General features: G+C 41.7%; 756 protein-coding genes, 16 tRNA genes, 2 other RNA genes, 3 pseudogenes and 4 riboswitches (3 of these 781 only partly in view). Of the genes and pseudogenes, 358 read left to right on the plus strand and 419 right to left on the minus strand.

The genetic code is table 11. From position 1 onward, the window contains the following. Positions 1-1,238, minus strand: partial view of an excinuclease ABC subunit UvrA gene (gene uvrA / locus C5749_RS02035; protein WP_105722549.1) — the beginning only. It extends 1,291 nt beyond the left edge of the window; the window shows 1,238 of its 2,529 coding nt (coding positions 1-1,238); its start codon is at positions 1,236-1,238; the stop codon falls past the left edge of the window. Between the two features lie 649 nt (positions 1,239-1,887). On the opposite strand from uvrA, the gene C5749_RS02040 reads away from it, so the two are divergent. The 4 genes from C5749_RS02040 to C5749_RS02055 all read left to right on the plus strand — a co-directional run bounded on the left by C5749_RS02040 (position 1,888) and on the right by C5749_RS02055 (position 4,624). After that, on the plus strand, positions 1,888-2,250 hold the full coding sequence (locus tag C5749_RS02040; protein ID WP_105722551.1) for a hypothetical protein: 363 nt from the start codon (positions 1,888-1,890) through the stop codon (positions 2,248-2,250). A 119-nt stretch (positions 2,251-2,369) separates the two neighbouring features. Then, positions 2,370-2,663, plus strand: a complete 294-nt coding sequence (locus C5749_RS02045; RefSeq protein ID WP_219847879.1) for a glycoside hydrolase domain-containing protein — start codon at positions 2,370-2,372, stop codon at positions 2,661-2,663. Positions 2,664-2,707: 44 nt separating this feature from the next. After that, positions 2,708-3,772 (plus strand): NADH:flavin oxidoreductase/NADH oxidase, encoded by a 1,065-nt coding sequence (locus C5749_RS02050; RefSeq protein WP_105722552.1) that lies wholly within the window; start codon positions 2,708-2,710, stop codon positions 3,770-3,772. Between the two features lie 66 nt (positions 3,773-3,838). After that, a complete protein-coding gene (locus C5749_RS02055) occupies positions 3,839-4,624 on the plus strand; it encodes a tryptophan-rich sensory protein (RefSeq protein WP_105722554.1) in 786 nt (261 codons plus the stop codon). Between the two features lie 120 nt (positions 4,625-4,744). Here the strand turns inward: C5749_RS02055 and budA are convergent, their stop codons facing one another. The 3 genes from budA to C5749_RS02070 all read right to left on the minus strand — a co-directional run bounded on the left by budA (position 4,745) and on the right by C5749_RS02070 (position 6,837). Beyond that, entirely contained in the window at positions 4,745-5,536 is a 792-nt protein-coding gene (budA, locus tag C5749_RS02060; protein ID WP_219847880.1) for an acetolactate decarboxylase, read from the minus strand. A gap of 55 nt (positions 5,537-5,591) precedes the next feature. Continuing rightward, entirely contained in the window at positions 5,592-6,341 is a 750-nt protein-coding gene (locus tag C5749_RS02065; RefSeq protein WP_105722556.1) for an SDR family NAD(P)-dependent oxidoreductase, read from the minus strand. 301 nt (positions 6,342-6,642) lie between these two features. Further along, positions 6,643-6,837 (minus strand): RNA polymerase sigma factor, encoded by a 195-nt coding sequence (locus C5749_RS02070; RefSeq protein WP_105722558.1) that lies wholly within the window; start codon positions 6,835-6,837, stop codon positions 6,643-6,645. Between the two features lie 185 nt (positions 6,838-7,022). On the opposite strand from C5749_RS02070, the gene C5749_RS02075 reads away from it, so the two are divergent. Next, positions 7,023-9,425: a TonB-dependent receptor gene (locus C5749_RS02075; RefSeq protein ID WP_105722560.1), complete on the plus strand. Its 2,403-nt coding sequence runs from the start codon at positions 7,023-7,025 to the stop codon at positions 9,423-9,425. Here the strand turns inward: C5749_RS02075 and C5749_RS02080 are convergent. The 3 genes from C5749_RS02080 to C5749_RS02090 form a co-directional block, all read right to left on the minus strand. Then, positions 9,422-10,237 carry a hypothetical protein gene (locus tag C5749_RS02080; protein WP_105722562.1) on the minus strand — a complete coding sequence of 272 codons (816 nt, stop codon included), beginning with the start codon at positions 10,235-10,237 and terminating at the stop codon, positions 9,422-9,424. The two genes, C5749_RS02075 and C5749_RS02080, sit on opposite strands and share 4 nt — an antisense overlap. A 103-nt stretch (positions 10,238-10,340) precedes the next feature. Next, positions 10,341-11,102 carry a LytR/AlgR family response regulator transcription factor gene (locus C5749_RS02085; RefSeq protein ID WP_105722564.1) on the minus strand — a complete coding sequence of 254 codons (762 nt, stop codon included), beginning with the start codon at positions 11,100-11,102 and terminating at the stop codon, positions 10,341-10,343. Between the two features lie 2 nt (positions 11,103-11,104). Further along, positions 11,105-12,799, minus strand: a complete 1,695-nt coding sequence (locus tag C5749_RS02090) for a tetratricopeptide repeat-containing sensor histidine kinase (protein ID WP_181151255.1) — start codon at positions 12,797-12,799, stop codon at positions 11,105-11,107. A 273-nt stretch (positions 12,800-13,072) separates the two neighbouring features. Here C5749_RS02090 and C5749_RS02095 point away from each other — a divergent pair, with 273 nt between their 5' ends. From C5749_RS02095 to C5749_RS02120, 6 genes are all read left to right on the plus strand, one after another. After that, positions 13,073-14,620: a sulfatase family protein gene (locus C5749_RS02095; RefSeq protein WP_105722568.1), complete on the plus strand. Its 1,548-nt coding sequence runs from the start codon at positions 13,073-13,075 to the stop codon at positions 14,618-14,620. A gap of 123 nt (positions 14,621-14,743) precedes the next feature. Next, the gene (locus C5749_RS02100) at positions 14,744-15,370 is read left to right on the plus strand and encodes an RNA polymerase sigma factor (RefSeq protein ID WP_105722570.1); all 627 of its coding nucleotides are present in this window, start codon (positions 14,744-14,746) and stop codon (positions 15,368-15,370) included. 97 nt (positions 15,371-15,467) lie between these two features. Further along, complete coding sequence (locus tag C5749_RS02105) at positions 15,468-16,577, plus strand: FecR family protein (protein WP_105722572.1); 1,110 nt, start codon at positions 15,468-15,470, stop codon at positions 16,575-16,577. 28 nt (positions 16,578-16,605) lie between these two features. Beyond that, complete coding sequence (locus tag C5749_RS02110) at positions 16,606-19,860, plus strand: SusC/RagA family TonB-linked outer membrane protein (RefSeq protein WP_105722574.1); 3,255 nt, start codon at positions 16,606-16,608, stop codon at positions 19,858-19,860. A gap of 28 nt (positions 19,861-19,888) precedes the next feature. Further along, complete coding sequence (locus C5749_RS02115) at positions 19,889-21,421, plus strand: SusD/RagB family nutrient-binding outer membrane lipoprotein (RefSeq protein WP_105722576.1); 1,533 nt, start codon at positions 19,889-19,891, stop codon at positions 21,419-21,421. A 20-nt stretch (positions 21,422-21,441) separates the two neighbouring features. Next, complete coding sequence (locus C5749_RS02120) at positions 21,442-23,343, plus strand: alkaline phosphatase (RefSeq protein ID WP_105722578.1); 1,902 nt, start codon at positions 21,442-21,444, stop codon at positions 23,341-23,343. A gap of 60 nt (positions 23,344-23,403) precedes the next feature. On the opposite strand, the gene C5749_RS02125 is transcribed toward C5749_RS02120, so the two are convergent. The 5 genes from C5749_RS02125 to C5749_RS02145 all read right to left on the minus strand — a co-directional run bounded on the left by C5749_RS02125 (position 23,404) and on the right by C5749_RS02145 (position 31,586). Continuing rightward, positions 23,404-24,498, minus strand: coding sequence for a metallophosphoesterase (locus C5749_RS02125; protein WP_105722580.1), 1,095 nt, complete (start codon positions 24,496-24,498; stop codon positions 23,404-23,406). Position 24,499: 1 nt separating this feature from the next. After that, positions 24,500-26,257: a RagB/SusD family nutrient uptake outer membrane protein gene (locus C5749_RS02130; RefSeq protein WP_105722582.1), complete on the minus strand. Its 1,758-nt coding sequence runs from the start codon at positions 26,255-26,257 to the stop codon at positions 24,500-24,502. Positions 26,258-26,262: 5 nt separating this feature from the next. Beyond that, entirely contained in the window at positions 26,263-29,571 is a 3,309-nt protein-coding gene (locus C5749_RS02135; protein WP_105725123.1) for a SusC/RagA family TonB-linked outer membrane protein, read from the minus strand. Positions 29,572-29,731: 160 nt separating this feature from the next. Further along, positions 29,732-30,901: a FecR family protein gene (locus C5749_RS02140; protein ID WP_105722584.1), complete on the minus strand. Its 1,170-nt coding sequence runs from the start codon at positions 30,899-30,901 to the stop codon at positions 29,732-29,734. Between the two features lie 103 nt (positions 30,902-31,004). Then, a complete protein-coding gene (locus C5749_RS02145) occupies positions 31,005-31,586 on the minus strand; it encodes an RNA polymerase sigma-70 factor (RefSeq protein WP_105722586.1) in 582 nt (193 codons plus the stop codon). Positions 31,587-31,787: 201 nt separating this feature from the next. Here C5749_RS02145 and C5749_RS02150 point away from each other — a divergent pair, with 201 nt between their 5' ends. After that, entirely contained in the window at positions 31,788-32,684 is an 897-nt protein-coding gene (locus C5749_RS02150; protein ID WP_245893587.1) for an alpha/beta fold hydrolase, read from the plus strand. On the opposite strand, the gene C5749_RS02155 is transcribed toward C5749_RS02150, so the two are convergent. Beyond that, positions 32,685-33,338 (minus strand): NAD(P)H-binding protein, encoded by a 654-nt coding sequence (locus tag C5749_RS02155; RefSeq protein WP_105722588.1) that lies wholly within the window; start codon positions 33,336-33,338, stop codon positions 32,685-32,687. 90 nt (positions 33,339-33,428) lie between these two features. Then, entirely contained in the window at positions 33,429-34,562 is a 1,134-nt protein-coding gene (locus C5749_RS02160; RefSeq protein WP_105722590.1) for a metallophosphoesterase family protein, read from the minus strand. Positions 34,563-34,731: 169 nt separating this feature from the next. On the opposite strand from C5749_RS02160, the gene C5749_RS02165 reads away from it, so the two are divergent. Continuing rightward, positions 34,732-35,856, plus strand: coding sequence for a lipid II:glycine glycyltransferase FemX (locus tag C5749_RS02165; RefSeq protein WP_105722592.1), 1,125 nt, complete (start codon positions 34,732-34,734; stop codon positions 35,854-35,856). Positions 35,857-36,046: 190 nt separating this feature from the next. On the opposite strand, the gene C5749_RS02170 is transcribed toward C5749_RS02165, so the two are convergent. Further along, complete coding sequence (locus C5749_RS02170; protein WP_105722594.1) at positions 36,047-37,966, minus strand: ABC-F family ATP-binding cassette domain-containing protein; 1,920 nt, start codon at positions 37,964-37,966, stop codon at positions 36,047-36,049. 50 nt (positions 37,967-38,016) lie between these two features. Here C5749_RS02170 and C5749_RS02175 point away from each other — a divergent pair, with 50 nt between their 5' ends. Next, complete coding sequence (locus C5749_RS02175) at positions 38,017-39,042, plus strand: quinone-dependent dihydroorotate dehydrogenase (protein ID WP_105725126.1); 1,026 nt, start codon at positions 38,017-38,019, stop codon at positions 39,040-39,042. Between the two features lie 47 nt (positions 39,043-39,089). On the opposite strand, the gene C5749_RS02180 is transcribed toward C5749_RS02175, so the two are convergent. Continuing rightward, positions 39,090-39,395, minus strand: a complete 306-nt coding sequence (locus C5749_RS02180) for a hypothetical protein (RefSeq protein ID WP_146113660.1) — start codon at positions 39,393-39,395, stop codon at positions 39,090-39,092. A gap of 190 nt (positions 39,396-39,585) precedes the next feature. On the opposite strand from C5749_RS02180, the gene C5749_RS02185 reads away from it, so the two are divergent. The 6 genes from C5749_RS02185 (at position 39,586) to C5749_RS02210 (ending at position 47,819) form a co-directional block, all read left to right on the plus strand. Continuing rightward, positions 39,586-40,203 (plus strand): RNA polymerase sigma factor, encoded by a 618-nt coding sequence (locus tag C5749_RS02185; RefSeq protein WP_105722598.1) that lies wholly within the window; start codon positions 39,586-39,588, stop codon positions 40,201-40,203. 127 nt (positions 40,204-40,330) lie between these two features. Further along, positions 40,331-41,326 (plus strand): FecR family protein, encoded by a 996-nt coding sequence (locus C5749_RS02190; protein WP_105722600.1) that lies wholly within the window; start codon positions 40,331-40,333, stop codon positions 41,324-41,326. A 105-nt stretch (positions 41,327-41,431) separates the two neighbouring features. Further along, on the plus strand, positions 41,432-44,788 hold the full coding sequence (locus C5749_RS02195; RefSeq protein WP_105722602.1) for a TonB-dependent receptor: 3,357 nt from the start codon (positions 41,432-41,434) through the stop codon (positions 44,786-44,788). Positions 44,789-45,167: 379 nt separating this feature from the next. Then, positions 45,168-46,550, plus strand: coding sequence for a hypothetical protein (locus C5749_RS02200; RefSeq protein ID WP_105725128.1), 1,383 nt, complete (start codon positions 45,168-45,170; stop codon positions 46,548-46,550). A 116-nt stretch (positions 46,551-46,666) separates the two neighbouring features. Then, on the plus strand, positions 46,667-47,446 hold the full coding sequence (locus C5749_RS02205; RefSeq protein ID WP_105722604.1) for a hypothetical protein: 780 nt from the start codon (positions 46,667-46,669) through the stop codon (positions 47,444-47,446). A gap of 82 nt (positions 47,447-47,528) precedes the next feature. Continuing rightward, the gene (locus C5749_RS02210) at positions 47,529-47,819 is read left to right on the plus strand and encodes a hypothetical protein (RefSeq protein ID WP_105722606.1); all 291 of its coding nucleotides are present in this window, start codon (positions 47,529-47,531) and stop codon (positions 47,817-47,819) included. A gap of 153 nt (positions 47,820-47,972) precedes the next feature. Here the strand turns inward: C5749_RS02210 and C5749_RS02215 are convergent, their stop codons facing one another. From C5749_RS02215 to C5749_RS02225, 3 genes are all read right to left on the minus strand, one after another. Further along, positions 47,973-49,310 carry a S41 family peptidase gene (locus tag C5749_RS02215; protein ID WP_181151256.1) on the minus strand — a complete coding sequence of 446 codons (1,338 nt, stop codon included), beginning with the start codon at positions 49,308-49,310 and terminating at the stop codon, positions 47,973-47,975. A gap of 131 nt (positions 49,311-49,441) precedes the next feature. After that, positions 49,442-50,992: an OmpP1/FadL family transporter gene (locus tag C5749_RS02220; RefSeq protein WP_105722610.1), complete on the minus strand. Its 1,551-nt coding sequence runs from the start codon at positions 50,990-50,992 to the stop codon at positions 49,442-49,444. A 74-nt stretch (positions 50,993-51,066) separates the two neighbouring features. Beyond that, entirely contained in the window at positions 51,067-52,152 is a 1,086-nt protein-coding gene (locus C5749_RS02225; protein WP_105722612.1) for a hypothetical protein, read from the minus strand. 189 nt (positions 52,153-52,341) lie between these two features. Here C5749_RS02225 and proS point away from each other — a divergent pair, with 189 nt between their 5' ends. Together proS and C5749_RS02235 are read left to right on the plus strand one after the other, a co-directional pair. Then, positions 52,342-53,814, plus strand: a complete 1,473-nt coding sequence (proS, locus tag C5749_RS02230; RefSeq protein ID WP_105722614.1) for a proline--tRNA ligase — start codon at positions 52,342-52,344, stop codon at positions 53,812-53,814. Between the two features lie 52 nt (positions 53,815-53,866). Then, positions 53,867-54,778, plus strand: a complete 912-nt coding sequence (locus C5749_RS02235; protein WP_105722616.1) for an NAD(P)-dependent oxidoreductase — start codon at positions 53,867-53,869, stop codon at positions 54,776-54,778. Here the strand turns inward: C5749_RS02235 and C5749_RS02240 are convergent. The 5 genes from C5749_RS02240 to C5749_RS02260 form a co-directional block, all read right to left on the minus strand. After that, the gene (locus C5749_RS02240) at positions 54,765-55,565 is read right to left on the minus strand and encodes an aspartate dehydrogenase domain-containing protein (RefSeq protein ID WP_105725130.1); all 801 of its coding nucleotides are present in this window, start codon (positions 55,563-55,565) and stop codon (positions 54,765-54,767) included. The two genes, C5749_RS02235 and C5749_RS02240, sit on opposite strands and share 14 nt — an antisense overlap. Positions 55,566-55,631: 66 nt before the next feature. Continuing rightward, positions 55,632-56,621 (minus strand): LLM class flavin-dependent oxidoreductase, encoded by a 990-nt coding sequence (locus tag C5749_RS02245; protein WP_105722618.1) that lies wholly within the window; start codon positions 56,619-56,621, stop codon positions 55,632-55,634. 40 nt (positions 56,622-56,661) lie between these two features. Then, positions 56,662-58,017: an MATE family efflux transporter gene (locus tag C5749_RS02250; RefSeq protein ID WP_105722619.1), complete on the minus strand. Its 1,356-nt coding sequence runs from the start codon at positions 58,015-58,017 to the stop codon at positions 56,662-56,664. After that, positions 57,986-58,297 (minus strand): hypothetical protein, encoded by a 312-nt coding sequence (locus tag C5749_RS02255; RefSeq protein WP_146113661.1) that lies wholly within the window; start codon positions 58,295-58,297, stop codon positions 57,986-57,988. The genes C5749_RS02250 and C5749_RS02255 overlap by 32 nt, the downstream gene beginning before the upstream one ends. 94 nt (positions 58,298-58,391) lie before the next feature. Beyond that, on the minus strand, positions 58,392-59,603 hold the full coding sequence (locus tag C5749_RS02260; RefSeq protein ID WP_105722623.1) for a multidrug effflux MFS transporter: 1,212 nt from the start codon (positions 59,601-59,603) through the stop codon (positions 58,392-58,394). A 122-nt stretch (positions 59,604-59,725) separates the two neighbouring features. Here C5749_RS02260 and C5749_RS02265 point away from each other — a divergent pair, with 122 nt between their 5' ends. The 9 genes from C5749_RS02265 (at position 59,726) to C5749_RS02305 (ending at position 70,343) form a co-directional block, all read left to right on the plus strand. Further along, positions 59,726-63,091: a DEAD/DEAH box helicase gene (locus C5749_RS02265; RefSeq protein WP_105722625.1), complete on the plus strand. Its 3,366-nt coding sequence runs from the start codon at positions 59,726-59,728 to the stop codon at positions 63,089-63,091. Position 63,092: 1 nt separating this feature from the next. Beyond that, positions 63,093-63,191: riboswitch (TPP riboswitch) on the plus strand. Between the two features lie 54 nt (positions 63,192-63,245). Then, a complete protein-coding gene (thiS, locus tag C5749_RS02270; protein ID WP_219847882.1) occupies positions 63,246-63,464 on the plus strand; it encodes a sulfur carrier protein ThiS in 219 nt (72 codons plus the stop codon). Between the two features lie 27 nt (positions 63,465-63,491). Then, positions 63,492-65,306 (plus strand): phosphomethylpyrimidine synthase ThiC, encoded by a 1,815-nt coding sequence (gene thiC, locus C5749_RS02275; RefSeq protein ID WP_181151257.1) that lies wholly within the window; start codon positions 63,492-63,494, stop codon positions 65,304-65,306. Then, a complete protein-coding gene (locus C5749_RS02280; protein ID WP_105722629.1) occupies positions 65,303-65,905 on the plus strand; it encodes a thiamine phosphate synthase in 603 nt (200 codons plus the stop codon). Before thiC ends, C5749_RS02280 begins: the two co-directional genes overlap by 4 nt. Next, on the plus strand, positions 65,902-66,522 hold the full coding sequence (gene thiE / locus C5749_RS02285) for a thiamine phosphate synthase (RefSeq protein WP_245893588.1): 621 nt from the start codon (positions 65,902-65,904) through the stop codon (positions 66,520-66,522). Before C5749_RS02280 ends, thiE (C5749_RS02285) begins: the two co-directional genes overlap by 4 nt. Beyond that, positions 66,519-67,289 carry a thiazole synthase gene (locus tag C5749_RS02290; RefSeq protein ID WP_105722631.1) on the plus strand — a complete coding sequence of 257 codons (771 nt, stop codon included), beginning with the start codon at positions 66,519-66,521 and terminating at the stop codon, positions 67,287-67,289. Before thiE (C5749_RS02285) ends, C5749_RS02290 begins: the two co-directional genes overlap by 4 nt. Positions 67,290-67,302: 13 nt before the next feature. Further along, on the plus strand, positions 67,303-68,412 hold the full coding sequence (thiH, locus tag C5749_RS02295) for a 2-iminoacetate synthase ThiH (protein WP_105722633.1): 1,110 nt from the start codon (positions 67,303-67,305) through the stop codon (positions 68,410-68,412). Positions 68,413-68,463: 51 nt separating this feature from the next. Further along, positions 68,464-69,174, plus strand: a complete 711-nt coding sequence (locus tag C5749_RS02300; RefSeq protein ID WP_105722635.1) for a HesA/MoeB/ThiF family protein — start codon at positions 68,464-68,466, stop codon at positions 69,172-69,174. A gap of 80 nt (positions 69,175-69,254) precedes the next feature. Next, positions 69,255-70,343 carry an MBL fold metallo-hydrolase gene (locus C5749_RS02305; RefSeq protein ID WP_105725136.1) on the plus strand — a complete coding sequence of 363 codons (1,089 nt, stop codon included), beginning with the start codon at positions 69,255-69,257 and terminating at the stop codon, positions 70,341-70,343. Positions 70,344-70,373: 30 nt separating this feature from the next. Here C5749_RS02305 and C5749_RS19475 read toward each other — a convergent pair whose 3' ends face one another. Further along, positions 70,374-71,240, minus strand: coding sequence for a histone protein (locus C5749_RS19475; protein ID WP_146113662.1), 867 nt, complete (start codon positions 71,238-71,240; stop codon positions 70,374-70,376). A gap of 19 nt (positions 71,241-71,259) precedes the next feature. Between C5749_RS19475 and C5749_RS19480 the strand changes: the two genes are divergently transcribed. The 6 genes from C5749_RS19480 (at position 71,260) to C5749_RS02340 (ending at position 74,467) form a co-directional block, all read left to right on the plus strand. Further along, positions 71,260-71,550 (plus strand): hypothetical protein, encoded by a 291-nt coding sequence (locus C5749_RS19480; RefSeq protein ID WP_146113663.1) that lies wholly within the window; start codon positions 71,260-71,262, stop codon positions 71,548-71,550. Positions 71,551-71,580: 30 nt separating this feature from the next. After that, positions 71,581-71,948, plus strand: a transfer-messenger RNA (tmRNA) gene (ssrA, locus tag C5749_RS02320). Positions 71,949-72,122: 174 nt separating this feature from the next. Then, positions 72,123-72,548, plus strand: coding sequence for a hypothetical protein (locus tag C5749_RS02325; RefSeq protein WP_105722641.1), 426 nt, complete (start codon positions 72,123-72,125; stop codon positions 72,546-72,548). A gap of 6 nt (positions 72,549-72,554) precedes the next feature. Beyond that, on the plus strand, positions 72,555-73,145 hold the full coding sequence (locus C5749_RS02330) for a carbon-nitrogen hydrolase family protein (protein WP_105722643.1): 591 nt from the start codon (positions 72,555-72,557) through the stop codon (positions 73,143-73,145). Positions 73,146-73,986: 841 nt separating this feature from the next. Next, the gene (locus C5749_RS02335) at positions 73,987-74,160 is read left to right on the plus strand and encodes a GrpB family protein (protein WP_105722645.1); all 174 of its coding nucleotides are present in this window, start codon (positions 73,987-73,989) and stop codon (positions 74,158-74,160) included. Between the two features lie 73 nt (positions 74,161-74,233). Further along, positions 74,234-74,467, plus strand: a complete 234-nt coding sequence (locus C5749_RS02340; RefSeq protein ID WP_105722647.1) for a hypothetical protein — start codon at positions 74,234-74,236, stop codon at positions 74,465-74,467. Positions 74,468-74,660: 193 nt separating this feature from the next. Here the strand turns inward: C5749_RS02340 and C5749_RS02345 are convergent, their stop codons facing one another. The 7 genes from C5749_RS02345 to C5749_RS02375 form a co-directional block, all read right to left on the minus strand. Beyond that, entirely contained in the window at positions 74,661-75,242 is a 582-nt protein-coding gene (locus C5749_RS02345; protein ID WP_105722649.1) for a YceI family protein, read from the minus strand. Positions 75,243-75,269: 27 nt separating this feature from the next. Then, positions 75,270-75,992: a pirin family protein gene (locus C5749_RS02350; RefSeq protein ID WP_105722651.1), complete on the minus strand. Its 723-nt coding sequence runs from the start codon at positions 75,990-75,992 to the stop codon at positions 75,270-75,272. 73 nt (positions 75,993-76,065) lie between these two features. Beyond that, positions 76,066-77,367 (minus strand): NAD(P)/FAD-dependent oxidoreductase, encoded by a 1,302-nt coding sequence (locus tag C5749_RS02355; RefSeq protein ID WP_105725138.1) that lies wholly within the window; start codon positions 77,365-77,367, stop codon positions 76,066-76,068. Between the two features lie 113 nt (positions 77,368-77,480). Further along, on the minus strand, positions 77,481-78,764 hold the full coding sequence (gene hisD, locus C5749_RS02360) for a histidinol dehydrogenase (protein WP_105722653.1): 1,284 nt from the start codon (positions 78,762-78,764) through the stop codon (positions 77,481-77,483). Continuing rightward, positions 78,764-79,615, minus strand: a complete 852-nt coding sequence (hisG, locus tag C5749_RS02365; RefSeq protein ID WP_105722655.1) for an ATP phosphoribosyltransferase — start codon at positions 79,613-79,615, stop codon at positions 78,764-78,766. Before hisG ends, hisD begins: the two co-directional genes overlap by 1 nt. A 189-nt stretch (positions 79,616-79,804) precedes the next feature. Then, the gene (locus C5749_RS02370; RefSeq protein ID WP_105722657.1) at positions 79,805-80,644 is read right to left on the minus strand and encodes a prephenate dehydrogenase; all 840 of its coding nucleotides are present in this window, start codon (positions 80,642-80,644) and stop codon (positions 79,805-79,807) included. A 22-nt stretch (positions 80,645-80,666) separates the two neighbouring features. After that, positions 80,667-81,836 carry a pyridoxal phosphate-dependent aminotransferase gene (locus tag C5749_RS02375; RefSeq protein ID WP_105722659.1) on the minus strand — a complete coding sequence of 390 codons (1,170 nt, stop codon included), beginning with the start codon at positions 81,834-81,836 and terminating at the stop codon, positions 80,667-80,669. A gap of 161 nt (positions 81,837-81,997) precedes the next feature. Between C5749_RS02375 and C5749_RS02380 the strand changes: the two genes are divergently transcribed. From C5749_RS02380 to C5749_RS02395, 4 genes are all read left to right on the plus strand, one after another. After that, the gene (locus C5749_RS02380; protein ID WP_105722661.1) at positions 81,998-83,824 is read left to right on the plus strand and encodes an ABC transporter ATP-binding protein; all 1,827 of its coding nucleotides are present in this window, start codon (positions 81,998-82,000) and stop codon (positions 83,822-83,824) included. A 293-nt stretch (positions 83,825-84,117) separates the two neighbouring features. Beyond that, positions 84,118-85,311 (plus strand): aminofutalosine synthase MqnE, encoded by a 1,194-nt coding sequence (gene mqnE, locus C5749_RS02385; RefSeq protein WP_105722663.1) that lies wholly within the window; start codon positions 84,118-84,120, stop codon positions 85,309-85,311. Between the two features lie 10 nt (positions 85,312-85,321). Continuing rightward, complete coding sequence (locus C5749_RS02390; RefSeq protein WP_105722665.1) at positions 85,322-85,939, plus strand: histidine phosphatase family protein; 618 nt, start codon at positions 85,322-85,324, stop codon at positions 85,937-85,939. Next, positions 85,939-86,658 (plus strand): menaquinone biosynthetic enzyme MqnA/MqnD family protein, encoded by a 720-nt coding sequence (locus tag C5749_RS02395; protein WP_105722667.1) that lies wholly within the window; start codon positions 85,939-85,941, stop codon positions 86,656-86,658. Before C5749_RS02390 ends, C5749_RS02395 begins: the two co-directional genes overlap by 1 nt. A gap of 11 nt (positions 86,659-86,669) precedes the next feature. Here C5749_RS02395 and C5749_RS02400 read toward each other — a convergent pair whose 3' ends face one another. Then, positions 86,670-87,887, minus strand: a complete 1,218-nt coding sequence (locus C5749_RS02400) for a chloride channel protein (protein WP_105722669.1) — start codon at positions 87,885-87,887, stop codon at positions 86,670-86,672. A gap of 26 nt (positions 87,888-87,913) precedes the next feature. Then, positions 87,914-87,976: riboswitch (Fluoride riboswitch) on the minus strand. A gap of 55 nt (positions 87,977-88,031) precedes the next feature. Continuing rightward, on the minus strand, positions 88,032-88,886 hold the full coding sequence (locus tag C5749_RS02405; RefSeq protein WP_105722672.1) for an AraC family transcriptional regulator: 855 nt from the start codon (positions 88,884-88,886) through the stop codon (positions 88,032-88,034). 136 nt (positions 88,887-89,022) lie between these two features. Here C5749_RS02405 and fucP point away from each other — a divergent pair, with 136 nt between their 5' ends. The 7 genes from fucP to C5749_RS02440 are packed head-to-tail and all read left to right on the plus strand — an operon-like array spanning position 89,023 to position 95,601. Further along, positions 89,023-90,282: an L-fucose:H+ symporter permease gene (gene fucP / locus C5749_RS02410; protein ID WP_105722674.1), complete on the plus strand. Its 1,260-nt coding sequence runs from the start codon at positions 89,023-89,025 to the stop codon at positions 90,280-90,282. Between the two features lie 11 nt (positions 90,283-90,293). Next, on the plus strand, positions 90,294-90,623 hold the full coding sequence (locus C5749_RS02415) for an L-rhamnose mutarotase (protein WP_105722676.1): 330 nt from the start codon (positions 90,294-90,296) through the stop codon (positions 90,621-90,623). A gap of 2 nt (positions 90,624-90,625) precedes the next feature. Then, on the plus strand, positions 90,626-92,290 hold the full coding sequence (locus tag C5749_RS02420) for a UxaA family hydrolase (RefSeq protein ID WP_105722678.1): 1,665 nt from the start codon (positions 90,626-90,628) through the stop codon (positions 92,288-92,290). A 29-nt stretch (positions 92,291-92,319) separates the two neighbouring features. After that, entirely contained in the window at positions 92,320-93,084 is a 765-nt protein-coding gene (locus C5749_RS02425; RefSeq protein WP_105722680.1) for an SDR family NAD(P)-dependent oxidoreductase, read from the plus strand. 40 nt (positions 93,085-93,124) lie between these two features. Next, the gene (locus C5749_RS02430) at positions 93,125-93,979 is read left to right on the plus strand and encodes a fumarylacetoacetate hydrolase family protein (RefSeq protein ID WP_105722682.1); all 855 of its coding nucleotides are present in this window, start codon (positions 93,125-93,127) and stop codon (positions 93,977-93,979) included. Further along, the gene (locus tag C5749_RS02435) at positions 93,912-94,799 is read left to right on the plus strand and encodes an amidohydrolase family protein (protein WP_245893590.1); all 888 of its coding nucleotides are present in this window, start codon (positions 93,912-93,914) and stop codon (positions 94,797-94,799) included. The genes C5749_RS02430 and C5749_RS02435 overlap by 68 nt, the downstream gene beginning before the upstream one ends. 10 nt (positions 94,800-94,809) lie before the next feature. Further along, the gene (locus tag C5749_RS02440; protein ID WP_105722686.1) at positions 94,810-95,601 is read left to right on the plus strand and encodes an L-fucose dehydrogenase; all 792 of its coding nucleotides are present in this window, start codon (positions 94,810-94,812) and stop codon (positions 95,599-95,601) included. On the opposite strand, the gene C5749_RS02445 is transcribed toward C5749_RS02440, so the two are convergent. Continuing rightward, entirely contained in the window at positions 95,598-96,473 is an 876-nt protein-coding gene (locus C5749_RS02445) for a cation diffusion facilitator family transporter (RefSeq protein WP_105722688.1), read from the minus strand. The two genes, C5749_RS02440 and C5749_RS02445, sit on opposite strands and share 4 nt — an antisense overlap. A gap of 448 nt (positions 96,474-96,921) precedes the next feature. Beyond that, positions 96,922-97,581, minus strand: coding sequence for a YceH family protein (locus C5749_RS02450; RefSeq protein WP_105722690.1), 660 nt, complete (start codon positions 97,579-97,581; stop codon positions 96,922-96,924). A gap of 81 nt (positions 97,582-97,662) precedes the next feature. Here C5749_RS02450 and C5749_RS02455 point away from each other — a divergent pair, with 81 nt between their 5' ends. Genes C5749_RS02455 through C5749_RS02465 form a run of 3 tightly spaced genes read left to right on the plus strand, consistent with a single transcriptional unit; the run spans position 97,663 to position 100,746 of the window. After that, positions 97,663-98,571, plus strand: a complete 909-nt coding sequence (locus C5749_RS02455; protein WP_105722692.1) for a histone deacetylase family protein — start codon at positions 97,663-97,665, stop codon at positions 98,569-98,571. Positions 98,572-98,621: 50 nt separating this feature from the next. Next, positions 98,622-99,677 (plus strand): nucleoid-associated protein, encoded by a 1,056-nt coding sequence (locus C5749_RS02460; RefSeq protein ID WP_105722694.1) that lies wholly within the window; start codon positions 98,622-98,624, stop codon positions 99,675-99,677. Beyond that, the gene (locus tag C5749_RS02465) at positions 99,661-100,746 is read left to right on the plus strand and encodes a DUF3810 domain-containing protein (protein WP_181151258.1); all 1,086 of its coding nucleotides are present in this window, start codon (positions 99,661-99,663) and stop codon (positions 100,744-100,746) included. The genes C5749_RS02460 and C5749_RS02465 overlap by 17 nt, the downstream gene beginning before the upstream one ends. Here C5749_RS02465 and C5749_RS02470 read toward each other — a convergent pair. Further along, positions 100,743-101,903, minus strand: coding sequence for an MFS transporter (locus tag C5749_RS02470; RefSeq protein ID WP_105722698.1), 1,161 nt, complete (start codon positions 101,901-101,903; stop codon positions 100,743-100,745). The genes C5749_RS02465 and C5749_RS02470 overlap by 4 nt on opposite strands. A gap of 317 nt (positions 101,904-102,220) precedes the next feature. Here C5749_RS02470 and C5749_RS02480 point away from each other — a divergent pair, with 317 nt between their 5' ends. The 14 genes from C5749_RS02480 to C5749_RS02545 all read left to right on the plus strand — a co-directional run bounded on the left by C5749_RS02480 (position 102,221) and on the right by C5749_RS02545 (position 124,458). After that, entirely contained in the window at positions 102,221-103,342 is a 1,122-nt protein-coding gene (locus C5749_RS02480) for a DUF2891 domain-containing protein (protein ID WP_245893591.1), read from the plus strand. A 165-nt stretch (positions 103,343-103,507) separates the two neighbouring features. After that, positions 103,508-104,530 carry a LacI family DNA-binding transcriptional regulator gene (locus tag C5749_RS02485; RefSeq protein WP_245893592.1) on the plus strand — a complete coding sequence of 341 codons (1,023 nt, stop codon included), beginning with the start codon at positions 103,508-103,510 and terminating at the stop codon, positions 104,528-104,530. Positions 104,531-104,604: 74 nt separating this feature from the next. Then, a complete protein-coding gene (locus tag C5749_RS02490) occupies positions 104,605-105,483 on the plus strand; it encodes an ROK family protein (RefSeq protein WP_105722704.1) in 879 nt (292 codons plus the stop codon). A gap of 849 nt (positions 105,484-106,332) precedes the next feature. Then, on the plus strand, positions 106,333-109,314 hold the full coding sequence (locus tag C5749_RS02495; protein ID WP_105722706.1) for a SusC/RagA family TonB-linked outer membrane protein: 2,982 nt from the start codon (positions 106,333-106,335) through the stop codon (positions 109,312-109,314). 10 nt (positions 109,315-109,324) lie between these two features. Continuing rightward, entirely contained in the window at positions 109,325-110,830 is a 1,506-nt protein-coding gene (locus C5749_RS02500) for a RagB/SusD family nutrient uptake outer membrane protein (RefSeq protein ID WP_105722708.1), read from the plus strand. A gap of 15 nt (positions 110,831-110,845) precedes the next feature. Then, positions 110,846-111,940, plus strand: coding sequence for a discoidin domain-containing protein (locus C5749_RS02505; protein ID WP_105722710.1), 1,095 nt, complete (start codon positions 110,846-110,848; stop codon positions 111,938-111,940). Between the two features lie 32 nt (positions 111,941-111,972). Then, entirely contained in the window at positions 111,973-113,064 is a 1,092-nt protein-coding gene (locus tag C5749_RS02510) for a DUF5007 domain-containing protein (protein ID WP_105722712.1), read from the plus strand. Between the two features lie 11 nt (positions 113,065-113,075). Beyond that, on the plus strand, positions 113,076-116,231 hold the full coding sequence (locus C5749_RS02515) for a SusC/RagA family TonB-linked outer membrane protein (protein WP_245893593.1): 3,156 nt from the start codon (positions 113,076-113,078) through the stop codon (positions 116,229-116,231). Positions 116,232-116,250: 19 nt separating this feature from the next. After that, a complete protein-coding gene (locus C5749_RS02520) occupies positions 116,251-117,843 on the plus strand; it encodes a RagB/SusD family nutrient uptake outer membrane protein (RefSeq protein WP_105725142.1) in 1,593 nt (530 codons plus the stop codon). Then, positions 117,843-118,586, plus strand: a complete 744-nt coding sequence (locus tag C5749_RS02525; RefSeq protein WP_105722716.1) for a fasciclin domain-containing protein — start codon at positions 117,843-117,845, stop codon at positions 118,584-118,586. Before C5749_RS02520 ends, C5749_RS02525 begins: the two co-directional genes overlap by 1 nt. Positions 118,587-118,591: 5 nt before the next feature. Next, positions 118,592-120,211 carry a DUF5008 domain-containing protein gene (locus C5749_RS02530; RefSeq protein ID WP_105722718.1) on the plus strand — a complete coding sequence of 540 codons (1,620 nt, stop codon included), beginning with the start codon at positions 118,592-118,594 and terminating at the stop codon, positions 120,209-120,211. A gap of 13 nt (positions 120,212-120,224) precedes the next feature. Next, positions 120,225-121,979, plus strand: a complete 1,755-nt coding sequence (locus tag C5749_RS02535; protein ID WP_105722720.1) for an alkaline phosphatase family protein — start codon at positions 120,225-120,227, stop codon at positions 121,977-121,979. A gap of 12 nt (positions 121,980-121,991) precedes the next feature. After that, a complete protein-coding gene (locus C5749_RS02540; RefSeq protein ID WP_105722722.1) occupies positions 121,992-123,365 on the plus strand; it encodes a discoidin domain-containing protein in 1,374 nt (457 codons plus the stop codon). A gap of 19 nt (positions 123,366-123,384) precedes the next feature. Continuing rightward, positions 123,385-124,458: a PKD domain-containing protein gene (locus tag C5749_RS02545; RefSeq protein WP_146113664.1), complete on the plus strand. Its 1,074-nt coding sequence runs from the start codon at positions 123,385-123,387 to the stop codon at positions 124,456-124,458. A gap of 132 nt (positions 124,459-124,590) precedes the next feature. Here C5749_RS02545 and C5749_RS02550 read toward each other — a convergent pair whose 3' ends face one another. From C5749_RS02550 to C5749_RS02570, 5 genes are read right to left on the minus strand one after another with little or no spacing between them, the layout of a single operon-like run. Then, positions 124,591-125,784, minus strand: a complete 1,194-nt coding sequence (locus C5749_RS02550; protein WP_105722727.1) for a THUMP-like domain-containing protein — start codon at positions 125,782-125,784, stop codon at positions 124,591-124,593. Beyond that, positions 125,777-127,048 (minus strand): aspartate kinase, encoded by a 1,272-nt coding sequence (locus C5749_RS02555; RefSeq protein ID WP_105722729.1) that lies wholly within the window; start codon positions 127,046-127,048, stop codon positions 125,777-125,779. Before C5749_RS02555 ends, C5749_RS02550 begins: the two co-directional genes overlap by 8 nt. Positions 127,049-127,055: 7 nt before the next feature. Beyond that, the gene (locus C5749_RS02560) at positions 127,056-127,874 is read right to left on the minus strand and encodes a DUF3298 and DUF4163 domain-containing protein (RefSeq protein WP_105722731.1); all 819 of its coding nucleotides are present in this window, start codon (positions 127,872-127,874) and stop codon (positions 127,056-127,058) included. After that, positions 127,871-128,326: a GNAT family N-acetyltransferase gene (locus tag C5749_RS02565; RefSeq protein WP_219847883.1), complete on the minus strand. Its 456-nt coding sequence runs from the start codon at positions 128,324-128,326 to the stop codon at positions 127,871-127,873. Before C5749_RS02565 ends, C5749_RS02560 begins: the two co-directional genes overlap by 4 nt. A 27-nt stretch (positions 128,327-128,353) precedes the next feature. Further along, complete coding sequence (locus C5749_RS02570) at positions 128,354-129,046, minus strand: YggS family pyridoxal phosphate-dependent enzyme (protein ID WP_105725144.1); 693 nt, start codon at positions 129,044-129,046, stop codon at positions 128,354-128,356. A gap of 81 nt (positions 129,047-129,127) precedes the next feature. Between C5749_RS02570 and C5749_RS02575 the strand changes: the two genes are divergently transcribed. Both C5749_RS02575 and C5749_RS02580 read left to right on the plus strand, forming a co-directional pair. Then, positions 129,128-129,838: a DUF4296 domain-containing protein gene (locus C5749_RS02575; RefSeq protein ID WP_181151259.1), complete on the plus strand. Its 711-nt coding sequence runs from the start codon at positions 129,128-129,130 to the stop codon at positions 129,836-129,838. A gap of 6 nt (positions 129,839-129,844) precedes the next feature. Further along, positions 129,845-132,220, plus strand: a complete 2,376-nt coding sequence (locus C5749_RS02580) for an endonuclease MutS2 (RefSeq protein ID WP_105722737.1) — start codon at positions 129,845-129,847, stop codon at positions 132,218-132,220. Positions 132,221-132,235: 15 nt separating this feature from the next. On the opposite strand, the gene C5749_RS02585 is transcribed toward C5749_RS02580, so the two are convergent. Continuing rightward, a complete protein-coding gene (locus tag C5749_RS02585; protein ID WP_105722739.1) occupies positions 132,236-132,880 on the minus strand; it encodes an MgtC/SapB family protein in 645 nt (214 codons plus the stop codon). A gap of 115 nt (positions 132,881-132,995) precedes the next feature. Further along, a complete protein-coding gene (locus tag C5749_RS02590) occupies positions 132,996-133,700 on the minus strand; it encodes an LOG family protein (protein WP_105722741.1) in 705 nt (234 codons plus the stop codon). A gap of 55 nt (positions 133,701-133,755) precedes the next feature. Here C5749_RS02590 and recR point away from each other — a divergent pair, with 55 nt between their 5' ends. Beyond that, positions 133,756-134,370, plus strand: coding sequence for a recombination mediator RecR (recR, locus tag C5749_RS02595; RefSeq protein ID WP_105722743.1), 615 nt, complete (start codon positions 133,756-133,758; stop codon positions 134,368-134,370). Positions 134,371-134,378: 8 nt separating this feature from the next. Here recR and C5749_RS02600 read toward each other — a convergent pair whose 3' ends face one another. The 3 genes from C5749_RS02600 to C5749_RS02610 form a co-directional block, all read right to left on the minus strand. Then, on the minus strand, positions 134,379-135,584 hold the full coding sequence (locus C5749_RS02600; protein WP_105722745.1) for an MDR family MFS transporter: 1,206 nt from the start codon (positions 135,582-135,584) through the stop codon (positions 134,379-134,381). A 76-nt stretch (positions 135,585-135,660) separates the two neighbouring features. Continuing rightward, a complete protein-coding gene (locus tag C5749_RS02605) occupies positions 135,661-136,911 on the minus strand; it encodes a PQQ-dependent sugar dehydrogenase (protein WP_105722747.1) in 1,251 nt (416 codons plus the stop codon). A gap of 203 nt (positions 136,912-137,114) precedes the next feature. Continuing rightward, complete coding sequence (locus tag C5749_RS02610) at positions 137,115-138,113, minus strand: beta-ketoacyl-ACP synthase III (RefSeq protein ID WP_105722749.1); 999 nt, start codon at positions 138,111-138,113, stop codon at positions 137,115-137,117. A 254-nt stretch (positions 138,114-138,367) separates the two neighbouring features. Between C5749_RS02610 and C5749_RS02615 the strand changes: the two genes are divergently transcribed. The 20 genes from C5749_RS02615 to C5749_RS02710 all read left to right on the plus strand — a co-directional run bounded on the left by C5749_RS02615 (position 138,368) and on the right by C5749_RS02710 (position 156,326). Next, positions 138,368-139,048 (plus strand): response regulator transcription factor, encoded by a 681-nt coding sequence (locus C5749_RS02615; protein WP_105722751.1) that lies wholly within the window; start codon positions 138,368-138,370, stop codon positions 139,046-139,048. After that, positions 139,038-140,411 carry a sensor histidine kinase gene (locus C5749_RS02620; protein ID WP_105722753.1) on the plus strand — a complete coding sequence of 458 codons (1,374 nt, stop codon included), beginning with the start codon at positions 139,038-139,040 and terminating at the stop codon, positions 140,409-140,411. Before C5749_RS02615 ends, C5749_RS02620 begins: the two co-directional genes overlap by 11 nt. 85 nt (positions 140,412-140,496) lie before the next feature. Then, positions 140,497-141,699: a porin gene (locus tag C5749_RS02625; protein ID WP_105722755.1), complete on the plus strand. Its 1,203-nt coding sequence runs from the start codon at positions 140,497-140,499 to the stop codon at positions 141,697-141,699. 46 nt (positions 141,700-141,745) lie between these two features. After that, the gene (ureA, locus tag C5749_RS02630) at positions 141,746-142,048 is read left to right on the plus strand and encodes an urease subunit gamma (protein WP_105716306.1); all 303 of its coding nucleotides are present in this window, start codon (positions 141,746-141,748) and stop codon (positions 142,046-142,048) included. A gap of 18 nt (positions 142,049-142,066) precedes the next feature. Then, positions 142,067-142,438, plus strand: a complete 372-nt coding sequence (ureB, locus tag C5749_RS02635; protein WP_105722757.1) for an urease subunit beta — start codon at positions 142,067-142,069, stop codon at positions 142,436-142,438. Positions 142,439-142,453: 15 nt separating this feature from the next. Then, entirely contained in the window at positions 142,454-144,310 is a 1,857-nt protein-coding gene (gene ureC, locus C5749_RS02640) for an urease subunit alpha (protein WP_105722759.1), read from the plus strand. Next, positions 144,311-144,805, plus strand: a complete 495-nt coding sequence (locus C5749_RS02645; protein ID WP_245893594.1) for an urease accessory protein UreE — start codon at positions 144,311-144,313, stop codon at positions 144,803-144,805. After that, positions 144,802-145,488: an urease accessory protein UreF gene (locus tag C5749_RS02650; protein ID WP_105722761.1), complete on the plus strand. Its 687-nt coding sequence runs from the start codon at positions 144,802-144,804 to the stop codon at positions 145,486-145,488. The genes C5749_RS02645 and C5749_RS02650 overlap by 4 nt, the downstream gene beginning before the upstream one ends. Before the next feature lie 8 nt (positions 145,489-145,496). Further along, positions 145,497-146,108, plus strand: coding sequence for an urease accessory protein UreG (ureG, locus tag C5749_RS02655; RefSeq protein WP_105722763.1), 612 nt, complete (start codon positions 145,497-145,499; stop codon positions 146,106-146,108). A 12-nt stretch (positions 146,109-146,120) separates the two neighbouring features. Further along, positions 146,121-147,125: an urease accessory protein UreD gene (locus C5749_RS02660; protein WP_105722765.1), complete on the plus strand. Its 1,005-nt coding sequence runs from the start codon at positions 146,121-146,123 to the stop codon at positions 147,123-147,125. A gap of 14 nt (positions 147,126-147,139) precedes the next feature. Next, positions 147,140-147,487 carry a hydrogenase maturation nickel metallochaperone HypA/HybF gene (locus C5749_RS02665; RefSeq protein WP_105722767.1) on the plus strand — a complete coding sequence of 116 codons (348 nt, stop codon included), beginning with the start codon at positions 147,140-147,142 and terminating at the stop codon, positions 147,485-147,487. Further along, positions 147,487-148,200 carry a hydrogenase nickel incorporation protein HypB gene (hypB, locus tag C5749_RS02670; protein WP_105722769.1) on the plus strand — a complete coding sequence of 238 codons (714 nt, stop codon included), beginning with the start codon at positions 147,487-147,489 and terminating at the stop codon, positions 148,198-148,200. Before C5749_RS02665 ends, hypB begins: the two co-directional genes overlap by 1 nt. An 11-nt stretch (positions 148,201-148,211) precedes the next feature. Continuing rightward, positions 148,212-148,628 (plus strand): urease accessory protein UreE, encoded by a 417-nt coding sequence (locus C5749_RS02675; RefSeq protein WP_105722771.1) that lies wholly within the window; start codon positions 148,212-148,214, stop codon positions 148,626-148,628. Between the two features lie 20 nt (positions 148,629-148,648). Then, entirely contained in the window at positions 148,649-149,668 is a 1,020-nt protein-coding gene (locus C5749_RS02680; RefSeq protein WP_105722773.1) for an ABC transporter substrate-binding protein, read from the plus strand. After that, on the plus strand, positions 149,669-150,685 hold the full coding sequence (locus tag C5749_RS02685) for a FecCD family ABC transporter permease (RefSeq protein WP_245893595.1): 1,017 nt from the start codon (positions 149,669-149,671) through the stop codon (positions 150,683-150,685). Further along, positions 150,682-151,458, plus strand: coding sequence for an ABC transporter ATP-binding protein (locus C5749_RS02690; protein ID WP_105722775.1), 777 nt, complete (start codon positions 150,682-150,684; stop codon positions 151,456-151,458). Before C5749_RS02685 ends, C5749_RS02690 begins: the two co-directional genes overlap by 4 nt. Continuing rightward, positions 151,455-152,006 (plus strand): GNAT family N-acetyltransferase, encoded by a 552-nt coding sequence (locus tag C5749_RS02695; protein ID WP_105722777.1) that lies wholly within the window; start codon positions 151,455-151,457, stop codon positions 152,004-152,006. The genes C5749_RS02690 and C5749_RS02695 overlap by 4 nt, the downstream gene beginning before the upstream one ends. Next, complete coding sequence (locus tag C5749_RS02700) at positions 152,006-154,192, plus strand: TonB-dependent siderophore receptor (protein WP_105722779.1); 2,187 nt, start codon at positions 152,006-152,008, stop codon at positions 154,190-154,192. The genes C5749_RS02695 and C5749_RS02700 overlap by 1 nt, the downstream gene beginning before the upstream one ends. A gap of 115 nt (positions 154,193-154,307) precedes the next feature. Further along, positions 154,308-155,717, plus strand: a complete 1,410-nt coding sequence (locus C5749_RS02705; RefSeq protein ID WP_105722781.1) for an APC family permease — start codon at positions 154,308-154,310, stop codon at positions 155,715-155,717. 81 nt (positions 155,718-155,798) lie between these two features. After that, a complete protein-coding gene (locus tag C5749_RS02710; RefSeq protein ID WP_105722783.1) occupies positions 155,799-156,326 on the plus strand; it encodes an SAM-dependent methyltransferase in 528 nt (175 codons plus the stop codon). 44 nt (positions 156,327-156,370) lie between these two features. On the opposite strand, the gene metQ is transcribed toward C5749_RS02710, so the two are convergent. The 4 genes from metQ to C5749_RS02730 form a co-directional block, all read right to left on the minus strand. Then, positions 156,371-157,180: a methionine ABC transporter substrate-binding lipoprotein MetQ gene (gene metQ / locus C5749_RS02715; RefSeq protein WP_105722785.1), complete on the minus strand. Its 810-nt coding sequence runs from the start codon at positions 157,178-157,180 to the stop codon at positions 156,371-156,373. Between the two features lie 50 nt (positions 157,181-157,230). Then, positions 157,231-157,887 (minus strand): methionine ABC transporter permease MetI, encoded by a 657-nt coding sequence (gene metI / locus C5749_RS02720; protein WP_105722787.1) that lies wholly within the window; start codon positions 157,885-157,887, stop codon positions 157,231-157,233. Between the two features lie 11 nt (positions 157,888-157,898). Beyond that, positions 157,899-158,645 (minus strand): methionine ABC transporter ATP-binding protein, encoded by a 747-nt coding sequence (locus tag C5749_RS02725; RefSeq protein ID WP_105722789.1) that lies wholly within the window; start codon positions 158,643-158,645, stop codon positions 157,899-157,901. Between the two features lie 103 nt (positions 158,646-158,748). Next, entirely contained in the window at positions 158,749-159,249 is a 501-nt protein-coding gene (locus C5749_RS02730; RefSeq protein ID WP_105718686.1) for a hypothetical protein, read from the minus strand. A gap of 189 nt (positions 159,250-159,438) precedes the next feature. Between C5749_RS02730 and guaB the strand changes: the two genes are divergently transcribed. Both guaB and C5749_RS02740 read left to right on the plus strand, forming a co-directional pair. Further along, entirely contained in the window at positions 159,439-160,911 is a 1,473-nt protein-coding gene (gene guaB / locus C5749_RS02735; RefSeq protein WP_105725149.1) for an IMP dehydrogenase, read from the plus strand. A 96-nt stretch (positions 160,912-161,007) separates the two neighbouring features. Continuing rightward, positions 161,008-161,127: a 30S ribosomal protein THX gene (locus C5749_RS02740; protein WP_105722790.1), complete on the plus strand. Its 120-nt coding sequence runs from the start codon at positions 161,008-161,010 to the stop codon at positions 161,125-161,127. Positions 161,128-161,153: 26 nt separating this feature from the next. Here C5749_RS02740 and C5749_RS02745 read toward each other — a convergent pair whose 3' ends face one another. The 4 genes from C5749_RS02745 to C5749_RS02760 form a co-directional block, all read right to left on the minus strand. Continuing rightward, positions 161,154-162,056 carry a serine hydrolase gene (locus C5749_RS02745; RefSeq protein ID WP_105722792.1) on the minus strand — a complete coding sequence of 301 codons (903 nt, stop codon included), beginning with the start codon at positions 162,054-162,056 and terminating at the stop codon, positions 161,154-161,156. A gap of 61 nt (positions 162,057-162,117) precedes the next feature. After that, entirely contained in the window at positions 162,118-162,816 is a 699-nt protein-coding gene (locus tag C5749_RS02750) for a hypothetical protein (protein ID WP_146113666.1), read from the minus strand. A 40-nt stretch (positions 162,817-162,856) separates the two neighbouring features. After that, positions 162,857-164,806 (minus strand): M1 family metallopeptidase, encoded by a 1,950-nt coding sequence (locus tag C5749_RS02755; protein ID WP_181151260.1) that lies wholly within the window; start codon positions 164,804-164,806, stop codon positions 162,857-162,859. 4 nt (positions 164,807-164,810) lie between these two features. Then, positions 164,811-165,161 (minus strand): ArsC family reductase, encoded by a 351-nt coding sequence (locus tag C5749_RS02760; RefSeq protein ID WP_105722796.1) that lies wholly within the window; start codon positions 165,159-165,161, stop codon positions 164,811-164,813. 236 nt (positions 165,162-165,397) lie between these two features. Here C5749_RS02760 and fbaA point away from each other — a divergent pair, with 236 nt between their 5' ends. The 8 genes from fbaA (at position 165,398) to C5749_RS02800 (ending at position 173,954) form a co-directional block, all read left to right on the plus strand. Next, complete coding sequence (gene fbaA, locus C5749_RS02765; protein ID WP_105722798.1) at positions 165,398-166,477, plus strand: class II fructose-bisphosphate aldolase; 1,080 nt, start codon at positions 165,398-165,400, stop codon at positions 166,475-166,477. A gap of 148 nt (positions 166,478-166,625) precedes the next feature. Further along, positions 166,626-167,507, plus strand: a complete 882-nt coding sequence (locus C5749_RS02770) for a tyrosine-type recombinase/integrase (protein WP_105722800.1) — start codon at positions 166,626-166,628, stop codon at positions 167,505-167,507. A gap of 14 nt (positions 167,508-167,521) precedes the next feature. Beyond that, positions 167,522-167,866 (plus strand): ribosome hibernation-promoting factor, HPF/YfiA family, encoded by a 345-nt coding sequence (gene hpf / locus C5749_RS02775; protein WP_105722802.1) that lies wholly within the window; start codon positions 167,522-167,524, stop codon positions 167,864-167,866. Positions 167,867-167,991: 125 nt separating this feature from the next. Then, a complete protein-coding gene (locus C5749_RS02780) occupies positions 167,992-168,354 on the plus strand; it encodes a hypothetical protein (protein ID WP_105722804.1) in 363 nt (120 codons plus the stop codon). A gap of 171 nt (positions 168,355-168,525) precedes the next feature. Next, positions 168,526-169,053: a ferritin gene (locus tag C5749_RS02785; protein ID WP_105722806.1), complete on the plus strand. Its 528-nt coding sequence runs from the start codon at positions 168,526-168,528 to the stop codon at positions 169,051-169,053. A 153-nt stretch (positions 169,054-169,206) separates the two neighbouring features. Next, positions 169,207-171,969, plus strand: coding sequence for a TonB-dependent receptor (locus tag C5749_RS02790; RefSeq protein WP_245893596.1), 2,763 nt, complete (start codon positions 169,207-169,209; stop codon positions 171,967-171,969). 4 nt (positions 171,970-171,973) lie between these two features. Further along, the gene (locus tag C5749_RS02795; RefSeq protein WP_105722808.1) at positions 171,974-172,939 is read left to right on the plus strand and encodes an NAD(P)H-quinone oxidoreductase; all 966 of its coding nucleotides are present in this window, start codon (positions 171,974-171,976) and stop codon (positions 172,937-172,939) included. 37 nt (positions 172,940-172,976) lie between these two features. Beyond that, on the plus strand, positions 172,977-173,954 hold the full coding sequence (locus C5749_RS02800) for a Gfo/Idh/MocA family protein (RefSeq protein WP_105722810.1): 978 nt from the start codon (positions 172,977-172,979) through the stop codon (positions 173,952-173,954). On the opposite strand, the gene C5749_RS02805 is transcribed toward C5749_RS02800, so the two are convergent. After that, positions 173,944-174,396 carry a nuclear transport factor 2 family protein gene (locus C5749_RS02805; RefSeq protein ID WP_105722812.1) on the minus strand — a complete coding sequence of 151 codons (453 nt, stop codon included), beginning with the start codon at positions 174,394-174,396 and terminating at the stop codon, positions 173,944-173,946. The two genes, C5749_RS02800 and C5749_RS02805, sit on opposite strands and share 11 nt — an antisense overlap. A gap of 207 nt (positions 174,397-174,603) precedes the next feature. Between C5749_RS02805 and rocD the strand changes: the two genes are divergently transcribed. Further along, positions 174,604-175,845 carry an ornithine--oxo-acid transaminase gene (gene rocD / locus C5749_RS02810; protein WP_105725153.1) on the plus strand — a complete coding sequence of 414 codons (1,242 nt, stop codon included), beginning with the start codon at positions 174,604-174,606 and terminating at the stop codon, positions 175,843-175,845. A 138-nt stretch (positions 175,846-175,983) separates the two neighbouring features. Further along, positions 175,984-176,658 carry a YceI family protein gene (locus C5749_RS02815; protein WP_105722814.1) on the plus strand — a complete coding sequence of 225 codons (675 nt, stop codon included), beginning with the start codon at positions 175,984-175,986 and terminating at the stop codon, positions 176,656-176,658. A gap of 259 nt (positions 176,659-176,917) precedes the next feature. Here C5749_RS02815 and C5749_RS02820 read toward each other — a convergent pair whose 3' ends face one another. The 7 genes from C5749_RS02820 to C5749_RS02850 form a co-directional block, all read right to left on the minus strand. After that, complete coding sequence (locus C5749_RS02820; RefSeq protein WP_105722816.1) at positions 176,918-178,825, minus strand: DUF294 nucleotidyltransferase-like domain-containing protein; 1,908 nt, start codon at positions 178,823-178,825, stop codon at positions 176,918-176,920. A 30-nt stretch (positions 178,826-178,855) separates the two neighbouring features. Then, complete coding sequence (locus tag C5749_RS02825; protein ID WP_105722817.1) at positions 178,856-179,491, minus strand: 3'-5' exonuclease; 636 nt, start codon at positions 179,489-179,491, stop codon at positions 178,856-178,858. A 128-nt stretch (positions 179,492-179,619) separates the two neighbouring features. After that, a tRNA-Pro gene (locus C5749_RS02830) sits at positions 179,620-179,693 on the minus strand. A 114-nt stretch (positions 179,694-179,807) separates the two neighbouring features. After that, entirely contained in the window at positions 179,808-180,989 is a 1,182-nt protein-coding gene (locus C5749_RS02835) for a homoserine dehydrogenase (protein WP_105722819.1), read from the minus strand. Positions 180,990-181,054: 65 nt separating this feature from the next. Next, positions 181,055-182,362 carry an O-acetylhomoserine aminocarboxypropyltransferase/cysteine synthase family protein gene (locus C5749_RS02840; RefSeq protein WP_105722821.1) on the minus strand — a complete coding sequence of 436 codons (1,308 nt, stop codon included), beginning with the start codon at positions 182,360-182,362 and terminating at the stop codon, positions 181,055-181,057. A gap of 239 nt (positions 182,363-182,601) precedes the next feature. Next, a riboswitch (SAM riboswitch) is annotated at positions 182,602-182,715 on the minus strand. 126 nt (positions 182,716-182,841) lie between these two features. Continuing rightward, positions 182,842-182,914: transfer RNA gene (locus tag C5749_RS02845), tRNA-Phe, on the minus strand. Positions 182,915-182,953: 39 nt separating this feature from the next. Continuing rightward, a tRNA-Phe gene (locus tag C5749_RS02850) sits at positions 182,954-183,026 on the minus strand. A gap of 309 nt (positions 183,027-183,335) precedes the next feature. Here C5749_RS02850 and mnmA point away from each other — a divergent pair. Then, positions 183,336-184,427: a tRNA 2-thiouridine(34) synthase MnmA gene (gene mnmA / locus C5749_RS02855; RefSeq protein WP_105722823.1), complete on the plus strand. Its 1,092-nt coding sequence runs from the start codon at positions 183,336-183,338 to the stop codon at positions 184,425-184,427. Positions 184,428-184,468: 41 nt separating this feature from the next. Here the strand turns inward: mnmA and gap are convergent, their stop codons facing one another. The 3 genes from gap to pfkA all read right to left on the minus strand — a co-directional run bounded on the left by gap (position 184,469) and on the right by pfkA (position 187,380). Continuing rightward, entirely contained in the window at positions 184,469-185,464 is a 996-nt protein-coding gene (gene gap, locus C5749_RS02860; RefSeq protein ID WP_105722825.1) for a type I glyceraldehyde-3-phosphate dehydrogenase, read from the minus strand. Between the two features lie 8 nt (positions 185,465-185,472). Then, the gene (locus C5749_RS02865) at positions 185,473-186,321 is read right to left on the minus strand and encodes a hypothetical protein (protein WP_105718638.1); all 849 of its coding nucleotides are present in this window, start codon (positions 186,319-186,321) and stop codon (positions 185,473-185,475) included. A gap of 63 nt (positions 186,322-186,384) precedes the next feature. Continuing rightward, entirely contained in the window at positions 186,385-187,380 is a 996-nt protein-coding gene (pfkA, locus tag C5749_RS02870) for a 6-phosphofructokinase (protein WP_425443432.1), read from the minus strand. A 137-nt stretch (positions 187,381-187,517) separates the two neighbouring features. On the opposite strand from pfkA, the gene C5749_RS02875 reads away from it, so the two are divergent. From C5749_RS02875 to C5749_RS02900, 6 genes are all read left to right on the plus strand, one after another. Continuing rightward, the gene (locus tag C5749_RS02875; RefSeq protein WP_105722827.1) at positions 187,518-188,180 is read left to right on the plus strand and encodes an NUDIX hydrolase; all 663 of its coding nucleotides are present in this window, start codon (positions 187,518-187,520) and stop codon (positions 188,178-188,180) included. 139 nt (positions 188,181-188,319) lie between these two features. Then, the gene (locus tag C5749_RS02880; RefSeq protein WP_105722829.1) at positions 188,320-188,925 is read left to right on the plus strand and encodes a TetR/AcrR family transcriptional regulator; all 606 of its coding nucleotides are present in this window, start codon (positions 188,320-188,322) and stop codon (positions 188,923-188,925) included. A gap of 23 nt (positions 188,926-188,948) precedes the next feature. Further along, positions 188,949-190,268, plus strand: a complete 1,320-nt coding sequence (locus C5749_RS02885; protein WP_105722831.1) for a TolC family protein — start codon at positions 188,949-188,951, stop codon at positions 190,266-190,268. 24 nt (positions 190,269-190,292) lie between these two features. Next, positions 190,293-191,351: an efflux RND transporter periplasmic adaptor subunit gene (locus tag C5749_RS02890; RefSeq protein WP_105722833.1), complete on the plus strand. Its 1,059-nt coding sequence runs from the start codon at positions 190,293-190,295 to the stop codon at positions 191,349-191,351. A 26-nt stretch (positions 191,352-191,377) separates the two neighbouring features. Next, positions 191,378-194,569 (plus strand): efflux RND transporter permease subunit, encoded by a 3,192-nt coding sequence (locus tag C5749_RS02895; RefSeq protein ID WP_105722835.1) that lies wholly within the window; start codon positions 191,378-191,380, stop codon positions 194,567-194,569. A 160-nt stretch (positions 194,570-194,729) separates the two neighbouring features. Next, a complete protein-coding gene (locus C5749_RS02900) occupies positions 194,730-195,176 on the plus strand; it encodes a DoxX family protein (protein WP_105722837.1) in 447 nt (148 codons plus the stop codon). A gap of 37 nt (positions 195,177-195,213) precedes the next feature. Here the strand turns inward: C5749_RS02900 and C5749_RS02905 are convergent, their stop codons facing one another. Continuing rightward, on the minus strand, positions 195,214-195,726 hold the full coding sequence (locus C5749_RS02905) for an RNA polymerase sigma factor (protein ID WP_105722839.1): 513 nt from the start codon (positions 195,724-195,726) through the stop codon (positions 195,214-195,216). Between the two features lie 496 nt (positions 195,727-196,222). Here C5749_RS02905 and C5749_RS02910 point away from each other — a divergent pair, with 496 nt between their 5' ends. Then, the gene (locus C5749_RS02910) at positions 196,223-197,332 is read left to right on the plus strand and encodes a sensor histidine kinase (RefSeq protein ID WP_105722840.1); all 1,110 of its coding nucleotides are present in this window, start codon (positions 196,223-196,225) and stop codon (positions 197,330-197,332) included. Positions 197,333-197,383: 51 nt separating this feature from the next. On the opposite strand, the gene C5749_RS02915 is transcribed toward C5749_RS02910, so the two are convergent. Continuing rightward, positions 197,384-199,396, minus strand: a complete 2,013-nt coding sequence (locus C5749_RS02915) for a M13 family metallopeptidase (protein WP_245893597.1) — start codon at positions 199,394-199,396, stop codon at positions 197,384-197,386. Between the two features lie 157 nt (positions 199,397-199,553). Between C5749_RS02915 and C5749_RS02920 the strand changes: the two genes are divergently transcribed. Together C5749_RS02920 and C5749_RS02925 are read left to right on the plus strand one after the other, a co-directional pair. After that, a complete protein-coding gene (locus C5749_RS02920) occupies positions 199,554-200,231 on the plus strand; it encodes a hypothetical protein (protein WP_146113667.1) in 678 nt (225 codons plus the stop codon). Beyond that, positions 200,203-200,571, plus strand: coding sequence for a hypothetical protein (locus C5749_RS02925; RefSeq protein WP_105722844.1), 369 nt, complete (start codon positions 200,203-200,205; stop codon positions 200,569-200,571). The genes C5749_RS02920 and C5749_RS02925 overlap by 29 nt, the downstream gene beginning before the upstream one ends. A gap of 137 nt (positions 200,572-200,708) precedes the next feature. Here C5749_RS02925 and C5749_RS19580 read toward each other — a convergent pair. After that, positions 200,709-200,796 (minus strand) — tRNA-Ser (locus C5749_RS19580). Between the two features lie 217 nt (positions 200,797-201,013). On the opposite strand from C5749_RS19580, the gene C5749_RS02935 reads away from it, so the two are divergent. Continuing rightward, positions 201,014-201,487 carry a DinB family protein gene (locus C5749_RS02935; protein WP_105722848.1) on the plus strand — a complete coding sequence of 158 codons (474 nt, stop codon included), beginning with the start codon at positions 201,014-201,016 and terminating at the stop codon, positions 201,485-201,487. Positions 201,488-201,587: 100 nt separating this feature from the next. On the opposite strand, the gene C5749_RS02940 is transcribed toward C5749_RS02935, so the two are convergent. The 3 genes from C5749_RS02940 to C5749_RS02950 form a co-directional block, all read right to left on the minus strand. Continuing rightward, complete coding sequence (locus C5749_RS02940; protein WP_105722850.1) at positions 201,588-202,532, minus strand: helix-turn-helix transcriptional regulator; 945 nt, start codon at positions 202,530-202,532, stop codon at positions 201,588-201,590. Between the two features lie 84 nt (positions 202,533-202,616). Next, positions 202,617-202,994 carry a hypothetical protein gene (locus tag C5749_RS02945; RefSeq protein WP_105722852.1) on the minus strand — a complete coding sequence of 126 codons (378 nt, stop codon included), beginning with the start codon at positions 202,992-202,994 and terminating at the stop codon, positions 202,617-202,619. 107 nt (positions 202,995-203,101) lie between these two features. Continuing rightward, on the minus strand, positions 203,102-203,575 hold the full coding sequence (locus C5749_RS02950) for a ferritin family protein (protein WP_105722854.1): 474 nt from the start codon (positions 203,573-203,575) through the stop codon (positions 203,102-203,104). 141 nt (positions 203,576-203,716) lie between these two features. On the opposite strand from C5749_RS02950, the gene C5749_RS02955 reads away from it, so the two are divergent. Beyond that, a complete protein-coding gene (locus tag C5749_RS02955; RefSeq protein ID WP_105722856.1) occupies positions 203,717-203,962 on the plus strand; it encodes a hypothetical protein in 246 nt (81 codons plus the stop codon). A gap of 48 nt (positions 203,963-204,010) precedes the next feature. Then, a complete protein-coding gene (locus C5749_RS02960) occupies positions 204,011-204,265 on the plus strand; it encodes a hypothetical protein (RefSeq protein ID WP_105722858.1) in 255 nt (84 codons plus the stop codon). Positions 204,266-204,273: 8 nt separating this feature from the next. On the opposite strand, the gene C5749_RS02965 is transcribed toward C5749_RS02960, so the two are convergent. Beyond that, positions 204,274-205,245: an endonuclease/exonuclease/phosphatase family protein gene (locus C5749_RS02965; RefSeq protein ID WP_105722860.1), complete on the minus strand. Its 972-nt coding sequence runs from the start codon at positions 205,243-205,245 to the stop codon at positions 204,274-204,276. Between the two features lie 186 nt (positions 205,246-205,431). Here C5749_RS02965 and C5749_RS02970 point away from each other — a divergent pair, with 186 nt between their 5' ends. Genes C5749_RS02970 through C5749_RS02980 form a run of 3 tightly spaced genes read left to right on the plus strand, consistent with a single transcriptional unit; the run spans position 205,432 to position 208,767 of the window. After that, on the plus strand, positions 205,432-206,607 hold the full coding sequence (locus C5749_RS02970; RefSeq protein WP_105722862.1) for a glycosyltransferase family 4 protein: 1,176 nt from the start codon (positions 205,432-205,434) through the stop codon (positions 206,605-206,607). Further along, on the plus strand, positions 206,601-207,614 hold the full coding sequence (locus tag C5749_RS02975) for a lysylphosphatidylglycerol synthase transmembrane domain-containing protein (protein ID WP_105722864.1): 1,014 nt from the start codon (positions 206,601-206,603) through the stop codon (positions 207,612-207,614). Before C5749_RS02970 ends, C5749_RS02975 begins: the two co-directional genes overlap by 7 nt. Continuing rightward, on the plus strand, positions 207,589-208,767 hold the full coding sequence (locus C5749_RS02980; RefSeq protein ID WP_105722866.1) for a glycosyltransferase family 4 protein: 1,179 nt from the start codon (positions 207,589-207,591) through the stop codon (positions 208,765-208,767). The genes C5749_RS02975 and C5749_RS02980 overlap by 26 nt, the downstream gene beginning before the upstream one ends. Positions 208,768-208,798: 31 nt before the next feature. Here the strand turns inward: C5749_RS02980 and rpsU are convergent, their stop codons facing one another. Continuing rightward, on the minus strand, positions 208,799-208,990 hold the full coding sequence (gene rpsU, locus C5749_RS02985) for a 30S ribosomal protein S21 (RefSeq protein ID WP_105722868.1): 192 nt from the start codon (positions 208,988-208,990) through the stop codon (positions 208,799-208,801). 335 nt (positions 208,991-209,325) lie between these two features. Here rpsU and C5749_RS02990 point away from each other — a divergent pair. From C5749_RS02990 to C5749_RS03005, 4 genes are all read left to right on the plus strand, one after another. Beyond that, positions 209,326-209,399 (plus strand) — tRNA-Ile (locus tag C5749_RS02990). 283 nt (positions 209,400-209,682) lie between these two features. Beyond that, complete coding sequence (locus C5749_RS02995) at positions 209,683-210,075, plus strand: DUF1801 domain-containing protein (RefSeq protein WP_105725158.1); 393 nt, start codon at positions 209,683-209,685, stop codon at positions 210,073-210,075. Positions 210,076-210,188: 113 nt separating this feature from the next. Further along, positions 210,189-210,539, plus strand: a complete 351-nt coding sequence (locus tag C5749_RS03000; RefSeq protein WP_105722870.1) for a DUF2200 domain-containing protein — start codon at positions 210,189-210,191, stop codon at positions 210,537-210,539. A 166-nt stretch (positions 210,540-210,705) separates the two neighbouring features. Beyond that, a complete protein-coding gene (locus C5749_RS03005; RefSeq protein WP_105722872.1) occupies positions 210,706-212,295 on the plus strand; it encodes an ABC-F family ATP-binding cassette domain-containing protein in 1,590 nt (529 codons plus the stop codon). Positions 212,296-212,301: 6 nt separating this feature from the next. On the opposite strand, the gene C5749_RS03010 is transcribed toward C5749_RS03005, so the two are convergent. Next, positions 212,302-213,075: a murein L,D-transpeptidase catalytic domain family protein gene (locus tag C5749_RS03010; protein WP_181151261.1), complete on the minus strand. Its 774-nt coding sequence runs from the start codon at positions 213,073-213,075 to the stop codon at positions 212,302-212,304. Between the two features lie 70 nt (positions 213,076-213,145). Continuing rightward, the gene (locus C5749_RS03015) at positions 213,146-214,180 is read right to left on the minus strand and encodes a L,D-transpeptidase (protein ID WP_105722874.1); all 1,035 of its coding nucleotides are present in this window, start codon (positions 214,178-214,180) and stop codon (positions 213,146-213,148) included. A gap of 140 nt (positions 214,181-214,320) precedes the next feature. Between C5749_RS03015 and C5749_RS03020 the strand changes: the two genes are divergently transcribed. From C5749_RS03020 to cmk, 4 genes are all read left to right on the plus strand, one after another. After that, entirely contained in the window at positions 214,321-215,655 is a 1,335-nt protein-coding gene (locus C5749_RS03020) for a PDZ domain-containing protein (protein ID WP_105722876.1), read from the plus strand. A 122-nt stretch (positions 215,656-215,777) separates the two neighbouring features. Beyond that, positions 215,778-218,156, plus strand: coding sequence for a type I DNA topoisomerase (topA, locus tag C5749_RS03025; RefSeq protein ID WP_105722878.1), 2,379 nt, complete (start codon positions 215,778-215,780; stop codon positions 218,154-218,156). Positions 218,157-218,162: 6 nt separating this feature from the next. Further along, positions 218,163-218,576 (plus strand): hypothetical protein, encoded by a 414-nt coding sequence (locus C5749_RS03030; protein ID WP_105722880.1) that lies wholly within the window; start codon positions 218,163-218,165, stop codon positions 218,574-218,576. Further along, entirely contained in the window at positions 218,576-219,259 is a 684-nt protein-coding gene (cmk, locus tag C5749_RS03035; protein WP_181151262.1) for a (d)CMP kinase, read from the plus strand. The genes C5749_RS03030 and cmk overlap by 1 nt, the downstream gene beginning before the upstream one ends. On the opposite strand, the gene C5749_RS03040 is transcribed toward cmk, so the two are convergent. Continuing rightward, on the minus strand, positions 219,256-220,116 hold the full coding sequence (locus tag C5749_RS03040) for a universal stress protein (protein ID WP_105722884.1): 861 nt from the start codon (positions 220,114-220,116) through the stop codon (positions 219,256-219,258). The genes cmk and C5749_RS03040 overlap by 4 nt on opposite strands. A 216-nt stretch (positions 220,117-220,332) precedes the next feature. Between C5749_RS03040 and C5749_RS03045 the strand changes: the two genes are divergently transcribed. After that, positions 220,333-220,944: an RNA polymerase sigma factor gene (locus C5749_RS03045; RefSeq protein ID WP_105722886.1), complete on the plus strand. Its 612-nt coding sequence runs from the start codon at positions 220,333-220,335 to the stop codon at positions 220,942-220,944. Between the two features lie 13 nt (positions 220,945-220,957). Beyond that, positions 220,958-222,250: an outer membrane beta-barrel protein gene (locus tag C5749_RS03050; RefSeq protein WP_105722888.1), complete on the plus strand. Its 1,293-nt coding sequence runs from the start codon at positions 220,958-220,960 to the stop codon at positions 222,248-222,250. A gap of 19 nt (positions 222,251-222,269) precedes the next feature. Here C5749_RS03050 and C5749_RS03055 read toward each other — a convergent pair whose 3' ends face one another. Both C5749_RS03055 and C5749_RS03060 read right to left on the minus strand, forming a co-directional pair. Then, the gene (locus C5749_RS03055) at positions 222,270-222,896 is read right to left on the minus strand and encodes an HAD family hydrolase (RefSeq protein ID WP_245893598.1); all 627 of its coding nucleotides are present in this window, start codon (positions 222,894-222,896) and stop codon (positions 222,270-222,272) included. Positions 222,897-222,934: 38 nt separating this feature from the next. Next, positions 222,935-224,131, minus strand: a complete 1,197-nt coding sequence (locus tag C5749_RS03060; RefSeq protein ID WP_105722892.1) for a proline dehydrogenase family protein — start codon at positions 224,129-224,131, stop codon at positions 222,935-222,937. A 178-nt stretch (positions 224,132-224,309) separates the two neighbouring features. On the opposite strand from C5749_RS03060, the gene C5749_RS03065 reads away from it, so the two are divergent. From C5749_RS03065 to ruvB, 10 genes are all read left to right on the plus strand, one after another. Next, positions 224,310-224,516 carry an RNA-binding S4 domain-containing protein gene (locus C5749_RS03065; protein ID WP_105722894.1) on the plus strand — a complete coding sequence of 69 codons (207 nt, stop codon included), beginning with the start codon at positions 224,310-224,312 and terminating at the stop codon, positions 224,514-224,516. Between the two features lie 36 nt (positions 224,517-224,552). Next, positions 224,553-225,626, plus strand: a complete 1,074-nt coding sequence (gene aroB / locus C5749_RS03070) for a 3-dehydroquinate synthase (RefSeq protein ID WP_105722896.1) — start codon at positions 224,553-224,555, stop codon at positions 225,624-225,626. Then, entirely contained in the window at positions 225,623-226,336 is a 714-nt protein-coding gene (locus C5749_RS03075) for a ThuA domain-containing protein (protein WP_105722898.1), read from the plus strand. The genes aroB and C5749_RS03075 overlap by 4 nt, the downstream gene beginning before the upstream one ends. Positions 226,337-226,359: 23 nt before the next feature. Beyond that, positions 226,360-227,667: a D-alanyl-D-alanine carboxypeptidase gene (locus C5749_RS03080; protein WP_105722900.1), complete on the plus strand. Its 1,308-nt coding sequence runs from the start codon at positions 226,360-226,362 to the stop codon at positions 227,665-227,667. A gap of 40 nt (positions 227,668-227,707) precedes the next feature. Next, positions 227,708-229,015, plus strand: a complete 1,308-nt coding sequence (locus C5749_RS03085) for an MFS transporter (protein WP_105722902.1) — start codon at positions 227,708-227,710, stop codon at positions 229,013-229,015. Continuing rightward, on the plus strand, positions 229,012-229,740 hold the full coding sequence (locus tag C5749_RS03090; RefSeq protein WP_105722905.1) for a (Fe-S)-binding protein: 729 nt from the start codon (positions 229,012-229,014) through the stop codon (positions 229,738-229,740). Before C5749_RS03085 ends, C5749_RS03090 begins: the two co-directional genes overlap by 4 nt. 16 nt (positions 229,741-229,756) lie before the next feature. Then, complete coding sequence (locus C5749_RS03095; RefSeq protein WP_105722906.1) at positions 229,757-230,641, plus strand: sugar phosphate isomerase/epimerase family protein; 885 nt, start codon at positions 229,757-229,759, stop codon at positions 230,639-230,641. A 186-nt stretch (positions 230,642-230,827) separates the two neighbouring features. Continuing rightward, positions 230,828-232,411 carry a peptide MFS transporter gene (locus tag C5749_RS03100; protein ID WP_105722908.1) on the plus strand — a complete coding sequence of 528 codons (1,584 nt, stop codon included), beginning with the start codon at positions 230,828-230,830 and terminating at the stop codon, positions 232,409-232,411. Between the two features lie 26 nt (positions 232,412-232,437). Further along, the gene (locus C5749_RS03105; protein WP_105722910.1) at positions 232,438-233,163 is read left to right on the plus strand and encodes a polyprenol monophosphomannose synthase; all 726 of its coding nucleotides are present in this window, start codon (positions 232,438-232,440) and stop codon (positions 233,161-233,163) included. Between the two features lie 16 nt (positions 233,164-233,179). Further along, positions 233,180-234,202 carry a Holliday junction branch migration DNA helicase RuvB gene (gene ruvB, locus C5749_RS03110; RefSeq protein ID WP_105722912.1) on the plus strand — a complete coding sequence of 341 codons (1,023 nt, stop codon included), beginning with the start codon at positions 233,180-233,182 and terminating at the stop codon, positions 234,200-234,202. Here ruvB and C5749_RS03115 read toward each other — a convergent pair. Together C5749_RS03115 and C5749_RS03120 are read right to left on the minus strand one after the other, a co-directional pair. Continuing rightward, complete coding sequence (locus C5749_RS03115) at positions 234,199-234,753, minus strand: hypothetical protein (RefSeq protein ID WP_105722914.1); 555 nt, start codon at positions 234,751-234,753, stop codon at positions 234,199-234,201. The two genes, ruvB and C5749_RS03115, sit on opposite strands and share 4 nt — an antisense overlap. Continuing rightward, positions 234,743-236,167, minus strand: coding sequence for an ATP-dependent DNA helicase (locus C5749_RS03120; RefSeq protein WP_105722916.1), 1,425 nt, complete (start codon positions 236,165-236,167; stop codon positions 234,743-234,745). The genes C5749_RS03115 and C5749_RS03120 overlap by 11 nt, the downstream gene beginning before the upstream one ends. Positions 236,168-236,249: 82 nt before the next feature. Between C5749_RS03120 and C5749_RS03125 the strand changes: the two genes are divergently transcribed. Genes C5749_RS03125 through C5749_RS03140 form a run of 4 tightly spaced genes read left to right on the plus strand, consistent with a single transcriptional unit; the run spans position 236,250 to position 238,462 of the window. Continuing rightward, the gene (locus tag C5749_RS03125) at positions 236,250-237,047 is read left to right on the plus strand and encodes a DUF3822 family protein (RefSeq protein WP_105722918.1); all 798 of its coding nucleotides are present in this window, start codon (positions 236,250-236,252) and stop codon (positions 237,045-237,047) included. Continuing rightward, positions 237,035-237,574, plus strand: a complete 540-nt coding sequence (gene rsmD, locus C5749_RS03130) for a 16S rRNA (guanine(966)-N(2))-methyltransferase RsmD (RefSeq protein ID WP_105722920.1) — start codon at positions 237,035-237,037, stop codon at positions 237,572-237,574. The genes C5749_RS03125 and rsmD overlap by 13 nt, the downstream gene beginning before the upstream one ends. A 20-nt stretch (positions 237,575-237,594) precedes the next feature. After that, complete coding sequence (coaD, locus tag C5749_RS03135; protein ID WP_105722922.1) at positions 237,595-238,056, plus strand: pantetheine-phosphate adenylyltransferase; 462 nt, start codon at positions 237,595-237,597, stop codon at positions 238,054-238,056. A 31-nt stretch (positions 238,057-238,087) separates the two neighbouring features. Beyond that, complete coding sequence (locus tag C5749_RS03140; RefSeq protein WP_105722924.1) at positions 238,088-238,462, plus strand: DUF4180 domain-containing protein; 375 nt, start codon at positions 238,088-238,090, stop codon at positions 238,460-238,462. On the opposite strand, the gene C5749_RS03145 is transcribed toward C5749_RS03140, so the two are convergent. After that, complete coding sequence (locus C5749_RS03145) at positions 238,459-239,763, minus strand: DEAD/DEAH box helicase (protein WP_105722926.1); 1,305 nt, start codon at positions 239,761-239,763, stop codon at positions 238,459-238,461. The genes C5749_RS03140 and C5749_RS03145 overlap by 4 nt on opposite strands. Positions 239,764-239,965: 202 nt before the next feature. On the opposite strand from C5749_RS03145, the gene C5749_RS03150 reads away from it, so the two are divergent. Continuing rightward, positions 239,966-240,478, plus strand: a complete 513-nt coding sequence (locus tag C5749_RS03150) for a hypothetical protein (RefSeq protein ID WP_105722928.1) — start codon at positions 239,966-239,968, stop codon at positions 240,476-240,478. An 11-nt stretch (positions 240,479-240,489) separates the two neighbouring features. Here C5749_RS03150 and C5749_RS03155 read toward each other — a convergent pair whose 3' ends face one another. From C5749_RS03155 to C5749_RS03200, 10 genes are all read right to left on the minus strand, one after another. Then, positions 240,490-241,770 (minus strand): hypothetical protein, encoded by a 1,281-nt coding sequence (locus C5749_RS03155; protein WP_146113668.1) that lies wholly within the window; start codon positions 241,768-241,770, stop codon positions 240,490-240,492. 12 nt (positions 241,771-241,782) lie between these two features. After that, complete coding sequence (locus C5749_RS03160; protein WP_105722932.1) at positions 241,783-243,780, minus strand: DUF4836 family protein; 1,998 nt, start codon at positions 243,778-243,780, stop codon at positions 241,783-241,785. Between the two features lie 3 nt (positions 243,781-243,783). Beyond that, entirely contained in the window at positions 243,784-244,482 is a 699-nt protein-coding gene (locus C5749_RS03165; protein WP_105722934.1) for a hypothetical protein, read from the minus strand. 158 nt (positions 244,483-244,640) lie between these two features. After that, entirely contained in the window at positions 244,641-245,237 is a 597-nt protein-coding gene (locus C5749_RS03170) for a thioredoxin family protein (RefSeq protein WP_105722936.1), read from the minus strand. Positions 245,238-245,244: 7 nt separating this feature from the next. Continuing rightward, on the minus strand, positions 245,245-245,727 hold the full coding sequence (locus C5749_RS03175; protein ID WP_105722938.1) for a TlpA family protein disulfide reductase: 483 nt from the start codon (positions 245,725-245,727) through the stop codon (positions 245,245-245,247). Between the two features lie 151 nt (positions 245,728-245,878). Continuing rightward, positions 245,879-247,891 (minus strand): BCCT family transporter, encoded by a 2,013-nt coding sequence (locus tag C5749_RS03180; protein WP_105722940.1) that lies wholly within the window; start codon positions 247,889-247,891, stop codon positions 245,879-245,881. A gap of 356 nt (positions 247,892-248,247) precedes the next feature. Further along, the gene (gene dapA, locus C5749_RS03185; RefSeq protein ID WP_105722942.1) at positions 248,248-249,129 is read right to left on the minus strand and encodes a 4-hydroxy-tetrahydrodipicolinate synthase; all 882 of its coding nucleotides are present in this window, start codon (positions 249,127-249,129) and stop codon (positions 248,248-248,250) included. A 24-nt stretch (positions 249,130-249,153) separates the two neighbouring features. Continuing rightward, positions 249,154-251,178, minus strand: coding sequence for an NAD-dependent DNA ligase LigA (gene ligA / locus C5749_RS03190; protein ID WP_105722944.1), 2,025 nt, complete (start codon positions 251,176-251,178; stop codon positions 249,154-249,156). A gap of 46 nt (positions 251,179-251,224) precedes the next feature. Further along, positions 251,225-252,256, minus strand: coding sequence for a glycosyltransferase family 2 protein (locus C5749_RS03195; protein WP_105722946.1), 1,032 nt, complete (start codon positions 252,254-252,256; stop codon positions 251,225-251,227). Continuing rightward, a complete protein-coding gene (locus tag C5749_RS03200; protein ID WP_245893599.1) occupies positions 252,253-253,191 on the minus strand; it encodes a lysophospholipid acyltransferase family protein in 939 nt (312 codons plus the stop codon). The genes C5749_RS03195 and C5749_RS03200 overlap by 4 nt, the downstream gene beginning before the upstream one ends. A 71-nt stretch (positions 253,192-253,262) precedes the next feature. On the opposite strand from C5749_RS03200, the gene C5749_RS03205 reads away from it, so the two are divergent. The 4 genes from C5749_RS03205 to C5749_RS03220 are packed head-to-tail and all read left to right on the plus strand — an operon-like array spanning position 253,263 to position 257,121. Then, positions 253,263-253,871, plus strand: coding sequence for a WbqC family protein (locus tag C5749_RS03205; RefSeq protein ID WP_105722950.1), 609 nt, complete (start codon positions 253,263-253,265; stop codon positions 253,869-253,871). Between the two features lie 57 nt (positions 253,872-253,928). Further along, entirely contained in the window at positions 253,929-254,591 is a 663-nt protein-coding gene (locus C5749_RS03210; protein WP_105722952.1) for a hypothetical protein, read from the plus strand. A 3-nt stretch (positions 254,592-254,594) separates the two neighbouring features. Beyond that, on the plus strand, positions 254,595-256,250 hold the full coding sequence (locus C5749_RS03215) for an ABC1 kinase family protein (protein WP_105722954.1): 1,656 nt from the start codon (positions 254,595-254,597) through the stop codon (positions 256,248-256,250). 52 nt (positions 256,251-256,302) lie between these two features. Continuing rightward, the gene (locus C5749_RS03220; RefSeq protein ID WP_105722956.1) at positions 256,303-257,121 is read left to right on the plus strand and encodes an alpha/beta hydrolase; all 819 of its coding nucleotides are present in this window, start codon (positions 256,303-256,305) and stop codon (positions 257,119-257,121) included. Here the strand turns inward: C5749_RS03220 and C5749_RS03225 are convergent. Next, on the minus strand, positions 257,101-257,697 hold the full coding sequence (locus C5749_RS03225) for a sugar O-acetyltransferase (protein ID WP_105722958.1): 597 nt from the start codon (positions 257,695-257,697) through the stop codon (positions 257,101-257,103). The two genes, C5749_RS03220 and C5749_RS03225, sit on opposite strands and share 21 nt — an antisense overlap. A 161-nt stretch (positions 257,698-257,858) precedes the next feature. Between C5749_RS03225 and C5749_RS03230 the strand changes: the two genes are divergently transcribed. After that, complete coding sequence (locus C5749_RS03230; protein ID WP_105722960.1) at positions 257,859-259,313, plus strand: aminoacyl-histidine dipeptidase; 1,455 nt, start codon at positions 257,859-257,861, stop codon at positions 259,311-259,313. A gap of 37 nt (positions 259,314-259,350) precedes the next feature. Next, complete coding sequence (locus C5749_RS03235) at positions 259,351-260,139, plus strand: patatin-like phospholipase family protein (RefSeq protein ID WP_105722962.1); 789 nt, start codon at positions 259,351-259,353, stop codon at positions 260,137-260,139. On the opposite strand, the gene C5749_RS03240 is transcribed toward C5749_RS03235, so the two are convergent. Next, positions 260,123-260,947 carry an alpha/beta fold hydrolase gene (locus C5749_RS03240; RefSeq protein ID WP_105722964.1) on the minus strand — a complete coding sequence of 275 codons (825 nt, stop codon included), beginning with the start codon at positions 260,945-260,947 and terminating at the stop codon, positions 260,123-260,125. The two genes, C5749_RS03235 and C5749_RS03240, sit on opposite strands and share 17 nt — an antisense overlap. Positions 260,948-261,114: 167 nt before the next feature. Here C5749_RS03240 and C5749_RS03245 point away from each other — a divergent pair. Continuing rightward, positions 261,115-261,188 (plus strand) — tRNA-Arg (locus C5749_RS03245). A gap of 47 nt (positions 261,189-261,235) precedes the next feature. Here C5749_RS03245 and C5749_RS03250 read toward each other — a convergent pair. Together C5749_RS03250 and C5749_RS03255 are read right to left on the minus strand one after the other, a co-directional pair. Continuing rightward, positions 261,236-261,421: a hypothetical protein gene (locus tag C5749_RS03250; RefSeq protein WP_105722966.1), complete on the minus strand. Its 186-nt coding sequence runs from the start codon at positions 261,419-261,421 to the stop codon at positions 261,236-261,238. Positions 261,422-261,601: 180 nt separating this feature from the next. Further along, positions 261,602-262,168: a hypothetical protein gene (locus C5749_RS03255; protein ID WP_105722969.1), complete on the minus strand. Its 567-nt coding sequence runs from the start codon at positions 262,166-262,168 to the stop codon at positions 261,602-261,604. Between the two features lie 525 nt (positions 262,169-262,693). Here C5749_RS03255 and C5749_RS03260 point away from each other — a divergent pair. From C5749_RS03260 to C5749_RS03270, 3 genes are all read left to right on the plus strand, one after another. Beyond that, positions 262,694-263,020: a hypothetical protein gene (locus C5749_RS03260; RefSeq protein WP_105722971.1), complete on the plus strand. Its 327-nt coding sequence runs from the start codon at positions 262,694-262,696 to the stop codon at positions 263,018-263,020. 110 nt (positions 263,021-263,130) lie between these two features. Further along, positions 263,131-263,436, plus strand: coding sequence for a helix-turn-helix domain-containing protein (locus C5749_RS03265; RefSeq protein ID WP_245893600.1), 306 nt, complete (start codon positions 263,131-263,133; stop codon positions 263,434-263,436). Between the two features lie 90 nt (positions 263,437-263,526). Beyond that, on the plus strand, positions 263,527-263,721 hold the full coding sequence (locus C5749_RS03270; RefSeq protein WP_105722973.1) for a hypothetical protein: 195 nt from the start codon (positions 263,527-263,529) through the stop codon (positions 263,719-263,721). Positions 263,722-263,746: 25 nt separating this feature from the next. Here the strand turns inward: C5749_RS03270 and C5749_RS19705 are convergent, their stop codons facing one another. After that, positions 263,747-264,145, minus strand: a complete 399-nt coding sequence (locus tag C5749_RS19705; RefSeq protein WP_105722975.1) for a hypothetical protein — start codon at positions 264,143-264,145, stop codon at positions 263,747-263,749. 249 nt (positions 264,146-264,394) lie between these two features. Between C5749_RS19705 and C5749_RS03280 the strand changes: the two genes are divergently transcribed. Continuing rightward, a complete protein-coding gene (locus C5749_RS03280) occupies positions 264,395-265,036 on the plus strand; it encodes a fibronectin type III domain-containing protein (RefSeq protein ID WP_146113669.1) in 642 nt (213 codons plus the stop codon). 59 nt (positions 265,037-265,095) lie between these two features. Here the strand turns inward: C5749_RS03280 and C5749_RS03285 are convergent, their stop codons facing one another. Next, positions 265,096-266,487: a type III PLP-dependent enzyme domain-containing protein gene (locus tag C5749_RS03285; protein WP_105722978.1), complete on the minus strand. Its 1,392-nt coding sequence runs from the start codon at positions 266,485-266,487 to the stop codon at positions 265,096-265,098. A gap of 109 nt (positions 266,488-266,596) precedes the next feature. On the opposite strand from C5749_RS03285, the gene argS reads away from it, so the two are divergent. The 5 genes from argS (at position 266,597) to C5749_RS03310 (ending at position 272,729) form a co-directional block, all read left to right on the plus strand. Next, positions 266,597-268,381 carry an arginine--tRNA ligase gene (gene argS, locus C5749_RS03290; RefSeq protein ID WP_105722980.1) on the plus strand — a complete coding sequence of 595 codons (1,785 nt, stop codon included), beginning with the start codon at positions 266,597-266,599 and terminating at the stop codon, positions 268,379-268,381. 173 nt (positions 268,382-268,554) lie between these two features. After that, complete coding sequence (locus C5749_RS03295) at positions 268,555-269,634, plus strand: Gfo/Idh/MocA family oxidoreductase (protein WP_105725163.1); 1,080 nt, start codon at positions 268,555-268,557, stop codon at positions 269,632-269,634. After that, complete coding sequence (locus C5749_RS03300) at positions 269,634-270,827, plus strand: BaiN/RdsA family NAD(P)/FAD-dependent oxidoreductase (protein ID WP_105722982.1); 1,194 nt, start codon at positions 269,634-269,636, stop codon at positions 270,825-270,827. Before C5749_RS03295 ends, C5749_RS03300 begins: the two co-directional genes overlap by 1 nt. Before the next feature lie 81 nt (positions 270,828-270,908). Then, an RNA gene (gene rnpB / locus C5749_RS03305) (RNase P RNA component class A) lies at positions 270,909-271,304 on the plus strand. Positions 271,305-271,343: 39 nt separating this feature from the next. Continuing rightward, positions 271,344-272,729: a sigma-54-dependent transcriptional regulator gene (locus tag C5749_RS03310; protein ID WP_105722984.1), complete on the plus strand. Its 1,386-nt coding sequence runs from the start codon at positions 271,344-271,346 to the stop codon at positions 272,727-272,729. A gap of 41 nt (positions 272,730-272,770) precedes the next feature. On the opposite strand, the gene C5749_RS03315 is transcribed toward C5749_RS03310, so the two are convergent. Both C5749_RS03315 and C5749_RS03320 read right to left on the minus strand, forming a co-directional pair. Next, a complete protein-coding gene (locus tag C5749_RS03315) occupies positions 272,771-272,953 on the minus strand; it encodes an LPXTG cell wall anchor domain-containing protein (RefSeq protein WP_105722986.1) in 183 nt (60 codons plus the stop codon). A 195-nt stretch (positions 272,954-273,148) separates the two neighbouring features. Next, positions 273,149-273,991 (minus strand): ATP cone domain-containing protein, encoded by an 843-nt coding sequence (locus C5749_RS03320; protein WP_219847886.1) that lies wholly within the window; start codon positions 273,989-273,991, stop codon positions 273,149-273,151. Between the two features lie 90 nt (positions 273,992-274,081). On the opposite strand from C5749_RS03320, the gene C5749_RS03325 reads away from it, so the two are divergent. Beyond that, the gene (locus tag C5749_RS03325; RefSeq protein ID WP_105722988.1) at positions 274,082-274,384 is read left to right on the plus strand and encodes a YgaP family membrane protein; all 303 of its coding nucleotides are present in this window, start codon (positions 274,082-274,084) and stop codon (positions 274,382-274,384) included. 60 nt (positions 274,385-274,444) lie between these two features. Here the strand turns inward: C5749_RS03325 and C5749_RS03330 are convergent, their stop codons facing one another. Genes C5749_RS03330 through C5749_RS03345 form a run of 4 tightly spaced genes read right to left on the minus strand, consistent with a single transcriptional unit; the run spans position 274,445 to position 277,923 of the window. Further along, the gene (locus tag C5749_RS03330; protein ID WP_105722990.1) at positions 274,445-275,254 is read right to left on the minus strand and encodes a phosphate ABC transporter ATP-binding protein; all 810 of its coding nucleotides are present in this window, start codon (positions 275,252-275,254) and stop codon (positions 274,445-274,447) included. After that, a complete protein-coding gene (locus tag C5749_RS03335; protein WP_105722999.1) occupies positions 275,209-276,063 on the minus strand; it encodes a PstA family ABC transporter permease in 855 nt (284 codons plus the stop codon). Before C5749_RS03335 ends, C5749_RS03330 begins: the two co-directional genes overlap by 46 nt. After that, positions 276,063-276,950: a phosphate ABC transporter permease subunit PstC gene (gene pstC, locus C5749_RS03340; protein ID WP_105723001.1), complete on the minus strand. Its 888-nt coding sequence runs from the start codon at positions 276,948-276,950 to the stop codon at positions 276,063-276,065. Before pstC ends, C5749_RS03335 begins: the two co-directional genes overlap by 1 nt. Position 276,951: 1 nt before the next feature. Beyond that, complete coding sequence (locus C5749_RS03345) at positions 276,952-277,923, minus strand: PstS family phosphate ABC transporter substrate-binding protein (RefSeq protein ID WP_245893601.1); 972 nt, start codon at positions 277,921-277,923, stop codon at positions 276,952-276,954. 172 nt (positions 277,924-278,095) lie between these two features. On the opposite strand from C5749_RS03345, the gene C5749_RS03350 reads away from it, so the two are divergent. From C5749_RS03350 to C5749_RS03385, 8 genes are all read left to right on the plus strand, one after another. Then, complete coding sequence (locus C5749_RS03350) at positions 278,096-280,207, plus strand: HEPN domain-containing protein (RefSeq protein WP_105723004.1); 2,112 nt, start codon at positions 278,096-278,098, stop codon at positions 280,205-280,207. 20 nt (positions 280,208-280,227) lie between these two features. After that, positions 280,228-280,992 (plus strand): uroporphyrinogen-III C-methyltransferase, encoded by a 765-nt coding sequence (gene cobA, locus C5749_RS03355; protein ID WP_105723006.1) that lies wholly within the window; start codon positions 280,228-280,230, stop codon positions 280,990-280,992. Then, entirely contained in the window at positions 280,993-281,586 is a 594-nt protein-coding gene (locus C5749_RS03360; protein WP_105723008.1) for a precorrin-2 dehydrogenase/sirohydrochlorin ferrochelatase family protein, read from the plus strand. Then, complete coding sequence (locus C5749_RS03365; protein ID WP_105723010.1) at positions 281,570-282,265, plus strand: phosphoadenylyl-sulfate reductase; 696 nt, start codon at positions 281,570-281,572, stop codon at positions 282,263-282,265. The genes C5749_RS03360 and C5749_RS03365 overlap by 17 nt, the downstream gene beginning before the upstream one ends. Positions 282,266-282,290: 25 nt before the next feature. Beyond that, entirely contained in the window at positions 282,291-283,181 is an 891-nt protein-coding gene (gene cysD / locus C5749_RS03370) for a sulfate adenylyltransferase subunit CysD (protein ID WP_105723012.1), read from the plus strand. 19 nt (positions 283,182-283,200) lie between these two features. Further along, positions 283,201-284,445, plus strand: a complete 1,245-nt coding sequence (locus tag C5749_RS03375; protein ID WP_105723014.1) for a sulfate adenylyltransferase subunit 1 — start codon at positions 283,201-283,203, stop codon at positions 284,443-284,445. 262 nt (positions 284,446-284,707) lie between these two features. Then, a complete protein-coding gene (gene gdhA, locus C5749_RS03380; protein WP_105723016.1) occupies positions 284,708-286,042 on the plus strand; it encodes an NADP-specific glutamate dehydrogenase in 1,335 nt (444 codons plus the stop codon). Positions 286,043-286,115: 73 nt separating this feature from the next. After that, positions 286,116-286,361, plus strand: a complete 246-nt coding sequence (locus C5749_RS03385; protein ID WP_105723018.1) for a hypothetical protein — start codon at positions 286,116-286,118, stop codon at positions 286,359-286,361. Between the two features lie 289 nt (positions 286,362-286,650). Here the strand turns inward: C5749_RS03385 and C5749_RS03390 are convergent, their stop codons facing one another. From C5749_RS03390 to C5749_RS03425, 8 genes are read right to left on the minus strand one after another with little or no spacing between them, the layout of a single operon-like run. After that, the gene (locus C5749_RS03390) at positions 286,651-287,280 is read right to left on the minus strand and encodes a gluconate 2-dehydrogenase subunit 3 family protein (protein WP_105723020.1); all 630 of its coding nucleotides are present in this window, start codon (positions 287,278-287,280) and stop codon (positions 286,651-286,653) included. A 16-nt stretch (positions 287,281-287,296) separates the two neighbouring features. Next, complete coding sequence (locus C5749_RS03395; RefSeq protein ID WP_181151264.1) at positions 287,297-288,724, minus strand: Gfo/Idh/MocA family protein; 1,428 nt, start codon at positions 288,722-288,724, stop codon at positions 287,297-287,299. A gap of 30 nt (positions 288,725-288,754) precedes the next feature. Beyond that, positions 288,755-290,437: a GMC oxidoreductase gene (locus tag C5749_RS03400; protein ID WP_105723024.1), complete on the minus strand. Its 1,683-nt coding sequence runs from the start codon at positions 290,435-290,437 to the stop codon at positions 288,755-288,757. Between the two features lie 25 nt (positions 290,438-290,462). Beyond that, positions 290,463-291,707, minus strand: a complete 1,245-nt coding sequence (locus C5749_RS03405; RefSeq protein WP_105723027.1) for an MFS transporter — start codon at positions 291,705-291,707, stop codon at positions 290,463-290,465. 59 nt (positions 291,708-291,766) lie between these two features. After that, a complete protein-coding gene (locus C5749_RS03410; RefSeq protein ID WP_105723029.1) occupies positions 291,767-292,678 on the minus strand; it encodes a hydroxypyruvate isomerase family protein in 912 nt (303 codons plus the stop codon). Positions 292,679-292,688: 10 nt separating this feature from the next. Next, positions 292,689-293,684 (minus strand): FAD:protein FMN transferase, encoded by a 996-nt coding sequence (locus C5749_RS03415; RefSeq protein WP_105723031.1) that lies wholly within the window; start codon positions 293,682-293,684, stop codon positions 292,689-292,691. A gap of 3 nt (positions 293,685-293,687) precedes the next feature. After that, complete coding sequence (locus C5749_RS03420; protein WP_105723033.1) at positions 293,688-295,001, minus strand: Gfo/Idh/MocA family oxidoreductase; 1,314 nt, start codon at positions 294,999-295,001, stop codon at positions 293,688-293,690. A gap of 27 nt (positions 295,002-295,028) precedes the next feature. Continuing rightward, complete coding sequence (locus C5749_RS03425; RefSeq protein ID WP_245893602.1) at positions 295,029-296,012, minus strand: formylglycine-generating enzyme family protein; 984 nt, start codon at positions 296,010-296,012, stop codon at positions 295,029-295,031. Between the two features lie 218 nt (positions 296,013-296,230). Between C5749_RS03425 and C5749_RS03430 the strand changes: the two genes are divergently transcribed. Continuing rightward, on the plus strand, positions 296,231-297,358 hold the full coding sequence (locus C5749_RS03430; RefSeq protein ID WP_245893603.1) for an acyloxyacyl hydrolase: 1,128 nt from the start codon (positions 296,231-296,233) through the stop codon (positions 297,356-297,358). Between the two features lie 363 nt (positions 297,359-297,721). Here C5749_RS03430 and C5749_RS03435 read toward each other — a convergent pair whose 3' ends face one another. From C5749_RS03435 to C5749_RS03455, 5 genes are all read right to left on the minus strand, one after another. Next, the gene (locus tag C5749_RS03435) at positions 297,722-298,321 is read right to left on the minus strand and encodes a hypothetical protein (protein ID WP_146113670.1); all 600 of its coding nucleotides are present in this window, start codon (positions 298,319-298,321) and stop codon (positions 297,722-297,724) included. Between the two features lie 10 nt (positions 298,322-298,331). Continuing rightward, positions 298,332-299,096, minus strand: coding sequence for a hypothetical protein (locus C5749_RS03440; protein WP_105723039.1), 765 nt, complete (start codon positions 299,094-299,096; stop codon positions 298,332-298,334). A 32-nt stretch (positions 299,097-299,128) separates the two neighbouring features. After that, entirely contained in the window at positions 299,129-299,971 is an 843-nt protein-coding gene (gene pyrF / locus C5749_RS03445; protein ID WP_105723041.1) for an orotidine-5'-phosphate decarboxylase, read from the minus strand. Next, positions 299,964-300,578 (minus strand): TlpA family protein disulfide reductase, encoded by a 615-nt coding sequence (locus C5749_RS03450; RefSeq protein ID WP_105723043.1) that lies wholly within the window; start codon positions 300,576-300,578, stop codon positions 299,964-299,966. Before C5749_RS03450 ends, pyrF begins: the two co-directional genes overlap by 8 nt. Positions 300,579-300,654: 76 nt before the next feature. Continuing rightward, a complete protein-coding gene (locus C5749_RS03455) occupies positions 300,655-301,398 on the minus strand; it encodes an RluA family pseudouridine synthase (protein WP_105723045.1) in 744 nt (247 codons plus the stop codon). A gap of 81 nt (positions 301,399-301,479) precedes the next feature. On the opposite strand from C5749_RS03455, the gene panB reads away from it, so the two are divergent. Both panB and C5749_RS03465 read left to right on the plus strand, forming a co-directional pair. Beyond that, positions 301,480-302,295, plus strand: coding sequence for a 3-methyl-2-oxobutanoate hydroxymethyltransferase (gene panB, locus C5749_RS03460; protein ID WP_105723047.1), 816 nt, complete (start codon positions 301,480-301,482; stop codon positions 302,293-302,295). A gap of 29 nt (positions 302,296-302,324) precedes the next feature. Then, positions 302,325-302,936 carry a hypothetical protein gene (locus C5749_RS03465; RefSeq protein WP_105723049.1) on the plus strand — a complete coding sequence of 204 codons (612 nt, stop codon included), beginning with the start codon at positions 302,325-302,327 and terminating at the stop codon, positions 302,934-302,936. Between the two features lie 7 nt (positions 302,937-302,943). Here the strand turns inward: C5749_RS03465 and obgE are convergent, their stop codons facing one another. The 5 genes from obgE to C5749_RS03490 all read right to left on the minus strand — a co-directional run bounded on the left by obgE (position 302,944) and on the right by C5749_RS03490 (position 305,303). Beyond that, positions 302,944-303,942 (minus strand): GTPase ObgE, encoded by a 999-nt coding sequence (gene obgE, locus C5749_RS03470; RefSeq protein ID WP_105723051.1) that lies wholly within the window; start codon positions 303,940-303,942, stop codon positions 302,944-302,946. Between the two features lie 33 nt (positions 303,943-303,975). Next, a complete protein-coding gene (locus C5749_RS03475; RefSeq protein WP_105723053.1) occupies positions 303,976-304,545 on the minus strand; it encodes an adenylate kinase in 570 nt (189 codons plus the stop codon). Between the two features lie 61 nt (positions 304,546-304,606). Continuing rightward, positions 304,607-304,680 (minus strand) — tRNA-Arg (locus C5749_RS03480). An 84-nt stretch (positions 304,681-304,764) separates the two neighbouring features. Further along, positions 304,765-305,004, minus strand: a complete 240-nt coding sequence (locus C5749_RS03485; protein WP_105723055.1) for a cyclic nucleotide-binding domain-containing protein — start codon at positions 305,002-305,004, stop codon at positions 304,765-304,767. 226 nt (positions 305,005-305,230) lie between these two features. After that, positions 305,231-305,303: transfer RNA gene (locus tag C5749_RS03490), tRNA-Thr, on the minus strand. A gap of 288 nt (positions 305,304-305,591) precedes the next feature. On the opposite strand from C5749_RS03490, the gene clpB reads away from it, so the two are divergent. Beyond that, complete coding sequence (gene clpB / locus C5749_RS03495; RefSeq protein WP_105723057.1) at positions 305,592-308,198, plus strand: ATP-dependent chaperone ClpB; 2,607 nt, start codon at positions 305,592-305,594, stop codon at positions 308,196-308,198. Positions 308,199-308,208: 10 nt separating this feature from the next. Here the strand turns inward: clpB and C5749_RS03500 are convergent, their stop codons facing one another. From C5749_RS03500 to yihA, 11 genes are all read right to left on the minus strand, one after another. After that, complete coding sequence (locus tag C5749_RS03500; protein ID WP_105723059.1) at positions 308,209-309,549, minus strand: MFS transporter; 1,341 nt, start codon at positions 309,547-309,549, stop codon at positions 308,209-308,211. A 9-nt stretch (positions 309,550-309,558) separates the two neighbouring features. Continuing rightward, the gene (locus tag C5749_RS03505; RefSeq protein ID WP_105723061.1) at positions 309,559-311,847 is read right to left on the minus strand and encodes a family 65 glycosyl hydrolase domain-containing protein; all 2,289 of its coding nucleotides are present in this window, start codon (positions 311,845-311,847) and stop codon (positions 309,559-309,561) included. An 8-nt stretch (positions 311,848-311,855) separates the two neighbouring features. Next, positions 311,856-312,515, minus strand: coding sequence for a beta-phosphoglucomutase (pgmB, locus tag C5749_RS03510; RefSeq protein WP_105723064.1), 660 nt, complete (start codon positions 312,513-312,515; stop codon positions 311,856-311,858). Between the two features lie 3 nt (positions 312,516-312,518). After that, positions 312,519-314,360, minus strand: a complete 1,842-nt coding sequence (locus C5749_RS03515; RefSeq protein WP_181151265.1) for a glycoside hydrolase family 13 protein — start codon at positions 314,358-314,360, stop codon at positions 312,519-312,521. 24 nt (positions 314,361-314,384) lie between these two features. After that, the gene (locus C5749_RS03520; RefSeq protein WP_105723068.1) at positions 314,385-315,389 is read right to left on the minus strand and encodes a SusE domain-containing protein; all 1,005 of its coding nucleotides are present in this window, start codon (positions 315,387-315,389) and stop codon (positions 314,385-314,387) included. Positions 315,390-315,416: 27 nt separating this feature from the next. Further along, the gene (locus C5749_RS03525) at positions 315,417-316,997 is read right to left on the minus strand and encodes a RagB/SusD family nutrient uptake outer membrane protein (protein ID WP_105723070.1); all 1,581 of its coding nucleotides are present in this window, start codon (positions 316,995-316,997) and stop codon (positions 315,417-315,419) included. Positions 316,998-317,014: 17 nt separating this feature from the next. Next, positions 317,015-319,996 (minus strand): SusC/RagA family TonB-linked outer membrane protein, encoded by a 2,982-nt coding sequence (locus C5749_RS03530; protein WP_245893604.1) that lies wholly within the window; start codon positions 319,994-319,996, stop codon positions 317,015-317,017. 12 nt (positions 319,997-320,008) lie between these two features. Next, on the minus strand, positions 320,009-322,591 hold the full coding sequence (locus tag C5749_RS03535) for a DUF4961 domain-containing protein (RefSeq protein WP_105723074.1): 2,583 nt from the start codon (positions 322,589-322,591) through the stop codon (positions 320,009-320,011). Between the two features lie 206 nt (positions 322,592-322,797). After that, entirely contained in the window at positions 322,798-323,811 is a 1,014-nt protein-coding gene (locus C5749_RS03540; protein ID WP_105723076.1) for a LacI family DNA-binding transcriptional regulator, read from the minus strand. A gap of 103 nt (positions 323,812-323,914) precedes the next feature. After that, on the minus strand, positions 323,915-324,769 hold the full coding sequence (locus C5749_RS03545; protein WP_105723078.1) for a 4-hydroxybenzoate octaprenyltransferase: 855 nt from the start codon (positions 324,767-324,769) through the stop codon (positions 323,915-323,917). Between the two features lie 5 nt (positions 324,770-324,774). Further along, on the minus strand, positions 324,775-325,392 hold the full coding sequence (gene yihA / locus C5749_RS03550) for a ribosome biogenesis GTP-binding protein YihA/YsxC (protein ID WP_105723080.1): 618 nt from the start codon (positions 325,390-325,392) through the stop codon (positions 324,775-324,777). 120 nt (positions 325,393-325,512) lie between these two features. Between yihA and C5749_RS03555 the strand changes: the two genes are divergently transcribed. Both C5749_RS03555 and C5749_RS03560 read left to right on the plus strand, forming a co-directional pair. Further along, a complete protein-coding gene (locus C5749_RS03555) occupies positions 325,513-325,926 on the plus strand; it encodes a cupin domain-containing protein (RefSeq protein ID WP_105723082.1) in 414 nt (137 codons plus the stop codon). A 90-nt stretch (positions 325,927-326,016) separates the two neighbouring features. Further along, positions 326,017-326,967 carry a CvpA family protein gene (locus C5749_RS03560; protein WP_105723084.1) on the plus strand — a complete coding sequence of 317 codons (951 nt, stop codon included), beginning with the start codon at positions 326,017-326,019 and terminating at the stop codon, positions 326,965-326,967. Between the two features lie 10 nt (positions 326,968-326,977). Here C5749_RS03560 and thiD read toward each other — a convergent pair whose 3' ends face one another. The 3 genes from thiD to thiM are packed head-to-tail and all read right to left on the minus strand — an operon-like array spanning position 326,978 to position 329,272. Then, entirely contained in the window at positions 326,978-327,811 is an 834-nt protein-coding gene (thiD, locus tag C5749_RS03565; RefSeq protein WP_105723086.1) for a bifunctional hydroxymethylpyrimidine kinase/phosphomethylpyrimidine kinase, read from the minus strand. Positions 327,812-327,839: 28 nt separating this feature from the next. Continuing rightward, positions 327,840-328,478, minus strand: coding sequence for a thiamine phosphate synthase (gene thiE, locus C5749_RS03570; RefSeq protein WP_105723088.1), 639 nt, complete (start codon positions 328,476-328,478; stop codon positions 327,840-327,842). Then, positions 328,475-329,272, minus strand: coding sequence for a hydroxyethylthiazole kinase (gene thiM, locus C5749_RS03575; RefSeq protein ID WP_181151266.1), 798 nt, complete (start codon positions 329,270-329,272; stop codon positions 328,475-328,477). Before thiM ends, thiE (C5749_RS03570) begins: the two co-directional genes overlap by 4 nt. 31 nt (positions 329,273-329,303) lie before the next feature. Next, a riboswitch (TPP riboswitch) is annotated at positions 329,304-329,396 on the minus strand. 97 nt (positions 329,397-329,493) lie between these two features. Between thiM and C5749_RS03580 the strand changes: the two genes are divergently transcribed. The 7 genes from C5749_RS03580 (at position 329,494) to C5749_RS03610 (ending at position 335,442) form a co-directional block, all read left to right on the plus strand. Next, positions 329,494-330,465, plus strand: a complete 972-nt coding sequence (locus C5749_RS03580) for an ABC transporter ATP-binding protein (RefSeq protein ID WP_245893605.1) — start codon at positions 329,494-329,496, stop codon at positions 330,463-330,465. After that, a complete protein-coding gene (locus C5749_RS03585) occupies positions 330,458-331,777 on the plus strand; it encodes an ABC transporter permease (RefSeq protein WP_105723090.1) in 1,320 nt (439 codons plus the stop codon). Before C5749_RS03580 ends, C5749_RS03585 begins: the two co-directional genes overlap by 8 nt. Before the next feature lie 19 nt (positions 331,778-331,796). Beyond that, a complete protein-coding gene (locus C5749_RS03590; RefSeq protein WP_105723092.1) occupies positions 331,797-332,204 on the plus strand; it encodes a hypothetical protein in 408 nt (135 codons plus the stop codon). 132 nt (positions 332,205-332,336) lie between these two features. Further along, positions 332,337-332,410 (plus strand) — tRNA-His (locus C5749_RS03595). Between the two features lie 108 nt (positions 332,411-332,518). After that, the gene (locus C5749_RS03600) at positions 332,519-333,493 is read left to right on the plus strand and encodes a helix-turn-helix transcriptional regulator (RefSeq protein ID WP_105723094.1); all 975 of its coding nucleotides are present in this window, start codon (positions 332,519-332,521) and stop codon (positions 333,491-333,493) included. A gap of 545 nt (positions 333,494-334,038) precedes the next feature. Next, positions 334,039-334,656, plus strand: coding sequence for a fibronectin type III domain-containing protein (locus C5749_RS03605; protein ID WP_105723096.1), 618 nt, complete (start codon positions 334,039-334,041; stop codon positions 334,654-334,656). 111 nt (positions 334,657-334,767) lie between these two features. After that, positions 334,768-335,442 (plus strand): hypothetical protein, encoded by a 675-nt coding sequence (locus tag C5749_RS03610; protein WP_146113671.1) that lies wholly within the window; start codon positions 334,768-334,770, stop codon positions 335,440-335,442. An 86-nt stretch (positions 335,443-335,528) separates the two neighbouring features. Here C5749_RS03610 and htpG read toward each other — a convergent pair whose 3' ends face one another. Then, positions 335,529-337,415: a molecular chaperone HtpG gene (gene htpG, locus C5749_RS03615; RefSeq protein ID WP_105723100.1), complete on the minus strand. Its 1,887-nt coding sequence runs from the start codon at positions 337,413-337,415 to the stop codon at positions 335,529-335,531. 132 nt (positions 337,416-337,547) lie between these two features. Here htpG and C5749_RS03620 point away from each other — a divergent pair, with 132 nt between their 5' ends. Further along, complete coding sequence (locus C5749_RS03620; protein WP_219847887.1) at positions 337,548-338,558, plus strand: SMP-30/gluconolactonase/LRE family protein; 1,011 nt, start codon at positions 337,548-337,550, stop codon at positions 338,556-338,558. 29 nt (positions 338,559-338,587) lie between these two features. Here the strand turns inward: C5749_RS03620 and C5749_RS03625 are convergent, their stop codons facing one another. The 3 genes from C5749_RS03625 to dnaE all read right to left on the minus strand — a co-directional run bounded on the left by C5749_RS03625 (position 338,588) and on the right by dnaE (position 344,110). Next, complete coding sequence (locus C5749_RS03625) at positions 338,588-339,151, minus strand: DUF4256 domain-containing protein (RefSeq protein WP_105723102.1); 564 nt, start codon at positions 339,149-339,151, stop codon at positions 338,588-338,590. Positions 339,152-339,268: 117 nt separating this feature from the next. Continuing rightward, on the minus strand, positions 339,269-339,586 hold the full coding sequence (gene trxA / locus C5749_RS03630; RefSeq protein WP_105717246.1) for a thioredoxin: 318 nt from the start codon (positions 339,584-339,586) through the stop codon (positions 339,269-339,271). A 99-nt stretch (positions 339,587-339,685) separates the two neighbouring features. Then, entirely contained in the window at positions 339,686-344,110 is a 4,425-nt protein-coding gene (gene dnaE, locus C5749_RS03635; RefSeq protein WP_105723104.1) for a DNA polymerase III subunit alpha, read from the minus strand. Between the two features lie 114 nt (positions 344,111-344,224). On the opposite strand from dnaE, the gene C5749_RS03640 reads away from it, so the two are divergent. Continuing rightward, complete coding sequence (locus tag C5749_RS03640; protein WP_105723106.1) at positions 344,225-344,785, plus strand: DUF4230 domain-containing protein; 561 nt, start codon at positions 344,225-344,227, stop codon at positions 344,783-344,785. Between the two features lie 352 nt (positions 344,786-345,137). Here C5749_RS03640 and C5749_RS03645 read toward each other — a convergent pair whose 3' ends face one another. Beyond that, on the minus strand, positions 345,138-345,506 hold the full coding sequence (locus tag C5749_RS03645; protein ID WP_105723108.1) for a hypothetical protein: 369 nt from the start codon (positions 345,504-345,506) through the stop codon (positions 345,138-345,140). 188 nt (positions 345,507-345,694) lie between these two features. Here C5749_RS03645 and C5749_RS03650 point away from each other — a divergent pair, with 188 nt between their 5' ends. Then, positions 345,695-346,093 carry a single-stranded DNA-binding protein gene (locus C5749_RS03650; RefSeq protein WP_105723110.1) on the plus strand — a complete coding sequence of 133 codons (399 nt, stop codon included), beginning with the start codon at positions 345,695-345,697 and terminating at the stop codon, positions 346,091-346,093. A gap of 115 nt (positions 346,094-346,208) precedes the next feature. Here C5749_RS03650 and C5749_RS03655 read toward each other — a convergent pair whose 3' ends face one another. Then, positions 346,209-347,618: an alkaline phosphatase gene (locus tag C5749_RS03655; protein WP_105723112.1), complete on the minus strand. Its 1,410-nt coding sequence runs from the start codon at positions 347,616-347,618 to the stop codon at positions 346,209-346,211. 147 nt (positions 347,619-347,765) lie between these two features. On the opposite strand from C5749_RS03655, the gene C5749_RS03660 reads away from it, so the two are divergent. Next, positions 347,766-348,080, plus strand: coding sequence for a hypothetical protein (locus C5749_RS03660; protein ID WP_105723114.1), 315 nt, complete (start codon positions 347,766-347,768; stop codon positions 348,078-348,080). A 152-nt stretch (positions 348,081-348,232) separates the two neighbouring features. Then, positions 348,233-348,306: transfer RNA gene (locus C5749_RS03665), tRNA-Ala, on the plus strand. A gap of 37 nt (positions 348,307-348,343) precedes the next feature. Here the strand turns inward: C5749_RS03665 and C5749_RS03670 are convergent. Continuing rightward, entirely contained in the window at positions 348,344-348,877 is a 534-nt protein-coding gene (locus C5749_RS03670; protein WP_105725175.1) for a lipocalin family protein, read from the minus strand. 122 nt (positions 348,878-348,999) lie between these two features. Between C5749_RS03670 and C5749_RS03675 the strand changes: the two genes are divergently transcribed. After that, a complete protein-coding gene (locus C5749_RS03675; protein WP_245893606.1) occupies positions 349,000-349,464 on the plus strand; it encodes a DUF4268 domain-containing protein in 465 nt (154 codons plus the stop codon). Here the strand turns inward: C5749_RS03675 and C5749_RS03680 are convergent. Then, positions 349,457-350,425, minus strand: a complete 969-nt coding sequence (locus C5749_RS03680; RefSeq protein ID WP_105723116.1) for a bile acid:sodium symporter family protein — start codon at positions 350,423-350,425, stop codon at positions 349,457-349,459. The genes C5749_RS03675 and C5749_RS03680 overlap by 8 nt on opposite strands. Before the next feature lie 81 nt (positions 350,426-350,506). Further along, positions 350,507-351,652 (minus strand): pyridoxal phosphate-dependent aminotransferase, encoded by a 1,146-nt coding sequence (locus tag C5749_RS03685; RefSeq protein WP_105723118.1) that lies wholly within the window; start codon positions 351,650-351,652, stop codon positions 350,507-350,509. Between the two features lie 192 nt (positions 351,653-351,844). On the opposite strand from C5749_RS03685, the gene C5749_RS03690 reads away from it, so the two are divergent. Beyond that, positions 351,845-352,831: an isoaspartyl peptidase/L-asparaginase family protein gene (locus C5749_RS03690; protein ID WP_105725179.1), complete on the plus strand. Its 987-nt coding sequence runs from the start codon at positions 351,845-351,847 to the stop codon at positions 352,829-352,831. 2 nt (positions 352,832-352,833) lie between these two features. Further along, the gene (locus tag C5749_RS03695; RefSeq protein ID WP_105723120.1) at positions 352,834-353,505 is read left to right on the plus strand and encodes a copper homeostasis protein CutC; all 672 of its coding nucleotides are present in this window, start codon (positions 352,834-352,836) and stop codon (positions 353,503-353,505) included. A 27-nt stretch (positions 353,506-353,532) separates the two neighbouring features. On the opposite strand, the gene C5749_RS03700 is transcribed toward C5749_RS03695, so the two are convergent. From C5749_RS03700 to leuS, 3 genes are all read right to left on the minus strand, one after another. Beyond that, on the minus strand, positions 353,533-354,261 hold the full coding sequence (locus C5749_RS03700; RefSeq protein WP_105723123.1) for a DUF3307 domain-containing protein: 729 nt from the start codon (positions 354,259-354,261) through the stop codon (positions 353,533-353,535). Further along, positions 354,258-354,848 carry a hypothetical protein gene (locus tag C5749_RS03705; protein WP_105723125.1) on the minus strand — a complete coding sequence of 197 codons (591 nt, stop codon included), beginning with the start codon at positions 354,846-354,848 and terminating at the stop codon, positions 354,258-354,260. The genes C5749_RS03700 and C5749_RS03705 overlap by 4 nt, the downstream gene beginning before the upstream one ends. A gap of 120 nt (positions 354,849-354,968) precedes the next feature. Next, entirely contained in the window at positions 354,969-357,752 is a 2,784-nt protein-coding gene (leuS, locus tag C5749_RS03710; RefSeq protein WP_105723127.1) for a leucine--tRNA ligase, read from the minus strand. A gap of 200 nt (positions 357,753-357,952) precedes the next feature. Between leuS and C5749_RS03715 the strand changes: the two genes are divergently transcribed. The 5 genes from C5749_RS03715 to C5749_RS03735 are packed head-to-tail and all read left to right on the plus strand — an operon-like array spanning position 357,953 to position 361,650. After that, positions 357,953-358,831 (plus strand): cell division protein FtsX, encoded by an 879-nt coding sequence (locus C5749_RS03715; RefSeq protein WP_105723129.1) that lies wholly within the window; start codon positions 357,953-357,955, stop codon positions 358,829-358,831. Positions 358,832-358,887: 56 nt separating this feature from the next. Beyond that, positions 358,888-359,124 (plus strand): DUF3098 domain-containing protein, encoded by a 237-nt coding sequence (locus tag C5749_RS03720; RefSeq protein WP_105717263.1) that lies wholly within the window; start codon positions 358,888-358,890, stop codon positions 359,122-359,124. A gap of 6 nt (positions 359,125-359,130) precedes the next feature. Continuing rightward, positions 359,131-359,925: an undecaprenyl-diphosphate phosphatase gene (locus C5749_RS03725; protein ID WP_105723131.1), complete on the plus strand. Its 795-nt coding sequence runs from the start codon at positions 359,131-359,133 to the stop codon at positions 359,923-359,925. Next, positions 359,926-360,651 (plus strand): tRNA pseudouridine(55) synthase TruB, encoded by a 726-nt coding sequence (gene truB / locus C5749_RS03730; RefSeq protein WP_105723133.1) that lies wholly within the window; start codon positions 359,926-359,928, stop codon positions 360,649-360,651. It begins immediately after the preceding gene. A 21-nt stretch (positions 360,652-360,672) separates the two neighbouring features. Continuing rightward, positions 360,673-361,650, plus strand: a complete 978-nt coding sequence (locus C5749_RS03735; protein ID WP_105723135.1) for a bifunctional riboflavin kinase/FAD synthetase — start codon at positions 360,673-360,675, stop codon at positions 361,648-361,650. Between the two features lies 1 nt (position 361,651). On the opposite strand, the gene ispE is transcribed toward C5749_RS03735, so the two are convergent. Continuing rightward, the gene (gene ispE, locus C5749_RS03740; protein ID WP_105723137.1) at positions 361,652-362,467 is read right to left on the minus strand and encodes a 4-(cytidine 5'-diphospho)-2-C-methyl-D-erythritol kinase; all 816 of its coding nucleotides are present in this window, start codon (positions 362,465-362,467) and stop codon (positions 361,652-361,654) included. Between the two features lie 322 nt (positions 362,468-362,789). Here ispE and C5749_RS03745 point away from each other — a divergent pair, with 322 nt between their 5' ends. The 10 genes from C5749_RS03745 (at position 362,790) to C5749_RS03790 (ending at position 382,841) form a co-directional block, all read left to right on the plus strand. After that, a complete protein-coding gene (locus C5749_RS03745; RefSeq protein WP_105723139.1) occupies positions 362,790-365,642 on the plus strand; it encodes a helix-turn-helix and ligand-binding sensor domain-containing protein in 2,853 nt (950 codons plus the stop codon). A gap of 274 nt (positions 365,643-365,916) precedes the next feature. After that, positions 365,917-368,919, plus strand: a complete 3,003-nt coding sequence (locus C5749_RS03750; protein WP_105723141.1) for a SusC/RagA family TonB-linked outer membrane protein — start codon at positions 365,917-365,919, stop codon at positions 368,917-368,919. Between the two features lie 19 nt (positions 368,920-368,938). Then, positions 368,939-370,432 carry a RagB/SusD family nutrient uptake outer membrane protein gene (locus C5749_RS03755; RefSeq protein WP_105723143.1) on the plus strand — a complete coding sequence of 498 codons (1,494 nt, stop codon included), beginning with the start codon at positions 368,939-368,941 and terminating at the stop codon, positions 370,430-370,432. Positions 370,433-370,458: 26 nt separating this feature from the next. Then, the gene (locus tag C5749_RS03760; protein WP_105723145.1) at positions 370,459-371,955 is read left to right on the plus strand and encodes a DUF4886 domain-containing protein; all 1,497 of its coding nucleotides are present in this window, start codon (positions 370,459-370,461) and stop codon (positions 371,953-371,955) included. Positions 371,956-372,031: 76 nt separating this feature from the next. Continuing rightward, positions 372,032-373,393, plus strand: a complete 1,362-nt coding sequence (locus tag C5749_RS03765) for a glucoamylase family protein (RefSeq protein ID WP_105723147.1) — start codon at positions 372,032-372,034, stop codon at positions 373,391-373,393. A gap of 24 nt (positions 373,394-373,417) precedes the next feature. Continuing rightward, positions 373,418-374,995, plus strand: a complete 1,578-nt coding sequence (locus C5749_RS03770; protein WP_105723149.1) for a sulfatase family protein — start codon at positions 373,418-373,420, stop codon at positions 374,993-374,995. Then, the gene (locus tag C5749_RS03775; RefSeq protein ID WP_219847889.1) at positions 374,985-376,721 is read left to right on the plus strand and encodes a family 43 glycosylhydrolase; all 1,737 of its coding nucleotides are present in this window, start codon (positions 374,985-374,987) and stop codon (positions 376,719-376,721) included. Before C5749_RS03770 ends, C5749_RS03775 begins: the two co-directional genes overlap by 11 nt. Before the next feature lie 48 nt (positions 376,722-376,769). Continuing rightward, positions 376,770-379,049 carry a beta-glucosidase BglX gene (gene bglX / locus C5749_RS03780; protein WP_105723151.1) on the plus strand — a complete coding sequence of 760 codons (2,280 nt, stop codon included), beginning with the start codon at positions 376,770-376,772 and terminating at the stop codon, positions 379,047-379,049. A gap of 403 nt (positions 379,050-379,452) precedes the next feature. Beyond that, the gene (locus tag C5749_RS03785) at positions 379,453-382,221 is read left to right on the plus strand and encodes a DNA gyrase/topoisomerase IV subunit A (RefSeq protein ID WP_105723153.1); all 2,769 of its coding nucleotides are present in this window, start codon (positions 379,453-379,455) and stop codon (positions 382,219-382,221) included. 95 nt (positions 382,222-382,316) lie between these two features. Continuing rightward, positions 382,317-382,841 (plus strand): YceI family protein, encoded by a 525-nt coding sequence (locus C5749_RS03790; protein ID WP_105723155.1) that lies wholly within the window; start codon positions 382,317-382,319, stop codon positions 382,839-382,841. 65 nt (positions 382,842-382,906) lie between these two features. Here C5749_RS03790 and C5749_RS03795 read toward each other — a convergent pair whose 3' ends face one another. The 3 genes from C5749_RS03795 to C5749_RS03805 are packed head-to-tail and all read right to left on the minus strand — an operon-like array spanning position 382,907 to position 385,524. After that, on the minus strand, positions 382,907-383,812 hold the full coding sequence (locus tag C5749_RS03795; protein ID WP_105723157.1) for an aldo/keto reductase: 906 nt from the start codon (positions 383,810-383,812) through the stop codon (positions 382,907-382,909). A 39-nt stretch (positions 383,813-383,851) separates the two neighbouring features. Next, a complete protein-coding gene (gene bamJ, locus C5749_RS03800) occupies positions 383,852-384,538 on the minus strand; it encodes a BamJ family beta-barrel-assembly machinery protein (RefSeq protein WP_105723158.1) in 687 nt (228 codons plus the stop codon). Beyond that, positions 384,538-385,524, minus strand: a complete 987-nt coding sequence (locus C5749_RS03805; protein ID WP_105723160.1) for a glycosyltransferase family protein — start codon at positions 385,522-385,524, stop codon at positions 384,538-384,540. Before C5749_RS03805 ends, bamJ begins: the two co-directional genes overlap by 1 nt. A 117-nt stretch (positions 385,525-385,641) precedes the next feature. On the opposite strand from C5749_RS03805, the gene C5749_RS03810 reads away from it, so the two are divergent. Then, the gene (locus tag C5749_RS03810) at positions 385,642-386,583 is read left to right on the plus strand and encodes a zinc dependent phospholipase C family protein (protein ID WP_105723162.1); all 942 of its coding nucleotides are present in this window, start codon (positions 385,642-385,644) and stop codon (positions 386,581-386,583) included. Here the strand turns inward: C5749_RS03810 and C5749_RS03815 are convergent. After that, positions 386,580-388,121, minus strand: a complete 1,542-nt coding sequence (locus C5749_RS03815; RefSeq protein ID WP_245893607.1) for an aminotransferase-like domain-containing protein — start codon at positions 388,119-388,121, stop codon at positions 386,580-386,582. The two genes, C5749_RS03810 and C5749_RS03815, sit on opposite strands and share 4 nt — an antisense overlap. Positions 388,122-388,255: 134 nt before the next feature. Here C5749_RS03815 and C5749_RS03820 point away from each other — a divergent pair, with 134 nt between their 5' ends. The 5 genes from C5749_RS03820 to C5749_RS03840 all read left to right on the plus strand — a co-directional run bounded on the left by C5749_RS03820 (position 388,256) and on the right by C5749_RS03840 (position 392,697). Further along, positions 388,256-390,118 carry a TonB-dependent receptor plug domain-containing protein gene (locus tag C5749_RS03820; protein ID WP_105723164.1) on the plus strand — a complete coding sequence of 621 codons (1,863 nt, stop codon included), beginning with the start codon at positions 388,256-388,258 and terminating at the stop codon, positions 390,116-390,118. 94 nt (positions 390,119-390,212) lie between these two features. Then, positions 390,213-390,749 carry a hypothetical protein gene (locus tag C5749_RS03825; protein ID WP_105723166.1) on the plus strand — a complete coding sequence of 179 codons (537 nt, stop codon included), beginning with the start codon at positions 390,213-390,215 and terminating at the stop codon, positions 390,747-390,749. Positions 390,750-390,752: 3 nt separating this feature from the next. Then, entirely contained in the window at positions 390,753-391,706 is a 954-nt protein-coding gene (locus C5749_RS03830) for a DUF4407 domain-containing protein (RefSeq protein WP_105723168.1), read from the plus strand. A gap of 52 nt (positions 391,707-391,758) precedes the next feature. Further along, on the plus strand, positions 391,759-392,076 hold the full coding sequence (locus tag C5749_RS03835) for a DUF4342 domain-containing protein (protein WP_105723170.1): 318 nt from the start codon (positions 391,759-391,761) through the stop codon (positions 392,074-392,076). A 66-nt stretch (positions 392,077-392,142) separates the two neighbouring features. Further along, the gene (locus tag C5749_RS03840) at positions 392,143-392,697 is read left to right on the plus strand and encodes an NADPH-dependent FMN reductase (protein WP_105723172.1); all 555 of its coding nucleotides are present in this window, start codon (positions 392,143-392,145) and stop codon (positions 392,695-392,697) included. Here C5749_RS03840 and trxA (C5749_RS03845) read toward each other — a convergent pair. From trxA (C5749_RS03845) to C5749_RS03860, 4 genes are all read right to left on the minus strand, one after another. Continuing rightward, positions 392,694-392,987: a thioredoxin gene (gene trxA, locus C5749_RS03845; protein WP_105723174.1), complete on the minus strand. Its 294-nt coding sequence runs from the start codon at positions 392,985-392,987 to the stop codon at positions 392,694-392,696. The two genes, C5749_RS03840 and trxA (C5749_RS03845), sit on opposite strands and share 4 nt — an antisense overlap. A 100-nt stretch (positions 392,988-393,087) precedes the next feature. Continuing rightward, positions 393,088-393,534: a DUF6691 family protein gene (locus C5749_RS03850; RefSeq protein ID WP_105723176.1), complete on the minus strand. Its 447-nt coding sequence runs from the start codon at positions 393,532-393,534 to the stop codon at positions 393,088-393,090. Positions 393,535-393,547: 13 nt separating this feature from the next. Continuing rightward, complete coding sequence (locus C5749_RS03855; RefSeq protein ID WP_105723178.1) at positions 393,548-394,111, minus strand: YeeE/YedE family protein; 564 nt, start codon at positions 394,109-394,111, stop codon at positions 393,548-393,550. A 57-nt stretch (positions 394,112-394,168) separates the two neighbouring features. Next, positions 394,169-395,557 (minus strand): MBL fold metallo-hydrolase, encoded by a 1,389-nt coding sequence (locus C5749_RS03860; protein ID WP_105723180.1) that lies wholly within the window; start codon positions 395,555-395,557, stop codon positions 394,169-394,171. A 190-nt stretch (positions 395,558-395,747) separates the two neighbouring features. On the opposite strand from C5749_RS03860, the gene C5749_RS03865 reads away from it, so the two are divergent. From C5749_RS03865 to C5749_RS03875, 3 genes are read left to right on the plus strand one after another with little or no spacing between them, the layout of a single operon-like run. After that, positions 395,748-396,530, plus strand: a complete 783-nt coding sequence (locus tag C5749_RS03865) for an N-formylglutamate amidohydrolase (protein WP_181151267.1) — start codon at positions 395,748-395,750, stop codon at positions 396,528-396,530. Next, positions 396,520-398,367, plus strand: a complete 1,848-nt coding sequence (locus tag C5749_RS03870; RefSeq protein ID WP_105723183.1) for a peptidase MATCAP family protein — start codon at positions 396,520-396,522, stop codon at positions 398,365-398,367. Before C5749_RS03865 ends, C5749_RS03870 begins: the two co-directional genes overlap by 11 nt. A gap of 16 nt (positions 398,368-398,383) precedes the next feature. After that, positions 398,384-399,391, plus strand: coding sequence for an ATP-grasp domain-containing protein (locus tag C5749_RS03875; protein ID WP_105723185.1), 1,008 nt, complete (start codon positions 398,384-398,386; stop codon positions 399,389-399,391). Between the two features lie 40 nt (positions 399,392-399,431). Here the strand turns inward: C5749_RS03875 and ggpS are convergent, their stop codons facing one another. Continuing rightward, the gene (ggpS, locus tag C5749_RS03880; protein WP_245893608.1) at positions 399,432-401,672 is read right to left on the minus strand and encodes a glucosylglycerol-phosphate synthase; all 2,241 of its coding nucleotides are present in this window, start codon (positions 401,670-401,672) and stop codon (positions 399,432-399,434) included. Between the two features lie 265 nt (positions 401,673-401,937). On the opposite strand from ggpS, the gene C5749_RS03885 reads away from it, so the two are divergent. Continuing rightward, positions 401,938-402,336 carry a hypothetical protein gene (locus C5749_RS03885; protein ID WP_105723187.1) on the plus strand — a complete coding sequence of 133 codons (399 nt, stop codon included), beginning with the start codon at positions 401,938-401,940 and terminating at the stop codon, positions 402,334-402,336. A gap of 3 nt (positions 402,337-402,339) precedes the next feature. Here C5749_RS03885 and C5749_RS03890 read toward each other — a convergent pair whose 3' ends face one another. Next, the gene (locus tag C5749_RS03890) at positions 402,340-402,855 is read right to left on the minus strand and encodes an OmpA family protein (protein WP_105723189.1); all 516 of its coding nucleotides are present in this window, start codon (positions 402,853-402,855) and stop codon (positions 402,340-402,342) included. A 108-nt stretch (positions 402,856-402,963) separates the two neighbouring features. Beyond that, a complete protein-coding gene (locus tag C5749_RS03895) occupies positions 402,964-405,159 on the minus strand; it encodes a glucoamylase family protein (RefSeq protein WP_245893609.1) in 2,196 nt (731 codons plus the stop codon). Between the two features lie 182 nt (positions 405,160-405,341). Here C5749_RS03895 and C5749_RS03900 point away from each other — a divergent pair. Both C5749_RS03900 and C5749_RS03905 read left to right on the plus strand, forming a co-directional pair. Further along, positions 405,342-405,414 (plus strand) — tRNA-Gly (locus tag C5749_RS03900). A 5-nt stretch (positions 405,415-405,419) separates the two neighbouring features. Beyond that, a tRNA-Leu gene (locus C5749_RS03905) sits at positions 405,420-405,504 on the plus strand. Between the two features lie 52 nt (positions 405,505-405,556). Here C5749_RS03905 and C5749_RS03910 read toward each other — a convergent pair. Continuing rightward, positions 405,557-407,593, minus strand: a complete 2,037-nt coding sequence (locus C5749_RS03910; RefSeq protein ID WP_105725189.1) for a heavy metal translocating P-type ATPase — start codon at positions 407,591-407,593, stop codon at positions 405,557-405,559. 221 nt (positions 407,594-407,814) lie between these two features. On the opposite strand from C5749_RS03910, the gene C5749_RS03915 reads away from it, so the two are divergent. From C5749_RS03915 to C5749_RS03925, 3 genes are all read left to right on the plus strand, one after another. Further along, the gene (locus C5749_RS03915) at positions 407,815-408,663 is read left to right on the plus strand and encodes a mechanosensitive ion channel family protein (protein WP_105723191.1); all 849 of its coding nucleotides are present in this window, start codon (positions 407,815-407,817) and stop codon (positions 408,661-408,663) included. A 33-nt stretch (positions 408,664-408,696) separates the two neighbouring features. Next, positions 408,697-410,007, plus strand: a complete 1,311-nt coding sequence (locus tag C5749_RS03920) for a TIGR00341 family protein (RefSeq protein ID WP_245893610.1) — start codon at positions 408,697-408,699, stop codon at positions 410,005-410,007. 100 nt (positions 410,008-410,107) lie between these two features. Beyond that, positions 410,108-410,926, plus strand: a complete 819-nt coding sequence (locus C5749_RS03925; protein ID WP_105723193.1) for an undecaprenyl-diphosphate phosphatase — start codon at positions 410,108-410,110, stop codon at positions 410,924-410,926. Between the two features lie 11 nt (positions 410,927-410,937). Here C5749_RS03925 and C5749_RS03930 read toward each other — a convergent pair whose 3' ends face one another. The 6 genes from C5749_RS03930 to C5749_RS03960 all read right to left on the minus strand — a co-directional run bounded on the left by C5749_RS03930 (position 410,938) and on the right by C5749_RS03960 (position 416,764). Beyond that, on the minus strand, positions 410,938-411,615 hold the full coding sequence (locus C5749_RS03930) for a potassium channel family protein (protein WP_105723195.1): 678 nt from the start codon (positions 411,613-411,615) through the stop codon (positions 410,938-410,940). 91 nt (positions 411,616-411,706) lie between these two features. Continuing rightward, complete coding sequence (locus tag C5749_RS03935) at positions 411,707-413,086, minus strand: TrkH family potassium uptake protein (RefSeq protein WP_219847890.1); 1,380 nt, start codon at positions 413,084-413,086, stop codon at positions 411,707-411,709. Between the two features lie 142 nt (positions 413,087-413,228). Beyond that, positions 413,229-413,615 carry a hypothetical protein gene (locus C5749_RS03940; RefSeq protein WP_181151268.1) on the minus strand — a complete coding sequence of 129 codons (387 nt, stop codon included), beginning with the start codon at positions 413,613-413,615 and terminating at the stop codon, positions 413,229-413,231. Between the two features lie 234 nt (positions 413,616-413,849). Then, complete coding sequence (locus C5749_RS03950; protein ID WP_105723203.1) at positions 413,850-415,166, minus strand: dicarboxylate/amino acid:cation symporter; 1,317 nt, start codon at positions 415,164-415,166, stop codon at positions 413,850-413,852. A 13-nt stretch (positions 415,167-415,179) separates the two neighbouring features. Next, positions 415,180-416,352: a Na+/H+ antiporter NhaA gene (gene nhaA, locus C5749_RS03955; protein WP_105723205.1), complete on the minus strand. Its 1,173-nt coding sequence runs from the start codon at positions 416,350-416,352 to the stop codon at positions 415,180-415,182. A gap of 327 nt (positions 416,353-416,679) precedes the next feature. After that, positions 416,680-416,764: transfer RNA gene (locus C5749_RS03960), tRNA-Ser, on the minus strand. A gap of 203 nt (positions 416,765-416,967) precedes the next feature. Between C5749_RS03960 and C5749_RS03965 the strand changes: the two genes are divergently transcribed. Continuing rightward, positions 416,968-417,041 (plus strand) — tRNA-Arg (locus C5749_RS03965). A gap of 171 nt (positions 417,042-417,212) precedes the next feature. Here C5749_RS03965 and C5749_RS03970 read toward each other — a convergent pair. After that, a complete protein-coding gene (locus C5749_RS03970) occupies positions 417,213-419,486 on the minus strand; it encodes an aconitate hydratase (RefSeq protein WP_105723207.1) in 2,274 nt (757 codons plus the stop codon). A gap of 139 nt (positions 419,487-419,625) precedes the next feature. Beyond that, a complete protein-coding gene (rpe, locus tag C5749_RS03975; protein ID WP_105723209.1) occupies positions 419,626-420,306 on the minus strand; it encodes a ribulose-phosphate 3-epimerase in 681 nt (226 codons plus the stop codon). A gap of 146 nt (positions 420,307-420,452) precedes the next feature. Between rpe and C5749_RS03980 the strand changes: the two genes are divergently transcribed. The 6 genes from C5749_RS03980 (at position 420,453) to coaA (ending at position 427,219) form a co-directional block, all read left to right on the plus strand. Beyond that, on the plus strand, positions 420,453-422,606 hold the full coding sequence (locus tag C5749_RS03980) for an HD family phosphohydrolase (RefSeq protein WP_105723210.1): 2,154 nt from the start codon (positions 420,453-420,455) through the stop codon (positions 422,604-422,606). Between the two features lie 95 nt (positions 422,607-422,701). After that, positions 422,702-422,788 (plus strand) — tRNA-Ser (locus C5749_RS03985). Positions 422,789-423,402: 614 nt separating this feature from the next. Further along, on the plus strand, positions 423,403-424,452 hold the full coding sequence (locus C5749_RS03995) for a patatin-like phospholipase family protein (protein ID WP_105723214.1): 1,050 nt from the start codon (positions 423,403-423,405) through the stop codon (positions 424,450-424,452). A 59-nt stretch (positions 424,453-424,511) separates the two neighbouring features. After that, positions 424,512-425,741 carry a nucleoside recognition domain-containing protein gene (locus tag C5749_RS04000; protein WP_105723216.1) on the plus strand — a complete coding sequence of 410 codons (1,230 nt, stop codon included), beginning with the start codon at positions 424,512-424,514 and terminating at the stop codon, positions 425,739-425,741. Between the two features lie 66 nt (positions 425,742-425,807). Continuing rightward, complete coding sequence (locus tag C5749_RS04005; RefSeq protein ID WP_181151269.1) at positions 425,808-426,176, plus strand: methylglyoxal synthase; 369 nt, start codon at positions 425,808-425,810, stop codon at positions 426,174-426,176. Positions 426,177-426,277: 101 nt separating this feature from the next. Next, positions 426,278-427,219 carry a type I pantothenate kinase gene (gene coaA, locus C5749_RS04010; RefSeq protein ID WP_105723220.1) on the plus strand — a complete coding sequence of 314 codons (942 nt, stop codon included), beginning with the start codon at positions 426,278-426,280 and terminating at the stop codon, positions 427,217-427,219. A gap of 1 nt (position 427,220) precedes the next feature. Here the strand turns inward: coaA and C5749_RS04015 are convergent, their stop codons facing one another. Next, positions 427,221-428,150 (minus strand): mechanosensitive ion channel family protein, encoded by a 930-nt coding sequence (locus tag C5749_RS04015; protein ID WP_245893611.1) that lies wholly within the window; start codon positions 428,148-428,150, stop codon positions 427,221-427,223. A gap of 301 nt (positions 428,151-428,451) precedes the next feature. On the opposite strand from C5749_RS04015, the gene C5749_RS04020 reads away from it, so the two are divergent. Further along, positions 428,452-429,405, plus strand: coding sequence for an acetyl-CoA carboxylase carboxyltransferase subunit alpha (locus C5749_RS04020; RefSeq protein ID WP_105723224.1), 954 nt, complete (start codon positions 428,452-428,454; stop codon positions 429,403-429,405). 5 nt (positions 429,406-429,410) lie between these two features. On the opposite strand, the gene C5749_RS04025 is transcribed toward C5749_RS04020, so the two are convergent. Beyond that, complete coding sequence (locus C5749_RS04025; RefSeq protein ID WP_245893612.1) at positions 429,411-430,406, minus strand: polysaccharide deacetylase family protein; 996 nt, start codon at positions 430,404-430,406, stop codon at positions 429,411-429,413. A gap of 152 nt (positions 430,407-430,558) precedes the next feature. Between C5749_RS04025 and ychF the strand changes: the two genes are divergently transcribed. Continuing rightward, positions 430,559-431,659 (plus strand): redox-regulated ATPase YchF, encoded by a 1,101-nt coding sequence (gene ychF, locus C5749_RS04030; protein ID WP_105723226.1) that lies wholly within the window; start codon positions 430,559-430,561, stop codon positions 431,657-431,659. A gap of 69 nt (positions 431,660-431,728) precedes the next feature. Next, positions 431,729-432,610, plus strand: a complete 882-nt coding sequence (locus tag C5749_RS04035) for a DUF72 domain-containing protein (RefSeq protein WP_105723228.1) — start codon at positions 431,729-431,731, stop codon at positions 432,608-432,610. Here the strand turns inward: C5749_RS04035 and C5749_RS04040 are convergent. From C5749_RS04040 to C5749_RS04050, 3 genes are read right to left on the minus strand one after another with little or no spacing between them, the layout of a single operon-like run. Then, positions 432,607-433,893, minus strand: coding sequence for an MFS transporter (locus C5749_RS04040; protein ID WP_105723230.1), 1,287 nt, complete (start codon positions 433,891-433,893; stop codon positions 432,607-432,609). The two genes, C5749_RS04035 and C5749_RS04040, sit on opposite strands and share 4 nt — an antisense overlap. A 31-nt stretch (positions 433,894-433,924) precedes the next feature. After that, entirely contained in the window at positions 433,925-434,905 is a 981-nt protein-coding gene (locus C5749_RS04045) for a tetratricopeptide repeat protein (protein WP_105723232.1), read from the minus strand. 15 nt (positions 434,906-434,920) lie between these two features. Then, positions 434,921-435,691, minus strand: a complete 771-nt coding sequence (locus C5749_RS04050; protein ID WP_105723234.1) for a C40 family peptidase — start codon at positions 435,689-435,691, stop codon at positions 434,921-434,923. Positions 435,692-435,777: 86 nt separating this feature from the next. Between C5749_RS04050 and C5749_RS04055 the strand changes: the two genes are divergently transcribed. Further along, positions 435,778-436,245 (plus strand): universal stress protein, encoded by a 468-nt coding sequence (locus tag C5749_RS04055; protein WP_105723236.1) that lies wholly within the window; start codon positions 435,778-435,780, stop codon positions 436,243-436,245. A 27-nt stretch (positions 436,246-436,272) separates the two neighbouring features. Here the strand turns inward: C5749_RS04055 and C5749_RS04060 are convergent, their stop codons facing one another. The 9 genes from C5749_RS04060 to C5749_RS04100 all read right to left on the minus strand — a co-directional run bounded on the left by C5749_RS04060 (position 436,273) and on the right by C5749_RS04100 (position 448,538). Continuing rightward, positions 436,273-437,448, minus strand: a complete 1,176-nt coding sequence (locus tag C5749_RS04060) for an RsmB/NOP family class I SAM-dependent RNA methyltransferase (RefSeq protein WP_105723238.1) — start codon at positions 437,446-437,448, stop codon at positions 436,273-436,275. Between the two features lies 1 nt (position 437,449). Then, complete coding sequence (locus tag C5749_RS04065; protein WP_146113672.1) at positions 437,450-438,733, minus strand: ABC transporter substrate-binding protein; 1,284 nt, start codon at positions 438,731-438,733, stop codon at positions 437,450-437,452. Next, complete coding sequence (gene guaA, locus C5749_RS04070; RefSeq protein ID WP_105723242.1) at positions 438,690-440,240, minus strand: glutamine-hydrolyzing GMP synthase; 1,551 nt, start codon at positions 440,238-440,240, stop codon at positions 438,690-438,692. The genes C5749_RS04065 and guaA overlap by 44 nt, the downstream gene beginning before the upstream one ends. A 53-nt stretch (positions 440,241-440,293) precedes the next feature. Continuing rightward, positions 440,294-440,803, minus strand: a complete 510-nt coding sequence (locus C5749_RS04075) for a hypothetical protein (protein WP_245893613.1) — start codon at positions 440,801-440,803, stop codon at positions 440,294-440,296. 137 nt (positions 440,804-440,940) lie between these two features. Then, entirely contained in the window at positions 440,941-442,377 is a 1,437-nt protein-coding gene (locus C5749_RS04080; RefSeq protein ID WP_105723244.1) for a carbon starvation CstA family protein, read from the minus strand. A 204-nt stretch (positions 442,378-442,581) separates the two neighbouring features. Further along, on the minus strand, positions 442,582-445,722 hold the full coding sequence (locus C5749_RS04085) for an error-prone DNA polymerase (RefSeq protein ID WP_105723246.1): 3,141 nt from the start codon (positions 445,720-445,722) through the stop codon (positions 442,582-442,584). Between the two features lie 8 nt (positions 445,723-445,730). Next, positions 445,731-447,233 (minus strand): Y-family DNA polymerase, encoded by a 1,503-nt coding sequence (locus tag C5749_RS04090; RefSeq protein WP_105723248.1) that lies wholly within the window; start codon positions 447,231-447,233, stop codon positions 445,731-445,733. 2 nt (positions 447,234-447,235) lie between these two features. Further along, positions 447,236-447,976, minus strand: a complete 741-nt coding sequence (locus tag C5749_RS04095; protein WP_105723250.1) for an ImuA family protein — start codon at positions 447,974-447,976, stop codon at positions 447,236-447,238. 211 nt (positions 447,977-448,187) lie between these two features. Next, the gene (locus tag C5749_RS04100) at positions 448,188-448,538 is read right to left on the minus strand and encodes a 4Fe-4S dicluster domain-containing protein (protein ID WP_105723252.1); all 351 of its coding nucleotides are present in this window, start codon (positions 448,536-448,538) and stop codon (positions 448,188-448,190) included. 134 nt (positions 448,539-448,672) lie between these two features. Here C5749_RS04100 and C5749_RS04105 point away from each other — a divergent pair, with 134 nt between their 5' ends. The 8 genes from C5749_RS04105 to C5749_RS04140 all read left to right on the plus strand — a co-directional run bounded on the left by C5749_RS04105 (position 448,673) and on the right by C5749_RS04140 (position 454,982). Beyond that, positions 448,673-449,689, plus strand: coding sequence for an aldehyde dehydrogenase family protein (locus C5749_RS04105; protein WP_105723253.1), 1,017 nt, complete (start codon positions 448,673-448,675; stop codon positions 449,687-449,689). A gap of 42 nt (positions 449,690-449,731) precedes the next feature. Next, complete coding sequence (locus tag C5749_RS04110; protein ID WP_105723255.1) at positions 449,732-449,935, plus strand: fructose-6-phosphate aldolase; 204 nt, start codon at positions 449,732-449,734, stop codon at positions 449,933-449,935. A gap of 5 nt (positions 449,936-449,940) precedes the next feature. Next, complete coding sequence (locus C5749_RS04115) at positions 449,941-450,627, plus strand: cell division ATP-binding protein FtsE (protein WP_105723257.1); 687 nt, start codon at positions 449,941-449,943, stop codon at positions 450,625-450,627. A gap of 141 nt (positions 450,628-450,768) precedes the next feature. Next, positions 450,769-451,311, plus strand: coding sequence for a nucleotide exchange factor GrpE (locus C5749_RS04120; RefSeq protein WP_425443435.1), 543 nt, complete (start codon positions 450,769-450,771; stop codon positions 451,309-451,311). Positions 451,312-451,315: 4 nt separating this feature from the next. Next, positions 451,316-452,461, plus strand: a complete 1,146-nt coding sequence (gene dnaJ / locus C5749_RS04125; protein ID WP_105723260.1) for a molecular chaperone DnaJ — start codon at positions 451,316-451,318, stop codon at positions 452,459-452,461. A 137-nt stretch (positions 452,462-452,598) separates the two neighbouring features. Further along, positions 452,599-453,342 carry a nucleotidyltransferase gene (locus tag C5749_RS04130; RefSeq protein ID WP_105725197.1) on the plus strand — a complete coding sequence of 248 codons (744 nt, stop codon included), beginning with the start codon at positions 452,599-452,601 and terminating at the stop codon, positions 453,340-453,342. A gap of 4 nt (positions 453,343-453,346) precedes the next feature. Beyond that, entirely contained in the window at positions 453,347-454,084 is a 738-nt protein-coding gene (locus C5749_RS04135) for a metallophosphoesterase family protein (protein ID WP_105723262.1), read from the plus strand. Positions 454,085-454,382: 298 nt separating this feature from the next. Beyond that, positions 454,383-454,982: an outer membrane beta-barrel protein gene (locus tag C5749_RS04140; RefSeq protein WP_105723264.1), complete on the plus strand. Its 600-nt coding sequence runs from the start codon at positions 454,383-454,385 to the stop codon at positions 454,980-454,982. 76 nt (positions 454,983-455,058) lie between these two features. Here the strand turns inward: C5749_RS04140 and C5749_RS04145 are convergent, their stop codons facing one another. The 7 genes from C5749_RS04145 to C5749_RS04175 all read right to left on the minus strand — a co-directional run bounded on the left by C5749_RS04145 (position 455,059) and on the right by C5749_RS04175 (position 464,846). After that, positions 455,059-457,275 carry an NADP-dependent isocitrate dehydrogenase gene (locus C5749_RS04145; protein ID WP_105723266.1) on the minus strand — a complete coding sequence of 739 codons (2,217 nt, stop codon included), beginning with the start codon at positions 457,273-457,275 and terminating at the stop codon, positions 455,059-455,061. Between the two features lie 142 nt (positions 457,276-457,417). After that, positions 457,418-457,801: a septal ring lytic transglycosylase RlpA family protein gene (locus tag C5749_RS04150; RefSeq protein WP_245893614.1), complete on the minus strand. Its 384-nt coding sequence runs from the start codon at positions 457,799-457,801 to the stop codon at positions 457,418-457,420. 148 nt (positions 457,802-457,949) lie between these two features. After that, positions 457,950-458,993, minus strand: a complete 1,044-nt coding sequence (locus C5749_RS04155; RefSeq protein WP_105723270.1) for a ferredoxin--NADP reductase — start codon at positions 458,991-458,993, stop codon at positions 457,950-457,952. Between the two features lie 109 nt (positions 458,994-459,102). Then, positions 459,103-462,138, minus strand: a complete 3,036-nt coding sequence (gene infB, locus C5749_RS04160) for a translation initiation factor IF-2 (RefSeq protein ID WP_105723272.1) — start codon at positions 462,136-462,138, stop codon at positions 459,103-459,105. A gap of 106 nt (positions 462,139-462,244) precedes the next feature. After that, positions 462,245-463,483 (minus strand): transcription termination factor NusA, encoded by a 1,239-nt coding sequence (gene nusA / locus C5749_RS04165; RefSeq protein ID WP_105723274.1) that lies wholly within the window; start codon positions 463,481-463,483, stop codon positions 462,245-462,247. A gap of 2 nt (positions 463,484-463,485) precedes the next feature. Then, the gene (rimP, locus tag C5749_RS04170) at positions 463,486-463,950 is read right to left on the minus strand and encodes a ribosome assembly cofactor RimP (RefSeq protein ID WP_105723276.1); all 465 of its coding nucleotides are present in this window, start codon (positions 463,948-463,950) and stop codon (positions 463,486-463,488) included. 122 nt (positions 463,951-464,072) lie between these two features. Next, entirely contained in the window at positions 464,073-464,846 is a 774-nt protein-coding gene (locus C5749_RS04175; protein WP_105723278.1) for an XRE family transcriptional regulator, read from the minus strand. 112 nt (positions 464,847-464,958) lie between these two features. Here C5749_RS04175 and C5749_RS04180 point away from each other — a divergent pair, with 112 nt between their 5' ends. Next, a complete protein-coding gene (locus C5749_RS04180; RefSeq protein ID WP_105723280.1) occupies positions 464,959-465,288 on the plus strand; it encodes a GIY-YIG nuclease family protein in 330 nt (109 codons plus the stop codon). A 67-nt stretch (positions 465,289-465,355) separates the two neighbouring features. On the opposite strand, the gene C5749_RS04185 is transcribed toward C5749_RS04180, so the two are convergent. Together C5749_RS04185 and C5749_RS04190 are read right to left on the minus strand one after the other, a co-directional pair. Next, positions 465,356-468,481 carry a basic secretory protein-like protein gene (locus C5749_RS04185; protein WP_245893615.1) on the minus strand — a complete coding sequence of 1,042 codons (3,126 nt, stop codon included), beginning with the start codon at positions 468,479-468,481 and terminating at the stop codon, positions 465,356-465,358. Between the two features lie 85 nt (positions 468,482-468,566). Next, the gene (locus C5749_RS04190; protein ID WP_105723282.1) at positions 468,567-470,897 is read right to left on the minus strand and encodes a transglycosylase domain-containing protein; all 2,331 of its coding nucleotides are present in this window, start codon (positions 470,895-470,897) and stop codon (positions 468,567-468,569) included. Positions 470,898-471,123: 226 nt separating this feature from the next. Here C5749_RS04190 and rpoN point away from each other — a divergent pair, with 226 nt between their 5' ends. Then, entirely contained in the window at positions 471,124-472,587 is a 1,464-nt protein-coding gene (gene rpoN, locus C5749_RS04195; protein ID WP_105723284.1) for an RNA polymerase factor sigma-54, read from the plus strand. A gap of 26 nt (positions 472,588-472,613) precedes the next feature. Continuing rightward, positions 472,614-473,291, plus strand: coding sequence for a M48 family metalloprotease (locus C5749_RS04200; RefSeq protein WP_105723286.1), 678 nt, complete (start codon positions 472,614-472,616; stop codon positions 473,289-473,291). A gap of 16 nt (positions 473,292-473,307) precedes the next feature. On the opposite strand, the gene C5749_RS04205 is transcribed toward C5749_RS04200, so the two are convergent. After that, complete coding sequence (locus C5749_RS04205) at positions 473,308-474,828, minus strand: GH3 family acyl-acid amido synthetase (protein WP_105723288.1); 1,521 nt, start codon at positions 474,826-474,828, stop codon at positions 473,308-473,310. A 141-nt stretch (positions 474,829-474,969) separates the two neighbouring features. Between C5749_RS04205 and C5749_RS04210 the strand changes: the two genes are divergently transcribed. Together C5749_RS04210 and ku are read left to right on the plus strand one after the other, a co-directional pair. Then, entirely contained in the window at positions 474,970-476,157 is a 1,188-nt protein-coding gene (locus C5749_RS04210; protein WP_219847891.1) for a YbfB/YjiJ family MFS transporter, read from the plus strand. Between the two features lie 283 nt (positions 476,158-476,440). Continuing rightward, positions 476,441-477,196: a non-homologous end joining protein Ku gene (gene ku / locus C5749_RS04215; RefSeq protein WP_105723291.1), complete on the plus strand. Its 756-nt coding sequence runs from the start codon at positions 476,441-476,443 to the stop codon at positions 477,194-477,196. Here the strand turns inward: ku and ligD are convergent. The 3 genes from ligD to C5749_RS04230 form a co-directional block, all read right to left on the minus strand. Then, positions 477,193-479,631 (minus strand): DNA ligase D, encoded by a 2,439-nt coding sequence (gene ligD, locus C5749_RS04220; protein ID WP_105723292.1) that lies wholly within the window; start codon positions 479,629-479,631, stop codon positions 477,193-477,195. The two genes, ku and ligD, sit on opposite strands and share 4 nt — an antisense overlap. A 63-nt stretch (positions 479,632-479,694) precedes the next feature. Continuing rightward, complete coding sequence (locus C5749_RS04225) at positions 479,695-480,387, minus strand: type 1 glutamine amidotransferase domain-containing protein (protein ID WP_219847892.1); 693 nt, start codon at positions 480,385-480,387, stop codon at positions 479,695-479,697. Positions 480,388-480,457: 70 nt separating this feature from the next. Beyond that, complete coding sequence (locus tag C5749_RS04230) at positions 480,458-480,664, minus strand: hypothetical protein (protein ID WP_105723294.1); 207 nt, start codon at positions 480,662-480,664, stop codon at positions 480,458-480,460. Between the two features lie 372 nt (positions 480,665-481,036). On the opposite strand from C5749_RS04230, the gene C5749_RS04235 reads away from it, so the two are divergent. Continuing rightward, on the plus strand, positions 481,037-482,158 hold the full coding sequence (locus tag C5749_RS04235; RefSeq protein ID WP_105723296.1) for a baeRF3 domain-containing protein: 1,122 nt from the start codon (positions 481,037-481,039) through the stop codon (positions 482,156-482,158). A gap of 139 nt (positions 482,159-482,297) precedes the next feature. On the opposite strand, the gene mnmE is transcribed toward C5749_RS04235, so the two are convergent. The 4 genes from mnmE to C5749_RS04255 all read right to left on the minus strand — a co-directional run bounded on the left by mnmE (position 482,298) and on the right by C5749_RS04255 (position 485,692). After that, positions 482,298-483,707: a tRNA uridine-5-carboxymethylaminomethyl(34) synthesis GTPase MnmE gene (gene mnmE, locus C5749_RS04240; RefSeq protein ID WP_105723298.1), complete on the minus strand. Its 1,410-nt coding sequence runs from the start codon at positions 483,705-483,707 to the stop codon at positions 482,298-482,300. Positions 483,708-483,729: 22 nt separating this feature from the next. Next, positions 483,730-484,449: a bacillithiol biosynthesis deacetylase BshB1 gene (gene bshB1, locus C5749_RS04245; RefSeq protein WP_105723300.1), complete on the minus strand. Its 720-nt coding sequence runs from the start codon at positions 484,447-484,449 to the stop codon at positions 483,730-483,732. A 91-nt stretch (positions 484,450-484,540) separates the two neighbouring features. Then, entirely contained in the window at positions 484,541-485,032 is a 492-nt protein-coding gene (locus C5749_RS04250) for a glutathione peroxidase (protein ID WP_105723302.1), read from the minus strand. Positions 485,033-485,050: 18 nt separating this feature from the next. Then, a complete protein-coding gene (locus C5749_RS04255) occupies positions 485,051-485,692 on the minus strand; it encodes a DUF4294 domain-containing protein (protein WP_105725205.1) in 642 nt (213 codons plus the stop codon). Between the two features lie 144 nt (positions 485,693-485,836). Between C5749_RS04255 and C5749_RS04260 the strand changes: the two genes are divergently transcribed. The 7 genes from C5749_RS04260 (at position 485,837) to C5749_RS04290 (ending at position 494,200) form a co-directional block, all read left to right on the plus strand. Continuing rightward, positions 485,837-488,044: a RelA/SpoT family protein gene (locus C5749_RS04260; protein WP_105723304.1), complete on the plus strand. Its 2,208-nt coding sequence runs from the start codon at positions 485,837-485,839 to the stop codon at positions 488,042-488,044. Positions 488,045-488,151: 107 nt separating this feature from the next. Continuing rightward, entirely contained in the window at positions 488,152-488,658 is a 507-nt protein-coding gene (locus C5749_RS04265) for a Fur family transcriptional regulator (protein ID WP_105725207.1), read from the plus strand. A gap of 105 nt (positions 488,659-488,763) precedes the next feature. Beyond that, positions 488,764-490,035 (plus strand): adenylosuccinate synthase, encoded by a 1,272-nt coding sequence (locus tag C5749_RS04270; protein WP_105723306.1) that lies wholly within the window; start codon positions 488,764-488,766, stop codon positions 490,033-490,035. A 12-nt stretch (positions 490,036-490,047) separates the two neighbouring features. Beyond that, a complete protein-coding gene (locus C5749_RS04275; protein ID WP_105723308.1) occupies positions 490,048-491,340 on the plus strand; it encodes an anthranilate synthase component I family protein in 1,293 nt (430 codons plus the stop codon). Positions 491,341-491,357: 17 nt separating this feature from the next. Beyond that, positions 491,358-492,017: a TatD family hydrolase gene (locus C5749_RS04280; protein WP_105723310.1), complete on the plus strand. Its 660-nt coding sequence runs from the start codon at positions 491,358-491,360 to the stop codon at positions 492,015-492,017. A gap of 17 nt (positions 492,018-492,034) precedes the next feature. Beyond that, positions 492,035-492,766, plus strand: a complete 732-nt coding sequence (locus tag C5749_RS04285) for a tRNA threonylcarbamoyladenosine dehydratase (RefSeq protein ID WP_105723312.1) — start codon at positions 492,035-492,037, stop codon at positions 492,764-492,766. A 45-nt stretch (positions 492,767-492,811) separates the two neighbouring features. Further along, a complete protein-coding gene (locus C5749_RS04290; protein ID WP_105723314.1) occupies positions 492,812-494,200 on the plus strand; it encodes an exonuclease domain-containing protein in 1,389 nt (462 codons plus the stop codon). On the opposite strand, the gene fbp is transcribed toward C5749_RS04290, so the two are convergent. Continuing rightward, on the minus strand, positions 494,179-495,201 hold the full coding sequence (fbp, locus tag C5749_RS04295; protein WP_105723316.1) for a class 1 fructose-bisphosphatase: 1,023 nt from the start codon (positions 495,199-495,201) through the stop codon (positions 494,179-494,181). The two genes, C5749_RS04290 and fbp, sit on opposite strands and share 22 nt — an antisense overlap. Positions 495,202-495,467: 266 nt before the next feature. On the opposite strand from fbp, the gene ppk1 reads away from it, so the two are divergent. Continuing rightward, a complete protein-coding gene (ppk1, locus tag C5749_RS04300) occupies positions 495,468-497,534 on the plus strand; it encodes a polyphosphate kinase 1 (protein WP_105723318.1) in 2,067 nt (688 codons plus the stop codon). A gap of 5 nt (positions 497,535-497,539) precedes the next feature. On the opposite strand, the gene C5749_RS04305 is transcribed toward ppk1, so the two are convergent. Both C5749_RS04305 and C5749_RS04310 read right to left on the minus strand, forming a co-directional pair. Then, on the minus strand, positions 497,540-498,133 hold the full coding sequence (locus tag C5749_RS04305; protein ID WP_105723320.1) for a DUF502 domain-containing protein: 594 nt from the start codon (positions 498,131-498,133) through the stop codon (positions 497,540-497,542). Positions 498,134-498,147: 14 nt separating this feature from the next. Then, the gene (locus tag C5749_RS04310; RefSeq protein ID WP_105723322.1) at positions 498,148-500,577 is read right to left on the minus strand and encodes a bifunctional UDP-N-acetylmuramoyl-tripeptide:D-alanyl-D-alanine ligase/alanine racemase; all 2,430 of its coding nucleotides are present in this window, start codon (positions 500,575-500,577) and stop codon (positions 498,148-498,150) included. Positions 500,578-500,663: 86 nt separating this feature from the next. Here C5749_RS04310 and C5749_RS04315 point away from each other — a divergent pair, with 86 nt between their 5' ends. Beyond that, positions 500,664-501,140 carry a regulatory protein RecX gene (locus C5749_RS04315; protein WP_105723324.1) on the plus strand — a complete coding sequence of 159 codons (477 nt, stop codon included), beginning with the start codon at positions 500,664-500,666 and terminating at the stop codon, positions 501,138-501,140. A gap of 134 nt (positions 501,141-501,274) precedes the next feature. Next, on the plus strand, positions 501,275-502,003 hold the full coding sequence (locus tag C5749_RS04320) for a DUF6733 family protein (RefSeq protein WP_105725209.1): 729 nt from the start codon (positions 501,275-501,277) through the stop codon (positions 502,001-502,003). An 810-nt stretch (positions 502,004-502,813) separates the two neighbouring features. Here the strand turns inward: C5749_RS04320 and C5749_RS04330 are convergent. The 23 genes from C5749_RS04330 to C5749_RS04440 all read right to left on the minus strand — a co-directional run bounded on the left by C5749_RS04330 (position 502,814) and on the right by C5749_RS04440 (position 528,887). Beyond that, on the minus strand, positions 502,814-503,743 hold the full coding sequence (locus C5749_RS04330; protein ID WP_105723328.1) for a capsular polysaccharide synthesis protein: 930 nt from the start codon (positions 503,741-503,743) through the stop codon (positions 502,814-502,816). Next, positions 503,740-504,666, minus strand: a complete 927-nt coding sequence (locus C5749_RS04335; protein WP_105723330.1) for an acyltransferase family protein — start codon at positions 504,664-504,666, stop codon at positions 503,740-503,742. Before C5749_RS04335 ends, C5749_RS04330 begins: the two co-directional genes overlap by 4 nt. Then, entirely contained in the window at positions 504,667-507,036 is a 2,370-nt protein-coding gene (locus C5749_RS04340) for a GumC family protein (protein WP_105725211.1), read from the minus strand. It abuts the gene before it with no gap. 11 nt (positions 507,037-507,047) lie between these two features. Continuing rightward, entirely contained in the window at positions 507,048-507,836 is a 789-nt protein-coding gene (locus C5749_RS04345; RefSeq protein WP_219847893.1) for a polysaccharide biosynthesis/export family protein, read from the minus strand. Positions 507,837-507,838: 2 nt separating this feature from the next. Continuing rightward, complete coding sequence (locus tag C5749_RS04350; protein ID WP_219847894.1) at positions 507,839-508,960, minus strand: glycosyltransferase; 1,122 nt, start codon at positions 508,958-508,960, stop codon at positions 507,839-507,841. After that, positions 508,957-510,102 carry a glycosyltransferase family 4 protein gene (locus C5749_RS04355; protein ID WP_105723332.1) on the minus strand — a complete coding sequence of 382 codons (1,146 nt, stop codon included), beginning with the start codon at positions 510,100-510,102 and terminating at the stop codon, positions 508,957-508,959. Before C5749_RS04355 ends, C5749_RS04350 begins: the two co-directional genes overlap by 4 nt. After that, positions 510,099-512,381: a glycosyltransferase family 4 protein gene (locus C5749_RS04360; protein WP_105723333.1), complete on the minus strand. Its 2,283-nt coding sequence runs from the start codon at positions 512,379-512,381 to the stop codon at positions 510,099-510,101. Before C5749_RS04360 ends, C5749_RS04355 begins: the two co-directional genes overlap by 4 nt. Continuing rightward, complete coding sequence (locus tag C5749_RS04365; protein ID WP_219847895.1) at positions 512,381-513,736, minus strand: hypothetical protein; 1,356 nt, start codon at positions 513,734-513,736, stop codon at positions 512,381-512,383. The genes C5749_RS04360 and C5749_RS04365 overlap by 1 nt, the downstream gene beginning before the upstream one ends. Then, a complete protein-coding gene (locus C5749_RS04370) occupies positions 513,658-514,647 on the minus strand; it encodes a glycosyltransferase family 2 protein (RefSeq protein WP_105723337.1) in 990 nt (329 codons plus the stop codon). The genes C5749_RS04365 and C5749_RS04370 overlap by 79 nt, the downstream gene beginning before the upstream one ends. Beyond that, complete coding sequence (locus C5749_RS04375; protein ID WP_105723339.1) at positions 514,644-515,765, minus strand: acyltransferase family protein; 1,122 nt, start codon at positions 515,763-515,765, stop codon at positions 514,644-514,646. The genes C5749_RS04370 and C5749_RS04375 overlap by 4 nt, the downstream gene beginning before the upstream one ends. Then, positions 515,765-516,649, minus strand: a complete 885-nt coding sequence (locus tag C5749_RS04380) for a beta-1,6-N-acetylglucosaminyltransferase (RefSeq protein WP_105723341.1) — start codon at positions 516,647-516,649, stop codon at positions 515,765-515,767. The genes C5749_RS04375 and C5749_RS04380 overlap by 1 nt, the downstream gene beginning before the upstream one ends. Next, the gene (locus C5749_RS04385; RefSeq protein WP_105723343.1) at positions 516,646-517,506 is read right to left on the minus strand and encodes a beta-1,6-N-acetylglucosaminyltransferase; all 861 of its coding nucleotides are present in this window, start codon (positions 517,504-517,506) and stop codon (positions 516,646-516,648) included. The genes C5749_RS04380 and C5749_RS04385 overlap by 4 nt, the downstream gene beginning before the upstream one ends. Further along, on the minus strand, positions 517,503-518,450 hold the full coding sequence (locus C5749_RS04390; RefSeq protein ID WP_105723345.1) for a glycosyltransferase family 8 protein: 948 nt from the start codon (positions 518,448-518,450) through the stop codon (positions 517,503-517,505). The genes C5749_RS04385 and C5749_RS04390 overlap by 4 nt, the downstream gene beginning before the upstream one ends. A 5-nt stretch (positions 518,451-518,455) precedes the next feature. Further along, on the minus strand, positions 518,456-519,559 hold the full coding sequence (locus tag C5749_RS04395; protein WP_105723347.1) for a glycosyltransferase: 1,104 nt from the start codon (positions 519,557-519,559) through the stop codon (positions 518,456-518,458). Between the two features lie 3 nt (positions 519,560-519,562). Then, complete coding sequence (locus C5749_RS04400) at positions 519,563-520,477, minus strand: polysaccharide pyruvyl transferase family protein (RefSeq protein WP_105723349.1); 915 nt, start codon at positions 520,475-520,477, stop codon at positions 519,563-519,565. Positions 520,478-520,493: 16 nt separating this feature from the next. Then, positions 520,494-521,036 (minus strand): serine O-acetyltransferase, encoded by a 543-nt coding sequence (locus tag C5749_RS04405; RefSeq protein WP_105723351.1) that lies wholly within the window; start codon positions 521,034-521,036, stop codon positions 520,494-520,496. Further along, complete coding sequence (locus tag C5749_RS04410; protein WP_105723353.1) at positions 521,033-521,899, minus strand: polysaccharide pyruvyl transferase family protein; 867 nt, start codon at positions 521,897-521,899, stop codon at positions 521,033-521,035. The genes C5749_RS04405 and C5749_RS04410 overlap by 4 nt, the downstream gene beginning before the upstream one ends. Beyond that, positions 521,900-523,426 (minus strand): oligosaccharide flippase family protein, encoded by a 1,527-nt coding sequence (locus C5749_RS04415; protein ID WP_105723355.1) that lies wholly within the window; start codon positions 523,424-523,426, stop codon positions 521,900-521,902. Further along, the gene (locus C5749_RS04420) at positions 523,392-524,381 is read right to left on the minus strand and encodes an NAD-dependent epimerase/dehydratase family protein (RefSeq protein ID WP_105723357.1); all 990 of its coding nucleotides are present in this window, start codon (positions 524,379-524,381) and stop codon (positions 523,392-523,394) included. The genes C5749_RS04415 and C5749_RS04420 overlap by 35 nt, the downstream gene beginning before the upstream one ends. A 108-nt stretch (positions 524,382-524,489) precedes the next feature. Further along, positions 524,490-525,677, minus strand: a complete 1,188-nt coding sequence (locus C5749_RS04425; RefSeq protein WP_105723359.1) for an MraY family glycosyltransferase — start codon at positions 525,675-525,677, stop codon at positions 524,490-524,492. 102 nt (positions 525,678-525,779) lie between these two features. Beyond that, complete coding sequence (locus C5749_RS04430) at positions 525,780-526,985, minus strand: OmpA family protein (protein ID WP_105723361.1); 1,206 nt, start codon at positions 526,983-526,985, stop codon at positions 525,780-525,782. A 41-nt stretch (positions 526,986-527,026) separates the two neighbouring features. Beyond that, entirely contained in the window at positions 527,027-528,619 is a 1,593-nt protein-coding gene (locus C5749_RS04435) for a hypothetical protein (protein WP_146113673.1), read from the minus strand. A gap of 34 nt (positions 528,620-528,653) precedes the next feature. Next, the gene (locus C5749_RS04440; protein WP_105723365.1) at positions 528,654-528,887 is read right to left on the minus strand and encodes a hypothetical protein; all 234 of its coding nucleotides are present in this window, start codon (positions 528,885-528,887) and stop codon (positions 528,654-528,656) included. Between the two features lie 571 nt (positions 528,888-529,458). On the opposite strand from C5749_RS04440, the gene C5749_RS04450 reads away from it, so the two are divergent. Further along, positions 529,459-529,650, plus strand: coding sequence for a hypothetical protein (locus C5749_RS04450; protein ID WP_105723369.1), 192 nt, complete (start codon positions 529,459-529,461; stop codon positions 529,648-529,650). 280 nt (positions 529,651-529,930) lie between these two features. Continuing rightward, positions 529,931-531,307 carry a helix-turn-helix domain-containing protein gene (locus tag C5749_RS04455; protein WP_181151270.1) on the plus strand — a complete coding sequence of 459 codons (1,377 nt, stop codon included), beginning with the start codon at positions 529,931-529,933 and terminating at the stop codon, positions 531,305-531,307. An 11-nt stretch (positions 531,308-531,318) separates the two neighbouring features. Here C5749_RS04455 and C5749_RS04460 read toward each other — a convergent pair whose 3' ends face one another. Next, the gene (locus C5749_RS04460) at positions 531,319-532,287 is read right to left on the minus strand and encodes a membrane-associated sensor domain-containing protein (protein ID WP_105723373.1); all 969 of its coding nucleotides are present in this window, start codon (positions 532,285-532,287) and stop codon (positions 531,319-531,321) included. A gap of 278 nt (positions 532,288-532,565) precedes the next feature. After that, positions 532,566-533,612, minus strand: coding sequence for a DNA polymerase IV (gene dinB / locus C5749_RS04465; RefSeq protein WP_105725217.1), 1,047 nt, complete (start codon positions 533,610-533,612; stop codon positions 532,566-532,568). Between the two features lie 202 nt (positions 533,613-533,814). Here dinB and C5749_RS04470 point away from each other — a divergent pair, with 202 nt between their 5' ends. The 3 genes from C5749_RS04470 to C5749_RS04480 are packed head-to-tail and all read left to right on the plus strand — an operon-like array spanning position 533,815 to position 536,874. Then, the gene (locus C5749_RS04470) at positions 533,815-535,038 is read left to right on the plus strand and encodes a porin (RefSeq protein WP_105723375.1); all 1,224 of its coding nucleotides are present in this window, start codon (positions 533,815-533,817) and stop codon (positions 535,036-535,038) included. Between the two features lie 12 nt (positions 535,039-535,050). Beyond that, complete coding sequence (gene lpxB / locus C5749_RS04475) at positions 535,051-536,172, plus strand: lipid-A-disaccharide synthase (RefSeq protein ID WP_105723377.1); 1,122 nt, start codon at positions 535,051-535,053, stop codon at positions 536,170-536,172. Positions 536,173-536,232: 60 nt separating this feature from the next. Beyond that, positions 536,233-536,874 carry a hypothetical protein gene (locus C5749_RS04480; RefSeq protein ID WP_105723379.1) on the plus strand — a complete coding sequence of 214 codons (642 nt, stop codon included), beginning with the start codon at positions 536,233-536,235 and terminating at the stop codon, positions 536,872-536,874. A 172-nt stretch (positions 536,875-537,046) separates the two neighbouring features. Here C5749_RS04480 and C5749_RS04485 read toward each other — a convergent pair whose 3' ends face one another. From C5749_RS04485 to C5749_RS19805, 6 genes are all read right to left on the minus strand, one after another. Next, positions 537,047-538,348 carry a M16 family metallopeptidase gene (locus C5749_RS04485; protein WP_245893616.1) on the minus strand — a complete coding sequence of 434 codons (1,302 nt, stop codon included), beginning with the start codon at positions 538,346-538,348 and terminating at the stop codon, positions 537,047-537,049. Next, positions 538,317-539,573 (minus strand): M16 family metallopeptidase, encoded by a 1,257-nt coding sequence (locus C5749_RS04490; protein ID WP_105723383.1) that lies wholly within the window; start codon positions 539,571-539,573, stop codon positions 538,317-538,319. The genes C5749_RS04485 and C5749_RS04490 overlap by 32 nt, the downstream gene beginning before the upstream one ends. Positions 539,574-539,589: 16 nt before the next feature. Beyond that, a complete protein-coding gene (gene hemF / locus C5749_RS04495; protein ID WP_105723385.1) occupies positions 539,590-540,492 on the minus strand; it encodes an oxygen-dependent coproporphyrinogen oxidase in 903 nt (300 codons plus the stop codon). Then, positions 540,492-541,502 (minus strand): NAD(P)H-dependent glycerol-3-phosphate dehydrogenase, encoded by a 1,011-nt coding sequence (locus C5749_RS04500; RefSeq protein WP_105723387.1) that lies wholly within the window; start codon positions 541,500-541,502, stop codon positions 540,492-540,494. Before C5749_RS04500 ends, hemF begins: the two co-directional genes overlap by 1 nt. Positions 541,503-541,600: 98 nt before the next feature. Then, complete coding sequence (locus C5749_RS04505) at positions 541,601-543,553, minus strand: glycoside hydrolase family 97 protein (protein WP_105723389.1); 1,953 nt, start codon at positions 543,551-543,553, stop codon at positions 541,601-541,603. Between the two features lie 37 nt (positions 543,554-543,590). Then, a complete protein-coding gene (locus tag C5749_RS19805) occupies positions 543,591-545,960 on the minus strand; it encodes a BNR-4 repeat-containing protein (protein WP_105723391.1) in 2,370 nt (789 codons plus the stop codon). Between the two features lie 438 nt (positions 545,961-546,398). Here C5749_RS19805 and C5749_RS04515 point away from each other — a divergent pair, with 438 nt between their 5' ends. The 3 genes from C5749_RS04515 (at position 546,399) to C5749_RS04525 (ending at position 554,891) form a co-directional block, all read left to right on the plus strand. Next, positions 546,399-548,300, plus strand: coding sequence for a glycoside hydrolase family 43 protein (locus C5749_RS04515; RefSeq protein ID WP_105723393.1), 1,902 nt, complete (start codon positions 546,399-546,401; stop codon positions 548,298-548,300). A gap of 31 nt (positions 548,301-548,331) precedes the next feature. Beyond that, positions 548,332-550,698, plus strand: coding sequence for a glycoside hydrolase family 127 protein (locus C5749_RS04520; protein ID WP_105723395.1), 2,367 nt, complete (start codon positions 548,332-548,334; stop codon positions 550,696-550,698). Positions 550,699-550,832: 134 nt separating this feature from the next. Then, positions 550,833-554,891, plus strand: coding sequence for a hybrid sensor histidine kinase/response regulator transcription factor (locus tag C5749_RS04525; RefSeq protein WP_105723397.1), 4,059 nt, complete (start codon positions 550,833-550,835; stop codon positions 554,889-554,891). A gap of 12 nt (positions 554,892-554,903) precedes the next feature. On the opposite strand, the gene C5749_RS04530 is transcribed toward C5749_RS04525, so the two are convergent. Together C5749_RS04530 and lacZ are read right to left on the minus strand one after the other, a co-directional pair. Then, positions 554,904-555,758, minus strand: coding sequence for a glycoside hydrolase family 16 protein (locus C5749_RS04530; protein ID WP_105723399.1), 855 nt, complete (start codon positions 555,756-555,758; stop codon positions 554,904-554,906). 2 nt (positions 555,759-555,760) lie between these two features. Continuing rightward, a complete protein-coding gene (gene lacZ, locus C5749_RS04535) occupies positions 555,761-558,886 on the minus strand; it encodes a beta-galactosidase, LacZ type (RefSeq protein WP_105723401.1) in 3,126 nt (1,041 codons plus the stop codon). Between the two features lie 222 nt (positions 558,887-559,108). On the opposite strand from lacZ, the gene C5749_RS04540 reads away from it, so the two are divergent. After that, entirely contained in the window at positions 559,109-559,384 is a 276-nt protein-coding gene (locus C5749_RS04540; RefSeq protein WP_219847897.1) for a glycoside hydrolase family protein, read from the plus strand. Here the strand turns inward: C5749_RS04540 and C5749_RS04545 are convergent. The 6 genes from C5749_RS04545 to C5749_RS04570 all read right to left on the minus strand — a co-directional run bounded on the left by C5749_RS04545 (position 559,331) and on the right by C5749_RS04570 (position 569,285). Then, on the minus strand, positions 559,331-560,308 hold the full coding sequence (locus tag C5749_RS04545; protein ID WP_105723403.1) for a family 43 glycosylhydrolase: 978 nt from the start codon (positions 560,306-560,308) through the stop codon (positions 559,331-559,333). The genes C5749_RS04540 and C5749_RS04545 overlap by 54 nt on opposite strands. 142 nt (positions 560,309-560,450) lie before the next feature. Next, a complete protein-coding gene (locus C5749_RS04550; protein ID WP_105723405.1) occupies positions 560,451-561,581 on the minus strand; it encodes a LamG domain-containing protein in 1,131 nt (376 codons plus the stop codon). Positions 561,582-561,656: 75 nt separating this feature from the next. Further along, positions 561,657-562,886, minus strand: coding sequence for a DUF4998 domain-containing protein (locus C5749_RS04555; RefSeq protein ID WP_105723407.1), 1,230 nt, complete (start codon positions 562,884-562,886; stop codon positions 561,657-561,659). A 36-nt stretch (positions 562,887-562,922) separates the two neighbouring features. After that, positions 562,923-564,134, minus strand: coding sequence for a DUF5000 domain-containing lipoprotein (locus C5749_RS04560; protein WP_219847898.1), 1,212 nt, complete (start codon positions 564,132-564,134; stop codon positions 562,923-562,925). 25 nt (positions 564,135-564,159) lie between these two features. Continuing rightward, a complete protein-coding gene (locus C5749_RS04565; RefSeq protein WP_105723410.1) occupies positions 564,160-566,061 on the minus strand; it encodes a RagB/SusD family nutrient uptake outer membrane protein in 1,902 nt (633 codons plus the stop codon). A 29-nt stretch (positions 566,062-566,090) separates the two neighbouring features. After that, complete coding sequence (locus C5749_RS04570; RefSeq protein WP_105723412.1) at positions 566,091-569,285, minus strand: SusC/RagA family TonB-linked outer membrane protein; 3,195 nt, start codon at positions 569,283-569,285, stop codon at positions 566,091-566,093. A 743-nt stretch (positions 569,286-570,028) separates the two neighbouring features. Here C5749_RS04570 and C5749_RS04575 point away from each other — a divergent pair. Further along, a complete protein-coding gene (locus tag C5749_RS04575) occupies positions 570,029-572,530 on the plus strand; it encodes a glycoside hydrolase family 2 TIM barrel-domain containing protein (RefSeq protein ID WP_105723414.1) in 2,502 nt (833 codons plus the stop codon). A 58-nt stretch (positions 572,531-572,588) separates the two neighbouring features. On the opposite strand, the gene C5749_RS04580 is transcribed toward C5749_RS04575, so the two are convergent. Next, the gene (locus tag C5749_RS04580) at positions 572,589-574,550 is read right to left on the minus strand and encodes a family 43 glycosylhydrolase (RefSeq protein ID WP_219847899.1); all 1,962 of its coding nucleotides are present in this window, start codon (positions 574,548-574,550) and stop codon (positions 572,589-572,591) included. Between the two features lie 25 nt (positions 574,551-574,575). After that, on the minus strand, positions 574,576-576,399 hold the full coding sequence (locus C5749_RS04585; RefSeq protein WP_105725221.1) for a BNR repeat-containing protein: 1,824 nt from the start codon (positions 576,397-576,399) through the stop codon (positions 574,576-574,578). 226 nt (positions 576,400-576,625) lie between these two features. Here C5749_RS04585 and C5749_RS04590 point away from each other — a divergent pair, with 226 nt between their 5' ends. After that, entirely contained in the window at positions 576,626-577,687 is a 1,062-nt protein-coding gene (locus C5749_RS04590) for a glycoside hydrolase family 43 protein (RefSeq protein WP_219847900.1), read from the plus strand. Positions 577,688-577,747: 60 nt separating this feature from the next. Here C5749_RS04590 and C5749_RS04595 read toward each other — a convergent pair whose 3' ends face one another. From C5749_RS04595 to msrA, 5 genes are all read right to left on the minus strand, one after another. After that, positions 577,748-579,709: an alpha-L-arabinofuranosidase C-terminal domain-containing protein gene (locus C5749_RS04595; protein ID WP_105723416.1), complete on the minus strand. Its 1,962-nt coding sequence runs from the start codon at positions 579,707-579,709 to the stop codon at positions 577,748-577,750. Between the two features lie 21 nt (positions 579,710-579,730). Beyond that, positions 579,731-581,275, minus strand: a complete 1,545-nt coding sequence (locus C5749_RS04600) for an alpha-N-arabinofuranosidase (RefSeq protein ID WP_105723418.1) — start codon at positions 581,273-581,275, stop codon at positions 579,731-579,733. A 203-nt stretch (positions 581,276-581,478) separates the two neighbouring features. Next, entirely contained in the window at positions 581,479-583,188 is a 1,710-nt protein-coding gene (locus C5749_RS04605; protein ID WP_105723420.1) for a RagB/SusD family nutrient uptake outer membrane protein, read from the minus strand. A gap of 10 nt (positions 583,189-583,198) precedes the next feature. Further along, positions 583,199-586,222 carry a SusC/RagA family TonB-linked outer membrane protein gene (locus C5749_RS04610; RefSeq protein WP_105723422.1) on the minus strand — a complete coding sequence of 1,008 codons (3,024 nt, stop codon included), beginning with the start codon at positions 586,220-586,222 and terminating at the stop codon, positions 583,199-583,201. Positions 586,223-586,601: 379 nt separating this feature from the next. Next, a complete protein-coding gene (msrA, locus tag C5749_RS04615) occupies positions 586,602-587,114 on the minus strand; it encodes a peptide-methionine (S)-S-oxide reductase MsrA (RefSeq protein WP_105723424.1) in 513 nt (170 codons plus the stop codon). Positions 587,115-587,260: 146 nt separating this feature from the next. On the opposite strand from msrA, the gene C5749_RS04620 reads away from it, so the two are divergent. Beyond that, positions 587,261-588,496, plus strand: a complete 1,236-nt coding sequence (locus C5749_RS04620; protein ID WP_105723426.1) for a C40 family peptidase — start codon at positions 587,261-587,263, stop codon at positions 588,494-588,496. A gap of 4 nt (positions 588,497-588,500) precedes the next feature. Further along, complete coding sequence (locus C5749_RS04625; protein WP_105723428.1) at positions 588,501-589,568, plus strand: dipeptide epimerase; 1,068 nt, start codon at positions 588,501-588,503, stop codon at positions 589,566-589,568. Here the strand turns inward: C5749_RS04625 and C5749_RS04630 are convergent. The 3 genes from C5749_RS04630 to C5749_RS04640 form a co-directional block, all read right to left on the minus strand. Next, positions 589,555-591,237 carry a sodium/sugar symporter gene (locus tag C5749_RS04630; protein ID WP_105723430.1) on the minus strand — a complete coding sequence of 561 codons (1,683 nt, stop codon included), beginning with the start codon at positions 591,235-591,237 and terminating at the stop codon, positions 589,555-589,557. The genes C5749_RS04625 and C5749_RS04630 overlap by 14 nt on opposite strands. Before the next feature lie 47 nt (positions 591,238-591,284). After that, positions 591,285-592,613, minus strand: a complete 1,329-nt coding sequence (gene xylA / locus C5749_RS04635) for a xylose isomerase (RefSeq protein ID WP_105723432.1) — start codon at positions 592,611-592,613, stop codon at positions 591,285-591,287. 70 nt (positions 592,614-592,683) lie between these two features. Further along, a complete protein-coding gene (locus C5749_RS04640; RefSeq protein ID WP_105723434.1) occupies positions 592,684-594,165 on the minus strand; it encodes a xylulokinase in 1,482 nt (493 codons plus the stop codon). A gap of 98 nt (positions 594,166-594,263) precedes the next feature. Between C5749_RS04640 and C5749_RS04645 the strand changes: the two genes are divergently transcribed. Next, positions 594,264-595,289, plus strand: a complete 1,026-nt coding sequence (locus C5749_RS04645) for a LacI family DNA-binding transcriptional regulator (RefSeq protein ID WP_105723436.1) — start codon at positions 594,264-594,266, stop codon at positions 595,287-595,289. Between the two features lie 10 nt (positions 595,290-595,299). On the opposite strand, the gene C5749_RS04650 is transcribed toward C5749_RS04645, so the two are convergent. Next, positions 595,300-597,456, minus strand: a complete 2,157-nt coding sequence (locus C5749_RS04650) for a cation:proton antiporter (RefSeq protein ID WP_105723438.1) — start codon at positions 597,454-597,456, stop codon at positions 595,300-595,302. Positions 597,457-597,564: 108 nt separating this feature from the next. Next, positions 597,565-598,740, minus strand: coding sequence for an ABC transporter permease (locus tag C5749_RS04655; RefSeq protein WP_245893617.1), 1,176 nt, complete (start codon positions 598,738-598,740; stop codon positions 597,565-597,567). A gap of 126 nt (positions 598,741-598,866) precedes the next feature. Here C5749_RS04655 and fmt point away from each other — a divergent pair, with 126 nt between their 5' ends. Continuing rightward, the gene (fmt, locus tag C5749_RS04660) at positions 598,867-599,781 is read left to right on the plus strand and encodes a methionyl-tRNA formyltransferase (protein ID WP_105723442.1); all 915 of its coding nucleotides are present in this window, start codon (positions 598,867-598,869) and stop codon (positions 599,779-599,781) included. Between the two features lie 5 nt (positions 599,782-599,786). Here the strand turns inward: fmt and C5749_RS04665 are convergent, their stop codons facing one another. Continuing rightward, the gene (locus C5749_RS04665) at positions 599,787-599,999 is read right to left on the minus strand and encodes a helix-turn-helix domain-containing protein (RefSeq protein ID WP_105723444.1); all 213 of its coding nucleotides are present in this window, start codon (positions 599,997-599,999) and stop codon (positions 599,787-599,789) included. A 344-nt stretch (positions 600,000-600,343) separates the two neighbouring features. Between C5749_RS04665 and C5749_RS04670 the strand changes: the two genes are divergently transcribed. Beyond that, entirely contained in the window at positions 600,344-601,204 is an 861-nt protein-coding gene (locus C5749_RS04670) for a sigma-70 family RNA polymerase sigma factor (RefSeq protein WP_105723446.1), read from the plus strand. 68 nt (positions 601,205-601,272) lie between these two features. Here the strand turns inward: C5749_RS04670 and C5749_RS04675 are convergent, their stop codons facing one another. From C5749_RS04675 to C5749_RS04705, 7 genes are all read right to left on the minus strand, one after another. Next, complete coding sequence (locus tag C5749_RS04675) at positions 601,273-604,197, minus strand: M16 family metallopeptidase (RefSeq protein WP_245893618.1); 2,925 nt, start codon at positions 604,195-604,197, stop codon at positions 601,273-601,275. 102 nt (positions 604,198-604,299) lie between these two features. Next, positions 604,300-604,371, minus strand: a tRNA-Arg gene (locus tag C5749_RS04680). Between the two features lie 82 nt (positions 604,372-604,453). After that, positions 604,454-605,095 (minus strand): hypothetical protein, encoded by a 642-nt coding sequence (locus C5749_RS04685; RefSeq protein ID WP_105723448.1) that lies wholly within the window; start codon positions 605,093-605,095, stop codon positions 604,454-604,456. Positions 605,096-605,108: 13 nt separating this feature from the next. After that, positions 605,109-607,226 (minus strand): TonB-dependent receptor, encoded by a 2,118-nt coding sequence (locus C5749_RS04690; protein WP_105723450.1) that lies wholly within the window; start codon positions 607,224-607,226, stop codon positions 605,109-605,111. Positions 607,227-607,272: 46 nt separating this feature from the next. Continuing rightward, positions 607,273-607,596 carry a hypothetical protein gene (locus C5749_RS04695; protein WP_105723451.1) on the minus strand — a complete coding sequence of 108 codons (324 nt, stop codon included), beginning with the start codon at positions 607,594-607,596 and terminating at the stop codon, positions 607,273-607,275. Between the two features lie 74 nt (positions 607,597-607,670). Beyond that, on the minus strand, positions 607,671-608,564 hold the full coding sequence (gene xerD, locus C5749_RS04700) for a site-specific tyrosine recombinase XerD (RefSeq protein ID WP_105723453.1): 894 nt from the start codon (positions 608,562-608,564) through the stop codon (positions 607,671-607,673). A gap of 227 nt (positions 608,565-608,791) precedes the next feature. Continuing rightward, positions 608,792-609,706 carry an OmpA/MotB family protein gene (locus C5749_RS04705; protein WP_105723455.1) on the minus strand — a complete coding sequence of 305 codons (915 nt, stop codon included), beginning with the start codon at positions 609,704-609,706 and terminating at the stop codon, positions 608,792-608,794. A gap of 125 nt (positions 609,707-609,831) precedes the next feature. Between C5749_RS04705 and C5749_RS04710 the strand changes: the two genes are divergently transcribed. From C5749_RS04710 to C5749_RS04745, 8 genes are all read left to right on the plus strand, one after another. Beyond that, complete coding sequence (locus C5749_RS04710) at positions 609,832-611,382, plus strand: NAD(P)H-hydrate dehydratase (protein ID WP_105723457.1); 1,551 nt, start codon at positions 609,832-609,834, stop codon at positions 611,380-611,382. A gap of 88 nt (positions 611,383-611,470) precedes the next feature. Beyond that, on the plus strand, positions 611,471-613,141 hold the full coding sequence (locus C5749_RS04715) for a M1 family metallopeptidase (RefSeq protein WP_105723459.1): 1,671 nt from the start codon (positions 611,471-611,473) through the stop codon (positions 613,139-613,141). Positions 613,142-613,241: 100 nt separating this feature from the next. Further along, positions 613,242-614,264: a rod shape-determining protein gene (locus C5749_RS04720; RefSeq protein ID WP_105716189.1), complete on the plus strand. Its 1,023-nt coding sequence runs from the start codon at positions 613,242-613,244 to the stop codon at positions 614,262-614,264. Between the two features lie 96 nt (positions 614,265-614,360). Then, the gene (gene mreC, locus C5749_RS04725; protein ID WP_105723461.1) at positions 614,361-615,197 is read left to right on the plus strand and encodes a rod shape-determining protein MreC; all 837 of its coding nucleotides are present in this window, start codon (positions 614,361-614,363) and stop codon (positions 615,195-615,197) included. Beyond that, positions 615,190-615,717, plus strand: a complete 528-nt coding sequence (locus C5749_RS04730) for a rod shape-determining protein MreD (protein WP_105723463.1) — start codon at positions 615,190-615,192, stop codon at positions 615,715-615,717. The genes mreC and C5749_RS04730 overlap by 8 nt, the downstream gene beginning before the upstream one ends. 17 nt (positions 615,718-615,734) lie before the next feature. Next, on the plus strand, positions 615,735-617,708 hold the full coding sequence (mrdA, locus tag C5749_RS04735; RefSeq protein WP_105723465.1) for a penicillin-binding protein 2: 1,974 nt from the start codon (positions 615,735-615,737) through the stop codon (positions 617,706-617,708). 1 nt (position 617,709) lies between these two features. Then, entirely contained in the window at positions 617,710-618,972 is a 1,263-nt protein-coding gene (rodA, locus tag C5749_RS04740) for a rod shape-determining protein RodA (RefSeq protein ID WP_181151271.1), read from the plus strand. 137 nt (positions 618,973-619,109) lie between these two features. Beyond that, positions 619,110-619,799 (plus strand): hypothetical protein, encoded by a 690-nt coding sequence (locus C5749_RS04745; RefSeq protein WP_105723469.1) that lies wholly within the window; start codon positions 619,110-619,112, stop codon positions 619,797-619,799. Positions 619,800-619,822: 23 nt separating this feature from the next. Here C5749_RS04745 and C5749_RS04750 read toward each other — a convergent pair whose 3' ends face one another. Both C5749_RS04750 and C5749_RS04755 read right to left on the minus strand, forming a co-directional pair. Further along, positions 619,823-620,440, minus strand: a complete 618-nt coding sequence (locus C5749_RS04750; protein WP_105723471.1) for an IMPACT family protein — start codon at positions 620,438-620,440, stop codon at positions 619,823-619,825. Next, positions 620,437-621,285 carry a DMT family transporter gene (locus tag C5749_RS04755; RefSeq protein ID WP_105723473.1) on the minus strand — a complete coding sequence of 283 codons (849 nt, stop codon included), beginning with the start codon at positions 621,283-621,285 and terminating at the stop codon, positions 620,437-620,439. The genes C5749_RS04750 and C5749_RS04755 overlap by 4 nt, the downstream gene beginning before the upstream one ends. A 614-nt stretch (positions 621,286-621,899) precedes the next feature. Here C5749_RS04755 and C5749_RS04760 point away from each other — a divergent pair. The 4 genes from C5749_RS04760 to aroC are packed head-to-tail and all read left to right on the plus strand — an operon-like array spanning position 621,900 to position 626,228. Next, positions 621,900-622,727, plus strand: a complete 828-nt coding sequence (locus tag C5749_RS04760; protein ID WP_105723475.1) for a prephenate dehydratase — start codon at positions 621,900-621,902, stop codon at positions 622,725-622,727. 19 nt (positions 622,728-622,746) lie between these two features. After that, positions 622,747-623,853 (plus strand): chorismate mutase, encoded by a 1,107-nt coding sequence (locus C5749_RS04765; protein WP_105723477.1) that lies wholly within the window; start codon positions 622,747-622,749, stop codon positions 623,851-623,853. Beyond that, a complete protein-coding gene (gene aroA, locus C5749_RS04770; RefSeq protein WP_105723479.1) occupies positions 623,854-625,110 on the plus strand; it encodes a 3-phosphoshikimate 1-carboxyvinyltransferase in 1,257 nt (418 codons plus the stop codon). It abuts the gene before it with no gap. Between the two features lie 32 nt (positions 625,111-625,142). After that, positions 625,143-626,228: a chorismate synthase gene (gene aroC / locus C5749_RS04775; RefSeq protein WP_105723481.1), complete on the plus strand. Its 1,086-nt coding sequence runs from the start codon at positions 625,143-625,145 to the stop codon at positions 626,226-626,228. Positions 626,229-626,906: 678 nt separating this feature from the next. Here aroC and C5749_RS04785 read toward each other — a convergent pair. Next, positions 626,907-629,324, minus strand: coding sequence for an alpha-ketoacid dehydrogenase subunit alpha/beta (locus C5749_RS04785; protein WP_105723485.1), 2,418 nt, complete (start codon positions 629,322-629,324; stop codon positions 626,907-626,909). A 271-nt stretch (positions 629,325-629,595) separates the two neighbouring features. On the opposite strand from C5749_RS04785, the gene purL reads away from it, so the two are divergent. Continuing rightward, a complete protein-coding gene (gene purL, locus C5749_RS04790) occupies positions 629,596-633,306 on the plus strand; it encodes a phosphoribosylformylglycinamidine synthase (RefSeq protein WP_105723487.1) in 3,711 nt (1,236 codons plus the stop codon). A gap of 155 nt (positions 633,307-633,461) precedes the next feature. Beyond that, complete coding sequence (locus C5749_RS04795) at positions 633,462-634,490, plus strand: serine hydrolase domain-containing protein (protein WP_219847901.1); 1,029 nt, start codon at positions 633,462-633,464, stop codon at positions 634,488-634,490. Between the two features lie 19 nt (positions 634,491-634,509). On the opposite strand, the gene C5749_RS04800 is transcribed toward C5749_RS04795, so the two are convergent. Continuing rightward, positions 634,510-635,520: a 1-acyl-sn-glycerol-3-phosphate acyltransferase gene (locus C5749_RS04800; RefSeq protein WP_105723491.1), complete on the minus strand. Its 1,011-nt coding sequence runs from the start codon at positions 635,518-635,520 to the stop codon at positions 634,510-634,512. Positions 635,521-635,938: 418 nt separating this feature from the next. On the opposite strand from C5749_RS04800, the gene kdsB reads away from it, so the two are divergent. From kdsB to C5749_RS04820, 3 genes are read left to right on the plus strand one after another with little or no spacing between them, the layout of a single operon-like run. After that, a complete protein-coding gene (gene kdsB / locus C5749_RS04810) occupies positions 635,939-636,682 on the plus strand; it encodes a 3-deoxy-manno-octulosonate cytidylyltransferase (RefSeq protein WP_105723495.1) in 744 nt (247 codons plus the stop codon). A 17-nt stretch (positions 636,683-636,699) separates the two neighbouring features. After that, entirely contained in the window at positions 636,700-637,359 is a 660-nt protein-coding gene (locus C5749_RS04815; protein WP_105723497.1) for an HAD family hydrolase, read from the plus strand. A 6-nt stretch (positions 637,360-637,365) separates the two neighbouring features. Continuing rightward, entirely contained in the window at positions 637,366-638,130 is a 765-nt protein-coding gene (locus C5749_RS04820) for a sulfite exporter TauE/SafE family protein (protein ID WP_105723499.1), read from the plus strand. Position 638,131: 1 nt separating this feature from the next. Here the strand turns inward: C5749_RS04820 and C5749_RS04825 are convergent, their stop codons facing one another. Further along, positions 638,132-638,404 carry a GNAT family N-acetyltransferase gene (locus C5749_RS04825; RefSeq protein ID WP_181151272.1) on the minus strand — a complete coding sequence of 91 codons (273 nt, stop codon included), beginning with the start codon at positions 638,402-638,404 and terminating at the stop codon, positions 638,132-638,134. A 129-nt stretch (positions 638,405-638,533) separates the two neighbouring features. On the opposite strand from C5749_RS04825, the gene mqnC reads away from it, so the two are divergent. From mqnC to C5749_RS19590, 3 genes are all read left to right on the plus strand, one after another. Beyond that, positions 638,534-639,655, plus strand: a complete 1,122-nt coding sequence (gene mqnC / locus C5749_RS04830) for a cyclic dehypoxanthinyl futalosine synthase (protein ID WP_105725224.1) — start codon at positions 638,534-638,536, stop codon at positions 639,653-639,655. Positions 639,656-639,705: 50 nt separating this feature from the next. Continuing rightward, a complete protein-coding gene (scpB, locus tag C5749_RS04835; protein WP_105723503.1) occupies positions 639,706-640,266 on the plus strand; it encodes an SMC-Scp complex subunit ScpB in 561 nt (186 codons plus the stop codon). Positions 640,267-640,396: 130 nt separating this feature from the next. Beyond that, complete coding sequence (locus C5749_RS19590) at positions 640,397-640,558, plus strand: hypothetical protein (protein WP_181151273.1); 162 nt, start codon at positions 640,397-640,399, stop codon at positions 640,556-640,558. A gap of 92 nt (positions 640,559-640,650) precedes the next feature. Here the strand turns inward: C5749_RS19590 and C5749_RS04840 are convergent, their stop codons facing one another. The 10 genes from C5749_RS04840 to C5749_RS04885 all read right to left on the minus strand — a co-directional run bounded on the left by C5749_RS04840 (position 640,651) and on the right by C5749_RS04885 (position 652,539). After that, complete coding sequence (locus C5749_RS04840; protein WP_105723505.1) at positions 640,651-642,171, minus strand: RagB/SusD family nutrient uptake outer membrane protein; 1,521 nt, start codon at positions 642,169-642,171, stop codon at positions 640,651-640,653. Positions 642,172-642,187: 16 nt separating this feature from the next. Then, positions 642,188-645,439, minus strand: coding sequence for a SusC/RagA family TonB-linked outer membrane protein (locus C5749_RS04845; RefSeq protein ID WP_245893619.1), 3,252 nt, complete (start codon positions 645,437-645,439; stop codon positions 642,188-642,190). Between the two features lie 265 nt (positions 645,440-645,704). Then, positions 645,705-646,814 carry a FecR family protein gene (locus C5749_RS04850; protein ID WP_105723507.1) on the minus strand — a complete coding sequence of 370 codons (1,110 nt, stop codon included), beginning with the start codon at positions 646,812-646,814 and terminating at the stop codon, positions 645,705-645,707. A gap of 60 nt (positions 646,815-646,874) precedes the next feature. Then, a complete protein-coding gene (locus C5749_RS04855; RefSeq protein WP_181151274.1) occupies positions 646,875-647,465 on the minus strand; it encodes an RNA polymerase sigma factor in 591 nt (196 codons plus the stop codon). 126 nt (positions 647,466-647,591) lie between these two features. After that, positions 647,592-647,921, minus strand: a complete 330-nt coding sequence (locus tag C5749_RS04860; protein WP_105723511.1) for a helix-turn-helix domain-containing protein — start codon at positions 647,919-647,921, stop codon at positions 647,592-647,594. A gap of 93 nt (positions 647,922-648,014) precedes the next feature. After that, entirely contained in the window at positions 648,015-649,385 is a 1,371-nt protein-coding gene (locus tag C5749_RS04865; protein ID WP_105723513.1) for a Mur ligase domain-containing protein, read from the minus strand. Beyond that, entirely contained in the window at positions 649,367-650,230 is an 864-nt protein-coding gene (gene prmA / locus C5749_RS04870; RefSeq protein ID WP_105723515.1) for a 50S ribosomal protein L11 methyltransferase, read from the minus strand. Before prmA ends, C5749_RS04865 begins: the two co-directional genes overlap by 19 nt. Beyond that, a complete protein-coding gene (gene tpiA, locus C5749_RS04875; RefSeq protein ID WP_105723517.1) occupies positions 650,230-651,000 on the minus strand; it encodes a triose-phosphate isomerase in 771 nt (256 codons plus the stop codon). Before tpiA ends, prmA begins: the two co-directional genes overlap by 1 nt. Then, positions 650,997-652,208: a putative sugar nucleotidyl transferase gene (locus tag C5749_RS04880; RefSeq protein ID WP_105723519.1), complete on the minus strand. Its 1,212-nt coding sequence runs from the start codon at positions 652,206-652,208 to the stop codon at positions 650,997-650,999. Before C5749_RS04880 ends, tpiA begins: the two co-directional genes overlap by 4 nt. A gap of 85 nt (positions 652,209-652,293) precedes the next feature. Next, positions 652,294-652,539, minus strand: coding sequence for a type B 50S ribosomal protein L31 (locus C5749_RS04885; RefSeq protein ID WP_105716158.1), 246 nt, complete (start codon positions 652,537-652,539; stop codon positions 652,294-652,296). A 197-nt stretch (positions 652,540-652,736) separates the two neighbouring features. Between C5749_RS04885 and lysS the strand changes: the two genes are divergently transcribed. Further along, positions 652,737-654,443, plus strand: coding sequence for a lysine--tRNA ligase (gene lysS / locus C5749_RS04890; RefSeq protein ID WP_105723522.1), 1,707 nt, complete (start codon positions 652,737-652,739; stop codon positions 654,441-654,443). Between the two features lie 28 nt (positions 654,444-654,471). Here lysS and kdsA read toward each other — a convergent pair whose 3' ends face one another. Both kdsA and recQ read right to left on the minus strand, forming a co-directional pair. Then, positions 654,472-655,287 (minus strand): 3-deoxy-8-phosphooctulonate synthase, encoded by an 816-nt coding sequence (gene kdsA / locus C5749_RS04895; protein WP_105723524.1) that lies wholly within the window; start codon positions 655,285-655,287, stop codon positions 654,472-654,474. Between the two features lie 13 nt (positions 655,288-655,300). Continuing rightward, the gene (recQ, locus tag C5749_RS04900) at positions 655,301-657,490 is read right to left on the minus strand and encodes a DNA helicase RecQ (protein ID WP_105723526.1); all 2,190 of its coding nucleotides are present in this window, start codon (positions 657,488-657,490) and stop codon (positions 655,301-655,303) included. Positions 657,491-657,588: 98 nt separating this feature from the next. Here recQ and C5749_RS04905 point away from each other — a divergent pair, with 98 nt between their 5' ends. From C5749_RS04905 to C5749_RS04915, 3 genes are all read left to right on the plus strand, one after another. Then, positions 657,589-658,551 carry a KpsF/GutQ family sugar-phosphate isomerase gene (locus tag C5749_RS04905; protein ID WP_425443442.1) on the plus strand — a complete coding sequence of 321 codons (963 nt, stop codon included), beginning with the start codon at positions 657,589-657,591 and terminating at the stop codon, positions 658,549-658,551. Between the two features lie 115 nt (positions 658,552-658,666). Beyond that, positions 658,667-659,044, plus strand: coding sequence for a DUF1573 domain-containing protein (locus C5749_RS04910; RefSeq protein ID WP_105725228.1), 378 nt, complete (start codon positions 658,667-658,669; stop codon positions 659,042-659,044). A gap of 204 nt (positions 659,045-659,248) precedes the next feature. Then, positions 659,249-660,451 (plus strand): pyridoxal phosphate-dependent aminotransferase, encoded by a 1,203-nt coding sequence (locus C5749_RS04915; RefSeq protein WP_105723530.1) that lies wholly within the window; start codon positions 659,249-659,251, stop codon positions 660,449-660,451. Between the two features lie 53 nt (positions 660,452-660,504). Here the strand turns inward: C5749_RS04915 and C5749_RS04920 are convergent, their stop codons facing one another. The 31 genes from C5749_RS04920 to nagA all read right to left on the minus strand — a co-directional run bounded on the left by C5749_RS04920 (position 660,505) and on the right by nagA (position 708,313). After that, positions 660,505-661,281 (minus strand): glucosamine-6-phosphate deaminase, encoded by a 777-nt coding sequence (locus tag C5749_RS04920; protein WP_105723532.1) that lies wholly within the window; start codon positions 661,279-661,281, stop codon positions 660,505-660,507. A 92-nt stretch (positions 661,282-661,373) separates the two neighbouring features. Next, positions 661,374-662,438, minus strand: a complete 1,065-nt coding sequence (locus tag C5749_RS04925) for a LacI family DNA-binding transcriptional regulator (RefSeq protein ID WP_105723534.1) — start codon at positions 662,436-662,438, stop codon at positions 661,374-661,376. Between the two features lie 195 nt (positions 662,439-662,633). Further along, a complete protein-coding gene (locus C5749_RS04930) occupies positions 662,634-664,340 on the minus strand; it encodes a GMC oxidoreductase (RefSeq protein WP_105723536.1) in 1,707 nt (568 codons plus the stop codon). A 41-nt stretch (positions 664,341-664,381) separates the two neighbouring features. Continuing rightward, complete coding sequence (locus tag C5749_RS04935; RefSeq protein ID WP_105723538.1) at positions 664,382-665,452, minus strand: dihydrodipicolinate synthase family protein; 1,071 nt, start codon at positions 665,450-665,452, stop codon at positions 664,382-664,384. Further along, positions 665,452-666,474 carry an NAD-dependent epimerase/dehydratase family protein gene (locus tag C5749_RS04940; protein ID WP_105723540.1) on the minus strand — a complete coding sequence of 341 codons (1,023 nt, stop codon included), beginning with the start codon at positions 666,472-666,474 and terminating at the stop codon, positions 665,452-665,454. The genes C5749_RS04935 and C5749_RS04940 overlap by 1 nt, the downstream gene beginning before the upstream one ends. Before the next feature lie 2 nt (positions 666,475-666,476). Continuing rightward, positions 666,477-667,679, minus strand: a complete 1,203-nt coding sequence (locus tag C5749_RS04945) for an Nramp family divalent metal transporter (protein WP_105723542.1) — start codon at positions 667,677-667,679, stop codon at positions 666,477-666,479. After that, a complete protein-coding gene (locus C5749_RS04950; RefSeq protein WP_245893620.1) occupies positions 667,680-669,212 on the minus strand; it encodes a PQQ-dependent sugar dehydrogenase in 1,533 nt (510 codons plus the stop codon). It abuts the gene before it with no gap. A 33-nt stretch (positions 669,213-669,245) separates the two neighbouring features. After that, positions 669,246-670,970 (minus strand): RagB/SusD family nutrient uptake outer membrane protein, encoded by a 1,725-nt coding sequence (locus C5749_RS04955; protein ID WP_245893621.1) that lies wholly within the window; start codon positions 670,968-670,970, stop codon positions 669,246-669,248. A gap of 8 nt (positions 670,971-670,978) precedes the next feature. After that, positions 670,979-674,266 (minus strand): SusC/RagA family TonB-linked outer membrane protein, encoded by a 3,288-nt coding sequence (locus C5749_RS04960; protein WP_181151275.1) that lies wholly within the window; start codon positions 674,264-674,266, stop codon positions 670,979-670,981. Positions 674,267-674,573: 307 nt separating this feature from the next. After that, complete coding sequence (locus tag C5749_RS04965) at positions 674,574-675,644, minus strand: LacI family DNA-binding transcriptional regulator (protein WP_105723550.1); 1,071 nt, start codon at positions 675,642-675,644, stop codon at positions 674,574-674,576. 67 nt (positions 675,645-675,711) lie between these two features. Continuing rightward, positions 675,712-676,869, minus strand: coding sequence for an alpha/beta hydrolase family protein (locus C5749_RS04970; RefSeq protein WP_105723552.1), 1,158 nt, complete (start codon positions 676,867-676,869; stop codon positions 675,712-675,714). Positions 676,870-676,902: 33 nt separating this feature from the next. Next, on the minus strand, positions 676,903-678,390 hold the full coding sequence (locus C5749_RS04975; RefSeq protein WP_105723554.1) for a PQQ-dependent sugar dehydrogenase: 1,488 nt from the start codon (positions 678,388-678,390) through the stop codon (positions 676,903-676,905). After that, a complete protein-coding gene (locus tag C5749_RS04980; protein ID WP_181151276.1) occupies positions 678,390-679,514 on the minus strand; it encodes a plastocyanin/azurin family copper-binding protein in 1,125 nt (374 codons plus the stop codon). The genes C5749_RS04975 and C5749_RS04980 overlap by 1 nt, the downstream gene beginning before the upstream one ends. A 2-nt stretch (positions 679,515-679,516) precedes the next feature. Further along, positions 679,517-680,815: an enolase C-terminal domain-like protein gene (locus tag C5749_RS04985; RefSeq protein WP_105723558.1), complete on the minus strand. Its 1,299-nt coding sequence runs from the start codon at positions 680,813-680,815 to the stop codon at positions 679,517-679,519. 101 nt (positions 680,816-680,916) lie between these two features. Continuing rightward, complete coding sequence (locus tag C5749_RS04990) at positions 680,917-682,212, minus strand: BNR-4 repeat-containing protein (RefSeq protein ID WP_105723560.1); 1,296 nt, start codon at positions 682,210-682,212, stop codon at positions 680,917-680,919. 37 nt (positions 682,213-682,249) lie between these two features. Further along, positions 682,250-684,631: a BNR-4 repeat-containing protein gene (locus tag C5749_RS04995; RefSeq protein WP_105723562.1), complete on the minus strand. Its 2,382-nt coding sequence runs from the start codon at positions 684,629-684,631 to the stop codon at positions 682,250-682,252. Continuing rightward, positions 684,621-685,610 carry a DUF4466 family protein gene (locus C5749_RS05000; RefSeq protein ID WP_105723565.1) on the minus strand — a complete coding sequence of 330 codons (990 nt, stop codon included), beginning with the start codon at positions 685,608-685,610 and terminating at the stop codon, positions 684,621-684,623. The genes C5749_RS04995 and C5749_RS05000 overlap by 11 nt, the downstream gene beginning before the upstream one ends. 5 nt (positions 685,611-685,615) lie before the next feature. Then, on the minus strand, positions 685,616-686,020 hold the full coding sequence (locus C5749_RS05005; RefSeq protein ID WP_105716142.1) for a hypothetical protein: 405 nt from the start codon (positions 686,018-686,020) through the stop codon (positions 685,616-685,618). 34 nt (positions 686,021-686,054) lie between these two features. After that, complete coding sequence (locus C5749_RS05010; protein WP_105723567.1) at positions 686,055-687,884, minus strand: RagB/SusD family nutrient uptake outer membrane protein; 1,830 nt, start codon at positions 687,882-687,884, stop codon at positions 686,055-686,057. Between the two features lie 11 nt (positions 687,885-687,895). Beyond that, on the minus strand, positions 687,896-690,952 hold the full coding sequence (locus tag C5749_RS05015) for a SusC/RagA family TonB-linked outer membrane protein (protein WP_105723569.1): 3,057 nt from the start codon (positions 690,950-690,952) through the stop codon (positions 687,896-687,898). A gap of 295 nt (positions 690,953-691,247) precedes the next feature. Then, positions 691,248-692,471, minus strand: coding sequence for a Gfo/Idh/MocA family protein (locus C5749_RS05020; protein WP_245893622.1), 1,224 nt, complete (start codon positions 692,469-692,471; stop codon positions 691,248-691,250). 52 nt (positions 692,472-692,523) lie between these two features. Further along, positions 692,524-694,104: a family 20 glycosylhydrolase gene (locus C5749_RS05025; protein WP_245893623.1), complete on the minus strand. Its 1,581-nt coding sequence runs from the start codon at positions 694,102-694,104 to the stop codon at positions 692,524-692,526. 20 nt (positions 694,105-694,124) lie between these two features. Next, positions 694,125-695,597, minus strand: a complete 1,473-nt coding sequence (locus tag C5749_RS19595; protein WP_181151277.1) for a sialate O-acetylesterase — start codon at positions 695,595-695,597, stop codon at positions 694,125-694,127. Between the two features lie 77 nt (positions 695,598-695,674). After that, positions 695,675-696,913 (minus strand): glycoside hydrolase family 88 protein, encoded by a 1,239-nt coding sequence (locus tag C5749_RS05035; RefSeq protein ID WP_105723571.1) that lies wholly within the window; start codon positions 696,911-696,913, stop codon positions 695,675-695,677. A gap of 15 nt (positions 696,914-696,928) precedes the next feature. After that, complete coding sequence (locus C5749_RS05040) at positions 696,929-699,310, minus strand: hypothetical protein (RefSeq protein ID WP_146113674.1); 2,382 nt, start codon at positions 699,308-699,310, stop codon at positions 696,929-696,931. A gap of 24 nt (positions 699,311-699,334) precedes the next feature. Continuing rightward, entirely contained in the window at positions 699,335-701,710 is a 2,376-nt protein-coding gene (locus C5749_RS05045) for an alpha/beta fold hydrolase (protein WP_105723575.1), read from the minus strand. 227 nt (positions 701,711-701,937) lie between these two features. Beyond that, entirely contained in the window at positions 701,938-703,326 is a 1,389-nt protein-coding gene (locus tag C5749_RS05050; RefSeq protein WP_181151278.1) for a putative oxidoreductase C-terminal domain-containing protein, read from the minus strand. 1 nt (position 703,327) lies between these two features. Continuing rightward, entirely contained in the window at positions 703,328-704,647 is a 1,320-nt protein-coding gene (locus C5749_RS05055; RefSeq protein WP_105723579.1) for a sugar MFS transporter, read from the minus strand. Positions 704,648-704,654: 7 nt separating this feature from the next. Continuing rightward, positions 704,655-706,004, minus strand: coding sequence for a Gfo/Idh/MocA family protein (locus tag C5749_RS05060; protein ID WP_105723581.1), 1,350 nt, complete (start codon positions 706,002-706,004; stop codon positions 704,655-704,657). Between the two features lie 12 nt (positions 706,005-706,016). Beyond that, positions 706,017-707,015, minus strand: a complete 999-nt coding sequence (locus C5749_RS05065) for a Gfo/Idh/MocA family protein (RefSeq protein ID WP_105723583.1) — start codon at positions 707,013-707,015, stop codon at positions 706,017-706,019. A gap of 92 nt (positions 707,016-707,107) precedes the next feature. Beyond that, positions 707,108-708,313 carry an N-acetylglucosamine-6-phosphate deacetylase gene (nagA, locus tag C5749_RS05070; protein ID WP_105723585.1) on the minus strand — a complete coding sequence of 402 codons (1,206 nt, stop codon included), beginning with the start codon at positions 708,311-708,313 and terminating at the stop codon, positions 707,108-707,110. A 186-nt stretch (positions 708,314-708,499) separates the two neighbouring features. Here nagA and C5749_RS05075 point away from each other — a divergent pair, with 186 nt between their 5' ends. After that, positions 708,500-708,700, plus strand: a complete 201-nt coding sequence (locus C5749_RS05075) for a DUF6965 family protein (protein ID WP_105723587.1) — start codon at positions 708,500-708,502, stop codon at positions 708,698-708,700. 65 nt (positions 708,701-708,765) lie between these two features. Here the strand turns inward: C5749_RS05075 and C5749_RS05080 are convergent, their stop codons facing one another. Next, on the minus strand, positions 708,766-710,574 hold the full coding sequence (locus C5749_RS05080; RefSeq protein WP_245893624.1) for a DUF4091 domain-containing protein: 1,809 nt from the start codon (positions 710,572-710,574) through the stop codon (positions 708,766-708,768). A gap of 170 nt (positions 710,575-710,744) precedes the next feature. On the opposite strand from C5749_RS05080, the gene C5749_RS05085 reads away from it, so the two are divergent. Together C5749_RS05085 and C5749_RS05090 are read left to right on the plus strand one after the other, a co-directional pair. Beyond that, on the plus strand, positions 710,745-712,382 hold the full coding sequence (locus C5749_RS05085) for an ABC-F family ATP-binding cassette domain-containing protein (protein ID WP_105723591.1): 1,638 nt from the start codon (positions 710,745-710,747) through the stop codon (positions 712,380-712,382). A gap of 88 nt (positions 712,383-712,470) precedes the next feature. Then, complete coding sequence (locus C5749_RS05090) at positions 712,471-713,367, plus strand: sugar phosphate isomerase/epimerase family protein (protein ID WP_181151279.1); 897 nt, start codon at positions 712,471-712,473, stop codon at positions 713,365-713,367. Here C5749_RS05090 and C5749_RS05095 read toward each other — a convergent pair. From C5749_RS05095 to pdxH, 5 genes are read right to left on the minus strand one after another with little or no spacing between them, the layout of a single operon-like run. Beyond that, a complete protein-coding gene (locus C5749_RS05095; protein ID WP_245893625.1) occupies positions 713,360-714,859 on the minus strand; it encodes a M14 family zinc carboxypeptidase in 1,500 nt (499 codons plus the stop codon). The genes C5749_RS05090 and C5749_RS05095 overlap by 8 nt on opposite strands. A gap of 14 nt (positions 714,860-714,873) precedes the next feature. Beyond that, positions 714,874-716,211, minus strand: coding sequence for a dihydroorotase (locus tag C5749_RS05100; protein WP_105723593.1), 1,338 nt, complete (start codon positions 716,209-716,211; stop codon positions 714,874-714,876). Positions 716,212-716,258: 47 nt separating this feature from the next. Then, positions 716,259-717,449: an NADH-quinone oxidoreductase subunit D gene (locus C5749_RS05105; RefSeq protein ID WP_105723595.1), complete on the minus strand. Its 1,191-nt coding sequence runs from the start codon at positions 717,447-717,449 to the stop codon at positions 716,259-716,261. 6 nt (positions 717,450-717,455) lie between these two features. Then, on the minus strand, positions 717,456-717,947 hold the full coding sequence (locus tag C5749_RS05110) for an NADH-quinone oxidoreductase subunit C (RefSeq protein ID WP_105723597.1): 492 nt from the start codon (positions 717,945-717,947) through the stop codon (positions 717,456-717,458). Positions 717,948-717,950: 3 nt separating this feature from the next. Continuing rightward, positions 717,951-718,604 (minus strand): pyridoxamine 5'-phosphate oxidase, encoded by a 654-nt coding sequence (pdxH, locus tag C5749_RS05115; protein WP_105723599.1) that lies wholly within the window; start codon positions 718,602-718,604, stop codon positions 717,951-717,953. Between the two features lie 186 nt (positions 718,605-718,790). Between pdxH and C5749_RS05120 the strand changes: the two genes are divergently transcribed. Both C5749_RS05120 and C5749_RS05125 read left to right on the plus strand, forming a co-directional pair. Beyond that, on the plus strand, positions 718,791-719,357 hold the full coding sequence (locus tag C5749_RS05120) for a YqgE/AlgH family protein (RefSeq protein WP_105723601.1): 567 nt from the start codon (positions 718,791-718,793) through the stop codon (positions 719,355-719,357). A 92-nt stretch (positions 719,358-719,449) separates the two neighbouring features. After that, positions 719,450-720,541, plus strand: coding sequence for a mechanosensitive ion channel family protein (locus C5749_RS05125; protein ID WP_105723603.1), 1,092 nt, complete (start codon positions 719,450-719,452; stop codon positions 720,539-720,541). 52 nt (positions 720,542-720,593) lie between these two features. Here C5749_RS05125 and C5749_RS05130 read toward each other — a convergent pair whose 3' ends face one another. After that, the gene (locus C5749_RS05130; RefSeq protein WP_105723605.1) at positions 720,594-720,935 is read right to left on the minus strand and encodes a hypothetical protein; all 342 of its coding nucleotides are present in this window, start codon (positions 720,933-720,935) and stop codon (positions 720,594-720,596) included. A gap of 120 nt (positions 720,936-721,055) precedes the next feature. Here C5749_RS05130 and C5749_RS05135 point away from each other — a divergent pair, with 120 nt between their 5' ends. Further along, on the plus strand, positions 721,056-721,280 hold the full coding sequence (locus C5749_RS05135; protein ID WP_105723607.1) for a hypothetical protein: 225 nt from the start codon (positions 721,056-721,058) through the stop codon (positions 721,278-721,280). Between the two features lie 13 nt (positions 721,281-721,293). On the opposite strand, the gene C5749_RS05140 is transcribed toward C5749_RS05135, so the two are convergent. Beyond that, positions 721,294-721,692 carry an SPW repeat domain-containing protein gene (locus C5749_RS05140; protein WP_146113676.1) on the minus strand — a complete coding sequence of 133 codons (399 nt, stop codon included), beginning with the start codon at positions 721,690-721,692 and terminating at the stop codon, positions 721,294-721,296. Positions 721,693-721,892: 200 nt separating this feature from the next. Further along, the gene (locus C5749_RS05145) at positions 721,893-722,294 is read right to left on the minus strand and encodes a winged helix-turn-helix transcriptional regulator (RefSeq protein WP_105723611.1); all 402 of its coding nucleotides are present in this window, start codon (positions 722,292-722,294) and stop codon (positions 721,893-721,895) included. A gap of 106 nt (positions 722,295-722,400) precedes the next feature. Between C5749_RS05145 and C5749_RS05150 the strand changes: the two genes are divergently transcribed. After that, a complete protein-coding gene (locus C5749_RS05150; RefSeq protein ID WP_105723613.1) occupies positions 722,401-723,030 on the plus strand; it encodes an NAD(P)H-dependent oxidoreductase in 630 nt (209 codons plus the stop codon). 173 nt (positions 723,031-723,203) lie between these two features. Continuing rightward, positions 723,204-723,413, plus strand: a complete 210-nt coding sequence (locus C5749_RS05155; protein WP_245893626.1) for a DUF1456 family protein — start codon at positions 723,204-723,206, stop codon at positions 723,411-723,413. Between the two features lie 15 nt (positions 723,414-723,428). Here C5749_RS05155 and C5749_RS05160 read toward each other — a convergent pair whose 3' ends face one another. The 5 genes from C5749_RS05160 to C5749_RS05180 form a co-directional block, all read right to left on the minus strand. Beyond that, positions 723,429-724,355, minus strand: coding sequence for a DUF5017 domain-containing protein (locus C5749_RS05160; RefSeq protein WP_105723617.1), 927 nt, complete (start codon positions 724,353-724,355; stop codon positions 723,429-723,431). Positions 724,356-724,382: 27 nt separating this feature from the next. Next, positions 724,383-726,257 carry a RagB/SusD family nutrient uptake outer membrane protein gene (locus C5749_RS05165; protein WP_105723619.1) on the minus strand — a complete coding sequence of 625 codons (1,875 nt, stop codon included), beginning with the start codon at positions 726,255-726,257 and terminating at the stop codon, positions 724,383-724,385. A gap of 18 nt (positions 726,258-726,275) precedes the next feature. Next, positions 726,276-729,755 (minus strand): SusC/RagA family TonB-linked outer membrane protein, encoded by a 3,480-nt coding sequence (locus C5749_RS05170; RefSeq protein WP_245893627.1) that lies wholly within the window; start codon positions 729,753-729,755, stop codon positions 726,276-726,278. 213 nt (positions 729,756-729,968) lie between these two features. Next, on the minus strand, positions 729,969-731,093 hold the full coding sequence (locus C5749_RS05175) for a FecR family protein (protein WP_105723621.1): 1,125 nt from the start codon (positions 731,091-731,093) through the stop codon (positions 729,969-729,971). 71 nt (positions 731,094-731,164) lie between these two features. Further along, complete coding sequence (locus tag C5749_RS05180) at positions 731,165-731,743, minus strand: RNA polymerase sigma-70 factor (protein ID WP_105723623.1); 579 nt, start codon at positions 731,741-731,743, stop codon at positions 731,165-731,167. Positions 731,744-731,940: 197 nt separating this feature from the next. On the opposite strand from C5749_RS05180, the gene C5749_RS05185 reads away from it, so the two are divergent. Together C5749_RS05185 and C5749_RS05190 are read left to right on the plus strand one after the other, a co-directional pair. After that, the gene (locus tag C5749_RS05185; RefSeq protein ID WP_105723625.1) at positions 731,941-733,215 is read left to right on the plus strand and encodes a serine hydrolase domain-containing protein; all 1,275 of its coding nucleotides are present in this window, start codon (positions 731,941-731,943) and stop codon (positions 733,213-733,215) included. Between the two features lie 73 nt (positions 733,216-733,288). Then, positions 733,289-734,368, plus strand: coding sequence for an endonuclease/exonuclease/phosphatase family protein (locus tag C5749_RS05190; protein ID WP_105723627.1), 1,080 nt, complete (start codon positions 733,289-733,291; stop codon positions 734,366-734,368). Positions 734,369-734,432: 64 nt separating this feature from the next. Here C5749_RS05190 and pgl read toward each other — a convergent pair whose 3' ends face one another. The 5 genes from pgl to C5749_RS05215 form a co-directional block, all read right to left on the minus strand. After that, entirely contained in the window at positions 734,433-735,152 is a 720-nt protein-coding gene (pgl, locus tag C5749_RS05195; RefSeq protein WP_105723629.1) for a 6-phosphogluconolactonase, read from the minus strand. Next, positions 735,136-736,668: a glucose-6-phosphate dehydrogenase gene (gene zwf / locus C5749_RS05200; RefSeq protein WP_105723631.1), complete on the minus strand. Its 1,533-nt coding sequence runs from the start codon at positions 736,666-736,668 to the stop codon at positions 735,136-735,138. The genes pgl and zwf overlap by 17 nt, the downstream gene beginning before the upstream one ends. A 19-nt stretch (positions 736,669-736,687) precedes the next feature. Continuing rightward, positions 736,688-738,088 (minus strand): NADP-dependent phosphogluconate dehydrogenase, encoded by a 1,401-nt coding sequence (gene gndA / locus C5749_RS05205; protein ID WP_105723633.1) that lies wholly within the window; start codon positions 738,086-738,088, stop codon positions 736,688-736,690. A 284-nt stretch (positions 738,089-738,372) separates the two neighbouring features. Further along, a complete protein-coding gene (locus C5749_RS05210) occupies positions 738,373-739,089 on the minus strand; it encodes a 3-ketoacyl-ACP reductase (RefSeq protein WP_105723635.1) in 717 nt (238 codons plus the stop codon). 46 nt (positions 739,090-739,135) lie between these two features. Further along, positions 739,136-739,987, minus strand: coding sequence for a DUF6929 family protein (locus tag C5749_RS05215; protein ID WP_105723637.1), 852 nt, complete (start codon positions 739,985-739,987; stop codon positions 739,136-739,138). Positions 739,988-740,142: 155 nt separating this feature from the next. Here C5749_RS05215 and C5749_RS05220 point away from each other — a divergent pair, with 155 nt between their 5' ends. The 3 genes from C5749_RS05220 to C5749_RS05230 all read left to right on the plus strand — a co-directional run bounded on the left by C5749_RS05220 (position 740,143) and on the right by C5749_RS05230 (position 742,642). Then, positions 740,143-741,162 (plus strand): hypothetical protein, encoded by a 1,020-nt coding sequence (locus tag C5749_RS05220; RefSeq protein ID WP_146113677.1) that lies wholly within the window; start codon positions 740,143-740,145, stop codon positions 741,160-741,162. A 70-nt stretch (positions 741,163-741,232) separates the two neighbouring features. After that, positions 741,233-741,685, plus strand: a complete 453-nt coding sequence (locus C5749_RS05225) for a cupin domain-containing protein (RefSeq protein WP_105723641.1) — start codon at positions 741,233-741,235, stop codon at positions 741,683-741,685. Between the two features lie 162 nt (positions 741,686-741,847). After that, positions 741,848-742,642 (plus strand): sialate O-acetylesterase, encoded by a 795-nt coding sequence (locus C5749_RS05230; protein WP_105723643.1) that lies wholly within the window; start codon positions 741,848-741,850, stop codon positions 742,640-742,642. On the opposite strand, the gene C5749_RS05235 is transcribed toward C5749_RS05230, so the two are convergent. The 8 genes from C5749_RS05235 to C5749_RS05270 form a co-directional block, all read right to left on the minus strand. After that, positions 742,625-744,721: a glycosyl hydrolase 115 family protein gene (locus C5749_RS05235; RefSeq protein WP_146113678.1), complete on the minus strand. Its 2,097-nt coding sequence runs from the start codon at positions 744,719-744,721 to the stop codon at positions 742,625-742,627. The genes C5749_RS05230 and C5749_RS05235 overlap by 18 nt on opposite strands. 17 nt (positions 744,722-744,738) lie before the next feature. Then, a complete protein-coding gene (locus C5749_RS05240; protein ID WP_105723646.1) occupies positions 744,739-745,419 on the minus strand; it encodes a DUF4998 domain-containing protein in 681 nt (226 codons plus the stop codon). Positions 745,420-745,457: 38 nt separating this feature from the next. Continuing rightward, positions 745,458-746,657: a DUF5000 domain-containing lipoprotein gene (locus tag C5749_RS05245; protein WP_105723648.1), complete on the minus strand. Its 1,200-nt coding sequence runs from the start codon at positions 746,655-746,657 to the stop codon at positions 745,458-745,460. 31 nt (positions 746,658-746,688) lie between these two features. Then, positions 746,689-748,629, minus strand: coding sequence for a RagB/SusD family nutrient uptake outer membrane protein (locus tag C5749_RS05250; protein WP_245893628.1), 1,941 nt, complete (start codon positions 748,627-748,629; stop codon positions 746,689-746,691). A 22-nt stretch (positions 748,630-748,651) separates the two neighbouring features. Beyond that, on the minus strand, positions 748,652-752,074 hold the full coding sequence (locus C5749_RS05255; protein WP_105723650.1) for a SusC/RagA family TonB-linked outer membrane protein: 3,423 nt from the start codon (positions 752,072-752,074) through the stop codon (positions 748,652-748,654). Positions 752,075-752,365: 291 nt separating this feature from the next. After that, positions 752,366-753,634, minus strand: coding sequence for a FecR family protein (locus C5749_RS05260; protein ID WP_105723652.1), 1,269 nt, complete (start codon positions 753,632-753,634; stop codon positions 752,366-752,368). A 91-nt stretch (positions 753,635-753,725) separates the two neighbouring features. Then, positions 753,726-754,313 (minus strand): RNA polymerase sigma-70 factor, encoded by a 588-nt coding sequence (locus tag C5749_RS05265; RefSeq protein ID WP_105723654.1) that lies wholly within the window; start codon positions 754,311-754,313, stop codon positions 753,726-753,728. A gap of 240 nt (positions 754,314-754,553) precedes the next feature. Beyond that, complete coding sequence (locus tag C5749_RS05270) at positions 754,554-757,370, minus strand: glycoside hydrolase family 2 TIM barrel-domain containing protein (protein ID WP_105723656.1); 2,817 nt, start codon at positions 757,368-757,370, stop codon at positions 754,554-754,556. 341 nt (positions 757,371-757,711) lie between these two features. Here C5749_RS05270 and C5749_RS05275 point away from each other — a divergent pair, with 341 nt between their 5' ends. Then, entirely contained in the window at positions 757,712-758,338 is a 627-nt protein-coding gene (locus C5749_RS05275; RefSeq protein WP_146113679.1) for an outer membrane beta-barrel protein, read from the plus strand. Between the two features lie 388 nt (positions 758,339-758,726). Continuing rightward, positions 758,727-759,062, plus strand: a complete 336-nt coding sequence (locus tag C5749_RS05280) for a LytR/AlgR family response regulator transcription factor (protein ID WP_105723661.1) — start codon at positions 758,727-758,729, stop codon at positions 759,060-759,062. 25 nt (positions 759,063-759,087) lie between these two features. Here C5749_RS05280 and C5749_RS05285 read toward each other — a convergent pair whose 3' ends face one another. Continuing rightward, complete coding sequence (locus tag C5749_RS05285; protein ID WP_181151280.1) at positions 759,088-760,398, minus strand: hypothetical protein; 1,311 nt, start codon at positions 760,396-760,398, stop codon at positions 759,088-759,090. Positions 760,399-760,627: 229 nt separating this feature from the next. On the opposite strand from C5749_RS05285, the gene C5749_RS05290 reads away from it, so the two are divergent. The 8 genes from C5749_RS05290 to C5749_RS05325 all read left to right on the plus strand — a co-directional run bounded on the left by C5749_RS05290 (position 760,628) and on the right by C5749_RS05325 (position 774,410). Beyond that, a complete protein-coding gene (locus C5749_RS05290) occupies positions 760,628-761,269 on the plus strand; it encodes a hypothetical protein (RefSeq protein WP_105723665.1) in 642 nt (213 codons plus the stop codon). A gap of 6 nt (positions 761,270-761,275) precedes the next feature. Continuing rightward, positions 761,276-761,956, plus strand: coding sequence for a hypothetical protein (locus C5749_RS05295; RefSeq protein ID WP_105723667.1), 681 nt, complete (start codon positions 761,276-761,278; stop codon positions 761,954-761,956). Between the two features lie 71 nt (positions 761,957-762,027). Continuing rightward, positions 762,028-762,687 (plus strand): sensor histidine kinase, encoded by a 660-nt coding sequence (locus C5749_RS05300; protein WP_181151281.1) that lies wholly within the window; start codon positions 762,028-762,030, stop codon positions 762,685-762,687. Beyond that, a complete protein-coding gene (locus C5749_RS05305; protein WP_105723671.1) occupies positions 762,684-763,370 on the plus strand; it encodes a response regulator transcription factor in 687 nt (228 codons plus the stop codon). Before C5749_RS05300 ends, C5749_RS05305 begins: the two co-directional genes overlap by 4 nt. Before the next feature lie 143 nt (positions 763,371-763,513). Further along, on the plus strand, positions 763,514-764,185 hold the full coding sequence (locus tag C5749_RS05310; protein ID WP_105723672.1) for a hypothetical protein: 672 nt from the start codon (positions 763,514-763,516) through the stop codon (positions 764,183-764,185). A gap of 12 nt (positions 764,186-764,197) precedes the next feature. Beyond that, positions 764,198-765,739, plus strand: coding sequence for a phage tail protein (locus C5749_RS05315; protein WP_105723674.1), 1,542 nt, complete (start codon positions 764,198-764,200; stop codon positions 765,737-765,739). 8 nt (positions 765,740-765,747) lie between these two features. Then, positions 765,748-773,067 (plus strand): LamG-like jellyroll fold domain-containing protein, encoded by a 7,320-nt coding sequence (locus C5749_RS05320; protein ID WP_105723676.1) that lies wholly within the window; start codon positions 765,748-765,750, stop codon positions 773,065-773,067. A gap of 35 nt (positions 773,068-773,102) precedes the next feature. Next, positions 773,103-774,410, plus strand: a complete 1,308-nt coding sequence (locus C5749_RS05325) for a PI-PLC domain-containing protein (protein ID WP_105723678.1) — start codon at positions 773,103-773,105, stop codon at positions 774,408-774,410. A gap of 53 nt (positions 774,411-774,463) precedes the next feature. On the opposite strand, the gene C5749_RS05330 is transcribed toward C5749_RS05325, so the two are convergent. From C5749_RS05330 to C5749_RS19915, 11 genes are all read right to left on the minus strand, one after another. Then, positions 774,464-774,949: a DUF4143 domain-containing protein gene (locus C5749_RS05330; RefSeq protein ID WP_105723680.1), complete on the minus strand. Its 486-nt coding sequence runs from the start codon at positions 774,947-774,949 to the stop codon at positions 774,464-774,466. Positions 774,950-775,096: 147 nt separating this feature from the next. After that, positions 775,097-776,077 (minus strand): S41 family peptidase, encoded by a 981-nt coding sequence (locus tag C5749_RS05335; RefSeq protein WP_105723682.1) that lies wholly within the window; start codon positions 776,075-776,077, stop codon positions 775,097-775,099. Between the two features lie 90 nt (positions 776,078-776,167). Further along, positions 776,168-776,911 (minus strand): NAD(+)--rifampin ADP-ribosyltransferase, encoded by a 744-nt coding sequence (gene arr / locus C5749_RS05340; RefSeq protein ID WP_105723684.1) that lies wholly within the window; start codon positions 776,909-776,911, stop codon positions 776,168-776,170. A 298-nt stretch (positions 776,912-777,209) separates the two neighbouring features. After that, entirely contained in the window at positions 777,210-777,842 is a 633-nt protein-coding gene (gene catB / locus C5749_RS05345) for a type B chloramphenicol O-acetyltransferase (RefSeq protein ID WP_105723686.1), read from the minus strand. Between the two features lie 191 nt (positions 777,843-778,033). Further along, positions 778,034-778,585, minus strand: coding sequence for a flavin reductase family protein (locus C5749_RS05350; protein WP_105723688.1), 552 nt, complete (start codon positions 778,583-778,585; stop codon positions 778,034-778,036). 571 nt (positions 778,586-779,156) lie between these two features. Continuing rightward, positions 779,157-779,522 (minus strand): nuclear transport factor 2 family protein, encoded by a 366-nt coding sequence (locus C5749_RS05355; protein ID WP_105723689.1) that lies wholly within the window; start codon positions 779,520-779,522, stop codon positions 779,157-779,159. Between the two features lie 71 nt (positions 779,523-779,593). Next, complete coding sequence (locus C5749_RS05360; RefSeq protein ID WP_105725243.1) at positions 779,594-780,055, minus strand: DoxX family protein; 462 nt, start codon at positions 780,053-780,055, stop codon at positions 779,594-779,596. Between the two features lie 31 nt (positions 780,056-780,086). Next, positions 780,087-780,722, minus strand: a complete 636-nt coding sequence (locus C5749_RS05365; RefSeq protein ID WP_146113682.1) for a hypothetical protein — start codon at positions 780,720-780,722, stop codon at positions 780,087-780,089. 296 nt (positions 780,723-781,018) lie between these two features. After that, a complete protein-coding gene (locus C5749_RS05370; protein WP_181151282.1) occupies positions 781,019-781,504 on the minus strand; it encodes a helix-turn-helix domain-containing protein in 486 nt (161 codons plus the stop codon). A 106-nt stretch (positions 781,505-781,610) separates the two neighbouring features. After that, positions 781,611-781,844, minus strand: a complete 234-nt coding sequence (locus C5749_RS05375) for a hypothetical protein (protein WP_146113683.1) — start codon at positions 781,842-781,844, stop codon at positions 781,611-781,613. A 93-nt stretch (positions 781,845-781,937) separates the two neighbouring features. After that, positions 781,938-782,030: a winged helix-turn-helix transcriptional regulator gene (locus tag C5749_RS19915; protein WP_146113721.1), complete on the minus strand. Its 93-nt coding sequence runs from the start codon at positions 782,028-782,030 to the stop codon at positions 781,938-781,940. Between the two features lie 85 nt (positions 782,031-782,115). Between C5749_RS19915 and C5749_RS05380 the strand changes: the two genes are divergently transcribed. From C5749_RS05380 to C5749_RS05400, 3 genes are all read left to right on the plus strand, one after another. Continuing rightward, the gene (locus C5749_RS05380) at positions 782,116-782,967 is read left to right on the plus strand and encodes an AraC family transcriptional regulator (RefSeq protein ID WP_245893629.1); all 852 of its coding nucleotides are present in this window, start codon (positions 782,116-782,118) and stop codon (positions 782,965-782,967) included. 131 nt (positions 782,968-783,098) lie between these two features. Next, positions 783,099-783,572 carry a VOC family protein gene (locus C5749_RS05385; protein ID WP_219847902.1) on the plus strand — a complete coding sequence of 158 codons (474 nt, stop codon included), beginning with the start codon at positions 783,099-783,101 and terminating at the stop codon, positions 783,570-783,572. A 773-nt stretch (positions 783,573-784,345) separates the two neighbouring features. Further along, the gene (locus tag C5749_RS05400) at positions 784,346-785,581 is read left to right on the plus strand and encodes a YaiO family outer membrane beta-barrel protein (RefSeq protein WP_105723700.1); all 1,236 of its coding nucleotides are present in this window, start codon (positions 784,346-784,348) and stop codon (positions 785,579-785,581) included. On the opposite strand, the gene C5749_RS05405 is transcribed toward C5749_RS05400, so the two are convergent. The 10 genes from C5749_RS05405 to C5749_RS05450 form a co-directional block, all read right to left on the minus strand. Beyond that, positions 785,578-789,012 (minus strand): sulfatase-like hydrolase/transferase, encoded by a 3,435-nt coding sequence (locus C5749_RS05405; protein ID WP_105723702.1) that lies wholly within the window; start codon positions 789,010-789,012, stop codon positions 785,578-785,580. The genes C5749_RS05400 and C5749_RS05405 overlap by 4 nt on opposite strands. Further along, on the minus strand, positions 789,006-790,076 hold the full coding sequence (locus C5749_RS05410) for a HEAT repeat domain-containing protein (protein WP_146113684.1): 1,071 nt from the start codon (positions 790,074-790,076) through the stop codon (positions 789,006-789,008). The genes C5749_RS05405 and C5749_RS05410 overlap by 7 nt, the downstream gene beginning before the upstream one ends. A 68-nt stretch (positions 790,077-790,144) precedes the next feature. Further along, positions 790,145-790,501, minus strand: coding sequence for a response regulator transcription factor (locus tag C5749_RS05415; RefSeq protein ID WP_105725251.1), 357 nt, complete (start codon positions 790,499-790,501; stop codon positions 790,145-790,147). 5 nt (positions 790,502-790,506) lie between these two features. Then, positions 790,507-794,421: a PAS domain S-box protein gene (locus C5749_RS05420; RefSeq protein WP_105725249.1), complete on the minus strand. Its 3,915-nt coding sequence runs from the start codon at positions 794,419-794,421 to the stop codon at positions 790,507-790,509. Between the two features lie 136 nt (positions 794,422-794,557). Next, the gene (locus tag C5749_RS05425; protein WP_105723705.1) at positions 794,558-795,727 is read right to left on the minus strand and encodes a cytochrome-c peroxidase; all 1,170 of its coding nucleotides are present in this window, start codon (positions 795,725-795,727) and stop codon (positions 794,558-794,560) included. Next, positions 795,717-797,270, minus strand: coding sequence for a DUF6850 family outer membrane beta-barrel protein (locus C5749_RS05430; protein WP_105723707.1), 1,554 nt, complete (start codon positions 797,268-797,270; stop codon positions 795,717-795,719). The genes C5749_RS05425 and C5749_RS05430 overlap by 11 nt, the downstream gene beginning before the upstream one ends. A 26-nt stretch (positions 797,271-797,296) precedes the next feature. Then, entirely contained in the window at positions 797,297-798,640 is a 1,344-nt protein-coding gene (locus tag C5749_RS05435) for a DUF4876 domain-containing protein (protein ID WP_181151283.1), read from the minus strand. 39 nt (positions 798,641-798,679) lie between these two features. Next, on the minus strand, positions 798,680-801,709 hold the full coding sequence (locus C5749_RS05440; protein WP_105723710.1) for a TonB-dependent receptor: 3,030 nt from the start codon (positions 801,707-801,709) through the stop codon (positions 798,680-798,682). Between the two features lie 13 nt (positions 801,710-801,722). Next, positions 801,723-802,715 (minus strand): FecR family protein, encoded by a 993-nt coding sequence (locus C5749_RS05445; RefSeq protein ID WP_105723712.1) that lies wholly within the window; start codon positions 802,713-802,715, stop codon positions 801,723-801,725. A 57-nt stretch (positions 802,716-802,772) separates the two neighbouring features. Then, positions 802,773-803,327, minus strand: a complete 555-nt coding sequence (locus C5749_RS05450) for an RNA polymerase sigma factor (RefSeq protein WP_105723714.1) — start codon at positions 803,325-803,327, stop codon at positions 802,773-802,775. 223 nt (positions 803,328-803,550) lie between these two features. Between C5749_RS05450 and C5749_RS05455 the strand changes: the two genes are divergently transcribed. The 4 genes from C5749_RS05455 to C5749_RS05470 are packed head-to-tail and all read left to right on the plus strand — an operon-like array spanning position 803,551 to position 810,389. Continuing rightward, the gene (locus tag C5749_RS05455; RefSeq protein WP_105723716.1) at positions 803,551-806,322 is read left to right on the plus strand and encodes a TonB-dependent receptor; all 2,772 of its coding nucleotides are present in this window, start codon (positions 803,551-803,553) and stop codon (positions 806,320-806,322) included. Between the two features lie 4 nt (positions 806,323-806,326). Then, on the plus strand, positions 806,327-807,676 hold the full coding sequence (locus C5749_RS05460) for a DUF4876 domain-containing protein (protein WP_105723718.1): 1,350 nt from the start codon (positions 806,327-806,329) through the stop codon (positions 807,674-807,676). A gap of 27 nt (positions 807,677-807,703) precedes the next feature. Next, positions 807,704-809,248, plus strand: coding sequence for a DUF6850 family outer membrane beta-barrel protein (locus tag C5749_RS05465; protein ID WP_146113685.1), 1,545 nt, complete (start codon positions 807,704-807,706; stop codon positions 809,246-809,248). 22 nt (positions 809,249-809,270) lie between these two features. Next, on the plus strand, positions 809,271-810,389 hold the full coding sequence (locus tag C5749_RS05470; RefSeq protein ID WP_105723722.1) for a cytochrome-c peroxidase: 1,119 nt from the start codon (positions 809,271-809,273) through the stop codon (positions 810,387-810,389). Positions 810,390-810,448: 59 nt separating this feature from the next. On the opposite strand, the gene C5749_RS05475 is transcribed toward C5749_RS05470, so the two are convergent. The 10 genes from C5749_RS05475 to C5749_RS19600 form a co-directional block, all read right to left on the minus strand. Continuing rightward, the gene (locus tag C5749_RS05475; protein ID WP_105723724.1) at positions 810,449-811,723 is read right to left on the minus strand and encodes a Gfo/Idh/MocA family protein; all 1,275 of its coding nucleotides are present in this window, start codon (positions 811,721-811,723) and stop codon (positions 810,449-810,451) included. Between the two features lie 15 nt (positions 811,724-811,738). Further along, positions 811,739-813,556, minus strand: coding sequence for an alpha-L-fucosidase (locus C5749_RS05480; protein WP_105723726.1), 1,818 nt, complete (start codon positions 813,554-813,556; stop codon positions 811,739-811,741). Continuing rightward, positions 813,510-814,520, minus strand: coding sequence for an SGNH/GDSL hydrolase family protein (locus tag C5749_RS05485; RefSeq protein WP_105723728.1), 1,011 nt, complete (start codon positions 814,518-814,520; stop codon positions 813,510-813,512). The genes C5749_RS05480 and C5749_RS05485 overlap by 47 nt, the downstream gene beginning before the upstream one ends. Then, positions 814,517-815,974 (minus strand): alpha-L-fucosidase, encoded by a 1,458-nt coding sequence (locus C5749_RS05490; protein WP_105723730.1) that lies wholly within the window; start codon positions 815,972-815,974, stop codon positions 814,517-814,519. The genes C5749_RS05485 and C5749_RS05490 overlap by 4 nt, the downstream gene beginning before the upstream one ends. 3 nt (positions 815,975-815,977) lie before the next feature. Continuing rightward, positions 815,978-818,371 (minus strand): glycoside hydrolase family 31 protein, encoded by a 2,394-nt coding sequence (locus C5749_RS05495; RefSeq protein WP_181151285.1) that lies wholly within the window; start codon positions 818,369-818,371, stop codon positions 815,978-815,980. 77 nt (positions 818,372-818,448) lie between these two features. Continuing rightward, entirely contained in the window at positions 818,449-820,290 is a 1,842-nt protein-coding gene (locus C5749_RS05500) for a RagB/SusD family nutrient uptake outer membrane protein (RefSeq protein ID WP_105723734.1), read from the minus strand. Between the two features lie 13 nt (positions 820,291-820,303). After that, positions 820,304-823,624, minus strand: coding sequence for a TonB-dependent receptor (locus C5749_RS05505; RefSeq protein ID WP_181151286.1), 3,321 nt, complete (start codon positions 823,622-823,624; stop codon positions 820,304-820,306). A 258-nt stretch (positions 823,625-823,882) separates the two neighbouring features. Then, positions 823,883-825,061, minus strand: a complete 1,179-nt coding sequence (locus C5749_RS05510) for a FecR family protein (protein WP_146113686.1) — start codon at positions 825,059-825,061, stop codon at positions 823,883-823,885. 66 nt (positions 825,062-825,127) lie between these two features. After that, on the minus strand, positions 825,128-825,727 hold the full coding sequence (locus C5749_RS05515) for an RNA polymerase sigma factor (protein WP_105723739.1): 600 nt from the start codon (positions 825,725-825,727) through the stop codon (positions 825,128-825,130). 204 nt (positions 825,728-825,931) lie between these two features. Further along, the gene (locus tag C5749_RS19600; RefSeq protein WP_181151287.1) at positions 825,932-826,177 is read right to left on the minus strand and encodes a hypothetical protein; all 246 of its coding nucleotides are present in this window, start codon (positions 826,175-826,177) and stop codon (positions 825,932-825,934) included. A 37-nt stretch (positions 826,178-826,214) separates the two neighbouring features. On the opposite strand from C5749_RS19600, the gene C5749_RS05520 reads away from it, so the two are divergent. The 5 genes from C5749_RS05520 to C5749_RS05540 all read left to right on the plus strand — a co-directional run bounded on the left by C5749_RS05520 (position 826,215) and on the right by C5749_RS05540 (position 834,237). Then, positions 826,215-826,793: an RNA polymerase sigma factor gene (locus tag C5749_RS05520; protein ID WP_181151288.1), complete on the plus strand. Its 579-nt coding sequence runs from the start codon at positions 826,215-826,217 to the stop codon at positions 826,791-826,793. Between the two features lie 65 nt (positions 826,794-826,858). Next, positions 826,859-827,959: a FecR family protein gene (locus C5749_RS05525; RefSeq protein ID WP_105723743.1), complete on the plus strand. Its 1,101-nt coding sequence runs from the start codon at positions 826,859-826,861 to the stop codon at positions 827,957-827,959. Between the two features lie 112 nt (positions 827,960-828,071). After that, positions 828,072-831,662 (plus strand): SusC/RagA family TonB-linked outer membrane protein, encoded by a 3,591-nt coding sequence (locus C5749_RS05530; protein WP_105723745.1) that lies wholly within the window; start codon positions 828,072-828,074, stop codon positions 831,660-831,662. An 11-nt stretch (positions 831,663-831,673) separates the two neighbouring features. Beyond that, entirely contained in the window at positions 831,674-833,215 is a 1,542-nt protein-coding gene (locus tag C5749_RS05535) for a RagB/SusD family nutrient uptake outer membrane protein (protein ID WP_105723747.1), read from the plus strand. A gap of 8 nt (positions 833,216-833,223) precedes the next feature. Further along, positions 833,224-834,237 carry a TlpA disulfide reductase family protein gene (locus C5749_RS05540; RefSeq protein ID WP_105723749.1) on the plus strand — a complete coding sequence of 338 codons (1,014 nt, stop codon included), beginning with the start codon at positions 833,224-833,226 and terminating at the stop codon, positions 834,235-834,237. Between the two features lie 33 nt (positions 834,238-834,270). Here the strand turns inward: C5749_RS05540 and C5749_RS05545 are convergent, their stop codons facing one another. From C5749_RS05545 to C5749_RS19885, 5 genes are all read right to left on the minus strand, one after another. After that, complete coding sequence (locus C5749_RS05545) at positions 834,271-835,809, minus strand: redoxin domain-containing protein (protein WP_105723751.1); 1,539 nt, start codon at positions 835,807-835,809, stop codon at positions 834,271-834,273. Positions 835,810-835,901: 92 nt separating this feature from the next. After that, on the minus strand, positions 835,902-836,684 hold the full coding sequence (locus C5749_RS05550; protein WP_105723753.1) for a LytR/AlgR family response regulator transcription factor: 783 nt from the start codon (positions 836,682-836,684) through the stop codon (positions 835,902-835,904). After that, on the minus strand, positions 836,681-837,718 hold the full coding sequence (locus C5749_RS05555; protein ID WP_146113687.1) for a histidine kinase: 1,038 nt from the start codon (positions 837,716-837,718) through the stop codon (positions 836,681-836,683). The genes C5749_RS05550 and C5749_RS05555 overlap by 4 nt, the downstream gene beginning before the upstream one ends. Positions 837,719-837,778: 60 nt before the next feature. Next, positions 837,779-838,675, minus strand: coding sequence for a hypothetical protein (locus C5749_RS05560; protein ID WP_105723757.1), 897 nt, complete (start codon positions 838,673-838,675; stop codon positions 837,779-837,781). Between the two features lie 74 nt (positions 838,676-838,749). Further along, entirely contained in the window at positions 838,750-838,881 is a 132-nt protein-coding gene (locus tag C5749_RS19885; RefSeq protein WP_281258044.1) for a hypothetical protein, read from the minus strand. A gap of 342 nt (positions 838,882-839,223) precedes the next feature. Between C5749_RS19885 and C5749_RS05570 the strand changes: the two genes are divergently transcribed. Next, complete coding sequence (locus C5749_RS05570) at positions 839,224-840,246, plus strand: helix-turn-helix transcriptional regulator (RefSeq protein ID WP_105723761.1); 1,023 nt, start codon at positions 839,224-839,226, stop codon at positions 840,244-840,246. Here C5749_RS05570 and C5749_RS05575 read toward each other — a convergent pair. Further along, positions 840,241-840,591, minus strand: a complete 351-nt coding sequence (locus C5749_RS05575; protein ID WP_105723763.1) for a VOC family protein — start codon at positions 840,589-840,591, stop codon at positions 840,241-840,243. The two genes, C5749_RS05570 and C5749_RS05575, sit on opposite strands and share 6 nt — an antisense overlap. A 309-nt stretch (positions 840,592-840,900) precedes the next feature. Here C5749_RS05575 and C5749_RS05580 point away from each other — a divergent pair, with 309 nt between their 5' ends. Then, positions 840,901-841,242: a hypothetical protein gene (locus C5749_RS05580; protein WP_105723765.1), complete on the plus strand. Its 342-nt coding sequence runs from the start codon at positions 840,901-840,903 to the stop codon at positions 841,240-841,242. A gap of 59 nt (positions 841,243-841,301) precedes the next feature. On the opposite strand, the gene C5749_RS05585 is transcribed toward C5749_RS05580, so the two are convergent. The 3 genes from C5749_RS05585 to C5749_RS19490 are packed head-to-tail and all read right to left on the minus strand — an operon-like array spanning position 841,302 to position 847,140. Further along, positions 841,302-842,675: a RagB/SusD family nutrient uptake outer membrane protein gene (locus tag C5749_RS05585; protein WP_105723767.1), complete on the minus strand. Its 1,374-nt coding sequence runs from the start codon at positions 842,673-842,675 to the stop codon at positions 841,302-841,304. An 11-nt stretch (positions 842,676-842,686) separates the two neighbouring features. Then, positions 842,687-845,857, minus strand: a complete 3,171-nt coding sequence (locus tag C5749_RS05590; protein ID WP_105723769.1) for a SusC/RagA family TonB-linked outer membrane protein — start codon at positions 845,855-845,857, stop codon at positions 842,687-842,689. Further along, entirely contained in the window at positions 845,854-847,140 is a 1,287-nt protein-coding gene (locus C5749_RS19490; protein WP_146113688.1) for a TlpA family protein disulfide reductase, read from the minus strand. The genes C5749_RS05590 and C5749_RS19490 overlap by 4 nt, the downstream gene beginning before the upstream one ends. Positions 847,141-847,752: 612 nt before the next feature. On the opposite strand from C5749_RS19490, the gene C5749_RS05600 reads away from it, so the two are divergent. From C5749_RS05600 to C5749_RS05620, 4 genes are all read left to right on the plus strand, one after another. Beyond that, positions 847,753-848,346 (plus strand): hypothetical protein, encoded by a 594-nt coding sequence (locus tag C5749_RS05600; protein WP_105723773.1) that lies wholly within the window; start codon positions 847,753-847,755, stop codon positions 848,344-848,346. Positions 848,347-848,383: 37 nt separating this feature from the next. Then, complete coding sequence (locus C5749_RS05605) at positions 848,384-849,052, plus strand: hypothetical protein (protein ID WP_105723775.1); 669 nt, start codon at positions 848,384-848,386, stop codon at positions 849,050-849,052. Further along, positions 849,049-849,822, plus strand: a complete 774-nt coding sequence (locus C5749_RS05610; protein ID WP_105723794.1) for a hypothetical protein — start codon at positions 849,049-849,051, stop codon at positions 849,820-849,822. The genes C5749_RS05605 and C5749_RS05610 overlap by 4 nt, the downstream gene beginning before the upstream one ends. A gap of 314 nt (positions 849,823-850,136) precedes the next feature. After that, the gene (locus C5749_RS05620) at positions 850,137-850,862 is read left to right on the plus strand and encodes a DUF2971 domain-containing protein (RefSeq protein ID WP_105723797.1); all 726 of its coding nucleotides are present in this window, start codon (positions 850,137-850,139) and stop codon (positions 850,860-850,862) included. 1,115 nt (positions 850,863-851,977) lie between these two features. Here the strand turns inward: C5749_RS05620 and C5749_RS05630 are convergent. Continuing rightward, positions 851,978-852,124 (minus strand): annotated as a pseudogene (locus C5749_RS05630) (transposase domain-containing protein); the annotation flags it as partial. A gap of 107 nt (positions 852,125-852,231) precedes the next feature. Here C5749_RS05630 and C5749_RS05635 point away from each other — a divergent pair. Together C5749_RS05635 and C5749_RS05640 are read left to right on the plus strand one after the other, a co-directional pair. Continuing rightward, positions 852,232-852,510, plus strand: a complete 279-nt coding sequence (locus C5749_RS05635) for a hypothetical protein (protein ID WP_105723801.1) — start codon at positions 852,232-852,234, stop codon at positions 852,508-852,510. Between the two features lie 55 nt (positions 852,511-852,565). Further along, positions 852,566-854,509: an AAA family ATPase gene (locus C5749_RS05640; RefSeq protein ID WP_105723803.1), complete on the plus strand. Its 1,944-nt coding sequence runs from the start codon at positions 852,566-852,568 to the stop codon at positions 854,507-854,509. A 124-nt stretch (positions 854,510-854,633) separates the two neighbouring features. Here C5749_RS05640 and C5749_RS19495 read toward each other — a convergent pair whose 3' ends face one another. From C5749_RS19495 to istA, 5 genes and pseudogenes are all read right to left on the minus strand, one after another. Next, a complete protein-coding gene (locus C5749_RS19495; RefSeq protein ID WP_181151289.1) occupies positions 854,634-854,777 on the minus strand; it encodes a hypothetical protein in 144 nt (47 codons plus the stop codon). A gap of 537 nt (positions 854,778-855,314) precedes the next feature. Then, positions 855,315-856,052: an IS21-like element helper ATPase IstB gene (istB, locus tag C5749_RS05645; RefSeq protein ID WP_105723805.1), complete on the minus strand. Its 738-nt coding sequence runs from the start codon at positions 856,050-856,052 to the stop codon at positions 855,315-855,317. A gap of 22 nt (positions 856,053-856,074) precedes the next feature. Next, positions 856,075-856,332, minus strand: coding sequence for a hypothetical protein (locus C5749_RS19810; RefSeq protein WP_245893631.1), 258 nt, complete (start codon positions 856,330-856,332; stop codon positions 856,075-856,077). Between the two features lie 162 nt (positions 856,333-856,494). Continuing rightward, a pseudogene (locus C5749_RS19920) lies at positions 856,495-856,602 on the minus strand (hypothetical protein); the annotation flags it as partial. Positions 856,603-856,631: 29 nt separating this feature from the next. Further along, entirely contained in the window at positions 856,632-857,615 is a 984-nt protein-coding gene (istA, locus tag C5749_RS19815) for an IS21 family transposase (RefSeq protein WP_245893632.1), read from the minus strand. 1,055 nt (positions 857,616-858,670) lie between these two features. Between istA and C5749_RS05660 the strand changes: the two genes are divergently transcribed. After that, positions 858,671-859,066: a helix-turn-helix domain-containing protein gene (locus C5749_RS05660; RefSeq protein WP_105723809.1), complete on the plus strand. Its 396-nt coding sequence runs from the start codon at positions 858,671-858,673 to the stop codon at positions 859,064-859,066. Between the two features lie 557 nt (positions 859,067-859,623). On the opposite strand, the gene C5749_RS05670 is transcribed toward C5749_RS05660, so the two are convergent. From C5749_RS05670 to C5749_RS05715, 10 genes are all read right to left on the minus strand, one after another. Then, a complete protein-coding gene (locus tag C5749_RS05670) occupies positions 859,624-859,974 on the minus strand; it encodes a hypothetical protein (protein ID WP_105723813.1) in 351 nt (116 codons plus the stop codon). A gap of 65 nt (positions 859,975-860,039) precedes the next feature. Then, on the minus strand, positions 860,040-860,483 hold the full coding sequence (locus C5749_RS05675) for a hypothetical protein (RefSeq protein ID WP_105723815.1): 444 nt from the start codon (positions 860,481-860,483) through the stop codon (positions 860,040-860,042). A 307-nt stretch (positions 860,484-860,790) separates the two neighbouring features. After that, entirely contained in the window at positions 860,791-863,013 is a 2,223-nt protein-coding gene (locus C5749_RS05680) for a DNA/RNA helicase domain-containing protein (RefSeq protein WP_105723817.1), read from the minus strand. A gap of 6 nt (positions 863,014-863,019) precedes the next feature. Continuing rightward, positions 863,020-863,349, minus strand: a complete 330-nt coding sequence (locus C5749_RS05685) for a nucleotide pyrophosphohydrolase (RefSeq protein ID WP_105723819.1) — start codon at positions 863,347-863,349, stop codon at positions 863,020-863,022. A 222-nt stretch (positions 863,350-863,571) separates the two neighbouring features. Continuing rightward, positions 863,572-864,075 carry a hypothetical protein gene (locus C5749_RS05690; RefSeq protein WP_105723821.1) on the minus strand — a complete coding sequence of 168 codons (504 nt, stop codon included), beginning with the start codon at positions 864,073-864,075 and terminating at the stop codon, positions 863,572-863,574. Positions 864,076-864,672: 597 nt separating this feature from the next. Then, a complete protein-coding gene (locus tag C5749_RS05695) occupies positions 864,673-864,999 on the minus strand; it encodes a hypothetical protein (protein ID WP_146113690.1) in 327 nt (108 codons plus the stop codon). A 68-nt stretch (positions 865,000-865,067) separates the two neighbouring features. Further along, entirely contained in the window at positions 865,068-866,000 is a 933-nt protein-coding gene (locus C5749_RS05700; RefSeq protein WP_105723825.1) for a DNA/RNA helicase domain-containing protein, read from the minus strand. A gap of 30 nt (positions 866,001-866,030) precedes the next feature. Then, complete coding sequence (locus tag C5749_RS05705) at positions 866,031-867,590, minus strand: Fic family protein (RefSeq protein WP_105723827.1); 1,560 nt, start codon at positions 867,588-867,590, stop codon at positions 866,031-866,033. Positions 867,591-868,010: 420 nt separating this feature from the next. Further along, complete coding sequence (locus C5749_RS05710) at positions 868,011-868,715, minus strand: aspartate/glutamate racemase family protein (RefSeq protein WP_105723829.1); 705 nt, start codon at positions 868,713-868,715, stop codon at positions 868,011-868,013. Positions 868,716-868,745: 30 nt separating this feature from the next. After that, positions 868,746-868,940 (minus strand): RteC domain-containing protein, encoded by a 195-nt coding sequence (locus C5749_RS05715; protein WP_425443436.1) that lies wholly within the window; start codon positions 868,938-868,940, stop codon positions 868,746-868,748. A gap of 38 nt (positions 868,941-868,978) precedes the next feature. Here C5749_RS05715 and C5749_RS05720 point away from each other — a divergent pair, with 38 nt between their 5' ends. Together C5749_RS05720 and C5749_RS05725 are read left to right on the plus strand one after the other, a co-directional pair. After that, positions 868,979-869,245, plus strand: coding sequence for a hypothetical protein (locus C5749_RS05720; protein WP_105723830.1), 267 nt, complete (start codon positions 868,979-868,981; stop codon positions 869,243-869,245). A gap of 414 nt (positions 869,246-869,659) precedes the next feature. Beyond that, on the plus strand, positions 869,660-871,105 hold the full coding sequence (locus C5749_RS05725; protein WP_105723832.1) for a ligand-binding sensor domain-containing protein: 1,446 nt from the start codon (positions 869,660-869,662) through the stop codon (positions 871,103-871,105). Positions 871,106-871,342: 237 nt separating this feature from the next. Here the strand turns inward: C5749_RS05725 and C5749_RS05730 are convergent, their stop codons facing one another. Continuing rightward, positions 871,343-871,828 carry a hypothetical protein gene (locus C5749_RS05730; protein WP_105723834.1) on the minus strand — a complete coding sequence of 162 codons (486 nt, stop codon included), beginning with the start codon at positions 871,826-871,828 and terminating at the stop codon, positions 871,343-871,345. 806 nt (positions 871,829-872,634) lie between these two features. Here C5749_RS05730 and C5749_RS05740 point away from each other — a divergent pair. The 6 genes from C5749_RS05740 to C5749_RS05770 all read left to right on the plus strand — a co-directional run bounded on the left by C5749_RS05740 (position 872,635) and on the right by C5749_RS05770 (position 877,220). Further along, the gene (locus tag C5749_RS05740; protein ID WP_146113691.1) at positions 872,635-873,621 is read left to right on the plus strand and encodes a hypothetical protein; all 987 of its coding nucleotides are present in this window, start codon (positions 872,635-872,637) and stop codon (positions 873,619-873,621) included. 64 nt (positions 873,622-873,685) lie between these two features. After that, on the plus strand, positions 873,686-874,126 hold the full coding sequence (locus C5749_RS05745; RefSeq protein WP_105723840.1) for a WapI family immunity protein: 441 nt from the start codon (positions 873,686-873,688) through the stop codon (positions 874,124-874,126). 368 nt (positions 874,127-874,494) lie between these two features. Then, positions 874,495-875,196, plus strand: a complete 702-nt coding sequence (locus C5749_RS05750) for a DUF6624 domain-containing protein (RefSeq protein WP_181151290.1) — start codon at positions 874,495-874,497, stop codon at positions 875,194-875,196. Between the two features lie 483 nt (positions 875,197-875,679). Then, a complete protein-coding gene (locus tag C5749_RS05760) occupies positions 875,680-876,198 on the plus strand; it encodes a hypothetical protein (protein ID WP_146113693.1) in 519 nt (172 codons plus the stop codon). A 209-nt stretch (positions 876,199-876,407) separates the two neighbouring features. Further along, complete coding sequence (locus tag C5749_RS19720) at positions 876,408-876,656, plus strand: hypothetical protein (RefSeq protein WP_219847903.1); 249 nt, start codon at positions 876,408-876,410, stop codon at positions 876,654-876,656. Between the two features lie 297 nt (positions 876,657-876,953). Further along, entirely contained in the window at positions 876,954-877,220 is a 267-nt protein-coding gene (locus C5749_RS05770) for a hypothetical protein (protein WP_105723848.1), read from the plus strand. 172 nt (positions 877,221-877,392) lie between these two features. Here the strand turns inward: C5749_RS05770 and C5749_RS05775 are convergent, their stop codons facing one another. Together C5749_RS05775 and C5749_RS05785 are read right to left on the minus strand one after the other, a co-directional pair. Then, positions 877,393-877,938, minus strand: coding sequence for a glycosyl-4,4'-diaponeurosporenoate acyltransferase CrtO family protein (locus tag C5749_RS05775; RefSeq protein ID WP_105725253.1), 546 nt, complete (start codon positions 877,936-877,938; stop codon positions 877,393-877,395). Positions 877,939-879,060: 1,122 nt separating this feature from the next. Next, the gene (locus C5749_RS05785) at positions 879,061-879,372 is read right to left on the minus strand and encodes a hypothetical protein (RefSeq protein ID WP_105723852.1); all 312 of its coding nucleotides are present in this window, start codon (positions 879,370-879,372) and stop codon (positions 879,061-879,063) included. A gap of 149 nt (positions 879,373-879,521) precedes the next feature. On the opposite strand from C5749_RS05785, the gene C5749_RS05790 reads away from it, so the two are divergent. The 8 genes from C5749_RS05790 to C5749_RS05825 all read left to right on the plus strand — a co-directional run bounded on the left by C5749_RS05790 (position 879,522) and on the right by C5749_RS05825 (position 887,354). After that, complete coding sequence (locus C5749_RS05790; protein WP_105723854.1) at positions 879,522-880,796, plus strand: DUF6161 domain-containing protein; 1,275 nt, start codon at positions 879,522-879,524, stop codon at positions 880,794-880,796. 16 nt (positions 880,797-880,812) lie between these two features. Beyond that, entirely contained in the window at positions 880,813-881,595 is a 783-nt protein-coding gene (locus C5749_RS05795; protein ID WP_105723856.1) for a hypothetical protein, read from the plus strand. A 311-nt stretch (positions 881,596-881,906) separates the two neighbouring features. After that, entirely contained in the window at positions 881,907-883,073 is a 1,167-nt protein-coding gene (locus C5749_RS05800) for a DUF4062 domain-containing protein (RefSeq protein WP_105723858.1), read from the plus strand. A 305-nt stretch (positions 883,074-883,378) separates the two neighbouring features. Then, positions 883,379-883,618 (plus strand): redox-active disulfide protein 2, encoded by a 240-nt coding sequence (locus tag C5749_RS05805; RefSeq protein ID WP_245893633.1) that lies wholly within the window; start codon positions 883,379-883,381, stop codon positions 883,616-883,618. Positions 883,619-883,815: 197 nt separating this feature from the next. Then, positions 883,816-884,418: a hypothetical protein gene (locus tag C5749_RS05810; RefSeq protein ID WP_105723862.1), complete on the plus strand. Its 603-nt coding sequence runs from the start codon at positions 883,816-883,818 to the stop codon at positions 884,416-884,418. Between the two features lie 197 nt (positions 884,419-884,615). After that, the gene (locus C5749_RS05815) at positions 884,616-885,377 is read left to right on the plus strand and encodes a restriction endonuclease (protein ID WP_105723864.1); all 762 of its coding nucleotides are present in this window, start codon (positions 884,616-884,618) and stop codon (positions 885,375-885,377) included. A 370-nt stretch (positions 885,378-885,747) separates the two neighbouring features. Continuing rightward, positions 885,748-886,674, plus strand: a complete 927-nt coding sequence (locus C5749_RS05820; protein WP_105723866.1) for a hypothetical protein — start codon at positions 885,748-885,750, stop codon at positions 886,672-886,674. Positions 886,675-886,679: 5 nt separating this feature from the next. Next, a complete protein-coding gene (locus C5749_RS05825; RefSeq protein ID WP_105723868.1) occupies positions 886,680-887,354 on the plus strand; it encodes a hypothetical protein in 675 nt (224 codons plus the stop codon). Between the two features lie 12 nt (positions 887,355-887,366). On the opposite strand, the gene C5749_RS05830 is transcribed toward C5749_RS05825, so the two are convergent. The 6 genes and pseudogenes from C5749_RS05830 to C5749_RS05855 form a co-directional block, all read right to left on the minus strand. Continuing rightward, a complete protein-coding gene (locus tag C5749_RS05830) occupies positions 887,367-888,263 on the minus strand; it encodes a TMEM53 family protein (protein ID WP_105723870.1) in 897 nt (298 codons plus the stop codon). A gap of 214 nt (positions 888,264-888,477) precedes the next feature. Continuing rightward, positions 888,478-888,723: a hypothetical protein gene (locus C5749_RS05835; RefSeq protein ID WP_105723872.1), complete on the minus strand. Its 246-nt coding sequence runs from the start codon at positions 888,721-888,723 to the stop codon at positions 888,478-888,480. 18 nt (positions 888,724-888,741) lie between these two features. Then, on the minus strand, positions 888,742-889,293 hold the full coding sequence (locus C5749_RS05840) for a hypothetical protein (protein WP_105723874.1): 552 nt from the start codon (positions 889,291-889,293) through the stop codon (positions 888,742-888,744). Positions 889,294-889,307: 14 nt separating this feature from the next. Then, positions 889,308-890,501, minus strand: a complete 1,194-nt coding sequence (locus C5749_RS05845; protein WP_219847904.1) for an ImmA/IrrE family metallo-endopeptidase — start codon at positions 890,499-890,501, stop codon at positions 889,308-889,310. Between the two features lie 77 nt (positions 890,502-890,578). Further along, positions 890,579-891,532 carry a hypothetical protein gene (locus C5749_RS05850; protein WP_105723876.1) on the minus strand — a complete coding sequence of 318 codons (954 nt, stop codon included), beginning with the start codon at positions 891,530-891,532 and terminating at the stop codon, positions 890,579-890,581. 945 nt (positions 891,533-892,477) lie between these two features. Then, positions 892,478-893,104 (minus strand): annotated as a pseudogene (locus C5749_RS05855) (DNA/RNA helicase domain-containing protein); the annotation flags it as partial. Between the two features lie 164 nt (positions 893,105-893,268). Here C5749_RS05855 and C5749_RS05860 point away from each other — a divergent pair. Beyond that, a complete protein-coding gene (locus C5749_RS05860; protein ID WP_105723879.1) occupies positions 893,269-896,382 on the plus strand; it encodes a hypothetical protein in 3,114 nt (1,037 codons plus the stop codon). A gap of 176 nt (positions 896,383-896,558) precedes the next feature. Here C5749_RS05860 and C5749_RS05865 read toward each other — a convergent pair whose 3' ends face one another. The 15 genes from C5749_RS05865 to C5749_RS05935 form a co-directional block, all read right to left on the minus strand. Continuing rightward, positions 896,559-896,792, minus strand: coding sequence for a hypothetical protein (locus C5749_RS05865; RefSeq protein ID WP_105723881.1), 234 nt, complete (start codon positions 896,790-896,792; stop codon positions 896,559-896,561). Beyond that, entirely contained in the window at positions 896,789-897,118 is a 330-nt protein-coding gene (locus C5749_RS05870; RefSeq protein ID WP_105723883.1) for a nucleotide pyrophosphohydrolase, read from the minus strand. The genes C5749_RS05865 and C5749_RS05870 overlap by 4 nt, the downstream gene beginning before the upstream one ends. Before the next feature lie 378 nt (positions 897,119-897,496). Further along, a complete protein-coding gene (locus C5749_RS05875; RefSeq protein ID WP_105723885.1) occupies positions 897,497-900,679 on the minus strand; it encodes an efflux RND transporter permease subunit in 3,183 nt (1,060 codons plus the stop codon). Positions 900,680-900,683: 4 nt separating this feature from the next. Continuing rightward, entirely contained in the window at positions 900,684-902,168 is a 1,485-nt protein-coding gene (locus C5749_RS05880; RefSeq protein ID WP_105723887.1) for a TolC family protein, read from the minus strand. 4 nt (positions 902,169-902,172) lie between these two features. Continuing rightward, positions 902,173-905,256, minus strand: a complete 3,084-nt coding sequence (locus C5749_RS05885; protein WP_105723889.1) for an efflux RND transporter permease subunit — start codon at positions 905,254-905,256, stop codon at positions 902,173-902,175. A gap of 12 nt (positions 905,257-905,268) precedes the next feature. Continuing rightward, entirely contained in the window at positions 905,269-906,348 is a 1,080-nt protein-coding gene (locus C5749_RS05890) for an efflux RND transporter periplasmic adaptor subunit (protein ID WP_105725257.1), read from the minus strand. A 22-nt stretch (positions 906,349-906,370) separates the two neighbouring features. Beyond that, the gene (locus C5749_RS05895; RefSeq protein ID WP_105723891.1) at positions 906,371-908,281 is read right to left on the minus strand and encodes an O-antigen ligase family protein; all 1,911 of its coding nucleotides are present in this window, start codon (positions 908,279-908,281) and stop codon (positions 906,371-906,373) included. Positions 908,282-908,368: 87 nt separating this feature from the next. Further along, positions 908,369-909,973 carry a TlpA family protein disulfide reductase gene (locus tag C5749_RS05900; RefSeq protein WP_105723893.1) on the minus strand — a complete coding sequence of 535 codons (1,605 nt, stop codon included), beginning with the start codon at positions 909,971-909,973 and terminating at the stop codon, positions 908,369-908,371. A gap of 95 nt (positions 909,974-910,068) precedes the next feature. Beyond that, positions 910,069-910,926 (minus strand): signal peptidase I, encoded by an 858-nt coding sequence (lepB, locus tag C5749_RS05905; protein ID WP_181151291.1) that lies wholly within the window; start codon positions 910,924-910,926, stop codon positions 910,069-910,071. Between the two features lie 184 nt (positions 910,927-911,110). Further along, positions 911,111-913,132 carry a transglutaminase-like domain-containing protein gene (locus C5749_RS05910; RefSeq protein WP_105723897.1) on the minus strand — a complete coding sequence of 674 codons (2,022 nt, stop codon included), beginning with the start codon at positions 913,130-913,132 and terminating at the stop codon, positions 911,111-911,113. Positions 913,133-913,207: 75 nt separating this feature from the next. Then, positions 913,208-914,218 (minus strand): BF3164 family lipoprotein, encoded by a 1,011-nt coding sequence (locus tag C5749_RS05915; RefSeq protein WP_181151292.1) that lies wholly within the window; start codon positions 914,216-914,218, stop codon positions 913,208-913,210. Between the two features lie 71 nt (positions 914,219-914,289). After that, on the minus strand, positions 914,290-914,526 hold the full coding sequence (locus C5749_RS05920) for an NVEALA domain-containing protein (protein ID WP_105723901.1): 237 nt from the start codon (positions 914,524-914,526) through the stop codon (positions 914,290-914,292). Positions 914,527-914,761: 235 nt separating this feature from the next. Then, a complete protein-coding gene (locus tag C5749_RS05925) occupies positions 914,762-915,340 on the minus strand; it encodes a hypothetical protein (protein ID WP_105723903.1) in 579 nt (192 codons plus the stop codon). Positions 915,341-915,352: 12 nt separating this feature from the next. Further along, the gene (locus C5749_RS05930; protein ID WP_105723905.1) at positions 915,353-916,396 is read right to left on the minus strand and encodes a BF3164 family lipoprotein; all 1,044 of its coding nucleotides are present in this window, start codon (positions 916,394-916,396) and stop codon (positions 915,353-915,355) included. Next, the gene (locus C5749_RS05935) at positions 916,393-916,608 is read right to left on the minus strand and encodes an NVEALA domain-containing protein (RefSeq protein ID WP_105723907.1); all 216 of its coding nucleotides are present in this window, start codon (positions 916,606-916,608) and stop codon (positions 916,393-916,395) included. Before C5749_RS05935 ends, C5749_RS05930 begins: the two co-directional genes overlap by 4 nt. Before the next feature lie 193 nt (positions 916,609-916,801). Between C5749_RS05935 and C5749_RS05940 the strand changes: the two genes are divergently transcribed. Continuing rightward, a complete protein-coding gene (locus C5749_RS05940; RefSeq protein WP_105723909.1) occupies positions 916,802-918,178 on the plus strand; it encodes a sensor histidine kinase in 1,377 nt (458 codons plus the stop codon). Next, positions 918,168-918,848, plus strand: coding sequence for a response regulator transcription factor (locus C5749_RS05945; RefSeq protein WP_105723911.1), 681 nt, complete (start codon positions 918,168-918,170; stop codon positions 918,846-918,848). Before C5749_RS05940 ends, C5749_RS05945 begins: the two co-directional genes overlap by 11 nt. Before the next feature lie 903 nt (positions 918,849-919,751). Here C5749_RS05945 and C5749_RS05955 read toward each other — a convergent pair. Next, the gene (locus tag C5749_RS05955; RefSeq protein ID WP_245893634.1) at positions 919,752-920,552 is read right to left on the minus strand and encodes a penicillin-binding transpeptidase domain-containing protein; all 801 of its coding nucleotides are present in this window, start codon (positions 920,550-920,552) and stop codon (positions 919,752-919,754) included. Between the two features lie 252 nt (positions 920,553-920,804). On the opposite strand from C5749_RS05955, the gene C5749_RS19725 reads away from it, so the two are divergent. Then, positions 920,805-921,941: an ASCH domain-containing protein gene (locus tag C5749_RS19725; protein ID WP_219847905.1), complete on the plus strand. Its 1,137-nt coding sequence runs from the start codon at positions 920,805-920,807 to the stop codon at positions 921,939-921,941. Between the two features lie 5 nt (positions 921,942-921,946). Next, positions 921,947-922,746, plus strand: partial view of a GNAT family N-acetyltransferase gene (locus tag C5749_RS05965; protein WP_105723915.1) — the 5' portion only. Its footprint extends 4 nt past the window's final position; the window shows 800 of its 804 coding nt (coding positions 1-800); it begins with the start codon at positions 921,947-921,949; its stop codon lies beyond the right edge, outside the window. Further along, positions 922,743-922,746 carry the 5' end (the start) of a GNAT family N-acetyltransferase gene (locus C5749_RS05970; protein ID WP_105723917.1) on the plus strand. 491 nt of this gene lie beyond the right edge of the window, so 4 of the gene's 495 nt are visible here — the first part of the coding sequence; it begins with the start codon at positions 922,743-922,745; the stop codon falls past the right edge of the window. The genes C5749_RS05965 and C5749_RS05970 overlap by 8 nt, the downstream gene beginning before the upstream one ends.

The following is a 922,746-nucleotide window of genomic DNA, read 5'->3' on the forward strand; positions in this document are numbered from 1 at the left end:
TGAGTATCCGCAGGATGCAATCCCGCCGAGGGCTCATCCAATACGTAGGTAACGCCGAATAGATTAGTATGTAGCTGGCTTGCCAACCGAAGGCGCTGAAGTTCACCTGCTGACAAGCTAGGGGCTGTCCTTTCAAGGGTGAGATGGCCTAGTCCGAGGTCCAGTATAGTGTTTAGTCTTCTACAGATATCTTCTCCTATCTGGGAAACTACGGTGTCATTGTCAGTGCCGGCCTCCATTTTTTTGCTTTCTGAAGAGAAAGAATGTGCATAGGGACTAAAAATTTTGTACAGATCTTTCATCGAAAGACGAGACATTTCTGTGATGTCAAGCCTCTCGAACTTGACGGACAACGATTCATTCTTCAATCTTTTACCGTCACAAATCGGACATTCGATACTCGTCAGATATCGCTCAGCACGTTTTTTCATAGCAGCGCTTTGGGAATTACGGAAAGTATGTAAGACGTATCTCTTAGCGCTTGTGAATGTTCCCATGTAATTCGGTTTAACATTGTTGGCAATAGCGTCCTGTACTTCTTTCGCATCCATTCTGGGATAAACAGGAACCTCAGGTTGCTCGTCCGTAAAAAGAATCCAGTTGCGGGTCTTTTCGGGCAAGTCTCTCCATGGTATATCGATATCGTACCCTAAGCTGATAAGGATGTCCTTTTGATTCTGCCCTGCCCATCCAGGAGGCCACGCTTGAATTGCTTTCTGGCGTATGGATAACGTGCTGTCAGGAACCATAAGCTCTTCTGTGACGTCAAATACCCGACCTAGCCCTTGACAGTGGGGGCAAGCTCCGGCGGGGTTATTGGGTGAAAACCCTTCGGCATATATAATTTTCCCGTTTGGCGGATAGTCGCCAGCTCTGGAATATAAAAGCCTTAAAAGATCAGAGAGATTGGTAATGCTTCCTACAGATGAGCGGATACTGCCAGCACCCCGTCGCTGTTGTAGGGCTACCGCGGGAGGCAAGCCGTCTATTCGATCCACATCGGGTGCTTCCAACTGATTTATGAGGCGTCTCGCGTATGGCGAAATGGATTCCATATATCGCCGCTGCGCTTCGGCGTATAATGTGCCAAATGCCAAAGATGATTTACCCGAACCGGAAATTCCCGTAAATACAACCATCGCATTCCTGGGAATTTCGACGTTCACATTTTTCAGGTTATGCGTTCGCGCCCCTTTAATTGTTACAAATCCTGACGCATTAAATTCCTGCTTATTCATCGTTATTTCAAACTTTTGTGTTTTTTCAATTGCACCGATCTATCAGCATCGACATGCGTTTATGTTAAATATCTTGTCCACGCTGGCTGGCGTATGCTATTGCCACAAAGGTATTGCGTTCATCCGAGATGGCTTAATGATAGACATCAATATTTATCAACATGTCGTTAGATCCGTCGTGTAACCATGTCAAGTGAATTTCTGTTGTCGTTTTGACAGTTCCCGAAGTGGACGACGTCACGCCCGCGGGTAAAAGATTAAGACAAATGTTAAAATACGTGAAAAGGCATTTTTTAATAAAGTATACAGTGACACCTCCGAACTATTCGCATGACCCCACCTACAGGGTAATATAGTAAAGGTTGTCCGGTTCTATTGTTTTAGAAAAAATTACTTATTTGTTGTGTGTGCAACTATACAGGCTGGCGAAGTATCTTTTTTTTTGGCTTAATTTTAGATATATCCATAAAACATTGTTATAGAACGATAGGGGCATGTGGTAAGTAGTAAAAAAATAGAAAACAACTTTCTGAAGAGATAATTCAGGAAAAATATTTACTACGTTCCTGTGTAAATGTTGTTTATACGACATGTGTTCTTTTTGGATACAAAATACACCTTTTGTCTATAGGAATGAGCAAAGAGTACAATGAAAAAGAGCAGAAAAGACACACAAATAGAAGCTGTGAAGGCTATTCTTGCAGGAGAGTTATTATTGGAAGAAGCCATGGAGAAATATGACGTTAGAGATAAACGGACAATTTTAAACTGGATGAAATCCATTTCGCCCTTAATCCAGAACAAGACTGAACCAGTCCCCGATGTTCACGAGTACGTGATAAAAGAGAACTCACTATTAAGAAGAGTGATCGGCCTGCAGGATCAATTGCGGGAGCTTGAAGAGAAAAACGCGCAGATCCTAGCGCAACGGAATGTCTTGATGGACAAGGTAACCCGGCTAGAGCTCAAACTACAAGTCCAAGACAACTACGAAACAACTTCGGACGTATAATTTCTATCGACGATCGTGGATGCCTTCTACTGCCGTATTTGGCAATACTGCGTTGAACAGGATACCTCTAGATATGTCCGATCTACCGTCATGAGCGATAATAGACTACTGTTACGGGTATGTTTGTGAATGTTAAAGCTGATCCTGGTACGCAAGTTTTCAAAGAGCTTTGGGGAAACTTTTTGATGGATTTTAATCAGTTTACTTTTTCCGACCCTGCCGAATCTACATACTTGGCTTGGTATGCTATGGCTGATGGTTTCGATGGCTTTTTGCGATGGGCCTTTAATTCCTGGGTGGAAAACCCGTTGCATGATTCCCGATTCAGGACTTGGCCCGCCGGAGATACATATAAAAGTTTTTATGACTTGCTTTCTACATTCTTGCTTGCTAAGGAACGGCTTTGTGAGTAACTTGGGGTATTCATTTTAAAAAATATTGTTCAAATTAGCATAACATGGCTAAACTATTCAGTCCACTATCAATTAAAGGAGTTACTTTAAAAAATAGAATCGTCGTTTCACCGATGTGTCAATATTCTGCCGTGGATGGCTTTGCCAATGACTGGCATTTGGTGCACCTCGGTAGCTTTGCGGTCGGTGGAGCCGCCCTAATTTTGATAGAAGCAACCGGTGTTTCGCCCGAGGCTCGGATATCAGTATCCGATCTGGGACTATGGAAAGACGAGCAGATAGAAAAGCTGGCGCAGATCAACGCATTTGTAAAACAGCAAGGGGCTGTTCCCGGCATCCAGTTGGCGCATGCAGGTCGAAAAGCCAGTACGATGGTTCCGTGGGAGGGTCGTGATGAAGTGAAGCCGGAGAACGGTGGTTGGCAGACCGTCGCTCCGTCAGCGATACCGTACGCCGGCAATTACCCAAAACCCTTAGCGTTGGATGCAGAAGGTATTCAAAAGGTAATTGCGGATTTTACAGCAGCGGCCGAGCGGGCATTAAAGGCGGGGTTTGAGGTGATTGAAATACACGCGTCGCATGGCTACCTGCTACATCAGTTTCTTTCGCCCCTGAGCAACCACCGTAGCGATGCATATGGTGGTAGTTTTGAAAATCGGATTCGGTTGTTACTAGAGGTGCTGGATGGTGTACAGTCGGTTTTACCGCGCGAAAAACCTTTGTTTGTACGTATGCCGGGTTCGGATTGGGCTGCAGGTGGATGGACGCCAGATGATGCCTCAGCACTCGCACAAATTTTAAAAGACAGAAGCGTAGACGTGATGGATGTGACCAGTGGTGGTGTGGTAAGCCATCAGAAAATAGCCGTTGGACCGGCTTATCAAACACCTTTTGCAGCAAAAGTAAAACGGGAAACGGGCGCATTGACGTCTACCGCCGGATTGATTACGAATGCGGTACAAGCAGAATCTATCTTAGTCAATGAGGAAGCGGATTTAATTATGGTCGCTCGGGAGTTTTTAAGAGATCCCCATTTTCCGCTAAGAGCAGCCCGCGATTTGAAAGTGCACATCGACTGGCCCGTGCAATATGAACGGGCGCAATGGTAGTGGAAAAACTTACAAACAAAATTAAGCCACTATGGTTTTTATTAGGTAAACCCTTAGATTAGTTGTATGAAAACTACGCTTCCCATAGCTAATGGTGTCGCTCTGATTATCACCATTTTTCTCAATTATTATGCTAATACAGGCATATTTAACGGCAATACTATGGGAACGGTGTCGGATAGATACGCTAATTTTTTCACGCCGGCTGGATACGCATTTTCGATCTGGGGGATTATTTACCTCGGATTATTAGGTTTCGTTATCTATACTGGGCGCAGTCTTTTCACAAAGAAGGAAACGGATCTTACTGTTTTTAAAATAGGGTGGCTTTTTGTGCTGAGTTGCCTAGCCAATGTACTCTGGGTTGTCGCATGGTTAAATGATTATTTTGGGCTTTCGGTAATCATTATGATCGCACTGTTTGCTTGCCTTTTGAGGATTATATTGGTAACACGGATGGAATTGGATCATCACCCGTTTAGAAAATATCTTTTTGTATTCTGGCCGTTCGCACTGTACGCGGGCTGGGTGTCTGTTGCGTTGATTGCCAATATTGCTGCTTGGCTCACAAAGATAAGCTGGGACGGCTGGGGCATTTCGGCGGTGACATGGACCGTTATTATGATAGGGGTGGCGGGCTTAGTCAATGTTTTTATGATCGTAACGCGTAATCTTCGTGAATATGGCTTAGTCGGCATCTGGGCCCTGATCGCGATTTCCGTGGCTAATAACACGGCTGATGGGAGTAGCACCGTGGTCTATGCGTGTTATATTGTCACGTTTGTTATCCTTATTTTTATCGTGCTCAATGCCATGAAAAACCGTAGGCTTTCAAAGGATGCTCTTCATTGATTCTATGCTTATCGCGGTAAGGATTGAGATCTTCGCCTGCGGTATCCTGTATTCGTATGTATAGATACGATACGTATGTTGCTGCCGGCAATGCCATAATCTTGTGGACCGATATGGACGTTATTTCCCTTGCTCTACTCGTTTTAATGCTTCGTCGTGTTTGGATCTAAACTTAAAGTTTTGAAAACCGTGATCTGTCGGTATATCCAATTCGAAGCTTTTCAGTTCCGAAATTTCGATTTTCAGGTTCTGGCCGTTGAAGTCTAACACGTGTCCGCCTTGTTTGGTGTCGGCAGAAAGAAAATGCAGATGAAAACCGCTTATCTGTATTCCTTGCAAATATTCTGGGAGATGATAACCAATCAATGTCCCTGCGGTGTTTTGGATGTCAAAAAATTGTTGTCTGTCTAAAATCGTGGAAAGTACGGGAAAAGGCTCTTTTTTCACGGGTGGAAACGCTCGTGTTTTCATTTTATTGAACTCGCCCGTGATTTTAATGGCGTACATGCCATTTACACTCGACAATTCGTTTTTTATAGCTTCCAATAGATCCGTTTGTTCAGTAGCATTATTAACATGGAATACGGTGTCTGCCTTGAAGAAAGTAACCGTGGAAAAAGCGGTTTTGTAAACGTCGTCTAATTGTACGGTTTCGCCTGAAGCCTTTGTCTGATATGCTTTTCCGTCAAGCATCGTCAGTTCGCCGTCCAACATATCAGGAGCACCGATGCCAAAATCGCCTTTTAGTTTTAAGTCTTTGATTGGTAACGTACCTTTGTAAAGACCACCGATAAAAGCCTCGATAACACCATAATTGTATAATATATTGTGTCTTGGTGCCGTGGTTTGTTGTGAAAAGCCGTTTAGACTAACGCAGATGAAGACTGCAGTCAGCATATTGCTTAATTTCATTTTTCTTATCGTATATATTTGATTATCATTTTTTCCAAAGCACCTTTGTCTTGTTTTATACCGCTGTATAGCCACCATCTATATTGTAGTAGCTACCATTAATGAATGTGGCTTCATCCGTGCTCAAAAACAGCGCTAGGTTAGCTACTTCTTCTGCTTTACCGAGCCTGCCAATCGGGTGTTTCGCTATTAAGGCATCCTTTTGCTCTGCAGGAAGAAGATCCAATAGAGGCGTATCAATATAGCCTGGGCCGATTGCATTGACTCTGATGTTCTGACTAGCATATTCCACACCAAAGTTACGCGTTAATCCCAGCACAGCATGTTTAGCAGTGGCATAACCCACCGAAGCCGGCACCGCTGTGATGCTGTGGATAGATCCCATATTGACAATGGCACCGCCACCATTTTTCAGCATTTGCTGTGTCGCGTATTTGCAGCCATAGAAGACGCCATTAAGGTTGATGTCGATAATGGTTTTCCAGTCTTCGATGCTCACGTCTGCACCCATAGCCTGCGTGCCGCCAATACCCGCGTTGTTGCATGCAATGTCCAACCGGCCGTATTGTTCGACGGTCCTTGTAACCAGGCGTTCTACATCTTCTGCTGATGCCGTATCTGCTTTTACAAAAATAGCATCACCGCCTTCTTTCTTGATAAGTTCAACCACCTCATTTCCGTGAGGTTCGTTGATATCTGAAACAACTACTTTAGCTCCTTCTTGTGCGTATAGCATTGCAATGGCTTTGCCGATGCCGGAACCGGCTCCCGTGACATAGGCCACTTTATCTTGTAACTTACTCATAGTGATTAATTTTTATTGATTAAATTTACGAAAATTTAAATAGGTGCGAGATTCTAATCTTCTTTTTCGGAAGTCTAGTTTCTTACTTCAACCTAAATTCGTCCTTCAACTTGCCGTTCAGGTCAAATGCTTTGTATATAAGCGAATCGTCATTGACGGTAATAATCTGATACATTTGCGTGTCGACGTAGGATACTTTACTGTCTACATAAGCCGATGAGTGAAAGGACGAATAGATGGGCGGCGCTTAGGTTTCCGTCAATATGCGGGCGGATCTGTTGCCGAAGCTCTCGTATGGCTTTTACCATGCGTGTTCTGATTGCATCGTTTCCGACCTGCCTGTAGAGACAAGTTCCCACCATCGTATAAACGTTGCTTGGACGATTTCTTCAGCCACATAAGTGCTGCCTGTTCTTTTTAGCACGAAGGCGTACAACATACGATGTTGTTGAGCGTATAAAGTTTCAAACCGACGTTCTAGCAGACTTCTAGTCATGATGTTCTCTGAATCGTATACGATATGACTACAAATTACCGGTTTTTACTATTAAGATAGCGTTAAATTTGACGAATTAGTAATGTTAACACTATGTCTTTTAAATTTTAAAATTGTTTTGTTTTTATCTAGAATAAATCTAAATTCGCATAATTTAAAATCAGTCTAAACAATTTTGATTTGTCATGCGAAAAATATTAATGGTTCTCTGCGTCCTAGCTCATACTGTTTTGTACGCGCAGCGAAAAGTGGAAGTTAAGGGTAAAGTTCTTTCCGCCGATAACGAACCTGCTATGGGGATTACGGTTAAAATAGACGGTTTCGAGAAAATTTCATTTACCGACCAAAATGGGAATTACACATTTAACGGAATCGATACGGGAAGGTATGTTTTAGTTGTTTCGGCTGTGGGGATAAAGCCACAGTCACGCCAAATTTATATACGACCGGGTGGAACAGTAGTCCCCACAATTTATTTATCGGAAAACAGATCTGCGTTGGAGGAAATAAATATTTATGGCGTATCGAATAAATACAGTAAGAAAAGCAGTCCTTATGTGGCTAAGATGCCCCTGCGTAACTTGGAAAATCCACAATCGTATGCCGTTGTTACCAAAGAGCTGTTGCAGAGCCAGGTGAATACCAGTTTTGATAATGCTTTGGCGAACGTTTCTGGTGTGGATCAGTTGTGGGGTGCCACCGGCCGCCCCGGGGATGGGGCTTCCTATTATACATTGCGTGGCTTTACATCACAGGCTGCTATGGTGAACGGGGTGGTTAGTATCGCGAGTACAAGCCCGGATCCGGCAAATCTAGAGATGATTGAGGTTATCAAGGGCCCCTCCGGTTCTCTGTATGGTGGTGCCGCGATTGGTTTTGGTGGTTTGATCAATAACGTAACAAAAAAGCCATTGGATACGATCGGCGGACGTATAAACTATATTTTTGGCTCGTTTGATCAACATCGGGTAACGGCTGATGTGTACGGTCCACTATCAAAAGACCGCAAACTTTTGGGACGCGTGAATGCGGCTTTTACTAATACGGGTACTTTTCAAGATGCAGGATTCAATCGATCTTTTTTCATCGCTCCGTCGTTGATGTACAAGGCGAATGACCGGCTGGATATTCAGCTTGATGCGGAAATTTATCAAAATAAAGCAACAAATCCCTTAATGGTGTTTCTAAACCGCCGTAGGGAGCTTTTCGCCCGTACACCCACGGAACTCGAATTTGATTTTGATAAATCGTACACACATAATGATGTCACGTTTAAGAACCCAATGGCCAATATACGTGGAAATGCTGTGTATCGGATGAATGATCAGTGGACTTCTAATACAACGGTAAGCTTCAACCAACGGAAATCGGATGGATACTTTCAGTATGTGATGTTTTTGCAACCAGACAATGACACCTTGATCGATCGCTTTGCGGCGGATCAGGACTATGTAGCAAAAGTGGTGAACGCGCAACAAAACTTTGTGGGAGACTATAAGATAGGGGCTATGCGCAACCGCACATTGATTGGCGTAGACTACCTTTTTCAGCAGGCGGAAACCCATAATTCCCCATACGTTCTGGTAGACCGGATAAATACCGCTTATGATGATCCTAATTATTATACGTTCAACGCAGCGAAAATAGACGCGGCAATCGCGGCGTCTAATGGTGCGGAAACAAATAACCGTAGCCGTAATGGGGTTTTTGGAGCATATGTATCCAATGTGCTAGATGTAACACCATCGCTGCATGTGCACTTGGCGTTGCGTATGGATTATTTCGATAATAAGGGAACCTATGATTTTGATGCCGACACCACACGCGGAGCCTATAGCCAGACGGCGTTTTCACCTAGGGCCGGGCTCGTATATGAGCTTGTGAAAGACCGGATGTCAATCTTTGGAAATTATCAGAACGGATTTAAGAATGTAGCACCTATCGTACAATCGCTGCCAGACATTTCTGGCGATTTTAAACCCCAACAGGCGGAACAATGGGAAGCGGGTGTTAAGCTGAACCTATTTAATAACCTTATGGTGCTGACTGCAAGCTACTATGATATTTCCGTTAGTAACATAACAAGGCCAGAATCAATTGAACGTGACGGGCAATTCTATAATATTACGGTACAAGACGGTACAAGGTTGAGCAGGGGTGTTGAATTTGATTTGACCACTGCTCCCATGGAGGGATTGGATATCATTCTTACCTATAGCAATAACAGCAGTAAATTGACCAAAGCTGATGCCAATGTAAATAACCTGCGCCCAACGGAAGCTGGACCGAGGAATTTATTCAATGTGTGGGCTAGCTATACCGCACACCGAGGTTTGTTGAACGGTGTCGGTATCGGCGCGGGAGTTAACCACGCAAGTGAGAATTTGATTACCAATAGCGTACCCACAGGTGCGTTCATAATACCTGCTTATACATTGGTCAATGCGAGCTTATCTTATACCTATAGGAATTATGAGCTGGCAGTAAAAGCTAATAATTTGACTGATAGAACGTATTATAAAGGATGGTCTACGGTAAATCCCATGATGTCTCGAAATATTCTCGGAAGTATCGCTTATCGGTTTTAAAATCCATAAATGCGCAAATTACTAATCAGGGCAGTGGCATTATTTCGGTATTTTTCCGTGGATAAGAAAAAGTGCTTGGGTGCACTAGGATCCAATACAGTAGCGTCTAGCACTTTATGCTCGTCGATATAGACTTGCATACGGCTACCATCTACGGACACCGATACATGCATGATTGCGTTAGCATAGTTACTCAATGGAAACTCAATCCTGCTTTTATTATTGTTATTATTACTGGTTGTATTGATGGTTTCGTAGTAGTATTGTAAACTGGTGTACACATTTGTTTCATTCGACGTTCCGTAGATATACTTTCGTGTACTGTTGTTCTTGGAAAATCCGAAATCGATTGACCGTAGATCACTTGCTTGATCTGCGCGTGTCAGTAAATCAAACTCAAGCGTGAATTTTTGAGGTAGATGTAATAAAGTATCTAGCTGGTATGAAGCTTGGTCGGCGAGTTTTAACCATTTTCCGGCAACACCCTTGATCTCTACTACGGAGCCGGTACTGTTCGTTTGCCAATATTTTGCCATACGGCCAGGAATATCATCATCTAATCGATCTTCAAAGATGAGGACATTACCCGCTAAGAACGGCTCAGATTTAGTCTGGATATCAAATGTTCCGGAAGTGTTTGCTGCCCCAGTATTCCCGGCGTTAGGCTGTTGTCCCTGATCTTTACTATTTAAAAGATCGTCAACCGACTTTTCAATCTTATTTTCCATCTTACGCTGTACCTTCTTCAAAAGTTGTGCATGGCTACTGAGCGTAATACTTAATATAGAAACTAGAATAAGGACCTTTTTCATAAATTTTCTTTAGTGCAACTAATGTACTATTATTTAGAAAGAAAAGCGAGCGCGTGGGATCGTGCTTAAGGATTCGCCTCTAGGTTTTGAGGATTTGAGCCTTCTAGGGTCGACCGAGGTACTTGATGATTTCTGCGCGACGGCTTTGTGCGACGGGTAAACTTTCTTGATTTCGGATAACGAGTTGGTTCGTCTTCTTGGTGAATGATGTGATGTATAGCTGGTTTACAAGATAGCTTTGGTGAATACGTAAGAAACCGAAATCGCGTAGCCTGTCATGGTAGTGTTTTAGTGGTTGCGAAATTAGGAGTATTCGGCCATCGGTTAAATGGAAGTTACAATAGTTGTTGTCTGCCGACAGGTATAGAATTTCGCCGAGAGGTAAAATATGGGTCGTTTTTTGGCTTTTGAGTACTAAGCGCTGTGCCTCATTATCTTTCTGTTGTAGGTTTTGCAGTGCTTGTTCTAGTTCGAGTTTTCGAAATTCATCGTTGATCGATTGCAGTACCCGATCGATTGCCGTCTGGAGGTCTGTCGGCGAAAAGGGTTTAACTACAAAATCTAACGCATTGAAGCGAAATGCCTTGGCGGCATAAGTCGAATAGGCAGTTATAAAGATGATCCGGAACGGACAGGTCGTTCCGTCGAAAATACGTTTCAACCAATCAAAAGAATTCCCGTCCGGAAGATTGATGTCTAATATACAAAAATCAATTTTTGTGGAATGAAGGTGTTGCTCAGCTTCCGCAATTTGGTAGCAGGAAATCATGTTGATTTTTGGATGCATGTCCGAGATGATAGCTTTCATCATCGCCATCGTAAAGTGATCATCTTCCAGAAGCAGACAGGTCATGTTCGGTTTCATCGTCAATTTTTTGAAATTTGTTTGATATCAAAGATAAACTGAACACGTGTACCCGGGTAGGTTTTATCAGGATATGCTTCTTCGGTATGTAAGTGTATAAATTCAGGATACTGTTTATTGATTTCGCGGATTCTTTTATTAACGAGTTGCGAACCCATGGATTTGTGTAGATTGTTGGAGCGATCTGGCGAGGTCGTCGATATACCCTTTCCGTTATCGGAAATACTGACGGTCAATTTTTGTTGCGCTAAATGGATACTGATCTCGATATTGGCGTCAGCCTGATCGGTAATACCATGTTTAATCGCATTCTCAACAACGGGTTGAAGGAGCATCGGCGGAAGCTGTATCGTGGAAAAGTCTACCTCGGGACCGACATGCAAATTAAAGTGAAAAGGTTTATGCATAGCCAGGCGTTGTAGGTAAAGGTAATTTTTTAACAACTCGACCTCTTCCTCCAAGGAAATCCAATCGGTATCCGAATGTGCTAGGGTCGATCGGATGAGACGGGCGAAGTTGCTCAGATACGCCATGGAGGTTTCTTTGTCATTTTTGTAAAGATAATGTTGAACGTGCTGCAGCGAATTGAATATAAAATGGGGGTTCAATTGCGCAAGCAACAACCGGTTTCTTGTCTTGGTGTGGCTAAGCTCTCGCTTTGCCTGTTCGGTTTTAAGATAAAGGTATGTTGCTAAACAAATCAACAGGATCAGGAGGACACTACCAATTATAACGAGGATGAGCTGTTGTCTTCTGGTCTTGTTTTCCAGCTGTAATGACTGGATCTGCCGGGATTTTTCTGCACTTTCATAAGTCTCTGTTATCTCGGCAACCCGTTGCGCTATTTCTTGCTGCTGGATGGAGTCTTTCAGCTGGTCGTATTCCTCGAAATATTGCAACGCCGCGCGGTGATCATTCTGTAATAGTGAAAGTTCTTTTAAATTTTTGAGTACTTGTTGCCGTTGCGTGCCCTGCGCGACAGGAAGTGCACGGAGGTAAGCTTTTTTTCCGTCTTCTAGTGCTCCAGACTGTGTCAGTGCATATCCTAAATTGTTGTACGTTATGATAGAGGGTGGCTGCTGCAGTTTTTCTCTAATTTGGAGGCTCTCTTTACTATGGATAATGGCCGCCTGCCAATCCTTCGCTTTAATAAACAGATTACTGAGGTTGGTATGGATAATGGCTTGTATCGTTTCTTGACTTAGAACCTGGGCAGTTTGTAACGAACTTTGGAGATACGGAAGAGCTTCTTCGTCTTTATCTGCCTCCATAAGGGAGTTAGCTAAATTGATCCTGATCTGTAGCTTCTTAACTGATGGCGCTGCTGTGAGGCTATCGGCTTGTTTTAAATATTGAATTGCTTTCGGAAAGTTTTTGGCATGTGCTTGTAATACCCCTATCCCCATGTATGCGTCTGCCTGAAATGACGATGCGCCGGCCGACTTAGCCAGTTGCAGTGCTTTCAAGTAGGATTGGAGTGAACTGTCTAGTTGTTGATTCATATGCCAAGCACGGGCGATACCGAGATGCGCTTGTAACAGTAGGGTGTCCGGCATATCGTTAATTTCAGCTCGAGACAGAATGCCGTTATACATTGATTTACTTTCTTCGATGAGGCCTTTCCGGAGCAAGAGGTCTGCACTGTCGATAAATCCCGCCATGCGCTGATGTTGTCCTGCGGCGGTTTGTACATACATATACAATAGGAAGCATCCTAATTTTAGGAAACATAAACTAAAGCTTTGGGCTTGCATGTGTTAGAAAAAATAATTCAAAATGTATGCAGTGTTATCAACAAAAGTAATAAGATTGTTGAAATTACCGAAATGTCGGAAGTATCTAATCTAAAATATCATTATCTTCGTTTGGGGATAAGGTTACTTTATGCGACCATATCCTAAAAGAACATGGCCGAGAATTTTTGAGGGGCGAGCTGTGTAAACAGGACTTAGAACTTTGCTTTTACGATTATGAACAGAAAAATAGTTAGCTGCATTTTTACTGGATTATTATTGAGTGTGTCGTTATATACCTTCGGTCAACAGCTGGATTTGGTTAAACGTAAACGACCGAATATCATATTCATCTTTTCGGATGATCACGCTTACCAGGCAATAAGTGCGTATGGAAGTACGCTGACGCAAACGCCGAATATTGATCGGTTAGCTAACGAAGGGGTGATCCTCAAAAATCAACTGGTGACAAACAGTATCTGTGGACCTAGTCGGGCGACTTTACTGACTGGAAAATACAGTCATAAAAACGGTTTTAAGGCAAACGAAAATAGTTTTGATCTGAACCAGACGCTTTTCACGACGGAGTTGCAAAAGGCCGGTTATAATACGGCGTGGGTTGGTAAATGGCATTTGGGAACATTGCCTACCCAAGCTTTGAATTATTTTAAGATACTACCCGGACAAGGACATTACTATAATCCGGATTTTATCCATAATAATGGAGATACCGTGAGGCATGAAGGTTATGTAACCGATGTCATCACGTCCTTCGCTAGGGATTTTATTGAACAGCAAGATGGCGATAAGCCTTTCTTATTGGTCGTAGGACACAAAGCTACACATCGGGAATGGATGCCTGATATCCGAGATCTAGGGGCTTTTGATAGCGTAGATTTTCCTATCCCGGAGTCGTTTTACGACGATTACACGGGTAGAGCAGCTGCTAAGGATCAAGACATGACCATTGACAAAACCATGGTATTAAGACAGGACTTGAAGGTAGGACAAGTATTCAAAGGCCGGTATACGTCCGAACAAGCAGAATCGTTGTCGGATTACTATGGGGAAATATCGAAGGAATTTATAGATAAGAAATTGAAAGGAAAGGAATTGGTCGAGTGGAAGTATCAACGCTATCTAAAAGATTATCTTTCTACCGCGAAATCGTTGGACCGAAATATAGGCGAACTATTAGATTATTTGGACGAAAGTGGTTTAGCAGAAAATACCGTAGTTATATATGCTTCGGACCAAGGATTTTATTTAGGGGAGCACGGTTGGTTTGACAAACGATTTATTTACGAAGAATCGTTAAAGACGCCCTTTGTGCTCCGATATCCTGGGGTAGTAAAACCAGGGTCAGAACTTCAAGATCTTGTGCTGAATATTGATTGGGCACCAACTGTGTTAGATTTGGCCGGTGCAGCTATTCCCGACGATATCCAAGGAAACTCATTTTTACCTTTGCTGATAAACAATCAAGATAGTGTGCAATGGCGGGATGCTGGATACTACCACTATTATGAATTCCCACAGCCTCATCGCGTTCATCCTCATTTCGGTATTCGTACAGACCGATATAAATTGGTTAGATTTTATGGTGAATTGAATAATTGGGAGCTTTTTGATCTACAGAAGGACCCGAATGAATTATCGAATGTAATTGATGACCCAGACTACAGTTCCGTACTAGACTCCTTGCAGGACAGGTTGCAGAGGCTGATCCTAAGATATGGAGATAGCGAAGCCGAACAGATTCTTCGTGCTGCTGGCGAGATTTAACAACACAGGACCTATTCCATAAACCTTATACCGATTTAACAATAACATAATATGAATAAGCTATCAGTCGAAATCTGAAAAGGATATTTTTGCCATGCTCGAAAATCTTGCTAAGAGATCCCTATGGAGACAAAAGAGATGGAATGTTATTTACAGTTAGATGAAACGGAAGCTATTATCCAGCTAAACCATGGCAGTGAATCCTCTTTCACCTCCATATACCACCGCCACCACCAAAAAATATATGGAAACATTCTTAAAGTTGTACACTCGCCCGAGCATGCACAAGAAATTTTGCAAGATGTTTTTCTGAGTTTGTGGCAAAATAGGTATAAAATCGATAAAAATAGGCCGCTAGAGAACTGGTTGTTCGTCGTTAGTTTCAATAAGTCCATGGACTTTCTCAAAAGAAAGCTGAGGGAACACATTGATTTTGTTGAAGACTATGATAAGCTCTACGTGAATATTGAAGATGTACAGGAGCAAGACGACATCATAACGGAACAGTTACGCATATTGGAAGAGGCTATCGGGCAATTATCACCTCGTAAGAAGGAGGTGTTTCGACTGTGCCGCTATGAAGGATATTCCAAAGAACGCGTAGCGGAGATGTTGGATTTATCGGTCAATTCTGTATCTGAGTATCTTAAACAAGCAAACAAAAGTATTAAGCAATATGTAGCCGGGAGTAATCCGTATGCCTACGAAAATGGAGTCTTATTGCTTCTGTCCGCTTGTATCTATATGTAAGAAACGGTAGCGTCGGTTGCTTTTATTTTTACGTTTTAGTAATGATTTCTTAACTAGCTAGACCATTGCTTCCTGATGCGACCCATCGTATTTATATATGATGGGAAACAAAACGCGAAAGAGTATCCAGGCTTTCTGGAAGGGCCGGCTAACGAAAGCCGAAGCAAAAGATCTGCTTGATAAATTAGATGGCCAGCGGCCAGGCCTACAGCGGCACTTAAAAACAGAATTTGTCGATGCCGGCGAAAGCCCGGAGTTGCTCAGCGCGAAGCAGTCCGCTAAACTGTTGCAGGCAATCCGCAACAAAGCGGGTATGCAAACGCCGGTAAAAAAGATATACCCCTATAAATGGGTGAGCGCCGCTGCGGTGATTATGCTCTTCGGTGTTCTTGGGATATTTTATAATCTAAAGAATACCGAGATCGCACCGGAAATTGTATACACAGAAACTCCGCCGCCGGAAACCTATACTGTTAGTTCACAGCAAGATTCATTAAGACATGTATTGAGCGACGGGTCTGCCGTATTACTCTCGCCACATAGTGCGGTCTGTTATGATAAAAATTATGGTATTCATAACCGCAGTATACAGCTGAAGGGCGAAGGAAAATTTGTGGTGGTACGCGACAGTATGTTACCTTTTGAGGTAATGGCCAATGGATTTACAACGACAGCATTGGGTACGGAATTTATTGTTGACGGCAGAAACCTAGATAAGACGACGGTGCACTTGCTTTCCGGAAAGGTAGTAATCCGCTCTTCGGAGGAAGCTCGGATGGCTATACAAGACACTTACCTAGCGGCGGGAGAAAAGTTGTATATCGACGAGGCGGGTAAAACAGTATTAACGAATCACGTAGTGGCACCTAAACCAACTATGCAACCGGCTAACGCAGACCAGCGTATAGCCAGCAGTGATCAACGACAAAATCTCCGATTTGATCGACAGGATCTGACAGAAGTGCTCCGCCAGATCGCAATAAAATTTGATACAGCTATCCGAATAGATCCAGCGGTGCCACGGAACTTAACGTTTACAGGCGAGTTTTCGACGGATGACGACTTGGAAACCATATTGTCTACCATCTGCTTGGTCAATGACCTACAACGGGGTAGCGGGGATAGGGATGAAGTGCTAATCCTTTTAAAGAATACTGCTGTACACCATCAGACACTGGACACTACTAGAAATAAAGTAATTGAATAATAAATAAATCCAAACAATATCAATACACATGAAAAAAAACAGCTTTTTTCTTTATTTATCTTGGCTATGCATAGCTTATCTGTTCTTTGGGGTGGATGAGTTGCAGGCACAGCAAACCGGGCAAGTAAAAGGGCGTGTGCTCGATGAGGGAGGAAATCCCTTGAACGGAGTTTCCGTGTCAACGAAAGGATATGGAAGTACGAAAACCACTGCATCGGATCATAACGGCGTTTTCCTATTGAACAACCTGCAAGTGGGGCAACGCTACACAATTGTTTTTTCACTTGTCGGTTATCAAAGCCATGAAGAACTGGATTTTCTGGTCAGTGCAGACGACAAGAATTCTTTGTTGGTCCGGTTGGCAGAACAGTCGTCGGAGCTGGAAGAAGTGGTCGTTACGGCGCTAGGAATCACCCGTGCTTCGAAGTCTGTAGGATTCTCTGTGCAGCAGGTCGACGGTGACATGATACAGGAAGCACATGAAACTAACCTTGTGAATACGTTGAGTGGCCGTGTGGCGGGAGTGCAGATTACCAACTCTTCGGGCGGTATCGGTGCTTCATCCAATATACAGATCAGGGGGCAGAATTTTGTAAGCGGTTATAACTATAACAATTCGCCGCTATTTGTCGTTGACGGTATTCCGATAAGTAATAACAACGAACAATCCACACGTGCCTTTACCGGAAGACAAGACTTTAATAACCCCAATTTTACAGGAGGGGAAGGTGAGGTAGACTATGGAAATGCCGCTGGAGAAATTGACCCGAATGATATCGAAAGCATTTCGGTGCTCAAAGGGCCAAATGCAGCGGCGTTGTATGGTTCACGTGCTTCGAATGGGGTGGTGTTGATCACGACCAAATCCGGTAGGGGAACGAAAGGGGTTGGGATTAATTTTAATTCACATGTTGATTTCGGAACGCCCTTGAAACTTCCAGATTATCAGTACGAATATGGCCAGGGACGTTACGGTGTTTACGAGTATGTAGATGGCATGGGAACGGAAGCCAATAAGTACGACAACGTTATGGAAAACTGGGGGCCGGCCCTGAACGGCCAGCTTATCAAGCAATGGGATTCGCCTTTTGATCCAGCGACGGGTGAACGTATCGCGACTCCTTTTATTGCACATCGAAATCAGCTGAAGGATTTTCTACAGACTGCCAAAACATTTACAAACAGTCTCTCGATAGCCAATAGTAACGACAAGCTCAACTATCGTTTCTCGTACACAAACTTATCACAGTCAGGAATGGTCCCCAATACTGACCTGAGCCGAAATTCATTGGGTGTGAACGCAGGGTATCAGATTCTTCCTAATTTAAGGTTAGATGTAGCGATGAACTGGGTAAACAGTGGAAGCGAGAACAGAGCAAGTTACGGTGCCAAGAACGACGAATCTGTTATGCGCATGTTTTTATACATGCCCCGTAACCTCGATATCAAATCGCTGCGAGATTACTGGCGGCCTGAAAGTGGCAAGACGGAACAGCATTCCCCCATTTTTAACATGAACGGTACCATCTGGAATAACCCTTATTTTGTCGCTCACGAAAACCTTAACGGGAATAATAGAGACAGGATATATGGCAATGTAAAGGCTACGTACGACATTCGTCCCGATCTGAAGCTGATGCTGCGGTCAGGTCGGGATTTCTACAACGATAAACGTACGATGCGACACGCCACCTCGTCCAGTCAATATAAAAATGGATACTATCAGGAGGATGACGTTTATTTTATCGAAACCAACCACGACATGCTCCTGAGCTATAGCCCGAACCTAAATTCGGATTTCTCTTTTGATGCTTCATTAGGGGGCAACTTGATGACGCAGATTTCGAAGCGTCTGGGTGCTATTGCGCCTCGTTTGGCAATTCCGAACGTCTACAACCTGACGAACAACGGAGAGCCTTTGTTAGCTGGAAACACCTATCAAGAGAAACAGATCAACTCGATCTATGGAACCACCCAAATAGGATATAAGGATGTAGTCTACTTAGATCTAACAGGACGTAACGACTGGTCGAGTGCTTTACCAAAAGCTAACAATTCGTATTTCTACCCATCCGCGTCGTTGAGCGTCATTGCTTCCGACCTGTTGGGCTGGACCAGCGAAAAATTCAATATGCTGAAATTGAGAGGTGCTGCCTCTTCGGTGAGAAGGGATTTGGAGCCGTACCGGACGTTGCCGAACTTCTTGGTGACCCAGGGTTGGGGAGGAGAGACAGTAGCCATTCATAATAACAACTATCCTAATGAAAACATTCGGCCCGAGAAAGTGGTTTCCTATGAATTTGGATTTGATTCGAGATTATTGAGCAATCGTCTAGGACTGGATCTGACCTACTACAAAAGTAGGACAACGGACCTGATTATTCCCGTAACACTTAATCCGTCTGCTGGTTACGATACTAAACTCATGAATGTAGGGGAGATGACGAACCATGGACTAGAACTTATGTTGAGTGGTACGCCTGTACGGACTACCAATTTTTCCTGGGATATTTATATAAACTATTCCTTCAATAGAAACAAGGTGGTTTCTCTTGCGGAAGACCGTGGTATTTCCCGCATCCGCCAGTTGGAACGCTGGGCTTCCTTAGAACTCCGGACCGAAAACACAAAAGGCGATGGCTCTTCGGGCTCGCTCTACGGAGATTATCTTATTTACAATGACAATGGTCAGTTAACGCATCGTAATGGTCTTCCTCAAGAAGAAAATGGCGACTGGGGGTATTTAGGTAATGTTAACCCGAAATGGATTGGCAGCATCGCCAATGATTTTAAGTATAAAAATTGGAATTTGAGCTTTTTGTTTGCGGGCCAAAAAGGAGGGGTGGTACACTCCAGAACTTACATTGAAGGTATACGGGCAGGTAGTCTTCCCGAGTCGCTTCCGTTCCGGGATGAAAATGGGGCAGGTACCATTATAGGCGAAGGGATAGATATCGACACCGGACAGCCCAACGCTGTCGGTATTCCCGTGCGGGATTATTGGAGAGAGTATTATAACAACGACCGAATTGCTACGTTCGATGCATCTTATCTCAAATTAAGAGAACTGAAAATAAGCTACAGGTTGCCCCAAAGTCTGTTACAGCGAACAGCGATAAAAGGAGCTTCTGTATCATTTATCGGAAGAAACTTAATGCTGTGGTCTGATGTACCGCATATCGACCCGGAAGTATCGGCTTACGACGGTCAGTTTGTAGGTGTGGAAGCGATGTCATTGCCGTCGATGCGGAATTTTGGAATGTCGGTGAATGTGAGTTTTTAATTGCGTGTGTTAAAAATAACTTATTCTAATGAAAAAATATTTAACTTGTTTAGCCGTTGCTGTCTTAGCTTTTCAATCATGCAACGATTTCGAAGAAATTAACATTGATCCCAATAATCCAGCTGTCGTGCCGGTGGAAATGTTGCTTCCGCCTGTCATCAGCGGAGGGGTAAATACTATGGTGGGTAGCGGCCGTAGAGCAGGGCAATATGTACAGCACCTGGCGTATCCAGGTGGCACAAGCGAAAGTGATGGTCGTTTTAACCTCACGGGAGCTAATTGGCGAGAAGAATGGAACGGCGCTGTACGGTTGATTAAGGACATTAATCAGATGAAGCTGCTGGCGGAGCAGAACAATCAACCGGAATATATGGCCTTGGGACACATTAATAAAGTGTACATTCTTTCGCTGGTAACGGACGCGTTTGGCGATATCCCTTATGATGAGGCAGGAATGGGAAACGTGGACGGATTGGAGTTTCCGAAGTTTCAGGCGCAAGAGGAGGTTTATCAACGGATGCTGGAAGATTTAGAAACGGCGAATAACTTGCTCGCTGAACTTCCTGCGGGCGTTTCCGTTACCCGGGATATTCTATACAACGGCGACCTGCAGAAATGGCGCAAATTTGCAAACGCATTAAAGATACGAGTACTGATGAGGCAGTCGGCAAAGAAAGACGTTTCGCAGCAGGTTGCCGAGATATTCAATAACCCCGATCGATATCCGGTGTTCTCAAGCGTTGATGATGGTGCTACGTTAGTATATAACAACTCCAGTGATTATTATTCATGGTTTATTCAAAATCCTTCGACAGATGGCAGTGGTGTTGACTTTTCAGATAATGCCCGGGTAAGCGAGGTGATGGTCGACTTATTGGAAAAGGGTGGTGACCCACGCCTCTTCATTTATGCTGCCCCGACAAGGAATTCGTTTTTGGCGAATGCAGCCGATGTGAACAAAGCGCTAGAATACCGTGGGCAGGTTGCGGGCTTGAGCTCGGCAGAACAGGAAGGACTTTACGAAAGAACTGGGCTAAAGGAGGGCGATTTTTCTGTGGTGGGGCGCCGCATCCGACGGGACAACCGGGCTTTTTTAATGACATATAGTGAACTGTTGTTGTTAAAAGCGGAAGCAATCCAACGAAATATGGGCGTGACGGGACAAGCAGCAGAGGTGTATCGAGAAGCTGTTAATGCCTCATTCGGAAAATGGGAACAAGTAGGAAATCAAACGCAGACTCAAAATCCTTATATTAGTGAGAGCCAGCGCGAGGCCTACTGGGCAAACGCTGTAAATCAATATCAATCCGAAAAGGGACTAACGATGATTGCGGAGCAGTATTTCATTGATAGCTTTCTGAATGGTTTTGAGGGCTGGGCGTCGTGGCGTCGTACCGGTGTTCCTAAAATAAAACCGGGGCATTCCGTCTTGGCACCGATACCGGTCCGGTATGTGTACTCCGACAACGAACAGAATAACCCAAGTTTAATCGAATGGGTAGAAAAGCACATGGATGGAAAAATGCCTAATCACAATGTGAAGGTTTGGTTTCAGCCGTAGTCAAAACAAAATTTAATTAGATGAAAAAAACATTTCTTTCGGCATTTGTAGGCGCAGCGATCTGGATCGCTGTGCCTACACTTGCGCAGGTCAGACCTACAGGGTATTTGCAGAATTTGCACTCCCATAATGATTATACCAGAAATCATCCTTTTTCGCAGGCATACGGCTTGGGCTTTGGATCGATTGAAGTCGATCTCTTTTTAAAAGACGGTGAGCTTTTTGTGGCACATGAATATCAGGAAATTGCTGCAAACCGTACTTTCGATAAACTGTATCTGGAGCCCATCTTAACGGCATTTGCAGATAGCGAAGATGGCTACCTTTACCCAGAAAAGGGACAGTTACAGCTCTTGATCGATCCCAAAACGGACGGCCAAGCGGTGTTGAAAGTGCTGAGCGAGAAAATCAAGCCCTACAGAGATCTGTTTGACAGTAAGTACAACCCCAAGGCGGTAAAAATAGTTGTCAGCGGAAATCGTCCGGCGCCGGACGATTTTCATCTATATGATGAAATTTTCTTTTTCGATGGCGAGTTGGACAAAACGTATACGGCCGCACAGCTGGAAAGGATTGGACTCTTTAGCGCACCGTTTCCGCGATTCTCTGAATGGAATGGGCTGGGCCGACTGACTCACCCTGATTACCGTAAGGTAAAGACGACGGTGGATTCGGTACATCGCCTTGGGAAAAAAATCAGATTCTGGGCAGCACCTGATACCAAGACAACTTGGTATGAATGGATAAAAATGGGTATAGATTACATTAATACGGACCAGCCAATGGCGGCGGCGGCGTTTATACAAGCATACCCCAAAAATAGCTATATGAATGATGATTTCTACGAGCCTTACTTGCCCCGTCGGGAAGAAAACACGTTCCCCGAACGACCAAAGAACATTATCCTGTTGATCAGTGATGGGGCAGGTATGTCGCAGGTTTGGGCGGCTGCGATGGCTAACAAGGGGCAACTGAATGTGTTGAATATGCCCTATACAGGCTACCTGTTCACCGGCTCTACGGATAACTACCATACGGATTCTGCTGCTGGAGGAAGTGCTTTGGCGACCGGGGTAAAAACAAAAAATCGATTTATCGGCGTGGATACCTTAGGAAAGGCTGTATCAAACATTCCCGATCGTCTATACGAAAAGCAGATGGTGAGCGGTATCATCTCAAACGACCGTGTTACGGGCGCTACGCCTTCCGCTTTTTATGCCCACGTGGACGAACGAAACATGTCCGATAGCATCGCACACAACTTGTTGGATAGCAAATTATCGCTTATCGTCGGCGGATTCCATCCGGTGTTTACCAAGGCAGATAGTGCGCTATGGAAGGGGCTTGAAGAAAAAGGATTCGAAGTTCAGCATGGTGTAGCGGGGATTGATAGGGCAGCTGGTGAACGGTTATTAACGTTCGCAGCAGACAGTGCTGATCGGGAATGGAACAAACTGGATGCGGATCAGAACAGTTTACGGACTGGTTATAGGATGATTGAGGACGCATTCTCTCCGAGCGTAAACTTCTTGAAGAAGCGTAGTGAGAACGGCTTTTTCCTGATGGTAGAAGGGGCGAAAATAGATGGTGGCGGGCATAGCAACGCTATGCCGTTTACGGTATCCGAATATTTGAGCTTCGACCGTTTAGTGGGACAAGCACTCCAATATGCCGACGAGGACGGCGAGACTTTGGTTATTGTCACATCGGATCATGAAACCGGAGGACTGGTGCTCCTAGATGCGGATAAAGATAACGCACACGTATTGGGCGAGTTCGCCACAACGGATCATACCGGTATTCCGGTGCCGTTGATGGCTTACGGGCCCGGTGCAGAGCTTTTTCAAGGCTTTCTGGATAATGCCGACATCGCAAAAAGGATTTATCAGGTGCTCAACCTTCCCGCTGAATCGGAGCTTTAATAGTATATCAAAAAAGCAGGCCTTGTTAGCCTGCTTTTTTGATCTGTCACGAATTTTAAGCTAATCGAACGATAATGTAAATTCATTCCTTTCGTCGTTTTTCCACGCCAGTGATTCCGTTTTTGGCGATGCGCCGAATAGCGGTGAAAACGTTTTAACTTTAACGGTCTTGTTGTCGGGGAAGAATTCGAGAATACGGATCCAGCCGTCCCCTCCATTACCATTACGATGTCCGCCGCCTTCAGACTGTGTATCAAATAGCATCTGATGTACTGCTTTGCCTTGTTTATTTCGGTCCATGCGATAGCCTTCGCCAGAAATGTGCCCAGAGATGACCATCTCTATGTTACCGGAAGGATTAACCAGTTTTTCCCATATTTGCTCGCCGTGATTAGCATCCGGAAGGGGGATCATCGGCGACTTTTGGACAACCCGATCAATGGCATAGGGCTCGTAAGTAAACCATTTCGGATGTTTGCTTGTTCGTTGATCTTTGTTATTGAGATACGCGTGGGTCAGCAATATGACCCGGTGGTTTTTGTATTGCGGCAGGCTGGCTACGCGTTGTGCCCAGGTTACGATCGTGTCCCGTGGTGCAAATTCGATATTTAAAAATAGATAATCCTGCCCATGAAGCCGTTTAATCTCGAATGCGCTATTCTCCAGCGTGGGTTCTCCGTGTTCGTTAGTCGCATTCTGTACAATGGCTTTTCGGTTAAGCCAGTTTTTTTCGATAGTGATGTATTCGTTATATCGGCTGTGGCGGATACCCTGTTTATCGACATTATAGTCGTGGTTGCCGGTGGCCAGTATGTAAGGCACCTTATTGTCAAGCCGACCGAACGAACGAGATACCATTTCCCATTGTTGTTTGCCGGTTTGGTTGCCGTCATGGCCTTGATTGATGAGATCATTTTGTTCGACGAGGTCGCCAACACAGAGTACCATTTGTATATTCAAGCTGTCGATATTTTCGGCAATCCACGCGGTCATTAAATCTAGGATAGGTTGATTACGCTCCCATTTCGAGTAGTTCTGTATATCGGGCAGCACAATCATGGACCATGATTTTGGATTTTCTAAGATGGGCCGCTGCGCTACCACCAGCTGAGTGACGTAGAGCAGGGCAATCATAAGGAATGTTGTTTTTTTCATATCAGTAACCTGGATTTTGTATTAATTGCTTATTGGCGTCCATTTCGCTAGCAGGAATCGGCCAATATTCATCTTTATTTTCTTTGTAGATAACGGTCTGTGTGGTGAAGTGTTTTGTGGCTTCGTTGTGATTATACACCGGATTATGGTTCTCGTCGATGTACTGTAGCGTATTTGTAGACCACCCGTTGCCTGCCCGGTTTAGGTATAGATAACCATTCATAACGTCAGTTGCGATTCCCCATCGACGTAGATCATACCACCGTAAACCATCATTCGCAAGTTCGATCTTGCGCTCGTAGCGAAGCGCCGAACGCAATTGCTGCTGGGTAAGCCCCTCGGTAAGAGGTGGCATATGTGCGCGTTGGCGGATCTTGTTGATAGCGCTGTAAACAGAGCCATCAAGCTCGTTTGCTTCGATCTTTGCTTCTGCATAGATCAAGAACAATTCTGCTAACCGGAAGATGCCTACGTTCAGTTCGGACTCGCCGCTTACGGATGTGCTGTTGAAATCATTTAGATCGAGATGTTTGCGCCACAGATAACCGCTAAAGGAACGATAAGCATTGGTGGCATCCGTATTTGTTACGGAACTTGGTTCTGACGAACTTCCGTTGTTTACTGGCCAATAATTAAATACGGTGCGATGCTCCGTTTGCGGTTGGAATTGATACCCCATAAACCTTGATGCTGGTCGTACACAATAGAGATCGAGGCGAGGATCTCTATTTTCGAACGGACGCTGAGCATCGTATAACGGTGATTCGTCGATTGGAAGTCCGTCAAGAGCCTGAAAAGAATCGATAAAATTTTGGGTTGGCCCCCAATAACAAACCCCCTTCCCCAATCGCGATGCACCATAATACTGGCGATTGTGCGTATTACCAGCAGCTATACTATATTCGGCAACCCATATCCACTCCGCGCTATTTGCGTATCCTTCGTGTCCGAAAATGTTACTGACATCTGGTTCCCCGGCGCGATGATCTTTTCCGGCAACATCGATGGTCGCGTTGAACGATGTGAGGTCATGGATTCCCTCGGCATATTCCAAACCTTTTTTTGCAGCTTCGGCAGCTACGGCATAGCGTTTCGCATATAATGCCACCCGCGCTTTAAGCATATAGGCGGCGATACGGCTAGCTCGAACATGACCGTATGCCGATTGGTTGATAGGCAGATGCTCGGCGATTTCACTCATCTCGTCGAGAATAAACTGCTGTATTTCTGCTTTGGGCGTACGCGGAACATCGGCATTATCAAGTCCTACCGCATGCCGAAGAAGAGGAACATTGCCGTACAGTTCAATGAGTTGCGAGTAACAGTATGCCCGTACAAAACGCAATTCGGCTGCTAGTTGTAAGTAGCTGCCTTCGTCCATGGATGTTTCCAGATTGGAGAGGTTATCCAGCACGAGGTGTACCCGGGCGATGGTGCGGTAGTGGTACTGCCAGGGCTTGGTGGCCAGAGCATTGTCGGTGGTCACAGAGCTGGTAATCGGAGAGGTATAGTTGTTTCCGGGGCGCGCGTAACCGACATCGGTTATATTGTCCATAACGTGCCATATCGGCGTGCTGGCAGCATCCAACGTGGAAATAGATTGATAGGCTCCGTTCAAACCTAAAATTGCTTCCTGTTCGTTGGCTGGAAAATTACCGGTAGAGGGGCCCTCCATCGGTAATCTATCTAAATCACATGAGGTGAATAAAAGTCCGTATAAAAGACTGCTTATCGTGAAATGTTTTATTGTTTTGATCATCGTTCTTAGAATTTAATGTCCACACCAAATGTATATACCTTAACTTGTGGGTAATAAGCTCCCCCGCCCAGAGAAACGCCGGCTGCCTGTCCTGCGTCGTAATTAATTTCTGGATCGTAACCCTCATAAAAGTTGGTGCTGGTAAAGAGATTTTGTCCATTGGCGTATAGATAAATGCCTGCTAGTTTGCTATTGGCAAAGAATTGCTTAGGCAACTCGTACCCGAGATGTATGTTCTTCAAACGAAGATACGCGCTGCTGCGCATCCAGAAAGTGGAGTTTTGGGTATTATTGCTTGAAGTGATAGACAGTCTTGGTAATGAGGCATCGCGATTCTCTTCGGTCCAGTAATCCAGTTGCCATTCTTTTACTGCGCTGGAATTCACTGCCGGAATAACATAGTGGGAATTGAGATAACCATCGGCTTTACCAACACCTTGCAAAAACGCACTGAAACGAAGACCTTTCCATCCGAAATCGAGATTAGCCCCGTAGGTATAGCGAGGTATTGTGCTACCGATAATGATCTTGTCGTCATCAGTAATACGACCGTCAGGTATTGGATTTCCAGCATCGTCGAAAGCGCCCGCGATATCGCGGTATCGGATGTCGCCAACTTTAAGCTCTCCAATCTGGGTAGGTCCGTTATCTATCTCTTCTTGTGATTGGTAAAGGCCGTCGGCTTGATAACCAAAAATAGAATTAATAGCATAACCTTCCTGTTGCCGCAAGAGTGTTCCGGAGGTCTGTCCCCGCATGTCTACGATTTTGTTGTGCACATCCGATAGGTTCAAACCTATGCCGAAGGTAAAATCTCTCCAGGAATCGTTATACCGTGCTGAAACTTCCCAGCCCTTGTTCGAAACTTTAGCTGCATTCTGGAAAGGTGCGCCCAAGCCCGTGAGCTGTGAGGTATTCAGTTTCAAAAGAATGCCTTCCGTCATTTTATCATACCAGTCAAAAGTCAAGTTTAACTTATTGAAAAATAATGCGTCCAATCCGACGCCGCTCATCGTCGTCGTTTCCCAACGTAGATTAGGGTTAGCCATCGTAGACAAGGTAACCATCTGATGGATGTTCCCGCCCATAGCGGTACTACCTAGGTTAAGTGTTTCGATAAACGGATAATAGGAGCTCCCAATATTTTGGTTACCCAGTTTACCCCAGGATCCGCGTAGTTTCAGTTCGTTGATATAAGATTTTACGGGTTGCATAAAGTTTTCCTCTGAAATACGCCATCCAGCCGAAAAGGATGGAAAAACGGCCCACCGATTGTCTGCCATGAACCGAGAGGTGCCATCGTACCTGAAATTGGCTTCGAGAAGATAGCGATCCCTAAAATCGTAGTTCAGACGGCCAAATGTTGAAACCAACAGCCACTGTTCTTGAGAGCCATCGTTGTTTTTTGTTTCGTCGTCTGCTCCGGCACGCAGTACCTCGTAAGTATCGTAGGTAAAATTACGGCGGTAGCCCATCAGGTATTTTTCGTCATACGTTTCCCGTGAGGCACCCAAAAGCAACTTCAGATGGTGATCGCCCCATTTTTTTTGAGCATTTGCCGTAAATTGATAAGTGCCGTATAAATAGCGATAGCCGGTTTCGGTAAGATCGGTAAAGGTATTCGCTGCACCGGCCTCCGAACCATCTTCGTTATAAGTCATTACGCTCCGTGTAAAAGTATGTGTATTGCGGGTAAGATATCGAGGCGCCACCATACCCGAAAGTGACAACCAATCGGTAGGTTTATAGGTGAGGTTTAGATTACCCAGAAGTTCGAGATTATGAAGTTTACGGTTACCTCCTTCCTCTATAAAGGCAATGGGGTGGCGATTGACCCAAGCTTCAGACCATAAACCGTTATGTTGTATGGGAATGTTGGTAGGCATCCTTCCCAGATAATTCCAAACGACATTTTCTTCTGCAATTTGTAAACGGTCTTTGTTGGTCATGGATAGGTCTAGTCGTATATTCCAGTTTTCATTAGGGGTGATATCCATATTGTTGCGTAGGGTGTACCGCTCAAAGTCTGTGTTTTTTATGATCCCGTCTTGTTTGACGTAACTGATAGAAGGGGATACCTTTACGATACCAGTATTCGCCATCAGGGAAACATAGTGGTTATGTGTAAAGCCGCTACCTTGGAGGATTGCTTTTTGCCAATCGTAATTGGATGGATCTTTTGCGTATGCAGCGTTGAATTGCTCGATATCTTCTTCACTATATATGGCAGCACCACCATCGTTGATATTGGCTTGATTGAATACTTCCATATAGGTTAGCCCGTCGGTAACTGTCGGAACGTTGGTAGGTTCTTGCCATCCGGCGTAATTTCGATAATCAATTGCTAAACGCTCTTTGGCACGTTTGGTAGTAATGAGGATAACGCCGTTCGCTGCTCGCGAACCATAGATGGCTGCGGAGGCTGCATCTTTCAATACAGAAATAGATTCGATATGATTGACGTCTACATTATCCATCGAGCCCGCTACACCATCAATGATAACTAAAGGGGCGTTGTCTGATCCGCCGAAAGAATTGATACCGCGTATATTGATGTTGGCGCCATCCCCACCAGGAGCCCCGGTTTGTGCGGTCACGGTTACGCCAGGAGCAAGTCCCTGCAAAGCAGTAGACGCGGATACGGTCGGTCTTCTTTCCAGCTGTTCGCTTCCCACCGTTGATATGGCTCCGGTTAGGTTATTGCGGCGTTGCGTGCCGTAGGCTACAACGACGACTTCTTCCACAGCAGATTGCTTCTGGCTCATTCCGATAGTAAACTGACTTTCCTCGCGTAAGGTGTACTGCCGTTTCTGGTAACTGATATGACTAAACTCTAAAATGGTACCGCGTGTTGCGGAGATTTGAAAACGTCCATTTTCGTCTGATAACGCTACTTCATTTTTATCTTTTACCGTAACGTTTACGCCGGCGATGGGTTCGTTATCTTCGTTGACGATAAGGCCTGTATATTGTCTTTGTCGGACTGCATCGGCTTTTTGATTAGCGGACGGCGATCGAGTTGACGAACGTGCCACGATAATATTTTTGTCTCTAATCGTGTACGTAAGCTGTTGCGGATACAATATGTCTTCGAGAAAGTCGGATAGTTTCTTGTTGTCGGCCACGATAGTAATTGGTCTGGTGGTCTCCATAATATCAGCACTGCATATAACGTTGTAATCAGTCTGCCGTTTGATCTCGCGGAACAATTGCTCGATGTTAGCATTGCGCTGATTCACGGTGATGGTCTGAGCTAAGATCTCGCCATGCACCTGCAATACGCAGACGATTAAGGATGTTAAAATCATCTTCATGATTAAAAGTGTTTTCAAACGGCGTTTGCGGGCCATCTGTGACATGAATTTATTTTTTTTCATTAATTTTGATAGCTATGTAATTATAATTCCAATCTCTTTTGTGGTTACTATGGCATTCTGCCGGAAAAGTTGGCGCTTTTCCGGTTTTGTTTATGTATTATTTCATGATTTGAACCCTCCTCCCGTCGATATTTATTATCAAATCGTTATCAATCAATTGTAGTATATCCAACACTTTGTCGAACGTGTCGTATTTGCTTAAGCTGCCCCAAATCCGCACTTGCCTGGCACTCGACGCGATTTCAATTTCGATATCGTACCAGCGGCTTATTTTAGCAGCTACGGCTTCTAGATTTTCATTTTGGAAAACGAATAAACCGTTTTTCCAACTAATGAAATCTTCAATATTAACTGGTCTAACGCGTGTTGCCGTGCCGTCCGATATGCCTTGCATGCCGGGTGTTAGTTCAGGGTTATCGTGTCCATCTTGTAGCCTAACTCTTCCCTCAACCAGTGTTACGTAGCTTAAAGTTTCTTCTTGATACGATCGGATATTAAAGCGGGTCCCTAATACCACGACCTCGTTATTATTGGTACGTACATGGAATGGTTTTTCTTTATTGGATGCTATTTCAAAAAAAGCTTCTCCATTTAAAGTAACCTCTCGTGTTTTTCCATGGAACGTTATCGGATAAGCTAGTTTACTTTCGGCATTCATGTGTATCCGGCTACCGTCGGAAAGGGTTAAAATATATTCACCACCACGCGGCGTCTGCAACGTGGCCATCATATTTTCCGGTTGCACCGTACTTAGTTCTATTGGCCGTCCGTCCGCATAGTGTAGTCCTTGGTCTATCACGATACCGCCGGGAATAGAATCGAGTTGGATCACTTGACCATTGCTCAGGGTTAAAACAGCCCTAGAGCCTCCCGGCTCAATGATATGAGCTGCTGTTTGATTTACCGAATTGTGACGGTTGTTTAATTTAGGCGTGAACAGAAAGCTGCACACGCCTAACACGACTATTGCACAAGCTGCTGTCAGGTAACGGTAGAAGGCGATCGTATTATTGCGTTTACCTTCGCACACCTGTTCACGGATGTGACGGAGCACGGTCGCCCGTCGAGCGTCGTTTTCTTTTTTGAAACGACTGTAAGCCGCGGATTCTTGGAGGATGTCTTTTGCTTCCAATTGCTCCACTATCGCTCGCGTTTCAGGAGGCAGCTTGTCCAGCTCGTCTTCTAGAGAAGACGGATTCGTTGTGTTATCCTTCTTGGAAAAAAGGTAATTGAATACCGTACTGACTAACTTTTCGAAGTCGTTCATGTATGTTCTATGATTTACCGATAGAACACCCTATAAGAAGGAACCTTTCATTAAACTTCTGTTAAATGAGATTAATAATTATTTAATATAGCGGATAGATCGTTTAGAAATTTGAATGACCGAAAAGATAGACTAGCAGGAAATAGTCCAATTTGATATTTTTTTTAAGAAAACGCAGTGCACGTGATTTGTGAATGTAAACAGCCGCTACACTAATCTGCAACTCGGTGCTAATTTCTTCGTGTGTAAGGTCTTCGATATAGGCCAATCGAAATACTTCCCGTTGTTTTTCAGGCAGGTGGTTTATTTTGTTGTTAACGAGCTCTAGAAGTTCAATCCGGATAATATGGGCGAGCAAGTCTGTATCATCTTGAAGAATAGATTCTATATTTTCGGGTCCTTCGATAATACGTATATTCTTCGATTTTCGGATATGATTGAGACAGGCATTTTTTGTACAAATATATAGGAAGGACCGAATCTGATGATAGTTGGAAAAATCGCTTTTCTTTTTCCAAAACAGAATAAAGGAATCGGATACAATTTCTTCAGCGATTTCAATCGCAGGCACATATCGCGTAGCAAAATATAGCAATGGGTCATACAACTTATGGAAAACTTCTTCCAACGAGCCATCTGTTAAACCATTTGCTTCCTTTTTGTTCAATTGAGATCGATTGTGCATCCGTATTCCTTAATGCCGATAACGTTAGATATTTGCCAAAGTTAGCGCTTCAATATTAACGTATCGTTAAGTTTACGGATGACAAAGGATACAGGCGTAATGCAATTGCCTTATGTTTTCTTGTCCTAAGACAAGATTGGGCACCGGCTATAGACCTAACTTTGCAAGCAGTCGGACAGTGTACTCAAAAAATAGCTAATAATGAATCGATTAATGGCATCCGTAACGCTGACAGCCTTGGGACTGATTTCAAGTAATGCGAGTAAAGCAGAACGTATAATGACAACAATAGCGGAGGAAGAGCAAGTGACCAGAGATAGCACCGCCAATCAGGGATATGTAGAAGTGAACGGACTCAACATGTACTATGAAATTTATGGGGAAGGAAAGCCACTCGTATTGATTCATGGTGGTGGATCTACCATCCAGACAACTTTCGAAAAAGCTATTCCGCTATTGGCAAAAAATAGAATGGTAATTGCTATGGAGCTCCAGGCGCATGGCCGTACCGATGACAGAAATACTGCACTTTCTTTCGCACAGGATGCCGATGACGTGGTCACGCTTTTGAAAAAACTAGGGATTGATAATGCCGACTTTCTCGGTTTTAGTAATGGTGGCACAACAACACTGCATATTGCGATACGCTATCCCCACTTGGTGAACAAGATTATCTTAGCATCGGCGCTAGCTAAACGGGATGGTGTACCGGAATGGTTTTGGGATTTTATGGATAATGCCAGATTAGAAAACATGCCTCGGCAGCTGAAAGAGGCGTACCTGGAACTTACACCGGACGTGAAGCGTTTACAGGTGATGCACGATAAGGATGCAAGGAGGATGGTGGAGTTCGTAGACATTCCCGATGAAAAAATAAAATCGATAAAAGCGCCAACGCTAGTACTGATAGGGGATAAAGATGTAATTACAGTGGAACACGCCGTAGAAATACATCGTCTGATAGCCAATTCTGAGCTGGCAGTCATTCCTGGAGGGCATGGCGAATATATCGGGGAAGTGACAACCCTGAAGCCTGATTTTAAAGAAGCGGAACTCGTTGTTCCGCTACTCGATAAATTCTTGGACAAGAGTTGGTAACTAATTTCTTTTATTTGCAGCTTCCCAGATATCTTCTCCTGAATAGATTTTTACTCGCCCTATTGGATTTTTAGACACTTTCGTTAGCGCATTTGCCAATACGTCGGTGGGAAGAGGACGCTGGGCACAAAAAAGTCCGATGTTGTTGAAGAATCGGATGAATTTTATGCCGAGTAATTCACCCTTGCGGTCACTGTTTTTCCGAATTAGCGAAGGCGGCCTGAAAATATGTAAATAAGGAAAGCCTAAAGCTCGTATATCATCTTCGAGTTGACCTTTCATTTTGGTGTAGAAAAAAGGAGATTTAGCGGATGCAAACCCAGAAGATACCAAAACCAAGCTTTGCACATTGTTTTTTCGGGCGGCACAGGCGAATTGATATTGATAATCATAATCAATCTTCCATTGGGCCTTTTTGCTTCCGGCGGCTTGCAACGTTGTCCCCAGACAGGAAAACAGCACATCACCTTTCACTAAATGTTCCCATTGCTCGGGCCGGTCAAAATCGATCAAATGTACGTCAAGCTTTTCATGTTGTAAGGCCACTGGCCGTCTCACAAAAATACGGATTCGTTGAAAGGTGTCATCTTCTAACAATAAATCTACTAGATCGCTACCGGTGGCGCCTGTAGCGCCGATTATCAATGCATGCATAGTTCCCCCTATCTTTACGCATATGGATTACAAAAAAATCGTGCCAAGGATGTAACATCTAACGGCGCGTCCACTAATGGGTGGCCAATCTTACGCTTCTGAAAACATAGGCCGTTGCAACGGAATTTCGAAACTGTCGTATAATTTTGCTTGTGTATCATTCGGTTGGGTCAAGGTATAATACGCTCCCGTCAGTTTCAGACCCGCATCCGTTCTGACAATGCCCATTTTGAGGAAACCAAAACGCTCATCACAATAAGCCGCTAGTCGAACGTCGCTATTTACCCTTTCTAACGGTTTGACGGTAGTAGTATCTTGAAGCGCTATGGTGTGAAGATCCGCATAGCCTCCTGCACCAGCTACAATATAGGGTACCACATTTCCATCGGCATACGTTTTATGAAACCGTTGGTAATTGTGTACGTGGCCACTGAACACGGCATCCGGGATTACGGAGGCTTCGGCAAATGCATTTTCGAGAAAATCAATCATAGCGATACTCGATCCGTGGTTCGTGTCAGCAGAATAGGGGGCGTGATGTAGACAAACGATAATAGCCTGGTCGTCACGGTATATAGCTGCGTCTTGTAACTCGTTAACGAACCAATCGCGCTGTTCATCGGTGATGGTGCCGTGTTTTGTGACGTTGGCATACAAACCTATAAAACGAGCGAGTGGTGTTTCCAATGTCCAATATACATTGGGCTGTACCATACTCTGACGATTGACATCTGTACCATAGCTGATAGGCCGGCTGTGCGTGTCACAGAAAACATCCATAAAGGCATCTAGACTTTGATACGGACTGGACGCGCTGGGGTTGATATCAGCATCGTGATTGCCGGGGATAGCGAAAATAGGAGCTGGATAATACTGATAAGGCTTTAGAAATTGCGCGGGGTACTCGCATGCTTCGCCATAATTATACACAATATCGCCTAAATGGAAAAGGAAAGCGGGTGGTGAACTGCGATGTTCCGCTATTTGTTGTCCCAAAGTGTGGGCAACCGTCGCCTGAAAATCAGAATGACGGACACTACCGGTGTCGCCGACCATGTGAAAAAACATACGGTCTTGTATCTCGCTTGTTGTACTCCCTAGGATTTTTTCTACGTTCAAGCGGTATGGATATTCGCCAGTGGGCGCAGGTAATGGCTTAAAGTTGTGCGCATCATTATTGATATGGGTTAACACAACGGGAACATTGTATTTTGTATTTTCCATACAGCAAACTTAACAAATCCATGTTAACTAAATGTGAAACAACGATGACTTAACACCTTCAGATAAAACTTGTAACACAGTGATGACAAATACTTGATGTTTCATCAGAACATTTTTACTATGTTCGCAGCTTTTGGATTTTGAAGTTATATCAATACTATTTCTGTACATGATCACGCAATTAGAAAGCAAGGAGACTAAACAAGTTTATAAAACGTCTATTATTCAACAAACGGCCTATTGGTCAGAAGTAAAAAAACTACAAGGGCTGCATACCAAAGCATTCAATTTTAAAACGAAACACGCTGATTTGTACACGGACAGCAAAAGTAATGCTTATTTTATCGGAGATATCTTAATTGTTATCCAGCCAATTGATAGAGAGCACAGTATTGCGTACGTCCCGTATGGCCCTGAAGTAGAACCTTCCGAAGAAAATCAAGGACACTTCTTAGAACAGCTGTCCGAAAGTTTACGGACGTTTTTACCATCGAAATGTATTATGATTAGATATGATTTGCCTTGGCAATCACTTTGGGCAAAAGATGAAAGTTGTTATGATCTGCATGGCAACTGGCTGGGTGTACCGGAAAAAAATATACAGGAAATTCGACTTAATTATAGCACTGACCATTGGCGTTTGAGAAAAGCAAATACGGATATCCTTCCTTCGAACACCATGTTTATGGACCTGCGGCGAGAGAAGGATAAGCTCTTAGGTGGGATGAAACCGAAAACACGATATAATATCAATCTCTCAAAGAGAAAAGGCGTCCGTGTGCGTTCCTTAGGCATTGAAAGTCTGGAAATATGGTATGATTTATATCGTCAGACAGCGACTCGAAATAATTTCTTCTTGCATGATATCCATTATTTCCGAATTGTACTCTCGGCGAGAGCGAATGATACATCTTCGCCAGCGGACGTATACCTATTGGTTGCCGAAGTCGATGACATACCTTTAGCGGCGATGTTTTTGGTGATTTCGGCCAATCGGGGAACCTATCTTTACGGCGCGTCTGCTACCGAAAATCGAAACTATATGGCTACCTACGCATTGCAGTGGCGCGCAATGGAAATAGCGAAGGAACTAGGTTGTACAGAGTACGATTTATTTGGAACCGCTCCCAATCCCGATCCATCTCATCCCATGTATGGGCTTTATCGTTTCAAAAAGGGGTTCGGTGGAGAGATGTACCACCGTATGGGATGCTGGGACTACCCTTTGGATATGGAAAAATATAGTTATTATACCTCCATGGAATTCAAAAACCAACGTTACCACCTAAGTTAATGTTCTTTAAAAAGAGGCTTTTTTATCGACAAGAAAACGTCTTTTGCCATTGCACAATCCCATCTTTAATATTCAATGTCGCATCCGGAAATTTGACAACTGTAGAAGTCCATTTTTTGTACTATCCTTGATGTCAAATATCCGAAGCGACGAGCTTTTTGGTTCTTTTTCGCGGAGAAAAAGAACAGACTTACCCCTCCAAATCCATAATCTCTTCGGCTAACTTTTCCCAATCTTGTTGGAGTTGCTGAAAAGAAGCTTTGGTGGAATTATACGTTCGGGTAGCTTCTTGAAGTTTCTGCGCATCTGAATAGACTTCCTCTTTTGCTAAATGTGCTTCAAGTTCCTTAACCGATTTTTCTTTTTCTTCTATTTGTTGTTCAAGTGTTGCCAGCTCTTTGTTTTTGCGCTGAATAAGCCGGTTTTTATCTTCCGATGGGGGAGTCTTTTCTTTTTTTGGCCGTTCTTTCTCTTTTACGGCTTTTTTTTCCGCCTGAGATTCTTTCTTCACCAAGCGCTTTGCACTCCATTCTTCGTACTCTTGGTAAGTTCCCGGGTATTCCTTGATTTCTTTATCTTCGATGAACCAAATTTTATTGGCCACTTGGTCTAAGAAATAACGGTCGTGCGAAACAACGATAAATGTACCTTCATACTGCTGTAACGCTTGGATAAGGATATTGACCGAGGCCATATCCAAATGGTTGGTAGGCTCATCGAGTACTAAAAAATTCGCATCTGCGGTCAATGCCTTCGCTAACGCTACACGGGATTTCTCACCACCTGAAAGTACCTTGATTTTCTTAAACACATCATCGCCCGTGAACAGGAAGCATCCCAAAATGGAACGTAATTCCGTTTCGGTATGCTTGGGAGCAAAGTTGACTAGCTCCTGTATGATGCTGTTTTCCAGATGCAGCGCTTCTAATTGATGCTGCGCGAAGAATGTCTGGGATACATTATGCCCCTTGATGCTCTTACCGTCGAACTCTTTGTCAGCATCTGCTACAATGCGGAGCAAAGTCGATTTACCTTTGCCGTTCGCACCAATCAGCGCTATTTTATCTCCTTTTTCGATAATAGCGCTCGTATCTCGTAATATTTCCAAATTCGGGTAGGATTTGGAGATATGTTCTAGCGTAACGACGTGCCGTCCCGAAGGTTTGGAGAATTTAAAGCTGAAATTTACTTCCGGGTTATCGTCATCGATGTCGTCCACTTTTTCCATGCGATCGAGTGCTTTGATGCGGGACTGTACCATTTTTGCCTTGCTCGCTTTAGCACGGAAGCGCTCTATAAGTTTTTCTTCCTGTTTGATCTTCGCTTGCTGGTTTTTAAACTGATTGCTCTGGATTTCCTCCCGTAACGATTTCTCCTCAAGATAGAAAGAGTAATTGCCTGCATAAGCCGTAAGTTTGCCTTTGCGTGATACCACCGTTTTATTGACAATTCTATCCAGAAAATAACGGTCGTGCGACACGATAACGATAGCGCCCTCAAACGCTTGCAGATAATTCTCTAACCATTTGATGGACGGTAAATCCAAGTGGTTGGTAGGCTCATCCAATAATAAGATATCCGGTGCTTGCAGAAGGATACGTGCCAACATCACACGCATACGCCAACCTCCTGAAAAGGTGGCTAAGGGCCGTTGCTGCTCCTCTTCAGAGAACCCTAATCCAGCTAAAATTTCATGTGCACGAAATTCGATGTTATAACCATCCAGTGCCTCAAATTCCGTCTGCTTATCGCTGAGTTTGTTTAGTATCTCATCGGAATAATCTGTTTCCATTTTTTTGAGCAGCGTTTCGATCTCTGAATGCAATTGGTTTTGCCGTTCAAAAGCTTCCATCGCTACGTGCAGGATACTTTTATCGGAATGATAAGACAATAAATCTTGGTTAAGATAACCAATCTTTAAGTCTTTTGCCATGGAAATGGTACCCGAAGTGGGAGCATAATCTCCTACGATTATTTTCAGCAAAGTAGACTTTCCTGCGCCATTTGCACCGATTAATCCAGCCTTGTCTCCGGGTTTTATATGCCAATTGGCTTCGTCATATAGCGCGCGCGAACCAATCTCGAATGTTAAATTATTAATTGATATCATTTGCTGCAAAAGTAATGAATATTTCTGCTTCTTTGGCTACCTTTGCACATATGTATAAAATCGTTAAACCTATATTCTTCACGATGGACCCCGAAACAGCACACCACAGGGTGACGGGAGGGTTGCGTACGTTTACTAAAATCTGGGGCGCGAAATCGTTACTAAAATCGCTCTATACGATCGACAATCCTCGTTTGGAGCGTGAAGTGTTTGGATTAAAATTTAAAAATCCGGTGGGGCTTGCTGCGGGGTTTGATAAAAATGCGGAGTATATCGAGGAGATGACAGGTTTGGGCTTTGGTTTTATCGAAATCGGTACGGTAACGCCGCGTCCACAACCGGGAAACGATAAGCCTCGGATGTTCCGCCTGGTGGAAGATGAAGCTTTGATAAACCGGATGGGTTTTAACAATCAAGGCGCTGATGTGGCTGCAGGGCGCTTGAAGCAGTTAAAAAACCGGGAAAATTTAATTATCGGTGGGAATATCGGTAAGAATAAAACGACACCTAACGAGGAAGCAGTCCACGATTATACATATTGTTTTAATACTCTTTTTGAATATGTAGATTATTTTGTAGTCAATGTGAGCTCGCCTAATACACCAGGTCTACGCGATTTGCAGGAAAAGGAGCCTTTAAAGAAAATTTTAAACACACTTCAAGATTTGAATCATGCCAAATATATCCAACGGCCGATTCTACTTAAAATAGCGCCGGATTTAACGGACTCACAATTGGACGATATTGTGGAAATAGTATCGGAAACAAAGATAGCTGGTGTGATTGCCACAAATACCACTATTTCTAGAGAAGGGCTAGTAAGTGATCCTATATTGGTGAAAGAAACGGGGGGCGTGAGTGGAAAACCGCTTACTAAACGCTCCACCGAAGTTATTCGGTATTTAGCGGATCGCAGCAATCGTTCATTCCCTATAATAGGAGTAGGGGGGATACATTCGGCGGAAGACGCTCGTGAGAAACTAGAAGCAGGGGCGAGTTTAGTGCAAGTTTATACAGGATTTATCTATGAAGGTCCGGCTTTGATTAATAAAATTTGTAGGGGCCTGCTGAAATAAATGTGGCATTCAGGGCTTTCAAGTCGCCGACTAATCGGTAATTTAAGTTAATCCCGATCCAAAAACTTACGATCCTCCTCTGATAAATTCGTGTGGGGGGATGGGGCTTGTGTTTCCGGGTTATCATCTATTGCAGTTGTATTATTAATGCTATACTCTTTCGGATGACTCTTTTTTCGACGGAATATAATTCCACCGGTAATAACGCCCAAAATAAAGAATACACCCAAGATTAGCAACTTCGAGGTACGTATCTCGCCGAAAAACCAAAAGCTTGCTTCTTCTTTGTTATTAAAGAGAATAACCAGCACAAATGCCGTGATAATACCAAATATGACGGTTTTGGGTTTCATAACGCTGTTGTTTTCTGCAAACCTAAGTAAATTCAATTTTATATACAATATAATTACGTCACCATATAAAATGAATCTATTCCCTGTCATCTATCAGGGGTACCAAAATTTTTTGTCTAGTACGGAGGGATTACTAAATTTAATATTCAATTAACTTGTATGCGGTATCTTTGAAGACACAAATCGACGAATGACACCAGAGAACCTGCAACACGAAGCGTGGCTGTTAGCTATTCGGGAGCTAGACGACAAAGAAGCCTTCGGTAAACTGTACCGTTGCTTTTGGGATGGACTCTATGCTCATGCCCTGCGCCGCATCCGCGATGCCCAACATGCGGAAGATATAGTGCAGGAGCTTTTTATACAATTCTGGGAGAAACGTAAGCGGTTGGATACGCAGATAAACCTGCCGGGATACCTTTACGGTATACTCAAGCATAAAATCATAGATTTCTTCAATGCCAGCAAGGTGAAACCGCAGTTATTAGACTTTTGGGCGGAAGATCTATATACTTTTGTACAGCAACATCCCGAAGAGCTGGAAACCTATCTCGCTTTGGAACAGCTTTTATCCGAAGAATTAAACAAGATGCCTGCCAGCATGAAACAGGCGATCTTGCTCAAATGGGATAAGTTCAGCATTCGCGACATCGCTAACCGATTAGAACTGTCCGAACAGACGGTGAAGAATAATATTAGTGAAGGCAGCAAACGCTTGAAGCATGCGTTGTTGTCCAGGGGAATAGATGGATATAATGCTACGTTGGTATTCCTCGCCATACAGTCTATCGCTGCTGCCACCTCATAAAAAAGTTACTTCTGCCAATCGGTATTCTGGCATAGACACCACTGATATGAGGTGCTTCATAATATCTTAACAGAATATTAACGATTAATCAAAGTACCTTTTTGCCTTTTTTCCGACGTAGGGTAAAATGAGCAAACTAAAAGCAAAACGCAGACTATTTCAGTTTTTAGCCAATCGCTACCAGCAAAAGAAGGTGGGGGAGCAGGAGAAGCATTTATTCGATGCTTGGTATGATAGTTTAGACCGGCGTATAAATATGGAGGCCGCTGACAACGCGGAGAGACGCAGCCGATCGTGGCAAAAAATACAAGATGCAATTGGAGTAGGAGAAAACTCAGTAGAGACAAAACGAAACCGATTTGTGGTTTTCAGACCTTGGATAGGGAGTGTTGCGGCGCTTTTGTTGGCCACTATTGGGTTTTTCTATTGGAATCTACAGCAGGAAATCGAACAAACACAGGAAAGTGTGTCGATGCCGGCCTACCGTATTTTCACAACAGGCGTAGGCGAACGTAAAGTGGTTAATCTTCCCGACGGATCGGAGGTTACGCTAAACGCACGGACAAGTCTCCGTGTTGACGAAAATGCCTACGGACGATCTACTCGGGAGGTAGAACTCCTCGCCGGAGAAGCCTTTTTCGAAGTAGCGAAGGATAGTAGCCGGGCATTTATCGTGCAAGCCGGCCACTTGCAGACAACCGTTTTAGGAACTTCTTTTAATATACAGACCTACGCAGAGATGCATGAGCAAGTGATTTCGGTGTACACCGGACGGGTGCAGGTGCAGCGCGGCAACAGTAATCTGGGCACGCTCGAAAAGGGACAGCGAATCCGCTTCGAAAAACAATATGCCAATAGTACAACAGAAGAATTTGATACGCAACAGGTTTACAGCTGGACAAGCGGAAAATTGGTGTTGCAGGACGCCGGATTTGCCGAATTGGCACTGGCCGTTAAAAATACCTATGGTGTAACACTTGTTGCCGACAACGATCGTATTGCCCGCCAGCAATACACCCTGCCGATCCGCAAGTCGGTGCCGCTAGATGAGTGTTTGGATGTACTACAGTCCATTCACCATAATAAAATCAGAAAGGAGGGGGATACAGTGGTGCTTTATTAACCTAATATTACAAAAAGGAGCCGGCGACCGCCATCACCAGCTCCTAATCATCGTTTTAACATCGTATCATAAAATCTATAACACAATATTATACATAACAAATTTATGCAAATTAATCTGTACTATTTCCATTTAATTATGCGAATATTCATGCTTAGTGTCATCAGCATCCTCTGTTTGACGGAGATATTGCTTGCCTCGGGAGCGAACGCCCAACTTTTACAGAAGAAAATAACCTTGGAAATACAAGAAGGCAGTATAGCAGAAGCTGTCAAAAACCTGGAATCGAAAAACATCCTCATTGCCTACGATGCAACTAAATATGACTTCGATGGCAAGAGAATCGGTGCCAGGCGGTTTAGCGGCAGACCGTTGCGTGAGGTGCTGACATATGTGTTTAAGGGCATTGACCTCGATTTTCGCGAAACCGGACCTTATATCATTTTGGAAAAGAAAGTGCCGCAAACGCCGGGTCGTATCAGCGGTACAGTCTACGACGAGCGCGGTTTACCGCTGATAGGAGCCAACGTCCGGGTGATCGGGAGTAAATCGGCCCAAACCGGGGTAGACGGTACTTATAATATGGAACTGCCCGCTGGTACCTACGTCGTGGAAATCAGTTATATCTCCTACAAAACGCAGCGCGTACAGGGAGTGAAGGTGGAAGCGGGGCAACGTACAGCATTGGATATCGCGATGCAGATCAGCAACCAACAAATCGAAAATGTGGTCGTGACCAGTACCTTCAAGAAGGCTTCTGTAGCGGGGCTTTACGCCGCCCAGAAAAATGCCGCCAGTGTAACCGATGGTATCTCCGCCGAGCAGATTGCCCGCACGCCGGACATCAATATGGCAGGATCGATTAAGCGGATCAGTGGTGTCACAACTATAGATAACAAGTTTGTTGTGGTCCGTGGTATGACCGACCGCTACAACCAGGCGATGCTCGATGGGGTGAATATTCCGAGTACATCCATGATTAAACGTAATTTCTCTTTTGACGCGATTCCTACCGAGGTGGTGAGCTCTGTCGTGGTCAACAAAACCGCTACCCCGGATATGTCCTCAGAATTCTCGGGGGGGCAGGTGTCGGTCAATACATTGGATATTCCCGAAGAAAACTTTACAACGATACAAGTAGGTACAGGGGGGAATAGCCAGACCACAGGCAAGGACTTCTACCGCTTGGGCGAGAGAAAAGCTAGCGAATTTTTTACCTTTCAAGGAAAAGAAAATAGACTGCCGGATAATATGTTAACATGGTACTGGCATAATGAAGCGATACAGAAAGATCTACCCCCTCCCGGAGATGACGAGCTCGGTAACCTGCCGTTGAATCCCTCAAATCCCAACGGGCCGAGATACAGAGATCTGGATGCTATTGCGCAGAGCCGTCGACTAAATTCCGACGCCTTGTCGCAATATCAACTAAAAGGAATGCCCGATCAAAATTACCGTCTTTCTATGGGGCGCGTATATAACTTGCCTAGGGAGCAACGATTCGGGTTCGTGGCCAGTGCCAATCTGCGGAGCGAACAGAATATTGTGAATTTTAATAATGTCCGCGGACAGGAATTGGGTCTGAACTACTTAGACAGTACCGGTTTTGCTCAGAACGGTGGTGGAATATCCTACCGATTTATGAGCGCTATGGGGGGCGTAGTGAATATAGGGTATCAAAATCCTAAACTTAAGGTAGCGTTAAAGAATATGTACTCCCGTGTGTATAACGATAGCTATAATGAAGCATACCGCCTACCATACAAGGACGTGGGGAGCCAAATGTTTAAAGAAGAATTTCAGGAACCGGAACTGCTAGCACTGCGCCAACACAAACTGGAATTGCAGTATCAACTACCTGCCGATGTACGTCTGCATGTCGACGGGACAATGAACCGTATCGATCAGGAGATCATCGATCAGCGCAAGCTCAAGTACAATCTCACTGCACGAATCGGAGATCAGTACTATTTCCAAACACCGAACATCGGTATGCATTCCAAGTCCGGTGTAGCTGTGGTGGACGACGATTCTCGCATGTGGGCGAATATAGATGAGAAAGCCTATCTGTGGAACGCGGCCCTATCTCGTATGGTAGGCGAAGGCAATCCGGTAAGCGCCCTGATCAAGGTCGGCTACTCCGGCTGGAACCGTCATCGGGAAATGTCGGTTTTCCGTATGCTGCCGTTCAAGAAATCTTTTGATGAGCATAACCAAGGATACGAGATAGAGTTGCCTTACGATGTTGCCCTTGCACCGGAAAATATTGGTGCGGGAGTCCAACAGGCGTATTATTATGCGGACCGGAATGGTGGTGCTATTTTTGATGGCCGCATGACTTCCCATGCGTTGTATGCAATGGCCGACCAGAAGCAGTTTAACGGGAAGCTGCGCTTGGTATACGGTGTGCGGGCAGAATATTTCAACCTGCTCAATCAGCAGGAAGAATATCTTGCTAAACGGTACCCGAATGGTATTCCCGAATATGTGAAGGATGATATCGAGCCTTCAGAAAAAGGTTGGAAGCTATTGCCTTCGATCAATGCGACCTACAACCTTACACCCGAACTGAACCTGCGGGCGTCTTACGCCAAAACGGTGGTGCGCCCCGACCTACGCGAAACTTCCCTGTTTGGTATGTATAGCTATGAACTCAACGGTACCGTCAGTGGGCGTAATCTGAAGTCGACCACTATCGATAATGCTGACCTACGTGTAGAATGGTATCCTTCGCCGGGCGAAATTGTCTCGGTTTCGGGATTTTACAAGTATTTAGATAAACCTATCGAGCTGGTACAAGATGAGAATCCGAACTCTAGTCACGACTACAGATACCAGAATCAGCATTCGGCCAAAAATTATGGCCTGGAAGCCGAAGTACGCAAATCTCTCGGCTTTTTGGCTGAAGGAACCTGGTTGGATAATTTATTTCTGTACGGCAATGGTACCTTGATGAAATCCGAAGTGTCTGCTATGTCTTTTCCGCGCTATGTACTGGAACCGGAGCCAGGCGTTCACTCAGAGCGCCGTCCGCTGCAGGATAGACCCTTGATCGGGCAATCCCCTTGGTTGTTAAATGCTGGTATCGCTTATTGGGGCGATTTGGCAGGGGTAACGGTAAACTACAATGCCGTAGGATATCGTACTAATATTAGTTCTGATCAGCCGTTTAAGGCCGAATATGAAGTTCTACCTCGCCAGCTGGATCTGCAGCTGTATGCTCGTTTTTTCAAAAAGCGGGCGGAACTGAAATTGAACGTTGCTAATCTCCTAAACGAATGGGGTTTCTTTTACCAGAACAGCTTCTCCGATTTTGAGCAGTTGAGACCAGGGGAGAGTGGAAATACATTAGGTTATCGGCTGATTGGGGATTTAAAATACGAACCGAATGATGGCGACCGCAAGGTTTATCGTAAACGTGACGGGCGAAGATTGAATCTTACCTTGACCTACAACTTTTAAAATATTGCTCGAAGCCGGTGACTTAATACTTATTTAATAGAATAGCAACAATTAATCAAAGTACTTTTCCGGGTTTTTGAAGACATATATATAAAGTGTGATGATATAAGTGATGAATGAAAAAATAAAAAAATTTAATTACCGGGCTTGATTCCTGGTTATCCTGAAGAGATGAGAAACGAAAAAACGGTTCCGTGCATTGGTCGAAAGCACAATCCGGAAGTCAACTACAGGAAAACGTTTATCTCGGAGGAAAATCAGAAAACGAAGGAAGTAATTAAAAAGCTATACCGCCTTTCGAGAATTGCCGCGCGAAAAGCAGTATAGCCAAGCTAAAGATAATGGCGGCAAATTTATAAATTATTTAAAACTTACCGAAATGAAAAAAGTTTTAAGTTTGACTGTATGTGCTGTGGCTCTATTCAGCTCATGCAACAAAGACGTAGCAACGCCGGAAGGTGATTTTAATGCTAGCTTGCCGGCTGGTAGACCATTGGTGGAAATCCCTGTGAATTCAAACGGGATCATCACCAAAAGCCGCTTATCGAAAGATACGGTATGGACCATCCCTGGTGTTGCTTTTGTGAATCCAGGTACAACGTTAACGATTGATCCGGGTACGTATTTGACCACTGGCCGAGCTATCGAGTACGATGACGATGCTACTAGTGATACACATAGTATCGCTGGGGTGTTGGTTGTACCTAAAACGGCAAAAATCCATGCGGAGGGAACAGTTGCCGAACCGATCGTATTCACTTCACCGAAAGTTTCCGGTCGCGCAGCTGGTGACTTTGGTGGTATTATTTTGTTAGGGAGGGCAACAACGAACCAGACAAATCCACGCATCGAAGGCATTCCGGCACCTATAGGTGTCGACGTAACGTATGGTGGAACTATTGATAATGACGATTCCGGTATCTTGAAGTATGTCCGTATTGAGTTCGCAGGTTATGAACTTGCGCCCAACAACGAAATCAATGGTTTAACCCTAGGTGGTGTCGGTAGCGGTACAACCCTATCCCATATCCAGGTTTCTTGGGGCCGTGATGATGCGTTCGAGTTCTTCGGAGGTACGGTAAATGCGGATCACTTGGTCGCTTTGTCTACGGATGATGATGATTTTGATTTCGATTTCGGTTACTCCGGAACAATTCAGTATGCTTTGTCGTTAAAAGATCCCAACTCAACCAACAGTACTTCCGGTGGTAGCTCGGATTCCAATGGTATCGAGTCGGATAATGATGGCTCTGGTTCTTCGGCTTCACCAAAAACCAATCCGAAATTGGAGAACTTCACCTTCTTGGGTATCAACAACGCTGGTACAGCTGCTACGAAGTTGAGATTTGGTAACCGTTGGAGAAGAGCTACGGCAATGACCATAACGCGTTCGATTATTGCCGGTTATGGTACCGGTGTGGCTTTCGAAAATATCACCTCGTCTGGAAGCACGTTCAGCAACAATGTTGTCCATGGTTACACAACTGCGATTACCGGTACGCCTACGCCAGTTAATTACACAGGTAATAGTACAAGTACAGCGGCGAATGCGAATAGCTATTTGAGATTGGGTAACGTTCTTGGAACAGTGAATCCTTTCTATTCTACGGGTAGTTCGTTTAACATTGCTAACCTTGTACCAGCTACTACTTCTCCAGCTTACGGGACAGCAAGCACATATAAAGGTGCTTTTGCTCCTGGTGCAACAGCTACAACTGCATGGACAGCTGGTTGGACCGAGTTTCAGCCAAAAACGTATTAATCAATCGCGGCTGAATAATAATTCTTGAAAATACGTTAGTCCTGTCGGTGATGAACCGACAGGCTATTTAAAAATAAAAATTTATTTCTCTTTTTAAAGGAGACAGAATACATTATATGCAAAGAATTTTATACTTATTTATCGCTTTTTATAGCGCAGTAGGTCTACAATCCTGTGAAAAAGGAGAGAAGCTGAACCCTTATGAAGAATTAGTGCTGTTGCAATTTAATGGACTGCCCAATGGTACAACTGTTTTACGGAACGGAGCAAGTGTGCCCGCATCAGCATATCAATCTTATAAAGTTCCCTTCGGGAGAGCTACCTACCGCTTTGAGGATGCAGAAGGCAATATCTTGCTTGAGCAAGAACTGAATGTCGATAACGATAGCAAACCAATAACCGTATTCGACAGCGGTAATGGGTTGCTTTTGGTGACTCCGATTGACGACGTGGAAGTAAATCCAACCAAGCTGAAATTGGATATTGCAAATGTGAGTGATATTACGGATAAGGACAATGTGACTTTAGCAGTATACCGTCTGAATCTTAATCTCGAAGCTGTAACAGAACCAACGATAATAAGAAATGTAACGTCCAATTTTACGGATGAATTCACAGAAGTGGATTTTGGCGATTTATCCGTTTTTGAGAATGGGGAATCTGGGGTTATTTACGTTCTGGACGATAATATGGAGCCTTATCGAAAAGAAGGATTACCCGTGGCCTTTATTTTCTCTCCGACTGTAAGGTATAGCCCAGAGGGCTCGGCAGAACTTGACAAGGTCTACAAGGTCATTTTAAAAGAAGAAGAATATGATATCCCTTTAGAAGGACCTTTTGGGGTATATCCGGAAGGGTTTTATATGTGCACCGCAATCGTGCTGCTAAGTAAATAAACTAGAGATGTCAGATTGCTGTCTAAGTAGTTGACATAGTGTATATATAATGCCTTATGGATAGTAATTTAGCATAATTTCTATGAAAGCCATCACCAAGCGAGAACACGAAACACTACAAGCCAAGCTGATGCAGGTGGCACGCGATGCGGAAAGCCCAGAAACCCGCCACACTGCGGAAGAGGCATTGCTAGCGTTGCAGGAGCAATACCAAGCTTACCATGAGATGATCGAGCAACTCAAGACTTGCATCATGGAGTACCGCGAACTACAAAAAAGTCTACGCTCGGATATTCTGGTTCCCGCGTTGCGGGAAGAGCGTAAAGCAACAAAATATAGTGTTCGAGATTTTCAGTTGATGGTGACAAAATAATATACGATACAACAAAAGCGAACACTTGCGGGATGATGATGGGTCTTTATGTAGGCGGTACCAGTCGGTGCCGCTTTTTGCGCATCCCGTCTACATGTCTATTCTTCAACACGACTGGTGCGTTCTTGTTGGTGAATTATCAATTCTATTTTACTACTTCTTTATAGTTTGTATCTCGATCGGCTGGGCTTGGTAAGGTGCCGACTGAAATAACAATTGGGGTTCTGTTGGCGCGTTTATGCTGGGCTTGATGTCAGACTTTATCTGCGCTTTACGATACCCTAGGTGTACGAGTGCCTCGGCAACCAGCGCGTCATGTTGGTCGCCGAAAGGGTAGAGGGGTAATACGCTGTGTTCCACTTTTTTTTGTTGGGGTTGTAAGCCGTTCGCGTATTCTCCCTGACCTTGGGCATTGTATATCTTGTATATCATGGGGACAATATGCCAACCGGGGACCGTTCCGACCACAGATGCTGGAGTCGTCAGTGTCGTACTTGCCATATCCTTACCGTAGGTGGATCCGCCGATATGGACCACCTCGATATAAGGACGAAGGTTGTTAATGAGCATTTCCGAAGCAGAAGCCGTGTGTCCAGTACCCAAAACGAGTAGTCGTTGGAGTCCCAGTCCTTTTTGGCGTACGTCACTGGCGGAAAAGCTATAGCCATCCGGTTGCCTGGCCAGTGTCTGTGCAAAGGTTTCTTGTAGATCTTGTAGGCGCCCGTTGCCCTTATAATGCACAAACACGTCGCTAGGCTGTATATCGGCTAATGCCAATGCGACAAAGGACGCAAAAGCGACGCTTCCGCCGCTATTATAGCGCAGATCGAGGATTAGTTCTTGTACGCCATTAGCCTGTAATTTCACTATAGCTTTCAGCAGATCGTAGCCGCCAGAGAAGTCAAAATGGCTGAGGAACAGATAACCAACCCTGTTATCCCTATCGGCCATAAACATCTCCGAAGGGTAGATAACGGGCTGGGAAATATAGGCAGCGGGCAGGGTATAGGTCTTGCCATTAGCCAATGTAAGCAAGATACTGGTTTGCTGAGTCGCCTGCTGTAACCAGGAGGATAGCCTGTTTTCCGTAGGTAATTGTCCGTTGACATGCTGCAGCGTGTCTCCGCGTTGCAAGCCAAGTCTATCACCGGCGCTACCAGGTACCACATGGCTGATGAGCGAAACGGTGGCATTCTCTTCCTTAAACTGCATAAAATCGAAGCCAAAGGTGTTTAATAGCGTTGTGCCGTAAGTATCGGTTTTTCCGGATGGCATCATGTTGGAGAAACGATCCTCTTTAACCAATAACGAATGGAAGAAATCCTTCGGTAAATGGTTATAATTGGCAGCTGGCGGAAGTGCAGACGACCAGTAATAATATTGCTCCATCTGGTCGTAGATCCAACCGTTGATAGCTTCTGACGAGCCTGTGGGGAAATCGGGTGCATCTTTTTTGCAGGAAGTGGCTAACAACATGCATATTAAAAGCACAGCATAACGGTTTAATCCACTGACGAACATGGGATATAAGTTCGTTAAAAACTATAAATATACCGTTAAACTTATGTGAAGTTTTTGAGTGATGCTAAAATCTACCCAAAAACTTCACTTTTAAGAGGTAATTAAAACTTAGCACCCAATGTTAACACCACGTTGGTGCGCTGATGTTTGATATCTGCCACAGGGCTCGCGCTGCCCCAAAACTCTTCGTTAATAAGATAAGGACTTACTTTATAATCATTGACTAGGTGTACGACCGCTAAGTCGAGATAAAGCGTGTTTGTAAGCTTCGTTCCCAATCCTAAGCTACCACTGTACTGTGTATTATCAGCGTTTTTGTACGGATTACCGAAATAGTTTATACCTGCACGACCGCTGATGGTATTGGTAATCAGATACTCACCACCGATACGAAGATTTACAGCACCCTTATAAGCTGCTTTGAAATCTTCGTCCCATAGCTCATCCTCGGATGAATTCACGCGTCCGATATCTCTAATTTTTATATTAGCATGGTTAACGTATTCGGCATCTGCCGATATCAACCCGCGACCGAAAAACTTAGACACACCGAGCCCAAATTTCCAAGGGGTAACTAAACGGTAGCTAAAGTCGTCGGTAAATTCGGTTTCGCCGAAATCAAAAGCTTCTCCAGCATCCTCACTATCATAATAATCGACACCGATATAACTTTCCGTATATTGATCAATGGTATACCAAGTAGGAGAAGTAATGGTAGCCCCGATGTTCCAATCTACTGTGGGTTTATACATAGCGCCGATTTTGAAATCGATTCCGGTCCCCTCTGAGCGCTGGTAGTAATCATCCAGCATCTCGTAATTTTTTCCCAAAAAACGATTGTCCTCATGATCTGGATCAACAAAGTTGGAATTGGGATTATTGGCGGTTACGGCAGCCGCATCTTTCGTCCAGCCATATTCAGAAAACTGCGCAGAGTTTTCATGTATAAACGAGGAGAAGCCGATATTACCGCCGATGTAGAAGACGTTGTTATAATTACCGCCAAATGCCAACGATGTCCGGAAACTATTGCCCGTTGTTAGTATATCACTAATCTGGTCTTTGTTCCCTCGTTGATTTGTCATAGGAAAATAGCCCATATCGGCATCGGCAAATCGTTCAATCAGTTTGATGTCGTATAAACTGTTGGCGAGCGCTTGATCCCCAAAATCAGCAATATCGTCTGTATAAGCGCCCACAATAGAATTGTCGGGGTTTATGCCTTCATAACGCACATTGTTCGAAAACCGATTTGTGTTTTCATAGCTTATCCCCACGTTGAAATTTTGCCATCCATAATACCCTTCATTCTTTGGGAAATGGAAAACAACACCCGCTTGGTCTAGACCAAATCTACCTTTGTTCCGGGTAACGCTGTTTCCAAAATAGGTACCCTTGTTGGCCGCGTTATTGTAGTTAAATGTGACCGATATATCGGATTGGCCGAAGAAACCTAAACCGGCGGGGTTACCTGTAATGGAACTGATATCGCCGCCCAATGCCGTGTTAGCGTTTCCTAATCCTCTAAATCGCGCCGAACCACCATTGGTCTCTTGCGAAAAAATTAACCCATTGCCTACAGACTGACCATAACCTGAAAAGCTTATTCCCGAAACTAATAAAGATGTAAAAAGTATGTTTTTTATACGCATAGCTTGTTTTAAATAGGAGAGACGCAAAAACCTTGCGTCTCAACATTATGTCCATTATACTTATTCAAAAAAAATTATCTTGTTCTTCCACCTCTGGAGCTGCCGCCACCGCCAGAACTTCTGGACGATCCACCACCGCTGCTACCTCTTGACATGGAACCTCCTGAAGAACCTCTAGAAGGTGAGTACGAAGGCGTACTTCTTGTCGTCGGTCTAGATGGTTGAGTCGTCGTTGGTCTAGATCGTTGCGTTGTCGGACGAGTGGTTGTTCTCGTTCTATTTCCTACGGCTTCTCTATTGGTTGTACCACGAGTGGTACGGTTGCCAACACGAGAAGGGTTTGTAGACCTGTTAGAGGTACCTCGCGTAACTCTACCGTTTTCAGACCGCACACTGCTTCTGTTTCCGACGGCCGAACGCGTTGTGGTACGCGTGTTAGCTGCAGCGCGGGAGCTGCGTCCCGTTACAATACGACCGTTTCTATCTCGAGCTACACGCGAGTTGGAAACACGAGAGGTATTACCAACACGTGTATTATATCCACTTCGGGAGGCTATCCTTGTGGGCGCGTTACGTGGTCTTACGCTATATCGGTTTCCGCCATAATAATGGTTACCATAACCGTAATGAGGATGTCCCCAAGCATTATAGCCAAATCCGGCGTAAGGGTAGCCACCCCAGCGTCCGAATCCGTAATAAGGATTTCCCCATCCCCAACCAAAGCCGAAGTGAGGGCGACCCCATCCGAAGCCCATAGACCAACCTGGTCCCCAACCCCAGTTAGACCAACCTAGGCCAAAGCCAAAACCACCATATCCATACCAAGGGTCAAACCAAGGGTCGAAATAAGGCATACCCGGTGCACCGTAATAAAAACGATTGATCCGGTTAGCATACTCCAAATTATTATCATATTCAAATCCTTCGACATACTCTTCATCGGAATACTCGTCAGCATAATAGTCGTTTTGGGCGTATTGCTCCTCTTGTGTACCTTCGTCCGTGTAATAATAATCCGGACTCAGGTAATCTTGTGGAGCTTGGGATTGATTATTATACACATCATCTCGGTGGGCGATCTGCCTACTTGTTGAACACGAGCTTAATGCAAAAAATGCTGCAAGTGTCAAACTACCGAATAATAATCTATTTGTTTTCATAATGTCCTCTACTGTTCTACTGTTAAACTTCGCTAATACAGTCTTTATTTATTAACTTAGACCCGTTTTTTAGGGTAGGGTTTAATCCAATGCCAAAAATATAAATAAAACTTGAGGGCTACTTAAAGTCCTTATAATAATACGAATAAATTACAGTAATTGTTACAGAAATAATAATAGAAATAAATAATGGGAAAAGGTATAACAAGTCGTAGTGAAGATTACTCACAGTGGTACAACGACTTAGTCGTCAAGGCTGATTTGGCGGAACATTCTGCGGTTCGGGGTTGTATGGTTATCAAGCCTTACGGATACGCGATATGGGAGCGTATGCAGGCGATATTAGACAAGCGATTTAAAGATACCGGGCATTCAAATGCTTATTTCCCCCTATTTATCCCCAAATCCTTTTTCTCCAAAGAAGCTTCACATGTGGAGGGATTTGCAACGGAATGCGCTGTAGTAACACACTATCGATTGAAAAACGATGGAGAGGGAAATATCGTAGTAGATGAAACTGCTAAATTGGAAGAAGAACTTATCGTACGGCCTACCTCAGAGACCATTATTTGGAATACTTATAAAGGATGGATTGAGTCGTATCGAGATTTACCGATTTTGGTAAATCAATGGGCGAATGTGGTTCGATGGGAAATGCGTACTCGTTTGTTTCTACGCACAGCAGAGTTTTTGTGGCAGGAAGGACATACGGCGCATGCCACGTGTGATGAAGCAGTTGAAGAGGCAGAACGTATGTTGGAAGTATATGCAGACTTTGCGGAGCAGACGCTCGCTGTTCCGGTTATTCGGGGGGTTAAAACAGAAAATGAGCGCTTTGCGGGGGCGTTAGAGACGTATTGTATAGAAGCGCTTATGCAAGATGGAAAGGCGTTGCAGGCCGGTACTTCACATTTCTTGGGACAAAATTTTGCGAAAGCCTTTGATGTAAAGTTTACTTCGAAAGAAGGAAAATTGGAACACGTTTGGGCAACTTCTTGGGGAGTCTCTACTCGATTAATGGGCGCTTTAATTATGGCCCACTCGGATGATCAAGGGTTAGTATTGCCACCAAAATTGGCGCCGATTCAAGTGGTTATCGTACCTATTTATAAAACAGAAGAGGAAAAAGCGAATATTGATGACTTTGTGCGTACGCTGACAAGCGAATTGCAAGATATGGACATATCGGTAAAGTATGACGATAGGGATACACAGCGTCCCGGCTTTAAATTCGCAGAGTGGGAAATGAAAGGTGTACCTTTACGCGTAGCTGTAGGTGCTCGTGATATGCAAAATGGTACAGTGGAATTAGCACGACGTGATACGCAGACTAAAGAGACCGTGTCCCAAGAAGGACTTGCGGTGACCATTGAAAACCTCTTGGGCATTATCCAGGAAAACATATACCATAAGGCGTTGTCGTTCCGCGACGAACACATCACGGAGGTTAATTCTTATGCGGAATTCAAAGAGGTATTAGAGCACAAAGGAGGCTTCATTTCCTGCCATTGGGATGGCACGGTAGAGACCGAAAAGCGTGTAAAAGAGGAAACAAAGGCGACTATACGTTGTATTCCTTTGGACGTAAAGGAAGATGCAGGTGTTTGTATCTTTACGGGTAAACCGTCTGCTAAGCGCGTATTATTTGCGAAAGCGTATTAATATCTAGCGATGTAGTATCACGCTACGTAGCTGTAATGAGTTGGAAAGAAATATGTTTAAAAAAATAGTGGCCGTTGAACCACTAAACTTAATCCCTTCGGCGGAACAGGCACTGTCCAATTATGCGGAAGAAGTTATCTTTTATCCGAATAGTCCACAGTCTGCAGAAGAGATGGCTTTGCGGATTGGCGACGCTGATGCTGTTCTGATTAGTTATATTTCGCGACTAGGAGAAGAAGCATTGGAGAAATGCCCAAATGTAAAATATATCGGTATGTGCTGCTCTCTGTACAACCCGGAAAGCGCCAATGTGGATATTCGGTATGCCAATTCAAAAGGTATCACCGTTTTAGGGGTTCGGGATTACGGGGATGAGGGCGTGGTAGAATATGTAGTGAGTGAATTGGTACGTTGTTTACATGGTTTTGGTGATCGGAATGATGGAACGTCACATATGCCATGGGACGGCGTGCCGCGGGAAATCACAGGGACGAAAATCGGTATCCTCGGTTTAGGCAAGTCGGGTGGTATGGTGGCGGATGCGCTGCGTTTCTTTGGTGCAGAAATCTCTTATTTTGCGCGTTCGGAAAAAGAGGATGCGAAACAGAAAGGCTATCGCTTTTTACCGCTGCGACAATTGTTGAAAGAGAACGAAGTCATTATCGCCTGTTTAAATCGTGGTGTCGTTTTGATGCACGAAGAAGAATTTGCGGAAATGGGGAATAGGAAAATCTTGTTCAATACAGGACTTTCTCCTGCTTGGGATGAAAAACCTTTTGAAAAGTGGATAGGAGGGGATAACCGTTGTTATTGTGACACGCTGATTGCATTGGGAAATGAAAAGTTTATGACACACCCGAATGTACACTGTTTACAGGTTTCCGTAGGCCGTACCCGCCAGGCGTTTGTACGCCTGAGCGAGAAAGTATTGGCCAATATCGAGAACTATCTTAAAACACAATAGGGGAAACAATATTTCGTAATGTATTAACGATGCTCCAGCCCGCAATCTGGGCGGTAGCACTATATACATCAACTACCGCGTGGACTTGTTCATTTTTGATCTCTATGCGGTGGTTGTCCCCCACAAAATCAGGAGTTGAGGTTATCGATACCCGCATGTTTTCCGGGCCGACAGATGCAATTGATGCAGCTACAGAGACGTTGACGCTGGTCGGGAAGAGAGCAATAGCCTCGATTGCATTCCCTTCGAATACCTTTTTTTTCTCGTGTTGTAGCGATTCCTGATACACCGATGATTTCCTAAGCGAGTTGGGACTTTTTTCGGTTTGAAAAGTTGCTTCGCATTTACCCATTAAGGAAACTGTCCGTAAAACATCCAGTCCGCCAATAGCACCGGATGCGATGTGTACCTTCGTGCCATGTGCTTTTGCGGTTTTAGTGACCTCATCATAGAATGCCTGGTCTGCAAAAGCCCCGATGGAAAGCGTCACAATAGAGGAACCGTTTGCTAAGGCATCCAGTGCAAATTCTTTTAGGGCATTCGGTGAGGCGGTTTCGATAATGTAGTCGGGTTTCATCGCTAAAACATCTTGAATCGACGCATAAGATGTACAAGATGATCCGGAATCTGTCGTGTTTACTTTATCGGCAATATGTTGCGCTTTTTCCTTGCTTCGGGAATAAGTCGCAACCAATTCATACTCTGGAAGTAGATTGGCATTATACGCGTCCACAACAAGGGAGGCCAATTTGCCACAACCGATGATAGCTAAAGTCTTTTTTTCCATGTTGTCCAACATACGGCTTTTTTCAAGCAAAGCAAAACCGTTTCTGCTTTTAGGCCAAAGGCCACTCTATACTAACGCCTCCTTAATAATACGAAACGATTCGAGTCGCTTCTGATTGTCATAGATATAATTTGTCGTCATGACTTCGTCGACATGATAACGGTTGACAAAATCGTCGATGTCTTGCGTAAGTGTTTCCTGATCTCCTGTGAAAGTACAGGCCGTCATGCTATAAACGGCTTTTTCGATTTCGGGGATGCCGTGGTATATTGCCTGTTCCGTGGGAGGGGATAGGGGGCGGCGATGATTGGTGATGATACCGGCAAACATATTTAATAAACTAGTGGAAAGAAATGCTGCTTCCTGCGTTGTTTCAGCACCGATAATATTGACGCAGGCGATGAAATAAGGTTCTTTTAAATGTTCGGAAGGTTTAAACTCCCTTCTGTAAATTTCAGACGCTTGTGCGAGCATGGCGGGTGCGAAATGTGCAGCAAACGCATAAGGCAGACCTAGCTCGGCGGCCAAATGTGCAGAGTCTGTGCTGGAGCCCAAAATATAAAGTGGGATATCCAATCCTTCGCCTGGGAAGGCACGTACTTTCTCCGATGGATCATCGTTTTTAAAATATTGTTGGAGAGCCTGCACATCGTCCTTAAAATAAAAGGCGGTGTTCAGGTTGTTGCGCCGAAGCGCCATTGCTGTTACCTGATCCGTTCCGGGGGCACGCCCTAGTCCCAAATCGATTCTGCCGGGGTATAATGTTTCCAATGTGCCAAATTGTTCGGCGATGACTAGAGGAGAGTGGTTAGGTAGCATAATTCCTCCCGAACCAATCCGAATATGGTTGGTTTTATCCGCGATGTGTCCAATCAAAACAGCTGTCGCAGAACTGGCAATATGTTCCATATTATGATGTTCTGCAAACCATATCCGTTCGTATCCTAACTCCTCAATATATTGGGCCGCTTCCACACTTCTAGCAATAGCCTGCTGTGTATTTTGCCCTTTGCAGACAGTTGCTAGATCCAAAGCCGAAAGTTTTATTTTTTTCATGCCACAAAATTACAGGCTTTGTGACGAAATATAGTAATCCTTATGTAATACCATTTGTCATCTCGCGTAATATTTTGGGGTAATATATACCTAGCATAATGGCGCGGGCGACGACATAAACAATAAAACTGATCCATAGACCTGCATTACCATATGAAGCTGTTAGCAATACCGCCGTTCCGATAAAAATAAATAGAGCCATCAGTGTCGCATTTCGCATTTCCACGCTTTTTGTCACGCCGATGAAGATACCATCTAGCTGGAAGGCTGCGAACGAAAAGGCAATATAAATGGCAGCATACAGGCTGTGGGCAGCAGCCACCGTTTGAACTTGCACGTCTTTTGTAAGAAGCGGAATGAACACATCACTTAAAATGTATACGCCGGTGGCTAGTATAATGGCGGTAATACCAGCCAAAACGGTAGAATGTTTTACCTGCTCGATAAAATATGACTTATCTCTTGCTCCATAGGCTTTGCCTGTCAGCATTTCGGCAACATGTGCATAACCATCTAGAAAAAAAGCAGAAAGAGACACAAATTGTAGTAAAACATGGTTAGCAGCTAGAACTTGGTCTCCGAAAGCCGCCCCTTGATTGGCAAACCAAGCAAAACCGCTAAGAAGGGCCAACGTACGAATCATGATGTTACCATTTACTTTAAATAGCGCAATAAGTTTTTCCTTATTGAAGACACGAGATTGTAAATGCTGTAAACGATGAGCGAAATCAGCCAATTGCATCTTTTTGATGAGTAGGTAGGTTGCAAAAAATAATATAGACCATTCTGCTATGACGGTGCCGAGTGCGATACCGCGCACGCCTAAGTCGTATCCTACAACAAAAAGTACGTTCAGTAGAATATTTAACCCATTAAGAAGTAATTGTATGAACAGCAAATATTTCGTCCAGCCCATCCCAATAAAGGTGCCCAGAAGCGTGAAAGTGATTAGGGTTGCGGGAGCTCCCCAAATACGGATATAAAAATAAGATTTTACAAGCACCTTAATATCATCGCTCGCTTGTAGTAAGTTAACGGCGGTTTCGCCGATCAATCGCTGGAGTATGATAAGGATTATACCGATTCCTGCTCCTAATAACACGGCCCGAAATAACAAAGCATGCGTTTCGTCGACGTCATTGGCTCCGGCGGCTTGCGATATAAAACCAGTTGTACCCATGCGGAGGAAGCCGAATCCCCAATAAACAAAATTGAAAATCAACGAAGCTAAAGCAATGGCTCCTAGGTCCACTGCAGCTCCAGTTTGTCCGATAGCAGCAGTATCCGCCAGACCCAAGAGAGGAACGGATGCATTTGCCAGAATAATCGGGAACGCAAGTTTGATGATGCGTCTGTAGTTTTTTTTAATTCGACTCGTCTCTGGTGTTGAACTCATTAAATATAGTCGTGAATTCTTCCTTTTGTCTTTCTTCAATTTGTGAGTCAAAAGATAAGATTGCTTCATAATCGCTCACCAAACGACCTTCCGGTAGCGCAGCGGCTATATAGTCGATATGGTCTTCGACCGCTTCTCTTATTTCGCTTTTGTCCGTGGTCGACTCATCTTCTATAGCGATTTCCGTCCCATTATCTGTTTGATCGTTCAATGCCCATTTCAGTCGTTTAAATTGTGTCTGATAAAATGATGTGACATCAATATTTAGTGTGCGTTTCATGTTTTGTAATTTGTATGCTTGATGTAAATAGCTACATCTCGGGTTCATAACTAAAGAACAAAGAACAAAAGAAATGGTTTCTTTCGGTGTATGATTAGGAAACCGTATTTTTTTCGCGTTTGTCAACTAAAAAATATATTAAGCACGCTATTGACGCGCTGGAGCCCATCACGGCAGCCATAGGCAACATGGATCCATCATGGAAGTAACTGACAGAAGCAGAAGTAAACGCGCCCAACGCCATCTGGATACAACCTAAAAGCGCAGATGCGATACCAGCAAGTTTTCCGAAAGGAGCTAATGCTAATGCGGAGGTGTTGGGGAAAATAAATCCTTGACTACAGAGAAAGACGCATATAAGGGCTAGCAGTACGTAGAGGTTCATTCCTCCCGATAGGGTAATAACCACGAGCAATACCCCTGCCGAGGCCTGTATAAAGCTTGCTTTTTTGGAAATTCCTTCACTATCCCATCTATTGAGTAAAACACGGTTAAGTTGCGTTGCCATAATCAAGGTGGAAGCGACTAATGCAAATGCCGCTCCATACTCGGCCTCAGACAGACCAAACAAACGCTGTAGCACAAACGGTGAACCAGATAGATATGCATAAAGACCGCTTGAGGCGAAGCCGCCAACCGCCGCGTATAGAAGAAATACCGGATTCCGAAAAACATGCCAAAAGTCTGCTATAATAGCCCGAGGCTGTAAAGACATTTCCTTATTTCCCTGATACGACTCGGGTAAGATGAAAATAACACTCAACAAGATTAAGAAAGCGAGTACAGCCAGTATGACAAAAATGATATGCCAATCAAAATTGGTCAGAACAAAAGCCCCAACGCTCGGCGCCACAATAGGAGAGATACCTATAACCAACATGAGCATGCTAAATACCTTGGCTGCCTCCCTTGGCTCAAAAATATCCCTTACCATGGCTCGGCTGGCTACCATCCCGGAGCAACTACCTAAAGCCTGCATGAAGCGTAAAAAAATGAGGTGGTTAGGTTCCTTTGTATATGCACATAATATAGAAGCACCAATGTAAATTACTAAACCGACAAGTAGTGGCTTCTTTCTTCCAAATTTGTCGAGCAGTGGTCCATAGATCAGCTGACCAAACGCAATTCCAACGAAGAAAGCGGTCAGCGAAAGCTGTATATGCTCAATCGTTGTTTCAAAATCCAGGGCTATGGTTTCAAAAGCAGGGAGATACATGTCTATCGAAAATGGACCGATAGCTGATAGTAGTCCCAGTGTTAATAATATTGCAAATCGTTTTTTTCGGGAAACAGCATTAATATTCATGTGTGGAATGTCTCTTTGTCGTGGGATAATGTCGGCACAAAATTAAGATAATATGCGCACTATTATTTACCAGTTTTGTCAAAATTTGCTAACTTATTCAAAATATAGTTCATTTGCATTTCATGACGGGATTACCAAAAGAATACACATTAGCGAATACCAACATAGAAAGTCTTTCGGTGTTTGAGCTGCTTAAACATACAGCAAGTGGAGATTTTATGGAGAAGCAGGATTTTCAGGATATTTTCGCTATCTCCTTAGAATTGAATGCGGGTGTATTCACGAAAATAAATGTGGTAGGATTTCCTCATGTTGCAGTGAGCCAGGTGGGCAACACGGTTATATCTTCATGCTCTTGTGGGCTTGGTTTTGCCGCATTATGTGCGCATCAAGCCGAGATTATTTATGGTATTCTAGAGCGAAAAGACTACCGTATTTTCTTTGATAAGACGCTTCGAAACAGCACATTGTTGACGCGGGCGAAGCGTTATGGTGTGGAAAACGAACCACATTTGGACGACTATTTCCGGTTGAACCATCAAGAAGGAAAACTTCGCATCGAAACCCAAATAAAAGAGTTGCTCTCTATGGATGAGCAGCTTTTTAGAAAAAATCTAATACCTAAACGACGATCGATTTTAAAAGAATTGAATGCGAAGGACACATTTAAAAGACAGCTATTGGTAATTGGTAGACATCGTTATTACCAGCAGCTGAATTTCCTGCTGATGGAAGCCGATACTACCCGAACCAGTAAGATTAAAAACCCGATAACGAATGTAGATCCTATGCAGTTGGTCTGGAAAGCGAATGACCCGCAGGAGATCAAATTCTACACGGCTATGATGGGTTTTCAGCATAAATATAGTGAGGACCATACGGAGACTGAACTGGAAGCGTTAAAACTGATTGCTAAAAACCCATTAGAACTGGAGGTCTACTACCACGACCGGAATATCTCGGAAGCAGTTACAGCGAAATCTCTGATTGCTGTCGAATTAAAGGTTTTGACAGCGGATATACAGTTGCGGGTATTTAAAAAAGAACCGTTTTATGAGATAACGGGCGAATTGCGATTTGATAATACGTCGCTGCCATTCACAAACGTCGATATCCGATATGATCATTTCGTCTATCATAAGCAAGTTTTCTATTTAGTGGACCACCCAGATATGCTTCGGGTAATTAAATTCTTCAAATCGAATAACGAGATTTTGTTGGTGCACGCTTCGAAATATGAGGAGTTCTTTCAAACGGTACTTGCACCATTGGAGGCATTATTGCATATTGATTATAGTTATATACAGGTTGCTACGCAGGGACAACTCACAGAAAAAGAATTCCAGACCGAACGCATCATATACCTACATCAAGAGGGGAATTACATATCGATTACACCGGTAATGAAATATGGTGCTATCGAGATTCCAGTATATTCTCGAAAACAGGTGTTAGATACTGACCAAAACGGGAATGAATTCAAAATCGAACGCAATAAGGAAGCGGAAGAACGCCTGACCTCTATCGTTATGCGCCAGCACCCATACTTCCGGAAACAAATAGAAGAGCACGAATATTTCTATTTGCATAAAGACCAATTTCTGGATGAAGATTGGTTTTTAGAAACCTTTGAAGTGTGGCGAGCGAAAGGAATTACGATTTTAGGTTTCCATGAACTCAAGAATAACAGATTAAATCCACATCGGGCAAAAATAAGCATCGAGGTAAATAGTGGCTTAGATTGGTTTAATGCCAAATTGAAGGTCCGTTTCGGAAAAAATAATGCCAGCTTAAAACAAGTGCACCGGGCCATTCGGAACAAAAGCAAATTTGTCCAATTGGATGACGGCACACAGGGGATACTGCCTGAGGAATGGATAGCCAAAATTTCGCGTTATTTTCATGTGGGAGAAATAGACAAGGAATTGTTGAGAATTTCCAAAACTAACTTTTTGGAGGTAACAAACCTATTTGAAAAAGAAATGTTGAGCGAAGAAGTACAAGCCGAAATTGAGGTTTTTCAAAAGCAGTTCGCGGAGGAAAATAATTTCCCGGACGTTACGGTTCCTGCTGCGTTAAGGACGCAATTGAGGGAGTACCAATGGGAGGGATTGAAATGGTTAAATTTTTTGGACAATTTCAATTTTGGAGGATGTCTTGCGGACGATATGGGCTTAGGGAAAACAGTGCAAATTATTGCCTTTATCTTAACCCAACGGGAAAAACACGGACATACAACCAATCTGATTATTGTACCGACCTCCTTATTATTCAACTGGCAGGAAGAATTATCTAAATTTGCGCCGTCTATAAAGACATTAGTGCATTATGGAGCTGAAAGAGGCAACACTGTGGAGGAGATGGGTAAATATGAAGTGGTATTGACCAGTTACGGTATGTTGTTGTCCGATGTCCGTTTTCTGAAAACGTTCCATTATAATTATATCTTTCTAGATGAGTCGCAGGCCATTAAAAATCCAAATTCTGAACGATACAAGGCTGCCCGACTGTTGCAATCACGTAATAAAATTGTGCTGACGGGAACCCCTATCGAAAATAACACATTCGATCTTTTTGGACAACTCTCGTTTGCCTGTCCGGGATTGTTGGGAAGTAAACAATATTTCAGAGACACCTACGCCATCCCGATTGATAAATTTGAATACAGCAAGCGCGCGGTGGAGCTTCAGGAGAAGATTAAGCCATTTATATTACGCCGAACAAAAAAGCAAGTTGCAAAAGAATTGCCGGAAAAAACAGAGATGATCATTTATTGTGAAATGAATGTCGAGCAACGCCAGATTTACGATACCTACGAGCGAGAATTACGGGATTTCATCTCAGCGACAGATGAATCCGAAATCCATAAAAGCAGTATGCACGTATTGACCGGGCTGACCAAGCTTCGCCAGATTTGTAACTCACCTGTGCTGCTTAAAGGGGGGTATTCGGGTGATAACGCGATTAAAATCGAGGTGCTGACAGCGCAAATCGAAAGCCAATCCGCAGCGCATAAAATTTTAGTTTTTTCGCAGTTTGTGGAGATGCTGGACCTGATTAAGGCAGAGCTTGAACGAAAAGATATTCCATTTGTCTACTTGACCGGGCAAACAAAAAATAGAAGAACGCAGGTGCAAAATTTTCAGACAGACGAAAATATCCGTGTATTTCTGATCAGCTTGAAAGCAGGCGGAGTGGGGCTCAACCTTACAGAAGCGGATTATGTCTATCTTGTTGACCCCTGGTGGAATCCGGCAGTAGAAAATCAAGCCATCGATCGCAGCTACCGTATCGGCCAGCAGAAAAATGTAATGGCTATCCGACTAATCTGTACGGATACTGTTGAGGAAAAAATCATGCGTCTGCAAAAGAAAAAGAATACGTTAGCGCAAGCGTTAATTAAGACCGACAAATCTTTGTTAGATGGTCTATCAAAGCATGACTTGCTAGAAATATTAGGTTTTATTCCAAAAAAAGTGTTATCTTAGTCCCACACTTTAGGGGTGTCTGCAGATTTAGCAGACTGAGATTTCACCCTTTGAACCTGATCCGGATCATACTGGCGTAGGGAAAAGTAAGATGTCTTCATTGGTGCGTTCTGCATCGTCGTAGTCATTCCTAAAGTTTTATTTATTGAATAAAATGTCAGCAGGAATGGAACTTATTATCAATCATGAAGTAAAATTTTTCGAATCGGCTCCGGTTTCACTCGCGGAGTTAATGCAATTGGAAGCGCCGGGGAAAACCAAAGGTGTCGCTGTTGCTATTAATAGCCAAGTTGTGCCCAAAACGGCATGGGCATCTACCGAATTGCGAGATAGGGATTCCATTCTCATTATTACCGCTACACAAGGTGGTTAATTCTATAATCTATCAAATCAGCATATTATGATCAAGCAAACAATCACACACAAACCGTTTCCTAATTCCAGAAAAGTGTATGTCGAAGGAAAGCTCTTCCCGATTAAAATTGCCATGCGCGAAATTGCCCAACATCCGACCAAATTGAGTACGGGGGAGATCGATATTAATCCGCCGATTACGGTGTATGACACTTCGGGCCCGTATACAGACGAACATGCCGATATAGATGTGCGCAAAGGGCTTCCGAGACTTCGTGAGCAATGGATATTGGACAGAGGAGATGTACACGTGTTGGACAATATCAGCTCCGAATACGGAAAAGAACGTCTAGCCGACCAAAGTCTTGACGAGCTACGTTTCGAATATAGCCATAAACCGAAGATCGCTAAGGAAGGATGCAACGTAACGCAATTGCATTATGCCAGAAAAGGTATCATTACCCCTGAAATGGAATATATCGCTATTCGCGAAAACCAGCGTATAGAGCAATTAGAAGCAGCCACTATGGCTATGCGTCAGCAGCATGCCGGTGATAGTTTTGGTGCACGTACCCCTAAACAAAAAATCACACCGGAATTTGTACGCGATGAGGTTGCAGCCGGAAGAGCAATTATCCCCAATAATATCAATCACCCGGAAAGCGAACCGATGATTATCGGCCGCAATTTTCTCGTGAAGATAAATGCCAATATCGGAAACAGCGCAGTTTCATCCAGTATCGAAGAGGAGGTGGAAAAAGCGGTATGGGCTTGTCGATGGGGAGCAGATACCATTATGGACTTATCTACCGGGAAAAATATCCACGAAACCAGAGAATGGATTATCCGTAATTCTCCGGTGCCCATTGGTACAGTGCCTATTTATCAGGCGCTAGAGAAGGTAAATGGCGTTGCTGAAGACCTTACCTGGGAGATCTTTAGGGATACCTTGATAGAACAGGCCGAACAGGGCGTGTCTTATTTTACGATCCATGCTGGTGTACTCTTACGCTATATCCATTTGACAGCTGAGCGCGTAACGGGTATTGTCTCCCGCGGTGGCTCTATCATGGCAAAATGGTGTTTATTCCATCATAAAGAGAGTTTTTTATATACCCATTTTGAAGAAATCTGCGAAATTATGAAACGCTACGACGTAGCCTTTTCATTGGGCGACGGCTTACGGCCGGGATCCATCGCCGACGCTAACGATGCGGCTCAGTTTGCCGAATTGGAAACACTGGGAGAGTTGACTAAAATTGCCTGGAAGCATGATGTACAGGTGATGATCGAAGGACCAGGGCATGTACCCATGCATATGATTAAAGAGAATATGGAAAAACAGTTAGCGGAATGTGATGAAGCTCCTTTTTATACATTGGGACCGCTAACCACCGACATCGCACCGGGATACGACCATATCACATCAGCCATTGGAGCCGCGATGATCGGGTGGTATGGTTGCGCTATGCTTTGTTATGTGACGCCGAAAGAACACCTAGGCCTGCCCAATAAAAAAGACGTGAAAGATGGTGTCATCACATACAAACTAGCAGCCCATGCTGCTGATTTGGCAAAGGGTCATCCGGGAGCCCAATATCGAGATAATGCATTGAGCAAAGCAAGATTTGAGTTCCGCTGGGAAGACCAGTTTAACTTATCGCTCGATCCAGATACAGCACGTGAATACCACGATGAGACGCTACCGGCCGATGGTGCCAAGGTCGCCCATTTCTGTTCCATGTGTGGACCGAAATTCTGTTCGATGAAAATCACGCAGGAGATCCGGGATGTGGCTAAACAAGGAATGGCAGAGAAATCCAAAGAATTTGTAGAACAAGGCAAAGAAATTTATTTATGATTATTCTGCTGTCGCCAGAACAGCCCGTAGCATATGAAGTAGCGGTTATCAATGCGCTTTTAGAAAGAGGGCTGCCGCTGTTTCATATCCGTAAATATCAGTTTAGCGATACGGAAATGATGGCGTACGTGAACAACATAGATAGCGGTTATAGGCAGCGCTTAGTTCTACATTCGCATTTTCACTTAGCAAACGAATTGGGAATTGAGCGCTTGCATTTTAGAGAAGAAGACCGGGAGCAGAACCGGCACAAAGCATTTATGACTGGCTTTACGTTATCCACTTCGGTCCATACGATAGCAGCTTTCAATAGCTTAATGGCTGTATGGGATTATGCCTTTTTATCGCCAATTTTCCCCAGTATCTCCAAAAAAGGATATGGCGTAGGTTATACCGTGCTAGACGACCTGTCGCTGCGGCGCAACCTGCAGGTGCGGCTAGTGGGGCTGGGCGGTATAGATCAGCGAAACTATTCCCAGGTTATGAGCGCAGGTGCAGATGGCGTAGCCTTATTGGGGGCGATTTGGAAAACCCCAGCGCCGATACAGGTATTTGAAACAATAAACAAACACATCCCCAATGGGATTTCATCATCATGATGCGAAGTAAATTACAATATATATCACAAGGCGCTACAGCGAAGGAGCAGGAGCACAATATCCAGCAGGCATTGGATAATGGAGCGGATTGGGTTCAGCTGCGTTGGAAGAACGCCGCCGATGAGCAACACCAGAAGCTCGCCGAAAAGGTAAGAGTACAGTGTGCGCATTATCGGGCGACCTATATTATCAATGATAGCATAGCGCTTGCCAAGCAGGTCGATGCCGATGGTGTGCATTTGGGATTGGAAGACGAGGGTATTGAAAAGGCACGACGTATTTTAGGCGCAGGAAAAATAATCGGTGGTACGGCCAATACTATAACGGATGTATTAAAAAGAATCGACGAAGGTTGCGATTATATCGGCCTAGGGCCATATCGGCCAACGGGTACAAAGGAAAAATTAAGCCCGATTTTGGGAGTGGAGGGTTACCGGAAGATAATTTGCTATTTAAAAGAACACCACCTCCATTTTCCACCCATTTATGCCATAGGTGGGGTTAATCTTGCTGATATCCCGACATTGTTAGCAGAAGGCGTTTATGGCATTGCGGTATCCAAAGCCATAACGGATACGCCGGTGATTATTTCTGATTTTAAACAATTATTATCATGAGTAAACTACATATTGCAGATAAAATATTTAATTCCAGACTGTTTTTGGGAACAGGTAAGTTTGGTAAGCTAGAAGGGATGACAGAAGCCGTCCGGAGTTCTGGATCGGAATTGGTAACCATGGCTTTAAAGCGCGTGGATTTACAGTCTGGTTCGGACGATTTGCTGCAGGCCTTACAGATTCCAGATGTGAATCTCTTGCCGAATACATCGGGTGCGAGAAATGCGCAGGAGGCTGTTCTGGCAGCACAATTGGCTAGAGAAGCGCTCGAAACCAACTGGGTTAAATTGGAAATTCATCCCGATCCGCGATATCTTTTGCCCGATCCGATTGAGACGCTCAAGGCCACAGAACTATTGGCAAAAGAAGGCTTTATTGTGATGCCTTATATCCACGCCGATCCTGTCTTGTGTAAAAGATTAGAAGATGTGGGTACGGCAGCGGTTATGCCACTGGGTGCGCCTATCGGTAGTAACAAAGGTTTACTAACGTTAGACTTTCTAGAAATTATCATAGAACAAAGCGATGTTCCTGTGGTGGTCGATGCCGGTATTGGTGCACCCTCAGATGCAGCGAAGGCGATGGAAATAGGAGCAGATGCCGTCTTGGTCAATACAGCTATTGCGGTTGCAAACGATCCGACAGCAATGGCAATCGCGTTTAAAGAGGCAGTCATTGCTGGCCGAAGGGCTTATGAGGCGGGCTTACCTGCTTCCCAGACGGTTGCGGTAGCATCTAGCCCATTGACGAACTTTTTGTTGGATTAGAAAAACAGATAAAATGCAATCATTCCAAAAAAAATTCCAAGAATACAGATGGGATTCTATTCACGAAAGAATCTACAACGTTGGTCATGCAGATGTACGGCGAAGCCTTCATAAGACTAAAAAAACAATGGACGATTTTTTAGTGCTTTTATCGCCTACGGCAAGTCAGTCGTTGGAGGAGATGGCATATATGGCGCAACGGCTTACTCAAAAGCGGTTTGGAAAAACCATACAGCTGTTTGCACCGCTGTATCTTAGCAACGAATGTCAAAATATCTGTACATATTGTGGTTTCAGCATGGACAATCAGCTCAAACGTAAAACCTTGAGCAGCATAGAAATTATGCAGGAGGCAGGTGCATTGAAAGCCATGGGTGTAAATCACGTTCTTTTAGTCAGCGGCGAGGCCAATAAAACCGTGGGTTTAGATTATTTCCTCAAGGCGATAAAGTTGCTGCGTCCCCATTTTGCAAACATCTCGATCGAAGTGCAACCCTTATCGCAGGAGGAATACTATGCTGTCCATCAAGCTGGCGTGAACGCCGTCTTAGTATATCAAGAAACCTACCACGAAGAAGTATACAAGCAATATCATCCGAAAGGTAAAAAATCAAACTTTGCATTCCGCTTGGATACGCCTGATAGGGTAGGGCAAGCAGGATTGCATAAAATCGGATTAGGAGTATTGCTGGGTTTGGAAGATTGGCGGGTAGATAGTTTCTTTAATGCTTTACATATTGATTATTTGCAGAAGACGTATTGGCAGACCAAATATTCGGTTTCTTTTCCCCGATTGCGACCGGCTGAAGGGATTATAGAACCAAACTTTATTATGGAAGACCGGGATTTACTGCAGCTGATTTGTGCGTATAGAATCTGGAACCCGGACTTGGAAATTTCTATTTCCACCCGGGAGAATGAAAAATTTAGGAACCATATTATTTCGCTTGGTGCTACGACGATGAGCGCAGCATCGAAAACCAATCCTGGAGGATATGTGGTGGATCCACAATCGTTGGAACAGTTTGAAACCAGCGACGAACGTAGCATGGACGAAATACGAAATGTAATTTATCAGGTGGGCTACGAACCGATCATGAAAGATTGGGATAATTATTGGTAATTTTGGCTTCTGCTCCAATAGTTTTTGGAGATAAAATAATGAACAGAAACAATGCATGCAGATGACGTTTTCAGCCGATACAGCAGACAGATATTTATTGACGAAATAGGTGTAGTTGGGCAGCGAAAAATTGGCGAAGCCAAGGTACTTGTGGTAGGGGCGGGCGGACTGGGTAGTCCGGTTATACAATATTTAGCAGCAGCTGGCGTAGGTGTTTTAGCTGTAGCCGATTTCGACGAAGTGGAACTACATAATCTCAATAGGCAGGTTATCCACCGGGAAAGCACGATTGGAAAATCCAAAACGGAGAGCGCAGCCGATTTTGTAAAAAATTTCAATAGCCATATAACCTTCATTCCTATCTGTCAAAAAATAGATGTGGAGAATGTACAGGGTATCATTCATGATTATGATATTGTGGTGGACGGTTCCGATAATTTTACAACACGCTATATTGTTAACGATGCCTGTGTAGCACTGAATAAGCCGCTGATCTACGGGAGTATTTTCGCTTTCGAGGGACAAGTGGCTGTTTTTAACTACAAGGGGAGCAAAAACCTCAGAGACCTGTATCCTGAAGCTCCTAATCCCGAAGACGTGCCCAATTGCGATCGAAATGGCGTACTAGGCCCATTGCCTGGCATTGTCGGTACGATGATGTCCATGCAGGTACTTAAAATGATTACGGACTTACCCATCGTGACCAATCAACTTACTATCGTCGATACGTGGCAGTGGAATTTTATGACAATTACATTTTGATGTTGCTATTTTATGACTTTTTAATGAGATGTAATCCGCTAATTTTGGTTGCATAAATGAAAAAGTTTTTAATTCGAAGTATGCAGATTTTACTGATCCTGATTGTACTGCTGGTCGTTGGCGGTCTTCTATATATGCGGCACGATCGTTTTGGAGCTAACGCTACAGGAGAGCGCTTAGCGCGGATGGAGAGCAAGCCCAATTATAAAAATGGCGCATTTGATAATCTCGAACCTACGCCAGCTTTAGTAGAAGGTGTCACTTACCGGGACATCATTAAGGGGTTCTTCTTTACAAAGAAGGTTCGTAATGCGCCTCAAGATTCCATACCCGTTGTCATAAATGATTTGCACACGCTTCCTATCGACAGCAATGTGTATGTGTGGTTTGGACATTCGTCCTATTTCATTCAATTAGATGGGAAGAAAATTTTAGTAGATCCTGTATTCAGTAAATACGCTACTCCGATACGTGTCAGCGTGCGTGCCTTTAATAGCACTTACGATTACACGGTTCAGGATATGCCCGAGGTCGATATACTCTTTATTACGCATGATCATTGGGATCACTTGGATTACAATACGTTCGTGAAGCTGAAACATAAAATTAAACATATCGTCACTGGCTTAGGAGTGGGGGCACATCTGGAAAAATGGGGATATCCTGCCGATCGGATTACGGAATTATACTGGGGCGATAGTGTGAAGCTTGACGGTATAGATATTACTTCGACTACGGCAAGGCATTTCTCAGGCCGCACTTTTAAAAGAAATACAACACTTTGGTCGTCGTTCGTCCTGCAGGGATCTAAAAAATTGTTTTTGGGTGGAGATAGTGGTTATGGTCAGCATTTTAAAGAAATAGGACAGCAACATGGGCCTTTTGATTTTGCGATTCTCGAAAACGGGCAGTACAATGAAATGTGGCATTACATACATATGATGCCTGAAGAAGTCATCATAGCAACGGAAGATTTACGAGCAGCTCATGTAATTCCTGTCCATTCCGCGAAATTTCCGTTAGCAAATCACGCATGGGACGAACCTTTAATTAGAATTACCGAAGCAGCTCAGGAAAGCCATGTCGAACTTATTACCCCCAAAATCGGGCAAGTGATATATATGGACAGTATTGCATCAAATACAGCTTGGTGGGAAGGGCTCCGGTAGTGTTGCCGATCACCCTTCCTCTGCAAACTTTTATTTCTTCTTTTTCTTTCCTTTTGTCGCTTTCTTTTCCTTTTTATCCAATACGTCTTCAATCAGTTTTTTTAATTTCTTTTTGAGTCCGCCAACCGGTTTTTCATTTTTTATTTTTGTTTTCTTGTCAGCCGTTTTTTTAGACTTTGGCTTGCTTTTTTTGCTGTCTTGCTTCTTTTCCTTCTTTGCCTTTTCCTTCTTTTTGTCCGGCTTCACCTGCTCTTTTACCTCACTTTTATAAGATGCTTCTTTAACAAGTTTCTTAGCGTCGGCTGATTTTCCTCCTTTTTTTAGACTTTTCTCAGCAGATGAAGATGCTTTAGGGGTACTTTTTGTCGGTTTAGCTGCCACAGTTTTACTCTCCGAAGTTGCCTTAGGCTTTGCAGTGCTTCCACTTTTTGGTGTTGTGGTTTTTGCTGCGGAAGGCGTCTTAGGCTTGCTTGCGGTAGCTGGCTTAGCTGCGGTGGTCTTGCTTGCGACTGTAGCAGGTTTTGCGCTACTTCCGGTATTTTGTGCTGTTGTTTTTGTCGCAGAAGTTGTCTTAGGCTTGCTTGCGGTAGCTGGCTTAGCTGCGGTGGTCTTGCTTGCGACTGTAGCAGGTTTTGCGCTACTTCCGGTATTTTGTGCTGTTGTTTTTGTCGCAGAAGTTGTTTTAGGCTTGCTTGCGGTAGCTGGCTTAGCTGCGGTGGTCTTGCTTGCGACTGTAGTAGCGGGTTTTGCGCTGCTTCCAGTATTTTGTGCTGTTGTTTTTGTCGCAGGAGTTGTCTTAGGCTTGCTTGCGGTAGCGGGTTTTGCAGGAGCAGTTTTGTTTTCGGGAGTTGTCGTAGGTTTCGGAGTACTTTCGCTTTTTGCCGCTGTCGTTTTCACTGGCGAGGCCGCTTTTGGTTTGCTGGTCGCAGCGGATTTGGTTGCTGCGGTCTTACTTGCCGGTGCAGTCGCAGGCTTTGCAGTGTTTCCAGTTGCAGTTTTCGTTGCGGAAGGCGCCTTAGGTTTGCTCGCAGCCACAGATTTAGTAGCGGTGGTTTTATTTACGGTTTCTGTAGGTTTCGCCGAGGATGCCGCTGTCTCGTTAACCAGTTCAGTTTCTGGAGTCGTTTTCTTTTCTGTAGCCATGAAGATATGTTTAAGTAAAACTAAAATTAGTGTTTTCGTCTTAAATATAGCGAAAGTAAATTAATTTTCGTAATTTTGTAGGCTATATAATCACGGGGTCGACTGGAATTGACAGGATAGCGATGGTTATGTAAGCATGCAGTGCATTGTTAGTCTAGCACTTAAATCTGAACTTTCAACTTTACAACTGGCGAAGAAAACTACGCCTTAGCTGCTTAAGTTAGACTTAACATAGCTATTTGTCCCGTTAGATCCTGTTCTTTGGTCTAACATCAGGGGCATCGAACAATAGAACTGGCCGATGTGATTTTGCTAAGCATCGGTGAGACACAGCAAATACGGAGAACGGTATAGGTAAGTTTTTCACCTTCCCTCTCTCGACAACCAAAGAGAAACTAAGCATGTAGAAAGCGTAAATCATACTATGTTTGGACGAGGGTTCGAATCCCTCCGGCTCCACAAAATAAAAGCTCAATCGAAAGATTGGGCTTTTGTTTTTCAGGAGGGATGAGAACCCGATAGGAGGGTTCGAAATACATTCGCTGCGGGTAGTGTGCGGGATTTGTGAGGCGCAAGCAATCCCTCCGGCATATATTATCGGCCCTACATGTTAATAATTCTTCTGTATATTGTGAGGTGCGTACTACCAATGTTGACCCTGAAATTTATGCCGATAAGATTTCAAGGCAGATCGACAGTTTAATTGGTCTAGGACTTCAACCAAGAGATATTACTGTTGTGGGCGCTTCAAAAGGTGCAATTATCGCCAGCCACACCTCTTCGATGAATAGACACTCGGTTAACTATGTATTTCTTGCTGGAAATAATGATTATCAAGAACAAAACAATAATTGGAGATTTCATGGACAAATTTTATCTATATTCGATTCATCGGACGATATCGCAGGTAAAAGCTATCAATACTGGAAAGATAAAGATAATTACACCACTACTTTTGAAGAGATTAAATTAAATACAGGGTTAAGTCATGGGTTTCTTTATAAACCGCTAAAAGAGTGGGTTGAGCCCACGAAAAAATGGATAACGAAACAAAAATTGTAAAAAATTATGAAAATAGCACTCGCGTCACCTCCATTCCCAACATCCATCAATCACGGATTGGAATTGCTAGAAGCGCTTTCTTCTGATGCCGTTTCGCAAGGTGCTGAAATCGTCTGTTTTCCCGAATCTTTCCTTCCCGGCTATCCAGGTATGGGATATCTTGGGGAAGATCGAAAGGATGAAAGTTTGCAAAAAGCCTTGAACGAAGCAAGATTAATTGCAGAAAGAAACAAAATAGCGCTTGTATTACCCATGGATAGTTATATTGAAGACAAGATATATAATTTGGTCTTTGTAATTGACAGGAACGGCAATTTGTTAGGCTTCCAGACAAAGAATCAATTAGACCCAAGTGAAGACAATCTTTGGACGGCGGGTGAAAAACGTCAATTGTTTGAGATTAATGGATTAAAATTTGGGATTACAATCTGCCATGAAGGTTTTCGATATCCAGAGTCTGTTCGGTGGTGTGCATGTAATGGTGCTCATCTAGTTTTTCATCCACATTTTTCTGGTAGCAATGAACATGGGAAGGTTTTAAAAACTTTCGGTTCGATCAAAAACCCGTATTATGAAAACGAAATGAGTAACCACTAAACAAAACCACGGCGACCCTATCCAAGATCGATGTCACCGGTTTTCGTATTTACCATTGATAATTCGTATTTACTCTTGATAAAGAACGTCATTCGCCATCCAGAATAAACGTCACCGACAAACAGACAAAAGGGGAGAGGAGATACGCCTTTTAGAGTCAAACAATACGATAGCTTACATGGAGATGCTCAGCATCCTGCCAAAAAGGAGAAAAACTTCTCAGACCTGTAGTCTGTTAACCGACCTCTGAGTATCAAAACAAAACGTTTTGCGAAAGCCAATAGTCGGTCGTTGTTTCTGATTTACACCTTAAAAGTTACGACTTTTCTAATGCCTTGCCAATAATTTTCCCGTAAGACGGGATATATTGTTCTACAATAAAATTCTTACGTAGGTTTTTCCTCGCAATGCGACATATGAAACCGTTTAAACCGACGCAGTCCGCGGAAACGCGGGATAGAAGAAAGGGGAAGATATAACGCCCGTTGGAGTGATCAGCGTCGCTACGTACATGTACATGCAGATGTCTGCACAGGACATAAAGGTTTTGTACTGTGACATAGCTGTTATGTTACGTGTGTTATTGCTTTTGTCACTTGACTTGTGCAATATGTACCGTATGTTGACGATGCCTGCACGCTACATGTGCATGTTGTTGGGTGCTTTGTTGGTTAACTACAGGTAGTGGTGCGTGATGTCTCGTAAGTGGACGATTTTGTTGCAGGACTTCTCGACGATGTGCCTTGCATTGTGCGTTTTGTACCATGACATAGCCGTCAACTACACTGCGGTAAACACGATGTACATGTACAAAATGAGGCTTTTTTCGGTTTAATTACAGGTGGTACTTCTGGGCATCTATCAAGCTTCCGGCAAAGGCCATGAGAAGAGATCACCTGAAATTGATCATATTGGGAATACATCCATAAAGGGGCTGTCCGCTAAGTCTATTATTGATATACTTGTCGGTGTAGCGCTTGAAGAAGACTTGGATAGACTTATCCAGCCCATATAAAAACTTTTAGGTTATGCCAACGTTCTTTATATAGAAGTAAACAGGAGATTTTTTGATTATAAGATACATCGTTATGAGTAAAGGAAAAAACGCAAGAAACAAAGCACCTCAAGGTAAGCCATCTTCGGACAGAGGAGCGGGAAGTGGCTTAAAAGAAATAAATCTAGATGAAGCCACTGCGCAAGAGATGGAAGATAAGTATCTGGATGCGGACGGACAATTAGGTGAAAATGTAAGTACCACAAATGACAATCGTAATGTCGATAAGGGCCGTGAAGAGCAAGGTAAGAGTGAAAGCCGAGAATAATCAGGCAAACTAAGATAAGAACAACGTTAGGAGAAACAACTTCTTAAGGAACAAAGAAAGCTGCGAATATCCAAACTATCACAAGTTCGTATCTCCAAAACACAGCTGTTGTAGCTGTCATTTATTTTCAAAAAAAAGACATCATTTTTAGATGTCTTTTTTAGGAGTGATGAGAACCCATTGGAAAGGTTTCTTAATCCTTTTTATGCCCAAATTCACCATCGGCTTTTATCTGCACCTCATCACTGATCATCGGCGCAGGAAATTTCGAACCTAAACCAAAATCAGACCGCTTAATGACTCCGGTAATTTGGATACCTGCTACGGGAGCTCCGTCAGCATTTGGATTTTGCGTAGTTCCGCGATGTTTCATCGTCATGGTAACCGGTTTTGTAACGCCTAGTAAGGTGAGATCTCCTTTAAGCGTATACGTATTTTGTCCGGATTTTTTGATAGACGTGCTTTTAAATGTCATGGTAGGATGCTTTTCAGCGTCAAAGAAATCAGCACTTTTGAGATGATTATCCCGCGGTTCCACTCGGGTGTCTATCGAATTAGTCTGTACAGTCAATTCGATAGCAGCATCGCTAAAGTCTTCTTTGGACGAAACGATCGATACGTCATACGTGTTGAAATGGCCGGGGACATCCGCAATACCCAAGTGGGTAACCGTAAAACCTAATTTAGAATGGTACGGGTCTGCCGTCCAAGTTGTCTGGGCAAACAATCCTATTGAAACGAATAGAAATGCAAAAAATAAAGTTAACTTTTTCATCTGTATATAATTTTAAATAATTAATTCTTATTGAAGCTCCATTGGAACTTCCATTAATAATATCTCTGCGTCTGCAGTCGCTTCAAGTGTGAACCTTTCAATTTCCCACAGCCCGTAACCGTCTCGTTTGTTTAAAATTTGATCACCAACTTGCACGCTACCGGTAAGAACAAAAATGTATACACCATTGTTTGCCGAATCTTTGAGTGTATATTCCGTGCTATTGTCTTTTTCAAGAATCCCAATATGAAACCAAGCATTTTGATGTATCCACACACCGTCATCCTCTGGGTTAGGAGAAAGAATCTGTTCGAACGAATTTGGCTGTTGCTTATAGTTTATTGCGGCTTGATCATATCGAGGTTTAACATTTTGCTTGTCAGGAAAAACCCATATCTGAAGGAATTCGGCAGCTTCATGAGGTAAGTTATTGAACTCCGAATGATAAATGCCTGTACCGGCACTCATTACTTGGATTTCGCCAGGCTTGATGACGCCCTGATTTCCCATATTGTCGCGGTGCTTCAGTTCCCCACTCAACGGAATGGAAATGATTTCCATATTATTATGGGGATGTTCGCCAAATCCTTGTCCACCGTCAACCCGGTCATCATTTAATACGCGTAGCGCGCCGAAATGTACGCGGTCAGGGTTATGATAGGAAGCGAAGCTAAAGGTATGAAAGCTCTTTAACCAACCGTGGTCTGCTTTTCCTCTGGAATCTGCTTGATGTAAAACTGATTTTGCCATAACTTTATTGTTTTGATAACACAAAGTTATGGCAAGTCTTTAACTAAATTATTGATGTATGTTAAGAAGTTAACTAACCATGAATATTCGTTCTTACTTCATTGTTGTCCCGCTTACGTTCGCTACGGATGATTAAACGAAGATCCGAGTTTGCAGAATAGAAAGACCAAACCCAGTTTCCTAACAATTTCCACCTATTACGGAAGCCAGCGATAGGGAAGAGATGAATAAGCAACCACGTGAGCCAAGCAAAGAAACCGGTAAAAGAAAATTTAGGTAAGTCGGCAACAGCTTTGTAACGGGCGATAATGGCCATGCTTCCTTTATCCACATATGAAAACGGTTTTAATGTTTGTCCTTGATCTTTGGCAAGAATGTTCTTGGCCAATAAAATCCCTTGTTGAATAGCAACTTGTGCTAACTGTGGATGACCATTCGGGAATTTTGGGTCTGTGTCTTGATAGCAGATGTCGCCGATGGCAAAAATGTTGTTATAACCTTGCACACCATTGAACTGATCGACTAAAACCCGACGTCCCCTCCCAAATTTTTCTGCAGGTAACCCCGGTAACTCGCGCGCTATAACACCCGAAGTCCAGATTAATGTCTTCGTTTTTATTTCAGCACCATTCGCTAAGATGACCGTATCATCCACATAATCTTTGACTGCCGTATTCAATGTAATGTCTATCCCCAGTTTCTCCAGTACTTCAAACGCTTCTTTCTGTGCGACGCTACTCATAGGGCCTAAAAGAGCTGGTCCTGCATCTACCAGATGGATTTTGGGTTTCAATCCCACTAATTCTGGATATTCTTTTTTGACAATACGCTCACTCAGCTCGGCAATCATACCCGATACCTCCACACCAGAGGGACCACCGCCGGCAACGACGATGTTTATATACGCCTCCCGATCCGGATCATCTGTCCGTTGAATGTAATCTTCGAGGTTCAGTAATAGCTTATTCCGGATAGCGAGTGCATCGGTAATATTCTTCATCGGAAATGCCCTTTTCTTGACGTTCTCCATGCCGAAGAAGTTTGTTTCGGTGCCGGTGGCTAGAATTAGATAATCGTATGATAGATTGCCGGTATCAGTTTCGATGAGATTACGCTCCGCGTGGATATTCAATAATTTTCCGAGATGGAAAGAAAATCCTTGGTGCTTTCTGAACATTTTGCGGAAAGGCATGCTGATATTAGAAGCTTCAATAAAAGCGGTAGCGGCTTGGTAAATTAAAGGGGGAAAGAAGTTGTAATTATTAATATCCACCAGGGTCACGTTATAGGTGTGGCTTTTTCCTAGAGATTTGACGAAATTTATGCCCGCAAATCCGCCACCTACAACGACGATGTGTTTTTTATTATCTGCCATAATAAGCTGTTCGTTTGTATAAGTAATACCCAACAGTGAATAGAACAAAGCCTTCTACGCTTTTGTTTGGGAAATATGCTGCAAAGATAGAAAAACCAATAAGAACGCGCGCGTTATTTTCGGATACTTATAGCATTCTTATGCGCATGCAACCCCTCTAGTTCGGCCAAAGTTTCCACGGTGGAGCCAATATGGCGTAACCCGTCAGGAGAGATATGCTGAAATGTGATTTTCTTAACAAAAGAGTCTACAGAGACGCCAGAATAAGAACGAGCATAACCCGAAGTAGGTAAGGTGTGGTTGGTTCCTGAAGCGTAGTCACCAGCACTTTCCGGTGTGAGGTGTCCTAAAAATACCGAACCCGCATTGGTGATGCGCGGAAGTAAGTTTTTCCATTCATCTGTTTCCAAAATTAAATGTTCGGGAGCATATTGATTGGAAAAATCGAGGGCTTCATGTAAGTCAGCTACCTCAACGGCATACGAATTTTGAATGGCCATAGTGGCTATTTCTGCTCGAGGTAACACCTCAAGTTGTTTTTTAAGTTCCGCATTGACCTGCTTGATAATAGTGGCTGATGTGGCAACAAGAACGGCTTGACTGTCAGGGCCATGTTCAGCCTGGGCTAATAGGTCAGCAGCAACAAAAGCCGGTTGAGCAGTATGATCGGCCACCACCAAGACTTCCGAAGGGCCGGCAGGCATATCAATACTGACATTTACCATGCTCTGAATCATGCTCTTTGCTTTGGTTACAAACTGATTTCCAGGGCCGAATATCTTGTCTACTTTAGGTACGCTTTTCGTACCATAAGCCATTGCAGCAATGGCTTGTGCTCCGCCCACGAGGTATATCTTTTCAATTTTTAGCAATTGCAGACAATATGCTACAAAGCCGTTTATTTTTCCAGTATGTTGTGGCGGCGAACACACGACAATCTCTTTGCACCCTGCTATACGAGCTGGGACCCCGAGCATCAACAACGTACTAGGCAAAACCGCCGAGCCGCCGGGAATATATAGGCCCACTTTCTCTATAGGACGTACCTCCCGCCAACATGCTACCCCTGGCATGGTTTCAACCACCCGTTCCTTTCGAAGCTGGCTGCTATGAAATTTATGGATGTTTTGAAAGGCGATCTCCAGTGCGCGTTGTTGATCACGTGTAATAGTAGCTGCTAACGCCTCAATGTCTTCTCTTTCTAAATAAAGTTTTTCGAGCTTTACCTTGTCAAACTTTAATGCAAACTCTTGGAGCGATTGATCGCCGCGTTGACGTACATCATTTATGATTTGCGATACGGTGTCTTGGATGGTATGGGTGGCATCCGTATTACGCGCAACTAATTGCTCGATATCAGTAGCCGTTAAGCCCGCATATGAATACTGTTTTAGCATTATAGTATTATTTTTTCGATAGGCATAACCACAATACCTTGTGCGCCTGCAGCTTTCAATTTATTGATTTTATCCCAAAAATCATCTTCGGGTATAACGGTATGGACGGCTACCCAACCCTCCTCTGCTAAGGGAACTACTGTTGGACTCTTTACACCCGGTAGTAGGGATGTTATCTGAGGTAGATTACTTTTTTCCACGTTTAACACGACATATTTCGTCTCTTTGGCACGTAATACCGATTGTACACGTTGTAATAGCTCGCATAGGATCGGGTTTTCCGTCAACCCATCGCGACCAATCAGAATCGCTTCCGAGCGGCGTACGTCAGCAAAGGGTTTAAGCCCGTTACTTTTTAAAGTTCCCCCTGTAGAAACAATGTCGCAGATAGCGTCACTTAAGCCCAGACCCGGGGCGATTTCGACAGAGCCAGAAATTTGGCGTATCTCCGCCGATAGGTTGTGTTCAGCCAGAAACTCTTGTAAGATGTTAGGGTAGGTAGTAGCTATCGCCTTACCCTGTAAGTCCTGAAGTTGCTGTATAGGTGAATCTTTTGGAATACCGATTTTTAACGTACAGCGGCCGAAACCGAGTCGTTGTAAATACGTAACTTTTTCTTGCGATTCATCAATGACGTTTTCACCAACGATACCGAGATCGGCAATCCCTTGTGCAACATAACCAGGGATATCATCGTCACGCAAAAATAGGATCTCCAGGTTGAAGTTATTAACCGTGGTAATAAGGGAACTTTTATAGTTTTCAAAATCAAGTCCGCAATTTTTTAGCAATTGAACCGATTTTTCATTTAATCTACCCGATTTTTGGATAGCGATCTTAAGATTCTTCAAAATGTAGGATTTTTAATGTTTACTATTATTAATAAAAGAAAGATAACTCGGGGTTTTTGCTTCACGTAGAAACACATTACATTACATATCGCCAAAACGGCGATGATGCAAATGGATGTGATGTGTAAACAAATAAGTCATTTTACTAATAATGAAACAAAAGTATATTATTGTGATGTGTTTTGCAAATTATTTAATGATCCTTTTAATTTTATTGGATTTCTTTATGAGCTTATGCAGCCCATCGTAATCTTCCTTGTCTAATTTTGTATATAGCTTTTGCAGCTGTTTGATGTGTTCTTCCAATACTTCTAAGACATTGTCGCGATTCTGTTTAAAGATAGGCGTCCACATGTCTGGAGAAGATTTCGCTAGTCGGACAGTGGATTCGAATCCAGATCCTGCAAGCTCAAAAATACGACCCTGCGATTTTTCTTTTTCCAGCACAGTTAGTGCGAGCGCGAAGGAAGTAAGATGCGAGATATGCGATACATAAGCCGTATGCATGTCGTGTTCCTCCGCGGTCATGAATGTTGTTTTCATTTCCAACTGTTCTGTCATCGCGTCGGCTCGCTCAAAGGCATCTTCATCCGTTTTGAACGCTTCGACATACACCATCACCTTATCTTTGTACAAATTGGGAATAGCTGCCTCCGGACCGGAGTATTCAGTCCCCGCCATCGGGTGGGCAGCGATATATCGGCCTCGGTTTGGATGATCCGCTATCAGGCGCAAGATGTTTGTTTTGGTAGACCCCATATCAATGACCACCTGATCGGTCACCTTATCTAAGATGTTTGGCAGGATGTTCATGATCGCATCTACGGGCACCGTTAAAATAATAATCTTGCTTGATGCAATAGCATCATCTAAGGGCTGGATTTCATCAACAAGTCCCAACTGCAACGCTTTTTTTGCATTGGCTTCGTTTTTTTCTACGCCGATTATCTTTTCACCGAATTGGGTTTCTTTCAACCGAATGCCTATCGATCCGCCGATTAACCCAATTCCGACAATAGTTATATTCATTTTCTGAGTTCTGAGTGATGAGTTAGGAGTTATGAGTGGAACTCATTATTCTTTCGATTGCCTGGTCAAGCACTTCCTCTTTCGCGCACAAGCTGATACGGATATATTGTTCGCCTGCGCTACCGAATATTCCGCCAGGTGTGATAAATACATGTGCATGATGCAAGATGCTATCGCTAAGCGCGTATCCATCGGCATATCTGCCAGCGACTTTTGCCCAAACGAAAAGCCCTACCTGTGCAGGGTCGTAAACACAACCCAATATATCCATAATACGAAAAACCTTTTCCCGTCGTTTTGCATACACCGCATTGAGCTGGGTGTACCAAGATGAATTCAGTCGGAGTGCTGTAGCTGCAGCCAGTTGTAGAGGCAAAAACATACCCGAATCCATATTGCTTTTAAAACGCAGAATCTCGTTTATACGATTTTCGTCGGCTATTAACATACCAATGCGCCAACCCGCCATATTAGACGACTTACTCAGCGAATTTAGTTCGATGGCTACGTCTTTTGCACCTTGTACAGCCATTAAGCTGAGCGGCTTGTCGTTTAATATAAAGCTGTAAGGGTTATCATGGCAAATCAATATATTATGTTTCTTACCAAAAGCCACAATCCGCTCAAATAGTTCCATCGTTGCAGGGGCGCCCGTCGGCATGTGCGGATAGTTAATCCACATCATTTTCACGTCGCTCAAGTCACTATTTTCCAGCGCCTCGAAATCAGGTTGCCAGTTGTTCTCGGCTTTAAGTTCGTAGGAAATAGCCGTTGCACCGCTTACGCGCACGGCGCTTGTATAAGCGGGATACCCTGGATTGGGAATCAATACTTTATCACCTTCTTGTAAATAGGTCATACAGATGTGTACAATGCCTTCTTTCGAACCGATAAGCGGAAGGATTTCATTTTGCGGGTTCACGTCTACACCGTAATAGCGTGTATACCAGCCGGCCATAGCCTCCCGGAGAACAGCTGCTCCTCTATAGCTTTGATAGCCATGTGTATTATTTTTACTCGATTCTTCGTTTAAAACACGCAGTACCTCAGGATGGGGTGGCAAATCGGGGCTTCCGATACCTAAGTTAATCACCTGTGCCCCACGTTTATTCATATCGTCAATCTCCCGCAACTTCTTAGAAAAGTAATACTCCTCTGTATGCTGCAACCTTTGGGCAACCTCTATATGCATATCAATAATTTCAAATTTAGCGCCTAATTTACAGATAAAATGCAATAATAAACCGAATTTAAAGGGAAAATATCAAATGAGTGCAACAATAGGAAGATGTTGCCGCTTTTAAATTAGGTAAAACGCTTTTGTTTATTACTTTTGTAGTCTTAATATAGTAAATGAAGACATACTTTAGACTATTATCTTTCGCAAAACCTATCGGGAAATATGCTGTTCCGTATATAATATGTACCGTTATTACGGTAGTTTTCGGTACCCTTAACCTAGCTTTGTTAGCACCCTTATTGCAGGTATTGTTCAAAGGGACGGGAGATGTCAATGCTACAGAGACCGTCACCAAGCCGGAAGGCTACAATATGGGAGATTGGTTTATGTACTTAGCGGACAGATTATATTATGATATCGGACCGTACGAAGCTTTAAAATACGTATGTATCGTCATAGTGGCATCGGTATTTATCAGTAACCTGTTTCGTTACCTGTCACAGCGCGTGATGGAAAATTTACGGATACACACGCTCTTGAACTTGCGTAAAGCCGTTTTCAACAATGTCATGGACCTCCATCTGGGATATTTTACCAACAGCAGAAAAGGGGATGTGATGTCTAAAATCGCATCGGACGTGCAAGTTGTACAGTTTTCGGTGACTTCGACCTTGCAAGTCGCCTTTAAGGAACCTTTGCAGCTGATTGCATATGTGGTCGTGCTATTCGCGCTTTCTACAAAATTAACCCTGTTTTCTCTTGCTGTTATCCCTGTTTCTGCGTTTTTGATATCCTTGATCGTAAAAAAATTGCGTGAGCAAGCGAGGGAAGGACAGCAATCGTATGCCAATATGATTTCCTATTTGGATGAGGCACTGTCAGGAGTCAAGATTATCAAGGCTTTTAACGCTATTCCATTTGTAAAAGATCGCTTCAACGGCGAAAGTGAGCGCTATTCGAGGATATTAAGGCGGATGGTCCGCCGACAGCAGTTAAGTTCGCCCGTTTCGGAATTACTTGGGGTGGTGATGGTGGCGATTATATTACTCTATGGAGGAAATCTAGTCCTAGCTGGTGAGGGAGAACTCGCTGCTTCTGAATTTATCACGTATATCGCTATTTTTTCACAGGTGATGCGCCCGGCGAAGGCACTGACGGAGTCTTTTTCGAGTATTCATAATGGTATCGCTGCTGGAGAACGTGTATTAGAACTTATTGATGAACGTAATAAGATAACAGATAAGCCTGACGCGAAGCCGGTAAATAGTTTCAACCACGGGATAGCATTTAAAAATGTGGATTTTGCGTATGATGAAAAGCAAGTGCTGAAGGATATTACGATCGAAATTCCGAAAGGAAAAATGGTAGCCTTGGTGGGCCCTTCAGGAGGAGGAAAATCAACCTTGATTGATTTGATTCCGCGGTTTATGGATGTAACCGGAGGAGCTATTTTAATGGACGGAAAGGATATACGTGATCTTCAACAGGATTCGCTACGGACATTAATTGGTACTGTGAATCAGGAAACGGTGTTGTTTAACGATACCATATTTAACAATATAGCCTTTGCCCAGCCAAACGCTACGATGGAAGAAGTAGAGCGTGCTGCGCGCATTGCTAATGCACACGATTTTATTTTAAATACGGAGCACGGATATGAGACGAATATCGGCGACCGTGGCGCGAAGCTATCGGGCGGTCAGCGGCAACGTATATGTATCGCTAGAGCGGTATTGCGAAATCCTCCGATCATGTTATTGGACGAGGCTACCTCCGCATTGGATACCGAATCAGAAAAATTAGTGCAAGATTCACTTTATAAGCTGATGGAGAATAGAACGACGGTGGTAATTGCCCACCGTTTGAGCACGATTCAAAATGCAGATAATATCGTCGTGATTGAAAATGGACAGGTTGTGGAGCAAGGGAACCATCAGGATTTAATTGCGAAAGAGGGGTTGTATAAGCGGTTGATTGATATGCAGCAGTTTATTGATTAGCTTTCTTCTTCATTTTTTTCTTGATAAAAAAACAAAGCAAAAAAATGCAAGGTCGTTTTATACCGAGGAATCACAACGCTGTCATTGATCGCATTTCTTCCGCTTCGGAAGGATGCCAGTGGGATGGGACAATACAATTGTACTATCCTTAATTAACATTAAAGGTCGCATCCGGATGTTTGAGATATGTAGAAACTCATCCTTAGTACTATCCACTATCTCAAATATCCGAAGCGACGATTTTTTCGTTCTTTTTTCTAAAAAAAGAACATAAATTTGTTTAGGAGGCAGAAATGAACGCAACGGAGAAACTTAATTTTTTAATTCAAGACAAAAACTTAGACGCCGAACTCAAACATATCGCCGAAAAGGTACTTCAAGGTGAGCGGGTGAGTTTTGAGGAGGGTGTTATACTATACGAACGCGGTGAACTGGGATACTTAGGTGTGCTAGCCAACTATATCCGTGAAAAAAAGCACGGTGATTATACCTACTTCAACAGAAACTTTCATATTGAACCGACCAATGTATGTGTGTACGATTGCAAGTTCTGTGCTTATTCTCGACTGATTAAAGAGCGAGAGCAGGGATGGGAGATGGATGTAGCTGGTATGATGGAGGTGATAAAGAAGTATGATGATGAGCCTGTTACCGAGGTGCATATCACCGGGGGTGTCGTGCCCAAACAGAATTTAGATTTTTACGCTGACTTTTTCCGCCAGTGTAAAGCACATCGCCCTGATTTACATATCAAAGGGCTTACGCCGGTGGAGTATTACTACATCTTCAAAAAAGCAAAAATGAGCCATTACGATGGTTTGAAATATTTGCAGGAATGTGGTCTTGACTCGATGCCTGGAGGCGGGGCGGAGATTTTCCATCCAGAAATTCGGGAGAAAATAGCAGGCGACAAATGCACGGCCGAGCAGTGGTTGGATATTCATGAACAAGCGCATAGCTTGGGCATGCGTACTAACGCCACCATGCTGTATGGGCATATCGAAGCATTTTGGCATCGTGTAGACCACATGGAGCGATTACGCCAATTGCAGGATAAGACAGGGGGCTTCCAGGCATTTATCCCATTGAAGTTCCGTAATCAGGGCCATCAAATGTCGCACGTCCCCGAAGTATCAGTGGTGGAAGACCTGCGCAATTACGCAATCGCGCGGATTTATATGGATAATTTTGATCACATCAAAGCGTATTGGGCCATGATTTCGAGAGACACGGCACAGCTATCTTTAGCATTTGGCGTGGATGATATAGACGGTACATTGGACGACACGACTAAAATCTATTCTATGGCGGGTGCAGAAGAACAACACCCGGCACTGAGTACGCAGCAATTGGTCGAACTTATCAAGCAGGTAGGCCGACATCCTATTGAACGCGACACGCTTTATAAAATAGTAACTGATTATAAAGATGTCGTTTTTGACGATGGAAACAAACCAAATTATTATTCGTTACCCGTAGTAGAATAACCGTTAGACATTGAAAAAGACATTTTATTTTATCCGACACGGACAAACAGATTTAAATTTGAAAGGTATTGTTCAGGGGAGAGGTGTAGATTCTCCGCTTAATGAAACAGGACATAAACAAGCACAAGCTTTTTACGAAGCGTTTAACCATGTGCCTTTCGATAAAATATATACATCCACCTTATTGCGGACCAAACAAACCGTAAAGGCCTTTCTTGAGCAAGGCATACCAAGTGAGGAATTGGTGGGCCTGGATGAAATCTCTTGGGGAATTTATGAAGGGAAGGAGCAAGACGACGCTATTATCACGGGTTTTGAGGAAGTCGTGAATTCTTGGAGGGAAGGAGACTTAGACTTACGAATCGAGCAAGGAGAATCTCCGAACGAGCTTGTGGCTCGTCAACAAGAAGCGATTGCCTACATGTTGCAGCAGCAAGACGAACAGACGGTTCTGGTATGCATGCACGGCCGTGCAATGCGTATCCTGCTCTGCCATTTGACCGGTATTTCTGTATGCCTTATGGATGATTTTCCGCATACCAATACCGCCCTTTATGTTTTGGAATATAATGGTCGTTATTTTGAAATAGTGGATCATTATAACGTTAAGCACTTAGAAAATCTATAATGGACAAAATAGCCGTATCCGCGGTTTCTTATACGAATACACTACCGTTTTTAAATGGTATAAGAAACTCGGAGGTGATTCATTCGATAAACCTTTCCGTGGACTATCCGAGCGAATGTGCGCGAAAAGTAATTGATGATGAGGTTGATATGGGGATTATACCTATCGCTGCTTTAGTTAAACTACGTAACTACTATATCATCGGCGATTACTGTATTGGTAGTGATGGTGCAGTCGATTCTGTTTTTATTTTTTCAGAAAAGCCAATTACCCAAATCGAAACCCTTTTATTAGACAAGCAATCTAATACCTCCAATGGATTGGCGCAAATTCTTTTAAAGCATCATTGGAAAAGAGATGTGCAGATTCTAACCGAAGGGGAAGCAGACGCTTACGTGTTAATTGGCGACCGTACGTTTGGTGAAAAAAATAAAGTACCGTTTGCCTACGATATGGGGTATTACTGGAAAGAGATGACAGGACTACCTTTTGCTTTTGCGGTGTGGGTTTCGAATAAGGAACTCCCCGAAGATTTCAAAGAGGCATTCAATAAAGCATTAGCAGCAGGGGTGGCCGACCCAGAAGCGGTTATACAAGGATTGCCTGTTTATGAAGGTTTCGATTACCATAAATATCTTAAAGAAAGTCTTGATTTTTATCTCACTGCGGATAAAAGGAAAGCGATAGATCTTTATCTGGAGTTATATGCTAAATTGTAAGGAATAAAGGTTTAAAAAAGCTTAAAATTTTTAACCTTTTGTGCGGTATAAATGCCGTTCTTCCCAGAAATGATATAACTGATCAGACAGGTTATTAAGAAAAACGTACCGTATTGCCAACCAAATAATTCCATTGCCATTACGGTACACGCAATGGGTGTTTTTGTGCAGCCTGCAAAAACCGAAACAAACCCGGTAGCAGCAAGGAGAGCTAAAGGAAACGGAATGAAAGGAGCCAATGCGTTGCCTAAGGTGGCGCCAATGAAAAACAGCGGCGTAACTTCCCCTCCTTTGAAGCCAGCGCTCAAAGTCAGTGCAGTCAATCCTATTTTGATGAGAAAGTCTGTTGGGGGAAGTGGTTGCTCAAAAGCATCCATGATCGTTGGGATACCAAGGCCTAAATGTTTGGTGGTTTGTAGAAGATGAACGACTAAAATGATGAGTATGCCGCCGACAAAAGGACGAAGTAGCGGTTGCTTTATTTTTTGGAATCCTATGCTGCATATAGCACCCGTATACCGAAATAAGATAGACGCTATCCCGAATAAAATACCGGCAAGCAACAAATAAGCAAAAACAGAAACCGACCAGGCTGGCACTTCGCCAATAGTGGGGTACTGGGTATGTAAATCACCGTAGAGACCACATGTCCAGTTAGAAAGTAATGCCGTCGCCAATATGGCGCCTACACCTCGCCAGCGTATTTTGCCAAGCTGAACCATCTCCAGAGCAAAAATAGCACCTGCTAACGGTGTTCCAAAAAGCGAGGCAAATCCGGCCGCTATCCCGCATAATAAGAGAATACGTTTATCTTGCTTCCCTAATGGAACAAACTTGCCGAATTGGGCGGCAATCGTACCACCGTATTGTACGGCTGTTCCTTCACGTCCGGCCGAACCGCCGAAAAGATGTGTAATCAACGTAGTAAAAATGACCATAGGAGCCATCTTCCAGGGAACACCCTGTTCAGTAGGGTAATAATATTCTTCCAATAAAAGATTGTTTCCTTTTTGTGCATTTCCTCCGTATTGTCGATACCACCATACAATACATATTCCGGCAAAAGGCAGCAGCAGGATAATCCAAAGGTGCGTTTCGCGAAACAGTGTAACGTGGTTTAGCGCGTACAGAAATACCGCAGAAAGAGAACCTACCAATCCGGAAATAGCCAATATTACAAACAACCATTTACAAAGGAGGCATACCAAAGGAGTAACTGACTTTATCAATAACTATCTTGTTTGAAGATTATTCAAATAAAGTAGACGTCATCAGCTTTTTAAGGCGGTTCAGGGCAGACATCATTGCCGCAGCTGCAAATATAGCCATTTCAGGAGAAATCCGCAATAAGCCAAATATGTGGCTAGCCATCCTTACGAAATCGATTCCCGATACGCAGCAGGCGTTGAGCCCGTAATGGATTTAAATATTTTATGGAAACTGACAAAATTGTGAAAACCACATTCGAAACAAATTTCTTTAACGGGCGCGTTGCCTTCCGATAACAATTTGCAGGCATAGCCTATTCGAAGTTCATTAACAAAAGCGATCAGTGTTTTGCCTGTACGTTGTTTAAAGTAACGACAGAAGGAGTTCGGCGTCATTCGGGCTATTTGGGAAATCTCATCAAGCTGAATTTTAGATCGATAATGCAAACGGATGTAGTCTAAAGTTTTATTCATGCGAAGATAATCCCCTTGTTGCTGCGGATTTGTATAATGGTGACTGACTAGCGTTGCTGGGGCAGGCATGGTGGCGGCATAATCAAGAATATCAAGGAGCATAATGAGTCGCTTTGTTGGCCTTTGAGCAGGCAGATTTTCAAAAAATGTAATAAGATTAGGGTCATTTGGGGGAAACAAAATTGTCCGCTCGGCCAGTCGGTAAACTTGCTTGACACCGGCAGCCTCTGGCAGTCCTAAAAAATCGGTGCCAAGAAAATCGGGTTTGAAATGAACGACGTGGATGTCGGCAGGACGAGGTGAGTCTGCGTAAATATATTCTTCATCAAATAACCAGTAGTGCGGTGTTTTAGAGCCTATTAAAATTATAAAATTGTCCGTAAATTGCTGTATGCAATCACCTACAAAAAATGTTCCTTTTCCACGTTTGATATGAATAAACTCCAGTTCTTCGTGATAATGCCAAATATTGTGGTTTTGAGGTGTGTTATCATGCCGGACGGAAATGGTGCGAAGGGTGGAGGAAGTATGATCTAGCCGTTGCATCGTAATTGTGTAATTTATTTATTCGTATTAAAACTTAAATATATACAACTTGTGGTAATATCGATTAGTAAATCGGTAAAATAGTTCAATAACGTTACGTCAATTTGTGCTAGTTTTACTTTCCAATATAATTCCTATGGTGCGAGAAAAAAAATATACACTGACAATTGCTTTAATAACCTCATTGTTTTTCTTATGGGGCCTTGCAAATAACATGACCGACACGCTCCTTGCAGCCTTTAAGCGAATCATGTCAATGACTGATGCACAGACGTCATTGATACAGACAGCATTTTACGGAGCATATTTCGTTTTGGCGATACCTGCGGCTCTTTATATCAGGAGATTTAGTTATAAATCCGGAATATTACTTGGTTTAGGTCTTTTTATTATCGGTGCATTGCTGTTTTATCCTGCCAGTAAGACGATGATGTATGGACACTTTTTAGCGGCGTTATTTATTCTGGCCGGTGGACTTTCCATTCTAGAAACCTCTGCAAATCCGTTTATCTTGAGCTTAGGCTCTGAAGAAACGGCTACACAGCGCTTGAATATGGCACAATCATTTAATCCGATCGGATCAATAGTAGGTGTGATAATCAGTAAATTTGTGATACTTTCGGAATTAAACAGTGCCAGTCAGCAGGAGCGGGAAATAATGGACGGACTAGAATTGCAGCAGGTACAAGCAGCCGAGCTCAGTGCCGTGATGCAAGCCTATGTTGGATTGGCATTTTTGCTCGTCATCTTTTGGTTGGCCATAAGAATGGTTAAGATGCCCTTAGATGTCGATTCTGACCGGGGGAATCTAGGACAAGCTTTTTCCAGGCTGTTTAAAAACCGAAACTACATATTTGGTGTGGTAGCACAGTTTTTTTATGTCGGTGCACAGATTGGCGTTTGGTCGTTCACTATCCGCTATGTGATGGGTGAACTTGATTTGGATGAAGATCATGCAGCCAACTATTACATTGCTTCGCTGGTTGCCTTTACGATATCCCGTTTTATAGCCACAAGCCTCATGCGATATGTTAAACCTGCTAAATTACTGGTTATTTTGTCGCTGATGGCAGTTGTATTATCCCTATTCGTGTCATTTGGTAGCGGTTTTATCGGAGTTTACGCATTGGTGGCTATTTCTGGTTGCATGAGCTTGATGTTTCCGACGATTTATGGACTAGCTTGTGAAGGCTTAGGTACCGATAGAAAAATAGGGGGGTCGGGGCTGATTATGGCCATACTTGGAGGAGCGGTGATTACCTACTTCCAGGGCGTGTTGTCAGACCATTTTAACAGTGTTAATATATCTTATTTGGCTCCTATGGTATGTTTCGTTGTTGTGGCTATATACGGAGCTGTTCATCTGAATAAGCAGGCTGGTAAATTGCGAAGTTAGAAGTAGAATAAATGAAAAGATACGCATTAGCACTGGATCTGCTGGACGATCCAAAATTAATAGCTGAATATGACGCCCATCATCGAGCTGTCTGGCCGGAAATCCGTGCCTCGATAACACATGCCGGTATAGAGAATATGGAAATATACCGTTTTGGAAATAGGCTATTTATGACGATGGATGTGCACGATGATTTTAGTTTTGAAAAGAAAAATGAGCTGGATGCGGCGAATCCGAAAGTGCAAGAATGGGAGGCATTGATGTGGCGATATCAACAAGCGATAGCAGGTGCTAAACCAGGAGAGAAATGGGTATTGATGGATAAAATTTTTGAGTTGTAAAAATGGAAAAAGAGCGATTATCGTATTTGCAAATACACCCAAAAGATAACGTATTGGTGGCGTTACGCGATTTACCGAAAGGATTTGAGGTGGATTTTGGCGGACAAAGGTTCGCCTTACGAGAAGGGATCCGAGCGAAACATAAATTCACGATCACGGCCTTAGCGAAAGATGCAGACGTGCTGATGTATGGCGTTTTGGTCGGCAAAATGAACTACGCGGTTACCGAAGGCGTGGTTATCAGTACGGAAAACTTGCGCCATGCTTCCGACGACTTTAAATTAGGCAATAGAAAGTTAGCTTGGGAGAAACCGGATGTATCCGCCTTCGAAGGACGCACCTTTAATGGGTTCCACCGTAGTAACGGCACCGTAGGAACGGCCAATTACTGGTTGGTTATTCCATTGGTGTTCTGTGAAAATAGAAATGTATTAACACTGAAATCTGCATTGGAAGAAAAATTGGGCTATCAGGTAGCGTCAAAAGACTATTCGGACGAAGTGGACGAATTAATCGCTCGTTATCAAGCAGGCGCTTCTGTAGATCAACTATTGGCCGTAGACCTTTCCTCAGCGAAAGCCGGTAAGGAGAAAATGCGCTTATTTCCAAACGTCGATGGCGTGAAGTTTTTGAATCATAACATGGGTTGTGGTGGTACGCGGTTAGATTCGGATGCCCTGTGTGGCTTGCTGGCGGGCTACATTACGCATCCTAACGTAGCTGGTGCCACGGTTTTGAGCCTGGGTTGTCAGCATGCTCAAGCTTCGATATTGCGAGACGAAATTACAAAGCGGGACGCGGCATTTGATAAACCGTTGTATATTTTCGAACAGCAGTTCGAGGGTACGGAACAAGAGCTGATGCAAAAGGCTATTAAAGCCACTTTTGCAGGGCTTGCGCAAGCAAATAAACAAACCCGCCAACCGGCAACTTTAGATAAACTATGTATCGGCTTGGAGTGCGGAGGGTCGGACGGATTTTCGGGTATTTCGGCGAATCCGGCTTTAGGATATGTATCCGACATGCTGGTGACAATGGGAGGCTCTGTTATCCTAGCCGAGTTTCCAGAACTTTGCGGTGTGGAACAGGAATTAAGCGACCGGTGTATTGACGAGGTCACCGCCGAGAAATTTATGCATCTGATGAAGACATACAATGCAAAAGCGGAGGCCGATGGTTCGGGCTTTTATATGAATCCGTCGCCGGGAAATATCCGGGACGGATTGATCACGGATGCTATAAAATCGGCAGGTGCGGCGAAGAAAGGAGGAAATTCGCCCATAACGGCGGTGGTGGATTATCCGGGAGTGGTAAACACACCGGGATTGAACCTATTATGTACGCCGGGCAATGATGTGGAAAGCACGACTGCAGAAGTCGCGGCCGGCGCAAATGTTGTACTTTTTACAACCGGATTAGGAACGCCAACAGGAAACCCGATCGCACCGGTAGTCAAGCTGTCTACCAACACAAAGATGTTCGAACGGATGCCGGATATTATAGATATCAACTGTGGTACAATCATCGATGGCGAAGAAACCATCCCAGAAACAGCACACCGGATATTGGATTATGTCATTCAGGTGGCAAGTGGTAATACAAAGCCTAAGGCGGTGCAGTTAGGACAGGATGATTTTATTCCGTGGCGGAGAGGAGTATCACTCTAATTTAATCTTAAAATTAATACTTAAATAATATGGCAAAGCTAGATCATAAAGTAGCGATTGTTACAGGGGGCGGTAGCGGTATAGGAAAAGCGATCGCGGAGATTTTTGCGCAAGAAGGAGCTTATGTGCACATTGTAGATTTAAATGCAGATACGGCACAGTCGGTGGTCGATGGTATTATCGCAACAGGTGGAACAGCAAAATTGCATACCTGTAATGTAGCGGAGCAAGCTGATGTCTTGCGTGTAGTGGAAAGCATTGGCCGGGTGGATATCCTTGTCAACAATGCCGGAATTGCCCACGTCGGTAATTTGGAAAAGTGTTCGTCAGCAGATTTCGAACGGGTGTTTAACGTAAACGTAAAAGGAGCTTACAACGCTCTTTTCGCCGTGGTACCGGTTATGAAGGCCAACGGTGGTGGTGCGATTTTGAACTTAGCTTCCATAGCATCTGTCGTGGGTATCAGCGATAGATTTGCGTACTCCATGAGTAAAGGTGCTGTTTACGCCATGAGCATGTCTATAGCGCGAGATTACATAGCGGATAATATCCGTTCAAATTCAATTTCTCCAGCAAGGGTACATACCCCTTTTGTGGATGGGTTCATTGCTAAAAATTATCCTGGGCAAGAGGAGGAAATGTTTGAGAAGCTCTCCAAATCCCAACCGATAGGTAGAATGGCGAAACCGGAAGAAATTGCTAAATTAGCATTGTTCTTATGTTCTGATGATGCAGGGTTTATAACAGGGAACGATTACCCTATCGATGGGGGATTTATTAAGTTGAATAACTAGATAGTATAAGTAGTAAAATTTAAATATCCAATATTATAAAATGAAATTAATACGATTCGGAGCGACTGGAAAAGAAAAAATCGGTGTACAGATCGATGGTGTAAATTACGATGTTTCTGCTTTTGGTGGAGATTATAATGAGGCGTTTTTCGCTGAAGACGGTGTAGCTAGATTAACACAATTTGTGGAAGAAAATAAAGGTAAATTGACGGAAGTGCCGGCAGGGACACGTTTAGGAGCACCTTTTGCACGCCCTTCTAAAATTGTTTGTATAGGTTTGAACTACAAAGATCATGCTGAAGAAACCGGAGCAGCTATCCCTAGCGAGCCTATTATCTTTATGAAATCAACAACGTCGTTGGTAGGGCCTAACGACCAAATCGTTATTCCCAGAAATTCGACTAAGACTGATTGGGAGGTTGAATTTGGTATCGTCATTGGAAAGAAGGCTTCTTATGTAGATGAAGCGGAAGCATTGAACTACGTGGCCGGGTATGTGTTACATAACGATGTATCGGAACGAGCTTACCAATTGGAACGCGGAGGCACTTGGGATAAAGGAAAAGGCTGCGACACGTTTGCACCAATGGGACCCTATATGACTACAGTAGACGAGATTCCAGATATCAATAATGTACGTCTTTGGTTAAAAGTAAACGGTAAGACCTATCAGGACGGTAATACCGCTAATTTGATTTTTTCCGTGCAGCATGTGGTATCCTATGTGTCACAATTCATGACTTTGTTACCAGGTGATGTGATTTCAACCGGGACGCCTGCAGGTGTAGGGTTGGGATTCAATCCTCCAATATACCTGAAAGCGGGAGATGTCGTTGAATTGGGTGCAGATTATCTGGGCGAATCACGTCAGGAGGTGGTTGCTTATGCGAATTGATTCACACCAGCACTTTTGGATATTCAATGCCGAACGAGATGCATGGATAACCGATGAAATGAAGGCCATTCGGCAGAATTTTCTGCCGATCGACCTGGCCGCCGTACTCAAATCGAACGGGATAGATGGTACTATTGCCGTACAAGCGTCGCAATCACACGAAGAGACACAATTTTTAGTGGATTTGTCAGCGATGTATGCGATGATCAAGGGAGTGGTCGGATGGGTCGATCTGCAATCGGAAGAGATAGCAGCACATTTAGAACACTTTAGGCAATATCATATCATTAAAGGGTTCAGGCATGTGATCGAGGCAGAAGACGATCCCGATTTTTTGATCCGCCCGGCGTTCTTGCGAGGGATTAAGGCATTGACGGCATATGATTATACGTACGATTTATTAATCCGTCCAAGACATTATGAAAGCACCTTAACTTGTGTTACACAGAACCCGAATCAGCGATTTGTTTTAGACCACATGGCGAAACCAGCTGTCCGGACGAAAGAATTCGATGACTGGGCCGAATTTATAACGAAGTTGTCATCCTTCCCAAATGTGTTCTGCAAGGTCTCTGGATTGGTGACCGAAGCCGATTGGAACAATTGGACAATCGATGATTTCAGGTCTTATATACAGTATGTTATATCTTGCTTTGGAAAGCAACGCATTATGTTTGGAACGGACTGGCCCGTATGCCTTGTTGCAGCCACATATGAAGATGTGATGAACATAGTAGAGACGATATTAGTCGATTTTTCCGAAGCAGAACTGCAGGCCTTTTGGGGTGGAAATGCTGCCCGGTTTTATGGTATAAAGTGAAGCGTAAGAAATGGATTTAAATTTAAAAGACAAGGTAGTCATCGTAACAGGCGGCGCAAAAGGTATTGGTAAGGCTGTTGTTTTAGCATTGGCAAAAGAAGGTGCATTGCCCGTTATCGTCGGAAGAAAACAGGAGGATAACGATCTGGTGAAGGCAGAAGTAGAGGCTTTAGGAGGAAGCGCATTTTGCGTTGAAGCGGAGCTCTCCAAGCCCGAAGAATGCAAGAGAGCGGCGGAGGAAACGTTGACTGCTTTAGGGCGTATCGATGGGCTGGTCAATAACGCCGGCCATAATGACGGGGTAGGACTGATCACCGGAAGCTATGAAAAGTTTATCGAATCGTTACATAAAAATCTGACGCACTATTATTTAATGGCTCATTATTGTATTGATGCTTTGCGTGTATCTGGCGGCAGTATGGTGAATATTAGTTCGAAAACTGCGGAAACCGGACAGGGAGGTACGTCAGGCTACGCTGCTTCCAATGGTGGACGAAATGCTCTTACGCGCGAATGGGCGGTAGAGCTTTTGCCATACCGCATTCGGGTAAACGCCATCGTGGTCGCGGAGTGTGCAACGCCGCAATACGACTCCTGGATACGGACGTTGGATAATCCGGAAGAAACGCTCAAAAAAATAACCGATCGCATTCCGCTGGAACACCGTATGACTACATCTGAAGAAATAGCAAATACCGCTGTATTTTTGTTATCGGATAAGTCAAGTCATACCACCGGACAGCTTATCCATGTGGATGGCGGATATGTACATTTAGACAGGTCGTTAATCAAAGAAGATTAGTTTTCCTCAAAAGGCTCAATATGTACAAAGACATTTCCAATATTGTCTAAGTTGGCGATTAGGTAGTCTTTAAGGTCATGGGCTATCGCGTGTCCCTCGCGTACAGATAAATTGGGATTGACAACGGCATGCAAATCTATCTGGAAAAGCATGCCGATTTTTCGGATATAACATTTCTCTATCAATTCGACACCCGCCACATTTAAGGAATGTTGTCGAACTTCCTCCTCCAGCTCTTCATACCGGTTTTCATCCATAATTTCCGCCAAAGCCGGACGGAATATACCGTAACAATTATAGAGGATCAATCCTGAAGCGAGCAATGCTGCCCAATCGTCTGCACTTTCGTATCCTTCACCGAAAATTACAGCAATCGATATGCCGACGAAAGCCGCTACAGAAGTGATAGCGTCACTACGATGGTGCCACGCATCGGCTTTAAGCGAGGAGCTGTTGAGCTTCTTGCTTCTCCGCATGATGACCCGGAAGCAAATTTCTTTCCAGAGTATGATGGCTCCCAATACATATAATGTCCACGATCTTGGTGCTTCATGTGGGTTTTGAATGTTATAGATGCTCTCTTTGGCGATAATGAAAGCCGAAACAATAAGGAAAATAACGACGATAAAGGTAATCAAAGGTTCTATGCGCCCATGTCCATAGGGATGGGTGTGATCCGCGGGGCGCTTAGCATATTTTAGCCCTAATAATACCAAGAAGGACGAAAAAATATCCGCGGTAGATTCAATGGCATCGGCAATCAAAGCATGGGAATATCCGAAATAACCTGCAAACCATTTCACCAGTGCCAACAAAAAGTTGGTCAGTAGACTAAAATAAGTAGTTTTAATGGCCTTATCCGAGTTTGACATTATTTCGCCTGATTTTCTTTCAAAGGTAAGGCATTTTAAAATAGAAGTGGGTTGGAGTGGAAAACTTAATTTGTTATTAAATGATCCTAGCGCACGTGTTGGCAAAAATGATTATCAATACAACGAGTGCTACAATGGTAATTGTGGTATAGGGTGTTCTTCTCATAACTTCATCCTTTCAGTTTTCTATATATACTATAACAAAAGACATGCCCCGCGTAGAGAAAGGATAAAATAAATATAATTTCTGTAGATCATCGTTGACCTATGGCTTTATTCCAGCCCCGCGCATGTCGTTACAAATAGGAGCACCACCGCTATTATAGCGAGTATCACGAATGTGGTTGCAGGTGTTCTTTTCATCGTATATGACTGTTAGTTTTCTGTTAAAGACTGCAAAAGCTATGCCTCGATAATAAAACGATATAAATTACTAAAAAGCGACAGGCTAGGACAGTTGTTCCATCAAGTTGTCGAATTCTCTTTTCAATGTCGCTAATTGTTCCTCCAAAATGCTTACTCGTTCTTCTAATTCCTGCACGCGGCCTGAGGAACTGTTATCCGAACCACTGGATAGGTTTTCATAATCTTCTTCGTTTATGTCGCCAAGCAAATGTACATAACGAATTTCCTTTTGGCCAGGGCGTTTCGTTAGTTGTTTTACAAAGGGAGGATCTTGTTCTTGCAGGCGGTTCAATACATCCTGTACCTCATCGATACTTTCAAAATTAAACAATCGACCGGCGTTAGAATTGATTTCGCCGGGAGTTAACGGACCTCGTAGGATGAGTAGACACAATGCGGCCAATTCTTGTGGAATTAAAGGATACTGCATTGCCAGGTTGTGTTTGTATTTGGTGACGCGACTGCCGCCACCCACTACCGTCGATATCAAGCCTCTTTTTCGTAGCGTATCCAAGGCTCCTATAATTGTATTTTCATCATAGGAAACGACGGGTTTTCGGGAAGTTTTCTGGTTACACGCTGTCTGTAACCCGTTCAGGGTCATCGGGTAATATTCTGGTGTCGTTTTGGATTTCTCCAAAAGTGAACCTAAAACCCGTAACTCTTCCGCACTTAAAACAGGTAAATTGTTCGTTTCTTCCATATTTTGATGAATTGATTCGGTCTGTCGGCTTCGAAGATAAAAAAAATATCCTTTAACTTCGCGAAAAATAAAACAAGAAACATGGTATTACCAATAGCTTACCATCCGGCTTATGTGCATCCCTTGCGGACAGGACATCGTTTCCCTATGGTGAAGTATGAGCTTATTCCTGCGCAATTGCGTTATGAAGGCATCGTGTCGGCGGATAGCTTTTTCCAACCGAACCTTGCCGAAACGCCGACGATTACATTGGCACATGATAGGCAATATGTCGATAAGCTAATGGACTGTTCCTTGGATGCAAAAATGGTGCGCAGAATAGGGTTTCCGCTGTCGCAATCGTTGGTAGACCGTGAGCGGTATATTCTGGATGGCACCATTCAAGCAAGTTTATATGCTTTGGAACAGGGTGTCGCCTTTAATGTTGCCGGCGGTACACACCACGCCGGACGCGATTTTGGCGAAGGTTTCTGTTTGTTTAATGACCAGGCCGTAGCTGCCGCTTATCTGCTGGATAAGGGATTCGCAGCCAAAATCTTGATCATCGATTTAGATGTACATCAGGGCAACGGCACCGCCCATATCTTTGAGGGGAACCCGCAAGTCTTTACTTTCTCGATGCACGGCGATAAGAACTTTCCCTTTATCAAGGAATGCTCAGATTTAGATATACCGCTGCCGGATGGGATGGAAGATGAGGCTTACCTAGCTGTATTAAAACGAAACCTCGATAAAATATTTACCATTTTTGATCCTGATTTTGTGTTTTATCAAGCAGGAGTTGATATTTTAGCGACCGATAAACTCGGAAAGCTTAAATTGACGGCAGCGGGTTGTCAACGCCGGGACCAAATGGTACTGGATAAATGCCAACAGAAAAGGCTTCCTATACAAATCAGCATGGGAGGAGGTTATTCTGAGCATATAAAAGATATTGTGAATGCTCACGTGAATACCTATAAGGCAGCCGTTGATATTTTTGGCTTTTGATGAATGAGAAGTTTTGCATAATATCTACATACTATACTAAATACTAAAAAATGTTCTTTCACCAAGACGCAACTTTTGAACAGCTTTCCATACACCGTGTAGGGAATAAAGCACAGGATGAGTTTTACGTATTATCCGATACACCTATTGATATAGCACAGGACGAAGTACTGCCCGATTTGCTGATGCAATACTTTATGAAACCTTTTGGCAAAGCAAACGAGGTATATCGTTTTTATCATCCAAATGATGATTTACAACTCAACGAAGTCTATTATTTTGCAAAGCAATATTTTGAAGCGAAAATCCCATTCCACGAAATGTCTCAACAGCTGGCGAAACATCTGTATGAGGTATCGGAACATCCGAAAATCAAAGCAGGGGAGCTGTACGTAGTTGCCCTGAAGAATGTGCAACTTGAGGGTGAGGAGCACGATGCTATCGGTATCTTTAAATCGGAAAATAAGGAAGCCTACTTAAAGGTCTATCCAAACGCGGGCGGTTTTGATCTGGATTATGAACAGGAAGCCATCAATATCAATAAATTGGATAAAGGCGTGGTGGTAGTGAAGACAGAAGAAGAGGAGGGATATAAAGTGTTAGTCGTAGACCAAACGAATCAATCGGAAGCGGTCTATTGGAAGGATGACTTTTTGAAGATCAAAGCCCGTAATGACAATTTTCAGCAGACCGGAAACTTGCTTAAGGTCTATAAGAACTTCGTCAATGATAAGCTTGATGAATCGTTTGAATTGGAAAGTGCGGATAAAATTGATCTTTTAAATCGTTCGATGAATTATTTCAAGACTAAAGAAACGTTTGATCAGGGCGAATTTGAAGAAGAGGTCATTGGCAATCCACAGGCAGCGTCGCTATTTAAGGAATATCAAGAAAATTTTGCGGAAGAATTCGATACCCCGTTTCAATCCAATTTTGAAATAGCTTCTCCAGCGGTAAAGAAAATGACCGCTTCCTATAAGTCAGTCCTTAAATTGGACAAAAACTTTCATATATACGTGCACGGCAAGCGAGACTATATTGAATCTGGTTTCGATGAAGAACGGGGTCTACATTATTACAAGCTGTATTTTGAAAACGAAAGTTAACCTCCCAAAGGGTAAGAAATGGTACTTGGTCGCGATAGTGACTTGTCTCATCGTGATGTTGCTTTTATCCTGGGTAAAAGCGTCACCGACATTTGTTGAGCAATATTATAGCCGCCAGTTTTACCCGCTTTTTTCGCATGTGCCGAAACTACTGTTCGGTTGGTTGCCGTTTAGTATCGGAGATGTGTTCTATGTAGCCTTATTTGGGACCTTGCTTTTGTTAGCCATCTCTTCGATAATCGGGCTATCTAAGCGCAAGTGGGCTACAGCGCAGAAACGGTTGATGCAGCTGGTTTTGGTTTTGTTCGGAACCTATATCTATTTCTATGTGAGCTGGGGGTTACAGTATTATCGGGTGCCGTTGCAGCAGCAGCTTGGTCTAGAGATCGATACCATTGTTCAAGCAGATTATATCGACATATTAGATCGCTATATCGTCGAAATCAACGGGCTCCGGAAGCAACTGGACACCAGTAAGATGGATAAAGCCCGGGCCCGACGGGAATTGCAACAGCTAATGGCTGAAAGTAGCGATCGGTTACCGATGCTGTCCCGTACGCAGGTGAAAGCGAAACAGCCGGTCTCCAGTGCGTTGGCGTCCTACTTTACGGTTACGGGTTATTTCAATCCTTTTACGCAAGAAGTGCAGGTCAATGGTGTAATGCCCGAGACGTCTTACCCCTTTACAGTCGTGCATGAATTAGCTCATCAGATGGGAATCGGATTTGAAGATGAATGCAATTTTATCGCTTTTTTGATGCTACAGGACCATCCGGATAAATGGTATCGTTATGCCGCCTACTACGAAACGGTTCAATACCTGCTTCGGCCGTTATATTTTCAAGATAAAATGCTTTATACCGTTTACGTGGATAAGCTCTCCGCGGCTGTCCGTAGCGATTACGAGAACGAACGCCTCTTTTGGCAGCAATACTATGGCACATTTAACCGCTTGACCAACCTGTTCTACGGAAGCTATTTAAGGCACAATAACCAGCCAGAAGGTATGGCGCGTTATTCGCTAATGAGCCGATTGGTCATTGCCTGGGAGAAGCAACGCTCGCCTTAGATATTCATTTTCGGTCTTACCACCTTTCTCCAGAAAATATAAGCCAATATCGCTCCCATACTGGCCATGACTACCCCCACAAGGGATGGGTAATTGTAGGCATATCCAAGGGTGATAGGAATAGCTCCTAGGTAAGCGCCCAGTGTGTTACCGATATTAAAACTAGCTTGTCCGGCAGCAGCGGCAAATGTTTCTGCGCCCTTGGCGTTGTTGATAAGCATCATTTGCAGTGGCGAACCAATCGAAAAGGAAATCATGCCGGTTATGAATGCCATGGGATAGGCTAGGTATGTGTTATGCGCGATGAAGAACAGCACGAATAGGCACGTTGCCATCGAAATAAACCCGATAATAACCGCTTTGGATGGTGATATGCTATCAGCGAGTTTACCGCCCAAGATATTTCCGAAAAACATGCCCAATCCGACCAATATCATGATAAGAGGTACACGGTTTTCTGGAATATTTGATACATCGGTTACCAGTGGCGCGATATACGATATCCATGCGAATAGACCACCGGTCCCGATAGCGATAACAGCCACCATTAACCAAGCATCCCAGCGCACGAAATAGCTGATTTGTTTTAACACGTTGTTTGTTTTGCTAGCTTCCATCTTCGGCATCCAAAAATAGATCGCCAAAAAGGTAATAAGGCCTAATAAGCTGATTACTCCATAGGTTATCCGCCAGGAATAATGATGTCCGATATAGGTTCCCAACGGCACGCCCGCTAAGTTCGCTATGGTCATTCCGGTAAACATGATGGATATTGCCTGCGCTTCTTTCCCTGGTTTTGCCAGCCGTGCCGCAACGACAGAACCAACGCCAAAGAAAGCACCATGTGGAAAGCCGGAGATGAAACGTGAGGTGAGCAGCAACACCTTGTTGGGCGCGATAGCGAAAATACCATTAAACACGAAAAACAAGAGCATCAGAAACAGCAAGATGTTCCGCGGGGAATACTTTCCACTGAAAGCAACGAGGGTAGGAGCCCCTACAACAACGCCCAAAGCATATAGTCCAATTAGGTTACTGGCTTCCGGAATAGTAATTTGTAAATCTTTGGCGATGTCTGGAAGGATGCCCATCATAGTAAATTCTGTCATCCCGATAGCTAATCCGCCAAATGCTAACGCGATAAGTGCTTTGTTCATTTGCATGTGCTGAATAGAGAGGGCAAAGGTAAATATTTTTATGTTCTTTTTCCCCGTGAAAAAGAACCAAAACCGAACGAAGTGAGCTCATGGATACCAAAATATACACTTATCCATAAAACTCGTCGCTTCGGATATTTGACAGGGAGGGAAAGTGCAAGGAAAGGATTTCTACAGTTGTCAAAAATCCGTATGCGACATTGGCGTGTTAAGGAGGGGATTGTGCATAGTGAGGGTTAATACTAAGCGTTCTTGTTTAAGGTTTTTTATTTCTAATTTTACGTGTAAAGTATAATTGTTGACTAAAATAATGAGTTATGCAGTATAGAAATTTGGTTTTACAGTTAATTGGTCTTGGGGTTATGGCGTTTTTTCTTTCTTGCGATTCTGGGGATAAGCGAAAAGAGGAAAATGCGGAGGATACTGTTAAAGTAGCACAATTGACCTTAAATGAGGAGACGGCGAAACGAATTTTCGAACTGCCCACACACTGTTTAACGATCGAATATCCAAATAAATTAGGACAGGTGCTGGGAAGCGATACTGACCTAAAATCTCCTAAGGCCTTACGTCCTATTTTTTATGGTTGTTTTGATTGGCACTCGTCGGTACATGGTTACTGGTCTATTGTCCGGTTGTTAAAGCAGTATCCGGAACTGGATTCGGATGGCAAGGTTCGCCAATTGTTGAAAAGTCATATTACAAAGGAAAACTTGGCGGTGGAACTGGCTTTCTTTCAGGATGAAAATAACTTGAGTTTTGAGCGTACTTACGGTTGGGCTTGGTTATTTAAACTGCAGCAGGAGTTAAGATCGTGGCGGAATACCGATGCGCAAGAGTGGGCAGAGACACTGCAACCTTTGGTCGATCTGCTATCGGAACGCACGCAGCAATATTTGTCTAAATTGGTTTATCCTATCCGCACGGGGCAGCATGACAACACGGCTTTTAGCCTTACGCTGATGTATGAGTATGCGGAAGAAACGGGTGATATGGCGTTGCTTAACGCGATAAAAACCAATAGTATACGTTTTTTTGAACATGATAAAAATTGTAACCTCGCTTATGAACCCAGTGGTTATGATTTTCTTTCGCCTTGTTTGGAAGAAGCCTACCTCATGAGTAAGGTCATGCCGAAAGACGCGTATCAAAATTGGTTAGTGATTTTTATGCCGGTGTTATTTGAGACCGAAATCGAAACGCTTCAACCGGCTATCGTAAGTGATCGTACGGATGGTAAGCTGGTACACTTGGACGGCTTGAATTTCAGCAGGGCAAATTGTTTGTATGGTATTGCCCGTGTGTTACCAGAACTAAAGCATACTTTGGTGCCGCTTGCCAATGCGCATATTGATTTTTCGCTGAAAAATATTTCGGGTGATGATTATATGGGAAGCCATTGGTTGGGTTCGTTTGCATTGCTAGCGTTGTCTAATTAGCAGTACGCAGGCGGTAATAAAAGTAACCAATGCCGCATATCTCTGAGAATCAAACCACGGATGTCATTGCAGATAAGCAAAATTTATCTATGTTTGTGTTTACCTCACAAGGTAGGTGTGACAGATGTATGAGACGAAGGGCGTAAGAATCTAAATAATTTAATAGTGGGTAAAAAGACTTCGATCACGAGTATTGCAAAGCATTTGGGAATATCGACAACAACCATATCCTTTGTTTTAAATGGAAAAGCGCAAGAGAAACGAATCAGTGATCAACTGGTGAAAAAGGTCCTGGATTATGTTGAAGAGATCGACTACAAACCCAATGCACTAGCCCGTAGTTTACGGACAGGCAAATCCAACACCATTGCACTTATTGTGGAAGATATTTCTTTCCCGTTTTTTTCGGCCATAGCTAAAGAAATTGAAGCAAAGGCTTACAAAAGTGGTTATAAGATCATATACTCGAGTACGGAGAATGATACGGCCAAAACCGAGGAATTAATTGAAATTTATCAAGAGAAACATGTAGACGGCTATATTATCGTGCCGCCGACAGGCATACAGGCAAAGATTGTCGAACTGTGTGCGTCAGGAAAGCCGGTAGTCGTGTTGGATCGATATTTAGAGGGTGTACAAACCGATTATGTTCTCGTTAACAATGATGAAAGCGTTTATTCGGCGACAAAATACCTTATTGATCAAGGTTATAAAAACATCGCGTTCATTACGTTGAATTCCTTACAGAGTCAGATGCTGGACAGACTGTCGGGATATGAAAAGGCTATCCTGGATAATAATTTAACACCTATTATTCAGAAGCTTACACCCGCAGGCAGATTGGAGCGAGAAAAAGAGCTCCTGTCCTTTTTAGAAAAAAAATGTAGCAGCATTGAAGCGATCGTTTTTTCTACAAATTATATTTGTGTGGGCGGTCTCAAAGCCATAAAACAACTGGGATTGCGCATTCCAGAAGATATAGCCGTCGTCAGCTTTGACGATTATGAACTCTTCGAGATGTACAGCCCCGCCATCACGAGCATTGCGCAGCCTATTGAGGCTATTTCAGAAAATGCGATCAATTTGCTGTTGTCTAGATTAGGCAAAAAAGCTTCCGAAGTAAGTCAAAATCCGCAAAAAATAATCTTATCAACTACGTTTGTTCCGCGTGATTCGTGCACAAAATAAAACTATTTTTAAGTTCTTTTTTGATTTTGCTAAAACGTTTTATATAATTGTACCGCGATTTAGCTAACATAGTTATGAACACAAGCGAGCGAAAAATTATTGTAGTAGATATCGGTGGGTCGCATATAGCGGCAGGCGAACTGGATTGGGACAAACGTGAAGTGCGGTCCGGATCCCAGTGCCGTCGGAGTGTGGATTCACATGCCTCGGCCGACGTGATTATAAGTTCCTGGGCAAATTTACTTTCCGATTTCATCGATGAGGTGAACAAGGATCATGTATGGGTGGGCATTGCGATGCCCGGACCTTTTGATTACAACGAAGGTATATCCTATATCAACGAATTGAATAAATACGATGCGTTGTATGGTATGAATGTCAAAAAGGAGCTGGCGCAAGCCTTAGGTATATCTCCAGATCATATATTATTCAAGAACGACGCGGAAGCTTTTTTATACGGAGAGGTGGTGCACAGAGGGGATTTAGATGAAGCGAAAGTGGTGGGCATTACATTGGGTACTGGATTGGGGTCTGCTGTGTATAACCACGGGGTATGCAGAGATGTCTTTCGTGCTATAACCCCCATGAAGCACGGTATTGCAGAGGATTATATATCATCTAGATGGTTTAAGCACCGATATAGCCAATTGAGTGGAGAGCAACTAGAAAGCGTAGAGGCTCTCGCCAAAGGTCAAGATCCGCTGAAAGCACAGATTTTTAGTGAATTTGCGACACACCTAGCTTTTTTTCTCAATGATTTTATCGAAGAGGAGTCGGCATCGGCCGTCATCATTGGAGGGAATATCGCCCGGTGTCTAGATTTATTTATCGATGAGCTGCGCGCAAAATTGAAGAATAAGCAAGTACAGTTGTATCAAAGTATCTTATGGGAGGATGCGGCTTTATTGGGCGCCGGTTACCTGTGGGAAAATAAACTGACCAAATCTATATAAACAGAATTTTTATAAACCAAGGCAGCTTCTTGGTGCTTTTCTTCGGAATGATGTTATTAGGTCGTTTCGTCGGCACATGTAGAAATTACTTTTGCGTCCATTTTTCCTGACGATTTACATAATTGTGATTGGAATTCTTTAGTTTTGGCCATAGCTAGTTAGGTAAAGATTTCAATACAAATACAAGCTAATGGAACTGACTCGTTCGTTTGAACTGGAGGAGACAGTACTAAGTATTGTAAATAAAATATTACTTTTTTTTTTATTTTATTTTTTTATGTCTATATTCGTTCTGTAGAACAAATTGTGAGGAGCATTTATATGATGACCATAAGTAAACCGCTTTTTTGTATGATTCTGCTAAAACGATTTAATTATCGTTAGTTAAGTGTTTCGAATAAATCTTTATTTTTTTAACGTACTAACTAAAAGAATGATAATGAAAACCAAGATAGAAATCCGAGTTATTATGTATCTGAGCCGATTAATCGAAATTTAATGTAATAAGCAATTTAATTTTTTACTTATTTCTTGGCAGACAAGTCTTTTGATAATATCAGATAAGAAGGAGAAATCAATTCTGGGCCAAGGCAAATCAAAAAGAATAACAACCAAATTAAAACATTTTACTACGTTTTTGCTAAATCGTTTTAATATTTATGAACTAAAAAATTAGACCAATGAAGTACATGTATGAAACATACCTTTTTAAAGCTGAATGTCTGTGACATAAACCTGCAATACCCACATGATTGTGTCTATGACCAAGGTAAACATGCGTATTGCCAGACCAAGTAAATTATAAAATAAATTAACAATTGTAATAACGTTTTAAAAACCTAAATTTATATGAAGGAGAAATTTCCAACCCCATATAATGTCGGGATAGTTGCATTTATTTTTATGTCATTGCTTCAGCTTCAACTATTTGCAAGCCATAAAGATGGATACATCAATCGATCTTCCAAGCTACGCCTATTGCAGGATACCGTTCCGAAACTTTTAGATTCCGTTTTTGAGTTGAATTTCAAAAGCGTCAGGATCAATTCTGTGCAGAAGCCGGTGGCCGATATAGAAACCTCTGGCAATGCAACCATTCACCAGTTTTTGAAGGGTGAGGCAGCCGGACTATATGTAACCGAGAGGAGTGGAGAGCCTGGAACACCAAACTCTATGTTCATCCGTGGCATATCAACACCAATATTCAGCCATAAAGATGTCTATCACAATCAACCATTAGTTGTACTTGATGGTATACCGCTAGTGGGTACCCACCCTTTTTCTTATATGATACAAGCCTACGATCTCGATCGGATTGGCCCAGAAAACAACCTGCTGAGCAACATTGATCTGAGTAACATAGAATCTATAGAGGTGTTGAAAGACATGGCTAATACAGCTGTTTATGGCCCCATGGCCGCTAACGGAGTCATTAAAATTACAAGCAAAAAGAGCGTTACAGACAATAAAAAAAGAATTAGTTTGCATAGTTTCGTCGGAGTGTCTGCCAGGCCACAGGTTACCACGATTAATGGGGACTATGAAAACCGGTTCAGGCAACAGTTTTACGATTTATATACCACCAGTGGACGGTATAATGACGATGATACGTACCCTGTTTATTTGAGCGACTCCCTCAATAACCGATATTACGGTCCCTCCAATTGGAGTGATAGCTATTACAATAATGGGCTTAATTATGGCGTTAACGCTAATATTTCGGGGGGTGGTTCACGATCCAATTTTCAGTTTTCACTAGGTAGCCTACAGAATGCAGGGATAGCCGATGATGCCAAGTTCCAAAAGTACAACGCGCGTTTTCAACTGGATCTGCAACCGTTAAAATGGTTGTTTTTCCACACCAGTATCAATGGTACACGGCTAAATAGAGATCGGAACCGGAACCTACGAAACCGTTACGCAATGATGGCTTACCTGCCTGATCTTAGTGCGCCATTGGCACCGAATAAGGAAACATATGATGCTTATTTATTGGAGCAAGACAAAGGCTTTGACAACAACTTTTCAAACATTCTAGATGGTAACGTCGGGATCAGTGTTCAGTCTGGAAAATTTCAGTTGAAATCTACATTGGTTGCCGACTATAATGAAGGCTTCAGGGATCTTTTCTATGCCAGGACCCTTATGGAAGAGAATAGCTTTGCTGCCAACTACTATGGATATAACCAAAGACTTGTTTTTAACAACGTGGCGTTGTATGACTGGAAGCTGAACGACCATAGTAGCCTTTTCCTTGAAGGGGCGAGTATTTTGCAATGGGATACGCATAAATATAACTATGCGTACGCTTATAAAGGAGTGAATGATTTTATTAAGATCAATTTGCTGCGTTTTGACGACACCCATGCTGATCACTTAATTTCTAGGGCATTCCCAAGGCAGTTAGTTTATAAATTTTTGGACCGTACCCGTCACAACTTGGTATCTTTCTACAGCCGGGGAACCTATAATTTGCAGGACAAGTATACAGCGAGTCTTTTGCTACGCTATGATGGTTCTTCCAATGCCCAGCCGACCGAACGATGGCTGTTTACACCCACATTGGCCTTGGGCTGGAATCTTAAAAATGAATTTTTGCAGGACAATAGCCTCTATGAGAGCTTTAAAATCCGAGCTAGCGCAGGAAGGTTAGGTGTATTGAACCTTTATGACAATGTGGCACAAGGCCCCAATTATACAGCACAGATTGGCTACACGGGTAATGTAATTGTACCAGGTTATAATGCTTTTGCCGGATTGGTCCGTCCGTATGAAGATGGCTGGATAGGCTATGATATGCCTTGGGCTTATACCGATCAATTGAACGTTGGTTTTGATTTTCAACTCTCCAAACGTCGTATCTATTTCTCTTTGGATGCGTATGTCAAACATACCAAAAACCAGCCCCTTGGTATCCCTTCTCTGGCAGAGTACGGTTATGCTTATAATCTTGCGTCTGGGATGGATGTCAAAAACACGGGGATAGAGGTCTCTGTCGGCGGAGACATTATCGGAAATACCAATCGAGATTTCCGTTGGAACTCGGGAATTAACCTCGGATTTAACAACAACAAGCTGACGGCATTGCCCGGTGGATTAGATGAAGTTGTTATTCATGATCGCAAGTTAAAGGTAGGTGAAAGGATCGATGCATTCTGGGTATTGGAGAATCAAGGGATGTTCCACGCCGATGCGGAAGTGCCCCAAGTCAATGGTGTGACGAAGAATTACAATGGAATTACCTTCAAAGCCGGAGATCCTATTTGGGCCGATCAAAACGGAGACAACCGTATTTCCTCGGAGGACCGGGTGATGCAGGGAAATTTTATACCCAAAGTAGCCGGCTCTTGGCAGAACAATTTCTTTTACAGGAATTTTGATCTGAAAGCGAGTTTTTATTTTAATCTAGGCCGTAATATCCTGAATCAGGAAATGTCCGATCGGTTTAATTTTATTAATAACGAGAATGCGAATAACATGAACTCCGTAAAAGAGATTACCTATTGGGAGAAACGTGGTGATTATGGCCGTTATCCACTGTACAACCCTTGGAGTGCGGTGAATGCTTACCAAGCCACACAAGATTTATTTCTAGAAAATGGTTCCTTCCTAAAATTACGTCAGGTCTCGTTGGGTTATAATCTTTCCGATATCGTTGGGGCTTCGTTGGATGGCGGGAATCTATACATCTATCTCGCCGCCAATAACCTGTTTACCTTATCTAAATATTCGGGACGCGATCCGGAGGTTGCTAATTATATGGGCATTGATCAAGGCCACAATATGCTTCTTCCACGTACATATTTGATGGGTTTTAAATTAAACTTTTAACCGTAACCGCATGAAGAGAATATTATTTTATCTACTGTTTTTATCCATCCCATTTTCGGGTTGTGAGAATATGCTTGATATTGAACCCACTCGGGTCGTTTCCGAAGAAAATATGTGGGAGAAAATGGAAGATACCCGTGCTGCTCTGATGGGCGTGTATGGGCTCACTAAGTCCGCTCTGGTCGACCGCAATGCTTTTTGGTTATACGGAGAGGTCCGCTCCGGAGAGTTTGCGATCCCCGTGCGGAGAGATCTACGAGCCATTGCAGCTAATGAGCTGAATGCGAATGATGTCACGCTGGAGACTCTACGGAATTGGCGCAGATGGTATGCTGTCGTGAATGCCGCCAATATCTTTTTGGAAAGATCGCCAGAAGTCCTAGAGAAGGATGCTCGTTACACCGTCAACAATCATCAGGTAGATATGGCCCAGGCTCGCTTTCTACGTGCCTTCGCGTATTTCTATATGTCGAGGATTTGGGGAGACGTACCCTTGATTACCAGTGCTTCCGAATGGTCTTTTAACAATAAACCACGCGAGGAGAAAGGCAAGCTGTTGGCTTGGGTTGAGCAAGAGCTTTTAAAAGCAGCTGAAGACATGCCCTTCAGATATAGCAACAATGATATTAAGCAACAAGGAAATTATTATAATGAGCAAACTTCCCGTTGGGACGGGGCCTTGGCGACCCAGAATTCGGCTTACGCCATTTTAGCGCACTTATCGGCATGGCAGGGAAATTATCCGAATGCCGCGGCCTATACCGCTTACATTGACGAGAACTATTCACACTCCAATATCAATTATGCGACGACCGCCAACCTCACGAGCAGTAGTGGATTTTTCTATGACAAGCACAGCAGCCAGATGTTCGGCTTTCCGGGAGTGTGGGCGCATGTAGAGGCAGCCTTTACAGGACATATCGAAGAATTAACCTTGGCGGCGCCCGTGGTCAATAAATCGATTCCGGATATGTACATGACAAAGGAAACTGTTGTACGTGTATTTGACGAAGCAAAAGACCAGCGCTTTAGTATAGATACCTTGGGCAATCCGCTGACGGAGGTTTATTTTACAAATTTTAACGGTCGTTACCCGATTTTTAGCAAGATCAAGTGTATTATGGCAGGCGTGAGCGATCCCAGTTTCCGCATTTTTTCCAGTGCTTTGGTATTTACGCGTTTGGAGGATGTCACGCTATTGCGGGCAGAAGCTTTGGCTGTCCTGGGTGAACGCAATGGGGCAGTGGATATGCTGAATAGAATACGGGAGAATAGAGGCCTGTTACCATATTCCGAGGAGGCCAATGGTGATTTGATTGATGCGATTTTTCAAGAGAGGCACCGAGAACTGATGGGTGAAGGTCATCGTTGGTATGATATGGTTCGATATCACAAGATTAAGAATAACGACCCAGATTTTGTCAAATTGATCAATGAGGGGGGGATCTATTGGCCAATAGCCGAACCACTCTTGCAACAAAATACGCTTCTGGAACAGAACAATTATTGGAAATAAGCTTAAAGGAATATTATGAAACTCCGAATATTAACTGTTTTTAGTTGTCTTTTCGTGCTGTCTTGTGCGAAAGACAATGGTTTCTATAAACACGAGCTCCACCAAGTTCGTTTTGAGGGAAATACCTATGAATATTTGAAAAGTAAGCCCGGCGTGTATGACTCGTTAGTGAAAGTAATTGATCGTGTCGGATTAGCTGATGCACTTAAGACGGGCGATGTGACGGTTTTTACCCCTACCAATGAAAGCTTTCGTTTGGCCATTGAGAACCTCAACAGTATTCGTCGTAGAGCAGACAAGTCCCCCGAATTTTTATCTACTATAAAATATGAGCATCTGGATACAATGATGTCACAATATATTCTTGATGGTCGTTATACCAGTGATTCCCTAGGGCAGCAAGACGGTCGGTTTTTTACCGATTACCGTCATGGGTATCAAATGCATGCCAAGTTGCGAGACTCCTATTCTTCGGGCTATATTTATGGGGGACCATCGGTTATTGAGTTTACCGATCCCAAGAGAAGTCAGTTTGTTCGAAACTGGGTAACAACAAGTACCTCTTCGATCAATATCGAGACGAATAATGGGGTGGTTCATGCTCTCGCGCCGGATCATGTTTTTGGTTTCAATGATTTTGTGAAAAGGTTGACACTAATCCCGCCACCAACCAACTTGTTTTTTACAGTCGGTGGTACATTTACCGCATCGCATGAGCATAGCGGAGGGCCTAATGCAGTGGAAGCATCTAAATATGTTTTTGATGGAAATCCACAGACCAAGTTTTTGATTTCTTTTCCAAATACGCTTTGGTTCCAAGTGGAATTGAATGAACCTACAGTAGCCAATGCCTATACATTGACATCGGCCAATGATGCACAGGAGCGGGATCCTATAGACTGGCGGCTGGAAGGCTCGCATGATGGTGAGGCATGGACGATGCTCAACTCCCGGTCATCCGAAGAGTTTGTTGACCGCTTTATGCAGCGTGTATTCCGGTTCAACAATACAACGGCGTATACCTTTTACCGATTGAGCGTCACCCGAATACGGAGTGGTTCGACGTTCCAGTTGGCTGATTGGTCTATTAATTATGAAGAATTAGATTAAAATACATGTGAGAGACTTAATGATAACCTAATATGATGAGATATACGAAATATAAGATCTTGGGAGGTATAGCAGGGCTTTCATTGGCGGTGGCATCCTGCAACGACATATACAATCTGCCGGAGGAAAAGGATTTTATCAGTACCAATTTAACCTATACCACCAAAATATTGGAGCCAACGTTGGGCCGTACTACTTTTTTTAATCCATTGAGTGCCGATAACTCGACGCGACCACTCACTTTTGAGATTACCAATCCGCGTTATGGGGATGGTCGGCCCGCAACAGATTTTTTACAAACTGCGCCTACTTACGAATGGATTGATGAATATACCGGATTAGAAACTTCTTTGGAAGAGATTGAAAGCAAGCGGAGGTTGGTCGAGAAACCTATTTTCGAAGTCGATGAAGGGGGGCGTTTTATCCTATGGGCATCCGGGACAAATGAAACGGTTGCCCCGCGGCCAAGTGATACCACCCTGTTGACGCAGGATATCCGTTTCTTCGATCTTAAATTATCTAATTCTGGTGGGGTGCGTTATATTCGAGATTTTCAGTTGATCCCCTGGCGCGAGATTCCTTACTTGCCTTCTACAGACATCAATCCCTACACAGGAGGGGTTGCCCCAGATCCTGTAAACCCCTTGGATTCACGTAAACGGGCATATATAACACCGAGTCGGATGAGTAATGTTATTGGGGAACTGACTAATGTTCCCCTGGTCAATAACAACGATAAGAAAGATTTGGTAGTCTATATCCGACCTTTCGAGGGAGGCAATGGCAATACCCTTCGTTTTGTGGTTCTAGACAAAGATGAACAACCGATCAATCCAGAAATGTTCAATGAGACCCGATGGGATCAAATGATCCATGGTTTTAACCGACGTATGACCGGCGAGTACGTCGAGTACGATGTCGCCTATCCCATCCCGGTAGTCGACATTAATACCGCATATTCCTCGGGCAACCGGGCGCGTGCTAATATTTCCTATTCTCGTGTTGGCTGGGGCGGTGTAAGGACAACAGCCACATTTGGTTTGGACTTTAAGATCTTTAAGAAAGGCGACTGGGAAATCGTTTTTCACTTCAGAAATGATAACCCAAAATTTGACAACGAATAATGCGGCTTTTTATGAAAAATAACATTATACTATATGGCACGTTACTGTTTTTTTGGATGAGTTTTGGGCTGCAGGGGTTGGCACAAACGACGCTTCGTGGACGGGTGTTGGACGCCAGTGGCAACGGACTACCCAATGTGACGGTGACCAATACCTCGACCGGCCGTAACCTTGTCGCGACCGGCAGTAAAGGCGAGTTTTCAGTCGCAATCAGGGGAAATACCACCTTGTTATTTAGCTTGGTAGGCTATACCGACAAGCGGGTCAGTGTAAAGAGCACAGAGACAAGTCTGACCGTGACCTTGGAGTTTGCTGATGCATCTATAGAAGAAGTGGTGGTAACCCGGGGCTATGTGCAACGACCGAAAGAGACTTCTACTGGGGCTTCGACTATTATTACGGGTAGAGATATTCAAGATATTCCCGTCCCGGTAGAGTCCTTGTTGCAAGGTCGTGTGCCCGGATTGAATGTGCAGGTCAATACCGGAGCACCCGGTTTTCGGGGGACGACACAAATTCGTGGTTTGTCTACCTTATCCATGACCGGCGAGGGAGATGCTACAGCATTAATGCCTACCTCACCATTGTTTGTGATCGATGGGGTGCCCTTGGATGCGGATAGAGCCAGTGAGTTCGGCTTTGACCAGCAGGGACCGGGTATCAGTCCCTTGTCTATGATTCCACCGGAGGATATCGAAAGTATCGAGATTCTTCGCGATGCCCAAGCGACCTCCCTGTATGGTTCGTTGGCTGCATATGGGGTTATAATTATCAACACCAAACGGGGCAATTCCGAGATACCACGAATTACCTATATCAACAACACCTACTTTAAGACTCCACCCCAATTGCGGGAGACTTTGGGCGGGAATTTAGAGCGAAGATTAAAGCTACAACAGATTTACGGCAACGCCTTTTCACAGGCAGATATTGATCGTATTCAAAGTATACCTCATCTTACCGATAGTTTGAATGCCTATTATAACAATTCGACAGATTGGCAGAGCCTTTATTTTCGGACTACTCTAAATCATAGCCACAACCTGATGTTTGACGGTGGTAATAGAGTTCTTAATTACAAAGCTAATTTTGGCTATTCCAATGATGAAGGTATTATTCGTAATACGGGATTTACACGGTATACAGCAAACTTGCGGATGGACTACAGCCCTGATACCAAGTTACGTTTCACAGGTCAGGTCTTTGCTCAGTTAGGAAAAAGAAATCGGGGGGATGGTATTGGTGTCTTGCAGACTGGGGTGGCTGCTGGTGGGCTTTCTTCCACACTTTTACCACCACCATCCTTTTATTTGGCCTCTTCCGAATATATGTCTTCCATCAGCACACGGAATAGTAATAATGCCCGGGTAATTCGGCCTTATATCGAAGGAGCCTATGAGATTATTCGCGGACTACGTTTGACCTCAGCCTTGAGTTATGAATTTACGTCTAATACCGAAGACACCTTTACGCCTGCGGCAGCGAACAACCAGTTTTCATCGGTTTCCGCCCGACAAGAAAGATCGACGCAGCTCTACAGTCGTAACTCGTTGAACTACAGTAAGACGTTTGATGACACGCATAGTATCTTTATCAATCTCTTTAACGAGATCCGTAATATTACCCGTCAGGAGACTTTGATCAGGCAGGAGCGGACCCCCAATGATTTTTTTGAAGGACCATTGGGTTACGATGGGTATTTTTCCCGAGGAGGAGGGATATTGCCCGGTTTCAAAGATGAGCGAGCGCTGTCCTTTGCCCTATCGACTTCCTACGATTACAAAAGAAGATATATTCTGGATCTTTCCTACCGGATGGACGGCTCCTCCGCCAACGGCTTTGGCAATCTCTATACCCGTAACCCAGCCGTTGGATTGCGTTGGAATATCCATCACGAGGAGTGGGGACAGGAATTGTCTTGGCTAAACGAGGGGTCGATTCGAGCGAGCTGGGGGGTCAATGTGATGCCTAATAGCACCCTGGAACGGATTTATGGGCGTTACGATATATTTGGTAATTACAACCAACAGCCTGGTCTGGGGATTGATTTTAACCAAATTCCCAATCCAGATCTGCGGCCGACTACGTCCATGCAGTACAATTTGGGGGTCAACATGATGTTATTCAATAATAAAGTGGATTTTGTATACGATACCTATTATAAGAAAGTCGACAACATGTATTTTGAAGAACATTTGAACACTTCTACTGGCTTCAGCAGGTTGGCCTCGAATGATGCGGCTATTGCCAACTACGGACATGAGCTGGCGATCAATATCCGCCCGTTACGTCAAGGAGGAAATTTCAATTGGATCTTTTCTGTAAATGGTGCTTTCAACCGGGATATCTTATTGAAATTGCCCCAGCATTATGGCGGACAATTCGTGCGGTGGGAACGTGACGGTGATAATCGGGGGCAGCATGTGGTCTTTCGGGTTGGTACTTCTACATTGTCCAACTACCTGTTGATGAACGATGGCGTCTATAGCCGGGATCAAGATGTTCCCATTGATCCTGTGACCGGATTGCGTATGATTTCGCAAGGCGGAGCCTATTTTGAGGCTGGAGACCCGATTTGGGTGGACCAGAATGGCGATTACCGGATAGATGAGAACGATTTTGTGCGGACGGGAAATTCACAGCCACTCATTACAGGGGGTATGAATAATACATTTACTTACAAGAATGTGAGCTTGAATGTTTTTATATCGTATACAGCCAAGCGAACCATTCTGAACAAGGCGCTGGCCGAGCGTATGAGTTTAATGGCCAATCCGTTTGGCACAGGGGATGATAATAAAGTGGTTGTGCCATTGGATCAGTACAATATGTGGCAGCAGCCGGGGGATGTGGCCAAATTTCCCTATCCCTATGCCTATACCCGTAGTAATTCGGTCCAGCCCTTCCGAATTGATCAGACGTTATGGGCTGAGAGCGGATCATACCTTAAGGTCAATAATATTGTCTTGAGCTACACCTTTGATCGTAATTTGATGAAACGCTATGGGTTAGAACGTCTCCGGGTCTATGGATCCTTGGATAATGTTGTCACTTTCTCACCTTACAGTGGACCGAATCCGGAAAACGTAAGTAGTTTGGGACGAGATGTATCCAATGGTTATCCGGTACCCCGAACATATAATTTAGGTATAAATCTTTCTTTCTAACTAGATCATGGAGAACAATATGTATAAAAAAAAATCATGTAAAGCAGCCGGGCAATTATTGCTTTTGGGTATTATACTGGTGTTATCAGGTTGCCAAAAATACCTGACAGTCGATCCAATCGATCGTTTGACGGGGAATAACTTCTATCTGTCAAAAGCTGATGTAGAAGCGAACTTTGCCTTCATCTATTCCAAATTCTTCGAGAAAATCCGTGAAAGTTGGGTGTTAGGGGCGACAGGCGAAGCACGTTCTGGAGAGATCAGGGCTACAGTCGGATCGGGGGATGCCCGCACACGTCCACTGCGTAGCGCCAATGATATGGTCGAGGTGCTAGGTACAAACAACCTTATGTTTGCTATAAGCTTTTCCCGATTTGAAGATTATCAATTGAGAAAGATTACGGACTGGCGGGGGTATTATGAAGTAATACAAAGTACCAATATCTTGATTTCCAAATTAGAAGAGGGGATCCCAGGGGTAGAGGGGGCGGATCAGGTACGGTATATTGCGGAAGCCAAGTTCATGCGGGCGTTTACCTACTTTTGGATGGTTCGTATATATGGGGATGTGGTGTACTACACGGAGCCTTACTATAGGGACAAATTGCCGCGTGAAAATATGATATCGGTACTCAATAAATGTATTGCCGATTTGGCGCCTCATAAAGAACTGATGCCATGGACACACAGCGATCCAGCGCAACGGGGTGCCCGTCCGGCAAAAGGTGCCATTATTGCCCTTTTGATGCATATGAATGCTTGGAATGCGTCCTTTGATCGAGCAAATAGCCAAGCGTACCATACACAGGTGGCCGCATTGGGCAAGGAGCTCGTGGAAAGCAATGCCCACCGTCTTTACCCCATGACGGAGGAGTCTTGGGCTTTGGTTTCCAAAGGAAGGACCGAGGAGTCCTTGTTTGAGTTCTACCGTAGTGTGAATTACGGGGATGCAACGCTGTTCTCGGAGAGTTGGGATCGGTTCGATATACGCAACCATTATACGGTATGGAGCCATTTTCTGCGTTGGCCCTATCTATTCCCTAGACACGATAAATCCATCAGTCCTTGTTATTATGTCTCCGAATACATGAGGAGTATTTATCCGGAAGACGAATCTGATCTGCGTCGGGATCTATGGTTTGAGGATATAGATGCTGACGACGGACGTTTTGCGATGAAAAAGTTTGGTCTGAATGTCTTTGCCTCTGGTAATGAACAGGGATATCCTGACAATACGATAAGTATTTTTCGATATGCAGATGCCATCCTCTTACATGCCGAATCCTTGGCCGAGTTAGGTCGAGATAGCGAAGCCATTGCATCCCTAAATTTGGTACGGGAGCGTTCACAAGCATCTGCCTTCGCCGGTGCCGGTGGAACCGAATTGAAGGATTTTATTTATGAAGAGCGTTGCCGCGAGCTGATTGGCGAGGCTCACCGTTACTTTGACCTCATACGAACCCGCAGGATACTGAGTTCACAATGGACCATGAGACCCATGAATCTGGACGAATATAACCGGGGTGCATGGACTTGGCCGCTGGATCAAAGTGCCCGGGCGAATAACCCGAATATTGTATTAAATGAGTACTGGATCACAACAGGGAGATAATGATGAAAAAGATAAAAAAAATAAGAGGAAATTTAATCCTTCTGCTATTGGCGGTTGTTGCTTTCTTGGCATGCAGCAGAGACGATTATTACACCGACGGTGGACGGGCTGAGGCTATCTTTGACGGGTCTATCATGGAATATCTGGATGCGAAGCCACGTGAGTTTGATACCATTGCGCAAATTGTCCGTTTAGCAGGCTTGGAAGATCGTTTTAGAAGCGACGAATTTACCTTTTTTGCGCCTCACGATGCAGATATCAAGGAACTGATCGGAAGTTACACGGAAGGCGGATTGAACAGAAGCCTTTATGAACTGATGTTGGATACCATTGTAACGTTGGCGGATGTCGATCCAGAGATATGGGCTTTCTACCTCCAGCGCCATATGTTTCGAGGCAAAAACTTGTTGGCTGATTACCCCCAGATAGACCTGAATTTAAGATCCGTTTATGGCGGACAGAATTATTATTCCCTAGGCGATGCGGTATGTAATATTGGCGTTGAGTTTCAGGATGCGGTCAGTTCGGATGGTAGCTCGAGATTACAATACATGGGGTACAGACAGTTGGGGATCGGGTATATTCGAGACTTATCCAAACCTACTGAATATGGTCGGATTAATGTCTCCTCATCGGACATTCAACCCCGCAATGGCGTTGTGCATGTGCTGGATTACAGAGATGGCGAATTTGGTTTTTCAAACAACCAAGTAATAGTAGACATTATAGAAAGTAAAAGATAGTACGTATGAAAAATTTACGAACAAGATATATTTTAGGCATCCTGTGTTTATCCATTATGCTGGGCGGATGTAATAAGGAAACGACATTTTTCTCTGAGCCTTACGGAGAAGGAAAACCGCCGCTGGGGATTACATTTGATCCTGCGCAGGTACCTTCACCCAATGTTGGTGATATTGGATCCATTATAAAACTTAAGGCCAATGGATTAAATGAATACCTGGATAAGGCCGTCTTTAAGTTCAACGGGCAGGAAGCGGAGATTGTGCGTGTCAACGGAGATGAAGTCGAGGTAAAGGTCCCACCCTATGCCAGTACAGGCGTGACGTCAATTACGGTGGATGATGTCATTATTTTTGGTCCAGAGTTTACGGTCAATGGAAAGGTGCGTATCGACCCTACCTGGGAAGCCATTGCGGGGGCCAATGGGTCGGTGAACGGACGGTTACTGACCAACGACGGTAAAGTGATCTACGTCGGCAATTTTACGGATTACAACCGAAGAGGACTGGTACGGCCGATCAATCGGATTGCCCGGACATTCTCCAATGGGATCTATGACGTGAGTTTCCGTACCGGTCAAGGCGCCAATGGTTCCCTAAATAGTATCGTACATATTGGCAATCATTATTACCTATCCGGCGGCTTTTCGGCATTTGGACAGAAAAGAGATAATATATCTAATATCACCCGCATCCATTTGCATGGCGATGTAGACACCGTCGGTGTGCATCCTTTCCGGAGACCGGATCAGTCGGATACCTTAAAATATGTCCCTGCATTCAACGGAGGGTTCAACTCAGCCATATCACATCTTTATCCCCAAGAAAATAAGCTAATCGCAACCGGTAATTTCAGGTACTATGTCAGTAGACGGTATGATCAGCCCAATAGGTTAGAAACGCGTGATTCGGTTATACTCGATAGTGTGGAGATACGTCATGTCGCGCGTTTGAATCTGGACGGCACGCTGGATAAGACCTTCCGCTTTAATGGGGATATCCCTTTCGCAGGAGGAAATGGAGATATCGGGACGTTGTTACACGAATCGGGACCTCACCAAGGCAAAATTTTGGTGCACGGTTGGTTCAATCGTTTTGACGGAAAGGAAGTAGGTTATGTGACCCGACTGAATGCCAATGGCACAATTGATGAAACATTTAACCCCGGAGGATCGGGAGCCGATCTTTATATTACCAATATGACATACAACGCTGTGACCAATAAATATGTCGCTGTGGGATCCTTCCGGACGTACAATGGTAAACCAGCTATGCGGTTGGCTCTGCTCAATGATGACGGTACTTTGGACGAGACCTTCCAGGCGCAGACTTTCCTGAATGGACTCCCTACCTACGCCAAACAATTAGATGACGGGCTGATTGCGGTGGCAGGAACCTTCCTGACGTATGGAAATGTCACCCGAAACCGATTTATGATCCTGAATCCGGATGGTAATCTGGCAGATCCATTATTGAATGCAACTGGACAACTACTGGGAGGGGTAAACCAAATTATAGAGACCCGATCCGAGGACAATAAACGGGCTTTGCTGTTTTTTGGTTGGAACCTGTCCAAATTTGACAATAAGGATGTGTCGAATATATTTAGGGTGATTATTGAATAATATTTGGAAGATTATGAAAAGAAATACACAATTGAAAAACGTAAGGCTTTGGGGCCTGATATTCTTAGCGGTAGGCGTTTTTAGTCAGTGCAATGAGGACTTTACCAAGGTAATCCCGAAGGATGGAGAAGAAGAAGAAGTCGATGTCGTATATGGTTCGCCAAAGGTGTTGTTGCTGGTTGTCGATGGGGCTAGAGGTCAATCGGTACGCGATGCGGATATTCCTAACATGAATAGCTTACTCCCTAAATCTATACACACCTGGTCAAGCTTGAGCGAAGAGAATGCGCTTAGTGTCGCCGTCAATTGGACGGATCTGATTACCGGTGTCAATTATAGAAAGCATGGTGTCGTGGACAATGATTTTTCGAATAATAAATTGGAGACATATCCTTCTATTTTCAGTCGGATCGTTAATTTTGACGAATCCTCAAAGATCGATTTGATCAGTCCCAATCAGGCTTTCTTAGATAATTACGGCGAACATACTGAAACCAGTCTGGCATCCCAAGATGAAGATGTGAAGAATAAAGTAATTGCTAGTTTAGGCGTGGAAGATAAGACCATGATCGCGGCACACTTCGAGGCTATAAGCAAGGCCGGTTTAGAAAGTGGTTTTGACCTTTCCTTTCCTGCATACCGTCAGGCGATTGAGACCTTCGATGAACAGGTAGGTGAGATTGTGCAAGCATTGGAAAAACGAGAGAACTTTCAGCAAGAGAACTGGTTGGTGGTAATCACGTCCAGTCAAGGTGGGACATTTACCATTCCTCCAGACCAGGATGACAACACCGTATTCAGTAATCCAGCGTTGAATACCTTTACCATTATGTATTCACCGGTCTATGGCTCTAAATTTATTGATAAACCCTATATCGGAAACCGCATGTCTGGAGAGTTTTTGCGATTCAATGAGGGGAAATATGGGGAGTTACAGACAGAAGATAATGATCTTTTTGACTTGGGGTCGAGCAAGGATTTTACGATCGAGCTAAAAGTCAAGAAAAACAGGGGTCCTAATAACAATTGGCGGTTTAACTACGCGTCCTTAATCGGTAAAAAAATTGCTTGGCAAGGTAACTGGGGTAGTGAAGGACAGTCAGGTATGTATGGTTGGGTCATCCACTTGGCCGATGATTTCTGGATCTTCAATGCCCGGGGAGACCAAGGTACAGGAGAGGTTAAGGCCGATCAGCACCAACGCATGAACGACGCCAGTTGGAATGCCCTTACCATTGTTGGTCTGCACAGAGATGGTAGACGTTTTGTCCGATTATATACCAATGGTGTATTCAATCGTGAGGGAGATATCACAGATTGGGGGAATCTGGATAGCGATGCGCGTTTACGCATCGGACTGGTGCCGACATCGGAAACTGGCTCTGGATGGCGTTCGGATGTATATATGGCCGATGTCAAATTCTGGAACATTGCGCTGCCCGAAGATATGGTACAGCAGTATAGCTGTGAAATCGGCGTAGATCCTAACCATCCTTATTACGCCAATGTAGCGGGCTATTGGCCAATGATCGGCGGGGCTTCGGACGGATTTTTAATGGATGATGGGCCTTTGGGGCTTCACCTCAAGACAGGAGGCGAAGACTATGGCACGACCTTGCTCAATGATTACATTTGCGCGCCATCCACCGAACAGCTGGGACAGTTAGTACCCCGGACTTATGATGTTACGGCGCAGATCATAAGCTGGTTAAAGATACCTCGTCAATTGAGCTGGCAATTGGATGGACGTGTATGGTTGGATAAATAACCTTAATAATGTATGAAAAGGATAGTAAATTTTGGAGGAATACTAGTGTTATTGCTGAGCTTTGGAGCCTGTAGTGATGCTGATTTGGAAGAATTTGATCATCAAGAGAATAAAGCCGTAGAGATATCTGCCGGGGCGACTACGGGTACGATCTTGAAGACGAATGAGTCTTTGATCATTCCAGTAAGCATCGTGCTCAATGGTGCGGCCGGCAAAGCATTTGAAGTCCCTCTGTCCGTTAATCAGGATACGGTGGTCAAGTTGATTGAAGCAGGTGAGTTGGCCGATGTGACGGCTTTGTCTGCAGCATCCATTATGATTGACAATGTAGCCAAGTTCAAGTTTGGATCGGAAGCCGCACAGTTTAATATCGTGGTGGCTCGCACAGAGGTTGAGCAGCATTTTGGTAAAAAATTGGCCATAGGCTATTCATTGCAGAACGCAGGAAAGGAGAACTTGATTAATAATCAACAGAACACCGGGATCATTATTTTTGATACCCGAGAGGTCCTCACGGCCGAAGATATTCATTACATTTCGTTTCGTACCGGTGGTGCAGTTATCGAAGCCCGTAACAGGCAAAATTACGAAAGCTCCTCCGGAGGAATGACTATTCCGCTGATGGCAAACTTAGCCAGTTTTCCAGGTAACCCATTCACGGTTGATGTCCTGACAGATACAGATACTATTGCCAAAATGATTATGGATGGAATATTACCAGCCAATACAATTGCTTTGCAGGAGGATGACTTTACGATTAATCCGCGGGTGAATTTCCCGAGCAACACCAGTGAGGTCCGCTTCGAGGTCAGCGTGCCGTGGCATGTCATTAATGACAATATCGGAAAGAAATTGGCCCTGTTTATACGGTTGGAGAATCCTACCTTACACGTATTGGACACCGAGAGAAACTTTACAACGATACTGATTGACAGTGAAAATGTCATTGAAGTCGATGTAACTGATATGGGTGAGTTCTCGGTCAATCGGGACAATAATAGCGGACCGGATGGCAATGAAGGTTCAAAAAAATTGGTCGATGGCAATTTCTCCAGCAAATTTCTGCAATCGAATTTCGTTGGAGACTTGCAATGTATCATGGTCTTTGATGAGCCACAAAAAATAGGTGCCTATACCTTTACGTCTGGAAATGATGATAACAGAAGGGATCCTAATGGATGGCACTTGGAAGCATCTAACGATGGGGTGAATTGGACAACAATCGACACACGAAGCGGTGAAGTTTTTGCTTCACGACTGATGACACGTCGATTTGATGTCGAGTTTGCAGCAGCTTATACCCACTACAGATTAAATATTACGTCTATTGTTGGGGGGGTCGCCCTGTTTCAGATGTCCGAATGGCGAATGATTAGAATACCCTAACGAATTTAACACGATGATTATGACAAGGAAATTTTTATATATGATTTTGGCCATCGCAGTTGGCTTCGCTTCCTGTGAAAAACAAGAAACTGGAGGTATGGATGAAGACGGTGGTGATGGGGTCTTGCCCAAGCCTACAGCTTCGTTCTCGTATGGTACCCAGGATCCAACCGATCCCTTCACCATTCAATTTACCAACAGCTCGACAAATCTGTCAGAAAGCCGTTGGGCATTTGGTGACGACAGCACGTCGGCCGATGTGTCGCCTATCCACACATTTATTAAAACAGGAATATTCAATGTCAAGTTGGTCACTCTTAACGAAGAAGGCTTTTGGGCACAGCGTGAAGAGATTATTACCATCTCGCCGAGCAATCTCGTGCAACTTATTGCAGCACGCTCTGGAGACGAGCTTCAAGTGTCCTATCAAACCGGTATAGATGTGGCACAATCGGAATGGTTTGTTAAACAGCCTGACGGAACCTATTTTTTTGTATCACAAGAGGACGTTCTCTCCTTAGAATTAGCGGCGGGCCAATTTGCCGAAGCTTATGTGGAATTGACGACTCCAAAAGGTTCAAAAACCAGGTTAGACATGACCCTAACAGATGTAGGGATCGTCACTGATCTGACGAATCATAACAATACCTTCACGGTATCCCACGAAAATAGCGGCGGTAAAGAGGCGGGTGAAGGATCGTTAAAACTCATTGATAACAGCATCACCTCGAAGTTTTTAATATTCGATATCCATCTCATAGGAGGTCCATTTCACTGGCAGTTTGAATATATCGAACCACAGGTAATCAACGCCTATACCATGACTACGGGAAACGATGCTCCGGGCCGCGATCCAAGGAATTGGGAGCTATTGGCGTCAAATGATGGGGAGAATTGGGTAACGCTCGATACACAAAATGAGATCACTTTCCCTACTACGGGTGGTGCTAACAACAATGGGCGTCGGGCAACCTATACGTATCTCTTCGATAACACGACTCCCTACCATTATTATCGTCTGCAGGTGAGCGCGGTAGGATCTGGAAACCTGTTCCAGATGTCCGAATTTAGGATGCTACAGTTGCCGCAATAGAGGTAAGATTTTAACAATAAAAAAGCTGCACATACATTGGTATGTGCAGCTTATAGATTACGGGGCTAGGTTCTACGATGCGAAGATCGGACGGTGGAATGGTTACGTTTCAACCTGAACTAATTTTCGATCCTACCGAGCAAGAACAACCCGCCTTCCATACACAACCACAAGCCGATCATCAAATAGCGTCGTAAAGTACAAATACTCTTCCCCGCCATCTTTAATTTTGAACTTCTTTCGGATCTCTTCCACTTTCAATGGAAAATTTTTGGCGACGATATTCGCTTTTGTAATATCAACGTTCTTTTTAAAGACGGAAAACGGAATGACCTGTTGTATTTGAAAGATGCGTCCGGGAAGTTCCGCGAGGAGCTCGTCGCTGGTATACAGATGGCTGTGCTGATGCAGTTTCTGCAAGCCGAAAGTGGTCGCTACAGATTTGAAAGCGCCGGCTTTGGTTATCGCCACATCCGGATCGTATAGAAAGCCTAACGGTTCGCCGAATATTGGTTCCGATTCCTTTTCCTGTGTATAGTTAAACGAAAATATTTGTGGTTCATCCGACGCTAGGCGTACAGCATGAATGCTAGGTACACCCTGAAAGGATTTCTCTTGGACAAATAGCAGTTCCTTGCAGTCGTTTTCGATGCTCACCACATAAATATCTTTGACATGCGGCAATGCATTTAACGCACCTGAGATGTCGAGCAGGGGAGCTAACTTGGTGATGACCTTATTCGAATGTTGGAAAAATAATTCCTGATAGGCAAGGATGTTGGGTTCGCAATCTTCCAACCGGAAAACCTTTTGGTTTTTTACCCTGCGGGATGGATCGATGTAAATGTAATCATACCGTTTGTTGGACGAAGCCAAAAAAGCAATGCCGTCTCCGGCGTGGCATTGCACATTGTCAATGCCTAAGGCGTTAAGGTTATACGCTACGATTTGTGACAATTCCGGGTTGATTTCGCTGTGTGTTACCCTTTTTGCTTGTTGGGCAAAATAATAGCTGTCTACGCCAAATCCACCCGTTAAGTCTAATACGGTACTGTCCGGCGAGAGGAGCGAAGCTTTGAACTTTCCGGTTCCGGCTGAGGAACACTGTTCCAGATTCAATTTCTCGGGAAAATATAGTGCTTTGTTTTGCTCTGTCCAATCGGGGATCTTCTTACTTACTTTTTGCAAGCCGTGTATCTGTTGGGCAAGCTCCGATGACGATACCTGTGTAAAAGGACTTTTCTTCAAAGCGATGCTACTGGCATCCTCGAGGGCATGCTGCCGGATAAAATCCTGGACCTCCGATGATAAAACGGTATTATTCAACCTTTAACTCCTTAACTAATAACTGACAGGTATAGCTGTCTTTAAGTTCCCGAATTATTTTTTTATTTACGAGTACGCGGTCGATGGTTTCTTGATTGAAATAGCGGATGGTAATAAGTTCCAAGCCTTTTTCGACACTGACCTTATAGCGTTTTTCGAGTTCTTCCAATAAGGTGTCTACATTAGCTCCGGTATCGTCGATACTGACGCAGAAGCTGATGGCACTGTTATGCATCATATTGATTTTGATGCGATGGCTATGGAATAGGTTGAAGATATGGCTCAGATTATCCTCTACAATAAAGGAAAAGTCGCGTGGTTGTATACTCACAAAAACTTGATTGACCTTAAAAATAAAGGACGGAATAAGTAGGCCGTTATTCGTAGTGCGGATAAGTGTTCCCGGTGCTTCGGGATGTACGAAAGAACGTACATTTAGGGCGATTTTCTTATTCTGTAACGGCTTGATGGTTTTCGGGTGAATAACCGTTGCTCCGTAATAGGTAAGCTCAATGGCATCGGTATACGACAGTTCTGGAATAAGTTCTGTTGGGTTGAACCATTTGGGGTCTGCATTGAGTACGCCGGGTACATCTTTCCAAATGGTGACATCATCGGCCTGAAGGCAGGCAGCGAATATGGCTGCGGAATAGTCGGAACCTTCACGGCCCAATGTTGTCGTGAAATTTTCCGAAGTGGAGCCGATGAAACCTTGCGTGATAAGGATTTGCTCGTCAAGGAGGACAGGTAGTTCCCTGCGGATTTTCTCTTCTGTTTTTTGCCAATCGACTTCCGCTTCCTGATACGTATTGTCTGTAAAGATATAGTCACGCGCGTCTAGCCATTTAATGGGTAAACCGGTATGAGCACAGTAAGCAGCTAAGATTTTGGAGGAAACCATCTCGCCGGTGGAGACAATTTGGTCATGTAGGTAGTCGTATGAATCTTGTGGTTCTTCTTCCAGTATCCATTCAATTTCGACGAAGCAATTGGCAATTTCATCAAATATAGGATGAGGCGACATGCCGAAAAGATCGGTTAGAATTTGCTGATGTGCATTCTTTACGTTTTCCAATAGATCGAATGCTTGTCCGGTTTGGTCAACGAAATGTTGGGTTACGTCGGTCAGCGCATTGGTAGTTTTGCCGAGTGCAGAAACCACGACGAGCAGTTCGCTGGTCTTATATTTTTTGATAATATGTGCTACATTGCGTATGCTGTCCGCATCCTTTACTGATGCTCCGCCAAATTTAAATACTTGCATTAAACGTTTATTTTATAGCTTTTAACAACCGCTTGCCTTTGTCTGTCATGACGTCCGTCAATGCATGATAGGGAACAATCAGCGTTGTGGGGCCCTCCGCATAGGATTTGATTTCGTACGGGTTATAGTGAAACAAAAGCCCTGCCCGGGTCAGACCAAAGTTCTCTGCCAGCGTAAAAGTTTCGTCTTCAAAGAAATAAGCACTCCCGTAAGAACTGGTATCGCTTAATTGTTCCTGTTTTTTGAAATGATGCTCTACAATTTGACGCAAAGCAAGTGTGTCTTGAAAAAGATCGGTTAAGGCAAGCTTACTTCTATTTTGGATGTCGTAGTTAGACCAGATTTCGATTTCTATGCCGTGGGCGCCTCCCGTATATTCACTGATGGCGTTCTTTAGGGTGAGAAAGCCCGGCACATTCAAAACGACTTCGCAATCTTGGTTTCTAAACCAGGCGTGGAAGCTCGGCTGGTCGCTATTTATTTGCTCTTCCGCATATTCATTAAATCCACCGAGAAAGCTTTCTGCTACTTGGCTGGGGGTATGTTCGCCATCGACAAAGATGGCTTCGCGGACCAATGTATCAATCGCAGCAGAGAACACAGGATAACGTGCGGCATAATAGGTGGTATCCAAAGCCGTTCCGTCGGCGGAGAAATAGGGGCTGATTTCCTTGAAAGCCTCCATGTGGTAATCCAATGTATCGGTCACAGGCGCAAGGCTGTTTTGTACTGCAGATGTATCTTCCTGTGATGTATTTCTATTGACGCAATTATAGGCCGATAAGGTGGCAACCAATCCCATACTAAATAGCAGTTTTCTTTTCATCTATCGCTAAAATTTAAGGTTACGTTAAGCCATTCCCCATCAAAGTCGGCTTGGTATTTTTTATAGAAATTGATGGCTGGCTGATTCCAGTCCAGCACCTGCCACAGCATGCCGCTATAATTTTGTTCTTTAGCGTAGGTTATCGTCTGGTCTAGTAATTTTTTTCCGATACCATTGCCTCGTTCGTTTTCTGTTACGATAAGATCTTCCAGGTATAAGCGCCTACCTTTCCATGTTGAATAGCGGATATAGAAGAGTGACAGGCCTATAATTTCTCCATGACGTTCTGCTACAAATGCTCCCCAAACGGGTAAGGAGCCAAATCCGCTTTCCACAAATTCTTCCATCGAAACCGTCACGGCGTCTGGTGCTTTTTCATAAACAGCTAATTCTTGGATCAATGCCATCATCGCCGGACAATCTGTTTGTTTTGCCTTTCTAATCGTTACCATTTGTATTTATTTGGATGCGATTCGCTCTTAATCGTTGTTTTTATAATGTTTAATGACACGTTTGCCGAAAATAGTGCTTCCCAGCCTGACCATATTGGCGCCTTTCTCTATGGCCAGACTGTAGTCTGACGACATGCCCATAGACAGGGTGTCAAACGCATCATCTTTACGGAAAAAGCTCACTTTGATCCCGTCAAACAACATCTTTAGTTCATAAAACTCTTCCTTGATCACTTTTTCGTTTTCGGTGTTTGTGGCGATTCCCATGAGGCCCCGGATCCGTACGTGCTGCATGTGCTGATAGTCTTCACTGCGCAGCATTTCGATGAGCTCGGCGTGATCGAAACCAAATTTGGTTTCTTCGTCTGCAATATGTATCTGTAGGAGACAGTCAATGACACGGTTGTGCTTAGAAGCGTGTTTGTTGATCTCATTTAAAACTTTTAAAGAATCAACGGACTGTATCATGGATACAAAAGGAACGATATATTTTACTTTATTTGTCTGCAAGTGGCCAATAAGATGCCATTCAATGTCTTTGGGTAAGGCTTCATACTTTTCGACCATTTCCTGTACCATGTTTTCACCGAATACGCGCTGTCCTGCGGCATAAGCTTCCCTGATTTCATCATTAGATTTTGTTTTGGAAACGGCAACAAGGCTAACGCCGATGGGTTCTAGATCAATTTTTAAAGATTCAATATGTGTTGCAATACTCATTTTGCTGTAATTTCAAACGTTCGGAAACTGAAAAAAGCGGTTATTAGAATGCCTTTTTGTAATTTTGTACAAACTTACGAAATGCAGCGCTTAATACTTATTATATTGTCGTCGTTTTTTTTGATGATTTCCTGTGATCGATCGAAGCCGAAAGGCATTCTTTCGGAAAAAACGATGGTGGACTTGATGACCGATGTACACCTGGTGGATGGTTACCTGAACACGTTGCAGGTTGATAGTACCCGTAAAGTTATTGATGGGTTGTATGATGGTATATTTGAAAAATACGGTATTGATTCGGTTACGTTTAAAGAAAATATAAGTTATTATTTGGGTAATCCGATTGTTTCAAAGGAATTGTATACGAAAGTGACGAAAAAGTTAAATACTTATGAGGACGATTATCGCCGGACGGATTCGTTAAAAAATGCGCGGATTTCAGATAGTATACGGGTGGTACGGCGATATGAACGTTTGAAAGAGGATGCGCGCAAATTGATTTTGGATGTACAAGTGGACACAATACCATTGACCTATAGGGTTCATCAAAAGGAATTTATGGCGGGCGCGGAGCTCTATGCGGTTCAGCTTTATCAGCCCACGATTCAACCGGATGTACCGAACGAATCTGCAACAGAGGAATCGAATCTGGAGACGCCGACCAAGATTCAGGTGGATTCGAATAAGATAGCTGTCGAACAGAAGCCGGCTACTGTACCCCGGCGGGTGCGGCCGACACCGACGCTAAAAACCGTGCCGACGAAAGTAGAAGCGGAGCCGCTCGAAAATTAAGATTTTATGATTTTTCCGAAAAATGCAATAGATAAATTGGGCTTTACTGACATTAAAGACCTGATTAAAGATAAATGTTTGAGTGAATCTGGAAAGGAGATGGTGGAGAAAATCCAGCCTCAGGTAAAGCTCGAACAGATAGATAGATTTCTGCGTCAAACACAGGAGTTTAAGGATTTGTTGATTAACGATGCTCCGCTACCTGTAGACCACCTGTATCCGATAAAACCGCTGGCAGAAAAGGCGCGTGTAGAAGGCTCTTTTTTAGCAGAAGAGGAATTTCATCGTATTTTGCTTTCATTGCGTACGGTGTATGCCATTATTCGTTACTTCAATGAACGAAACGGACAGTATGTCCACTTAGAGTTGCTGTTTGAACATCTGCCGATTGAAACGAAAATTATCCGGCAGATCGAAGTGGTGATTGACGACCGGGGTAAAATGAAAGATAACGCCTCTCGCCTGTTATTGGATTTAACACAGCAAATACTTAAGAGTGAGCAAGAAGCGCGCAAGCGTATTGATCAGGTATTTAAGCAAGCACAAAATAATGGTTGGACAGCGGACGGGAACTTAACGATCCGGGACGGTCGCCTATGTATTCCGATACTTGCGGAAAACAAGCGCAAGATGAAGGGCTTTATACATGACGAATCTGCTACTGGACAAACAGCTTATATAGAGCCAGAAGAGGTTTTTCACCTTAACAATAAAGTAAGGGATTTAGCCTTTGAGCGCAGACGGGAGGTTATCCGTATATTAACGGAGCTAACCACCGAACTGCGTCCACATGTTCCGCTACTGCTGGCGTATCATGGCTTATTGAGCAAGCTCGACTTTGTTCGCGCGAAAGCGTTGTTTGCCATTGACATCGAAGCGGAGATGCCAGAACTGTCAAAAGAGGCGGAGATTAATCTGGTCAATGTCCGGCATCCGTTATTGTTATTAAATGCGCGAAAAGAAAATCATCCGCCCGTCGTTCCTTTAAATATCAAGATAGATCAGGAAGACCGTGTAATTTTAGTGTCCGGGCCGAATGCTGGGGGTAAATCGGTTTGCATGAAAACCGTTGGCTTGTTGCAGCTTATGGTGCAATCGGGATTACTCATCCCGGCAGAAGATACCTCTAAAGTGGGTTTTTTTCGACAGATATTTGCCGATATAGGCGATGACCAGTCTATCGAAAGCGACTTGAGTACGTATAGTGCCCATTTGTCAAAAATGAAGCATTTTACGGAGTTTTCAAACGCGCGGACACTGGTGCTAATTGATGAGTTCGGTACGGGAACAGATCCCTTGTTTGGAGGCCCCATAGCAGAGGCGGTGTTGGAAGCGCTGAATAAAAAAGAGGTGCGCGGCGTGATAACAACGCATTACTCCAACCTGAAAGTATTCGCAAGCAATACGGCGGGTTTGGAAAATGCTTCCATGCTTTTTGATAATGTGGAGATGCGTCCGTTGTATGTGCTGCAGGTTGGAAAACCGGGAAGTTCTTATGCTTTTGAAATTGCGCAAAAAATTGGTTTGCATAAGGAAATTTTACATGCTGCTAAGGATAAAATAGGTGTTCGTCAGAAAAAAGTGGATACCTTATTGGTTGATTTGGAACGCGATAAGAAGGAGATCTACGACACGAAGGCAGCTATCGTGATGCGGGAACGTGAGCTGGAAAAACTAAAGAACGAATATGAAGGCTTACAGGGTTATCTGGAAGAAAATAAAAAGCAGATTATCCGGGAAGCCAAGGAGGAAGCGCGCCAGATATTGAAGAACGCTAATAAACTGGTCGAAAATACGGTTGCGGAGATTAAATCAGTACAGGCGGATAAAGAAAAAACGAGGGAAATAAGACGTCGCTTGCATGATGAAGTGGATAAACATACCGAGAAGAAGGCAGTCGATAAACAGGTGACGACTGCGCAACCGGATGAATCTATCAAGGTAGGGGATTGGGTGAAAATTCTTGACGCTGATACGGAGGCGCAAGTGATCGAAGTGTCGAAAGGTAATAACCTGATTTTGGCGCTTGGCGAATTGCGTACGGTTGTCAAGAAAAATAAGGTGGTTAAACTGCAAGGAAAGGAAAAAGCTAAAGTGATAAAGAAACACAAAACGATAGCCACGGAATCCGCTGCAGATTTTCAACCTGAACTTGACGTCAGAGGTATGCGGACGGAAGATGCGCTACGTCAATTAGAGACCGTGTTGGATCGCGCTGTCATGATCGGTTACCCTACGCTGAAAATCTTACATGGCAGGGGGGATGGCATACTTCGGAAATTCATTCGCGATTATTTACGCAAATATAACCATGTTTCCCATTTTGAAGACGAGCATGCTGACCGCGGTGGAGACGGTATTACATATGCGCATATTCAGTAAGAGTAGGGACGCTGGCTAGCCTAAATTATTGAATGAATATACGTAATCTAAGGCAAGGATGGCATCGTTTGCACGGCGGATATTTTTTTGTGTACCTGCGATTTCGTAGACTACGGTAAGATGTTCGCCGCTTTTTTCTACGCCTTTGCGTTGCGGCTTTACTTTAAATTCTTTAATGAAGTTTTCGAATTCTCCCAAATTCGATATTTCCATGTTTTGAAAAGTGACATGGATGGTCCGTACAAAATAGATGTTGGTAAGTAGGTTCTCGATTTTTTGAAACAGCGAAAGGATAATCACCATGCAAAAAGTGAGTATAAAGCCGAAGGTGTAATTCTCGAAGCCAATCATCATGCCTACCCCCGCCATAGACCAAATGACCGCTGCCGTTGTCAACCCCTGTACCGTAAACTTACCTTGGTAAATAACACCTGCGCCGAGGAAGCCAATCCCCGTGACAATATTGGCAGCGATACGATCGTCCGAAATATTGCCCATACGGGAAGTCAATGTAAAGATGGTGGAGCCTAAGCAAATAAGGATGATCGTACGGAAACCCGCAGATTTATTTTTAAATTCACGTTCAAAGCCAACGACGGCTCCACACAAAATGGATACCAATATACTCTCGATAGGAAGCTCTTCTAACCCCGCAAACATATTGTTATAGATAATGTAAATTAATTGTTATTTCGTACTGGTAGTAGAACGGTTTTCTACTGATAAAGTTTAATAGGGGGCAGTAAAGCCCCCAAAGTTGCGTAAAGCCGGAATACTAAAAATTCGGCTTCATTAAATACTTGTCGTAGAAGCGGAATATATGATCTGCTGCTTCTTCAGCGGTGTCCACAAAGCGATAGAGTTTCAGGTCTTCCTCTGAGATATAGGCGTTACCAAGCATGCTCTGTTCGATCCAATTGAACAACCCTTTCCAATACTCGGTTCCGACCAAAACGATTGGGAATCGGGCGATCTTTCCGGTTTGGATCAAAGTCATGGCCTCAAATAGCTCGTCCATTGTACCAAAACCTCCGGGCATTACAATGTATCCTTGGGAATATTTGGTGAACATGACCTTGCGGACAAAGAAATAATTGAATTCTAACAGTTTGTCCCGGTCTATGTATTTGTTATGAAACTGTTCAAAAGGCAGCTCGATATTCAGTCCAACAGATTTACCGCCTGCTTCGTGTGCGCCTTTATTGGCAGCCTCCATAATTCCGGGCCCGCCGCCTGAAATCACGCCGTAACCTTTGTCGGCAAGCAAGCGTGCTATTTCGACGGTGATTTTGTAATATTTATGATCCAATGGTGTTCGGGCGGAACCAAAAATAGATACACAGGGGCCTATTTTAGCGAGCTTTTCGAAACCATCAACAAATTCGGCCATGATTTTAAAAATCTGCCATGAGTCTTTTACTTTTATTTCTTGCCAAGTTTTATTGGCAAACGAGCTTCTGATTTTGTCTTCTTTAACCATATATAACAACTTATTGAGATTTCCAAGATAGGGATTTTTTTACTTATTTTTGTGCATGCATTTTTCGTCACGACTTTTAGAGCAGGCAGTAGATGAATTTGGGCGTTTGCCTGGAATAGGCAAAAAAACAGCCTTACGCTTGGTACTGCATTTGTTGAAACAATCAAATAGCGACGTAAGCCGTTTTACGCATTCCATAGACCAGCTTAAAGAACAGATACGTTATTGTGCAACCTGTTTTAATATTTCCGATCAGGAGGTGTGCGAAATCTGTACGTCTGTAAAACGGGATCATGAAACGATCTGTGTGGTGGAGGATACACGAGACGTGATGGCTATTGAGAATACAAATCAATACCAAGGGGTTTATCATGTGCTCGGTGGGCTTATTTCGCCGATGGATGGCGTAGGCCCTTCCGATCTGAAGATTGATGCGCTGATGGAACGATTGAAGAATGGTGAGGTCCGGGAGATTATTTTGGCGCTTAGTGCCACCATGGAGGGGGATACGACGATTTTCTATTTGTATAGAAAACTAAAGGATTTTGATGTGCAGGTCAGTACAATCGCTAGGGGTATTGCTTTTGGCGGTGAATTGGAATATGTTGATGAAATAACCTTAGGGCGATCTATCGCTACGCGTGTGCCTTACGAAAGAAATATAGGATAGGCCCTACGTTACATTTTCTTTAATATCCATGAAAAACCAATACTGGTAAAAATTAATAACCCGGCGGTTCCAAACCATAAGGTTTGGTAGCCGAAATGCGCCGCGACGTATGTGCCTAGATAGGGCGAAAAGATATTGGCGGCCGCGAATGCCAATGAATTAAATCCCATATAAGCACCTTGTGTATTCGGTGTAGCTCGGGATGCACTGATAGTCGCTGTGAAGGGTAAGGTAAGCATTTCGCCTACACAAAGCACGAACATTGCAAAATATAGCCAGGCTATACCCAAAGGAATAGATAGCATGAAATAAGAAATTCCTGCGACGGCGGTTCCGAAAATCATGACTTGCCGTGGGGAAAAGCGGCGTTCAACACCGTGTACTAACAGCATCTCAAACACGACAATGCTGAAGCCGTTGAAACCTAAAAGCATCCCAATTTGTACTTCTGACAGCTGAATAACTTCTTTATAATACAACGGAACGGTACTCAACAGTTGAAAGAAGGCCATGGAGAATAGACAACAGAAAACGTTAAAGACGATGAAGGGCACGTCTCGGTAGGCATTCCGGTCATTTTTTGTGATTATTTTTTCTTCTTTCTGTTGTAGGGGTGCGGTAGAGCGCGGCTTGCGGTTTCGGAAAAAGATAATGAAGACAACAGCTGCGGATAATGCAGCAATAGCATTACCGTAAAAAATCCAGCTGTAAGAAATCATAGCTAGAAAACCACCCAATGCGGGGCCTACAGAAAAACCGAGGTTAACGGCCATGCGGTTCAGGGAATAGGCTTTTGTCAAATTTTCGGGTTTGGCGTATCGGGCTACGGCAACGGAGTTGGCGGGGCGAAAGGTGTCGGCAACGAGGGTCAGCAAGAAAATCATACCCGCTAAGCTCTCGAAGGTTCTGAATTGTGGCAGTATAATAAAAATAGGAACCGCCAGTAATAAGCTAGTAGCCTGCACTCGGAAATTACCCAATCGGTCGGTCAGCCAGCCTCCCAGCCAGGAACCACATACAGAGCCCAGCCCGAAGCAACCTAATACCATTCCGACCTGTGCTTTACTGAAATGCAGTTCCGACGCCATGTACATGCTCAGAAATGGAATTACCATGGAGCCTGTACGGTTAATAAGCATTACTAAGGCTAATAACCAAGCTTCGGTAGATAAACCCCGATAGGAGTTCATATAGAGTTGTACTAATTTTTTCAAATCAGGAAAGAATGTGTAAAAAACAAAACGGACACCTTTTAAAGCGTCCGTCTATAACTTTTTAAATAAAGACTGACTAACTTTTTTTGTGTATTTTGTAAAGTCTACCGGCGTCTGTAATCGCAAATATTTCGCCGTTCTTACCTTGTGCGACATCACGGAAACGCTGTCCTTCTTTCTGGAGAAGCCTTTCTTCGCCGACCACCTTATTATCTTTTATAACGAGCCGAGCGATATGTGTGCTACTTAAGCCTCCGTTAAACAAATTGTTTTTCCATTCTGGAATTGCATCACTGGTATAGAACATAAGCCCACTTGGAGATAATACGGGATCCCAATAATAAACGGGTTGTTCTAATCCTTCTTGTTGTTGGATAGGTGGATTTCCAATTTCTTTTCCACTATATTCTAACCCATAGGTAATAATAGGCCATCCATAATTTTTTCCTGCTTCTATCAGGTTAAGTTCATCACCTCCACGTGGACCAAATTCTGTAGACCATAAATCTCCAGTTTCAGGATGTATTGCCAAACCTTGTACATTCCGGTTTCCATAGCTATAAATTTCCGGACGAGCTTCTTGGTTTGAAGCAAAAGGATTGCCAGGAGCTGCCTGACCGTCTTTTGTGATGCGGACAATTTTCCCCAAAGCAGATTGGAGGTCTTGTGCTTGCGGTCTTGTTTCTATGTCAGAGCGCTCACCAGTACCCACGAACAAGTTGCCTTCTTTGTCAAAAACAATACGTCCGCCGTAGTGAAGCCTACCATCATAAGTTGGTAGTGCTTGGTAAATGACTTGCGCATTTTCAATGGATTTTTCATCGTCTGCCAAACGGCCTTTGGCCACCGCGGTGTGGTTACCGCCTGCTACGGGTTCGGAGAATACCCAGTATACGGTTCTGTTGGAAGTAAAGTCAGGGTCGAGTGTAAGACCAAGAAGCCCACCTTGGCCACGTGCGTCCACTTCTGGGATGCCACCAATTGCCTCACTAAGTTCGCCGTTTTCGGAAACGATACGCATACTGCCTTCATTTTCTGTAATTAAGAGACGGCCATCTGGAAGCACGGCGATTCCCCAAGGAGATTCGAGCTTGTCTGTTACAACATGGCTTTCATATGGTGTCTGCGTCTTTACGCCCGGCGCTCGAGTTTGCCCTTCAAAAGCAGGTTTATAGTCTGTATTGGGTTTGTTTTTTTCTACTGGAGGATAGATACTGTCTGTTACAGCGTTGTTATCTGACGTTTTGGAAGCCCCATTACTATCGCAAGAAGCAACTATTAACGACGCTGTCGATAATAATAAAAAAGCTGGAAATGTTCGTTTCATCTGTTAAATATTATTTTTTAGTATGTCTTTTTATTTAAGCACTAAATGTATGAAAATGTTTTGGTAAAGCATAAAAAAAGGTTTTCAAACGGGGAGAATGAAAACCTTTAGCTAACCAATTATAAACCTAAATTATGATGCTGCAAAGATAAGGTCGTTTTGGTTAAAAAACAAATATTTTTTTATTTTTCTTACGAATATCTCTAGATCATCCATCGTAATAAACTTGCTCCCCAAGAAAACCCTGCTCCGAATGCCGTCAACATCAACAAATCGCCTTTTTGTATCAATTTGATATTTTCCCAAATACACAACGGAATGGTAGCCGCAATGGTATTACCGCGATATGCTATATTCGTTAATGTTTTTTCTTCTTGAATATTAATTTCCTTGCCTACGGCATCAATGATACGTTTATTTGCTTGATGCGGCACGAGCCAGTTAACTTGTTCTATGCCCAATTGATTGCGGTCTAAAATATGCTTGCAAGCGTTGCTCATTGATTGTACGGCTTGTTTGAATACAACCTTGCCATCCTGCCGCAGATACCTACGTTCATCATCTGGTGTTTCTTGACTAGTTGGGTATAAGGATCCACCGCCTTCAATATTTAGAAACTCACGTCCATCACCATTACTTTGCATAAAGGCATCCATCACACCGGCCTCCGCGGATGGTTCCAGCCAAATTACGCCAGCTCCGTCCCCGAAAAGTATATTGGTAGAGCGGTCATGGATATCCACGAATGCACTGATATTATCTGCTCCGACAATAAGTACATTTTTATATCGTTCTGTTTCTACCAACGAAGCACCCATATCCAAAGCATATAGAAATCCCGAACAGGCGGCGTTCATATCGAAGGCCCATACATTTTTTAAACCCAGCTTGCGGGCAATGATGTTGGCTGTTGCGGGCATCAACACGTCAGGCGTTGAGGTTGCTACGATAATGGCGTCGACATCAGCAATATCTTTGGCGTATCGCGTACACAAATCCTGGATCGCCATAACTGCCATATCCGAGGTGGCCAATCCCTGCTCTAGAATACGACGCTCTTTAATTCCCGTACGTTTTACAATCCATTCGTCCGACGTGTCGCATACTTGCTCTAAATCGAAGTTGGTTCTTCGCCCTTGCGGAACATAACCACCGATAGCAGTAATGGCAGCATGGGGTCGGGAAGAATAAATGTTTTGCATAAATTTGGTTTCTCAAAATAAAAACAGGGCAAAGATAGGAAATTTTATGATTAGTTTGGATAAGATAAAAACATTGGAACTATTTGTTTTTGGTAACTTAAACGTAAAAAAATAGAAACATTCAAAAAAAGCAAATCGGAAGTGCTCCCGCAAAGCCTGTAAAATGTATATTTACCTCACAGGCAAATGTTGGTCACAGGCAAGTGTTGGGGGATGGCAAGGATCAATTTTTTTATTATTAACGGAGAAGGGGTTTGGAAATACTTTTAATAGAAGATGAACCGTCGGTCATATCGTTGATAGAACGCGGACTTAAGGGAGAAAATCATCGGATTAGCATAGCCATGGATGGCTTCACGGGCCTCAAAATGGCAGGGCTGAATCGTTATGATCTGATTATTCTCGACGTGATGTTACCAGGAATGAATGGGCTGGATGTTTGTAAGAATATACGCATGGCAAATGAAGAGGTACCTATTCTTATTTTAAGTGCGCTGAATCAAACGGAGGATATTGTTGAAGCATTTAATCGGGATGCCGACGATTACTTGACCAAGCCTTTTAAGCTAGATGAGCTCCGAGCGAGGGTGAACCGGTTTTCACGTCGTGCAACGAATCGAAAATCCACGTCAAATACCGTTTCTATTGGTAACTTGGTGATTGATCGGGACAGCAAAACCGTGACTCGTGGCAACACACCTATTATACTGACTGCTACAGAATATCGTTTGTTGGAATATTTGCTCATAAACAAAAATAAAGTATTGTCCCGGGTGGACATCCTCGAGAAAGTGTGGAGTATGGACTTCAATATGGGTACAAATGTTGTTGATGTCTATGTGAATTATCTACGAAAAAAAATTGACCACCCATTTGAAAAGAAGCTGATTCACACCGTAATCGGTATGGGTTATGTGTTGAGAAATGAAAATTAAGACCCGGATTATTTTACTTTTTACGACGATTTCAATATTTTATATTGTGTCGTTCGCCATATATGTGTCGTATTTTACGCGTGACAGTCTGCAAACCAAGTTTTACCATCGCTTGGAAGAGAATGCGACAATCGTGGGAAATCATATCGTCCAAAATGACGAGTATAATAATCAAATATATTATGAAGTAAGGCGTAAATACTTGGCACAGCTGTCAGCGGGCAAGGATTATCTCCTGAGGATTGTAAAAGATAGTACGAATTTACGGTTTAAACCCGATCTTCCGATGCCTGCTTCTTTTTACACCGAAGCGATTGTAAACGGCAAAGCACAATATCTTGATGGAAAAACATCGTATGTGGCTGTGTTCTTTGTTGATTCACGGCATAAAGAAGATTTGTTGGTCATTTCGGAAGGCGTAGATGAGTATGGGCACGACGAACAACGTACGTTGGATAGGACCGTCGTGTCGGGCGCCTTAATCGCCGTTGCACTAGTTTTTTTATTGTCTTTTTATTTTGCAAACAAATTGCTGGTACCTATCCAGGCGATTAACAACGACCTTACCCAAATTGATATTTCCCGTTTGGATATGCGGTTACAAAATAAATTTAATAACGAAAACGATGAAATAGGCACTTTAATAGCTAACTTTAACTCAATGATGAGCCGCCTAGACATTTCAGTTAAATCCCAACAGAGTTTTATCGGGAATGCTTCGCATTCTTTGCGTACCCCACTAACGATTATTGGAGGGGAGGCAGAGTTGGCATTACAGAGTTTGGATAAACAACATGACGCTTATTATTCTGTAGAAACGATATCAAATCAAGCCAACAAAATGGATTTGATTGTCAATAATCTCTTATTGCTTTCACGTTCTGGCTTCGATCGGAAAATAGAAAACAAGCAACTCATACGGGTAGACGAACTGCTTTATGAGGTGCGTCGTAATGAAAAGGCCGTTAATCCAGAAGCCCGTATCCATTTGGATTTTTCGAATATTCCAAATGAAAGTCATCGGTTGAATGTATTTGTTAACCCGGATTTGTTTTATATTGCATTTAGCAACATTTTGTCTAATGCGTGTAAATATGGGGAAGACAACACAGTAACGGTCTCATTGGAATGTCATTTAAACAATATTGTGGTGAAAATTACGGACGATGGTATAGGTATTCCTAAGCAAGATCAACCTCATATTTTCGAATCGTTTTTTAGAGCCTCTAATGTTGGACAGATATATGGAAACGGTCTGGGACTCGTTTTAACGAAGAATATTTTCGACTTACACGGTGCCAAACTCACGATTGCTTCAGTTGAAAATCATGGAACTACTGTGACGATTGAAATTCCTGTTTGATTTTCTAATTTCGTTCTAATCTTAAATTAATGCGGCTCTTATATGGTGATAGTATACTTGTAGAAAGTAGGTTTAATTATAATTCATGAAAAAAGTTTTACTGTTTTTGACTTTAGGCTTAGTCGTAAAAGCCGGCTACACAAATGACGGGGATAAAAAGTCAGATACTGTTAGGACGCAATCAACTGCTGTCCAGGACACGTCGGAACGCGAGCCCGATCAATCTAAGCTGTTTAATTTTGATGTGCTGTTTCGAGGTGCGCTTATTGGCGACAACCTAGGTACGGACGAGGCCCTGACCAGGGCGAAATTGGAAGAAATCCGTCTCCATCTGCATGGAAACTATAATGAAGACCTTTCTTATAAAGTTCGTTTCCGTTTGAATCGTCCATTTTCGCCTACTTCGTTAGATAACAGTGCAGGCGCGTTAGATTTTGCGTTAATCGAATACAAATTTGGTAGGAACCGAAACTGGGACGTGACGATAGGTAAGCAAAGTGCGATGGTGGGATCGTATGAATTTGAAAATAACCCTATTTATGAATTTATGTTTACCGATTACGTCGACCGGATATTGAACTTATTCGTAACGGGAGCGAAGTTGGGCTACCACGTGAACCCACAACATTCGTTTCATGTGCAGGTGCATAATACGGTGAATGACAATTTCGATGACCGCATCTTAAATAATGGTTTTGCTATAGGCGATTTGGAACGTTCAAAAGTGCCCATGGGTGCGTATTTTACTTGGGTGGGAGCTTTTGCCGACCAAAAAATACATACGAAATGGTCTTATCATGTTTCTCAGTTTGCCGACAAACATACCAATCATGCTATTTCATTGGCGAATAAGTATAAAACCAATAAGCAAATGGTCTATTTAGATCTGCAATATTCGCACATGGGCGTAGACCATGCGCTGATTGCATCCAACGGAATCAATGATTTTTATAACCATACCGGAGCAGACAGGGTATTAGGAAAAGATATTGTTTATAAATCAGCGGTGTTGCGTTATGATCAATTTCTAACAGATAAGTGGGAAATCGCGTTGAAAGGTGCTGTAGAAACCGCCGGAAATGCAAAGGACCAGGAACTGGGTAAGAATTTTAGACAGAACTATACTTACTTTGCCGCACTACAACACAAGCCATTCCGAAAACAAGACATGCGTTTCTATTTAGGTTATATCGGCAATAGCATCTCTTATGCAGATAAAATGAATGTGGAGCGGCAACAGCTTAATAGATTAGCATTGGGGGCTTATTTTACGATACCTTTATTATAATAGCTTTAAGGAATATTAATAGAATAAAATAAAATCGATAACTATTATGCGTTTAACACCACGTGAAATCGAAAAACTAATGCTTCATACAGCTGGCGAACTTGCGGCTAAGAGGCTAAAAAGGGGAGTGAAACTCAACTATCCTGAATGTATCGCGTATATCAGTATGGAACTGATGGAGCGCGCGCGAGACGGCAAAACCGTTGCGGAATTGATGGAGTATGGTACAACATTGCTCAAAAGAAAGCAGGTGATGGAAGGTGTGCCGGAAATGATACATGATGTACAGATCGAAGTCACTTTCCCGGACGGCACGAAATTAGTAACCGTACACAATCCTATTCGTTAACCCTTAAAATCTAAGAAAATGGTTCCAGGAGAATACTTTTTGAAGAATGACGATATCAAAGCAAACATTGGCTATAAGACCAAGACGATATCGGTAGCTAATACAGGCGATAGACCTATTCAAGTGGGGTCGCACTATCACTTTTTTGAAGTGAATAAAGACTTGGAGTTTAATAGAGAAGAGGCATTTGGCATGCGTCTGAATATTCCGGCCAGTACAGCGGTCCGTTTCGAACCGGGTGAGAAGAAAAATGTCATATTGGTAGAGATCGGCGGAAACAAAGAAATCCACGGCTTTAACGGCTTGACCAATGGTAAATATACCAATGCGAAGGTGAAAGCTTCGGCTATCGATAAAATGAACAAACAAAATTTTAAATCTTCTAAATAATTAAAAAAACATATTATGGGAGAATGGAACAGAAGAGACTGGATTAAGATTGTCGGACTGGCAACTGCAGGAGTTGCTACGACAAAACTAAACGCCTTAGGTCTCGAAAAACTAGGCTTGGATAAATCGTCGATTCATTATGATGATGACGGTGCTTTGTATATACCGCGAGATAAATACGCTTCGCTATTTGGCCCGACTACGGGTGACCGTGTTCGTCTAGCGGATACGGAACTGTTGATCGAAATTGAAAAAGATTATGCCGTGTATGGCGAAGAAAATAAGTTCGGTGGTGGTAAAACGATCCGTGATGGTATGGGGCAGTCGGCACGTGCCTTGCGCGACGATGACGTGCTCGATTTTTGTATTAACAACGTGATTATCATCGACCATTGGGGGATTGTGAAGGCGGATGTTGGTATCAAAGACGGCAAAATTGTGGGAATAGGTAAGGCAGGGAATCCGGATGTGCAGGATGGTGTGACTCCGGGTATGGTTATTGGGCCGTCAACCGAGGTACACGGTGGCGCTGGTTATATTCTTACGGCTGGCGGTGTGGATACACATATTCACTTTATCAGTCCGACGCAGGTGGAAACCGCGCTATATAGTGGCGTAACGACATTTATTGGTGGGGGTACAGGGCCGGCTGATGGTACGAATGCAACTACAGTGACGCCAGGTAAATGGTTTATTCATAAAATGTTGGAAGCATTTGAGGATCTACCGATTAATGTTGGTTTCTTTGGTAAAGGAAATGTAACGGGATTAAAAGCGTTAGAAGAACAGATTGAAGCCGGAGCTTTAGGATTGAAAATCCATGAAGACTGGGGCGCGACACCTTCTGTTATCGATGCCGCTTTGAAAACGGCAGACAAGTATGATATACAGGTGGCTATCCACACCGACACATTGAACGAAGCTGGGTTTTTAGAAGACACTGTTGCAGCTATTAATGGTCGTGTAATCCACACGTTCCACACGGAAGGTGCGGGCGGAGGTCACGCACCGGATATCATTAAGATTTCCATGTATCCCAATGTTATTCCAGCGTCGACGAATCCAACAAAACCGTTCACGATTAACACCGCGGAGGAGCATTTGGATATGTTAATGGTGTGTCACCATTTGGATAAAAACGTAAAAGAAGATGTGGCCTTTGCTGATTCGCGTATCCGTCCGCAAACTATTGCAGCAGAAGATATTTTGCAGGATATGGGCGTTTTCTCGATCATGAGTTCGGATAGTCAAGCGATGGGACGTGTGGGAGAGGTAATTTCTAGAACGTGGCAGACGGCACATAAAATGAAGGTACAGCGCGGACCGTTAGAGCAAGACAAAGCTACCAACAACGATAACTTCCGTGTGAAACGCTATGTCTCTAAATTTACGATCAATCCGGCAAAAGCGCATGGTATCGATCAGTATGTGGGCTCGGTAGAAGTAGGGAAATTTGCAGATCTAGTGCTGTGGAAGCCGGAAATGTTTGGTGTTAAACCGGAGATGATTATCAAAGGTGGTATGATTCTGAGTTCGAAGATGGGGGATGCGAATGCTTCTATTCCAACACCTCAGCCTATTATTTATCGCCAAATGTTTGGTAACTTTGGTAAAGCTAAAACCAAAACATCGTTTAACTTCGTGTCAAAAGCTTCGATCGATAACGGTACGATCAAGTCTTTGGGGTTAGCCAGAGCATGTTTACCGGTAGAAGGTTGTCGCAATGTCATGAAGAAAGACATGGTACATAACGATGCAACTCCGAATATCGAGGTGAATCCGGAAACCTATGAAGTAACGGTAGACGGTGTGTTGGCAACTTGTGAACCGCTGGCGGAGCTTCCGATGGCACAACGTTATTTCTTGTTCTAAATGATTGTGTCCAATGGCATAGCAGGCAATATACGGACAGACGATGCGCTGAAAGAAAAATCTACTGATCGAGTTGAACTGGAATGGTTCGATACCGAAAAACGCATCTTGAGGGTGCGTACAGTGGGTGGTCAGGAAATTGGCTTTCGGAATCTACGTGGTGCGCCGCTACAGGATGGCGACATCCTGTTTGAGGACGAGCAGCGACGTATCGTTGTTAGTATATTGCCTTGCCTTTGTCTAATATTTCATCCCCGCGACTACATAGAAATGGCCAGAATCTGTTTTGAGATCGGTAATCGCCATTTACCGATTTACATTAATGAAACTGCGGAGGTAATATTGGCCTATGAGTCACCCCTGCATCAATTATTGATCAACGGTGACTATAGGGTTACGGTAGATACACGAGTGATTCTGCAAACGCATACGTTAAAAATGCACGAGTGGTCAACAAAAACAAAATTTAATATAACATTAGCAAAAGGCGAATGAATCCATTACTGACGTTGCTGCAAATTAATGATTCTGTTTTCCCGATAGGAAGTTTTACACATTCCTATGGCTTGGAAACGTATATCCATAAAGGTATAGTACACGATAGTAAATCTACCGAAGCTTATGCCGAAAAGATGTTGCGCTATAACTTCTTTTATAATGACGCGGCATTTTTCCACGAAACTTGGAAAATATGTGAGAAGAAGGCATTGAAGCAAAAATTGATCGAACTTGACAGCTTTATTACATCGCTTAAGTCACCTTATGAAATTAGAGAAGCCAGTAAAAAGTTGGCGATTCGGTTTCTGAAAGTGGTTGAAAGCTTCCAGTCGGTAAGGCGCTGCAAAACCTATTTGGAAGCTATTCAAGCGGGCGAAGCACACGGGCATTACCCGATGGCATTTGCGATGTATGCCCACGCTCAAAATATCACTTTGGAGGATGGCTTGAGTGCTTTTTATTATAATTCTTTAAATGGAATTGTAACCAATTGTGCCAAACTTGTTCCGATCAGTCAAATGGATGGGCAGAAGATTCTTTTTAAACTCCAGCCTTTGATAAAAGAACTGGTCAATAAGCAGGCGGATATGGATCCAGACATGATAGGGAACTGTTGTGTCGTACAGGATATTCGTTGCATGCAGCATGAAAAACTTTATACAAGAATTTATATCTCTTAATCATCAAGATGGAAAGAAATTATGTGAAAATAGGCGTGGCCGGTCCGGTAGGTTCCGGAAAGACGGCCTTGATTGAAAGATTAACAAGATCGATGTCAGAAGATTACAGCATCTGTGTTGTTACAAATGATATATATACGCGCGAAGATGCGCAGTTTCTACAGAAAAATTCGGCATTACCGGCGGAACGCATTGCAGGCGTGGAAACAGGCGGATGTCCACATACGGCTATCCGTGAAGATGCATCCATGAATATTGAAGCAGTGGAGGATCTGGCGCAGAAGTTCCCGGATACACAAATCATCTTTATAGAAAGTGGGGGTGATAATCTTACGGCTACGTTTAGCCCCGATTTAGCAGATGTAACCATCTTTGTAATTGATGTGGCCGAGGGCGAAAAGATCCCACGGAAAGGCGGACCGGGAATCACACGTTCGGATTTATTGCTGATTAATAAGATAGATTTGGCTCCTTATGTGAACGCTGATTTGGGCGTAATGGAAAGTGATGCTAAAAGAATGCGAGGCGAACGGCCATTTATCTTTACGAACCTAATGACGTTGCAAGGACTCGAAGATGTCAAAAATTGGATTAAAAAACATGCTTTATTAGAGCAATAACGGTCGGTATTGATGGATAGTATAATCAAGATTAATGTAGAACGGGAAGGGCATCGGAGTCTGTTAAAGGAGAGCTACCATAATGCACCATATAAACTCACGCATTATGGTTCGCCCCGAGCACAGGATCATTTGGAAATGATTATCATGAGTGCTTCTCCGGGGATTTTGGACAAAGATTCGCTGGTAATCGATGTACACGTAAAAGAAAATGCGCATTTGAAACTTTTTACGCAGTCTTTTAATAAGCTACATCCCATGAAAGAGGGTGCTTCTCAAGAGACGAATGTACGATTGGACAAGGATAGTGTTTTTAACTACGTGCCACATCCCGTAACCCCTTTTAAGGATTCTATTTTTAAGACGGTCAATACGATCCATGTCAATGATGATGCAACCTTGATTTGGGGTGATATTATCAGTGCTGGAAGAATACATCGAAACGAAGTGTTTGCTTTCCAAAAATTGCACAGCATCACACGTATTTATAAAGATGGCAAATTGCTGGTGACGGATAATCAGTGTTTATTACCCCGGGAGCAACCGGTATCTGATATGTTGTTTTTTGAAGGATATACGCATCAGGCGACTTTGTTTTATTGTGGCCCATTCGCGAAGCTAATGAAAGACGAGATGGATGAGATTCTAACGATGGAGTATGAGGATGTCTCGTTTGGATTTACTGAATGTGCGAATAACACACTCTTGCTGCGTGCAGTGGGTACCGATGGTGAATTATTGTATAGTTTTTTAACCATGTTGGCGCAAATGTGTTGGGTCTTTACCCATGATCAATTAGCGGTAAAAGCGGAAGAAGCGATGAAGCTTGAAGCTGAAACAGCACAGCGAGATGTGGCGAGTACGGATCTCGAGGATACACCAAAGAGAACAGAGCCGAAAGGAATAACCTCCAAAACGGTGGATACGAAAACGGCTGGCAAAAAGAAGACGGTAAGTAAAGGAAAGAAAGCAATAAAAAAAGACACTGAACGGAAGACAAGTAAGAAAGCGGTTTAAATATACAGATTGATATGCACGAGTTAGGTATTGTTAAAGATATTTTTAGAACGTTAGAAGAGGCTTACCCGGATAAATATGAAGCTATTATCAAAATTAATCTGGAGGCAGGCCTGTTAAGCAGCTTGCAACCGATATTGATTCAGAACGCCTTTGAAGCGTATGTATTGGATGATACAAGGTTTAAAAATACGGAATTAGAAGTATCTATATTACCTATCATAGCGTATTGCAAAAGTTGTGATAAACAGTTTGAAGTGAAATATCACCGATTTGTATGCGACTGTGGGGAACCATCAGATCGCATAATACAAGGTGAAGAATTAAGAATTAGTCAAGTAACATTTCAGGAGGATAAATAATGAGTAACCCAACAACCCCAAAGAGTAATCAAATGCCGGTAGGTTCGGTCCAGTGTGATAATACCACCCTGAATCTATTGAAGGCCAACGATTTCGTGGCGAAAGCAATTCGAGAGCGTCTGAAAGATGTCTGTGTTATTAACGTATGTTCTTCGCCTGGAAGCGGAAAAACGACTTTGATGCAGGAAACAGGTAAGCGTTTAAGTAGCGAGTTAAACATCGCGGTTTTAGTGGGCGACCCCGAAACCGAACGGGATGCTGTACGTATGCGCGAAGTTGGCATCAATGCTTTACAAATTGTGACAGGCGGTATGTGTCATATCGAAGCACAGATGGTTTTGCAAGCACTGGATCATATCAATTTAGAGGGCGTTGATTTGTTGTTTATTGAGAATGTAGGCAATTTGCTTTGCCCTGCTGCATTCGACTTAGGAGAGGATTACCGCGTCACATTACTGGCTTCTACCGAAGGTGATGATAAACCAAAGAAGTATCCGCGTATGTTCCTAACAAGCGAATTGATGCTCGTTTCAAAAGCAGATTTATTGCCTTATGTCCCGTTCTCGATTGAAGCGGTAACAAAAGATGCACGTGAAGTTAATCCCAATTTGGAAATGATATCAATCAGTACACTAAATGGTGACGGTATTGATGCATGGTGCAACTGGTTGAAAGAGAAAGTGGCTGCAAAAAAGGCTGTGAGCCTAGCATAAAAACGATAAAAATGCATGCTTCCGATCCAAAAATAGACTTTTTACCGCTCCAATGGTATGAGGTCAATCGAACAGTAATCAGACGGAAGACCGAGGGAGGCAGTGATGTTTCCCTCTCTCGGTTTCCAAAGATGCCTATCCACGACGGCGAGGTTGTCTACGCTACAGATGAGGTTATTGTGAAAGCGCGGATTCAACCTTGTACATGTATCGTGTTATATACGGACGATATGGCGACCATTGGAAGCTTTTGCTTTGATGTGGGCAATCGTCATTTGCCTATATTTTGTATAGACGATAAAATCGTCGTGTCTTACGATGGGCGTCTGTTTCAAGCGCTATTTGGCAAATATGGGGAAAAGGTAAAGATGGAGACCAAAGTACTTGATGCGGAATATGCCATCAAAGCTTTCGGAAATTATCTGTAAGAAGATTGGTACAATATAAAATGATACAAAGATATACAGGTCTAGGTTTTAGATACGCGGCGTTATGGTGGGGTATTGCATTGCTGATGGCGAGCTGTCAACAAACTACACATAGCCATAAGGAAGGCAGCGCTTATATTGCGGAAGACAGCAGGGGCTTAACAATAACACTAAGCCAGCCTGCAAAACGAGTGGTGGTGCTGTTTGAACCGATGGTGGACGAACTGTATATGTTGCAGGCAGGGGCAAGCATCGTGGGCATTCCTGAACAGGTGTATCAAAATGAGTCTTCTTATCAGTTTTTGTCTAAATTAGATAAACGTATAGCGCGTAAAGAAATTGCAACACCCACCTATGGTGGGCGAGCGAATAACGTGGAGTCTATTGTAGGGTTAAGGCCGGACTTGGCTATTGTGTATGAGCAAGATAAGGAAACCATCGTTCAGTTGGAAGAGTTAAACATCCCCGTTTATGCTGTTTCCAGCAAAAATAAAGAGCGTATTTACAAAGAATTACGGGGTGTTGCTACATTAGTGGATAAAGAGGAGCGAGCCGAGGAGCTTATTTCGTATGTAGACGAAGAGTTGATCAAAATGGAAAGACCGGTGGATAGCGTTCGTAAAAAGGTATATTATGCCTGGTCCAAGGGGCGTATACTCTCGACTTCCGGCAAGGGTTCACTGATGGATTTATCAATCGAGGCGGCGGGCGCGACAAATGCTTGCACGTTGGAAATGGAAGCTCCGAATATCGGAGCCGAATCGCTGTATAGCTGGAATCCGGATATTATTGTGCTATGGAATTCTAAGCTGGCGGATGTCTATACACTTAAGGAGTTAGCTGCCCTTCCTGCAGTGAAAAATAAAGAGGTGTATGTATTGACACCCACGTTCAATTTTGATCCACATACCCTTAAATTTATGCTTTTTGCCAAGCAGTTGCGGCATTGGTGTTATCCGGAAGAAAGCGTGGAACTTTTGGAAACCCAAATCCAAGAGGCAATGGACAAGCTCTATTACAGTGCGAAGGAGGAGGCCTAAATGATGCAACAGCGTTTGAAGATCCTTCTACTCGTCTTAATGCCACTTGTGGTGTTGTTTTTCTCACTGTCTTTGGGGAGCACAGGCTATATAGGCATACTGGATTTAACCCACTATACTTGGATGGCTGTACAGCGGTTTTGGAGTGAGATGTTGGGAGAATCGTATACTGATACCGAGACTATCCTCTGGCAGGTCCGCTTACCCCGTATTTTACTTACTTTTATGGTTGGAGCTGCATTGGCGGTTTCGGGAGGGGTGTTGCAAGCCATCTTCAGAAATCCAATTGTCGACCCGTTTTCATTAGGTATATCTTCCGGTGCGGCTTTCGGTGCGGCATTGTCCATGTTGATACCGTTGATACCAATTAATCTCTCTGCATTTTTATTTGGGGTGTTAGCGGTGGGAATTACTTATCTCGTATCTTATTCGGGTGTACGGACCTCGCTGATAACGATGGTACTGTCGGGAATGATTATAACAGGGGTTTTTACTGCATTCTTGACCATATTGCAGTATTTGAGTGACCCCTATAAATTACAGGCCATTGTGCAATGGACAATGGGGAATCTGCATACCGCTTCCTGGGATAAGGTGCAAACGGCATTTTTACCGATAGGGGGTGGATTGGCGGCTATTGCTGCACTTCGCTGGAAGCTCAATTTATTGGCGCTTGGTGATCAAGAAGCATTGGCAGTGGGGGTCAATCCCCGAAATATTAAATTTATTATTGTAGGACTTGCAACCATGATTACAGCATCGGCTGTTGCTTCGGTGGGCATGATTAGTTTATTCGGGTTGATTGTGCCTCATATCAGCCGTATCGTTTTCGGACCTAACAATCAAATAGGTGTTTTCGCTAATATGAGTATCGGTGGGACATTTCTGCTGCTGATTGATGATTTCTCACGTGCTGTTATGCCATTTGAAATTCCGGTGGGTGTATTCACCATGATCTTGGGTGCGCCTTTATTTATTTATCTAATGCGTAAAAATGCTGTAAACTGGAATGCATGAAAGAGTTGATACAGATTCATAACCTCTCCTTTTCATTCGGAAAGCAGCAGGTGCTGGCTGAACTGACGGCAAATTTCTATGCGTCGGAGCTGACGGTTATTCTCGGCAGAAACGGGAGCGGAAAATCTACTCTTTTTAATATTCTATCGGGTATGGAACGTCTCTATAAAGGCGAAGTGCTGTTTGGCAGTCAAGACCGGAAACACATCAAATCGGGAAAGAACAGTGGTTTTCGGATCGGCTTCATGACGCAATTTCACCAGACTACTTTTCCGTTTACCGTGTTCGATGTGGTACTAACAGGTCGAGCCGCATTTTCTAGATTTGCTCCGAGTCAAGTAGACTTGGATTTGGTGGCGGAAAATCTGCGTGCTTTCCGGTTGTGGCACTTAAAGGATAAACCGTATACGGCGCTTTCGGGAGGGGAGCGGCAATTGGTTTTGCTATGCCGCATCTTAGTGCAACAACCGGATGTATTGCTACTCGATGAACCGACAAATCACCTGGACCTGCATTACCAAGTCGCGGTGATGGAACATCTCAAGCGTTTGGTCGAAACCGGTACAACAGTGGTGTCTGTGATGCATGATCCTAATCTCGCACTTTTATATGGCGATCGATTTTATGTGATGCAAGACAAAAAATTACATGAGTTGGAAGAGAAAGACCCGGCTGTGTTGCTTTCCACTTTAGAAAACACGTATAATGTTGCTTTAACAGATGTCCAGCATGCCGGACGAACATTTATAATACCTAAACGGAAGCCTTTATGATAAACGATATTGAAATATTACCGGTAGGTGTACGAGATCGTGAGGAAGTTATCGCGTATGTATTGAAAACACGGGAACGTCTATTTCCCATGTTGAACCATCAAGTTATACCGAAAGATTTGGAAGAATTTTCTTCAACATATGTACACACGAATATAGGTGCTTTTTTGCAAGCGCGTACCAAACAAGGAAAGCTTATCGGCACCATAGGCATGATGGCATATGATAATCGTTTCCCCTATTTTTCTTTTACAGGGAGCAAGATTGTCGAAGTTGCGAGGTTATATGTTGAGCCCGACTACCGGAAATCGGGTCTCGGGACAGCACTTGTACAGCGATTGAAAACTATAGGACAGCAGCAGGGTGTTGAATTGCTGTATTTACATACACATCCTTTTCTGGAAGGTGCATATGAGTTTTGGTTAAAGCAGGGGTTTGATTTGGTATTGTCATGTGAAGAATCTGGTTTTGAGACGTTGCATATGACACTGGATAAGACGAAAGTGATAACGACGGATACGTTTAGTTCTTTTATGGAAAATCGCTGATGGCCAGAGTTTTTTATACTTTTTGTTTACTGTGTTATGCAGTAATGAGTTATGGGCAAGTGGATACAACCGCCGTAACGTTAGAAGAAATACTGGTTACCGGTAGGCGGAACAATTCGTATTTAATCAATACGACGGAGCTTGGTGGTAAATTTTCGGGAATTTTGAAAGATCTGCCTCAATCGGTATCGTTAGTGAGTCGTGAATTCATGGAGGATAGACAAGCTTTTCAGATTACGGATATGGTACAGGACCTGGCGGGTGTGAGCCAGGCATCTGTTTATGACGACTTAACCATACGAGGTTTTAATAGCGGGTATACAAGTGGTCTCCGTCTGGTGAACGGGATGCGTTCAGCCTATGGCTACGGGACTAGTTTTTGGCGCGCACCATTAACAGCAAATTTGGAAAGTATCGAGGTGTTGAAAGGTCCAGGGGCTTCGCTCTTTGGTGATATCGTACCGGGTGGTACAATTAATTTGGTGACGAAAAAGCCGCTTGAAGAACAAAAAACGAGTATTGGTTTTAGTGTTGGAAGCTTTCAAACGCTCCGATCTACACTGGATATGGGTGGTCCTTTGGATAAAGACAACCGATTTTTGTATAGACTCAATCTCGCTTACGAAGCCTCGCGTACATTTCGAGATAATAACCAGCGAAAAAATATATTGATTGCACCCTCTTTTACATTTCGTCCTGCAGAAGGAACACAGATTGATGTGGACTTAACCTATGATGATTTTGATGGGTTTTTGGATAGAGGTCTAGGCATCCGTAATAATGATTTTTATGCGCAGGATAGGGCGTTCAATGTAAACCAGCCGACAGATTTTTACCGTTCCAAGTTCTTGACATTTTCGACTCGTTTTTCACAAAGCATCACCAGCGATTTGTCTTTGCATGTAAATTACATGAAATCAATATACAGTGAAGAATTGAATGAACTCCGTACACTGAATACGTATGCTAATCCGCCCGAGAATACCATTATGAACATGCGCTTTCTTTCGAAGAAGGTGAAGGATTATACGGATAATCTCGTAAGTTATCTAAGCTACAACCTGCAAAAGCCAGGCTATGCACATCGTTTCGTGCTGGGGGTAGACTATGCACAATATGGAGGGGATAAAAATAATGTACAGCGCGAGGCTAGACGCCGTGTGCTAGATGGAGAAGAAGTGCCGTTGACCATTGATCTAGAAAGCCCGGTACGGGATGTTATCGATGTAAGTTCTTACGTGTGGCTAGCCCAGGCTGAATTTCCGTTTTTGAACCCGTACAAAAGCATAGGTCTTTATCTGCAAGACCAGATGACTATTGGTGAACGCCTAAACGTTATTGCCGGCTTGCGACATGAATATTACCGGTCAAGTAGTGCGGATTTGGCGCGGTCGTATGAAACGAGCCAACACGCTTGGTTACCGCGCTTCGGGTTGACATACCATATCAATGACCAAATGAATTATTTCGCCAGCTATTCGCAAGGATATGTTCCGGTGGGAGCAGATTTTATTCACAACCACGAACAATACGGTGCGGATCGCCCGTTTTTGCCTGAGCGTAGTTTTCAAGTGGAGACCGGATTGAAAGCAGGTTTCTTTAGCAATCAATTGCAAACAGAGCTTTCTATATTCCATATCGGTAGAGAGAATATGCTAATTGCTACAGGTGAAATGAGCGATAGTGGTTTTCCGGTATATAGGCAATCGGGCGAGGTTATCTCGCAAGGGGTAGAATTGGATTTCAGAGGGCAGGTAACGAAAGAATTCCAGGTGATGGCAAATTACAGCTTTAACCGTACAGAGGTGAAATCTTCATCGAGAGAAATGGAGGTCGGTATGCCGTTAGCTAATGCACCAAAACATATGGGAAGCATATGGATGAAGTATGTTATTCCGGATGCCACGTTAAGAGGACTGGGATTTGGTGGTGGAATGAATTTTATGAACAGCAGGCGGATGGAGAACCCTATGGCAATAGACGATCATGGGAATATGGCCTGGGGAGAATGGCCTGCGTACCAAGTCTGGAATGCCGCATTATATTATCATATAAATGGAGCCCGGCTGAGCCTCAATGTCAATAATATATTGGATAAGTATTATTATTTAGGTGGTTTTGATTATACAAGGGGTTTTGTAGGGACGCCGCGCACAGCGATGCTGTCTTTAGGCTTTTCGTTTTAGTTTCGCTCATTGGTGCTATCTTCAACAGTGCCAGGGAATACGGTAAACAATTTGGATAGTTGTTTGTACTATTATATGGGGATAATTCATAAACTCCGTATAACAAAAAGCGCGCATGAAAGACACGCAGAACTTGGAAGACCGTCTCGAAAGTATAACACAACCGAACGACAGTAAATATTTTACCAAAAAAAACGTTAATACCAATAGCCCAAAACCGCGTTTACGTGTAGTAGACGCGATCGTCGTTATCATTGGTGTCGTCGTAGGAGCAGGTATTTTTCGCACGTCATCCATTGTTGCCGCGAATACAGGCAGTTCGGAATTATTTCTCGGTGTGTGGGTTTTGGGTGGCGTGATTTCCCTTATTGGTGCGATGTGCTATGCGGAATTGAGTACAGCTTTTCCCAATACGGGCGGGGATTATCATTTTTTACACCGTGCTTTTGGTCGACGCTTTGCATTTCTGTTTGCTTGGGCAAGGATGAGTATCATCCAAACGGGTTCCATAGCCTTGTTGGCGTTTATAGTAGGTGATTATATGAGTGAGTTGTACAGGGTTGGCGCGTTCTCTTCTTCGATTTATGCTGCACTGGTTGTCATAGGGCTTACATGTGTTAATGTTATCGGCGTGCACGTCGGAACCGGTGCACAAAAGCTGTTTGTTTGTTTGCAATTCATCGGTTTACTCGTTTTGGTTATCGCTGGTTTTTTGTTCGTGCCCGAAAATAACGTTAGTACAGCCCTAGAACCTGTCAGTTCGGGTATAACACCGGCAATAGGAGGCGCTATGGTGATGGTGTTATTAACTTTCGGAGGCTGGAATGAAGCGGGGTACATATCGGCAGAGATGCGTGGAGGCAGTAAGAAGATGGCGTTGGTTATGATAGCCAGCATCCTAATCATCACGGCCATTTATATATTGATTAATTTAGCGTATCTCAACGTCTTAGGCATTGAAGGACTGGCGTCGTCGGAAGCGGTGGGGGTAGAAACAATGCGTGTCGTTATGGGAGAGACGGGGGTGTTTTTTATAGGTTTATTGGTGATTCTCGCTTCGTTGACATCCACTAACGCTACTATTTTTACCGGCGCGCGTACCAATCACGCGCTGGGTAGGGATTTTCCAATTTTTTCTTTTATGCGGACATGGAAATCCGAAACCTCCACACCTGTAAATGCACTTTTGGTGCAAGGGGCAATTGCGGTTTTACTGATTATTGTCGGCTCGTTTGCCCGAAGTGGATTCGAATCTATGGTGGATTTTACAGCACCAATTTTTTGGTTTTTTATTTTGTGTACTGGGTTGTCACTCTTTGTCTTGCGTTACAGAGAACCCGATGCGCCTCGTCCGTTTAAGGTGCCATTGTATCCCGTGCTCCCCATTATTTTTTGCCTTACCTCCTTGTATTTATTATACTCTAGCCTAATGTTCGCTGGAAAAGGAGCGTGGCTTGGCGTCGGTGTATTGTTACTGGGAATGGTGTTCTTCTTTTTCATACCGAAATTAAAAAAAAAGGTATGATTTAGGAGTACCGTACTATGGTACACTTGGTTTGTATACTTAAATGAAAAATAATGTTTGACTCTTTAAATTTAAAAAAAAATGAATGCATTGAAAAATTATTTACTGGTCTTTTGTTTATTGGTAGGCTTCCAGGTATTTGCACAGAAGCCTAATTTGGACGTTCCATATGTGCCTACTAAGCAAGCAGTAGTGGATGCGATGTTAGATCTGGCGGGAGTGAAGGCAGGGGATATCCACTATGATTTGGGCTGCGGTGATGGACGTATCGCAATCTCCGCTGCCAAACGTGGAGCTACATCGACAGGCGTTGATCTAGATCCAGAGCGTATTAAGGAGGCAAACGAAAATGCGAAAGAAGCAGGTGTAACTGATAAAGTTAACTTCATACAGGGGAATCTATTTGATTTTGACTTTAGCAAAGCCGATGTATTGACGCTGTATTTACTACCACAGGTCAATTTAAAGTTACGTCCGAAAATCCTGGAAGAATTAAAGCCGGGAACGCGCATTGTCTCACATGCTTTTGATATGGGTGACTGGGAACCTGAAAAAACCATTACCGTAGATGGTAGTACCATTTTCTTATGGACTGTTCCGAATCGCTAAATTATATTTATAAAGCCGTAGATAATGCGGCTTTACAAATATAATTACCAGCCTCTTATAGCTCCACCTTTAAATACCTTGTTTGCTACTGCTTCCACTTCTTCCGATTGATAAGCTTTTGCAAAACTCAATACTTTTTCGTCCTTCTTGTTGTCTTCCCGACTCACGATGATATTCACGTAAGGCGATTTCTCGTTTTCTACAAAAATACCATCGTCTTTTGCTGTCAGATTGTGGCTTGCTGCAAAATTATTGTTGATAACGGCTACGGCAACCTTGTCATCATCCAATGTCCGTGGTAACTGGGGAGCTTCTAATTCAATAATTTTAAGGTTCAATTCATTTTTAGTAATATCTTGTAAACGAGGGAGTAATCCTACATTATCTCGAAGGCGGATAAGACCAACTTCCTGTATAAGTAAAAGGGCTCTACCCAAATTTGTTGGATCATTAGGAATAACCACCGTATCTCCGGATTTAAGTTCGCTAATGGTCTTTATTTTCTTGGAATAGCCAGCCATCGGATAAACGAAGGTGTTTCCGACAACGGACAGCTTGTATCCTCTACTTGCCATTTGATCGTCCAAATAGGGCGTGGTTTGGAATACGTTGACGTCAATATCACCTTGATGTAAAGCCTCGTTTGGCATGACGTAATCGTTAAAAGAAACCAATTCGACTTCCAGGTTGTACTTTTCTTTTGCTACCTTTTTCGCTTCCTCTGCCAAACTATATTCAGGGCCTGCCTGTACACCTACCCGAAGGATATCCGAAGAACGATTTGCGCCACCACAGGATAAAAGGGAAGCTATGATAATCGCTGAACTAAATAAAAATTTGATTGTGTTGTGCATATTTTTAATACTTTATAAATAAGCCATCTATTAACCATTAACAATTGGCATCATTTCCTATGGTCTACATATTTTGATAATCGGTCACCGATAAACTGTATCCCGAATACGATACCAATAAGTAGTACAAGCACCATATTCATAATCAACGCATCATAGCCGACATAACCGTATTGATACCCAATATGTCCTAGCCCCCCGGCACCTACGGCGCCACCCATTGCGGAATACCCCACTAGGGTGATCAGTGTTAGGGAAGCGCTGTTTATTAATGCCGGAAGTGCTTCTGGAATAAGTACTTTGCGAACAATCTGCATCGTCGTGGCTCCCATGGATCGTGCCGCTTCGATAATCCCGTAGGGTATTTCTAATAAGCAATTCTCTACTAACCGCGCGACGAACGGCGCAGCACCGATGCTCAACGGCACGATAGCAGCGTTCATGCCGATCGATGTCCCTACTAATGCACGGGTGAACGGAATCATCCATACGATGAGGATAATAAAAGGAATTGAACGGAAAATATTTACAAAAAATGCAATAGTACTATTCAACGGTTTGTTTGCAAGCAATTGCCGTTCACGTGTTAAGAATAATAATATGCCTAGTGGAAGTCCAAGCAGAAAGCTGAAAAATCCGGAGGAAAAGGTCATCACGATCGTTTCCCACGTACCCTTTGCCAATAGCCAAAATGTTGCTTCAGACATATTCACTTTAATTAATCAATAGTCAATGTTGGGTTCAACAATTCCTGGGTGATGGGGGATTTCGGATGGTCAAATAATGCGTTTACTTCGTTTTCTTCCACCAATTCACCTTCGGATATAACAGTGACGCGGTTGCATATCGCACGTACTACTTCCATTTGATGAGTAATCAATATGATGGTAATACCCAGCTCGCGGTTGATACGTTTCAGTAGAGACAGGATAGAACGTGTGGTTTGTGGATCCAACGCACTGGTAGCTTCATCACAAAGCAGTATCTCCGGATCAGAAGCTAATGCTCTGGCGATAGCCACGCGTTGCTTTTGTCCGCCGGATAGCGCGGCCGGATATTCTTCTCGTTTTTCCGATAAGTCCACCATGTTAAGCAGGTTATCTACTTTTTCCTTTATTTCCCCTTTGGTCATCTTTGTTAACTGCAGTGGAAAAGCCACATTGTCGAAAACGGTACGCGATGAAAGCAAGTTAAAATGTTGAAATATCATCCCAATTTTTCGACGAAAAGGAATCAATTCTTTCTCCGAAAGCGATACAATATTCTTATTGGACAGATATATGTTTCCCGAGGTGGGACGTTCTAACAAGTTAATGGTTCGTACAAGCGTACTCTTTCCAGAACCGGAATAACCGATAATGCCAAAAATATCTCCCTTCTCGATGTGGAGCGTAATATTCCTCAGGGCTTGAATTTCCCTTTTTTTCTTATAGAATATTTTGCTTACCTGCTCTAGCTTAATCATATAATCTAGTGCAAAGATAGTGTTTTGTTATTTTGCTTGTATAAAAAAAGTCGGTATACCCTATTGATATACCGACGCGGTAGTTATCCTCTATAGGCTTTTTTTAATTTAAGGTGAATTTAAACCCTAATGTAAAACGAGCTGGTTCGAAGTTACTTCTGTTGGAGAGGTTCCACCAAGGTTTCCAGTCGAAGTGGAAAGCGAGTGGGGCTGACGGAATTTTGAATTCCAATCCTGCCGCCGGACGAAGCGCAAAATAGGTACGGTCATCATTCCTGTCGTCATACCACCAACGGCCACCGTCGATAAACGCAAGTTGAGGACCGACTCCTACATACCAATTCAATCCATTTGTCCCGGCAATAGCCTGGTTATATGAATAATCCACGCCTAATACCGTCACGTCATCTCCGAATAGTACTTGGGCATTTCCTGCGTTTGCACCATCAAAAAAGTGCTTTATTTGTGGCCCGACCAAGGTCGGTCCATCTCCTAAGTCGATTCCTAGCCCCAATGCCGTCCGATAACGTGCCTGTGCATTCACCTCGTTTGTACCGATGGCCAAGAACGAAGCGGCTAATAAAGATAAAAATACTTTCTTCATATTATTTGTAATTTCAAAACTTATCGGTTATCGATAAATGTGTTCTATAAAAACAGAAAAAGAGCAAATAGTCTGCCAAATCTTTTCCTTCGTTCGTCATCCGACTGTTTGAAAAAAAAATATTTTTTAGAAAATAACAAAAATTCGTATATTTGTCCGGCAAATAGAAACTCCAAAGATATTTGCCATATGCAATTAGATCCACAAAAATTCGTAGCAGAAGGTCTCACCTACGACGATGTTTTATTAATTCCTGCTTATTCAGAAATTTTGCCTCGCGATGTTGACACGAGTACGCAACTTACCAAGAAAATACGCTTGAATATTCCCTTGGTCTCTGCCGCAATGGATACCGTGACGGGAGCTGATTTAGCGATAGCCATCGCGCAAGCTGGCGGAATAGGAATGTTGCATAAAAATATGTCCATAGACGAGCAAGCGGCTGAGGTGCGTAAGGTAAAGCGTTCAGAGAGCGGAATGATACAGGACCCTGTTACCTTGTTGGAAGGATCGACCGTCGGTGACGCTTTCAAGATTATGAAAGAGCACAAGATAGGCGGTATTCCAATTGTTAGCAATAATAGAAAGCTTGTTGGTATTGTCACTAACCGTGATCTTCGGTTTCAGAAAGATATGTCTATGCCAATTACCGAACTAATGACAAAGACGAATTTGGTCGTGGCGCCGGAGGGAACAGACTTAATTCGCGCAGAGGAAATTTTACAGGATTATAAAATTGAGAAGTTACCTGTAGTAGATACAGAAGGAAACTTAAAGGGACTCATTACTTTTAAAGATATTCAAAAATATAAGCATTTTCCGAATGCCGCCAAAGATAGCCATGGTCGTTTGTTAGTGGGTGCTGCAGTAGGTGTAACTGCGGACACGTTAGAACGTGTCGCGGCATTGGCGAAAGCAGGTGTGGATGTTGTGACCATCGATACGGCGCATGGGCATTCTAAAGGTGTAATCGAGAAGTTGAAAGAGGTCAAATCAACATTCCCGGAACTGCAGATCATCGTAGGGAATATTGCTACAGGAGCGGCGGCAAAAGCGTTGGCAGAAGCCGGAGCAGATGCTGTAAAAGTAGGGATTGGTCCAGGGTCTATCTGTACTACACGGATTATTGCAGGCGTTGGTGTGCCACAGTTATATGCGGTGTATGAGGTGGCGAAGGCCTTGAAAGGTTCTGGAGTACCATTAATTGCTGACGGTGGTATTAAACAAACTGGAGATATTGCCAAAGCTATCGCTGCTGGAGCAGATACCATTATGGCAGGCTCGTTATTTGCCGGAGTAGAAGAAGCGCCTGGGGAGACCATTATCTATGAAGGACGTAAGTTTAAATCGTATAGAGGTATGGGTTCGGTGGAAGCGATGGAGAAAGGCTCTAAAGACCGTTATTTTCAAGATGTGGAAGAGGATATTAAAAAATTAGTGCCAGAAGGTATCGTGGGACGCGTGCCTTACAAAGGGACGTTAGCAGAGGTCGTATATCAATACATCGGTGGGTTAAGAGCATCTATGGGATACTGCGGTGCGGGTTCCATCGAAAAATTGAAAGAAGCACAGTTTGTACGGATTACCGGCGCAGGTCTACGAGAGTCGCATCCGCATAACATCTCCATTACGAAAGAAGCGCCTAACTACAGTAGGGGATAAAGATTCGATATATGCCTATAGTTATTTGGATTTGAATGCTGTAATTACTAAATTGCTTTTATTCGATCAATAATTGTAAATTTAAAATACAAAACTATGGGTAAAGGAGATAAAAAAACACGTAGAGGGAAAATTATTATGGGATCGTATGGAAAGAAAAGACCAGGAAAACGTCCCAAAGCAAAAGCGGAAGATAAAAAAGAGAAAGCTGTCTAAAAAGACAGCTTTTTTATGAAATAGATTTAAAGCACAGGATCGTACGCTTTAAACTGTTCTCTTGGCTCAAAGTAATTCCACAAAATATTGGATATTTTTCTGATTAATACCTCAGCTTCGTTATCGGGTGTCCAGCTTTGATCGTTGTTGTTTTTTGTTAGAACAGCAAAAGCATAATCACCCGATGGTGCATGGACAAACACGATTTCATTACGTGTCTGGTTCAATGCGCCTGTCTTGGAGGCTGTTGCGATATGCGCCGGAAGTTGTGACAGCGCCTCTCCGTTATAGTATTGATTTTTTAAATAGCGATACATTTTATCCGAAAGACGTGGAGTGATGGCTTTACCTTCTCTTATCATGGTCATTAGCTGTACGATTTCACGAGGCGTGGTTTGTCCCCAACCGTATTTTTCCCAAATTTCCTGGCGACCCGCTGTGCGCGAATTCACTTTGGTATTCGGGAGCCCCAATTTGTCCATTAGCTGATTGATCGCCGTTCCGCCGCCCGCAAGTTCCTGACACCAGATCGAAGTTACATTGTCACTATAGGTAAGCATCAAGGAAACCATTGTAGAGAGATTGGTTTTAGAGCTATCTTTATAAAACTGCATCAGTCCTGAGCCTCCGTATATACGGTCTGCATCGTAGATATGCGCGTCGCTAAGTTTTAGTTGTCCGCGTTCTATCTTGTCGAAAACACCTACCAATATAGGGACTTTGACAACGCTTGCCGTTGGGAAGAGGGTATCTGCATGTATAGCTACGGTTTTATTTTTTTTAAAATGCTGCACGAATATACCTACATCACCTTGGAAATCTTTGATTTCCTTTTGTAACATGCGCTCCAATTTGGCGTCACTTTTTTGCGCATAACTAACCATAGCTATCGTAAAGGAAAAAACGAATATAAACAAACCGTGTTTCATCTGTATAGTATAGATTTCTTATATAACATTGTCGTATTGTTTATACGCGCCAATCATTGCCTTATTTTGCCTTAAATTTGCCGTAAGAATCAAGTATATATGCCCGTACGTCTTCAGGTGATGCTGTCTCTATGAATTCCAACGATGGGCGGAACTGTTCTCTGAACAGCGCCATTTCTGTATCGGTAAGGGGCACCGTTGCACGAATTACCCGTTCGTTAAATAACCGATCGACTTTTCGATTATTTTGTTCTTCTAGCAGGAGATCCAGATTTTTTCGAGCGTTCTTGCTTTGTCTCCCAAATAGGCGGGAAAGCGAAATCCGTAGACCACCACGATTTTGCGACGCTTCTGTTACTTGTCCCTCGTTTTTGGCCTTTTCTATTTCAAGGGCTAGACGACTGTCTGTAAGACGACTTATTACAATCTCGTCGATCACGATAGATTTGCTATCCCGGACAAGATAGATGCGTTGTAATCCTTCCTCATAAATAAAAGCCGTGTCTACCTCGTATCCCGGTTGAGTAAAGGTTAATAAGTCATTGATGTTTCCGGATATGGTAAAATTCCCTTCCACATCCGTCTCGGTTGTCTTATTCGTCCGAAGGTTCTTTACAGTAACTTCTCTCAATCGCTGGCTGCTCTCCAGTTCATGCACAATACCCTTTATCTCCTGCGCATTTACTACAAGGCCTGTGCCGAACCCAAAAAGCAATAAAAAGAAAAGGCACGTGTAATGTTGTATCTGTATTCTCATCATATTTTCAATCTTATATCTCATAACTACTTGTCACTCATCACTAATTTCTCGGCCAGACGTTATTATTCGGATCGATATCCGGATAAACGTTATCGGGGTCGATAACTACTTTTACTAGCTTTTCCGTGGATTTGAGTTTAAAACGCCAAGACGTATTACGTTGCCATATTTCCACCGGAAGCTTTTTCCTTATTTTTTTTCCAGACTCAGTCGTTGCTTCGATAACGACGGGCATGGGCAGTTTTTGCAGATTGTCTATCGTGATGACGGCGCCATTTTTAGGGTCTAGACCGTCGTATTCTACCGATCTGATGGCTTGGTCCAAAGCCCAATTATGCTTAAACCAGCCGCGCCAGAACCAAGCTAGGTTTTCACCTGTTTCATTTTCCATGGTGCGGAAAAAGTCGTCTGGTGTGGGATGTTTATATGCCCAATACGCGATGTACTGGCGAAAAGCGTTATCGAAGCGTTCTGCGCCAATCACTTCATCGCGTAGCAGCCGAAGACCGTAAGCAGGTTTATAATAGGCGAGGACACCGATGTTTTTTTCTTTCATATTTTGCGGGGAAGACATAATAGGTTCTAAATCAGGTCTGGAAAATGCGGGTGTCATGCTGTTACGGTTACCGAACTTTTTATGATATTCTCCCTTGTTGAAAGCTTCGGTTGATAGGCCATTAATAAATGTATTAAAGCCTTCGTCCATCCAGGCATGTAGACGCTCGTTGCTCCCAACAATCATTGGGAACCAATTGTGCCCAAACTCGTGATCAGTTACGCCCCACAGATTACCTGCTTTCGCTGTATGGCCGCAGAACGAGATAGCGGGGTACTCCATACCACCTACGTTGGAAGCAACATTGACAGCTACTGGATAAGGATACGCAAACCACTTTTTGCTGTAATGCTCAATGGATGCTTTGGTGTATTCTGTCGAACGTTCCCATGCATTGCCTCCATTGCTTTCCGCAGGATAAGCAGACAGGGCCAACGCATTTTTTCCGCTAGGGTTGTTGATTTTGGCTCCGTCAATAATAAAAGCTTTTGAGGAAGCCCAGGCGAAATCATGGGCATTATCTAACTTGTATTTCCACGTCAGGCGCTTTTTGTTCGGACGTGAGGCAGGATTGGTCACTTCTTCTGCTGATCGGATTAAGACCGTTTTTTCGCTTCCAGCAGCTTCTTTATATCGGGAAAACTGTTCGGACGTCCACACTTCGGCTGGGTTGAGAAGCTCTCCGCCCGCAACGACAATGTGGTCGGCAGGCGCATCGATCTCCACTTGATAATTTCCAAATTCAAGATAGAATTCACCTGGACCGGTATAGGGTTCTGTATTCCAGCCGGCAATGTCATCATAAACGCACACTCGGGGGTACCATTGGGCGATGGTATAGATCTTACCATTTTTAGTGTCCAATATTCCTGTACGGTCAGCTCCGTATGTCGGAACGGTATAAGAGAATTCCAGTTCCAAACTAACTGAGTTCCCACCAGCTTTTAGTACTGCCGGCAATTCCAACCGCATCCGCGTATCAATGACCGTGTAGGATGCCGTTGCGCCATTTGAAAAACGAAAGTTCTTCAATTGGAATCCTCCCTTAAATTCAGATTCTGCTGAGCCGTATCGACTATCCTCTAGGGGGATGGTCGCTTGTCCACGTGATTCCGCGTGGAAGAGGTTTTGATCTAATTGGAACCAAAGATATTCTAAGTCGTCTGGGCTATTATTGGTATAATTGATTGTCAACCGCCCAGAAACCTCGTCGGTTTGCTCATCCAATGATACTTTAATCGTATAATCTGCACGGTTTTGCCAGTAGGCGTGCCCCGGTTTTCCACTTGCAGAACGGTAGGGAGAGCCGTTTTGTGTATAAAAAATGGGATTAAAAGCCTCTGTATAATTGTATACGCTGTTGGTCTGCGCATCTACTTGGCCAGCAGCCAATAGCACCGTCGTAAGCGATGCATAGATAAATTTTTTAATCATCGTGCTATTTAAGTTTTGCTTGATACTCCTCTTCATCAAATCCTATTATAATACCTTTAGGTGACTCTATTAAAGGCCTTTTAATCATGCTGTTATTTTTTAAAAGGATTTGATTGGCTGAATCGGCGTCCACTACTGTAGTTTGTTCTCCTGGACTTAACTTCCGCCAGGTCGTTCCTTTTTTATTTACCAAAGCTTCCCAGGATATCTCGTTTTCCCACGCTTCCAATTGCTTTAAAGTAGCAGGTTCTTTTTTGTAATCGTGAAAAGTGTAAGCGATTTCGTTTTCATCCAACCATGTCAATGCTTTTTTTACCGTATTGCAGTTCTTGATTCCGTATACCTGTAATGCCATTTCTATTCTCTTTGTGTTTGTACGTGATAAAGATATTAATATTATTAAAAATTAATACTGTTCTTATCGAAATCATCGAGGTCTTAATTTCTTTAATACCGCTACTTTTTGAATTTTTCGTTTATGCTCCTGACTTTGGATCGCTACTTACCGTGTATTTTTTACACTAAGTGTTGTATGGTATAAAAAAACTCCATACCTTTAGTCTCAAGTAACATAAATAATAGAAGAAAAATATGAGCCTAAAAGATTTTAAGGGTGTTTTAACTGGCGATCAGGTACAAGAGCTATTTGAGATTGCTAAAAAACATAAATTTGCTTTACCTGCGGTAAATGTGATTGGGACGAATTCTATCAACGCCGTCATGGAAACAGCAAAAGCTGCAAACTCACCAGTAATTATCCAATTATCCAATGGTGGTGCACAATTTTATGCAGGTAAATCCTTGAACAATGACGGACTGCAAGCCTGTATTTTGGGAGCAGTATCTGCTGCTCAGCACGTTCATCTGCTAGCAGAGCACTACGGCGTGGCAGTTATATTACATACAGACCATGCAGCTAAAAAGTTATTGCCATGGATTGATGGTCTTTTGGATGCGGGCGAAAAATTCTTTGCACAACACGGAAAACCATTGTTCTCTTCTCATATGCTGGATCTATCGGAAGAACCAATTGAAGAGAATATCGAGATTTCCAGGAAATATTTAGAGCGGATGAAGCCGCTTGGCATGACTGTCGAAATTGAATTGGGTGTGACTGGAGGAGAAGAAGACGGTGTTGACAACACGGATGTAGATAGTTCAAAATTGTATACACAGCCAGAAGAAGTGGCGTATGCTTATGAGGAGCTATCCAAAGTGTCTGATAAGTTTACCGTAGCAGCGGCATTTGGAAACGTACATGGCGTATATAAACCCGGCAATGTGAAACTGCAACCGGTTATTTTGCATAATTCTCAAGAATACATTCGGGAGAAGTTTAAGCTGTCTGCAGAGAAGCCGGTAAATTTTGTTTTCCACGGTGGTTCGGGTTCGTCGCCAGAAGAGATTGCGGAAGCTATTTCGTATGGTGCGATTAAAATGAACATTGATACCGATATGCAATGGGCATTCTGGGATGGTGTCCGTGCCTATGAAGCGAAAAATCGAGATTACTTACAGGCGCAGATCGGTAGTCCAGACGGCGCGGATTCTCCTAACAAAAAGTATTATGATCCACGTGTTTGGTTACGTAAAGGGGAGGAGACCTTTGTAGAACGTCTAAAACAAGCTTTTAGCGAATTGAACGCTATAGACGCGAATACGAAACTTTAATTATTATTTATCGGTGATTTTCCGAGATCTAGCTCACGGCCCTAAAAGTCGTGAGCTATTTTTTTTGATCTTTCTTTTTCTTAAAAATTCCTTAATAATTTTTTTTGTGTCATGCTTTTTGTTATATTTATAGAAGAACGATGTAGATATGAATAAGCAGCGATTTTTGAGTTTTTTAGAGTTTGAGAAACGTTATTCTGCTCATACCATTTCGGCCTATGCCCTAGAGATAGACCGTTTCTTAGATTTTCTATCAACTGAAAAAATAACGTTTGAGGACGTGGATTATCGCGTTATCCGACATTATCTGGCAGTAATGAAAGAGAACGGTAGACAAGCCTCAAGCATCAATCGCTCTATATCGTCCCTGCGTTCTTTTTATAAATTCTTAGTTAGAGAAGGCTTTGTGACTTCAAGTCCTATGCAGTTGGTTCAAGCACTCAAAACACCAAAGAAATTGCCCGTGGTGGTCGAACAGGAAAAAATGGTGGATTTATTAGATATGGGCAGCACGGATCCCGATAGTTTTGAGGAGGCGCGCGACTTCGTTATTTTAGAATTACTGTTCGGTACGGGGATGCGGCTTTCCGAATTGCTAGCAATTCGTGAACGCGATATCGACATCTATAATAGGAGAGTACGTATATTTGGTAAACGAGGTAAAGAAAGGCTAGTACCTGTTCACCAAACGCTGTTGGAAGAAATTAGGCGCTATTTGATGTTGAAATATGCACAAGATTTTAAAAACAAATCCATGCATTTAATCGTTACCAAAGAAGGAAAGCAGGCGTATCCCTCGTTGGTTTATCGAACTGTACAGCGGTATCTAGGGCGCATTACTTCGCAACAGAAGAAAAGCCCACATGTATTGCGGCATACCTTCGCGACTACGCTCTTGAATAACGGTGCGGATTTGAATGCAATAAAGGAACTGCTGGGGCATGCCGGGTTAGCGGCAACGCAGATTTACACACACAACTCTGTGGAAAGATTGAAATCTATTTATAAACAAGCCCATCCAAAGGCTTAAAAAAAGGAGGAAAAATGAACATTACTGTGCAATCTATCAAGTTTGATGCTGATCAAAAATTAGTTGAGTTTATCAAGAGGAAAACAGTTAAACTAGAACAGTTTTTAGACAACATCATCGAAAGTGTATGTTATCTTCGTTTGGAAAATGTTGACGATGAAGCCAACAAAGTTGTGGAACTGAAGATGAACATCCCCGGTAACCAGTTATTTGCCAAAGCACAGGCGAAAAGTTTCGAAGAAGCAACTGATCTTGTAGTAGAATCACTCAGACGACAGATAAATAAACATAAGACCAAAACGCGAACGGCTGTAAGTAATCACAAAGAATTACTGAGCAATCCTGAAGAGGAATTTTAAAATAATGAAATTGTAGAAAAAGAGAAGCTGATCGAAAGGTCAGCTTTTTTTATGTATTATTCTCGAAATTTATTTGGATTGAATCTTAATAACCTATATATTTGCTCAGCGAATTCAAAAGAGAAATGATTTGTCCATTAGCACAAGTAGAAGAAGTATTTAAAACAAAGCACGGCGCTGTATACCAATGTAGTCGGAAAAACTGCTATTGGCTAGAATTCCAACAAACAACGACCGCTTTTAAGATTTCTGATTTTTTTCTATTGAAAAAGCGTATAGACGCTTTGGATATCGCTCGTATGCTTGCCGACACCTCGCGCAATGCTGATTTTGAAATTATAATGCCTCACCGCACCGAACGATGCTTTATTCTGTCCGTTCAAGATATACTAAACTTAAGGGAAATTTTAACCGGTGCGAAGTTTATGATTGAGTTGAACAGCGAAGTGAAGAAGATTCTCCGTAAAGATGCTGTTCTTGCTATTTAGTTTTAAATTGTACTGATTCTAAACTACTTAAGATCGTCTACGTGTAATTTAGACTTAATTTGTATTGTGTTTTCTTTCTGCTTTTTGGGCTTTCTTAGTTTATCTTTGCATAAACAATGTGAGGAATACATTGTTATTTAGAGTATATCAGATTATTAAAGAAGAATAAACATGAAAGATTTATTGAAATTAAAATCCTCACTAACAGAGGAGATAGAAAATATATTAAATGCGCAGGTAAAGGTAGAAGCACATGCTTCGGCACTTTATTTAGCGATGTCTTCTTGGTGTGACGATCAAGGACTTGACAACTCAGCTACGTTTTTTGCTAAACAGGCGGATGAGGAACGCGAGCATATGTTGAAACTATTTAACTACATCAATAATCGCGGAGGACGCGCTATTTCTCCTGAAATTACAAACATACCTGTAGATTTTGAATCTTTCCGTGGTGTCTTTGAACAAACATTAGAGCAGGAAATGCACGTAACAGAGCAGTTTAACAATATTGCGGACAGATGTATGAAAGCAAAAGATTATGTTACGTTTAATTTTGTACAATGGTTTTTAGAAGAGCAGGTTGAAGAAGAATACGTTGCTCGCCGTATCTTGGAATTGTTTGACGTGATTGGCGAAGAGGGCACAGGTCGTTGGGAAATCGATAAACATTTAGTGAAAGTGACATTTGACGGAGAATAGTTCCAACAAAGAAATATGCAAGCGGGTCGTTTCGAAATGGAATGACCCGTTTTCTTTTATACGGAATAGTAGCGATATAGCGTTATTATATAAATTTTTATTGAATTTCATTTTTTTTGTTATATTGACGAAAATGCGTAAATATTAGATTTTGTGGGACATCATCGGTATCTTATATTCTTGATTGCAACGCTCTTTTTTGTTGGGTTTGGTTCGATTAGAACAAAAGCCCAAACAGAGTCTCGCCAGATTCAGGGATTTGTAGTTGATACCGCCGGAACGAGATTAAAAAGTGTTACGATACGGTTGACGAGCACACAAGATACTGTTACTGTAATAAGCTCAAATGCCGGATATTATCGTATCAAGGGTATTAAAGGCTCGGATATTCGAATTTCTTACAGCATGTTGGGTTATCAGATTGTCAATAGGACGCTGTCATCGCAAAATGTATCCAGCTTTATCGTCATGCCCAATGTGGTGTTACGGCCACAGAGCTCATTATTAGAGGGCGTGTATGTCGTAAAAACTATTCCGATAGTGCGCGCTGGGGATACCATTCAATACAATATGGATGCATTTACCTTTCGGACGAATTCTCTCCTAGAGGAGGCCTTAAAGCAACTGCCGGGCATCCAGGTTTCTCGTGATGGTACAGTATACGCACAAGGGAAACCTATTTCGTCTGTACAAGTGGATGGTAGAAAATTTTTTGGGGGTGATGTACTGACGGCCACGCGTAATCTACCTGCCGATTTTATCAAAAGCATACAGATATTAAACCACAGCGACAATAATGCGGCAGATCGAAGTTTTACGACAGAAGATCCCGAGAAAATTCTCAATATTGTCCTTAAGGACGACCGTAAACGTATTTCTTTTGGACAATTGACTGCAGGCATGGGAACTAGAGAGCGCTATATCGGTAGTGCGGGCCTTAATCGTTTTGATGATGGACAAGAATTTTCATTGGTAGGCTCCATCAATAATACCAATACGAGCTTATTCTCTTTTGGTTCACCGACTGGGATGGGAGAAAGGGAAAAATCGCTTTTTGATGTTAATGATTTTGTAGATCCAACAGATGGTCTCAACAATATTAAATCATTGGGACTTAGCTTTTCAGACAATCTAGCTGAACATACGCAGTTCAATGCAAGCTATAGCTTCACGAAGAAAAAAAATATGACAAATGGAAACTCTATTTTGAAGTCATATTATGATCAATTTGATCGGAATTCCATCTCTAATGCAGAAGAGTATCATACGATCAATGATGATAATTTTCATCGGCTCGCGGCTGAACTGAAACATCGTTTTAAGAATCACGATATTTTAGAGGTAAAGCCGGTATTTTCGTACAACGAAGTTTCCGTTTGGAATCAGAGGACTAGGTTGGTAAAAAATAATAAAATAACAAACGACGGAAAATATCAAGATTCATCTTCTCACAAAAATCCCAATTTGGATCTTGATATATTGTACGCTAAAGTTTTTAAGAAACGAGGTAGAAAGTTAATGGGAAGCGTTTCCTTTAACTTTAACAGCCAACGTAAATTAGAAGATGTGCGGGATTACTATTTATCTGTCGATTCTACGCCCGTAGACCCAATAATAAGCCGATTCGAGCAACGCTATTTTATTCAGCAACGTAATGGTACGGATGGTGCTAGAGCCTCACTATCTTTTGTTGAACCTTTTTCCGAATATAGTACATTGGAGTTTCTGTATAACTATGAAATAACGGATATGACGACACAGCGAATCGTTGAAGACAAACTTAAATTTACGGAACCCGACGATTTTTTCTATGTTGATTCCCTGGGTGTCAATTATAATTACCGTTTTAGAAATAGTCGTATGGGGCTAAATTATCAGTACACACCAAATAAAACTTTTAAAGCTAATATTGGATTTGCTGTGCAACCGGTAAAGTTGACTAGTTTCCTTCCTAGGGATGATATGCAATATACCTACGAAAATGTTAATCTAGTACCTACCGCAGGTTTTAAATGGAGATTGAATGACGAAACGGACTGGAGTGTTGATTATATGGGTAAAAACAATCAGCCTAACTTGCTGCATATCATTCCGATACGCGATAATAGCAATTCGCAAAATGTTATCATTGGAAATCCAGAACTGAAAGCAGAATTCTCTAATAGAATCAGTACGACGTTACGAAAATTTGTGACCTCGAGAGGACAATATTTTGAGACAAATTTTGCTTACAACTATGTCGCAAACAAAATTGTATCCGATAAAACAGCATTCTCCGGTTCTACTATTCAAGAAACCACATTCAAAAATACAGACGGATATTACGATATTAAATGGTATTATCTCTTCAATACATCGTTATTCAATGAGAATGTACAACTGGATATTAGTGGAAATGCGGATTATTACAACAACTTATCGTATGTGAACGACCAACGGAATACAACCAAGCAGTTTATATACGCTCAGTCTGCTCAGTTGCGCTATACGTGGAGCGATTATCTGGAGTCGATGTTTAATGCTAATTATCTTTTAAACAATGCGACCTATACTTGGCCCTTTCGCACGGAAATCACAGGGCATAGCTTGCTTGCAAGTGCCGCTACGAAAGGTTATATAGGAGAGTACATCACGTTAGGTGCGGAGATGTCGCAACGGTTTAATTCCGGCTATGCCAGTAGTTTTATGAATATTAATCCTACAATTATTAATGCATACTTGGAATTTTCGTTTTTGCACAATAAGAGGGCGTTGTTACGTCTACAGGGGTTTGATTTGTTAGATCAGAATAAAAATATGGGTACATATAGTGAATACATAGGTAATGATGTATATGAAGCGCGGAATAACCGACTTGGACGTTACTTTATGGTCACATTAAACATGCGTTTGCAGAAGTACCCCAAAAAAAGATAATACAGTGAAAGCGATCGTTATTACAGAAGCAGGAGGTCCAGATGTTTTACAGGTTCAGGAGCGCACTATACCGGCGGTAGCAGAGCGTGATGTGTTGATAGAGGTTAAAGCTGCAGGAGTAAACCGTCCGGATATTTTTCAGCGTAAAGGAAACTATCCTGCTCCTGAAGGTGTCGTTGCGGATATCCCGGGGCTTGAAGTGGCTGGAATTATTACACAGGTGGGTACGGCGGTAACCGAACGAAAAGTAGGAGATAAGGTATGTTGTCTAGTGGCTGGCGGGGGCTATGCGGAATATGTAGCGGCGCATTCCGATATGTGTCTTCCTATTCCCGAAGAAATTAGCTTTGAAGAAGCGGCGGCTTTGCCGGAAACAGTATATACGGTATGGGATAATGTGTTCCGTCGGGGCGCTTTGCAAGAGGGAGAGTCCATTTTGATTCATGGAGGCGCAGGTGGAATCGGCAGTACAGCCATACAACTAGCGAAAGCCTTTGGCGCGAGGGTGCTGACGACGGTTAGTAGCGTTGAAAAAGAAGCTTATTGTCGGCAGCTGGGGGCTGATAAGGTCGTCAACTATCGAAACACTGATTTTCGGGAAGCTTTACAAGATGAGACAGTGAATATTATATTAGACAGTATCGGTGGTGATTATTTCCGGAGAAACCTCGATTTGTTGGATACGGACGGTCGCCTCGTCTATATCAATGCGGTGAAAGGAAATATGGTGGAACTTAATATTTTGAAATTGATGCAAAAGCGTATCCTAATAACGGGAAGTACATTGCGTGCTCGCGATCTTTCTTTCAAAATACCACTGACGCGGGATATATACCAGCATGTTTGGCCGCTCATTGGAAAGTCCTTTTTGCCCCAATTGTTTAAAGCGTTTCCAATAGAAGATGCGGCAAAGGCACATGAATTGATGGAGGATGGCACTTTTTTAGGAAAACTGGTGCTCGTCGTTTAATACGAACTTGAAAATCCGTTATTAAAAAATATAAATTATGCAAAATATAAGATGGGGTATGATTGGCGTCGGCGATGTAACGGAGGTAAAAAGTGGTCCAGCTTTCTATAAAACTCCGTATTCGTCATTAATGGCCGTTACTTCCCGCACAAAAGAGAAAGCGGTGGATTATGCGCTACGGCATGGTGTGCCTAACGTGTATAGCGATGTAGCAGCGTTATTGACTGATTCAGACATTGATATCGTTTACATAGCTACCCCTCCAAGCACGCATAAGGAATATGCGTTACAAGTGATACAAGCTGGAAAACCAGTATATGTCGAAAAACCTATGGCGATGTCATTTGCGGAGGCTAAGGAGATGTATGATATTGCAAAGCAAAGGGGGGTTCCGATATTTGTTGCTTTTTATCGTCGAGCGTTGGCCTATTTTATGCAAATAAAACAATGGGTTAACGAAGGGAAAATAGGAAAAATACTAGCGGTAGCGGTGCGGTTGATACGTGCGCCCCACTTTTCTGACTTACACCCCGATACGCATAGATGGCGTATAAAAAAAGAAATAGGAGGAGAAGGATACTTCGTGGATATGGCTCCTCATACACTTGATATATTGGATTATATTCTTGGTCCCATAGCGGACGTAAAAGGGTATGTTGCGAATCTTGCCGGAAATTATGAAGTGTCGGATAGCGTTTGTGCAAGTTGGCGACATAACAATGGCGTTTTAGGAATCGGCACGTGGACATTTTCCGGTTTTAAAGAAGCGGAAGAAGACCAAATCATTATCACTGGAACAGAAGGAGAGATACGCTGTAGCACATTTGATTTCTCACCGGCTACTTGCATAACAACATCCGGTAAGCAATTCTATGATTTTGAAAAACCGATACATATCCAACAACCCCTAATAGAATCGATCGTGCAGGAATTACGCGGCGAGGGATATTGTCCCTCAACCGGTGAGAGCGCCTTACGAACAGCAGCAGTAATGGAAAAAATTTTTACAATTTAAATGCTTGTCTGGCCAAAAGCTGCCAGCTGCCATTCGATTTCACCCATGTCAATATGATACCTAAGCGGATATCGGCAGGCCCTTTTCCCGGGTCGTTAGTTTTGGCATTTAATGTATGACGAACAATAGCCGTACTGTCTTGAACCTCCACTTTTTGGTCGGTGATTTGAATTTCTTCAAAAACAGAAGCTCCGGAAACAAGTGTATGCACAAATTGCTTTTTTGTTTCTATCTTACCACTGGAATGACCATAGCTAAGCTTCTCCGAAGCGAGTTTATCTAACACCTGAGCGGCAGGTCTTAACATGGCTTCCGTAAGTGCTCTTGTAACAATCTCCACCTCTTCTTGTGAAGAATCATTTTTTTGGGCGGATGTTTTGGAAAAAACCGTTGTTATGACGATAGTTAATATGACCAAGGGTACGCTGTTATTTAATATCATATCGTGATAAATTTTATTTGACAATCGAATTTAATGACTCTGGTTCGATATTCCAAGAGATATATTTTCCAGATACGGATCATAATCACATTTATCTTTTGGTTTAGTTTAAAAATCATTATATTGCTTTGTATAGATACACAGTATCGGAGAAAAACGTGTACAAAAATTCATACTTCGGAATTAACAAACATTATTATCGACGAGATGGAGACCAACAGATACCAAATACCGGAAAACACAATCGGGCATATTCATATCGAAGAACAACACGGCGCTCACAATTATCACCCGTTGCCAGTTGTGCTAACAAAGGGACTGGGGCCATTTCTTTGGGACGTCGAAGGCAAACGTTACTACGACTTTCTATCAGGATATTCTGCGGTTAATCAAGGACATTGCCATCCAAAGATTGTGGAAGCTTTGACGGAGCAAGCTAAGCAACTCACCTTAACATCGAGAGCTTTTCATAGCGATAAGATGGCGGAATACACGCGATATATCACGCAGTATTTTGGTTATGATAAAGTGCTGCCCATGAATACGGGAGTAGAGGCTGTGGAAACAGCGTTAAAATTAGCTCGTAAATGGGGTTATGTTGTGAAAGGAGTACCAGATAATCAAGCTAAAATTATTACGGTAGATGGAAACTTTCACGGTCGCACGATCAATGTTATTTCATTTAGTACGGACCCAACGGCGAGAGTCGGTTTTGGGCCTTTTATGCCGGGGTATATCACTATTCCGTACAACGATCTGAACGCACTTCGTGATGCCCTCGTAGATGAAAATGTCGTCGGATTTTTAGTTGAACCTATTCAGGGTGAAGCAGGCGTATATGTTCCCGACGATGGATATTTAGCGGCTGCCAAATTGCTCTGTGACGAACACCGTGTGTTATTTATAGGTGATGAGATTCAAACGGGCCTATCGAGAACCGGAAAATTATTGGCATGTGATCATGAAAATGTCCGACCTGACATTCTTATTTTGGGAAAGGCACTAAGTGGGGGAGTCATGCCAATTTCTGCAGTGCTTGCAGATGACGAGATTATGTTGACAATAGCTCCTGGCGAACATGGATCGACATATGGAGGTAATCCCCTGGCTTGTGCTGTTGCAATAGCTTCATTGGAAGTTTTAAAAGAGGAAGAACTTGCAGACCGCGCCGCAGAACTCGGTAATTATTTCCGATCAGCACTGATCAAACTAGCGCACCCGGCGATTTGCCAAGTAAGGGGGAAAGGACTGCTCAATGCTATCGTTATTAACCATCCTATAAGTAATGCCGCTGATATTTTGTGTTTGGAACTGATGAGAAATGGGTTGTTAGCGAAGCCTACACATGGTGATAAGATTCGTTTTGCGCCTCCCTTAGTTATCTCTAAAGAAGAATTGGAAGAATCTATTGGTATCATCCGAAAATCGTTAGTAGTGCTCGGTGAGTGAAAAGTAGGGACGGGTGAAAGACGTAGCTTAAAAGTAATTTGGATGTCTTTTTTCGTCGGGAAACGGAGCGCATGTTGTGAACATCAAAAAAGATCGGTATTTTTAGAAGCAATTTTAATTACTAAAATTAAGACATTTATGAGAAAGATTTTTTTATCAATGGTGGTGGGTACAGCCATTCTGTTCGCTTCTTGTGGAGGAAATTCTTCAAAGACGCAAGTATCCGAGAAGCAAGAAGTAGCGGAGAAACAAGGAGACGTATACGTTGCTGACGTAGAGGCTTCCAAAGTGAATTGGAGAGCTACGCACAAGGGTGGCCTTGCTCCCCGTTGGGGAACACTTTCTGTAAGTTCCGGTGAATTGTCGGTTGCTGATGGCAATGTTAAAGCGGGTGAATTTACCATTGATATGAAATCCTTGCAGGTTGATGCAGCTTCAGTAACGGAGGCCGATAAAAAAGCTATTGATTTGCAAAACCACTTGAAAAACGAAGACTTTTTTAATGTTGATAACTACCCGACGGCAACCTTCCATATTACGGAGGTCTCTGATTTAGATTTATTGGCTGTGAAAGATGCAGTGGAAGGAGCTAATAAACTCGTTAGCGGTAATCTTACTTTATTAGACAGTACACTGAATATTTCTTTTCCTGCTAAAATTGATGTTCAAGGTGAGGAAATAGCGGTAGAAGCTAAATTTACGGTAAACCGCGTGGATTGGGGAATCAAATTTGGCACTTCCGAATTGGATCCTGCGGAATGGGGAATAAGCAGAGACATCGAAGTGGGTATTAATTTGGAAGCAAGGAGATAACGACGAGTATCTAAACAAAAACTATTCAAAACGCCCTCTCTCTATTTGCAGGGGGCGTTTTTTATTGTGTTCATAAAATTTTCCAAATAAAAAGGGCTTTCAAACGGAGAGAATGAAAGCCCTAACTAACCAATTATAAACCTAAATTATGAAAGCACAAATGTAGTGTATTTTTCACACTAAGTCAAGCGTTTTCGTGTATTATTCTTACTATGTTTGTAACATTTTTATGTGACCTATTGTGCCTATATAGCATCTGTTAGCCTAATATGTTGTTAGTAAACCGCATTTTTATCCCCATCTGAAAATTGCCAATCGTCTTGAATATTTCTTTCAAGGTTGCCTTTTCGATTTTGGTTAACGTATTGATGCGGATATAATTATTGGGATCTGACTTTTGTACTAGTATTTGATTAGCTTGGTTCTCCAATCGTAGAGCCATTAGATAATAATAAGACTGATAAAGCTCGTGGTACTGTTGAGGAGTGAAAACCCCCAATTCCATTAGCTTTTTTAATCTTTCTCCTGTATTTTCTTGGTATATTCTTTTTTGTAACGCATATACTCTAACCAGATCTACAATAGGTGTCATGGCATTTTTAATATTAAAAACCTCGGTTTTGCCCACGGTTTCGGTTCTAATATTCCTGAAAAAGGTTAGGGGTGGTTCATATTGTAAGGCGTTTTTGGCCGTGAAAGCAAAAAATCGATCGTTTGGCTTTTGTAGTTCCTGTTCCAGAAATTGTTTGAGTTCTTCTATAATATTTTTTTCACCATATAGAAAACGGCAATCGAAAAATGTCGAAAATTTGATGGCATTTTCGGGTACACTTTCCTCAATCCATTTTTTATAATTACGTTTCCAATGAGATAATGAGTGTGTCCATTCGGGATTGCTGGCCATGTATCCTCCTTCACAATAACTGAACCCTATTTCACTTAAGTGATCGGATACCTTGTTGGCAAATGTCAAGAAATATTCGCGGACCATTTCTCGCTGTTCGTTGGCTTTGTCTTCGTAGATAATGGCATTATCCTGATCGGTTTTCAAAGTTTGTTCCTTTCTTCCCTCACTTCCGGTAACCATAAAAACAAATTTAGCAGGAGGTTCTCCTATTTCCCGGATCACCCTTTCTATCACTTTAATAGCTATAGTGTCGGCTATTGTTGTAATGACTTGATTGGTGATCTCGGCATTAATACCCCTGCCAAGCAACTGTTTGATGATTTTTGGTACGTAGTTCCACTTTTGACGTAATTCTTCAATCGTTTCCGCTAATTTTACGGACTGGATGAAGACTAACGGCGATTGTCCTTGTTCACTCAATATACGATTGCGACTCAGGAAGCCTGCATATTGACCATCTTTTTCCACTAAAAGATAACGTGTTTTTGTGCTGAACATCATGAGTACAGCTTCGTATAGATAAGCTTGATAAGATATCGAAACAATGGGATTATCCATGACCTCTGCGATTGGTGTATTGACATCGACGCATTTTGCAATCACGTTGTCGCGGAGAGTCATATCAGTGGCATAGCCTACGATGTTTCTATTTTCGTCTTGAATGAAAAGGCAGCTTACGCGATTGTCAGCCATGTGCTTCGCGGCCTTGTAGATGGGAGTGTCCTCTGTACAAGAGACAATGTCTTTGTATGTTATCCCATCAATTTTTCGAGAATACAGTTGTTCAGCAGCGATATAACTTTCCTCAAAAGAAGCTGGCGTTTTTACAAAATGTGAAAATTCTTCATCCAACATCTTTCTGCCGAAATCAGTGGTATAATATTGAAAAAAATCTTCATAAGCATGGCACAATTCAAGAAATTCCTTGCGTGGTAAATTGAAGACAACGGTACCCTTCTTTGCCATGACCGATTTTAACGCTTTCGTTCTGTTGAGAAGAATGGAGATTCCACCAAAACAATAAGGCGGATGATGTATTTCTATAGAACGTTTATTTTCAGAAGAGTCGAAAAAAAATGTCTCATATTCTCCCTTGACGATAATGTCAACGCCCTTTACCTCAGTTACCTCTTGTCTGTAAGCAAGCGTATCTCGTGTATATGAAGTTTGTATCAACGAATCGGAAACGCCCCGAAGTACACTATCCGGAAGGTTATCAAACGGCTTTGTGTTCTTTAAAATTTCAATCAAATTTGACATAATTTGCTTTTTAACACAATGTTAGGTATTCTATTTATCTAAAAAGTTAAGTTTCTGTGAAAACATTTTTTGTTGCCGTTCCATATCCGACGCTGTTATTTCATGACGGTTCCATAGTTCGAAAAAACATTTTGCCGTTGCACTGGCATCCTGTTCTGCCTCATGAATTTCCGTTAGTGGGTTGTCGAATAGGTATTCGTGAAGCTGTGGAAGTCGGAAATACGTAATCGAAGGGTTGGCGACGTACTTTTCGCTATCGAGCATAGTGCAAAAAAAAGACTGGTGGATGAATGGATTCTTGAGGTTCGCTCTGTAATAATCCGCGCTTAGTACTTGGACGTCCAACTCGACAAAGTGACCGATGATAAGTGGTTTATATTTTTGTATGTCGTGAGCCAACTTACGCAACACTTCTTTCCTTTTATCTCCGTGCTGTTTCAAAAAGGTGCTCGTGATACCGTGCACGTCGTAAGAAGAAGGCGTAATGTCAATATCGTTTTCATAAATATATTTACTTGTACGTTTTATCTCGACGCCGCTGGCTTCATAAACAATCCAAGCTACCTGGATGACATGTGGCCAATTTTTTTCATCGGAATAGGGCCGATTCCAACGTTGGGGGATACCGGAGGTTTCTGTATCGATAAATAATAGATGGGTTTTCAAAAACGTGATGATTTATTCGACATAAATAAAGCAACTTGATATGATTCAATTGCTGCGTACTAAGATAAGGACTGTTTGTATATTAAACAACAAAAGCCTTCCGTCAATAAGGAAAGCTTTATCATCTGTCGGGATGGCCGGATTCGAACCGACGACCTCCAGCACCCCATGCTGGCGCGATACCGGGCTACGCTACATCCCGCGTACTTCAGGGGCAAACCTAAATAAATTTATTTTTATATGCAATATGAATTGCATCTGCATGTAAAATAAATTATTCATGTCAATAAATAGAATTTATTGCAGAAAGTCCTTTTTAAGGAATTTCCGCAATAAAGTTTCCTGGCTGGTTGATAATGTCTCTTTTTGCAATAATTTCCTGTAGATTAATTTCACCGATGACATATTTGAAATCCTGCCCATAAAAGCGTTCTACTATGGCGCCAAATTTTACCAGATCCAAAGTTTCTTCTTCTGCATACCGAAAATAGACCTTTAATTGATAATCCGTACTGTATAGGACTTGCGATGCATCTAAATGCTTTTTATATTCATAACGGTAGCCATAACGTAATGCAGCAATATCCGAAAGAACTGCTGAGCCGGTAGGATGCCCGCCAGCGCCTTTTCCATAGAAAAACTGTTCATCTGCAAAAGCTGCTTTCACTAAGACTCCATTGTATTCATTTTCTACATTGAACAGGATATTGTCGGAGGTAATTAATCTTGGTAATACGTACAAAACTACTTGATTGTTGTTAATCTCTTTTGCGAAAGGCAAGAGTTTAATCTTGAATCCCTTTTCTTTAGCAAAGCGGATGTCTTGATTGTCTAATTGATCAATTCCTATGTTAAGGATATCATTGGGGTCGACATAAATTCCGTAAGCGTGGGACGCAATAATAGTTAGCTTGTACTTCGGATCGAATCCGCCAACGTCTAATGTGGGATCGGTTTCCGCAAAGCCTAGCTCCTGCGCTTGTTTCAAGGCTAAATTGTAACTTTGATTTTCATTGAAAACCTTTGATAGGATATAATTGGAAGAACCATTGAAGATACCGCTTACCGAGTGGAGTAATTCATTATCGTAGTATTCTTCTAAGTTACGTATAATTGGGATACTCCCGCATACTGCACCTTCGTATAATAAGGACGTTCCGTATTCTTGTTGAATAAGTGTCAGTTCTTCTAAGTGATTGGCAATCATTTTCTTATTGGCCGAAACCACGTTTTTTCCGGATTTCAACGCTCGCCTAGTGATCTCAAAAGCTGCCTCGGCATCATCGATAAGTTCAACGACGGTATTAATCTCGTCATCTCCCAAAATAGCCTCCGCATTTGTCGTAAATAGCTCTGCTGGCAATGTTCTCTCCTTATTCGCATTTTTAATAACGAATTTTTTGATTTCTAAATTTAATTTTTTTGTTTTTATAATATCATATAACCCCTGTCCAACCACACCAAACCCAAACATGCCTATGATTAATCTTTCAGTCATTGTAGTTATTTAAATGTTATTTGTTTTTTTCCTATATTATGTATTATCCCATCCTTAACCATTAACTATTTGATCTTATCAAATGCTCGTTGCAAATCGTCTTTAATATCATCAACATGCTCGATACCTACGGAAATGCGTAATTGTCCGGGGAATACGCCAGCACTTCTTTGTGCTTCTTCGGGAAGCTGTTGGTGTGTAGTCGCAGCAGGGTGTATGATCAAGGTTTTGGCATCACCGACATTGGCAAGGTGACTAATCAGGTTCAATGAATCGATAAATTCATTTGCTTTTTCTGCACCGCCTTTAAGCGTAAACGACAGTACCGAGCCGTAACCATTCTTCAAATATCGCTGTGCGTTTTGGTGATAAGGGTGACTTTTTAGACCAGGATAGCTGACTTTCTCCACTTGGGGGTGTGCTTCCAGCCACTGCGCAATTTCTAGGGCATTGTCGATATGGCGCTGTACGCGTAAAGAAAGCGTTTCCAATCCTTGTACTAACAAAAATGAATTGAATGGAGAGAGGGCTGGTCCGAAATCACGTAGACCTTCTACACGCGCACGAATAGCGAATTGGATATTGCCAAAAGGTCCTTCTGGACCAAAAACGTCAGCAAACACTAATCCATGATAACCCTCCGCAGGTTCCGAGAATTGCTTGAATTTACCATTTCCCCAATTATAGTTTCCGCCATCGATGATAACACCCCCGATACTAGTTCCATGGCCGCCAATCCATTTGGTGGCCGATTCCACGACAACATTGGCTCCGTATTCTAGGGGTTTAAATAGATATCCTCCTGCCCCAAACGTATTGTCTACAACCAATGGTAAGTCGTATTTTCGAGCCAAAGCTGCTATTTTTTCGAAGTCTGGAATGTTGTAACTGGGGTTTCCGATCGTTTCAACATACAGCGCTTTTGTTTTCTCATCAATTAGCTTTTCCATGTTATCTGCGTCACTTTCCGCCGCAAGACGTGCCTCAATACCTAACCGTTTAAACGATACTTTAAACTGATTATATGTGCCACCATATAAATTTGCTCCAGCAACGAAATTTTCGCCACTTTCGATGATATTGGTCAAAGCTATAAATTGAGCGGCCTGTCCCGAAGCCACCGCCACTGCTGCCACACCACCCTCCAATGCTGCAATGCGTTTTTCAAAAGCATCTGTAGTGGGGTTCATGATGCGGGTATAGATATTACCGAATTGCTTTAATGCAAAAAGGTTAGCGCCATGTTCTGCATTATCAAATACGAACGATGTTGTTTGATAAATGGGCAATGCTCTAGATCCCGTGGTTGGATCGGCTTCCTGTCCTGCGTGGACTTGTAATGTTTCGAATTTTAGGCTTTTACTTGTTGACATAATTTATAATATTTTAATGTAATAAATATAGTGAATTAAATATGTATTCCAGTCTTTACGGAAGCTGGTCGTTCATAGAAAGGGCAATGTGGGAATAGGGAAGGAATGTTTCCAGAGGTAACATTACCGGAACGACTAACGCATTCGCATAGACATACACGTACAACAGCAATCAGATGTTACCGAGCGAAATAGTGTATTCTCAGAAGTGCTTAGTTTAAATGTTTCCATTGTCTTATTATTTATATATTCCAAAACGATATTGTTTTGGACAGGATTTGGCACCTTTTCAATTTCTCTTGCTGGTTGCCAGTGGGTCATTGAGCCAGTCTCTCGCCACTTCTTTATAAACCAAGACCTAACACGATGCGAGGCGTTGATTAGTATACTTCAATAAGAGTATAGCACAAATATAGCAATTAACGACAAAAAGTAAAAATAAAAATAAAAAAAGCCTTTCCGATTTGGAAAGGCTTTTGTGGTGCCAGCTGGATTCGAACCAGCGACACAAGGATTTTCAGTCCTTTGCTCTACCAACTGAGCTATGGCACCTTTAAGTTTTTGTTTGTAATCTGTTACTTTCAGATTTTGTGGTGCCAGCTGGATTCGAACCAGCGACACAAGGATTTTCAGTCCTTTGCTCTACCAACTGAGCTATGGCACCTTCCACAATCGGTTTTTCCTTCGATTGCGTTGCAAATCTATGTTCTTTTTTTGAAATCTAAAACTTTTGTCTGCATTATTTTTAAAGTATTTTTCAACTTGTTGATTCATATGTAAATAAAATTAACGTCCAATAGTCGTACAGAATGTCTGGATTATTTAACTATGTCCTTTAATGTATAATGACATTCGTGATACTTATTAGCCTTCACATTTCATTATTATGGACATTTCTGGATGAAGATAAAATTACATCAAATAAACACTGCTCTGTGCCAAATAAGCTATCTTTGCACTTCACAAAATTGTTATGAGTAAAAAAGGCAGGGTATTGGTCGCAATGAGTGGTGGAGTAGATAGTTCCGTAGCGGCCATTATGTTACATGAGCAGGGTTATGAGGTTATCGGCATTACCATGAAAACGTGGGATTATGCCTCGGCCGGAGGGTCATCTAAGGAGACAGGTTGCTGTAGCTTGGACAGTATTAACGATGCTAGGGCATTGGCTGTGGGGTATGGTTTTCCACATTATATATTGGATATACGGGATGAGTTTGGCGATTTCGTCATCGATAATTTTGTTGATGAATACGTCGCTGGGCGTACACCTAATCCTTGTGTGCTTTGCAATACCCATATCAAATGGTCGGCGTTGATGAAGCGAGCAGATAAGCTAGACTGTGAGTTTATAGCAACTGGACATTATGCAAATATCCGTATGCACGATAATGGACGTTACGTGATATCAAAAGGGCGTGATGAAAATAAAGACCAGTCGTATGTGCTATGGGGGGTATCGCAAGAAAACCTAGCTCGTACGCAGTTCCCATTAGGTAATTTTACCAAACATGAGATCCGGCAAATGGCATTGGAGATGGGGCAGGAGGAACTAGCTAAAAAATCCGAAAGCTATGAGATTTGCTTTGTGCCAGATAACGATTATAGGGCTTTTTTGCGTCATAAACGACCTATGCTCGACGATGAAATTGGACCAGGGAATTTTGTATTGTCCGACGGCACGGTAGTTGGACAGCATATAGGCTATCCCTATTTTACCATTGGCCAGCGTAAAGGATTAGGTATCGCGTTAGGTAAACCGATGTTCGTAATTGAGATATTACCGGAAAGTAATACGGTAGTTCTAGGTGAGGAACGTGAGCTGGAAAAATCGCAAGCTTTTGTGCGCGATATCAACTTGATCAAATATGCTTCTATAGAGCAACCAATGGAATCCATAACGAAAATCAGATATAAAGATGCCGGTGCAGCATCGACGATAACGCAGCAAGGAAACACCATGCAAGTGGATTTTGCCCACCGTGTTAAGGGGATCGCACCCGGTCAATCTGCCGTTTTCTATGAAGGCAGTGATCTTTTGGGAGGTGGTTTTTTAATGAAATAAAGAAAGGCTTGCATGCGCAAGCCTTTCTTTATTTTAAGCGGTTATAATTTACCGACTTCTTGGGCTAAATCGATAATTTTGTTCGAATAACCCCATTCGTTATCATACCAAGATACGACTTTTACGAAGTTGTCATTCAATGAGATACCTGCCTTCGCATCGAATATAGATGTACGCGCATCACCGATGAAATCGGAAGAAACTACATCATCTTCGGTGTATCCCAAAATACCTTTTAACTCGCCTTCAGAGGCGTCTTTCATCACTTTTTTGATTTCTTCATAAGAAGCTCCTTTTTCCAAACGAACAGTCAAATCGACTACAGATACATCCGCTGTCGGAACGCGCATAGACATTCCTGTCAATTTTCCTTTCAATTCAGGAAGTACCAATCCCACGGCTTTTGCTGCACCTGTCGATGATGGGATTATGTTTTGGTAGGCGCCACGACCACCTCTCCAATCTTTTACCGAAGGGCCGTCGACTGTTTTTTGTGTTGCAGTTACAGCGTGTACTGTTGTCATTAAGCCTTCAAGAATACCGAAGTTATCGTTCAATACTTTTGCGATAGGAGCCAAACAGTTGGTTGTGCAAGAAGCGTTTGAAACGATAGTATACTCTGCTTTCAATTCTTTATGGTTTACCCCCATAACGAATGTTGGTGTATCATCTTTGGCAGGCGCAGACATCACGACTTTTTTTGCTCCCGCGTCAATATGTTTCTGCGCGGTTTCCTGTGTTAAGAAGAAACCTGTTGATTCAATAATCACTTCGGCACCTACTTCGTCCCACTTTAAGTTAGCGGGATCTTTTTCCGCTGTTACACGGATTGTTTTTCCATTGACTACTAAATGTCCGTCTTTAACTTCTACAGTACCATCAAATTTTCCGTGTGTAGAATCGTATTTTAGCATGTATGCTAAATAATCAGGTTCTACTAAATCGTTAATACCTACAACTTCGATATCACTGCGGTTGATAGCAGCTCTAAAAGCTAAACGGCCAATACGACCGAATCCGTTAATTCCAATTTTCATTTTCTCTATCAGTTTTTATTAATGTAATACTTTATTAAGTTTTGAACAGGTTCTTTAATGATAGAACCAATATGTAACCCGTGTTCTGCCCCCAATTCACGTAACCAATTGGCATAATTATTAGCTACTGATCCCGTAAAATTAAACTGGCTATCTGGATAACTTTCCGATAAGGGAATCAAATATGTTCTGATATATATTTCCAGCCCTCTCTTTATATGTTGCGTGAAATATGGCTCATCTCGATATTCATGTATAAAATCAGCAAAGCTCGTCAAAAACAAGTTCGGGTTAGGATTATAATACACACGTTCCAGTATAGAACGTCTATCTATATTATATTTATATAGTAATTTCTCGCGGATACTACCTGGCATTGTTTCTGTTAAAAAGTCTTTCAACAATTGCCGGCCTAACCAATTAGTTGAACCCTCGTCGGCTAAGATGTAGCCCATGCCGTAATTATTGGGTAACACTTTTCTGCCATTATAATAAGCTGCATTAGAGCCGCTACCAATAATGCCCACAATGCCTTTTTCGTCTCCGAAAGTTGATTTTGCAGAAGCCTCCATATCATGGCCCGCTTTCACCTTGGCATTTTTAAAAAATTGCGCAAATGTCTGTTCTATCTTTTGCTGTCGTTCGGGTGAAGATACGCCTGCGCCAAAAAAGAAAATTTTGCGAATCTTTTCAGCATTGTTTATCAAGTGGTTGCTTTTGTTCAATAGCTGGGTGATATAGCGTTCGTCTTGTATATAGGAGTTGATACCCGGTGTGCGAAAACCGTGAAGTACACGCTTTTTATCCGCAATCCGCCAATCCGCATATCTTGACCCGCTAAAAACAACTACAATCATTATAATATATCTAAGATGAACTTCAAAGCTCGCTTAAAAAGTCAAAAATAAAAAAATGAATCCTTATAAAGCCATTATTTTTGCAATTTCAACAAGGTCCTCATTTAGCTTTAGCTCTTTTTTACTAAGTGCTTCTTCTAAAGGAGTAGTAACGATTTCTGAGCCACGAACGCCGACGGTTGCCCTTGTATTACCTTTTAAAAGCTCGTTGACCGCTGCGTAGCCCATACGAGTTGCTAATACTCTATCAGCACTACTAGGGGCGCCGCCTCGTTGTAGATGGCCTAATATACTAACTTTTGTATCATAATAACCAACTTTTTCTTGGACACATCTCGCAACGTTATTCGCTCCACCATTTTTATCGCCTTCTGCGACAATCACAATCATAGACGACTTCTTTCTGTCAGCCGCCTGTTCTAGCATATCGATAAGCTCATCAATCGCGGTTTCCCTTTCGGGAAGAAGGATAGCTTCCGCACCACCCGCAACGCCGGCGTTGAGTGCTATACATCCAGAATCACGTCCCATGACCTCGATAAAAAACAAACGATTGTGGGAAGCTGCCGTGTCACGAATTTTATCGATCGCTTCGATAACTGTGTTATTTGCCGTGTCATAGCCAATTGTGAGATCGGTTCCATTCAGATCATTGTCGATGGTTCCAGGGATACACATCACTGGAATGTTAAACTCGCGTGAAAATATTTCCGCGCCTGTGAATGTCCCGTCGCCGCCAATAGCCACTAATGCATCAATCCCCGCTGTGCGAACATGCTCATACGCTTTTGCTCGTCCTTCCGTTGTTTTGAATTCCATGCAACGGGCTGTTTTTAGTACAGTCCCGCCCATTTGTATAATAGAACTAACCGATTGACTGTCCATATCAAACATGGTGTTATCGATCATGCCTTGATAGCCGTGATAAATCCCCGTAACTTTTTTGTCTTTATATAATGCTGTTCTCACAACAGCACGGATAGCAGCGTTCATTCCGGGGGAATCACCCCCTGATGTAAATACGCCGACTCTTGTTATTTTTTCCACTCGATTGCTCATTTTAGGTTCTACGAATATAGTGTGTATTTTTTACACTATTAAATTTTTTTTGTTTTTTCTGGATTATTGTGATAATATTGGATAAATATTAGCATACTTAAAAGAATCCACTTACAGATTTAAAAAATCACATTGTTTTGCAAACTCATTTCACCATAGACTGTGTAATATTTAGTTTTAACGAAGGCAAACTTCAGTTATTATTAACCGAAAGAAACGTGTATCCTTACAAAGATTGGTGGGCTTTGCCTGGCTTCTTTGCGGAGAAGGATGAAGAAATGGAAGATGCCGTAAAACGTATATTGTACGAACATACGGGGCTAAAAGACATCTTTATGGAACAACTTGGAGCGTTTGCTGGTGTGAAAAGACATCCGGAAGGTCGAATACTGACTGTTGCGTTTTCGACTATTGTAAAGTATGAGGACGTAAAATCTAAGATTAGACCCGTGACTTCCTATATGCGACAAGCAAAGTGGTTCGCCATAGATCAGTTGCCCGACTTAGCTTTTGATCATGCTCAAATCATTCAACAAAGTTTGCAGAAATTGAAACATACTATCAACTACTCAACTGCAGTTTACGAACTTTTGCCGGAAAAATTTACATTAACGCAGTTACAACAGGTATACGAAGCTATCTTAGGCAAGACGCTCGATAAACGAAACTTCCGAAAAAAAATAGCTAATGCCGGATTCCTCAAGGAATTGTCCGAGGTACAGAAGGGTGTTTCATATCGCGCAGCGAGATTATATCGATTCGATAAACGGAAGTTTCAGAAACAAATAAGCGCAATGTAAGATTAGGTACTTGTCGCGACCGCCGCTGGTTAATTTACAGTGAGATTACAATTTGTTGATAAATTTCTTATTGCGGTCTCATTTTGTTTTTATACTTTTGAACGTTTTTAGAAAAAAGTCAAAAAGTATAAATTCAAGAATGGATAGTAAAAGGGAACAGATTATTCAAGCCGCTCTTAAAAGATTCTCTCATTACGGTTTCAATAAAACCGCGATGAGCGAGATTGCAATGGATTTGAATATCACAAAAGCCAATTTGTATTACTATTATTCTGATAAAAATGCATTGATAAAAGAAGTATTAGCTTATATATCAGACGAGATCCTTACACAACAATACCTGATTCTTAAGCAGTATGATGGCAGCATATTAGATGTTCTATGTAAGTTATTAGAGGTCAAAGCTGATTTTTTGAAAGATTACTATGTTCTTCATATAAATGAAAATTTGGAATGGATAAAAGGCCAGGGGATAGGTACGCTTTTGGAACAGTTCCATCAAAAAAATATTAAAATAGTAGCGGATTTATTGGAGCGAGCAGCAAAGCACGGTGAAATCGAAATAAATTCTATAGAAGAATCTGCCACATCGTATACCGAGATCATGGAGGGGTTAAGTCTTATCCGTAGTGTGTCTGATATGATTTCCGGCATGCCAGACGCACGAAATGTAGATGTCATACTGGAAAGTCAAAAGAAGGCAACAAAATTTATATTTAACAATAAAATAAAAGTGGAAAATTAGTTTTACAGATCATGTTTTCAAAAATGGGATTTAAATATTTAGGTGTTTTAGCGTTGGGATTGCTGCTTCAGGTAGATCGTATTCAAGCGCAGGAGACACTTACGCTACAAGAAGCGATTAAATACGCGCTACAACATAAAGCGGAGGCTAAAACAGCTAAGTTGGACGTTGAAAATGCACAATACCAGATTGACGAGGTACGTGCGGGAGCTTTACCTCAGGTCAATGCGTCTGGGACATTAAAATATAATATAATTATTCCGGAAATGGCTCTTGAATTTGGTGGAGAAACGATTACCGCAAAAATGGGACAACCGTGGAATTCCACTGCTGTTGTTTCGTTGAACCAGCAATTGTTTAACCAATCACTTTTCACTGGATTGAAAGCAGCAAGGACAACCAGGGAGTTTTATCAACTCAATGCACAATTGACAGACGAACAACTTATTGAAAATGTGTCAAATGCTTATTATGATATTTTCCAAACGCAATTGCAATTGCAAACTATCCAGAACAATTTAGATAATACGAGCAAAACGCAGAAGATTATTAACGGTATGGTAGCTGCTGGTCTAGCCAAGAAGATCGATTTAGATCGTTTGTCAGTCGCTGTAAACAATTTGGAATCACAAAAGCAACAGATGCAAAGCGCTTTGCAGTTAAAAGAAAACGCTTTAAAATTTGCAATCGGTATGCCAATGGAGGTAGGTATTGAACTTCCGGAAGAAACATTCGAAGTTAATCCGGCTATTTCTTTGCAAACCAACGATATAGAAAATAGATCGGAAGTTCTTTTGAGTGAGAAACAAATAGAATTATACGAATTGAGCAAAAAAGCGGAGAAAGCGAGTTTATATCCTACTTTATCATTGGGCACGGACTTCGGATTCAGTGGTTTTGGTCAAGGTTTTCCAATTGGAGGAGATTTTATGTGGCCAAAAACTTCTAGCATAGGTTTGAATTTGTCGATACCGATTTTTACCGGAGGAGCAGCACGAGCTCGGATTAATCAAGCAGATATCGATATCCGAAAAGCACGGACAGCATTAGAAGATACGAAGTTGGGTATTTCGCTGGCGAATGAAAATGCTAAAACACAAATTAGGAACAGTTTATTAACAGTAGATGCAAACCATAGAAATGTTTCGCTCGCAAAAGAAGTTTTAAGCGATACACAAAACAACTATAACAACGGTTTGGCAACCTTAACCGATTTGCTGGACGCGGAGAAGGCGCTTGCAGATGCAGAAACGAATCTGAATACTTCGTTGCTCGACTACAAATTAGCAGAAATACAGCTTATCAAAGCAAACGGAAATTTAAAAACATTAATCAACGAATAATCAATTTATTTTATACATAACAATATGAAACGGGTAATTTTAACGGTAATCATCATTGCTGCAATTTTAGCAGGGATCGTGTTTATTTTGAATCAGAACAAAGCCAAGAACGAAGCAGATACGGCTACGGTGGCTATTCAGAACGCAGCGGTCACCGTTCGTGCCGATACAGTAGATTTTAGAGATGTGACCGCGCAATATATAACTAACGGTGTATTTGCCCCTAAACAAGAGGTGATGCTATCGGCCGAAGCTTCAGGAAAAGTAACACGCGTACTAGTAGAGGAGGGAGCATATGTAAGGGCAGGGCAGACGTTGGCTATTATTGATGGCGATAAGCTAAATGTTGACGTGACAAATGCGCAGGCAACATATAACAATGCGGAAGCAGAAGTTGCTCGTTTTGAAAGCGCATTTTCCACTGGAGGAGTTACAAAGCAACAACTCGATCAAGTGAAACTTCAATTGGAAAATGCGAAGAATAACTTAAAAACGGCACAGCTTTCGGCTTCGGATGTAAATATCACGGCGTCCTTCGCAGGTGTCGTTAACAAGAGAAATATTGAACCGGGTTCTTATGTAAATCCTGGGCAGGAATTATTTGAGGTGGTCAATGTCTCTACGTTAAAGTTGAAAATAAACGTAGATGAAAAAAATATTGGCCAGGCGAAGTTAGGACAAAACGTTAAAGTAGAATCACCTGTATTGCCAAATCAAACATTTACAGGGACCGTAACTTTTGTAGCGCCTAAAGCCGATGGCAGTTTGAATTTTCCTGTTGAGTTAGAAATTAAAAACAATGCAAATAACGATTTGAAAGCTGGTATGTACGGTACTGCATATTTCGGCAGCGAACAAGCAGTCAATGCCTTGGTGGTACCACGTAATGCTTTTGTAGGTAGTGTGAGCTCCAATCAAATTTTCGCCATCGAAGATGGAAAGGCCGTCTTAAAAAATGTGGTTTCGGGAAGAAGCTTTGGCGATTACGTTGAAGTTGTTTCTGGTTTGGAAAAAGGTACGGTAGTCGTGACTTCTGGCCAAATTAATCTTCTGGACGGAACGCCAGTAGAAATTATTAAATAGGAAGTAGCGTAGAAAAATTTATTTCAATGAAAATTTCTGAAATATCAATAAAAAGGCCAAGTATAATTATAGTATTATTTATTATACTTACGCTTGGCGGAATATTCTCTTATAGTCAAATGGGGTACGAACTCGTACCGAAATTTGAGGTTAATGTCATCACTGTGCAGACCATATATCCGGGAGCAGCCCCTTCCGAGGTGGAAACTTCTGTAACGAAGGTCGTAGAGGACGCGGTGGCTTCATTGGAGAACGTCAAAAAGATAGAGTCGAAATCTATGGAGTCTGTCTCTGTCGTCATGATTCAACTCAATACGGGAGCAGATGTTAACTTTCTGCTCACTGACGCACAGCGTAAAATAAATGCTGTCATCAATGAATTCCCCGATGATGTGGAAACACCTGCTTTGTCCAAGTTCTCTTTGGATGATGTGCCTATCATCAATTTATCAGTGACGTCGAATTTGTCTGAAAAGGATCTATATGATTTACTGGATCAAAAAATACAACCCGTTTTTGCCCGTATCAACGGAGTAGCGAAAGTGGATATGATTGGGGGGGAAGAGCGAGAAATCCAAGTTAGTATAGATCCAAACAAATTGGAAGGTTATGGCCTTTCCGTTTCGCAGGTACAACAGGCGATTGCTTCGGCTAATCTCGATTTTCCAACAGGGAACGTGAGAACGAGGGACAATCAGACCACTTTACGTTTGGCAGGCAAATTTACCAGTATCGACGAGCTACGCGACTTGCCAATCACTACCCCTAGCGGTGCAGCTATTCGTTTGCGAGATATCGCGGATGTGCAAGACGGTATTAAGGATATCGAAAAGATTTCACGTATTGACCGCCAAAACACAATCTTGATGCAAGTGTTTAAACAGTCGGATGCGAATGCCGTGGCTGTTTCCGAATTGGTGAAAGCGGAGATCGACGTGGTTAAAGCGGATTATCAATCAGAGGGAGTGGATATTGTAATCGCGAATGATACGACCGATTACACATTGACCGCTGCAAATAACGTTATTCATGATTTGATGATTGCGATTGCGTTGGTAGCATTTATTATGCTATTCTTCCTACACAGTTTACGTGACGCATTTATCGCTGTAGTGGCCATTCCCTTGTCCTTGATAGCTACATTTATCTTTCTGAATATGCTAGGGTATACGCTGAACCTGATGTCACTACTGGGCCTTTCACTAGTGGTCGGAATCTTGGTCGACGACGCTATTGTAGTCATAGAAAATATTCACCGCCATATGGAGATGGGTAAAAATAAGGTTCGGGCGGCATATGATGGCGCCAAAGAAATTGGGTTTACGGTATCAGCAATTACGCTGGTTATTGTAGTCGTATTCTTGCCTATAGCCATGTCTTCTGGTTTGGTCTCCGATATTTTGCGTCAATTTTGCGTAACGGTTATGGTGTCGACCTTGCTGTCGCTTCTTGTATCGTTTACCATTGTGCCGTGGTTATATTCCCGTATGGGGAAATTATCTCATATTAATAAGAAATCGTTTTTTGGTGGGATACTCCACGGTTTTGAGCGAGGCTTGACTGGACTAACGAATTGGATTTCGGGTATATTGAAATGGTCGCTGAAACGCCGGTTGAATAAGATGATTGTATTACTTGTTTCCATCGGTTTACTTTTTGCTTCATTTGCACTTGTCGGTATGGGCTATATTGGGTCAGACTTTTTTCCAGGAAATGATAAAGGAGAGTTCTATCTGCAAATGGAACTTAATAAAGATGCTTCCATAGAACAAACGAATTTCTTGGTTCAGAAAGCTGAAAATTATTTGGCTCATAAACCAGAAATTGAACGGATGATTACAACCGTCGGGCAAGCCTCTGACGGTATGATGAATGTTGGTGGCACAAAATATAAGGCGGAGATTCATATTATCTTAGAAAACGGGTATAATAAAACAGAATCTACCAAGGTTTATTCCGCGAAATTAAAACGTGAGATGGAAAACGTATTGGTAGGTGCAAAACTGAAAACCGTTAATATGGGTATTATGGGAGCAGAACAGGCTCCATTAATGATGACCGTCATTGGTGCTTCTCCGGAAGACGCGTTAGAGACTGCACGTACCTTCGCGAATATTCTTCGCAAAGTTCCTGGCGCTTCAGAAATCGAATTGACATCAGAAGATGGTAATCCGGAAATTAGCGTACAGGTAGATAGGGACAAGATGAACCGATTGGGATTAAATGTCGCTACCGTGGGTATGACGATGCAGACGGCTTTCTCGGGAAATACCGATACTAAATATCGCGCAGGTGATACAGAGTATGACATCAATATCCGTTTCGATGAGTTTGGACGTGGGGATATTAACGACGTAAGAAATTTGAAGTTCGTGAATGAACAGGGCCAGACAATTAAATTAGAGCAATTCGCGGATGTTTCATTTGCTTCCGGCCCAAGTCTATTGGAACGTCGGGATAAGTCGCCATCAGTATCGGTACAAGCACAGGTGGTAGGCCGCCCAGTCGGTACAGTGGCAACAGAATGGGAAACAGAAATTCAGCGTCAGGTTGACAACGGAACGGTAAAATTGAAACCAGGCGTATCTTACATGTGGGGCGGTAATATGGAGAACCAAGAAGAAGGCTTTGGTACTTTAGGTGTTGCGTTAATAGCGGCTATCCTTTTGGTATACCTCGTTATGGTAGCTCTTTACGATAGCTTTATGACACCCTTTGTAGTTTTGTTCTCTATTCCATTGTCTTTTATCGGTGCGTTATTGGCTTTAGCAATCGCAAACCAAACGTTGAATATCTTTACAATTTTAGGTATCATTATGTTGATCGGTTTGGTAGCGAAGAATGCTATTCTATTGGTAGATTTCGCGAATCACCGGAAAGATGCGGGTGCTAGTACGTACGATGCACTGATCGCCGCCAACCAAGCGCGTTTTCGACCGATCTTAATGACCACGATTGCGATGGTAGTGGGTATGACTCCAATTGCATTGGCGACAGGTGATGGTGCAGATATGAACAGAGGGCTCGCCATCGTGATTATTGGTGGACTGCTATCCTCACTTTTCTTGACCTTGGTCGTCGTACCTGTAGTATATTCGATTTTCGATAGTATAAGTAGAAGATTTAGCAAAAAGGAAAAGGTAGATTATACAGAATTGATGACTGCAGATTATGTAGAGAATGAAGACTATGTAGATGAGATGGAAGTCAAATATTAGTTTTTGAAATTAAAAATCAAATAGAAAGAGGTCAACGTTACTTTAGCGTTGACCTCTTTTTTTGTTAGCACGATTTTTGTGTAAATTTTTATAGCTTATAAACCGTGCCTTAAAATTATACAATGGCTATTAAATTGTAGATTCAAAAAAAGGAGGCTATATGAATGTTGTACAGAAAATTAGTCGCTGGGGCGATTCGCATCATCCGCGTTGGTTGGACATATTAAGAATCGTTGTTGGGCTTATTATCCTTGCTAAAGGAATAAGTTTCGTAAATGATCGTGATGCTGTCGCTGATCTTATTCGACAAACGAACTTCCAACTCTCTATCTGGTCGGCAGTTCATTATGTGGTATTTGCTCACCTTGTTGGTGGACTGTTTATTGTTTTCGGTTTCCAAACACGACTTGCTGTTATTTTCCAGATACCAATACTTATCGGGGCGGTGTTTTTTGTAAATATTACAAACGGTTTTAATTTTCTGAATTCCGAATTTTGGATTTCCTTGGTGACTCTGATCCTATTGTTAGTATTTCTAGTTGTAGGTTCCGGAAAGTATTCTCTAGACCATATAATGGATAAACCGGGATATAAACGGTCTATTTAAGGCGAAGACGTAGCCCATAGCTACGTCTCCGCTCATTTTATGCCCTTCTATAGATCGATAATTGCTTTTGTAGAAATTTTCGCGTATGGTGGATACGGGTTTTAACAGTGCCTTCTGGTAGACCAAAATGATCGGAAAGTTCACGATATTTATATCCTTCCATATACTGTACAAAGAGATCATAATGATCTGGCGGTAGCTTTTTTAACGCGTCCCGTATGTCCTTCATGATGAATTTTCCTTCGACCGTATTGGTTGTAAACGGTTCTGAGCAGCCCTCGTCTCTATATCCGGCACTTCGGAAGTGTTCGTATTCTGTATGTCGCTGGTTGCGTCTGTAGTGATTAATATATACGTTTTTCATAATAACGTATAACCAGGAAACTAGCTTCGGGTTATTAAAGAAATTGTCAAGGTATTTAATGGACCTCACCAAAGTTTCTTGAACAAGTTCGTTAATTTCCTCTGGGTCTTTAGTAAACTTGAACGCTATATTTTTTAGAATACTTTGATTTTCTAATAGCGCTAGATTTAATTTTTTGCTTTCCATAGTTTTGATGTTTTATCTAGTTTACATTTTCGCTTGTGTTTGAAATAGGAAACAAAAACAATGCAAACAAACTAGGAAAGAGCCGAACTATAGGCTGTGATTAGTGAATACGATAAAAATACGTATAGGGAAACGGTTTTATATAGAGGGCCAAATCATGGAGAAAAGTTCATCTTAACACATTTTCTTTTAAAACGGACATTTTCCTAGAAAATCAAAAACAGGTGTTTTACCGTTTTATAAGTATAAAAATCCTAAGACACAATACAGAAGTATAAACTGTATTGATAAATACGTATTTAACGTAATAAGTTGTCTTTTATTTGGTTGCACGTATTGTTTTTATTCAGTTCAGACGTACTTTAATCTATAGTGTTGTGTATCTATTTTAGTACTCTGGCAGTTTAAGATGTCTAATTATTTTCATTTGCGATAAAAACAAATTGTTCTGAACATTTGTTATATTGTGGGCGATACTGCCTACTTATCCGTGCACATGAATCGATTCGAAAATTTTATTTTACAAACCTTGCAGCAATCTAGAGGTGCAACTGCTATATATGATACTCCTGATATCCGCATTGCATTCGTCAATAATGCTATGTTTGAAATCTGGGGACGAGGTGGAGAGATAATCGGAGGCCATTTCGGGGAAGTTTTTCCGGAATTTACAGAGCAGGGATTTACGGAAATATTGAAAAATGTATGGGCGACAGGACAGACTTACGAAGCAAAAGCGTATCCGGCAGATGTCACGATTAATGGAATTACCGAATCGAAGTATTTTGATTTTATTTACCAAGCTGTTGTAGATGACGAAGGTAAAACGTATGCCATCATTCATACAGCAACCGATGTATCATCTCGTAGACATGCATTGGAAAAAGTAGAAGAACAAGATGCTATCCTTGCTTTCAATAACGAATTGGAGATATTAACCCGAACTTTATCGCACGACTTGAAAAATCCGCTATCTATAGCCAAAATGAGTGCACAATACGTTCAAACGAAAGATGCACTTTCCAAAGAGGAGAAATTTAAATGGACTTCCATTATCTTAGACGCGCTGACCAGCATTGAACATATCATAGGTCATAAAACACAATTGAATCAAGCTCGTATGTCAAAATACGATAACGAATGTGTTTCGTTAGAGAAGACTATCCAGAAAATATGTCTTGACAGCCAGACATTGTACAACAGTACCAATTGTGCTTTTAAAATTGGGCGATTAGAACGTTTATATGGTGATGAAAGTATTTTATATCAGATATTCTTCAATATAATTGGTAATGCCGTCAAGTACTCGTCCAAGCATAAAAAGCCTGTTGTAGCGATTAATAGCATAAAGAAGCAGGGATATATCGTGTATACAATTCAAGATAATGGTATCGGAATCCCTAAAGAAGAATTAGAATCTGTTTTCCAGCAGTTCCACCGTGCATCAAATACCGAAGGTTTTCCAGGAACAGGCATCGGGTTATGCGTAGTAAAGAAAATCATGATTCGTCTTAAAGGCAAAATTACACTTATAAGCTCGGTGGATAAGGGAACCACTGTCGAATTATCTTTTCCGGAGTTTGCTGAATGTCGGGAGCTCTTATGAATTGCTTGATAATTTAAAACCCCTCATCGTAAGATGGGGGGTATTATCAAATTACCAGATCTTGATACGCTTCTCTTTTAGTTTATGCATTTTATCGCCCTCTTTTGTGCCGAATGCTTCGTGGAAAGCATCTAGATTCACAATTGGAGCAAACGCGCGATACTGTGCCGGGGAGTGTGGGTCGGTTTTTACCTGATTTACGACGAATTCATCAGTCGTTTTTGTTCGCCAAATAGTAGCCCAAGATAAAAAGAATCGCTGTTCTGGCGTGAAGCCATCGATCGAGCTAGGGGCGCCCTTATCCTTCAGATACATTTTTAGAGCGTCGAAAGCGATCGACGCCCCACCGAGGTCACCAATGTTCTCACCCAATGTAAAGCGCCCGTTGACAAAAACACCTGGCACGGGTTCGTATGCTTCAAATTGTGCTACAAGTGCATCTGCTGCCTCATCAAATTTTTCTTTGTCTTCCGGTGTCCACCAGTTATTTAAATTTCCATCACCATCATATTGCGAACCAGAGTCATCGAATCCGTGCGACAATTCATGGCCAATAACGGCACCGATACCGCCGAAGTTTACCGCGGCGTCAGCACGATAATCGTAGAATGGTGGCTGGAGAATAGCAGCAGGGAAAACAATCTCGTTGAACAATGGGCTGTAATATGCATTCACCGTTTGTGGTGTCATACCCCATTCTGTTTTATCCACGGGCTTACCTTGTTTCGCAAGATTATCCTCAAAAGCCCAACGGTTAAGTGCATGAACATTCTCAAAGAGTGAGGTGCCCACCTCTAGTTTCGAATAGTCTTTCCATTTGTCCGGATAACCGATTTTAACGTTAAATTTTGCCAATTTTTCCAGCGCTTTCTCCTTGGTTACGGAAGACATCCAATCTAAGTCGTTGATATGTAATTCAAAAGACTGAATCAGGTATCGTACCAGCTCTTCACAAGCCGCTTTTGCTTCTGGCGGGAAATTTTCTTTTACATATATTTTACCTAATAATTCACCCGCAGATCCATTTACAAAATCTAACCCACGCTTCTCCATATTGCGTTGCTCTTTTTGACCTTTTAATTGGCGTCCGTAAAACTCGAATGCTAGTTCGTCGAGTTCGCTAGACAGGTAGCCGGTCGCGTTGTTCATGATATTGAACTTAAGATATTCTTTGATTTGCGATAGCTTTTCCTGTGCAACAATTTTGTCTAAATTCTTGTAATATCCAATTTCGCTAATGATGACCGTGTCCGCTTTAAAACCAAGGTCTGCAAGATATTTCGCGATGTCAATATTCTTTACCATCTGGCTCAAATCTGCTACTGCGACCGGATTGTACCTCTTTTGTGCATCGCGCGACTCCTCAATGGTTTTGAGATAAGAAGCGATCTCCTTTTCAAAAGCGACAATCTTTGGTCCTTTAAGATCTTTGGTGCGTTGATCTATTTTGTTATAGAGCGTAGATGCAAACGTTGTATATTGCGCCAAGGTTTCCGTATTTTTTTCGTCCACTTTTTGATAATACGAGCGACCAAGACCTAAGTTCCCGCCTCCCAGATAAACGGCGTTAACATCGCTGTTTTTCATGTGCGCATATACATAGCCACCGAAGAATGGATTCCCACCTTCCGGCCCCACTTCCACAAGGTAATCGTAGAGATCGTCCATGTTCTCGATTGCATCAATTTTTTCAAGATAGGGTCTGATTGGTCCGACGCCTAATTGATTCCGATTTTCTATATCTATGTAAGATTTATAGAGATCTCCAATCTTTTGCCCATCGGTGCCTTTTTCAAAGGTTTCGTTAAGTGATTCTTTCAAAATCTTCAATACCGCCTCATCTGTGTTTTCCCGAAGTTCGTCAAAAGAACCCCAGCGTGCCTTATCAGCGGGGATTTCTGCTGTTTTCATCCAGTTACCATTGACATAATGGTAGAAATCATCCTGCGGACGTACAGTTGTATCCATGTGCGACAAATTAATCGCCTGGTGTTGTTTCTGTGTACCGCTACATCCAGCTGTCATGGCCACAACGGTGGCCAATCCGAAAAATGTTTTGATCATAAGTTGTTTTTTATCTAGAAACTTCTCCTTTCGAAAAGTGGAGAGGATTTAAATCTATCCGAATTTCATCAGTGTGAGTAAGTTTCGTATTTTGTTATTTAGTTTTGTACGCAAACATAAGAAATCTTAAGAACATAAAAAGTAACGATTCTATGCTATGAATTGGATTTTTCCGTATATTGCTCTCATGATATGGGTGGTGGATGCTCAAGAAATTAACGTTGTTGTCAGTGCAAAAGGCGAGGTAGAAGTACTACAATGGAACGAACAAAAAAAGGTAATACAAGTACCGGTAAGCATGCGTAATGCTGAGGTTATATGGGCCATACGTAATCTTCTAAAAACAAAGCCGCCAAATACATCGCTAAATATAATAGAGCGACTGGAGGTGTTTGACAAATACTGGCCAATTAAGGTATTTGTTAATAAAAAGCCGGCATATATGGAAGACGGCATTATTCATTGCTATATTAGGGAACGCAGGATGTCGTCTACTGAAGAGATAAAAATAAAGGACGAGCTGTTACGATTGTTCGTGTTACGTCAAGTGGGGCAATGGGAAGAAACATTGGAATTGCTTATCCCACATATTACGTTCAGGAGGAATAAAAACAAACCCTATATAGTGCAGCGACGGAAGGAGAGTATTTGTTTCGATAAAAAGCTATATGACCTGTCATTAGGCACGATCGCTTATTGTCTGTTTAATGCAGTAGCCGATTATGTTGGCTTGAAAGACGGCTTTCGAAAGGAATTAATAAACCAACATTTTCCCACCTGGAAGACCTTAGAAAAAAATATCTCATATGCATACGCAACCTACGATAACCATTGAGCTACCGATCCATAAATCCTTATTTTATGAATGCTGGGAGCGACCTGCTCTTTTATTAGATATATTTACCGCACAGCAAATCGTACATATTAAAGCATTTGTTTTTGACAATTTGGAGGATAAAGACGGGGCTCCCGAAGTGGATGATTTAGCTGTTTCCATTTTTAAGTATAGCGAACATGACAAGGGAGGATATTTCCGTTTAAACTTTTATATTAATCGTAGGTTTTGTTGTTCCGATATTGAAAGTTCTAGACAAGACTATATCGATTTTCATTTTAGCTATATCAATGAAACCCTCAAGGCATCCGCGAATTACTTTAATTGGAACTTGATGTAAAATTAGAGACCGCCACAAGCCCCATACTCAGCTTTGAACCCTTTTCAAGTCGAACCCCGCGGCCGCTCATTCCTTCGGTAGCGAAATAAAAACGCTTTAGAAAATAAAAAAGCTTCAACCTTTTGATTGAAGCTCTGCGGAAAGGGAGGGATTCGAACCCTCGATACAGTCATCCCGTATACAGACTTTCCAGGTCTGCTCATTCGACCACTCTGACACCTTTCCAAATGCGATTGCAAATATACAATATTTCTCGCCCAAAACTAATTTTTTAATAGAATTTAGATAGTCGTAGTCCACTCCTTTTTTTAAAGTTGACATTTTTGAAATTTATGATAAGGATGAAATTGCTATTGACATACAGTTGTCACAACCCGGCATAACTTTGTTCTAGAAATAAACATTAAAATAATATTATTTATTGATTTAAGCATTTAATAGTATGGAAACTACAGCAATTTTAACAAAGGACGAGTTTTTGAGACATTGGTTGGGTCATCGCGATCTGACACGTCGTACACTTGATAAGTTCCCTGAAAAAGAACTTTTTGAATTTTCAATTGGTGGAATGCGACCATTTTCAGACTTAATCATGGAGTTATTGTCTATTGCAGAACCCGGTTTACGAGGAATCGTCGAAAGGAATGATCAGTCTTACGACCACCAATTGGCTTTGACGACCAAAGAAGAGCTATTAGCAAAATGGGACGCTGATACACCTAAAATTACCGAACTGTTCAATCAGATTCCGGAAGAGGATTTTCACCTTACGCACAACTTATTTGGAGAGTATAATTTCCCGATATACAGCAACCTGCTATATTTTGTGGACAATGAAGTTCATCATCGCGCTCAGGGGTTTGTATATCTTCGAGCGTTGGGTATAGAGCCGCCTTTCTTTTGGGATAGACCCTAACAAATCTTGGGAATTCAACATCAACTATAAATAGTTTGAATGGATGCCTCTACGTTACATTGGTAGCGTAGAGGTATCTTATTCTCTAAAAAATAAGTAATTAAACTTGGATGTTCGAAAGTAACTCTTTCACTCGTTCTTTCAATTCTTCCGGCTCTAAAATCTTAGCTTCATCAGCAAACATGAGATACCATCGGGCAAACTCGTGCTCCATGTTTTTACACGCGAAGGTCATGATTACGCTGGTGTCGGTTATTTCTTCCGATAAGAAACCATAGTAGGAACGTTCCCATTCCATATAACGCGCATATTGTAAAGGAACAGAGATACGGATAGTTGTGGTCGGTGCGGAGTCTTCTTTTGCCAAGTAATACGCCAATGGTTTATGCTTTTTGGTAAAGGGGGTCGAGGTTAATTGAATTTTCTGAATGCGATCGATACGGAATTGACGATAGTCCGCTCGTACATGGCAATACGCCATAAAATACCAGTAGTTTCCTTGATGAAAAACACCGACGGGCTCGATTTCCCGATGGACGGGCGTGACGGACGAGCTACTTCGATATTCCATATTAACCACGCGATATTGTGCGACACCTTCAAACAATATCGATAGTGCCGAGGGAACATTTTCGTTAAATCGATGTGAAAGAGAGCCCATTAACATGTTTTCTTCCAGTAAGTTGACATTGAGCTTATCACTATAACGAAGATAGGCTTTTATTTTATTAAGTGCCGAACTAAAATGTCGGAACAAATCGGGATCCACGAATTTCTGCATTAGCTTTTCAGCTGCTGCGAGTGTTAAAATTTCCTCCTTAGAAAACTTCGTAGGAGGCAGCCGATAGCCCTCAATCAGCCCGTAGCCTGTACCTGCTTCACCGTAAATGGGAATACCTGCTTGTTCCAAAGCTTTTATGTCGCGATAAATTGTCCGTTGACTAACCTCAAAATGCTCGGCGAGATCCTGTGCTCTTACGATAGGTTTTGCCTGAAGTTGGAAGTAGATGGCAATGATTCGGTTAAAACGCTTGGTGATATCCATGCAGTAAAATTAAGCATAAAAATGGCAAAACCGAGATAGCCAATCATCATCTGATCGGCTATCTATCTCGTGCTACGCATTAATTTACCTTGAACAATCAGCTGTCCATATTCGACCGTCCTTTGCGTATGCAATGTTCAAACGTGAAGCCGTAATTCGAATAGTTCCAATTTCTCCGCCTTCCCAGATCAGCATACTGTTATCTCCCTTCTCCATTTCAATGTTGCCAATCGATGGAATACCATCAGAAAAATTGAATGTATAGTTGTCTCCAACCTTCGTTACTGTCACAGAGCCATTTCTTTCTGCTACATCGTCATCATCTTCACTGGTAAAAGAAATACGTCCTTCGTACTTACCCAGGAAGAGGTCATTGTCTGCGGGATCATCATCTTTACTACAGGAAGTAAAGGCGATAAAAGTGATAAACAACAAACTTAAAATTTTAATACTCGTTTTCATATATCTGTTCTTTTAATTAATTATTACGTGTCACACATATGTGACAATAGGGGTGCCAGTAATCTTCTGTAAAGATTTGTTAACAATAATTAACACCCCTTTCTGCCTTAAGTCAAGTTATTATTCCCATTTCTCCAGTCTTTTAATACCTCATATATTTCTCGTTGGAGCGCTGCCTGGCTTTGGAGGGTAGCTGCCGTATTTTCAGAAAAATTGTTTTTAGGTAGAAGGATCTGCTTATAAATGTCTTGTACACTCTCTTCTATTCTTATACACGATTCAAGAGCCTGTTCCCGATCTGAGGTCTCCATACAAGGGTTCCGATTTTTCCATTTCTGGTATAATACGCCGGCCGTCCACGGTCTTTCTGAAGGGGATATACCTTCTTTTGGTAATATCACTAGCAGCTCCGATTTAAATTGCTGTGATAATTGCATACATTTTTCAAAAAATGCAATGAGGTTTACGTCCTTATTGGGATCTACCGAAGAAATAGCATTCGCATAAACTTCTATCCGCTCTGTCAAGATTTGAATAAAATCTTGCAATTGATCGTCGTGTATATCTTTGTTGTTCTTCATAAAACATATAAATGTTGTTATAGGTGAACAATTCGATGAGAATTCAGTTTATAACAAAATCATTTTTATCATGACAATTTTATAGCAAATAAATAGAACATCTTGTGAGTTCAGTTGTTTTTAAAAATATGTGAATTGAATATGGAGACCAATACAATTACAAAAGATCAGCTTGATAAGCTTGTAAACAGAATAGAGGAAAAATTTCACGAGTATTTTAAATCTAATACGTCAAAAGTTAGTTCCTTGCAGGAATGCTTTTACATCCCTGATATGTATAAAAAGGAGGGGTTATTAACGCTAAATCAAGAAGTATTTCATAAACTACCTAAGGATATCCAGGAGAAAACGCACGAATTGATTGCGGAATTTACGAAGGTAGACTAATAGATTGGCGAGCAAAGAACTTTTTTAGCTTAAAGGGGTTCTTAGAATATGGAAGAGAAATTGCCGGGACGACCTATCAGAATTATTAAAAGCGTGGAGGACAAAAACTTAGGTGTTTTTTTCGAAGAGCTTTACAAAACGTGTTTGGATGATGGAGAAGCGGTTCTTGTTTTAAAAAAGATCGAGCGAGCCTTTGTTGCTGACCCTAATTATGAACTCTTACATAATGTAAAGGAACATGCCTCTGTCAGTTTTAGAAACATCCATACCCAACAAGAGGTGCGCTTTTTTCCAGAAGATTAAATTAAACGTTATTTTTTTCTCCACTTTAATATACTCGAAATTGCGTAGTGATCGGAAAGGGCGATACCGGCGTTATTGGAGAAATATTGTTTTTCCACTTTATATCGCGAAGGAGAAAACTCAAGATATGCAGTATTCCGAAAAAAAATTTTATCAATACTTTCACAGCTATCCGTAAGGGCTAGTTTTTCCTTTGGGATGAAACTGGTACGGGCAACTGGACATTCTCCGTTTTTCATTAATGTCGTCCATACGTCCTTCAAACCTGTTTTTTGTGTAAACCAGCCGATGTTGTCCCAGGCAGCACTAAAATGGGCATTGAAATCCCCCATTACAATGATGGCGTTTCCAGCCGAATGCGCATTAATATATTCAGCTAATTGCAACAAATTTTGCTTACGCGCTGCTGCTGCCGATTCACTGTCGTGAGCAGTGGCATGGACATTATATACATCCACACTAACACCTCTTGCTATTTCAATTTGAGTAAAGGAAAATCCTTTGGCTGCAAGGCAATCAGAGCCACTACAGTGTTGCCAAGGAATGCGTTTCGTTTCCCGTATAGGGTATTTGGATAAGGTATTGAGACCATCGCCGTATGGTACTGCTATTTTATGCACCGTTCGATAGCAGTGTCTATTTTCGTCTCCATAAAGCATTTGATGATAATGGAAATCTTCTTGGACATTGACGATATCAAAACGGTTAATCTTTCCTGAAATTTCTTTTATACTGTGAGCGCGAGAACTTGTTGCGGAAGAAAGGAAATCCGGAAGACCTGCTACATTATACGTCAGTAGCGATAATTCACCCTCATCTATCTCTTTTAATCCACTCGCGTGAATTTCTGTATAAATTGAAGAAGAAGTACCGAAATGTGTGATTTTAGACAGGTAAAAACCAAAAAATATGGGGACGAAAGAAACAGATAATACTTTTTGCCAGTGCTTCTTTTTATACCAGACCCTATCGATTATCATGTATGTCGTTTTTATATCTCAAAACTACGTGATGTTTGTTATTTATTTGTAAAGGGACGGTTATGCTTTCATGTTGAAATTATGAGTAAAATATAAATGAACTTAAAAATTTCATAAATCATTAATATTCAGTTTCTCTTAAGAAAATATGAACTATTTATTTTCGTAAAATAAACATCTAGGCATATGATAAGAGTAGCTTTTTTTGCAGAGATATTATTTGAAGAATACGACGGGGCGGCCCGCACTATGTTTCAAATCATCAATAGAATAGACCCGAATCGCTTTTCCTTCTTTTTTATTTATGGAAAAGGTCCCGAACGAATCGACGGACATGATTCTATCCGCATACCCACGCTCAATACGGGCTTGAACAAAGACTATAGTGTCAGCTTACCAGCGTTAGTAAAGGGACAGGTTAAACAGGAGTTGGATGCTTTTCAACCACATGTTATCCATATCGCGACACCATCGTTCTTGGGTTTTTTCGCTTTACGTTATGCACAATCGCGAAATATTCCAGTTATCAGTCTTTATCATACCAATTTTCTTTCTTACATACCTTATTATTTTCGCAAGGTTCCTACACTTATCAAGCCAGTACAACGCTGGATGAGATCGGCCACTCGTCGATTTTACAATCATTGTGATGTTGTATATGTGCCTTCATGTGCGATGAGAAGGCAGTTGGAAAATCTTGGTGTAGGGAAACAGAAAATGGTTTTATGGCAACGAGGGATTGATCTAGAGCTTTTTAATCCTCGAAAACGAGATGTCGCATATATGCGAGAACTAACAGGAAATGAAAATCCGAATATTTTATTCGCTAGTAGGCTCGTATGGGAAAAAAATATACAAACATTAATTGACATTTATAAGCGTCTTCAGGAAACACAGCTGTCGCACAACTTTATAATTGTAGGTGATGGGCCGGCCGGAGAGGAGATGAAGCGGCAGATGCCGGCGGCAATTTTTATGGGAAAGTTACCGCATAGCGAACTCGCAAAGTTGTACGCTTCGTCTGATATATTTGTTTTTCCGTCTATTTCCGAAACCTACGGAAACGTGGTAATAGAGGCGATGGCTTCTGGTCTCCCTTGTATCATTGGTGATGGTGGAGGAAGCGCGGATTTAATACGCCATGGACAAACTGGCTATAAATGCTTACCGAAATCTGCCGGAGATTACCTTATCTATATTCGGATGTTACTCTCGGATTCGACGTTACATAAGTTTATATGTGATACCGGACTTAACTACGCACAAAAATTAAATTGGAAAAATTTAACAGATCGTTATTTCGACGAAGTGACGCGCTTAGGAATGGAACCAAATGAGGGCATGGTCTGGGCAGCATGTTGATAAATAAGAAAGGACTGAAAATTCTAATACTCATCTGTATCGTTCTTCCGATAGTTATTTTTATTATACAAATTGATTTTATATCTGTTTTTCAGGAACTTCTGAAAATAGGTGGCAAATTTATTATTATTTTACTAATTACGTTTATAGCATATTTGCTCGGAACGATCGCGTGGTGGGTATGTTTGGGGCCGCAACGAAACGAACTCTCATTATGGAAACTCTTCGGTGTCCGCCAGATTGGTGAAACGGTGGGACTCTATAATCCATCGAGCGTGGTAGGGGGAGATATGCTAAAAACTGAAATGTTGAAATCCTATATGGTTTCAGACGATAACGCAGCAGCGTCCGTGGTCATCTCTCGTGTTACGGCTGTTCTGTCACAGTTGTGTCTTTTTATCCTGTCACTATGCTGGTTACTAGTCACTGCGCGCGACCAGCTGCCCATATTTTGGTTGTATGGCGTGCTGGTAGCGATAGTATTGTCGCTGACGCTGAAGATATTGTTTTTCTATTTGCTCAACAAAAAACGAGTACAAAACGTTGAAATGGGCGATCGCACCAGTTTGTGGAAGCGACTTAGGTCGACTATTTCCAATTTAATTCATGACACACAATACTTTTTTCAACATAAAAGGTCACTCTTTTGGTGGTCATATTGTTTTTTCTTTTTGCATTGGTTAGTGGGTAGTATGGAATTTTATTTTATTCTTCGCTTCTTGGGTTTTGATGTCTGGCTAATGCAGGGGTTATTGGCGGATATGGGCGTTATCGCGATTAAAAGTATTGGAGCATTCGTTCCGGGACAAATAGGCGTTGAGGAGATAGGTAATAAAGTGGTACTGGCCGCTATTGGTATCCAGGCTACCACCGTCTGGATTACGGTATCGATACTTCGCCGGGCACGCCAGCTATGTTGGATTTTGATAGGAGCAGTCTGGTATATGTTAATTCGAAAAGATACATCTAAAGTTTTCAGACATGGAAATCCTATTCGTCAGTCATAAATACCCGCCGACTACAGGAGGTATGGAAAAGCAGAGTTATGAATTGATTGAAGGTATGCATGCCTATGCTACTGTACGGAAAATTGTATATAAACGAGAAGAAAGCTATTTTCACTTCTTTCGTAAATTGAACGGTCGCATTTTGGCTATGATACATCGATATCCTAAAATTGAACTTGTACACTTTAACGATGGTTTGATAGCAGCGGTTAGTCTTTGGCACGTAGGCTACGATCATTTGCGAAGGGTAGTTACGCTTCATGGATTGGATGTTGTTTTCCCTCTTAACATCTATCAAAAATTTATTTTACCACGTTTCAATCGTTATGATCATATTATAGCAGTTAGCCGTGCAACTGCCTCCGCTGCAATAAGTAGGGGGGTAGAGGAAAGAAAAATTTCGGTTATCCCTAATGGAATAGATCATCAATTGAAACCCAAAAATTGTGCAAAAAGCTGGGAAGAGTTTCGACAGAAGTATAACTTACCCGCTAGCAGAAAAATTTTGGTGACATTAGGGCGTCCTGTTAAACGAAAAGGATTCTCTTGGTTTATTCGGGAGGTATTACCCCAGCTACCAGATGACTATTACTTGGTGATGGCAGGACCATTTTCTAACGACTTGCCGAAAACAGAAAAATGGTTGACGCGTCTACCCAAACGTTGGCGTGAACTTTACATGTTATTTATGGGGTATCCTTCGGACCAGAAAGACATATATCGTCTGTTGAATGACCGGAAATATAATGAAAGAATAACACATGTGGGAAAATTACCAATGGAGGAACTAAAAGTTCTTTTAAGTCATGCTGAGGCATTTTTAATGCCTAATATTAAGGTAGAAGGAGATATGGAAGGGTTTGGTTTGGTGTGTTTAGAAGCGAGTGTGTGCGGAGCCGTAGTGCTCGCTTCGGCGGTAGACGGAATCACCGATGCGATACAGCATCAAAAAAACGGGATACAGGTGGAACCGGAGAATGTCGAGGCTTGGTTGCTGGCGATACAAGAATTGTTATATAACAACAAGAAAAAGCAACAGTCTGATTCCTTTCGTATCTATACATTGGGTCATTTTGGATGGGATAAAATGGTGAAAGGCTATGCGTCAATATTTGAAAAATTGATGATAACAAAAAAAAGAGGCTATTTATAGCCTCTTTTTTTTGTTATCACATCAAACAGTGTTAAACGCTTTCTTGGTTTAAGTGTTGTTTGTAGATTGCTTTCTTAATCTGGGTACGACGAGTTACTGATTTTTTCTCGTATGCTTGACGAGAACGAAGTTCACGTAATACACCAGTTTTTTCAAATTTCTTTTTGAAACGTTTCAACGCTCTGTCTAAAGATTCTCCTTCTTTTACATTTACGATAATCATGCTGTTAAATACCCCCTTTCGTGCCCTTTAATTTTTTTTGTGTGTGCAAAGATAGAGAAATAATTTGTACATCAAAAGGAATCGTCCAATAAATGTTTGCAATGTTAGTGTTTTATAATATTCTCGACGAAAATAGTATGTGTAGTTCGGTGATGTTAATTATGATATATTTTTCCTAATATATTGGTGATCTGGTGTCCTACGTGTGGTCGTCTTAATTAAGTATACTATTTTTAATTTTTTACGTATAAAATTTTGTTTTCTCCCAACAAATATCGATAATTGCATCATCAAAAGAGAACGGATGTAGCGCTTTTGAAATTTTATTAAATCTCGCGCCTATAGCTCAGTTGGTTAGAGTAGAAGACTCATAATCTTTTGGTCCCTGGTTCGAGCCCAGGTGGGCGCACAATCGAAAAAGTCGTTTTTCCGCAAGGTAAAGCGACTTTTATTTTTTCAGGTCAAAGGTTAAGACTATTTAATAAAAAACATTCACTTTCATGCTGCATAATTGCAAATTCACTGCTTAATGTAAGACACGAAAACGGGTTCACTAAACCCCGAACGAAGTTTTGTCAAATTGCCGTTTATGTACTTAAATAATTAAGTGTTAAAAGTCGCATCGGTATTGTATGCCTGTTTGGAGAAATTATAAAAGATATTTAATTTTAGCTAGCAAAATAATTTCACAGATGAATAAAGGAATCAAACTTTATAACGAAGCCTTGTCTATTGAGGAAGCCAAGATCTGTATTTTTCTGGCAGAAGAAATTGATCGTGCTTTACCCAGTGCCATAAGCAAAATTTGGCATAGGCATCCCGTCTGGTTTATTGATGATAATCCTATTGTAGGTTATAATAAATTGAAAAATGGTATTAGATTGCTCTTTTGGAGCGGCGAGACTTTCAACGAAGAGAAACTTGTTACGGGAACAGGCAAATTTAAGGACGCCCATATATATGTTAACGCTATTGATGAGCTGGATATGGACGATCTTTCTCGATGGTTGGCGAAAGCTCTCGATATTCAATGGGATTATAAAAATATCGTTAAAAGAAAGGGCGCGCTAGTAAGACTAAAATAAGATATGCTATCTTTTTGGAAATTTCAATTTTTACATTCTGAATGTTGTTCACATGGGATTGAACAATAAATTTGTAATTTAGATCAGTAATTACATTCGAAACATCAATTCCTATGAATAACACCCGAATTTACAAAATGTCGTTTGCAGGTGTCTACCCACATTATATCCAAAAAGCGGAAAAGAAAGGACGTACAAAGGCGGAAGTCGATGAGATCATATTTTGGTTAACTGGATATGACGAGCAGTCATTACAGAAACTGTTGGATGAGAAAGTTGATTTTGAAACTTTTTTCATGAAAGCGCCCCAAATTAATTCAAATGCTTCAAACATCACAGGTGTGATTTGTGGCTATCGTGTCGAAGATATAGAAGATAAACTTATGCAACAGGTTCGCTACTTGGACAAATTGATTGACGAACTGGCAAAGGGCAAACCAATGGAGAAAATTTTGAGGAAATAGCGGTGAGAGCTACTATTTAGAAGTATAAAATTCAGAAAAAACCGTATATTTGCAGACTCCAAATTAATAATAAACACATGTAAAATAATTTCTTTCAGACGTTCATAAAACAACGAGGCTCATTAAGGCTTTGCGCGATTTGTTCAACCGTTAAAAGAAAGAAATTATGCTTATTATCCAAAATTTATCATATATACATCCTAACAAAGAACCGTTGTTCAACAACATCAATCTTACCGTTAATCCAAATGAGAAAGTCGCATTGATTGGGAATAACGGAATAGGAAAATCTACGCTATTGAAGATTATTGCCGAAGCTCTAGAACCATCTGCCGGTATTTTGCAGGTAGAAAGTAAACCGTACTATATCCCACAGATATTTGGGCAATATAATCATTTAACGGTTGCCGAGGCTTTGGGAATTGACAAAAAACTGCACGCGCTCCATGAAATTTTAAATGGAAATGTCTACGAAGAAAATTACGATTTGCTTAACGATGATTGGACAATCGAAGAGCGTTGTAATGAAGTTCTTCTTGATTGGCAACTAAACGATCTAGACCTATCACAGAAGATGGAAACATTGAGTGGAGGACAGAAAACAAAAGTTTTTTTGGCAGGAATTGCCATTCATCAGCCCGAATTAGTTTTATTGGACGAGCCAAGCAACCATTTGGATATGATGGGTAGGCAGCTTTTGTATGACTTTATTCAAAAGACGAAGCAAACCTTTATCATTGTGAGTCACGATCGGAAATTACTGAACATCTTACATACCGTTTGCGAACTAAATAAAAATGGTATTACGGTATATGGAGGTAATTATGATTTCTATATCGAACAAAAACAAGTAGAAATCAATGCACTTACGCAAGATATCCACAGCAAGGAAAAGGCGTTGAGGAAGGCTAAAGAAAAGGAACGCGAAACGATTGACCGGCAACAAAAGTTGGACACCAGGGCGAAAAAGAACGTAGGTAAAGCCGGACTTCCAAAAATAGTTGCCAATACGTGGAAAAACAATGCGGAGCGAAGTACAGCCAAAATTGCAGGTGTACACACAGAAAAAATCGGAAATATCCAACAAGAGCTTCAAGACCTACGCTCTTCTTTGTCTGAAACCGATCAAATGAAATTCGGATTTGACAATTCAAAACTACATAGAGGCAAAAATCTGTTTATTGCAAACAACATTAACTTTTACTATAAAAAGGAAGAATATCTCTGGAACGAAAATATTAATATGCAAATCGTCAGTGGAGAACGTATTGCCATAAAAGGTGCAAATGGTACGGGGAAAACAACGTTAATTCAATTAATTTTAGGCAATATAGATCCACAGGTAGGGTCCGTTTACCGAGCTGAAAGCAGGTCGGTTTACATTGATCAAGAATATTCTTTGATTAATAATAGTTTGAATATCTACGAGCAGGCACAACAATTCAACGCGTCTGCCTTGCAGGAACATGAAATCAAAGTTAGACTAAGCCGGTTTTTGTTTACCAAAGATGATTGGGAGAAGCCCTGTAATATGTTAAGTGGGGGAGAAAGAATGCGTTTAATGTTATGCTGCTTAAATATTACGAACCAGTCACCCGATATCATTATTTTGGATGAACCGACTAATAATCTGGATGTTCAAAATATAGAAATACTGACGAATGCTATCAATGACTATCGTGGCACACTACTCGTCATATCCCACGATGAAACATTTTTAGAACAGATAAATATCGAAAGAATAATTGCGTTGTGAGGACAATTAATTCAACGCTCCTAAACTATCCACACCCATATCATGCTGAGCAAGAAGGCCACGGTTGTCCATATCCCGTACAATCTTCGTGCTCGCCATATATTCGGGGTTATCTGCATAAATATAAAGGAGCGTACCATTCTTTATCGTATTAATGATAGGCTTTGTCACATGACGAGGTAGCGCCGGGCAGCCGTAACTCCGTCCTAGACGGCCCGTAGATTTGATAAACGATTCGCTGCAATAGTCTGCACCGTGTATGACCACAGCTCTTGCTTTTGCTTGGTCATTAATACCTTTTTCAAGTCCGTTAAGTACTAACGAATAGCCATTTCCACCTTGATAGGTGTTTTCAGTTTGGTAAAAACCTAAAGAACTTTGATAAGAACCATGTCTATTCGAAAAAGAACGAGCATATTTATCACCGGAGTTACGTCCGTGCGATACTATCGTATGGTATAAAATTTCTTCATTTTTCATATCCAACACAACCATTCTTTTTTCAGTTGACGGCAGCGTGAAATCGATAACCGTTAGGATATGATCATACTTGGGGCGCAAGGTCTGGTATCCCTGCATGGCTTGTTCAAAGGCTTCATATTTTAAAACAGACCCCAAATTCATTTTACGATAAAGGAGTTTGGTATGGTCAATTTTTGGAAGAGGTTCTTTTTCTATTGCAGTTTCAACTGCTTTTTCTTTTGGAAGATGTTCTGTTAGCCTAGTCGGTATATAACTCACTAAAAACGACGTCAACAGCACCAATATAAAACTACGCATAGGCAAAAAAATAAATTCAAATGCAAAGGTAGCACTAATTTGGCTATCAAAGTGTTAAATTATGTCAAGATCATTCAATGACGATAACCAACGCATTGAAAGTTTCTGTCCAATCGTATACAAATTTAGCATGTGAGGACGCATTACGTACACACATGTGCGATCGTGGCGTCGTTCCCAGCGACCAGCTATGTTCTATAATAGGTGCATTTACACTTTGCGTCGGCACACCATGTATATAAGCTCCATTTGTAAAACGGCTAGCATAGGGTGCATAGCCGTGAATGGTATTGGTTCCATCTTTCAGATAAAACATTTTGGCTTTCTTTTCCTGGATTACAAATATCCCTAACGGAGTTTCATGAGCATAAGGCGGTTTATGAACACCGGAAGTAGCGGGATTCATACTTCGGATAACCCATTGACAATCCCCCGTGCGTTCTGTGGTAAGTATATTTTGATTTGTCACATCCACAAAAGCAACGCGATGGAATGTTACTGTGTCACCGATAGCTTTCACATAACGTTTGGGGGTCTCCCAAGTACCTTCAAAAGACACACCTTTTAGTTTTACCCTATCCAGTGTATCGCTAGTCACCAATTTTGCAAGCGCACCATCTCGTCCGTAAATCGTCGGAGCTTCGGTTTCGCCTACGACATAAAGGGGAGCGGCTTGATAGCGTTCTGTACCTAGCGAATCCGAAATGAGCTTGTATTCATTGCGGTGATAATTCTTTACCAGTGGCGCTTCCCGGTTTTTATTTTTCCGATTTTGTAATACCGCATAGGATGCAGTTTCTCGTTGAAAATTTTCTACAAACGCAAGTTTTTCTTTGATTTTGTCTAATTGAAAACGTCTTGTAGTATCCTGATAAGGATAGGTCTCTTCCAATGTATACTTATCATATGTCAATTCTTTGGAAAGCTTAATGTCATCAGCAGTCCTGGGTCTCTTTCGCTCTTCCTCTTCTGCTTTCCTGACCATTTCCAGCGAATCTGCTTTGCGTTGCTCTGCAGGATCAGTCGTTTCTGCGTGTTGATTGTGGTTACACGACCATGCAATCGCGACGATAATTAAAAGTGATAACGTAAAATATACTCTCATGTATTGAGTTAACAGTTTGCTGATAAGTGATTGCTCCAAAGATATATAAAATGTTGTTTACTTTTTACTTTGTTTAGGGTAGATGTACAAATTGTACTGACAATCTTTTATCTTCGTATAAGAGACTAAAAAGTAAATAAATGAAATGGTTTATCGGTATAGCAATGGTATGTATTTCCTGTTTAGCAAAATCACAGGGGATATTCCAGATTCGTGATGATAAACCAGTGTCCTTCAAATTTGAGTTGATAAACAATGTTGTGTTGGTGCCGCTCACAATAAACGGAATACCATTTTCTTTTTTGCTTGATACTGGTGTGAAAGAAACCATTTTATTTGTCAATGCTGAAGACTCGCTTTACTTAAATAACCAAAACAAAATGAAGTTCCGCGGTATTGGTATCGAAGAGGGAGTTGAAGGAATTCTATCGACAGGTAACGTTATCGAGGTTGGCAATGTAGCCGTGGATTCTCTGCATTGGATATATGTGATACAAGCCGTTGAACTGGATATCTCGAGTGATGTTGGTGTAGCTATTAATGGTATACTCGGCTCCAAATTTTTCAATAGCTTCGCTGTAAAACTAGATTATCAGAAACAGCGCATGACACTGTTTCCACCCGATTACGATTATGGGAGATTCGTTCGAAAATATAAATATGTTCCGTTAACTATAGAAAACGAACGTCCCTACGTCACCGCTAATATGTTAATTGACACCGCTTGGCTGAGAGGAAAGATGTTGCTGGATATGGGAAATACTTCACCTTTAATGCTGTTTGCTTTTTTGCTTCCAGATTTTCATATCAAAGAACCCTATGTAGAAGAATATATCGGTCGCGGTTTTAACGGCGCGGTATACGGAAAGCGTAATCGTATTAGAAAAATCGCATTGGAAGATTTTACTTTAAATTACCCGATTGTCGCTTATCCGGATTCTAATGCCTTATTTATGAGTAAACTGGCGGAAAATAGAATAGGCTCGATTGGAAACCAAGTGCTACAACGTTTTCATTTGCTCATAGATTATAGTAAAAATGCACTATATCTCCGTAAAAACAAGAAGTTTGCCAAGCCGTTTTTGTTAAATATGGCGGGAATCGAAGTACGACACGACGGCATGATCTGGAAAAGAGAATTAGTGAAAGCAGATCCCAAAAAGAACGATAATCAAATGAAGCCTGATCAGGGCATTACCATTAATCTCGCCAATGACGCATTCCAATATAAGTTTGTGTTGCAACCTACTTATTGTATAGCAGGAATACGAAAAGACTCGCCCGCCGAAAAAGCGGGCATCCTAGCAGGTGACATGTTATTGAAAGTGAATGGAAAACCGGCAGGTAAATTAACGTTAGTTAAGATTATGGCGGCATTACAATCGCGTCCTGGTGAAATTATTCGGCTTACGCTGCGACGAGGTGATGAACAATATGATATACGATTTCCGCTTGTAGATCCAATTCCTTTTTAATTTACCCAACTTAAAATAAATAGATGAAGAAAAGGCTTGTTTAATTTTTTTTATCAGAAGTGATGAAAATTATTGGCATTCCATTTTGAAATACCTTTATTTGCAGAAATCATTCATTATAAATGGCAAAAAATTTACTGATTGTAGAGTCACCGGCGAAAGCCAAAACAATAGAAGGATATTTAGGAAAGGACTTTTTGGTAAAGTCTAGTTATGGTCATATCCGCGATTTAGTGAAAACGGATGACGCCATTGACATAGAAAATAACTTTGAACAAAAATATGAGGTGCCCTCTGATAAAAAGGCTGTTGTCAGCGAGTTAAAGAAATTAGCTAAAAATGCAGAGACGGTATGGTTAGCATCCGATGAAGACCGAGAGGGAGAGGCCATCTCCTGGCATTTATTTGAAACGCTGTCGTTAAAAGACGATAAAACAAAGCGTATCGTTTTTCATGAAATCACAAAGCCGGCAATCATGAGGGCCATAGAAGAGCCGCGTAAAATTGATTATAATTTGGTGAATGCTCAACAGGCACGTCGCGTATTGGATCGTTTGGTGGGTTTCGAGCTTTCCCCAGTACTTTGGAAGAAGGTAAAACCATCGCTGTCCGCCGGCCGAGTGCAGTCAGTCGCTGTACGCCTTATTGTGGAGCGCGAAAGGGAAATCAATAAGTTTACCGCAGAAGCCTCCTTTAAGATTGTGGCGCAATTTACGCCGGGCAACGGAAGAGAGCAATTTAAGGCAGAATTGCCACAACGTTTCGAGCAAAAAAGTGATGCAGAAACGTTTCTGCGAGATAGCATACAAGCTTCTTTTGCGGTTAGCTCACTGGAAAAGAGACCCGGAAAGCGTTCGCCAGCAGCTCCGTTTACGACATCCACGTTACAACAGGAAGCCAGTAGAAAACTGAGCTTTTCCGTCGCACGGACAATGCAAGTTGCGCAAAGACTGTACGAAGCTGGGCATATTACTTATATGCGTACCGATTCCGTTAACCTAAGTGATACCGCTATTCAGGCCGCACAGCAAGAGATTGTGAATGCTTACGGCGAAAACTACTATAAACAACGTCGGTATAAAACTAAATCTGCTGGAGCGCAGGAAGCACACGAAGCTATCCGCCCCACTTATTTTTCGCATCATACTGTTGAAGGTGATCCCGCCGAACGGCGTTTGTATGAGTTGATCTGGAAGCGTGCCATAGCATCTCAGATGAGTGAAGCGGAGTTTGAGAAAACAACAGCTAAAATATCAGTTTCTACCCGACGAGAAGAACTCGTAGCTACGGGAGAGGTGATGAGATTCGATGGTTTTCTAAAAGTTTACATGGAGTCGACAGACGAGGAATCCGATAATACCAACGAACAAAACGGTGATAACACGTTGTTACCCCCACTAAACAAAGACCAGAGCCTGACATTAAAGGCGATGAATGCGACAGAGCGCTTTTCGCGTCCACCAGCCCGTTATACCGAAGCTTCGTTAGTGAAGAAGCTGGAAGAATTGGGGATTGGACGCCCTTCTACATACGCGCCTACTATTTCCACTATACAAAACAGGGGTTATGTGGTTAAAGAGGATAGAGATGGCAGAGAAAGACAATTTGTTGTACTCCAGATTGTGGATAATAAAGTCGTTGAAGAAACAAAGACAGAGACGACAGGAGCGGAGCGAGCGAAGATGTTTCCTACCGATATCGGTGTGTTAGTAAACGATTTTTTAGTAGAACATTTCCATGATATTATCGACTATAATTTTACGGCTAAAGTAGAGAAAGAATTTGATGAAATTGCCCAGGGTGGCAAAGAGTGGACAATGATGTTAAAAGATTTTTACGAACCATTCCACCAAGGCATTCAAGATACATTGGAACACGCTGACCGTGCAAGCCACGAAAGGCAATTAGGAACGGATCCCGCGACGGGAAAACCCGTGAGTGTACGTGTCGGAAGATTTGGCCCGCTAGTGCAGATTGGTTCTGCAGATGATGAAGAAAAGCCACGTTTCGCCTCCTTACGTAAGGGGCAGATGATCGAAACTATCACCTTTGATGAAGCTATGGACCTATTTAAACTTCCTAAAAAAGTAGGCCTGTTTGAAGATAAAGAGATGACAGTAGCTATCGGCCGATTTGGCCCATACATCCGCCATGCAAGTGCGTTTTATTCGTTGCCCAAAGGAATGGATCCAATGGACGTGACGGAACAAGATGCAATCCAGATTATCCAAGAAAAACGTCAGAAAGATAGGGAAAAAGTGATTCGCGTGTTTGAGGAAAATCCAGATGCTCAAATCGAAAATGGTCGATGGGGGCCGTTTATCCGGTTCGGCAAGCAAAACGTAAAAATTCCGAAAGGTACAGATATCAATAAGATTACCTACGAGGATGTATTGAAATGGGCAGAAGCGGATCCGAAAGGAAAAGCGAAGGCTGCTGCCAAAGCGGCTACAGCTAAAAAGGCGACAAAAAAAACAACTTCAACTAAATCGAAGAAATAAAGGGGAATGAAAAAGGATTTACCCGATAATATTGTAGAGGATATTTCCATTGCGATAGTGCTAGAAAACTCCACACCCTCAGAAAAGGTCTGGAATGTGTATTTGATTAATGAAAAGCAACTACCACTTACTAATGTCATCGTATCATCCAAGGGGTATGGTGAAAAAGACGGAAAAGAGGTAAAAACAACGGTTTTACGCCATTTTTTAGGTGAGATAGAAGCAAGGACATCCTATAAAATAGAAGCAATTGATCCACAGGTTTTTGGACTGACGAACGAATATTGGTTAAGCTACTATATTGATAAGACCATTTTCGATAAAAAATATATTTTCCTACCTGAAAGTATTGTTGACGAAAATCTAATCAAAGTTCCGCTAGTAAATAAACCAGGAATTGTAATAGGAGGGCGCAAATAATGGAGCGAGAAAATTTTATCATAGCAATTGATGGATTTTCGTCTTGTGGAAAAAGCACAGTTGCCAAAGCGGTGGCCAACAAGCTACAATTCGTGTTTATAGATAGTGGCGCAATGTACCGTGCCGTGACGTTGTACTTTTTGAGGCACCAAGTTGATTTAACGGATACAGCGGAGATTAATGCTGCTCTGCAACATATACATATCGATTTTACACCTCATACTGATAAAGTATGCATTTTTTTGAACGGTGAGGATGTTTCGGAGGAAATCCGAATGATGCACGTTTCTGAGAAAGTGAGTGAAGTGAGCGCAATCAAGGAGGTGCGCCATGCGTTGGTAAAGCACCAGCAAGATTTGGGGAAACGCCGAGATATTGTAATGGATGGACGAGATATCGGTACAACCGTATTTCCTGACGCGAATTTGAAGATATTTATGACTGCAAGTCCCGATGTACGTGCACAAAGACGACTAACCGAATTGCTGGCTAAAGGTGAATTGGTGTCAATAGAGGAGATAAGACAGAACTTAGCTCACCGGGATTATCTGGATAGTACACGTGAAGAAAGCCCCTTAAGGCAGGCCGAAGACGCTATCGTCCTAGATAATTCGAATTTAACGCAGGAACAGCAGCTACAGATAGTGCTACAAGAATATGAGAAAAGAAAGAGCGGATATTAAAATGCCCCTGGATCATCTCCTTCCTGTAGCACTAATGTCGCGGTATTCGCATGCATACGTAGCCGATTACTCATACTCGACTTGAATAGACGTTCCAATAGGCTTTTGTTCCTCTTTACTACACAAAGTAGATCGATGCGATTGCTTTCGATGTACTGATTTAAAGTTTGTTCTATTGATTGATCTAGGTCCAACAATACGAATTCAAGGTTGTCTTGCGGGAACATTTTCTGCCAACGACCGGTCACGGCAATAATATCAATGTTTTTTTCTTTTAAGACGTGTGCACATTTGACTTTCACACGAAATTTATTCGCAATCTCCATGATCTGATGCAGAGCGGCTTCGTCTTTTTCTCGGAACAGCGTCGTGAACAAAATTTCTTTGATACCATTATATTCTGCTTCTCTCGGCACAGATAAGACGGGTACTTTTACACCACGGATGACACCCAAAGTATTTGAACCAAAGATTTTATCGATAACACCATCGGCCCGGTTTGTTCCCATGACGATTAGGTGAATCCCTTCGTTTTCAATGATGCGCTGCGCATTAGCAACGACTGTGCCTTCCTCAAAAAGAAAGGTCAGTGGTACATCGGAGAGGTTGTATTCATTTGCCATTTTATGAAGATCCGCTGTATGTTTCTTAAAGTTCTCGAATTGATGCAATTCATAATTTTCATATACTTCTGGTACTAGTTCGGGTTGTCCAGCATGTGTAGCCGATAACACGGGCTGCATATACGTATGGATGACATATAGGCTTGCATCCATTTCCTTGGCTAGATGCAGGGCGTATACAAACGCATTGTTTGCTGCGTTTGAAAAGTCCGTGGGAAATAAAATCTTTCTCATAACTCTAAGTTTTATATTATATAGCAAGTTAAGTTATTTTCTTGATTTTTACAAGCTTTGCGATATCAAATCATTTTTTTTAGAAGCTGTAGCGTTTTGTGAAAAAAATGCGTTTCTTATAAAATAAAACAAAGATATATGGCAGAATGTTAGCTCTCTGTTCTGGTAATTGAAGATTAATTCATTAAATTGGCATACCCGAACAGGCGATTTTAAGTGAAAATTGTTCAGCAATATTGGAAAAAGGCGAGACCATTGACCTTACGAGAGGCTTTGGAAGATTGCGTTGTGGGTAAAAGTGAGCGTGGAAAATCGTTTGTCTATAAAAAATATTATGGATATGTCATGGCAGTAGTGCTTCGCTATGTTACAGCAGAGATGGAAGCAGAAGAAGCTGTGAACGAAAGTTTTGTGAAGGTATTCAGAAAAATAGCTTCATTTGAGATGCATGCTAATGAGCAGGCGTTGGAAAAGACATTTCGTTCGTGGTTAGCACGCATTGCAGTAAATACATCAATAGATTTGTTGCGAACGCGAAAACCAACCAGCTTTTTGGAGGATACTTCGGATGAAGAGATGAAATCCCACATGGTGATGATGACAGACAGGTTAGGGGTTGAAGATATTATGAAACTTCTAAAACGTTTACCGGATATCCAACGCTCTATTTTTAACTTGTTTGAGATAGAAGGCTATTCACACGAAGAAATAGGGGCGATGCTCAACATTCCGGAAAGTACATCGAGAACATATTTGACACGCGCCAAACAGCGCTTACGAAAATTGTATATAGCAGAGTTCAGCATCTCGAATAATATACATTCTTAAATGGTAAGGGTACATGAAAAATAGTAATAAAGAACTTATCGATCTCATTAGAGAAGGGCTTAAGAATGCCGAGGAACTTCCGTATAAAGAGGGAGCCTGGGAAGCTTATAAGGCAAAACATGAGCCAACTCGAAAAGTAAGGCGTTTTGCACCTTTTTGGGCGGCAGCGGCGATGGCTGCTTTCGTTGGTTTTATTTTTTTGTTTAAAGATTGGCAGAATTCCACCGAATCAATCCGTGTTGTTAGAACCGATCAGGAACCTATAACACCTATCCCCATGCCTATAGACGACCCGGCTGACAAGCCAACAGAAGGAGATCCCGTTCGGTTAGCGTCGGGTAAACCCGAAAATGATATGGAAAAAGAGAGGGAACTGATGAGGCTGGATAGAATAGATATACAAACGCCAAATATGGCACATCTTGCAAATCTATCTATGCTAACAACGGGACCTAAAGTACCTGAACCTGATTTAACAGTATTTCTCGAAGACAATAAACCGCTTGCAACTAGGCCTTGGGACGATGATTTAATAGAGGGCCAACAAATCGATCCTAATTTTGCTTATCAAAGCGAAACGGCCCGTCATTTGTCTCCTAAGAAACTGCGTTTGACAGAAAGGTTTGAATTAGGAGCTTTTGTGAGTCCATCGACTACTGACCGAAGCTTCGATCTAGGTGGAGGACTTGTGCTTGCTTATCGATTTAATGATAAGCTTGCCATTCGTACTGGTGCATCCTTTAATCAATATGAGGTGGGGATGCTGCAATCACACGTACAAGAAGTAGAAGAAGAAATAAGGCGGGCTGAAGCCCCTATAAAAGATGCAGACCAGGTTATTTCTAAGCAAGCCTCGATGCTTCGTACCGATAATTTCTTTGTTCCTAATTTAAATGCTGTAACTGGAAAAGTGCAAACTTTAGATATTCCCTTGGAAATACGATATACCTTAACGAGACAATTATATGCGACAGGAGGAATTTCTTATGCGGCTGTCTTGTCTCAAGAACGCTTTGACCACTATGAGCAGTCTGCTGGTATACCGACCTATTCCAGCGCATCCGATTCGGATATGCCTACTGAAAACTTAGTTAGTACGGTTGAAACAACCCGAAAAAGTGACGATCAAAATATAAATACGAACGGTTTTGGTGGGTTTATCAATTTTTCGGTCGGCCGAAGAGCAAATATAGGCAAAACAATGAAAATTTCTGTTGAACCGTTTGTGAAGTTTCCAGTAGGCCAGTTTAAGCGAGCCGATATGAATTACACGAATGGTGGTATACGTATTATGACGAGTTTCTAATAGGGTTCACTGACTTATATTATATTTTGTCAACCCGTACCCAGCCCATGCCCGCGGCTATTGCTCCCTGAACACCGGGTTCGCCGTCTTCAAAAACGAGACAGTCAGTAGGCGTTACATCAAGTTGCTGAGCAGCCAAAAGAAAAGGTTGCGGAGATGGTTTGCCTTCGGGCGTATCGCCTGCACACACCAATGTCTCGAATTTACCCATAACATTAATAACGTCTAGGGTTATGTTTAAAGTCGAACGAGAACCTCCCGAAACAATTCCAATTTTCTTTTTTCCTACATTTTCCAAAAGGTGGTTTAGCACGAAGTCAACGGGTTTGGTTTGATAGATAAATCGCTCGATAAATATATTGGATTTTAACCTTGCAAAAGCCAGCGTATCGATATTCTTTTGATAACGTTTACTGATTTCTGCAGCAACGTCAACTGTTGGCCAGCCGGCAAGTTCCTCAACGATATTGTCGTCCAGATCAATTCCATTTTCTGCTGCCGCTGCTACGTATGCAGCTTTATGTGCAGGCATATTATCGGCCAGCGTCCCGTCCACATCGTATAATAACGCGCTAAAATGTCTAGATTTTTCCTGTAAGAGTTCAAACTTTTTCTGTGATTCCGCATTCATGCGGCAAAAATACATAAAAATATGGTAGAGACGCGATTAATCGCGTCTCCTTTTTATGATTTTAGACGTCGTCTACGTTCTTTTTCTTTCTGGATCAACTCCAATTCACGGTTAGTTTGTCCGCCGACAGAAGTATTTTCTTGTGCACGACGGAATAAATAAGGCATGACTGCTGTGACAGGACCGTAAGGCATATATTTTGCGACGTTGTAACCGGCTTCTGCAAGGTTAAACGACAAGTTGTCCGACATACCGAGCAATTGGGAGAAGAAAATATGCTCATTTCGAGGGGAGATACCGCGCTGGATCATTTCTTCTGCCAATAAGCGAGAACTTTCTTCATTATGTGTACCAGCTACTAACCCAATGCGATTGATATGTTCCAAACAAAATTGGATTGCCTGATTGTAATCCCGATCACATGCTTCTTTATTAGCTTGTATAGGTGAGGGATAACCTTTTTCTGCCGCGCGCGCGCGTTCTATCTCCATGTAGGCACCGCGTACGATCTTTGCGCCCAAGTAGAAGTTTTGGTTTTGGGCATAAGCGAAGTCAGCCTGTAATGAAGCCCATTTGTCATGACGATACAGCTGGTATGTATTATACACAATCACGCTGTTCTTATTGTACCTTTCCATCATCTCGCGCGCTATATCGTCGATAGTGTCTTGTACCCAGGAATGCTCTGCATCAATCAATACCCGGTGTCCGGCGTCATAGCACGCTTTGCAGATTCGGTCAATGCGTTTGTAGATTCGATCGAACTCCGCTTTCTCTTTCGAAGATAGGTGTTCACCAGCATCCATTTTTGCAAATAAATCAAAGCGGCCTAGACCTGTCGGTTTAAATACGCAGAACGAAGTGTGCTTATTACGATTGGTATATGCCACCGTCCGAAGGATTTCTTCACAATTGGCGTCAAAGCTTCCTTCAGCTCCTTTTCCTTCTACGGAGTAGTCGAGAATAGTCGTGACCTTTGCTTGTCCAAGCTCCTCGATTGCTCGATCACAATCTTCAATAGACTCACCTCCGCAAAATTGTTTGTAAATGGTGCTTCGGATAATTCCCTGTATGGGAAGTCCTACTTTTAATGCAAAATTAGTCAGCGGTGTGCCGATTTTGATAAGCGCATTGCTTGAAACCATTTTAAAAAGCCAGTATGCTTTTTCCAGATCTTTATCGGATTTATTCCGAAATGCAATTTCAGTGTTGTTAAAATCCAGTTTAACCAAGTTATTGGCAGATATCATACATGTAAAATATTAACGGTCAAAATTAAATAATTATTTTCATCTATTTATTCCCTTTCGGCAACAGACAAGCTTTTATATTTAACGATAATTATCCTTTTTTTTACTCATATTATTTACTACTTCGTTTGATAACACTTATCTTTACGAAACTGTTGAAGATAGTAGAAGTAGGAATATGCAAAGTTTTATATTAAAAGGAGATTACATTCAATTAATTCAACTGCTAAAAGCCATGAGCTGGGTAGAACACGGTGCGATGGCCCAACTTGCAGTAGAAGAGGGATTGGTAAAATGCAACGGTCAGGTAGATTATCGAAAACGACTGAAAGTAAAAGTGGGAGACATTATCGAATTTGATGGTCAGCAAGTAAAAATTGTTTAATTTAGTGCAATAATTTTATTTCAAACATCACTATACATGACAAAACAGCTTGCCAGTCTTGGTTATCAGATATTTTTCGAAAAAAATCTTGAATCTCTAGAAGCGTTTGTTACTTCACGACACTATTCCCAAATATTGGTATTGGTTGACCGAAATACGAACGACTATTGCTTACCCATATTGCAGTCAGCACTTTCACAGATAACGGATTACGATATAATTGAAGTAGACCCGGGGGAGGAAAATAAAAATATCGATTTTTGTATTGGTGTCTGGAAAACCATGCTCGACTTTGGCGCAGATCGAAAAGCGCTTATGATAAATCTTGGAGGAGGAGTGGTGACGGATATGGGAGGGTTTGCGGCCTCTACTTATAAACGGGGAATAGATTTTATCCAGATTCCAACAACATTACTCTCGCAGGTAGATGCATCGGTAGGAGGGAAAACTGGAATAGATTTAGATAATGTGAAGAATATAGTAGGCACGTTTACCCAGCCCCAAGCAGTGTTTATTAGCGGACAATTTCTTTCAACGTTGGATGAACGTCAAATGCGTTCTGGTTTTGCCGAAGTGATTAAACATGGTTTGATCTATGATAGGAACTTGTTTATAAAAGCCAAAGAAGTTAATCTGGAAACAGATGATTTAGATGATGTCATTTTTCATTCAGTAGCAATTAAGAACGAAGTTATTACACAGGATCCGACAGAGAAGGGTATGCGGAAAATCTTGAACTTCGGGCACACCATTGGGCACGCAATAGAGGGATACTCGCTGTCTCACGATGTTGACCCACTTTTACATGGCGAAGCAATAGCGTTAGGTATGATTTGCGAAGCCTATATCGCACACAAGATTAACGGTCTTTCGACAGCAGATTTGTCCGAAATAGTTCAAGCGTTTGATAATAGATTCGAACGGTATTCCTTCTCGAAAGAGATATATCCGGAAATTATCACGTTGATGCAAAATGATAAAAAGAATGAAGAGAGGAAGTTGGGCTTTGCGCTGTTGTCCCGAATCGGCAAATGTGATTACAACATCTATATAGAAGAAGAACTGATTTTAGAAAGCTTGGATTTTTACAGAAATATAAAATCGTTATGAAACACATTGGTTTGCTTATAGGGCTGATTTTTGGAGGACAGCTGTTTTTGGGATATTGTCAAGAGCGTGTATTGATTTTTACGAAAACGGAAGGTTATCGGCACAAAAGCATTCCCAAAGGGGTGCAAACACTTACAAAGCTGCTTAAAGCTGAAAATATAGTGCCTGTCCATTCAGAAGATGCACGCTATTTTTCTGCTGATAGCTTGCGTCAATTTGCTGCAGTTATATTTTTAAATACAACAGGTAATGTATTAAATGAACAGCAGAAAGTCGCATTTCAAACCTTTATTCGTTCGGGAAAAGGATATATGGGTATTCACGCCGCTTCTGATACCGAATTTGAATGGTCCTGGTATGGTGAACTGGTAGGAGGCTATTTTACTCAACATCCTCCAGTGCAGGAAGCCAAAATTGATGTCGTTGACCACACACATGCCGCTACGGAACATCTGCAAAACGTTTGGTGGCATAAAGATGAATGGTATGATTTTAAAAATATACAACCGGGATTACATATCCTTATGACATTAGACGAGCAAAGTTACGAAGGTGGAACGATGGGCAAATTTCATCCGATTGCTTGGTTTAGGGAATTTGATGGCGGGCGCACATTCTATACCGCACTCGGACATACCGAGGAATCTTATGATGAAGTTTATTTTCAGAAGCACATAATAGGTGGTGTCAAGTATGTGTTAGGACGCTAAGTATATCTGACTACTTTTTCCTTATGAATAAATTTCTGTTTTTACTAATCGCTTTGTCCTTTTGGATTTCCATCGTAAATTCACAAGATATTAGCTTAATACAGAGGGAACTTGAGCGATCATCTATATTAAAAAATCACTTTTTCAGTTTCAGTCTCTATGATATCGAACAGAATCGATTCCTGTTGGGATTGAATGAAGATAAGTATTATACACCGGCTTCCAATACAAAAATATTTACCTTGTTCGCCGTACTTAAGCATATTGGGGATTCCATACCGGCAATTCATTATATAGAAAAGGGAGATTCTTTGTTGTTTTGGGGGACCGGTGATCCCACCTTTTTACATCCTAAGTTGGATGCCGGTATCGTGTATACTTTTTTATCAGCAACGGATAAAAAGTTATTCTATGTAGGAGAGGTGCCGACAGAAGAACCTTTTTACCGCAAAGGATGGGCTATGGAAGACTACGATGCATATTATCAGCCTGAAATAACGGCATTTCCGATTTACGGGAATGTCGTCACTTTTGGAAGTATAGGGAATAGATTAACCGTTTTTCCGCAGCGCTTCCAATTTGCGGCTGAAAAAGAAACCTCCGCAGAATTGAACCGGTTCAGAATTCGTCGAAAATTTGATGAGAATATATTCTTTATTAACAATGCGAGAGTTCCGGACAACTATCTGGCTCATAAACCTTTTAGATATTCCGATGAACTGTTTGTACAGCTATTGCAGGATACCCTACAGAAACCGGTAGAATTAATTCAATACCCTAAGCCTACGAAAGTAGACACTTTATTTTCTGTAGCTACAAAAGATTTATTACGGGAAATGATGTTGGTTAGTGATAATTTTTTGGCAGAACAATTGATGATGACTGCGGCAATGAATAAATATGGCGAATTTAATACTATTCGTTTAAGAAAAGATATGGAAGCAACTTACTATGCTTATTTCACGGATAAAATAGATCTATACGACGGCAGTGGCTTATCACCTTATAATAAAGTGACAGCAAGGAGCGTAGTGGAGCTCCTGTTAATGATAGCACAATCGATTCCCGAAGTGAACGAACTTCGTTATTTATTTGCCGCTGGGGGAAAAGAGGGGACCTTGAAAACAACCTATCGACTGGATGGTGGTATGCCGTTCGTGTGGGCTAAAACAGGTACCATAAAAAGTGTGTATTGCCAAAGTGGGTATATCCGCACACGTGGGGGGCGGACCCTGGCATTCTCTTTTCTCAATAATAATTTTTTAGGTTCAGCGGCTCCTGTACGTAAAGAGGTTGCCCGTATTATGACCTTTGTCCGAGAGAACTATTAAGTCTCCAATCACTATTTTTTTACTATCTTCGCTATTATTTATGCGTGTTATTGAAAAAAACGACAAACGCTTGATTCGCTCTTGGTCGATGTTTGACTGGGCGAACTCCGCTTACAATCTGGTTATCACATCGACCATTTTTCCGGCCTATTACACAGCCATTACACAGACAGCAGAAAATGGTGATGTTGTGCGTTTTTTCGGATTTAAGGTAATAAATACTGCTCTTACCAATTTTGCTTTGGCATTCTCGTATCTCTTCATGGCCTTTTTATTACCCTTTCTTTCGTCTTATGCCGACGTGCAAGGAAGAAAGAAGACAATGATGATGTTTTTCACCTATTTTGGAGCGGTAGCCTGCATGGGACTTTTCTTTTTTCGTTTGGAGACGCTTGAATTAGGAATCATATTGTTTGGATTGGCTGCAATGGGGTACATAGGCGGTGTATTATTTAACAATTCCTATTTGCCGGAAATAGCCACGGTAGATAAACAAGATAGTGTGAGTGCGCAAGGATTTGCGTATGGTTATGTGGGGTGTGTTACCTTACAGCTCATCTGTCTGGTGTTTATTTTAAAACCCGAATGGTTTGGTATAACCGAACCATCCTTTGGTCCGCGGTTATCGTTTTTGCTCGTAGGTATATGGTGGGCAGGATTTTCCATCATACCGTTTATAGCACTTCCCAATAATCAAAAATCAACGATCCGGGCTTCTAAGAAAATCTTTCGTACGGTAATTATAGAGTTTCGTATTGTGATGCGGCGTATAAAGAAAATGCAACGTATTCGCCGTTTTTTGCCAGCTTATTTCTTTTATTCCGCCGGTGTGCAAACGGTCATGATCGTAGCTGCTGCTTTTGGCGCGAAAGAACTTCAACTGGAGACCTCTAAACTGATCATTACCATATTGTTAATTCAGCTTGTCGCCATATTGGGCGCTTTTCTAATGTCCAAGCTTTCGGCGTGGTTTGGTAATATCAAAGTTCTAATCGCCGTCGTATTGGTATGGATAGTTGTGTGTGTGTCTGCGTTTATCATAAAAACAGAAGCCGAGTTTTATGTTTTAGCTTGTTTAGTTGGATTGGTAATGGGCGGCATTCAATCCCTATCGAGATCTACTTATTCTAAGTTCCTACCCGAAGACATGAAAGATACCACGTCGTTTTTTAGTTTCTATGATGTTACAGAAAAACTAGCTGTCGTGTTAGGATTGTTTTCTTTCGCTCTGATCGAGCAGTTTACACATAACATACGTTATTCGGCATTATTTCTTTCTGTATTTTTTATCATTGGATGTGGTTTGCTCTTTCGTTTACTGCGATTCAATAAGGCTATGACGATATGAAGGTAGAGCTATTTATCCCTTGTTTTATAGATCAAATTTATCCTGAGACCGCTTTTAATACCATTAAATTGTTGCAAAAAGCAGGTTGTGAGGTAGTTTATAATCCCAAGCAAACCTGTTGTGGACAGCCGGCTTATAACGGCGGGTTTTGGGACGAGGCTAAAAAAATCGGACTTAAATTTCTTAATGATTTCGCAGAAGATTGTTTTATTGTGTCGCCTTCAGCTTCGTGCACGGGTATGATAAAAAATGGTTACGATGATTTATTTACCAATTCTACGGTGCATAATCGCTGTCGTAATATCCAGTCAAACATCTATGAATTGAGCGACTTTTTGGTAAATGTGCTTAAAAAAGATTATTTTGGAGCGGAATTAGTAGGGACCGCGGTCTACCATGACTCTTGTTCCGCATTAAGGGAGTGCAAAATTAAAGATGAGCCTCGGCAATTATTAACGCAAGTAGGAGGGCTTGAGGTTATCCCAATGAGCGATCAAGAGACTTGTTGTGGGTTCGGTGGGACTTTTGCCGTAAAATTTGAAGGCATATCGGCGGCGATGGCCGAACAAAAAATACAGAATGCGATGGCTGTAAAAGCTGACTATATTATTTCGACAGATAGCTCTTGTTTAATACAACTACAAGGATATATTGATAAACATCAACTTCCTATCAAGACAAAGCATATTGCAGATGTGTTGACGTCTGGATGGGCAAATATTTAACAAAACCTAATAATCCATGAACTCAAGAAGAACATTTTTAAAAAACTTAGGTCTGGCAGCAGCGGGGGTGGCAGTAGCTCCTTCTTTAGATGTATTTGCAGCGAAAAAGCCATGGTTTGAGATTTCGTTAGCACAGTGGTCTCTTCACAAAACACTATTTGCCGGCGATTTGAAAAATATTGATTTTCCCGAATTTGCGGCGAAGAAACTCAATATATACGGCGTAGAGTATGTAAATCAATTCTTTAAGGATAAAGCCAAGGATATGGTCTATTTGAAAGATCTAAACAATAGAGCTAAAGATAACGGTGTTAAAAATGTGATAATTATGATCGACGGTGAGGGGAATCTAGGTGATGAGGATAATACTAAGCGCTTACAAGCGATAGAGAATCATTACAAATGGGTAGATGCCGCTGCTTTTTTAGGCTGTAAATCTATTCGTGTAAACGCAGCTGGAAAGGGAACACCGGAGGAAGTTGCGCAACGTGTCGTGGAGAGTTTAAGTACATTGGCGGACTATGGCAGAAAGGCGAAAATAAACATTATTGTTGAAAACCACGGTGGCATTTCGTCGCATGGAGATTGGTTATCGGGCGTATTGAAAGCGGTAGACAAGAAAAATTGCGGAAGCTTACCGGACTTTGGTAATTTCTATGAATACGATCGTTATCAAGGTGTGCAAGATTTGATGCCGTATGCAAAAGGTGTAAGTGCTAAATCACATGATTTTGATGCAAATGGTAACGAAACCGGTATCGATTATCATCGAATGATGCAAATTGTGAAAGATGCCGGATTTAAGGGGTATGTCGGAATTGAATATGAAGGTAAAAATTTACCGGAAGTAGAAGGTATCTTGGCTACCAAAAAATTACTGGAGCGATTTAAGACGCTGTAAATTATCCGTGTCACTAATGTATTTTAGATTTTTTCAGTAAGCCCGTAATTGAAATTTTACAAAATTAAAAATGGAGATAACGGAAAAAGCTAGAATTTTTATTTTCTTTGTAGCGAAGTTACCAAAATCAATTAGGAAAAACACACATCTAGATGATTTTGGTTTTGAAGACTATAACTTAAAAAGATGATTCAACAAAAAGAAGACGAAGTCCTGGTAAATCACCTTACCAAACAGGGCATTGACAACAAAATGGTGATGGGGCATCCCGCAAGTTTATTTGTCCTGTTTTTTACCGAAATGTGGGAACGTTTTAGCTATTACGGCATGCGCGCCCTATTGACGGTGTTCCTCATAACGGAGATTGTCAAAGGTGGTTGGGGATGGACAAATGCAGAAGCCATGCAACTTTACGCTTGGTACACCGGGTTAGTCTATCTTACACCGTTGATTGGAGGAATGATTGCAGACAAGCTTACGGGGTATCGGAAAGCAATTCTACTCGGAGCCTTAACCATGACCTTGGGGCACCTGGCGATGGCATTTGAAACCTTCGGGAGCAGCTTTTTTTACTTGGGCTTAGTTTTAATGATTCTCGGAAACGGTTTGTTTAAACCCAATATCTCGTCTATGGTAGGACAACTGTATCCCGATACCAGCACAAAGAAAGACGCTGGTTACACCATTTTCTATATGGGTATCAATGCGGGAGCCTTTCTGGGCATGTTGTTATGTGGTTATATCGGTGAAAAAATTGGTTGGCATTATGGCTTTGGTCTGGCAGGTGTATTCATGTTCTTTGGTATGTTACAATTCTTTTTTGCACAAAAGATATTTGGTATCATAGGGAAAAAGCCCGATACGACACATACACCCCAAGAACACGTAGAGAAGATTACAAACGAAGAAACACCTAAACATGTTGTTCGTGATCGACTTATCGTCGCCGGAGTCTTGATGTTGGCCAGTGTGTTTTTCTTCTTTGCTTTTGAACAGGCCGGTGGTTCTATGTCAATCTTTGCCAAAGATTATACACAACGGGTTTTGGAAGGCAATGCTGGTCTAACTTTTAAATGGATCGATGCAGCTTTGACGATTTTCCCTATTTTAATTGTGACTTGGGTATTGTATAGCCTATCTAAAAAAATTGCTTCCGCTTATCCGTTGACGATTACGTTTACGGCATTATCGTTCGCTATTATTTGGGGGTTGGGTATCTGGAAGGTATACAGAGAATTCAGTGCCGAACAAACAGAAGTAACCGTTTCTTGGTTCCAAATTCTAAACTCGTTCTTCATTATTACCTTAGCTTCTTCTTTTAGCAAAATGTGGGAGAAAATATGGAACCCTTCGGGAGCCGTAAAATTTGCATTAGGCCTATTGCTTGTGGGAGTAGGTTTTGTTGCGCTCGCTTTTGGAGCGAGCTCTATTCCGAAGGGAGCAACAACCGCTACGGTTAGTATGGTGTGGTTGATACTTGCCTATTTCTTCCATACGACGGGCGAGCTATGTCTGTCACCGGTAGGTTTATCGTATATCAGTAAGCTTTCACCGAAGAAATTTGTGGGATTGCTTTTTGGGCTTTGGTTTACAGCATCTGCTATTGCGAACTTTATCGCTGGTATGACAGGATCGTATATTGATAGGATTTCTGAAGCGTATTCCATGTCAATATTCTTTTATATCATTGCATCCATCCCAATTGCAGCAGCTTTGTTATTATTGATTTTTAGCAGCAAGTTGCGGAAAATGACGCATGGTATTGATTAAGAAAGACACCTAATATTTCATCAAACGTGGTAGACAGTTTAGTTATTATTCCGACATATAATGAAAAAGAAAATATAGAGAAAATCATTCGAAAGGTATTTTCCCTGTCTATTCCGTTTGATGTTTTGGTCGTTGACGATGGCTCTCCGGATGGCACTGCAAATATTGTAAAAATCTTACAGCAGGAATATCCTCATCGGCTGTCTATAGAGGAGCGAGTTGGAAAGTTGGGATTGGGGACAGCTTATATCCATGGATTCCGATGGGCTTTGCAACGCCATTACGCTCATATTTTCGAGATGGATGCTGATTTTAGCCACAATCCCGAGGATTTGATCCGTCTACGGCAAGCGTGTTTGGAAGGTGCCGACATGGCAATAGGATCTCGTTATATCAAAGGAGTCAATGTCGTGAATTGGCCCATGAGTCGTGTATTAATGTCGTATTTTGCATCGGCTTATGTACGGCTTATTATGCGTATTCCTGTCCAAGATGCAACGGCTGGTTTTGTCTGTTTTTCAAGGAAAGTACTCGAAAAGATTTCCCTTGACAAAATTAAATTTATTGGTTATGCATTCCAGATTGAAATGAAATTTACAGCCATTCAATACGGCTTTAAGATAGTCGAAGTGCCTATTATATTCACCGACCGGACCGAAGGTGTCTCCAAAATGAGTACGCGGATTTTTAGAGAAGCATTTTTCGGGGTTATCCAGTTAAAAGTAGGGAGTTGGTTTAAGAAATATAATTAGTTAACTTCGTATAAGTATGAATGAATATCTTGACCCGAATCCAGAAAAGCTAAATCCTATCGATAGGGATATAGAGAGGGCTTTACGCCCTCAGGTTTTTGAAGATTTTACGGGACAAGAGAAAATTCTAGAAAACCTTTCTATTTTTGTAAAAGCTGCCAAGCTTCGTGGCGAGGCGCTAGACCACGTACTGTTACATGGACCTCCCGGCTTAGGCAAAACTACATTATCCTATATTATTGCCAACGAAATGGGGGTGAACATTAAGATCACATCAGGTCCGGTGTTGGATAAGCCGGGTGATTTAGCAGGTCTCTTGACTAATTTGGAAGAAGGAGATGTCTTGTTCATCGATGAAATTCACCGCCTAAGCCCACTAGTTGAAGAATACCTTTATTCGGCAATGGAGGACTTCAAGATAGACATTATGTTGGAGACAGGGCCTAATGCGCGATCCGTTCAAATTTCATTAAACCCCTTTACGCTTGTCGGTGCTACGACCCGATCAGGATTGTTAACCGCTCCACTACGTGCCCGTTTTGGAATTAACTCAAGACTTCAGTATTATGATGCTAAACTATTAACTACAATTGTATTAAGGTCGGCTCATATCTTAAATACCCCGATTACGGAAGAGGGAGCGTATGAAATTGCAAGGAGAAGCAGGGGGACACCCCGTATCGCCAATGCTTTACTACGGAGGACTAGAGATTTTGCGCAAATTAAAGGGAACGGATCTATTGATAAAGCTATTGCACAGTATGGGCTGAATGCCTTGAACGTGGATGAAAATGGTTTAGACGAAATGGATAACCGCATCTTAGCTACGATCATCGAGAAATTCAAAGGCGGTCCTGTTGGATTGAAAACGATAGCAACTGCAGTTGGGGAAGATGAAGGAACGATTGAAGAAGTGTACGAACCATTCTTGATTCAGGAAGGCTATTTGATGCGTACTTCCCGAGGACGTGAATGCACCGAACTGGCTTTTAAGCATCTTGGAAAAAATACCTTCCAGAGGGGAAATACATTATTTTAAACCATCTTTTTCAGCACCCTTTTTGCTCGGCTGGCTAATGCTGGTGTGGGGTTTTTAAGTAGATACTGAATCTGCGCTTTCAATTCATCTTCTATCCAAGGGTTTTTCTTCCGTAGATTATACAGTATATCGAGACAATTGACGACAACAGCTACCGGACAATCGGTATATATCAACCAATGAAAACATTGCTCTACTAAAATTTCTTCTTGTTCAACGGAGTGGGGTGTGGCTGTTTTGGTATCTGTGGCGAGCATCGCTATCTTGGTGTAGCTGCGAATAGTTCCCCAGTGCGTTTGTTTTGGCAACTGCGTAATGAAGGCGTCATATATGGAAGAGATGAGATTCGGCTGTTGCATACAAACATGTTCCAGCAGCCATGCCGCCCGAAAAGAAACCTGGTTATCGGGATGATAGGAATATGCTAGTAAGCTGGATACAGTAAAACCATGGGTATGAATAAAACCTAGGCTAAATACTTTCGCCGGATATTGCCTAATATCGACTTTCAAAAAATTAACAAGTATAGGATCAAAATCGCTATTCGCCATAAAACTTAGGATTGAAATTAACCAAAAACAATTGTTCGGTAGCCCGAGTGACGGCAGTGTATAACCAACGTAGAAATTCTGTGTTGAGCATTTCATCACTCAAATATCCCTGGTCAACAAATACACAAGGCCATTGTCCACCCTGTGCCTTATGACATGTAATAGCGTAAGCAAACTTAATTTGCAAGGCATTGTAATAAGGATCTTTTTTGATAGCATCCAGTCGGTCTTTCCTGATCGGAATATCCACGTAATCTAGCGCAATTGACTCATATAGTTGCTGTTGTTGTTCGTAAGGCATATTTGGAGCATCTACGTGTAGACTATCGAGAAGAACGCGACATACCACTGGATCCAGTTCATCATCATCTATAAACTCCAAGGATATATCAGCAAAGCGAAAACCATGTTGATCGTGTATATTACTTACTTTCTGTACTTTCGCTAAATCACCGTTGGCAATGAATCCCGTATGTTTCTCGTCATGTTGCTGGAGCCAATAGTAATTGTTGCGTACAACCATGATCAAATCCCCACCAGTAATTTCTTCGTCGCGAAAGAGAATTTGATTGCGGATATGCTGGTTATATAAATTTGCAGATTTATTAGACCGGCATATTACGATGGTATTCGCGATATAAAACCGGTCATAGCTATAATGTAAGCCTTCAAGAAGCTTATCACCGTTCATACGAAAGATATCTGTAAACCCCTTTGTGTGGAATTGCGGAAACGGAAGATTTGCTTCTTGTTTTTCCAAATCAATATCGTCGCGTACTTTTGTTGCATTATAGAGGATGCCCGAAGCCTTCTGTTGTCTTACGACTTCCTTAAGTTCACAATGAAAGACCCGTAAATTATAATTCGCTTCAAGGTAATTCGGATCTAAGGCGGGGCTTTCCAACATGCCGACAGGTGGAAGTTGTGCCGTATCTCCAACGAACATGAGGCAACAATTTTCGCCGGATTGTACATATTGGATTAAATCATCCAATAAACTTCTAGATAAGAACTGCTCCCTTGAATCAGAAATCATAGATGATTCATCAATAATAAATAAGGTGTCTTCATGTTGGTTATCTGCTAGCGTAAAGTCTAACTCCAAGGTAGCGGCAGATTTTTTCCGGTATATCTTCTTATGTATAGTCAATGCTTTTTTACCGGAATAATGACGCATCACTTTTGCTGCACGTCCGGTAGGTGCCAGCAAGACTGTTTTTTTTTGTAGCGTAGGAAGAATTTTCACTAATGCGCTGATGATGGTTGTCTTTCCTGTTCCGGCATACCCCTTTAAAAGAAAACAAGTTGCCGGATGAAACGTGCCTAAAAACTCTTCCAAAAGTATAAATGATTCCTGCTGTTGTTGGGTTGGCTGCCATACAAACTGTTGGGTGAGCAGGTTCTGAATATGCATAATCAAAGTTAGGCAAAAGGTTGGTCATATCAATTGGAAAAGCTAATTTTGTTAAGATAAAAATAGCCAAACGGTGCTGAGAATGAAATACACATCAAAGAATTTCCACTTACATTATATACCGCAGTATAAACTGTTTGTAAAAGCTGACTTTTTAGAGGATACATTAATTGTTGTGGATGAATCGAACGAAGTTCAGGCAATGTTTTCTTATCCCACAAATGAACCCGACGCGGAAGCGATCAAGTTATTAGGTCTGCCATTTCAGTACGTATTTGTTAGCTTGCCGGTACAAAGCCTCGTGTTTATTCCGGCGGAAGTGTATCAAGAGGAAAATCACCCTTTATATCAGACGTTTTTGATAGATGATCACGTAGAACGTACGCAAGTTTATACATTGGATAACTTACAGATAACAGCAAGTTATCAATATGATCTATTGCTATACAATCGTTGGCGAGCCATCTTCCCTCATGCGAAGTTTGCAGCTGATTTTCAGTTTATTTTGACTGAAGTTCAAACCTATATTCCCATGCAAGGTACGGTGTTGGGTGCTCATTTCAACAATACACAGGTGGAACTATTTGGTTTTAAAAATGGAAAATTTTTGTTTTATAATGTATTCGATATAAACAATGTCGACGATTTAAATTATTTTGTTTTAACAACATGTCAAGCTTTTGATTTACCTATTAGGCTCCATAAAATACTTATCTCGGGCGTTAACGTCGAACACGAGTATAGTATAGCACTTTCTCATTTTGCAAATCGCACCGAGTTTTTGCAAACTCAGGTGGATTTGTATGCAGATGATGAAGACATAGCGAAGGAAGCCAATAAGTTTAACATTATAGCAACTGCTCTTTTATGCGTATCATAGCCGGACAATATGGAGGGTTGCGCTTATCTCCGCCATCTAAGTTGCCTGTTCGCCCTACGACGGATATTGCCAAGGAAGCATTGTTTAATATTTTAGATAATCGGATTGCATTAGACGAATGTGCTTGTCTCGATCTTTTTTCCGGAACGGGTAATATTAGTTTCGAGCTGGTCTCTCGTGGCGCAATATCGGTGGAGGCTATTGATATCCATTTCAAATGTTTGCAGTTTATTAACGATACAGCGAAGAAACTAAAAATAGATGTTATTCATACGCGCAAAGCGGATGTACTAAAGTTTGTTGTTGCGTGTAAAACTCAATATGACTTTATTTTTGCCGATCCACCATATGATTTATCGTCCTTACCACAATTAGCCAACCTTATTATTGAAAATGAGCTGTTGAGAGCGGGCGGGATGATGGTTATTGAACATCCTTCTACACGAAAAATGGACGACTCTCCGTTTTATATAGAAACAAGGAAGTATGGGTATTCTTCGTTCAGCTTTTATAAATTGGAATCGTAAACCCGTAAATTTTGCCGCATATGAAAATCGCCGTTTTTGCCGGATCGTTTGATCCTTTTACTTTTGCCCACCAAAATATAGTCGAAAGAGGTTTATCGTTATTTGATAAGATTGTGATTGCAATAGGCGTGAATAGTACGAAAAAAGGATTGATGTCTTTTGATGATCGTGTAAAAGCTATTTCGGATCTTTTCCAATCGAACGAAAGGGTAGAAGTGACACAGTTTTCGGATCTAACGATAGACTTTTGCAAGGAAATAGGGGCAAAATATCTGCTTCGCGGTTTGCGTAACACCGGTGATTTTGAATTTGAAAATGCGATTGCACAGAACAACCTCTTGCTTGCACCTGAAATAGAAACGTATTTCCTCATGGCAAAATCCGGATTGGCTCACATTTCTTCGACGATTGTTCGGGATATTCTGTCTCACAAAGGTGATGTTTCTGCATTGGTTCCGAAGGAGGTTTTGCGGTATATATGAAAAGGAGATATATAGATACAAAACAATAACGATGAACATCCAAACGCACAAAATAAATAATATTAAGATTGCCGAAATAATCGCAGATGAGATCATTATCCAAAATGCCGAAGATGCGTTGGATTTAATGGGTAATGTGTATTATCAAGGATTTGATAAGATGATTATCCATCAGAAAAATATAATACCTGATTTCTTCGATTTAAAAAACAAGATGGCTGGAGAAATTCTTCAGAAATTTTCCAACTATCGTGTTTCTCTTTTCATTATTGGCGATTTTTCAAACGTTAAAAGCAAAAGTCTGAACGATTTCATTTACGAGAGCAACAAAGGAAAGCACGTTAATTTCGTGGCTTCCCTTAATGAAGCGTTAAACCGCCTTGGGCAGATAGATCAAAAAAACTAAGTTCTCCCAACCCGTATCTTCCGGCCTTTGATCTTCTGATTATTCGCTTGTTTGATAATACTAGCGGCTACAGCGCGCTCCACAGCGGCGTACGATTCTTTATCTTTGACTTCAATTATGCCGACCTGTTCTTTGGATATGCCATCGAGATTTAGCAGAAAACCAACGATATCGATTTTATTGATCTTGTCTTTTTTACCCCCTGTAATGTAAAGTGTAGCAAAAGGAGAATTTGGAGGAAGCGGGTATTCTTCATCTAGAAGCACGGTTTCACTATCTTCTGGTACATAGGGGTATTCTTCTTCCGGTTTCAGGATAACGTACACTTCACCGCTGGCTTGCATACGTGCTGTTCGGCCATTACGATGTATGAAGGCATCTTCTTTATAAGGTAGCTGGTAATGTATTATTACGTCCACTTCCGGGATATCCAATCCACGGGCAGCTAAATCCGTCGTGATCAAAATACGATTGGAATTGTTCCGGAATTTAAGTAACGCAAGCTCCCGGTCTTCTTGTTCTAAACCGCCATGAAACATATCGTGTATAATTTCCCGATTTTCAAGCAATTCACTGATATGATCTACAGCCTCCCGATGATTACAAAAAATAAGCGTTTTCTTTTCTCCATTCTTGCACAATAATTTAAATAACGTACTCAATTTATACTGTGCAGGGGTGATTACTTTTTTGATTGTGAGTTTAGGAGCCGTATCAGCATCAGCAGAAAAATCGACTGTAACAAAATCACCAATTCCAGTAAAACTTGGAATGTCGGTCATTTTCGTTGCTGAAGTAAGTATGCGATGTTGAAGTCGCGGAAGCTGTTCGATGATAAATTGCATTTGCTCTTGAAAGCCAAATTCAAGCGATTTGTCAAACTCATCCAAGACGAGTGTTTGTATAGTTGACACATCAATGTATGTTCTCTCGATATGATACATCACCCGTCCAGGAGTTCCTATTAATAAGCTTGGAGCTTCGCGAAGTTTATTACGTTCTGTCTTCGTATCATTCCCTCCATAAACACAGGTTATCTTAAAACCAGAAAACGCTTTGCGCATCACTTGTTCTATCTGAAGCGCTAATTCCCGTGTCGGTACTAGGATCAACGCTTGTACACCCTGCTTATCTTTTTCTAGACGTTGTGCGAGCAATAAAGCGAAAGCAAGTGTTTTACCACTTCCCGTAGGGGAATGTAAAACGAAATCTCTTGTACGATCATAGGTATTTAGGACTGCTTGTTGCATTGCATTTAATTCAGCAATCTGCATCCTATTTAATATTTGTTGAAGCTCCATGCGTCAAAAATACGGATTATTTTTTGTGTTCTTTTTTTAAAATTTGGCATATTAATTGTTGTTATATCGACAATTCATAATTTAGGTTAATAATTGGTTAGTTAGTAAAAGGCTTCAATCTCCCCGGTTGAGGCCTTTTTAATTTTCTCCTAAACATATTCAATCTCTGTACGTTTATTCAAAAAAGAGTAGAGGCATTCGTATGGGTATCAAGACACTATTTATCGGGTTGTTATTATTATTAGGTGTAGGTTGTAATCAATCAACACAGCAGAAAGAAGAACAACATGACGAACCTGATACGATGTCCAAAAAAATTGATCAGGATACAGAAACCCCATTTGTTTATGTACCTACGGATGCGCTTTGGGAATACCGGTTTGATACGACCACTAATAACTTTAAACCGGTTAAACTACGGAAAGTCCAAGCAGATACTTTAACAGCCGAGCGCATTGAAAAGATGATAAATCATACATGGCCGAATGTACAGGTCAAATATATCGAAACTTTCGGTGATACGGTGTACCTCGAAATTCCCGAAAGCACCGTGTTGACACAGCAAATGGGGACAGCGGGAGCACAACAGTTTATGGTGTCTACCACCTATTCATTCACAGAGCTGCCTAATGTACGATATGTCGCGTTTGGTTTTGAAGAAGGCGACCACGCCGTACCGGGGGTCTATCACCGAGGGTCATGGGATCGCCGGTAATGTCAAAAAAATTACTTTCCGTTATAGGTAATACAGCCATCAATTTCTAATGTAATACGATTTGATGATAATGTCGAGATCTCTATTTTAGCGTCACGTTGCTGTAAGGATCTGACGATAGAACCGTCCCAAGAACTCGGTATGTTCTCGAAATCAACCAGTAGGTAGAATGGACTGGATGTCCTTTCAAAAGTAGGAGAAAATTCTACCCGCTCATCGGTAGACAGCAGGATGAGGCTATCGGTATAAGTCTTGCTGAATTTATAGAATAATTTATTGGGTAGTGAAAAGGCAAGCTGTTCATTTCCTTTCCAGACACTTTCGATAAGCGGCACGCTGATTTCCTGTATTTCCTTTCTTTCTATACTATTAAAATCTTCGTCATAATCATACACGACAATAGTATCTTGTTGCATTATCATGTTATTACCAATAAAAAGGTCTGTATATCCATACGAGTTATTTATTAGTTTGATCTCTTCTATTCCGGAAACAGCAGATAAAAATTTGGTAATAACCGGTGTTTGTGCGAGTGGCAGCTCACTCCAAAACGATAGAAAAAGATTCGTATTTTCCTTTGGTTTACGAACCTGTATAACATCGGTCGGTATCTCCGTAGTGAGTTGCCATTGGCCAGACAATGACATTTGATTTTCAGCTATGTCGGCAAATAACTGAGACGTTCCGTCAATGTCGCGGTAGGTTATATGTGCATTTGTTTTTTTTGTCGAATAAGAAGGAAGGTTCCTTACATACATCCAATCTTTTTCTTCTGACCATATCATCTTCATTTCTTCCACGCTGTCCGGTTTTGAAAGACCAATACGGAATAACACATAGTGTTCATTGTGGAGCGTAGTCATAAAAGGAGGGAAGTGAGCTAATCTTAACTCCGGAGCGTTGTCGATAGCATGTACGGAGTCGTTAGCGTATTTATTTAAAAAAGCTTCCCATTTTCCAATATTATTAATGCGTTGGATCGTGAAGAACGTGAATGGGTCATTGTTCAATGAAAAAAAGTGAAGTTGTGCAGGAATAGAGATTCCCGCCTTCCACCAATTCTCTATATCCAACAGGGATAATTTATCTCCGAGTGTGTCTTGCGTTCGACTTTTAAAAAGTTGGTCGAGATTATCCAACAACAGATCGTCCAATGCAAGCGATATGATAGCCTGACTTTTAGAATGCACATATTGGTTAAGTGCCCTGTTTTTTCTGAATAGGTATAATGCAATGATGGTACTGGCTGCAATCACCAGTACCATCACAAAAATCCATAACGTGCGTTTCATTAACTCCGTGTATTATTTATCTATCGTCTTTAACAGTTCCTGTAAAAGATATTGTAGCGCATTTGTTTCCTGTTGAGGGAAATCGACAGCTACTTCTCCAGTTATTCTGCCTTTTTTGTTCCCTTGCGCGACGATAGTGACATCACCGTATTCCGATAGATTATTTACCAAGTGATCCCAACGTTTGATAACAGGTATCCCTAATTTATTAATAGTTTTGGGAATCTCGGAAAGATGCGTAACCGCTGTCATGGTATTGGAGAAAATCTGCTTTTTAATATGTTTATTCCGTGAAGTCTGAAAGCGGTTTGACCGGATGGCTGCGAGTTGCTCGTCATCGTTGCTTACAAATACAATGTTATCTTTAAACAAGACATATAGTATCTCATCACTCGGGTTGTCCGAAATACGATAGATACCGTCTGTTTGTGTTACTTTGTCTTTAGATTCTCCGAGCTTCAATATCTTTTTATAGATACGCTGGTCTTCTGATGTAAACATCCACAAGAAAGTAGGAATATAATCGTCTTTTGTTTTCTTTATCTCCTTATAATCGAAAGTGTTTTCGTCGTATTGGTAGTCGATATATTCTTTTTTTACTTTTTTCATCTCGTTGACGAACAGAAGGTGATCGCCCCCCATAACATTCGCAATAGCTTTCTCGTCCAAGGTTATTTCCAACGCTGTCACCACAATGTCGGCTACCTCACCAAAGGAAAAGTACATCGAAGATCCATATAGCCGCTCCATCATGAGCGGGAAGTTTTTTAAATAAGCTTCGGAGTTGACATTGAGAGACATATAACCAATATGGTTTTCAGGTATATAACGCGCAAACTTACGGTTCATTTTGTTTTTGTATATCGGCTTGATCATACGCTCCATTTCCTTTTCTAAACCGAACGACCCCTGTACTTTTAGTGTATGCTTTTCTTGTACTAAATCGAGGACGATGTCTTGATATGCATAGGCGAGTTTTTCGATTTGATCGGTTAAGGCATATTGCATCGTCGGCATATAGTAAGGTATGGACTGGCTGTAAAGGCTCATCATGTTCCTAGACCAAAAATGCACCAGGGTGTTTTTCTTATCAAACTTGTTTAGAAATTTATGTGACGTCGCGTTTTGGGCGGGGTGGAGGTAACGATCAAAATCTTGTGAAAGCCACGATGCAAAAGCGGCATTCCGCAGAGAATCGTTTTTCGCGTTCCGAGCCATCTCTTTTTGATAGGTGGAATCTGAATAGGTATCATATGCTTGATAATCTGTATATAGCTCGGGCTCCGGGACTGCCGGTGGTGGGGGGACATCTAACAAAACACTGTCTGTGGTATCGGCTTCAAAACCGTAAGCTTGCCAGGTTGTTTCGGCGCTGTCTGCAATGTCGTAATCAGCTTCCGCGGCATCTGCGGCATCCTCTAGGTAACCAGTATCCGGTACGTTTTGAAAATCGTAATCGGAAAACCCTACAGCTTTATTGTAATCTTTTAATTCAATACCATAGCGTTCAGCAACAGAATCATTATCGAAATAATAACGGCGTGCATCACCGGTCATTATAAAAACACTATGTTCATTCCAAGCAACCTGCGTTTTTCCATCGGTACTGACACGACGCTCATAACCCTGAGAGGCCGGTAACGGAGAAAGCTTACTAAAGAGATGCGTCTCTATCTGATGTCCTGCTTTTAATGGCAGAAGAATACCCGTATAGTAGGAACTATCCGTATCTGTCTTATAGATATAAGCACTTCTGTCGTATGCTAAATCAAGGTCATGGATGCTTTGTATCTGTACGCCTTGTTTACCAATATCATCAAACGCGCCAAACTTTTCTAGTACGTCGTTTATTTTTTGGAAAGAGCTATGTTGGATAATAGCCTGGTTATTGATGACCACCACGAATGATGCATTTTCTGGTACTTGTTGGATAAGGTCTTGCTGCCCGTAACTGGTAGCGACCATCGATAGACCTAATAATGTAGCAATATAACTTTTTTGAAATTTCATTTTTTATTTTACAAGCGTGATTGTATTTGTTAAACTGGTAGAACCATTGATCAGATCGGTAGCTTTTACCTTTAAAAAGACCGCCTGTTTATTGGCAGATATTTTCGCATTTTTATGGCTTTGTGATTGAATGTTTTTGTCAAAGCGAATAATATTGGTGTAGTAGGCTTCTGCAAAGAGACCTTTATCGTCGTTTGGAATTTTAGAAAACTCTTTCGCTAGATTTGGCGAGTAAGTATAAGAACGTGTGAACGTTTTTGTTGCTCGATTATATCGATAGCTGTTATAGCTTGTAATCGGCGTTTTAAATTGACCGGACAAAGCCTTGCTAAAATCATTTAAAGCCTGTATATGTTCGAAACTGCACGACAATGTGGCGATATAATTGTTGAAATCGAGGTTATATTGAACATTGCTGATCCCCTGAGTAGATTTCAGTGTCCGTACAATTTTTCCCATTTCTTGTTTGATACTTGTTTCTGACGGAATATCAATACCGTTGAATTGTTTCATTTTCAAGAGTGAAGCAACTTTTGTACGACTCTTGCTTAGATTCAAAGTCGCTTTAATCGTACCAGACCCTTTGTGGTTCATATCAATCTGCTCGACTAGATCGAAACAACTACTCAGTGTCAAACAACTTATTATTAACAATAGGAAAAGCGGGAGTCTTTTGATGTGTACATCGATATTTTTTCTCATATTATCTTTTGTTGAGCAAAGATAACAAATAGTTAGTACCGAAAAATACCTAGAATTTGGGATTTTCTAGATGTATATAGATTGTAGAGATGCGTTAAAAAAAGCTGACTATAATTTTTAGTCAGCTTATGCATATTTTTATTATATAGTTTCGTTGCCTACTTCTTTACTTTGATATCACAACCGATGGCTACCGTTTTTTCTGTTTTAATACTCACGCCTTCAAGTAATGCATCTACAGCATCTTCGACATAATGAACAGATACGTCGTTAGCATCTTCGTGGTTGTCGTCAATAGCACCAATATAACGAACGATATGACTATCATTTTCTTTATTCAGAATAAAAACGTGTGGTGTTCTTAGTGCACCGTACTGAGGATAGATATTTTGTCCAGAATCTAAAAGATACGGAAAACTAAACATTTTGTCGGCAGAACGTTTGATCATAGCGTCCATATTGTCCTTTGGTGAAAGCTCCGGGTCATTGGGGTTGATTGCTATTACCGGAAATCCAGCCGCCTTATATTTTTTGTCTAAAGCATTGATACGATCCTCGTAAGCAACAGCAAAAGGGCAGGTATTACATGTAAAAATAACAATATATCCTTTTGCATCGGCATAGTCTGAGAGCGAGACCATTTTGCCGTCTACGGCCTGCAAGCTAAAATCTGTTGCCTGATCACCGATGGCATACTGTGCTATGGCACCAACATGGGCGAGTAACAATATTAAAATAAATGCGAAATTTTTCATAAAAATATTACTTTAGTTTATGTATAATATGCGTTAATCCTTCTTCTGTCAGCACGCCTGGATTAAATTCCAAAAGAGTTCCGTTTCGATAGAACCCTGTGGCGGGTATATTCCCTTGCCAATCGGGATGAACCTTTGGAATCCATTCGTTGAATCGCTTTGCATCATCTAACAAAAGCAGCTCTCCTGGCATTTTATACCTCTTTGTAACTTTCGCTACTTCTTTTATATTGATAAGACGATCTAAGGAAACAAATATAATATCGAGATCTGCCGATTCTCTATACTGATTAAACACGGTTACAAAGTGTGGAATCTCTTCGATGCACGGAGCGCACCAAGTGGCCCAAAAATTTACAATGGTTAGTTTATCAACCTTTTGATCAATGATCTCTTCCATTTGTTCGTATTTAACAGTTTTAATATCTTGAGCAGATAGACTTGAAACGGTCAATACAACGAACAAAGTAATGCCTTTTAGTTTTCTCACTCCCTCATTTTTAGTTCTAACCTTACAATTACAACAGACAAACCCATTTTTTGTTTACATGTAATTAAGGAAATACAAGACGAAATCTATAAATAACAAAATCCCGAAGCGGGGAACTCCGGGATTTGTATTAACAAATTTTAACAGTTGATTAATCCTCTTCGCGGATATTTTGTCCAAGAAATATTTCATTTTTTTGATCGGAAGACAGACTAAGGAAGCGTTCATATTGTTTTAATACATCACTAATAATCTCGTCTTTCGTGAAATACTGAATGTCATAGCCTTTTCTGCTATCGCCGAAGTACGTCCGTGGGATGTAAGTTCGCTGGTGCTCTATATCCGGTGCATTGTCTTCATTTCGGAAATAATCGGAAACTGCCGTTTCGACGTTTTCCACCCCATACATGAAGTCAGCCATATTTTCGTGCTGTATCTTAATTTCTACGTGATGAGGTGATTCCGTTAGAGAGCTTTCAACCGTTGCAATAATACCATTTCCCTTAAAGGCTTCGGCCAGCTGTTCGAAAGCTACTTTTACGGTTTTGGACAGAAACTGATTAATGTCGCTCTTACCGTGGTATGAGATAATCCTATCCAACCGCTCTCTCCAATAAGTTCCCGACCAACTGCTGGTCGAGTGAGATAAAGGTCGCGTATAATATTCATTATCAATAAACAATCCTTTTACCAGGCTGTAACAAAAAAGCAGCATGATGATGGCAAAAGGTAAGGCGGTAATCAACGTCATCGTTTGAAGTGATTGGAGTCCTCCTGCATTAAGCAGTACCAACGCCACGAGGGCCAGCATCGACCCCCAGAAAACTAGTTGCCATCTAGGCGATTTCATTGCATTCTTCGTAGAGATATTGTTCATCACGAAAATCCCTGAGTCTGCCGATGTAATAAAAAAGATAACAAGAATAATGATAGCAAACAAACTGATTACTGGGGTAAGGGGGAGATACTTGAAAAATTCGAAAAGAAGAACGTCAGCGTTGTTAGCTACTTTAGTAAGAGCGCCCTGCGCCGTATGCTGGTCTAACCAAGTAGCGCTGTTTCCGAAGAAAGTCATCCATGCAAAGTTAAACAGCGTGGGGATAACAAGTACAGCACCAATAAATTCACGTATGGTACGACCTTTGGAAATTTTGGCAATAAATAACCCTACATAGGGCGACCAGGAAATCCACCATGCCCAATACAGAATAGTCCAATTAAAGAACCACTCCTTATGTTCCGGTTCGTATGTATGTGTAGCAAACGTAAGATTAAAAAATTCATTGATATAGTATCCCAGATTTTCTGAATAGCTCCCTAATAGATAAACCGTTGGGCCAAATATTAGGACGAACGTCATCAGCGCGATAACGGCTACAATATTGATCTGACTTAAGAACTTTACACCTTTAGCTACACCAGTTGTTGCCGATAAAACTGCGATGGTCATCACAATGATAACAAGGATGATCTGCGAACGAAAGGTAACCTCGTCCATTACCCCAAGGTAAACCAAACCGGCACTTAACTGCGAAACGCCAAAACCAAGACTGGTGGTGATTCCAAAAAACGTACTACACAGTGCGAACATATCGATAATATCCCCGCCTTTACCGTCTATTTTCTCTTTCAAAATAGGGTAAAAGCAACTTCTGAGCGATAAAGGCAATCGGTATCGGTAGGTAAAATATGCCAGACTTAAGCCCACGATGCCGTATATGGACCAAGCATGTATTCCCCAGTGAAAAAATGTATACAACTCTGCGTTTTTAGCCCGTTGTATGGACGAGGCCTGTCCAAAGGCCGGATCAGTATAATGCGACATAGGTTCTGCTACGCCGAAATACATGAGGCCAATTCCCATTCCTGCTGCAAATAGCATCGATATCCAGGAAAAAAACGAAAATTCGGGTTTGGAATCGTTAGTACCAAGCTTGATGCCGCCGTATTTACTAAAAAATAGGAAAAGGAGAAAAAAGACAAACAAGGTTACTACCATTACATACAACCAATTTAGGTTCACGAACAGCAAGTTCTTGACAATGGATAGATAATATTCTGTACGGTTAGGAAAGAACACAGATAAAATAGTTACACCAAATATAAATATAAGGCTAGGTATAACAATTCCCGGAAGGAATGTCGTTTTGCTTTTTTTTAACATATTTGATTGTCTATAGTATATTAAATAGTTATTTGATAAAATTGTTTTATTACACTATTCCTATTTTTGAACTTTTTTGAACCCGGCTTTTTCCTCCTAGCAACTGCTCGGTTCATTGAAAAACAGCTCGAATATAACTCTTCAGAACAAACCTAAATAAATTCAATTTTATATGCAATATAATTGCGTGAGCATATGAAATGAATTGTTCATAAGGCGTATACCTTCAAAGGCATTCATGAGCGCTACGCGGTTTATTTCGCTCTCCTCTGCTATTGAAGAATTATTTTATAGAGGAAATATAAAAAATCCTGGTGTACGGGGCACCAGGATTTAACTCATAAACCAAGTGTAAATTACGCAATAATGGCCATTTCCTTTTCAATTGCTTCCTGTGTTTGCGGACTAACCGGGACAAGTGGCAATCGGACTTCATCTGTTGTAATAATCCCCTGTTTTTTAAGGATATATTTCGCCCCACAAGGATTCCCTTCAATAAAACATAGATCGGTAATCTTCAGTAAAACATTATGTAATTCCCGGGCTAATGTATAATTGCCATCTGCACATTCCTTTACTAACGTTGCAACTTTTTTAGGGTAGGCATTTCCGACAACAGAAATAACGCCCACAGCCCCTAATGCCATCATAGGCAGTGTCGCTGGATCATCTCCAGAAATCAATAAAAAATCGCTTGGCTTATCTCGCATAATTTCGCCGAACTGGGCGAAACTGCCCGAAGCTTCTTTAATAGCGACAATATTGCTACATGCTTTTGCCAAACGGATAGCTGTGGTTGGTAAGATATTGCTACCCGTTCTTCCCGGTACATTGTATAAGATTATCGGAAGTTTGGATACTTCCGAAATAGCTTTATAATGTTGATATATACCTTCTTGTGTGGGCTTGTTATAATAAGGCGAAACGGAAAGAATAGCACAATAACCGCTTATAGAAAACTGATCAACTTGTCTTACAATTTCTCGTGTGTTATTGCCACCGATACCCGCCACAAGGGGCAGTCGCCCTGCTACATGTGTAGATGCAAACTCCCACACTTGTTTTCGCTCTTCGGCATCTAGTGTGGCGGTTTCTCCTGTTGTACCTAAAACGACCAAATAATCCATACCCTCTTTGATCTGATAATCGATTAGATTGCCTAACGATCCATAATCAACTGTTCCATCCGTGTTAAAAGGTGTCACCAATGCTACACCCGCTCCCTGAAGCTCATTCATTATATTATATATTATGCTATATTTTTATTTGTTTTGATCAATCATTTCCAAAATTTCCTTATCCGAAATAAGGGGTATTTTCAATTTTTCTGCCTTCGCTAACTTTGATGGCCCCATTTTATCACCTGCTACTAAGTAATTTAATTTAGCCGAAATAGAAGATAGCATTTTTCCGCCATGCGACTCAATGAGCTGTGCCAATTCTTCTCGCGAAAAATCAACAAATACCCCGGAAATAAGAAATGTCTTTCCTGCTAAGTTTTTGCCAGCCAATACTATCTCCCTTTCTTCAATCTCAAACTGTAAACCCGCGGCCTTCAGTTTGCTTATTTCCAATAGATGTTGCTCACTGTGGAGATAATTATATACACTCTCTGCGATACGTATTCCAATATCTTGCACGTTCGCAATTTCCTCTACACTAGCTTGCACTAAGTTATCTAAACTTTTGAAATGCAAAGCTAGTTTTTTTGCGATCGTTTCACCAACGTGACGGATACCTAAAGCAAAGAGAACTTTTTCAAAAGGTTTACTTTTCGAGTTTTCGATACCGGTCAGCATATTGTCAATAGACTTTTCGCCAAACCGTTCAATGGACTTCAATTCTTCCCGATGTTCTTTTAACGAATAAATATCACTGATATTACGTAGAATACCTAAGGAATAAAACGTTTCCATTGTTTCATTTCCCATTCCCTGTATATCCATCATTTTACGACCAATGAAGTGTTGTAGCTTACCAACGATCTGTGGTCTACATCCGGTTTCATTAGGGCAATAATGCACGGCTTCACCTTCCTGCCTCACAAGTGGTTCATGGCATTCAGGACAGACTGTTGGGTATACAACAGGAGAGGTGCCGACAGCACGCTTTTCATTATTAACACCGATTATTTTTGGAATGATTTCCCCCCCTTTTTCCACATATACCGTATCACCTTCATGCAAATCTAATCGGTCAATTTCATTGGCATTATGCAGAGACGCTCGTTTTACTGTTGTTCCTGCTAACAACACAGGTTCAAGATTTGCTACAGGGGTGACAGCACCCGTACGACCAACTTGATAGGTAACGTTTTTCAATAATGTCTCCACGCGTTCGGCCTTATATTTATAAGATATCGCCCAACGGGGTGATTTTGCAGTGAAACCTAGTTCTTCCTGCTGCGCATAGTCATTTACTTTGATGACGATACCATCAATATCGTAGGTCAGCTGGTGACGCATCTCTTCCCAAAAATCGATAAAAGCTAGTATTTCATCTATATTCTTGCACAATTTTGTGTGTTCACATATAGGAAATCCCCAGCTTTTAACCGCTTGAATACTTTCCCAATGGCTGTCGAAAATTCTGTTTCGATTATCCGCATACAAAAAATAAAGAAAACAGTCCAGTGGACGTTTAGCGACTTCCTTTGGGTCTTGTAATTTGATGGTGCCCGAAGCAAAATTGCGCGGGTTTGCATAGGGTTGTTCACCGTTTTTCTCCCGCTGCTGATTCAGCCTTTCAAAAGCGGCATGATGCATAAATATTTCACCGCGTATTTCAAATAAATCGGGATAACCATCCGTTTTCAACGAATGAGGGATACTCCGAATCGTTTTGACGTTATTGGTAACCTCATCTCCCTGTGTACCGTCGCCACGAGTCACGGCACGGACAAGCTTGCCTTGCTCATAGGTGATAGAGATAGAAAGCCCATCAAATTTCAATTCACAGACATATTGCACGTCATTTCCGACAGCTTTGCGAACACGTTCATCAAAATCACGCAATTCCTGCTCATTATAGGTATTACCTAATGAAAGCATCGGCCAGCGGTGTTTTATCGTGTTGAATTTATGCGTAATATCCCCACCCACCTTTTGTGTTGGAGAATTAGGGTCTTTAAATTGCGGATATTCTTCCTCCAGAGCCTCCAATTCTTTCAGTTTTATATCAAACTCATAATCTGATATAACGGAATTGGCAAGTACATAATATTGATAATTATATTCCTTCAACTCTTGTGCCAGTCGTGCTATTTTTTCCTGAATATCTGCAAGCATAGTGGACAAAACTAGATAAATTTAGGTGTATGCGCAAAATTAAACATTAATAAAAGTTCTTGTTGTTCAATTGGGAAAACTTCCGCAGTTTATTAACGTAAAAATCCCAGACAATAGATTTTTTATACAGCCCCGTCCGGTTTTCCTTTACAGCGTAGCGTTTTCTCTTTTTGGCATTCTTGAAGATGTTAAGAAAAATGTACTGATGCGCTCTACTGATAGCCCAGGCGTCACGTGGTTTGCCATCGATAAGAAACTTGATCAATGCTAATAGGTCCAACCATAGACGTATAAATATGACCCACCAACAAGCGAAAAAACCGGCATTCTTTTGTATCATCAACAGGTTGTTGCGAAAGTTAAGATAGGTCTTTTTAGGGTTGCTGGCGTTTAACGTTCCGCCACCTACATGATATACAGTAGAGTCTGCAACGTAACCAATACGATATCCCATCCGTTTAAGTCGCCAGCATAAGTCAATTTCTTCCATGTGCGCAAAAAAATCGTCGTCAAACCCGCCAGCTTCTTGCCATACGTCGGCACGAATGAATAATGCCGCGCCCGTTGCCCAGAAGATTTCCCGATTATCGTCGTATTGCTGTCGATCAGATTCCACCTTGTGGAATAACCTGCCTCGGCAGAATGGATATCCAAACTTATCGATAAATCCGCCACCTGCTCCGGCATGTTCAAAGATTCCTTTATCATGATAGGCCAGAATTTTAGGCTGTGCGGCGACCATATTAGGTTCTGTTTCCAAATAGCGAACAACAGGTAATATCCAATTGGGTGTGACTTCCACATCAGAATTTAATAATACATAATAATCAGCTTTAACATGCTTTAATATTTCATTATATCCGCCTGCGAAACCGTGGTTTTTATCGTTTTTGATAATTTTAATAGACGGATACGTATCCTGCACAAAAGATACGGAGTCATCAGTAGAACCGTTGTCGCCAACGACGAATTCGATATTAGGATAGGTGCTATTATAGATATAAGGAAGGAATTTCTCTAGGAAAAACTTCCCATTCCAGTTTAAAATAACAACGGCGACTTTGGGGTAATGTGTCATATTCTGCGTTTTCTTTTCCAACGTCTGTGTGTCCACAACCAGTATTCCGGCTGTCCTCTAATTATTTGTTCTGTAAAACGATTATGTAGTTGTGTAATTTCATGTTCTTGATAATCGTCCGGATTCTCAACCAAAGTTGTGAATTTACAAAAGTAATGCCCCCGTTTTGTCTTTCGTCCGATATGGCAATAAACAACCGGGTTCTTAGTTAATCGAGCAATACGTTCAGTACCTGTGTAAACCAATGTTTCTTGATTCAAGAACTCCATAAAATAATCGGAATCTTGATAAGTTGGGGTCTGATCCGCAACAAACATACTGATATAAGGCATATCTTTTAACCGTACCACATGACGTAAGATTTGTTTCATTGGAACCATTGTAGCACCAAAGCGACGACGTAGCCCATTGTAAACCTCATTGAAAGCTTTATCATTAAGAGGTTTGTAAATCACAAGCCGTGGGTTATTAGTCATAAGAGAAAGGCTATAAATACCCAACTCCCAGTTCCCGTAATGTGCCGTTACACCGATTACACCCTTATTATCCTCAAAATGTCGATATACTTCTTCCGGGTTGAGGAGTTCTATACGTTCTAGGACTTGCTCCGCCGACATGGTTCGCATTTTAATCGCCTCGATTACTAAGTCTGGAAAAAAGCGATAGAACTTCTTTGCTAGTTGGTATCGCTCCTGTTCCGACTTTTCAGGAAATGAATTTTTCAGGTTATCAAATACCACGTGCTTCCGATATCGAATAACATAGAAAAGAACATAATACAACGCGTCGGATATACCATATAATATCCAAAAAGGTAATAACGAGAGCATATATAGGAGTACGTCTATACTTCTTTTTCTCATCTCCAAAAATTTGCTTTCATGTGCGATGAAGCTATCTTTCTCATGAATACGGTCAATTCTAAATCTCCTCAACCCTAGTACAGGGTTATTTATAGAGAAAATTCCCTAAATAAGTTTATTTTTGCCTAAATTAGTTAAAATACATGGAATCACAGTTGCTTTTACCTGCTTTTTATTTACCTGCTGTCAGTTATTTTCATATCATTCAACAAAATGAGCAACCGCTACTAATTGAACGATTTGAACACTACCCAAAACAAACCTATAGGACACGTGCAAAAATAGCAACTGCAAATGGCGTGTTAAATCTTATTGTTCCTATTTTACATGGGGAAAATGAGCATGTTCCTGTGAGAGATATTCGGATTAACTATGACTTTAACTGGCAACGTCTACACTGGCTTAGTTTACAGACTGCATATCGTAGTTCGGCATATTTTGAATATTATGAAGATGATTTCTATCGATTTTATGCGAAAAGGTATGACTTTCTCTTGGATTTCAATATCGAACAATTACAACTGCTGTTGAAATGCTTGAAAATAAATCGTCCTATTACGTTTACACAAGCTTATACTTCCCGAATAGAACCCGTGGATTACCGGGAAGCTATCCATCCTAAGAAACCAAGCCTATTGGAACGTCCGAAACCCTATTATCAGGTATTTGAGGATAAACATGGTTTCTTGCCCGATCTTAGCGCAGTTGATCTTCTATTTAATCACGGTCCGCAGAGTAAAAGTTATTTGTAGTCATCGCGAAACATTTTGTTGGAGTTGCTTGTTGTATAAAGGCAATACAATTATTTCATGAAAATATTTTTTTCACTTCTTTTGCTATGTGCGGGCTGTCTTATGTTATCTGCACAGACAGAAGTAGACAGCTTACACCATCGTAAGATTTACTATATGGGGGGGACAGGGCTATCTTTTCCATTGGGAAAATCAAAGAACGTACTGGGAACAAAGCTATTTTCAGGGAGTGCCGGTCTCGATATTGCTTTAAAAGACAGTCGCTATTTTCTTAGTCCCACACTCTATATGTTGGCATTTCGTTATGACCAGCAAAAACACGATCCCAAATACAATTATATCATAGAGAATGGTCGAACTAATTTTTATATGCTTAGCCTAACGGCCGGGAGAAGATACCAATATAAGCGTCTGAATACCTTTGCCTATATCGGCCCAGTAGCGGGGTTAATTGTGGAGCCTAGAGGAAATATAGTTGCCGAAAAACTGCGAATGTCTAATAAAAATTCACTGACTGTTGCGGGAAAAGTAGGTATGGGAGCAGATTATAAATTTCCGGGTTTTTTCATTGGGGGAGAAATAGGTTATATGTATAATTTCAGAAAAATTGAAGGTAATCCTATACAGTTTCTAACGATAATGTTTGGACTAAAATCTGATATTACACGTTTAAGTGAAAAGGTTACCGGAGTAATCGGTATTGAAACCTATAAAGATTAGCGTATGTACGGTATTTATAAGTTTAAACGGATAGGATACATTCTTCAGGTATTATCCAAACACGGTTTGGAAGAAGTGGTGTCACGTTCAAACATCGACCGGATTATTCCAGACAGCTTCCTGTTATGGAATACGCATACGCGTCGGATTTTTGAAGATAATTTTAATGTTCGTGTACGCGCTGCTATCGAAGAACTAGGACCTACCTTCATTAAGCTTGGACAACTTCTTAGCAATAGGGCGGATATTGTCCCGCGTGATTTAAGACAGGAACTGGTAAAGTTACAGGACGAAGTACCTACAGATATTATCGATATAAAAGCAAAACTTCAGGAGGCATTCGATATAAACGTCGACGAACATTTTGAACATATTGATGAGATCCCCATCGCTGCTGCGTCTATTGCACAAGTGTATCGTGCAGTGCTAAAAGATGGAACGGTAGTCGTTTTAAAGGTGAGAAGAAAAGGAATAAGTGATATCGTTCATGCTGATTTAGATTTTATACAAGATTTGGTAAAGCTACTTCGTGACAAATACGAAGTTATTCAGAAAATCAACCTTTATGAAGTCGTTCAATCATTTGCCAACTCTTTACTCAACGAACTGTCCTTTACAAATGAGTTAAATAGCATCGAACGCTTTCGTCGAAATTTCAATGGAAATCATACTATCTACGTACCTAAAACATACCGGGCGTATTCCAACGATGAGATATTATGTATGGAGTACGTGGAAGGAATTAAAGTGAACGATATCAGCGGACTTCATTCTTACGGCATTTCGCCCGGAACCATTTTACAGAATTGTTTGGATTTGTACCTGGAGCAAATACTCCAACATGGTTTTTTTCATGCCGACCCGCATCCGGGAAATGTGTTTGTCAATAAACAAGGACAGGTAGTATTTATAGATTTTGGATCGATGGGGTTCATGATACCACGTGATCGTGATATTATTGAGGCTATGGTCATCAACTTTTTAATGAACGACGCTAAGGACCTTATTCGCAATGTTAAAAAACTAGCAGTGGTTCACCATATCGAAGACGAACGTCAGCTAGAACGTGATGCTTTTGAAATTTTTCAGATGATCGAAGAAAATGCGTTGGACGATATTGATATCGCTGTTATGTTCAGGAAATTAAATAAGATACTACAATATAACAGCATTTTGCTTCCGGATTTTGTCTATGTTCTGTTACGCGGAATTTCCTTGCTGGAAGGTACGGGGAGGCAACTCGATGCACAACTTAATATCCCGCAAAGTATCAAACCATTTGCTACGAAAATAGCAAAAGAGAAGACCTCTGCCGATTATCTAAAAAAACAACTTTTGGAAAAAGGTAAGTTTATAAAAGAAGTACTAACGGAGGTGCCGCAAGATTTGATTACCCTATTAGAGAAAGCCAAATCGGATAAGTTGACACTGAATCATAAAATTCAAGATTTTGACCGTATGCAATTGATTTTTCACCGGATAGGAAATAAATTCTTACTTTCTATATTAGCTATGACATTCGGTGTGGGCGCGAGTATCTTAGCGCATGGCAGGGTAGGTTATATACTGTTAGGGGTCCCGATTTTGTCTTGGCTCGGGTTTATAGCCAGTTTTGTGTTATCTACTATACTCATAATATACCTGTTACGTAGTAAATAGCCTGTTTTTTATTTACAAAGTTTTCTTAACTTCATCTTTCAATACAAACATTATGAGACATTTCATTCTATTTTTCGCCTTCCTGTGGGCTACGCACGCTGGCTATACGCAGAACATTCGTTATGAAACTATTGAAAATATAAGCTATGTTAATGAAAATGAAGTAGCGTCGGATTATGCGAAGGAACAATGCAAACTAGATATACATTACCCTACGTCGGGCGAAAATAAGCCTATTGTGCTTTGGTTTCACGGTGGAGGGTTGACGGGCGGCAAAAAAGAAATCCCCACTTTCCTAAAAGAAAAAGAACTTGTAATAGTCGGTGTAGGCTATCGACTGGCTCCGAATGTAAAGGTAGAGGATATTATCCGGGATGCGGCTAAAGCGACATCGTTTGTCGTTCAAAATGCCGACAGGTATCGAGGAGATACATCCAACGTATTTATTTCAGGACATTCCGCGGGAGGTTACCTGGCCTTGATGTTATCGTTGAATAAAACATATTTGGAAGCCGAGGGATTCGACGCCGATAAATTGGCAGGGATAATTCCGTTCAGTGCACAAACCATCACACATTTTACTGCTCGTAAAGAACAAGGAATAAAAGAAGAGCAACCAATAATTAACGAACTGGCTCCTTTGTTTTGGGTGCGAAAAAATGCGCCTCCCATTACGTTGCTGACCGGCGATCGCGAACTCGAAATGTTGGGTCGTTATGAAGAAAATGCCTATTTAAAACGCATGTTATCCATCGTCGGACACAAGCACGTAAAGCTCTTGGAATTTCAAGGATATAACCATGGTATGGTGTATCCCGGACTTCCTGTTTTGATAGAGGAGATAGGTCGCTTAGTGAAAGAAAGGAGGTGAAAACATTTTATCTGTGTCATTAATTTCGCGGATCACACGGCATGGATTCCCCACCGCGACGACGTTGTCGGGAATATCTTTAGTAACAACCGATCCCGAACCAATTACGGTATTCTTACCAATGGTAACGCCTGGATTTATAACCGCATGCCCACCAATCCAAACATTGTCACCGATGGCAATAGGTTTTGCAAATTCCCAACCTGCTATACGAGGCGCGGGATGCACAGGGTGTCCGGCAGTGAAAAGCGATACATTAGGTCCTATCATTACATTGTCGCCGATAGTTACGGGAGCACAGTCTAAAACGATGAAATTGTAGTTTGCGTAGAAATTATCGCCCAAAAAAATATTATAACCATAATCACAACGGAACGGAGGCTCAATAAAAAAGCGGCTGGTAGTCTTGCCAAACAATTTCTTCAGTATCTGATTTCGCACTTTTATTTTGGATGGTTCAAGATTGTTATACTGAAAAAGTTGTTCCTTTGCGTATTGACGTTCGACCATCAGCTCTTTTGCTGTTGCTCGGTAAAACTCACCTGCAATCATTTTTTCTTTTTCTGTTTTTTCCATTTTAATACGAAGATAACTTTTTTTTCCGACCCTAACCAGTTCTTAAAAAAGGAACAGAATAATTAAAGAACACCTTTTAATTTTACGTTATTACAACAGGATAATAATTGCGTATAAAACCAAATTTATCTAAGTTTGAAAGAAACAAGAAAACGACTAATATGATATTAGAACAGTTAGAACCGAAGTCGGTATGGGAGTATTTTGAAGCATTAAATGCCGTTCCGCGGGCGTCGAAGAAAGAAGAGCAGGTTATTCAATTTATGTTGGATTTTGGAGCTCGTTTGGGATTGGAAACTGTACAAGATAAAGTGGGCAACGTTATTATCCGCAAAGCGGCTACCAATGGAATGGAAAATCGCAAGACGGTTGTTTTACAAGCTCATGTAGATATGGTTCACCAAAAGAATAACGATACCGATTTTGATTTTGACACAAAAGGAATTTCGATGTTCATCGATGGTGATTGGGTGAAGGCAAATGGCACTACATTGGGCGCGGATAACGGGGTTGGTGTAGCTGCTATAATGGCCATTTTAGCATCGGAATCTATTGCTCACCCCCCTTTAGAGGCACTGTTTACGATAGGTGAAGAAACGGGAATGACGGGAGCAAAGGGATTACAAGGCAACTTACTGAAAGGAGAAATTCTATTGAATCTCGATACAGAAGAAGACACCGAAATTGACATCGGCTGCGCCGGAGGAGTGGATGTTACGGCTCGTCGCACCTATATCCCGGAAAAAATTTCGAATGAGGTTGTCTTTTATACATTAACGGTGAAAGGATTGCACGGTGGACATTCGGGGATGGAAATTCACAAAGGTTTAGGCAATGCCAACAAAATCATCAATCGTTTATTGTATAGTTTGCTGCCGTTGGATATCCGTTTAGCTAGTATCGATGGAGGTGGATTGCGTAATGCTATCCCGAGGGAAAGTGTGGCTGTTTTTGCCGCCGACGAAACGACAGATGACCTGGTTTTATCGGTAGTGGAACAAGAGAGCGCAGCTATAAAGCAAGAATTCACAACAGTGGATAATGATCTCGAAATCACGCTAAAGCGCCGCGAAAAGCCTTCCGCTGGCGTATTACCCGTAGACATACAGACAAAATTGATCCAGACGCTCTATGCAGCACCAAACGGCGTTTATCGGATGAGTGCCGATTTTGATAATTTGGTGGAGACATCGAATAATATTGCACGCGTGAAAGTCGGCGGAGGGAAGATCACAGTTAAATGTTTGACACGTTCATCTGTTGAATCGGCTAAAGTTGATTTGGCGAATGCAATAAAGTGTTGTTTTGAATTGATGGATGCCGAAGTTAGCTTTTCGGGCGATTATCCTGGCTGGACGCCCAATCCTTCTTCTGAAATCCTTAACGTATTGAAATCAACCTATACAAACTTATTTGGAGACGAACCCCATGTCGTAGCTTGCCATGCTGGCCTGGAATGCGGTATATTGGGAAGTCATTATCCCCAGATGGATATGATCTCGTTTGGTCCGACCATTTTAGGGGCTCACTCACCACAAGAACGCGTATCGATATCGTCCGTGCAAAAATTCTGGCGATTCTTATTGGAAATCCTGAAACAGATTCCGGTAAAGTAGGTTTCATTAAGGATGGGTTAGTACTAAAGTGTGAACCATGATCTTAAAAGGACAAAAGAAAGTGTCATTGGTACTTGGTGGCGGCGGAGCACGAGGTCTTGCCCATATCGGTGTCATCCGGTGGCTAGAAGAACAAGGCTATGAGATTGATGAGATAGTCGGTTGTTCGATTGGTGCACTCGTGGGTGGCGCCTACGCGATGCGGCGCCTTCCGGAATTAACAGATTGGATGAAGACCTTAACGCGAGCACAGATCTTTAAGCTTATGGATTTCTCCAATCCACGCTATGGCCTTCTAAAAGGTGAGCGTGTATTGCATACCCTGCACGAGGTATTCGATGATGTCAATATCGAAGATTTAAATATAGGTTATACCGCTGTTGCAACAGATTTAAAAAACGAACAAGAAGTCGTCTTTCGGAAGGGGAGCATCTATACCGCAATCCGCGCCTCTATTGCTATTCCGGGCATATTTAGGGGGGTCGCTCAGTACGATCAATTTTTAGTGGATGGAGGGGTATTAAACCCCTTACCATTAAATTATGTGTCCCGAGAAGGAAATATGATTGTCGCTGTAAGTCTGGATGGTATACCTCTTAAAGATGAACCAACATCGGCGACGAATTTTACGGCGAGAGCACTAGTGGTTGAATCCTATTACGCAATGCGACGTCGATTGAGTTCGTTAATGCTGCAGCTTTATAAGCCTGATTATGCGGTATGCATTCCCCATAATGCAGCCGAAATCTGGGAATTCCATCGTTCTGCTGAATTGATCGACGTAGGTTACGAATTGGCCCGCACGGTAATTAAATCCGATTCATAAACTCCTTTATCGCCGCATTAAATTCTGCTGGCGCTTCTAAATTGGGCAAATGTCCGCACCTTGCTATCTCCATAAGCTGTGCCGTTGGAATAGCCTCTTCTAAGTCCTTCATATCCTGTAAGGAGGTAATCCTATCATCGCCTCCGCGAATTAGCAGGACAGGAACGTTAATGTCTTTTAATGTATCGCTTGTGTCCGTTCTAGCGGCTAATGCTAACAAAGTTGAACAGATGCTTCGTATACTATTTCGGCGAATGGCGCTTTTGATGTATTCCACTGCCTCTGGTCTTTCTAAAACGCTATGTGGTGAAAATACGTTTTCTACAAATCCAATAGAAAACGGCCTACGTCCGTAGTTTAGGATGGCCTGTATGCTATCAAATCTTTTCTGCTTCGCCACATTGGTATCGGCCTTACTATGTGTATCGGCCAAAATGAGGCCAATGATTTTCTCTGGAAATAGCTGGTAGGCACGTAAAGCTATATACCCACCCATCGAAATACCACAGAACACAGCTTGTTCTATATGCAGTTTTTCCATGAAGACCCGGAGATCCTTTGCGAAAACATCGATGGAGAAGAATCCGTGCCCACTGGTTGTCAGCCCATGTCCGCGAATGTCTAACGCAATTACTGTGATATCTTCCGGTAGGGCTTCCAACTGATCACGCCACATGTTCTTGTTAAATGGGAAGCCATGTAAAAATATAATGGTTTTATTTGATGTTGTTGTCGTTTTTCTGATAAGATAGGAGATGCTGATATCTCCGATTCGTATTTTGTTGCTCTTTATTAAGCGATCGGTCATGTGGTAAAAATTAATGTTTATGTAATTATTTTTTAATCAGCAATATATATACCACGACGCTATTTTGATTGCATTTTTTTTGAAAATAATTTGGAAAAAAGGAAAAAGTAGCGATATTTGCATCACCAAAAGCAACGATCAAACGTTGTTATCGACATAAAAAGTCCGCGCTTGTAGCTTAATTGGATAGAGCACCTGACTACGGATCAGGAGGTTAGGGGTTCGACTCCCTTCAAGCGCACTTTTTACTATCTTCTTAACCTGATGGTATATTTAGAAAAACCTAGTTCACGCAGCATCCTTTGTGTTTTTAACTAGACCTATTCCCGAGGAAAAGAAGATTAATGCTATAACACCGATAACAGCGAGTGCTATATAATCTGTATTTTGGTTAATCAATTCGTAGCCTGTGTATACTAACCCGATAACGCCCAAAATAGTTAATATCGTTCCAAATATTCGTTTTACATTCATGATCTTTATTTTGATAATTAAACAATATTTATATCCGAAAGGTTTTAACGCGCTATAATATATTGATTTATTACTAGACTAAACAGCAATAAACCAACTACAAAAAGCAGTCCTATATCTTCTATCTGGCGTCGGAAAATCTGATATTGCAACTGAATGTAGTATTTCATTTCTCTTTGTTTAAGACAACTCTTTTTTGTCTTGTGTACTCTTTTCTGTTCCAAACAAATACTGATAAATGAGTTCAGGGCTTTTAAGTTCTCCGCCGTTTTTGTTTAGTTCATCGGCATATTCCAAGATCGATTCACATCCAGATTTAGTAAAAATTTTTCTCAAATCTCGATCTCCTGATATATCATAAGTAAGAAAGGCATGCATACGATCGAGCATGAGATATTTCGTGTCCAAGCGCTCTAGCTGTGTCAATTTTTTCAATTTATTCCCTTCCGGTGTACCCTCGTTGGTTAAAAATAAGAAGGTCCGTATTAACCATTTATCCTCATGGAGGGAAACCACAAAATAGCCCACTTTGAAGGGGCCAATGCAACATTCAAGTAAAATGTGTCTCTTTCTTACCACGGTTCTAGGTTGGTCTTGCGAGAAGATAAATCCGAGAAAAGTTTGGACATATCCCCGTGGAAATAACGCGCGTTCTTCAAAGCGGTCAAGTGCATGTTGTTGGGCATAGAGGGGTAAAGCGATCTCGTTTTCGACATCTGTAATCCCTAGTTGGCTAGGTTTGACCATCAGCCAGTCAAATTGGTCTACACGCGTTTTCCATGGGGAACGATCTTAATAGGAGGGTAGCGGTGTACATATAATAGTCGCAGGCTACTTTCGGGCAGAAGTTCAAAGTAGCCCATGCACACCATCTTCTCACAGATCGTCCGGAGGCGGTGGTAAAAAACCCGGCGGTGTGCCAGTTTCTTTTGGGCTAACGATGTTTTCCTCTTGCTGGATTTTGCCATCATTTATCGGTTTTTTTGGCGCTTTCTACGGTTTCGTATATCCATTAGGATGTAATACAGCCTAAATATAGCAAACTCTATGGAATTATCCTAGCTGAGGATGATCTGCTGATGGAAAAGCCGGGCCTTGTAGTATTCTCTTTCAGGGGGCCGTGTAATAATAGCAAGCCGGCAACGGTTTAGCCATAAAAATAATTATTAATTTAGTATTGTATTTAAATTATTTCAATACTAACCATATTTAAGTCAGGTTCAGCGACAGAAAATTGCCTTGAATTTTACTGAAAACTAGAAAAGCTACATCATGAAAAACCAAACTACCTTCAGACCGCCTTATTTATTTTTGATGGTTTTAATAAACTTACACCTTACAAGCGGATGCAAAAAAGAAGACCAGTGGGTGGATGCTGTTGTATTGGACTATGGAAGCCCTGCGGTTGACGGATGCGGTTTTGTATTGGAAATTGATGGCAATATTTTCTTTCCTGTTAACCTTGAAGAAAGTTGCCAAATAGACAAAAAAGAGATTAGATTACAATATAGCCTCTTCAAAGAGATGCAGACATGTGGATTTCCTCACTCTGGGATTGAATATCAAAAAATTAGCGTTAGGGACATAAGGGATAGATAAGAAGATGCCCATCGGCATATTGAACTTTGTTCTGGACCGTTCATTTGACGCAGTGTCTCAGTTTTGGACGGATTAATTAAAGGAAGAAGTTTGTTTTAAACACTAATTTTATGGCGTCGTTGCATTTAGGGGATTATATTCGTCGAAAGCGCGAAGAGTTGAAAATTTCACAGGAGGCAGTAGCGTTTCAACTGAATATGTCGCAAGCGGCTTATTCTAAAATAGAGCGGAATGAAACAAAACTTAAGGTAGAGCAGGTCTACGCGATCGCCGATTATTTTGGACTCAGTGTTTATGAATTGCTTCCACCGTCACTGGCGTCCGACATCACTGGCGAGAATATATTTGGGCTAATTTGGCAATATCTCAAACTTTTATTTAGAAGAATTTTTTCTCCTTCCAAGAAACAGACCTAATCTTAATTATTGTTAAATTCTTTGCTTTTTTTTGTTGTCTAACAATCATTTTTTGATATACACGTTTTGTTATAAAGCTGAATTTGATTCATGAAGCCTTCGAGATTAGCTGTTTATGTTTCGGATTTACAACGCATGACGGGGCAAAGCGAACGCAATTGCCGAAGACTGCTCAACAAAATCCGTGATTTGTTCGGGCTGGAAAAGCGACAGTATGTAACGATCTATCAAGCTTCAGAGTATACGGGGATGCCTGTATCGGAAATGATTCGTTTCATGAAATAGCTTGATAGCCGCAAAAAAACCGACCCTAGGCCGGTCGAGGCAGCAAAAAGACTTTTATCGCGACAACAGGATGGTTTGTCGCGATTTTTTTTGGATGACTAACTGTCCTTTCCTCAACACGAATAGTCCTTTCCTCAACACGAATAGTCCTTTCCTCAACACGAATAGTCGTTTCCTCAACACGAATGCCGCGGTCGTCAACAGGAATAGTCGTTTCCTCAACACGAATGTCGCGGTCGTCAACAGGAATAATCCTTTCCTCAACGCGAATGGTGCGGTCGTCAACAGGAATAATCCTTTCCTCAACGCGAATGGTGCGGTCGTCAACAGGAATAATCCTTTTCTCAACGCGAATGGTGCAGTCGTCAATACGAAATAATAAACAAAGAGCCCAAAAGCATGCAAATCGGTCAATATATGCCAAATACGGTCAAATCCGGACAAATGTAGACAAATAGGTCATAAACGGACAAATCGGACAGGCCTCATTTTTTTGCTTTTTACTTTTGAACCATACAGCCTCGGATATGCTGTAAGTAACAAATTGTAGGATGTAATAAAAGTAAAAATGAGGATACTGAAACCACCATAGGAATGAGAATAATGGCACAGGATGGAGCCGAGGAAAACAATAGTAGAAAAAAATAATATTATCAATAATAAAAAAGTAAGAATGAAATACACAAGAGCATTAGGTGAAACGCCCAAAGGAACGGGCGACACTGAAATTTTAAGAAGAGCTGGAGCGGTTCTGGAGGCAATGATCGTCAATGAAGAAATCTTTCCGGATCCGTTGCCTTCCTTAGAAGCGTTGCAGGCAGCTAAGGATGCTTACGAATCGAGGCTGGCAATCTCGAGCAAGACACGAGGTTTACAGGATATCAGTTTAAAAAATGAAGCAAAGGCTGCTTTAGCCGATACCTTGCAAAAGCTGGCCTTCTATGTCAATACGGTAGCGGATGGACACCTGCCTACACTTTACGCGTCGGGATTCCGAATTACTTCGCCGGCAATTAAAGGACAAGTTCCCTATTCGCCATCGTGGATAAAAGGTGGAGATGGACACCTCAGCGGTTCGGTGAGTGTCGATTTTCAAAAAGTGAATGGCAATAATGTAGCATACGAATATGCTTATGCCGTGACAGATGATCTGGATGGTATACCGGAGTGGGGGGATATTATCCATACGCGGACTACCAGAAAGAATATCATTGATGGGTTAATCCCTAGAACAGTCCTGCACATTCGGGTGCGTGCAGTAAACGCCAATGGTGTAAGCGAGTGGACCCCACCGATTAAACACATTGTTCGATAAATAGGAGGACAACACAAGAAGAGAAAAGCATCGGGCAACCGATGCTTTTTTAAAACGCTTTACTGATACCCCAGTAGCTTCATCACTTGCTTGGAGTTCTGCTCTTCCCCAAATACCTCAAAATTGAACGTCTCGTCTCGATTTCTACGAACGAGGACGTGTTTCGGTGAAGGAAGCAGGCAATGGTGAATGCCACCATATCCACTAAGCACATCTTGATAAGCACCCGTGTGAAAGAAACCCAAGTATTGCACTTTACGTGTTTTGGGCATAAAGATAGAATCCATGTGTGCCTCTTGGCTATAATAATCTTGGCCATCACAGGTAATACCTCCCAGATTCACCCTTTCGTATTCGAAATCCCAGTTATTTATTGGCAGGAGTATATATTTCTGATTCAATGCCCATACATCGGGTAGGTTGGTAATAAAAGATCCATCAATCATAAACCATTTTTCCCTATCGTTCTGCAGTTTACGGCCGAGGACCTTATACAGAATACCCGATGCTTCGGCTACTGTATATTTTCCGAATTCGGTGATGATATCCGGTTCCATCACTTCGTGATGGGCGCAGATTTGCTTAATACGATTAACAATTTCATTCACCATATATTCGTAATCAAAATCGTGTACCAACGAATCTTTGAACGGCATCCCGCCACCGATATCCAAGGTATCAAGATCTGGATTTACTTTTTTGAATTTGCAATATAAAGTCACATATTTCTCCAGCTCGTTCCAGTAATAGGGCGTATCAGAAATACCGGAATTGATAAAGAAGTGCAGCAGTTTTACTTTGAAATTGGGGTTGTCTGCAATCTTGTTGTTGTAGAAATCAATCACATCTTCCGAACGGATACCTAATCGCGAGGTATAAAATTGGGCATCGGGCTGCTCCTCCGACGCGATACGAACCCCCAAAGCACAAGGTTCGTCCAGTTCAATTTCGTCATCATAAAGATTAAACTCTTCTTTATTGTCCAAGACAGGGATAATATTGGTATACCCATCATGTATCATATCGATGATATACTGTTTATATTGATAGGTTTTGAACCCGTTACAGATCACGGTAATATCCTTGGACACGGTTCCGGCACGTTCCAATGAATCAATCATCGGCATATCGAAAGCAGATGACGTTTCGAGGTGAATGTCGTTCTTTAGCGCTTCTTCAACAATATGTTTAAAATGCGAGGATTTTGTACAATAGCAATATTTGTACGATCCCCGGTAGTCATTTTTTAAAATCGCTGTTTGAAATAAGATTTTCGCCTGCTGAATTTTTTTACTGACGATAGGTACATAGGTAAAACGTAAAGGCGTGCCATATGTTTCTATCATCTCCATCAAATTCAAATCATGAAAATACAATTCGTCGTCGATAATCTCGAATCCGTCTTGCGGAAAACCAACACTTAAGTCAAGAAATTCCTGATAGCTTTGCATTTTTTATTATTTTTGGCAAAGATATACTTTCATGATGAATACCTTACTATAGAGGTTTATATTTTTCCAATTCATTATCAGAAAGTTATAAAAATTACGAAATAATTACATGGCTAATTCTATACAAGAGACTTTAATTGCACAGACGATTAAAGCAGTACAGGAACTTTATAAAGCGGATATTCCTGAATCGCAGGTAACTTTGCAGGAAACCAGAAAAGAGTTTGAAGGGCATATCACTGTAGTCGTTTTTCCTGTGACACGTTTCTCTAAAAAATCACCGGAACAAACTGGGAATGATATCGGAGACTTCCTTCAACGTACTGTGCCCGCTATATCTGCTTTTAACGTAATTAAGGGCTTCTTAAATATCAGCTTCGCCGATCAGTATTGGGTAGGGTTGGTTAACACGAAGTTGATAGATACATCTTTTGGCATATTCCCTTCGAATGGAAAAAAACTGATGGTGGAATATAGCTCGCCGAATACCAATAAACCCCTTCATTTAGGACATATCCGAAACAACTTATTAGGGTACTCCGTTTCAGAGATTTTAAAGGCTTATGGCTATGATGTCGTAAAAGCCAATCTTGTCAACGACCGCGGTATCCATATCTGTAAGTCGATGCTTGCCTGGCAGAAATACGGAAATGGGGAAACACCTACATTATCAGGGCTGAAAGGTGATCATCTGGTAGGTAAATACTATGTTGTCTTCGATAAAGAATACAAAAAGGAAATTGACACACTGAAAGCGCAGGGACAGACAGAAGAGGAAGCGAAGAAAAATGCACCCTTAATAAAAGAAGCGCAAGCGATGCTCCAAAAGTGGGAAGCTGGTGAGGAGGAGGTTATCGAATTATGGAAGACGATGAACGGATGGGTATACGAAGGGTTTGAGAGAACTTATAAACAGCTGGGAGTAGATTTTGACAAGTTTTATTATGAATCGAACACGTATCTGCTAGGAAAGGATATCATTCAGGAAGGATTAGATAGCGGTGTCTTCTTTCGAAAAGAGGACAATTCGGTGTGGATTGATTTAACGGATGAGGGGTTAGATGAGAAACTGGTGTTACGAGGTGATGGTACATCGGTGTACATTACGCAGGACCTGGGAACAGCACAGCTCAAATATGACGAATTTAAGATGGAAGAATCTATCTACGTCGTAGGAAATGAGCAGGATTATCATTTTAAGGTGTTGTTCTTAATTTTAAAGAAATTAGGAAAGCCTTGGGCAGAAGGACTCTTCCATTTATCGTATGGTATGGTCGATCTGCCGTCGGGCAAGATGAAATCGAGAGAGGGAACGGTTGTCGATGCGGACGACCTGATGACAGAAATGATCGCAACCGCTAAAGCGCGTACCGAAGAATTGGGAAAAACCGAAGGACTGGATGAAGAGGAAAAATCTTCATTGTATAATACCATCGGCATGGGCGCTTTAAAATACTTTTTGTTGAAGGTAGATCCTAAGAAACGTTTGCTTTTCGATCCGAATGAATCCGTCGATTTTCAAGGACATACGGGGCCGTTTATCCAATATACACATGCGCGTATTAAATCGGTTTTGCGTAAAGCATCTTATGATAAATCGCTAGCGTTGGGCAACCCAACGGATCTCTCTGTTTATGAACAGGATTTAATACAAGCTTTAAGTAGATTTCCGGAAGTATTGGAAGCTTCAGCGAAGGAATTTTCGCCGGCCCAGTTGGCCAACTATGCCTATGAGCTTGCGAAGCTCTATAATAAGTTTTATCATGAAGAAAGCATCATAAAAGCTGAGGATAATACGGTCAAGAATTTCCGTTTACACTTGTCGGCGATAGCAGCGCGGATTATTTCGGAAAGTATGCGGTTGTTAGGCATTGAGGTGCCGGAGAGAATGTAGGTTTTTCTTTTCTTTTTCTCCGCGAAAAAGAAACAAAAAGCTCGCCGCTGGGAATCTTTGCATAAGGGTGAGGTGCAAAGGCAAGTTTTTACAGATGCAAAGTTTCCAAGGCGGCATTTAGTGTTAATAAAGGGTACAACAAATTGACTATAAATCAAAATATTATGGAATCTATGCAAACCAAATATAAAATAGGTTTAATCGGCTTTTCAATAGGTGGGCAGGTATTTCATGCGCCTTTTATAGCAGGAAATCCGTCACTTGAGCTTTATAAAGTAACCGCTAGAAAACCTGAACAGCAACAAGTTTTATCGAATAAGTACCCGTCGGCTATCGCGGTGCAAACGGTAGATGAAATTATCGATGATCCACGGGTGGATATTGTTGTGGTGGCAACTTCTAATGATGTGCATTACCCATTGACAAAAAGAGCGCTGGAAGCCGGGAAGCATGTCGTGGTAGAAAAGCCATTCACCAATACGACAGCGGAAGCGGATGAATTGATAGCGTTAGCCAAACAGAAAGGACGGATATTAACGGTTCATCATAATGCTAGGTTTCATTCTGACTTTAAGACGGTTAAAAAGATTATCGAAAGCAAGAGATTAGGACCGGTCGTTAACTACCAGGCGCGTTTTGATCGTTTTAGAAACTTTCTGCGGGAGGGTGCGTGGCGGGAGCAAGATTTGCCGGGTTCTGGTATTCATTATGATTTAGGAGCCCATCTAATAGATCAGGCCCTGCAACTTTTTGGAAGACCCGATGCTGTTTTTGCCGATTTACGAAAGCAGCGAGAACACGCCAAAGCAGTGGATGATTTTGAGTTTATATTAAGTTATCCAACACGTAAGGTATCTTTATTTGGGCAGATGCTTGCAAAAGAACCCACTCCTCGGTTTGCGTTGTACGGTTTAAAGGGTTCGTTCGTAAAGCCAGGAGTAGATCCGCAGGAAGCGCTATTGCGTAATGGTGTATTACCGCACGAAGAACCAAACTGGGGGGAGGAGTCGGAGCATACCTATGGCATATTGAATATCGTCGAAAACAGACAGGATATACGGGAAACTATTCCCAGTGAAACGGGAACAGGTCAGGATTTTTATAAAAATTTGGTAGCGGTATTACATGATAAAAGTGAGTTAATTGTTACACCGGAGCAGGCACGTGATGTTATCCGTATTCTAGAAGCAGCAGAACAATCTTGGAAAGAACAGCGAGTTATTCCCCTTAGGGACCAATTGATAGCGTATTAATGGATTACGATGCGATCATAATCGGTGGAGGAGCTTGCGGGTTGATGTGTGCGGTACAGGCGGGACTGTTAGGCAAACGCACATTGGTTCTGGAAAAAAATGACAGAGCTGGCGCAAAGATATTAATTTCGGGAGGTGGACGCTGTAATTTCACCAATTTATATACCGCACCGGAAAATTTTATTACGGAAAACCCTCATTTTTTGCACACTGCTCTTTCGCGATGGACGGTAGACGATACGATTTCTTTTTTTGAGAATTTCGGTGAAATTCAAGGTCAGGAAAAAACACTCGGCCAACTTTTTCCAAAGTCGAATAAAGCAAAAGATGTTGTCGCTGTATTCACGAAACTGATGTATGATACCGGACAGGACATTTGGCTGCAAACCGAGGTTAAATCTGTCGAGAAACAGGAAGAAGGGTATCTAGTGTCCTTTGTACGACAGGGAAACGAGCAACAGCTTTTTTGTAAGAATGTCGTTTTTGCTTCCGGAGGTTTACCTGTCGCTAAACTAGGTGCTTCGGATTTTGCTATAAGGTCGGCTCGTCAATTGGGCTTATCCATCGTGGAAACGGCACCGGCACTTGTTCCGCTGACTATAACAGGAAAGGATGCGCCATGGTATGCATCTTTAGCTGGGAGCAGCGTCTTTGCCCGTGTCTACAACAACAGAATCAGTTTTGAAGAGAACATACTTTTTACCCACTGGGGATTGAGCGGCCCGGCTATATTACAGATATCGTCTTATTGGCGCGCCGGCGAAATGTTTACTATAGATCTGTTGCCTAAATTCCGTTTGAATGAACTGATCAAAAATGAACGGACGGCAGGAGGGAAGCGGACTGTCGGACAATTGCTGAACGATTATTTTACTAGAAAAATGGTAGAAGCCCTAGGAAAATATCTTCCGATCGATCGGAAGATTGCCTCGCTCAGTAAGGCCGGCGCTAAATTAATCTATGATACGATACATGAATTTAGGGTAAAACCAGCAGGTGATAAAGGCTATGATAAAGCGGAGGTGATGCGAGGTGGTGTGTCGACGGATGAGCTTAACCCGCGTACGCTAGAAGCAAAAAAACAGCCGGGGCTTTATTTTGGCGGTGAAGCAGTAGATGTTACTGGATGGCTTGGAGGCTATAACTTTCAATGGGCTTGGGCTTCGGGATATTTGATTGCTCAGAACCTATAGGAAGTGAATTAATTCCGCCACCGCTTCAAGGATGGGTGGTTTTTCCCCGCAACCTCATATAATTTTCGTAACTTTGCATCGAAGCAAACTGGTTCTATCGCTGTCGCATCTTCGGATGGGAGAGAGGAAAGTCCGGGCAACATAGAGCAACACGCTTCCTAACGGGAAGGCTCTTACGTAAGTAGGAGACAGAAAGTGCCACAGAAAATATACCGCTCCGACTTGTCGGAGTAAGGGTGAAAACGTGAGGTAAGAGCTCACGGTCTTGCATGGCGACATGCATTGCGGTAAACCTCGTGTGTTGAAAGACCAAATAGGTTACGAAACTTGAAGGCTGCTCGTCTTCTTCCGACCTTTCGGAATTCGTAATGGGTAGGTTGATCGAGCTTGTGTGCAAATGCAAGCCTAGATAAATGATAGAAATCCACTCGCTTTAAGCGATGGATACAGAACCCGGCTTACAAGGTTTGCTTCTTTTATAAAATAGATAGTTTATTCACCAAGATAAATACATATATGACAACAATCTTAATCATCGACGACGAACGCCCCATAAGAAGCTCGCTACGCGATATTTTGGAATATGAAGATTATAAGGTGCTGGATGTCGATAATGGATTTGATGGCTTAGCTATTCTGAAAAAGGAAAAAGTAGACCTAGTTCTATGTGATATCAAAATGAACAAAATGGACGGCATGGAGGTTTTGACGGAGGCGCAAGGTATCTGTGATACGCCATTCATCATGATTTCCGGTCACGGCACTATTGAGACTGCGGTAGAAGCTGCTCGAAAGGGCGCTTTTGATTTTTTGGAAAAACCGCTTGATCTTAATAGATTGTTGATTACTGTTCGTAATGCCCTTGAAAAAGGAGTTTTGGTCAAGGAAACCAAAGTTCTGAAGAAAAAAGTTTCCAAAACAAAGGAAATACTGGGAGTATCTGCAACGATCAGCCTTATAAAAGAAACAATAGATCGCGTGGCTCCCACAGAAGCACGTGTTTTGATAACTGGAGAAAACGGCTCGGGAAAGGAATTGGTCGCGCACTGGCTTCATGAAAAATCTGCTCGCGCGAACTCACCTTTAGTAGAGGTCAACTGCGCGGCAATCCCATCGGAATTGATAGAGTCCGAATTGTTTGGGCATGAAAAAGGCTCCTTTACGTCTGCCGTAAAGCAGCGCATCGGAAAATTTGAGCAGGCCAACGGAGGAACTTTATTTTTGGATGAAATTGGTGATATGAGTCTTTCTGCACAAGCGAAAGTACTGCGCGCACTTCAGGAAAACAAAATAACACGGGTAGGAGGAGAAAAAGAAATTGATGTAAATGTCCGTGTAATTGCCGCGACAAATAAAGATTTGCTAAAAGAGATAGAAGATGGCAATTTCCGTATGGACCTCTATCACCGTTTAAGTGTAATCTTGATTCATGTACCACCTCTTAAAGAACGGGTTTCTGATATTCCGATTATTGCGTCTAATTTTTGTGAGGAAATATGCGGAGGGTATAATACGCCTACTAAGGAAATTACTGAAGGAGCAATGCAAGCGTTACAGGCTTTGCCATGGACTGGAAATATCCGCGAATTGCGGAACATGATTGAACGTTTAATTATTCTGAGTGATAAAAAGATTACCGAAAAGGAAGTATCTTTGTACGCAAACCCATCGAATGGCAATCTAACCATTGGGAATAACGCCGGTTCAAAAAAGGAAGAAATGCTTAATTTTGATAAATTTGAGTCTTTCCAAGATTTTAAGGATTACGCGGAAAAGGAATTTATCAATTTTAAATTGGATAAGAATGGGTGGAACGTTTCAAAAACTGCCGATGATATCGGAATACAACGCAGCCACTTATATCATAAAATTGAAAAGTTTGGGTTGAAACGTTCGGAATAATGAATAGCAGAAACTATGGACATATTAACCCATCGTTTCTACTATTCATTGAATTTTCGTTTTTGCCTTCTGTAAAGTACAATAATAATAAGTAGAAGAATAATTGCCCCCACAATAATCGCTGCTGTGGATGATGTTTCTTCTCCTTCCGTATTTATATGTTGTTCTGCTCTTGCAAGTAACGTGAAATAGCTAAATAAAATAATAAACCCCACTTTTCTCATAACTTAAATATTTAAAAAACACAATTAACGTAATCTAATGTTTCCGTACACAAATAACAAATGTGTTCGTTGCAAATATGGGTTGTTTTTTGTTAAAATATGTTAAATAAGTGTTAAAGTCGTTTTATTTTTTTGTTCGCTTTACCATTAACTTCTTTGGAAATAAACACTAATCCGTTCAAGCGACTAAATATCTTAAGTTGATGGGCTATGGATTAATTCTTGCGCTTCAGTTAAAATACGCTTTTTTTGTTGCCGATTAGTTTGTAAATACTCGAGGTACTCGGGATTTTGTACTAAATCGCGGACGAGTATACAACCGTTTTTGAGCAGCAGGTTTTTCTCTACACCATTTAGATTCGTTAAACAGGTTACAGGATACAGTTCTAAGTTATCTACTTGATGCTTAATGTTATTATGAACGGGGTAGTCCCAAGCCAACATATTTAATTTATAATACTCTCCAAAACTGATGGAGTCAGCGGTGAGATAAGCATTCGTTACCAGCCAACCGCCCGTGAATTGTCGGGCTGTCTCAAAAAAAGAAAAGGACAGGCCTTTCAGATCTTTTACCCTAGAGAGGAAATACATTGGAGTGGTTACAGAAATTTTCGCGTCCACGTCATTCCGGAATTTGCATTCTATCGCCAGCATCGCATCTCCCTTTGTAGCTATAACATCGATTTCGTGTGTTACGGCATGTCCCTGTACTGTTTTTCCGGTGATAGTATTATAGCCGGCATTGGCAAACACCTTCCCAATCCATTTCTCAAAATAGAAACCCTCCGGTCCTAAATCGCGGAGGGCCTTTTTCAACGAGTACCGTGCTGCGTATGAATCTCGAAAATCTTTTAGTAAATCAAAGGCTAATTCATAAAGTTCGCGTGTAGTGATACCCTCATATAGGCGAGGTTGTATGCGCTGGAAAACCCTATCGACCTCGTCTTCCGAGGCTTCAGATTTGGATAGGGAATATCTTAATTTATTTGGTTCGAAAGGAACTAGTTCTCCCGAATGTTTCTGTACGTGGATCGTCATTGTATTTGTTTGGGTGTCAAAAAGTACAATTTTTTATATAAACAGCAAAACATTTTAAACAAATAGTTTGTTTTATCTAAAAATTGAGTTATGGGAATAATAGAACAAGCCGCGGATAAAATGAAGACTAAACTGGATGGTGTTTGCGAACATGGTAAAATAGCAAGTTCAGAACGTATACTGTCTGTGATAGCAGGGGGCTTTATCTTGGGATACAGTGTCAAAAGGATATTAAAGAAACCTTTGCGTGCTATCTCTGGTGTTACGCTCGGAAGCACTTTAGTTATGAGAGGCTTAACTGGGAAATGCCCTGTAAAGGGTGCTATAGAAACTGCGGCAGGCGAAGAGGAGCGAAACCTTGCGTTGATTGAACGCCGCTATTTCGAGAAATAAATCAAAGTTTATTATATACTAATTCTAGCTAAACCATCATAAAATGGTTTAGCTTTTTTGTTAACTTATAAAACCTTTGACATATTGTTGCGTAATCTCATGTTGCGGATTTAACAATACATCTTCTGTCTTGCCAAACTCTATTATTTCTCCGTTGTACACAAATATGATGTAATCCGATACACGGCGTGCCTGGCGAAGAATATGAGTAACAAGTACAATTGTATAGTTCTGTTTGAGTGATATTAATAAATTCTCTATTGTTTGCGTAGATACCGGGTCTAGAGCGGATGTAGATTCGTCCCCTAAAATAATTTCCGGCTTAACGGCAAGACCCCGGGCCAAGCACAAGCGCTGTTGCTGCCCTATGGATAGTTGCGTTGCGGATGCATCTAAACGTTCCTTGACCTCTTCCCATAGACCGACATTACGCAGTTGCGTTTCCACAATCTGAGTCAATATCTGTTTGTTTTTCTCCCCATGTATTCGAGGTCCGTATGCGACGTTTTCAAATATAGACATAGGCAAAGGAAAGGGTTTCTGCGACAGTAGTCCCATCTTTTTTCGTATATGGGTAACCTCCGCATTTTTGGCATACAAGTCCTCGCCGTTCACTAGAACAGACCCCGTGATCTCGACACCTTTAGCATCATCTACCAGGCGGTTCAAGGTCTTGAGCAGCGTCGTCTTCCCGCCACCCGATGGCCCGATAATGGAAGTTACCGAATTATTGGGGATAGACAAATTGATATTCCTTAAGATACGTTTACCTTCAATCGTAACGTTCAGATCTTTAATTTGTATGTGTGGGATGGAAGTCTTCACTAAATCTTGTGTTTCTGCTGTCTGGATGCTAGAAGATGTGTACATATAACGATTATTAAAATAATAAATGTTAAAACTAATGCGGAAGCGTAGGCGCGCCCCTGCACTTCCGGAATTGGACTGCTCAACTGAAAGAAAATAGCCAAGGGCAACGTAGCAGCAGGCTCGTCTATATATTTTGGGAGATTATCGCTAAATCCCGTTGTCAATAAAACGCCTGCGACGTCGCCTATTGCCCTACCAAACGCCAACAAAATAGCGGTAAAAATACCTGGTTTGATATATTTTAGAAGAACCTTAGCTAATTCCCACCGGGTCGAACCCAATGAAAAAGTAACATGTTTTAAGTCTACGGGAATTGTTTTTAACAACTCATCTATGGTACGCACTACGATGGGGATAGTAAGAAGTGTAATCGTGATAATGCCTCCCAATAAAGATGCTCGAATACCCATCCACACCATGATACTGAAAGCAATAGCACCGTACACAATGGAAGGGATACCAAAAAGAACGTCAAATAACAGCTTACAAGAACGCTCCAAAAAAGATCCACTCTTTACATATACGTTGAGGAAGATGGAAATCGGAATTCCAATCATTGTGGCAAGCGCGGTGGAAAAAGTTGCTAAATACAGCGACCCTAAAATAGCATTCAAAATACCGCCCTCTTTTCCAATATAAAAACCACCTTTTGGAGCTTGGCTAATCATTTCCCAGGATAAATATGGAAGCCCTTTATAAAGAATGGTGCCGACGATAAAAAATAATGATCCCGTAATTGTGATCCCAGAAAGCTGCATTGCCGTTTTCGCTATTTTTTCTTTCAGTAGTCGCTTTTTTATGTTAGTCATTAGGATTTCCCCTCCAATCTATTAAGAATCAAACGTGATATTAAATTAAAGCCAAAAATGAGCACGAACAAGAGTAAAGCTGCGAACATTAAAGCAGAATCGTATAATGGTATGGACATCATCTCGCCAAAGTTATTTGCAATTAACGCCGGCAAAGGGTAACCTGCATCAAAAAAAGATTTCGGAATTTGTGGTATATTCCCGCAAACCATAAGCACAGCGATCGTTTCGCCAAAAGCCCGAGAAATTCCTAAAACAACAGCTGCGATTAACCCTGGTTTCGCTTTTACCAATATAACCTTAACAATGGTTTCCCATTTTGTTGCTCCTAACGAAAGAGATGCGGCTTTCAATTCATACGGTATAGTTTGTAGGACCTCCACCATTATACTGACCATAATAGGAAAAATCATTACAGCGAGGACAATTCCTCCTGCAAATACGGTATAGCCAGTGGTTTGTGCACCCACGATAGGTGCAATGTAATCGCTTAAAAAAGGAACGACGAACAATACGCCCCAAACACCGTAAAGTACGGGGGGGATTGCAGCTAACATATTCACCAACGGTAAAACCATTCTGCGCAGTGCTTCGCTAGCGTATTCCACTAGGTAAACAGAAGCCAAAATACAAAGTGGAGCAGCAATAATAAGGGATATAAACGTTACCCAAATGGTTCCCATGATGAAAGGAAGAAACCCAAAACTTCCATTGAGTGGCGACCATACACTCTCTGTGAGGATTGTACCTAAGCTTTCCGCACGAAGCAAAGGTAAAGATTTGAAACCGAGCCCTACGAGGATAACGACAATAACAATAAGGGATATGGCCAACAGCACGCCAAAACTACGCTGAATAAGCTTATCTTTTATTAATCTCCAATTCACTTTATAACGATAATTTATTTAGTTCTTTACTCTTAATCTCTTCGTTCAAAGGTACATACCCGTTTTCGAGTAAATAACCCTGTTGTTCCTTCTTTAGGACAAATTGTATAAAAGCCGTCAATAGCTTGGTCTTTTTCTTGGCATGAATAACAAATGTTAAGTTACGAGAAGGGGGAGAGGGATAACGGCTTGTTGCAACAGCATTTGTTAATGAATCAAGTTGGTCATAGAAATCTTCCTTTTCATCGATACGCCCGTTGCCGTTAAGATCTAGCGGAAGAATCGCAATATTTTCTACGGTGCGCTTTGTCTTAAGGTTATACACAAAATTAATATTGCTGAAGCCAATCGAAAGTGGTTTATCCTTGATTGCTTGTACCAAACCCGGATCTCCGAATATACCCACACCCTTCAATCCCTCTTGATGTACGCCGAGAAACTTTGCCCACGTTTCAGCAGCTCCCGCCGCGTCTGAACGCACATATACTTCGATGGGTTTATTCACAAAACGTGCGTCTATATCACTCCAAACTCTGTATTTTCGATGTACAAAAATGCCTTCTAGTTCTTCAAGCGTAAGACCGCGCTCCTTGATAAGAGCATAATTTGGATGGTTACTATTAATAGAACCTACCACAGCGTCTTTTGCGACATGGATTGGGTAGGCTTCACGATTAAGCTCCTGTTGATGTAGATCGCGCGACACCAAACCGATATCGACCATGTTTGACAAAACATCGGAAATACCTTTTCCAGCGCCTCCCGCCGAAATATTAAACCGTACATTAGGATGCTCTTTTTTAAAATCTTCACTCCATAATACAACTATTGGATACAAAGCGAATGCGCCCGAGATAGAAATATTTCCCGTATAACCATTCTTTTCATCGTATCCTTCTTTTACTTTTGGAGCGCAAGACGTCGTCAAGAATAAAAGGAATAAGCTGTATATTAAATATTTAAGTTTATTCACTCGTTTTGTCGTTTGAATTCCTTCAAAAAAAATTTTTACAAATATATACTAAATTGGTAGATTTTATATGATTAATAGATGAAAATTTTATAACTTTGTCATCAAGTTGTTGAGAAGACGCTATCAGATGATGGCAATAATTGACAAAATTAAAAAAATGAGAGAATAGATTATGCAAAGCTTTCGCACAGAATTAGAAAATCCAGTAGTAGAGCAGGAGATAATTGAACTGGAGAGAAAGATAAGGGCCTACCGTGAGGGGAAAGTGGTAGAAGATAAGTTCAAATCTTTACGTTTAGCTCGTGGTATCTATGGACAACGGCAACCTGGTGTCCAGATGATACGCATCAAATTGCCTTTCGGTAAGCTGACTTTTAAACAATTGTTAAAGATTGCAGATATTTCAGATGAATATGCTAGTAGTAATATCCATTTTACGACACGGCAAGATATTCAAATCCATTTTGTAAGTTTGGAACGCACGCCAGAATTATGGGCGAAGTTAGCAGAAGATGATATGACCCTCCGCGAAGCTTGTGGAAATACAGTTCGGAATGTCACGGCTTCGCCTACAGCTGGGGTAGATCCAGATGAGCCTTTTGATGTTTCTTCTTACGCACAGGCGACCTTCGAATATTTTGTTCGGAACCCTATCTGTGCTGAAATGGGGCGAAAGTTTAAGATCGCATTCTCTTCTAGCATAAAAGATACCGCTTTTTCCTATATACACGATTTCGGCTTTATTCCTAAGGTCAAAATAGTAGACGGACAGGAAGTTCGCGGTTTTACCGTGATGTTTGGAGGTGGTTTGGGGGCGCAACCGCTACTGGCACATAAAATCCATGATTTCTTGCCGGAGGATGAGCTGATTCCGTTGATGGAAGCAACAGTTCGCGTGTTCGACCGCTACGGTGAGCGTAACAATAGAAATAAAGCACGCTTTAAATACGTAGTACAAAAACTAGGGTTAGAGGAGGTATTAAGACTTGTTGAAATCGAACGAAAAGCAAACAAAAATAAACGGTTTGTAATTGACAACACTAAAATAGCGCAACCGGAGCCTCCGGCTGTATTTTCGAATATAGTAGATCCTCTCGATGCAAACGCTTATGAAATATGGTCGAAAACGAATGTTTTTGAACAGAAACAAAAGGGTTTTTACGGTGTATATGTCAAAGTGCCAACAGGAGATATTTCCACGGCTAACGCACGTTTATTAATAGCCGGAATTCGTGATCATGTTGCTGACGATATGCGGATTACCCAAGATCAAAACTTATTATTAAAGTATGTTCGAAAAGAATCATTGCCACATATATACAATGTGCTGCATCAGTTGGGTTACGCGAAGTTCGGATTCAACACTACGTTGGATGTAACAACCTGCCCAGGTACTGATACCTGTAATTTAGGCATCTCTAACTCTACAGAAATGGCGCGGGTTCTTGAGCAGTATATAGCGGAATTTCATGCAGATTTCGTCTATGAAACGAACCTGAAAATCAAAATTTCTGGTTGCATGAACTCATGTGGTCAACACGGTCTGGCACATATTGGGTTCCACGGAGCTTCCCTTAAAGCGGGCGGTAAAGTGCTACCTGCTGCACAGGTCATGATGGGAGGCGGAACTGTTGGCGACGGAATTGGCCGGGTATCGGATAGAATCACCAAAGTGCCGACCAAACGTGTTACACAGGTAGTGGATTTGGTATTGAATGATTTCAAGGTAAATAAGTTAGAAGAGGAGAATTTTCATAATTACTACGATAGACAGACAAAGGATTATTTCTACCGTTTGCTAAAGCCGCTTGCCGATTTAACTAACCTAACAGACGACGAGTTTGTAGATTGGGGACGTGACGATATCTACAATACGGCGATTGGCGTGGGAGAATGTGCTGGTGTAGTTATTGATTTGGTGGCCACCCTGTTGTTCGAAGCTGAAGAGAAGATAGATTTAGCAAAGACAGCGCTACAAAAAGGATTATATGCTGATAGTATATACCATGCATATAGTGCCTTTGTGTGGACTGCAAAAGCCCTACTACTAGATAAAGGAATAAATGCAAGTACACAAATAGCGGTTATAGATGAATTTGATACGCAGTATGTGCAGACAGAATTATTCACTTTCCCAACGTCGTTCAAGGAACGTGTGCTACAAATCAACAAATACGAACCGTCGCAAGAGTTTGCAGAAGCATATATAACACAGTCTATAGCGTTTTATTTTGACGCTGCTGCCCGAAGAGATGAGTTACGGACAGCGACGACGACGGCTTAATTTAATAGGAGAGAAAAGGAATGCAGATTAAACCATTTATCACGTTAGTAGGAGCGGGACCTGGAGATCCCGGCTTGATTACGCTAAAGGGTGTAAAAGCCATTCGTGAAGCAGACGTTATTCTCTATGACGCTTTGGTGAATGAAGAACTATTATCTTATGCCAAACCATCTTGCACATTGATTTATGTTGGCAAGCGAGCAGAACGTATATCAACATCACAAGATTATATCAATAAGCTTCTTGTTGATTATGCGTTAACCCATGGGCATGTTGTACGGCTAAAGGGGGGAGATCCGTTTATATTTGGCCGGGGAGGAGAAGAAATAGATTATGCACGCGAATTTAATATTCCTACCGCAGTTGTGCCTGGTATATCCTCATCTGCCGGTTTGACAGGATTGCAACAGATTCCACTAACCTATCGTGGGATAAGCGAGAGCTTTTGGGTGATTACCGGATCCACATCGGATGGGCGCCTTTCAGACGATTTAAAATCAGCAGTACATACGAGCGCAACGGTCGTGATACTCATGGGCTATGCTAAATTGGCGCAAATCGTAGATTTCTACCAGCAGCATGGAAAAGGCCAGCTACCTATAGCGCTTATTCAAAACGGTTCCCTACCAAATGAACGCATCGCCTTAGGACGAATAGACAATATTCTGGAGGAAGCAAAACGAAATCTGATTGGTGTTCCCGCAGTTATCGTATTGGGTGAGGTTGTCGCTAAACATCGGGAATTTGAAGATTTAAAAAACGGAATTCACTCTCTTACTGTCTAGATGAACGAATTGTTTCCCATATATGTAAAACTTCACCAGATTCAGATGCTATTGGTCGGAGCTGGAAACGTAGGATTGGAAAAACTGGAAGCAATTTTGGCCAATTCACCACAGGCAAACTTGCATATTGTCGCCGCAAACGTAAGCTCAAAAGTTTATGCACTGATTAGCGGAAAGGAAAATATAAGAGTTTCTGAACGGGCATTTGGCGACAATGATATCAAAAACGTAGATCTAATTATTCTTGCAACGAACAATACGACGTTGAACACGCACATTCGTCAACTGGCTACCAAGCACCATATTTTGTTGAATGTAGCCGACAAGCCTACTCTTTGCGATTTTTATTTAGGCTCGGTAGTTTCTAAAGGTAATCTTAAAATTGGTATATCAACCAACGGGAAATCACCTACCATGGCAAAGCGAATCAAGGAGTTTCTTAACGACTTGCTTCCCGAAGAAATTGACGAAACACTGGAGCTAATGGGCCAGCTAAGGGATAATTTATCCGGTGATTTCCAAGAAAAGATACGGGTTTTAAATGCACACACAAAAGATGTTTTAAATAAAAAGTCGTATGATAGCACAAATTAAGCAGGAAATACAAGGCTTGAACGCTGCGGAAATTATTGAATATGTGCAGCAGAAATACGGTCCGAGAGCCGTTTTTTCAACCTCGTTCGGTATAGAGGATCAGGTTATAACGCACTTAGTTGCGCAGTCTGGAAAAGAAATATCGCTTTTTACCTTGGAAACAGGGCGTCTTTTTCCAGAAACATATTATGTGTGGAACAGAACGTTGGAGAAATATAAACTTCCTATCAAAGCCTACTATCCAAACACCGACGCAGTAGCACAGATGGTCACTGAAAAAGGACCGTCAAGCTTCTATGAATCAGTAGAAAACAGGAAAGAATGTTGCTATATTCGTAAAATAGAGCCATTACACCGTGCCATAAAAGGCTTCGATATTTGGATTACAGGTATCCGTGCGGAACAGTCTGCCAATCGTGAGGATATGGAAAATGTCGAGTGGGATGCAGCAAACGCTATTATTAAAATACATCCGCTGTTTCATTGGACTTTAGAAGAAGTAGAACATTTTTTGAAAAAAAACGGAGTGCCTTATAATCCATTGCATGATAAGGGCTTTCCAAGTATAGGTTGTCAGCCTTGTACACGGGCCGTACGCGAAGGAGATGATTTCCGCGCTGGTAGATGGTGGTGGGAAGATAAGAGTAAAAAAGAATGTGGTCTACATGTTACAAAATAAACAGTAAATAGATTATAAACAGAAGATGGATTATTTAGATCATTTAGAGGCGGAGGCAATCTATATCCTGCGTGAGGTAGCGGGGCAATTTGAGAATCCTGCCTTGTTATTTTCGGGGGGTAAGGATTCAATAACTTTAGTACACCTAGCGAAAAAAGCATTTCGTCCAGGGAAATTTCCTTTTCCGTTGGTGCATATTGATACTGGGCATAATTTCCCGGAAACAATTGAATTTAGAGATTGGTTAGTAGAACAGTTAGGAGAAAAGCTGATCGTTGGACTCGTGCAAGAAAGCATTGATCAGGGGAAGGCCGTGGAACAAAAAGGTAAGAATGCTAGTCGTAATGCACTCCAAACGGTGACCCTTTTGGATACGATAGAGAAGTATGGTTTTGACGCTTGTATAGGAGGGGCCCGACGAGACGAGGAAAAGGCCCGAGCAAAAGAACGTATTTTTTCGGTACGTGATGAATTCGGGCAATGGGATCCGAAGCGTCAACGTCCCGAACTCTGGAACATCTTAAATGGAAAAATCCATAAGGGAGAAAACGTGCGTGTATTCCCTATTTCAAACTGGACGGAGCTTGATGTATGGAATTATATAAAACGCGAGCAAATAGCATTGCCTTCCATATACTTTAGTCACGAACGTGATGTAGTGCTACGGAATGGACAGTGGATGGCAGCAGCACCTTTTCTACAGATTGACGGAGAAGATATTGTTGAGCATAAATCAGTTCGTTTCAGGACAGTAGGTGACATGACATGCACAGCTGCTGTAGATTCAGTTGCTACCGAACTTGATGATATTATCGAAGAAATAAAGGCTTCTACTGTTAGCGAAAGGGGGGCGAGGATGGATGACAAGGTTTCGGAAGCTGCGATGGAAGACCGAAAAAAACAGGGATATTTTTAATGAAGTAAGCTAGAGGGAAATGAATATACTGAAATTTATAACAGCGGGTTCTGTGGATGACGGCAAAAGCACGTTAATTGGTAGATTGTTATACGATACCAATTCTATTTTAGACGATCAACTAGAAGCTATAAAAAAGGCCAATCGGAAGAACAACGATGGGACTGTTGACTTAGCAATTTTGACTGATGGCCTAAAAGCCGAGCGGGAACAAGGAATTACCATTGATGTTGCATACAAATATTTTCAAACCGAAAAGCGGAAGTTTATTATTGCCGATGCCCCTGGGCATATCCAATATACCCGCAACATGGTGACAGGTGCATCAAACTCGGAATTGATAATTATTTTAATCGACGCGCGTAAAGGCGTTATTGAACAAACTAAACGTCACTCGTTCTTAGCTAAATTATTATCATTAAAAAAAGTACTTGTTTGCGTCAATAAAATGGATATGGTCGGGTTTGATTCAGCTGTTTATGAGCAAATTAAAGCCGATTATCTAATGTTAGCAAATCGCTTAGGTTTGGAGAATGTCGACTTTATTCCTGTTTCTGCTCTGAAAGGAGATAATATTGTACTTCGCTCAGAAAGAATGTCTTGGTATACTGGATCTTCTCTACTGGATTACTTGGAAACAATTAATATAGAAGATGACAAATTGCAACCATGGCGCTTTCCAGTTCAGTGGGTAATACGACCGCAAACGGAAGATTTGCATGACTATAGGGGATATGCTGGACGTGTACTAGGAGAGGGTTTAAAAATAGGGGAAGAGGTTATCGTATTGCCAAGTGGCGTAAAAAGTACGATAAAAAGTATCGCATTAGCGGAACAGCAGTTGGACCAAGCACAAAACGGACAATCTCTAATCGTCCATCTAACGGATGATATCGATATTTCCCGAGGAGACATTCTGGTATCTGCAGATCATCCAGCATTAGCGGAAAGAAACTTTGAGGCCAATATTTGTTGGTTTGACAACAAATCATTGGACATCAATCAAATTTATCTTTTGCAAAACCACAGCACACTTACTAAAGTTAAGATTGCAGATATTTTGTATAAGTTTGACGTGAATACACAAGAAAAACAATATAGTGGAGATATTCATTTAAACGACATCGGTAAGATCGAAATTAAAGCTGCTGGAGAAGTCGTATTTGATTTGCACCAGGACTTTCCCGATAATTCACAAGCTATATTAATTGATCCCCGGACGAATTTAACCGTCGGTGCTGTTATGATTGAGCGTGTAGCATGATTTAGATTACAAATTATCACATCTATAGGTAGGAGCATAAAAGCGCGGTTGGGTAATAAACCCGATCGCGCTTTTTCGTGGACAGAAACACAAAGGAGACATATATTCATTATTTTCTATTTAACATAATGTCAATTATGATTCTTTAGATAACGTTGATTTTTATGCAACAGTGGTACGTTTTTCATAGATATTCGCTATTTGTCAAATATTTTAATAAATTAGCAAGCTGAGGGAATATAAAAAACATAATTTCTAACAAATGTCACTTAACTTTAAAAAGTTTATCAAATACGTTGAGGATAGAAATCCAAACGAGCCAGAGTTTTTACAAGCTGTTGCAGAGGTCACTGAAGATTTAGTGCCATATATCAATGAACGACATCCAACATGGAGCGACTTAAAGATATTAGAACGTATCATTGAACCAGAACGTGTTATTTCTTTCAGAGTTAGTTGGTTAAATGATAAAAATGAAGTCCAGGTAAACCGTGGATATCGTGTGCAAATGAATAGTGCAATAGGACCATATAAAGGTGGTCTTCGTTTCTCTCCCACTGTGAATCTCAGTATCCTTAAATTTTTAGCTTTTGAGCAGGTATTCAAAAATAGTCTGACTGGAATACCTCTTGGAGGTGGAAAAGGCGGTTCGGACTTTGATCCAAAAGGCAAGTCTAATATGGAAATTATGCGATTTTGTCAGAGTTTTATGACAGAGCTTTATCGCCACATTGGAGCTGAAACAGACGTTCCGGCTGGAGATATAGGTGTAGGCGAACGTGAAATTGGTTATATGTTTGGCCAATATAAGCGCATCCAAAATAATTTCACCGGCGTGTTAACCGGAAAAGGACAGCATTGGGGGGGCTCTTATATCCGTCCGGAAGCAACGGGGTATGGTTTGCTTTATTTTGTCGAATGTATTTTTGAAAATATAGATGAAAAAATAGCAGGAAAAACTATTGCTATTTCAGGCGCGGGTAACGTGGCCTACTATGCCGCAGAAAAAGCAATACATTTAGGTGCAAAAGTAATTTCAATATCGAATAGTACAGGAACGTTGCATGATCCAGAGGGATTAACACTAGAAAAATTAACCTATGTTGCCACTTTAGGGCGCGAATTAGCAAAATATCCTCAAAAGTTTAAGGCAGCATCCTTCCATACGGATAAAAAACCTTGGCATCTTAAATGTGATATCGCTCTTCCCTGCGCTACGCAGAATGAGCTGGACGAAGAAGACGCTAAGTCGCTCGTTAAACACGGTTGTGTATGCGTTGCCGAGGGTGCTAACATGCCGTCTACAGCAGATGCAATTAAGGTATTTCATAAAGCAAAAATTCACTTTGCTCCTGGTAAAGCAGCTAATGCGGGTGGCGTAGCTGTTTCGGGTCTGGAGATGTCTCAGAATTCGATTGGCCAGCAGTGGACTACGGAGAAAGTAGATGCCCGATTAAAAGGGATTATGGGCAATATTCATAAAACTTGCCTTAAATATGGAAGAGAGGATGATGGATATATCAACTATTTAAAAGGTGCAAATATCGGTGGTTTTATTAAAGTAGCCGTAGCAATGAAAGCACAAGGGTTGGTTTAATCCACAATTTCACGTAAATTCGAAAGCTCCACAAGTGTATTGTGGAGCTTTATTTTTATCTAATTTTTAATATATGAGAATAATTGCAGAACTCCCCCATCCCGATTGCAAAATTTCTATCTTTTCAATGAATCAAAAGTATATAGTTAAGTTTGAACAGGGAGCGCTTGAACAATCTTACAAACTAGCTGAGACGGATGTAGTTGGGGGTGTGAATGGTGTGTTTGAACTTTTAGATGAGACATTTATAAACGGTATATTGAAGCAATTTAAGGAAATGCGGCGACTGTTTATCGAAGCCCATAAAAGATATGAATAGACTGTTCTTGTAGTATTTGTAAATCACTGATAATCATCAATCTATTTATTTGCTAAGATCTATACAGAATAAAATTTGGCATAAAATGTATGCTGCTATTTTTATCTAGCGTGATAGCATACATCTATTGTTTAGATTAATTTTATAAGACGCTTATTTACAGGTCTATATATTATAAGAAAAATATAATTTGGCGTATGCTTACCCTCTAAAACCAGACATCCAAACAAGATGTTCTTGTTTGGATGTTGGGTGCTATTTACGTCAATTCCTAATAAATGGATTAAGACTAAGACGCAAATGCTCGATCTCCTTTTTTGTATGGATAATTTCCATCATATTTACCAGGAATTTTAACGTAGCGTAGTGCCTTTGTCATTCCGACCTCTGATGTGAAGAATCCAGTCAATGTTAATTGTTTCAACATATGGAAGAAATGGTTTGGAAGCTGTTCAATTTCTTCAGGACCCTTTCCGGTTTTCTCTGCTTCTTCGGTCAACTCTCGTTGTTTCTGTCCTCTTTCTTTCTGAAATTCTTTCGCTTCTTTATCTAACATATTGACAAACTGTAACTGTTCATCTTTTGACAATTCCCGGAATTTTTTTCCAAATTCCGTATTTGCTTTCGCATCGACTTCATCTAACCCTTCTAAGAAAGCCTTTTGATCCTGCGGATCATAACAATCTCGGATCATCACAGGAATAAACTCACCCACGCCAGCTTCTTTTGCTCCCGGCGTAGACGTTCTAGGCAGAATTGCTTCTGCAAGATCCCCTAGAAAATTCATTTTATCTTTTTCAAACAATACGGCGACATCCTTAGAGGCCGATCTTGTACACCCTTCTAAGAATAAGTTAGCTCCGATAACAGAGCCTCCGATAAGCATGGCCACACGTTGAATTGCTTCTCTTCTATTCATTTTAATCTGCTTAAAATTAAATATTATAATTTATATCCCATCCCTGACGATATTCCCGTTTCACAAACTGATTTACCAGGTCAAAGTTAGTCACTTTCATTTGGTCCTTATCCCATAATAATTTAAGATTCCTTCCAGGAAATTTATTGTCTACCTTAAGATCCGCACCGCGAATCGCTAAGTTAGCCATAAGGATGGCTTCGGTAAGCGGACCTGAAATTTCAAACGGTGCACTGACTTCCATATTTCCATATCCAGCGATACAAGCTTCTACCCACTGTGCATAGTGACCACTTGCTTTACCCGGAACACGTGCGTATTTCTGTTCTACACTTTCTTTGCGGGTAGTAGGAAGCAATCGGGCATTATCACCATAAGTATCTGCCAACAGCTTTCCTTTTGTTCCAACAAATAAGATACCATTACCACCATCACCAAAAACTTCATTAGGTTCTAATTCATCTGGACGTGCAGGTTGTATCCCTCCATCCATCCAATGTAATGTAATTGGCCCACTGGTCTTCTCGGTTTTAGGGAAAGTCATGGTAACGTGACTTGACGGTGGACAGCTTTCCGGAAAATAGCCTCGTTTGAATTCATCCACATAGATTGTACCTACAGTAGCTTGCACATCCTTTATATATTGAAGACCTAAGGTACTAAAAGGTACTTCCAAAAGGTGGCATCCCATATCTCCTAACGCACCAGTTCCATAATCCCACCAACCTCGCCAGTTGAATGGTACCAATTTTTCAATATAGTCTTTATTCGGAGCCGTTCCCAGCCAAAGATCCCAATCCAACTCATTTGGTACAGGTGCTGTTTGCGTTGGCCACGGAATACCCGAAGGCCATACTGGTCTATCCGTCCAACAGTAAATGGTGTGTACATCGCCTATTAAACCAGCTTCGTACCATTCCCTAATCTCTCTGGGGCCATCGTTGGAAGCACCTTGGTTCCCCATTTGTGTTACGACTTTATATTTTTTTGCCGCTTCTGTTAATACACGCGCTTCCCAAACATCATGCGTTAGCGGTTTTTGCACATATACGTGCTTACCCAATTCCATGGCTGCTAAGGTTTGAATCGCATGACCATGATCAGGAGTAGAGATCGAAACAGCATCTATATGCTTATGTTCCTTGTCCAACATTTCCCGATAATCTTTATAGTATTTCGCTTTCGGAAAGTTTTTCACCGTTCCTGCAGCACGACGATCATCAACATCGCATAAGAATGCGATCTCTGCTTTCCCACTTTTGTGAAAAGACATAATATCTCCATGCCCCTTGCCTCCCACACCTATTCCAGCGATAGATAACCTGTCACTTGGTGCAATAAATCCATTTCCGCCAAGGACATGCCGCGGGACGATCATAAAACCTGCCGCCGCTAAAGCTGCGCTCTTTATAAAATTCCTTCTTGAACTATTTGTTTCTTTCATGATTTGATACTTTATCGTAGATAAGCTGATTTATAGATTTCCTTTCTTAAGCTCGCTCACTGCAAAATCGACCGCACGTGCCGTTAATGCCATATATGTTAATGACGGATTGACACAAGCTGCCGATGTCATGGCGGCACCGTCAGTCACGAATACATTTTTTGCATCCCAAACCTGATTATGCTTATTCAAAACTGAATTTTTTGGATCAGTTCCCATTCGAGCCGTACCCATTTCGTGAATTCCTTGGCCAAATCCATACGTATTATCGTAGGTATAAACGTTTTTTACGCCGATTTTCTCCAGCATCTCCTTCATTTCATTCATCATATCCGGACGCATTTTCCATTCGTTATCCTTAATTTCCATGTCCATCGCCAATACCGGTAAGCCCCACTTATCTTTTTTATCCTTATCGAGATATATCCTATTTTCATGGTAAGGCAATATTTCGCCAAATGCGCCAAAGCCAACACTCCAGTTACCCGGTTCCAACATCGCATCTTTCCAATCGCCACCGACACTCATTTCAGCAACTTCACCCTGCCATCTGCCACGGCTAGCAGCACCTTGGTAACCAAATCCACGAACGTAATCGCGCTTTTTATCATCGCTCGGTATATTTACAAAGCGAGGCACATATAAGCCCGTTGGCCGTCTTCCAAAAATATATTTATCCTCATAACCTTCTACTGTGCCACCGGCTCCACAACGGAAATGGTGATCCATAGCATTATGACCAAGCTCGCCAGAACTACTTCCTAAACCATCTTCCCAAACGTCGGTAGCCGAATTCATCAATACCCATGTCGAATTAAATGCCGAAGCACATACAAAGATAACTTTCGCATGAAATTCATATGTTTTGTTGGTTTCTGCATCAACAATTTCTACTCCTGTTGCCTTTTGAGTATCCTTATCATATAGAATACGTGTTACAATAGAGAATGGACGAAGGGTTAAGTTACCCGTTGCCATAGCCGGCGGTAATGTGGAAGATTGCGTACTGAAATAAGCTCCAAAGTTACATCCCAACCAACACTGATTTTGATATTGGCAATTAACACGACCGGTATGAGGTTTCGTTATATTAGCCGTACGTCCCATAATAAAATGGCGTTTACCACCATATTCCTTTTGTAAGCGAGCAGCCAGATTTTTCTCAACAACATTAAAATCCATGGGAGGCAGGAAATCACCATCTGGCAATACATCTAAACCATCGCGGTTACCGGAAATACCGGCCCATTTCTCCGCATAGCTGTACCATGGCGCGATATCAGCATACCGAATAGGCCAATCTGTACCATGCCCGTCTTTTACATTTGCCTCAAAATCTAGATCAGAAAAGCGATAGCTTTGACGTCCCCACATAAGAGAGCGTCCTCCTACGTGATAACCACGATACCAGTCAAACCGCTTAACTTCTGTATAAGGACTCTCTTTTTCATTTACCCAAAAGTCAAGATTTTTTTCATTCAATGGATAATCTCGTTTCAATACGGGATAATCTTCTTCCATTTGCTTGGTACGCCCTCCTCTATGTGGATATTCCCAAGTATTTTTATTCGCGTGATAGTCTTTTATATGCTCAACGTTTCTCCCACGCTCTAGCATAATGGTTTTCAGCCCTTTCTCCGTCAACTCCTTCGCTGCCCAACCACCGCTGATGCCTGATCCGATGACAATTGCATCGTATACATTATCTGCCATACTTTTCTATTTTTAGTTTTGTTGTTTATACTGTTTTACTCTCTATTTTCTCATTTTTAAATAAAATCATGAACAATATCATGACAACAAATGCAATACCCGCTGGCACAATCCATGTTTGTTGCCAAAACGCAGCTACATCTGTTTCTTTAATACTTTGATATTTGTCTCCAATAAAACCGGCAACCCAAAAACCTATTAGCTGTCCCACACCGTATGTCGCTAAAGTAATCAGTCCTTGAGCAGCACTTTTATATTTCACTCCCGCTTTGCTATCTGTATAAATCTGACCCGAAACAAAGAAGAAATCGTAACATATACCATGCAGCGCTATACCGATAATTAACATGAATGACAAATCCCCAGCATTTCCGTATGCAAACAAGAGATAACGTACCACCCATGCCAGCATGCCAATCAAAATGGTTTTTTTAAAACCGAACCGGACGAACAACACCGGAAGCAACAATAAGAATACTGCTTCTGAAACCTGTCCAATAGCCATTTTTCCCGTTGCATTTGATAAACCGATCTCAACTAAAAAAGGGTTGGCATTCGAATAATAAAAAGCTAAGGGTATACATATTAGGATAGATGAAATAAAGAAAATCAAAAAATTTCTGTCTTTTAATAGCTTTATGGCATCTAATCCAATGATAGAAGCAAATGATGGTTTTTCTGCAGAATCTACTTTTATCGGAGGTGTTTTAGGTAAAGTGAAGGAGAATAGTCCCAGTACCGCAGATGCAATACCAGCCATCAAAAAGGTGTTCCGTAAAGCGCCTTCTTGTGCACCCTCGGGTGAGTCCCATCGAAATAAGAAACTGATAGCCAAACCAGCTATAATCCATCCAATTGTACCCCATACACGAATGCTAGAAAATTGAGTTTCCGGATTTGTTAGCTGTCTAAAAGAAACCGAATTCACCAATGCCAATGTAGGCATATAAAGAATCATATACACCAAAACGTAAGGATAAAAAGTAGCTATATCGGTAGCCTTATACATCTGGAACATCAGAACTGCGCCAACTAAATGTAATATAGCGAGAATCCTCTCCGCATTAAAATACCGGTCTGCAATCATACCAATGATGAAAGGTGCAATAATAGCACCTAGCGATTGTGTCGAAAATACGTTAGAGATCTGAAACGGTTCAGCTTGTAAGTTTTGAATCAAGAAAGTTCCCAACGTTACGAACCACGCTCCCCAAATAAAGAATTCAAGGAACATCATAAATGATAGTTTAAATCTTATGGATGTTGACATCTGATAATAGGTTTATTTTGTATAAATATATTACTTCTCCTTTATATTATATAATATGCTTAAAAATTGTCGACTTCTCGATACGCGTTTACCAAGGCTTTTTCTCCTTCTACACCGGATTTCGACATCCCATGTTCCATTCCAACAATACCGGCATATCCCTTTTCTTTCAACCATTTGAATACATTTTTGTAATTGATCTCTCCCGTTGTAGGTTCTTTTCGTCCGGGGTTATCTCCTACTTGAATATAAGCAATTTCGCTCCAACAGAGGTTCATGAGGTTGATAAGATTGCCCTCATTTTTTTGTTGATGGTACGCATCGTATAAGATTTTACAAGACGGGCTTCCTACCGCTTTACAAATCTCATATGTTTGATCGGTATAACGAAGAAATAAATCCGGCGTATCGCTCAATGGCTCTAACACCATAGTAATACCGTGCGGTTCAAAGATTTCGGCACCACGTTTTAATCCCTCAATCACATTAGCCGTTTGCACACCTATAGGTAAATTACGCTGATAATTGCCGGGAACAACCGTTACCCATTTAGCGTTAACACGTTTTGCAACTTCCACCGATTCTCTACATCCTTTCAAGAAGATGTCGATATGTTCCTGTTTCCCTGCAGCCAATGTATTCGCAGCGTTTCCGCCTTTTGGTACAACAAATACGCCCATGCGCATCCCCAATTTTGCCAAGGTCTCTCCTATCTTGGTTTGTTCTTCTACCGGTCGGGTTGGTAAGCCATTGTCTTCGATACTGCGGAAACCCAATTCGTGCATGTATTTGATTTCATCCACAAAGTCTTTACCCGCTGTCGTCGAAAACATGCCCTGATGTGGAGCATAATCTAATTGGAAGGTCTCTCCCTCTTTATTTTGTGTTGTTGCTGCCATCGTTTCATTTCCTAAAAGCGTTGCACTTCCAATAAGTGCCGCTCCACTTTTTATAAAATCTCCTCGTTTCATTATATTAAATTTAATTGGTTAATTGTTTCTTTACGTATCGGCTAAAGCCTGCTGAAAAAGCTTCTTTAAACCGGCCGTTGTCCTTATAAATAATATAGATATCGATGTCCTCGAGGCTATTTGCTAAACTTATACCCGCCTCTGGCGTCATCGCCATAAAGACGTTGTCATAGCCATCAGCATCTATCGCAGTAGATGCCACAACCGTCACGCTCGCTACATTATTCTGTACCGGATATCCGTCACGCGGATTTATATGGTGATGAATACGACGTCCTTCAAAATCGAATGCCCGTCTATAATTCCCTGACGTAGTCACCGCCTTATCCGTCAGTTGTAATATAATATTTGAATACTTGGTGCCCTGTGGACTTTCGATGGCTATCTCAAAAGGAACGTGAACATCTTTATAACCTTTTACTTTTATTTCGCCACCTAATTCAACCAAATAACTTTCAATTCCTTTGCTATCCAGCAATCTAGAAATAACATCTACGGAATATCCTTGCGCTATGCCATTTAAATCTAGCTGCGTCCGTTTATCATTCTTAAATAGCGTATTTCCGTCTAAAATAAGCTTATCCATGCCTACGAATTGTAATATGCTATCAATCGTTTGTGGTTGCGGAAACGTGTTGGTACGATTCGGTCCAAACCCCCAAAGTTCTACAAGTGGCATTACCGTAATATCAAATAATCCATTAGATATTCGGTTTATATAAAATGAGCGTTTCACTACATTTGTCATATGCTCATCTAGCTCTAATTTCCTGTGTGCTTCATTAAAAGCCGTTATGAGCGATTGATCGTTATATAACGACATTGAGTTGTCAATAACGTTCAATATGCTATCGATCTCTATCTTAGAAACGAAGGAGTTTGGTGCATAGTATTGGATACTATAGGATGTGCCTTGAGCCTGTCCATCAATAGCGAATTTAGATTGTTGGGCATACACCGAAAAGCTCAGTGTTATTAAACACGGTATGAGTACACTTTTTAACACGTTCTAGATATAAAGACTGGTGTTTTTTCCCGGGATAGCGTAAGGATATTCACCACTTTCATTTGGAATAATTTTAGGCAATGCATTCCAAGCATATATATCTGGCGACAAATCAATTTCTGAGGTAATTGCTTCATCCCATTTGATTACTTTGCCTGTATAACACGCTATTCGGCCAATGATACCTGTAAGTGTACTATATGCTCCATGCTGTGTATCGTCGAAAGCATATTCGTTTTTAGCAATCGCCGCGAAAAGTTCTTTATGTTCCTGTTGATAAGCGTTTGGATTACCTTTGGGGTCGTGGCGATATAACTCATTACCGTTGACATCCCACAACACTGCTTGGTTACTCGCCGAAAGGTATGCGCGGCCCTTCGTTGCTTGAAACGCTTCATCCACTCTATTGGATACGCCCTCAAAATGCCTACATTGACTATACACGACAGAGCCGTCATCATATGTGAGCTCAATAGCGAAATTGTCATAGATTTCCCCGTAATCCTTGCCGGTACGATGGGCTCTACTGCCTGTACCTTCAATGGAAATAGGATACTTCCCTTTAACCCAATTGGCGATATCGATATTATGGACGTGCTGTTCGACAATATGATCGCCGCAAAGCCAATTGAAATAAAACCAATTCCGCATCTGGTATTCCATTTCGGTTTGGTTCGGTTTCCGCGGGCGGACCCATACTCCCCCGCTGTTCCAGTAAACCTGCCCTGAAACCACATTACCGATGGCACCATCCTGTATACGTTTGATGGCTTCTCGATAATTCGTTTGATAGCGTCGCTGTAATCCTACCACAACATTTAACTTTTTCTTTTTGGCTTCTTCCGCTGCAGCAAGTACCTTTCTTATACCGGGGATATCCACAGCAACAGGCTTTTCCATAAAAACATGTTTACCCGCCTTTACCGCTTCTTCAAAGTGTATAGGACGAAACCCAGGAGGTGTCGTTAGTAATACCACATCGGCATCTTTAATAGCTTCTTTATAAGCATCGAATCCAACATATTTACGACTGTCTGGCACATCAATTTTTTCACCAAACTTTTCTTTTAAGGTATTGTAGGTGGACGCCAGGTTGTCTTGGAAAGCATCCGCCATTGCCACCAGCTTAATGTTTTGCCCTGAAGCAAAAGCATCGAATGTAGCACCAGTACCACGTCCGCCACAACCGATTAACGCAATTTTGATAACGTCACTTCCTGCCGCGAATACACTAGATACCGGCGTAGACGATAATACAGCCGCGCCTGTTAGAGCTGACCCCGCTTTAATAAAATCTCTCCTTTTAAAATGTTGCATTAGTTTAGGTATTATAAAATCTATTCATTAAAAATCTTTGATAGGATCTTGATTGTAGTAAGCCATAATCTCTTCCTGCGTCGGTGCATTCACTGGTCGGACAAGACGTAACCCCACGAATGGGGCTTCTGGAAACCACCAATTAGATTTTGGTATTTGTGGATCTAGTTGTTTCCATATAGGATCAGAAGCCATACGAGCAGCGGATCGAAGCCCATCAGCCTGACTATCGAAAGCACCACCCCTTACACTATGGGGGTAAAGCGCGGTGGGGATAGCAACAGGGTTTTTAGCAGTTTTACCCTCAAACTGTTCATAATAGTTTGGGATATATTGATCAAACGTCCATTCAGCAACATTTCCGGCCATATCATATAAGCCCCAAGCATTTGGTTTTTTCTGTCCGACAGGAGCAGTTTTATCGTTGCTATTTGCTGCAAACCAAGCATACTCTTCTAGCAGTATAGCGTCATTCCCAAAAAAATATTCCGATGTCGACCCTGCTCGACACGCATACTCCCATTCAGCCTCTGTGGGTAAGCGGTAAAATACACCGGTCCGCGTATAAAGCCATTTGCAAAATTGAATAGCATTATAGTGCGTCATCGCCAGTGCTGGATGTCCTTCCTTCCCCATACCAAAGGTCATATCCAAATAAGGTTTTGTAGGACGTGTCACAGCATCTACTTCGGAGGCAACCATACCATTCGTTGCAATAGTTTGCTCTAAATCTTTATATACAAAAGGCTCATATAAATCCCAAGTCACCTCATAAGTACCCATCCAAAACGGATCAAGTTCCACTTGGTGAATCGGCTTTTCATCTTCTTTTTCAGATTTATCACTTCCCATGCTAAATCTTCCTCCGGGGATAGCCTCCATAGAAAACTCCAATTGGGTTCCCTCTATTTTCTGAATGTAACGCTCGTGCTTTTCCTGTGCTTTTAAAATGAGGTTAGCTGCTGCGAACGCGAAAACAAACACACTGATCTTTACAATTTGCATTGTCATTAATCTAGATTTTTTATAAATCGGAATTAAATATAGGAATAATATTGTAAAAAATACACTAAGTCCATTTTACAACAATCAAGTTACAAAAAAAAATTTTGTAATTTCAAGATTAATATGACTGAAATATCACTAATTCAAAGGTGAGAAACCTCTCCTGACGCCAAAAAAAATAATATCTTTGCCAACCGAAAATTATTGATTTTTTAAAAAAAACATTGAAAAAGGTACTTTTTACATTCTTATTATTAGTGACTTCTTTTTACCTTCGAGCACAATTGGATTCCAGTGCGTTAGCACAGAAAAATCCGTTGATTATCGAATTGGAAATGGAGAATGGCGGAATATTGGCAGCAAAGGATATACGGCGGACAACTTTTGAAAGTGCATATTATAACGGAATAAACTTGAAAATAGGTTGGAAAATACAAAAATCAAACGACCAGTACTTCACGTTATATAACAATCCCATTTATGGAATCGGTTTCTATAGTAGTACGTTCAACACCGACATTATCGGAAGTCCTTACGCCATTTATGGATTTGTGCAATCTCCTTTTGGGAACTTAACAAACAAACGTTGGGGTTTCGATTATCGTATAGGACTCGGTATTTCTGGAAATTTCACACCTTATGATCCGGAAAACAATCCGCTGAATGTTGTAATTGGTGCAAAGAATAACGTTTTTATCGATTTTGGTATACGGAGTCAATATAAAATTAATCCAAACTGGCGTATTGGACTGGGCTTGGCCTATCACCACTTTTCAAACGGTGCTCTCCGGCTGCCTAACAAAGGCGTCAATCTAGTGCCATTAACAGCATCCATTACATATCAACCGAATGGTCATTCTGTCCTTCCCGACAAGAGTAATATAGCGCCCTATAGTGATAAAATACTATATCATATTAACTACGGTGCGGGCTGGAAGCAACTAGATAAAGATAAAGATGAACGTTTTTTAAAGACTACGTTAAGCGCTTACGCCAGTAAGTTTGTATCACATAAATGGAGAATGGGCGGCGGTGTCGATTTATTCTACTCCTCCTCGGGAAATTACGATGAAATAGCAGGAGACAGCAGCGGTAAATTAAGCGCAAAGTTATCCGGTGGACCATCTTTTTATTTAGTACATGTATTGAATCGTAATCTAGTATTAAATGGAAACGTGGGCTACTATATCCATAAACAATACTTCAATGGAGAGATAAACCGAATCTTTTTAAGAGCAGGGGCACGGTATTATGTTTATAAAGACTTTAACGCTGGTATCTCTATCAAAGCCCATAAAGGAAAGGCAGATTTCATCGAATGGACGGTCGGCTATACGTTCAACAGGGATTAACTTCTTCCCCTTTTTTCTTGATAAAAAAGGAGATAAAAAATCAAGGCTGAGTATGTTTTCGCTATCTTACTTTGCCTATTCCTAAACAGAATGAAACTCACTTCGTTCAAACAACATTCTGTTTTATACGGAATAGTCTACATCAAGATTGCCGCGAAAAAACACAAGGCCGTTTTGGTTCGCATCGTCGCAATCAACTAATAATTGCGGAGATTTACGTACTGTACTATCCCTTCCTTAACATCTAAGGTCGCATCCGAATATTTGAAGTTTGTAGAAATTTCCCCTTGCACGGACCATTGTTTCAAATATTCGAAGCGACGAGGTTTTGGTTCTTTTTACGGGAAAAAGAAGATAAAAAAATTACATAACTAATTTCCCGATGCTTTTAGCCAGGTTTCTGTCTACCGTAATATAACCCGGATAGTAAATATTGCTATTCCCGATTTTAATAGACGGCTTTATTTTCAGAACCAGAAAACCTTCTCCCTTTCTGGTAAAAAGTTCATTTAATACATTCTCCACTCCTTTTTCTTTCGCGGTGCCGAAAATGTTAGCTTTAAAGGTTAGGGGTACGACGGTGCTCTCACCAGTTGCTAAATGAAGATTTTCGTTCACCGTGCCTTCAAAAAGTGGCTTTCCTTGAATTTCAATTAAGTACTTAAAGGAATTGATCTTTGTAGTTGTCGTCGTGGGGTTACTGACTTTCATATTTATCCTTGCTTCTAAAGGTAAATCCTGCCGTAACATCGCCATGGCTATTCCGGGAAGAGACCCTAAATTCACGCCATCTTTTCCGGTATAGCTATCCATGTCTCTACCTGCCAAACGGATATCTTGCATCGATTCCACGGTATAATTGAATTTGGCGAGTGCATCAATCTGGTTTTTATTAATAGCACAGCCGCTCAATAGTAATCCTATAAACATCATGCATAGGATGTTGATATCTCTTCTTTTCATATCTAATTTATTACTTTGTTTTATTCCTTTTTCCACCAAAATTGTATGTAAACCCTAAAGTAAATACAGCATTTCCTGCTTTTAAATAGGTGTTGTCCACCACGTTAAAATTAAAACCGTTCGTATACTGTATCTGAAAACTCCTATTCAATTCCATGCGTGTATAAAAAAGAGGTTCAATAAACAACGCTTCTTCTGTTGGACTAGCTAAATCGTTAATAGCAAAATCTTGCATAGCAACCCGGCTAGCACGGACAGCAGTACCGTAATTTAATTTACGAGGTTTGCCGAATAGATTCAACTTTTGTCGTCTTGTGGACGAAAAATTTACTTGAACAAAAATTTTGTCAAAATCAACTATCCGCGTTTCTACCGGTATCATGCCCGTTGTAGACGCCCGGCGATCGATCTCTGTCGAAGATCCGATACCATAGCCTGCATATATTTCAAGTATCTGCCTTTTTTCTTTACCGACTCGGGTGAAATAACCAAGACCACCTTCTACCAAATGTTGCCTAAATAATTCATTTTTATTATTCTGGCCACCTTGGTCAATATAAGATCCATTCGCTATTATGGCTATATGATTTCCTACAGCAACACCCACGCTTCCGCTTAAATTCCCTTTAACATTGACATGGGCAGCAGCATGTACCTCCCCTTTTTCCTGAAACATAGGCGTCGCTGGCACATTGGGCATATATATCGAGCTACAGGAGGCAAAAAATAGCGCTAGCGGAAAGATGATGAAATATACAAATCGGATGATATACATAAGTTACTGTTCTTATGTGCTAGCAACGCTAATTATTGTGCCAAAATTATTTCAGCACTTTCTAGTTCTAACTGCATCTCCTTTTGCAGTTTTAAAGCTTCTTCCCGTGCACGTTCTGCAAAATCCTTTCCATCAGACGCATATATAATACCGCGCGTACTATTTACCAAGAGACCACAATCCTTGTTTATGCCGTACTGGCAGACTTCTCGTAGAGAACCGCCCTGCGCTCCAACACCCGGCACCAAAAGAAAATGATCCGGTACGTGTTGTCGAACATTTAAGAATCCCTCTCCCCGAGTCGCTCCTACCACAAACATCGTGTTTTCAGGTGTGCCCCAAGCTTTTACTTTATCCAATACATATTCAAATAATTCTACGCCAGATGCGTTGGTAAAGTTCTGAAAATCCCTACTTCCCGGGTTGGATGTCAACGCTAACACGATAGCCCATTTGTTGGGTATGTCCAGAAATGGAATGACCGAGTCATGCCCCATGTATGGTGTTATTGTAAGCGCATCAAAACCTAGGCCAGAGAGGTCTTCATCAAAAAAAGCTTTTGCATATCTGGTAGAAGTATTACCAATATCGCCTCGCTTCGCATCGGCAATGCTCAGACAGTTTTTTGGTAGTATTTCCCAAGTTTTTTGCAACGACTTCCAGCCTTTCGCACCATAACATTCGTAAAAAGCGATGTTTGGCTTATACGCCACACAAAGATCTTCTGTCGCCTCGATAATCGCTTTATTAAAAGAAAATATTGGATCTTCATGATCCAAAAGATGTGTCGGTATCTTGGCTAGATCCGTATCTAATCCTATACACAAAAAACTTTTTTTAATTTTAATTTGCTGAATCAACGCTGCTCTAGTCATTCTTATTTATGAGTTCTGTAATAAAGTCGAATACATCTGTGCGAGAATAATCCGCCATACCTTCATGGCGAGCAGCAATATCTCCTGTTTTATCCAAAATGACAGTCGTCGGGATAGCGCCCGCCAGCCATTCGCTTGGAATCTGGCTTTCAGGGTAATAAATAGGTAAATCCATGTCACTTTGTTGCATAAAATCGCGTGCCTTCTCCTTCTCAGCTTCAATCTCGACAATGAGGAAAACTACTTGATTATTGTCCTTAAATTTATCTTTTAATACCTGGATAGAAGGCATTTCTGCCTTACAAGGAGGGCACCAAGTTGCCCAAAAATTCAAGAAAACCACCTTCCCTTTTAAATCGGATATGTTCACCACCTCTCCGTTATCGTCCGAGAAAGCAACTCCAGCATAGTTGCTGTCCGATGTAATATCAACTTGCGAAGTGTTTGTAGATACTTCTTCCGGTTTTTCCAGATTAGGTTTAAATAGGCCTATTTTCATTAAGCCTTGTTGTATCCAAGCGCGCCCAGCCGGTAAGATCAATAAAATGATCAATCCTACAAGCAGTACGTTACTGCCTATTTTCCAAAGTTTCTTTTTATCACTCATTTTATGTAGATTTTATCTCCGTGACACTAAGTCGCTACCTTATTAGGTTCATAACGCATCATAATAGATTGCATCATTAGCTATCGAACTTCTCCAGTAATTTTAACAAGGTAGCAAAATCTTTCGGATACGGTGCTTCAAAACTGTATTCTCTTCCTTCTATAGAAAAACGGATTTGATGTGCATGCAAAGCAAAACGCTTCATAATAGGTTGTTCTTCTTCTCCTTTTGCCATCGTAAAACCTCTTTTCTTGATCTGAGACAAATAAACCGGTTTACCACGATACATCTCATCACCCACGATAGCCGCTCGTTGGGTTGCCAAATGAATGCGGATCTGGTGCATACGACCAGTAATCGGTTTACATTCGACCAGCGTAAAATTCCTAAAATACTGTATGGAATTAAAAATGGTTTCGGCCGGTTTTCCGTTAGTACGATCGATGGAGACATTTTTATTTCCTTGATTTAATATAGGTAAATTCACCAGCAAGTCTGTAAAGGAGTGTATGCCACCGATAATGGCGTGGTATTTTTTATCTACACGTCTGCGTTCAAACTCGATAGAAACCAAACGATATGTTTCGGGATTTTTCGCTAACAGGAGCAAACCGGAAGTATCTTTATCGAGACGATGGCATACCTGAGCGTCTGGATGGTACTTTTTAGCAAGACGTAAAATATTAATCTCGTCTCCACTCCGATTGTCTAGTGAAGCTATAAACGGTGGCTTATTAATGACAATTAGATCGTCGTCTTCAAAAAGGATGAGATCCTGAAATTTCGGAAATTTAAATAAACGATTGTCGCTTTTTTGCATAAACGCAAAAATACAGAAATCCCTTTAACATCCTCAACTTCTATAACTTTTTATTAGCTTTGTTTCTCTAAACTACAAGCAATGTCAGTAAATAAAATAATCAAGCGAGTAACCACGAACACCATCTTAGCCATGAAAGCCAACGGTGAAAAAGTTAGTATGCTTACAGCGTATGATTACTCGACCGCGCGTGCGCTGGATGATGCCGGTATCGACGTTTTATTGGTTGGCGATTCTGCCGCAAATGTTTTTGCGGGATATGAAACCACACTGCCCATTACATTGGACAACATGATATATCACGCCAGCGCGGTGGCGAGAGGTGCAAAGCGAGCATTAGTATTAGTCGATCTTCCCTTCGGTGAATACCAGGGTACGCCTGAAGATGCTTTCAAATCAGCTGTTCGAATGATGAAAGAATCAGGTGTTCATGCATTGAAATTGGAGGGTGGCGTAGAGATATTGGAGAATATTAAGAAGATTATTGATGCAGGTATTCCCGTTTGTGGACATTTAGGTCTTACGCCACAATCCATTAACAAATTCGGCACATTCGGTGTTCGGGCACAAGCGGATGCCGAAGCCGAAAAACTAAAGTCGGACGCGTTGGCTCTTCAAGAAATAGGCTGCTTTGCTATTGTGCTGGAAAAAATACCCGCAAAACTTGCTAAAGAAGTCAGTGAATCGCTGTCGATCCCAACCATTGGGATTGGTGCGGGAAACGGATGTGACGGACAAGTACTGGTGGTTAACGATATGCTTGGGTTCACCAAAGATTTTAAACCAAAGTTTTTAAGACGTTACATGGAAATGTACGACGGTATGGTGGAGGCGGCGACAAAATACGCAGAAGATGTAAAATCGGGAAACTATCCCAATGAATCTGAGCAATATTAAGCGCTTAATGGTTTTTTCAAGATAGGGTGATGAAGATATTTTTAATTATAGCATTAGTTGGAGTTTTGGCCTATCTCATCGCCAGAAGGTTTATGTTGACAAGTAAAAGCAATGCGTCGATTGTCAGAACTCATCAACACCAACGTTTTGTTGTGATAGATACTTCACCTCAACTTATCAGTCGGGTGACAAAAAGTACGTTACGTACAGTTGGAATCGGTTTTTTGCTTCTTTTGATCGCATTGGTTCTAGGGATGAAAATCAAAATACTTTGGATACTTATGCCATTAGCCCTTTACCTTATTGGCCAAATTTTCGTGTACACCAATCATGTTAAGTCTACTAAGGATCAGCGTATCTATTTTAATCCCACAACATATGAGGTTTTGGTCGATCACCTAAAAGACCAGCCTTTGTCTTTTAATTTGATGAGTGACATCGTAAGCATATCCGAAATAAAGTCTGTCCAGAAAAATCGGGACACACTATTTGGTTATTACAAACTTCGTTTAAAGCAAGGTACCGTTGTTATCCCCTATTTAATTGAGCAAAACGAAAACAGTGTGAATAAACTCTTTTTTTCGTACCTCAATGAAAATTTTAAAATTGAGGTAGAAAGTAAGCTGTTCCCTATTATCTAATGTGCTATCAATCGTTAATCGCTTTCCAGATCAAATCTTTCAGCTGTTGGATATTTTTACCCGATACGGAAGATATGAAAATGGAAGATATTCCTTTCGGTAACGTTTCAGCCATCTCCGATTCAAGCTCATCATCGAGCATATCTGATTTTGTAATTGCCAATAGCCGCGGTTTATCCATTAACTCGGGATTGTAAGCGGTTAACTCACGTAATAAAATTTGATATTCCTCATCAATGCTACGATCGGTGTCCGCGGGAATCATAAATAGCAAAACAGAATTGCGCTCAATGTGTCGTAAAAATCGGTGTCCTAAACCTTTTCCTTGCGACGCACCTTCAATAATACCGGGTATATCCGCCATTACGAACGATCTGTTATCGCGGTAACCGACGATTCCGAGATTCGGTACCAATGTGGTAAAAGGATAATCGGCAACTTCTGGCTTTGCTGCCGATACAACAGATAACAGCGTAGATTTTCCGGCATTTGGAAAGCCGACTAATCCGACATCTGCCAGTACTTTCAATTCCAGAATAATCCATTGCTCCTGTCCCGGCATGCCCGATTGCGCAAAGCGTGGTGTTTGCTGCGTAGCAGATTTAAAGTGCCAATTGCCTAACCCACCCTTTCCACCGGGAGTCAATATCTTAGTTTCTCCGTCTTCTGTAATATCAAATAAAATTTCGCCGGTTTCTGCATCCTTGGCAACCGTTCCTAAAGGAACCTCCAATATTTCATCTTTCCCGTTAGCTCCCGTACGCAATGCGCTTAATCCGGGTCCACCGTGTGCGGCGATGATGTGTTTTCTGTATTTTAAATGGAGTAAGGTCCAATGTTGTGAAGAACCTTTTAGGATAATATGCCCACCACGACCACCGTCACCTCCGTCTGGTCCACCTTTGGCCGTAAACTTATCCCGATGTAGGTGTGCGGAACCAGCTCCGCCATGCCCGGAGCGACAACACACCTTCACATAATCCACAAAATTTGAACCCTGAGCCATATCCTACTATCTTATTTTTACTTTGATATCTGCTTAATAGCTATCAATAATTGTCGTCAACGACTGGAAAATCGCATCAATATCACCAATGCCGTTTATTTTGGACAATTTGCCCTGACCTTCATAATATGGTAATACGTGCACCGTTTTATTGAAATACTCCTCGATACGTTTCGTCAACTTATCTGCAGCATCATCTGCGCGACCAGATACCTCCTGACGTTTCGCAATACGTTGCTTTAACTCCTCTTCCGTTACATCCAATGCCAATACGCCGGTAATACTTTCATTAATTGATTCCAGAAACTTGTCTAAGGCTTCTGCCTGTGCCACCGTACGCGGGAATCCATCAAAAATAAAACCTTGAGCTTGTGGATTTTTATTTATTTCTTCTTCCAACATGGCTATGGTGATGGAGTCAGGAACAAGATTACCGTCGGCAATAATCTGGCTCACCTGCTGACCCAATGCGGTCTGATTCTTGATATGAGCGCGGAATATATCGCCTGTGGAAATATGAACTAATTGGTATTTTTCAATGAGTTTTTCTGATTGGGTACCTTTCCCTGCACCGGGAGGACCAAATAAGACGAGGTTTAGCATAAGTTTATCGTTTTTATGTTAAAAAAAAGCCTAATCCCGATAAAGAATTAGGCTTTGCTTGTGCGCTCAAAGGGAGTCGAACCCCTAACCTCCTGATCCGTAGTCAGGTGCTCTATCCAGTTAAGCTATGAGCGCGGCAGCCATCACATCTAGACATTTCGTCTTCGCTGTTTTGGTGATGCAAATATAGGCAAACGGACCGGCTATGCAAACTTTTTTTCATTTTAATCTTAAGTAACTTTTTGCAAAATCACAAACAAATTCCCCCGTCTCATCTATTTTATAATACAAAACAATGCCCTTCTCTATAAAAGCTACGCTTTTGCATAAGTGCCCTTGTTTGATAAAGTACGCTCCTTTCTTAAGTTTTTTATACTGGAAAAATCGCTCAAAGAAGTTTTTTTCAAGGCTCCCGGGTATTTCTTTTTTTAATAAACTAAATAAAGTGGTATCTGTCATTCGTTTGGATTCTTACTTATGGGCTCAATCTGTAGCCTACGCTACGTTCTAGGAGAACCGCTCGTCACGATTCTTCGTATTAATAAGTCGCATCAAATATATTCATCCTTATGGATGCTAACAACTACTTTAGCGCTCTGTTGTCAGTTTTGAAGTCCCAAACGAGTATGTCCTGTATTTTAGCAAATGGAATTAAAAAAAAAGCCCAACTTTCGTTGAGCTCTTGAGCCTCCTATCGGGATCGAACCAATGACCTACTGATTACAAGTCAGTTGCTCTACCAGCTGAGCTAAGGAGGCTTTTGAATCGTTTCCGATTCAGTGATGCAAATATCACAGTTCTATCTCGATAATGCAAATACTTTTTTAAAAAACTCATAATAGCGCAGCTAAAAACCAAAACCATCGGCTGTTATACCGCAATCATTCGCTTAGATAGTAAGCGCGCAGTCATTTTGTCATTAAAATTCATTTTTATAAGACAAAATTTCTGATTTACACCATGCAATCAAAAAGGCACTTAAATTGTTTATCAACAAAAGGACATCAATTCACGCATTTACATCGATTTAAAAAGATTAACACTATATGAACTTTAACAACTATACCATCAAAGCACAGGAAGCTATACAAAAAGCTTCCGAAATGGCGACGGGCAATCAGCAACAAGCTATTGAACCCGCACATATATTAAAAGCACTCTTAACCGTGGACGAACACGTAATTGGGCATCTATTAAAAAAGCTCAACGTAAACACCAACTATTTGGATACGGAGGTCGACAAACAACTAGCTTCCTTACCTAAAGTAAGTGGAAGCAATGTATACCTCAGTAACACATCTGCCTCAGTGTTGCAGAAAGCGCAAAGTTATTTAAAAGAATTTAATGACGAATTTGTTTCCATTGAACACATTCTCTTAGGACTTCTTTCGTCAAGTGATAAAACGGCTTCTTTGTTAAAAGGTCAAGGTGTAAATGAAAAGGATCTCAAACTAGCAATTAAAGAGCTTCGCGGAAATAATCGTGTTACCGATCAAAATGCAGAGGCAACCTACAATGCGCTTGGAAAATATGCTCGCAACCTCAATGAGTTTGCAGAATCTGGAAAGCTGGATCCGGTTATCGGCCGGGATGAAGAAATTCGCCGCGTGATGCAGATTCTATCACGTCGTACGAAGAACAATCCGATTTTGGTTGGTGAGCCGGGTGTCGGTAAAACAGCCATTGCGGAAGGTATTGCCCACCGGATCATCAAAGGTGACGCGCCAGAGAATCTCAAATCCAAAACCGTGTTTTCGCTCGATATGGGCGCGCTTATTGCCGGCGCGAAATACAAGGGCGAGTTCGAAGAGCGTTTGAAAGCCGTGGTTAAAGAAGTGTCAGACAGTGCCGGTGAGATTATCTTATTTATCGATGAAATCCACACCTTGGTGGGTGCCGGCGGTGGTGAAGGCGCTATGGATGCGGCAAATATCCTAAAACCTGCTTTAGCACGTGGAGAGCTGCGCGCAATCGGCGCCACAACTTTAAATGAATATCAAAAATACTTCGAGAAAGATAAAGCCTTAGAGCGCCGATTCCAAAAGGTTATGGTCGACGAACCGGATACACAGGATGCGATTTCAATCCTCCGCGGTCTTAAAGAAAGATATGAAACTCACCATAAGGTTCGTATCCTAGATGAGTCTATTATTGCGGCCGTAGAGTTATCACAACGTTATATCACCGACAGGTTCTTGCCCGATAAAGCGATTGACCTAATCGATGAAGCGGCGTCTAAACTGCGTTTGGAAATGGACTCCGTACCAGAAGCAGTGGATGAACTGGAAAGACGCATCATGCAACTGGAAATTGAGCGGGAGGCGATTAAGCGCGAGAATGACGAGAAGAAAGTGAAAGAGCTTTCTGAAACCATCGCCAATCTCTCCAACGAACGCGATTCATTAAAAGCAGCTTGGCAATCAGAGAAAAGTTTGGTCGATAAAGTTAATCAGGAAATCCAGCATATCGAGGATTACAAACTGGAAGCAGATCAAGCAGAACGTGCTGGCGATTACGGAAAGGTAGCCGAATTGCGTTATGGAAAAATTAAAGAAGCACAGGATAATGTTGAAAAACTGAAAACCGAACTTGCGGAAAAGCAACAAGATAGCCGTATGCTAAAAGAGGAAGTTACTTCTGAGGATATCGCGGACGTAGTATCTCGTTGGACAGGTATTCCTGTCAGCAAAATGGTGCAGTCTGAACGTGAGAAATTGCTTAACCTGGAAGAAGAATTGCATAAACGTGTCGCGGGTCAGGAAGAAGCAATCGAGGCGATTGCCGATGCCATCCGTCGTTCCAGAGCCGGGCTGAGCGATGCGAAACGACCTATCGGTTCGTTCATCTTCCTTGGTACAACTGGGGTAGGTAAAACAGAACTTGCTAAGGCATTGGCCGAATTCCTGTTTGATGATGAACAAGCTATGGTACGGATTGATATGTCCGAATATCAAGAACGACATGCGGTATCCAGATTGATTGGTGCGCCTCCCGGATACATCGGTTACGAAGAAGGCGGGCAGTTAACGGAAGCTGTACGCCGTAGGCCTTATTCAGTCGTCCTTTTGGATGAGATCGAGAAAGCCCATCCGGACGTATTCAATATCTTATTGCAAGTATTGGATGACGGACATTTGACAGATAACAAAGGACGCGTGGTCAACTTTAAAAATACGATCATCATCATGACGTCCAATACCGGATCGCATATTATTCAGGAGAATTTCTCCAAATTGGATGACAGCAACCGCGATGAAGTGATTGCGAAAACGAAGGATGACGTATTTGAACTCTTACAGAAGTCGATCAGACCGGAGTTTCTGAACCGTATTGATGAAGTGATCATGTTTACACCGTTGAGCCGGGATGAGATTGGCGATATTGTGCGCATGCAATTTCAGAAGATACAGAAACAACTCTCGGAACAGAATATATTCTTATCTGCCAGTGAAGATGCACTCGATTGGTTAGGTCAATTGGGCTACGATCCGGTATACGGCGCAAGACCGTTAAAACGGGTTATACAAAAGCGGGTGCTCAATGAACTCTCGAAAGAGATTCTTTCGGATAAGGTTTCGAGGGATTCGGTTATCCAACTGGATGTATTCGATGGTAAGTTTGTATTTATGAATAAAAAAGACGGGGGGCAATAATCCCCGTCTTTTATTCTTTAATCCGCCATACGGAAATAGCACCCAACAGCATAAATATCCCGCCTAGCATAATCCCATATATCGATTGGCTGCCAAAAACATATTTAATAATCATACCGCCGAAAAAACCGCATATAATTTGCGGAAAGGTGATAAAGAAATTAAAGATCCCCATATATACCCCCATCTTACGAGCAGGCAGGCTGTCACTCAGAATGGCATAAGGCATGGAGAGAATGCTTCCCCAAGCTATACCCACCCCCAGCATTGTTAATAACAAGATATTCGGCGAGGAAATAAAGAGTATAGAGATCAAGGATATACCACCGATGACCAATCCGAACGCATGTACTTTTGTTCGTCCAAATCGATTCGCGAGCCGGGGCAAGAAAATGGCGTATATGGCCGATATACCATTGTACACACCAAAAAGCACCCCCACCCAGTTGCCAGCTTCCGCATACAGACGATTGCGCTCGCCATCCATCTTATAAAACACATGTTCCGCAATAGCCGGTGTCATATATACCCACATCATGAAAAGCGCAAACCAGGAGAAAAACTGTACCCATCCGAGCTTTTTCATCGTTAAAGGCATCCGCTTGAAATCTTGAAAGATTGCGCCAAAGTTATGGCTGGATGAAGATTGCGTTTCCCCTTTCGCTTCTTCCTGTCCCATAAAAGACTCCAGTTCTTCCGGGGTATATTCTTTTGTGGTAAAAACGGTCCACAAAATGGTAATGATCAAAACGAACGCGCCAAAGTAAAACGAATAAATCACATTTTGCGGAACGATACCGTCTCCCCCTTCAGCAGGGATATGTAAATATTCTGCAAACACGTAAGGTAGCCAGGAACCGACTACAGCCCCCACACCTATCAAAACGGTTTGAACCGAAAAGCCTAAGCTTCGCTGGGAACTGGGCAGATTATCGCCTACCAATGCACGGAACGGTTCCATCGTCACGTTAATGGACGCATCCATCAGCATTAGCATGCCTGCACCAATCAATAACGGGGGGAGTAATGTGGTAAATAGAGCGATGTTGGGCATAAGTACTAACGCTACCGCTGTCAATATGGCTCCGACCAAAAAGAAAGGTCGCCGACGCCCCATCTTTGTCCAGGTGCGATCACTATAGTGGCCGATAATCGGCTGCACGATCATGCCCGTAATCGGAGCTGCCAGCCAAAACAAGGAAAGATGCTCCACATCGGCACCAAACGTTTGTAGAATACGGGAAGCATTACCATTTTGCAAAGCAAATCCCATTTGGATGCCCAAAAAGCCCATGCTCATGTTAACAATTTGGGCAACAGTCAAAGTGGGTTTAACGCGAATATTGTTCATGAAAAGGTTTTAAGATTTCCATTCAGGTTCTATCAGAAGCTGTTCCTCGTTAAATATAATACTAATTTCGGTATCAGACAGATTTTTGATTTCAAAATCGTCCTGGCTTACTTTGATATATAACTTCGTTCCTCTATACTGAACGTGAAAAGCATAGCTTTGCCAGTTTTTTGGAATAAAGGTTTGAAAATGTAATTTACCGTCACGTACGCGCATACCCGCGAATCCCTCTACAATGGCAAGCCACGTACCCGCCATCGAGGTAATGTGCAACCCATCTTCCGTATCGTTGTTATAATCATCTAAATCAAGCCGCGCAGTACGAAGATAAAATTCATACGCTTTATCTTCCTTACCCAATTTAGCAGCGATAATAGCATGCACACAAGGTGAAAGCGAACTTTCATGCACCGTTAACGGTTCGTAAAAATCGTAATTTCGGCGGATGGTGTCTTCGTCGAACTCATGCTCAAAGAAATATAGGCCTTGCAACACATCTGCCTGTTTAATATAACAAGAACGTAGTATCCGATCCCAACTCCAATGTTGATTCAAAGGACGTACTTCGGCTGGAAGCTCCACGACGGGGATCAGTTCTTTATCCAAGAAACCATCTTGCTGCAGAAATACACCGCGGTCACTATCTTCCGGAAGGTACATATTATCAATAATATGTTGCCATTTTGCACATTCTTCGGTCTTAAGAGCCAATCTCGACAGCAAAGCATACAAACAATCCTCCTGTTGTGCTTGCTGCTGTGTAATAGCATCCAATGTATAACGCAAACACCATACAGCAATTTTGTTTGTATACCAGTTGTTGTTTACATTATTCTCATACTCATTCGGGCCGGTTACACCGAGCATCACATATTGCTGTTTTTGCTCGCTCCAATTAACACGTTGCGCCCAAAAACGGCTAATACCGATCAATACCTCCAAACCGTGTGTAGCGAGATACGCCGTATCATCCGTGTAACGGATATAATTATAAATCGCGTAAGCAATGGCACCGTTCCGGTGAATTTCCTCAAATGTAATCTCCCATTCATTGTGGCATTCTTCCCCGTTGATGGTGACCATTGGATACAATGCCGCTCCTTTATCGAATCCCAATTTGCCGGCATTTTCAATAGCTTTTTCCAAATGCTGATAACGGTAAAGCAATAGGTTGCGGGCCACCCTAGGCGCCTGTGTCGCCAGATAAAAAGGTAAACAATAGGCTTCGGTGTCCCAATAAGTGACTCCACCATATTTCTCTCCCGTAAAACCTTTCGGCCCGATATTCAGTCTAGCGTCTTCGCCTGTATACGTTTGGTTTAACTGAAAAATATTAAATCGGATAGCTTGTTGTGCAGCGATATCTCCTTCGATCTGTATATCACTCTCTTCCCAGATACGTGCCCAGGCATCTGTTTGCAATTGCACCAATTCAGTATAGCTTTTGGACGCGATTTGTGCCAAACTGCTTTGTGCGACTTCCGTTAGCTTATCCAAAGGATGATGAAGGGAACTGACTATCGCCACATATTTCTCCAAGCGAATGGATTCCCCTACGTTCAAATGCGCACGCAGCTCCTCGCTCACATAACATTGTTCTTTGCTCTTTGTGCCCGACGCTTGTACAGTTCCCCTGACATAGAACACGTTTCGCAAATGTGTTTCTACGCGAAACTGTGTTTTTTTGGTTTCCGTTACTAGTACGAGGTCATCTTGAATGTCTTCCGCAATCGGTACCCAAAAACGTTCATCATAATTGCTATCCCGATTAACGACATCGCCATTTAAATAGGAACGTATAGACACTTCTGCATCCGAATTTAAGACACGTAGCGTGTATTGCAGTGATGCGGTATCCGATTGAAACAGATGGTACATCCGCTTAGCCGTCACTTCTACTACAGCACCGGTTGGCATCTCTGCTATAAACGTACGATAGAGTACACCAGCTTTCATATCCAAACGACGTTCGAAACCAGAGATTTCACATTGTGCTAGATCTAAAAGCATGCCGTCGATACGAATATCGAGTCCAATCCACTGTACCGCATTAAGTACTTTGGCAAAATACTCGGGATAACCGTTTTTCCACCAGCCTACCCTTGTTTTATCGGGATAGTAAACACCGGCAAGATAAGAGCCTTGCATCGTTTTTCCGGAGAATGATTCTTCGAAATTTCCCCGCTGTCCCATCCTGCCGTTTCCAATGGAAAATATGCTTTCCGAAAATTCATTGTGCTCTGCTCTAAATTGATTTTCAATGATATGCCAAGGATCGTGTATGATGTAATTCTTCATGTTTTTCGCTAATAATCACTTATTAATATTTCCGACAAATCGTTGACACGCGCATTGTAGTTAGTCAATACATGAGACTTGTCTACGGCTATCACCGGCATGTTTGCGGTCCGTGCGGCTTCAATGCCAGCTTGTGCATCTTCTAATACAACACAAGCTGCAGGCATTATACCGACTTCTGCTGCCGCCTTCAAAAAAACTTCGGGGTCGGGTTTCGAGTTTTTAACGACGTTTCCGTCGATAATAGCATCGAAATAGTGCAGGATACCGGTTTTCTCTAAAATTCGAATTGCATTTTTACTCGCCGAGCCTAGTGCAATTTTTTTATCAGCCGCTTTCAAATAGGTCAATAAGTCTAACGTGCCGGGTAGTACGTCCCCATACTTCATCTTTTCGACCAATTCCAGATACCAAGTGTTTTTTAACGACGCCAGTTGTTCTTTTTTTGGGGCAGGTACTTCCCTGTTTGCCCATTTCAAGATGAGATTCAGCGAATCTACGCGACTGACGCCTTTTAATTGTTCATTTTCTACCTCTGTGAAATCAAAATCAAACTGTTTTGCCAACTGCTTCCAAGCCTGGTAATGAAATACAGCAGTGTCCACCAGCACCCCGTCCAAATCAAATATGACGGCAGTTGCCTCGTCTATTAATCTCCTTGCGTTCATTCGCTATTTTAGTTCCAATACCAACGTTTGTTTCCCTTTCACTGCAACGCTCTCTGGTAGATCCAAAGATTCACCAGTCAAAATATTCTTCATCTGGTTTGATTGTCCGATACCTTCGTCAAAACGGGCTAACGCTACGTCTTGCTGCTCCTTACTACAATTCATGATAACCATTACTTTTTCTTTATCGTTATAGCGGAAATACACATACACATCATTTTGCGGTACATAATGCAACAACTTACCATCCTGTAGTGCAGCCGTCTTCTTTCTATATTGCGCCAATGTACGTACATGGTTAAACATGTCATTTTCAGCTTCTGTACGCCCTTCGGGCGTGAATTTATTCACCTCATCTCCCGGAAAACCTCCTTTAAAGTCATCCCTAACCAAACCATCCGGTCTGCTGAAGTTTTTCATTAATATCTCTGCACCATAGTACATTTGGGGAATACCACGGTAAGTTAATAACCAACTAAAGGCACTTTTGTACTTTTCGATGTCTTCGCCTACTGTCGAAAAGAAGCGATCTTTATCATGGTTATCTAGGAAAATAACATTTGCCAAAGGATTTGGATACAGGTAGTCGCCACTGACGATGCTATATAATTTGTTGGCACCGTCTTTTTCCAAGTTAAGTGCATCTCCAATAGCGTAATTTAACTGAAAATCCGTTACACCTTCCAGTTTCGTATCGACATCCTGCCCTAGTTTTTGGCCACCTAAGAAATACGCTTGGTTAGGAACGGAGTGTACCCATGTTTCCCCAAAGAACGAGAAATCCGGAAATTCTGCACGGATCGCATCCGTCCATTTCCCCATAAATTCGAGGTCGTTATAGGGATAAGTATCGATACGAAAACCGTCCACACCCACTTCTTCGATCCACCAGATATGACTCTGTGTGATGTATTTCTGCATCTTTTCATTTTGATGGTTCAAATCCGGCATTGTTTCCACAAACCATCCTTTTTCCATCAGATCTTTATCCGCCTGTGTTCCATAAGGGTCAAACATCGTCTGGTCTTTATAGGTCGTTTGCGTGAATGCATCCCACTCATGTAACCAATCGGAGGACGGACGGTCTATAACTGCCCAATGATAAAGCCCTACGTGATTAGGCACGACATCATGAACCAGTTTCATGTTGCGTTTATGGAGTTCTTTTCCGAGTTTCCGGTAGGTATCGACTGTTCCAAAACGCGGATCTATTTCATAGTTTTCGGTATTAGCATAACCATGATAAGAATAACCCGGCATATCGTTCGTCAAGACCGGTGTCATCCATAGAGCCGTGACACCCAAATCCTCGAGATAATCCAAGTTGTTTATAATACCTTGCAGGTCGCCTCCGTGTCTGTAATACATAGAGTCGCGGTTTACAGCGGTTTCACGCATACCCTTTACCGAATCGTTATCGGGATCGCCGTTGGCAAACCGATCAGGCATAATCAAGTAGATAAGGTCTGCCGCATGTACACCTTGTGCCTTAACCAAGTCTTTGTCCCTGTTTTTCAATACATAATCACGGGTTAACACTTTCTTTCCGTTTTTGTATAACGCTATAGGATAAGTGCCTGCTTGTGCATTATCCAGAATTTCGACATCTAGGAAAAGGTAATTCGTATTTTCCACACGATGAACTTTTTTCAACTGTATGCCTGTCTTGGGCAATTTCACTTCACAATCCCCGATATCGGAACCATATAATACGATTTGCAGTTCCGGGTTGTGCATCCCTACCCACCAATGCAGGGGTTCGGCTCGCTGTATGGATTGCCCTTGTGCAAAGGCAATCCATAACATTGAGCATAACAGCGTGATCGCTATCTTAATGTTGTTCATTATTATTGTTTTAGATAATTACTATTATTTCTTCACTAATGTGTATGTCAGGTTGACGAGATCTAATGTAATGTCATATGTACCTGCTTGTGTTACAGCAATATTGTCGTTATTTAACGATCCGTTCGCACCACCATAATTCGTTCCCCAATCGCGGTTTTTACGGAATTTCATGTCGCCGACCTTCAGTTCTACGGTTGCTTTCCACAGTTGTGTACTGTTTTCGTAACGCATATCTGTATCGTTATCCCATCCAGCAGCCGCATTGCCAACAATTCCCCAACTATGATCCTTATAAGAAATCGTATTTTCATTGGTATTTACGGTGAGCTCAAGATTTCCAGCTCGAGGTGCCTTGATATTTCCCGATGCACTCAACGAAATTCGTCCCGCCCCATCATCACCATACGAAGCATCCCAGCTGCGATCAGGTGTCACCTTAAATTCCGAATCTGCTTCAGGGAAGTAAATAATACCAGTGTAGACGCCGTTACTTGTAGGGGACACCAAGCTTTCGGCAGTTTCGATGACCCAGCCCTGGTAGGCGCCCGGCACATAAAGATAACTGATGGCCGCATAAGGCGTAACCGCTAACGGCAACGTATTAGAATAAAGTGGCGTAAACGATGTCGAGATAGTAGACTTTAACCGCAATTCCAAATCTGTAACGACATCTACTGGTAATTCCATAGCCAGCAATATCGCGTTTAGTTCAAGGGTACTAAATTTATAACTATCGTCGCCAGCTGAAAACGCAATCTCTTTAGCCCCTTCAAAATCCTGTCCTTTCAGTCCAATTTGCAGCGTATTGGTAATAGCGGCATTAAACCCGAAATCAGCGGGTTCCCATTGTATCGCTAAAGCTTCCTGATCCGCATTTTCTTTGGTAAGTACCACCGAAGATGCCGAAGCCTCCAACGAACCACCCTCTCCGGGCACTGCCACCAGTTTGGTTTCATCTTTGCTGCACGATACACCGAGTAGGCTAAGAAGTACAGCAATACATGCAATTATATTTAACGTTTTCATTATTTCCTTATTTGAATATATACTGTATTAATAACCCGTATTTTGTTCTAGATTCGGATTTGCGATTAGATCCGCCGCCGGTATAGGAAAAAGCGTGCGAAAGGATTCAACCGAGCGACCCGCTGCCTGTCCACCTTTGAAGGGCCATAAATAACTTCCACCCGTATACCGACCATAACGAATCAAATCTGTTCGGCGGAAGGCCTCCCAATACAGTTCTTTGCTGCGCTCGTCCAGCACAATATCTAAAGAGATAGTGCTCAAATTTCCTGAAGAGTTGCCATATGCACGTGCTCTAAGGAGATTAAGATAGGCCAAGGCTTGCGTATTGCTGCCTCCTGATCCTCCACGCAGTACTGCTTCCGCATAAATCAAATATTGTTCGGCCAAACGGAATAATGGAAAATCGGTAGAAACGAACGTGCCGTTGATCGACTTACCATCTTGATTTGTAGAGGTTTTATTGCTGAACTTCGTCACAGCCAAGCCCTCGGTGAATACAGCCGGATCTTCAATATTCGGATTATTGCCGAAAAACATCGCCCGTTTATCGGTGTTTCCACTTACATCTTCAAAAGTACCGGGTAAGGTACTTCGACTACGGTTGCCTCCCCATCCCCCACCAGGGATACCGAAGTTTGCTGGTGTCATCGAACCGTGTACAGATGAGTTGATGATGAATGTTGTTCCGCCGTTATTTTGCGTCTGTATACCGTCATATGCAATAGGAAGAATCACTTCTGGATTATGCTGATCGTTATCAGCCAAAAAAAGGTGCTGATACTGTTCCATTAGGCTATAACCTGCATCAATGACTTTAGAAGCATAAGTTACCGCTTCCGTATACTTACCATTGCCTTGACCAAGATATACTTCGGCATTGAGGTACAAGCGGGCTAGTAATGCCCAAGCTGCTGCTTGGTCTACCCGTGCATATTCATTTTGTCGCGGAGCTGCCAATAGCTCATCGATAGCAAGAAGTTCGGTCTCTATATATTCAAAAAGGGCCGCCCGATTGATCTGACTCGGTGGTGTAACACCTATTTCGTTTTCTTCGGTTATAAAAGGCGGGTTGCCGTATAGATCCATCAATACCCAATATTGATAGGCACGCAGGAATCTCGCTTCTGCACGGTATTGCATTATAGCTGTCGCATCGTTTCCCGTAATACCTCTCCCTGCCAGCTTTTCTTCGGTACTTTCACGTAAAAACTCGTTAATGACCGTGATATGGTAAATACTTCTTGTATAAAGCCCTCGGAGCATAACGTTGCTCGAATTCCATGTCTGATAATTAAGATCAGCTACCCCGGGATCGCCTAACCATGCACAGATGCCTTCATCTGTTGTCAATTCCTGTGCGTTCCAGTAAAGGCGTAAAAAATCAGATGTTCCGGCATCGATTCCACCTAAATCACTGTCTCCGGGACCTGTGCCACTAGTCAGGGCAAAGCTACCATATACCTTTGCCAAGGCATTTTTATAGCCTTCCGGTGAGCCATAAGCGACATCTGCCGTAATATCATTTGTTGGCGCCAAGTCCAGGTTCTGACTACAACTCGTCAGCATCAAGACTGCATTAATGGCTAAAAATATAGTGCGTTTCATTTTTTTTCAGTTATCGGTTAAAAATCTAAGTTTACACCTAACACATAGGTTCTCGGTCTTGGATAAAAACGGTTATCGATACCACCGTCTATTTCCGGATCCACCCCTTTGTATTTACTTACCGTAAATACATTTTGCATATTTGCAGATATGGTGAGTCTACCGTTACCGTTCCGGAAAACATTTCCTGCAGCATAGCTTACCGAAAGGTTGTCCATTTTTACGAATGATGCATTGTGAATGTAGAAATCACTATTGTATTGTTTTTGCTCAAATTGTGCTCCTAAAAAGCTCGTAGGTGCATTGTTTATAGGCCCATTTGGATCCAGCACATTATACCGGCTGGCAAAGTTGGAAGACACGTTATCGTAAACATAATTGCCAATATTGGAGCGTAATACCGTATTCAATGTCCACTTCTTATAGTTCAATTGCGCTGTAAAACCCAACATATACACCGGAAGTGGCGATTTATAAAAATACCGGTCATTATCGTTGATGATACCGTCACCGTTCAGGTCTTCATAAATTCCTTCGAGCGGGCTTCCGTCTTCTGCATAGACTTGCCTATATACCCGATAGCTATAGGGCATATGGTTCACCACATGAGCCTGTATATTGTTACCTGTACTACCCGATATACCACCCTGTTCGACGAGATAATTTGGGTCGTCTACCGCCGTTAAATTGGTTACCTTACTATTGTTATATGTAAAGTTAAACCCTAGGTCCAGATTAAGATCATCTTTGCGAATGGCTGCCCCATTTAAACTAAACTCCACACCCTTATTTTCCATATTTCCGACATTCGTCAATAACAGATTGCTGAAATTTGTACCTACAGGAATAGGTATGGTGCTCAGTAAGTCCTTAGTCTTTTTGAAATACACGTCCACACTACCCGATAGACGACCGTTTAGGAAACCGTAGTCGATCCCAGCGTTGTACGTTGCCGTACTCTCCCACCGGATATTTTTATCGTAGGCTACCGGCGTAAACATATTATAGAATCTGTTTCCGAACTGATAAAGCGATTCGTTAACACTACGAACGTAATTCGGTAGGTACGAATAATTTGCAATGCCGTCTTGCTGGCCCGTGACACCATAACTCAAACGCAGTTTCAGATCAGAAACCGTATGGTTGTCTTTTAAGAAGCTTTCTTCTTTAATGCGCCAAGTAGCACCTACCGAGGGGAATATCCCCCATCGGTTTTCTGCACTAAAACGCGAAGAGCCATCCGTACGCAATGTGCCTGAAAAAATATACTTGTCAGCATACGTATAAATTAAACGACCATAATAAGAAATAAGCCTGTTATGCGGAATATCAAATGGAAAGATTGGTGTACTAAGCACCGTGCCGTCGGCGCTGGTACGGTCAAAGTTGTATTCCTTGGCCCTATTATCGTAATAGCCATAACCCGCAGTGGCGTTAATATTACTCTGAATAGCTATTAAGTCTTTTGTATAGTTTAAATAGAATTCACCTACTGTATTTGTAATTTCTTTTTTATAACGGGTAACTTCTCCTCCAGTATTAATATTCGAAGCCGCATATTCTGGAATAAATACACCGCCCTGCCCTCTCGATACATCGTATCCGAGATTCAAATTGGCGTGTAACTCGGGAAGAAAAGGCAATGCATAATCGAATTGAATGTTACCGAAACTTCTAGCCACCTCTCCATTATCATCTTTCAAATCAATCAGCGCTACCGGATTTCGTGGTGCATTCGGGTTGGGGTCGTCTCGCTTTTCTTCTTCATTGTATTGTGTCCATTCGTAATAATTACCGAACCGGTTTTCGGTATGTACAGGTTTAGTTGGGTCAAACTGTATTGCGGCTCCAATCGCATCTTGATTGCCAAATTGCGACTTTGAAAGCGACCCTTTCAGATTGACATCAATTTGCAGGCTATTATCAAAAAGCTTAGGTGCAAAGTTGATGCCCGCTGTGGTTCGTTTCATATGATCGCGTTTTAGTATACCCTGTTGATTCAGGTAGCCTAATGATACCCGATAAGGCAGATTGGGCTGAATAGCTCCTGCTACACTCAGATTGTTATCCGATGCAAACGCTCCACGGTAGATTTCATCCTGCCAATCCGTATTAGCTTCCCCCAACGCCGCCCGTTGTGCGTCATTGCCCTCTGCCTGAACATATTCACGAATTTGATCGGCTGAGAGTAGATCTACTTTTCTTCCAACCTTTGCCAAAGAATTTTGCGTGCTGAAGTTGAAAGATGGTTTACCGCTGGTACCTTTTTTTGTTGTAATCAAGATAACTCCGTTAGATGCACGCGAACCATAAATAGCCGTTGCATTAGCATCCTTTAGCACCGTGAATGTTTCAATATCATTTGGGTTAATCAGACTTAACGGATTCCCGACACCCGAAATTTCCCCTGTTGATAAAGGCACACCATCGACAACGATTAAGGGATCATTGCTCGCATTCAGTGAAGCACCCGCGCGGACACGAATTGTAGCTCCACCGCCCGGTTGTCCCCCACTCGTGGTAATCTGTACACCCGCTACCTTACCAGCAATGAGTTGTTCAGGTGAACTAATAAGCCCTTTCTGAAAGTCTTCCGAAGACACCGTCGTCAATGACCCCGTTAAATCTCCCTTTTTCTGTGTACCATACCCGATAACCACCACTTCGTCAAGGCTACTGGAAGTCGTTTCCAGCGTAAAGTTTAAGGTGTTGTCGCCCGCTGTTAACGTAACGTTTTGTTCGGCAGTTTCATATCCCATCATATTGACTATAACCCGATGTGAGCCTGCTGAAAGATTACCCAGACTATACTCCCCGTTTGCCCCCGAGGAGGTAGAAATCTGCTGACCAAGGATTTGTACCGTTGCCCCCGGTACACCTACTCCTTCGCTATCCAAAACCCGACCTTGTAGCCGTGCCGTCTGTGCAAAAGTTAGTGTACTAAGTAACATCAGTAAACCAATGGCCATTACCCTGCGTAATGTGAATCTGTTCATCATGTGTTTAGTTTATTATTGTTTATTGTTCAGTTTGTTTATGCTTAATATCTTATATTGTCCTGCTGCCAAAGTAATCGAACTTGTCGAACGCCAATCGCGTGTTCTCCCTGCCAAGTTATCGTACCAGCTTTTTTGTAAAGCTATGGGAATAGTGAAATCATGTTCCACCACATCGACGTTTCCAATAACAAGCACCTCCTGCCCTCCTTCTTTCAATACATAATATTTCACGGCTCCATCTACTTTGTGATTGACTGCTCCCGTTCTGAAAATAGCGTTTTGACGTTTCCAGCCGATCAGCTTTGCATAATGAGCAAAGAGGCTATAGCGATTCGGATCTTTCAAATAATCCCATTTTAATGGTTTTTTTCCTGTCCTACCGTTTTCGTCAATCGAGATATCATATCCTAATTCTCCGAATTGCCATATCATCTTGGGGCCAGGTGCACAAAGGAGAAACGCCGCAGCCTGCTTCATGCGCTCCAACGCTGTTGCCAATTCCTTGGTTGAATAATTTCCCTGCGTGTTACCATATTGCAGGTTTTTGTACATCAAACGTTCTTCATCATGCGATTCCATATACGATACAAATTGCGGTTTTTCGAAACCATGCGCATCGGCGAAAAGGCGTTTAAGATCGGAGTTATCATTCCACCCCATAGTGGCTTCATTGAACACATGATTCAAATTATTCCATAAAAACAACCCTTCGCTTGCCAATTCCCTTTCTTCGCGATCTTCTGCAAAATGCTCCAAGATGACATAGAAGTCTTTATCGCGTTCACGTATAAAATGGTTATAGTTTTTCCATATCGCAATACGGCTTGCATCATAGGCTGACCATTGCTGTACTGCCCCGTCGCTTTCGTCCGTACCCGAATTTTTCTGTGTAAAGCCCTTGGAAAGATCAAAACGGAAACCATCCACCTTAAACTCTTCCATCCAGAATGCGATAACATCTTTGGTAAACTGTTGTGTAAAAGAACTTTCGTGATTAAAGTCATAACCTACATTATATGGATGGGTAGGGACGATATTAAACCAAGGATTATTTGTTAACGAACCCGCTTGTTGATATAAACGTACCATGGGCGATTGTCCAAACGCATGGTTTAATACCATATCGAGTATTACAGCAATTCCTTCTTGGTGGCATTCATCAATAAATGCTTTCAACTCATTGGTGGTACCATAATATTTGTCCAATGCAAAGTGAAAAGAAGGGTTATAACCCCAGCTCGAATTTCCCTCAAATTCCTGTACAGGCAGAAGTTCGACTGCGTTTACACCTAATCGTTTCAGATAAGAAATAGAATCCCGTAATGTTTTGTAATTGCGTTGGTCTAGAAAATCCCGCACGTGCAATTCATAAATGACCAAATCGAACACATCGGGACGATTGAAGGTAGTGTTTTGCCATGTATATGCTATATTGTTTAACGACAATACAGAAACAATGCCCGCTGTTGCACCCTGTGGATAGCTTGGTAAATGCGGATGGGAAGCTACTTCGCCATCGTGATTCGGATCTAACACCAATTTTGCGTATGGATCGGCGATTTTAAGCTGCCCGTCTATCAGGAATTGGTATGTGTAGTTCGTTTGAAAATCTAGGTTCCTTAACGTAATCCACCAGATATTGCCATCTGGGGTCCGTTTCATCGCATAGTCTTGCGTCGCTTGAAAATCGTTAAAATTACCTAATAAGAACGCCGAAGACTTATCAGGCGCAGTAAGTGCAAAAGAAACTTCCTGCTTATCACGGTTGATCGTAACCCCGTTTTTATTTATCCCGGCAGGTAATTCAGCGACTTCCACATCACCTTCAACAAACACAGTAAGCATCCTAACAGCATGTTGCCCATTCGCTTCAATACGCGCTTCGATATGCTGTTGCCCTGTACCATTCAGTAGTAATTTGTGGTTGAGCTCATTTCCTTGGTTGGTCGCGACTTGCTGTCCATTTACGGAAAGCTTTAATGTACCTGACTGGGAGGCGTGTAGGCGGATCGGAAGTTCTTCACCCCGTGCGTAGGATTGCTTTTCCGATAGTAAAACAAACGTGGGTTGAACCGCAGGCGCTTTAAAGGTTATATCCGGCTTTTGCTTCGATGAAATCGACCAATACATGTCCGACCCATCTGTATTGCGCAGCACCTTACTTCCATCTGCATTCCGAACCAAAAAGGCCATGTGCGTTACATCATTCGCTTGCGTACGTTTGAAAAAGCTCGCGGGATGAATAGCGATACTATATCTACCATCCGCTTCCCTTTTTAATTTATAGCTATCGAGATTCTTGTCCCATGCTGTAGCGACCTCTTTCCATTCTTTTTCCGATGTACTACCGGTCAATAACAAACCGGCATGTAGGTATAGATCTCCGGAATGGTTAAGAAGTTCTTTGTTGCCCTTTGCCAGATCAAAAGTAAGCGTAGTGATTTCGTCCCAATATAGAAAATCATCAGACAAGGATACTAAACCCAGCTCTATATCCTCCCCAATTGGGTCTACACCTGGTTTCACATCCTTTTTACAGGCGATAATCCACAATACCATGACGAGCAGATATCCTAATTTTTTGTTCGTTTTCATCTACAAAGCGGTTAGCTAAAACCAATTGGGAATGTTCCCGAAAAAACTCCATTAAATTTAATTATGGAAGAACAAAGTGTATAATAAATGCCTTACGCTTGTGATCCCTCTATAATCGTTAGCATTTCGGGAATGTTCCCGAAACATATCAAAGGTAAAATGTTTCAGGAATATTCCAAAGAAAAAAATATCTTTTTTTGAAAAAATTAAAGTTTCCGACTAGAATCCTGAAAAATAAGGCTGGATTGCAATAACGTGGTTTCCTGTTGACTAAGTTCTGTCGGATTATCCAATATCCGAAAAAGAAAATTGGCAGCTTCCTTTCCCATTGCAAAAGCCGGTTGCTTTACGACACTAAGTGAGGGACTTAATAGGTCTGCGATGTCTAAACAGGAAAAGCATATTAGTTTCAGGTCTACTGGAATCTGTATCCCTTCTTCTCCTGCAACACGAATGGTGGATATGGCCAGTCTTTCCACAGAAGCAAAAATCCCATCAGGTTCATATTGTTTAATGAGGTTTCTGATGGCAGCCCTGTTTTTCGTTTCATCGTTTACTGTGTCCAGTATCAACTCTTCTCGAAATGGTATACCGTTTTCTTCTAACGCTTTTCGATAACCATCCATCCGAATCTTGCCAATGGACACCTTTGGGTTGATAACAAGATACGCTATGTTTTTACACCCGTTATCAATAAGATGCTGTGTGGCGAGTCTACTGGATTCAAAATCATTGCCGGTAACGAAGTGACCATGAAAGTCGTCATAACTTCGATCGAAAAATACAATGGGAACATCATGGTCTATTAAGGTTTGTAGGTGGCTGTGATCTTTTCCCTCTCCCGAAGCAGAAATCAATACGCCGTCTACCCGGCCATTTACTAACGAACGTATAATAGATGCTTCATTTTGTACACTGCTGTCCGTTACGTATATCAATGTATGGTATTTTTTTGAACGGGCAATCAGTTCGATGCCTTTTATCGCTTGACTGAAAAATTTATTACCGAATTCGGGGATAATAATGGCAATGGTCTGGCTGCGATTCCCTCGTAAACTACTTGCATATAGGTTTGGAGAAAAGCCCAGTTCTTCTGCTTTTGCTAGAATACGTTCTTTTGTTTTCGGACTAATGTCACTACTATCCCGAAATGCCCGGGATACCGTAGATTTGGATAGCCCTAATGTCTCTGCTAAATCAACTATTGTTATCTGTGACATATCGTTATTCTTCCTTCAAAGATACTAATAATTCCTAGCTCGCGACTCCTCTTCGCTGAGTTGGTCAGCTCGATCGCTAAATAGGAGCCCTTTACCTGATACTTTATCGCATAAAAACACTATCCAATAAATAGAAAGCCGCAAATATCACGGACGCGACACCATTGGTCGTCATAAACGCTCTATTTACACGGCTAAGATCAGCGGGACTGACGATACGATGCTGATATATCAATAAAAGTCCATAGAATGCAACGCCCAAGTAATAAAACCATCCCACCGGCATATACAATACAGGTAGTAATACGAATATAAAAGAGAGAACATGTAGCAGTTCCGAAATGCGTAATGCTTTTTTTCCGCCAAAATAGGCGGGAATAGAGTTCAGTCTGTTTGCTCTGTCAAATTCTTCATCTTGCAAGGCATAGATAATATCAAATCCGCCAGACCAGCACATCACGGCTATGCCGTAGAATATGGGTACCATATCAAAATGGTTGGTCACGACCAAATAGGCTCCAATAGGCGACAAGCCCAACCCTATCCCTAGTACGATATGGCATAAAGGGGTAAATCGTTTTGTATAACTGTAAAACAAGACTACAAATAGCGCTATAGGCGACAAATAGAAACACAATGTATTGATAAAATAAGTGGCCCCTATAAAAATCAAGCAATTAATAACCGTAAATGTTAGGGCGTTATTGGCCGAAATTTTTCCAGCCGGAATATCGCGCATGGCTGTGCGGGGATTTATAGCATCGATGTCACGGTCTAAAAAGCGATTAAATGCCATGGCTGCATTCCGGGCGGTTACCATACATACCAGCATCAATAAAAGTTTTTTCCAATCAAAACCGTGTTCTGTCGTTTGTATAGCTAGAAAAAAACCGATAATAGCAAAAGGCAAAGCAAAGATGCTGTGTGCAAACAGCACGAGCGACATGTACTTCTTCATGGTTACTACTGTTCAACAATAGGCGAAATGAAATTTTTATTGATGTCATCTATCGTAGCCAATATCTCTTCCATTCCTTGCCTCTTCTCGGCAGAAGTTAGAAAAAGAGACGGCACTTCTTCAAACCAGGCTAAAAGCGACTTTTTGAATTTCGCAATATTTTGATCAGATTTCATGGTGGATTGCTTGTCTGCTTTTGTAAATACGAGCAAAAACGGCAGGCCTTGTTCTCCTAGCCAACGGCAAAATTCCAAATCTATCTTCTGCGGTTCGAGCCGGCTATCGATCAATACAAAAATACATTGAAGGTTCTCCCGTTTTGTCAGGTACCGCCGAATAAAACGTTCCCATTCTGCCCGATTTTTTTTAGACGTCTGGGCAAACCCATAGCCTGGAAGATCGACAAGATACCACGATTTGTCGATTATAAAATGATTGATAAGTTGTGTCTTACCGGGTTTTTGAGAAGTTTTTGCTAAACCTTTTTTATTGACCAAGGCGTTGATCAGTGATGATTTACCTACATTTGAACGGCCTATAAAGGCGTATTCTGGCAACGATGGTTCTGGAAGTTTCCGAACATCGGTATTGCTCATGACAAATTCTGCAGTTTTTACAAGCATAGAACAAAGGTAGTATTTTTTCCGATTTGTCTTATGTTGGCAAACATTATCCACTCTTGAATCGTTAGGTACTGTAGTAAATATTATTACGGAAAGATAGCATAGTATAAAACCTCAGCGATGGAAAAAGAGAATTTAGACGAAGACAACAAATCAAACGAAGCGACACCACAACGTCCCGAAGGTGAACGTATTTTAAAAGCGCCACTTGTAGAAATGGATTTGTTTGCCTTCATTGAGCAAATAAAAAGTGAAACGACTTGGGCAGATAGCGACCGGAATTCTATTACTATTTTTAAATCAGAGGCTATGACCATGGTATTAATCGGTCTACACGAAAATGCAGAATTAAAACCCCACAAAGCAAACGGGACAATAAGTGTGCAGGTGTTGGGAGGAAAAATTGAATTCGGCACAGAAGACCAGTATGTACAAGTTGAAAAAGGACAAATAGTAGCATTGCAGGAGAATTTGCTGCACCGGGTAAAAGCACTCACAGAAAGCTTTTTTTTACTCACACTTATAGGTAATTAAACAATAAACACCGACACAAGACATCACCGATTGTATGTCACTTGAACGATAGAGAACATTTAGTGGCGTTCATTGTCCTATGGAAACGATATGAATATAATCGATGTCATACTTTTACTCGTTTTATTGATCTCGATATGGAACGGGATCACGAGGGGTTTCTTTGCCGGAACGGCCCGGCTTGTATCTTGGTTAGGAAGTTTGCTAATTACTTTTGCATTATATAGATATGTTGTCCACTTTTTTGAAACATACCTCACAGATGGTTTATGGACAATGCCCCTATCCTTCCTGTTTACGTTTCTTATTGTCGGTTCTATCCTGTCGCTGCTTACCAGCAAAGTATTAAACGCAATTCCGTTAAAAATGCGGGAGCATCGCGTGAACAACATTTTTGGTTTTATACCCGGAGTTATAGTGGGATTGCTCTATGCAGCTATCATTTCTACGCTTTTACTTTTATTGCCCTTGTCAGAAACCCTGACGTCACAAACTCGGGAAAGCAAAATTGCCGAACAGCTGACCAATGGATTGGGGTGGATAGAGCGACCATTCGCCCCCGCGCTTGATGTCGTAAACCGTTCTATCAATAAAATGACTATTGAGCCTGGATCCTCTGAAAGCATAAGTCTTCCTTTCGTAGTGGAAAACCCAAAGCCTAGGCCAGATTTGGAAAGCCAGATGCTCGACCTAGTGAACGAAGAACGGGCAAAAGCGAATCTGCCGCCGCTCACCTTAGATGCCGAACTGACGCCGGTAGCACGCCAACACTCGAAAGACATGTTTGCAAGGCGTTATTTTTCGCACATTTCCCCTGAAGGGAACACACCCTTTGATCGCATTCGCGATGCTAACATTAGGTTTCTGATCGCCGGTGAAAATTTAGCGCTTGCACAGAACCTACCCTTGGCCCATGATGGCCTGATGAATTCACCAGGACATCGCGCCAATATCCTTCGACGTGCATTCGGTCGCGTAGGAATCGGCGTTCTCGATGGTGGCGTATATGGTTTGATGGTTACGCAAAAATTTCGTAATTGAACATGTCTGTTCAGACAATTTCACGCTTAATCAGCTGATGAGGATCGAAAAAATGATTTAAAGGTCCATTGCCCGCGCCTGTTTGTACATCAGCACCGTTTTCGATAGCGTTAAAAACATACTGTTGCCCCAATGCTACGGCTTCATGCAAACCCTTACCACGCGCTATAAAAGATGCTATAGCAGAAGATAATGTACAACCAGAACCATGCGTGTTATCTGTATCGATTTTTTTAAACTCAAATGCATGATAACGACAAGCTTCATCGACCAAAAGAGAAGTAATAGTTGTAGACTCTTGATGTCCCCCTTTGAGCAGGATATTTTTGCAACCTAGAGCTTTCATATCCATTCCAGCAGCCTTCATTTGCGCTAACGTTTTGACTTTCGTTTTGGCCAAGACAGCGGATTCGTCCATATTGGGAGTGATGAGATCTGCCAATGGAATCAATAGTTTAATAATAGCTTGCAGGGTTTCCTCTTCAATCAGACGGTGACCACTAGTAGCAACCATAACAGGGTCAAATACAATGGGTACTTTTTTGTAATTGGCTAACGTACTTACGATGGTTTCTACCAATTCAGACGTATGTACCATACCTATTTTTATGGCGTCTGGAACAACGTCTTCCATTAACGATGCGATCTGGTCTTTAACAGCCTCAATAGAGACAGGATATATCTTTCGGACTCCTTGGGTATTTTGTATGGGTAAGGCAGTCAATACGGATGTAGAAAAACACCCTAGTGCTGAAGCGGTTTTGATATCAGCCTGTATTCCGGCCCCACCGCTCCCGTCAAACCCAGCGATGGTCATCACGATAGGATATTTATTTTTTTTCATCAGTATATAATTTATCTAAGCATGTATTTCATTTCAATACTTCATTTTTTAATTCATAAGCCGCTTTTTGCGGGTCAATGGCGCCACACACGGCAGATACAACCGCAATACAATCTGCACCTGCACTTATTACCGCTTTTGCATTGCTTTTATGAATATTGCCGATGGCGACCAATTTCTTAGATGTGAGCTGTCGGATACGGGCTATACCATCCAGCCCCCATTCGGTAACGGTATCCGATTTGGTTGCTGTACGGAAAACGGGGCTTACACCCAAATAGTCGGAAACTGCTGTCTGTTTATCCGCTAACTGATCAATATATTTAATAGAGTAGCCCACATATGCCTGTGAAGCGTCCCATTGGCTGCGGACTTGCACCGGTGATATATCACTATTGCCGACATGTATGCCTGCTGCAGGAAGAGACATTGCCACCTGAAGATTATCATTGATAATAAGCGGTATGTTATACTTGTCGGTGATGTCCTTAAGTCGTTTGGCTGCTTCCAAAAAAACACTGGTTCCAAGTAGCTTTTCCCGGAGCTGAATAATATCAACGCCACCCAAAATAGCCTGTTCAGCTACTTCCAGGTAATTGCGTCCGCTACAATCGGCCTGTGAAATCACCAGGTACAATTGATACGGAAAGTACGCTCGGGTTTTCATTGCGGGGTACATTTGATATACGCGTAAAATTCATTGTCTGTCATACTGTATAATTTGTCAAGAAGATTTACCTGCAAACTACCCGGCCCTTTAGATTGTTGTTCTGCCAATTCACCTGCTACGCCCAATAAGGCCATAGCTGCAACCGTTGCTTCGGTTTTATCTTCAACCACACCAAGCATTGCTGCCACCAGAGCGGACGCAGTACATCCTAAACCCGTTACCTTGCCCATCAGCGGATGTCCGTTGCTAATATAGAATGTTCGCTGCTCGTCGATAATAATATCTGTTGCTCCTGAAATGCATACGACTGCTTGGTATGCCTTGCTAAGTACATGGGCATCTTCTATTGCAGTATGGCTTTCGACAGTGCTGTCCACACCTTTAGTAGATGACTGGTGTGTATTAGCGAGTGCCGCAATCTCCGAAGCATTCCCCCTGATTACAGTAGGTCTAAACTGCAGCAGCTCTTGTAAAACAGTATTCCGGTACGGGGTAGCACCTGCTCCTACCGGATCAAGAACCCAAGCTTTGCCCAGTGTTTGCGCCGTCTCCGCAGCGGTAAGCATGCTTTGATGCCAATATTCGTCTAGCGTACCGATGTTGATGACCAGTGAACTCGCGATCTGCACCATTTCGCGGACCTCCGATTGTGCATGGGCCATGACCGGTGATGCACCGGCGGCAAGCAAGGCATTAGCGGTATTGTTCATAACGACATAGTTGCTTATGTTATGGACAAGAGGTGCGTGATCTTTAAGGGATTGAATATGTTTCCAGAGTGTTTTTTCCATTGCTATTGCTTTTAAATATAGTGCTTTAGGAAAACTCGAAACTGCCTTTCCCTACGTCGGTATGATCCGAATCAGGTTCGAAGGGTGTCTCTCAATTCTTTTCAGAATACCCCTAAAGCTTTACAAACTTAACTAAAATGTGGCAGATTAGCGAACAGACAAGTGGGTTCATTTCCTAACTAATAGGTTGTGGTGTCGCATATTTGTTGACAATCAAAAAAATGCTATCTTTAAGCAGCAAATTACAAAATTATATGCTAGACATTCGTCATATCGTTAAACAATATAGTGGCCACCGGGCGCTGGATGATATATCCCTGCAGGTGCCGCGAGGTAGTATTTTTGGTCTTTTGGGACCCAATGGCGCCGGAAAGACGTCGCTTATTCGTATTATCAACCAGATTACCGCTCCTGATAGTGGCGAAATCTATTTCGACGGCGAGCTTCTTCAGCCCAAACATATCGAACGCATCGGTTATTTGCCCGAAGAGCGGGGGCTATATAAAAAGATGAAGATCGGCGAACAGATGCTTTATTTGGCACAACTCAAGGGGCTTTCCAGGAATGATGCCGCACAACGTATCCGAAACTGGTTCGAAAAGTTGCAAATCGAAAATTGGTGGGACAAAAAAGTCGAGGACCTTAGTAAAGGAATGCAACAGAAAGTGCAGTTTATAGCTACGGTCGTGCATGAGCCAGATCTTATTATCCTCGATGAACCTTTTTCTGGTTTTGATCCTGTCAATGCACAGGTTATACAGGAGGAAATTCTAGAACTGAACAAGAAAGGTGCTACTATTATTTATTCCACGCACCGCATGGAATCCGTCGAAGAACTTTGTGATTATATCGCACTTATCAATAAATCTAAAAAAGTGTTGGACGGTCCGGTCCGAGAAATAAAGCGCTCGTATCGGAACCAAATGTATGTCATTGAATATAAAGAACAAGATGGCGTCGTTCCAAATTTGAGGGAATCACCTTTGTTTGACCTAATTGAAGAGAAAAAAACAACAGAAAACTATGAGGTAACCATTCGTGTAAATCAAAATAATGCATTGAACGAGATATTGTTACATCTTATACCTCAAGTTGAAATCAATCAGGTAAAGGAAGTTATCCCGTCTATGCACGACATTTTTATCGACCAAGTTACAACACCTTCTATTAACAAATCTACCCACCATGCATAAGATATTATTAATTATTAACCGCGAATACTTTAGTCGTGTAAAGAAAAAATCTTTTCTGCTGGTGACCTTTCTGGTTCCGATGCTTTTTATCGGGATGTATATGGCTATATTTTTCCTGACGAAACAGAGCTATGAGGACACGCATGCGATCGTACATGTAATTGATGAAGAGGGCTCTATATCCGCTCAATTAAAGAGCAATAAACATATTGCGTATTCATTTTCAAACACCGGCTTGCAAGAGCAGATAAACAGTTTAAAGGATGGAGCGAAGAACACGAATTTACTCCTCATACCTGCTGACTTTTATACCACCAGGAAAATCGAGCTGTTATCTGCCGGAAAACCGAATATCAGTACACAAAACGAAGTCAGATCACAGCTCCGGGAAATTGTCCGTAATAAGCAATATCGTGAAATGGGATTAGATGTGGACCGTATCCGTAGCATTAATGACCATATTCAGATTGCGGCAAAGGAGATAACCGAAACCGGAGACGCCAAAGACAGCCATACAGAAGTTGCCATGGGCATAGCTATGGGATTGTGCTTCTTGATTTATCTGTCGCTGGTGCTTTTTGGCACGCAAGTTATGCGTGGCGTTATTGAAGAGAAGTCGAACCGTATTGTGGAGGTCGTTATATCTTCGGTAAAACCGTTTCAATTGATGATGGGCAAAATTATTGGAATCGGCATGGTCGGTATCACCCAATTTGTACTTTGGATTATGCTCTCCTTAGCGTTAATGACGGTCTTCTCAACAGCAATGTTCAGCGATAAAGAAGTCGCTCAACAGGCTATGGGCGGAAATATGAGTGAATTGCCCAGGGATCAGGCCGCTGCTGGAAGTACCAACTTTGATTGGATGGCCGCGCTCGACTCCGTGAATTTCACAGAACTAACCATCTGCTTTTTTGTTTTCTTTCTTGGAGGATATCTCCTGTATAGCGCTTTATTCGCGGCGGTAGGTTCCGCTGTCGATAGCGAAACGGAAGCCGGGCAATTTACTATGCCGATAACCATGCCCCTATTGATACCCTATGTGCTGTCGTTTGGGGTACTGATCAATGACCCTCATGGGAGTATCGCAACCTGGTTGAGTATGATTCCGTTTACGTCGCCAGTAGCGATGTTGGTCCGTATTCCTTTTGGTGTGCCGACTTGGCAGATTGTACTATCTGCTTCATTGCTCATCGGAGGATTTGTTCTTACGACCTGGTTTGCGGCACGTATTTATCGTGTAGGAATCTTGATGTATGGAAAAAAAGCGAGTCTAAAAGAACTCGTAAAGTGGTTTAATTATAAAAGATAATGCAAGAAAATAGAACGTCATGACAACATCTCAAAACACAGAAAAGAAGAAGTCGGGAGTTTTCGGAAAAATCCTAGCTTGGCTACTGATCATCGTATTCTTGGCTGTCGGTGGTCTAGTTTATTATAAATACTATTTTGTATTCGGAGAAGGCGTGAAATCGGGATACCTCAATTTCGCTGTGAAAAAAGGCAATCTTTTTAAAACATACGAAGGAAAACTGATTCAAGAGGGATTACGCTCACAATCTGGTACGGGGGTATCAAATAATGAATTTGAATTTTCGGTGGAGAGTGATTCGATCTTCAGGATACTGGAACTAAACAGCGGCAAATATTTTGACCTGCATTACAAAGAATATCATGGGGTACTGCCATGGCGTGGCAACACCCGATATATCGTAGATGAGGTGATTAATATGAAGTAATTCTATTTTAGCGCTAACCAATAAAAATTATCTCATTATAAATGAACTTATTCGCTTTATACCCGTGCTTTTTGTTTAAAAATATTTGGAGTATAGATGGAATTATCCTACTTTTGTCTCATCAAAATCACGGTAGGCATAGCTCAGTTGGTTAGAGCACTAGATTGTGGTTCTAGGGGTCGTGGGTTCGAGCCCCATTGCTTACCCAAAAAGCTTCTCTTTTCAGAGAAGCTTTTTCTGTTTTAAGTACCCGTATCTCAGTTTCTGCGTTTGCCTAAATTTTACTATCTTTAGTGGATAAACCGACAAATAGCATGCTTAAAACCAGTTTCGTTGAATTTTCAGATGTCCACGCTATATACAATAGCAGGCCTTTTGACGGCTACTTAGCCTTTCTTCCGGAACCGGCATCATCCCCCCTAGAAACACATTTATCTTATCGATATTACAGCGGGAAAGATTTCTGCTGGTTTGAATTTAAAGATACGCAGCTGTCTGCCGGCCTATCTATGCAGGTTACCGCTTCCCAAAACTACCTGTGGCTTCTTATCAATATGCGTACGGGAATTTCGCTGACATTGGACAGTAGCTATCTGCTGCCTACCGATATGTTGCTTTGCTACCAAACGTTGACCGATGACCATAGGATTTTTTTAGGTGACGACAGCTCCTGGTTTCTATTATTAGGAATCGATGGTTGTATGTTGCAAGATCTGACGACAGAATACGAACAACTGAAGCCCCTGTTTGCGACGACGGCCAAAGACGATCGCTTGTATCGGATCATCGGAACAATGGGTCTCCATGCTAAGCTTAAACGTATATTGGACGCGCTACAGCAGATGGAATTTCGACCGTTTAGTACATATTACCAATTGGCTAATTGGAACATCCGGTTCTTCCGGTACGTATTTCAAGAAATCGAACCGCCCGCTGTTGATCGGACAGATCACGAAATCGAGCTGTATTATAAAGCCATGGCCTATATCCGCGAAAACTTCTATGACGATCAAACCAATATCGAAGCCATCGCTGCGGCATTGTATGTCAGCAAAAGAACACTTGAAAGAGCCTTTAAAGACAAACCTTTTTCCGTAACCGAACAGATTATTGAGTTTAGGCTTCAAGAAGCAAGAGCATGTATCCGAAACTCCGACACACCGATTACAACCATCGCCGCATCTTTAAATTTTGCCTGTCCCAAAAACTTCAAACGTCTTTTTACCAAACGTTTTATGATAAGCCCGCTACAATACCGGGAGAGCATGCAATTGAAGCGATTGTTTTAAATAGCAAATGCTTCATATTGACATACCGATGGTCAAAAAGTAATTACTCCTGTTTCAAGCGGACATCAGTTTACCTTAACTGTGATAACAGATTCCCCATCTTGATATACAAATGGTCGAAAAGCAATAACTTATGTTCCAGACGTAAATCAGCTTACCTCAACTGTTATAACAAATGCCCCATCTTAATATATAAATGGTCAAAAAGCAATAGCTTATGTTCCAAATGTAAATCAGCTTACCTCAACTGTGATAACAAATGCCCCATCTTGACATATAAATGGTCAAAAAGTAATTGCTTATGGCGTAAAGGTAATGTTTTTTGGCACGTAAGTACGACATTTTGGTTAGTGATCACTTACCAAATAACACGCATTTATAAGCCTTTAAACTGTGATTTTTAAATAGAAATCAGATCAAGGGGGCTATTTGCGACACAACTATCCAGTCTTGGCGGTAAAGTTGGCGCAAATAGCCCCCCTCGTAGGAAACACCCCTTCCTATATTTGAGGCATTAATTCATTTTTAAACACAATTTAATTATTATGAAAAAACCAGCAGTAAGCTCAAAAACAGGCACGGAATCAAAGTTGATTGCCTATGCCTCCAATGTGGTCAAAAAGACCAAGGAAAATGCAGACCTATTTACGGATGCTGCAGAAAAGGTTGCGCTATTGGAGTCCGTACTTGCGGATTACACAGCCTCCCGGACGGAAGCTTCGTTTCGCGACATGCGACAGGTCGTCATCAAGAACCAACAAGCGGTATTGGTCAGACAGGCCCTCTACGATCTATCTTTACATATCGAGTCTGTTGCCAAGGGAGATCCCAGCATTTTATTGGCCGCAGGATTTATACCGAGCAAGAACAAAACCTCGAGCGTAGAACAAGCACCTAAGGCTAACGATCTCCGGGTGATGGTTGTCCACCCCGGTACCAATACGGTACAATTACGTGTCAACCGTTGGCGTCCGGCGAGGTTCTATCAATTCGAGTATCGTAAAGTGGGTAGCTTGAACGAGTGGATCAAAGTACTCAGTAGCAAATCCAAAACGAGCATTTCGAATTTAGAATATGCACAGGAATACGAATTTCGGGTCACCTATCTCGGAACTGATCCCGCTCCCAATTACAGCGATACGGTACGTTGTTTAGTATCGTGACGCTTGTTGTTCCCGACCTGTTCCTTTACGACAGGTCGGGTATTTTATTTCGGCTTGTAGTTTTATAATTACCGTTAATTTTTTAGTATGTTTAAAAACCAATATATAAAGATGAAGAATATCATAATAGACCATCCGCTCCGCACCATTAGTTATCAAACACACGAAGACCGCTACCCGCTAAATCACGAGGTCCAAGCCTTGAATGATTACAGATTGGTACACGACCAGGTCTGGCGTATGAAGCTCCTATTTGAAAAAGAGAAGGGGGAGGCTCAACTTGCCCTCATCAATCTCCATAAATTGGATGAAGAGCGACATGAATTCAACAATATGTTTGACTTTTATAAAGAGCAGGTTGATTTCTCCAGCAAAAGTCTGCACACCGAACTGGAAGTTGGCTTTCAGGTCGAATTACGCAACTTCTATAACAGCGTTATTGGGCAACACCGTAAATTGGTACAATTTTATGATGTTATCGGTACGCGTGACCGGGAATATACCACCATCACGGATACCTATTTCAGAGGCGAAAAACCGATCGATCCATTGCATTTTAAAGTTCTTGATTCGGTCTTTAGGCACCACGAAGATATGCACGTGGATGTCGTTTCACTCGATAAAGATCTCCAGCAGTTTCTAACTGTATTGGCAGATGTCTATATCCTTCTGGACAGTTATATCCAACAATACAACATACTGTACACCACCTATAGCGATATCCTGCAAAAAACAGCACAATTGACCAAGGATGTGCAGGTGCTAGGGGCGGTGTGGCGGGCATGAAAAAACAATTTGGTATTACGCCAACGGCATATAGAAAGGACAAGCTGAAATAACAATGGGTTGACCAACGGCCAACCCATATATTATTAAATCATCCCAACGCTACGTTTGATAAAGGAAGTTAAATCCGCACCTTTTAACAGACCACGCGATAATAAGGCTAAATCAAAAGCCTGTTTCGCGAGTTGAGTTCCCTCCTCTTCAGAGCTCTCTAAAATGCGTTTTACCAACGGGTGATTTCCATTGACGGTTACTTTATAGTTATCTGGTAATGTGCCATAGAAGCCCATTCCACCACCGGTTTTCGCCATATCTTTCATTCGGCGCATAAACTCGTCTTCTGTAACCGAAACCGGTAAGCCATCCGCGTGTAGGGCGTCAACTTCCACTTTCATATCGGCTCTGGAAATCGCTTTTTCAAAGATTTCCGATGCTTTCTTTGATTCTTCTTCTGATAAAGATAACGACTGTGTTTCTTCTTTCTGAATCAATTTGTCCGCGACGTCTGCATCTACACGTTTTGCCTGAACTTTTTCACCCCCTTTTTGTTCCAGATAGCCCACGAAATGATTGTCAAGTTGGCCATCCAATGCCAGTACATCGTAGCCTTTCTCTTTCAACGACGCAATGAAACCATCCTGTTGTGATGGGTCATTAGTATACAGATATACAATATTACCATCTTTGTCAACCTGAATGTCTTTCACTTTTTCGTAGTATTCTTTCAGGGTGAAACTTTCTCCGTCTACATTTGATAACAGACAGAAATCATTCGCTTTTTCCGCAAACTTCTCATCGCTCAACATACCATATTTGATAAAGAGCGCTATATCGTTCCATTTTTGTTCAAAGTTTTTACGGTCAGCCTTGAATATTTCATTCAATTTATCAGCAACTTTCTTCGTGATATAGTTGTTAATTTTCTTCACGTTACTATCTGCCTGCAAGAACGAACGGGATACGTTCAACGGTATATCCGGTGAGTCAATAACACCTTGTAGCAACATCAAAAATTCCGGTACGATGTCTTTCACCTCGTCCGTGATGAATACCTGACGGGAATACAGCTGAATTTTATTCCGCTGGATATCCATTTCGTTCTTCACTTTCGGAAAGTACAGGATACCCGTTAAGTTAAACGGATAATCGACATTAAGGTGAATCCAGAACAACGGCTCATCCATCGAATATGGATAGAGCTCACGATAGAATGCGAGGTAATCTTCGTCTTTTAGCTCGGATGGTGCTTTCGTCCATGCCGGTGTTGTATTATTGATAATATTATCAACTTCAGCCGATTTATATTTTGGCTTACCCTCTTCGTCTTCCCCATCGGGTTCTGATTCTGTTTTTGTCCCAAAACGTACGGGGATTGGCAAGAAACGAGCATATTTATTCAAAATCTCGCTCAGACGACCTTGATTCAAAAACTCTTGCGATTCTTCATTGATATGGAGAATCACATCGGTACCACGTTCTGTGCGTGTACCTTCGTTTATTTCGTAAGAGGTACTTCCATCGCAAGTCCAATGTGCCGGAGCGGCTCCGTCCTGATGTGATAAAGACTGAATTTCTACTTTGTCTGCGACCATAAAAGCAGAATAGAAACCGAGACCAAAGCGACCGATAATTTCGTTAGCATCGTTTGCTTCCTTAAATTTCTCCATAAACTCCGTAGCACCTGAAAATGCTATCTGGTTAATGTATTTTTTGATCTCTTCTGCCGTCATACCGATACCACGATCGGAGATGGTAATCGTTTTGGCGTTTTCGTCGAACTTCACGTCGATGGTCAGATCACCCAGCTCACCTTGAAACTGCCCTAGCGAAGACAATCTCTTTATTTTTTGAGAAGCATCAACGGCGTTGGAAACCAACTCGCGTAAAAAGATTTCATTATCGGAATAAAGAAACTTCTTAATCACCGGAAAAATATTCTCGGTGTGGATCGAAATACTACCTTTTTCTTGCATATATTATTTAGTTTTTGTCTATAAAAATCAACAACAACCATATCAAGGAGCATTCCATTTGTCTTTTTTAGGACAGGATGACAGTTATCGAAAGAAAAAATGTAATTTAGACAGTCACAAACACACTCAACTATGAAGCTTACATTTATTCCGTGTATTTTGATTACTGTGTTTACCTGTAATAATCCTCAACAATCTGAACAAATGACATACGATACGACTGGGAGCATTGAGCGCTATGACGCAGCGCTGGATGCTGTTATCGACAGCTCCGCAAAAGCAGAAATTATTGCCGAGGGCTTTGCATGGAGTGAAGGACCGCTATGGGTCGAAAGTGAGCAAATGTTATTGTTCTCAGATGTACCCACGAATACGATTTACAAGTGGACAGCAGACAAGGGAAGTGAAGTTTATCTAAAACCTAGTGGTGATACGGGTGATAATCCTAATCGACGTAAGGAACCGGGCAGCAATGGCTTGTTGTTAGATGATCTCGGAAACCTGGTGTTGTGCCAACATGGTAACCGTCAGGTCGCCCGTATGGATACGCCGCTACAGCAACCTAAATCAAATTTTATTTCTCTAGCGGATAAATATGATAATAAACGTTTCAATAGTCCAAATGACGCAGTGTATAATAAGGAAGGCGACTTATTTTTCACCGATCCCCCCTACGGTCTGCCTACACAGCGCGACGATGACCCGGAAAAGGAACTGCCTTTTAACGGTGTATATAAAGTAAAACAAAATGGCGAGATCATATTGTTAACCGATCAGATTAGTAAACCGAATGGTATCGCCTTCTTCCCGGGTGGACAAAAGCTATTGATTGGTAATTCCGATCCGAATGCTGCCGATTGGTATATATTGGATTTGACAGACAGCGTTGTCACACCGAAACTATTTTACAGTTCGACGAACGAGCGTGATGGATTACCTGGATTACCGGATGGTTTGAAGATTGACAGCAATGGCATTGTGTATGCAAGTGGTCCTGGTGGCGTGTGGATATTCGACAGCACGGCCAAAGTACTAGGTAAAATCGTATTGGATGAGGCCGCTTCGAATGTAGCTTTATCTACCGATGAGAAAACACTGTATATAACAAATACTGGAAAGGTGTTACGTGTTAGCCTAAAATAACACCTTTCTAGAGGTTTATCTCACAGTTCTTAAAGCGTTAATATACCTCGAAAGCCACGGGCAGCATAATACGATTCTGCGCCGTTATGGTAAATAAATACCTGACCGTATCGCCAATCTCCGAAAATAGCGCCACCTTTTTCTCGGATGGCAGATGGTGTCAATACCCAACTGGAAGTTTTCGCATCAAACTTTCCCCGTGTCTGTAGTGCGCGGTATTGTTCTTCTGTTAAAAGATCAATACCCATCTCTGCAGCCATCCCAACTGCGCTATGTTTGGGTTTATGTTCTTTTCTGGATTCCAGTGCTTCGGGATCATAACAGACACTCCTTCTCCCTTTTGGGCTTTCCGCCACACAATCACAAAAAACATATTCATCCGTTTCCTTTTGGTAATCTATTACATCTGGTTCGCCGCCTGTTTCTTCCATTTGATAAAGCGACCAAAGCTTTTTCGGACTGGCAACGAGTTTTTCCTGTATTTTTGCCCAATCCAGATCAGGATGAAGGTTCGTATTTTTTTCAAACCGTGTTTTCAAGACGTCAAGAAGCTCGTCTGTTTGTTCCTGGGATAATTTCGTTTTATTACTCATGGTATCGTGCTGTTTGATTGAAAAGACGAATATACAATAAATCTGTTTTTTGCTAAATAGAAAAAGCCGACCTTCCAAATAAAAGCCAGCTTTTTCTATCTTCCTTAAAAGTCTTTTTTAGAGCTGTTTGCTCAATTTCTCTACCAAAACAGATTTGGGCACAGCACCAATCTGCTTATCAACAATTTCGCCGTTTTTGAAGAATAGCAAAGCGGGAATATTGCGAATACCATACTTCACAGAAATGTCTGGATTGTTATCGACATTTACTTTTCCTACTACTGCTTGTCCGTCGTATTCTGACGCGATTTCATCTACTATGGGACCAACCATACGGCAAGGACCACACCATTCTGCCCAAAAATCGATTAAAACAGGTTTATCTGATTTAAGAACAAGCTCTTCAAAATTGCTGTCTGTAATTTCTAATGCCATAATATTTAATTTTTTGATTTCTCTAAAGTAATAAAGCAAAGATAGAAATTTGACTAAAGATAATCGTCATCCGCTCTTCACAAAAATTTCTATAGCCTATCAATTTAATCTATAGTTTACGCCTTCGAATTTCTCTAAACCGTCTAAAAAGTCGTTTGTTAGATTTATTTTCAATGATTTGGCAGGCATTTCGATAGCTAGTTCGTCCTGCATATCCAAAATTTTAAATTTCAGTTGGCAATTACATTCCGTTCCTTCTACTTTTGTTGATTCGACTAAGGTATGCATTTGCTGCACAAACTGATCATTCAAAAGATGAAGAGGACATTGTATCGTAAATGACTTCGCCATTTTATCCCTTAAATCGGAAAGCAGTTGTATATTCTTTAACTCAAAGCCCCAATTACCTGCCTGTCTAAAACGTTCTTGTACCAGTCCCCTGATTTGTACAAAAAAACCTTCTTGAAGGTAGCCGCGGAACTTGACGTAATCTTCTCCAAATACCATAATCTCAAAGGAATCACTGTAGTCCTCGATAATAAATGAGCCGAACGGCTTGCCTGACTTCGCTACTCTGTGGTTCGCTGCCGCAATAATACCGCCAACAACTACTTCCTTGTTTTTAATCCGATTAAACTCCAACAACACTTCGTCTTCTACTTCACTTGCTTTGACCTTGTTTATCAATTGGAGGTCTATTACCCTATTATGGCAAAAATGTTTTATTTCAAACTTATAATTATCCAATGGATGGCTGGTCAAATAGATCCCGATAACGTCTTTTTCATATTTGAGTTTCTCGATAAGCCCCCAAGCTGGGCAGGGCGCCAATACCGGTTCGGGCAATTCTGTTGCTGCCGATCCACCAAAGAGACTTGCTTGCGCTGAGTTTTCGTTTTCTTTTACCCGGTGACCATATTTGATGGCTTTCTCTAAACCAATGGAATTGTCTCCGTCGACATGAAAATACTGCGCCCTATGGGTATTGGTAAAACTATCAAAACCACCAGCGTACGCTAAGCTTTCAAATGCCTTCTTATTTGCCGCACGTAAATCCACACGTTTGGCGAGGTCAAATACGGATTTGTATTTACCATCTTTTTCACGGGTTTGGACAATGGTATCCACCGCCCCGGCTCCTACCCCTTTCACCGCTCCCATTCCGAAACGAATCGCACCTTGATCATTTACCGTGAATTTATAATAGGACTCGTTTACATCAGGACCTAGAACCTGAAGGCCCATCCGTCGACATTCTTCCATAAAGAAAGTCACCGTTTTAATATCATTCATGTTATTAGACAATACTGCTGCCATATATTCTGCCGGATAGTGCGCTTTGAGGTAAGCCGTTTGATAAGCCACCCAAGCGTAACAGGTAGAGTGCGATTTATTGAAGGCATAAGAGGCAAAAGCTTCCCAGTCTGTCCAGATTTTTTCCAATACCTTAGGATTGTGCCCATTTGCAGCCGCTTGTTCAACAAACTTAGGCTTCATTTTGTCTAACACCGCGCGTTGCTTCTTACCCATCGCTTTACGTAAAACATCAGCATCACCCTTAGAAAAGCCAGCTAGTTTTTGCGATAAAAGCATCACCTGCTCTTGATATACGGTGATACCGTATGTTTCTTTCAAGTATTCCTCACAGGCTTCCAAATCGTAGGTAATGGGTTCTATTCCATGTTTCCGTTTGACGAATGACGGAATGTATTCCATCGGTCCCGGGCGATATAATGCATTCATGGCAATCAAGTCGGCAAATACGGTCGGCTTCAATTCTTTCATGTACTTCTGCATCCCCGGAGATTCGTATTGAAACACGCCCACCGTTTCTCCACGTTGAAATAGCTCATACGTCAATAGATCGTCAATGGGGAATTTATCGGGATCGAGTTCAACACCATGACGTAATTTTACGTTGGCAACAGTGTCCTTAATCAACGTAAGCGTCTTTAGCCCCAAGAAGTCCATCTTCAATAGACCGGCACTCTCTACTACTGAGTTGTCAAATTGGGTGACATACAGGTCTGAGTCTTTTGCCAATGATACCGGCACAAATTTGGTGATGTCATCCGGTGTGATGATTACCCCACAAGCATGGATTCCTGTATTTCGCATAGACCCTTCTAGAACACGAGCCTGCTTAATGGTTTCTGCTTCTAATCCTGCCCCATCAGCCAAGGATTTTAAACGGTTGACCGCTTCCAATTCTTCCGAGCGTAATACCTCTTTCATCGCTTTCTCATCCATCGAGAAAATTTTATTCAACTTGAGGTTGGGAATGAGTTTTGCAATCTCATTAGCATCTTGCAACGGTAAATCAAGCACGCGTGCAGTGTCCCGAATAGAAGACTTAGCTGCCATCGTACCGTAGGTAATGATTTGAGCCACTTGCGATGCACCATACTTATCAATAACGTATTGCATCACACGGCTTCGGCCTTCATCATCAAAGTCGATATCAATATCGGGCATAGAAACGCGGTCTGGATTCAAGAAACGCTCGAAAAGTAAATCGTACTCAATCGGATCTAAATTGGTTATTTTCAAACAATAGGCAACAGCGGAACCCGCTGCTGAACCACGACCTGGCCCCACAGAAACACCCATTTTTCGGGCAGCATCAATAAAATCGTGTACAATAAGAAAATAGCCGGGATATCCTGTTCTTTCGATGGTTTCTAATTCGAAATCCAGGCGCTCGCTAATACTATCGGTAATTTCTCCATAACGCTCTTTCGCCCCTTCGTATGTCAAATGACGGAGATAGGCGTTTTCACCGCGCTTACCGCCATCCAAGTCGTCTTCAGCATGCTGAAACTTCTCCGGAATAACAAATTTGGGTAAAAGGACATCTCTATGCAAAGAATAAGTTTCAATCTTATCTAAAATCTCCTGTATATTGATAATGGCATCGGGTACGTCTGCAAATGCCCGCTTCATTTCCTCTGCAGACTTAAAATAGTATTCCTGATTAGGCAACCCGAATCGGAAACCACGCCCTCTACCCTTTGGTGTTGATAATTTTTCCCCATCTTTCACACAAAGTAGAATATCATGGGCATGTGCATTGTCTTTGCTGACGTAATAGGTATTATTTGTCGCAATCAGCTTGACATCGTGTTTGCGGGCAAGTTCAATCAGCGTTTGGTTCACCCTATCTTCATCTTCCTGTCCATGTCGCATCAGTTCTATATAAAAATCGCTTCCAAACTGTTGCTTCCACCACAGTAACGCCTCTTCTGCCTGCGCTTCACCAATATTCAGTACTTTGCTCGGTATCTCTCCGTATAGATTGCCCGACAGCACGATGACGTCTTCTTTGTACTTTTCAATTACCGAGCGGTCTATACGCGGAACATAATAGAACCCTTCCGTATAGGCAATCGAAGCCATCTTTGCTAAGTTATGATAGCCTTTTAGATTCTTTGCTAAAACAACAATTTGATAGCCGTTGTCTTTCCTTGATTTATCTGTTCGGTCTTCGCATACATAAAACTCGCAGCCCACGATTGGTTTAATCGTCCGACCTACTGGCGCCTCTCCTCGTTCGGATGCTTCTGCATTTTTTGCCTCGATTTCTTTATTATACCCGAGCGCCGTATTTACGAAGTGGAAGGCCCCCATCATATTACCGTTGTCGGTAAGGGCAACTGCTGGCATATTAGCCTTTGCAGCAGCATTTACTAAAGCTGGGATTGAAATGGTCGATTGCAATACAGAAAACTGCGAATGATTATGTAGATGGGCAAATTCCGCCTGATCTAGCGCTTTCTTAAGCTCCTCGTCTATAACCGTTGTGGGTTCATCCGTTTTTTGGGCAGCGCGAATAGCATCCGATGCGGCTTTTAAGTTGATATGTTTTAGCCCCCATGGTGCAATGGTGTCCGGATTATGTTGTTTAAATTCAACAAAATACCCGGTATCTACCTGTAGTTCTTCTGGAGTGAATACTTCCTGTCTAATAAGTTCAAAAAAGCAACGTGTTGTTGCCTCCACATCGGCCGTGGCATTGTGTGCTTCGGCGAAAGGAACACCGAATAGGTAGTTATGAAGCTCGGTAAGGTTCGGGAGTTTATAGCGTCCACCTCGCCCCCCGGGAAGTTTCAACAATTCTGCGGTAACTTCGGTACAGGTATCCAACACCGACATGTCTGCTAAGGGAGAGCTGACCGCATAACGGTAAAACTCACTCCCCATGATATTGATATCAAAACCGATATTTTGTCCAACAACAAACTTTGCCTTCGCTAAAGCCGCGTTGAATTTGCTCAATACGTCAACTAAAGGAACACCATCTTTTTCAGCTAACTCCGTGGATATACCGTGAATTTTTTCTGAATCGTAGGGAATGTTAAAACCATCGGGTTTAATCAGATAATCCTGATGCTCAATAAGATTACCCATTTCATCATGCAATTGCCATGCAATTTGTATACAGCGTGGCCAATTGTCTGTATCTGTGATGGGCGCATCCCAACGCTTCGGTAAACCTGTAGTTTCGGTGTCAAAAATTATATACATCAAAATCCCTTTCTCTTCTCAACAAAATTATAAAATAAACAGATGGAATTACGTTGTTTGAAACAAAACATTTTGCGTATTTTGGTTTGGAATATAATTTGACGAAGATCCATCATGAAGAAATTTTTAAAAACACTGTTGTTTATCAGCATATTAATTATTGTTGGCTGGTTTTTAGTTGTGCGGTACGGAAGTGGCCCGACGTCGGAAAGCAAACATCAATTGCTCATTGAGCGTATTGAAGCTATGGGTAAGCTGGAATTGGTAAAATACCGGTTCAGCGACGTGCTGGAACATAAAAATGTTACGGCGTACCTACCGGATGCGAGCGTTCTCCTCATTGTCAAGGCTGATGCCGTAGGTTGTATCGACCTAACAAAGCTCTCTCCTCGTGATATAGTAGTTATTCGTGATTCCGTGTCTATCAGGTTGCCCGACCCGGAGATCTGTTATGTTAAAATAGATCATCAAGCTTCGAAAGTATATGATACGAAAATGGCTTTCTTCCGGGAGGCAACTTTGGTGGATGAGGCTTTCAAAAGTGCCGAGAAGGAAATTTATAAAGAGGTAAGAAATTCCGATATTTTACGACAGACAAAAGATAACGCCATCCATGTGTTCAGGCCCTTGCTTGAAGGATTGGGTTTTCCTAAAATAAACATATCATTTGAATAATATAATACGCAACATGAATGTTAAAAAATGTTAAAGGATCGATAGTAAATAATAGTTTGTATTGTTCAACGTTATAAGAGTATAATTTCATAATTTAGGTTAATAATTGGTTTGGTAAAATCCTGAGGCTCCCCGCTTCAGGATTTTTATTTTTAAATTCTAACCATTACAAAACAAAAAGAAGACCCCTATCCGGGCGGATAGAGGTCTCACTAACCAATTATAACTTGCCGCCATGCTCTAGCGGACTGAATTATGAATTGCTAATATAGCAAGAAAAACCAACCATCCAAAATAATTTTGTATATATTTAGTTGTGTAAAACTAACCTCGAAAGATCGACGTTTAAAAATTATACTTTTTCGAATTTTTGTTGCCGAACCACTAGAACTAGCTCTTCGTCCAATGCTAGATATCCATATTCATAGACAAAAAAATAAACTTGCCCTTTGGCATTACTAAATTGATTGGTAAAAAAAACAAAATCAAATCCTTTAGACAGTAGTTTTTCACGAGATACTTTCTGCATTTTTTCTTTACCCAATATCTTACCGAGAACTTGCCGGTTACGCTTCAATGTGTCGTTAATTTTTCGCACAAAACTATTCGGAAGACTATTTCTTTTATTGTTGTAAGCATTCCGACAGGCGTCATGACAAAAGCGTTTATCCGACCGCCCAACGACAGACTCGCCACAAGTCAAACACATACGTTTTTCCATATTTTACATAATTCTTTTATTATACAAACGTTTGTAAACGCTTATAAACGTTTATAAACGCTTATAATTGGTTAACTACCGGCTAGTATAAACCAGCTTTCGCAACTTTGAATTGTCAAAGGCGAATGCCAATAACACTATAAATGTAAAATATCTAAAGTGGATTTACAACTAAAATTTCAATATTTATGAGCACATTAATCAATGCAGTACAGCTTATCGGACGTTTGGGAGCCGATGTAGAAGTGAAAACAACGACAAACGGGACCAAAGTTTCCAACGTGCGTTTAGCCACAAACGAGTATTCCAAAAACAGTCAAGGAGAGTGGGTAGAAACCACTTATTGGCATAGTTTGGTATTTTGGGGGAAACTCGCGGAGAAACTAGAAAGAAAAGGAAAAAAGGGTACGCGCTTATTGATCCAAGGTTCTTTAGTATATCGTGATTACATTGATGTCAATAATATCAAAAGAGAAGTTACGGATATACGCGTGCACCAGTTTACGGTGCTGGATAGTCAGGCGGAAAACACATCGTTGTTGGAGGTTCCTTCGGAAGGCGAAGAGGAGACCGATCATCTCCCTTAAAACGGCCGCGGGTGCGTATCTTACTTAAGGCACCCGCGGCTTTTTTTTCGTTCTTGTATCAGGTAATTATCGAAATTAGAATCAGCTATTAATGTCGACATAAAAAATGATTTAGTTAAAAATCCCAGCCGGCAGCTTTCGCTATTTTTTTGGGGATGTCGGTGTTCTCCATCTTATGCGTAAATCCCTCAGCTCCTGCTCCAATAGCAAATATGGGAATATACGCTGCTGAATGTCCCCCTGATGCCCAGCTAACCGAACCTTTTTTATTTAATATTTTAATCGCCTCGCTTGCCAATTTATCATCGTTAGCGTATAAGCTTTTTGAGGTTTCCGTCTCATGGCGTACGAAGCTCTTCTCATATATTGCGACAAGCATTTTTTCCTCGTCTTCGCTCACCGCTACATCAGCGAAAAGCCCTACATTTTCCATTAAGACATTTTTTACTTCGTCCCAACGCACTTCTTCTTTCGTCGCTCTCAAATCAGCTAATAACGTAGACAATGTCCCCTGCGATACCCGTTGATTTGCTAATAGTTTTGTGTTCAGACGGCTTCCACCGTTACCGACGCCAATTCCCCCCGTTTCGTGGTCAGCCGTAACGACGATTAGCGTTTCCTCTGGATACTTTTCATAGAATACATAAGCCCGTTTCACCGCCTCATTAAAATCTAACACCTCTTTAATAGTTGTCGTAGCGTCATTCGCATGCGAGGACCAGTCTATTTTCCCCCCTTCAACCATCAAAAAGAAACCGTTGTCATTATTTTTAGTTAATGATTCTATAGCCGCGTCAGTTATTTGAGCCAAGTTTAAGTCGCCGTCTTTCTGGTCTATTGCATATTTTAACGAGGAGTGATCGCCATCTTCTACATTCATCAAGATTATCTTGTCGGCCGCCGGTTTTATCTTGTTGTAGGCCTCCCAGCCATAAGCTAATCTATATCCAGCTTTTTCAAATTTCGGAAATAAGGAAGGAGCATCTTCTTTTTTTGAGTTTTTGTTCGGACTTAAGAAACCGGATCCCCCAAAAAAATCGAAATCTGACGTTATCAGCTCTTCCGCTATTTCGTAATACCGGTTCCGACTAGGTTGATGGGCATAAAATGACGCCGGCGTAGCATGATCAATACTCACAGATGTCGTGATCCCCACTTTAAGTCCTGCTTCTTTAGCTGTGTAAGCAATACTCTTATATGCTGTGTTCGCCGCACTGTCCATCCCCACTACACCGTTTTTCGTTTTTTTGCCTACTGCCAAGGCCGTACCTCCTGCAGCAGAATCGGTCACACCATGTGATAAAGAATAAGAGGTAGCGAACGTAGCATAAGGAAAGGTAGAAAATACTAATGGGAACACGGTATTCCGATCTTCCTGTGCGGCTAGGAAAACCTCGGTTAGATTAATCTGGTTCAATCCCATTCCGTCGCCAATCATAAAAAAAATATACTTGGGCTTCTGTTGTGCTGATGCACCGAATACGATAAATAAAAAAAGGTAAAGTACAAAAGAAATTTTCTTCATTTTTTGGAGTTTAGACTGACAAAAATAAAACAATATAAAGTCTATATTAAAATTAAGTAAGTGATGAAATTATAATAAATAATCAAATAATGCCAAATCCTATCCAACAAGTTACAAAGGTTTCGGGAAAACGTTATTTTTGCAGATATGACATTACAACAGAAACAAATGATTGTTCAGGATTTCGAAAAATATATGCGATATACCTTACAGCGAAATATACCTTTCACTTTAGAGAGTTTTGCCGCCTTTGCGACGTCCTTGATTAATTTTTACGGTGGCAGCAATTTAATCGCAACATCCGAAAGAAGAGAAGCGGCTCTCATACTCGTTGGTTCTTTTAATGCAGGCGTAGGCAACCGTATCACCCAGGAAGATCTTAACCAAATTGCTGATTTGATAGTTTCAGAATCTACAATTGATTATTCCATTTTAAATCCTATATTTTCCGCTACAAAATAGTTAGGGAACTCGCTTTTAAACCTACTGTTCGCAAGTTGGAACCCGCTGCGCTTTGCTTGCCGCCCCAGCAGATTTAAAACATCATTTTTTTTTCTGACAGGTACTTGTGAATACAAAGCATTTTATCTAAGTTTGAATGTTTTTTCAAAGAAGGGGGATTAGCTCAGCTGGCTAGAGCGTTTGGCTGGCAGCCAAAAGGTCATCGGTTCGACTCCGATATTCTCCACAGACAAAAAGGATAAGGTTTAAAGCCTTATCCTTTTTTATTCTTGAATCGTCCACACCAATTTATCGGTAGTATATCCTGAGCGCTTGGCGTAAGCTAGATATTTTTCTTTGATATCCTCAGGCATTATCCTATCACGCGAGAGCATCCACATATAGTCAAGGTTTTCACCGAAAACTAGGGCATAACGATAATCATCATCAATCATCACGACGTTATATCCCGAGTAGAATGGCCCGAAAAAAGATACTTTCAAAGCCCCCTCTTCTTCGTTTCTGACAAATTTTGCCTTACCAATACTTTGCTTATAGCGTTCTTTTATCATATCAAAGCCTTGATTATTTACCCGGATACTACCATCGTTGTTCAGCGCATAAGACGCTGAAACATTTTTCAGATTTTTTTCCCAACGAAAATCCATCCGTGCAATCTCGAACCACTCCCCTAAAAACTTTTCTTTTTGGAAGCCCTGCACTACCGCTACATTGGATTTAACGGGTTTTAACAAATTATATAACGTCGTGCCTGCGGCCACGGCGGTTAGCAACAATAATGATTTTTTCTTGTCCATATACATTAAACCGGAAAACGCTATAAAAGTTTGGTTATTAATTAATAGTTTTGATGAACTTTCATGAGACATCTATGAAGGTTTTTAACACACATTGGTAGTAACATTTTCAGCGAAAAATATTGTACTCAAAAGAAGAAGCAAAGAAACTAAAAGAACAGTTTTGGACTAATTTCGGTCGATTTATGTCCTTGGTTCCAAATGAAGAGGGACTAAAAATCAATTGGGTTAATTATAGAACAAGCATTAAACATCTTTATTTCCGGATGGACGCAGACAATAAAAGGGCAAGCATCTATATTGAAATCAGTCATCCGGACGAAGGGATAAGGGAACTGATGTTTACACAATTCCAAGAATACAAAAAGATACTACATACCGAACTCGAAGAAGAGTGGATATGGAATAAAAACTATTATGATGAATACGGCAAAAACGCCGCTCGTATCGGAATAGAGCTCAACAAAAAGGTCTCCGTTTTTAAAACGGAAGATTGGCCTGATTTAATCCGTTTTTTCAAACCTCGTATGATCGCTTTAGACCGTTTTTGGAGTAATGCAAAATATGGTTTTGAGCTATTTAACTAGCATCTTTATTATGGTATCGTTGTGCGATCACGGTAACGATCAGTATCTGAAAAGCGTGAAATATCATTAACGGTAGAAAATATAGACCTGCACTAGGAGAATGAGCGAAAAGAAATTTTCCAAACACAGAACCATGGGTCAATGATTTTTTAGACCCACAGAATAATGCCGTTATCTGGTCTTCCCTATTGAATTTAAAAACATATTTACTTAGTAAATAGATCATTCCATAAAGAAGCAAAAACACCACCACCACACCTACAAAAATCCATAGAAGATAAAGCTTTCCCGTGCTTTCAAACACGCCGCTCACAAACGATTCGGCGAAGCTGCTATACACAATGAGCAAAATAATCGATTTATCAAAAATTCCTAACTGTCGATTGTATGTCGATGCCCATTTGCCAAAATAAGGCTGCAGTACCAATCCCGCGATAACCGGGATGATAATTTCCTTTATTAAACCCCAGTACACATCGCCGACAACATCAACCTCTTCAAAACTGAGAAAAAACTGCATCCATAACGGTGTTATAACTACGCCTATTAACCCCGATATACTTGCATTAAAGATAGCTGCGGGAATATTTCCCCGCGCAATGGAAACCATTACAACCGAAGAAGATACCGTAGATGGCAATGCCGCCAAAAAGAAAAAAGAAAGCCAAAAATCATGTTGTAATTCGCTTTGCATCAAAGGATAAAAGGGTAATACGAGTAAAGGAAATAAGACAAAAGTTGCACCTTGTACTAAAAGGTGAAGCTTCCAATTGCTCAATCCTGTTTTTAATTGCTGAAAACTCAATTTTAGCCCGTAAAAAAAGAAAATCAGAGAAACACCAACGCTCGTTATCCATTCGAGTATTTGCCCATCCTGCCAGAGATATCCTTGGGGAAAGAAATAGGCAATAATAATAAAACAAAGTAGGGCAATAATAAAACTGTCAAAATTCAATTTCATATAGGCTGTACATAAATGAAGCAGAGACGCAATATGCTGCGTCTCTACCGGTATTCCATTATATTTTCACGAAAAAAGTCGCTATGAAGACAACTTACCCAAGGCCTCTTTTATACGTCGCAAAGCTTCCTTCAAAGCTTCGTCTGAAGCCGCATACGAAAGACGAATGTAGTTGTTATTACCGAAAGAGTCGCCTCCAACAGTCGCTACATGTCCTTCATTTAGCAGGTAAAGTGCCAAATCTGAAGAGTCTTTGATTACATTTCCATTTGCATCTTTCTTTCCAAAAAACGAGCTAATTTCAGGGAAGAAATAGAATGCACCCTCCGGAAGATTCGTCTTCACTCCTGGAATATCATTTAATAAATCATACACCAATTGACGTCTGCGCAGAAATGCTTCTTTCATTTCATTTACGCTTTCCAATCCATCATGGTAAGCAGTAATACCAGCACGTTGCGCGATGGAACAAGTTCCTGAGGTCGTTTGCCCTTGCAGTTTATCATTGGCAGCAGCAATTTCTTTGTTAGCGGCTATATATCCTAAGCGCCAGCCTGTCATGGCGAAGGCCTTGGAAAAGCCATTTACAATGATTACGCGTTCACGGACGGACTCGAACTGCGCGATGGATTCGTGTTTGTCGACGAAATTAATGTGCTCATAAATTTCATCTGATAGAATGAAAATATTTGGGTATTTTTCGAAAACCTTAACCAAAGCAGCTAACTCGTCCTTGCTATAAACAGAGCCTGTTGGGTTACAAGGGGATGAGAACATAAATAACTTAGTCCTAGGCGTAATAGCTGCCTCCAATTGCTCGGGCGTAATCTTGAAGTCGGAGTCGATATCTGTATCGATAAATACGGACTTTCCTTCTGCCAATACAACCATTTCCGAATAAGAAACCCAATATGGTGTAGGGATAATGACCTCATCACCAGGGTTAATTAAAGTTAAAATAACATTAGATAATGACTGTTTTGCGCCGGTAGAAACCACAATCTGTGACGGCTCATATACTAAACCGTTTTCATTTTTCAATTTATTAACAATAGCTTGGCGGAGTTCGGGATAACCCGGTACCGGAGAATAACGTGTATAATTCTCGTCTAGTGCTTTCTTCGCTGCATCTTTTACATTATCAGGCGTGTTAAAATCTGGTTCTCCTACACTTAAACTAATAACGTTGATTCCTTTAGAAGCTAATTCGCGCCCTAGTTTAGTCATTTTTAGGGTCGCTGATTCGGATAAATTATTAATCCTATTTGATAGATATGATGTCGTACTCATGATAGTACAAACGTAAATAAAATGCTTTGCATTCACGAATACCTAAATAGAAAATTTCATGCGTAATTCATTTTTATATACCGATTCGATTTATTGCATATAAAAATGAATTTATTTAGGTTTGCCTATATGGATTCGCGCAGAAAGTTTTTAAAGAAGATAGGAGCCGGTTCGCTCCTATTGAGCTTACCCCCTATTTACGCCCAGCAGGCAAAAGTGCTATCTAGAGAGGTTAACAAACCTATTGTTTTGTCTACCTGGGATTTTGGGTTGAAAGCGAACGCTGAAGCCTGGAAAGTCCTTTCTACTGGGGGGCGGGCATTAGATGCGGTGGAACAAGGGGTGCGTTACACGGAAGCCGATCCTACCGAGCGTAGTGTAGGTTACGGTGGACGTCCGGACAGAGACGGTAAGGTAACATTAGATGCCTGTATTATGGATGAAAATGCAAATATTGGTTCGGTAGCTGCGCTGGAACAAATTAAACATCCCATATCTGTCGCTCGGGCGGTTATGGAGAAAACCCCGCACGTTATGTTAGTGGGTGATGGTGCGCTACAGTTCGCCCAGGAACAGGGATTCCCGCTCGAAAACCTGTTGACAGAAGCGTCGGAAAAGGAATGGCGTGAATGGCTCAAAACAGCGAAGTATGAACCCGTTGTCAATATAGAAAATCACGATACCATTGGTATGATTGCGTTAGACGAACAGGGCAATCTTTCAGGAGCCTGCACAACTAGCGGTATGGCTTTTAAAATGCATGGACGGGTGGGCGACTCCCCTATTATTGGAGCCGGATTATATGTCGACAACGAAGTGGGCGCTGCTACAGCCACTGGGCATGGCGAAGAGGTTATCCGTACAGTAGGATCGCATTTGGTTGTCGAGTTGATGCGTCAAGGACATACACCTCAAAAAGCTTGTGAAGAAGCCGTAAAACGAATCATCAAGTTTACAGAAAGCCGAAAAAAAACCTTAGATAACATACAAGTTGGATTTATTGCGCTGAATAAACAAGGGGAATATGGAGCCTATTGTATACATGGTGGTTTTAATTACGCGAAGTATGATGACGCGGGAAACCAGCTTATTTCCTCTCCACATTATCTTATATAGAAATGCCAAAAATAGAAATTGCTTGTTTTAATATAGAAGCAACGCAGATAGCCCAACAACACGGAGCTGACCGCGTAGAATTTTGTGCGGATATGCCACTAGGCGGAACAACCCCCGATTTCCAGGAAACAGAAATTGTACGTCGCGCATTACACATCAACTTGCATGTAATGATCCGGCCTCGAGGTGGAAATTTTGTGTACACAGCAGATGAATTTACACAGATGCAAGAGGAGATTTTATTATTTAATACTTTAGGTGTAGATGGTTTTGTCTTTGGATTTCTGGATATTGCGGGCAACATTGATAAGCAACAAAATAGCGTACTAGTCGAATTGGCAGGAGGCAAACCTTGTACCTTTCATCGAGCCTTTGATGAAGTTTCTGATAGTGCCCAGGCATTAGAAGATATTATTGCCTGTGGTTTCACGACCGTGCTCACCTCAGGCTGTGCACCGAATGTAGATTTGGGATTAGAGGAACTGAAGCGTTTAGTGCAACAGGCTCGTGGCCGCCTTGGAATCATGCCCGGCGGCGGTTTGCGTTCCACTAATATTGGGCGTATTTGGCAAGAAACAGATGCAGCGTATTTTCATTCGTCGGCAATCACCGACGGTTCGGAAACAGCGGTTGCAACAGAAGTACAGGCGTTAGTGAAAGCAGTTAAAGGGTAGGTTTCCTATGCCTAGGAAACGTGGAAGCTATACAAGGTATCGGAGGCCTATACGCAAGCCATAACCAATCGCTATTCCGGCAACAAAACTCGCTAAGGTACCTACGAGGATATATTCGGTAAATTTTGTGTCCTTAGCATTTGTTAAATCACCGAAACGAAAGATGGATTTTGCGCCCAAAAGAAATCCTATACCGGACAGAAACCCTACCTGTATAAAAAGAACGATAAGCAATCGTTCCATAATACCAATGAGCATTCCCGCATCTACAAGCGATTTTGTCGGTTTAGTGGCCACATCAACTTCAGCGGTCCACTTGCTGAAGAAAACACGTAACATAATTGGACTAACAAATACAGTAAGAACAAAAGCCAAAACGTATAATAGGCTTTTCGGAGAAAACAAAGTTTCCCATTCGATGGATAAGCCATATTTATACAATACAACGGCAATCAGTGAAAGGATATGTAACGTTTGATCGGCTATAAACAATAAAAAGGTTCGTTTGGGAAACCTTTTCTCGAAATAAATCTTACCGCTATCGATCAATAGATGTGCACAGCTTATAAATAATATAACTTGCCATTGGTCAGGTAATTCAGGTATAAAAAGCAACACCAACAGCGTCGTGTGCACGGCAATATGTATCAGCAAATAACCGATGTGCTCTCTGCGTTTCTGCACCCAGCTTTTAGGCTGCAGTACAAAATCACCTATAAAATGAGCCAGCAATAGCTTTAAAAATAAAATGCTCATAACGCTAATATTTCTTTTGTGCAGTAATCCAGGGCCCGTTGTATTTTAGCATAGCTCGCTTTCTGCAATTCGGTGCTGACTTGACTTTGATATTTTTTATCCAATATTTTGGCCAGTTCAGCTTGGTTGGCATCCTCATTTCGGAACGCTACTTTCACTGTCTCTGCCATATTAGGTGTCCAACGCGTGGTTAGTTCCGCTACTAACGGCAGGATGACATTGCATACGGCGTCGAGCTTGGGATAAGCCGATTTAAACGATATCGTTTCTTTCTTTAGTTCCTCGAAAGCTTCTCCTGAATAAATAAGCGCAGAACCAAAAGAGTTTTTGATATGCGGAGCATCATGTTCTGTTGTTCCAATGCCAATTCCCATACGCACATCTAAATCAAGGGCCAGCATCGCAGCTTTTATATATAACGCCGCCGTTAGCACATTTTGGAGCGTTAGCTCCGCCTGAAAGCTATCTCCGCGGAAAATATCAAATTTATTAGCATATAGACCTATAGCTTCATCCAATGCTGGCATCCATATTTTTGGATCTGCAGAACGCGATTTAATTATATCACCCGATATTACAGCTATCATATAAAGTCTTTTACTCAAAGATAGGTATCGGATGTCATATCAGCAAAATTAGTGATAAACAAAATTATCATCAAAAACAATGATAATGAAGAATATCACTAAAAAGAGTGATATAATGAATTAAACAACAATATTGATAATCTTGCCTTTTACAAAAATGACCTTTTTTACCGCTTTTCCATCCAAATACCGTTGCACATCTGCATTTGCTAGAACAGTTTCCTCTACAGCTTTCTGATCCAAATCTAAAGCCAATGGCAAGTTCATCTTCATTCTTCCGTTAACAGAAACTGGATAAGCAAACTCCGATTCAATCAAATAGTCCGGATTAAAAGTAGGGTATGATGCGTACGAGATTGCCCCTGCTTCATTCCCCAACAACGCCCACAACTCTTCCGTAATATGCGGGGCATATGGGTGAAGCACAATGATGAGCTCCTGTAAAATTTTTCGCTTATTGCATTTCAAATCAGTCAACTCATTCACACAAATCATAAAAGCCGAAACAGACGTATTAAACGAGAAGCGTTCGATATCTTCTTCTGCCTTTTTGATGATTTTATGCAATGCTTTATATTCCGCTTGGGTGGGTTCATCTCCCGAGACAACAAAATTTCCTTGGGCATCGTGGAATAAGCGCCACACCTTACGTAAAAATTTATATACTCCCTCAATACCATTTGTATTCCAAGGCTTTGACTGCTCCAACGGTCCTAAGAACATTTCATAAAGACGGAGTGTATCGGCACCATACGTTTCTATAATGTCGTCTGGGTTAACCACGTTAAATTTAGATTTCGACATCTTCTCAACCTCCGTGCCGCAAATATATTTGCCATTCTCCAAGACAAATTCTGCGTCCGCAAAATCCGGGCGGAATGTTTTGAACTTCTCCGTATCAAGCACGTCGTTGTAAACGATGTTAACATCGACATGCAACGGAATGGTGTTGTACTTATCTTTTAGACCATATGAAACAAAAACATTTGTACCTTTACCCCCTTCATCAAGTACGCGATATACAAAGTTAGAACGTCCTTGAATCATCCCTTGGTTGATCAATTTTTTGAAAGGCTCTTCTTCATGGTGATACCCGAGATCTTTTAACACTTTATTCCAAAACCTAGCGTAGAGCAAATGCCCTGTAGCATGCTCTGAACCACCGATATATAAATCTACAGCCTTCCAATAATCTACGGCCTCTTTAGACGCAAACGATTCCTTATTTGCGGAATCCATATAACGGAACCAATACCAGGAAGAACCTGCCCAACCTGGCATCGTACTCAACTCGTAATCGTATTTTCCTTGATACTTCCACCCTTCGGCTCTGCCCAAAGGAGGTTCACCTGTTTCTGTAGGCAAGTATTTATCTACTTCCGGCAATAATAAGGGTAACTCTTTCTCCTCTATTAAATGAGGAAGACCATCTTTAAAGTAAACAGGTACAGGCTCCCCCCAATAACGCTGGCGACCAAAGATGGCATCACGCATCCGATAGTTTATCTTCGCTCTACCCAATCCGAGCTCTTCCAAACGTTTTATCAAAGCTGGTACGGCTTCGTTGTAGGTCATACCATTAATAAAGTCAGAATGGATATAGCGTCCTTCTTTTGTCGGATCAGCTTCTTCCTTGATATTTTGTGCATCGGAAATCGGAATAATCGGTAAATCAAAATGTTTCGCGAAAATATAATCCCGTTGATCTCCAGATGGCACAGCCATTACAGCCCCCGTCCCATATCCTGCCAAAACATAATCCGCAATCCAAATCGGCACATTTTCTCCGGTCAATGGATGCTTAGCATACGAACCTGTAAAAGCACCCGATACCGTTTTGGCATCCGCCATACGATCTAATTCCGATTTTTTGGCGGTCTTCTCTTTATAAGATTCGATTTCAGTACGTTGTGACGTTGTAGTTAAAGTATCAACAAATTCATGTTCCGGTGCTAAAACAATAAAAGAAACGCCAAATATAGTATCCACACGGGTCGTGAACACTTCAATATTCGTATCCAACTGGGGCAACGGAAACTTCACCGATGCGCCTACGGATTTACCTATCCAATTACGCTGCATCTCTACCAAGGGATCTGGCCAATCAACTGTATCTAATCCGCGTAGCAAACGATCGGCATATGCTGTTATGCGCATCGACCACTGCATCATTTTCTTCTGTTCTACCGGATAACCTCCCCGTTCTGACACACCATTGATAACTTCATCATTTGCCAACACCGTTCCTAAAGCAGCACACCAGTTTACCGTACTCTCACGCAAATAAGCCAGTCTATATTTGAGCAATTCGCGTTGTTGTTCTTTCTCCGAAAAATTCTCCCATTCGGTTGCTGTAAAAGTCAACACATCCTCATCGCAAACCGCATTAATATCTTCAGAGCCTGAAGTTTTAAATCGTTCTATTAAACGATCAATGGACTCTGCTCTATCGGTTTCATTGTTATACCATGCATTGAATAACTGCATGAATATCCATTGTGTCCATTGGTAATAATCGGGTTCCGATGTGCGCACCTCCCTTGACCAATCGTAGGAAAAACCGATATTATCCAATTGCTCTCTATAACGCTTGATATTCGCTTCCGTCGTAACTGACGGATGTTGCCCTGTCTGAATAGCATATTGTTCAGCAGGCAATCCAAACGAATCATACCCCATCGGATGCAACACATTAAAACCTTTTAATCTCTTATATCTGGAATAAATATCAGAAGCGATATAACCAAGCGGATGTCCTACGTGCAGTCCCGCACCGGAAGGATATGGAAACATATCCAACACATAATATTTGGGCTTATCTGTCGTGTTAGCAGGCTTAAATGTACCATTTTCAGCCCAAAACTGTTGCCACTTTTTTTCTAGCGATTGATGATTGTATTCCATAATAATATGTTGCTAATCTGAAAGAGATGCGAAAATAGCTATTTTACATCAATTTAGATATAAAAGTTTCAGAATAGGCAATAAAATGTACGGATTGAGTGTTAAATGTCTAGATGTTTAAGCAAATTATTCTAACGAATTGTTTCTTAAATGCACATTATTATTTACTTTCGCATCATATATTAGATTAAGAAGAGCGTATGTCTACTCACGAAGAAGGTTCACCGAGAAAGAAAACCAAATCTGTTTATGTGTCAACGGTCATTAGTATCGCATTGGTACTGTTGATGACAGGTTTATTAGGCTTGATTCTGGTGCATGCTAAAAACCTATCCAAATACGTCAAAGAAAATATTGTCCTCAATATCATCGTAAACGATAATGTAAATGAGGGGGATGTCTTGGCGATGCAAAAGGATCTTGAAAAGGACCCCTATGTATTACGCACCGAATATATTAGCAAGGAGCTGGCTGCTAAAAACCTGAAAGAAGATCTAGGCGAGGATTTCGTAGAATATTTGGGACACAATCCGCTATTGCCTTCTATCGACGTATACCTGAAAGAACAATATGCTAACACAGACAGCATACAAACTTTTATTCAAAAATCCGCTAAAAACAGTCGGGTGAAAGAAGTGATCTACCAAGAATCGCTTATTGATATGGTCAATAAAAACATCCGTATTATTGGTATCGTGGTATTAGGGTTCACCATTGTATTATTGATCATCGCGGTAGCACTTATTAATAATACCATTCGTTTAGCCATCTATTCACAAAGGTTCCTTATCAAGAGTATGCAACTTATCGGTGCGACAAAGAACTTCATACGCAAACCTTATCTCCTATATGGTATATTTCACGGTTTGCTAGGCGCTATGATAGCTATCTTACTATTGATATTTACCTTGCAATTCGCTCAAAAGCAAATTCCTGATTTAGTATTTCTACGCAATTGGTATGAGTTTGGTGCGATTTTCCTTATTGTGGTCGCTTTAGGGATTGTTATTTCCGGTTTTAGTACTTACTTCGCCGTCACAAAATATTTAAGAGCTAAATCACATAGTCTGTATAGGTAATGATAAGTAACCGTGATTTATAATAATCGCGGACAATACATAACGAATAAGAAAGAATGTCAGAAAAAAAGCAACATCATACTTCGCAGCCGAAATCCGGCTTTGTTTTTGAAAAAATAAACTATCAACTGTTTGCTGCCAGTGTCCTAGTGGTTGTATTAGGTTTCATCCTCATGACGGGAACCGAAGATATTTACAGCTTCACCAAGATAACGTTAGCTCCCTTGGTGATTGTCCTCGGATTCGCCTTGGGCTTTGTTGCCATTTTATACAAACCAAAAAACAAAAAATAATTAAGAATGACCTATTTTCAGGCGATTGTCTTGGCAATCATTGAAGGATTAACGGAATTTTTACCTGTTTCCTCGACGGGCCATATCATTATCGGAACAGCGTTAATGGGAATGGAGCCCTCCCCTTTTGTTAAGCTGTTTACCATTGTTATACAGCTCGGCACCATTCTTTCTGTTTTAGTCTTATATTACCGTCGGTTCTTCAGATCGCTAGATTTCTATTATAAGCTAGCGGTAGCTGCGATCCCAGCTTCCATACTCGGTCTAGCGCTCAACGATTTTATCGACGCTCTTCTAGAAAGCCCGCTAATGGTAGCAGTGATGTTGGTTGTGGGCGGCATTATCTTATTATTTGTGGACAAATGGTTTAACAGACCTCAAATCGGTAATTCGGATGATATCTCCTACAAACAAGCGTTCATTATCGGGTGGTATCAATGTTTGGCATTGATTCCCGGAACATCACGTTCAGCAAGTACTATCGTCGGCGGGATGACCCAAAGCCTTACACGGAAAGCTGCCGCCGAGTTTTCTTTCTTTCTGGCCATCCCTATGATGTTGGGAGCTTCGGTTGTTAAACTCTATAAATTTCTTAAAGAAGGTCATGTTTTTACCGGTGAAGAAATAAACCTGCTCATTATTGGTAACGTGGTCGGTTTTATTGTTGCTATTATCGCTATTAAAAGCTTTATCAGCGTATTAACCAAATATGGTTTTAAAGCTTTTGGATGGTATCGTATCATCGTGGGGCTCACGATTATTGGATTATTGCTGAGTGGACACAGTCTGGAAATTATATAAATGACAAAGGCAGAAGAAACGGTGTCTTCCCCATTCGATTTTGCAGCAGGTGAGGTTCTATTGGTTGATAAACCTTTAGAATGGACAAGCTTTGACGTAGTCGGAAAGCTCCGCAATAGCATGAAACCTCAAAAAATTAAAGTAGGACACGCAGGTACGCTCGATCCCCTGGCAACAGGATTATTGATTATCTGTACAGGCAAATTCACGAAAAGAATAGACTCTTTCCAAGCGGAAGACAAAGAGTATACCGGTGTCATCACATTAGGTGCAACGACACCTTCCTACGATTTGGAGACAGCTGTTGACCAAACATTTGATTATACACATCTCAACGATGCAGATATACACAAAACAACGCTGCAATTTCTGGGTGTAATTGAACAGTATCCGCCGGCCCACTCCGCTATCAAAATAAAAGGCGAGCGCGTGTACGAAAAGGCTCGCCGGGGCGAAGAAGTTGAATTAAAAGCACGACGTATCACCATTAACAGTTTTGAGATAGAGAAAATTGAAATGCCAAATGTGCATTTTAGAATCGGTTGCTCCAAAGGAACCTATATCCGCTCCATCGCACACGATTTTGGAAAGGCTTTAGGAATAGGCGCACATCTCAGTCAACTCAGACGAACCAAAAGCGGCGACTTTCATGTAGATGACGCTTGGAATTTGCAGAATTTAATCGAAAAAATTAAATTACACAGAACAACGATTCAACAGCAATAAACAAACAACTAATCATAGGTCGTGAAGATATATAAAAGTTTAGATGAGTTCGAACCACTTTCGAATGCGATTGTAACCATTGGTACATTTGACGGCGTGCATATTGGCCATCAAAAGATCTTATCCAAATTAAGGGAATGTGCGGCAGAAAGAAATGGTGAAACGATCTTGTTGACCTTTTTTCCGCATCCTCGTCTAATTATCAATCCGAACGACGATAATTTGCGTCTTATTAACGATATAGAAGAGAAAACACATCGCTTAGCGCTATCTGGAATTGACCATTTAATCATTACACCCTTTACGCGAGACTTTTCCAATCAATCACCAGAGGAATACATCAGTAACGTTTTGGTTGGTCGGCTGGGAACGAAACAGATCGTGATTGGATACGATCATCATTTCGGTAAAGACAGACAGGGTTCTATCAAGGACCTGAAAGAATTGGCTGAAATATATGATTATGCTGTTGAACAGATTCCAGAACAAGATATTGAAGATGTTGCCGTGTCGTCTACCAAAATACGTGAATCCTTAATCAAAGGAGACATTGAAGCCGCCAATAAATATTTAGGCTACACATTTGAATTGACGGGCACGGTCGTACGTGGCGACCAAATCGGTCGAGAAATCGGTTTCCCTACAGCCAACCTCAATGTCCACGAGGCCCATAAACTAATCCCTGCTTATGGGATCTATGCCGTAGAGGTAGAGATTTATGCTAACATGTCTACCGTTCATACTGGCGAGTACGTAGCTCCGCAGCCGGATCGTATAGCAAAAGGAATGGCGTATATTGGTACCCGCCCAACGGTGGATGGCATGAACCGAAAAATTGAAATTAATTTATTGGATTTTAAGGATGATATATATGGTACCACGCTCCGCGTGAAGTTTCTCAAATTTATCCGTCATGACCAGTGGTTTGATTCCCTGGAAGCGATGCAAACCCAGATTAAGGAAGACGAAAGAAAAATTCGAGCATATTTCGGAGCGTAATTTAAATCTCCACTGGATAATACACCTGACCTAGATTTTGTAACATCGTTAAATCGATGGGTTTCGAAAATATACCATACACAGCCGACCCAGAACCAGACATCGAAGCGTACATAGCGCCTTGTGCATAAAGTGCTAATTTGATTTCTCTTATCAAGGGATATTTGTCAAAGACACCCTCTTCAAAGTCATTTTTAACATAAAACTTCCAGTCTTGTACAGGAAGATGCAGCACTTCCTTCAAATCATCTTTAGCAGGATGGGGTACAACCTGTTGATAAGCCTCTGCCGTAGATATATTCACGGATGGCTTGACAAGTACTAAAAACCTATCCGACAGATCTATCGGGACAGGAGATAAATCCGTTCCGATCCCTTCAGCATAGCATGGTTTATTTTGAATGAAAAAAGGACAATCTGCCCCTAATTTCGCAGCTTCATTTTCTAATTGCAATGTAGAAAGCCCAATATCAAACTTTTCATTGAGCATTTTCAAGACAAATGCGCCATCTGATGAACCTCCCCCGAGCCCAGCCCCGTAAGGAATCTGTTTATGCAAATGGATATGTACAGGTGGTATTTTAAACTTTTCTGCAAGTAAATGATATGCTCTTAAACACAGATTGTTATCTTCAACGGGCAACGCTAAGCCCGTAATTTCCAGTGTTGTTTTCGTCGCCGGTTCCGATGACGTGATTTCTATAATGTCGTATAACGGAAAGGGGTAAAATACAGATTCCAAAAAATGATAGCCATCAGCACGTTTGCCGACAATATTTAGTCCGATATTGATTTTAGCATTAGCAAATGAAATCATAATGCAATGATAGTTAAAAGTTCTTTTTTTCCGTAAAAAAGAACCAAAAACCTCGTCACTTCGGATATTTGAAAGGATTTTTTAGTGCAAAAAGGAAGATTCTACATACTTCAAATCTCCGGATGTGACAATTTAAAGTTAAGGAAGGGATCATGCAATTGTATTATCCCATTCTTAACCTTCTTAATTAAAAGCCACGTCACGGTTCGAACGACACAAAATAATATATTAAACATTCATTAAACCTTAACAGCAAAGGTTTAACGAAGCTTTTGCTAGAAAGCGCTTGAGTTTGTAACTTGCAGCATTCGAAACGTATTGTATGATGATCCGCACTATAAGTTTGTTAATTTGTTTACTTCTAAGCGTTTGCTGTTATGGCCAATATATTTCGTCTATTGGAAGTCCGTATGTTCAGAATTATACCAAATCGCAATATAAGGCTGGAAATCAAAATTGGAGCGTTGACCAAGGTCCAGATGGTGTAATATATGCTGCTAATGGCGATGGGATCATCGTATTTGATGGAGCTTATTGGGAGACATACCCACTGAAAAACAACATGGGCGCCCGAAGTGTTAGCGTAGCGAAAGATGGAAAGATTTACGCTGGAGGCAAGCAAGAATTTGGGTATTTCAAAAAAGAGAAGGGCAAGCTTCGGTATTATTCACTGACACATTTAGTAGAACCAGGCATCATCCAAAACGACGAAATATGGAAAATTCTCTTCGTTGGTGACTCCGTTATCTTTCAATCATTCTCCAAATTTTACCTCTTGCATGGGAATAAAATAACAACGCATTATGGAGATGGAGAACCCTTTCTTTTTGCACATCAGGCAGGAGAATATGTTTGGGTGGAAAAGATTCCGAGCGGCCTAAATACTTGGGGAGATAGCGGTTTTACGCCCTTGAAAACGCGATTGCACAATGTGCTGGTGTTTCTCCCGTTCGATATACACCATATACTTGTCGGAACAGCAAAAGATGGGCTCTTTTTGTTGAGCGAAAATGGAGAAGCTTCTCCATGGTATCCCGAGTCTCCATTAAATCAATTTCTCAAAGAAGCTCAAATAAATAATGGCGTCAAGATAGATGATAATACATTTGCATTCGGTACGATTAAAAACGGTATTTTCATTGCTAATAAATCGGGGAAAATACTTCAACACGTCCACAAGCGAAATGGCCTTCAAAACAATACTGTACTCAGTATGGTATTGGACAAGCAAGGAAATTTATGGGCCGGATTGGACAACGGCATAGATCGAATTGAGATTAACTCCCCGTTTTACTATTACAACGATATCTTCGGAGCGTTGGGTACGGTATATGCCATCAAGGTATTTCAAGACCGAATATACCTTGGAACCAATCAAGGCTTATTTTATAGCCGCTGGACAGCGGACAGTTATCTCCAGCAACTTCAGTTTCAATTTATTCCTAATTCACAAGGGCAAGTTTGGTCACTTGAAATATTCAATAACCAGCTCATTTGTGGCCATAATGACGGTACTTTTTTAGTCAGAGGCAATCAAATAGAGCGAATATCACGTTGGACCGGTGGTTGGCAAAACATCCAGCTTAGGCCTAACGCGCCTTTTTTCATCCAAGGAAATTATACGGGAATAGCTTTATTTGAAGACCGACAGGGTTGGCAGTTACATCACAAGTTTCAAGAGCCAAAAGAAGCGGTTCTCAAACTCTATCCCTGGGAGAATATGACATTTTGGGCGGTACTAAATAATAGCATTCAGCTCTTAGAATTATCGACAACGCAACCAACCATAAAAACTTTAAAAACTTTTTCTTTTACAGCGGATTTTCCGAACATCCGACGGATCACGCCGGCCGATATAAGGGGTAATACGGTTTTTGCTACCGATAAGGGTATTTTTACTTATGATAAGGTACTCGATAAATTCGCAACGTATGACGATATAAATCAATCGCTTGGCTCTTTTGCAAATTCAACCAAGATAAAGGAACGGGACGACACAACGTATATCTTTATTAATGATGGTCGATTTGCTTTGGTGGAATGGAAAGATAATGCTATCCGCATAGATTCTTCTACTTTTAATGGGCTGGAAAATATGGTCATGAAAGATTACGAAAACGTGGAATTTGCAGCGAACCGTTTTCTTTTTGCATTGGACAATGGATTTGTTGCGTATAATCCGTATTTTAAACATAACGCTGCTATTGAAAAGCCAATCATTAAAGGATTACAAGATATTTCCATGATGAGCAGTGATTCAGTCAGCTACCTTGAAATCAATAAATCAATCCCTTACAAAAACAATAATATCCGTGTAATATTCTCTTCCCCATGGTATTCTAGTATTGCCTCGAAATATCAGTATCAATTGGAAGGGTATCAAAATAAGTGGTCAACCCCCTCCGAAATACCGTATATCGACTTTACAAATCTTTCCTGGGGGACCTACACCTTTAAGGTGAGGGCAATAGCCACTGACGGACGGATTTCAAATGTCAGTCAAGTCACATTCGCCATCAAAGCGCCATTTTATTTGCAGTGGCCTGCGTTTCTGCTATACTTTATTACCCTGGGGATAGCCTTCATGATCATACGACGTCGTATTATCGAAAAGATAAAACTGGATAAGCTCCAGTTAAGACAGAAACTTCGGCGTCGCCAAGAGGAACTATTACGTCGCGAAACTGAACAAAATGAGAAGAAACTCATGCAGTTAAAAAATGAGCAATTGGAACTGGAATTGGATCAAAAAAGTAGAGAGCTCGCAAATGTCGCTGCTAATATTGTTTACAAAAATGAATTATTGCACAATCTCCAAGACGAGCTCTTCAAACTGAAAGACAAGAATGGTAATAAGCTATCGGTTGACCAGTTACAAAAAGTAAATAAGCTTATGGATAACGCGCGCAGTGATGAGCGTGACTGGGATATATTTGAGAAAAGTTTTAATGAATCACACGAGAACTTCTTTAAAAAACTAAAAGCAGATTACCCCTCCTTATCACCCAACGATCTAAAATTATGTGCTTACCTCCGACTCAATATGTCTAGCAAAGACATCGCGTCCCTACTCAATATAACTACCCGCGGTGTGGAAGTTAGGCGATATCGTTTACGTAAGAAATTTGAGCTTCCAACGCATAAAAATTTAACGGAGTTCTTATTAGAACATTAAAAACTACATCATTATTACTACAAATAAATAGTGTACATAATACACTCATAGCTAATAGTTGTGCAGGTAATGAAGTATTATAAGTATTTATTTTACAGATAAATACACAAAAATAAAATTCGATTTGTAGCAACCATCTTCCTATGAAGTAGTAATGTGAAACCACTTTATTTTGCCATAGAACTAATACACCACATCTTTGTTAAGATTATAAACACTGTGTTACGATAACCTGTTATTGTGTCATAATTACAAACGTTAACAAACTAGTTTTATGAGGAAGTTATGTATACTTTTTTTGTTTTTAGCCTCCACCTTATCTTACGGATATGCGCAGGTTAAAACTGTAACCGGAACGGTAAAGGACAGCCAGTCTTTAATTGGTCTTCCGGGAGTCACCATTTCTAAACCAGATGGAACAGGAACCCAGACGGATGCTGCCGGGCGGTTCTCGGTTGAAGTCAGCCCAACAGATTCTTTAACCTTTCGGTTTATTGGTTATACTCCACAATCGGTGACGGTTGGTAACCAACAAACATTAGATGTTTTCCTGATCAGCGAAGATCAAGCTTTAGAAGAGGTTGTGGTTATTGGGTATGGTACTGCCCAAAAGCGCGATTTGACAGGATCGATTACGCAAGTAAAAGGCGAAGATATCGTCGACAGGCCTGGTACGAATCCGGTTGCCAACCTTCAAGGTAAAGTTGCCGGTCTGCAGGTCACAAACTCGGGTCGCCCAGGACAGGAACCTGATATCAGAATTCGGGGAACGAATTCCATTAATGCTGTAAAACCTTTGTATGTTGTTGATGGATTATTGAACGACAACATCAACTTTCTGAATCCCGCTGATATTGAGAGTATCGAAATACTAAAAGACCCCTCGTCTTTAGCTATCTTTGGTGTACGCGGAGCGAATGGGGTAATCGCTGTGACAACTAAAAGGGCAAAAACAGGACAGCTGAATTTTGAGTTTAGTTCTCGTATTGGTATAAAAGATGTCAACCATCGCATGAAAATGGTCAATGCCGAACAATTTAAGGAACTATATGACGAGCAGTTGTTTAACCAAGGAAATGTAGAATACGATTATACACATTGGACAGGCGATACAGATTGGCAAGATCAGATATTTAAAAACGGTATCATCAATTATAACAATATAAGCGTTAGTGGCGCGACAGAACGGAATAGCTTTCGGATGGGGTTGGGTTATTCACACGATGAAGGTATTATTCATCACGAACGCCATAAGCAATTTACATTCAATATAGCAGATGAGCTAAAACTTACGGATAATTTTCGCACAGGAATTATTTTAAACGGGTATCGCGCACAGCTTCCGGTGGAACGCGGCGTATTCGGAGCGATACAGGCGGCTCCGATTGCGCCCGTTTATAACGACGAGTATGGATTATATCATACCATGCCCGACTTTCAGCGGGCTCAAGTCAATAATCCGTTGTTAGCCATCAAAGAAAGAAAAAACTCAGCCATTCGATTAAACTATCGAGTTGTCGCCAATGGATACACGGAAGTAGACTTTCTTTCACATTTTAACTTTCGCGTCAACGTATCGGCAGATTATGGCTTTAACAACTTCAGAACATATGACGGTGTAGTCGCCCAATACAATCCAGATATTAGAGGGGATGATAAAACCGACCGCGTAGGAAATCTATTAACTGCTGTCTCACAAGAACAGAATAAATACTATAAGTACCAAACGGACTGGTTACTAAATTATAAAAATAGTTTCGGTCTGCATAACATCACCGGGATGTTGGGGTATACCACTTATATGCAAGGTTTTGAATCCACGAATGCTAGAAGAACGGAAGGGGACAGCGGATTGCCCATACCAAACAACCCAGACTACTGGTACGTCAGTATTGGCGATGTTGGAACGCAAACGGGTAATGGAACAGCATGGGAATACCGAACGTTATCATACCTCGCCCGGGCATTGTACAATTACGACGGCAGGTATCTGTTAAACGCCTCATTCCGTCGCGATGGATCTTCCGCCTTCGCCAAAGGAAATCCTTGGCAAAACTTCTATGCTTTCGGGGCTGGTTGGGTTGTCACACGAGAGGATTTTATGCAAGATCAAAGGGTTATTAATAACTTAAAAATCCGCGGATCATGGGGTTCGTTAGGGAATCAAAACGTAGGTAACAATCGATACCCAATGTATGCTCAATTAAGCGCAGGTAATTCTGCGGTATTTGGCGACAGACTCATTCCGGCATTAGTTCCTGAATATATACCAGACCCCAATTTACACTGGGAAGTGGTAAAAAGCTGGGAAGCTGGTTTTGAGCTTTCTGCCTTTCAAAACAGATTAGATATAGAAGCTGTATATTATCGAAAAGACACAGATGGCGTGATGGTAAGGGTACCGGGTATGTTTGGATCTATTCCGGGCTTAAGCAATCTCGGAAATATCGAAAATAAAGGTATCGAGGCTTCCGCTAGATGGACTCAACCCATACAAGATGATTGGTCAATCTCTTTTGGTGGAAACATTACGACGGTGGATAACATGGTCAACAAACTTTCTACGGATGGTTATCAGATCGTAGATGGTCCGTCAAGAACCAATACTGGTCAACCGATTGGCTACTTCTTTGGTTATATCCATGACGGTATTTTCCAGACACAGGCTGAAGTCGACCAATATGCCGCAAATGGTGTAGTTGGAGGCGTTTTCCGTCCGGGAGATATAAAACTTCGTGACACAGATGGTAGTGGAACAGTAGATGTCAACGACCGAACTTTTATCGGTAATCCCACCCCTGATTTCTATTGTGGTATTTCGTTGTCTACTTCATATAAAAATTTTGATCTCGGGTTTGAGTTCCAAGGAGTCTATGGTAATGAAATTATGCGAACATGGAACAGAAGTCAATTTGCAACACTAAACTTTTTACAAGATCGTATGGCACGTTGGACGGGCCCGGGCACCAGCAACTGGGAACCCATATTGGACGAAAGACGAGCCAATAACAGAGAGTTTTCTACTTATTATATCGAAGATGGCAGCTTTTTCCGGTTGAGGGATATAACACTAGCGTATAATTTCCCACAGGAAACAGTCTCCAGGTTAAAACTGAAAAACCTCAGAATGTTCTTAAATGCACAAAATATATTCACCCTGTCCAACAATAGCGGATTTACACCGGAAATTGGCGGTAGCGCCATCTCCTTCGGAGTGGACAACGGAACTTACCCTGTTCCGGCTATTTATACGTTTGGTGTGAACTTAAATTTTTAACCAGAAAACGATGATAAAAATGAAAACACAGAATATACATAAAGCAATGTTTGCTTTACCGATAATCTTACTGTTACTGACAGGGAGTTGTAGCAGGGATTGGTTGGATATCAAGCCTAAAGGACGGTTTACCGAAGACGATCTACCAACGGGGTCCTTAGAAGAACAAGTCTTTGCCGCCTATTCCGGTTTACGTAGTGAAGGAACGAGCGGATTACAATATGTAGCGTTGCACAACATTCGTTCGGACGATGCTGATCTGGGAAGTAATACCGGAGACGAAGCCGCTGCCGGACCGATTTACGACAATTTCAGTTACTCGCTAAGCCATTGGCTTGCCGAAGGGTATTGGTCTGGACATTTCGGCGTGATAAACCTGTCGAACAATGTCTTGGCAGCCGCCGATTCAATAGAGAACTTAACCGAAGGAACACTCGCCAATATTGGTGAGGCCAAGTTTCTCCGAGCATGGGCTTACTTTAATCTCGTCCGCACGTTTGGCGAGGTACCAATTATTAATTTCCGGATTACCGACCAAGCCTCCGCAAACAGACCTAAATCCACTATTCCGGAAATTTATGAGCTCATTGACGCAGACTTGCAGGATGCTGTGGCGTCGCTGCCAAACGAATGGAACGGTTTTCCGGGCCGTGTTACTAGAGGTACTGCCTTAGCCCTGCAGACCAAAACCTTTATGGCGCGTCAGCGTTATCAGGAAGCACTAAGTTCAGCGCAAGAGGTTATCAACTCGGGTATCTACGACCTCAGCCTTCCCTACAACATGATTTTTAGAGAAGAGAGTGAAAATAGCAAAGAATCGATTTTCGAAATTCAGGCGTTATATGATGGTGTGAATGACTTTGGCGTGACCTATGCCAGTCGTCAAGGCGTACGGGGATCTGGAGTATGGAATCTCGGTTGGGGGTGGAACATTCCGAACCAAAGATTGCTTGATGCCTTCGAACCAGGTGATCCACGCAAAGATGTTACCGTTTTGTATAGCGATAGTACAAATGCACCTTACGGCGAAAGACTGCCTGCAGGTCTACCGCGTCCTTATTGGAATAAAAAAGTGTATACCAATCCAGTTCTAAGAAGGCAATATGGCAGCCAGATGGGCCAATGGTTCAATGTCCGGATCATTCGTTATGCCGATATCGTATTACTAGCTGCTGAAGCTGCCAACGAAATTGGTGGGGAAGGCCATATCGATTTAGCTTTGGGTTATCTCGAACAAGTCAGAGCAAGAGCGCGGAGCAATAACAACAGTGTCCTACCGGAGGTAACCACCCGCGATCAAAACGAACTGCGTCAAGCCATTCGCCATGAACGTCAGGTCGAACTCGGTATGGAAAACGAACGGTTTTATGATTTGATACGCTGGGGAATTGACGTAGAAACCATGCACGCTGCGGGTAAAACCGGTTATCAAATTCGCAATCGCTTTTACCCTATTCCACAGGCGGAAATAGATAGATCGAATGGTGTGTTGATTCAAAATCCAGACTATTAATTTTAACTTAAATTAAGCATTATAACATGAAAAGACATATATACACCGGTTTATTACTGCTATTTGGCGTGCTGGCCGGAACCTTTACGTTTAGTTCTTGCCAGAAAATGGAACGCCCGACCATGGGCGAGATCATTCCAGATCCTGAGGACGATGGCAGCATACGCATTCTTGCTATCGGAAATAGCTTCTCCGAAGATGCGTTGGAAGAACATCTATACGGACTTTTCGATGCGGCAGGTATAACAGTCACCATAGGTAATCTATACATCGGGGGTGCTTCGTTCTACAATCACGAAAGTAACATTAGACAAAACAGAGACGCATACAGCTTTCGAAAAGTTAACCGCGATGGAGAAAAAACAACAACCGCAGGATACACGATACATCGGGCACTTTCAGAAGAAAACTGGACGCATATTAGCTTTCAACAGGTAAGCGACAGCTCGGGGTTATACAATACATGGGCGGCTAGATTACCCTTTATATTTGATTACGTCGCCCCACGGGCAAAAAATCCAGACGCAAAATTTTTATTGCATCAAACTTGGGCTTACGCCCAGAACTCTACGCATGCAGGATTTCCCAACTACGACAACGACCAGATGAAAATGTACGAAGCTATCGTTGATGCAGTTGATCGCGCCAAAGATTTGGTGGATATCGATTTCATTGTTCCGGCCGGAACCGCCATTCAAAACGTCAGAACGAGTATTATCGGCGACAACGTCACCCGTGATGGTTACCATTTAAACAATGGCATCGGCAGATACACCGCCGCCTGTGTATGGTTTGAAGCCATCACCGGGCAAAGCGTTATTGGCAATTCCTACAAGCCGGCCGGCATGTCGGATTATGAAGCCGAGATTGCGCAACACGCTGCCCATGCGGCCATTACCACACCGTTGGAGGTTACAGATATGGTAAATTACAAAGATTGGGGCGGCAGTTTTGATTTTATTGATCCGATTTATCTTGATTTCGGACAGGCAGCAGGGGCAGATGGATGGAATGGTGTGACCAGTCCGCTTGATGGATTTTCCATTACAAACCTACGTGATCATCATGGCGAATTTACAGGTGTTTCATTCGTTATTGAGGAACGGTTTAACGGAGTTAATACAGATGGCGTAGCACAAACCACCACTGACTTTAATATGCCGGAAAGTGTAGCCAGACGCTCGTACTTTGGTAACGCAGGTGGCGCTTTCGGCGGCATGCTGATCGAAAAAAGTGTCGTTCGATTCTATGGGCTTGATCCCGAAAAGTCGTACGATCTGTGTTATTATGGATCAAGAAACAATGTAAGTGATAATCGGGAGACATTCTATACAGCTAAGGGTGCCAACGAAAAAACGACGCTTTTAAATACGTCAAATAATAGTACCGATATAGCGTGTACAAACGGTATAAGACCGAATGCTGACGGAGAAATCACGGTCACTATCGGCGCTGGACCGAATAATACGAACGGCACTAAGTTTTTCTATATCACATCGATGCGCATCCAACCGTCAAACTGATATTTGATACCCTTTTACCAACTATCGGGTTCACAGTGGATCCGATAGTTAATTTTACAGCTTATAATTTTTAATAATGAAGTTCACCTATTTAACATCCACGATCGTACTAAGTCTGCTGCTCATAAATTGTTCTGCTCCCAAAACAGAAGACGACACCAGGGCAGATGCCGAAATCCCAAGCGAAGCATTATCCGACGACTCATTAATCACCCTCGTTCAAAAACAAACATTCCAATATTTCTGGGATGGTGCTGAGCCTAACTCCGGTTTAGCCAGGGAGCGTATCCACATCGACGGTGACTATCCTAAAAACGATCAGAACGTAGTTACTATTGGCGGAAGTGGTTTCGGACTCATGGCTATTTTAGTGGGAATACATAATGAATTCGTCCCCAAAGAAGAAGGACTGGCACGTATCGAAAAAGCACTGATTTTTTTAGATACGATCGAACGCTTCCAAGGCGCCTGGTCACACTGGTATTTCGGTGATACCGGTGAACCGAAAGCGTTTAGTGAAAATGATGACGGAGGCGATATTGTCGAGACAGCATTTATGGCGCAGGCGCTTGTATGTATCCGCGAATTTTATAAAAACGGCGATGATGAGGAGAAGAAAATAGCCGCTAAAGCCGATGCGTTATGGAAAGGTATTAACTGGGATTTTTACCGAAACGGCAAAGACGTGCTTTACTGGCACTGGAGCCCAAAGCATGGGTGGGGCATGAATCATGCTATTCAAGGATTCGATGAATGCATGATTGCTTACATTTTGGGTGCTTCCTCTCCTACCCACGCCATCCCAGCTTCCGCCTATCACAAAGGTTGGGCCCGCGAGGGAAGGATTAAGTCATCGGTAATGAAATACGATATTCCCACCATACTAAAACACAACTCCAAAGAAGGTGAAGTCGGGCCGCTTTTCTGGTCGCACTATTCATTTTTAGGACTAAACCCCAATGGACTATCTGATCAATACGCCAGTTATCAGGATGTAGTGATCAATCACACTAAAATTCATATCGCCTATGCAGAAGACAACCCAAAACAATTTAAGGGATACGGAGCGGATAAAGGCTGGGGATGGACAGCGAGTTATTCCACAAATGGATATAATGCTCACCATCCAGACAATGATCCTACAGGTGTCATCTCTCCTACAGCAGCAATTTCATCCGTTCCCTATACGCCGAAAGAGAGCATCAGATTCATGCGCTATTTAAAAGATAGCATCGGCGATAAGGTTTGGGGTAAATACGGATTTTATGACGCCTATAGCGAAACCGAAGATTGGTATCCGCAACGTTATCTTGCTATTGATCAAGGACCTATGGTCGTGATGATTCAAAACTATAAAGATGCTTTCATCTGGAATCTCTTCATGGGTGCGCCGGATGTAAAAGAAGGGTTACAAAAGCTAGGGTTTTCAACACCCTAACGGCAACAATAATTTAATTATATCATGTTAAAAAAGACGGAAATAAAACCTTTTATAGCGCTGTGCGTAACACTGATGACAACGCTATGTATGTATGGCCAAAAATTGGAACAACGTCCGAATGTCATATTTATCATGAGCGACGATCATGCGGAGCAAGCTATCAGTGCATATGGCCATCCCGTTTCGCAAATCGCGCCAACACCGCATATCGATCAGATAGCTCAGGAAGGTGCCCTATTCGTGAATAATTATTGTAGCAATTCTATTTGTGGTCCGAGCCGAGCGGCGATATTAACGGGTAAGCACAGCCATAAAAACGGATTTATGCGAAATGGGAACAAGGGCTTCGATGGTACGCAACAAACACTGCCGAAAATCCTACAACAAAACGGTTATGAAACGGCTATCATCGGAAAATGGCATCTCATTTCGAAACCAACGGGCTTCGACCATTGGGAAATACTGAACGACCAGGGAGATTATTACAACCCCTACTTCATCACGGCACAGGACACCGTTCGCCGTATGGGCTACGTCACTGATCTGATTACTAATCTGACTAAAGAATGGTTAGAAAGTAGAGATAAAAACAAACCGTTTTTTTTAATGATGCACCATAAAGCTCCCCATCGCAACTGGGTACCAGCCGAACGGCACTACAAGCGCTATGAAAACACCATCTTTCCCGTGCCCGAAACCTATTTTGATGACTACGAAGGTCGATACGCCGCTTCAAAACAGGAAATGAACATCTATCGTGATATGTACGAAGGACACGACCTAAAGATGGTGGCCGGTATCAATTCAGACTCTTTGTTATACGATCCTTGGCCACATGCTTTTTTAGAGACTATGACAACAGCAGAACGGGAACGTTTTTTTATGGCTTACAGAGATCGTAACAACGACTACTATACGACAGAGCGCACCGAAAAAGAAAAAGCTATCTGGAAATTCCAACGCTATATGCAAGATTATTTAGCCACCGTCAAATCGGTAGACGAAAGTGTTGGCGAGATCATGGATTACCTAAAAAACAGTGGATTGGATAAGAACACAATCATCATCTATACATCCGACCAAGGGTTTTACCTCGGCGAACATGGATGGTTTGATAAACGGTTTATGTACGAGGAATCCTTTGGCATGCCGTTATTGATGTCTTATCCTGAGCACATCAAACCAGGAACAAAGGTGGACGGCCTGACGCAGAATATCGACTTTGCACCTACGTTATTGGATATGTGCCATATCGAGATTCCAGATGACATGCAAGGAGTCTCTTTCAAAAAGCTCGTGGAAAACAACAAGAAGCCACGTGATTGGCGGAAATCGTTATACTATCATTATTATGAGTTTCCGGGTTTTCACAGTGTACGCGCTCACTATGGCGTCAAGATGAAGCGATACAAACTCATACACTTTTATAACGAAGATATTTGGGAGTTATATGATCTCAAGAATGATCCCACAGAAATGAACAATATATATGGGAAAACGGGCACCAAAAAAATTACTAAGAAGCTAAAGAATGAACTGCATCACTTGCGAGAACAGTATGAGGTGGACGAGGATAAACATGATGAAAATGAAAGATAAATTTATGAGGAATTTTCTATTACTTCTATTTTCCATAGCGATTACCACATCAGTACACGCCCAGAATATGCGTATGGACACTTACTGCAATCCGCTCAATTTGGATTATACCTACATGATCTACAATTCCCATCGCAATATATCTTATCGATCTGGTGCCGATCCCGCTGTTGTGGAATTCAGGGGCGAGTACTACATGTTCGTTACCCGATCGATGGGCTACTGGCATTCTACAGATTTGCAAAACTGGCATTTCATTACACCCGAAAACTGGTATTTTGAAGGGTCCAATGCGCCTGCAGCCCATAATTACAAAGACTCCGTGTTATACGTCACTGGCAATCCATCTGGGCACATGAGTGTACTTTATACAGATAACCCGAAGAAAGGCAATTGGAAGGCCGTTCCGGGGATTATCAATAATCTGCAGGATCCCAACTTATTTATTGACGACGATGGACAGGCTTATATGTTTTGGGGTTCATCAAACAAATTTCCCATCCGAGGGCGCAAACTAGATAAAAATAAACGTTTCATCGCGGACTCCGTCATTGTAGAACTTTTTAACCTTGAACCAGAAAAACATGGTTGGGAACGCTTTGGCGAAAACCACACGGATACGGTATTGGGCGGATATATAGAAGGCCCATGGCTTACGAAGCATAATGGCAAATATTATATGCAATATGCAGCTCCCGGAACACAATTTAACGTTTATGGTGATGGCGTATATGTAGCTGACCAGCCGCTAGGACCATATACTTATCAAATACATAACCCCGTGTCGTACAAACCGGGAGGCTATATGAACGGTGCAGGGCACGGTAGTACCGTATTAGGTCCCGGTGGTCATTACTGGCATTTTGCGACGATGGACTATTCAGTCAATATGACGTGGGAACGACGCATATGTATGTTCCCCACATTCTTCGATGAAGACGGAATCATGTATACGGATAGCTATTTTGGTGATTATCCCCGTTACGCTCCTTCCGTACCCAATCAAGGTGGACGATTTAGAGGATGGATGTTATTGTCTTACAATAAGCCCGTTAGTGTATCTTCTATACAGAAAGATTTTGACAAAGCTGCATTAACCGATGAAATAGCCAAAACGTCGTGGCTTGCCGAAAGCAATGACGATAAACAATGGGTTATCATCGATCTGGAAAAGCAGGCAGCTATGTATGCCATACAAATAAACTACGCCGATTACCAATCCGATATGTATGGTAGAATCGAGGGACTAAGACATCGGTATACCATTGAAGGCTCTCTTGATGGTGAAAACTGGTTCGTTATCATAGATAAAAGTAAAAGTTTTAACGATACGCCCAACGATTACATCGAACTGGAATCGCCTGTATCTACGCGCTATGTTCGATACAAAAATATCGAGGTGTCTACCCCGCATCTGGCTATGTCTGAAATCCGCATTTTTGGTCTTGGGAAGGGGCAAAAACCCACGGAAGTGAAAAATTTTCACTTAGACAGACACACCGACAAGCGCGATATTTCCATCAATTGGGCAAAACAGCGGAATGTGCAAGGTTATAACGTCAGATGGGGCATCGCACCGGATAAATTGTATAGTTCTTGGATGGTTTATGGAGATAACAAACTACTATTAAAATCATTGAACACCGACCAAACGTATTATTTTGCTATTGAAGCATTTAATGAAAATGGTATCTCTGATTTATCCCCAATACAAGAAATAGAATAAATAAAAATATAGTGAGAGACGCTCCCGTATAAAGAAAATAATAAATTGATGAAAAAAATCACAACATGGGTACTCAGTATCGCAATAACCAGTAGTATAAGCGCAAATGCCCAAACCGATACCAAAATGAATCAGTTCATTTCAGAACTCATGAGCGACATGACGGTAGCGGAAAAAATAGGGCAAATGAATCTAGTTACAGGAGGCGAGGCCGTTACAGGATCAGTCGTGTCTACCGGTGTAGAAACCAAAATTAAAGCCGGCGAGATCGGAGGAATCTTCAGTATGTCGTCACCTGCCAAAATCAGAGCTGCCCAAACGTTAGCCGTTAAACAATCGCGTTTAGGCATCCCTATTATCTTCGGCATGGACGTCATTCATGGATATAAAACCATGTTTCCAATTCCACTAGGTTTGGCTGCCACCTGGGATATGAAACTTATCCGTGAATCCGCGCGTATCGCAGCTGTAGAAGCCAGTGCAGACGGACTTAACTGGACCTTCTCGCCGATGGTAGACATTTCCCGAGATCCGCGTTGGGGACGAATATCAGAAGGAAGTGGTGAAGATACCTACCTTAGTTCGTGCATAGCAACAGAAATGGTCAAAGGGTATCAAGGTGATGATCTCACAGCACATAATACCCTAATGGCATGTGTAAAGCATTTTGCGCTTTACGGTGCTGCCGAAGCTGGACGGGACTACCATACAACCGATATGAGTTTACATCGTATGTATAACGAATATTTTCCACCTTACAAAGCCGCCATTGATGCTGGTGCCGGGACGGTCATGACATCTTTTAACGACATTAATGGTGTACCTGCCACGGCAAACAAATGGCTGATGACCGACGTTTTACGCCATCAGTGGGGGTTCAACGGAATGGTTGTTACCGACTATACCGCGATTAATGAACTGATTGATCACGGCTTGGGCAATTTGCAAACGGTATCTGCATTAGCCCTGAAAGCCGGTGTACATATGGACATGGTAGGCGAAGGATTTCTTACTACATTAAAGAAATCGTTAGACGAAGGAAAGGTGACCCTAACGGAAATTGATGAAGCTTGTCGGCTCATATTAGAGACAAAGTATAAATTGGGGCTTTTTGACGATCCTTTTCGTTACTGTAGTGAAGAACGTGCGAAGAATAGCATGCTCACCCCTTCCCATCTAGCGAAAGCACGTGAAATCGCAGGCAAATCCTTCGTACTGTTAAAGAACGAAAACAACACCCTACCATTGAAAAAAAGCGGCACTGTTGCGCTGATTGGCCCGTTATCAAACACCCGCGCGAATATGCCGGGCACTTGGAGTGTTAGTGCAGATCTGGAGAACACCCCTAGTCTATTAGAGGGTATGCAAGCCGCTTTGGATGATAAGGTTAAAATCGTACAGCATTTGGGGGCCAACCTCCTATCGGATGCAGTGTATCAAGAACGCGCGACCATGTTCGGCCGCGCCATACCAAGAGATGAACGCCCGGAAACTGAAATTATCGCAGAAGCGTTAAGGGTAGCGGAATCGGCGGATGTAATCGTAGCAGCTTTAGGTGAGTCGTCTGAAATGAGTGGCGAGAGTTCCAGTCGCACGGATTTAGATATTCCGAATACCCAAAAAAGACTATTAGAAGCCTTGTTGAAAACAGGTAAACCCGTTGTGTTGGTTTTGTTTGCAGGAAGACCACTAACGTTAACCTGGGAGCATGAACATGTTCCCGCGATATTGAATGTTTGGTTTGGCGGTACAGAAACCGGCAAGGCCGTGGCTGATGTCCTCTTTGGCGATGTGAATCCTTCGGGAAAACTACCAGCCACCTTTCCGCAGAATGTGGGACAGATCCCGTTATATTATAGCGCTAAAAACACGGGACGTCCATTGGCAGAAGGAGCTTGGTTCGAAAAGTTCCGTTCGAACTACCTAGACGTTACTAACGAACCGCTATATCCCTTTGGCTATGGTTTAAGCTATACGACATTTACTTACGGTGATATCCGGTTAGACAAAAACAGCATGAAAGCTGACGAAAAGATTATCGCCACCATTCGTGTTACCAATAATGGTCATTACGATGGCGAGGAAGTTGTACAGCTTTATGTCCGCGATCTGGTCGGTTCGGTTACCCGTCCAGTGAAGGAGCTTAAAGATTTCCAGAAGATTTTCCTTAAAAAAGGCGAAAGCCAAGATGTGGTTTTTGAAATTACGACAGAAGATTTGAAATTCTACAATAATAAGCTCGAGTTTGTTGCAGAACCCGGAGAATTTAAGCTGTTTATCGGCACGAATTCCAGCGATGTTCAGGAAGCTGATTTTTCGCTGCTTTAATAGCAACCCGAGGCATACACATTTTTTCTGACATGGATAGGGTAAAAGACATTATTTACGGCTTTCTTATACCAAAAACAGCCTTTAATATTATTCAAAGGCTCCATCAAAAAACAATTTGTTGCCGTACTAGGCAAAAGTTTACTGCGACAATTTTCTATATTATCGATCAAAAAATAAGACTTACTTTACGTAGCAAAATTAGAACGCTACAATTTTGCAATCTATCGATATTCAGCTCCATAGTATCTTACTATGCAAAAACATATCACTATAATTTCTGTCATCATCATACACGGAACAAATAGTAACACTAATTTTCTTTTTGGGTTCTTCGTTTTTTCGTACTTTTACCTACTTTCAGAGTAAAACAACTGTATCAAAATAAAGCTATTTTATTTAAATGAGCGAAGACACAAATTTTGCGGACGGAAATCCAGATCAAAACACAGATAATCAAGAACACGAGTTAAGTTCGACAACGATACCGCTATCAGGCTTATATGAAAACTGGTTTTTGGATTATGCTTCTTACGTTATTCTGGACCGTGCAGTACCGCATATCAATGATGGCTTTAAACCGGTGCAACGCCGTATCCTCCATTCCTTAAAGGAAATGGACGACGGGCGCTACAATAAGGCAGCGAACGTGATCGGGAATACCATGAAGTATCACCCGCATGGTGATGCGTCCATTGGGGACGCCATGGTACAGCTGGGACAGAAAGATTTACTGATTGATTGTCAGGGAAACTGGGGTGATCCGATTACGGGTGACTCTGCAGCTGCACCGCGCTATATCGAGGGCCGTTTATCTAAATTTGCCAACGAAGTGGCGTTCAATCCTGATACGACCGAATGGCAATTAAGCTATGACGGGCGAAACAAAGAACCCGTTACCTTGCCTGTGAAATTTCCACTCCTATTAGCACAGGGAGCAGAAGGTATCGCAGTGGGATTGGCAACCAAAATCATGCCTCATAATTTCATCGAGTTGATCGATGGCTCTATACAGGTGTTGAAAGGCGAACGTCCTAATTTATTTCCCGATTTCCCTACAGGCGGCTTTGCGGATGTTTCCAATTATAATGAAGGACGGCGTGGCGGAAAAATCCGGGTTCGTGCTAAAATTGAAGAACGGGATAAAAAAACCTTAGCAATTACGGAAATTCCGTATGGCTCAACCACCGGCGGGCTAATAGAAAGTGTCGTTACAGCTAACGAAAAGGGCAAAATAAAGATTAAAAAAATCGAAGATAATACCGCTGAAAATGTAGAAATTATTGTGCATTTGGCATCGGGTATTTCTCCAGATGTAACGATAGACGCCCTTTACGCTTTCACAGCATGCGAAACATCGATTTCGCCGAATACCTGTGTCATCATCGATAACAAGCCACACTTTATGAGTGTGAATGACATCTTGATCGCGAATACGAAACAAACGAAGGCACTTTTAAAACTGGAGCTCGAAATTAAGCTTCATGAATTGCAGGAGAAAATATTTTTCAGCTCGCTGCTTAAGATTTTCATTCAAGAAGGCATGTACAAACATGCTGATTATGAACATGCAGGAGACTTCGACACGGTTGTCAAAGTCTTAAATAGCCTTTTCGAACCATTCTTTGCGCAATTTTATCGTGCTATAACTCCTGAGGATTATAAAAGACTTATAGATAAACCGATGAGTAGTATCACGCGCTTTGATGTGAAGAAAGCAGACGAGCAAATGAAAGCGTTAGAAGATGATATCAAAGTGGTCAAAAAGAATCTTCGAAACTTAACTGAATTTACGATCGAATGGTACGAACGTCTACGCAGCAAATACGCCAAAGGCCGGGAGCGTAAGACCGAAATCCGTATTTTCGACAGAGTGGAAGCCTCACAAGTTGCACTTGCCAACGCCAAACTTTATGTGAATCGTATGGAAGGCTTTATCGGAACCGGCATGCGTAAAGATGAATTTGTATCGGAATGTTCCGACATTGACGATATTATTGTCGTCCGCGCAGATGGCAAGTATTCCGTGACGAAAGTACAAGACAAAGTATTCGTTGGAAAAGACATTATACACGTCGCAGTCTTCAAAAAAGGTGACGATCGTACGATCTATAATGCGATCTATAAAGATGGTACGACAGGAACTAGCTATACCAAACGCTTTGCGGTCACCGCTGTAACACGCGATAAAGAATATGACATTAGCAAAGGAACCAAAGGCTCTAAAGTTCTTTATTTTACAGCGAATCCGAATGGAGAAGCGGAAATTGTTAACATACAACTCAAGCCCCATTCGAAATTGCGTAAACTCAACTTCGATCTTGATTTTGCAGAAATTGCTATCAAGGGACGGGGCTCACAAGGGAATATTGTTTCCAAATACCCTATAAAAAAGGTGATATTTAAAAATGCTGGAGTTTCGACACTTGCCGGACGCAAAATATGGTTTGACGACGTCCTTCGCCGTTTGAATGCGGACGAACGTGGTCGTTACCTCGGTGAATTTGATGGCGATGACAAAATCCTATTGGTATACCAAGATGGCACCTACGACTTCTCCAGCTTTGATCTCAGCAATCACTTTGACAGCAGTGTTTTACGGATGGAAAAATTTATGCCGGAACACGTGTACACGGCCGTTCATCAAGATGGTAAGTCGGGAACCTACTATGTAAAACGTTTTAAGTTCGACGACCAACCCATTGGCAAGCGCATATCGTTTATCAACGAAGCTGCTGGCTCTAAGCTGATCTTACTGACAAACGGTGCGGAACCCGTAGTTCGCGTCGACTTGTTAAAAGGAAAGGCCCAGACACCAGAGATGTTAGAACAACCGTTGAACGAGATTATAGACGTCAAAGGTATGCGAGCACAAGGTAACCGCCTTTCGTTCCATACCGTCAAGAAAGTTAAATTGCTTACCGAGGAAGTCGATCTTACCGAAAAAGCAGAACAGAAACTAGGTGATCAGACACTTTCTTCAACGGATACTGCTGAAACAGACAAGATTGAAGACACTGTAAAACAAAAGGATGCGGACAATGTAGTTACGGCGGAAAAAAATGAAGAGGCGGCTGTTGCACAGGACGATCAGGGCGATAACATAGGCTTCGAGATCACAAACCCTGACGACGTTAATCTCGAGGATTCAGGACAGACATCATTGTTCTAAACTTGTTTCGTTTCTTAACATATATCAATGAGCACAAACAATATTCGAATGATATTTGTATTGCTTAAATACAGTAATAAAAACAAAATAGATTTATGGCCGAATGGAATTTAGACAGAGCGCATAGCGAACTAGAATTCAAAGTAAAACATATGATGATATCCAACGTCAAAGGAGTTTTTCTAGATTTTGACGTTAAAGTAGATGGTAGTCCTAAAGATTTATCCCAAGCACTCGTCAGTGTCGAAATAAGAACTGCATCGATCAATACCAAAAGTGAGTCGCGGGATGAGCATCTACGAAGTGCTGAATTTTTCGATGCAAGTACCTATCCTAGTATAAACTTTCGAACAACTGAAATTGAAAAAACAGGTGACGACGAGTTTAATTTGACAGGTGATTTGACGATCAAAGACATCACCAAAACCGCCGTGTTTACAGCGAAATACGGTGGGTCCGCAAAGGACCCTTGGGGCAACCAAAAAGTGGGCTACACGGTCTATGGCAAAATCAACCGACCGGATTTTGGATTAACATGGAACACCGCCCTAGAAACAGGTGGTGTTATGGTCAGTGAAGAGGTGAAATTCTATGCCGAAGTACAATTTATCCTATCCTAAATCAAGATTGGAAAACTACGATTGAATATCACTACTGTAGAGACGCCAGGCGGGAGTCTCTACCTTTACAAATGCTCCGTATATATCAACTTACGAATACCCTGCTCCAGCGCTGCACGGTCGTTTTCAGCCAATATGACCGGCCGCTCTATCACCTCTTTTAACTCATTCAGCTGCGCCAAAGTACGCACACCTACCGCAGCGATATCCACGGCAGGATGACCAAGAGCGTATGCCAATAGTAGTTGTGTTTTACTTACTTTTAACGACGATGCGAGTTTTTCTACGTTCCGTCTTGCGTGTCCTACCTCTCCCGAAGTCAATTGCAAATAGCTCCTAGCGGGTTTATCAATCAGCACCCCTTGTGTCAGTGCCCCACGGCTGATGACAGAAATATTTTTGCTCTTTAATATAGGAAGGATTTCCTCCGGTCTACGATCTAACAGATTATACTGCATCATGACACTAGTCATATTAGACTTTGTAGCATATTCCTTGATCACGTTTGGACGTATAGAAGAAAGCCCGTAGTAGCGAATTTTGCCGTCTTTCACCAACTGCTCAAACGCTTCTATAATTTCATCGATCGGATCGTCTATTGTCCCGCCATGCAATTGGTATAAATCAATATAATCGGTGCTCAGTCGGGTCAACGAAGCATCTACAGCTTTGATAATGTATGATTTGGAAGCTTTCCAGTCCCATGCACTACCGTCTGATCGCCACTGATTGCCCACTTTGGTCGCTAAAATAACTTTATCACGCATGGGTGCCAGCACTTGACCGATCATATCTTCGTTCATACCACGCTCATATAGGTCGGCCGTATCGAAATAATTGATACCCAAATCAAAGGCATGCTGCAAAACTTCTATGTTTTGTTTTGTAGCGCCGTATTTAAGCGACATTGTCCCTAGACCGATGGGTGCTATTTTTAGTTCTGAATGACCTAATTTCGTTAACGCTGTCATTATTACTACTAATGAATTTGGAGTGTGCACGATGCACGATTACATTACCGTTTCCTGACTCTTTATTCCTATTAATTCAATTTCAAAAATCAGCGGACTGTAGGGAGGTATGTCTGCCCCGGCCCCCCGTTCACCATATCCCAATGTAGAGGGGATATACAACCTGTACTTCGCCCCGCTTGACATCAACGGGATACCCAGCTGCCACCCTCGAATAACGTTAGCCAGATCAATATTCAAAGGTTCTCCACGCTCATAGGAATTGTCAAAAACCTTTCCGTTCGCTAACACGCCTTTATAATGCACCGTTACTTCGTCATCTCGCGTTGGTTTTGCTCCACTTCCCTCTTGTATCACTTCATAATAAAGTCCATCCTCAAAGTACCGAACGCCAGACTTTTTCTTGATTGTATCGAAAAACGCCGTTTCCTCTTTCTTAAATCCCTCAATTCTTTCCTCGGCAGCTTTTGCAAACGCAGTCTTGATCATCCGTATTCCTTCCTCTTCACCGATTAGTCCTTCGTTCCCAGCTATAGCATCTTGTACACCTCGTAAAAAACTTTCTGAACTAAGTATTATACCGTTGCTGGTGAGCGAAGAACCCACATCTTTCCCTAATGCATAGGAGACAGAATCTGTATCTGTTTTTAAGACCTGTGCTTGTGCCGTCAACGCACTCGTAAATGTTGTTGCCAGCATGGCAAAACCAATCTGCTTTATATTCATTATTTATGTTTTTCTACTATATTCGTCACAATTTCTCTCGTCATATCAGGATAGTCAACCGTGACTTTGATCTTACTGTTCAACCATGCCTCGATAGCATAGTCAAACTTCTTCTTTAAACTACCGATTACCGGAACGCCCATTTGCTCCAAAGCCGCGGCATTTAAATGTTGTTCGTACTGATTTTTCATGGGTACTACCAACAATTTCTTCTCCAAAAAGAGCGCCTCTGCAGGCGTCTCGAATCCAGCGCCGCATAATATACCTGAGGCATTCGCCATACTGCTCACAAAGGTATCGCTTCTTATGGGATTAATAGTCACATTCTTCACCGTAAACTTCTTTTTATTATGCTTGGAGTAAACATCCCATTTTACATCCGGAAACTTAGAAAGGTTTTTCAGCAAATGCGCGTCATCGTATGCAGGTAGATAAACGGTATAATGCCCATCGTCCTTTGGGTCAAGCTGGCGAACAGATTCCCGAATTACCGGCGTGTAGATATTGTTGTGGTATGATTTAAAATGAAATCCATATGCTATATTTGAAGGGGCGTAGTTCTTCATGATAAACTTACCCAACATATCCGTTTCGTCTGGTTTAGGACTCGCAGGGTGTAACGCACCTATTTGATGACTTAAACCAATACACGGAATTTCACGGGTTTGGCAGGCCCAAGCAGAAATCGGTTCGAAATCATTGATAATGAGATCGTACTTTTCAACAGGCAGGCTATTGATCTCTTTAATAAATCTTCGAACGGTCGAACTCATAAACGTCCGCCACAAATCTACTCCTCCCGATTTTCCAAAGATAAAACTCAAACCGTGCAGACGATATTTGACCGGAAACGGCAACTCTATATCTGCCTGGATGCCGCTAACCAGCACATCTACTTCCCCTAGTGTCTGCAATATAGGAATAATGTCCAACGCTCTACATAGATGACCATTACCCGTTCCTTGAACTGCGTACAATATCTTCATTATATCGCTTTAATTTAAGTACCCAAAGTACACATTTTCCATTAATTCGAAAAACAGAGGACCTACTTTTCATCTAAATTTATTATCTTTAGAACAAACCATCTATACAAGTGAATTATGTACAATAAATTTTATTACCTTTTGGGGATGCTCCTTATGCTGATACTTAGCTCATGGGGATTTTATGCACACAAAAAAATTAATCACGTAGCGGTGTTTACGCTACCTACCCAATTGGCCACGTTCTATAAAAAGCACATTAACCTGATTACGGAAAAAGCCGTCGATGCAGATAAAAGATGTTATGTCGATTCGCTGGAATCTCCTCGACATTTTATTGATGTAGAAAAATTCGAGGCGGGTAATATGGATTCGATACCCATACATTGGAGTCAAGCCACTGCAAAATACCACGAACGTAAATTACGGGCAAGAGGAATCGTTCCTTGGCAAATTTATTTTACTTACCAGAAATTGGTCAAGGCATTTCGGGAAAACAACACCGTTGCCATTATCCGTCATTCTGCCGATCTCGGTCACTATGTATCGGATGCGCACGTACCACTCCATACCACACAGAACTATAATGGCCAACTGACTGGACAAATTGGTATCCATGCATTCTGGGAAACCAGACTGCCAGAAATGTTTGGTGAAGACTATAATCTTTTCGTTGGCAAAGCCTATTACCTCGATAGTCCGCTTGATTCGGCATGGACCATTATACGAGAGAGTAACGCGCTGGTAGATGCTGTCTTACAATTAGAAAAAGAACTTTCCGAAACTTTCCCGAAACATCTACAACGAAGTTATATAACGCGTAACAACGTACTTATCTCCACGTATTCAGATGCATACGCCCGCGCATACCATCAACGTATGCAGGGAATGGTAGAAGAACGTATGCGAAAATCTGTTCAACGGACGGGTTCCTTTTGGTTTTCCGCATGGGTGGATGCTGGACAGCCCGCCCTAAAAGGCAAGTTTAATGGTGATCAAAAGGAAGAAAAATCGGACATTCAACACGAAAAAATTATAGGTCGGGAGGAATGGCATTAGCTTATTTTCTCCACTCCTCTCCGTAATATCGTTAGTACCTCTTCTATTTCGATCTCATTTAAATGGCCGAAGCCTAATCGCATCGCCGACAATGTACTGTTTTGGTACAAAATGTTCTTAGGAATAAATAAATCCTGATTTCGGCAAAGATTTGCTACTTGAAGGAGGGAAAGCGATTTATTCCAAGTCGTCCACAGGGCCAATCCTCCTGAAGGCTTTTTAAATGTTACTACGTCACTAAAACACGTGTCTAAAATTTCACAGAACAAATCCCGGCGTTCACGGTATATTTTTAAGGATTTCTTGAGGTGCCGGTGAATCTCTCCTTCCGCTATCATTTCGGCCAAAGCCTGTTCCATAATCACGTCCCCTTGTTGGTCAATAATGCTTAAATACTTACGCATTTCCGCGATTAGGTTATCCGGCGCTACGACAAAGCCTGTCTGAAAAGTTGGCGCGAGCGATTTTCCAAATGACCCTATGTATACCACCATCCCATCAACATCGCCGCTTGCCAATGGCATAACCGCCGTCTGTTCGTATTGAAAATCATAATCATAATCATCTTCCACGATAACAAAACCGTATTCTTGCGCCAATTGTAATAGGGCAATTCGCCGTTGGGCGGATAAGGTGACCGTTGTCGGATAATGGTGATGCGGCGTGACATAAACCATACGCACTTCCCCTGGATTAAAATGTGTGCGGATATAATCTACATCGATACCTTTCTCATCGACGGGAATGGTAAGTACCCTCGCACCCATTTTTTGAAAAACCATATTAGCAGAAAACATACTCAAATCCCCCACTAAAACATGATCATCCTTTGAAAGCAAAATCTGCGAAATAATATATAAGCTCATTTCCACGCTGCGGGTGATGAGTAGATTACTTTTTGAGATGTGCAGCCCCCTCGAAAAATTCAAATAGTTACTCAATTGTTCCCTAAAATATTCACTTCCCTCAGCTTGGTATCTTGTTAGACGCCTCAAATTGGGTTTCCGTTTCATGGAAGCGCTGTACGAGCGGGAAAGCTGTTGCATTTGTGTTAAACGTATATCTGGTTGTCCATCATTAAAAATCAGACGGCAATCGGACGATTCGAAAGGATTATCCAAAACGGGAGATTGACGGAATGAAAAGCCCGTACGATCCGGATACCTCGCTAGTGAAACCAGTTTTTGATAAGGTTTGTCTATCTTCACTTGATGCGACTGATTAACGACAAAGGTCCCTTTGTTTGGTCTCACTTCGACCCATCCTTGGGCGTCCAACTCATTATAAATAGCTATAACTGTCTTGCGATGCACCTGCAGTACTTCACTCAAGGCCCTTGTTCCGGGTAGTTTCGTACCTACCAATAGGTATCCACGCTGAACGGCATTTATGACCTGTTGGGAAACCTGTAAATATATAGGTTGCATAGATGTCCTGTCAATAAAAACAAAACTGGAAAATAAATCTAAAACCGGACTACTCATCTTATTAAAATTGGAACCATATAACAATCCGGAAAGATAATACTTTTGCTGCATGAAACCATCATGATTTATTCAACCCCCAAACGGGAATAAATAAACCGAGCTTGCGAGCTCTTGAACACATATAAAACAAACACTAGTGGAAAATCTGATAGCTTCATCACCATTAAAAAACAAATTATATACAGATGAAAATAAAATACAGTAACCGAATATTATTAGCGGTAATATTTTTTCCTTTGCTGGGACGAGCTCAAGAAGTTAAAACAGACAGTATTCAAGAAGTGATTGTTCACGCAAACCGATTGCAAATTCCCTTTAGTAAAGACAATAGAAATGTAGAGATTTTAAGTGCTGAACAGATCAAACAACTACCGGTCAAAAATCTGAATGAAGTACTCGGGCTTTTAAACGGGGTTGACCTGCGACAACGTGGCCCTTTCGGTGCGCAGGCAGATATAAGTATCGATGGCGGGAGCTTTGAACAGACATTGGTTTTGGTCAATGGAGCAAAAGTTTCCGATCCGCAAACGGCCCATCATAGTCTAAATCTTCCAATTCCTTTGGATGCAATCGAAAGAATAGAAGTGCTTCGAGGCGCAGCGGCACGTGTTTATGGTATCAATGCGCTAACGGGGGCAGTCAATATCATCACCAAGAAAGTAGATAAAAGCGCGATACAGGCCAATGTATATACCGGAAGCTCGTTTAAAAACAGGGACGAAGAGGATAAAAACGGTGTTTATTATCATGCCGGTACACAAATAGGCGCGGCTTGGTTTGGCGATAAGCATCAACATCAGTTATACTATAACAAAGAAAAATCTAATGGACAACGATACAATACCGCTTCACAGAACGATAAAATATTTTATCAAGGGAATCTAGCGATAGATGATAAGAATGAGATGGAATGGCTTGGTAGCTATATGTATAATCGTTTTGGCGCTAATGGCTTCTATGCCGCCCCCGGAGATAGAGAGTCTGAAGAAATCGTTGAAACGATATTCGCCTCTGTCGGTTCACAACATCAACTTTCCGATGGTTTCTATCTTAATCCACGTATAACAAATCGGTATAATGAGGATGATTACCGGTATTTCAAGCACAACCTCTCGTCGGCCCGTTCTCTCCATTACACAAATGCCTTTTCAATGGAGCTAAACAGTCAATATCGCACTGCCTTTGGAGATTTTGGACTCGGTTTAGAATCTCGTTTTGACCGTATTGCCAGTTCTAATATGGGCAAACATGATCGAAATAACCATGGTGCTTACGCAGAATTTAGAACCGAACAGTTAAAAAACATGACCATCAACGTGGGTGCATACATTAATTATAACACGCAATATGGCTGGCAGGCTTATCCAGGTATCGACCTGGGCTATAGCTTTGCGCCTAAATGGAAAATAGTATTCAACACCGGATCAAGCCAGCGTATCCCATCTTTTACCGATCTCTACTTAAACCAACGTCCGGGAAATATCGGCAATCCTGATTTATTCTCAGAGGACGCTTGGCAAACCGAAGGCGCCATTAAATTCCAAAGCACAAATTTTATTGCCCATGGCGGCTATTTTTATCGGAACATCCGAAACTTTATCGATTGGATAAGAGCAGATATGAATGATCCTTTTCAGCCATTTAATATAGGTAAAAACAAAATACATGGCATAAATACCAATTTTCTTTACACGTTTCAGCATAATGACATCCGTTACAGGGTCAATCTGGGCTATAACTATCTGCATGCATCCTTAGAACAAACAGAAGGGCTCACATCCAAATACCATCTGGAAAATTTAAAACACCAGGCGAAGTTGCTCTTCATGGCAAACAATACCATTTGGAATGCTTCGGTAGCCAATCGTTTCCATCAGCGAATATCAGACAAATCTTATTTCTTGACCGATATACGAATTGGTTATAATTTTCCATTTCTTTCGGTGTACGCCGATGCACAAAACATTTTTGACGTTACGTATATCGAAACAAGTGCTATTCCGATGCCTGGACGATGGTATAGTTTGGGTGTCTTTCACCGACTGTAAGGAGGCTTTCACCTATTTTTTGGACTTACTTACCTAAATCCCCTCCTATCTTTTTCTCTTTTCTCCTTATTTTGTTTCTATAAACACGAAACAAATGAGATGGTTTACAATTTTTAGAAAGAGCAAAGATACACAGCATGCAGCAGAAGCTCCACCCGTTAACGCAGAGACGGTATCAGCGAATAGTAAGCCTCAGCTCAACGGAGCTTCTATACATGATGGACAAGGTATTTTCCTCATCTATAATTACCTACAACAGGATTTTGAAACGCGAGGATATAATGACGCACTTACCAGCCCCGATGAAGGCTACCGAAACGACAATATAAAATTGATTAAATACGATCTGGAGATTTTAATCCATCAGGTCAGAACATATCATGATTCCCTCATGAAAGATATCGAGTTTCATATACATTCCCGGGAACGCGCCGGATTGATCGATTTAGTTGATGAATTAAGAATCAAACAATCGGACCTTTTGGATCATATAGAAAAGGTAAAAGCATTTGAGCAGGCTGTACAAACGAACACGGGTTTGTGTGAACGTGCAATCTTATCCTACAAACGAGGCTTTATGAAAGGCATGGCGTCTATTACCCAAGCCTATTTATTAACCAAAAAATTTTAACACATGAAAGACGGGTGGTTAAAATTCGGATGTTTTCTAACGGGTTTCAATTACAATCTCGTTAAAAACTCCAGTGAGCAATCGGCGAAAAACGTAAAAAAATATACCTCTGCCATGTTGCTTATTGTTTTGGTATGGTTTTTCATTGGTTATAGTTTTGCAACGCGCTATCTCCACTTAGCAACTTGGGGCGGGATATTAGGTGGGATATTGATGGGTTTTGTTGTCATCCAGATCGAACGGATTATCATTCTATCGACACGTGTCAGTACTTGGTCTAGCTTATTCCGCATACTTCTTGCTTTAGTGATGTCTATCCTAGGAGCTTTTATTATGGATCAGATTACCTTCAAAGATGACATCGAATTGCGCAAAGCACAAGTAATGGATGAGCGGGTAAAAATCGCGGTTAAACGATCAGAAGAAGATTTACAGAAACAAATCCAAGATCTGGATACCATGATTGCGACAGCTAACGCTCGATACGAAACAGTAAGCGAAGACCTGAAAAAGAATCCGGTTATCGTAACGTCTTATACAAATCGTAGTATTACAAGGGACAGCGACGGCAAAGAAGTGAACAGCACGCAATCGACGAACAAATCCGTCATGGAAAATCCTAAAAAACTGGAAATGGAGCAGTTGCATAAACAGATCGAAACGCTACAAAACAAAAAGTTTGCGCTAGCAGCGTCCATTACGTCAATTAAAGAACGAAAGGAACAGGAATTGAAAGCTTCAACTGGCTTTCTGGACGAACTGACTTTATTGCATGATGTGGTAACTTCTTCCTCCATAGGATTATTTGTTTATTTACTTTTCTTATTCTTTTTTCTTGCCATTGAATTATTTGTATTGGTCATGAAATTAACCGATAATGATTCGGATTACGATAGACTGTTGCGACACCAAACAGATATCCGCGTGCAGATGCTGGAGAAACTCCGTATGCACTGAACAAAGTATAGCAGAAATTGTTATTCATTATATTATCTAAAACAAGTATATTATGTCATTCAAAGAAACATTTATTGTCAACGGTGAAAACCTGTTAAAGAAAATCAAGGAGATTATTGCCGAAGGTAACGTGACTAAAATCAGTATCTCCGATAAATCCGGAAAAGAAATCATGAGTTTTCCCGTCACCATTGGCGTAGTAGGTGTGGTATTCGCCCCCATCTTCGCTGCGGTCGGCGCATTAGCGGCTCTTCTTACAGAGTGTAAAATTACCGTGGAAAAGCGGAAGGATGAGGTTGTTCCTCCGTCGGACGAACAACAAACGGAAGAGCCATCGCCCGGAGACGGATCTGATATAGAGGTTAAGTAGCGATAAGTTTTCAAAACCATCTGCTACGGATACTTGTTATGATTAAGACACAAAATCATATCTATCATGGCAGAAAAAACAATTGGTATAATCGTGGGGTCTTTAAGAAAGGGATCCTTCAACAAAAAAATTGCTAATTTTCTTATGGGAAGTGCGCCAGAGGGCTATACATTGGAGCGTATTGAAATTGGTGACCTCGCTTTGTACAACCAAGATTTTGACGAAGGTGAAAACCCCACATCCTATGCCCCTTTTCGCGAAAAAATAAAATCGTTAGATGGCGTTATTTTCATTACGCCAGAATACAATCGGTCCGTACCAGGGGTATTAAAAAATGCAATAGATGTTGGTTCCCGGCCCTATGGACAAAACGCATGGCAGGGAAAACCAACGCTGGTCATTTCGTCATCCATTAGTAATTTAAGCGGTTTTGGCGCAAACCACCATTTACGGCAATCGCTTGTTTTTCTGGATATGCCGGTGCTGCAACAGCCAGAGGTTTATCTAGCGAACGTACAAAACCTGTTTGACGACAGTGGTAATTTAACCAACGAGGATACTGCTGATTTCTTAAGACAAGTATTAGATGCTTATGCGAAATTTGTCGAACGGTATTTTTAAAGATTCTCTTTAATTAGTCGTTCGAGCTCATTTGCGGGAAAAACACCAGACTGTCTCCAGCGTATTTCCCCTTTTTGGAAAAGGATCAAGGTGGGTACGCCACGTATCCCCAAGTTTGACGCGACTTGGGGATTCTTATCCACATCTATTTTTATAATAGCGGCATCCTCACCTACCCTCACCTTTAATTCATCTAATATTGGTGCTTGCGTCTTGCAAGGGCCGCACCATTCGGCAAAAAAATCAACCAGTACCGGTTTATCTTGATTTATTATCTCTTGAAATGTCATGCTGTTTCTTTTTATCTTATTTATTAAAACGTAGCGAACAGGAGCTACAAATATATAAGCATTTTAGAGAAAAAAAGTTTTCACCACGACGCCAAATTTGCTAATGAGGCAATCTTTCTCTTAGATAGCCGTAAAACCATGTACCTGCGATAGCACTCAGCAAAGTCACCGTAACCACGGTGGCTCCTGTACCAATTTGTGCAAACAATGGTCCGGGGCAAGCCCCAGTGATCGCCCATCCAAATCCGAAAATCAATCCTCCATATATTTGACCTTTATTGAATTTCTTCGGAGAAATACGGATTGGTTCACCGTCTATAGTCTTAATCTTGAGTCTTTTAATTAACCAAACAGATATCATTCCAACCAATACAGCGCTGCCGATGATTCCGTACATGTGGAAGGACTGTAAACGGAACATCTCCTGTATACGAAACCAACTAATAACTTCAGATTTAACGAAAATAACCCCAAAAAGTATTCCCACTATCAAGTACTTGACATTTTGATATGCTTTGCTTTCCAAATCTATCTTTTTGTAACCCATCTTCTATTTTTGTTTAAAGTAACAGTATGTATGGCAAAATTAGGTTCGCCATAATAAAACCTCCGATCATAAAACATATCGTGGCTACAAGTGACGGCCATTGACGATTAGACAGTCCCATGATAGCGTGCCCGCTTGTACAGCCACCTGCGTAGCGCGTACCGAATCCGACCAAAAAACCACCCACTGCCATCAGAAAAAATCCTTTTACTGTAAACAACGATTGCCAGTTCATAATATCTTCGGGGATCAAATTGTTATAATTCGTTATACCATAATCTACAAGCTCTTCCATCAATGCCGGGCTCACGACTATAGCGTTGGGGTTGCCAAGTATTCCAGCTCCAACAATACCACCCAATAGAATACCAGCGACAAAAAATAGATTCCACATTTCTTTTCTCCAGTTATACTGAAAGAAAGGAATCTTCGCGGGGACACATGCAGCACAGATATGGCGTAACGACGAACTGATTCCAAACGACTTATTGCCTAATAGCAACAAGGTGGGCACCGTAAGCCCAATCAACGGTCCTGCGATATACCAAGGCCACGGTTGTTTTAAGATTTCTAACATTTTCAGCGTTTTATTTAATTACAAATTTACAAGATATTACGTATCTCCTATTATAACTTAGATGACAGGATTTCCCTTTTGTTTCCATTCTTTCATTCCTCCTGCATAATTTTTGATCTTATTAAACCCATTTCTCTTTAAAATAGAATAAGCTATCGTGGAACGATCACCTGCCTGACAATGGATAACAATCTGTTTGTCTTTGCTGATTTTATCGAGATTATCCTGCAGCGTTCCTACGAAAACATGATGGGCTCCCTTTATGTGCCCGGCTTCGTATTCGGTAGCGCCACGTACGTCAACGATCTGCACATCCTCTTTACCAACGTACGCCTCAAATTCTTCTATAGAAATGACATCTACCGTTTCCAGATTCAGCCCCAAATCATGTATATCGGAAATGTATCCGTACATATTATCCATACCGATACGCATCAACTTTCGCGTCAAGTCTTCCATGCCGTCCTCTTCGGCCACTAAAATGAATTGTCGCTGATAATCGAGGAGCCAGCCGCACCAGGTAGAAAAAGAATTATTGCCCTGTATATTTAAGCTTCCGGGGATAAATCCTCTCGAATAATCGATCTTATTGCGTGTGTCCACAATGATGAGTCCGTTCTGATAGGCAGCCAAAAATTCTGCTCTGGATAATTTTGGATGTTTCGGAACCTCTATCAGTAATGGACGATTGACTTTGTTCAGATGCTTCATCATCGCAAAATATGTTGGCGGTTCGGGTTGATCGGCCAATAAATAATCAGCAAACGCTTGTTCATCATTATGGCGACGAAACGCCCAATTACGGTTTTTTTCATATCCAACTGTAGAACTAGGCACCGCTCCCAGTGCTTTTCCGCAAGCAGAACCCGCTCCATGTCCCGGCCACACTTGGATATAATCTGGTAGTCTTGCAAATTTTTTCAACGATTGAAACATCTGTTTAACTCCTGCTTCTTTTGTTCCCACCAGCCCAGCTGCTTTTTCTAAAAGATCCGGACGACCAATATCCCCGACAAATATAAAATCACCGGTAAATACCATAACAGGCTTATCTGTCGCTGGATGATCAATCAACAAAAAACAGATACTTTCAGAAGTGTGTCCGGGCGTGTGGATGACCTTCAAACTTAGGTTACCCACCTTAATAACATCACCATCCCGCAATCCTTCATGTGGAAACTGATATTGCCAATCAGCATCACCCTCATCGGAAAGGTACATCCTAGCCCCGGTTACCGATGCTAATTCTCGCGAGCCACAAAGAAAATCAGCGTGAATATGCGTTTCAGCGATGTGCGTAATGCGGAGGTTATTTTCGTCTGCAATACGCAAATACACATCAATATCTCTTTGTGCATCGATTACAACGGTCTCACCGGTGGCTTGACAGCCTATTACGTAGCTAGCTTGCGCTAGACTTTTATCATATACGTGTTGAAAAAACATAATATTTATAAGTACTTCTATATTAATCCGTTTCTGTGTCTTTATACAAAGTTCCTATTTTATTTTTTATTGTTTGGTCACTTTAGTTACACAACTAAGATTTTTATTTTTTATTGGGGCATTTCTGGGGGTTCGCTTATAAAACTATTTGTCGATTAACATGTTATTATTATCAAAAGAGAGAACAACTATGACGTCATTTTTTCAATACAGCGTACACCTTGCTGACAGTCCTTTCTGGGCTTTTGCTGTTCACGACGGGCATCAAATTGATCCTACTGTCGAGCATTTTATGCTGTTGGATGAAACGCAACGTTTGAGAGAAGAAGATCCGTATACCGCCTCAATGGCAGAATTGCCAATCAACCAACTTTTTGTAGGATCTTCACGTTTTCAGCTGGACGTCAACCGTAAGGAAGAAGATTCCGTATACCTTCGACCAGAACAGGCTTGGGGATTGGAGGTTTGGAAAGATACGCTACCATCTACCATTTTACAACAGCTCTATGATGACTACAAGAATTTCTATAAACAGGTAGACAGCTATATACAACACACCATTGATAAGCATCACTTTTTTGTTGTCCTTGATGTACATTCCTATAATGCGCAACGAATCAACGAAAAGCAACCCATAGATAAGCACGCCAATCCGCAGATAAACCTAGGCACCCGATACAATACAGAAAAATGGCGACCAGTGATCGATAGGTTTATGGAGAGCGTACGTAGCCAGCGACTTTTGGATGAAGCTATTGATATTCGAGAGAACGTAAAGTTTAAAGGCGGGTATTTAGCACAACATATTCTCGACAAATTTGGTGACCAGGGTTGTGTTTTATCCATCGAATTCCGAAAAGATTTTATGAACGAATGGACGGGCCTTCCTTATCAACCTGTTATTCTCGAATACAAACAGTTATTACTCTACACCTTAAAAGATCTGCAAAAACTAGACATATATGGAGTTTAACGATAAAATATTGCCTCAACTATTACGGGCAATTAAAGAAAGAACGCCCATACATAAACAAGTCCCAAATAAAGGAAAGATTATTTTTAATAAAATAGTCCCTTATCTATTTATATACCGTATACCCGATTCGGGTAAAGATCGTATGTTATCGGAGCTAACAAAATCCGAATTAGCCAGTGCGGTATTCTTGCCAAATAATAGTGACGATCCGGTAAGTTTGTGGGTTCCAAAGCTGGCAACAGCACTTGCGGAAGAATTTGGCACCTGTTTACTTATCGAAGTATGGAGTGCCCCGGAAGACCAGGATGCTGATATCGCCATTCATCTCTCGCAAAAAAATGCACTGGTACTGGCAGAATACTTAAAGAAAAATATAGAGACCGAGGCGCCTGAATTCCTCGTCGAACTCAAGAGAGAAACGAAGTTACCACGTCCACCTCGGCTTCCACTTTTGGTCAACACAGATGATACAAAAAAAAATATCGTCATCGCTCTCGGCATCTCTGTTCGCAAGCGATACGAGAATATAGAAGGCGTGCACTTACCATTGTTGGCACGGGCTTTTCGAGAGTCTTTAGCAAAAGGCCTGTCACGGCTATTCTTTGAATTTGTACGGTTGTATACAACAGCACAGGCAGCCCAGTTTAAAATGAAAGGTCAGGAGCGACTTAACGCGGAGATATACGAAATAGATCGCGCGTTAGCGAAAGAGAGTCAGAAGTTTGATTTCTTACTCCTCGTTACACCTACCAATTCTCACGAAGCATGGTTGCAATTCAAAAAGGATAAATACAGAAAGACGCCGGTTTTTCATTACAGACCCATTCCGATTGATCCGGATATTGTAAAGAGAAACTTATATAATCTGCGTATCGAAGATATCTATGACCCGACGATAGCCTATCTTTTCAGAGACAAACGGCGAGAGCTTGATGATATGATGACGATGCTCGCCTCTCGCGGCACGTCAGATTTCAAATACGGAAGCCTGATGGTTTTTGGCAATGTGGATGAGCAGTTATATGGACTGGCAAAAGCCATGCTTACCGCTATTGATAGTATAACGCAGTCAGAAAGGCAAGAATCGGAAGAAGAATATCTCGATGCTAAGGCTTTTGCCCGACTAGCAGAAGAGGAAATAGCTTTTCTTCAACAACAATCGCCAACCTTCAAAACCAGTGTACGTGTCCGCGATGATATCGCCGGGGTTATGGTGAACCACGGCGTGCTGAATATCAGTAAACAATACAGAATAAGTAGGCGGAGAGCTATCGCGCTTATCCAACATGAAGTGGGTACCCACATTATTACGTATTTCAACGGAAAAGAGCAGCCTTTTAGTCTTTTCCGACTAGGTGTTCCTGGATACGAGCAGCTGCAGGAAGGACTTGCCGTTCTTGCCGAATACCTGGTTGATGGCCTTACAAACCAACGACTGCGCATATTGGCGGGACGTGTTATTGCTGTACAACACATGCTATTAGGATATTCATTTGTCGAAACGTTTGACATGCTACACGAAGAATATCACTTTAGTACCAACACCTCTTTCACCATAGCGATGCGTGTATATCGTTCTGGCGGACTAACGAAAGACACTGCCTATCTACAGGGATTCAAAGAACTTATCCAATATATACAGGAAGGCAAAGATCTGAATTTACTTACCATCGGAAAGATCCGGGAAGACTATTTGCCTATTGTGCATGATTTAATTCAACGCGGTGTATTACGGCATCCGCGCATCAAACCCCGTTATTTACACGAGCCTTATACGGATAAATTAAAAGATTTAAATCAATTTGCCAGTATTTTTAAAATGATTAATTACTAAAATTAATAAAGGAAATATGAACATCGCATTTTTAATCAACCAGACCCACAAAGAGGAAAGCAACTTTACGACCACATTTCTTTCTTTTAACGCATATAGACGTGGGCATACGGTATTTTATATCGGTCTGGCTGACTTCACCTATCACAACGAGTATAATATCGGTGCCCATTGTCGCGTGATAGAACCATCAGAAAGTATAGAAAGTCAAGAAGGTTTCTTGGAAATGATACGCAAAAAGGAAAAGCAATATATAGATGCCACGCAAATGGATGTCCTTTGGATTCGCTACGACCCTGTCATAGATATGCTCAACCGTCCTTGGGCACCTCCCACTGCTTTACAGTTCGCACAACTTATCAAGCGACAAGGAACCTGGGTTATAAACGATCCCGACAAGCTGGTAGAGGCAACCAATAAATTATATTTAGAATACTTTTCCAAAAAAATTCGTCCTAAAACCATGATTACCCGTTCCTACAATGATGTCGTCAATTTCTTGGACAACCAAGACCATCAAATCATTTTGAAGCCGTTAACAGGATCTGGCGGAAAAAATGTTTTTCTGGTGAAGAAGGATGAGCGGCACAACCTGAAGCAGACCGTAGAAGTCATCACACGCGATGGCTATTTGCTTGCACAAGAGTACCTGCCAGAAGCTGCTAACGGCGATATCCGTTTTTTCCTGTTGAATGGTGATCCTATACAGATAGCGGGGAAATATGCCGGTGTCAACCGAATACAGCAAAAAGGTGATATCCGGAGTAATATCCACCAAGGCGGAACGGCACAAAAGGCACATGTTGACGAAACCATCTTTGCTACCGTCGCTCAAGTTACGGAGAAGCTAAAGGAAGACGGTATGTATTTCGTTGGGTTAGATATCGTAGGAGATAAAATAATGGAAATCAATGTCTTTAGTCCCGGCGGCCTCAATTTAGCGTCTAAACTGAATAATGTGGATTATGCTTCTCTTGTTTTAGATCATATAGAAAACGAAGTGGAAAAACGAAAAAGCAAATAAACGGCTTGCCATATTTGGAAAGCCGTCTTTATTGCTATGTCTATTTCACACTCTTTTCCAGTTCCCTTACAAAATCTTTTCCCCAATAGTGGATATCATAATATTTCACTTGATCATATAGCCTATTAATGCGAGTCGCCCTTTCGTCCTCGGGCATGAGCAGCGCTTTCAGTAAACTTTCCTTCATACTTCTCATATCGTAGGGGTTTGTTAGAATAGTATAGGGTAGTTCAACCGATGCACCCGCAAATTCGGATAATACCAAGACGCCTGCACCTTTTATTATGCCTTGTACCGCTACATATTCTTTTGCAACAAGGTTTAGTCCATCTCTTAATGGTGTAATCCAGGCAATGTCACTGATCGCATAGAGTCTCACCACTTCTTCAAAAGGCAACGATCTATAAAAATATTGAATAGGCACCCAGTTCATGGTAGCGAAGCGCCCATTGATTTCTCCTACGGCACGATTAACCTCATCACGTATGTCATCATATATTTTCATACCCTGCGACGGCGGGGTGCAGACGTTTATCAGCTCTACCTTTTCATGGTATTCCGGGTACTCCTCAAGAAATTCACCAAATGCTTGAATTTTCTCCAACGGACCTTTTACATAGTCCAAGCGTTCAACGGAGAGGATAGTGCTCATTCCGCCGGACTTATTAGTAAGCGCAGCGGATATTTCTTTTTTTATACCGGGTTGTTTCAAAACAGACCGTATCTTACCCATATTTACTCCAACGGGTAATGCGCCTAGCCGTATTTGGCGACCATCAATCTCAATAATTTTAGTCATTTGGCTTACGCCCAATGCGCAACTATAGGTCAAAAATTGTTTTGCCGTATTAATTCGCTTAACCACCTTAAACGGTGTGTGAGAACGTAACACATCGATAAAGTTCTCTACGTAACGTGGAATGTGGAAGCTTATGAAATCGCATAACAATAAACTGCCTATGATATCCTTACGCCAGGGAATGATGTTAAAAATATCGGCCGCAGGAAACGATGTATGATGAAAGAAACCAATCTTTAGATCCGGACGAAGTGGCTTTAGGTATGCAGGAACCATCCATAAATTATATTCGTGAATCCATACCAGCGCGTCTTGATCAGCCTCTTTGGCAATGCGTTCGGCAAAGATTCGGTTGATTTTTAGGTAGTGTTCCCAATCGTCATGATTAAACTTTGCTTTGTCTACAAAAGAGAAAATCATGGGCCAGAAAGCTTCTTTGGAAAATACGCGATAAAACTGATCAATGTCCTCTTTGGAAAGGCTAATTGTAGCCGCCACTAAATTCGGATATTTGTCTTCGTCAATCAACTGATTTGGAACATCTGCACTATCTACTTGTTTAACTTCCTCTCCAATCCAAATACCGGACCGTCCCTTTTCAAATAAACCGAGTAACGAGGGGATAATGCCATTTGGACTTTTCGGAGGGACTCTTATTGTTTCCCCGTTAACAACATCCCGTTCAAAAGGCAATCGGTGGTAAACCATTACTAATTGGTTCGAGCCCTTACGGGATTGCAGAGATTTATACATATCCGTCGCATCCGTATATTTGCGGAAACGTTCAAAGTGTCCCATTGCTTCGATAATCCCCCCTGCACCGGGTTTAGTGGCTTGGTAGACGTTCTTATAATCAGCCGTATGCTCGAGTAACGCCGCTTCAGCTTCTCCGACAACCACTCCGCTATACAGCGTATCATACAAAGAGCGATCATTAAGGGTGTCGCCTGCTACCAATACATTGCTTTCGTCAATATGTAAATGTTCAATTAATGCTTTCAAGGTGCTCCCCTTATTCACGCCCCTAGGTAATATATCAAGATATCTATCAACCGATGTAATAACATCGCAATCGAAGCGCTGTGCTATCTCATAAATCGGAGATAAATCTGTCTCCGCGCCGTAATAAAACGAGCAACGTCGTTGTTGCGGAACTTCTTGATAAGCGACGTCCGTTTTCTCTAGCACGCTCGAACGTATCGCATATGGAGATGGCCATTTGCCGTCAATATCACCTTGTATAGGTTCGATGGCCTCTAATGTTAACCCATTAACCACAGTTGCGCCTACGTCAGCAATGATGTAATTAGGTTTTGGAAGGATTGGATCATTGAGTAATGGAATGACTGATTCTAAACCACGTCCTGTAACAAATACAAGCTGTATGTCGGGTGATTGTTTGATCAGGCGATACAGACGTAATCTGCTTTCCATGCTTCCTCCTAAAAATGTTCCATCCAAATCAGTTGCTAATAGCATCATATATCGTTTCTTTTTTATTGTTTAAATTCTTTGTGATTGGCGTGTGTCTGCAGACGAGTCGTATTTGCTAAGGGCAAATTAGGTTACCCAGACAGACTTACCGTTTGAAAACACAAATATAGTCAAACTTAAACTATTAAGCAAATGACGCTATAAATCAATAAGTTATTAGTTGTTAATTTATTTTAACGTCGATTTAATATGTAAAAAGAAAAAAAATAAAAATAATAAATCGTATTTTTAACCGGAACCTACGACGTGTTTTATGTTTACTAAACTAATTGCTATAGATGATCAAAAAATTGGCACAGTACATTTTTATGCTTACGTCATCAAAATACAGGAGGACGAGGTCAGTCTTGCTATTTTTATGGATGAATTACGTACGCCGTTATTGTACTTTTATCGAGATAGTATGAATAGCGTAACATTCAAAATCGATAATGAACAATTTTTAGGCATTGTGAAAAACAGCAAATTCACAAGCGAGGTGCGAAAAGAACTTTACAAAGAATTTGAGTTTTTTCTTCGTACGATGGAAGAGCGGGCCACTGCCTACCTATTTAAAACCGCCGCAGTAAAATATATTACAAACTCCCGTGACATCATCCGATACAAAAACTATTATATTTCCGCTAATACGAAGATGTTTGAGCAGAAATAAAAGTTAGTTCAAAATAATCACCTCTACCCGTCTATTTTTCTGACGGCCTTCCGGTGTTTTATTATCTGCCACCGGATTGGTTTGTCCAAGACCTTGCGTAATGATACGAGATGATGATACACCTGCATCTTCCAAGAATTTCTTAACCGAAGTGGCCCTTTTTTCAGACAACCATTGATTGTATTCTGCTGTTCCTGTCGCATCGGTGTGGCCATCTACACGTACCTTTCTAGCGGTGTCGTTAATCATCAGTTTTGATAATTTACTCAATTCTACCTTTGCTTTATCCGTAAGATAAGATGAGTTTGTTGGAAACAGTAGGTCGGAAGAAAGCGTAAATTTAATCCCTTCATCCGTACGCGTAGCGTCTTTAAACTCCCCCTTCACATTTTTTAAGCCGTCGTCAGTTCCATCCTTAGAGACGACAGCTCCAGGATTAACCATAATGGCTTGTTGTTTGCAAGATGTTACACCAAGAGCAACAATAAGTGAAAACGCGGCAGTACCTAGATATTTCATGAAATTTGCTTTAAGTTACGCTGTAAAGATAGTAATTTTCATCTTAATAAATCGGTCTTTAAAGGCGATGAATTACAAAATTTCGATATTCAAGCCTAAAGTCTCTTTTTATTCGGCCGTTCCAAATAGCTTCGTTAACAATGCTTTGATTTCCGGTATTTCTTTGTACAAATTCCATATCAGTCCAGACCGTGCATTTTCTATGCAAACGGTAATAGCCGCTTGGTTCGTGGCAAAATATTCATCCGATACATCGTTGTTTCGTAAATCGAGCCAAGCGCGGAATCCATACTCTGTAAAAAAGTTCTCACCATAATTGTCGTACAACGCTAATACGGCTTTCTTACCTTCTTCGTTTAAAATAAACATAGACGATGGTGCAATGGCGGGGTTGATACGATAGCTTCCGACGCTGTCCATACGTTGATAGAATCCCCAGATATCGGAACTGGTAGACCCTACCCCTATTTCATTATCGCGGCGTTTCCGCACTTGAATATAATTGCGTAAAGCTTGTTCATAATTGACGTTTTTGTCTCTTAATAACTTGGGATCAATAGTGAAAAACGGTTTATATAGATTCAATAAAGTCGATCCTGAAAATCCAAACAGAAGACGCTCCCCATATAGGATAGTATCTTGAAAGATAGAAACTCTATTAGCCATATCCGTTGGCCTGTTTCGAAGCGGATCGACGGCAAACCGGAAGCTCCGCATAAGAGTAGAAATCGTATCTTTCGCAAGGCTATCCATTTTATTATAATCCGATGAATATGTCAAATCTATATTTTTTATCCCATTTTCGTAAGCGGAAAGCGGGATCGCATACTTCGGTGAACTCATCGCCAGCAGGTAAGCATTGATTGACTCATTTATGCCTCCAAGTGTCGGATAATGTTCCGTTAAACCTGCCATTGCAATTTTTTCTACCAACACATCGTTGTATCCATCTGCTACTAATTCATTCCATTTAATATTTTCCCAAAGTGTAGTTATTCTTTTTCGCAGATCCGCTTCGATATCGTCATCCTTTGAAAAATATTGACGGGCCACCAATAATGCTTCTATCATGGAAGACGTCGCCAATACGTCATAGGTTGCTTCATTATTGCGGTGTTCGGGTAAGCCGGTACGCCCATCGAAATATGCAGGAAAGATGCCCAGATGGTGCTGTGCTTTTGTTAAAAAATATACCATACGGGAAATGCGGTTCAATGCTAATGATCTGTTGATCCGCTCCTTTTCTACCCCCACGATAAGACTTAAGATCGCATTTCCACTTTCTTTAACCGATACGACAGCACGTTCCTTCATCCGAAATGGCAAATACATACCACTATTGATGTCGTAATTCTCCGCAAAATAATTGACATGCGCTTCCTGTACCAAGTCTAATAATCCGGTTTCATCTAGTTTTTTCGTCTTTACTTCCTTTACTTCGGAGAACGGTGATTCCTCATAATTATAATCTACCCATGCAATCTTATAATAGTAGGTTTTGTTGAGATCCGGAACGTAATCTAAACAGCCTTGCATCGATACCGGACGTATGCCAACTCCCTTAAACACCTTATTGTCTTCTGATCGATATATTTTTATATAACGGATAGAGGGCGTCAACGGCAACTGCCATTGTAAACGGACTTGTTTGTCATACGCAATAGCAGACGAAAGGATCGCGGGAGAAGAAAGTTTTACTCGTGATACGCTTTTTGACAGAAATTCTACTTGGTCAATAAACAGATGATGCGTCCCGTCACCCGCCCGGTTCTGGGTAAAGCGTAATCCTGTAATGGATTCCTTGACATGTAAATTTTTCAAATCGGCTATTGGAATCCGCACATCTATCCATTTATTGTAGTCAAAGTTCTTTATATAAGACGCTAATTCCAACTCGTTCGTTTCGGAATCTTTTTGTTGGACACTAATTTTTGGCAGGTGATGCGCTGTTGTATTTTCGGACTTGATAAACAATTTTAGCACGAGATGGTCTGACCGTTCAATCTGATAATTGAGCTTTTGACGGCTATATTGTAAATCTACCTGCCACTCGCCTTCCAGTGCAGACTTATATTGCAAGGAAAGTGCATTGCCCGGCGTGAAGAACAAGGTATCAGACACTAATAGGTGATGGTTCAAGTTCTCGACCCACGAACGTCCTTGATAGCTTACTTTACTTTTGGCATAGACCCCTTTTACCAAACTATTGTCGAAGACAACTTCGGGATAGGTGTCGGCATATCCTTTTTCTAGTATGCCGATAACGCTCATAAACACCAAAACAAACGGATAGAATCGTCTCATAACAAATATTGATCTTCGACAAAAATAAGCAAATATTACACCAATTAGCTATCAACGTCCATTTTAAAGATTCAGTAAGAAAAATATTACGCACATTTTTAGACGGTTAGCAACAGTCGCATTAAAAAGCGTCAAAATAATTTTTGGAATAAAATTTTCTGTCTATATTTGCATCGTCGCAAGCGAAAGTAGCTCAGTTGGTAGAGCACAACCTTGCCAAGGTTGGGGTCGCGAGTTCGAATCTCGTCTTTCGCTCAGTTGCCTAGGTGGTGGAACTGGTAGACACGCAGGACTTAAAATCCTGTTCCCGTTAAGGGAGTGCGGGTTCGATTCCCGCCCTAGGTACTAAAGGAAACAATACGATGGTGTTGTTTCCTTTTTTTATGATTAACCCTTTTTAAAAGTTCATCTGTTGTATCCGTATAGCATTCAATATGGCTAATAATGCTACGCCGACATCGGCAAACACCGCTTCCCACATTGTCGCTAATCCGCCCGCTCCGAGAACCAGAACAATGGCTTTTATACCAAAAGCCAATCCAATATTTTGCCAAACGATTTTCTTGGTTTGTTTACCAATGTAAATCGCCATAGGTATCTTGCTCGGTTTATCGTCCTGGATAACTACATCTGCTGTTTCGATCGTCGCATTGCTTCCTAGTCCACCCATAGCGATACCGACGTCGCTCAGGGCGATTACCGGAGCATCGTTAAGACCATCTCCAACAAAAGCAACACTTTCGCCTAGCGTTTTGATTTCCTTTACCTTATTTACTTTATCTTCCGGCAACAAGTCGCCGAAAGCATTTGAAATTCCAAGGCTTTCAGCAACATGCTTGACAACCGTGCTCTTGTCTCCACTCAACATGGTTGGTTTTACACCAAGCGATTTCAATTTATCAATAGTTAACTTGGAATCCGCTTTGATACTATCAGCAATCGTGATGTAACCAACAAACTTATTATCGTAAGCGACGGCAATAGTCGTATAAACAATACTGTTGGGGTTTAAGTCGTGTTGGATTCCAAATTTCTCCATCAGTTTGAAATTGCCAACCAGCAGGTCTTTTCCTCCGATAGTCGTTTTTATTCCTTGACCTGCAATCTCTTCTGTATTTTCCAACTTGATCTCATTGTTTGGTTTTCCGACATATTCATGAATAGCAGTTGCTATGGGGTGCGTGCTATGGCTTTCTAAGACATTGACCATTTGAAGAATCTCTCGTTCCTCAAAATCCGCACTAAAATTCACGTCGTGGACTTTGAAAATACCTTTGGTCATTGTTCCCGTCTTGTCCATTATCACGTTTTGGATATTGGCCAGCGTATCTAAAAAATTACTACCTTTTATTAAGATACCACTCCTACTAGCGGCCCCAATACCACCAAAATATCCCAAAGGAATAGAAATAACCAACGCACAAGGACAAGAAATAACCAAGAACACCAAAGCCCTATATAACCAATCGGTAAAAACATAATCCGAAACAAACAATATAGGTAGGATCGCGATTCCGACTGCGAGGAATACGACGATAGGTGTGTAGATTTTTGCAAATTTACGGATGAATAATTCCGTTGGTGCCTTTTGCGAAGTAGCATGTTGCACCAACGTCAAAATCTTACTCAATTTGCTATCGGTATACACCGCTGTAACCTTTACCTGACTGACAGTATTTAGATTTATCATCCCCGCTAAAACAGTTTCTCCTTTACGCTTGGTGTCAGGTTTACTTTCTCCCGTGAGTGCAGCGGTGTTGAATGAGGCAGAATTAGATAACAGTATTCCATCCAAACCCAATTTTTCACCAGGTTTTAGCATTATAATTTCGTCTATATCTACCGTTTCCGCGTTTACCATTTCTGGCTCTTTATTTCTTAAAACCAACACCTTATCAGGCCTTTGGTCAAGCAGTAATTTGATATTTAACTTCGCTCTCGAAACGGCCATACTTTGAAACACTTCACCGACACTATAAAATAACATTACGGCAACCCCTTCCGGATATTCGCCAATAGCAAACGCACCAATTGTTGCGAGACCCATTAGAAAAAACTCCGAAAAGATATCCCCTTTCCTTATGCTTTCTACGGCTTCTTTGAGCACAGGCAAACCTACGGGAATATAGGCGATCACATACCAAATAGTCCTAACTCCATCTGTAAACCATGTCTGCATCCACCCATAATCCATGACAAGCCCCGTAAGCAATAGCGTCGTAGAAATGAGCGCAGGCAGAAACATCTTGAAAATACTATTGTTATGACTTGCAGGCTGACGCCCATCATTTCTGTATTCTTTTGAAGCATGCGCTGTACTGCAACAACTATCATCCTGTAAAGTTTCTTTCACACCTGCTTTAATGTGTGTGTTTTCTTCCTGCGAGCAACAGTATTGTCGGCCCTGTATGTCATAAGTATGTTTATGTACCATTATAATAATCTTTTCAACACCAGCCACAATCATGGCCTCGTATTCTACGAAGTTACAAAAGAAGAACATACAATACTAACCTCCCGTCTACCAGAAACAAACGGAAAACTTAAAAATTACAAAAACGAATGTACAGCGTGATTTTATCAAGATTTAAATATTTTTTCCTATATTTCCGACGAAACACAATATTGAATTTTGAACTTTATAAAACATCTAAAATGAATAATCTAGAATTTAATGATATTCAGCAACATTGGGATAATTTTGTTTCCGCGGCTATTGCATGGGCTCCGAGAATCCTAATAGGATTTATTTCAGCTCTCCTCATATACTTGATCGGCTCTTGGTTAATCAGGTTTATAAAAAGGATGGCGGAGAAGGCATTTCAAAGACGTCAGATGGATATATCGCTTCAACGTTTTCTCCTCAACCTTATCAACTGGGGACTTAACATTCTTCTATTTATTGTAGTGGTTACCCAGCTTGGTATCCAGACCTCTGCTTTTGTAGCTATGATCGGTGCAGCCGGACTAGCCATTGGATTAGCGCTACAGGGGTCATTGGCAAATTTTGCTGGAGGAGTATTGATTTTGGTGCTCAAACCTTTCAAAATTGGAGACTATATATCATCCGACATAGGCGTATCAGGTACCGTACAAGAGATAGATATTTTTAACACAAAACTTACTACCCCACAAAACCAACTGGTTGTCGTCCCCAACGGGCCGATGTCGAATAGCAGTATAACCAATTACACCCAGCTCGGGACGCGACGAACATGGTTTGACATAGGCGTATCTTATGGTACTAATTTAAAAGACGCAAAGGAATTATTGTTAGCTGTAATCGATAAAAATGAATATGCAATGAAAGAACCAGCTCCCCAAGTTGTCGTTACCGAGCTTGGAGACAGTGCCGTCAATCTATCGATACGAGTGACTACTTCTAACGAACACTTCTGGACCATGAATGAACAATTGATCATCGATTGTAAAGCTGCACTGGATAATGCCGGCGTGGAGATTCCCTTTCCTCAACGAGATATCCACATCCGAAAAGAAGGCTAAACGGATTTTTGATCTTAAGGTGTAGCGAAAAATATGATGATAAATTTTTTACGTTTCTTTGATCTCCACCAGGGGGAAGATAAAAAGGAAACTGTGCTGGAGAGTGTTGTCACCAATATCTCCTTTCGTGGTTCTAATGCTTGGATTCTGGCTTGTGCCATCGTGATTGCGTCGATCGGGCTGAATGTAAATTCGACTGCCGTCATTATTGGAGCCATGTTAATTTCCCCACTTATGGGACCAATTGTGGGAGCAGGATTTGCGCTAGGGACATTTGATTTTCCGCTCCTGAAAAAGTCAATCAAGAATCTATTGATAGCGACAGGAATTAGTCTTGTTGTGTCGTTTCTATATTTCACTCTCAGCCCTTTTAAAGAAGCACAATCGGAACTCCTGGCACGCATTTCCCCAAATATTTACGATGTACTTATCGCTTTCTTCGGTGGAGTTGTTGGCGTTATCGCCATTACTAGGGTAAATAAAGGTAATCCCATACCGGGGGTAGCAATTGCTACTGCATTGATGCCCCCTCTCTGTACAGCGGGTTACGGCCTTGCCATTGGAAACCTAAGCTATTTCGCAGGAGCATTGTACCTTTATATCATAAACTGTGTGTTTATCTGTCTGGCGACATTCGTTATTGTTAAATACCTCCGTTATCCTAAGATGCATTACGTGGATAAGCAACGGGAGAAGCGCATTACACAGATGATAACAGTCATCACATTAATACTAGTAGGCCCAAGCCTTTACTTTGCCTACACCATGTTACAACAACGAAAATACACGAACAAGGTTGAACTTTTTATTCAACAGGAGCTAACCGAAAAGGGGTATACGATCATTTATGAACGGCTCCTGCAAAACCGTTCGCCCAAGCAGCTGGAACTCGCCTTTTTGGCAAAAAAATTCAGTAACAGAGAGATCGATGCACTTTCGCAGTCTATGAAATCTTTTGGTATCGAAAATACAGAGTTGATTATACGACAGGACAGTCTTGACATACGGTCAAGTATTTTGAACGAAATCAATCAACGAAATATATCCGTCAACGAAAAAGATCTAACCATCCGTGCGCTGAATAATAAACTAGCAAGTTATGAACTGGACAACGGAAGGCTTCAAAGTGACCTATCCATTCTCTTTCCCGAGATAGAAGATTATAGTATAGGCGTTCAAAGTCGATATGTAGACCCCGATAGCGTATCTAAGCATATCGCATTTATATATGCAACAAAAGAAACACTAGCGGAAGAACAGGCAAATAAACTAAGGCAATGGGTGAAGAACCAATTCCCACGTGATAGTATCAACCTTATACAAAGTAGGACAACAGAAGATTAGTTTTGCTTTGCAGGATCGAAAGTCTATCTTTGCCACAGTTTTTTATTGGCAAAAGGTATATTTGCCATCTTCACTTATATAAATCAAGATAAGTAGCGTAATGGATCTTTTAAAAGCGATTATTGTAGGTATTGTACAGGGATTGACGGAATTTCTACCTGTATCTTCGAGTGGTCATATCATTATAGCTCAAGAAGTCTTAGGGCTCGATTACGGCGATGAGGATAATCTGCTGTTTGCCGTAATGCTGCACGGCGCCACGGCCCTAAGCACGCTTGTGGTGTTCCGAAAGGATATTTATAATATCTTTAAAGGCCTGTTAGCGTTTCGAAAAAATGATTCGTTAAGCTTTACCATATCTATACTAGTATCCATGGTTCCCGCAGTGATTGTCGGACTTTTCTTTATCGATACGTTGGAACAATTGTTTTCTAATCTTCTTATTGTAGGATGTTCTTTACTGGCTACATCGCTTTTACTGTTGTTTGCAAGTAAAAAAAGAAGCCACGGAAAAGCTATAAATCCGGTAAGGGCCTTTGTTATCGGTATCGGTCAAATGTTGGCTGCGGTATTTCCCGGTCTATCACGCTCGGGTACGACGATTTCGACAGCTCTTCTCATGGGAACCGATAAAGATAAAGCGGCAAGGTTCTCCTTTCTCATGGTGTTACCTCTTATTATTGGCGCAACAATAAAAAAGATATTCGAAACGTCCTCAATAAACCAATCCGAAATAATAGAGCAGGCGAACACGATGACCATTCCAGCTTTGAGTCTCGGGTTTTTGGCAGCTTTTTTAGCTGGACTGTGTGCTTGCAGTTGGATGATCAAACTGATTCGCAACGCAAAACTCTATTATTTTTCAATTTATTGTGCTTTAGTAGGTACCGCTGTAATAACTTATGCGTTAACTAGCTAACGCGCAATAGGCTATAAGAATGATTTGATATGGTCATTATAGCCGTATATCGCTAAGATATCTCCTTTTTCCAATACGGTATCAGGACGAGGTACACCGTGCAATACAGTCGTAACAATATTTTTTCCGAAAGATGTTCGTTGTTCTGTGTTCTTCAATATTGTTAATACTAATAGTTCGTACTTTTCACGGAATCCTATTTCCTGTACCGACTTTCCTACATATTTGTCTGGAACAACAACTTCAACTATGGAATAGTTGCTGTTCAATTCGAAGGAGTCAATAAGCCCGGTCATGCTCAGACGCTTCGACCATCGTTCTGCCGATTCCTCTTCAGGGTGTGCAATCTCCGTGATGCCTAATGCACCCAATACCTTTTCGTGCAAACGGTTGACGGCCCGGCTGATTAAACGTTTCACTTGTGCTTCCTTACATAATGCAGAAACCATTATATTAGCTCCTTCATCTTCTCCTATGGCTACAATAACTACATCGGTATTTTTTAGCGGAAGTGTATTGAATGCTACTTCGTCGGTAGCATCCAAGCAGACGGTGTGCGTAATTTTTTCTTTAAGCGCCGTAATCTTTTCTATTCGCTGGTCGACACCGATAACCTCATTACCCTGCGTTGTTAGCTTCTCCGCTAGCGAAGAACCAAAATTCCCCAATCCTATTACGATAAATTTCATCTTTGTGCTTTTTTATTATGATTAATGAGCGCTCGACATAAGTATCTATGTTCTTCGTATCGATATGCTCTATATCTCGGTTTTATAAATCTTAATATATGGTAAGCTCTTCAGGAGCGTACCGATAATGGGTATATTTTACTTTTTTGATGAAAGCGATGAGTACAGATAACATCGTTACTCTTCCCACAAACATGGTCAAAATTAAGATCACTTTGCTCTCTGTGACAAAGTCACTTGTTACCCCGAGAGAAAGCCCTACAGTGCTATAGGCGGAAAAACACTCAAAAGCAACTTCCAACAACGGACGGGTAGGCTCAAAAAACGAAATCGAGAAAATTGCCATCCCTATGGTGAAAAGCGAAAGGAACATGGTTGCAAACGCTCTTTGTATGGATATAGTACTAATCTCTCTCCCAAAAACCTCTGTCCGGTCTTTGCCCTTGGCTAGGCTCAATATGTTCAAGACTGCCACGGCTAAGGTACTGGTTTTAATACCTCCACCAGTAGAGTTTGGAGAGGCTCCCACCCACATTAACAGCATTATAAAGATAATCGTCGAGAACTGCAACGCGCCAAAGTCTATGCTGTTAAAACCGGCTGTCCTCGGTGTCGTGGCAGTAGAAAAGGCAATGACCAATTTGTCAACCCCCTCATGAGCAGCAAGCACGTTCCCGTACTCATTAATATAGATAACTAAAGTGGCAAATAGCGTAACGATACCTGTTGTAACCAAATTAATCTTACTGTTGATGTTTAATACCCAAGGACGATGGAAGCGACCCTTCAATGTCCATTTTCCGATAAGCTGTTTATACACATGCTTTAAATACTGAAGAACGTTTACCACAATGGGAAATCCCAGCCCTCCGAAAATATAGATCAAGGATATAAGAAGCTGTAGGCTGTAATTATGCACAACGGCATCATCCATCAATCCATTCGACATGGTGGAAAATCCCGCATTACAGAAAGAAGATATGGCATGGAAAAGTGAATAAAATATACGGCTGCCATAAGACATTCCCGTGTTGTCGCCCAAACTCCAGAATATGCCTACAGCCCCAATCATCTCTATACCTAATGTAACCCACACCGTTCGCCGGAGGAGCACAAAAACCTCCGACATCCGCTGCGTGTTCGAATAAACACCCACGGCTAATTGATTCTCATAGGTACTTCCTCCCTTGAGAAAATAACTAAACAAGGCAGCGAATGAGAGAATGCCTATACCGCCTGCCTGAATGAGGAGCATGATAGTGAGCTGCCCCAAAAATGTAAAGTGGGTTGCCGTGTCTACCACGATCAGCCCTGTTACGCAAACAGCACTAGTTGAGGTAAAAAGCGCATCAATCCATGACAATGGTTGGTGTAATGCCCAAGGTAATTTCAACAGACAAGTACCCGCCGTAATCAGAAGCAAAAAGCTGGAAATGAATAACTGCGCGGGGTTATAGAAACGTTTCTTCACAATATTTTAAAATGCGTGGTAAAGCTAAAGTTTTTTTCCTTTAATCTCAAAATTGTCGGACCTGTTCCTTCGTCGAAATAATCCATCTTTGAATAATACTGACGTTCGATATACATTCGGGATCCCCTGCCCTCGCTCATATCTATGAGGTGGAAGATACGTCTGTGGAAAGTGACCGACAACAATCGTTAGCCGTTATCGTATAAATTAATGCTCCTAATGCATAAAAAGGCACATCCCAGACATCAGCCGTCATCCTTTCATTCCATAAAGGAAGTACTATTTCAAATAAGACAGATACCAGTAGAAAACATCCAAATACGTGCGATGATGGTATGGTATATCCCGGGTTTTTATAAATCAGTTGTCTTTCCCAGCCTATCAACGGTAATACGATGGGCATAAACAACGTCGGATCAAGGTAGCTGTCGATCATTGGAAGGGAGACCTTGGCTATTTTCTGTACATATTGGTGCATTAAGAATAAAACGGAAGATACGGTAAAAAGCAACGTTAGCTTTCGGTTCACATTCATAACGCAATTAGAAAAACGAGCAACAATACTACTAACAATACCGGGGAGAACAACAATAACAAAAACAATATAGGGAGTTTTAATATAAATATCACAATCTGCAAAAGGACCGGCTGATCTTTTTTGGGACGAACCCAATTTTCCAAGGTCTTATAAGCAGATGAAATAGCTTCCCATATTTCCTTCCTTATTGTTTGTTTTTTAGGTATATTCCGGTTTTGTTCTCCTCTATTCCTCTGCATTTGGTTTTATATGTGTAGCATTATTTTGTGGGAGTGTTGTCCGGCCCATACCAAACCTATTCATTAATAGCGCAACCATAGAATCACCTGATATATTGGTTGCTGTCCGAAGCATATCTAATGGTCTATCGACGGCGAAAATCAACGCTATACCGGCAGGATTAACACCAATGGATTCCAATACAATTACTAACATTAGTATTCCCGCTCCTGGCACAGCCGCAGCACCAATAGAAGCTAGTGTTGCAGTAGCGATTACATTTAGCTGTTGTGCAACAGTAAGGTCGTACCCCATTACTTGTGCGATAAAGACTGCCGCGACCCCTTGATACAGGCACGTCCCATCCATGTTAATTGTAGCCCCTACGGGAAGGACAAAGCTCAATACTTCTTTCCGTATATGCAGGTTCTCCTTTGCACACTCCATCGTTACAGGTAGCGTAGCGGCGCTTGAACTCGTAGAAAAACCCAGAAGCTGCGCGGGTAAAATGCCCTTAAAGAATTTAAAGGGGTTCATCTTGCCAAAGGAATAAATAATTATCGTATACACGCCGTATACCAAAACCAACAAACCACCTATTACGGTAAGAGCGTACATGCCCAAAGCCTTAAACATATCTATTGAGGGAGCCTCTGCTATAAGCGTGATAATAAGGGCAAACACTCCGTAAGGCGCGAACATCATTATAATATCAACGATCTTTAGGACGACATTATATCCTGAATCGAGTACGTTTTTAAGCCCTTGTATTTGATTCATTGGCAATGATATCATTGCAATTCCAACCAAAAGACTAAAAAATATAACTTGAAGCATATTGCCGTTTGACGTTGTCGCATGAAAGATATTATCCGGAACAATATCGACTATTACTTGTAAGGGTCCTCTTTTACTTTTTACTTCGTTAGCTTGTTCCACTTTTTCCCCTACCTCTCCGCCAAACGACTGTAACATCTCTTGTCGGGTATCGTCAGAAATAAAGTTCCCTGGCTCAATAAGATTAACCATTCCCAGGCCAATAGTAACAGCAATGAACGTAGTCAGGATATATAGGCCAAACGTGCGAAGTCCAAGACTGGAAAGCTGTGTCACATCTTTTAAATCGGAAACACCTTTAATCAATGATACGATGATTAGCGGTATAGCAATCAACTTCAATAGATTAATAAAAATAGTGCCGAAGGGCTTTATCCAATCAGAGGCAAACTCCTTTCCACCATCAAATTGGACACACAATGCCCCTAACAATATACCTCCGACAATCCCTATCAATATCTGCCAGTGTAACGCTATTTTCTTCATCTATTATTTTTCGTTAGGTGTTATTCGTCGGTGTCGATGCCTTTGCCTTGTTCAATAGAACGTATCCAATAACTCCAGAAAGCAATGAAGCCACTAAAATAGAAAATTTAGCTTCAGCGATAAGGAGATCATCCGAAAAGGACAGTAGAGCGATAAAGATAGACATCGTAAAACCTATACCCGCTAAAAGGCCAATTCCAATAATCTGTGTCCATGACGCTCCTTGAGGCAAAGAACCGATCCGCAACGTGATTGCTAACTTTGTCATTAAATATACACCAATGGGTTTACCCAGCATAAGTCCTAATATGATTCCTATACCCAATGGTGAAATCAGACCTTCCAACATACCGTCCTCAAACCGAATATTGGTGTTGGCAAGGGCAAATACAGGAACGATCAGGAAATTCACCGGTGTAGTTAACGCGTGCTCCAACTTTAATAAGGGAGGTTCATCCTTCCCCTTAGTGGCCAACGGGATGGTCATCGCTGTCAATACCCCTGCAATAGTGGCATGAATACCTGAATGGTGGATAAAGTACCAGATAAGCAAACCTGGAACGAGATAAAATGCCAACGACTTGACTCCCATCCTGTTAAAAACAAAGAGCAGCGCTAGTATGGCTGCCGCATATCCTAAATACACCGTGTGTAGCTCAGCAGAATAGAAGACTGCTATGACCAGGATGGCGATAAGGTCATCTACTATAGCCAACGCGGCTAAAAATATCTTCAATGACGCAGGAACCCTTTTGCCCAACATCGCAACGACGGCTAATGCGAATGCTATATCTGTTGCCATAGGGATGCCCCATCCGCTTGCTGTTTCCGTTCCTTGATTAACAAAAATGTATATACCTGCAGGTACAATAGCACCACCAAAAGCACAAAGTATAGGAAGTAGAGCCTGCCGAGGGGTAGACAGTTCCCCACTTACCAGTTCCCTTTTTATCTCTAATCCGACCAAGAGGAAGAAAATCGCCATCAAGCCGTCGTTTATCCAAAGGGCGACTGAATATTTTAAGTGTACCGCGTCATTTTCAAATCCAAGCGATGTATTCAATAATCTGTCAAATGGGTCGCCGAGCGGGGAATTGGCAAGAGTTAATGATACGACTACACAAATAAATAAGATTATCCCCCCACTAGTTGGAGAATCAATAAAATTTCTGAGGGTTTTTAGCATAATAAATTCGTACAAAATAGTAAGCCTCAAATATAATATAACCGAATAGAATAGAAAAGGAAAATCCGACATGATTGCCAAAAACCTTTCAAAATCACGTCTCGCGGCCGTCCCTTCCGTTCGAGTCCTATCCGCCTTAAAACAATAAGTCCCTTATCTTTCAATAAGGGACTATTCCGCGGAGAGTGAGGGATTGGTTCAGCCCCGCAAGCCCCATACTCAGCCCTGAACTCTCTTCGAGTCGAATCTGCGGGTTCTCGTCCCTCAGGCAGCGGCTAAAAATGCTTTAGAAATTAAAAAAGCTCCAATCTTTGGATTGAAGCTCTGCGGAGAGTGAGGGATTCGAACCCCCGAACCTGTGACAGTTAACGGTTTTCAAGACCGCCGCATTCGACCACTCTGCCAACTCTCCGCGACAAAAGTACAAATTTTCTCTTTTATCCAAAACTTTATTTCAAATTTTCAACCTATAAGCAAATCATTCCTCAACATACATTTTAGCTACAAGAAAATATACCTTTGGCGTGCAATCAGTTAATCTTGCTTTAACAAAAAATAATCATTTTATTTTGCAGAATAAGCGCAATTGCCTACTTTTGTTGCACCGAAAAGGAGGCGCCAATAGCTCAGCTGGATAGAGCAACGGTTTTCTAAACCGTCGGTCTCAGGTTCGAATCCTGATTGGCGTACCTATATAAGCCTGCTATCATTTGATTAGCAGGTTTTTTCTTTTTATTTTAACGGTAATCCCTTATAAAATTCCCTTCGTAAAAAGATAGACGAATTTTAAATCAGTAAAAGATCATAAAAAAGCCGCGGTCCGTTTGAAGAACCGCGGCTTTTGCACTTGTATACTTTATTTAATTTTTATTTGCTTGATTCGCACGGATAATATTCAATGCCCCCCCTGCTTTAAACCACTCTATTTGCTGCGCATTGTATGTATGATTAACCAAAATACTATCTTGTGTGCCATCCGCGTGGTGTAAGACGAGCGTCAATGGTTTTTCTGGTGCAAATTCTGTTAAGCCAAGGATGTCAATGGTGTCATCTTCCTGGATTTTATCGTAATCGTCCTTATTGTCGAACGTCAGTCCTAACATACCTTGCTTTTTCAAGTTAGTTTCATGAATACGGGCGAAAGATTTGACCAACACGGCGCGTACACCTAAATGACGAGGCTCCATCGCAGCGTGTTCACGAGAAGATCCCTCACCGTAGTTTTCATCGCCGACCACAATCGAACCGATACCCGCAGCTTTATAATCACGTTGTGTAGCCGGCACAGCAGCATATTCATTAGTCAATTGATTCTTAACGAAATCGGTTTTATCATTAAAGAAATTAACTGCGCCAATAAGCATATTATTCGAGATGTTATCCAAATGGCCTCGATACTTCAACCAAGGACCTGCCATCGAAATGTGATCCGTAGTACATTTCCCTTTTGCTTTTATCAATAATTTCAATCCAAAAAGGTCAGTTCCTTCCCATGCAGGAAACGGCTCTAATAATTGAAGACGATCAGACGTTGGCGATACATTTACCGATACAGAAGAACCGTCTACTGCCGGTGCTTGATAACCCGGATCTTCGACATCAAAGCCTTTTGATGGCAATTCGTCACCTGTTGGTGGATCGAGTTTCACTTGCTCACCGTTTTTGTTGATTAATGTATCCGTCACCGGATTAAATCCTAGATTACCCGAGATAGCGATTGCAGCCACCATTTCCGGAGAAGTTACAAAAGCATACGTATTTGGGTTGCCGTCAGCTCGTTTTGCAAAGTTTCTATTAAACGAGTGAACAATGGTATTTTTCTCTTGTTTATCCGCCCCCGCTCGATCCCACATACCGATACAAGGACCGCAAGCGTTTGTGAAGATTGTAGCGTTCAGGTCTTCGAATGTTTTTAGCAAACCATCACGATCTGCTGTATAACGCACTTGCTCAGACCCTGGGTTAATACCAAACTCGGCTTTTGTGACCAATCCTTTATCAATAGCTTGCTTAGCGATAGAAGCGGCGCGAGACAAATCTTCATAAGAGGAGTTTGTACAGGACCCGATCAAGCCCCACTCAACCTTTACAGGCCAACCATTCTTTTCTGCTTCTTCACGCATACGCGATACCGGTGTATATAGATCTGGCGTGAAAGGACCATTCAAAGAAGGTTCCAACGCTGATAAATCAATCTCGATTAACTGATCAAAATATTGCTCTGGGTTAGCGTAAACTTCAGGATCTGCTGTTAGATGCTGTTTGATAGCATTTGCCGCATCTGCGACGTCAGCGCGACCTGTAGATCTTAGATAGCGATCCATAGATTCGTCATAACCGAAGGTAGAAGTTGTTGCTCCAATCTCCGCCCCCATATTACAAATTGTACCTTTACCAGTACATGATAAAGATTCTGCTCCTTCACCAAAATACTCAACAATAGCACCAGTGCCACCTTTCACCGTCAAAATCCCGGCCACTTTCAATATAACATCTTTCGGCGCAACCCACCCAGATAGCTTGCCGGTCAATTTAACACCAATTAGTTTTGGAAATTTCAACTCCCAAGGTAAGCCTGCCATTACATCACATGCGTCAGCCCCACCAACACCAATCGCAACCATCCCTAAACCACCGGCATTCACCGTATGGGAGTCCGTTCCAATCATCATTCCACCAGGAAAAGCATAGTTTTCCAAGACTACTTGGTGAATGATACCTGCTCCAGGCTTCCAAAACCCTATGCCATATTTGTTTGATACGGAAGATAAGAAATTAAATACTTCTGAACTTTCGTTGTTTGCGCGTGTCAAATCCTGCTCCGCTCCATCCCTTGCTTGAATTAAGTGGTCACAGTGAACAGTTGAAGGCACTGCCACCTTAGGGCGTCCGGCTTGCATAAATTGCAGCAACGCCATTTGCGCTGTAGCATCTTGCATAGCAACACGGTCCGGAGCAAAGTCTACATAAGAGGCACCTCGCTCATAAGCTTCGGTTGCATTTCCTGCCCATAAGTGAGCGTACAAAATTTTCTCAGCAAGAGTTAAAGGCTTATTAACCACTTGACGTGCAGCAGCAATGCGCTCGTCATACTGGCTATAGACCTTCTTGATCATTTCTATATCAAAAGCCATTTATTTAATAATTATTTGATGTACTTTATTAAAACTAAATCAGTTGTCCAAATTTTAATCAGAGCAAAAATACAAAAAGAATACTTTTTAAGTAGATTTAAACCACTCCAAACCCTAATTTGGAATAAATCCAAACAACTTAAATATGCGATGCTATCGGCCCTATATTTTTCAACTGTCGAACAGCTTTTGTAGGATCCACAGCAGAAAAAACACTACTTCCCGCAACTAACACATCAGCTCCTGCTTCTATCAGCTTCGCAGCATTATCTATACCGACCCCGCCATCGATTTCAATTAACAGAGAATCATTTATCTCCGAAGATAAATATCGGAGTTCCTTTATTTTAGCATACGTTTGCTCAATAAACTTCTGCCCTCCAAAACCCGGGTTAACAGACATAATACACACTAAATCAATATTCCCAATAACATCTTTCAATAAACTCACTGGCGTATGCGGATTCAATGCTACCCCTGCTTTGCACCCCAGCTCTTTAATAGCCGTCAGTGTTCGATGGAGATGTGTACACGCCTCATAATGTACTGTAATAACAGCCGCTCCAGAATCTTTACAGTTTTTTAGATAACGATCTGGGTCCACAATCATCAAATGTACATCTAACGGTTTTGTAGCATGTTTGGCGATAGCTTGCATAACCGGAAAACCAAAAGAGATATTGGGGACAAAGACACCATCCATAATATCTATGTGGAACCAATCTGCTTCACTGTTATTTACGATTTGTATATCATCGTAAAGCTTCGCAAAATCAGCAGCTAGAATAGATGGGGCTATCAGATGTTTTGTTGTAGGCATATTTCTTTTTAAAATACTTTTCAGCAAAGATACGGAAGTCTAAAACTATTATGCGAGTAAAATCGTATTTTAATACGTTAAACGATTCCTTAATAAATAGTACATTTGTTGTAAAATTATATTTTTAGCATAAAAAAAATAGGCAAGTGGCAAAACTCAAGATCAATTACATTCGCGACAAGAATCAAAACAATTCTTTTATAGTGAAATTTGCCATGATTATTCTGGCAATTGTATTGATTTGCATTTTCTTACCGAAACAACCGCGTTTTCGTTACGAATTTGAAAAAGGGAAAGTGTGGAATCATGAGAACCTCGTGTCTCCTTATAATTTTGCCATCTTAAAAACGCAAGAAGAGCTCAACAGAGATAAAGAACAGATACTAAAGACCGTTCAACCCATTTATAACTTAAATGCCAGTGCTAGCAAAGAACAAATCGACCAATTTAACGCGGACCTTGCAGAGAAGTGGCAAATTGCTAATATGGATTCGCTGTCCAGCCAAAATATCGAAACGTATCAATCAGTAGGAAATGCCCTTCTTAATTACGTTTATAATAGGGGGATTATTTCGCTGAACAACCGTTATCAAAACAAAGGCATGGACGCTGATCAGGTAGACAGAGCACAGAGTCAGTATAATTTCACACTGATTCAAGACAATGTAGCCCAACAGAAGAATACCGCCGATATTTTCACCATTGAGTCCGCCAATCAATACATTCAAAACAATCTTTCCAGAAACAATAAAATAGATCGGAAGACATGGTTAGCAGAAACACTCAAGAACTACGTCACCATTAATTATATCTTCAATGAAAACCTAACAAACAAAGCGGAACAGAACGCATTGGCAAATATCTCTATTACTCGGGGTATGGTGCAAAAAGGAGAGCTTATCGCCGAAAAAGACAAGATCATCAGTAATGAAACTTATCAGAAATTAGCTTCCTTACGTAAAGTTTTTGAAGACGAAGCTCGGATTAGCGGCAACCGAGGGTACGTTATGCTCGGTCAGTTTGTCGTCATTTCGATGTGTGTATCCCTTCTGATGGTATTCCTCTATTTTTTCCGATCGACCATTTTTGAGAGCAATAGACTACTATTTATTATTTTAATCGTCATCGTGTGTATGCTAGGCGTATTGTCTTGGGCGATCAATATGAAAATTCCCAATCTTTATTATATCCCTTATTGCAGCGTCCCTATAATCTTTAGGGTATTATTTGACACGCGCGTAGCCTTGAATATCCATTTGTTAATGGTCCTATTGGCTGCACTATTCGTGCCCAATAGCTTTGAGTTTGTTTTTCTACAATTCATGGCAGGTATGGTTGCTATTTACAGTATCAGAACTTTGGTAAAACGGGAGCAGTTTTTAATTTCATCCCTGATCATTTTAGGCACGTATATCATAGCGTATATAGGCTTAGTGTTAACACGAAATGGATCGATAAGCTCCGTTTATTGGGCAGATATTATTCCTTTCGTCGTTAGTGTTGGGCTAACGCTCTTAGCTTATCCGCTAATATATGCTTTCGAACGTTTATTTGGTATCGTTTCTGATCTAACTTTGATGGAATTGACGAATAGCAATTCCCGTTTGCTAAGAGAACTTTCACTGAAAGCACCTGGAACTTTTCAACACTCACTACAGGTCGCCAACCTTGCGGAGGCGGCAATTTATAAAATCGGTGGAAATCCACTATTAATCCGTGCAGGAGCGTTATATCATGATATTGGAAAGATGTCAAACCCCTTATTCTTCATTGAAAATCAAAAGACTGATACTAATCCCCATGCAGAGCTGACGCCTGAGCAATCTGCACAAATCATCATATCACATGTGCATAAAGGTATTGAGATGGCTAAGAAAAATCAACTTCCTGAAGTTATCATCGACTTTATACGTACACACCATGGCACGACAAAGGTTGATTATTTCTACAACAAGGCTATCAAGAATAACCCAGATAAACTAGTCGACGAAAGCATATTTAAATACCCAGGGCCGGTACCCTTCTCAAAAGAGACTGCCGTATTGATGATTGCTGATTCCGTGGAAGCAGCTTCTAGAGCTTTGAAAGAACCTACAGAAGAATCCATCAACAATCTGGTTGACAAAATTGTGGAGTATAAAATCACCCAGCGCCAATTTATTAATTCTGATATTACGATGCGCGACATCACCGCGGTATCTGATATTTTTAAATCGATGTTAAAAAGTATTTATCATGTCCGGATTGATTATGACGTAAACAAAAAAACTACTCCTGCGACCGGCGCTATAAAAAATTAATTGAGTGCCAGATGTTTATTCTTTTTTGACAAAAAAACGCTTTTAAAGCTTTGTCGATTGAAATATTTGCTTTATGTTTGCACTACTCAAATGGAGGAGAGGTGCCTGAGTGGCCGAAAGGAACAGTTTGCTAAACTGTCGTACTGGAAACGGTACCGCGGGTTCGAATCCCGCTCTCTCCGCGAAGCTTCAATCAAAGGATTGGAGCTTTTTTTGTTTCTAAAGCATTTTCATTTTGCTACCGAAGGGATGAGAACCCGCAGGGTTCGACTCGAAGAGGGTTCAGGGCGAAGTATGGGGCTTGTGGGGCTGAACCAATCCCGCTCTCTCCGCCACTAAAAATAAAGCCCGACAATAGTCGGGTTTTGTTGTTTATCGACTTTTGTAACAACGTTTGGACAAAAGGATTAAACAACAAAAATAATGAACGGAGTGAATGGCTTTATTTTTAGTGAAGCCTCCCCTTTTGGGGATCACCGAGCAAGGCGAGGTAATCCCCAAAAGGGGAGGCTTCAATCACAAGATTGGAGCTTTTTTTGTTTTCCGTGTATTTACTGATCAGGGGTAAAAGGTGCTCCACACATTGGGTTCATGTTAGTGAATTTAAGAAACTGAACCCCGCTGTGGAAGATGGGGCCATGATTCCCGAGCACGATAATATTTACAGTAGCGGTGGAGCAAGTAGATCAACTCCCATTGAATACAGAAATAAGTTTGCGAAAGTGGCAAACAAGGTTTAAAAATTCGCTTTTTTTACCTTTTTTATCTACATTTAGGTGATAAACCAAACGGACGCATGAAGAGAATACTTTCAATAGACGGCGGTGGTATCAGAGGTATCATTCCAGGGATGTTTTTGGTGGCACTAGAAGGAAAAATTAAACAGGCAACGAACAATTCGGAAGCCCATTTAACCGACTATTTTGATTTTTTTGCGGGCACAAGTACAGGCGGAATCCTCTTGTCTATCCTATTATGTCCCGACGATAACGAACCGAGCAAACAAAAATATACAGCAAAAGACGCGCTCGACATTTATTTAGACCATGGGACGGAGATATTTTCCGCTTCAACTTGGCGTCGCTTTCTAAGTAAATTCGGCTTACTAAGCGAGCTTTACGATGAGACAATATTGGAAAATCTATTGAATAATTATTTTGGCAATAAAAAACTCAGCCAGCTTCTTAAACCCTGCATTATCACGGCATATAACATCGAATTGCGCAAAAATCACCTTTTTAGGCAACAAAAGGCGATATCACACGGTGACTTGCGCGATTTCTATATACGGGATGTATGTCGTGCTACATCCGCCGCCCCTACGTATTTTTCTGTGGCTGAAATATTTTCACTAGCCGATATACGCTATCCCTTGGTAGACGGTGGGGTTTTTGCACACAACCCTTCCCTATCCGCTCTTTTGGAAGTCATTAAGAGTTATAATACCTATAAAATAAATGACATCTGGATATTATCGCTCGGGACGGGACTCTCCAAAATGTCTTATAATTATGAGGATTTCAAGAAAAAGAGGGCCATATCCATCGGACCTGCGTTAGTCGATATTATGAGCAGTAGCTCTGCAGAGAGTACCGATTATTACTTGAAACAATTGTTCCGATCCGTTAATAAGTCGGGGAATTATATCCGCATTGAACCCAGCAACCTCTCCTCTATCCATCCATCTATGGACTCCGCCTCTCCGTCTAACATTCAAAAACTTGTCTCTCTCGGCGATAAATTAATCAGCGAACATGAAGAGCTGATGAATCAAATTGTTGCTGAAATAATACAAGACAACAAAAACAAATCGGATCGGTCTGTATGGAATTTTTTAAAAAATTAGACACGTTATAGAACAGGTTTCCATCCATAAACCTTACATTTACATAACAAAAGACAAGTATGGCACTAAATTACATTTGGGTCTCCTTTTTCTTGATAACATTTCTGGTTGCTATCACTAAGCTTATCGGGGGCGATACAGAAATATTCCAAAACATTGTCAACTCCCTCTTCGAAAGTGCAGCTAACGGTGCCACGATCTCCCTTGGTTTGATTGGTATGATGACCTTTGCCTTGGGTATTATGAAAATTGGGGAAAAAGGCGGCATGATTAATATTTTTGCTAAAGCGGTAGGACCGTTTTTTAACCGACTTTTTCCTGAAGTTCCAAAAAACCACCCTGCCCTAGGCTCTATCTTGATGAATTTTTCCGCAAATGCACTGGGGTTGGACAATGCCGCTACTCCCTTGGGACTAAAAGCTATGAAGGAGCTACAGGAGATTAACACGCAGAAAGATGCGGCCAGTAACGCGCAAATAATGTTTATTGTGTTAAACGCTTCCAGTCTTACGTTGCTTCCTATTTCCATTATGGCCTATAGACAGGCGGCAGGTGCGGCTCAACCTTCGGATATTTTCTTGCCTATTCTTATCGCAACATTCTTTTCTACATTAGCTGGACTGATTACGGTATCACTATACCAAAAAATCAATCTGTTTCAAAAAACAGTCATCCTGTATTTAGGTGTATTAGCGATCTTGATAGGCGCTGCATTGTATTATTTCAGTACACTAACGCCGAAAGAAATCGACGTTATATCCCGCGTATTCGGTAACCTTGTACTATTCAGCATCTTTGTTTCCTTTATTGCGTTGGCTTTATTTAAGCGTATCAATGTCTATGATGCTTTTATCGAAGGAGCAAAAGAGGGATTTGAAGTAGCTGTAAAAATCATCCCTTATTTGGTTGCTATTTTAGTGGGAATAGCTGTGTTTCGGGCTTCTGGAACAATGGATTATCTGATAGAAGGCGTCTCCGCTCTTATCGCATTTGCAGGAATGGACACCTCATTTGTAGAAGCATTGCCGGTCGCATTTATGAAACCGTTAAGTGGTTCTGGCGCGCGAGGGCTGATGGTGGAGCTGATGGCAACAAAAGGTGCTGATGATTTTGCTGCCCGTGTGGCATGTGTAATCCAGGGCTCCACCGAAACAACGTTTTATGTATTGGCTGTTTATTTTGGGTCAGTGGCGATCAAAAAAACACGGCACGCACTTCCATGTGCACTGCTAGCAGAACTTGTTGGTATTATCGCCGCCATCATAGTGGCGTATATTTTCTTTGGATAAAAATTAAAACTGATCGACAGCGATCTCATTGATACTTAAAGAACAAATTTTCCAATAATTAAACGCATGAAAAAAACAATTGCATTAATTGCACATGACGGAAAAAAAGCAGATATGGTAGGGTTCGTAAAAGACCATATTGAGTTTTTGAGAAATGCACATATCATTGCTACCGGCACGACTGGATCGTATATCGCACAAACCGGCCTGGAAGTAGAACTCAAACTAAGCGGTCCGAAAGGAGGTGATGCGCAGATAGCTGCACTAGCGGCCGAAGGCAAAGTTGACGGTATCATATTTTTCCGTGATCCGTTAGGTCAACATGTGCATGAGCCCGACATCCAAATGCTTATGCGGATATCCGATTTGTACAACGTTCCACTAGCTACCAATCCAGCGACAGGAAGTTTAATTATCGAGGGATTATTTTCGTAGAAGGGTCAAGCAATGCTATATCATATAAAGCGATTTAATATAATTAATCTATCTTTTTTTAGTTGAACATAGTATATTTGCCGACATCAAAATTTAATTACATGTCTTCAACTAACAACAGCGAGGTTGATACACCATTTCAACTATTTGACAGAACGGAATGGAAAAGTTTAAACGGTCACTTTTCTCATCATCTTACACCGGATGACATAGAAAAGCTAGGGGCGCTAAATGAACCGCTCACTGTTAAAGAAATTGAAGAAGTATATTTCCCCTTGGCCCATTTGTTAGGCATCTTGATTAAGCGCACAAACGATAAACACGCTGCCATTAGTAGTTTTCTGAAGAAGGGTACGAAAAGCCTGCCTTTTATTATCGGAATAGCGGGATCCGTTGCTGCAGGAAAAAGTACAACCGCGCGGGTCCTACAGAAAGTGCTTTCCATGCTTCCCGACAAACCTAAGGTTGAGCTCGTAACAACAGATGGATTTCTCTATCCAAACCGCATTTTAGCGGAACGAAATATACGCAAAGGTTTTCCAGAGAGTTATGATACCAAACTGTTACTGAGCTTTCTTGCGTCTATGAAATCTGGTGTTCCTCAGTTTGAAGTCCCTGTTTATTCTCATTTGGAATATGACATTATATCGCATGAGAACCAAAATATTGCACAACCGGATATTCTTATTGTCGAGGGTATTAATGTATTACAAGTAAATTCCTCCACAAAAAACAGTGTTTTCGTTTCGGATTATTTTGATTACGCTATCTATGTAGATGCAGAGGAAAAAGATCTTATAAACTGGTATATTAATAGATTCGAGTCCTTACGCGCAACATCTTTCCAAAATCCGGCGTCCTATTTTCATCGTTATGCCGACTTAGGTAAAGAAGAGAGTGTCGCCATGGCAACAAACATCTGGAATACCATTAACCGCCCAAATCTGCACGAGAATATTTTACCCACCCGTTATCGCGCTGATTTAATTCTCGAAAAAGGGTCGCACCACTTTGTAAAACGCATAAAAGTACGTAAAATATAACTTATAAATTACTATCATACGCCCGTTTAAACTTCAACACTTCCTTAAATACTTCGTTTTCTACCTGTTTATGCACTTTATTGCTACTGCTTTTTGCGTGCATTTCCATTTTATATTTGACAAAGTCTTTCCCGAGTTCAACAACTTTAAGCTGTAAATCGTCTTCACCAGTTAAATAGGGATGATTTGCCAAAACCGCTTGTATACTTTCTTCCAGCTTATCCGCATCTACTGATACCTGTAATGGCAGTTCAAATTTTACGAGGAAAAGCGTCGAACGATGAGCTGATAGATTGATTATAGGTGACGTAAAAACCATGTTGTTAGGTACCATGACCATATCATCGTCCTCATTTTGTATAACCAGACTCGAAAAATTAATATCTACAATACGCCCTTTATGTTCACCAACCGCTACTCTATCTCCAACGGAAAGTTGGTCGGAAAACATAATAAATAATCCAGATATCAAATTGGTGATATACTCTCGAAATGTAACTGCTATCGCCATCGCAACGATGGTCAAACTGGTAACGAAGTCTCGCGGATCGATGCCAAAAGCAATCATTAAACTAATGACCGCTACCGAAGTATTAAGTACAACCGTCAAACGATTTATACCCAAGACAAAATTACCCCGAACGATTCGCTTTTCATGCCGCTTTTTGTATATCATGATCATGATATACCGACCAATGGAAAATAATATGCTCGACGTCAAAAACAGGTTAAGCCCGGCTGACACATTATTTAACCAGGGGTATTGCTTATAAAAACCGTCCAAATACCAAAATGAAACGTATAATAAAATGCACAAAACCAGCTTAATTAAAAACGGAATGGGATTTGTATCCTTTCTTTCTTCTGTCATCATAATAAAACTTCCTAAATTAGGATTTTTCCACTGATATTGCAATATAATTGAATACACGAAGCCCCGTTTTTAACAGCAATACGTATACTAGCATTTTTTGTAGGATGCTACCGCGGGATCCCGTCGATTGAAATTGACATCCATATTTTCGCTATCTTTTCCGTGATCATTGGTTAAAATTATCCTTTTCCGCTTACCATTATCTTAATATTGATCATAATAAATTTAAATATCACAGAAAAACCTTGCGCTTTTAACATGAAAGTATAAATATTCACACTGGCTATTTTCGTTCTTTTTTCTCAAAAAGGACAAAATAAACTAACTTAGCAAGCTGAAATGCGCTAGATATATTATTATGCAAACAACATTTGATTTTGAGAAGCCTATTGCAGACTTGCAAACCCAAATAGAAAAGGTCCTGCAAGTGCAGGAAAAGACCAAGGTAGATATGAGTGCTACCGTTAATGAACTAGCGGAAAAACTCGAACAAGCCAAACAAGATATTTATGCAAACCTGACTGGTTGGCAAAAAGTTCAGATGTCTCGTCATCCGGATCGCCCGCAGACGTTCGATTACATCGAAATGATTTGCGACGAGTTTATCGAGCTTCATGGCGACCGCACCGTGCGAGATGATAAAGCTATTGTCGGAGGATTTGCTTCTATCGATGGACAACCCGTTATGGTGATTGGCCATCAAAAAGGAAAGAACACAAAAGAACGCCAATATCGCAATTTTGGTATGGCTAATCCAGAAGGATATCGAAAAGCGCTTCGATTGATGAAAATGGCGGAGAAGTTTAATAAACCGATCGTAACATTAATTGATACCATGGGCGCTTACCCTGGCCTGGAAGCAGAAGAACGCGGACAAGGAGAAGCTATCGCCCGCAACTTGTTAGAGATGTCTGTGCTCAAAGTACCTGTTATCTGTATCGTTATCGGCGAAGGTGCTTCGGGAGGTGCATTAGGAATTGGTGTGGGCGATCGCGTTTATATGATGCAAAACACATGGTATTCGGTTATCTCACCTGAATCCTGCTCTTCTATTCTCTATAGAAGTTGGGATCAAAAGGAAAAAGCGGCGGAATCCCTTAAACTAACAGCAGAAGACATGTTGAAAAACGGATTAATTGACGGAATCATCGGCGAGCCAATAGGTGGTGCGCATCAAGACCCGTCAGTTGCGGCAGAAAATCTAAAAGCAAGAATTTTAAACGATCTTAAGGAATTAACACGAAAAGATGCCGATAGCCTTGTTGCCGAACGTATCGACAAGTTTAGCAAAATGGGTGTTGTAGTAGAATAAAAAAATTAATATCTAAACGGATAGTCCCTTATAAATTCAAACTTATAATCGGTCGTCGTTTGGATAGTATCGATCAGTGAGGACAGCAATTGCTGTCCTTTTTTGCTCTGAAACATATCATCGTGCATTAATAATACAACGTTATTTGGCTCCATCGACGATTTATTGTCCATATAATTCCGGATGCGCGTATATATCTCGTTAACCGGTTGGACTGGTATCCCCGAAGCACCGTGAATTCTCCATTCCACATCCCAACCGTAAATTTTATACCCGTTCGTGTATAACATATCGGCCGTACTCGCTCCACTTTTTAGATCGATTCGCCTTACATCATCATAAATCCAGATATTGCGTCCAGGCAAACGCACTATTTTATGCGTCAGCTCCAGGTCCAATTCATTCTTTTCAAAATCTTCATACGCGCTTACTGGATTGCTATAGAACGTTGTAAATCTGTTGCCCGCATGTGTATAGCTATGGTTATAGCATTCCACCAAGGCATTATCCTTATATCGCTGAAAATCTCTTTTCAATCGCTTTGATATATTTGCATGTCTACCGACCAAAAAAACGTTGATTTTTATATTCTTTGCTTTCGCAATTGAATCAATTGCCGAACTTCCTATCAAAGGACCATCATCAAAGGTAAAATAAACATGTTTAGGAAGTTTGTTCAATTCCTGCCGTACAGAGTCCCTAACACGACGACGCTCCATTCTTACAAACCTATCTAGCGAGTCTTTACTGATAGGATTCAGCGTATCTACCGGAACCTGAATAGGATTCCGCCACCGTTCTGTTAAATATCCTTTTTGATTTTTCACGGTATCTTCTAATTTTAGATCAGATAAACCCACGATACTATCGACTTCTAATGTATCCGTATCCGGAAGCGAGCTTGCAGCACTTATGCTCATATTCCCTTGACAACCTACAAAAGACAAGGCTGCCATCATAACAGCTCCCAAATTGAAGATGGGTTTTATCGCTTTCCGCATGTATTATTTCAATTATTAAATTTGACTCAAACTTAAAAAATCTGTTTGACAAAACCTGAATTGTGTAGAAAGAACATGCAAAAATACCAGATTTTCGCTACATACAGTTGATTTTCGCTATCTTTGTGCGATTTAAAAAAAATGAAATTTTCATGGCTTTACAATGCGGTATAGTAGGTTTACCAAATGTGGGTAAATCAACGTTATTCAACTGTCTGTCCAATGCAAAAGCACAGGCGGCAAATTTTCCCTTTTGTACAATAGAACCCAATGTCGGTGTGATTACTGTACCCGATGATCGATTAAATAAATTAGCAGAAATTGTTAATCCACAGCGCGTCGTTCCTAATACAATTGAGATTGTAGATATTGCCGGCTTGGTAAAGGGCGCTTCCAAAGGTGAAGGATTAGGGAACCAGTTTTTGGGAAATATTCGCACAACGAATGCCATTATTCATGTTTTGCGTTGTTTCGATGATGGCAACGTAGTACACGTAGACGGCTCTGTAGACCCCATTCGCGATAAAGAAATCATCGACACCGAATTGCAACTAAAAGACTTGGATACCGTGATAAAACGTATCCAGAAAGTAGAGAAAATGGCAAAGACAGGCGGTGATAAAGATGCAAAAAGGACGTATGAAATCTTGTCGATTGTCAAAGAACATCTAGAAGCTGGTAAATCTGCCCGAACAGCTCCAATCCAACCCGAAGATTTTGAATTTATTAGTGACCTCGCTTTATTGACGGTAAAACCTGTTTTATACGTTTGCAACGTAGACGAAGCTTCCGTAACAACGGGAAATGCCTATGTAGACCGTGTAATAGAGGCTGTAAAGGATGAGAACGCTGAAGTACTCGTGATTTCAGCTCAAATTGAATCTGAAATTGCACAACTTGAATCATATGAAGAACGCAAAATGTTCTTAGACGATTTAGGATTGGATGAGTCCGGTGTATATAAATTGATCAGGGCAGCTTATTCGCTATTGGATCTCGCTACTTATTTTACCGCTGGAGTGCAAGAAGTACGTGCTTGGACAATCGAGAGAGGATTTACTGCACCACAGGCAGCAGGTGTTATCCACACCGACTTCGAGAAGGGCTTTATTCGCGCCGAAGTTATTAAATATGATGACTACATTCAATACGGTTCAGAGAACGCTATTAAAGAAGCGGGTAAGCTCAGTGTAGAAGGAAAGACCTATATCGTTGAAGATGGCGATATTATGCATTTTAGGTTTAATGTGTAATGACACATATCTAATTATAAAACGAACGCCCGGCTTTTGTTGGGCGTTTTATTTTTTTTATCTTCGAGTATGAAATTTGGACAAGTAAATAATCCGGAAGAAATTGATTTTTCGCTTCCTCCTACTCCATCGGAGACAATTCAGTTACTGGAGGCACACCAACAAAAGAAACCGCTAGAAGTTGCTGTAGGTTGTGCAAAATGGAATAAAGCAGATTTAAAAGGTTTCTACCCTCGAGGTACTAAAGATGAATTGATTTACTATTCCAGACAGTTTAATTCGATCGAATTAAATGCGACATTTTACAATTCTCCTTCTAAAGAACAGGTAAAAACCTGGAAAGACAAAACACCTGATGGTTTTAAGTTCTTCCCTAAAATCCCTCAATCGGTTAGCCATTATTCCAGACTCCTAAACAGCGATGAAAAGGTAAAGGATTTTGTAGATGCCACCGTGTTATTTGAAGAGAAACTGGGTATGGCATTCCTGCAGATGCACGATAATTACAAACCAAAGGATTTTGACAGATTGGAAAAATTCTTGCTTAGTTTTCCAAAAGGCTATCCACTAGCTGTAGAAGTCCGTAATGAGGAGTGGTTTTCAGACAGTAAAATTAGTGCGCGTTTATACGAATTATTCGAAGAAACACACACCGCTAACGTACTTGTTGACACCGCTGGGCGCCGTGATATGATGCATATGCGACTAACCACCCCCACAGCTTTTATACGCTATGTAGGCGCCAACCATCCGTCGGACTACGATCGGTTGGTCGAATGGGTAAAGGTTATCAAGGAATGGAAAGAAGCAGGTTTACAGCAATTGTTTTTCTTTATCCATCAAAACATAGAGTTGGAGTCGCCCTTACTAGCAGCACATTTCATTGAACATCTTAATAAAGAAATAGGCTCAGACCTCCGTATACCGAACAAAGGAAACACGTTGTTTTAAGCCTGTCCGTGATTGGAGGCTCCGATTTGCTCGTTTAGAACGGACGAGGGCATATTTCTCAATTTCGCCTTAACAAGCTTGTCTACACTATACATCAGCAATATGGAAACCACTGATATCGCAACAACGGTATAACCGACAATATCGTAATGCTCCAACGGGCTGATCTTATTTTGCTGAAAAACGATAAGCCCAGCGACTGTTGCAGCGATTCCTCCGGCGATCTGCTGTAATGATGCATTGATACTCATAAATGCCCCTCGGTCATGCATATCCGGAACAGCAGAGATAAGTGCAGACGAGGGCACCATCCTACTCATAATTCCTATCATCATACAAATATTAATAATCAATACCAAGGTAAAGGGAGTTGTGGCGAGATTGGTATAAATCACACAGATCACCATCAACCAAATCGTCGCTCCTGTGAACAGCTTATATTTATTCACGCGATCACTCATCTTCCCTACAAATGGCATAACAACAAGTGAGCTTACACCCGAAGCCATAAACAAAAAGGGTAACTGTTCATTACTTATTCCCAGATTATTTACAGCAAATATAGTTCCGTAAGGCATCATCATAAAACCACCTACCGATAACATTGCAGTCGTTAAAAAGCCAACGTGATAAGGTTTCTTTTTTAACGTTTGCACTAAATGGCTAATAGCCTTTTTCTGTACTTCCATCCCTAAATGGGCATCTACCGGCTTTAGCCGCACAGCGATAATAATCGCTATGAGTACTGCCAGTCCTGCTATAAACAAAAAGGGAGCTTCCCACCCCATTCTATTCGCTATATAAAGTCCGATCGGAATACCTAACACCTGACTTGCGCCAAATCCCATCTGAACAAAGCCCATAACCCGTCCTCTTTTTTCCAAAGCAAACAGATCTGTGATAATGGCCATGGAAATAGAACCGATAACACCTCCAAACAAGCCTGTTATAATTCTTGCGGCTACTAGTGTATAAAATGTGTTAGCAATTCCGCAAAAAATGGTACCGATAATAAAGCCGGTATAAAAAAACAATAACAGTTTCTTCCGATCATATTTGTCGGCAAAACCAGCCGTTAAAAGCCCAGAAGCACCGGCGCTGAAAGCATAGGCAGATACTACGATACCGAAAGATGAGGCGTGCATGTCCATAGATTTGATGAGTAAGTCACCTAAAGGCGACATGACCATAAAATCTAGAATAACTGTAAACTGACTGATGGCTAAGATGAAAATCACAAATTTTTCGTATCCTGTGAAAGGTACATGTATTTTTTTCTGCATAAATTTATGGAATCGTACAATTTATAATATGTTAGTCTTCCTTTTCCAGTTCTTCAAACATCTGGCGGTCTTGGGCAGCGCCTGCTATATCACCGAGACGGTCTTTCATATCGGCACGGTAAGCATATAAATCAGAATAATAGGGATTTAGTGCTATTGCCTTAGAGTAATCGTGAAGTGCGGCTTTCCAGTTTCCCATTTTTTCAAACAGGTCTGCACGGAGGGCATGAACATAAAAATCTTCAGGAAGCAAACTTACCAATTTATTAAAATCGACCAAAGCCTCATCGTATAACTTTAAATCAACAAAAAATCCACCGCGTTCTTCGTAAACTATGCTGGCATCAGGCTGGATTTCCACAGATGTATCAAAATCGGCTTTAGCTTTTTCATGTTCTCGAATACCTTTGAGTAGCTTAGCCCGCAATAGATATGCTTGAGCATATGCTGGATCCAAGCTTATTGCTTGGTTTAAATCAGATAAAGCTTTGTCATATCGTAATAACCATATATATAACGCGCCGCGAGACACGAGGAGTTCTACACTGTTCGGGTAATTTTCTCGGCCATATGCATATATCTTTAGTGCACGCTCATAGTCAAATTGCTGTGTAATTTCCAGCGCACCAGCCAATATTTGTTGCAACTCGATACTGCTGCCTAGGAATATTGCTTCTATTGGTCTATTTTCTACCCATTCTAAAAAGGCTTGATAATTAAAATCTAGACTTTTGGCTACTTGCGAATCGTAAAAAGCTCCCTCTTCATCACCTAAAGCCATATTTAGGAGCGATCGACAAGCATAAAAGAAGGGTTGATCAGAAAACTGTTGTATTCCCGCTGTGTACTGCTCTCGTGCTTCCTCCAGTTGCCCGTTTCGATAGGCGGTGAAAGCTTCCCTAGCCAGCGCTAATGCCGGATCGTCGGTCATCGTTTCAGCAGGTTTTAAAAAGCTCAAGGGAAAAAGTTGGGCACTGGCCAGAAGAAAGTATCTGTTGTTTGTTAAAGACATGATCAAAAATAGTAATTACCAATATCTTTTCACAATCCGTAGCCTATGCGTATAGCGGTTTTGTTCTTTATTAAATATACCCTCCAAATCCATTTTGTCTATACGTACATTTGCGGAAGCGTGAAAGATTGTTTCTGCATCAATCATGATGCCGACGTGCATGATACGTCCTTCCTCATTATCAAAAAAAGCGAGATCCCCCGGTTTTACCTCAGAAAGAAAATTGACTACTTCGCCTCTTTCGGCTTGTTGGTAAGCGTCACGTGGCAGCTGTATTCCAAAATAGGTATATATGATTTGACTCAGACCCGAACAGTCGATACCAGAACAGGTACGTCCCCCCCATAGGTACGGTATGTTAAGATAGTACAACATCAATTCAGGAAACCATACGTGAAAATCCGACGTGGTCGGCTTCCGGAAAACGCCTTCAATATCATACGAAAAACCATCTAAAGATGAGTTAATAAGCTGCATAGGAATTTTCGTGCCAGGTTTTATTTGCACTTTCCTGTCACCTAAGGATGCTGTACCGCCGGACAAACTCACAACCACATACTTACTTGCCGATACCTCCATAAAGTGTTCTTCCGATAATGCCACAAATTGTCCTTGTTGCAGCCAGCCTTCATAACCCGTATCAATCATACGAATATAAGCCCATTCCGTTTCATCCTGAAGTATTTCAAATTGCTCTGCAAAAAGCACTTGGCTCACCATTTCACTTCGGTGTGAGTTTGTAGCTCGTAACGGGATTACGGATAAGTTGCAAATACCTTTCTTCATCTATCTATTTTATAAAATAAAAACAAATACCCCGACAATACTGTTTTATACATACGAATATATCACTTTTTATACAGCTACAAAAGATGAGCAGTCACAGATTCAATCGCATACTTTTAGCCGTAGACGACACACCGTGTACCATGAAGGCTATTGATTACGCAAAAGATTTAGTTCGGGAGTTTCATTCGTCCATTGCGTTGGTCACGGTTGTTCCTCCGACCTCACCCGCCAACTACGGAGCGGATCCATTATTAGGTCAACAACCAATAGTCGTACCGGAAGTTTCCGAAATACAACAGGAATCCGCTCAGCGATATTTGGAAAGTATCGGATCTGATTTTGACGGGGCGCAGGAAGTATTTTTATTCAACCAAGTAGGCAATGTTCGAGACGAAATTTTAAATACGGCAGCTGAATGGACGGCAGATCTTATTATTATGGGATCTAACGGACGTACGGGTTTTGAACATTTTATCTCGGGCAGTGTATCCGAGTCCGTCATACGGAAAGCAAGTTGCCCGGTATTAGTTATTCCCGGTAAATCAGATTAAAGCCGAAAGCATTTACACTTCTATATATTAGATTTTTCGTAATCGGGCAGCAAACATGCTGTCCGATTTTCTATTATACCCTTTAATAATACCACCGTCTTCCATTACTAATCCATGTTCCTCTTCCAGATAATGGACAAGCTGTTCATTTTCTGCTTCAAATACGGAACAGGTGATGTAGATTAATGCTCCTTGTGGTTTAAGGTAACGAACGACAGTGTCAACGATTTGATGTTGAAGGGTAACAAAGGTTTGAATGCGTTCTTCGCCAAACTGACTAAGCATCTCGGGCGTACGCCCCCAAGTTCCCGAACCAGAGCATGGCGCGTCAACCAATATGCCGTCAAAAACCTCTCCGTCCATCAAGTGACCGATATCCTGCGTTAAATCCAGTATTTTTTTCCTATAGGTTGTTTTTACATTAGCTTTATCAAAACGTTCGTCCAAATTGCGGAGTATGCTTAGTCGTATATCGGAAACCAATAAATCAATATGTGGCCAACGATTTACTAACAACAGTGATTTTCCACCCGAACCCGCACATGCGTCCCACCATTTTTCTCCCTGTTTTAAAGAAGGAATTTCGAGACTTTGTTGAGAAGATAAATCCTGCACTTCATATAATCCTTCTATTTTCCTTATATGCTGCAGGTTACTCCCACTTGGCAAACGATAAGCATTTCCAAAAACTTGCTCAAAAGAAATTCCATGTTCTGCAAGTTCCCGTTCTACGGTTCCCTTATAATGCTGTGACACCCGAATAAATAAATCGGGCTGTACCAAATGGCTTAACGAAAATTGCTCTTTTTCAATAGCTGGTGACAAATAGGAAGTAAAAGGGAAAAATCGATTTTTCACATCATAGCCCTGCGTATTCAAAAAATGCAACTTTTCCGTTAAAGGCGCAGCCATACAAGACGCCCACTCTGGCTGATAAAGTGTTACCACGGGGCTTTGCGTTTCACACAAAAATTCAGCAACTACAAGACGGTCAACCGTAGGTAAATCTATCACAGAACGTCCTAATCGGAAAAAATTATAGCATAAACGAGAAGTCATCCGTCTATCGGATGCTCCCATTTGTTTATTCGCTTTGAAAAATCGTGTGATAAACCGAGCAAAGGGTTCCTTATTATCATAAGCCTCTATTGCTCGCTGAAAATTCCGTAACTGTTGCTCAACGCGGCGCGGGTTAATCACCATACTAATTTAACTGAAACGATGAGCCTTGATAGCTTTTAAACGAGACAGCTTTATTTACAAACCCCCAACTTTCGTTATAATCAAACATATAAGCGCTGAATAAGCCCTCAAATTTTTCTTTGGTTATATGCTCGGGGTAATTATCACCATATTTTGCAAGTAGATTTCCAAAATATCGAGCGGCATCATATCCTTTATAAGAATGATCTGAAGGACTAACGCCATATAAAGAATAGTAATTTTCTTTAAATTCCTTGGCTTCTCGTGTCCATGTTTTTAGATGGCTTTCCGCCGTAATAATCGGCCGAAAGTCACCAAATCGTTCGTATATACTGAAATCGATACGCTCCCATAACGGATGACCATACACACGAAACACATAATATTCCTGCGAAGATTTTGCTTCTAGATTACTTACGAAAGATCGCAGCTGAAACCTATCAGTTGTACCTGCTACTATTAAGTTCGTACCTGTCAGACTAATTTCTTCATTTAATTGAGGAACAGACGATACGGAACGAACTTGAGCGGACGAATTTACTTTCCTCAACTCCGACAAGAAGCCGTTTAGAAACTGTCGTCCGTCATTGTCTGATGTATTATAAATGATAACCACATCGCCCGTTTTGTAATCCCGTGCCACACGCTCTGCCATAGCTTTCGTATGAACATCAATCGATGGTGTTAACGATACTAAATTCGGTAAATTGAATTCGCGAGCTCTTGTTGCTGCCAGCGGATTTACCTGCAAAACATTCTTGTTTGATAGATGTGTACCAAATGAAGTTATTTCTTTCGGGAATACAGGTCCAACAATCAAGGCAGCATTTGATATTTCCTCCGATTTTGCAACATATTGATTACGTACCTCGCTATCTCGCGAGTCAACCACATTGAGCGAAAACGAGCGGCCTTCTTGCGCAAGCTCGTCCAATCCCAATTGAAAACCTTGATAAAAGTCAAGTGCGATTGCAGAACGATTAACATCTTCTTTTAATAATGTACGAGGGGAAATCTTATCAAGTTGAAAAGGTAGAATCAATGCTACACTGTTTCTGGCCGCTTCTGCTCTACGAGCATCTTCAACCGTTTTCTCTTTGTCGACCCCTTCCGGTTTTTCCTCTTTTGGAATAGTACCACCTACATTTCCTCCACGGTGGTCAGGCGACTTTAGCACACGAGTCTTGGGCGAACAGGCTCCTAGAAATAGGAGCAGCACCAATGCCCATGCAAATAATCGCTTATTCCCATTCAATTGTTGCTGGCGGTTTTGAACTAATATCATAGACAACTCTGTTGATTCCTTTAACATGATTAATAATTTCGTTTGAAATTTTTGCTAACAAATCGTATGGCAAATGAATCCAATCGGCCGTCATACCATCTAATGAGCCTACCGCACGTAGGGCTACGACGTGTTCGTACGTACGCTCATCGCCCATGACCCCTACAGATTGGACAGGTAGAAAAATGGTTCCTGCCTGCCATACTTTATCATACCATCCTGCTTCTTTTAAGTTACGGATATAGATGTCATCAGCTTCCTGCAAAATCCGTACCTTTTCTTCCGTAATATCACCCAGTACCCGAATAGCAAGCCCAGGCCCGGGAAAAGGATGACGACCTAAGATATTGACATCTACCTCGAGTGTTTTCCCTACACGACGTACTTCGTCCTTAAACAAGGCTTTCAATGGCTCTACTACTTTCAGTTTCATAAAATCGGGCAAACCGCCAACATTATGATGGGACTTGATGGTTGCTGACGGGCCTTTCACAGAAATCGATTCAATAACATCCGGATAGATCGTACCTTGACCTAACCATTTTGCTTCAACCCCTTCCGGCAATTCATGTTGAATATCTTTAGAAGCCTGATCAAACACGTCAATAAAAGATGCACCAATTATTTTTCGTTTTTGTTCAGGCTCTGAAACACCTGTCAACCGACCGAAAAACAATTCCTTCGCATTAATCCCTTTGATGTTCAGCCCCATATTTTTATACGAGTCCAATACTTGTTCGTATTCGTTCTTACGAAGTAAACCATGGTCCACAAAAATACAGTGTAGGTTTTTCCCGATAGCTTGGTGTAATAATACCGCTGCCACAGTCGAATCTACGCCACCAGACAATGCCATGATCACATGATCGTCACCTAATTGCGCTTTCAATTCGGCTACCGTCGTTTCCACAAAAGTATCGGGTGTCCAGTCCTGCGAACAGCCACATATATCAACAACAAAATTCTTTAACAAAACTTGCCCATCGGTGCTGTGCGTCACCTCTGGGTGAAATTGGATACCATATGTACGTGTGCCTTCTATCTCGTATGCAGCCACGCGTACTTTGTCCGTACTAGCAATAATTTTGAAATTGGAAGGTATCTCCCTAATAGTGTCTCCATGCGACATCCACACCTGTGATTGCACCGGTACACCTTTCAACAAAGTACTTTCTTGATCCACAAATTGTAAATTCGCGCGACCGTACTCTCGGATTTCGGACGGTAACACCTCTCCTCCCGATTGCTGTGCTAAATACTGTGCACCATAGCAAACCGCTAATAGCGGAAAGCGATTTTGAATGCCAGTATAATCGACTTGAGGTGCGTCCTCTTGCCTCACGGAATAAGGACTGCCTGAAAAGATAACTCCCTTCACCTCATCGTCGAATGCGGGTAAGTTGTTATAAGGATGAATTTCGCAATAAACGTTAAGCTCACGAACACGACGTGCAATTAGCTGTGTATATTGCGAGCCAAAATCAAGAATGATAATTTTTTCGGACATGGCGCAAAGTTACATATTCGCCTTGTATTTTTAACGATTTTAATTGATTTCCTTTAGCGGCCTAATAAGGTCAGTTCATTATCAGAATACATCTTTGCGCCTTTTAGGTAGGTATAGATAAGTTGTTTAGTTTCTTTATCTTTTAACTTATACAAATTATTGACCAGAAAACCCTTATCTTCCTCTATATTATCTTTATACCCCAAATACGAAGGAATATAATATTGAATACATAAACGAATATAACGTAACTCGATATTGTTTGGGTTTTCGGCTATTTCCTCTTCTAACATTTTTTTTCCATTTCTAAGATAACCCATTTTTTTTAGTGGATTCCCAGCATGTTTCGCCATAAACATATGGTAAGCTGCCTCGTAACCTCGTCCGACCGGACAGTTCGCATATTCTTCCAGCGCCTCGAGATGCTTTTTACAAGTTTCTTCTTCTTTATGCCCTACTTTGAAATCCTTTCTGATTTCAGCTAGCGAAAGCCCCTGTCCAAATAACACTGTTGTTGTCACGAACAACTGAAACAGTACGATATAAAAGCGTCTTCTCATCATAAGCCCTATACGTTGGTTATACAGTATATGTTTACAAAAAACAAGCCAATTTCCCTTCAATTGGCTTAACAAGTTACTATTTAAAAAGGTAAGGCGCAAGAGATGAAGTGATTTATATGTACCCTGCACGTAAAAGGCTAGGAATCGGGGCTTCGTCTTTGCAAACGATATCTGAAAAACAAAACCAACAATAGGATGGCTACACCTATAGCTACCCCGTACCCAATCGGGTGCGGAAGGAACAAACCCTCTGGAGCAATTAGAATATAAGAAACAACAACCATTGTCATAAAAGTTGCCGGAAGTAACGCAAGCCAATAAAGTTTACCTTGTTGGCATAAATATACAGCAATCGTCCATAAAACAAAGGCAGCTAGCGTCTGGTTAGTCCAGGCAAAATAGCGCCAAATAACAGCAAAATCGGTGTGGCTGATCAAAAGTGCTAAAGCAAAAAGTATTCCTGACAACAGCAATCGCTTCATCATTGATTTTTGGCTTATTTTAAAAACATCCGAAATTAGCAGACGCGCACTCCTAAATGCCGTATCACCAGAGGTTATGGGCGCAACGACGACTCCTATCAACGCTAGGACTCCACCTATCGGACCTAACAATTCATTGCATACTTTATTCACAACGACGGCGGCATTTCCGCCGTTCTCGCTCATAAAAACATTTAATTCCCCAACACCTCCAAAAAAACTCATACTAGCGGCAGCCCATATTAATGCAACAACACCTTCTGTAGCCATTGTACCAAAAAAAACGGGCTTTCCCTCCTTTTCACTTTTTAAACACCGGGCAATAATCGGCGATTGCGTGGCGTGAAAACCGGAAACCGCACCACAGGCGATCGTGATAAATAACATCGGAAATATTGGATAGTCTGTACCTCCCGAATGAAAATTCTTGATCGTGGATAATTGCAGCTCCATGATAGGGAGATCGTAATAAAACAGTGCACAAAAAATTGCCGCTGACATGAATAAGAAGATAATTCCAAAAACTGGATAAAGCTTCCCGATAATTTTGTCTACAGGCAATACGGTAGACATCAAATAATAAAATAGTATACAGCCCGATATTATTCCAACGGTAAAAAACTCATGGTCTACTATCTCTGCTATAATATGGGCGGGTCCTATAAAAAAAACCACCCCTACCATAATCAAAAGCACAAAGGTCAATATCCTCAAAACCAGGCGCACGGGTGTTCCCAGATAAGTACCGGCTATTTCGGTAAAACTCTTTCCTGCGTTTCGTATACACAACATCCCTGAAAAATAATCATGAACGCCCCCAGCAATCAAGCAACCCAACACAATCCAGAGAAAGGCAACAGGCCCCCACATAGCGCCTGCCACCGCGCCAAAAATAGGCCCCAGACCAGCAATGTTTAAAAATTGTATCAAAAATGATTTCCATCGCGGCAACGCCACAAAGTCTACTCCGTCAGCCCTGCTAAATGCCGGTGTAGGCCGATCTGGATCTATTTCAAAAATCCGCTCGCATACCTTCCCGTAAATAAAATAACCCGCGATAAGAACCGCAATAGAAACCAGTAGTGTGATCATAATTTAAACGCGTATGAAATCCAGGCGTAAGCTACTGTTTTTAATCGATAAATTACAATCCTAATATCTGTTTTTGGTCCAGAAGTTCATTCCTTAACTTATCGTAATCAATGCCTTGAACTGTTTTTTGTGCCAGAAAAGACGATACGTCAACAAGTATGTTCTATTCGTGTTGTTGAAGAAAAGACCATTGTAGCAAAGTTATTATTTAAAATTCCGCCCCTTATAAAAAACATCCTCAACAGTTCCTTCCGAGTTACTTTCGAGTTCCAACAGCCAACTATTTAGGTTGAAACATTGTTGTACTACAACATGAATAACCCGTTCTTCTATTTGTACCTTGCCCGTCACCATTAAAAGTTTAGCTTGTAATATCTCCCGACGGTATTTTTCAAATATCTTCTCCCATAGGACCAAATTGGCAAAACCTGTCTCGTCTTCAATCGTTACAAACAATACACCTTTAGCCGTACCCGGCCGTTGCCGTACGGTAATGAGGCCACATACTTTAACCGGCATTCCATTTTTGACAAGTGATAATTTATCGGTAGACTGTACATGCAACAAGTCCAATTTCTTTCTTAAAAAGGATACCGGATGCGCCTTGATAGATAGCCCTGTTGTCGCGTAATCCTGTACAACATGCTCACTTTCGGTCATAAATGGTAAACAAATCTGCTTTTCTTGCGGGCTTGCTGCGTCCTGCCCTTTAAACAGCGCAATTTGCCTGTCCTTTACCGCTGCAACTTCCCACAATGCTTGTCGTCGATCCAAACCGATAGACCGGAACGCATCGGCATCTGCAAGCCTTTCTAACGTAAACATAGACAGTATATCCGCCAATTCATCTACCCGCGTATAATGCTTATGACGACACTGCATTAATTTCTCGATATTTTCTTCTTTTAATCCTTTAACCTGCCGAAAACCTAGCCGTAGTTTATGTGGTTTCACCTCAAACTCTCCATCCAAGGTATTATCCCAAAAAGAATGGTTTATATCTACAGACAACACTTCTACACCGTGCTTCCGTGCATCGATGATAATTTGGGCTGGCTGGTAAAAACCCATTGGTTGGCTGTTTAACAAAGCAGCAGCAAATACATCAGGATAATAACATTTGATCCAACTGGATACGTATACAAGCAGGGCGAAAGAAGCTGCATGACTTTCGGGGAAACCATAACTACCGAAACCTTCCAATTGCCGAAACACACGATGGGCAAATTCTTCGTCGTAGCCTTTTGCCACCATCCCATTCACCATTTTATCACGAAAATGACTAACTTCTCCTTTCGATTTAAAAGTTGCCATACTACGCCGCAGCGCGTCGGCTTCAGCAGGTGTAAAACCAGCAGCTACAATCGCAATTTCCATCGCTTGTTCTTGAAATAAAGGAACGCCTAATGTTCGCTTTAAAATATCTTTAATTTCTGGTGACGGATAATCTATTGCTTCTTCCTCATTCCGTCTTCGCAGATAAGGATGTACCATATCGCCCTGTATAGGACCCGGACGGACAATGGCTACCTCAATGACCAGATCATAAAATTTTTTCGGTTTCAAACGGGGGAGCATGGACATCTGTGCACGACTTTCGATCTGAAAAACACCTAAAGTATCTGCTAAGCTGATCATAGCATATACCTCGGGATCATCGGTTTTCATGCTCGTTAGCTCGAGCTCCCAACCATAATGCTTTTTAATCAAGTCAAACCCCTTGCGAATACAGGTCAGCATGCCCAGTCCCAATACATCTACTTTTAGAAATCCCAATGCTTCCAAATCATCTTTGTTCCATTCCAAATTGGTGCGATCCTCCATACGAGCCGGAATAATAGGACATAGCTCATGAATTTTGCCTTGTGTAATGACAAAACCACCAGTATGTTGGCCCAGCTGACGTGGAAATCCAATCAGTTGCTCCGTCAATTCCAATATTTTGCGGAAGTGCGGATCTTCAACATGAAAACCATGCTCTTCAAATCGGGCAGGCTCCAGAGCATTATCCCAGTGCGAACCAATCGTCCGAGATAACCGGCTGAGCGCATCCATGGATAAGCCCATAGCCTTTCCAACATCCCGTAAAGCCCCTTTCGCACGTTCTTGGGTCACGGTTGCAACAATAGCTGCTCTATCCCGACCGTATTTCTCATAGATATACTGGATGACTTCCTCTCGCCGTTCATGTTCAAAATCGACATCAATATCGGGCGGTTCATCTCGTGCATCCGACATGAATCGGGCAAACAACAGCTTGATGTCAGTAGGATTAACCGATGTGATTTCCAGACAGTAACATACAATAGAATTTGCCGCCGAACCACGTCCCTGACATAAGATACCACGTTCACGGGCAAAACGCACATAATCATATACAGTCAAGAAATAGGAAGCATAACTTTTTCTTCGGATGAAGTCTAGCTCCATCTGTATGGTTGGTGTATGCTTCTCTAATTCCCCTTCATTAAAAAGTTTTTTTGCTCCCTGCCATACCCATAATTCTAATTCTTCCTGTGGTGTACGCCCCTCCTGCGTAAGTTCTTCTGGATAGACATATTCCAGCTCATCTAATGAAAAACGACACGCATCAGCTATTCGGATGGTATGCTCCAATGCCTCCGGATAGGACGCAAACAACCGCTCCATCTCTTCCTGTGGTTTCAGATAGCGTTCAGCATTTGGATGCAAACGAAATCCTGCCGTATAAATCGTACATTTCTCCCGAACACAAGTCAGGATATCCTGTAAAGCACGACGCTCTGGGATGTGGTAATGTACATCGCCTAATGCAACCACAGGGATATGAAGTTGTTCCGCTAAATCATAAAGACGAAACAACCGTTTAGTATCATCCCCTTGGTAGATGCGGGATAACCCTAAATAAACTTGTCCATCCAAATGTGCGGCATATGCTGTAGCATTTTCTATAAAAATGGCATCCAACTCAAAACCTGCCGAAAGTGTGGCCGGCGGCACTACCACAAATATGATGTCTTGTTTATAAGCATATACATCTTTTTTGTAAAGATGACATTTTCCCTTTTCTGCCCGCAAATTTCCAGTACTGAGCAAACTGCACAATTGACTGTAACCTTTCTTATTTTTCGGATACGCCAATAAGCTGTAGCCATCCAATAAATCCAAGCGGCAGCCTAGAATAAAACGTATCCGATGTTTCCGTGCGGCCACATGCGCACGCACGACACCTGCCAAGCTGTTTCTGTCTGCAATGCCTATAGCTTCATAACCTAAAGATGCAGCTTGTTCCACGAGCTCTTCTGGATGCGAAGCACCCCGAAGAAAACTAAAATTACTGGTTACCTGTAGCTCGATATATCCCATTTCTCCTCCTACGCAAAAAATCCATGTAAATACCAATTGGCGGAGCGATCCCCTTGATAATGTCCCAAACGAAATAACCAATATCTTCTTCCTTGATCATCCTCTACATAATAATAATCCCGGTGCTCCCCCTGTTCAATCCACCATGCACGTTCTATCCGCTCGGGACCATCTGCCTTTTTGATAAGATGCACCTCTCCTTTGTAACGGAATAACATCGGAGGATAATCCGGAATAGGTGCCGTCACCTCAATAGGATGCGGCGGATTCAATAAACGTGTTGGACGAGGGCGATCTGTACGCCAGACCGTGGTTCGTTTTTCTGTTAGGGAAGTCGCTAGCCTTATAGATCGTTCTGGCCAATAATGTTCATCCGGTAAAAAACGCTGTATACGGCAATGGGAATCCTTTCCCTTAACTCTATCCAGTAATTCTGCTAATGCATCATTGTCTAAATTCCCTTCTCCATTCCATAGTAACTCTTGAATGGGAGTCGTTTCCTCTACTTTAATTGCCTCCAACACAAAAACTTCAATTCCCCAGCCCGGTGCTATCGTAGGTATTTGTTGTTTAAATAAATCTAAAAGGTGTGCTATATGAGCAGACGCACGGCTGGTACCAATCTCTATATACTTTACTTTTCCGTCCACACGATAACAGGATAGCTTTGCTTTACGTAGTCCCTTCCCCTCGCCCATCAAGCGCTTGCACAACATACCCAATAGCTCTTCTATTGCCATTTCAATGCCTTTTGCTGTCCTGATAGGCTCTAAGCAAGGAAGCCGTTCCGCATAAGGAATGACGGGTTTTAAGGGAGTGATAAATTCTTCTTCTTCGCCTAAAGCTTGTCTCACACGTTTTCCCAAATCTTCTCCAAAACGTCTCTTCAATACCTGCGGAGGTATCTGTGTGACACTAACTACCGTTCTAAATCCTAATTTTTTCAGCCGTTCAAGGAGGTTAGATTTCAAACGTAAACAAGCTATAGGCATGGTAGATAAGATTTCTTGTTGCATATTATCAGGAATAATGATACCATGCTGCCCATATCGGGCTATTGCCCAAGCAGCTCCTATAGTTGAGGCTATGCTTATCCGAACTTCATATCCTTTTTGTTTTAATTGCAAGTAAATTTCTTGCAGGTAAGCTTCTTCCCCTCCCCATAGATGAGCACAACCTGTTATATCTAATATTAAAAAGCCTGTTGTATCCATACTTATCATGGGTGTATAGCGCATACACCATAATCCTATACTTTTGAGCAGCCTCTCTTTGCGTAGCGGTTTGTCTTGTAATACTTCTAATTTTGGGATTGCTGCGCGGGCGTCGGCAACGACCATGTTTGGTATAACCCCAAGCTCTGCTGCCAAGGGGCTAACCGCCGAAACGCACATCTTACCTCGTTCGGGCATAGCAAATACAAAAGGGGTATGGGTTAGTTGAGGATTATGTTTTGTATACCAATCCGTCAATAAAAAAGGAAACCATAATACAGCATATCGTTTTACCATGATTACCCCACCTTTCTTTTAGCATGATATATAGGGTTTGAAGATAACACAAGCCGCTTAGCCTGAAACTGGTTCTGTCTCCACCCCACTTGCCACCGGCTAGGGTTTCCATTTTTGACTTTTAAAAGCTCTACTTCCCACTCTGGAGATCCCACACCCGGCATATCTCCCTGCACATGGCTTGGCAACGGGCTGATATGCCATCGTGCTGCACAAGTGGTTGTACCACGAAATCGGGATTTTAACCGTAGTACAAATCCCGTAACCTTGCTTTTCTCTACAGCGAGTTGCAAACGTCTGGACTGTACAAAATCAATATCTTGTACTTCTGCAATAACCACACGTATTCCCTCGCATTTTAAACCTTCTTCCAATGCCCAAAGAATGTCCTTTTGCTTTTCCATGTTTACAAAGATGATACGATCCGGATCTACGCCGAACAATTTGATGGAAGGTGCAAACAATTGACTAGAACTACTTATCCATAAGCCTACACCGTCTTTCTGCATTAAAAAAGATAAGAGCCCGCCTATGAAGCCGCTTGATGCCGCTTCTTCTTCGTTGCTTTCCATCATAAATTCGTGTAGCGTACCTACTGGGAAAACATGACCAGGGAAAGCTTTCTCCAACTCTCCCAAACATATAGCATAATCCTTTTTCTCGATCTGTTTAAAGCCTTGCCATTGCAATATCTGTTGTTGCAAATCAGCTATTAACATCGATTTCTCTATAGATGCACACATAGCTATTCTTTTTTTTACAAATATAATGCTAATATTTTTAGTATATGTAAAAAATTAAGCTTTGTGCTATTTCGCCTATAGCATCTTTCTGAAAACCGTTTTAACAAAACAGATGATAAACAAGAGAATAAAGAGTTTACAGTAACAAAAAAAGCATCACCCACAGGGTAATGCTTTTACTATTCTTTAACGGTAAATATAATTTCTTTACTTATTCAGCGTGAAGCCATGCTTTCTTAGCCAAAAGTTCTTCTTCCGTCTCCACAACTTCTTCATCTTCTACACAACAATCCACTGGGCACACGGCCGCACATTGTGGTTCATCATGGAAACCTTTACATTCTGTACATTTATCTGAAACGATATAATACACTTCGTTTGAAATAGCCTCTTGGGGCTCATTGGCATCCAATGTTACACCGTCTCCAAAATCAATCACACCATCCAAGGCAGTTCCTTCCGAAAATTTCCAAGTTACTCCTGCATCATATATAGCGTTATTCGGGCACTCTGGTTCACATGCTCCGCAATTTATACACTCGTCTGTAATTTTAATTGCCATTTATCACCTCACAATTATAATAAATAAACTAATTTTGTCTCGTCCTAAAATAATACTACAAAGTTAGTAGTTATTTCTTAAGACACGCAAAGATACTTCAAAAAAAAATCAGAACGGTTCTAAATTAAAAGATTTTGACACAGAAACAACGAATTGAGGCCTTTGTAGCACTAGGTGAGTTACTTGCCTCCGATCAGGAAAAGATCGGTAGGATGTTACAGCATGCATCTATCAAAAATCCGTGGTACACCACGGAAAACACCAAAAAGCAGCTTCAGGCACTGTCTTCCAACTTGACACTTGAAAAACTCATGCGATGGCTAGCTCCCTACCCTGATATACAAGCCGACAAGACTGTAGGGCTTATATTAGCTGGAAATATTCCACTAGTAGGTTTCCATGACATATTATCTGTACTTGTGGCAGGTTTTAATGCACAGGTTAAATGCTCTTCTGACGACGCCGGGTTAACAACCTTTGTACTTAACGAGCTTATCGAAATAGAACCTGCATTCGCCGAGAAAATCCAATTCGTAGACCGGTTGCAGGAATATGATCTAATTATTGCTACCGGAAGCAACAATAGCTCCCGCTACTTTGACTATTATTTTGGAAAGAAACCTCACATTATCCGTAAAAACAGAAATTCAATTGCTATTCTTACCGGCACGGAATCTCCCGAGCAACTAAAAGCACTAGGGTTTGACATTTTCGATTATTTTGGGCTCGGATGCCGTTCTGTTTCCAAGTTGTATATCCCCCGTGATTACAACTTCAATTCGTTTTTTGAAGCAATAGCATACTTTAGTTCTGTTAAAGAACATTATAAATACGTGAACAATTACGACTACAACAAGTCTATATATTTAATTAATGGCGATAAACATCTTGACAATGGCTTTATATTGCTCAAAGAAGATACAAGATTGGCCTCTCCATTGGCCACTGTATTTTACGAGGAATACGATCAGATCCACGAAGTCGTTGCCCAATTAGAAACAAAAGCAAATCAAATACAATGTGTCGTTACCGAAGCCACAATAGAAACAAGCATTCCGACGTTTCTTTTAGGAGGTAGTCAATGTCCTTCCTTAACAGATTATGCTGACGGGGTGGATGTTTTGGAGTTTCTTTTTCAATATGGCAAGTAGTTTAACCTTTAAGGGTAAAATAAAAATGATAACTTTGTTCTTATGTATGTTATTAAGGTTAAAGGTGTGGCTAAGATCCCCGATTATGTCCAATTAAGGGACGAGGCTTTTACATTATTAGCATATTTTCGAGTAGATAGGCCAGACAAGTCCTTGGAAAAAATAGGTTTAGGCGAAAAAACCGACTATATTATGCAGATTGTGGCGGAAATGCCCTTCGGCCAAATAAAAAAAATTGATATATAAAACGTATGACAGCAGCGAACAACACAGTTATTAAACTAAAAAACGTAGATATATACCAGCAAAAGCATTTAGTGCTTTCCCATGTCAATCTTGATATCAACCAAGGAGAGTTCATCTATTTGATCGGTCAATCGGGAACCGGAAAAAGTAGTTTGTTGAAAATAATATACGGCGATCTCTACATCGCTAGTGGCGAGGGAATGGTAGCAGGTTTCGATCTCAAAAAACTACATGAAAACGACGTCCCTTATCTTCGTCGAAAACTGGGTATTGTCTTTCAGGATTTCCATTTATTGAATGACAGAACAATAGAAAAGAATCTTGAATTTGCATTGAAAGCTACCGGATGGACAGACAGGGGGTTGATCGAAAACCGCATGCTTGACGTACTGGAGAAAGTAGGTTTACGATCAAAGTTACGCAAAATGCCTCACGAATTGTCTGGGGGTGAGCAACAACGTGTGGTTATTGCCCGAGCGTTATTAAACAATCCCGAAATTATCCTTGCCGATGAGCCAACAGGAAACCTCGATCCAGCCACTTCTGAAGAAATCGTGCTTTTATTGAGAGATATTGCCGCTTCAGGTACGGCCATATTGATGGCTACGCACGATTATCAGATTATAAAAAATATGCCCGCACGCATTCTCAAAACCGCTGATACCGCTTTGTATGACAATGCAACTATATAGATCACCACACTGACAGAACATCATAAAGCCGACATTTTGGTAGTTTATTTTAGCATAGACTGACAGCGTGTCGGTTTTATTTGTGTTGGCAATATTATTGAACGCCAACAAAAGGATATTAATGTAGGCTATAATATAGATATGATGAACGAACAGGAAAACAATATTCAAGACGAAAATTTAGCGTCTGTTGACCCCACTTCGGAAGAAAGTATAGACCAATCTGAAGAAACAACGGAAGAACATTTACAGCAAGAATTAGCAAATGCGAACGACAAATATACACGCCTGTTTGCTGAATTCGATAATTATAAAAAAAGAACATCTAAAGAACGTGTAGATCTTATACAATCTGCAAGTAAAGATGTCTTAGCTAAACTTTTACCTATTTTAGACGATTTTGACCGTGCTTTGGCGGCCATGCAAACGGCGCAAGACATTGAATCGGTAAAACAAGGCATTGATTTAGTAAATCACAAGTTTAGAAAAATATTGACAAATGAGGGGCTAAAAGAAATGGAAAATCTTATCGGGCAGCCTTTTGATGCTGAATATCAAGAAGCAATTACCGCCATCCCCGCACCCTCAGAAGAGTTGAAAAATAAAGTTATAGATGTAGTGGAAAAAGGTTACTTTCTCAACGATAAAGTAATCCGTTTCGCAAAGGTGGTAATAGGTCAATAAGAAGATGGCTAAGAGAGATTATTATGATATATTAGGCGTTTCAAAGTCTGCGGACGCGTCCGAAATTAAGTCTGCATATCGCAAGTTGGCGATAAAATATCATCCGGACAAAAACCCGGACGATAAAGACGCAGAAGAGAAGTTTAAAGAAGCAGCTGAAGCGTACGAGGTATTAAGCAGTCCGGAGAAGCGACAACGGTATGACCAATTTGGCCATGCGGGGAATTCGGCTTCAGGTTTTGGAGGTGGTGGCATGAATATGGAAGATATATTCAGCCAGTTTGGTGATATTTTCGGCGGCGGCCATCCTTTTGAAAGTTTCTTTGGTGGTGGCCGGAGTGGAGGTGGTAGACGTGTACAGCGTGGCACCAATCTTCGTATCAAAGTGAAATTGACTTTAGAAGAGATTGCAAAAGGTGTAGAGAAAAAAGTCAAGGTAAACAAGCAGGTACAATGCCACACCTGTGATGGTACCGGAGCAAAAGACAAATCATCTTATCATACCTGCAAAACATGTGGCGGCGTAGGCTCGGTAAGAAGAGTGACCAATACCATCCTAGGACAAATGCAAACTACGAGCACGTGTCCGACATGTAATGGTGAGGGCGTTGAAATCACATCCAAATGTACCACCTGTCGTGGTGAAGGGTTAGAAAGAGGCGAAGAAACAATTGCTATCAACATCCCTGCAGGTGTAAGTGAGGGCATGCAACTATCTATGAGTGGAAAAGGAAATGCCGCGCCTAGAGGTGGTGTTCCCGGTGACTTAATCATCCTCATCGAAGAGATACCACACGAAACGTTGAAACGTGATGGCATCAATGTCATATACGATCTGTATATTAATTTTGCCGATGCAGCTCTAGGTACCAGTGTTGAAATTCCTACTATTGACGGAAAAGCAAAAATCAAGATTGATCCCGGAACGCAAGGAGGAAAAATTCTGCGCTTAAAAGGAAAGGGTGTACCGGAGGTAAACTCTTATCATAAGGGAGATCAACTGGTATATGTTAATGTATGGACACCCAAAGCCGTGTCTCCGGAAGAACGTTCTGTTCTGGAAAAACTGAAAGGATCGGCAAACTTTAAACCACAACCAGGTAAAAGTGAGAAGTCGTTCTTCGAACGCATTAAAGAATATTTTGAATAAATAAATTTCATTCTATTGATAAAACCTCGGGATTTCTCCGGGGTTTTTCTTTATATATATAATACGAGGTCGAGATAAGATTGGTTGACCATGGAACAAAAACGCATGCCGGTTGTTCAAAATACAAAGTATTATATATGATAACAACTGAGAAACAGAAGCAAGCGTCGGAAGCATTCTATCGAGACGCGCTCCAATTATTACTTGACAGCGAATGCCAATTTATGTTAGGCGGAGCTTTTGCTATGTTCCATTATACAGGGATCTTCCGCGATACTAAAGATTTAGATATCTTTTGTAAAAGTAGTGAATACCCAAAAATATTGAAATTTTTCGCTGCCAAAGGTTACCAAACCGAACTAACTGACGCTCGCTGGCTCGCAAAAGTTTTTCATGATGAATATTTTATCGATATTATTTTTGATACCGTTAGTAATATTTGCACGGTAGATGATTCTTGGCACGAAAGAGCATCGACAGGAACATTTGTTGGCGTACCTGTACAATTTATACCGGTGGAGGAGCTTATTTGGTGCAAAATATACGTACAGAATCGGGAGCGTAACGACAGCGCCGATATCAACCACATCCTTCTAAAATATGGAATAAATGTGAATTGGAAACTATTGCTACAACGCTTAAGCCCGCACTGGCACTTGTTATTAGCACAACTTCTGACCTTCCAGTTCGTATATCCTGCCGATTACCGCGACATTATCCCTAGATGGCTTTTCGACGAACTTATGGCCCGCGCAGGGGAACAGTATGATCTTCCGCCTCCGTTAGAAAAAGTGTGTCGAGGTCCCCTAATCGATCAGACCCAGTACGAAGTAGATATTAAAGAGTGGGATTATAAGTCCTATACGATAACAACTATTTGATAGCATGACAAAAAAGAAAAAAACGAAAATTGCCGCCATGGCAGATATCCATACTAAAATAACCGACCATGGCAGTTTGCGCTCGGCTTTTGAACAGGTGTCTGAAGAAGCAGATGTCTTGGTGATTTGTGGTGATCTGACGGATACAGGCGATGAGGACGAAGCGAAGATTCTCGGCGAACAACTAGATATCTTAAAAATTCCCGTAATCGGTGTTTTAGGAAACCATGATTATGAAAAGGGACGGCAGAAGATTATCAAACAAATTCTTGCAGAACATAATATGATTATATTAGATGGCGAATCTACGGTTGTTGGGAACGTGGGGTTTGCTGGCATAAAAGGATTCGGCGGAGGTTTTGACCAATATATGCTTTCTATATTTGGAGAAGATATGATGAAGCAATATGTACACGAGGTAGTTAACGAATCGCTACAATTAGACCGCGCACTTACACGTCTTGAACAAGAATATCCAGAGTTGCCAAAAGTTGCTCTCTTACATTATGCTCCTATTAAGGAGACAATCCGAGGCGAACCAGAACAATTGTTTCCCTTCTTAGGTTCCTCGCACCTTGTTGAACCACTTATTCGGCGTCAAGTTTCTGCAGCTTTTCACGGACATGCACACGCGGGCAAGCTCTGCGGTTCTACCACTACTAAAATACCGGTGTACAACGTCGCCCTTCCCGTGTTACGAAAGGAACATTCGAACGATTTCTACTTGATCGTCGAGGTGTAGCCGTTCGGCGACGTCAAACGCTACGTTGTAGCGCTTCCAATCACGCGGTCTGCCATTCTTACACTGACAATTTAACTTTCCTATGCCAAAACGCCTATTAAATGATTCTTTCCGAAACATAATAATATTTTGTTATTGAATATTTAATATATAATTAAAGTAAAAGACTTTATCAATCAGCTAGTTGTATAAACAAACAATATAATGACAATTTCGTGTTACCAATGGCACGAGTATTGGAATAACTGAATGAATTTGATAAAAAGTCAAATTATAAAAATAAATAAATTAAAGTAACATGAAAAAATTTTATTTAACCCTGGCAGCTGTCGCTGCATTAACTTTTGCTTCACAAGCACAAACAGAAAAAGGTAAATTTGTTGTTGGAGGTGGGCTAGGATTTAATACCGAATCGGTAAAAGACACTGATTTGAAGTCTACTTCGTTTAATATTATGCCATCTGCTGGTTATTTCGTATCCGACAATATCGCTGTAGGAGTTGGTTTAGGTTATCAATGGAATAAAAGCGAATATGATGCGGAAGCGAATGTTACAGAACGTACCAACAGTGCTTTTGCTGTTGCTCCTTTCGGTAGATGGTATTCAGCTAATGGCCCAGTGAGATTCTTTGGACAGCTTTCAGTTCCAATGTCTTGGGGAAATCAAAAAGTTAATGATGAAAAAACTGCCAATATCAGTAACTATGGCGTGGAATTAGCTCCTGGTATCGCGTATTTCCCTACATCAAAAATTGGTTTGGAATTTAAAGTAAGAGGTTTATACTTTAATTCAAATATCACAGATCCCGAAGGTGGCTCTGCTAAAACAACTGTTAACTCATTTGGTTTAAACGCTAATTCACTAGCACCAACAGTGGGTGTACAGTTTTATTTCTAATACATCTATAATAGAACAATTGAAAAAGCCGGTCCAAAAGACCGGCTTTTTTTATTATATAACGTTAATCTTAACCTTATCCAAAAGAATCTATCGCAACATTCAATGTCGACGACGGACGCATCGCTTCTGAAGCTAGGGCATCATCAGGAAAATAATATCCACCAATCTCCTGTGGTTGGCCTTGTGCGCCGATTAATTCCTCATTGATTTTGGTTTCATTTTCTGCTAATGTTTTCGCCAAACTACTAAATTTAGAAACTAAATTTGCATCTTTCGTCTGATTAGCCAAAGCTTCCGCCCAATATAATGCTAAATAAAAATGAGAACCTCTGTTATCAATTTGTCCCACTTTACGAGCTGGAGATTTATCATTTGCAAGGAATTTTTCTGTTGCCACATCCAATGCATCTGCCAAAACTTGGGCCTTAGCATTTCCCTGTGTTTGCGAAAGGTGTTCAAGAGAAGCCCCCAATGCTAAGAATTCACCTAAAGAGTCCCAACGAAGATACCCTTCTTTCACAAACTGCTCTACATGTTTAGGTGCAGACCCCCCTGCTCCTGTTTCGAACAGACCGCCACCATTCATCAACGGAACAATAGATAACATTTTTGCCGAAGTGCCTAATTCCAAAATTGGAAATAAATCTGTTAAATAATCGCGTAGTACATTTCCCGTTACGGAAATTGTATCTAACCCTTTACGGATACGCTCCACAGAGAATTTAGCTGCTTCAATCGGTGACAATATGCGGATATCCAAACCGGTAGTATCAAAATCGGACAGGTACTTATTTACTTTCTTAATAATTTCACGGTCGTGTGCACGATTTTCATCTAACCAAAAAACAGCAGGCGTGTCCGATAGGCGAGCACGGTTTACCGCCAATTTTACCCAATCTTGTATGGGTGCGTCCTTGGTCTGACACATACGGAATATGTCCCCCTGTTCCACAGCTTGTTCCATAAATACATTGCCAGATGCATCGACAACACGAATGGCGCCATTAGCGGTCGCTTGGAAAGTCTTATCATGAGAACCATATTCTTCTGCTTTTTGTGCCATTAAGCCAACATTGGGAACAGAACCCATTGTTTTCGGATCATAAGCGCCGTTTGCTTTACAATCGTCAATCACGGCCGCATAAACACCGGCATAGGAACGGTCTGGGATAATAGCGATCGTATCTTGCTGTTTTCCTTCTTTATTCCACATCTGTCCAGATGTACGAATCATCGCCGGCATAGAAGCGTCTACGATTACATCTGATGGAACGTGTAGGTTGGTTATACCTTTGTCCGAATTCACCATAGCCAAATCAGGCCCGTCCGCGATGGCAGCTTCAATAGCTGCTTTTACCTCTGATTCTTGCGGGTGGCCTGCAATCTTGCTATAGATTTCACCTAAGCCATTGTTCTTATTAATACCCAGTGTAGTGAACAATTCTCCATATTGCGCAAAAACATCTGCAAAATATACTTCTACAATAGCGCCGAATATAATAGGATCAGAGACCTTCATCATCGTAGCTTTCAAATGGGCCGAAAGTAACACACCAGTAGTCTTAGCATCCTTAATAGCATTCGCTACAAAAGCTTTAAGTTTGGCCAAATTCATCACTGACGAATCAATCACCTCTCCCTCTTTTAAATTCGCTAGGCCTTTTAGCTCTTTTATACTTCCATCCTCTCCTACAAATTCAAGCCTGAATTGTGTATCCGTATCTACAGTAAGCGATTTTTCCGTTGCATAAAAATCACCTTCAGACATCGATGCCACTTTTGTTTTACTCTCTGCCGACCATGAGCCCATACTATGTGGATTAGTCTTAGCATAGTTTTTCACGGCTTTTGGAGCCCTACGATCCGAATTACCCTCACGTAAAACAGGGTTCACAGCTGAACCTAAAATTTTTGCATACGTTGCCTTAATTCCTTCTTCTTCCGTATTGGCGGGTGCGTCTGGATAATTCGGCACATTATAACCTGCTTTTTGTAGCTCGGCAATTGCTCCCTTTAATTGCGGAATAGATGCTGAAATATTCGGTAATTTGATAATATTTGCTTCCGGTTTAGTTGCTAACTGGCCTAATTCTGCTAATGCATCAGACACTTTTTGCTCTGGTGCTAAGTATTCCGAAAAATTAGCTAGTATACGCCCGGCTAAAGAAATGTCTCTTAATTCTACTTCGATATCAGCTGTTTTTGCAAAAGCTTGAACAATGGGTAAAAACGAATAAGTTGCCAATAATGGCGCTTCATCTGTCTTTGTGTAAATGATTTTGGATGACATAATTTTCTGTTGAAATATTATTAATATGCGATGAACGATAATAAACGTGTGCTTATGGTACGCCTATCTTAAAAATACGTCTAAAGGTACAGATTTTAACGCAAAAAAGGAAGTAAGATACAGCAGAGTCTGTTGTCCTTTTTTATTTTCGTCGTTTTTTCATCTTGATTTTTTTACCGGAGGCGGCTCCACTGTTATATCGTAGTTCCACCGGCACAACGCCCGCTTGGATCATCCCTATTTTCTTGGCCGCTCCCTGGGAAAGGTCGATCATTCGTAACTTGGACGATGGCCCCCGATCATTGATCTTCACTACCACCTGCTTGCCGTTGTTCAAGTTCTTTACTGTCACCTTGGTGCCAAAAGGGAGAGTCCTATGGGCCGCCGTCATTGCGTTTTGATTGAATCGCTCGCCGCTAGCGGTGGTTCTCCCGTGAAATTTACCTCCATAGTATGAAGCATTGCCTTTCTCCCGAACTTCCCTGCCCGTCGTGCTTAACTTTGGCGAGCAGCTTGCAAGAAGCAAAATTGCCCCGAAACATATATAAACAAAATGCGGAATTCCTGTAATTTTTTTTATGGATTTTTTATTCATTTCAACTTTCAGAACGCTCCATTTATCAGATTTTATTGACTAATATATTTTCTTATGTACATTCTACGGAAGCGATAGGCTAAAGCACTTCAATCACCGTACCTTCTTCCAAGGGATGCGAAACACAGATTAAGCAACGTCCATTTTCCACCTCCCTATCCGTTAATACCTCATTGTAATCCATACGTACACTTCCTGATGTACATTGCGAGATACAGGTGCTACACATGCCTGACTTACACGAATATGGTAGTTTAATTTTATGTTCTAATCCTACATCTAATACGGTCTTATTGTACGGAATAACTAGATCATACTCTTTACCTTGAAGACGAAGTTTGATATTATACGACGTCATATCCACAGGTTCTTCTTCTTTCTCATCTTCGTCTTCCTCTTCTTCAGGGAAATGGAACGTTTCTTTCTTTATATGGTTGTCAGAGAATCCCATACCCAATAAGGTAAACCGCACTAAATCCATATAGAAAACGGGGCCGCAAGTAAAGAATAATACGTCGCCATGTTCAGGCATTTGTTCCTTCACGATACGAATTAGATATTCCCTATTTAACCGTGCGTGCAAAAGATTTTTCGAACTAGAAAATATCCACACGACTTCCAATCGGTCAGGATACCGAGTTTTCCATTCTAACAACTCAGCGTAAAACACCGTACTTGTCGTTGACCTATTGCTATACACAAGCACGACTTTAGTCTTGTTTTCTGCAATTAACGCAGTTTTCAAAATAGAGAAAAGTGGCGTTATACCGACTCCTGCGGCAAAAAGAAACAATGTTCGTTCTTTGTCCATATGGGGTTCATAATAGAACAGTCCCTGCGGTTCCAGAACGTTAACAATATCGCCCACCGCTGTTTGATGATGCAATAAGCGAGAAATTTCGCCATTATCCACTCTCTTTACGGTGATGGCGAGTGCTTCGTCTACATCAGGGGAGCTGCTGAAAGAGTAAGATCTTCTAACCTCTCTTTCTCCGAATGTAAAAGATACTGTCAAAAATTGCCCTGCCTTGGGCTTTGGATAAACTCCTGATAAGTCTCTAAATACTAACGTAACGGTGTCATTAGGCTGATATATAATATTGGAAATCTCAAATTTATACATGTTTAAAAATAACTTTATTCTTGAAAATGAACAAATAGATAGCTTCTATGGGATATAAAAAATCCCGACAATAACCTGCCGGGATTATATTATCAATACGTAAATAGTATTAAAGTTTACGTTTAACTTCTACTTGTTCGTAGGCTTCCACAATATCACCTTCTTGTATATCATTGAAACGGTCGATATTCAAACCACATTCATACCCTTGCGACACTTCCTTAACATCATCTTTGAAACGTTTCAATGAAGCTAATTTACCTGTGTGGATCACAACACCATCGCGGATGACACGGATATCATTGTTACGGTTGATCTTACCTTCTCGAACCATACATCCAGCAATTGTGCCCACTTTAGATATTTTAAATGTCTCGCGAATTTCGACTTCTGCTACAATCTTCTCTTCAAATTTCGGCGCCAACATACCTTCCATAGCCGACTTCAGTTCGTCGATAGCATCGTAGATAATAGAGTACAGGCGAATGTCTATTTGTTCGTTTTCTGCCAGCTTCTTAGCTCCTTGAGTTGGGCGAACTTGGAAACCAATGATGATGGCATCTGAAGCAGACGCTAATAGTACATCGGATTCCGAAATGGCTCCCACCGATTTGTGAATAATATTGACTTGGATTTCGTCGGTAGATAGTTTCAGTAAAGAGTCAGATAATGCTTCTATCGAACCGTCTACGTCACCCTTGACAATAACGTTCAATTCTTTAAAGTTTCCGATGGCTAAACGACGACCGATTTCATCTAAAGTAATGTGTTTAGTAGCACGCATACCTTGTTCGCGCTGCAATTGTAAACGTTTATTCGCCACTTGACGAGCTTCCGATTCACTTTCCATTACATATAGCTTATCTCCAGCGGTAGGTGCACCAGACATGCCTAAGATCTGTACAGGTACAGATGGGCCTGCTTCTTTCACACGCTCACCGCGTTCATTCGTCAAGGCTTTTACTTTACCTGAGTGCGAGCCAGCAAGAATGGGGTCTCCAACGCGTAATGTACCGCCTTGTACGAGTACAGTTGTGACTATACCACGACCTTTATCCAATGCGGCTTCGATGACCGAACCTACGGCACGTTTTTTTGGATCCGCCTGCAGTTCTAATAATTCTGCTTCTAACAGCACTTTCTCCAACAATAAGTCTACATTCTCTCCTGTCTTTGCTGATATTTCCTGTGCTTGATACTTACCACCCCAGTCTTCAACCAGAATGTTCATACCCGACAATTGCTCTCTTATCCTATCCGCATTGGCACCCGGTTTATCTACTTTTGTGAAGGCAAAAACGATGGGAGAACCGGCCGCTTGGGCGTGATTGATAGCCTCTCTTGTTTGCGGCATGACAGCATCATCCGCGGCAATAACGATAATAACAATATCCGTTACCTTCGCACCACGTGCACGCATTGCTGTAAAGGCTTCGTGACCCGGCGTATCCAAAAATGTAATTTTACGCTCGTCTTCCAAGTTCACAGCGTATGCCCCGATGTGCTGCGTGATACCACCGGCTTCGCCTTTTGTTACGTTCGCCTTACGGATATAATCCAATAAGGATGTTTTACCATGGTCAACGTGTCCCATTACCGTTACAATTGGCGCACGAGGAATTAAGTTAGCCTCGGTATCTAGCTCCTCTAATTCCGTAACCTCTTCATCCTCTGGCTTAATAAATTCTACTTGATAACCAAACTCATCGGCGACAATCGCTAAAGTTTCAGCATCTAGGCGTTGATTGATGGATACAAACATACCCAAACTCATACAGGTAGAAATGATTTGTGTAACCTGCACATTCATCAAATTCGCCAACTCGTTTGCTGTCACAAATTCTGTAACACGTAAAATTTTAGATTGTGCAGCCTCCTCCATTGCAGCCTCTTCCGCGGAAAGTGCTATATCATCACGCTTCTGCCGGCGTAATTTGGCGCGTTGTGCAAATTTACCTGATTTACCAGCACCACTTAAACGCGCCAAAGTTGCCTTAATTTGATCTTGAATATCTTTTTCTGAGGGCTCTTCTTTCGGCGTTTCCTGATGACGTCCCTTCCCACGGTGGTCATGACGTCCTTTTCCCTGTCCATGTTGTTGGTTTCCTTGCCCCTGCCCTTGCCTAGGACCAGCTTGTCCGCCACCCTTGTTAAAGCCAGTACCGCGGTTAGCATTTCCTTCGCCTGCACTTCTTTGTCCTGCTACGGCGTTTGGATTGACTGGCGTGTTTTTATTTGAACGTTTGCGTTTGCGCTTGTTATCATTGTTATGCGACGGACCAGAGGACGAAGCAACAGGTTTACGTTCTACAGGAAGTTGAATCTTTCCAACGACTTTAGGACCACTCAATGTTTCGGAACGCGCTCGTATCACGTCTCTATGAGGGTTTTCGGATACCACAGGTTTTTGTTCTTGCTTTACCGGAGGTTTAATTTCTTCAATTTCTTTATTCATGTCAGCCGCAGGCTCTGCTTTTATTTCTTGTTTTTGTTTCTCTTTCGGCTGCAGAACCTCCTTATCTTCTTTTTTAGGTGTAATTTCCTGCTTAGGTGTTTCAGCTTTCGGCTGTTCCACCACAGGTTTAACCTCCTCTTTCTTCACTTCCTGTTCAACAGGTTTGGTTTCCGGTTCCGCTGTCTTCGGGGATGTTTCTTTTGCTACTTCCTCTTTCTCGGATTCTTTTTTTGGCTTGCCTCGTTTAAGGCTATTTAAATCAATCTTTCCAACGACTTTTAACGGGCTGAGACTCGCTTCTTTTTCTTCGGCAGCAGGTTCTTCCGATACGGGCTGCGCGGGCTCTGCCGCGACGGGCAAACCAGTGTCCTTAATTAGAACTTCCTTAGACGTCGCATTATCTTCTTCTTGAAAATCTTCTCTAGATTCCGTAGGATTCGCTCCACCTGTTCCAGCAGCCGACTCGTCACGACGAATTTTACCGATAACAATTTGTTTCGCTTCGTCTTTTACGATTTTGTCTCCTTGAAATTCTTTTAGAAGGACAGTATACATATCTGGGGACAACTTAGTACTAGGTTTTGATTCCACATCAAATCCTTTTTTAACCAAGAAGTCAACAGCTGTACCTATCCCAATATTAAGTTCTTTTGCTGCCTTTAGCAAGTTTATGCTTTTTCCTTCTGCCATCTAATATTTACCTTCTATAATTTTAATACTACAAAAATATGTTTTTTTACATTGAAAAAACAATTTCAGCCCAATTGTTTTTTCAGTGTGTAGATACGGCGAAACCTTATTCAAACTCAGCTTCGAGGATACGGAGTATCTCGCGTATAGTATCTTCCTCTAAGTCGGTCCGTCTAACCAGTTCTGCTTCTGTCAGTGCTAAAACTGATTTTGCTGTATCAAGCCCGACACGTTTTAATTCATCGATAATCCAGCTGTCGATCTCGTCTGCAAACTCTTCGATGTCCACATCCTCTTCTACTTCGTCGTTTTCTCTGTACACATCAATCTCATAACCAGTCAATTTACCGGCAAGTTTGATATTATGTCCTCCTCTACCAATAGCCAGAGATACTTGATCCGGCTTTAAGTACACAGCTGCCGTATCATTCTCATCATCAATCTTAATTGAAGAGATACGCGCAGGGCTCAAAGCACGTGTGATATATAGCGTGTTGTTTGAGGTGTAATTTATCACATCAATATTTTCATTGCGTAATTCCCTCACAATACCATGTATACGAGATCCCTTCATACCCACACATGCGCCTACAGGATCGATACGGTCGTCATAAGATTCTACCGCAACTTTTGCCCTTTCTCCCGGCTCGCGAACAATCTTTTTAATTGTAATGAGCCCATCAAAAATCTCGGGCACTTCTAATTCAAATAAACGTTGTAAAAATTCAGGGGCGGTTCGCGAAATGATGATTTTTGGATTACTGTTCATCATATCAACCTTCAGCACCACTGCACGAATACTATCGCCTTTTTTGAAATAGTCAGCTGGAATCTGTTCGGTTTTGGGAAGGATTAGTTCATTTCCGTCCTCGTCCAATACCAATATTTCTTTCTTCCATATCTGGTATACTTCACCTATGACCAATTCACCTTCACGGTCTTTATATTTTTTAAAAACTTCATCTTTTTCCAGTTCCAGTATTTTCGAAACCAGTGTCTGGCGTGCAGCCAAAATAGCTCTCCTACCAAAGCTTTCCAACGTGATTTGTTCAATATATTCGTCTCCCACTTCCAAATCTGGGTCAAACTGATGTACATCTGATAATTCGATTTCTAAATCATCATCTTCGGAAAATCCGTCTTCCATTACTACACGTGTTCTCCAAATTTCCAAATCCCCATTATCTGGATTTACAATTACGTCTACGTTCTCATCTGTTCCAAAGCGCTTGCGTATCATGCTGCGGAACACCTCTTCCAGTACTGTAATAACGGTCGGACGATCGATATTTTTGAATTCTTTGAACTCTTGGAAAGAGTCGATCAAATTGATATTGCTGCTCATTCTTATTTAAATGAAATTAACACCTTTATTTCTGTTATATTATCTAAAGGGATTTCGGCTTCCTGTGTTACGGCTTTTTTCCCCTTTTCTTTTTTTACTTCTTCTATCACTACGCTTTTATCGTTCACGACGATCAGTTTACCTTCTCTTTTCTCCCCTTCTGAACTATTTATTCGGACGCTTCGTCCGATATTCTTTTGGTATTGCCGATGCAATAACAGCGGCGTATCAATACCTGGGGAAGAAACCTCCAAACGATAAGCACGATCGATTACATCTTCTTCTTCCAAATGGAACCCTACATGGCGACTAATTTGAACGCAATCCTCAATAGCTATTCCATTGTCGCCGTCCATCAATATCTCCAAAAGACCACTATTATGCATTTTTATCCGCACAATAAACAAATCCCCCCGATCCGATATTTTTTCCGCTACTAGTTCGCGTACTCTTTCCTCTATTTGCATATCTTATTTCGATACGTGAATTAAACCTTTTCGATAATTGAATTAAAAAAGGGGGCATATGATGCCCCCTCTTATTCAGATTGTACAAAGATACATATATTATTTAAAAAAACAAATAGCATTTATTTGTTATCTACAACAGATTTAATTGTCTTTTGCATTTGTGCCATCATCGACGTTAGCGTTTCCATTGTAGGTTCGGGGCTGGGTCCAGGTAGTTCTGTACTGATAAATGCCTTTGCTTTCCAAATCTCAATGATATCTTCTGAACTTACCCAATACGGTTCGTACGTCTTGTTATCCGAAACGAGCTTCAACCCCTTCTCCTCTTTAAATTTGTACGCTATACGTTTGTAGACTACACCATCTTCTTTGGAAACTACAATATAGGTTTGATTGGGTTTGATATCGTGCCAGTTTTCAACATACTCTCCAATAATAACGCTTCCTGACGGAAGAGGCAACATCGAATCACCCTTGATCTCAAAAGCACGATACGTTCCCTGTTTAAACATAGGAAGCGAAAATTTGGGCAGTTCCGCAACATATTCAGGGTCTCCATAACCATTTAAATAACCCGCACTAGCTTTAACTGGCACCAGTTCAATGTTTTCCCGCTCATCTCCATCTACAGTTATACTTAACACCCGCAAATTTGACGCATTACTTTTAGGCTGAGGCCGCCATTTTTCGTCAATAACATCATTAGCGAGTTCATCCATAGTGAGATCATAAAATTGCGCTATTTTTCTTAGCAGTTCATATTTTGGTTCTGCCCGGTCTTCTTCATAAGCGCCTACAGACGCTCTTTTTATCTCTAGCACATCAGCAAATTGCTGTTGCGTTAAACCTTTTTTCTTTCTCAAAAACTTAAGATTCGATGCTATATTCGACATATTTTTCTAAAAAATTTTTATTTACTAAATTAATTAGTATTATTGTGCCAATAAAATTAGTAAATAATAAACAGACAACCAAATTTATTAGTACATAAGTATCAATTAGCGCATGACATCACATATTGTATATATTATTACAGATAGTAACCGAGCATATTTAGAAGTTGGATATTGCACCGATATGCCCGCTCGCTTACAGGAGATACATCACACCTCTTCCGTCCTATTTGACGGTTCGCCTAAACTAAGCAACGTGGTTTATATGGAAATCTTCCAAAGCAAAGAGAAAGCGCTTTCCTACCGCGATACAATAAGACATTTCACCAGGATGCAGCGGGAAAAACTTATCCGTCTAAAAAATCCGAATTGGCTTAATCTTAACGTTTCTTCATCCTATAGAAAGAGGCTGAATAACGAAAAAGTCGTTGTTTATGCTTAATGCTAAACAACGACCTTTTAACAACCTTCCTTAAACTACTAATCTACCTTCACGTCCTTTTATTGGACTACCAGCCCGGCATGAAGTTTAATCCAAACGTACCGAATTTCGTTCGCGACGACACAAAGGGTATCGCATAATACGGTTCCAGAATCATTGCACCAAATAAATTTACACGCATAGATATACCCGCACTAAATACGGGCACGCGATAATTTCTATCATAAACATATTCCCCAGGTATGAGATTTCCGTTTTGATCACGTGCTGGTACTGTAGGTTTCTTATCTAAATTACTCACTATTTTATTTCCGCTATTCCAAGCTAAACCCGCGTCAAAGAAGAGATTCAGATCAGAAAACAATAAACCGGATTTTACTACAGCGAGTTGCTCGGGGCCTGTAAATGGTAGGCGTACTTCAAAGTTGCCGACCAACACTCTTGATCCCATTAAGTCATCAAAAGAAATATTTCCAACGCGGTCACGACTTAGGTTATCGTACCCCCGCACAAAAAACGGATAACCTATATAGTTGCCGCGCAAGCGGTTTGCATCATCACCCGAACGGATATAGGAATAGGCACGTGCTGCTATAGTTACCGGTTTAAAGCGTAGATAACGACGTACATCGATATTGTATACCTGCATATTGATGTCACCGAAATATTGCCCTGCAGATACGCGGTAGCGAAACCCCTGTATTGGAGACGTTAAACCAAAGATAGAATTATCACCTACAAAAGCGGTACTGACCTGCTGCATAACTAGCGGATCTAGGCTAAAGCCCAATAAATCCATTGCTTCTTCGTTCGATAACCTCTGGCGATCTACGAAACCAAAACTGAAATAACTTTGACGCCATTTTTCCACGCTATAACCATAGCGTGCCAATGCACCTCCTATTTCGAAGCGGTGATGCCTATTAAACGGATACGCCACAAAAGCATCTAATTGTGTCTCAAATTGACGGATAATGTAGTCACTGAGTATCAATTCATCACCCCTACCCAAATCGTCCATTTCATACGCCCGGAACCCGCTACGATAAGGGATGTGTGAAAAAGAACCACCCCAATTCCAACGGCTCCGTTGATTCACATACGCTACCTGCCCACCAAAATCCTGTACCTCTCCGTTGATATTCAAAGTAGAATAAATCTGATTGTAACCAAGAATATCAGAGAAAATACCAAAAATACCACCTGCCATTCCAGCTCCGTAACGTGTCCCGACGGTCATTCCGACGCCCGAATTCGCTAAATAGTCAAGCTTAAATTTCGAACGGTAAGGAACCGGTCTTATCAGCGCGGTATCAATCCGCCGATAGGCATTAAAACTTTGCAAATTTGTATTGACTATATTGACTCCACGATCTACATTCGGCGGCAACATTGCCGCTGTAAAATCAGAAGCACTGGCATCGATTACCTCGGGTTCAAAGTCTGACGCGTTTGCTTTATAGATACTGTATTGATTACCTTTAAAATACGAGTAAACAATGTCATCGTTGCTCGATATACTCATTGCTGGTGAATACTCCGTAATACCACTGATGCCTGTAAAATAATCGGTAAGCCGTTCTACGGTTGCCTGCTTTAATGAGTAGCGAAACATATTACGATAACCGTCTCCATTGGACAGGAAATAGATATAAGTTCCATTCCCCGAAAAATGTGGATTCAAATTGTTCGCTCCTGGAAAAATATCGATGGTTTTAACTTCCTTCGTAGCCACATCGATCATCGCCATTCCCATCGGGATATCGACAGAACGGGAAGCACTTTCTAACGACATTCTGTCCGTGCTAAAAACGATAGCTTTTCCGTCCGGCGAAAAGCTGGGTTGGAAATCGGAATACCTATCATTCGTTAATTGCTCCAGTTCTTTGGTCCTGAAATTATAGATGTAAATATCACTCTGTCCTTCTTTCAATCCTGAAAACGCTACACGGTCGCCATCAGGAGCAAAGTTGATATTTGTAAATTCCACGATGTCACTCATCGCTTCAAGAGCAACAGTTCTTCCGGTTTGCACGTCGATGATCATCAATTTGTTTTTCCCTTCGCTAAATACACTGAAAGCGAAATATCGACTATCCGCTGAAAAGTCTCCTGCCGATTCCAAATAGCTAAATTCATCAATGTCTTTGTTCGTTGTTCGACTTCCGAGTTTCCTTAGGATCTTGCCGGTTTGCGCATCAGCCAAAAAGAGATCAATACCAAAAAGATCTTTCTCCGACATAAAGGCGACTAAGCGTCCATCGGGCGAAATTGCCGGCGCTACGTTCATACGACCTGCGTTTTTGGAAGTAATCAGAGCCTGTCCGATGGGGCGGGAAGTCGTATCTTTATTTAGCGCTTTGAAAGTAGACTCCATCGTATTTCGCCATAACGTCGACATGGTCTGTGCATCGTAACCAAAAACTCGACGTATCCCCATCTCATAACCGTATTTAGCCGTTTCCATAAACATCGGCATGATGACAGTGTCTCCGTAAGTAGCGCCAATATAGGCCAAAAATGCTTGACCATAACGATAAGGAAAATAATTGTACGATTGTTCCGTCAGTTGCTTTAACGATGGGATATCATTACGAGCGTATGCATCGCGCATCCACATCGCTGTAAAAGCGTCTTTCTTTCCAATAGATAGATACTCCGCCATTCCCTCCACCATCCATAAAGGGATATTACCTACATTCTCCAAACGTGTGGTATCTCTTCCTTCCATCAACATGCGGAACTGGAAAGCGTGAACCATCTCGTGTCCTAATACGTGTCTCGTCTGATGGTTAATTTGCATAATCGGCATCACTACGCGCTGCTTAAACGCTTCTGTTACACCTCCCGTACCGACAGATATTTCTCCAGATATGGCGGTCGTTTGTTGAAACTCCGGATGATTGTTATAAATAATAAGCGGATTTTTACGTAAAAACGTATCCTGAAAGACCTGCTGGTGCATGTTATACCAGACTTCTGATTCTTTCGCCAACCAGGTCATCATACTATCGTTTTTAAGGTAGCTGTACATTTCAAAATGAGGCGTTTCCTTCACATCAAAATCTAGCTTCTTATAACGCATTTTATTTTGCCCGAAATATTGCGCCGAGGCAATATAAGGCGTAAGCGATAATAGCACTATTACTACAATCGCCTGCTTGATTACCATTAAGCATCCCTTAGCTTGCATTCCTTTCCTTTTTATCTGCTTTTTAATCGTCCGACATGGAGATAAATATTTCATAATTAAAGATTAGTCTTTTCAAAAATACAAATTATCTTTCTATTTCGTTTATTTCTGTCTCTTCTGATGCTTCCACTTCCGGGAATGTGAATAAGCTTTCTGCTTGTTCGTCTTCTATCAATGTCGTACTATCACGTTGCACCTCTACGCGAATCCGTGGGCTGGGACAGTTGTATTCCTTCTTAATCGCTACCTTAGGATCTGGAAACTTGCCTTTTGTGACACCTAATTCTGGTCGCTTATATAGCGCTTCCATAAATGCAGCGTATATCGGTAAAGCCGTTTTAGACCCCTCTCCCGTTTGGGAGCTTTTAAAACGAATGCTTTGTTCATCACACCCGACCCAAACACCTGCAATTAAGTCTTTTGTCACGCCCATATACCATCCATCAACGTAATCAGACGAAGTACCCGTTTTTCCTCCGATCTGATTTTCATTGCCGAAAAGGTCCCATTCCCAAAGTGCTTGCGATGTTCCCCCTGGCTCTTCTATCGTACCACGCAGCATATATGTCATTAACCATGCGTTCTCGGGATCTACAACCTGCTTTTCTTTTGTTTTGAAAGATGCTATGCGCTTTCCTTCATTATTGTAAATCTCGGAAACGAGAACCGGTTCCAGCCGTTTTCCCTCATTCAGGAAAGTCGCATAAGCATTCACCATTTCAAACACCGACACATCGTTTGAGCCAAGTCCTACCGATGGCACAGATTCCAAATGGCTCTCGATTCCACAGCGATGTGCCGTTTCCACAATTTTATCCCAGCCCACGTCCTTTGTTATCTGCGCTGTGATTGTGTTTAGAGAACGAGCCATTGCCCAACGAAGCGACATATTACGATAAGAAAAACTCCAATCGGCATTTTTTGGTTCCCAAACCTCTTTTTCGCCTTGTTTGTTTACAAAGTCTAAGCGTACAGGTTTATCCTCATATTTATCACAAGGCTCCATACCATTTTCCAACGCTGTCAAATAAACAAAAGGTTTAAACGTAGAGCCTGCTTGTCGTTTTGCCTGATTTACATGGTCAAATTTATAGTAACGATGATTGATACCTCCCACCCATACTTTAATCTCCCCTTTATAAGGGTCCATAGCCATCATACCGGTATTCAACATGCTCACATAATGTTTCAATGAATCCATCGTGGACATCTCTACTTTCTTATCCCCTTCCCATGTGAAAATGGTCATTTCCTTAGGTTTACGCATGATTTGGAATACCTTTTCTTCATCATCACCATATAGCTTCATCAACGATGTATAGCCGGGCAATTTCCTCGCCTTGTCTTCCAAAAAGCCAGAAATTACGGCTCCGCTTTTATCTCGCCATGGTTCCTCATTTCGCCACGTGTTGTCCAAGCGCTCTTGCAGCCCTTTCATCTGCTTGGTTACTGTTTCTTCTGCCAACTGCTGCATACGCGAATCAATCGTTGTATATATCTTTAAACCAGCCGTATAAATATCGACATCATGCTCCTCACTCCATTTTTCCAGCCATTTTTCGACGGCCGCACGCAGATAAGAATCATTCGTTCCGCCTCTATCGGGGTTGTTAACATTCAAATCTAATGGTTCTTTGGCAAATGAAATATACTGCTCCTCGCTGATATATCCTTCTTTTTGCATCTGTCTTAGCACGACATTTCTACGCTCTTTTGATTTGTCCGGATTACGAATAGGGTTATAAAGCGTTGTTCCCTTTAACATGCCTATTAGCACAGCGGCTTCTGTAGCAGATAATTGGTTAGGTTGCTTATTGAAATATCGTAACGAAGCAGATTTAATACCATAGGCGTTATTACTAAACGACACCGTATTTAGATACATGGTGATAATTTCCTTTTTTTCGTATTTGCTTTCCAGTTTATAAGCAGTCATCCATTCTTTAAATTTCGTAACCCCCATACGCAATCCCGGAATATATCCAAGTAGACCCTGGGATTGGTTATATCGTGTTCGATAGAGGTTCTTGGCAAGCTGTTGTGTAATAGTACTCCCACCACGCTTGTCACCTTTCAATGTAGATATAGCACTAGAAAACAGACCAATAAAATCTACACCATTATGTTTATAGAAACGAACATCTTCTGTGGCCACAAGCGCATTTAAAATGTTTTCTGAAATGCTATCATAGCCCACAGGGTCTCTATCCTCCTCAAAATACCGACCTATTAATACGGAATCCGCAGTGTATAGCTCCGACGAAACATGAAGTGTTGGCAGTACAATGTCTTTTTTTGTTGGGGAATATCCAAATAACCATAAGAAGTTTAGCTGTACAGCACACACCAATATAATAAGGCTATAGACCGTTATTAAAAAGTAACAGACAACTTTGTTTTTAACCCTTTTAAACATACAGTAAATATGGAAATTGTTTTTCTAAAAAAAGCTATACAAAATAAAAAAACGAATGGTGGTTTTTGAAATTAACGTATTTTAACACTTAATACATCCATGTAAATTTCACAGCGATAGCTATTCTCCCTCAATAATTATACCTATTTTAGATTAGTCCAATAGGACGAACTTTAGTTTTCTGATTTATTTAAGTATTTTTACCCATGCAAAAGAAGCATAAAGCATGTTAAAGCAGACATTACAGCAAAAATTATTACAAAAACTCTCGCCGCAACAGATTCAGTTTATAAAACTGTTACAGGTACCTACAGTCTCTCTGGATGCTCGCATTAAGGAAGAGCTAGAGGAAAATCCTGCTTTGGAAGATGGAAGCTTGGCAAATATGAACGATCCCGTTGAGGAATACCCAGACCACGATCCGGAAGAGAATTTCGAAAGCCAAGACAACGAATTCGACGAAGAATTTAGTGTAGATGAATATATCCAAGAAGATGACTACAATGATTATTCCACAAGTTATGGAAATGATGATGATGATGACAAAAAGGAAATTCCAATAGCTGTCCAAGATTCGTTTTTCGAGTTATTACAAAATCAGCTAGATTTACTTGCTTTATCAGATCAAGATTACCTCGTCGGACAACAGATCATCGGTAGCCTGGATGACGATGGTTATTTGAGACGTCCGATACTTTCCTTGATCGATGACCTTGCTTTTTCGCAAAACGTGATTGCAGAAGAAGCAGAAGTAGAAAGTATATTGAAAGTAATCCAGGATTTCGAGCCTGCAGGTATAGGAGCACGTAATTTACAAGAATGTTTACTTATACAATTACGTAAAAAAGATCAAAACAACCCCATTATTAATCAAGCTATTAAAGTGGTTGAAGATTACCTCGAAGAATTTACCAAAAAACATTATGACAAGATCGAAAAGCAATTGGGGGTAGATTCGGAAGAACTTAAAGATATCATCAACGAGATTCTAAAATTAAACCCTAAACCAGGTGATTCGGGAGCCTCAACAAACAAACAGCTTCATATTATCCCCGATTTCCATATCACGAACAACGACGGCATACTCCACTTGACGCTCAACGGACGAAACGCTCCAGAACTCCGGGTGTCTCGAAATTACCAAGAGATGTTCGCCCATTACGAAAAAGCCGAAAAAACGGATAAAAAAATGAAGGAGGCGGTGCAGTTTGTCAAACAAAAGTTGGATTCTGCTAAATGGTTTATAGATGCTATCAAACAACGGCAGCAAACCTTATTGAAGACCATGAATGCCATTATGGAATACCAATACGATTATTTTCTTACGGGAGATGAGAGGCTCCTTAGGCCCATGATATTAAAGGATATAGCCGATAAGATTGAAATGGATATTTCAACTGTATCACGGGTCGCTAACTCCAAATACGTACAGACCGAGTTTGGTACCTTCCTGCTAAAATCTTTCTTCTCTGAGGCCATTCAAACAGATTCTGGAGAAGAGGTCTCTAATAAAGAAGTAAAGAAAATATTAGAAGAATGCATTGCCAATGAGGATAAACACAAACCGTTGGCGGACGAAAAACTAACAGAAATTCTAAAAGAAAAGGGATATACCATTGCACGGCGCACAGTCGCCAAATATCGGGAGGCGATGAATATTCCGGTAGCAAGATTAAGAAAGGAGCTTTAGGCGTATTTTTTAGTATGTAAAAAGTTATGGGGATTTATACAGATAGAGCAACTCATATAAATGGACATTTACAAGGGTTTTCCAAAAACAAGAAAATCCCTAAAATTATTGAGCAATTAGTCCTCAAGGCGCTATCCCACTATCCAGAACTCGAAAATACACACATTCGATTTGTATTTAGCCGAAAACTAAAGAAATCGGTAATGGCGGCGCGTCCAATAGTAAACACGCTCTTACAGTCCCGCAACAAACGCACATATGCTATATTAATCAGCCCGGTATTTAAGCTTACGCGAAGCATTGAGCCCATCCATCATCTACCGGAGGAGGTGCTGATTGGATGGCTTGGTCACGAACTGGGGCATATTATGGACTACGAGCAGCGAACAGTATGGGGTGTTGCAAAATTTGGTCTGTTGTATTGGGTGTCTAAACGATACGTACGGAAAGCAGAACGCGTAGCGGATACATTCGCAGTCAACCGAGGTATGGCCTCATATCTTTTATCTACCAAGACATTCATCCTTGGACACAGTGAATTATCTACGCGTTATAAAGCGAAAATCGCTCGTCTCTATCTTTCTCCAGATGATATTGTTGAACTCGTATCTGAGATGGAAAAGAAGACAACACCGGAGAAAGAGGAGTTTTTAACCGACGAAGTAGCACTAATTCAGCGAAACCGCGAAGAAGACACTGGCTAAGTATGTTGTAAACATATCATAGATTAGCTATAAATGCTTCGAATTCTTCAAAATCTTGCTCATTCATCACACGCGGTATTTTAGTTTGCCCACCCAGCTTTTTATAATATTCACTCCATTGATAAAAGTGTGTTATTGGTATAATGTCCACTTCTACACCGTCTAGGGTCTGATGCCTAGCAACTGCATAGTTTTTATTAGCCGCTTGCAGCTCGTTGTCAAGTGCGTTGGCAAGGTCATCGATAGCCCAATCTCCGCCTTCCGCTCCGAGATACCATTTATTGATACTGCGACCTCCTCGGCGAATAGAAGCGACCGTAAACTCCCCAATCTCCAAACCGAACAGCTCTTGTAATTTTTGGACTGCAAGATTCATTTGATGTACAGAAAGCTGTTCGCCGACCACATTGAGGAAATGCTTCGTACGTCCACTTATAATGATCTCCGCGCGCTCTTTATCTTTCACAATAACAGTATCTCCGATCATATACCGCCAAGCACCCGCCACAGTAGAAATTAATAATACATATTCAACACCCTCTTCCACCTCTCGAATCGTTAACGCGGGCACGCTCTGCTTCACACATCCATCCTCATCCATATTTTCGGAAGCGAAAGGAACAAACTCGAAGAAGACGCCGTTGTCGGTAATAAGCGCCATTGCATCGGTATCCGGACGCTTCTGGGTGGCTAAGTAACCTTCCGACGCCAGATAGGTGTCGATATAAATCATGGGTTTCGCAAATAGTTTTTCAAAGCTCTTGCGGTAAGGACCAAAAGCCACCCCGCCCGTACTGTAAACTTGTAAGTTGGGCCAGATATCGTGTATCGTATCAACCTTGTTATAACGTATAATTTCTTTAATCAAAATTTCCGACCACGATGGAATTCCGGTCATGCTGCCTATATCCCATTTTTTTGCCTCGCGAACTATCTTATGCACACGCTGGTCCCAATCTTGGGTGGCCGCTATTTTCCTGCCAGGCTTATAAAACCTTCGAAACCACAAGGGTAAGTTAGCAGCAGATATACCACTGATTTCGCCTTCTAGGAACCCATTGTGCTCCACAAGCTTCGTGCTACTACCCAACATCATGATATCCTTTTCAAAAAAATCTCCTGAAAGTTCAAAATTCTTCAGACTTAAAATCTGTTGTATCCCGGCCTTTTTGATGGCATTCAACATATCATCGGTCACGGGAATAGCTTTGCTATTGCTGGTTGTCCCGCTACTCATGGCGAAATAGCGTTGACCTCCCGGCCAAGTGATGTTCTCATGCCCTTCGTGCAGATAATGCCACCACGCCGCGTGTAACTTGTCATAGTCAAATATCGGTACGACTTGTTGGAAATATCTCACCGGGTCCGTATCGACAAGTATATCACTAAAATTGTACGCTCTTCCTAAAGCAGTGTATTTTGCTACATCCAGCATATCCAACAAAACTTGCTTCTGGGCCTCCCAAGGGGTAGAGTCCCTATTGATCAAGCCGTTCACATCAATTACCCTTTTAATAATTTCTCCAATAATTGCCATAATATGTCTACTCTTCCTTATCGTATAATAAGAGAATAAATGTCCGTGAAAATTGTTTTTGAAATCATAGAATATTCTTCCCCTTCAAACTATTTATTATCTTGCGCCGGCAAATAAAATGACAGCCATAAGTATATATCCGTGGCACATATAACACAAGATTCAATTAAACAAAAAGCCGTCCGCTATTTGTTCGCGGGTATTGCTGCTCTCGCTGTAGTGCATGCATTAGGTAGATTTTCATTCACGCCCTTATTGCCATATTTTATCAGCGATAATATGTTGACCATCACACAAGGTGCTGATTTGGCAACTATAAACTATTTTGGCTATCTAATTGGGGCGCTACTTGCGGTACGATACTCCAAACCAAAGTTTATCAAGAAGTACTTATTGATTGGTTTAGTGGGAAATGTATTGATCACCACAATTCAATGTTTTATTTCGCACTTTGATTTGTTGTTGCTATTACGATTTCTAAACGGAGTTACCAATGGAATTGTATTTGTTTTAGCACCGGCTTTACTGTTGGAGTGGTTCATCATGAACAACAAACCGCAATTAAGTGGCTTAGTATATTTTGGTGTGGCTGGCGGGTTACTGGCAGGCGGGTTATTAGTGGATTCGACCGCAACTTTTTTTCAAGCGGAACATCGTTGGATTCCAGTAGCTATTGTCTCCTTGTTATTAACAGCTTACAGCACCACACAGTTCGTAAAGGTTCAAGTGGAAAGACCCGACTATAAAGACAAAGACCGACGACAGACACAGAATAGTGCACTTTTCGACCGACGGAGCACGCCACTATTTCTTTCTTATATCGGCGCAGGTTTAGGCTATATTTTACCTATGACTTTTCTTCCTACACTAGCCCACGATACGATATCAGAGGATAGTATATGGATAAAAAATGTCTGGGCTATCACGTCCCTTTCATGCTTGGTTTCCATCCCTCTATGGAACTGGATCGGGCATCGATTCGGAGACCGATTTGCGCTGATCTATACATATATATTGCAAGCGCTGGGAGTAGCCGCCGTATTGCTAATCCCACCGGGAGCCGGCGTAATCGCATGCGCAATTTTAGTAGGTGGTGGATTTTTAGGATCGGTTATGTGTACGCAAAGATTAGCAAGGTATTTTCAACCACATCAGGGACCGAGATTGTCCGCTGCGCTTATTGCTATTTACGCCGGATCACAATTAATAGGCCCGTGGCTTGCTAAGTTGTGGATTGAGCACGGAGGTACTTTACTGCAAAGCTTTGCCGTAGGATTGGGAGCTTTCATCTGGGGGTTATTCTGGATATGGCGGACACCCAAAACATAAAATTATATATCAACACCTGAAACATTCATTTTTTACATTTCTTTCAGTTTCGTCTATCGTATAACATCCTTATATCTAAATTATATATTAACAGGGGGTTAATAGGGGGTTAGTAGGGGTATAATAGGGGGTTAATATAGATGCAACCTCTATTAATCCCCTCTAATCCCCCCATAGAAATACACCTAAGTAATAATGCGGTGATATGGAGGTGAGTACAAGATTAAAAAGAACCTTTTTAACAAAGTATTGTTCTCTTAGTAATAGGAATAAACAAAATATTATGAGAGCTATTTGGACTGGAGCAATAGGATTTGGATTGGTTAATATCCCGGTTAAAATATATAGCGCTGTGCAAAGCAGTTCGCTGGATTTAGATATGTTAGATAGAAAAGACAAATCGAACATCAAATACAAGCGTGTCAACGAGAGCACGGGCAAAGAAGTGAAATGGGAAAATATTGTTAAAGGTTACTTACTTAAAGACAAGTATGTTATTCTAGAAGATTCAGACTTTGAAGAGGCCAGCCCAGAAAAAAACAAAATGATAAATCTACATTCCTTTGTCAAGATGGATGAAATTGACAGCATTTATTTTGACACACCTTACTATCTTGAACCCCAAAAAGGAGGAACGAAAGCTTATCAGCTTCTCCTTAAAGCTCTCGAAAAAAGCAAGACCGCCGGATTGGGGTCTTTTGTCATGCGCAACGTAGAACATCTTGCTATAGTGAAACCATATGGGGATATGCTTTTGCTCAACAAAATCAGATTTGAAGAGGAAATTCGATCTACGGATGAATTAAATTTACCAGGTAATACCCGATTGAAAAAAGAGGAAATGGATATGGCTCTCCAATTAATCAAACAGCATAGCCAACCTTTTGATATATCAAAATATAAAAATGAGTATACCAGTGATTTACTAAAAATTATCAAACAGAAATCCAAAGGAAAGCACACCTCTATCCGTAAAATGAAAGTGGAGAATACAAAATCGACAGACTTGTTGAATAAATTGAAGGCTAGTTTGGCCTAAAGTTTGGCAAGCACCTGTTTTATATTAACCGCACTATCCTGTAAACTTGCCCAGGGATCGTCTACCTCTTTCACTCGTTTTAACGTGGTCATAATATTATAGTCGGCAATGCGCAGTTTAGGTGTCAACTCTTCCCATCGCAAAGGTGTACTGACTGTTGCTCCCTCTTTGGGTCGTAAGGAATAAGGTGCCGCGATCGTCTGTCCCCTTCTGTTCTGCAGAAAATCTAGATAAATCATTCCTTTCCTTTTTTTTGGATCGCGCACCAAGCTTGTCGTGTCCGGATGTCTTTCTTGAACCATTTGAGCGACCAACTCAATAAAATCCCGCGCGACCTCGTATGTATACTTCTTTTTTAAATACACATAGATATGGAATCCCGTAGATCCGGAAGTCTTTAAAAACGCCGGTACTTTCAGTTCTTCAAAGATTTCATGTGCTGTCTTTGCTACCTGTATCAGTTCTTGAAAATCAGCTCCGTTCGGATCCAGATCTAGCACAGCAAAATCTGGATATTCAGGTTTCTGATAAGTCGAAAGCCACGGATTAATTTCAATAGATCCCAAATTAGCAATATAAAGAAGGGTTGCTTTATCATTACAAATAATATAATCAGTTTCTTTTCCTGTGCTTTCCGAATGTATAGGAACTGTTTTTACCCAACTAGGAATATTTTCAGTGTCCATATCTTTCTGAAAAAAACCTGCTGCTGTAATGCCATTTGGAAAGCGATGCATGGATATCGGTTTATGTTTAATAAATGGAAGTATATAATCGGCCATGTGTTCATAATAGGCTATCATCTGTCCCTTAACATAATGCTCTTTTGGCCAATACACTTTGTTTAAATTGGTCAATTGTACTTTTTTACGACCTATCGTTAATACATCGTTATTTTTTTCATTTTTCATGGGACTCTCTTTTTCAATTTCTTCTGCATCTTTATCCTGTCGCAACCCTTTAAATACCGGATGGCGTAGATGATGGTCTGTTGTCCATTCGCTATAATACACTTCACAAACCAATATGGGTCGTAGCCAGGTCACTTCCTTTTCTTTCGCAACCGCCACGTCTTGGTCAAATGGTTTGTGTGCATGCTCATGTTCTTGCATTGCAGTGTAGAGATCTTTAAGATTTTTCGCATTGAATCCTGTACCACAGTTGCCGATATATACCAGCTCCCCCTCCCGATAATGACCGAGCACCAAAGCGCCAAAAAATAAACGACTCCCTTGCGGCGACGTATAACCACAGATGATAGCTTCTTGGCTATTCCGCAACTTAAATTTTGTCCAAGAGCTACTACGTTTACCTTGTAAGTAGGTGCTATCGACGTCTTTCGCGATAACTCCTTCCCATTGTTGCTTTTCGGCCTTTGCTTTGACTTGTTGGGCTGTACCTTCTAAGATCTGCGTTAACTGAACAATTTTAGGTTTCTTGAGACGACGAAATAACAGTGCAAGTAACTCTTCACGCTCTTTAAGCGCATAGTCCGTTACGGATTCGTCTTCTAAACGGAGTATATCAAAGATATAATAGCGCAATCTTAGATGACTTGGGATAGGCTCACCACTGGCGATTAATTGGAAATGTGGTTTCTTTTGTTTATCCTCAATAACAAGTTCTCCGTCAATCCACGCATGCCTATCCAAGGAAGATAGTTCTGTCACCAGCGATGGAAACATTGTATTCATATCTTTCCCGTTTCGCGAATAAAGTTGAACACCCATTTCGTTCCTCATGGCCAAAATACGAAACCCATCGTATTTTTTTTCGTACCGCCATTCCGGTCCTTCAGGAAGATGTTCTGCCAGTTTTGCGAACATCGGTTTCGGGAATTCTTCCGTATTCGATTTTTGGTTAGTTTTAAAATCTACACCAGCCTGCTTAACCACTTGTTTTACACTATCCTCACTATTGTAAGGTTCATCCCATGCGTATCGATCTTTATGTTTTATGAGTAACCAGGCATTCTCCTCCTGCCCTTTCATCCGTACCAATGCAAATTCACCACGAAGAATATGGCCTTGTAATTTGAATTTTAGGGAACCTTTCTCTAGGTCCAGCAAAAATTCTTTTGCGTTCTTTGCTTCAGTGAACTCATAATATCCCGAATCAAAAATAGTGACCACCCCAGCGCCATAATTACCTTTTGGAATAATCCCCTCAAAAGAGGCATAATCTATCGGATGATCTTCGACTTGCATGGCCAATCGCCTATCTTTTGGGTATAAAGACGGCCCTTTGGGAATAGCCCAGCTCTTCAACACGCCGTCCAGCTCCAACCGAAAATCATAATGTAAGCGAGAGGCATGATGCCGTTGCACGACAAACCGTAACTTTTTTTCTTGATTATCCTTTCGCTTACTACTACCTTTTGGTTCCTTCGTTTGTTTAAAATCTCTTTTCTTCTTATAGTCCGCGAGCTTTGCCATACTTATCCTTTTATTGAAATCAACACGCCCGTCGTCATAAAGTTTTAAAGAAACTATACGAGATTACCTGGGATATGTCAGAAGTTCCACCATAGTTTGGGCTGTAGATGCTGCAGATAAAGGATTTTGCCCTGTAATAAGCTGTCCGTCTAACACGACATGCGGACTAAATGGTAGCTTGGCTGCACTAAAGTCTGCCCCATATTCTTTCAGTCGTGATTCCAATTCGAAAGGAATATTATTGTGACGCATGACCAATGTTTCTTCCATATTGGAGAATGCTGTGAGCTGCTTTCCAATTAGGTAGCCCGGATAAAGGTCCGCTAACGGAAGCAGTGCAGCCGGTCCATGACAAACTGCTGCAATAGGTTTATCCTCTTTTACAAACTCCAACAACAATCGGCCAACTGCAGGGTGACGGGCTAAGTCCCATAATGGACCATGTCCACCGGAAATAAACACGCCGTCAAAAGCACAGGCGTGCATATTTTCCAGTTTTAGTGTATTTGCAAATTGCTGTCGTGCTGCTTTGTCATTTAGATAACGTCTGTTAGAAGTTGTGATATGTTCCGTCAGTTTACTCATTGGATCAAGCGGAGGTTCCCCTCCTAACGGGCTAGCCATCGTCACGTTAAAACCAGCATCGACAAACTCGTAATAAGGATCCGTCATTTCTCCTAACCAAACTCCTGTCATAGCATCTGTCCCATCCATTCGTTCGTGGGACGTCAGTATCATTAATATATTAAATGTCATACCATGTATTAATAACTATTGTTTGCCAAAAGATAGGCACAATATCGCCAACATATGATCGAGTTATGAATTAAGGTGTAGCTGGCGGAGGTGTAGGAGGCAACACGGAATCTACACTATCTCTTATCGTGGTATCTGTCGTCGATCTTCCATTTCTATAATGCTGGTCTCCCATCGTATCTCCTCTGTCGATCGAGTCCGAATTTTCACTTCTATTCCCACCACATCCAGTGCCTAGCAAACCAAACATAAGTGTAAAAAAAATAATTCTTTTCATAGCTATACAATTTATTATAAAACTTAGTATATTATTTAAACCAATTGTTGAACAATAAAACCCCTGTTATAGTTGTTCTTAAAGTTAATTTAGGTATTTATACATTTCCATTAACCGAAATACGCGTATTTCGCGTGATTATTGTGAAAAAGTCTTACCTTTTAAAAGATACCGGAGTTTTCACTCCGGTATCTTTTTGTTTATGCTTATTAGGATTATCACCAACTTTTTTAAACATCTCTTTATTTACACTGTTTTATAAATAGTACAGAAGCTATTAATATAACGAAAAGGAATTTTACATTTAGAATTCCTCATATTGAGGCAACACTCTAATTACGTAAATTAATGCATTCATTAAAAACAACTATTATGCAGATAATCGATTTGAAATTACTGAAAGAGCTGACGGCAATTCAAGATGAACCTTGTATCTCGATCTACATGCCCACTCACCGGATACACCCTGCAAATGCAACCGATCCTATCTCTTTTAAAAATCTCTATAAAAAGACACTGCAATATATTAAGGACAAAGAACTCCATGACCACGAAAAACTTGTCCTGCCACTGGAAAAATTAATAGATGACAAGGCGTTTTGGGATTATAATGATGAGGGCCTTGCCATCTTTATCTCTAAACACGATATACAGATCTTACGTTTGCCAGAAAAGGTGCAGGAAATAGTCTGTGTAGCAGACTCCTTTTGTGTCAAACCTTTGTTTAAGCTATACCACGAAAACCAACCTTATTATCTTCTTGCTTTGGGATTGGACGACGTGCAACTTTACCGCGGGGACAAATACCATCTAGAAAAACTAGATATAGCAGATAAAGTACCAACTACCATGCGAGAGACATTAGGAGATGAACTTACCAACAACCATTTACATGGCAATGTCGTGGAAGGTGCCGGTCTACATGGTTATATGGAAATAAGTCAGGAAGAGGATATCAACATGGGCAGGTTTTTCAGACGGGTAGATCAGGCGATTTTGGAACATTATCCTATTCCACAGCATATCCCCATACTATTGGCAGCTTTACCTGAACATCATACGCATTTTTTACGTATCAGCAAGCACATCAACTTTGCCCCCGTCCATATACAGCTCAACCCACAATCCTTGAACAAGAATGCGCTATTGGAAAAAGTACAGGAAATTTTTGACAAAATACGCGATAAACGAAAAAAGGAGCTTTTAGAGCGTTACCATCTTGCTTTGCCGGAAAACCTAAGTAGTTTAGATCCGGGGGATGTGGTGAGAGACGTTATCGATGGTAAGGTAGATGTGCTTTGTATAGAGAATGGTAAATCTATCGACGGTCATATCGACGTTGTGGAACGTAAAATAGTACAAACCGATGGGCAGCATACCGATGTAATAAATGAATTGGCATGTTTGGCATTTAATCATGGAGGGAGTGTAATTGTACTTGACGAAGAAGAAATGCCATCGGAAACAGGTATTTTCACCATTAATCGCTATTAGTAGCGAGACACGCTGAAAAACATTCTCTAACGTAGACAATGATATAGCACACCTAATTAGTTAATTAATTAGATTATTAAAAAAAGATTCTGAAGTATCTCTTCAGGATCTTTTTACGATATGCCTACTTATAAACATCCTACTTCCCGATACAAAATTTACCGAAAATCGTTCCCAGGATATCTCTATCAACATCGATATCTCCTGTTATGCTAGATATATGTCTTAATGCTTCCCGCACGTGATGAGCAAGTAAATCACCCGGAAGATGCATGCCCAATCCTTGTTCCACTTGTTCGAGCGCAGTAAAGGCATGCTCTAGTGCTTCAACATGACGGGTATTAGTTATAATCTGTTGGTCCTCCATCGCCATTTCGCGGATCTTGTCTAGCAAAACATTTTTCAAAGCTTCAACGCTACCGCTATCCTTAGCGGAAATCGCTATTAGCGAATCGCTATAATTGGTAAATAAGGCATCGGTAATAATTGTATCCATTTCATTAGGATGATACCCACCATGTAGATCGATTTTATTGCGAACCAAAATAACAATCAGACCGTCGTAATATAGCTCCTTTATCTGCACAATAACTTCGTCCGCGGTACTGTCGCTATCATCATATAAATATAATAAGATCTTCGCTTGTCGGACCTTTTCTTTAGCTTTGGTGACACCAATAGCCTCTATGGTGTCCACTGTTTCCCGCAATCCCGCTGTATCGATAAAACGAAAGGTAATTCCATCTAAATTTATAGACTCTTCAATGGTATCGCGGGTGGTTCCAGCAATATCGCTAACGATAGCGCGCTCTTCGTCAAGCAATGTATTGAGCAATGTTGATTTCCCCGCGTTGGGCTTCCCTACAATGGCGACAGGAACTCCATGTTTTATCGCGTTTCCATATGCAAATGACTGAATGAGCTTCGTAACGTGCATTTTAAGCTCTTGCACTAAGGTTTCGAATTGTGTTCGATCTGCAAATTCGACATCCTCTTCGCCAAAATCCAGTTCAAGTTCCAAGAGCGCCGTAAAATTTATCAACTGTTCGCGCATTTGCTGTAGCTTATTACTGATTCCCCCACGCATTTGGTTCATCGCTATTTCATGGGAAGATTTGTTTTCTGAAGCGATCAGATCCGCAACGGCCTCTGCTTGCGATAAGTCCATACCACCATTTAAAAACGCTCGCAATGTAAACTCTCCTGCCTGCGCGGCCCTGGCTCCTTTCTTTATCAATAGACCTATCAGGCGTTCGATGATGTATTTTGAGTTATGGGTAGAAAGTTCAACCACATCTTCTTTGGTGTAGGAATGGGGGCCCTTAAAAAGCGAAACTAATACCTCATCAATTATTTCACTCCCATCTCGTATGGTCCCAAAGTGAATCGTATGAGACGGCTGGTTTAGGAGATCTTTCCCTCTGAATATAGCGTTGGTGATCGTAATCGCTTGCGGACCGGATAAACGGATAACCGCAATTGCTCCGTTCACACCCGGCGACGTCGCTAAAGCTACGATCGTATCTTGCGAAACTAATCCTGTTGACATGAGACAAAGATACAATTATCTGTTAGATCAATTGAAAAATGTCATGCACGCCTAAGAGCTTACGTGCGGTAAAACCTTCGGCATACTTGACCTGGATATTTCGACCCAATTCCGCGGCTCTACCTCGTGTCGATTCCATGAAATCGGGATTCGAAATATAAGTTTGTGGCTCATCGTCATCTCCCGACACGTTAAATTGCGTCGTATAAGCTAAAATAGACTGCTCTTTCTTTTCCCAAAAATCTGTAATATCTATTAGAATATTTGGTTGGATATATTTGTCTTGAATCACTTGCAATTGAAGGCGCGGACGAAAGGTCTCTTGGGGCCGGCCTTCATAAATCGTCTCAATCCGGCGCAGTCCGCTTAGGAAAAGTGCATCATTAACCAATTTGCTTGCTCGTCCATGATCGGGATGACGATCTTCCAATGCATTGGTTATCACAATTTCAGGTTGATATTTGCGGATCGCACGAATAATAACGAGTTGGCTTTCCTCATCATTAGCAAAGAAACCATCCCGCAATCCCAGGTTTTCGCGAACCTGCACGCCTAGAATCTCAGCTGCTTTCGCTGCTTCCTGCTTCCGGGTTTCGGACGTACCGCGTGTTCCCAATTCGCCTTGTGTCAAATCGACGATACCTACCTTTTTACCCGCTTCAACATATTTTGCAATTGTTCCCCCGGCCCCTAATTCGGCATCATCGGGATGAACAGTCATCACCAGTAAATCCAACTTCATAGTGCGTTTCTTTTTGTGCCAAAAGTAGGCATTTAAGTAAAATTCGGCAAGTGAGAGCAAAGGGTATAGGGCATAGGGTGAAACCGCTATTTCATTCTGCAATCAATTTTTCGATTTTTGACATTACTCGCCTCGCTTGAGGGCTTGTCAAACTATAAAAATAGTCTATTACCTCTCCTTGTTTGTTTACGAGATATTTGTGAAAATTCCATAACGGCTTAACGTTTACACGCCCATTTAGGTCTTTTTCAGACAGAAATCTAAACAGCGGATCACAATACTCACCCACAACATGTATACGTTTAAACACGGGAAAAGTAACCTGTTGCTGTATACGGCAAAACGTTTCCAGTTGTAAACCTGTCATCGGCTCCTGCGCTCGAAAATCGTTAGATGGGAAAGCTAAAATTTCGAATCCTTCGTCTTTATATTTCTGATATAACTGTTCTAACGATTTAAATTGCTTGGTAAAAAAACACTGGCTCGCTGTATTTACAATCAACAAAACTTTGCCAGAATAATCCTGCAACGATTTCTTCTCTCCGTTAAACTGTAGCCCGTGAAAATCATAAACCGTCCGCATAGCCTTCCCTTCTATTAGTTAATAATTATATAAATTCTTTATCGGCCGTACACGCTCGTAACTCCGGATAATATTTTCGATTTCATAATCTTCTTCGGGATCATAAACCGATTTTAGGTTGTGTCCAAACACTTTTGCTACTGATTGATAAAAAAAAGCAGAAAGACCTCCTTTCATCTCTCGCACAAGCTCATAACTACTGTTTCCCGTTTGGCGTTGCACAAGCTTAATTAAGATCGCTCCCTGGGAAACACTAAGGTTTTTTATTTCTGTTCTGAATTTCTCTTTGATTTCATCTTCACAAGTCTTTATTAGGTGTTTTTCCTCTCTTTTGGACGATGCAAGTGCAATTTCACGATCCAATTGTTCGTATCGTTTTTGTGCATAAATCGCATAAGGTAACACCCGCAGCACATTCCGTTCTAAACGAAGATAGCTTAACCGCTCTTCTTCTGTCTTAAACGTACGTCTGGCCGTAACGATGACATCTTTTATAGGAAACCAAGGAACAACTTCTCCACTTTCCAAACGGGTAGTAGGATAATGCTGCAATGTTTCACCCTCTCCTTCTCCGTAATGGGGAACTTGCAACGTCTGCCCTTTGCCCGTAAAGGGCAGTAGGAAAACCAAAAATAAACCCCAAACAAAAGATCGCTTCATCCCGCTAAAAAATGTTAATGTATTCCAAAACACATAAAATTTTGCTATATTTATATATTGTTTTTCCACCGTTTCATACAGACGAAAAAACAACAATAAAATTACGAACAAAAAAACATAAAAGCAACTATTTTCATTGCGCACATGGAAGAATTTGAGATTGATATCGAGGCAGAAAATAAGGAAATTAGGAAAAGGTATCGCGCATTACTTAGAGCCTGCAAACCTACTTTGCAAAGGGGTGATAAACGAGAGATCCGCAGAGCTTTTGACCTTGCGCTGGATAGCCACAAAGACATGCGTCGTAAATCAGGCGAACCATACATATACCACCCTATAGCGGTTGCACAGATAGCGGCAGAAGAAATTGGGTTGGGGACAACCTCCATCGTCTGTGCATTGCTACACGATGTCGTGGAGGACACGTCTATCACCTTACAAGACATAGAGGCGCAATTTGGCAAAAAGGTAGCTCGCATTATTGATGGGCTAACTAAAATATCAGGAATTTTCGATCCCAATAGCTCCATGCAGGCGGAAAATTTCCGTAAAATGCTGCTAACGTTAGCAGATGATGTACGTGTTATTTTAATCAAACTTGCGGATCGCCTTCACAACATGCGCACAATGGAGTTTATGGCACGGCATAAACAGCTAAAAATCGCCTCAGAAACGAGTTATCTTTACGCTCCTCTTGCACACCGCCTAGGTCTCTATGCTATAAAATCTGAATTGGAAGACCTCTCTATGAAGTATACCGACCCAGATACTTATAAATTCATCGCGCGAAAACTGAATGAAAAGAAGGCAGAACGCGAAAAATTTGTAACTGACTTTATCGAACCCGTTAAGAAAATACTAGAAGAACAGGGTATCAAAGCAGAAGTATTCGGACGTCCAAAATCTATTTATTCGATCTGGAATAAGATGCGTAAAAAATCTATCCCGTTTGAAGAAGTGTATGATTTGTTCGCCATCCGGATTATCATTGACACCCCTGCAGAAAGAGAGAAAACAGAATGTTGGAAAGTATATTCTATCGTTACCGATCTGTATAGACCTAATCCGGATCGCCTACGGGATTGGGTTTCTTCCCCAAAAGGAAATGGTTATGAATCGCTGCACACCACCGTAATGGGACCGCGAGGCCAGTGGGTAGAAGTACAGATTCGTACAAAACGTATGAACGAAATCGCAGAGAAAGGGTTTGCGGCACATTGGAAGTACAAAGAATCAAACTCCGACAGCGGATTGGATCAGTGGATACAAAATGTTCGGAACCTATTAAGTAGTCCGGAGCAGAACGCAATGGATTTTGTGGACGACTTTAAGATGAATTTGTTCTCTGACGAGATATTTATTTTCACTCCCAAGGGCACATTGGTTCAGTTACCAAATGGGGCCACGGCATTAGATTTCGCATTTGAAATACATTCCGATATCGGTGCGACCTGTATAGGTGCTAAGGTCAATCACAAGTTAGTTCCGCTCAGCCACCCGTTGCAAAACGGGGATCAGGTTGAAATTATCACCTCCAGCAAGCAAACACCGAAGGAGGACTGGCTCACTTTCGTTATTACGGCAAAAGCGAAATCAAAAATACGGTCTTCGTTAAAAGAAGAAAAAAGACGTGTTGCAGAGGACGGTAAGGAGATTCTAGAACGCAAATTAAAATCCTTAAAAATCACCTACAACACAGACAACATCAATAAAATCGCCAATTACTTCAAGTATCCTAGCTCCCAAGAACTTTTCTACAACGTAGCAAAGGGTAACATCGACATAAAAAACCTACGCGAATACGCAGAAAGTGAAAAATCGAATACACCTGGACAAAGCCATTTCAGTTCACATGTTTCTGGCTTGGTAGAGAAAATCAACAAGAAAGAAATCGATACCATTCTTATTGGAGACGATTACCAACAGGTTGATTACACATTAGCACCATGCTGCAATCCTATTCCGGGAGATGATATCTTTGGATTTTTAACAGTGAATGACGGCATTAAAATACATCGTACCAGCTGTCCCAATGCCTCTAAGCTCATGGCTAGTTACGGATATCGGATACTCAAGGCAAAATGGGCTTCTTCTCAACCGAATGTCGCTTTCTTGACGGGGTTACGTATTGTGGGAATTGACGATGTGGGACTTATTAATAAGATAACAAACGTTATATCACAAGAATATAACGTCAATATACGTTCACTATCCATAACCAGTAATGAGGGGATTTTTGAAGGAAACATTATGGTATTTGTAAATCACATCGAGCAATTGGAAGATCTCATGAAGACGTTAAAGCAAATTAGCGGAATAACCGGTATAACGCGCTATGAAGCAGATAATTAAATATAAGATCGGACTTCAGGAGCAAACCGTCGTTTTTTAGAAATGAAATTGGTAAATTTGTGGGAGATTTAAACGAGCTGGATGAGCTCTTTTTAACAACTATTTATATGAATAAAGGCGAAAACTATCAAACGGTAAAAAAAATATTCGAAGCTTATTTAGAAAATAAGAATCTGAGAAAAACGCCTGAGCGCTATGCTATCTTGGAAGAAATTTACTCCCGTTCCGATCACTTTGATGTGGAATCCCTTTATATCCACATGAAAAATAAAAAATATCGGGTAAGCCGCGCAACTGTCTATAACACATTGGAATTGTTAGTATCCTGCGATTTGGTGACAAAACATCAATTTGGCCGCAACATGGCCCAGTTTGAAAAATCTTACGGTTTCAAACAACACGACCACGTTATCTGCATTGAATGCAACAAGGTTGTTGAGTTTTGTGATCCCCGCATTAACCAAATCCAAAGTTTGATGGGCGATTTGTTGAAATTTGACATCAAGCACCATTCCCTTAACCTGTACGGTATATGCGAAGATTGCCAAACGAAAAATGCGGAAAATACCGCAAGTACACCCAAAAAAGGCAGAAGCCCGGTAATTTCAAATTAATGTGGTAATCGCCAATTATTGTATTACCTTTGTTCAGAAAAGACCAGTTTGTTGTGTTTTTTCTAAACGTATCATTTAAATTTTAATATCGATATTTCAAATATTATGCAAGTTGATGTGCTTTTGGGCCTGCAATGGGGCGATGAAGGAAAGGGAAAAATCGTGGACGTATTCTGTCCCAAATATGATTTAATTGCCCGCTTTCAAGGTGGCCCCAACGCCGGACATACATTAGAGTTTGATAACAAGAAATTTGTCCTGAATACTATTCCATCCGGTATTTTTAATGAAGGTACACTTAACCTTATCGGTGGCGGCGTTGTTATCGACCCTATTATCTTGAAACGCGAATTAGATAATCTACGTACTTCCGGATTCGATCCAGTGGGCAAAGGGACTTTGGTTCTTGCGCGTAAAGCACATTTAATCCTTCCTACGCACCAATTACTGGACGCAGCCTCCGAATCAAAAATGGGGGCCGGTAAAATCGGCTCTACACTTAAAGGAATTGGGCCGACCTATATGGATAAAACCGGTAGAAATGGTTTGCGTGTAGGAGATACAACCCTTCCAGATTTTCAAGAACGCTACGAAAAATTAAAAGCCAAGCATTTGGAAATTCTTTCTCACTATGGTGAGATTCCTGATTTTTCTGAAAAGGAAGCTGCTTTCATGGACGCCATTGATTTTATCAAAACGATTCCACACGTAGACGCCGAACATTTAGTCAACAATTATCTAAAAGAAGGTAAACGAGTACTTGCCGAAGGTGCACAAGGTACGTTACTAGATATAGATTTCGGTTCTTATCCGTTTGTTACTTCATCCAATACCACTACCGCCGGAGCATGCACCGGACTCGGCATAGCACCAAATAAAATCGGTGCAGTATACGGTATCTTCAAAGCTTATGCTACCCGTGTAGGCGGCGGACCATTTCCCACAGAGTTAGATGATGAAACCGGCGAAAAATTACGCCAGGTAGGACACGAATTTGGTGCTACTACCGGACGCTCGCGCCGCACGGGATGGATTGATATTCCGGCGTTGAAGTATGCCATCATGCTAAACGGCGTAACTGAATTGATCATGATGAAAGCCGATGTATTGGATACATTTGAAAAAATCAATGTATGTACGCATTACAAACACAACGGCGAGACCATTGATTATATGCCTTATGAAATTATCACCAACCAGGCAGAACCTGTCTTGGAAGAAATAGCAGGTTGGAATCAAGATATTACGGGCATCCGTTCAAAAGACGAGATTCCTACCGCATTAAAAAATTACATCGCTTACTTGGAAAAAGCACTGGAAGTGCCCATTAAATATCTATCTGTAGGACCCGACCGCGTTCAGACAATCGAACTGTAATATACTATACGCATGGCTACAGCCGTATTTCAGGTTGACACGCAGAAATTCGAAAGACAGGCGCTTCAATGGGCACAACAATTTGACGACGTTTGTTTCTTCCAATCCAATGGCTATAGCGATGAATATGCGCAAATAGACAGTTTACTTGCCGTAAAAGCCTTAGATTGCCTTGCCTACGAGCACACAGACGTATTCCTAGCGTTGGAAAAATTTAGAGCCAAGTATCCTGATAAATGGATGCCTGGCTTTTTTAGTTATGACCTAAAAAATGAAATTGAGAATTTAATTACATCTTTTCCCGATCGGTTGGAATTTCCGGAAGCTTATTTTTTTATTCCTACTGTCGTTTTACACTTCAAAGATAACGAGGTACAAATTGAAGCCCCTGATCCAGAAACCGTATATCACAACATTTTAGCCAGTTACAATACGACAAATGAGGGAGTAAAAGAAACGAAGAACATCTGTTTCCAAAAGCGGATGTCCGAAACTGCTTACGTCGAGGTATTCCAGCAGCTATTGAAACATATCCAACAAGGTGATATTTATGAAGTTAACCTTTGTCAGGAATTTTACGCCGAAAATGTTGTATTGTCGCCGTTGGCCGTATATCAAAAATTGAATAGGGTTTCTCCTACACCATTTTCCTGCTTTTTCAAAATCAAGGATAACTATATTCTATCCGCATCACCGGAACGTTTCTTAGCCAAGCGAGGAAACACGTTAATTTCTCAGCCTATTAAAGGTACTGCTCCTCGTGGAAAGACGTCGGAAGACGACTTCCATATTATCGAAACATTAAAAAACAGTCCGAAGGAAATTTCAGAGAACGTAATGATTGTAGATTTGGTCCGAAACGATTTAACGCGCAGTGCACAAGAAGGAACTGTAAAAGCAGAAAGGCAACTGGAAGTGCAAACATTTGAGCAAGTTCATCAATTGGTCTCTACTATCGCCTGCCAAAAAAAAGCTGAAATATCGGATGTAGAAGTTATCCGTAACACCTTCCCTGCTGGTTCGATGACCGGAGCTCCTAAAATTAGTGCTATGAAATTATGTGACCGTTACGAGAACAGCAAACGTGGCATATATGCAGGCGCTTTAGGTTATTTTAACCCTAAAGGCGATTTTGATTTCAATGTAGTTATACGCTCGTTACTTTACAATGCCAAAAAGCAATATTTATCTTTCCACACCGGTGGAGCGATAACCATCGATGCCGATCCAAAAAAGGAGTATGAAGAATGCCTACTGAAAGCTTCCGCAATCCTTAAAACATTGGACACGAGGTTAGTAACGTAAATTCCGTATATTTGAGTATGTCATCGCCTTATATCAACATACATACCCATTGCACACTTGCGCCAACCGCACGAATCTTTTCGCTTCCCAACGTTATTATTTCCAAGAATTACTTGTTCCCCTATCCCTGCTCACTTGGTATACACCCTTGGTATATCGAACAGAATGCCAAGGCACAATTGGATGCGCTACACCAATATGGAAAAAAGCAACAAGTTTTAGCGATTGGCGAATGCGGACTCGATAAACTATGTGACACAACGTGGTCCTTACAAGAAGCTATCTTTCGTAAACAAATCCGCTTTGCCAATAACATCCAAAAGCCTTTGATTATCCATTGTGTCCGAGCGTATCAGGAATGCTTACGAATACTTCACGAAGAAAAAGTGCGTGTTCCCGTTATCTTCCATGGTTTCGAAAAAAAAACAGCGTTGGCAACTCAAATTCTCCTTCACGGTCATTTCCTGAGCCTAGGTAGTGCGCTCCTTCCTGGGGACAAAGACGAACTTATCCAGCACGTACCGCTGGACAAAATTTTATTGGAAACGGACGATAAATCTATCAATATCGTTGATATTTATGCTTATTTTTGCCGCGTTCGAAGAATTGAGTTACCATACTTGAAAGAACAGTTGTACAAAAACTTTATGCATATGTTTAACTATCCTATAGGATAATTGAAACGGTTATTTAAATGAAAGATTTATCTTGGTTATCAAGAACAGAAGCTTTAACGGGTCGTAAGGCACTAGAAAAACTTGCAAATTCACACGTAATGGTTCTCGGTTTGGGAGGTGTAGGGTCATTTGCTGCCGAATTTATCTGCCGCGCAGGAGTAGGTAAAATGACCATCATCGATGGCGACACCGTCGATCCATCTAATCGAAATCGGCAATTGCCTGCGCTTGCCACTAATCATGGCGAACCCAAAGCACAGATCATGAAAGATCGTTTATTAGCCATTAATCCTGAGCTGGAACTTCACGTTGTCGAAGATTTTATTATACCAGAAAAAATCCCAACACTTTTAGCGTCAAATCCCGACTATTGTGTAGAGGCGATTGATAGTATTACACCAAAGTTATTTTTTATCCGACAGGCATTAGAAGCAAAGATTCCTTTTGTCAGCTCAATGGGTGCTGGCGGAAAGGTCGATCCCACTAAAATCCGTATTGCCGACATCAGCAAATCATACAACTGTAAACTGGCCCAACACATCCGAAAGAAACTTCGCAAACACGGCATTCGTGATGGCGTTAAAGTAGCCTTTTCCACGGAGCTTCCCAATAAAAAATCTTTATTGTACACGGATGGTAGTAATTTTAAAAAATCTGCTTATGGAACTATGTCCTATCTACCCGCTGCATTTGGTGGAGCCATTGCTTCTGTAGCGATTCGAGACTTAATTGATAAAGCAATTAATTAACATCAACAGCTTTGGGGTTACTAATTAAATTAGTAATATTGCAAAGTGAATAAACAAAAATACTTTGCCATTGTCGATATTGAAACCACGGGTAGTCACGCCGAGGGGAACCGTATTACAGAGGTTGCGATTTTGATACATAACGGTAAAAAGATCACTGACCGGTATCAAAGCCTTGTTAATCCGCAATGCCCTATCCCTTTCGCTATACAGACGCTGACAGGTATTACACCGGACATGTTAGAGAATGCACCTACTTTCGACGAAATCGCCGAAGATGTATACCATTTATTACAAGGCAAGGTTTTTGTGGCGCACAATGTCAATTTCGATTATTCGTTTCTAGCAAAAGAATTAAAGCAAGCAGGCTATGACTGGCAAGCGACAAAACTCTGTACTGTTCGGCTATCCAGAAAAATCTTTCCCGGACACCGCTCCTACAGCTTAGGGAACATCTGCAAAATACGCGACATCAAGATTACCGCACGACATCGGGCCCTAGGTGATGCCGAAGCCACTGCCGAACTCTTTTCCCAACTTATTGCACAGGATAAAAACCAGTATTTGCAGGAGAGCTTACACAAGAATACCGAACACCGATTGCCCACACATCTTTCGCTAGCACAATTCCAACGGTTACCTGAAACCGCTGGGATATATATTTTTCGGAATAAGAAAGGAAAGATTATTTATGTCGGAAAGGCTATTAATATACGCAAGCGTGTTTTAAGTCATTTCGGAGGTATCAACACGGGTCTCAGACGGCAACAATTTATAAATGAAATCGCAACGATAGATTTCGAAGAATCCGGTACGGAGCTAATGGCGCTCCTTATGGAATGTCAAATGATAAAAAGACATTGGCCTGCCCATAACCGGGCGATGAAACGATACGAACCAAAATTTGTGCTTATACATTACGAGGATATCCGGGGCTATCGTAGATTGGCTATAACCAAGGCAGTCAGTCACCCAAATAACATGCGCTATTTCGAAACAGCGCAAGAAGCCAATCTATTCCTGACCAATCTGTTGGAAGAATTTAATTTCGATCCAACACTTTGCACGTTCTATTCTCCGTCTACGGAGACACGCGAAGACCGAAAGGTACCCGTAAAAATTCTTCCGTCAATTGAAGAGCATAATCGAATCATTGATAGCATATTTCAACAACTGCATCATCGCAAACGTTCATTCCTACTTATCGACAGAGGACGGAATGAAGAGGAAAATAGTTACGTCTACTTTAAAGAGGATAAACTCTACGCCTTTGGGTTTGTCGCGTTTGTTCAACAATGGTCCAATGTAGAAGATATCGTTTCTTATAAAGATAAATGCATCAGTAATTTTTATATGCAACAGATTGTCCTGCAATATGCAGAACGCTATCCTGAAAAAGTAAATATTTTATCTCAGATGCCGATGCTTTCCTGAGCTTTGTCCATAAAGCTAAGCACCTTATTCACCATATTTTTGCTTCCGATAACAATCGGTGTCCGTTGATGCAGGCTGAGGGGTTTAATCCCTAGTACTCTTTCTGTACCGGAAACGGCTTTTCCCCCCGCTTGCTCGATAATAAACGCCATCGGATTACATTCATAAAGTAGACGTAGTTTACCATTCGGATAACTGGAGGTTTCGGGATAGAGAAACACGCCTCCAGTAATCAGCGTACGGTGGATATCGGCCACCATCGAACCTATATAGCGGGAAGTGTAAGGTCTGAATGTATCACTGTCCTCTTCTTGGCAATACTTAATATAATCTTTGATATATTGCGGAAATTTCAAGTAATTCCCCTCATTTACGGAGTAAGATTTTCCATCTACCGGAACTTTCATATCCGGATGCGACAAACAGAACTCTCCGATAGATGGATCCAATGTAAAACCGTTCACGCCTTTGCCAGTTGTATAAACCAGCATCGTCGAGGAACCGTAAATTACATATCCTGCAGCAATTTGTTCATGACCATATTGGAGTATTTCTTCTTCAGACACGGGTACATCAAGTATCTTTCTTCGATAGATCGAAAAGATAGACCCAACAGACACATTCAAATCAATATTTGCTGACCCATCAAGCGGATCCATACAAACCATGTATTTGCCATTACTTGCCAAGTTTTTTACCGATATTTCGATACATTCCTCATGCTCTTCCGAAGCGATATAACAACATTCGCCGCCTCGAGTCAAAGCTTCAATAAACTGTTCATCTGCATACACGTCAAGTTTTTTCTGCGCTTCGCCCTGTACATTGTGATCGCCATTTTCCCCCAATATATCAACAAGACCAGCTTTGTTGACCTCTCGGTTAATAATCTTAGCTGCAATACCAATGTCACGCAACAATCGCGAAAGCTCTCCTTTCGCGTACGGAAAATCTGCTTGCTTTTCAATGATGAATTGACCTAATGTTTTGAATGCCATAATATATAGTTGTTCGTTTTGATGAGTAATTCACGGCACAAAACTACATAAGCAAAACAAATTAAAAAACTGATTTTCAGCTTATTGTACAATATACACATATTTATCAGATTGATATTCAATCGATTATTTTCGATAAAAATATCATTTTTTTATTGGGTTAAACTTCCGTCGCTATTGCTCATTAACATCTTCTTCATATTTTCATTATATTTAAGACACATTACGGAGGTATATTTAAAAGCTATCAAATAGTGGCAAAGAAAAAAATGATAAATAGGTTTATTCCGCGTGATATCAGCTGGTTAAGTTTCAATGGTCGCGTGTTGCAGGAGGCTGCTGACGAGAGCGTACCACTTTCCGAACGGATCAAGTTTTTGGGCATTTTCTCGAACAACTTGGATGAATTTTTTCGTGTAAGGGTGGCCGGATTAAAGAGGGCATTGGTTTTGGACGAAAAAGAATCCAAAGAGTTTTTCTTCGAAAACCCACAATATATTCTGGATAAGATCAATGAATCGGTTATCGAACTTCAAACGCAGTTCGACCAGATATGGTTACGGGTACAGTCGGAGATGGCGAAGGAGAAGGTCTTTATTAAAGCTCCAGAAGAGCTTAGTGCGACGCAACGGGAATTTGTGCGACGCTATTATGAAGATGAAGTAGAATCCAACGTCATTCCATTAATGTTGGATGAATCGCGTCCGATGCCCTACCTAAGGGATAAAAGTCTCTATCTCGGTATTGCTATGCGTAAGACTGATTGGGTGTATGAAACACAGTTTGCGATTATCGAAAACCCTACTCGAAATAACGGTCGGTTCGTATTGCTTCCCTCACCAAAAGACCAAAAGCACGTTATTCTCTTGGAAGATGTCATCAAGTTCAACCTGCCTTATATCTTTTCGTATTTCGGGTTTGATACTTTCAAAGCACACGCCTTCAAGATCACAAAAGATGCGGAGTTTGATATTGACAATGATATCAACACGACGTTGGTGGAGAAAATTGAGAAGGGCATCAAAAACCGTCGTAAGGGTAAACCAACGCGTTTTGTATTCGATAAGGATATGGATTCGTCACTTGTCACTTTCTTAATCAAAAAATTGAACCTGTCGAAAAAAGACAGTATTATTCCGGGGCAGAAGATCCATAACTTCAAGCATTTCATGGATTTCCCGAAAATATTCAGATCGGAAAAACCCAATGTCGAACGCAGTTCCTTTGACCATCCGGATTTCGCAGGCCGCCAGAGAGTGAGTGACGTACTGGTGAAAAAGGACGTGCTGCTATCCTTTCCTTATCATACCTTTAATCCGATCATTGATCTACTACGTGAAGCAGCGATGGATCCGCACGTGCAGTCGATTTACGTCACCATATATCGAATGGCCGAAAATTCCAAAGTAGCTAACGCCCTGATTAATGCCGCCAGAAATGGCAAACACGTGACCGTTATGCTGGAGTTACGCGCTCGTTTTGACGAAGAGCACAACCTGATGTGGAAAGAACGGTTTGAGATGGAAGGTGTCAAGGTGCTGCTAGGTATACCGGATAAAAAGGTGCATGCTAAACTATGTATCATAAAAAAAAGGATGAACAATAAAACACTGCAGTATGGGTTTGTCAGTACGGGAAATATCAACGAGAAAACGGCAAAGATCTATGGGGACCACTGTTTTATGACTAGCAACCGCGCTATCATGGCGGATATTAACAAAATTTTTGCTGCGTTGAAGAAACCGAAAGCTGAACTCACCGAAAGTCTCAAACCATGCAAAAATCTTCTGGTCTGCCCGACAACGATGCGCGAAACGTTTTTGAAATTAATCGACTGTGAAATTGCCGAAGCTAAAGCTGGTAATGAAGCGCATATAATTATCAAGGTCAATTCGTTAAGCGATAAGATACTCATCCGCAAAATGTACGAAGCAGCCAATGCGGGGGTGAAGATCCAGATGATCGTGCGCGGTATCTACTGCGCCGTCAACCAAAAAAAGTTCAAAAGCCCACTCCACACCGTCAGTATAGTCGATGAGTATCTGGAGCACGCCCGAGCGATGTACTTTTATGCAGCAGGAAAAGAACTCGTTTATATTTCTTCGGCTGACTGGATGCCCCGTAACCTGGACTACCGCGTGGAAGCCGCTGTACTAATTACCAACAAAAAAATAAAACATGAGCTCATCGAGATGCTGCACATTCAACTGAAAGACAATGTGAAAGCACGTATCCTGAACAATAAATTGGAGAATAAATACGTGCGGGACAACGAAGCACAATTCCGATCTCAACTAGAACTGTACAGATACTTGCGGAAAAAGAATAAATCGTAAAGCTGCTATTCAATACCACTCACACCACCCGAAACCACGAGTTTCATAGCGTCTGTAGCCGTCATATCCAACCGTTGCACATTCGACGATTTTACCACAACAACTTGTCCAGCAACAGAATAAGAGTACGGAAAGTAAACTATAACTTCATCTGGCATTCCGATTTTACTCAAGTCGCGCTGGGTTAAAAAGCCGATTTTCTTCAGTCCAGTTTCATTTACCAATACTAGTACCGGCTCGTTAAACTTCTTCGCATCACCGACAAAGGCCTCCGTAAAATCCTTTATTGACGAGTAAAGCGTATTGAATAACGGGATCTTGTCAATGGTTCGTTTCAACCAAGCACGTATAGGCTCCGTAACGAAGGTTGTGAAAATGATCCCAACCAAAATCAGTATAAAGAGTACCGTCAATATCCCGATGCCGGGGATATATAACGGATGTCCCTGTTCGTCTTCTAAAAAGTGGATTGTTAGATTTAAAGCATTATCTAAGGATGCTACTACCCACACGATTAAAAATACCGCTCCCGCAACCGGAAGTGCAACTAATGTGCCCTTTATTAAATAATACAATAGTTTTTGTGATACTCTTCTCATTATTTCCTGTTTTTCTAACCGTAAAAATATATACGTTTTACTCTGGCAGCTATATTTACTAACAACTCATAGGGAATCGTACCGATACGTGCTGCTGCCTCGATCCAGTCAGGAAACACGACAACCTCATCTAATTCTTGTGCCGCAACATCCGTAACGTCAAGCATACACATATCCATACAAATCGAGCCGACAGTCCTTACCCGCTGCCCATTGATAGACATCTCTCCTACACCTTCACCAAAACGTCTGCTGTAACCATCGGCATATCCTATTTTCACCGTGGCGATACGGCTCGGTCGGTGCAGCAGTCCTTTTCTGTCATAACCGACCGTTGCTCCAGCAGGCAGCTCTTTAATTTGCGTAATGGTGGTTTTTAATTCGCTTACTTTTTCCAGCGTCATCTTTTTATTCATATCCACCCCGTACAGCCCTATCCCCAAACGGACCATATCCATATAGGCAGATGGCCAATTGACAATACCAGAGGTATTTGCGATATGACGAACGACTTTATAACCTAATATCGCTTCTAGCTTATCTACGCTTGATGAAAACATTGTAATCTGTTGTATCGTGAAATCATCATGCTGTCTGTTGCCTGAAGAAACCAAATGCGAAAATACTGTCTTAACTTTAATTTCCGGAGCTGTAGATAATAGCGTTGCCAATTCTTCCAGTTCATCGGGTAGAAAACCTAGGCGATGCATACCGGTATCAATTTTAATATGGATAGAAAAAGCTTTCTGTTTACGAATTCGTAGAAAGTCTATCAAGGCCTTTATAATTCGAAAGCTATATATTTCCGGCTCCAACTGGGAGGATAATAAACTCTCGAACGCCTGCTCGTCTGGACTCAACACCATAATGGGTAAGTCGATACCATGCTGTCGTAGTTCTACTCCTTCATCAGCAAATGCAACGGTTAAATAATCTACCTTATTAAACTGCAGCAGGTTGGCCACTTCATAACTACCGCTCCCGTAAGAAAATGCCTTAACCATGACCATCAACTTGACGTTCGGCGGTAACATTGAACGATACATCTGTAGATTATGCTCTAATGCGCTAAGGTTAATTTCCAAAACGGTTTCATGTGATTTAGCAACCAGCAATTTGCTTACATCTTCCAAGTGATATCTTCTGCTTCCCTTGATAAGAATAGTTTCGTTTTCAAAGGCAATATTCCCCAAGTTTCGTACCAGTTCTTCCGTGGAATCAAAAGACAACAGCAGTGTATCCAGTTTATCCTGTAAGCGATGTAAGGATTTACCTACCATAATTATCCGATGAAGATTTTGCTGTCTCAAGACCGAAAGAAGCTTTGCTTCAAGATGATCATTAAGACCATCCATATCAGAAAGAATGAGCGTCTTCTTTTTATGTTGTTGCTGTTGGTGTAAAAAATCCAAAGCAATTTGTAAAGACGCCAGATCATTTGAATAAGTGTCATCAATAATGGAACAATTATACCGTCCTGTCTTTAGTTGCAAACGCATCTCTAGGGGGCGTAGCCGCCCTAGCTTGTGGATGATCGCATTCAGCGAATAACCCAAAAACAAAAGTGTAGTAAAGCAGATAAGCACGTTTTCTATCGACGCTTTATCCACAAAAGGTACGGTAAAGGTTACCTTCTCCTTTCTATAAATCACCTGAATAGATGAATTCCCCTCCTTTCTTTCTTCTATACGCAATACCCGCACGTCATCCACATCGTGCTCTCCAAAAGTAAATGTCCTTGTTTCACTGGACAGGTATTTCCCAAAGCCATATCGCGAAGGGAAGATCACATCTCTGGTATGCTTAAAGAGTTTTAATTTCTCTGTTATCTTCAATGTCTTGCTAGCAAATCCCTCGGCATGTGCTACTCCAATATTGGTCATAATACCTATATCCGGATGTATCATTTCCTCCAACTGATCCATTTCATCCGGTTGGCTAATCCCCGCTTCGATAATCGCACAGTCATAATCTTCTGAAAGATTCCATAGCGATAGCGCGACTCCTAATTGCGAGTTGTAGCTTTTGGGGCTCTGATAAACTTTTTTATCTTCCTGCAATAGCTGGGCGAGCCATTCTTTTACCATGGTTTTACCGTTGCTACCTGTAATTCCGATAATAGGTTTTCGAAATTGCCGACGATGGTAACGCGCAAGTTCTTGCATTGCTTTCAAGACATCCTTTACCCAAAAGAAATTAGCTTCTGGATATAATGTTGTATCGATATCATCGCGCGATACAACGAAAGCACGAACACCTTTGTGATAGGCATCTGGAATAAAAGTATGCCCATCACGCACATTCTTCAACGCAAAAAAAAGACTGTGTGGGGCATTTCTTATTTTACGGCTGTCATAGGCCAAATCATAGATCAGTTGTTCCGCATTGCGAAGCAGGTGTCGTTTGCTATGGATATGAGGAAGAATAGATACGAGTGTGTACATGATAAATTGTAAAGGACAAATTTCATCAATATTTTCAACAATACTATTATCTAGTATATAAAAACGAAATTATTTAGGTTTGCAGGATGGACGAAATCAGGAAGCAGAAAAAAATACTAACCCCGCTGCAGGCTAAAGGAAAAGCGGAAAACTACTGTGCCTATCAAGAACGTGCTCAGCAGGAAGTGCGAAACAAATTATATGAATGGGGTCTTCACCAAGAAGAGGTAGAAAATATTATCGTGCAGCTTATCGAAGACAATTTTCTTAACGAAGAGCGATTCGCAAAAGCATATACTTCAGGAAAATTTCGCATGAAAGGCTGGGGAAAAATTAAAATAAAACAGCATCTAAAAGCCAAAAATGTCTCCGAACCGCTTATCAGTTTAGCTCTGAAAGGGATTAACGAAGAGGAATATCACAAAAAAATAGAAGAAACCATACAAAAGAGAATAAAAAAACCCTTACAAACTATTTCTTTTGCTGAAAAAAGAAAATTATACACATATATGCTATCAAAAGGATTCGAAAATGATATAATTTTAAAAAAGATAAACACATAACAACACTTTCATTAATAAAAAATGAATTAAATTATGTTTTTAATCAAAAAACTATTGCAATATTAAAATATTTGTATAGTTTTGCTGATATAATTACATTTTTAAAACAACCTAATCCATTTTTTATGAAAAAAATGAAAAAAATCTACAAATTAGCAGCAGTTATAACCGTAACTATCATCGGATTCTCTGCAAATGCTCAAGAAAGCGAGACAACTTTCTCCCTTGGGGTTACTTCTGATCAATTTTTTGGCGTTGCGCCTAGCGTTGCCATGGAATACAAATTTTCGGAGAAAGTCGGGGCATCGGTTTACGGAATTTTCTGGGGAGCAGGGACTGCTGGCGCTTGGGGTAACTGGACTGAGTTCGGGGGTGGTGTCAATTGGTACCTCGCAGAAGGGATCACCTTAAACCCTAATTTAGGTTTTACATTCGGTAACCTGTTATCTAAAGGAGCAGCTGATGGCCAGCTTGGTGGAATTGCAGGAGACGGGATTGTACCTAACCTATTCTTTAACGTAGATATTCCAAACTTTGAAAGTGAGATCTATGCAGGCTATTATGCTCCACTTAGAGATAAAGCGCCCGAAGATGGCTCTACCTTGGCCTACTTGCACTATTGGGTAAACGCGGGATATAAAGTAAGCGACGCATTTTCGTTCGGAGCGCATTTCGAACATCTGAAAAGGACAAAAGACGATGTCGGGGGCGAATTGGATTATTTCCAATGGTTGGGACCGTACGTCCAATTCAATGCTGGTAAGTTTGGCAGTTTTGTTCGGTTATCCGCCGGGCCGGAAGTAAAAAATGGGTTACAAGCAAAAGATTCTTTCTATAAATTATCGACAGGATTTTCGTTTTAATCAGACAGTAAAACAGTCAACGAATGAACCCAACCCTCCAAGCGGTCAGAAAACCTTTGGAGGGTTTGTTCATATTCGTTAAAGCCTATAATAAAAGCTAATGATTCTTTTCAGTTCGCTCTTATGTTACGTAACATGGAATCAAACTCCAACACGTTTGTGATAAAGACGTATACTTCTGTCGAAAAGGTAAACGCTTTCACAACGAAGGCATTAACCCAAACAACGAACACTAAGCTTTTTTATACGTTCTCGATCGACTTTTTGCCAAGTCGAAATGCATTTTCGTCAATCAGAAATGGAAATTTAGCGAATACGCCCCCGTTTATAGCAAAGTTATTCGTTTTTCACAATAACGACTTCGCCGACAGACTAAAGTCTATCAAAATAAGTCCAAACTCTTCCGCTTTCGTTTTAAACACCGAGGGCTATACAATAACATCAAACTGACAATGAATAAACTCTAACAAAAATAAAACAAACCGATCTATCTTTACTTTAAATAGTCATGAGTTTAAGTTAAACTTTTATCTCGTTAAAGGTATGTTACGTAGCATGACTTTGTCGGCTTACGCATTTATAATGAAGAGCGTGTTACTTAAGATATTTCTTTATGTGTCCGTTTCAATTTTATAGGGCTATACCATGTAGGCAGGTGCATTTAGAGCAAAGAGGTATCTCCTTAAAATATACCCTAAGACGTTTGTTTCAATCGCATACCGATAGGGAATAAAAGCAGTCGCATACCTACACGCGATCGTAGATGATTTACTGACAACTGTCAATGAATTGTCTATTACCGAAAATGGTTTAATCGCTTTTTATACTTTTAGCAATCAAGTCACGAAACTTAACTATGACTTCCTCTCTAAAATAGGACATCTTATGTATGTTGCCTTTAGCAAAGACTTCCTCATATGAAATAAAATCACAACCTCCATTGAGTTTGGATTGGAGCAGATGGGGAATTGTATCACTTATTATCGGGCAGCGTTTATCCAAAAGCTCCCCAGTAACAAGTTCCTGATACAATATTTGAAAGAAGAAATAATCCACAATTTTCTCCTGTGTATCCCAATAATACAACATCAATTCTAACAGTACAGTCGTCATCTCGCAACCTTTTTTTGCAAAGATAATGCTGTTGAGTACCTGAACCCTGAAATCGGGATGCCAACCCCAATAATAGGCATAGGTGCTTTCCCAATATCTTTTGTACGGTTCGTCCGGATCACGTTGGTATAAAAAGTACTCATGCTGCTCTAAGTGTGGTGGTAAAGAACCGGAAAGAAAGATAGTCGCATCTAACCAGACGCCGCCGTACACTTTCAATAGAGCCACACGCAGCAAATCAGAAAAGAACGTTCTGTTAAAATCTGACATGTTATCAAGCTTTTCCCACACAAAGGCAGGCATATCCAGATATTCTTTAACGGATTCATCATCTAGGCGAATAACCGTATAATTTCCCTTATGCTGATCTACGGATGCCGTGCAAAGGGATACGATCTCGGGAATATTTCCGTCTTGGAATCCTTGCCCCCAATACTGCCATATGATTTTATCGGTATCAAACTGCTGCTTAGCCTGAACAGTATACTTCAGTAATTTTCCGGCATAGTAGGCGTCAATTACGCCAGACCAATACGCCGCTACCCCACGATGTTTACGTAAGATCTTTTGGCGGCGCAGGTAGCTCCAGATATCGCCAAGTAAAGAGACTCTAGTTAATTTGCTCATAAGACGTATGGTATTTTCTTCTTAAAGCGCATCAGGACAAAAGCCGCAATACAAGTAACCGTCAGTATGCCTATTTTCCCAAAGGGAATTTCCGGATAATGTTTTGCCAGTTGCTCCGACAAAATAATCGCATAAAAATGTACGAGGTAAACGCCCGTAGCGAAATCAGCCAAGCCTTTGTATGAACCGGGAATATGCAGGTTTTTCACGTATAAAAACAACACCGGTGCGGCAATCAGTAGGAAGAGCAACAAATCCACAGACTCCCGGCTGTTGACGAACACAAACAGCAGAAAAGATTCAAGAACAAGAAGTACAATCGCTGCAACAACATGAAATAACAATGGCTTATGCTCCATTTTAGGTTCGATTCTTCTCAAGACAAAGCCCAGCGTCAGCATAGGGAAACAGAAGAGTAAAAAACTTCGATAAACCCACAGTGTATTCATAACGCCGTCCAAGCTTCCCTGAAAAATATGCAGATTCCCGACAATTTGAATAAGATAGCCGATCAAAAACAAGGCAACAGCCATTCCCATCAGGAACTTTATAGATACTTTCCGCAGTACATAGAGCAGCAAACCTGCAAATAATGCCCCTACCAAATACCATAAATGGTATGTCCCCGTCAGCAGGGTCAGCACCTTATTCGGTGCATTTATCCAGAAAGGCAAATAGATGAGCATCCAGATCAGGTATAAAGTCCCGAGCCGAAAGACCCATTTTTCTAGCTTGGCGACACTATCTACTTGGGTAAAATAATACCCCGAAATAAGCAGAAAAACCGGAACCGAGATCCTGAACAGGCCGTTCACCAAAACAAAACCCAGTAATGGAATCCTATCCATAAAAATATTCAGGTGTAAGAAAACAACTAAAAATGCCATCAACACCTTCAATATATCAACCGACAAATTTCGCATTTATGCTCTTTTAAACCATTTTTTCTTCTCTGCACCGTAACCGTAGCCATAGCCTCCATAGCCGTAGCCATAGGAGCCGTAACCTGCTCCTCCGGCTTTCAAGCCATTCAGCAATACCGCCATATTGTTGATTTTTTTCGTTCGGTAAATCTGCTCCACATCCGGCAATTGGCGGCGATCCATTTTGCCCGCGCGTATCACGAACAAGGTCAAGTCGGAAATGCGATCCATAATGCCCGCATCGGCAACAATACCCACCGGCACGCCATCCACAATGATGTACTCATATTCTTCACGCAATTTTTCCATCAAGAGATCCAGTCTTTTGCTCAATAAGAGTTCCACCGGATTCGGCGCAATCGCCCCGATAGGATAGAAATGCAGGTTCGATCCCTCCTCTCGGCTATACTGAATATCAGCCACCGATACCTCATGCTTCGATAAATATTGGCTCACTCCGGTTTGCCCATTCAGCCCTACTCTACCGGTTAAAGATCCTTTGCGCAGATCCAGATCCACCACGGCCACCTTCTTCCCTAGGTAAGACAAAGTCGTCGCCAAATTCAATGAAGTAAAGGTTTTTCCCACGCCAACACCAAAGGAAGTCAGGGTAATCACCTGTGCTTCCTTGCCGTCTTGCGCCATAAAGCTGATGTTAGTTCGCAAAATACGGAAAGCTTCCGTCAGCGGATCGCGCCCGGTCTCCGTTACCAAAATCTTAGCCGGATCGCTAGCTTTTAGTTTAGAAAGCGGGATTTCGCCAAGGAAAGGTACAGACAGAGCTGATTCAATATCGCGGCGGTCGCGCACCTTGGTATCCATCATCAGCGAGATCAGCAAGAGTGCCGCCGGAATCACGAAGCCGAGTACTGCCGCCGTCACCATTTTTCGCATCTTATTTGGTGCTATAGGCGCATTCGACCGCGTTGCCGCATCCACAATGCGAATGCTTTCGTCCGTCATCGCCTGATTGATGGCGTTCTCCTCTCGCTTATTCAATAGATACAGGTATAGCTCTTCCTTCACCTTTTGCTGGCGTTCGACAGAAAGCATCATCCGCTGTTGTCTAGGTACTTGCATCACCTTTCCACGCGCCGATTGCTCCTCGCGGATCACATTGTTCATCTTGATATCAAGCCCACGTATAGCATTATTCATCGCTTCGTTGATGTTGTCCCGCATGGAGGACAAGTTTCTGTCCAGATCCGCCACCACCGGATTCGCTGTGCTGCTGCCTTCCACCAGCCGGTTTCTACGCAAGAGCATGGTATTGTACTCTCCAATTTCCCCTTCCACACTAGCATCCACCAAGCCCGTATTATTTGGCATCAGTTCATACTGTCCGCTCTCCTCATTCAGATAATCGCGCATCATGTTGGCGAGGTTAATATCCGTTTCGATCTTGGTCCGCTCCGATTGCAACTGACGAGAATCAGACAGGTACATCTGTCCGGCTGTCCGCACATCCACCCCTTGGTTGGCGGTACGCATGCGTTCAATATCCGATTCCACCGAACCCAGTTCCGATTCAATAATCGCCAGGCGATCGTTGATAAAAGTTTCCGTATTGATAGCAATCTGGTTCTTATCGCGAATAGCCACCTCGTTGTATACCGCGATCAGCTCGGAGATAATTGCGGCGGCGCGCTGCGGGTTGGTATCTTCCAAACTCAACTGCAGCATCCCCGCATCCCCGGCAATCTGCCGCACATCCAGGCTGGCCAAGAATCCAGCTGCCGCGGCGGCTAGCGGACGTTTCGTCACCTGTATGCTTCTGCCCTGTCCGGTTTCATTGTAAAACGGCGTAGTCTTCACCGTCAGCGTACCGAAAGGTGTTTTCGTTGCTGTATCCAGCGTCATGGTCACCTGCTGACCTTCCACACGTTTATTTTCCACACGCACCTGGTTTTCTTTCAACAGGGTTACCAGCAGTGCGTAGCTGCTAGTGGCCAACTGTCCTTCCATCTCTACCGAAATCGGGCTGCTGCTGTACAATTCGTTGTCGCGCAAACCTACTCGCTCCTTATAATTCGTTTCCGCACCGATGCGTTCTACCGTTATCTGCATCAGCTCCTTCGAGCGGAGTTGTAAAATTTCGCTTTTCACGTTGATGTTGTTCAAGGCGTTTGTCCTTGTCAATCTTGCCGTGGTCGGCGTGTTCTCCGGTGTCTTGATCTTAACCGTCTGTACACTGCGATAAATAAAGGTTGCTTTGTTGTACTGGTAATAATATATCGCGCCGAAGATCAGCAGCGACAGAGCAAACCATTTCCATTTGGAGAGCAGGTATTTGATGATATCGACCAGGTTAATGGTCTGCTCTCTCCTTCCATTGGCGGCCGTACCGCCATCATATTGATTAACACGCATATCTTTCATTCCTATTTAAATAGAGCGAACAAGGAAATTGCAAAGGCGAACATTCCCATACCAAAACCGATATAAGCCCTGTTGCGCTGTTCGCGCGGGGTATTCACCGCCATCTTAGGTTCCACGTACACAATATCATTTTGTTGCAGGTAATAGGCCTCCGAGTCAAAAATAGACCGGGACTCGATATCGTTCACAATTTTCCGCCGCAGGCCGTTTTCCTCGCGGATCACGAGCACCGCCTGCGGATCGGCCACCACCGCTAGGCCGCCAGCCTGGTTAATTGCCTCCAGCAGGGTAATACGCCCTTCCGGAACTTGCAGCACCTGCTGACCGCCCACGGCACCCATCACCGAGATTTTTAAATTAAGCAGCTCCACTTTCACCGTAGGATTGTTAATGTATTCCTTCGCCACCAATTGTCCGCGCACCATTTCCCGCACCTGATCCAGCGTGCGACCTTCCACCTGCATCTTGCCCAGTATCGGGAAGTCGATCGCCCCCGTCTGGTCCACAATATAGCCTGCCGCAGAGCGATCTACCGTTGTCGACACGGAGCCGTCATCGCCCACGCGGTAGCTACCAACACCGCCGTTGAACGGCGCAGCCAACTCCGGAGCATTCGCACTAACCACAATCTGAACACGATCATTCTTCTGCAAGCGCAAGACCGGCGCCTCCAAAGCCATGTAGGCCGTGTCCGGTTCCATATCCTTTACATACACCACTTTTTTCGGTACGATACATCCATTGAGTAATACCAGGCCAGTTAGCCACGTTAATACAGTAATCTTATTCATAGTTATATTGTTTTTTTATAGATCTCCACACATTTTTCTATCATTTTATCACGTGTAAAATTTTCCTCGTAGCGCTTTCTGGCACCTTCGGATAGCTTTTGCTTCAGGATGTGCTCCTCGCAGATGCAGTGACAGGCCTCAGCGAGCGCTTTTGCATCTCCCGCAGGCACCACCAATCCGGATTCCTGATGCCGGTTTACCCAGCTAACGCCCGATCCGGGAATGGCCGTAGATACCACCGGTCTGCCACAGGCCATCGCCTCCAGCTGTACGATTGCAAAGGCCTCTGTTTTCTGAATCGAGCTTAGGCAGAATACATCCGCTGCCGCATGATAGTTCGGCACTTCCTCATCTGACAGAAAACCAAGTAAATGCACCTTATCTTCCAGTTTCAGTTCCTGAATCAAGGTCTTCAATATTTCCTCCAGCGGTCCTTTTCCGCCAACCAGGATCTGATAGCTATCATCCAGGTAACTCGCGGCACGAATCAGGTGTTCATAGCCTTTATAATCCACCAAACGCCCTAGCGAGAAAATCAGTTTTTTATGCTTGTATTCCTCCCGTATAGCATGTACCTTCTTCTTATCGATAACCGGTTCCAAAATTCCTATCGGGATGTAATCCACCTTATCCTGCACCTTTCGTAAAAAAGGCGATTCGGCTACGTACACCGGACTGGTACCCACGATCACATCGGCTCGCTTTATCAGCCAATTTTGCAAAGGTTTATACAGTTTCAACAATATCTTTTGCTTCAGGATATCGGCATGCCAATGCAAAATGACTTTCCCCTTAAATCCCGACAAAAACAAGGACAGCGTCGCCATCGGATCCGGGTGATGGATATGGATGATATCGTAATATTTGCCGTAACCTCGAAGGGTTTTAATCATCATCGGTGCGAGCATTGTTGCCGCAAGCTTCAAGCGTGTAGGGACAACCATCAACTGGGAAAAATCATTAAGATCGATATTTGCTGTCGGATGATTTTCCGTCGTCGCACAGAGCATATCGCAGGGTATAACACGTTCTGACAAGCCCAATGTAAGGTCGTACATGACCTTCTCTACCCCTCCCCGAATGGGATAGAATTTACCCAGTTGTAGTACACTTATATTTATCATAGTATGTCGTTGTTATTATGCACATGCTCCGGCAAAAGGTAAGAAAACAGATTGTTCCAATTGCTTGCCGTCGGTTCCGCAATAGGCCTTTCCTCGACGGCATTTAACCTATTCATGTTACCCTCATACAGCTCTTTTATCAACCCTGCCAGTGCTTCCGGCTTGTCCGGATCGAAAAAGCTCACTTGCGCGCTCCCGGCAGAAGTTTCCCGTGCATAAGGCAAATCCGCCAACAACATCGGTTTGCGAAAAGCAGCAAATTCCGATATCGGCAAGCCCCAGGACTCGGCTTTGGACGGATAAATCAAGACATCGCAACGCCGGTAGTAGTCCGCCAATTCCTTCTTCGACAAAAAGCCGATAAAGTGCAACGCTCTTAGCTGTCCCCATTTTCGGCGCAACCATTTCGCGTATTTATTTTCATCGCCCCCAACCGTGATATACACGCGTATATCCTGGATATTGTATTGCTTTTCTACGATCTCCAGAGCGCGACAGATCATCTCAAAATTCTTATGTTTATTCGGCGAAGCCGGATAGATAAACGAGCGGACAGGCTGCATGATCGTCTTCCCTATTTCCGGATCTTCGATACGTTGGAGCAGCATCGGCGGCGCCACAATAAACTTCTCCGGCGACATCTTAAACAGTGCGCTCATCGCCTCGCCAAGCCATGCCTGCTGCACCACCAAGTAGCGATTCCGTCGGATATAGGGCTTATAAATGAATGGCGTCAGCATGGCTAACAGCGTCATTTTCGGCGCAAACAGGAAATCTTCCCATTTCCATTTGTACGCAAAAAGCGCATTATGGCAATAGACAACCTGTCGTTCGGCGATCACATTCGGCGTTGTATCATGCAAAGAAAACCAGAGATCTACCGATCCAATATTCTTAGAAACCTGCTTTAAGGACACATACTCGTACCAAAGGCGATTTACCCAACATTGCTTCGGCCATTGGGTTTCTATATACTCGATATGCGGAAAGTCGACCAAGCTTCGTTGATGAACAATAGCGATGAATTTATAGGTGTCTGGGTGTTCCTCCAGCCAAGCCGACCAGGCACCCAGGCAATCCCGCAGAATCGTCAGAGGCCCCGCTTCCACAATATTTACCGCCGACACCACTATCGTTTTCATTCCGTCACCTCCTTAAAAAGATCCAACCATTGTTTCATCACCCGGTGTTCCGCATAATTAGCCGACATAGATTTCCCCTTTGTTCCCATAAGCCGTCGCCAATCCGCATCATCCATCAACCGAAGCAGACAGTCCAACATCCTATTTTCATCACCTTCCTCCACCAGAAAACCATTTACTCCGTCCGTAATAATATCTCGCGGACCACATTTACAAGCATAAGCGACCAAGGGCAGTCCGCAGGCCTGCGCCTCCAATAAGGCCATGGGCAAGCCTTCGTAGCGGGAAGTCATGACTAGCATAGCGCTTTCACAATATTCCTTTTGAATGTCATTAACGGGCGGACATAAGCGAATCACCCCCTCCAAATTCAGTTGCTGTATTTGTTCGCGCAGCGCAGCCTCATCCGGTCCTTTACCGAAAATATCCAGCCGCCAATCGGGCTTTTGTGCGTGTACCCTCTTCCACAAGCGAATCAGCCGATCAAAACCCTTCTGGTAATCGTAGCGTCCCACGGCGATCACCCGCTTGTGCGCCACAACATCCGCAGCACCCTTCGGCACAAAGCTGTTGGCATTCGGGATCACGCTGCTATTCGGCAGATACCCCCAATACGCACGATCCTCATCCGTTAGCAGCACAAAGCGATCATATTGCGCGGCGAGGAGTGCGTCTTGCTTGCTGCGATAGCGATCCACCTTTTGCCAAAGGCCCTTACGGTCGTACTGCAAGCGCTTATGGCGTGAGAAATGCGCTTCCAGCATTTTCTTGCTGCCATCGGCGATCTGGTACAGGAAAGCCGACTCATGATCAAACATGGAAATCACGATATCGGCTTTCAGCCGTATCAGCAGCTCCGTCAAGCGCTGCCGATGCAGCCTTTGCTTCGCACGATAAACAACTATCTTTTTCAACAGTCCGCTTTCCTGCATCTCCGTGTAATTTATATCCAAATCGTAATGATCAATTGCCGGATCCATCGCATAGTAGGGCGAACGAAATTGCTGATCGGTGGTGACCACAGCCACTTCATATCCCTTCCTTAGCAGGTAATTGGCCTTATTCGCTAAAACCCGCTCCATGCCGCCGGAATTATACGTTCCTACTATGCAATAGATAATTTTCATTTTCCTATCTTTTTTATTATCGGGCGAATGCGATACCCCCTTACTGAATAACATTTGCCATCTTTTCATAATCATCTCTTCTGAAAACATTGCGGAATGTTCTTTGGCCTTTCGGCCCATCGATTTGCGCAGGTTTTCGTCGTTCGCGAGGCGGATAATGGCTTCTGCCAGCCCCTGCTCATCTCCCGTTTCCACCAGAAAGCCATTTTCGCCCTCGCTGATGATGTCGCGCGGGCCGCATTTGCAGGCATAAGACACCAGCGGTACGCCGTGGGCCTGCGCTTCCAGCAGCACCATGCCCAAGCCTTCGTAGCGCGAGCTCAGCACATAGATTGATGATTGCAGGTATTCTTCAAAAATATGCGGCGTGGAATCGCGTAAAGACACCACCTCAGTCAACCCGGAGGCATCCACCAAGCCTTGCAGGTTCTCATTCGGCACGCCACCGCCGAAAATGCGCAACTGCCAATCCGGGCGAAACTGATGCACCCTTTTCCAGGTCCGCACCAGGCTTTCAAAATTTTTCTGGTAGCCGTAGCGCCCCGCAGCCACCACTACCTTATTATCCAGCGCCGCTTGCTCCTCCGACTCCACCGTGTTTGCGTTCGGAATCACTTCGATGTTAGACAGCTCACCCCAGTCGGGTTTATCCTCTTTCGTCAACACCACAAACTTGTCGTACCTGCGGATCATCCGCGCATCCAGCCAAGTGTGGAATTTTCCAAACAAGCCCTTATCCTTTCGGGAATCCAACCAAGTGAAATGCGAGGAATGCGCTTCCAGAATCTTCATACTGCCGTCCTTGATAAAAGGCAAAACAAAGAGTTCCCGACCAAAGGTGGAGATTACGATATCAGGATTTTCCTTCGTCAGAAATTTCTTCAAACGGTTGTAGTGCCATACCACCCGCTCGGGAATACGCCACAATTTTTCCCAGAGGGATTTATCATCAAAACCCACATAGTGAATATGCAAATCCACAAACCGGATCTTGTCAGACATCTCGTAGAAGTGCCCCTTCCCCAGCTGATCCGTCGTCACGATGATCACCTCATGCCCCGTCTCCACCAGATAATTAGCCTTATTGGCGATCACCCGCGTCAATCCGCCGGAGTACCAAGTATTCAATATGCAGTAAACAATTTTCATCATTAATCATTAATCATTAACAATCCATCATCATTATTCCCCGACGACACAAATTCATCCACACAATAAAACAGCGCGTATATCAAAAATATATCCGTGGCGATCTTTACCCAAAAGATGAAGGACATCACGATCAATACCACAAACATGGTCGCGTATTTTCCGGATCTGTTCATAAAAAACAAGCCGTTGTACACAAAAAAAAGGGAGAAAATGGAGAACCCGACTAGTCCGCAATACAGAATAAAACGGCAATAGCCGATGTCTGTAGCATACACAAAGCTCCCAAAGATGCCCGAGCCGATGATCCAGGTTTTGGTATCTTCCGGCCAGATCCACATTTCGTTGTTCAGCTTATCTGTCGATCCGGTACGCCACTCCCCAGTCTCCACCAGGTTGAAAAAGCCTTCAAAAGCAAAGCGAATATGGCCGTAAAAATCATCGTTAGTACGGTAGAGAAAAGTTCCTATAGCCACTACCAGAACCAAGGTAATTGTAGCCCATATTCCTAATTTCAGGGCGCTGAAGCGAATTTCAAAGCGGAAAAGTCCGGAAAACAGTATCGCGTAGAGCATACCGCCTGCCAGGCCGATAATGGTCGTACGTGAAATCATGTTGCCGACCAGTGCGACAGTAAAAAAGACCAAAAGCAGTGCAACAATAGCCGAGGTACTCTTTCGGACTTGCTCATCGTGGCAGAGCAGCGCAGAGATCATCAGCAGCACGATGGAGAAACGCACGCCGGCGGTATCCAGCGCCGCGCCTATGCCGTAGAGACGATCTTTATCTTCATAGAAAGCCTGGCCCTGCTGCACGTAGCTATCCACCAGCAACTGAAAGCCCTCGTGATTGTCGATGAGCAGCGCCAAACCGCATTGCACAAAACAGACAGCAGCCAGGTAGTTGGTCAGCACGCGGAAGTTGCAGCGACCATGCAGGCCTTTTATCGCCATACAAACCATGTAGGCCCCTCCCAACCAAGTAAACATACTGCCGAGATAGGTCACATACGCATAATCCGCCGTATTGTTCAAATCGGTAGCGATGTAGCAGACGATGGAGAAAAACAGCGCAATACCCACCGCCCCCAGCAAGCCCATCTGCACGGAAATTCCGCGCTCCTGCAGGCTGTTGTACCCAAAAAGCAAGCCCCCGACGAGCGCCAGCACCATTTTGGTATTGAAGGCATCTGGCAAGATGGTCAAGCCAACGGGAAACAAATAAAAACTTGTCAGGATACCCAATAATATGTATAGTATGATGCGTATCATTCTCTTTTCTATGTATAAAAAAGTCCGTAAACCACTCTGATAATCAAATAATAATGCAGCTTCAATAGCCAATCCTGTTTTTTCCATGCCGCCCATTGTATCAAGCGGATACGCAGTGATTGCTCCTTATTGTTCCAAGCATAGCCGTTGGCCTCACTAAACCAATTCCGCCATTTTTCATATTGCCGCCTATCGTCGGAAATCAGCATGGGCAGTTTGATTATTAGCTTGAGGAGATCAAGAGACGAAACAGCCTCCTTTTTCTGCTCGCCCAGAAAATGTGCTATTTCATTCACATTTTGCACTACCTGTTCAATGTGCTCATCGGTATAGGATTTTGTAAGTGAAGCTTCATTCGACTGCCCGTAGTGGTACAAAGCCTGTGGAAGATGATTGACCTTTTTCGCCAGCGAAAAAAGCTTAAACATCATCATCATGTCCTCGCCCATATTCAGCTTTGGGATAAAGCGCAGCTGATGATCTTCATATAAAGAGCGTTTCACCAGAAAGAGCCACAGGTTCCAGCGCATCTTTCCGTTGATAAAGTGCCGAATTCCTTCTTCGGGGATTGAAATTGTGGGTTGGCGCATCAGGCGCTCATTCTTCGAAAAAGAGAGATACCAGTCGCAGCCTACGATTTCCGCATCATTGCGTTCGGCTTCTTCCAGCATCAGCTCGATAGCCTGAGGAGCCAACCAATCGTCGGCATCCACGTAATAGAGATAATCGCCGGTAGCAGCATCCAACCCGATATTTCGCGCAGCGGCTACGCCTTGGTTTTCGGCATGACGAAGGAGTTTTACCATAGAGCTCGTTTGCTTCGCCAGCTTTTCTTGAAATTTCTCGATTAGCTGTACGCTTGCATCCGTACTGCAATCGTCCACAAAAATCAGTTCCAACTTATCGTAAGACTGCCGCTCCAACGACACCAAACACACATGCAGCGTGTCGGCGGCATTATACACCGGAATAATAATAGAAACCAATGCCTTGCTCATCTTTTACCTCCTTCTTTATACACAAAGCGTGACATCCGTCCGCCAGTTAATATGCCCAGCAGAGCCGGACTGATTTTCTTTAATATGCTATACAAGCCTATACAAACACCTATACACAACAGCGGCACAATAAAATAACCGAGCAGTTTTCCCCAGCCGGATGTATTTATCGCCAGACTTGCCCAGCCGCCTTTCAGCCAGTTGATGATATACACTTCGTGTGCGACATAAATAAAGAAACTGGTCGGTGCCAACTTCGCCAAGACATTCCGTACGCCTTCCTTTTTATTGATGATGTCGAAAATATTGATCAGGGCAACGGCGCCAATCGGCACAAAGAGGCGCAGTACATACTCATGGTAAACCGTGCCGTTGAGCAGAGTGCAGATCAGCAACAAGACCGCAGCCAGCAGAAGAAGTTGGCTTTTAATGCCTTCGCTGAGCAGCAATGGGTTCTTTTGATGTTGTGCAAAGTAGGCGCCCACGCCGAAAAAGAACACCGCCGTAGAGCTGAACCCCGGAATGTCGGTATGGTGTACCGTGAAGTAAAAGACCGCCAAAAGCAGCAAGCCGTATATTCTCAAGTATTTAAAAACAAGATAGAAAAACGGACTAATCAGTGTCATGCAAATCAGGTCGCGCATATACCACAGTGGGAAATTGATCGGCATGCCCCAGAGCAGGTTATACCCAGAGTTTTCGACTAATGCTGCCCTATCCGCCGCGTTATTGGCCGGCGAACCTAGCCCGAAGTAGGCAAACAGGTGATATTTAACATATATTGCTACTATTAAGATCAAATTCCAAAGCAAATAAGGGATCAGCAGGGTGCGGATTTTCTTTTTCAACTGTCCGGCGTAAACATCATTGTTCCATTCCACAAAGCGTTTAAAGAGATAATAGCCGGAAATCAAGAAATAGCAGCGCACTGACAGTTTCGCCAGATTATGCGAAATCATTTCGGAGACAAAGGTGTAAATATCCTGACTATCCCAAGACAAAGTGACACGGGGCGTTTCAAAGGAAACCATATGCGCGATCACCACCAAATAAATTAGGGGAAAGCGCATAGACTCGATCACGCCTGACAGTCTTTTTTCCGCTTGCTGGTATTCCATTAGGCTTCCCCTCCTTCTTTTCCGCGTATGACATTCGCAATTATTTCGACTACCGCTATATCTGTCGTATTGAATTTTCGCGCGAACAGAGCGCCGGATTGCATCAATTTATCATAATCCGCTAGTGTCCAGTCTCGCAACTCGCCGTCTTTCCAACCAATTGCCCGCATGCAGCCCTTGCCCTCATCCTGCATGTCATAAAGTTTCTCCCGAAATTCGGAATGCCCGCAGAGCGTTTGCTTGTAAATTTCATCCGGACAAAAGGTGTGATGATATAGCTGCATCACCTCTTCTCTTTTCAAAAGCAGCATGCTCACAAAACCATGTGTTACACTCACCCACTGCGTGCCTTTTTTAAAGTCCATTTTTTTATACCGTTTATACCCCACCAAATCCTGCAAACAGATAAACAAAAAACGCATGGTTTTCTTGAACAAGCCCGATATTCCCGCTTGTTGTTTAAAGTATTTCGGAAACAAGTGGTATCTATGGACTTTCCGTTCTATTTCTTTAGTATAATCGTATTGCGAAAAACCAATAAACTCTTTTCCTTGATACGCATCAAAAAAACGGTGTATTTCATCCTGTCCTTTTAAGGGTATATCTACGCCCGAGAGCAGATGATAATAGTGGTAAGACCCCTGATTTACAGCCTCGGCAAATAGCGCGTACTCAGCCTCAACAACTGAAATATCTCCCCATCGCACATCTATCCGTTCTTTGGTGAGGAACAACCCGGCTTTTTTGACCGTAAGCTCTGGTATATCCAGTACCTTTTTATCAAAATGGATAAAAATATCATTAAGCTCATCGTCCAGTGCCTTAATAAGGTACTGTAACAACGTAAATTCGTTATGGACGATAATTAGATAGGCGTGCTTCATCCGTTTCTTTTACTATGTTCTACCATCTTTTTAACTATCTCCCCATCCATAGCACTAAACTTCCGTGCGAACAAACAGTCCGATGCCACTAGTTCCGCGTAATCTGATATGGTGTAAACCTTTGCATTGGCGTTGCCTATCGCATGCTTCAATAAACGGTCGCTATAGGCTATGGTAAAATCTAAACGGGATGCTGACAGCTCTGTTGGAACAAAAAATTCGTCGCCACATAGCGTATATTTATATCGCTTTAACACTTGTTTACGAATAGAAAGCAAATAGCGAACGGCTTCACGGGTTATGCTCACCCAATTTGCCCCATATTGATAATCCGATCGGTTATACCGACGGATATGGAAAAAGCGTTGGATACTTTGTGCTAAGCGCCAACCAATCTGCGCAAAACGACTAGTCGATTTGTTTACGCTTGCGAAATAGGACATAAACAAATTATATCTGTTCATCTTCAAATCCATCTGGAAATTATTTATGGGCATCGCCGGAATAAGTTGCTTTCCGTTCTGGGATTGAAAAAAAGCATGGATATAATCTTGCTCATAAAGCGGCAGGTGTACTCCCGAGATAATGTGGAAATAAGCATACTGCGGATTGCAACGGTAGGCTTCCGTAAGAAGCTCATACTCTGCTTCTATCTGCGAAACATGCCCCCATCTTACGTCGACGCGGTCGGTAAGGATATAGAGGTTTGCCTGTGCGGTACGAAGCTTTGGAAGCGTTTTAACTTTCGCATCAAAATGAATAAAGATATCATTACGCGGATCGTCCAAAGCATATATTAACTGCTCCAGTACCTCAAACTCATGGTGTGCTATGATCAGATAAGCGTGCTTCTTCATGATATTCCATATTTAAAGCGTCTAACCAATTGTTGAAGACCATGCAAACAATACCTTCCCATCCCGGTATTACTTATTTTGTATAAACGATACATCCGTTTGTTCGGCTTCCACTTGTTTCTAATCACTTCAGGAAGTAGTTCGTAATAGCGCCACCAAATAGCAAATTGTACCGTAAATGTATCCCAAGGTTTTCCTCCTGTATAGTGTATAGTACCATGCTGTTGAACCGCCTGCCAGTCTGCCTCCGTATAATAACGCAGAAAAACAGGCTTATACTGCGGTAAATAGAATGTACGGATGCTGTTGTAATAGGGTGGAAGTCCTAAAATTTTGCCTTGGCAAAGCTGGTTCAGCACATCCTGATCTGGAAACTGCAGATAAGGTTTTTTTGCAGCATGCAGTAATTTCTCGACCATGCCATCCGCACGAAGTTTCGCTAGGTTCATCAGTAAAAAGCCTGAATTGATATAGTTTCCCGCTTTTACGCCAAGATGATCCAAATAATCAAGCTGGCTGTCCAGCGAAGCTTCAAAAACCGCCGCCAGATAATAATCTGCTATATCTGTTTTGTAATACAGATTGGCTAGATCGTTGCGCACCACCATATCACAGTCTACATAGATGACCTTATTGTATTCCGGCAACAGATCCGGCAACAGCAAACGGTAGGAAGCCGCCACGGTATAACGTTCGACCACGTAAATATCACCGAGTTTTCCCTGTAGGTTGATGTACCTCATAGTCAGCCTACCGCTGTCCAATTGTTCCATTGCTGACTTCATATCATCCGGCAATGCTTCGGTCAGCAGACAGATGACGTGAAAAGAGGCTGCGGGATCACTATGCTCCAATATAGAGTACAAACAGGTTGCCGCCGGAACAAAGTAGTTTGGTGTAAAGGCGACAACTAATGGAATAGCTTCTTTTCTTAATGCTTGCATTGTTTTCAAGTTCCTTGAACAGCTTTATTATAAAAATCAATCAATTTATTTGCCTCTATACGGACATCAAAATGATGTCTCCCAACTTCTTGCTCCATATCCATGCGTTCATAATCCATACATTTATTTAAAATCAAGTCCGCCCAAACCTCTGCCGGCTTTTCAATCGCTTCATAATGACTATAGTCCGAAATGCTTGTTTCCTTGGAAACCCTATCTAAAGATGCTATACATTTCAAAGCGGCTGCTTGCGCCTCTATCATCACCAATCCAAATCCTTCGCTAAAAGACGGAAACAATAGCACATCCATTGCCATCAACAGATGGTTTACATCTATTCTGGCACCCAAAAATTTTACATCATGTGATAATCCGATTTCTTCTATTTTATTCTTTAGTATATTCCGCATCTCCCCTTCACCTACGAGCAATAAAACAATGTCATCTTTCTTATCTTTTAGTGCTTTAAAAACTTCTAACAAATAAGGGATATTCTTTAAGGCTGCCAGTCTTCCAACAAATCCGACCACGTATTTCTCCTCAATTTGTAACTCTTGTCTGATGACTTGCCGAATTGCGGGATTAAATACATATTCTCCAGGATCAATAGCGTTATATATAACTGTTGCACGCGTTACGTATTTTGAACCGAACAGTTTCACGATAGCCATTTTGCTACACCCCATCCGATGTGTCACTACCCTGTTGAGCAACATCTGTAAGAGTTTATTTTTTAAGCCTGTATTATCCACGGCGAGGTGCGTATGCGCTATACGAATTTTAGTTCCGGCTAACATTGCAATAGCCAGGTATACGGCGGATACGAGTTCTACATGCGCATGTACTACATCGTATCTCTCCTGTCGAATTAGTTCTTTCAAATACCTTAAACGCTTAGTAATCTTCTCTGGCATGAAAAATACTTCCATGCCTAAATCTTCAAAAATCTGCTGGTATCGTTGTATATAAGAGGTTTCGATAGCGACGACATGAAAAAGAACATTGCCGTGCAACATATTGGTATAGTAGTTATATAACAAGCTGCTGATACCGCCTATATCGGCTCTGGTTATCACATGCAATACCTTTATATTCCCTACCTTCGCCATGTTTTAGTTTTCTATCTGGTAATAATTCCTGCTTTTTGACAAAAGATATGCTCGTTGATCCGGTTGTATAAACGGACATGCTTCTATCAGCGGAGCCAAATCTATGTGAATAGGTTCTTTATCATATGACAGGTCTTCTATCGGAATATCTTGTTCAGAAAGGTTTATTCTTTCTTTAGGCACTCTACCAACAGACAATAAATAGTCTGCAAACTTAAATTCTCCACCTGCCACGCTATCCGACAGTTTGATAGCACATACCGGTATTCCGTAGGCTTGCGCCAATATCAACCCATGTAAGGAACTGGTTACAATTTTTCTACAGGATTTTAACTGTTTTACAAAAAGCTCGTGGTTATTACTGGTCATAATATTGATAACCAACATATTTTTATCCGACCGGTATTGTTTGACCCAATTAGCGTCCCAATCGGCATAATGTGGAATGATTCCGTATTCGTAAATAGGCGCTATTGTCGGGTTATAAATCAAGGGTAGCAATAGTGCCGGATCTCCGTAGCATGTCGGGCAGTCAATTCCATTATTCCGATAAATCGCTCGTGACAACGGTCCCCTTACGGCTAATATGTGGCTTGGTTTGACAAAATCTTTTGTTTTAAATTCTTCTCCGATAAACCCTGCACCCCAGATTATCGTTTGCGGACGTGACCATTGACATACACTGCCAATAACCGCATAAGAAGTAGCCAGATTTTGAGGTGTTTGTTTCAAAAACCGTGAAGGGAATACATCTTTTCCGGAAAGATACTTCACTAAAGAAATATTCAACGCATCCCCAAAATTCCGGCTGTCCGGAAAGCCGTCTACAAAAATAGGGGCAGTGAGCGAACGAAGTTGCTCGTTAACCCTATATCTTTCGACAACCGCTTTTAATAAATCTTTAATTTTCTGCAACATATCCCGTACCTTATTTCTATAATTTTGAGTTCATCACACGTGCTGGTATACCTACAACCGTTACATACGCTTCCTTAATAGATTTGGTAACAATTGCTCCTGCTCCAATCTTAACACCATCCGCTACCGTAATATCGCCCAATATTTGAGCGCCTTGTCCGATATCCACATTATCTCCTATCTGAGGTGGTGTATCCGGAAAACCTCCTTTACTACCGATGCAGCAATTGCCATGTATCGTACAATTTTTGCCGATTTTAGCTTTGGGGTGCACGATAACCGATCCGTAATGATATATTTTTAACCCCGTTCCAAAATTCCCGGCGTGGATAAAAAAGCCTAATCGACTTCCTAATATATTCTTCCGTCGTTGGTAATAGTATTTCAGCAGTTTTTTGGGCTTGATCAGGGTGTAATATTCTTCGCTTCGGAGGTATTTAAGGTAACGGCGCAACCAATATTGCTCACCACGCAGCAGCACATCAACCAAATTATTTTTGGATAACAGCGGATAATAAGCCATCCCATCTTGCCGTATATATGCTTTGCGTGTAATCAAAACGTATACTTTTTGTATGTATCGCGTAAAGGAAAAGGTGCTGCCGCTAATAGATTCTTTTGCAAGGCAGCCAGCGAATTATTGATGCCACTCAAGCTGGGGTTTACCTCAAAAAGTTGCCGCCAATCGGATTCATCGTTCAATATTGCGTCAAAATCCGTAAAACCATCGTAAGCCGGAATATCCACGGAACTGAAATAGTCCTGAAATTTAAAACCGTCGGTATCGATATAGCCGTGCTTAATCCATAAAGCCGGAATCCCATAAGCATGTGCGACAATCAGTCCGTGTAAGGAACTGGATAAAATATATGCACAACGGGTAATATCGTAGGTTGTTCCAACCACATCTCTTGTCCGGAAATCAATAATGGTATGGCGATCGCCATATTTCTCCTTAAAGAAATCCACTTCTTTCCAATGGGGAATGATGCCGATTTTCACATCCTTTTGCACTGCTCCTTCTAACCACAGCGGCAGCAGCAAGGCCGGATCGCCATAGACACCACAAGCGGGAATTCCTTGTTCAACGAGTTTCCGTTCGGTCAGTTTTCCCCGAACGGCATATACTTTGCCGCCCCGAAATTGGTCATGGTGGTTCATCAGTCCGGATCCCCAGACTCGCGTCCCTTTCGGCAACCAAGGCATAATCGAACCCACGGCGCCAAAAATGCGATGATGTGGTAGAATAAGGCTTTTCCGCTTTGCCGGTTGCAAACCAAGTAGCGTCCGCAGCCTTTCGTTCCGCGTCATCGTGAAATCTTTATATTGTACCGGAATTCCCGTCAATTCTTTGACGAGCTGCGGACTCAAGGCATCTCCATAGTTCGCTTCATTCCAATAGATTAGGTTTATCTTTTTCATCTAATCTCGCGCAAAACGTTTCTTTACCTGTTCAACAATCAGTTCTTTTTCTCGTTCATTTACCCCAAACGACCAAACCCCTGCCGGCACGACCAACAGGGTCGTCAGGCAGATCAACAGCAAACGCCAAAGACTTTCATCCAGCTGCATATAGATTAGCGTAGGTAAAATCGGTGCGATCATAAAGACAACCAGTACTTTTATCATCACCTGCTGCCAATAATCTCTTCCGCGCAATTGAATCAGGGGTTTAACAAACTGTACCCGCAGGTAGTGGGCAATGCACAGCATGACAAACTGCACGAGAAATACCGTATAAGCCGGACACCCCAGTTTCAGAAAAACATAAGACAAGGGGGCGATCAGCAAGAGAAAGCTGCCAAGAATGACTTGATAACGTCGGATTTTTCCGGTAGCTTTCACCGAAGTAATTAGCGGATTTGCCAGGCATTCGACTAGCGAAATCAACAAGACAATACGCAAGAAAGTCACCGTATGCTCCGGCACAATTTTTAACCACCAAACTAACAACTGCCGGGCTTCAAAAAAAACCGGCAACGCCAACAGCAGAAAGAAGAAAAAGGAAAACTTGGAACCGGCGAAAAGCAGCTTGTGCATATAGGCAAAATCGTTGTCTGCATAACTTTTAATCAGCTGTGGATTCATGGCCGCCTGAAAGCTTCCTGTAAAGCGGTTTAGCACCGTCTGCACCTGCACGGCTACACCGCGGGCGGCATTGATCACCGGACCAAAAAATATATTCAGCAAGATATTGAGACCATGCGAGGATAGCATGGATGAAGCATCGCCAAACAGACTCCAGCCGGCAAAGGAAAACATCTCTTTTGCCTTGCTTTTATCCCAGGCCATGCCCGTACGCGACTCCTTGAAATGCCGATAGCAGTATTGCCAATAAACTGCCTGCATAAGCACCTGAATACCCAACAGCAACAGGGCGTACACCTTCAAATTATCAGCTCCAAAATACGGAATAGCTAACACCACCGCCAGGCGCAGGAACAAATCTGTCAAAGAAAAATAGGCGTAAATATGCATGCGCTCGTAAGCGCCGATCATGGCATTGTAAGGTACGTTGATAACCGAAAAAAATATGGCGGAAATACTGCAATGGAACACCCAGATTGCGGCCTCCATGCGTTCGGCAGGGATCGTCATTTCTAACTTTAAAAACCATAAGCCAAAAGCTTCGGCCAGCACCACGATCAAAAAAGCCAAAAGCACGTGAATGGTCAGCGCATTGCTAAATACCTGTTTTTGCTCGTTGAAATCTCCTTTACCCAATGCCACCGTGATAAAACGGATACTGGTGTTAGCCATAGACATATTTAACAAGGTGAACATCCCGACAAGTCCGCCGACTACACCGTAAATACCGTAATCCTCCACCCCCAGCTCGTTGAGCAGCACCCGGGATATATAGAAGCCTATAAACATGGCGATCAGCATCCGGGCGTATAACAGCATGCTGTTCTTAGCGATTCGTTGTGTCCTGTCTGTTGTTTGCATTAGAAAATTCCATTTCTAACATTCTTTTTAATCCTTCCTTCAGCGTAAACGGCGGCACGAAACCTGATGCCTGAACTTTACCGACATCAAATTGTGTGGTCGCGCAGAATTTCTTTACCCGCACGGAGCTGATGTTTAACTTCTTGCGCGTGATGAAAGCCAGCGTATCAAAACCATAGCCACCCATCATCCCCAGCCAATAGGGTATGCGCGCGGTCGGGATTTTCTTTCCCAGGATCTCTCCGGTATGGCGCACGAGATCTTTCGTCGTAAAATCCGGTTGATCGGCATAGTTATAGATTTCGTAGCCTATTGTCTTTTTCTCGATGAGAAAAGCAATAAACGTCACGATATTCCCAATATAGGACATGGACTTCTTGTTATTTCCCTTTCCAATCATCATAAATTGACCACCGGCAATCTGTTTCAACAGATTGTAAACGTTTCCCCGGTTACCTTCACCGAAAATGACCGTTGGTCGTATGATACTGATATCCCAATCGGGATGGTTTCGATACCAAACATTCAAGACCTGTTCAGCCTGCCATTTACTTTTCCCGTAATCATTAAAGGGGTCGATAGCTGCAGTTTCATTAGGATTATCCTTGTCCAATCCATATACCGCCACAGAACTGGTAAAAATTAACCGTTTTATACCGTTGGCATCCATAGCTTTTAAGGTATTTCGCATGCCTTCGACATTAATGTCGTAATAAAGAGAAGTTGGACTTACATCATCACGATGCTCCGCAGCCAGCAATACTGCCACATTACCACCCTTGGAATGATGCGCCAGCGTCTGCCAATCCATCACGTTCCCAATGCGTGTCAATTCCGGATATTTTTCGCTGTTGTTTTTATCAATGTTCAGTACATCGATTCCGGGTATTTCCAATAACCTATCGATTAAATGAGTACCAACAAATCCGGAACCCCCAATGAGGACTATTTTCATTTATACAATTGTTCTTTAAAGGTAATGAAGCTTGTCCGCGTACCGCAGACAGGTTTCATTTGTATTTTTTTTAAAATATCCAATTATCGAGACAGGCATACATAACGATCAGCGTGTATGCAATACTTCTCTATGTTTTTCTTTTCTCTCTCTTAGGTATACTTGTATAGGTGCGGTTAATCGCGCCTCCACATTTTGTTTCTCGACGTGTCGTTGTTCTATTTTTTCGAACGCATAATGGAGTCCTACCCACAACAACAAATCACAAGCGATGACAATATTATTGCTGATCAGATCGACCATCAGGATATTAAATAGGCAGAAAAATAACACCAATCCCAAAATAGACAACATCGCTATGCGATGAGACATGCCCATCCGCAAAAATTTATGATGAAGATGATTGCGGTCTGGTTTAAAAACAGGTTTCCCTTTTCGCCAACGCACAAACATCACACGCGCAACATCCAGTACAGGAATAATGAGTGTAGAAAAAGCGACGACAATAGCACCGTCGGAAAAAGACTTGATATAGATATTGTTCATGGCAAAACTAACCGCCAAAAACGCTATCGAATATCCTAGGGTCATACTTCCGGTATCGCCCATAAAAATCCGACGATGTCGACCGGTAGCACCAAATACGTTGAAATAGAAAAAAGGAATTAATAATCCTACCGTAATAAATGCGAATAAGGCATGCCACCAGGCACTATAATAAATAAACAAAGATCCCAGCACCAAACAACCCATACCTACTACACCGGAGCAAAGTCCGTCCAGCCCGTCAATAAGATTAATGGCATTAATAATCAGCACTACCATAAACATCGTCAGCGGAATACCTGCCCACGCCGGTAACGAAACTATAAGCCCTACACCATACAAATCGTTAATCCATAGACCAGAAAGTGGAAAAAACGCTGCTGCGACCACTTGTGCTGCAAATTTCCATTTATAGCTTACGCCGATAAGGTCGTCAGCTATCCCTACCATAAAGAGGATACCCAAACCACACAACAGCAGCATAAAATGGGATAGTAACGCCCACGACTCTACCTGTATATCCATGTTGGCTATCTTGACTACAAAAACCAATGCTATAACAAACAGAAAACACTGTATTGGCACAAAAGCAACTCCCCCCAAGCGAGGAGTGATATGTTGATGAACCTTACGCGTATTAATCGGATCAAAAAGCCGCTTTTTGTAGGTCACCAGCATGATAACAGGAAGCATCCCCCTGCTCAATAGCATGGCCAGTAAGAAGCAAGTGATTATGATGAGGGTATACATGATAGATCGGAACCAAGGTTTTTCCCAGAACAATATGCACCACCTCCCATACTTTCAGAAGCATGAGAAGGTGAGCATAGTGCTATGAAAACAAAAAATTAATTAATCTCCTATAACGATAACGGCACGGCTTACGCGTGGATCGTCATAATACATATTCTCGACACCACCCTTATGTTCGGTACGTAAACGTGATGGGTCAACACCAAATTCCTCTACCAATACTTTCTTGATAGCTGCTGCACGGTTACGGCTCAACAGTTCGTTGCGGGCAACGGAACCAGTGCCTCTATCGGCATAACCCGTAATAGTATACACGACATCCGGGCTACCTCTCTTGATCGTCTCTGCGAAGAATCCAAGGTTTACGCGCGCCTCATTACGCACTTCCCACGTATCGATCTTGAAGGTCACAAGGATCGGAGCCGCCAAGATTCTATCCTGAAATTTCACTTCTGTGATAACCTCTCCTTGCGCATCATCCAGCTGGCGTTTCAAGGCATCGTTGTCCGCAGCCAATTTAGCTACGCGGTCACGTAACTCGTTCAGCAACGACTCATCATAGCTTGACTCGATAATAGTCGTCGTTGGTTTATCCCAATCACGCTTGTTGAACCTATAGGCAAGACCAAGCGACGCTGTTAGCGAACCGTCTTGACGACGGCGGCCTATATCACCGTCTAAACGGTCGTGTACCATCGCGCCACGAATATCCAACGTCAAATGCAATGGTTTCGCCAAATGGAATGTGTTGTAGATTCCGATGTTCATGCTCACCTCGTGTTGTCTAGGTTCATCTGTCACGACCATATAACCTACACCGGCGTACGGACTGATATTGTAAAAACGCTCTTTATAGCCACTGAAAAGATTGGTTAGGTTGAAAAGCGCGTCTCCATAAACATGAAACGATTTAAACTCCTCGTGTGATAACCAATAGCCGTATCCGGATTTCCCCTCGTAAGACTCACCGGTCGAATAGAGACCGCTTTGGGTTACCCCTGTGATTTTCCCGAAGTTTCCCCCCACACGTGCACCGAATCCCGGACTGAACCATTTGCCTAAATAAGCGTTAAACGTAGGAGTTAGACGCTCCCCAAACTTCATTTGCTTGTCGTGGTCACCAAAGAAAATCTGCGCACCGACACCGGCACCGAAAAAAATATTGTCGCCAAAACGGTTCGTTACGACCTTGTAACGGTCGATGGATACCGTTACCGTAGTATCGCGTGTTACGGGGAGAGATTGTGCATCTCCCGTCCTTATACCACCCAACGCGAAAAGAGATAAAATAATAAATTTCTTCATTATGTAGTTAATCTTGTTCTTTGTTTGTCAATTAATAATTGTTATTCTTCACCACATTCAACCTTCGCCACACCGCCGTCTATATAAAATCTCATTATCGTTTTACCAGTTTGATATTGAGAAACCGTGACTTCGTTTGGTCTGCCATCCGTATACCAAATAACAGGATTCCATGATGCCCCATTATACAACTGCATTGTTTGAAGTGATCCGGTCTGCGTTCTTTTGGCCTGCATCGTAACGGAACCATTCGTATTAATAGTCACTCGAATCACTGGTGCCGTCTTCGTCCCAGTCATATTGTATATTTGTGCATTAGTACCCTCACCATGATTTCTTGGATTACTCATAAAACGAGCAGTATGGTCGATGTCAGTATTCGTCTGAAACTCGATTTCCTTAGTTGCTAATGGTGTGCCGTTAATAACCATGTTAAATGAATTATCTAGTTCGGCAATATTCAATACAAGACTTTCTCCTGCTGTGGTTAAGAAAGTGAAATTAGAAGTTAGGCTCCCCGGACCACCATCTGATTCTTGAGAAAACTCCGTATCAGATATATCCTTCAAACACCAAGCTTTAATCTCCAAATACAAATCGTATTTTACCCCCGGAGTGACAGGAATTGTCGTCTCCCCCGATTTACTGAAGGTTTGCCCATTATAGAATATCTCCAAATTCCCCAGCTTTAACGTTACATCAGAAGCTGCATCATGAACTAAAACGGTTGGCTGGCTTGCAACCGCTGTGCCAGGAAAATCATTGGAATTAAATACGATGGATTTATCTACGGCTGTCCCCAGATAGGTCATCTCACCATCTAAAATCTTAACCGTAGCCCGGTTGCCTACATCATGCGAAGCTGACTCAAAATAAGCACCACTCACATTTCTTAGTGCGTCTAAGCCAACGTTTGTGGCATCAACAATCGTCGTGATTTCACTGAGTTTGTTCCATAGAACAACGTCCAGTTCATAAATGTTATCAGGACTGCCAGAAAAGGTCTTTGTTTCGACAAAATGCATAAATTTGTCGTAATCTTCTGCTATAGTAACATAAAATTCATCCAATGTGGTCCCTTCTAACTCTGGAATATCGGCTGTACCCGCAGAATAGGCTATAAAAGTAAATATCCCTGGATTATCGGGATCATTCACTTCCAAAGCAAATTCCTCATACGCGGATGAAGTACTGGTTACTTCTTCATCTGTACGATATACTTCCTGTCCTGTTGCATTGTAAACCAACAGTCTATATTTCGTTCCTATTGGTAAATCATTTCTTACGGGTTGAGCTAAAGCCTTTAGGCCCTTTTCTCCAGATTGTTTCAGCTGTACTGGAGCAGCTTCTTGCTGTGGTACAAGCGTAGCTACTAGCCTAAGACCGTCGCCAAGATCAATCGTCTGTTGCTGATTAACAGATGATGTTGCTTTGGATCGACCAACAGAAGCCCGCTGATTATTATTAGGTTTATTTGAATCTGCCACTATGCCACCTTTTACATTGACGCGCATCTTTATCTGGTCTCCAGCTCCAAATGGTCTCATCGTATCCTTATTACAGGAAACCATGACGAGTAGTGCGAAAAATAGGTAGGGTATAAGTATGGTAATGTATCTCGTAGCGTTTCTCATTATTTCCATTTTTTGTTTTTGATTATTTTGTTTATTAAAAAAGATCAATGTCAATTTCTCTCACCACGTCGTCTTCAACCATCCATCCTTCTTCAACCTTGCCTTCCGTTTCCTTTACCGTTATTGAACCGGCCGCAATGTTGTTTTCCAACTCCACGAGAATCGATCCCATCGCGGGCGCGAGATAAATAAGTTTCTCGTTTTTTGTTTTACTCCCATCCTGCAATCCTGCAATATCAGGTGGTAGCATACTATTTTGCTCTTCCATTGTTGTTTTGGTTTTGCTGATTTTAATTAATAATATTTCTTGACTACGATTAATAGCTGGCTTGTTTAAGCCAAATTAATATGCGACAAAATTAGCGGCGTTTGATAGCTATAGAAAGCTTTTGTATGACCCAAATAACGAAAAGGCACAATTTTATTTTATTCATTTTACCGAAAACGAACAATACACAAAAACACTATAAACAACTAATAAACAACAAGATAACAGACATCAACACCAACTTAGTGTAGTTATCCTGCTACATAACAAAAGAACTTTAAGAATGCAATTTATTGTACATTTGTGATAGCCATTATTGTATTTACGCTGTACCTCTTTTTTTGGGTAAAACATCACACACACGCATTTTTGTACAATGATTTTGTTTTTGTATATAGTACCGACCTCGGTATAATTTTTCATAGGTAGATTGTATCCGGTATTTCTCCCCGATAATATCGGATCCTTTTATTATATATTCAAAAACAACATGAAATATGAAACCAGAAAATAGAAATATCAATAAAGGGAATCAAACCGATATTCGATTTGATTATAAAAATTAGAGAATATGAAACCATCAGTGATACGCTATCAAAAAGAAATAAAGGAAGGTGTTGTCCAAGCCATCATTAAAGGTGATCTGTTGCTGGAAGAGGCCATGGAAAAATATGGTATTATGACCAAGAAGACTATTGTTCGTTGGTTGAAAAGACAACAATATGAAATTTTAAAAGGAGGACAACAAACGTCAAAGACTTAAATATTATAATTAAATATATTTATCTATTTGGAATTTAATTTAAAACATCCTAATATTAATATATACTATGAAGATCGACAGTAAGGGGTTAACTTATTTTTATATTTTTTGTTTATTGATATGTAACGTCGTTTTACGTGCACAGGATCTAGAGTCTTATAACGCATTGTACGTAAAAACATATTTGGAAACATCCCAAAAGGATTTCCCAAAAGCCATTCAGATTGCCGACTCTTTATATTCAATATCACGAACCCCTTTATTACAAATTCGAAGCTTAATGCTTACCGCTTCCCTGTACCAACAACGGGCAGAAACAATAAAATCAATCGAATATGCGCTGAAAGCAGAAAAAATCGTCAATGATACCGATGAGGTAAACTGGAAAGCTCGAATTTATGGTTTTTTAGCTACCCAATATAGAATTGCGCGATTGCTCACGCCAGCAAAAGAGTATATAGTAAAAGCATCTGCTATTGTTGAACAAATAAAACGCCCACAAATAGCCAATACAGTCAGAGGATTGATCAATCAGGAGATGGCTCATAACGAAATGGCAAATAAACGATATACACAAGCGATAGCCTACATCCAACAATCAGAACAATATTTTGAAAGCACCGCAGAAAATCGGGGCTTCTTTAAGATGGAGAATGAGCAGTTATTGGGCCTTAATTACTACTTACTAGAGGATTATGACAAGTCAATAGAACACTATCAAAATGCTTTGCGCGTAGGCATTGATGCTCCCGAAAATTACGTCACGGCTTTAATTCATAATGGTCTGGCGAATATATACCTAAATAGAGAAAATCTTTTGAAGGCCGAAAAACATTTAGACAGCGCGCAACGCCTCGCAGATAAATCTTACTATCTACAACTGAAGAAAGAAGTGAATGAAACGGCATACCGATATTATGCAACAACAAACAAAATAGATAAGGTGTTGTTTATCAAAAAATTACAAGATTCTATTGTAAGCGAAATTTATAAGAAATCAGCTGAATTCGTAGATAATTCTTATACGAATCTAGGTCTTGAAATAAAAGACCAGCAACGAAGGTCAAAAAGTAAAATAGCCTTTCTCATCATGGGGTTATTGGTAGTATTCCCCATAACGCTTTACTTTATCTTACCGCAATTTAGACAAAAGCAGAAACTAATCAGCAAAAATGTAGTAGACAAAAAAGTCGAAAAGCAGCAATTTCCTTTACCAGATAACCCCGAAGAGGAAAGCAATAAAGATCAGCCGTCAGGAATGGAAAATGAAACTTCCCCTACCGTAGTAATTTCAGATCAAATTGTCAACAAGATTATGAACCGATTGGAAGAGTTTGAAGGTAAACACCTTTATGTTAAAAGGGACATCTCTCTTTCCTACCTAGCTATTTATTGTGATACCAATGCGAAGTACCTTTCCTTTGTTATCAACTCGCAAAAGAAAAAGGACTTCTACAATTATATTAACGAGCTTCGGATTAATTACATTGCAAAAAGATTGATAAACGATCCCTATTATCGACGACTGAAAATAGCGGCTCTAACCAACGAAGCTGGCTTTTCTTCACAAAGCAAATTTGCACAAAACTTCAGAAAGGTAACAGGAATGTCTCCTTCAGAGTTTATAAAATCTATACCGGAAGAGCCAGAGGAGTAATTTTTGCGCTATCAAAACCGATCAATCCACTGATAAAGGTCTTCATCCGGAGGAATACAAAATGATTTCCTAAGCCGGCTTTTCTTCGTCTGCACACTGCGCACAGCCATATGGTTATAATTGGCAATCTCTTTAGTGGTAAATCCTAATTTCAACAGGGCGCAAAATTTAAATTCTTCTCTCGTCATTTCGGGATTCTTCTCGCGCAACTTCTCATAAAAATCTGGAAATACGTGCTTAAACATTGGTAAAAAAGCCATGTCATCATCTTTTGCCAACTTCACAACATATGCCGGAGACTTCAACGTGCCAGCTGATTTCGGTTGTTCTGAATACTGATTATTCGACAATCCCATACCACTACGTAATGCTTGATGATACAAATTCTGTATTTTTTTGTTCTTCAGCATAATAAAATAACCATTAACAGCTAATAGCAGTACCGCCTGAACAAAAGTAATTTGTTGATTCTTACGAAAATACACCTGACTTTCCTCGACCCCATCAAACCATTCCAGATGAAACAACTGCACGATATAGAACAGCACAAAAATCCACAGAAAAACAAAAATATTATACAGGCTATTTTTTTCGTTAAAAATGAATAAAGCAGCAAACAGAATAGCGAAGTAATACGGAGCAATTCCGTTGTGAAAACCCGCAGTAGAACAAAAGTAGAATACCATCAATGTGGCCACTACGAGTGTCGACGCCGCAATTTTTGTACTAAAATACACCCTTGTATACCACGATAACAAAAATAATGCACAGCCCACCGTAAGCAAAATCGAAAAATTAATGTGGCGTCCAAAACATAAATTCCGAAAAGCATCTGTAATAAAAATCAACGAAATTAAAAAAGCATACTGATTCATCAAACGAACCCTAACGGCTTGCAATTTATCCATATCCTCATCAATATGTCTGTTGGATATAGCACGCCAACATGTTTTAAGCAACATTGCATTCATAATCTGCATTAAAAATTAGTTTATTTCTATTCAATATGAGGACCATTACCGGAAAAGATCCAGTAAGCGAATTTAGAGAATATCAGTAACTCTTTGAACAGATTGATGAGGTTTAAAAAAACATGTAGCGTTTCAACTACATATTTAGCACAATTTTCCTATGTAACAACTATCCCTTCTATCTTTCTCCGTTTTGAACTTTCATTTAAGATATAAATTTCAGAAATATAATACGTAATCAGTTTTCTAAAACGTATTATGGAGTCGCAACAATACTTAACTTGGTCTTAAAACAACCGCAATTGTGGGTTATGCAGTTTTTCCAAATCAGCGTCATAAAAATTAGAGATCGTCACCCCCAGAAGCCTCACCCGCTTGTCTTCCATGTCCACGTTGCCGAAAAGATCAGTTACCTGTCGGAAAATATCTTCCGCGGTATTTAGATAGAATGCACTTGTTTTGCTTCTTGTAAGCTGGGAAAAGTTTGCAAATTTTATTTTCAGTGTAACTGTACGTCCTTGTTTGGCCCTCCCCTCTAACCTCTTTTCCAGTTTTATGCATAACGCTCCCAATTCCTTTAGCATTTCCTGCTCCTCTTTGAGATCCGTTTCAAATGTATCTTCTATACCAATTGATTTGACGATCCGATTAGGCTTCACGGGTCGATTGTCCTCTCCCCGCACCATATGATAAAAAAATTTACCTGATTTCCCGAATCGCCGAATCAACTCATTCTCCGTAAACTCCTTCAATTCCTGTCCGGTATGTATTCCCATATTTTTCATTTTCTCAGCTGTTACTTTGCCAACTCCAAAAAATTTATCGATAGGGAGATGCTCTAAAAAAGGAATAATTTTAGAAGGCCCGATAAACGTTAATCCGTCCGGTTTTTGATAATCCGATGCAATTTTGGTAATAAACTTGTTTGTAGACACACCTGCCGATGCAGTCAGCCCCAATTCTTCACGAATGGCTGTCTTAATTGCTTTAGCAATTTCAATGGCCGACCCTATACCTTGTTTGTCTTCTGTCACATCCAGAAAAGCTTCGTCCAGCGAAAGCGGCTCTATCAAATCCGTATATCGTCTAAAAATTGCCCGTATCTGATTGGAAATTTCCCTATACACATCAAATCGGGGTCGTGTAAAGATCAAGTGCGGACAAAGCTGTAACGCCTGTCGGGAAGACATTGCCGAGCGGACTCCATATTTCCGTGCTTCGTAACTCGCTGTCGCCACCACGCCTCTACCATCCGGCGAACCACCAACTGCAAGTGCTTTATTTCGCAATTCCGGAAAATCACGTTGCTCCACCGACGCATAAAATGCATCCATATCAATATGAATTATTTTTCGTCTCTTTTCGCTCACAATTTTCTTAACTAGATTTGCACAATTCCCCCCAAATAGAAATTCCCAATTCTTTCCAAAATTAAAATGAATTTTCGTATCTAAGAATAGCGTAAAGTAAAACCAAGAAACATTATCTTTGGCATTTTGCGACACGTGATAGAAATACTTTTATACAACCATACGCATGAACATTAAAATTAAACTATTGCTGGTGACCGCTGGTTGCCTTTTGTTTACTATCCAAAGCCAGGCACAGGAACGAGACGATAGAGCAAACATACTGAATTTTAAGGGAATACAATACATGAGTAACGATTCTTTGTTTTATACCAACTTTAGATTTCGTATGCAAAACAGAGCTGGATTCAGCAACGTGCTGGACAATATCGATAATGGATCATTTGACGCGCGTGTCCGGCGGTTACGTTTGCGGATGGACGGTTACATTTATACGCCTAAAATATCGTACTCCGTTCAACTGGCCTTTACAAGAGGTGATCAGGATTTCGATGATAGCGGTATTCCAAATATCGTACGTGATGCTGTAGTTTTCTATAATTTTACGGATAATTTCTGGGTATCTTTCGGACAAAACAAATTACCAGGAAACCGTCAACGGGTCAACTCCTCGGGTCAATTACAATTTGCCGACCGGTCATTGGTCAATAGTAGATTCACGGTCGACCGGGATTTCGGGATGACCTTCCACTACACAAATAAAATCGGTCAGGTGCCCTTCAATGCTAAAGCAGCTGTTTCCACAGGAGAGGGACGGGCCGCGCTGGGTAGCGATAACGGTCTAGCCTATACTGGACGTATGGAATTTTTACCTTTTGGGGAATTCACAAATGAGGGCGACTACTCGGAAGGAGATATTGAGCGCGAAGAAACGCCTAAGCTCTCGTTAGGAGGTGGTTATAGCTATAATGACCGGACAACACGAGAAGGCGGGCAACTCGGCAGGTATGTAAAAAATCCGTTTACGCTCAAAACGTCTTTTGCAGACGCTATTTTTAAATATCAGGGCTTTGCATATCAGGTAGAATATATGCGACGTGATGTCGATAATCCGTTCAACATTGTCGATGATCAATTTAATCAAGTGGATGGTCCAGAAGAAGAAGAAACCTACGCCCAGAAGGGATGGGGAGTGAATCAGCAAGCATCTTATCTCCTCAATAAAGGATATGAAGTTGCTACGCGCTATACGCATATAAAACCGCATCAGCAGCTGCGGAATTACGAAGATCAGCTCGATGTTATCGAACTGGGATTGACCAAATATATGAAAGCACATCGGCTCAAGTTCCAATTAAATGCAAATTACACCGTGCCAAATGGGGACTTTAGCAATAATAGTAGCAAAAACGCTTGGGGAGGAATGTTCCAGATTGAACTGGGGATATAAAAAGTAAAGATCATGAAATATTATCTTATTGCAGGAGAAACTTCTGGAGATCTGCACGGTGCTAATTTAATCAAAGCCTTAAAAAAAGAAGATTCAGAGGCTAGTTTCCGTATAGTGGGCGGAGATCAAATGTGCAAGGCATCTGGAGAAACACCATTGATACATACATCGAAAATGGCATTCATGGGATTTGTAGAGGTTATCAAAAATCTCGGAAAAATCCAGAAGAATTTAAAACTGGTAAAAGAGGATATCACTGAGGAAAATCCGGACACTTTAATTTTGGTAGACTTTCCCGGATTTAATCTTAAAATCGCAGAATTTGCTAAAAAGCGTGGTATTCGTGTTTGCTACTATATCTCTCCTAAAATCTGGGCATGGAATCAAGGTCGAGTGCATAAAATCAAGAGAGTCGTTGATCATATGTTTTGTATTCTTCCTTTTGAGGTTGATTTCTACAAAAAATACAATTATGTTGTAGATTATGTTGGCAACCCCTTACTGGACGCGATAAGTCAGCATACGTTCAACTCCGCTTTCAAGCAAGATAATGAACTCAACGAACGTCCAATTATTGCCTTACTTCCGGGGAGTCGAAAAATGGAAATCGAAAAACTTTTGCCGGTTATGGTTGATCTATATTATCTTTTCCCGGCACATCAGCTCGTCATCGCGGGCGCACCCAATTTTGATGAAGACTACTACCGGCAATATACTGGTGATTTACCAATAAAAGTCGTTTTCCAACAAACCTATGATCTTCTCAAACATGCCGAAGCCGCCGTAGTGACGAGTGGTACTGCTACGCTTGAAGCCGGCATTTTAAAAGTGCCGCAGGTCGTCGTCTACAAAGCCAATAAACTTACGGTATTTTTAGCTCGTCGTTTGGTGAAAGTTGAGTTCATTTCTCTAGTAAACTTGATTAACGGCTTTCTATCTGTTCGGGAGTTTATTCAGGAAGAATGCGATACCCGTACGATCGCCGACGAACTTGGTGAGCTGATAACAAATAAGGAACACCGCGCGAGTGTATTGGAGAATTATGATGTATTAGCTGAGAAACTTGGATCTCCCGGAGCGTCGGAAAAAGCGGCAAAACTTATTGTTCAATATTCGTCTGGTGGGACAAACTAAACTATTTACCTTTTTGTTATTCCAATATAATGTATATAGCGTACGTAAATAGTAAAAGTCATGAAATTAACCCACATATTAAGTATAACCTTGCTCTTCCTAGGCGTTTCCTTCCTATCGATCGGATATGCGCAAGAGGAACATATCGGCAAATTAGAATTAGGCAAGAAGAAAAAGAGAACATTTAACAGCCGCGATTCTTCGGCAGTTATCTATATTGATACACTTATCATGAAAGACCGATCATCTTTGCAGTTTTATGGAAAAAAAGACGTCAAACTGGTCATAAAGCATGCGGAAATAGGGAAAGGTGCATTTATTAGCGGTATGGGCGGACGAAACAATGCTTCGGACTTCGATATCGACATCAACCTTAAAAAATTGGGTTCGTTATATGTTATTGCCCGTGGTCAAGATGCCATGAACGGCACGAAGACCGATCCGAATGGCGACGGTGGAAATGTGAATTTCAAATACGATCCGAGTGGGATTATACCTCAGGCAGAAGATAAAAAACAAGCGAATTACGTTTATATCGATGTCTCTGCCGGTGGTCGCGCAATCAATCCTGTTTCTGACTTAAACCAGATTTACTCACGAATAGCCATGTCTGCTCCTGGTCTTCGTGGCATACCACAAGGGCAAGTTTACTCTGGCTCTCCGGGTAAAGAAGGGAAGGCTGTTATTACAGAAAGTAAATAACCTTTGTAAGGTTAATGATGGAATATTCAATTGCATGAAAACTCCCTTAACATCCAATGTCGCATCCGGATTTTTGACAATTGTAGAAATCTATCCTTAGCACTTCCCTCCCTGTCAAACATCCGAAGCGACGAGCTTTTTGCTTCTTTTTCGCGGGGAAAAAGAAGAAAGATTAATTATTTCTCCCTACTACAATCTTAAGCAAATTATTGTAATCAAAATACGTATTGGCGATACGCTGCACATCTGCGGCGGTCATGTTACGGATGATTTCATTATAACGTGTATAATAGGATATATCGAGTCCATAGAAATACACCGCTTTAAATTTATCAGCATGTGAAAATACAGATTCGATAGATCCTAAAACTGAACCCAAAATATAATTTTTTACTAATGCTATCTCTTCCTCAGGAGCTGCTGTCTCACGCAAAATAGTAAACTCTTTTTCTATTTCCACTAGTGTTGCTTGTGTACTGTCGACACCGACCTCCGTAGCAATGGTAAAGAATCCGGTATGTTGTAAGCTCGCAAAGGCGGATCCGATGCTATAGGTGAACCCCTTGTCTTCACGGATGTTTCGCATTAAACGTGAACCAAAATACCCGCCGAGAAGGGTATTAACAAATTGGATAGCTGGAAAATCGGGATGCACCCGGTTAATGGTGGGTATACCCAAACGGATAGCTGACTGCAAGGCGTCCGCGCGCGTTTCCATAACTGTTGATGGTACAAAAACGGGAAATTTAGGTGCCACAATGCTATTTGTATCCACAGTGTTTGCCCATTGGACATCAAAAAGCGCCCGTACGTGCTTTAAAACATCATCAGTGATATTTCCCGATAAAATCAACGTACAGTTTTGAGGCTGTATCTGTTTCTGATACAGCGCAATCAAATCGTCTCTGTTCAGCTTATCATAAGCTTCTTCCGTCGGAACCCGTCCATATCTACTTTCTCCAAACAAGTTCTTGAAAAATAGCCGACGTGCGACATATTCATTTTTTTGCAACGAGATCTGTAATGTCTGCTTATTGTTACGAATATAGGTTTCCAGTTCTTCCTCTGGAAAAATAGCCGCACTCAATATATCGTGCACAACCGGTAAAACCGCATTTAAATGTTTATTCAACGAATAGAGTGTTAGTGCAGTTTGGTCAAAGCTATATTCTGGCATGAGATACGCACCATAAAAATCTATCTCTTCGGCTATCTGTGCACCCGTCCGTGTTTTCGTACCTTCTTTTAGCATATGGCTGGCACAGGTATGAAGAAGGGAATCTTCCGAGCCATCGAATATATTCTGAAAGATAAACTCAGCCTTTATCAACTCTTGCGTCGGCGCTCTGAAAATAAAAACCCTTACTCCGTTGTCAAAAATCACTTCATCCGGTCGAATAAGGTCGATATCCTGTATTTCATGACGTGAAGGTGCTTCGGCTCTATCCAGCATGTTGTTGTCGTTCTTTAGCATAATAAATTAGGGTAGATGAATTTTCTGGAATAAAAATTTCTCGCGCCATCCGTTGAATATCATCTGGTGTTATGGCGAGGTATTTATCCACTTCTTCGTTATACCAATCTGCGCTTCCTAGTGCTTCAAAAAAAGCAAGATTCATTGCTTTATCCAAAATTGAAAGCTCCGCAAATACCATCGTTGATTCTATCTTGTTTTTCACCTTTTGTAGCTCTGTTTCTTTCATCAGCTCGGTTTTCAGTATGTCGAGCTGTTTCCATAACGATGCTTCTGCCTTGGCCATATCTACCTGAGCTAATGGTTTCCCTTCAATCACAATAAGATTCGGATCGATAGAACCACAGACGTAAGCATTTACCTCGCTAAACAAGGGTTGATCTTTCACTAGCGCCCTGTAAAGTCGAGAAGAATTTCCACGCGATAGTATATCGGATAATAAATCCATTACGGGATAATCGGGATGGATACGCCCGAGACCATGAAATGCAATGTAGATGCTGTTTACCGGCACATCTGAGTATACTTCTTCTCGTCGTGGAGCTAACTGTTTCGGTTCTTGGGGTAACCTTCTTTCGGGTTTCTGACGCGCAGGGATATTAGCAAACCATTTTTCGGCTAACGTTTTTACTTGATTAAATGATACATCTCCCGAGACTACCATAATAGCATTACTTGGGACATAATGCTTGAAGAAAAACGCTTTTACATCCTCCATTGTTGCATCCTCGATATGGCGGAGCTCCTTGCCTATCGTAGCCCAGCGATAGGGATGTTCCTTGTAGGCAAGGGGACGCAAACGTAACCAAACATCACCATAAGGTTGGTTGAGGTAGCGTTGTTTAAATTCCTCACATACGACATTTCTTTGCACTTCTAGACTTTCCTCGCTAAAAGCTAGACTCAACATACGATCACTTTCTAGCCAAAATGCAGTTTCCAGATTAGCAGACGGCAGCGTAATATAATAATTGGTTATATCGTTGCTTGTAAAAGCATTGTTTTCTCCGCCGACTTCCTGCAAGGGCGTATCATAGTTAGGGATATTGACAGAACCTCCAAACATCAGATGCTCGAAAAGATGAGCAAATCCGGTTTTATCGGGCGATTCATCCCGTGCACCCACATCATATAATATATTCACACAGGCCATCGCTGTGGTATGGTCTTCATGTACCAATACACGTAAGCCATTATCAAGTGTAAATCGCTGATAATTAATCATAAATCACTATTACAGGTTATCCTATCCAGTTTATTTCCTTCTTCAGTAAAGACAACGTCCTTTCCTCTTCGGAGCCGGTTTCCGGTTTAAAATCATATGCCCAATTGGCTTGGGCTGGTAAACTCATCAATATGGACTCTATACGCCCATTTGTTTCCAAACCAAAACGGGTTCCGGCATCATACACCAAATTAAACTCCACGTAGCGCCCTCTACGCAACAATTGCCATTCTTTCTCTTCAGAGGAGAACTTACGATGTCTGTTCCGGTTCACTAATTCGGTATAGGTCGGTACGAAAGTTCGTCCCAGATCACAGGAGAATTTAAAAAGCTGCTCATCCGTTAAGCCTGTTTTTTCAGGGGTTAGCTTATCATAAAATACACCTCCTATTCCTCGTGTTTCTTGCCGGTGCTTGATATAAAAGTAATTATCAGCCCAGGTCTTAAATTCGGAATAAAAAGCAGGATGATGCTTGTCACATACATTTTTTATCATATGATGAAAAAAACGAGCATCTTCTTCTATCACGTAGTGCGGCGTAAGGTCAATTCCGCCTCCAAACCAGCGAATATTTTCTCCCAGTTCGAAATAGCGTATATTCATGTGAATGATCGGTACCCACGGATTATTAGGATGAATAACGATAGAGACTCCTGTGGCGAAAAACTCCTCTTCTTCGACTTTGAAAGATTTTTTGATAGGATCCGGTAACTTACCGTGAACTGCAGAAAAATTAACGCCCCCTTTTTCTACTATATTGCCAACCTGTATGATGCGGGTACGACCACCGCCACCTCCTTCACGCTGCCACAACTCTTCTACAAAAGTAGATTTTCCGTCTAAAGCTTCCAGTCCCGATGTAATTTCATCTTGAATTGTTTTGTATGTTTCTGCAATTTGCTCTTTTGTTAAACTCATTACGTTAATTTTGCTACTAATTTTTTGACTTCGGCGTTTGCGGGCTGACGGTGATATAGAATTTCATATACCATATGGCAGATAGGCATATCCAATTGATAACGCTGAACAATGTTTTGAATACAGGCCGAAGCATAATAACCCTCTGCCACCATATTCATCTCCAACTGCGCTGATTGTACGGTATAGCCCTTCCCTATCATGTGACCAAAAGTGCGGTTTCTGCTAAACTGTGAATAAGCCGTTACCAAAAGATCACCCAGATACGCTGATGCATTGATATCCCGGTCAGTCTCCGGATCTATCGCGGATAAACAAGTTTCCATTTCTTGGATAGCGTTAGAAATCAGCACGGCGATGAAATTATCGCCTAGTCCCAATCCGTGACATACCCCTGCAGCCAATGCATATATATTCTTAAGCACGGCACCGTATTCTACGCCAAAAATATCGTCGGAAAGAACAGTATTGATATATCGACCACGTATAAATGTAGCAACCCGTTCAACGGTATTATCGTCTTTGCCCGCTAAGGTTAAATAAGATAACTTTTCCGAAGACACTTCCTCCGCATGGCAGGGTCCTCCAATGACCACAATATTTTGTAACGGAATTTGATACGTTTTGGTCAGATAATCTCCCACAATGAGGTTGTCATGCGGAATGATCCCTTTGATGGCAGATACGACAATCTTATTGGCAAAATCGTCGGATTTCACATCTTTCAATGCCTGTTTTAAATATGCAGACGGTGTGTTTAATACAACAATATCCGATTGTTGAATAACCGATTTCGCATCCAAAAATAAATTATCTGGCTTTACGGAAACCTTTACAGCACTTAAATAGTTAGGATTATGTCCGTAAGATTTAATATACGCCAAATCTTCTTCCTTTCTAACCCACCATAGAATATCTTTCCCTCTAGCATTATCTTCAAACATCTTGATCATGGCTGTCGCCCAACTTCCACTCCCGACGATGCCTATCTTTTGCACAGATTCATCCATATATAGCTTCTTCCTTATAAAGGTTACAAATATACACTTTATTGGAGACAAGCCATATTTAACGACATATACTGTCTAAGGTAATAGTCGGTACCAATTTATTTCCCGACGATAATGGCAGCTCCGTTCGGTCGCAGAGTTAATTTGATCTTCTCGCCTTTTACTACCGTCAAATTGTCCCGCTGCGGGTTTCGTTGCGTATCATCCGAATATCGGGTTGCGTGCCCTTCAGCGAGCATGGGCAGAGAGATAAGCATATCTTTAGTTTCTTTCTCCGCATTGACTCCTGCTATATACCAAGTATCTCCATGTCGGCGCGCCAAAACAACATATTTGCCCGGATAGCCATCAATAAATATAGTCTCATCCCAAATGGTAGGTACATCTTTCATGAAATCAATAACAAAATCGGGATATTCGTTTAGGTTGTTCGGCGTAATTCCGAAGTTCTGCACCGGTGTCTGAAACAAGACAGCCGTAGCCAGTTGAAAAATCTCGCTGGTCTTGCGGATTGTTCCACCATTATTCTCTCTGTTATGACGTTTGTTCAGTAATACAGGTCCGAAGTCCATCGATCCGACTGCATTCCGTATAAAGGGGTGTAACGTTGCATTATAAGCCTCCGTATCATTCGCGTGCTGTGTAAAAATCAAGTTTTCGGATGCTAGTACAGCTTCGCTTCCCACAAAATTTGGATACATCCGTTCCCATCCCCGAGGTAATGTACAACCATGAAAAATAACGACTAAACCGTGATCATTTGCGTCCGAAAGAATATCCTCGTAAAGCTGCATTGTTTCCTGCTTATCTCCGCCAAAGAAATCTACCTTGATTCCCTTAACACCTATACGTTGCATCCAGGCCATTTCCTTTTTTCGAGCTATCGAGGTATTCATACGGTTTTTAGGACCTTGCGGCGCATCATTCCAGAAACCGTTGGAGTTATACCACAGGCAAATTCCGACTCCTTTTGTTTTTCCATAGGCGACCAGTTCTTCAATCCTCCAGTGCCCGATCTTCGTATCCCACCAATTATCTACCAATGTAAATTCATAGCCCATCTCGGCAGAGAGATCGATAAACGTCTTCTGATCCTCAAAATTGATACTGCCGTCTTGCCACTCCAACCAACTCCATGTCGAACGTCCGAATTGATAACTTTGAGAAGGTTCGTATAATGGTTTTACTACATCAAAAGCAATAGTTGTTTCCACAATAGGTTTTAGGTCTTTTCCAACAGTGATTGTTCTCCAAGGTGTATATCCCGGCAATGCCAAAGTAGGCTGCGAACTTCCTAACCCGTTATTTTCTCCTTCCTCCGGAAAGGCAATCTGATAAAGCCCGTCTGCATTACCTTCGCTCAATTTCGACCCACAATACAGGCTGCCTACACCTGTTTCTGATACGAGCACCCATCCCCGATCACCTATACGGAATAAAGCAGGGAATGTATAACCTACGCCATATTTGGATGGTGTGCCAATGGGTTCATCGGCGACATACTCTTCTTCGTAACTCGGTTTAGTTTTCTTCCACCCAATCATCGGTGTGGCCTGTGGCGTTAAAAATGTCGTTGTCAACGCTGGAAAATCAAAGCCGCTCAGCTCCTTTTGGATAATGGCATTGGCAGGTTCGCCAGTTTGAGGTATACCGTAACGGAACGCTACATTGTTATTGCTGACCTGAAAAATGACTTCTAACAACATGCTGTCATTGTTCTCGAATGTAAACCTATGTTCGTTTGCTTGGTAATGCACCGATTTTCTTTTAATCTTGGCTTCTTCGTAACGTTCATCTACCCGCCTTGTTTGTTTATCGATTAACCGAAGTCCACTCGAAAGATCACCTAAATGCGTCTGCAAACCCAAAGGCGACTTTTCGAGCATTTCCTGCCCATCAAAAACCACCGAGTAATATAGCTGTCTCTTATCCAGCTCCAGCAGCACCGAAAGATGATTATCGGGACTAACCATATTCATTTGTTGCCCTTTTACACCATACAAAAAGAATAGGAACAAAACACCAGCTATATATATCTTCTTCGTTAGCATAATTTATTAATTTTTATACTTCAATACATAATCTCCTTTATTCCTTAAAGTCCGGTTGCCATTCAATTACCTTCACTTCCGTAGGTGAAGCATTCAGCAAACCCTCTCCATCTTTTTGATCTGTCTGTTGAACATAGAGTGCTAAGCGCCTTTTATTCCGCCACAGCTCCGTATCGAACGTCGGTTCCCAAGCGCCCAACGATGTGTGGTATATATCCAATATCTCAAAATCATTCCGGCGAATATCGTCCAGCTTCAATACAGAAGCTTTATTCCCTCTCTCGCTATCTCGGAATAACAACAAGAGCGACACCCCCTTACCCCTGCCTTTTACCAATAGCTGTGGTCTCGAAATAGGTATCTCTTTCGTTCCATGTCCGCTCAAGGAGAACGGAGATGTCCTAAAGTCCAATGATTTTACCGCCCATCTACCATCTCTATAGTAAATGATCTTGTATTGTGGAACTTTTGAGTCGGTGGCGCGCCAGTAAGTGGCGATAAAAGGGTTCCCGTCTTCATCTGTTGCCATCGCAGTTTGGTTGATCAATTCACTTTGTTTCGGAATTCGTGCCGCATATTCCGCATTGTCAGCCCTAATAGGCAAACCATATGTTGTGCCATCTGTTTTTTGCCAGGTTAAACCACCGTCTTTAGAACAGGCATACGCCATATCGTGGTTGCTTGCCACATCAGGAGATTCCCGCCATACCCAGGAAACATGAATGGTCCCTTTATCATCCACATAGGCTTGCCAATATGCATTTCGTTTTCCTTCTCCATCTATCAAATTCGTATGAAGTCTTTGCCAACCTTTATTTACGTCATATCTATTAATTATTAAGTTTCCGGCGCCTGAACCACCATCCCGATAGACGAACAGAAGATCACCATTCGGCAACGCAAAAAATTCCGGATAGGTCACGCGGTTTTCTTCTTTTCCGATCATGCCCTGCTCTTGCCCAAGCTCCAATCCGTTAGGTATCGTACTTCTCGCATAGCGTAACCGGCCATTGTGATGATCCCAAGCAACATGTAAATATCCATCTCCATCTACCATCATGCTGATAATATTATGCGCATCAGCCGCGTTGCCCTTATACTCTGTACGCTGCACAGTCCACTGCGTACTACTGAGCTGTCGCTTTCCCAACGTTACAAAGCCATCGCCGTCGTAATACGCTATAAACTGAACCGAGTCACTACTCACGAGGGAGTTTTTCCTAAACACTGCCGTATTCACCGTATTTCTAGCCCAACCAAGGCCGACGTTCATTATACGGGCATCATGGGATTGAGCTTCTAAATAGCGATACATCTCAACTCCGGCTAATAAAAATGCGCCAACACCGAAATTGGCAGTTGAATTTGCGTCGACAATCTGGCCTGGAATAGCTTTTTCTCCAATCGGTTGCACATAACCTACCCGACCATCTTCCTGCAAGGCCATTTCGCTTAAAAATTTCCATCCCAACTCTGCTGTCCTGCTATATTTTTCTTCGGGCAAGAAACCATTGTTTATTCCCCATAAAAATCCGTACGTAAAAAAGGCCGTACCACTAGCTTCCGGTCCGGGAGCATGTTGAGCGTCTAGCATGCTACGTGTCCAATACCCTTCTTTTTGTTGACTTTTGGCAATCGCTTCTGCCATATCTTGATAACGTTGTACATAATAATCATAGTGCCGATTATCTTTCGGTAGATCCTGCAAGATTTTTGCGAAAGCGGCAAATACCCATCCGTCCCCACGAGCCCAAAAATCTTTCTTTCCATTTGCCGATTTATGGCGTGGATAAACATATTTTGCATCTCGATAATATAGTGCCGCCTCCTCATCATACATAATGCTATCCGCATAACGCAAATATGTATACATCTTCTCTAAATACAGGTCATTGCCGGTCACGTTGTACATCTTGGTCATCACGGGCATCACCATATACAAACCGTCCGCCCACCACCAATAATCGGCTTTACTGGTACTCATTTGATATTCCATCACTTCTTTAGCTCTGGCAATCTTGTGAGGTTTGGGATCCAAGTTATAGAGATCTATATACGTCTGAAAACAAATTTGCCAATCTCCAAAAAGTACATAGTTATCCTTCTCTCCATACGAATATTTCCAATTTGCTTTATCATCCGATTTAGCACCTTTCCATTCATTATGTTCTGCCCATGCTTCGGAATAAGCGCGATACGCTTCGTCTCGGGTAAGCTTATAAAGCTCCATATTTCCAGTGTGGTAAGCTGCTACATCCCAAAAGGCCCAAGCAGTAGGTTTATGATGTTCTTGCCAATAGCTATTCGCTAAATTCAATTTCGACAACACATCATCCGTAGTCAATCGATGACTTCCATATGCCGATGAAAACAATATTAGAAAACAAATGATAAGGTTTATACGCATTTCTTATTATGTTAAATTTTAGATTGAACATTTGTACACAGCAGTACATCTCAAAGATACCCCCCATTTACCTTCATCATGTTCAATTTCAACCTATTTATCCAGTAAATTTGGTTCAAAAGCCTTTTTAACATAGCGTCCTAACACAACCACTATATGCAAACGCTGCTTTCCGACCGCCTTGAAACATATTCAAACCTTTTTGACACAAATATCAACATTGCTAACGTATCTGCTGATTAGTTTTGCTTTGCAAGAGCGAGCTGTCAAAAAATAAATGTAAGAAAAACACTTAAATTAAGGGCACATTTTTTATATTTAAACAATCCGAAACAGGCACACGCAGCTAGCCAGATATGTATACGTTTTGGAAATTATGCTAGACAATACCTTTACACAATCTTTTTAAATAGACTATACAAATATTTTAAGACAACCATGAAGAAGAAATTATTCACATGCTGTTTATTCGTTTGCAGCACCATCTTTGTTAATGGACAATATCATACACCCGTTGAAAAGGACTATGTCGCCTACCTTTTTGCCTATTTCACTGGTAATGCTGTAGAAGAAGAACAGGTGCACTACGCTATTAGTAACGATGGGTATAATTATTTTGCTTTAAACGGGAATAAGCCTGTATTAGCTTCTAAAGATATTAGTTCCACCGGCGGCGTACGCGATCCACATATACTTCGTCGCCATGATGATCGAGCATTTTATATGGTATTGACCGATATGACCTCTTCCAAAGGATGGGATTCTAACCGTGCTTTAATCCTTTTGAAGTCAGATAACTTGATCGACTGGGCATCCAGCGTTATCAATATCCAGCAAAAATACCCCAATCAAGAAAGTTTGAAACGTGTCTGGGCTCCGCAAACAGTTTTCGACGAAAAAGTAAAAAAATATATGGTGTATTGGTCTATGCAACATGGGGATGGTCCCGATATCATTTACTACGCATACGCTAATAAGGATTTCACCGATTTGGAAGGGGAACCAAAACCTTTATTTATCCCTAAGAACAAAAAATCCTGTATTGATGGGGATATTATATATAAGAACGGGATATACCATCTCTTCTATAAAACGGAAGGTGATGGCAACGGCTTAAAAAAAGCCATGACCGATGATCTCACATCAGGACTTTGGATTGAACAACCAGATTATAAACAGCAAACCAAAGAAGCCGTTGAAGGATCGAGCATCTTCAAGCTGACAAATACCGATAAATATATATTGATGTATGATGTGTATATGAAAGGCAGTTATCAATTCTGTGAAAGCTGTGATCTAGATCAATTCCATGTCATCGACCAACAGATCCGCATGGATTTCCATCCACGTCATGGCAGCATCATCCCCATTACACGGAAAGAACTTCAACAGTTGTTAACCACATATGGTACGCCGAAAAACTATACGTATGTTCCCGAAAATAACCCGGTGCTGGAAGGTTACCATGCCGATCCAGAAATACTTTATGCCGAAAAAACGGGCAAATATTACCTATACCCTACCAGCGACGGTTATACGGGCTGGGCAGGCGATTATTTTAAAGTATTTTCTTCCGAAAACCTGGAAGATTGGAAGGCAGAAGGTACGATATTAGATCTAAAAAAAGACGTTTCATGGGCAGATAGAAACGCATGGGCTCCCGCTATCATTGAAAAGAAGGTCGGTAAAAATAAATACAAGTATTATTACTATTATACCGCCGCCCAAAAAATTGGCGTCGCCGTGGCAGATCACCCTACCGGACCATTCACTGATTCAGGTAAGCCACTTGTGGCAACAAAACCGGCGGGCATCAAGGGCGGACAAGAAATCGACCCAGCCGTATTCCATGATTCGGTGAGCGGCAAATATTACCTCTATTGGGGAAATGGCTATGGTGCCGTAGCGGAGTTAAACGACGACATGGTATCATTAAATGAAAACACAACGAAAGTTATTACGCCGGATACCACATTCCGCGAAGGTTTCTACGTGTTTTACCGCAAAGGAACATACTATTTCCTTTGGTCGGAGAACGATACGCGAAGTGAAGATTATCGTGTGCGGTATGGTACCTCTAAATCGCCAACAGGTCCTATTGAAATTCCTGAAAACAACTTAATTTTAACAAAAAATCCCGAACTGGGTATTTATGGTCCGGGGCACAATTCAGTTTTGCAAATTCCAGGAAAAGACGAATGGTACATCGTATACCATCGTTTCAGCCGACCAAATGGCATTAAAATGGGCGAAGCCGCCGGATATCATCGGGAAGTATGTATCGATAAAATGGAATTTAATGCAGATGGAAGTATAAAGCCGGTGGTTCCTACACTTTAAAATAGCTGATTCGTTATTGAACATTATTTGTATGAAGTTAAAAAAACTAATCACCATATGTTTGCTCTCCACCACGATGGGGACAGTAATACAGGCGCAGACGCAAAAGCAGATCGAATATTTTCACCTGCGTGACGTCAGCTTGCTACCGGGCCCCTTTAAACATGCCGAGGAGCTGGATCTAAACTACTTATTAACATTAGATGCTGACCGCCTCCTAGCTCCTTTTCTTGAGGAGGCAGATCTCCCCTCGCCCGCAGAACGTTACGGCAATTGGGAGAATACTGGGCTAGATGGCCATATTGGAGGGCATTACGTTTCAGCACTATCGTATATGTACGCATCCACGGGCCACGCGGCGATAAAGGAACGTCTTGATTACATGCTCAGTACGTTTAAACGTTGTCAAGACGCCCACGGTGATGGCTACATCGGTGGTGTCCCGGAAGGGAAAGCGCTCTGGGAAGAAGTGAAGCAGGGAAAAATCAACGCCGGCGGATTCAGCTTGAATGAACGTTGGGTGCCGCTATATAATATCCATAAAACGTATGCCGGATTACGCGACGCCTATTTACTGACAGGCAGTGAGATAGCCAAAGACATGTTGATCAAGATGACAGACTGGGCAATAACATTAGTAGCGGGTCTGAGCGAAGAACAAATACAGGATATGTTGCGCAGTGAACATGGTGGACTTAACGAAACATTTGCCGATGTAGCCGCCATCACGCAAAATTCCAAATACCTGGCACTTGCCAAGCAGTTCAGCCAGAAGGCCGTTTTAAATCCATTGTTAGCGCAGGAAGATTATCTTACCGGCAAACACGCCAACACACAGATTCCGAAAGTGTTAGGATTCAAGCGTATTGGAGATCTTTCCAAAGACGATCAGTGGGCAGATGCAGCGCGTTATTTTTGGGAAAATGTCATCGAAAGACGTTCTGTATCTATCGGTGGCAATAGTGTGAGCGAACACTTTAATCCTGTTGATGATTTTTCTAAAATGATCCAGAGCGTAGAAGGTCCCGAAACCTGCAATACCTACAATATGCTTCGACTGACACGCATGCTGTATCAAACCGATCCGAAAAGCAAATATCTCAATTATTACGAACGCGCCCTTTATAACCATATCCTATCGACACAAAATCCAGAAACAGGTGGGCTTGTTTATTTTACACAGATGCGGCCCGGACATTATCGCGTCTATTCGCAACCTCATACCAGCATGTGGTGCTGTGTTGGATCCGGTATCGAAAACCATGCAAAATATGGCGAGATGATCTATGCACATCGAGACAACGAACTGTTTGTCAATCTCTTTATTCCGTCCACTTTAAATTGGCAGGAGAAAAGCGTCAAGCTTGTGCAAGAGAATAACTTCCCAACGGAAAACAAAATACAATTTTCGGTGCACCCAAAGTCTGCTACGTCTTTCGCCTTACGTATCCGTAAACCTGGCTGGCTAACGGGCGAACCTGTCGTTCAACTCAACGGTAAGCCGCATGATGTTATCCCTTCCAAAGAGGGCTGGATTACGATCGAACGTCAATGGGAGAAGAGCGATCACGTGTCGGTTGAATTTCCGATGCACATTTATACGGAACAGCTTCCCGACCGTTCTAATTACTACAGCATACTATACGGTCCGCTTGTATTAGCGGCCAAAACAGGTACTAATGATCTTACCGGGCTATTTGCTGACGACAGCCGGATGGGCCATGTGGCACGTGGCCGACAAATTCCATTACGCGATATTCCAATTTTAGCAACTGCTCCAGATAGTATTCCCAACCTGGTAAAACCGATAAAAAATGCTCCGTTACACTTCAAACTGTCCGGTCTTCGCTTAGGGGAAGAACAGTTTAGCATGGAACTCGAACCGTTTTACAAAACCCACGAGGCGCGATATATCCTATATTGGCCGCAGGCAACGGAACAAGAACTTGTTGCCCTTCAAGAAAAAACGGAACGCGAAGAAAGGGAATCCCTGCGTTTGGCCGCTATGACGATCGATCGGGTCGTTAGCGGTGAACAACAACCGGAGTCAGATCATTTTATCAAAGAACAAAACACACAGGCAGGCAGTATAGCCGACGTCCGCTGGCGGGAGGCAAAAGGTTGGTTTAGCTATATTGTTAAAACCGATTCCAAGGAAAACGTACAATTATATATAAAATATTTAGAGGAAGAAAACCGAAAAACGAACATTCTCATCAACGATAAGGAGATCGGAAGGCTATCCCAGACGAATTCCAGCTCCGGTGAGGTCAAAACGGAGGTGATTGCGATTCCGCCAACTAGCAATAAAGGCGAAACTCTTCAGGTTAAAATCACCACCGATGCGCCATCAACCAGTCATAAAATTCTCGAAATAAGAGTCATTAAAGTAGATTAGCTCAAGTTTCTGGAGGTCAAGGCAATGCTTTGCCGTCGCACGGTTTCCGACAAATTTAACGTTTATCACCGTTCGATTACCGATGATTAGTTCGGGGCATTTTAGTAACTTTAACCAGCAGATAAACATAAACCGTGACCAACGCATTAATATATCATTTTTTTGTCCTCATTTTCTTCTATATAGGATCATCGCTCAGCTTTGCCCAACAAATCGGGATCACTCCTGTAAAAATTGAGCAGGAACTTCCATCCTTATCCGTCAACAGGACGTTTCAGGATAGTGAAGGGTACATTTGGTTTGCTACGGCCTATGGTCTTAGTCGTTTCGATGCATTCAATCTGCTTACCTTTAAATTGAAGGATAAAAAAGGGGATACGGTTGCCAATCAGAATATACTCGCCGTGTCCGAACTGGACGATAAGCTTCTTCTAGGCGCCGAAAACGGCATATATGTTCTAGAAAAAAAAACGTATCGTATTTTACCTTTTCCTGATGAGCGTCTCGAAGGACGACGCGTTGCCGCCATTTTGGTCGATCGACAGTCCAAAATTTGGGTTGGAACCCAAGACGCTATATATGTGTACAACCGAGATTTCAGCCTTCATGCTGCATTTGAACAGCATCCCAACAACGAAAAGTCCATTCCGAATGGAAGTATCAACTTTATTTTTCAAGATAAAGAAGGGGAAATATGGGTTGGCATATGGGATGCGGGACTTCACAAACTGGACAAAGAGAAGCGGCAATTCGTTGCCCTTCCTCCCATCGGAAAGCGGAATAATCCTTTTAAAATAATACAGGATGATCGGGAGCAACTTTGGATAAGTACTTGGGGCGATGGACTTTTTCTCTTCAATCCGGAAGGACGAGAAAATATGTATCACGAAATCATCATCAAAAACAAAAGACGGGGTGTTGGGAAGGAAGGCCTCGTATATAACATCGTACAAGATCGCTTGCAAAAATACATTTGGGTGTTGTCTTATTCGGGTATCTCTACCTTTCATTACACCGATGACGGCCGTATTGCTGAGCGCAATCTCTCACACCTGTTTCAGTATACATCTAATTTTTTCCAAGATATCTACCAAGATCGTTCGGGTACACTGTGGCTTGCTATCAGTGGCAAAGGCGTTTCAACGATTAGCTTTGACAAACCCGTTATGCGTGCGTTTGAGTTACCTCAAGTCCAAGAAAAATATAATATTTCGCCCAACCTCAACATGCTTTACCAAGACCATGAAAATCAATTGTGGTTCAATCTGGAACGTATCGGTTTAGGTAAATTTGTACCACAAACAAACCAATTAGCAACCTATAGCAACCTCCGTTTTAAGGATCTGGTGTCGTTAAGGGCGGTCAACTGCGCGTTGGAAATAGACGATGAATTATGGGTAGGTGGTGCATACGAAACGATAATGCACGTTTTCAAAAAAGAAAACGGTAGCCTAACGCTGTCACGTACCATTGATCTCGCCCAATATGCTAGCGAGATTGGCGTTCCTCTCCACCTTTTTCATGATACAGGAAAAAATTTATGGATCGGAACCACCCGAGGACTGTTGTGTAAAAAAGCAGGCCAGGAGCAACTATATCAGGTGGACGATGTAAACGGCCATATCATGGCAGTATGTCAAGACGCACGGGGCAATATATGGGTCGCCACCAAGGATCATGGTATTTATGAGATAGATAATCATTCGAGTTGGAAACCTAAACGTCGCGTGGGAAAAGATACAGCTGGGTTACAGACCAACCAGATCGAAACCATGGATACCGATAGCCGTGGATATCTATGGATAGGGACAAAAGACAATAGGCTACTTTCTTTTCATACCGAAAATGGTCAGGTGCGTGAGTACGCTAATGCACACCTGCTAGCTCCCAATCAACTCTTACATGTTGTTTGTCTTGACAGTACAGTATGGTTTTCCAGCACTAGAGCCGTTTATAAATTATTCCCGAGAGATAACCGTATTTTTGAATATAGCAGCAGCGACGGCATCCCGATAAATATGTTCACAAAGGGCGCGTATACAGCCGATAAGGCACAACAAACCGTGTATTTCGGTGGGCATAACGGCATCGTTCAATTTTGGGAGTCTTCGTTTTCACCTACGCATAAATCAGCTGTGGTCATCTCCGATATAAAAATCAACAACCAATCAGCGGTATCACTTGGCTTGCATGAAAAATATGATTTTCGTAAACAATCGCTGGTACTCGAGCCTGAAGATCAAAACTTAGAGATTCTATTTTCATCATTCGAATATACGCATCCGGGCAAAATTAGATATGCTTATAAACTGGAGGGAGTTGATAAGGATTGGGTATATGCTCCAAGAGAACGGCTATTTGCCACCTACAATAACCTAGGAAAAGGACGATATACGTTCCTGATCAAAGCAACTGATCTAGACAACCGGTGGAGCTCAGAAGTCACACGTCTACACATCCACAAGAAACCCGCATTCTATGAAAGTAACCTGGCCTATATGCTTTATACCATATTGATATTAGGCCTTGCCTACGCCGTTATCAGATTTTATGTTAATCGACTTAAATTACAAAGTGATCTTCGAATTGCACAAATCGAAAAAGAAAATGCCAACAAGCTTGTCCAGACCAAGTTGAGCTATTTCACCAATATATCACACGAATTGTTGACACCGTTAACCATTATTTCCTGTCTGATCGACGACGTCCAGATGATCACAAAAAAGAATCTGTCCCAATTTGATAAGATGCGATTTAATCTGGACCGATTGAAGAGGCTTCTTCAACAGATATTAGATTTTAAACGGGTGGAAAATAGGCAAATGGCCCTCCGCGTAGGACGCGAAGATCTCGTCGCTTTTATTACCAACATCTGTGCAATCTATTTTAGTCCACTAGCTAAACGCAAAAACATTGACTTCGACGTTATACAGGGAGATTGTTTATCTGAGGGATATTTTGACGCGGACAAGCTTGATAAAATCATTTTTAATATACTGTCAAATGCGTTTAAATATACACCCAGTGGAGGAAGTATAAAACTGGCATTTCATACCGAACATATACAAGGATACTTTCATATAGTTGTCCAAGTTCAAGACACCGGTATAGGCATCGCACAGACCGAATTGGATAAAATATTCATCCCATTCTATAACAACAGGCAGGCTAAACAGCAAGAAACTAATGGAATTGGGCTAGCATTGACGAAAGAACTCGTGGAACTTCATCACGGTTCTATTCAAGTAGATAGTATATTAGGCGAAGGTTCTACGTTCACGGTATCTATTCCGGTTGAAAAGGTAGTGTACACGACAGAAGAATTACGCGAACAACACGACAGTTTTGTTGATTCGGCTAATTTATTAACAGAAATATCGGATCTACCGGTTACACTGCTCACTCCGCAAGCAGAAAAAAAGAACAATATCAAGGTTTTGCTCGTAGAGGATAACCTTGATTTATTACAAACGGTGCAGAATGTGCTTTCGAGAACCTACAATATAGCTACAGCTCAGCAGGGTGAAGAAGCACTGACGATCTTACAACATCAGGAAATCGATATCGTCATCAGTGACATCATGATGCCGGTCATGGATGGTTTAACCTTATGCCGCCGTATTAAACAAGATCCCGAAATAAATCATATACCCGTTATCTTGCTAACGGCTAAAAACAGCATAGACGACCGCATAGAATGTTATCAAGCCGGCGCCGATAGCTACATCAGCAAGCCTTTCGACCTGAAGGTTTTAGAAGCACGTATACATAGCTTTTTGGTACATAAACGTACGAAACAGGAAGATTTTAAAGCGAGCCCACAAATCAATATTTCCTCTTTAGATTATACGCCGCAAGATGAACAGTTTATCGAAAAGATGATTAGCGTTGTAGAGGAAAATATAACCGATGATCAGTTTGATGTAGTGGCACTCGGTAATGCACTTGGATTATCCAAATCCACCCTTTATCGAAAGACAAAAGCTCTGTTAGCTCTATCGCCGAGTGAATTTGTTAAAAATATCCGGCTGAAACACGCTTGCCAGATGATGGAAAAGGATAAATCCATTTCCGTCAGCGAAGTTGCTTTTGCTACCGGCTTTTCGGATCCTCGTTATTTTTCCACTTGCTTCAAAGCAGAATTTGGCGTAACGCCATCGGAGTATCAGAAACAAATCGCAAAAGAAGGATAGGGAAAAATGATACTACCGTTGCTGATACACGCGCACATAATCAACTTCATAGCGGTTGGGGAATTTGGTATCGTTGAGTTGCCCCCCATTCATCCCTCCCATCGCCAAGTTCACCAAGATGTAGTGAGGTTGCTGGAAAGGGTTAAACCCAGAACCATCTTTATTGTGTAGCTTGCTCAACGGTTCTTTGATCATCAGCTCGTCGTCTACATACAAAGCGATGTATTCCGGCGTCCAGTCCATTCGCCATATATGGAAGTCATCAGCCCAAGACTTTCCGCCCAACGCTTCGATACTACGGGTTTTGCTATACCATTCGGCGTTCCAACGTGTAGATGTACCACAGGCGATATTGGCTAAAATCTTTCCTTTGTAATACTCCATGATATCGATCTCTCCGTTGGATGGCCATTCTTTGTCGACACCCAATGTCCAGAATGCCGGCCATAAGCCATCACTGACATCAATCTTAGCCCGCATCTCAAAACGGCCATACAGCCAGCTTTTCTTCCCGCCGGTATTGATCGACGATGAGGTATGTGTTATATATTCCCGCTTTCTCCCCCAATGATTGGAGGAAGGATCATAGGTTGGGTTTTTCCTTTTTTCTGCTCTAGCTTCGATAATCAGGAGGCCATTTTCGCACCAAGCATTATCCTCCTGATACCATTGCAGCTCCTGGTTACGAGCAAAACCGCGTTCGAAGTGCCAATATGCTGGATTTATCTTTCCATCCTGATCAAATTCATCTGCCCAAACCAGTTCATATCCTTCATTTTTATATCTATCTGCTCCTTTTTGGGCTTCCGCCTGCTTAGCAAATAATACTATGCAGGCGGCAAATATTGTTAATCTCCATCTTTTCATATTTACCTGTTTATTGCTTTTATCGTATAACCATAGGAGTATGCCGAGTCCATTAGTCTATACGGAACATGTGGTAATGCCCCCCAGCTATTGTCTCCGGCTACTCCCCGTTGTTTTAAATCGACGTGCAGCTGTGTATGTTCCGATTTTTTGAGCTGATACGGGTGGATTTGTTTTTTGGTCATTCCGGGATCCAGCTCTTCCACCGAATAGCGTGTTGCCGAAAACCCAAGGGGCTGCACACCGGATATTTCCAATCCTATCCCTTTTTCATTCACCAGTTGCAACCAACGAACGTCGGTTTTGTTACCGGACTCCTGCGGACGCATATATTCGTAGAAATACTGGTTATCTACTTTATCCTTATATATACCTATTTCCGAAGAATAGTTTCGGTCGATATAATTCTCCCAGGGGCCACGTCCATAATACCGTAAGTGCTCGAACTGACGGTCAATGATCATCCGCATACCAAAACGAGGTAGCTCCGGCAGTTCGCGATCGCCCATGTCCATGCTCGCTGTCACCGTAACGGAAGCATCACTATTTATCGTATACTTCACTGTGTAAGGAACATAGATTCCTGTCAGTTCGTAACCGGTCACTATTTCATACCGGTTACCATCCAATTTCTTCACATCTACCGATTTCACCTTTCGGTTTACATGAGCATTGCGCCATATACCTAATTTCTCCGGCATCCCATTACCAAAATCGTTATCTGTCGGGGCACGCCAAAAATAAGGAATCGGAAAATTTTGTATCACTCGCACACCATCGATAGCGTAGTTTGTAAATTCTCCATTTTTCAAATTAAATACACCGCTAATGTTACCATTCGAGAATTTCAATTGCTCTTCCGTATGCTCCACTTTTAGTTGCCCATCAACGGCAATACGTTGTGCGAAATAATCTCCCTGTATGTGCAATTGTTCGTTTGCAATGCTATGTCCAGCGGTTAATAACGGCTGATCTTCCTTTAACACAGCTTTGATATTGATAAAATACTCTTTTTCCTCTTGCCAAGCTGCCACAGGAATGGAAATAACTTTCTGTGCACCAGCAGGTAAATCCAGTTCGAAGGTTCCTTCTTCAATCTGCTGTCCATCTTCGATAATTTCCCAAACAAAAATATAATCCGATAAGTCCTTGAAATGGAAAGCATTTTTCACGATTATCTCACCGTTTATGACATCCTCCGCCTCGAAGTCAATATTCTGGTACACCTTTTTCACTTCGTAAGCACCGGGATGCGGTACTGTACGATCAGGGTTAACCAAACCATTCGCTACAAAATTTTCATCATTTTGCAAATGGAATCCACCCAAGTCACCGCCATACGCCCAAAATTTATTGCCGTAACCATCGTCTGTTCCCATACCCTGATCCATCCAGTCCCAAATAAAGCCACCCTGCATGTGTGGATAAGCTTTAATGATATCCCAAAGGTCTTTAAAATTACCTGTACTGTTTCCCATGGCGTGGGCATATTCACACATGATATAGGGACGAGTCTTGTCTGTAGCTTTTGCGTAATTCCAGATGCTGTTCATGTGGGGATACATAGGAGCGACAATATCCGTATTGCTGTTTTCCCCAGCCTGTTCAAACTGTACCAAACGAGAAAGGTCGCGCTGCTTCAGCCAATCATAAGCTTCGTAGAATACCGGAGCGTTTCCGCATTCATTGCCCAAACTCCAAATGATCACACTAGGATGATTTTTGCTGCGTTCAAACATCCGTTCAATCCGGTCCAAGTGCGCCGGTTTCCATTCCTCTCGATAGGCCGGATGGCGTTCTTTGTTGAACCACGCCTGCCACTCCGCACCCATTCCATGGGTTTCGATGTTGGCCTCGTCAACGAGATACATACCATATTCATCACACAGTTCATACCATCTCGGATCTGATGGATAATGGGAGTTCCGAACCGCGTTGATGTTCAATTCTTTCATCAGCTGAACATCCCGGATCATATCTTCCCGATCTATCGCACGCCCTTTAGTAGGATGTTGTTCATGGCGATTGACACCTTTCACATATATCGGCACGCCATTAATATGCAATTGTGCCTTTTTTATTTCGACCTTACGGAAACCGGCATGTATGGCCGTGCTTTGTACCGGCTTTCCTCCAGCATCATATAGGGTATAGACTGCGCGATATAAATTCGGTATCTCCCCACTCCACGGATGGACATTGACTATCTTTTTCTTTGCTTCGACATATACTACACTATCGGTAGAATGGAAAGATTGCTCTGTCTTCCAAACGGATTGATTGCTATAGAACAATTCCATTTTTACTTTACCTTGTCCTGCCGCTTTTTCAAAATTACGGACAGCAACCTTCGTCGTAAAAATCCCGTCTTTATATTCCGCATCGAGGTCGGCATATTGTTCGATATCCCAAATTGTTGTTTTCGGTAGTAAAAGCAATGCGACATCACGATCCAGACCACCTAAACGCCACATGTCCTGATCTTCCAGGTAACTTCCATCATGGTATTTAAAGACCTGCACGGCAATCGTATTTTGTCCGTCCTGCAACACATCGCTGATATCAAATTCTGCCTGCATCTTGGATACTTTGTTCATTCCTACTTTCTTTCCGTTGACATAAATCACCGCGTAGCCAGATATCGAACCAAACTGTAGAATGGCTTGTTTCGAACGCCAATCCGTAGGTAGCTTGATATGTTTACGATAAGTCCCTACAGGTACTTCCTGACCGACATAAGGTGGATTGGCCGGAAAGGGATAAACGATGTTGGTATAAATAGGTATACCATGTCCGTGCATTTCCCAATTGGCCGGAACAGGCAATGTTGTCCAATTTGTTTCATCTGTCTGTGTGTGGTAAAAATCCAACGGACGCTCTGCGAGGGTAGCGGCAAAATGAAATTTCCAATCACCATTCAGGGATAATACCTGCTTGGTACTTTCCGATCCGCCAGATCGCGCTTGATCCGCACTATCGTAATAGCGCAAGGACGCACGTTGCTTTTCTTTATTGAAATCCAAAACGTGTGGATTTTCCCATTCGTTGGGCTGTGCTAGCACCGTTATTATCTGGATAGATAGTCCCAATAAGAGCAGTACGTTTAGGTTGATAAATCTCTTAACCATTCTAATTTTATGCTTACGTTTGATTAACTGTTATCAAAATTGGTTAATTTCAATGCTTTATATGTCGATTATTCATTCAAATATGTAGAAAACACAACCATCTCCTTGATTATACGTCATTAATAAGCCAAAGTAGGGGGTGATTCGTTATGGTGGACAAAAGAATGGACAAAAGCTATTGAAAACGGACTGTTTATACGTCGTGATTTTGAAAGCGGACAGATGTCCCGTGATATGACGCTTTTTGTGGACAATGACAACAAGGGTTATCATATTTACTCTTCGGAAGATAACCTTACGTTACATATTGCGGAATTGACGGAGGACTATTTGGACTATACCGGAAAATATGTCCGGATTGCCCCGGCCGGGCACAACGAAGCACCGGCAATCTTCAAGAAAGACGGACGGTATTTTATGATAAATAACTACATTATTTCGCAGTTAAAGTCTCACGCTTGGCCAACCCATTTCATCCCACGCTATTTCACGTATTAAAAGTTTTGATCGTCCATTATCATCGCGATCATACGCATGGAAGAATAGATAATCCTTCGATTCCAATCGATACACGGCCTGATGTCCTACTCCGGGAAAGCGATCGTTGCCCTGTACAACAATAGTACCTCCACCCTGTAACATATCTTTTCCTTCACGGTCAAGATAAGGCCCACGAATATTCTTCGATCTGCCAACAGCCACTTTATAGGTACTGTTTACACCGGCACAACAGTTATCAAATGAAACAAAAAGGTAGTAGTATCCGTCTTTGTGAACAAGAAACGGCGCTTCTACCGCACCAATATTGCCAATATAACGTCCGTTTTCATCGCGGGAACGACTGGAGAGCGCATACCACTCTTCAGGCTGTTGGAGACAAAGCAGATCGTCCGTTAATCGAACCAACTGTATACCGTCCCACCACGATCCAAAAGTCATCCACGGGATTCCATGTTCGTCGATGATGATATTGGGATCAATAGCGTTCCAGTTGCAGCCTTCGTAAGAACGCACTACCATACCATGGTCAGTCCAACCAAAATCCGGGGATTCCTGATCAAGCGTCTTCGCCGTAGCCACACCAATCGCCGAGGTTCTTGTTCCAAAACTGGAAATGGAATAGTAAAGATAATACGTACCATTGTGCTTAATGATATCGGGGGCCCATATATGCCCCTCAAAGGCATGGATCATTTTCGTGGCCCACTGAGGAGGAGTTTTAAATACCGAAGCCAACCTAGTCCAGTTTTTCATATCGGCCGAACGCATCACACTGATTCCATTGCCGGTTGCAAATACGTAATAGTAACCACCTTCACGAATGGCGACCGGGTCATGCACCCCGATCAACCTTTCTTGTGCATTTACAGTTACCGAAGTGACAACATGCAAAAGCAGTGTTAAAAAGAGAATGATCTTCATGTGTATATTTTTCTATTTAATCAATTGGAATTCCATCTCGTTTAAAACCTTCCAAAATTAATGTAGTAATGATATAGTCAGATTCAAATCCGGTATCTACATGTGCCCCATTACCTTTTTAGTCAATTAAAATTCTTTCGTATTATGGAATAACATCATAGGCTGCAACATACACATTACGTGCATACATTTCTGCATGTTGTGGCCCGGATGCGTGCCCTCCGCTAGCCCCCTCCATCTGCATATTAATAATTAGCCAGAATGGTTTAGCGACAAAATCAGCATGATGTGTCGCTTTTTTTTCGCCATCAATAAATAGCTCCGCAGCGATGTCTGTGGCGGACGTCTTGTACATAACCAATTTATAATTATGCCAATCCCCAGCATTCGCTACGTAGGTCTTTGTGGTTTGCCAAGAAGTATTTTGCCAATTCGGGCCTGTCACTGTATTTTGCCAGTTGGTACTGTTCCCTTTAAACTCCATGATATCAATCTCAGGAGGCCAATTCCATGCACCGGTAATCCAGAACGCCGGCCAGGATCCAACCATGGTCGGCACTTTAAAATCGCCACTAATTATCCAGTAGGGTTCTTCATCTGTTACCGTAATGTGATTCTTATAATGGATTGCGCCAGAATGGTAATATATCCGTAACCAAGGGTCGGCACTGCTGTTCCCCTCCCATTCTTCTGTTCTATCTGCTTGTACTTTCAACTCGCCGTCACCTACTAGCGAAACCTGTTCCTCATACATACGAGCGGAACCATTGTGGTCCGTTCCCCAAGGATAAAACATATTCCAATGCTCTTCAAATTTAGTTGTGTTTTCAAACGTGGTTGAATCCAGATAAACAATAGGTTCGGGAAAAGCGATAGTTGAAAAAGTGATTTCCTCTCCATAGGATATACCGCTAGATTGTTTCGCAAAAGGGCGGACGTAATACATTTTTCCGGGCAATAGTCCTTCTAATTTTACGGTGAACCTTCCTCCTCCGGAAACACCTTGTGCCGAAGCCTTGGCATCATCTACTGTAGGAGTTTCATGCAGCGCATAAGCAACTCCTCGGGACAGAACACCTGTGTTTCCCTCCGTAATTTGAAAAGATAAACTAGCCGTATAGTAATTGAGATTGCTTGTAGATTCATGTTTAAAAACAATAGCTTTGGATTCCGCAACAGGCGTATCATCATCGGGGTCTTGGGAAACAGAATCGTTAGATTTACTACAACTTACGCAACAAAGAAATAGACAAACTAAATAAATGATTCTCATACTTGTTTTATTTTTGAATGAAAAAAAGTGCTTTCCTAAACAGCTGAGTATCTATTAGAAAAGCACCTATATTATTTATTCATAAATCAGCGAGACCGACAATCCCCTGACATTAAAGAACTGATTGCTCGAGCTCATTAAGTTGGTTACAAAACCAATCGTGATCGGCTGATTCTGAGGATTCTCAAAACGGAATCTAACCGTTTGATAACCATCTGCTATCCATTTTAGATTATAATAACCTAACGTAGATACGGATTCAACGTCTGCTGCATTTGGGATATTACCGTTATCCGTAGCAACAAAATAAATCAGGTTATTGAAAGCATCCACATTTGCGGTAACATTGTTACGGGTAAACTCAATGACAACCTCGTATTCTCCTGCAGGCAGTGTTGCTGTCTGATAAATTTTACCATTGTTGATATTCGGCGTACCCCAACCGGCCTCGGCAGAAAGAACTCTTATACCTGTATTAGTGTCCGTAGTGCCTCTACCACCGCTAATATTATTCGCCTCAGCATTGGAAATCCAATCAGAGATCACGCCCCATCGCCCGGAAATGTTGTGTGCGTCGAAAGGAGCGTTTAAATTACGGTAAAACACATAATCGGGCCTAATTTCCGCATATGCGGTATAAAATGTATCCAAACAAGTACTATCGGGAAGAAATAAGCTCCGCGACAACATGGGGTAATCTGCGTTTACGTCATCTAGTTCAAAGTCTTTTTCACCAATCGGCAACCGTAAAACTTTTTCCTGGTTTTCCAGGTTAGTATACTTGATCTCTGAAGCGAAAATACCAGACGATAAGTCGACATTACCTAGTGTACCAAGAAACACCCCACTATACGTTGTTAAATCTCTTCGTGATAAAGGCCTATCAAACAAAGATGTCTGATAACGGTCTCCGTATACCGTACCAATGCTGTGTACCGTTATAGAGGGATTACCTAATGCGTCGTACGTAACAACTTCAAAGTTATATACATTTTCTGCCATGTTTTCCAATAACACCTCTAATGTATCAACATCAAGTGTACGCTCAACGGGAACTGAGATCGAGTCTCTCCTATCGTTCCAAAAAATCCGACACTCAGTAACTTTTGGATCTGAAATAAACAAACCCGCTAACTTAACTCTATTTTTACCTGAGAAAATCCGAAGAGAATCTAGCTTCCCTGTGTAAGATATTTCGCCATCGGCGACATACTTCTTCCAGTCGTCCATCTTTGAACAACCCATACTTAATCCCAAGACAAGAGATATAAAGAGGAAGAATCTATATTGTTTCCAAAAATTCATGATTTTTCAATTTGTTTCTTAAAAGTAATTTCGTATCTAACGGGGGTCACCATAAACTTGGACTTCTCCTATTCCCATATAGGTCGTTCCTCCCCAATTCTTAATGCTTCTTATCCGTAGGTATCTAACTTTTGGCGCTGTAACATCGAAATCCCAACTGAGTCCTGCATTTGCCGTCTGGTAGTCCTCATTATTCTGCTGGCCGAACGGAAGTCCTGATGGCTTTGTTGCGTTATATTTACCCATCAGATGCCAGTTATCGAAACTTCCGTCAGCTGGAGGATTGTCCGAACCCCATACTTCAAATTCTTTAAGGTTTCCTAAATAATAATACGTTCTTCCAAATCCACCGCTACTGAAATACTCCGGATAATCCCATATCACGATACGGCTCAGTTTCGCCAGGCGCCCAATATCAAACGTAATGACATGTATTCCTGGATGCGCATTTTTTGTCTGATAGACGCTGGGCCAATCCCAAATGTTATTATCCCACATTCCTGCCATGGAAGTCGAAGGGTTGTGAGGAGCATCCCCCGGCAGGTTCATGCCTACATATCCAGATTTCGGAATCGCAGTTTCATAGAGCGGTTTGATATTTGCATACAGTGTGTCGGTATAGTTCAACCAACGGTCCCGGACAGTAAAAGCAAACGGTTGATCTACGGTATCCAGGCTTGCATCACGCATAATATAGGCGATGTCATCGGTAGCCGTATACAAGCTATTGGGATGCGTAACCCATTCTCCGTATTCATCTTTTTGCATAATCTGTATAGCAACTTCGCTACGTTCCGGGTTATCTGCCCGCACATTTACACCACTAAATGCGGGTGCTACTTCCATACTTCTATAAATATCCCAAATTGGAGACTCCTGTGGATGTATCTTCACTTTTGTAACTTCCGAAACTTTTTCGCTGCGGTTGACGGCATACAGCTCCACATCGTACTCCCCTTCGTTAGCAAAGCCTTCTACCATTAACCAATTATTATAATACGAAGATTTTACCTCCATCGGCTTACCATGGGGAAGTTTATACACTGCTTTCACATACAAGAGATCCTGCTGACTCGGCACCGTATAGGAGAGTTTCGCCTTTCCGGCTAAATTCTCCACTTGAACATTGGTAACAGGACCTGGAGCGTCTTGATTATTTTCCAAGGGGGTACGAAGACCATCTTCACCACAGCTCCAGAAGCCCACTCCTAAAATGCACAGCAATAAAAAATTAACTATATTTTTCATTTTATCTTTCATTTAATTTATTATTTTACCATCCAGGTGATTGAACTAGATTTTTATTTTGAATAACTGCGTTTTCTGATAGCGGCCAAAAATAATCCCTTGGTGCAACAAAACGTTGTTGATAGACCGTATTGATTTGGTAATATGAAATGGCATTTTCACCTGCCATATTCCAACCCGTAATCGGTGCATTCAAATAAATCGCTGACTTTTTCCAACGTTTCAAATCCCAGAGACGATGCCCCTCAAACGCTAGTTCGATCAAACGTTCCTGATGTATAATTTCGCGCAACCCTTCTTTGGTCGTGAATTTGGACGGGTTCGTTGAATAGGTTGTCCAAGATTCTTTCACACCTTCCAAACCAGCCCTATCACGAATCTTATCAAGATAGACAAATACCTCATCATTATCAGGCCCATACGCCTCATTCAAAGCTTCTGCATACATCAGGTATACATCTGCCAAGCGGATTTCCGGCCAAGGATAAACGCGATAGGAAGCTCCAGAAGAACTCATCGTTTGGTTCCAATCCACTAGTTTTTTGATAAAATATCCGGTAACATTAAAGTGAAAGGCATGTGTACTACCCGCGTAGTCCGTTCGTTTACTCCGCAAAACAAAAGTATTTTCATCAGAATTACTCGGACTATCATATTTGTACCATACCGCACCATCAAAAGCCAAGCTAGCATAAAAACGAGGCTCTCTATCAAAATGTAGACGCGAGGTTTCAAATCCCTCAGCAATACGGAATCGTTCTTCATGTGTCGCGATCCTCAACTCCGTATCATCCCTGAAAGACAATGTTCTATCCTCGTTAATAGGCACACCATTTTTCGTATAGAATTGTCTAGCGACCTTCAATGGAGGTGATAAGATTTTTCGGGCATTGTTATGATTATGATCAATATGTAAGGGTGCCATGGCCTGCAATTGTAAGTCTGCCGTCGTGCTATTTGAATTTGCCCAGATGTGCTCTTCGTTCCAACGCTCTGTAATCGCTTGACGCAAATCGAGCTCTAACATCGTTTGTTCTGAAAGTGAAAATGAAGTCGGCGGCATTGTAAACAATTTATGTCCGGCTTCTTCTGCTATATCAATTGCTTCTTTTGCCGCCGCAGCGGCCTGCACCCATTTTTCGCTCTTAAATTCTTGGTCAAACAGGAGCTTTCCATCTTTATTAGTATAGTTTGCATAATCTGAATTTCCATTGAATAATGGACTTGCCACCGTTAACAATACTTTCGCCTTCACTGCTTTAGCAATCGGTCTGGTTAAACGCCCTAATTCCAAAGTCCTGTCTGTAATGATCATCGGAAGTTTATCAGCTGAAGCATCCAATAACTCTACGATATACGCGATACACTCATCTATAGAGTTTCTCGGTATCGCCACTTCTTCTTTGGTCGCATCGATTCCCAAATTCGTTTGAATCAAGGGAACCGGGCCATACATACGTACTAAAAGGAAATGATAATATGCTTTCAAAAATTCTGCTTCACCAATCCATCTCCGACGTTCAACATCGGTGATGTCTCGAATTTTCGTCGGATCATTCGCATTTTCTAAAAAGATATTACAATGACGAATAGCTTGATACATGCTATTCCAAGATCCGACATAGGCATTCGACACGCTTTGATTACCTCGTGCTATTTCAAATGCATTACTATAGATACTGGTTTGATAAGGAATCCATATCTCATCTCCTGCTAGCATACCGATATTGGCCACGCTACCATTTTTAGGCAAATAGCTATATAACGTAAACAAGTATTTTTCAGCCTCATTTCGCAATTTGAAGGCATGATCAATGGTCGATACATTATCTGGTACAACATCCAAATAACTATCGCAAGATTGGCTCATTCCAAATCCAATAATGGAGGCAGCCCATATTATTTTCTTTAATCTTTTAAGTTTCATCTTTGCGTCTTTCTTTATTAACACCCCTATTAAAAGTCTACCAATATACCGACGTTATACACCGACTGTACAGGGTAGCCTAAGCCTTTTCCACCCATCTCTACATCCCACATCTTAAACTTACTCCATACCCATAAGTTAGAACCGCTTAAATACATTCTAAGTCTATTCACACCGAACCGTTGTGACTTATCGGTAGGTAGGTTGTAACCAATCTCCACATTTTTCAAGCGAAGGAAGGTACCGTTACGCATCCACCACGTCGATTGGTACTGATTATTTCCAAATCGTAGTGTATTATTCTGTACAAACTGCGGGCTCAATCTCGGCCAAAAAGCATACGCATCTCGATGATCTTCTGACCAATGACTTTCTTCAATCACACGTAACAAACCGTTCTGCGCTCCGCCATTGAGCACAAAGGGGGATATATTTTCCGGGTTAATAAAGAACGACGATCGCGCAGAACCTTGAAAAAACAAGCTTAAATCAAAGTCTTTATAGCCAACAGTTCCCCCAAAACCGTACGTAATCTCCGGGGTTGTCGGCCAACCGATGGGAACCATATCATTTAACGTAATCGATCCGTCACCATTCATATCTCTATATTTAATATCCCCTCCCATATAGGTTCCAAACTGTTGCGGAGAGTTAGCTACTTCCACATCGTCTACAAAAAGCCTTTCGGCGATGAGGCCAAACGTTTGTGCGACAGAATGTCCCGTACGGTATAAATAAGACATGTTTTCGGGATAGTCTAGCTCATCCCTCTTTAGTATCTTGCTCGTAGCAAATGTGAAATTTGCCCGTAAGGTTGCCCACCAAGCTTGCGAAAACGATTTATTGTAATTAATGGAGGCATCTAAACCTTTACTTTCGGCTTCGGCCGTGTTAGCCTGTGGAGTTCCCCCCATTAATCCCATTGTCGGGCTCAAAAAAGATCGAGGTTCTAAAATATTGTATCTTCTTTGATGAAAAGCATCTACGATAATTTCTGTCGAGTTATTGAATAGTGACATGTCCATGCCTAAATTAATCTGTCTGGATTTTTCCCAAGTGATTAAATTGTTCGCGTAACGAGATATAGAGACGCCAGGTCGGCTATAAAAACTGTTCTCACCAAAAACAGCTCCATATGCGCCATCGTTTAGATTAACCTCAGAAAGATAGAAAAAGCGATCCTCACGTCGTCCGATCTGGTCGTTTCCTACCCAGCCAAAAGATCCTCGAAATTTCAAGTCGTTTATTGTATTGTGTAGGGGTTCAAAGAACTTCTCGTTAGACACTCTATAAGCCATGCCAAAAGACGGAAAGAAACCAAAACGGTATCCGCTTGCAAACCGCTCGGATCCATTATAACCGAAATTAAATTCCGCTAAATAGCGATCATCATAGCCATACGTAAAACGTCCCGAAAGACCTTGGTTACGTTGCTCCAGAGAAGATTGTACGGACCCTGCATTACCTGTTTGGTAGCTCGATAAAATGGTGATCAGCATACCTGAAACATCATGTTTCCCGAATCGCTGTGCATAATTCACAGAAGCTTCCATGTACATACGGGAATCCAGATTCTTATCACCCTCGGAATAGTTCAGGTATTCCGATCCTGTTACACCAATGGAGTTAGGTCCGCCGTCGTTCAGTACGGACAGATCAATTTCGCCTGTTACCGGATTCAGGTAGGAACGATAATAAAACGGATTATACTGCCTTACCACATTAAAATAGGAATATCGCTTTAAATATCCCATTGCTCTCGCACTTAATCCAGGCGTGATAAAACTGAAATCTTGTTTCAATTCTAACTGCGGCTGCAACGTAGAAGTTTTATACACCTCATACCCTCTCACCATTTCCGCATAAGGGTTCGTTAGCAAAGATGTACTACCTAGCCCTGAAACTGCACCTCCAAACAATGGATGTTCTGTATACGGAGAAAACGAAGCTGGATATACCGCAGGGAACATCACGGGGTTCGACCATATTGCACTTCTGAAAATATGTTGTCCCCCATGAATTCTGTTGTTATTTTCATCGTAACTTCCCACCGGCCCACTATAATCATCAAATTGTCCATACACTTTGATAGCGGCATCTGTGGTAGGTGTCAATTTTAAATCAACATTAGTACGTATAGAATAGTTTTTTAGTTTAATATTGTTATTGAAGTTGTTTCGACCATCAACTTTGAGCACACCATTATCAATATTGTAGGTTCCCGCTACATAATAACGAGCCCGTTCTCCACCACCGCTGGCATTGATATTATATCCTTGATTAAAAGTATAATCTTTTATAAGCATATCGATCCAATTGTTATTTGGATACAACAACGGATCATCGCCTGCTGCCGTCCGATCAATTTTCGTTTGTACATAAGGTAAAATAGCCAGCGGATTCCGTGTTAATGCCGCTTCGTTCGCCAATTCCATATATCGAATATTGTCGGCAAACTGAAAATTACGTGTGTTGGAAGACATTCTATTCTCCGCCCGAAAGCTAAATTTTGTTTTACCTGCAGCACCCGTTTTGGTTGTAATCAAAATCACACCATTGGCGCCCCTAGCACCATATACTGCTGCTGCTGTGGCATCTTTCAGTACAGAGAAAGCTTCAATATCATCTGGTTGAAGTCTTGCCATATCCGTTGGAGAGGACTCGATACCGTCAACTAGGATAAGCGGATCGACTTTTCCTGCTCCGAATGATCCTAGACCACGTATAAAGAAGTCCGCGTTGTCGGCTCCCGGCTCTCCACTTTGCTGATAAGCAATCATTCCCGAAATACGTCCTGCTATCATGGTCGTCAAGTTTGATGTCGGGCCTTTTAGCTCTTTGGGGTTTATAGTCGTAATAGAACTAACTAGAGATCCTTTCTTCTGTGTTCCAAAACCGACGACAACAACGTCCTCAATTTCTTCACCTCCCAATTGTTCCATCACAACATTGAGGACGTACACTTTCTGGGCATTAGGCGTCACTTCTGTAAGACGTTTTTCGATACGATTATACCCTACATAGTTATAGACTAGGGTAGCATTTAGGGCAACATCAATGGAATAACGTCCATTTGCATCCGTAATGCCTAAATTTATTCCTTCTTTAATAGACACTGTCACACCCGCCAAGGGACCAGTCCCATCAGACACTGTTCCTTCTACCCGCACCTGTCCTGTTTGGGCAGAAACAAACGGTATACTGTACATACACAGTATTAACATGATACAAGCTATTAAATAATGCTTGTGGTAAATAGTTGGTTTTCGCATAGTTTATTCGTTTATAATTCTTCATATTTTAGATCATTCTTTTCCAAGAAAATGCTCATCACCATCGACGTGATGATCTTAATTTAACTTTAGCTGTTAGGGATCTTCTAATAGGTTCATTCTTTCCATAAATAGTACTTCGTTATGTTAGTTGTTTTTACTTATTGCGTACCATAAAAACCGTCCATGAGAATCAAGTTCTCAAAAAGGTATATTACCATACCTTAGATGTTCTACAATATGCGTTCTAAATACAGTTTTGAGAATTAGTTTATTTGCAGTGATATTTTTTAGTTAGCTATTCACAAATTCCAATTCAAAAGTCTAGATTAAAAAAAAAATTGTTGTTGATTTTCCATTCAAAAACATCAAAATATGATTCAATTAACACAGAAGCCAATAAATTAAATTACAAACCTATTTTTCAAGAAAACAACTATAACACTGTAAAACAACTCGTTAAACAGAATTCTAAATACATTCATTCGAGAGCCTTCTTGCTCAACAATTTGTAAATACCATTCTAATTCTCAATTTTTGTAATAAATAAACGTCAGATCAACATTTTTACAAATCGCTAGCTAATTAATAATAGTATATACATTCGTACATATGATATCCTTTTCCCAACCCAACCAATACAAAGTCCTTTCACTTGAACAGGGTATTTTAATAAAAACACGTTAAATATCACGATGATACAAACAAAAATAATTTCGTATTTGGCCGTCACCATTTTACTATCGTGTAGTGCCGCACAATCTCTCTTCGCCCAACCGGGCTTCGGCCAGGCAGAAAAAATAAATAATAACTGGCGTTTCCATCTTGGCGATACCGACCAAGCTATCGCACAGGATCAATTGGGTCGCTCATGGCGTTCTGTTCAACTGCCGCACGACTGGAGTGTGAAACAGCCGCTGAGCCCCACCTTGGCAAGTGCCACCGGATACCTACCTGGCGGTATTGGATGGTATAGAAAGACCATAAATATTTCGCAGAAAGACAAAGGTAAAAAACTCTATATCTATTTTGAAGGCGTATACAACCGAAGTGAAGTGTTTGTCAATGGACAATCGATTGGCAAACGTCCGAATGGATATATCTCGTTTAACTACGACATTACACCCTATATCAAATATGGCGAAGAAAACACTATAGCGGTTAAAGTAGACCACAGCCAAGACGCCGACTCCCGATGGTATACTGGTTCAGGAATCTATCGAGATGTATGGTTGGTACGTGCTAACCCAATCCATATAGAGCAATGGGGTGTGTACGCCTATCCGGAAGTTAAAAACAAGCAGGGAACACTGCACGTACAAACGGCTGTACGAAATGAAACGGGCCAAACAACATCGTTGTCTGTACTGACAGAACTTCTAGATCCCCAAGGTCAGGTTGTAGCAAAGAAAACCACAAAAACGACATTGGCGGCTGGTGGGCGTGAAGAGGTACAAACTTCATTGGACGTGAAAAACCCAAAATTGTGGAGTTTAGAAACGCCACATCAGTATACATTAAGGACCCGCGTTCTACAAGGAAAAGAGCAGATTGACGAATCAGAAGTCAAAACAGGTTTCCGTACCTTAACTTTTGATCCTAACAAAGGTTTTGCGCTTAACGGTGAATGGATGAAAATGAAAGGGGTCTGTATACACCACGATGCCGGTGTCTTAGGTGCAGAGGTCTATCCGGAAGTCTGGCGTCGCCGTTTATTAGCACTAAAAGAACTCGGCGTCAATGCTATCCGTACCAGCCATAACCCGCAAGCTCCTTCTTTATACGCGTTGTGCGATGAGCTTGGCCTCCTCGTCATGAACGAAGCATATGATGAATGGGAATTTCCGAAGAGAAAATGGTTGGAAGGTTGGAACATAGGAACGCCAGGATTCCAAGGATCATATGATTTTTTTGAAGAATGGGGTGAAAAAGATCTGGAAGACATGGTGAAACGCGACCGCAACCACATCTCTATCTTCGCTTGGAGTATCGGCAATGAGGTAGATTATCCTAACGACCCATACTCCCACCCCGTGTTAGATGGTGGTTCCGAAAGTGGGTTTACACAAGCCATGTTCGGAGGCTACAAAAAAGATGCGCCGGATGCAATGCGTCTGGGCGCTATTGCTAAACGTCTCGCAGCTGTCGTGCGCAAATTCGACAACCGCCCGATAACGGCTGGATTAGCTGGTGTGGCTATGTCTAACGAAACAGCGTATCCGGGTGCATTGGATATCGCCGGCTATAACTATACCGAAAGCTTTTACCACCGAGATCATGAGCGTTATCCAGATCGCGTTATTTACGGCAGTGAAAACCGCCATGATATGGGTGCGTGGAAAGCTGTACGTGACAACGAACATATTTTCGGACAGTTTCTTTGGACTGGTATCGACTATCTTGGCGAATCCGGCCGCTGGCCATCCCGCGGATTCTATTCGGGGTTATTGGATTTTGCGGGTTTTGTGAAACCACGTGGGCATTTCCGCCAGGCGCTATGGGCAGACAAACCCGTGGCACACTTAGGCACCTATCCGCTACAAGGTGGTGGTGCTGCTACCGATGTGTGGTCTAAATTGGAGGCTGAACAAGGACAACGAAAAGATCAGGCACCATCGATGGATGCTTGGCCAATCTGGAATTATCAGGAGGGACAACAGATACGTGTGGTGTGCTACACCAACAGTGCACAAGCGCGACTGGAACTCAACGGGAAAGTAGTTGGTGAACCCAAAGCCTATAACGATGAGCATGGAATTATTTACTGGGATGTCCCATATACAGCTGGAAAACTGGAAGTGATCGGACTGGATGACAACAACCAAGAGGTGGTTCGTCAACATATAAAATCCAGTAAAAGACCGCATGCTATCCAGATCATACAATCAAATAGCACTTCCGTGCAAGCTCAGGGAGGCGTTGCACAAATCGAATTACAGATTGTCGATGAGGATGGCCTACCGGTTATCCTAGCAGAGGATGAAATTACCTGCCAAGTTGCTGGAAAGGGTAGATTGCTAGGCATGGAAGCTGGTAATAACTCCGATATGGGTGATTACACAGACAACAAACAACGTGTATACCACGGTAAAATGATTGTATATGTACAAGCCAATGGGAATCCAGACGAGAAATTAGCTGTGCGGTTTACAGCTCCTTGGCTAGAAACAGCCGATGTAGAGATTACGTTAAACTAATCAAGAAAAAAGCGCTGTATGTTGTTACAGCGCTTTTTTCTTGATTCATTTCTTTTCTTTATTGTACCCCTTCTGTGGTCATCACAATACGCTTGATTGTCCCGTCGTCATCGTGGTATAACCGATCGATGCATATCGAACGGCTATAGCTGCCTCCATCCGTATTAATACCGCCATTATGGTATATAAAATACCAATCTCCTTTAAATTGTATGATAGCCTGATGGTTCGTGTTGCTATTGCCAGCAATTTCATTGAGAATCCCCTTATATTCATAGGGACCGTCGATATTGTCTGCCGTAGCATACGCAATTTTTTCGGGAAATTCCGTGGCATAGGTCAAATAATACTTGCCATTATAAGTATGGATCCATGGTGCCTCGGTAAAGCTAAATCCTTCGAATTGTACTTGTTTGATCTCGCCATCAATCTCGATCATATTATCTTTTAGCTTCGCATAATAACACTCTCTGTTTCCCCAAAAAATCCATGCTTGTCCATCCTCGTCAATAAATACTGCCGGATCGATGCAAGCCCAGGAATGGGTCGATGCAAAACAGTCATCATTTGTCAACAGCGGCTTACCCAAAGCGTCTTTGAATGGCCCTTCGGGTCGATCAGACACGGCGACGCCGATTCCCGACCAGTTCGTGCTGATATACCAATAATATTTGCCGTTATGTTTCACCATATCTGCCGCAAACGCATCACCACTTTTTGCCCAGGAAAAATCCGTTATTTTCATCGGCACTGGATATTCTGTCCAATTTTTCATATCGGTCGTAGAAAACACCAACCAGTCTTTCATCTTATATCCCCGCTGGCCTCCCGCAAAATCATGCCCAGCATATAACCATAGCGTATCCCCTTGCACAAGAGCCGCGGGATCAGCCGTATAATGATGTGTAATAATCGGGTTGCCTTTTGCTTCGAAATGATAGCGATCTTCTTTTTCGAGAGGTTGTAGCAATGCCGTCGGTACACCTCCCCATTTCGCATGTAGACGACGTGCTTCCTGTCTCGTAATACCAATGACGCTTCCATGCCGCGGATGGAAATTCTTATTAAATGATCCCGTTTCCGTTGTAAAGTCAAACAAATCCCTACTCCGTTGGAATTCATACCGCCCGTCAGCATAAAGATCATACATCAAGATATATTCATCGCTATCATTCAGCTTGAAGACACTCGATCCTTCAACCACAATAGATGTATTCGCATAGGCATCCAAATAGATAAAATCTTCTTTCCACGGCCCTTTCAACGATTTACTGGTTGCTTGTTGAATGCCATTTTTAAATTCTTTCCCTTCGGCATCTTTGGTATTTCCTTTATAAAAGAAATGGTAAAGCCCATCTTTGTAGATAATATCACCATCGATACCACCAAACTTGGGGCTAAACAACAATGTCGGCTCTTTTTCAAATCCTGTAAAATCTTTATTCGCATACGCACCATAAAAATCCAATTTGGAATTGTCATGCAAACGAACGGTAAAATATACGAGGTATTTTCCTACTTTTTTATCATAGAAAACCTGCGGCGCCCATACCCATTTCACATTCCCAAACTTTTTAGGGTATAATTTGGCCAGGTCCAAAATACTATGCTTCCAATCCAATAAGTCGTCCGATTTCATCAATATGATCCCAGGATTCGTATCCCAACCATTCTTTTTCGTAAACATATCCGTCGCGACCATATAGAAGCTGTCCTCATTTTCACCACGGTAGATATGCGGATCACGTATCCCTCCGGTCTGGGAAATATCAGTGGAAGCCATGATAGGCCTGTTTTCATTCAACGCTGTCCAATTTACGGCATCTGCACTAACCGCAAAACGGAGCTGTTCTTGTTGCTCTCCCTTTCCAGTTCCTTCAAAATAGGCGAATAAGTATCCCTCAAATTTAGATTCCTGCCTCTGTGATTGTGCGTGTATATACGGCGGGTGGAACAATAAATAAAAGAAAAACAATGCACCCAATAGGGCTTTCGATACTTGGTCTGAACTTTTCATCATATTTTGTCTGAATATATGTATTAGATTAATGGAGGAGGGTTATCTCCTGATTATTTAGTACACGATTATACACGTGAATACCTTGAACCCAACTATTGGGCGATGCCCATTTAACTGCAGATTGATTGATTTTCCCAATCATTATACATTGATCCAACAGACCATTGATATAGGTATACAAGATTCCTTTTTCATACGTTAAGGTCAACTTGAAACGCTGTAGTTTTTCAGGAACATACCATTTGCCGCTTGTACCGCGGTTATATTGTCTCCAACTATCTGCTGAGCCAAGTACATTCGTGCTGGGGTATATTGTTCCTTTAAACTCAATTTGTGGTTTCAAGCTATTGCTATCTAACCGATAAGACAAATCTCCAATCTGGAACAACGTACCTTCATAGTTTGTCGTATCGGTCACTACATCCAGTGAAATGGTAAATCTTTTGCCAAGTTTGCCGTGAAAACCATTCTCCTTGCTGACGGCTCCTTGAGCAAGATCAACAGCCGTGTTCATACCTTCAAAGTCGCTGTGAATCGCCGTTGGATACCCTGGGCGCGACTTGCTTACAATCCAATCATAGTAATCCCCATGCATCCAAGTCAGGCGCAGCGGTGTCCCCAAACTTCCCTCGATCATATAAGGTCGTATATTATTCTTCGGTGAGTTGGAGGTAATCGCTTCCGTCGATAGGATATCACCAGCATCATCAAGGGTATATTTTATCAACTCATATACAGAACCATGCGTACCGTCCACCGGAACGGAACAATATACCTCATTTACCTTATTCGGATTAATTGCCATTCCACCGCTATAGCACATTTCTAAGTTTTCCGTCTGGTGAAAATGTCCACCGCCGTTTGCTAGAAACGTCTTTTCCCACGCTGCTCCTGTCCACCTCCCGTAATAATAATCATGCGACTTCTTATCTTCACTGATCCGCACAAAGGCAATGACCGGAGAGCCATCTTTATCAATAGCCACCTGCCAAACCCAATCACGCTGTTGTGGATTATCCACCACGGTAGCCGGAAACGCTTGTATATATGCGTCCGTTTTGTTGACACGAAAAGCCTCTTCTTCAATTTTCGCGAGTTCAGTATCTCGCACGTCGTACAATGTCAGATTATTTATATCCACATAATTGAAGTACAAGAAGTTTGGATTTTCGTTATCCGGATGCCCCGTCGTATACGCGATATAAATTTTGTCTTTACCATTGGATACATATTTAGCATAAGGTCGGGAACCTGTAGATTGTACAATCTGATGTGGCTCACCTACAAAGGCTACGTTGTCTTCTGCATCCGGTAAGGACAAACGAGCGATCGTAGGATGCCAGTTCAGCCCTCGCCAACAGAGATAAAAATGTTCCGGATCGTCTGCCAAGATAAAGGGTGACGGATATGTTGTATTGTGATTTGTTTCCAGCCTTTTTTCTTCCCCGAGTGTCGTGATATCACCTGGCTTTTGTGAAATCCGGTAGTAAAAACAGCGTTCATCGGTGTGGCGGGAATAAAACACCATCACCCGATCATCGGGCAACACTAAAAACGTAGGGTTATTATGATCGTCAGGCTGAAACCAAGAGCGTACCAGTACCTCCACCTGTTCATTTTTTACGAAGTCGTACTGCATCGCCTTGATATTACCGCGCACATCGATATAACCGATATATGTTTTTTGGATTTTCTTTTTGGGGTTTTCATGATGGATAGCTCTCGGATCGGCAAACCAACACCATGCTCCTTCTGGAGATACTTCATATCCTTGTCCGAAAACTGGAGCAACAGCATTTAAAAGATCTCCTAAAAGAAGTAATATTATGTAAAATATTTTGTTGATCATATTATCCATATCATCTGATTAAGTCTATAAATTTGGATACTGCTGCACAAAAATGTACAAATATGCCCGTTTTTGTGTCTGTAAATCGCTCAAATAGGTTTAAAATACATTCATTCAAGCCAACCGTAATGCTAAATAAAAATAAATGTTATTTTTACATTTTTCAAGTAAATTTCGTTTATTTAGAAAATTTTATTGTTACACCCTAGATGTAAACCTTTATATTATGAACATAAATTCAATAAAAAGACAGACCTATCTTAGCCCCCTCTTGTTTTTATGCTGTGTGGTTATCGGCGTCACACAAAGTAAAGCACAACAAGCTCCGACAGAAGAAGACATGAACGTTTACCTAATGGTTTTTCATCGCGACGATACCCATAGTTTACATATGGCGTTAAGTCGGGACGGCTATACCTTTACTGCACTGAACGGCAGCAAACCCGTTATCAAAGGCGATACAATTGCCGAACAAAAAGGTATCCGGGATCCACATATTTACCGCGGCCCAGATGGCGCCTTTTATCTAGCCATGACCGACCTTCACATCTATGCTAAGCAAGCTGGGTATCGCGATACCGAATGGGAACGCGAAGGTTATGGCTGGGGAAACAACCGCGGGCTGGTACTTCTAAAATCTAAGGATCTGATCCATTGGAAACGAGCAAACCTACGGTTAGATAGCCAGGCTCCCTTCTTTCAGGATATCGGATGTGCATGGGCTCCCCAGACCACCTTCGATGAAGAAGCCGGAAAACTGATGGTTTATTTTACCATGCGACACCGCACCGATGCTGCGAAATTATATTACGTTTATATCAACGATGATTTCGACCGTTTGGAATCGACTCCGCATATCCTATTTGAATATCCCGACGAAAAAATCACCGCATTGGATGCCGATATTACCAAAGTAGGCGACAAATACAGGATGTTCTACGTTTCGCATGACGGGGTCGCGGGTATTAAGCAAGCCATATCAGACCGTGCAAACGGAGGTTATACATTCGACCCACGCTGGTACGATCCGGAACCACAAGCCTGTGAAGCACCTAATGTATGGAAACGTATTGGCGAAGAAAAATGGGTACTGATGTATGATTGTTATGGGCAATCGATTCATAATTTTGGTTTCAGTGAAACAACAGATTTCGTAAACTTCAAGAACCTCGGACAGTTCAATCAAGGCGTGATGAAAACTACGAATTTTACCTCACCCAAGCATGGCGCAGTTATTCATCTCACCAAAGCTGAGGCCGATAAATTAGTAGAAAAATGGGGTCTATAGGCCCAAAAAAACAGGCTGCACCTTATGGATACAACCTGTTCACATGATATAATGCTACTATTATTTCACCGGCACTTTAATCACGGTGAATGAATAGGGAAGAAATGTATCTTTAATTGTTTTGCCTTTATACGTTACCTGCGTTGTTTGCGGTTGTATTTTCAGTGGTTCTTCCAAGCTATTGGCCACGTCAAGACTTTCGTTTGCTAATGTAATCTTTGTTGCGTCCCCGTTTATCTTTCTCTTCGTATCCAGTTGGAAGTTCGCGTCTATCGGTTGGTCGTTATAATTCACTAATTTTATGATCAGGTCCTTCGTATTGGCATCGTAAACAGCAGACGCGTATAAGCTGTCTTGGCCTGTCACATTTTGACCGTCTCTCTTCACGGGTAGAATGTCAGTTCCCTTATGCAACGAATATAATTTTTGTACATGGTAACTTGGTGTACCATATACATTCAGATTATCGACCCAGATGAGATCAGGTGACCATTGCCAGCCATCTACATGACCAAACAAAGGCGCATAGGAGGCCATGGTTACCACATCTCCGTTTCGTTCTAGTCCTGTTAAGAAAGCCGCCTCCGATAAAGCCGCCTCCCAAGTACTTCTTCCTGGTCCGTTCGGACGTGTCGTATGCGACGCGTACTCTCCTGCAAAAATCTTGGGTCCATTCCGATCGTAATCATCATAACGGTCGGCGCTTGAGAGAAACCACGCCGGTGGGCGATAATAGTGTTCATCTACAATATCGATGTTCATTGCGCGGAGTTTTCCGTCCAGAAACTCAAATCGCTCACCTTCAGGGTCAGTCCCCGAACTGGCTATGATTTCAATCTCGGGATGCTTTTCCTGCAGTATTTTTTGGAATACGGCGAGTCTTTCAATGTACTGCGGCCCCCAGTTTTCGTTACCAACACCCAACATTTTTAAATAGAAAGGTTCAGGATGTCCCATTTCGGCACGTAGCTTGCCCCAGGGTGTGCTCGTGTCACCGTTAGCAAATTCTATCAGATCTAATGCATCTTGAACGTATTCGTCCAATTCGTCCAGCGGAACCACCTCCCCCGTGTTAAATTGGCATGCCATCCCACAATTTAGAATCGGTACAGCTTCGGCACCGATATCTTCTGCCAATAAGAAATATTCATAAAACCCAAGTCCAAATGTTTGAAAATAATCCGGGGTTAGCCGGTGGTTAAATTCCGTATTCCAGCGGTTGATGATAAGTTCTCTTTCTTCGATCGGACCTACGGTTTTTTTCCACTGGAATCGATTTGCCAAGTCCCTTCCTTCGACAATACACCCTCCCGGGAAACGGAGAAAATCAGGGTTCATGTCCGCCAATAGCTGCACCATATCTTTTCTTAACCCTTTAGACCTACCTTTCCAGGTGTCTTTCGGGAAAAGCGACAACATATCAGCTTCTACATCACCTGCTCCCTCAAACCAAACGTTCAATTTTCCTTTTGGCGAGGTTTCCAACGAAGTGAACGTCACGGATCCGGTTTGCCAACTGGCTCCTTGGGACAGTAGTAATGCCGCGGTACCAATAACCTTGTCATCTTCGTTCAGCAACTCCACCTTCACCTGCATGTCTGGAGATGCCTGTCGATAAAGCAACGAAAATTCATAATCATTTCCTTGTTTTACCCCCATTCCTCTAAATCCTTCGTTTTGCAAACCTATCTTGATGTCGGCAGCTTTATGTATTTTCAACGAACGGGGATTCCCCTTGCGCCGACCATCATTGACAATTAAGAAAGTACCTTCCGGTACATTTCCCAGACGTTTCCACCCCATCATTGGATGGTCAAACTCAAAAGAGCGATTTTTCACCAATTCGGCATATATTCCGCCATCGGCGCCCATATTAATATCTTCAAAAAATATTCCCCACATATGTGGCGATATTTTCCCAGAAGCCTTATCTAGTTGCACCTGCAGATCAATTGCATTTTGGGCAAAAAGAAAAGTGCCGCAGATGGCAAAAACAGTTGTCAATGACAATATCCTTTTCATGTATATATGAGTTTAAATTTATTAAATAAGTTCCAACACAATAACCGAATGCGCAGGAATAGCTATCTCGATATGGTTTCCTTGTAATTTAGCTTCTTTATATTCTTTAGGGACTACCGTATTCGGTTGCTCGAATGTATTATGCTCTCTTAAATTGCTTGTTGTCAGAATTCGTCCAGTTACATTCTTAGCCTGTATCGCTCCCAAATCCAATGAGACCTTCTTTTGCTGGCTCGGATCGATATTGACGACGGAGATATGCACCTTTCCTTGTTTGTCTTTCGATGCAGAAGCTGATATGGCCGGGATCGCGTCCTCACCGTATTGATAGTTGTCGCTTTCCAATGCTATAGGAATCAGTAGGGCATCTTGATGCACCTTATACATTTCCATCACATGATAAGTTGGTGTCAGGATCATATCCTTACCTTTCGTTAGGATGACTGCTTGCAAAACATTGATCGTCTGGGCAAGATTTGCCATCCTTACGCGTTTGGCGTGGTTATGAAAAATATTTAACGTCATTCCTGCAATCATGGCATCCCGCATGGTATTTTGCTGGTATAGAAAACCTGGATTGGTTCCCGGCTCGACTTCGTACCAACCGCCCCACTCGTCAACCACCAAGTCTACCCTACCTTGTGGATCGTATTTATCCATAATGGCGGTATGTTTTTCGATAAGCTCATTCATAAACCAAGCGGACTTCATCGTTTTAAAATACTCCTCATCAGAAAATTTTGTTGACGGACCCTTTTTGTTCCAGTTAATGACCGCATAATGATGCAATGCGACACCTTTCATAAGATGGTTTGGTATATTCTTCATAAGCGTTTCCGTCCAGTGGTAATCGGCACTATTCGCTCCGGAAGCAATACGGTATAATCCACCACTGTTGTCCCAATCGGCCATAAAGGTTGCATATTTCCGATAGATATCACTGTAATACTCGGCAGTCATGTTTCCACCACACCCCCACGCTTCGTTTCCTACCCCCCAAAATTTAACGTTCCAGGGCTCTTCTCTTCCGTTTTCTCGTCGGAGATCCGACATCGGACTTTTTCCCGCAAAATTGACATACTGCACCCAGTCGGCTAATTCCTGTACTTCGCCACTTCCGACATTGCCCGCTAGATATGGCTCTGTTTCTAATAGCTCGCACATGTTCAAAAAGTCATGTGTGCCAAAAGAATTGTCTTCCGTCACGCCTCCCCACCAGTTATTAACAATGGAAGGCCGAGCTCCTTTAGGTCCTATCCCGTCCTTCCAGTGATAAGTATCGGCAAAGCAACCTCCCGGCCATCTTAAATTTGGTATCTGTAATTTTTTCAGGGCATCGACCACATCGTTGCGAACACCCGCCGTATGCGAAATAGAGTCGTTGGCCTCTCCTACATAAAAACCATCGTAAATACATCGGCCCAAATGTTCCGCAAAATGGCCATAAATATGTTTGTTAATAGTGACTTCGTTTGACGGGTCAGCTAATTTGATATGGTTCTGCGCATTAGAAAACATGCAGACAGATAACAAGGCGATGCTTAGTTTTATCTTTACGTTTATCATACTCGTAGTTTTACATTTTTGGTTTATAATACTTCTTTATTAAAACTTTTCTCCTGGTCGTAATTCACATGAGGATTTAATTCTAAAATTAATGTCAAAATAACATTTATTTTTATAAAAAAAAATTTTTTGCGCGATAAAGCAGAAAAATTGAAAAAGCTGGAAGAATCCGTCTGTTCTTCCAGCTTGTGTATCGTCATACTTTATTTGCTATAACCGGGATTTTGCTTTAATGGTTCCCCTTCTTTATTGTTCAACTGGATTTCGCTCAAAGGGATAGGAAGTAAAGCGTGATAATCTTGAAAACCCGACGTAATCTTATTAGCTGGACCATCATCGCCATTTAACGCGATACGTTCTTTTAGTTTACCTGTACGCGCCAATGTCATTCTCCGGTTTTCTTCCGAAATCAGTTCTCTGGCGCGTTCATCAAGAATGAAGTCAATGGACATATCCGAAGCGTCTACCTTACCTAAGTTCGCGTTACCATCCGTTTCGCGCGCCATCTTAAAGGCGCGATCTCGTAAAACATTGATATCATCAGCGGCGCCACCTGCATTTCCTCGGCGTAGACGTGCTTCCGCACGTAAAAGGTAAGTTTCACCTAAACGCATCACTGGCCAATCTTTTACCAACGCATATCCAAAGTCATCGACGGGATCGTAACCTCCCCATTTCGTCGGGAACGGGTACCATACTTCTAAGCTGTCTGTCCGAAAAGGAATGACTTTATCCCCGGTTTTTATTGTCATATTTTTTACACCTGCGTCTTTTGCTACACGATAACCATCCGCATCGACACCAATTGTCGCTTCATAGTTGGGACGATTGTAGTTTGTGGTTCGGCGAATATTATAGTTGCTGTTTCGAATATCGCCCTCTAGTCCACTCCATACGGTGTACTTCATGAAATTGCTCAGCCGCAGACGCCCGTTTCCGCGACCACCCAGCGAATCTGCGTTGACCATTCCCTCCCATTTATGATAGGCGGGCTGCCAAACCCGTCGGTGCTGGGGATTATCGATCGTACCGCCATTTACTTCGCGGTTAAGCTCCAATTCAAATGTCCAGATGGCTTCGGTATTTCCCTCGGAACGACGCATATTACCCTGTCGAAACATATCCCGATAGTAGTCGCCACCTTCCGCTAAATATTTACCATAGCGCGCTTCGATCAATTTATACTTTCCACCTTCAATGATATCTGTTGCCATCTTTTCTGCTTTCTCAAAATAGGAAGCATCGCGTACACCTATGCGCAAGTACGCTTCTGCAGCCAGTTGCCTGGCCATATCCTTGTTAATCCGACTTGGATTCGCTGCTTCTCCTACATTGGGCAGGTTGGCCACGGCATATTCCAAGTCGTCCACTATCACGCGATCAACTTCTGCTACAGGCGTTCTGGAATAGTTAAAAGTCGGAACGTTGATAGATTCCGTTAATAAAGGAACATCACCCCATAAGGAGACAAGCGTGTTATACGCATAAGCCCTAAAAAAGCGCGCTTCTGCTGCAGCGGCCGGATTTTCGTCTCCAACAGAGCTAATGATGGTATTCGCGTTATTGATAAACTCATAAGATCGCTCCCATAAATAAGATACCCCAGCGTTCTCCGAATTGAGGTCGGCATATTGATAGAACGGATTTTCGACTCCTTCGGTCGATCCGGCGCTGGTAATGTCCATACCGATTTGCCAACAGGAAACAAACCCCTGTCGACCACTCCATCCCCATAATTGGGCATAAATATAGTGTAATCCTACTAATTGGTTTTCTACGGTAGAAGGATCACCGGTTCCAGCTTCATATTGTGAATAAGGCTTTTCGTCCAGAAAACTGTCGCTACACGACGCCACCCCTAGAGAAAACAGCGCTAGCACTGTGCCTAATTTTGTATGTTTATATATCTTCATGACTTTATTTTTAAAATGTAAGGTTTACGCCAAAAACATAATTTCGAACCATCGGATAATTGGTATTATCTCCTACATTATCCTGTGTATGTCCTCTCGGGATATCTCTCGATTCCGGATCCCACCCCAACCAACTTGTCCATGTATAGAGGTTTCGACCACTGGCATAAAGTGTAACGCCCGATACACCTATTCTGCTTGCTGTATTGGAAGGTAGGTTGTAGCTCAATGTGACGTCTTTCAATCGGGTGAAGCTGGCACTTTTTGGAAAGCCATAACCATACACGTTGGAACGGTTGCTCAAAGAACGCCATTCGTTACTTTTATTGTCAGGTGTCCAGTAACCTAAATCTGCCGGAGCACTCCGCCTTCCGAGTTCATCCGCTGCGCCCCCTATCTGTACATTGTTACGCATTGCGCCCTGCACAGTTTGGATGAAAATATTCAATGAAAAGTCTCTATATGTAAATGTATTGGTAAGACCTCCGGTCCATTTCGGAGCAGTCTGTCCTAATATCCTACGGTCATCGTCATTGATTATCCCATCACCCGAGAGGTCTGCCAACTTCACTGCCCCCGCTTCTGCCTGCTCGTCCCATCCTCTATGTAGACCGGCAGCTATCTCCTCTTCTTGCCAAATACCCGCTTGTGTATAATCGTATATCACACCAACCGGGTGTCCTATAAACCATCTATTTCCCAAATCGTCTCGCCCGTCACCGTATATATCTATAATTCTGTTCTTGTTATGCGAAAATACCACGGCAGTAGACCAGCTGAAATCGTCCTTTACGATATTTCTCGAGTTCAGTGTGACATCAATACCCGTATTCTCGACTTTACCCAAGTTGGACCATACGTCAGCAAAGCCAGTTAAGCGTGGCAAGCGCTGTAATATCAACATGTCCTGTGTATTTGTCTTATAAAACTCAATTGTACCGCTTAAACGATTCCCCCATAGCCCAAAATCAACCCCCGTATTGAACCCCGCCGTTTTTTCCCAACGTAAATCGTCGTTCCCCATCCGGTGGCGGTAGCGCAACGCGGCGCTAGATAATCCACCCATACCCAAGGGATTGGAATCCATTAACGAGCGCGTTTGGTATGGCGTAATAGCCTCATTTCCGGAAACACCATAGGAAACACGTAATTTTAAGTTGTCAATTATATCTTTTGTATTGGCCATGAAACTTTCGTTATGAATATTCCATGCCGCCGCCGCAGATGGAAACACTCCATATTTATTATTCGGACCAAAAACAGATGCACCATCTCGACGGACAGTAAAGGTCAACATATACCGGCTGTCATATCCATAGTTCAAACGTGCCATTTGGGATACTGAACGATATAAATCCGCACTAGATGTCACTTTCTGCGTGGATGCGGTGCCTAGATTTCCCCACTCCAAGACATCGTTCGGAAAAACTTCACCAATCGCTTCTGATTGTTGCCAGTATTTACTTCTGGCAGCATATAAGCCGGTAAAATCAAAACGGTGTAAGCCGAAAGATTTCTCGTACGTTAAGATATTCTCTACGGTATACGTCTGCGATTCTGCATTATGTATTCTTCCCCAACCGTTAGCGTTATACACCGATAAACCTTGATATTCGTTTGTACGTTTCGGCACATAAGAATATCCGCCGTTAAACCGATATTTCAAACCAGACAAAGGTTCCCAAATATTACCAAAATTCATTTCGGCATAACCGTTTAACGACATATTAAACTCTCGCCGTTCTGGATCAGTAGTGGTATGTAGCAATGGGTTTTCCCATAATTGCTCCGAATACATTGGCCACCGTGTCAATGTACCATCATCTTCATACATACGCGCATACGGACTCATCGCCAAGGCTTGTGTTAGGTTTGCCCGTCCGCCGTCTCTATTATGCGCAGCTATAAAAGCTGAAGTACCGACGGTCAGATATGTAGTCGGATTAAAATCAGTATTGGTACGAAAGGAGTAACGTTTATAATCGAATCCCTTCACAATCCCTTTTTGGCCGAAGTAGTCTACCGATACATAATATTTAGCATTTTCACTTCCGCCAGATAAACCGACGTTATGGTTTTGGATTGTTCCCGTTTGCATCACAGCATCTAGCCAGTCTGTTGTTACACCATTCTGATAGTTATCCCATTCGTATTCGTTGCGTACCGGGCCGCCATTAAATAAGCTCGTGTTCGTGATCCGCGCGTATTCTGCATATCTTGCCAATAGCTCTTCTGGCGATACGGGATCCAACATGTGTGATGGCTCCTCAACCCCGGCATACCCGCTATAACGAATTTGGGGAGTTCCAGAAGCTCCTCTTTTCGTTGTGATTAATATAACCCCATTAGAGCCATTTACACCATAGATAGCTACCGCCGAAGGATCTTTTAAAATTTCAACCGATTCAATGTCGTTTGGATTAATATCATTAATGGATCCATCTGTTCTCGACAAGGGTATTCCATCGACTACGATATATGGCGAAGCGTTAGCGCTCATGGAATTAAGCCCTCTCACCTGCGTAGACGGATTATCACCAGGTATCGACGAGGCCTGCGTAATATTGACATTGGAAACAGCTCCTTGGATTGCCTGCATCACATTGGTCACCGGCAATTTAGACAATCTTTCTTTAGGCACAGAAGCAACGGACCCCGTAATGTCAGACCGTCTTTGTGAACCGTAACCCACGACCACTAGTTCTTCCAAAACATTATCTGACGGTTGCAGATTGACGTCCAAGTTTGTCGACTGTCCTATAGTAAACGTATGTGGTTCATAACCAACGAACGTAAATACCAGCACCTGTCCCCTGCTCGCGGAGATCGAGAACGCGCCGGATGCGTCTGTTTGCGTGCTGTTCGAGGTTCCTCTAACGGCAACCGTAACACCAGCAAGTTCGCTACTTGTTACCGCGTCCCTCACAACACCTTTTCGTGCTGTTTCTTGTGCGATACCGGATGCCAGGCATAGCATGGCACATAAAAGCATAGAAAATGCCTTGTAGTAATTTTTCGTAATTTGTTTCAACATAGCTTTAAATGTTTAAAATGGTTAACCTACTCTATCCTCTCATAAGCGTTTCTGCTATCATCACATTACAAAACAAAACATCCGTGTCTACTAAAACATCTGTATTTATTCAGCTGCCGCAAGATGCATAGGTTATGAGTCGGCTTTTATCATATTTATGTTACAAACATAGTATTGTACTGGGTTCACGAGGTTGGATTATCGTTCAAAAGTGTCTAAAATGGATGCAGAAGATAAATTTATCGAGCGAAAGGCTTGCAAATAGCTATTGCAGCAACAGCAATAAAAAAACCTCGCTTGTGCGAGGTTTCATAGTTCTGTAAATAAACAGACGAAGCTGTTCTTAAGCACCGGTGTGGAGAACACTTGTGCTATAGCTTTACATATATTCTTTCAAAAACTTCTGTAATTTAGGAGCAATAACCGCGGCACAATAGGGGTTTTCCGGATTCTGGTTAAAATAATCGCGATGGTAGTTCTCCGCTTCCCAAAATGTTTGTGCGGGTTCCACTGCCGTTACTATAGGATCTGAAAAAATCGCCTGTTTCTCCAGTTCCGTAATAAAACGTTCGGCAGCTTCTTTCTGTAGCCCATCGTGATAAAAGACAACAGAACGGTACTGCGTTCCGATATCATTTCCTTGCCTATTTAATGTCGTGGGGTCATGTGTTTTAAAAAAAACCTTCAATAACTTCTCAAAATCAACTTTGCTTTCGTCAAAATCTAGTTGTACTACTTCGACATGACCCGAGTCCCCATTACACACTTCTTTATATGTGGGATTCGCTGATTTTCCTCCCATATAACCAGGCAATACGCTGCGGACACCTTCTATGTTTTGGAATATCGCTTCGGTACACCAAAAACATCCTCCTCCAAATGTTGCTTCCATAATAATACAAACCTAAATAAAATGTCCTTCATTCGCGAACTGACACCGATGTTATTTTCGACAGCGATCCTTTGAACAGTATTTAGTACGGAAGTACCCTTACTTTCACGCTGTTTTGCATTATATTGCATATCTTCGTGTCTATCATGACAAAAAACGTATACTTACTTCATAAAGTTACCTATCTGATATGTAGTTTTCTATATACTATATCTGCATCTGCACAAGTAGACTCAACGATATACTTTCAAGTTAAGGACTTCATCGAGATTACAAAAAAAGAATATGCACCGGATAAGCGGACAAAACTGCTGGAAATTGCCGAGGCAGATGCTATACAGAACACCTACAAGATTCAAACCAGCGAAAGCGACATCAAAGAATTACTCGAAGCTCAATTTGCTGTTCTATCTGGGGATTTTGAGGTCAACCTCTTTCCCGAAAAATCGTTGGGCGACCATATTAATGGTATCGTGAATATATCCGTTGCCAACCTCCGCACAAATCCTTCCCATGCAGCAGAGATGGCTTCCCAGCTGCTGTTAGGCACACAGGTCGATATTTTACAAGAGAAGAGCGACCATTATCGCATACGGACTCCCGATGGGTATATTGCATGGGTGCCCTCCTCCGCTATCATCCCGATGAATAAAACGGAATTGACCGCCTGGAATAACACAACCAAATTACTGTATACTAACGAGTTCGGAAAATCCTATTCCCATCCGAAAACGCCTAGTCCACGTGTCTCCGATTTGGTATATGGCAATATTTTCATTCTCCTAGGGGAAGACCAGCATTTTTTTAAAGTAGCTTATCCTGATCAACGGATTGCCTATATTCCGAAACAGGAAGCGGCTTTGTTTATCGATTGGCTATCAACGCGTCAAGCCACAGCCGATAACATCCTGACAAGCGCAAAATCCATGTTGGGTTTGCCATATCTTTGGGGTGGGACCTCGGTAAAAGGGGTGGATTGCAGCGGCTTTACCAAAACCTCTTTCTTTATGAACGGTTATGTTGTTCCGAGGGACGCGTCACAACAGATAAAAGCTGGGGAACCTATTGAAATTCTGGATAATGCTCAAAATTTTTCCCCAAAAATTGCATTGCAAAATCTACGTCCCGCTGATTTATTGTTTTTTGCATCCAATAAGGGAAAGCGTCCAAATGCTAGTATAACACACGTGGCTTTGTACATTGGGAATGGCGCATTTATTCACGCGGCTGGTAGTATGGTAAGAATCAATAACCTATTGCAAGGCACAACGGATTATGACGAAGAACGTGTTCACACCATTGTCGCCGCACGTCGCTACATAGGTATCGACGATATCGCTATTCAGAAAATTGCAGAAAACCCTTATTACAATATTAAATAACACTATGTCTAGACTAGCAGATTGGACAACAAGGAAAATGGGGAAATTTACACTACGCTTCCAGCCATATACCTTGGAAATGAATCATGTATTTACGGTTGCTTCTTTCAGCCGTACCAGTACACCCGTTATTTTGACGGAACTGGAATATGAAGGCGTGGTCGGTTATGGCGAAGCCAGTATGCCTCCTTATCTCGGTGAGTCGCAAGAAAGTGTAACCAAGTTCCTAAACAAGATTGACTTATCTGCGTTCAGCTCTCCTTTTGATACGGAGGAAATATTACATTATATAGACAGTGCCCAAGAAAAGAACACCGCAGCTAAAGCTTGTATCGATATAGCCTTACATGATTTATTAGGAAAACTCATGGCGCAGCCCTTTCACAAAATATGGGGATTAAACCCCGACCGTATCCCACCAACCTCCTTTACCATCGGAATCGATACGGAAGAAATCATACGCGAAAAAGTTGCAGAAGCAGAACAATTCAAGATCTTGAAGGTCAAACTCGGTTTGGATACCGATAAAATGATAATCAATACCATCCGATCTATAACAAATGTTCCTTTATGTGCGGATGTCAATCAAGGTTGGAAAAACAAAGAACAAGCCCTAGAGATGGCGCATTGGCTTGCCGAGCATAATATCTTTTTTATCGAACAACCGATGCCCAAGGAGCAAATAGATGATATAGCTTGGTTAACAGAACGCTCTCCTATTCCAACGATTGCCGATGAAGGATGTCAACGTTATAACGATATTATTAGCTTAAAAGACGTTTATACAGGCATCAATATCAAGTTGATGAAATGCACCGGCATGCGCGAGGCAAAAAAGATGGTGGAACTCGCAAGAGCACTAAATATGAAGGTAATGCTCGGCTGTATGACTGAAACGTCTTGTGCTATTTCTGCTGCCGCGCAGTTGGCTCCCCTTGTGGATTGGGCTGATCTCGACGGTGCGCTCTTAATCAGCAACGACGTATATGACGGTATGAAAATAGTAGATGGTGAATGCCAATTACCCGACCAACCAGGTATCGGCATCCACCGTCTTTTTACCAATACATGATATATAAAGCAGCCGTTATCAATGTCACTAAAAGTGCGCCGACGACAAAGCCTGGATGCGCTTTGAACATCTTCGTATCGACCTCCAATCCGTTTGGTACCACACCACGAGCATTCTCGATTTTACTGATGATGTACATGCCGATGATACAAATTACAAATACAAACCCCATGCGGTCGATAAAAGGTATTTCATATAAACCACTTGCCGGATTGATCACGGCAAAACCTGTCGAGTTTAAAAAGGATAAGTCAGCAAAATTTGGCAGGAATTTAAAGAAAACAGACAACAAGAATCCACCTATGGTCGCAAATAGAGCGGCATTAGAGGTTGTCTTCCTCCAGAAGAAACCAAGGATAAACATCGCAAATATACCCGGCGACACAAAGCCTGTATATTCTTGAATATATTGGAAGCCTCCTTTTTTATCGATACCCAAATGTGGGGCGATAAGTACTGCGAGTATCATAGACACAATAATAGTGATCTTGCCGGTATTAACTAATTGTCTTTCCGAAGCTGTCTTGTTAAATACTTTTTGATAGATATCGAGCGAGAAGATAGTCGCTACACTGTTTGCTTTTCCGGCTAAAGAAGCCACAACCGCCGCTGTTAAAGCTGCAAATGATAAACCTTTTAAACCTGATGGCAATAAATTTAACAGCACTGGATAAGCACGGTCTGGGTTCACCTCTCCTCCCTGTAACATTTCCGCTTGGAAATGCCCATCTTTCCATAGTACGTAAGCAGCGATACCTGGAAGTACAACGATAATTGGCATCAATAGTTTCAAGAAAGCAGCAAACAAGATACCGTTACGTGCCGTTTTTAAATCAGCGCCTAACGCTCGCTGCGTAATATACTGATTACAGCCCCAATAATTAAGGTTTACAATCCACATCCCACCAATCAATACGGATAGTCCTGGCAGGTCTAAATAGTTCTCGTTATCCTTTGCAAAAATCATTTCAAAATGCTCAGAAGCCTTGTCTGTCATAATAGCATAACCGTTTAAAATTCCTTCACCACCGTAGTGTTGAGAAACAAGGCTTAACGCGAGATACGTCGTTGCTAGACCTCCAAGTATTAAGAAAAAGACTTGAATAACGTCCGTATACCCGATCACTTTCATTCCGCCTAACGTAATGATAACCGCAAACACTGCAATGGCATACATACAGAATTCCAAACTAAATCCGGATATGCTGCTCACAGCCAAGGCGCCCAAATACAAAATGGAGGTTAGGTTGACCACCACATAAAGCGCTAGCCAAAAAACAGCCATAATCATCGCCACTGTACCATTATAACGCTTATGCAGAAATTGGGGCATCGTAAAGATCTTATTCTTTAGATAAACGGGTATAAAAAACACAGCCACAATGATTAACGTAATGGCCGCCATCCATTCATATGTCGCTATCGCAAGTCCCATCTTAAAGCCGGAACCACTCATACCAATGAACTGTTCAGCGGAAATATTCGAAGCGATTAAAGATGCTCCGATCGCCCACCAAGTTAACGAACCTTCCGCAAGGAAGTAATCTTTGGAATCCCCGCCAACTACCTTTGATCTTTTTTTATTATAGACCCAGATGCCATAGGCGGCGACAATTACGAAATAAACAAGAAAAACTAAATAGTCTGGAGTTGATAATATATTGTTCATACGGTTTATTTGATCACGGCTGCTAAGGTAATAAAAGAATTTAAAAATTAAATAAATCGATTTATGATATTTTCAATATATTCCTGTCTACCACTGGTTAACGTCGGCTCTCCATATTGTACAGCGTAATTTCGTAGATCCTCCAATCGCATGTTGCCCCTTTCAAAATCTGCTCCCGTACCGTTGTCAAAACTGCTATAGCGCTCTGTCCGTATCTTTTTATAATCTGAGTGTTGTAAGATATTGTCTGCGATAATAAGGCCTCTCGCAAAATTGTCCATACCACCTATATGTGCATGAAACAAATCTACAGGATCGGTTGAATTTCGGCGTATTTTGGCATCGAAGTTTACCCCCCCACCTTGTAAACCACCTGCCTCTAAGATAACAAGTAGAGCCTCAGCAAGTTCAGTTAAATTGTTGGGAAATTGGTCGGTATCCCATCCATTTTGGTAATCACCGCGATTAGCATCAATAGAACCCAATAAACCGGCATCTGCAGCAACCTGCAATTCATGCTGAAAAGTATGACCAGCCAACGTTGCATGATTTACTTCCAAATTCAACTTAAAGTCATCCAACAGATCAAATTGTCGCAGAAAACCTATTACGGTAGCTGCATCATAATCATATTGGTGCTTTGTTGGTTCACATGGTTTCGGTTCAATTAGAAAAGTTCCTGTAAAGCCTTGTTTTCTTGCATAGTCTTTTGCCATATGAAGAAAGCGTGCAAGATGTTCTTGCTCTCTTTTCATATTGGTATTTAAGAGCGACATATAGCCTTCTCTTCCGCCCCAAAAAACGTAGTTTTCTCCACCCAAAGCAATAGTCGCATCTATGGCGGCCTTCACCTGTGCTCCCGCATGTGATAATACGTGAAAATCTGGGTTGGTAGCGGCACCGTTCATATAACGATGGTGACTAAATAGGTTTGCCGTACCCCACAATAACTTCACACCACTCGCTTCTTGTTTTTCCTTTGCGTATGCCACAATTTGCGCCATATGGCGTTCATTATCTTCTATACTATCCGTGTGGTCAACCAAATCCACATCATGGAAACAATAATAAGGAAGCTGCATTTTGGTCATAAATTCAAAAGCAGCGTCCATTTTATCTTTTGCGCGTTCGAGAATTGTTGTTTTTTTATCCCATGGAAAAAATAAAGTGGGTCCGCCAAACGGATCGGATCCATTTGCGTTGAAAGAATGCCAGTAGGCACATGCAAACTTAAAATGTTCTGCCATTGTTTTTCCCGCTACCACATGTGAGGCATCATACCAACGGAACGCAAGCGGATTATCTGAATCCTTACCTTCATATTTTACTTGTCCAATGTTTTTGAAATACTCTTGATTTCCTAATAAAATGTTCATCTATTTGTTTTTTTATGATTAATGATTCTGAAGAGCTCTCTCCCGCTAATACCGAGATGAGGTATATTATTTAAATTGATAGTTTATCCTCTAGACTTTGTTTCCATTGATGATATAGTTCATTATATAGTTCCACTTGCCTCGGTTCAATAGTAATTTGCTTTTTAAGTCCGGAAAACGCTTCATTGCGATCAGTATATACACCAGCCCCTAATCCTGCCCCCAATGCCGCTCCAACACTACCATCATTGTCATACAATTCTACTCCGGTTCCCGTAGCACCGGCAAAAGACTGTTGAAAAACAGGACTCAAAAATAAATTCGTATGACCAGCTCGAATGACTTCGGGTTGGATACCGTTTTCACGCATAATATCTAGACCATACCGAAATGCAAAAGCAATTCCTTCTTGGGCTGCCCGCCACAAATGAGCAGCATCGTGGCGTACAAAATCCAAGTTTTCTATATGCGCATGCAAGGTTTTGTTCAATAGCATTCGCTCCGCACCGTTACCGAAAGGTAGGATTTGAACCCCCTCCGACCCGATTGGGACAGCGGCTGCGAATTCGTTGATTTGGGGATAACTGTACCCCATTGCCGTTATTTTTTTTAGCCAGCTATTCTGAATACCCGTTCCGTTAATACACAACAAGACACCTATATTCGGATTGTCAACCTGATAATTTACATGTGCAAAGGAATTAACCCTAGACTGTTGGTCGTAAACCAATTTGTCGGTAACGGCGTAAATAACACCTGAAGTTCCCGCGGTAGCAGCTACTTCTCCCGGTTCAAACACATTTAGAGATAGCGCATTGTTAGGTTGGTCTCCAGACTTATAACTCACAACCACATCAGGCGAGAGGCCAAGTTCATCGGCTACAATAGGGCGAATTTTTCCATAAGTTGAAAAAACAGGCAATAATTCTGGTACGAGTGATTCCGTGATACCATAATAATGTAATAACGAGTCCGATAAGCGATGTTCTGCAAAATTCCATAATACACCTTCTGATATGGAACTTATATTCGAATTTATCTCTCCTGTAAAACACATACTCAAATAATCCCCAGGCAACATAAACTTGTATACTTGCTCATACAGTTCCGGTTCGTATTGCTTAACCCAGGCTAGTTTAGAAGCAGTAAAGTTTCCTGGAGAGTTTAAATGAGTTGCTAAAAAAGAATGTTCTTTTAAGTGGAAAAAGGCTTCGTTCCCTATTTCCACCGCCCTGCTGTCACACCAAATGACGGCGTTTCGCAGCGGCTTATTGGTTTTGTCAACAACAACCAAACCGTGCATCTGATAGGCGATGCCAATAGCACCAATATCTTTTGGATTATATAATCCGCTCTGGTGTGCTTTTTTAATGGCTTCTCTTGTATGAGACCACCAAGTTATCGGATTTTGTTCAGCCCATCCAACCCTATCAGACAATATAGGGGCCTCGGATTCCGGAAAATTCGTGGAAACTATTTTAGTATTGGTCGCTGCATCTACAACAGAAACCTTAACAGATGATGTACCTAAATCTATCCCTAATAATAACATATTATATATCTAAAATTGGCAATGCTCTATGCAACCGCTTGCATAAAATTATTTAATATATTTTATATTTACAAAAATTAAATTTAAAAGATTTTATTTTGGCTAAGAAAACAACCGTCTACGACATTGCTAAAGAACTGAATATCACGGTATCCACGGTATCCAGAGCATTAAATAATATATCGACCATAAGTGAGGCGACCCGCAAGGCTGTCTTGGAAACAGCTGTGCGTTTGAATTATCGTCCCAATAAAATCGCCTCTTCCCTTACTTCCGGAAAAACATATACTATCGGCGTATTGATTCCCAGTGCCCAAATTCAGTTTTTTGCATCCGTTATTCATGCTCTTGAAACGTCTTTAAAATCGTTTGGTTATAGCATTCTTTTATATCAAACCAATGAATCGTTAAGCTCCGAAAAGAAGGGTATAACAACCCTTTTAGAGGCACAAGTAGATGGTATAGTTGCCTCTATGTCTTTGGAAACAAAGGATCCCACCCATTTCGAAAAAGTGAAAGAAGAAGGTAAACCGCTGATCATTTTTGATCGGACGCACGATGACTTGCAATGTCCTATGGTGAAGATCGACGACCTACACGCTGGATATATTGCCACAAAGCACTTATTGGACGAAGGTTATCGGAAAATAGCTTATATCACCACCAAACACAAGATTAAAATTTTCAAAGAGCGATATGAGGGATATCTGCTCGCACTACAGGAAGCGAAGCTTACAGCAAATCCAGGATATTCGATATTTGGTGAACTGAATGTAGAAGGAGGATACGCGGGTACACATGAACTATTAAAACTCCGAGAACGTCCGGACGCTATTATCGGTGGCGACGATTATGTAGCTCTGGGAATTATCAAAGCGTTACATGATAAAAAAATCACTCCTCCGGAAATTGGTGTGATAGGTTTTGCAAATCAAAACTTTTCAGAACACATTATACCCAGTCTTTCCACCATTGATCAACAGGCTTTAAAAATAGGAAAAGAGTGTGCTAAAATGTTTCTCAAGGTTATTGAACAACCACTTGCTACACGCGCAGATCAAAAGCCCGTAGTGATTGAACCCCTTCTTCTTGCTAGAGAATCGACCAAGCGGAGAAATAAATAAACCGTGAAGTTTATTCTTTGGTAAACATATTGCCAATTTCACGGCTGATTTTACGGAAAATCGGTGCTGTTGGAACGTCTTCGTATGCATCTATATGATGACTATTTGCACGTCTTTTGGGAAAAATCAAGATGATATTTTGATTTCGATAGTAGCGTCCGACACGTTTCGCAAGACCATCCAAAGAATCTCGATAAGACACTTCACCATGACGGGCAGAGACAAAAATCAACAGTGAGTCCACATTACTAAATGTGGCTAATCCATATATATTGTCCCAATCTTCATAGTTTTTAAACAACGCAGTAACGCTGGTTTTCATTACCTTCAACGTATTTTCTATGACCGCTTCCGTTCGTCTATCACATATAAAACATATCGGCAAGGATAATTCCTGTCCAAGTTTTAGCATTTTCTCCATCCAGTATTCGAACCCTATTTCAGATTCCGCTAGCGGAGGTACGAAGATTGTAATGGATGTGTGGGTGAGAAATGGGTTGTCCAAACGACACATCATCAAATTAGTGTCGGTCCTGTTCAATATACTTTCTGTCTTCTCGCCCACAATTTTTTCAATAAACGAAGTTGCACTGGGCCACCCCAGAATAACACAAGCGGCGGAAAGATTTTTTGATGTTCGTGCGATCCCGCCGGCGATATTATAATCGATTGTGGTGAGCATTTCTACTTCTGTTTCGGAGCCTGATGCATATTTGACCATACTATCTAAATTTTTACGGGCAATTTTCACATTTCGTTCTGCTTGTTCGTTATCGGTCACTACACTTAATATGTGCAGAGGGTAAGGTGACTTTTTTGATTTAATCAACGTAGCAAAATCTATAATAGGCTCCATTTTGTTCAAATTAGCAATAGGGATGAGTATCCGTTCCTCTCGTTCCTCTACATGATCCATATCTTCTATTTCTTGGTTACCTTCCAAAACAACAGCTTTGGAGGCCTTTTCCGTTAACAACGACGCAAAAATACAAGATATTAAAATCAAAGCTACTGTGCCGTTCAATACGTTTTCATCTACTATGCCGCTGTTATATCCAACCATAATAACAGCCAGTGTTGCAGCGGCGTGTGCGTTGCTAAGACCATGCATTAGATTTCGTTGACTATTGGAGTACTTAAAAACCAGCTGCGTGACAGCAGCGGCCAAGAACTTACCCGAAATAGAAACCACAGCTAATGTACCCACAATAACAAGTGCCCACGCCCCACTAAATAAAACGCTTAAATCCACCAGCATTCCAACCGAAATCAAGAAGAATGGTATAAAAATCGCATTGCCGATAAACTCAATTCTATTCATTAAAGCAGACGAATTGGGAATCAACTTATTTAAAGCTAAACCAGCCATGAAAGCTCCAATAATATGCTCCAGCCCGGCCATTTCCGCTAAAAACGCAGACAAAAAAACAACCGTTAATACAAAAATATAGTGAGCAGTTTTTTCCGCTTCTATCTTGGAGAAAAACCATTTTGCTATTCGCGGGATAATACCAAACAAAACAGCCAGAAATATAGTTAAGGAAATTCCCAACGTAATCCAAAACTCCGGTCCTATCTGCCCTTCCGACATACCTTTGATAACCGCCAGTATAACTAACACCGCTGTATCTGTTATAATCGTTCCGCCAATGGTAACAGCGACAACTTCTTTTTTTGAGATACCATAACTATTCACAATAGGATACCCAACTAATGTATGCGTAGCAAACATACTAGCGATAAGTACACTTGGCAGTAGTTCATACCCCAATAAAAAGTAACAGACCGGAAAACCAATAGCAATAGGAAACGCAAAAGTACAAAATCCAAAAAAGATACTTTTATTTTTAGTCTTTTGGAATTCGTTCATATCTAATTCGAGACCGGCAATAAACATAATATAGAGCAACCCAATGGTTGAAAACAGATCAATGCCATCAACACCAGTAATATTTACTGAATGCCTGTCTATTTTAGAAAGCCAGTTCAATCCGTGTGGTCCTAGTAACACACCAAATAATATAAAACCGATAATGCCGGGTACTTTAATCGGCCGCAATATGATAGGGGATATCAATATGATAAATAACACCAATGTAAATACCAGAACCGGGTTGGTCAAAGGAAGCGAAAATGCCTCGTTAAAATGGTGTAATACTCTATCCATAAATAATTCTTCTTATCGCTGCTGAAAATAAGAGAAGCGGAAAATAGGAAAACTTTAGCCTATTTCCTAATCAAAAACACAAAAAGCTAGATGGTTTACTTACTTCAATTATTTAAACTGTATGACTTTGATCGGTGAAATCCGGCTAATGAGCATCGCCGGAATAAATAAGGCAAGTAATCCAATTATGGCTATGGCAACATTCAGCCCCACGAATTCATACCAAGCAATATCCATCGGTACATAATGAACATAATAAGTATAAGGGTCCAACTTAAAAAAATGCGTATAGGTTTGAAAAAAATAAAGAGAGATGGCGATTAAGTTACCTATGAATAGGCCCACTCCAATAAGATATATGGAACCATATAAGAACACCTGTCGAATCCTTCCATTGGGACATCCCAAAGCTTTCAATACTCCAATCATCGAAGCACGTTCTAAGATACTAATCAACAAGGAAGACACCATATTGATAACAGCCACAACGACCATCAACACAAAAATGATGTTATCGTTCATATCGAGCATGTTTAACCAGTTAAAAATATCAGGCATTTGCTGTACGATATTAGTGGCTTCCAACTCGATGGGTAAGATTTTATCAATTTCCTGTGTGGTGTTTTCTAACAAATCAAAAGAAGTAATCCTAATTTGATATGCGCCCACTTGATTCTCTTGTAAATCATTTAGCCGTTTAATCAAATCTAGCGACCCGATGACATATGTCTTATCTAATTCCTCCGAATGTGTCGTATAAATGCCTTTAACGGTAAAAGGACGTCGACGAATCGGATCTTGTATAAAATACATGATGAACTTATCCCCGACATCCAAATGTAATCTATTTGCCAAATATTCAGAGATCAAAAGCTGTGTATTACCTCCTGATGAAAATTCAAGTGTGTCCCCCTTTACAATATTTTTTTGTAGATATTCTTGGTTATAACTTTTATCTATACCTTTCAATAGCACGCCCTCTACTTGCCCATCCACGTTCATAATACCTGCTTTGGTAGCAAAAGGTGTTATATCAACAACTTGAGGTAAAGCCGCTAGCTGCTTCAGGTTTTGGGACGATAATTGAATAGGCGTATTTTCGTAAGAAGCGTTCAAGTCATTTTTCGTTACAACAATATCTCCGAAAAATCCCCTTTGTTTGTCTATAATTTCCCGTTTAAATCCATTCAGTATAGCTACTGACAAAATAATGGCAGAAATAGCCAATGCCAACGCCCCTATAGTCACACGAACAATCAGCTTCGAAAACGTTCGATGCCCCATGAATGTGATCCGCTTAGCTAAAAAGTAAGGAAAATTCAAGGTGAATATTAATTTTGTAACTTCGCAAAGTTAATAATTTTTATCACTTAGCGATATTTCGTTTCCATACTAAAAACAGAAAAATATATGCGTATTATATTTATGGGTACCCCCGATTTTGCAGTTGCATCGTTAGCTGCATTGCTTCGGTCTGGCGAAGAGGTTGTTGCGGTCGTCACCACACCAGACAAACCGGCAGGACGAGGACAGAAAATGCACGAATCAGCAGTTAAGAAGTATGCAGTACAACAGGGATTACCGATATTGCAACCGGAAAGACTTAGAAGTCCCGAGTTTATCGCAGAACTCCAGTCTTATCAGGCGGATCTACAGGTTGTCGTCGCTTTCCGCATGCTCCCCGAAGTAGTTTGGAATATGCCTTCTTTAGGCACCGTCAACGTACATGCTTCACTTCTTCCGCAATACCGAGGCGCAGCTCCTATTAATCATGCCATTATTCAAGGAGAAACACATACTGGCGTGACTACGTTTTTATTACAACACGAGATAGACACTGGTCATGTACTTTTCTCACAACGAGTAGAAATTGGTCCGCGAGATACGGCAGGTAATTTACACGATAAATTGATGGTCGTAGGGGCAGAAGTGCTATTAAAAACGATTAGCGAATTGAAAAAAGACAATATACGCCCAATACCGCAAACACAATTGGAAACAGCTGTGCTAAAAACAGCGCCAAAGATCTTTAAAGAAAATTGTAACATCATATGGAATAAGCCAACGGATCAGGTTTACAACCAAATAAGAGGGTTAAGCCCCTATCCAACTGCATATACCCTATTAAATGGAAAAGTTTTGAAAATTTTTGAAACGGAAAAAGGGCAACCGATTGGAGGAGCTCCTGGAGCATATACCACCGACGGAAAAACTTTTCTGTCGTTTGCTACGCAAGACGGTTCGCTTTCCGTTATCTCTCTCCAGCTTGAGGGAAAAAAAAGGATGCAAATCGATGAGTTTTTAAGAGGATATCGATTTGATTAACAGGATTATTTTTCGTCTTTTATGTATTCCATAATGTCTCCGGGTTGACAGTCCAGCGCCTTGCACAGCGCCTCTAAGGTACTCAATCGAATCGCTTTAGATTTCTGATTTTTAATAATAGAAAGATTTGACAGCGTTATCCCTACGCGATGACTAAGCTCATTTAAGGAGACTTTTTTTTCTGACATAATCTTATCTAAATGAATTTTAATTGGCATAACTTCTCCATTTTAAGATGACACATTGACCTAATAGTAACAATTCTAATATACGATATGTTTTATTGAATATCAAAATTTCATTGATTCTTTAAATTAATAACTTCATAACAAAGGCGTTACAACAATCGTTTTACAAAAACGGATAAAACAAATTATCCGTTCTTACGTTTTACCTTAGTAATATATCGGGTTTGGAATAATTTTTGCTGTTAATTTTGTACTAAACCCCCTATGTTAACTTCCTCATACAGAGTATTTAATTTACACTTATATGAAGGAACTATGGGTAAAATTCACTATTTTTGCAGACATTTCAAAAGAGAAAGGTATTTATACATTAAATGAGACAGCTCAAAATTACACAATCCATTACCAATCGCGAATCACAGTCGTTAGACAAATATTTGCACGAGATTGGTAAAGTAGACTTAATCACCGCAGAAGAAGAAGTGATCTTGGCGCAACGCATACGCGAAGGAGACCAAGTTGCTTTGGAGAAACTGACAAAAACCAACTTACGTTTCGTGGTTTCTGTTGCTAAACAATATCAGAATCAAGGCCTTACATTGGGCGACTTGATTAACGAGGGCAACTTAGGCTTAATTAAAGCAGCAAAACGTTTTGATGAAACGAAAGGGTTTAAGTTTATCTCTTATGCCGTATGGTGGATTCGCCAGTCTATCTTGCAAGCGATTGCTGAACAATCACGTATTGTCCGTTTACCTTTGAACCAAGTGGGTTCATTGAGTAAGATCAGCAAAGCTTTTTCCAGATTGGAGCAGGAATATGAGCGCGAGCCGTCTCCAGAAGAATTGGCTGATATTTTGGAAACAACTGTTGACAAAGTGTCAGACACGTTAAGCAACTCAGGAAGACATGTATCCATGGATGCACCATTTGTTCAAGGGGAAGAAAACACCCTTTTGGATGTATTGGAAAATGCAGACCCGGATACAGATAGTATATTGATTGATGAGTCGCTATCTGAGGAGATTAAACGCTCATTGGCAACCTTGACAGAAAGAGAACGTGAAATTATCGTCTTGTTTTTCGGATTAGGAACAAACCACCAATTATCCCTTGAGGAAATAGGTGAAAAATTTAGCTTGACGAGAGAACGTGTACGTCAAATCAAGGACAAAGCTTTACAGCGCCTTCGCCATACGTCGCGCAGTAAAATTTTAAAATCTTATTTAGGCTAATCGCCGACCCATTATTAGTAATGCGCAGCCCAAAAGCTGCGCATTTTTGTTTTATCCAATATTGCATTTTATTTTTCATCTGGCAAAAGAATAAACTTAAAGAGTTTATCTTCCTTCAAATATTTATTGGCTACCTCCTTGACAGATTCCACCGATATTTTCTCCAAATCTTCCAAATAACTGTTAATATATGTAGGATCTTCCTCTCGTTGGTAGGCTCCTGAAATTTGTCCCATCCAGAATTTATTTTCTTTTAGCGAGAGTTCTAATTGACGCTTTTGCTCTATTTTGAATTTTTCTAAATCAGAAGCCAATGGACCATTTTCCTTGACCTTTGCAATCTCATTCAGTGCGGCGGCCATTAACGATTCATACCGGTCTACGCCTGTACCAAATGACACCGTGAAGCTATAACGATTTTTAGGATACTTATTGGTTGATGCTCTGGCTCCGGTACCATATACACCACTCTCTTCCTCGCGTAGGCGTTCAATCAATTTAATAGACAGTACACTCTGCAAGGCACTCATATTTAAATTCTCTACTTTATCATAAGTGTAGTCGCCATAATACCGTAAAACCGCTGTGGCTTTCTCTTCTTTCCCTTTATGAACCACCGTTTCAAATCCCTTTTCCGGTTCATAGATATTCAAATCTTTCGCTTGTTCCTGGCGTTCTAACGTTGGCAATGCGGCTAAATAGTTTTCTAAATAAGGTTTGATCTCCTCCTCTGTAAAAGAACCAACCAGCGTGAAGACAAAGTCGGACGCGTCAGCAAAGCGATCCTTATAAATCGCCAACGCGCGATCTCTATCAATCTTCTTTACATCTTTTGCTTCCATCGGAACACGACGGATATTATCTCCGTACAGGCTTTCATTAATTGCTTTGGAAAACACAAAATTCGGATCATCTTCTTGGTTACTCATAGAAGACAGACTTCTCGTAACAAAGCTCTGAAATACATCGTCTTCAATCCGTGGTTCCGTAAAGTAGCCGTAAATCAATTCAAAAGCGGTGGTAAGTCCCTCTTTATCGCTATAACCAGAAAGCCCCTCGCTCCGCTCGCCAATATAGGGACTGATATTCACATTCTTTCCGGTCATGTACCTGCGTAACTCAAATGTATTCAACTGACCAAGGCCGCTACTGTTCACTAGATTTCCAGACTGAGCTGCGGAAAAATAATCAACATCATTATATAAAGAGGTTCCTCCCGGACTGAATGCGTTAATCAGAATTTCATCATTTTTAAAAGTGGTTGGCTTCAGCACGACTTTCACCCCATTACTCAGTATGAATTCCTTCACGGCGATATCTGCAATTTCTTTGGAAGACGCGATCGTCCCCGCTTGGGGTTTACCCGCAAGTAAAGGAAGGTCAGATACCTTGTCTTCATAAGCAAGGACATCCTCGTTCTCTACTTCGGAAAACCAAGCATTCGCCTGTGCTTCGGCAGGGAGATTTTCTTTCTCCTTGTCCGGCGCCATAATGATAATATCTCGGTTCGTATCTAGGTAATATTCCTTCCCTATTTCTTCTACTTCCTTTAGTGTTAAGGTCGGGAGCAATTGCTTGTACAGATTATACGAATCTACATTACTTAATGCCGGAGTATCGTCCAGATAATAGTTCAAATAGCGGCTTACGTAGCTATCTGATTTCTTTTTATCCCGCTCTATAAATAGCGTTTCATTCCCCTTTTCAATATTCGCAATAGCCCGCTGAAATTCCGTCTCGGTAAAACCGTGCTTCTGAACACGCTCCAGTTCACGCACCAAGGCTTTAAACCCGTTCTCAAATTCGTTCGGTTTCGCCGCGAACGAAGCGTTATAAGCGTCCAATCCCCCCAGAAAACCGCCAATTCCGACTCTCGCTTGAATAAACGGCGGATCGGCTGATTGTGCTAGTTCCGACAAGCGGGCATTTAACATGGTGCCATATACTGATTTAAGGATACTTCTGCGGAAATCACGTACCGTTTTAACTTCTTCTTCTGTATGTTTGATTGTAATTTGGGCGGTGGTATAGGTCATTTCGGAATCCGTGACCACGATGAACTGGTTTTTATCCAATAAAGGCACCTTATACTCCACGCGTTCGGGCGGGTCGGCGGGTGATTTTAGGTCACCGAACAGGCGCTGCACTTCTGCTTCCATCTCCGCCACATCAATATCGCCAACGATAATCAGTGATTGTAAATCCGGACGATACCATTTCTGGTGGAAGTTGCGCAAAACCTCGTACGGAAAATCCGTGATGCTTTCTTTGGTACCGATAGGCAAACGATGTGTATACCGGGAATTGTTGAGCATTATGGGAAGATATTGATCGCGCATACGTTGTTGAGCACCGCGTCCTCCTCGCATTTCCTCTAATACGACACCTCTTTCTTTGTCAATTTCTTCATCTGTCAATAAAGCATCCTGCGCCCAATCACGCATGACTTGCAGTCCGTTTTTCAACAGCTCGGGGTCATCCGAAGGAATTGGTAATTGGTATACGGTTTGATCAAAACCGGTATAAGCATTGAGGTCACTACCGAAACGTACACCGGCACTTTGCAAGTAATTTACTAACTCATTTTTTGGAAAATGTTTGAGACCATTAAAATTCATGTGCTCCATAAAATGCGCCAGCCCTAATTCTTCCTCTGTCTCTAAGATAGAGCCTACTTTGGTCGCTAAATACATCGTAACACGATCGTTAGGCTCGACGTTTTTTCGGATAAAATATTGAAAACCGTTTTCCAGTTTACCTGTTTTAACCTCTTGATCAAAAGGTAACGGCGCATCCCACGACAATGTATCGGCTCGAAGAATACTCCGTGATTCCGCAAACATAGCCATTGGCCCAGCTTGACTTAACTGGAATAATCCAGGTAATAAAAATGCTATTGCAATAGGTTTTATTAGATTCATTCGTAACTTAATTTGTTGTGTATAATAATCGAATACGGTAAACATACGAAATTTCGTTGTTTCTTTCTCCATAATTTCCTACAATATTTCGATTAGTACATGATATAGCAAACAATATTTGTTAAGGAAGGGGCTTAAAAAAAACAGCGCTTTGCGAGCGCTGTTTTTTTGGTGTGTTCCCGGCGGGGGTCGAACCCACATCGTCAGAACCGGAATCTGAAATTCTATCCATTGAACTACGGGAACCAACTTCGCTGGCAAAAATACTATTTTTTACATTACTTTAAAATCGAAATGCAAAATATAAATTATCCGCCAGCAAATACTTCTAGTGGTCGTGGCCTTGTTCACTAACCAAATGCACCTCAACTTTCAAATCTAAATCGTTTGCCCCTGTGAATTGCATAAAGTTCGAATTGCTCCAATCACCAGCAGTGATATTTTCTTTTACCCCAGGATTTAAATGACGTAATACATAACGTAATACGAATGTATCCGCTTCTTCGGCAACGGTTAAGTATCCCGTAACGCCTACATTCACTTCATTATTGTCGACATCTCTGTCCGCATATACATATTCCATCGTTTCTGCAAGACTTCCTGTCGGGTTCTTTAGAATAAAAGCTTGGTGAATATCATGTCTATCCAGAAATGTTTGCCGCGTCTCGCGGCCTGCAAAGTCTGTCGCAAATAACTCCAATCTGTACGTCTTACCTACATACAAATGTAAGTGTGCATTTACTGGAGGAAGCATCTGATCACCACCAAACACAACCTCTTCTACTTGCGGATTCGAAATATCATTGTAATGGTAATGATCGCCATGTTCTTCACGTTCCACTTCGGTAAAAACTAATTTAGCCGTACCTACTTCCTCTTGATCTTCTTCTGGTGTAGGATCATCTTTTGAACACGATGGGGCAAAGAAAAGTATACTAATTGCTAAAATAAAAAGATTAATTTGTTTCATGATTTTAATAATTCTAAAATTGATAAGAAATTTTTACGTTTACATTTCTACCCATTTGATGGGCGAAATACCGAAAACGATCCATATAGTCCTTATAGGAGCTATTGAATAGATTTTCCACGGAAAGCATCACATTCCATGATGTGTGGGTGTCATTATTAGCTTTAATTTGCTTATTTACCACGATATCAAACAAATGGTAAGCAGGCGGTGGCACCACGTAGTCCATCCCTTCGGTATACTGGGTTTGTTTTGCTACAAAGCGGTGGACAAACTTGAGGTAACTTTCCGGTTGCGATCGTCCCAAATATGACCAAGAAAAAGCATGTTGAAAGCGTGCTGGTGGAATATACGGTAAATAGTTATCCAACTCCACATTGCGCGCACGAACTATGGATGCATTTACGTCGTAATGTAGCCTATCCAAAAAAGCATAGCGGAGACGTAAATCAGCTCCATAAAAGAGTGCATCGTGCTGCTGATAAGCGAACAGCGGAAATGTACCTCGGATCGTTTGCCGAACAACATCTGGATCCGGTTGTGCATAGATATAATCATATAATATCTGAGCGTACACATCTATCGTTGCCTGTAGACGCTCATCGTTCCATATAAAAGCATTGATCCATTTTAACCCCTTCTCGCTACGCAGATCAGGATTCCCTAATTCATAGGTCGCACTTCCGTGATGCACACCGTCACTATACAATTCATTAACAGAAGGTGCCCGCCAGGCCAGACCAATATTGCTTTTCCAGCTCAGTTTTGGTGAAAAATGATAAAGGGCACCGACTGTACCCGACGCGTTGTGAAACCTACGGGTATCCGTTAGTAAATATTGCTCAATCGTTCCATCGTCATTGATCAAGTCTCGCCGATACCGATACCCTGCGATATCTAAATATTTAAAATCGTAACGACCACCTATCTCGGCATGCCATCTATCAATATGAAATTGGTGCACGGCAAATATTCCTGCTGCATAGCTGTCGAAGTTGGGGATAATAGGCGTCGTCCCGGTACCCGGCGTATTATTATTGATCTGTATCAAAGATTGCATACCTACCGAACTATGTCCCTGCTTCACAACGACATCCAGACTTTGTGTCGTCAACACCATATCGGCCATTGGGATATCGTCCGATTCCACCCGCCGCAAGTCGTACTCTCGGCGGTGGTTTCGCTGCAGTCCATATTGCACTTCCAATTTACGGTCGGTGCGAAACTGATGTTCCCATGAGGCTTTAACCAAATCATGTGTTACTTTTTGTCGTGGCGCCTCGATCTGATAACTAAAATCGTACGTTTCAAAGGGACGTCCATAATCTATACGTGCTTGAATATCTTCGCCCGTACCAATATGTGCACCCCGAAAGATGCCCAATTGCGTTCCGAAATGACTAAAATATAACTCCAGCTGATTTCTGTCTCGTTTATATTGCAGTGTTCCGGCATAGTTGAATTCTTCTACACCCGTGTTACCCAAAAAGTAATCAGCCGCTTTATAATTTCCTAGCTTTTTACCGCTAACTTGCATGCGCCAGCCTAATCCAGGCAACGCTTTTACAGCACCCTCAAAACGCGTATTTACAGCTCCTCCACGTCCGTTCGACTGTCCTATCAGATCTACTCCCCCCTTCCATTCTCTGTCTAAATCAATATCATTTGCCGAGGTCAATATAACTCCGCCTAAAGCATCTGCCCCATACCGGACTCCTTGTGCGCCTTTCACCACCTCCAGTTCGTTTGCTGCAAAAGGGTCTATTTCAGGCGCATGTTCGATCCCCCATTGTTGTCCTTCTTGACGCACACCATTGTTCAAGATAAGAATTCGATTGCTGTGGAGTCCATTGATGACGGGTTTCACAACGCTGTTTCCCATACCTATAGTGGATACACCGGAAATGTCTGTTAATGATTCCGCCAGCGTTTTCCCTTTGTTTTCCTGCACTTCTTGTGCAGAGAGGCGGTGTACGCTGTGGGATAATTCACCACGACGTCCGATAACCTCCACATCTTGCAAATGGATGGAATCTTGTTCTTTTTTATGCACCGAGTGCTCCTGCTGCCCGTTACACAAGCCGATAAAAAGCCATAGCATCCCTAATAGGGCTAAGCATTTGTATTGCATTTATTCAAAAAATTTTATGAATGGTATAAACCTGAATGTTGTGGATTTATATATATCGGGGCGGGTCTTTGTTCTGCTGCAGACGCGCTGCACCATCCTGGCAGGACAAATAGTAACGTCCGTTGTGTAGACTATTGTACTCTTTTGTCACTACATCAGGTAACAAAGCGTCAAACGCGAAATGATGGCTTATTTGATGTAAAATGAACCAACAAAGCGCACATTCATCTGCCTCAGGATGTTCGTGATGATCTGAAGACGAACAATTATGGTGGTGTGTAATATCATGCGTATAGTGAAGCCCACTGCTTGTTGATAAAACAATCAATGTCATGATCACACCTATAAACCGTCCTATCTTTGCTGTCATAAGTTGGGCACAAAGATACATCAAATGCAATTGTATTGCAAATTAAAGTTCACCTAGTTGCATTAAGCAGATGTTTATGACCTGGGATGGTACTGGGTAATGACCGATTGCAAATAATCTTTATCAATATGCGTATAAATTTCAGTAGTCGTAATGCTCTCATGTCCGAGCATATCTTGTACTGCTCGCAAATCCGCACCACCTTCTACCAAATGGGAAGCAAATGAATGACGAAACGTGTGAGGACTAATAGGTTTTGTCAAACCTATTTTCTTTGCAAGATCTTTAATAATAAGGAATACCATGACACGTGTCAACTGTTTCCCGCGCCTATTCAGAAAAACAACGTCTTCATGTCCCATTTGCACCGGAACATGAGGACGCACTTCCTCCAGATATATTTTCAAGTATTTAATAGCGTGATGCCCAATAGGAATAAGACGTTCCTTACTTCCCTTCCCTTCTACTTTGACAAATTCGACATCCAAATAAAGATTAGAAACTTTTAATGTAACTAATTCCGAGACACGCAAACCACAACCATATAATACTTCCAAAATGGTTTTATTACGCATTCCCTCCAATGTGGACAGATCAATAGCTGCAATTAGCGCATCTATCTCCTCGATATTCAGTACAGTGGGAATTTTACGGTTTAATCGTGGGGATTCCACTAATTCCGTGGGGTTGTCCTTTCTATCATATTCAATTTGGAGGAATGCAAAAAACGTCCTTAATCCCGAAAGAAGCCTAGCTTGCGTAAAAGCAGATATGCTAAAGTCGTTTATAAAGACAAGGAACTGTTGTATGAAACGAGCATCTACTTGGGCAAGCGCTGTTTTCTTAAAACTGCAATATGCTTCCAGCTTCTGTACATCGTTCAAATAAGCATCTATCGAGTGGTTTGATAGATTACGTTCCAATAACAAATAGCGCTTAAAATCTTTTTTTGCGATGTCCCATTCCATATGTAAATAATCTGTTTTTAACGGCCACATGGAATACCAAGATTATTTCTATCGTTGGTTATAGCTTCACAACCGTGCGTATTTCATGCTTTCAAAGGTAGTGAAAACAAACAATTTTCGACAAGTTCTTTGTTATTGAAAAATTACATTTCCTGTTCGAATCGCTAATAAGAAAGGAGCATACTTCAGTGCTGCTCCTTTCTTAATTAATTCAAAATCTGCCACAACTAAAACTCCGTGACAGCTGGCGTCTCTTCCTGTGGATCTATTGCATTCGCTTCTGTACTCGCTTCCGGCGCTTTATCAATCAGTTCCATAAATTGATCTAGCTTTGGTGTAATGATAATTTGCGTACGACGGTTTCGCGCTTTTCCATCAGGTGTCGTGTTATCGGCAACAGGATTGTACTCGCCCCTTCCCCCTGCGGTTAAACGTCTAGGGTCAACACCATATTGGGTTTGTAAAGCCTGCACAACGGAGGATGCTCGTAACACACTCAAATCCCAATTATTTCGAATATTCTTTTGGGAAATTGGATCGGTATCTGTATTTCCTTCAATCAAGACATCGTATTCTCTATAGTCTTGAATAATCTTAGCAATTTTACTAAGTGTCTCGCCGGCTCTTGCAGAGATTTCATAGCTACCGGACCTATAAAGCATATTATCAGACAAGGATATATACACCACACCTTTCAACACCTTCACATCAACATCACGTAACTCCTCACGACTCAAAGAACGTGTCAAATTGTTTGTCAGCACGAGATTAAGTGAATCACTTTTATTTTTGGTATTTACCAAATGTTGGATATACCTATTCGATGCGTTGATCTCATCAACCAACTTTGAGATATTGACATTTCCCTGTGTATTTTGGTTGATACTCATATCCAGCGTTCCCTGTAGACGTTGTAATGCTTCCCGCAAGGACGCGTTGTTTTTACGCTCAATTTCCAAAAGCTCCTCTAAGTTTTTAACTTTCGTTCGGCTTTCAGCAAGCTCTATTTGGCTTTGTTGATAGCGCTCGGTCAAATCCTGATGCTGCATTTGTAATTCGGCATATCTTTTCTTTCCCCCACAGCTAGCAAGGAATAAACCAGAAATTAGGACGACCATCATGATTATTCTACTATTTATCATAAGTTGACATTTTTATTTCCTAGTATCAAGCTTTGCAAAAGTAATGCCTAAAATTTTCGAACAGCTTTTTTGACAAGAATGAAAAAACATATTAAATCCTTATTTTTAACAAAAAATCTATCAAAATGAAAATCCTTTCCGCCGCACAAATGTATACATGGGAGCAGATTACGATGAAGAGCCAAAATCTTGCTCCTGCTGAATTGATGGAACGTGCTGCAGAGGCGTTGTTTCAAGCGATACAGCAATATGTTGGCGAACGACAGGCTTCTTTTGTGATTTTATGTGGCTTTGGCAACAACGGTGGAGACGGATTGGCCGTGGGGCGAATGTTATACAATGCCGGACATACTGTTAAAATTTATCTGCTAGCGCATACATCTTACAGCGCAGAAAACCAAATCAATCAACAACGTCTTCACGAAATAGACATACCTATTCTTTCAATAACAACGGAAAGTCAATTGGAATTTCCAGAAAAAAGTATTCTTATCGATGCTTTATTCGGCTACGGCTTATCTCGCCAATTGGATGATAATTGGAAAGAACTTATCGACCAAATCAACACGGCTTCCAATCCTGTACTGTCCGTTGATATCCCTTCAGGGCTTTTTGCAGACAACCCCACCCCTTTAGAAGCTCCTATTATACAGGCAAACATGACGTATACATTTGCCTGCCCTAAACTCAGCCTATTGTTTCCGAAGTACGCTCCCTTTTCAGGCTCGTTCAATGTACTGGACATCGGACTAGACAAAGATATACAATATAGCATACCAACTACTTATCATTACACACAAAAAGAAGAAATACAGCTGTTTGTAAAGCCATTGGAAAAGTTTACACACAAGGGCACTTATGGGCATAGCTGTATTATTGGTGGATCTTATGGCAGTATCGGGGCGATCATTCTAGCTAGTAAAGGATCATTAAAAAGCGGTTGTGGGATGATAACAACCTATCTTCCCGCTTGTGGTTACGCTATAGTACAAAGTGCCTTTCCCGAAGCACAAGTACAGACCGATACAGCCGAAACACACATCAGTATGATCCCTGACCAAATCACCAAGTATCAAGCCATCGGTATTGGTATGGGAATGGGTACGCATCCAGACACAGAAAACGCTTTGTTACAATTATTTGAACGACTTAAGCTAATGTCCGCGCCCCCAGCCCTACTGCTGGATGCTGACGCTATCAACATCCTTGCAAAAAACCCTGATTGGCATGCGCTCATCCCTTCTCACAGCATTTTGACCCCGCATCCTAAAGAATTGGAGCGCTTAATAGGTTCTTGGGTAGATGACTTTGAAAAAATTAAAAAAGTGCGTGAATGGAGCAGTCATTACAAACAGATTGTTGTGGTAAAAGGAGCGAATAGCGCGATTATCCTACCAGATGGCAACGTACACTTTAATTCTACAGGCAACCCAGGGATGGCCACAGGCGGGAGCGGCGATGTACTCTCGGGCATTATCACCGCTTTGCTAGCACAACACCACGCGCCTACCAACGCTGCCTTATTGGGTGTATACTTACACGGATTAGCTGGAGACATCGCCGCGACCTCTATCCACGAAAAAAGCATTACAGCGACCGATATTATTAATCACTTATCTGCAGCATGGCAACATATTTCCAGTGGTTACCACAGTAAGCGAGATCTACTTCGTTAACCCCTTCCAGATCCGCAACTTATAATCCGTGGTACGTAATTTTGCTTAAAATCTTTATCTTTGGTCGTCACAAACCTCCTTATCACTGATGAAACTGGACATTCGATATGCTATCTTTTTTTTCTTATTCTTGACGGCACATAACTTGGCCACCGCCCAATTAATGAAAGCTAAGGCGATATTCAACAAGGCGGATTCCCTTAGGGGTACACTGACGCCTCTTCGGACATGCTATGATATTAAATATTATCACTTAGACATCAAAGTCGACATCAATAATCGCTTTATATCAGGAAGTAATCTATTTCATTTTGAGTCTGTTGATGATTTTGAAAGATTACAGTTTGATCTTTTTGAAAACCTTTCGGTTGACCGCGTGGAGTATCAAGGGGAAGAACTCCATTTTGAACGATCTTACAATGCTGTTTTCGTAAACTTTCCGAACATTATTCAGAAAGGTAAGATCGATTCTTTCAAAGTTCATTATTCTGGCAACCCCATTACCGCTACTCGCGCACCTTGGGACGGCGGTTTCGACTGGAAAACAGATCGCAGAGGAAAGCCCTGGGTGGCAACGGCTTGTCAAGGTCTAGGTGCTAGCGTATGGTGGCCGAATAAAGACCATCAATCAGATGAAGTAGATAGTATGCTGATTTCTGTTGCCGTTCCAAATGAAGTCATGAATGTCTCTAATGGTAGGTTAATAAAGACCGAAAAGCTGGATAAATATTACACTAAGTACCATTGGAAAGTGAACAATCCGATAAACAATTATAATGTAGCATTGAACATCGGTGACTATGAACATGTCGCCGAAAGTTATCTCGGAGAAAAAGGCCTGCTTTCCATTGACTACTATGTATTAAAAGAAAACAAAAATAAAATCAAGCACTTACAACAAAATACTAAAGAAACACTAGAGGCTTTTGAGTATTGGTTCGGCCCCTATCCGTTCTATGAAGATGGCTATAAATTAATAGAAACGGCACACCTCGGCATGGAGCACCAAAGCGCCATTGCGTATGGGAACAAATTTCAAAACGGGTATCTTGGCCACGATAATTCCGGTAGTGGATGGGGGCTAAAATGGGATTTCATTGTGGTTCACGAATCTGGCCATGAATGGTTTGGGAATAATATCACAGCCAAGGATCTAGCCGATATGTGGATACACGAGAGCTTCACCAATTATTCCGAGGCCCTCTTCATTGATTACCACTATGGAAAGGAAGCTAGTCAAGCTTACGTAAATGGTAACCGGCTGGCAATTTTGAACGACAAGCCACTCCAAGGCCCCTATGGGGTCAACAAGGAGGGTTCGGGAGATATGTATGTGAAAGGAGGTGTATTGCATAACATGATCCGAACGATCATCGATAGTGACGAAAAATGGCGGTCTATTCTTCGGGGGTTGAATAGCAAATTTTATCATCAAACAGTAGATTACCTAGATATCTTAACCTATTTGAACGCGGAATCTGGCATAGATTTCACGAAGATATTTGAACAGTATATCCAGCGTAAAAGTATTCCCGTATTAGAAATCGTACGACGAGATAACGGGAATGTATTTTGCCGTTGGATTGCCGAAACACCAGGCTTTAAAATGCCAGTACACATTGGAAAAAAAGGACAGCCCAGAACACGTTATGAGATAGATGCGACCTTTCAAGCTCTACCAATAAAGGTAGACAGTACAGGCGATTTAGAGGTTGATACATTCAATTATTACATAGGGGTTTTACTCCATGGAATATAGCGGTAAAAAGTCGTATTTTTTTCGTAGACGACTGACGGATAAAACCATTTTTTTTGCTTAGGTTTGCATTTAAATTTGAAAACAAGACAATATATACTTCATGGGGTTATTTAATTGGTTTACGCAAGAAGTTGCTATCGATTTAGGGACAGCAAACACCCTAATTATACATAATGACAAAGTAGTAGTGGATGAACCCTCTATCGTTGCTTTTGACCGCACGACTAACAAGGTGATTGCCATCGGTAGGCAAGCAATGCAAATGGAAGGTAAGACGCACGATAATATAAAAACAGTAAGGCCATTGCGCGACGGTGTTATAGCTGATTTTACGGCTGCCGAGCATTTGATTCGCGGAATGGTAAAGTTAGTGAATAAGGGCAAATCTTGGTTTTTCCCTTCTTTACGGATGGTTGTTTGTATTCCTTCAGGCATTACGGAAGTAGAGAAACGTGCGGTACGCGATTCAGCTGAAATTGCAGGTGCCAAAGAAGTTTACTTGATTCACGAACCCATGGCCGCAGCAGTGGGTATTGGAATCGATGTCGAAGAACCTGTTGGTAACATGATCATCGATATTGGTGGCGGCACAACAGAAATTGCTGTTATCGCGCTTTCCGGCATTGTTTGTGACCAATCTATCCGAGTCGCTGGAGACAATTTTGATTCCGACATTGTGCAATATATCCGTCGTCAACATAACATTATGATTGGAGAACGCACCGCGGAGAAAATCAAGATTGAAGTCGGGGCAGCCCTACCTGAACTTACAGACCCACCGGCAGATTTCGCTGTACAAGGCCGGGACCTCATGACAGGTATTCCAAAACAGATCACGGTATCGTATACAGAAATAGCGCACTGTCTGGATAAATCTATCTCAAAGATAGAGGAAGCCATCCTAAAGGCTTTAGAAATCACACCTCCCGAGCTATCGGCAGACATATATCAAACAGGTATATATCTAACGGGCGGAGGTGCGTTATTACGAGGTTTGGACAAACGTATACAAGCGAAAACAAAACTTCCGGTACACGTTGCCGAAGACCCGCTACGCGCAGTCGTGAGAGGTACAGGGATTGCGTTAAAAAATATCGGAAGATTTAAATTTTTAATGCAGTAAAAGCGTTATAATCCATTGATATATACGCGATATAAACGAAGTTTGTCATTTATATCGCGTATTTGTTGAGAGCTAAATAATAGAAACCAAAAACATATGAGAAACCTTTGGTTATTTCTGGTTAGATATAATGCTATATTTTGGTTTATTCTCTTTTTTGTAATATCCATTACCTTAGTTGTTCGTAATAACAATTTCCAGCGCTCTTCTTTTATTAATTCATCTAATATTATTGTCGGCTCGTATTATAAACAGGTTAATTCTTGGAAAAGTTATCTCTCCTTGAATGAAACAAATGAGGAATTGGCTACTGAAAACGTGCTGTTAAGGCAACAGATCCAAAATCTTCTTCAAGCTGACACCTCCGCAGATACGGTCCATATTATAGACTCTATCGAACAGGGCAGATATGCCTTTATTGTAGCGAATGTCGCTAACAATAGTATTCATCGAAAAAACAACTACCTCACGCTCGACAAAGGTTCGGCTGACGGCGTAGAGAAAGGAATGGGCGTGATTACCTCTAATGGAGTCGTTGGCGTCGTGCTCCAAACCTCCCCTCATTTCAGTTCGGTACAGTCACTGCTACACCCCGACACCAGGATTTCCGTTACGTTAGATAGTTCTGAAATAATTGGTTCGTTAGTGTGGGGAAGCAGTATAGATCCCCGCTATGGAATGGTAAAGGACATCCCTAATCATGTTGAGATCAAAAAAGGAGAAAAAGTCTATACTTCTGGCTTTTCGCTATTTCCCGCAGGAATCCAGGTGGGAAAAATTGCAGAAACAGGCATAACATCGGGAGAGAGCTTTTTAGACTTAAAAATAGAACTTTCAACGAATTTCAGCAATTTACACCATGTATATGTGGTAAAGGATTTATTGATTAAGGAAAAAGAAAAATTAGAAGCTGACAGTCAAGATAATGGGTAGCGTAATCATCAAAAATATTGTCCGATTTATATTTGTGGTTTTACTACAGGTAGCTCTATTTAAAAACATAGGGTATTACAACGTAGCGACCACTTATCCATATATCTTCTTTATCTTCCTTCTGCCAATAGGATTACCCAATTTATTGTTATTTTTGATTTCTTTTTTAACAGGATTAATCATCGACGCTTTTTATGATTCCGTCGGTGTACATGCCGCTGCGTGCGTCTGTTTGGGATTATTCCGTATATTCTTTCATAAAATTACGGTGGAAGTCGAACTGAAAGAATCGTTTAATACGCCATCGCTGGGCGTGATGGGTACGAAATGGTTTCTATCCTATGTATTTTTTGGAACGTTTGTACATCACTTCTTTCTTTTTCTTGTAGAAACATTTACGTTATCTAATTTTTTGTACACGATGGCAAGTACTATTTTAAGTAGTATATTTACAACTTGTATCATCTTGTTGATGAACTTGCTCGTTTATAAAAGAAAGTCACGCATTGGTAACATTTAAATTGGGGGCTTGCGTTCATGAATAGTTTTTTTGCTCGTAAATTTGTTATTCAGGGAATCTTTATTGCTATCGCAATTGTCATCATAGCTCGTCTATTTTACATCCAAGTCATTGACAAATCTTATTTATTATCAGCCAACAACAATGTTCTACGTAAAGTAGTTGTATATCCAGCTAGAGGTGTGATATATGATCGGAACGGAAAAGTGTTGGTACAGAACGAACCCGTATACGACTTGTTGGTAACGCCTATCGAAGCAAAAGAAATTGATACCACCCTTTTATGTCAGCTTGTCGACCTCGACTACGATGGATTCAAAAAGAGGATGAATAAAGCCCGCGCACATTCCCCTTATCGGCCTTCTATATTTGAAAAGCAGTTATCTGCAGAAACTTATGCACGATTACAGGAACATCTATATAAATTCCGAGGATTCTATGTCCAAAATCGGACCGTTAGGAGTTATCCGGACAGCATTGCACCACAACTTCTAGGCTATATCCAAGAGGTAAATGATAAGAATATCGAGCAATCCGAAGGTTTTTATCGGCCGGGCGACTATATCGGCGCTAGCGGTATTGAACGCGCTTACGAAGAGCTTCTACGTGGACAGCGCGGCGTAAAAAACCAAATGGTAGATGCACTCAATAGACCCAAGGGGTCTTTTATGGACGGTCAATATGACACGCTCGCTGTAGCGGGAGATGGTTTAATCTCAACCATTGACCGTGATTTACAAGTGTTGGCAGAAAAACTAATGAAAAACAAAATGGGTTCGGTCGTTGCCATTGAACCCGCTACCGGAGAGATACTAACTTTAGTCAGCGCCCCATCTTACGACCCCAATATGATGGTAGGGAGACAACGCGGCAATAATTACATGAAACTCTTACGGGATGAAACTCGGCCGATGTTTATCCGCCCAATCCAAGCTTCCTATCCTCCTGGATCGGTTTTTAAGGTAGTAGCAGCACTAACGGCTCAACAAGCGGGTGTCATCGACGAAAAAACTATTTTCTACTGCCCCGGTGGTTACCGCTATGGTGGAGGTCGGGCAATTATGCGCTGTACACACGTCGACGGCGCGACCAGTTTAGCGAAATCGATACAGACATCTTGTAACACCTACTACGGGTATACCTATGCGCGGATGATCGACTCACGGGGCATGTCTGGCCCCAAGGCTTACGACCTTTGGCGAGAGGCGTTAGCGAAGTTTGGGCTAGGCCGTACCTTAGGTATAGACCTTCCTGGTGAAAAGCCGGGTTTAATCCCTACTTCCGATTTTTATACCAAGCGTTATGGTAATGATAAATGGCGTTCCAGCTTTAATATTTCCTTATCTATCGGACAAGGGGAAATGGGCGTCACACCACTGCAAATGGCCAATATTATGGCAATCGTCGCCAACCGCGGCTTTTATTACCGTCCGCACCTCGTTAAAGCTATTGGTGAAAAGGGTATCGTAAAGGATGAATTTAAGGAAAAAATAAGTGCGGGTGTAGATGCTAAGTACTATGAACCTGTTATTGAAGGGATGAGTCGTGCCGTGAATGTTCCAGGCGGAACAGGATATAGGGTACGCATTCCGGACGTGGAAATGTGTGGCAAGACCGGAACCGTCCAGAATCCGCATGGTGAAAACCATGCCGTATTTTTTGCTTTCGCACCGCGCGAAAATCCTAAAATAGCCATTGCTGTATTTGTAGAAAACGCAGGATACGGCGGTACCTGGGCGGGTCCCATTGTTAATATGCTCGTCGAAAAATACCTCAAAGACACCATTACCTTACCTAAATATATACAGGATCGTATTTATAATGCGAACTTTCTTCCCGAACCGAAGAAAGAAAAGCAATCGGAAGTGAATAAAAGCACATCTAACACGAAGAACCCAGCGGAACGCCCTATTACAAGTGGAATAAAAACTGCGGAACCGAACCGCGAACGTTATGTGCATCACAGTGTGATAAGAAGGGGGCATCAATAAAATGAGAGAGAAAAACTTTTTCGGCCGTATCGACTGGTTCACCGTTACCTTGTGGCTTGCACTTTGTCTAATTGGCTGGTTTAATATTTATGCCGCCGTTTACGACCCCGAGCAGCCAAGTATTTTTAGTATGGCAACAAATTACGGTAAGCAATCTATTTATATTTTCACGGCATTGATTATCGGGTTCAGTATTTTGATTATCGACGCTAAATTTTTTATTTCAACATCTCCACTTATTTATGCAGTAATCATTTTACTGTTAATATTGGTATTGGTTATTGGTCGGAATGTCGGAGGAAATCAAGCATGGATACCCTTGGGTAGCTTCCGTTTGCAGCCCTCTGAATTTGGCAAACTGGCCACGTGTTTACTCCTAGCATCGTATCTTAGTTCTCAGACCAATAAAAACCCGAATATCAAAACACTCTTTATAGGGGCTTTGATTGTTTTGTTCCCTGTCGCTTTAGTCATGCTTCAGCCCGACACAGGTTCTGCGTTAGCGTTCTTCGCCTTGATTTTTGTCTTTTATCGCGAAGGGTATGTTGGGAATACGCTTCTGTTATTAGGTGGCCTCGCCATTCTCTTATTTATCTTGGCCCTCCTGATCAATCAGTGGGTTATTATCGGCGTCCTAGCACTCATTGCAGGATTGCTGATTTATTCGCTGCGGAAAAAGCGTAAATATATCATCAATGTTAGTGTACTTTTTTTTGCGTGTTCTGTATACGTACTGTTAGTAGATTTTGCCTATGACCATGTTCTACAAACGCACCAACGCAACCGGATTGATGTTCTTTTAGGAAAGATTCACGATCCTCGTGGAGAAGGATATAACCTTAATCAATCCAAGATAGCCATCGGCTCCGGCCAACTACTGGGCAAGGGCTTCCTGCAGGGGACACAAACAAAATACAAATTTGTCCCGGAACAAAGCACCGATTTTATTTTCTGTACCATTGGCGAAGAATGGGGATTTGTGGGCTCCACCGTCGTTATCGCTATCTACCTGACACTACTGCTCCGCTTAATTAGTATTGCAGAACGCCAACGGACCGCTTTTGCACGCATTTATGCCTATGGTGTCGCGTCTATACTATTCTTCCATTTCTTTATCAATATCGGTATGACTATTGGCTTAGTACCTGTTATCGGCATCCCACTTCCTTTGCTCAGTTATGGTGGGTCTTCGCTTTGGAGCTTTACTATCCTCTTGTTTATCTTATTACGTTTTGATTCAAGTCGTAAGGGCCTGAATGGGTGATGGTATTACGGCTACCACATGCTAGCATGGGTATTTAACATACTTGTTATTTTGAATTAGCTTGTGCAGCACTGCGATAGGCTTCTCATTCTTAAATAAATTGGGTAACTTTAGCACACGGTACAACAGCATGCAGTATGATCAGAACAATTATTAAAGAACATCCCTTAAAAAATATTACGCTCGATTTTGACGACCAGATCACGCAGCCTCCATTTGAGCAGAAAGCTCTGCAATCCTATTATGAGGCGCATGATAAAACTTGGGAAATCAAGGAGCACGTCATGAAAATTCAGCAAGAACTCAAAGTGGCGGATGATATCATTGCGGACCTATCCTTTCGACGTCTAGGCATAGAACAAGAACTGGAAATTTTAGAAGATTGGTTAGGTGTTACGGAACTGGCGGATAAAGAATTCTTTGAAGGCGAAATCACCATTGATATCGGGAACTTTTTTACGATCTGCGATAAACACAATCTGGATTTACAGAACCTTTATGAGAAAATAGTGATCCTAACTTCAACATACAATCGGGATATAGAAAATATCTACGAAGATGACGCTGTAATCGACCCTGAATATTTCAATGCACTTGATGAAATATATCCGCGTTATGAAGAAGTGTCTGTCCATACGGTATCGTTAGACGATGACCACCAGTCCTTTTTGGAAGAATATGGAAAAGTAGAAGCGTGTTTCTTTCAATACACTGAATTAGCGAGAGAAGTATTTGACAAATACAAACATCTAGTAGACACTGCCCAAGCTGTCTATCACCGCGTCGAAGTAGTTGATCGGCTATTAAAAGACAAATTAAAAAGATAGGAATAACATTACCGAATGGCACCTCATAAAGTATGAAGGTATCCATACTGTACACCATTTAACATCTCGAGCTTTTCGACAACCTGGTTAACGCGCAATTTTCTTACTTCCACATCCATAGAACAATTGTTGTCGAACGCTTGCTTTAAAATAGGCAAATTTTCTTCTTTGATCAAACGCATTACCTCATTCATTTGCAAATAATTAAAGGTAATCCGGTAAACATCATTAACCGTTTTTTCAACAATCCTAGCTGCGTCCAAAGCCTCTTGCGTGGCCACTTTATAGGCGTTTATCAATCCAGGAACACCTAAAAGTGTGCCACCAAAATAGCGTACCACCACCACTAAGACATTGGTTACATTTTTCGATAATAGCGTATTGAGTATCGGACGCCCTGCCGTTCCAGAAGGCTCTCCGTCGTCGTTAAAGCGGAAAACCGAACGGTCAGGTGTCAAACGATATGCCCAGCAATAATGACGTGCCTTAGGATGCAATATTCTCAGCTCTGCAATAATCTCTTTAAGCTTTTCTTCATTTTTAAAGGGATATGCATAAGCGATAAATTTACTTCCCTTGTCTCTAAACAATCCCTCACTGGATCGATCAATCGTTAAATATGTATCTTCAAATAAACTCACAGAAACGCAATTATTAATACGGAAACAACGGCCAATAACAAGCCTATCTTGTTCAAAAATGTCAGCCGTTCCGAAAAAAAGCCCACGCCAACGATAGCCCCGAGGAGAATAACACCGATATTCATTCCCGTAAAAACGATGGAAGGACTTTCGGAAAGTTCCTGATGGGCTTTCATATAGAACAGGATATTGCCAAAGTTAAACAATCCTAAGACGATACCCCAAACAATGGACTTAAATTGCAAACGCTCTTTCTTTATTGAAACACGATAAGTCAAAAAAACAAAGGCCATAAACATCGCCAATAAGAAAATCAGCAGCATAGAATACGTATACGGCACCGCGCGGAACATTGCTACTTTTTTGAAAAGGATATCAATAATACCCATCCCCAAAAAAACAGCCAACACATACAGCCAGCCTTTCTTAGCACCTTCTTTTTTCCAACCAATAGAACACAGGATAGCAGCAATCCCGACCACTATACCCATCAATTTAGACACACCGATCCTTTCTTGAAAGATGAAAAAGGCTGCCATCAAGGGAATAAACAACGAAAGACGTTGTGCAATCTCCGTTTTGACAATACCATTGTGCTGGATAGCGTAGGCAATGCATAGAAATATGGACGGCAGCAGCACCGCCAATAACAAATATAATCCCCATGGTAGTGCAGTCGGCGGAACGACAACCGTGCTCGGCTTTAGACACAACAGCGTAGCTAAAACCGCGATGGGATAATTCCACACAATAAGGTGCAGATGCTGCACACCATTTTTTTTTGCCAGTTTAATGATGACAGAAACTGTCACGCTACAGATCACACTAAGAAGTACATAAAACATACGGTTATCTTGATATCTCGGCAAAGGAATAAAATAATACGTTATTCTGCAAGCCGGACTAGCAATCAATTGCGAACCTGGACCTTTTGCTCCATAGAAGTTAGGTTTTTGATAAAAATTAAATAAAATTTATTGATAAAATTAACTCATAAATAGCATGTTTATAACATAAAAAATAGAATATAAACAGCGAAAAAAAACACAAAAAATTAAGATCAAAATAGCTCATATACACCGTATAAAAAATCATAATATACTATATATAAATTATATATAAAATAAAACTAAAAAATTAAGGGTAAAAAAAATACGCTTATTTAGTACACAAAAAAATAGGAATTTTATCACAAAAAACCTCAACTTAATCATGAAAATTAAACATAAAAAAATAGTTATTTTTAAATTTATTTTGCATATATAAAAATATAGTTATACTTTTGGACTGTAGCATTTGAGACATGACGATACACAACACATATTTTTATTTCGGCGACTTTTACTTTAAACGGTAAGGCCGGGAGTTTATATGTCTGTGTGAATAGATAAAAAGGTCCCGAACATCATCCGGGACCTTTTTTTTGAGAAAACAATACCCTGATGGTTAAATAAAAAAGATGAAAACAAGAATTGCGATACAAGGTGTTAGAGCTTCTTTTCATGAAGAAGCAGCTCAAAAATATTTCGGGGCAGAAGACATCGATATTATAGAGTGCGAGTCTTTCAAGAAAACCTGCGAACTACTCAAGCACGGTAAAACAGATTATGTTGTGATGGCCATCGAAAACTCCATTGCCGGTAGTATTTTACCAAACTATAATCTACTCCGTGATTACAAATTCCACATTATTGGAGAAGTTCATCTAAACATACAACAAAACCTGTTGGCGTTGCCGGGCACGCAACTTTCTGACATTAAATTTGTCGAATCTCATCCAATTGCTATACGCCAATGCGATGAATTTTTGAGTGAACACCCAGATTGGACAATAAAGGAAGGTATGGATACTGCCGCATGTGCCAAAAGCATTATTGAAAACAAACTGACACATACCGCTGCAATTGCCAGTATAGCGGCAGCTGAATTATATGGCTTAGAAATTCTGGAAAAAAGAATCGAAACCAATAAGAAGAATGCAACACGTTTCTTGATTTTGTCAAACGAGATAATTGAACAAAAAAATGCAAATAAGGCTTCCTTATCGTTTCAGACTGGAAACGCCGTAGGTGCTTTAGCCAATGTGCTGCAATGTTTTGCAGAACAAAATGTGAATCTGAGTAAAATTCAATCCATGCCAGTGGTAGGTCGGCGAAACGAATATGATTTCTATGTGGATGTAGAATGGAAAAAGCAAAACGACTATGACGCGGCTATCCGCAAGGTATTAAAACACACCATAAATTTCACCATTATGGGGGAATATATAAAAAACGAGAAAGTATAGCGTAAAAAATTATAAAAATATGAAACATACATTAGACATCGTTCCTTTAAAATCTTGGATAGATACAGGCGATAAACCATTAATCATTGCAGGACCATGCAGTGCGGAGACAGAAGAACAAGTGGTTTCCACCGCACATTTATTGGCAAACACAGGCAAAGTAAATGTATTACGTGCGGGTATCTGGAAACCCCGTACTCGTCCTGGTGAATTCGAAGGAATAGGCAGCATAGGGTTAGCGTGGCTAAAAAGAGCGAAAGAAGAAACAGGTTTACTGACCGCAACGGAAGTGGCTACAGCTAAACACGTAGAAGAAGCTTTAGCTGCCGGTATAGACATCCTCTGGGTGGGGGCTCGTTCTACGGCAAATCCATTCACTGTACAGGAAATTGCAGATGCTTTACAAGGTGTAGACGTACCGGTATTTGTCAAAAACCCGGTTAACCCAGACCTTTCCTTGTGGATTGGCGCATTAGAACGTATCAACCGCGCTGGTATAAAAAAATTGGGTGCAATCCATCGCGGATTCTCCTCTTTCGAGAAAACGGCCTTCCGTAATGAACCGATGTGGGATCTAGCTGTCCAGTTGAAATCGGCATGTCCGGATCTTCCTATCGTCAATGATCCTAGCCACATCTGTGGAAATCGTGAGCTGATTCCCTACATTGCACAAAAGGCGATGGATATGGATCAACAAGGTTTGATTGTGGAGTCACATATCGATCCGTCGGTAGCATGGACTGACGCCAAACAACAGGTAACCCCTGCTGCATTGGCAGACTTACTCGATCACTTATCGGTTCGCCATCCGGAATCCAACAACCCAGTTTTCGATGATAAACTTGCAGAATTGCGTCAGCAGATAGACAAACTAGACGACGCGATCCTAAAACAAATTGGTGACCGTATGAAGATTGCTGAAAAAATCGGGGAATACAAACGTGACAATAATGTCACTATCCTACAGGTTAGTCGTTGGGATGAGATCGTGGAAAAAAGAGTTCAACTTGCGAAAGCATTGTCACTTAGCGAAGATTTTGCAACTAAATACCTTGAATTATTGCACAATGAGTCTATTCGCAAGCAAAATGAAGTGATGAACGCTAAATCTGTGGCGGAGGCGTAAATGAGTTCGACACCACTTACACTTCGTCATCCGTCGAAAGTAATACAAGGCACGGTTCAACTTACTGGTTCCAAATCAGAGAGCAACCGTGCTCTTATTATACAGGCGCTAAGCCGGGGAACGGTTAACGTAGAAAACCTATCAGCTGCCGCGGATACGGTCATTATGAACAAAGCGCTCACATTGGCGGACACATCTAATGAAACAGGAGCAACTGTTACGGTGGATATTGGCCCTGCAGGAACAGCCATGCGTTTTCTCACCTCTTACCTGAATTTGGTCGAAGGTAATTTTATCCTTACCGGCACAGAACGCATGCAGCAGCGCCCTATTGGCATTCTTGTGGATGCTTTGAAAACATTAGGTGCGGACATTGGTTATGAGAAAAAGGATGGCTTTCCACCACTGAAGATCGCAGGGGGGATGACACAGAAAAAACAACGCGTGCGTATAACGGGAAATGTCAGTAGTCAATATCTATCTTCCCTCCTTCTCATAGCCGCCTCCCTAAACCAAGGGCTGGCACTGGAAATTGAGGGAGAACTGACATCCAGACCTTATGTCATCATGACCTTGGACATGTTGCAAGAAGCTGGAATAGGGCATACTTGGACAGACAACACTATTGAAATAGCTCCGCAGGAATTTAAGCCGACAACAATTTATGTTGAACCGGATTGGAGTGCGGCTTCCTACTGGTACGCTATTGTCGCACTATCCGAAAAGGGGGAAGTCGTGCTACCAGGTTTGAAGGCACACAGCTTGCAAGGTGATATCGCCATTGTAGATATCATGACGCACTTCGGGGTTGCCAGCTCTTTTCAAGAAGACGGATTACATATCGCTAAGGTTAATAGCGGATCTGATAAGGTATTGTTTGATTTCAAGGCATGTCCGGATTTAGCACAGACGATCGTTGCATTGACAGCTGCTATTCGCCGTGACATATCGATCACCGGAGTAGAAACCTTAAAAATTAAGGAAACAGATCGATTAACCGCATTAAAGAAGGAGATTGAAAAGTTTGGTACTACTATAGTCGCTGATGGAGAAACCTATCATATCAAAACAAAGGAAGCTTACACACCAAAGCAAATTACGTTTGACACTTACGAAGACCATCGGATGGCCATGGCATTCGCGCCCTTGGCAATGGTTTTTAACGAAGTAACGATTAACGACCCTGTGGTAGTGGAGAAGTCTTATCCCGATTTTTGGGAACACTTGCAACAACAGGGCTTCACCATCAAGCAATAGGTAAACAGTTAAACAATTAGAAAAATTACATCATGGCAGGAAATTCATTTGGCAACCTTTTTAAGATAACCACCTTTGGCGAATCGCACGGAAAAGCGATCGGTGTTATTATTGATGGTTGTCCTCCCAATATCGATATAGACGAAGATTTTATACAATCGGAGCTGGATAAACGGAAGCCGGGGCAATCTAAAATTACAACCCAACGTAAGGAAAGCGATGTCGCGCAGATTCTATCTGGTGTTTTCGAAGGAAAATCGACGGGCACACCTATCGCCATCGTCATACCAAATGAAGACCAACGGTCTAAAGACTATTCTCATATTGCAGATAAATATCGTCCATCTCATGCGGACTATACCTACCAGCAGAAATATGGTATTCGGGATTATCGTGGTGGCGGTCGATCTTCTGCAAGAGAAACAGCGGCAAGGGTGGCAGCTGGTGCTATCGCTAAGCTATATCTCAAAAGTCAAGGTATTGAAATTTTTGCCCATGTTTCAGCTGTTGGTAGATTGGAAGCTCCAAACTTGGACACTACTAATTTGTCGGCGCTACTCGATGCACGGGAAAGCAACATTGCCCGCTGCGCCGATCCGGCAACCGCAAATGAAATGATTGCGCTTATTGATTCCATAAGAAAAGCAGGAGACACCATTGGTGGAAAAATATCAACGGTCGTACACGGCGTACCCGTCGGACTTGGCGAACCTGTCTTTGATAAATTACATGCTGATTTAGGAAAGGCGATGCTGAGCATTAATGCTGTTCATGGATTTGAATACGGCTCTGGATTTAGTGGTTCTGAAATGCAGGGCTCTGAACATAACGATATTTTTGTGAAAGAAAACGAACAGGTCCGTACCCGCACAAACTTTTCAGGGGGTATCCAAGGCGGTATTTCCAACGGCATGGACATTAACTTTCGTACAGCTTTCAAACCTGTTGCCACAATTATGCGTGACCAAGAAACATTAAATGAAGCTGGTGATCACACGACCATCTCGGGTAAGGGACGGCACGATCCTTGTGTCGTCTCACGTGCTGTCATTATCGTTGAAGCCATGACGGCATTGGTGTTGGCTGACCATCTGTTACGATTTAAGGCATATAGGTAATCTCTTTCTGCCTTTGTTCCGAAAGAGATTGATATGGTAAAATCCTGCCAAAATGAGGGGTCCCCAAAAATATATTGGCAGGATTTTACCATATACAAAGCGTTTTTCTATATGCGATTAAGACGAAAAAACCGTGTTTTAGTTATATTTAGCCTTGATTTTCCGGAAATAAATATAGAAATATGCTAAAAGTAAAAAAGCATTCTTTTTTTAAAAAAGATCACGCTTTTTAAAAAAAAGAATGCAACAAAACCAAAAAAGAATGTTCTTTTTTGGCTTGAACCTGATACAATTTATTTTTATAGGGATATAACGGGATTTTTTATAGTTTCTTTTTCTTTTGCAAAGGCTATGACGTGGCAAAGTATTGATCCTATTTTGAGAATGATTGATCCTGATTTACAGATAATCGATACAATTTTGGGGAGGATCGATCATGCCCGACTTTATCGTGATAGGAAGTGACGTTTTAGCAATCCTATCCAAAACAATAGGGCTCGTAAACAAAAAATAATCGATTCTATAGCGGATAGTAAAGGTAACGCGTAAAAAATTATCGATCCTTTTTTGCCGGGTATCCATCTCCTTTTGCAAAGTAGGCTTTCTTCTCGAGATTAGCTTATAGCTACATATCACACGATAATAGTATTTCTTTTTGCTTTGCTAATTTCCGTAAAACTAAAACAATCTCGGAAAGGCCCCTTCATTATATTCACTCATCATTTCATATGCCAGTTCAACGACATCATCAACAGATGGTTTTGTAAAATAATCGCCATCAGATCCATATGGTGGACGGTTAGGTTTCGCTGAAAGCGTTCGAGGTTGCCCGTCCAACAGATAATAGCCATTTTGCTTTTCCAATATCTCGTGCATAATAAATGCGGCTGCACCACCCGGCATATCTTCGTCTACCACCAATAATTTATTGGTTTTCCCTAACGATTGACGGCAGATTTCTGTTCGATCGAAAGGTTGTAAACATTGTGCGTCGATAATCTCCAAAGAAATTCCTAGCTTTTCCAACTCGATGGCTGCTTCCTGCACAACACGCAGCGTAGCGCCGTAAGACACTACGGTAATATCTCTTCCTTCGCGTATCCGTTCCGCTATCCCGATGGGCACCATAAAATCACCAACGTTAGTAGGCATTTTTTCTTTCAATCGATAGCCGTTCAAACATTCTATCACCAGCGCAGGTTCATCCGAACGAAAGAGGGTATTATACATACCGGCTGCCTGTGTCATATTGCGCGGTACACAAATATGCAAACCACGGAGCCCGCCAAGGAGAACGGTCATGGGTGAACCTGAATGCCAGATACCTTCTAATCGATGACCTCGCGTGCGGATAATGACAGGAGCTTTCTGCGTACCTTTAGTACGGTAGCTCAAACATGCCAAATCATCACTTAATACCGGCATGGCATAGATCAAGTAATCGAGATATTGGATTTCAGCAATAGGGCGTAAACCGCGCAAAGCTAAGCCAATCCCCTTTCCGATAATGGCAGATTCACGGATACCGGTATCAAAAATACGTAATTCGCCAAACTGTTCTTGCAGTCCTGCAAAACCTTGATTAACATCCCCTATTTTCCCAACGTCTTCACCAAACGCTACGATGCGCTCATCACGTCTAAAATTGGCATCAAAACAAGCATTCAAAACTTCTCTACCATCCACAATAGAAACGTCCTGTTCATAATGGGCAGATATACCGTCTTTTTTTAATGGTGAATCGAGTGTATCAGAAAATAGCTTATCGTTATAGCGATCATAATTTTGCACCTGTTTTTGGGCATACCAGGTCATCAAACCATCCTTTTCGGGCGAATCTATTCCTCTCAAATCACGAATTGCTCTTCTTACATGGCCATAGACTTCCTTCAAAGATGGTTCTGCCAACGACTGTAAGGTCTTTAGCGGCACTTCGATCATCGGATTTTCAATAGCCGATAGCAATGCTATTGCTTCATCTAAATCAACTTGAAGCGTCTTATGATAGTCTGCCCAAGCACGTCGCTGTTCTTGACGGACAAAGTCTTTGGCTTCTTTTTCCAGATCTTTTAATTCCTCTTCTTGCGCAATACCCGATTGCAATAACCAATCCCGCATCTTCAGATTGCAGTCGAACGCACTCTCCCATTCTAGTCGTTCGACCGATTTATAGCGTTCATGCGATCCAGATGTAGAGTGCCCTTGTGGCTGCGTCAACTCTGTGACATGAACAACACATGGTACATGCTCTTCTCGCGCGTAACGAGCCGCTTGTTCGTAGACTTCGCATAAAGCGGGATAATCCCAGCCACGTACTTTAAATATTTCGATACCGTTGCTATTGTTTTCACGTTGAAAACCTTTCAGCACTTCGGATATATCGGCTTTCGCCATCTGTACATCATTCGGAACAGATATTCCATAGCCATCATCCCAGACAGAAATAACAACCGGTATTTGCTTTACTGCCGCGGCATTCAGTGTTTCCCAAAAAACACCTTCTGATGTAGAAGCATTCCCAATGGTACAAAAAACTACCTCTCTTCCTTGGCGCGAAAAATAGGTGAGATAATCCAGATTTCGATTTTCTTTATATAATTTAGATGCTAAACCTAGCCCCATAACACGCGCCATCTGTCCGCCTGTTGTCGAAATATCAGAAGCGGAGTTCTTCTGCGCTGTCTGGTTTAACCAATTTCCCTCCTTATCAAGTAGTTGTGTAGAAAAATGACAATTCATTTGCCGTCCGCCAGAGGATATATCAGCTTCCAGATCAGGGTTGGCATATAGTTGGGAAAAGAAATGATAAATACTAGATATACCTATAGCAAAGGCTAATGTTTGATCCCGGTAATAGCCAGAGCGCCAGTCACCGGGTTGGAATACCTTAGCTAACGCAATTTGCGCAATCTCTTTACCATCACCAAATACCCCGAATTTTGCCTTTCCAGTTAACACCTCCTTGCGTCCCAACAGGCTTGCAATCCGGCTTTCAACCGCTAATCTATAATCGTTTAAAATGATTTCACGAAAATCGTCAAAACTGATTTTTGACGTTTCAAAATCACTGTTTATATTCATGGTGATATTAGACATATTTAACCAATGGTTTCAACAAAAGTAGTAAAATATACGTATTATTGGAAATAGCAGCAGTGTATACCCATAAAACATTTTGCAAATAACGATAGAGAGAAGAGATTATACTGTTGCATATGAAGATTCTTTTTTCTAAAATTAAAAAGATGCGCATTCATTTCATCGAAATAGAAATGTTGACAGATAAAATTAGAAGATGTAAAAAAGACTAAAATACTCCGTATATTTGTACTTTGATTTGAAGAACGTTCAAAATACACCATTAGTAATGATTCATTTCTTTGTGAACCCAAGCCGCACCGTTTATGGTGTGCAAACCCAAAACGACTTATCGGCAGAAGATATTTCCAGATTAAATTGGCTTTTTGGAAACGCGCAAAAGCTCGACGAACAGACATTAGACAACTATTACGTCGGCCCTCGCGCTGCGATGGTAACCCCTTGGAGTACCAATGCTGTTGAAATTACGCAGAACATGGGTATTCAAGGCATTATCCGCATTGAAGAATTTCATCCAGTAGATGAAAACTTCACCGATTTCGACCCGATGATTTCGCAGAAATATGCCATACTGACACAAGACATATACACGATCAATATCCAACCAGAACCTATTCTGGAAATTGACGATATTGATGTATACAATAAATCGGAAGGTTTAGCTTTGAGCCCGGAAGAAGTGGAATATTTGAACAACCTTTCGAAGAAACTTGGACGTAAGCTGACAGACTCCGAAGTTTTCGCGTTTTCACAGGCAAATTCGGAACACTGCCGTCACAAAATATTCAACGGAACCTTTATCATTGACGGTGAAGAACAACCCTCTTCCCTATTCAAGCTGATTAGAAAAACATCGGAAACTAATCCCAATGAAATTATCTCGGCCTATAAAGATAATGTAGCGTTTGTCAAAGGACCAAAGGTCACCCAATTTGCTCCCAAATCGGCGGATAAACCGGACTTTTACGAAGAAAAAGCATTTGAATCGGTATTATCGCTCAAAGCTGAAACCCACAATTTCCCTACAACGGTAGAACCATTTGCGGGGGCCGCAACAGGCTCGGGTGGTGAAATCCGTGACCGACTGGCAGGAGGTCAAGGAGCTTTGCCTTTGGCGGGTACCGCTGTGTATATGACCGCTTACTCTCGTCTTGAATCGGATTCCACAGAAGGCGGATCCTTCGGTTCCGCTCAGGGCAAGCCGTGGGAAAATGGTATGAAAGAACGTCCGTGGCTGTATCAAACACCAATGGACATCCTTATCAAAGCATCCAATGGAGCTTCTGATTTTGGCAATAAATTCGGACAGCCTTTGATCGCGGGTTCTGTACTGACCTTTGAACATGAAGAAGGGGGGCGGAAATTAGGTTATGACAAAGTCATCATGCAAGCGGGTGGTGTCGGCTATGGTAAAGCAGACCAAGCTAAAAAACATGCACCAAAAATAGGTGATAAAATCGTTATTCTCGGTGGTGAAAACTACCGTATCGGTATGGGCGGTGCGGCTGTATCCTCTGCCGATACAGGTGCTTTCGGCTCCGGTATAGAATTGAACGCGATCCAACGTTCTAATCCCGAAATGCAAAAACGGGCGGCAAATGCTATCCGTGCCTTTGTAGAATCGGACAGCAACCCCATCGTCTCCATTCATGACCATGGTGCTGGCGGACATCTCAACTGTTTATCAGAATTGGTGGAAGAAACGGGTGGACTAATCGATATGGACAAGTTGCCTGTAGGCGACCCTACCCTATCGGCAAAAGAAATCATCGGCAATGAGTCCCAAGAGCGTATGGGATTAGTCATTGCCGACAAAGATATTGAAATACTGAAAAAGGTAGCGGATCGTGAACGCGCCCCGATGTATGCTGTAGGTGACGTTACGGGAGATCATCGCTTTACTTTCCAGTCGAAATCAACTGGAGAAAAGCCAATGGACTACGATCTAGCGGACTTCTTTGGTTCTTCACCAAAAACGGTGATGAAAGACCGTATAATCGACCGTCAATATGCAGCTATCTCTTACGATGTTAACGAAGTTCCTACCTATTTGAAACAGGTATTACAATTGGAAGCTGTCGCCTCGAAAGATTGGTTGACGAACAAAGTAGACCGCTGTGTTGGGGGACGAGTTGCTAAACAACAATGTGCAGGTCCTTTACAGCTTCCATTGAACAATGTGGGCGTCATGGCATTGGATTACAACTCAACAGAAGGTATCGCGACCACCATCGGCCATTCACCATTGACCGCGTTAGTTGATCCGGTTGCAGGTTCTCGCAATGCTATTGCCGAAGCCTTGTCGAATTTAGTATTCGCACCTATCAAAAATGGCCTAGCGGGCGTATCACTTTCGGCAAACTGGATGTGGCCATGTAACAACGAGGGAGAAGATGCCCGTTTGTACGAAGCTGTAAAAGGCTGTTCTGAATTTGCCATCGCTTTGGGTATCAACATCCCTACCGGGAAGGACTCGCTGTCGATGAAACAAAAATATCCGAATGGCGAAAACGTAATCGCTCCGGGGACATTGATCATCTCTGCCGCAGGCAACTGTACCAACATCAATAAAGTAATTGAGCCGGTATTATCAAAAGATGCAGGTTCTATTTACTATATCAATCTATCGCAGGACACATTCAAGTTAGGTGGTTCTTCTTTTGCACAGATAAATAATAAGATCGGTAAGGAAGCACCAACCATTCAAGATGCGGATTATTTAAAAAAAGCATTCAACGCGATACAGGAGGCTATCCTATCAGGCTACGTAGCTGCAGGGCACGATATAGGTTCGGGCGGGCTGATTACGACCTTATTGGAGATGACGTTTGCTGACGTTAACTTGGGCGCACAATACGATTTAAGTGGTTTAGGTGAAGCAGACACAGTTAAAGCATTATTCAACGAAAATATTGCTGTCGTGTTGCAGGCAAAAGATGACGCTGCTCTTGAAACGTTATTATCCCAAGCGGGCGTACAAGCCGTAAAAATCGGAAAGGCGATCAACGGAACCACTGTATCCTTCCAAAATAATGCAGACGAATTTACATTCGACGTAGCGGAAACACGTGATACCTGGTTTAAAACGTCGTTCTTGTTAGACAGCAAACAGTCTAAAAATGGCATGGCTCAAGAGCGCTATAACAACTATAAGAACCAACCCTTAAACTATGTATTCCCATCGCAATTTGATGGCAAAAAGCCTGTACGCGCGACAGACGGAACGACTAGACCCAAAGCAGCCATCATCCGGGAAAAAGGTTCAAACTCCGAAAGAGAAATGGCCAACGCGATGTATTTAGCCGGTTTTGACGTAAAAGATGTTCACATGACCGACTTGATTTCGGGTCGCGAAACGCTGGAAGACATTCAATTTATCGGCACGGTGGGCGGTTTCTCTAATTCCGATGTTTTGGGTTCGGCGAAAGGCTGGGCGGGGGCTTTCCTCTACAATGAGAAAGCGAAAAATGCCCTGGAAAACTTCTTTGCACGTCCAGACACGATGTCTGTCGGTATCTGTAACGGCTGCCAGTTGTTTATGGAATTGGAACTTATCAATCCGGAACATGAGGTACATGGAAAGATGTTGCATAATACATCCCAAAAACACGAATCTAGTTTTGCTTCGGTAAAAATACAAGATAGTAACTCCATTATGTTGTCTACCTTGGCGGGGAGCACATTGGGTGTATGGATTTCACACGGCGAAGGTAAGTTTAACCTCCCCCACAGTGAAGATCAATATAACATCGTAGCTAAATACGCTTACGAACAATATCCGCATAATCCAAATGGATCGGATTTCAACACCGCTATGCTTTGTGATAAGACCGGGCGCCATCTCGTGACTATGCCACATATCGAACGGTCTATCTTCCAATGGAATTGGGCATTTTATCCTGCTGGTAGACAGGATGAGATTACCCCTTGGTTGGAAGCCTTTGTGAATGCACGCAAATGGTGTGAACAGCATAAATAATCAAGAGGACCCGTCAATTGGCGGGTCTTTTTTGTATATTCGGAAAACACTATTATGAACATCATGCGAGGAACCTTATGAAAAACTCGGCCAAAATTATCTGTTTTCTGCTTTTATCTGTTGTAATTTTTCAGTCGTGCAGGTTAGGTAGATTTGTGTACTATAACTTTGCCAATATTACCGATCATAGAATATTCCCCTACCGAACGATAGAAACTTCTTCGTCGGCTTTCATCTTTCCGAAGGCACGGCGTCCGAAACAGCCGGAAAATATCGATTCAGATAAGGGCAATGAACCTTTTGATTCCTATTTGGAACGTACCAAAACCGTTGCTTTTCTGGTTATACAAGATGACAGTATACAATATGAAAAATATTTCAACAAATACGCAGAGGAATCCATCGTTGCATCTTTCTCTATGGCAAAATCCATTACATCCATGCTCATTGGCATTGCCATTGAAGAGGGAAAAATTCAATCCGTAGATGAGCCGATCACCCACTACATTCCGGAATTAAAGCCGAACGGATTTGATGCTGTCACAATAAAACACCTGCTGCAAATGACGTCCGGACTGGATTTTAACGAAAGTTACACCAATCCGTTTGGACACGCGGCAACTTTTTATTATGGCACCAACCTTCGGAAAGCCATCACTAAGTTAAAATTGAAAGATACACCTGGCGAAAAATTTGATTATACCAGCGGGACAACCCAGCTTCTTGGGCTCGTATTGGAAAGAGCGCTAAGAACCCAAACCGTCAGTTCTTATCTGGAAGAAAAAATCTGGAAACCCCTAGGGATGGAATATGATGCCACTTGGAGCCTCGATCGGAAAAAAGATGGACTGGAAAAGACGTTTTGTTGTCTAAATGCCCGTGCAAGAGACTTTGCTAAACTAGGGAGACTATATCTACACAACGGAAAATGGAATGACACGCAAGTCATTCCGGAACGATGGGTAAAAGCGTCTACTAAATTAGATACCACCGAACATAGTGCCCCTTTTTATCAGTATCAATGGTGGCTCACAAAAAACGCAGCGCAGTTTTACGCACAAGGTATATTAGGGCAATACATTTTTGTTGATCCTGATAAAAATCTGATTATCGTTCGGTTGGGAGAAAAAACAAGCAAGGTCAACTGGGTTAGGTTTATTGCTCAAGTCGCTAATTCTTATTAGCCTCCTCCCCTATTTTCTCTTATTCAGCATCTTCTCTGTTTGCATGAGATTCTGTGGTCCTATTCCATGCGTTTTGCTTGGGAATATTCGTCTCTGTTTCTGTTACCGCTTGCTGAAACCTTGCCATCGCATAAGCCGTTGTCGGTAAAAAAATAAAGACAAAAAAGCCTCCCCAAAATCCTACAAACCGGCTTATCAGGACGCTACAAAACAAAACAAATAGGGGATATGAAAACAATAATACCGAGAAAAGTAGGGAATCATAAAATATAGTGCCTTCCGTTTTCTTTTTAATATAATCCCGCCATAAACGATAAAACCAGAACTGTGTGTAATACCCTATTTTGGCTGTGACACGCCAAAAACGGTTATCTTTGCCCAAATCTTGCTCTGGAGCCAAAGGGCTTGCAACCATCGCTTCTCGGAGATTATTCCGCACGTCCCGGATAATAGCTGCTGTCTCTACTTGATGCCCGGATATGTATTCCGTTGTATCCAAAGGCGGCAATGCCTCCAATTCTATCGCTTTCGGTACATGTCGGAAAGAGTTATAATTTAAAGTATAGGGTTGAATTTGCAATGGCAGCTCTACCCTGTAAGAGCGTTCCAACAGCGATGTTAATCCACCGTTCATAAAAGGCTGTAATTCCCAGAGATTTCGAGATCTGCCTTCGGGAAATATCAGCACATGTTCCCCTGCTGTCAATCGTCGCATGCACTCATCAAATGTAAAATCGTTCTTTACCGCAAAGTCCTCATCATCATTTCGTTTATAAACAGGTAACATAGAGAGCCACCGCAATACTACGTTTGCGACCGGGTATTTAAAAATATCTCCTCTCGTTAGAAAGCAAATCTTTACGGGAGCATAGGCTGCTATTACCAATGCATCTAAAAAAGAGTTAGGGTGATTTGCTATGATAATAGTGGGATAGGTATATCGAGCCTGCCATATATTCCTAGCTTTCAATCCGGGAGCATACCACATCAATCCCAAGCGAATAAACAATCGTAGTACGGAATAAAACATATCGTTAAGATACTTATATTGTTACCCTTTAAACATATTTTTCCTAAAAAAGTTTGATTCATATCTTTTCAATAATTCTCTTTTCGCCTACATGAACGGTGCTTTCTTGTTGACGAATTCTCTTTTCCTTATAAAGAACGATGCATTCTTCAACACGAATGGTCTTTTCCTCATAACGAATAGCGCTTTCTTGTTGACGAATTCTCTTTTCCTTATAAAGAACGATGCATTCTTCAACACGAATGGTCTTTTCCTCATGAAGAATAGAGCTTTCCTGTTAGCGAGTTCTCTTTCTTTTATAAAGAACGATGCGTTCTTCAACACGAATGGTCTTTTCCTCATGAAGAATAGTTTATTCTTGTTAGGGAAATTTTGATTATTTTTTTTGAGGTAAACAAAGTAATGACTTACTTTGGATATGAGAATAATCGGAATTATACCAGCCCGATATGAGTCGTCCCGTTTTCCGGGAAAACCTTTAGTAGATATTGGTGGAAAGTCCATGATACAACGGGTTTACGAACAGGTGAAGGGGTGCGCCGGTCTTGCGGAAGTTATCGTAGCCACCGATGATATTAGAATTGAGGAGCACGTACGTTCATTTGCCGGGAATGTGCTCATGACGTCTTCAACCCATCAATCAGGAACAGATCGTTGTGCAGAGGTGGTTTCGAAAATAAGCGGCTTTGATGTGGCTATTAATATTCAAGGCGATGAACCTTTTATAAGCCCTTTGCAAATCGAGCTTTTAAGCAACCTTTTCCTAGATGCAACGACCGAAATAGGAACGTTGATAAAGAAAATCGACAACCTTGCTGATTTGTTTAATGAAAGTACGCCAAAAGTGGTCGTTAATTCCAGAAAAGAGGCTATGTATTTTTCGCGACAGACCGTCCCTTTTCAACGCGGTGCAAAGCAGAGCGACTGGATAAACAACTTTACCTATTTCAAACATATCGGTATATATGGTTATAAAGTGGACATACTAAAAGAGATTACCAAGCTTCCTTTATCTTCTTATGAAAAAGCGGAAGGATTGGAACAATTACGGTGGTTAGAAAATGGTTATAGAATTAAAATCGCTGAAACCGAATTCGACACCATTTCCGTTGACCATCCCGAAGATGTAGAGTTGATTAAAAGGGAATTTTTTAGTACGTAAAACCGTATCTTTGCCGTATGAATCCGTTTGCAGCAATTTTCGACATGGATGGGGTAATCTGTCATACGAACCCTTATCATGCTAAAGCCTTTGAACACTTTTTTGACAAGTATAAAATTCCCTATACAGAAAAGGAATTTGAAGAACATATGTACGGGAAACATAACAGTTATATTATGACCCACTTTTTTAAAAGAGAGATTATAGGCGAAGAATTAAAACAATTAGAGGACGAAAAAGAATCCCTCTTCCGGGAAATCTATCAACAAGAAATCGATCCACTGCCGCATTATTTGCCGTTTCTGGATGACTTAAAATCTGCAGGATTTAAAACTGCTGTGGCGACCTCGGCACCTTTGGCAAATCTAAAATTGATTGTAGATAGCTTACAGATTGATACCAAGATGGATTCACTAATGGCGAGTGAAGACGTCTCTCAGCATAAACCTCATCCCGAGGTTTATCTAAAGTCTGCTGAAAAACTGGGGATACCGCCAAATGCTTGCGTTGTATTTGAAGATTCTTTTTCTGGTGTCACCGCTGCTATAAATGCGGGAATGAATGTGGTGGGCGTATTGAGCTCTCATAGCCAAGAGGAACTGCCCCCATGTTCTTTATATATCAACGATTACCGTGAAATAAACGCTGCTTGCTTAATGAGTCTGTTACAAAGCTAGGTCCCCATGGCCGAAGCACTACAACTCCTTTCCTCACCTTCGGAATGGGCCCTGTATTTTGTATGTGCCGTACTAATAGGCATGTCAAAAACGGGCATTCAGAATATTGGCACCTTGGCCGTTCCCTTGTTCGCCTTCTTGTTTGGAGCGAAATATTCTACCGGCATCGTGCTCATACTTCTTTGTATCGCAGACTTAGTTGCCGTTATTTATTACAGAAAGGAGTTTCTATGGAGCGAAATAAAGAAACTTTTACCTGCTGCGCTGGCTGGCCTCTTTATTGGTTTACTCCTTGGAAATTACATCAACGACAAGGTCTTTAAATTATTGATCGGTGCATGTATTATCGTCGGCGTGGGCATCATGATTTGGTTGGAAAAAACCTCTCAACAGCAACAAGATATGCTAACGAAAAACCGTTGGTATTCACCTATTTTTGGTTTTATTCTCGGATTTTCTACTATGATAGGAAATGCGGCTGGCCCTGCTCTTTCGGTCTATATGCTCTCGAAACGACTGAACAAGATTAGCTTCGCTGCTACTTCCGCTTGGTTTATCATGATGCTGAATTTCACCAAAATCCCATTACAGGCTTTTGTTTGGGATAATCTTACTTGGTCAGGAATTTATCTCAACTTGTTCGCTATTCCTTTCATTCTTTTAGGAGGTTTCATCGGTATAAAAATCATTAAATTCCTTCCGGAGAAGGAATTCCGCACGTTGATTATAATATTGGTTGTTATTTCTGCGATATTACTAATTGTATTATAATCTACGCTAATACATCGTGTTCACTTGGATATCGTTCAAATACTGTTTTTGCAAATGAACAAGCGGGAACGACTTTCCAATTATGTTCGCGCGCTTGCCTGATAGCTGCTAAAACTAATTCTTCTGCAATTTTATTACCGCGATAAAAAGGTTCAACCTCGGCGTGAGAAATCGTCATCACATCGTTCTCTACTTGATAAATCAACTCTCCAATTTGTACTTCATCATTCAGCGCAAGCCATCTGCCGCCGTCTGCTACATGTGTTAGTTCCATGATATCAATGTTTTTAAGATAGTTCACTATATGTTTTCCAATAAACATAACAAATTTTTTGGACAATAGTTTCTTCCCTGTATAAAGCTATCATTAAAAAAATAAAAATCATACGTATCTTTGTTAATGATGAATGTAGACAGTTTACTTAAGCGTGCGCTTAATTTTGAGTTTCTATCCAAGGAAGAAGGTATCTATCTCTACCAAAATGCGGCAACGGCAGATTTGACCTATGTTGCCAATACGTTGCGAGAAATACAAGTTCCTCATGGCAGAGTTACTTGGCAGATTGACCGTAATGTCAACACTACGAATGTTTGTATTGCAAACTGCAAATTTTGTAATTTCTTTCGTCGTCCCGGCCATGAAGAAAGCTATATCACGGATATCGAAACGTATAAACAGAAAATTGAAGAAACATTTCGGTACGGTGGTGACCAACTGCTTTTGCAAGGTGGACATCATCCTGATTTGGGTCTCGAGTTTTACACAAAGTTATTCAAGCAGCTTAAGGAGCTCTACCCTACCCTTAAACTACATTCCCTTGGTCCTCCCGAGGTCGCCCATATCGCGAAACTAGAAGGACTATCTCATATCGAAGTACTTCGCGCATTAAAACAATCTGGATTGGATTCTCTTCCAGGTGCAGGAGCTGAAATACTAAACGATCGGGTACGGAGACTAATTTCGAAAGGCAAATGTGGCGGCCAGGAATGGCTGGATGTGATGCGTGCTGCCCACCAAATCAATCTCCCGACATCTGCTACGATGATGTTTGGTCATATCGAGACCCTAGAAGAACGTTTTGAACATTTGGTGTGGATTCGTGAAGTACAACACGAAAAACCGGCCGACGCTTATGGATTTATAGCCTTTATACCTTGGCCTTTCCAAGACGACGGCACCTTATTAAAACGCCTGCGGGGTATAACCAATAATGTAAGCAGCGAGGAATATATCCGGATGATTGCATTGAGCCGCATTATGCTACCTAATATTAAGAATATCCAGGCCTCTTGGCTCACTGTGGGAAAGAAAACAGCTCAGCTTTGTTTACATGCAGGCGCAAATGACTTCGGTTCCATTATGATAGAGGAAAATGTGGTTTCTGCTGCTGGCGCACCGCATCGATTCACTTCCACATCTATACAGGAAGCTATTCTGGAGGCGGGTTTCCAGCCACAATTACGCACCCAAAAATACGAATTCAGAGCGTTACCACAGATGGAAGAGCAGGTCATTAACTATTAAAATATGTCGTCGGGAAATCTGCATAGATTGTCATTAAAAACATTATTCCAGTGAAAGATATCTTATTAAATATAGAGGCGATTATATTTGCATCTGAAGAGGGTATTAACGCCAACGAAATCAAACAGATACTCAAAGAGGCTTTAGCCATTGACATAAACAAACAGGAGGTATTAGATCTGTTAAAGAAAATAGCAGAAAAATATGCCGATGAAGATCAAATATTTAGCCTCAAGGTTTTCGATAAACATTATCAGTTTTTGACTAAAGAAAAGTACCATGAAGCCATCAACCAACTTCAAGCACATAAGGATAAAAAGAAATTAAGCCAAGCTGCTTTAGAAACATTGTCTATAATCGCCTATCGGCAACCTATTACCAAATTGGAAGTGGAGCAGATCCGAGGGGTGAATTGTGATTATTCTATTCAGCGACTGTTAGAAAAGAATCTCATTGAGATTGTAGGAAAAGCAGAAAGTATTGGCAAACCGCTATTATATGCTACTAGTGGTCAGTTTATGCAGCACTTCGGCATCAGGTCAGTCAAAGATTTACCGCAACTAAAAGACATTATCACAGAAGACAATAGCATAGGCGAAGCTACAACGTAGCGAACAAGCATTTAACTTCCTGGTTGACAAGTCATAAAAAAACAAAAAAAATTTCAAGTTAGAAGATTCTTGATTATTTTTACCGTTGGTAACAAACAGTAGATTTATCATTTATTAACACGACAAAACTATGATGGTAGCGGCAGAAAAAGAGGTTTTGGCTGAAGAAATTATTAATTTTAACGGTCCGGAGGATGATGCAGATGATGTCTATGATGACGATTTCGAATTAGATGAAATTGATTCAATCGGAGAGTTCGATGATTTTGACGATGACGACGATGATTTTTAATGCATGACCACGTGAAATTCGTAAAAAATTTAAAAAGCAGGGTGTTGTGAACCCTGCTTTTTCCTTGCACTAACGTTGTAATTTTGATATTCTCAATATCCTGCGTTTTGTGTATAATTGGGGTTACCCAATTGATTTAACGGAATGGGGAAAAGAAGGTTTCTAGCATCAGAAATAGGTTTTTCCTGCCAAGCTTCTAAAAACCTTCCGAACCTAATCAAATCTGTTCTTCGATGTCCTTCCCAAAAAAACTCGCGTCCAAGTTCGTCCAATAGCTGTTGTTCGTTTAATTCAGATAAGTTACTTGCTCCTCTTTTTATTCGAACCTCATTTACAAGCTGCAACGCTTCTCCTTCTTCTCCGATACGCAAAAGTGCTTCTGCTTTCATCAACAAAACATCTGAATAACGATAAAATACCCAGTCGTTATTTAATAAACTAGTAGAACCATTCGCATAGTCAATAGGATATTTAATGACGCGTATACCAGCGACTTCGAGATGATTTTGGTCACGTTCGATAATATTCACTTCCGGTGTAAACGCCAAGAGATTACCTCGGCGGTCTGTTAAATTTTCCCCATTCTGGTTCACTTGCTGACCTACTAAAAAACCGACCCGAACTCCACTTATATCCGTCATGCTAGGGTATTCCCCCCCTCGTCGCACATCACTTTCTTCAAATTTATCGTAGAAGTCAGATAATGTGCAGAATCCATTATTCCCTCTCGGATTTTGATTGTAATGAAGCGTTGCGACCCACATATTTGTCATCCCCGTTGCCGAACTTTCTCCCCCTATATTCTCTCCTGTAAATATATTTTCTGTTTTCGATTGCCCATTGTCGGGGGCAAAATTCAAAAAATAATCATCTATCAACTCATACTTTCCACTATTAATAATTTCATCAGCTAGACGGATAACCTCCCGCATATCTTCGTCAGAAAAAGTTGGCGATGCACGGTTTAGAAAGACCCCCTTATTTAAGAATATTTTCATTAATAATACTTTTGCTGCATCTGGAGATGCACGATCAATACGAGTCGTGGGCAGGTCACTGATGACTGCCGTAATTTCCGAAATGAGATAACTAATTTGTTCTTCCGCATTCCGTACTTTAGGATTTTCTGTGACATTTTCTCCCGGCTCGCGATATGGTACCTGTCCCCAACCATCTAGAATAGAAAACTCGGCGAAGGCTCTCAAAAATCTAGCCTGTGCTTCCTGAAGAGGAGTAGGGTTATATTGTAAAATATCCGTAGCCGCATAGCTCACACCTAGAACATCTTTAAATACACTATGAATCCGTGTGTGATCTGACTCCCATCGGTGTAAGTGAAGCGCGCGCCAGGCACCATTATCATCCCAGTCTCCCCCTCTTGTAGGCACGATGGCTTCATCCGTCGGAAACTCCTGCAGCGCCCACCATCCATATGGTCCGAAATAAGGATTACGCATAGCAATGTACGTCGCATTCAATAAAGCTGGTACATCATCACTTCCTACATCCCCAGATCCTACCTGTCCATGAAGATTTTCTTCTAATTTTGTACATCCTGTAAAGGTTGCTGCTACGAGGATAACCAAAAGGATTTTTATATATTTATTGCTCATAATACTTCCTTTATTTTTACAATGAAAAGTTGACACCAATATTGAATGTGCGAGCCGTAGGATACGTAACATTATCTATACCGGCCGACGGAACGCTGTTTACGGATTTATTGACGTTTACTTCTGGATCAAATCCTTTATATTTAGTAATGACAAATATGTTCTGTCCATTCAAAAATACACCTAGATTTTTGATCGAAGCGCCAACATCTCCTATTCGATAATTCAATGTTGCATTCGCTAACTTTAAGTAGCTACCATTTTCAATATATCGTGAGGAAGCGGCAATAGGGTTTGCGGGTGACTCCAGATTTCCTTGGCTCATCAATTCTCCAGCAATATTTCGGGATCCTAGATTGGAGATAGGTAATACGGCATTTGCTGTGTTATTGTAGATGTCCTGCCCTATCACCCCGTTGAAATTGGCACTAAAGGAGAAGCGCTTATAGTCAATACCCGTACTGACACCTAATAAAACTCTCGGGTTCGGATTTCCGACGTGGTGAAATACAAATCCCTCATCGGTAAATCTTGAAAAGCCCTCCTCATCCAGCCCTAGATACTCCCTCGTTACAAAAGCAAACAATGGATAGCCATTCTGCACGACCTGCACCGTGACGTCGCTCAGCCCTTGTCCACTGAGGCTACCGGTTCGGATAATTTCGCTTTCACCTAAGTTTTGTACGCTATTTTTGACAAACGTCACATTTCCGCCTAAATCCCAACTAACATTATCGTTTTCAATGATTATACCATTCAGATTCAACTCAATCCCTTTGTTAATAACTTCTCCGGGCAGATTTATCCAAGTGATAGAGGCGTCAGGTGATGCGGGATACTGCGGTGTTTGCGGAAAAAGCAGGTCTGTTGTCTTTTTATGGAAGAAATCCAGCGTTCCACTGAGCCGCCGATTAAAAAAACCGAAATCGGCACCTATGTTAATCTGTTCATCCGACTGCCACCGTAAATCCGTATTCTCATTATTGTTAATGGGTCTTGTCTGTTCTCCTCCCCCAAATCCGATGGAATATCTACGCTGGGAAGAACCAGACGGAAATTCCTGATTGCCGGTCTTCCCCCAACCTGCTCGCAATTTTAGTTCACTTAACCAATCAGTGTGGGCCATAAAGCCTTCATTTTTAACATTCCATGCTGTAGCAAACGAAGGGAAGGTCCCATATCGATTATTTTCTCCGAATTTCGTTGATCCATCTACCCGAACGGTCGCAGTCAATAAATATCGTTCTTTGAAATTGAATGTAGCCCGACCAAAGTAGGATTGTAATTGCGTCGTGGGGTCGTGAAACGAATTGATATTTCTGTTACCAGGAGCGGTAGCCTGCATGATATCTGTATAATCTACTGGAATATCACCAAAGCCCCGAGCGTTCATGTCTGTTCCTCTATTCATGAAATCCATGTATTCATACCCGATCACAGCATTGAGGTTCAAATCAGTGGTAATCTTTTTATTAAACGATAATGTGTGAGTCAGCTGCTTCGTAATGAGTTCATTGTTCGCCACGCTAGCGTAACCACCTGCAAAATCGTTTTCAGGATCGGCCTGAATACTTTGAATATTAATAAAACTGCGGGTAGAGGATCGACGTTCTCCTTTACTGTAGTTGACACTCAATAACATCCTGTATTCCAACCAATCATTAAATTTATAGAAAGGTGATAAACTCGTCAAGATGTTCGTAACATTCGCTCGATCATCATAAGCTTCTAACATGGCCAGAGGATTGATAATATTACCTTGTTCAATAGCTAAGCTACCGTCTGCGTTTCGCAATGGACGTGTAGGATTCCAGGCTAAAGCCTGTCCAATTAAGCTACCATTAGCGCCTGCATCAGTTACTACAGGAGCAATGTTTTCCCTATTTTGACTGGCTAATAAATTGACATCCAAACCCAATTTTTTACTTTCCAACATCTTGAAATTTCCATTGAATGCCCCGCTATAGCGTTTAAAACTTGTCTTTTGAACAATCCCCTGCTGGTCTTGGTAACCAAAAGATGCCCGATATTTATTATCGGCATTTCCTCCACTTAACGAGAGGTTATGGTTTTGATTATAAGCGGTCCGCAAAATCGTTCCTAATGCATCTACATCGTCACCGTAATCACCTGTTGTAAATCCATATTTATTCAATGCATCTCTATATTGATTTCCGTTCAAAATATCAATGTTTCGCATAATATTGGCTACACCTCCTGAAGAGCTCACGTCTACTTTCACCGCGCCTTCCTGGCCACGTTTAGTTGTGATCAATACAACACCGTAGGCTGCTCTGGATCCGTAAATAGCTGTGGCCGAGGCGTCTTTTAAGACTTGAATAGACGCAATATCTGTAGGATTTATAAAGCTTAACGGATTACCCGCAGGGCTCGTCCCGATCCCCCCACTCTGATTAGGCCGAGATGTACGTCCGTCCAGGGCGACGCCATCAACCACATAAAGAGGTTGTCCAGAACCGGTAACGGCCGAATTCCCTCGAATACGGACTGTGCTAGCACCGCCAGGCTGTCCACTATTATTGAGCATCTGCACCCCAGAAACTTTACCTTGAATAAGCTGATCAGCTGATATCAGTGGTCCTTTGTTGAAATCTTTTTCTTCAACAGATGCTACTGCACCCGTTAAATCGCTTTTACGCTGCGTGCCATATCCTACAACGACGACCTCATCCAAATCACTGGGTTGTTCTTTTAGCACGATGTTGATTTCGCTTTTCCCTTCGATAGAAATCTCCTGCGTAGCAAAGCCCATGTAATCGAATACTAAAACACCTTGCTGTACGGAAACCACGAGGGTATAAGCACCATCCATACCTGTACTAGTGGCTATACTTGCCCCTTTCAATGCTATTGTTACCCCTACAAGAGGTTCCCCATTCTCATCGGTTACCCTTCCCTGAATTGTATGTTGTTGTTTGCTTACGTTTTTCTCAGAACGTGCAGATATTGTCTCCGAAACACGTGTTATGGCGATAGATTTTCTCTTAATTTCGTACGCTAATGGTTGTCCTTCAAACAGAATATCTAAAGTCTCTTGTATAGTACCGTTTTCAATGACGATAGAAACAGGATAGGTTGACCTTAAATCCTTTTCGTCATAGATAAAAGTATAACCTGATTGCTTACTAATATCTACTAGCACTTTTTTCAATTGTACCTTTTGATAATGGAGATTGACTCGCTGCCCATGTGCATGCGCAAAAGATAGCATCATAGAAGCGAAAAATATAACTACGGTCAATTTCATAGGTAAATAAACAAATGACGGCAACAAATATTTTATTTGATTTTGATGTTTGATCTTGTTCATTTCTGTCTAATGAACAATACGCCCTTAATGATAACTGGCTGGGTACAATCAATAAATTGCTTCCGAATCAAATAATCAGTAAGTTTGTATTGTTGGTATATAACTTTGTTAGCTAACACTATTCTAAAGTTATCCGGCATATCTTAACTATTGAGGTGTTACGAGCATCTCGATAGTTTCTACGGATAATCGCTTTTATTTCTTATTTTCTTGCCGATACCCTCCTTTCTTTTATCATAAATTTAGCTCCTGTTTTTAATTCAATAGCCTCCAACACTTCAGATAATTTAGCATTTCGAGGGATAATGGCAGATAATCTTCTCTCGCCGTAAGGGGCCATATCTACCTCGACATCATACCAGCGTTCAATCTTTCGTGCATAGTATTTTAATGGTTCATCATTCACGATATATAAACCATCTTTCCATGACGAAATCTCTTCTGTATCTACTTTTTTAATTGTTATTGCTTTTTTATCAGATACTACCGCCTGCTGGCCCGGTTTCAGTTCGATTTGATTGCCAAATTTGTCATGATGTACACGTATTCGCCCTTCGGTTAACGTCGTCAAGGTTTGCCCGTTGTCAGCATAAGCATTTATATTAAAACTTGTTCCCAACACTACAATACGTTGCTTGTTGGTGTGAACAACGAACGGTTTCTTGCTGTCGTGGACAACTTCCAGATATACTTCCCCAGTAATTTCAACCTGACGTTCTTGACCAGTAAATGCTGTAGGGTAGCGAAGAGAGGACAAGGCATTGAGCCAGGCTTTGCTACCATCTGGTAATGTTACTCGATATTGACCCGCAATAGGAGTGCTTAACGTGACCATCTGGACTTTCTTTATATCTTTTATAGACGTCCCATCATGATAGGTAATGACGTCTCCATTATTAATGAGACTTCCTTGTTCGCCGTTTAGTTCGATGTGTTCCTCATTGTCAAAAGATAAAGTCGCGCGATTTGTTCCTGGCATTACATCTTGTTGCGTAGAAATAACCGTACGTGAAATATTTTGTACAATTACTTTTTTATTCCATAGAATAAGACTAATTGCCAACATTACACACAAGATAGCTGCGATAGCACGAGCATAAATATGAAAAGAAGTTTTTCGTTTCGGTATCTTGGTTAACCGATTTTGCAGTTCATATAAGTCTGCCTGTATTTGCTTATCCGTTAATTCGTCTATGTCATTATGAATAGACAGGTACCAGCCTTCAATCCAAGCCTTTTCCTCTTCCGTACAATTTCCTTTCAGATATCTTCTTAATAAAGCCTGTGCTTTTCTATGGTGTTCGTCAGCCATGATACTTTTCCTTATTTACAGTATAAGACGGACGAAAAGAACCAAGGGGGGTGCTTTACCTTAAAAAATTTTACAATACAAGACAAATAGTATCCAAGGAAATGCGCCCAATTTCATGCGTAGCGCACGTAGTGCATCCTTAATATAGCTGCGCACGCTCTGCTCCGAAAGATTAAGTTTTTGTGAAATTTCTTTATGACTGAGGTATTGTTTTCGACTTAATTCGAAAATTTCACGTATCCGAGGTGGAAGTTGAAGCAGTACAGTTTCAATCTGCTCCTCGAGCATTTTTTCTCGCACGTGATAGTCTGCTTCGTCAGGTTGGCTTCCTATCCGATGAGTTAACGATTCCAGATAGCTTGCCTTCGATCGCTCTCTCGAAATATAGTCTAAGATTCTATTACGGACACTAGCATACAAATAAGATGACAGTTTCCCGGTCACTGTCAATGACTCCCTTCTCTGCCATATATTAGCAAAAAGGTCATGTACAATATCTTTTGCAGCATCTCTGTCCCCTAATTTATTGTAGGCATGTATATATAATAAACTATAATATTTGTTGTAAATTAGTTGAAAAGCTGATGTATCACTTTTCCGCAATGCATACAACAAAGCTTTTTCTTCACCTATAACATATGGTTTATGCATGGTCATATATACAATATTAATAAAATACTGTAATATCAGCAAAACCCCAAGTGTTAATTTGGGAAAAATTTGAAACAAAAAAAGAGCGTCGGTTTATGCGCTCTTCTTTAAGAATTCGATTTTCTTCTACTTTTTATGAAGTTTTTCGTACAGTTCGATTACTTTCTTTTGTAATTCAATTACTTCAGTCTCCCGAGCTTGCAGTTTATCGTTTAACTCATTAAGTTCATCCTGGATTTGTCTTTCTTGTTCCGAATCGGATGTCGACAATAACTGAACTAATGACATCCCGAATAGCTTAGAAATCTGATTCAATCGTGAAAGGTTCACATCGGTAATTCCGGTTTCAATCTTCGAAAAAGCTGGAATGGAAATGTCTAACCGCTTTGCCACATCTTCTTGGCTCCATCCTTTTTGATGTCTTAACAGACGAATTCTCTTTCCTAGTGCGTTCATTTTAGGTAGTTGCTATACTTTATTCTATCGGACAATTTTATTTCTTCCAAAAGTAATAAAAAGACAGTAAAAGGAACGCGTTTTACAGAATAATTAATAATTTTTAAGGAATTTATCTGCCAAACTAACAATATCCATGCTATTATATTTGGGAGAGACCATAAATAAAAGATTGAAACCTAATGACTTAAAACTATCTAAATAAATTTCGACAGAAGGGATATCTGTTAAAAACATAAAATTTCTGTGATTAAAAACACGTTGAATTTCGGACGCCAAATTACTTATTAAAATATTTTTCTCCTTTATAATATCTTTATTGACTACGACCACCGCATAGTCGGATTCATTCATCGACTCCCGATAAGTATCCAAAAAACTTCGGTTATTAACATCGTATGGGTTCAACTCAATAATAGTTACGAGCCCCTGTTCAGGAAACTGTTCTTTAACCGCATGAATACTGGTTCTAAGCTTATAGGGTGAATAAAGAAAGTCTTGATATACCACACTGTCATTTTCACTCGCAACAAATTCCAGGTAGCGGACGGAACTTTTAAAATCTTTAATCGCTTCATAGAAATCTACTCTTTTTATACCTAACCATTCACATATGATATATGACCCCGAAATGTTCGATAAGTTCAATTTTCCGAATACTTGTAAAGGAATACGTTCCTCCCCTAGATGGAGGTACGTGACACCTTTATTAATAGAATACTCGGGCAGTTTATAGCCATGTCGATTAATGTTACAGCCTGAGGTTTCCTCTACAATCTTCACCAAATTCTGGTTATCCTTATTATAAATCAATGTGCCTTTGGGCACGATGGTTTTAATAAACCTCTCAAATTGGTTAAAATATGCTGACTGCGCCATATTGGCCCTGCTTTCGTTCCATTCCACTCCGCTGATTAATGCGATATTCGGATTAAAAAGGTGAAACTTCGAACGGTCATCTATTGGAGAAGCATAATACTCGTCCCCCTCCAATAAAATAATCTTGCTATGGGCCGTTAATTTTACGAGCGAATCAAATCCCTCTAATTGTGCACCTACGAGATAGTCAAAATCACGTCCGAGTCTCTTGAGTACATGCATTACCATACTCATGATCGTCGTCTTACCATATGTTCCCGCAATGACTACTCGCGTTTTATCCATGCTTTGTTCATAGATGAATTCGGGGAAAGAGTAGATTTTAATGTTCAGCTCTTGTGCGCGAAGCAACTCGGGATTATCCTTTTCCGCATGCATCCCCAAAATTACAGCGTCAATATCCTCTGTTATCTTTTCTGGAAACCAACCGGTCGTCTTTGGCAAAAGTCCTGCATTTTTCAATCTGGACTTCGACGGCTCAACAACTTGATCATCAGACCCACTCACCTGGTGCCCTTGCTCTGCCAACGAAATGGCTAAGTTATGCATCACCGCACCGCCAATGGCTATAAAATGAACTCGCATGCTCCTAAATTTTTAACAAACTTTGCTGCGCACCATTTATCCTGCACTTTTTTGTGCTGATACTCAAACCCTGCAGATTGCGCTTTTTTCCTTAATATTTCCAAATCTTCCCCATCATAGAAACCGCTAATATACAATTCTCCACCAGACTTCGTACTTAACCCGTATTGGTCCAACTGTTCCATTAAGATGTTCCGATTGATATTAGCGAGAATAATATCAAATACTTTTCCCTTGATACGATCCTCTGATCCTAATTCCGATACGATAGGCACTGTATTATTCAGGATTTTATTCTCCTCGACACTTTTCACACAAATTTCGTCATAGTCTATCGCTAACACCTGTTTCGCTCCACGTTTAACCGCCAATATAGCCAGAATACCCGTACCGCATCCCATATCTAGCACTTCTTTATCCTTAAAGTCATTCTCTAAGATATAAGAGAGCATCATCGATGTGGTTTGATGATGCCCTGTTCCAAATGACATCTTGGGGTCGATAACAATTTCGTATGGTATATGAGGCTTCGATTCGTGAAAGGTGGCTCTAACGTAACAAATATCATCTACTGTAATCGGCTGAAAGTTACTTTCCCACAACGCGTTCCAATTTTGATCTTGTATCTCCTGGACAGTATAACGGATGTCGAACCCTTCAGTTTCTTGTAATAACAAGGTCTCCAACGCTTGTATATCCAGATTGGTTGTCGGAATGTAAGCTACAAACCCTTGCCCGATGTTTTCAAAGGTATCGTAACCAATAGCTCCCAGCGAATCAATAAGCAGATCCCGTTGCCAATCTTCCATCGTTGAAGAAGTAAACATAACCGAAGAATACTTCATTATTTCGTATTGAAAACCTTAACAATTTCTAAGAAGTCACGTGATTTCAAGGACGCTCCTCCAATCAATCCGCCGTCGATATCGTTTTGTGAAAACAATTCATTTGCATTTGCAGGATTGCAACTTCCACCATATAGAATTGATGTTTCCGCTGCGATTTTTTGCGTATAATGATTAGCAACAGTGTCCCGTATAAAAGCGTGTACCTCTTGTGCTTGTTCTGGAGAAGCAGTCAATCCTGTGCCAATCGCCCAAACAGGTTCGTAAGCCAATACAATTTTTTCAAATTCTTCACTCGATAGGTGAAATAATCCTTTCTCCAGTTGTGTTTTGATTACGTCGAAAACTTCTCCTCCTTCGCGTTCGTCTTTCGTCTCTCCGATACAGAAAATAGGCCTTAAACCATTAGCTAAAGCCGAATCTACTTTTTGCGCTAATAAAGCGTTGGTCTCACCAAAATATGCCCTACGCTCCGAATGACCTAGAATAACATAATTAGCACCTGTAGATTTAACTTGTGCTCCAGATATTTCTCCTGTGTAAGCTCCGGATTCTGCCTGATGGATGTTTTGCGCACCAACAGCGACATTACTTACGGGCTCCGCTAATTTTGCAATGCTGTGTAAATGGATAGCTGGACTACATACAACAACCTCCTGATCGCCCACAACCTCATCTTTGACCATGTTGACAATTTCCGAAAATAAGCTTAAACCTTTTTCGTAATCTAAATTCATCTTCCAGTTTCCTGCTACAATGTTTTTTCTCATCGCTTCTTTAAGTTATTTATTTGTGTATTAATTTCTGCTTCTCTTGTTAAACGATATATCTCCCGTAATATACGAATGTCTACTTCTGGGAGTAGCTCTTTCTTGGCGACTGACCGGGCTCGCAACATCTGTTCAAACTTATCCCAAACATATGTTTCCTGTTTTTCATCTGTCATCCAAGAAAACTCTCGCACAAACTTCGGAATAATATTTGACATAGACACCTGCGCGCCCACGCCAATTACAGCACCCGTCGTAATGGAAGAATTGATACCACACATTGCAAAGTCTCCCATAAAGGCACCCACTTTATGGTATCCCGTTTTCCGCCAGTCCTCTAGCCTATAATCATACAATTTAATCGTGTTCCAGTTGTTTTGAAGATTGGAGTTGCTCGTTCCAGCCCCCAAATTGCAGCCTTCTCCAATAACAGCGCAGCCTAGATACCCATCATGGCCCTTTGCACTATTATCCCACATGACTGTATTATTGACTTCCCCTCCGACAGTAGCTTTCGGCCCAACACTGACATTAGGATACAAACAGGCTCCCATCTTTACTCTAGCCCCTTTACCGATAGCTACTGGTCCTTTTAGATGACAACCTTGTTCTAACACCGCATCATCGTCGATATAGATAGGCCCATCCAACGTATTAAATGTACAACCAAACGACCGCACATTCGCTCCGACAAAGAGATTATCTCCTATCACCACATTAGAAGTATGTAGCGTTTCCGAGGTTCTATTCTTTGTAAGCAAAGAATAGTCAAAGAAAATTTGTCGGACATTTTGAAGATAAATATCTTCTAAGAATTGGATACGGTGCACTTCCCCTTCAAAGTTCTGCACTTTTAGGGTACTCCCCTCTGGTTGAGACAACCATTTCTTAACCTTATATGCAATCCAGTCACCATCCTTCTCCAATATACAGTCTTCCTCTAATGCGGAAAGTGCGTTTATCAAATCTGTCGATGGGCAAAGATTTCCACGTATTACCAAATAGGTAGCGGTAGATACAGGGCCTGGAAATTTTGCTTGGAGATACATTGCTGTATAGAAGCTGGCCGGAGCACCCAATAACAATTGCCATTTCTCCTGAAGTGTCAATATTCCTAGTCGAAAAGCACCTACCGGCCTTGTGAAAGCCATGGGCAACAAATGCTCGCGCCACGGGGCTCGATCATGTAAAACGACTTCTAATAGCATAATTCGATAAATTTACACAAAAAAATCCCGACAAGGAGAACCTATCGGGATTAAAGTTATTTTTGGCCGAAGCCTATATCGAATATTATTTTTGGTAACGACTACGGAATTTGTCGATACGTCCTGCTGTATCGACTAATTTCATTTTACCTGTATAGAATGGGTGAGAAGTGTGAGAAATCTCCAATTTCACCAACGGATACTCATTACCATCTTCCCAAGTAATAGTTTCTTTTGTGTCTACACATGATTTAGTTAAGAAAGTATAGTCATTAGACATATCTTTAAAAACAACTAATCTGTAGTTTGATGGATGCAGATCTTTTTTCATTTTTATCTTATGATTATTATATATTCAACAATTTGAGGTGCAAAGATAATCTATTTCTCTAAATAAAACAAACAGAATAATTTTTAAATACGACTTTAACCGTATATGTTTTGCTTCAACATTCAATTATGAACTATTTAAACATCCACTTTTTTTTCCTATTTTTGCATTCTCATTTAGCACTTTGAATCATTAATATGAGTACTGTATTATCGGAACAGGAACAACAGCGTAGACTAAACCTCCAGGCCCTTGTCAATTTAGGTATCAACCCTTATCCAGCGGATGAATTTAAGGTAAATGTCTCAGCTGCAGATATTTTGGAAAACTACGAAAGAGACAAACTAAATTACAAAAACATCCGCTTTGCCGGACGGATGATGAGCCGGCGTGTCATGGGAAGTGCATCGTTTATGGAACTACAAGATGCTACCGGACGCGTTCAAGCTTATGTCAAGCGTGACGATATTTGTCCTGATGAAGATAAGACATTGTATAATAATGTGTTTAAGAAACTGTTAGATATCGGTGATATTGTCGGTGTAGAAGGCTATGTTTTCACAACCCAAACGGGGGAAATCTCCATCCATGTCGAAAAGCTCACGGTGTTGACAAAATCTTTACGTCCGTTACCTATTGTAAAAGAAGCAGACGGTAAAACCTACGATGCGTTTACCGATCCGGAGCAACGGTACCGTATGCGGTATGTGGATTTAATCGTTAATCCACAAAATCGGGAAAGATTCGTTAAGCGCACTAAATTGTTTAATGCCATGCGGTCGTTTTTCAATGATGCGGGCTATATGGAGGTAGAGACACCAGTGCTTCAATCCATTCCTGGAGGTGCTGCGGCTCGTCCTTTTATGACGCATCATAATGCGCTTGACATCCCTTTATATTTGCGTATCGCAAACGAGTTATATCTTAAGCGACTTATTGTTGGCGGCTTTGACGGGGTGTATGAATTCTCAAAAAATTTCCGTAACGAGGGTATGGATAGAACACATAATCCAGAATTCACCGTCATGGAGATATACGTAGCTTACAAGGATTATAACTGGATGATGAGCTTTACGGAACGCCTGCTTGAGCATTGTGCGCTGGCTGTCAATGGAACTACTACGGCAACTTTCGGAGAGCATGAAATCGACTTCAAAGCTCCCTACAAACGTGTAACCATGGCCGACGCCATCAAAGAGTTTACAGACTTTGATATTTTAGGCAAATCAGAATCGGAAATCCGTGAAGCGGCTAAGAGCATGGGCATTGCCGTGGACGATACAATGGGAAAGGGAAAACTGATCGATGAGATTTTTGGTGAAAAATGCGAAGGAAATTATATCCAGCCCACATTTATCACAGATTATCCTATTGAAATGTCTCCGTTGACAAAAAAACACCGAGATAACCCAGCTTTGACTGAACGCTTTGAGCTCATGGTATGTGGTAAGGAAATTGCCAATGCTTATTCCGAATTGAATGACCCAATAGATCAACGCGAACGTTTTGAAGAACAACTTCGCCTTTCCGAAAAAGGAGATGATGAAGCGATGTTTATCGATCAGGATTTCTTGCGCGCATTGGAATATGGCATGCCGCCTACTTCGGGACTTGGCATCGGTATGGATCGTTTGATCATGTTCCTAACCAACAACGCTTCTATCCAGGAAGTATTATTTTTCCCTCAGATGCGCCCAGAGAAAAAGGAAGTCGTTGTAGAGCTGAATGAGGAGGAAAAACTGCTGTTGGAACTACTTCAAGAAGAACGTAATATCTTGACAAATGTGAAGCAAGCGGCAGGATTAAGTGGGAAAAAATGGGATGCTGCAACAAAAAGTCTACGTCAAAAAGATCTAATTAATATTATTGTTGAGGGGGACAATAAGTTTATCATAAAGAATTAGCGACTTGCTTAATCGCATCGCTAATTCTCTATAAAATTGCTTCGCGGATACGCACCAATTTTTCGAGTAAGCCCTCCAACAAATCGAGATGTAACATATTTGCTCCATCTGATTTTGCATTCGCAGGATCAGGATGCGTTTCTATAAATAGTCCGTCTGCGCCGACAGCGATAGCGGCCTTCGCTATTGTTTCAATAAGCTCAGGTTTCCCTCCCGTAACACCCGATAGTTGATTAGGTTGTTGTAATGAATGTGTACAGTCCATCACTGTTGGCACATTAAACGCACGCATCTCCGGCAAACCACGAAAATCAACAATTAAATCCTGGTATCCGAATGTGTTTCCTCTATCGGTTAAAAAAACCTTGTCATTTCCCGCGTCTTTTACTTTATCTACGGCAAATTTCATCGAAGCAGCAGACAGAAACTGACCCTTTTTGATGTTGATTACTTTACCTGTCTCAGCAGCAGCTACCAACAATTCTGTTTGTCTACACAGAAATGCCGGGATCTGTAATACATCGACATATGCAGCCGCAATAGCCGCTTCCTGGCGTTCATGTATATCGGTCACAGTCGGAACACCAAATGTTTTGCCTACCTTTTCTAATATTTTTAAAGCCTTCTCGTCTCCTATTCCTGTAAAGGAATCCGAACGCGAGCGATTAGCTTTTCGATAGGACCCCTTAAAGATGTACGGAATTCCATATCTATCCGTAATCTTTACAATCCGCTCCGCGATCCGCAAGGCTATTTCTTCTCCTTCAATTGCGCAAGGTCCTGCCATTAAAAAAAAACGGGTAGATTCCCGATGTTTAATAGCAGGTAAATATTGTTGAATCATCTATTATAAATTACTAATTTCCTAATTCAGACATGAATTTAATTCGCATTAACTGAATATCCTCATACGTGTAGTCGTCTTCCCCTAGTTCCTTTAGCGCTTCTTGGATAGAATCTACTTCAGCTGTTCGGAAGTAATCATATACTTCTTCTTGCCGATCACTATCAATCATCTCATCCACAAAATATCCGATATTCAGCTTTGTTCCAGAATTAACAATAGACTCAACTTCTTTAAGTAAATCCTCATAACTAATTCCCTTAGAGGAGGCTATATCCTCTAAACCTATCTTCCGATCTATATTTTGTATAATAGAAACTTTTAATGCCGATTTATTTGCGGTGCTCTTAATAACAAGATCCAATGGGCGGTCAATGTCATTATCGTCCACATATTGTTTAATTAACTCGACAAATGGTTTTCCAAATTTAAGCGCTTTACCTGCCCCTACACCGTGCATTTGTTTCAGTTCATCCAAACTAACAGGATAGTGAGTGCACATTTCATCCAGTGATGGATCTTGAAATATCACAAAGGGAGGTAAAGACCTCTGCTTTGCTATTTTCTTTCTTAAATCTCTCAACATTTTCAACAACTCCGTATCCAATGTTCCTGAACCCTGTGCCACTTCGTCTGTCCCGTCCTCATCTGCCTTCTCCATTATTCTATTTAGAATAAATCTGATACCATAGGGATTAGCTATATATCTTCTACCGTGCTCTGTAAGCGTTAACAAACCATAATGGTCAATGTCCTTCTTTAAAAAATCGTTTAATTCCGCTTGTCGAATCAATGATTTCCAATAGTTTACACCTAAGCTTTTGCCTTTTCCGAACAGCGGATGTAAATCATGTTTATAAGATGATACCGGCTGATTGTTTTGTCCAATCATCACATTGATAATATGATGATCGTCAAACTTCTCTCCTTCTTTATCTATAAAGCGTAATACCTCCAGCAAATTTTCCTCGGCGTCAAAATACGTCTTTGGCGCGCGACAGTTGTCACACATATTATTGCAGCCCGTTTCGTCAAACTGTTCTCCGAAATAATGTAAAATTTGTTTTCGACGACATACAGACGATTCCGAATAGTCGATGACTTCTTTTAAAATTTGTGTACCTATTTCCCTCTCGGAAACAGGTTTATCTTTCATAAACTTCGTTAGTTTCTCAATATCCTTTTCAGAATAGAAAGCTAAACAAATCCCCTCACCTCCATCACGTCCCGCACGACCGGTTTCCTGGTAATACCCTTCCATCGACTTTGGTATGTCATGATGGATCACATAACGAACATCCGGCTTGTCTATCCCCATCCCAAAAGCAATAGTCGCCACGATAACCTCGACATCTTCCATTAGAAACTTATCCTGCGTTTCCGCTCTCGTTTTCGCATCTAAGCCGGCATGATATGGTAACGCCTTTATTCCATTGATGTGAAGTACTTCGGCGATTTCCTCCACCTTTTTGCGGCTGAGACAATATATAATACCCGTTTTTCCGGCGTTATTTCGGATGAACTTCACTATTTCCTTAACAACATTCTTTTTAGGACGGACCTCGTAATATAAATTGGATCGGTTGAAGGATGATTTGAACAAAGTCGCGTTGTTCATCTGTAAATTTTTACGGATATCCGATTGTACCTTCGGTGTAGCGGTAGCCGTTAATGCAATAATGGGAATGTTATCACCAATTCCGTTAATAACTTGTCTTATTTTTCGATATTCCGGACGAAAATCGTGTCCCCATTCCGATATACAATGTGCTTCATCTACAGCAACGAAAGAAACCTTTATTTGCCTTAAAAAGAGTGTATTTTCTTCTTTAGCCAATGATTCCGGGGCCACATAGAGTAACTTCGTTTTGCCTTCCGTCACATCCTTTTTTACCTTCGTAATCTCTCCTTTATTAAGCGACGAGTTTAAAAAGTGTGCAATACTATCATTTCCACCAAACGCTCGCAACTGGTCTACCTGATTCTTCATAAGCGCTATAAGCGGAGAGATAACAATGGCCGTCCCCTCGCTCATCAACGCCGGCAATTGATAACAGATAGATTTCCCCCCTCCTGTGGGCATAATAACGAACGTATCTTTCTTATTCAAGATATTCGTTATAATGGCTTCTTGATCTCCTTTGAAGGTATCAAAGCCAAAAAACTCCTGCAAATTGTCAAATAGTGATTTTTCTATTTCCATTGACCTCAAAACAAAATTAAATGGATCCGGGGCTCATTTGAGCGCTAAATAACCTACTTTTGTAGGTAATTAAAATAAAATTAACGATTTTTTCTGTGATACACAACATCGATATCAAAAAGACTGCGATAGAGACGCTGGAATTGGAAGCCGGAGCGATTCGGAAACTAACGCAATTTATTGACCACGACTTCATTACGGTCGTAAACCAAATATTAGATCTATCAGGTAGGATTATCGTAACAGGCATCGGCAAAAGTGCAATTATTGCACAAAAAATAGTCGCAACGCTTAACTCTACCGGTACACCGGCTATTTTTATGCACGCTGCTGATGCCATTCATGGGGATCTGGGAATCATTCAGGAGCACGATCTTATTATTGCGCTATCCAAAAGCGGCAATACGCCCGAGATCAAGGTGTTAGTACCTTTTTTAAAACAAACGGGCAACACACTGGTTGCTATGGTGGGCAATATGGATTCTTTTTTAGCGCAACATGCAAACTTTATCTTGAATACATCCGTTGAACGGGAGGCCTGTCCAAACAATCTGGCTCCTACTACAAGTACAACTGCACAGCTGGCTATGGGAGACGCTCTGGCGGTTTGTCTACAAACCTGTCGTCAATTTTCAGATCGTGATTTTGCTAAATACCATCCCGGCGGTACACTCGGTAAACAGTTATATTTAAAAGTCAGCGACCTATCAGATAATAATGGAAAACCCGAAGTGTCTCCCTCTGCAAACATACGCCAAGTGCTCATTACCATCACGAAGTATCGATTGGGCGCCACAGCTGTTATCGACACAAATGGTATTGTAGGTATTATTACGGATGGAGATATCCGCAGAATGCTTGAAAAACACGAAGATGTAACACATTTGGTGGCCAATGACATTATGACGCAAAGTCCTAAAACGATAAGAAGAGCGGAACTCGCGGCTGATGCGCTTCATATGATGCGCCGACATAATATTTCACAGCTCTTAGTTACGCAAGAAGGACATTACGCAGGGATTATACATATACAAGACCTCCTAAAAGAAGGTATTATATAATGCGCTTATGTAATATTTTTGTTTATTTCGAGGGTTTTGAGTCTCATCCCTTACGCTATTTGTAATTTTGGCGTATCTTTTGATAATTACCATAGAGGTTAAAGAATATAGTAAAATGAAGAAAAGAACATTAGGAATATTAGCGACGTTTATAGCAGTCATTGGCTTCGTGTCCATGACAGTGGCTATAGGCGAATTCAAATTTGAAAAGGAAACCCACGACTTTGGGACCATTCCCCAAAATAAACCCGCATCGTACAATTTTAAATTTTCCAATACGGGCGATGCTCCTATTATCATCGGGGAGGTGAAACCATCTTGTGGCTGTTCGGTCGCTGAATTCACCAAAACACCTGTAAAGCCAGGGGAAGGAGGTACGGTCACGGTAACCTATAACGCTGCAGCTAAAGGCCCTTTTACTAAACAGTTCACGATTAAGTCCAATACAAAGACACCTGTCAAAACATTGACAATTAAAGGAAATGTAGAATAACAATCCACATCTCTTTCGGAGGCTATATAACAAAGCAAAGGTCATCAATTGATGACCTTTGTTGTTTACAACAAAAATTATATTATCGTAAAATCTGAATTCACAGAATATTTAGTAAGTATCATCCTCGATATCTATCACATAACATAGGATTCCTAAAGGTTTTTTACTAGCTTTGTCATATACTTAAAAACGTACAAGGTAATGCCAGAAATATCAAAAAGAGGTCGGGATATGCCGGCTTCACCAATTAGAAAGCTTACACCTTTTGCAGAACAGGCAAAAAAAGAAGGAAAGAAAGTATATCACTTAAATATCGGACAACCCGATATTGAGACGCCTGAAATCATGCTAAACGCTTTAAAAAACATCGATTTCACCATATGGGCTTATACCCCGTCGGAGGGCATTGCCTCCTATCGAGAAAAGTTGGCAGCATACTACAATAAATTGAATTACCGTATCGCGCCTACGGATATTTTAGTGACCAACGGTGGGTCAGAGGCACTTACTATTGCTGTGCAAAGCTGTCTTAGCCCCGGTGATGAAATCATAATTCCTGAACCATTTTACGCAAACTATAATGGATTTGTCTGTGCAGCAGATGCTGTAGTAAGACCTATCTTATCTTATATAGAAACGGGCTTCGCTTTACCGCCGATAGCGGAATTTGAAAAATTGATTACTGATAGGACGCGCGCAATTGCAATCTGTAATCCCAATAACCCTACGGGCTATCTCTATTCACGCGAAGAGTTAGAATCCTTAAAAGCATTGTGTCTAAAATATGACCTTTATCTATTTGCAGACGAAGCTTATCGCGAATTTTGTTATGATAGTAACACATTTGTTTCACCCATGCACTTAGACGGTCTTGAACAGCATGTGGTTATTATCGACACGGTATCCAAGCGATACTCAGCCTGTGGCGCACGGATAGGTTGCTTAATTACCAAAAACAAGGAATTATATCATACCGCCCTCAAATTTGCACAAACACGTTTGAGCCCGTCCCTTGAAGGACAGATTGCTGCTGAAGCAGCGATAGATACACCAGACAGCTACTTTGAAGCTGTGTCCAAAGAATATACTGCCCGTCGGAATACACTTGTTGAGGGGCTAAATAAGATAGAAGGCGTCTTTTGCGCTGTTCCAGGTGGAGCATTTTATGTCGTAGCTAAACTTCCTATTGATAATGCCGACAAGTTTTGTCAATGGATATTGGAGGAATTTTCGTACAACAACGAAACGGTCATGATGGCTCCGGCTACCGGCTTTTATAGCACACCTAATGTTGGAATCAATCAAGTACGTTTGGCATATGTTCTTAAACAGGAAGATTTACGCAATGCATTGGCTTGCCTAGAGAAAGCTCTGAAAGCGTATCCAGGCCGTATATCAATCTAAAAGAGATACCATCTTCTCCAAAGCTTAAAGGCTGGAGAAGATGGTGTTAAATCTCACAACGGTTCATGAAGATATTGAGCACTATCTTTATCAATGAATAAGTGTGCATTTTGATGCTTTCTCAATATGGTAGAGGGATATCGAGCATCGATTCCTTCGTAAAGCGTTTGATACACCGCTTTAGCTTTATTCTCGCCCGGAACCATACAATACAAAAATTTTCCCTGCAGTAATGCCGGAACGGTCAATGTGATGGCGTGGGTCGGCACTTCATCGAAGGAATTAAAGCACCCATCATTTACTTGTTGTTGGCGACTTTTATCATCTAGGTCAACGATTTTTACCCAATAAGGATCATTAAAGTCCGCTACATGAGGGTCATTGAAAGCTATGTGTGTATTTTCTCCAATTCCCATACACACAATATCTACTGGGTGTGTTCGCAGTAATTGTTCGTAGCGCTCACATTCCCTTTCGATATTGCCTGAATCCCCTTGTATGTAATGCACATCATGAATAGGTACTTTATCAAATAGGTTTTCCTTTAGAAAATATCCAAAACTTTGTGGATGGGCTAGGTCTAAACCAATATATTCATCCATGTGAAACGCGACGACTTTCTCCCAATCAATAATTGTATCTTTTACCAACGTTTCCAAAAATTCGTTTTGTGAAGGTGCAGAAGCAAATATAATATAAACGTAATCCTTATGCCGTTGTAGTTCTTGAATTTTTTTGCTGACCATTTCCCCGGCATCTTGTCCGAGCTGCTCACGGCTTTCATACGTTCTGATCTGCAACTGCTCTATTTTGTTTTGTTCGATTTCCATTAACTTATATTTTCATTAAAAAAAAGCTTCTAAATATAATTGTGTAGGTACACGTTATTCTTTTATAAAAAAGGTATACTACGAATGTATACCTAGTTACGATAGAATCGTTGATTCTCTCGATGGATGATGTCAATAGGCATTAAATATTCTTTTTCTTGTTTTTCTTCGAACATTAGATATCGATATAATGCCTTTATTCCGCGATATGCTTGTTCCTGTGGTTTCTCACAGATTAAAAAATCAATGACACCTTTATTAAGAAATTCAATATTTCGATCTAAAAAATCGTATCCTACCAACAGCATATCTTCTGTTTTCTTTTCTAACAGGTATTTCGCCACTAACGAAACCCGCGAGTTCGTGACAAAGATTAACCGTATATCAGGATAATCACGTAGTGCCTTTGCAACAGTCTTTTTTACCGATTGATAGTCCGTCTTATCTAGGTTTTGCTTTATTATTCTCTCGGGATTATTTGCTACGAAGTATTCCGTAAACCCCTCTTCTTTTTTAAGAATGTGATAATCTGAGTTAATATCTTTAGCAATATTCATTAACAATATCTGATCTGATTTTCCTACTAAATAATCAACCAGATGCGCGGCGGTATACCCACTATAAAAAAGATCCGGTCCAAAATAACTTAGGTTTTTACGATTTGGGATATTCGAGTTAATGAAAACAAAAGGAATTTTTCTCTTCTGACATACATCTGTAAATGCAATTGCTTCTTCGATAAACGCCGGAGCCAAAAGCACACCGTCCACAGATTCTGATTGAAGGATTACTTTGGTCTGCTTCATAAAGGATTCTCTATCATTCATGTCATAGAATAGCTTCTCGATTTTGACATTATAAAGCATAATCTCTTTTTCAGCCTGTATAATACCTTGTAATGGCACAGACCAGTAGTCTGTCTCCTCCGATACTTCGGGTATTAGCGTATAAAGATGCATGGTTTTAGATGAAGCTAACCGCCTAGCTAAGATATTGGGCTTATAGTCCAATTCTTTGATAATGTCATTAATCTTTTGTTTGGTCTTTTCCGAAACCCCTGTCCGATTATGCAGTACCCTATCTACCGTTGCGATAGAGACATTCGCCCGACGTGCAATTTCTTTTACGCCGACCAGTTCTTTTTCATTTTTCTTCATATAAAAACGTTACGTCCCTCATACAGAATACAAAAATAACGAATATGTAGCACTCTAAAATCATCTTACCAATGTTCTGCCTTACTAATAATTTGGGAAGCGTTAATTGTGTACGTTACCGAAGATAAGCCAAACTTTCTTTAATCCAAAATATTTTTTAAAATAAGCTATATATTTGATTCCCTCTATTTCGTGTTATAGCTTTTTCTCCTGTATTAGGTCCATAGCGTGGTTTGCTGCGCGGGCTGTAAGTGCCATAAACGTAAGTGAAGGGTTTTGGTTCCCTATACTAGTCATACACGCACCATCGGTTACAAAAACATTCTCACAAAGATGCAATTGATTATATCTATTCAACAGTGAGGTATTTGGGTCGTTTCCCATTCGAACACCACCTACTTCGTGCACTTCCAATCCCGGTTGCCTCCCGAACGCTTCATGTTGATCTAATGTACGGATATTTCCTGCACCTGCCTGGGTCAACATTTCTGTCCCTTCTTTAAAGAAATCTTCCATCATCATCATATCATTTGCACTATAATCCACAGAAGTAATTAATTGAGGTAAGCCATATTTATCGACTTTGTCTGGGCTCAACCGTACATGATTATTAAACGATGGGAGTACTTCGCCTTGCATCATCATTGAGATCTTCCAACCGCCCGGTTCCAGCAAATTATCCTTAAAATCAGCTCCTAAACCTTCCGTTGCGATTCCCCTAGCCCACGAATCGCGATAAGCGGCAAAAGCGATAAGATATGACCCCTTAAAAGTCTGCTCCGCCCGATGAATGTTTTTGAACGCTGGAATAAAAACCTGGGTCGGACGTCTACCGTAATAATACGAATTTTCATATCCAGGAAAGTCGGCTGTAATACGACCCCGATAGTTATGAAATGTAATATATTTTCCCATTAGCCCGTTATCATTCCCCAATCCATTCGGAAACCGATCGGATTTCGAATTCAGTAATATCAAATTAGAATTAAGGGTCGATGCATTTAAAAAAACTACAATTGATTTAAAGATTTTTTTATTTTTTGTTTTGAGGTCAATAGTCTGTACACCGATTGCTTTCTTCGTTTTGTCGTCATACAAAACGGATTCTACAATGGTATCCATCATAATCGTTAAGTTTCCTGTTTTCTCCGCATAAGGTAAGGTAGAAGAATTCGAGCTAAAGTATGCTCCGAAAGGGCAACCTCTCTCACATAACGAACGCGCCATACATCTACTTCGCCCCTGTGCAATTTGCTCTTCTTTTATCCCTGCGAGGTTTGCACAGCGTCCGATAATCGCTTTCCTATCCGAATAACGCTGCGCAATACTATTTGCAATGGCTTGCTCCACTTGATTCATTTCAAAAGCGCCGACCACTTCACTATCTGGCATATTGGGAATACCATCTTTTGTCCCTGCTATACCAACAAATCGTTCTACGTGCGCGTACCAAGGTGCCATATCCTGATAACGTATCGGCCAATCCGCAGCATACTCGTATTTCCGAGGTGCATCAAATTCAAAATCGCTCCACCGCTGTGTCTGTCGAGCCCACAGCAGCGACTTACCGCCTACTTGGTAGCCTCTGACCCAATCAAAGGGCTTTTCTTGAATGTATTCCTGATCCTCGTCGTTGATGTAAAAATGTCGGGTAGCCTCCGAATAAGCGTAGTGCTTGCTGATCCCTTTGTTCCGCGTTAGATCCTCTCGTGTTTTCTGACCCCGATGTTCCAACTCCCATGTATCCGTGTATGCCGTAGGATAATCCTGAATATGCTTAACCATTCGCCCTCGTTCGATCAAAAGTGTTTTAAATCCCCTTTCGGTAAATTCTTTGACCGCCCAGCCACCGCTGATTCCGGATCCCACCACAATGATGTCAAAATCTCTCTCTCTATCCATACTATAACTTATAAGGTAAATATAGTATATTTTAACAAACCCTATACTCCCGTGAAATTCTGTTTCAAAAACTCCGTTACAAATTTATCATCATTTAACTCCGGATAGGCTGCATATATTCTTGATATTTCTTCATATTGTCCCAGTGACAATACCTCATCTGGGTTAAGGCACCAGGTACCTTTCATCAATCCCTGACGTCGCAGCACCTCGTGTATTCCCGGTATACATCCGTGAAAATTATTCGCTGTATCGAATAATGCCGCATTCGCATCAGTCGTTTGGTTCGACAATATCTGTAACGCCCTCCATTTAACAAACGATGGATTATCCTTATAATCTTTGACTTTAGCCAACAACGCTACAGCTTTATGGGTCCACACCGCCCAATGTCCTAACAGACCTCCCCTGAACTCTATTTCTATATCTTTACCATTTACATTAAATCGATAAATTGACAACAAGTCCTGCACAATATTATCGTCATTACCTGTATATAAAGCAATTTGATCCCGTCTGGAGGAATTGGCAATCGCGCGAACTACGTCCAAGGTCTGGTAACGATTAAAGGAAGCGCATTTAATGGCTTCTACGTTATCTATCTCCACAAATGTAGACCAGAAATCATACGAAAACACCCGTCCGCCAACCGAAGGCTGCAAATAAAATCCAAACACGGGAATCACCTTGGCAACTTCCTCTGTACGTTCGAGTATTTGCTTTTCACTCAAACCCTGCAGCCCGCCCATGCTTAACAACCCCATATCATATCCGTAATCTACGGCAATCCGCGCTTCCTGAACAGCTTGTTCGGAGAGACCACATATTCCCGCGATTTTTACAAATGGACGATCCAGTTTAACCCTATCAATAACATCGGCCGTCACTCGTAAAACTTTCTCAAAGAGATTATATTTAGGTAAACGGATCTCGAATTGCGTAGAATGTACCGCCACAGCTACTCCTCCGGCCCCGCTTTGGATATAGTATTGCGTCAACAGCTTTTGGTTTTCCTCATCGAAATTACGAAACTGGTCCAGCGCGAGCGGATGGGCAGGAATGACTGTACCCTCCATGAGCAAAGACTTCAGGACACTATTTAATCTTTTCATTAAAACTTCCCTCCTCTCTCCTGGAAATGTGTATCTTTCCCAAACTCTCCACCGTCTTGCAATATCCATTGCGCCGTAATGGTAATAATATCCAATATACCTACTTGAGGGTAGCCAAATATCCTATGGCATTCCGACGCATTATTTAATAATGCTGTCTGTTCAGGTTCATGTACAAACAAGGGTTCCTTTCCCAGTAGTTCCCCAAGCTTTTCTGCAACCCATTTTATAGACAATATCTCTGGTCCCGTTACATTCAGCACCTTCGCCGGGCTTTCGACATGCAATAAGCTACGGATAGCTATTTCATTGGCATCACTTTGCCAGATTACATTGACATTATTTGTACGTATGTCAATCGGTTGCTGGTGATAAACCTGTTTTGCAATTTCTCGGATCACGCCATATCGGAAATCCACGGCGTAATTTAATCTATACAACAGTATCGGCGTGCCGTTTTTCTTACTGAAATAAGTAAAAATCCGTTCACGCCCTAATGTACTTTGGGCATATTCTCCTATCGGTTCCGGAAGGACCGATTCGTCGACGCCTCCCGATCGAACGTCGACAAAAGGCAATACGTTACCTGAGGAAAATGCGACGATACGCGAATTCTTGTACTTCTCGGCTATACGTCCCGGCAGGTAAGTATTCATCGCCCAAGTAAAATCTTCCTTTCCTGTCGCACCGAATTTAAAACCCGCCAAATAGATAACGTTTTTTGCATAAGGAAGCGATTGTAAGGCTTCATCGTCCAACAAGTCACAAACGATGGTTTCCACACCTAAATTTTCTAGGTATTGTCGGCTGCTATCATCTGAAAAGCGTGAAACACCGTACACCTTTCGGGAAACACCAACTTGGCGCAAACCCTCCAATAGCAACTTGGCCATGCTCGGCCCCATTTTTCCCCCAATACCTAGAAATATAAAATCACCATCAATATGCGCAAGATCTTCGAGAAATAACGCGGACGGTTGTGTAAACTTGTACTCCAATTCTACTAAAACCTGATTCTCCATTTTTATTTTAAAAACATATCATAAATATTACTAACCATTAATATGCAGATGACAATTAAGCCTAATGCCCCCGCTATCTTGTAAAAGAGATTATTAGCTTTATCTCCCATAATCGATTTATTGTTTGCAATTAAATAAATAGACACGCCTATAAAAGGCACTAAAAATATGGTTACGCTTTGAGCCAAAACAATTAACTCCAAAGGTAGCCTGCCAAAAGAAATAGCTACAACACACCCAAGGATCATGACGATAGAAATCAATATTTTGACTTTTTTGGAATCCAGGCTGCTTCCAACCCCCAACGCATCTCCTAATAATGTACCTCCTATCGTTGCATTACCTACCAATGATGAAAAGGCAGCACCAAACAACCCGACAAAAAACAGCGAACTGGCATGTTTTCCAAATAATGGCTCTAACGCCTTGCCCATTTCAGCGGCACTACTTACGTGTATACCTTTGGGAAATAAGACCGCCGCTGCACAAATCATCACGGCTGCACTCATAAACCCCAAAATAACCACTCCTGTATAAGCTCCCCTCGCAGAATTGCGAACAGTGACATCCCCACGATTTAATTTTCGTCGTTCCTGAATCAAATAGGTCTGGTAAAATGCGCCTACAAGCGAAAAACAAGAGGCGGTAAACGCTATTATCAATCCTAGAGAGCCTTCGGGCAGGGAAGGAATAAAACCCGAAAATAAATTACCTAATGAAACATCTGCGAGAAATAGTGTAGCAATAAAGCACGCCAACATAACCAGTATCAATGTTAGCATAACTTTTTCCATAATCCTGTAAAAGGAAGGAAAAAACAACAAAGCAATAGCTATTGTAGTAAAGACAACGATCCAGATATACATCGGGGTACCTGTAGCTTCTCCAATGGCCATGCCTACTCCTACACTATTGCCCGCTTGAAAAGACGTCGCCACTAAAAATATACCTACACCTATCGCGACACCGATGCCTTTGCCAAGGCGTTCTTTTATCAAAGTCAATAAAGACTTGTCATGAACCACGCCTATGCGAGAACACATTGCCGTATATATCCCCATAAAAAACAGCGCCACCAAGACAATCCATAACAGTGAATATTCGTAGTCTGCCCCCATTTTGGAGGTGATGGTCATCTTGCTCGGGCCGAACACAAGTGCGGCTGTGATAATCCCAGGCCCTAAAATGTTTAATAGTCTTTTCATCTATTTTCTTTTTTTCTTAACATGGTCGTCACTTATTTGTTCTCCGTCACCAAACGCTGTCTTGACATAATTGATAATAGCTGCCAACTCCTCATCGTTCAAAAAGGAGAAGCTGGCCATATCCTGTTCGTAGAAGACACCATTTATCGTATCCCTACCTTTGCTACCGTTTAACAAAAGATCGATAAAAGCATTGCTGTCCTCTACCCTCGCAGCATTCTTCAGAGGAGGAAAAGTACCTTTAACCCCAAGACCATCTTCTTTATGACATGAAGCGCAAAAGCTGGTATACAGTTGTTTTCCCTTATGCTCTTTAGATTCGGTTTCTACGACATCTTCCTTCAAATAATTATCCGGCGTCTCTGTAGTTTTTCTTAGTCTTAGTATCCTGTCGTCGGTCGGCAGCGGAAATCCCGGCTGTGGATTCCAATCCCTATTGCTGGTTGACAAATAGATATCGCCATTAGGTGTCACCAACACGGATCGCATTCTTCCATATTTTTTAGAAAAATACACCTGTTCCCGTTTCACTTGTTGATTTTTATCATCCAAATGTAGTACCCTTAATGATTGCGATTTGAGCGTAACGAGTAAGAGTGTGTTCTTCCATTCCGGAATATCGCTTTCTCCGTAATATGCTAAACCGGCGGGTGCTACTACAGGTGTCCACGACCAAATAGGTTTTGTTCGTGAGGAGTGTTTAGCTATTTCTATCTCATCAGGTGTATCGTGCATACCCTCTATAGCGGGCCAGCCATAATTGTTCAACGGTTTAATCAGATTGATCTCGTCTTCAATCGCGTCACCATGTTCAGATGTAAATATATTCCCTCGGTCATCTATGGTTAACCCCTGCATATTACGAAATCCCCAAGCATACACAAAGCTGTTTGGTATAGGATTATCGGGGGGAATTTCGCCGTTTATCGTCATCCTCAGAATCTTACCATTCAATGTAGTTGAATCTTGCGCTTCTGTATTATCTGCCACATCACCCGTTGCCCAATAGAGCATATTTTTGCTGTCCAGCATTAGTCTGGCGCCATTATGTCCCTTTGCACCTTTGACCGTCAACAGATCGACTGGGTTAATCAATGTATCTTTTTGATAAGTGTATCGCACCAATTTAGAAATGATACGATCATTCTCTTTAGCTGTATAGTTAATAATAACATAGGGATTATCTTTTACACCTTTCTGTACGACGATATCCAGTAAACCCGGAGTTGTCCTTGTAAATACATCCGGCACACGCAGGAGGGTAGAAACTTGACCGGTCGACAGATCCAGTTGCTTCACGTTTCCGATGATCTCGGTAAATAGAATTTTATCATCAAAAAATGTCATTCCCCACGGCACCTGCAGACTATCTGCTACCGTAGCTATCTCCAAAAATGAATCATCAAGCTTGACATGGTCGATCACTTCTGTGACATAATCATGTGGTTGTCGATTACACGATTGACATGACATAACACATAGCCATGTCCATATGCAAATCCCCCCAAGCACGAACGTTCTTTTACTAGACATTATAGCTTTCCTTTCCAGATTCTCTATATATTATTATCGCCAACCCGGATTTTGTGTCAAGTTTTCTGGATTCAATACAATCTGGCTTTCAGGGATGCAATCTAAATAGTCCCTATCCAATTTAAACCCATATCCCCCAGGCATGGCTTTTTGAAACGGATCCATAAATCCAGCTTCGTCTTCATGAAATGGGTTATTGCTGATCTGGCTCGCTTTAAACCCTTTGGGCCGTTTGCCAACGATCAGTTCGTCCGCCGCTGCCCAACGCGCTATATCATCCCATCGAAAGCCTTCTCCAACCAACTCTATCCGGCGCTCCCTCCGGATTTCGTTGATTAAAGGTGGTAGCGTGGGAAAATCCCAGTCCGAATCTGTTGCGATTGATCCTATATCGATATTCGGCATACCCACACGATCGCGAAGCAGCTTAACAGTCTTATCGATATCGCCCTGCGTACTAGTACCCAATTCGGCTTTTGCCTCGATATAATTTAACAATACTTCCGCATACCGGAAAAGAATAGATGGTTCCTCTCCATATTGCTGTACATGGTATATAACCTGGGGATCGTATCCTTTTTGGATCATATACCCTGTGGGCGCATTAAGATCAGCGTTGGCATTCATCCTTGCAAATACCGAAGACCAATTTTCCACGTTTCCATGCGCCTGTATTTTCCAGACCTGATCGGGAGAAGCAACCGTTTGTCTGAACCGGGGATCTCTGTTTTCCATTTCCTGTACAATGGTTGTATGTCCCTGGAAGAGTGGGTTTCCTCCAATCGCTCGCCCATCGGTACAAAGATAGTCATCGATAACGCTTTTGGAGATCGACCTTCCAAGTGGCTGTGACATCCGGAAGTTGCGATCGTTGGTAAACGAGCTATTTCCCCGAGATAGATTATTATCGTACTTCCGCCAGAACATGACTTCATTGCTGGATGAATATTCCCGTTGAATAAACAGATTCCGATAATCTTCCTCTGGCTTGCCGGTACTGTAGATCGCATACAGACCGGATTCCATAATCTGTTCTGCTGCTCCTACGGCCTTTTCAAGATATTTATTCGGATCCGCATTTTCAACGCCGAATGATGTACCGTTATGATATTTCTGCCAGGTTCCCTCGTATAAGGCCACACGGCTTTGCATTAGCAATGCGATCCATTTATTAATGCGTTCATACCCGTTGGTCTTATCTGCTGTCAGGTACAGCGCAGCCGTATCGAGACATCCGATGATACGGTCGACTACCACTTCCCGTGGTGTTCGCGGATTGTACAGTTCAGGAGAGGTATCTCCCAGATCTGTATCCAGCCATTGGATATCGCCATAACTTTTCAACAGGTTGAAATACGTTACCGCTTTAAAATAATAAGCTTCGCCCACATATTGTTTATAGCTGTCGAAATCGTGAAATTCTTCAATTTTTTTATAATGCGTCATAAAATAATTGATACTCCGCACATTCCCAAAACCGATGGTCCCCGTGGTCAAGACCGGTCTTGTGCCCTGTAAACGTGTATTGACCGTAGGGCCAACGAGATCGTCGCTATCGTAATCATTTCCATGGTTGGCATACTTTGGAAAAAAAGTTGCGTTATAATATTGGTTTACATACGTTTCCAAATCTTTAGGTTTTTCAAAAAACCTGTCAGATGCTACCTGATCTAATGGCGGACGTTCCAAAAAGTCGTCATTGCAGGCCATAAGGAAAAACAAGGAAGCCAGCCCAATCATTTTTATTAAAGTTTTCATAATCATCATTATTTTAATGTGAGGTTAAGACCAAACGAAAAAACTTTACTCATCGGGTATATTACACCGCTGGTGAGATATCCGTCTTCCCGGCTATCCGAGGCAATAGCTGTCTCTGGATCAAATACTTTCGGCAGACTAGAGAAAGTCAACAAGTTCTCCCCCGAGAAGTAAACGCGCGCTTTGCTAAATATGCTTCCGACTGCTGAAGCAGGTAATGTGTAACCAACCTGTACATTTTTCAACCGGATGAATCCCGCATTCTGTAAATAGCGTGTCTGCTCCCGTCTATTTTTATTTGTCTCTGCCGTAAAATAAGGTTTGGGCAGATATGCTCCGATGTTGGGTCCCAGTATATTTGTTTCATCCGCTGGGCGCCAATAATCGAGCGCCGGTGAGTCCTTGTAAAGACCCGAACCGGCCCAAGCACTTGTCAAACCCCAGAACAAAGGTGAGGTCGTTTCCGGATAAAAATCCCGTTTTAGAATGCCCTGCCAGAACATATTGAAGTCAACACCTTTCCAGCTGGCACCTGCGTTGATACCGATATTATAACGCGGACTCGTATTCCCGATAATTTTAAGGTCCCCATGGTCATCCAATGTACGGCTTCCCTCATCGATGACACCGTCAGGCTGTCCCTTATCCCCTCCACCTATATCTCTGTACATAATATCTCCAAGATTCCAGTTGGCGTGATATCGCGACTGATCTGCCATTGATTCAATATCCTGTTGCGTTTGAATAATACCCAGCGTCTCGAAACCCCAAATTTCTCCGTGTTCCTTTCCCGCATACCAGCCATCTATTCTCCCTGTCGGATTCCAGTATCGCGTTATCGTTGTTCGGCTATCGCCTAAAGCCAATTTAACATTGTAATTAAAATCAGTTCCCACCTTATCATTCCAGTTTACAACCAATTCAAACCCTTTCGTCGATAAATCGGCATTATTTGTAATCGGTGCGCTTGCCCCTAACACAAACGGCAATTCATAAGCGGCTCCCAACATATTTAATGTCTTCCTATCGTACCAGTCGAACGTTATTCCTAAACGGGAATCAAGTAAGTTCATCTCCATCCCAACATTAAATGTATTGATTGTTTCCCAGGTGATTTCGTCACTAATGATTGCAGGCACGTTGGCGTATGGGGGGCGTGCATTTCCTATAATCCATGGTGCTTCCGGAGAAATGTTGATTTTGTCATAAAAATAGTACGGTTCCCTTTGTCCGCTCTTTAAAATATTCTGATTGCCGAGAGAGCCGTAAGACGTTCTTAGTTTAAAGTAGTTGATATAGGGCTGTACAGATTCCCAAAACGGTTCATTAGATATGGTGTAGCCCACAGATGCCGAAGGAAAGAATCCGAATCGGTTTTCTTTTGGAAACCGAGAAGAGCCACTGTAACGCCCGCTTACTTCGACTAAATATTTTTCTTGATAATTATAATTCAATCGACCAAAAACCCCTCTGGTTGCCCAATGTTCCATATTATCCGAGGCGATTACGCCCCCTAAAGAAGTCCTGATGGAAGGATATTCATCCACTACCGGCGAGGTTCCTGTTGCTGTTAATCCGCTTGTAAACGCTTCTTCCTGCTCAAAACCCAGCATGATATTAAAGAAATGATCATCGATCTGTGATTCATATGAGGTTACTGCATTCAATAGCTTATAGACCCGTTCGGAGTAACTCGACACATAGGTAGATTCCGGCTTTCCAATATTACCAAGCGAACCGTCTCCTAGTTCGACCATCACTGGTTTGGGATTACTGCTGGCTTTTGTATTGCGGGTGTTATAGTTATAATTGAATGTGGTCTTCCAGCCCTTGACAGGTTCGATCTCCGCACCGATATTTGCTAAGAAATCTGCCCGTTTACTTATATCCCGCCCTGAATCTTGCAACAAGCGCACCAATGGACTCTGAACCGTACCATTAATATTATAATACGGCATCATTGGAGCAAACATCAACATCTCACGAAAGGTATGTTCCCTTCCCACAGTCGTTTCTCCCATCGGATAATCCGTATCCGAGGACGCCCACTTCAAGCTGGAATTTAGCCGCAACCAGTCGGTCACTTCTGTCGACACATTGGACATGAGATTATACCGCTGATAATGGTCGTGACCAACAGCATACGTTCCGTTCTGTCTGGAATAGCCAGCCGAAAGAAAATACTGTGTCCGTTCCGATCCACCCGATACATTTAAATTATGTTTGTGGCTTAACGAGTTGTTTCCCATCAAAAGATGAGGCCAGTCGTTATTCGCATTCCCATTTCGCCGACCGGCCCAAATATTGTCAATCGGATTCTCTGGATCATATTCATATGGAAAAATCCCATCGATATATCCTTTTATTCTTTCCATCTGTTCATCCGAATAAACGGAAGTGAGACCGGCATTGGCATTGGCTTGGTTATAGGCTGTCGCCCAGGTATACGAATCAATAAAATGAGGCAGACGAAGAAGGGAGGAAATAGAGGCGTTATTGGAATAATCAACTTTCACACCCTCTGCTCTGCTCCCTTTTTTTGTCGTAATGAGGATTACTCCATAGGGTGCCCGCGAACCATATACAGCCGACGCAGAAGCATCTTTTAACACGGAAACGCTTTCAATCGTTTCGGGATCTACGCTGTTGATATCTATCTCGACACCGTCAACTAATATCAAGGGATCACTACTACCCCGCAGCGATCCTACTCCCCGAATATTCCAGCCACTTGCGGCTCCCGGTTCGCCTCCCCGCATGCCCATATTGATATTCATATTCGGTGAGGCGCCTTTAATAAGATCGGCTACGTTAGCCGACGGACGGTTAGCCAAGGCCTCGCCCGAAACCACATCAACCGCTGCTGTCATATGCGCGCGTTTCTGTGTACCGTAACCAACAACCACTACCTCTTCCAGCGTCGAGTCCTGCTCGTCCAAAACTATATCAAGGGACGTTTTATTGCCAACACTCACTTTTTGAGTTACGTACCCGACATAAGATATGACTAAAACATCGGAAGAACTCAGTCCCGACGCCGACAGGTTGAAAACTCCGTTTTCGTCCGTAGAGACGCTTGATTGTGTCCTAACATGGGTCACCGTTGCTCCTACGATAGGCTCCCCATTTGCATCACGTACGGAACCTTTTATCTCACTTTGATTATACGGATTGGTATTTAGCGTTATTCCTTCATCTAGCTCAGATGAGTATGCCGCTGCATAACCGCTTCCTATAAAGAATGCAGTTATTCCTATCCCGCATAACCTCACCAATAGTCGTCCCCGTTTTTGCATTCTACCCCTAGGATAAAATAAAAATGAGTTGTTCTTTGTCACCATAATTAGTCTTATAATTTTAACTCAGCTGTATTTTAATTTGATGTTCTATTTTATATAATTTATAGTTATATCGATGTCTTATCGTTAACGTTACCGAACATTGTGTAAAAAAAAGGGCAACATGCTTTATTAGTTAAAAAAATAACGGTAAATTTTCTAAGGAAATTCTTTTCATCACGTTAGTCTCTGTCTAATGTCAACTAATTTATTGCTTATAATATAATCCAAGGTAGAACATAAACATTAAAAAAACAAATTTTTTTTAATTTTCGTAAAACATATAATTTTCAATGGTAATAATATCAATTGGCATGGGTTTAAAATTCGTGACATTCTCTTTTAGTAAAAAGAATCTATACAGGTAGTTTAACGCAAAATATCCCTGTTTATCCGGACGCTGACAGATTAAGAAATCTACAATCCCCTTTGAGAGATAGTCTACGTTGGCTTCCAAAAAGTCAAATCCTATAATATAGGGTTTCTTTATCTCCTGATGATCATGAAAAAAACGTCCTACAACAGAAACTCTGGAATTCGTAACAAACAATACATCAGGAGTAAACTTTTCAATATTGGATAATAACTCCTTTTCCACCTCTTCATATTCGTTATAAGGGATATCGATAACTTCTATTCTAAAATTCCGGTCCAGATCATTAAGATACGTTCTGTAGCCCTCAATTTTTGTATCTAAATACTTATAGTTTTCCAAGCCTTTCGCAATGTTCAAAATAAGTATCTTGGCATTTGTTCCAACTAAATAAGAAGTCAGGTTCCCCGCCAATCTCCCCGTACTGTTCAAATTTGGACCGATATAACCTAATGTTGATTTAGTTGGGATATCGGAGTTTATATATATCGTCTGCAGTTTTTTCCGATGGCATTTTTTCACAAAAGCTTCCGTTTCTTTAATGAATATCGGTGCTATGACTACAGCATTAAAGTTAGACTTTATCGTTTTTTCCGAAACCTCTAAAAAAGTGTGAACATCTTCTTGATCATAAAGAAACACCTCAGTTTGTATACCGAAGGGTTCCAACTCCTGTATACCTTTGTTAATACCATCTAAACACAGTTGCCAATAACCTGTCTGTAACGATGTCTTAGGGATAATAACTGAAATCTTAATATTATTTTTGACGGATAATGATCTGGCGTAAAGATTAGGCTGATAATTGTTTTCTTTTATGATATCCTTAACCTTTTTCCGGGTTGCTTCGGAGACGTCCTTTCTATTATTAAGCACACGGTCTACCGTTCCGATAGAAACATCGGCAAGTTTGGCAATATCTTTAATACCAAAACGTTTTTTCTCCTTGTCATCAGACATCATACTTCCCTAATAAAGTTGGTCTACGATAAATTTACATTAAATTTTCCAGATATACATCGCCTCCGGTCTAACGTTTCAAAAAGTAATCAAAAAATAAAAACGCCTGTTCATTGGAAGTGTTATCTGGTGAATGTGCTACGCGATTTGTCATAGCTGCCCGGTTTTCAAACCCCAACAATTTATTTACTGCAATAGTATGGTTTAGTGGTATCCATCTTTCCAAGGGGTCTGAAGATCCACCTGAAACCAAAAAAGGACGTGGTGCCATTAACGCATGTAACTCGTGTAGATCATACCCCTCTTCAATTAGTTTCGGATATAGCCCCTTTGCATCTGCTCTCATTCCTGTTTTTTGCCATGTGTTTTTCCAAGGCGGAGGATAATAACCAAGATACCAGGGTTCCCAATAATTCACACCGCTTCCTTTTGTTTCGTCAAAAACAATACCCGGATCAGACCACACCCCACAGGCGTATTTATCATATAAAGCAGAGGCAAACATCGCCCATTTGCCACCATAAGAGTGTCCCATAATTCCGATGCGGGTTTCATCGACTTCTGGATATTTCGCCAATGCCTCCCAAGCATTCGCCCCAGCATATGCCAGCATAGACAAGGGTTGCACTGTAGCATTATCTATTGACGGATAATAAAGCGAATAGGTTCTGTTGGCAGATGTCTCTTTCGTGCCGATGGATAATGTTACAAACCCACGTTTTGTTAATTGCAAGGCGAAATCGCGATGTGGTTTTCCCGCACCTGTTGCTGTTTCTGGTTCATAGAAAACCGTTACCACTGCTGGTTTTTTACCTTTTGTTTCGGGTACTAAAAGATATCCCGTTGTTTCTTCGTTCGGCAACCATTTAAAAGTCACCGTATATTGTGTGTACCCCTCTTTCTGAATAGAGTCCAATATGTTTAAGGTCTGATCTTCTATTATATCAGGCCACTCCCCCATCATGTCGTGCCATTTTTCTCTAATTTCTGTCCTCCGTTCTTCCCAATCTTCCTTTGTTTTTACTACCCTGCCATCATAAAAATTCAAAGGGGAACGATATTCACCTAATTCTTGTTTAAATTGTTCGGGTGGTACAAAATACCGCTCTATCTTATCCCATATTTCATCTTTCGGTACTTTCGTGGGTTGTCCGTGAGTGGCTAAAGCGCCTAACATAAACACTACAGTGCTCCAAAGTGCGATACGCTTTTTTAGTCTGCTTTTCATATTAAATCGTCTGCTTATCCGTTAAAACAAATATTATAAAGTTTCTTTTACGGTATAGACCACGAGCTTATTCAGCAACGTATCTGTCCTTTGTTTATTAAAAACCGAATCTAGCGTGATTTCATAGAGATAATCTTTCTCCATTTCACCGAGGTCTATCTGCAATCTCTTTCCTCGATTCGATATTTTCCATTCATGTACCGACATCTGTTTAAGATTTACTTCTGGCGAACCATATTTTTGATGGTATAGATAGTTATAGCGACGAACTCGGATAGCTTTGGCGATATGAATGCTATCTCCCAGATCGATAGATTGTGTAAAATACATTTCAAACCCGTTTTTAAGAAGATGTATGTCCGCTACGTCAAACGGCGTTTTGCCGGTAAACGAAATGCGTTGGATTCCCCTATCTCCTAGCCAGCCATGATCTGATTGGCCGACCCATAGACTACCATCCGGCGCAAAAACTAACCTGTTGTTTCCCTTTCGTAGCCCCTGACCATCTATAAACGGTGTCACTGCACCTTGGACCACCCCGTTTACATCTTCTAGCATAATACGAACTAAGCGTTCTTGATTCATCTCGCCTACAATAAACTGTCCCTCAAATGGCTTTAGCATTTTATTATGTCTAATTTGAACAGGTTGGGTAGGTGAATTTGCGATGACGTTATGTGGAAAAATCACAGCAGGCTTCTCCCGCAATGCATTTAATGTATCCGCACTCAGTTCAAATGGGTTGCCTCTATTCCACCCCTTCGTCCATACCAAGCTTGCCGGATGTCCGTAAAATTTACCTTCTTGGACATAGTGCAAGGGGCTCGACCCTACCCAATCTCCTTGGTTATCGGTAACAAACAGCCTTCCTTTTGCGTCAAGCCCTAATCCATTAGGGGAACGAAAACCCGAAGCAAACGGCACAATCTCTCCGTTTTTTTTCATTTTCATCACCCAACCTCTATAGGGTACAATGGAAAACATAGGCTTACCTTCCCGACTCTTGCCGTCCATCAACGTATCTCCTCGAAGTTCAGTAGATGTACCTCCTCCCGCTGAGGACGAATTCAAAGCAAAATACAAATTGCCCTCGCTGTCTTCCACGGGGCCATAGGTAAATTCATGATAGTTTCCCGTCATACCAAATCCGTCATACACCGTTTCATACGTATCCGCCTTTCCATCGCCATCGGTATCCTTGATCCGTGTTAGTTCGGGTAATTGCATGACCAGTATTTCACGGTCATTAATGACCTTCAAACCAAGCGGTTCGTGCAGACCTGTTGCAAAAACACGCCATTCTTTCGTATCTGGTTCGTAAATCATCACCTCTCCCCGCATAAAAGCTGCTACCAACCGACCATCTGCTAAAAAATCCAATGCGGCTACTTCTGCCGTCAACCCAGGAGGTGTTTCAATAGTATCTATTTGAAAAGATGCGCCGTCACTGACTAGATCATCGCCTTGACAAGCTGCTAAGGCTATCGACGCACCTAAAAAATATGTAATCGCCGTTCTCATTATTTCTCTATTCTAAACTCCACACTAAATTGCTTTCCGTTTTTTTTATCCAAGACAAGCGGCCCAGCCGGTAATGGTATGCCATTATAATAACAGGTTATTTTTTTTTCTTCTGTATGGTGAAAAACAACATTATCATCTAATGTTGGAATCCGAAAATGACGTACAATCCCATTTTTATCTTCCAATTCTCTTATCGTTTCAAAAATCTCGATACCTTCTATGATATAACAAAATTCTAAATAACCAGCATCCGTTATCCGATATCCTTTAAATTTTGGCGGATTCTTGGTTGTATTTTGTTCGCCGATCGTTAGTACGGCCGGCCGGGTTTCGCGGTACACAATTGTCCCTTCTCTCTTCGCTTTCGCATCTTTATGTCCTTTCCACAACTCCGTATTATCGACAAACCCGTCTTTCCATACAAATCTCATTTGACAGGGAGTTGCATCCCAACAAAAGGATATGTTTCCAGGTAAGTGGACGGCAATTGCTGCTGGGCTTGCGCCATCAATATATAGTCGATAATAATAAGGAGGTATCAATTCATAAGGATGATTTTTGGTTTCTGCATGAACATGCACTTTATTCTTAACATGGTGGGGCACAGCTTTATCCTCAGTCAACACAGGCATTTCACCGGATTTATTAACATACATTGCTCCGTACATGACATGTCCGTGTCCTGGTAGGGTACAAACATACGGATATACCCCTTCTTCTGATGGTGCTGTGAAAGACAATGTTTCTGTTTGGTCGGCATGTAAAACGGACGTATGCCACATCACGTCACCAGTTTCCGGAATATAACTTTTTGCTACTCCTTCCGCTCCCAATTTGGCAGCGAGATCTACCACCTTTTCTCGAGATTCCGGACGGATAACCAAAAGGTTATGATCCATATCGTCTGTGTTCGTAAACCGGAGGACGACCTGCTGCCCCGGAACAACATGAAATCTAGGTAGGCTAAACTGCAATCCGGGTAATACCGAGATGTCAACTTCTTTAGGGGGTTCTTTTTGTATTAAATATCCCTCTTTATAACCCAAAATGCCGGTAACTATAAAAAAAGAAAAAGCTACAGCAAACAGCTTCTTAACCGTTGGCGTTTTTTTTAATATCATCTTCATAATCCCTGCCTCGCAATCCCCATCATTTGCTGGTAATATGGTGAAATGGAAAAAATACCGCCTGCAGTGTCATAAAAATTTTGGTCTAATGTAAATACGCCGTTTACCACCCGCGTCCATTTAGCGTCCGCAAGCGGATGTCTCTTCTTCATATTTTCCCAATTGACATAGTTCATATCACCATTGGTTTCCATCAATCCCATCCCAATTGTAGGAAAAGGAGTCAGTGTAGCAGCAACATTCTTGTTCCACTCCATCAAAATTGGATTGACTGTCAAATCTGCGCACAAACATGGTATATCATTTTCATGGGCTACCTTAGCGATCTTAACAGTCTGACTTAATGTCTTTGCTATACCTTTCAAGATAAATGCTTTATATCCCAACGCAATCTTACGCCGGGCATCTTCTTCACTGTGAATACTCTCGTCAGCTCCGATAATTACCCCCAGATCCGAAACGTCTTCATGGTCACTCTCCCCAAAAGGTTCTTCATATAAAAGAATGTGTTCAAATGCGCCAATTTCTTTTGCGTAATCCAGATATTTTAGCAATGTTTCCTTTTTTTCATAGCGTCCGTTGGCATCCATCGTATAATAGATTTTGTTTATCCTTTTATTCCTTTCCCCATTAAGGATATCATGGATATCTTTTAATCTCATTTTATCCTGTTGCAACATCTTCTCTTGATCACCAGGACTTCCCGTTTTTATCTTAAATACAAAATATCCTTCTTCAGCTGCCTTTTTAATATCTGCCAGTGGCATGTCATAAGAAATCTGAAACATAACGGCGATCCGATCATTTTTGTGACTAAACGCTTGACGATAAGTCGAAGGTATAAGTTCGGTAAATGTTGAAATACCGTTCTCTTCTGCATATAACATCCACATTGCATTATCGATACTAACCAAGGCATTGTGTACAAAATTTATATTAAGATTAGGATATCCTGTTAGTTTTTTACCTTCTTCGATCAACCAAGGTAGCATTTCGTCGAACAGCCTTATCGGGCTATCTAATGATCGCCCTTCTATCCATTTTAATGCCTTATTTGTTAGCACAAACATATTTGCGTTTCCGTTGGATTCAGAGGTAGAGGCAAATATCTCCGCATCGCCATATAGGACACTCTGCGTAGCTAATCCCAGTCCTTTTTTTCCCTTATCGTTCTCGAGCAAAACGACTATTTGCCATAATTCGCTGAGGTATGCCCCTTTAAATCCAAAAGGAAACCGGAGCTTCTCCCTTTCGAAATCTGACTTGGTTTTTATAATTGTTGATTGGTTTATCATTTCTAATTTCTGATCATTTTACATTTCTTGAGATCAATGCACTTGCAGGATCAACCATATTGGTAATAAATTTATATCTTACCGGACCCTAGTTCAATTGACTAGTTATAGGCACGATCTAGTCTTGTAGAGATCGTTTGGTTTATACGTAAATCCGTGTCAAATTGCGTATAGTGATTATACGTTCCTGTCATCCATAACACAATCGGATCCCCTGCAAAACCAAAAACAACATACGGTCGTATGTTATCGGTTCCAGACCCCGAAGTGATTTTTGTAGAAATCCATCTTTTTCCTTTTTTTTTCCAGTGCGCAACTTCAAAGAAACGATCGACCTTACGAGACAAATAAACATTGGACGGATCATGATGGTCCAATGCAATCCCGCCTGAATAATGAGGCTCCCGCACCTTTTCTCCCGGCTTTACAACCGGCATCGACCCGCCTCCTTTACAGATTTCCTCATCAAGCCATCTTTCCCCATTCCACCGGGCGTAATGGTAACGATGGTCGGTATCTCGTGGAAAGCGGGTATAAACAATCACAGGCTTTCCATTTTTGCCCAGGGCCACATCTGATATCCAAGCCCTTATAGTGCTCTTTCCTCCATCATATACCTTACGAACATGTTCATGCTGAATCGCAGGTCCATCCCTTGCACTGATCTGTTCGCCATTCGTTTGATAGAATATCCCTTCGTTATAATAAAAATGGTAAACCGAATTCGTGGGCTCTACAGCAGGATGTCCGTCCGTAAATATAAAATCTATCCTATCCTTACCATTCGAATGAACCTTCAGATAAGGTCGGTTCTTTGTGCCCTTACTTTCTATTAACGCTTCAGTCGGACTCCAACTGTCTCCTAAATCATCGCTGAATGAAAAGGACGGCCGCCAATCACTACCTCGCCAAAACATATAAATACGGTTCCCTTCCTCTTTCAACATAACGGGATGGGAATACGTAATGCGTTTCCCACCAAAAGGAATAACCCTTTCGCTTTCCCATTCCGTAATATCCTCTGGATTCTTACTTTTCCTCATAAAGAAACGACCATTATGCTCCGTATAAAAAGTCAGGAGACGACCATCTGGTAAAAACAAGATGGAAGGAACATTATGATCATCCACCTGCAATTCCTTATGCAAAACAAATGTCTTCACCTCTTTTGACCCCAGATCTCTCGAACTGATAGCGACATCTCCTTTGCTATTGATATACGCATAATATATTCGTTCATTTAATCCTTTATGGTATACCCCCCTTGGATCAGAGAACCAACACCAAGCGGCATCTTCTGCTATAACTTCGTAATCACCTGCCTTAAATTGCGCTTTGGCAAAAAGATTTAAAAACACAAGTACTAAAACCATAGGTACAAAAACTCCTCTATTCATGCTGTGATTTATTTAGTCTTGACCATTATACTAGACGTCATGAAACAAGGTTGTCTCCCGAAACCAACTCCCAACTCGTCCCTCCATCGGGAGACATCAATAAAGTTCTTTCCGAATACTTTCTATCATTTCTGTAAAACCAAAAGGTAGACCAGTAATCATACGAAATAAATAGTCGTCCTTTTCGGTCTATAGTTAGACGATGGCGAAAATTGCTATAATGGAATAATGGTGCTTGTACCAATATTTTAGGTTCAGACCATTGCTCTCCTTGCTTTTTAGACATGTATGCCAATGTTGCATAATGAGTGTCAGGAAAGGGTTCCGCATTATGCTGCCAATACCTGAAGATAGTATGCAACGTATTCTCTTTATCTATGACTAAACCCAAATATGTTTGGGTCGAGCGAATTGTTTTGGGATCTAAAAGAGATTCTGCCTCCGTCCAGCCATCAAGAACACTTAGAGGTTGTAAAGATTTTGCATACTGAAAAGGTCTGCCGTGAGTACCTGTCAAGACATGTAAATAGCCTTCGCTATCCATAGTGATGCCGGGGATGTTATGTGTATCATTTGGTGGAGGCCCGAATCCAACTAAAACTGGGGTTATTAATTTTTTTGTTCTCTTATCATACATAGAAACAAAAACAGGTACTCCCGGCATCTTTTCTCTACTTATGTTTACATCGGTAATCTCCCCCCATACAATAAAAATTTTATCTTTATAAGATACGACCGATGACGGAAGCCCGGAATGAGATGAAACTCCGAGGCATTTGTCAGAAATCAAAATAGGCTGCTCCCATTCAATCCCTTTTCTCGTTTTCTTGGGAACGAATAGTTCCAAATTGCCATATCTTCTCCAAAAATGCTGTTTATCCGCTCCAACACGGGTATATTTTATAACAGGTGGTGGCCCCTCCAACATATTATGCCCGGTAAATTGCTCTATATCGCAACTTGTACCAAGTACACCCGGAAGGCAATACTTCTTAAACGTGAGCCCTTTATCTTTCGAGTGTAATAATGCCACTTTATTATTATCACGACCTAAAACATACATATCACCTTCCGAATCGAAAGCAGCAATTGAACTTTGAAGACGATCCGTGAACGTTTCTTTCCAGGTACTATTTTGGTAGGATAAAACACTGTTCTTAGAAAGTATAAATGGCATGTTGTCTACGTTGAAATAGGGCTGATTGTTTGTGGGATAATCCGGTGTATAACCAAACTGCTCTTGCTCATGACGGTAGGGTTCAAGTTGGATTGGTATTTGTAGGGAAGAATCTGTGTCTGGCTTTTGTGCTTTACTATATAACGTAGCATAAGTTGAAAAATCCCCGCATATCGTGCGTAAATGTACCGATCTATCTACGTCATTGCCTATCCAATTTAATACTACCTCTCTTTCCTGATTGGGATCAAGGAGAATCTCCCTATGTGATAATTGAATATTCCATTTTTCATCTGGGAACTCTAATTCTAATTTAACCTTCTTAGGAGTTGTTCCGTTATTATGAACTTTAAATATAGCAGATTGCTCCTTGCCTGATTGGTCGTACGACGTGTGGCTGTAAGGTGTTACTAACCAACGGTTATCGTGTAAAGTGAACCATTTCTCCGTATCAGGTGTCCAAAACGCCCCGCCAGGATATTCATAGAAAAAATCAGATTTATAACCTATGCCCCAATTCGTCACTCCCTCTATCACCACCTTCGCTAAGGCTTTTGGAAAATGTAATTTCCAAGGAACCATAAGCCGTCTTCCCTCTTCCACATGGTGGAAAGCAGTATCATTATGTACTTCAAGAAAAGTGATATGCTGGTCACTCGCATCTCTCAATTCGATTTTTTTAACCTCGTCCGATAAACCTGTTATCAGGATATTAAATCCATTCCGCTGGGGCATGAAACAGAGATCTGTTTCTTTTTCAGGGTCGACCAAGACGATCGGTTCTTCGTGGCGCTGGTCTTTGTGTCCTCTTGAAGTTTCTATTATATACTTATCACAGTTTGTCCTAAACCTCCAGCTTGTATTTTCGCCATACCGATCATTTGATATAGTAACCATAACAGCATATATACCTGGTCTATTAACATATGCTTCTAATCGTAAAGATTTGCCTTCGGATTCTTCGGAAGTATGTATGTCTTTCAGAACCTTTCGGTCAGGTCCGATAAAGGTTGCTCGCAATGATCTTGTTCTTGAATCTGCTTTCAAATCCGTTTTCTCTATCTCAACAGTTAGTGGTCCTTCTTTAGCATGAAAGAAAATCCCTCCACAGCCACCGAATTTAGGTGTCCATTCGTTTTGTTGCATGTCGCTTTCATTTACTTCCGGTGACATATAGGAAGTCGTTATCCCTAAAATCACAAATATGAAAGCACTATAGATAAAAAATCGTTTACATTTCATATCTTTTAATACTTATCGTCATTGTTTCATCTCCGTTGTTGACATCATTGACATAGACGTAAGCCCGATATTTGTTATCAACGGTTTGGATCCAGACGCCATATTCAGCCCTTAGGTCTATCGCATAATTGGGAGCATCGGAAATATTTAAAGTTTGAAAATCTAGGTCATCAACATATATCCCGAACTGTAATCTGGCTAAATGCTGATCCTGTAAACCAAACGTCCTCTGTATCAATGTGGAGTTATTTATACTCGAAGGCACGTTTTTCCCCTGTAGAAACTTGGCATCTACATCCGGTGAAACTAATGCATGATTGAATGCTATACCGGGAACAGCTCTATAGAGATAAACCAAATCTATCTTGTCAGCCCTTTGCAATGCCTCAGCTTCATCATATACTTTCATATCAGCAATCGAAAAAAAACACTTGTCATCATTAGAAACTACGATATCCTTTTCTATATCCATTTTCGCGATTTGGTAAGGTCCCATCTGATACGATACGCGTTCACCCGTACTTGCTGTTGAAGAAAACGTGAAGGTTACCGATTTTCCTCTAGCTTCTTCAGGGATCGTGTAATAATATCTTAGGGTTGCTGCGCATGTATCGACACTAAATATTACTTTTGTGATATTTTTTGCGGTGATGGATGGTTCCCCTATAACGACTCCCACATCATTGCCTCCATTATCCGTATGAAAAGAACGGTGTTCCAAAAAGGTTCCGGTCGCTCCGGATATAGAGGCTTCCACCATGGCACTAACTATATGGCCGCGCTCGCATCCTAGTGCCATTGCGTAAGCAAACTCTATATCAAGTCCAACCACATTTGGCCCTAATGTTCGCTTTATGGCATCATTATGAAGTTGCGTATTCGCTTGTGGCACACTGTACTCATCACTTTCACAGGAGATAAATAATGAGCCAAAAAATGAAAAGATCAACAGGAATATCTTATAATATTTTGTATACATAATAATCAAGGGTTTAGTTGCTGAATTGTTATATTCACGGAATATGTTTTCTTCACCTTACGGTTACCCGAGATCACTGTCCATTCTCTCGGTGAACTTATATCAGTAAAATCAGTCCAATCGGTTATTTTGGGATCTAATTTAGCATCCGTTACTAGCGTAAATTGAGGCCATAGCCTTTTTAAATTAGTTCCCCACCGGACTTCGACATCTATCGTTTGTGCTACAGTGTCTATAACGGCGTTCTTCGTCCTGACAGTCTGGTAGTCTGTATCCAGAAGCTCAAAATTGCTCACAAAACACTCGGCTCGATCGGTTATTAATAATCCATCTTCGTCCACGGGATAATAATCGTCTCCGCAACCGAATAAGCCGACCAATATTACTAATACTATACTATATTTTTTCATACGACTATTTGTTTTTTAATGAATCTTCTAAGTTTTACATCCAAGGTGTGTTTTGCGTCAGATTCGGATTTCTATCTCGTTCTGCGGGCGGGATTCTAAATATGTAACATTGCTCATAGGCTCTTTCAGACGCATTGTTAAAGTACCTAGTGACATTTGCTCCGTGACTGTCAATACACCATACGCCGGGTGAAAATGGCGGCACCCACACCCTTTCAATAGCCCGCCAGCGTCGCAGATCGAATGATCTGTGACCCTCCCCCAACAGCTCTATAATTCTCTCTTGCTCAATTGCGTCAAAAAAATCTTCCTTGCTGGTATACTTCTCTGCATTTAAAGGTGGGAGGTTTCCCCTGTGTCTTATCCGGTTTACTAGGTCAACTGCAACCTGTTGGGGGCCATAAGCTTCATTAGTAGCCTCCGCATACATCAGATATACATCGGCCAGTCGCATAACTGGCCAGGCATAATCACCGGACGCACGATCCGCCCCGGGGTAGTTTCTTAGAAATTTTCTGTACACGTAGCCGGATAGTGCAGTTCCGTGTCCTGTGTATGTGATATAGTTTACCCCATCAATCGTCACAGGGGATGTCCAAGTTTTATATATAAACGGCGTCCATCCGTCGTATTGAAAATTCACAATGCCCATAATCATCTCATAATCCCACAAGATAGAAGCCTTCATTCGGTAATCTCGGTTAGCATAACTTTGTGGATTTATTGCAGAGTTTTCGGTGGTTCTTGCTTCTGGATTAGATGGATTCATCGGAATTAGAGGCTCCACAAAATCACCCGTGATGGTGGATTGATACCTGTCTGCTATTTCAAAACGGGGGAATACCTGAAGTTGGCCACTCATAAGTTGCCGTCCTCCCAATGCCCTCATTAGTGATTCTCCTTGGCCCGAACCTTGTCCACCATGTGTAAAGCTCATAATTATTTCTGAGTCTCCATTTGCTGTAGGCAGAAACAGGTCAAAATAATTGGGTAGAATCTCTGCTTTCCCCAATTCGTCTATGTCTCCAGGCTCTCCGTTCCTGAACAATGTCAACCCGAAATCCTGAATAACCCTTCTGAAATCATCTGCCGCCCCGACATAAGCGGTTCTGGCCTCATCTGGATCAGGCACAAATCCATCCAATTCCGGCCACCCAAAGTTATTCCAAGACGCCCAATAAAGCTGTAGTTTTCCCCTGAAAGCCAGCGCCGCAGGTTTGGCAGCACGCCCCAAGGCGGGAATCTGATCTGGAAGCTTTTCAGATGCATAAGTAAAGTCGGCATAAATCGAGTCCTTGATTTGCTTTATTGGCATCCGAGTAATATCCTCCACTTCAGAATTATCATAGATTATTTTTCCTATATAGGGCACATCTCCCCAAAGCGAAATCAATCTGAAATAGACCATTCCTCTTAGCAAACGAGCTTCGCCTATTATTGCTTCGAGTTCTTCAGTGACGTCTGGAGACGTGTTTTCAAGCAACATTCTCTCTACGTTTTCAATAACATAATTTGTTCGGTGCACACCACCGTAAAGCTCCCTGTATAGAGTGTTAAAGGCCCCACCATAACCGCTGGGGTTAAAACTACCGTCTGTCATTCCGGGAGATCTAGCAATAGCGGTTGTATTTAGAACGCGTTGATATTCTCCCTGTCCATCCCACCACAAATCCCATTCAAAGAGTGAACGGACATCCGAGTAAGCCCCCATCAAAGCTGTAGTTGCGTCTTGTGTGGTCTGCCAGAACGCAGCAGCACCTAATTCAGTCCTAGGCTGTCGATCTAAAAAGTCATCATTACATGAAAGGCACGATAAGGTGATGATCATGAGTATTATTCTATAAAGTTTATTTATATTTTCCATTGCTATTCTGTTTAAATTCCAATCTTCAATCCCATTGAATACGATTTAACCAAAGGATATGCTTCGTTTATATCCTTACCTTGTATTTCCGGGTCAAGCCCCCTGTACTTGGTAACTGTGAATAAATTTTCACCTGAGATGAAGAATCGTATATCATTTAGCCCCAGTACAGAAAGGGCCCTTTTGCCTCTTAAGGTATATCCAATCTGTATATTCTTCATTCGTAAATAATTCAGGTCGTCTAGCCACAAGGTTGTTTCCTGTCTGTTTAACCCTCCACCACCTAATCTAGGCCATTCGCCACCTCTATTCGAGTGACTCCACGGGTAATCCAAATGCAATTGGCTAAAGGCATAACTTGTCACGTTCGGATTAACATCATTATAACGGGTAATCCAATAATCCTTACGCCCCGTTTCCGCTGTTAGGAAAGTCGCAAAATCAAACCCTTTCCAGCTCATATTGATAGCGAATCCAAGATTCGTGCGAGGCCTGTTTTGGTCTGTATTCGGATAAGCTTTTTTATCATTAGCGTCTATTCGACCGTCTCCGTTCAAATCAAGTCTCAATATATCGCCCGGTGCAGCTCCCTGTGGCGTACTGTTATATATGTCGTCCCAAGTCTGCGCTATCCCCTTATCTTCGTATGTGTACAAGAAACCATACGGCATATCGATAAAAGTTGAACCTCTTCCTAAATATTCGTTCCAGCTTTCCAAACGATTTCTGTTATGGGCGATATTAAAACGTAGACTATAATTAAAATCACCGATATTATCTCGCCAAGTGAAATTACCCTCCACACCTTGATTCCTTAAATTACCAATATTCCTTCTGGGTGCCGTGTATGCACCGGTTAAATGCGTAGACATTTCAGAAGGACGGTTCATGCCCTTAGTCAATCTATTATAATAATCAATTTCAGCTGTCAGTCTATTTCGAAGAAAACCAAGATCTAAACCTATATTTGTCACGTAGGTTCCTTCCCATGATAAATCTCTATTGATCATCTTGGAATTTACAAATCCACGCACTATTTGGCCATCGATTATATAATTCATCGTAGTCAACGTTTCTTGCTGTTCATACCGACCTACACCGCTATTATTCCCCAGACCTCCGTATGAAACCCGTAATTTACCTTCGTTCAAGAAGCTTTTCGCAAAATTTTGCACGAAACCTTCTTCCGAAAATCTCCATCCAAAAGAACCCGATGGAAAGAAACCATACTGTTGGTCACCAATAAATCTGGAAGACCCATCGAATCGAGCACTGAACTCCAACAGATATTTACCATACGCATTGTAATTGAAGCGACCGACAAACGAACGCATAGCTTCTTCGTTGGAATTCCCTCCATTGGACTGTATCTCATTCAGTGCAGCGTCAATTTCAGTAAGTGAAGGATGGAGACGATCGTTCCTTGATGCGTTTTGGGCTCTATTGTACCAATACTCCTGGCTAACCACAAAAAGTCCTGTTATCTGGTGATTGGCATTTATTTGCTTATCATAATTGAGCAAAGCATTTAATTGCGTCTTATACCCTGTATTTGTGAAATTTTGTATCGGAGCATTTGGTGTGATAAACCATCGGTCTGTCAGCATTTCACGCTGAAAATTGTACGCCTGAGTGGGTATATTTGCCCCTCGTCTAAATTGGTTGTAATAGTCAATGGTATAATCAGCACGAGCTCTTAATCCCTCGATTGGGAACCACTCTAGGTACATCGAAGGATTGATTTCCTGCCGGTTTTGGTGGTTTCTCACATTCGTATAAGCTTGTAGCGGATTGAACACGAGTGTATTTTCATTATATGCCATCTCTCCTCCATAGTATCCCGTAACAGGATCGTAAGGGGTTATTCCGGCAACCGAAGCTCTGAGATCAGCTCCCACCCCACTCCCTTGAGTAAAACCTTCGGAACCCGCGTATTCCCAAACAGACCAGTTTCCACCGAAGCGTGTCCCGATAACCAAATTATCCCTTAAAGAATGTTCGTAGTTAAATCTAGCGTTGTATCTTTTAAAATTGTTGTTTATTTGCAATCCCTTTTCGTCCATAATCCCGACAGAACCAAAAAAGCTAGATTTGTCATTTCCTCCCTGCACCGAAAGATTGTGGTTCTGCAACACGCCATTTCGGACAATTATATCCCACCAATCTGTGTTCGGATACCGGATAGGGTCGATCATGCCCAAAGCCATCCATTGGTCTATCGTGCCATCTTTATAGTTCAAGTTTGCCCGCTCAGTAGACGTAAGTTGAGCTACTTGGTGAAGAGTTAAAGCTCTTGGATAATCAGGTAAAAATGAATATGCATCAGTAGGGTTTGACATCGCTACATTAGACGACAGTTCAAGCCTGGGCTTTTCTAAATTCTTTCCCGATTTCGTAGTGATCAGTATTACACCGTTGGCTGCTCTAGAACCGTAAATAGCAGCGGAGCTTGCATCCTTCAGGACAGTCACACTCTCTATATCGTTAATATTCAACCTGTTCATATCAACATCAGGCATACCGTCCACTACTATTAGGGGGCTTGCGTCGTTGACTGTCCCCATTCCCCTGATGAGTATCGACATATCGTTACTTCCCGCCATGCCGCTATTTTGACTAATAGCCAGACCGGGCAACTGTCCGCTTAAAGCTGAAGATAAGTTTGTCAAGGCTCTGCTCGTAATCTTTTCATCTATTTGAAGGGACGAGACAGCGCCTGTCAAATTCGCTTTTTTCTGAGTTCCATATCCCACGACAACCACTTCATCCAAATCGGATAGCCTATGTTCCAACATAACTTCCATTGTACCTGCAGCAGCAGATAATTCCAAGAAGTCATACCCTAAAAGCGAAAAGCTGATTTTCTCTCCGACATTTCCTTTAAGTTCAAAACGTCCTTGGCGGTCGGTCTGGGTGGTTACACCACCAATCTGAACTGTTACGCTAGAAAGCGGCTCCCGCGTTCCGGCATCTTTAACTACGCCGACGATCTGCGTTTGGCTATAGCTATCTACTGCCAACAAAGACATAATAAATAGCAAGAAAAACTTGTGTAAACTACGCATCATAACATTTTCTATTGGTTATTATTTATAAACTTATCAATGACTTATATGGGAAAATTCGGTTACGTAACCGTAGTATGTCGTCAGAATCTATTAGGCAAATCGTTTACGTACACGTTATTTTACAATAATTTATTTCCGTTAGTCTTATAATCTATTGCTAATATAGTGACTTTTTGCTCCTTTCCAAACAGAATCCGGATAGATTTTGCGAAGAACCTCTATATCATCACTGGTTTTTGAGCCATTCCATTTTTCTTTCCGTTGTTCAGCAGTTTTCACGGAATGCTTCCAAATCCTAGGGTAACATATCATACTCCGGCTTCCAATATTGCGTTTTTTCATTCTCAATGGCTTCTAAACCCATACAAATAGCGATTGCAGAATCTCGTCCTGTTTCTACATTGGATGCTGGTTTTTTACCATTAACTATACAATCTGCAAAATCATTAAGCGCATTTATAGTCGGTTCGACCATCTTCTCATCCGGACCTAGGTATTCAATTTCTGTTTTTTCACCTTGTGTTGCATTTAGAATTGTGGCTCCTGTTACCCCATCGACTGTACCTAAGGTCCGCTTTGTCGTTTCCGGGTATAGGTAAGCTTTATTACGTTCTATTTCAATCGTTGCTTTGTTACCTAAGATTCTAATCTGATATCCATTGAACGCGTTTGACAAAACCGACGTATACGTTGCTTTTATACCATGCTCATATTCGTACACCGTCCGTACGTTATCATGGGTTTCTCTTCCATCTTTCCAGTAGTCTATTCCCCCCAAGCCCATTACCTTAATAGGATGACTACTGGTAATATAGTTTACCGCATCGATCTGGTGAGCGCATAATTCGGATAAAGGCCCGCCACAGAGGTCTTTATACATCCTCCAATTGATAACTTTTTCTAATTTTGGGTCATTGACAGGATATCTCCAATCCGAGTTTCGATTATACTGGCATTCAAAACTATAGGTATCCCCTATCCAGCCCTGATTGACAACTTCCTTAATTTTGTGATAGAGTTCAAAATTCCTGTACTGAAAACCTACTTGGAAAACTAACCTCGAATTTCTCACTCTTTTAACCAGATCCAACGACTGTTCTATCGTAAAGGCCATCGATTTCTCGACATATACATGTTTATCCGTCGAAAGTGCTGCTACCGCCATCGGATAATGCAAATATAAGGGTGTCGCAATGATCACGGCATCTATATTTTTATCTGCTAGCAGCTGTTCATAGTCTGTATATGCTTTAGCCTTTGGATCGGCCTTTGCCATCGCCGATTGCAAATTTTCAGGAATAATGTCACAGCAAGCGACGACTTTCAAACCAGAGATTTTTTCTATTGTATTTATTAATCCTAGCCCACGTTTTCCAGTGCCTATAACCCCCACTTGTACAGCGCCTCCCGATGAAGCGGCTTTCCCGAACAGTGGCATATCTGCGGCTAATAAGCCTCCCAGTGTTAAAGCACTATTGGCAATAAATTGCCTTCTATTTATAAAATTATCTGACATCATTATTATATTGTTTTTGCGTTCTACTCTTCTTCTCCAAATATCCAACCCCGCCTCAGCGTATTTTTCCCAATCTATTATATAGCGCTTGGACCTTCACTAGCCGCAAATCATTGTCAATGCTTAGTTCCGATACGTAAAAGGCTTTTTTATTTAGTTTCAAGTAATCGTTATTTAATTTTTTAATCTTCGAAATGATAACTTTTAACTCGCTTAATAATTCGGGAACTTGTGAGATTACAAAATCCTCCCTATTTGCTGTATGCTCTATATATTGATACGAAACATAAAGCGACCTTGTTTTGGCCATAAGGCGATAATGTTCAAATTCATCCTTGTTTTTCAGCGGTCGTAACTCGTCGAATACTTTTTCCACGTACGTAACACTATCCAGCAATTGTTTGATTGACATATCTTCCGTCCCCAGAACGCGACCTTGTCCAATTTGATAAGGAGTAGCAAACAATGCCTTAAAGAATCGATCTGATTGTTGCTGATTAAATCCATATGCCCGATTTGTATAATCTCGTATAAAGCCTTGTATGTCGAGCGTCTGCATTTCGTTCATCGCTTTTAGGTACGCTTCCAATAAGAGATTAAAACCAGACAGTGGATAAACTCGACGCACGGCATGTAGATCAATTATATCTGCGCCACTTTCTTTTAGATAAGAATACACACCTGATGTTGACCAGGAAGTCATAATCATTCCTGTATAGCCGAGCGCTCTTGCCTGAGGGATAAAGTCCCGGATATTATTGAAATGCTTCTCCCATGAAGTCAAGTTGTAATTATCGGGGTTGGATCTTAGAGAGGGAGCACCCCAAATCTCAAAATCACTTTTCGTAAGTTTTTGGTGATCGCCAAACCTATTGAGATCCCAACCATAATTCCAATCCACAAAAACAACTCCCCGAGGTAAAGACTTTAATGCTTCAGGATATTTTAACGCTATATCAGCCCACAACACAGGTATTTTTCCCATCTCAATTACCAGGTCGCACATCAATTTGACATAATCGCCATACAACCTTCCAGTACCATATTTTTCGACTTTGGCTTTGCTACTGGGACTGTGTCCCAACAGTCTTGTTTCGTCACAACCTATATGAAAATATTTAGAAGGGTGTAGTTCAGCCATTTCCGCAAACAATTCCTTAAACAATTTTATAGCCAGTTCCTCTTGCATTGGGTTAACTTGAGAATAGTCGGCATTAGATTCCCTAAGTTTAGCATAAGTAGGTAAACGTAAAATATATTCAACGTGTCCAAAGCTTTGTTGCAAGGGAATCACATCTATCCCCAGGTCCGCGCAACATCTTACAAAATCTGCTATTTCTGCTTTCGTATAAGCATATCGGTTAGGAATAAGCGGATGCTTTTCGAATGGAAAAGTCGCTTCATATTCCATAATCAACGTATTAATTCCCGACTTACTTAGTTTCAATGCAAATGACTTTAAAGCCTCAGGCTTCATCACCTGTATCCTTAAATCCAAGTGAAATCCCCTAACTTTAAAGTCTCTTGAATCAGAGATCTTTTCGTTCTGTGCCACCACTATATTTGTAAAAGTCAATAAGAAAGCTACAAATAAGGAACAGAACATCTTGAATCTAGTCGTTGCTTTTCTTTCCATAATTCATTTATTTAAAATAATCAATTTAAATCCATGATTTCTGCTCCCAATGAATCTCCTTTGGGGCTATTTATTAACCTTCTGATTTTGATACGCCTAAAATAAGCTTTGTCATGATGATCTTGTAACAGAATATAGCCGGCCGAAGCGTCTCCATAGTTTTCATATTCTTTAAACTTCGTTTGATCCACCAGTCTCCGGAACTCTTCGGATCCGCGTTCATATGCTAGTACCTTTTTCCCGTTAATCCAATGTTCGACATTTTTACCATTTGCTATTATTCTTGCCTCATTCCATTCGCCGGGTTTATTCAGTACCTTATTTTTTGGAGCATACAATAAGTACAAAGAGCCCGTGCTGGTTTCCGGACTTTTGCCATCCTTTACCGTTTCATGCTTAAAGTCATCTATTAATTGAAATTCAGGTCCAATCAATGTGGTTTTTCCTTTTACATTTTTCAATTCTGAAACAAAGTATTTTATTCCCGTATTCGCAGAATCCACCAATTTATAATCAAGCACCAGTTCGAAATTGGCAAACTGTTCACGGGTGACAATGTCTCCTCCTTTCCTCCCCGGCAAAAGAACAAGGGTATTATCTTTAACAGTCCATCCTTCTTTTGGGAATTTATCACCGCTAATACTCCTCCATCGAATGTTCGGATCCTTGCCGTCAAACAACAGCTCCCAACCTTCCACTTTTTCCTTTTCAGTCAAATAATTATGTTGTAGGTGCAACATACCCTGAGCAAAACGCCGTCCCAGTTCAGATGCCGACGGGCTATCAAAATGTGTCTCGTCACCTTTATGCCAAAGCCCCTCAGAAGAAACAATTGCTGTGTTGGGCACCGTATCTTCAAGCTTATCTAACTCGCTATTGACCAGCTGATAATTATCCCGATACCTAGCTAGCTGCCCTACTACAAAGGGTAATTCCGGATCATCGACCAGCTGGCGTACCCTATAGATAAGTTCTTGAAGATTGTTCAAATATACCTTTGCCAATTCTTCATTACTATCTCCTTCTCCTTGATGCCAGATGATTCCCTTTACAATTCCCGTTTCCATAGCTTTTCTTATTCTCTGCTCCGCATCATCGTATGGATGCGTGTCCGTTGCTTTATCATAAGCCCCCGGTTTCCACTTTGCAATCTGTGTCCCCCCGACAGCACATGGTACTAGTCCGATAGTAACATAGGGGTAAGCTTCGGCCATAGCCATACCGAAGGCCAGTCCCGGCCCTACGCCCGCGACCTTAGGTTTGTCGAAATGCACAGGATGTCTAGCACCGATCCACTTGTCGAACTGATCAAGCATCATTACTTGGGAATGTTGCTGTTTTGCATACTGCCCAGTCACGTTCCCCCTCCCGGCCATGTTAGATTGGCCCATGAGAATATAAATATGTTTTTCCTTACCTTGCTGTGCAAACGCTTGGAAAAGTAGGCAGCCGAAGAATAACTGGAAGTAAAGTATAGTTACATTTTTTTTCATCTGTACAATTAGTTTTCTAACCATGTTCACATTTTCTGTTTTCAGGTAATATATCCATCAACTATATTTTAAACCAGTTAATGCCCCATTCGAAGTCTCTTTCCAGCTAACAAACGTTTATACCGTATTAAAGCCTCCACATAATAATAATCCGCATAGGTCAACGGAACGTCAACTTCCGAATTTCCAGGAAAACTCCCTACGGAGTGCTGTAAAATAAATCCGCCTTTACCTCCTGTTTCCACCTTATAGGGCGATGCGGATAAACTCCTAATCATTGTTTCCGCAGCCTGTAAATAACGTTTGGATTTTCCATCATTTCCAAATGTACTCAACTCCAGTAAAGCGGAAGCCGTAATCGCACCAGCCGAAGCATCCCTAAATGTATTGGGAATACCATCTGCATTAAAGTCCCAATATGGAATCAAGTCCTCCGGTAAGTTCGGATGGTTCAGTATAAAATCGGCAATATGCCTTGCTTGTTCGAGGTATTCTTTTTTCTCCGTATCACGGTACATCATGGTATAGCCATACAAACCCCACGCTTGTCCTCTGGCCCAGGCCGACTCATTATCAAATCCTTGATGGGTATGCTTATGCAAAACCTCCCCTGTTTCGGGATGATAATCGATTACATGGTACGAGCTATGATCTTCTCTAAAGTGATTTTTGAGTGTTGTATTGGCGTGTGTAATGGCGATCTCACCATACGTTGGATTTCCACTTTCCCCGCTAGCCCAGTTCAGATATTCCAAGTTCATCATATTGTCCACGATGACCGGAAACTTCCACTTACCGTGCGTTTGATCCCATGAACGAATACTTTTTACCGCCGGGTTGTATCGTTTAATCAATGATTCCGCTCCCGTAAGTAAAACGTCGTAATATTCATTGTTTCCCGTCAATCGCCATGCATTTCCATAACTACAATACAATATGAAACCCAAATCGTGCGTACGAGTGCTAAATTTTTGTTTCTCTAGGATTGGTAACCGCCGCTCAGCTTCCCTCCGCAACGCTTCATCGCCAGAAAATTCGTACAAGTACCAGAGCGTACCGATGTAAAACCCAGCTGTCCACAATCGGTTATGTCCATTGATCACTTTCTTAGTTTTTGGCGAAAAAGTTCTTGGTAGGACTCCTTCGTCAACATGCGATTGTAAAATCTTATATTGGTCGATGGCACCTAACAGCTGCCGATCAACAAAACTTGGAGATAATTTCAATGCGTTCTTATTGATGCCACACCCGGCCAACAGGAAGAAACCGGCCAACAAAAGACCATAATATCTGAAACATGTGATTTTTATATGCATTTCATCTGTATATTTTTAATTTCCAACCATCTTCACATTTTCTGCTTCTAATTCATGATGGCATTTCAGCATGGCAATAAATTCAGGGGCGATAACAATTCTTTCGTTTTTACAATATTTTAATATATCGTTGCCGAGCCTTGTGTTCAGGTGATTATACTTTACTGTCTTGTTGAGTTGAATGATATCGATGAGGTGGAGAAGATCTGGACGGCTTTGTCCGTTGATGTCCGGAGCAAGTAACACACAATTTGTAAATGTTGTCCCAAGGACAGAGGCCACCGAGAATGGCTTATTTACTATAGAAGAAACAGGTTTAATTTTGCAGTTACTAAAACCGATACTCCCCTGTAGCGGCTCTGTATCAGACGCATGCACCTCATTTATGGTACAATCTTCAAATAAAATGCTGGCGACATTTTCTCCAAAATCTCCCCTGAAGTGCCTGCAGTTTTTGAAAACAATATGCGGGAGCAACGTATGTGTACCGGCCTTTCCTACAGGCGATTTAAATGTAAAATGCATATCTTGCTTGTTGCCAGAGGAATTTATCACCTCAAGCTGTATATTTTCAAATGTTAAATCGGAATTTGAAATCAATTCGGTGGAGTCATAAACTCCTTCATTTTTTAATTTAAATCCGTTTGCATTTGGGATAGTCATCAGCCGCACCCCACTCCCTCCGCCCTCCACGGTGATATTTTTAAATTCGGCAAACGCAGGAAAAAACAAACCTTCACCATGACGTAAAGAAGAATGAGCAGCCGTCCGCATAACCCAGCAGGAAACTTCCTTCACAGGCAAAGCTGTATAATCCACGACAAAGTCCTCAATCTTGATCTTATGTGCGTAGCCGATAGGATAACGATAATCAAAGTATGCAGACATAAATGACAATATGGTCAGATCCGTCGATTGGTCGGGTGCGAGCCTACAATTGCTAATATAGATATTACCGTCCCATTTCGCTCCGTAGTCGTAACGAAAATTAATGAACCTGCGATCTCGGCAAACGGTATTAGTAACGATAAGCTCACCACCTCCAGTTATGGAAATTCCTTTGAATCCAATCTCAGAATCGCTAATTTGCAAATTCCAACAATGAAAATGTACATCTACTCGATTCAATTTACACCGTTCGATTCTGAAATTCTTATTCATATTCGTACCGAACACTCCCCAATGAACCATACTGCCTTCGGCCGTTACATTGCGAAAAACCACATTAAACATCCGGTTCCCCCCTAATCCATACGTACCTTGAGATACACTGGTTTCTTTGCTCCCACGATCTTTCTCCCAGGGGATTAATCGTACATTTTCTAACATACAGTCGTAGACATTTGTGAAAGAATAAAACCCACTTCTCGGCATCATAGAAACATCGCGTTTTCCCTTATCTAATCCTACCCATTGATTGCGAATAATAGTTCGGCTCCGACTGATGCGAAAGCCATTCATTACATACCGCATTTTCTTAGCACCCGCATCATTACCCGACACATAAAACGTACCGCCTTCCACGGATAAATAGCTTTCGTCCGCTGGATAGGCGATAAACGAAGTGTAATTGCTAAATGCCCATGCGATATCGCCAATGATCCGCCCGTATTCTTCTACGTAAAACAACTCCTCACGCATCCGGGACACCTTGCCCCCATACGAATTGCCAGCTCGATATCCAATACGATCTTTATTATCTGATACGACTACTAAACAGTTTTTATATGTCGCCATCACGGGAATCACACCCACACCCGGTTTGAATTGTTCTAAAAACTCCTGTTTTTCTCCTTCCGTTAATTCAATAGAAATCGGAGCGTGCTTACTAGTGATGTGAAAACGGGGTGCGCTAGTATTATGTCGCTCGTTAATATGGAACTTGGTTTTCCCCCATGCCACGTCCGTCTGTATGATTATACCGTTGGTTTTTTCGATCCAGAAATCCCCCTGAAGGTTTATTACCGGTATACCCATCTTGTTGGCATAGGTATGAGCAGCTTTGATTTGCTCGCCATCGTCATTGTCTCCGTCTCCTTTGGCGCCAAACATTTTATAATTTACTGCTCCCACGTTTATTAAAACAGCCACCAAGCCGTTGTCTAATGAAATGAATTCCGGATCGGTGGGTTCTACTGTGCTTTGGGTCGAGATCAAATACTCGGCCGCGCCTCCATCTCCCATAGTATAATATCCTGCGGTGCGCACAATACAACCACTCGTTATAGCACCGTCTTTTTTCATTGCTTCTATATTGGCACAAAGTTTTACACTTTTCTGGCCACTCTTCTGCACTCCTTTTTTTTCTCTTGCCATTAGCGGAGATATCACAGCTAAACTTGCTAAACTAAACGCTGTGAGCACCTTCCTTCTACTGAATAGTTCGTCCTTGGCCATCTGTTCTTTATTGTTTTTCTTTAACTATTCGGCTATATACTCCTTTGACGCGCTTTCATACAGTCCAGCAAAAAAGGCCCCTATTTCACCATACATTTCCACTGTCATTCGGTTGATTTCACCGGCTGGATAAGCTACCGTCAATTGATCTTGTTTTCCATACAGGTTGTAAACTTGGTGCACAGGCTTCATCATTTTCTTTAACGCTTGGATATCAGTATAGCGATCTAGATCGGGTGCTAAAATCAGTATAGGCTTTGGTGCAACTGCGGCAATAATTTCGGCGAAATCTATGGGCGTATTTTGCGGATTACTCGCAAATGTCCCAAGCCTCGGAATAAAACCGTGCAAATGAGAATAAGTCCTCAAAGACTCGTACTGGCTATTGGAACTCCTCCAAGGAGAAAATGCGGCTACGGTGGCAATTCCTGCCACCCTATCATCCAAGGCAGCGGTCATTAAGGAGACACTGCCACCTATAGTATTGCCCAATAAATAAACATGGTCTTCGTCCAGATAGTCGAGATCTTCTATCGCATCGATGCAACCTTTTACATCACGGATCATTTTCCCCATTTTTGACCAATTAGGGTACCGCAGGTAGAAGTTCTTCGCCTCCCATATTCGAGTTCCAAAACCATACATATCAATCGCAAGTACTGCAAAGCCACGTTTTACCAATGACTCAAAAAGCTCCTTCGTTCCTCGTGAGCCGGTTTTATCGTAACCCTTCACGAAACCAGTTGAGTGTGCATACTGATGCGAGTAAACGACAACTGGCAACTTTCCATTCGATTTGGTTTTAAATGCCCCGGTCTCATCTATCGGGCAATATAAAACACCTGGAACATGATCTCCTGTAGCGCTGTAGGGCCCTAGATAAATTTCTTTAGCTCCTTTAACAACCGGTACGGGATTTATTTTTTCAATCCAGTCCCTTCTCGGATTGTTCCAAGTCCCCACATTCGCCGCTCTGACGCTTGCGGGTTCGTCACCCAAGATCCAGTTCAGGTTCGTCAAAATCTTACGCTTGTCCTGATTAAATTCTTCAATAGTGGAGTAATTATCTTTAAGATTTACTAGAGAAACTTGTTTTGCAATTTCCTGACTATTGGGATGGCTTTCTTTCCATTTTTCGTAGTCATAGGTATAATATAAATTATTTGTCCACTTCAGCGGAATTCGCTTAAAATGAATATCTAAAAAATCGATTGTTTGTTCCACATCCCTTGCCGCAACAGCATGCGCTCCCATGCGGGTAAGCACCCCAATATTGTCAGGAACGTCTAGAAAATCATATACTTTCTTTACCGAATAGTAATTTTGTTCATTTGACCAGGAGTTTAAGCCGGGTTCCACAAGTGAGTAGTGATAAAGCAGAGGTCTTGGGGCAATCAATGCGCCCAACAAGTTTTGGTCAACGGGCAATTTGTCTTCCCGACCAGAGAAAAATTTGAGTCGCGGGTGAAACCAATGTGCATTCCAAGCAGTGACATAATCCAATGTTTCACTGGCGTATTGAGGATCCCCGTACCGCCATGGAGCATCTCCGCCTGTACTTGAGCTACTCGATATTACTGCGGCGATACGTTCATCGAACGCTGCCGCCCATAAAGATTGCTTACCATTACGCGAATGCCCGGTGATGGCGATTTGTTGCTTACTGACTTCCGCTCGCATCATCAAATAATCGACCACCCTTGATGCTCCCCACGCCCGACGCATCAACGCGCTAAAGTCGTATTCGGGATATAAGAACATATAGGAATCCGTGTCATCTTTACTATCAGCCCCGGCGTATACGCAACCGATATATCCTCTTTTAACCGCTAACTGTGCCCAATCGCGATGATTCCACTGCGTCATGAATACAGGAAAGGGACCCTCTCCATTCGGTATCATTAACTCGATGGTCATTTTCGCCTTACGCTGCGGACCGAAACTTAGCCGGATTACCTGTACCCGGCTCCCTCCATCCACGGTCGTATCTTTTAGTATTTCCGCCAGTACTTTACCTGGCGCCGGCGGTGCATGTCCTGATATCCAGTTTTGATACTCCGATTTGATCCATTCTCGCTTCTTCTCCCATTCTTTTTCCGTAGCTATTGGTACTTCTTTTCCGTCCTTGTGCTGTACCAATGGCTCCGGCAACATCGGTATGGAACGCATCTCGGAAAAGTCAGGCGGCAATTCTCCAGTTCGATTCAGCCAGTCTTCCCAAGTACTATCTTGGACTGAGACTCTTCTCGTATTTGCCCTGAAACGTTGCTCTATATTGATTTTCAATATTTCGTTTAGATATTGATTTTGTCGATCAAGTGTATGCTGCGAAAATGCGCTGCCCGGGATAAAAGGGAACAAAAATAAACACCTAACGATAATCTTCTTCTTTGAATTCATGGTTTATACGTTAATTCTATTTTTTGGAGTATCATTTTACTGAAAAGTTATTTTACTTGTCTTTCTGCAACCTCTCTTCTTTCATAGTTTATAACCTCCGGTAACGTACACATAAAGTAAAGTATTAATTTTTATAATTCCAAAATATTCGTAACCTTTAGTATTTTCTGGCTGATAGAAAGAATTTGTTTATAGAAACATGTTGATTTGCCGAACTCCCCTATTTGTTAGATATCGTCATGCGCTATCGTTTTAGCTTCCTCTAAAGCTTTGGTGGTCAAATAATACTTCGCCAGTATAAACGATTTTTCCCATGCAGGTAAAACACCGTCCTTCCGATATTGTAAGAATCCGTCCAATACCTTTGCAAAATGGTCCTCATGGCTGAGGTACAGGTTTTCAGGAATGATAATTTTGTAAGCGTCGGATAATTTTTCTGCCGTTACCCCTGACAGACCATCCATTGCTCGCAAAACATTTCCCAACTGGCTTGCAAAGTTGCCGGCATCGTCATTCGGTGTGATAAAAACAGCAGCTTTACCATTTTCGTCAGGCTTAATCTCTACCGTAAAATTATTGCTTAGAAAACGTGCATAAAACTGGTCTCCTCTTCCATCCAGCGACTCCGCATGCCATCTAACATCAATTGATACGGGGATCCCTTTAAAGGTATAATCCATCTTTCCATTACAAAAAACATCGACGTGGCCATTGCCAACAACATGTTTTTGCAATACAGATGGGAAGCCTGGCAAGCCAGTTGCCCTTTGAAATTGCTCATTAGAAAGGCTCGTTTTCCATCGTTGTGAACCAATAAGCTTCACATCTTGATCAACGTCGATAACCGTTTCCGATGATAGCATCCATTGTACCAAATCGATGTAATGGGTCGTAACATCGACCAGTCCCTCACCCTGCTTTTCTGTATCGAAGAAAAATGCCGGGCGCAGAAGTGGCTTACCAGAGACATCCTTGATAAAGTAGTGTACACTTTGGAATAAGATAGCTGGCTCACCATCCTTCGCGTTTACTAATCCGCCAGATAAGTCTTGATTATTCAGCAACGATTTGACAATCTGATTTTTCACATCGTATCGTTCTGTCATCATATCATAAACCAATACCTGCTCTTTCTCTCCACTACCTTCCATCAAAGACTCCAGTTTACGATAACCTGCAGCATCGATGACCAAGGGCTTGTCAGCAAAAACGTCTCGCTCGCGCTGAACGAACTTTTGGATATAGTCTATCTTCCGCTGATTATCCCCAGCCAGCACCACAACATTCCCTGCTGTTGGATCAAATGCTTTTTCCAAAAAGTCCGCTCCAAAATAATCGACAATCTTCCATTGTGTCGGTTCACTCTCCCGCGTATTATATTGGGTGATCAGTTGTTTATATCCTTCCGCTGTGGCACTGGAATCTGCAAATAAATGCACGACTGAATCGATACCAGGATGAATATGTTTCTGCACTAAAGCCGCATGAAAATGCTGTGGGTCGATAACGGTCAATCTGGCTTTTTCTTCTCCTTTTTGGTTAGAAGGATTTTCACCGGTACATCCAACTCCGCAAAGAAGGATTATTAGCAAAGAAAAATAGCTTAATGTTCTCATTTTACAAACTCCATTTTCTAATTTTATGTCCATAAACCGCATAATAGACCAGATATAGGTAACAAGGAAATAATACCCAATACGCTTCGCGTAAACCATACCCATCCGCAAAATAACCATAAACCATCGGCAAAATGGCATTACCACATAATCCCATGATCATCAATGATGCACCGACTTTGGTAAATCTTCCCAAGCCGTCCAGTGCTAAAGGCCAGATGCCTGCCCATGTCAAAGAATTAGAGATTCCCAGCAAGGTAATGAACCAGATGGAGATATCGGCAGTATGTCCTAAAAACGTAACCTCTCCTTTGGCATAAACAATAAGCAAGGAAAGCACAGCACCCAGTACGGTGACAATTTTTAATAGCGTTGTTTGACTAATTAATCTTGGCGTAACGGCAATTCCCATGAAATAACCTGCAATCGCCATCGCGAGCGTATATGATGGGAATACTTTGGCTTCCACAAGAGAAATCCCCATGGATCCCGCATAGTTAATGATGGTATCGATGGATATGACCTGTGCTCCCACATGAATAAAAATAGCCACCGCCCCCAAAATCAGGTGTGGAAACTGAAAGATACTGGTTTTATGACTATTCGTCTCCGCAACTTCTTCACTTTCTTCATCGGTATTTATCTCCGGGAGCGGAGAATACCGGACACCAATACCGATCAATAGCATGACACAGCCTACAACAGCATACGGGACGATAACGCGTCGAATTAATTCATCAAGTGCCGCACTCCGGTCCGCATCTGTCATTTCCGCCAAGCTATCAAACATGGCCTGATCTGTAGGACGCAGTACCGCCGCCGCAAACAAAAGAGGTGCGAGAATTCCTGCAAATTTGTTACAGATGCCCATAATGCTGATACGTTGCGCTGCACGCTCCTTCGGTCCTAGAATCGTAATATAGGGGTTTGCAGCGGTCTGTAGAATAGCTAAACCGACACCGATGGTAAACAATCCGAGCAAAAACACCTCATATGTTCGTGTCATCGCGGCTGGAATAAATATAAACGCACCCGTTGCCAATGCCAAAAACCCAATCATCATCCCCTTCTTGAAACCTACAGCTTTCAACAGGTACGAGGATGGGACCGACATTACAAAATAAGCGATATAGAAAGCAAACGCTACCAAATAGGATTGGAAATGCGTCAGTTCACAAGCGATTTTAAAATACGGTATCAGGATGGCATTTATCCAGGACAAGAAACCGAAAATAAAAAATAATAGAGCAATAATACCAATAGAAATCGTTGTTTCCTTTTTGGTCAAACTTGCCACCGTTTTTAAAGTTGTTGCGCTCATCCCTTATTTAGATTTTAGGTTCCCAACCTTTAGCATACTCTCTTGACCAAAATTCCTGCATGATATGCTTATCGTTGCTAATATGTCCATTAGATGGGTCTATTTCCAACTGTTTACCAGAACGTAGCGCAATATTCCCTAATTGCACTAAAAGCGTGCTCTGATGACCACTCATGATATCTGAATTTAGGTTTCCGCCGCTATTAATAGCCGAAAACATATTCTGTATATGGATAGCATCTAATTGCTGTGAAGGGCTTGTTAAACTTGCCGTATTAACCGGGCCGCTGTCCTTTACCTCTTTGACGAGTTTACCCTTTACATCGAACACTTTATAAGAATTACCCCCGTCTATCTGCAGTGAACCATTAGATCCGTAAAACATAACACCGACATTTGAACCTTCCGTAGGCATTCCGCTGCAACTCCTCCCTTCCCAGATAATTAATTTATCCGGGCCAAATTCGATACTGATCACTTGCGTATCTGGCGTCTCCCAATCATCTTGATACGCATAACGTCCGCCATTCGAACTCACCCGCGTTGGATAATCCACCTGTAGTCCCCAGCGCGCTAAATCCACCATATGCGTACCGTTATTCAAAGCTTCTCCCGTGCCCCAGTGCCAGAACCAGTGCCAATTATAATGGATAAGGTTATCCTGAAAATCCCTTCGTGGTGCAGGCCCCTGCCACAAATCAAAGTCAAGCCAATCAGGCACGGACACCTTCTTACCAATACCAATAGGTGGTCGATTGTTAGCGTACCAAGTTTTAGCGTAGAACACGTCACCTATCGTACCGTTATGCACTTCTTGAATACCTTTAACCACATTTGGCCAAGAGCGGCGTTGGTTACCCATTTGGATAACATTCTTATGTTTATTTACCGCATCAATCAGCCATTCGCCTTCCTGTGGATTATGCCCGCAGGGTTTTTCCAGATACACGTGTTTTCCTGCTTGCGAAGCCAAAATGGCAGCTGGCGCATGCCAATGATCTGGTGTGGCAACGACCAACACGTCCACGTCCTTGCTTTCCAACGACTTTCTGAAATCTGCAAAACCTGTTGGTATGGTTTGTTGGTATTTTGTCAATCCTTTAATACACTTGTCAATGGCCCGATTATCCACATCACATACATGGATAACCTCACTATTGGGTTGCGCTGCAAAATTCTTCGCCAATGCATTTCCCCTGGCATTGACCCCCATCATCGATATGCGCAGTTTATTATTTGCTCCTATAATGTTATTATAGCTCTTTGCGCTAAACGCGGGCAATACGCCTCCTACGCTAATTGCTGCCGAAGCAATCAATGTCTTTTTTATGAAATCTCTTCTTGAATTATTGTTCATAACAAATTGATATTATTTTATAACATGATTTAAGTCAATCGAACGACCGTTAGCGGACTTACTGACGTCAGCCGCTTCGATAAATGCACAAATTTCTAGTGTTTCGTTGCTATCAAAAGGTACAACCTTCGTGTCAAAAAATTCAACGATTTTCTCCAACAACGAACCGTATCCTTTATACGCACCCAACGCTATAGTGGCCTTCTCACAATACACCGTACCTCCATAAGCGCTTTTACCTTGCCTGGTACCTCGAACTACGCCAATACGGTTATCGTCCCATACACCCACGATGATATCCGCGCCCTCCGTATGCGTTCTTGAAACCGTCTTACATCCCACGCCCATCGCGGCGAAAAGCATTTCCACACCATGAATACCATACCAGAAAAAATCCGGATGACTAGGATCTAACGCTGCGGGGCTATACACGTCTGCTCCGAGTACTTTACCATATTTGCCGTCAATAATATCCTGCATTCCATCAATGTATCGAAGAGAAGAAGATGAAAAGAACGGCGTATTATATTGCTGGGAAAGTGCAAATATTTTTTGAGCATCGGCATAAGAAGCAGCTAACGGTTTATCAATGAAAAGTACTTTCTTGGCTTTAAAGACCTCTTCCGCCTGCTCTAGATGAAGGCGTCCATCGTTCGTCTCCAATAGCACAAAATCCACCTGTTTCAACAGTTCTTTGATAGACTTAGTAATCTTAACACCATACTGCTGTATGTCTTCCGTAAATTTTGGTATACGATCCGTAGCCGATGGAATGGTCTTTGTTCCGTATGGATACGCAGCCACCACCTTATATCCCCCATATCCTCCAGGGTTTTCATTAATGGATTTTGTAAAAGCTACCGAATGGGACGTATCCAATCCAATAATGCCTATGCGTTTCCCATTTTGAGCAGCTATAGGTAATGTAAAAGCAGACGCTTGGTTCGCAGCTAGCCCCAACATTGCCAGGGAACTAGCGCCGATAAAATCTCTTCTAGTAAAGTTTTTCATGTTAACGGTTTATCTTGTTACTCTATAAAAATAAATAATTGTGTACGTTACCGAGAATATTTAAAAAAAAATATTCAGAAACAACAATCTTGTTACTCAATGTGTCGTTCATACACGATTTTTCCTTTCACCATCGTATATTGAACTTGGATATTAGCATCGAAGACGACGAGATCTGCATCTTTCCCGACGGCAATGGAGCCTTTCTCTTCTTCTACTTTCATTACTCTTGCCGGATTCAGGGAGATCATCCGGATGATCTCGGTTAGCGGAATAGTTTCCAACTTTAACATCGTCCTGACTAATCTATCCGTAGTCGCCACGCTTCCCGCAAACGCTGTCCGATCCTTTAACTTTGCAACACCATCTTCGACAAGCACCTCCATTCCATCATCACGACTTCCTAGTATAGAAAGCGTATCGTTCGTACCCGCTGCTCGCATCGCATCCGTTATCAACACCATCCTTTCTGGCCCTTTTATTTTGTAGATCAATTCCAATAAAGGATTAGGAAGATGCACGCCATCCGCAATAAGTTCGACATCAAAGTCATCAATCAGATACCCTGCTTCAACAACCCCTGCATACCGGAAAGCATGCCGCCTTGTTACCCCCGACATGGCCGAGTAAAAATGCGTCATTAACTTGTAGCCCACTTGATACGCCTTTTCAACATCTTCATAAACTGCATCGGTGTGAGCGATTGCGGCAATAATATTATTAGCTACCAAGTACTCTCCAAATGCCAACGCGCCTTCCAACTCAGGAGCGGCACTCCAACGCACAATACTTTTATACCTATCTATTAGTGATTTATATTCTTTTGGATCAGGATTCCGTATATATCTAGGATCTTGCGCACCGCGCTGGCTCATCGCAAAATACGGTCCTTCCAAATGGATACCCAACAAGTCCGCTCCATCATTAGCGTATTTTTTTACGCTTTCGTAACTCTGCAATGTCTCTTCTAATCGTTCCGTAGTAGTCGTCAATGTCGTCGGGACAAGAGATGTTGTTCCAAATCGGCAATGCGTTTTTGCAATTTGGGTAAAGGATTCCTCTGTCCCATCCATAAAATCATATCCTCCCCCACCATGAATGTGAATATCAATAAATCCGGGAGATAAATATTGCTGGTTCACATCAATCAATGTATACCCCTCATATTTATCGAGATATGAAAGCTCATTCGTTGGAATAATAGCTTTAATTTTACCGTTTTCTACCAGTACGCCACCGTCTGTTAGGGTATCTTTTAGGATTATTTTTGCATTATAAAACAACGTCGGTCTTGCCATTTTTAGGTCTGTTTTATTTTTGTGTACGTACACGAAGATACAAACTTTTTTTATTTACCAAAACTTCACCTAAAAAAGTTACACATTTTTTTGACTATCCACCTTTGATAAAGTTTTTTTCACTTATTAAAATTAGGATTACCTCCGGCGGGTCTATACTGGTGAAAAATCTCTATTTTTGTCTATATGATAACAATAGAGGAACTGAAGAGCGAACTTTTAGCAAAATCTTTGCCAGAACGGGTAGAGATTTCACAGGAGCAAGTCGTAGTAGATGTGGACACTTTCCTGAAGATACAGTTTATCGAAGTAGAAGCTTGGAAAAAAGATTTAGAAAAATGTCCAGCTTATTTACGACTAATGAAATTCCGGGAAGCAATAAAATAATATGGATAACGAGGGATCTATAAGAGAATAAGAACCCCCGTTATTTTAACAACGTTGTTATACTCCTATTGTACCAATTGAACCGAAAGTTCGTTAAGTAATACTTTAGCATCGTTGAGGTCTTGATTCCACGTATCGTTACGCTTTGTAATCTTTAACTTTTGGATGGCCGTTTCCAACCGATCCAAGTTTGCCTGGTCGCCCTTGCCCCTCAACACTTGTTTCACCATCTGAATCTTCGCATAATCCTGAAGCCCTTCCAATAAGCGTTCATAACGAATCGAGCTTCGAGCATTTGGATATACAATATACGTATCACCAGCCGGCCACGTACGAAAGCGTGAATCCAACAATGGATTTTCCACCCAAGAATTGAATGCCCAACGCAACATACCATCAAAATTCGCCGCCTCAGTATACCATGCTAGAAGGGTAGATTCAGCGGGGTCAGAAAACGTAAACTGATTAGGAAATGCATCGCTACAGCAGATGTAAAACGTGGTGTTCAGTCCCCGGGATTGCCGATTTTTAAGGTCCACTGCCGAAAAGGGATGCCCTATCGAGATACTGATATCATTACTATTTGGATAACGTTGATAAGTTTTCTGATTATCCGCATAAGAAACACCTAATTCCGGTGATACCTTTTGTAATAAAGTCAAAGCACCGTCCACCTCTTCCCTGGTACGCTCGTCAATGGCGATATTCGTTTTTTCCAACCAACCTTTTCCCCGAAGGTGTTCCACGAAATCTTCTAAGAACGGCGTCCATAAATCCTCAAATATAGGTGTCCCCGGTTTAGCCTCGACATTTACAAATTCACCACTTGCCTCATCATTATAATGGATTTCGTTATTCCAAGGAATAATGGAATAGCAATTTATCATCTTGTCAATACCAAGATCCAGCATAAACTGCACCCATTTATCAAACACACGATAATCATACTTCCAAGAACCATCCCTTTGTTTTGTCCAAATAATCATGTCCGCATAGTGATCGAATGTCTGTACATTCCAGGGATCCTTGTTAAGGGTCGTCGTGATTACTTTTTGCCCTACGTCAGCTAACATCTGCATTTGTGGTTTCAACGCTTCAAAATGTTCGTCAGACCACATTTCAAGCCCTTCTACACGTGCCACTGCGGACGGATGTTGCCACTGGTCTAAATGATAGGTCCATTCTGACGGCTTTGGCAAAACCTGATCAATTACGTTCAAAGAAACGTCCAGTTCTTGCGTCTTTATGCCAGCAGCTTTCACATGCACTTTGGCGGTATAATTTCCCGGCTTCGCGTCTTCAGGAATGCGTAATGTTACCCAAACAGGCCTTACTTTCTTTGCTTCGAGATCGAAAGAAGTAAGATCGTCCAACATGTCAGGAGATAGAGACATCGCAAAATCTTCCGGTTTGCGATGACCACATCCTCCAGCGAACTCATCAGTCATCACATAGCGAACAAAATGGGTGGAAGCGATATCAACCGGTAAATTTTCTCCATTTTCTCCCGTAAACTCCGATACTTCTACTTGTGCATCAGCAATTTCCATATTTGTCCACAATAACAATTGCGCAGACACACGCTCTCCTCTCCATCCTATTATGGATTCTTGTTTCTTGACAGAAAAATCTGGAGCTACCGACTTCGGAAAGCGCTTATCAATCGTCACAAACGAAGCGTGTAATCCATTTCCCACGTTAGACCAGTCAGACAATGTATCGGCAGTTGGGTCAGGTAATTCTTCAAAATCGACCAATTCGAATGGTGTGTTCCGCTGTTGCTGCTGTTGACTTTGAGCGCATGCAGAAGCCGTCGCTAGCAGGATTGTGCTGCACAAAACACCTGTTAATTTTCTCTTATTTAAATTCATCATAAAAAGATTATAGTTTAAACTTAGCGAAATCGATAAGTACATGCAAACCTTACTGAAACACAATCGATTGTTTAAAATTAGTACTATCCCAAATGTAAAACATTCGAAGCCATGAGGTTTTGCTTCTTTTTCACGAAAAAAAAGAAGATAAAAAACGTTACCTTTGCAGCATGATTAATGTATCGAATTTATCGCTTCGTTTTGGGAAGCGCGTGCTGTTTGAAGATGTAAATTTGAAATTTACACCTGGAAACTGCTATGGAATAATAGGTGCTAATGGTGCCGGAAAATCGACATTCCTTAAAATCATATCCGGCGAGGTTGATCCTACAACGGGTTCTGTGGCTTTTACACCGGGCGAACGTATGTCTGTGTTAAAACAAAATCACTACGAGTTTGACGAATTTACCGTTCTCGAAACTGTCATGATGGGTAACCAGGAACTCTATAAGATAATGAAAGAGAAAGACGCCATCTACATGAAGGAGGACTTTACCGATGCCGATGGTGAGCGAGCCGGTGAACTAGAAAGCCTCTTTGCTGAAATGGACGGCTGGAATGCGGAGAACAACGCCGCTACTCTATTAAGCAACTTGGGAATCAAAGAAGGACTTCATTATAAAGTAGTCAAGGAACTAGATGGTAACGAAAAAGTGCGTGTGCTTTTGGCGCAGGCACTATTTGGTAATCCAGACATCTTGATTCTCGATGAGCCCACCAACGACCTGGATATTAATACAATCGCTTGGTTAGAAGATTTCTTGGCAGGGTATGAAGCTATTGTTTTGGTGGTTTCACACGACCGTCACTTTCTAGATCATGTCTGTACACATATCGTTGACATCGATTTTGGTAAAATGAACATTTATACAGGTAACTATAGTTTCTGGTATGAATCTTCTCAGCTGGCGTTGAAACAACGTACAGATCAGAACAAAAAGATGGAAGATAAAGTTAAGGAACTACAGGAGTTTATCCGTCGCTTCTCTGCAAATGCTTCTAAATCTAAACAGGCGACTTCCCGAAAGAAAGCGTTGGAGAAACTCAATGTGGAGGATATCAAACCTTCTAACCGGAAGTATCCGGCCATTATGTTCAACCAGATGGACCGTGAGCCGGGCGACCAAATATTGCATGTAGAGGACCTAAGTAAAACCGTCAACGGCGAAGTTTACTTTAAAGACGTTACTTTCATGATCAATAAAGGCGACAAAATCGCGTTATTATCTGAAAACTCTTTAGTAACCAGTGCATTCTACGAAATATTAGCCGGTCGTGACAAAGATTTTGGAGGAGAGTTTAAGTGGGGGGTCACCATCACGCCGACCGATATGCCTATCGAAAACGCCGAATACTTTGAAGGTCGTGATGAGAATCTTGTCGATTGGCTTCGCAACTACACCTCAAAACCGGAAGCAGATGAACAGTTTATTCGTGGGTTCTTAGGCAAAATGTTGTTCTCCGGCGAAGAGGTTTTGAAAAAGGTATCTGTATTATCAGGTGGTGAAAAGATGCGCTGCATGTTCTCGAAAATGATGCTTCAAGGCGCAAATTTCCTGCTATTCGATGAGCCTACCAATCACCTTGATTTGGAATCCATTACGGCACTGAACAACGGAATGTTAGACTTCAAAGGTTCCATGTTGTTTACTTCGCGTGACCACGAGCTAACGCAAACCGTGGCAAACCGCATCATTGAACTTACCCCCAATGGGGTCATAGACAAATTAATGTCTTACGATGAATACATTAACTCCGATGTTGTCAAAGCACAACGCGAAGAGCTATATGGTAAAACAACCGTATAAGCGTAACCTCAGTATAAAAAAAGGGAGGGGAAGCATACATTTCCCCTTTTTTTTGTTACTTTGGCTTTCTAAATTTATAAAAGAGACCATGAAACCAAACACATTCTACTCGCTGATAATGTTAGCGGGAATTACTTTTTTATCTTGTTCTTCTGGAACAACTTCTTCAACTACGCAGGTAGAAGATACATTGCAGGATACAGTCGGTTACCCTGAAGAACATTTAAATTGGAAATTAGGGGCACAAGCGTACACATTTAGGTTGTTTACTTTTGCCGAAGCATTGGATAAGATAGATAGTGCTGACTTACGGTTTGTAGAAGCTTTTCCAGGACAGATTATCGGAGCGGGGAACGAGGAGAAGTTTAACTATACCCTCTCGAAAGAAGGACGGAATCTCGTGCGAAAGCTCTTGACTGACCGTAATATTACGCTGCATGCCTTTGGCGTGGTTAATGGCAAAGATGCCGCAGAATGGGATCAGATTTTTGCTTTTGCCCAAGATATGGGCGTCCGCGTCATCAATTGCGAGCCGAAAGAAGAACACTTGGATATTATATCTGCCTTATGCGACAAATACGATATCCGTGCCGCCATTCATAACCACCCAGAACCCACAACCTATTGGAAACCCGAAGTCGTTTTGGCGGCATTGCAAGGGAGAAGTTCCAAAATGGGTGCAGCAGCTGATGTTGGACACTGGATGCGTTCGGGATTAGATCCTGTGGAATGCCTAAAGAAATTAAACGGTAAAATTATTCACGCGCACTTTAAAGATTTGAATGCTTTCGGCGACAAAAAAGCACATGATGTGCACTGGGGAACAGGTAAGCTTCCGATCAATGAAGTCATCGAAGAACTGAAAAATCAAAACTTTGATGGAATGCTATCTGCAGAATACGAATACAATTGGGAAAACAACCAACCTGATGTCGCCCAGAGCGTACGTAATCTCCGCGAACTATTATCAGCATCTGCTAATTAATCCAGTTCTTATAAAAATTTTCTTGCGGTGGTCGACTTAAATCGATAAGATAACCGTTGACCACTGCATATTTCAATTTTGCGCCGTCCCCTAGGAAGAAGTTACTAGTTCCTGTCAGAACGATTTTAGGTGTTGGAGCAATTTCAGTACCAGTAGCAATAACCAATGGGAGATTATGTAAACGATCTTGCCCCCGAGAGGCCACCCGAACGGCAATATATCCCTCTTTTAATAACTCCCAAGCGTCACTATTACGAATATCATCAACTGTCTGGAAAATCTTCGGATAGACTTTTCCTTGCACAAATTTCAACCCGCCGGCATCCAGCTCATCGTACCCATACGTACCTTCTAAATCACCTATATCTTCTATCCAACCGCGTACACAATAATCTCGCTCTACAGTCAGCTCTGCTCGCCGGATAGCAACGTCTGTCTTTAGCGGCACACTATCCGTTCCTAAGTCGACCTGTCGGATGACCACGTCGTGTAATTGAGACGCATTAAAAGGAATCTTATCATATGCCTTATAATCGTGCTTCTTATATGAACCCTGTGCAATTTCCAGTAAAGCGTTCAGAATAATGGCAAAATTAAACCGTCTTATTTCCTGTTTTTCAGGGTCACCTTTCAAACCACCCGATTCAATCAGCACCGTACTCGCACCCCATGCTTGGAAATTGTCACCAAAGCCACGTGGTGAATACGTATCGTCATACTTTGCGACCGCATCGGGAACATACTGTTGCAAAAGGTCGTTCATCCCCACAATGAGCTGCATCGCGCCTTTACGGACATCGTTCACTTCCCTGTCCACATTATAAGCCGGTGCAAGCATTGCTATCGTTACCGGATTTTTTGTTTTAGGAACGTTGTAATATATACTCTGATCGTGCAGGTTAAAGCCATAATTTGGCTTCACCTCTTCCGCCATCCGTCGCAGCAATTTCGCTTCCACGGTATGATTGGCACGTGCATCTCGGTTCAAATCGATATATTGGGCGTTTCGCCGTATAAAACGTTCAGCACCATCGGGATTCAGCATCGGAATAAAATGAATAGTCAGGTTATCCTTAAGACAGGTTCGAATGGAGTCGAAGCCATCATTTCCGCCTTCCAAAAAATTGAAAATATCAAACAGGGCCATCGTAGCCGTAGGTTCATCACCGTGCATCTGCGACCATAGCATCACTTTTTTATCTCCGCTACCGTATTTCAATTTATATATTGCTCGGCTTTCCACCGATTTGCCTATCTCCGCAACCTGCAGCACACCCTTCTCTTCCCGTATTTTCACCAAGTCCACGATATCCTGATGCTTAAAACGTCTATTCGTTAAAGCTGTTTCCCGATATGTTCTATGTAAGCTATTATAAGCATTTGTATCCAAAGTCATTGCATTCGCATAGCTATTTGATTCGCTCGTGATCGTTGTTTGATTACAAGACTGAAGACTTGTAAATACACATAAGAAAAAAAAGATTCTTTTCATATACAGTAGCTTTCCTACCGGTTAAACAATAACCGATGCCCTGTACCTACTTCAATAATCTTGCCATCTGTATAAGCTACATTTCCAGAAACCAATGTGTGGGCTACTGTAGCCGAAAACGTATGTCCTTCAAAAGGCGACCAGCCACATTTTGACAAGATGTTGTCTTTAGAAACCGTATATGGTTGATCGAGATCTACCAGTACTAAATCGGCCCAGTATCCCTCTCTGACGAACCCCCTGCTTTCTATCTGAAACAGCTCAGCAGTATTGTGTGCCGTTTTTTGCACCAGCTGTTCCAATGTCATTTTACCCTGTTTTACCAAGTCCAACAACGCTTGGAGTGCATGTTGCACTAAGGGGCCACCAGATGGTGCTTGAGCATAAGGTTTTGATTTTTCTTCCAGTGTATGGGGCGCATGGTCTGTAGCAATTACATCGATATGTCCATCTAACACCGCCTGTAAAACCCCTTCCCGATCGGCAGCCGTCTTCACCGCGGGATTCCATTTAATGAAGTTTCCTTTTTCTTCATAATCTGCGTCAGAGAACCAAAGATGATGCACACAAGCTTCCGCTGTAATTTTCTTCTCCTTTAAGGGACTAGTGCTGACGAAGAGTGCAGTTTCTGCCGCAGTTGAAATATGTAATATATGAAGGCGAGTATTATGCTTTTTGGCAAGTTCAACTGCTTTGGAGGAAGAAAGGTAACAGGCCTCTGCTGTCCGAATAAGCGGATGCATAAAAGGTTGCAATTTCTCCTCTCCATATTTTTCCTTAAAAGCTTGAAGATTGCGTTGCACGGTCGCTTCGTCTTCACAATGAACTGCTATCAGCGTCGTTGCTTCGGCAAAAATCTTCTCCAACGTTGTTTCATTGTCTACCAACATATTTCCCGTAGACGAGCCCATAAAGATCTTGATACCGCAAACATCACGTGGATTTATTTTTAAAACCTCGTCTAAGTTATCATTGGCGGCTCCCATGAAAAAAGAATAGTTTGCCAATGATTTTTCGGCAGCAATATCGTATTTGTCTTGCAACAATTTTTGGGTCAGCGTATTGGGAACCGTATTTGGCATTTCCATAAACGAGGTTGTGCCTCCCGCAACCGCTGCACGGCTTTCATGCCAAATATCGGCTTTATAGGTCAAACCAGGTTCGCGGAAATGCACCTGATCATCGATCAACCCCGGTAGCAAATGTAAACCCCGTGCATCTATCGTCTGATCAGCGGAACGTTTGATTTCTTCGGCAATCATCTCGATTCGCCCGTTACTGATATATACATCACTCAAAAAGGTTTTTCCCTCGTTGACAATTTGTGCTGATTTTATAAGAATTGATGGCATGTCTTAGTTATGAATTATGCGTTATAAATTATGAGTTCCAATTCAAATTACCTATCCACTTCTCCCAGTACAATATCAATAGAGCCGAGGATGGCAATTAAATCCGCTATAAGCTGCCCTTTACCTAGTTCGGGCAATACAGAAAGGTTATTGAAACTAGGCCCCCGCGCTTTTACCCGTCGCGGCACATCTGTCTTCTCCTGCGTTACAAAATGAAAGCCTAATTCACCTTTCGGGTTTTCTGCACGAATGTAATATTCCTGCGCTTTCAAGTTCACTTTTTTCGGAACTAATCCCCGAGGATCGAAATCCGGTGTCCTTTTATAATCAAGCTGAAGCCGTTGCAAACATTGTTCTATGATCTTTACAGATTCCTTCACTTCATCGACACGAACCTTATACCTATCCCAGCAATCTCCAAGCGTTCCCATCTCACCCTTCCCAATCGGGATCTCAAAATCCAGCTCGGGGTAAACACTATAACCATCCACTCTGCGTAAATCCCACTTAATACCCGATGCACGTAACATCGGTCCGCTACATCCATAATTGATAGCGACATCCGCAGGCAGCGCTCCTATATTCGCTGTACGCGAAATAAATATCTGGTTATTCGAAAGCAAATCATCCAGCTCCACCAGCTTGGGTTTAAAATAGTCTACAAATTCTTGACAACGGCTTTCAAATCCCACAGGCAAATCATAAAATAACCCGCCTATCCAAATATAGTTGTAAAGCATACGCGATCCCGAAGCCCATTCCAACATATTCATAATGTGCTCTCGATCGCGAAAACACCACATAAACGGCGTGAAAGCACCAATATCAATTCCGTAAGTACCGATAGCAATCAAGTGGGAAGCAATACGATTCAGTTCACAAACTAACACCCGTATATATTCCACACGCTTGGGCAATTTGTTTTCTATTTTGAGCATACGTTCTACCCCCATAACAAAAGCGTGGCTGTTGTTCATGGACGACAAATAATCCAATCTATCCGTAAAAGGTATAGTCTTTCCGTAATTGAGTGATTCCGCATGCTTATCAAAACAGCGATGAAGATAACCTAAATGCGGGATGACCTCCCTCACAACCTCTCCATCCGTAATAAGCTCCAAACGGAGCACACCGTGTGTAGAGGGGTGTTGTGGCCCCATGTTGATGACCATTTCTTGCGGCGTAATTGCCGCAATCTTCTTCTTATAATTCTCCAGTCCTTCGGTATAAGGCGTCATCTTTGTTTATTTAATGGCTATTCCGTGATAAGTCTCCGCATCTTCATAATCCTTGCGCAAGGGATATCCCTGCCAATCGTCAGGCAACAAGATACGTCTGAGATCCGGGTGCCCTGTAAAAAATATCCCCATCAAATCGAATGCCTCCCGTTCATGCCAATCAGCTGTACGCCAAACGGCCGCAACCGAAGGTACCTCGGGTAAACTATCAAGTCGACGGTCATTCTCCATTTCCACCTTCAATATGAGTTGTGTTTGATAGGGGATGGAAGCCAAGTGATACACTACTGCAAATCGGTTATCGGGATGATAATCTACGGCGGATATATTCGAAAGAAAATCAAAATAACATCCTTCGGTATCCCTCAAAAAATAGGCAATTTTAACCAAATTATCGGCATCTACAACCAAAGTAGGCTGTAAATGTTCCTCTTCAATACGAACAATAGCCTGTTCGCTAATATGGGTGATTATTAAATCTTTTATTTTAGTTATCATGTATTATGGCGCTAATCGTTGTATAATCCAATCCTCCTGTTGAAAAACATATTCAATGCGATCGTGTAAACGATTACTTCTACCCTGCCAAAATTCCATTCGCAACGGATGGACCACGTAACCTCCCCAAAAAGCAGGTCGTTCTATATTCACTTTTTCAGCGAACTCCACCGTCAATTGTTCAACACGCGTTTCTAACACCTTTCTATCCGCAATGACCTGGCTCTGTGGCGATGCTATTGCTCCAATACGGCTTCCCTTGGGGCGAGAGGCAAAATATTCATCTGAATCCTCTGAAAGCAGTTTCTCCGCCCATCCCTCTACCCGCACTTGCCGTTGCAGTTCAGGCCAAAAAAACAAAAGGCTGACTTTCTTTTCTTTCGCCATAGCCTGCCCCTTTTTACTATGATAATTTGTAAAAAAGCTAAATCCAGTAGGTTTTATATCTTTTAAAAGAACAACCCTCGACGAAGGAAAGCCGTCTTCTCCAACCGTCGCCAATACCATCGCATTTGGTTCCACCACCTCAGCATGACGAGCTTCGTCAAACCAACGCTGAAATTGTTTAATTGGATCGGACAATACGTCTCCCTCGTCCAATTTATATTTACAATAATCTTCCCGTATAGCTGCAATATCTTTATGGATAATGGACATGGGTTAAGTCTGTTTGATGCAAACACAAACTTAATCAAAAGCGGCGGGATTCGTAATATCTATTCTCTTTTTTTACCTCCCACCACCCCATGTTCGGGAGCGATCGTGCAAATGCATCGGTTTATAAATTGTATTCTTTATAAAAATACCGTATATTGAGTCAGGTTTTAGACGAAAACTCTTATTATGTTCAATACGCACACACCTCAAAAAGGAAGTTTATTGCTTTCCGAACCGTTTATGCTCGACAACAACTTCGAAAGATCCGTTATTCTACTATGCGAACACGATGCTATTGACGGAACCATGGGTGTTATCGTCAATAATCGTTCTTCGCTGTTGTTATCAGATGTCGTACCTGCTATAGAAAACCCACGCTTTCCCCTGTATATCGGTGGACCAGTTGGCGTAGAAGCCCTGTTTTTTCTTCACAAAGCACCTGAAAAGATTGAGGGGGGAGTTGAGCTTGTCGATGATATCTACTTTGGTGGAAATTTCGAGCAGATACAGCTTCTAGTCAATGATCATCTACTTCAGCCAGACGAAATTAAATTTATTCTCGGCTACGCCGGATGGATTCCCGGGCAATTAGACGAGGAAATTGAGCAAAACAGTTGGGCAGTACACAACAAATTCCCGACCGATCTACTCCTGCTACAAGACGGAGAAGATCTATGGAAACAGGTGCTTATCAGTCTTGGACCGAAATATGCCCATGTAGCCAATTTCCCGAAAAGCCCTGACTTGAATTGACTTGTTTTTTTGACTTTAGGCAAACGTTGTCATGACGACACCGTTATACTTATGTAGTAATCAATCATTGCATAAAAAAGACGAAAGTAGTTATGACAGAAGAATTAACGCGCCTCTCTCAAACATTGCCTATCTGGCTCTGGAATATCAGCCTGATTTTATTTTCTATTTTAACAGGGATTATTATAAAAATAATACTCGTTCCGCTTGTACGTCGAGAGGCTATCGCACAGGCTTCCTATTCCCTGTTCCGGTCCTTTATCCGTCATTTCAATAAAATACTGGGCGTTTTTATTCCGCTTATTGTTTTTAGCAGCCTCCTGCCTTTTACGCGTTTCAATCCGTCAACGCTCTCGGTTGTAAGCAAAACAGTGGAGATACTTTTAATCAGCTGCTTTGCTATTCTGTTAGTCCGGACCGTCAGGGTGTTCGAAGACTATCTATACCATCGCTTTGATGTGAACAAAGAAAATAATCTGCGAGAACGAAAAATTAGGACACAGATTGTTTTCATCCGTAAACTGATCATTACCATTATCGTCATCGTGTCGATTGCTATTATCTTACTCAGCTTTGAGAGCATGCAAAAAATTGGTGCAGGCTTACTCACCGGAGTTGGAGTCGGCGGCATCATTATTGGTTTCGCTGCCCAGAAGTCGCTTGGGAACTTGTTAGCAGGTTTTCAAATCGCGTTCACCCAACCGCTTCGCATGGACGACGTGGTGATTGTAGAAGGAGAATGGGGGCGCGTAGAAGAAATCAATTTGACTTATGTCGTCGTCAATATTTGGGACAAACGTCGTCTTGTGCTTCCGATTAACTATTTCATAGAAAAACCTTTCCAGAATTGGACAAGAACTACGGCCGAAATACTCGGCACCGTTTTTATTTATACCGATTTCACCATACCCATACAACAATTGCGGGATAAACTCACAGAACTATTAAAAGGTCATCCGCTATGGGATGGTAAAGTAAACGTCCTTCAAGTGACCGACTTTAAGGAGCGAACAATGGAAATACGCTGTTTGATGAGCTGTCGAAACTCCGGTCATGCTTTCGATCTACGCTGCTATGTGCGGGAGCAGATGATTCAGTACATTCAAAGCAATTTTCCTGAAAGTCTCGCGAAGACACGTATTACGTATAATGAAGGTACATCAGTACTAGACAGCACAAAATAGTTATTATGCACGTTCAATGATTACCCAGCTAAAAAGCTGCTCGAATTGATCTTTACTCATCGATTGTCTCATCAATAGGTGGGTCGCCAAGCACCGTGTCGCCCTTAACAGATCTCAAATAGCCTTGAAAAGCAATTTTCAAGGCATGATAAATAAGATCAGCGTGGTCATCGCTCGTGCCATAGGTGCCCAGTACGACTTTGTCATCATCGGTCTTTCCAACAATAGCCATCACGCACTTATCACCATCCGGAAAAAAGAGACCGACGCCGACCGGCTCATCGCCGTAATTAACCAGCCACGTTTCCTCGACCTGATCCTCAACGACTTTGGGAAGAGCAGACTCCTTTTTTAGCTGTTCTAGTTTTATATTGTCAAAATCAAGCGTATTCATAACGATATGTATCTATCAAACGAACGTTTATATATTCATTTTGTTTTCAAGGCCATTTCCTAAATTTGAAACTATATTTTATACCAACTGTTCTATGGGTAATAAGCAAATAAAATAGATATGAATACGAACGGACACAGAGAAAAACCGCAAACAGACCGCGAGCGTGGTGTTGCAGAAAACGAAAAAGCAAATTACAGCAACTTTCCCCAGGAAGAATCGAAGAACGAGGACGAAAAAGACGATATCAAAGAGACCGATCAGTTGGATGAACGGGACAAGGAAGGTGGTGATATTGCTGGAAACGCCGCGGGCAATGTTCCGCCTAACGAAGACGAAGACTAGCGGCGCAGCACTGTCACAATCCGCCCTCCTCCGGTCCGGTAACAGGTCTGGGCGGTGTATGTTTTTCTTGCCTCATTTCCGTAAAAAGCGCAGCACCTAAAATAATCAGTCCCATAACGATATGAAAAAGATGCGTCTCTTCGCTAAACCCAAACAGAAAGGGCGCTGCGATGAGAAAGGCGCCTAATACACCATCCATGGCTAAATGTACCTTCATTGGTACTATACGTACAATGCCACCCTCATTGGCAGTAAGTACAGTTAGTAATGCGATAAGACCGCCGCCAGCCAAGCTCGTTATTCTTGCCGCTTCTATCTCATGAAAAGTCGATAGCCAAGGACCAGCTAATAGCACGACGGCCCATATATAATCCATAAATGCATGCCAGTGTGTTGGAATTAATTTTCTCATAATCTTTTTGATTTTAAGTAGTTTTCCATCATAAGCCTACTTCCCTATTCGGCCTTTATAAGTAGACAACCAGCGCGCTAAATGGTTGGCGATAGCATTAAAAACGCGTAGTTATAACCTACTTTCCGTCCAACAGTTCAATGCACACCTGATTTATACGGGCCCAGCGTAAAAAACACCTATTTCTATTCCAACATGGCCTATGCTGACACTTCTGTACGTTCCTGTTTAAACTGGTCTACGATGCAACGTCGATGCTTTGTCCCCCACTCCGCCAAACTGTGGATTACCGGAAGTAAATCCACACAGTAATCAGTAAGCTCATAAACCACTGATATTGGCTGTTCGGAGATCACCGTCCGTTTAACCAGTAGATTCATTTCCATGTCCTTCAGTTCTCTGCTGAGCATCTTTCCGGAAATTCCGGTTACTTCCTTCAGTATTTCTGAATAGCGCCGTTTTCCAAAGCCCAGCAAAGAGATAATGGTAATTTTCCATTTACCGCTCAACACGTCCATCGTATCATGTACCGCGGCAATGTGTTTGTCACAATTTGAATATTCGTGTCCTTCACACGGCACTTCTTTTACTTTGATTTCCATAAAATGTCACTTAGTTACCCGAATGTCACTATTACTTTTTGTCCCTTGGTTACAAATTTACACCAAATTACCGGATATTTGCCTAGGTTTTATAAAAAGATTACAAATGGAATTACAAGACGCATTATCGTGGCGCTATGCCGTAAAAAAATACAAAGAAGCACCTGTAGCGGATGACAAAATCCGTCGCATCCTCGAAGCGACAAACCTCAGCGCATCCTCGGTAGGTATACAGCCTTATCGGGTTATCGTAATCAAAGACAAAGCCCTTCGCGCCGAATTGGGAGCAGGCTCTTTCAACACACAGATTACAGACGCATCGCATTTACTTGTGTTTGCAGCCTACACGAATATTGATCAGGGCATGATTGACGACTTGATGACACGTACAGCAGCGATACGGTCTATACCCGTAGAGCAGCTCGCAGACTTTAAAAAGATGCTAGAAAGTTTCCTGTTGACACGTACAGCTGAGGAAAATTTCCAGTGGACTTCCCGTCAAGCATACATTGGTCTCGGTACTGCATTGATTGCTGCTGCCGCAGAACAGGTGGATTCAACGCCAATGGAAGGGTTTGACTCCGCACAAGTAGACCGTATCCTTGGTTTGACGGAAAAAGGCTTGCGCAGTGTCGTACTATTATCATTGGGCTATCGCGACGAAGAGCAAGATTGGCTGGCATCACTTAAAAAAGTGCGACTACCCGTTGACGAGTTTGCCCCACAAGTAGGCTAAATTAGTACCGCCCACAAAAAAATCCCCGGATTAACTATACATCCGGGGATTCCAACCGCCAAAATATACCGCTCAGCTTATTACGGAAGAGCCGTACCAGATCACCCATGCATCGAAAAAACTTTTTTTTCGCGTAGATTTTTTATCTTTACGTCATGAGTAACAATGATATCATGAAAAAGCTCCGCGTAGCTTTAAAATTCACGGACGACGATATTGTCGAAATATTAGCCCTAGTGGATTTCAAGGTAACGAAAACCGAACTGAGCGCTATATTCCGCAAAGAAGACCATCCGAATTTCAAACCTTGTGGTGACCAGTTACTCCGAAATTTCCTAAACGGTTTGATTATCTACAAGCGTGGTCCTCGAACCCGTCATTAGCCCGGCCATCATGGCCTAAGGCTCCACTACTGTAATTTCCACTTGCTTTACCATTTCTTTATCATTATATGCTGTTTTATTAGAAGCAACAAATGTAGCGGTATATGTACCGACCTCCGTGTATACATGCGTAAATTCATGCAGCGGCATATCGGCGTAACCTTTTATAGGCACACTCCGATCTACCCCCATATCAATTTCATCCACTTGAAATGATTTGGAGATGCCCCATTCCTCATATTCCAATCGATGTCCTGAAGGCGCCGCGAGCAATAAGATTGTTGAAGCAACGGTGCTAGAAGACGTCAGCAAAGTGTCTTTTTTCACGAGCTTCCAGTCCATCGTTCTGTAGGAAGCCAAATCGACCGTATGTCCATATTCCGTGTTGACTCGAAGCGCGTGTGAACGTGTTCTCCAATTCCTGCCAGGAATAGATCCTTCCGGGACCGGTGGCGCTATATACCGATAGGCAATATAAAACGGATGTCCATTCTCGAGCATATCCGCCAAATTCACCGCTCCCGATGATTGCCAGCTCGTTTGCCACGGAGCAGGGGTTGCCCAATGAAATCTGGCGCTTACGTCATGCCACGTGGCAGCACTTACATTTTCATACTTATAAACCCCATTAAAGTCTGTGGAGAACATCAGCTGGACTTGCACGGCTTCTGTCGGCGTATTATGCGCGTCAAATGCAAAAATAAGATCCTTTACCTCGTCAATTCTAGATACATCCTTGAAATCATATGCGTTACCTACTTCCCCAGAGTAGAAAGAAAGTTGTCCTGGATCGCCAGTCAGGAGAAATTTAGCCTCATCACCAGCTTTTATAGTTAAGCTTGCGGGCTGTACGGAAAAAGTGGAAACATCCGCTGCTTCTTCCTTTTCGCAGGAATTCAATATTGCTAAGCAAAATAACATTCCGATTAAACGTATTTTCATATCGTCCTATATTTTATCAAATAAATATTACCAACCTGGATTCTGCGGAGTCAAACCCCTGTTTAGTGCCATCTCACGTGGTGAAAAAGGCCACAACATATCACGAGGAGAAGCATTTCGAAAACTGAGCACACCATAAGCGGTTCCCGAAGAAGCCCGCGGTACAGGGAAATCTCCATTCACGAAGTCATTCTCTATGCGCTTCATATTGATCATAAACTTACCCCAGCGAATAAGGTCAGACTTCCGCAACGTTTCAAAACAGAGCTCTCTGGCTCTTTCATCTTCAATTAGCTCTTGAAAACTCTCCTGGGTAGCTGTTTGATCTTCTGTTAAATCGGGATTACTAGTTTGTCGTTTACTGAGCAGTGCGATCGCCTCCGCCCCAGACCCGCCACCACCGGTCAATACAACCAACGGTGGAGTTGCGTAGTTCATTCCCTCCGCCGTTATTTTAACTCTTGTCACCGCTCCGTTCGCATTCACAAATGCCTTGCCTACTGCTCCAGTGCCATCCCCACCGATGATGGTTACTGTAGGTGCAGATGTATAGCCCGTACCACCATTCGTCACCTGGACCATACGGACCGACTCCTGTGGAAGTTGTTTTCCGTACGCTCTCCTGCGAACTCTGTTTACCGCTTCGATCGCTTCATTAGAAGGCGTTTGGGTAACCATATTGTCCGCTTCCGCAAACATCAGTAATACATCGGAAAATCGCAATAATGGAAAATTAATGGGTCCCGCATTCTTGTTTTTCGGTTCGACCAGTTCCAGTTCGCGGCGCCATTTACCACTTGTGCGCTCATAAATCTGCGCTACAGTAAATGGTATTTCTACAGCAGGCGTTCCGGTTATGCGATACGGTGCGATGGCCCACTCGCGTCTTTCATCAGCCGACAATAAACTAGCCGCATCCTCGTAGAGATGCCATAGCCGTCCTGTAATCTGGAGAAAACCATAGCTATAACCATACGCATCATCTTCGCCAGAATAAGCAATTCCATTGTTACTTCCTACCCGTCCATTTTCTTGGAAAGCGTCTGCGGAATTCCCATAAAACTCTACCTCCCATATGGATTCTTTAATATCATAACGATCCTGGCACATATTAATAAATACATGTTGATAAGACGGATTGAGGTCGTGCTGGAATCCATCTTCAGGAGCCGGATCGATGACCTTCTTGGCCCAAGCCCTAGCTTCCGCATACTTACTGCTATCGTTAATAGGTTCACCAGCCATGTATAAACATACGCGTGCCAGGATGCCCCTTACCGCAGATTTACTGACCCGTCCGCCGTGCCCGATAGCAGAAATACTCTTCACCATACCTTCTGCTTGTTTCATATCCGCGAGTATCTGTTCATATACTTCTCGGGCTGGAACGCGCGGTGCTACAGTTTGGTCGGCCGAACGGATGGGTTCTAACATCAAGGGTACGGCACCCCAGTTGTTCACTAACATCAAATGGTAAAAAGCGCGTAAAAATAGGGCCTCCCCTTTAATTGCTGCCAATTCAGTTTCATCCATCTCTACCTTATCCGCATTTGCAAGTAAAAAATTAGCTCTATTGATACCTTCATACCAATGCTCCCAATTGTTAGCGATCCGAGCATCGGATGGTTCCGTGCTGTAGACCGCCACCCCTACCCGGGTTGAACTACGCGCGTAATAGCCCTCGTCTCCTTCAAGCCCCATACGGCCGAGCATTTGGTCACCAAACGTCTGCGGCCGGCCCATCCTATCGTAAACGCCCGCGAGAGCCGATCTGAGCTGCGCTTCCGTTTCATAATAATTTTCCGGCGATAATGCATCCATTGGCGTCGTTTCCAGAAAGTTTTTACAAGCTGCAAAATGGAGCAGCAGTAACACGACAATTATAAAATATCTTTTCTTCATGATTTTCAATACTATGTTTTACAATGTAGCTTTAATCCCAAACACAATAGTACGTGCGTGAGGGTAGGCTGAGTAGTCAAATCCAGGTGTAAGCACGGAGTGCTTAGAGGATACTTCCGGATCGAAGCCCGAATACGATGTCCATGTGAACAGGTTTTGTGCTGATGCTGTTAAGGTCAAATCCTGTATTTTCGCACGTTGTATCCACGTCTTCGGCAAGCTGTACCCGAAGAACAGTGTTTTCAAACGCAGGAACGAACCGTCCTCTATTATTTTAGAAGAATAGATACCGTTAGGTCCCCAGCCTCCTACACGATAATGCTCATTAGACGGATTCTCTGGCGTCCATCGGTCAGCATACGACGTGAACTGATTTAAGCTCAACCTAGTCGAGCCCTCAAAGATAAGTCTGTTCGCGTTCAAGATATCGTTGCCGGCAGACCACTGAAAAAACACACCAAGACTAAAACCTTTATAAGTAAAGTTATTAGAAAATCCCCCAATATGAATCGGAATACCGCGACCTATTACCGTCAGGTCGTACTGATTAATCACGCCATCCCCGTTCAAATCTAGATACTTTATATCGCCCGGCTTCACGGTGATGTTCTGTCTATCATTATTATTCGTGGTTATATGGCTTTTTAATTCATATACATCAGGTGCTATTTCATCGAAATCTTCAAATTGATAGATACCGTCCCAAATGTAACCATACATCTGTCCCGCAGGTTGACCGATTTTCGATATATATGCGGGCGTGTTGTTAAACGCTGTTTCCCACGTTACGTTATTGATGATACTATTTTCACCCTCCGTCAACGCCAATATCTTGTTTTTATTAAAGCTGATGTTAAAATTAGACTGCCAACTAAAATCTTTCGTTTTCACATTCACGGTATTGAGTGTCAACTCGATCCCTTGGTTCCGCACCTTTCCAACATTCTTATAGACTCTTGTAAAACCCGTGTGGTACGGCATGTTGGCGTTTAGCAACAGGTCGTTAGTCGTTTTTCGGTAGAGGTCAACCGTAAATTCAAACCTGTTTTTCAGAAAAGAGACGTCGTAGCCTATATCTATCTGCTCCGTTGTTTCCCATTTCAATTGCGAATTGCCTAAACTGGATATATTCACGCCTTGTGTAGGAATTTGGTTCCCAAAAGAATAAGCTGCGTTATTATTAGGGTCCACTAAAGCAAACGCAGCAAAATCTGACACCCTGTTATTTCCCGTCAGTCCGTAACTGACACGCAATTTTGCTTCCGAGATAATGTTTTGATTTTTCATAAACGGCTCGTTTATCATACGCCATGCAAACGCCCCCGAAGGAAAGAATCCCCACTTATTAGCGGTCAGAAATTTTGATGATCCATCTGCACGAAAAGAAGCTGTGAATAAATACCGCGAATCATAATTATAATTAGCCCGCGCCAGATACGACTGTAATCTAAAAATGGAAGCCCCTCCCGAAGTCCCCAAAGGCGTACCTTGTCGAAGTCCATGGATTCCTAAGGACTCGTTCGGAACAAGTATCGCCGTATAACCTCCCGACTCGTTTCTACTTTCCTGCAAGCTATAAGCACCCATTAGGTCAAGCTGATGAACGTTGTTGATCCTCGTCTTATACGTAAGGATATTTTCGCTAGACCAAGCGATACGTTCGGAGAACGATTTCGATCCCCATTGCCCACGTGAATTGGAAGGTAAAAGAGGCGTTCCACGAGATGTCAACGAATTATAAAAATTCTCTGACCTCGAATTAAGGCTGTTTAATCCGCCTGTCATCTTCAAGGTCAAACCCTTTATAATTTCATAAGAAAGGTAAGCGTTGGCAATAAGATTGTTTCTAAAGACTTTCCGATGTTCATTCTGTGTTGATATAATCGGATTAATCCGGTAATCTTCCAATGGGTTTACATCCTCATCCATCATATCATCTCCTAAATCATCTAATGAAAAGTCTACGCTCCCTGTGACCGGTCGATATCCCAACGTTGCGTAGAGTAAGTAACTGGTGGCCGAACCACCCGCATTGGCCAACGAGGCCTCTCGTCCAAACGCCATTCTGCTAGAATAATTTGCATCAACTCCCGCTTTCACTTTTTTACTGAATGTCTGCTCTAATGAAAATCTACCCTGATACCGATTGCTTCCCGTATTGATAATAACGGCGTCCGAATCAAAAACCGATCCCGATATCGAGTACTTTGTTTGGTCATTACCACCTCTGACCGCTACATTGTGAATATTGGTCGCTCCCTTGCGAAACAGCCTATCCTGCCAATCTATGCCCTTCATACCTCGATACGTTTCAAGTGTGGTCGTCGAGTCGTCGAAATAACGGTGGCCATTGCCTCTGTCGGCCTGATAACGTACAAATTCATATGCATCCATCATCTCCATGCGTTTGATAATTTCCTGAAACCCATAAGAACCATTATACGTCACGACCGGCGCCCCAATCTTACCCCTTTTCGTTTCAATGATAACCACACCATTCGAACCACGAGCCCCATATATAGCCGTTGCTGATGCATCTTTGAGGATATTCATAGATTCTATATCGTCCATGTTGAGTGAACCCGGATCAAAATCCTCTATAGGGAAACCATCCACGACATACAAAGGTGCATTACTTTGTGTCAGCGAGCCGGCTCCACGGATAACGATATTAATCCCTTCTCCCCCTGGCTGCCCTTCACTTGCAGAGACCTGAACGCCCGCTATTCTCCCTGCTAGCGCTTGATCAAATGAAACTACAGGCGCGTTCGCCAGTTCCTCCACTTTTACAATACCGACAGAACCTGTGAGGTCTTCTCGATTTACGGTACCGTACCCGACAACGACTACTTCATTTATTTCGCCCGATATTGGATATAACCTAACATTGACTGGAGAACTCCCTTTAAAGGAGACTTCCTGCTTATTGTATCCAACCATGCTGAATACGACCGTATAATTACCTTTAGGAAGATTCATACTATATTGCCCTTTTTGGTTGGTTGCCGTCGTTACCGAGCTCTCTTTCAAAGATACGGTTGTCCCCTCGAGGGGGTTACCGGCCTCATCTAAAACGATGCCGCTAATACGAACCGTTTCCTGACTCTCGACTTTTAAAGGGCTTGAATACGATGGACCGGTTTTCTCATTAATGACAATCACCTTATTCTTCAGAGTCCAATTAAAGGGTAAACCGGATAGTATTTTTTCCATAGCTACCGCTAAGGGAACATCTTTCAAAACCGCATTTACCGTTACTGGCGTTTTAGTTTTGGCATTTACAAAGAAACGGAGACCAGTTTGTTCTTGTATTTGGCGCATTGCCTCGTTCAAGGGAATGTCTCGCGCATTCAGTGAAATCCGTTGCGCATAACTATTTGGTGAGGCCTGCAATACCGTTATGCATGTTAGTAGCAATATCAATTTCATTCGTACCAAAATCTTTTTAGCCAAAAATACATCAATAGACATATTTTCGACTTTTTGATTAAAAATCATAACTTTGTTCTATGTTTTAGGGTTTATAATTTACGCTTAGCCGCTGTAAACAGCGGTACTATTTTAACCGCCCTAAGCACATCTGGATAGTGTTCACAGCGCTATCCAGCTATGTATCATTTTCGACGGTATTCCTAATAATCTTTAGGAAAAAATTGAATTTATCATACTTCTTTTCATTACGTTATACAATCTGTTAATTACTCCGTTATTTCAGGGCATAATGATCAATTTTTGGGTCGAGCCATGCAACTCCAATCTAAAATGGAGACCACTTTCCTTCAGTATGCCCAGTACCGATGACAAATGGAGGTTCCGTTCAATTTCGCCCGAAAAATATGTTGTCGGAACAGCACCTCTATATTCTATATCCAGGTTATACCAGCGACTCAGTTCCGTCATCGCCTTTTTTAACTCCGTATGAGAAAATCGGAACAAGCCTTCTTTCCAACCGATTGTCCGCTCAACATCAGCTATCCGAGCATATAGCTGGTTATCAATATATACGGATTCCTCTCCGGGTTTTAGCGTAACAGACGAATGATGTGCCGAGACACTTAGCGAACCCCTTACCAGCGTAGTTTTTACTTCTCTTTCCCCCGGATATGCCGAAACATTAAAAGCAGTCCCCAACACATTTATTTCCTGTCCCCTACAAAGCACCTTGAACGGTCTTTTGCTGTCTTTAGCAACCTCGAAATACCCTTCACCTTCGAGCTCTATTATACGCTCTTCCGAAGAAAATGCAGTGGGATATTTCAATGAGGAGGCAGCATTGAGCCATACTTTAGATCCATCAGACAGCACGATTTGATATTGCCCCCCTTTTGGAGTATTCAACATCATCAGCGAAGAAGAACGATGTTCATCTAAAACACGACGCCCATCCGTATATGTAATTTCATCTCCGATTACAATACCCTCTTGGTCGCTGTTTAAATCTAAAACCGTACCGTCGGCCAATGTGAGCACGGCTTTATTCGTTCCTGGTGCGACATCTTCCAGCACGACGAAATGCGAGCTATCAACATTCATATTTACTTTCTCATAAACGACGTACAGACCGACAAGTGCTGCCAACAGGACAGCCGCGACAGCCCCGCATACCCTTAATCGTCTATGACGACGCCTTATCTTTGCCTCTTTGTATACCCTTTCCAACAACGTACGACAATGCATCTCTTTTGACGAGGCAATATGTTCTTGGATAAAAATTGGGGTATTTACGGAACTAGAAAACCAGTCGTCAAACTCTCGTTGTTCCGTTTCCGACAGGCTGCCGTTCAACCAACGGCTGGCCAAGTCCTGCATGCGTGTGTTCTGGTCGCTCTTTCCCATTCAATAGGTGCTTTATAAATAAGTACCCTGACAAGACCAAATCCTTCATTTTATTTTTTTTTAGCGCTATCTTATGTGAATGTGAATAGATACACAGACAGAAACCGTTGTAATCCAGAACGGAGAACTTTTTTTACCCGCACAAGATGTGCGTCCACTGCCTTTTCGGTTATATCCAATTCTGAGGCAATTTCGCGATAACTCATCCCTTCCTCTTTATTCATCCGGTAAATCAGTCTCGCTTTCTCGGGAAGATTACCGACGAGTTGTTCGAGGCGTTCCCGAAGTTCAGCAAAATCTAGGTATTGCTGGGTAGCATCATCTAACAAATCTACCGAACCGTGCCCTTCCTCGAAATATAAACGTCGAACACGTTGGTGGTTCAATGCTTTTATTACTCTATACTTAACCGCTACCAATAAGTAATGCTGAAAGTTGCCGGTTATATTTAGTGCTTTCCTTCTTTTCCATAACGATACAAACACATCCTGAACGATATTTTCCGCTTCCATCACATCATCTAATTTATGTATCGCTATCTGGAGTAACTTATCCCAATAACGGTTAAACAGCTCGTTGAAAGCTTGTTCCTTTCCTTTCGATATCAGGTGTAAAAGTTCACTATCAGCGAGCGGTTTATAAGACATCATATCTACGGTATAGGTATAAACATAACATTAAACTATAAAGCGCCGAAAATGAATTCAGGTTTAGTCATCGGTGCCAACAACACAAAGTTATAACAATAAATCCAAAATAACCGACATTAATGTCTTGTTCTCCTTATTTTTCCTAAATTAGCACAAGGAATCGACAGCACGCTATCATAAACTTAAACAACTTCCAAATGAAAAAAATTCTCTATCAGGCTATTCTTTTTTGCCTTTCTATACATTGCGGATCTGTGTATATAAGTGCTCAACCGAAGCAAATCGAGCGGATGGATTCCCTGCTCCAGTCGTTCATTGACAACGGCAAAACAAATGTTGTAGCAGCATATGTTGCAAAGGGTGGTGATGTACTATATCATAAGGCATTCGGATACAAAGACTTCGAAAATAAGATTCCGGCAAGTGTTGATGATTATTATGTCCTGTTTTCTCAAACTAAGGCTGTTATTTCGGTCGCCTTTATGACTTTAGTGGATAAAGGATTGGTGTCTGTCGATGATCCTGTCGCCAACTATTTCCCAGGTATACCGGATCAGATCATAACGACGCTGAACGAAGACGGCACCTATGAAACGAGAACAGCTAATGTACCGATGACCTTCGTTCATCTCATGGCACACTCCTCTGGTCTAGGCGCTGGTCAAGCAGGTGCACTACGACGTAAAAGACGCCCGCAAGAAGATAGGCCTCCCGGATTTGCTGGCCATACTGACGAGCGTAAAACTACAGGCCAACGCACCATGGGCGTGGATGGCGAAGTACGTTATCTGAAAGATGAAATGGAAGCGTTGGCCAAATATCCTTTAGGATTCGAACCGGGCTCGGAGTATAACTACCACGTCAGTACAAATATGCTGGCCTATATGATCGGGCGTATTTCGGGCAAGCCACTACGCGAATATGTAAAGGAGACCATCTTAATCCCGCTAGGTATGAATGACACCGACTGGTATTATCCAGCCGACAAATTGGATAGATTTGTAAAGCCATATAATTATGTCGATGGCAAATTGGAAAAGGGGACTACAATGTATGCTGAAGGTGCTGTAAGTCCGGTCCAAACATACTGTGAAGGTGCTATCGGCCTGAATGGACCGATTGGGGACTATGCCAAATTCTGCCAGATGCTGCTCAATAAAGGAGAATATAATGGGGTACGAATACTAAAGGCCGAGACCGTGGACGCGATGACCACCATCAACCGTCTTCCTGCAGTAAACTCGGGAGGCAAAGGATTCCAATTTGGACTTGGCTTTGAACTGCACAACCCGAACCGCAAACCCTTACCTGAGGTATCCAATAGCGCGTATTCGTGGGGAGGTATGTTGGGAACAGCGTACATCATTGATCCGCAAAATGATATGACAGCACTCTTTTATCTCAATATGTTTAAGAAAGAAGAGCTGTACCCCCTATTTTTGAAAGAAGTGTATCACGTGATCAAGCCGTAAAAGTTACCCGTATTTTTTCGTTTTACGGCCAAATTTCTTATTTTTAGATGTCTTTCAATTCAACATACCCAACATGGCTACGACACTCGCTGTTATCTCTATTCTCTTAATTCTTTTAAGCGTACTGCCATTTATCCAACATCAGCACTGGATATTCCGCGTAGCCGAATTTATCAAAATACAGCTTCTCATCCTACAAACCGTCGTCTTCGGTGTAACCATGGTATATGTACAGGAGATACGTTGGCTTTGGGTAGTACAAGCCTTTCAGTTTTTATTGATTATTTATCATGTCTATGTTTTGATGCGCTACACAAAATTCTGGAAGAAGCAAAAACCCACAAAAACAGCATTTAGTTCGGATAAGATAAAGATTGTCTCATGCAACATCTACCAATTCAACACCGAGCACCATCGTTTTATCCAGCTTATCGAACAAGAACAGCCGGATATCTTCGTCACTATGGAGAGTAACGCCGACTGGGGAAAAGCTATGCAGTGTTTGGAAAAGGACTACCCCTATCAAGAGAAGGTAGCGCTGGAGAATACCTATGGGATGCATTTTTTCACGAAACTAAAAGTTAGAAACATACAAACCCATTATTTTGTAGCGGATGATGTTCCTAGCATAGAAGCGGAGCTGGAAACACCTGATGGTCATCGGTTTGTTTTCTTTGCAGTGCACCCGCCCCCGCCAAGTCCGACGGAAGAAGAGAATTCCAAAGAAAGGGATGGCGACCTGCTTTCAGTAGCGAAGAAAGTGAGGGACTATACCTTGCCTGTACTAGTGATCGGCGATTTCAACAATGTTGCCTGGGCAAAGTCCTCGATTTTGTTCAAAAAGACCAGCGAACTAATCGATGCACGCATCGGACGTGGCATATTATCGACCTTCCATGCCAAGTATTGGTTTTTCAGAGTCCCGTTGGATCTATTGTTTCACAGTACGGATATTATTATCGACAAGCTATTCATTTATCCATCTGTTGGCTCCGATCACTTTCCGATTGGCTGCACCTTTCACGTCGATGTCGAATCCGAAGAGCAGGAAGAAGATATAAAGCATCTGGAAGCAGGCGAAATGGAGGAAGTGAATGAACTTATAGAAGAAGGAAAAGCCGAAGAAAGCGATAACCGGTCGGTCGATAACTAAGGCTAAACCGTTTAACAGCTCTCTAGGCACATATCCCGGAGAGCTGTTTTTAACTAAAGACCGTTTACGTCAACAGCTGTGCCGCCTCGTCGTCTACCAAGAAAAGTAGCTCTCCTCCAGTAGGCTCCAGCAGTTGAGATGGATACTGCTCCGGATTGCGCTCTCCCTGCAAAACTTCCCGCAAGGCTTTAGCTTTTTTCTCGCCAAACGTAATCACAACGATCTTCTCTGCCTTATTGATAAACGGCGCTGTTAGCGTAATCCGATACATATCCTGTGGAGCAAGAAAATAAGCATCTACCCATTTATCTTTTTCATGAAGCACCTCGGTGCCTGGAAACAGCGATGCTGTATGTCCATCGTCTCCCATTCCTAAAAAAATAAAATCGAGCCGCGCATCATCTTTTAATTTTTCCCGCAAAATTTGCTCGTAGGTCTGCGCATAAGCTTTCGCATCTACGCCTTCTTTAAACATCGGAAAAATGTTGGATTCCGGAATAGGAATGTGATTAAGTAACGTTTCATAAGACATCTTGGCATTACTCAAATCGTCATCAAGCGGCACCCACCTTTCGTCACCCCAAAACACAAGAACCTTACTCCAATCCACCTGTGATTTATAGGCTTCCGTAGCCAATAATTTGTGCAGATCAATAGGAGAAGAACCTCCTGTCAGTGCCACCGAAAAGAAACCCTTTTCATCGATATTTTTTTTTGCCGCGTCGACAAACAGCTGTGCTGCTGTTTCAATAATTTGCGCTTTACTTTTAAACTGTTTTACCATTAGTTTCCTCCCTTAATTCTTCCACTGTTGTTGATAGCCATCGATGCCCCTGTCTGCTTAACAATTCATCAGCTGCCGCTGGTCCCCAACTTCCTGCCGCGTAGGTGTGCATCGGCGAATAAGTTCCATTTTCCCATTCTTCCTGAATCGTCGCGATAATATCCCAAGCTTCCTCTACTTGATCCGAACGCATAAATAACGTAGAATCTCCGTCGAGCGCATCTATCAGCAAGGTCTCATACGCCTCCGGGCTGTCCGGCGCACATTCAAAATAGTCAAACACCATTTCAACGGGGTTTAATGTCATGTCCAGGCCAGGTTTCTTCGCCATGAACGATAAACGAATATCCATTTCAGGCTGGATATTGATGGTCAATTGGTTAGGCACTGGGTTATTCCTACCGTTTACGAACGTTTTATTCGGCACATCCTTAAAGTTCACCACTACAGACGACTTCTTCTGCTCCATACTTTTACCGGTACGCATATAGAATGGTACCCCCTGCCATCTCGGATTGTCGATATAAAACTTCATGGCTACAAACGTTTCAGTATTCGAGTTCGGATCTACGCCCGGCTCCTGTCTATAACCTTGTTTTGCGTCGCCTTTTATTACCCCCTCCGTATATTGTGCTCGAACGGTGTAATGATTAATATCTTCCGGTTTAATTCTGCGTACCGCCTTTAGTATTTCCGCCTTTTTATCTCGGATTAAAGCCGATTCAAACTCAACTGGCGCATCCATAGCGACCATACAGAGAATTTGCAGGAGGTGGTTCTGAATCATATCACGTAGCGCACCGGAATGATCGTAGTATCCGCCCCGGTCTTCCACCCCCACCTGTTCGGCCACCGTTATCTGAACCGATTCAATATGTCTGTTACTCCATAGTGGTTCAAAAACCGTATTCGCAAAGCGAAAGGCCAGGATATTTTGTACGGTCTCTTTCCCTAAATAGTGATCGATACGATAAATCTGTTCTTCTTTGAAGTTCTCGTTTAATAACTTGTTTAAGGCAATCGCCGAAGCCTTGTCATACCCGAAAGGTTTCTCAATGATGATACGATCCTTCTCTATATTGCTTGCCAGGCCCGTTTTATGTAAGTTAACAGATACCTTATCTATAAAGCTAGGTGCTACTGATAAATAAAAAAGGCGGTTTGTTCGTTTATTACAAGCTACATCGAACGCTGTAAGCTTATCGTTGAGATTCAGGAACGAATTTTCATCCGTGATGTCAAAATTCAGGAAGGTTATCTTTTCACTAAAACTCATCCACTGTTCTTCAGTGTAATTGTTATTACGAGAAAATTCCTTCAAATTTTCCAAGACATAAGCTCGAAAACCCTCCTGTGTGTACTGCTTTCTACCCAGCGCAAGGATCTGAAATTGCTTTGGCATCCATTCGTCGATGAATAGATTAAAGAAAGCCGGGAACAATTTCCTTTTCGCTAAATCACCTGTTCCACCAAATACGACGATGGATGTTGGTGCCGTTGTTCTGTCGTGCGTCATTTTTTACCGTCGCTTAAAATTAGTCCCATTGCGTATGAAATACACCCGCTTGATCAATACGTTCATACGTGTGTGCACCAAAATAATCACGTTGTGCCTGAATGATATTCGTCGGAAGATTTTCCGAACGATAGGCATCAAAATACGCCAGTGCATTCATCAAGCCCGATACCGGTATACCCTGATCTATCGCATCTTTTATTACGGCGCGGATACTTTCTTGGCACGCCACCAATTTTTGGGCAATATCTTTATCTAACAGGATATTACGCAACTGTGGGTTCTTAGCATAAGCTGCACGGAAATCTTCTAATACAGCCGCCCGAATAATACAACCGCCTCTCCATATTTTAGTTACCACTTCCAAATCTAAATCATAACCATACGTTTCAGAAGCAACGGTCAATTGCGCTAAACCTTGCGCGTAGGTGGTGAGCACTGCAAAAAATAAGGCTTGTTTAAGATGCCCGATATTTTTTTCCTTACCTGCAGCGATAACGCCCGTATTCCATGGGAGTATTTTGGCCGCTTCCGTCCGTTCCGGTTTATATTTCGACATATCCCGCATGTTGACTGCAGCATCGATAACCGGTACAGGCACTTGCAGATCCATGGCATTTTGCGAAGTCCACTTTCCTGTACCTTTGGACTTTGCCCAATCCGAAATCAGATCAACCAAATACGTTTCCCCTTCTTTTTTCTTTAATATCTGCGCCGTAATTTCCACCAAAAAAGAACTCAGTTCCTCTTTGTTCCACTGCTCAAAAGCGAGTTGAATGGCAGCATTGTCCATACGGTACACTTTTTTCATCAAGTCATAAGTTTCCGCAATCAGCTGCATAATACCATACTCGATACCGTTGTGGACCATTTTTACGTAATTCCCTGCGGAACCATTTCCTAGAAATTCGACACAAGGTTCGCCATTTACTTTAGCCGCGACCGCTTCAAATACCGGGCGTAACCGCTCATAGGCCTCTCTATTCCCTCCGGGCATTAAGCTAGGGCCTCTCCTTGCTCCACTTTCGCCTCCAGAGATACCCATCCCAAAAAAGTGAATTCCCTTTTCAGACAATTCGTTAAATCGTCTATCTGTATCTGGGAAGTACGTATTGCCACCATCAACTATAATATCGCCTTTATCTAAAAATGGCACCAAACTCGCTATCGCCGCGTCAACCGGCTTACCTGCCGGTACCAAAAGCATGATCGTTCTAGGCTGTTGCAATAACCCGATAAATTCTTCCGCATGCGTCGTTGCTTTAATATCTTGTCCGTCTTGTGCTTCAGCTTGTAATGATTCGGCTTTTTCCGGATCTAAATCCAGTCCGGCTACAGCAAAACCGTTGTCTGCCATGTTTAGGAGCAAGTTCCGTCCCATAACCCCCAGACCAACGATTCCGAAATTGTATTTATTCATCTTTTTCAATTAGTTAAATTTGGAAAGCCAAATATATTGAAACTTGCACTTATTAAAGCGTCCATTGCCTCATTTCGCTGGCGGTAGTGGTAAAAAAATCGTTTTCTGACCTTCGTATGATGAACATGGCAAATTCAAGAGCTTCAACGGGATAACCTATAATACCACGAAGAAGTTTACCCACCGTTTTCTCAAGAGGCACAGCGGTCAAAATACACCGTCCCTGGAGTTAGTTAAACGGTTCTTGAAAAGAGCATCGACGTTTGAGGATGATTTAACTTAATCTAAGGATTCGTACTAAAAATAGATCCATTTGCAATCAGCGCCCGTCTATTCATCTTGAGCATATCCACTACCCACTCAGCAAAATCTTCCGGTTGCAACACCTTATCCGGGTTCCCATCCGTTAAACCACCGTCAATACTCATATCCGTAGCAATCGTACTCGGTGTCAGGGTGATAACCCGGATATCATCTTTACGCCATTCCGCCATCATCGACTGTGATAGTGAAATTACCGCCGCTTTGGAAGCTGCATACGCCGCCATACCTGCGCCACCCTTTAAACCAGCAGTGGACGCGACATTGACCACATCTCCTTGTCCTGCTTCTTTTAGATAAGGATAAACCGCTCTGGCCACGTGGTATACACCAAAGAAATTTATATCAAACACCTTTTGGAAATCCGCTGGTGCCATCTCCATCACTTTGCCAAACTGGCCTACACCCGCATTATTTATTAAAATATCGACACCTCCTAGCGATTCAACGAGTTCCTCTATACCACTTTCCACCTGCTTATTATCCGATACATTAAATGCAGCATAGTGTGCCTCTACACCTACCCCACGAAGTTCCTCTACTGTTGATCGCAGGTTTTGCTCGTTTTGCCCGGTAACACCCACATGCACACCCTCAGCCGCAAGTGCTAACGCAACGGCTTTACCTAAACCACGGCCTCCGCCTGTGATAATTGCTTTTTTACCTTTTAATTCTGTCATGTTGATGCTGTTGTAATCTATCCAAAAATAAGAAGAATAGTTCTTATCAGGAACCTATATTGAAATCATATCGATAAATCGGACAGTTATTATTACTTTCATCGTCCGGATCCTCGCAGAGGATAAAGGTTAATGTATCCACAGACTGGCCATAAAGCGCAAACCCCTCCAGTTTTTTCGTATTCGAGAGCAGATTGGTCGGGCCTAATTTCCAGTCGCTCAGGTGTATATAGCTGAGATAGGAACCTTTACATTCGCCGTCATGATACGTGCTGGCGCTGTCTTCTGCCGTTGCAATAAAATATAAGCGACCGTCCACGATGACTCCATCAGAAAATCCAGTTATGTAGTTTTGGATACGAGGCAGCTCGATATGATGCGCGCGCAATGTTGCAGGATAGAGAACAAAGTTCTCGTCACCCGCTAATGTAAAAACCACATTTTGGTTCTTTTCACCATTGCCCCGGTTTAAAAAATACCAGGTTCCGTTAGCATAGGCCAATCCTTCTATGTTGAAGTTATCCTGGTCAACCTTGCCTACCGCTTGCATTTGTTGATATATCGATTCCAAAGATACATGGCGTACATTCCGATTCCGTTTATTATAAATAAACGCGTCTTGCCGTTCGGGCTTTGATCCCGAACCTACGATTACCAGTGCATCACCGACATCGCACAACGCCTCGAAATCTTTTTTATCCTTTTTGGCAACGATTTCGGCTCGCTGAGTACTGTCCAACAGCACTTTATCGGTCCGTTCTTCCAGTACATTATAATGGTAAAGATAAGGACTGTTATCCGAAACAATATACAATTGATCTTGATCGTGTTGCAAGCCAGATGCCGCATTGATACCTGTCAAGTTAAAAAGCAATAGCAAAGAATAGAGTGTATCCATTATCCCGTTGATTCTGTTCTACAGAAATAGTAAAAAATACAAAATTTGTACTTTCAAAAGTACAAAACCTTGCCGAATTCTGTAGACCCCCGTATTCGTATGTAATGCTTATTTTTGTTTAACAAATGAAGAAATTATCTTAGCTTGCTTAGTATATGAACAGATCAATCCCCATTCCTCACCGTTTCTCCTTACGTTGGCTTACCTATTGTATGCTCTTATTCATTACACTGCAAGCTTGCCAATCGTCTAACAAAAGCGATACGCAGGCTACACAAGCAGACTCTTCCAGGCCAGAAAGTATGTCTATTGCGGAAGATACGCTTTCCAAGCTACAGAGCAAGTTACGCGTAGGTGAATCGCTAACGTTAGGTGCCGTATACACCGATACCGTATCTTTTGTAGATGTGAATGACGATGGGGACTACTTTCTATTGCATGTAAAAAAGACAAAGGACACCGTTGGGCTACTGTACGACGGTTCATATGACTTTGTACGTGGGGACAAATTGGCTATCCAATGGAAGATCGATAGTATCCGCCCAGCGGGTGACCCTGATTTCCTGCACTTTACCGAAAGACTGCTATCGGCATCTGTGGTGAAACCATTCAAATTGCAGCCCCGATCAGTGAAATTCCTCTGGCACGAGGAACGATTCATGGAAGAATACGACGCGACAGTCAGCACCATCGTGCTGGACGAAGGCTATGTAGCCAATATATCCGATCCGGAAAAGGCCGCACTAGGCTATGTGGCAACATTTATTGGCAACGAATGTGCTTGGGATGGTAAAGCAACTCCAAATCGCAGCAACCTAAAATGTAAAATCCTCACCGCATTAGACCTCGGCTATCAATGTTCAAACACACACCTCGGCTTCCTGCGTCACTGGTTCCGCAGCGACAGCACCGCACTGAAAAAGTTAGAAAGCTGCCCGACTATCCCGGACGGCTCTACCATACAAGAAACGTTCGACAAGATTGACCTGAAAGTCGACGGCAACGAAATTATCGTAGCTTATACGATTGTTAGCATCAACACCCGGGAGGGTAAAAGCTGGACTTGGGATGTTAAGGATCATTTCAGATTTCATAACAACCGCCTTGAATTGGTCAAGACTGAAAGATCAGAGCCGGCCGCGGCGGATTTTGAGGTAAGTGACTCGGATAGTTAATCTTCGATCAACAAAGTATTTGACAGAAACATAAATTTTCGATAGAAAAAATCAACTTAAAACAATAGAAATGAAAGATATAACATTAATAAGCAAAAGTGACGGCACGTCCTTTCACATCGCTAAAGGACGATATCGAACAATAATATCCGGTAAAGACACAGGCGGTAAATATGCTATTATTGAAATGAATGTACCTCCGGGTGGAGGCCCTGCACCTCACGCCCATAAAGATACCGAAGAAGTGTTTTATGTAGCCCGTGGCGAAGTCGATTTTCACACAGAACATAGTGTGCATAAAGCAAAAGCAGGAGATACCATCAGAATACCATTCGGCGGGGCAATACACGCTTTTAAAAATACATCTGAAAACGAAACGACCCTTATATGTACTGTTCATCCTGCTGGATTCGATGACATGTTTGCGGAAATCAATGCCGCCGACCCTTCAAAAGCAAAAGCCATCGGTGAAAAATTTGGAAACGAAATCTTTCCCCACGATTATTTTGATACGAAGTCTTAAAAGGAAAACATTATTTGTACTATAAAATCATAAAAAGATTGGTTTTATATTCAATTTTCATCGTTTTGTTTAGACATATATTTTTTATTTTTCACCTATTTGTATTACTCCTTTTATTCATTTAGAACGTCTTTATAATAATAGTTTTATAAAGAAGAACAAATGATGAGATTAATAAGAATTGTATCACTTTTTGTATTATTATTTGCAGGAAAACCTTCTAACCTAGAGGTGTCTTCATTATCTCCCACTATAGACACCAATTTCCACCTATATTTGCTGGCCGGGCAATCTAATATGGCCGGAAGAGGAAAAGTGGATTCGATTAGTGAAATAATTGATTCCGCTATTTTAACTTTGGATCGCAATAGTATATGGGTATATGCGAAAGATCCCATACATTTTGATAAATCCTTTGCCGGAGTAGGACCAGGTCTCCGCTTTGCACAAACAATGTTATCTAAAGAACAGGATTCTACGATACGTATCGGATTGATCCCTTGTGCCGTAGGCGGGACATCCATCGATCGGTGGTTTGCCGGGCAACAGGACCCTGTGACGAAAGCATTTCCTTATGATGATGCCATTAGACGTGCAAAGATTGCCATGAAAAGAGGCGTATTGAAAGGAATTTTATGGCATCAAGGAGAAGCAGATAATGCAGAAGTCCGAGCAGCACAATACCAAGACAAGTTAGCCCGCCTCGTCCAGAATTTTCGGAACGATCTCTCTGGTGATTTTCCTTTTGTCGTAGGTGAAATTGGTCATTTTAAATCAAGGCTGCCGATTAATGACGTGCTCAACCAAACCCCTCGTTTTATACCTAATTCAGCAGTAGTAAGTGCTGAAGGGTTAAAAGACGTGGGGGATGGAACGCACTTTAATACTTGGTCGGCAAGGTTACTCGGACAACGGTATGCTGAAGCTATGTGTAGCTTGTTAGCGCAGACTAAGTGATGCTAACCTTTGCTTGATTTTATCCAAGCCAAACTTGATGTCGTTTGTATACCATTGTTCAAAGACACCATGATCTGCACGGTGTAGCCAAACCTGCGCGCTGGTTATGTCTTGTAGGCTCGCATGAATAAACGCCCGCGCATCTTTTTTTTCAGCTGATACTTGGTAAGCTTTGGTTAAGTTATGTAGCATACGATTAAGCTCCAACATAAAGTGAGCCTGCCCGCGTAGATTATCATCAAAAAACCGCTTTCCTTCCTCCAGTTCTTCATAAATACGGTCTGCTTCAGCCGTAATCTTCTCTAATTTGGCTATACTAGATGCAGTGCCGTGAAGCACGGCGTTTAATTGGATATTTTTTTCGGACGAAGAAAGGATGCGGAAATAGCCCGCGCTACCTTTGTCAGGGTTGTCCAATGCATGGTTGTCAAAAGGATTATTTCGATGTTTACCCTTTTCCATATCCCCTATTAGCGTTTCTGCTGCACGAGCATACCGCATATCTTGAAAAAGATATTGCCGTTCGAAGCCTGGAATGTCGCTTTCCTTTTGTTGCCAGTAGGAGCGAAAAAAAGCGTCGTACAGTAAAGCGATTTGAGAAGCATGCTCTTCTCCAAAGTAGGCCTTGCAAAAGCTTGTATAAAAAGAAGGGCAATCAAACGAATCCATATTCCACATCATTTCTGCATTAGCCGATAGCTCCAATACATGCTCTCTGATATTACCAGCGTTGACGACCGAGAAAACCAGGTTACCGTCGCTTAAGCTATCTACCATTCTGAAGTTTTGTTCCATTTTTCGTGGACCTTCGGCCTGCGCCAGGTGAGATCCGGAAGACGTGAACTGAAAATTTAAGTAGTAGCCTGTCGGTTCGCCCGAAAAAGAATAACCCCGAATGTCTGCCGCAGGAAAATGATCGCGTCGGGCGGCTACGAAATTCCGTATTAGGGAGGATTCATCCGGCAAATTGAAATGTCCATTGGCAACCAGTGTCGACATTTCGTTATAAAGCGTCAGTCGCATAAGAGGATGTTGTTCGTCCGTTACCTCCTTCACGATCTCCACCTGTCGCTTGACCATGGCATCGATTACATCGGCACGGTCTTTCGGACTGGCTGGCGCATCCGGAAAGAATTCCCAGAAAGGGATATCACGATTTCCACGGAAACCTACTAACCATATAATATCGGCCTCATTGCGTGTAGCAAGTGTTGCGTGATAACGCCACCACTGCCTCAGCGCATCAACATTTTCAATTTTCAATGCGGGCGGCTGTTGTTTTTTGATTTGTTTCCAATAGGCATTCCAATATCTATAATTAGATCCGAAAATTAACATATGATGACCGGTAATGATGAGTCCGCGTTGTTGTGCTAAAGTAGCTTCTCGACCCAGCGGATAGGGAGGTCTATAACTTCTTTCATCCGCGATTTCACCCTCTAGCGTATTGACTTTTAGGCGAAGCATCGTTTCATACATCGCTTCGAAATTCTCATTGGAAAGCTTTTGCCACGGATTTATCAGATCCCTATCATTCGGGAACCATGCTCGATATTTCACCGAGGGTGAAGAAATTTTGATATGAAATTCAGGAGGGACAATCAGCTGTTCCTGACGAACGGGCTCTTCTGACGTCCAGCGCCATAGCGGTTTCACACCTAAAACTGATTCGCTAAAAGTATATATAGCGTAGATGGTTCCGCGCATATCGGCACCGTTTACTATAATTCGGTTGTCATCTTTATAAACTTGGTGAGCTTCCCAACCACTAACAGCCGGTTTCGAGCCGGAATACCGATCACCTGTGGCGACAACTATTGCCGAACTCGTCAATGTATCGGTCAATACCGAGGTTTCTCCTAAAACGTTGTGGAGGTCCCGCAACACATCCTTAACAGCTCGTCTCACGGCCTGTGGTTCATCCGGATGGACAAACACCGGAATGCCCCCCTTGATTATCATGCTGCCTTCCATCGATTTACTACCGCTGTAGCGCGTTTCCAACGATAAACTGAACGCTGATGGCAACTGTTGTCCCATGACAACAATGAACAAGTATATATGAAAAAATTTTCTCATCACCTTAACTTTAAACACTAATTGAAAGGAATCGTTTCGTAGGTCGTATAAAAGGTATCAATAGCCATCGGATGGGGCAAAAATACAGTACGGTAACGTAAATCGGTATCTGGTTTGCGTTCTGGCAATGAGGTTATCAATGTCTCCGCATCTGCAAACACCGTTCGAATCTGATTTTCTGTATCTGCATACTCCAAAGAAGTACCGATTAATCCGGTTTCACTTGATTCGCCCCAATACACCCGCGTTGTGTCGTCAACAATTTCCACACGCTGTATAGGCCTGTTCAAAAGAGTATTCGTATACAAATCGCCGTACGCGCGGCCCTGTGCTTCCACCCTTATCGATTGATTGCCGTCCTGGTCATACGTGAAATATTCAAAGAGATAATCACGTTCCTCCAAGTCGGAAAGCAAGGTCTTCATACTATCGATACCCGACGAGGGGGCAACGTTGAGCTCTACCGAATCGGTTCTATTATCCCAATAGATTTTAACACGGGTCACATTCGGATCGAACAATAACCACGACAACAATAGTCGGTTTTTCCCTGGAAGCACGCTTACAGAATCTGCCTTTCCAGGATAAATAATCTTGCCGTCCTTAATAAAGTCGGCGTAAGTAGCATCCATACGGCTACAACTCGTTGCGCAAAGGATGCCAAAAGATATTAAAAATAAAAGAATTCTTGTTTTCATTTGTATAAATTCATGTGTTAACAGCGTTTGGGTGGGAGCTATTCCTCCACAGACCCAAACATCGAAATTTCATTTACCCACACATTTTGTGTGGCTGGATCCCATACTTCCAGGGTCTTGAAGCGGATATAACGTACCAGTGGAGCATCTGCCGGAAAAACAAAGTTATCACCCGCCGTGGCATGTGCTATATCTTCTTCCGTTGTGGATCCTAATGGTAAGCCTGAAGGCTTGAATGAAGTGAATGTTGCCATCAATGTCCAGCTCTCCCAACTACCGTCTGGATCTGGATCTGTACTTCCCCAAATTTCGATCACTTTGGCATTGCCTTGTGCAAAAAGGCCAGCTTTCATCCAATATTGCATCCGGCTTAATTTAGCCGTTACGCCGAGGTCAAATGTAAACCATTGTGGTATTGGGCTGGGTAAGATAGACTGGAAATTATGATTTTGGCCACTGGTTGCTCGATTTCCATTCCATATCGCCGAAACTCCAGCACTGCCCGCATAACGCTTTTGCCAAGTATCCGTGGGCAAACGTACCTCTTTGAAACGACTCTTATCCAACTCCATTTCAAAATATGGAGTTAAATCACCGACTAATGTATCTGAATAGTTTTCCCAGCGATCTCTGATATAGACCCCGAAACGTCTCTCTTCAGGCTCAAATCCGCGTGCAGTAAATATCCCTTGGCGCTGTCTAGTGTAATACGTCTCTACCGGTTCCCATACACCGTTCGGCTCGAGCGTCACAATATACATAACGATGTCTGCCTCTGTATCGTTTTTCATCGAAACGTTCAAGCCGCCGAAATCCTCGTTCATGACTAACGTCTCATACACACTTTCAATGGGAGGTGTGTCCGGGTGGACCTGTACAACAACCGGCTCCGATTCTTTTTCGTCTCGACTGACCGCATATAGTTTAACGTCATAATCCCCTGTTTTTCCAAAACCGTCCAACACGATCTGATTGGTATAATAAGTTGCTTTTTTTTCTCTTTTCACACCTGGACGAATTTCATATTCCGCTTTAACGTACCAAAGTTCCTTGCCTGGGGGTAAATCATAAGTAAGCGTAGCTCCCCCTTGAAAATTTTCCACCTTGACATTGCCTACAGGGCCCGGTGTAGGCCAATCCTTTTCTATAGGGCTAAGTTTTGAATCGCAAGCCGCTACTAGAACAATACTGATAGCAACTAGCGATAGAAGTATACGTGATATTTTTTTGTCTTTCATAAAACAATTGTTTTAAGTTTTCTAATCTCTTTTACCAACCTGGGCTCTGAACTAAAGCACGGTTAACCAGTAGTGTTTGCTCCTGAAGCGGCCAAAAATAATCGCGGAAGCGGAATGTGGTTTGATACAATGCCCGTTGCCGATAATAATTTTCAGCCTCTTTTTGCGCAATGTCCCATCCCGATATAGTCCTGTTTAAAACCGTTTCCCCTATCTTCCAGCGACGTATATCCCAAAAGCGTTTTCCTTCAAAAGCCAATTCAATCATACGTTCTCTACGGATGATATCGCGCAGCCCTTCTTGACTGGTATATTTAGAAGGCTGTGTAGAATATTGTGACCACGAGTTCTCTACGCTTTCCAAACCAGCCCTCTCCCGAACCAAATTTATCCAGTTGAGCGCATCCGACGACGGGCCCTGAGCCTCATTAAGTGCTTCTGCGTATAAAAGGTATAGGTCGGCCAGACGCATCACGGGCCATGGATAAGCCTCTACTGTATAACGATTCGGCGCTTCAATGATATTTTGATAATGCACTAATTTTTTTGTCCAGTATCCAGTATTGGAGTACGAATTCGAGGAAACCATAGAAGCAAATTGTCCCACTTTCGCTTGCAAGTAATTGGTATTGTTGTCGTCAAATAACCCATGGCCATACCAAATGCCACCATCGAAACCTAAATAGGCGTAATAGCGATGTTCACGCCGGTAATTTATCTTGGCTGTTGTGTACCCTTCTTTGATGTGATATTTGTCGATAGCTGTAGCCGTTTCCAATTGGAAACGGTCGCTATATGTCCAGGTTTTATCTTCCGTAATGGGGACGCCGTTTTCGCTGTAAAACATCTCGACGATGTGTAAAGGCGGAGCAAGGTTGCCTCGGGTAGAAACCACTTCCACCGTCGCGGCGGTCAAACCCCGTACCATCGCCTGACTCTGTATGCCGCTGGTTCCACCACCAGCCATACTGTTTGGGTCGCCCCAGATAATTTCGCGATTCCAGCGCTCAACAACTGCATTGCGCAGATCCATCTGTATCTGAATTTCCGGTGAAAGCGGAAATACCACTATTCCCGGATTAAAACGATACAGTTCCCGGCCAGCGGCATGACACTGCTCAACAGCCTCCTGACAGGCGGTAACAGCTTTCCGCCATTTATCCGCATCATATGTCGTATTGAATAATGCTGTGCCGTCATGATTTGTGTATCCTTGATAAGAACTGTTACCATTAAAAAGTGGACTAGCAGCCGTTACGAGAATGTATGCTTTAATACTCTTGGCGATGGGTTGCGTAATTCGCCCCAGTTCTGTTATTTCACTGTCGAGCAAAGCGGGCAATGATTCCATTCCCTCGTCAATCAGCCCGATGATATAATCAAAACATTCGTCTACCGGATCACGCGGAATTTGCACCTCGTCCACAGTCGCTGAAACAGGAATGTTTTCGCGCATCAACGGAATAGGACCATACATACGTACCAGCCAGAAGTGATAATAAGCTTTCAAAAATTTCACTTCAGCAATCCATCTATTTCTTTCATCTTCTCCTAAATCAGGAACTCGATCAATATTTTCCAAGAATATATTGCAATCGCGGATACCCATGAATAAATTGGTGCCACCATTTCCACCATCCCAAGAATTGTTAAATGGATTTACGATGTTCTGATTGCCTCTTACGATATTAGAAGCGGGAGCACTGAAATCAACAAACTGTTCCCGAATCCAAAATTCATCACTCCCCATAAATGCTGGGTTGGAAGTCAGACTGGCATGAGGAGGCATCCAGGAATAACATGTGAACAGATACCGTTCTGCCGTACTTCGCATATTAAAAGCGTGTTCTAAAACAGCTACATTATCCGGAACGATATCCAGATAGCTGTTGCAAGAGCTAACGGATATTATTGTTGCTATGAAGAATGCCTTCATGGGCATCATCATCGCAAACTTTTTATTTGTCTTCATTAGATATATTTTTATTTCTTTTTCAAAAATTCATGTGGATACCAATATTGTACACCCGTTGAACCGGATAACCAAGGCCATTGCCAGCCATTTCTACATCCCAAAGTTTAAAATCACTCCAAGTAAGAAGGTTTGTGCCGCTTAAATAAACCCGCATTTGTTTGATGTATAACTTACTGGAAACTTTCTGTGGTAAGCTATAACCGATTTCCGCCGATTTGAGACGTATAAAGGACCCGCTACGCATAAACCAAGTGCTACGCTGCCCATTGTTGGAATTAGGTGTATCACCAGCGGTATAGGAAACAGGCAATGTGCTGAGCCTTGGCCACAAAGCATACTGATTACGATTATCTTCTGACCAGTAATTATCCGCATACGCTTGTAGCAGTTGGTTCTGTAGCTGCACCCCCGAAAGTTCTCCACTACTATAGCGATATTGGATAAATGGTGCAGTCGCATAGGGATCTATCCAAAATGATTCCCGGCCCAAACCCTGGAAAAATGCAGAGATATCAAAACCTTTGTATCCACCCGAAAAACCAAATCCATAGGTTATTTCAGGTGTCGTGGGATAACCAATCGGTACCCGATCAGCCTCGGTAATCTGTCCGTCACGATTGACATCCCGATATTTGATGTCACCCTCACCGTATTCTCCAAAATGCTGAACCGGCGAGTTGGCAACCTCGTATTCATCAACAAATAAATGGTCGGCGATGTAACCCCATTGTTGCGATAGCGGGTAACCAACGCGGGAGCGCCACGGCTCATTGAAGTACACCGGTTCTTCATAGACGGTGAATGCGCTGGTGGCGTAGGTGAAATTTCCCATTGCCGACATCCACATACCGTTCATCCAACTATGTTGATAGTCCAATGAAATATCAATTCCTTCTGATTTCGCTTCGCCTACGTTTGCGCGAACCTGAGCCGCCAATCCGAGTTGACTGATGTTTGGCCGTGTCATTAATATATTCTCCCGATGTCTATTAAAATATTCTGCCTGTATCTGAACTTTATTGAATAAACCTACCTCTACTGCCAAATTCCGCTGATGGTCTATTTCCCAAGTTATATCAGGATTGGCATAACGGTTAATAGAAATACCGTTGCGGCTATTGATATAGTCCCGACCAAATCTCGCTCCCCGGTTTGAGTTGTTCATGTTGACATCGGAGAGATAAAAAAAGCGGTCATTGGCGCGGCCAATGTTATCGCTTCCGACTAATCCGTACGTTCCGCGTAACCTTAAATTGCTTATAATAGGTTTGATGGGTTCCCAGAAGCTTTCGTTTGAAGCTGTCCAAGCTAATCCAAATGATGGAAAAAAACCGAAACGCTTACTCTCGTGGAATCGTTCTGAACCGTTGTAACCAAAATTGAATTCTGCAAAATAACGATTGTCAAACGCATATGTAAACCTTCCCGATAGACCTGTGTTACGGTGAGGCAACGATAGTTGTAGATCTTCTTCATTGGCGTTCATACTTTGTCGCATGATGTAAATCATCATACCACTCAGTGTATGTTTATCAGCGAATGTTCGGTTATAGTTCAAAGCAGATTCGAGGTAGAAAATAGAATTAATTTCTTTTGCCCCGGGGTTATAGTTCAGATATTCTGTTCCCGCATCTTCGTCGATAGATTGGAGTGCGTATTCCTGGGTGCGTCGGTCATAAAATCCCACACGGTAATAAAAGGGTTCATATTGACGGCTTACGGAGTATCTAGACGTACGGTTGGTGTTGACCATCGTTCTAAAAGAAAGACCATCTGTTACGAAGGGCAAATCTTGCTTGAAATCCACCTGTGCTAACATTAAGGCGCGTGATTGGTCTCGATAACCTTTCACCATATCAGCATAAGGGTTGAGATAATTGCCTTCGTCGTAGTTGCCAAACATGATATGCTGTACATACTGGTGTTGCTCATCAGCAGGATAATATGCAGGAAAATATACGGGGTTTGCCCGCATAATACGTTGATAGGTTGCCGCACCGCCTTCAACTGGGCCTGTATAATCATCGAAATTACCATTTAATCGGACAGTTAGCGCGGTCGTTTTGGTCAGATCGATATTAACATTTGCCCGCAAATTATAATTCTTCATGTCAATATTACTGTTGAAATTATTTCGCCGATCTACCTGGAGTATGCCATTGTCGCGATTCAGTGATGCGGTGACAAAATATCGAGCAACTTGCCCACCCCCATTGACGCTAAGGTTAACGCGTTGGTTCATCGTATAATCTTTCAATAGTGTAGATCGCCAATCTGTAGCCGGATAAAAAATAGGATTTGCACCCGCGATTGTTTGATCTATTTTTTCGTTTGTATACGGTAGTCGGCCAAGTGGATCACGCGTCAATACCGCTTCATTATGCAATCGCATATACGTTATGGGGTCAGCGAGTTCAACATTGGTCGTAGGTGTAGATATGGAGTTTTCCATTCGAAGCGATACTTTAGCAACACCTGCTACCCCCTCTTTAGTCGTGACGAGAATGACTCCATTTGCCCCCCGCGCACCATATACTGCTGTAGCGGTTGCATCTTTCATGATCGAAAAGCTCCCTATATCATCCGGTTGTAATCTCGCTAGATCGGTAACTGTCAACTCGACACCATCAATCAAGATCAATGGATCAGGACGACTATCTGCAAAAGTCGTTACTCCGCGGATAAAGAAGTCTGCGTTGTCTTGACCGGGCTCCCCACTTCGTTGGAAGGCGATAACACCAGAAGCACGGCCGGCAAGAGCCGTCGTTAGGTTACTTGACGGAATTTTCAATTCACTCGGTTTGATGGAAACGACTGATCCGATCATGTCCGAACGTTTCTGTTGTCCAAATCCAACGATAACGACTTCGTCTATACCACTCATAGCAGAAACCAGTGTGACGTTGATGGTTTCGGAGGCTCCAATCGGTATTTCTTGTGTCTCAAACCCGACGATAGTAAACACCAAAACAGCATCAACCGGGACATCTATGATAAACCTACCATTCAAATCCGTCGTCGTTCCTGCTCGGCTCATATTTTTAACCATGACAGACACACCCGGTAAAGGCGCACCATCGGCATCCACCACAAGACCATCGATTTTTCGTTGTTGTGGGGGCGATTTGGACTTAGGTGCCTGTTTTTTCTTTTCTTTTATGAGTATATTTTTTTTAATAATTTTATAGGTAAAAGGTAAGTTTCTAAAACAGGCCTCTAAAGCTTTTTCAATACTGGAGTTTTCCACATCGACCGTAACCTTGAGTGTTTCTACGCGATCGCTGTTATATACAAAGACATAATCACTTTGTTTCATGATTGATTCCAATACACGTTCAAGTGAAACGTTCTTTTCACTTAGAGAAATCTTCTGTGCATAGCTATTCGCATTGGAATGAAAACAGGCGACTACAATAAGGATAGTAGAAAGGTTTATACGCATGATTATCGTTTTGTCCCATTTAGTACCCCGCCAAATCGAGCAGGATAAAGTTTTAATCAAAGTATTAAATAGCCATAGGATTAACTGACCTATGGAAAATGAGTTAAATTTCATTACTTTTGAAATATGAAGGGTTAATACTGAAACTGTTCGCAATAGTATTCCGTAAAGCCTAATATATAGGCAGCTCTTTTTGAGTCTCTCATTGCAGTGAGAGACTTTTTTTTACAACATGTTTTTTAGAAAATTTCGGGGGTTTTTTGTTCGTTTTTTTTCATCTTTTAGTTTTGTTTATAAGTGAGAAATAATTACTTTTTTTCTGGAATTTGCACTAGTATCTTTTGCAGTAATATCTATTATTCGATACTTTAAATTAAAATAACTTAAAATGTCCAGCGCTTCCGACGCATTGACGTTTCGATGAACTTTACCCCACAATTTGGTAGCCGGCATCTTACCTTCAAATTCGAATTCAAAATTGTACCATCTCGAAAATTCTTCCATTACACTCCTGATATCTGTATCTTCAAAATAAAATAAATCATCCTTCCAAGAAATCACATTTGAAGCATTGACTTTTTTTACCTCTAATCTCCGTTTAGCGTTTAAAATGGATTGTTCTCCTGGCTTTAATGTCCTAGAAGCATTTTGTGTATCCGTTTTTGATATTGGGTTTACCCTTACGCTGCCCTCCAGAAGTGTGGTTTGGGTAGCACTTTTTCGTCCATACGAACGTACATTGAAATGCGTACCTAATACGGTAATTGATTGGTCTTCTGTTGTTACCGTAAATGGAGCCTTGGCATTCTTTGCCACCTCAAAATAGCCTTCACCCGTTAATGTTACCTTTCTTTCATTGTTGCTAAATTTAGTAGGATAGGTTAAGGACGATGCCGAGTTCAACCAAACTTTTGTACCATCTGGCAAAGCAACTTGATATTTTCCTCCTCTCGGAATCTCAATAGTATTAAAAATAAGTTCTTTGGCAACAGTCGTTGATCGTTCTTCTTGCATATCGTCTATGATATAGCTAATCTGGCCGTCGTCGGTTTTTGTGATAATGAAACCATCTTGCTTAACGATTTCACCTTCATTGATGTCGTTTAATCCGATAACGGAACCGTTTGCCAGCGTCAAGGTGGCCATATTACCTCCCGGCGCAATATCTACAGGTTCATTCATTGCAGCCGACTGCGGCTTAGATTCTTGTTTGCTTTTGTAAAGAACACCGCCGATAGCTAAACCGATCAATAACACTGCTGCGATTTTAGAAAACGTTGACCATAATGAACGTTTCCGCGTAGACGGTATGTCGCTCTCTGTCGAATCCGAACCATTCTCCGTTTTTAATACAGCTTTTAAGATATTCGATCTTCGTTCAGTGCTAAAGAAGTCTGCCTCTGCCGTATGTTGAAGCGATTGATAGGCAGCTTCCATCAGAGAAAACACTTCCTCATCTGGAGCCCTATCGATATATTGCATCAACTCGTCAATTTCCTCTGAGCTAGCTGATTTATCAATATACTTCCTAAATAAACACGCTATTCGCTGTTTGTCCATTCTTTATCGAGTAAAAGGCCGTCTAATTAAGCCGATTACTATAAAGACGTTAATAAATGAAAAAAGGGGTAAGGGAATACCGTAAATTAATTTAAAAAGGCAAAATTAACAAAAGGATTAGTACGCTATTCTCAATTTGGAGTTTAATATTTTGTCTCAAAAAATGAAGTGATAATTGCATGTGCTTTTTCACAGTTTCCTTAGAAATTCCCATTTGTGCTGCGATTTCTTCATATTTCAATTTTTCATGCCTACTTAAATAATAAACTTTTTGCTGCTGTGGAGGTAATTGGTTTACCGTTCTTTCAATAATTAAATTATATTCTTCTTTGAGGGATGGGGTATCAATCACATAGCTATCTTCGAACAGCTCTTTCGAAAGATAGCGTTGATGAGTACGCTCTGTTGCAAGTTTACGAAGGTAATCGAGCGTTTTATTTTTGGAGAGCGTAAATAGATAGCCCTTGAAATTATCTATATTATAAAGTGTTTCTCTTTTTTCCCAGACCTTAATAAAGGTCTCTTGAACAATCTCTTGGGCCACTTCTCTTGACTCGGTTATTTTATAAACATACACCCCTAACTTTTGATGGTAGAAGTCAAAAATTTGCGTAAATGCCCGTCGATCTCCCTTGGAAATCTTATGAAGAATCTCTTTTTCTTTCTGAATCGCATTCATTATCAGGCAAGTTACTATTCAAAATATCACTTCTGTTTTTTTCTTAACCAAGAAATTTACTAGATAGGATCGGGTTTATCTACAATTAGAATCTAAATCTAGGAATTTTATAATAAAAAGCAAAATTGCATATATAAATTTGTTTTCGCACGCCCAGAAACAAACATAAAACTCCCGAGGCCTTGGACTGCGCCCCGGGAGTTCGTTATACAGTCACAAAATATACTTATCGTCCCATATTTATGGGTACTTCCCTACGAAATCAAACACCAGTTTACCTTCTATCCATTCTGGCCCTATTTTATTCGGCTGCCCTTCCGGACCATGATTTGTCGCTGCATCAAACTTGGTTCCGATAGCACTGATGCCATTCAAAAAAGAGATGTCGCCTGCAGGGAACGGAGGCGAATTATGGTTATTTTCTGCGGCTTGCGGCCCTGGTGGAGTATAAAGTCTTAAAAACAGATCATCGCTTTCGCTATAGATGGCAAAGGGTTTAATCGTATTTTCAATGACAACCCAATTGAAATTACGGTAATAACCTTTAAACTCGGGATATTCCCAGGATTCTCCGGTAACGGTATTATTGTACTTTTTATGCCAAACGCCGTAATTGTTACCTTTCATTCTATTTTTCCAAACCCGATAAGGGCCTCTTCCCATATATTTCACACCTGTTACCAGCTCTTCGGGAAAATCAAAGTTTATTCCCAAATAATCAAAGGCATTGCCGGAACCTCCTGTGTCATGGTAATACGCGTAGTCCAATGTCAGCAAACCACTGGGGGCTAGTTTATACTTCACCCGTTTCAGCGCGTCTTTATACTGTATCTCGACAAAAACACTATCTCCTTTTGTAGTGTGCTCCATGGAGACAAAGTCCGCCTTTCCTATGGCCGGCTGTGGTCCGTTCGAGAAAGGAATCTGCTGATCACCACTTTTTACCTGATGGATCAAGCCCGAGCTTTTGTCGAAGCTGATGGCTAAATCACCGGCTGTTAGCGTTACATCACGCTCCGTTTCCGTCACTCGCGCCTTTGCTTGCGGACGCGGTTCGTTTATCCATTGTTCGTTGATCGTTTTCACCGACTTGAGCGGCCAAGTCCATGTGTAGAGTTCTCTTCCGTGTACATCGGTAGCCTTTAGCGTTAAGAGATCGGCCTTTACCTTTTTGTGCTGATCGAAAGGAATTTTAATCGTTCCGCGTTGTTTGGGTTGCAGATCGGGTCCAGAGATCGATCCCTCGTCCAACACCGTGCCTATCGTATCCTGCGCATAAGGCGAAGGAAAAGTGCTGAGTTTCCACTCAAACTGCACGGTATTTAAATTGGTATAAAGGTAGCGGTTCTCTATTTCCAAGTCCCCATCAAAATGAGTTGGCAGCTTTTCATGGTCGATATAAACGGGCGACCAGATTTCTTTGATCGTATAAAAACTGCCTTCCTTTTCACGATAAGGACCTAAAATGCCATCGGGAGCATGGTTGCCATCGGTATCGATACGACCACCTTGATCTAACCTAACCACGCCTTCATCTGCAAATACCCATAGAAAACCGCCAGCAGAAAGCGGATTGGCCATCATCTTGTTCCAGTGATCGTTTAAACCAGCGCCATGCCCGCCATCAAACAGGCCATGCAAAAACTCTGTGGGAAAGAATACCTCTTTGCCATTATATAGCGATCCGTCACAGCAATCATAGCCTTTATAGTGTTGCGTGTCGGTGCCATTAAAAATATTCCAGGGATGAATTACGATTCTATTTTGGGGATCGTATTTGGCGTAATCTTCCACAAGTTCATGATTATTACCGCCTTCATTGCCATTGGCCCAGATAACGATGGACGGATGGTTTACATCTTTCGTCACCATCTCTTTCAGTAATTTACGTCCAACAGCTGTATCGTACTTCTTCTGCCAACCGGTTAATTCATCGATAACGAAAAGACCAAGTGAATCACATACTTCGAGGAAATGGCCGTCGGGCGGATAGTGAGACATCCGTACCGCATTCATGTTCATATCTTTCATGAGATTGACGTCCATGATGCTGATCTCCTTGCTCATGGTTCTGCCAGAGGTTGGCCAGGCGCTATGTCTGTTGACACCTTTGAACATTACTTTAACACCGTTTACGAAAAAGCCTACTCCTCGCTTTAACTCGACCGTTCTGAATCCAAACTTTTCGGTTTTGGTATGCACTACATTTTGCTTCGCATCAAGCAGCTTCAGCTCGACCTGATAGCGATTGGGAAACTCGGGCGACCAAAGGTCCGGTGATTCCACCTGTGTACGCAGGCTTGTTTTTTCTGCATCTTTTTCAAGCGGCATACGAAAAGGCGCACCCACTTTTTCTCCATCCATCGTTTTTATCTGGGCCTCCACCGTCTGATTTTTTTGATCCCCTTCTGTATAAACATTGATCAAAAAGCTACCATCTGCCTTCGCATCAATGGCTGTCCACTCTATATGGCTCTCCGGGACGATTTCCAGGTATACTGGCCTAAAAATGCCCCCAAAAACCCAAAAATCCGACATACGCTCCGCTCTATTGACCGAGGTATCCGAAGAAATTTTCCGGACCGTAACCTCCAGCAGGTTCTCGCCGGATGATTTGAGCAGTTTCGTAATGTCGTACTTAAACCGGTAAAAGGAGCCTTGATGCATGGGGCCTGCCGATGTCCCGTTCACCTTTACCTCGGTGTCGGTCATCGCTCCTTCAAAAACAAGCTTTACCGTCTTATTTTTCCAGTGAGCATCAGAAACGAATGTATGCTTATAATAGCCAATTTCATTTTTCTCGAAATCTTCCTTCCAGCCATAATGATAGGTACCAAAACCTTTGGTTTCCCAGTTGGACGGTACCGGTATTTTACTCCAGGTGCCGCTATTGGCGCCACTGCTCACCATAAAATCCCAATCTACGGTATGGTCTTTATCGGTACCCGAAAGATAGCTGATCGCTGTGGATTGACCGCAGACGGTGCTTATTGTGACGAAATGCAGCAGGTACATGGCCCACTTCGTTGCATTTTTGATACTTCTTTTTTGGATCATGGTGTTTTTTTATTACCAAGCAGGATCTTGTTGAATATTGGGATTTGTATTTCGTTCGGTTTACATCTCAAATATATTAGTTTAAGTTTAAGCATGCAAATATTAAAACCAACCGTATCAATAAACTTAGCACCTATAGCGCACGTGATGACGACATTACCACATCTCGGAACCGACATCCACAGATTTTGAGATACGTGAATCGGGCGGTTAATATTCGATCAAAAAAGTATTCAGCAGTAGTATAAACTTCCGGTAGAAAAATCTATCTTTGGCCCTTTAATTAATCTAACTTTATGGATAACATCCGCGTATCCCTATTATTTATTTCGTATTTCAACATGAAAAAACTTTACATTTTAGTTTTAGTAGCTTGTTTACTTGCTACGGGTCGGTCTTATAGCCAAGACAGTAAATTCAACATCTCCGCCCATACCCAATTGGGTACAACTAAATTTTCAAGAGTTGGTGATTCTTCGGCCGAGCTGAAACAGTTCACCATTACGCCCCGAGCAACATTCCGAATCGATAAGGTATGGGCGGTTGGCGCGCTCTACAATTACCGTAGCACTGAAGAGAGAACATACCTATCTATCCCTGGAGTGGGTGGAGGAAATATCGATACCAAAACAACCGATCAGTATGCCGGCGTCCTTGTCCAGACCTATCTTTTTGATAACGGAAAATTCGCGGCATTTTTAGAATTAGACGGTACAATGGGAACATCCAAAACGGAAATTCTATCTGGTGTGACCGGCACACCTACCAAGTCTGACTTATATTCCTCGGCATTCCACGCCGGCGGACGGTACACTTTTTTCAAAGGTCTCGGAGCAGAGATACGTCTAAACCATTTGGCTAGTTATCGCAAACTAAAAGGAAAAGAACTTGACACAGAAACCAGTCAGTTCGACTTATTTAATAACGTTTTGAACCAGGTTTCCTTAGGGCTTTCCTATCAGTTCTAAGTATCCCTAATATAAAAAAACACCCGGAGTGCATGCTCCGGGTGTTTTTTACACCCTCATTTAATGTCTTAATCGACATTAGTACAGAAAACCAAATAAACTAAATTCATTCCGCATGAACTTAGTTCGTGCATTTTTTTTGACCATCTCTTGTTTTTCCAGAAAGACCAAAAGCCGCTCCTAGAGCGGGATGTACGTTTTTTTTTGAACTACGGGACTTCAAGTTCAAGCCAACCGGCGACCCGAGGCACCGATCGCCATTATCATATTAGCTATCTGTAATAGAAAATCACAAAAACTTGGGTTTTATAAGTACTACCACGTAAAAAATGTTTCTCCGCAATAATTCGATGGATTAGGCGTAACGGTTCGGCTACTTTTGTATCCGATGAATACCATTTTAATTTCGCATCTTTTCGTAGAAGAAGGGAAACGGTTACGCCGTATTGCCGTACAGGATATCCGATACCTGAAAGCCGCGGGCGACTATACCGTGATTTACCTAGACAAGGGTGAGTTTGTAAGTTCATCCGGTATCGGATCTATCGAACGAAAACTCGATCCATCGCGGTTTATGCGTGTGCATCGGTCGTTTATCGTCAATCTGGAGCACATCGACGCTTGCCATCGCGATATCGGCAGGCTCTACCTTATTATGAAAAACGGGCAGCAAATCGGTGTAGGAAAACGTTATATGCATCAGATCAAATCTTTAATACTGTAGCCGTTGGGTATTTCTAGATAGACGGCTAGCCTTTGTTAATTTTAAAATTAAACACCACTGTGGTTGATGGAGGAACCTCACAGCCTTGTACCTCGATTGGATAGATTAGTCCCGAAAAGGAACCTTCCATATACAGGCCAACATCAGTCAGTGTAGCGGTTCCGTTAAATATCTCCTCGTTTTCACAGGTGCGGTAATAACTAATAGAACTACGCCTTTCCCCTCCATGATACGTGGTGTAATACAGCGCAGCCTCCCCGCCGTCGATGCCACCAGGATAAGTGCCGGGACCCGTACCAAAGCACTGGAGAGTCAGGTTTATCGGAGACTCATCCCCACCTAACCGTATGTATGCGCTGCCGTTGACAATTTTAGCGTCGTTCCCCGTTTTGGATAGATCCTGCTCTACGCCGTTCACGATGAGTTGAACGAAATTTTCGGGTACCAGACGGATGGTCGTCAACAAAATCAGTTTTCCGAACTTTCGCCTACCGCCGGGAGCGCTTCGATCGCTGATGTAACCGTTCTTGCTCTCCACCTCGACCTGTATTTCCACATTCGTCGCTCTCTCAATGGTGGTCGGGGCCGTATAGACTGCGTCACCGAGCACCATCTTGGTATTGATTTTGGGCGATAGCGATCCCGGGCCGGAGATAATCTTCCACCCACTCACCGTCACATCCTTAGAAAAGCCGATATCGTCCATTGCCGCTAACGGAACACTATCGATGTGGTTTGCCGGGATGAGTTCGCCAAGGATCTGTTCCAGCAACTTCAGATTGACCGTTTCACCTGCACCTACCGATTCTTTATCTTTCCGCAGCGACAGGAGATCAAACCACACCCAGTCGCTGAAATGTGTAGTTTCAACGGTTAGTCGACGCTGCGAGGCATTCAACTCCGTGGAGTTACCGCACCATACCCCATCGTTCCGCTGGAAGGCCACCATGCGTGTCGCAGGATTACCCTCGGCATCCGGATCATACAAAAACGAGATCTGAACAGGTTTGTCGAAGTGGATACCCTCGGGAGTCAATCGGAATGCGGGATTAGACGACGCCTCATCGAGTGTATTGCTGATGGGTTGAATGCCGAACGTCGTGAGTTCGTCCACGGCGCCGGGCGGGACTTCCATTCGTACCATATCCCCGTACAACAGAACACCGCCATTGGGGCCGATCGCCGCCGAAACAGCATCGCCCACAGGCTGTCCCTTGGGTTTAACTACCGGTTCTCCGAAAACGGGGTCCGGTTCCTCCGTCAATGGTGCGTCTTTATTGCAGGAGGCCGCCAACAGGAGCGGCAACATGAATACAAATCGAGAAACTGTTAACATAAGCGAATTCATGGGCTTTTTTATACAAGTATCGGTGGTTACTCGCAATTATCTCCGTCGATTTCGACGAACAATCGTTAACGGCGATAAAGAGCCAGAAAAGGCGGTAAGACTTACCTTCCGTCACGAACTCCATTGATTATTATATCGTTTTTATTACATTTGCTTAGCCACGCCCATATTTAGCGTGTTATCTATCAGTGAACATCTACAAATCTTATAAACAACTATGAAAAAAAAAGACATCTGGCGGTATATACACAACTGGAAAGGTATGCTTGAACGCCACGAAGCCCCTAGTATTTTACAGCGCCTCTATGCCGATAAATCCCATTTTGATTTTTGTGTATTGGATTTTATGAAATCGGGCGCAAAAAATGTCCATGTGTACCCCGGTGTATCAGACGATTATGAAAAACTCCGATTTTTTGTACTATCAGAAACCTTTGATCGTAGTACATACCGGGACAGTATGGATCACTATATCTATGTATCAAAACCGGTAAAAAGTACCGATCAGGAAGCAGATTTAAAATCTGATATCAGTGAAAGGGAAGCCAAGAGGCGTATTGATCGTTGGAACGAGACCTTTAGCGGCAAAGCTATTGATCCCGCTATTCTAGACTTGCTAAAGGTGCGGTGTTTTATCATTCCGATGGAGGATATTTCGACCTGTGTCAATAGCGCATACTTTGCATTTAAGGTCGATAAAAAGACATCCGTATGGTCTATGGATTTGATTATCCGAGGGTGCTATGACGATCAAGACGATGCGCGTTCGGCACCGCAGGCGTCTTACGATACGATCCGCCTGGTGCCTCCGTTTCCCCCAATAACCGAAGAACAGCAATTTGAAATCTTGTTTGATTAAAACATCATGTCAAATTGGATACAATGGCTGGATGCTGCAACGTGGTCCATTCCCATTTTATTGACCCTAAGCCTTGCAGCTTTAATCTGCTATAGGAAAGCGGCCAACCCATGGGATTACTATGTGTTTGCGTATCTGGCCATTGCGCTTATTGTGGATCTATCCAGCCGATACTGGTTATCGTTTCATACCGATAACCTAGTTTTCGTACAGTTATATGCCCTGGCGGAATTGATGTTGGTGGGCATCATGTATATGCGGTTTTTCCTTACCCGCCTACGAAAAATCGGGTGGCTACTGCTATTCTTCACCGGAAGTTTCGTGACCTGGGAATTTGCGCATCATATCCTTCAGGACACCGATCAAGATTTTTCATACTATCAATCGTACAGCCGCGTAGTCGTTTCGGCGACGCTTGTCACCTACGGACTTATGTCGCTGTTGCAAAGGGTTCGCCGTTCCGAGCGGATGGATCATCAAAAAGTACGTCTGATCGTAGCATTGACCTTTTACTACAGCTTGAATTTTATATTCTATCTTCCGATCAATTTTTTCGTTACGGCCCATACCCATTTCAAATTTTTACTCTGGGCTATAAACTTACTGGTTACCAACGTATTTTACATCTATTTGACCCTATACCTATGGCGCTTTGGCAAAAAGAAGAAACCATTATTTTCTGGATAGTCGTTTCCTTGTTTTTTATCTCCGCTATCTTGATCTGTTTTTTTTGGCTATTCTACCGTTATCAGCAAAACATGTATCAACAAAAAGTAGCGCATCTGGAAAACGAACACCGGTTTAAGGAGTCATTAAGACTCTCCATGCTGGAGAGCCAAGAAAACGAACGTGCCCGGATAGCTCATGATTTGCACGACTCCCTAAATGGTCATTTAACCGCCCTACAGTGGTCTGTAGACCTTGATGTCGAGCGCCCGAAGCTGCAAGATAAGATTAAGTTCTGCATCGCAGAAGTACGACGTATATCCCACAATCTCTATCCGCCCCTGCTGGAAGACACATCATTAGAAACGCTGATTTCCCATCAGGTACAACATTGGATTAGCCGTTACGAAATCGATTATTATATCGATGTCCGTACGCAGCAATCTATATCAAACCATGTAAAATTACATTTTCTTCGCATCATCCAAGAACTCTTCGTCAATAGCGATAAGCACGGGCACGCTACTCGAGTCCGCTTACATTTACGGATTACACCAGCCTCGCTATGTATGGCTTATTGTGATAACGGGAAAGGTCTGCCGCCTGGATACCAAGCCGGATTAGGCATCAAAAGTATCCAAAACCGGATGATGATGATCGCGGGACAATACAAAGCTAAATCTTACCAGGGTTTTCAGTTTATTTCCATTTGTTCCGATAATAAACACCTCTATAAACAAGCACATTCATGAACACTTCCCTACCAAAAAAATACCGACTGGCACTGGTTGATGACGATCTTTTGCTCATTGATCTGTTGAGCTCCTATTTAAAAAACTTCGATCGGTTCGATATCGTTCTGCAAGCCTCCGACGGCAATTCTTGCCTCGAGCGCTTAGACGCTATGCCAGATCAACACCCAGAAGCTTATATTATCGATTTGAAAATGGAAGGAATGGACGGGTTAACCCTACTCGAAAACATTCAAAATCGCTACCCCGATGCACATATTATTGTTGTTTCCTCCCATTACCACAACGATACATTGGGCTTTATGATCAAGAAAGGTGTAGCCGCTTTTTTACCCAAAGGTGTTTCTTTAACAGTTTTGATCGAAGTGCTTGACGAAGTTATGCAAAGAGGCTTCTACCTCCTACCCGATCAAGTAAGTATCCTGAGGCAACAAATATCCCATAAGGTATCTCCACCGCGGCTTGGTAGCGACCTGTTAACCTCGCGTGAGCGCGATGTACTTATTCGATTGGCACAACAAAAGACGGCCAAAGAAATTGCAGATGAACTATTTATTACCACCCGAACCGTGGAAGGCCATAAGAACAATCTGTTTGCAAAAACCGGCGCGAAGAATTTAGTCGGTTTGGTCCTTTACGCCATCCAGCAGAAAATTATCGACCCCGATAACATCAACATATAGCGTACCCGTATTTTTACCTCTTTCCTATAGTCAGGTAATTACTACCTGAAAACACCACTCTATTACTGCAAACTTTGTGTAAGCCCAATCCAATATAGGGACGGGGTAAAGACATTGTATTGAACAAACAATCCTATGAAAAAATGAAATCAACTACCATTAACACACAGCTTCCCCAGGCCGACCAGCAAAAGATAAAGCAAAGCTTTATATCGCTGGCGGAAATGAAACGATTACAACTGCCCGAAGCCCTCCTTGACTTAAAAAAAAATCCGCCACCCGGAAGAAACTGGCATTTTGGACTCGAACATTATTCCAGTGATCAAGATTTTCGAGAATGGGCCGGCATCAAAGACGCAGACGGTATGTTAGTAACAGCACTGATTGAACACCCCATGCATGCCTTTTTAAAAGTCTGGGCACTTCTACGAACCTCCGCCGTCAGTGAATCAATTAAAAAAAGGTGGTATATCTTCGTCTTGGCCGACCTACTCGAACGACTGCGCACAGCCGTGGGCCATATGTTTTATCACCAGTGCATCTATACACTACAAAGCAAGCTCGATTATCTCGATCAACAGATTAGCTTAGGCAACCAGCTCCATGTCGAGCGGCAGGCCCACCAACTCTATACCACGAGCCTCCAGTTTGGCAACGACATCGAGATCCTATTGTCATCCGCCCTTGCCAACGAGAAGGCTAATGGTATACCGCAAACTATGAACGATCTGGCTGGTGGTTATGCACTCACCGACTTAGAAACAAACGGCTTTAAAGCCGTCATGAACTGTATAATAGCTAGTATTCAACAATAAATCCCTTTCCTCATGAAAAACAACAGCTCCGATGCCCCCGTGGGCACCATCATACCCTATAGTGGCGATGCTAAAACACAACGCGACACCTTAAAGGCAGCAGGGTGGTTAATCTGCGACGGCGCGGATTTCCCACAAACAGAATACAAAGAACTATTCGACACCATTGGTGTGGCGTTTGGAAGCCCAGCCGACGGTAGATTTAATATTCCGGATTTCAGAGGTCTGTTTTTGCGAGGTGTAAGCGAAGATTCCGGCAATGACCCGGATGCGGCCAGCCGAACAGCACTTCACGACAACGGAAACGCAGGCAACACGGTAGGTTCCTTTCAACCGTGGGCCACCGGAAAACCTCGTAAGGACTTTACCGCGACCATTCCCAAAAACAAGATCGGAAACTCTAAATTGGACAAAGGAGCTTGCGTCGACGATGCTGGCAAATACCGCGACGAAGATGGCTATGGCGACACAGATGGCAAAGGTGGCGACAAAGAAACAAGACCAATTAATGTATACGTCTATTACCTGATCAAATGGAAAACAACGACCAACAGTGGTGGTCTGGCTACCCCGCCTGTAGGCACGGTCATGGCGTATGCCGGTCACGCTACTACAGTCCTTGCCAGCAATTGGGCAACCTGCGAAGGCGCAGAACGCCAACGGGTGGGTAAGTTTGAATCGCTGTTTGCAGTCATCGGAACCGCATTTGGGTCTACCGGTGACAACAAGTTTAACCTACCCGACCTGCGCGGCTATTTTCTTCGAGGCGTGAACATGGATGCCGAAAACCGCGACCCCGAGGCCGAAAACCGAGAACCACTTCAACCAGGAGGAAACACCGGCAATGCAGTGGGCTCAAAACAAACTGATGCCACCGGCTACCCGGTATCCAAGCCGTTTCGTACAGTCATTCCCCACCTACCCAACCAATCGGGAGCAGCAGCAATATCAGGTTTTGCCAAAGACGTCTACAAGTGGAATAAGAATTCTTCCGGTCCTATTGCGCTAACAACAGGTGGCGGCGACGAAGAAACACGCCCGATTAACACGGCGGTCGCGTGGCACGTATTATACCAGCAGCTGCTGTCCGATGACTGGCCCGTGGGTACCATTATCGCCTACGGGGGGAGTACATTGCCCCAAAACGATTACTGGTTACCGTGCAAAGGTCAAATCTACCCGCAGCATACATACAGCGCGTTGTACGCAGTGGTCAAAAATCTGTATAACAACCCGGATCAAAGCATCCCCGCTGATGCATTTCAACTTCCCGACCTACGTGGCAAATTCTTACGTGGAGCCCAAGGCGACACCTCGGATGATGAGCCTGTTATCGGACAGACGCAGCCCTACGCCACCAAACGTCCCGGCACGCCGTTTAGTGCCAGCTTTGACCATTTACCCACATCCTCGAAAGGGACGCACGGTATCACAAACAGTAATAACACAGCCGACAATGGTCAATATGAACAAAACACCTGTACCGACGGCGGTGATGCCGAATCCCGCCCCATCAATGTAGCTGTCCATTTTTATATCAAAGCAAACAAATAATTCCTGTTATGAACGACAAAACAACATACAGCAATATCGTCACCGTCAGTCATCAAGGCCGTGCCGTGTCCTTCGTGCTAAAACAGGCAGAAAATACGAACGAAAGCACCACTTCCATATGTTTCAACATCTTGAATCCGGATATTGCCTCCTCGCACGACGACCTCGATTGGCAGACCTACCAAGAATTGGCATTTCCGACAACGGTGAGTATGGCCGGGTTCAATATCCTTCGTATCCCGGAGCCCATGTTAGGCGCAGCCTCGACTTTTCGGGTAGTCACCGACCAACACTATATTTATATTTTCCGATGCATCGATAATCAACTGTATGCCAATCGCTATGTCCTTTCCGAGCAACCTGCAACAGTTAAGAACAGTGACAACAACCTTAAAGCTCGGCCGAACTGGACATTACAACCAAGCTGGGAAGTTCGGTTCCAACGTAGCGAAAAACCAGACACGCCCCTAGGCCCTAAAGACAACCAAAGCTTTGTGGATATGGACAATACACCTTTCGAGGAGCCTGTTTGGGTACTTCCGCTGACACCCACAGGTGAAAAAGTTTCCATTTCGGGCTTTGACGTACAATTGTTGCCCACCGCGACACCCGATGAATATGCCTGGCAGATCGCTCTGATAGCAGAAGGCAAGCTCTTCACCTATTCCATCATCAAACCCGCAGGTGGTTGGTTCCAATTTGACGACGACCAGTTCGATCCCGCGGTACAGACCATCCGCCCCAATGTGGTCCTATCGCTAACACAACCCAGCAGTGGCACGTCCACTACCCCGATCACGCTCATCGGTGAACCCTCAGCATGCCTGTACAACAAACAAGAACAGGTACGCACGGCTAACAACGAGCAGCTAAAACTCCAAAATGCCTACCGCTATATGCTAGCCTGTCAGGGTGCGGTCGCAGCTCCAGAAAAAGAAACAGAGAATGGTATTGTGGTTCTTGATTTCGCGGTAGCCGAAACCGGACGACTGACTTACCAAAACGCGTACAACGCCACACAGACATTGGCAGCAGGTGCCTTGAATGCTCGACAATTTACCCTCTCTTTCAATGGCTGCGCACAGTTGATTATTCCGGCCGATCCGGCCTTAACGCTCGGACCGGCATTCACACAACAATGCTGGGTCATGCCCAAAGGTACCACATTGGATAAACAATACATCTTCGGTGTAGCGCCCGGCACATCAGTTGCCGACTATCCCCCCGTAGTTTACATTACCAACACCCTAAAAATCGGCGTCGGGTTTGGAGATGGCAAGCGTTTACTCTCGGCCGAGACCAAGGATAATGTGCTGGAACTAGACACCTGGATAAACGTAATTGCCTATTACGATGAAACTGGTTATCACCTGTTGATCAATGGATCGGAAGTAGCGCTGGAAACCACGGTCGATTTTAAGGGAAAGACGCCAACTCAAACCGTATTGACCGTCATTGGGCAAGGCGCTGACGGCGGCAACATTACCGGAATGCTGGATGAAGTACGGCTGTGGCAGGGCAATCAGGCGGCCGTCGCAAAGAAAAATCTCTTTAAACCACTCGACCTTCAGGAGGACCACCCTGATTTACTAGCCTATTGGCCGCTCAATACAGGCAAGGGACTGATTGCCAAAGATCATTCTAAAGCCGGCACGCACGACGCCACCTTATCTGGCGCACGCTGGGTACCCGGTACCCCGCCCCTGAACCTCCCTACCGGCAACATCAGCAGTATGGACGAAATGGGACTGACGGTAAACACCGGCATTGCGCTCCCAATAGCCGACGACGATGGTTACGCCCTGTTTGGCGCGATCAAACCAGAAAGCACACCGTATTTATTGAGTGGTAAAGACGGGTTAATACATCTGTATTACCAAGGCAATAACGATGCTTTTCTTGCAGCACAATATGATACCTCGATCTCCCGGCCGGTGTTCGGTATACCCTGGACAGCCGGACCCGCTTCTACAGACTCCGTTACCAGCGGCAACCTTCTATTTATCGGGCGGCAAGCCGGCACACTGCTCAACAACAGTGTCGTGCAACTCGCTAAAACGGCTACCAATTTGTACAGCTTAACGCTGGACGACAACATTAACATTGGTAATAACGAGACGTGGCAGGGGCTATTACAACGGGCAGATTATGTCGCAGCGGTGCTGGAAGAACATTACACCAACGATCCACTAAACCCCAATGTGCTCGACAGCAACACAGTATTCTACGATAGCTTAGGCGTATATAAACAAGGTTTTTTGGCTGTCGGAGATCCACTACAACACGGATTTCTACAAATAGTCGGTACGCAGTCAGATAGTATAACGGTCGACAAAGTCGAAGTGAAGGTAGCCGAAGAAGCTACCACCTCCACCGTTACACTGTCGGGTACCATACCAGGCAACCCCGAAAATCCATTACATATCCAACTCAACCATGTACCGACAGATGTCACGCTATTTTCACAAGTACTCAACGACCGCTCAAGCACCTACGATTACACCACAAGCGTTAATAACGACCCGAACAACACTGCCTGCTATCAGTTGCCCACCGATGGACCAGATGGGCTCTTGTTAGTACCGAGCAAGGAAATCAAAACAACCACGCTTTCGATAACAAACGGAAACAGCAAGACGACGTGTACCGTCAAAATATCCTTGCAATATCGCGATTCAAAAAAAACCGAGACTGTTGGAATCTGGAAAAACATTAGCCGACAGCTTGACGAGCTAAGCGAAATTATCAAGAAAAGTGCCGACGGCGATAACAAAATCGTCGCGGACCACATCGTATTCCACTGTCCAGCCCTAGCGCAAGATCTGCTCGTCAACAACGTCGCGGCAGCCCCTACAGCTGGCTTACGGGCTTTGCTTGCGTTTATCCGGGTGTTTGCCATCGGCGCCAATGGACTGGTCGGCAACGCGAGTCTAGCCTTAAGCAAAATACAAGGAGTAAAGAGTGAAGGGTACGCCCTCAAACAACGCTTAGCCGTAAAAAAGACCGCACCGGGATCGCCCCTGTTTGCTGTCAGACTTGATCGAACAGCAAACAACGGCTATCCTCAACTATTGACCACGGACAAAAACGGAGCCGCCACCGCACTACCTTTAAAAACGGGGGTAAACGGCGGTTGGCTTGATATCGCGCCATCGTCAGCACTAGGGCTACGCGGCAAACACTCGCTGATCATGATCGATAATAGCGGAAGTCAATACCAGCGGCTGAACCTTCAACACGCACGGACATTTGAAGCTTGGACATATCCCACCCTTTCCAGCGATAAGTTGGCTAGCGACACTAACCGCATCCTACACCTCGATATCGAAAATGGGGTCGATAAAAGCCAGAATATGCTGGGGCTAAAGCGTAGCGACATGCTCTACCTGATGGGTAAGGGTAAGCTGGAAATAAATGATGCGGATTGTATAGACGATTCAAAAAAAGACAAACGCTTGTTTCCTAACCAGGATAGCTATGCCGCCCAGCTCTATATTAAGCCCGCGTTGAAAACGATTGAACCGGATCGCCCGGCACCGGTTTTGACGCTTACCTTCAAGAACGGCGAAACAACAGATCAGATCGAAACACTACACCTTGACCATACAGGTAGGTTATCTTACACCGTTCAAACAGGCAGTTTGGATCCTGTAAGGTCAGCATTTACCCAAGACATAGCCGACAACAGCTGGAGCCAGATTACCGTGTCACGCGCAAACGGAATCCTTTCGTTTTTTATCAATGGCTCTTCGTCTGGAAAAAGTGGCACTAACCGTAAACCCGAGGGCAATAACCATGTGGTAACCGTGGGCGGCAACGCGCAGTCTACGGAGGGACAGCTAGAAATGGAAATGGGCGTTAACCAATTTTCCTTATACCGCGACAGTTTGCCCCCACAGTTTGTCACCGACCACTACCACCGGGTTTTACAATCGAGTGCTGATAACCTGCAACTGCTTTGGCGACTGGATCGCCAAACGAGTAACGGATCCGTTGTCAATGAAGCGATCGTCACACAAGGTCTGTACGGTACAAGCTTCGATACCGAAAAGTGTATATGGGAAAGCCTTGGCGTGTTTAAATATGCTTATGCCGCTGTTGGTAAACAAGCCATCGTCACCGAAATGGCTACCGTACCAAACAATCAGTGGACGCATCTCGCCGCTACCTATCAACCACATTACGGTGTTCGATTAAGCGACGGAAACTATGCGGACTGCGGCGCAAACAACGGCCTCAACTTCGACAAAGCATTTGCAGCCTCACTTTGGGTGAAAGCCGATCAAACGACCAAGGAGAAACAGGTGCTGCTAAGCAAATTTGGGGCAACAGAAGACGAGCAAAGCTATGAGATTGGCCTGCAAGATGGTAAGCCTTACCTGACGGTTCGCTGCAAAAACGCCACAGATAAAGCCGGCAATGCCTTACAGCTCAACAAGCAATATATAACATGCAAATCCAAGAGCCCGTTGACCAGCACAGAAATGACGCATTTGGTTTTTACAGCAGAGCTCATTGAAGTCACTGAAGAGGTGGGGAACGTCGTCCAAAGCCAAGATGGAGAAAAACTCAAGAAACTGGATACATCGATAGAAAATTACCACCGGTTAGTCTTGAAATTGTTTGTAAACGGTCAGTTAGTTGCTACGTATCCAGAAGACAGCGCTCGTAACGTCGCAATATTGTACGGTAACGTCCGCTTTTTTGACTCCAATACACCACTGAATATGGGTCGGACACGGCCAGATGCGGAAGTATCCGAACAAGCATTCTTTTCGGGTACGATCTCGGATGTATTGTTATGGAATAAAGTGCTTGGGGACGAGCAGGTAGCCGCATTGTATACAATCAAAGAAATTCCGCAGGACGGGCTTATATCAGCGTGGTATTTCAACGAACAAAATGGACGCACGGCCTACGACAGCGTGTCATCAAATGATGCCGTATGGTTAAGCAATGAGGAGGAAATGTGGATTTTGGTCCATGATAATGCCACCATGCAACTCCTAATTAACGGCAAGCTGACTACAGGAATCAATGCACTTCCAGGTGACTTCGGCGGCTATATGACGCCGCAAGCAGCCATCGGTGGCTGCGTAAACGACAGTGTAGTGGTCACAAATGGTTTTGAAGGTTATCTGGAGGAAGTACGGGTCTGGTCGGAGCGACGAACCACCGAGCAAATTACCGATAACATGAACCGGCATATATCGGGGTTGAAGACAAATTTGGCCGGTTACTGGGCCTTTGATACCGGATCGGGCGATCGATGTGTCGATGAATCGGCTTACGGCAACAATGGCATATTTAAAATTGATACGGATCAAGCATCTCCTTATTGGGTGCCATCGACGGCGCCGGTCGCAAACGAAGGGCCACGGGTCCGAAATGCCATGGGAGGCCTTGCCACCGATGCCCAAGCATCCCTTCGCTCGGGGCCAGCCGCAGTGGAATATGCCGATGTGCAGCATGATGCAAGTGGCCAATCATTCAGCGTCTTAAAACGTTGCTATCTGTATATCGATCAAGACGGCCATATCGTGCATGCCTCGGGGTATAAAGTGGGCGATCTCAACATGGTTTACCTGGGGCAGGTCCAAACCAACCCATCGCTGATTGGTTACGTGGAGGGCGCACCACCGCTGCCAAGCGAAAACCTCACTAAGCCCTATTACCTAGACCCTACCAAGCCGTCGTACTTCGCGTACAACAACAGTTCGTCGGTGGCGTTGACACAGCAAAAAACAACCGCCTTCCGCTTTTCCGGATCCAAGCATACCGGTAGTCATTTGGCGTTTAACACCAAGCTTGGTGGTGGCGTATCCTTTGAAAAAAAACTAGAGGAAATCATCCTGATCACCGACATCATAAAAACTGAAGTCATCGGTAAAGCGACATTCGGATTGGGATGGAATGAGAGCGAAGATACCGGCAGTCAATTCGCGGCCCAGCTGCTATCAGGCAACGTCAACACCATGTATAACTGTGGCGACTGGGAGCCAGACGACGGCGCGGGTATGCTCCTTAAAAACGGTGAAAGGCGTTTTATCCCGAACAACGAGGGGTATGCGTTGGTCAAATCGGCCACAGCGGATGTTTATACGCTGCTACTGCAAGACACCGGTGCACTCATGGGCACTACGATCGTCCCCAATACAGAGATTCCGCCAGATGTCAATCTGATTTATTTCCCGTTGAACCCAGCATATGTAAAAAATGGCACATTGGATGGCAAAGTAGGATTAAAAAATGATCCGGACTATCAAAATGCCGATGTACAAAGGGGTAGTTACTTCAAGCCGACCGAAGCCTATGCACTCAAACGTCAAATTGAACGGAAAGACCAGGAATTACTGGCTCAGTATCAGCAATTCGACGCGAAAAAACGCGGCAAAGACCGGAATTACAAACTCGATAATGATATTTCATCCAACGCGCTCTACGACTGGAAGCAGGGGGCGCCGAAAAAAGGCATGTACAGTACACACGTCTGGACTGCCGCCGGAGGGCTCTATCGTGAGCAGCAAGGCTATGTCAGCCAAATTGAGGAAAATTACGGTGGTTCATACAGCTTCGACTGGTCATTGGGGCTGACCGCAGAAACCACATTGGTATTTGGGGGAGCCGGTTTTTGGGGCGAACTGGATCTAAATGGCGGTACGCATATGAAATACGAGGTCAGCAAGGCAAAAGAAGAAACGTCTGCTATATCGTTGGATATCCAGGCCGATCCTGATGGGTTTTTGAATAAATACTTGGGCAACGATCCGAAAAAGCCCTTCTACGCGTCTAAATCAGAACCTGGGAAGGTGGATACCTACCGCTTCATGACGTTTTATCTACCCCCGGACAAGGGAAACTTCGACGAATTTTTCGAAAGAGTGGTCGATCCGAGATGGCTGAATCTATCTAACGACCCGCGAGCAGCAGCACTGCGGGAAGCTAGAGCCAACACCAATCAGAGTTGGCGTGTGCTGCATCGGGTTACCTACGTTAGCCGGATACCGCCTGAGTACGACGTCGCACCAAAGGAAAAGGCCCCTGATACCGATATTGCACCAGCAAACGCACAGGCGAACACCTTATTGTTCGAACTGGTGGCACATCACATCAAGAAGTTGCAATTAGCAGCACACTACGCACCCGCGCAGATCGGTCAGGCCGTTAAAGATGTGCTTGACAAAGACTTGGTCAACTCGCTCCCACTCTGGAAGGTCTTCAGAGAAAAAGCGTCGGTGCCTAATTCAGCAGAAGCCTACCAGTACATGACATTGTATGACGATATTGTTGCCTATATGGACGCTTACTATCAATCAATAGACAACTAAAATAGCAAATTTTTTAACTTTTAAACTTATACGTTATGGGACAAGGAAGTCACATTTTAATTAAAAATCAAACAGATCAAGACTGGGTATGCTTTCACAATCACCAATATCAGATGGATGGCTGGGGGTTCCCCGAAAAGATTGCATCGGGTGCAGTCGTCAAGGTCTATGTCGAATTTTGTGAAAATATATTTAAGCACGAGCATGACGATGCTGGCGAAGTAAAATACAAATTTGGTTCAGATACCTCCACCAATCCAAGCAGCTACATTGAGTTCGCTGCAACTTATAAGCACGAGAGGGATGTCTATGTAAAACTGGTTAATATACCAAGCGCCGGAAATCAATTAAACAAGACCATAGACTTAGGATGGGATCACGATGGTACGATGCCTTTTGCCTTATACGGTTCATCTGGAGATTACATGTTGATAGATCCTTCCAGGTGGATGGAGCAGACTTTAGGTCGTATAGGGGATTTTCCACTTAAAGATATTTCGATTCCGGGATCGCATGATGCTGGGATGTATACACGAAATGGTGGAACGGCGTTCGGGAGAGATTGCAATACATTAACGCAGACTGGTTCCGTAGGCCAACAATTGGTCAATGGCGCTCGATATTTCGATATCCGCCCTGTTATCGCTGCAGGGAAGTACATGACCGGGCATTACAGCAAGATTATAGATGCTACCTGGCAAGGGGCTAATGGCGAGTCCATATCCGATATTATCAAAGAAGTCAACAGCTTTACAGAAGGCAGGAAGGAAATTGTTATTCTTAACCTTTCCCACACCCTGAACACAGACGTCGGAAATACCAGTTATCGAGCATTTAATGATGAAGAATGGACCACGTTATTCCAACAGTTAGCTGGAATTAATAAGTTGCTGTTTTCTGATAAAGCCGATCTAACCCAAGTCAAATTAAACGAACTTTTGAGCAACGATAGTAAGGTTATCATCGTGGTGGAAGGCCTGAATAGCGGGAAACTTGGTGCGTATTACAGGAAAGGCTTTTATACGACAAAAGAGTTTAATGTATATAATAGTTATGCCAATACGAATGATCTTTCTAAAATGATCAACGATCAAATTGATAAGATGAAGGCGCATAGCGATAGCTATTTCCTGCTCTCCTGGACACTTACCCAGTCTACATCGCAAGCAGTCACCTGTTCGTCCAGCATCTTGGATCTGGCTAAACAAGCCAACGCAAAGCTCGATAGTGTTCTTGATTATGTATCGCCATCTTTATATCCGAATATCGTATACATCGATAAATTTGACAATCCACTAGCGACTATGGTGGTTTTAGAAATAAATGATGTCGGGACCGCGTAGATCAGTAAAAAATCTACCCGAAGCGTACGCTTCGGGTGGGTTAATTATCGACATCAGTAAAGAAAACCAAATAACCACAAAGGAATTTTGTGGTGGAAACCGTGCGTTATATCATCTGATACAATATAGGCATTATCCAATCCCTTGACTTGCTTCTCTGTCTTATCTTTCCCACCTATTTCAAAGATATATTGATTATTCACCGTAAAATCTCCTTGTTCCGCGTAATTAAGTTCATAAGCGTACCCTACTTGATTCGCAAAAAAGGTTTCACGCAGATTTCCCCGATTGGCATTTTCTTCCGCCAGCAGGTAAAGGAGGTTGGTGTTTTCAAGATAGACCTTAGCTGGTTTTTGCAACACACTTATCCCTTCTCCAGATCTGAAGAGATTACGAGTTAGTTCAATTTCATCTAGATAATGTAAATAGGACAACAAGGTATTTCTATTAATCCCAATCTTTTCGCTCAATTTACTCACGTTAGGGATAAAGGGTACTGATTCTGCAATAACCGTTAGCAGCTGTTTAATTTTAGCCACATAGGCTAGGTCAATTTGGCGTAATAACGTTGACGTACGCTAATTTCCGTTGAAATAATTCGATTAATGCTTCCATAATTGTTTACTGTAATAAACAAATATACACCAAAAATGCTTATCAAAGTAAACAATTTATAAGAATATTGTTTACTGTGATAAGCAAAATACACCAGATACTATTATTTCCATACTTTTATCTTTAGCATCTTCCGCATTCACTGGATAATCAGGTTGAACGCCTCTTTGCTCCCAGTTGGTTTTTGTAATTTCATTGACAGGAGACGCAGTAGAGATAGAAATGCGAAGATTATGGGGCAGTGTAAAGAACGAATTCATATTGGCAGCTCCCGCTGATGTTTCTCCTACTACAACTGCCTTTTTATGCGCTTGCAATGTATAAGCAAAATATTCTGCTGCAGAAGCCGTCTTTTTATCAATAAGAATGTATAATGGCGTTCCTAACCTGAGCTTCCCGTACACCAGGTCGGAGGTGTAATTCGGAGCGGGGTGCAACGTACTATCGCCGAAATAAGTTGTTGAAAGCAATGTAGGCGGCCCATCGAAATAATGATTTAGAATGTATTCCATAATACCTGGATAACCACCGCCATTTCCCCTCAAGTCGATAATAAGTGCGTCTGTATTTTCTACGAGTTTCATTGCAGCTACAGCCGTTTGCATGGCACGTTGAGGATGCATAAAATCCGTAATTTTTATATAACCTATATTGTTTTCTAATATCTGCACTTCCCGAAAACCATAATTCGAACGGATTTCCTGCTCCAATTCCTGTTTCTCCCAATCTTTTATATCCTTTTTAACAGTATCGCTATTGCTTAAATAGCGCACATATAAATGTCCATCATTACTGATCGATCTCAAATCGTGCGAAAGTATCCCTGCGAGACTATCGGGATTCGTTATTGCATCATATTTTCCGCTTTTTACTTTCTGCTGGAATTCTAATACAATGCGTATTTTATTTTCCTGAAAGACATAATTTTCATTGATCAACTGTTCGATTTGATCGGTGATCAGCTTAATATCGTTTTTTGTTAAAATTTGTCCATTCGTGTTTTGAAACCATAAGATCAATATGATGAGCGGCGCGATTAATTTAATGATCATAACTTGTTATTATTCCATAAAGATACGCAAGATTATAAAATGGAGCGTTACAAAAAAGAAAAGCGCTTATTTGCTAATCACGAGGATTTATCAATTTATAATTTCGCCCTGGTTATTGTCCAGTCTTTCCTGCCACTTATTTCTTTCTTCGGCAGTTATTCGTGCCCAATTTTTAATTTCACCGAGTACTTTTAGTGGTTTCTGACTGCGATACGAACGCGTCGGATTGCCCGCGAACTTTTTATTTGTCACGTTCGGATCGTCTTCAAAATCCCCCGTTGGTTCTACGATGTAAACGCGTTCTTCCCCCTCGCCTTTCGCCAAAGCAGCAGCAAGTCCCGCGCCATGTATCAAAGCGGTGAAGTAAATATGATTCATAACGAGATCGGCTTCGTAATTCGATTTACCTCCAGCGGTCAATAGATCGCCTATCTGCAAATCTGCCCTTGTTCCGTGAAAAAAGAGTTCTTTGGTTGATGGTGCGTCAGGTAGCTGTTTTGCTAACTTATCATATTTTTCGGCATTATCCATCTCGCCCAGCTCCTTGTAGCATTGTGCCAGCTGGACATATATCAGCGGTAGTGCCGGTTTAACCACGTCATCATTTATTTTCTGTGCGAGCTGCAATCCCGTGTTGAGCCACTTTAATTTGTCCTCAAGCTTGGTTTGCCGACGAGCAATATGGTGCGCCGACGTAAATTTTTCAGCATCGTCAGTTGCCTCCTCCCAAGCTTTCAGAAAAAGAGTAAGTGCTTCTTCAACATGACCTGTATCCTCCAGATGCATGCCTTGTATGCATAGTTTCACCACCGTATTATTTGCGCTAAATTCCATTTTACAACGATTTAAATGATATGCTGATAAAGAAATAGTCGAAACGCTGACCACAAATATACGACAATAAACATACCTCCTGTAGCGCACGTGATGAAGACATTACCATCTCGGAACCGACCTCCACAGATTTTGAGATACGTGAATCGGGTGGTATATTCGATCAAAAAGGTATTCGGTAGTAAAAACTTTACATTTTAGTGTTAGTAGCTTGTTTACTTGCTACGGGTCGATCTTACAGTCAAGACAGTTTGTCGCAAATTTTGCGACAACTGAACTAACTGGGTTTTAATTCTTCTTATTTCATATTGTTAAAATACGCATATAGCAAGTCAATATTGTTTGAGCAAAGAATTGGAATCGCACCAAACAGATATATTTCATCCCACTCCCACCATTTCATTTCCAAGAGCTTTTTGATCTCATCTTCTTCAAACCTCTTTTTTATGGGTTTCGAAGGGTTTCCACCAATGATAGTGTACGGTTCAACATCTTTTGTTACTAAAGACCGACTGCCGATGACAGCTCCATCACCAATTATTACTCCGGGCATAATCATAGCCTCGCTTCCTATCCACACATCGTTGCCTATAATTGTATTTCTGGCTCCTGAATATCCGTCGAGGGCTTCCTTAAAGGTTTCAACTTCTGTCTTCATATAGAAAAAAGGAAAACTTGAAATCCAATCGTGTCGATGCCCTTGATTACCCGCCATGATAAAACTGGCACCACTTCCGATCGAACAGTACGATCCGATAATAAGTTTATCAACATTGTCCCTATCCGGAAATAAATAACGAGCACAATCGTCAAACGAGTGCCCATGATAATATCCTGAATAGTAAGAATATTTACCAGCGATAATATTGGGATTTGTGATATGGTCTTTGATTATTTTGCCCTTGAAAGGACTTTCGAAAAAATTACTCATTTTAGCATGTTTAAAAATTAACAAATAAAAATTCAGAACAGGGGTTACTGTTCGTTAAAATATATTTGTTATGTGCTAATCTGAGAGCTTCATGGCACAAATATAATTTAATTTACCATTACTTTTCTAATCGCAGAAGCTTAATGCAGGTTTTTTGAGTTCAGAAAATTATGAACAAACTTTTTTTATTTTTATTTAATTAAGTCTTTCCATTTTGTCATTCTGTCTTTTAGATCTTTTGTTCGACCATCCACGCTGAAGGTACCGTCACCTTTGTGATGAAAAATGCGCTGTTCCTTTCTATCACTATTGACCCACGCCATCACAGCCTCGACAATAAATAGATTATATTTCTTTGATAAATCGGTATTTACAACCTTACATTCAATGTTAGCAAGACATTGCTTTATCAACGGAGCCTTGACTTTTTCCGCATTTAAACCATCTAAACCGAATTCTTTAAATTTGTCTACGTCTGCGCCACTACAATTTCCAATGTCTACGGCTTTTTCCATTAAATCCACACCAGGGATTCCAATAACGCACTCCTTGGTGCCCACCAGCGCTTTATAACTAAAATCCCATGGCCCAAGAATAAATGCGATTAACGGTGGATCGTGTTGAACCATCATATGAAATCCCATGGTCATTATATTATTTTTGCCTTGATCGGCCGTGGTAACAAGAACCAGAGGCCCTGGTTCTAACCATCGTACTATTTTGTTCAACGGGAGATTTTTCATCTTTTTCCTTTTTAACGTATCAAATACTAATTTAGAGCAATAACTAGAATTCCGATTTACCCAATGGTAAAAAATAAGTGATGCAAATTTCCTACCACACTCTGTTCTGGAGTTTGCTGCTCGTCACCTTAGATCGTGGTACTGTTGCCTTTCCTCCTCAGTATTCTTAATACCTATATTTTAAACATTCCAGTTGACACCCATATTTTTTTTATTAGGAAATGCTTCAATTTTAATTTTGTCGATTTCCCGATCAAGAAGCTCAATGAAAACGGTTTAAATTTCTATTCATGTTTACCTCGGCAGTATGACAGGAATAATTGTAAAAGCCTAATCGTGTGTTCAATTGTCAGGACTAACCATCTCCACATCTTATACTCCATGGGTGTATTACCATCGGGTTGCGTCCAATGTTAATAAACTGCGTACACCATCAATAGCTGTTTTACTTTCTGGATTTTTCCAATAAGCTTTTATGGGCTCCCAAGACAGAGGAACCAGATCTTCCTGCTCCTTTGGTAAGCCCTGTTATTTTTCTCTCAATGAGTAACAGCAAAGACTTTCAGAACTCTTAAATAGTAATTCCACTTCCTCCAACTACTTTTATTCCTTCTGCAAATTTTTTCCAGAAACGGATATATCTGTATCTAGCTTCAAAAGGCTCATTATTATAATTTCCTTTTAACTCTATCTGCAACGTAATGACCGCAAGGTCATCAATGATGTTCAGTTCTTCTACTTTTGGAATGAGTTCCTCGACTTTTAAATTTCCCTCACGATAGGTTTGTAAATCCATTTCTTTAGTTATTGTCTCACCGCTCGGAATTATAAAAAGTAAATCAGCATGCAAGAGGTTGTCGAGTACTTCCGTATTGCTATTTTTGATTGCTTCGTAAAGTGTATTCTCGAGATTTAAAATTTTATCCTTTGTTATCATTTCTTAGTTATTATTTGTATTCACTAAACTTTCTTTTGTAAAACGTAGAAATTCGTGAATTGGAATCATAGTTATTGTTTAAGCTTAAGCCGTTTGTTTTTAGATATCAAACTGTCTATCGAATATTTTCCACTTCCCTGAATGAACAGTGCCAGACATAGACCCAGCATCAGCAAATGATATTCGAATCCTTCGCCCTCCTTATCTCCAAACCAGTTCATAAAAAAGCCATACGGAAGATGCTCCTTTAGAATAATTCCGATAAATAGGCCGCCCATTGCAATTGCCCACAAGCGCGATGCAAAGCCAATCATCAATAAAATAGCTCCCAAAAACTCTATCAGAATAACCATCAGCGCCACCGGCCACGGTATGCCCATCTGTTGTAAGCCCTCCAATGTATTGACAAATCCGAATCCACCAAACCAACCCAGCATAGCCCGCGCTCCGTGTGGAAACATAACGATGCCTATGGTAAGACGAATGATTAAACCTGTATAATCATTGTGTGTACTAAAAATTTTCTGTTTCATGATTTCTTTCATTATTTGATGATAAAATTGTTCAAAATACTTTTCTCACGAAAAGTCCAAAGTTGCTATAGTTTGTTGCATAACGTCCGTACTGGTCAAAATTTGCGGCCAGTCCAAACTGTATACCTGAGGTGTCTATCCCTGCACGTGCATATTGATAACTCCGGCTATGTCCGTTCCGGTTCCATGTGGTCATATACTGAAAGCGGGCATATAGGTTTACAGGTCTGTTTACGGCTCCCTGATATTCAATAAAGCCCATAAGTTCGAAATTGGGGTCAGACCAGATATCCATCCTCGGGTAAACCAATACAGATGTTGTTTTCCCTTTCTGGAAATATTGGAAGAATACAGATGGTCTTACCCGATTTACGGGAGTGAAGATAGTGCCAACTCCTGATGTCCATCGTTTGCTCATCGCATACGAAAGGTAAGACTGGCTCATAATTTCATTCCCACGTTTTTTATCATAAGGTATAAGAACCGACGAGGTGTGAAAGAAACCTAAGGGCTTTTCGGCACGGAATCGTCCGCCAAACGCATGCTGATAATAGTAGCTCGAATGACCTGCACTGACTTCAACAGGTATCTGTGCTTGCATTGACAAGCACCACACGTTTAAAAACAGCAAGACCAACAAGCGATTTATCATATTCACTTTTCTCATCTTTCATTTTTTGTGTACTATTTTTGGCATGTTTCTTTGCTCACCCCACTCAACCCGTAGCATTATTTATAATTTGTTTTGTATTAAGCTGCGCTGGGAAATGGTTACAACGAAAATTATTCTTTAGATATACGACAAATAAAGTTCTTTAAACGTGACAACGCTGTCCATCCCGATATGACACGTATTTAAGCTTCATTGTACGTTTTATTTAATATAGTACAAAGATATTGAGAAGCCTAGCCTTCAATACTGTATATAATGCGGTAAAAAATGTATTTTTTTCCGTTTTTGATTTAGATCCGTGAGGATGAACACTTGGGATTTCCAACGGTATTTTTGAATTCGGTGGGTAGCTGTCCGTCATAACTTCTGAATGCACGGGAAAAATGAGAAGTATCTGTGTAGCCAAGCTGAAATGCTACCTCCTTAACAGACATATCCCGAAAGCTCAACAGGTACTTTGCTTCCTGCATAACATGAAATTCAATCCATTTTTTTGCTGAAAGTCCTGTGTATTCCACTAATATTTCGCTAAGATATTTTGGCGATATGTGCAACCGTTCCGCGTAAAAAGCGACATCTTTATTTTCCGCAAAATTCTTCGATACTAATTCTCTAAACTTTACGACCGTATGTTCTTTACCGCATAGTTCTTTTTTATTGCCTCGGTGCAGGTTCCAGAAATATTTCTGTGAAATAATCAGAATTGAATATAGTATTCCCGATACAGCTTCAGGTTTATCTGCGATTGTCCGAAGCGTGTGGAAAAGCTGTTGCATTTCCTCAAATTGATTGTCAGACAGTTGAATTACACTCTTTTCATCGGGGCAAAAGAATTCCAAAGAGTAGAAGAATGACCTATTGAAATTATTTACGAATATATCATCATAAAAGAAAAAGCGTATCATTGAGTGGGAAGCTCGTATTGAGCCATTGGCAAGTCACTCCAGGACCAATTGTTAATAAGCTTCCCTGTGTTAACTCATAGGTAGTACTACCTATTCTGATACTCGCTCCCTCGCCATAAAACAGACCGATAGTATAAAAGTAGTTTTTAAACGGATGAGTTATCTCCATGTGTTCCAAACAGGCTCTCGACGCCAAATAATAAGGCGCCATATCGCAATCATCTTTTTGTGACCTTAAATATTTGAGCAAATCAAAGTTGCCTGAATGTTTTTGTAACATATGAAAATAAAAATTAATACAGCCCTATAAATGTTTTTCAGACCAAATTCTAATTTGAAAAACGATATCATGCAAATCCCTTCCCTTTTCAGTTAAAGAGTATTCAACTGTTGAAATTTAACGAAATCAGGAAAGCAGTTTCTGCGACATGACTTGATTTAAAAGAATTTATATAAATTTACAAAAACATAAGGCAACAAACGTGAATATTGTCACGCAAATAAGAAATTTGTACCACCCTATCCAGCCGACCGTCAAAGCATCGGCCGAAAATGTTACCTATGTTGAATTCTTACCCGATATAAGGCTACAGCCCTATATCTATTGCTATTGGCAGCTTAAAACTACCCAACCGCTTCCTGAACCATTCAATTATCGTGTGGTAACCGACAGTTGCATTGATATAATTTTAGACCTCAATAACCCTGAAGAGAATTATGTGATGGGCTTTTTCAAAAAGTTTTCTGAATTTCCCTTGACTACCTCTTTTAGCTACATAGGCATTCGTTTTTTGCCGACAATGTTCCCGCAATTTTTCAAAGTAAAAGCTTCCGAGCTTAGCAATCAAATCGAGCATTTAAGTTCCATCGTTCCGCATCTTTCCGATTTTATCTCCAACCGTTTTAACGAAAAGAAATCGGCTGAAGAAGTTAGAATTATTCTTGACAATCACCTCCTTGCATTGTATGCAAAAGCACAGTTCAATGCCGATAATAGGCTGTATGCTGGCATTGAAATTATTTTGAAAAACAATGGATCAGTTGAGGTACAAAAGGATTTAAATACGGGTATCAGTCCAAGGCAGCTCCGCAGGCTTTTTGAGTTTTACATCGGCGATACTGCCAAAACATTCAGTAAAGTCGTCCGTTTTCAAAAATTTTTAAATGCACAGCCATCAATGCAAAGCCTGACGAAAAAAAAATTGTTTTTTGAGGCGGGCTATTACGATCAATCGCACTTCATTAAAGATTTCAAGGATTTTTATGGTATTACACCGGGAAAAGCATTTGAAAATACGCCGGAGAATTGCCCGAATAGGTTATTTTTTACCTGACACTTACGTTTCTTCATAGGCTGCCTTTGTATTATCGATCAAAAAAACCTGCAAAGGGTATTTTGTCCGTTTTTTCCTATTCTAAACGTTTCTATTACCCGAAATTCGTTTAGTCAAATAAATATAAAAAGATGAACCAGCTCATATTAATCATTGTAACGCTTTGTTTAGCAACAAATGTGTTTTCACAAACAAACTCTTCCTCTAAAAAAGAAATCAAGATGACACTTAATGCAGGAATTATCACAGAAAAACTGGCGGAAACTAAAGCATTTTATACCAAAACTTTAGGTTTCGGCGTGACGTTTGAAAATGAATTTTATATTTTAATGCACACGCCAAATAAGGAAGCGGAAATTAGCTTTTTACTACCGAACCATCCGAGCCAGAAACCTTTTTTTCATAAGCCATTTCAAGGACAGGGAATGTACTTAACCATCGAGGTAGAAGACGTGGATAAAATCTATCGGGAATTAAAACGAAAAGGAATCAAAATAGAAATTGACATTCGCAACGAGCCATGGGGCGACAGACATTTTGCCATCCAGGATCCTAACGGTATCGGTATAGATATTGTAAAATATTCAGCGCCTCATAAACAGTGAGATATTCACAAACCATCCGTAATTTACAACGTGAATTGCATCACACACTGCAAGATATGGCAGTTATTGTGAGAACACATTTATTAATTTTTTGAATAGAATTGAGATGAATACCTTTTTGATTATAGCGAACGTAATTGTTCTGATATCTGTAATCGTCCATATGTTTTTGGGGGATAAAGATATAAAGTCGATTATGCCCGACCTTTCAGAACACAAGAGATTTGAAAACTGGATAATGGCGAGAGGTGCATTCCACGTTGTTTCAGTGGATATATTGATGATCACTGCCGGACTTACTTTGATAAATTTCACAGACCTATTAGACCCACATCGAACAATTCTCTTACAGATTATGAGCATCTACTTTCTGTTGTATGCTGTCTTTTTCTTAATTGTGGTAACTGTATCAGGCTCACTGCCCAAAAAGTTTCTGAAACTATGCCAATGGGCGTTATTTCTAATATTAAGCGGACTAATTTATTTTGGTATCTAAATAGAGTACGAAAAAATTTCAACATCATCTATTTGCCCAGACTTTCTTCCACGGTACTAAAGCCGACTAAAAAGTCGGAATCTAGACAAAGTCATCCTCGAATTAATGACTATTCTAATACTTTCTTGCACACAAACTTTTACGAACGCCAGTTTGAGGCTCGAAGTAAAACCTACAATAAGGTTGTAGCTAATTTCTACAAACAAAATTTCAATATATTTTATATCTTCGGTATGTATTAGGCAAGAAGTTGACGATATTGTATTAAAAAATTAGAATGAAAAGATACTGCTACCTCGTATTGATATCCCTCTTACCATTGGCGATTTACGGTCAAGAAGGTCAAAGCTCGGACGATCTATTTGCCAAAGCACGTTATGCCGCTTTCGAAGAAAAAAATTATACCAGCGCCATCCAACTTGCAAAGCAGGCGCTCGAGAAATCACCAGAATATACAGACATTTCCATATTCCTTGGTCGGCTTTATACTTGGACGGAAGACGTGGCATCTGCACGACAGGTATACGAGGCGCTCGATAAAAAGAACGTGACAGATGAAGATTTTTTTGTTGCATACGGTTCTCTCGAATACTGGAACGACCACTATAAAAAAGCAATCGGTATTATAGACCGGGGGATAACCCGTCATCCTCAATCAGAGACCTTATGGCTGTTAAAAGCGAAAATACATAGCGCCGACAATGACTATGTAGAAGCAGAGAAAGCAACCTCATCGGCTTTAGAAATCGATCCAAAAAACACAGAGGCAAGGGCTATTGCTGCGAGAATTAGGGAGCTGAGTTCCAAAAACGCATTTGGCGTGACGTACAGCTTTTCGCATTTTGATAAGCAATTTGACAACGACTGGCACACAGTGGGAATCAGCTATAGAAGAATAACTCCGATAGGTTCGGTAATTGCGAGAGGGAATTATGCAAACCGGTTTGGAGAAAATGGAGCACAGTTCGAGCTAGAAGCTTATCCCCGACTCTCCAAGATGTTTTACCTGTATCTAGGTGCCGCCTATTCAGATAATGTGGGCATATTCCCCAAATACCGCACGGGAGCATCCCTGTATGCGAACCTTCCTAATAGCTTTGAAGGGGAATTGGGGTATAGACAACTTCATTTCAGCAATAATATCTGGATGTACACCGCTTCGGTTGGGAAATATTATAAAAACCTATGGTTTAATTTTCGTACTTATCTAACGCCCGACCATACAAACATCTCCCACTCGTATACCGGAACTATGCGATATTATACAAAAGGTGCTAACGACTATTTCGCTCTCCAGGTAGGAACAGGGATTAGCCCAGAAGAAAGTATAAATGCCCTTCTAGAAACGTACAACTACAAACTTAAAACGCTCAAATTTGGCGGGGAATATAATTTTTCGATAAATAAACTGAATCTGTTTTCGATAGCTGCGACTTACTACAATCAAGAATATCGTCCAGATGAAAAAGGTAATCAGTTTGATATTAGTATCGGATACATCAAAGCATTTTAGGGGTCTAATGTATTATTACTCATAAAATTGACTGTTACGGAATCCGGCATCAACATCCCCGACGAATAGAACCTAGCGTTCTTGGCCTTAAACTCGTCAAACCGTCGGTTTATTTCGTTGACGAGAGACTGATCATCAACTTGGTCTTCTGTAACGTTTGCTTTTAATACAAATAATCGATTGTCATTTAAATGATAATTATTGAAGATAAAATCACCAATCTGGTTTTTGCTTTGCATAATAGGAATACCATAGGTATTATTCCTCCGGTCCTTGGCAAAGCCTCGGCCCACCCACGCCACCGTTGACGGAGTCTTTAGTCTATAATTCTCTCTATAATACGCTAATATAGACGGCGCGATATCAAAATGGCTAGTAAGCTGAAAAAAACGTTTGGGCTCCTTCAAGAGTGGAGAATAGATGATTAAAGGTACGTGGTAACGGTCTATTTTTGTTTGAAGAGGGATCTCCGGCATACTATGATCACCTGTTATTAAGAAAATCGTATTTTTAAAGTCTGGACGTTTAGCATAGGCCTCAAAGAATGCTTTCAGGGCGTCGTCGACATTAAGCACCGAAACTAACTGTTTTTTATTTTCGAAAGCCCATTTTCGTTGTGCATCTAAAATTTGGTTGGAAGCAACCCGCTTTTGGAAAAGCTCTTCATAATACGATGTATTATTGATTAGAAAGGGATTATGGGTTGATAATGTAAGAATCAAATTAAAATAAGGTTGATTGTCTGGCTTTTGGACATCGAGCATTTTACTAAAGACCGCCTGATCTTCATATCCCCAACTTTCTCCGTTATTCTCGGGTAGCTTGCGGTAAGGAGAAGTGAAAGATTGTTCTTCAATTAAATTGTCCACTTCACTGTATTCCAAGAATGCTTTCATACGATCGAACGATGCATCCCCGCCATAATAGAAACCTGTTTCGAAGCCGTTCTTCTTTAAAACGTTGAATAAATTGAAATGTGGAGGCGTCTGTCCGATTTCCAGAAAACCATTTTTCCCAAATGGCAATGACCCAGTAAGCGTAGGTAACATCGCAAACGTGCGCCCAGACGAACTCACGTTGAATTCCCAGTACAGACTCCGGTTGGCTAAAGAATCTATAAAGGGCGTAAAATTCCCAACGTACCCTTTTGGCGAACTGTAAGCGTGCCCCAGACCCTCAATCGTTATGAAAACTAGATTGGGAATGGTTGTAGATGTATTGAAGTATTCACCAAGGAAGTCCGGTGTATCCTCATTCCTCCAAAAGGGATAAGCATCATCTAATCGATTAGGATCACTCGATATGTGCTGTGGCTTACCGAATAACCTAGATAGCTTAGGGTATTCGTTTATAAAATCATCGAGATTTGAATTTAAAAAGTAAGCTCCTTTGCTTTTTGATGCATTCTGCTCAAAATCACTCGTGTAGCGCCCTGCAGGAAAAATATCTGGCGAGACGAAGAGCATAAGAAAACCGAGACATAAAAATGCTAGACCAATATACCACGACCGATGAGCCTGCTTTACGGCAATCCAAAACGGAAGCAATGTGCCGGCTATTAAAATAACCATCAGTGCGATATTCTTCGCACTCAACATGCCGCTGGTCTGCAGAATCTGCTTCATTTCCTCGGCGCTATAGTAACGCACGTCTGCTCCCAGCATATTATGCGACTCGGCGAAATACAGAAAAAATATATACTGTGTCAATACCACCAGCGTACATAGCGTGACCGTAATTATTTTTGCCCATGATTCCTTAATTAAGTTCAGAATCATGTACAGGATTCCTATGCCAAATATTAATTGAAACAGGAATACAAGGTTATTGAACAGTAAGTTTTTAGCCAATAAAGAGCCGTCGAATTGTTTAAAATTGTATGTATACCAAAGCCACTCTGCTGCTATCGAAAGCAAAAACAATCCCAAAAACATCACGGAGAAGGCTCCCCATTTTTTAAGACTGTACGTTAGTTTTCTAGCTATTCGCAATTTCCAAGGAAGGTGTTCTATTGTCTGGTTGAATCCCTGTCTGGTCATTTCGCCCCAGCTATGCGATTTTTTGAAATAGTCAATAAATCCCATCACACCTGCCTTTACCACAATTGGATGAAAGTAAATCGGTTCAAGAATCGCTGCCGCAACTAATGTCAAAGAGTCTTTTCTCTTAGTATACACCTGCTTACTCAAGAAATCAACCCAGATGGCGTATATGGAATATAGGATACCGGCAGAAATCACTAAGGCGAACAATATGATAAAGAAAGGCCAATTGACAATTCCAAATAACAGGAAAATTAGAAAAATAATATAGCCTGAAAACTCTACTAAAGGGCCCAAAAACTCGAAAAAAAACCAATACGGGAGGCTGATCATCCCCAATTTTCCATACCTCGGATTAAACATTAATTTCCGATGCTTCCATAACGTTTCCATGGTGCCACGCATCCAACGATTGCGCTGTTTGCTTAAAATCTCTTTAGTTTCAGGCACCTCGGTCCAACACAGAGGATCAGGAATATTCACCACTTCGTACGGCTCTTTCCGTTCTTCCATGTATCTTCTCATACGAACAACGAGTTCCATATCTTCTCCTACCGTGTCCTTGTCGTATCCCCCGCATGCTAATACGATCTTCCGATCAAATGCACCGAATGCGCCTGATATTAAAATTAATCCCGAGGCACGAGACCATGCCATACGTCCTAATACGAAAGCTCTTATGTACTCTAAAGCTTGCATTCTTCCGAGCCACGATTTTGGAACGTTAACTTCGGTTATTTTGCCATTTTCTATTTTGCAGCTATTCGCCAGACGTATGACACCTCCGCAAGCGATGACTTTCTTATCGGTTTGTTCTAGAAAAGGTTTTGCCAACTTAAGGATAGCATCTTGCTCCAGAATACAATCGACATCGATACATACCACGTAGTCGCCAGAAGAAATATTGATCCCCACATTTAGGGCATCCGCCTTGCCCCCATTTTCTTTATCAATAACAGTTAGTTTTCGGAACGCGGGATTTTTACTTTTATAAACACCTTTTATCGTTTTGGTTTCCAACTGTCCTTGTACAAAAAATGAGATACGTTCTAACTCGTAGGCCGTAATAAGCTTCTGCATCGAATCGTCTTTACTCCCATCATTCACAATAATGATCTCCAGATTATGATAATACAGCGAAAGCAACGATCGTACGTTTTCAACAATAGTCTTCCCTTCGTTATATGCCGGAGCGATAAGGCTGAATACCGGGGTATCGGAGCTGGTCGCAATTATGCTGTAATCCGTAAACGTATTTTGATGCCTATATCTTATTATTGCTCCCAAGGCGTAAACTCCCATCCAGGTGTACACCAAAAAAACGCCTACGCCATAAAGCAAGAATAGCCAAATGACAATTTCGTATACAATGTGTGAGAATTCTAGCATAATCTTTCTCCTAATGCATGTTTAATAATTTGAACTAGCCGATCTGGAGACGTCTTATCACCAGAAATCGCCAATAGATCATCTTTAGCGCCGAGAGAGACAAGGGCTTCCGCAGCAGCTAACTTAACGTCGGCACGCGGGTGGTTAAGCAGTTGGAATCTGAAGAAATCACAACAACGTTTGTCATCAGATCGCTTCAGTGTCTTCATTATTTGCAACTGTAATTCAGCCGGTTGGTTCCCATAATCGTCCGTCAGATGCGTAACGGTGTCGATATTCTCCAAAGACTGCAACGTGCGAACTGCCTGCAGACGGATATCAATCGACGTATGTGTCAACAGCTCCCTCACGTGCTCGTAAACGGAAAATACCTGAAATTTCCGAAGCAACCTCAAGGTAAAAACTACGACGGAAGTGTTTCGGCTTTTTAACCAACCAATGGCAGGTGCGATACTATCCTCAGGAATAGTTTTCAAGGAACGTAATAAACGCAACTGCTGCCAATCTGAAATTGTATAGGAGAATTCATTCAAAAATGAGAGACCATCAAAACCTTTAAATACTACCATCGCGTATTGTGCTTCCTGATATACCTGGGAGGATGGATACTTAAGAAAAACACTGATCTGTGGCAGGTATACAGCCATCTCCATTACGGTAAGTTCCTGAATACCAACCGCAATGAGATGGGCCTTTTTTTTCTTCAATTTTTGAAGGGCTTCTATTTGTAGATTATAGTCTATAAATAGCTGCTGAATCGTCTGCTGTGCGCTTCCCGAAAATTTCTTTTTCGAGGCAACTAATTTTTCTAAAAATAAGTATCTAAAAGGAGACTTCTTGGAATAAAGGTCAAACATCTCATCGGACGACCTTTCCTCGTGCGAATAAACGATCGCATCCGCTATCTTATTCTCGATCATTACAGACCATTCCCGCATATGTCTTGATACGGTATGCTGGTAAAGCACATAAGAAAGGAGGACGCCGATCAGTACTAAAACCAAAAACAATATGCCTAAAAAGATCAAAAACAGATCGTGTATCGAAACATATAAAAACATCATCTTCTTTAGTATATAGCGGGAGTTCTATCGCTCCTCTCCTTTAATCTACCTTCGGTAATATCATTTCTTCATTTGGGAATAAGTCTCTTGATTCGGAGTATAAGTTCCGTCGGACTAAAAGGTTTAACCATAAAATCCGAAGCACCTAAATCAAACGCATTCAATACCACGTCCTCCTGTCCAAGACTAGAAAGCATAATGACGGGTATATTTCTTCCTACTGATCGGATAGCGGAAAGTATCTCGGTACCGGAAGCGAAGGGCATCATAATATCCGAGATAACCAAATCCACATTAGTATCCCTTATTCTATCAATAGCATCTTTGCCGTTACGGGTAACGATAACCTCGTACCCCTCTTTCAACAGCTTATGCTCTATTGTTTTTAAAATTAGTTCATCATCTTCAGCAATCAAGATCAACATACCCATTATTTTTTGTTCATTTGACTAATTATCGTTAAAGCTATATCGATTTCGCTTCTCATTTCTTCTTCCATCTTGGAATAATCCATATGTTCATCGATGCTGCTCTCCCACTCCGTAGTTAGACGCGCTAACCTAGTTAGACCCACCGTTCCGGAGGTGCCTCTAAGTTTATGCAGAAACATCTTTACGGCTTCCCTATCTTTTTTTTCGGATAGTTCTTTCATTTGAGCGCTAGCGTTACCGAGTTCCTGAATAACCAAGTTAAAAAATATAATTTTAAAATCGTCATCATCTCCTATCTGTTCTTGGAGCTTATTCATATCAAGGTGGGCTCCTACTTCAATCGCTTCTGACACAACATTGTTATTATCAGCAGAGATATGTTTTTTGAGCATTTGAAACAGGTCTGTCTGCCTAAGCGGCTTCGGTAAAAAATCAGTCATTCCTGCTTCCAAACACTTCTCCTTCTCTCCCGCTATATTTCCAGCCGTTATTCCGATGATAGGAATATCGGAATAACGCGCTAATAAACGAATTTGTTTTGTAGCTTCTATACCATCCATAATGGGCATCTGGACGTCCATCAAAATCAAATCGAAATACCGTTCTCTACATTTTTGTAGAGCCTGTTCTCCATCATGGACCTCAACTAGCTCCGCACTTGGCATCAAAGCATTCATCATTTTTTGATTAAGCGCCATATTTACCGGATTATCGTCAGCAATTAATACCGTCCAAGGATACGCAAACGCCAACAGTTCATTATCCTTCTGTACGTTTGGTTTTACGGATTCCCGATCAGTATAACGCGTAACGTTTTTTAATGTTCTATACAAATCCTCAGATTTAATCGGTTTTAGTAGACGATACGACTTTTCGTCTTGCTGGAAAGAGGAAAGAACTTCATGTTCCTCGGAGGAGGTATGAAGTACGATAAACGGGATCTCTTCTTCCTGTTTCGTAAATAGTTGCTTAATCTTTTCGATGGTTTCCACCCCAGATAGAATGGGCATATGATAATCCATTAAAATAATATCAAATCGTTCACCTTTCATGAGAAGCTGAATAGCTTCTAAGCCGTTCACTACGGATGTTGATTGCACATTTTTATAGGCCAGCATATGTTCAAGAATAATCCGATTGTTTTTATTATCATCTACAATTAACGCGCGGTGTACCTCAAGCTCTCCTTGCTCGTCCGAATAATCCGCAAACTCGTAGGGAACATCTATATCAAAGTAAAAAACTGATCCTGTGCCTACTTCGCTTTCAAGAGAAAGCCCACTGTCCATATATTGTAAAATATTATTGGATATTGTAAGTCCCAGGCCCGTGCCCCCATATTTTTTACTTACAGAGCTGTCTTCCTGCGTAAAAGCATCGAATATACGTTGCTGTTTTTCGGTAGTAATCCCTATTCCAGTATCTCTAACCGAAAAACGCAAGGTGATTGTTTTATCGTTACTTTTTAATTTACGAATTTTGAATTCGATTTCTCCCTGATCGGTAAACTTCACCGCATTGCCTAATAAATTAATAAGGACCTGTTTAATTCGAGCCTCGTCTATCCAAATTATTTTGGGTAAGCCCAGCTCTATGTCGAGAAGTAACTCGAGGCTCTTTTGTTGCGCCTGATAACGGATTACATTAACAACATGGCTAGCGAGATCGTAAACATTGTACCGCTCGATGAAAAGTTCCAATTTTCCGGACTCTATCTTGGCGAAGTCCAAAATATCGTTAATAATGCTCAATAGTGTATTTCCCGATTCGTTAATATAGCTCAAATATTGTGCTTGTACCTCCGTTAGCGGGGTTTTTAGTAATAGATCAGAAAACCCAATTACCCCATTTAACGGCGTCCTGATTTCGTGGCTCATATTGGCTAAGAATTCGGATTTCGCCTTGCTGGCTAGATCAGCCAATTCTTTAGCTTTCTTTAGTTCTCGGTTTACTTTAACAAGACCGGTTATATTCTGCATAAAAACGATCACCCCTCCAATAGTATCGTCCGAGAAATGCCAAGGCCTAATTTCCCAGTTAAAGTGTTGAGGTTCATCGACTCCTGCTATTTCAAAGACTTGATCTTCATTGCTAAATGATTCTCCTTTTAATGCTGCTGTATATAGCTTCTTCCGTTCCTCTGTTATCTGTGGATGTATCGAATATAAGTTTTTTCCCACCACTTCCACACCATCCAGCCTTAGTTCATTCAACCATCTCTTACTTACGGAAACATAATCTAAATTTCTGTCCAACATGGCTACAGCGGCCGGAACATAGTTTACGAAAGATCGAAGCATCGCTTCTTTTTTTTCCAGTTCCAGATATGTATTTTTTGTCGCATCGATATCTTGAATAATACCATAGATCCTTGTACACACTCCTTCCTCAAATTCTGGAATACCCTTCACCCTGACCCAGATAAGGGTTCCGTCATTTCTTTGAAGCTGCAGTTCTTCATCATAAGGTACTCCTTCCTCGACAGCCTCTGAAAATAAATTTCGTATTTTTTTCTTACTCTCTTCTGTGTAGAAGCCAACTGCTGTTTCAAAATCAGGTTGGAACGTATTGCTTACCCGGTGGATAGCCCTCGTAGAATCTGACCAAAATACCCTATTAGTCTTAAGATTGATATCCCATCCCCCCACTTGGGCTACCAAATTCGTCTGCTCTAAAATTTCTTTGGTCTTTAGTAGGTCTTTTTCAAGCCGTATACGTTCTGTCATGTTCAATGCTGTACTCACTACGTAAGGATTGCCGTTTTCATCAGCTTCCAGCATACTATAATACATCCAGAAAATATCTTCACCATCTTTCGCACGTAAAATCATCGTCCCAGAGTCTTCTTTTTTAGTTCTCATCCGGACGATATACTGTTCTAGCAAATCCAAGTGCTGTGGAGGAACGAGTTGCCGTAAATTCAAGTCGATCACTTCATCTTCGGAATACTTCAATACCTCCCTCCCCTTTTTATTGACCGCTATAATATTACCTTGCAGATCGTGCATGCTCATTAAACCTATCGCATTTTCAAAGAAATTCCTGAATCTGCGCTCAGAGTCCTCCAACTTGTGACGTTCTTCAACCTCCTTTGTAATATTTCTGCCGAAACAAAGAATTTCTGTTTTTCTACTGTTTTGTCTGAAAGACCATTCCAACACGACGCTATCGCCATCTTTAATCATCGTCTTTGTTGTAAGCGAAACGCCTTTGGGAAATTTATCCAGATCTTGAAGCAAACTATCCAATTCTTCGAAATTGTTTGGCTCCAAAAGCTTTAATATACCGATACCTACAACATCATTCTTTGATGTTTGGAAGATTTCCTCGAATGCTGGGTTGATTTCTTTAACACGGTGATTGGTATCCAAAACGCATATGATATTGTCGGTAATGGTAAACGTTTCGGAGAAATATTCTGCTTCTGTCTGTCTCCTTTTAGCCACTAGAAGTTTAGTTACGGCTTTCCCTAGTTTTCTTAATGACTCAATTTGCTTATCATTGATTTTCTTGGGCACGTAATCTATCACACAGATTGTTCCTAAAACGTAGCCTTGTTCTTCGACCAAAGGGACGCCTGCATAAAACCGGATATTTCCGTCTCGTATAATTGGATTAGAACTCGACCGCTCATCAAGAAACGTGTCTTCAATAATGAGAACATCGTGACTCATTATCGTATACTGGCAAATCGTATCCCGCCGAGGTACAGCGTCCATCGAGAGGCCCACACAGCTTTGAATACGTTGCGTTTCAAGTTCCATTATAGAGATAATCGACGCCGGGCAATCTGTTATTAGACATGCAGCTTCGGCAAAAACATCCAAATCGTGATCTTTGCTTACGTTCAACAAGTCGTAGAATTCAAGCCGATTCAGCCGTTCTTCTTCATTTTTAATAGGGTAGATAGCCATATGTAGTCCGATTATAATGGAATTGCACTTCATCAATATGCTTGATCAAGATCAAAAAAAATATGCATTTTACAAAATATAAATTTTCTCGATCTTGAGACCTCTTACCCCTCCTTTCGATGAACTTCGGGTGTTTTTACTCCGGCATTTCCATTCTACGTTGCACCGGACTGCTCAATGCATGCAAAAAAGCAATAACAGCATCTACCTCCTCTTTAGATAAGTGGAGTTTTCTCAACAAAGGCGACGGTATAGGACGGGTACGCTCGTCTACCACTACCCTTCGTTGTATCGGCGCAGGGTTTCCCAGATTGTATAGCTCAACAACATCGCGGAGCGTAGGAAAATTACCATGATGCATCCACGGACCAGTAAGTGCTACGTCGCGCAACGATGGCGTTCTAAACGCGCCCACATCCTCTTGCTTTCCCGAAATATGGTAACGGCCAAAATCCTCCTGTCGGGTACCATACAAGGCCTGTCCATCATTATGAAATTTATTATCCGAAAACAACGGGGTATTATGGCAATTGATACAACGCGCCTTCGTTCGAAACAGATGCATGCCTAAAAGTTCCTGATCATTGAGTGCATTCGCATTTCCAGACACAAAACGATCAAATCTGCTGGGATAACTGTTTATCCCACGAATAAACGTCGCCAGTGCCTTTTGTACACGATCTACTGTCACATCGCGATTGCCAAAAGCAGCCTGAAAATGTGGTCGATATCCAGCTATTTCCGCCACTCCGGCTATCATACTATCTACGTTAGCGTTCATTTCCACAGGGTCCTGAAGAGGCAGAAGCACTTGATCCTCCAAAGATGCCGCACGGCCATCCCACATAAACGTATCGTAATGTCCCACATTGTAGAGCGTCATGGCATTTCGCTTACCAACACGCCTATCATGGCCATGAGCTAAACTCTTACCGTCTCCAAACCCCAACTGTGGATCGTGGCAACTCGCGCAGGATATCTGACGCGAACCCGATAAGCGTGGATCGAAGAACAGCAATTTACCCAAAATTGCCTTTTCTTTGCTATAAGGGTTATCATCGGGGTACGGAGCCTTGTTCAACGGACCAATATCTTCGAAGCCCTCCCGTGCACGTTCATCCAAATGCGCTTCCGGCCAATTTTTTACATCTCCACTGCTATAACGCGCACGCAACTCCTCCAGCGTATAGTCTCCATCCCAAAAGCCCGTCAATAACGCCAAAAAGAACGGTATCGATAAGACGATTAAGCCCACCCATGTTCTCGTCGACCTTTCCTTTAATCTAGAAAAACACCTAAAAACCATACGCCATCGTGATATTTAATCGTGATCGTTCATTTGCTCGATATTGGCTATTCCCTTCTGGTACCGGTTCGAAACCATTTGCTATCCGTTGTTGATAGCGCAATCCCCAACGTAAAAATCCACGTCCGTTAAGCGGCTGCCTATAGCCCATATTTAATTCCCCACCATAGCTATTGGTTTGGTGGTAATTCACATCATGATAGAATACATAACGATGGAAAACATTCTCATTTACGAGCGGTAACTCCCACTGCAATGCAGGCGTATGGCTCGTCAGGACGGCAAGCCCCATGTACACCTGTTGTCCGCTACCCATCATTCGCGTCAAGACAAACGAAAGCCTTGCATGTATCTGGGTGTAGTCCAACAACGTCCCCGAACCACCGTCCGACTTCCTTTCCTGCACATACTCCATCGCACCTTCATAATCGTACTGCCAACGCGCCCGCTCATGACTAAAGGCACCCTCTGCTCGGTATAAATCGTTATCGTATACATAGTTGTTCAAGCCGTTGCCAGCGGCAGGCAATCTATCTTTGCCGCGCTTGTTTAAACCTTGAAGATGTACATAAAGCTGTCCAGCCGCGGTTTTGCGATGCCATTGGACACCATAATCCATGGCATTACTCGTGTAGGACGTGAGTTCATTCTTCCGAGATTCATTACGCAATACCTGCTGATAACGTTGTTGGTCGCTCTTATATCCCGCGTACGCGTAGAACCTATCCGCTCCTGCCTTATGCGAAACATAGCCTTTGAATGCCGGTCGCTTCATATTTGTCTGGTAGTGGAGTCCCTTGTCCAATAGCCAGTCTTGTACACGCCATCCATACCCAAAGACCGTATAATTTAGATAAGGCGATTCCGTTGATTGAAGCGCATATTGCTCATTTCTAAAGCCGACTTCTACCGCTTCCTGCCCGTATCCATAAGCAGCTTGTATCCCCACCTGCCATTCCCGAGCCAATTGATACCCCAGACCCAAGCTACCATCCACTTGAAAGACATCTATACTTCCACGCGGATCGTTATTACTGAAATGGTCGCCCAGTATATAGTCCACACCACCATACAGCGACCACCTTTTATCGCTAAAATACCGCTGTCCTCTCACCTGTAATTGATAGTCGCTACGTTCATAATAGTTAGCGCCGTACGAGGCAAAGTAAAAGGGAGCTTCAGGATTCCTACGCGTTTGATGTCCAAACCTCGTGCTGTCTTCCCGGGCATTTCTATAGCCAAAACTTCCCCAAAGCCGTACATCCTTAATCGTCACACTTCCCTCACTTTTGAAGGCAATTTCTCGGGATCGGTCGGCTTGTTGCGCCGCACGATAACCGCCACTTTCAGCCCCGTATGCAAGGCTGATATCGCTGTAGCGTGGCTCCATCAACTCTTCCATCCAAATCGGATTATCCACGGCAAAGTACCGCATCTTACGACCTATCGTATCCAGAAAATTCACCTCCTGCCCGTGAACCGGAAGGCAAATTCCAACAAGCAATATAAGCAAACCAAAGAATGCGCCGATATCTTGTTTCATGTTATCCCAATTACCTGATTATAGTATTAATCAGCAAAACCTTTCGGATTAGCCTTTATCGATACGAAATCTTCTGTTGAATTATTCGTATCTGCCAGTACCCTTCTGCCGTTAACCACTTCCTTCGTCTTCCGGATTACCGCATAGGAGGAGCGTGCTCCACCTTCTGCCGCAGTCCATCCCGCGTCTTGCTGTGCTGTAAAGCGTTTTGGATATACGGTCGAGGTCGAAGACGACTGCAATTCAACCGCGTCCATGATATTCGCTACCGGAATTTGTATATACGTTCCATCCGTCCGCTCCCGTCCGTCTGTATAGGGCACATCATAGCCCTTCCAGCTAGACACTGCCCCCATTCCCTCGCCGTGGAAGATCAACCAGCTAATACGGCCAGTCTGATCCATGATGAGATCGGTAGCATTGCCCGATCGTCTATGCACAATGACATTCGGTACCGTCGGATTATCCACGTCCGAAGCTAAGGGCCGCCCCCTATCGATATAGGGCGCATAATATGCTTCAAAATCTGCTTTGCTTAGATCGACCGTCAACGAAGGGTCCTGCACACTAATCGTCACCCCATCCGTACCTGTATACGGCGATTGATGATTGACTGCCGTCGAAGCCATAACGACGCTCTCTCCAGGCTGAATAGGATACTCCTCACCGCTTCCTGGTAGTTGGATAATCGTGCGGGCATATACATAATCGGCGTTTGCATTTATACCCGAAGGCATGCCATACGATTTACTCCAGTCGTACTGTCCGCTATTCGGCTGGAAAGCATACTGTGCATTGGCGTTATTTGTTCCGTAAGCTTCCGCTATGTAAAGGCCATCCGCATAGGCTACCTGGTCACTGTTATTATAGATTTCGATGAACTGATCGCGGAAACTTGCACCCTGTCGTGCATCAGAACCCGTATAGTAAATCTGTTTGATGATTAAAGCGCTTGTGGCGCCCGTCATCAGTTCAAGGTGAAATGCTTTCTCACCGGCTATGTTAATTTCGACGGTTTTCTGCTCGGTGGTAAAGGTCACATCTGTTTCTTCCGTCTTTCCCATAATGCCATTGAATTCAGCAGCCGTATACACTTTCGTTGCTTGTAGCGTATAAGTCGCTGGCGAAAGTTGCTGTACCCTCACCTTCCCCGCAACATCCGTCATTCCTTGAAAGACCACTTTTCCCGAAGCATTGTAAACGTTTACGGTAATACCCTCCACATCGAGGTTCTCCGCATACGCATCTCCAGCAAAACTCACCGACACCTCTACATCTACCGGTGCATTTTGAGGAGCTTCGTCTTTCTTACAGCTTACAAACGCCATCAGGAGCGTTATCATTAGGGTTCCTAATCGGGTTGTTCTCATGTTTATCGTTGTCATTGTTTTATAGTTGATGATTTTATGTTAAATTTTTAACCGCAATTGCGCGCCATAAGTCGGCTTGTCGTTGGGTATAATCAAGGTGTTATCTGAGCGCAAATATTGCGGACGGTAATTGAATACGTTGTAAACCTGAAAAGTAAGCGTCAAACGTTTGGTTACATCTTTCGATAGATTGAGGTGAAAGTTGCTATACACCGCCGGTTGGTTTTGATTATTGAGTTCCTGCTGCGGCACGAGCAAATGCCGGTATTGCAGGTTATTTTGATCAAAACTTTCGATCGTTATGTAACGTCCATCCGCGGTATAATAAGCAATCGGCACTCCTTCCGCCGCATCGGTATCTGTTCTATTGATCAGGTTAAATTCCGCAATAAAGTTGACGACCAAGTTCGCTTTGGGTATGTGCGTACTGGACGTTATTGCCGCATTACTACGCACCGACCTGCGCTTAAGTCCCGGATAAACACCCGTGACCGCATAATCCAAATCCGTACCGGGGTTCGTAAAGTTCCGCTGGCTATTTGTGGACGGATTATATACCGTTTGGCTAATACCTCCGCGTAGGTTAAACGAGGTCTGGATCACGTCCCATTTAGGTGTGAAAGCCATGAGTTCGATACCGCTGTTACTTGTATTATTCAGGTTAGCAAAACGGTGGCGCGGAAGCCTATATCGCTTCGTTCCATCAATAATATACAAAGGATCACCGCCCCGATTATCCCAATATTGGTCCAGTTCGATAACACTATAATCCGGCAGGGTACTAATGCCACGGAATGTTTCCTTAAAGAATAAATTCATACCCACATTATACCCCCTTTTATTGTACCGCACTGTAGCTTCCCATTGTTGCGAACCCGAAGGTTTGAGACCACTGTTTTCCGGCATAAACTTATCTACATACAGCAAGTACAAGCTATTTTGTTCATCTACCGCCCCCGTCTCCGTAACCGCGGTATGTTGGAACAATGGTACCTCGAAATAAACCGGTCCGGGATAAAGTTGTCCTAACCCCGGCGCCTTGCTCGCATATCCATAGGCCAGCCCAAGTTGCAGATCGGGTCTCAGCTCATACGATAAGTTTACCCGCGGAGAAACGGTTAGGTACTGTTCGAATTTATCCATTCGCGTTCCCAAAATTGCATGCAAAGGTCTATTAGCAAATCTCGTCTCAAATACATTTTCGACGTACAGCCCTAACTGCTGCTGAGCATGTATCGTCGAGAAGTCGTAGTATCGAGCCGATCGATTGCCAGCAGTAGCCGCCGAAGCCAATTGGTTCGGGCGAGAAGGATCCACTAATTGACCACGCCCCCTATTTTTGGAATAATTGTAATTCATCCCGAAGCTAAGTTGATGGAGGATATCCCCCGTGTAGTATTTTCCATTAAGATCCAACCGACCAGAAATGTCTATCGGTTTTCCTTCAATATGGTCTACAGCAGTATAAATACCCGGCGCGTAAGTTCCTTTGGTAATACCTACCTCTGTGGCATCGGAGTAAATGATGTAGGTACCATTCATAAAGCGTTCGCGATACGTATTTTGATAAGATTCGCTATAACGCATATTCAGTCCCACGTTTGTCAGAAAACCGCGATCGATACGGTAGTTGCTGCGATTAGCAACCGAAAAATTATAATTCCTAAACCGCGCTAAGGATGCAGTCGGGTCATCTGGATCACGACGCACATTGTCCAGATTGCGTCCGTAGTCCGCAGAAAATGTATTCGTAAAAGCTTTATTCGCGCCAGCCGACGTACTCCACATCAAATTAGTCGATAGCCGGTCGTAAGATTTCAGTTTATCGCGATTGTCCTGAAAAGAACGTGTAAAATTGCCACCGAGCGTAAACGCGCCCAATTTATTGGTTCGGAAACCTTTGCTTAGACCGTAAACCGTGGCATTATCTCGCAGCTGCATACTGAAATACATCGGCGAACTTCCAGCAATACGGTTCACAATAATCGCTCCGTCCGTTAAGTCACCATATTTAGCCGATGCAACACCCGCTACCACCTCGACACTCTCAATATTATCCGTCGCGATCTGGCGCAAATCCACCCCACCGTGCGCATAGTCCCCCGAATAGCGCATTCCCCGGTCTCTGCTTCCAGCCAAACCCGAGGTGCCCACGTCCACAAATGAATCGCCCATCCCCGTCATTCCAGCATTAAGGGTTTGCATGTTGCTATTATTGGACAGCGCAATCCCGTCCATGATGATGGCCACCCCAAACGCATTATTCATGGCAAATGGATCCCTTGCTCCCTGTGAGCTGGTCGTTAATGTATTACTACGTAACGTAGCCTGCTGTACGCGTTGAAGCGAAGGAGATTCTATCTTCTTATTTGGCACCAAATTAAGTAGATCATTCAGACTCAGCGCCCCAGACTGCTCAATCACTTCCCTATTGATATATAAGGAGCTATTGCTGCTCAACCTGTCATGCGTTACTGGACTTACCGAAACTTCTTCCAAGCCCATACTTAATTGCGGCATAACGACCGTCGAGATAGTTTGATCATGCGCTACTAGTTGTACTTCGGCAGCTTGTTCCTGTCTCCCCAGCATGGAGAAAGCCAGATTAAGCTTCGCATAACGGGCCATAGGATACGTTAAACTAAAAGTCCCCTGTTCATCCGTCATGTGTTGCTGGTTGAATTGCCTAATAAAAACGCTTACCGCCGCAAGCGGTTTCCCCCCTTCATCCACAACCTTCCCACTGAGTTTGCCATACCGAAGTGGGCGGACCAAGATATTCTTTCCAGAAATCGCTATATCTAGCATCGCTTTTTTTCCCAATGTCTCTAGGACACTCGGCAGGCTACCCGCTGTACGGATACTCATCCGACGTTGCGATCGAATAATCTTAGCGTCATAAGTAAAAACGTAGCCTGTCTGCCGCTCAAGCTCTTTAAAAATATCCTCCAATATCCGCTGTTCTGCATCTAGCCGAACGTTGTTCTGCTGCGGATACCCAACCAAAGATATCCCGAGGCCGAAAAGTAATAGTAGAAACCGACCACCTAAAGTATATAGTGCATGCATACCTAACTAGCGATTATTTCTGTGTCACGAAAACAGTGTCGGCCTTAACCGCGAAGTGATATCCCGTCGTGTGTGTTAAGTCATCCAATACGTTATTCAAAGACTCATTCTGGAATTTGCCAGAAAACTCCATATCGATCTCAGATGATGCGACAAAAGTGACCCCATAAAATCGAGATACCTTGCGCCTTACTTCTTCAAAGGACGCATGCTCAAAAAGCAGATCACCCACGTGGGCAGGGGAAGTAGGATCAAAATCAAAAAGAGATATAGATCCATCAAACTTATTGAATACCAAAGTCGTACCTGATTCTATCTCCTTATATACTTGACCTGTAGAAAACGCCACCTTTCCAGTAAAGAGTGCCAGTTTCATAGACCCATCACCTTCAAAAGCTTCTAGGGAAAATGAAGTTCCCAACACCCGTATCTGTGCATCTGACGTCGCGATTACGAAAGGCTTTTCGGGTTGCCTCTGTACGTCAAAAAATCCAGAACCGTCCAGTCGTACCATCCGTAGCGTGTCCGAAAAAGTTTTCGGATAAGAAAGTTTAGAGGATGGCGACAGCGTTACTTTGGTCCCATCCTCCAACCTCAATTCCATTGTCTTCTTTGGAGGGACCTCTTGGTTAACCCATATAGGCACATTCTTTTTTAACGGCGCGCTAAACCGAGCTGGTAGTATAAACTGCGCAATCCCGATTAGGATCAGTATCGCAGCAGCTACTGCCGCCAGCGGCTTCCAGTAAACTATTCTTCTTTTACTACTCGATTCTCCAGCTTCAATATAAGCTATTATGCGCGCTCGTTCCCCCTCCAACTCCAAGAGTGAAGGCACATCCTTTAATAGAAAAACCATCTTTTTGGCTTCCTCGAGCAAGGTATCGTATTGGGGATGATCATCGATCCAAGAAGTCCAATAAGCTATGTCTTCTATGTCCGTTCCTAGGCAATAGTTCACAAAACTAGTATCTGCAATAAGTTGCTCAATCGTCAATTCTTCCATCTATATGCTGGGGTACTTCATAGAGTAGTGTAGGAAACAGTAGATTTTTACCGGTTTTTATTTAGAAAAAATAAAAATAAGGAAGGAAAAGACAGCCATGTCACCTTTAAGACGTTTCAGGCTTTCATATATTACATTATAAACCGTGCGGATAGACACGTCATCGAGCTGGGCAATCTCTTCATAAGATTTATTCTCAAAGAAACGCCATTCAATATATTTCCGTTGTTTTTTGCTTAGTTTCGCCAACGCTTTTTCCAGCTTGGTGTGCAGCTCCAAAATCTCCTCGATTTGTATGCGTTCTTCTTCAACGGAGCGCTCGAGAGGCTGTTCCGATAATTGGTCAAGCGGAAAATGTTCCGTACTATACTGTCGGAAAATGATGCGTTTTAGCCAAGTAAAAAGATAAAAGCGGGCGTCATGCCTCGGTACCGGTAAACGTTCCCGTTGTTCCCAGAGTTCACAAAACAGTATATGCAAACACTCTTTCACTAGCTCCCTATCATGTTTGATTTTGAGCCCGTAGTGAAAGAGCGGTTTATAGTACATGTCATAAAGCTCCATAAAGCTTTCTTGACTACCTTCTTTTACTTTCGACCAAACCTCTAGCATATCGAGGCAAAGGTAAATATTATTTGTACTTATTCTAAATAATATAACGTTTTTGAAAGCTTCGATTGATCTGTATTATGTATCTCTGAGTTCCTCCACGCCACGTTGAAGATTATTTCAAGTTCCATGAATTTTGATATTTCTATTTAAACAAAATTTTTTTTTCTGTTCCCGATAGGAAATCTTTTCTATATTTGTCATCTATTTAGATTTAATCTAATTAATGACTAAGATATATACAATATTAATCACCTGTTTATTAACACATTACGGATACAGTCAATCCCGTTTAACCGGCAGGCTAATCGATGAAGCACAAAAGCCCGTCGTATATGCGACTGTTTTATATATCAACGCCAACGAGACAACGCTCAGTTCAAAAGACGGTGCGTTCACCTTTACTCTCCTGCCACATCAAGACTCCGTGCGGTTACGCATTAACTTTATTGGCAAGCAGACAAAGTACATTTCCTACCCCGCATCAAACATCCCAACATCACCCGTTATACAACTTAACGATCAATCGCTTACCTTGGAAGAGGTTAGTGTACTGCCCACCTATTCACAAGACGGACGCTCCAATTCCTCCATCACGATTGACCGGCAGGCCATTGACCAGCTACAAGCTTTCAGTTTGGTCGATGTGATGAACTCCCTTCCCGGGAAAAAAATGCAACCATTGGACATGAACACACTTTCCATGTTTAATTTCCGTGGTGGATTCAGCATGAAAAACGGTGCCCCAGCAACAGATGGCACTAACGTACAGCAGTTGAACAACTCGTTGGGCATTGCTATCATTATCGATGACATGCGCGTCTCCAACGATGCCAACATGCAAGCACAAGGATTTGCTCGTGGAGGGTTTAATAGTTCCAAAATATCCGGAGGTTCCTTTCGCGATAGCTACTTCGGGAACCGGGGTCGGAACACATATGACACGCCTTTCCAAGGAATAGACCTTCGCGATATTCCTACCACAAACATTGAGCGAATCGAAGTGATACAGGGTATTGCGCCAGCGCGTTATGGCGAGGTGACCGACGGCGCCGTCATTATCGATAGACAAGCTGGTAAAAGTCCGTACGTCGTAAGTTTCAACATCAACGGTGGTTCGACCGGTAGTTCGGTGAGCAAAGGATTTCAATTGCCGGGCAATTGGGGGGCCATTAATTTCAGCACCAACTGGACGCATAGCAATGCCGATCCAAAAGACAAAGTCAAATCCTTCAACCGCTATGGCCAGAGTATCATCTGGACACGCAGTTTTGACCGCTTCAAAAACACTTTATCTCTAGACTATTCCGGCCGGAACGACCGGAAGCGACAGGATCCCGATGATGAAACCTTACGGACATCGCAGTTTAGCAACAATCGATTTGGTCTCAGCAATAGATTGCGCTATGAGTTAGAGAGCAAGTGGGTCAAATCCATACAGTTGAACGCCAATATATCTGGCGGAAAACAGGAGTCTTATTCGTCTTACGCCATGAATAAAGGCCCAATATACCCTGTCGCCAATTTGGACACTATCGGCGTTTATGAAGGTGTTTTCGTTGACGGACGTTACGTTGCCGAAGAAATTATCATCGGCAAACCTTTAAATGGTTCGCTAGCTTTATCGGCTAATTCAAGTCTTCCGTGGGGAACGGTTACCCATAATGTACAGTACGGTGTCAACTATACTATTTCCAATAATGGCGGGCAAGGCATCCTATCCGATCCTGAACGTCCACGCTTTTCGGGCACTAATAATCAGAACCTACGCCCCTATTCGTATGAGAGCCTGCCCACAGCGCAGAACATCGGTCTCTATGTTGAAGATAACTTTCAAGTAAAGCTCGGCGAACGCACACTATCCAATAACATTGGCGTGCGCTACGATATTCAAAATGGTTATGGAACCCTGCAGCCTAGAATTAATTCTCGTTTGCGGTGGAATGAACAGTGGGGATTTACCGCCGGGTTCGGCCTCGGAAGTAAAGCACCTACACTAGCACACCTATACCCCGGCCCCGTTTACATCGACTACGATCTCGCGCTCGCTACCACTGGCACCTTAGATTCATCGTTCTACCTCCTGTTTACTGATCGGTTCACGCCTGACAACAGCAAGCTTAAACCTTCCAAATCATTGCAATTAGAGCTTGGTGTGGAACATCGAAACAGCTTCTTTACCAGCTCTATATACACCTACTATAAACGCAACTGGGATGGCTTTGCCCAACAAAGGCAATTGCGTCGATATGTACTTCCGGAGTATAATTTTTGGTTCGATCAGGAAACCGGCAAGTACGCATATGCAGCAAGTGGCGACGAGATCATCATGGGTGGTTTACTGGATTTCAACATGATCAACGGCGCCAGTTCGGAAACCTGGGGATTTGATTGGTTTATCAGTACACCTCGGTTACCTTATATCAACACGAGCATCTCACTCAATACCTCTTTGACATACAATGTATTCAAAGATGTCGTAAACGAGCCCGTGGAACCTGCACAACGCATTGAATTTGAAGATAAGAGCCACATCAAGACTGTCTTTTATACGCCAAGAGATCACAACAATACTATGTTGATGTCTAAACTGAATACCGTAACCCATCTATCCCGTATTGGCTTTGTATTGAATTTTTCAGCTGATATCAACTGGATGGCTACCCAAAACATAACCAACAGTTTGTACCCCATCGCATATCTCGACAGTAAGATTAACTACATGGAGCTATCCGAACTGGACGCACTTCAGTCACCCTTCAACCAGTTGATACGTACCTCGAGTGATCAAAGCCGCACAAAGCAACCGATGGCCTATGTCACGATGAATCTAGGCGTGGAAAAAGAAATCCGAAAAAACTTCCGGATCAATCTCCGGGGATATAACATATTCGACATCCGTCCGTATAAGGTTGTACAGTACGACAATGGAACAGAGCTTGTCTTCAACCCCAATAGCAAACCCAGTTTAACCATAGGAACAACAATCAAATTTTAATAACATGAAAAAGCAACCCTATCTCTATTTAATAGCGCTCATTGTGAGCATACTATCGAGCTGTAACAAAGACGACAATGACCTCGCTCAATCCGTCTCCTTGGAAATACAAATCGCCGCGAAAGAAGCTGAATTTAGTTTCGACGTCTCGAAGGCAGTCGTCAAAATCAGCAGCAATACCACCAGTGCCAGTTTCAGCACGACGCCCAATGCAACTGACAAGGCTATTTTTGAAAGCCTTACACCTGGCACCTACGATGTTTCCACGACATTGGTTGTAGATGCCGCCACCTATACGAGCGTGACGGGAATTACCACCGACGAAGATGTCTATTTCAATGGATCGGCAGAAAAGTTGCAAGTCTTCGAAAATACCGCGACTAACTTAGATCTCCTTGTCGGTAGAGTGGGCAATTGGGTATTCAAACAGATCTATTATGCCGGATCGCACGCCCAAAGAGGAGCAAGCTTTCGAGATACCTTTTTCGAGATTTACAATAATTCGAACCAAATCATGTATGCCGACAGTCTGTACTTCGGACAGGTAGCAGGCAAAAACAATAACAGAGCGGAAGACTATACACAAAGTAATTTCCAATACGATTGGAGCAAATCGGTTGGTATGGTGACCGATCCCGGATTAAATGCGAACACCGACTACATCTACGCCCACAATATCTTCATGATCCCAAGTGACGGAACCGGCAAAAAATACCCTGTCAATCCAGGTGAAAGTATCATTATCGCGACTAATGCCATCAATCATGCTGCCCCTTATGTGGACAACGATGGCGGGACCGTTAGCGTACAAGACCCTAGTTTGACGGTAGATCTATCCAAAGCTGACTTTGAAACGTACCTGGCAGTATACCTGGGAGCACCTTATAAATATGATATTGACAACACCAATGTTCCGGATGTAGATGTCATCTACGCTGCCGGCCACAATGATATGATTTTAGATGCAAATGGCCGGGATGCATTCTATTTATATAAAGCGGCAGCAGATCAGGTTCCTGCCGAAGAACTTCCACTGTATGCAAGTCCGGATGTAAAAGAAATTACTGCAACCAGCAAAAAGTTTAAGCAAATACCCGTGCACTACATCGAAGATGCCGTCGAAGTTCAAAATCCTGTCGAAGCCTCCCGCGTACCAAAACGGCTTCCGATCAGCTTAGATGCTGTACGCACCCACGTGCCTGAAGGCAGGTATTCCAGTCAGTCTCTCATCCGCAAGACAGCTAAGATTGTCAATGGAAGACGCATACTGCAAGACACGAACAATTCAAGCGAAGATTTCGGGTATTTTGAAAGGCCAAATGTCTCTAAATCCGCTTCTTCCTTCTTGGATTAACAACTACATAAGCGAACGGGATACGATATGAAATACCTTCAGTGCCTTTTCTTGCTATGCTGTTGTACGACGGCTACTGTCCAAGCGCAAGATTACTATCACTCGGATAGCATCTTGCGCTATTCAGCCAGCGAACAATACATAGACTTTTTATTGTCTCATCCCACCCTTTTATGGGATAGTACACAAATAAAAGGTTTCGGTGTCGCCGATCTCCATTACCTATCCAAACGGACCGATTTCCGAACGGCGCAAACGGAAAGAGAACACCAAGCAGCCGCTTTTGAAGCACGTGGTTACAACAAGATCGGTTCCCGTGTATATGTATCCGGCTCCTTCCAATTCCGTAAAACCTGGCAAGATAGCTTAGCCTTTGCCCTACGTGGGCCACAGCCTGATGGCATGCCGACCTATTATTTCGTTCCGAAAGCAGGTAAATTTGAGCGGCAGATCTATCAAGCCACCGCCCACGTGGGTTACGCGTTGAAGCCTAATAAATGGCGTACTGATTTGCAAATGGACTATCTCCATCATTGGGCCACACGCTCAGTAGATCCTCGAATGGAGCACTATACCATGCAACTCGTCCTGAAACCTAGTCTTTCCTATCGTCTCGGCACACTACAGACAACGTTACAGGGAATATGGGGATATGCCAATGCACAAACCAATCTCAGTTATAAACACACCCCCTACACCTTTGGCAATGCCTTTCCGGAATACCATTATCGGACTAGCTATGGCTACGGCAATATCAGTCTGGCGCTTGACAGCAGCGATATGCGGCAGTATGACCATTATAAAGGCATAGCATTATTAGGAAAGACGCATAAAGCCAACTGGGAATTGCTATGGCATGGTGAATACCTACATACCCAACAAAATAGCACCAACGACCAACGCAGAATGGTCGGTTACTTTGTCAAACAACGTTTTTCGCTCGACGCTTTCCGTCTCTCTTTCTTTGGTATCCATCATCATAGCAATCCGTTAGCGATACGGCTTGTAGCCGAACACAAACAAGGGGAAGATTTCAATGGAAATATGCGCAGCAAAAACTATCTATGGCAACAATCGCGTGCTTTAGTCGGCTTCACAAAAACACTACAGTCCACAACCCACCTACCCAAAGAGTTTGGCGTAGAAACCACCATTACCCACGACGAACGTACAGACGGCTCCACAAACCACTACATGCAACGCACCTGGGTGGATGTAGGTATGCCGCTGGCTATCACCTATGTGCTGCCGGCAGCGAACAGGATCCGTTGGACACTTCGTCCTTCCTATCGTATATCACTGCACAACGAACTGAACATCCCAAACACACAATACACTATTTTTTCGACCGGGATCGCTTATCCCGAACACTATTACTACGGGACAAATGCCTTATCTTTGCAAACCAGGTTAGCTTATATCGGCAAAACATCCGTGCGGTATCCTTTTGGATTGTACATCGATTTGGGATGGACAAGGCCCGATGGCTATCATGGCGAGATATATCCAGGAACGAAGTATTACAGCGGTAACAACACGGCGTTGCAGTTAGGCTTGAATTTCTACCTCTAACATCGAAGCATATTAATTAGTTATGAAACGATTATTAGTAATTTCCACGATCATCTTCGGTATCTTCCTCCTATCCTTTCTGTCCGAATATCAGGAAGACCTTAGGCGTCTGTACTCCCGACCGGTTTCCGAATGGCCTGTGCCCACCATTGATTCAGGCATCGTCTGGGAAGAATTCCAATCCCTGCCGAAGGTAGATAGCAACTACTTCGAAATCATGGAATCTCCCGAAGTCGTACTCGGAAAATACCTCTTCTTCGATCCTATCCTGTCTGGATCAAACCAGATATCGTGCAGTTCCTGTCATAACCCACAAACTTCCTGGGCAGACAAACTTACCGTTCCGATTGGTCACGACCATCAGGAAGGCTCCAGAAATACGCCTTCTTTATTGAACGTTTATGCTCGTCAAACACTCTTTTGGGATGGACGCGATTCTACGCTTGAAGCCCAGGCATTATCCCCTATCGCCGCCCATCACGAAATGAACATGAAAACCGACGAACTCGTCCCGAAGTTGAAGGCTATTCCGGCTTATGACACCTTGTTTCAAACGGCCTATAGGAATCACGACTGGTCCATATCCGAAGTTGTAAAAGCGCTTGCCGCCTTCCAGCGTACACTCAAAAGCCGTCGCAGCCGTTTTGATGAGTTCTTGGATGGAAACTACAAGGTACTGAACGACCAAGAGATACGTGGACTACATCTTTTCCGGAACAAGGCTCGCTGTATGAATTGCCATCATGGCCAATTCATGACCGACGGACAATTTCACAATATTGGTCTTACCTATTACAAGCGAAAATATGAAGATCTAGGGAGATACCATGTCACGAAAGATCCAGCAGACGTCGGAAAATTTCGTACACCGTCCTTACGTGATGTGATGAATACCGACCCTTGGATGCACAATGGCTTATTTTGGAATATGACCGGTCTGTTGAATTTGTACAACAGCGGCATGCAGATGAACAGCGCCACACCGGAGCAGAAAGCAGCAGACCCGATGTACCCCGTTACAGATCCCTTAATGCAAAAATTGAATCTCAGCAAGGAAGAAATAGCGGATATTGCCGCCTTTATGCAAGCAATTACCGCTACAAAATACCGTATGCGCAGACCAGAGTCGTTGCCGCGATGAAGTAATGCTTATGGTATAATATTGATCCTAAGTTAAGATACAAGATCATCTTGGCAAGCCTATAGGTTCCACTTTCCTCGATAATGTCGACTTCTCATCATATTGGCGAAGGCGTCATCAAACTCTTCGTTTACTGGATCCCACCGTAAGTCCCTTTGTAGCTCATAAGCAATATTAACCGCGTTACAAACTGTCGATGTACGCTGACCGATCTCCACGTCACAAATCGGTTTCGAACGGTTTTGAATAGCTTTCACCCAATCCTGATAGTGATTATCACTATAATACAAACGCTTATCGTTAGCCGTTAGGTTATGCCCGGCAAGTGCCGTCGGATTTGTTTTCAAAAACGACCGGCTTACTTCTATGATGCCATCAGTTCCTATAAACTGGATGGCGTTAGGTTCACCCCAATCAACATGATTGACACGTGTGCCCTGCTCATAGATGTATGCCAAGCCTTTTTCTGCCTGTGGAGCTTCAGGAGGAATAAACTGAACTGGCCCACCGTTATCCATACCTAAAGCCCATTGAATAATGTCAAACATATGTGCTCCCCAATCCGTAATATACCCTCCGCCAAAATCCCGATATCCTCGCCACCATGCCCATTTATCGTCTTCTATGGGCGGTGATAAAATGGGGTTATAGCCACGGTATAAAGAGGGACCGATCCACATATCCCAGTCTAAATAATCAGGAACAGGAAAGGACGGCAGGTCACATTGTCTTACCGGTTCCCCTACCGAAACATTGATTTCCTTCACGTCCCCAATATAGCCGTTGTATACCAATTCCGCCGCTTGTCTAAAGTTAAACGACGAACGTTGCATACTCCCTGTTTGAAAGACAATATCATATTTCCTGGCGGCATTCACCATGGCCCTTCCTTCTGCTATTGTCAGGGCTAATGGCTTTTCGCAATAAATATCTTTCTTCGCTTTGGCTGCATCTACAGCGATCTGCGCATGCCAATGATCCGGCGTTGCGATAACCACAGCATCCACTGATGCCGACTCCAGCAGTTCTCGAAAATGTCCATATTTGCCGATAGAGGAATTTGATTTACCCATCGTACTTTGAGCCGTTGCAGCCGTTTTGACAAAGTAATCTAATTTCTTACTATCCACATCACAAGCTGCTTGAATAACCACTTCCGCGCAGCCGTTCAATCCGTGCAACAAATTTAGACTCTGCTTTCCTACACCGATAAAGCCAACTTGAATTTTATCACTTGGCGCCACAAATCCGCTTCCGCCCAAGACACTTCGCGGAACAATCGTAAACGCAACTGCAGATTTCCAGCTTCTATCTATAAAATCTCTTCTTTTCATGGTTTTCGTGTTAAATCAATCTTGTTTAGGAACTAAGCTCACAGCGCTAATTTCCGGCAAAGCATCTCCCTCAATAGAGAGCGCTTCCAGTACAAATGGAAGAAATGGTTCGCCGATTGCTTTTTGCGGTATCTCGATCGTGCCAATTCTTGCTTCTTCAAACGATTTTCCTTCCTTTGCTTCAAAGTTGTACGTCAACTTGCTGCTCTCTGTATGGAAAACAACCGTCCCTCCATGTTCAGGTAATGGTAAGTAATTTATCAATACATCATATTGTCCTGGGCGCTGTATCTTTACTTTCCAAGACACTTTATCATCGGTGTGGCTCCATCCCGCAACGGCATTAGGACGTTTAAAATCATGTCTTGCCCCACTTATCCTCATCCCATGTGCCGTCTGGATATCGGCATTATCGGCAGATAAGACAATCCTTCCGTCCGATAATGCTTGTGTCACACTCTCTTCCATCTCGAGCGCTCCCTCGACTTCCATAACCAGCACCTTGGGACCGTTCTCCAACGAAAACGGAGGTATAGAAATTCCTATACCTATTTCCTGAGGAACCGTTTCCATCTGGCTATGTTCCGCTCCCAACTCTTGAACACTTTTAACGGTATTCTTCAACGGTATATTAATTATATTACTGCTCGGGATATCAAAGACATGTAGATAGAGCTTGTTCTCTTTTATGGTACAATACCCCCAATCCAGCTTTCTAAAAGGACTTGCCTGCGTTCCATAAATAGATTCACTATTTACCGACATCCACTTTCCTACCCGCTCCAATATTTCCACCGCTTGATCTGGAATTTTGCCGTTGCCGTCAGGTCCCACATTTAATAGAAAATTTCCCCCCTTGCTAACGGTTTCCACCAGCAGACGCATAATCTGTGGGAAACTTTTCCAGTTTTGGTCGTGCGCACTATAACCATAACTTTCGTTCATCGTATGATTTACTTCCCAATTCGTTCCGCTGATACCCGTCGGCGGCACGTATTTCTCAGGCGTCCCTATATCACCGTTCTTGTTCTCTAGCCCGTTCCAAAACCGATTGTTAATCAATATATTCGGTTGCCATTTAATAAGATCCGTCAAGATCCGTTTCGTCCCCCAGCTTTCGCCTTCGTGGTCCTTACTACTAAAGTCAGCCCACAGTACATCCAGTGAACCGTAATTGTTAGCCAACTCTTTGATCTGACCGTACATATAATCCTTATATCGTTCATGGTCGGGAACATGTCCTGTAGGATTTGGATTTAACCGGAACGCTTCATACGAATCTGGATGCTGCCAGTCCAGTAAAGAGTAGTACGCTCCTGTTTTTAACCCTTCCTGTTGAAATGCCTCCATAATTTCTCGGTATAGATCCCGTCCAGCAGGTGAAAGATTCGCCGTCCCCGTTACATCATTCTGTAAAGCAAAGGGTTGATTACTATTAAATAAACTAAAGCCTTCGTGATGTCGCGCGGTAAGAACCATATATTTCGCCCCAGATTTCTTAACCAATTTTGCCCATTGTTTTGGATCAAAGTCCCGTAAAGTAAATTTAGGCTTTAAATGTTCTGTATATTGTTTACTTGGAATCTTACCCCAAGTCTGTATCCATTCCGCATAATGCTGCGGATACGTTTCACCTTTAAAAACACCGCCGGCAGCACTATATAGCCCCCAATGGATAAAAACACCGAAACGCGCATCTTGAAACCAAGCTAAGCGCTTTTCCTGTGTTTCCAACCATCCCGGAACACCCTCAAAAGGTTCGGATTTCGTTTGAGCAGTTAAGTCTTTAATGTGTAGTAAGAGGAGTAAATAAATGATGATCTGATATTTCATAGTTGCTACGTTTAATTGACGTTTTCTGTAATTTTTGTATTTTATTCTGGATGCGTATACTTTCTTTTTTTGCCTTATCAAGCGGGAGCCCCACAGGCAATCCCGGTCGGTTATGCCCCGTATATGTTAGCCACGCATTTTTTACTATTTCCTGTCGCTCCTCCAATAATTTATAAAGATGCGCATAATAAGACGTGTTGTCCAGGCACGCAGATAGAAAATCTTTTGAGGCAAACTTGTCATCAAAATAAGGAATAATATATTCTGCTATTAGGCGATGACCTTCCAAACCAGGATGTATACCATCTTCTGCTAATTTAAAATCAGGTTCAAGGGTCTTTTTTGCCGTCAGGTAGTCTTGCATAGGAAAATGTATATCTATTACTTCCCAGTTTCTTTCCGTTCGTTGATCAATTAGCCATTGCGCATACCGATTAAGCACGAGGTTATAGCCTTTAAGACCCAGTATAGGATCTTCATGGACACTTGGTGTGATAAAAACAACCCGTTTAACTTCCGCCGCCTTGAGCTTCGCATACAAGCTGACCATCCCTTCTTTGTAGCGCTGAAAATTCGACTCGCTAAAAGGTTGATAGATTCCGTCATTCATACCATAACACGCAATGACAACGTCCGGTTTTATCCGCTCGGTAACATTGTCGAGCCTGCTAAACAGCCACGGTCGCACAAATGCTCCCTCAGCATGACCATCTTCACTAAGACCCGAGACAGTTTCGCTCGGCAATCCCAGATTAATGGTTTCAATTTCCGAGCTTGGAAACGCCGTTATCAAAAAACTTTCGAACAGGGTCACATAGTGCCCGGCATACGTTATGCTATTCCCTAAGAATAATATTCTTTTGGCATCTCGTATAGGAAACGGAGGTTCCGAAGGATGGCCTTCACCATGCCCCTCTACAGCAAAGCCTAAACATAAAAGGAAAACAATATAGATACGATTCATGACGAACTTGGCGTTATTTTCAAGGTATATCCTTTCGGCAGCTTCCGAACTGATTTTGGCAGTTTTACCAAGAGCCCTTCTTCTGTTTGTCTAAAAGCAACTTTGCCGATCCCCAGTATCTCCACTTGCTTCACATCGATTTCTCCCCTGGCCAAGCTTTTTACAACGGCCACCCGACTTTCAGGCAATTCGAGCGATACCACATACAGATACTTCTCCCGTTCTGTAAACCAAAAATCGTCGGACGTGAACTCCGCTTTAAACCCTTCCTTCTCGCGTTGCTCGGTATCTGTTATACGCACCGTCGTCGGTCCCTCGCGTTGTACTTTCCACGGCTTAGATCCGTAAATTGCTTCCTTGTTTACCGCCATCCAACTACCGAGTTTTTGTAGGTTGTCCTGAACTGTTGGCGCTACACTTCCTTTGGCATCCGGACCGATATTCAACATATAGTTGCCTCCTTTACTCACGATTTCGACAAGCCAGTAGAGCAACTCATCGACACTTTTCCAATCTTGGTCGTACGTCTTGTATCCCCAGGAATGGTTAAACGTGCCGATCGCTTCCCAGGGCTTATCGAATTGATCGTCAGCGGTTGGGATACGGTTGTCTCCGGGAATCGCATAATCTCCCATACCATTGCCGATACGTTCAGCGACAATGACGGTGGGATTGATATCATAGACTGTTTTATAAAATGTATAGCTTTGCTCCGGAGTCATTAAGCCCGGCATGTCGAACCAAATATAGCGGATATCCGGATACTGCTCCAGTAACTCTTTTACCTGCGGAATGGCCTTGTTTTTTAGATATGAAGAAAAGGTATTCGGACTCGGATCCCATAAATTTGCGCCGAAGCTATCCGTATCCTTGCCCACCCGATCGTTGTCGGCTTTTGTCGTTGCATATTGTGCGTCAGCCCCATCTGCCCAATCAATATTATGGGAATAATACACCCCGAACTCCACTTGATGCCGTTTACAGGCTTCATAAAGTTCCTGTACAATATCCCGTTTAAATGGTGTAGCATCCATCATATCGAAATCGCTAACTTTCGAGTCGAATAGTGCAAAACCGTCGTGGTGTTTGCTCGTGATGACGATATATTTCATTCCAGCTTCCTTGGCCATGCTGACAATATGATCCGCATTGAAATCGACAGGGTTAAATGAAGCAGCTAAATCCGCATATTCCTTTCGTGGGATCTTTGCAACTAACTGAATCCATTCAGCTACGCTCGGAATCCCCATTTCTTCCATTGTTTTCCCCTTCCATACCCCGCCAGGAATAGCATATAACCCCCAATGGATGAACATACCGAATTTTTGCTGCTGGAATTCTCGTAATGCAGGTTCTTTTGACCTGTTCATTTTACGCCAATCGTTTTCTATTGATTGACATCGTGTTTTCCCGCTCCAGACCGCCGTCAATAATAACATTATAACATATTTCATATACTAATCTTCCATTAAAATTTTTAACAACTGGTGCTTGTGCATGTCGGATTGCGGTACCGAGACGAGTAATACTCCTTCCTTCATTTCCCACGTCTGAAGGACCAGACCATTTAATTCTATCCGATTCGGTTTACGATCTATATTAAACAGGATCTCATAAGCTCGCCTATCCGGCATTCCTTTATATGCACCACCGGTTGGGGATATGGTAAATTCGATCTCCTTTTGTTTTTCATGACATTCAAAATGGGTTCTCGAAATTGCGCCTTGCTCAAAATCAAACGATTCACCATCATCTTCCAATAATATATAGGAGCTTTTCCCTTCCGGATATACCTTTAAGATAAGCGTGTCTAACGGATGTTGACCAACATATTGCATCGGCTTTTGGAATGGGATAATGGCACCAGCCTTCACAAAAAGCTGACCACCTGTATGTGCAGGAATCCTCGGCGAAACGGTCTGCCCACCCTTTACCTTCTCTCCCCACCAGTAATTCACCCATTTACCTGCTGGCAAATAGACTGAATCCGTAAAAGCACTGACCAATAGATGTTCCCCAAACATAAACTGCGTAGTCATGTTTTCCACTTCCTTATCCTGTGGGAATACCAAAGGCATCGCCCGTAGGATAGGCATGCCAGTTTGGCTGCCGTGTATAGCGGTTGAATAGATATACGGCAATAGGCTGTTACGCAACCGCGCATAGAAACGAAACGTTTCCTTATATTCCGACGAAAAATACCATGGATAATGCATACTCGCCCAACTGTTGATTTGCACCCATGGCAGAAAAAACCCAAAATGGAAACCTGCTTTCACATCTTCTACCGCGTCCAGTACATCTGCAGAAGTATTGAGGAATCCGCTCAACCCTAGGTTGAGTTGGTCATAGAGCGCATCTCGACCACCACCATTATCACCGGCAGTGGACGCTCCCCAATGCTGACTTCCTGCATACCCCCCACAATAGTGGTGAAAAGATCGAACACCTGTATGTTCGCGGAAAACACGATACATTTGTTTTGGCAGGAGCACTTGATTTAGATTGTGCATCTCTCGATCCGTATATCCATTGTGATATACTCTATCGGGGTGCTCATCTAATGTACGTCCCGGATCGAGCTTAAAACCATCAATCCCCTGATCAACAAATTTCATGAGATGAGGGAACCAATGTGCTTCGCCTGACTGTTTACCACCCTGCAGAGCAGCCAAATGATCCTCCTCTTCGATACTCAGATCATGATCAATACATAACCATAACGCTACATGATAACCTAGTTGGCGTAATTTAGATAAAAACAGTTGCTTGTTCTCATACCGGTTACCTTCGCCCTTCTGCCAGAAAAAATAAGCCGGAAATTTGGACAGATCCCAATCTTTCTCGGTAGAATAATCGTAAAATTTAGCCATCCACTGCGGTTCAATCCAATACACGTCAACTGGAATATTTTCCGCTCGGAACCGTACCGCGTTGTCCAACATCCGAAATTGATCTTCCATCATATTTCCTCCAAACGCTAAACCATAAGCCCATTTGGGCAACAGATATGGTTTGCCCGTTATCGTCGTGTACAAGTCAATCGTGTTTTCCAAGGATTGCCCACTCATCAAATAAAAATCGACCGTTCCATCCGTATTGTACACGTAAAGTTGGTCGTCTTTAAAATTCCCTACATCAAAATAGTTCAAAGCCGTGGTGTTGTTGAAAATTCCCCAACCACGGGAGCTAACAAGAAATGGCGCAACCATATCCGACTGCTGATACGTTGCCCATATGCGCAGGAGTGCTCCTCGGTGCTGAATAGCTTTACGACTGGCCGCACCACCACCATAAAAACGTTCCTCAGGCGTAATGGATAGTTGCATTATGGCCGGTTCTAACCGGATTTCTCCCTGTTTAACAACTTTAGAATGACGATCTTCGCTTGTCGTATCTCCGATAATTTCCTTTTTGGTTAATGCTTGCTCATAATCCGATACAGCTTCATGCAGCACTTTATAGGTTTTATCCCCCTTTTCCAATACCGACAAACGGGTGATGATTTCACTTCCAGATAGCGATCTAAGGGTAATCTCCCCATCTTCCCCATTTATTTCCAACCGATTTCGGCTTGTTGTTAACCGATAGTCCGAACCCTGCTTCGTTACTTTTGTTTCATTGTTCCAGTTTTTCTTTACAATATCATAACGCTCCATAAGCGTTTCGGGGAAACTATTCGACGGCGAGACCCTTATTCTAAACGTTTGATCATTACAAGCTTGTATATTTAAAAAATTGCCATTTGCAAGTTCGATGGTATGTCCTTGCCCGAAAGAACGCATCCCCAACGAACAACTTAAAGCTATCATCGCCAGCCAGCCCATCCGGAGAGCTAACTTCCATTTCATATTCATCATATTTCTTAAATTAAAGCTGTGCGGCTATATATACCGCACAACCTATTGGAAACTGGTTGATTAACCAATCAATATCCTGGATTTTGGATGAGTAGATCATTTTTAAGTATTTCATCCCGCATAATGGGAAAGAAATATAATTTGTTGTGCCAAATTCTTAGATCACCTGGAATCTCGATACGATTATACACGGGTGTGCCCCACGTAGACCCGTCGGGCTGCCGATAGGAAGCAACTTGCGTTCTGTCAACCGTATAACGAATATCTACCCCGTGCGTCTGGTGCGAAGCTTCGGGCCCGATAAGCCATCTTCTTACATCCCAAAAGCGGTGGTCCTCAAAAGCAAGTTCTATACGACGCTCTTTTCTAATTGCTTTCCTTAAAGCGTCTCCGTTAATGGTTCCAGATAGATCAGGTTGTCCGGCACGCCTACGGATCATATTGACAAACGTCCTTGCTTCCGCGTCTTCACCCAGTTCATTACACGCTTCTGCATAAATCAACAATATTTCGGCATAACGCATGTATCGGAACGGTATATCTTGCTTTTTTCCATCCGTCGGTGAAATGGTGGGATCAACCGCTTTACGGAGATAGTACCCCGAATAACTACCATTCCAGTCCTCAATCGGTCCTTTTCTGGTATCGAGACCAGCTTTGATCATCGTGCCGTTTGTGCTATAGACATATCCTGTCTGAATCTTGCTATAAGGATCCATTACCAGCGCATCCGATGGTCGAGTCGCCCACTGAACCCCTTCATAAAGTACCGTCGCATAAAAGCGCGCATCACGATTTAAATAAGGGTTCGCTTTATGCACCGGATTTTCCCAATTGAATTTAGAACCGTCTTTCATTTCGTAGTCGTCCACTAAATCTCCTATGGGGTTTTGGTTTCCTGTACCGTGATACCCGTTCGGATTAGACGCAATAACAGGATCTACCCATCCGCCTGTAGACGTTTTAGGGGTATAATGTATCGTTATTATATCTTCCGCTGTCAATTCTTTCATCAGAAAATAATCAGCAATGGTTTGCGGAATGGAATCCCCTTGGGCAGGTTCGGCGGCATATAAACTATAAGTTTGCATATCGATAACGGCTTTGGCGGCATTTTTCGCAAGCCTCCAGCGATCAGCGGAAGAACCATTGGTATAACCTAACAGCTCCGGATTTGTGTAACCTTGGAGGATAGCGCCATTTTTCTCGGGATTATGCAGATCGCTTGCCGCGTAAACCAATACTTTCGCTTTAAACCCCAGTGCACCCCCTTTCGTGATCCGTCCAGCCCTATCTATCGAATAGCTTTCCGGCAACAACGCGGCAGCACTGTCGAGCTGCGAAACTATAAAATCTATACATTCCTCATAGCTGTTCCGGGGAAGAAGAAAATCGTCATTTAATCCATACACATCGGTAATGATCGGAACCCCACCGTAAAGCGTAGTTAAATAATGGTAAGTGGCCGCGCGCATAAAATAAACCTCTCCTTTCAGCCGATCAGAAAAATCTGGATCATCCGCGGCAATATCTTCGATTTTTGAGAAAAAAATATTGGTCTGCCGAATATTAGCGTACAGCGAATTCCAGTTTAAATGCGCTGTCGCGTATGTTGCAGGCCAAGTATACAAATTATCCGAAGTAATCAATCCTTTATTAAAATTGCCCGTACCCCAATCCGGCACAAAATGAGATTCGTCGCTGTAGTCGGAAAGTCGCCATGCGGCAAAAGGGGTTCCGAAGACGTTTATATACATTTTGTTAACAAAAGTTTCGGCCAGATTCAAATCTTTCCAAACATTGGTTTCCGAATATTCACCCAGCGGTTCCAGATCCAGAAAATCCTTATCACATGCCAAATGGAGGCTTATGCAAAAAAATATGATCGTTTTAATAAGTAGCTTTTTCATTTTAATTTTTCGTTTAAAAGGTTAAACCAATCCCCATGTTAATAATTCGTTGCGCGGGGTATGAACGACCGGTTTTAACCGCCTCCGGATCAAAATGTTTTAGTTTATCCACCGTAAATAAGTTGAACGCATTCGCATAAATACGTAACCGCTCTATGCCGATTCTCTCTGTCAAATTTTGTGAGAAACTATATCCCAGTTCGATATTTTTCAGACGGATATAGTCCGTCGGTTTTAACCAAAATGTATTCGCGGAGTTCGTCCAGTAAGGTTCCGATCGATTATACGCTCTGGGATAAGTGGCACCGGTGTTATCTGGTGTCCAATGGTCTTCTGCGAAAAACTGATAATAATTTCCCCAATCGCCAGATTCCACCATGTCGATATACTGCACAGCGCCAGCGGCTCCCTGGAAGAAGATGCTCATATCGATTGCTTTTTTATAGCTGAAATTCAAGGTCACACCACCAAGCAATCTTGGCATACTTGACTTCGTATTCATCACCCTATCCAGTCCGTTTATTTCTTGATCGCCATTCACGTCTTTAAATATAATGTCGCCCGGAGCCGCACCTGGGAGGTGAGGAGAGGCATCAATTTCCGCTTGGTCTTTGAATATCCCAATGGCCTCGTAATACAGCGAGGACCCCATTGGGCGTCCAGTAGATTGTTGATAATCTGGTATACCAGGAGTTTCGTCCCAAAACACAATCTTATTTTTGGAATAACTTGCATTGAAGGCTATCGAATAATCGAAATCACTTTTCGTGTCCTGATAGCCGACTTGAAACTCGAATCCCTTGTTTCTTACTTTTCCGATGTTTTCCGGCGGCAAAACCAATCCTGTGCTTCCCGGTACAGACGCATTACGTGTCACCAATATCTGCGACCGCAGATTGTTGAAATAATCAAATTCCAAAAAGAACTTATTCCCAAACATATACGTGTCAAATCCAACATTAAATTGGTTAGCCACTTCCCAAGTCACATTTGGGTTGGGGATTTTCATTTCTTCCAGCAGCTTATTATCAATAGTCGGAACACCAAATCCATAATTCCGACCAGAGAATCCATATGTAGCGAGATACTGATATTCGGCGATACGGTCGTTACCGGTTTGCCCCCAAGATGTCCTTAACTTGAGATCGTTGATGAACGACAGGTTGTCACTCCAGAAGTCTTCGTCGGAGATCCTCCAGCCCACAGACACACCCGGAAAGAAACCGAACCGCTTATCTTTAGGGAACATATAGGAACCATCGTACCGCCATAAAAATTCAAGCAGATATTTATTTCTGAAGTCGTAATTTGCACGTCCGAAGTAGCTCATGTATTTATTATGGGATGCCGATCCCCAATTGGTCATAAATTGATCTTCTGCCCCCGCGAAGAGCTCTTCAATGGCATCGGAAATAAAGTTCCGTCTAAATGCCCCAAAGTTTTTCCCTCTTCCGCCACGGGTTTCCATGCCGGCCATCAATTTGATGTGGTGTTCCGAATCAAATGACTTCGTGTAAGTAGCAAACGTATTCAACAAGTAATTGTCTCCTCCCGAATAGTTTTCCGTCAATTGTGCAGAATCGAAACCCCGCTTTCCCCTTGTCGTTATATGATCCGGGTTTCCATCCCAGGTATACAAATACCACGGTCTATTGAATACCTTTTGCAGGCGGAAAGAACGGTCATATGCCGCGTTACCTGTCAATGTTAGGCCTTCGACCCAAGGTATCCGGACATTTGCCCGAAAGTTACCTTCAAAAACGTAGTTATCTACTCTATCATAACCCGGCGCGTCAGAGACAATTACAACCGGATTGTCGCCGCGTTCAATATCGGGGCCAGGATCCCCATTTGGCCAGTACGCCGCCATATTTGGCTTGCCTCTGGTAATCATCGACCAGATGATATCTTCGGTGGGTCGTGTCGGTAAATTATAATCTTCCAAACGGCCAGCTACATCAAATGCGACATCGATATACTGATTCACTTTTGCGTCAACATTTGACCTAAAGTTATATTGGCGATAATCTGATGAACTTTTTCTGTAGTAAGCATCCTGATACTTTTCACCTGCCGAAATAAAGTATTGCACATTGTCCGACCCGCCCGATAAGGTAATACTTGTTTGATGCTGCGCCGACCAAGGTTTCAGTGTTTCCGAAAACCAGTCGGTGTCGGGATGGCCCCATGGATCAGACCCATCTGCGAATAACCCGATATCCTCTTCAGTAAATCGTTGAAACCATCCCCCGTTCGGATTTTTATAATATTCCAGTTCATTCAGCAAGGTCGTGTACTGTACGGCATCTGCCATTTTCGGTATGCGGGTAGGCTGGTTCATGCCCATCCCCAAATCAAGATTAATCCTGGGTTTACCTGAATTCCCCCTTTTGGTCGTAACGATGATGGCACCGTTAGCGGCCTGTGCGCCATAAATGGCGGCCGCAGCATCCTTTAATACCGTGATGCTCTCGATATCATTTGGGTTTATACGTTCAAAGTTACGGTTAGGAACGCCATTTACCACAATTAACGGACTGTTATTGCCGAGTGTATTCAGTCCGCGGACCAGTAAATTTGCGCCATCCCGACCGGGTTCCCCGCTCGGTGAAATTGCGCTCAATCCTGGCACCCTGCCCAGCAAGTTGTTGGTTACGTTAGTTGCGGGCGAAGAAGCAATTGTCGATCCTTTGATCGAAGCGATCGCACCGGTGGCTGTTTCCTTTTTCTGTACACCATATCCCACCACCATGACTTCTTCCAGATCGCTAACAGCTTCCTTCAAAATTATATTGATAATAGATTCTTCGCCGACTAGTTTTTCGGAAGGCGTAAATCCGACGCTGGAGAATATCAGAACCGTTTGGGCGTTGGGCACTTCTATCTGATAAGCTCCTTCCCTATCCGACGACGTTGTAACCGTTCCGCCTTTAACAGCGACTGTTGCCCCGACCAGCGGCGTGCCCTGTCCGTTCGTGATACGTCCGGTTACACGCCGTTGCACAGAGACAGCTGTAGATCGCTCGAGGTCGGCGTTTCGGTAACGACGTTTAACTATTATTGTTTCGTCTTTAATAACCCATTCGAGGTTTAGAGGTGCCAGTAGTTTGCCCATGGCAACATCGAGCGTTTCGTTTTTAATTTCGGCACTCACGCGTGCCGTCGCTATCGCCTTTCCGTTCAGGAAAAAAGCGTATCCGCTTTGTTGCTGGATACTTCGCATGGCATCTGTAAGCGTAGAGTTATTTATTTTCAGGTTTATCGTCTGCGCAGTTCCCTCCGCATGGACCTGCATCATGGCAATGAATAGAAATACGATCACCAACTTCATCATAACAAATATTCGGCGAGTTAAAGTCCAAGAACAGGCTTTAACACATGGATAAAAAATCATATGTTTGTATAGTTTTGTATTGTTTTTATAATGGTTAACGACCAGCCGTCTTTTTGACGGCATATAAAGCATTCAAAATTTTAGGTAGTGCCCCCCAGCACTGCCTTTTTTGCTTTTTCAATCTTACTGTATCAAGTTGGTTTTCTTTGCATACTTATCATTTATTAAGTTGACAATCAAAAATTAGTTCATCTCCATTTATTGTGCGGATAGTACCGTCAATACATTTTTCGTTTTCTCTTTTGTTAACCTGAAGCGTACGTTGCTCTCTTCCAGTATATTCAATACACTTTTAAGTGACTTACTTCTCGGGATCTGGCCATAAAAATAGGTTCGGGAGACATCCCCATCGTACCTAATTTCTATATCGTACCAACGACCGAGCTGGAGCATCGCGTCCGCCAACGCCGTCTCATCAAAGTAAAATAGACCTTCCTTCCATCCAACTTGTTCCATCAGGTTAGCCTCCCTAACCGAAATATCACCGCCATTTTTAAGAATGGACTGCTGCCCCGGCCTTAAGTATATGGAAGAAGATAGCTCATCCTTATGACCAACCTTTACCTTCCCTTCTACCAAGGTTGTACGAACAAAACGTTCATTGGGATATGCATTGATGTTAAATGAGGTACCAAGGACTTCCACTGTCTGATCACCAGTAGTAACCCTGAAAGGCCGTTTAGCATCTTTTTGGATCTCGAAGTAGGCCTCTCCTTCAATTTCCACCTTTCTTTCGTGCTGGCTAAACTTAGCCGGATAGACTAGTTTAGAGGCGGCGTTTAGCCAAACGATACTTCCATCATCCAAGGTGACGCGATAAGTGCCGCCATTTGGTGTAGAAAGCTCATACCGTACCTCCCCATCACCACTATTTGCAGGTTCTGCCACCTCCGAACCGTTTGTGTAGGTAATTTCGTCTCCCATAATTATACCTTCCTGTGCCTCGTTCAGGACGATAACACTTCCATCAGCAGTTTTAAGCATGGCCTTATTGGAGCCAGGCGCTACATCAACAAGTTTGGTATAACGTTGGGTTTCGGGAGTGGTTTTCTGAGAAGTGTCGTTATAGAGATAGAGACCGAACAGGCAAATGAGAAGGACAGCAGCGGCAGCCCACAATGGGATCAATCGTTTTACTGTTCGCTTCTTAGAAATCGCTATCGTTTTAGAAGAAATCTTGTGATAAAGATCTTCAAATTTTTGATCATTCAGCTGGGCAGTCTCCACCTCCTGCAGCAAACTTTCCCATAACGCCTTATCTACATCGTCGTTATTATTAGACAATCCATCGTAAAGATGTTCTAATTCTTCCCGCGAACATTTACCGTCCTTATATCGCTGTAAAAGCGCTCGTATGTTAGCTTTATTATGGTCCACTTTCGGTCTATTTTTATATAAATACACCTACCAGTGAAAAAAGGTCTGCTCTGTTTATAATTTTTTTTAAGAAATACTCAGATAAAAGAAAAGAAGCAATAATGAAGAAAAGCTTCCTTCGTACATCAATACATCTTTAATGAACTTGTTAGCTTTCACGATATGGTCGCGGACAGTAGAAACCGAGATCTGAAGTTCTTCAGCGACCTCCTGATAACTTTTTCCATCTAATTTACACATCCTAAAAATTCGTTGTCGTTGCAGCGGAAGTTGGCTGATTACATTTTCTATCAGCTTGTGCACTTCCTTTTTATGGAGTATGCTATCTACGGATTCGGCAAGTTGAACGCTTTCATCAGCCAAGTGTATAGCAGATTCGATCTCTAATTTCAGTCTTCTTCTGAAATTGAAGACCATGTTTCTTGAGCAGGTAAATAGATAAGCAGCAAATGACAGACTAGGATCAATGGAGGTACGATGTTCCCATACCTTCACGAATACATCTTGCAACAGATCGTCTGCGGCAGATTCATCATTGATAAAACGCATGATGTTACCATATATCAGCCGGCTATAACGCTCGTAGAGTATACGAAAAGCATCTTCTTCTCCTGCCTGCAGCCGAAGAAGAATCTCATATTCGGATAGGTTTTGATCGTTTATCATTGTCGATTAGCTTTGTTGGCTACTTTGATCACCAAAACGCCAAAAACCAAATATAGCACATAATTTTACTATTCTTCCTTCACAACCCAAACTTTCTTTCCAAACACAAAAAACTCCTACTCACCACCCGTGTCAATTTATAATTTCGCCATCGTTACTTACACTAAATTCCATTTTACAACGATTTAAATGATAGGCTAAGATTTATTCACGTGCTAGGATTACCAAAATATACCCCTCCTTTCGCTCATATTTCACGTCATCCACTGTTAGTTGCTCGATGGTTATACCTCCACAGCCCTTGTTCTTCCTGGTCTTGACCAGAAATGGAAAGGATTGTATGGTCGACAAGAGTTTATATTGTATAACCCCTTCTGACCAGCCCACCTCAGGAAATGTGACGCGATCATCTCCTCCAATCGTATGCTCTACGAGTTTCAGTAAAGTCAAAAATATTAGTACATTTGCTACAACTACTAGTACTAATTTGAACAATTACAACACATATGATGATTTTGAGTTGTTTCAACTAACACAGTCAGGAGATGATCGTGCATTTTCTTGTTTGTACGACCGTTATAAGAGCGTGGTTTACCAACATGCGTTTATTTTTTATCAAAACCACGATCGGGCACAGGATATAACACAGGATGTTTTCAGTAAACTTTGGGAAAAACGAAAAAGCTTGGTTATACACTCGTCTTTTAAAGGTTATATCCATACAGCGGTTCGCCACACCATCCTCAACCAAATCTCCCGCCAGGAGGTTGCCGATCGCTATATACAGCATCTTCCGAAAGAACACATTACGGCAAAAAACGATGTCGAAGAATATATAGTCGAAAAAGAACTATTGGACATTCTCGATAAAAAAATAGAACGGCTTCCGAAGCGAATGAAAGAAGTATTTATGCTTAGTCGTGCAGAACAATTGACACATTCGGAAATTAGTGCCAAACTAAACATATCCACAAAGACCGTCCGCCAGCAGATCTATAATGCCTTGCTTATCCTGAAAAGCGTCATGAAATATATCGCCATTATATTTTTTTCATTTTTTTCTTAGACAATACTTTCCATAAGCTGTCTTCAATATAACACCCGAAACTATACATCGGGGACCGATTGACGATGAAAGAAAAAGATCTATTTGACTTAATAGAAAAATATAAAAAAGGAGATATTTCCTCCGCGGAAAAACGAATTTTATTCCAATGGTATAACGAGGAATTATTCAATAAAAATGTCGATTCTTTTGAGGAAGACGTAGCGTTAGAACATATCATAAACCTAGACAAACAGTTTGGTAAAAGGACAAAAACACCTATAATATGGTTGCGTTATGCTGCAGCAGTCTTAGCTTTCCTACTCTGTTTTTGGGGCTTGTTTGCCCTGTTGGAAAAACCACGACAAGATATATTGGCAGAGGAGAACGATACACCCTCCCCCCCAACGATAAAAGCCTACGCCTTTTTGTCCAATGGCGATTCTATTTTACTTGACGGTGAAGTAAATAAACTCAAGAGCATCAATCTGAATGAGCAGGTCATTGGAAAGCTATCACATAACGACTCTACGCGCGATCTTTGGATAACCATCAAAACGCCGATGTCGGGTAAATTTCAATTTATCTTACCTGACGGTTCGGCGGTATGGCTTAATACCGATAGCGAACTATCCTATCCACAGTCGTTCGGACATTCCGCCAGAGAAGTAAAACTAATAGGAGAAGCCTACTTCGAAGTGGCCAAACAACAAGAAAATAATCGTCATATTCCATTTGTTGTACGATCTAGCCAACAAGATGTCAAGGTACTGGGCACGAAATTTAATATTACAGCATATCCAAATGACCGTATCAGTACCACGACGTTAATCGAGGGCGCGGTAGAGGTCACAGCACGTAGCAAAACAGAAACCCTGTTGCTCCGACCAAATGAACAAACCGTTATTTCGTCTACCGGAATGGAGAAGAACCCGGTCCGTTCTGCTGATATTACCTCCTGGATGCAAGGCTACATTGTTTTACGTGAACTCGATTTGCCGAGTATTGCGCGCATCATCGAACGTAACTATGGAGTCTCTTTCGTCGACAAAAACCTGCCGTCTGATGTAAAAATCAGCGGAGAACTGCAAACAGATGTAAATCTTGAAGACTTACTACATACTTTACAAATCAACACAGGCATTAAATTTAAGCGAGAAGGGAGGCGTATTATAATGGAGAGATAATCAAACCAGCCTAAAAAGATACAGAGGTGTTCGAGCACCCCTGTATATAAAATATTAGGCAGATAACGAACATTTCAAGCATTTCATTAATTAACCTAACATATTCAAATGTATGAATAAACTAGCACGTACTAAAGAAACAGGAGAACTTCTTCTGCGTGTATTCAGTCCTGGCTTTCGTCCATTAATCAAAATCAATTTAAAAATGCGATTGACAGCTTTACTGTTCTTACTAATCAACCTACAAATCTCTGCAAACACGTATGCGCAGCGGATAAATTTACGTATTAAAAATGCTCACTTAGAAACCGCGCTCAGCGAGATCAGAAAGCAAAGCGGATACTCGTTCATTTATAATGGTGAGCTTTTAAAAAATCAACCCACGGTAACCGTTACGGTACATAATGCTACATTGGACCGAGCACTACAGCTTATCCTAGAAAACAAGCCTTTATCCTATCGGATCCAAGGCAAAGTCGTAACCCTTATCCCGGCCGTTTCGTCGAGCCCCGCCAATGAAGGCGTGCAGCAACACATTTCGGGCTATGTTTTTGATGATACCAACAAACCATTACAAAATGCCACCGTTAAGATCCGAGGCGGTACATCTTCTGTAATGACAAGCGAAAACGGCTTTTTTGAGCTCGATAATGTGGATTTTGGCGCGATCTTACAGATTTCGTATGTCGGATACCAGACAATCGAAGTTAATTCGATGTCTGATTTACGCAAAATTATACTGAAACCCGTGCAGCAGGAACTCGACGAAGTCGTTGTCCACACTGGATTTCAAACGCTAAACAAGGAGCGTGCCACCGGTTCGTTTGGTACAGTAGAACGCGAACAGATAGAACGTCCGAGCACCAATATAGCCCAACGTATCATCGGCACGACCGCAGGTGTGCAGGCCACGTTGGATGTAAACGGTAATCCACGTTTTGAAATTCGCGGTCAGACCAGTCTCAATATCCGGGATAACCAAGGAAATATTACAGCAAATGGCGTTCCTCTAGTCGTTGTAGACGGTTTTGCCATTCAGGGCGACTTCAACTCGATAAACCCGAATGACGTGGAGAGCATAACCATTTTAAAAGACGCCGCAGCAGCTTCGATATGGGGGGCACGCGCCGGAAATGGCGTCATTGTAATCACGACAAAAAAAGCCTCCAAAGGCATTCCACTTCAAGTAGATTTTCAGGCCTTTACACGTGTGGGCAAACGGTTCGATCTCGACTATGTAAATCCGTTAGCAACATCAGCTGAAACCGTAGATTTCGAAAAACTGGCCTTTAACCGCTGGAGTGCCCAGATAAATGCAGGCGCTTTCAATACCGATATTTTGAAAAAATGGTCCTCCGGGCTTGTTGCTATGAGTGAGCATTACCTAGGATATATTTCAGAAGCCGAACGCGATGCGGAACTCGAACGTCTTAAAACGTTGGACAATAGGCAACAGATCAACGACCTTCTGCTGGCCAACCCAGTCAATCAACAATATAATCTGTCCCTACAAAGTTCGACCCACAAGATGACAAATTTGTTCTCGTTAATGTATGAGCGCAACCAATCCAACTTTCAGGAAACGAAAAACAATCGCTATATGCTGAATTACCGCACATCGGCACATATTTTTGATTGGTTGGACTTCAATGCTTCAACAATGTTTCAGTATAACGATATACAGAATAACGGTGTAACATTAGATGATATCCAAGGATTATCCCCTTACGAGATGCTACGTAACCCCGATGGTTCTTTCACCAATGTCCAACAATATTATTGGCCAATTTTGGAACGGATGGTTCCAATGACATCCTTTCCTTACAGCGACTGGACCTACAATCCCGCAGAGGAGATTTATCGTCGTGATATTAACCGGCGGGATATCAATGCGCGGATGATGGGGGGATTCACCTTCAAGCTTCTACCTGGATTAACATTTGACACTAAGATTCAATATGAATTATTCAACACCTTCAATCGTGATTACCACCATGGAAACTCCTTTTTTGCCAGAAAGATAGTCAACGAGGCAACTTCGTGGGATATCGATACCGATCAAGTGTCCGCAAATCTCCCTGTTGGCGCCATACTCGATCAAGTTCGAACCAAGTACACGAATTACAGCTTCCGGAATCAAGCGAACTACCATCGATCCTTCGGGGCAGATCATGAAATAAATGCGATCGCGGGTTCCGAACTGAGCAATTTTGTGACGGAAAGATTTCAAAACCCTCGATCCTATGGATATAACGACGAGACGTTAACTGTCGGTATTTTTCCGAACGGTCCAGGAGGCATATTTGCACCACTTAAAGATTGGAGGGGGAATAACCAAACTTTTTCTTATGTCAACTCCTTCACTTACCGCACAGAGCGTTTCTTCTCTTTATTTGGGAATGCCTCCTATACCTACGCAAATAAGTATACCCTGTCCGGTAGTGTTCGGACGGACGCTTCCAATATGATTACAGACGATCCATCTTACCGCTGGGCACCTTTCTGGTCATTGGGTGGAGCGTGGCAACTAGGCAACGAGCAATTTTTAGCGGATATGCATTGGTTAGACCGTCTAAATGTACGCCTTACCTATGGGTATAACGGAAATGTAGATCGCTCAACATCTTTTCGCCCACTCATTGCATTGACTCCTGCACCGCATGTCGTCACAAACGACTATACTGCCCGTATCTCATCATATGGTAATCCTAGTCTACGTTGGGAAAGAACCGGCACATGGAATATCGGTTTGGACTATTCCCTATGGCAAGGTAAGCTATACGGTAAGGTAGACCTATATAACAAGCAAGGAAAAGACCTCATCGCCCAACTTTCGATCCCTGCTGTTAACGGTACGAATGCCCAGATGTTAAACAACGCCGCGATCAACAATCGTGGTATCGAATTAGAATTAGGTACGTCACTCCCCTTAAAAGGAAACGATATCCGTTGGCGTGGAAATCTTAATTTTTCCTATAATCGAAATAGGGTAACCGATCTTTTCGTAGCTAATTATATTGCGAGTGATCTATATGGATACAATCGGGAATATGGCGCATACGTAGAGGGTTACGATGCGAATAGCATGTGGATGTTTGAATATGCCGGTGTACATGATAAGCAGCCCATGGTCAAAGGTGCAGATGGAGATCTGTATGATTTTGGTACGTGGACCCCAGGCGATGGACGCGATTATTTAGTTAATATGGGAACGCGTGTCGCACCGTTCACATTAGGTCTGAACAGTACATTTGATATATACGATTTCAGCCTTTCCTTTATCTTGACCGGAAAGTTGGGACATGTTTTCCGACAAATGCCTTTTAACAACGATGGTGTATGGAACGATCGTTTGTTACCAAACAATAAGTTATCATCTGTACGCGATGGCGATCCGAACGAGATTGTACCGTTGCCCTTAAACGATGTCGAACCTCGACATTATTTTTGGAACCGTTTCTACCCCTATTTGTCCTATTTGGCAACAAACGCTTCACATCTGCGGATGCAGGAAGTCAATGCGGCCTATCGTATACCTACGCAAAACTGGCCCTTTTTGAGTAAAAGCCGGGCAATGGTATACATACAGGGGAATGATCTGTTCACAGTCCTATTTAATGATGTGGGAGAAGACCCTGAATTTCGTATGGGGCAAATGAAGCCTCAACCACGGTATACATTTGGCATAAAAGTAGGATTCTAACGATAAAACTAATGAATAAAATTTTAAAATATACAGCAAAATTTCGACTGCTTTCCGTCTTAACAGCGGTGATACTCGCAAGCAGTTGCAACGATTTCCTAGATGAAAAACCTAGCAAATCAAGTGATCTCGTTGTCACGACAACCGAAGATCTAGATGCCCTTTTAAATAATTTTTCTGCTTTTTATTCAGAGGGAAATAGAACGGCTATTTACAGTACAGATGATTATGGGCTTACCACAGCCATCTACAATGGACGCCCGGCAACATTCGGTATGGCTGCCATAGAGTTCAGTCTGTGGGACATTGATTACCTACCCGACGATACGCGCGAAGGCTTTTGGCGAAACGAATATACAAAGATCTTCAACGCCAATATGGTGCTCGAGAACCTCGGTCGGGTTAGCGGTTCCGAAGCAGACAAAAGCCGGCTAAAAGCCGATGCACATTTTATTCGCGCCTACAGTTATTTCGCTTTAGCAAACGTGTACTGCCTACCTTACAACGAATCGACAGCCGACGAATTGGGATTGACGTTAAAAACAGGAACCTCATTCGACGATCCCACAGAAAGGAGTTCGCTGGCGGAAGTTTACACCCAAATTGAGGCGGATCTTGCTGAAGCTCTAAGCACACCGGTACCATTGGTACAGCAAGGGAGAGCTCGGCATTGGCGTACCAACACGGCCGCTGTAAATGGCTTTGCTGCCCGGTATTATTTGATTCGGAACAATTACGAAAAAGCCTTGCAATATGCTAATGAAGCGCTGTCAGAATACAGTGAGCTAGTAGATTACAATACTGATATGCGCTATGGTAGAAGTTCTACCGTTACCATCAACGCTGGCACACCAAACGCGGAGTCAGTAACGATACAATTTCCCTACACGCACGATAACCAACAAGATTTTATCGATATGATCCAATGGAAAGAATTTTTATACTTCCGCATGCTTAACCATGAATCTTGGTGGTATCTCCCCAGCCAGGCGCTCATCGATCTTTATGACCGTCAACACGATCTGCGGTATGCATACCACATGATCGATCACTATTCTTACGACAGAGGAATGATTAATCCTTCATTTGATTGGCCCGGCTACGTGTTCTTTTATAAAGACCGTATTCCTTCGGGACCTACCACGGCAGAAATGTACCTCATTAAAGCAGAATGTCTAGCTCGCTTAAACCGCGTGCCAGAGGCACTGACCGCCGTCAACACGCTTCGGGCCAAACGAATGAAACCGGGGGCGTGGGTCAATATTAGCGCTACCGACAACAATAATGCCCTTCAAAAGATACTGGAAGAGCGTAGAAGAGAACTACCTTTCACCCAGCGCTGGAATGATATCCGTCGATTCAATAATAATAACTACGCTGCGGATGATGTCGAATTAGAGAAAACATTCTATCCCTATACAGCTTCCAATGTTACAGCGGATCAAGCACCGAAGGTCTATAAACTTCCTAAAGATTCCAGGCGCTTTGCAGCACCAATACCACGTACAGAGATCATATCCAGTAGAGGGGCAATCGTCCAAAACACCTATTAAAAAACACCATGATGAAAATAAAGATAAAAGCATTTCTATTCGCCTGCAGTACCTTTTTGAGTGTTTCTGCGCAGGAATACATCACTTTCCAAGGCAGTGTGACAGACATCAAAGACGGTTATACCGTGCATATGTATAACAACATTTTGGATACGAGAGACTCTTCCAAAGTGGAAAATGGAAAGTTTACTATCCGTGTACCATATACCACCCCATCCCGCTATCTATTTTTCTCAAGCTACGACACACAAGTCAAAAAAGGGTATGCCCCATTTGGTATCTTGGTAGATAAACCCGGTAAAATTGACATCGAGGTGCGTCTGGAGGAAGGATTTACAAAAGCGAAAATTACAAATTCCATTCCGCATGGCCTTTATGAACAATTGAACCATGCGTTGGCTACCGCCGACGATAAAGGTGCTACCCTAGCGAAGTTTGTGGAAAGCAACAACAATTCCTATGCCGCCGTATTTGTATTGGATCGATTGGGAGCCAATGTTGACGTAAATACACGTAAAACATTATTCGACAAGTTACCACAAGCCTTACAAAACAGTTATGAAGGTAAGCGCGTCGCAGACAAAATTAGCGGCGAGCTCGCGTCTAAGATTGGCAATAGTGCACCGGAATTTACACTAAAAAACCGAGAAGGTCATACTATTTCGCTAAGCGATTTTCGCGGAAAGTACGTATTTATCGATTTTTGGGCAAGTTGGTGCGGACCCTGCCGTGAGGAATTCCCATTTATAAAAAATGCCTACGACAAATATAAAGGAAAAGGTTTTGAGGTTATCGGAGTATCTACTGATAAAAATACCGAAGCCTGGGAAAGAGCAATAGATGCACTTTCCCTACCTTGGGTTCATTTACTTGATAATCGTGGAGACCAAGCTATTGCGCTTTCGAAGTATGCGGTTACGGTCTTACCTACGTCTTATTTGCTCGATCCAGACGGTAAGATTATCGCCAAAGATCTAAGGGGCGAACAATTAGAAGAGCAACTTAAAAAGTTACTAAATTAACGAGAAAGGGGCGCTTTATGTAGCGCCCCTTTCTCAATTTAACTCCAATAATTCTGTTATCATCAACTCCAGTTCATCCTCATTCTTTTGCGTCGTTCTAAAATCTGAAAAAACGACCCTACCGGCTTTATCAATCAGAAAATTCATCGGCGCAAAGCCTCTATTATCCAAATTACCCTTATCCCTCCCCTCGACATCCTCCAACGGATAGAATGTATATTTAGTCCCTGCTAAGAATGGCAATACATAATCATTTTGCTTCGAAACAATATTGATGCCTACATAGGCTAGTTGATCTTTAGAAAACTTAGACACTACGTTCTGAAAATGGGGAAACTCACCACGACAGGGGCCACAGCCGGGGAACCAATACGTCAGTAATACCACTTTCCCTTTAAAATCCGACAAGGTGTTTTTTCCACCCTCATAGTTTTTCAACTCGAAGGGGGTCGCGGGTTCAGCTACTTCATGCAACGCCATTTCGATATCGGTTTGTATGTTGGCTTCCGTCTTACCAATTTGTTGTCCATATTTTTCGAGCAATTTTTTCAATTTCGGCGATGGATTTTTAGCATAAAAAGACAGCAGTTGCCCAAGCGCCTCTTCTCCTTTCCCTGAAATTGCCAATGCTTCAGCTTTAAAAATCGGTATACGTTTGTATAATGGCGAATATCTGGATACCTCTTCAAGATCATCGATGAGATGTAAGGCACGTTCTCCCTCTTTATTGTCTAACGCCTTTTTTATTGCTAGTGATTTTTCGACAGTTGCCTGATTATCCTCCCAGTCATCTCCCTCCGGCATTGCCGCCATTTCCTTTGACAAGAGAAGAGCCTCCTCCCACCTATCCTGCTCGAACAAAAAAGAAAAATATTCCTGTTCACCACTGGAAGACCAACGAAATTTCGTTGGTGGGAATTGCTGCCGCAAACGCTTAAACATATTTTCTTTGAACGCTGGATCGGTTGATCTCACAGCAAGCCAATACAAAGATTGCGCTCCACGTTCGGTATCACTAAATTTATCAGCAACTTTCAAGCTTAAATCACGGTACTTTTCTTCGTCAACCTTGGAGAATGAGCTCGCATAATAAAACGCATAATTTGCGTTAGTGGGATCGGCTTCCGTTGCCTTTCTTAAATACTCCCTTCCTAATTCATCATTGCCCCAGCGTTCCGCATCTATCCATAACCCTCCCCAAGCCTCCGTTAGTTTCGGATCGATATCCACAGCTTTCAATAGATACTCCTTCGCTTTTGGACTTTCCTGCCTTTCTAGAGCTTGTCCTAGAGCAAAAGGTATATTGGCATTTTTTGGATATGCTTTCATCCATAGCTGATATTGTTGTTCAAGATCAGGATTATCTGCACCCATCGCCTTAATAAACTCCCTATGATAAGTAACGCTATCCATATTAGACGCAACTTTCTGCCTAAGAACCTCTATAGCTGCGCTGTCCGCGACTTCCACATTGTCTTTTGTTTGGGCGTGAAGACTAGTCGGAGGATTTAGAAATAAGCAACCCATTAAACCCGCTAATACAAGATGTACATTCTTTGTTTTTTTTTCCATAGTATTATAATTGCGTATTAAATATTATAGATATAACCCATCCATTTGTTTATACCCTTTAACTTAAAGACAGTTTCAATACCTATTTGTCTCTATCCATTTTTAATTTTCCGCTTTTCATCGCTGTCCTTGGTGAAACCGCCCAATGCGTTCGTTTCAAAATGCCGGTATGTTGCTAAATCCGCATGAAACTGTTCTCTGTACGTGCGACCGATGGGAATGATTGGCTCCACATCCTGTAAGTTAATCTGCTCGCCGTTGTGCGCGACAACAGCATCAAGGGCTACTATAAAGCTTTTATGTACCTGTGAAAATAGGCCACTAGGTAATAGTTTCATTAACAATGCCAACTTCGAGCGAACAAGAATAGTATCTTTGGTCGTGAAGATCGACATAATCTTCTGCTGGCTGGAAATATAGCGGATATCACTCACCAGTAAATTGTATTCCATTCGCTTTATGTCAACGATATTGATCCGCTCTACCTCCCTTTTCTCCTCTTCCCGACTATCCACTTCATCTATCATCCTGTACAGTAAATTCTTTACGTCTTCTATTGCAGGCATTTTAGGGATATAGCCCATCATCCCCCTTTTCGACGCATCATACGCTTGATTGGTATAGCCCGAACATACCGCAAATACCGGTGGTTTCTGTAATAGGTTAAGCAATTTAATACCATCCAGATCCGGCATTTCCATGTCGACAAACAGAAGATCTACCGGATTCTCCCGCATAAACTTAAACGCCTTTAGCGGGTCGGACTCGATAGGCAGCACTTCCAGAAAAGAATATTCCGACAATAAACTATGTAAGATCACAATGCTTTCTGGCTGATCATCCACCATCAGCACCGTGTAAACCGACTTTCTCATAACTTGTTTATATTTATTGTAAAAAAGAACTTCTCTTCATCCTGCCGTACAGCTATCTGTATCGGCAGCCTAAGCACTGTTATCTGCTTTTCCGCCATCTCCAAACCCCTACCTGTGCTAACTACTGATTCTACACTACCCCAATTGATATAACTGATACATAGGATATTCCAACCATCATCCACTCGCCTCATGTTATACCGTATCGGAAACTTAGGTCCCAGCTGGGCATACTTCAAACAATTCTCCAGTGGTAAAAGCAGTAAGCCCAACGGTATTTCATCTTCTGCCATACCTCCATCCTCTAATCCAGCGCATATCACCGTTCCCTCTCCATATTGCTGGTCAATCATAGCTATAAAATGTTTTAGTTGCCGTAGTTCTTGCTTAAGTGGCACCACACCCATACTTCCTTGATCTACCTTATTGAAATAAGCCAGCAACTCGATCAAGGCTATAATTTTCTTTTTTTGATCAGGTTTGGTCTGCAAAAGCACCGCACCGATATTCGTACTCAGTATATTGCTGATAAAATGCGTTTTTATCTCCCGATCGATAAACTGCTGCTGCAAACCATCCAACTGTTTTAGTAACTGCTTCTTTTCGAAATGATGCTGTATCAAACGAGCAGTTGCAACAGTAAAAGCAGCCATGCTTACCACAATGATGTAAGGACTTATCAGCCGTTTGCGAAAATCTGCTTCGTTGTAAGGAACCGTATCGTCGAACAGTTGCAAACCTACAGCAGGCATCCACTCTTGTATAAGCTTATACATTACTGGAAACAACGTCCCGTAAAGCATGGCGGTCCCAATCGCGCCAATTATCCGCCTTGCCCACCCTCCTTTCCACAGCATATCAAAACACAGCAGGTGTGCGCTATAGTAAGCAGCATACAATATAACTACGGCCGCGATATGGCGATGAGGTATGTAATCGTCTACATACTTCGCATTTACATTCCACAAAAGACTATAGAGGGCAGTAATACAGAAAACAGCCAGCAACGGTATATAAAATCTTGAGCACGTCATATCCACAGGTTTAGGAAAACATCCTAAATCTAATGGATTTCAATAAAAAATAAAAGAAAATCAGCAAATTAACTGATAAGAAACCCTGTCAAAGTATGCCTGTCGTCCCTGCCACGGTACAGGTATCCATGTATCTTTTATTTCCATCGGCGACTTATTTTCTGTGGTAAACTTAGGTTTCCATGTCACAGGATCAAAACTTCCATTCAAGTGGATATAGCTCCAACACTCCCATTTCCACGGTGTGCCGACCACCTCCGTTGCCAAATGATCATACAAAGTTTGCATACTAAAACGAATAAAATCCTGTCGTATATTCCATTCCCTTGGATCAATCCGATCGGCCACGGTCAGTGTATACACACCCTTTCTCTTATTCATCCATAATGGAAAAATCGGCACATGCAACACATGACTTATCACGGCGATTCCCTGCTTTACCTGTAGATTTCCACCTAGGAATTGAACCGAGGTGCGCCGGTCCTTCTTTCCTGCCACCGTCCCCGAATTTCCATCTGCGAAGACAACAACATGCTTACGCTCCCGCAGTGCCGTTCGCATCTTAAGCAGGACTGCGCGATCGTCACTAAACAGAAAACGGTATTTCTCTCCATTGTTTTGGAGTTGCACCTGTAGCGCAGAGAACGTTGACTCCTGCCGGGTATACACCTCTCGATCTAGCAAAAGATCGAAAGTTAGCCCTAACCTCGCTAAAGCTAACACCGTTTCAAAATGGTTCCCCAAATGGTATAAGCATAGTAAAGCCGGTTCCAACTTCAGCAATACCTCCACATCGCGGGTATGTTCCATCTCCAAAACCCCATGTGGCTTAGGTGTATGGAATGCCTCAAAACGCCCGTATAAATCTTCATGTTCCTGCCACGGGATATGCGGCAAAAAATGATGGATATGCGCACTAAAGAGCGCAAAAGGCCACTCAAATAATGTCTTGTTCATGCTATAATGGTTTTACCAAGAAGGGAAGGCGGCTCGTTGCTCCCACCCTTCTGACCGTTAGCGTCTAGTATGCGCTATAATGTAAATATCGGGCACCTTTCCTTTGCAGGTTCTTCCGCCAAAAATGGAACGATCTCAGACCACGTCAATACTTCCGCTGGCTGTAGATTAGGTTCTCTGTTGAACAATGCTTGCAGATTTTTCATGTGTATTTTATCTTTAAAATTTAACCATATATCTCCTTGCAGCTTGTACCTTTCTGTTGAGAGATATTCCTTATTTTGTCGGATCCAACGGTCCAAATCTTAAAAACCTTTTTAAAGAGAAAAAACTTCGACCATACATTCCTACCTAAATGCCGTAAATAGCGTATTCGCGTTCGTAATAATTTTCATGCTGCAATGGGTTACTTGACCGTTACAATTTGCTGCCGTTTACGCCATATACGCGTCGTTTATACCATATCTGTGTTTTGTACGCTTGGACTTGGCATGAAAAGATGATTTTTTATAAGCTTGTGAGACTAACAATAGAAAAAAACATCTGTTATGAAAAAAAGCCTACACATCAACTTCCTTGCTCACTTTGGGCAAGCTATCGCCGACCAGGCACCCGAGCAACCAAAACCTCGGCTTAACATCCGACATGCAGACACGCAGTACTATGCCAAAGAAGAAAATTGGGCCATTGCACAAGAATTTGATGGCAAACATGGTTATCTCTTTGGTTATGATCTATGGCTCGAGCAGGCTGTCACTATTCCTGTCCGTGTCGATATCGGGGATTTGTATGTGGTCTACGTCGTCGAGGGAAACGACGACATTCTGATCCAGGATGCTGGGGCCGATCTTGTTTGCATCCTTGCTCCCAGCCGTGCCCGTTATCTTTATGTGCCTCCGGGCGATTATCAGGTTGAACTTTCTCGCGGACAATATCAAATCTTTGGGTTTTACTTCGATGGCGGCATCTTTCGCGATGGCAATGAGCGCAGCTTTCGTTTTTTACAGGAGGTGATCGATGGCTATCGCAATAACGCGAAAAGCCTGATCCACAGCATCGATTTTCTCATTGGGCCGAAAACCCGGCTACATATTACCCATCTCTGTAAAAATTTAACGAAAGGCGATTTCAATAACGAGACTTTCATTTTTGATGAACTGAGCCGGCTGGTACAGCTTTCCAGACGGAAGGTCCACGAGGAATACGAACAGATCAACCCAGTACAACATTTGGCCGATAATGCCATTGAGCTGGTTAAAGCCTATGTGCATACCCACGGGCAGGCCTTCAGTATCCAACACGTCGCCGACGATCTGGGTGTGACCGCTGCTCATCTATGTCGTGTATTTAAAGACGAGATGCTTCCTTCTCCCAGAAGCTATAAAGATCGTTTTCTTCTTTCGCGTTGCAAAAAAGAACTTCTCCACGATCAGCAATTGGGCGATGTTGCCGAGCGTTGCCAGTTTTCCAGCGTCGCGTCATTCAGCCGATTCTTTAAAAAGCACACCGGGCAAACGCCGGGTGCATACAAAGGTGAGCTATATCGCTTACACCATCGTGTTTCGCTATAAATGCATCAGGATGTTGACCAACTTTCCAAATGGATCCCGTACATAAAATCGACGCACGCCCCAGGGCTCATTAGCCGGGCCGTATTCGATTTCGTATCCATGCTCTTTCATTCGCGCATACGCTTCCTCTATATTATCCACTTCGATGGATAGGTCAGGGACGGCAGTTCCAGATCCACCTTCGGTTGCGAAAGCAATCTGCACACGCATGTTTTCCGTATTGCCATAACTCGTTATCCAACCGTGATCCATCAAGATATCCAAGCCTAACAGCTCTCCGTAAAAATGTTGTGCAGCATCAATTTGTTGTGTGCTGATATTCGCGACTATTCTTTTTACCTCCATTGTATCTGATTGTTTTAGCCTGCTCCTTCAATAGATCTCCGCAATTTACAAATCAAAAATTGATAATTCAAGATATCAAAAACGGACAAACACCTGCACTGCATTCTGTATTAGTTTTGCTTTGTAAGTATCACGAATCGATAAAGTAAACATGAAAACAAAACAGTATAGACGAAAATTTGGGGTATTTCCGCATTAGCGGTATAGCAGATTATGCCTAGGTACTACGCGTATCGGACCAACAGGCCGGGCATGCCTTCTAGCTTGTTATAGAACTAAATTTAAACAAATATTAAAAACAACTGCCTTATGAGCACTTTAAAAAAATACTGGCTACGTGCTATTACAGCTTTCACTTTAGCTTTGGGTGTTATGTATTTTGCACAAGCCTTCGACAGAAAATCGGAAGAAAAAGAATCTACTAAAGTCACAACAGTCTTTCACTATGTCGGCGACGACACATCCGAGGGTGCATTTGCGAATCCTGATAACTGGGAAGAGGGTTCCTCCCCCTCTACCATCCCTTGCGGTTCTGGACAAAACAAGCCATGTGAAAAGTCAGCGACAGATAAAGATGAGTTAACGGATATGCTTGAGGGAAGAAGTAATTCAGACATCCTTAACGACCCTACTTTTAGCACTAGACAATAATAATTGGTAATAGGAGTTTATTGTGGAAGAAGGGGCCTTACGGTCCCTTCTTTCGTTTTTTATCGAGAATTTTGTTGAATACCACTGATCTCTATCACGTCTTCGGGCAGCGCTATTGCATAACGCTTATCGTTAGGCATAAGATTCAAGTTCTGCCCATTGATCGTACGATGGAGTGTTATCGAGGCCCCATCTCTATTCAACCTTTTTATATCAGACCAGCGTAAACCTCTAAAAATTAATTCCTTTCTTCTTTCTGCCAATACCGTATTAAGCGCTATATGCTTATCTTGAAACTGGTATGGTTGATATGATTGTTTATTTAAACGATTGATCATCAAACGATTTAGCGTTAAAGCCGCTTTATCCACATCATCTAAACGAGCATAACATTCGGCAGAAATCAACAACAATTCGGCTGTAGTTATTCCTGTAATAAGGCCACTGTGTCCCATATGTGTGCCCTTAAAAAGATAGTGACCTTCATTATCCGCTCTAAAATAGACAGCCTTTCTGCGATCACCGTCCTGATACATGCCATAGAGATCTGGGTTTATTTTTGCGATATCTAGATTGTTGACCATATTAGACCCATACATTCGCGTAAAAAACACAACTTCGCTACTAATTTGGTTTGTTACGGGGATTGGGAAACTTGCTTGCTCATCTAGGTCATTAAAGTCAATGAGATTACTTTGAAAACTCAGTGACTGTTCGGCATTCTGTAGCGCCCTATCGTAGTCGCCCATAATTAGATATGCCCGAGCTAAAAGACCATGAGCCGCTGCTTGTGTCGGGAGTGCGGGAGAAATAGTCGATACAGGTAATATCGGGAGCGCTTCTGCCAAATCCTTCAATATCTGGTCGTATGTCTCTTGTACAGTAGCCCGAACTGACGGAAGATTCATATCTGGATCCAGCCGTATCACCATACCCAAATCACTTGCTGCTGTTTCCCGGTTATATACGGGAGCCCATATCTGTATCCCGTCGAGGTAACGAGCTGCTCTAAACACCAACGCCTGGCCTCTGATCTCATTAGCTCTGCGGTCCCTTAAATTATTTTCATCCAAACCCTTCAAAATAGAATTAGAGACGTAAATACCTTTATAACAATGCCACCACTCATGACCACCCCCCGATAGAGACCGTGTTACATAATCAGGCATCCAACTATATAAGCGTTTATCGCTCTCATAATATAAACTACTATAATCCTCATCCGTCAAATAAAAATCATCACTGCAAGCCTCGCCCATGGATGCAAAATCCGAGTTCACATAACCCCAGTCATTCAGTAAAGCTTTAAAGTCGTCTGCCGTAGTAGGTATCGCTAAACTTTTATCAGACTTCTCTTCCAGAAACTTGTTGCAGCCAGTCATCAAGATGATGCCAAACGATAATGTTGCTACCGTATTCCATATCCTATTCATACCAATCAATTTTAAATTTTAATTTTTATTCCAAATGACCAAGTTCTTGGAGTCACCAACCTGTTCCTCCCCAAGCTAAAGTCTGGGTCAATTCCTGCTTTATTTGCTTTCCACAGTAACCCAACATTTTGCATGTTAAAATATAACTGTAAGCTATTCCAGCTCTTTAACCTAGGAAGATCGTAGGCCAGTCTGATGTATTGTAGCCGGAGATGGTCGCCTTTCTCTACCAGTACACTCGAACCCTCATAAAACCTATCTCGGTTGTTATTCGTTGAATACAGATTAGCCGGAACGGATGTGATCCGTTCGTCACCAGGATTCTGCCACCTCATACTATAGTCGCTATGTCCTCGTCCGTTATTAAATAGATCCGTATAATTGATTGAAGATCTTCTAAACCAGTACCCCTGTTTGTAAGTTATTCCAACCTGTAAATTAAACGCCCCATATGAAAAAGCATTTAGAATATTTCCATATCTGGTAGGAATTGCTGACCCAAAATAGGCTAAATCTTCTTCTTTTGTACCTACCCCTACGATACTGGCGTAATCCTTACTGATCTCTCCGTTCAGCAGACCTTGTGCCTCGCCTGTAGCAGGATCCAGCCCTGCCCATTTATAAGCGTAAATTGCATATACCGGCTTACCCTCGATACCTGAAATTGGTGGCGCAGCGACATTGACATACTGTTGCGCCAATGTGCGTGGAAGGTGATATGATGTTATCGCGTCTTTATAAAGGCTAAAATTAACCACGGTACGCCATTGAAACGTTGGCCGGTCAATATTTATGGTCGTCAACTCAACGTCCACACCATGTCCACGCATATTTGCCACGTTGCGTTGCATTGAAGGATTGATGCCTGTGGTTAAATCTATCGGCGCCTGTCCAAAGAGATTTTTGCCCCATTTCCGATAATACTCCACAGCCCCAGATAAACGGCTATTTTTCGTCCGGAAATCGATTGCAAGGTTCATCATCTTGGATGTTTCCCATTTCAACTGTGGGTTATAAAAGTTGGTGTAACGTGCGAACGGAATCCCGGTAAATACCGAAGGGTTTGCGTATGTAACTGTATTCACAGCTACCATCGATGGATCTACGTTTCCGCTAAAACCATAAGTACCTCTAACATTCAGATAAGGTATCAGGTCAGAGCGATAAAAGTTTTCATTTGAAAGCTTCCACGCTAAACCTGCCGACCAAAACGGATTCCACTGTTCATTGGTCTTTAATCCAAAAAGATTGGACGCATCACGCCGCATACTAGCAGACACCGTATATCTGTTATCATAGCTATACGCCGCGTTGGCGAACTGGGATACGAACCGTGTATCCGTTTCTCCGATCGACTGATTATTCTGAATGTAAGTAGCACCACCTGTGATGACATTGGGGTAGGTATGTCTGTAATCGATGTTTCCAACGGTCATATTATTGGCGTTATAACCATAAAACCGATCCGTATATGATTGTCTATTGGCGCTTCGTACCTCTATGCCTGCTATTGCAGCGATATGACCTCGTCCAACCTCTTTATTATAATTGAGCCTTCCGCGGATATTGTTTGCTATTAAGGTTTGACTGCCTTTATCCAATATCGCACCTCTAGGCACGATATACTCAACCCCACCATTTTTGAATTGGGTGAATCGGTTAATATAATCTCTTGCCATATAACTATCTTCATCGGCTAGCGTAGAGCTCAACGCGCCCTGTCGCTCATACTGGTAATTAAAACCAGCCGATAGTCCAGCAGTTATTTCATATTGAAGTTCCACCTTCCCTAACAGATCAGTAGCATTATTATTTCTGGATTGGTACTTCCAATCCGTTAAAGGGTAGTAACTCCAGTCCAGCAACTGACCATCTCCGAACGAATCCAAGAAGCTCTTTCTATTTCCCCTCGGAATGGCCAATGCATTTCCCGATTCATCGGCTATCTCCATATATGGTAACAGGCTCGGCACATTTGTATAACCTTCCCGTCCTGATCTGTTCCTGGCTAGTGTATAATATAAATCCGTAGTAAGCGAAAGCTTATCCGTTATATTATATGTGTTTTGGAACCTTAAATTGAGACGTTGGTAAGTACCTCCAAGCGACTGGACATCTCGGTCATATCCTATTGAAGATATCCAAGAAAAAGCGGGTGACCCACCAGAGGCACTCAGAAAATATTGTTGTGTGAAGGACGGCTTATATACATATCGGTCAAATTGATCACGTGTATCTATTGTTTTCCATTTGTCCATCTGTGCAAACGCGTCTTCTTTTGACACCATACCTTGGTCAACCAGGTCCAATAAATCGACGACAGGACTAATTAATGGCTTACTTGCTGAATTTAACTTGCTTCGATAGAACCCCCTTCTATAGAGTTCCTGTTCCATCTCTACAAAATCTGACGCGGCCATCTGCGGTATATAATATAGATCTGGCCTTTCCCCAATCATCAGCATGGAATTCAGATCGATGGTTGTCTCTTTGTTAAACGTCCCCTTTTTTGTCGTAATCACAATTACACCATTTGCGGCTCTAGCCCCCCAAATGCTGGAGGCTGCGGCATCCTTTAGGATCGTGATATTCTCCACAATATTGGGATTTATATTATTAATATCACCATCATACGGAAAATTGTCAACCACGATCAACGGACTTTTCGGGCCGTTAATGGTACTAAGGCCACGGACCATCATCTGGGGTGCACCTTGGCTTCTGCCTGCATCCATTACCACGCTGTTGGCAATCGCTGGCAATCGCGATAAGATATCGGTGCCTACTTGCTGATTAAATAATTCACCGCTTACTGTTGCAAAAGAACCCGTAGAACGTTCTTTGGGGACATGCTGATATCCAGTAGATATAATAACCTCTTCAATTTCAGAGACCTTAGCGTCCAGAATTATCAATAGCTCTCTTGCATTGGGATCAAAAGCTTTCATACGCTCTCGGTAACCAACATGTTGAAATACAAGGTTCCCAGAATCGTTTACGGTGATTAATTCGAATTTTCCAAGTTGATCTGTCATAACCCTCCGACCACTCTTCTGTTCGAGCACCGTTACGTTTGTTAGTCCATTATCCAAACTGTCCTTAACCACTCCTTTAATCAACACCTGCCCCTGTACGAATGTCATCATGATCATCATACATCCTAGTAAAACTATACGCATCATAATTTTTCGTCAATAAAGGGTGCTACATACGATTGATCCAGAAGGTTCCTAAAGGTCTGAAGTTGAAAGATGTTTTGATCATTAATCCAAAAATAATTTGGATAGGCCGCCGGCGAAAACATTTGATCTAAGTACTCATCTTCTATAATTGAAATGAGATTTGGAAGCTGCAAATTGCGAAAGACACCCCCTTGAATATAGCGTATTAGTTTCTCATGATCGTCTCTTGTCCTCTTGCTATTGACCATGATCACAGCCAAATCTTCTGGGTATTTTTCTTTAAAATAATTTATCTCTTTTTGATGCACAAGGCATTTCGTGCATCCTGTAAACCAAAAGTCTAAGACCAATATTTTCCCGCGGTGTTCTTCTAGCGTTTTTCGAACGGTATCTCCATTAATCAAGAAAAGGTGTTCTTTTGTCCAAAACTCATCTGGAACCCGATGCCCTACTTGCAAAGGCTTAATCTCAATTTGCCCTTCGGCAGTCCGCGATTCCGCGGACTGCGCCCAGGCTTCTGATAGATTAAACAACATGAAACATAAGAATCCCAAACAAAGGATTCTTATGTTCTTCAATGCCATTAAAGAAAATAATCTCCTTGAAAACCAAATCAATGCCAACACAAAAGGCATTGATTTGTTCTTCGTTGCCTCTACCCCTACTATTCCTCTACGGTTACTGTACTGCTGATCTACGCCAGAGGTACATGCGTTTAGTAGGTCAGTAGTAGATCTCCAGTAGCTTCTTAGTAGATCTTCAGTACCTTTTCGGTACACTTCCCGTACACTAACGGTACACTCGCGGTACATTAACGGTACTTCAGCTATTTTACGCAAACGTTGCGTAAAAGGTACTACATCCTTACTGCATCTATACTTGATCCCCGCTTTAAGGATGCCCAAAAAACGGTAAAAAGCCAGCCTGTTTCTTCGGGTGCTGTTCGGGTGTCCTTCGGGAGCGCTTCGAGTCCGCTTCGGGACTGGTTCGGGACAACTTCGGTAATCCTTCGGATGTTCTTCGGGTGTTCTTCGGGTGGTACCCGAACAGCACTCGAACACTTCCCGAACAGCACCCGAACAAGTGTCGAACAAATGCCGAGGATATGTCGAAGAACATTCGACAAATTCTCGAACGGTTGCCGATGGCAAGGCAACAGCCTTTCTTCCTACTGGATGGGTCAAAATTTTGGATAATCGAGGTGGTTTTTCTTTCCGGAAACTGACTTCTCCTTCGCGTTGGCTAAAGGCCAGTCCTCTCCCACCCTTGTAAAAATTGTTCATTTTTCGAGGTTTTAAGGGTGTGGCCTAGAGGTTCTGCTATTTTCTATTCTTCGCTACTTCTCTTTTGTGGCTAAACCTAGTTTAGACCACACACAGTTAGTGAAATGTTTTTAGAAATGATGCGAACGATACGAGGTTTCATATTGGTTTTATGATTCGGTTTTGCGCTGTCGCATCTATGGAAAAGCCAAAAAATGGCTACGCAAACCGATCTAATCGGGTGGCGAAATTAAGTTTTTGTAAAGTTTTTTCTTTTGGACCATACTCGTTACTTATATAACGAGTCCTGATGGCTAGCAGCTTCTTTTGATACATGTGGGCCTGCACACCGTGGCTACTTTTCAGTTCTCACGCCTTACGTAACACGGATTTACAGCAGGCCCACATCTACCATACGCGTACAAATATACACATAACCGTGAAGATGTGGGTGTTTATACTGCTGCCCTGCGTTACGGCGTGAGAATGTAGCCGCAAGACTCTAAGTTTAACACCTTTTCTACAGAAAACTAATATTGTTTTCTACACAAATCAAAGATAGGTATTTCATATCTAAAAATCAAATTATTTAAGACACTTATGATAAAAGAAACTAATCCCGTCATTTAAAATATGGAAAAAAAGACATGGTATTTATCACCTATTGAACTCTTTATTATAACTACAATAAGATCTATACGACTTGAACTAGGCATAACTGGTGAGGAGATATCCACTTTTCTCAAAAAAAACCCAAAATATATTGGGCATATAGAAAGCAATGCCCACAACGGTAAATACAGCGATGAGGTTTTGAGCAACGTAGCAATATACATAACAGAAAAAGCCAAAGAAAAACAAAAAGAACTCATTGATAATAATGATATTACTGTTATAAAAACAGAATATACTATTCACGACTTTTATCCTGTTGAAATACTTAGTGACGAAAAAATAATAAAAAAGATCGACCCGATTCCAACTGGATCAGGTCCCACTGGTACAATTAACGCATTAATTGAGGCGACAAATTTCTTTAGAAAAGCTAAAACTTTAGCAGAAGTCGTGGCCAAAGCAAACAAAGTACAAGACCAAAACTGGGAGGCTAGCAATTTCACACAAGTATTAGAAAATGCTGTCAAAGGCAAAAACAAACGCTTGGAGGTAATCCTTAATGATAGCGGCTTAAATACCTACATCCTACCAAAAAAGCAGAAGAAGGTTTAGTATATTTGTAAACAACAGCAATTTGTTGACCGATAATATGCAAGCCCATTTAGAGTTTAAAGAAATACAGATAACAGCAATGCCAGAAATAGAGGTTGAGAAAATGCTCAATGTGCTTGCGCTGAGAAAGCGAAAGCGTTACAGCCAGTTTGAGTTATCGTTTCTCATGGGGCAACGTGATTTTTACGTCCGCGATGTAGAGAATCTAGCCCATACCTTGATTTATACAATCCCTTTTAATAATATATTCCGGCAGATTTTTAACTGCGGTATCCAAGCCATCGTTCCAGACGTTAATGAAAAGCCTAGCTATAAGATTCGTATATCAGAGGCAGCGGACGAGAATGGTAATATCCTGTACAGAGTTGAGAAACAGATCGAGGGTCACGATTGGGAACTTATCAGTGAATTTGGGACGGAAGACAAAGATTTGCTTCTCGAATTCGAAGAACCTATCGATATAGTCTCGGAAGAACGGATTAGTAATTGGGTACTGGACAAGATAGAATCCGGTTACTTTGACATAGCAAAGAATGCTTTGCAGATTTTCAATGATTGCCAAGCGGAATTAACCGGGACAGTGCGGCCATTGTTTTTAGCCAATGCGCTGAAAGCGTGCAATGGCACAAAGGGTCTTCCGAAGCTTAATAAAAAGAAGGATGGGGAGGCGAGGTTTGTTTATATCAAAGAAAAAATCAAATTATGAATTTGAAGTGGAGTTTTATAGTTAGGGGGGCTCACTCATATTTATACGACCTCTCGCATCATCTTGATTCAGCAGACATCGTCATTTATGAAGATGGAGAAGAGGGAATTGATTTAACACAATACTTTTCTTCGGTACACCTAAATCACTTGACGAACCCCGAAGAAATATATTCAAAAGCCTACCAAATCTGTTCATTTTTAAATGGAGCTGAGTTTTTAATGTATGAAAATAAGGCGGATGCTGGGTATATAAGACTGGATCGACTGATTAATATTGACCAAAATAAAGTTGTGCATTATAACCCTCACCACCCCATTGAGCGAATAGATATTGACTTTACAATAAATCAAATATCAAAGCATTCTAATAACCATATAGTTGCTGAGATCATGAGAGTAGCTAAGTCAGATATCTTTATACAGACCATACTGTTTATGTGTGCGCACGAAATGAACTTTCGTGCAATATATCAAACACTTGACGAGGTAAAAAATTTTCTTAAAGCAAAAGGAACTAACCTTAATGAGTTGGGGTTTTCAGATAAGGTGCTTAAATCGCTCACACATACTGCGAACAACTATGAAACATTAGGTTTAGCTGCTCGCCATGGTAGTATGGGGCATGAGGCTCCTAAAACGCCTATGATCATATCTGAAGCTCAAACTTTAATAACACAAATCATTAGAACGACATTCGAGAAGTCTTTCGACTTTAATTTACCATTCGTAAAGAAATCAAATTTTGATATATCTGAAATTAGATGGTAGTACAGTACGGCAATTGGAGATGGTTATCTTTGGCTGAAGTTACAGATAAAGTACATTTACGCGGTTCGATATTTAGATCGCGCTGTATATATCTTGCAATAAAAGAACATATCTGGATTTCTCATAGAAGGACAATAGTCAAAATTCTAGGGTGGTTTATGGGAGAAGAGGACAACACTAAATTAGTGTTTACGAATAATATCCAAAGTGGCATGGATTAATCGAAATCAATAGTATCCACAATGAAATATCGAAGAATTTGCATTTCCTAAACCGTACAATTTTTATATTTGAAGTAAAGATAATTTTTTGCCATGTATGAACCTCACGAATCACTTATTGATGTGCCAGATGACACGATCATTTGGAAATATTTAGATCTTTTTAAATATTTAGATTTAATCGCAAATAAGCAGCTATTCATGTTAAGATGCGATTGCTTCGCGGATAAATATGAAGGAATGGCACCTAGCTATGAAACGATATCTCGACTTCTTCACCCTGATGAGTATCCGCAGAAAAATAAAATAGTATTAGGACTCCTGAGTGCATATGAAGAACAAAGAAAGAGCAGTTACGTTAATTGCTGGCACATTAATAACTTCGAGTCTTCAATAATGTGGGATGCTTACTCGAATAAAAATGGAGGACTTGCCATCAAAACCACAGCGGGTCATCTAAAGCACTCTATCTTAGACCAAAGAAAAATATATCTTTCAGAGGTTATCTATGGAAGAGATAAGTTAGGGATAGGAAACCTCATGTATCCATTAATCGTTAAGCGTGAAGAATTTGCAGACGAGCGGGAATGTAGGATTTTTATATCTCCTGTGTCTACCGCTATTAATCAACCAGAAGAGGTACTGGCTGCTCTTCCCAAGGCTACGAAAATAAGTATTGACATAGATGTTTTGATTCAAGAAGCTATTTTTCATCCACTAGCCGAGGACTGGGTTTGCGAGAGCATTACCAATGTTATTTCGCATGTAAACGCAAACTTTATTCCGCGAAAGTCGACATTGTATAGTAGAAGTGAATAATAATGACGTCCAATTAGCTTTCGAATACTATAGTTCGGAGTATGCAAAAATATATGATTTATTGTTTCCGGTCAGCGACCCTAGTAGATAGAAGTCGGCAGAATCCAGAACTCTGGAGTATTTATCGACTTATAAGAGTACTCAAATAATGCAATATACGACACTATTCACGAAATATATATCTGTAGTGTTGTGATAAATTTTATCTAAAAAATGTCCAGGAACAAACTAGTAGAGCTACGTAAGGCGATTAGATCAAATATTAAAACCGTCATAGACTATATTTCTTTAAATCATATTTTCAGAGGTAATAACATATCAACTTACGTCCCAGCCACGACGATTTGCATGTTTTGTGGCAGCTGTTCAAATAACATAACAAAGGAACATGTTATCCCTCGCTGGATATTCGAAAAAGATCCACATAAGTTCTTTGACATTACATTGAACGGGCAAAGCCAAACATATAATAAAACGACTGTCCCTGCTTGTCAACGGTGCAATGGCGAACTTCTAAGTTCGTTGGAGTACTATGTAAAAGAGTTATTTCGAACAGTGGATCTTGACAACAATCGTTTTTCTGTCGACGAACTTCAAAATCTGATTAGGTGGCTCGAGATAATCGACTACAAATTTCAGATCGTTAACATAACAAAGAAATTTTTGAGTCCAAAAAATGGACAACATATTCCCTATCTAAAAGATTTCCCTCTATATATGCTTTTGCCAAATAGAAATTACTCGCCGAGTCAGGTAAAATCTAATATTAGGCAAGCTTTAAGAAGAATAAGTATCAAAAATAAACAAAGGCATTTAAATTCGTTGGTCGTTTTTAAGACATCAAATAGAGGTTTTCACTTTTTTCACACGATCAATGATTTTATATTTCTAGAGCTTCCTCAGTTTGGCATTGCACTCTTTTACTTTTACATTAAAACATTCGAGGACGAAAACGATTGCCATAAAGAAGCAATGAAAATAATTGATGAGGTATATTGAGGGAAAATTTAGATCTAAAACTAAAGAAAGAAAGACCCACATTTTGCGGGTCATTAGTTCCTCATAACCTGTAAACTCTATATCACTTTGGTCGATACACGTATCCGCCCTACGAACTACATATTTGATTGCTCAATAATTTGTTTATAGTTCTGGGGATAGCGGTCTTTCAGTTTTTTATGGTTGATGGACATGATATTTTCCAACGTGTATTTTAGCCATTGGAAGGGATTTACGTCATGTTTTTTGCAGATGGCAAAGAAGCCCACCCGGGAAAAGACGAGGGGATTACCCATTTCCGACCATTATCTAAATTCCTTGAATCGTAATAAAAAATTCTCTATCTTAGAGATTAACTAAGAGCACAATTATGAAGAACCGAACAACAAAAGAAATTCCGACAAATACTGAGTTATCTCTCAAGGGACTGCGAGCTGCGACGGCAAGAGGAATTAACCTACCCTATGGAATCAAAAAGGACTCTTCTGGTGAACGTGTTACGTTTAATATAGAATACGTATCTCTTGGTTGGAATTCGACTGAAAATTCGGCAAAAATTTTCAATGAAAAGCTGTCCTCCGGCCTGATTTGTACAAAATTTAGAGATTTGATTGGAATGATTACTGACATCACTGAAGACAAGTATTAAAGTAATACTAATGAACCGCCAGCAATAATTAAATTATTTATCAAAAAATCTAAATATGATTTTAGGATTATCAGTAAGGCACTATAAAAGCTATAATAACGTCAACTACATCCCCATTACTAACCAAGTAGTAAATCGAATGTCTATGTTCGTTGGAAACAATGGGGTCGGCAAATCTTCGATATTAGAGGCATTAGATACATTTTTTAATGGTGGATACTGGAATAAAACAAAGAATGAAAAACAAGATCAAACATTTATTTGCCCCTTATTTTTAGTCCGGCGAACAGCGGTCGAAGAATTACTGAATCTATCCTCCGAGGATAAGGAAGCCCTAGATTGTATATCAAGCTTTTTATTTAATTTAGAAGAGAGCAGCAATAAAGAATTTAAAGAATTTGTACGTATTCGGAACGCGATGAATATTTCTCGCGAAGAGTATTATTTAATCATTATAGGCATTACTTTCAAAGATCGTAATAAAGCGTATTTTGGCAGTTCCTTCGATAACGAGCTAAAAAACAAAATAAATGAATTGGTTCCTAGTTATAATACAGATAGGGTTCTTAATTTTTTCAGAAAACTTTATACTTACATATATATTCCGGTCGAGGCTAAGACGAATGACGTACTTAAATTGGAGGCATCGGAAATGCAAAAATTGATGAACAAGAATATTCTTGAAACCATCGAAAAAGTATTAAAGGAGAAAAAATTTAGCTCTAAACCCAAAAAAGCAATGACTGATTTGGTTACCATCATTAACTCTACGTTAAACGACTTTATGGACGAGATAAATGATCATATACAATATATTGATCCAGATTATTCGTATAAAGTAGAAGATGGATACAAAAAAAACCTTACAGCATCCGATTTAAGAGAACATATATTGAGAGCTTACTTTTCCATCCGAACATTGAAAAAGAATGGCAAGGAAATTTTTGAGCTGAGTTCTGGTGAACAAAGGGTAGCTCTAATCGATATTGCAAATGCCTTTATAGCTAAAAACGAGAATAAAAAAGGGATGGTCTTACTAGCAATCGATGAACCCGAAGCCTCCCTTCACGTATCGAAATGCTTTAGTCAGTTCAAGAGAATTGAGGAATTGTCTAAGCAGAAAAATACACAGGTCTTGTTGACAACCCATTGGTACGGTGCAATCCCAACGCTAAACAACGGCACTTTAAATATTATACAGAGCGGATCTAAAGCTGAAATTTCTTCTTTTTCATTAACTAATTATCTTGAGAAACGTAGAGATTTCCCAGATGATGTTGATTTAAAAAGTTTTTTCGAATTAGTATCTACAATTATATCGTCTATAAAATCAGACAATACAAAGTGGTTGATCATAGAAGGGTCGGATGATGCTTTGTATCATAAAAGATATGTCGGTCATAAAGTGGAAGACTTGGTTATTCTACCAGTGGGTGGATGTGGAAATGTTATCAAAATATATGAATACTTATTCGCCCCTTTCAACGAAAAGGTTGAAAAAGGAATCTTGAGAAATTCAAAGGTATTGTGCTTAATTGACTCTGATGTCAGCCAAAGAACGACACAGTTATATTCTCCTCAGATAGAAAACCAGCTAAAAATTTGTCGAATCCAAAACTCCAACACAGAGGTTACTTTGAATAAATTGACAGTCGGAGGCGACTATATCCCCACCGAAATAGAAGATTGCCTAAATCCAACTCTCTTTTACAATGCTTTGAAAACGACTATCAAAAATGAAGAGAGTCGAGAATTGAGTGAAATATTCGATAAATTTGGGCAAAATACTGATGCGATAACGAGTCGAGTTAAGACAGAACAATCGTTACTTAAACCCTTATCATTGGAAGCTCTTGATTACAAAGATCAGCTGCTTGAAAGGATGAGTGATTCTCATTTTAAAGTTAAGCTTGCGAATCACTACTTTAAAATAAGTGAAGCCGACAAAGACTACACGCCCCCTCTTTTTCAGAAGGTGATAGAATACTTTAACACATAATTAATCCGTATGTACACACTAAATTACTATTAAAAAATATTAGAAATGATTGAGATTAAACATTAGAATTATAACAATTTTATGAGCGTAAAATAATTGTGTCAATGGGTATTGCAATGTGGGCTCAATCGTCCTCGTCTAATGCTCTCTTCAGCTTAGTAACTAAGTCGGGGTGGATATCAAAGTAATTAACCAAACCATCTCCACTTTGATAGGACCACACCTTTTCCTTAACGCTCGGGCGGTTAAGTTGATTGAATATATGCATCAACTGCGGGGAAACAGCGACTCTTAGATTATCAAAATCGAAAAACGTGATATGATCGAAGCGAATATACAACGTATGATTAATGTGAAGAAAAGCGCCTCCATAAAGTGATTCTATAGTTTCTCTGCATAATCCGGAGGATATGCACCCAATATCCGGCTGTTAATCCAGGCTGAAAAGGAGCTGATATCTCTGTCATTCCGGCATATATGCACCCAAAAACAGCGTAAAGGGAGCTGTTTAGGGAGAAATTCGGAGCTGCTGCGTCGTGATTCCGGAGGATATGCACCCAGCAGGTGGATCGGGGTATAGATCCGGGACGATTCCGGAGCATGTGCACCCAGAAAAGGAACGATAACCGTTGTTTTGATCTACATAAACAGCGATTCCGGAGGATATGCACCCAGTTGGACCCTATTATTTTCTGTGCTTTTTGTTTAATTGCCAATTCCTGGATATTTCGGAGGGACCGTGCCAGCGATTTCGGTCAAACCGTGCCACTATAAAAGATCATACAATTATATAAAAAAGTTATTATTATTCCTGTTTCAATATTCCTTTTCTGAGCGATTGGCCCTTAAGGTCTATGCGGTGTGAAGAGTTGACGATCCGGTCCAATATGGCATCGGCAATCGTTCCTTCTCCACCGATAACTTCGTACCAGGCCGATACGGGGATCTGAGAGGATATTATCGTTGATCTTTTAGCATGTCGGTCGTCTATAATGTCCATCAATGTTTCCCGATCCTGGATATCGAACGCCTGCAGGCCAAAGTCATCAAGAATAAGCAGGTCCACTTTTGTCAGTTTCTCCAGCTCCTTGAGGTAAGTTCCGTCTACTTTGCTCAACCTCAGTTTTTTAAAGATCCTTGCAGTAACGGCATATAACGTCCTTGTCCCCGTCATACATGCCTGATGCCCCAATGCCTGGCACAGGTAACTCTTTCCCGTACCGGAAGCTCCGCATACAATGATATTCTCCTTCCGGGAGATAAAGTCAAGGGTAGCGAGCCTGGCGAACATATTTCGGTCCAGATTTCTATCGCCTGAGTAACTGATGTCCGCAACGCTGGCATTCTGCCTGAAGGCAGCCTGTTTCAGCAGGCGGTCAATCTTTGCGTTTTCCCTGTCTTCCCATTGGTGGTCGGTCAGTAGGGAGAGATATTCATCACATGTCATCTCCCCAAACCTGTTCTGCTGGACATGTTCCAGATGTAAGCGGGCCATCGCACCCAGGCGAAGGCTCCGCAGTTTTTCAATTGTCTGATTGTTCATTTTTATGTTTTACCTGTTACTGTCATTCGTAAGCGGAAGCGCCGCGTATATTGTCGTGGAAAGGGATGTGGGGTGCACTCTGTTCCGGCTGTGGCATCCTGTCCATATTATTTTTCAGGATATTCTTTATGCGCGTGTACGAACAGGCATCCGTATCGAGTGCCCTTTTGCAGGCATCGTTGAGACGTTGGGACCCGTAGGCGCGGTATAGCTGGATGACCCCCAGCGCACGTTTGTAACCGATCTCGGGATACTCCTGCGATGCCAGTATCTTTTCCACGCATCCCACCACATGTTCGCCGTGCCGCGCAGCTTTTCTTTTGAAGAACTCCGGGTTCCAATCGGCGTAGAAACGGTGCGTGCTGGCCAGATGGTCTTTCTGGGTCGTATAGCTTCCCCTGACAGGGTTACGCGGATGCAGCGCTATCCTTTGATGGTTATGGAATACCTCGATCCTGCCCGCTGTGTAATGGATCAGCGTCTCCTTGCCCTTATACCGGTGGGGAACGCTGTAATAGCTCTTGTCCGGCGAAAAATAGACATAGCCCATCTTCTGTACTTTCGCCCTCCTATAATCCTTCAGCTCATAAGGTGTACCGGGCAACGGTTTGAGATACTGCCGCTCGACCGACTGGTAAAGTTCAGTCCGGCTGGACTCCCTGCGCTGCAGCAGCAGGTTATTATATCCCTGTAGCAGTATGCCGATTTCCCGGTTGAGGTCTTCCAGCGAAAGAAGACCATCTCCCGCAGGGGGTAGTAGATACGTTGATAGGCCAGATGTACGGCATTCTCCACCAGGGCCTTATCCTGTGGGGAATATCTCCGTGTGGGGCTGATCACACAGTTGTAGTGGCGGGCAAAGTCCTTGAAGCTTCTGTTGATATCCGCTTCGTATCTGCTGGCCCTGTTGACCGCAGACTTCAGGTTGTCCGAAACGATCGCTTTGGGGACGCCCCCGTAAAAGTGCAGCGCATCTGCGCAGCACGCAATCAGCTCGGCCCTGTTCTGGCTCATGCAGGCCTTCACATAGGTGTAATGGCTACAGGGAAGGATCGCTACGAATACCTCCACCGGGGTAAGTGCCCCCGTTTCCCTGTCGGTAATATGGAGCTTCTTGCCGGCAAAATCAATGAACATCTCATCGCCGGCAACGTGATCGAGTTTCATCGAGCCTTTTTCGCGCGGATATTTACGGCGGTAGTGTTCCAGGAACTGTGTATAACTGTACGGTTCCCGGGCCTGGGCTACGTATTGCTGGTAATGGTGCAGGAACGTGAAGCCGGGATGGTCCCGCGATCTGTTCACCCCTTCGAAGTAAAGCATCAGTTCGTTGTGCCGTGCCGTATCTACGGTCGTATGCGAGGAAAACAGTTCGGATAGCCCTGCTGTATCCATCCCAAGCAGTTCATCCAGTGAATAATCGCTTGCTGCGAACAGCTGCATATAATTGTTTACCGTATTACGGGAGATCCCACGCGTCGAGCCTATCTTTCGGTTGCTCGCTCCGTCAAGGTGTAATGTAATTATTTGTTTCAAGTCCATCGGATCAAGGATGTGGGCCATGTCGCTCTATTTTTTTCAAGCGGCAAGGTAGTTTCTTGATCTCTTATAGTGGCACAAAACGAAACGTAATAGTTCCCTTAAACAAACCTGTTCTGTAAAAGCCCCTCATTGATATTGGCACCATTCGAACCGTAACGGTAACCTTAAATATCAAACTAAAATGGCACCTTTTGAACCGTAACAGCTGGCATCATCTGACCGAAATGACTGGCACAAATCGAACCGTAGTATCCACAAGCATCAAAACTTAAAAGATCGCGAAGTTGAAACGAAACTGGGTCAGCGGAAGATTCAAGACATATTCATCAGTCCAAATAATCAAGAAGCATTTAGCGAGATAATCAGCGCAATTTTGTTAAAAGAAAGCTATAATCACGTTTTAGGACATTTCAAGGATGACGAAACCTTTCAGGTCTATGTATTATATTATAATCCAAATGTTGATTCTTTCGCTTTCTACGAATTGTTAAAAAAAGTTGTTGACCGGATTGAATCAGACAAACAACCCTAGGTCAATTCTAGGAGTGGAAATTCTTTTTTCATTTTTAAGGCACCCACGATGGTTAACGTAATGATTAAATTATGAAATATTTTAAAGAAATTTTTGGGACGTGTATTTTATTATGCGTGATTGTTTTTATAGATGCTTACAAGGAAAGAACCCGTCAACAACGGTTTCAATATATTACCGTTGAGCGATCTACTACTATATTTGATTCCAAGACGTTGAAAAGCTACATGCAGTTACCTGATAAAGATAGAAACATCTACCTATATGAATATTCCGATTTTATCAAAAATGGTACATCTGCAAAAAAATACAGACCGCTTCAACTGCTTGACCAGTAAGAAGAGATAACAACTGCATACACCGGAGTAAGCTGATCCCACAGTTCCGGCGGTTGTTTAGGGATGTAAAGCTCGATTGTGAGCGATAATCGCATGGCATTCCGGCAGATGCTGACCCCTCAGGCGTCCATCCGTTATCAGATTCTGGGGCAAATTGACCCCTTATAAGGTTCTGATTTTGGTTTAATTTGGGAAAAAAATACCCAATGGCCGGAAAACCCAGCCCCATGAGTCAAATAAAACAGATGATCAGGCTGCACAAGCAGGGCTATGCGATCAAATCGATAGCACGCAGCCTAGGTATAAGCAAGAATATGGTAAAGTCGTACCTGTACAAGATCGGCGAGGCCAGGCTGGATATGGAGGAACTGCTGGCGGTAGATGACCCCGTGCTGGAAGGGCTGCTCCATTCTGGCAATCCGGCATACCGCGATCCCCGCTATGAATATCTAAAGGAACGCCTCCGCTACTTTGAGGAAGAACTGGACAAGGTCGGCGTAACACGTAAACTTCTGTGGGAAGAGTACCGGGCCTGCTATCCGGAAAGTTATGGCTATTCGCAGTTCTGTTACCATTTTTCCCAGCTGTCGGCATCATCCTGAGTCATAAGTCGCCGTTCTTTGTATACCTCTGTAATTTACCTGTACAACGTATTTTAAAGTTATCAACATTCACACCAAACTCTATAAATCAATACTTTACACAAGAAAACAAGCGTAGAACGCGGTTTATTCTTCCTATTTGTTAATCATGTTAAAAAGTATCATTACCGCTCAGAATTTAAATGTTGGATATTTGTAATACACGGTCAAGGAGCACCAAGCAACGAAAAAGCCCAATGCTGTAACATTAGGCTTTCTCATATTTTTTAACGGTAATTTTATACGATAAATGAATGTACTCTTTATCAAATTACACGTCAAACTTAACCAAATTTTGGAAAAGTTTTCGCAAAAAGTTTTACACTTGTTGCTAATGACGAAACTCCTGCTGGAGGCAATTAACCTCTTAAAGGACATTGTAAAAATGGTGCTTACGCTTAGACTACAGCCCATTCCGCATATCATGTAAGTGATAGAAACTAGGAAAAGGCAGCTGCAATAGCTGCCTTTTTTAATGTGGAAAACTCTGTGACACAGTTCGCTTTACACTACCAAGCCTACTCTTTTTCAAAATATTCCCGATACCTTTCCTCAAATATTTCCCATTCCTTGTCTGTTGGTTGTGTATCTCTTAAAGCAATAATTTCTATATGGCTATCACCAAACCGCTTAATTTTAAAGAACAGTGAAACATAGTCCTCATATATACTAAATATCGTATTATAATCAGCTGTGTCTTTAATATTAAATATGGTGAATGCTTCTCGAAGCTTCTTTAATTCCCCTATATCAAAACTGACTGGATACATTAATTTGTCGCTGCTTTCCAACTTATTATCGGACAGGGCTGCAACTATTCCAAATGGACTGTAATGCTTTAACAGTTTTAGACTAACAGTTTTTCCCATATAGATTATATTTTTTTATGCCCCAAATCTACACACTAAAAATCAATGTTTTGAAAGGGGGGCACTTACAAATCCGACATGTCAACCCACAATTCCTTTTTTTCTGAAATTATAAATGGATCTACGTTTTGTAAAACATACTCTTCATCAGTTTGCAATGCACGACACAAGTCATCATCAGATAGCTTCTGCGGTAAATGGATGCATTCGGGATCAGTCCAGATGATGTCACACACGGTATTATTAACTTGATAATCTTCGAACAATTCACGCGCTGCCACCCCGGATATCTGCATCAAGTTTATAAAAGATAGGTGAAACCGCTCCATTTCCTTCTTTTCCAGTTCGGGATAGCATTCAGATAGGTACTCCCGGTAAGGATCTATCTTACCTGTTCTAAGTGCATCATTTCGCAATATAATGCGCTTAACGTCTTTTTCGAACGGATAACTATTACGATCAAATCGGTAGAATGCACCGAATATTTCCAGTCTCTGTGTTAGGTTCATAGCTTATACTGCTAGTTTTGCATAAATTTACAAAAATCTTTTATATCCAAACACTCCCAATAAGATCTTCTTCCCGGATATTTTCCAATGCATCGTCGATTACGAGATAGTGTAATTCCTCTGTAGATCTGATAGACGCTCTATCATCTCGCTATCCAAATCAAACGACTTTCCTAGATCTACCTTAACAGGTATCCATGTGGGATTGTGGTTTGCGAATATCCTTTACAAATGATTCCGTACTCTTTTTCTTTGGTGTTCCCATAATTAAATCTAGTATTTTTTGTGGAAATCACTCCTTAAGTTTTTAAAATAACGTGTCCCCTTTTTGCTGACGATTTACAACCCCTATCACCTTGAAATCTAAAAGTTCTTCATCGCGCAGAACAATGGGTTTGTAAGACAAATCGGTAGACTTGGGGTGCAGCGTGATCTCCTGATGCTGCCACCCTTCTTCGCTCACTGTTTTTTCACTTCTATACGCTTTAATCGTATAGTTGGCTCCAAAATCCCGGTCTATAAAACTACTGGACTCTACAAGGCATATCTGGTTGTTTCGGGAGCCTCCTTCATATCTTTCGAACAGACAAATTGATCCGTTGGGGATAATCTCGTTCATGGACTCCCCTATTATTTTACAGGCAAAATAACGTGAGGGGTCTAGAGTTTCACCATCCAACTTTATATACTGGATATCTCCTGCCTGTTGCAATTCGGAAAACGTGCCCGCTGCAATTTCAAGATCGTAAAAAGGAATGGTATGTTCTGAAGGGAGGTCGACAATATCAACGGTGCTCGGCTTGCCTTCTGGTCGTCCGACAACGTTCATGTGCTGTGACAGATAATCTCGTAAGGCAGGATTGCACACATAAATATAGACACCCTTCACCGCACGCATCATAAAACTTTTATAGATGTTCTTTACATAAAACAGAAGCTCCGTATCACTCGTGCTGTTCTTCCCGTTCTTGTCCTTATAACGATCTCGGTAGACAACGATTTTACCTTCGCGGGAATCATAATCTATCTCATGTCCGAAAATGATACCGATATAATTAAGGTCATTACCAAACACGGTGTGGATGCTCCCGACTTCATTAATCGCATTTTTGGAATTGATCCAGTCGACGGCTTTCGAGTTCCAGCGCAGGTCAACTCCTTCGATCGTCATATCGATCAAATGGCGGTTCTTCGTAGCTTTGGTTTTGTACTCCCAGCTGAAGCCCGCCACCAGTCTAGCCAACCGCCCTTCCTCTTCACGGTGGAAGATCTGCTTCCGCATATCGACAAAGCTGTCGTACAGCTCGAGCTCAAACTCATCGGTTTCAAATCGCTCGCCCTCTGCTAATTCGCATTCCAATAACCGATGTACGAAATCAGTAAACTCATCCCCTCCTTTTGACCGTACCTGCGTTGCCAACTGTATATACGCATAAATACCCGAATCTTTAAGCTCCGCAAAACGGTTGGACGGAATATCCGTAAGCCGGATAGATTGGTTATGGTCATAAAAAAAGACCTGTTTATTGGATTGCTTGATGACCCAGTCTAGCTCGGTGCCCGTCTGTTTCTCTAAGCCCATCCGTTGATTGCTTTTGTCAAAATCGCCATATCCTGATAGGTTTTTTCGCTGACGTAGTCGGTGAGCTTCATCTACTAGGACAATCTTATAGTTACGTTTTGTAAGTTCTGTCGGGGAAATGACCATACTCTTTTCTAGCCCATGAACAGCGGAAAAGACGGTCTGCAGGGTACCCCGTAATGAGGTCATGGCTACGACAATGGCTATCTGATCTTTGATCTTTGCCTCGTTCGCCGCGGTAATACCGTTCTTTTCACGGTATTGGAGGAGCAACGCATAGGCCTGCTTGGAAAAGTCATCTTCCATCTCGTAGAGTTCAAAATGGCTTATGGGTGTGGTCAGTAGCTTGACCAGATAGATCGCAATGATTGTTTTGCCCGTACCGGCTGTGCCCTGGACGAATGCTCCTCGTTGATCGGACACCAGACTTTCCAATATAGCGAGTACGGCCTGCTGCTGGTCGGGATTTAAGCTTTTGTATGGAGAATATTTGAAGATATTACTATTTATAATTTCCTCAAAAGAAGTTCTCGCTATTTTGAGCTCCTGCAGCCTTCGCCAGATTGACGGGAAGAGCGATTCGTATTCCTTCTTATGATGATAATAATGGCTGCCGTTGCCCAAGTTGGCATTCAAAAGCTTTAGCGATTTTTCGGCAGAAAAGTGATTGATCAGGAAAGACTCTAAGTGGAGTGTGACAGACTTGTTGAAGTAGCTGGAATGTATGGCATGTCGATTCAGCAGTGCTTTCTTGGTGCTATCTTGATTGTGGCTAGCTAGCCTATCAAGGATACTGACTGTCTCGCCTACATAGACAGATTTCTTGTCGTTAAGTAGATACACTAATGCGCTGCGATAAAAATCAAGGTTCTTATCTTCCATATCGGCCAGCTTTCCACTAGGGTCTACCGGCACGATGCTAATCTCCGCTAAACTATATTTATCCATATGTGGCTATAGTTCATTGTATTTTTTGGCTGTTCCTTTTGCTTTGTCAACCGGATATTTCTCGTTGTTGCGTTTGATCTTGTCTTCGATGATCTGTTTGATATCGAGTCCATGCTTATCGGTCAGCAAAAGGGCGTACATCAGTACGTCCGCCAGCTCTTCTTTGAGCTTTTGGGGATCGGCTTCTTCGTTGCCTTTCCAGAGGAATAGTTCCAGTAGCTCGGAGGCTTCTATACTGAGGGCGACGGCGAGATCCTTGGAATTGTGGAACTGCTGCCAGTCGCGGGCATCGCGAAAGTTCCTGATCTGCTGCAAGAGTTGTTCGATATCTGTCATGGTGTGCTTCAAAAACGGCTTGATGGCTAAATTTACGAATTTTGCGGGAGTTTCATTTACTCTTTCTTTATACTTGGTTCGCTACTTATTCGCAAGTTGTTCGGAAGAGTACCGGGATTTTACCGTGTTGCGTACGATATGGATGGGTGTGTAAATTGACAGTTCAATTTACACTCCCCTCGAAAACATCGACTCTGAAGAAATTAGCTTATCCAGAAAACCCTACATTTTTACAGCTATTGTTTTTGGTCTATTGTTATTTTTATGCAGTTTTTCGATAATTTTATCATAAATCAGTCGTTCAAACTTTTTCATTTCCTTCCTATTCTCAAAATAATTAAAATCTCTATTCATTTTCTTTATCTCACCGTTATCGCGTTTTACAAACTCAACTAGGGTTAACGTTGTTTCGCCGCTCTTTCTTCCTCTGAGCAGTGTTCGCACAACCTCTTCACTATCCTCGTAGAAAAAATCTACCTTCGAATAGTATCCTGTGTGATCAATTTCGAACTGTAACGAGTCCTGCGTAGGAAAAAGTTCTCGCTCACTGTTTTTCAACTTAACTATCACTTTTTTAACACTGTCTATTGGAGCGGCGATCTTCCACTTTTCAGCAAAGGGGTAAGATCCTGCAAAACTACCTACCTTTCTTCGTAATAGTTCAGATCCCAGAATAACAGTTACAATGGATACGATAACAATAATAATATATTTGTATTGAATCATAGTCGTTATTTATTCCTGACATTATTTTATAAATCTAATTACCACCACCCCATATTAGATTGTTTGTTATAGCGTTTGCTATCATGTGAGCTTTAATGAGAAAGATTGGTCATGATTTAATTTACGTCCTTTCATTTTATACTAATGATTTCAGCGCTTGCTGAAAATAGATGAGCAAGCATACTAATAATAAACAACCAAAATAGATTACCCACGCGAAGACTTTTTTTGTCTTTGTAATCTGTATACCAAAACGGCTGGGACTATCAGAATCTTTCACTACCCCGTATAAATTGAATATTAAATAATACATTGCTATAAACGGTAATAGTCCATATAGGAGTAAAACCAAAAATCTGTTAGTTAAATTTATGATGTTGACAGATAAAGTTATATCAATCAAAAAAGTAAATAATAAGAGGCATAAAATTGTCGTGAGACAAACCTGAAACAATGCATGACACCAATAATTGTCGAACTGATGAGCGTATCGAGACTCTTTATGAGCTTGAAACCAAATAAAGTAATATGTTAGTATAATTTTTTTCATTTGCTAAAATTACTAGATGCTTATTGTTTTACAACCCGGTATTTTATTCATTTAACATTTGATATATTTCCCAACCAAACAAAACCGCACCACCTGTTACTACTACTGCTCCATTTAGTCCCGGAATCAAAAGAGCTGCACCTAAAATTACTTATTGTATCTATCTTAAAGTAGACCAACTTTCCGTTTTTCAGTTCTTCCGAGTAACTTGCTTTGATATAGGATTCTAAACCACCAGACGAATTGTAATCAAGAAGGACAAAATCAAGATTTTCATAATCCAAGTTGTCATCCAAATTCTTTGCCAATGTCTGCTTCAGATAAGAAAGTCGATTCATACAAGTGGTACAGAAGGAAACTCGAAAATTTTTCATTTAAAATTATTTATAGATAATAGTTAGCTGTTGGCTTCGAAAGACGTAAAAAAGTTTAAAATTTTTGTTTAGCTATTTCTAAAGATAAACATATTCTTGAAATAAGAAATTGTATTTTTTACCAACTGCACAAAATTCTCGCTACCCTTGACCTGACCATCGTACGAGTTTTCAGGAAAGCCCTCCCATTCGCCGGTATCCGGGTTATACTTGAGATCGTTACCAAAAATGACACCGGCATAGTCAAACTCAAATCCTTGTGCGGTATAGACACAGCCCACCTGATCGATACCTGCCTCGTCATAGGCCCAGTATTGTGATTTGGGAATACCACGGCGCATACCTTTGGTGTTCTCATCTGCATTCCACGGGCGGATATAATCACCCACAACAACATCCTTGTGCAATTCCCCATCGGCATCGGCCTGCTTTGTCCAAGGCCAACAGAACCCTGCCATCACCCGGCCTGTATAACCTTCTTCGACCTTCTCCCGGATGGCTTGCTCCAAAGCGTGTGGGCTGTCCATGATACGGAACTCGAAGGCATCTTCCTGCCGCCACTCCGTGGTAGCTGTTTGCCGGATATGAAGCGTATGATCTATCCACTGGCTGTATTTCTCTGAGCCGCCGTTGCGGAACTGCGATTCCAGATCATATTCATACACGGTACAGCCCATCTTTTCGGCTTGCGCACGGATAAAACTCGATGAGCCGATCTCTCCTCTCCGCACGGCTTGATAATCGTCTATAAAGAAGACGCATATGCGGCCGGCATGGAGTAAGTCTTCCACTTGTAGCCTGCCGGTTGATTTGGCATAGCGTACCTGCGTTTTCTCGCGAATACGATGTGCTTCATCCATCAACAGGACATCAATGGCATTTGGTGTTGCACCCCCGTAAGACAAGAAGTACTTGAGGAGGCTAGCGGAATCCTTGCCCAATATCTTGCGCAGCGTCTCGGTAAATGATCTGGAGCCTGTGGCATAGTGGGTGTTGATCATCAAATACGTAGTTCGTCAGGCGAATATATATCAACGAGGCAAGGAGGCTACTTTATAACCTTTCATATTCTTAGCGACCAGGTTACCTATAAAACGTGCAAATGGCAGGATATCGTTTCCTACGCTGGCCTGTTCCAATGCCTGCATATATTCATCGCGGCTCTCTACCGGTATCACCGTCCAAGGATAACCTCCCGATACAAGCATCGTATTCATCAGAAACCTTCCCATCCGACCATTTCCATCCATATATGGATGAATAAATACGAAGATAAAATGTCCTAGGACCGCTCGGACAGATGCTTCTGTTTCCATCTCCAGCAGATCAAACAGTATCGGCATCGCGTCCCGCATGGCATCCACATTTAAAGGTACATGTTTAGAATTACCGATATATACCTGTCCATTCCGATAGCCGGCTAGATCCGAAGCTTTTAATATCCCAGCAGTCACACTAGGATCAAATAGCTGTCTGTACCACTTGCCATGATCTGTATCCACCTGCCCCCCAGGACTGCTGCCTTTTAATATAATTTCCACCGTATCCTTCACCGCCTGGAATGCGAGATAATATCCCCTTGCAGCCATTGCATCCCGTTGCTTTCGATCATCTTCATTGTCTGCCGCATTCCATGCCCCAGAACTCACTTTAATGATCAATTCAGGCGTCACTCTATATCGCTCAATGGAAAGAGAGTGGTAAGCGTCTGTTTCGTATATATCGTCTATATTCTTTAGAAACGCTTCGTGGTCTTGGGGAATGCCTGGGGCTGGAGGAAAACACGCAATTATTGCCTCGCGCATCTGAGACCACATCAGTTTAATACGAGTGACAGACGGCGAGCGTTCACGTGGAGATAGGTTCAGTTCGATCCTGCTATCAAACGGATCTTCTTCGCGTATATCGTAATCAGCCTGCACGAAAGTCTCCACTATCTGATCCGCTATTTTGCTTCTGCCAATATTTCTGAACGCACCCGCCAAGCGTCCTGCTAATGTCGTATGTCCGTTGTCCAAGAGAAGGGGCAATACTTCAGATGCATCCCTGATCAAGGAGAGTGCTGTACGTGCATCAATAGCATAGTGTGTATATATACCAGCCGACGTATATACTAGTGCCGCTTGCAGATTATACATTCGTATGCCTCTATCTGATAGCATGGTTTGATCTAATGGAGGAAGTTCTCCGCGCATATTAAACAGGGAGGTATTGTGCGGCAACGGTGTTGGGTTATTGTTCCCTTTTGGCGAACGCACCAACAGCTGCTGGGGTACAGACTGGTTTCCGGCATGTAGCAACAACGATTGTTCGGCAGAGATACACCAATCATCACCATATTTATGCGACAGAAACTTGGCAACGAAGTCCCAATAGGAACTATACCATGATGTCGTTCCTCCTCTGTGTTCCTGAGGATCACAGGGAATGTACCATCCCTTTGTCGCCTCTTTTATAAAACCGTTCTTGAGCAATATTTCTCTATATTTACGGTTAGGCAAGTCATCTGTGTGAATGCCGACGGTACCTTTATCCTGCAAACTCTTTAGGAATTCCAATGCTTCGGCGAATCGTTCTCTTGGTGTTGCCATAATATGAATTGCTTACATTATTATTGATGTAGTAAAGTTAGTAAATATTGTCGTGATATTTTTATTAAATAGTGTCGTGATGTTTCTATTAAAACTCGCCGTGTCATTTCTATTAAATAGTGTCGTGACATTTTCATTAAATCATGCCTGCGCTTTCAGACAGTCAGCTTGAGAATGACGCCAGAATTAGAATCTTGTCCTTTGCATTCAATTCTTACGTTCTTCTAATGTACGTATTTGACAAAAACAATTTGCCCCAAGAGGAATTGTTGACATTTATAGACAACATAAAAAGCAGCACCTAACACGGGTTTTCTGTATTATTTTTGACACTTTTAAGTTGTCAGTCCAACGGCACGCCCCCAAAATTGACCATCATCTATATTATGTTGGCATTTAGGTGTTTAAATGTACTCTATTTTATTCAAAGAAGAACATTGCTTCTTCACATTGCAGAGCCAACGTATTGATAAGGTTAATATTAGTGTCAATATTTTTGTAAATCAATGGGATTTCTGTACACCCCAAAATAAAAGCATCTAAATGAGCATATTTTTTATTAATGACATTTTTAAAATAGTCCACATGATAATCTTGAAAAGAACCGCTTGAAACCTGCGTTTGAATTTCTTGAATTTTAAAACGTTCTTCTTCGTTGGGTATCACAATATTCACTCCCCCGTCACTCAATGGCTGTTTAAAAAAACTATCTTCCATTGTAAACTTTGTACCTAAAAGCAATACGTTATTGTACCCCATTTTCTCTATGTACTGCTTTGTAAGGTCGATAATATGTAATACGGGTATACCAGTTTCTAAGGTGTCCTTAATTATATCGTACGCTTTATGCAATGTGTTGTTAGCGATAATTATACATGAGGGTTTAAAACTTGCCAATATTTCCAACTCTTTTTTTAGAAGTTTGGGAATTATCGACCAACCATCATGATAGTTGGATTTAATGGCATTATAATCAATACTGTATAATATAATTGGACAGGAATGATACTCTCCAAATTTCTTATGATAAAGCCTGTTTAGCGTCTCATAATAAAGTAAAGTTGATGGATAACTCGTTCCTCCCAATATACCTATTTTTTTATTCAGCAGATAATTTCTATCCATTGGTGATACGCTGTTGTGTTTTTCAATACTTTATAAAGATAATAATTTTTCGTCCTGCTCGTCCATTTTCTTGATAAGGGTTTCCCGAAGCGCATCAAGGAATTTTGTCGGGTTTATTTTCCGGCTTCTCAATTCCAGATACGTTTGGTAGAAGTTGCCCAAATTGATATGGAACAAATCTTCAAAATACTTCGCTATTAGCCTTATATCGGCCTCAATAGACATAAAAGAGCACCTACGATAGATTTATGAACAAAAAAGTGATGAGCAACCGACAATACAATCAAATCAGCCGTCTCGTGAAGATAATTAATTCATGGAACTTAATCCCTGGAGCGTCAACGCATGAATTTGACACAATGGCCAATAAGATATTAAGCCATCTACAAAAGGGTGCGGATCTCGAAAAAGTTCAAAACATCATCGCAAGTGATCTAGTAGCTATTTATGGATTTTATAATTACGAAATTGATGCTACAGTTTTTGCTCAAGAAATCCTTGACTGGTGGGTATTGGATGAAAACGTTTAAAAAACAATATGATAAACCCTAAGTCTTATCATAATAAAGGATGTGTTTATAAAAAGAGGTGAGAATTTGTTTAATTTCTTTCCGGACTCTGAAATATTTGAAGAAAAAGGAGTCTTCGGAACTAAGAGAAAATGGAGATGTATATGTGGAAATATAAATAGTGAAAATGATGAGAGATGTGCATGTAGTAGGGATAGAAAAGGGTTTAGGGCAGATGAGGTTACACCGTATTATATCCAGGATATTCTTAATGACAAAATATCTTTGTTAGAATCGGAGATCTAATTTACGGGGTGGCAGACAAATAAAGTGAACTCATAGGTATTCTAACGAGACTGTAATATAGACTGTGTCAAGGATGAGAATTTTAAGTAGTTTTGTTACATATATAAATAAGTTGCCAGTAATACTAAAATGACGAACCAGATACTAACTATCTTATTGCTATTGACATTTTTCAATAGCAAAGCCCAGAACCTTTTCTCTGAAAAATTTGACGATTGCCACCAAACAAATTTCAGTTTTTGTTTGGATTGTGGAGAAATTAAAGCACAATCGGAATCGGACGTAAACGAATATTTTAAAAAGGAACTAACCAATATCTCGCCAAAGTTAAAAGGACAAGTTCTTGTTCAAGTCATAGTTGATTCAATTGGAATGCAATGTGTAAAAAGTATGCAGGCGAAGACAACTAAAAGTGTCAAGAAACTAAACTTGAAAGACAAGATTAATTCAATGACCGACTGGAAGCCAGCAATTAGTAATGGTAAACCTCAAAATGCAACAATTATATTAGAATTCATATTTGACAATGGAAAAGTTGAAACAAAATACAAACGAGTTGACACAAAAAATCAGTCAAATATGAAATCAGTAGGGTCAGTAGAGATTAACAGAAAAGATAAGTATAAAAATAAACTTGACCCCAGCTCATTTGAAGTATTTACTAGCCAAAACTCAATTATTCCTTGGGATATGTCACGTGCGATTATAATTGACAAAAATGGAATTGTTTGGTATGGTACTGATAATGGCATTGTAAAAATCACAGACCATAAAATGGAATTGATAAATCAATCCAATTCTCCTTTAAGAGTTACTAAATATAATAAAAACCAGGCCAACTCTATTATGGATGCAGTTGTAGATAACCAAAATAATAAATGGTTTTCTGACGGTTATAATGCATATAAATTTGATGATAAAAATTGGACTGTTTACGATTCTCTAAATTCAAAAATGAGATGGTCAACAACAATCTATGCGGATAAATCGAACAATGTATATTTTACAACCTTCGGTGGTTTAGTTATTTATGATGGTCATAACTGGTCCGTAATGGACTCAATAAATTCAAAACTTCCTTCTAATCGAGTAATGGGAGTTTTTAAAGACAGTAAAAACAGACTTTGGATTGGAACAAATAGAGGAAATATTAGGATTGACGGTCAGAATGTGGAAGATTTCAAAAACACCACTTCGCCATTAGCCACTTCTACTCTAACCAAAGGTTACGAGGACAATGATGGAAATATTTGGTTTTCATTGTATGAAAAATTCCCACAGACAAAAGGCTTTGCTAAATTTAAACGAGATGGAACTTGGGAAATTATCAACACTGAAAATGCAGACATTCCAAGAAATGATGTTCTGGACTTTGCTATTGATGAAAAGAACAATCGAATTTGGTTAAGTCTTAATAGAGTTGGGATTTCGATGTTTGACGGACAAACTTGGCAAACTTTCACACCTGAAAACTCCAATGTTCCAAGTACATACATACAAAGAATTAAAATAGACGAAAACGGAAATTTATGGTGTGCGACTTTTGCTGGACTTCTAAAAATCAAAATGGAATAAAGTACTACTGGCAACATCGGCGATGCACCATGGTGGAGAAAGTGCCAGCCCAAAGGTCAGGAAGTTTAACTAACTTTGGTTCTTAACCGAAAAGCCACTGCGTAAAAACCGCCGCTGTGCATAGCCGTATTAGCTAATAAAGTCCAAATAATCAAAGCTTTAGAGGTGGAAAAATTATTACCTATTTGGATATGCACCGAATTTAGAAGCCTTTTTTGTGAACCTTATCGACAAAAGCTATCCCTCTTCATAATAATTTATCGTAAGCCATGATACCAAATCACCTTCCTCTTCATCAGTACTCGGCTCCCTATATTGCTCGTACAATGCATGATATTGATTGCGTAAAGCTTCAAGCTTAAAAGGTAATGGACAAAAATACATTTCCAGTTTAGGCAACCAAACTTTTTTATCAGGCAACCGGATTATTATCTCTGGCATGGAAAAAGTATCAAGCGTTGAGATGAGAGAAGGCAACTCTTGCGGCGCTAATTTTATATTCTTAGATCTACTAACTAATGGAAACTGAACTTGAATCATCACCCCTTTAACATTTAACGAGATCACCTCGTCCACAACATCATCAAAAAGTTGCAACCCCATAGCGAACATATTATTCTTATTCCATAACTTCACATCCTGATATAGTTCATCCAAATCAAATGAGACACTATCATGCTCATTAATCACCTTATCAATATAATGTCTAATTTTGGTATCCATAAAATATTATTGGGCTATCCTTTCAAACCATTTGTTACATCGCCAACTAATTATGAGCAAACTCACGCAACCAGCCAATAGATAAGGCAAACAAATAGCAACAAATAGCTCTTGCTTAATGTGCAAGTCTAAATAGACCTGCCACAGTCCCTTATCATTTTCTTTTAGGAAGTATATAATAATGGGAACAAGCAAATAGACTATAACAGTTATCACGCCCAAACAAAGTAAATGAGGTTGTTGTCTTAAAAGGCTTAGAACAATTAGTCCAATCAAAGAAAAAAGAACCGTTAAATAGATTATCCGTACAACAATCGAGATCATGATCATTTCACTCGGATTACCCTGAATAAGATTAATAACAACATTAAAGAAAAGGTCAACCACGATCAATAGACACGTATATATTAATAAGTTCTTTGCCATCCCGTTTTTTTAGGAATTTGTTGAATTTTATAAATATACGTCAATTTTTCTGCCCATGATAATACCTGTTCGACGTATTCAGCAGTAATGTGAGTATTTGTTTTATAAGTCCTTTGGATCAAGTTTGTTGGCCATATCGCTGTATTTAAAGCGACAAGGTAATTCTTTCCTGATCTTTTTGAAGTGGCACAATTAGAACCGTAAAACACGGACCGATCGACGAAAACTAAATCACTAAAGTGGCATCATTTTGTATGCCATTCTTCAATAAATTATGTAGTTATATAAATAATAAGTTGTATTTTTAATGAAGCTATAAATATTTAACTCTATAAGATTAACATAGAAACCGCTATTATTAACTTTAATTACTAGATATTATGAAATCTATCTTCTACCTTTTATGGGGCTTGTCAATTATGATGACAAGCTGTGGCACGGTCAGGAATTACAGTCACAATAGTAGACCTAAAATTATAGCAGAAAAAACAAAACTGACTATCGATACTACAAATAAAAATACGCATAATCAAAAAAATTTTGCAGGGGTTGTCGGATTAGCAGCTGCACTGGCCCCGACTGTGATAGATTTCGGGACGACAATAATCAGTCAATCGTTAAAGGTAGATGAAGCCGACTATACGGGTACCTATAAGGCATCGAATTCACAGGAAGGTTTTTACACCGAAAACGATGGATTAGCCTTACCACAACTTAGGTTTGAAAGAGAGATTGTATTAAATGAAAAACCTGATGCTCTTACTCCGGCAGTACTTATAAATTTAGTCCCGGAGATGTCAAAGGATTCTACGGCATTTAGATACAAGATAGACAACGACAACTTCAAATACCAATACTCCATCGCGAAACTTAAAGGAGCCTATAATTATATTGATTTACACCTGGAGATAAAAATCAGAAGCTTATCGGTTAATGCAAATAAATACGAATTGAATGACATTCGCACAGTTACAATGGTTATACCAACAGTAAAGGTGTCAGATAATGCGAAAGTTACCGATGAAATTTTTAGCGGATGGATACCTCTATTTCCAAAATCCTCCATAGATATCGACACTGTTAAAAATATAATAGAAGAAAAAGAAAAGGAAATAACCGACGAGAATGGCATTACAAAAAAAACGACCGAAAAGATTACTAGTGTCAAAGTTCCTAAAACTATTAAGTATACGCCAATTCCATCCGGCGTTTACGAAATTGAAGTTATGGCAACTGAGGTCAACATAGCAAAAATGAAAGCAGAGCAGAGAGCAAAATTATTTGATGAAACAAGTGAATCAGGAGGAGCTTTATTGAAGGCCATTGTAGAGCAGCTCACTAAAAAGCCTGATGAAGAAAAGGAGTAAATTAATTAGTCGCCAATACTATACCTATTTGAGAGGTGGTGCCGGCATATTAACTTGATAGAGAATGTGTTTAAATATCGAAATAAAAGATCTAGGTAATTATATAAGAATAGAGCCTTTACAAAGACTTTATTATGGATCTGAATCAGACTGGGATAAAAACTGGATAAGCACAAAGATAAGTGTAGCTGCAGGAGCCTTTAGCGGAACATATACTGCTGATTTGACCTCGTTTGATTTTGAAAATTTCAAACACGCCTTAAACAATCTGTACGATAATCTAAACGGAAGCTTAGATTTTAAAGATCTCGAGGGGTATATCAAACTAATTATTAAAGGAGATGGAATAGGTCATTTTAACCTGCAAGCTACCTTTTGTGATAAGCCGGGACTCGATTCCGCCGAATTACATTTTGAGCTTTCGTTTGATCAAACTTTTATAAGACCTATGGTAAATAGCCTAAAGGAAATCACCGAAAAATTTCCTATAATAGGAGACTATTAGAGATCAGAATTTGCATTCATAACTAATTGACACGTCGCTATGAAAAATTAATCTTTATAGAAAGAAGTGATGAAAAGCTATGCGGCATTTTATGTATACCGCTTTAATAATTGAGAAATGTGATGTATTAGGATTTTTTTTGACGGATCAGGTTTTGAACTAAACACAATAGCAATCAAATATGTTCAACAGAGAAAATATCATGGAGAAGTTTGGTTTTTGGTAAATGAATACGAAATATGTTTCTGTACTCTTTTCTTTAAAGATGGTAAAGTTTTATTAGAAACAAGCTTAGGATAAATGTCCCCATGCCTACTATAAAACGTAAGACAATATTTGGTATTTTTACAAGTATAACAACCGAGTTTATGTTTATATTTAGAGGGTTATTTTTGGTTAAGGATATGAATAAATACTTTGCATTATTTCTTTCCGTAATTTTATTGTTCGCAACGGGTTGTAGGTCTTATGAGCCGATCTCCTCGGAAAATAAAAATGAAATCCAAACGCATCTGTTGGAGATGGTTAAAATAGATCAGATAGCGGCATTTCCGAAAGCGGGTGCATATAGCAATTATTCGCACGAGCAGTGGCAAGCATTTAAAGACAGCGTCTTTCGTACTAACCACAAAACAATTGCAAATTACTTTTCTACCTACGGATACCTCGGATATAATGAGGTTGGTGAGGAAGGGTCCAACCATTTCTGGCTATTGGTGCAACATTGCGACCATGACCCCAAGTTCCAGAAACGAGTGCTTAAAAAAATGGATATACAGGTAAAAAGGAAGAATGCAAATCCGAAGAATTATGCATACCTTTTCGATCGCGTTCAGGTAAACGCGGGTAAAAAACAACTCTTCGGCACGCAGGTAGACTATCTGAAAACAGGTCGAGCGACACCGAAATATGGTCTTATTGATTCCGTCAATGTTGATCAAAGAAGGGCGAAATACAGTCTACCCACATTGACGGAATACCTTAATGACATGACAATTATGCACTTTGAAATGAATAAAGCATCATACATCGAAAGTGGCTATACAGAGCCGGATCTTTATGAATTGTAATTCTCAAATAATAGAATAGGTTTAAAAGCTTAAGGGTATTGTTGCTAATCAGATTAAGAAATCTATTTCCCCTCCTATTTTTGATTAATAAGAACGGATGAAATATATTTTCTAATTTGGTTTTCCACGGTGATGCAATACGCCCTAGAAGTAGCTATTTTTTCGTTAACCAGTGACATACCCATGAGAATAAGTTTTAGCGGTTGGCAAATGCTGAAGAAACGAAAGTAGGATTTCACAAATATTATGTGGCTACTGGATATATAAAATGAATACAGAAAAATATCCAATAAATGATGATTTAAAATCTGACAAATGTTCTCAAAATCCCACTTGCATTTCAACGTTTTACTTTCTACCTTTATCCTAATCAACGCAACTTGGGTCTGATCGAAATAAATCTTATGTCGCATACCTAAGTTGTTGAGGTGATACCTAACTTTTGGATTGACTGCCGTACAACTTGAACAAAAAAATGATATTATGCTATTTTTGACCGCAAAACCATGGGTAATCTGTTCGTTGATGATTGCCGTGCCAATCATAGGAACGTTAATGGTCGTTTTGGTTGCTAACTTAACAGGTATATCTGGCTTAATCTCCATTGTAACCCCACTGCTGTTTCTAGCCATTATAATTACCTATTTTGGATGGCTATGGAATGCAGGAACCCATCTTCCTACGGATCGGCATAGCAGAAGGCTGTTTGGCATAGTATACCTTTCATCATTGTTTTGTGCTTTCATTGTTGTACCGACCCTCGGCGTAATCGCCAAAGAAAGCCTCGCATCCCTACTGGATGTGATCAGGATATTAAATTTCGGGGGCCTTTTGTACTGCGTACATCTAATCCGAAAAGGGTTTTATGAAAGAATGGTCGAGGCCGGCTTGCCCACCGCCCCAGCCTTTGTCGATTTCCTCTTGATTTGGATACTGCCAATAGGCATATGGTTTATACAGCCCAAGGTGATACGGGTTTTAAAGACGGAAAGAGAAAATTAAACTATAGTGGAAAAAATCATCCGGAGATTGGGTTAAAGATGAAGAGCTTTCGAATATCGTTCTTATGCATAGGTTTTTGGTACTTTTATGCAAAATAAGCTTATTAACCGAGAGATAACTTTTTAGATGATTTTGTAGAACCGATCAGATATTAAAAGAGATTTTTGTTTATATGGAGCCATATATCATTTCATACACTCGCACTAAGAATGATAATAGAAGTTGAAATAATAAACCAACCTTATTCCGGAGAATACGCTGAAAGGATTTACGATAATGAAGGTGTATGGAATTCTCAAGGCTGGACTTTTGTCAAGTTCACAAATGAAGACTATTCAGAATGGTGTGGGCAATTCCGTGGTTTTCCGGGAAAAGCTGTAATATCGACGATCAATAATATTATTTTAGTTTTAACTTCCGATTATTTATATCAGCTTGAAACAGAAACAGGAATCTAACAGAATTGGAAAATCAGCCTTCGCACAACAACTTGACGGTAGCACCAAATGGGGATTTTATTATTGCTGACTATTACAACATTGAAAAAATTACGACAAGCATAAGGCAGAAAGTGCCAATCGAAAGCCCAATTCAAATGGATTTAATCGAATTTAAAGAGTGGTATGAAAACCTATTAGAATTTACATGCGAAGAATTTCTAAATTGGGATAGGCATTTGACGATGACTTATAATTGCGATAGTAACTCAATAGATATAAAAGAGGACCTACGATAGATTTATGAACAAAAAAGTGATGAGCAACCGACAATACAATCAAATCAGCCGTCTCGTGAAGATAATTAATTCATGGAACTTAATCCCTGGAGCGTCAACGCATGAATTTGACACAATGGCCAATAAGATATTAAGCCATCTACAAAAGGGTGCGGATCTCGAAAAAATTCAAAACATCATCGCAAGTGATCTAGTAGCTATTTATGGTTTTTATAATTACGAAATTGATGCTACAGCTTTTGCTCAAGAAATCGTTGACTGGTGGGTATTGGAGCAAAGCGTTTAAAAAACAATATGATAAACCCTAAGTCTTATCATAATAAAGGATGTGTTTTATAAAAAGAGGTGATGGAGTTATTAGTTGTAATATTTTCTTTTTTTATGATCTAGCCCGCATTTGCTATAGCCGATGTTGTGCGATCCTCTCCGTATTATTTATCTTCAATTATATTTCAAATTTATGTCTCCATTGCTCCTTTATTTCTATTTATAATATTCCGCAGTCGAGGTCGATTATAACGTTGAATTCCAATTGGGTAAACATTAAGTACTAAGTTTAGAAAAAATAGCCATAATGACTGTAAGGCTCCATATCTAAACGCCACTACAAAATTGAAGATTAATACGATAAAAAATATAATTAAATGCCCAAATTCCGATTGTCGAGTTCTATACTCCAATTGTTTTAATGCATCCAAGTTCTTTTTTACAGGATTGGAAGCTTTGTTGAGTTTCTCCCAACCAACCCATACTAAAATCTTTCTAAACACATCTACCCCATACCATTTATAAATCTTTCCGTCAATCTCCCATTTTTTAGAATTATAATAAGGCGATATTAATCTTGGTCTGAAGGTCTCAGTGATGTATAAAATACCCATCATCAGCATGAAGTTTAATACCCATGCAAATAGAAAAGAATATAGGCCTTGCCAGAGAGCTACCGCTACCACGGTAAATACAACAAACAATAAGACGAAACAAACTTTTAAATATTTACTCATAGCTATCTTCATTTGCTTCCACAGTCAAAAAACCACGCACTAAAGTAGTTATAAACCGGTTAATCGAAAAACTCACTGTCATCGAAAGTATACAAAGAGTTACCGTGATAACTACTTACTCGATCGACTCTTTCATTAAAAAAATGGGTCCAAAATATATTTGAAGAATACATTTCTTTCACTTGGTCCGTGGTACGTTGAAGTGGAGAGTTCGTTGAAAAAGCTATTTAGAATATTCCGTAACTTCTTTGTCAAGACCTCATCAATTGATTCAATCTGAATAACCTCCCCTACTCTCGTCTTGCCAATCCTTTGCGAAAACTTCATTTTATTTTATGTAGATAGTTTATTAGTAGATACCGTTTGAATGTTTTTAAAATTAGTGACAGCGAGTTCTCTTCCTCTTTCTACTGCGGCCTCATACCGCGGCTCTTATGCTTCTACTTGCTTTTCTCGAGCTTTGTCTTTCTTCCGAAAAAAATTGAACATCATAATTGTGTTTAGTTGATTTTCTAAGATAATAAAAAAGACGAAGTTATAAAATTTCGCGCCCAAGCTGGTACAACAACGAAAGACCGCATTCGGCATTAGGAAACCTGACGGCGATAGAATTCCTGTTGAAATATGGAAAACTCCCAACGCTCAATAGACTTAAAGGTAAAAATCGGTCATGCATCTACAAGATAGCACCAGGAGGAATAAGGAACATACCCATCGCTGTAAATATAAGGAGAGTTATGATTAGAATACTCCATAAATAATACACCGCGCCTCCGAATTTATAAGTTAAGATTAAAGTTTGAATTGAACCGATACTCAAACTTATTAGCATTAACCAATTCCAGACCTCCAAAACAGTTGATGCTATGTGAATATCATCAATAATCGAATAAATCATTTCTGTTCTAAACAAAATCGTGATTAAAAAGGAAATGACACCGAAAGCTAGGTTCAGCTTATAGAATCGCTTTGATTTATTGTTCATGTGGTTTTTCCGGTCAACGTTTTATAAGTGGGATAATGGGTTTGCAGAGTAACGTAGGACCTTTTAAATCACGATACGGTGTAGAAGAGAGTAAAGTAGTGCTAGAACAAATGAAAAAGCCCAGTATGTGTACCGCATTAAATAGTGTTATTGAATATATCTAAAGCAGTCGCATTGAATTGACCTTTACGAACAAGATCTTCAATAATGGGGAGAAATTCACGTAATCCCGTTATTTGAATACCCGATGGTACAACTCCTGTATTTAAATAAAATAAAAAATCGCCCACATGTTTTCTATAATAAGTTAGTCCATTGTCGTCTTCATTTCGCTTTAGCCTAAGATAGCGTGCATCCAACTGCTGGACTTCCTTTGGAACCTCCGTTATTAGCGTAATATAATCCGCATCCTTATACTTTGAAATGAAATCGCTTAAATTGTAATTCATAATTTCTGTCTTTTATGCTACCCGCAAACGAAGATAATAATTTTAGAAATGTTCGATTTATTAAAAGCTAAAATGGGTGCTTTAAAACGTCGATAGATATTGTGCCGTTGCAAAGTTTTTAGTATTTTTATAGTGTTAACTAATTAGATATGGCCTTATCCCTCAAAGAAGCACGAGATATTATCTCAAATTCTCCATTTGTAAAGGAAATAAATGATTTGACTTGTACGATATCTTACCCCTACTTGAATATGCAATTTGAATTAAAGGGACTGTATAATATATACAAGTATTTTTACGAGCAATTTGTCGGATGGGAAAACTTAAAAAAAGAGAATCCAGGCTATGTATTCGATCATAGCCATCAATACTACAGGAATGTACTGGCTGCTTTGCAACAATTTATAAAACGGGAACTAGTAAATAGCAATACTTCACCGAAGACTTTGCTTCCTCTGTTCAGCCGAAATGTCCAAAGTCTCATTAGAAATCAACGCGGCAGCTATCCATTTCCGTTTGATTCTCCGGAAGCAGATTTCTTGACAGGACTTCAATCAAAAAGCCCTGATCTCGCTGGATCGGCATTTAATTATTTGACCGGTATCAATCAAAATAGAGATAACTCATCTTCGCTTGAGGGTGCTATTATGGCGTACGAATTCAAAAACCAAGATAATTCCGCCATTTTCAATCGTCGTATTAAAGAAAAAAAATCATTGGATAGATTGAGGTCTAGATTTGAGAGTCTGTCTAATGAGTACCAAAATGAGTTAACAGTATATATAGCCAAGTTAAAGGAGGATTTTCACATTCACACCTCAGAACTAGAGGAATTCAAAAATGCCAAAGAAAAATCAATTACCGATTGGTTTATTACAAAAAAGGGCGAAATAGAATTCTTTATAGCGGAAGCCAAAAATGATATCGAAAATATACAAGCGAGTTACCGTGATAAATTGAAGCTGGAAGAACCCATTAAATACTGGGCCGATAGAGCAACGGCGTTAAGGGAAAAAGGCAACTGGTTATTAGGAGGAATTATTGGTACCTCACTCCTCTTTGCCGTCGGTGTATATTTCTTATTATGGCACACCCCGGCCGATATGCTGGAATCTATTTTCGATGGTGATAGAACCGCCGCTATTCGTTGGTCATTAGTTTTCGTTATTTTTGTATCTATATTTTTCGTGGTAGCCAGAGCTTTTTTAAAATTTATGTTTAGCAATTTTCACCTCGCCCGAGACGCCGAAGAAAGAGAAAAGCTAACTTATCTTTATCTATCCATGATCGAAAAAGGAGCACTGGACGAAGAAGAACGGAAAATAATTCTTCAGTCTTTATTTAGTCGATCTGATACTGGTTTGTTAAAAGAAAATTCTTCGCCGACAATGCCGAATGTTGGTGGTTTAATTAGTAGACAATAATGGGGTAAAAAACAACATGAATAAATTTTATAGGTGCAATAATTTCGTTTTGATTCTGTTAGGCATTGCAATCAGTGCTTTTGGTATTATGATACCCATTTTATATACCAATAATGAAGTCGATGGCACAAATGTCAGCAATTCTATTCAGTTTCTTACTTTACTGGTTGGAATCGCAACAATTGCGTATGTTATTAAAACATTCGAATTACAAAGAAAACAAATTGAAGATAACAACCGGAATACAGAATTTAATAGAGTATTGGATATAACATATCGTCAATTAGACATTACCAAGGATAGATTAAAAGAATTGGATGAACTGTCTGTAAGCTTAATAGAGGTAATTAGAACCCGAGATGACTTATTTGAGAATCAACCCGGTTTTAGAAAATATTTATATAATCTTACCGCTCAAACCTATTTTTATAAACGGCTTTTGAACAAATCGTATTTGTCCTATAATGACAAACAATTCGTTTTCTTGGTATTCTACGATAACATACCTCCAAGCATCTTGCAACTAACATTCCATATACAAATCTTAATCAAAACGGCGACTAAAGGCGGAAAATCAATGGAAGGGTTATATAGGACCTTTTTAGCAGAAAGACAATTTGCAGAAATATTGCAAGGTAAAGAAGTGGGAAAGCTTAAGAAAGCAATATGGAAAAATAAAACAAATATTCCCACTGTCGAGGATTTAATTGAATTTCCTAGAACATTTAAAGAATTTAAAGAATTGATTAATTTGTTTACTCTATATGACGTCCTCGAAAAACGGCGGAATATAAACTGAGTCCGCTCAACAGGTGTCAACGCTTAATAGCAGCTCATATTGTGTTCAACTTGATTCAGAACGAATTGCGTTCGAAATTGGAGCAACGAAATAAAACTGACCGTTGAGCTTTAAAGTGGCACAAATCGAACTGTGATATGCACTGTTTAATATCTTACTTGTATCTTTAACAATCTCCGCTATGGACAACCGGAAAAGATATCTGATAAATATGCTGAAATCCATTTTTTTATTGATAGTCGTTATGTAACTTTAAGAACCAATCAAAACTATCATATTAACAATATAACACATAAGAATAACATAGCTAAATGAATAATATAAATATCTTCGTCAGTTCAACGTGTTATGACTTATCGCAGATAAGAGTAGACCTATCCGAATTTATTACAAATTCGGGACATAATCCCATTCTCTCGGAATTCGAGAATTTCCCCATATCGCCTGAACTAAATACTATTGAAAATTGTATCAAGATAGTAAAGGAAAATGCTGATATTTTAGTACTGATCGTTGGTAACAGGTATGGAAATATAATAAATAATGGCAAATCTATTACAAATAATGAATTCCTCGTCGCTCGACAAAAGGGTATTCCAATTTTTTGTTTTATTGATAAAAAAACTTTAAATGCTTTGAGCTTCTGGAATACTAACAAAGACGGAGATTTTTCAAGTTTTGTAGATAATGTGCAGATATTCGATTTTATTGAAGAAATAAGAAACAACTCGAAAATTTGGACTTTCCCATTTGAAAAAGCACAAGATATAATCAGTACTTTGAAAGTTCAGTTATCTTATTTATTTAAGAAAAGTCTGAGCATCAAGAATATCTTCGACAAAGATGTCGAAGATATTTTCAAACTTAATATATCAGAAAAATCACTTAAGATACTTTTAGACAAAAGTGAAACACATGAATATTCGTTCCTCGCACAAATTCTTGTTGATGAAATAAAAAAGAAAGAATTTCTAAAAAACGATATTCAATATTCTATTTTGACTGAGCCAAAACATTTTGTAAGTGATTTTGGAGAAATTCCCAATTGGGCACAAGAGAGACTTTCCACTGTGATGAAAATAATTGAAGGGGTTAATAATATAATATCTAGTGCATTACCTAAATTCTTAGGAGAACCTGGAGTTCCAGCAGACTTAAAAGGCCTTTACTATGTTGCGGTAAAATATGCTGAGCTTTATGAAAAAATATTAAATTGGGTTATTATCACAAAAAGCACTTACATCGGAAAGGATTTTGAAAGTATAAAACATACTTTATCCGGCCTTATAACTGACTCGGCAGATGCCATATGGAATTTCCCGTTCGAAGTTCAAAAACAAATTGAGGATGCGAACCAAAAACTGCTCTTAGGGGAAGAAGAAAACATCAAAATAACCCTTACTCTTACTTTAAAGATTGACGAAAAAGCACTTGATAATTTCAACAAGACTTTAGATGAACTTAATAAATACATCTAATTTCCTCCGTTTTTGCCCCTACGCTAGTGCACGTGCCGCACGTGCTCGGTGGTGTAGCGAGGAGCAAACAATAAGCTGGAACTAATGAAAGAGAGCCGAATATGATATAAGAAACGGCTAAAAAGATATTACTGCTATTGGGCGTTGATGAATCTTCAATTGAAAAAATTATGGCTAGATAATCCTCTCCTAATATTGTTCTACAAATGAAAAAATAATTAGGGTTGCTAATCTAGCCGATATTCTCTACTTTTAGGATAAGAATAATACTATCTACATTCAAATCGGCTGAAGTTATGAAGAATATGCCATTAACTGAATTAAGCACCGAACAACTCGTCAAGAATAAAAGAATAACCAGCATTATAACCGGTTCTTTGGCGGGTATCCTTATCATCTTGTTTGTCCAGTCAATACACGCCTGGGCAACCGAAGGTTATCCATCTGCAATTGCAATACCAATTGCCCTATCACCTACCGTGTTCATTTATCTGAAAAAAATCAAGGAGATTAAAAGGGAGTTGGAAATGCGGGGGAAGTTTTAAGCGATGAAGGATAACAAGCAAGTTAAATAAATGAACATTTTTTTCTTACCCTCATACGCAATCAATAAAACACAGATATGTTTTGACGATATAGGATGGGAAACATTGCACATCTCTTCAGAGTGGGCTGAAGACCTATCAATGTTCAGATCGCATCTCACTCAATGAAAAGAACACTAATTTTGTAGGAAGAAGTGATGAAAAACTATGACAATTTAGTACTCGTAATAGCAGTTGCAATACTTGGTTTTTTTGGAGGTATTGCATTTGTAAATAATTGGCTGGTTCTAAATAAGCACTATCCGGAAGTTGGGATGTTTGACGTCCCCTTTAAGGCAGATGTATGGGGTACTGTAAGTGATTGGGCAATTGTTCTTATTACAATACTAACAGCCCGTTATCTAGTAAAAACATTCATTGAACAGAAGAATATTAACAAGGCAAGCTTGTTGCCGATATTTAAAATAAAGCAACAACCAGTTTGGGATAGTAAAAGAGGTTGTTCGATTATGAGAATCCTACTAGTAAAAAATACGGCATATTATATTGCTCCGAGTCGTTCTTATGGAAAATTTCTTTTAGATCCTGCGGGATTTCCACTCATTATGTACCTCGCCGAATCAGAATCTTTTGAAATTGAATGTTCTGGGATATTACCTTCTGGAACAGTGCCAACTATTGTTACCTTAATGCGCTTTTCTTTCAAAGATGTATCTGGAAACACATATTTTCAAGAAATCACGTATCATAGATGGAGACAAGAGTATTCGCTAAGCGTACCGCAAGCTAAAATCGAATAATATATTTATTAACTAACGTCATGGGTTCATATTCACAATTGACAATAGCAGGCTATCCAATTTTTAGCACTAAGAACAGTTATTTTCGGGAATTACCACAAAAACACTAAAAACATAAAAGCTCTTATATTAGCAAAAATGAAAATTGATACAAGTGTTATTAACTTTTCCCTATATTGAGTGATAAACAAAAACAAATGGCTCTAAAAAGAATATCAGAGGACACCTTTAATGACTACAACTTTACAAAAACTCCATCATTAATCGGCTTGGTGAGAGAAGAACATTGGTTTTCCGATGATGCCGAAAATCTGTTAGGTACAGTGCTAATAGATCTTATCGATAAAGATTGGAGTATCGTGATTATGGCATTAGAAGAGGATGGAGAATACCGCTTCACAGACGGAGAAGTGTCTATAGAAGAAGAAGATGAAGCCATCGACAGGCTAAAAACAAAGATGTCAGCAATCGCAAAAGCTGGAAAAATTGAAAAGGAGCTATATAGTTCAACGTTATTCGATAGTAAATCACCAATCATAGTCACAGACATCAATGAAGAAATAAAAAAATTCTTCAAAAAATACCCACAGAGACTGTACGACCTTAACCCCAGGAAGTTTGAAGAGCTGATTGCAAGTATTCTAGAGGACTTAGGCTTTACCGTAGAATTAACCCGAGCTACCAGGGACGGAGGAAGGGATATAATTGCCAGCATCCGTAATTCACTCACCAACTTTCTTGCCTATGTAGAATGTAAAAGATATGCGCCGGATAATAAAATTGATGTCGGTATTATCAGGCAAGTTCAAGGCGTGCAGTATACCCATCGCCCATCAAAAAGTATAATTGTTACAACCAGTTTCTTTACTAGAGATGCCGTAAAAGAAGCTAAATTTATTGAGAACCAACTAGACTTAAAGGACTTCAATGATATAAAGAATTGGCTGGAAAAATATTGACCATTAAAAAACCTCTCCATAATAGACAGAGTTCCAATAAATAAATATATAAAATATGATAACCGATAAAGATTTCACGGTCACCTTTTTTTGACGTAAATGTTGGTGACGGCATTTGGAGCAGATATAAATGCAGTCTAATTAATAAGTGCAGTTTTTTATATGCTTAATATCATTCAATTAACCCCTTAGTTAATCTAATCTCTAATTGGCTTATCAGACTTCTTTCGAAACTGAATTCGGAAACATTAAGATCAGACTTCAGACAAGAATGTCGGTAACAGACCGGCGCAAAAAATATTTTGTTACTGCCCATTGATGTTCCGCGTACAATTAGTATACTTGCTGTAAAATAATTAATAACCATATAATGTCGTCAGACAGATTTGAATTCAAAATTTTAAAGGATAAGGATGGATCAGAGACTGATTTAAAAGGAATGTCTTTGACTGAATCGAAAGCTTTCTTAGTGCTTCTAAATTCTGTGGTGACGTTAGCTGAAAATATTAATTTAGATTCTTCTTATGAGATAAAGATAGAGAGAGGATCTGCTTGTGTAGCGATAGAAGGAACAGATCTCAACCCTTTAATATCAGAGTATGATAAGATTCTCGAAAACAGGTCTAATAATTACGAAGCAGTCACGGCATTTAGAAACATTCAAAGCCTATTTTGGGAAAATGGCCTAACTTACCTATCGAGATACAGGACTGCAGATTTTGAAGAAACAAATGTCTATGATAAGATATATAATTCTAAGACTTTTAGAACAAAATCTATACGCCGTGATAAAAACATAGAAGTTTACTTTTTAAAAGGCTATCTACAAGAAGTCGGTGGAAAAAAGCCTAATTTTCACCTGGATATAAATGGAAACAGAGTAAAAATAGAATGTACTGTAGAACAAGCACAACGAGTTAAAAACGAACTCTATAAAGAGGTGCATGTGTCTGTAATTAAACGATCAACTGCAAAAGTAACGTACTCTTTTTTGGATTATTATTCCGACAGTAATATATATAAGGAATATAAGGATTTAATAAATTCTATTTACGAAAGCAGTAGACTAGATGCTGTAAGATCTGTAAATTGCAATTTAAGAAATTCTCTTGTTTCTAAAAATTATACCAAAGCCAGGTCTTTAATTAAGCTTTTCAACAATGACTTCACCGACGAAAGTATTTTAAAGACGATTCTAATACTTACTAAATCCGTTCCAAATGAGGCTAGTATATTTAATTTAAGATCTAGCGTTAAAACAATTTTAGAAAAGAAAAGAGGAGAGGAATTAATTTAACGTTGATGGTTAACCAAATTTTTACCAAAAAAATCAGTAAGTCCTATGACTACAGTTTGGATGAATACTTTGTCGCTGCTGCGATAAGATTTGATAATGGAGATGCGACGCATGCGGGGATTGCAATATGTATTGAAGGCAAACTGTATATATTTCATTATGCGGGGGCTGAAATTATATTAGAAGAATTAGACGAAGATAAATGGTATATAGAAAATAAACTTACCTTTATAAAGCCAAAGGAAGTTGATGCTTTTTTCGTCTATTGCGAGAATATACAGGCTGAGGCTAACCCCTCTTACGGGTTCAATTATAACGGAGCTTATTTTCTAGAAAACGGAAATTACTTTTCAGAGGTTGAGGATTTCCAGTTTATGACTTGTGTTGGATTCTGTCTAGCTGTTATCACTGGAGCAATAGAAGGTCACAAATATTTGATGCACGAGGAGTGGGATATGGCTGATCATGAAAAAGATGCATATTTCTTGGAACATATTGAAAGTTTGCTCGATTCGGTAGAGATCCACGTTAGAAATAGAATAAAGAGCAATCTTCGAAGAATATATCCTATTGATTATTTCTCAGCTTCTTTTGTTGAAGTCGTTCCTATTTCTAAAAAGGCGGTAGACGATATAAAACAAGATGTAATCGATAGCATAATTGATAAATTTCCGAATTAAAGTTTCTAGATGTTATAATACCCTAGGCTTATTTGTTCTTATCTCGGGCAAAAGGATATCTATCCTTTCTACAGCAAGCGCATATTGTGATAGATAGTTTTCTAGCTGAGTCTTGAGCTCATCGTTTAAAGTGACAAAACGTTGCATATTCTCAAGCACTTGAGTAATTGACCTTATGATAGTATCCGCGCTATCAGTTTTTGACGAGTACACTTTTATGGCTTCTTCACCAAGGCTTTTAACAGCTTTTAGCAGAGTTTCCCTTTCCTCGAAAGAAGGCTTTTCTAATTCAAACTCTGACCAGGCACGATTTATTTCCAGCCAAATATCTGTGAGTCGGCCGTTTTTATCGGGATGAACCCTTCTCCGGGAATCTTTTACAATCTCATCAATTTCTTTCAGTATAAATACATTTGAATTGTGCAACTCCAATCGTTCCAGACTATATTGTTTAAAAAATATATGGTAATGCTGCTCATTGATTGAACCTACAACATCCAACGAGTCCGTCAAATTATTGAAATCTGTAGCAAAGCCTTTTCCTTTGGCTATCTCTGCTTGAAACGCTTCAATACACCGTTCGAACGAAACATCTATCAAATCGGACACATTTTTAGATCTGAAATGCAATTCTTTTACTTCATTATCGATGTTATTCAGTTCCAGCATCTGTTTCCTCAGTGCGGATATACTCAATTGTATATCTTCTTTCCAAGCCCTTAGTTTAAAGAATAAGCTATCACGGAAAATATAATTATCGTACCGCAGCCTGTATTTCTCTCGACCTACCGTCATGAGAAAAATTAAAGCCGGAATTGCCAAACCAGAGATAATTGGAATAATAATATCTTTCCAATTATCTCTTTCAAGAAACCATTCATAAACTGCACAAACGCAAAGAAGAGCCATAGTTAACAATTTTAGTAAAATCAAGATAGCATAAAAGCTGAATAGTAATCTCGGTTATTTCAGAAGGATCGGTCTCTCCGACACATCCGATTCGTTAATAGTTAGATCTAAATATTTTTATGCATAAGCTATTGAAACATACCATTTTACAACTTTAATCTATGCAAAAATTTCAATAGTGAAGGTTATATAACTTATGTTAAGCAAAACACAGTTAGTTTTTATTCCCAAAGTATCCTTTCTCTAATGCTGAAATTGAACTTAAAATATTATCAGATACTTCATCATAACTTAATTTTTTTTGGCGTTCCATGTAGTAGATATCATCACTAGACTGATCATCCAAATAATCTGGGTGTGTCTTTATAATATTTCTATATTCCTTCAATAAATTAATAGCGCTAATTCCTTGATTGAGGAGGAGGAGGTCTTTCAGTTCATTTATAAATTGATCGTTCATAACAAAAAATTTTAAGTATTAATCTTCCCCTAACTTCAACATTGCTCCCGCCACACCAAGCGCGGAATCATCATACTCCTCATGCGCATAGCCATGCTTTTCATTTAGCATATAAAACTCACGGTATAGGTCAAAAGGATTTTGGGATCCACCTACCCATGTAATTACAATATCTAAGATATCCTTCATTACAGGCTGGAATGTCATCCGACCGTCCGATCCGCGGACGCCACCACCATCACACTTTCGCTTGCCTAGATTTAAAAAGATATTTTTCTCGTCGTAGATAATATCACGCATCTCCTTATACTCCTCTCCTTTTGGCAAATGATCCATGAGTAACTTACGTATCCCCTTGTAGTAGATATTGTATTTTTCTTCTGGGTTATCCAGTTGCTTACCCACTAACTCCCGAAGCTCGTCGATCTCTTTCAAGTTTCCGGCATCGCCGTCAATAGTTAGTTGCTTACCTTTCTTTTCATGGGCACGTTGTAGTAGCTCCAATCGTTCTAGATCTGTTTGGCTTACCTCTTGCTCCTGCTGAGTCTTTTTCTTATTATTCTCTTCCATAGATTTAAAATTTATTAATTGATTTCGAATACGGCTTTTATTTTTTCGCTGGCTTCCCGGACAGTATCCTCATCCCAAGTGATCGGGTTTAATTTAGCTATAGCGGGTTTATAGTCTGGGTAGTACTCCTTAAAGGCTGCGTAGTAATTCTTATTATAAAGTTCCTGCTGGTACCATGTATAGAATGAATACACCAAGGACTTGTGAATTTCATTTTCTTTGGCAAACTGCTCAACCATATAATCATTCTTGATATAGGTCTTGATATAATCAAAATTTGCCCTGGGCATAAAATAATCCCGTGCGAAGCTGTTGGCTTTCTCTTCTATGAGGAAGAGATCTTCATCATCGGAAAGGTGATAGCTATTGGTCTTGATGGCATCGTAATCAAACAAGACGTGGTGCAGCTCGTGCAACAGGGTAAACCAAATAGTTGGATATTTTTTTTGATTATCCGTTAATACGACACACGGCTTATTATTGATAATGAATGTCGCTCCTCTTACATGCGTAGTTGTTAAATAGTTTTGAAAGATTACGGTCACTCCTACATTGTACAAAGCCCGGCACACCGTATAAAGACCGTTCTTGACATCTTGCGAATAGGGTTTCATATTGACAATGACATCTTTAAGGCGTTCGCGGTCGTATCCATTTGTATTGTCAATCAACCGAAAGGTTTGATAGGCTGACCTAACCCAGAAATCCTTCATCTTGTCCGAAAACTGACGTTTCGTCCTACTGTACAACGGTGTTACTAATTCTTCTTCAAACTGGCGAATAGAATCATAACCGAAGTAATGCAATACGCGCTCGACGAGTTCATCTATATCATCTGTATTATCAAAAAAACCTAATTTTGTCAACGCCTTAACATCAAAATTCTTCATCAGGAATCTCACCTTGCGGGCACGGTCGATAGAAGCGATATTTTCGGTGTTTTGGTTCTTGAGAACCATTTGAATAAAGTCGTCTACATTGATCTCCAAGAACTCAGCAATTTTGACAACATGAATAAGGTTTGGTTGCTTGGCGGTACCATTAATGATATCCTCAAATACGTCCTTATCGACATTTAGGAGTTTCAATGCTCTGGTCTTGGTAACACCGTATTCTACTATCTTTTCTTCAAAAAGAGCCTTCAGATCCAGCGACACATCGTCGTTAAAAATGTCTTCAAGCAGTTTATCTATATCTATATTTTTCACCTTTTGAAAGTATTTACCCTTCAAATATAGAGATAATTTATTTATAAACTCAAAATAAAGGGTAAATACCCTTTATTTTAAACACCAACACTATCCTCGTCATCCACATTATCATTTTCTTTCAAAAAGGTTGACAAGGCAGCCTTCCAATTATCAATATTATGATGAATAATTCTTCTGAGAAATGACACGTGATTTTGAGCCGTTGTTTTGTCCAACGTCTTACTCTTATCATACTTAGACAGATCAAATATATATGTAGCATTACCACTTCGAAGATTTTCAAGAATAACGATATTATCGTTGGCAAACTCAAAATGTAGGTATTCATTAAAGCCTCCCTCTCCATTATAGATATCGGTAATCGCATATTCTTTCAATATAGAAAAACGATAGCTATTCCCTGATGTATCAACTGATTCACCACCACCAAAGTATTCTTTTTTAATATCCTCAAGTTTATCTTTCACCGTACCCATGCCCCTACTCAATATTTTCCGTTTAAATGTACCTGTAATAGGCAAAATAGGTTCCAGTTGTTCATTATAAATTTGAAAATAAGACCCTAAATAAATCGCGATATTCATTGCAGCTTTTGTTCTCAATAATAACATTGTATCATCCGGCAAATAATCCATTTGCTCAAAATACAGAATGATCTCTCCTTGGGGAGAAATACCTCTATATAATTTTAATCCAAATTTATGCAACAGCTTCTTTTCCCAAATTTCAAAGATGCGGTCATATTCAATTCGAGCACCATCTTTTCTGGTGTATTTGATATGTTTAAGAATCTGTTCTTTGTTCTCTGGTTGTTTCCTAACATATTTTCCGGCTGTATTTTCTTTCAACGGCCCTTTTTTTCCCATCAACAATAAATCGGAAATATTTCCCTTAATCAATTCGTTTAGGTCTCTATAATGTATCCCTTCGGTTGTTAGGGATTTTGATCCGAAACCAATTTTATAACTGTCACCTTCGTTTAAAAGTGGTTCGAGATGCGGTTTCGCATTTATCACTCTTTTTGCCATAATTATTTCTCCTTTCTAATTCCTTTAAATTTGCCACCGGATGTCTTTACATCGATAAATTGCCCTGTTTGCGTATCACGCTTGGTCCACAACCCTGTTTTAGGATTCTACGATTGCGTACGTCCGCCGACGTATCCATGACGGCGACTGTCGTCTGTCTTTCCATTTCCTGTCATTGTATTTTTAGCTATAGAAATTGAACACTTTGCCTCCGCGATCACCCAGAGGGAAACCTCCTGATCCAGAAAACGGATCAACAAACTACACCTCAAGCGATTGCTTTAGCTATTAATAAACTCTACATGATGTGTTTGCTCGTGAAGGACATGGGACACATTCAATACCCCAAGGTACGCTAGAAAGAGAAAGTATTTTTACGGGTTTCCGTAATATTTGTTTGGTTATGCAAAACAAATTGCTTTATTTCGCGTTCAATTTAGAAGATCAATACTTTCATTCTGTCTTTCTAGGTACGAATGATATAAGTTTAAGAGAGCTAAGTGCTAGTAACACTTAGCTCTTGTTTTTTATATCAGCCTCCTTCTCATCTATTCCTTCCTTATTTCCATTTTTCAAACTATTTATATTATACAAAAATACTGCTTTTTTAGACCGGTTTTTATCATGGGCTATAAACAACATATAATTTACCCATTGATTTAATTACATAATCTCTATCCCCGCAAAGAAAATTGCCTTGATCCTTTGACGACAGCTATTTTTTATTTAAAAGCAAAGCTATATACTTTCCATCCTAGCCGGTAGTGCAACTTATCCACATGGATTTCATCAATTTATATTTTTTTCTATTTTCTTAATAAAATTACAATTTTCTTTGTTCTTTCGAACAGATAAGCTCAAAAATAAGCAACGCTAGTATGTTGATAACTTTAAGAACGCAAAAATACATCTGTCAAAAACAGGCTAGTGGATAGACATAATACCTCACCTCCTCACCCGACTCCTAAAATACCGCTCCGTCTCCTTATCCATAAAGTACACATAGCAAGCTTTCATACCACGTCCCAATAATACGCGGTATGTATTTTTTACCAACTGCACGAAATCCTCACTCCCCTTCACCTGCCCATCGTGCGAATTTTCAGGAAATCCCTCCCATTCCCCGGTATCGGGGTTATATTTAAGATCATTACCAAATATGACACCGGTATAGTCAAACTCAAATCCTTGTGCTGTATACACACAGCCTACCTGATCGATACCTGCCTCGTCATAGGCCCAGTATTGTGATTTAGGGATACCGCGGCGCATACCTTGGGTGTTCTCATCTGCATTCCACGGGCGGATATAATCACCCACGACAACATCTTTGTGCAATTCCCCATCGGCTTCCTTCGTCCAGGGCCAACAGAACCCTGCCATCACCCGGCCAGTATAACCTTCTTCGACCTTCTCCCGGATGGCTTGCTCCAACGCATGCGGGCTGTCCATGATACGGAACTCAAACGCATCTTCCTGCCGCCACTCCGTGGTAGCTGTCTGCCGGATATGCAGGGTATGGTCGATCCACTGGCTGTATTTCTCTGACCCACCATTGCGAAACTGTGATTCAACAGATAGCCATTTGAAGGAGTCTTAGTCTGAAAATTGTGAGATCATAAGATTAAAAAGAAGACATTTTCAACCGAATTTTTCTTTAATTTTGTTACTGGCAGCCATAAAGATTCTGCAAAGAGTTGCGTGGCAATTTGAAACTAACTATCAAACTCAAATCTATGAAAAAGCTCACAATACTTCTTTTTTTCTTATACCAAGCACAAAATCTAGCGGCGCAAACTGTCGATAAGCGGGAAATATATTGGTACACTTATTTGAACTCAAGGGGTTTAAGCGAGGAGGAGGTTTTAGACCTTGCTCTACTTAATTGTGCGTTTAAAGAAAACAAACAACTGAAAGCCGATTCGTTGATTCCAGCCTATCGATATTTCAAAAGCGTTCTCTATGAAGCAAGGGATCAAACGCGGCTTTCTACTCTTCGCGCAATCAATACTATTGGACCCTTGACGGAACTCCAATCTAATCTGTTTGCAAAGATGTATTCCACAATGATACTTCAACAATGGGGTCAACAGGAGAAGAGACTTTATAGGAGTGTAAATGAAAAGTATACCAACTACATCCAACATGATATTTATTTAGAAGACCTCGACATTCCACGTGATGAACTATACGAGATCTGCTGGGACCTATACACTGAGAACCTCGAATACGCTAAGACGATAAACAATTTTATTTCTTTAGAATTTTGGCCTAGCGATCCTATCGTCCCAGAGATAGTTACGAATTTGATTGATCCCTACACACTTAGCCTGCTAGAACATATCTCGCCTGATGGAAAATCAACCATATCGAAGGACTCGCTGAACATTTTGACTCTTGAAATGGTAAAAAAATACGATAACGAAATGCAGATGGGTGGTATTAGTTTTTCAAGAAAGCCAGAAAAAGCAGAATACGAAGCCTATAAAGAGCAGTTGGAAAAGGAAAGGGAGCGGGAGGAAAAACTGATCAAACAATTTTCTGCAGCAAATAATGTATTGGCCAAAATGATCGCAAATTTTAATAAAACTGATGCGGAACGCTTTAGAAGCGTATTCCAGAATACCGTAAAAATTTATGATAGTTGGTCCAAATGGAAAAAGGAATATTTCAGTATAACGGGCGACGATTCCGATGAGTCGAAACTGAAACAGATAGTAAGTATCGTCAATCTCGGAAATGGAGTTGTAGGGGCAAGCCTCGGAATTTACAACGCTTTCTCACAATCTGGCAAAAAAACTTCTGAAGCCTATCTTCTGGAGCAACTAGAAGTATTAGGAAACAAGATAGACACTTTATCGAAAGAAATGCATGAACGCTTTGATATCGTAGATAGTAAACTCAATGTAATCTTCGAAAATATGAATGTCCATTTCAAGAGTATGATTTACCAAATTGAAGAGGTTCAATACATAACTTCACAAACGAGAATTGAAATTGTCGACACTCGGAAGCAATTGCTGAGGATGGAAGTGGATATCATCGGTTACTTACAGGAACTTTCAAAGCAGGATTGGCACCTCAAACTGTCCTATTACCTAGATTATAAAACGAACTTTCCGAATGCAACAATCGACAAAAACGAACTGATATCGACGTTTCATTTGTTTGGATATTGGGGCACGGAACAGGCAAAAAATTCCCTTTTCTCGGGTCGACCAGGAAACTACTCTTTTCAAGACAAGGATATCTCCACGGAGATCCGTAAATTTTCTCAATCCGATGCCAATGATTTGAACTATTTTGTACACTATACAAGAAAAAGATTCAACAAAAATTACTATAGCACATCTCCCAAAAGTAATCCTAATCTTTGGGTGGTCGGAGCTAGCGCATATTTGCAGCTGGCAACTGATTGGCCAGAGGTTTATCGCAATAATCTTACCCCAAGTATTGTCAATCTATTGATCGACAATGGTGAAGAACTAAAATTAACCTACAAAAATATCTTATTTTTAAAAGGCAAAACAGATACTATACTTTTCAGAAACCTAGTGGGTCTTCACAAAGAAAAGCTGGAAGCATTAAAACGATCTTACAATGATATCTACTTAAGCTTTCTCAAAGAAAATAGGTTAAACTCAGATCCCGCTTTCTCTATTTGGAGAATTGACAGTTTAAGGCAATACGACTTTAAAGTTCCTTCCGAAATGGACTATTCGGATACCATCACTTTAGACCTGGACCGATACAATCCGGACGGTAGAGTCAGGGAGTTTTCTCGAGTAAAGATCGGAGATGGGTTGATTTGGCGTAGATTTAGGCCAGATACACTCAATATCGTTAAGTATGCTCATATACTCCGCTTAGGCGAGCCTACACTTTCCTATACATATTGGGAAGGTATCGGCACCTCGACAAAGTATGTTGGACCTGCTATAGATACAGACCCCGGTAAACTGAAATTTGGATACAAAACTGACTTAATGAGCGGAGTTATGACTATCCAAGGCGAGTTTGGGGGGCATGTAATCTATAAGGTTTCGCGTAATTTAGGACTGATTTATTATAGAAGTAAAGTTAAGCCGTATGCGTATGCGTCAGGAACAGCCAAACCTGATGGGAGTGGTATTATCCCCTATTCCAATTATCGAAAAAACCATATCGAGCTTTTCAAAGAGATTTGGACGAGTGATAACGTGACGAAATATTGGGATCTCAATGTAAAGTATGATTATTACGATAACATGAAATCGATGCATCGTATTCGGTCGGAAGTAAAATGGGAAATGCTAAGGCAGCAAAGCCAATTCTATAAAAAAATTGCCAGTGAGGAGTTTACGGATTATGCTGTATACAACGCGCTCGATGGGGCCAAAGAGCTGTTGAAAACCTACTTCCAGCTTGCGATTCCTACGATGTTGGAGTCCAATGAGTCATTAAGATCGTGTTTTTACGGACTGGACCAACTGTTGGATCGTGAACGTTTCATTGCGGTTACAGATGAGTTTTGTTTAGTTACTGATAGCATCATTCAGTTAAGGAAGACCTGGCTGGGCAAGGAGCATTTGGACAGTACCATCAACCGAGTTACCACATTGGTGGATCGGTCTGCTTTACTAAAGAAATATTTCTCTTATCAAATATCTCGATACACAGATCAGGATTTCACTTTTTCTTGGACAGAGCAACTTTTTGACACAGCACTTACAGATATGGAGCAATTTGCAGTATTAAGTAAAAAGATTTTGCAAGAAATAAACGACGGCCAAATCAGCATCCATTATCCGGCAGTTGATCCACTTTTAAGCAAACTTTACCACTTTAGATTTCTGCATCATGGATATTAGTACCACCCTTCCAAGCTGTAAACAGGCAATCCATTCAATAGTATATAGCTTTGTGTTTATTAATTTATGGAAGAAACTTTTACGATTTTGTAAGACTAACTACAGTTTGAACGGACTAAATATGATTTTCAAGGGACGGTATAGCTTAACTGATAAAAGCTCTCCTTGGAAAGAGTTCAAATACAAATGCGATTCCAGATTATATTCATAGATGGTACAGCCATTTTCTCTACCGACATACGGATAAAACTCGAAGAACTGATTTCCCCTCTTCGAACTGCCACCATGACTTCGTTTTGGGAGGGATTGTACCCAAACTGCTGCAGGAACTGCTCGTGGAGTATATCGGCAAGCTTGTTCTGGATATTTAATTGTATAAACTCGGTTGCTGACCCAGCGTATAGCTTCATAGTTCGTTGTATTTTTTGGCTGTTATTTTGGCTTTATCGACGGGATATTTTTCGTTGTTGGGCTTGATCTTGTCTTCGATGATCTGCTGGATGTCGAGCCCATGTTTATCGGCCAGTAAAAGGGCGTACATCAGCACGTCTGCCAGTTCTTCTTTCAGCTTTTCGGGATGGGCTTCTTCGTTGCCTTTCCAAAGAAATAGTTCCAATAGCTCGGATGCTTCTATACTGAGGGCTACGGCGAGGTCTTTGGAATTGTGGAACTGCTGCCAGTCGCGGGCATCGCGAAAGTCCCTGATCTGCTGCAAGAGTTGTTCGATATCTGTCATGGTGTGCTTCAAAAACGGCTTGATGGCTAAATTTACGAATTTTGTGGGAATATTGGGGGTGAAATGGAATTATTGTTGACTGTACCAAATCGGCGCAAATGGATTTTCATTTTGCATGAAGTTTAAATATTGGATATATTAGTGAGATATTTTATAAACTAACACAACCATTACATGTATACATTTTCCCAGCGTTTTTCAGACTAAAAGACTATATCAAAAGGCCACAGGCTAGAATCGAATTCATACTGGTTTAAAGCGATATGCTTGGCTCAAAATTACCGATATATTCAACTCATAACTACCCTACCCACAAGCGCTTAATATCAGTAAATTTTATTACGGCTAAATACCGATCGAGGTAACACATCCCACACATTAATCCATTTTCGTACCGCCCTTGCCTACCCCCATAAAAAGCGGTAGAAACAAGAGCGTAGCGATGGTAGATATGGTCAATCCTCCCATTGTACCGACAGCAAGCGGAAACCAAAAAGCCTCTTTGCTGTCACCGATCAAAAAAGGAATGAATCCTAGTATCGTTGATAAGACTGTTAACAATATTGGCCTTATCTTCGCTTGGCAAGCCTTGAAATATGCACGTAACGTAGATATTTGCGACCCGGCGCTAACTATATGGTTGTACTCTTCGACAATGTAAATATTCGCATTTATGGTCAATGCCGCCAAAAGAATAAATGAAGCATATCCGCCCTGGTCGAACTCGATGGAAAAAAAATAAAAAGACAGGAATATCCCGATGAAAGATATCGGGATAACAAATATGATATATAAAGGCTTTTTAAAGGAATTGAATAAAACAGAACAAACGAGATAGATAACGATAAAAACATAGATCAACAAGAAATAATCGTGTATCTTGTTGTTCCCTCGATACTTAGGATTAGCATCTTTTATTGTATAACCCAATGGCAGTCCTTTGGCAAACTCTTCAATATTGCGTTCCTGCACCTTTCTTCCTTGCTCATGTGCTCCGATGTATTCGTATTGCAGGCATAAACGATATTGCTGATTAACCTTTCCTACTTCCTTTGGCATCTGCATTTTATCGATACTCGCCAGTTCAGATAATTTGTAACTATGATTGTTGATATGGATGGGGATATGCAGCATATCCCAAATAGCATAATCATCCGCTTGCTTCGCATGTAAAAATACACGATCTATACCGCCATCAGGGGTAGGGAGATTGCCGGCGTTTATTCTATTTCCAAGTACCGTGTTCAATTGTTCATAAAGCTGATAGGGTTGTATATTTTCCTCGATCAGTCGATCTTTTTTAAGGACAAATACGAATTCCTCATAATCAGCTTTATACCAACTGAATTCTGCATTAACAAATACCTCTCGGACACGTCGCTGTTCCAATAATTTTTGTTTGAATTGTTCAGCCCAGTGCAATAATTCGTCATAATTATATCCGAATATCTCCACCCGATAAGATCCAGCCCCCTCTCGAATATCATTACTAAATCCATCACCAAGCCCATAAACACCCCAACTGCCTCCGCCGAGCTCCAAAGACTTATTAATGAGTCGAGATTTTAACAGGTATGGAAAATCACCATTTGTATGTTCTTCTACAAACTGGATACTGATACTGGCTTGTTGGGCACTACGTACATCCGTTTGAAATTGCCTAACTTCCGGAAATTGACTGATGTAACTTTCCATCTGCTGTACCAATCCATTCATCTCTTCTATGGTCGAATTACTCGGTAATGAAGCATTTATTTGTAAGCTTGTTTCTTCTGGATCTGTAAAATAAGTACCGTGTTTTACCTTCTGGACAAACAAACGCAATGTTCCCCCGAATGTATAGTTGACATAGGGTGCTACCGTTTCCTTATAGAACTCACTGCCTAGTGTACCGTTATACCAACTCGCCCATTTTGTATTATTTTCTATTTTTTCGGGGAGAAGAAATACCGGCAAACCGAAAGCCAAGATCAATAACGTAATTACGATGGCCCGCCAACGATACAAAAACCAGCATAAAACCCCGTAATACCGATAAAAATAAATCGAAAACCGTAGTCTTTTCCGACGGCCTAATATGGGATGGTCGCCATCCTTTTGCTCGTATCGTTCTAATTTAAGTTTATCCAACAATGCGGGGACCAAAAACAAGGCAATAAACAACGAGATCCCCAGATTGACCATCATCACCATCGCGAAATCCAGTAAGTTCAACCGGACACGCTCATCCATCAGAAAAACGACAGTTAATGTACCTATTGTCGTCACCGTAGCCGCCATAATAGACATAAACGCCCGAAGATTTTTTTTACGCGTGATGTGCTCTGCCATGACGATGGTATTGTCTATAATTAGGGTGAGAGAAATGGTAATCCCGGCTAAAGAGTATAGCTGGATTTCCAGTTCCAATAAATAGTATAATATTGCTGCTATAGTCAAATTGCTGAACAGCGATATCACTGTGAGCAACACGTACTTTAAATTACGGTAGGTAAATAACATAAACGACAGCAAAATGGCTAACGTCAAACCTGTTCTAAAATAAATCTTGTCAAGTTCTTTTTGGATAAACTCCGTTGCGTCATAATTAAGGTGTAATTCATATCCGGCGGGCAACATTTTTCTGACATCGTTAAGCTCCTGCTTTATCCTTTTTCCCAATACCAATTGGTTGCTCCATTCATCTGCCACAATTGTTAAGTAGATCGAATTCAATCCATTTATACGAAAATAACTTTGTGCCTGTTCCTCAACACGATTCACTCGCAGCAGTTTTTGCAAGGGGATGATCGTTCCGTCTCCTCTGCGAACCCCGATTTGCATAAAAGCATCGGATATAGATGTATGTGCTGAACGTACTGTAATCTGTATCCACTCCTTCTTTCGTGATGGCGTTTCGACTATACCCATATCGAGAAATTCAACCTGTGTGACTTCGGATAATGTTCGCTGTATTTCCCGCACGGTTACTTCATATTTCCTTAAGACATCGGCATCATATTCCAAACGCCATACCGTCGGCACAGCACCCCGCACATCCACTTGATAGACCCCTTCGATCAGTGCAAGTTGGGGCTTTATACTTTTCTCTGCAAAGTCCTGTATTTCGTAGGGAGTCACTGGCGCGTTAATGGTATAAGCCAATATCGATTTGTTGGCATTTTTATCTGCCTTGCTCTGCGAAATGTAGGGGTACGAAACATTTTCGGGCAGCATACTCCATGTCTGCCGGATAATGGTTAATATCTCAAAGCGGGCGACATCGATATCTGTATGTTTGTTAAACTCGATTTGTATACGCCCCCACCCGTCCCCCGATTTTGAGCTGATCTTCTTTATACCATCTATCCGGTTCAACATAGCCTCTAATCGCGACGTAGCTTCAAGCTCTACTGTTCTGGGCGAGCTGCCATACATGGAGAAGTGCACCCCAATATTCGGCAATGTCTGTGATGGCGCTAGTTTAATGGGCAGCAGCGGCACTAAAGCCAATCCAATCAATGACAGGCAGGCGAATACCAAGATAACGGAGAAGGATGATATTTTTTTTTGTTTCCCCATCTGTTTACATGTGCATGTTATCAAAAATGTAGGACAGCGATTCGCCTGAATTAAAATCGTATAAGGTTAGTTTCCGGATTCTGAAATAGCATGTCCAGTAGTTTTTCAGCGCGGCAATATAGTTTTTCTGCGCATCTTTCTGTCGATTGAGGGATAACGTTAAGCTATTGATATCTGATTTACCAATGATAAATCGTTGCTTTGTAGCTTGAAAAGCTGCTAACCCCAGTTCCAACGCCTCTTCGGCGCTGTTTATCATATCCTGCTGTACGCCAAACTCGCTGACCGTAACCATAACATCCTGTTCTAAACTTTGCTCTCGCTGCTGCGTAGATATCTTCGCTATATTAAGATTATTACGCGCCATATTGACTTTGCCTTTTCTAACGCCCCAATCGAGGATAGGGATTGTTAGACCGATACTCACAAGATTCTGTTGCAGGGGGTTTCTGTAAGCCCCGGCAAAGGTCGGATCGACTTGGTTGAAACCGGCACTTGCAGACAGACTAGCTTGAAAGGCGGCCTCCCGGCGTGTACGTTCTACTTCTCTTTCTGCTTCCATGATTTCCTGACGGTTAGCCAGGTAGTCCGGGTTATTTTTTGCGGCCAACAATAAAGCCTGTTCGATAGGAATATTAATATGCATTGGCCTTTCGGGCAGGACGACAGCTAACTCCTCACTTTTATCCATATTCAGATAATTACTCAGACTAAATGTCGCCCTCTGTAGTTCAATTTCGCTGTTCTTCAACGTATTTCGTGCGTTTACGGCATCCAATTTTAAGGTCAGCATATCGGCCTGCGATATAGCTGCAATCTTAAGCCGTTCCTGCCCCATAAGGAACAAGGTATCCGAAGAGTTGACGTTGTCACTGGCCATTTCAAACTCAGCCTGCGCCGTGGCTAACCCAAAAAACAGCTCGATTACTGCCTCCGCTATCTCTTCCCGTTCGTATAAGTATTGTTTTTTTGCTTTTTCATATTTCAATGGTTCTACCTTTTTTTCCCATTTAAAGGGATTAAAGCCCATTAAATTCTGAACATACCCTATCCGTAACGGGACACTGGAATATTGCGAAAAACCTCCCTCGCTAAAATTTCGAAAATACCCAAGTTGCGAATCAATAAAAAAAGTACCTCCGGTCCAATCCAGATTCTGATTAATAGAAATATTCCCGGATGTATAAAAGGATTGCTGGACACGGTAAACATCAATGTTATTGTCCGGATCGTAACGCTTGGTGAACTCTCTGTTGTACTGTACAGGCACAAGATTCAGGTTCAGCGAAGGCAGTCGACCGGCCTTAAACGACCGGTATTGCCAATAATTGGCCAGATATAGATTTTTTACCCTAAACGACTGTAACGAACTATCACTAGCTATATCGATACTCTCTTGGAGTGTCAGCTGTCGAGTCTTGTCGGCCTGTGCTCTCGCTGCACCATACCATCCTACAATTATCAAAAGAATAAAAAGATACTTCCCCATATACTTATTTTTTTACGGCCTTCTTACGGTAAACAAACCAATACACCAACGGCACTACAAAAAGACTGATTGGTGTTCCTATCAACATGCCGCCAATGGTTGCTACGGCTAATGGTTTTTCCAGCTCTGATCCCATATCGTTGCTGAACAACAGCGGGAGCATACACACAATGGTTGTCATGCTGGTCATTAAGATGGCATTGAGTCTTCTACGCCCTGCTTCATGGATCGCCACCATTAAATCGATATCTTGCTTGCGGAGCTGGTTCATGATATCCAATTTCAGAATGCTGTCATTGATGATGATGCCACTGGTGACGATGATACCGATAGCCGACATCAGGTTAAGACTATACCCGAAAACCATCAACAAACCCAAAGCCGCCGCTATGGCTATCGGGATTTCCATTAACACAATCAGGGGCTGGACAAAGCTTTCAAACTGTGCCGCTAGGATAAAATACATCAACATAATCGATACCAAGAGGATGACCAGCAATTCATCCAGCATCTTTTGGTTGAAAAAAAATGCGCCTGAAAAGCCTATATCCCGTCCACTGTTTGGTCTGACGTGCTCCCGTAACTTTTTCCATGTTTCTTCTGGATGCGCCACATCGTACAGTTCAAAGGGTATGAACTCACCGTTACGACCGGCTGTGATGTATTTCATCCCCTCTGTCGTTTCGATGTTGACAAACACCTTTAAAGGCACGTTACGAGCCGGATCTTCCCGCTGTGATCCCGGTATATAGAGTAGCGTATTTTGGATCGCTTCGCGTACGTCGGAACGTTCCTTCCCCAGCACGACAGGAAGGTACTGCTGATAGGACCGGAGTGTGGTGATCTCTTCTTCCTTAAAGCCCGCTTTCAACGATTGGTCTACCAAATGATAGGGTACATTGTACAGCAGGAGTTTTTCATGGTCGATCTGAATATCCAATTGCTTCTGGAACGGCACACTTCGGGATGGATACCCCGTTAAAGCATGGATGCGACTTTGCCAAGCGATAATAGAATCCTGCCCCGGCATATTGACCTGATTTCTAGGATAATATTCGAGACGGAGATCCGGTTCGGTAGTTGAAAAAATTCGCTCAAAAATGTTTCCCGTTGGCACAAAAGCCAGAATCGCTTGTGGAAAATCTTGCTCCAGATAACGCATGATGTTATCCTGAAGCGCGTTGATGGCCGTCTGCTCGGCTACCTGCATGTATATTTCACATTCGGATACTGTGTGTTCGCGTTCACTGTTCAATAAAAACTGTTGCTGTCCGATAAGCGCAGAAGTGACCGTTACCTGAGATTGTATATGTTCTATAAGCGCTATCGAACGTTTCTGATTTTCTTCCAGATGGATATTTTCATTCCATTCAATCTTCACCAAGAGTTCATGTTGGCTTATCTCGGGCATTTTTTCCTTCGGAATAACAAAAAACATCCATACGCTTAACGGGAATATTGCCAATATCAATAACACCGTGATCGCCTTATACGAAAATACCCACTCTGCTATACGGTGGTATATTCGTTCGGGGGCGGGTTTATTTTTGCTGCCCTGACCGCTTACCGGTTTAGGTGATCGTGGTCCCCGTAATCGCACACGATAGATGAGTTTGTATAGCACCGGGAGCAACAATATCCCCGTAAGATAAGAAACCAGCAACCCTATTGTCACGGAAAAAGCCTGATCAAAAAATATTGCCCCCGCAATACCGCTCATAAAGATTAAGGGCACAAAGACGGCAATCGTCGTAAACGATGAACTGAGCATCGGCAGGATGACCTCGTTTGTCCCCTTGATGCAGGCCTCATCAATGCCCGAATCACCTAAACGATACTGGCCGATATTGTCGGTAACGATAATGGAATTATCGATCATCATGCCCAGCGCCAGTATCAGACCTGTTAAGGAAACAATGTTCAACGAAATATTACAGAGATAAAAAAACAAGAGACTGATGATCAGAGAAACGAATATACTGATGCCAATGATCAACGGGGAGCGTATGTCTCGCATAAAAAAGATGGACACTAGACAGACAAAAACAAAGGCAAGAATGAGGTTTTGATGTAAATTAACTATCGTATAATCCAATAACTCCGTTTGGTTTTGGGTCGTCGAAAATTGTATCTCCGGATAAGTGCGTTTGAGGCTTCCTATTGTACTTTCCAAAGCTTCCTGCAGATTGGACATGTTTTCATCGCCTTGCTTGATAATGCCCATACTAACGGCCCGATGACCATTGTATAACGCAACTCCTTTCTCCAGCTGAGACACCACCTCTATGTCTGCGATATCCTGCAATTGAAAAATCCGCCCGTTCTTCCGGATATAGAGCTCTTGGATATCCTCAAGTGTACGCACGACGGAAGAAAAATTAATATTATAGGCATAATGCCCATCCTTAACCTGCGTTGCACCGGGTGCTATATTGTTGTCCTGTAGTGCTGATGAAATATCCGATAGTGTAATCCCCGTAATTTCCAACATCTGTTGTTTTGGTGTAACCAGTATCTGCTTGTCTGCTATTCCCGTGATATCGACCATGGCTACCTCCGGCAGTTGCTCTATCCGCTTTTTGATAACTGTATTGGCCAATTCGCTCATCACTAGGAACCCTTGTTCGTCATCCTTCCTATTTCGCAGCTTTTCTTCGTTTAAGGTGAGGTGGAGAAAAAACACGGGGATGTCGGTCGCACGTGCTTTAATCACGCGTGGGCGTTCGACCTCTCGGGGAATATGGTTCATGGCTGCATCAATCTTTTCATTTACTTCAATAAAGGCCAGATCGGTATTCTTACCATAGGAAAAATTCAACCGGATGATGGCATGTCCGTTATGTGCTTCACTTTGGATATCACGGATATTAGATACTTGCAACAACTGTCGTCGTATCGGTGACACCAACGTATTCTCTATTGCCTGTGCCGACATATTCTTACCGGATATCTGCACCGTGATTTCGGGGATGGGGATATTTGGCAACAGCGAGACGGGTATATGGAGATACGTAATCACGCCCAATATGAAGAATGCCAGAAACGCCATAAATACGGCTATGGGTCGATTGATAAGGTATTTGATCATACGTACTTTACTTTAATGAGCAACCCTTACAGGGGTTTCATGCGCCAGATTAAGATTCCCGTCATAGATCACGCTGTCGCCGACTTGCAGTCCCTCTGTGACCACATAACCATTAGAATTCTCTAGCCCTGTTTGTACGTAATTCCAATGTGCCTGATTATCTTTAACTGTAAAAACAACCTTTCTATTATTTCGCAATACCAACGCCCTTTTTGGCACGATTAACTGCTTTCCGGCAGACCGCTGGACATGTACCCGGATATTTGTACCCTCGTACAAGTCTTTCGATGTACCGCGGATACGAGCCTTCACCGTAACCATTCCATTTTCATCGACGAATGGATTAATTTCATCTATTATGGCCGATACATGATAGTTTTGAAGGGAAAAGGGTGATAATTCTACACGATCACCCTGGCGGATCAGCGGAAGTTCGCTTTCCAACACCGTAAACTGGGCGTCCATAGCTTCATTGGCGATAACTGTACAAAAAGGTTCATTGCTAGGTGGTATATTATATTTCTTTGCGGACAGATTCGCTACGACACCATCATAAGGTGCATATAGTATCGTATGTGACAGGTTATAATCTGCTAGCTCGTACTGGATCAGACTATGCTCATAATTACTTTTTATCTTTGCAATCTTCATGATATCTTGCGGCACCTTCAAAGAGTCCGCCAACGTAAATCCCTGACTAATGAGCACGTCCTGCAATTCCAGTTTTGCTTTCTCTAAATTATCCGAGGCTTGTTTAAGAGCATTTTGCAATTTAAACTGCATCAGTTGTGCGATTTTTTGTCCTTTCTTTACACGTTGTCCATTCTTTACAAAAATCTCTTCGACGATATGTGCTTCCTCAAAATACAGATCGGCTTTTTGCGTGGCCATAATAATACCATTCGAAATCAGCTCATGATTAAAGGTTTGTTGCTCTAGCCGGAAAGCTTTAACCTCTGCTGTTTCACTCGGCAACAATGCCTGTACGTGTTCGTCGTCTTTGCGTGATGTTTCATTACCGTTATCGCATGCGTTTCCTATTAACGCTATAAGAGCGCACAAGCGCCAAATTTGTGCGTGAGATCTCGTCATACTTTTCTTTATCGGTATCGGATTATTGTGCGATTGATACATGACGATTTTCCAATTCTTTATTGCCTTCTAATTCTTTATTGTACTCTTCTATACGCTTTCGCATTTCTGCTTTCATCTCTTCCACCGCGGGCGAATTTATTTTTACTTTTTTATTCACGACCACTTTTGCCATGTCGTACGCTTTTTTATGTTCTCCCATTTCGTCATATAATTTAGCTAGCAAATAATTCGGATAAAGGCGATTAGGTACCTGATTTGCTGCGTAACGATAGTGTGTCTCCGCCAGGCTATATTTTTCCTGTCTCTGCCTATTACGACCGATCATTATTCGGAACATTGGGTCCGCGCTAATTACTGTGCCGTCAAAAAGCACCTTTATGCTTTCTTCATATGTTCCCGTCATGTACAGACTACGCCCGTATTCGAAAAGAAAATGTGGTTGATCACGCATAAAAGGATATATAACGCGGTAATCTTCCACTACGTCTTGATACATTCCTGCCGGGTAAAGTAGCTGTGCCTCTCCCCAGGTTTTATGTGCCTTGAAAACAGGATATCTATTATAAATAGTCTGGACGGAGTGCATCGTCCCTAAAAGGAGCACCGCTATGACCGCATAAGTATTCCATTGTATGCGAACGTCTAAAGCGATAGGATTCTTCGCTAGATCAATTGCGATATAGCGCGTTGATATACAAGCTGTAAGAAATAAAATAAACACAATCAAAAAGGGCATTAAACTAAAAGGGTAGGAAAATAGGGCAAATACTAAGAGAGCAGCCAATCCACCCACCGCCATAAACCGGCGATGGCGGATACCGGTTATGAAAGTAAATATGATGGTGAATAAAAATAGCACTAGTGGAACGTATCCTTGCTCCGCCAAGATTTGCGCAAACTCATTAAAGGCGTATTCGGGCTCTCCCGCTAACCATTCCTCTCTAGCTGTCCCTCTTCCCGATTCAAAATACATTTTCTGTTCATTTCCATAGCCTCCACTGAAACGTCCCAATCCTTCTCCAAACCAAGTCCTGGAGGCCATTTGCATACTCAATTTCCATATGAGTGTACGCCCATCTGCAGAATCCTTTTTTAAATAATAAAGACCAGCGACTGCTACGCAGATGATTGTTAGAAACACGATTGCCTGTCCTATCTTTCTTCCAATGGTGCGTCGCTTCTCTTTTTTTTGTTTGAGAAAATACCGATAGTATCCCCCAAGCACGACTGCGCATCCTATGGTAGCTGCCATCCAAGCGGCTCTGCTCATCGTAGTCGGTAGGATCAATAGAATTACGATGCATGTTAATAGTCCGACAGCCCAGCGGATTTTGAAAAAAACAGTGCCGCGTTGTCGATGCTTTGCAAAAGCTTCCTTGTCCGAGCATAGGTAAAAGAGAGCAACAGGCAAGATTACCGCAAGAAAACCCGCGTAAGGACCGGGATTGAAGAAGGAACCCGATACAGTATACAAGGCATGTCGTGCGGGTGTAAAACCGTACAATTGCAATAACCCCCACAACGCTTCTATTCCTCCGACCAACATCAGGGCAAGCATTAGCATATACAGATTAATCTGATTTTGAACCAAAAAAATACGGAAACAATAGTATAATATTCCAAGCAGTACCAGCGTTGCCATTTTATTGTTTACGGCTTGGAAATATAGATATGAAAGACCAAAAGCAATTATCAGCCAAGACAGTATAAAATAGTCTGCCACATGGAATTTAACACTTTGTCTGTTATTCCAAAACGATAACGCGGTGGCTAACGGGATGAATGCTATTACGATATAAAAACCTATATTTTTTCCAATTCCGGTATGTGTCTGCCAATCATCTGCAATAAGCGCATTTCCTAACAATGCTATAAACGGTAGCAGGCAAACGTAATTTATCCAATGTATCCGCGGTTGCTGTATATTCATTCCACGGGTTTAAAGGATTGTTCTTACTTGTTTCATCATAAAACAAATAAAGCAAAGCACCTCGATTTTAAGAAAGAAACGGACTACTCAATTCTGACGCAATTCTTGCGCAGATATACTGTCGAAAAAGTCTTCCCTTTTAAATTTATCTGGGAAACGTTTGACGAAATCATTTTTCCAATTGCGCATTGAATAGTTATCGTCTACTATTTTTCCCGCTGCGTCAATGAGGATATAGCGTGGAATCCCGTTGAAACGGAACAACTCGCGCAATGCCAGATATTCGTCGTCACGGACTTTGTAGGAATTGATCATCTTTTGCTTTTCTGTATACTCCTGGTAAAATTTTTCACTGGAGCTCTCGTCCGTTACAAAAACAAAAGCAAAATCCGGATGATCTGCATATTTTTCACGATCGGCCAAATGGGTCTCTATACCGACCCGACAGGGTGCACACCATTCTGCCCAAAAGTCCACGATCAACACTTTTCCTTTATATTTATCAACCATATTTTTAAAGACTTTCGCACCATCAGTATCGGGCAATTCGTAACCTCCTCTCCTGGTTTCCAAATAATTGGCGTATTCCTTTATGCTTTTAGCGACAACGGGGTGTTCGATAAGTTGATTTTGTACAAGCTGTTCCCCGAAAATGGGGTGTTGATTTAGCATAACCGCCATGTGTCTCCCTAACGCAATGTCATTTATCAACCCTCTTTTAGTTAAACCCTCTAGCTGGGCCGATGTCGAATCAGTGAATGACGGTCGGACGCGAAACAGGTTTAAGGATTCATAATGATTAATAAAAACTGAAAAATCATAAGAGGCTAAATAGGCTTGATTATTAAAGTCTATCGCGGTGACAAAATCATAGTAATCGGCAGGGAGCGGCATCTTTAGTACCTGATTCGCTGTATCCTGCTTACTATAATAATCTCGATCAAGAGCGTATTCAAAAAAATAATTGGCATAAACCATATCCAACTGTGCTTTAATCAGCGATGAAAGCTTCGCTTCCGCCTTGTAAGCCAACAAAACTGAATCTAAACTTAAGGACTCGGTTTTCCATTGATTTAACCAGGTACTTTTAAATTTGGTCGGGGCCATCTTTTTCTGACGATCTAGTAATTCTTTATAATCTGGCCTACGTGAATCTATCGCAAATAGACGTTCATTGAATTTCCCTAAATCGCCTAAATATTGCATAGGGTGCCGTGTGTAGATATTTTTTCCGTGATAATCCTTATGCAAAAACTCTTCCCAATCCAATAACAATCCTAAGGTATGCCCAGGTTCGATATAAAACTCAACGGCCTGGTCATCAAAAATTATACAGGAGATCTCAGGATAAAGTACTTCATAGGAGAACTCAAAAGTGCCATTTTCATAAATTCGGGCCGTAACAGGCAAATCCTCGTGCGTGAAAAGGTTGGAATTGTAAATCATACCGCTTGAAAAGCCCAACCCAATGTCGTAGCCCTTAATATAGCCTACAATACGTACAGAATCCTTCCTAAAAAAATCATCACTACCATACGATTCCAAAACTTGCGGATTTTTAGCTTTCGCCAATTCAGCATGAACCCATTCCAACGCTTTTTTTTCTTTTATCTCATCAACGTGGTTCTTATTTTGACCGAAAAGCGCAGTCGAGAAAACTACAGCGACAAAAAGGTTTATTAATTTTTTCATCTATATAAGCTTTTTTAATGGCAATGAAGCTATCAGGCCATTCATCCCTCTGTGTAGTGTAAATAAACTAACACACACATTTCAGTTGCTACGTATTATTCAACGGTTTTAAAGAACCTTTCCCATCTATATGCGTCCGTACTCGGGTCTCTGGATTTCCAAATATAAGCTACTTTGCCCACGATATGGTCTTCGGGCAATAACCCCCAATAACGGGAGTCTTTAGAATCCGTAGCGAGATCGCCCGCCATGAAATAATAGTTTAGCTTAAATTTGTAGAGCTTACAGGCCTGTCCATCCAGTGAAAACGCTCCGTTTCTTTTAACTAATTTCTTTCCTGTCTCATATTCAATCAATGGACGATAAAGGTATATATTGAGCGTATCTAGAGTGATTATATCGCCTTTCTGTGGAATGTAGATCGGTCCGAAATTATCAATCGTCCACTCTAATGCTTTGAACATCTTTGGGGCATATTCTCTCGGTGACATATATAAAGCTCGATTTAAATCCCGTATATGAAACTTATTGGCCAATGTGTTCAAACGACCGTCGATATAATAATTACCGTCCTGAATGTGTAAGGTATCACCCGGCGTTCCAACACAACGTTTTACATAATAGACATTCCAATTTTGAACAATTTCTCGGGAAGGGGACCGGTAATAGGGATCATTAAAGACCAGAACACTGTTTCGTTTAATAGTCCCGTATCCTGCAAGACGAATCGGTTCACCATTTCTTTTATTTCCGAGAAAGTCTATCCTCGGCCCAACAACCAATTTGTTGACTAAAATAAAATCTCCGGATAGCAAAGTCGGTTTCATGGACAAAGAGGGAATCTTAAAGGAGGCAAAAACAAGAGTACGGAGAATAATCACGACCAGCATCGTTATGACGATCTTTAGCACAATTCCTCCAACATACCGACTATTGTTAATAATCCTTTCCATATTGAGTATTTTACGCTCTTTGCCATCTATCATGGTAACAAATAAAGCAAAGTGCTTGATCTTTAGAAAAAAAAAGAACGACTCAATCCTTACTCAATTCTTGTGTAGTTAGCTTAACTGGGCGGTATTTTCCTTGTCTGCTCTACTTTTTCAGTCACACAAAAGAAATCTATATGTCAAAATCCTACCAAAAATATTGCTTCTCTTGATGATATGAGAATATACGTTCTTCGACTCCACGAGAGATATTTTTCAATAAATACAACGAATTTTTAGGTCCGACAAACTCTAGTGATTTATAATCTATTCCCTTCCTTATCCCTAATGACACCCACTTGCTATCCCAATAAAATAATTCGTAGGTATCACCAGGTAAAACATCATTAGTATCATTACGAGGACAAATTCTTATTTCCTTTAATTGAAACGGATCTTTCAAATCAATCACGAAATAATTCGGTCCCTCTTCGCTACTTTCGTAAAAAGTATTTCTATCATTATCGAAAAGCATCTCAGTTGACTTGTTGTACCCCCCCATATTTCCTGAAACCTTTCCTTTTAATTTTGTCTCTTTTCCGCTGATTAATCCAATAAATTCCAGTTCAGCAATACTGATTTTTTGGGACGGCTCAAACTGACAAATAATATATCTTGACTCCTGCAGATTGTCCAATGGAAACCGCGTCATTTTAAGAATTAAACTGTCTAAGGTCATTATTTGGACGGAGTCAGAAAGGTCTGCTTTATTCGCGACAGAAAACCTTATACCCTGACTTCGCCTAGCGTTTGAGATATTATGAATTGACAGGCGATATTTTCGATCGAGGTTAAGTGCTATTTGTTCATCCGAAGGAGAAAAATGGTGAGTTTCACCTTGCATATCCAACAAAAAAGGAGAACCGGCAGGCACCATATAATCTCCATTATAGTAGCATGGCAGGTAGACGATATTTTTCCCTACATTCTTAAATTCGGCGTAGCCGTTATTAGTGAGGCTCCAATCGACTGCTTGCCATTCGTCTGGGCTAAATACGGTTAGATATACCGTCTTTTTTTCTGAGTTGTTTAATTGTAGTCTAATTGACGCTGTCTCTAGATATTCACTTGTTACGTCTTTTAACCTATCATTCCGAAAAAAATCTGGTATCGGCTCGTCATAGTCAGCCAATGCCGCTAAACTTTTAGGGTTAACAGCGAAACCTAGTCGAAAAACTTTAGGAACGGTCTTATTGTAAATGATTTGGTTATTGGGAGAATCATATTTTTCTCCCACATAACTCGATCCGGTAATTATGTGCCGCGTGTCACGATATTTATTTTCATTCGTAATTAACTCGGTAGGGTTATTTTTATCAGCTATGACAGCGTAAAAGTAATGTCGAGCGCTTACATTACCCCAATGAGGAACTATTTCAAAGGCAGTCGGAATGCCAAGAGCTCGCATAATTTCAACTCTTAATGTAGTTGCTTCGTAACATGTTCCAACTCTGCCGTTAAAGATATTTTCAAATGTCATGGGGAATAAGAAGGGATAGCGAGCGCCTAGAACGCCGTCTTCTTTAAACCACAAGTGAATATCATCTTTTATACGTTTTGCCACTTCGTGAGGATCGGAGATTGAACGTATAGAGTCCACTAATGGTTTATATTCTTCCAAGAAGATTCTTTTGCTGTGTGGTGAATAAGCATCGGTGACCCGGTATGGCAACACATACTCTTTAAAATCCTCGAAATCAACCTTTTTTGACCAAGGAAAATTTTGTCTAGTATAGAAAGCAAACTCTATATTTTCTTGGATCTGCTCTTGTGAAAGATATGAAATATCTTCAATTAGTCGAGAACCTACAGTAACAGAGCGTTGTCTTTCAGCTTCAAAAATACTATCCAACACTCTTGTATAAAGTTCTTTCTCAGGCTTTCTCTTACCTTCTTTTTTTTTTCCATTACGATCTAGCTCGCTTTGCAGTGCAATTTTTTTTAGATAATCGAAATACGGTTGTCGCCCCTGGTTTTCGTCATCTTCTAGATGTTTTAGACCTTCTATATTATTCAATATATAGCGTGCTGCCTCTAACCTCAGGCTGTCATCCTTATAGTACTCAATAATTCCTGCCTTGGTACTTTCGAAGTATCTCGTTTTATCATTTACACAGGAAATAAATAAAAAAATGGACAAAAAGATTACGCTTATCGGTGTTGATTTCATCTTATCAAAATTTTAGACACATTCTACTTCCTTTTATATAGACATTTTATAAACCACTCATCCACTATAGTTTTATTATAATTCATAACTCACAACTATAGGTTCGGGATTATGAGCGATCGCTTTAAGGTTATTTCCCTCAATACGTATATCCAATACCTTCCTATCTAACTCATAAATATGAATCAAATTTCCATCGAAATCGAACTGATATACATACTTTCCGTAAGTAGCTATGGCGTCAGGATCGGACACCTCTCCTGCATACAGCGCAAAAACATTTTGTTCCGTGACATCCACTGATATAAATCCTTCTACACCTTTGTTATGAATATTCCTTCCATTCTTTACAGTATAATCTAATTCATCTTTTACAAATTCCCATTTCTTTACAATGGTATCTGTTTCTAAATTATAAAACTCTACTACTCCAGCGTGAAATATAACGTTAGCTAACCATTTCCTATCCGGCGACAATTGACTTTTACCTATATTTGCCTGAGCATGCAAAACCTTAGAAAAATTTTTGTTTTCCTGTGGACGATATTCTGCTCCGTAATATATCAATTCTAGGGAATCATTCATTATTGCAAACTTCCCATCTGGGAAAAAGCCTGTAGCAACGTACCCTCTATTTGTTTTATACAATTCGTTTATTGAGTAAGATACGTTAACATTTCTATCAAGAACTGGATTGAGATTAGCTTGGTTTGTAAAAATACTATCGGTAGCATATGAACGGTATCTTTTGGTATTAACGTCAAAAATTCCAAACAGATTCCGTCCTTGGTCGGAGAATATGTCTAGATTTGATAAAGACACCACTTCGTCTGGCCCGCCACCGGTATTTAAAAAAGAAAATAACGTCGAATCTCTAAACGAATCCACGACACTGATTAATCCATTCTCTCCAAAAAAGTCATATACGAAAAGATAATCCTTGTAAAGCTCCATATCAACAGGAAGCCCTACGAAAAAAGTTAAACTATCATTTGCTTGTATGTTCGTGTAGACGCCGGTTTCCAAGTCGTTTCCTCGGCACGAGATTAATAGAAAAACCAGAAATCCCCAAAAAAGTTGTTTCATATTAAAAAATTTAAAGAGCCTCTTATATAAGTATATAAGAGGCATGATAACGGTATAATATTATATTTTAATTAGTCCGCACATATATACCCGTGACGATCGCCATTGGTGGTGATACAAAGGTAGTTTAACTTTACTTTACAGTTTCGTTGGCAATTGCCACTATTCTCATTCAGTGCTAAGGCCTCTACATTCGCAAGGCTAAATGCCGACAAACCATTTTCAGCTTCATTATTGATATTTACGTTAATCGCGGCAACTGCTGCAATCACAACGGCAACTATACCGCCTAATAATTTTTTTTTCATTTTTTTGATTTTTAAATGAGCTTTATAAACAAGCTCGTTTTTACAATTATAAGGCGTGTCCAATGCGCCCTTACTTAATCTACTCTTTCAACAGCCAATCCTTTTATAGGATATTATTGCTAATTCTTATCTTTGCCTCCGTACCTCCTTTCTTTTTAAGGTGGGATAGCAGGCGGACAGGCTGCATTTTTTTTCTGAGAGGGTAGCCTGCCGCCTTACTTTTCCCAATTTTATTTCATTTGTGGGTTGTTATTGTAGTTTTATAAAGATCCCATAACTTAGGACTTAGTGTTGGGTTGCCAATGGCTACTACCTTATTTTCCGCATTCAATAGAAAACACTGATATTCCATTTCTTCCGCAAACTGATTACTTTTTTTCAATGTACCGGATTGATCTATAAACACCACTTGCTCCAGTCGGTCTCGACGTAATAAATGCGCCAATTCCTTACGGTTTTTCGGTTGAAAGTAAAACGCAAATTCTACCTGTCCCGGGGCTATCGAATCCATTTCCTGCATATAGTGCTTCCATAGCGTAAGATTAAGCTTACAACTTGTACAACCAATGGAATCTGTGTAGACCAACATTTTAAAGGGCTTACTTTGGCATGGAGGACAGAGCGTATCCGTTCCCATATACCAGCAATCTACCTCCTCTGGAAAAATAATTTCCTTCCCCATTCGTTCCTTAACGATTTTTTCTGCAGAATTTCGCCTACTATCCTGACAACCTATAACCGACAATAGGGAAAAAAAAATACCTACACCCCACGTTCTAAAGTTCCTCATCAATTCGCTGTAATTAGCTCTCATTTCTTTCTATTATTAATCGAGGTTAAAAGCATACTCCACGATGGGTTGATTACTATTTACGTCCAACCCTATCACAACACCACTTTCTTCGTCTATATGAAATCCAGTGATACATCTGTCCAACAGATATTGCCGCACGGGATTTCCTTTAAGATCAAATACATGCACAAAACGTCCGCCTTCCTGATGATCGTCTGGACGTTTCCGCACATCATCGAATGTATTGCCCCAAAATAGGGCATATATATGCTCCTCGCCTACGTGTATGTCGCTATATCCCATAATACCCGTCGGTACTGCATAACCTCCTCTATTCACAAAGTGGGGTGTACCATACTCTTGCCCTATCACTTTGATGACTCGTTCTCTTTTTATATCATAGATTTCCAATACCTGCCCTAGCTGGGTGGCCATACCCAAAATACCGTTATGGGAGTTATAACTAATGAAGGAACGCCATGCCTGCGCCAATACCATAGCATTCATTTTTTTAGTAGATGATGGAATGTGAAAGGCATGTCTCAAGATATCCCCCCCGGAGCTCACGAATGATATACGATGCTGCCCCGTATAATCTGGTACAATAAAAACTGAATCATTTAGTCTATCAAAGTCCAGCGCTCGGACAAGCTCCTTATCTAAATCTATTTGAACTGGCTGTTCGTCGGTCTGTTTTGCTAGTTTGACAATTTTATTTTTGTTGGCATCGAGCGCCCATACATCGCCATATTCGTCTATCCGAATATTCTCTGCGCTTAAAAATTCTGATGGTGCCTCACCACGACGAGCGAAGCTTTGTTTATGTCGCATGGTCTTGTAATCAAATGTGTGAATATAGTCTACAGCCGGATGTATGTCTATTACCGCTAGGATATCATCATTCAGCCGCAGTCGGAACGGATATTTAAGATACACACTATCCTTTATAGCTTTTTCCGTCGCGTGCAATGAAACGGTTTCGGGAAATACCACGGCCTCTGCGGTGGCAACGGCAGTACAAGAGGTCATGGTACAACCCAAGCCCATTAGTAAAACAACAGAAAAAATCGCTTTCATTCTACATATAGTACTTTATCTCCGCTATAAGGGCAATCGACACTCCCAAAAAACCGACAGTTTCCATTCCCTGTTTCCCCCCGCGCTAGTGCCTCGATATTTGTCAGAGCGATACTGATTTTTTTAGGTTGATCGTGTATATATTTTATCTGCACGTTTAACCCTATGCCAATCGCGACGCAACAGATCAATACAGTTAAATACTTCTTCATAATTTTTTGATATTATTACGTTTGTTATACTTGGCGCTAAAGTAATGGCCTAAACAAAAGAAAACGATTTTTCTGGCCTCTCAATTCTGACGCAATTCTGACGTAGAGAAAACGAAACTAAAATATTCATGTCACGCATTCGAGAAAATCTCTTTTCATATTCACTTAAAAGCTGTAAATTCACGAATCAGACATGCAACTAAACGCAAAACACATCCGAATAATAACTATCGTAATTCTGTTCTCTATTCTCGGAGGACAGGCGATATGGGTATACAACTTATATACAGCTCAGTACCGTTTGGTAACCCAAGTTAAAGATGAAGCGTTGCAAAACGCGATCCTGCGTGAATATACTTACCGCCACGAAAAGATGGGAGGCACAATTGTCTCTAGTCCACGATTTCGGGGAAGTGATACATCTCGTTATATTACTAAGACAATACAGTTAATCGACACCTCTTTTCAAGTACAATTTGATCGGTACGATCCTTACAGCGATGTAAAAGTCAGCCAATTCATCCTAAAAGATCACCTTCCCGTCAATGTCATTATGCTAGACAGTATCTTTAACCAAGAATTTTCTCTCAGTGGTATAACAGCGGCGTCGACGTATATTGAGTATATTGACGTGAAAAACAATAAAGTGCTTCAACGGTCCAATGACAAGAATAAACCTGGAGAATATACAGCATCCGAATTAATCATCATCGATATCTTCGATACGCTGGGTGTCAAGGGATATATACAAATATCAACATCCGCTATTGTAAAAACGATGACTTTCCAGCTTATTCTCACGGCGTTACTGATTATCATTTGCAGCTTCTTTCTGACAATTATCATCCGAACATTTTTCTTAAAAGAAAAAAAGGAACAGATGCGACAGGATTCGGTCAGCACAATGACGCATGAATTTAAACGTCCTATATCTGTTGCTGTAGCACAGATAGCGTTAATCCCGCACTATCTAGAAACGGGCAATAGGGATAAAGTTCAACAATATGCTCAACAAAGTCTATTGGAATTGCAAAAGCTCAATAAATACACCGAACGCATACAAAAGCTAAGCAACAATAAACGAGAAACGATCAACCTCAACAAACAAAACATCAACCTAATAGATTTTTTCACTCTGTTCATAGAAAAATATGAAGCTGGGGACGAGGAGTCGGTAAAAATAAATCTTTCTATAAAAACGGCACAAACCACACTGTATGCCGATCTACTCCACTTTTCCAATATCATGGATAACCTTGTCGAAAATGCTATTAAATATTCAAAAGATAGTGTACAAATCGACATCCATATTTCTGATGAAGGAGGCAAACTAAGGATAAATGTAAAGGATGATGGGCTAGGTATCTCCGAAAAAGACCTGCCCCATATCTTTCAGAAATTTTATCGCAGTGAGAAAAAAAATATACAACAGAAAACCGGATTCGGATTAGGGCTTACTTATGTGAAGACCTTGGTAGAAGCACACGCTGGTGATATAGAAGTTGAAAGTAAATTAAGCCTGGGAACGAAATTTACCGTATCTTTCCCTTTACAAAACAATGCGGAATAAAATTTTAATCATAGAGGACGATAGAGAACTTGCTCTTGCTTTAAAGGGTTTCTTTGAAGAAAATACACTACAGGTTTGGCATGCAACCTCGGGAGAAGAAGGTTTAACATTATATTATACAGAGAAACCAGACCTGATTGTACTCGATGTAATGTTGCCACTTAAATCTGGATTTGATGTGATTACAGAAATCCGGGATAAAGATATCAACACTCCTATCATCATGATGACCGGGTCAGAGTACGATGAAAACAGCCAAGTAAAGGGCTTTATACACGGTGCGATCAACTATCTGCAAAAACCAATTCTCCCCCAAGTCTTATTAGCGCAGATTAAGAACATACTCTCTGTGCCACAAGATCTTACACAATATCAAATTGGTGGAATTACTATACGTTTACACGCACAGTACGCTGAGTTTAATACGAAGTCACATCAGCTCAGAGAGAAGGACATCCAATTGTTGAATTTGTTACTACAACGGAAACAGCAAGTAGTATATCGACCTTTTATACTCAAACAAATTTGGAAGGATGATCATCCGGATAAAAACAATTTACTGGACGGCTCCATATCGCGGGTTAGAAGTTTACTTAAAGATTACCCCTCCATACATATCAAAACAGTCTACGGAGGAGGGTATCGGTTAGAAGAGAGATCGCCTTGGTAGATTTAATGTTTCTGCTATGTTGGAAAACGATCAAACGAAGGTGTTGTGATTGCTTTCATTCTTTGAATTACTGATATTCGATACAACAAACCTAAACTTGTTTCGCCGTGAAATCACAATATTTCGCTTTCGCAATCGAATAAGGGAGACAACTTAAGGAAGTAGTTTCGTAACTTGATTGTGAAACTTTGAAGAAAACCGGACTGCCATTCCGATACAAAGTGGTTCTTTCCCACTTTTTTCGGAATATTCACTTAATATGGGTGTGTATCGGGTCGGAGTATGTAAATGAGTGCATCTACAAGTTCTCCGATATTGTATCCTTTCTAGTCAGTATCCATCTCGGTCGTTCTTTCGGATTATACGCTTCTGTTTTTTTTCGTTAACATAGGTGCGGGTGATAGAACGTCCGTTCACCTTCTCAATGAACCGAATCGTCTTATTTCCGCTAGCAGATAGCATTCGTCCGCACGGTTTTATTGTGCGATTTGTAATAAACATGGCGAGAGGAATCATGGAGCATAGGAGAAAAAATCCCTTGTATTTTTTACGTAGCTTTCCTTTGAAAATAAAAAACCACGATAGTATCAAAGCACTAACATAAACAATGTTGACAGCAATAAATACGGCGTCTACATAGGAATCTGAAATAAAGGAATAAGTTGGATACCTATAAAATTCCATGTAGAACATCCCTTTTAGCAAAACAGGATAATAATAGATACCACTTATTACAAAAACTAAAGTTGGGAAGGAAACGAGTGCTATTCCAGTCCATGTCAATATCGAGCTCTGTCTTGGTGTCATACAGAACTAAGTAATAAAAAAGGACTATAATGAGAATAATTCACAAATAACAAAGTATCAAACTTACTTACTTATCAAATACCGCATCAATCGATGTTAAAACACACCGATTTCTTTAAGAGCATTTCTTGTTATATCAATTCGGCATTTTTGAAAATCAGGTCTCTTATCTTCCTTATCTTTAGTAATCCGAGTTGAAAAAAAATAGACATTATCATTCTTCTCAACATAACCAACCCACCACCCAACATCTTGTTGATTTTGTGAACCCCAACCCGTTTTCGCCCGAAGAACATACTCGTCATTTTTCTCATTAATCATCACTCGCTTTAAGATTTCAATGTTTCTCTGAGAAAAGGGTGTCTTACCTTCATATACCTTCACTAAAAATTCTATCTGATTACGTGGCGATATGGCCAATGGCCCAAAATTCCAAAAATCTGCTTTATCATTAACATGTCGGTTGCCATAACCACAGGCTTCAAGATAATGAAGATACTTTTCTCTACCTATCTTTTTAGCCAACTCCATAAACACCCAACCTGCAGAAACCTCAAATGCCTCTTTCACGGTCATATCTTTGTATGTGGATGGACGATGCATATATAAGTCTTCATTTATCTGTCCTATCCATTTTACAGTATCAAGTTCGTCAGATATAACTCCTGTTTCTAACGCAATCAACAAATTGATAATCTTAAAAGTTGAAGCAGGAACTTTTTGTATTGACGATTCAGTACTATCACTCATGATCCAGTTTTGATTTTTATAATCATAAATGGTAATGCTTCCCTCGAAACCACAGTCCGCAAAATATTGTTTTAAGTTAGTTTGACCAAATGCACTTGATACAAATAGAAATGTAAAGAAAAGGCCGTACATTGTTCTTATTACCATCCAAATATCCTCCGTTTTAAAATTTAGCAAGTGAATTTACTCAATATCTCTAATAAATTGTACGATATTATTAAATGACACACTGCATTCCGTAAATGCCCGATGCGAGAACAAGGCAGGCCAAAAGCGGTGGGGTCAAGATTACTTAAGAAAATGGCTTGATGAGAATACAGCCGTGAATTTATCATTTGAGGAAATCTGGAATGTAAGAGAACAATGTATCTTTGACTTATCAACAAAAAAATATAATCGGTGAAAATTAGGGAGCTTAAATTATATACAAATAAAATAGCGGAACAAAAGCATTTTTTTGAAACCACATTAGGCTTTACTGTCTATCAAGAAGATAATGATACATTTTGGCTACAGTTAGGTTGGACGAAGTTTTACTTTCAGCGTAGCATGGAGGACTATAAGTATCACTATTGTTTTCTGATTCCTGCAAATAAGTTGTTGGAGGCGATGCAATGGCTGTCACCCAAAGTGGATATCATAGCTGCAGAAGGAGAAGAAAAGGTGGTGTTTTTCGATACTTGGAACACCCATTCTTTTTATTTCTACGATGCTGCCGGAAATATTGCAGAATGTATTGTACGTCATGACTTACAAAACCATTCGAATAAGCAATTTAGCATTGAAGATTTTCTCTGTGTTAATGAGATTGGTATAGGCACGGATAATATTTCAAAAACAAACCAGCAACTTGAAGATAGTTTAGGAACTATTTTTTGGAAAGGTGACAAGGAAAGGTTTGCCGCTAATGGTTCGCAGGAAGGATTATTTTTGATGCCAAATTATCTTGTAAAAGAAACATGGTTCCCAACTAAAATTCTCATTAAACCAAATCCGCTTACGGGAATTATCGAAAATGAGGGTAAATCCTATAATGTTCATTTTACAGATGGCAAAGTTAAAGTACACATGGAGGTTGATGTAATCGAGGCTTTTTGGAATAAATTTCAAGACCAAAATTCAGAACATACGCAGGTAGAAATTCCGCCGTCCTATTACTTTTGTGATAACCAAAAGGATGCAGACGAATGTGCCGAACTTGTACAAAAAGGTATTAAACAGGCTACTACACACTCTTTATCTGGATTGCAAATCAACGAAGAAAAACTACCTGCGATCGGAGACTTAGCTATCGTGACCGGTTGGGATGGAACTCCCAAGGCAATTATTAAAACCATTAAAGTGGAAATAGTTCAATTTAAAGATATTACGCCGGAATATGCTTTCATAGAAGGTGAAGGTGATAAAAGCTTAGGTTATTGGCAAGAAGTCCATTGGGCTTACTATACACGCGAATTGAGCGAGCTTAATTTGAAGCCAACTATCGACATGGAACTTGTCTGCGAATACTTTGAGACGATTTGGCCGAAAATTTAAAAAGCATGGATATACACCCACTCACGCTCCAAGATTTGCCTTTAACTCGTCATCTCCAACCAGAAGGATGGGGTGACATTACCATTTACTTCATAGAATACTGTCTTCAATCTTTTTGTAGGCCTGTTAAAGTTGTTTTTGAAAAAAAAATCATCGGTGTTGGAGCTCTAATATTACACCAAGATTCAGCTTGGTTGGGTCATATCATCGTAGATGAATCGTACCGTGGTCGTGGGATCGGTTTCAAAATCGTAAAACATTTAATAGACTTGGCGGCCAAAAATGGGGCCATGTCGATCAGTTTGATTGCGACAGATCTCGGTTCCCCAGTTTATAAGAAAGCTGGATTTAAAACTGTTGGTGCTTATCAATTTTTTAAGAGGGAACATGTATGGTCAGAAAGATCTTTATCGGATCAATTGTTATCAGCAACACCAGCACAATACGAGCAAATTCTTGAATTAGATCAACAAATTAATGGTGAAGTCCGAAGAAAGCTGATCGACGGTCATCTTAACCGGGCGATAATTTTTAAAGAGGGAGAACGAGTTGAAGGATATTATTTTCCACAACTCGGACAAGGACCGATTTATGCAATAACCGAACGTGCGGGCCTAGCATTGATGGAACTCAAATATAGCACGACAGATACAGCTGTTATACCTAAGGATAACACCATTGGGAATGCTTTTCTGAAAGATAATGGGTTTTTGCCACAAGATTTTACAGCTATACGAATGGTTTATGGGGCAGAAATCCAATGGTTTCCGAAGCAAATCTATAGTCGAATCGGAGGAAACTATGG

It is taken from the genome of Sphingobacterium gobiense (genome assembly GCF_002980575.1).
GTDB lineage: Bacteria > Bacteroidota > Bacteroidia > Sphingobacteriales > Sphingobacteriaceae > Sphingobacterium > Sphingobacterium gobiense.

What these genes read in the sequence shown, in the direction of transcription:
- C5749_RS03950 (WP_105723203.1), bottom strand. Translation starts at nt 415,166, where the DNA reads ATGAAGAAAATAGCGTTACACTGGCAGATATTGATAGGGATTGTCGGA.
- mnmE (WP_105723298.1), bottom strand. Translation starts at nt 483,707, where the DNA reads ATGTCAACAGGATTAGTTTCGCAAGATACGATCGTAGCTTTAGCGACG.
- nagA (WP_105723585.1), bottom strand. Translation starts at nt 708,313, where the DNA reads ATGGCAAGACCGACGTTGTTTTATAATGCAAAAATAATCCTAAAAGAT.
- C5749_RS04180 (WP_105723280.1), top strand. Translation starts at nt 464,959, where the DNA reads ATGACATCACATATTGTATATATTATTACAGATAGTAACCGAGCATAT.
- C5749_RS02920 (WP_146113667.1), top strand. Translation starts at nt 199,554, where the DNA reads ATGAATTGGATTTTTCCGTATATTGCTCTCATGATATGGGTGGTGGAT.
- C5749_RS04380 (WP_105723341.1), bottom strand. Translation starts at nt 516,649, where the DNA reads ATGAAGCACGCCTATCTAATTATCGTCCATAACGAATTTACGTTGTTA.
- C5749_RS03335 (WP_105722999.1), bottom strand. Translation starts at nt 276,063, where the DNA reads ATGACTAACATAAAAAAGCGACTACTGAAAGAAAAAATAGCGAAAACG.
- lepB (WP_181151291.1), bottom strand. Translation starts at nt 910,926, where the DNA reads ATGGAAAGGATTATTAACAATAGTCGGTATGTTGGAGGAATTGTGCTA.
- C5749_RS04260 (WP_105723304.1), top strand. Translation starts at nt 485,837, where the DNA reads ATGGAAGAATTTGAGATTGATATCGAGGCAGAAAATAAGGAAATTAGG.
- C5749_RS05460 (WP_105723718.1), top strand. Translation starts at nt 806,327, where the DNA reads ATGAAAAAGCAACCCTATCTCTATTTAATAGCGCTCATTGTGAGCATA.
- C5749_RS05350 (WP_105723688.1), bottom strand. Translation starts at nt 778,585, where the DNA reads ATGAAAAATCTCCCGTTGAACAAAATAGTACGATGGTTAGAACCAGGG.
- C5749_RS05715 (WP_425443436.1), bottom strand. Translation starts at nt 868,940, where the DNA reads ATGTCTATTGAGGCCGATATAAGGCTAATAGCGAAGTATTTTGAAGAT.
- C5749_RS03080 (WP_105722900.1), top strand. Translation starts at nt 226,360, where the DNA reads ATGAATAAATTTCTGTTTTTACTAATCGCTTTGTCCTTTTGGATTTCC.
- C5749_RS05005 (WP_105716142.1), bottom strand. Translation starts at nt 686,020, where the DNA reads ATGAAAAAATATAGTATAGTATTAGTAATATTGGTCGGCTTATTCGGT.
- C5749_RS02590 (WP_105722741.1), bottom strand. Translation starts at nt 133,700, where the DNA reads ATGGTTAAAGAAGACAAAATCAGAAGCTCGTTTGCCAATAAAACTTGG.
- C5749_RS04860 (WP_105723511.1), bottom strand. Translation starts at nt 647,921, where the DNA reads ATGAACGCACTAGGAAAGAGAATTCGTCTGTTAAGACATCAAAAAGGA.
- C5749_RS05610 (WP_105723794.1), top strand. Translation starts at nt 849,049, where the DNA reads ATGAATTTGAAGTGGAGTTTTATAGTTAGGGGGGCTCACTCATATTTA.
- C5749_RS05955 (WP_245893634.1), bottom strand. Translation starts at nt 920,552, where the DNA reads ATGGTAATAAGAACAATGTACGGCCTTTTCTTTACATTTCTATTTGTA.
- C5749_RS05830 (WP_105723870.1), bottom strand. Translation starts at nt 888,263, where the DNA reads ATGGCTCTTCTTTGCGTTTGTGCAGTTTATGAATGGTTTCTTGAAAGA.
- C5749_RS03365 (WP_105723010.1), top strand. Translation starts at nt 281,570, where the DNA reads ATGATAGCACAAATTAAGCAGGAAATACAAGGCTTGAACGCTGCGGAA.
- C5749_RS02710 (WP_105722783.1), top strand. Translation starts at nt 155,799, where the DNA reads ATGAATGCATTGAAAAATTATTTACTGGTCTTTTGTTTATTGGTAGGC.
- C5749_RS02415 (WP_105722676.1), top strand. Translation starts at nt 90,294, where the DNA reads ATGAAAAGATACGCATTAGCACTGGATCTGCTGGACGATCCAAAATTA.
- C5749_RS02395 (WP_105722667.1), top strand. Translation starts at nt 85,939, where the DNA reads ATGGACAAAATAGCCGTATCCGCGGTTTCTTATACGAATACACTACCG.
- C5749_RS02500 (WP_105722708.1), top strand. Translation starts at nt 109,325, where the DNA reads ATGAAGAGAATATTATTTTATCTACTGTTTTTATCCATCCCATTTTCG.
- C5749_RS05860 (WP_105723879.1), top strand. Translation starts at nt 893,269, where the DNA reads ATGAAAAAGCTCACAATACTTCTTTTTTTCTTATACCAAGCACAAAAT.
- C5749_RS05875 (WP_105723885.1), bottom strand. Translation starts at nt 900,679, where the DNA reads ATGGGGAAACAAAAAAAAATATCATCCTTCTCCGTTATCTTGGTATTC.
- C5749_RS04315 (WP_105723324.1), top strand. Translation starts at nt 500,664, where the DNA reads ATGGACGAAATCAGGAAGCAGAAAAAAATACTAACCCCGCTGCAGGCT.
- C5749_RS03440 (WP_105723039.1), bottom strand. Translation starts at nt 299,096, where the DNA reads ATGTATATCATCCGATTTGTATATTTCATCATCTTTCCGCTAGCGCTA.
- C5749_RS03395 (WP_181151264.1), bottom strand. Translation starts at nt 288,724, where the DNA reads ATGAAAGAAACAAATAGTTCAAGAAGGAATTTTATAAAGAGCGCAGCT.
- C5749_RS03295 (WP_105725163.1), top strand. Translation starts at nt 268,555, where the DNA reads ATGCAAACCAAATATAAAATAGGTTTAATCGGCTTTTCAATAGGTGGG.
- C5749_RS04020 (WP_105723224.1), top strand. Translation starts at nt 428,452, where the DNA reads ATGCAAACAACATTTGATTTTGAGAAGCCTATTGCAGACTTGCAAACC.
- C5749_RS04925 (WP_105723534.1), bottom strand. Translation starts at nt 662,438, where the DNA reads ATGAAGAAAAATGAAAAAGAACTGGTCGGCGTAAAAGAAATTGCACGT.
- C5749_RS05795 (WP_105723856.1), top strand. Translation starts at nt 880,813, where the DNA reads ATGAATAAATTTTATAGGTGCAATAATTTCGTTTTGATTCTGTTAGGC.
- C5749_RS04950 (WP_245893620.1), bottom strand. Translation starts at nt 669,212, where the DNA reads ATGTCTAGTAAAAGAACGTTCGTGCTTGGGGGGATTTGCATATGGACA.
- C5749_RS02495 (WP_105722706.1), top strand. Translation starts at nt 106,333, where the DNA reads ATGAAGGAGAAATTTCCAACCCCATATAATGTCGGGATAGTTGCATTT.
- C5749_RS02040 (WP_105722551.1), top strand. Translation starts at nt 1,888, where the DNA reads ATGAAAAAGAGCAGAAAAGACACACAAATAGAAGCTGTGAAGGCTATT.
- C5749_RS04275 (WP_105723308.1), top strand. Translation starts at nt 490,048, where the DNA reads ATGGCTACAGCCGTATTTCAGGTTGACACGCAGAAATTCGAAAGACAG.
- C5749_RS04310 (WP_105723322.1), bottom strand. Translation starts at nt 500,577, where the DNA reads ATGTACACACTCGTATCTATTCTTCCTCATATCCATAGCAAACGACAC.
- C5749_RS03410 (WP_105723029.1), bottom strand. Translation starts at nt 292,678, where the DNA reads ATGAAACGAGGAGATTTTATAAAAAGTGGAGCGGCACTTATTGGAAGT.
- C5749_RS05370 (WP_181151282.1), bottom strand. Translation starts at nt 781,504, where the DNA reads ATGCAACAGCTTTTCCACACGCTTCGGACAATCGCAGATAAACCTGAA.
- C5749_RS04235 (WP_105723296.1), top strand. Translation starts at nt 481,037, where the DNA reads ATGCAGATAATCGATTTGAAATTACTGAAAGAGCTGACGGCAATTCAA.
- C5749_RS05045 (WP_105723575.1), bottom strand. Translation starts at nt 701,710, where the DNA reads ATGAATTCAAAGAAGAAGATTATCGTTAGGTGTTTATTTTTGTTCCCT.
- C5749_RS03090 (WP_105722905.1), top strand. Translation starts at nt 229,012, where the DNA reads ATGAAGGTAGAGCTATTTATCCCTTGTTTTATAGATCAAATTTATCCT.
- C5749_RS02675 (WP_105722771.1), top strand. Translation starts at nt 148,212, where the DNA reads ATGCATGCTTCCGATCCAAAAATAGACTTTTTACCGCTCCAATGGTAT.
- C5749_RS05585 (WP_105723767.1), bottom strand. Translation starts at nt 842,675, where the DNA reads ATGAATAGGATATGGAATACGGTAGCAACATTATCGTTTGGCATCATC.
- C5749_RS02580 (WP_105722737.1), top strand. Translation starts at nt 129,845, where the DNA reads ATGATTTTTCCGAAAAATGCAATAGATAAATTGGGCTTTACTGACATT.
- C5749_RS03790 (WP_105723155.1), top strand. Translation starts at nt 382,317, where the DNA reads ATGGCCGAATGGAATTTAGACAGAGCGCATAGCGAACTAGAATTCAAA.
- C5749_RS19805 (WP_105723391.1), bottom strand. Translation starts at nt 545,960, where the DNA reads ATGCGTATAAACCTTATCATTTGTTTTCTAATATTGTTTTCATCGGCA.
- C5749_RS05605 (WP_105723775.1), top strand. Translation starts at nt 848,384, where the DNA reads ATGCAAGCCCATTTAGAGTTTAAAGAAATACAGATAACAGCAATGCCA.
- C5749_RS05365 (WP_146113682.1), bottom strand. Translation starts at nt 780,722, where the DNA reads ATGAGAAAAGTGAATATGATAAATCGCTTGTTGGTCTTGCTGTTTTTA.
- C5749_RS04075 (WP_245893613.1), bottom strand. Translation starts at nt 440,803, where the DNA reads ATGATGAGAAGACGCTTTTATATCGTACTGTTTCAGTTGTTCGTGACA.
- C5749_RS03910 (WP_105725189.1), bottom strand. Translation starts at nt 407,593, where the DNA reads ATGGTACATAAACATACTTATGACATACAGGGCCGACAATACTGTTGC.
- mrdA (WP_105723465.1), top strand. Translation starts at nt 615,735, where the DNA reads ATGAATAGTTTTTTTGCTCGTAAATTTGTTATTCAGGGAATCTTTATT.
- C5749_RS05060 (WP_105723581.1), bottom strand. Translation starts at nt 706,004, where the DNA reads ATGAACAATAATTCAAGAAGAGATTTCATAAAAAAGACATTGATTGCT.
- C5749_RS02955 (WP_105722856.1), top strand. Translation starts at nt 203,717, where the DNA reads ATGGAGACCAATACAATTACAAAAGATCAGCTTGATAAGCTTGTAAAC.
- C5749_RS03785 (WP_105723153.1), top strand. Translation starts at nt 379,453, where the DNA reads ATGAGCGAAGACACAAATTTTGCGGACGGAAATCCAGATCAAAACACA.
- C5749_RS05305 (WP_105723671.1), top strand. Translation starts at nt 762,684, where the DNA reads ATGAACACTTCCCTACCAAAAAAATACCGACTGGCACTGGTTGATGAC.
- purL (WP_105723487.1), top strand. Translation starts at nt 629,596, where the DNA reads ATGATTCATTTCTTTGTGAACCCAAGCCGCACCGTTTATGGTGTGCAA.
- C5749_RS04135 (WP_105723262.1), top strand. Translation starts at nt 453,347, where the DNA reads ATGACAAAAAAGAAAAAAACGAAAATTGCCGCCATGGCAGATATCCAT.
- C5749_RS05730 (WP_105723834.1), bottom strand. Translation starts at nt 871,828, where the DNA reads ATGGATACCAAAATTAGACATTATATTGATAAGGTGATTAATGAGCAT.
- catB (WP_105723686.1), bottom strand. Translation starts at nt 777,842, where the DNA reads ATGAGTAATTTTTTCGAAAGTCCTTTCAAGGGCAAAATAATCAAAGAC.
- C5749_RS05920 (WP_105723901.1), bottom strand. Translation starts at nt 914,526, where the DNA reads ATGAAAAAAAAATTATTAGGCGGTATAGTTGCCGTTGTGATTGCAGCA.
- coaA (WP_105723220.1), top strand. Translation starts at nt 426,278, where the DNA reads ATGTCTTCAACTAACAACAGCGAGGTTGATACACCATTTCAACTATTT.
- C5749_RS04955 (WP_245893621.1), bottom strand. Translation starts at nt 670,970, where the DNA reads ATGAAAACTTTAATAAAAATGATTGGGCTGGCTTCCTTGTTTTTCCTT.
- C5749_RS05160 (WP_105723617.1), bottom strand. Translation starts at nt 724,355, where the DNA reads ATGAAAATACGTTTAATCGGAATGTTATTTTGCTTAGCAATATTGAAT.
- hypB (WP_105722769.1), top strand. Translation starts at nt 147,487, where the DNA reads ATGAGTAACCCAACAACCCCAAAGAGTAATCAAATGCCGGTAGGTTCG.
- C5749_RS04395 (WP_105723347.1), bottom strand. Translation starts at nt 519,559, where the DNA reads ATGGCGAAGGTAGGGAATATAAAGGTATTGCATGTGATAACCAGAGCC.
- C5749_RS03725 (WP_105723131.1), top strand. Translation starts at nt 359,131, where the DNA reads ATGACCTATTTTCAGGCGATTGTCTTGGCAATCATTGAAGGATTAACG.
- C5749_RS04440 (WP_105723365.1), bottom strand. Translation starts at nt 528,887, where the DNA reads ATGGAAGAGCAAAATAGTATGCTACCACCTGATATTGCAGGATTGCAG.
- C5749_RS04120 (WP_425443435.1), top strand. Translation starts at nt 450,769, where the DNA reads ATGATGAACGAACAGGAAAACAATATTCAAGACGAAAATTTAGCGTCT.
- C5749_RS04585 (WP_105725221.1), bottom strand. Translation starts at nt 576,399, where the DNA reads ATGATCAACAAAATATTTTACATAATATTACTTCTTTTAGGAGATCTT.
- C5749_RS02440 (WP_105722686.1), top strand. Translation starts at nt 94,810, where the DNA reads ATGGATTTAAATTTAAAAGACAAGGTAGTCATCGTAACAGGCGGCGCA.
- C5749_RS03100 (WP_105722908.1), top strand. Translation starts at nt 230,828, where the DNA reads ATGATTCAACAAAAAGAAGACGAAGTCCTGGTAAATCACCTTACCAAA.
- C5749_RS05135 (WP_105723607.1), top strand. Translation starts at nt 721,056, where the DNA reads ATGAATACGAACGGACACAGAGAAAAACCGCAAACAGACCGCGAGCGT.
- C5749_RS04490 (WP_105723383.1), bottom strand. Translation starts at nt 539,573, where the DNA reads ATGATTAATTATCAGCGATTTACACTTGATAATGGCTTACGTGTATTG.
- C5749_RS04600 (WP_105723418.1), bottom strand. Translation starts at nt 581,275, where the DNA reads ATGATAAACGTAAAGATAAAACTAAGCATCGCCTTGTTATCTGTCTGC.
- C5749_RS05420 (WP_105725249.1), bottom strand. Translation starts at nt 794,421, where the DNA reads ATGGCTATCTACCCTATTAAAAATGAAGAAGAACGGCTGAATCGGCTT.
- C5749_RS04640 (WP_105723434.1), bottom strand. Translation starts at nt 594,165, where the DNA reads ATGTTATTATTAGGGATAGATTTAGGTACATCATCTGTTAAGGTTTCT.
- ligD (WP_105723292.1), bottom strand. Translation starts at nt 479,631, where the DNA reads ATGGCAAAGCTCGCGGACTATAAGAAGAAAAGAGATTTTAAACAAACG.
- C5749_RS03320 (WP_219847886.1), bottom strand. Translation starts at nt 273,991, where the DNA reads ATGACGATCCACGTACAGAAACATTCGGGAGAACTAGTTCCTTTCGAA.
- C5749_RS03870 (WP_105723183.1), top strand. Translation starts at nt 396,520, where the DNA reads ATGGAGTTTAACGATAAAATATTGCCTCAACTATTACGGGCAATTAAA.
- C5749_RS04425 (WP_105723359.1), bottom strand. Translation starts at nt 525,677, where the DNA reads ATGTATACCCTCATCATAATCACTTGCTTCTTACTGGCCATGCTATTG.
- C5749_RS05670 (WP_105723813.1), bottom strand. Translation starts at nt 859,974, where the DNA reads ATGGGAAAAACTGTTAGTCTAAAACTGTTAAAGCATTACAGTCCATTT.
- istB (WP_105723805.1), bottom strand. Translation starts at nt 856,052, where the DNA reads ATGAACAATCAGACAATTGAAAAACTGCGGAGCCTTCGCCTGGGTGCG.
- C5749_RS04910 (WP_105725228.1), top strand. Translation starts at nt 658,667, where the DNA reads ATGAAGAAAAGAACATTAGGAATATTAGCGACGTTTATAGCAGTCATT.
- C5749_RS03560 (WP_105723084.1), top strand. Translation starts at nt 326,017, where the DNA reads ATGAATATAATCGATGTCATACTTTTACTCGTTTTATTGATCTCGATA.
- C5749_RS04715 (WP_105723459.1), top strand. Translation starts at nt 611,471, where the DNA reads ATGAAACTGGACATTCGATATGCTATCTTTTTTTTCTTATTCTTGACG.
- C5749_RS04100 (WP_105723252.1), bottom strand. Translation starts at nt 448,538, where the DNA reads ATGGCAATTAAAATTACAGACGAGTGTATAAATTGCGGAGCATGTGAA.
- C5749_RS04985 (WP_105723558.1), bottom strand. Translation starts at nt 680,815, where the DNA reads ATGATAAACCAATCAACAATTATAAAAACCAAGTCAGATTTCGAAAGG.
- C5749_RS02885 (WP_105722831.1), top strand. Translation starts at nt 188,949, where the DNA reads ATGGGATTTAAATATTTAGGTGTTTTAGCGTTGGGATTGCTGCTTCAG.
- C5749_RS04655 (WP_245893617.1), bottom strand. Translation starts at nt 598,740, where the DNA reads ATGGGGCATCGAACGTTTTCGAAGCTGATTGTTCGTGTGACTATAGGG.
- C5749_RS02250 (WP_105722619.1), bottom strand. Translation starts at nt 58,017, where the DNA reads ATGAGTTCAACACCAGAGACGAGTCGAATTAAAAAAAACTACAGACGC.
- C5749_RS05690 (WP_105723821.1), bottom strand. Translation starts at nt 864,075, where the DNA reads ATGATTCAATACAAATATATTATTATTGTTATCGTATCCATTGTAACT.
- C5749_RS03310 (WP_105722984.1), top strand. Translation starts at nt 271,344, where the DNA reads ATGACAACAATCTTAATCATCGACGACGAACGCCCCATAAGAAGCTCG.
- C5749_RS05210 (WP_105723635.1), bottom strand. Translation starts at nt 739,089, where the DNA reads ATGACAGAATTAAAAGGTAAAAAAGCAATTATCACAGGCGGAGGCCGT.
- C5749_RS05145 (WP_105723611.1), bottom strand. Translation starts at nt 722,294, where the DNA reads ATGGAAATCAAAGTAAAAGAAGTGCCGTGTGAAGGACACGAATATTCA.
- C5749_RS02075 (WP_105722560.1), top strand. Translation starts at nt 7,023, where the DNA reads ATGCGAAAAATATTAATGGTTCTCTGCGTCCTAGCTCATACTGTTTTG.
- C5749_RS05840 (WP_105723874.1), bottom strand. Translation starts at nt 889,293, where the DNA reads ATGGAAGAGAATAATAAGAAAAAGACTCAGCAGGAGCAAGAGGTAAGC.
- C5749_RS04385 (WP_105723343.1), bottom strand. Translation starts at nt 517,506, where the DNA reads ATGAAGAAGCACGCTTATCTGATCATAGCACACCATGAGTTTGAGGTA.
- C5749_RS03390 (WP_105723020.1), bottom strand. Translation starts at nt 287,280, where the DNA reads ATGAATAGAAGAGAAGCAATTCAACGTGTGGCCATGCTTATCGGAGGC.
- C5749_RS04785 (WP_105723485.1), bottom strand. Translation starts at nt 629,324, where the DNA reads ATGTCTAATATCACCATGAATATAAACAGTGATTTTGAAACGTCAAAA.
- C5749_RS03015 (WP_105722874.1), bottom strand. Translation starts at nt 214,180, where the DNA reads ATGAGAGTATATTTTACGTTATCACTTTTAATTATCGTCGCGATTGCA.
- C5749_RS04185 (WP_245893615.1), bottom strand. Translation starts at nt 468,481, where the DNA reads ATGCAAGCTAAGGGATGCTTAATGGTAATCAAGCAGGCGATTGTAGTA.
- C5749_RS04155 (WP_105723270.1), bottom strand. Translation starts at nt 458,993, where the DNA reads ATGTATAAATTTGAGATTTCCAATATTATATATCAGCCTAATGACACC.
- C5749_RS02900 (WP_105722837.1), top strand. Translation starts at nt 194,730, where the DNA reads ATGAATGTTGTACAGAAAATTAGTCGCTGGGGCGATTCGCATCATCCG.
- C5749_RS05130 (WP_105723605.1), bottom strand. Translation starts at nt 720,935, where the DNA reads ATGAATACGCTTGATTTTGACAATATAAAACTAGAACAGCTAAAAAAG.
- C5749_RS05430 (WP_105723707.1), bottom strand. Translation starts at nt 797,270, where the DNA reads ATGAAACAAGATATCGGCGCATTCTTTGGTTTGCTTATATTGCTTGTT.
- coaD (WP_105722922.1), top strand. Translation starts at nt 237,595, where the DNA reads ATGAAAATCGCCGTTTTTGCCGGATCGTTTGATCCTTTTACTTTTGCC.
- C5749_RS05490 (WP_105723730.1), bottom strand. Translation starts at nt 815,974, where the DNA reads ATGAAATATGTTATAATGTTATTATTGACGGCGGTCTGGAGCGGGAAA.
- C5749_RS02305 (WP_105725136.1), top strand. Translation starts at nt 69,255, where the DNA reads ATGCAGATTTTACTGATCCTGATTGTACTGCTGGTCGTTGGCGGTCTT.
- C5749_RS03145 (WP_105722926.1), bottom strand. Translation starts at nt 239,763, where the DNA reads ATGGAGCTTCAACAAATATTAAATAGGATGCAGATTGCTGAATTAAAT.
- C5749_RS04630 (WP_105723430.1), bottom strand. Translation starts at nt 591,237, where the DNA reads ATGAACAATATATTATCAACTCCAGACTATTTAGTTTTTCTTGTTTAT.
- C5749_RS05255 (WP_105723650.1), bottom strand. Translation starts at nt 752,074, where the DNA reads ATGCGTATAAACCTTTCTACTATCCTTATTGTAGTCGCCTGTTTTCAT.
- C5749_RS05495 (WP_181151285.1), bottom strand. Translation starts at nt 818,371, where the DNA reads ATGAAATGGAAGTTAGCTCTCCGGATGGGCTGGCTGGCGATGATAGCT.
- C5749_RS04745 (WP_105723469.1), top strand. Translation starts at nt 619,110, where the DNA reads ATGATCAGAACAATTATTAAAGAACATCCCTTAAAAAATATTACGCTC.
- nhaA (WP_105723205.1), bottom strand. Translation starts at nt 416,352, where the DNA reads ATGCTAAAAACCCTCAGAAATTTTATTGATTCTCCAACTAGTGGGGGG.
- C5749_RS02100 (WP_105722570.1), top strand. Translation starts at nt 14,744, where the DNA reads ATGGAGACAAAAGAGATGGAATGTTATTTACAGTTAGATGAAACGGAA.
- C5749_RS02350 (WP_105722651.1), bottom strand. Translation starts at nt 75,992, where the DNA reads ATGGCAAAATCAGTTTTACATCAAGCAGATTCCAGAGGAAAAGCAGAC.
- C5749_RS03330 (WP_105722990.1), bottom strand. Translation starts at nt 275,254, where the DNA reads ATGTACACATCTTCTAGCATCCAGACAGCAGAAACACAAGATTTAGTG.
- C5749_RS02145 (WP_105722586.1), bottom strand. Translation starts at nt 31,586, where the DNA reads ATGCACAATCGATCTCAATTGAACAAAAAGGAAGCAAATGGTTTAACA.
- C5749_RS03920 (WP_245893610.1), top strand. Translation starts at nt 408,697, where the DNA reads ATGATGATAAATTTTTTACGTTTCTTTGATCTCCACCAGGGGGAAGAT.
- C5749_RS05040 (WP_146113674.1), bottom strand. Translation starts at nt 699,310, where the DNA reads ATGGCCAAGGACGAACTATTCAGTAGAAGGAAGGTGCTCACAGCGTTT.
- C5749_RS03540 (WP_105723076.1), bottom strand. Translation starts at nt 323,811, where the DNA reads ATGTCACAGATAACAATAGTTGATTTAGCAGAGACATTAGGGCTATCC.
- C5749_RS04410 (WP_105723353.1), bottom strand. Translation starts at nt 521,899, where the DNA reads ATGAAAAAGATAAACCTAATCTATTGGAATGAAGCGAACTATGGAGAT.
- C5749_RS05180 (WP_105723623.1), bottom strand. Translation starts at nt 731,743, where the DNA reads ATGATGTCTTATAAACCGCTCGCTGATAGTGAACTTTTACACCTGATA.
- C5749_RS05685 (WP_105723819.1), bottom strand. Translation starts at nt 863,349, where the DNA reads ATGACAGATATCGAACAACTCTTGCAGCAGATCAGGAACTTTCGCGAT.
- C5749_RS02205 (WP_105722604.1), top strand. Translation starts at nt 46,667, where the DNA reads ATGCAAAGAATTTTATACTTATTTATCGCTTTTTATAGCGCAGTAGGT.
- lacZ (WP_105723401.1), bottom strand. Translation starts at nt 558,886, where the DNA reads ATGGTTAAGAGATTTATCAACCTAAACGTACTGCTCTTATTGGGACTA.
- ureG (WP_105722763.1), top strand. Translation starts at nt 145,497, where the DNA reads ATGGAAAGAAATTATGTGAAAATAGGCGTGGCCGGTCCGGTAGGTTCC.
- C5749_RS05945 (WP_105723911.1), top strand. Translation starts at nt 918,168, where the DNA reads ATGCGGAATAAAATTTTAATCATAGAGGACGATAGAGAACTTGCTCTT.
- metQ (WP_105722785.1), bottom strand. Translation starts at nt 157,180, where the DNA reads ATGCACAACACAATCAAATTTTTATTTAGTTCAGCGATTATCATAGCT.
- C5749_RS02560 (WP_105722731.1), bottom strand. Translation starts at nt 127,874, where the DNA reads ATGAAAAGAAAACTGCTATTTAGTATGGGATTGGTTGCCACCTTATCG.
- C5749_RS05540 (WP_105723749.1), top strand. Translation starts at nt 833,224, where the DNA reads ATGATGAAAATAAAGATAAAAGCATTTCTATTCGCCTGCAGTACCTTT.
- C5749_RS05480 (WP_105723726.1), bottom strand. Translation starts at nt 813,556, where the DNA reads ATGAAATATCAGATCATCATTTATTTACTCCTCTTACTACACATTAAA.
- C5749_RS05150 (WP_105723613.1), top strand. Translation starts at nt 722,401, where the DNA reads ATGGAATTACAAGACGCATTATCGTGGCGCTATGCCGTAAAAAAATAC.
- C5749_RS03750 (WP_105723141.1), top strand. Translation starts at nt 365,917, where the DNA reads ATGAGGAAGTTATGTATACTTTTTTTGTTTTTAGCCTCCACCTTATCT.
- C5749_RS03795 (WP_105723157.1), bottom strand. Translation starts at nt 383,812, where the DNA reads ATGACAGCGTTAACGAAATTAGGTCATTCAGAACTAAAAATAGCACCC.
- C5749_RS05535 (WP_105723747.1), top strand. Translation starts at nt 831,674, where the DNA reads ATGAATAAAATTTTAAAATATACAGCAAAATTTCGACTGCTTTCCGTC.
- C5749_RS03385 (WP_105723018.1), top strand. Translation starts at nt 286,116, where the DNA reads ATGAGAATAATTGCAGAACTCCCCCATCCCGATTGCAAAATTTCTATC.
- C5749_RS04280 (WP_105723310.1), top strand. Translation starts at nt 491,358, where the DNA reads ATGTCATCGCCTTATATCAACATACATACCCATTGCACACTTGCGCCA.
- C5749_RS02620 (WP_105722753.1), top strand. Translation starts at nt 139,038, where the DNA reads ATGAAAATTAAGACCCGGATTATTTTACTTTTTACGACGATTTCAATA.
- C5749_RS05355 (WP_105723689.1), bottom strand. Translation starts at nt 779,522, where the DNA reads ATGATAACAAAGGATAAAATTTTAAATCTCGAGAATACACTTTACGAA.
- C5749_RS02780 (WP_105722804.1), top strand. Translation starts at nt 167,992, where the DNA reads ATGATTTGTCCATTAGCACAAGTAGAAGAAGTATTTAAAACAAAGCAC.
- rpoN (WP_105723284.1), top strand. Translation starts at nt 471,124, where the DNA reads ATGTTAAAGCAGACATTACAGCAAAAATTATTACAAAAACTCTCGCCG.
- lysS (WP_105723522.1), top strand. Translation starts at nt 652,737, where the DNA reads ATGAGTACTGTATTATCGGAACAGGAACAACAGCGTAGACTAAACCTC.
- rimP (WP_105723276.1), bottom strand. Translation starts at nt 463,950, where the DNA reads ATGCAAATAGAGGAAAGAGTACGCGAACTAGTAGCGGAAAAAATATCG.
- C5749_RS04205 (WP_105723288.1), bottom strand. Translation starts at nt 474,828, where the DNA reads ATGGCAATTATTGGAGAAATTATTAAAAGGGTAATTGATGTGAACGGC.
- C5749_RS03280 (WP_146113669.1), top strand. Translation starts at nt 264,395, where the DNA reads ATGAAATACACAAGAGCATTAGGTGAAACGCCCAAAGGAACGGGCGAC.
- C5749_RS04345 (WP_219847893.1), bottom strand. Translation starts at nt 507,836, where the DNA reads ATGAATAAGATTACTGTATTAACGTGGCTAACTGGCCTGGTATTACTC.
- C5749_RS02610 (WP_105722749.1), bottom strand. Translation starts at nt 138,113, where the DNA reads ATGCAAAACATTTATTCTTCCCGACCCCATGCTGCCATTACTGCTATC.
- C5749_RS04545 (WP_105723403.1), bottom strand. Translation starts at nt 560,308, where the DNA reads ATGAAGATCATTCTCTTTTTAACACTGCTTTTGCATGTTGTCACTTCG.
- C5749_RS02510 (WP_105722712.1), top strand. Translation starts at nt 111,973, where the DNA reads ATGATGAGATATACGAAATATAAGATCTTGGGAGGTATAGCAGGGCTT.
- pyrF (WP_105723041.1), bottom strand. Translation starts at nt 299,971, where the DNA reads ATGACTAGAGCAGCGTTGATTCAGCAAATTAAAATTAAAAAAAGTTTT.
- C5749_RS05225 (WP_105723641.1), top strand. Translation starts at nt 741,233, where the DNA reads ATGAAAGATATAACATTAATAAGCAAAAGTGACGGCACGTCCTTTCAC.
- C5749_RS02370 (WP_105722657.1), bottom strand. Translation starts at nt 80,644, where the DNA reads ATGAATATAACTATTGTCGGAATTGGGTTAATCGGCGGATCGATAGGC.
- C5749_RS04550 (WP_105723405.1), bottom strand. Translation starts at nt 561,581, where the DNA reads ATGAGAATCATTTATTTAGTTTGTCTATTTCTTTGTTGCGTAAGTTGT.
- C5749_RS05230 (WP_105723643.1), top strand. Translation starts at nt 741,848, where the DNA reads ATGATGAGATTAATAAGAATTGTATCACTTTTTGTATTATTATTTGCA.
- C5749_RS02070 (WP_105722558.1), bottom strand. Translation starts at nt 6,837, where the DNA reads ATGACTAGAAGTCTGCTAGAACGTCGGTTTGAAACTTTATACGCTCAA.
- ureC (WP_105722759.1), top strand. Translation starts at nt 142,454, where the DNA reads ATGGGAGAATGGAACAGAAGAGACTGGATTAAGATTGTCGGACTGGCA.
- arr (WP_105723684.1), bottom strand. Translation starts at nt 776,911, where the DNA reads ATGGAATTTAGCGCAAATAATACGGTGGTGAAACTATGCATACAAGGC.
- gap (WP_105722825.1), bottom strand. Translation starts at nt 185,464, where the DNA reads ATGAAAATTGGAATTAACGGATTCGGTCGTATTGGCCGTTTAGCTTTT.
- C5749_RS05895 (WP_105723891.1), bottom strand. Translation starts at nt 908,281, where the DNA reads ATGAATATACAGCAACCGCGGATACATTGGATAAATTACGTTTGCCTG.
- C5749_RS03625 (WP_105723102.1), bottom strand. Translation starts at nt 339,151, where the DNA reads ATGAGTAATAAAACGAAATTATCCCAGGAACAAACAGACGAGCTTCTT.
- C5749_RS05165 (WP_105723619.1), bottom strand. Translation starts at nt 726,257, where the DNA reads ATGAAGAAAAGATATTTTATAATTGTCGTGTTACTGCTGCTCCATTTT.
- obgE (WP_105723051.1), bottom strand. Translation starts at nt 303,942, where the DNA reads ATGGCTCAGGGTTCAAATTTTGTGGATTATGTGAAGGTGTGTTGTCGC.
- C5749_RS03360 (WP_105723008.1), top strand. Translation starts at nt 280,993, where the DNA reads ATGAACGAATTGTTTCCCATATATGTAAAACTTCACCAGATTCAGATG.
- C5749_RS03810 (WP_105723162.1), top strand. Translation starts at nt 385,642, where the DNA reads ATGTACAATAAATTTTATTACCTTTTGGGGATGCTCCTTATGCTGATA.
- C5749_RS04960 (WP_181151275.1), bottom strand. Translation starts at nt 674,266, where the DNA reads ATGCAAAAACGGGGACGACTATTGGTGAGGTTATGCGGGATAGGAATA.
- C5749_RS02605 (WP_105722747.1), bottom strand. Translation starts at nt 136,911, where the DNA reads ATGAAACGAACATTTCCAGCTTTTTTATTATTATCGACAGCGTCGTTA.
- infB (WP_105723272.1), bottom strand. Translation starts at nt 462,138, where the DNA reads ATGGCAGAAGGAAAAAGCATAAACTTGCTAAAGGCAGCAAAAGAACTT.
- C5749_RS05850 (WP_105723876.1), bottom strand. Translation starts at nt 891,532, where the DNA reads ATGGCAAAAAGAGTGATAAATGCGAAACCGCATCTCGAACCACTTTTA.
- C5749_RS02355 (WP_105725138.1), bottom strand. Translation starts at nt 77,367, where the DNA reads ATGGCAGATAATAAAAAACACATCGTCGTTGTAGGTGGCGGATTTGCG.
- C5749_RS05325 (WP_105723678.1), top strand. Translation starts at nt 773,103, where the DNA reads ATGGGACAAGGAAGTCACATTTTAATTAAAAATCAAACAGATCAAGAC.
- C5749_RS05475 (WP_105723724.1), bottom strand. Translation starts at nt 811,723, where the DNA reads ATGAAAAGAAGAGATTTTATAGATAGAAGCTGGAAATCTGCAGTTGCG.
- C5749_RS04000 (WP_105723216.1), top strand. Translation starts at nt 424,512, where the DNA reads ATGGCACTAAATTACATTTGGGTCTCCTTTTTCTTGATAACATTTCTG.
- C5749_RS05680 (WP_105723817.1), bottom strand. Translation starts at nt 863,013, where the DNA reads ATGGATAAATATAGTTTAGCGGAGATTAGCATCGTGCCGGTAGACCCT.
- C5749_RS02470 (WP_105722698.1), bottom strand. Translation starts at nt 101,903, where the DNA reads ATGAACAAAGCACTTATCGCGTTAGCATTTGGCGGATTAGCTATCGGG.
- C5749_RS03620 (WP_219847887.1), top strand. Translation starts at nt 337,548, where the DNA reads ATGAAGCTTACATTTATTCCGTGTATTTTGATTACTGTGTTTACCTGT.
- C5749_RS05270 (WP_105723656.1), bottom strand. Translation starts at nt 757,370, where the DNA reads ATGATCCAAAAAAGAAGTATCAAAAATGCAACGAAGTGGGCCATGTAC.
- C5749_RS02570 (WP_105725144.1), bottom strand. Translation starts at nt 129,046, where the DNA reads ATGAGTATTGCAACACATATTGAATCTTTAAAAATTGATCTAGAACCC.
- clpB (WP_105723057.1), top strand. Translation starts at nt 305,592, where the DNA reads ATGAACTTTAACAACTATACCATCAAAGCACAGGAAGCTATACAAAAA.
- rpe (WP_105723209.1), bottom strand. Translation starts at nt 420,306, where the DNA reads ATGCCTACAACAAAACATCTGATAGCCCCATCTATTCTAGCTGCTGAT.
- C5749_RS03435 (WP_146113670.1), bottom strand. Translation starts at nt 298,321, where the DNA reads ATGAAAAGAAGAGATATCAACATCCTATGCATGATGTTTATAGGATTA.
- C5749_RS05080 (WP_245893624.1), bottom strand. Translation starts at nt 710,574, where the DNA reads ATGATGAATTTAAATAAGAGAAAATTAACAGGTGTTTTGTGCAGCACA.
- C5749_RS05775 (WP_105725253.1), bottom strand. Translation starts at nt 877,938, where the DNA reads ATGAGTAAATATTTAAAAGTTTGTTTCGTCTTATTGTTTGTTGTATTT.
- xylA (WP_105723432.1), bottom strand. Translation starts at nt 592,613, where the DNA reads ATGAACATTTTATTAGGAAATCAAGAGTATTTCAAAAACATTGGACAA.
- C5749_RS04595 (WP_105723416.1), bottom strand. Translation starts at nt 579,709, where the DNA reads ATGAAAAGGATATTGTCATTGACAACTGTTTTTGCCATCTGCGGCACT.
- C5749_RS02995 (WP_105725158.1), top strand. Translation starts at nt 209,683, where the DNA reads ATGAATAAAGGAATCAAACTTTATAACGAAGCCTTGTCTATTGAGGAA.
- fbaA (WP_105722798.1), top strand. Translation starts at nt 165,398, where the DNA reads ATGAGCCTAAAAGATTTTAAGGGTGTTTTAACTGGCGATCAGGTACAA.
- C5749_RS05105 (WP_105723595.1), bottom strand. Translation starts at nt 717,449, where the DNA reads ATGACGCCTTATACCGAAGGACTGGAGAATTATAAGAAGAAGATTGCG.
- C5749_RS03695 (WP_105723120.1), top strand. Translation starts at nt 352,834, where the DNA reads ATGCCAAAAATAGAAATTGCTTGTTTTAATATAGAAGCAACGCAGATA.
- C5749_RS04620 (WP_105723426.1), top strand. Translation starts at nt 587,261, where the DNA reads ATGACAAAAAACGTATACTTACTTCATAAAGTTACCTATCTGATATGT.
- C5749_RS02520 (WP_105725142.1), top strand. Translation starts at nt 116,251, where the DNA reads ATGTATAAAAAAAAATCATGTAAAGCAGCCGGGCAATTATTGCTTTTG.
- C5749_RS02135 (WP_105725123.1), bottom strand. Translation starts at nt 29,571, where the DNA reads ATGAAGATGATTTTAACATCCTTAATCGTCTGCGTATTGCAGGTGCAT.
- msrA (WP_105723424.1), bottom strand. Translation starts at nt 587,114, where the DNA reads ATGGAAGCAACATTTGGAGGAGGATGTTTTTGGTGTACCGAAGCGATA.
- C5749_RS05320 (WP_105723676.1), top strand. Translation starts at nt 765,748, where the DNA reads ATGAACGACAAAACAACATACAGCAATATCGTCACCGTCAGTCATCAA.
- C5749_RS04340 (WP_105725211.1), bottom strand. Translation starts at nt 507,036, where the DNA reads ATGCGTGTTAATCAATATGATGGCGGTACGGCCGCCAATGGAAGGAGA.
- C5749_RS04285 (WP_105723312.1), top strand. Translation starts at nt 492,035, where the DNA reads ATGAAAGATTTATCTTGGTTATCAAGAACAGAAGCTTTAACGGGTCGT.
- mreC (WP_105723461.1), top strand. Translation starts at nt 614,361, where the DNA reads ATGAGAAACCTTTGGTTATTTCTGGTTAGATATAATGCTATATTTTGG.
- C5749_RS04705 (WP_105723455.1), bottom strand. Translation starts at nt 609,706, where the DNA reads ATGATAAATAGTAGAATAATCATGATGGTCGTCCTAATTTCTGGTTTA.
- C5749_RS03050 (WP_105722888.1), top strand. Translation starts at nt 220,958, where the DNA reads ATGAAAAATAGTAATAAAGAACTTATCGATCTCATTAGAGAAGGGCTT.
- bamJ (WP_105723158.1), bottom strand. Translation starts at nt 384,538, where the DNA reads ATGAATATAAAGCAGATTGGTTTTGCCATGCTGGCAACAACATTTACG.
- C5749_RS04825 (WP_181151272.1), bottom strand. Translation starts at nt 638,404, where the DNA reads ATGGAACTAACACATGTAGCAGACGGCGGCAGATGGCTTGCGCTGAAT.
- C5749_RS04050 (WP_105723234.1), bottom strand. Translation starts at nt 435,691, where the DNA reads ATGAAGAAAGGTATTTGCAACTTATCCGTAATCCCGTTACGAGCTACA.
- C5749_RS04175 (WP_105723278.1), bottom strand. Translation starts at nt 464,846, where the DNA reads ATGTCGAATATAGCATCGAATCTTAAGTTTTTGAGAAAGAAAAAAGGT.
- C5749_RS04375 (WP_105723339.1), bottom strand. Translation starts at nt 515,765, where the DNA reads ATGGAATACCAGCAAGCGGAAAAAAGACTGTCAGGCGTGATCGAGTCT.
- fmt (WP_105723442.1), top strand. Translation starts at nt 598,867, where the DNA reads ATGCGTATTATATTTATGGGTACCCCCGATTTTGCAGTTGCATCGTTA.
- C5749_RS03690 (WP_105725179.1), top strand. Translation starts at nt 351,845, where the DNA reads ATGGATTCGCGCAGAAAGTTTTTAAAGAAGATAGGAGCCGGTTCGCTC.
- C5749_RS03925 (WP_105723193.1), top strand. Translation starts at nt 410,108, where the DNA reads ATGGATCTTTTAAAAGCGATTATTGTAGGTATTGTACAGGGATTGACG.
- C5749_RS04320 (WP_105725209.1), top strand. Translation starts at nt 501,275, where the DNA reads ATGAAAAAAATCTACAAATTAGCAGCAGTTATAACCGTAACTATCATC.
- C5749_RS03165 (WP_105722934.1), bottom strand. Translation starts at nt 244,482, where the DNA reads ATGAGAAAAAATATCGATGTACACATCAAAAGACTCCCGCTTTTCCTA.
- C5749_RS05000 (WP_105723565.1), bottom strand. Translation starts at nt 685,610, where the DNA reads ATGTATACAAAATATTATAAGATATTCCTGTTGATCTTTTCATTTTTT.
- C5749_RS05085 (WP_105723591.1), top strand. Translation starts at nt 710,745, where the DNA reads ATGATTAATGTATCGAATTTATCGCTTCGTTTTGGGAAGCGCGTGCTG.
- thiH (WP_105722633.1), top strand. Translation starts at nt 67,303, where the DNA reads ATGCAATCATTCCAAAAAAAATTCCAAGAATACAGATGGGATTCTATT.
- C5749_RS02695 (WP_105722777.1), top strand. Translation starts at nt 151,455, where the DNA reads ATGATAAACGATATTGAAATATTACCGGTAGGTGTACGAGATCGTGAG.
- rpsU (WP_105722868.1), bottom strand. Translation starts at nt 208,990, where the DNA reads ATGATTATCGTAAATGTAAAAGAAGGAGAATCTTTAGACAGAGCGTTG.
- C5749_RS05550 (WP_105723753.1), bottom strand. Translation starts at nt 836,684, where the DNA reads ATGAGAAAGTCGGTTTACACGGTGCTGATGGTGGATGATCAGCCAGAA.
- C5749_RS02095 (WP_105722568.1), top strand. Translation starts at nt 13,073, where the DNA reads ATGAACAGAAAAATAGTTAGCTGCATTTTTACTGGATTATTATTGAGT.
- C5749_RS02105 (WP_105722572.1), top strand. Translation starts at nt 15,468, where the DNA reads ATGATGGGAAACAAAACGCGAAAGAGTATCCAGGCTTTCTGGAAGGGC.
- ppk1 (WP_105723318.1), top strand. Translation starts at nt 495,468, where the DNA reads ATGATAAATAGGTTTATTCCGCGTGATATCAGCTGGTTAAGTTTCAAT.
- bglX (WP_105723151.1), top strand. Translation starts at nt 376,770, where the DNA reads ATGAAAAAAATCACAACATGGGTACTCAGTATCGCAATAACCAGTAGT.
- C5749_RS05025 (WP_245893623.1), bottom strand. Translation starts at nt 694,104, where the DNA reads ATGGAAAGAAAAGCAACGACTAGATTCAAGATGTTCTGTTCCTTATTT.
- C5749_RS03970 (WP_105723207.1), bottom strand. Translation starts at nt 419,486, where the DNA reads ATGGCTTTTGATATAGAAATGATCAAGAAGGTCTATAGCCAGTATGAC.
- C5749_RS04065 (WP_146113672.1), bottom strand. Translation starts at nt 438,733, where the DNA reads ATGATATTAGTTCAAAACCGCCAGCAACAATTGAATGGGAATAAGCGA.
- C5749_RS05800 (WP_105723858.1), top strand. Translation starts at nt 881,907, where the DNA reads ATGAATAATATAAATATCTTCGTCAGTTCAACGTGTTATGACTTATCG.
- C5749_RS04145 (WP_105723266.1), bottom strand. Translation starts at nt 457,275, where the DNA reads ATGTCATCCAAAATCATTTACACAAAGACAGATGAAGCGCCATTATTG.
- C5749_RS02055 (WP_105722554.1), top strand. Translation starts at nt 3,839, where the DNA reads ATGAAAACTACGCTTCCCATAGCTAATGGTGTCGCTCTGATTATCACC.
- C5749_RS02220 (WP_105722610.1), bottom strand. Translation starts at nt 50,992, where the DNA reads ATGCGTATAAAAAACATACTTTTTACATCTTTATTAGTTTCGGGAATA.
- C5749_RS02265 (WP_105722625.1), top strand. Translation starts at nt 59,726, where the DNA reads ATGACGGGATTACCAAAAGAATACACATTAGCGAATACCAACATAGAA.
- C5749_RS04580 (WP_219847899.1), bottom strand. Translation starts at nt 574,550, where the DNA reads ATGATGAAAAGTTCAGACCAAGTATCGAAAGCCCTATTGGGTGCATTG.
- C5749_RS03555 (WP_105723082.1), top strand. Translation starts at nt 325,513, where the DNA reads ATGGAAAAAGAGAATTTAGACGAAGACAACAAATCAAACGAAGCGACA.
- C5749_RS05010 (WP_105723567.1), bottom strand. Translation starts at nt 687,884, where the DNA reads ATGGAAAATATAAATAAACTTTATAGAATAATACTCATGATCATCACC.
- C5749_RS03350 (WP_105723004.1), top strand. Translation starts at nt 278,096, where the DNA reads ATGCAAAGCTTTCGCACAGAATTAGAAAATCCAGTAGTAGAGCAGGAG.
- C5749_RS02065 (WP_105722556.1), bottom strand. Translation starts at nt 6,341, where the DNA reads ATGAGTAAGTTACAAGATAAAGTGGCCTATGTCACGGGAGCCGGTTCC.
- C5749_RS03475 (WP_105723053.1), bottom strand. Translation starts at nt 304,545, where the DNA reads ATGCTAAACCTCGTCTTATTTGGTCCTCCCGGTGCAGGGAAAGGTACC.
- C5749_RS05880 (WP_105723887.1), bottom strand. Translation starts at nt 902,168, where the DNA reads ATGGGGAAGTATCTTTTTATTCTTTTGATAATTGTAGGATGGTATGGT.
- C5749_RS05335 (WP_105723682.1), bottom strand. Translation starts at nt 776,077, where the DNA reads ATGATCATTAAATTAATCGCGCCGCTCATCATATTGATCTTATGGTTT.
- C5749_RS03745 (WP_105723139.1), top strand. Translation starts at nt 362,790, where the DNA reads ATGATGATCCGCACTATAAGTTTGTTAATTTGTTTACTTCTAAGCGTT.
- C5749_RS05450 (WP_105723714.1), bottom strand. Translation starts at nt 803,327, where the DNA reads ATGCTAGAGGTTTGGTCGAAAGTAAAAGAAGGTAGTCAAGAAAGCTTT.
- C5749_RS05190 (WP_105723627.1), top strand. Translation starts at nt 733,289, where the DNA reads ATGGCTACGACACTCGCTGTTATCTCTATTCTCTTAATTCTTTTAAGC.
- C5749_RS05835 (WP_105723872.1), bottom strand. Translation starts at nt 888,723, where the DNA reads ATGAACGATCAATTTATAAATGAACTGAAAGACCTCCTCCTCCTCAAT.
- C5749_RS04460 (WP_105723373.1), bottom strand. Translation starts at nt 532,287, where the DNA reads ATGCAGATTATGAATGCAATGTTGCTTAAAACATGTTGGCGTGCTATA.
- C5749_RS03425 (WP_245893602.1), bottom strand. Translation starts at nt 296,012, where the DNA reads ATGACAATGCAAATTGTAAAGATCAGTGTGTTTGTTTTCGCGTTCGCA.
- C5749_RS05930 (WP_105723905.1), bottom strand. Translation starts at nt 916,396, where the DNA reads ATGAAAGCGATTTTTTCTGTTGTTTTACTAATGGGCTTGGGTTGTACC.
- C5749_RS03400 (WP_105723024.1), bottom strand. Translation starts at nt 290,437, where the DNA reads ATGGCAGATAATGTATACGATGCAATTGTCATCGGATCAGGCATCAGC.
- C5749_RS03535 (WP_105723074.1), bottom strand. Translation starts at nt 322,591, where the DNA reads ATGAAAACGAACAAAAAATTAGGATATCTGCTCGTCATGGTATTGTGG.
- C5749_RS04570 (WP_105723412.1), bottom strand. Translation starts at nt 569,285, where the DNA reads ATGTTAATACTGTGTATGTACAGTATACCGTTTGTTTCTGCCCAAACA.
- C5749_RS03505 (WP_105723061.1), bottom strand. Translation starts at nt 311,847, where the DNA reads ATGAAGAATTACATCATACACGATCCTTGGCATATCATTGAAAATCAA.
- C5749_RS05170 (WP_245893627.1), bottom strand. Translation starts at nt 729,755, where the DNA reads ATGATTTTTAATCAAAAAGTCGAAAATATGTCTATTGATGTATTTTTG.
- C5749_RS05035 (WP_105723571.1), bottom strand. Translation starts at nt 696,913, where the DNA reads ATGCATATAAAAATCACATGTTTCAGATATTATGGTCTTTTGTTGGCC.
- dapA (WP_105722942.1), bottom strand. Translation starts at nt 249,129, where the DNA reads ATGAATGAGCTTCAGGGAGCGGGTGTAGCATTGGTGACACCTTTTAAC.
- C5749_RS03485 (WP_105723055.1), bottom strand. Translation starts at nt 305,004, where the DNA reads ATGACAGATACCACTTTATTTAGTTTATTAAAAAAAGAAATACCCGGG.
- C5749_RS03075 (WP_105722898.1), top strand. Translation starts at nt 225,623, where the DNA reads ATGAAACACATTGGTTTGCTTATAGGGCTGATTTTTGGAGGACAGCTG.
- aroA (WP_105723479.1), top strand. Translation starts at nt 623,854, where the DNA reads ATGAGTTCGACACCACTTACACTTCGTCATCCGTCGAAAGTAATACAA.
- C5749_RS02490 (WP_105722704.1), top strand. Translation starts at nt 104,605, where the DNA reads ATGAACACAAGCGAGCGAAAAATTATTGTAGTAGATATCGGTGGGTCG.
- C5749_RS02665 (WP_105722767.1), top strand. Translation starts at nt 147,140, where the DNA reads ATGCACGAGTTAGGTATTGTTAAAGATATTTTTAGAACGTTAGAAGAG.
- aroC (WP_105723481.1), top strand. Translation starts at nt 625,143, where the DNA reads ATGGCAGGAAATTCATTTGGCAACCTTTTTAAGATAACCACCTTTGGC.
- C5749_RS04945 (WP_105723542.1), bottom strand. Translation starts at nt 667,679, where the DNA reads ATGAAAAGACTATTAAACATTTTAGGGCCTGGGATTATCACAGCCGCA.
- gdhA (WP_105723016.1), top strand. Translation starts at nt 284,708, where the DNA reads ATGTCACTTAACTTTAAAAAGTTTATCAAATACGTTGAGGATAGAAAT.
- C5749_RS02140 (WP_105722584.1), bottom strand. Translation starts at nt 30,901, where the DNA reads ATGAACGACTTCGAAAAGTTAGTCAGTACGGTATTCAATTACCTTTTT.
- C5749_RS03140 (WP_105722924.1), top strand. Translation starts at nt 238,088, where the DNA reads ATGAACATCCAAACGCACAAAATAAATAATATTAAGATTGCCGAAATA.
- C5749_RS04575 (WP_105723414.1), top strand. Translation starts at nt 570,029, where the DNA reads ATGATACAAACAAAAATAATTTCGTATTTGGCCGTCACCATTTTACTA.
- C5749_RS03760 (WP_105723145.1), top strand. Translation starts at nt 370,459, where the DNA reads ATGAAAAGACATATATACACCGGTTTATTACTGCTATTTGGCGTGCTG.
- C5749_RS02435 (WP_245893590.1), top strand. Translation starts at nt 93,912, where the DNA reads ATGTCGTTGAATTGGGTGCAGATTATCTGGGCGAATCACGTCAGGAGG.
- C5749_RS04035 (WP_105723228.1), top strand. Translation starts at nt 431,729, where the DNA reads ATGAAATTTGGACAAGTAAATAATCCGGAAGAAATTGATTTTTCGCTT.
- C5749_RS04470 (WP_105723375.1), top strand. Translation starts at nt 533,815, where the DNA reads ATGAACATTAAAATTAAACTATTGCTGGTGACCGCTGGTTGCCTTTTG.
- C5749_RS02245 (WP_105722618.1), bottom strand. Translation starts at nt 56,621, where the DNA reads ATGAAAAAAATAAAACTTTCGGCTTTGGATCTAGCAACTGTCTGCAAA.
- C5749_RS03805 (WP_105723160.1), bottom strand. Translation starts at nt 385,524, where the DNA reads ATGAAGATATTGTACGCAGTTCAAGGAACGGGTAATGGTCATCTATGT.
- C5749_RS02965 (WP_105722860.1), bottom strand. Translation starts at nt 205,245, where the DNA reads ATGATAATCGATAGGGTCTGGTATAAAAAGAAGCACTGGCAAAAAGTA.
- C5749_RS03220 (WP_105722956.1), top strand. Translation starts at nt 256,303, where the DNA reads ATGAGACATTTCATTCTATTTTTCGCCTTCCTGTGGGCTACGCACGCT.
- C5749_RS04555 (WP_105723407.1), bottom strand. Translation starts at nt 562,886, where the DNA reads ATGAATTTTTGGAAACAATATAGATTCTTCCTCTTTATATCTCTTGTC.
- kdsA (WP_105723524.1), bottom strand. Translation starts at nt 655,287, where the DNA reads ATGATTCAACAATATTTACCTGCTATTAAACATCGGGAATCTACCCGT.
- C5749_RS04005 (WP_181151269.1), top strand. Translation starts at nt 425,808, where the DNA reads ATGAAAAAAACAATTGCATTAATTGCACATGACGGAAAAAAAGCAGAT.
- C5749_RS03120 (WP_105722916.1), bottom strand. Translation starts at nt 236,167, where the DNA reads ATGCATATTCAGAACCTGCTCACCCAACAGTTTGTATGGCAGCCAACC.
- C5749_RS03215 (WP_105722954.1), top strand. Translation starts at nt 254,595, where the DNA reads ATGTACGGTATTTATAAGTTTAAACGGATAGGATACATTCTTCAGGTA.
- C5749_RS04255 (WP_105725205.1), bottom strand. Translation starts at nt 485,692, where the DNA reads ATGAAGCGATCTTTTGTTTGGGGTTTATTTTTGGTTTTCCTACTGCCC.
- pdxH (WP_105723599.1), bottom strand. Translation starts at nt 718,604, where the DNA reads ATGTCCATTATCCATAAAGATATTGCAGCTATACGGGAAGATTATTGT.
- fucP (WP_105722674.1), top strand. Translation starts at nt 89,023, where the DNA reads ATGGTGCGAGAAAAAAAATATACACTGACAATTGCTTTAATAACCTCA.
- C5749_RS05360 (WP_105725243.1), bottom strand. Translation starts at nt 780,055, where the DNA reads ATGAAACAGAAAATTTTTAGTACACACAATGATTATACAGGTTTAATC.
- C5749_RS03915 (WP_105723191.1), top strand. Translation starts at nt 407,815, where the DNA reads ATGAATAATCTAGAATTTAATGATATTCAGCAACATTGGGATAATTTT.
- C5749_RS05315 (WP_105723674.1), top strand. Translation starts at nt 764,198, where the DNA reads ATGAAAAACAACAGCTCCGATGCCCCCGTGGGCACCATCATACCCTAT.
- C5749_RS05570 (WP_105723761.1), top strand. Translation starts at nt 839,224, where the DNA reads ATGAAAAAAAGCCTACACATCAACTTCCTTGCTCACTTTGGGCAAGCT.
- C5749_RS04815 (WP_105723497.1), top strand. Translation starts at nt 636,700, where the DNA reads ATGAATCCGTTTGCAGCAATTTTCGACATGGATGGGGTAATCTGTCAT.
- C5749_RS04265 (WP_105725207.1), top strand. Translation starts at nt 488,152, where the DNA reads ATGAATAAAGGCGAAAACTATCAAACGGTAAAAAAAATATTCGAAGCT.
- C5749_RS05805 (WP_245893633.1), top strand. Translation starts at nt 883,379, where the DNA reads ATGCCATTAACTGAATTAAGCACCGAACAACTCGTCAAGAATAAAAGA.
- C5749_RS03545 (WP_105723078.1), bottom strand. Translation starts at nt 324,769, where the DNA reads ATGAAGAAGTACATGTCGCTCGTGCTGTTTGCACACAGCATCTTTGCT.
- C5749_RS02575 (WP_181151259.1), top strand. Translation starts at nt 129,128, where the DNA reads ATGCAGCGCTTAATACTTATTATATTGTCGTCGTTTTTTTTGATGATT.
- C5749_RS04850 (WP_105723507.1), bottom strand. Translation starts at nt 646,814, where the DNA reads ATGGCTGACGAACACCATAGAAAAGCACAGGCTTTATTAAGAAGATAT.
- C5749_RS03300 (WP_105722982.1), top strand. Translation starts at nt 269,634, where the DNA reads ATGGATTACGATGCGATCATAATCGGTGGAGGAGCTTGCGGGTTGATG.
- C5749_RS03095 (WP_105722906.1), top strand. Translation starts at nt 229,757, where the DNA reads ATGAACTCAAGAAGAACATTTTTAAAAAACTTAGGTCTGGCAGCAGCG.
- C5749_RS02150 (WP_245893587.1), top strand. Translation starts at nt 31,788, where the DNA reads ATGAATCGATTAATGGCATCCGTAACGCTGACAGCCTTGGGACTGATT.
- C5749_RS02460 (WP_105722694.1), top strand. Translation starts at nt 98,622, where the DNA reads ATGTTCTTTCACCAAGACGCAACTTTTGAACAGCTTTCCATACACCGT.
- C5749_RS04400 (WP_105723349.1), bottom strand. Translation starts at nt 520,477, where the DNA reads ATGTTGCAGAAAATTAAAGATTTATTAAAAGCGGTTGTCGAAAGATAT.
- C5749_RS05820 (WP_105723866.1), top strand. Translation starts at nt 885,748, where the DNA reads ATGTCGTCAGACAGATTTGAATTCAAAATTTTAAAGGATAAGGATGGA.
- C5749_RS02645 (WP_245893594.1), top strand. Translation starts at nt 144,311, where the DNA reads ATGATTGTGTCCAATGGCATAGCAGGCAATATACGGACAGACGATGCG.
- recR (WP_105722743.1), top strand. Translation starts at nt 133,756, where the DNA reads ATGCATTTTTCGTCACGACTTTTAGAGCAGGCAGTAGATGAATTTGGG.
- panB (WP_105723047.1), top strand. Translation starts at nt 301,480, where the DNA reads ATGTCAGTAAATAAAATAATCAAGCGAGTAACCACGAACACCATCTTA.
- C5749_RS03240 (WP_105722964.1), bottom strand. Translation starts at nt 260,947, where the DNA reads ATGACCGATCGCTTAATAAAGAGCAACAAAATACGAATCGGAGATATC.
- rodA (WP_181151271.1), top strand. Translation starts at nt 617,710, where the DNA reads ATGAGAGAGAAAAACTTTTTCGGCCGTATCGACTGGTTCACCGTTACC.
- C5749_RS05100 (WP_105723593.1), bottom strand. Translation starts at nt 716,211, where the DNA reads ATGCCATCAATTCTTATAAAATCAGCACAAATTGTCAACGAGGGAAAA.
- C5749_RS05620 (WP_105723797.1), top strand. Translation starts at nt 850,137, where the DNA reads ATGTATGAACCTCACGAATCACTTATTGATGTGCCAGATGACACGATC.
- C5749_RS05925 (WP_105723903.1), bottom strand. Translation starts at nt 915,340, where the DNA reads ATGAGAGCTAATTACAGCGAATTGATGAGGAACTTTAGAACGTGGGGT.
- C5749_RS02800 (WP_105722810.1), top strand. Translation starts at nt 172,977, where the DNA reads ATGCAAAATATAAGATGGGGTATGATTGGCGTCGGCGATGTAACGGAG.
- C5749_RS19595 (WP_181151277.1), bottom strand. Translation starts at nt 695,597, where the DNA reads ATGAAAAAAAATGTAACTATACTTTACTTCCAGTTATTCTTCGGCTGC.
- C5749_RS02210 (WP_105722606.1), top strand. Translation starts at nt 47,529, where the DNA reads ATGAAAGCCATCACCAAGCGAGAACACGAAACACTACAAGCCAAGCTG.
- C5749_RS04455 (WP_181151270.1), top strand. Translation starts at nt 529,931, where the DNA reads ATGCTTACCGCTTCCCTGTACCAACAACGGGCAGAAACAATAAAATCA.
- C5749_RS04885 (WP_105716158.1), bottom strand. Translation starts at nt 652,539, where the DNA reads ATGAAAAAAGATCTGCATCCATCAAACTACAGATTAGTTGTTTTTAAA.
- C5749_RS03850 (WP_105723176.1), bottom strand. Translation starts at nt 393,534, where the DNA reads ATGGGTTACAAAAAGATAGATTTGGAAAGCAAAGCATATCAAAATGTC.
- C5749_RS02970 (WP_105722862.1), top strand. Translation starts at nt 205,432, where the DNA reads ATGATAAGAGTAGCTTTTTTTGCAGAGATATTATTTGAAGAATACGAC.
- C5749_RS03720 (WP_105717263.1), top strand. Translation starts at nt 358,888, where the DNA reads ATGTCAGAAAAAAAGCAACATCATACTTCGCAGCCGAAATCCGGCTTT.
- C5749_RS19720 (WP_219847903.1), top strand. Translation starts at nt 876,408, where the DNA reads ATGATAATAGAAGTTGAAATAATAAACCAACCTTATTCCGGAGAATAC.
- C5749_RS04695 (WP_105723451.1), bottom strand. Translation starts at nt 607,596, where the DNA reads ATGACAGCAAAGATAGGACGGTTTATAGGTGTGATCATGACATTGATT.
- C5749_RS03020 (WP_105722876.1), top strand. Translation starts at nt 214,321, where the DNA reads ATGAAATGGTTTATCGGTATAGCAATGGTATGTATTTCCTGTTTAGCA.
- C5749_RS04485 (WP_245893616.1), bottom strand. Translation starts at nt 538,348, where the DNA reads ATGCTAAAGAACGACAACAACATGCTGGATAGAGCCGAAGCACCTTCA.
- yihA (WP_105723080.1), bottom strand. Translation starts at nt 325,392, where the DNA reads ATGCTTGTAAAAACTGCAGAATTTGTCATGAGCAATACCGATGTTCGG.
- C5749_RS03525 (WP_105723070.1), bottom strand. Translation starts at nt 316,997, where the DNA reads ATGAAACGCACTATATTTTTAGCCATTAATGCAGTCTTGATGCTGACG.
- istA (WP_245893632.1), bottom strand. Translation starts at nt 857,615, where the DNA reads ATGGCCCACATCCTTGATCCGATGGACTTGAAACAAATAATTACATTA.
- C5749_RS03515 (WP_181151265.1), bottom strand. Translation starts at nt 314,360, where the DNA reads ATGAACAACATTAAGATAGCGATCACGCTGTTATGCTCAATGTTATGG.
- C5749_RS03670 (WP_105725175.1), bottom strand. Translation starts at nt 348,877, where the DNA reads ATGGACAAGAAAAAATCATTATTGTTGCTAACCGCCGTGGCCGCAGGC.
- C5749_RS04820 (WP_105723499.1), top strand. Translation starts at nt 637,366, where the DNA reads ATGGCCGAAGCACTACAACTCCTTTCCTCACCTTCGGAATGGGCCCTG.
- C5749_RS02515 (WP_245893593.1), top strand. Translation starts at nt 113,076, where the DNA reads ATGAAAAATAACATTATACTATATGGCACGTTACTGTTTTTTTGGATG.
- thiC (WP_181151257.1), top strand. Translation starts at nt 63,492, where the DNA reads ATGATCAAGCAAACAATCACACACAAACCGTTTCCTAATTCCAGAAAA.
- C5749_RS04975 (WP_105723554.1), bottom strand. Translation starts at nt 678,390, where the DNA reads ATGAGAACGGCGATTACATATTTTTTAGGTGCGTCGATAGCCTTAGCA.
- C5749_RS03005 (WP_105722872.1), top strand. Translation starts at nt 210,706, where the DNA reads ATGCTTATTATCCAAAATTTATCATATATACATCCTAACAAAGAACCG.
- C5749_RS02120 (WP_105722578.1), top strand. Translation starts at nt 21,442, where the DNA reads ATGAAAAAAACATTTCTTTCGGCATTTGTAGGCGCAGCGATCTGGATC.
- C5749_RS02530 (WP_105722718.1), top strand. Translation starts at nt 118,592, where the DNA reads ATGAAAAATTTACGAACAAGATATATTTTAGGCATCCTGTGTTTATCC.
- C5749_RS03500 (WP_105723059.1), bottom strand. Translation starts at nt 309,549, where the DNA reads ATGAACAATATTCGCGTTAAACCCACTTTGACTGTTGCCCAAATTGTT.
- C5749_RS03170 (WP_105722936.1), bottom strand. Translation starts at nt 245,237, where the DNA reads ATGAAAAATTTCGCATTTATTTTAATATTGTTACTCGCCCATGTTGGT.
- C5749_RS02975 (WP_105722864.1), top strand. Translation starts at nt 206,601, where the DNA reads ATGTTGATAAATAAGAAAGGACTGAAAATTCTAATACTCATCTGTATC.
- C5749_RS04625 (WP_105723428.1), top strand. Translation starts at nt 588,501, where the DNA reads ATGTCTAGACTAGCAGATTGGACAACAAGGAAAATGGGGAAATTTACA.
- C5749_RS02050 (WP_105722552.1), top strand. Translation starts at nt 2,708, where the DNA reads ATGGCTAAACTATTCAGTCCACTATCAATTAAAGGAGTTACTTTAAAA.
- C5749_RS05750 (WP_181151290.1), top strand. Translation starts at nt 874,495, where the DNA reads ATGTTTATATTTAGAGGGTTATTTTTGGTTAAGGATATGAATAAATAC.
- cobA (WP_105723006.1), top strand. Translation starts at nt 280,228, where the DNA reads ATGCAGATTAAACCATTTATCACGTTAGTAGGAGCGGGACCTGGAGAT.
- C5749_RS05055 (WP_105723579.1), bottom strand. Translation starts at nt 704,647, where the DNA reads ATGAGCGCAACAACTTTAAAAACGGTGGCAAGTTTGACCAAAAAGGAA.
- C5749_RS04765 (WP_105723477.1), top strand. Translation starts at nt 622,747, where the DNA reads ATGAAACATACATTAGACATCGTTCCTTTAAAATCTTGGATAGATACA.
- hisD (WP_105722653.1), bottom strand. Translation starts at nt 78,764, where the DNA reads ATGCTAAAACAGTATTCATATGCGGGCTTAACGGCTACTGATATCGAG.
- C5749_RS03260 (WP_105722971.1), top strand. Translation starts at nt 262,694, where the DNA reads ATGAAAAACCAAACTACCTTCAGACCGCCTTATTTATTTTTGATGGTT.
- C5749_RS03195 (WP_105722946.1), bottom strand. Translation starts at nt 252,256, where the DNA reads ATGACACATTACCCCAAAGTCGCCGTTGTTATTTTAAACTGGAATGGG.
- C5749_RS05555 (WP_146113687.1), bottom strand. Translation starts at nt 837,718, where the DNA reads ATGACGTGCTCAAGATTTTATATACCGTTGCTGGCTGTTTTCTGTATT.
- C5749_RS03155 (WP_146113668.1), bottom strand. Translation starts at nt 241,770, where the DNA reads ATGAAACGCACGTTATGGATTTTTGTGATGGTACTGGTGATTGCAGCC.
- C5749_RS02950 (WP_105722854.1), bottom strand. Translation starts at nt 203,575, where the DNA reads ATGAAGAACAACAAAGATATACACGACGATCAATTGCAAGATTTTATT.
- C5749_RS04880 (WP_105723519.1), bottom strand. Translation starts at nt 652,208, where the DNA reads ATGCTATTAGAAGTCGTTTTACATGATCGAGCCCCGTGGCGCGAGCAT.
- C5749_RS04025 (WP_245893612.1), bottom strand. Translation starts at nt 430,406, where the DNA reads ATGCGGAAAGCGATAAAACCCATCTTCAATTTGGGAGCTGTTATGATG.
- C5749_RS05385 (WP_219847902.1), top strand. Translation starts at nt 783,099, where the DNA reads ATGAACCAGCTCATATTAATCATTGTAACGCTTTGTTTAGCAACAAAT.
- C5749_RS03700 (WP_105723123.1), bottom strand. Translation starts at nt 354,261, where the DNA reads ATGAGCATTTTATTTTTAAAGCTATTGCTGGCTCATTTTATAGGTGAT.
- C5749_RS05275 (WP_146113679.1), top strand. Translation starts at nt 757,712, where the DNA reads ATGAAAAAACTTTACATTTTAGTTTTAGTAGCTTGTTTACTTGCTACG.
- C5749_RS02785 (WP_105722806.1), top strand. Translation starts at nt 168,526, where the DNA reads ATGAAAGATTTATTGAAATTAAAATCCTCACTAACAGAGGAGATAGAA.
- C5749_RS05015 (WP_105723569.1), bottom strand. Translation starts at nt 690,952, where the DNA reads ATGATGCGTAGTTTACACAAGTTTTTCTTGCTATTTATTATGTCTTTG.
- topA (WP_105722878.1), top strand. Translation starts at nt 215,778, where the DNA reads ATGGCAAAAAATTTACTGATTGTAGAGTCACCGGCGAAAGCCAAAACA.
- C5749_RS03895 (WP_245893609.1), bottom strand. Translation starts at nt 405,159, where the DNA reads ATGAGACGATTCTATCCGTTTGTTTTGGTGTTTATGAGCGTTATCGGC.
- C5749_RS05740 (WP_146113691.1), top strand. Translation starts at nt 872,635, where the DNA reads ATGAAATCTATCTTCTACCTTTTATGGGGCTTGTCAATTATGATGACA.
- C5749_RS02110 (WP_105722574.1), top strand. Translation starts at nt 16,606, where the DNA reads ATGAAAAAAAACAGCTTTTTTCTTTATTTATCTTGGCTATGCATAGCT.
- C5749_RS02170 (WP_105722594.1), bottom strand. Translation starts at nt 37,966, where the DNA reads ATGATATCAATTAATAATTTAACATTCGAGATTGGTTCGCGCGCGCTA.
- C5749_RS05915 (WP_181151292.1), bottom strand. Translation starts at nt 914,218, where the DNA reads ATGAAACAACTTTTTTGGGGATTTCTGGTTTTTCTATTAATCTCGTGC.
- C5749_RS05530 (WP_105723745.1), top strand. Translation starts at nt 828,072, where the DNA reads ATGAATAAACTAGCACGTACTAAAGAAACAGGAGAACTTCTTCTGCGT.
- C5749_RS03125 (WP_105722918.1), top strand. Translation starts at nt 236,250, where the DNA reads ATGAAATACACATCAAAGAATTTCCACTTACATTATATACCGCAGTAT.
- dinB (WP_105725217.1), bottom strand. Translation starts at nt 533,612, where the DNA reads ATGGATGCATTTTATGCGTCGGTGGAGCAACGTGATTTTCCGGAATTG.
- C5749_RS04200 (WP_105723286.1), top strand. Translation starts at nt 472,614, where the DNA reads ATGGGGATTTATACAGATAGAGCAACTCATATAAATGGACATTTACAA.
- C5749_RS05405 (WP_105723702.1), bottom strand. Translation starts at nt 789,012, where the DNA reads ATGCTAGAATTCTCACACATTGTATACGAAATTGTCATTTGGCTATTC.
- C5749_RS05890 (WP_105725257.1), bottom strand. Translation starts at nt 906,348, where the DNA reads ATGACGAGATCTCACGCACAAATTTGGCGCTTGTGCGCTCTTATAGCG.
- hemF (WP_105723385.1), bottom strand. Translation starts at nt 540,492, where the DNA reads ATGAGTTTAACAAAAGAGCAAATTGCAGAAACATACAAAACAATTCAA.
- C5749_RS02430 (WP_105722682.1), top strand. Translation starts at nt 93,125, where the DNA reads ATGAAATTAATACGATTCGGAGCGACTGGAAAAGAAAAAATCGGTGTA.
- C5749_RS03530 (WP_245893604.1), bottom strand. Translation starts at nt 319,996, where the DNA reads ATGATGAACAGATTCACATTACGCAGGGTAATGGCCATTGGTTTACTG.
- C5749_RS05425 (WP_105723705.1), bottom strand. Translation starts at nt 795,727, where the DNA reads ATGGTTTTTAGGTGTTTTTCTAGATTAAAGGAAAGGTCGACGAGAACA.
- C5749_RS03065 (WP_105722894.1), top strand. Translation starts at nt 224,310, where the DNA reads ATGCAAAGTTTTATATTAAAAGGAGATTACATTCAATTAATTCAACTG.
- C5749_RS04930 (WP_105723536.1), bottom strand. Translation starts at nt 664,340, where the DNA reads ATGGATAGAGAGAGAGATTTTGACATCATTGTGGTGGGATCCGGAATC.
- C5749_RS02770 (WP_105722800.1), top strand. Translation starts at nt 166,626, where the DNA reads ATGAATAAGCAGCGATTTTTGAGTTTTTTAGAGTTTGAGAAACGTTAT.
- guaA (WP_105723242.1), bottom strand. Translation starts at nt 440,240, where the DNA reads ATGTCCGAAAAAATTATCATTCTTGATTTTGGCTCGCAATATACACAG.
- C5749_RS05280 (WP_105723661.1), top strand. Translation starts at nt 758,727, where the DNA reads ATGAATACCATTTTAATTTCGCATCTTTTCGTAGAAGAAGGGAAACGG.
- C5749_RS04800 (WP_105723491.1), bottom strand. Translation starts at nt 635,520, where the DNA reads ATGTTTTATTCCGTACTACGATTGTTTATTCGCTTGGGATTGATGTGG.
- C5749_RS05695 (WP_146113690.1), bottom strand. Translation starts at nt 864,999, where the DNA reads ATGAAAAATTTTCGAGTTTCCTTCTGTACCACTTGTATGAATCGACTT.
- C5749_RS04650 (WP_105723438.1), bottom strand. Translation starts at nt 597,456, where the DNA reads ATGGATAGAGTATTACACCATTTTAACGAGGCATTTTCGCTTCCTTTG.
- C5749_RS03000 (WP_105722870.1), top strand. Translation starts at nt 210,189, where the DNA reads ATGAATAACACCCGAATTTACAAAATGTCGTTTGCAGGTGTCTACCCA.
- C5749_RS05125 (WP_105723603.1), top strand. Translation starts at nt 719,450, where the DNA reads ATGACAGAAGAATTAACGCGCCTCTCTCAAACATTGCCTATCTGGCTC.
- C5749_RS03285 (WP_105722978.1), bottom strand. Translation starts at nt 266,487, where the DNA reads ATGCAAAGCTATCAGGAATTTCTTGACTTAAGTGTTGGTTTTCCGCAA.
- C5749_RS02980 (WP_105722866.1), top strand. Translation starts at nt 207,589, where the DNA reads ATGGAAATCCTATTCGTCAGTCATAAATACCCGCCGACTACAGGAGGT.
- C5749_RS19490 (WP_146113688.1), bottom strand. Translation starts at nt 847,140, where the DNA reads ATGAACAATTTTTACAAGGGTGGGAGAGGACTGGCCTTTAGCCAACGC.
- C5749_RS05725 (WP_105723832.1), top strand. Translation starts at nt 869,660, where the DNA reads ATGACGAACCAGATACTAACTATCTTATTGCTATTGACATTTTTCAAT.
- guaB (WP_105725149.1), top strand. Translation starts at nt 159,439, where the DNA reads ATGCAATTAGATCCACAAAAATTCGTAGCAGAAGGTCTCACCTACGAC.
- C5749_RS05440 (WP_105723710.1), bottom strand. Translation starts at nt 801,709, where the DNA reads ATGCATGCACTATATACTTTAGGTGGTCGGTTTCTACTATTACTTTTC.
- C5749_RS02345 (WP_105722649.1), bottom strand. Translation starts at nt 75,242, where the DNA reads ATGAAAAAGTTAACTTTATTTTTTGCATTTCTATTCGTTTCAATAGGA.
- C5749_RS02535 (WP_105722720.1), top strand. Translation starts at nt 120,225, where the DNA reads ATGAAAAGAAATACACAATTGAAAAACGTAAGGCTTTGGGGCCTGATA.
- hpf (WP_105722802.1), top strand. Translation starts at nt 167,522, where the DNA reads ATGAACATTACTGTGCAATCTATCAAGTTTGATGCTGATCAAAAATTA.
- C5749_RS02445 (WP_105722688.1), bottom strand. Translation starts at nt 96,473, where the DNA reads ATGTCAAACTCGGATAAGGCCATTAAAACTACTTATTTTAGTCTACTG.
- C5749_RS03610 (WP_146113671.1), top strand. Translation starts at nt 334,768, where the DNA reads ATGAAGAATATCATAATAGACCATCCGCTCCGCACCATTAGTTATCAA.
- C5749_RS02455 (WP_105722692.1), top strand. Translation starts at nt 97,663, where the DNA reads ATGGTATTACCAATAGCTTACCATCCGGCTTATGTGCATCCCTTGCGG.
- C5749_RS03580 (WP_245893605.1), top strand. Translation starts at nt 329,494, where the DNA reads ATGCTATCTTTAAGCAGCAAATTACAAAATTATATGCTAGACATTCGT.
- C5749_RS05935 (WP_105723907.1), bottom strand. Translation starts at nt 916,608, where the DNA reads ATGAAGAAGTATTTAACTGTATTGATCTGTTGCGTCGCGATTGGCATA.
- C5749_RS04420 (WP_105723357.1), bottom strand. Translation starts at nt 524,381, where the DNA reads ATGAAAATAGTCCTCATTGGGGGTTCCGGATTTGTTGGTACTCATTTA.
- thiD (WP_105723086.1), bottom strand. Translation starts at nt 327,811, where the DNA reads ATGAAAAAAAATAAATATCCTATCGTGATGACCATCGCTGGGTTTGAC.
- C5749_RS04560 (WP_219847898.1), bottom strand. Translation starts at nt 564,134, where the DNA reads ATGAAAAATATAGTTAATTTTTTATTGCTGTGCATTTTAGGAGTGGGC.
- C5749_RS04665 (WP_105723444.1), bottom strand. Translation starts at nt 599,999, where the DNA reads ATGCCAATTAAAATTCATTTAGATAAGATTATGTCAGAAAAAAAAGTC.
- C5749_RS05525 (WP_105723743.1), top strand. Translation starts at nt 826,859, where the DNA reads ATGAAAGAAAAAGATCTATTTGACTTAATAGAAAAATATAAAAAAGGA.
- C5749_RS05075 (WP_105723587.1), top strand. Translation starts at nt 708,500, where the DNA reads ATGATAACAATAGAGGAACTGAAGAGCGAACTTTTAGCAAAATCTTTG.
- mqnE (WP_105722663.1), top strand. Translation starts at nt 84,118, where the DNA reads ATGAACGCAACGGAGAAACTTAATTTTTTAATTCAAGACAAAAACTTA.
- recQ (WP_105723526.1), bottom strand. Translation starts at nt 657,490, where the DNA reads ATGGAAATAGAAAAATCACTATTTGACAATTTGCAGGAGTTTTTTGGC.
- C5749_RS05120 (WP_105723601.1), top strand. Translation starts at nt 718,791, where the DNA reads ATGTTCAATACGCACACACCTCAAAAAGGAAGTTTATTGCTTTCCGAA.
- C5749_RS19590 (WP_181151273.1), top strand. Translation starts at nt 640,397, where the DNA reads ATGATGGTAGCGGCAGAAAAAGAGGTTTTGGCTGAAGAAATTATTAAT.
- C5749_RS05295 (WP_105723667.1), top strand. Translation starts at nt 761,276, where the DNA reads ATGTCAAATTGGATACAATGGCTGGATGCTGCAACGTGGTCCATTCCC.
- C5749_RS04720 (WP_105716189.1), top strand. Translation starts at nt 613,242, where the DNA reads ATGGGGTTATTTAATTGGTTTACGCAAGAAGTTGCTATCGATTTAGGG.
- thiE (WP_105723088.1), bottom strand. Translation starts at nt 328,478, where the DNA reads ATGAAAACCCGAGCGTACTTTCCGTATCAATTGTACCTGGTGATTTCA.
- C5749_RS05675 (WP_105723815.1), bottom strand. Translation starts at nt 860,483, where the DNA reads ATGAACCTAACACAGAGACTGGAAATATTCGGTGCATTCTACCGATTT.
- C5749_RS04115 (WP_105723257.1), top strand. Translation starts at nt 449,941, where the DNA reads ATGACAGCAGCGAACAACACAGTTATTAAACTAAAAAACGTAGATATA.
- C5749_RS04565 (WP_105723410.1), bottom strand. Translation starts at nt 566,061, where the DNA reads ATGAAACTTAAAAGATTAAAGAAAATAATATGGGCTGCCTCCATTATT.
- C5749_RS04090 (WP_105723248.1), bottom strand. Translation starts at nt 447,233, where the DNA reads ATGGTAAAACGATATGCTGTATTATGGTTTCCTTTTTTATTGACGGAT.
- C5749_RS02240 (WP_105725130.1), bottom strand. Translation starts at nt 55,565, where the DNA reads ATGGAAAAAAAGACTTTAGCTATCATCGGTTGTGGCAAATTGGCCTCC.
- C5749_RS05285 (WP_181151280.1), bottom strand. Translation starts at nt 760,398, where the DNA reads ATGTTAACAGTTTCTCGATTTGTATTCATGTTGCCGCTCCTGTTGGCG.
- thiS (WP_219847882.1), top strand. Translation starts at nt 63,246, where the DNA reads ATGTCAGCAGGAATGGAACTTATTATCAATCATGAAGTAAAATTTTTC.
- C5749_RS04670 (WP_105723446.1), top strand. Translation starts at nt 600,344, where the DNA reads ATGAGACAGCTCAAAATTACACAATCCATTACCAATCGCGAATCACAG.
- C5749_RS03315 (WP_105722986.1), bottom strand. Translation starts at nt 272,953, where the DNA reads ATGAGAAAAGTGGGGTTTATTATTTTATTTAGCTATTTCACGTTACTT.
- metI (WP_105722787.1), bottom strand. Translation starts at nt 157,887, where the DNA reads ATGTCTGAAGCAACATTTTGGCTATTGGCAAAGGGTACGTGGGAAACG.
- C5749_RS03685 (WP_105723118.1), bottom strand. Translation starts at nt 351,652, where the DNA reads ATGACTAAACTAGGGCGCGAATTAGCTTCTAAAGGAATCAACGTTATT.
- bshB1 (WP_105723300.1), bottom strand. Translation starts at nt 484,449, where the DNA reads ATGAAGTTGGATTTACTGGTGATGACTGTTCATCCCGATGATGCCGAA.
- C5749_RS03770 (WP_105723149.1), top strand. Translation starts at nt 373,418, where the DNA reads ATGTTAAAAAAGACGGAAATAAAACCTTTTATAGCGCTGTGCGTAACA.
- C5749_RS05705 (WP_105723827.1), bottom strand. Translation starts at nt 867,590, where the DNA reads ATGGCAACACCAAGAGAACGATTCGCCGAAGCATTGGAATTCCTAAAG.
- C5749_RS03680 (WP_105723116.1), bottom strand. Translation starts at nt 350,425, where the DNA reads ATGAAATTGAATTTTGACAGTTTTATTATTGCCCTACTTTGTTTTATT.
- C5749_RS03150 (WP_105722928.1), top strand. Translation starts at nt 239,966, where the DNA reads ATGGGTATCAAGACACTATTTATCGGGTTGTTATTATTATTAGGTGTA.
- C5749_RS02235 (WP_105722616.1), top strand. Translation starts at nt 53,867, where the DNA reads ATGTTTAAAAAAATAGTGGCCGTTGAACCACTAAACTTAATCCCTTCG.
- C5749_RS03205 (WP_105722950.1), top strand. Translation starts at nt 253,263, where the DNA reads ATGGAATCACAGTTGCTTTTACCTGCTTTTTATTTACCTGCTGTCAGT.
- C5749_RS03210 (WP_105722952.1), top strand. Translation starts at nt 253,929, where the DNA reads ATGAAAATATTTTTTTCACTTCTTTTGCTATGTGCGGGCTGTCTTATG.
- C5749_RS03160 (WP_105722932.1), bottom strand. Translation starts at nt 243,780, where the DNA reads ATGAAATTTCAAAAAAGTTATATTGCTACATTATTAGGTCTATCGATG.
- C5749_RS03705 (WP_105723125.1), bottom strand. Translation starts at nt 354,848, where the DNA reads ATGATAGCTGTAATATCGGGTGATATAATTAAATCGCGTTCTGCAGAT.
- C5749_RS04965 (WP_105723550.1), bottom strand. Translation starts at nt 675,644, where the DNA reads ATGATGTCTGATGACAAGGAGAAAAAACGTTTTGGTATTAAAGATATT.
- C5749_RS03450 (WP_105723043.1), bottom strand. Translation starts at nt 300,578, where the DNA reads ATGAGTGATAAAAAGAAACTTTGGAAAATAGGCAGTAACGTACTGCTT.
- C5749_RS02420 (WP_105722678.1), top strand. Translation starts at nt 90,626, where the DNA reads ATGGAAAAAGAGCGATTATCGTATTTGCAAATACACCCAAAAGATAAC.
- C5749_RS04190 (WP_105723282.1), bottom strand. Translation starts at nt 470,897, where the DNA reads ATGTTTAAAAGGGTTAAAAACAAAGTTGTCTGTTACTTTTTAATAACG.
- prmA (WP_105723515.1), bottom strand. Translation starts at nt 650,230, where the DNA reads ATGAAGTATTCTTCGGTTATGTTTACTTCTTCAACGATGGAAGATTGG.
- C5749_RS04480 (WP_105723379.1), top strand. Translation starts at nt 536,233, where the DNA reads ATGAAATTAACCCACATATTAAGTATAACCTTGCTCTTCCTAGGCGTT.
- C5749_RS02740 (WP_105722790.1), top strand. Translation starts at nt 161,008, where the DNA reads ATGGGTAAAGGAGATAAAAAAACACGTAGAGGGAAAATTATTATGGGA.
- C5749_RS02555 (WP_105722729.1), bottom strand. Translation starts at nt 127,048, where the DNA reads ATGCAAGTATTTAAATTTGGCGGAGCATCAGTAAAGGATGCGGACAGC.
- C5749_RS05020 (WP_245893622.1), bottom strand. Translation starts at nt 692,471, where the DNA reads ATGATGTCAGATAATTTTATAAATAGAAGGCAATTTATTGCCAATAGT.
- C5749_RS05910 (WP_105723897.1), bottom strand. Translation starts at nt 913,132, where the DNA reads ATGAAATCAACACCGATAAGCGTAATCTTTTTGTCCATTTTTTTATTT.
- pgl (WP_105723629.1), bottom strand. Translation starts at nt 735,152, where the DNA reads ATGGTAAAACAGTTTAAAAGTAAAGCGCAAATTATTGAAACAGCAGCA.
- C5749_RS04920 (WP_105723532.1), bottom strand. Translation starts at nt 661,281, where the DNA reads ATGGAAATCGAACAAAACAAAATAGAGCAGTTGCAGATCAGAACGTAT.
- C5749_RS02910 (WP_105722840.1), top strand. Translation starts at nt 196,223, where the DNA reads ATGAATCGATTCGAAAATTTTATTTTACAAACCTTGCAGCAATCTAGA.
- C5749_RS03655 (WP_105723112.1), bottom strand. Translation starts at nt 347,618, where the DNA reads ATGAAGAAAATTTCTTTTGTACTTTACCTTTTTTTATTTATCGTATTC.
- C5749_RS04350 (WP_219847894.1), bottom strand. Translation starts at nt 508,960, where the DNA reads ATGATAAATATAAGTGTACTACAACTGGGTAAATTCTATCCCATTCGG.
- C5749_RS02585 (WP_105722739.1), bottom strand. Translation starts at nt 132,880, where the DNA reads ATGTTTGCGGGGTTAGAAGAGCTTCCTATCGAGAGTATATTGGTATCC.
- C5749_RS02045 (WP_219847879.1), top strand. Translation starts at nt 2,370, where the DNA reads ATGTTTGTGAATGTTAAAGCTGATCCTGGTACGCAAGTTTTCAAAGAG.
- C5749_RS02880 (WP_105722829.1), top strand. Translation starts at nt 188,320, where the DNA reads ATGGATAGTAAAAGGGAACAGATTATTCAAGCCGCTCTTAAAAGATTC.
- C5749_RS04840 (WP_105723505.1), bottom strand. Translation starts at nt 642,171, where the DNA reads ATGAGCAATAAATATATAAAAATCCTTTTGGTTATCCTCGTAGCAGCA.
- lpxB (WP_105723377.1), top strand. Translation starts at nt 535,051, where the DNA reads ATGAAATATTATCTTATTGCAGGAGAAACTTCTGGAGATCTGCACGGT.
- C5749_RS04435 (WP_146113673.1), bottom strand. Translation starts at nt 528,619, where the DNA reads ATGAGAAACGCTACGAGATACATTACCATACTTATACCCTACCTATTT.
- kdsB (WP_105723495.1), top strand. Translation starts at nt 635,939, where the DNA reads ATGAGAATAATCGGAATTATACCAGCCCGATATGAGTCGTCCCGTTTT.
- C5749_RS03420 (WP_105723033.1), bottom strand. Translation starts at nt 295,001, where the DNA reads ATGCAACATTTTAAAAGGAGAGATTTTATTAAAGCGGGGTCAGCTCTA.
- C5749_RS03825 (WP_105723166.1), top strand. Translation starts at nt 390,213, where the DNA reads ATGAGATGGTTTACAATTTTTAGAAAGAGCAAAGATACACAGCATGCA.
- C5749_RS02340 (WP_105722647.1), top strand. Translation starts at nt 74,234, where the DNA reads ATGAGTAAAGGAAAAAACGCAAGAAACAAAGCACCTCAAGGTAAGCCA.
- C5749_RS04060 (WP_105723238.1), bottom strand. Translation starts at nt 437,448, where the DNA reads ATGGTGATTAACCCGCGCCGCGTTGAGCAACAGTTACGGAATTTTCAG.
- C5749_RS02660 (WP_105722765.1), top strand. Translation starts at nt 146,121, where the DNA reads ATGGATAGTATAATCAAGATTAATGTAGAACGGGAAGGGCATCGGAGT.
- C5749_RS03600 (WP_105723094.1), top strand. Translation starts at nt 332,519, where the DNA reads ATGCTTAAAACCAGTTTCGTTGAATTTTCAGATGTCCACGCTATATAC.
- C5749_RS05635 (WP_105723801.1), top strand. Translation starts at nt 852,232, where the DNA reads ATGAAGAACCGAACAACAAAAGAAATTCCGACAAATACTGAGTTATCT.
- C5749_RS05265 (WP_105723654.1), bottom strand. Translation starts at nt 754,313, where the DNA reads ATGAATGCGATTCAGAAAGAAAAAGAGATTCTTCATAAGATTTCCAAG.
- C5749_RS03375 (WP_105723014.1), top strand. Translation starts at nt 283,201, where the DNA reads ATGAATATACTGAAATTTATAACAGCGGGTTCTGTGGATGACGGCAAA.
- C5749_RS03775 (WP_219847889.1), top strand. Translation starts at nt 374,985, where the DNA reads ATGAAAGATAAATTTATGAGGAATTTTCTATTACTTCTATTTTCCATA.
- C5749_RS02625 (WP_105722755.1), top strand. Translation starts at nt 140,497, where the DNA reads ATGAAAAAAGTTTTACTGTTTTTGACTTTAGGCTTAGTCGTAAAAGCC.
- C5749_RS03115 (WP_105722914.1), bottom strand. Translation starts at nt 234,753, where the DNA reads ATGGCGAATAGCGATTTTGATCCTATACTTGTTAATTTTTTGAAAGTC.
- C5749_RS04225 (WP_219847892.1), bottom strand. Translation starts at nt 480,387, where the DNA reads ATGACATTTAATATATTAATGATACTGACGTCCCACGAACGAATGGAT.
- C5749_RS02755 (WP_181151260.1), bottom strand. Translation starts at nt 164,806, where the DNA reads ATGATTAAAAAATTTATCTATGCATCGCTTACGACGGTGCTATTGGCT.
- C5749_RS02185 (WP_105722598.1), top strand. Translation starts at nt 39,586, where the DNA reads ATGACACCAGAGAACCTGCAACACGAAGCGTGGCTGTTAGCTATTCGG.
- C5749_RS02940 (WP_105722850.1), bottom strand. Translation starts at nt 202,532, where the DNA reads ATGGATATCACCAAGCGTTTTAACCGAATCATTGCCATCTACTTCCAA.
- C5749_RS02685 (WP_245893595.1), top strand. Translation starts at nt 149,669, where the DNA reads ATGATGCAACAGCGTTTGAAGATCCTTCTACTCGTCTTAATGCCACTT.
- C5749_RS02960 (WP_105722858.1), top strand. Translation starts at nt 204,011, where the DNA reads ATGGAAGAGAAATTGCCGGGACGACCTATCAGAATTATTAAAAGCGTG.
- C5749_RS05310 (WP_105723672.1), top strand. Translation starts at nt 763,514, where the DNA reads ATGAAATCAACTACCATTAACACACAGCTTCCCCAGGCCGACCAGCAA.
- C5749_RS19495 (WP_181151289.1), bottom strand. Translation starts at nt 854,777, where the DNA reads ATGCATATATTCAATCAACTTAACCGCCCGAGCGTTAAGGAAAAGGTG.
- C5749_RS04365 (WP_219847895.1), bottom strand. Translation starts at nt 513,736, where the DNA reads ATGGAAAAAACAGGATTGGCTATTGAAGCTGCATTATTATTTGATTAT.
- C5749_RS05900 (WP_105723893.1), bottom strand. Translation starts at nt 909,973, where the DNA reads ATGAAAAAATTAATAAACCTTTTTGTCGCTGTAGTTTTCTCGACTGCG.
- C5749_RS03995 (WP_105723214.1), top strand. Translation starts at nt 423,403, where the DNA reads ATGAAGAGAATACTTTCAATAGACGGCGGTGGTATCAGAGGTATCATT.
- C5749_RS05185 (WP_105723625.1), top strand. Translation starts at nt 731,941, where the DNA reads ATGAAAAAAATTCTCTATCAGGCTATTCTTTTTTGCCTTTCTATACAT.
- leuS (WP_105723127.1), bottom strand. Translation starts at nt 357,752, where the DNA reads ATGGAATACAATCATCAATCGCTAGAAAAAAAGTGGCAACAGTTTTGG.
- C5749_RS03230 (WP_105722960.1), top strand. Translation starts at nt 257,859, where the DNA reads ATGATATTAGAACAGTTAGAACCGAAGTCGGTATGGGAGTATTTTGAA.
- C5749_RS05050 (WP_181151278.1), bottom strand. Translation starts at nt 703,326, where the DNA reads ATGAGAACATTAAGCTATTTTTCTTTGCTAATAATCCTTCTTTGCGGA.
- ureB (WP_105722757.1), top strand. Translation starts at nt 142,067, where the DNA reads ATGGTTCCAGGAGAATACTTTTTGAAGAATGACGATATCAAAGCAAAC.
- C5749_RS04450 (WP_105723369.1), top strand. Translation starts at nt 529,459, where the DNA reads ATGAAACCATCAGTGATACGCTATCAAAAAGAAATAAAGGAAGGTGTT.
- C5749_RS04055 (WP_105723236.1), top strand. Translation starts at nt 435,778, where the DNA reads ATGAGCAGTCACAGATTCAATCGCATACTTTTAGCCGTAGACGACACA.
- C5749_RS05485 (WP_105723728.1), bottom strand. Translation starts at nt 814,520, where the DNA reads ATGAATCGTATCTATATTGTTTTCCTTTTATGTTTAGGCTTTGCTGTA.
- C5749_RS02545 (WP_146113664.1), top strand. Translation starts at nt 123,385, where the DNA reads ATGACAAGGAAATTTTTATATATGATTTTGGCCATCGCAGTTGGCTTC.
- C5749_RS02085 (WP_105722564.1), bottom strand. Translation starts at nt 11,102, where the DNA reads ATGAAACCGAACATGACCTGTCTGCTTCTGGAAGATGATCACTTTACG.
- C5749_RS05745 (WP_105723840.1), top strand. Translation starts at nt 873,686, where the DNA reads ATGTGTTTAAATATCGAAATAAAAGATCTAGGTAATTATATAAGAATA.
- pfkA (WP_425443432.1), bottom strand. Translation starts at nt 187,380, where the DNA reads ATGAGCAATCGAGTGGAAAAAATAACAAGAGTCGGCGTATTTACATCA.
- C5749_RS02725 (WP_105722789.1), bottom strand. Translation starts at nt 158,645, where the DNA reads ATGATTAAGCTAGAGCAGGTAAGCAAAATATTCTATAAGAAAAAAAGG.
- C5749_RS04760 (WP_105723475.1), top strand. Translation starts at nt 621,900, where the DNA reads ATGAAAACAAGAATTGCGATACAAGGTGTTAGAGCTTCTTTTCATGAA.
- C5749_RS04250 (WP_105723302.1), bottom strand. Translation starts at nt 485,032, where the DNA reads ATGCGGACGGTTTATGATTTTCACGGGCTACAGTTTAACGGAGAGAAG.
- C5749_RS04915 (WP_105723530.1), top strand. Translation starts at nt 659,249, where the DNA reads ATGCCAGAAATATCAAAAAGAGGTCGGGATATGCCGGCTTCACCAATT.
- dnaE (WP_105723104.1), bottom strand. Translation starts at nt 344,110, where the DNA reads ATGTATATAATTTTTGACACCGAAACTACAGGTTTACCGAAGCGTTGG.
- C5749_RS03405 (WP_105723027.1), bottom strand. Translation starts at nt 291,707, where the DNA reads ATGTCAACATCCATAAGATTTAAACTATCATTTATGATGTTCCTTGAA.
- C5749_RS05470 (WP_105723722.1), top strand. Translation starts at nt 809,271, where the DNA reads ATGAAACGATTATTAGTAATTTCCACGATCATCTTCGGTATCTTCCTC.
- C5749_RS03860 (WP_105723180.1), bottom strand. Translation starts at nt 395,557, where the DNA reads ATGTTTTTTCAACACGTATATGATAAAAGTCTAGCGCAAGCTAGCTAC.
- budA (WP_219847880.1), bottom strand. Translation starts at nt 5,536, where the DNA reads ATGAAATTAAGCAATATGCTGACTGCAGTCTTCATCTGCGTTAGTCTA.
- C5749_RS05720 (WP_105723830.1), top strand. Translation starts at nt 868,979, where the DNA reads ATGAGCAACCGACAATACAATCAAATCAGCCGTCTCGTGAAGATAATT.
- C5749_RS02225 (WP_105722612.1), bottom strand. Translation starts at nt 52,152, where the DNA reads ATGAAAACAAATAGATTATTATTCGGTAGTTTGACACTTGCAGCATTT.
- C5749_RS02255 (WP_146113661.1), bottom strand. Translation starts at nt 58,297, where the DNA reads ATGAAACGCACACTAAATATTGATGTCACATCATTTTATCAGACACAA.
- C5749_RS05090 (WP_181151279.1), top strand. Translation starts at nt 712,471, where the DNA reads ATGAAACCAAACACATTCTACTCGCTGATAATGTTAGCGGGAATTACT.
- C5749_RS04520 (WP_105723395.1), top strand. Translation starts at nt 548,332, where the DNA reads ATGAAGTTAAAAAAACTAATCACCATATGTTTGCTCTCCACCACGATG.
- C5749_RS05065 (WP_105723583.1), bottom strand. Translation starts at nt 707,015, where the DNA reads ATGAAAAACTTTACTAGAAGAGATTTTATCGGCGCTAGTTCCCTGGCA.
- C5749_RS05290 (WP_105723665.1), top strand. Translation starts at nt 760,628, where the DNA reads ATGAAAAAAAAAGACATCTGGCGGTATATACACAACTGGAAAGGTATG.
- tpiA (WP_105723517.1), bottom strand. Translation starts at nt 651,000, where the DNA reads ATGAGAAAAAACATTGTAGCAGGAAACTGGAAGATGAATTTAGATTAC.
- C5749_RS02190 (WP_105722600.1), top strand. Translation starts at nt 40,331, where the DNA reads ATGAGCAAACTAAAAGCAAAACGCAGACTATTTCAGTTTTTAGCCAAT.
- C5749_RS04390 (WP_105723345.1), bottom strand. Translation starts at nt 518,450, where the DNA reads ATGCAAGCATTAAGAAAAGAAGCTATTCCATTAGTTGTCGCCTTTACA.
- C5749_RS05095 (WP_245893625.1), bottom strand. Translation starts at nt 714,859, where the DNA reads ATGAAAAGAATCTTTTTTTTCTTATGTGTATTTACAAGTCTTCAGTCT.
- C5749_RS05110 (WP_105723597.1), bottom strand. Translation starts at nt 717,947, where the DNA reads ATGATAACTAAAATAAAAGATTTAATAATCACCCATATTAGCGAACAG.
- C5749_RS04605 (WP_105723420.1), bottom strand. Translation starts at nt 583,188, where the DNA reads ATGAAGATATATAAACATACAAAATTAGGCACAGTGCTAGCGCTGTTT.
- C5749_RS03225 (WP_105722958.1), bottom strand. Translation starts at nt 257,697, where the DNA reads ATGGAAAAAACAGAAAAAGAAAAAATGATTGCAGGTGAGTTTTACCGA.
- C5749_RS04080 (WP_105723244.1), bottom strand. Translation starts at nt 442,377, where the DNA reads ATGATCACACTACTGGTTTCTATTGCGGTTCTTATCGCGGGTTATTTT.
- C5749_RS02565 (WP_219847883.1), bottom strand. Translation starts at nt 128,326, where the DNA reads ATGGTAACGATTAGAAAGGCAAAACAAACAGATTGTCCGGCGATGATG.
- ggpS (WP_245893608.1), bottom strand. Translation starts at nt 401,672, where the DNA reads ATGATGCTATTAGCAACTGATTTGGATGGAACATTTTTAGGAGGAAGC.
- C5749_RS05435 (WP_181151283.1), bottom strand. Translation starts at nt 798,640, where the DNA reads ATGAGAACAACCCGATTAGGAACCCTAATGATAACGCTCCTGATGGCG.
- C5749_RS03040 (WP_105722884.1), bottom strand. Translation starts at nt 220,116, where the DNA reads ATGAGAAAGATTTTATTTCCCACGGACTTTTCAAACGCAGCAAACAAT.
- C5749_RS04990 (WP_105723560.1), bottom strand. Translation starts at nt 682,212, where the DNA reads ATGAATAGAGGAGTTTTTGTACCTATGGTTTTAGTACTTGTGTTTTTA.
- ychF (WP_105723226.1), top strand. Translation starts at nt 430,559, where the DNA reads ATGGCTTTACAATGCGGTATAGTAGGTTTACCAAATGTGGGTAAATCA.
- C5749_RS05810 (WP_105723862.1), top strand. Translation starts at nt 883,816, where the DNA reads ATGAAAAACTATGACAATTTAGTACTCGTAATAGCAGTTGCAATACTT.
- ureA (WP_105716306.1), top strand. Translation starts at nt 141,746, where the DNA reads ATGCGTTTAACACCACGTGAAATCGAAAAACTAATGCTTCATACAGCT.
- C5749_RS03660 (WP_105723114.1), top strand. Translation starts at nt 347,766, where the DNA reads ATGACATTACAACAGAAACAAATGATTGTTCAGGATTTCGAAAAATAT.
- C5749_RS03520 (WP_105723068.1), bottom strand. Translation starts at nt 315,389, where the DNA reads ATGAAAACGTTAAATATAATTGCATGTATTGCTGTACTTCTTAGCCTA.
- C5749_RS04505 (WP_105723389.1), bottom strand. Translation starts at nt 543,553, where the DNA reads ATGCTAACGAAGAAGATATATATAGCTGGTGTTTTGTTCCTATTCTTT.
- C5749_RS03085 (WP_105722902.1), top strand. Translation starts at nt 227,708, where the DNA reads ATGCGTGTTATTGAAAAAAACGACAAACGCTTGATTCGCTCTTGGTCG.
- C5749_RS05515 (WP_105723739.1), bottom strand. Translation starts at nt 825,727, where the DNA reads ATGATAAACGATCAAAACCTATCCGAATATGAGATTCTTCTTCGGCTG.
- C5749_RS02690 (WP_105722775.1), top strand. Translation starts at nt 150,682, where the DNA reads ATGAAAGAGTTGATACAGATTCATAACCTCTCCTTTTCATTCGGAAAG.
- C5749_RS03815 (WP_245893607.1), bottom strand. Translation starts at nt 388,121, where the DNA reads ATGCAGCAAAAGTATTATCTTTCCGGATTGTTATATGGTTCCAATTTT.
- C5749_RS04430 (WP_105723361.1), bottom strand. Translation starts at nt 526,985, where the DNA reads ATGAAGAAATTTATTATTTTATCTCTTTTCGCGTTGGGTGGTATAAGG.
- C5749_RS02125 (WP_105722580.1), bottom strand. Translation starts at nt 24,498, where the DNA reads ATGAAAAAAACAACATTCCTTATGATTGCCCTGCTCTACGTCACTCAG.
- C5749_RS02280 (WP_105722629.1), top strand. Translation starts at nt 65,303, where the DNA reads ATGATTATTCTGCTGTCGCCAGAACAGCCCGTAGCATATGAAGTAGCG.
- C5749_RS05400 (WP_105723700.1), top strand. Translation starts at nt 784,346, where the DNA reads ATGAAAAGATACTGCTACCTCGTATTGATATCCCTCTTACCATTGGCG.
- C5749_RS03890 (WP_105723189.1), bottom strand. Translation starts at nt 402,855, where the DNA reads ATGAAATATCTAGGTACTGCCGCGTTTTCACTTATTGTTGCTCTTGGT.
- C5749_RS02480 (WP_245893591.1), top strand. Translation starts at nt 102,221, where the DNA reads ATGCAGTATAGAAATTTGGTTTTACAGTTAATTGGTCTTGGGGTTATG.
- C5749_RS04685 (WP_105723448.1), bottom strand. Translation starts at nt 605,095, where the DNA reads ATGAAACAAATTAATCTTTTTATTTTAGCAATTAGTATACTTTTCTTT.
- C5749_RS02915 (WP_245893597.1), bottom strand. Translation starts at nt 199,396, where the DNA reads ATGATCAAAACATTTTTCGGATTGGCCACCGTTGTGGCCATGACAGCT.
- cysD (WP_105723012.1), top strand. Translation starts at nt 282,291, where the DNA reads ATGGATTATTTAGATCATTTAGAGGCGGAGGCAATCTATATCCTGCGT.
- C5749_RS04845 (WP_245893619.1), bottom strand. Translation starts at nt 645,439, where the DNA reads ATGAAATTGACCGTAGTTATATTTTTCGCTTCTATGATGCTATCTTTT.
- C5749_RS02450 (WP_105722690.1), bottom strand. Translation starts at nt 97,581, where the DNA reads ATGGAAGAAACGAACAATTTACCTGTTTTAAGTGCGGAAGAGTTACGG.
- C5749_RS05155 (WP_245893626.1), top strand. Translation starts at nt 723,204, where the DNA reads ATGAAAAAGCTCCGCGTAGCTTTAAAATTCACGGACGACGATATTGTC.
- C5749_RS02750 (WP_146113666.1), bottom strand. Translation starts at nt 162,816, where the DNA reads ATGATGAGAATACAGATACAACATTACACGTGCCTTTTCTTTTTATTG.
- C5749_RS02375 (WP_105722659.1), bottom strand. Translation starts at nt 81,836, where the DNA reads ATGCATATAGAGGTTGCCCAAAGGTTGCAGCATACAGAGGAGTATTAC.
- C5749_RS02835 (WP_105722819.1), bottom strand. Translation starts at nt 180,989, where the DNA reads ATGACTGAAAGATTAATCATAGGCATGTTTGGGTTTGGTGTGGTTGGA.
- C5749_RS03265 (WP_245893600.1), top strand. Translation starts at nt 263,131, where the DNA reads ATGGCGTCGTTGCATTTAGGGGATTATATTCGTCGAAAGCGCGAAGAG.
- C5749_RS02650 (WP_105722761.1), top strand. Translation starts at nt 144,802, where the DNA reads ATGAATCCATTACTGACGTTGCTGCAAATTAATGATTCTGTTTTCCCG.
- C5749_RS04940 (WP_105723540.1), bottom strand. Translation starts at nt 666,474, where the DNA reads ATGGAGAATCAGGTTTTAGTAGAATTGGAGTACAAGTTTACACAACCG.
- C5749_RS02890 (WP_105722833.1), top strand. Translation starts at nt 190,293, where the DNA reads ATGAAACGGGTAATTTTAACGGTAATCATCATTGCTGCAATTTTAGCA.
- C5749_RS05220 (WP_146113677.1), top strand. Translation starts at nt 740,143, where the DNA reads ATGAACAGATCAATCCCCATTCCTCACCGTTTCTCCTTACGTTGGCTT.
- C5749_RS04230 (WP_105723294.1), bottom strand. Translation starts at nt 480,664, where the DNA reads ATGAAAAGAATTATTTTTTTTACACTTATGTTTGGTTTGCTAGGCACT.
- C5749_RS03835 (WP_105723170.1), top strand. Translation starts at nt 391,759, where the DNA reads ATGTCATTCAAAGAAACATTTATTGTCAACGGTGAAAACCTGTTAAAG.
- C5749_RS02945 (WP_105722852.1), bottom strand. Translation starts at nt 202,994, where the DNA reads ATGAAAACGAGTATTAAAATTTTAAGTTTGTTGTTTATCACTTTTATC.
- C5749_RS04355 (WP_105723332.1), bottom strand. Translation starts at nt 510,102, where the DNA reads ATGAAAACGATAGTGGTGTCGGCGGTAAATATTGTGGAAGCGGGGCCT.
- C5749_RS04710 (WP_105723457.1), top strand. Translation starts at nt 609,832, where the DNA reads ATGAAAATCCTTTCCGCCGCACAAATGTATACATGGGAGCAGATTACG.
- C5749_RS02180 (WP_146113660.1), bottom strand. Translation starts at nt 39,395, where the DNA reads ATGAAACCCAAAACCGTCATATTTGGTATTATCACGGCATTTGTGCTG.
- C5749_RS04415 (WP_105723355.1), bottom strand. Translation starts at nt 523,426, where the DNA reads ATGCAAACAACAGACAGGACACAACGAATCGCTAAGAACAGCATGCTG.
- C5749_RS05500 (WP_105723734.1), bottom strand. Translation starts at nt 820,290, where the DNA reads ATGAAAAAGCTACTTATTAAAACGATCATATTTTTTTGCATAAGCCTC.
- C5749_RS04610 (WP_105723422.1), bottom strand. Translation starts at nt 586,222, where the DNA reads ATGTTGAAACAAATTACGAAAAATTACTACAAGGCATTTTCTATGCTT.
- C5749_RS05785 (WP_105723852.1), bottom strand. Translation starts at nt 879,372, where the DNA reads ATGAATTACAATTTAAGCGATTTCATTTCAAAGTATAAGGATGCGGAT.
- C5749_RS02680 (WP_105722773.1), top strand. Translation starts at nt 148,649, where the DNA reads ATGATACAAAGATATACAGGTCTAGGTTTTAGATACGCGGCGTTATGG.
- C5749_RS02815 (WP_105722814.1), top strand. Translation starts at nt 175,984, where the DNA reads ATGAGAAAGATTTTTTTATCAATGGTGGTGGGTACAGCCATTCTGTTC.
- C5749_RS02425 (WP_105722680.1), top strand. Translation starts at nt 92,320, where the DNA reads ATGGCAAAGCTAGATCATAAAGTAGCGATTGTTACAGGGGGCGGTAGC.
- C5749_RS02805 (WP_105722812.1), bottom strand. Translation starts at nt 174,396, where the DNA reads ATGATATTAAATAACAGCGTACCCTTGGTCATATTAACTATCGTCATA.
- htpG (WP_105723100.1), bottom strand. Translation starts at nt 337,415, where the DNA reads ATGCAAGAAAAAGGTAGTATTTCGATCCACACCGAGAATATTTTTCCG.
- C5749_RS02840 (WP_105722821.1), bottom strand. Translation starts at nt 182,362, where the DNA reads ATGTCAACAAGTAAAAGCCTAAAATTCGAAACATTACAAGTCCACGCA.
- xerD (WP_105723453.1), bottom strand. Translation starts at nt 608,564, where the DNA reads ATGGAATGGGACATCGCAAAAAAAGATTTTAAGCGCTATTTGTTATTG.
- ku (WP_105723291.1), top strand. Translation starts at nt 476,441, where the DNA reads ATGAGAGCTATTTGGACTGGAGCAATAGGATTTGGATTGGTTAATATC.
- C5749_RS03465 (WP_105723049.1), top strand. Translation starts at nt 302,325, where the DNA reads ATGAAGATATTTTTAATTATAGCATTAGTTGGAGTTTTGGCCTATCTC.
- pgmB (WP_105723064.1), bottom strand. Translation starts at nt 312,515, where the DNA reads ATGAACGCAAGGAGATTAATAGACGAGGCAACTGCCGTCATATTTGAT.
- C5749_RS05140 (WP_146113676.1), bottom strand. Translation starts at nt 721,692, where the DNA reads ATGAGAAAATTAATTCCAACACACTGGCATGCATTTATGGATTATATA.
- ligA (WP_105722944.1), bottom strand. Translation starts at nt 251,178, where the DNA reads ATGCTTGCAGATATTCAGGAAAAAATAGCACGACTGGCACAAGAGTTG.
- mqnC (WP_105725224.1), top strand. Translation starts at nt 638,534, where the DNA reads ATGAATGTAGACAGTTTACTTAAGCGTGCGCTTAATTTTGAGTTTCTA.
- C5749_RS03270 (WP_105722973.1), top strand. Translation starts at nt 263,527, where the DNA reads ATGAAGCCTTCGAGATTAGCTGTTTATGTTTCGGATTTACAACGCATG.
- thiE (WP_245893588.1), top strand. Translation starts at nt 65,902, where the DNA reads ATGATGCGAAGTAAATTACAATATATATCACAAGGCGCTACAGCGAAG.
- C5749_RS02260 (WP_105722623.1), bottom strand. Translation starts at nt 59,603, where the DNA reads ATGAATATTAATGCTGTTTCCCGAAAAAAACGATTTGCAATATTATTA.
- C5749_RS05885 (WP_105723889.1), bottom strand. Translation starts at nt 905,256, where the DNA reads ATGATCAAATACCTTATCAATCGACCCATAGCCGTATTTATGGCGTTT.
- C5749_RS04675 (WP_245893618.1), bottom strand. Translation starts at nt 604,197, where the DNA reads ATGGAGAAAGAAACAACGAAATTTCGTATGTTTACCGTATTCGATTAT.
- C5749_RS05415 (WP_105725251.1), bottom strand. Translation starts at nt 790,501, where the DNA reads ATGTTGATCTTGATTGCTGAAGATGATGAACTAATTTTAAAAACAATA.
- C5749_RS03715 (WP_105723129.1), top strand. Translation starts at nt 357,953, where the DNA reads ATGTCTACTCACGAAGAAGGTTCACCGAGAAAGAAAACCAAATCTGTT.
- C5749_RS02405 (WP_105722672.1), bottom strand. Translation starts at nt 88,886, where the DNA reads ATGCAACGGCTAGATCATACTTCCTCCACCCTTCGCACCATTTCCGTC.
- C5749_RS04590 (WP_219847900.1), top strand. Translation starts at nt 576,626, where the DNA reads ATGAACATAAATTCAATAAAAAGACAGACCTATCTTAGCCCCCTCTTG.
- cmk (WP_181151262.1), top strand. Translation starts at nt 218,576, where the DNA reads ATGGAGCGAGAAAATTTTATCATAGCAATTGATGGATTTTCGTCTTGT.
- C5749_RS03250 (WP_105722966.1), bottom strand. Translation starts at nt 261,421, where the DNA reads ATGAATGTAAAACGAATATTTGGAACGATATTAACTATTTTGGGCGTT.
- C5749_RS03645 (WP_105723108.1), bottom strand. Translation starts at nt 345,506, where the DNA reads ATGGAAAAACGTATGTGTTTGACTTGTGGCGAGTCTGTCGTTGGGCGG.
- C5749_RS03885 (WP_105723187.1), top strand. Translation starts at nt 401,938, where the DNA reads ATGTTTACTAAACTAATTGCTATAGATGATCAAAAAATTGGCACAGTA.
- C5749_RS02925 (WP_105722844.1), top strand. Translation starts at nt 200,203, where the DNA reads ATGCATACGCAACCTACGATAACCATTGAGCTACCGATCCATAAATCC.
- C5749_RS05455 (WP_105723716.1), top strand. Translation starts at nt 803,551, where the DNA reads ATGACTAAGATATATACAATATTAATCACCTGTTTATTAACACATTAC.
- C5749_RS05870 (WP_105723883.1), bottom strand. Translation starts at nt 897,118, where the DNA reads ATGACAGATATCGAACAACTCTTGCAGCAGATCAGGGACTTTCGCGAT.
- C5749_RS05940 (WP_105723909.1), top strand. Translation starts at nt 916,802, where the DNA reads ATGCAACTAAACGCAAAACACATCCGAATAATAACTATCGTAATTCTG.
- C5749_RS02330 (WP_105722643.1), top strand. Translation starts at nt 72,555, where the DNA reads ATGAAAATAGCACTCGCGTCACCTCCATTCCCAACATCCATCAATCAC.
- C5749_RS02155 (WP_105722588.1), bottom strand. Translation starts at nt 33,338, where the DNA reads ATGCATGCATTGATAATCGGCGCTACAGGCGCCACCGGTAGCGATCTA.
- C5749_RS05560 (WP_105723757.1), bottom strand. Translation starts at nt 838,675, where the DNA reads ATGAACAAGACATTATTTGAGTGGCCTTTTGCGCTCTTTAGTGCGCAT.
- C5749_RS02195 (WP_105722602.1), top strand. Translation starts at nt 41,432, where the DNA reads ATGCAAATTAATCTGTACTATTTCCATTTAATTATGCGAATATTCATG.
- C5749_RS04130 (WP_105725197.1), top strand. Translation starts at nt 452,599, where the DNA reads ATGATAACAACTGAGAAACAGAAGCAAGCGTCGGAAGCATTCTATCGA.
- C5749_RS04995 (WP_105723562.1), bottom strand. Translation starts at nt 684,631, where the DNA reads ATGAAATGTAAACGATTTTTTATCTATAGTGCTTTCATATTTGTGATT.
- dnaJ (WP_105723260.1), top strand. Translation starts at nt 451,316, where the DNA reads ATGGCTAAGAGAGATTATTATGATATATTAGGCGTTTCAAAGTCTGCG.
- C5749_RS03325 (WP_105722988.1), top strand. Translation starts at nt 274,082, where the DNA reads ATGGGAATAATAGAACAAGCCGCGGATAAAATGAAGACTAAACTGGAT.
- C5749_RS05465 (WP_146113685.1), top strand. Translation starts at nt 807,704, where the DNA reads ATGAAATACCTTCAGTGCCTTTTCTTGCTATGCTGTTGTACGACGGCT.
- C5749_RS04530 (WP_105723399.1), bottom strand. Translation starts at nt 555,758, where the DNA reads ATGAAAAGATGGAGATTAACAATATTTGCCGCCTGCATAGTATTATTT.
- C5749_RS03765 (WP_105723147.1), top strand. Translation starts at nt 372,032, where the DNA reads ATGAAGTTCACCTATTTAACATCCACGATCGTACTAAGTCTGCTGCTC.
- C5749_RS05445 (WP_105723712.1), bottom strand. Translation starts at nt 802,715, where the DNA reads ATGGAAGAATTGACGATTGAGCAACTTATTGCAGATACTAGTTTTGTG.
- C5749_RS03055 (WP_245893598.1), bottom strand. Translation starts at nt 222,896, where the DNA reads ATGTATTTTTGCCGCATGAATGCGGAATCACAGAAAAAGTTTGAACTC.
- C5749_RS02895 (WP_105722835.1), top strand. Translation starts at nt 191,378, where the DNA reads ATGAAAATTTCTGAAATATCAATAAAAAGGCCAAGTATAATTATAGTA.
- C5749_RS03830 (WP_105723168.1), top strand. Translation starts at nt 390,753, where the DNA reads ATGAAAGACGGGTGGTTAAAATTCGGATGTTTTCTAACGGGTTTCAAT.
- C5749_RS05590 (WP_105723769.1), bottom strand. Translation starts at nt 845,857, where the DNA reads ATGATGCGTATAGTTTTACTAGGATGTATGATGATCATGATGACATTC.
- C5749_RS02165 (WP_105722592.1), top strand. Translation starts at nt 34,732, where the DNA reads ATGATCACGCAATTAGAAAGCAAGGAGACTAAACAAGTTTATAAAACG.
- C5749_RS02865 (WP_105718638.1), bottom strand. Translation starts at nt 186,321, where the DNA reads ATGATTGTAGTTGTTTTTAGCGGGTCAAGATATGCGGATTGGCGGATT.
- C5749_RS05375 (WP_146113683.1), bottom strand. Translation starts at nt 781,844, where the DNA reads ATGGCGCCTTATTATTTGGCGTCGAGAGCCTGTTTGGAACACATGGAG.
- aroB (WP_105722896.1), top strand. Translation starts at nt 224,553, where the DNA reads ATGACAAAACAGCTTGCCAGTCTTGGTTATCAGATATTTTTCGAAAAA.
- gndA (WP_105723633.1), bottom strand. Translation starts at nt 738,088, where the DNA reads ATGAATAAATACAATTTCGGAATCGTTGGTCTGGGGGTTATGGGACGG.
- C5749_RS03255 (WP_105722969.1), bottom strand. Translation starts at nt 262,168, where the DNA reads ATGGTCAAACCTAGCCAACTAGGGATTACAGATGTCGAAAACGAGATC.
- C5749_RS05825 (WP_105723868.1), top strand. Translation starts at nt 886,680, where the DNA reads ATGGTTAACCAAATTTTTACCAAAAAAATCAGTAAGTCCTATGACTAC.
- C5749_RS04515 (WP_105723393.1), top strand. Translation starts at nt 546,399, where the DNA reads ATGAAGAAGAAATTATTCACATGCTGTTTATTCGTTTGCAGCACCATC.
- C5749_RS03755 (WP_105723143.1), top strand. Translation starts at nt 368,939, where the DNA reads ATGAAAACACAGAATATACATAAAGCAATGTTTGCTTTACCGATAATC.
- C5749_RS03875 (WP_105723185.1), top strand. Translation starts at nt 398,384, where the DNA reads ATGAACATCGCATTTTTAATCAACCAGACCCACAAAGAGGAAAGCAAC.
- C5749_RS04730 (WP_105723463.1), top strand. Translation starts at nt 615,190, where the DNA reads ATGGGTAGCGTAATCATCAAAAATATTGTCCGATTTATATTTGTGGTT.
- C5749_RS04040 (WP_105723230.1), bottom strand. Translation starts at nt 433,893, where the DNA reads ATGCAGAAAAAAATACATGTACCTTTCACAGGATACGAAAAATTTGTG.
- nusA (WP_105723274.1), bottom strand. Translation starts at nt 463,483, where the DNA reads ATGAGCAGCAATATCAATTTGATCGACTCTTTCCAAGAGTTCAAAGAA.
- C5749_RS03010 (WP_181151261.1), bottom strand. Translation starts at nt 213,075, where the DNA reads ATGCGTAGTTTTATATTGGTGCTGTTGACGTCGTTTTTAGTGAGTTAT.
- C5749_RS05505 (WP_181151286.1), bottom strand. Translation starts at nt 823,624, where the DNA reads ATGATGAAGTTGGTGATCGTATTTCTATTCATTGCCATGATGCAGGTC.
- C5749_RS02525 (WP_105722716.1), top strand. Translation starts at nt 117,843, where the DNA reads ATGATGAAAAAGATAAAAAAAATAAGAGGAAATTTAATCCTTCTGCTA.
- C5749_RS05410 (WP_146113684.1), bottom strand. Translation starts at nt 790,076, where the DNA reads ATGATGTTTTTATATGTTTCGATACACGATCTGTTTTTGATCTTTTTA.
- C5749_RS02540 (WP_105722722.1), top strand. Translation starts at nt 121,992, where the DNA reads ATGAAAAGGATAGTAAATTTTGGAGGAATACTAGTGTTATTGCTGAGC.
- C5749_RS03820 (WP_105723164.1), top strand. Translation starts at nt 388,256, where the DNA reads ATGAAAATAAAATACAGTAACCGAATATTATTAGCGGTAATATTTTTT.
- truB (WP_105723133.1), top strand. Translation starts at nt 359,926, where the DNA reads ATGACAAAGGCAGAAGAAACGGTGTCTTCCCCATTCGATTTTGCAGCA.
- proS (WP_105722614.1), top strand. Translation starts at nt 52,342, where the DNA reads ATGGGAAAAGGTATAACAAGTCGTAGTGAAGATTACTCACAGTGGTAC.
- C5749_RS05865 (WP_105723881.1), bottom strand. Translation starts at nt 896,792, where the DNA reads ATGAAGCTATACGCTGGGTCAGCAACCGAGTTTATACAATTAAATATC.
- C5749_RS05575 (WP_105723763.1), bottom strand. Translation starts at nt 840,591, where the DNA reads ATGGAGGTAAAAAGAATAGTCGCGAATATCAGCACACAACAAATTGAT.
- trxA (WP_105717246.1), bottom strand. Translation starts at nt 339,586, where the DNA reads ATGGCATTAGAAATTACAGACAGCAATTTTGAAGAGCTTGTTCTTAAA.
- C5749_RS03650 (WP_105723110.1), top strand. Translation starts at nt 345,695, where the DNA reads ATGAGCACATTAATCAATGCAGTACAGCTTATCGGACGTTTGGGAGCC.
- C5749_RS02935 (WP_105722848.1), top strand. Translation starts at nt 201,014, where the DNA reads ATGGAAACTACAGCAATTTTAACAAAGGACGAGTTTTTGAGACATTGG.
- C5749_RS03930 (WP_105723195.1), bottom strand. Translation starts at nt 411,615, where the DNA reads ATGAAATTTATCGTAATAGGATTGGGGAATTTTGGTTCTTCGCTAGCG.
- C5749_RS02700 (WP_105722779.1), top strand. Translation starts at nt 152,006, where the DNA reads ATGGCCAGAGTTTTTTATACTTTTTGTTTACTGTGTTATGCAGTAATG.
- C5749_RS02705 (WP_105722781.1), top strand. Translation starts at nt 154,308, where the DNA reads ATGAAAGACACGCAGAACTTGGAAGACCGTCTCGAAAGTATAACACAA.
- C5749_RS02820 (WP_105722816.1), bottom strand. Translation starts at nt 178,825, where the DNA reads ATGTCAAATTTGATTGAAATTTTAAAGAACACAAAGCCGTTTGATAAC.
- thiM (WP_181151266.1), bottom strand. Translation starts at nt 329,272, where the DNA reads ATGGAAAAAACACTCTGGAAACATATTCAATCCCTTAAAGATCACGCA.
- C5749_RS03030 (WP_105722880.1), top strand. Translation starts at nt 218,163, where the DNA reads ATGAAAAAGGATTTACCCGATAATATTGTAGAGGATATTTCCATTGCG.
- C5749_RS05600 (WP_105723773.1), top strand. Translation starts at nt 847,753, where the DNA reads ATGGAAAAAAAGACATGGTATTTATCACCTATTGAACTCTTTATTATA.
- C5749_RS03590 (WP_105723092.1), top strand. Translation starts at nt 331,797, where the DNA reads ATGACAACATCTCAAAACACAGAAAAGAAGAAGTCGGGAGTTTTCGGA.
- C5749_RS04370 (WP_105723337.1), bottom strand. Translation starts at nt 514,647, where the DNA reads ATGAGCAAGGCATTGGTTTCTATTATTATTCCGGTGTATAATGCCGCC.
- C5749_RS05580 (WP_105723765.1), top strand. Translation starts at nt 840,901, where the DNA reads ATGAGCACTTTAAAAAAATACTGGCTACGTGCTATTACAGCTTTCACT.
- C5749_RS04305 (WP_105723320.1), bottom strand. Translation starts at nt 498,133, where the DNA reads ATGAGAAGAGTATCACAAAAACTATTGTATTATTTAATAAAGGGCACA.
- C5749_RS03605 (WP_105723096.1), top strand. Translation starts at nt 334,039, where the DNA reads ATGAAAAAACCAGCAGTAAGCTCAAAAACAGGCACGGAATCAAAGTTG.
- C5749_RS05250 (WP_245893628.1), bottom strand. Translation starts at nt 748,629, where the DNA reads ATGAAGACAAATAAAAAGTTTGCGATGATGATGCCCATGAAGGCATTC.
- zwf (WP_105723631.1), bottom strand. Translation starts at nt 736,668, where the DNA reads ATGACGCACGACAGAACAACGGCACCAACATCCATCGTCGTATTTGGT.
- C5749_RS02745 (WP_105722792.1), bottom strand. Translation starts at nt 162,056, where the DNA reads ATGAAACACGGTTTGTTTATATTCGTTTTTTCCTTTACGATAGCTATG.
- C5749_RS02730 (WP_105718686.1), bottom strand. Translation starts at nt 159,249, where the DNA reads ATGAAGAAAGTATTTTTATCTTTATTAGCCGCTTCGTTCTTGGCCATC.
- C5749_RS03840 (WP_105723172.1), top strand. Translation starts at nt 392,143, where the DNA reads ATGGCAGAAAAAACAATTGGTATAATCGTGGGGTCTTTAAGAAAGGGA.
- C5749_RS04935 (WP_105723538.1), bottom strand. Translation starts at nt 665,452, where the DNA reads ATGAAAAGATTAAATAGTGTCCTGAAGTCTTTGCTCATGGAGGGTACA.
- rocD (WP_105725153.1), top strand. Translation starts at nt 174,604, where the DNA reads ATGGAGACCAACAGATACCAAATACCGGAAAACACAATCGGGCATATT.
- C5749_RS04970 (WP_105723552.1), bottom strand. Translation starts at nt 676,869, where the DNA reads ATGAAAAGCAGACTAAAAAAGCGTATCGCACTTTGGAGCACTGTAGTG.
- C5749_RS02080 (WP_105722562.1), bottom strand. Translation starts at nt 10,237, where the DNA reads ATGAAAAAGGTCCTTATTCTAGTTTCTATATTAAGTATTACGCTCAGT.
- C5749_RS02115 (WP_105722576.1), top strand. Translation starts at nt 19,889, where the DNA reads ATGAAAAAATATTTAACTTGTTTAGCCGTTGCTGTCTTAGCTTTTCAA.
- C5749_RS02380 (WP_105722661.1), top strand. Translation starts at nt 81,998, where the DNA reads ATGAAGACATACTTTAGACTATTATCTTTCGCAAAACCTATCGGGAAA.
- C5749_RS04085 (WP_105723246.1), bottom strand. Translation starts at nt 445,722, where the DNA reads ATGGGATATATCGAGCTACAGGTAACCAGTAATTTTAGTTTTCTTCGG.
- C5749_RS05790 (WP_105723854.1), top strand. Translation starts at nt 879,522, where the DNA reads ATGGCCTTATCCCTCAAAGAAGCACGAGATATTATCTCAAATTCTCCA.
- C5749_RS03865 (WP_181151267.1), top strand. Translation starts at nt 395,748, where the DNA reads ATGACGTCATTTTTTCAATACAGCGTACACCTTGCTGACAGTCCTTTC.
- trxA (WP_105723174.1), bottom strand. Translation starts at nt 392,987, where the DNA reads ATGACATTTCAAGAGATAATAAATCAAGATAAACCGGTACTGGTTGAT.
- C5749_RS03640 (WP_105723106.1), top strand. Translation starts at nt 344,225, where the DNA reads ATGAAGAAATTTTTAAAAACACTGTTGTTTATCAGCATATTAATTATT.
- C5749_RS05300 (WP_181151281.1), top strand. Translation starts at nt 762,028, where the DNA reads ATGTATCAACAAAAAGTAGCGCATCTGGAAAACGAACACCGGTTTAAG.
- C5749_RS04045 (WP_105723232.1), bottom strand. Translation starts at nt 434,905, where the DNA reads ATGTCTTTAACAAACAACAGATACTTTCTTCTGGCCAGTGCCCAACTT.
- ruvB (WP_105722912.1), top strand. Translation starts at nt 233,180, where the DNA reads ATGAATGAATATCTTGACCCGAATCCAGAAAAGCTAAATCCTATCGAT.
- C5749_RS04980 (WP_181151276.1), bottom strand. Translation starts at nt 679,514, where the DNA reads ATGATATTAAAAAAAACGCCAACGGTTAAGAAGCTGTTTGCTGTAGCT.
- C5749_RS04095 (WP_105723250.1), bottom strand. Translation starts at nt 447,976, where the DNA reads ATGTGTGCATCTATAGAGAAATCGATGTTAATAGCTGATTTGCAACAA.
- C5749_RS02175 (WP_105725126.1), top strand. Translation starts at nt 38,017, where the DNA reads ATGTATAAAATCGTTAAACCTATATTCTTCACGATGGACCCCGAAACA.
- C5749_RS05235 (WP_146113678.1), bottom strand. Translation starts at nt 744,721, where the DNA reads ATGAGAAAATTTTTTCATATATACTTGTTCATTGTTGTCATGGGACAA.
- C5749_RS04500 (WP_105723387.1), bottom strand. Translation starts at nt 541,502, where the DNA reads ATGGATGAATCTGTGCAAAAGATAGGCATCGTCGGGAGTGGAAGTTGG.
- C5749_RS04140 (WP_105723264.1), top strand. Translation starts at nt 454,383, where the DNA reads ATGAAAAAATTTTATTTAACCCTGGCAGCTGTCGCTGCATTAACTTTT.
- C5749_RS03235 (WP_105722962.1), top strand. Translation starts at nt 259,351, where the DNA reads ATGATCTTAAAAGGACAAAAGAAAGTGTCATTGGTACTTGGTGGCGGC.
- C5749_RS03060 (WP_105722892.1), bottom strand. Translation starts at nt 224,131, where the DNA reads ATGATATCTGCCAATAACTTGGTTAAACTGGATTTTAACAACACTGAA.
- C5749_RS05660 (WP_105723809.1), top strand. Translation starts at nt 858,671, where the DNA reads ATGGCCGGAAAACCCAGCCCCATGAGTCAAATAAAACAGATGATCAGG.
- C5749_RS04335 (WP_105723330.1), bottom strand. Translation starts at nt 504,666, where the DNA reads ATGCGAAATTTGTCGGTTGATATATTGAAGGTGTTGATGGCATTTTTA.
- C5749_RS05700 (WP_105723825.1), bottom strand. Translation starts at nt 866,000, where the DNA reads ATGATCAACACCCACTATGCCACAGGCTCCAGATCATTTACCGAGACG.
- C5749_RS03455 (WP_105723045.1), bottom strand. Translation starts at nt 301,398, where the DNA reads ATGCAAAAAAGCGACAATCGTTTATTTAAATTTCCGAAATTTCAGGAT.
- C5749_RS05245 (WP_105723648.1), bottom strand. Translation starts at nt 746,657, where the DNA reads ATGAAAGACAAAAAAATATCACGTATACTTCTATCGCTAGTTGCTATC.
- C5749_RS05260 (WP_105723652.1), bottom strand. Translation starts at nt 753,634, where the DNA reads ATGGACAAACAGCGAATAGCGTGTTTATTTAGGAAGTATATTGATAAA.
- C5749_RS04270 (WP_105723306.1), top strand. Translation starts at nt 488,764, where the DNA reads ATGCAAGTTGATGTGCTTTTGGGCCTGCAATGGGGCGATGAAGGAAAG.
- C5749_RS02090 (WP_181151255.1), bottom strand. Translation starts at nt 12,799, where the DNA reads ATGTATGTACAAACCGCCGCAGGACAACATCAGCGCATGGCGGGATTT.
- C5749_RS02300 (WP_105722635.1), top strand. Translation starts at nt 68,464, where the DNA reads ATGCATGCAGATGACGTTTTCAGCCGATACAGCAGACAGATATTTATT.
- mnmA (WP_105722823.1), top strand. Translation starts at nt 183,336, where the DNA reads ATGAGTAAAAAAGGCAGGGTATTGGTCGCAATGAGTGGTGGAGTAGAT.
- C5749_RS02130 (WP_105722582.1), bottom strand. Translation starts at nt 26,257, where the DNA reads ATGATCAAAACAATAAAACATTTCACGATAAGCAGTCTTTTATACGGA.
- C5749_RS04865 (WP_105723513.1), bottom strand. Translation starts at nt 649,385, where the DNA reads ATGCGAGTTCATTTTATAGCCATTGGCGGTGCGGTGATGCATAACTTA.
- C5749_RS05215 (WP_105723637.1), bottom strand. Translation starts at nt 739,987, where the DNA reads ATGGATACACTCTATTCTTTGCTATTGCTTTTTAACTTGACAGGTATC.
- C5749_RS03855 (WP_105723178.1), bottom strand. Translation starts at nt 394,111, where the DNA reads ATGTTAGAAATCTTAAAACAACCGTGGCCTTGGTATATCGCAGGACCG.
- C5749_RS05240 (WP_105723646.1), bottom strand. Translation starts at nt 745,419, where the DNA reads ATGAAAACAAGAATTCTTTTATTTTTAATATCTTTTGGCATCCTTTGC.
- ispE (WP_105723137.1), bottom strand. Translation starts at nt 362,467, where the DNA reads ATGATTTCATTTGCTAATGCTAAAATCAATATCGGACTAAATATTGTC.
- C5749_RS05175 (WP_105723621.1), bottom strand. Translation starts at nt 731,093, where the DNA reads ATGGGAAAGAGCGACCAGAACACACGCATGCAGGACTTGGCCAGCCGT.
- C5749_RS04540 (WP_219847897.1), top strand. Translation starts at nt 559,109, where the DNA reads ATGTCCCGTGATATGACGCTTTTTGTGGACAATGACAACAAGGGTTAT.
- C5749_RS02160 (WP_105722590.1), bottom strand. Translation starts at nt 34,562, where the DNA reads ATGGAAAATACAAAATACAATGTTCCCGTTGTGTTAACCCATATCAAT.
- C5749_RS05710 (WP_105723829.1), bottom strand. Translation starts at nt 868,715, where the DNA reads ATGGATAGAAATTATCTGCTGAATAAAAAAATAGGTATATTGGGAGGA.
- C5749_RS19885 (WP_281258044.1), bottom strand. Translation starts at nt 838,881, where the DNA reads ATGAAAAATCTGCAAGCATTGTTCAACAGAGAACCTAATCTACAGCCA.
- C5749_RS02200 (WP_105725128.1), top strand. Translation starts at nt 45,168, where the DNA reads ATGAAAAAAGTTTTAAGTTTGACTGTATGTGCTGTGGCTCTATTCAGC.
- C5749_RS05815 (WP_105723864.1), top strand. Translation starts at nt 884,616, where the DNA reads ATGGCTCTAAAAAGAATATCAGAGGACACCTTTAATGACTACAACTTT.
- C5749_RS05545 (WP_105723751.1), bottom strand. Translation starts at nt 835,809, where the DNA reads ATGGAAAAAAAAACAAAGAATGTACATCTTGTATTAGCGGGTTTAATG.
- C5749_RS04330 (WP_105723328.1), bottom strand. Translation starts at nt 503,743, where the DNA reads ATGAGCAAATTAACTAGAGTCTCTTTACTTGGCGATATCTGGAGCTAC.
- C5749_RS03180 (WP_105722940.1), bottom strand. Translation starts at nt 247,891, where the DNA reads ATGTTAAAAAAAAGCAAAACGACATTCCTTCCGGGAATTGTTATACCT.
- C5749_RS05640 (WP_105723803.1), top strand. Translation starts at nt 852,566, where the DNA reads ATGATTTTAGGATTATCAGTAAGGCACTATAAAAGCTATAATAACGTC.
- C5749_RS05770 (WP_105723848.1), top strand. Translation starts at nt 876,954, where the DNA reads ATGAGCAACCGACAATACAATCAAATCAGCCGTCTCGTGAAGATAATT.
- C5749_RS02505 (WP_105722710.1), top strand. Translation starts at nt 110,846, where the DNA reads ATGAAACTCCGAATATTAACTGTTTTTAGTTGTCTTTTCGTGCTGTCT.
- C5749_RS02905 (WP_105722839.1), bottom strand. Translation starts at nt 195,726, where the DNA reads ATGGAAAGCAAAAAATTAAATCTAGCGCTATTAGAAAATCAAAGTATT.
- C5749_RS05760 (WP_146113693.1), top strand. Translation starts at nt 875,680, where the DNA reads ATGCTATTTTTGACCGCAAAACCATGGGTAATCTGTTCGTTGATGATT.
- C5749_RS02290 (WP_105722631.1), top strand. Translation starts at nt 66,519, where the DNA reads ATGAGTAAACTACATATTGCAGATAAAATATTTAATTCCAGACTGTTT.
- C5749_RS04755 (WP_105723473.1), bottom strand. Translation starts at nt 621,285, where the DNA reads ATGTTTTATGTACTTCTTAGTGTGATCTGTAGCGTGACAGTTTCTGTC.
- C5749_RS03585 (WP_105723090.1), top strand. Translation starts at nt 330,458, where the DNA reads ATGCATAAGATATTATTAATTATTAACCGCGAATACTTTAGTCGTGTA.
- rsmD (WP_105722920.1), top strand. Translation starts at nt 237,035, where the DNA reads ATGCGTATCATAGCCGGACAATATGGAGGGTTGCGCTTATCTCCGCCA.
- argS (WP_105722980.1), top strand. Translation starts at nt 266,597, where the DNA reads ATGGCTAATTCTATACAAGAGACTTTAATTGCACAGACGATTAAAGCA.
- C5749_RS04855 (WP_181151274.1), bottom strand. Translation starts at nt 647,465, where the DNA reads ATGCATAAACCATATGTTATAGGTGAAGAAAAAGCTTTGTTGTATGCA.
- C5749_RS02760 (WP_105722796.1), bottom strand. Translation starts at nt 165,161, where the DNA reads ATGGCATTACAGGTATACGGAATCAAGAACTGCAATACGGTAAAAAAA.
- C5749_RS04110 (WP_105723255.1), top strand. Translation starts at nt 449,732, where the DNA reads ATGTATGTTATTAAGGTTAAAGGTGTGGCTAAGATCCCCGATTATGTC.
- C5749_RS04690 (WP_105723450.1), bottom strand. Translation starts at nt 607,226, where the DNA reads ATGCAATACAAATGCTTAGCCCTATTAGGGATGCTATGGCTTTTTATC.
- C5749_RS04360 (WP_105723333.1), bottom strand. Translation starts at nt 512,381, where the DNA reads ATGATGAAAATTGTTTACTGCATATTGAATACTTGGTACTCCGGCGGA.